Origin of the sequence: Bacillus sp. FSL M8-0025, assembly GCF_037975475.1 — a bacterium.
Lineage (GTDB): Bacteria > Bacillota > Bacilli > Bacillales > Bacillaceae > Bacillus > Bacillus subtilis.
Map to the genome: position 1 here is coordinate 3,374,642 of NZ_CP150258.1, position 696,612 is coordinate 4,071,253.

General features: G+C 43.8%; 680 protein-coding genes, 5 tRNA genes, 19 pseudogenes, 5 riboswitches and 4 other annotated features (1 of these 713 running past the window's edge). Of the genes and pseudogenes, 213 read left to right on the forward strand and 491 right to left on the reverse strand.

Features of this window, described 5'->3' with window-relative positions; all coding sequences use genetic code 11:
* The 3 genes from MKX38_RS17500 to MKX38_RS17510 all read right to left on the reverse strand — a co-directional run.
* Nucleotides 1-1,769, reverse strand: the 5' portion of a protein-coding gene (locus MKX38_RS17500; protein ID WP_170939086.1) for a nucleoside-diphosphate sugar epimerase/dehydratase. Its footprint begins 52 nt before the window's first position; the window shows 1,769 of its 1,821 coding nt (coding positions 1-1,769); the start codon lies at nt 1,767-1,769; its stop codon lies off the left edge, out of view.
* A 234-nt stretch (nt 1,770-2,003) separates the two neighbouring features.
* On the reverse strand, nt 2,004-2,687 hold the full coding sequence (gene epsB, locus MKX38_RS17505) for a protein tyrosine kinase EpsB (protein ID WP_003228249.1): 684 nt from the start codon (nt 2,685-2,687) through the stop codon (nt 2,004-2,006).
* Between the two features lie 5 nt (nt 2,688-2,692).
* Nucleotides 2,693-3,397 (reverse strand): YveK family protein, encoded by a 705-nt coding sequence (locus MKX38_RS17510; protein WP_003228247.1) that lies wholly within the window; start codon nt 3,395-3,397, stop codon nt 2,693-2,695.
* 245 nt (nt 3,398-3,642) lie between these two features.
* Here MKX38_RS17510 and slrR point away from each other — a divergent pair, with 245 nt between their 5' ends.
* The 3 genes from slrR (at nt 3,643) to MKX38_RS17525 (ending at nt 5,839) form a co-directional block, all read left to right on the forward strand.
* On the forward strand, nt 3,643-4,101 hold the full coding sequence (gene slrR / locus MKX38_RS17515; RefSeq protein WP_003228245.1) for a transcriptional regulator SlrR: 459 nt from the start codon (nt 3,643-3,645) through the stop codon (nt 4,099-4,101).
* Nucleotides 4,102-4,175: 74 nt separating this feature from the next.
* On the forward strand, nt 4,176-5,645 hold the full coding sequence (gene pnbA / locus MKX38_RS17520; protein ID WP_339187857.1) for a para-nitrobenzyl esterase: 1,470 nt from the start codon (nt 4,176-4,178) through the stop codon (nt 5,643-5,645).
* Between the two features lie 2 nt (nt 5,646-5,647).
* On the forward strand, nt 5,648-5,839 hold the full coding sequence (locus MKX38_RS17525; protein ID WP_339187860.1) for a hypothetical protein: 192 nt from the start codon (nt 5,648-5,650) through the stop codon (nt 5,837-5,839).
* A gap of 26 nt (nt 5,840-5,865) precedes the next feature.
* Here MKX38_RS17525 and padC read toward each other — a convergent pair whose 3' ends face one another.
* The 4 genes and pseudogenes from padC to MKX38_RS17545 form a co-directional block, all read right to left on the reverse strand.
* Nucleotides 5,866-6,351 carry a phenolic acid decarboxylase gene (padC, locus tag MKX38_RS17530; RefSeq protein WP_003228238.1) on the reverse strand — a complete coding sequence of 162 codons (486 nt, stop codon included), beginning with the start codon at nt 6,349-6,351 and terminating at the stop codon, nt 5,866-5,868.
* A 22-nt stretch (nt 6,352-6,373) separates the two neighbouring features.
* Nucleotides 6,374-6,821 (reverse strand): annotated as a pseudogene (locus MKX38_RS17535) (DUF3237 domain-containing protein).
* 130 nt (nt 6,822-6,951) lie between these two features.
* Entirely contained in the window at nt 6,952-7,635 is a 684-nt protein-coding gene (gene racX, locus MKX38_RS17540; protein WP_339187862.1) for a broad specificity amino-acid racemase RacX, read from the reverse strand.
* A gap of 15 nt (nt 7,636-7,650) precedes the next feature.
* Nucleotides 7,651-9,006, reverse strand: coding sequence for a serine hydrolase (locus tag MKX38_RS17545; protein ID WP_339187865.1), 1,356 nt, complete (start codon nt 9,004-9,006; stop codon nt 7,651-7,653).
* 538 nt (nt 9,007-9,544) lie between these two features.
* On the opposite strand from MKX38_RS17545, the gene sacB reads away from it, so the two are divergent.
* The 6 genes from sacB (at nt 9,545) to MKX38_RS17575 (ending at nt 15,676) form a co-directional block, all read left to right on the forward strand.
* Nucleotides 9,545-10,963 carry a levansucrase gene (gene sacB / locus MKX38_RS17550; protein WP_024571701.1) on the forward strand — a complete coding sequence of 473 codons (1,419 nt, stop codon included), beginning with the start codon at nt 9,545-9,547 and terminating at the stop codon, nt 10,961-10,963.
* A 76-nt stretch (nt 10,964-11,039) separates the two neighbouring features.
* Nucleotides 11,040-12,590: a 2,6-beta-fructan 6-levanbiohydrolase gene (levB, locus tag MKX38_RS17555; protein WP_033883467.1), complete on the forward strand. Its 1,551-nt coding sequence runs from the start codon at nt 11,040-11,042 to the stop codon at nt 12,588-12,590.
* A 107-nt stretch (nt 12,591-12,697) separates the two neighbouring features.
* Nucleotides 12,698-14,260, forward strand: coding sequence for an aspartate/proton symporter AspP (gene aspP / locus MKX38_RS17560; protein WP_015384716.1), 1,563 nt, complete (start codon nt 12,698-12,700; stop codon nt 14,258-14,260).
* A gap of 94 nt (nt 14,261-14,354) precedes the next feature.
* Nucleotides 14,355-14,939: a TetR family transcriptional regulator gene (locus MKX38_RS17565; protein ID WP_003228226.1), complete on the forward strand. Its 585-nt coding sequence runs from the start codon at nt 14,355-14,357 to the stop codon at nt 14,937-14,939.
* An 81-nt stretch (nt 14,940-15,020) separates the two neighbouring features.
* Nucleotides 15,021-15,356 carry an SMR family transporter gene (locus tag MKX38_RS17570; RefSeq protein ID WP_003242480.1) on the forward strand — a complete coding sequence of 112 codons (336 nt, stop codon included), beginning with the start codon at nt 15,021-15,023 and terminating at the stop codon, nt 15,354-15,356.
* The gene (locus tag MKX38_RS17575; RefSeq protein ID WP_003228222.1) at nt 15,356-15,676 is read left to right on the forward strand and encodes a QacE family quaternary ammonium compound efflux SMR transporter; all 321 of its coding nucleotides are present in this window, start codon (nt 15,356-15,358) and stop codon (nt 15,674-15,676) included. The genes MKX38_RS17570 and MKX38_RS17575 overlap by 1 nt, the downstream gene beginning before the upstream one ends.
* A 35-nt stretch (nt 15,677-15,711) precedes the next feature.
* On the opposite strand, the gene MKX38_RS17580 is transcribed toward MKX38_RS17575, so the two are convergent.
* Entirely contained in the window at nt 15,712-16,224 is a 513-nt protein-coding gene (locus tag MKX38_RS17580; protein ID WP_106073377.1) for a DUF3231 family protein, read from the reverse strand.
* Between the two features lie 251 nt (nt 16,225-16,475).
* The gene (locus MKX38_RS17585) at nt 16,476-17,819 is read right to left on the reverse strand and encodes an FAD-binding oxidoreductase (RefSeq protein ID WP_003228217.1); all 1,344 of its coding nucleotides are present in this window, start codon (nt 17,817-17,819) and stop codon (nt 16,476-16,478) included.
* Between the two features lie 356 nt (nt 17,820-18,175).
* Here MKX38_RS17585 and cotR point away from each other — a divergent pair, with 356 nt between their 5' ends.
* On the forward strand, nt 18,176-19,138 hold the full coding sequence (cotR, locus tag MKX38_RS17590) for a sporulation hydrolase CotR (protein ID WP_015251166.1): 963 nt from the start codon (nt 18,176-18,178) through the stop codon (nt 19,136-19,138).
* A gap of 283 nt (nt 19,139-19,421) precedes the next feature.
* On the opposite strand, the gene MKX38_RS17595 is transcribed toward cotR, so the two are convergent.
* A tRNA-Arg gene (locus tag MKX38_RS17595) sits at nt 19,422-19,497 on the reverse strand.
* Between the two features lie 269 nt (nt 19,498-19,766).
* On the opposite strand from MKX38_RS17595, the gene clpP reads away from it, so the two are divergent.
* Nucleotides 19,767-20,360: an ATP-dependent Clp endopeptidase proteolytic subunit ClpP gene (clpP, locus tag MKX38_RS17600; protein ID WP_003228214.1), complete on the forward strand. Its 594-nt coding sequence runs from the start codon at nt 19,767-19,769 to the stop codon at nt 20,358-20,360.
* 62 nt (nt 20,361-20,422) lie between these two features.
* On the opposite strand, the gene pgmB is transcribed toward clpP, so the two are convergent.
* The 10 genes from pgmB to MKX38_RS17650 form a co-directional block, all read right to left on the reverse strand.
* Nucleotides 20,423-21,097, reverse strand: coding sequence for a beta-phosphoglucomutase (gene pgmB / locus MKX38_RS17605; RefSeq protein WP_024573363.1), 675 nt, complete (start codon nt 21,095-21,097; stop codon nt 20,423-20,425).
* The gene (malL, locus tag MKX38_RS17610) at nt 21,094-22,779 is read right to left on the reverse strand and encodes an oligo-1,6-glucosidase (RefSeq protein ID WP_339187871.1); all 1,686 of its coding nucleotides are present in this window, start codon (nt 22,777-22,779) and stop codon (nt 21,094-21,096) included. The genes pgmB and malL overlap by 4 nt, the downstream gene beginning before the upstream one ends.
* A complete protein-coding gene (gene mdxK / locus MKX38_RS17615; RefSeq protein ID WP_339189460.1) occupies nt 22,772-25,045 on the reverse strand; it encodes a maltose phosphorylase in 2,274 nt (757 codons plus the stop codon). Before mdxK ends, malL begins: the two co-directional genes overlap by 8 nt.
* Entirely contained in the window at nt 25,023-25,907 is an 885-nt protein-coding gene (locus tag MKX38_RS17620) for a DUF1189 domain-containing protein (protein WP_339187873.1), read from the reverse strand. Before MKX38_RS17620 ends, mdxK begins: the two co-directional genes overlap by 23 nt.
* 4 nt (nt 25,908-25,911) lie before the next feature.
* Nucleotides 25,912-26,748, reverse strand: a complete 837-nt coding sequence (gene mdxG, locus MKX38_RS17625; protein WP_339187875.1) for a maltodextrin ABC transporter permease MdxG — start codon at nt 26,746-26,748, stop codon at nt 25,912-25,914.
* Nucleotides 26,749-28,056 carry a maltodextrin ABC transporter permease MdxF gene (gene mdxF / locus MKX38_RS17630; RefSeq protein WP_339187877.1) on the reverse strand — a complete coding sequence of 436 codons (1,308 nt, stop codon included), beginning with the start codon at nt 28,054-28,056 and terminating at the stop codon, nt 26,749-26,751.
* Between the two features lie 39 nt (nt 28,057-28,095).
* Nucleotides 28,096-29,349, reverse strand: a complete 1,254-nt coding sequence (gene mdxE, locus MKX38_RS17635) for a maltodextrin ABC transporter substrate-binding protein MdxE (RefSeq protein ID WP_339187881.1) — start codon at nt 29,347-29,349, stop codon at nt 28,096-28,098.
* 95 nt (nt 29,350-29,444) lie between these two features.
* Nucleotides 29,445-31,214: a maltogenic alpha-amylase gene (gene mdxD, locus MKX38_RS17640; protein WP_339187883.1), complete on the reverse strand. Its 1,770-nt coding sequence runs from the start codon at nt 31,212-31,214 to the stop codon at nt 29,445-29,447.
* 112 nt (nt 31,215-31,326) lie between these two features.
* Complete coding sequence (locus MKX38_RS17645; protein WP_029318349.1) at nt 31,327-32,277, reverse strand: LacI family DNA-binding transcriptional regulator; 951 nt, start codon at nt 32,275-32,277, stop codon at nt 31,327-31,329.
* Between the two features lie 205 nt (nt 32,278-32,482).
* Nucleotides 32,483-33,058, reverse strand: a complete 576-nt coding sequence (locus MKX38_RS17650; protein ID WP_014665480.1) for a TIGR00730 family Rossman fold protein — start codon at nt 33,056-33,058, stop codon at nt 32,483-32,485.
* 116 nt (nt 33,059-33,174) lie between these two features.
* On the opposite strand from MKX38_RS17650, the gene MKX38_RS17655 reads away from it, so the two are divergent.
* Nucleotides 33,175-33,495 carry a MazG-like family protein gene (locus MKX38_RS17655; RefSeq protein ID WP_003242570.1) on the forward strand — a complete coding sequence of 107 codons (321 nt, stop codon included), beginning with the start codon at nt 33,175-33,177 and terminating at the stop codon, nt 33,493-33,495.
* A gap of 26 nt (nt 33,496-33,521) precedes the next feature.
* Here the strand turns inward: MKX38_RS17655 and MKX38_RS17660 are convergent, their stop codons facing one another.
* On the reverse strand, nt 33,522-35,114 hold the full coding sequence (locus MKX38_RS17660) for a SulP family inorganic anion transporter (RefSeq protein WP_003244488.1): 1,593 nt from the start codon (nt 35,112-35,114) through the stop codon (nt 33,522-33,524).
* 18 nt (nt 35,115-35,132) lie between these two features.
* Nucleotides 35,133-35,726 (reverse strand): carbonic anhydrase, encoded by a 594-nt coding sequence (locus tag MKX38_RS17665; RefSeq protein ID WP_010886620.1) that lies wholly within the window; start codon nt 35,724-35,726, stop codon nt 35,133-35,135.
* A 383-nt stretch (nt 35,727-36,109) separates the two neighbouring features.
* Here MKX38_RS17665 and MKX38_RS17670 point away from each other — a divergent pair, with 383 nt between their 5' ends.
* Nucleotides 36,110-37,087, forward strand: coding sequence for a D-glycerate dehydrogenase (locus tag MKX38_RS17670; RefSeq protein WP_080348101.1), 978 nt, complete (start codon nt 36,110-36,112; stop codon nt 37,085-37,087).
* 37 nt (nt 37,088-37,124) lie between these two features.
* On the opposite strand, the gene psdB is transcribed toward MKX38_RS17670, so the two are convergent.
* The 4 genes from psdB to psdR all read right to left on the reverse strand — a co-directional run bounded on the left by psdB (nt 37,125) and on the right by psdR (nt 41,679).
* The gene (gene psdB / locus MKX38_RS17675) at nt 37,125-39,065 is read right to left on the reverse strand and encodes a lantibiotic ABC transporter permease PsdB (protein WP_339187887.1); all 1,941 of its coding nucleotides are present in this window, start codon (nt 39,063-39,065) and stop codon (nt 37,125-37,127) included.
* A complete protein-coding gene (gene psdA, locus MKX38_RS17680) occupies nt 39,040-39,819 on the reverse strand; it encodes a lantibiotic ABC transporter ATP-binding protein PsdA (RefSeq protein WP_003228167.1) in 780 nt (259 codons plus the stop codon). The genes psdB and psdA overlap by 26 nt, the downstream gene beginning before the upstream one ends.
* An 82-nt stretch (nt 39,820-39,901) precedes the next feature.
* Complete coding sequence (gene psdS, locus MKX38_RS17685; RefSeq protein ID WP_212129131.1) at nt 39,902-40,972, reverse strand: HAMP domain-containing histidine kinase; 1,071 nt, start codon at nt 40,970-40,972, stop codon at nt 39,902-39,904.
* On the reverse strand, nt 40,966-41,679 hold the full coding sequence (gene psdR / locus MKX38_RS17690; protein ID WP_033883478.1) for a two-component system response regulator PsdR: 714 nt from the start codon (nt 41,677-41,679) through the stop codon (nt 40,966-40,968). The genes psdS and psdR overlap by 7 nt, the downstream gene beginning before the upstream one ends.
* Nucleotides 41,680-41,825: 146 nt before the next feature.
* Between psdR and MKX38_RS17695 the strand changes: the two genes are divergently transcribed.
* Nucleotides 41,826-42,035, forward strand: coding sequence for a hypothetical protein (locus MKX38_RS17695; protein ID WP_021480676.1), 210 nt, complete (start codon nt 41,826-41,828; stop codon nt 42,033-42,035).
* A gap of 35 nt (nt 42,036-42,070) precedes the next feature.
* Here the strand turns inward: MKX38_RS17695 and MKX38_RS17700 are convergent, their stop codons facing one another.
* The 21 genes from MKX38_RS17700 to MKX38_RS17800 form a co-directional block, all read right to left on the reverse strand.
* Entirely contained in the window at nt 42,071-42,835 is a 765-nt protein-coding gene (locus MKX38_RS17700; protein WP_282915624.1) for an arylamine N-acetyltransferase, read from the reverse strand.
* Nucleotides 42,836-43,093 (reverse strand): HPr family phosphocarrier protein, encoded by a 258-nt coding sequence (locus MKX38_RS17705; protein WP_003219835.1) that lies wholly within the window; start codon nt 43,091-43,093, stop codon nt 42,836-42,838.
* Nucleotides 43,094-43,116: 23 nt separating this feature from the next.
* Nucleotides 43,117-44,067, reverse strand: a complete 951-nt coding sequence (gene whiA / locus MKX38_RS17710) for a DNA-binding protein WhiA (protein ID WP_003228147.1) — start codon at nt 44,065-44,067, stop codon at nt 43,117-43,119.
* Between the two features lie 22 nt (nt 44,068-44,089).
* Complete coding sequence (mgfK, locus tag MKX38_RS17715) at nt 44,090-45,043, reverse strand: gluconeogenesis morphogenetic factor (protein WP_003244450.1); 954 nt, start codon at nt 45,041-45,043, stop codon at nt 44,090-44,092.
* Nucleotide 45,044: 1 nt separating this feature from the next.
* Nucleotides 45,045-45,932, reverse strand: a complete 888-nt coding sequence (gene rapZ, locus MKX38_RS17720; protein ID WP_003243903.1) for an RNase adapter RapZ — start codon at nt 45,930-45,932, stop codon at nt 45,045-45,047.
* 24 nt (nt 45,933-45,956) lie between these two features.
* On the reverse strand, nt 45,957-46,433 hold the full coding sequence (locus tag MKX38_RS17725; protein WP_010886622.1) for an 8-oxo-dGTP diphosphatase: 477 nt from the start codon (nt 46,431-46,433) through the stop codon (nt 45,957-45,959).
* Between the two features lie 318 nt (nt 46,434-46,751).
* Nucleotides 46,752-47,702 carry a thioredoxin-disulfide reductase gene (trxB, locus tag MKX38_RS17730; RefSeq protein ID WP_003243021.1) on the reverse strand — a complete coding sequence of 317 codons (951 nt, stop codon included), beginning with the start codon at nt 47,700-47,702 and terminating at the stop codon, nt 46,752-46,754.
* A 204-nt stretch (nt 47,703-47,906) separates the two neighbouring features.
* Entirely contained in the window at nt 47,907-49,316 is a 1,410-nt protein-coding gene (gene cwlO, locus MKX38_RS17735) for a peptidoglycan DL-endopeptidase CwlO (protein ID WP_339187896.1), read from the reverse strand.
* A 380-nt stretch (nt 49,317-49,696) separates the two neighbouring features.
* Nucleotides 49,697-51,151: a tetratricopeptide repeat protein gene (locus MKX38_RS17740; RefSeq protein WP_003242799.1), complete on the reverse strand. Its 1,455-nt coding sequence runs from the start codon at nt 51,149-51,151 to the stop codon at nt 49,697-49,699.
* A 125-nt stretch (nt 51,152-51,276) separates the two neighbouring features.
* Nucleotides 51,277-53,046, reverse strand: coding sequence for a multidrug resistance ABC transporter ATP-binding protein/permease BmrA (gene bmrA / locus MKX38_RS17745; RefSeq protein ID WP_339187899.1), 1,770 nt, complete (start codon nt 53,044-53,046; stop codon nt 51,277-51,279).
* Between the two features lie 164 nt (nt 53,047-53,210).
* A complete protein-coding gene (locus MKX38_RS17750; protein WP_088327045.1) occupies nt 53,211-53,570 on the reverse strand; it encodes a hypothetical protein in 360 nt (119 codons plus the stop codon).
* Nucleotides 53,571-53,584: 14 nt separating this feature from the next.
* On the reverse strand, nt 53,585-55,489 hold the full coding sequence (locus tag MKX38_RS17755) for a DUF6792 domain-containing protein (protein WP_339187901.1): 1,905 nt from the start codon (nt 55,487-55,489) through the stop codon (nt 53,585-53,587).
* Entirely contained in the window at nt 55,479-56,216 is a 738-nt protein-coding gene (locus MKX38_RS17760) for a lipoprotein YvcA (protein ID WP_339187904.1), read from the reverse strand. The genes MKX38_RS17755 and MKX38_RS17760 overlap by 11 nt, the downstream gene beginning before the upstream one ends.
* 245 nt (nt 56,217-56,461) lie before the next feature.
* Complete coding sequence (hisIE, locus tag MKX38_RS17765) at nt 56,462-57,091, reverse strand: bifunctional phosphoribosyl-AMP cyclohydrolase/phosphoribosyl-ATP diphosphatase HisIE (RefSeq protein WP_015251143.1); 630 nt, start codon at nt 57,089-57,091, stop codon at nt 56,462-56,464.
* Nucleotides 57,088-57,846: an imidazole glycerol phosphate synthase subunit HisF gene (gene hisF, locus MKX38_RS17770; RefSeq protein ID WP_003244585.1), complete on the reverse strand. Its 759-nt coding sequence runs from the start codon at nt 57,844-57,846 to the stop codon at nt 57,088-57,090. The genes hisIE and hisF overlap by 4 nt, the downstream gene beginning before the upstream one ends.
* Nucleotides 57,843-58,580, reverse strand: a complete 738-nt coding sequence (gene hisA / locus MKX38_RS17775; protein WP_339187907.1) for a 1-(5-phosphoribosyl)-5-[(5-phosphoribosylamino)methylideneamino]imidazole-4-carboxamide isomerase — start codon at nt 58,578-58,580, stop codon at nt 57,843-57,845. Before hisA ends, hisF begins: the two co-directional genes overlap by 4 nt.
* On the reverse strand, nt 58,577-59,215 hold the full coding sequence (hisH, locus tag MKX38_RS17780) for an imidazole glycerol phosphate synthase subunit HisH (RefSeq protein WP_015251140.1): 639 nt from the start codon (nt 59,213-59,215) through the stop codon (nt 58,577-58,579). Before hisH ends, hisA begins: the two co-directional genes overlap by 4 nt.
* Nucleotides 59,216-59,800, reverse strand: a complete 585-nt coding sequence (gene hisB, locus MKX38_RS17785; protein WP_015714780.1) for an imidazoleglycerol-phosphate dehydratase HisB — start codon at nt 59,798-59,800, stop codon at nt 59,216-59,218.
* The gene (hisD, locus tag MKX38_RS17790) at nt 59,797-61,080 is read right to left on the reverse strand and encodes a histidinol dehydrogenase (protein WP_003228115.1); all 1,284 of its coding nucleotides are present in this window, start codon (nt 61,078-61,080) and stop codon (nt 59,797-59,799) included. Before hisD ends, hisB begins: the two co-directional genes overlap by 4 nt.
* Complete coding sequence (gene hisG, locus MKX38_RS17795; RefSeq protein ID WP_015251138.1) at nt 61,077-61,718, reverse strand: ATP phosphoribosyltransferase; 642 nt, start codon at nt 61,716-61,718, stop codon at nt 61,077-61,079. Before hisG ends, hisD begins: the two co-directional genes overlap by 4 nt.
* Entirely contained in the window at nt 61,711-62,886 is a 1,176-nt protein-coding gene (locus MKX38_RS17800; RefSeq protein ID WP_339189463.1) for an ATP phosphoribosyltransferase regulatory subunit, read from the reverse strand. The genes hisG and MKX38_RS17800 overlap by 8 nt, the downstream gene beginning before the upstream one ends.
* 250 nt (nt 62,887-63,136) lie before the next feature.
* Here MKX38_RS17800 and MKX38_RS17805 point away from each other — a divergent pair, with 250 nt between their 5' ends.
* Nucleotides 63,137-63,889, forward strand: a complete 753-nt coding sequence (locus tag MKX38_RS17805; RefSeq protein WP_256683011.1) for a C39 family peptidase — start codon at nt 63,137-63,139, stop codon at nt 63,887-63,889.
* A gap of 240 nt (nt 63,890-64,129) precedes the next feature.
* Entirely contained in the window at nt 64,130-64,795 is a 666-nt protein-coding gene (gene pelC / locus MKX38_RS17810) for a pectate/pectin lyase PelC (protein WP_015251135.1), read from the forward strand.
* 19 nt (nt 64,796-64,814) lie between these two features.
* On the opposite strand, the gene hprF is transcribed toward pelC, so the two are convergent.
* From hprF to hprK, 5 genes are read right to left on the reverse strand one after another with little or no spacing between them, the layout of a single operon-like run.
* The gene (gene hprF, locus MKX38_RS17815) at nt 64,815-65,333 is read right to left on the reverse strand and encodes a heptaprenylglyceryl phosphate O-acetyltransferase (protein WP_046381361.1); all 519 of its coding nucleotides are present in this window, start codon (nt 65,331-65,333) and stop codon (nt 64,815-64,817) included.
* Between the two features lie 3 nt (nt 65,334-65,336).
* A complete protein-coding gene (ppaX, locus tag MKX38_RS17820) occupies nt 65,337-65,987 on the reverse strand; it encodes a pyrophosphatase PpaX (RefSeq protein WP_015251133.1) in 651 nt (216 codons plus the stop codon).
* Nucleotides 65,984-66,922, reverse strand: a complete 939-nt coding sequence (locus tag MKX38_RS17825; RefSeq protein WP_167408466.1) for a nucleoside recognition domain-containing protein — start codon at nt 66,920-66,922, stop codon at nt 65,984-65,986. The genes ppaX and MKX38_RS17825 overlap by 4 nt, the downstream gene beginning before the upstream one ends.
* 23 nt (nt 66,923-66,945) lie before the next feature.
* Complete coding sequence (lgt, locus tag MKX38_RS17830) at nt 66,946-67,755, reverse strand: prolipoprotein diacylglyceryl transferase (protein ID WP_119899816.1); 810 nt, start codon at nt 67,753-67,755, stop codon at nt 66,946-66,948.
* A gap of 13 nt (nt 67,756-67,768) precedes the next feature.
* Nucleotides 67,769-68,701 (reverse strand): HPr(Ser) kinase/phosphatase, encoded by a 933-nt coding sequence (hprK, locus tag MKX38_RS17835; RefSeq protein WP_003228097.1) that lies wholly within the window; start codon nt 68,699-68,701, stop codon nt 67,769-67,771.
* 181 nt (nt 68,702-68,882) lie between these two features.
* On the opposite strand from hprK, the gene nagA reads away from it, so the two are divergent.
* Genes nagA through nagR form a run of 3 tightly spaced genes read left to right on the forward strand, consistent with a single transcriptional unit; the run spans nt 68,883 to nt 71,547 of the window.
* Nucleotides 68,883-70,073 (forward strand): N-acetylglucosamine-6-phosphate deacetylase, encoded by a 1,191-nt coding sequence (gene nagA, locus MKX38_RS17840; protein ID WP_131228149.1) that lies wholly within the window; start codon nt 68,883-68,885, stop codon nt 70,071-70,073.
* Complete coding sequence (gene nagB, locus MKX38_RS17845; RefSeq protein WP_339187916.1) at nt 70,070-70,798, forward strand: glucosamine-6-phosphate deaminase; 729 nt, start codon at nt 70,070-70,072, stop codon at nt 70,796-70,798. The genes nagA and nagB overlap by 4 nt, the downstream gene beginning before the upstream one ends.
* A 17-nt stretch (nt 70,799-70,815) precedes the next feature.
* On the forward strand, nt 70,816-71,547 hold the full coding sequence (gene nagR / locus MKX38_RS17850) for an N-acetylglucosamine utilization transcriptional regulator NagR (protein WP_029725978.1): 732 nt from the start codon (nt 70,816-70,818) through the stop codon (nt 71,545-71,547).
* A gap of 21 nt (nt 71,548-71,568) precedes the next feature.
* Here nagR and MKX38_RS17855 read toward each other — a convergent pair whose 3' ends face one another.
* Complete coding sequence (locus MKX38_RS17855) at nt 71,569-75,438, reverse strand: metallophosphoesterase (protein WP_339187918.1); 3,870 nt, start codon at nt 75,436-75,438, stop codon at nt 71,569-71,571.
* 164 nt (nt 75,439-75,602) lie between these two features.
* Between MKX38_RS17855 and MKX38_RS17860 the strand changes: the two genes are divergently transcribed.
* A complete protein-coding gene (locus tag MKX38_RS17860) occupies nt 75,603-76,076 on the forward strand; it encodes a MarR family transcriptional regulator (RefSeq protein ID WP_003228083.1) in 474 nt (157 codons plus the stop codon).
* 40 nt (nt 76,077-76,116) lie between these two features.
* Here the strand turns inward: MKX38_RS17860 and cypX are convergent, their stop codons facing one another.
* Together cypX and pchC are read right to left on the reverse strand one after the other, a co-directional pair.
* A complete protein-coding gene (gene cypX / locus MKX38_RS17865; RefSeq protein WP_167408470.1) occupies nt 76,117-77,334 on the reverse strand; it encodes a pulcherriminic acid synthase in 1,218 nt (405 codons plus the stop codon).
* Nucleotides 77,335-77,349: 15 nt separating this feature from the next.
* The gene (pchC, locus tag MKX38_RS17870; RefSeq protein WP_339187922.1) at nt 77,350-78,096 is read right to left on the reverse strand and encodes a cyclo(L-leucyl-L-leucyl) synthase; all 747 of its coding nucleotides are present in this window, start codon (nt 78,094-78,096) and stop codon (nt 77,350-77,352) included.
* A gap of 425 nt (nt 78,097-78,521) precedes the next feature.
* Here pchC and pchR point away from each other — a divergent pair, with 425 nt between their 5' ends.
* Both pchR and MKX38_RS17880 read left to right on the forward strand, forming a co-directional pair.
* Nucleotides 78,522-79,031: a pulcherriminic acid biosynthesis transcriptional regulator PchR gene (gene pchR, locus MKX38_RS17875; RefSeq protein WP_003228073.1), complete on the forward strand. Its 510-nt coding sequence runs from the start codon at nt 78,522-78,524 to the stop codon at nt 79,029-79,031.
* A gap of 20 nt (nt 79,032-79,051) precedes the next feature.
* The gene (locus tag MKX38_RS17880; protein ID WP_003228068.1) at nt 79,052-80,263 is read left to right on the forward strand and encodes an MFS transporter; all 1,212 of its coding nucleotides are present in this window, start codon (nt 79,052-79,054) and stop codon (nt 80,261-80,263) included.
* 28 nt (nt 80,264-80,291) lie between these two features.
* Here the strand turns inward: MKX38_RS17880 and MKX38_RS17885 are convergent, their stop codons facing one another.
* The 4 genes from MKX38_RS17885 to yvlA are packed head-to-tail and all read right to left on the reverse strand — an operon-like array spanning nt 80,292 to nt 82,303.
* Nucleotides 80,292-80,651, reverse strand: a complete 360-nt coding sequence (locus MKX38_RS17885; RefSeq protein WP_003228066.1) for a phage holin family protein — start codon at nt 80,649-80,651, stop codon at nt 80,292-80,294.
* 1 nt (nt 80,652) lies between these two features.
* Nucleotides 80,653-80,850, reverse strand: coding sequence for a PspC domain-containing protein (locus tag MKX38_RS17890; RefSeq protein WP_003228065.1), 198 nt, complete (start codon nt 80,848-80,850; stop codon nt 80,653-80,655).
* Between the two features lie 4 nt (nt 80,851-80,854).
* Nucleotides 80,855-81,952: a DUF4097 domain-containing protein gene (locus MKX38_RS17895; RefSeq protein ID WP_029725982.1), complete on the reverse strand. Its 1,098-nt coding sequence runs from the start codon at nt 81,950-81,952 to the stop codon at nt 80,855-80,857.
* Between the two features lie 24 nt (nt 81,953-81,976).
* Nucleotides 81,977-82,303 (reverse strand): protein YvlA, encoded by a 327-nt coding sequence (gene yvlA / locus MKX38_RS17900; RefSeq protein ID WP_003244375.1) that lies wholly within the window; start codon nt 82,301-82,303, stop codon nt 81,977-81,979.
* Between the two features lie 217 nt (nt 82,304-82,520).
* Here yvlA and MKX38_RS17905 point away from each other — a divergent pair, with 217 nt between their 5' ends.
* The gene (locus MKX38_RS17905) at nt 82,521-82,751 is read left to right on the forward strand and encodes a hypothetical protein (RefSeq protein WP_003235419.1); all 231 of its coding nucleotides are present in this window, start codon (nt 82,521-82,523) and stop codon (nt 82,749-82,751) included.
* A 198-nt stretch (nt 82,752-82,949) separates the two neighbouring features.
* Here the strand turns inward: MKX38_RS17905 and hag (MKX38_RS17910) are convergent, their stop codons facing one another.
* From hag (MKX38_RS17910) to MKX38_RS17925, 4 genes are all read right to left on the reverse strand, one after another.
* On the reverse strand, nt 82,950-83,771 hold the full coding sequence (gene hag / locus MKX38_RS17910; protein WP_029318328.1) for a flagellin Hag: 822 nt from the start codon (nt 83,769-83,771) through the stop codon (nt 82,950-82,952).
* Between the two features lie 338 nt (nt 83,772-84,109).
* Entirely contained in the window at nt 84,110-86,983 is a 2,874-nt protein-coding gene (uvrA, locus tag MKX38_RS17915; RefSeq protein WP_003228057.1) for an excinuclease ABC subunit UvrA, read from the reverse strand.
* Between the two features lie 7 nt (nt 86,984-86,990).
* Complete coding sequence (uvrB, locus tag MKX38_RS17920) at nt 86,991-88,976, reverse strand: excinuclease ABC subunit UvrB (RefSeq protein ID WP_003228054.1); 1,986 nt, start codon at nt 88,974-88,976, stop codon at nt 86,991-86,993.
* A gap of 185 nt (nt 88,977-89,161) precedes the next feature.
* The gene (locus MKX38_RS17925) at nt 89,162-89,392 is read right to left on the reverse strand and encodes a CsbA family protein (RefSeq protein ID WP_003228053.1); all 231 of its coding nucleotides are present in this window, start codon (nt 89,390-89,392) and stop codon (nt 89,162-89,164) included.
* Between the two features lie 446 nt (nt 89,393-89,838).
* On the opposite strand from MKX38_RS17925, the gene MKX38_RS17930 reads away from it, so the two are divergent.
* The 3 genes from MKX38_RS17930 (at nt 89,839) to MKX38_RS17940 (ending at nt 94,344) form a co-directional block, all read left to right on the forward strand.
* Entirely contained in the window at nt 89,839-92,334 is a 2,496-nt protein-coding gene (locus MKX38_RS17930) for a PEP/pyruvate-binding domain-containing protein (RefSeq protein ID WP_167408471.1), read from the forward strand.
* Nucleotides 92,335-92,409: 75 nt separating this feature from the next.
* Nucleotides 92,410-92,979 (forward strand): TetR/AcrR family transcriptional regulator, encoded by a 570-nt coding sequence (locus MKX38_RS17935; protein WP_017695297.1) that lies wholly within the window; start codon nt 92,410-92,412, stop codon nt 92,977-92,979.
* A 30-nt stretch (nt 92,980-93,009) separates the two neighbouring features.
* Entirely contained in the window at nt 93,010-94,344 is a 1,335-nt protein-coding gene (locus tag MKX38_RS17940; RefSeq protein ID WP_167408472.1) for an MFS transporter, read from the forward strand.
* Between the two features lie 47 nt (nt 94,345-94,391).
* Here the strand turns inward: MKX38_RS17940 and minJ are convergent, their stop codons facing one another.
* The 30 genes from minJ to degS all read right to left on the reverse strand — a co-directional run bounded on the left by minJ (nt 94,392) and on the right by degS (nt 120,490).
* A complete protein-coding gene (gene minJ / locus MKX38_RS17945; protein WP_003242631.1) occupies nt 94,392-95,585 on the reverse strand; it encodes a cell division topological determinant MinJ in 1,194 nt (397 codons plus the stop codon).
* Nucleotides 95,586-95,663: 78 nt separating this feature from the next.
* A complete protein-coding gene (gene swrA / locus MKX38_RS17950; RefSeq protein ID WP_015251121.1) occupies nt 95,664-96,017 on the reverse strand; it encodes a swarming motility protein SwrAA in 354 nt (117 codons plus the stop codon).
* Between the two features lie 383 nt (nt 96,018-96,400).
* The gene (gene ctpB / locus MKX38_RS17955) at nt 96,401-97,843 is read right to left on the reverse strand and encodes a carboxy-terminal processing protease CtpB (protein ID WP_003228041.1); all 1,443 of its coding nucleotides are present in this window, start codon (nt 97,841-97,843) and stop codon (nt 96,401-96,403) included.
* A gap of 139 nt (nt 97,844-97,982) precedes the next feature.
* Nucleotides 97,983-98,873, reverse strand: a complete 891-nt coding sequence (gene ftsX / locus MKX38_RS17960) for a permease-like cell division protein FtsX (RefSeq protein ID WP_009968247.1) — start codon at nt 98,871-98,873, stop codon at nt 97,983-97,985.
* Complete coding sequence (gene ftsE / locus MKX38_RS17965) at nt 98,866-99,552, reverse strand: cell division ATP-binding protein FtsE (RefSeq protein ID WP_003228039.1); 687 nt, start codon at nt 99,550-99,552, stop codon at nt 98,866-98,868. The genes ftsX and ftsE overlap by 8 nt, the downstream gene beginning before the upstream one ends.
* 233 nt (nt 99,553-99,785) lie before the next feature.
* On the reverse strand, nt 99,786-100,124 hold the full coding sequence (gene cccB / locus MKX38_RS17970) for a cytochrome c551 (RefSeq protein ID WP_003242725.1): 339 nt from the start codon (nt 100,122-100,124) through the stop codon (nt 99,786-99,788).
* 48 nt (nt 100,125-100,172) lie between these two features.
* On the reverse strand, nt 100,173-101,018 hold the full coding sequence (locus MKX38_RS17975; RefSeq protein ID WP_003242677.1) for a YitT family protein: 846 nt from the start codon (nt 101,016-101,018) through the stop codon (nt 100,173-100,175).
* A gap of 166 nt (nt 101,019-101,184) precedes the next feature.
* Nucleotides 101,185-102,286 (reverse strand): peptide chain release factor 2 gene (gene prfB / locus MKX38_RS17980; protein WP_010886623.1). Its coding sequence is split into 2 segments (ribosomal slippage): nt 101,185-102,213 and nt 102,215-102,286, totalling 1,101 coding nucleotides; the frame shifts between segments, so codons are not numbered across the junction.
* A gap of 69 nt (nt 102,287-102,355) precedes the next feature.
* Entirely contained in the window at nt 102,356-104,881 is a 2,526-nt protein-coding gene (gene secA / locus MKX38_RS17985; protein WP_024571530.1) for a preprotein translocase subunit SecA, read from the reverse strand.
* A gap of 167 nt (nt 104,882-105,048) precedes the next feature.
* Nucleotides 105,049-105,618 carry a ribosome hibernation promotion factor gene (gene hpf / locus MKX38_RS17990; RefSeq protein WP_003228031.1) on the reverse strand — a complete coding sequence of 190 codons (570 nt, stop codon included), beginning with the start codon at nt 105,616-105,618 and terminating at the stop codon, nt 105,049-105,051.
* A 190-nt stretch (nt 105,619-105,808) separates the two neighbouring features.
* Complete coding sequence (locus MKX38_RS17995) at nt 105,809-106,186, reverse strand: hypothetical protein (protein ID WP_101172230.1); 378 nt, start codon at nt 106,184-106,186, stop codon at nt 105,809-105,811.
* Nucleotides 106,187-106,195: 9 nt separating this feature from the next.
* Nucleotides 106,196-106,537, reverse strand: a complete 342-nt coding sequence (gene fliT, locus MKX38_RS18000) for a flagella biosynthesis regulatory protein FliT (RefSeq protein ID WP_339187932.1) — start codon at nt 106,535-106,537, stop codon at nt 106,196-106,198.
* Nucleotides 106,534-106,935: a flagellar export chaperone FliS gene (gene fliS, locus MKX38_RS18005; protein ID WP_003243747.1), complete on the reverse strand. Its 402-nt coding sequence runs from the start codon at nt 106,933-106,935 to the stop codon at nt 106,534-106,536. The genes fliT and fliS overlap by 4 nt, the downstream gene beginning before the upstream one ends.
* Nucleotides 106,936-106,956: 21 nt before the next feature.
* On the reverse strand, nt 106,957-108,453 hold the full coding sequence (locus MKX38_RS18010) for a flagellar hook-associated protein 2 (protein ID WP_029318317.1): 1,497 nt from the start codon (nt 108,451-108,453) through the stop codon (nt 106,957-106,959).
* A gap of 17 nt (nt 108,454-108,470) precedes the next feature.
* Nucleotides 108,471-108,800, reverse strand: coding sequence for a flagellar protein FlaG (gene flaG, locus MKX38_RS18015; RefSeq protein ID WP_029318316.1), 330 nt, complete (start codon nt 108,798-108,800; stop codon nt 108,471-108,473).
* Nucleotides 108,801-109,033: 233 nt separating this feature from the next.
* On the reverse strand, nt 109,034-109,855 hold the full coding sequence (gene hag / locus MKX38_RS18020) for a flagellin Hag (RefSeq protein WP_339187933.1): 822 nt from the start codon (nt 109,853-109,855) through the stop codon (nt 109,034-109,036).
* 144 nt (nt 109,856-109,999) lie between these two features.
* Nucleotides 110,000-110,224, reverse strand: coding sequence for a carbon storage regulator CsrA (gene csrA / locus MKX38_RS18025; protein ID WP_003219727.1), 225 nt, complete (start codon nt 110,222-110,224; stop codon nt 110,000-110,002).
* Nucleotides 110,218-110,649, reverse strand: a complete 432-nt coding sequence (gene fliW, locus MKX38_RS18030) for a flagellar assembly protein FliW (RefSeq protein WP_003228007.1) — start codon at nt 110,647-110,649, stop codon at nt 110,218-110,220. Before fliW ends, csrA begins: the two co-directional genes overlap by 7 nt.
* Nucleotides 110,650-110,669: 20 nt before the next feature.
* A complete protein-coding gene (locus MKX38_RS18035; RefSeq protein ID WP_003243053.1) occupies nt 110,670-111,245 on the reverse strand; it encodes a DUF6470 family protein in 576 nt (191 codons plus the stop codon).
* Nucleotides 111,246-111,291: 46 nt separating this feature from the next.
* On the reverse strand, nt 111,292-112,188 hold the full coding sequence (gene flgL, locus MKX38_RS18040) for a flagellar hook-associated protein FlgL (RefSeq protein ID WP_003228004.1): 897 nt from the start codon (nt 112,186-112,188) through the stop codon (nt 111,292-111,294).
* Nucleotides 112,189-112,198: 10 nt separating this feature from the next.
* The gene (gene flgK, locus MKX38_RS18045) at nt 112,199-113,722 is read right to left on the reverse strand and encodes a flagellar hook-associated protein FlgK (protein WP_003228001.1); all 1,524 of its coding nucleotides are present in this window, start codon (nt 113,720-113,722) and stop codon (nt 112,199-112,201) included.
* A gap of 18 nt (nt 113,723-113,740) precedes the next feature.
* Entirely contained in the window at nt 113,741-114,223 is a 483-nt protein-coding gene (flgN, locus tag MKX38_RS18050) for a flagellar protein FlgN (RefSeq protein ID WP_229762648.1), read from the reverse strand.
* A 15-nt stretch (nt 114,224-114,238) separates the two neighbouring features.
* Nucleotides 114,239-114,505 carry a flagellar biosynthesis anti-sigma factor FlgM gene (flgM, locus tag MKX38_RS18055; protein ID WP_003227997.1) on the reverse strand — a complete coding sequence of 89 codons (267 nt, stop codon included), beginning with the start codon at nt 114,503-114,505 and terminating at the stop codon, nt 114,239-114,241.
* Nucleotides 114,506-114,585: 80 nt separating this feature from the next.
* The gene (locus MKX38_RS18060; protein ID WP_003227995.1) at nt 114,586-115,005 is read right to left on the reverse strand and encodes a TIGR03826 family flagellar region protein; all 420 of its coding nucleotides are present in this window, start codon (nt 115,003-115,005) and stop codon (nt 114,586-114,588) included.
* Nucleotides 115,006-115,078: 73 nt separating this feature from the next.
* Nucleotides 115,079-115,801: a comF operon protein ComFC gene (gene comFC, locus MKX38_RS18065; RefSeq protein WP_003227991.1), complete on the reverse strand. Its 723-nt coding sequence runs from the start codon at nt 115,799-115,801 to the stop codon at nt 115,079-115,081.
* Entirely contained in the window at nt 115,765-116,061 is a 297-nt protein-coding gene (gene comFB / locus MKX38_RS18070; protein ID WP_003227989.1) for a late competence protein ComFB, read from the reverse strand. The genes comFC and comFB overlap by 37 nt, the downstream gene beginning before the upstream one ends.
* A gap of 59 nt (nt 116,062-116,120) precedes the next feature.
* Nucleotides 116,121-117,512 (reverse strand): ATP-dependent helicase ComFA, encoded by a 1,392-nt coding sequence (gene comFA / locus MKX38_RS18075; RefSeq protein ID WP_339187936.1) that lies wholly within the window; start codon nt 117,510-117,512, stop codon nt 116,121-116,123.
* A 105-nt stretch (nt 117,513-117,617) separates the two neighbouring features.
* Complete coding sequence (locus tag MKX38_RS18080; protein ID WP_003244125.1) at nt 117,618-118,463, reverse strand: DegV family protein; 846 nt, start codon at nt 118,461-118,463, stop codon at nt 117,618-117,620.
* A gap of 97 nt (nt 118,464-118,560) precedes the next feature.
* Nucleotides 118,561-119,250: a two-component system response regulator DegU gene (gene degU / locus MKX38_RS18085; protein ID WP_003219701.1), complete on the reverse strand. Its 690-nt coding sequence runs from the start codon at nt 119,248-119,250 to the stop codon at nt 118,561-118,563.
* Nucleotides 119,251-119,332: 82 nt separating this feature from the next.
* A complete protein-coding gene (gene degS, locus MKX38_RS18090; RefSeq protein ID WP_003227983.1) occupies nt 119,333-120,490 on the reverse strand; it encodes a two-component sensor histidine kinase DegS in 1,158 nt (385 codons plus the stop codon).
* Nucleotides 120,491-120,706: 216 nt separating this feature from the next.
* Between degS and MKX38_RS18095 the strand changes: the two genes are divergently transcribed.
* A complete protein-coding gene (locus MKX38_RS18095) occupies nt 120,707-121,360 on the forward strand; it encodes a YigZ family protein (RefSeq protein ID WP_003227979.1) in 654 nt (217 codons plus the stop codon).
* Nucleotides 121,360-122,535, forward strand: a complete 1,176-nt coding sequence (tagV, locus tag MKX38_RS18100; protein ID WP_339187939.1) for a polyisoprenyl-teichoic acid--peptidoglycan teichoic acid transferase TagV — start codon at nt 121,360-121,362, stop codon at nt 122,533-122,535. The genes MKX38_RS18095 and tagV overlap by 1 nt, the downstream gene beginning before the upstream one ends.
* Nucleotides 122,536-122,607: 72 nt before the next feature.
* On the opposite strand, the gene MKX38_RS18105 is transcribed toward tagV, so the two are convergent.
* From MKX38_RS18105 to lytA, 12 genes are all read right to left on the reverse strand, one after another.
* On the reverse strand, nt 122,608-123,684 hold the full coding sequence (locus MKX38_RS18105; RefSeq protein ID WP_339187943.1) for an MraY family glycosyltransferase: 1,077 nt from the start codon (nt 123,682-123,684) through the stop codon (nt 122,608-122,610).
* Nucleotides 123,685-123,828: 144 nt separating this feature from the next.
* Nucleotides 123,829-125,022, reverse strand: coding sequence for a glycosyltransferase family 1 protein (locus MKX38_RS18110; protein ID WP_339189466.1), 1,194 nt, complete (start codon nt 125,020-125,022; stop codon nt 123,829-123,831).
* Between the two features lie 28 nt (nt 125,023-125,050).
* Entirely contained in the window at nt 125,051-125,809 is a 759-nt protein-coding gene (locus tag MKX38_RS18115) for a glycosyltransferase family 2 protein (RefSeq protein WP_003242619.1), read from the reverse strand.
* A gap of 23 nt (nt 125,810-125,832) precedes the next feature.
* A complete protein-coding gene (locus MKX38_RS18120; RefSeq protein WP_017695313.1) occupies nt 125,833-126,513 on the reverse strand; it encodes a Wzz/FepE/Etk N-terminal domain-containing protein in 681 nt (226 codons plus the stop codon).
* 28 nt (nt 126,514-126,541) lie between these two features.
* Nucleotides 126,542-128,008: a teichuronic acid biosynthesis protein TuaE gene (gene tuaE, locus MKX38_RS18125; protein ID WP_032726971.1), complete on the reverse strand. Its 1,467-nt coding sequence runs from the start codon at nt 128,006-128,008 to the stop codon at nt 126,542-126,544.
* 84 nt (nt 128,009-128,092) lie between these two features.
* Complete coding sequence (tuaD, locus tag MKX38_RS18130) at nt 128,093-129,478, reverse strand: UDP-glucose 6-dehydrogenase TuaD (RefSeq protein ID WP_339187945.1); 1,386 nt, start codon at nt 129,476-129,478, stop codon at nt 128,093-128,095.
* Between the two features lie 61 nt (nt 129,479-129,539).
* The gene (locus MKX38_RS18135) at nt 129,540-130,709 is read right to left on the reverse strand and encodes a glycosyltransferase family 4 protein (protein WP_339187947.1); all 1,170 of its coding nucleotides are present in this window, start codon (nt 130,707-130,709) and stop codon (nt 129,540-129,542) included.
* On the reverse strand, nt 130,706-132,157 hold the full coding sequence (locus tag MKX38_RS18140; RefSeq protein ID WP_160245019.1) for an MOP flippase family protein: 1,452 nt from the start codon (nt 132,155-132,157) through the stop codon (nt 130,706-130,708). Before MKX38_RS18140 ends, MKX38_RS18135 begins: the two co-directional genes overlap by 4 nt.
* A 55-nt stretch (nt 132,158-132,212) precedes the next feature.
* Nucleotides 132,213-132,872: a sugar transferase gene (locus MKX38_RS18145; RefSeq protein WP_003242561.1), complete on the reverse strand. Its 660-nt coding sequence runs from the start codon at nt 132,870-132,872 to the stop codon at nt 132,213-132,215.
* Between the two features lie 226 nt (nt 132,873-133,098).
* Nucleotides 133,099-134,589: an N-acetylmuramoyl-L-alanine amidase LytC gene (lytC, locus tag MKX38_RS18150; protein WP_339187949.1), complete on the reverse strand. Its 1,491-nt coding sequence runs from the start codon at nt 134,587-134,589 to the stop codon at nt 133,099-133,101.
* 38 nt (nt 134,590-134,627) lie between these two features.
* On the reverse strand, nt 134,628-136,745 hold the full coding sequence (locus MKX38_RS18155) for a SpoIID/LytB domain-containing protein (RefSeq protein ID WP_339187950.1): 2,118 nt from the start codon (nt 136,743-136,745) through the stop codon (nt 134,628-134,630).
* 23 nt (nt 136,746-136,768) lie between these two features.
* A complete protein-coding gene (gene lytA / locus MKX38_RS18160; protein WP_003242772.1) occupies nt 136,769-137,077 on the reverse strand; it encodes a membrane-bound protein LytA in 309 nt (102 codons plus the stop codon).
* 183 nt (nt 137,078-137,260) lie between these two features.
* On the opposite strand from lytA, the gene lytR reads away from it, so the two are divergent.
* A complete protein-coding gene (gene lytR / locus MKX38_RS18165) occupies nt 137,261-138,181 on the forward strand; it encodes a transcription antiterminator LytR (RefSeq protein ID WP_014478144.1) in 921 nt (306 codons plus the stop codon).
* Nucleotides 138,182-138,220: 39 nt separating this feature from the next.
* On the opposite strand, the gene wecB is transcribed toward lytR, so the two are convergent.
* Complete coding sequence (gene wecB / locus MKX38_RS18170; RefSeq protein WP_017695321.1) at nt 138,221-139,363, reverse strand: UDP-N-acetylglucosamine 2-epimerase (non-hydrolyzing); 1,143 nt, start codon at nt 139,361-139,363, stop codon at nt 138,221-138,223.
* 245 nt (nt 139,364-139,608) lie between these two features.
* On the opposite strand from wecB, the gene galU reads away from it, so the two are divergent.
* On the forward strand, nt 139,609-140,487 hold the full coding sequence (gene galU, locus MKX38_RS18175; protein ID WP_017695322.1) for a UTP--glucose-1-phosphate uridylyltransferase GalU: 879 nt from the start codon (nt 139,609-139,611) through the stop codon (nt 140,485-140,487).
* 116 nt (nt 140,488-140,603) lie between these two features.
* Here galU and MKX38_RS18180 read toward each other — a convergent pair.
* The 8 genes and pseudogenes from MKX38_RS18180 to MKX38_RS18215 form a co-directional block, all read right to left on the reverse strand.
* Nucleotides 140,604-140,843: pseudogene (locus tag MKX38_RS18180) on the reverse strand (Teichoic acid translocation permease TagG); the annotation flags it as partial.
* Nucleotides 140,844-140,977: 134 nt separating this feature from the next.
* Complete coding sequence (locus MKX38_RS18185) at nt 140,978-141,754, reverse strand: DUF6270 domain-containing protein (protein WP_046381366.1); 777 nt, start codon at nt 141,752-141,754, stop codon at nt 140,978-140,980.
* On the reverse strand, nt 141,751-144,435 hold the full coding sequence (locus tag MKX38_RS18190) for a CDP-glycerol glycerophosphotransferase family protein (protein WP_339187954.1): 2,685 nt from the start codon (nt 144,433-144,435) through the stop codon (nt 141,751-141,753). The genes MKX38_RS18185 and MKX38_RS18190 overlap by 4 nt, the downstream gene beginning before the upstream one ends.
* Before the next feature lie 43 nt (nt 144,436-144,478).
* Entirely contained in the window at nt 144,479-145,825 is a 1,347-nt protein-coding gene (locus MKX38_RS18195; protein ID WP_033884186.1) for a glycosyltransferase family 2 protein, read from the reverse strand.
* 161 nt (nt 145,826-145,986) lie between these two features.
* Nucleotides 145,987-146,157 (reverse strand): CDP-glycerol glycerophosphotransferase family protein, encoded by a 171-nt coding sequence (locus MKX38_RS18200; protein WP_339189472.1) that lies wholly within the window; start codon nt 146,155-146,157, stop codon nt 145,987-145,989.
* Nucleotides 146,091-146,363, reverse strand: a complete 273-nt coding sequence (locus MKX38_RS18205; RefSeq protein WP_339187959.1) for a CDP-glycerol glycerophosphotransferase family protein — start codon at nt 146,361-146,363, stop codon at nt 146,091-146,093. Before MKX38_RS18205 ends, MKX38_RS18200 begins: the two co-directional genes overlap by 67 nt.
* 293 nt (nt 146,364-146,656) lie before the next feature.
* Entirely contained in the window at nt 146,657-146,968 is a 312-nt protein-coding gene (locus MKX38_RS18210; RefSeq protein WP_339187962.1) for a CDP-glycerol glycerophosphotransferase family protein, read from the reverse strand.
* 97 nt (nt 146,969-147,065) lie between these two features.
* The gene (locus MKX38_RS18215; protein ID WP_128484071.1) at nt 147,066-147,197 is read right to left on the reverse strand and encodes an adenylyltransferase/cytidyltransferase family protein; all 132 of its coding nucleotides are present in this window, start codon (nt 147,195-147,197) and stop codon (nt 147,066-147,068) included.
* A 482-nt stretch (nt 147,198-147,679) separates the two neighbouring features.
* On the opposite strand from MKX38_RS18215, the pseudogene MKX38_RS18220 reads away from it, so the two are divergent.
* Nucleotides 147,680-148,321 (forward strand): annotated as a pseudogene (locus MKX38_RS18220) (UTP--glucose-1-phosphate uridylyltransferase); the annotation flags it as partial.
* A gap of 38 nt (nt 148,322-148,359) precedes the next feature.
* Here MKX38_RS18220 and tagH read toward each other — a convergent pair.
* The 5 genes from tagH to tagD form a co-directional block, all read right to left on the reverse strand.
* Entirely contained in the window at nt 148,360-149,943 is a 1,584-nt protein-coding gene (gene tagH / locus MKX38_RS18225) for a teichoic acids export ABC transporter ATP-binding subunit TagH (protein ID WP_339187965.1), read from the reverse strand.
* Nucleotides 149,944-149,962: 19 nt separating this feature from the next.
* Complete coding sequence (gene tagG / locus MKX38_RS18230) at nt 149,963-150,790, reverse strand: teichoic acids export ABC transporter permease subunit TagG (protein WP_003227928.1); 828 nt, start codon at nt 150,788-150,790, stop codon at nt 149,963-149,965.
* Nucleotides 150,791-150,954: 164 nt separating this feature from the next.
* Nucleotides 150,955-153,195: a teichoic acid poly(glycerol phosphate) polymerase gene (tagF, locus tag MKX38_RS18235; protein ID WP_032722621.1), complete on the reverse strand. Its 2,241-nt coding sequence runs from the start codon at nt 153,193-153,195 to the stop codon at nt 150,955-150,957.
* Nucleotides 153,196-153,206: 11 nt separating this feature from the next.
* A complete protein-coding gene (gene tagE / locus MKX38_RS18240) occupies nt 153,207-155,228 on the reverse strand; it encodes a poly(glycerol-phosphate) alpha-glucosyltransferase (RefSeq protein ID WP_032722623.1) in 2,022 nt (673 codons plus the stop codon).
* A 160-nt stretch (nt 155,229-155,388) separates the two neighbouring features.
* Nucleotides 155,389-155,778: a glycerol-3-phosphate cytidylyltransferase gene (tagD, locus tag MKX38_RS18245; protein ID WP_003227921.1), complete on the reverse strand. Its 390-nt coding sequence runs from the start codon at nt 155,776-155,778 to the stop codon at nt 155,389-155,391.
* A gap of 399 nt (nt 155,779-156,177) precedes the next feature.
* Between tagD and tagA the strand changes: the two genes are divergently transcribed.
* The 3 genes from tagA to MKX38_RS18260 all read left to right on the forward strand — a co-directional run bounded on the left by tagA (nt 156,178) and on the right by MKX38_RS18260 (nt 159,576).
* Entirely contained in the window at nt 156,178-156,948 is a 771-nt protein-coding gene (tagA, locus tag MKX38_RS18250) for an N-acetylglucosaminyldiphosphoundecaprenol N-acetyl-beta-D- mannosaminyltransferase (RefSeq protein WP_003227919.1), read from the forward strand.
* 33 nt (nt 156,949-156,981) lie between these two features.
* Nucleotides 156,982-158,127, forward strand: a complete 1,146-nt coding sequence (tagB, locus tag MKX38_RS18255) for a teichoic acid glycerol-phosphate primase (RefSeq protein ID WP_009968271.1) — start codon at nt 156,982-156,984, stop codon at nt 158,125-158,127.
* A 120-nt stretch (nt 158,128-158,247) separates the two neighbouring features.
* Nucleotides 158,248-159,576, forward strand: a complete 1,329-nt coding sequence (locus MKX38_RS18260; protein ID WP_033884187.1) for a teichoic acid biosynthesis protein — start codon at nt 158,248-158,250, stop codon at nt 159,574-159,576.
* A 59-nt stretch (nt 159,577-159,635) separates the two neighbouring features.
* On the opposite strand, the gene lytD is transcribed toward MKX38_RS18260, so the two are convergent.
* On the reverse strand, nt 159,636-162,278 hold the full coding sequence (gene lytD / locus MKX38_RS18265) for a beta-N-acetylglucosaminidase LytD (protein WP_033884189.1): 2,643 nt from the start codon (nt 162,276-162,278) through the stop codon (nt 159,636-159,638).
* A gap of 129 nt (nt 162,279-162,407) precedes the next feature.
* Nucleotides 162,408-163,358 carry a mannose-6-phosphate isomerase, class I gene (manA, locus tag MKX38_RS18270; protein WP_167408483.1) on the reverse strand — a complete coding sequence of 317 codons (951 nt, stop codon included), beginning with the start codon at nt 163,356-163,358 and terminating at the stop codon, nt 162,408-162,410.
* Nucleotides 163,359-163,622: 264 nt separating this feature from the next.
* On the opposite strand from manA, the gene gerBA reads away from it, so the two are divergent.
* The 3 genes from gerBA to gerBC are packed head-to-tail and all read left to right on the forward strand — an operon-like array spanning nt 163,623 to nt 167,307.
* Nucleotides 163,623-165,074 (forward strand): spore germination protein GerBA, encoded by a 1,452-nt coding sequence (gerBA, locus tag MKX38_RS18275; RefSeq protein WP_003243291.1) that lies wholly within the window; start codon nt 163,623-163,625, stop codon nt 165,072-165,074.
* 5 nt (nt 165,075-165,079) lie between these two features.
* On the forward strand, nt 165,080-166,186 hold the full coding sequence (gerBB, locus tag MKX38_RS18280; RefSeq protein ID WP_015251082.1) for a spore germination protein GerBB: 1,107 nt from the start codon (nt 165,080-165,082) through the stop codon (nt 166,184-166,186).
* Nucleotides 166,183-167,307 carry a spore germination protein GerBC gene (gene gerBC / locus MKX38_RS18285; protein WP_191603849.1) on the forward strand — a complete coding sequence of 375 codons (1,125 nt, stop codon included), beginning with the start codon at nt 166,183-166,185 and terminating at the stop codon, nt 167,305-167,307. The genes gerBB and gerBC overlap by 4 nt, the downstream gene beginning before the upstream one ends.
* Nucleotides 167,308-167,343: 36 nt before the next feature.
* Here gerBC and MKX38_RS18290 read toward each other — a convergent pair whose 3' ends face one another.
* On the reverse strand, nt 167,344-168,717 hold the full coding sequence (locus MKX38_RS18290) for a sugar porter family MFS transporter (RefSeq protein ID WP_015251080.1): 1,374 nt from the start codon (nt 168,715-168,717) through the stop codon (nt 167,344-167,346).
* 332 nt (nt 168,718-169,049) lie between these two features.
* On the opposite strand from MKX38_RS18290, the gene tagT reads away from it, so the two are divergent.
* Nucleotides 169,050-170,018, forward strand: coding sequence for an LCP family protein (gene tagT / locus MKX38_RS18295; protein ID WP_208556648.1), 969 nt, complete (start codon nt 169,050-169,052; stop codon nt 170,016-170,018).
* A gap of 155 nt (nt 170,019-170,173) precedes the next feature.
* A complete protein-coding gene (gene ywtE, locus MKX38_RS18300) occupies nt 170,174-171,034 on the forward strand; it encodes a 5-amino-6-(5-phospho-D-ribitylamino)uracil phosphatase YwtE (protein ID WP_029318756.1) in 861 nt (286 codons plus the stop codon).
* Between the two features lie 33 nt (nt 171,035-171,067).
* Here ywtE and pgdS read toward each other — a convergent pair whose 3' ends face one another.
* From pgdS to pgsB, 5 genes are all read right to left on the reverse strand, one after another.
* Nucleotides 171,068-172,309: a gamma-DL-glutamyl hydrolase gene (pgdS, locus tag MKX38_RS18305; protein WP_029318755.1), complete on the reverse strand. Its 1,242-nt coding sequence runs from the start codon at nt 172,307-172,309 to the stop codon at nt 171,068-171,070.
* Between the two features lie 140 nt (nt 172,310-172,449).
* Nucleotides 172,450-172,617 (reverse strand): extrachromosomal elements maintenance protein EdmS, encoded by a 168-nt coding sequence (gene edmS / locus MKX38_RS18310; protein WP_003227896.1) that lies wholly within the window; start codon nt 172,615-172,617, stop codon nt 172,450-172,452.
* A 14-nt stretch (nt 172,618-172,631) separates the two neighbouring features.
* Nucleotides 172,632-173,774: a capsular polyglutamate synthetase PgsA gene (gene pgsA, locus MKX38_RS18315; RefSeq protein WP_003243306.1), complete on the reverse strand. Its 1,143-nt coding sequence runs from the start codon at nt 173,772-173,774 to the stop codon at nt 172,632-172,634.
* An 18-nt stretch (nt 173,775-173,792) separates the two neighbouring features.
* The gene (gene pgsC, locus MKX38_RS18320) at nt 173,793-174,242 is read right to left on the reverse strand and encodes a poly-gamma-glutamate biosynthesis protein PgsC (RefSeq protein WP_003227889.1); all 450 of its coding nucleotides are present in this window, start codon (nt 174,240-174,242) and stop codon (nt 173,793-173,795) included.
* Nucleotides 174,243-174,256: 14 nt separating this feature from the next.
* A complete protein-coding gene (gene pgsB / locus MKX38_RS18325) occupies nt 174,257-175,438 on the reverse strand; it encodes a poly-gamma-glutamate synthase PgsB (RefSeq protein WP_003227883.1) in 1,182 nt (393 codons plus the stop codon).
* Nucleotides 175,439-176,221: 783 nt separating this feature from the next.
* Here pgsB and MKX38_RS18330 point away from each other — a divergent pair.
* The 8 genes from MKX38_RS18330 to MKX38_RS18365 all read left to right on the forward strand — a co-directional run bounded on the left by MKX38_RS18330 (nt 176,222) and on the right by MKX38_RS18365 (nt 182,944).
* Nucleotides 176,222-177,202, forward strand: a complete 981-nt coding sequence (locus MKX38_RS18330) for a LacI family DNA-binding transcriptional regulator (protein WP_015251075.1) — start codon at nt 176,222-176,224, stop codon at nt 177,200-177,202.
* A gap of 1 nt (nt 177,203) precedes the next feature.
* The gene (rbsK, locus tag MKX38_RS18335) at nt 177,204-178,085 is read left to right on the forward strand and encodes a ribokinase (RefSeq protein ID WP_015251074.1); all 882 of its coding nucleotides are present in this window, start codon (nt 177,204-177,206) and stop codon (nt 178,083-178,085) included.
* A complete protein-coding gene (gene rbsD / locus MKX38_RS18340; RefSeq protein WP_015251073.1) occupies nt 178,082-178,477 on the forward strand; it encodes a D-ribose pyranase in 396 nt (131 codons plus the stop codon). The genes rbsK and rbsD overlap by 4 nt, the downstream gene beginning before the upstream one ends.
* 15 nt (nt 178,478-178,492) lie before the next feature.
* The gene (rbsA, locus tag MKX38_RS18345) at nt 178,493-179,974 is read left to right on the forward strand and encodes a ribose ABC transporter ATP-binding protein RbsA (protein ID WP_014478164.1); all 1,482 of its coding nucleotides are present in this window, start codon (nt 178,493-178,495) and stop codon (nt 179,972-179,974) included.
* A 1-nt stretch (nt 179,975) separates the two neighbouring features.
* The gene (gene rbsC, locus MKX38_RS18350) at nt 179,976-180,944 is read left to right on the forward strand and encodes a ribose ABC transporter permease RbsC (RefSeq protein WP_017696600.1); all 969 of its coding nucleotides are present in this window, start codon (nt 179,976-179,978) and stop codon (nt 180,942-180,944) included.
* A 12-nt stretch (nt 180,945-180,956) separates the two neighbouring features.
* Nucleotides 180,957-181,874 (forward strand): ribose ABC transporter substrate-binding protein RbsB, encoded by a 918-nt coding sequence (gene rbsB / locus MKX38_RS18355; RefSeq protein WP_015251072.1) that lies wholly within the window; start codon nt 180,957-180,959, stop codon nt 181,872-181,874.
* An 81-nt stretch (nt 181,875-181,955) separates the two neighbouring features.
* A complete protein-coding gene (locus MKX38_RS18360) occupies nt 181,956-182,492 on the forward strand; it encodes an SH3 domain-containing protein (protein WP_017696599.1) in 537 nt (178 codons plus the stop codon).
* 155 nt (nt 182,493-182,647) lie between these two features.
* On the forward strand, nt 182,648-182,944 hold the full coding sequence (locus MKX38_RS18365) for a DUF3892 domain-containing protein (RefSeq protein ID WP_003227867.1): 297 nt from the start codon (nt 182,648-182,650) through the stop codon (nt 182,942-182,944).
* Between the two features lie 39 nt (nt 182,945-182,983).
* Here MKX38_RS18365 and MKX38_RS18370 read toward each other — a convergent pair whose 3' ends face one another.
* The 3 genes from MKX38_RS18370 to alsS all read right to left on the reverse strand — a co-directional run bounded on the left by MKX38_RS18370 (nt 182,984) and on the right by alsS (nt 186,152).
* Nucleotides 182,984-183,511, reverse strand: a complete 528-nt coding sequence (locus tag MKX38_RS18370) for an NAD(P)H-dependent oxidoreductase (protein WP_015251070.1) — start codon at nt 183,509-183,511, stop codon at nt 182,984-182,986.
* 99 nt (nt 183,512-183,610) lie between these two features.
* Nucleotides 183,611-184,378: an acetolactate decarboxylase gene (gene budA, locus MKX38_RS18375; protein ID WP_003244457.1), complete on the reverse strand. Its 768-nt coding sequence runs from the start codon at nt 184,376-184,378 to the stop codon at nt 183,611-183,613.
* A 61-nt stretch (nt 184,379-184,439) separates the two neighbouring features.
* Complete coding sequence (gene alsS / locus MKX38_RS18380; protein ID WP_014478171.1) at nt 184,440-186,152, reverse strand: acetolactate synthase AlsS; 1,713 nt, start codon at nt 186,150-186,152, stop codon at nt 184,440-184,442.
* 157 nt (nt 186,153-186,309) lie between these two features.
* Between alsS and alsR the strand changes: the two genes are divergently transcribed.
* The gene (gene alsR / locus MKX38_RS18385; protein WP_003227859.1) at nt 186,310-187,218 is read left to right on the forward strand and encodes an acetoin biosynthesis transcriptional regulator AlsR; all 909 of its coding nucleotides are present in this window, start codon (nt 186,310-186,312) and stop codon (nt 187,216-187,218) included.
* Nucleotides 187,219-187,428: 210 nt separating this feature from the next.
* Nucleotides 187,429-188,757, forward strand: coding sequence for an arsenic transporter (locus MKX38_RS18390; RefSeq protein WP_010886626.1), 1,329 nt, complete (start codon nt 187,429-187,431; stop codon nt 188,755-188,757).
* 56 nt (nt 188,758-188,813) lie between these two features.
* Here MKX38_RS18390 and MKX38_RS18395 read toward each other — a convergent pair whose 3' ends face one another.
* The 3 genes from MKX38_RS18395 to cotH all read right to left on the reverse strand — a co-directional run bounded on the left by MKX38_RS18395 (nt 188,814) and on the right by cotH (nt 191,885).
* On the reverse strand, nt 188,814-189,491 hold the full coding sequence (locus MKX38_RS18395; RefSeq protein WP_339187976.1) for a DUF2642 domain-containing protein: 678 nt from the start codon (nt 189,489-189,491) through the stop codon (nt 188,814-188,816).
* A gap of 59 nt (nt 189,492-189,550) precedes the next feature.
* Complete coding sequence (gene cotB / locus MKX38_RS18400) at nt 189,551-190,669, reverse strand: spore coat protein CotB (protein WP_339187979.1); 1,119 nt, start codon at nt 190,667-190,669, stop codon at nt 189,551-189,553.
* Nucleotides 190,670-190,796: 127 nt separating this feature from the next.
* A complete protein-coding gene (gene cotH, locus MKX38_RS18405; protein WP_015251067.1) occupies nt 190,797-191,885 on the reverse strand; it encodes a spore coat protein CotH in 1,089 nt (362 codons plus the stop codon).
* 140 nt (nt 191,886-192,025) lie between these two features.
* On the opposite strand from cotH, the gene cotG reads away from it, so the two are divergent.
* The 3 genes from cotG to MKX38_RS18420 all read left to right on the forward strand — a co-directional run bounded on the left by cotG (nt 192,026) and on the right by MKX38_RS18420 (nt 193,916).
* Nucleotides 192,026-192,613, forward strand: coding sequence for a spore coat protein CotG (gene cotG, locus MKX38_RS18410; protein ID WP_072692783.1), 588 nt, complete (start codon nt 192,026-192,028; stop codon nt 192,611-192,613).
* 173 nt (nt 192,614-192,786) lie between these two features.
* Nucleotides 192,787-193,404, forward strand: a complete 618-nt coding sequence (locus MKX38_RS18415) for a flavin reductase family protein (protein WP_003227852.1) — start codon at nt 192,787-192,789, stop codon at nt 193,402-193,404.
* Between the two features lie 176 nt (nt 193,405-193,580).
* A complete protein-coding gene (locus MKX38_RS18420) occupies nt 193,581-193,916 on the forward strand; it encodes a DUF4181 domain-containing protein (protein WP_014481121.1) in 336 nt (111 codons plus the stop codon).
* Nucleotides 193,917-193,920: 4 nt separating this feature from the next.
* Here MKX38_RS18420 and ggt read toward each other — a convergent pair whose 3' ends face one another.
* Nucleotides 193,921-195,498, reverse strand: coding sequence for a gamma-glutamyltransferase (gene ggt / locus MKX38_RS18425; protein ID WP_339187982.1), 1,578 nt, complete (start codon nt 195,496-195,498; stop codon nt 193,921-193,923).
* Between the two features lie 213 nt (nt 195,499-195,711).
* On the opposite strand from ggt, the gene chrS reads away from it, so the two are divergent.
* The 3 genes from chrS to chrA are packed head-to-tail and all read left to right on the forward strand — an operon-like array spanning nt 195,712 to nt 197,328.
* On the forward strand, nt 195,712-196,188 hold the full coding sequence (gene chrS / locus MKX38_RS18430) for a chromate efflux transcriptional regulator ChrS (protein ID WP_014478181.1): 477 nt from the start codon (nt 195,712-195,714) through the stop codon (nt 196,186-196,188).
* Between the two features lie 13 nt (nt 196,189-196,201).
* Nucleotides 196,202-196,795, forward strand: a complete 594-nt coding sequence (chrB, locus tag MKX38_RS18435; protein ID WP_015251064.1) for a chromate efflux transporter subunit ChrB — start codon at nt 196,202-196,204, stop codon at nt 196,793-196,795.
* On the forward strand, nt 196,792-197,328 hold the full coding sequence (gene chrA, locus MKX38_RS18440; RefSeq protein ID WP_014665634.1) for a chromate resistance efflux protein ChrA: 537 nt from the start codon (nt 196,792-196,794) through the stop codon (nt 197,326-197,328). Before chrB ends, chrA begins: the two co-directional genes overlap by 4 nt.
* A gap of 26 nt (nt 197,329-197,354) precedes the next feature.
* Here chrA and MKX38_RS18445 read toward each other — a convergent pair whose 3' ends face one another.
* Entirely contained in the window at nt 197,355-197,576 is a 222-nt protein-coding gene (locus MKX38_RS18445) for a hypothetical protein (protein WP_032722655.1), read from the reverse strand.
* Nucleotides 197,573-198,118: a flavodoxin family protein gene (locus tag MKX38_RS18450; protein WP_064911633.1), complete on the reverse strand. Its 546-nt coding sequence runs from the start codon at nt 198,116-198,118 to the stop codon at nt 197,573-197,575. Before MKX38_RS18450 ends, MKX38_RS18445 begins: the two co-directional genes overlap by 4 nt.
* 122 nt (nt 198,119-198,240) lie before the next feature.
* Here MKX38_RS18450 and MKX38_RS18455 point away from each other — a divergent pair, with 122 nt between their 5' ends.
* Nucleotides 198,241-199,122, forward strand: coding sequence for a LysR family transcriptional regulator (locus MKX38_RS18455; RefSeq protein WP_339187986.1), 882 nt, complete (start codon nt 198,241-198,243; stop codon nt 199,120-199,122).
* Between the two features lie 86 nt (nt 199,123-199,208).
* On the opposite strand, the gene MKX38_RS18460 is transcribed toward MKX38_RS18455, so the two are convergent.
* From MKX38_RS18460 to MKX38_RS18515, 12 genes are all read right to left on the reverse strand, one after another.
* Nucleotides 199,209-199,922, reverse strand: coding sequence for an endonuclease V (locus MKX38_RS18460; RefSeq protein WP_015251060.1), 714 nt, complete (start codon nt 199,920-199,922; stop codon nt 199,209-199,211).
* A gap of 120 nt (nt 199,923-200,042) precedes the next feature.
* Nucleotides 200,043-200,396, reverse strand: a complete 354-nt coding sequence (locus MKX38_RS18465; protein WP_014481129.1) for a hypothetical protein — start codon at nt 200,394-200,396, stop codon at nt 200,043-200,045.
* A gap of 12 nt (nt 200,397-200,408) precedes the next feature.
* Entirely contained in the window at nt 200,409-202,274 is a 1,866-nt protein-coding gene (locus MKX38_RS18470) for a T7SS effector LXG polymorphic toxin (protein ID WP_029318740.1), read from the reverse strand.
* 18 nt (nt 202,275-202,292) lie between these two features.
* Entirely contained in the window at nt 202,293-202,553 is a 261-nt protein-coding gene (locus MKX38_RS18475; RefSeq protein ID WP_003227825.1) for a YwqI/YxiC family protein, read from the reverse strand.
* A 9-nt stretch (nt 202,554-202,562) separates the two neighbouring features.
* Entirely contained in the window at nt 202,563-202,985 is a 423-nt protein-coding gene (locus MKX38_RS18480; RefSeq protein ID WP_010332155.1) for a DUF5082 family protein, read from the reverse strand.
* Between the two features lie 216 nt (nt 202,986-203,201).
* On the reverse strand, nt 203,202-203,327 hold the full coding sequence (locus MKX38_RS18485; RefSeq protein WP_128992287.1) for a hypothetical protein: 126 nt from the start codon (nt 203,325-203,327) through the stop codon (nt 203,202-203,204).
* A 49-nt stretch (nt 203,328-203,376) separates the two neighbouring features.
* Nucleotides 203,377-204,162 carry a YwqG family protein gene (locus MKX38_RS18490; protein ID WP_339187990.1) on the reverse strand — a complete coding sequence of 262 codons (786 nt, stop codon included), beginning with the start codon at nt 204,160-204,162 and terminating at the stop codon, nt 203,377-203,379.
* Nucleotides 204,163-204,361: 199 nt separating this feature from the next.
* Complete coding sequence (uglF, locus tag MKX38_RS18495) at nt 204,362-205,684, reverse strand: UDP-glucose 6-dehydrogenase UglF (RefSeq protein ID WP_120363537.1); 1,323 nt, start codon at nt 205,682-205,684, stop codon at nt 204,362-204,364.
* A 194-nt stretch (nt 205,685-205,878) separates the two neighbouring features.
* On the reverse strand, nt 205,879-206,643 hold the full coding sequence (locus MKX38_RS18500; protein WP_029726032.1) for a tyrosine-protein phosphatase: 765 nt from the start codon (nt 206,641-206,643) through the stop codon (nt 205,879-205,881).
* Between the two features lie 48 nt (nt 206,644-206,691).
* Nucleotides 206,692-207,408, reverse strand: a complete 717-nt coding sequence (gene ptkA, locus MKX38_RS18505; protein WP_032722670.1) for a tyrosine-protein kinase PtkA — start codon at nt 207,406-207,408, stop codon at nt 206,692-206,694.
* Nucleotides 207,398-208,144, reverse strand: coding sequence for a protein-tyrosine kinase activator TkmA (tkmA, locus tag MKX38_RS18510; RefSeq protein WP_080529894.1), 747 nt, complete (start codon nt 208,142-208,144; stop codon nt 207,398-207,400). The genes ptkA and tkmA overlap by 11 nt, the downstream gene beginning before the upstream one ends.
* Nucleotides 208,145-208,377: 233 nt before the next feature.
* Complete coding sequence (locus MKX38_RS18515) at nt 208,378-208,521, reverse strand: hypothetical protein (RefSeq protein WP_003242876.1); 144 nt, start codon at nt 208,519-208,521, stop codon at nt 208,378-208,380.
* Between the two features lie 203 nt (nt 208,522-208,724).
* Here MKX38_RS18515 and MKX38_RS18520 point away from each other — a divergent pair, with 203 nt between their 5' ends.
* The gene (locus MKX38_RS18520) at nt 208,725-210,335 is read left to right on the forward strand and encodes an SWIM zinc finger family protein (RefSeq protein WP_021480778.1); all 1,611 of its coding nucleotides are present in this window, start codon (nt 208,725-208,727) and stop codon (nt 210,333-210,335) included.
* A complete protein-coding gene (locus MKX38_RS18525; protein WP_339187994.1) occupies nt 210,322-213,090 on the forward strand; it encodes a DEAD/DEAH box helicase in 2,769 nt (922 codons plus the stop codon). The genes MKX38_RS18520 and MKX38_RS18525 overlap by 14 nt, the downstream gene beginning before the upstream one ends.
* A 127-nt stretch (nt 213,091-213,217) precedes the next feature.
* On the opposite strand, the gene ywpJ is transcribed toward MKX38_RS18525, so the two are convergent.
* The 4 genes from ywpJ to ywpG form a co-directional block, all read right to left on the reverse strand.
* Nucleotides 213,218-214,075 (reverse strand): phosphatase YwpJ, encoded by an 858-nt coding sequence (gene ywpJ, locus MKX38_RS18530; RefSeq protein WP_339187997.1) that lies wholly within the window; start codon nt 214,073-214,075, stop codon nt 213,218-213,220.
* Between the two features lie 5 nt (nt 214,076-214,080).
* Nucleotides 214,081-214,857, reverse strand: coding sequence for a transcriptional regulator GlcR (gene glcR / locus MKX38_RS18535; protein ID WP_003244075.1), 777 nt, complete (start codon nt 214,855-214,857; stop codon nt 214,081-214,083).
* Nucleotides 214,858-215,080: 223 nt separating this feature from the next.
* Nucleotides 215,081-215,422 (reverse strand): single-stranded DNA-binding protein SsbB, encoded by a 342-nt coding sequence (gene ssbB / locus MKX38_RS18540; protein WP_014478203.1) that lies wholly within the window; start codon nt 215,420-215,422, stop codon nt 215,081-215,083.
* Nucleotides 215,423-215,498: 76 nt separating this feature from the next.
* Nucleotides 215,499-215,882 (reverse strand): DynA interaction protein YwpG, encoded by a 384-nt coding sequence (gene ywpG, locus MKX38_RS18545; protein WP_014478204.1) that lies wholly within the window; start codon nt 215,880-215,882, stop codon nt 215,499-215,501.
* 174 nt (nt 215,883-216,056) lie between these two features.
* Here ywpG and MKX38_RS18550 point away from each other — a divergent pair, with 174 nt between their 5' ends.
* Nucleotides 216,057-216,467: a YwpF-like family protein gene (locus tag MKX38_RS18550; RefSeq protein ID WP_003227794.1), complete on the forward strand. Its 411-nt coding sequence runs from the start codon at nt 216,057-216,059 to the stop codon at nt 216,465-216,467.
* A gap of 139 nt (nt 216,468-216,606) precedes the next feature.
* Here the strand turns inward: MKX38_RS18550 and MKX38_RS18555 are convergent, their stop codons facing one another.
* The 3 genes from MKX38_RS18555 to MKX38_RS18565 all read right to left on the reverse strand — a co-directional run bounded on the left by MKX38_RS18555 (nt 216,607) and on the right by MKX38_RS18565 (nt 224,700).
* Nucleotides 216,607-217,245 carry a class A sortase gene (locus MKX38_RS18555; protein ID WP_015251045.1) on the reverse strand — a complete coding sequence of 213 codons (639 nt, stop codon included), beginning with the start codon at nt 217,243-217,245 and terminating at the stop codon, nt 216,607-216,609.
* Between the two features lie 97 nt (nt 217,246-217,342).
* Nucleotides 217,343-223,306, reverse strand: a complete 5,964-nt coding sequence (locus tag MKX38_RS18560; RefSeq protein ID WP_339188000.1) for a SpaA isopeptide-forming pilin-related protein — start codon at nt 223,304-223,306, stop codon at nt 217,343-217,345.
* Between the two features lie 317 nt (nt 223,307-223,623).
* Complete coding sequence (locus tag MKX38_RS18565) at nt 223,624-224,700, reverse strand: response regulator (protein ID WP_015384861.1); 1,077 nt, start codon at nt 224,698-224,700, stop codon at nt 223,624-223,626.
* 806 nt (nt 224,701-225,506) lie between these two features.
* On the opposite strand from MKX38_RS18565, the pseudogene MKX38_RS18570 reads away from it, so the two are divergent.
* Nucleotides 225,507-226,820 (forward strand): annotated as a pseudogene (locus MKX38_RS18570) (sensor histidine kinase); the annotation flags it as partial.
* A gap of 177 nt (nt 226,821-226,997) precedes the next feature.
* Nucleotides 226,998-227,969 (forward strand): histidine kinase, encoded by a 972-nt coding sequence (locus tag MKX38_RS18575; protein WP_236823998.1) that lies wholly within the window; start codon nt 226,998-227,000, stop codon nt 227,967-227,969.
* A 46-nt stretch (nt 227,970-228,015) separates the two neighbouring features.
* On the opposite strand, the gene mscL is transcribed toward MKX38_RS18575, so the two are convergent.
* On the reverse strand, nt 228,016-228,411 hold the full coding sequence (mscL, locus tag MKX38_RS18580; protein WP_021445844.1) for a large conductance mechanosensitive channel protein MscL: 396 nt from the start codon (nt 228,409-228,411) through the stop codon (nt 228,016-228,018).
* Between the two features lie 72 nt (nt 228,412-228,483).
* On the reverse strand, nt 228,484-228,909 hold the full coding sequence (fabZ, locus tag MKX38_RS18585; protein WP_003221796.1) for a 3-hydroxyacyl-ACP dehydratase FabZ: 426 nt from the start codon (nt 228,907-228,909) through the stop codon (nt 228,484-228,486).
* 191 nt (nt 228,910-229,100) lie between these two features.
* Here fabZ and rapD point away from each other — a divergent pair, with 191 nt between their 5' ends.
* Nucleotides 229,101-230,165, forward strand: coding sequence for an aspartate phosphatase RapD (gene rapD, locus MKX38_RS18590; protein WP_029318731.1), 1,065 nt, complete (start codon nt 229,101-229,103; stop codon nt 230,163-230,165).
* Nucleotides 230,166-230,187: 22 nt separating this feature from the next.
* On the opposite strand, the gene flhP is transcribed toward rapD, so the two are convergent.
* From flhP to MKX38_RS18615, 5 genes are all read right to left on the reverse strand, one after another.
* Entirely contained in the window at nt 230,188-230,997 is an 810-nt protein-coding gene (flhP, locus tag MKX38_RS18595; protein ID WP_015251037.1) for a flagellar hook-basal body complex protein FlhP, read from the reverse strand.
* A gap of 32 nt (nt 230,998-231,029) precedes the next feature.
* Nucleotides 231,030-231,842, reverse strand: a complete 813-nt coding sequence (flhO, locus tag MKX38_RS18600) for a flagellar hook-basal body complex protein FlhO (RefSeq protein ID WP_015251036.1) — start codon at nt 231,840-231,842, stop codon at nt 231,030-231,032.
* Between the two features lie 163 nt (nt 231,843-232,005).
* Nucleotides 232,006-233,007 (reverse strand): cell shape-determining protein Mbl, encoded by a 1,002-nt coding sequence (gene mbl / locus MKX38_RS18605; protein ID WP_003227776.1) that lies wholly within the window; start codon nt 233,005-233,007, stop codon nt 232,006-232,008.
* A 165-nt stretch (nt 233,008-233,172) separates the two neighbouring features.
* A complete protein-coding gene (spoIIID, locus tag MKX38_RS18610) occupies nt 233,173-233,454 on the reverse strand; it encodes a sporulation transcriptional regulator SpoIIID (RefSeq protein ID WP_003221804.1) in 282 nt (93 codons plus the stop codon).
* Nucleotides 233,455-233,468: 14 nt separating this feature from the next.
* On the reverse strand, nt 233,469-233,579 hold the full coding sequence (locus MKX38_RS18615) for a protein usd (RefSeq protein ID WP_010886628.1): 111 nt from the start codon (nt 233,577-233,579) through the stop codon (nt 233,469-233,471).
* A gap of 224 nt (nt 233,580-233,803) precedes the next feature.
* Between MKX38_RS18615 and MKX38_RS18620 the strand changes: the two genes are divergently transcribed.
* Both MKX38_RS18620 and MKX38_RS18625 read left to right on the forward strand, forming a co-directional pair.
* Nucleotides 233,804-234,217: a MarR family transcriptional regulator gene (locus tag MKX38_RS18620; protein WP_003227771.1), complete on the forward strand. Its 414-nt coding sequence runs from the start codon at nt 233,804-233,806 to the stop codon at nt 234,215-234,217.
* Nucleotides 234,218-234,238: 21 nt separating this feature from the next.
* The gene (locus tag MKX38_RS18625; RefSeq protein ID WP_003227769.1) at nt 234,239-235,429 is read left to right on the forward strand and encodes an MFS transporter; all 1,191 of its coding nucleotides are present in this window, start codon (nt 234,239-234,241) and stop codon (nt 235,427-235,429) included.
* 90 nt (nt 235,430-235,519) lie between these two features.
* Here MKX38_RS18625 and MKX38_RS18630 read toward each other — a convergent pair whose 3' ends face one another.
* The 5 genes from MKX38_RS18630 to MKX38_RS18650 form a co-directional block, all read right to left on the reverse strand.
* Complete coding sequence (locus tag MKX38_RS18630) at nt 235,520-236,926, reverse strand: right-handed parallel beta-helix repeat-containing protein (RefSeq protein ID WP_003243080.1); 1,407 nt, start codon at nt 236,924-236,926, stop codon at nt 235,520-235,522.
* A gap of 105 nt (nt 236,927-237,031) precedes the next feature.
* Nucleotides 237,032-238,504: an allantoin permease gene (gene pucI / locus MKX38_RS18635; RefSeq protein ID WP_003243156.1), complete on the reverse strand. Its 1,473-nt coding sequence runs from the start codon at nt 238,502-238,504 to the stop codon at nt 237,032-237,034.
* A gap of 178 nt (nt 238,505-238,682) precedes the next feature.
* Complete coding sequence (locus MKX38_RS18640; RefSeq protein ID WP_069323077.1) at nt 238,683-240,041, reverse strand: MFS transporter; 1,359 nt, start codon at nt 240,039-240,041, stop codon at nt 238,683-238,685.
* Nucleotides 240,041-240,610 carry a hydrolase gene (locus MKX38_RS18645; protein ID WP_029318727.1) on the reverse strand — a complete coding sequence of 190 codons (570 nt, stop codon included), beginning with the start codon at nt 240,608-240,610 and terminating at the stop codon, nt 240,041-240,043. The genes MKX38_RS18640 and MKX38_RS18645 overlap by 1 nt, the downstream gene beginning before the upstream one ends.
* Before the next feature lie 183 nt (nt 240,611-240,793).
* The gene (locus MKX38_RS18650) at nt 240,794-241,258 is read right to left on the reverse strand and encodes a hypothetical protein (protein WP_080479597.1); all 465 of its coding nucleotides are present in this window, start codon (nt 241,256-241,258) and stop codon (nt 240,794-240,796) included.
* Between the two features lie 282 nt (nt 241,259-241,540).
* On the opposite strand from MKX38_RS18650, the gene amtB reads away from it, so the two are divergent.
* The 3 genes from amtB (at nt 241,541) to bcrC (ending at nt 243,880) form a co-directional block, all read left to right on the forward strand.
* Nucleotides 241,541-242,755, forward strand: coding sequence for an ammonium transporter AmtB (gene amtB / locus MKX38_RS18655; protein ID WP_015251031.1), 1,215 nt, complete (start codon nt 241,541-241,543; stop codon nt 242,753-242,755).
* 11 nt (nt 242,756-242,766) lie between these two features.
* Entirely contained in the window at nt 242,767-243,117 is a 351-nt protein-coding gene (locus MKX38_RS18660) for a P-II family nitrogen regulator (RefSeq protein WP_003221829.1), read from the forward strand.
* A gap of 181 nt (nt 243,118-243,298) precedes the next feature.
* Complete coding sequence (gene bcrC, locus MKX38_RS18665) at nt 243,299-243,880, forward strand: undecaprenyl-diphosphate phosphatase BcrC (RefSeq protein ID WP_015714854.1); 582 nt, start codon at nt 243,299-243,301, stop codon at nt 243,878-243,880.
* A 40-nt stretch (nt 243,881-243,920) separates the two neighbouring features.
* Here the strand turns inward: bcrC and MKX38_RS18670 are convergent, their stop codons facing one another.
* Nucleotides 243,921-244,343: a VanZ family protein gene (locus MKX38_RS18670; protein ID WP_003227753.1), complete on the reverse strand. Its 423-nt coding sequence runs from the start codon at nt 244,341-244,343 to the stop codon at nt 243,921-243,923.
* 110 nt (nt 244,344-244,453) lie between these two features.
* Nucleotides 244,454-245,326: a stage II sporulation protein spoIIQ gene (gene spoIIQ, locus MKX38_RS18675; protein ID WP_069322958.1), complete on the reverse strand. Its 873-nt coding sequence runs from the start codon at nt 245,324-245,326 to the stop codon at nt 244,454-244,456.
* A 141-nt stretch (nt 245,327-245,467) separates the two neighbouring features.
* Between spoIIQ and MKX38_RS18680 the strand changes: the two genes are divergently transcribed.
* From MKX38_RS18680 to MKX38_RS18690, 3 genes and pseudogenes are all read left to right on the forward strand, one after another.
* Nucleotides 245,468-245,959 carry a GNAT family N-acetyltransferase gene (locus MKX38_RS18680; RefSeq protein WP_072692832.1) on the forward strand — a complete coding sequence of 164 codons (492 nt, stop codon included), beginning with the start codon at nt 245,468-245,470 and terminating at the stop codon, nt 245,957-245,959.
* Nucleotides 245,956-246,474 carry a DUF5362 family protein gene (locus MKX38_RS18685; RefSeq protein WP_069322959.1) on the forward strand — a complete coding sequence of 173 codons (519 nt, stop codon included), beginning with the start codon at nt 245,956-245,958 and terminating at the stop codon, nt 246,472-246,474. The genes MKX38_RS18680 and MKX38_RS18685 overlap by 4 nt, the downstream gene beginning before the upstream one ends.
* A 158-nt stretch (nt 246,475-246,632) precedes the next feature.
* Nucleotides 246,633-246,765 (forward strand): annotated as a pseudogene (locus tag MKX38_RS18690) (hypothetical protein).
* Here the strand turns inward: MKX38_RS18690 and MKX38_RS18695 are convergent.
* Nucleotides 246,762-247,196 carry a DUF5392 family protein gene (locus MKX38_RS18695; RefSeq protein WP_003244359.1) on the reverse strand — a complete coding sequence of 145 codons (435 nt, stop codon included), beginning with the start codon at nt 247,194-247,196 and terminating at the stop codon, nt 246,762-246,764. The pseudogene MKX38_RS18690 and the gene MKX38_RS18695 overlap by 4 nt on opposite strands.
* A 242-nt stretch (nt 247,197-247,438) precedes the next feature.
* Here MKX38_RS18695 and cls (MKX38_RS18700) point away from each other — a divergent pair, with 242 nt between their 5' ends.
* On the forward strand, nt 247,439-248,887 hold the full coding sequence (cls, locus tag MKX38_RS18700; protein ID WP_003243311.1) for a cardiolipin synthase: 1,449 nt from the start codon (nt 247,439-247,441) through the stop codon (nt 248,885-248,887).
* A 20-nt stretch (nt 248,888-248,907) separates the two neighbouring features.
* Here the strand turns inward: cls (MKX38_RS18700) and mta are convergent, their stop codons facing one another.
* Nucleotides 248,908-249,681: a transcriptional activator Mta gene (mta, locus tag MKX38_RS18705; RefSeq protein WP_128993500.1), complete on the reverse strand. Its 774-nt coding sequence runs from the start codon at nt 249,679-249,681 to the stop codon at nt 248,908-248,910.
* Between the two features lie 142 nt (nt 249,682-249,823).
* On the opposite strand from mta, the gene MKX38_RS18710 reads away from it, so the two are divergent.
* Nucleotides 249,824-250,207 (forward strand): DUF5362 family protein, encoded by a 384-nt coding sequence (locus MKX38_RS18710; RefSeq protein WP_014478231.1) that lies wholly within the window; start codon nt 249,824-249,826, stop codon nt 250,205-250,207.
* 34 nt (nt 250,208-250,241) lie between these two features.
* On the opposite strand, the gene MKX38_RS18715 is transcribed toward MKX38_RS18710, so the two are convergent.
* From MKX38_RS18715 to MKX38_RS18810, 20 genes and pseudogenes are all read right to left on the reverse strand, one after another.
* Entirely contained in the window at nt 250,242-250,883 is a 642-nt protein-coding gene (locus tag MKX38_RS18715; protein WP_326131675.1) for an NAD(P)-dependent oxidoreductase, read from the reverse strand.
* Nucleotides 250,884-250,951: 68 nt separating this feature from the next.
* Complete coding sequence (locus MKX38_RS18720) at nt 250,952-251,353, reverse strand: Rrf2 family transcriptional regulator (protein ID WP_003227734.1); 402 nt, start codon at nt 251,351-251,353, stop codon at nt 250,952-250,954.
* 134 nt (nt 251,354-251,487) lie between these two features.
* On the reverse strand, nt 251,488-253,197 hold the full coding sequence (gene ureC / locus MKX38_RS18725) for an urease subunit alpha (RefSeq protein ID WP_003243090.1): 1,710 nt from the start codon (nt 253,195-253,197) through the stop codon (nt 251,488-251,490).
* Nucleotides 253,194-253,568, reverse strand: coding sequence for an urease subunit beta (gene ureB / locus MKX38_RS18730; RefSeq protein ID WP_015251023.1), 375 nt, complete (start codon nt 253,566-253,568; stop codon nt 253,194-253,196). The genes ureC and ureB overlap by 4 nt, the downstream gene beginning before the upstream one ends.
* Entirely contained in the window at nt 253,565-253,882 is a 318-nt protein-coding gene (ureA, locus tag MKX38_RS18735) for an urease subunit gamma (protein ID WP_003227724.1), read from the reverse strand. Before ureA ends, ureB begins: the two co-directional genes overlap by 4 nt.
* 180 nt (nt 253,883-254,062) lie before the next feature.
* Nucleotides 254,063-254,227 carry a hypothetical protein gene (locus MKX38_RS18740; RefSeq protein ID WP_339188009.1) on the reverse strand — a complete coding sequence of 55 codons (165 nt, stop codon included), beginning with the start codon at nt 254,225-254,227 and terminating at the stop codon, nt 254,063-254,065.
* A 271-nt stretch (nt 254,228-254,498) separates the two neighbouring features.
* Nucleotides 254,499-254,668, reverse strand: a pseudogene (locus MKX38_RS18745) (urea ABC transporter substrate-binding protein); the annotation flags it as partial.
* Between the two features lie 226 nt (nt 254,669-254,894).
* Nucleotides 254,895-255,071, reverse strand: a complete 177-nt coding sequence (csbD, locus tag MKX38_RS18750) for a stress response protein CsbD (RefSeq protein WP_339188011.1) — start codon at nt 255,069-255,071, stop codon at nt 254,895-254,897.
* A 72-nt stretch (nt 255,072-255,143) separates the two neighbouring features.
* The gene (locus MKX38_RS18755; protein ID WP_003244390.1) at nt 255,144-255,623 is read right to left on the reverse strand and encodes a hypothetical protein; all 480 of its coding nucleotides are present in this window, start codon (nt 255,621-255,623) and stop codon (nt 255,144-255,146) included.
* Between the two features lie 155 nt (nt 255,624-255,778).
* Complete coding sequence (gene rapB, locus MKX38_RS18760) at nt 255,779-256,915, reverse strand: response regulator aspartate phosphatase RapB (protein ID WP_339188013.1); 1,137 nt, start codon at nt 256,913-256,915, stop codon at nt 255,779-255,781.
* A gap of 190 nt (nt 256,916-257,105) precedes the next feature.
* Nucleotides 257,106-258,131, reverse strand: a complete 1,026-nt coding sequence (gene moaA, locus MKX38_RS18765; RefSeq protein WP_339188016.1) for a GTP 3',8-cyclase MoaA — start codon at nt 258,129-258,131, stop codon at nt 257,106-257,108.
* A 15-nt stretch (nt 258,132-258,146) separates the two neighbouring features.
* Entirely contained in the window at nt 258,147-258,935 is a 789-nt protein-coding gene (gene fdhD / locus MKX38_RS18770) for a formate dehydrogenase accessory sulfurtransferase FdhD (protein WP_003227709.1), read from the reverse strand.
* Nucleotides 258,936-259,167: 232 nt separating this feature from the next.
* Nucleotides 259,168-259,329, reverse strand: a complete 162-nt coding sequence (locus MKX38_RS18775; protein WP_003227706.1) for a hypothetical protein — start codon at nt 259,327-259,329, stop codon at nt 259,168-259,170.
* 93 nt (nt 259,330-259,422) lie between these two features.
* Nucleotides 259,423-260,097, reverse strand: coding sequence for a VWA domain-containing protein (locus MKX38_RS18780; protein WP_003243553.1), 675 nt, complete (start codon nt 260,095-260,097; stop codon nt 259,423-259,425).
* Between the two features lie 52 nt (nt 260,098-260,149).
* Nucleotides 260,150-260,290, reverse strand: coding sequence for a hypothetical protein (locus MKX38_RS18785; RefSeq protein ID WP_003227702.1), 141 nt, complete (start codon nt 260,288-260,290; stop codon nt 260,150-260,152).
* 130 nt (nt 260,291-260,420) lie between these two features.
* Nucleotides 260,421-261,104 (reverse strand): VWA domain-containing protein, encoded by a 684-nt coding sequence (locus tag MKX38_RS18790; RefSeq protein WP_014478248.1) that lies wholly within the window; start codon nt 261,102-261,104, stop codon nt 260,421-260,423.
* A gap of 385 nt (nt 261,105-261,489) precedes the next feature.
* A complete protein-coding gene (spoIID, locus tag MKX38_RS18795; RefSeq protein WP_019712591.1) occupies nt 261,490-262,521 on the reverse strand; it encodes a stage II sporulation protein D in 1,032 nt (343 codons plus the stop codon).
* A 195-nt stretch (nt 262,522-262,716) separates the two neighbouring features.
* A complete protein-coding gene (murA, locus tag MKX38_RS18800) occupies nt 262,717-264,027 on the reverse strand; it encodes a UDP-N-acetylglucosamine 1-carboxyvinyltransferase (protein ID WP_029726057.1) in 1,311 nt (436 codons plus the stop codon).
* Between the two features lie 33 nt (nt 264,028-264,060).
* Nucleotides 264,061-264,801 carry a YwmB family TATA-box binding protein gene (locus MKX38_RS18805; RefSeq protein WP_015483817.1) on the reverse strand — a complete coding sequence of 247 codons (741 nt, stop codon included), beginning with the start codon at nt 264,799-264,801 and terminating at the stop codon, nt 264,061-264,063.
* 134 nt (nt 264,802-264,935) lie between these two features.
* The gene (locus MKX38_RS18810; protein ID WP_003227691.1) at nt 264,936-265,166 is read right to left on the reverse strand and encodes a DUF1146 family protein; all 231 of its coding nucleotides are present in this window, start codon (nt 265,164-265,166) and stop codon (nt 264,936-264,938) included.
* Nucleotides 265,167-265,335: 169 nt separating this feature from the next.
* Between MKX38_RS18810 and MKX38_RS18815 the strand changes: the two genes are divergently transcribed.
* Entirely contained in the window at nt 265,336-265,809 is a 474-nt protein-coding gene (locus tag MKX38_RS18815; protein ID WP_043940215.1) for a hypothetical protein, read from the forward strand.
* A gap of 33 nt (nt 265,810-265,842) precedes the next feature.
* Here the strand turns inward: MKX38_RS18815 and MKX38_RS18820 are convergent, their stop codons facing one another.
* The 18 genes from MKX38_RS18820 to spoIIR form a co-directional block, all read right to left on the reverse strand.
* Complete coding sequence (locus tag MKX38_RS18820; RefSeq protein WP_021480810.1) at nt 265,843-266,241, reverse strand: F0F1 ATP synthase subunit epsilon; 399 nt, start codon at nt 266,239-266,241, stop codon at nt 265,843-265,845.
* A 23-nt stretch (nt 266,242-266,264) separates the two neighbouring features.
* On the reverse strand, nt 266,265-267,686 hold the full coding sequence (gene atpD / locus MKX38_RS18825) for a F0F1 ATP synthase subunit beta (protein ID WP_003227686.1): 1,422 nt from the start codon (nt 267,684-267,686) through the stop codon (nt 266,265-266,267).
* A 25-nt stretch (nt 267,687-267,711) separates the two neighbouring features.
* Nucleotides 267,712-268,575 carry an ATP synthase F1 subunit gamma gene (atpG, locus tag MKX38_RS18830; protein WP_014481185.1) on the reverse strand — a complete coding sequence of 288 codons (864 nt, stop codon included), beginning with the start codon at nt 268,573-268,575 and terminating at the stop codon, nt 267,712-267,714.
* Between the two features lie 76 nt (nt 268,576-268,651).
* Nucleotides 268,652-270,160: a F0F1 ATP synthase subunit alpha gene (gene atpA, locus MKX38_RS18835; RefSeq protein WP_338382438.1), complete on the reverse strand. Its 1,509-nt coding sequence runs from the start codon at nt 270,158-270,160 to the stop codon at nt 268,652-268,654.
* Between the two features lie 16 nt (nt 270,161-270,176).
* Nucleotides 270,177-270,722, reverse strand: a complete 546-nt coding sequence (locus tag MKX38_RS18840) for a F0F1 ATP synthase subunit delta (RefSeq protein ID WP_003243176.1) — start codon at nt 270,720-270,722, stop codon at nt 270,177-270,179.
* On the reverse strand, nt 270,719-271,231 hold the full coding sequence (gene atpF, locus MKX38_RS18845) for a F0F1 ATP synthase subunit B (protein WP_003244051.1): 513 nt from the start codon (nt 271,229-271,231) through the stop codon (nt 270,719-270,721). The genes MKX38_RS18840 and atpF overlap by 4 nt, the downstream gene beginning before the upstream one ends.
* 162 nt (nt 271,232-271,393) lie before the next feature.
* Entirely contained in the window at nt 271,394-271,606 is a 213-nt protein-coding gene (atpE, locus tag MKX38_RS18850; protein WP_003151167.1) for a F0F1 ATP synthase subunit C, read from the reverse strand.
* Nucleotides 271,607-271,651: 45 nt separating this feature from the next.
* Entirely contained in the window at nt 271,652-272,386 is a 735-nt protein-coding gene (atpB, locus tag MKX38_RS18855) for a F0F1 ATP synthase subunit A (RefSeq protein ID WP_003242621.1), read from the reverse strand.
* Nucleotides 272,387-272,393: 7 nt separating this feature from the next.
* Complete coding sequence (gene atpI, locus MKX38_RS18860; protein ID WP_003243159.1) at nt 272,394-272,777, reverse strand: ATP synthase subunit I; 384 nt, start codon at nt 272,775-272,777, stop codon at nt 272,394-272,396.
* A gap of 423 nt (nt 272,778-273,200) precedes the next feature.
* Entirely contained in the window at nt 273,201-273,830 is a 630-nt protein-coding gene (gene upp, locus MKX38_RS18865) for a uracil phosphoribosyltransferase (protein ID WP_003227670.1), read from the reverse strand.
* 134 nt (nt 273,831-273,964) lie between these two features.
* The gene (gene glyA / locus MKX38_RS18870) at nt 273,965-275,212 is read right to left on the reverse strand and encodes a serine hydroxymethyltransferase (RefSeq protein ID WP_003227669.1); all 1,248 of its coding nucleotides are present in this window, start codon (nt 275,210-275,212) and stop codon (nt 273,965-273,967) included.
* Nucleotides 275,213-275,418: 206 nt separating this feature from the next.
* Entirely contained in the window at nt 275,419-275,961 is a 543-nt protein-coding gene (locus tag MKX38_RS18875) for a TIGR01440 family protein (RefSeq protein WP_339188020.1), read from the reverse strand.
* A gap of 12 nt (nt 275,962-275,973) precedes the next feature.
* Nucleotides 275,974-276,423, reverse strand: a complete 450-nt coding sequence (gene rpiB, locus MKX38_RS18880) for a ribose 5-phosphate isomerase B (protein WP_003221910.1) — start codon at nt 276,421-276,423, stop codon at nt 275,974-275,976.
* Nucleotides 276,424-276,579: 156 nt separating this feature from the next.
* Nucleotides 276,580-277,032 (reverse strand): protein arginine phosphatase PrpB, encoded by a 453-nt coding sequence (gene prpB, locus MKX38_RS18885; protein ID WP_014481190.1) that lies wholly within the window; start codon nt 277,030-277,032, stop codon nt 276,580-276,582.
* A 75-nt stretch (nt 277,033-277,107) separates the two neighbouring features.
* Nucleotides 277,108-277,665, reverse strand: coding sequence for a manganese efflux pump MntP family protein (locus MKX38_RS18890; RefSeq protein ID WP_003227661.1), 558 nt, complete (start codon nt 277,663-277,665; stop codon nt 277,108-277,110).
* A gap of 78 nt (nt 277,666-277,743) precedes the next feature.
* Nucleotides 277,744-278,784 carry an L-threonylcarbamoyladenylate synthase gene (locus MKX38_RS18895; RefSeq protein WP_213419920.1) on the reverse strand — a complete coding sequence of 347 codons (1,041 nt, stop codon included), beginning with the start codon at nt 278,782-278,784 and terminating at the stop codon, nt 277,744-277,746.
* Between the two features lie 156 nt (nt 278,785-278,940).
* Nucleotides 278,941-279,384, reverse strand: a complete 444-nt coding sequence (locus MKX38_RS18900; protein ID WP_003244265.1) for a hypothetical protein — start codon at nt 279,382-279,384, stop codon at nt 278,941-278,943.
* A gap of 66 nt (nt 279,385-279,450) precedes the next feature.
* On the reverse strand, nt 279,451-280,125 hold the full coding sequence (spoIIR, locus tag MKX38_RS18905) for a stage II sporulation protein R (protein WP_003227654.1): 675 nt from the start codon (nt 280,123-280,125) through the stop codon (nt 279,451-279,453).
* Nucleotides 280,126-280,265: 140 nt separating this feature from the next.
* Here spoIIR and MKX38_RS18910 point away from each other — a divergent pair, with 140 nt between their 5' ends.
* On the forward strand, nt 280,266-280,628 hold the full coding sequence (locus tag MKX38_RS18910) for a UPF0715 family protein (RefSeq protein ID WP_014478265.1): 363 nt from the start codon (nt 280,266-280,268) through the stop codon (nt 280,626-280,628).
* A gap of 16 nt (nt 280,629-280,644) precedes the next feature.
* On the opposite strand, the gene MKX38_RS18915 is transcribed toward MKX38_RS18910, so the two are convergent.
* Genes MKX38_RS18915 through prfA form a run of 3 tightly spaced genes read right to left on the reverse strand, consistent with a single transcriptional unit; the run spans nt 280,645 to nt 282,930 of the window.
* Nucleotides 280,645-280,932 carry a DUF5316 family protein gene (locus tag MKX38_RS18915; RefSeq protein ID WP_003244050.1) on the reverse strand — a complete coding sequence of 96 codons (288 nt, stop codon included), beginning with the start codon at nt 280,930-280,932 and terminating at the stop codon, nt 280,645-280,647.
* A 59-nt stretch (nt 280,933-280,991) separates the two neighbouring features.
* Nucleotides 280,992-281,858: a peptide chain release factor N(5)-glutamine methyltransferase gene (gene prmC / locus MKX38_RS18920; protein ID WP_003227647.1), complete on the reverse strand. Its 867-nt coding sequence runs from the start codon at nt 281,856-281,858 to the stop codon at nt 280,992-280,994.
* A gap of 1 nt (nt 281,859) precedes the next feature.
* A complete protein-coding gene (prfA, locus tag MKX38_RS18925; protein ID WP_003227645.1) occupies nt 281,860-282,930 on the reverse strand; it encodes a peptide chain release factor 1 in 1,071 nt (356 codons plus the stop codon).
* A 125-nt stretch (nt 282,931-283,055) separates the two neighbouring features.
* On the opposite strand from prfA, the gene MKX38_RS18930 reads away from it, so the two are divergent.
* Together MKX38_RS18930 and racA are read left to right on the forward strand one after the other, a co-directional pair.
* On the forward strand, nt 283,056-283,442 hold the full coding sequence (locus tag MKX38_RS18930) for a VOC family protein (protein ID WP_015251008.1): 387 nt from the start codon (nt 283,056-283,058) through the stop codon (nt 283,440-283,442).
* Between the two features lie 121 nt (nt 283,443-283,563).
* On the forward strand, nt 283,564-284,118 hold the full coding sequence (gene racA / locus MKX38_RS18935; protein ID WP_015251007.1) for a chromosome-anchoring protein RacA: 555 nt from the start codon (nt 283,564-283,566) through the stop codon (nt 284,116-284,118).
* Between the two features lie 33 nt (nt 284,119-284,151).
* Here racA and MKX38_RS18940 read toward each other — a convergent pair whose 3' ends face one another.
* From MKX38_RS18940 to spo0F, 11 genes are all read right to left on the reverse strand, one after another.
* Entirely contained in the window at nt 284,152-285,111 is a 960-nt protein-coding gene (locus tag MKX38_RS18940) for an AEC family transporter (RefSeq protein ID WP_003242497.1), read from the reverse strand.
* Between the two features lie 81 nt (nt 285,112-285,192).
* A complete protein-coding gene (gene malS / locus MKX38_RS18945; RefSeq protein WP_003244309.1) occupies nt 285,193-286,890 on the reverse strand; it encodes an oxaloacetate-decarboxylating malate dehydrogenase in 1,698 nt (565 codons plus the stop codon).
* A 289-nt stretch (nt 286,891-287,179) separates the two neighbouring features.
* Nucleotides 287,180-287,767, reverse strand: a complete 588-nt coding sequence (locus MKX38_RS18950) for a thymidine kinase (protein ID WP_024572668.1) — start codon at nt 287,765-287,767, stop codon at nt 287,180-287,182.
* Between the two features lie 88 nt (nt 287,768-287,855).
* Nucleotides 287,856-288,056, reverse strand: coding sequence for a 50S ribosomal protein L31 (gene rpmE, locus MKX38_RS18955; protein ID WP_003151132.1), 201 nt, complete (start codon nt 288,054-288,056; stop codon nt 287,856-287,858).
* Between the two features lie 118 nt (nt 288,057-288,174).
* Complete coding sequence (gene rho / locus MKX38_RS18960) at nt 288,175-289,458, reverse strand: transcription termination factor Rho (RefSeq protein WP_003221939.1); 1,284 nt, start codon at nt 289,456-289,458, stop codon at nt 288,175-288,177.
* A gap of 30 nt (nt 289,459-289,488) precedes the next feature.
* On the reverse strand, nt 289,489-289,650 hold the full coding sequence (locus tag MKX38_RS18965) for a hypothetical protein (protein WP_003227632.1): 162 nt from the start codon (nt 289,648-289,650) through the stop codon (nt 289,489-289,491).
* A 214-nt stretch (nt 289,651-289,864) separates the two neighbouring features.
* The gene (gene glpX / locus MKX38_RS18970; RefSeq protein ID WP_003242962.1) at nt 289,865-290,830 is read right to left on the reverse strand and encodes a class II fructose-bisphosphatase; all 966 of its coding nucleotides are present in this window, start codon (nt 290,828-290,830) and stop codon (nt 289,865-289,867) included.
* A gap of 30 nt (nt 290,831-290,860) precedes the next feature.
* Complete coding sequence (locus MKX38_RS18975; RefSeq protein WP_339188025.1) at nt 290,861-292,150, reverse strand: UDP-N-acetylglucosamine 1-carboxyvinyltransferase; 1,290 nt, start codon at nt 292,148-292,150, stop codon at nt 290,861-290,863.
* 378 nt (nt 292,151-292,528) lie between these two features.
* Nucleotides 292,529-293,167 carry a fructose-6-phosphate aldolase gene (gene fsa, locus MKX38_RS18980; RefSeq protein WP_003227626.1) on the reverse strand — a complete coding sequence of 213 codons (639 nt, stop codon included), beginning with the start codon at nt 293,165-293,167 and terminating at the stop codon, nt 292,529-292,531.
* Between the two features lie 119 nt (nt 293,168-293,286).
* Nucleotides 293,287-294,144, reverse strand: a complete 858-nt coding sequence (locus MKX38_RS18985) for a class II fructose-bisphosphate aldolase (protein ID WP_003243339.1) — start codon at nt 294,142-294,144, stop codon at nt 293,287-293,289.
* Nucleotides 294,145-294,324: 180 nt separating this feature from the next.
* Nucleotides 294,325-294,699 carry a sporulation initiation phosphotransferase Spo0F gene (gene spo0F, locus MKX38_RS18990; protein ID WP_003227621.1) on the reverse strand — a complete coding sequence of 125 codons (375 nt, stop codon included), beginning with the start codon at nt 294,697-294,699 and terminating at the stop codon, nt 294,325-294,327.
* A 165-nt stretch (nt 294,700-294,864) separates the two neighbouring features.
* Between spo0F and MKX38_RS18995 the strand changes: the two genes are divergently transcribed.
* Entirely contained in the window at nt 294,865-295,386 is a 522-nt protein-coding gene (locus MKX38_RS18995) for a DUF2529 domain-containing protein (RefSeq protein ID WP_339188028.1), read from the forward strand.
* Between the two features lie 81 nt (nt 295,387-295,467).
* Here MKX38_RS18995 and pyrG read toward each other — a convergent pair whose 3' ends face one another.
* The 4 genes from pyrG to MKX38_RS19015 form a co-directional block, all read right to left on the reverse strand.
* The gene (pyrG, locus tag MKX38_RS19000) at nt 295,468-297,075 is read right to left on the reverse strand and encodes a CTP synthase (glutamine hydrolyzing) (protein WP_217024055.1); all 1,608 of its coding nucleotides are present in this window, start codon (nt 297,073-297,075) and stop codon (nt 295,468-295,470) included.
* Between the two features lie 241 nt (nt 297,076-297,316).
* Nucleotides 297,317-297,838, reverse strand: a complete 522-nt coding sequence (rpoE, locus tag MKX38_RS19005; RefSeq protein ID WP_003243661.1) for a DNA-directed RNA polymerase subunit delta — start codon at nt 297,836-297,838, stop codon at nt 297,317-297,319.
* Between the two features lie 182 nt (nt 297,839-298,020).
* Nucleotides 298,021-299,160 carry an acyl-CoA dehydrogenase AcdA gene (gene acdA / locus MKX38_RS19010; RefSeq protein ID WP_029318707.1) on the reverse strand — a complete coding sequence of 380 codons (1,140 nt, stop codon included), beginning with the start codon at nt 299,158-299,160 and terminating at the stop codon, nt 298,021-298,023.
* Nucleotides 299,157-301,274, reverse strand: coding sequence for a heterodisulfide reductase-related iron-sulfur binding cluster (locus MKX38_RS19015; protein ID WP_029318706.1), 2,118 nt, complete (start codon nt 301,272-301,274; stop codon nt 299,157-299,159). The genes acdA and MKX38_RS19015 overlap by 4 nt, the downstream gene beginning before the upstream one ends.
* Nucleotides 301,275-301,428: 154 nt before the next feature.
* Here MKX38_RS19015 and cls (MKX38_RS19020) point away from each other — a divergent pair, with 154 nt between their 5' ends.
* From cls (MKX38_RS19020) to MKX38_RS19030, 3 genes are all read left to right on the forward strand, one after another.
* Entirely contained in the window at nt 301,429-302,625 is a 1,197-nt protein-coding gene (gene cls / locus MKX38_RS19020) for a cardiolipin synthase (RefSeq protein WP_339188031.1), read from the forward strand.
* Nucleotides 302,626-302,637: 12 nt separating this feature from the next.
* On the forward strand, nt 302,638-303,600 hold the full coding sequence (gene uvsE / locus MKX38_RS19025) for a UV DNA damage repair endonuclease UvsE (RefSeq protein WP_038427977.1): 963 nt from the start codon (nt 302,638-302,640) through the stop codon (nt 303,598-303,600).
* Nucleotides 303,601-303,680: 80 nt separating this feature from the next.
* The gene (locus tag MKX38_RS19030) at nt 303,681-303,953 is read left to right on the forward strand and encodes a hypothetical protein (RefSeq protein ID WP_003227597.1); all 273 of its coding nucleotides are present in this window, start codon (nt 303,681-303,683) and stop codon (nt 303,951-303,953) included.
* Nucleotides 303,954-303,994: 41 nt separating this feature from the next.
* On the opposite strand, the gene MKX38_RS19035 is transcribed toward MKX38_RS19030, so the two are convergent.
* The 9 genes and pseudogenes from MKX38_RS19035 to arfM form a co-directional block, all read right to left on the reverse strand.
* Entirely contained in the window at nt 303,995-304,519 is a 525-nt protein-coding gene (locus MKX38_RS19035; protein ID WP_003227595.1) for a dihydrofolate reductase family protein, read from the reverse strand.
* 9 nt (nt 304,520-304,528) lie between these two features.
* Nucleotides 304,529-306,256 (reverse strand): ABC transporter ATP-binding protein, encoded by a 1,728-nt coding sequence (locus tag MKX38_RS19040; protein ID WP_339188035.1) that lies wholly within the window; start codon nt 306,254-306,256, stop codon nt 304,529-304,531.
* Nucleotides 306,257-306,344: 88 nt separating this feature from the next.
* A complete protein-coding gene (gene cls / locus MKX38_RS19045; RefSeq protein ID WP_041351299.1) occupies nt 306,345-307,847 on the reverse strand; it encodes a cardiolipin synthase in 1,503 nt (500 codons plus the stop codon).
* A gap of 130 nt (nt 307,848-307,977) precedes the next feature.
* Nucleotides 307,978-308,174, reverse strand: a pseudogene (locus tag MKX38_RS19050) (YitT family protein); the annotation flags it as partial.
* A gap of 166 nt (nt 308,175-308,340) precedes the next feature.
* Nucleotides 308,341-309,012 carry a respiratory nitrate reductase subunit gamma gene (gene narI / locus MKX38_RS19055; RefSeq protein ID WP_339188038.1) on the reverse strand — a complete coding sequence of 224 codons (672 nt, stop codon included), beginning with the start codon at nt 309,010-309,012 and terminating at the stop codon, nt 308,341-308,343.
* Nucleotides 309,009-309,563: a nitrate reductase molybdenum cofactor assembly chaperone gene (gene narJ / locus MKX38_RS19060; RefSeq protein ID WP_017696266.1), complete on the reverse strand. Its 555-nt coding sequence runs from the start codon at nt 309,561-309,563 to the stop codon at nt 309,009-309,011. The genes narI and narJ overlap by 4 nt, the downstream gene beginning before the upstream one ends.
* A gap of 25 nt (nt 309,564-309,588) precedes the next feature.
* The gene (narH, locus tag MKX38_RS19065) at nt 309,589-311,052 is read right to left on the reverse strand and encodes a nitrate reductase subunit beta (RefSeq protein ID WP_041850416.1); all 1,464 of its coding nucleotides are present in this window, start codon (nt 311,050-311,052) and stop codon (nt 309,589-309,591) included.
* On the reverse strand, nt 311,042-314,728 hold the full coding sequence (locus tag MKX38_RS19070; protein WP_339188040.1) for a nitrate reductase subunit alpha: 3,687 nt from the start codon (nt 314,726-314,728) through the stop codon (nt 311,042-311,044). The genes narH and MKX38_RS19070 overlap by 11 nt, the downstream gene beginning before the upstream one ends.
* Before the next feature lie 190 nt (nt 314,729-314,918).
* The gene (gene arfM, locus MKX38_RS19075; protein WP_003243032.1) at nt 314,919-315,395 is read right to left on the reverse strand and encodes a Crp/Fnr family transcriptional regulator ArfM; all 477 of its coding nucleotides are present in this window, start codon (nt 315,393-315,395) and stop codon (nt 314,919-314,921) included.
* A 143-nt stretch (nt 315,396-315,538) separates the two neighbouring features.
* Here arfM and MKX38_RS19080 point away from each other — a divergent pair, with 143 nt between their 5' ends.
* A complete protein-coding gene (locus tag MKX38_RS19080) occupies nt 315,539-316,258 on the forward strand; it encodes a YwiC-like family protein (RefSeq protein WP_014481214.1) in 720 nt (239 codons plus the stop codon).
* 31 nt (nt 316,259-316,289) lie between these two features.
* Here MKX38_RS19080 and fnr read toward each other — a convergent pair whose 3' ends face one another.
* From fnr to MKX38_RS19100, 4 genes are all read right to left on the reverse strand, one after another.
* Nucleotides 316,290-317,006 (reverse strand): fumarate/nitrate reduction transcriptional regulator Fnr, encoded by a 717-nt coding sequence (fnr, locus tag MKX38_RS19085; RefSeq protein WP_003227573.1) that lies wholly within the window; start codon nt 317,004-317,006, stop codon nt 316,290-316,292.
* Between the two features lie 98 nt (nt 317,007-317,104).
* Nucleotides 317,105-318,292, reverse strand: a complete 1,188-nt coding sequence (gene narK / locus MKX38_RS19090) for a nitrate transporter NarK (RefSeq protein ID WP_339188043.1) — start codon at nt 318,290-318,292, stop codon at nt 317,105-317,107.
* Nucleotides 318,293-318,427: 135 nt separating this feature from the next.
* Nucleotides 318,428-320,098 carry an arginine--tRNA ligase gene (gene argS, locus MKX38_RS19095; protein WP_003227570.1) on the reverse strand — a complete coding sequence of 557 codons (1,671 nt, stop codon included), beginning with the start codon at nt 320,096-320,098 and terminating at the stop codon, nt 318,428-318,430.
* The gene (locus tag MKX38_RS19100) at nt 320,095-320,523 is read right to left on the reverse strand and encodes a DUF1934 domain-containing protein (protein ID WP_003243604.1); all 429 of its coding nucleotides are present in this window, start codon (nt 320,521-320,523) and stop codon (nt 320,095-320,097) included. Before MKX38_RS19100 ends, argS begins: the two co-directional genes overlap by 4 nt.
* A 312-nt stretch (nt 320,524-320,835) precedes the next feature.
* Between MKX38_RS19100 and sboA the strand changes: the two genes are divergently transcribed.
* The 9 genes from sboA to albG are packed head-to-tail and all read left to right on the forward strand — an operon-like array spanning nt 320,836 to nt 327,773.
* Complete coding sequence (gene sboA, locus MKX38_RS19105) at nt 320,836-320,967, forward strand: subtilosin A (protein WP_003222002.1); 132 nt, start codon at nt 320,836-320,838, stop codon at nt 320,965-320,967.
* Nucleotides 320,924-321,076: a bacteriocin-like protein SboX gene (gene sboX, locus MKX38_RS19110; RefSeq protein ID WP_010886632.1), complete on the forward strand. Its 153-nt coding sequence runs from the start codon at nt 320,924-320,926 to the stop codon at nt 321,074-321,076. The genes sboA and sboX overlap by 44 nt, the downstream gene beginning before the upstream one ends.
* A gap of 24 nt (nt 321,077-321,100) precedes the next feature.
* Nucleotides 321,101-322,447 (forward strand): subtilosin maturase AlbA, encoded by a 1,347-nt coding sequence (gene albA, locus MKX38_RS19115; RefSeq protein WP_076457461.1) that lies wholly within the window; start codon nt 321,101-321,103, stop codon nt 322,445-322,447.
* 12 nt (nt 322,448-322,459) lie between these two features.
* Entirely contained in the window at nt 322,460-322,621 is a 162-nt protein-coding gene (albB, locus tag MKX38_RS19120; RefSeq protein ID WP_003222006.1) for an antilisterial bacteriocin subtilosin biosynthesis protein AlbB, read from the forward strand.
* Nucleotides 322,618-323,337: an ABC transporter ATP-binding protein gene (locus MKX38_RS19125; protein WP_017696261.1), complete on the forward strand. Its 720-nt coding sequence runs from the start codon at nt 322,618-322,620 to the stop codon at nt 323,335-323,337. Before albB ends, MKX38_RS19125 begins: the two co-directional genes overlap by 4 nt.
* Entirely contained in the window at nt 323,330-324,640 is a 1,311-nt protein-coding gene (gene albD / locus MKX38_RS19130; protein ID WP_038829818.1) for an antilisterial bacteriocin subtilosin biosynthesis protein AlbD, read from the forward strand. Before MKX38_RS19125 ends, albD begins: the two co-directional genes overlap by 8 nt.
* Complete coding sequence (albE, locus tag MKX38_RS19135; RefSeq protein WP_080015532.1) at nt 324,630-325,790, forward strand: antilisterial bacteriocin subtilosin biosynthesis protein AlbE; 1,161 nt, start codon at nt 324,630-324,632, stop codon at nt 325,788-325,790. Before albD ends, albE begins: the two co-directional genes overlap by 11 nt.
* 4 nt (nt 325,791-325,794) lie before the next feature.
* Complete coding sequence (locus tag MKX38_RS19140) at nt 325,795-327,075, forward strand: pitrilysin family protein (RefSeq protein WP_032722698.1); 1,281 nt, start codon at nt 325,795-325,797, stop codon at nt 327,073-327,075.
* Entirely contained in the window at nt 327,072-327,773 is a 702-nt protein-coding gene (albG, locus tag MKX38_RS19145) for an antilisterial bacteriocin subtilosin biosynthesis protein AlbG (RefSeq protein WP_015250988.1), read from the forward strand. Before MKX38_RS19140 ends, albG begins: the two co-directional genes overlap by 4 nt.
* A gap of 5 nt (nt 327,774-327,778) precedes the next feature.
* On the opposite strand, the gene MKX38_RS19150 is transcribed toward albG, so the two are convergent.
* Nucleotides 327,779-329,155 carry a YncE family protein gene (locus MKX38_RS19150; protein ID WP_339188048.1) on the reverse strand — a complete coding sequence of 459 codons (1,377 nt, stop codon included), beginning with the start codon at nt 329,153-329,155 and terminating at the stop codon, nt 327,779-327,781.
* 38 nt (nt 329,156-329,193) lie between these two features.
* On the reverse strand, nt 329,194-330,549 hold the full coding sequence (locus MKX38_RS19155; RefSeq protein WP_339188051.1) for a YncE family protein: 1,356 nt from the start codon (nt 330,547-330,549) through the stop codon (nt 329,194-329,196).
* A gap of 229 nt (nt 330,550-330,778) precedes the next feature.
* Here MKX38_RS19155 and MKX38_RS19160 point away from each other — a divergent pair, with 229 nt between their 5' ends.
* The 3 genes and pseudogenes from MKX38_RS19160 to MKX38_RS19170 all read left to right on the forward strand — a co-directional run bounded on the left by MKX38_RS19160 (nt 330,779) and on the right by MKX38_RS19170 (nt 332,599).
* The gene (locus MKX38_RS19160) at nt 330,779-331,924 is read left to right on the forward strand and encodes a tetratricopeptide repeat protein (protein ID WP_017696253.1); all 1,146 of its coding nucleotides are present in this window, start codon (nt 330,779-330,781) and stop codon (nt 331,922-331,924) included.
* A complete protein-coding gene (locus MKX38_RS19165; protein WP_014665774.1) occupies nt 331,908-332,027 on the forward strand; it encodes a PhrC/PhrF family phosphatase-inhibitory pheromone in 120 nt (39 codons plus the stop codon). The genes MKX38_RS19160 and MKX38_RS19165 overlap by 17 nt, the downstream gene beginning before the upstream one ends.
* Nucleotides 332,028-332,126: 99 nt before the next feature.
* Nucleotides 332,127-332,599 (forward strand): annotated as a pseudogene (locus MKX38_RS19170) (YbaK/EbsC family protein).
* A 30-nt stretch (nt 332,600-332,629) separates the two neighbouring features.
* Here the strand turns inward: MKX38_RS19170 and speB are convergent.
* Together speB and speE are read right to left on the reverse strand one after the other, a co-directional pair.
* Nucleotides 332,630-333,502, reverse strand: coding sequence for an agmatinase (speB, locus tag MKX38_RS19175; RefSeq protein WP_003227545.1), 873 nt, complete (start codon nt 333,500-333,502; stop codon nt 332,630-332,632).
* Nucleotides 333,503-333,562: 60 nt separating this feature from the next.
* Nucleotides 333,563-334,393 (reverse strand): spermidine synthase, encoded by an 831-nt coding sequence (speE, locus tag MKX38_RS19180; protein WP_003227543.1) that lies wholly within the window; start codon nt 334,391-334,393, stop codon nt 333,563-333,565.
* 201 nt (nt 334,394-334,594) lie between these two features.
* On the opposite strand from speE, the gene MKX38_RS19185 reads away from it, so the two are divergent.
* Nucleotides 334,595-336,670: a transglycosylase domain-containing protein gene (locus tag MKX38_RS19185; protein ID WP_033883392.1), complete on the forward strand. Its 2,076-nt coding sequence runs from the start codon at nt 334,595-334,597 to the stop codon at nt 336,668-336,670.
* Between the two features lie 292 nt (nt 336,671-336,962).
* Here MKX38_RS19185 and MKX38_RS19190 read toward each other — a convergent pair whose 3' ends face one another.
* Together MKX38_RS19190 and MKX38_RS19195 are read right to left on the reverse strand one after the other, a co-directional pair.
* Nucleotides 336,963-337,481 (reverse strand): YwhD family protein, encoded by a 519-nt coding sequence (locus MKX38_RS19190; RefSeq protein ID WP_339188055.1) that lies wholly within the window; start codon nt 337,479-337,481, stop codon nt 336,963-336,965.
* 13 nt (nt 337,482-337,494) lie between these two features.
* On the reverse strand, nt 337,495-338,154 hold the full coding sequence (locus MKX38_RS19195; protein ID WP_339188059.1) for a site-2 protease family protein: 660 nt from the start codon (nt 338,152-338,154) through the stop codon (nt 337,495-337,497).
* Between the two features lie 108 nt (nt 338,155-338,262).
* Between MKX38_RS19195 and MKX38_RS19200 the strand changes: the two genes are divergently transcribed.
* Nucleotides 338,263-338,451 carry a 2-hydroxymuconate tautomerase gene (locus MKX38_RS19200; RefSeq protein ID WP_003222038.1) on the forward strand — a complete coding sequence of 63 codons (189 nt, stop codon included), beginning with the start codon at nt 338,263-338,265 and terminating at the stop codon, nt 338,449-338,451.
* A 42-nt stretch (nt 338,452-338,493) separates the two neighbouring features.
* Here the strand turns inward: MKX38_RS19200 and MKX38_RS19205 are convergent, their stop codons facing one another.
* The 7 genes from MKX38_RS19205 to MKX38_RS19235 form a co-directional block, all read right to left on the reverse strand.
* Nucleotides 338,494-338,913 carry a MarR family transcriptional regulator gene (locus MKX38_RS19205; RefSeq protein ID WP_003242889.1) on the reverse strand — a complete coding sequence of 140 codons (420 nt, stop codon included), beginning with the start codon at nt 338,911-338,913 and terminating at the stop codon, nt 338,494-338,496.
* A gap of 119 nt (nt 338,914-339,032) precedes the next feature.
* The gene (gene thrS, locus MKX38_RS19210; protein ID WP_033883394.1) at nt 339,033-340,949 is read right to left on the reverse strand and encodes a threonine--tRNA ligase; all 1,917 of its coding nucleotides are present in this window, start codon (nt 340,947-340,949) and stop codon (nt 339,033-339,035) included.
* A gap of 53 nt (nt 340,950-341,002) precedes the next feature.
* Nucleotides 341,003-341,224: a binding site (T-box leader), on the reverse strand.
* A gap of 31 nt (nt 341,225-341,255) precedes the next feature.
* Nucleotides 341,256-341,477, reverse strand: a binding site (T-box leader).
* Nucleotides 341,478-341,510: 33 nt separating this feature from the next.
* Nucleotides 341,511-341,739: a binding site (T-box leader), on the reverse strand.
* Nucleotides 341,740-341,793: 54 nt separating this feature from the next.
* Nucleotides 341,794-343,194 (reverse strand): MFS transporter, encoded by a 1,401-nt coding sequence (locus MKX38_RS19215; protein WP_339188061.1) that lies wholly within the window; start codon nt 343,192-343,194, stop codon nt 341,794-341,796.
* A complete protein-coding gene (locus MKX38_RS19220) occupies nt 343,194-343,664 on the reverse strand; it encodes an Rrf2 family transcriptional regulator (RefSeq protein WP_072175776.1) in 471 nt (156 codons plus the stop codon). Before MKX38_RS19220 ends, MKX38_RS19215 begins: the two co-directional genes overlap by 1 nt.
* 111 nt (nt 343,665-343,775) lie before the next feature.
* On the reverse strand, nt 343,776-344,276 hold the full coding sequence (locus tag MKX38_RS19225; RefSeq protein WP_003227524.1) for a YwgA family protein: 501 nt from the start codon (nt 344,274-344,276) through the stop codon (nt 343,776-343,778).
* Nucleotides 344,277-344,311: 35 nt separating this feature from the next.
* Complete coding sequence (locus tag MKX38_RS19230; RefSeq protein WP_015250978.1) at nt 344,312-345,613, reverse strand: HD domain-containing protein; 1,302 nt, start codon at nt 345,611-345,613, stop codon at nt 344,312-344,314.
* A 161-nt stretch (nt 345,614-345,774) separates the two neighbouring features.
* Complete coding sequence (locus tag MKX38_RS19235) at nt 345,775-345,999, reverse strand: DUF1450 domain-containing protein (protein WP_003222050.1); 225 nt, start codon at nt 345,997-345,999, stop codon at nt 345,775-345,777.
* A 214-nt stretch (nt 346,000-346,213) separates the two neighbouring features.
* On the opposite strand from MKX38_RS19235, the gene rsfA reads away from it, so the two are divergent.
* On the forward strand, nt 346,214-346,990 hold the full coding sequence (rsfA, locus tag MKX38_RS19240) for a prespore-specific transcription regulator RsfA (RefSeq protein WP_003227516.1): 777 nt from the start codon (nt 346,214-346,216) through the stop codon (nt 346,988-346,990).
* A 143-nt stretch (nt 346,991-347,133) separates the two neighbouring features.
* Here the strand turns inward: rsfA and MKX38_RS19245 are convergent, their stop codons facing one another.
* From MKX38_RS19245 to pta, 4 genes are all read right to left on the reverse strand, one after another.
* Entirely contained in the window at nt 347,134-348,024 is an 891-nt protein-coding gene (locus MKX38_RS19245; RefSeq protein ID WP_015250976.1) for a carboxylate/amino acid/amine transporter, read from the reverse strand.
* Nucleotides 348,025-348,191: 167 nt separating this feature from the next.
* Nucleotides 348,192-349,037, reverse strand: a complete 846-nt coding sequence (ywfL, locus tag MKX38_RS19250) for an octanoyl-[GcvH]:protein N-octanoyltransferase (protein WP_003227511.1) — start codon at nt 349,035-349,037, stop codon at nt 348,192-348,194.
* Nucleotides 349,038-349,085: 48 nt separating this feature from the next.
* Nucleotides 349,086-349,985: a cysJI operon transcriptional regulator CysL gene (gene cysL / locus MKX38_RS19255; protein WP_038429805.1), complete on the reverse strand. Its 900-nt coding sequence runs from the start codon at nt 349,983-349,985 to the stop codon at nt 349,086-349,088.
* A 145-nt stretch (nt 349,986-350,130) separates the two neighbouring features.
* Complete coding sequence (pta, locus tag MKX38_RS19260; RefSeq protein ID WP_003235941.1) at nt 350,131-351,102, reverse strand: phosphate acetyltransferase; 972 nt, start codon at nt 351,100-351,102, stop codon at nt 350,131-350,133.
* 269 nt (nt 351,103-351,371) lie between these two features.
* Here pta and hemQ point away from each other — a divergent pair, with 269 nt between their 5' ends.
* Nucleotides 351,372-352,136, forward strand: a complete 765-nt coding sequence (gene hemQ / locus MKX38_RS19265; protein WP_003242896.1) for a hydrogen peroxide-dependent heme synthase — start codon at nt 351,372-351,374, stop codon at nt 352,134-352,136.
* A 131-nt stretch (nt 352,137-352,267) separates the two neighbouring features.
* Nucleotides 352,268-353,047, forward strand: coding sequence for an NADPH-dependent reductase BacG (gene bacG / locus MKX38_RS19270; RefSeq protein WP_029726228.1), 780 nt, complete (start codon nt 352,268-352,270; stop codon nt 353,045-353,047).
* A 14-nt stretch (nt 353,048-353,061) separates the two neighbouring features.
* On the opposite strand, the gene bacF is transcribed toward bacG, so the two are convergent.
* The 23 genes and pseudogenes from bacF to spsA form a co-directional block, all read right to left on the reverse strand.
* A complete protein-coding gene (bacF, locus tag MKX38_RS19275; RefSeq protein ID WP_221777336.1) occupies nt 353,062-354,261 on the reverse strand; it encodes a transaminase BacF in 1,200 nt (399 codons plus the stop codon).
* On the reverse strand, nt 354,262-355,446 hold the full coding sequence (gene bacE, locus MKX38_RS19280) for a bacilysin exporter BacE (protein ID WP_029726226.1): 1,185 nt from the start codon (nt 355,444-355,446) through the stop codon (nt 354,262-354,264).
* On the reverse strand, nt 355,443-356,861 hold the full coding sequence (gene bacD / locus MKX38_RS19285) for an alanine--anticapsin ligase (protein ID WP_024571622.1): 1,419 nt from the start codon (nt 356,859-356,861) through the stop codon (nt 355,443-355,445). The genes bacE and bacD overlap by 4 nt, the downstream gene beginning before the upstream one ends.
* A gap of 18 nt (nt 356,862-356,879) precedes the next feature.
* Entirely contained in the window at nt 356,880-357,641 is a 762-nt protein-coding gene (gene bacC, locus MKX38_RS19290) for a dihydroanticapsin 7-dehydrogenase (protein WP_162868954.1), read from the reverse strand.
* A 2-nt stretch (nt 357,642-357,643) separates the two neighbouring features.
* Complete coding sequence (bacB, locus tag MKX38_RS19295) at nt 357,644-358,351, reverse strand: 3-((4R)-4-hydroxycyclohexa-1,5-dien-1-yl)-2-oxopropanoate isomerase (protein ID WP_003244300.1); 708 nt, start codon at nt 358,349-358,351, stop codon at nt 357,644-357,646.
* Nucleotides 358,341-358,955, reverse strand: a complete 615-nt coding sequence (gene bacA, locus MKX38_RS19300; RefSeq protein WP_009968341.1) for a prephenate decarboxylase — start codon at nt 358,953-358,955, stop codon at nt 358,341-358,343. The genes bacB and bacA overlap by 11 nt, the downstream gene beginning before the upstream one ends.
* A gap of 151 nt (nt 358,956-359,106) precedes the next feature.
* On the reverse strand, nt 359,107-360,345 hold the full coding sequence (locus tag MKX38_RS19305) for an MFS transporter (RefSeq protein WP_038428001.1): 1,239 nt from the start codon (nt 360,343-360,345) through the stop codon (nt 359,107-359,109).
* A 209-nt stretch (nt 360,346-360,554) separates the two neighbouring features.
* Entirely contained in the window at nt 360,555-361,967 is a 1,413-nt protein-coding gene (locus MKX38_RS19310) for an amino acid permease (RefSeq protein WP_015250969.1), read from the reverse strand.
* A pseudogene (locus MKX38_RS19315) lies at nt 361,967-363,665 on the reverse strand (M20/M25/M40 family metallo-hydrolase). Before MKX38_RS19315 ends, MKX38_RS19310 begins: the two are co-directional and overlap by 1 nt.
* Nucleotides 363,666-363,738: 73 nt before the next feature.
* Nucleotides 363,739-365,286 carry an L-glutamate gamma-semialdehyde dehydrogenase gene (pruA, locus tag MKX38_RS19320; RefSeq protein WP_031315430.1) on the reverse strand — a complete coding sequence of 516 codons (1,548 nt, stop codon included), beginning with the start codon at nt 365,284-365,286 and terminating at the stop codon, nt 363,739-363,741.
* A gap of 226 nt (nt 365,287-365,512) precedes the next feature.
* The gene (rocG, locus tag MKX38_RS19325; protein ID WP_003227482.1) at nt 365,513-366,787 is read right to left on the reverse strand and encodes a glutamate dehydrogenase; all 1,275 of its coding nucleotides are present in this window, start codon (nt 366,785-366,787) and stop codon (nt 365,513-365,515) included.
* 176 nt (nt 366,788-366,963) lie between these two features.
* On the reverse strand, nt 366,964-367,428 hold the full coding sequence (gene bslB / locus MKX38_RS19330) for a biofilm surface layer hydrophobin BslB (protein WP_032730318.1): 465 nt from the start codon (nt 367,426-367,428) through the stop codon (nt 366,964-366,966).
* Nucleotides 367,429-367,751: 323 nt separating this feature from the next.
* Complete coding sequence (locus tag MKX38_RS19335) at nt 367,752-368,207, reverse strand: dTDP-4-dehydrorhamnose 3,5-epimerase family protein (protein ID WP_014481242.1); 456 nt, start codon at nt 368,205-368,207, stop codon at nt 367,752-367,754.
* Nucleotides 368,200-369,057 carry a dTDP-4-dehydrorhamnose reductase gene (gene rfbD / locus MKX38_RS19340; RefSeq protein ID WP_273796352.1) on the reverse strand — a complete coding sequence of 286 codons (858 nt, stop codon included), beginning with the start codon at nt 369,055-369,057 and terminating at the stop codon, nt 368,200-368,202. Before rfbD ends, MKX38_RS19335 begins: the two co-directional genes overlap by 8 nt.
* Before the next feature lie 13 nt (nt 369,058-369,070).
* Entirely contained in the window at nt 369,071-370,018 is a 948-nt protein-coding gene (gene rfbB / locus MKX38_RS19345; protein WP_015250964.1) for a dTDP-glucose 4,6-dehydratase, read from the reverse strand.
* Nucleotides 370,018-370,758, reverse strand: coding sequence for a sugar phosphate nucleotidyltransferase (locus MKX38_RS19350; RefSeq protein ID WP_014478328.1), 741 nt, complete (start codon nt 370,756-370,758; stop codon nt 370,018-370,020). Before MKX38_RS19350 ends, rfbB begins: the two co-directional genes overlap by 1 nt.
* A gap of 24 nt (nt 370,759-370,782) precedes the next feature.
* A complete protein-coding gene (locus tag MKX38_RS19355; RefSeq protein ID WP_339188074.1) occupies nt 370,783-371,802 on the reverse strand; it encodes a PseG/SpsG family protein in 1,020 nt (339 codons plus the stop codon).
* A gap of 2 nt (nt 371,803-371,804) precedes the next feature.
* Complete coding sequence (locus tag MKX38_RS19360) at nt 371,805-372,527, reverse strand: spore coat protein (RefSeq protein ID WP_087614781.1); 723 nt, start codon at nt 372,525-372,527, stop codon at nt 371,805-371,807.
* Nucleotides 372,520-373,641, reverse strand: coding sequence for an N-acetylneuraminate synthase family protein (locus tag MKX38_RS19365; RefSeq protein WP_087614782.1), 1,122 nt, complete (start codon nt 373,639-373,641; stop codon nt 372,520-372,522). The genes MKX38_RS19360 and MKX38_RS19365 overlap by 8 nt, the downstream gene beginning before the upstream one ends.
* Entirely contained in the window at nt 373,641-374,510 is an 870-nt protein-coding gene (locus tag MKX38_RS19370) for a GNAT family N-acetyltransferase (RefSeq protein ID WP_014481248.1), read from the reverse strand. Before MKX38_RS19370 ends, MKX38_RS19365 begins: the two co-directional genes overlap by 1 nt.
* Nucleotides 374,511-375,680: a DegT/DnrJ/EryC1/StrS family aminotransferase gene (locus tag MKX38_RS19375; protein ID WP_339188077.1), complete on the reverse strand. Its 1,170-nt coding sequence runs from the start codon at nt 375,678-375,680 to the stop codon at nt 374,511-374,513.
* Nucleotides 375,681-375,700: 20 nt separating this feature from the next.
* Nucleotides 375,701-377,125: a CDP-glycerol glycerophosphotransferase family protein gene (locus tag MKX38_RS19380; protein WP_339188080.1), complete on the reverse strand. Its 1,425-nt coding sequence runs from the start codon at nt 377,123-377,125 to the stop codon at nt 375,701-375,703.
* A 4-nt stretch (nt 377,126-377,129) separates the two neighbouring features.
* Complete coding sequence (spsA, locus tag MKX38_RS19385; protein WP_101169660.1) at nt 377,130-377,900, reverse strand: spore coat dTDP-glycosyltransferase SpsA; 771 nt, start codon at nt 377,898-377,900, stop codon at nt 377,130-377,132.
* A gap of 319 nt (nt 377,901-378,219) precedes the next feature.
* Between spsA and gerQ the strand changes: the two genes are divergently transcribed.
* Nucleotides 378,220-378,765 carry a spore coat protein GerQ gene (gene gerQ, locus MKX38_RS19390; protein WP_014481253.1) on the forward strand — a complete coding sequence of 182 codons (546 nt, stop codon included), beginning with the start codon at nt 378,220-378,222 and terminating at the stop codon, nt 378,763-378,765.
* 43 nt (nt 378,766-378,808) lie between these two features.
* Here the strand turns inward: gerQ and MKX38_RS19395 are convergent, their stop codons facing one another.
* The 3 genes from MKX38_RS19395 to MKX38_RS19405 form a co-directional block, all read right to left on the reverse strand.
* Nucleotides 378,809-379,180, reverse strand: coding sequence for a DUF423 domain-containing protein (locus MKX38_RS19395; RefSeq protein WP_003227446.1), 372 nt, complete (start codon nt 379,178-379,180; stop codon nt 378,809-378,811).
* A 61-nt stretch (nt 379,181-379,241) separates the two neighbouring features.
* Nucleotides 379,242-380,564, reverse strand: a complete 1,323-nt coding sequence (locus MKX38_RS19400; protein WP_015384975.1) for a purine/pyrimidine permease — start codon at nt 380,562-380,564, stop codon at nt 379,242-379,244.
* Between the two features lie 19 nt (nt 380,565-380,583).
* Nucleotides 380,584-380,901: a YwdI family protein gene (locus MKX38_RS19405; protein WP_003243806.1), complete on the reverse strand. Its 318-nt coding sequence runs from the start codon at nt 380,899-380,901 to the stop codon at nt 380,584-380,586.
* A gap of 167 nt (nt 380,902-381,068) precedes the next feature.
* On the opposite strand from MKX38_RS19405, the gene MKX38_RS19410 reads away from it, so the two are divergent.
* Nucleotides 381,069-382,439 (forward strand): aldehyde dehydrogenase, encoded by a 1,371-nt coding sequence (locus MKX38_RS19410; RefSeq protein WP_167408527.1) that lies wholly within the window; start codon nt 381,069-381,071, stop codon nt 382,437-382,439.
* Nucleotides 382,440-382,463: 24 nt separating this feature from the next.
* Here MKX38_RS19410 and MKX38_RS19415 read toward each other — a convergent pair whose 3' ends face one another.
* The 5 genes from MKX38_RS19415 to MKX38_RS19435 all read right to left on the reverse strand — a co-directional run bounded on the left by MKX38_RS19415 (nt 382,464) and on the right by MKX38_RS19435 (nt 385,598).
* On the reverse strand, nt 382,464-383,141 hold the full coding sequence (locus tag MKX38_RS19415) for a uracil-DNA glycosylase (RefSeq protein ID WP_014478341.1): 678 nt from the start codon (nt 383,139-383,141) through the stop codon (nt 382,464-382,466).
* 13 nt (nt 383,142-383,154) lie between these two features.
* Complete coding sequence (locus MKX38_RS19420; protein WP_167408528.1) at nt 383,155-383,961, reverse strand: glycosyltransferase family 2 protein; 807 nt, start codon at nt 383,959-383,961, stop codon at nt 383,155-383,157.
* An 89-nt stretch (nt 383,962-384,050) separates the two neighbouring features.
* Entirely contained in the window at nt 384,051-384,584 is a 534-nt protein-coding gene (locus MKX38_RS19425) for a hypothetical protein (protein WP_009968358.1), read from the reverse strand.
* A 47-nt stretch (nt 384,585-384,631) separates the two neighbouring features.
* Nucleotides 384,632-385,267 (reverse strand): permease prefix domain 1-containing protein, encoded by a 636-nt coding sequence (locus MKX38_RS19430; RefSeq protein WP_167408529.1) that lies wholly within the window; start codon nt 385,265-385,267, stop codon nt 384,632-384,634.
* Entirely contained in the window at nt 385,260-385,598 is a 339-nt protein-coding gene (locus MKX38_RS19435; RefSeq protein WP_167408530.1) for a PadR family transcriptional regulator, read from the reverse strand. Before MKX38_RS19435 ends, MKX38_RS19430 begins: the two co-directional genes overlap by 8 nt.
* Before the next feature lie 143 nt (nt 385,599-385,741).
* Between MKX38_RS19435 and MKX38_RS19440 the strand changes: the two genes are divergently transcribed.
* Nucleotides 385,742-386,557 carry a bifunctional hydroxymethylpyrimidine kinase/phosphomethylpyrimidine kinase gene (locus MKX38_RS19440; protein WP_014665830.1) on the forward strand — a complete coding sequence of 272 codons (816 nt, stop codon included), beginning with the start codon at nt 385,742-385,744 and terminating at the stop codon, nt 386,555-386,557.
* 89 nt (nt 386,558-386,646) lie between these two features.
* Here MKX38_RS19440 and MKX38_RS19445 read toward each other — a convergent pair whose 3' ends face one another.
* The 3 genes from MKX38_RS19445 to scrA form a co-directional block, all read right to left on the reverse strand.
* Nucleotides 386,647-386,895: a hypothetical protein gene (locus MKX38_RS19445; protein ID WP_003243437.1), complete on the reverse strand. Its 249-nt coding sequence runs from the start codon at nt 386,893-386,895 to the stop codon at nt 386,647-386,649.
* A gap of 93 nt (nt 386,896-386,988) precedes the next feature.
* The gene (gene sacA, locus MKX38_RS19450; RefSeq protein ID WP_095252505.1) at nt 386,989-388,428 is read right to left on the reverse strand and encodes a sucrose-6-phosphate hydrolase; all 1,440 of its coding nucleotides are present in this window, start codon (nt 388,426-388,428) and stop codon (nt 386,989-386,991) included.
* Entirely contained in the window at nt 388,425-389,810 is a 1,386-nt protein-coding gene (gene scrA / locus MKX38_RS19455) for a PTS system sucrose transporter subunit IIBC (protein WP_120363551.1), read from the reverse strand. Before scrA ends, sacA begins: the two co-directional genes overlap by 4 nt.
* Nucleotides 389,811-390,111: 301 nt before the next feature.
* On the opposite strand from scrA, the gene MKX38_RS19460 reads away from it, so the two are divergent.
* Nucleotides 390,112-390,882, forward strand: coding sequence for a formate/nitrite transporter family protein (locus MKX38_RS19460; protein WP_015250948.1), 771 nt, complete (start codon nt 390,112-390,114; stop codon nt 390,880-390,882).
* A 38-nt stretch (nt 390,883-390,920) separates the two neighbouring features.
* Here MKX38_RS19460 and sacT read toward each other — a convergent pair whose 3' ends face one another.
* On the reverse strand, nt 390,921-391,751 hold the full coding sequence (sacT, locus tag MKX38_RS19465) for a sac operon transcriptional antiterminator SacT (RefSeq protein WP_003227423.1): 831 nt from the start codon (nt 391,749-391,751) through the stop codon (nt 390,921-390,923).
* A gap of 39 nt (nt 391,752-391,790) precedes the next feature.
* Nucleotides 391,791-392,093 (reverse strand): hypothetical protein, encoded by a 303-nt coding sequence (locus MKX38_RS19470; RefSeq protein WP_015250947.1) that lies wholly within the window; start codon nt 392,091-392,093, stop codon nt 391,791-391,793.
* Nucleotides 392,094-392,622: 529 nt separating this feature from the next.
* Here MKX38_RS19470 and vpr point away from each other — a divergent pair.
* Nucleotides 392,623-395,043 (forward strand): serine protease Vpr, encoded by a 2,421-nt coding sequence (gene vpr, locus MKX38_RS19475; protein ID WP_339188089.1) that lies wholly within the window; start codon nt 392,623-392,625, stop codon nt 395,041-395,043.
* Nucleotides 395,044-395,080: 37 nt separating this feature from the next.
* Here vpr and MKX38_RS19480 read toward each other — a convergent pair whose 3' ends face one another.
* From MKX38_RS19480 to rodA, 3 genes are all read right to left on the reverse strand, one after another.
* A complete protein-coding gene (locus tag MKX38_RS19480; protein WP_032722719.1) occupies nt 395,081-396,082 on the reverse strand; it encodes an LLM class flavin-dependent oxidoreductase in 1,002 nt (333 codons plus the stop codon).
* 173 nt (nt 396,083-396,255) lie between these two features.
* Entirely contained in the window at nt 396,256-397,005 is a 750-nt protein-coding gene (nfsA, locus tag MKX38_RS19485) for an oxygen-insensitive NADPH nitroreductase (RefSeq protein ID WP_017696211.1), read from the reverse strand.
* Between the two features lie 105 nt (nt 397,006-397,110).
* Complete coding sequence (rodA, locus tag MKX38_RS19490) at nt 397,111-398,292, reverse strand: cell shape-determining peptidoglycan glycosyltransferase RodA (protein WP_015250943.1); 1,182 nt, start codon at nt 398,290-398,292, stop codon at nt 397,111-397,113.
* A gap of 494 nt (nt 398,293-398,786) precedes the next feature.
* On the opposite strand from rodA, the gene ywcE reads away from it, so the two are divergent.
* On the forward strand, nt 398,787-399,050 hold the full coding sequence (gene ywcE / locus MKX38_RS19495) for a spore morphogenesis/germination protein YwcE (protein WP_003227411.1): 264 nt from the start codon (nt 398,787-398,789) through the stop codon (nt 399,048-399,050).
* A 41-nt stretch (nt 399,051-399,091) separates the two neighbouring features.
* On the opposite strand, the gene qoxD is transcribed toward ywcE, so the two are convergent.
* The 4 genes from qoxD to qoxA are packed head-to-tail and all read right to left on the reverse strand — an operon-like array spanning nt 399,092 to nt 403,038.
* Nucleotides 399,092-399,466 (reverse strand): cytochrome aa3 quinol oxidase subunit IV, encoded by a 375-nt coding sequence (gene qoxD, locus MKX38_RS19500; protein WP_003227410.1) that lies wholly within the window; start codon nt 399,464-399,466, stop codon nt 399,092-399,094.
* A gap of 1 nt (nt 399,467) precedes the next feature.
* Nucleotides 399,468-400,082: a cytochrome aa3 quinol oxidase subunit III gene (gene qoxC, locus MKX38_RS19505; RefSeq protein ID WP_003227409.1), complete on the reverse strand. Its 615-nt coding sequence runs from the start codon at nt 400,080-400,082 to the stop codon at nt 399,468-399,470.
* 13 nt (nt 400,083-400,095) lie between these two features.
* Entirely contained in the window at nt 400,096-402,045 is a 1,950-nt protein-coding gene (qoxB, locus tag MKX38_RS19510; RefSeq protein ID WP_003227407.1) for a cytochrome aa3 quinol oxidase subunit I, read from the reverse strand.
* Nucleotides 402,046-402,072: 27 nt separating this feature from the next.
* Nucleotides 402,073-403,038, reverse strand: a complete 966-nt coding sequence (gene qoxA / locus MKX38_RS19515) for a cytochrome aa3 quinol oxidase subunit II (RefSeq protein WP_010886637.1) — start codon at nt 403,036-403,038, stop codon at nt 402,073-402,075.
* A 515-nt stretch (nt 403,039-403,553) separates the two neighbouring features.
* On the opposite strand from qoxA, the gene MKX38_RS19520 reads away from it, so the two are divergent.
* Entirely contained in the window at nt 403,554-403,799 is a 246-nt protein-coding gene (locus MKX38_RS19520; RefSeq protein ID WP_009968363.1) for a GlsB/YeaQ/YmgE family stress response membrane protein, read from the forward strand.
* A 70-nt stretch (nt 403,800-403,869) separates the two neighbouring features.
* Here MKX38_RS19520 and galT read toward each other — a convergent pair whose 3' ends face one another.
* The 4 genes from galT to slrC all read right to left on the reverse strand — a co-directional run bounded on the left by galT (nt 403,870) and on the right by slrC (nt 407,740).
* Nucleotides 403,870-405,411 (reverse strand): UDP-glucose--hexose-1-phosphate uridylyltransferase, encoded by a 1,542-nt coding sequence (gene galT, locus MKX38_RS19525; protein WP_167408533.1) that lies wholly within the window; start codon nt 405,409-405,411, stop codon nt 403,870-403,872.
* A gap of 3 nt (nt 405,412-405,414) precedes the next feature.
* Complete coding sequence (locus MKX38_RS19530; RefSeq protein ID WP_029318660.1) at nt 405,415-406,587, reverse strand: galactokinase; 1,173 nt, start codon at nt 406,585-406,587, stop codon at nt 405,415-405,417.
* Between the two features lie 80 nt (nt 406,588-406,667).
* Nucleotides 406,668-407,051: a GtrA family protein gene (locus MKX38_RS19535; protein WP_003227398.1), complete on the reverse strand. Its 384-nt coding sequence runs from the start codon at nt 407,049-407,051 to the stop codon at nt 406,668-406,670.
* 17 nt (nt 407,052-407,068) lie between these two features.
* A complete protein-coding gene (gene slrC / locus MKX38_RS19540; protein ID WP_014478350.1) occupies nt 407,069-407,740 on the reverse strand; it encodes a transcriptional regulator SlrC in 672 nt (223 codons plus the stop codon).
* Between the two features lie 354 nt (nt 407,741-408,094).
* On the opposite strand from slrC, the gene slrA reads away from it, so the two are divergent.
* From slrA to MKX38_RS19555, 3 genes are all read left to right on the forward strand, one after another.
* A complete protein-coding gene (gene slrA, locus MKX38_RS19545; RefSeq protein ID WP_003243648.1) occupies nt 408,095-408,253 on the forward strand; it encodes a transcriptional regulator SlrA in 159 nt (52 codons plus the stop codon).
* Between the two features lie 401 nt (nt 408,254-408,654).
* Entirely contained in the window at nt 408,655-408,963 is a 309-nt protein-coding gene (locus MKX38_RS19550; protein WP_003227392.1) for a DUF485 domain-containing protein, read from the forward strand.
* Nucleotides 408,960-410,501 carry a cation acetate symporter gene (locus tag MKX38_RS19555; protein ID WP_339188094.1) on the forward strand — a complete coding sequence of 514 codons (1,542 nt, stop codon included), beginning with the start codon at nt 408,960-408,962 and terminating at the stop codon, nt 410,499-410,501. Before MKX38_RS19550 ends, MKX38_RS19555 begins: the two co-directional genes overlap by 4 nt.
* A 30-nt stretch (nt 410,502-410,531) precedes the next feature.
* On the opposite strand, the gene MKX38_RS19560 is transcribed toward MKX38_RS19555, so the two are convergent.
* The 7 genes from MKX38_RS19560 to MKX38_RS19590 all read right to left on the reverse strand — a co-directional run bounded on the left by MKX38_RS19560 (nt 410,532) and on the right by MKX38_RS19590 (nt 417,835).
* On the reverse strand, nt 410,532-411,134 hold the full coding sequence (locus MKX38_RS19560; protein ID WP_014481274.1) for a DsbA family protein: 603 nt from the start codon (nt 411,132-411,134) through the stop codon (nt 410,532-410,534).
* 279 nt (nt 411,135-411,413) lie between these two features.
* The gene (gene efeB, locus MKX38_RS19565; RefSeq protein WP_247470950.1) at nt 411,414-412,664 is read right to left on the reverse strand and encodes an iron uptake transporter deferrochelatase/peroxidase subunit; all 1,251 of its coding nucleotides are present in this window, start codon (nt 412,662-412,664) and stop codon (nt 411,414-411,416) included.
* A gap of 18 nt (nt 412,665-412,682) precedes the next feature.
* Nucleotides 412,683-413,840 carry an iron uptake system lipoprotein EfeM gene (gene efeM / locus MKX38_RS19570; RefSeq protein WP_167408534.1) on the reverse strand — a complete coding sequence of 386 codons (1,158 nt, stop codon included), beginning with the start codon at nt 413,838-413,840 and terminating at the stop codon, nt 412,683-412,685.
* Nucleotides 413,837-415,282, reverse strand: coding sequence for a ferrous ion permease EfeU (efeU, locus tag MKX38_RS19575; RefSeq protein ID WP_129138092.1), 1,446 nt, complete (start codon nt 415,280-415,282; stop codon nt 413,837-413,839). The genes efeM and efeU overlap by 4 nt, the downstream gene beginning before the upstream one ends.
* 156 nt (nt 415,283-415,438) lie before the next feature.
* Nucleotides 415,439-416,107, reverse strand: a complete 669-nt coding sequence (thiE, locus tag MKX38_RS19580; RefSeq protein ID WP_131228234.1) for a thiamine phosphate synthase — start codon at nt 416,105-416,107, stop codon at nt 415,439-415,441.
* A complete protein-coding gene (thiM, locus tag MKX38_RS19585) occupies nt 416,104-416,922 on the reverse strand; it encodes a hydroxyethylthiazole kinase (protein ID WP_015250932.1) in 819 nt (272 codons plus the stop codon). Before thiM ends, thiE begins: the two co-directional genes overlap by 4 nt.
* Nucleotides 416,923-416,929: 7 nt before the next feature.
* Nucleotides 416,930-417,835: a LysR family transcriptional regulator gene (locus tag MKX38_RS19590; protein ID WP_015250931.1), complete on the reverse strand. Its 906-nt coding sequence runs from the start codon at nt 417,833-417,835 to the stop codon at nt 416,930-416,932.
* A 105-nt stretch (nt 417,836-417,940) separates the two neighbouring features.
* Here MKX38_RS19590 and MKX38_RS19595 point away from each other — a divergent pair, with 105 nt between their 5' ends.
* From MKX38_RS19595 to MKX38_RS19610, 4 genes are all read left to right on the forward strand, one after another.
* Nucleotides 417,941-418,327 carry a CidA/LrgA family holin-like protein gene (locus tag MKX38_RS19595; protein ID WP_003227375.1) on the forward strand — a complete coding sequence of 129 codons (387 nt, stop codon included), beginning with the start codon at nt 417,941-417,943 and terminating at the stop codon, nt 418,325-418,327.
* Entirely contained in the window at nt 418,309-418,986 is a 678-nt protein-coding gene (locus MKX38_RS19600; RefSeq protein ID WP_003227371.1) for a CidB/LrgB family autolysis modulator, read from the forward strand. Before MKX38_RS19595 ends, MKX38_RS19600 begins: the two co-directional genes overlap by 19 nt.
* A gap of 103 nt (nt 418,987-419,089) precedes the next feature.
* Nucleotides 419,090-420,292, forward strand: a complete 1,203-nt coding sequence (locus tag MKX38_RS19605) for a major facilitator superfamily domain-containing protein 6 (RefSeq protein WP_019712834.1) — start codon at nt 419,090-419,092, stop codon at nt 420,290-420,292.
* Between the two features lie 33 nt (nt 420,293-420,325).
* The gene (locus MKX38_RS19610) at nt 420,326-420,523 is read left to right on the forward strand and encodes a YwbE family protein (RefSeq protein WP_003227367.1); all 198 of its coding nucleotides are present in this window, start codon (nt 420,326-420,328) and stop codon (nt 420,521-420,523) included.
* 33 nt (nt 420,524-420,556) lie between these two features.
* On the opposite strand, the gene MKX38_RS19615 is transcribed toward MKX38_RS19610, so the two are convergent.
* Nucleotides 420,557-421,744, reverse strand: a complete 1,188-nt coding sequence (locus MKX38_RS19615) for a class I SAM-dependent rRNA methyltransferase (protein ID WP_339188100.1) — start codon at nt 421,742-421,744, stop codon at nt 420,557-420,559.
* 120 nt (nt 421,745-421,864) lie between these two features.
* On the opposite strand from MKX38_RS19615, the gene glxA reads away from it, so the two are divergent.
* Nucleotides 421,865-422,245, forward strand: a complete 381-nt coding sequence (gene glxA / locus MKX38_RS19620) for a glyoxalase GlxA (RefSeq protein WP_003243380.1) — start codon at nt 421,865-421,867, stop codon at nt 422,243-422,245.
* A 49-nt stretch (nt 422,246-422,294) separates the two neighbouring features.
* On the opposite strand, the gene celB is transcribed toward glxA, so the two are convergent.
* On the reverse strand, nt 422,295-423,626 hold the full coding sequence (gene celB / locus MKX38_RS19625) for a PTS cellobiose transporter subunit IIC (RefSeq protein WP_119899919.1): 1,332 nt from the start codon (nt 423,624-423,626) through the stop codon (nt 422,295-422,297).
* 226 nt (nt 423,627-423,852) lie between these two features.
* Between celB and epr the strand changes: the two genes are divergently transcribed.
* From epr to sacY, 3 genes are all read left to right on the forward strand, one after another.
* Nucleotides 423,853-425,790, forward strand: coding sequence for a minor protease Epr (gene epr, locus MKX38_RS19630; protein WP_339188103.1), 1,938 nt, complete (start codon nt 423,853-423,855; stop codon nt 425,788-425,790).
* A 432-nt stretch (nt 425,791-426,222) separates the two neighbouring features.
* Nucleotides 426,223-427,602, forward strand: coding sequence for a SacY negative regulator SacX (gene sacX, locus MKX38_RS19635; RefSeq protein ID WP_339188105.1), 1,380 nt, complete (start codon nt 426,223-426,225; stop codon nt 427,600-427,602).
* Between the two features lie 53 nt (nt 427,603-427,655).
* Entirely contained in the window at nt 427,656-428,498 is an 843-nt protein-coding gene (gene sacY / locus MKX38_RS19640) for a transcription antiterminator SacY (RefSeq protein ID WP_003244589.1), read from the forward strand.
* 52 nt (nt 428,499-428,550) lie between these two features.
* Here the strand turns inward: sacY and MKX38_RS19645 are convergent, their stop codons facing one another.
* A complete protein-coding gene (locus MKX38_RS19645; RefSeq protein ID WP_015250924.1) occupies nt 428,551-429,411 on the reverse strand; it encodes a glycosyltransferase in 861 nt (286 codons plus the stop codon).
* A 109-nt stretch (nt 429,412-429,520) separates the two neighbouring features.
* Complete coding sequence (locus MKX38_RS19650) at nt 429,521-430,234, reverse strand: TIGR02206 family membrane protein (protein WP_015250923.1); 714 nt, start codon at nt 430,232-430,234, stop codon at nt 429,521-429,523.
* 150 nt (nt 430,235-430,384) lie between these two features.
* On the opposite strand from MKX38_RS19650, the gene ywaE reads away from it, so the two are divergent.
* From ywaE to ywaD, 3 genes are all read left to right on the forward strand, one after another.
* The gene (ywaE, locus tag MKX38_RS19655; protein WP_019712840.1) at nt 430,385-430,900 is read left to right on the forward strand and encodes a tyrZ transcriptional regulator YwaE; all 516 of its coding nucleotides are present in this window, start codon (nt 430,385-430,387) and stop codon (nt 430,898-430,900) included.
* Nucleotides 430,895-431,109: a binding site (T-box leader), on the forward strand. Its footprint overlaps the gene before it by 6 nt.
* A gap of 41 nt (nt 431,110-431,150) precedes the next feature.
* Nucleotides 431,151-432,392 (forward strand): tyrosine--tRNA ligase, encoded by a 1,242-nt coding sequence (tyrS, locus tag MKX38_RS19660; protein WP_080286163.1) that lies wholly within the window; start codon nt 431,151-431,153, stop codon nt 432,390-432,392.
* 155 nt (nt 432,393-432,547) lie between these two features.
* Entirely contained in the window at nt 432,548-433,915 is a 1,368-nt protein-coding gene (gene ywaD / locus MKX38_RS19665; protein WP_167408537.1) for an aminopeptidase YwaD, read from the forward strand.
* 48 nt (nt 433,916-433,963) lie between these two features.
* Here ywaD and MKX38_RS19670 read toward each other — a convergent pair whose 3' ends face one another.
* The 6 genes from MKX38_RS19670 to MKX38_RS19695 all read right to left on the reverse strand — a co-directional run bounded on the left by MKX38_RS19670 (nt 433,964) and on the right by MKX38_RS19695 (nt 438,590).
* A complete protein-coding gene (locus tag MKX38_RS19670; RefSeq protein WP_019712842.1) occupies nt 433,964-434,803 on the reverse strand; it encodes a helix-turn-helix transcriptional regulator in 840 nt (279 codons plus the stop codon).
* 67 nt (nt 434,804-434,870) lie between these two features.
* Nucleotides 434,871-435,254, reverse strand: a complete 384-nt coding sequence (locus MKX38_RS19675; RefSeq protein WP_339188106.1) for a carboxymuconolactone decarboxylase family protein — start codon at nt 435,252-435,254, stop codon at nt 434,871-434,873.
* Nucleotides 435,255-435,260: 6 nt separating this feature from the next.
* Nucleotides 435,261-436,454 (reverse strand): MFS transporter, encoded by a 1,194-nt coding sequence (locus tag MKX38_RS19680; RefSeq protein ID WP_191603932.1) that lies wholly within the window; start codon nt 436,452-436,454, stop codon nt 435,261-435,263.
* A gap of 129 nt (nt 436,455-436,583) precedes the next feature.
* On the reverse strand, nt 436,584-437,216 hold the full coding sequence (gene ywaC, locus MKX38_RS19685) for a GTP pyrophosphokinase YwaC (RefSeq protein WP_003244564.1): 633 nt from the start codon (nt 437,214-437,216) through the stop codon (nt 436,584-436,586).
* Between the two features lie 141 nt (nt 437,217-437,357).
* Nucleotides 437,358-438,293 (reverse strand): 1,4-dihydroxy-2-naphthoate polyprenyltransferase, encoded by a 936-nt coding sequence (locus MKX38_RS19690; RefSeq protein ID WP_015250916.1) that lies wholly within the window; start codon nt 438,291-438,293, stop codon nt 437,358-437,360.
* Between the two features lie 162 nt (nt 438,294-438,455).
* Nucleotides 438,456-438,590 carry a hypothetical protein gene (locus MKX38_RS19695; protein WP_003227332.1) on the reverse strand — a complete coding sequence of 45 codons (135 nt, stop codon included), beginning with the start codon at nt 438,588-438,590 and terminating at the stop codon, nt 438,456-438,458.
* Between the two features lie 149 nt (nt 438,591-438,739).
* Between MKX38_RS19695 and MKX38_RS19700 the strand changes: the two genes are divergently transcribed.
* The 7 genes from MKX38_RS19700 (at nt 438,740) to MKX38_RS19730 (ending at nt 445,114) form a co-directional block, all read left to right on the forward strand.
* Nucleotides 438,740-438,889: a teichoic acid D-Ala incorporation-associated protein DltX gene (locus tag MKX38_RS19700; protein WP_003227330.1), complete on the forward strand. Its 150-nt coding sequence runs from the start codon at nt 438,740-438,742 to the stop codon at nt 438,887-438,889.
* A gap of 17 nt (nt 438,890-438,906) precedes the next feature.
* On the forward strand, nt 438,907-440,418 hold the full coding sequence (dltA, locus tag MKX38_RS19705; RefSeq protein WP_041054155.1) for a D-alanine--poly(phosphoribitol) ligase subunit DltA: 1,512 nt from the start codon (nt 438,907-438,909) through the stop codon (nt 440,416-440,418).
* Complete coding sequence (gene dltB / locus MKX38_RS19710) at nt 440,415-441,602, forward strand: D-alanyl-lipoteichoic acid biosynthesis protein DltB (RefSeq protein ID WP_003227327.1); 1,188 nt, start codon at nt 440,415-440,417, stop codon at nt 441,600-441,602. The genes dltA and dltB overlap by 4 nt, the downstream gene beginning before the upstream one ends.
* 16 nt (nt 441,603-441,618) lie before the next feature.
* Nucleotides 441,619-441,855, forward strand: coding sequence for a D-alanine--poly(phosphoribitol) ligase subunit DltC (gene dltC, locus MKX38_RS19715; protein ID WP_003227325.1), 237 nt, complete (start codon nt 441,619-441,621; stop codon nt 441,853-441,855).
* Entirely contained in the window at nt 441,855-443,033 is a 1,179-nt protein-coding gene (dltD, locus tag MKX38_RS19720) for a D-alanyl-lipoteichoic acid biosynthesis protein DltD (protein ID WP_003227323.1), read from the forward strand. Before dltC ends, dltD begins: the two co-directional genes overlap by 1 nt.
* Nucleotides 443,034-443,123: 90 nt before the next feature.
* The gene (locus MKX38_RS19725) at nt 443,124-443,882 is read left to right on the forward strand and encodes an SDR family oxidoreductase (protein ID WP_339188108.1); all 759 of its coding nucleotides are present in this window, start codon (nt 443,124-443,126) and stop codon (nt 443,880-443,882) included.
* Between the two features lie 140 nt (nt 443,883-444,022).
* Entirely contained in the window at nt 444,023-445,114 is a 1,092-nt protein-coding gene (locus MKX38_RS19730) for a branched-chain amino acid aminotransferase (RefSeq protein WP_003244231.1), read from the forward strand.
* A gap of 33 nt (nt 445,115-445,147) precedes the next feature.
* On the opposite strand, the gene licH is transcribed toward MKX38_RS19730, so the two are convergent.
* The 7 genes from licH to MKX38_RS19765 form a co-directional block, all read right to left on the reverse strand.
* Nucleotides 445,148-446,476: a 6-phospho-beta-glucosidase LicH gene (licH, locus tag MKX38_RS19735; RefSeq protein WP_003244285.1), complete on the reverse strand. Its 1,329-nt coding sequence runs from the start codon at nt 446,474-446,476 to the stop codon at nt 445,148-445,150.
* A complete protein-coding gene (gene licA, locus MKX38_RS19740) occupies nt 446,473-446,805 on the reverse strand; it encodes a PTS lichenan transporter subunit IIA (RefSeq protein WP_003227313.1) in 333 nt (110 codons plus the stop codon). Before licA ends, licH begins: the two co-directional genes overlap by 4 nt.
* Before the next feature lie 18 nt (nt 446,806-446,823).
* Entirely contained in the window at nt 446,824-448,182 is a 1,359-nt protein-coding gene (licC, locus tag MKX38_RS19745) for a PTS lichenan transporter subunit IIC (RefSeq protein WP_015250911.1), read from the reverse strand.
* Between the two features lie 15 nt (nt 448,183-448,197).
* Nucleotides 448,198-448,506, reverse strand: coding sequence for a PTS lichenan transporter subunit IIB (licB, locus tag MKX38_RS19750; RefSeq protein ID WP_003218755.1), 309 nt, complete (start codon nt 448,504-448,506; stop codon nt 448,198-448,200).
* Between the two features lie 128 nt (nt 448,507-448,634).
* Nucleotides 448,635-450,560: a transcriptional regulator LicR gene (gene licR / locus MKX38_RS19755; RefSeq protein WP_069703607.1), complete on the reverse strand. Its 1,926-nt coding sequence runs from the start codon at nt 450,558-450,560 to the stop codon at nt 448,635-448,637.
* 162 nt (nt 450,561-450,722) lie between these two features.
* Nucleotides 450,723-450,881 (reverse strand): hypothetical protein, encoded by a 159-nt coding sequence (locus MKX38_RS19760; protein WP_009968374.1) that lies wholly within the window; start codon nt 450,879-450,881, stop codon nt 450,723-450,725.
* A 28-nt stretch (nt 450,882-450,909) separates the two neighbouring features.
* Complete coding sequence (locus tag MKX38_RS19765) at nt 450,910-451,500, reverse strand: DNA-3-methyladenine glycosylase (RefSeq protein WP_339188111.1); 591 nt, start codon at nt 451,498-451,500, stop codon at nt 450,910-450,912.
* Nucleotides 451,501-451,628: 128 nt separating this feature from the next.
* Here MKX38_RS19765 and katX point away from each other — a divergent pair, with 128 nt between their 5' ends.
* The gene (katX, locus tag MKX38_RS19770; protein ID WP_339188113.1) at nt 451,629-453,272 is read left to right on the forward strand and encodes a catalase KatX; all 1,644 of its coding nucleotides are present in this window, start codon (nt 451,629-451,631) and stop codon (nt 453,270-453,272) included.
* A gap of 103 nt (nt 453,273-453,375) precedes the next feature.
* Entirely contained in the window at nt 453,376-454,578 is a 1,203-nt protein-coding gene (locus MKX38_RS19775) for an MFS transporter (RefSeq protein ID WP_033882879.1), read from the forward strand.
* On the opposite strand, the gene MKX38_RS19780 is transcribed toward MKX38_RS19775, so the two are convergent.
* Genes MKX38_RS19780 through sigY form a run of 6 tightly spaced genes read right to left on the reverse strand, consistent with a single transcriptional unit; the run spans nt 454,575 to nt 457,479 of the window.
* Nucleotides 454,575-455,351, reverse strand: a complete 777-nt coding sequence (locus MKX38_RS19780) for an ABC transporter permease subunit (RefSeq protein WP_032722726.1) — start codon at nt 455,349-455,351, stop codon at nt 454,575-454,577. The two genes, MKX38_RS19775 and MKX38_RS19780, sit on opposite strands and share 4 nt — an antisense overlap.
* On the reverse strand, nt 455,348-456,235 hold the full coding sequence (locus MKX38_RS19785) for an ABC transporter ATP-binding protein (protein ID WP_212128856.1): 888 nt from the start codon (nt 456,233-456,235) through the stop codon (nt 455,348-455,350). Before MKX38_RS19785 ends, MKX38_RS19780 begins: the two co-directional genes overlap by 4 nt.
* Before the next feature lie 6 nt (nt 456,236-456,241).
* On the reverse strand, nt 456,242-456,430 hold the full coding sequence (yxlE, locus tag MKX38_RS19790) for a sigma Y negative regulator YxlE (RefSeq protein WP_003227293.1): 189 nt from the start codon (nt 456,428-456,430) through the stop codon (nt 456,242-456,244).
* Nucleotides 456,427-456,633: a sigma Y negative regulator YxlD gene (yxlD, locus tag MKX38_RS19795; protein ID WP_003242917.1), complete on the reverse strand. Its 207-nt coding sequence runs from the start codon at nt 456,631-456,633 to the stop codon at nt 456,427-456,429. Before yxlD ends, yxlE begins: the two co-directional genes overlap by 4 nt.
* Nucleotides 456,630-456,950, reverse strand: coding sequence for a YxlC family protein (locus tag MKX38_RS19800; protein ID WP_003227289.1), 321 nt, complete (start codon nt 456,948-456,950; stop codon nt 456,630-456,632). Before MKX38_RS19800 ends, yxlD begins: the two co-directional genes overlap by 4 nt.
* The gene (sigY, locus tag MKX38_RS19805; protein WP_015250905.1) at nt 456,943-457,479 is read right to left on the reverse strand and encodes an RNA polymerase sigma factor SigY; all 537 of its coding nucleotides are present in this window, start codon (nt 457,477-457,479) and stop codon (nt 456,943-456,945) included. Before sigY ends, MKX38_RS19800 begins: the two co-directional genes overlap by 8 nt.
* A gap of 211 nt (nt 457,480-457,690) precedes the next feature.
* On the opposite strand from sigY, the gene MKX38_RS19810 reads away from it, so the two are divergent.
* The gene (locus MKX38_RS19810) at nt 457,691-459,064 is read left to right on the forward strand and encodes a cytosine permease (protein ID WP_003244111.1); all 1,374 of its coding nucleotides are present in this window, start codon (nt 457,691-457,693) and stop codon (nt 459,062-459,064) included.
* Nucleotides 459,065-459,078: 14 nt separating this feature from the next.
* On the opposite strand, the gene MKX38_RS19815 is transcribed toward MKX38_RS19810, so the two are convergent.
* The 5 genes from MKX38_RS19815 to cydA form a co-directional block, all read right to left on the reverse strand.
* On the reverse strand, nt 459,079-459,909 hold the full coding sequence (locus tag MKX38_RS19815; RefSeq protein WP_124059430.1) for an NAD(P)H-hydrate dehydratase: 831 nt from the start codon (nt 459,907-459,909) through the stop codon (nt 459,079-459,081).
* 85 nt (nt 459,910-459,994) lie between these two features.
* Entirely contained in the window at nt 459,995-461,722 is a 1,728-nt protein-coding gene (cydC, locus tag MKX38_RS19820) for a thiol reductant ABC exporter subunit CydC (protein ID WP_339188115.1), read from the reverse strand.
* The gene (gene cydD / locus MKX38_RS19825) at nt 461,719-463,422 is read right to left on the reverse strand and encodes a thiol reductant ABC exporter subunit CydD (RefSeq protein WP_339188117.1); all 1,704 of its coding nucleotides are present in this window, start codon (nt 463,420-463,422) and stop codon (nt 461,719-461,721) included. The genes cydC and cydD overlap by 4 nt, the downstream gene beginning before the upstream one ends.
* Entirely contained in the window at nt 463,422-464,438 is a 1,017-nt protein-coding gene (gene cydB / locus MKX38_RS19830) for a cytochrome d ubiquinol oxidase subunit II (RefSeq protein ID WP_046381444.1), read from the reverse strand. Before cydB ends, cydD begins: the two co-directional genes overlap by 1 nt.
* On the reverse strand, nt 464,422-465,828 hold the full coding sequence (gene cydA / locus MKX38_RS19835) for a cytochrome ubiquinol oxidase subunit I (protein WP_003243795.1): 1,407 nt from the start codon (nt 465,826-465,828) through the stop codon (nt 464,422-464,424). The genes cydB and cydA overlap by 17 nt, the downstream gene beginning before the upstream one ends.
* 554 nt (nt 465,829-466,382) lie before the next feature.
* Here cydA and cimH point away from each other — a divergent pair.
* The 3 genes from cimH to MKX38_RS19850 all read left to right on the forward strand — a co-directional run bounded on the left by cimH (nt 466,383) and on the right by MKX38_RS19850 (nt 469,800).
* Entirely contained in the window at nt 466,383-467,735 is a 1,353-nt protein-coding gene (cimH, locus tag MKX38_RS19840) for a citrate/malate transporter CimH (protein ID WP_003227271.1), read from the forward strand.
* Between the two features lie 121 nt (nt 467,736-467,856).
* Nucleotides 467,857-469,545 (forward strand): M56 family metallopeptidase, encoded by a 1,689-nt coding sequence (locus tag MKX38_RS19845; RefSeq protein ID WP_212060185.1) that lies wholly within the window; start codon nt 467,857-467,859, stop codon nt 469,543-469,545.
* Between the two features lie 57 nt (nt 469,546-469,602).
* Nucleotides 469,603-469,800: a hypothetical protein gene (locus MKX38_RS19850; protein WP_021480969.1), complete on the forward strand. Its 198-nt coding sequence runs from the start codon at nt 469,603-469,605 to the stop codon at nt 469,798-469,800.
* 13 nt (nt 469,801-469,813) lie between these two features.
* On the opposite strand, the gene MKX38_RS19855 is transcribed toward MKX38_RS19850, so the two are convergent.
* The 3 genes from MKX38_RS19855 to MKX38_RS19865 form a co-directional block, all read right to left on the reverse strand.
* Nucleotides 469,814-470,653 carry a polysaccharide deacetylase family protein gene (locus MKX38_RS19855; RefSeq protein ID WP_339188119.1) on the reverse strand — a complete coding sequence of 280 codons (840 nt, stop codon included), beginning with the start codon at nt 470,651-470,653 and terminating at the stop codon, nt 469,814-469,816.
* A gap of 103 nt (nt 470,654-470,756) precedes the next feature.
* The gene (gene msmX / locus MKX38_RS19860; RefSeq protein WP_003242648.1) at nt 470,757-471,854 is read right to left on the reverse strand and encodes a maltodextrin ABC transporter ATP-binding protein MsmX; all 1,098 of its coding nucleotides are present in this window, start codon (nt 471,852-471,854) and stop codon (nt 470,757-470,759) included.
* Nucleotides 471,855-471,974: 120 nt separating this feature from the next.
* Nucleotides 471,975-472,868, reverse strand: coding sequence for a PucR family transcriptional regulator (locus tag MKX38_RS19865; protein ID WP_327842599.1), 894 nt, complete (start codon nt 472,866-472,868; stop codon nt 471,975-471,977).
* Nucleotides 472,869-473,051: 183 nt separating this feature from the next.
* Between MKX38_RS19865 and MKX38_RS19870 the strand changes: the two genes are divergently transcribed.
* On the forward strand, nt 473,052-474,509 hold the full coding sequence (locus MKX38_RS19870) for an aldehyde dehydrogenase family protein (RefSeq protein ID WP_339188122.1): 1,458 nt from the start codon (nt 473,052-473,054) through the stop codon (nt 474,507-474,509).
* A 41-nt stretch (nt 474,510-474,550) separates the two neighbouring features.
* Here MKX38_RS19870 and MKX38_RS19875 read toward each other — a convergent pair whose 3' ends face one another.
* On the reverse strand, nt 474,551-475,387 hold the full coding sequence (locus MKX38_RS19875) for a YitT family protein (protein ID WP_032730313.1): 837 nt from the start codon (nt 475,385-475,387) through the stop codon (nt 474,551-474,553).
* A 76-nt stretch (nt 475,388-475,463) separates the two neighbouring features.
* A riboswitch (guanidine-I (ykkC/yxkD leader) is annotated at nt 475,464-475,566 on the reverse strand.
* A gap of 270 nt (nt 475,567-475,836) precedes the next feature.
* Here MKX38_RS19875 and MKX38_RS19880 point away from each other — a divergent pair.
* Nucleotides 475,837-476,043 (forward strand): annotated as a pseudogene (locus tag MKX38_RS19880) (DUF4352 domain-containing protein); the annotation flags it as partial.
* Nucleotides 476,044-476,800: 757 nt separating this feature from the next.
* On the opposite strand, the gene galE reads toward MKX38_RS19880, so the two are convergent.
* On the reverse strand, nt 476,801-477,823 hold the full coding sequence (gene galE, locus MKX38_RS19885; protein ID WP_213379697.1) for a UDP-glucose 4-epimerase GalE: 1,023 nt from the start codon (nt 477,821-477,823) through the stop codon (nt 476,801-476,803).
* A 226-nt stretch (nt 477,824-478,049) separates the two neighbouring features.
* On the opposite strand from galE, the gene MKX38_RS19890 reads away from it, so the two are divergent.
* The 9 genes from MKX38_RS19890 to MKX38_RS19930 all read left to right on the forward strand — a co-directional run bounded on the left by MKX38_RS19890 (nt 478,050) and on the right by MKX38_RS19930 (nt 485,860).
* Nucleotides 478,050-478,523 carry a DUF1453 family protein gene (locus MKX38_RS19890; RefSeq protein WP_017697230.1) on the forward strand — a complete coding sequence of 158 codons (474 nt, stop codon included), beginning with the start codon at nt 478,050-478,052 and terminating at the stop codon, nt 478,521-478,523.
* A 17-nt stretch (nt 478,524-478,540) separates the two neighbouring features.
* Nucleotides 478,541-479,761 (forward strand): two-component system sensor histidine kinase YxjM, encoded by a 1,221-nt coding sequence (yxjM, locus tag MKX38_RS19895; protein WP_124059436.1) that lies wholly within the window; start codon nt 478,541-478,543, stop codon nt 479,759-479,761.
* A complete protein-coding gene (yxjL, locus tag MKX38_RS19900) occupies nt 479,748-480,404 on the forward strand; it encodes a two-component system response regulator YxJL (protein WP_046161013.1) in 657 nt (218 codons plus the stop codon). The genes yxjM and yxjL overlap by 14 nt, the downstream gene beginning before the upstream one ends.
* Before the next feature lie 49 nt (nt 480,405-480,453).
* Nucleotides 480,454-481,686, forward strand: coding sequence for a peptidase T (gene pepT, locus MKX38_RS19905; protein WP_024571478.1), 1,233 nt, complete (start codon nt 480,454-480,456; stop codon nt 481,684-481,686).
* Nucleotides 481,687-481,790: 104 nt separating this feature from the next.
* Nucleotides 481,791-481,919 (forward strand): hypothetical protein, encoded by a 129-nt coding sequence (locus MKX38_RS19910; protein WP_003227241.1) that lies wholly within the window; start codon nt 481,791-481,793, stop codon nt 481,917-481,919.
* A 283-nt stretch (nt 481,920-482,202) separates the two neighbouring features.
* The gene (locus MKX38_RS19915) at nt 482,203-482,466 is read left to right on the forward strand and encodes a hypothetical protein (protein ID WP_072173222.1); all 264 of its coding nucleotides are present in this window, start codon (nt 482,203-482,205) and stop codon (nt 482,464-482,466) included.
* A 128-nt stretch (nt 482,467-482,594) separates the two neighbouring features.
* Entirely contained in the window at nt 482,595-483,083 is a 489-nt protein-coding gene (locus MKX38_RS19920) for an LURP-one-related/scramblase family protein (RefSeq protein WP_014481330.1), read from the forward strand.
* 65 nt (nt 483,084-483,148) lie between these two features.
* Nucleotides 483,149-483,255: riboswitch (SAM riboswitch) on the forward strand.
* 82 nt (nt 483,256-483,337) lie between these two features.
* Nucleotides 483,338-484,471: a 5-methyltetrahydropteroyltriglutamate--homocysteine S-methyltransferase gene (locus tag MKX38_RS19925; protein ID WP_014481331.1), complete on the forward strand. Its 1,134-nt coding sequence runs from the start codon at nt 483,338-483,340 to the stop codon at nt 484,469-484,471.
* 68 nt (nt 484,472-484,539) lie between these two features.
* Nucleotides 484,540-484,646: riboswitch (SAM riboswitch) on the forward strand.
* 77 nt (nt 484,647-484,723) lie between these two features.
* A complete protein-coding gene (locus MKX38_RS19930) occupies nt 484,724-485,860 on the forward strand; it encodes a 5-methyltetrahydropteroyltriglutamate--homocysteine S-methyltransferase (protein WP_032722734.1) in 1,137 nt (378 codons plus the stop codon).
* A gap of 51 nt (nt 485,861-485,911) precedes the next feature.
* Here MKX38_RS19930 and MKX38_RS19935 read toward each other — a convergent pair whose 3' ends face one another.
* From MKX38_RS19935 to MKX38_RS19955, 5 genes are all read right to left on the reverse strand, one after another.
* A complete protein-coding gene (locus MKX38_RS19935; protein WP_014481333.1) occupies nt 485,912-486,685 on the reverse strand; it encodes a 3-hydroxybutyrate dehydrogenase in 774 nt (257 codons plus the stop codon).
* Nucleotides 486,686-486,701: 16 nt separating this feature from the next.
* Nucleotides 486,702-487,352, reverse strand: coding sequence for a succinyl-CoA--3-ketoacid CoA transferase subunit B (locus MKX38_RS19940; RefSeq protein ID WP_003243049.1), 651 nt, complete (start codon nt 487,350-487,352; stop codon nt 486,702-486,704).
* A complete protein-coding gene (locus MKX38_RS19945) occupies nt 487,349-488,065 on the reverse strand; it encodes a succinyl-CoA--3-ketoacid CoA transferase subunit A (RefSeq protein WP_014481335.1) in 717 nt (238 codons plus the stop codon). Before MKX38_RS19945 ends, MKX38_RS19940 begins: the two co-directional genes overlap by 4 nt.
* A 23-nt stretch (nt 488,066-488,088) precedes the next feature.
* Entirely contained in the window at nt 488,089-489,507 is a 1,419-nt protein-coding gene (locus MKX38_RS19950; protein WP_029318622.1) for a GntP family permease, read from the reverse strand.
* Between the two features lie 155 nt (nt 489,508-489,662).
* Complete coding sequence (locus MKX38_RS19955; protein WP_339188131.1) at nt 489,663-490,511, reverse strand: methyltransferase domain-containing protein; 849 nt, start codon at nt 490,509-490,511, stop codon at nt 489,663-489,665.
* Nucleotides 490,512-490,897: 386 nt separating this feature from the next.
* A riboswitch (purine riboswitch) is annotated at nt 490,898-490,999 on the forward strand.
* A 127-nt stretch (nt 491,000-491,126) separates the two neighbouring features.
* Between MKX38_RS19955 and MKX38_RS19960 the strand changes: the two genes are divergently transcribed.
* Complete coding sequence (locus MKX38_RS19960) at nt 491,127-492,320, forward strand: NupC/NupG family nucleoside CNT transporter (RefSeq protein ID WP_144530963.1); 1,194 nt, start codon at nt 491,127-491,129, stop codon at nt 492,318-492,320.
* 41 nt (nt 492,321-492,361) lie between these two features.
* On the opposite strand, the gene MKX38_RS19965 is transcribed toward MKX38_RS19960, so the two are convergent.
* From MKX38_RS19965 to MKX38_RS19975, 3 genes are all read right to left on the reverse strand, one after another.
* On the reverse strand, nt 492,362-493,033 hold the full coding sequence (locus MKX38_RS19965; protein ID WP_339188135.1) for a DUF3298 and DUF4163 domain-containing protein: 672 nt from the start codon (nt 493,031-493,033) through the stop codon (nt 492,362-492,364).
* 144 nt (nt 493,034-493,177) lie between these two features.
* Complete coding sequence (locus MKX38_RS19970; protein WP_014478421.1) at nt 493,178-493,468, reverse strand: hypothetical protein; 291 nt, start codon at nt 493,466-493,468, stop codon at nt 493,178-493,180.
* A gap of 49 nt (nt 493,469-493,517) precedes the next feature.
* Nucleotides 493,518-495,578 (reverse strand): catalase, encoded by a 2,061-nt coding sequence (locus MKX38_RS19975; RefSeq protein WP_339188137.1) that lies wholly within the window; start codon nt 495,576-495,578, stop codon nt 493,518-493,520.
* Nucleotides 495,579-495,778: 200 nt separating this feature from the next.
* On the opposite strand from MKX38_RS19975, the gene citH reads away from it, so the two are divergent.
* The gene (gene citH, locus MKX38_RS19980; RefSeq protein ID WP_003227205.1) at nt 495,779-497,059 is read left to right on the forward strand and encodes a citrate transporter CitH; all 1,281 of its coding nucleotides are present in this window, start codon (nt 495,779-495,781) and stop codon (nt 497,057-497,059) included.
* 144 nt (nt 497,060-497,203) lie between these two features.
* Here the strand turns inward: citH and bglS are convergent, their stop codons facing one another.
* The 3 genes from bglS to MKX38_RS19995 form a co-directional block, all read right to left on the reverse strand.
* The gene (gene bglS, locus MKX38_RS19985; protein WP_021480986.1) at nt 497,204-497,932 is read right to left on the reverse strand and encodes a beta-glucanase; all 729 of its coding nucleotides are present in this window, start codon (nt 497,930-497,932) and stop codon (nt 497,204-497,206) included.
* Nucleotides 497,933-498,227: 295 nt separating this feature from the next.
* Nucleotides 498,228-499,061 (reverse strand): transcriptional antiterminator LicT, encoded by an 834-nt coding sequence (gene licT / locus MKX38_RS19990; protein WP_003242598.1) that lies wholly within the window; start codon nt 499,059-499,061, stop codon nt 498,228-498,230.
* A gap of 94 nt (nt 499,062-499,155) precedes the next feature.
* Nucleotides 499,156-499,836 carry a hypothetical protein gene (locus MKX38_RS19995; RefSeq protein ID WP_014481344.1) on the reverse strand — a complete coding sequence of 227 codons (681 nt, stop codon included), beginning with the start codon at nt 499,834-499,836 and terminating at the stop codon, nt 499,156-499,158.
* Between the two features lie 206 nt (nt 499,837-500,042).
* Here MKX38_RS19995 and MKX38_RS20000 point away from each other — a divergent pair, with 206 nt between their 5' ends.
* Nucleotides 500,043-501,329, forward strand: coding sequence for an MFS transporter (locus tag MKX38_RS20000; protein ID WP_339188139.1), 1,287 nt, complete (start codon nt 500,043-500,045; stop codon nt 501,327-501,329).
* 18 nt (nt 501,330-501,347) lie between these two features.
* On the opposite strand, the gene dbpA is transcribed toward MKX38_RS20000, so the two are convergent.
* Together dbpA and MKX38_RS20010 are read right to left on the reverse strand one after the other, a co-directional pair.
* On the reverse strand, nt 501,348-502,787 hold the full coding sequence (gene dbpA / locus MKX38_RS20005; RefSeq protein WP_086344497.1) for an ATP-dependent RNA helicase DbpA: 1,440 nt from the start codon (nt 502,785-502,787) through the stop codon (nt 501,348-501,350).
* Between the two features lie 81 nt (nt 502,788-502,868).
* Nucleotides 502,869-504,017 (reverse strand): GDSL-type esterase/lipase family protein, encoded by a 1,149-nt coding sequence (locus MKX38_RS20010; RefSeq protein WP_339188141.1) that lies wholly within the window; start codon nt 504,015-504,017, stop codon nt 502,869-502,871.
* Between the two features lie 164 nt (nt 504,018-504,181).
* Between MKX38_RS20010 and MKX38_RS20015 the strand changes: the two genes are divergently transcribed.
* Together MKX38_RS20015 and MKX38_RS20020 are read left to right on the forward strand one after the other, a co-directional pair.
* Nucleotides 504,182-504,517 (forward strand): PadR family transcriptional regulator, encoded by a 336-nt coding sequence (locus MKX38_RS20015; RefSeq protein ID WP_339188143.1) that lies wholly within the window; start codon nt 504,182-504,184, stop codon nt 504,515-504,517.
* Between the two features lie 2 nt (nt 504,518-504,519).
* Nucleotides 504,520-505,041 carry a DUF2812 domain-containing protein gene (locus MKX38_RS20020; protein WP_339188146.1) on the forward strand — a complete coding sequence of 174 codons (522 nt, stop codon included), beginning with the start codon at nt 504,520-504,522 and terminating at the stop codon, nt 505,039-505,041.
* A 213-nt stretch (nt 505,042-505,254) separates the two neighbouring features.
* On the opposite strand, the pseudogene MKX38_RS20025 reads toward MKX38_RS20020, so the two are convergent.
* From MKX38_RS20025 to MKX38_RS20110, 18 genes and pseudogenes are all read right to left on the reverse strand, one after another.
* A pseudogene (locus MKX38_RS20025) lies at nt 505,255-505,383 on the reverse strand (hypothetical protein); the annotation flags it as partial.
* A 17-nt stretch (nt 505,384-505,400) separates the two neighbouring features.
* The gene (locus MKX38_RS20030; protein ID WP_064671756.1) at nt 505,401-505,853 is read right to left on the reverse strand and encodes a hypothetical protein; all 453 of its coding nucleotides are present in this window, start codon (nt 505,851-505,853) and stop codon (nt 505,401-505,403) included.
* 15 nt (nt 505,854-505,868) lie between these two features.
* A complete protein-coding gene (locus MKX38_RS20035; RefSeq protein WP_064671755.1) occupies nt 505,869-506,165 on the reverse strand; it encodes a YxiJ family protein in 297 nt (98 codons plus the stop codon).
* An 18-nt stretch (nt 506,166-506,183) separates the two neighbouring features.
* Nucleotides 506,184-506,495, reverse strand: a complete 312-nt coding sequence (locus tag MKX38_RS20040; protein ID WP_032725070.1) for a hypothetical protein — start codon at nt 506,493-506,495, stop codon at nt 506,184-506,186.
* Nucleotides 506,496-506,521: 26 nt separating this feature from the next.
* Complete coding sequence (locus MKX38_RS20045) at nt 506,522-507,004, reverse strand: hypothetical protein (RefSeq protein WP_043858317.1); 483 nt, start codon at nt 507,002-507,004, stop codon at nt 506,522-506,524.
* 34 nt (nt 507,005-507,038) lie between these two features.
* Nucleotides 507,039-507,797, reverse strand: coding sequence for an Imm26 family immunity protein (locus MKX38_RS20050; protein WP_064671754.1), 759 nt, complete (start codon nt 507,795-507,797; stop codon nt 507,039-507,041).
* 25 nt (nt 507,798-507,822) lie between these two features.
* Nucleotides 507,823-508,311 (reverse strand): DUF2716 domain-containing protein, encoded by a 489-nt coding sequence (locus tag MKX38_RS20055; protein ID WP_172851084.1) that lies wholly within the window; start codon nt 508,309-508,311, stop codon nt 507,823-507,825.
* A gap of 17 nt (nt 508,312-508,328) precedes the next feature.
* Nucleotides 508,329-508,622: pseudogene (locus MKX38_RS20060) on the reverse strand (DNA-binding protein); the annotation flags it as partial.
* Between the two features lie 324 nt (nt 508,623-508,946).
* Nucleotides 508,947-509,882: a DMT family transporter gene (locus MKX38_RS20065; protein ID WP_339189485.1), complete on the reverse strand. Its 936-nt coding sequence runs from the start codon at nt 509,880-509,882 to the stop codon at nt 508,947-508,949.
* Nucleotides 509,883-510,033: 151 nt separating this feature from the next.
* A complete protein-coding gene (locus MKX38_RS20070; RefSeq protein ID WP_339188155.1) occupies nt 510,034-510,480 on the reverse strand; it encodes a universal stress protein in 447 nt (148 codons plus the stop codon).
* 102 nt (nt 510,481-510,582) lie between these two features.
* The gene (gene bglH / locus MKX38_RS20075) at nt 510,583-511,992 is read right to left on the reverse strand and encodes an aryl-phospho-beta-d-glucosidase (protein WP_339188158.1); all 1,410 of its coding nucleotides are present in this window, start codon (nt 511,990-511,992) and stop codon (nt 510,583-510,585) included.
* Between the two features lie 22 nt (nt 511,993-512,014).
* Nucleotides 512,015-513,844: a PTS beta-glucoside transporter subunit IIABC gene (gene bglP, locus MKX38_RS20080; protein WP_339188159.1), complete on the reverse strand. Its 1,830-nt coding sequence runs from the start codon at nt 513,842-513,844 to the stop codon at nt 512,015-512,017.
* Between the two features lie 425 nt (nt 513,845-514,269).
* Nucleotides 514,270-514,608 carry a hypothetical protein gene (locus MKX38_RS20085; RefSeq protein WP_015250873.1) on the reverse strand — a complete coding sequence of 113 codons (339 nt, stop codon included), beginning with the start codon at nt 514,606-514,608 and terminating at the stop codon, nt 514,270-514,272.
* A 16-nt stretch (nt 514,609-514,624) separates the two neighbouring features.
* A complete protein-coding gene (locus MKX38_RS20090; RefSeq protein ID WP_339188162.1) occupies nt 514,625-516,241 on the reverse strand; it encodes a T7SS effector LXG polymorphic toxin in 1,617 nt (538 codons plus the stop codon).
* Between the two features lie 19 nt (nt 516,242-516,260).
* Nucleotides 516,261-516,530, reverse strand: a complete 270-nt coding sequence (locus MKX38_RS20095; protein WP_003218942.1) for a YwqI/YxiC family protein — start codon at nt 516,528-516,530, stop codon at nt 516,261-516,263.
* A gap of 11 nt (nt 516,531-516,541) precedes the next feature.
* Entirely contained in the window at nt 516,542-516,907 is a 366-nt protein-coding gene (locus MKX38_RS20100; RefSeq protein WP_070548216.1) for a DUF5082 family protein, read from the reverse strand.
* 305 nt (nt 516,908-517,212) lie between these two features.
* Nucleotides 517,213-518,622, reverse strand: a complete 1,410-nt coding sequence (abnB, locus tag MKX38_RS20105) for an arabinan endo-1,5-alpha-L-arabinosidase AbnB (RefSeq protein WP_339188165.1) — start codon at nt 518,620-518,622, stop codon at nt 517,213-517,215.
* A gap of 129 nt (nt 518,623-518,751) precedes the next feature.
* Nucleotides 518,752-518,912, reverse strand: a pseudogene (locus MKX38_RS20110) (hypothetical protein).
* Between the two features lie 317 nt (nt 518,913-519,229).
* On the opposite strand from MKX38_RS20110, the gene hutP reads away from it, so the two are divergent.
* The 6 genes from hutP to MKX38_RS20140 all read left to right on the forward strand — a co-directional run bounded on the left by hutP (nt 519,230) and on the right by MKX38_RS20140 (nt 526,703).
* A complete protein-coding gene (hutP, locus tag MKX38_RS20115; protein WP_003243875.1) occupies nt 519,230-519,676 on the forward strand; it encodes a hut operon transcriptional regulator HutP in 447 nt (148 codons plus the stop codon).
* 112 nt (nt 519,677-519,788) lie between these two features.
* The gene (gene hutH, locus MKX38_RS20120) at nt 519,789-521,315 is read left to right on the forward strand and encodes a histidine ammonia-lyase (RefSeq protein WP_003243255.1); all 1,527 of its coding nucleotides are present in this window, start codon (nt 519,789-519,791) and stop codon (nt 521,313-521,315) included.
* On the forward strand, nt 521,312-522,970 hold the full coding sequence (gene hutU, locus MKX38_RS20125; RefSeq protein WP_003243634.1) for a urocanate hydratase: 1,659 nt from the start codon (nt 521,312-521,314) through the stop codon (nt 522,968-522,970). The genes hutH and hutU overlap by 4 nt, the downstream gene beginning before the upstream one ends.
* A gap of 12 nt (nt 522,971-522,982) precedes the next feature.
* Nucleotides 522,983-524,248, forward strand: a complete 1,266-nt coding sequence (gene hutI, locus MKX38_RS20130; protein ID WP_167408571.1) for an imidazolonepropionase — start codon at nt 522,983-522,985, stop codon at nt 524,246-524,248.
* Nucleotides 524,241-525,200 carry a formimidoylglutamase gene (hutG, locus tag MKX38_RS20135; protein ID WP_003227136.1) on the forward strand — a complete coding sequence of 320 codons (960 nt, stop codon included), beginning with the start codon at nt 524,241-524,243 and terminating at the stop codon, nt 525,198-525,200. The genes hutI and hutG overlap by 8 nt, the downstream gene beginning before the upstream one ends.
* A gap of 75 nt (nt 525,201-525,275) precedes the next feature.
* Complete coding sequence (locus MKX38_RS20140) at nt 525,276-526,703, forward strand: amino acid permease (RefSeq protein WP_032722753.1); 1,428 nt, start codon at nt 525,276-525,278, stop codon at nt 526,701-526,703.
* Between the two features lie 42 nt (nt 526,704-526,745).
* Here the strand turns inward: MKX38_RS20140 and MKX38_RS20145 are convergent, their stop codons facing one another.
* The 18 genes and pseudogenes from MKX38_RS20145 to MKX38_RS20230 all read right to left on the reverse strand — a co-directional run bounded on the left by MKX38_RS20145 (nt 526,746) and on the right by MKX38_RS20230 (nt 543,245).
* Complete coding sequence (locus tag MKX38_RS20145; protein ID WP_032722754.1) at nt 526,746-528,047, reverse strand: pyrimidine-nucleoside phosphorylase; 1,302 nt, start codon at nt 528,045-528,047, stop codon at nt 526,746-526,748.
* Nucleotides 528,048-528,076: 29 nt separating this feature from the next.
* Complete coding sequence (nupC, locus tag MKX38_RS20150; protein WP_003244143.1) at nt 528,077-529,258, reverse strand: nucleoside permease NupC; 1,182 nt, start codon at nt 529,256-529,258, stop codon at nt 528,077-528,079.
* An 80-nt stretch (nt 529,259-529,338) separates the two neighbouring features.
* A complete protein-coding gene (gene deoC, locus MKX38_RS20155; RefSeq protein WP_003227127.1) occupies nt 529,339-530,010 on the reverse strand; it encodes a deoxyribose-phosphate aldolase in 672 nt (223 codons plus the stop codon).
* Nucleotides 530,011-530,115: 105 nt separating this feature from the next.
* On the reverse strand, nt 530,116-531,057 hold the full coding sequence (deoR, locus tag MKX38_RS20160; protein WP_014478458.1) for a DNA-binding transcriptional repressor DeoR: 942 nt from the start codon (nt 531,055-531,057) through the stop codon (nt 530,116-530,118).
* 133 nt (nt 531,058-531,190) lie between these two features.
* Nucleotides 531,191-532,018 (reverse strand): DUF1206 domain-containing protein, encoded by an 828-nt coding sequence (locus MKX38_RS20165; protein WP_015385093.1) that lies wholly within the window; start codon nt 532,016-532,018, stop codon nt 531,191-531,193.
* A 72-nt stretch (nt 532,019-532,090) separates the two neighbouring features.
* Nucleotides 532,091-533,203, reverse strand: a complete 1,113-nt coding sequence (gene eutH / locus MKX38_RS20170) for an ethanolamine utilization protein EutH (RefSeq protein WP_029318596.1) — start codon at nt 533,201-533,203, stop codon at nt 532,091-532,093.
* Between the two features lie 69 nt (nt 533,204-533,272).
* The gene (locus tag MKX38_RS20175; RefSeq protein WP_339188168.1) at nt 533,273-534,610 is read right to left on the reverse strand and encodes an MmgE/PrpD family protein; all 1,338 of its coding nucleotides are present in this window, start codon (nt 534,608-534,610) and stop codon (nt 533,273-533,275) included.
* On the reverse strand, nt 534,607-535,749 hold the full coding sequence (gene sndB, locus MKX38_RS20180; RefSeq protein WP_032722759.1) for an N-acetyl-sulfur-metabolite deacetylase SndB: 1,143 nt from the start codon (nt 535,747-535,749) through the stop codon (nt 534,607-534,609). The genes MKX38_RS20175 and sndB overlap by 4 nt, the downstream gene beginning before the upstream one ends.
* A 16-nt stretch (nt 535,750-535,765) precedes the next feature.
* A complete protein-coding gene (locus tag MKX38_RS20185; RefSeq protein WP_003243284.1) occupies nt 535,766-536,515 on the reverse strand; it encodes an amino acid ABC transporter ATP-binding protein in 750 nt (249 codons plus the stop codon).
* Nucleotides 536,516-536,527: 12 nt separating this feature from the next.
* Nucleotides 536,528-537,202, reverse strand: coding sequence for an amino acid ABC transporter permease (locus tag MKX38_RS20190; protein WP_003227111.1), 675 nt, complete (start codon nt 537,200-537,202; stop codon nt 536,528-536,530).
* Between the two features lie 22 nt (nt 537,203-537,224).
* On the reverse strand, nt 537,225-538,019 hold the full coding sequence (locus MKX38_RS20195) for an amino acid ABC transporter substrate-binding protein (protein ID WP_003227109.1): 795 nt from the start codon (nt 538,017-538,019) through the stop codon (nt 537,225-537,227).
* Between the two features lie 24 nt (nt 538,020-538,043).
* The gene (gene snaB, locus MKX38_RS20200) at nt 538,044-538,541 is read right to left on the reverse strand and encodes a sulfur-containing aminoacid acetyltransferase SnaB (protein ID WP_339188172.1); all 498 of its coding nucleotides are present in this window, start codon (nt 538,539-538,541) and stop codon (nt 538,044-538,046) included.
* A 13-nt stretch (nt 538,542-538,554) separates the two neighbouring features.
* Nucleotides 538,555-539,880 (reverse strand): LLM class flavin-dependent oxidoreductase, encoded by a 1,326-nt coding sequence (locus MKX38_RS20205; protein WP_326248538.1) that lies wholly within the window; start codon nt 539,878-539,880, stop codon nt 538,555-538,557.
* Nucleotides 539,881-540,065: 185 nt separating this feature from the next.
* A pseudogene (locus tag MKX38_RS20210) lies at nt 540,066-540,293 on the reverse strand (hypothetical protein).
* Complete coding sequence (yxeI, locus tag MKX38_RS20215) at nt 540,280-541,266, reverse strand: penicillin V amidase (protein WP_339188176.1); 987 nt, start codon at nt 541,264-541,266, stop codon at nt 540,280-540,282. Before yxeI ends, MKX38_RS20210 begins: the two are co-directional and overlap by 14 nt.
* 154 nt (nt 541,267-541,420) lie before the next feature.
* Nucleotides 541,421-542,233: a sugar-phosphatase gene (gene yidA / locus MKX38_RS20220; protein WP_003243315.1), complete on the reverse strand. Its 813-nt coding sequence runs from the start codon at nt 542,231-542,233 to the stop codon at nt 541,421-541,423.
* Between the two features lie 39 nt (nt 542,234-542,272).
* Nucleotides 542,273-542,830: a hypothetical protein gene (locus MKX38_RS20225; protein ID WP_086344510.1), complete on the reverse strand. Its 558-nt coding sequence runs from the start codon at nt 542,828-542,830 to the stop codon at nt 542,273-542,275.
* Complete coding sequence (locus MKX38_RS20230) at nt 542,811-543,245, reverse strand: YxeF family protein (protein WP_003244165.1); 435 nt, start codon at nt 543,243-543,245, stop codon at nt 542,811-542,813. The genes MKX38_RS20225 and MKX38_RS20230 overlap by 20 nt, the downstream gene beginning before the upstream one ends.
* Before the next feature lie 88 nt (nt 543,246-543,333).
* Here MKX38_RS20230 and cotNE point away from each other — a divergent pair, with 88 nt between their 5' ends.
* The gene (cotNE, locus tag MKX38_RS20235; RefSeq protein WP_003227093.1) at nt 543,334-543,699 is read left to right on the forward strand and encodes an inner spore coat protein CotNE; all 366 of its coding nucleotides are present in this window, start codon (nt 543,334-543,336) and stop codon (nt 543,697-543,699) included.
* Between the two features lie 247 nt (nt 543,700-543,946).
* Entirely contained in the window at nt 543,947-544,300 is a 354-nt protein-coding gene (locus MKX38_RS20240) for a hypothetical protein (protein WP_003236356.1), read from the forward strand.
* 43 nt (nt 544,301-544,343) lie between these two features.
* Here MKX38_RS20240 and MKX38_RS20245 read toward each other — a convergent pair whose 3' ends face one another.
* Complete coding sequence (locus MKX38_RS20245; protein ID WP_003243293.1) at nt 544,344-544,742, reverse strand: hypothetical protein; 399 nt, start codon at nt 544,740-544,742, stop codon at nt 544,344-544,346.
* A 177-nt stretch (nt 544,743-544,919) separates the two neighbouring features.
* Between MKX38_RS20245 and MKX38_RS20250 the strand changes: the two genes are divergently transcribed.
* The gene (locus MKX38_RS20250) at nt 544,920-545,885 is read left to right on the forward strand and encodes an iron-hydroxamate ABC transporter substrate-binding protein (RefSeq protein ID WP_038428080.1); all 966 of its coding nucleotides are present in this window, start codon (nt 544,920-544,922) and stop codon (nt 545,883-545,885) included.
* A gap of 40 nt (nt 545,886-545,925) precedes the next feature.
* Here MKX38_RS20250 and MKX38_RS20255 read toward each other — a convergent pair whose 3' ends face one another.
* The 15 genes from MKX38_RS20255 to iolA all read right to left on the reverse strand — a co-directional run bounded on the left by MKX38_RS20255 (nt 545,926) and on the right by iolA (nt 562,120).
* Nucleotides 545,926-546,273 (reverse strand): YxeA family protein, encoded by a 348-nt coding sequence (locus MKX38_RS20255; protein WP_003227084.1) that lies wholly within the window; start codon nt 546,271-546,273, stop codon nt 545,926-545,928.
* Nucleotides 546,274-546,286: 13 nt separating this feature from the next.
* Nucleotides 546,287-548,155, reverse strand: coding sequence for an ABC transporter permease YxdM (gene yxdM, locus MKX38_RS20260; RefSeq protein WP_032722764.1), 1,869 nt, complete (start codon nt 548,153-548,155; stop codon nt 546,287-546,289).
* The gene (yxdL, locus tag MKX38_RS20265) at nt 548,130-548,903 is read right to left on the reverse strand and encodes an ABC transporter ATP-binding protein YxdL (RefSeq protein ID WP_131228279.1); all 774 of its coding nucleotides are present in this window, start codon (nt 548,901-548,903) and stop codon (nt 548,130-548,132) included. Before yxdL ends, yxdM begins: the two co-directional genes overlap by 26 nt.
* A gap of 143 nt (nt 548,904-549,046) precedes the next feature.
* A complete protein-coding gene (yxdK, locus tag MKX38_RS20270) occupies nt 549,047-550,024 on the reverse strand; it encodes a two-component system sensor histidine kinase YxdK (RefSeq protein ID WP_015385109.1) in 978 nt (325 codons plus the stop codon).
* Entirely contained in the window at nt 550,021-550,710 is a 690-nt protein-coding gene (gene yxdJ, locus MKX38_RS20275; RefSeq protein WP_003243527.1) for a two-component system response regulator YxdJ, read from the reverse strand. The genes yxdK and yxdJ overlap by 4 nt, the downstream gene beginning before the upstream one ends.
* A 107-nt stretch (nt 550,711-550,817) precedes the next feature.
* Nucleotides 550,818-551,690 (reverse strand): 6-phospho-5-dehydro-2-deoxy-D-gluconate aldolase, encoded by an 873-nt coding sequence (gene iolJ, locus MKX38_RS20280; protein ID WP_003242766.1) that lies wholly within the window; start codon nt 551,688-551,690, stop codon nt 550,818-550,820.
* A gap of 20 nt (nt 551,691-551,710) precedes the next feature.
* Entirely contained in the window at nt 551,711-552,547 is an 837-nt protein-coding gene (gene iolI / locus MKX38_RS20285; protein WP_032730291.1) for a 2-keto-myo-inositol isomerase, read from the reverse strand.
* An 85-nt stretch (nt 552,548-552,632) separates the two neighbouring features.
* Nucleotides 552,633-553,502: a sugar phosphate isomerase/epimerase gene (locus MKX38_RS20290; RefSeq protein WP_015250852.1), complete on the reverse strand. Its 870-nt coding sequence runs from the start codon at nt 553,500-553,502 to the stop codon at nt 552,633-552,635.
* A gap of 19 nt (nt 553,503-553,521) precedes the next feature.
* The gene (iolG, locus tag MKX38_RS20295; RefSeq protein ID WP_014481414.1) at nt 553,522-554,556 is read right to left on the reverse strand and encodes a bifunctional inositol 2-dehydrogenase/D-chiro-inositol 1-dehydrogenase; all 1,035 of its coding nucleotides are present in this window, start codon (nt 554,554-554,556) and stop codon (nt 553,522-553,524) included.
* Between the two features lie 22 nt (nt 554,557-554,578).
* Entirely contained in the window at nt 554,579-555,895 is a 1,317-nt protein-coding gene (iolF, locus tag MKX38_RS20300) for a myo-inositol transporter IolF (protein ID WP_032725035.1), read from the reverse strand.
* A 14-nt stretch (nt 555,896-555,909) separates the two neighbouring features.
* Nucleotides 555,910-556,803, reverse strand: a complete 894-nt coding sequence (gene iolE / locus MKX38_RS20305) for a myo-inosose-2 dehydratase (protein WP_003227062.1) — start codon at nt 556,801-556,803, stop codon at nt 555,910-555,912.
* Between the two features lie 16 nt (nt 556,804-556,819).
* Entirely contained in the window at nt 556,820-558,733 is a 1,914-nt protein-coding gene (gene iolD / locus MKX38_RS20310; RefSeq protein ID WP_339188182.1) for a 3D-(3,5/4)-trihydroxycyclohexane-1,2-dione acylhydrolase (decyclizing), read from the reverse strand.
* 32 nt (nt 558,734-558,765) lie between these two features.
* A complete protein-coding gene (gene iolC, locus MKX38_RS20315) occupies nt 558,766-559,743 on the reverse strand; it encodes a 5-dehydro-2-deoxygluconokinase (protein ID WP_339188185.1) in 978 nt (325 codons plus the stop codon).
* 23 nt (nt 559,744-559,766) lie between these two features.
* Complete coding sequence (gene iolB, locus MKX38_RS20320) at nt 559,767-560,582, reverse strand: 5-deoxy-glucuronate isomerase (RefSeq protein WP_339188187.1); 816 nt, start codon at nt 560,580-560,582, stop codon at nt 559,767-559,769.
* Between the two features lie 74 nt (nt 560,583-560,656).
* A complete protein-coding gene (gene iolA / locus MKX38_RS20325; RefSeq protein ID WP_003243682.1) occupies nt 560,657-562,120 on the reverse strand; it encodes a methylmalonate-semialdehyde dehydrogenase in 1,464 nt (487 codons plus the stop codon).
* A gap of 416 nt (nt 562,121-562,536) precedes the next feature.
* Here iolA and iolR point away from each other — a divergent pair, with 416 nt between their 5' ends.
* The 5 genes from iolR (at nt 562,537) to MKX38_RS20350 (ending at nt 567,125) form a co-directional block, all read left to right on the forward strand.
* A complete protein-coding gene (gene iolR / locus MKX38_RS20330) occupies nt 562,537-563,292 on the forward strand; it encodes a myo-inositol utilization transcriptional regulator IolR (protein ID WP_003227050.1) in 756 nt (251 codons plus the stop codon).
* Between the two features lie 53 nt (nt 563,293-563,345).
* On the forward strand, nt 563,346-564,278 hold the full coding sequence (locus MKX38_RS20335) for an aldo/keto reductase (RefSeq protein ID WP_003227049.1): 933 nt from the start codon (nt 563,346-563,348) through the stop codon (nt 564,276-564,278).
* Between the two features lie 260 nt (nt 564,279-564,538).
* Nucleotides 564,539-565,189 (forward strand): hypothetical protein, encoded by a 651-nt coding sequence (locus MKX38_RS20340; RefSeq protein ID WP_024572429.1) that lies wholly within the window; start codon nt 564,539-564,541, stop codon nt 565,187-565,189.
* Nucleotides 565,190-565,192: 3 nt separating this feature from the next.
* Nucleotides 565,193-565,501: a YxcD family protein gene (locus MKX38_RS20345; protein ID WP_003227046.1), complete on the forward strand. Its 309-nt coding sequence runs from the start codon at nt 565,193-565,195 to the stop codon at nt 565,499-565,501.
* A 238-nt stretch (nt 565,502-565,739) separates the two neighbouring features.
* Nucleotides 565,740-567,125, forward strand: coding sequence for a sugar porter family MFS transporter (locus tag MKX38_RS20350; protein ID WP_339188189.1), 1,386 nt, complete (start codon nt 565,740-565,742; stop codon nt 567,123-567,125).
* Between the two features lie 41 nt (nt 567,126-567,166).
* Here MKX38_RS20350 and htpG read toward each other — a convergent pair whose 3' ends face one another.
* Both htpG and MKX38_RS20360 read right to left on the reverse strand, forming a co-directional pair.
* Nucleotides 567,167-569,047: a molecular chaperone HtpG gene (gene htpG, locus MKX38_RS20355; protein WP_339188191.1), complete on the reverse strand. Its 1,881-nt coding sequence runs from the start codon at nt 569,045-569,047 to the stop codon at nt 567,167-567,169.
* A 167-nt stretch (nt 569,048-569,214) separates the two neighbouring features.
* The gene (locus tag MKX38_RS20360) at nt 569,215-569,466 is read right to left on the reverse strand and encodes a hypothetical protein (protein ID WP_014481429.1); all 252 of its coding nucleotides are present in this window, start codon (nt 569,464-569,466) and stop codon (nt 569,215-569,217) included.
* A gap of 116 nt (nt 569,467-569,582) precedes the next feature.
* Here MKX38_RS20360 and MKX38_RS20365 point away from each other — a divergent pair, with 116 nt between their 5' ends.
* Nucleotides 569,583-570,404, forward strand: coding sequence for an SDR family oxidoreductase (locus MKX38_RS20365; protein WP_339188193.1), 822 nt, complete (start codon nt 569,583-569,585; stop codon nt 570,402-570,404).
* A gap of 29 nt (nt 570,405-570,433) precedes the next feature.
* Here the strand turns inward: MKX38_RS20365 and MKX38_RS20370 are convergent, their stop codons facing one another.
* Nucleotides 570,434-571,576 carry a TetR/AcrR family transcriptional regulator gene (locus MKX38_RS20370; RefSeq protein ID WP_167560797.1) on the reverse strand — a complete coding sequence of 381 codons (1,143 nt, stop codon included), beginning with the start codon at nt 571,574-571,576 and terminating at the stop codon, nt 570,434-570,436.
* Between the two features lie 142 nt (nt 571,577-571,718).
* Here MKX38_RS20370 and MKX38_RS20375 point away from each other — a divergent pair, with 142 nt between their 5' ends.
* Both MKX38_RS20375 and MKX38_RS20380 read left to right on the forward strand, forming a co-directional pair.
* Nucleotides 571,719-573,056: an aldehyde dehydrogenase family protein gene (locus MKX38_RS20375; RefSeq protein ID WP_069837885.1), complete on the forward strand. Its 1,338-nt coding sequence runs from the start codon at nt 571,719-571,721 to the stop codon at nt 573,054-573,056.
* 189 nt (nt 573,057-573,245) lie between these two features.
* On the forward strand, nt 573,246-573,713 hold the full coding sequence (locus tag MKX38_RS20380; protein ID WP_339188195.1) for an RDD family protein: 468 nt from the start codon (nt 573,246-573,248) through the stop codon (nt 573,711-573,713).
* A gap of 43 nt (nt 573,714-573,756) precedes the next feature.
* On the opposite strand, the gene MKX38_RS20385 is transcribed toward MKX38_RS20380, so the two are convergent.
* Both MKX38_RS20385 and MKX38_RS20390 read right to left on the reverse strand, forming a co-directional pair.
* A complete protein-coding gene (locus tag MKX38_RS20385; RefSeq protein WP_339189488.1) occupies nt 573,757-574,989 on the reverse strand; it encodes a PQQ-binding-like beta-propeller repeat protein in 1,233 nt (410 codons plus the stop codon).
* Nucleotides 574,990-575,089: 100 nt separating this feature from the next.
* The gene (locus MKX38_RS20390) at nt 575,090-575,515 is read right to left on the reverse strand and encodes a DUF5391 family protein (protein ID WP_024572867.1); all 426 of its coding nucleotides are present in this window, start codon (nt 575,513-575,515) and stop codon (nt 575,090-575,092) included.
* Nucleotides 575,516-575,770: 255 nt separating this feature from the next.
* Here MKX38_RS20390 and MKX38_RS20395 point away from each other — a divergent pair, with 255 nt between their 5' ends.
* Nucleotides 575,771-576,226, forward strand: coding sequence for an RDD family protein (locus tag MKX38_RS20395; protein WP_283857079.1), 456 nt, complete (start codon nt 575,771-575,773; stop codon nt 576,224-576,226).
* A 29-nt stretch (nt 576,227-576,255) separates the two neighbouring features.
* On the opposite strand, the gene MKX38_RS20400 is transcribed toward MKX38_RS20395, so the two are convergent.
* The 3 genes from MKX38_RS20400 to yxaF form a co-directional block, all read right to left on the reverse strand.
* On the reverse strand, nt 576,256-577,464 hold the full coding sequence (locus tag MKX38_RS20400; protein ID WP_339188198.1) for a DUF418 domain-containing protein: 1,209 nt from the start codon (nt 577,462-577,464) through the stop codon (nt 576,256-576,258).
* A 107-nt stretch (nt 577,465-577,571) separates the two neighbouring features.
* Nucleotides 577,572-578,585 (reverse strand): quercetin 2,3-dioxygenase, encoded by a 1,014-nt coding sequence (qdoI, locus tag MKX38_RS20405; RefSeq protein WP_339188200.1) that lies wholly within the window; start codon nt 578,583-578,585, stop codon nt 577,572-577,574.
* 93 nt (nt 578,586-578,678) lie between these two features.
* On the reverse strand, nt 578,679-579,254 hold the full coding sequence (yxaF, locus tag MKX38_RS20410) for a transcriptional regulator YxaF (RefSeq protein ID WP_101172316.1): 576 nt from the start codon (nt 579,252-579,254) through the stop codon (nt 578,679-578,681).
* Between the two features lie 130 nt (nt 579,255-579,384).
* Here yxaF and MKX38_RS20415 point away from each other — a divergent pair, with 130 nt between their 5' ends.
* Complete coding sequence (locus tag MKX38_RS20415) at nt 579,385-580,455, forward strand: SDR family oxidoreductase (RefSeq protein WP_339188202.1); 1,071 nt, start codon at nt 579,385-579,387, stop codon at nt 580,453-580,455.
* A 56-nt stretch (nt 580,456-580,511) separates the two neighbouring features.
* On the opposite strand, the gene MKX38_RS20420 is transcribed toward MKX38_RS20415, so the two are convergent.
* Nucleotides 580,512-580,943, reverse strand: coding sequence for a MarR family transcriptional regulator (locus MKX38_RS20420; protein WP_003243994.1), 432 nt, complete (start codon nt 580,941-580,943; stop codon nt 580,512-580,514).
* A gap of 226 nt (nt 580,944-581,169) precedes the next feature.
* Between MKX38_RS20420 and MKX38_RS20425 the strand changes: the two genes are divergently transcribed.
* Nucleotides 581,170-581,574, forward strand: a complete 405-nt coding sequence (locus tag MKX38_RS20425; protein ID WP_009968420.1) for a CidA/LrgA family holin-like protein — start codon at nt 581,170-581,172, stop codon at nt 581,572-581,574.
* Entirely contained in the window at nt 581,544-582,236 is a 693-nt protein-coding gene (locus MKX38_RS20430; RefSeq protein WP_014478506.1) for an LrgB family protein, read from the forward strand. The genes MKX38_RS20425 and MKX38_RS20430 overlap by 31 nt, the downstream gene beginning before the upstream one ends.
* A 39-nt stretch (nt 582,237-582,275) precedes the next feature.
* On the opposite strand, the gene MKX38_RS20435 is transcribed toward MKX38_RS20430, so the two are convergent.
* Both MKX38_RS20435 and MKX38_RS20440 read right to left on the reverse strand, forming a co-directional pair.
* Nucleotides 582,276-583,307 carry a polysaccharide pyruvyl transferase family protein gene (locus MKX38_RS20435; protein ID WP_339188204.1) on the reverse strand — a complete coding sequence of 344 codons (1,032 nt, stop codon included), beginning with the start codon at nt 583,305-583,307 and terminating at the stop codon, nt 582,276-582,278.
* 92 nt (nt 583,308-583,399) lie between these two features.
* Nucleotides 583,400-584,548, reverse strand: a complete 1,149-nt coding sequence (locus tag MKX38_RS20440; protein WP_076457355.1) for a glycerate kinase — start codon at nt 584,546-584,548, stop codon at nt 583,400-583,402.
* 195 nt (nt 584,549-584,743) lie between these two features.
* Here MKX38_RS20440 and gntR point away from each other — a divergent pair, with 195 nt between their 5' ends.
* The 6 genes from gntR (at nt 584,744) to ahpF (ending at nt 592,383) form a co-directional block, all read left to right on the forward strand.
* On the forward strand, nt 584,744-585,475 hold the full coding sequence (gntR, locus tag MKX38_RS20445; protein ID WP_003243132.1) for a gluconate operon transcriptional repressor GntR: 732 nt from the start codon (nt 584,744-584,746) through the stop codon (nt 585,473-585,475).
* Nucleotides 585,468-587,009: a gluconokinase gene (gntK, locus tag MKX38_RS20450; RefSeq protein ID WP_326131577.1), complete on the forward strand. Its 1,542-nt coding sequence runs from the start codon at nt 585,468-585,470 to the stop codon at nt 587,007-587,009. Before gntR ends, gntK begins: the two co-directional genes overlap by 8 nt.
* 28 nt (nt 587,010-587,037) lie before the next feature.
* A complete protein-coding gene (gntP, locus tag MKX38_RS20455; RefSeq protein WP_003243139.1) occupies nt 587,038-588,384 on the forward strand; it encodes a gluconate permease GntP in 1,347 nt (448 codons plus the stop codon).
* Nucleotides 588,385-588,406: 22 nt separating this feature from the next.
* The gene (gene gnd, locus MKX38_RS20460; RefSeq protein ID WP_003243876.1) at nt 588,407-589,813 is read left to right on the forward strand and encodes a decarboxylating NADP(+)-dependent phosphogluconate dehydrogenase; all 1,407 of its coding nucleotides are present in this window, start codon (nt 588,407-588,409) and stop codon (nt 589,811-589,813) included.
* A gap of 463 nt (nt 589,814-590,276) precedes the next feature.
* Nucleotides 590,277-590,840 carry an alkyl hydroperoxide reductase subunit C gene (gene ahpC / locus MKX38_RS20465; RefSeq protein WP_015483942.1) on the forward strand — a complete coding sequence of 188 codons (564 nt, stop codon included), beginning with the start codon at nt 590,277-590,279 and terminating at the stop codon, nt 590,838-590,840.
* 13 nt (nt 590,841-590,853) lie between these two features.
* Nucleotides 590,854-592,383 (forward strand): alkyl hydroperoxide reductase subunit F, encoded by a 1,530-nt coding sequence (gene ahpF / locus MKX38_RS20470; RefSeq protein WP_024571485.1) that lies wholly within the window; start codon nt 590,854-590,856, stop codon nt 592,381-592,383.
* 799 nt (nt 592,384-593,182) lie between these two features.
* Here ahpF and MKX38_RS20475 read toward each other — a convergent pair.
* Nucleotides 593,183-594,487, reverse strand: a complete 1,305-nt coding sequence (locus MKX38_RS20475) for a hypothetical protein (RefSeq protein ID WP_167560812.1) — start codon at nt 594,485-594,487, stop codon at nt 593,183-593,185.
* 1,040 nt (nt 594,488-595,527) lie between these two features.
* A pseudogene (locus MKX38_RS20480) lies at nt 595,528-596,256 on the reverse strand (amino acid permease); the annotation flags it as partial.
* Nucleotides 596,257-596,443: 187 nt separating this feature from the next.
* Nucleotides 596,444-596,524, reverse strand: a riboswitch (glycine riboswitch).
* A 291-nt stretch (nt 596,525-596,815) separates the two neighbouring features.
* Between MKX38_RS20480 and fbp the strand changes: the two are divergent.
* A complete protein-coding gene (gene fbp / locus MKX38_RS20485; protein WP_134154911.1) occupies nt 596,816-598,741 on the forward strand; it encodes a fructose-1,6-bisphosphatase in 1,926 nt (641 codons plus the stop codon).
* A gap of 720 nt (nt 598,742-599,461) precedes the next feature.
* On the opposite strand, the gene MKX38_RS20490 is transcribed toward fbp, so the two are convergent.
* The 7 genes from MKX38_RS20490 to MKX38_RS20520 form a co-directional block, all read right to left on the reverse strand.
* On the reverse strand, nt 599,462-602,635 hold the full coding sequence (locus tag MKX38_RS20490) for a helicase-related protein (RefSeq protein ID WP_339188208.1): 3,174 nt from the start codon (nt 602,633-602,635) through the stop codon (nt 599,462-599,464).
* Between the two features lie 130 nt (nt 602,636-602,765).
* Nucleotides 602,766-605,276 carry a BREX-1 system phosphatase PglZ type A gene (gene pglZ, locus MKX38_RS20495; RefSeq protein WP_243571746.1) on the reverse strand — a complete coding sequence of 837 codons (2,511 nt, stop codon included), beginning with the start codon at nt 605,274-605,276 and terminating at the stop codon, nt 602,766-602,768.
* A gap of 89 nt (nt 605,277-605,365) precedes the next feature.
* Nucleotides 605,366-608,827 (reverse strand): BREX-1 system adenine-specific DNA-methyltransferase PglX, encoded by a 3,462-nt coding sequence (gene pglX, locus MKX38_RS20500; protein WP_167560820.1) that lies wholly within the window; start codon nt 608,825-608,827, stop codon nt 605,366-605,368.
* Between the two features lie 47 nt (nt 608,828-608,874).
* Nucleotides 608,875-612,453, reverse strand: coding sequence for a BREX system P-loop protein BrxC (gene brxC, locus MKX38_RS20505; protein WP_167560822.1), 3,579 nt, complete (start codon nt 612,451-612,453; stop codon nt 608,875-608,877).
* A gap of 12 nt (nt 612,454-612,465) precedes the next feature.
* Nucleotides 612,466-613,008 carry a DUF1788 domain-containing protein gene (locus MKX38_RS20510; RefSeq protein ID WP_167560824.1) on the reverse strand — a complete coding sequence of 181 codons (543 nt, stop codon included), beginning with the start codon at nt 613,006-613,008 and terminating at the stop codon, nt 612,466-612,468.
* A gap of 2 nt (nt 613,009-613,010) precedes the next feature.
* Nucleotides 613,011-613,607 (reverse strand): DUF1819 family protein, encoded by a 597-nt coding sequence (locus MKX38_RS20515; protein WP_167560826.1) that lies wholly within the window; start codon nt 613,605-613,607, stop codon nt 613,011-613,013.
* Nucleotides 613,608-613,761: 154 nt separating this feature from the next.
* Complete coding sequence (locus MKX38_RS20520; RefSeq protein WP_167560828.1) at nt 613,762-614,343, reverse strand: recombinase family protein; 582 nt, start codon at nt 614,341-614,343, stop codon at nt 613,762-613,764.
* 227 nt (nt 614,344-614,570) lie between these two features.
* Here MKX38_RS20520 and MKX38_RS20525 point away from each other — a divergent pair, with 227 nt between their 5' ends.
* The 5 genes from MKX38_RS20525 to MKX38_RS20545 all read left to right on the forward strand — a co-directional run bounded on the left by MKX38_RS20525 (nt 614,571) and on the right by MKX38_RS20545 (nt 617,158).
* Complete coding sequence (locus MKX38_RS20525; RefSeq protein ID WP_167560830.1) at nt 614,571-614,987, forward strand: DUF6530 family protein; 417 nt, start codon at nt 614,571-614,573, stop codon at nt 614,985-614,987.
* A gap of 71 nt (nt 614,988-615,058) precedes the next feature.
* Nucleotides 615,059-615,229, forward strand: a complete 171-nt coding sequence (locus MKX38_RS20530) for a recombinase family protein (RefSeq protein WP_311764551.1) — start codon at nt 615,059-615,061, stop codon at nt 615,227-615,229.
* A 259-nt stretch (nt 615,230-615,488) separates the two neighbouring features.
* Complete coding sequence (locus MKX38_RS20535) at nt 615,489-615,896, forward strand: recombinase family protein (RefSeq protein ID WP_243571748.1); 408 nt, start codon at nt 615,489-615,491, stop codon at nt 615,894-615,896.
* On the forward strand, nt 615,869-616,513 hold the full coding sequence (locus MKX38_RS20540; protein WP_243571749.1) for a recombinase family protein: 645 nt from the start codon (nt 615,869-615,871) through the stop codon (nt 616,511-616,513). Before MKX38_RS20535 ends, MKX38_RS20540 begins: the two co-directional genes overlap by 28 nt.
* Before the next feature lie 204 nt (nt 616,514-616,717).
* Nucleotides 616,718-617,158 carry a hypothetical protein gene (locus tag MKX38_RS20545; protein WP_243571750.1) on the forward strand — a complete coding sequence of 147 codons (441 nt, stop codon included), beginning with the start codon at nt 616,718-616,720 and terminating at the stop codon, nt 617,156-617,158.
* On the opposite strand, the gene rlmH is transcribed toward MKX38_RS20545, so the two are convergent.
* On the reverse strand, nt 617,099-617,578 hold the full coding sequence (rlmH, locus tag MKX38_RS20550; RefSeq protein ID WP_167560832.1) for a 23S rRNA (pseudouridine(1915)-N(3))-methyltransferase RlmH: 480 nt from the start codon (nt 617,576-617,578) through the stop codon (nt 617,099-617,101). The two genes, MKX38_RS20545 and rlmH, sit on opposite strands and share 60 nt — an antisense overlap.
* Nucleotides 617,579-617,658: 80 nt before the next feature.
* The gene (locus MKX38_RS20555; protein WP_003219122.1) at nt 617,659-617,829 is read right to left on the reverse strand and encodes a CxxH/CxxC protein; all 171 of its coding nucleotides are present in this window, start codon (nt 617,827-617,829) and stop codon (nt 617,659-617,661) included.
* 184 nt (nt 617,830-618,013) lie between these two features.
* Between MKX38_RS20555 and MKX38_RS20560 the strand changes: the two genes are divergently transcribed.
* A complete protein-coding gene (locus tag MKX38_RS20560; protein ID WP_167560834.1) occupies nt 618,014-618,427 on the forward strand; it encodes a hypothetical protein in 414 nt (137 codons plus the stop codon).
* Nucleotides 618,428-618,509: 82 nt separating this feature from the next.
* Here the strand turns inward: MKX38_RS20560 and MKX38_RS20565 are convergent, their stop codons facing one another.
* Complete coding sequence (locus MKX38_RS20565) at nt 618,510-618,680, reverse strand: hypothetical protein (RefSeq protein WP_250623581.1); 171 nt, start codon at nt 618,678-618,680, stop codon at nt 618,510-618,512.
* Between the two features lie 147 nt (nt 618,681-618,827).
* Here MKX38_RS20565 and MKX38_RS20570 point away from each other — a divergent pair, with 147 nt between their 5' ends.
* Nucleotides 618,828-619,124 carry a hypothetical protein gene (locus MKX38_RS20570; protein ID WP_217019900.1) on the forward strand — a complete coding sequence of 99 codons (297 nt, stop codon included), beginning with the start codon at nt 618,828-618,830 and terminating at the stop codon, nt 619,122-619,124.
* Between the two features lie 73 nt (nt 619,125-619,197).
* On the opposite strand, the gene MKX38_RS20575 is transcribed toward MKX38_RS20570, so the two are convergent.
* From MKX38_RS20575 to MKX38_RS20585, 3 genes are all read right to left on the reverse strand, one after another.
* Complete coding sequence (locus MKX38_RS20575; RefSeq protein WP_339188215.1) at nt 619,198-620,361, reverse strand: hypothetical protein; 1,164 nt, start codon at nt 620,359-620,361, stop codon at nt 619,198-619,200.
* 10 nt (nt 620,362-620,371) lie between these two features.
* Nucleotides 620,372-621,109 carry a YiiX/YebB-like N1pC/P60 family cysteine hydrolase gene (locus tag MKX38_RS20580; RefSeq protein WP_015250821.1) on the reverse strand — a complete coding sequence of 246 codons (738 nt, stop codon included), beginning with the start codon at nt 621,107-621,109 and terminating at the stop codon, nt 620,372-620,374.
* A 141-nt stretch (nt 621,110-621,250) separates the two neighbouring features.
* Complete coding sequence (locus MKX38_RS20585) at nt 621,251-621,721, reverse strand: GNAT family N-acetyltransferase (protein WP_106610977.1); 471 nt, start codon at nt 621,719-621,721, stop codon at nt 621,251-621,253.
* A 110-nt stretch (nt 621,722-621,831) separates the two neighbouring features.
* On the opposite strand from MKX38_RS20585, the gene rapG reads away from it, so the two are divergent.
* Entirely contained in the window at nt 621,832-622,929 is a 1,098-nt protein-coding gene (gene rapG, locus MKX38_RS20590; protein WP_339188220.1) for a response regulator aspartate phosphatase RapG, read from the forward strand.
* Entirely contained in the window at nt 622,930-623,046 is a 117-nt protein-coding gene (locus MKX38_RS20595; RefSeq protein ID WP_003226961.1) for a Phr family secreted Rap phosphatase inhibitor, read from the forward strand.
* 236 nt (nt 623,047-623,282) lie between these two features.
* Here the strand turns inward: MKX38_RS20595 and rocF are convergent, their stop codons facing one another.
* From rocF to rocD, 3 genes are all read right to left on the reverse strand, one after another.
* On the reverse strand, nt 623,283-624,173 hold the full coding sequence (gene rocF, locus MKX38_RS20600; RefSeq protein WP_003226959.1) for an arginase: 891 nt from the start codon (nt 624,171-624,173) through the stop codon (nt 623,283-623,285).
* A 73-nt stretch (nt 624,174-624,246) separates the two neighbouring features.
* Nucleotides 624,247-625,650 (reverse strand): amino acid permease, encoded by a 1,404-nt coding sequence (locus MKX38_RS20605; RefSeq protein ID WP_014481465.1) that lies wholly within the window; start codon nt 625,648-625,650, stop codon nt 624,247-624,249.
* Nucleotides 625,651-625,872: 222 nt separating this feature from the next.
* Nucleotides 625,873-627,078: an ornithine aminotransferase gene (rocD, locus tag MKX38_RS20610; protein ID WP_024571526.1), complete on the reverse strand. Its 1,206-nt coding sequence runs from the start codon at nt 627,076-627,078 to the stop codon at nt 625,873-625,875.
* Between the two features lie 237 nt (nt 627,079-627,315).
* Between rocD and rocR the strand changes: the two genes are divergently transcribed.
* The gene (gene rocR / locus MKX38_RS20615) at nt 627,316-628,701 is read left to right on the forward strand and encodes an arginine utilization regulatory protein RocR (protein WP_003244510.1); all 1,386 of its coding nucleotides are present in this window, start codon (nt 627,316-627,318) and stop codon (nt 628,699-628,701) included.
* On the opposite strand, the gene MKX38_RS20620 is transcribed toward rocR, so the two are convergent.
* Both MKX38_RS20620 and MKX38_RS20625 read right to left on the reverse strand, forming a co-directional pair.
* On the reverse strand, nt 628,683-630,149 hold the full coding sequence (locus MKX38_RS20620) for an ATP-binding protein (protein ID WP_339188221.1): 1,467 nt from the start codon (nt 630,147-630,149) through the stop codon (nt 628,683-628,685). The genes rocR and MKX38_RS20620 overlap by 19 nt on opposite strands.
* On the reverse strand, nt 630,146-630,829 hold the full coding sequence (locus tag MKX38_RS20625) for a response regulator transcription factor (RefSeq protein ID WP_038428106.1): 684 nt from the start codon (nt 630,827-630,829) through the stop codon (nt 630,146-630,148). The genes MKX38_RS20620 and MKX38_RS20625 overlap by 4 nt, the downstream gene beginning before the upstream one ends.
* A gap of 211 nt (nt 630,830-631,040) precedes the next feature.
* Here MKX38_RS20625 and MKX38_RS20630 point away from each other — a divergent pair, with 211 nt between their 5' ends.
* Nucleotides 631,041-631,940, forward strand: coding sequence for a PepSY domain-containing protein (locus MKX38_RS20630; RefSeq protein WP_046381473.1), 900 nt, complete (start codon nt 631,041-631,043; stop codon nt 631,938-631,940).
* Nucleotides 631,941-632,100: 160 nt separating this feature from the next.
* Nucleotides 632,101-632,601, forward strand: a complete 501-nt coding sequence (locus MKX38_RS20635; protein WP_033882751.1) for a PepSY domain-containing protein — start codon at nt 632,101-632,103, stop codon at nt 632,599-632,601.
* On the opposite strand, the pseudogene MKX38_RS20640 reads toward MKX38_RS20635, so the two are convergent.
* The 14 genes and pseudogenes from MKX38_RS20640 to dnaB form a co-directional block, all read right to left on the reverse strand.
* Nucleotides 632,598-632,727 (reverse strand): annotated as a pseudogene (locus MKX38_RS20640) (hypothetical protein). The gene MKX38_RS20635 and the pseudogene MKX38_RS20640 sit on opposite strands and share 4 nt — an antisense overlap.
* Nucleotides 632,728-632,747: 20 nt before the next feature.
* Entirely contained in the window at nt 632,748-633,950 is a 1,203-nt protein-coding gene (gene htrC, locus MKX38_RS20645) for a serine protease HtrC (RefSeq protein WP_339188224.1), read from the reverse strand.
* Between the two features lie 81 nt (nt 633,951-634,031).
* Entirely contained in the window at nt 634,032-634,826 is a 795-nt protein-coding gene (locus tag MKX38_RS20650) for an MBL fold metallo-hydrolase (protein ID WP_003226939.1), read from the reverse strand.
* A 21-nt stretch (nt 634,827-634,847) separates the two neighbouring features.
* On the reverse strand, nt 634,848-635,690 hold the full coding sequence (gene walI, locus MKX38_RS20655; RefSeq protein ID WP_015250811.1) for a WalRK two-component regulatory system regulator WalI: 843 nt from the start codon (nt 635,688-635,690) through the stop codon (nt 634,848-634,850).
* Nucleotides 635,677-637,044 carry a WalRK two-component regulatory system regulator WalH gene (gene walH / locus MKX38_RS20660; protein ID WP_217019889.1) on the reverse strand — a complete coding sequence of 456 codons (1,368 nt, stop codon included), beginning with the start codon at nt 637,042-637,044 and terminating at the stop codon, nt 635,677-635,679. The genes walI and walH overlap by 14 nt, the downstream gene beginning before the upstream one ends.
* Nucleotides 637,034-638,869: a cell wall metabolism sensor histidine kinase WalK gene (walK, locus tag MKX38_RS20665; protein ID WP_009968432.1), complete on the reverse strand. Its 1,836-nt coding sequence runs from the start codon at nt 638,867-638,869 to the stop codon at nt 637,034-637,036. The genes walH and walK overlap by 11 nt, the downstream gene beginning before the upstream one ends.
* A 7-nt stretch (nt 638,870-638,876) precedes the next feature.
* Entirely contained in the window at nt 638,877-639,584 is a 708-nt protein-coding gene (gene walR / locus MKX38_RS20670) for a cell wall metabolism DNA-binding response regulator WalR (RefSeq protein WP_003244363.1), read from the reverse strand.
* 383 nt (nt 639,585-639,967) lie between these two features.
* Nucleotides 639,968-640,040 (reverse strand) — tRNA-Phe (locus MKX38_RS20675).
* 35 nt (nt 640,041-640,075) lie between these two features.
* Nucleotides 640,076-640,152: transfer RNA gene (locus tag MKX38_RS20680), tRNA-Asp, on the reverse strand.
* Between the two features lie 81 nt (nt 640,153-640,233).
* Nucleotides 640,234-640,305, reverse strand: a tRNA-Glu gene (locus tag MKX38_RS20685).
* 9 nt (nt 640,306-640,314) lie between these two features.
* Nucleotides 640,315-640,390: transfer RNA gene (locus MKX38_RS20690), tRNA-Lys, on the reverse strand.
* A gap of 223 nt (nt 640,391-640,613) precedes the next feature.
* Nucleotides 640,614-641,906 (reverse strand): adenylosuccinate synthase, encoded by a 1,293-nt coding sequence (purA, locus tag MKX38_RS20695; protein WP_003226929.1) that lies wholly within the window; start codon nt 641,904-641,906, stop codon nt 640,614-640,616.
* A gap of 205 nt (nt 641,907-642,111) precedes the next feature.
* On the reverse strand, nt 642,112-642,531 hold the full coding sequence (locus MKX38_RS20700; protein ID WP_110109550.1) for a VOC family protein: 420 nt from the start codon (nt 642,529-642,531) through the stop codon (nt 642,112-642,114).
* Nucleotides 642,532-642,651: 120 nt separating this feature from the next.
* Nucleotides 642,652-644,016, reverse strand: coding sequence for a replicative DNA helicase (gene dnaB / locus MKX38_RS20705; RefSeq protein ID WP_003226923.1), 1,365 nt, complete (start codon nt 644,014-644,016; stop codon nt 642,652-642,654).
* 169 nt (nt 644,017-644,185) lie between these two features.
* Between dnaB and MKX38_RS20710 the strand changes: the two genes are divergently transcribed.
* On the forward strand, nt 644,186-644,386 hold the full coding sequence (locus MKX38_RS20710) for a DUF2188 domain-containing protein (RefSeq protein WP_003226922.1): 201 nt from the start codon (nt 644,186-644,188) through the stop codon (nt 644,384-644,386).
* Nucleotides 644,387-644,433: 47 nt separating this feature from the next.
* Here MKX38_RS20710 and MKX38_RS20715 read toward each other — a convergent pair whose 3' ends face one another.
* Nucleotides 644,434-644,637: a hypothetical protein gene (locus tag MKX38_RS20715; RefSeq protein ID WP_015250806.1), complete on the reverse strand. Its 204-nt coding sequence runs from the start codon at nt 644,635-644,637 to the stop codon at nt 644,434-644,436.
* Between the two features lie 120 nt (nt 644,638-644,757).
* On the opposite strand from MKX38_RS20715, the gene MKX38_RS20720 reads away from it, so the two are divergent.
* The 3 genes from MKX38_RS20720 to MKX38_RS20730 all read left to right on the forward strand — a co-directional run bounded on the left by MKX38_RS20720 (nt 644,758) and on the right by MKX38_RS20730 (nt 648,341).
* Nucleotides 644,758-644,898 carry a YycC family protein gene (locus tag MKX38_RS20720; protein ID WP_003242786.1) on the forward strand — a complete coding sequence of 47 codons (141 nt, stop codon included), beginning with the start codon at nt 644,758-644,760 and terminating at the stop codon, nt 644,896-644,898.
* Nucleotides 644,899-644,970: 72 nt separating this feature from the next.
* Nucleotides 644,971-646,179 (forward strand): CynX/NimT family MFS transporter, encoded by a 1,209-nt coding sequence (locus MKX38_RS20725; RefSeq protein WP_042976949.1) that lies wholly within the window; start codon nt 644,971-644,973, stop codon nt 646,177-646,179.
* A 104-nt stretch (nt 646,180-646,283) separates the two neighbouring features.
* Nucleotides 646,284-648,341, forward strand: a complete 2,058-nt coding sequence (locus tag MKX38_RS20730; RefSeq protein WP_144484372.1) for a glycosyltransferase family 39 protein — start codon at nt 646,284-646,286, stop codon at nt 648,339-648,341.
* A 36-nt stretch (nt 648,342-648,377) separates the two neighbouring features.
* Here MKX38_RS20730 and rplI read toward each other — a convergent pair whose 3' ends face one another.
* The 4 genes from rplI to MKX38_RS20750 form a co-directional block, all read right to left on the reverse strand.
* On the reverse strand, nt 648,378-648,827 hold the full coding sequence (gene rplI / locus MKX38_RS20735; protein ID WP_003226915.1) for a 50S ribosomal protein L9: 450 nt from the start codon (nt 648,825-648,827) through the stop codon (nt 648,378-648,380).
* Nucleotides 648,824-650,803, reverse strand: a complete 1,980-nt coding sequence (gene gdpP, locus MKX38_RS20740; RefSeq protein WP_003242517.1) for a cyclic-di-AMP phosphodiesterase GdpP — start codon at nt 650,801-650,803, stop codon at nt 648,824-648,826. The genes rplI and gdpP overlap by 4 nt, the downstream gene beginning before the upstream one ends.
* A 36-nt stretch (nt 650,804-650,839) precedes the next feature.
* Complete coding sequence (locus MKX38_RS20745; RefSeq protein WP_339188231.1) at nt 650,840-651,769, reverse strand: YybS family protein; 930 nt, start codon at nt 651,767-651,769, stop codon at nt 650,840-650,842.
* Nucleotides 651,770-651,993: 224 nt separating this feature from the next.
* Nucleotides 651,994-652,143, reverse strand: a complete 150-nt coding sequence (locus tag MKX38_RS20750; RefSeq protein WP_003226909.1) for a hypothetical protein — start codon at nt 652,141-652,143, stop codon at nt 651,994-651,996.
* A 145-nt stretch (nt 652,144-652,288) separates the two neighbouring features.
* Here MKX38_RS20750 and cotF point away from each other — a divergent pair, with 145 nt between their 5' ends.
* A complete protein-coding gene (gene cotF / locus MKX38_RS20755; protein ID WP_003226906.1) occupies nt 652,289-652,771 on the forward strand; it encodes a spore coat protein CotF in 483 nt (160 codons plus the stop codon).
* Nucleotides 652,772-652,802: 31 nt separating this feature from the next.
* On the opposite strand, the gene hypR is transcribed toward cotF, so the two are convergent.
* A complete protein-coding gene (gene hypR / locus MKX38_RS20760; RefSeq protein WP_014478546.1) occupies nt 652,803-653,180 on the reverse strand; it encodes a transcriptional regulator HypR in 378 nt (125 codons plus the stop codon).
* A 205-nt stretch (nt 653,181-653,385) separates the two neighbouring features.
* Here hypR and MKX38_RS20765 point away from each other — a divergent pair, with 205 nt between their 5' ends.
* Nucleotides 653,386-654,315, forward strand: coding sequence for a manganese-dependent inorganic pyrophosphatase (locus MKX38_RS20765; protein ID WP_167560862.1), 930 nt, complete (start codon nt 653,386-653,388; stop codon nt 654,313-654,315).
* Between the two features lie 32 nt (nt 654,316-654,347).
* Here MKX38_RS20765 and MKX38_RS20770 read toward each other — a convergent pair whose 3' ends face one another.
* Nucleotides 654,348-654,794 carry a DUF6376 family protein gene (locus MKX38_RS20770; protein ID WP_015715059.1) on the reverse strand — a complete coding sequence of 149 codons (447 nt, stop codon included), beginning with the start codon at nt 654,792-654,794 and terminating at the stop codon, nt 654,348-654,350.
* A gap of 433 nt (nt 654,795-655,227) precedes the next feature.
* On the opposite strand from MKX38_RS20770, the gene MKX38_RS20775 reads away from it, so the two are divergent.
* Nucleotides 655,228-656,538 (forward strand): MFS transporter, encoded by a 1,311-nt coding sequence (locus MKX38_RS20775; RefSeq protein ID WP_042976958.1) that lies wholly within the window; start codon nt 655,228-655,230, stop codon nt 656,536-656,538.
* 159 nt (nt 656,539-656,697) lie between these two features.
* Nucleotides 656,698-657,435 (forward strand): MerR family transcriptional regulator, encoded by a 738-nt coding sequence (locus MKX38_RS20780; RefSeq protein ID WP_021481086.1) that lies wholly within the window; start codon nt 656,698-656,700, stop codon nt 657,433-657,435.
* A 37-nt stretch (nt 657,436-657,472) separates the two neighbouring features.
* Here the strand turns inward: MKX38_RS20780 and MKX38_RS20785 are convergent, their stop codons facing one another.
* Nucleotides 657,473-658,261 (reverse strand): hypothetical protein, encoded by a 789-nt coding sequence (locus MKX38_RS20785; RefSeq protein WP_319620349.1) that lies wholly within the window; start codon nt 658,259-658,261, stop codon nt 657,473-657,475.
* A gap of 67 nt (nt 658,262-658,328) precedes the next feature.
* Nucleotides 658,329-658,718 carry a nuclear transport factor 2 family protein gene (locus MKX38_RS20790; protein ID WP_003243451.1) on the reverse strand — a complete coding sequence of 130 codons (390 nt, stop codon included), beginning with the start codon at nt 658,716-658,718 and terminating at the stop codon, nt 658,329-658,331.
* A gap of 145 nt (nt 658,719-658,863) precedes the next feature.
* Between MKX38_RS20790 and MKX38_RS20795 the strand changes: the two genes are divergently transcribed.
* A complete protein-coding gene (locus MKX38_RS20795) occupies nt 658,864-659,703 on the forward strand; it encodes a pentapeptide repeat-containing protein (protein ID WP_339188235.1) in 840 nt (279 codons plus the stop codon).
* A 32-nt stretch (nt 659,704-659,735) separates the two neighbouring features.
* On the opposite strand, the gene MKX38_RS20800 is transcribed toward MKX38_RS20795, so the two are convergent.
* A complete protein-coding gene (locus MKX38_RS20800) occupies nt 659,736-660,950 on the reverse strand; it encodes an MFS transporter (RefSeq protein ID WP_339188238.1) in 1,215 nt (404 codons plus the stop codon).
* 186 nt (nt 660,951-661,136) lie between these two features.
* On the opposite strand from MKX38_RS20800, the gene MKX38_RS20805 reads away from it, so the two are divergent.
* The 3 genes from MKX38_RS20805 to MKX38_RS20815 all read left to right on the forward strand — a co-directional run bounded on the left by MKX38_RS20805 (nt 661,137) and on the right by MKX38_RS20815 (nt 663,034).
* Nucleotides 661,137-662,015 carry a LysR family transcriptional regulator gene (locus MKX38_RS20805; RefSeq protein ID WP_044052403.1) on the forward strand — a complete coding sequence of 293 codons (879 nt, stop codon included), beginning with the start codon at nt 661,137-661,139 and terminating at the stop codon, nt 662,013-662,015.
* 13 nt (nt 662,016-662,028) lie between these two features.
* The gene (locus MKX38_RS20810; protein ID WP_029726103.1) at nt 662,029-662,472 is read left to right on the forward strand and encodes a GNAT family N-acetyltransferase; all 444 of its coding nucleotides are present in this window, start codon (nt 662,029-662,031) and stop codon (nt 662,470-662,472) included.
* An 82-nt stretch (nt 662,473-662,554) separates the two neighbouring features.
* Complete coding sequence (locus MKX38_RS20815; protein WP_087614840.1) at nt 662,555-663,034, forward strand: DUF2798 domain-containing protein; 480 nt, start codon at nt 662,555-662,557, stop codon at nt 663,032-663,034.
* Between the two features lie 24 nt (nt 663,035-663,058).
* Here the strand turns inward: MKX38_RS20815 and MKX38_RS20820 are convergent.
* The 3 genes and pseudogenes from MKX38_RS20820 to MKX38_RS20830 form a co-directional block, all read right to left on the reverse strand.
* Nucleotides 663,059-663,199 (reverse strand): annotated as a pseudogene (locus MKX38_RS20820) (LysR family transcriptional regulator); the annotation flags it as partial.
* 16 nt (nt 663,200-663,215) lie between these two features.
* Entirely contained in the window at nt 663,216-663,878 is a 663-nt protein-coding gene (locus MKX38_RS20825; protein ID WP_339188243.1) for an MBL fold metallo-hydrolase, read from the reverse strand.
* Between the two features lie 169 nt (nt 663,879-664,047).
* Nucleotides 664,048-664,500, reverse strand: coding sequence for a MarR family transcriptional regulator (locus tag MKX38_RS20830; protein ID WP_003226875.1), 453 nt, complete (start codon nt 664,498-664,500; stop codon nt 664,048-664,050).
* A gap of 119 nt (nt 664,501-664,619) precedes the next feature.
* On the opposite strand from MKX38_RS20830, the gene MKX38_RS20835 reads away from it, so the two are divergent.
* A complete protein-coding gene (locus tag MKX38_RS20835) occupies nt 664,620-665,066 on the forward strand; it encodes a GNAT family N-acetyltransferase (protein WP_339188244.1) in 447 nt (148 codons plus the stop codon).
* Nucleotides 665,063-665,665 carry a YitT family protein gene (locus MKX38_RS20840; protein ID WP_003226872.1) on the forward strand — a complete coding sequence of 201 codons (603 nt, stop codon included), beginning with the start codon at nt 665,063-665,065 and terminating at the stop codon, nt 665,663-665,665. The genes MKX38_RS20835 and MKX38_RS20840 overlap by 4 nt, the downstream gene beginning before the upstream one ends.
* A gap of 67 nt (nt 665,666-665,732) precedes the next feature.
* Here MKX38_RS20840 and satA read toward each other — a convergent pair whose 3' ends face one another.
* Nucleotides 665,733-666,254, reverse strand: a complete 522-nt coding sequence (satA, locus tag MKX38_RS20845; protein WP_029318530.1) for a streptothricin N-acetyltransferase SatA — start codon at nt 666,252-666,254, stop codon at nt 665,733-665,735.
* 408 nt (nt 666,255-666,662) lie between these two features.
* Between satA and MKX38_RS20850 the strand changes: the two genes are divergently transcribed.
* The 3 genes and pseudogenes from MKX38_RS20850 to MKX38_RS20860 all read left to right on the forward strand — a co-directional run bounded on the left by MKX38_RS20850 (nt 666,663) and on the right by MKX38_RS20860 (nt 668,153).
* Nucleotides 666,663-667,019: an MmcQ/YjbR family DNA-binding protein gene (locus tag MKX38_RS20850; RefSeq protein ID WP_086344547.1), complete on the forward strand. Its 357-nt coding sequence runs from the start codon at nt 666,663-666,665 to the stop codon at nt 667,017-667,019.
* Between the two features lie 158 nt (nt 667,020-667,177).
* Nucleotides 667,178-667,744, forward strand: coding sequence for a dihydrofolate reductase family protein (locus MKX38_RS20855; protein WP_339188247.1), 567 nt, complete (start codon nt 667,178-667,180; stop codon nt 667,742-667,744).
* A 258-nt stretch (nt 667,745-668,002) separates the two neighbouring features.
* Nucleotides 668,003-668,153: pseudogene (locus tag MKX38_RS20860) on the forward strand (DUF255 domain-containing protein).
* 102 nt (nt 668,154-668,255) lie between these two features.
* On the opposite strand, the pseudogene tet(L) reads toward MKX38_RS20860, so the two are convergent.
* Nucleotides 668,256-669,633, reverse strand: a pseudogene (tet(L), locus tag MKX38_RS20865) (tetracycline efflux MFS transporter Tet(L)).
* Between the two features lie 349 nt (nt 669,634-669,982).
* Here tet(L) and MKX38_RS20870 point away from each other — a divergent pair.
* From MKX38_RS20870 to MKX38_RS20890, 5 genes are all read left to right on the forward strand, one after another.
* A complete protein-coding gene (locus MKX38_RS20870; RefSeq protein WP_003243894.1) occupies nt 669,983-670,222 on the forward strand; it encodes a DUF255 domain-containing protein in 240 nt (79 codons plus the stop codon).
* A 150-nt stretch (nt 670,223-670,372) separates the two neighbouring features.
* Nucleotides 670,373-670,789 (forward strand): MerR family transcriptional regulator, encoded by a 417-nt coding sequence (locus tag MKX38_RS20875; RefSeq protein ID WP_050542590.1) that lies wholly within the window; start codon nt 670,373-670,375, stop codon nt 670,787-670,789.
* Nucleotides 670,786-671,703, forward strand: coding sequence for an EamA family transporter (locus MKX38_RS20880; protein ID WP_029726092.1), 918 nt, complete (start codon nt 670,786-670,788; stop codon nt 671,701-671,703). The genes MKX38_RS20875 and MKX38_RS20880 overlap by 4 nt, the downstream gene beginning before the upstream one ends.
* A gap of 71 nt (nt 671,704-671,774) precedes the next feature.
* Complete coding sequence (locus tag MKX38_RS20885) at nt 671,775-671,936, forward strand: DUF255 domain-containing protein (RefSeq protein WP_077199439.1); 162 nt, start codon at nt 671,775-671,777, stop codon at nt 671,934-671,936.
* Nucleotides 671,937-671,974: 38 nt separating this feature from the next.
* Complete coding sequence (locus MKX38_RS20890; RefSeq protein ID WP_339188249.1) at nt 671,975-673,864, forward strand: thioredoxin domain-containing protein; 1,890 nt, start codon at nt 671,975-671,977, stop codon at nt 673,862-673,864.
* Here the strand turns inward: MKX38_RS20890 and MKX38_RS20895 are convergent.
* A complete protein-coding gene (locus MKX38_RS20895) occupies nt 673,861-674,760 on the reverse strand; it encodes a type II CAAX endopeptidase family protein (RefSeq protein WP_339188251.1) in 900 nt (299 codons plus the stop codon). The two genes, MKX38_RS20890 and MKX38_RS20895, sit on opposite strands and share 4 nt — an antisense overlap.
* A gap of 226 nt (nt 674,761-674,986) precedes the next feature.
* Here MKX38_RS20895 and MKX38_RS20900 point away from each other — a divergent pair, with 226 nt between their 5' ends.
* A complete protein-coding gene (locus MKX38_RS20900) occupies nt 674,987-676,342 on the forward strand; it encodes an MFS transporter (RefSeq protein ID WP_125121016.1) in 1,356 nt (451 codons plus the stop codon).
* A 33-nt stretch (nt 676,343-676,375) separates the two neighbouring features.
* On the opposite strand, the gene MKX38_RS20905 is transcribed toward MKX38_RS20900, so the two are convergent.
* From MKX38_RS20905 to MKX38_RS20955, 11 genes are all read right to left on the reverse strand, one after another.
* Entirely contained in the window at nt 676,376-676,930 is a 555-nt protein-coding gene (locus MKX38_RS20905) for a sugar O-acetyltransferase (RefSeq protein ID WP_116315634.1), read from the reverse strand.
* A gap of 15 nt (nt 676,931-676,945) precedes the next feature.
* Nucleotides 676,946-677,326, reverse strand: a complete 381-nt coding sequence (locus MKX38_RS20910; protein ID WP_339188254.1) for a VOC family protein — start codon at nt 677,324-677,326, stop codon at nt 676,946-676,948.
* A gap of 55 nt (nt 677,327-677,381) precedes the next feature.
* Nucleotides 677,382-678,317 (reverse strand): transcriptional regulator CcpB, encoded by a 936-nt coding sequence (gene ccpB, locus MKX38_RS20915; protein WP_015250783.1) that lies wholly within the window; start codon nt 678,315-678,317, stop codon nt 677,382-677,384.
* 58 nt (nt 678,318-678,375) lie between these two features.
* Complete coding sequence (xth, locus tag MKX38_RS20920) at nt 678,376-679,134, reverse strand: exodeoxyribonuclease III (RefSeq protein WP_015250782.1); 759 nt, start codon at nt 679,132-679,134, stop codon at nt 678,376-678,378.
* A gap of 65 nt (nt 679,135-679,199) precedes the next feature.
* Nucleotides 679,200-679,439, reverse strand: a complete 240-nt coding sequence (rpsR, locus tag MKX38_RS20925) for a 30S ribosomal protein S18 (protein ID WP_003219224.1) — start codon at nt 679,437-679,439, stop codon at nt 679,200-679,202.
* Nucleotides 679,440-679,482: 43 nt separating this feature from the next.
* Entirely contained in the window at nt 679,483-680,001 is a 519-nt protein-coding gene (ssbA, locus tag MKX38_RS20930; RefSeq protein ID WP_003219228.1) for a single-stranded DNA-binding protein SsbA, read from the reverse strand.
* 40 nt (nt 680,002-680,041) lie between these two features.
* Nucleotides 680,042-680,329, reverse strand: a complete 288-nt coding sequence (gene rpsF, locus MKX38_RS20935) for a 30S ribosomal protein S6 (RefSeq protein WP_003244064.1) — start codon at nt 680,327-680,329, stop codon at nt 680,042-680,044.
* Between the two features lie 110 nt (nt 680,330-680,439).
* A complete protein-coding gene (gene ychF / locus MKX38_RS20940; RefSeq protein ID WP_003242727.1) occupies nt 680,440-681,540 on the reverse strand; it encodes a redox-regulated ATPase YchF in 1,101 nt (366 codons plus the stop codon).
* A gap of 126 nt (nt 681,541-681,666) precedes the next feature.
* Nucleotides 681,667-683,670: a molybdopterin-dependent oxidoreductase gene (locus MKX38_RS20945; protein ID WP_339188258.1), complete on the reverse strand. Its 2,004-nt coding sequence runs from the start codon at nt 683,668-683,670 to the stop codon at nt 681,667-681,669.
* A gap of 50 nt (nt 683,671-683,720) precedes the next feature.
* Nucleotides 683,721-683,927, reverse strand: a complete 207-nt coding sequence (locus MKX38_RS20950; RefSeq protein ID WP_003226838.1) for a DUF951 family protein — start codon at nt 683,925-683,927, stop codon at nt 683,721-683,723.
* Nucleotides 683,928-684,020: 93 nt separating this feature from the next.
* Nucleotides 684,021-685,037, reverse strand: coding sequence for a membrane protein (locus MKX38_RS20955; RefSeq protein ID WP_010886647.1), 1,017 nt, complete (start codon nt 685,035-685,037; stop codon nt 684,021-684,023).
* A gap of 459 nt (nt 685,038-685,496) precedes the next feature.
* On the opposite strand from MKX38_RS20955, the gene yyaC reads away from it, so the two are divergent.
* The gene (gene yyaC, locus MKX38_RS20960; RefSeq protein WP_003226834.1) at nt 685,497-686,114 is read left to right on the forward strand and encodes a spore protease YyaC; all 618 of its coding nucleotides are present in this window, start codon (nt 685,497-685,499) and stop codon (nt 686,112-686,114) included.
* A gap of 38 nt (nt 686,115-686,152) precedes the next feature.
* On the opposite strand, the gene spo0J is transcribed toward yyaC, so the two are convergent.
* Both spo0J and soj read right to left on the reverse strand, forming a co-directional pair.
* Nucleotides 686,153-687,001 (reverse strand): stage 0 sporulation protein Spo0J, encoded by an 849-nt coding sequence (gene spo0J / locus MKX38_RS20965; RefSeq protein ID WP_003226832.1) that lies wholly within the window; start codon nt 686,999-687,001, stop codon nt 686,153-686,155.
* Nucleotides 686,994-687,755 carry a sporulation initiation inhibitor protein Soj gene (gene soj / locus MKX38_RS20970; RefSeq protein ID WP_003219244.1) on the reverse strand — a complete coding sequence of 254 codons (762 nt, stop codon included), beginning with the start codon at nt 687,753-687,755 and terminating at the stop codon, nt 686,994-686,996. Before soj ends, spo0J begins: the two co-directional genes overlap by 8 nt.
* A 247-nt stretch (nt 687,756-688,002) precedes the next feature.
* Here soj and MKX38_RS20975 point away from each other — a divergent pair, with 247 nt between their 5' ends.
* Nucleotides 688,003-688,443: a PH domain-containing protein gene (locus tag MKX38_RS20975; protein WP_128993629.1), complete on the forward strand. Its 441-nt coding sequence runs from the start codon at nt 688,003-688,005 to the stop codon at nt 688,441-688,443.
* A gap of 50 nt (nt 688,444-688,493) precedes the next feature.
* Here MKX38_RS20975 and noc read toward each other — a convergent pair whose 3' ends face one another.
* The 8 genes from noc to rpmH all read right to left on the reverse strand — a co-directional run bounded on the left by noc (nt 688,494) and on the right by rpmH (nt 695,986).
* Nucleotides 688,494-689,345, reverse strand: coding sequence for a nucleoid occlusion protein (gene noc / locus MKX38_RS20980; RefSeq protein WP_003226829.1), 852 nt, complete (start codon nt 689,343-689,345; stop codon nt 688,494-688,496).
* A 121-nt stretch (nt 689,346-689,466) separates the two neighbouring features.
* A complete protein-coding gene (gene rsmG, locus MKX38_RS20985; protein ID WP_339188262.1) occupies nt 689,467-690,186 on the reverse strand; it encodes a 16S rRNA (guanine(527)-N(7))-methyltransferase RsmG in 720 nt (239 codons plus the stop codon).
* A 13-nt stretch (nt 690,187-690,199) separates the two neighbouring features.
* Nucleotides 690,200-692,086 carry a tRNA uridine-5-carboxymethylaminomethyl(34) synthesis enzyme MnmG gene (gene mnmG, locus MKX38_RS20990; RefSeq protein ID WP_003226825.1) on the reverse strand — a complete coding sequence of 629 codons (1,887 nt, stop codon included), beginning with the start codon at nt 692,084-692,086 and terminating at the stop codon, nt 690,200-690,202.
* A gap of 20 nt (nt 692,087-692,106) precedes the next feature.
* The gene (gene mnmE / locus MKX38_RS20995) at nt 692,107-693,486 is read right to left on the reverse strand and encodes a tRNA uridine-5-carboxymethylaminomethyl(34) synthesis GTPase MnmE (protein ID WP_339188265.1); all 1,380 of its coding nucleotides are present in this window, start codon (nt 693,484-693,486) and stop codon (nt 692,107-692,109) included.
* Between the two features lie 310 nt (nt 693,487-693,796).
* Nucleotides 693,797-694,423 carry an RNA-binding cell elongation regulator Jag/EloR gene (gene jag / locus MKX38_RS21000; protein WP_339188268.1) on the reverse strand — a complete coding sequence of 209 codons (627 nt, stop codon included), beginning with the start codon at nt 694,421-694,423 and terminating at the stop codon, nt 693,797-693,799.
* Nucleotides 694,420-695,205, reverse strand: coding sequence for a YidC family membrane integrase SpoIIIJ (gene spoIIIJ, locus MKX38_RS21005; protein ID WP_010886648.1), 786 nt, complete (start codon nt 695,203-695,205; stop codon nt 694,420-694,422). The genes jag and spoIIIJ overlap by 4 nt, the downstream gene beginning before the upstream one ends.
* 144 nt (nt 695,206-695,349) lie before the next feature.
* Entirely contained in the window at nt 695,350-695,700 is a 351-nt protein-coding gene (rnpA, locus tag MKX38_RS21010) for a ribonuclease P protein component (RefSeq protein WP_003242628.1), read from the reverse strand.
* Between the two features lie 151 nt (nt 695,701-695,851).
* The gene (gene rpmH, locus MKX38_RS21015; RefSeq protein ID WP_003178075.1) at nt 695,852-695,986 is read right to left on the reverse strand and encodes a 50S ribosomal protein L34; all 135 of its coding nucleotides are present in this window, start codon (nt 695,984-695,986) and stop codon (nt 695,852-695,854) included.
* Between the last annotated feature and the right edge of the window lie 626 nt (nt 695,987-696,612).

Genomic DNA, 696,612 nt, shown 5'->3' on the forward strand with positions numbered 1-696,612 from the left:
AGCCTCGCTCTCAGGTCGGCTTCCGGCAGCTCATGAAAATCCTCGATAAAGCGCATCAGCACCGGCCAATCGCCGTCCACCGCTTTACCGATGTGAATTTTTGGAAAGATTTGTTCAGCATGGACTTCATTTTTGTTCAGCAATTCTTCATACATTTTTTCGCCCGGACGAATGCCTGTGAATTCGATTGGAACCTGCTCAGTCGTGTAGCCGGACAAATGAATGAGGTTTTTGGCAAGATCCACAATCTTTACGGGCTCTCCCATATCGAGAACGAAAATTTGACGCCCTTTCGCCAGTGCCCCAGCCTGAATCACAAGCCTTGATGCCTCGGGAATCGTCATGAAATAGCGGGTCATTGCCGGATGTGTTACTGTCACCGGGCCGCCTTTTTCAATCTGTTTTTTGAAAATTGGAATGACGCTGCCGCGGCTCCCGAGTACATTGCCGAAGCGAACAGCAACAAATTTGGTTCTGCTGACTTTCCCAAGATTCATAATAATCATCTCTGCGAATCGTTTTGTCGCCCCCATTACGTTGGCTGGGTTCACCGCTTTGTCCGATGAAATCAGCACGAATGTCTCAGTTCCCGACATATCGGCTGCTTCCGCGACATTTTTTGTTCCGATAATATTGTTTTTGACCGCCTCTTCTGGATTGTGTTCCATTAAAGGCACATGCTTATGGGCAGCTGCATGATAGACAACATGCGGCTCGTATTTTTTCATCAAGGTAAACATTTTATCGCGGTCCTGCACATCAGCGATTTCCGTATGGAACACAATGTGTTTGCCGAATCGTCCATTCAGCTCTGTATAAATCGAATGAATGCTGTTTTCCCCATGGCCGAGCAGAATAATTTCCTTAGGCAAAAACGCGCTGATCTGACGGCAGATTTCCGAGCCGATGGATCCGCCCGCTCCCGTGACGAGAACTGTTTTTCCTTTGATGCGGTTCGAAATTTCGCTAGTGTCGAGGGTTACCGGCTTTCTGCCGAGCAAGTCCTCAGCTTTTACATCTCTGATTTGTCCGGCAGTTCGTGTGCCAAGCAGCATTTCATCAAAATGAGGCATAATTTTAATGCTTACTCCGGTTCGCACACATTCTTTATATAACACCTGAAGCTCATGGGTGCGGAGTGAAGGAATGGCAATAATAATATAATTAATTTTGAGCTTTTGCACCGCAGGCATGATACTTTCTTTACCGCCGATTACGGGCAGTCCCATAATTTCTAATTTATGCTTCGTTTGGTCGTCATCAATAAAAGCGACAGGTATGATATCAGGTTCATCTTTCGAAAGCAGCTGCCTGACCATCAGAGTCCCACCTGAGCCCGCCCCGATAATCAGCGCGCGGGACGAGGCGCAACGTTTTTTCCTGATGCTTTCGTTTAATACTCTGGATAAAATACGGGTCCCTCCAATAGACAAAAGCTGAAGCACCCAGCACGCGGTTAACAGACGGAAGAACATCGTATGATACACAGCATACTGAATGATACCGGTCACAGCGGCGGAAAGCGTAATGCCCTTAAGCAGGACAATCAGCTCGCCGAGTCCGGTGTATGTCCACACCTGTTTATACTGATTGAACAGGAAAGCACACACATGATAGCTGAGGAGCAAGCTGACAGCGGTAAGCAGTAATGCTCCGGAGTCATAAAATTGATAGGAATCTTTTAAAAATTGATATCCTGCAATAACTGAATTTAAAACGAGGTAAGTATCCAGCGCAATAATCATTGACAGTCTTCTCCGGTAACTCAACCTTTTCCCCCCTAATTCTTTTATCGGTTTAGCTGCGGCGGTTTTCGTCTCTCCAAAAAATCGGCAGCAGCTAAACCGACAATACCTCCTATGTATATATGAGATAAGTGGGCATTTAACCCATCCTCACGCCCCGCCAGCGACGACCAGCATCTAAGGCAGCAACTTCAGCTGCCCACAGCAGAGCCGAGTGCCTCCATTGATACAGGTCAGGAGACATCACCTTTACAAAAACTAGTAGGAATAGTGTTCCGATTTTTTCATTTTCTTTTTGTTTAAAAGAGCGCCTAACAGCTTCGCATTGGATTGTTCCAGTGCATCCTTTGCTTTCAGAACGGTATCGGTTTTTGTTTTTCCGCTTAAAACGACGAGCACGCTGCCGTCTGTCTGATTTGCTAGAATCTGAGCATCTGCAACAGCCAAAAGAGGAGGGGAATCAAAGATGACGAGGCTGAATTGTTCATAGATCTCAGATATTAAATCTCCCATTGCTTTTGAAGACAGCAGTTCTGCCGGGTTTGGCGGGGTCGGCCCGCTTGTCAGTACATATAAGTTATCGATCGGCGTCTTTTGCACCGTCTCACTGAGTGAAGCATTGCCGACCAGCACATTTGTCAGCCCGGTTACATTATCAACCTGAAACGTCTGGTTGATGGTCGGCTTTCTTAAATCGGCATCCACCAGCAGTACTTTCTTTTCCTGCTGCTGCGCAAAGACAGCCGCAAGATTCGCTGCACTGAACGATTTACCTTCACCAGGCACAGAGGAGGTGACGAGGATAGATCGCAAGTTGGTCTGGACAGATGAGAACTCAATGTTTGTCCGAATGGTGCGATATTGTTCCGCAACAACTGATTTATTGTGTAAAACAGATATTTGAGCCAAACCTCGCCTTGCTTTCTTTTTTCTAAAGATCACTCGCTTCACTCCCCGAAATGTTTTATCCCGCGATTCCGCCCTTTGTGGACATCAGGAACGGAGCCTAAGCATGGCAATCCGGTTCTCTCGCTGAGCTGCCGTGCGCTTTTGCATGTATCATCGAGAAAATGCAGAAAAAATGCCAGTGTAATGCCGCCCATGACAGCAGCGCCAAAAGCCATGACCATATTTCGCAGCCTGGCCGGCTTGATCATCGGGCTTTCAGAAGCCTTCGCCTCTGATAATATATGTACGCCTTGTACATTCATTCTTTCATCTACTTCTTTTTCAAACTTGTTCACTAACGTGTTCGCAATCTCAGCTGCTTTCGCCGGATCGTGATCCTGAACGGCAACGTTAATGATTTCTGATTCATTTTCACTGCTGGTAACCACTTTTCCTTTCAGCGAGGAAGCCGATTCAGATAGGTGCAATTCCGCCTTAACTTCTTCCATCAAGGCAGTGCTTTTCATAATCGATTGGAACGTGCTGCTATACTGAAGATTTCGCTGGATGTCACTGAGATTCGAGTTTTCTTCACCGTCTGATTCATGAACCAGCACCTGTGTCGACGCCTGGTAGGTCGGTGAAATGACCTTAAATTGCACAAAACCCATAATAAGGGTGACGCCGATTGTGATGAGCAGAATCAGCACGAATCTGTGTCTGACAATCGCATATAATTCTTTGAAACTCATATTCTCATTCATGTATTCATAGCCTTCAGCCTTCCCGCGGCTGGCTTCCCGCGCCCCTTTCTGTTAATGATTGGATTATAAAAGAAAACGTTATTATTTAAAAATTGCAAAATAAGCCAATAAGTTCTCTTTAGAGAACAAAAACGTGATTTTCCTCTAATTTACTGCACTTCCCTTATTATTTTAAATTTTATAAAGAACGAAAAATTCCTTATAATGAACGAAATAACGACAGGAATAGAGGAGAATTTCATATTATGATTGGAAGAATTATCCGTTTGTACCGTAAAAGAAAAGGCTATTCTATTAATCAGCTGGCTGTTGAGTCAGGCGTATCCAAATCCTATTTAAGCAAGATTGAAAGAGGCGTTCACACGAATCCGTCCGTTCAATTTTTAAAAAAAGTTTCTGCCACACTGGAAGTTGAATTAACAGAATTATTTGACGCAGAAACAATGATGTATGAAAAAATCAGCGGCGGTGAAGAAGAATGGCGCGTACATTTAGTGCAAGCCGTACAAGCCGGGATGGAAAAGGAAGAATTGTTCACTTTTACGAACAGGCTAAAGAAAGAACAGCCTGAAACTGCCTCTTACCGCAACCGCAAACTGACGGAATCCAATATAGAAGAATGGAAAGCGCTGATGGCGGAAGCAAGAGAAATCGGTCTGACTGTCCATGAAGTCAAATCCTTTTTAAAAACAATGGGAAGATGATGATCGGTTAAGGGCTAACGTTCGCATCTATAGGGTAAATCTGTTTATAATGGGGGAAAAAGGGAGAGAACACAATGACTCATCAAATAGTAACGACTCAATACGGCAAAGTAAAAGGCACAACGGAAAACGGCGTACATAAGTGGAAAGGCATCCCCTATGCCAAGCCGCCTGTCGGACAATGGCGTTTTAAAGCACCTGAGCCGCCTGAAGTGTGGGAAGATGTCCTTGATGCCACAGCGTACGGCCCTATTTGCCCGCAGCCGTCTGATTTGCTCTCACTGTCGTATACAGAGCTGCCCCGCCAGTCCGAGGATTGCTTGTATGTCAATGTATTTGCGCCTGACACTCCAAGTCAAAATCTTCCTGTCATGGTGTGGATTCACGGAGGCGCTTTTTATCTTGGAGCGGGCAGTGAGCCATTGTATGACGGATCAAAACTTGCGGCACAGGGAGAAGTCATTGTCGTTACATTGAACTATCGGCTGGGGCCGTTTGGCTTTTTGCACTTGTCTTCGTTTGATGAGGCGTATTCCGATAACCTTGGGCTTTTAGACCAAGCCGCCGCACTGAAATGGGTGCGGGAGAATATTTCAGCGTTTGGCGGTGATCCCGATAACGTAACAGTATTTGGAGAATCCGCCGGCGGGATGAGCATTGCCGCGCTTCTCGCTATGCCTGCGGCAAAAGGCCTGTTCCAGAAAGCAATCATGGAAAGCGGCGCTTCTCGAACGATGACGAAAGAACAAGCGGCGAGCACCTCGGCAGCCTTTTTACAGGTCCTTGGGATTGACGAGGGCCAACTGGATAAATTGCATACGGTTTCTGCGGAAGATTTGCTAAAAGCGGCTGATCAGCTTCGGATTGCAGAAAAAGAAAATATCTTTCAGCTGTTCTTCCAGCCCGCCCTTGATCCGAAAACGCTGCCTGAAGAACCAGAAAAAGCGATCGCAGAAGGGGCTGCTTCCGGCATTCCGCTATTGATTGGAACAACCCGTGATGAAGGATATTTATTTTTCACCCCGGATTCAGACGTTCATTCTCAGGAAACGCTTGATGCAGCACTCGAGTATTTACTAGGGAAGCCGCTGGCAGAGAAAGCTGCCGATTTGTATCCGCGTTCTCTGGAAAGCCAAATTCATATGATGACTGATTTATTATTTTGGCGCCCTGCCGTCGCCTATGCATCCGCACAGTCTCATTACGCACCTGTCTGGATGTACCGGTTCGATTGGCACCCGGAGAAGCCGCCGTACAATAAAGCGTTTCACGCATTAGAGCTTCCTTTTGTCTTTGGAAATCTGGACGGATTAGAACGAATGGCAAAAGCGGAGGTTACGGATGAGGTGAAACAGCTTTCTCACTCGATACAATCAGCATGGATCACATTCGCCAAAACAGGAAACCCAAGCACCGAAGCTGTGAATTGGCCGGCGTATCAGGAAGAAACGAGAGAGACGCTGATTTTAGATTCAGAGATTACGATCGAAAACGATCCCGAATCTGAAAAAAGGCAGAAGCTATTCCCTTCAAAAGGAGAATAAATATGGGGAAAACAAGATACATTGGTGCTGCCATTGTTGTGGCAGCTTGTATCATTATTTTGTCGGCCGTGGTATGTTTACGGGACACAGTCTATTACCAGCCTATGCGCTGGACTGGCATCATACTGTTTTTCACGGGAATTGTGATGGTTCCCGCATACTCAGCAAAAAGAAAACCCGGAAAAGAGAAGTAATTCTCTTTTCCGGGTTTTTATGTTTATTATAATCTTCCCGCGCGAATATCGTCTGTCATTCCCTCATAAGGAGCCTTCGAAATCACTTCTTCGTTGTCGACTCCTTCATTTTTCAGAAATGTAATTTCCGCAAATTCAGGTACAACGTATTTTGGATACGTTTCATATTTTTCGCGGGATTCCTCCATCAAATCAATGTGGTCATTTTGGTAGCAAACCGTAATTTCAGGATGTTCATGCACCCATTTCGGGAAGAAAATAATGCCGTGCATGCGTTTTTCATTTGGCATAAAGTTTAATGAAACATCCGTGCCAGTCGGCTCTGTCCAAGACACTTTATATACGCCTTCTGTCAGTTTGACAATATTCACTTCCTGATCCCGAACCCAGCGTCCGGCAACCATTCCGCTATGAATTCTATAATCAATTGTATGGTCATTTTTAATATAAATCTCGTATTCCCAGCCGTTTTCATACGTATAAATCATGTGGCTTCCGATAAAGTTTTCCATCTTTCACACTCTCCTTAGTCTTTTACTGTACTTCATAAATGTCTAGTCGAACGTAATCAGGGGTTCTTTCTGCGGAACCGATAAACAAGCGGTCATGGAGCCATTGATAGACTCTACTGCCTGTTTCAAACGTCGGTACCGTACGAAAATAAACATGCTCCGGATCAATGATTTCCCCGGCTGCCGCTTGTTTTCGAAACGGCTCGCTGACTTGCCGTATTTTCAATGTAACTCAGTTCAGGATCTGCTGTTTCGATCACATACCTGGCAGATAAATCGGTTCTGCCGTCAGCGCGAATCATTTGCGAATCGGCACCGCTCGGCAAAATACGTCCCTTTACTTCCCCGGTTATTGTTCCCGAACGAATCGGAATGAATCGTCTCAGTCCCAGGCCTGTCTCACCAATCGTGATAGGCGGATCAACCTTGATTTCTAAAGAGGCGAATGGTTTTAAAACCGGCTTCTTCACGAGAACCACCTCACCTTCAGAAAAAATCATGTAACTATTTACATGTTTAATTTAACACTATTGCAGTTAACTGTCAAACAATAGGAACATAAAAAAACAAGGACTGTTTGAAGACAGTCCTTGTCTGAAGCTAGCTTTGATATGCAAGATATGTGCTGACAGTGCTTTTGGCAAGACAGGCAGAGGAATCTATAATCGGAATCTCACTTTGAGTATGATCTAACACCGCATTTAAATCCGTGCAGGCTGAAATGATGATGTCTGCATGCTGACTGATTTCTTCATATAGCGTCTGCCACAATGCTTTTGAATGCTCCATATGATTTGGCTGTTTGATTGCGGCGATAAGCTGGTTCACAGCCTGCTGCCAATGGTCCTTGTGAACAACTTCTTGTCCATTTGCCTTCAGAACTTTTTGGTAGATGGCGGATTGGATGGTTGGCTCTGTTCCTAAAACCACCGCTTTTTTTGCAGGATGCGGAATCTCTTTTATCGTTTCCTCAACGATATGCAACATAGGAACCGACAATGCCTGCTGAATCTCTTCATAGTAGACATGCGCCATATTACAAGGCAGCGCAATGAAATCCACTCCTGTTTTCTCGAGCTTTACCGCTCCGTCGATAATCGCTTTTTTCATCTCGTCATGGTCAATTGGACGATCTGCATAGAAGGGCGTCGGGCATGAATAGATCATCATGTGCGGGTAGTCAATATCGTTTGAAGCCCCATACAGCTTCTGACAGTAATCAATCACCTTATCAATAAACGGCGAGGTCGATTTCGGCCCCATTCCGGCTAATATTCCGATCATCAAATTCATTCCTTTCTACTTCGTACGGACCGCTTCTTCCTCTGAGCCATCCTCATAGAGGATAAAGCTTTTCGCAGCATCCTCACCTAATGTAAACTCGACTTCAACAGACAATGCTCGCAGAAAGAAACGGGTTTCCGAGGAAGGAAATAACTCCAGTCTCAGCTGTCCGGCGATCTCCAAATAAAGCCGTTCATTCTCGGCTGTCACCTGTACAGCCGTCCCATCCTGCAACAGGTAGCTGCCAACATAGCGGCTGTATATCGCCGTATCAATTGCTTTTTTCTTTTTATCAGCAGGACGTTCCGGGACCTCATATGGCTGGCCAAATAGAATATGTTCCGCCGCCTTCAGAATCGCTTGTTCATATTCAGTATCCTCTTCCTTATTACTCAAATAGATCAGCGTTTTACGATGATCTATATATCGGATCATCATCGTCGAATAGCCGGGCCATCCTCCGCTGTGGCTGACAATCCGCCCTTTTTCAGGACTGTTTTGCAGCACCCAGCCAAAGCCATAATCAATTGTTTCTCCATTGTTGAGGCGCACTGGAGAAAACGCAGATTCCTTAGAAGCCTTGCTGATTAAATCGTCCTGATATAAAGCCTGATCAAATCGAAACAAATCGCTTGTGACAGAGTTAACCGTCCCATCTCCCTGTATGCCATCGAGATACACAACATAGTTCGTTTCCTCCAGCTCATCAGGGAGGACGTATGTTTCGGAATGTACATCATACACATATCCATATGCATAATGATCAATTCGCTCAGGCGAAAGCCTCCTGTTATACACTCTTGTTTCATTCATGCCGGCCGGTGAAAAAATACTTGTTTTCATAAAATCCGCATAGCTCATGCCAGATGCTTTTTCAATGATAACCGCCAGCAGCACATACCCCGTATTGCTGTACAGCCAGCCTTCATTCGGCTCAAAATAACCAGATAGCCCCTCATTCATCAGCATATCGACAATATCCTGATTCACCGCAATCTTGTGTGAATCCCAATTGGCAAAAAACCATCCCATATAATCAGGAAGCCCTGACGTATGGTTCAATAAATGCCGAATCGTTACGCCCTGATACGGAAAACCGGGCAGCCAGCGATCCACTTTATCTTCATAGCCAAGAATCCCCTTCTCCTCCAGCAAGATGATTCCCAATGCTGTAAAAGGCTTTGACAAAGACGCTAACTCAAACAAAGAGTTGGTTTTCAACGGGCGTTTTTCCGTCATTTCCGCATAACCAAAAGAGTGATGATATAAAATATCGCCACCCTCCGCAGCCAGAACCGTCCCGTTAAACTGATGTTTTTCGCCTAATGTCTCAAATAACATCTGAAGATGCTTTCTTTTATTCTGCTTCATTCCTCCACCTCCCATATCTCTGTACGTTACTAACCTACTAACGTTTCAAATATTTTGAAAAATCCTTCAGTTAGAGATCCTTTTTAACCCATCACATATACCTGCCGTTCACTATTATTTAGTGAAATGAGATATTATGATATTTTCTGAATTGTGATTAAAAAGGCAACTTTATGCCCATGCAACAGAAACTATAAAAAATACAGAGAATGAAAAGAAACAGATAGATTTTTTAGTTCTTTAGGCCCGTAGTCCGCAAATCCTTTTATGATTTTCTATCAAACAAAAGAGGAAAATAGACCAGTTGCAATCCAAACGAGAGTCTAATAGAATGAGGTCGAAAAGTAAATCGCGCGGGTTTGTTACTGATAAAGCAGGCAAGACCTAAAATGTGTAAAGGGCAAAGTGTATACTTTGGCGTCACCCCTTACATATTTTAGGTCTTTTTTTATTGTGCGTAACTAACTTGCCATCTTCAAACAGGAGGGCTGGAAGAAGCAGACCGCTAACACAGTACATAAAAAAGGAGACATGAACGATGAACATCAAAAAGTTTGCAAAACAAGCAACAGTATTAACCTTTACTACCGCACTGCTGGCAGGAGGCGCAACTCAAGCGTTTGCGAAAGAAACCAACCAAAAGCCATATAAGGAAACATACGGCATTTCCCATATTACACGCCATGATATGCTGCAAATCCCTGAACAGCAAAAAAATGAAAAATATCAAGTGCCTGAATTCGATTCGTCCACAATTAAAAATATCTCTTCTGCAAAAGGCCTGGACGTTTGGGACAGCTGGCCATTACAAAACGCTGACGGCACTGTTGCAAACTATCACGGCTACCACATCGTCTTTGCATTAGCCGGAGATCCTAAAAACGCGGATGACACATCGATTTACATGTTCTATCAAAAAGTCGGCGAAACTTCTATTGACAGCTGGAAAAACGCTGGCCGCGTCTTTAAAGACAGCGACAAATTCGATGCAAATGATTCTATCCTAAAAGACCAAACGCAAGAATGGTCAGGTTCAGCTACATTTACATCTGACGGAAAAATCCGTTTATTCTACACTGATTTCTCCGGTAAACATTACGGCAAACAAACACTGACAACTGCACAAGTTAACGTATCAACATCAGACAGCTCTTTGAACATCAACGGTGTAGAGGATCATAAATCAATCTTTGACGGCGACGGCAAAATGTATCAAAATGTACAGCAGTTCATCGATGAAGGCAACTACAGCTCAGGCGATAACCATACGCTGAGAGATCCTCACTACGTAGAAGATAAAGGCCACAAATACTTAGTATTTGAAGCAAACACTGGAACTGAAGATGGCTACCAAGGCGAAGAATCTTTATTTAACAAAGCATACTATGGCAAAAGCACATCATTCTTCCGTCAAGAAAGTCAAAAACTTCTGCAAAGCGATAAAAAACGCACGGCTGAGTTAGCAAACGGCGCTCTCGGTATGATTGAGCTAAACGATGATTACACACTGAAAAAAGTGATGAAACCGCTGATTGCATCTAACACAGTAACAGATGAAATTGAACGCGCGAACGTCTTTAAAATGAACGGCAAATGGTACCTGTTCACTGACTCCCGCGGATCAAAAATGACGATTGACGGCATTACGTCTAACGATATTTACATGCTTGGTTATGTTTCTAATTCTTTAACTGGCCCATACAAGCCGCTGAACAAAACTGGCCTTGTATTAAAAATGGATCTTGATCCTAACGATGTAACCTTTACTTACTCACACTTCGCTGTACCTCAAGCGAAAGGAAACAATGTCGTGATTACAAGCTATATGACAAACAGAGGATTCTACGCAGACAAACAATCAACGTTTGCGCCAAGCTTCCTGCTGAACATCAAAGGCAAGAAAACATCTGTTGTCAAAGACAGCATCCTTGAGCAAGGACAATTAACAGTTAACTAATAAAAACGCAAAAGAAAATGCCGATATCCTATTGGCATTTTCTTTTATTTCTTATCAACATAAAGGTGAATCCCATATGAACTATATAAAAGCAGGCAAATGGCTAACCGTATTCCTAACCTTTTTAGGAATATTGCTGTTTATCGACTTATTTCCAAAAGAAGAACATGACCAAAAAACAAAATCAAAACAGAAGCCGGACTACCGGGCGGCATATCATTTTACGACGCCGGATAAATGGAAAAATGACCCTCAAAAACCGATCTATTTTGATGGCAAGTATCATTATTTCTATCTATATAACCGGGATTACCCAAAAGGCAACGGCACAGAATGGCGCCATGCCGTCTCAGAGGATTTGGTGCACTGGACCGATGAAGGCGTGGCGATTCCGAAATATACAAACCCGGACGGTGATATTTGGACCGGTTCCGTCGTGGTGGATAAAGAGAACACAGCCGGCTTCGGGAAAAATGCGCTTGTCGCGATTGTGACACAGCCCTCAGCCAAAGACAAAAAACAGGAACAATATTTGTGGTACAGCACAGATAAAGGAAAATCATTCAAATTCTACAGTGGCAACCCCGTTATGCCTAATCCGGGTACAGACGATTTCAGAGATCCGAAAGTCATATGGGATGACCAGGATAACAAATGGGTCATGGTCATGGCTGAAGGATCAAAAATCGGCTTTTATGAATCCGATAATCTTAAGGACTGGCATTACACAAGCGGATTCTTCCCAGAACAGGCGGGAATGGTGGAATGTCCCGACCTCTACATGATGCGGGCAAGCGACGGAACGAATAAGTGGGTTCTCGGTGCCAGCGCGAATGGCAAACCGTGGGGCAAACCAAATACGTACGCCTACTGGACCGGAAGCTTCGACGGAAAAGAATTCAAAGCGGATCAGACTGAAGCCCAATGGCTTGACTATGGCTTCGACTGGTATGGCGGTGTGACGTTCGAAGACAGCAAAAGCACAGATCCATTAGAAAAGCGGTATGCGCTTGCCTGGATGAACAATTGGGATTATGCCAACAACACCCCGACAATGAAGAACGGCTTTAACGGCACAGATTCTGTCATACGCGAACTCCGGCTGAAGGAGCAGGATGGAACATACAGCCTCGTCTCACAGCCGATTGAAGCTTTGGAGCAGCTGACTGTTTCAACTGACGAAATAGAGGATCAGGATGTGAACGGATCAAAAACATTGTCGATAACAGGTGATACGTACCAGCTTGATACGGATCTTTCTTGGTCAGAGCTAAAGAATGCAGGCGTCAGGCTCAGAGAATCAGAAGACCAAAAACGCCATATTGATGTCGGTATTTTCGCTGAAGGCGGCTATGCTTATGTCAATAGAGCAGCCACAAATCAGCCTGACAAAAGCAATACCTATGTCGAAAGCAAAGCTCCTTATGATGTAAGCAAACGTAAGGTGCATTTAAAAATACTTGTCGATAAAACAACGATAGAAGTATTTGTTGGCGACGGGAAAACCGTTTTTTCAAATGAAGTCTTCCCAAAGCCTGAAGATAAAGGAATTACCCTTTATTCTGACGGCGGCACAGCCTCCTTCAAAAATATAACAGTGAAACACTTTGATTCGATTCATGAATAAAAACAGGGGCGGCGCAGGCTGCCCCTGTTTTTTTATTAGGAGCGGTATTCTCTGTTACATATTGGGCATTGTAAGGAATATAAGGCTGGTTTCAAAGGAGGAAGCGAATGTCTAAACAAGGAAATTTTCAAAAATCAATGTCGCTGTTTGATCTGATTTTGATTGGGATGGGAGCCATCTTTGGATCAGCGTGGCTGTTCGCTGTCAGTAATGTCGCTTCAAAAGCAGGGCCCTCCGGCGCTTTTTCCTGGATCCTCGGAGGAGCCATTATTTTGTTAATAGGGCTTGTATATGCGGAGCTCGGAGCCGCTCTGCCCCGTACCGGAGGCATCATTCGATACCCCGTTTATTCACATGGCCACCTTGTCGGCTACTTAATTTCGTTTGTCACGATTGTCGCTTATACAAGCTTGATTTCAATTGAAGTGACAGCTGTGCGCCAGTATGTGGCCTATTGGTTTCCCGGCCTGACCATTAAAGGGTCTGATTCGCCGACCATTTCCGGCTGGATCTTGCAGTTTGCCCTATTATGCTTGTTTTTCCTGCTGAATTATTGGAGCGTCAAAACCTTCGCTAAGGCGAATTTCATCATATCGATTTTTAAATATATTGTGCCGATTACCATCATTATTGTGCTGATCTTTCATTTTCAGCCGGAGAATTTATCTGTTGAAGGATTTGCACCGTTTGGATTTACAGGTATTCAGGCTGCCATCTCGACAGGCGGCGTGATGTTTGCGTATCTCGGCCTGCATCCGATTGTATCTGTAGCAGGTGAAGTCCAAAATCCAAAACGCAATATCCCGATCGCTTTAATCATTTGCATCATCGTTTCAACCATCATTTATACTGTTTTGCAGGTCACCTTTATTGGTGCAATCCCGACAGAAACACTGAAACATGGCTGGCCGGCAATTGGCCGGGAGTTCTCATTGCCGTTTAAGGATATTGCGGTCATGCTCGGGTTAGGCTGGCTTGCAACGCTTGTCATTTTAGACGCCATTCTGTCTCCCGGAGGAAACGGGAATATCTTTATGAATACGACATCCCGCCTTGTTTACGCCTGGGCGCGTAACGGCACATTATTTGGCATATTCTCAAAGGTCAATAAAGATACGGGGACACCCCGCGCTTCGCTTTGGCTTTCGTTTGCCCTGTCCATTTTCTGGACACTTCCCTTTCCTTCGTGGAACGCGCTCGTCAATGTCTGTTCAGTCGCGCTCATTCTTTCATATGCGATTGCACCCATTTCTTCAGCTGCGCTGAGGGTCAACGCGAAGGACTTAAACAGGCCGTTTTATTTAAAGGGAATGAGCATTATCGGGCCGCTTTCCTTTATATTTACAGCGTTTATCGTGTACTGGTCAGGATGGAAAACAGTCTCCTGGCTGCTCGGTTCACAACTCGTGATGTTTTTGATCTATCTCTGTTTCAGCAAATATACGCCTAAAGAAGATGTCAGCCTTGCTCAGCAGCTGAAATCAGCCTGGTGGCTTATCGGGTTTTATATTATGATGCTGATCTTTTCCTACATCGGTTCTTTCGGACATGGTTTAGGGATTATCAGCAATCCCGTCGACCTCATTTTAGTCGCGATCGGCTCACTTGCGATTTATTACTGGGCAAAGTATACCGGTCTCCCAAAAGCCGCCATTGATTACGATAAATAAAGAAGCAAGAGGTTTTCTTGCTTCTTTATTCTTTACAAACAAACATACACGCGATAAAATGAATGAGAGTCAGTCATTACTGGAGGTGTTCCTCATGCCAAAACAAACATCGGGCAAATATGAAAAAATTTTGCAGGCTGCCATAGAAGTCATTTCTGAAAAAGGCCTCGACAAGGCTTCTATTTCTGATATTGTCAAAAAGGCCGGCACTGCCCAAGGAACATTCTATTTGTATTTTTCATCTAAAAATGCCCTCATACCGGCCATTGCAGAAAATCTTCTCACCCATACACTTGATCAAATCAAAGGTAGGCTGCATGGGGACGAAGATTTTTGGACCGTTTTAGATATATTAATTGATGAGACATTTCTCATTACAGAACGCCATAAGGATATTATTGTCCTCTGTTATTCCGGGCTTGCGATCGACCACTCCATGGAAAAATGGGAGACGATCTATCAGCCTTATTATTCCTGGCTTGAACAAATCATCAACAAGGCCATTGCAAACCATGAGGTAACGGAAGGAATCAATTCAAAATGGACGGCCAGAACGATTATCAACTTGGTCGAGAATACTGCGGAACGATTCTATATCGGATTTGAACAAGATGAAAATGTTGAAGTGTATAAAAAGGAAATTTTCACTTTCTTAAAACGGAGCTTAGGTACTGCTTAAAAAATGACTGGGTAACACCGCTCATTTTTTAATGCCCTAAAAATGACTGACGTTCATTCATAAAATAGAGAGGTGTTTCATTTGAATTGGGTTCTTGTTTTTATTGCAGGGCTTTTAGAGGTTGTTTGGGCCTCTTCCCTCAAACATGCCGATTCGCTTTTGGATTGGATCATCATTTTTATCTTAATCGCGGTCAGCTTTATCCTGTTGATCCGCTCTTATCAAAAAATCCCAATGGCCGCCGCGTACACTGTGTTTGTGGGAATCGGAACCGTCGGAACATATCTGACTGGAATTGTTCTGGGCGAATCCTTCTCAGCAGCCCAAATGTTCTTTTTAGCTTTATTGCTGGCTGGCATTTTAGGAATGAAATTATTTACGAAAGAAAGCAAATCTCAGCCGGGAGGTGAAAAATAATGGCATGGTTTTTATTAGTGATTGCCGGCATAGAAGAAATTATAGCTGCCATTGCCATGAAATATATAGACGGAACAAGAAAAAAATGGCCGATCATTGTGATGACTGTTGGATTCGGCTTATCCTTTTACTGCCTGTCCCAAGCGATGATCGTCCTGCCTGCCGGAGTCGCATATGCCGTTTGGACTGGCATTGGAAGCATTGGTGTTTCGGCGGTCGGGCTCATTTGGTTTAAGGAGCGGTTTCAGCTTTCACAGGTGATTTCACTTTGCCTTATCCTAGCCGGCGTCATCGGCCTGCGTCTTACGTCATCTTCATAAAATCAAGGCATATACAGCTGTATATGCCTTTGCCATTAAGCTTCGTGATGTTTTTGAAGATGAAGCGGCGGCGGGATGAGCCAGCCTTTGTTTTTTAGCAGCCTTAAGTATTTTGCGCCGGTTGCCGCTTTCGACATATGAAATTGCCCAAACATCATGGCAATATCCTCACGAATCGATTGCCCCATCATTTTACTGCATGTCACAAGACCTGCTGCATTTTCTGCTGCCGCGGAGGCCGCCACATCCGGATCGAGAAACCGTGCGCCAGGCGGAATGTCGTTAAGGTCTGCTGTCGGCGGTTCAGGAGAAGCCGGCGGCAGCGCCACCCCGTTTTCTTTCAGGATCTTGCTGACCTGTTTGATTTCATCTTGGCATTTCTCAATAGACTCACGAAGCAGCTTCTTCAGGTCGTCATCACCGACATGATTCAATAGCATTTGGTAATTGCCGACCATTTTATTGCCCGCCATCACATAACTCCACAAGCCGAATACCTCACCGTAATGCATCGGTTCATCCTGCGGATTTCCGCTTAAAATACCCATGTTCATCCTCCTCCCATATTCAATATTGCACATTTCATAACGTGCCCAAGCGGAGGAACATTTATGTTTCAGCGGAAAAGATTTATGAAATGAAACAAAACAAAAAAGACAAGAGTGGCAAGTTGCCAAACCATTGTCTTTCCTGTTGTTTGATTGGACGCACTGAAGGGATTCGCGCCCCGACAGACAAGATACCGGAAACCATTCAAGTGCTTTTTAGTATGAGTCATTGATTCTGTCTTTAATAAACTTTAACGAGATGGCGGGATGCTTTGCGGAAAACGAAATACATTTTCGGGGTCATATTTCGCCTTTATTTCTCGAAGCCGCGCAAAGTTTGCGCCATAATATTCTTTTCCGAAGTTTTCAATGTTTTGATCTGGAACATTAACATATGAACCTGCTACATATGGTTGCATCAGCTGACGCACTCTTTCAACTGATGCAAGATTTGAATCTTCTTGTGATTTATTTTTCCAACTAGCCGTCCATTCCGTATAAAATAATGGATGGCGCCAAAAAAAGGCAGTTTCGTCTTTAGGGACTCTGCTTATAGCACCACCCCAATTGATAAAAAAGAAATTGGCTTCTGTTCCAGTAGCATCTTCCAAAAATTTTCTCATGATTGAAATGGGTTCGTCAGACCAAAAATCATGACCCCAAGCCGAGGAGAATTTAACACTCTGATCATTTCTGCCAGGGATGGGTTCGTCAGGGTCTAAGAAATCTATAGCATCTGGATAGTATAATGTTTTGATATCTGCTTCTGTTGGAGTTCCCGCATGTAATAAAGGTTTTAATAATCGAATCAATTCAGTTTTCGAACCGAGGAAAATTCCTTCTGCATGACACAAACCATTTATTTTGCTGTAAATTTCAAGGTAGCATCCTAATCGTTCATCTACAAACGGAGCCCATTTCTGCCAAGCTTTAAATACCGTTTCTAATTGTTCCCACGGCCAGATAATATTGAAGACGGTTGCAGTTTTAGGGGCACGATGAACTTTGAATGTATATTGGGTATTATATCCAAAGTTACCTCCTCCTCCGCCTCTAGAAGCCCATAGCAAATCCTCATTGTGAGATTGATCTGCGTGAATAATCCTTCCTTTTGCATCTACCGTTTTCAGCGCGAGAAGGTTATCACTTATAAGGCCAATCGATCGTGAGAGTACACCAAATCCACCGCCCATCGTAATTCCCCCGATTCCAACTGTTGGGCTATCTCCAAACGGAGCCATAAAACCGTCTCGAGCTAATCCCTTTACAAGCGGGCCAACGGGAATACCAGTTTGAACGGTTGCAATCGCGTTTTCTTCATCTAAGAAAACTTTATTCATGTCACTCACATCAATAACAATTCCTCCACTTACTACTGAAAGGTTCTTATCTAAAGCATGGCGACCGCTTCTGACACGTAAGGGCACTTTATTCTCACGAGCCCATTTAATAGCATTACTTACATCGTATGAATTTTGCGCAAAAACAAAGACAAGAGGATAGACATCCACATAAGGGTTCCAATTCTTAATAGCCTCTGTATAGCCGGGGTCTCCTTTGAAGATTACACGCCCTGTCAACTGTGTTGATCCCATATATTATTTCACTCCCAAAGAAATTCGATTCAGATACTAAAATATGCAGGAGCTGGATAATCGCATAGACAAATGATCTACGAACTATAAATATAATACGCTAAGGCCTTTTTCGTCGGTAAGGTCTGCTGAGAAACATTTTTCAAACAATTTTAAGCAAACTTCCTGTCCAATCTTCCAACAAGCGTTTTTTCTTATCGTTTTTAGGAGCAGTGTCCAGTTTTTTTTCGGAGTGAATATTCGTTTAGGCCAAAAGAAAAGAGCGATGAAGAAGTGTTTAGTACCAGAGGTATACATCCATACAACAGACTCTAGATCATCATATACTGAATGTATGTAGAAAGGAGACATCAGCTTTGGCAAAATATCGGATTATGACCTTTGACGGCGGCGGTACCTTAGGTGCTTTAAGTTTACAACTATTAAACAGATTGGCTAGGCAAAACCCGAAGTTAATTAGTCGAACCCATGTATTTTCGGGAAATTCAATCGGTTCATTTACTGCCCTTGCATTAGCAAGCGGAAGATCTCCGAGGGAAACACTTCAGTATTTTGAGGATGAAATCCTACCCGCATTCAGCATTTCCCGGCCAGGCGGACCTGTTTTCAACCAACAATTACCCTATTCCGGTTTTATTAAAGCGGTAAGAAATTTTTTCCCAGCAGATCTTCAACTTATAGATTTAAGAAAACGAATTGTTGTCCCATCATTCAAATTATACTCTCAAAAACTGGACCGTTGGACTCCTGTCTTATTTCACAATTTTCCCGGCTCTCCCTATTTAAATGAAAAAGTGAGTGATGTCATACTGCGGAGCAGCGGTGCTCCCGCGACGCAACGCGCCTATCAAAACTACGTGGACGGATATGTAGTAGCAACGAATCCCAGTACAGCCAGTATCGCGTTTGCAGTTGGTAAAGCCAACGTGCCATTGGATCAAATTGCGGTATTGTCCATCGGAACAGGTGAAGCCCCGACTCGGTTAAGAAGAGATACGAGGGGATGGGGAATGGTAAGTGCAGATAACATACGTCCCGAAAATCTGAAGAACCTTCCTCCAAATTGGGGAGTCCTTTTGGACAGGTCGCCTAATGAACCTTTACTGCCATTTCTTCAGATGATTGCTGGCGGTAATGGGTACTATGAATCCATGGTCAGTGCGAATCTTCTGGGAGATCGTTTTTTCCGGTTAGATCCGCGGATTCCGAACTTCTCCAAAACGGACCCTGCCGTCGTTCCCGCTGTCATTGAAATTGCGAACAAAACCAACTTACAGCCTGCAATTCAATTTATAGAGAAGAACTGGGGAAGCAAATAAATTTTTATTTTAAAACTATTCTCGCTTATCCAATTTTGTCCGAGAGAAGATTCTCAAAATAAATACAGGCAATGGGTAGAACCGGATTTTTTTAAAGGTTTGTTAATCACAAGCTAATAAGATGAATGAAAAACTCAATTCATACTTCTTCTTTTGAAAGTGAGGGTTCAAACTAAAGAATATAATTGAAATGTTACTCTAAGGTATGCAATTCCCTTTTTCACACAAAAAAGACAAGAGCGGCAAATCGCCAAACCCTTGTCTTTCCTGTTGTTCTATTGGACGCGCTCGGAGGGATTCGAACCCCCGACAGACGTGGTACCGGAAACCACCGCTCTATCCAACTGAGCTACGAGCGCAGAATGACTGCGTTATGAGAACGTCAGCACAACTAATTATACGATAATTCCATTCAAATAACAACCCTCTATTTCGAGAGGCCGTTTTTTAAATAGACAAAGCATCTTAATTGGCAATCTGACATACGATGGTTTGAACCCCTGTATTTTTGGGGAAAATGAGAAAAAGAGACGACTTTGCATATCAGGCCAGCTTTTTGTTTGACCTTTATTGACCAAAAATGTATCATGTAACTACATACTTACCTAAAAGGTGAAGGAGGAGCATTATGAATTTAATACCTACAGTCATTGAACAAACGAACCGCGGGGAAAGAGCGTATGACATTTATTCTCGTCTGTTAAAGGATCGTATCATCATGCTTGGATCTGCGATTGATGACAACGTTGCGAACTCCATCGTGTCACAGCTTTTATTCTTAGCAGCAGAAGACCCTGAAAAAGAAATTTCTCTTTACATCAACAGCCCGGGCGGCTCTATTACAGCCGGTATGGCGATCTATGATACCATGCAGTTTATTAAGCCGAAGGTATCTACAATTTGTATCGGTATGGCTGCGTCAATGGGCGCGTTCCTGCTTGCAGCCGGCGAAAAAGGCAAACGCTATGCGCTTCCAAACAGTGAAGTCATGATTCACCAGCCTCTTGGCGGTGCGCAAGGTCAGGCGACAGAAATTGAAATTGCCGCGAAACGCATTCTCTTGCTTCGCGACAAATTAAACAAAGTCCTTGCTGAACGTACTGGCCAGCCGCTTGAAGTGATCGAACGCGACACAGACCGTGATAACTTCAAGTCTGCTGAAGAAGCGCTTGAATACGGCCTGATTGACAAAATATTGACTCACACAGAAGACAAAAAATAATCAACACAACCTGCAAGAGCTGCGTCTCTTGCAGGTTTTTTCATTTCAAGGAATTGACTCCCTTAAACACTTTTTATTCTATACTGCTCCCATTCCTCATGTAACAGCTCAAGTGTCAAATCATTCGTCTGCCTCACAACTAGATCAGCACCAAGCATCGGCTGTCCTTGACCGACTCCAACCGCAAACATCCCGGCAGATTTGATTGCAGAAATACCTGCTTCTGCGTCTTCTATTGCCGCGCAATCAGCAGGGGAAACATCGAGCATCGCTGCAGCTGTTAAAAAGATGTCAGGATCAGGCTTCCCCTTCGCAAGAGTCGTCGGATCAACAATGGCATCAAAATCATCGATAATTGCCAAACGTCTTAAAATCTTAGGAGCATTGCGGCTTGAAGATGCTAACCCGATTTTTATATTTTCGTTTTTCAATTGACATAGGAGCCTGCCAATCCCCGGCAAAAGATCTTCCGGCGTCAATTTGCTGATCAGCGTTTGATAATCGTGATTTTTCCGATGCATAAGTTCTTGTTTCTCCGCATTTGTATACCTAGTTTCCGCACCGCCAGAGATCAAGATGCTTTCAAGTGACTCTTCTCTGCTGATTCCTTTTAGCCTTTCATTCATGTCTCTGTCAAAAGGGATATTGATTTGTTCTGCGATGTGCTTCCAAGCGAGAAAATGATATTCAGCCGTATCTGTTATCACTCCGTCTAAATCAAAAATGACCGCTTTCATATACTAATGCCCATCACAGCTTCATAAGGTTTGAGGCTAATACTCTTTAAGTCAGCCCGCTCCTGCGGATAGTTTGAAATCAGCACTTTCCAACGCTCATGAATCAGTTCTGGAGGCGCTTCGAACAGAGCCTTTTCTTCCGATAAATTCACAACGACAAGAAGCTTTTCCCCTTGATATTCTCGAAGGTAAGAAAAGACCTGCGGATCATTCTCCTGCAGCAGCTGATAATCGCCATATATCATAATCTTATATTGCTTTCGTAATTGAATGAGCTTCTGATAGTAAAAGAAAATCGAATCTTGATCTTCCAAGGACTCTTTCACATTGATAGCTTGATAGCGGGAATTTACCGGCATCCACGGGTCTCCGGCTGTGAATCCCGCATGTTTTCCGGCATCCCACTGCATCGGTGTTCTCGCATGATCCCTTCCTTTTATCATCACGGCTTTGACAAACTCTTTTTCTGACATCGTTTTGTTTTCGACGACTAGTTCACGATATGCATTCTTTATTTCAAGATCATCATACATCTCCAGCCGCATATCGCTGTTGACCATGCCGATTTCTTCTCCCTGGTAAATAAACGGCGTTCCTTTCATGCCGTGCAGAACCGTTGCAAATGCCTTCGCACATTCCTTACGCAGCTTCCCGTCATTGCCCCAGCGGGAAATAACCCTCGGCTGGTCATGGTTCTCAAAATACAGGGTATTCCAGCCAACATTCATTAACCCGGTCTGCCACCTTGTCATCGTCTTTTTTAAAGCAATCAAATCAAACGGCTTGATCTGCCATTTCCCATTTGGCGAGTTTTGTTCTGTATCAATATCCATATGTTCAAATGTAAAGATCATATTCAGCTCTTGCCTGCTTGCATCTGTGTACTTTTTCGCCTCTTCAATATCAGAGCCGTTTGCCTCTCCAACTGTCATGCAGTCATAATGAGAAAGCACTTCCCTGTTCATCTCTTGAATAAACTCATGAAGACGTGGGCCGTTAGAGTGATAGCGGCCGACAATATAGCTGCAGCTGTGATCCGTTTCGTAGTCCGGAAAATCGGTGTATTTAGAAATAGAGCCGATCACATCCATCCGCCAGCCGTCAACGCCTCTATCCATCCAGAATCTCATTACATCATAAACTTCCCGGCGAACGGCTTCGTTTTCCCAATTTAAATCAGGCTGTTTTTTCGAAAAGTAGTGCAAATAATACTGCCCTGTTCCTTCATCGTATGTCCACGCTGAGCCTGAAAAGATCGATCCCCAATTATTCGGCTCTGAGCCGTCCGGTTTAGGATCTTTCCAAAAATAATAATCCCGGTAAGGATTGTCCTTCGACTTGCAGCTTTCAGCAAACCAAGCATGCTCATCTGATGTGTGGTTCACGACCAAATCCATGACGATTTTCATTCCGCGTTTATGGACTTCATCAATCAGCTGAAACATATCTTCATTTGTCCCAAACTTTTCGTACATGTTTTTGTAATCGCTGATATCATATCCGTTGTCATCCTGCGGGGAATCAAATACCGGGGAGAGCCAGATGACATCCGCCCCGAGATTTTTGATGTAATCCAGCTTTTGAATCACACCTTGCAAATCCCCGAATCCATCTCCATTGGCATCATAAAAACTGCGCGGGTAAATTTGATAAACGACAGCTTCTTTCCACCATTCACTCATTAGGCGTTCTCCTTTCACATCGTCCCTGTAGGACAACTGGTTCCTCATAAACGTTCATGTGCAGCGGCTCGCCTTTTACAAGCTCAAAAATAACGCGCTTTTCGTCAACCGTCACATTGATTAATCGATTTCGATAATTGATGTTGAATGAATATTCGTCCCATTCTTTCGGCAAAAACGGAGCAAATGACAGCGTCTCATTCGCGGTGCGCATGCCTGCAAAACCATGAACGATTGCCAGCCAGCTCCCCGTCATTGAAGTAATATGCAAGCCTTCTTCCGTATCATGATTGTAATTATCAAGATCAAGCCTTGCTGTGCGCTTATATAATTCGAGCGCTTTCTTTTCCAGCTTGAGTTCGGCTGCGAGAATCGCATGGACAGAGGGCGATAGGCTTGATTCATGAACAGTCATCGGCTCATAAAATTCAAAATTTCGCCGTTTTTCTTCCATTGTAAAACGGTCATTAAAAAGATAAATGCCTTGGAGAACATCTGCCTGCTTAATAAAATTGGAGCGGAGAATCTTGTCCCATGACCAATTCTGATAAAGAGGCCGCTCCGCTGGATCTAATTCATCTACTGCTTGCAGGTCTTTGTCCAAGAACGTGTCATGCTGAACGAAAATTTGCAGTTCTTCACTATACGGATAGTACATGTGCTGGATGATTTCTCTCCAGACTTTCAATTCTTCTTCCTGCACATCCAGAAGGCGGCGTTTCTCCGCTGAGATACTTTCGAGACTTTGTAGAGTATACTCCAACGTCCAAGCCGCAATGACATTCGTATACCAATTGTTGTTAACGTTGTTTTCGTATTCATTCGGCCCTGTGACGCCATGGATCATATACTTATTTTTTCGTTTCGAGAAGTGAACACGGTCGGCCCAAAATCTGCTGACTGCCACAAGAACGTCTATCCCGTATTCTTCCATATAGTTACGGTCGCCTGTATAATTGATATAATTGTAGATCGCATAACAGATCGCGCCATTGCGGTGAATTTCTTCAAAGGTGATTTCCCATTCGTTGTGGCATTCATCACCTGTGAACGTCACCATCGGATAAAGTGCCCCCTTCATCCCCAATTTTGCGGCGTTTCGTTTGGCAGCCTCCAACTGATGATAGCGATACAAAAGCAGGTTTTTCGTCACCTCCGGCTCGGCTGTCGCCAAATACATCGGAACGGCGTACGCCTCAGTATCCCAATATGCGGCACCTCCATATTTCTCGCCAGTAAATCCTTTCGGCCCGATATTCAAACGGGCATCGCCCCCGTAATATGTCGAGAATAACTGAAAGATATTGTAGCGGATTCCTTGTTGAAGCTCCTCATCTCCTTTAATCTCAATGTCCGCTTTTGCCCATCTTTCCTTCCATCGATCAGTGTGCCTCCGTTTTGCTTTTTCATAGCCGTACTCAACCACATCCGCCAAAAGCTCCTTGGCTTTTGATAAAAGCTCTTCCTCACGAAAATCACGTGAAGTCGTGACAATCACAAACTTTTTCAAAGATGCCTTCGTTTGGTAGCTGTAGCGATTCTCGACATACATTTCATTCGTTTTAAAGCTTTCATTGACAAAACCCTCCGTCTCGTTTGCCATCGCGGCTAAAACCGTGAAGCGCGATGTTTCAAATGGATTTCCGATCGTTTTTGCCGCTAAATGGCCGCTGTGAGAATCAGCACCTTTCGCTTCCTCCTGCCAAAACTGTTCTTGGTAGTTAGAATCTTCATTTGCCACATTTCCATCCAGGTAAGGAACAAGCGTAATGACAGCATGTCCCGTCAGGCACTCCGCTTCATAATGAATCGCACAGAGTTCTTTTACAGCAAGGCTAAGAAACCGCTCTGACCTGATTCTGACGGTTTTATCTTGAATGCGGACAACAGCTTTTCGCCGCAGAATCCCCTCTTTCATATTGAGTTCTACCTCAAATGATTCGATTGGGTTTTGATGGAGATCGATTTTTTCACCGTCAACATATAGGCCTATGCCCATAAAGTTCATCGCATTGATCACTTTTCCGAAATATTCTGGATACCCGTTTTTCCACCAGCCTACTCGCGTTTTGTCGGGGAACCACACGCCTGCAATATATGTGCCTTGGTGACTGTCGCCTGAATAGCCTTCTTCAAAATTCCCTCTGACCCCCATATAGCCATTGGCAAGAGACGTCAGGCTTTCCAGCAGCCGTGTATGCTCCTTATTAAATGTATTTGTTTTGATTTTCCATTCATCAATCTCAAATAACCGCTGATTTATCATCATTTCCTCCCGAATGTAAGTTTCCATTATCACGGCGGGTTTTGGTCAAATATCTAAATGCAAAAGAAATCATCAAAGTAACGCCACACGAATGGATCATCAATACAGTAATCAAATCAAAATGAACCATGCCGATAGCAGCTGCCGCAAATGCCGGCAGTGCCGAGGCGCAAATCGCCGTAGATACTGCTTCCTTGAATGACGCAATAGAGATCATGTTTGATCTTTTTGTGATCCAGAGGCCACCTGCAAGAACAAACGTTAACAAAATTTGGATCATAAAGATTACCGCATATGCCAGCATCATGATCATCGGCTTATACTGTGCCAACCATAATGTATCGATCAAAACCTCTACATCATGGGCGTTTGGCTTCTCGAGCTTAACGTCCATTTTCGCATAGCCAACAGAAAACCCCGTTTCGTTTTGATCGGTGATCATCAGTTGATCAGGCTGAAATATGATGGCGTTTTCAAATCCAGTTACTTTCAATCGCCCATTTTCACCGCTTGTATCATATTCATGCTTCATATCGACCGCCATCACATTCTGCCCATCTTCAATTCTCTCAGAGCTCTTCCCGCCTGTTAGTTTTCCGTTCCTGATTTGAAAACCCTGTAATTGATCAGCAAATTGATCATTAACCCCTTGAATCGCTGACGGCATGAAAGATGCAACGCTGAAGCGATCCATTTTCACAAACGAAACCGTTAACGGCGCCATTAAGCAGGCCGTTAAAAATATAAATAGAAAAGAGAGCTGCAGCCAGCTGAAGGTATTCCCATAGCTGCAAACACCTGATGGAGATGCAACCGCTTTCAGGCAGCGGATGATAAAGCTTTTATTCTCCAGATTCTTCATCGAATTACCCCTTTGTTCCGCCGGCTGTCAATCCGGACACAAAGTTCTTTTGGAGAAAAAAGAATAGAACGCATATCGGCAGTGCGGCAAGGATGGCACCGGCTGCAAATAGAGCTACTTTTTGCTGCTGCGGATTAGAAATAAAGGATTGTAATCCTACAGCGATGGTCAGCCTTTCCGGTGAGCGAAGCAGAAATTTCGCCAGCAAATAGTCGCCAAACGGTGCCATAAACGCCCAAAGCGCTTGCACCGCGAGCATTGGCTTAACAAGCGGCAGAACAATTGAAGCGAAAATCCTCAGATGTCCCGCTCCGTCAATTCGCGCGGCTTCATCAATTTCTCTCGGCACAGTATCAAAATAACCTTTCATCAGCCACGTGTTCATCGGTATTCCGCCGCCGATATAGATGGCTGTCAAAAACCAGTATTGATCGAGTGCGCCTATCAGCATCGCCAAGACATAAAAAGCAGTCAGCGCTGCCATCGTTGGCACCATTTGAATGATTAAAAAGAATACCAGGCTCTTTTTTCTGCCCGCAAACCGATAGCGGCTGTACGAGTACCCGGCAAGCGTCACGATCGCAACCTGCAAAACCATAACTGATAGCGCGATGACAAGTGTATTGCTGTACCAATTGAGATAAAGCGTTTCGTCAAATAGCCGCTTAAAATGATCCAATGTCCAAGCACCCGAAAAATCGAGCTGAAAAGCCGCCGAATTCCCCACCCGGAATGCTGATGATGCCGTAATCAGCAACGGATATATAATGACAATACTTAAAAGCGTCAAAAAGAAATACGTAAAGATTCTATTAAGTAATCTGGCAGTTCTCGCGTTCACCTACATAACCTCCTCATTGCCAAAAGCATTCGATTTTTTGAAAGCAATTAGTGAAATTCCAATGACAATGAAAGAAATTAACAGTGTCACAGCCGCCGCAACGGAATATTGGGGTGATGTGCCTGTTGTCAGTTTATAAATCCACGAAATTAAGATATCGGTCGACCCGGCCCCGGCTCCCGCACTGCCTGGCCCTCCCTCATTAAATAAGTAGATGATCGAGAAATTATTGAAATTAAACGTATACTGAGTAATCATCACGGGTGCTGTCGCAAATAAAATCATCGGAAATGTAATATGCCGAAAACGCTGAATAAAAGTGGCCCCGTCAATCTTTGCCGCTTCATACAATTCACCTGGAATCGCCTGAAGCACTCCCGTTACCATGACATAAATATATGGAAAGCCAAGCCACGTCTGAATTATAATGAGGGCTGTCTTTGTCCAGAAAGGATCGGTCTTCCACGCGATCGCAGGCAGCTCTACAAACGGCAGGTGATTGAATAGTGGAATCACCTGTGCATTCACCGCTCCTATGCTGTCGTTAAACATGTTGGAAAAACTCATGATTGTAATAAACGCCGGAACAGCCCATGGAAATAAGAAAATCATTCGAAATATCCGCTTGCCTTTTATAAAATCCTGATTGACGAAAAGTGCCGTCACAATACCTAAAATGATTTGCAGCGTTGTTGCACAGATTGTCCAGATAACCGTCCAGCCCAGTACATTCACAAATGTTTCACGATAGGAGCCAAGGAAAAAAATATTTAAGAAATTTTTAAACCCGACCCAGTCAATCAGACGATTAGGCGGAATATGATAAAAATCATAGTTTGTACATGCAACAAACAGAGTCACCAAAACCGGAAAGATAATCACAAACACCATCATGATATATGCCGGCAGTGTAAATAGATATGGAAACCCTTTATCGCCCGCATGACAGATCATATCCTTGGCTGTTGTATTGACTTCCAAACCCGCCGCTTTCATAGCGGCGGTCTTACGTGAATCATGAATATTAAAGATATAGAACATGAGGAAAATCATTGTCACGATCAATTGCAGCGTGCCTTCAATCAGCATAAACAGCGAGTGGTCTTCACCGGGAACACTTCCCAATGTCATCAATCCGGTTAGCGCCTGTATACCGAAAACGCATAATTCAAAAGCAAACAAGCCTGTGATGGCAAGAAATAAGAGCCCCTTTGACAACTGCTGATTCGCAATCTGCCCAAGTCCTGGAATGATCGATAAAAGCCCTGCCTTTCGTTTTTGCTTTGTAAGTGTGTGATGTTTATTCATTTTTCCGCCCTCTATTCTTCCGGACGCTATCCCGCCGTTTTATTTCACATACTTTTCTTTAATATTTTCCTTTATGACGTTTACAGCATCATTAGCTGATGTTTGTGTCGATTTTTTTCCTGAAGCTGCATCAAAAATTAAACTTTCCGCTCCTGTCCATACTTCAGCCATTTCCGGAATATTTGGAGTCGGCGTTGCTGTTTCATATTGTTTAATCACAGCTGACGTCAGTTCATTCTTTTGCTCATCGGCTTTCTTCCTTGCAGCCGTGTTGGCCGGAACTTCGTTTGTATCCTCATAAAAAGCGTAAGCATTGGCATCATTTGCAGCATACTCAAGCCATTTTTCAGCCAGCTCGGGCTCTTTTGTATATTTCGAGGCAACCCAGCCCTTCCCGCCAGCAAAAGGGGCGTATTCTTCTCCATTTGGCAATGTCGGAATGGGAGCCGCTCCGTAGTTCAATTTAGCCTCTTTATAGTTGGCAGCTGACCAAGGACCGCCAATGATCGCAGCCGCTTTGCCTTCTAAAAACATCTGCTGAATAAAGTCGTCTGCGCTTGAATTGTCTTGCATTCCTTTCGGCCAATATGTCTCAAACCATTTCTCCGCATATTTCACCGCTTCTACAGCCCCTTTATTGTTCAGGCCGATGTCCCCGGAATCTGTGCCGTTTTTTCCAAACACATATCCGCCGTATCCAGCCAATAAGCCGTACGACATATAAAAGTCAGTCCATTTTGCTAAAAATCCGGTTGATTTTCCTTTTTCCGAAGCAAACGCGAATCGAGGATCTTCCGTTAACTTTTCAAGGTCTTTAAATGTTTTTGGCGCTGTTTTTAAAAGATCTTTGCTGTAATACAAAATAAGTGTCTCAATGACTAGCGGCATTCCGTACACTTTGCCGTCAACTGTCACCTGCTGCATTTCTTTATCACCAAAGCTTTTTGTATGAGATGGCTTAATGTCAAGCAAATGTCCTTGCTGTCCCAAACCGCCGATCCGATCATATGCAGCAAGCATAACATCAGGCGCATTACCCGCCGGGCCATCAAGAGGAAGCGCCTCCAACTGTTCGAACATTTGCTTTTCAACAATTTTTACTGTGACATCATTCTCTTTTTCGAACTTTGTTTTTATGCTTTCAATGTATTCTTTATACGTTTCTTCGACGGACACAGTCAGCACCTTTTTGCCATCAGCGCTTGCTGGATTTTTTGAACTTGAGCAGGCGGCAAGGCCGATTGCCAGGAATGATGCCGCCAATATGGCGAACCCCTTTTTTAAAAGAACCATCTCTTTTCCCCCTTCTATTTACGAAACTATAACAATTGTATTGTCCTATAGAAAGCGGTTACAACAACTTTTGATTTGTTACCGATAACAGAATGTTATACTGGGGCAGCAGCACTCAAAATCAAAAATTCTCCCGGCTGAACGGCAATGACATCGTGATGCTGAAGTGGCTGCTCTGTCCATGCATCACAGATTTTCTTATTCCTATCAATATTCAACTCTCGTAAACTGACGTGTTGAACCACATTCCCTTGATTAAAGAAATAAATCAGTATTTTTTCATCAAGAGTCCGCGAAAAGCTAATGAAATCATTTTTGTCGTCCAGCAGATTCCACTCAAGATGTCCTTCAGTCAATAAAGTGTTTTCCTGCTTGCGTAAAGCAATTAACCGTTTCATAAATTGCAGCATGTCTTGGTTTTGCTTCTCCTTTTCCCAAACCATACATTTCCGGCATAATGGATCATTTTCGCCGTCCAGCCCGATTTCTGTTCCGTAATAAATGCAGGGAGAACCTGCCTGAGCAAACATAAAGGCCAGCAATGCGCGTGCTTTCTTCTCATCATTGCGGCATCTGGTCAAAAGGCGCTTTGTATCATGGCTATCCAGTAAATTAAACATCACCTCATTGGCCTGCTTCATCCCATTCATCAAATGTGCATTGACACGGTGAGCCATACGTGAAGCTGAGATCGTCTGGTCAGCAAAGTATTCAATCATAGGCTCTGTAAAAGGGTAATTCATCGCCGCATGAAATTCATCCCCTCTAAGCCAGGGTTCGGCAGAATGCCAGATCTCACCTAAAATATAAACATCAGGCTTTTCTGCTGATACAGCCTGCCTGAATGTCTTCCAAAACACGTGATCCACTTCATTTGCGACATCCAAACGCCAGCCGTCAATGTCAAATTCCCGAATCCAGTACAAAGCAATATCAAGCAAATATTTCTGCACCTCGGGATTAGCCGTGTTTAGCTTCGGCATATCAGCTGTAAAAGCAAATCTGTCATAATTGTCGTCTGTGACGGGAAAAGAGTGAATATGGAACCAGTCCTTATAGCGGGATTGATCTCCGTTTTTGACGACATCCTGCCATTGCGGAGACGCGCTTCCTATATGGTTAAAAACCGCATCAAGCATAATTCTCATCCCCCGCTGATGCAGCTGGCTGACCAATGTACGAAAAAGCTCAGGATCCCCGAAATGCGGATCAATAGAAAAGTAATCCAGCGTGTCATATTTATGATTAGAAGGCGCGGAAAAGATCGGCGTCAGATAAATGCCGTTCACCCCCAAATCCTCTAAATAATCAAGCTTGTCAACAATTCCTTGTAAATCTCCTCCAAAAAAATCATTGACGTCCGGGTCCTTGCTCCCCCACGGCAATGCATTCTTCGGTGACAAGTCTTCTCTTCCATTTGCAAAACGCTCCGGAAAAATTTGATACCAAACCGTTGACTTGACCCATTCAGGCGCTTGAAATGTATCAGCCTCGTGAACAAACGGAAATTTAAAGTAATAATGAATCGTTTCCAGTGTTTTTTTGTTATAAGGGCATACACCCGAACTTCCGAAAAAGATGTCTTCATGATCGTCTGTTACAACAAACGCATATTGTAAACGCCTAAATGGCGGCACCACTTCAGCAAACCAATAGTCATGCATTTCTGTAGCAGCAATTTTCCTCATCGGCTGCTCGTTTGCCGACCATTTGCCGTCGTTGTACTCATAGGGATCACCCCAAATGAATCGAATGTGATCTGCATTACCTTTTTTCGTCCGAATCTTGATATGCACAGTCCGCCCATCATAAGAATAAGCATCTGTGCTGAATGGCTGGTGATGAATCGCTGCATATTCCATCATGTTTCCCCCTTTGATTTCCGTTTTATTGAGGCCGGCTCATAGTTTGAAAGTATCATGATGAAATTGTGGGAACAATCCTTTTCACCCTGTTACCGATAACAGAATAAGGCGCTTACAGCGTTGATTCTCGTACAATTAACTCTGGTTCAAAAAATAGACTTCCTTGTGCAGCACCGTCTTCATTCATTTTTTTCAGCAACATTTTCGCACAGGCTTCCCCCATTTCAACAACAGGCTGTCTGACCGTAGTCAAGCGCGGCGAGGAGATGCGATCAAGAAACACACCGTCATTCCCGGTAACCGCAACGTCTTCTGGAATTCGCTTTCCAAGGGATTGCGCCGCACGAATGACGCCGAGCGCGATTCGATCAGATGCGCAGACAAATGCGGCCTGATTGTCCATGGATTTCAGCAGTTCTCTTGCAAGGCCTTCACTTTTCTTAGAACTGTTGTCGATCCGAAACATATTCGATTTTTTAAAGCTTTTATTCATCGCCCGTATATACCCCTGTTCTCTTGCACGTTCGAAAGGCTCATCTAAATCAATGCCAAAAAAGACAACTTCCCGCTCCCCCAGCCCCATAACATGGCGGGTTGCCATAAAAGTGCCTTTCTCGTTATTCACATCGATAAAGTCATAGCCCATTTCATTTTGTCCAAATACGACGAGCGGCTTCTCAAACGCTTTTATTACACCTTCAAAATCGTTCTTTCTCAAGCCGGTGGCAATAATGCCGTCACATTGGCCAATATTAAGAGAATTTCTTGTCACAAGCTGGAGAGCATAGTGATTGCGATCCAGCTCCCTGCTGATTCCTGTCAGCAGGTTCATGTAATATGGTTCTGTCGTATCCATTTCCTCAAGTATCAATAGTTTCACAACCTGTGTTCTGTTTTGCACGAGCGCTCTCGCCGCATAATTAGGGATGTAATTCAGCTCTTTCATCGCAGAATGAACAAGCTTTTTCAATTCATCTGTCACCGTCTCAGGGTGATTGATCACTCGTGATACCGTCATTTTCGAAACATTTGCTTTTTTCGCCACATCTGACAATGTTGCCATTTTCATCCCCTCCTTATCTGTGCTTATTATCCACACTAGTGATAAAGTCCTCTATTACTGTTAAATATACGATGCAGGCAAAAGTGAAATAAAAAAGAGATTTCCCTTAAGGAAACCTCACTTTGTTAAAAACACTCGATTTTTCATGGATTCATACGCTAGGTGTCAGACTCATTCTCTCCACTTCCATGAGAAAGTCTCTTTTTTAAATTTCTGTCCACTTTTTTTCTAAAATCGGATAAGAATAATTTTGCATTTGCTCAATTAACTCATCCGGCCGTGACGAGCTGTGAATCAGTTTTAGGTGCGATTCGTTAGAAAACCCTTCTTGAATGCTGTATTTCACCATTTTCATCATTGGTTCAAAATATCCGTTTACATTATACAGTCCGATTGGCTTTTGGTGGATGCCGATCTGTGCCCAGCACAGCACTTCAAATAATTCTTCATATGTACCGAAGCCGCCCGGCATCGAGATAAAGCCGTCCGCCAGCTCGCTCATTTTAGCCTTTCGTTCATGCATCCCGTTTACTTCAATCAGCTCAGTCAGATTCTGATGGACAACCTCCCCGCTGAACAAACCGCTCGGCATGACCCCGATTGCAGTTCCGCCGTTTTCCATAATCGCGTCAGCAATCGTGCCCATCAAGCCGACGCGGGAGCCCCCATAGACAAGGCCGATTCCCTGCTCAGCCATGTACGTGCCAAGCTCTGCCGCTTTTCTTTTATACGCTTCATTTCCCCCAGGGTTTGATCCCGCAAATACACAAATGGTTTTCATCTTGTCATCTCCGCATCTATATATCGTGTTAAACATTCAAAAACACACTATATATTGTCCCATCTTCATGTGATAATATCAATATGAAATACATAAAGAATGCAGGAGTGATGAGGTTGCAGCTGGCTGATGCAGAAAAATGGATGAAAGAGTTTTACGAAAAAAGAGGCTGGACAGAATACGGACCTTTTATTCGCGTCGGCTTTTTAATGGAGGAAGCCGGAGAACTGGCCCGGGCTGTCAGGGCGTATGAAATCGGCAGAGACCGGCCGGATGAGAAAGAATCGTCACGCGCTGAGCAAAAACAAGAATTGATTGAAGAAATGGGAGATGTCATCGGAAATATCGCCATTCTTGCTGATATGTATGGTGTCTCTTTAGAAGACGTCATGAAGGCCCACCAAGAAAAACTGACAAAACGATTTGAGCATGCATAAAAAAGCGGCCGCGATGGCCGCTTTTTTTAACCTGTGATTTCATCATGGTGATCAAAGAAATGCTGCTTTCCTATTTTGTGAAAAAGGCCTGTTTTATGCAGCAGCTCCTTCGGCTGCGATTGCAATCCTACAATCATCAGCTTTCCATTGTGGCGCTTAATTCGATTCATAATGTTCCCAAGCACCGCTTCAGCTGACGTATCCATATAGTGCACCTTATTCATGAGCAGAATGAGGGTTTTCGGTTTTTTCTGTACATGCTCCAGCAATGACGATTCAAGGGAATCAATTGATCCGAAAAACAGCGGCCCTTCTATGGCATACATGCTGACAGATGGATCTTCTCTCTTCGCCAGAACAGGATGCGTTTCCTGATTGTGGATGCGGGTCGCTTCGCTCATTCTTCTGATAAAGAACACGAATGCAAGCAGCAATCCGGTTGCCACACCGATGATTAAGTCAAACAGAACCGTAAGGGCGAAGGTCGCCGCCAAAATAAAGGAATCAGCATTTTTCAGTCTCAGCATGTTTGCGACTTCCTTGCGCTCACTCATATTCCATGCGACCACCATGAGAATCGGTGCCATACTGGCGAGCGGCACATGGGACGCATAAGGCGCAAATACAAGCAGGACAAGGAGAACGACTACGCCGTGAACGACGCCGGAAACTGGGGAAACCGCTCCGTTTTTTATATTGGTCGCCGTTCTCGCAATCGCTCCTGTAGCCGGGATTCCGCCAAACAGGGGCGCTGCCATATTCGCAATCCCCTGGCCGACAAGCTCCTTGTTGCTGTCATGCTTTGAGCCCTTCATGTTATCAGCGACCATTGCGGACAAAATCGACTCAAGTCCTCCAAGAAGCGCGATGACAAGCGCAGCCGGAAACAGCATAACCATTTTATCCAAAGTAAGCTCAGGAAACTGAAATTCAGGCAAATGGCGGGGGATTTCTCCATAAGTTGACCCGATCGTTGCCATGCGGTCAGGGAAAAAGACAACCGCGACCACTGTGGAAATAAGAAGCGCCAACAAAGCGCCCGGCACTTTAGGCATCACCTTGGCGGATACAAGCAAAATGACGAGCCCGATCACAGCTGTCAAAATGGCATACACGTTAAAGGTGCCGAGCTGCTGCACAATTTCAAACATGTTGTGATGAAAGTTCTCATGTTTTTCAACATTTCTCAATCCGAGAAAATTAGCGATTTGTTCCGTAAAGATCAGCACGGCAATTCCTGCTGTAAAACCGACGATAACGGGTTTGGGCACGAATTTCATTATTTTTCCTAGCTTAAACAGCCCAAACAGCACCAGCATCACTCCTGCCATAAACCCCGCAATCAGCAGATTTTCCAAGCCGTACTGCATGATAATGCCGAATAAAATCGGGACAAAGGCGCCCGTCGGACCGCCAATCTGATATTTTGATCCCCCAAACAAAGAAATACAAATCCCTGCTATAACAACAGTGTATAGCCCATATTCAGGCTCGACTCCCGAGGCAATGGCAAACGCCATTCCTAAAGGAATTGCCACGACACCTACTACGATACCTGCAATCAAGTCTTTCTGAAATTTCTGCAAATTGTATCCCTTGAATCTCCCTGAGAATCGCATATTTTGTTATAACCTCCCTTATGAGTGATTGTTTATAAGCTCAGTTTCATAACCGTTAATGACCACATCAAGTTTTCCTGTTTCAGGATGAATGACAAGCCCGTGAACCGGCACTTTTTTCGGAAGCAGCGGATGATTCTTAATCATGTTCACACTGTGGGAAACGCTTTCTTCCACGCTGTGAAAACCGGTCAGCCACGTTTTCAAATCGAGTCCGGCGCTCGTCAGCAAATTCAGGCAGCTATCCTCCACCCCGCGTTCCTTTGCTTTCTCAAGAATCGAGGACGCATTCAACCCTGACATTCCGCATTCATGATGGCCGACAATGCATACCTCTTCAGCCTGCAATTCATAAATCGCGACCAGTATGCTTCGCATCACGCTTCCAAATGGGTGAGAAACGATGGCTCCCGCGTTTTTTACAATTTTAGCATCACCGTTTTTAAGCCCCATTGCTTGCGGAAGAAGTTCTGTAAGCCTTGTATCCATACAGGTGACAATGACGAGCTTTTTCGAAGGAAACTTTGTCGTTTTGTACGGTTCATACTTCTTCTCACTGACAAACCGCTGATTGTGTTCCAAAATTGATGTTAAAGAAACCATTTGATTCATCTCCCATCCATATGATTTTGCAAGCCTTCTTACCCAGCTTACAGTAAGGAATTATAGCATAGGAATAAGCCAAGAAAAGGCTTTCAAAAAAAGACACTATAATTGGACTGTAGAATCAAAACATAAACATTTATATCTTTCAAAGATAATAAAATTTATATTTAATGAATCCTATAATCCGGCTGCTGCTCACATATTGATGATTTGTCTGACAAAAAATATGGGTGAATTCTGATAATTAAAAAACTTTTTTAAGCAGATTTAGCTGTTCGATCTCTATTTTAAGTTCAAAAGAACCAGAAAATAAAAAGAACGCAGCTATATTTTTAACATCTATTTATTTCCGATATAATGAAATAGACAACAGCCATAAAGGGGGAGCCTTGTTGAAACCATTTGTATTTATCACAAAACCGATTCCTGAAGAGATTGAAGCATTCATCGGTGAACATTGCCGTTATGAAGTATGGCAGGAGGATACGCTTCCGAGTGACGTGCTATTTGAAAAATTAAAAGATGCGGAGGGACTTTTAACATCAGGGACGTCCGGGCCGTCAATCAATCGTGAATTGCTGGAACACGCGCCTAAGCTCAAAGTGGTCAGCAACCAATCAGTAGGCTACGATAACTTCGATATAGAAGCAATGAAAGAAAGAGGAGTCGTCGGGACTCATACACCTTATACACTGGATGACACAGTTGCAGATCTGGCTTTTTCACTGATTCTGTCTTCCGCCAGACGTGTTGCCGAACTGGACCGTTTTGTCAGAGCAGGAAAATGGGGAACCGTGGAAGAGGAAGCGCTTTTCGGAATTGATGTTCATCATCAAACGTTAGGCATTATCGGCATGGGCAGAATTGGAGAACAAGCAGCGAGACGCGCCAAATTTGGTTTTGATATGGAAGTGCTTTATCATAACCGACATCGCAAACAAGAAACAGAAGACAGCATCGGCGTTAAGTATGCAGAGCTTGATACATTGCTGGAGCAATCTGATTTTATTCTTCTCATTACGCCGCTGACTGATGAAACCTATCACATGATAGGAGAACGCGAATTTAAGTTGATGAAGGATTCAGCAATTTTCGTCAATATTTCCCGGGGAAAGACAGTTGATGAAAAAGCACTGATTCGCGCTCTTCAGGAAGGCTGGATCAGGGGAGCCGGCTTAGATGTATACGAAAAAGAGCCTGTCACCCAAGATAATCCGCTCCTGCAGCTGGATAATGTCACGCTGCTTCCTCATATCGGTTCAGCAACAGCTAAAGTGCGCTTCAACATGTGCAAACAGGCCGCCGAAAATATGCTCGCAGCGATCCAAGGGCAAACACCGAAAAATCTCACAAGAGAATTTCAATAAATCAAAAATCCGGTCTGATAACAGACCGGATTTCATATTACATACGCTGAAGAACAGCACGCTTATAAATATGACGGGTAACGATATAATAAAGAGCCTGGAATACAAAATAAATGAAGATGACAATTACGGACTCAAGAAATAAATTGGAATTCAGCATATTACTTAACGCTGCATACGCAAAGCCCGCGTGAATCGTACCTGCGATAAATGGGATGAAGAATAAAAATCCTATTTGCTTTCCAAGGATCGAGTGAATCTCTTTGTCCGTAACCCCTATCCTCTTTAACGCTAACACCTGCACTCTCGTATCTTCTATTTCCGTAAACATCCGCAAATACAGCATGCTTCCTTGCACGATAAAAAACAGCACGCTGACAAACAGACCAATAAACAGCATTAATGCAACTCCCTGCTTTACAATTTGATAACTGGGAGCACGTGTTTGAAAATCAGATGTATGTTCTTTCGGCACCATGTTTTCAAGCTTTTCAGAGACATCCACCGTCTCCTGCCAATGCTCAAGCTCATAACCTACCATTCTCATCTGTTCCTTCAGCGGCACATCCTGTGACAGACTGTCAAAGCTCTTTTCGCTGACAACCAATAAACGGCTGACTCCATCGACAGACATCAATATCCCTTTGTTTTGCTGCTTTTTCATGACGTAGGAAAGGGTTTTTCCTGACTTCATATGAAATGCTGCTGTTTCCCCTTCTCCAAATGTGTCTTTCACCATCATTTGAAAAGAAACATTAATAAATGCTTCATTTTCTTGTAAATGAATAACTGGGAACCCTTTTTCCTTTGCGACTTGATTATAGACTTTTTCTGAAATCAGCAGAGCTTCCGCTTCCATCTTCTTATTTCCATACGGCAAGTCTGACTGAAAAGTGACAGGAATCCCTGTGGCATCCACCTTATACTTGATAACAGCATGAGCTTTTTTCAATGTATTCTCAGCTGTCTCAGGCTTCATGACCTGAAAGCGGGAAGCATCCTTTTCCACCCAGGAAACAGACTGAGGAATGCTTTGCTCCTCCTGCCTTTGTAAATCGGAATAAAACATATAGATGACACCTGTAGCTGTTAATATGACCGCTGTAATGACAGAGGTTAAAAACAGCATGCGTGCATGATCCTTCAGCCTGAATATCATGTTGGAACGCACAATGATATTCGTGCCTTTGTAGAAGCTGTGTTTCTTTCGGTACAGCATGCGGAAAAACGCCACACTGCTTTGGGTAAAAAAGAAATACGTGCCAATTAACACTAAAATCAAAATTGGAAAAACCCGAAACATCATGTCAATTGCATTGGCTGTTGCAGATAGATAATAACCGCTGCCAAGACATAGCAAAGACAATACAGTGAGCCATTTCGAATAAACTGGCAAACTTTTCGGCTTTTTGGCCGATTTAATCAGTTCAATGATTTCCAGCTTCCGAATCCGTCCCAGTGATAAAATGAGCAGCGTCTGAAACAGGATGAGAAAGCCGACAATTGTCATCACAAACGCTTTCGGCACAATGGCAAACGAAATCGGCACCTTCACGCTGAGCATCCATGTCATGATCATAAAAAACAGTTTTGAAAATAACAGGCCTGCTCCAATGCCGGCCGCAATCGCCGCAAGAGAAATAAGTGACTGCTCATAATAAATCATCTTGCGAAGCTGCTGCTTTGATGTGCCAAACAGTGTCAGCAGCCCAAACTCTTTCTTTCTTGCCTGCAAAAACGCTGAATTGGAATATGTAATGAAAAATATACAAAACACAATGATGACGACAAGAGCTGCGCTCAAGCATGTTTTGACAAGGCTTCCGCCATATATATTGTCTTCATTGACATCAGGATGAAAAATAAATGATGTGAAGACAAAAAACACCGAAACGGCAAACACACAGCTTAAAAAGTAGGCCACATACCGTTGCAGATTCCCAAGAATGTTTTTACGGGCGATAGTTCTCAAATTCATGAAAATCGCCTCCCAACACACTCAAGGTATCCAATATACTTTGATAAAACACCTGCCTGTTTGTTCCTCTGTGAATCTCTGAAAAGAAACGTCCGTCTTTAATAAAAACAATTCGTTTACAGAAACTTGCTGCTGTGGCATCATGCGTAACCAACAGAATCGTCGCTTCCTTTTCCTCATTCAGCTGAGCCAGTGTGTTCATCACTTGCTTTGCCGATTTTGAGTCGAGGTTTCCTGTCGGTTCATCGGCAAGAATGAGCGCCGGATTGTGAATAATCGCTCTGGCACAGGCTGCCCGCTGCTGCTGTCCGCCCGACACCTCATATGTGCGATGATCGAGAATGTGCTTGATTTGCAGCGTATCCGCCAGTTCATCCAATCGGGCTTCCATTTCTCTCAGCTTTACCTTATCCAATGCGAGCGGCAAGAGAATATTTTCACGAATCGTCAGCGTATCAAGCAGATTAAAATCCTGAAAGACGAAGCCGAGTTCTCTTCTGCGAAACAAAGCCAGCTCTTGGTCCTTTAACGTTTTCGGCTGAATGCCGTTGATCATCATCTCGCCCTGGGTCGGCTTATCAATGGTAGCCAGCAAATTCAAAAGCGTGGTTTTTCCGCTTCCCGACGGCCCCATAATCCCGACAAATTCCCCTTTTGACACACTGAGATCAAAGGCGCTGAGCGCTTGGTATGATATTGTTCCTTTATTTGAATAGTACGTTTTCGATAGGTTCGTTGTTTGCAACACGTTCATGTTCTGCTCCTCCTTTTTCTTTATTATAAAAAGGAAGTCAGCATCCTCCCATCGAACTTTCTTGCAATTCCGCTCCCCAACCTTACAATGCTGTCACATTCACGAGGGTGTCACTTGAAAACACGATGGTCATCACAGTGCCAGCCCCTTCTTTTGATTCCGCATACAGCTTATGGCCGAGACGGCTGCACACCTGTTTTGCTAAATAAAGGCCCATTCCAGTTGCCTCTTTCATGGTTCGTCCGTTTTCTCCGGTAAAAAACGCGTCAAAAATCCGCGGCAGATCCTGCGGCGGTATGCCGATTCCTTCGTCGGCAACCGACAAGCGCGTCTCATGTCCCTGTGTTTCAATCCGGATTGTAATAGGGTCTCCCACACCTTGCTTTGAATATTTTAAGGCGTTGAAAAGGATTTGCTCAACAACAAAGGAAAGCCACTTTTGATCACTGGAAATCTGAACGGCATTTGGCGGTACATGTAATGTTGGAAAAAGGCGCCGTTTAATAAACTGACGTTTTTCCTGATTGATCAGTGAACGAACCATTTCTGCCAAATCAAAGGTTTGCGGCTTTACATCAAATGCAAATTCCTCCAGCCGGGCCGTTTGCAGCATCATATCAAGACCGTGGCGAAATCTCTCATTCTCATCCTCCAGCTCCTCTAAAAACGTCGGAAAAGAGGATGAAGTTCCGTTTTTTCCTTCCTGAATCATTAAGGATATGACGGATACCGGTGTTTTCATATGGTGGACCCATTGGTTGGTGAAGGTATAATGCTGTTTTTGCTGATTGATATATTGTGAGAGCCTGCTTTCGTATTGCTGCCCGAGTGCGTTGATCATCTTCGTCCAAAGCGCTTGCTCTCCTGTTCTTGGCTTTCTGGCTTTCAAAGACTGTCCGATGTCATTCGAAGAAGAGGCTTGTTCTGCAAGCTTTTTAACATATGTGAGAAAGGAAAATTGCCGAACATAATCAACAGCAAAACCTGCGGCTAAAAGAGTACCGGGCAAAATCCATATGTACATCATATTTTCTTTGGAAGGTTCTGCGCCGCTCTCGATAATGCTTAAATACGCAATCAGCATGGCGGATCCTATCCCTAATAATGAAAATAGAATAATGGCTAAGCGGTCGATGAGATAAGTCTTTAACACTCCGCTTCATCCTTCCGATTGACTTGAAATTGATAGCCTTGTCCTCTGATTGTGGAAATACAATCTGTCAGTCCGGCATTCTCCAGTTTTCTCCGCAGCCGGTTGACATTGACCGTTAACGTATTGTCATCGACAAAATCAACGTCATCCCATAACGCCTCCAATAGTTCATCACGAGAGACAATTTTTTTATGCTCCCTCACAAAAATAGAGAGAAGCTGAAATTCTTTTTGGGAAAACAGAATACGGGAGCTGTTCCATTCGGCCTCATTTTGATCAGGATAAATCGTCAGCCCGCCAAGCTCCACTATTCTAGATTCCTGCGGCAAAGAGGGCGAGTATTCACCATATGTGCGGCGCAGGACGCTTTTGATTTTGGCCATCACTACCTCTAAATGGAACGGCTTTGTGATATAATCATCGCCGCCATTTTCAATCGCCATTACCTGATTCAGCTCATCGGTCCGTGCCGATATAAAGATAATCGGCGCATTGGAAATGGTACGGATTTGCCTGCACCAATAAAACCCGTCAAAAAAAGGCAGGTTGATATCAAGCAGCACAAGATCAGGCTTCATTTCTGCAAATTCCAATTTTATATCATTCAGCTGTTCAGCAATTTTCACTTCATATCCGTATTTTTGAAGATGACCGCCCAGCAAAGAAGCAATCCGCTCATCATCTTCCACAAGCAAAATCCGATACACGTTGATCCCCCTTATATGTACATCACGATGATTTTTCTAGAAGATTCCAAAATTATTATAGCATGTGCGGAATAGTAAATCGGACTTTTTCTTTTTGTTATAATAGAATGATAAAGGTAAAATTTTCATAATAGGCAGGTGTCGTGATGAAGAAAATCATGCTGTTTCTGGCAATTACGTCAATTCTTTCAGCATGTCAGCCCAACTATACCGGGAAATACATAGAAATTGGGGATACACTAACTGAATATGAAAAAGAGTGTTTTAAAGAGAATGAAATTCCTTATAAATACGAAAAGGGAAAACTGTATATCCCAGAAGATGCATTTGATACAGCAATCTACACTTGTTCATAAGAAAAAGCTTGCAGATAACCTGCAAGCTTTTCACGTTACAAAAAATGAGTATTTAATTTCTCTTCAAATCCTGAAGGGCCGATGTCGCTTTTTTGAATGTTACCGCCGTTTTCATAAATCGTAAAATGGCGCTCTGACATGACCATCCTTCCGCTCGGCGTCAGCTTTGAGGCAAGCAGGGACTTGTTAAAAGGAGATTTTTCATGAGAGTGAATGATGTCCTTCATGTTATCTAAATCACCGAGATCACTCTCTTCAAGAGTAAAGGCGTACCCAATTTGCCAGCCTTCTCCTTTGTCCATCAGCAGAACATAGCTGCCCTTTTCTGTCTCTTCCTTTTTGATTCGGAATGACCCGACTGGTGACTGTACCGTTTCTCCGGAAAGCGGTATCGGCTGGAGCGCCAGGTTGATGCCGAAGCCGATATCAACGAGGTAATCGCCGTTTTCCGCAGACAGCCAGACAGCAGCATGCGTCCCTTCTAGTGCCCATCCCTCTTGATCGCCTGCATAAACCGTTCCTCGAATGAGCTTCACATGAAACCCGGCCTCACGCAAAACAAAATAAAGGAAACCATTTAGATCGTAGCATAGGCCGCCGTGCTGATCTTTGAGCAGACGTCGCCATAGCTCTTCTTTTGTGATCTTATAATTCTCTTTTGCAAGTACGGCACGGTTTTCGAATGGAAAACGGTATGCCATTGCTTTGAGAAAAAGGGGAAGATCGCCGAAGTTGACATGATCTTTCTCCCAGCCAATTTTCTGAAAGCAGTCTTTTAGAAAGTCACTCATTTTTATCACCTAAACTTCTTCTTGAACGTAAGCAGCCAGCTTCTCCAGCGCCTCTTGTTCATCTTCTCCCTGTGCAATCAAGGTAACCTCAGTGCCTGTGCTTACCGCAAGGCTCATCAGCCCCATGATGCTTTTGGCGTTTACTTTTTTCCCATCCTTCTCTAGAAACACATCTGACGTAAACCGGTTTGCTTCTTGTACAAACAAAGCAGCAGGACGTGCTTGCAGTCCTGTCTTTAATCGAACTTCCACTTTCTGTTGAACCATAAGATCTCCCCTTTTCTTTACGGTTATTTTAAAGTGACGGTTTGCCCTGTCCGCAGCTGTTCTGCGATTTCGTCAAGTTTTCTCAGCCTGTGATTGATCCCTGATTTGCTGATTTTCCCGCTTGCTACCATTTCCCCCAGCTCTTTCAGCGTCACTTCCTGATAATCAATCCGAAGCTGCGCAATTTCCCGAAGTTTTTCAGGCAGCGCCTCCAGGCCGATTCTTTCATCGATGTATTTAATATTTTCCACCTGTCTCAGCGATGCGCCGATCGTTTTGTTTAAGTTGGCTGTTTCACAATTGACGAGGCGGTTGACCGAATTTCTCATGTCCCGGACGATTCTGACATCCTCAAATCGCAGAAGCGAATTGTGAGCACCGATTACGTTCAGAAACTCTGTAATCTTTTCAGCCTCTTTTAAATAGGTAATATAGCCTTTTTTCCGTTCGAGCGTTTTGCTGTTTAACTGAAACTCATTTAACAGGTCACATAATGAATCGTTATGCTCCTTATAAAGAGAGAAGATTTCTAAATGATACGAGGAGGTTTCCGGGTTATTGACCGAACCTCCTGCCAAAAATGCTCCTCTCATATAAGAACGCTTGCAGCACCTCTTTTTAACCAGCTCTTTCGAAATACTTCGTTCAAACACAAAGTTCTCCCCGAGTATTTTTAAATCCTCTAAGATCGTTTTTGCATTTTCTGAAAAACGCACAATATAGACGTTATTCTTTTTCAGCCGCATTTTCTTTCTGACCAGCAGCTCGACCGACACATCATATTGTTTTTTCAGCAATGTATAGATGCGGCGGGCAATCGCCGCGTTTTCGGTTTGAACATCGAGTACGAGATGGCGGTTTGTAAATGATAAAGCTCCATTCATCCGAATGAGTGCAGACAGCTCGGCATTAATGCAGCAGTCCTTCACTTCCAGATTCGTTAATTCTTTTTTTGTTTCTGATGCAAATGACATATAGCCACCTCATTTCAAGGCTTCATTCTTTCAGTAAATCAACAAGAAGAGAGGCCACTTTATGTGTATCGTGACGTATTACGTCATTTTTATACGTTACAATTTGATCTCTGATGACTTCAAGCCCCATCGCTTTCAGTTCTTCGATATCAAAATCAACAGGACGCGCCGATTCCATTTCGTACTTACGCTTTATTTCGTCGGGAATGTCTTCACTGTTTACTAATATCGTATCAATAAAACCGCAGCCCATATGCTGATTGAGCGCTTTCACATGATCAGCAGCGGTGTAATGGAGCGTTTCGCCGGGCTGAGTCATCACGTTGCAAATGTATACTTTTTTCGCCGGCGCCTTTATCACTTCTTCCCCGATTTTTGGGACGAGCAAATTGGGAAGAATGCTTGTATAGAGGCTTCCCGGGCCGATAATAATCAAATCCGCTTCCCTGATCACGTCTATTGTTTCCGGCAGTGGATCAATCTGTTCAGGCGTGAGAAAAACACGCTTAATACGCTGTCCGTATTCCGGGATCGTTGACTCGCCTGAGACCACGCGGCCGTCCTCCATCTCAGCATGCAAAACGACACTGGCATTGGCAGCCGGCAAAACCTTTCCTCTTACATTCAGCACCTTGCTCATTTCTGTGACAGCGTGAAAAAAATCACCGGTTATATTTGTCATCGCTGCCAAAATCAAATTCCCGAGAGAATGGCCTGTTAAGTCATTCCCTTTATTGAAGCGGTGCTGAAAAAGATCTTCAACAAGCGGCTCCACATCGGATAAAGCGGCAAGCACATTTCTGATGTCTCCGGGAGGCGGAATTTTCAGTTCATTCCGCAGACGGCCAGAGCTTCCGCCATCATCGGCAACTGTTACAATGGCCGTGATGTCAACAGGTTTATGCTTTAGGCCCCGTAGCAATACAGAAAGACCTGTACCGCCGCCAAAGATTGCGATTTTCGGCTTTTGTCCCATCTTATTTCCGGCTTCTCTTTTCAATGTCCCGGTGAGTAACATGAGTATAGTAATCCTTTTTGAAATAATCAGCTAAATTCTCGGCTAATGTCACAGAGCGGTGCTGGCCCCCTGTGCAGCCGATCGCAATGACAACCTGGCTTTTTCCTTCTCTTTTGTAAGATGGAAGCATAAAGCTCAGCAGATCAATTAATTTCTCATTGAACTTTTGTGTTTCATTCCACTTCATGACGTAAGAGGAAACCTCTTTATCCTTGCCAGTCAGCGGCCGCATGCTTTCGATATAGTACGGATTCGGCAAAAATCTGACATCAAAGACGAGATCTGCATCAATTGGAATACCGTATTTAAAACCAAATGACATGACATTCACGGTAAATGTCTCTCCTTGGTTTGTCGCAAAGTGCTTCACGATTTTTTCACGCAAATCACGCGGCTTCATGTCAGACGTATCGTAAATGATTTGAGAGCGGCCTTTTAATTCCTCAAGCAGCTCTCGTTCCAGCGCGATGCCTTCAAGCGGCAGGCCAGTCGCTGCCAAAGGATGCGAGCGTCTCGTTTCTTTATATCTTGTGACGAGAATGGAATCCTTCGCGTCCAGGAATAAAATTCGCGGTGTGATCCACGGATTTTCGGCCATTTCATCCAGCGCTTCAATCAGCCGGTCAAAAAATTCGCGGCCGCGCAAATCCATCACAAGCGCAACTTTGCTCATTTTCGAATTTGATTCCTTCATCAGCTCTAAAAACTTCGGAAGCAATGAAGGCGGAAGATTATCGACGCAGAAATAGCCGAGATCTTCAAAGCTTTGGATCGCGACAGTTTTCCCCGCTCCCGACATTCCAGTTATAATGACAAGCTGAATATCATGTGATTCACTAACACTCATCTTTCTCCCCCCTGACTTGTCTTTCTATTTGATGTGCTGCGGGTCTAAACGATAACTGAGCAGCTCAAATTCCGGTGTATACGTAAATGTGCCGTGCAGCAGCCCTTGTCCCTTCATCATAAAATCAAGGATATGGCCGTCTCCAGGGGCCATAGGCAGGTTCTGAATGTCATTGACATCGTGCCACTGCAGTTTGCCTTCCTCTGATTCTGATACATTTTGTCCTGTATATGAATCAGCGACAAACGTAAACATCATCCACTCGGAGACAATGTGGTCACCGTCTTTAATAATAAAGGTAAAAACGCCTTTTAATTGAGGATTTATGATATAGATACCAGTCTCTTCTCTGTACTCTCTGATGACGGAGTCTCTGACTGATTCTCCGCTCTCCATCTTGCCTCCCGGCGCGACCCACCATCCGCGTCTCGGCTTTTGAAGCAGAAGAACTTTGTCATCCGTCTGAAGCACACAATTTGTCACTCTTTGCAAGTACGTCACCTAACCTTCGTCCTGTCATCGTCTCTTTATTATACCGCTTCAAGATGCCTCCCACAATGAAGAGACATTGACAATCTTTTCTTCTATTTTACAGCATATTCATTCCTTAATTCAGATGATTTTGCTGTAACTGGCATTCATCTTTTATTTATGGACAAAAAAAGGACACGGATAACTGGAGAATCCGTGCCAAAAAAGTGTATTCATTATAAAAAGGGGGTCAATTACTTTATTAATCATAACCGAAAAGCATTACACATGTGTTACAGCGGAATTAAAACCCAGTAACGTAATGTGAAACTCGTATGACAGCCCTTTTTATTTTAAGGTTTTCAGCGTTTCTTGAAGCTCTTCGACATAATGCTGTACGCTTTGTGCCGCAATGCTTCCGTCTCCTGTAGCTGTTACGATTTGGCGCAGTGATTTTTCGCGAATGTCTCCGGCAGCGAAAATTCCTTCAACCTTTGTCTCCATGCGGTCGTTTGTTTCGATGTAGCCTTCTTCATTCGTAATGCCCAGATTCTCAAACGGTTTAGACAGAGGAAGCATGCCAATGTAAATGAATACGCCGTCTGTTTTGAATTCACTTTCTTCACCGGTTACCGTATCGACAAGCGTTACGTTACCGACTTTGCCGTTTTCCTCATGAATTTCCTTCACGGTTTTGTTCCATAGGAAGTCAACTTTTTCATTATCAAATGCTCTCGCTTGAAGAATACTTTGAGCACGGAGTTTATCACGTCTGTGAACAATCGTTACTTTTGAAGCGAAACGAGTCAGATATACGCCTTCTTCAACCGCGGAATCTCCGCCGCCAACAACGACAAGTTCTTTGCCTTTAAAGAAAGCGCCGTCACATACTGCACAATAAGATACACCGCGTCCGCCCAATTCTTTTTCGCCAGGCACGCCGATTTTTTTATATTCCGCACCTGCAGCAATGATGACAGCACGTGCTTTATATTCCTTTGAACCAGCTTTGACTACTTTGTACTCTTTGCCGTCAATGACCTCTTTAATATCGCCATAAGCGTATTCAGCGCCGAATTTTTTCGCGTGTTCAAACATTTTGTTAGAAAGCTCAGGCCCAAGGATACTTTCGAATCCAGGATAGTTTTCTACATCTTCCGTATTGGCCATTTGTCCGCCAGGAATTCCTCTTTCAATCATTAATGTCGATAAATTCGCTCTTGATGTGTATACAGCGGCCGTCATCCCAGCAGGGCCCGCGCCGATTATAATCACGTCATAAATTTTTTCTTCTGACACACTATTCACTCCTTAAACCATCTTTTCAAGTTTGGGCTCTTTCTTATAAGATAAGAATCCCCATCAAACGTATTCCTTACCCATATCCTATAAAATCTCATGGTGATACGCTATTTTTTTGCTCAACACGATTAAATGTATTCGAAAAGGGTATATGTTAATAAAGAAAGAGCCTTCTGTTTTAGAAGGCCCTTGTCATATTTATTATTGAACAACACGTCTTACAACGCCTTTAAATGCTTTTTTCCAGTAAGGATTGCTCATAGAGTCAACAGATACGCCATGAGATGTATTGTCGTTTAGGAAAGTACCGTTTCCTAAGTAGATTCCTACGTGTCCATTTGTTTTGTAAGTGTCAAAGAACACAAGGTCTCCGCGTTTCATTTCAGACGCGCTGACAGCTTGTCCTTTGCCAACTAACGTATCAGTAGTTGTCCCGCCTACAGGTCCAAGGTTAACACCTGCAGAAGCGTATGCCCAGCGTACGAATGATGAGCAGTCAAAAATACGGTTGTTGATATCAGATTGGCTGCGTCCGCCGCCAAACTTGTACGGAGATTGTCCTACAATGCTTGAACCAACGCTGATCGCGCCTTCAATTCCGCCAGAGTTGCTGATAACAGTGCCGCCTGAATTGCTGTTTGAGCCGCTGCTCTTCTTAGAAGATGAGCCGTTTGACGAACTGTTTGATGAACCGTTAGAAGAATTATCTGAAGAATCATCAGATGAGCTTGCTTTTGCTGATTCAGTTGTCGCCGTTTGACTGTCATCTGTTTGTGTTTCATCAGATGCTTTTTGTGCTTCTTCCTGCTTTTTGATCAAAGCAGCCGCTGCTTCTTGTTCTTTTTTGATGCGTGCTTGTTCAGCTTCAGTATTTGCTTTTTGATTTGCAAGTTCAGACGCCTCTGATTTTAATTCAGAAATCGCTTTAGCCGTTTTCTTTTGGCTTGCTTTTGCTTCGTCGAAAAGCTTGTCTTTTTCATTAAGCTGTTTATCAAGGTCTTTTTGCATTGTTTCTAATTTAGCCAATGCAGCTTGAACTTCTTTCAGCTTGTCATTCAAATCCGCTTCAGAATCTTCGAGCTTCGCTTTATCCTGCTCTTGCTGTTTGATTAAATCTTTGTCTGCGTCCACAATAGATGAAACCGCAGTCGCACGAGAGATAAAGTCACCAAAGCTTGTTGATCCTAAAAGAACATCTATGTATCCTTGAGATCCGCCGCTTTCCTGTAAAGAACGAACGCGCTTTTTCAGGATTTCATTGCGTTTTTCGATGCGTGCTTCAGTTTCTTTAATCTCTTTTTTCAGTTTTTTGATTTCTTCTTTTGTTTTATCATTTTCTTCTTTTTTATCTTCGATCTTGTTACTTGTATCAAGCGCCTTAGCGTTAATGTCTTTCAGTTCTTTTTCAATCTTTGATTGATTTTCCTGAAGCTCAGTTAATTCTTTTTCCTTCGCTTCAATGCTGGAAGCAACCTCAGATTGCTTGCTTTCGATTTTTTGTTTCTTTTCATCTAATGTTTCCGCCGATGCAGTTTTACTTGTAAATGGGATCAAAAAACTGCTTGTCCCGATGACGGAAGCCAAACCAAGTGTCAATAAACTCTTTCTCACTTTTTATATCCTCCCTTTTACTGTGAACCTGTCCTCATTTGGAATCGTATTTTGAACATCAAGTTTCGTTCCTCATACTCTACGAGGAATGATGGTTGTTTATGGTTAATTATTCTGTGCATCTCTTATTCTGGTTGTATAGCGTTTATTTCACATCATATGTAAAAAACACTAATTCCTTATGTACGAGAATCATTATACCATCAAGTTTCGACAAATTAGCGATAAATTTTATTACATTTATGTTTCAAACAGATGTCAAGTCACACATCATTTGTCATTTTTCTTAAGCGTGTAAAAAAACTGTCGATATTATTTTCTCAATATAATCTATCAAACAAAAAAAGAGTCGATTAAATAAATCGACTCTTTAAAATTTACTATTCTAGAATATCATCAATATATTTCATATATTTCGTCAAAGTTGCCGGAGAGATGCCGAATCGGGCCGCTGTGTCTTTTTTCGTGTCTTGCTTGCCATGGGCTTCTTTCCAAATATAACAGATGGCTGCTGCCCAGCCTTTCTCATTCTTCAACGGAGCAGCTGCACGAATTTGCTGGATGACATGGAAAACCCAGCAGCTCATGACTTCTGTTTTCATCTCTTCTTTTTCAGCTTGCTCTAATAATTTGACCGTTTGATAAGCGAAAAGTGCATCCTCTGAAACGTCAGCAGCAGCAGAATCTCCATTCAGAAGCAGCTTTACAAAATGAGTTTCAAAAGGAGCGGTAATTCTCTTTGAGCGTATCACCGCTTCAAGATGCTCTGTTTCTCCCTTTGTGCTGCTGATATAATAGGCTGCGAGACGCTGCTCCACAGATGAAGGAAGAGCTTCCCTCCGCTCAATCCAAGGCGCCGGGCGGTCTTCGCCGGGATATTGCGACTCGACTTTTCTCCAGATCGTCTCGGCAAAGTCGGTATGTCCCGTAAAATAAGCAGAGCAGGAAAGCCAGTAAAAGAAGGTGTCGTCACCTTCAAAGCCGGTTTTATATAATGATTTGAGCCATTTATATCCGATCTCGTAGCGGCCGACAAGCGCCAAAGTAGCACCCAATTTATAACGCTGCTCCAATAGCATCGGATAGACATTGGAGAGCTGATCACTCAATTCCGCCACTTTTTCGTCTTCTCTTTCATAATAGTAGAAAACGAGAAGATTGCATAAGGCGTGAAGATTTCCTTCATTATGAGAAAGCACTTCATAAGCGGTTTGCTTCGCTTTTACAACGTTTCCTGAATAGAAATAGGCAAGCGCGAGATTGTTGTATGCTGACCAAAGCTCCGGATATTCAGTTGTGATTTCCTCAAGCGCCGCAACCGCTTCAGCAAGCTGGCCGCTTTCCAGCAATGACTTTGCCCGATCCTGTTTCACCAGCAGTTCATCCTGATCATACAACGAATCCTCAATGCCGTCGTCTCCTAAATCGAGCAAATCAAGCAGACTATCGTTTTCTTCGGCGAATTCACCATCCGGGTCCGCATCAGAATAAGCGGCCGCTTCTTTATAAGCTTCCTGGAAGAGCCCCAGATGGGCAAAGTTATTCGCTTTAAAGTAATGGCACTCCGGCATTTCGGCCTCCAGATTTGCCATGATATAGTCAAGAAGATCGTTCGACTCTTGATACTGGCCCATTTCCGAATAAATGACCGCAAGCTGTGAAAGCATCTCTGAATCCTCCGGCTCCAAATGAACCGCGCGCTGAATCAGTTTGCTTGCCCGTTTTAGATTGCGCTCTTTATACGCTTTCAAGCCTTTATGAAAAAAATATTGTCCATCTTGAAGCAGCTGGACAATTTGTGCGTGATTTTTATGTTCAGAAGTGTGTTTTCCCACAACTACCCTCCGTTTTATACAATATTACCGTCAGTAGTATACCATAAATCGTAAGCCCCTCAATAGTTCAAAAGGAAGGATTGGGAAAATCCCTCCTCTTTTTTATTGGCTGATTCGACCAAAATTTACCCGGCTTTGTTTTCTAAGTCTGCATTCATTTTCAGCTGCTGTTCAGCAAAATCCCTATAAAGACCATGGGAAGCCATTAACTCATGGTGTGTTCCACGACCGGTAATTTCCCCTTTTTCAACAAACAAAAGCTGGTCCGCATCTACAACGGTAGATAGGCGGTGAGCGATAACAATCGTTGTGCGGCCCTCCATCAGCACCTCCAGCGCCTGCTGAACTGATTTTTCAGATTGGCTGTCGAGACTTGAGGTAGCTTCATCGAGCATAAGAATGCTTGGGTTACGGAGAAGCGCTCTCGCAATCGCGATTCTTTGCCTTTGTCCGCCTGACAACATAATGCCGCGTTCGCCCACTTCTGTATCAAACTGATTCGGCAGCTCCTTTATAAAATTGAGCGCATATGCCATCTCCGCGGCTTTTTCGATCTCAGCATCCGTCACATCTCGTTCTAACCCGTAGCAAATATTTTCTCTGATTGTCCCGGACATTAACGGGCTTTCCTGTGATACATACCCGATATGCTCCCTCCACGATTCAAGCGAGTAAGTATCGACCGGCTCGTCCCCCAGCCGAATGGTCCCTGCAGTCGGAGAATAAAAGCGTTCAAGCAGCTTAAACAGCGTCGTTTTTCCCCCGCCGCTCGGACCGACAATCGCTGTGACTTTCCCTGCTTCAATGACGGCGCTGATCTCTTTTAAGATCAGCTGATCAGGCTTATATCCAAAAGACACGCAATCCAGCTGGATAGGGAGATGCGCATTTTCAATTTGTTTTCCTGTCACTGTATCTTCCTCTTCCTCTGCCAAAATCTCAATCATTCGTTCTGTTGCACCGATTGATTTTTGCAGCTGTGTAAAGAATGTTGTAATTTGGCCCATCGGCATAATAATTTGGAACAAATATAAAATAAAAGCCACGAGAGCTCCGGCCGTGAGCTCGCCTGAAGATACCTGCATGCCGCCATATCCGATGACTGCGACAAGGGCTGCCATTAACACGAGTGAGATAAGCGGGCCGACAAGTGATTGAACCTTAGCTTCTCGAACGCCAAGCTTAAATAATGAGGAAATCCCTGTTTTCCCGCGGCCGTATTCGACATCCTCCGCATTTGAAGCTTTGACAAGTCTGATTTCCGGGAGAATTTGATTAAGCAGGCCTGTAAAACGGGCTGTTTCATCTTGTGTTTCCCGTGAAATGGAGAACATTTTCCGTCCAATCGGCACCAAAATAAGAGCTGCCAGCGGAACGACCACTAACACAAGCAGTGTCAGCTTCCAGTTCATAATAAACAAGATTGTCAATGATCCAATGACAGAAATGATGCCTGTAATAAATCCGCTGATATGGGTTGTAATCAATTCTTTGACAACCATCGTATCGTTCGTTACACGGCTGACTGTTTCTCCGGAAGCATTTGTATCGAAATAAGAGACAGGCAGCTTAATTAATTTCTTCCATAATAAATCCCGCAGCCCGGAAATGATTTTTTGTCCATTATAGTTAAGCGCATAGGTGGCATAAGCGCTTAAACCCGCCTGAACGAAAAACACCAGCGCGATCAAACCGATTTGCGTGCCTGACAGATTTGACATAGAAAAACCATCGACAAGCTGCTTCGTTAATAATGGAATGAGCAGGCTGACCAGCGTGGTTACTACACTGAGGGCAAGCGCAAAGGCAAGCTTTCCATAAGAAGGATTGGTCCGTCTTACTAAGGCAAAAAAGGGTTTCAATTTACTTTTAGATTTTTGTTTCTTGGTTGGCATATATTTTCCTCCTGTTTCAGCGTTCAGAAAGGTGAAAAGTCATAGCAAAAGGATGATTTTTACTCTTTCTCAATCATATCAATGGAGAAAGACTTTTTCAGTATATTTTTGCCGTGATCAAAATAAAAATCTCCCACTCATTGTTTGAATAGGAGATTTTTATGTTATACATCTTTCACAGGCTTCTTTTTTCTGTAAGTCAATGTTACATCCTGCTGTCGCAGGTCTTCTATTATCATTTTGTACCGATCAACTTTTGCGGTATGTTCTTCTTTTATCATCTCAAGGGCAGCTTTTCGTTTTTCGCTATTAGACTCAAGCTCTTTTTTTATTTTTTTTACAATCAACCCTTTTTGCCCTTTGATTTCCTCTTTTAATGAAGACTCAAATTTCTTTGTCAGGCTGAGAAAGTCGTTGATCGGTTGATTGAGGGTGCCCGCTTTCCCCTTCATTGCATCTTGGGTAAGAAACATATAGGTCGTTGATACAATTTCTGTTTCACTTTCTGAAAATAAGGAAGTCACTCTTCATATTCCTCCTAAGGCTGAAAATCAAATAACTGAGAAATCATTTCTTCTTTTTCAAACAGCTTTTCAATACTCTCGCGGATATTTTTGATAAAATCTCTTTTTTCTGTTGTCTGTTTTTTTAATTCAGCAACAATTCCATCATTTGCAGGAAGCGCACCTGTGTGGAATGATTCATGAACAGAGATTTTCTCCAATTTATCGAATGTGTGGCTGAAACCAGCTGCAAGCCGGAATTGAAGATCGAAGGCATAATGCGAAGGGTTTTCTTCCATATGATGAATAGCCGTGATGATCGCCTGCTTTTTGTCTATGAAATCTTCATCGATTTCCTGACTGTAAACCTTCTGGTACTTAGAAATCGCATCTTCCATATCTTCAACGATTTTCATACCGTTTTGATAGATTCTGACAGCGGATGAGAGATTGACTTGAATCGTTTCTCCCGAGCCGCTCTTCCCTGTAAAATAAATATCGGAGCCTTTATAGCTGAAGCCTTTTTCCTTTGACAAGGCGTTGAGCATTTGAACGATACTGTGGCCGTCGACGATAAGTTTTAGTGCGTCTTTTGTTTCTGTGTCGAGTGTTTCAAATGCATCTTTTAATTCATTAACACTGCCTATTAACTCACAGACATAATAAACAATTGCAACTACATTATTAGTAGAAAGTGCGTATTTTAACTGTTGATATTGAATTTCTATATCGCCTATCTTACTATTAACAATTTTTAACTGTTTTTTGATGCTTTTCTTTTGCGCCTCATCAATATACCCATTCTCTTCGAGCTGATCCACAACTGTTCCGCTATTATTCAAGATAGTATGAAAGAATTTGATAAAGGCCGGCATTTTTTCCCCGATATTTTTAACCATTACCTGTATATCACCAAACCGGTCTTTCACTATTTTCCCTTTCGCCATATTTCCATTAGCACTAATAATCCTGCCGACAAGCTCTGAATCTATCCCGGTCGAAGCCATGACAAATCCGTTTAGCCCACCTTTTTTATATTCATCCGAATACTTTCTTAAAAAAGTTTGGATAGAGCGGACTTCCTCATCAGGAATCTTATCTATAATGCTTCTGATTCCTTTGACATCTGTATTTGTATCTTTCATCTTTACATTGCCAAATGTAATAAAATCAGCCTTTCCGCTGACGCCATAGAGCGGGTCATCTTTAGAAATACGCTGGGTGATCTTTGCTGTGACGCCTTTGTCATTGTAGTATTGGGTGATTGCTTTTTTTAGCTGTTCTCGTGGAAGCTCTTTAAGCTCTTGACGACTAAGATCATATTTATTTAATAAAAAATCTACCAAATTTCTATCAGCTAATAAAAGTTGGTCGATACTTATTTGTGCCCCATTCACTCCATATACTTCATCAAATTCTCCATCAATTAATTGAGCTAATACTTGGTTATTATTAGCAAGAGAATGTCCTAGCGCAAATGTTCTTAATTCCTCGGAATTACCTGCTTTTTTCTTTGAATTCTTTACAAATTCTCTCGTAGCTCTGTATTGGTTATCATCAATACCTAAAAACAAACCAAAGAAATTATAAGACCAATCTGCGTTATCAGCACTCCCCTCAGAAATAATATGAAGCTGCTCTATATCATTTTTCTTTTCCTTTATATAAATCGCTGTACCATCATAACCAGAATCTCTAATCCGTTTATCTATGTTCTTATTTTCTTGAATAAGTTCGTGTGAAGTATATATCTCTACTTCTTTAGGAAGCTCCGAGTTAGTTTCTTCTTTATAGATCCTCCGTATTTCAGTTTCAAACTCTTCCTTGGCTTTTTTTACTTTTTCCGGATTGTTAGATGCAAACTTTTCTTTATAGGCATACTCTAAGTTAATTAAACGGAGCTTTACATTTTCATTTGCGAAAACATTCTTATTTTCCATCTCTAACCTCCTTGTTATTTCTTAAAAAGGTTATAGAATCAATTAGTTTATCAGTTTTTTCTTTTGCTCGAGCTTCATCCAAAATACAAGGTTTATCATCTTTTTTACAGCGGACTATAAAAGAATATACTATCCCCAGATACTCTTCTTCATTGGATTTTATATATCCAAAATAACGATAGGAAAAATTGTATTTACGATCACTGTTTTTAAAATTGCTTTTTTTTGTTGCTGCGTAAACTACTTTTCCGTCAGTTTGTTGCTTCTTAAAATTTCCTTTGTAACCATTCTCATTACTAATTTGGTCCAGCATTGTCTCTGGCTCATTAATAAATGAAGATTTGTTATAGTAGCTTATTTGCGCATCTAAGAGAATATTTGATTTTTCATTATAGCTTTGAAACCCAATCGATTCACTATTTTCTCCATTTGACGCAGAATAATCAGGGAGATACTCCCCATCCTCCGGAAACAACATCCTAAACCCTTTCAGCTTAGATTCCAGCAAATAATATCCTGGTTCCTCTTCTTTTGTTGACACCATGTACTCTCTCGTTTTCTCGTCCTGAAACGCAGGTACTTGAGGCAGATCCTTGGGATCCATGTCTTTTGGTTTTACCGCTTCTGTTTTATTGTCATTTGTGGTGTTTTTATCATTGTCATTCATACTGCATCCTCCTGTCAGGGCAAGTAATAAGCTGAAGCAAATAAAGATGATCTTTTTCATTACGAACCTCCACGGGTTTTGTGAGAATAGTATTCTATTTTTATATCAAAAATAATTCTATTGACCTGGTTAAGAGATGAATATTTCATCCTTTTTCATGTTACATCATGGCGGAATTTGGATAAATAGGAAATCAGACTCGGTTTTGATCTCCTTTTATTAACTATTCATATATAACACCTAATATAAATCTAAATACCTATTACTTTTTTCACAAAACAAAAAGAGCCGTATCATACGGCTCTTTACTCTTCTTTCTCAGAATGGCGTTTTTTCAATACGTCAAGCACATCATCCAGCGGCAGGGATTGTTCTCTGAGCAGGACAAGCAGGTGATACAGCAGGTCTGCCGCTTCCCATTTGAGTTCCTCATGATCCCGGTTTTTCGCGGCGATGATGACTTCGGATGCTTCTTCTCCTACTTTTTTCAAAATCTTATCGACGCCTTCACGGAAGAGGTACGTGGTGTAAGCTCCTTCAGGCATTTCCGCTTGGCGTTCCGCGATCACCCGCTCCAGTTCGTTCATGATGCCGAATCGGTCCGCGGCCTGTTCTTCTGTTTGTTCCTTTGTAAAACAGCTGTAGCTGCCAGTGTGGCATGCCGGGCCTGACGGTTCTACGAGTACGAGCAGCGCGTCTTGATCGCAGTCATACCGGATACCTTTGACGGCTTGCGTGTTCCCTGAGGTTTCTCCTTTATGCCATAGCGCTTGGCGTGAGCGGCTGTAAAACCATGTTTCCTTCGTTTCCAGCGTTTTTTCGTACGATTCCTTGTTCATATACGCAAGTGTCAGCACTTCTTTGCTTGCCGCATCCTGCACGATAGCAGGAATTAATCCGTCCTCGTTAAAACGCAGTTCATCTGCCTGTTTCATCTCACATTCACCCCGTACTCTTTCAAGTATGATTTCACTTCTTTAATCGATGTTTCTTTATAATGAAAAATTGAGGCGGCCAGCGCGGCATCGGCTTCTCCTTTTGTAAAAGCCTCAAGCATATGCTGTGCGTTTCCCGCGCCTCCTGAAGCGATAACAGGGACGGGGACAGCTTCGGAAACAAGCTTTGTCAGCGTGTGGTCGAAACCTTTTTTCTCACCGTCGGAGTCCATGCTTGTCAGCAATATTTCTCCTGCCCCGCGTTTGACGCCTTCTTTTGCCCACGCGGTGACCTCCCAATCTGTTTTCTTTCTGCCGCCGTGCGTGTAGACCTTATATGTGTCAGATTCTTTGTCATACTTGGCATCAATGGCAAGTACGATGCATTGAGAACCGAAAAACTCGGCTCCTTCTGTAATCAGCTCAGGGCGGAGAACAGCTGCCGTGTTCACCGACACTTTGTCCGCTCCGGCACGCAGTATCGTTTTCATATCGCTGAGCTGATTGATGCCGCCGCCGACTGTAAACGGAATGGCAAGCTTCGCGGCAACCTGCTCCACAACGTCAACCATCGTCTTTCGTCCTTCGTGCGAGGCGGAGATATCAAGAAAAACAAGTTCATCCGCACCTTCCCGGTCGTACACTTCGGCGAGTTCAACTGGGTCACCGGCATCCTTCAATTCGAGAAATTGAATTCCTTTGACAACGCGTCCTTCTTTGACATCAAGGCATGGGATAATCCGTTTTGTGATCATTTGCGCTTCACCCTTTCAAGCGCCTCACTCAGCGTAAACTGATTGGTATACAGCGCTTTTCCGATGATCACTCCAGAGACGCCGTCCGCCTCATTGCGGGCGAGAGCTTCGAGATCCGCGACGGAGCTGACTCCGCCGGAAGCGATCACCGATTTCCCCGTTTCCTTAGCAAGCTCGACCGTGCTTTTAACATTGGGGCCTGACAGCATTCCATCTGTCGCGATGTCAGTAAAAATAAAGACTTCCGCACCTTCATTGGCTAGCTCTTTGCCCAGTTCAGTTGCCTTAAGGGTTGATGTTTCAAGCCATCCCTCTGTTGAAACAAAACCGTTTCTCGCATCCAGTCCGATTGCAATTTTCTCGCCATATTGTTTCAGCATTTTTTTGACAAACGGAGGGTTAGAAACTGCTGAGCTTCCCAGGATCACCCGATCGACTCCTGCTGATAAATATTCATAGACGTCTTTTTCGGAACGGATCCCGCCACCGATTTCGACTTTCAGGTTCAGCTTTTGCGCAATCTCAATCACATGGCGGTCATTCACTCTTTTCCCTTCTTTGGCCCCGTCGAGATCAACGAGATGGATCCATTCGGCACCCTCTTTCGCAAATAACTCAGCCATGTCGTACGGTGAATCGCCATATATCGTTTCCTTATTGTAATCCCCTTGAACAAGGCGGACACATTTGCCGTTTCTCATATCAATTGCCGGATATAATGTAAAAGCACTCATTTTTTCACCTTCTGTTCTGCTGCCATTTTCGTAAATTGAGTTAAAATAGACATTCCGACTGTGCTGCTTTTTTCCGGATGAAATTGGGCGCCGAAGACGTTTCTTTTTCCGACTACAGCAGGCACTCGTACACCATAATCGGCGCTTGCCAGAAGCGCGTTCTCCTCCATCCCGTCAATGTAATAGGAATGAACGAAGTAAGCGTAGCCTTGTTCTGTTTTAGTCAGCAGCGGAGATTCATTATGAAAAGAAAGACGATTCCAGCCCATATGCGGAACCTTCAGCTTGTTTCCTTTTTCATCTTCTGCTTTCAGCCTGACTGCTTTTCCTTTTAACAGCCCGAGTCCTGAAGCGGTGCCGTTTTCTTCGCTTTCTTCAAATAAAAGCTGCATGCCGAGGCAGATCCCTAGAAGCAGTCTTCCCTCTGAGACCATATCGTGAATCAATTGATCAAGCTTCGTGTAGCGCAAATTGTCCATCGCGTCTCCAAATGAACCAACTCCCGGCAAAATGAAGGCATCAGCTTCTTTCAGCTCCTCCGGCTTTTCAGAAACAAAATACGGCACGCCGACACGTTCAAGCGCCTTTGAGACACTGTATAAATTCCCCATTCCGTAATCTATCACGCCGATCATTTACAGCATCCCTTTCGTTGACGGTATTCCTTTAACTCGCGGATCGATCGTTGTCGCTTCATCAAGCGCACGTCCCAGTGCTTTAAAAACGGCTTCAATCATGTGGTGGGTGTTTGTGCCATAATGAACGATGACGTGCAGGTTCATTCGAGCTTCGAGCGCCAGCTTCCACAAAAATTCATGTACAAGCTCCGTATCGAAAGTTCCGACTTTAGCAGCCGGGAAATCAGCGCGCATTTCTAAGTGCGGCCGGTTGCTTAAATCAATCACAACTTGAGCAAGTGCCTCATCCATCGGCACAAACGCCGATCCGTAGCGTTTGATTCCTTTTTTATCGCCCAACGCTTTGAGCAGCGCCTGCCCTAAGCAGATGCCGATATCTTCAGTCGTGTGGTGATCATCTATATCAACATCGCCTTTTGCGTTAATGGAAAGATCGAATTGGCCGTGTTTCGTGAATAAATCCAACATATGTGTCATAAACGGCACATCTGTTTTGATATCCGCTTGTCCCCCGCCGTCTATTGTAAATGCCAGTTCAATATCTGTTTCGTTTGTTTTCCTGACGCGTTCCGCTTTTCTCATTTAGAAATCCTCCGTTCTCTCGCTTCAATTGATCTGGCATGGGCTTCTAACCCTTCCAGTCTGGCAAAAGCCGCGATGCTTTCGGCATGTTCTTCAAAGGCTGATTGACTGTAAGAAATAATGCTCGATTTCTTTTGAAAATCAGTTACGTTTAATGGACTTGAAAATCTGGCTGTTCCGTTTGTCGGAAGCACATGGTTCGGTCCGGCAAAATAATCACCGACAGGCTCAGGGCTGTATCTGCCTAAGAAAATTGCACCCGCATGTTTGATACTGCCAAGCAAAGCTTCCGGAGACTGTGTTATGATTTCTAAATGCTCTGGCGCGAGTGTATTGACAGTATTAATCGCTTCCACCATTGTTTCCGCCACATATATACAACCGTAATCTCTCACTGAAGCTTCCGCTATTTCTCTTCGCGGCAAGGTTTTCAGCTGCTTACTCACCTCGGCTGAAACCGCCTCGGCCAGCGCCATGGAATCTGTGACAAACACACATGAGCTGAGCTTATCGTGTTCCGCCTGTGACAGCAGATCGGCTGCAATTTCGCTCGGAATCGCTGTTTCATCAGCCAGCACGACGATTTCACTAGGTCCGGCAATCATATCGATATCGACATCGCCGAACACTTCTCGTTTGGCAAGCGCGACATAAATGTTGCCCGGACCCGTGATTTTATCCACCGGTTCAATGGTTTCTGTTCCGTATGCTAACGCCGCAATCGCCTGAGCGCCGCCCATTTTGTAAATATCTTTTATGCCCAGCTCGGCTGCAGCAACCAAAACTCCAGGAGACAGCAGACCGTCTTTTTCCGGAGGCGTGACGAGAACGATTCTTTCAACGCCCGCTACGAGCGCCGGAATCACATTCATCAAAACAGATGAAGGGTATGCGGCCGTTCCCCCCGGCACATATACACCGGCGGAATCCAGCGCCGTCACTTTCTGCCCCAGCATTGTGCCGTCCTTTCTGTGATAAAACCAGGAGGATTGCAGCTGTCTTTCGTGATATTCCCTAATATTTTCGATTGCCTGCCTAATCACCTGAAGAAGACGTGAATCCAGTGAGGTGTATGCCTCCTCAAATTCTTCTTTTGTGACCAGCGGACTGTCTATTTCGATGCCGTCAAATTTCGCCGTGTAGCTGCGAACCGCCTGATCACCGTTTGCTTTAACATCTTCTATAATGGACCGGACCGTCTTTCTTTGCTCTTCCGTTCCGGCATCGATGGAACGCTTGAGAGAAAGCCGTTCCGCTCCGCTGATGGTTTTGATCTTCATTTTGCCGTCTCTCCTTCCACAACGAGAGATAGGCGGGATGCCATTTCGTCAATCACATCGTCTTTCATGCGATAGCTTACCGGGTTGACAATAAAGCGAGAGGTAATGTCACAAATGTGCTCCGTTTCAACAAGCCCATTTTCTTTCAGCGTCTGTCCTGTGGAAACAATGTCCACTATCCGATCTGCAAGCCCAATGAGCGGAGCCAGTTCAATTGAACCGTTGAGCTTAATAATCTCGACTTGTTCTCCCTGCTCTCTGAAATAACTGGAAGCCACATTCGGATACTTTGTCGCGATTCTTGGCGCTACTCCGCTCCAGTCTGTATTCGGAAGTCCGGCGACAGCTAAGTGGCACTTGCTGATTTTTAAATCCAGTACCTCATACACGTCGCGTTCCTCCTCCAGCATGACATCCTTGCCCGCAATTCCGACGTCTGCCACGCCATGCTCCACATACGTAGTTACGTCCATCGGCTTCGCTAATATGAAACGAAGATTTTCCTCCGGCACATCGATGATCAGTTTTCTCGAATCTTCAAACTCCTCAGGGAGCCTGTAGCCTGCCTGCCTCAGCAGCCCTGCCGCTTCTTCAAATATCCGGCCCTTTGGCATCGCCATTGTGAGTAACTTACCCATTTTGCTCTTCCTTTCTGGCACCGATAAAATAAGTGACGTTTACAAAAGATTTTGTCATCTGGTCGATATTTTCTATTCCCGATAAATCTTGAAGAACCACTTTGTTCCCTTTCATGCGTTCTTCATTCGCATAAGCGATGGCTTGCGCCCGCTGCTCTTTGCTGAAAATAACAGCGTCTATATCACAAGGTTCTTCTTTCATATGAAGGGCTTCAATCAGCCGGTCGATCCGAAGCCCGAAGCCTGTTGCCGGTGCAGGTGAATCAAAATGGCCCAGCAGCTTGTTGTAACGGCCGCCGCTTCCAATGACAAAACCGACATTCTCGGCGAACACTTCAAATAAAATCCCTGTGTAATAGCTCATGTGGCTGACCATATTCAGATCCAGGCGGACATTTTCCGTACATCCGTAATCCTCAAGAATGTCCCACAGCGCCTTCAGCTCATCAACCACGCTTTTTCCTTGCGCAGAATCGACGATTTCCTCGGCACGTCCGCATACTTCTATACCGCCCCGCAGTTCAAGGAGCTCAAGCAGCCTGCTTTTATCAATGGAGGAAAGCGGGAGAGACTTGACATGCTCTCTGTAGCCGACGTAGTTCTTTTCATATAAGAACCTCCGCAGCACATCAGCTCGTTCAACGTTTCCGAGCACCTCAACAAACAAAGCATCCGCAATGCCGGCATGGCCAATGGCAATTTTAAAGGATGCCAGCCCAGCGTTTTTCAATGCCCCGACGACTAAAGCAATGACCTCCGCATCCGCGCTCGTCGTGCCGTCACCGATTAACTCCACTCCGACCTGCTCGAACTCAGCCGGACGTCCGCCTTCACGCTCCTGAGCCCTGAATACATTTGCCGCATAGCCGACTCTGAGCGGATGACCGTGTTTCAGAAGCTTCGATGCCGCCACCCTTGCAATCGGCCCCGTCATATCCGGGCGAAGCACCAATGTCTTGCCGTCCTGATCAAGTAGCTTAAACAGCTGCTGCTCATCAATTGCTGACTGGACGCCAACGGTATCGTAAAACTCCAGTGTCGGCGTTTCCATAAATTGATATCCCCATTTATCAATCAAATCGGTTAACGATCGTCTCACCTTTTTTTTCGTTTCGTATAAACCGGGCAGTGTATCTCTCATCCCGTGCGGTTTTTCAAACATAAACATCAACCCGAGCACCTCCGCTGTTATCTTATGAAGGAAAATTCCGAATCCTTTAGTTCGCTAATATGATAATATGTTAGCAGATGAAAGAATGAAAATCAACGCTTAACTTCAGTAAGGATATTTTTAGTTCAAATATCCTTCTCCTCATTATGAAAAAATCATGAATAATGTATTAAAGGTACGTAATATCTCAAATTCTTTATGTTTGGCATGCTATAATACAAATCAAATAGAGAACAAGGAGATAAAGATGAAAACACTGCGAACTCTATGTGTCCTGATGATTCTTTCAGGCGTTATTTTTTTCGGACTTAAAATAGATGCAAAAGATATAGATATTCCTTTTTTGAACAGCCTTAAAAAAGTGGTTTCTGATAGCGATACAGACTCAGCTGCGAATAGCAAAAAGGAGCTGAAGGGAAGCGCAAAACCGCTGGATGTCATCCTTTACAATCAAATGGACGCACCCCGGCTCTATAACGGCTGTGAAGTAACAAGCCTTGCGATGGTGCTGAATTACGCGGGATACGACGTGACAAAAAACACTCTGGCAAATCAGATTGCCACAGTGCCTTTGACATACAGCAGCGGATTAAAGGGTAATCCGAATGACGGATTTGTCGGGGATATGGCGAATGGCCCTGGTCTCGGCGTCTACCATCGACCGATCTATCAGCTGGCGAAAATCTATGCGGGAGACAAAGTGTCTGATCTGACTGGAAAAAGCATTTCTGCTGTTTATCAGCAGCTTGAAAAAGGCAATCCAGTTTGGGTTATTACGACAGCCAACTTTACGCCAGTTGACAACATGCAGACATGGAAAACACCAAACGGAACGATAGAGATTACGTACAGCGAACACAGCGTCGCCGTTACGGGATATGATGATAAATATGTGTATCTCAATGATCCATATGGCTATAAAAACAGAAAAACCGATAGAACAAGCTTTGAAAAAGCGTGGAAACAAATGGGCAGCCAGGCCGTGGTTATTCAAAAGTAAACACCTGAAAGCCGCACTATGCTCTATCCTGAGCAAATACGACAATATTCATGCTTTTTGTTTCAATCGGTAAGATCGATTCATTTTCCATTTATCATCCAAAATTGTCTTTACTTTCAGGCTGTCTGTTTTTATGATTAAAGCAGATTCAGCCTTGCCCCGATCTATGTGAGAGAAGCCGGTGCAAGTCGCTGACGCTTCTCTTGCAAAAAATGAAAGATATCCGGGGAGGATTTATCATTGAAAAAATTCGTGTCTATCCTATTTATGTTCGGTTTGGTTATGGGGTTCAGCCAGTTTCAATCATCAACCGCTTTTGCAGCAGACAAAGTGGTGCACGAAACAATTATCGTACCAAAAAATACAACATATGACGGGAAAGGACAGCGGTTTGTGGCAGGGAAAGAATTAGGCGACGGAAGCCAGTCAGAAAACCAAGACCCTGTTTTTCGTGTGGAGGATGGTGCAACCCTGAAAAATGTGGTGCTTGGCGCCCCTGCCGCTGATGGCGTACACACTTATGGAAACGTTAACATTCAGAATGTGAAATGGGAAGATGTTGGTGAGGATGCGTTAACGGTGAAGAAGGAAGGAAAAGTGACGATCGACGGCGGTTCTGCTCAAAAAGCGTCAGATAAGATATTCCAAATCAATAAAGCCAGTACATTCACAGTGAAAAACTTCACGGCAGACAATGGCGGAAAGTTCATAAGACAGCTTGGCGGTTCAACCTTCCACGTTGATGTGATCATCGATAAGTGCACCATCACAAACATGAAGGAAGCGATATTCCGGACGGACAGCAAAACAAGCACGGTCAGAATGACAAATACACGCTACTCTAATGTCGGTCAAAAATGGATTGGTGTTCAGCATATTTACGAAAACAACAACACTCAATTTTAACAAAAAAAGTCCGCTGATGTTATTCAGCGGACTTTTTCAATCTTTCTTGCATTTCTTCCTTCGTATAGATGATCCTCATCGGATTTCCGCCGACAAATGCCCCGTCAGGCACATCCTTATGGACAAGCGTTCCGGCGGACACAACTGCGCCATCTCCTATTTTCACCCCGGGCAGAATGGTCGTGTTGGCACCAATCATCACTTCGTCTCCGATCAGAACTGTGCCGATCCGGTATTCGTGAATCAAATACTCATGGGCCAGAATGGTCGTATTGTACCCGATGATTGTATTTGTTCCGACTAAGATCTTTTCCGGAAACATGATATCTGGCATCACCATGAGGGCAAAGGATGTCTGTTTTCCAACCTTCATCCGCAGAAATGTACGGTACAGCCAGTTTTTCATCCCTATAAACGGCGTATATCTCGCAATTTGAATGACAATGAAATTTTTGACGACCTTTAAAAAAGGTACCGTTTGATAGACATGCCACAGTGAGTTGGCCCCCGAGACCGGATGACGATCTGTTTTTCTCACAGATTACTTCACTCCAACGATTTGTAATAGATCACTCATTTTCTCAAGCATAAAATCCGGCTCATGCTTCGCCAGCATTTCCGGCCCTTTAATCGTCCATGCGACTCCTGCCGTTTTTGTACCGGCGTTTTTGCCTGCCAGCACATCGTGGTAATTATCTCCGACCATAATGGCTTCCTCGGACTTGCTTCCTAACTGTTTCAGCGCTAACAGCACAGGCTCGGGATCAGGCTTTGCATTCGTCACATCATCAAGGGTGACAACTGTTTCAAAGAATTCGCCGATTCCCGTGAGCTTGAGGCCCATATTGACAGTATCTCTTAATTTTGTTGTCACAATTCCTAATGTAAAGCCGGCTTTTTTTAATGCATCCAGGGTCTCATATACCGTTTCATATTCAGTCACGAGTGAATCATGCATGTCATGATTGTACGCTCTGTACATAGCGATCATATCCTCGCATTTATCAGGGTCCATCGAAGAGAACGTATCAAAAAGAGACGGCCCGATAAATGCAAGGACATCTTCTCGTTTATACTTGCTCGGATAATAATGCTCCAGTGTATGCAAAAAGGACGCGATAATTAATTCATTCGTATTAATAAGCGTTCCGTCTAAATCAAACAGAATCGTCGTTACTTGTTTGTCACTCATATTGCTTCCTTTCCAACCGCTGAGGGTTTCCACTTTTTCCACGTGTGCGCAATAGCCATTGTCAGCAGAACTGCTGTGGTGACACGAATCAAAAGAAGCGGCCAGACCGGTATGCCAAGCGGAATAAAGACAAGTGTATCTTCCACGACCGCGTGGCAGGCAACGAGAAATATAAATGCCAATGTCATATCCCGCTTGCTCACGCCGTCATCCTCGACAGCTTTGATCATGACACCCGCTCCGTAGGCCAGACCAATCGTCAGTCCCGCCACCATTGTCATAGACGTATTTTTATTCATGCCAAGCAGCTGCGTAAACGGAGACAGCCACCTGGAGAACCGATGCAGCCAGCCTAAATCTCTTAAAAACTGGATGATGATCATCAGAGGTATGACAATTGCCGCCAGCTGCAAAACACCAAGTCCGGCTTTCGTTAAGGCTTCTGTCAGCATTGCCAGCCAGCTGTCTGGCGCCGCGCTCTTCGCAGCGATAAAACCGTACTGCGCCGTTTCCTTTCCGCCATGCCAAATGAGGTTGATGACGATGGCTGACACAGCGGCCAAACCGATGCGCACGGCCAATATGACGCCAATTCTGATACCAACCTTTGCGGCAACTGTCGATTCGATAATCAAGTTATGACAGAAAGAAAGCATAACAGCTAAAATAAAGACTTCTTTCACAGATAAATCCAATGTTAAAATCCCGGCAATTCCCGCATACAGATTCAGCATATTTCCCAGTACAAGCGGAATGGCCGCTTCACCAGAAAGCCCGAAGAGACCCATTACCGGTGTGATCAGCCGTACAAGCCAATCCATGACAGGGGTATGCTGAATCAAAGTGACCAATAGCGTTACCGGGAAAATCACTTTACCCAGCGTCCATGTTGTTTGAAAACCTGCTGCAAGACCGGCAAGAAGGATCTTCTTCATCCCTCATCCCCCTTTGTTGACGTCTACTCCGCGTACCGCTCCTTCGAATATCCCTTGACGCGTCTGAAGATGATGGCTGCCACAGCCAAAACAATCAATACGATTGAAATCACCTGAGCGATGCGAAGTGAATCAGTAAGCATTAAGCTGTCAGTCCGCATTCCTTCAATAAAGTATCTTCCGATTGAATACCAAATGATATAGATCAAGAACATCTCGCCTCTACGCAAATTCGCTCTGCGAAGCAGCAGTAAAACAATGACGCCGACAAAACTCCATAGTGATTCATATAAAAAAGTAGGATGATAATATTGCCCATTGATATACATTTGATTGATAATAAATTCAGGCAGGTGCAGGTTTTCTAAAAAGGCTCTGCTGACAGCCTCGCCGTGCGCTTCCTGATTCATGAAGTTCCCCCAGCGCCCGATCGCCTGGCCGAGCAAAATGCTGGGCGCGGCAATATCCGCAAGCTTCCAGAACGAAAGGTTTTTCACTCTCGAAAACACATAACCCGTTAAAATGGCGCCGATTAATCCGCCATGAATGGCAATGCCGCCCTTCCAAATCTTAATGATTTCTCCCGGATGTACCGCATAATAGTCCCATTCAAAGGCAACGTAATAAATTCGTGCGCAAATAATCGCAATTGGAATGGCAAACAGGACAAGATCAATAAACGTATCTTTCTGCAGCCCCCGTTTTTCACTTTCCCTCATCGCAATCCACAGCCCGAGCAAAGCACCGAGACCGATAATGATTCCGTACCAATGGACAGCTAACGGCCCCAGCTGAAATGCTATCGGATTGAGTGGTTCTATCGCTTCATTCATTTAACGCCAACTCCTATTCTTCTTGTTCACCGTCTTCAATGACGTCCGCCAGCTTGTTGGTAAATTGTTCAGCGGCATTCAGCCCCATCCGCTTCAATCTGAAGTTCATTGCTGCCACTTCGATAATGACTGCAAGATTTCGGCCTGGGCGGACGGGAATCGTCAGTTTTGTAATTTCTGTATCAATGATTTTCATGGTCTCTTCCTCAAGTCCGAGCCGGTCGTATTGCTTGCCCTGCTCCCAGAGTTCAAGATTCATGACAATCGTGATTCGTTTATTGCTTCTGACCGCGCCAGCGCCAAATAGCGTCATCACATTGATAATGCCAAGGCCCCTGATCTCAAGAAGGTGCTCAATTAATTCCGGAGCGTTTCCGACAAGAGTATCCTGATCCTCCTGCCGAATTTCAACGCAATCATCGGCGACAAGGCGATGCCCTCTTTTCACAAGCTCCAGCGCTGTTTCGCTTTTTCCGACGCCGCTCTTTCCTGTGATCAGCACGCCGACACCATATATATCGACAAGAACGCCATGAATTGCTGTGGTAGGCGCCAGCCTGCTCTCAAGGAAGTTGGTTAAACGGCTTGACAGTCTTGTCGTTTTCAGCGGCGATCTGAGGACAGGCACCCCATTTTTCTCGGAGGCGTCAATCAGCTCCTGCGGGATGGGCATATCTCTAGAAAGAATAATAGCTGGTGTTACATCAGTGCACAGAGAATCCATTCGCTGTTTTTTCTCCTCTTCAGGAAGCTGTTCAAAGAAAGAAAGCTCTGTTTTTCCGAGAAGCTGCACGCGCTCTCTCGGGTAATATGTAAAATATCCGGCAATTTCAATGCCTGGTCTTGATAGGTCACTCATTGTAATCGGGCGGTTAATTCCTTCTTCTCCGCTGATTAATTCCAAATTGAACTGTTCCATTACGTCTTTTGTGCGAACCTTTGCCACGATATGTTCCTCCTGTTCCGGGCTGCCCCGAGCTTGCTCACAATACTTTCATTTTATCACTTTCAGGCTTGAACCTAAAACAGATTTTATAAAAGGCGGGAAAACACCTCAGCTGGTCTAGATCACTAGTCTGAAAAAGAGTAAAATAAAGGTATTCAAATTCCAGAAAGGCGGATCATCTATGGCAGAGAGTCTTCTTATCAAAGACATTGCGATCGTGACAGAAAATGAAGTAATCAAAAACGGCTATGTCGGAATCAATGACGGAAAAATCAGCACAGTCTCAACAGAACGGCCCAAGGAGTCATATTCAAAAGAGATTCAAGCACCTGCGAATTCCGTTTTGCTTCCCGGCATGATTGACATTCATATCCACGGCGGCTATGGCGCAGATACGATGGATGCAAGCTTTTCTGCGCTCGACATCATGTCGTCCAGACTTCCCGAAGAAGGCACGACGAGCTTTTTAGCCACAACGATTACCCAAGAGCATGGGAACATTTCTCAATCTTTGGTGAACGCAAGAGAGTGGAAAGCGGCTGAAGAGTCCTCTTTATTAGGTGCAGAACTGCTCGGCATTCATTTAGAGGGCCCCTTTGTTTCGCCTAAAAGAGCCGGAGCGCAGCCAAAGGAGTGGATTAGGCCTTCGGATGTTGCGCTTTTCAAAAAGTGGCAGCAGGAGGCGGGCGGACTGATCAAAATTGTTACACTTGCGCCGGAGGAGGATCAGCATTTTGAACTGATCCGCCATTTGAAAGACGAATCGATTATCGCGTCCATGGGGCACACGGATGCCGATTCCGCATTGCTGTCGGATGCCGCAAAAGCAGGGGCGAGCCATATGACCCATCTGTACAACGCGATGAGCCCGTTTCATCACCGAGAGCCCGGAGTGATCGGAACGGCGCTGGCCCATGATGGGTTTGTGACAGAGCTTATCGCCGATGGCATTCACTCCCACCCTTTAGCTGCAAAGCTTGCTTTTTTGGCGAAAGGCAGCAGCAAGCTCATTTTAATTACCGATTCCATGAGGGCAAAAGGCCTGAAAGACGGCGTTTATGAGTTCGGCGGCCAAAGTGTGACGGTAAGAGGACGAACAGCTCTTCTTTCAGACGGAACCCTTGCCGGTTCGATCCTCAAAATGAACGAAGGCGCACGGCATATGCGTGAGTTTACAAATTGCTCTTGGACGGATATAGCTAATATAACTTCTGCAAACGCGGCCAAACAGCTGGGCATCTTTGACCGAAAAGGCAGTGTAACTGTGGGAAAAGATGCAGATTTGGTGATTGTCAGCAGTGATTGTGAGGTGATTCTCACCATTTGCCGCGGAAACATTGCATTTATATCCAAGGAGGCTGACCAGATATGAAAGTAATGGAATGTCAAACGTATGAAGAGCTAAGCCAAAAAGCAGCCAGAATAACGGCAGATACAATCAAGGAAAAACCTGATGCCGTTCTCGGTTTAGCAACAGGCGGCACACCGGAAGGCACGTATCGCGAGCTGATCCGCCTGCACCAAACTGAGAATCTCTCATTTCAAAACGTCACTACAGTTAATTTGGATGAGTACGCCGGACTTTCAAGCGATGACCCGAACAGCTATCACTTCTATATGAACGACCGTTTTTTTCAGCATATCGACAGCAAGCCTAGCCGGCATTTTATTCCGAATGGAAATGCAGACGATTTGGAGGCCGAATGCAGACGGTATGAACAGCTAGTCGATTCTCTCGGCGGCACTGACATTCAGCTTCTCGGCATCGGCCGAAACGGACACATCGGCTTTAACGAACCGGGAACCTCTTTCAAGTCGCGAACTCATGTTGTGACATTAAATGAGCAAACCCGCCAAGCGAATGCCAGATATTTTCCTTCCATAGACAGCGTGCCGAAAAAAGCACTGACAATGGGAATTCAAACGATACTCTCAAGCAAGCGCATTCTGCTGCTCATTTCTGGAAAAAGCAAAGCGGAAGCTGTTCGTAAGCTGTTAGAAGGAAACATCAGCGAAGATTTTCCCGCATCTGCTTTGCACCTGCATTCCGATGTTACGGTTTTGATTGATCGTGAAGCCGCGTCATTAAGACCTTGAAAGGAACATGCTGACTTATGAATATCAATAAACAATCGCCTATTCCGATTTACTATCAGATTATGGAGCAATTAAAAACCCAAATTAAGAACGGAGAGCTGCAGCCGGATATGCCTCTTCCTTCTGAGCGCGAATATGCCGAACAATTCGGGATCAGCCGGATGACAGTTCGCCAGGCGCTTTCTAATTTAGTTAATGAAGGCTTGCTCTATCGCCTGAAGGGGCGGGGCACCTTTGTCAGCAAGCCAAAAATGGAACAAGCACTTCAAGGGCTGACAAGCTTTACCGAGGATATGAAAAGCCGCGGGATGACACCGGGCAGCAGGCTCATTGATTATCAGCTTATTGATTCAACTGAGGAGCTCGCGGCTATATTAGGCTGCGGGCACCCCTCCTCTATCCATAAAATCACTCGGGTGCGGCTGGCAAATGATATTCCAATGGCGATTGAGTCCTCACATATTCCGTTTGAGCTTGCGGGTGAATTGAACGAATCGCATTTTCAGTCGTCGATCTATGATCATATTGAAAGGTACAACAGCATACCGATTTCCCGTGCAAAACAGGAGCTTGAGCCAAGCGCTGCCACCACGGAAGAAGCGAACATTCTTGGTATTCAAAAGGGAGCGCCGGTCCTATTAATCAAACGAACAACATATCTGCAGAACGGAACTTCTTTTGAGCATGCAAAATCTGTATACAGAGGCGACCGTTATACATTTGTCCACTATATGGATCGTCTTTCATAAAAAAAAAGCCTCCAACCCTTTTTAAGGATTGGAGACATGGCGAAAATCAAACTGGTCTGGTGCTGGACGATATGTCTCTTTTTTCGTCTTGAACTTCCAGATCGGTGATTTCGTTTTGCCGTTAAAACTGTCTTCCACTATAATGTACCAATAATAAACAGACTGCGGTTCAAGATGATCCCAGCGGAATTCAGCTGTGTCCCCGCTCTTCACTTGCTCCCGTTTTCCGAGCTCTTCATTGGTATATACGTTACATTCAAAATAATCGGTTTCCACTTTTTTGATTCTTGGCTTCAAATCAAGCGAAAGGGAAAATTCATCCTTGTTGCCATAGGTATCCGTATCATAGTAATTCTTATCCTTTACATACGGAGAATACGTCGATACGTGCACCATGTCATTGGCCTGGTCAAATTGAAGCAAACGCAAATACCCTTGACCGCCTTCTGGCCCGCCCTGATAATCGGCCAGCATTTGATGCACAAGACGATCCGGCTTCCCATCACCATCATCATCCAGCTCATCTGTTTTTCTCATCGCACTATGATAATGCCCGCTCAATACCATCACGACATTCGGGTTCGGCTTTACGATTTCTTTGAATATTTTCTCTCCGATCGGGCTTCTGTTTCCGCTGACCAGCAAATACTCATGAAAAGCTAAAATGGCCATCCGGTCAGGGTGTTTCTTCAGCACCTGATTCATCCACGCGATGTCTTCATCCGTAATGCCCCATCCCATGTACAGCATGATATAATCATTGCCGCTGCTAGAAATCAGGTCATAATGTCCGCGGTTGTTTTTATAGGAACCGCCATAATGCAATTTTTTATCAAAACGATCGCTGCCAAAATATTTGCCAAACGCCCTGTAGGAGCCGTCCTTATGTCCGACATCGTGGTTGCCGGCCAGCACGCCGTAAGGTATTCCGCTCTTATCCAGAACGGACATTGACCGATCAGCGTTTTTCCACTGTCTGATATCAGCGGAATCATCTACAATATCACCCGTGTGGAACACATATTTGATATTGAGCTGCTTTTGATTATCTTTTATCCATTCGGTCTGTTTATCAAAAATATGCGGATAGCTTTCGGCGTAATACTGTGTATCAGACATCCAGACAAATGTGTACATATCCTTCGCAGGAGGAATTTCATCCTGTACAATCACATTCATTTTCGACTCCCGTACAAAATCGGCGGCAATCACAGACGCTTTCAGCGTAAACGGTTTGTCATCCTTCGCGACGAAGCTGTCAACAGGCTGCCATTCGTTTGTCCGATAATTCCAAGCATACATCGTCACCTTTCTCCCCGGCAAAGAACTGCCCTTCCAGACCGCTTCTGCCAGATCATTCTCATCAATTGATGGATCAACCGTCACTTCAAAGCGATGATAAGGGAAAAGCTCTTTGTTTTCTGTCGATACTGTTTTTCCATCAGCAGCTGATACCCGCTCCAATTCTTTATTCGTAAATGGGGTCTCCCTTTCCGGCACAAAGCTTTTCGGCGGTTCAGTCAGTGACGCGTGCTTAAATATTTTCACATGATTGCGCGCTGTATATTGAAATCCCCTATAAAAACCAACATCCATGGCGTCATTCGTCGGATCTTTCACCCGTACAGAAAGCTCGGCCTTATGCGTGTCGGCTTCGCTGTCTATAACCTCCGGCTGGTCCGGATGCTCTCGTTCGGTTTTAAATATCCTCTCAATCACTGTTTTATTGCCCGCGAGATCCGTTGCTGTCACTTTTAGAGAATGTTTTCCCGGCAAAAGGTCAGAAGATGATGTATGATATGGGAGTGTAATGCTTTCTCCATCTAAAGACGCTTCCGCTTCCTCAATTTTGCTCCATTTATCATACATATCCGCCTGCAGGATAAGGTTTCCTTTATACGTTTGCCCCTCGGTGATATTCGGCTCAATGTGAGGTCCTGAATTATCTACCCGTACAACCAGGCTGACATTTTCCTTCCCGTCGCTTGCTTGAATATGGTGAGCGCCTTCAGAAAGCTTTGATGTATCCCACTCCAGCAGCTGTGATGTAAATAGTCCGTCAGGCAGATTGAACTGAAATTGCCAGCTTTTATTCGAGCGCTGATTATCGCCAATAAAGAGTTCCTTCTCAGGAGACACCCTCTGATCTCTGATCACCGTTCCATCCGATAACACCAATCGGGCGTTTTTGACTAAGAAGTCATCACGGTTTTCAGCCGTATCAAACGGAGACACCTTCGAACCTGAACGTATCGTAATACGCTGCAGCTGCTTCCCTTTCCGAAGCAGTGTCTCTGGCAATGGAACAGAATAGGTGCGGTATTTATTTGTTGTATCATCGAACACCTTCAGCACTTTGCCTTCCATCGTTACCGCGTTTTTAAAATAAAGGTTCGTTTTCCTCGTATCGAATGCAAAATATACTTCTTTTTCCATCGCGGGCTCTGTCACTTGTTTTTTCCCGTCAATCCACAGCTTAATGCTGTCAGCTCGCCCTTCTGTCGTGGCTTTGAGAAATTGAGTTCCCGACAGCGTGTCTCTGTTTTCAATATTCATCCGCAGACCGTGCGCCTTGCTTGTTTGTTTAATATCAATCATTTTGACCGGCGTTCTCGCTTCATTGATCCCGTCCCCGGCCGCCACATAATACTCTAGCTGATCCTTCCCGATCAATTCAGGCGAATACACAATATAATGGAAGAGATTATCGTTGCGGTCTTTTTCAGCAAGAATTCGCTTAAACGGTTTGTTCTCATCCGTCCGGTAGTAAAAGGCCGCTGTTTTCACTAGGCTTCGGTCCCGTATGTCAGCCCGCAGCTCAATGCTTTCAGCAGGGCGGACAGGCTTGCGGTCAGTCAAATCCTCAATGACCGGCTTTTCTTTATCGAGCTTGATTTTCCGTTTCTGCTCGGGCACCTGTGCCTGTAATACGGTTCCGGGAGACGGATTCTTTTCTCCGATTGAAATGTTCAGAAGTTCTGCGGTTCCGTTCAACGGATACTTATAAAGCACTGATGACAGCCGGCGCAGCGCATGTTTCCGATAATGCGCAACCGAAATGTCCTTTCCTGTATTCGTTGATATCACAACGGCCCGCGGCCTCGTATTGGCCATACCCTCTGTCTCGTCTATCACCGCGAGATTTTTTCCTTCCGTTAATTGTGTCTGGTAATATCGATTGAAATCCTCCGCCGTCAATTCTGGATGCCCGGCAGGCTTCAGCCAGACGACAAACGTTTCGCCGGATGGTATCAAGATCCTTTCATCAGGTCTCCAAATCAGATCGGAGTCAGGCCCTTCTTTTGGGTAGCGGTAACGGATATGGTAGTCTTTAAAATCAATCGTTCTGTCAGTCGTATTAAAAATCTCAATAAATTCATAACCGTCTGCGCGTCCTATATTCTTCGTATCAACCGCCAGCTCTGTGATCAGAAGCTCCGGAATATGGGCAAGGTCAGCCTGGTATCCTTCAAGCTTCAGTTTCTTCGTCTCCGACTCAACCCGCTGCTTCCCATTCGACATCACAATGTAATACTCAAGCTCGCTGTTCCAAATCAAACGTTTCGGAATTTGTGCCAAAAACTTGCGGACCGCTCCGGGGGTCGGGTCCATCGGCACCATTTTGTAGCCCAGCTCATTACTTTGTTTATAAAAAAGAAAGGCGGAAAATGCTTGATACGAATTATCGCGAACTTGAGCCTCAATCATTAGATTGCTTCTCATTTCAGCTTTTACATCAATTTGAGGAGGATTTTCAAGCAAGGGTATGTAATGAGGCGTCTGAAATGGTTCCTGCTGAACAACAGGAAAAGCTTTCGATTCATGATGGCCGCCAGACAAAACGGAAAGAAAAGACAATAATATAGAAGCAATAACCGTGTATTTCCTCATCAAAGCACCTCCCTTTTCATGTATTTTGCGTCTGAACAGGGAAGCTTATGAGTTCATTTTTGTGCATAAAGAACAAAAAAACGTCTGTCTCTTGAAAATTCCACTATTACCCAGTAAACTAAGGATAGTTAACCAGTTAACAATTAAATCAGAGAGGCAAATTGATGGACAACAGCATTCATGATGAATTATTTCAAGCTATACAACAATTCGCATTAAAAAGGGATAAACGCGTCTGGCAAAAGGTGCAGATACCATCCATTGGCATATCCTCACAACATCACGATCACCTCAAAAAAGACTGGACTTTGACCCAGCTTCACATTGTTTCCTGCATACATACCAGCCAAAATGTGAACAACAGCTTCTTAGCATCCCGTTTACACATCTCAAAAGCCGCTGTTTCAAAAGCGGTTCATGCTTTGTTGAAACACAATATCATTACAGTGACAAAAAAGCCTGGCAACAAAAAAGAAATTTTTTATACGCTAACTGATAGCGGCAGAAAATTGGCGGCATTACATGAACAGCTTCATGAGAAAGCAAAGGAGCAATATAAACAGCTTTTCAATGAATTTTCAATTGATGATTTAAAAACAGTGACTGCGTTTTTCAACTTGTGGATCAAATATATGTAAAAAGAGTCTCACCCGCATGGGAGAGACCTTTGGAATTCTATTATGCCCCGTCAAACGCAACGAGAAGTGAAACAGGTCCGCGTGTATACAGACCGGACTCAGCATAACAAAAATCTTCCTCTAATCTGATATTCCGCATCTTATCCAGCACAATATTAGCTACAATTTCGATTTCGGTTTTGGCAAAAGCTGCTCCTACACAGTTATGAATGCCGGATCCGAAAGCGAGATGCCGGGCGGCGCCGCTAAAAGCGCTCTTGATACCAAGATCTTCCCGATGAATATTAAACACGTCAGGCTGTTCAAATGCTTCAGGGTCCCGGTTAGCCGCACCGATCATACAAAAAACAATCGTATCTTTTTTGATTTCCATACCGCCGACCACTGTATCTTGGGACAGCTGCCGCGGAATCAGCTGAACCGGCGGTTTATAACGCAATGTCTCCGCAATGGCTCTCGGAACTAACGAACGGTCAGCCAAAACATCATTCATCTGCTCAGGATTGTTGAGCAAATGGTAGATCATCAGTGCCAGCGTCTTATCAGCCGGTTCCGTTGCGGCTAACAGCACATTAAGAATCAGTGCGAGTATATCCTTGTCCGACAGCGCCATGCCTTCATATTCAGAAGTACATAGGATCGAAATTAAATCTGATCCCGGATTGACGCGACGTTCTTTAATGACCGGCATCAAGTATTGGGAAAGCTGTTCGCTGCACCATAACGAATGTGCCCGCGCTTCAGGAGATTGAGAGATACTCGTGATAAAATCGGCAACTCCGCTGTGCCACTCAGAGATTTTTTCATGGTCTCTTTTATCCAGCCCGAGCATGTCCATCGTGACGCACACCGCAAACGTCTTTCCAAAATCATTGACGAGATCAATTTTCCCTCTTTCAAGATAAGGCGCTAACAAGTTTTCTGCATTTTGTTTAATCAATGGAGACAGATGATCCAGTGCGTCACCGATAAAGCTTCTCACTACAATTCTTCTTTTGGCAGAGTGTTCTTTTCCATGCATTTGGGCCAGCACAGGGCCTCGCATGACTGGTTCGGCACGCTCAACAAGTGATTTCGTCGTGAAGATATCCGGATGCTGAAGGATATAGCGGACATCATGATAGCGGCTGATAAAATAACTGTCTATCGACTCTTCATAATGAACCGGATCTTCCTCCCGCAGTTGTGAAAAATAAGCATATGGATTGTTTTGAAATTGATCAGAAAGCACACTAAACAATTTAATCGATTGGCTCATGTTTTACTCCCCCTATCATCCTTCAGATGTGATCCGTTTCTCAGAAAGCATCTGCGCCATTTCCTGTACAATGAGATACCCTTGATTCGGCCGCATACAAATAGAAAATTCATGGTTACTGATCTTCTCACCCAGCTTCCACGGACGATGATAAGCAAGGAGTGTCTCTTCCACCTCTAAAATATCCGGAGCTCCGATAAAAAACGGCAGCTCAGCTATGACATATTCCACAGCCAAATTCAGCATATCCTCACTGACTTCTTCCATCATCAAACTGACGCCCCGCGCACGCCCGATTATCGCTTCACGAGACATGTCCAAACAAGCATGTCGAAAATGAGGCTGCTCAAAAAATGCATGTTCAACTTCTTGTCTCAACAGCTGGTAGGCTTTGTTATCTATAAAATCAGAAAATGTATGAATCGCCTTCGGATCCCCGCCATGAGCCACAAGGGCTCTTTCTGCAAATCTCCTGTTTCGTGATACCTCTTTCCTTACTTTTCGTTCAGCCTTTCCTCTCAGAGTTCCAAGCGCTTCTAGAAGATTAGCCGCCTCATGCCCTGCAAGTAAAACTGAAACGCTTTTAAATTGAGCTTTCGCCCATCCAATTAATCTGTAAATATAATCCTCTGAAAACCTGCTGTTAAATGGGCTGATCCCCACCAAAACATGCCTGCGCCGTTCAAATATTTCTCTGCAATTTTCTGTTAATGCCTCAGCAATAAAATGCACAGACCTTCTTTCCGTTACCATTCCGGTCATCTCATTCACCCCTAAAACTTATCCCGCTTTAAGTCATCACCCTCAAATACAAGATGGAATAGCTAGATCAACTGAACAAGACGAATGGCAGGCATCACTTAAAGTTTCCAAATGTTTTTTAAGATTTTAATAATCATTTTCAATACCCATATCATGATAAATGTTTACTAGTAAACATTAGTCATTTTATCCCTTTTCCTTCCAAACGTCAATATAATCTGTGCCCAAATATTTGAAAATAAATGTAAACATCACATTTTCCACACACTTTTTACACGCATATTCAGCATGACAGATCAACAAATAGTCTAAACACCAACAATTGACAATGAAAACAAGAAAAGATAAAATAAAATTGTTCACCAGTAAACTATTTGTTTTATTGTTTCATCGTAAACTATTATTCCTAAGAAAGAAGGTAGCCTATGTCTGATTTGACAAAACAGATGATATACGACATATACGTGAGACTGCTGCACCTTAATGAACAAAAAGCGAACACTTCACTTCAGCAATTTTTTAAGGAGGCCGCAGAAGAGGATGTAGCTGAAATTCCCAAAAATATGACAAGCATTCACGTCATTGACTGCATCGGCCAGCATGAACCCATTAACAATGCGGGGATTGCCAGAAAAATGAACTTATCGAAAGCGAATGTAACGAAAATCAGCACAAAACTGATCAAGGAAGAATTCATTAACAGCTATCAGCTGACAGATAACAAAAAAGAAGTTTATTTTAAATTAACCCGTAAAGGCAGACGGATTTTCGACTTACATGAGAAACTGCATAAAAAAAAGGAGCTGGCTTTTTACCAATTCCTCGATTCATTTTCACAAGAAGAACAAAAGGCTGTATTGAAGTTTCTAGAGCAGTTGACGTCAACACTTGAAGCAGAACAAACCGATGGGACTCCAGACAAACCTGTAAAGTAAACAAAAAGGCGGTGTACACTTTGGCTCATACAAAATCAAAGGCAGTATTGATCTTATACACTGTTTGCTTCAGTGCATTTTTTGCATCTTTAAGCCAGAACATTTATTCACCTATTCTTCCGATCATTAAAGAATCATTCCATGTTTCCACAGCTATGGTGAACCTGTCAGTCTCAGTTTTTATGATTGTGACAGCAATAATGCAAATTATATTAGGAGCGATCATTGATTTTAAAGGCGCTCGGATCGTCTTGATTACCGGTATTCTGGCAACGGCAGCAGCCAGCATCGGCTGTGCGGTGACTACTGACTTTACCTTGTTTCTGATATTCAGAATGATACAGGCAGCCGGTTCCGCAGCACTGCCTCTTATTGCTGCCACAACGATCGGACAGCTGTTTACAGGAAATGAACGCGGGAGTGCAATGGGAACGTATCAAATGCTCCTGTCTGTCGCACCGGCTATTGCTCCAGTTCTAGGAGGATTCATAGGCGGAGCAGCCGGATACGAAGGGATTTTTTGGATACTTGCGGCCATCTCTATCGTTTTGCTGGTGACAAACAGCATCACCTTTCCTAAAGATTCTCCAACTGAATCTATGCAGCAAGCCAAAGGCAATGTGTTCGCTCATTATAAATCAATATTTACAAATCGAACAGGGAACGTCATTTTGACTTTAAGTTTTGTTCTCTTTTTCATTTATTTTGCAGTAATTGTCTACCTCCCAATATTGCTGACAGAGCATTACCATATAGATGTGGGTATAGCAGGACTGTTATATTTGCCGCTGGCGCTGAGCACGATTGCAGGTACGTTTCTGTTTAAAAGAATACAGGCAAAAATCGGGCTGCACACCTTGTTTATCGGAAGCAATGTGATTGCCGCCTGCAGCATCATTTTATTTGCTGTTACACATTCAGTTTCTCTCGTTCTCATGGCTCTGACGCTGGCACTGTTTGGCATCTCGATGGGGGTTATTCCTCCCTTGTACTCTACAATGATTACTAATGAATTTGAGCACAACAGAGGGAGTGCAATCGGAATGTTTAACTTTATACGATATACAGGCATGGCAGCAGGTCCGATGGTATCTGCCTACTTGCTCACAATGATGCCGTCTGCCATGTCCTTTAGCCTCCTAGGCCTTGGATTTGCCGCATTGAGCTTTTGCCTTCTTCCGCCAATGTTTTCGCCGCAGAAGCGCACGAAACAAAAAAAGCACCACATGTAAAAAAGCTGCCTTTGCGGGCAGCTTTTTTTTATTTTTTTCTAAGCGGCTCTAAAATGCCTTTTTGAATCAGCAAATGGAAGACCGACAGGATAACGGATGCCCATATCGCTGTGCCGAAGCCGTCGATTTGAAAGCTGTCACCCATAATGGACGCGGTCATCATAAGCGTGATGGCGTTAATCACAAACAAGAAGAGTCCAAGCGTCACCATGGTGACCGGCAGTGTAAAGATAATTAAAAGCGGTTTAATCAGCACGTTTAAGATCGATAAAATGAGGCTGGCGATAATCGCTGCCCCAATGCTGCTGATATGGATGGAGTCAATATATCCATCAATGACGATTAATAACAACGCATTGACTAAAATGCTGACTGCCCATTTTACCATGTCATTTCATATCCCTTTCTGACGGGACGATAAAAATCCAAATGATATAAATGAGCAAAACCGGCAAGACACTTGTCATAATGGCTAAGATGACAGTTATGACTCTGAGGAGTGATGCGTCCCAATTGAAATATTCCGCGAGACCTCCGATAACACCGGCGATTTTCTTATTTTTTTCTGAGCGATAAAGCTTATTCATTCGATCACCTCTGTGAGTACTTTAGTTTGATGGCGCCTGTTAGTGATTCTGAGAAGACGGTGATGTTTTGATCATGTGCCTGATTTGAAGTGAACATCATTTCTTTTTGAATCGTATCATTTTTTTCCTTCAGCATCTCTACATCCATTAATTCATGGGACAGCGTACCAAGATTGCTTTTCAGCTCTGCCTTCACTGCGAGATCGTCCGGAATTGCAAGCTCTACATTTCCAGTCGTTGTTTTTGCATAAATGGAGCGGCAGTCTGATTCTGTTACGTTAATCGCAATATTTCCGTTAAAGCTTTGAACGTCAATGGATTCGCTTTTCCCTCGGAGATCGATCAATCCGTTAATGGTTTCCGCTTCTATCGTACCGCAGCTGTGGCTTGCGAGCTTAATTTGCCCGTTGGCCGTTTCAGCTATGGCTTTTTCGGCTGTTAAATACGAGAACGACAGCACGCCGTTTGTCGTTTTCGCTGAGAACTCTTTTACATGTAAATGTTCCCCTCTGACCGGACCGTTAAACAGCTTCACCCGAATCTTATCATACTCCTTCTGAGGAATATACAAAGTGACATTCGTTTTCATCGTCTTTTTCTCAGTACGGATAAAAAACTTATTACCTTTGATTTCACATTCAATATGCTGAAGAAATGCGTGTCTCGCCGCATCCTGGTTGTCAGCGCGATATACCTTCGCCTGGCATTCCGCTCTGATATCGTCATCTTCCCAAGGGACGATATTTACGCTGCCATTGGCAATTTGCAGCTCAACACTGGAAAAGTCAGTATCTTTAAATTGAAAAATGTGCTGAACATCATACGCATGGCCAAAGTTTAAATCAAGGTCAACTTCCTTGACCTTTTTCACAGCAGAATCAATCCAGTCAAACAGCTTGGCTCCTAAAGACGGTTTGCCGCTTTCTTTTTTTGCCGTTGTAAATGGCTCTTCCTCGTCATGAACGTGAACTGAGAGCGCTGTGATTTTCTCTTCTTTTTCCTTGTAGTCGCTGTCAAGCTTTTCAATCAGTGTCAAAGCTTCTTGTGCTGTAAGCTTTCCTTCCTCAACAAGCTTAAGGATTCGTTCCTTTTCTTGCTTCATTACGATCTCCTCCCCATTGTCTACTTATGCTGCACGCAGGACCTTAATGCCCTGAATCACATTCCAAATGATAATGCCAATGACAACTAAGAAATAAATAACCGCTCCCCCGATGATTACAAATACAGGAAGCAAGCTGTCTCCATCAATCGCAACGGCTCCGCCAAGTAAAGCAATAAAAAGGAACAGCCAGCCGACAAACGGAACAATGTGAGAAATAAGAGAGCGTATCGCATGGCGTTTTGTTTCTTTCTCATTTACAACAAAATATGCGACAATCGGCACAATGATTGGCGCAATGAACACACTGAAATAACAAAGTGATGCAATAATAGCTTGATTACGGTTCAATTCATTCCACACTCCTATTGTGAATTGTCCATGACAAAAGATCAGGGACGTTTTACTTATTTATACGTTTAAAATCTCTTCAGGTTTCAAATTCATTCTTTAGACATGCTCCGATTTACGGAAATTGGATTTTAAAAAGTTTTAGAAGTAGAATCTTCCGGCTATACCGATTACAATATGTAAAAAGCTTACGGCAACCAAGGAGGCTGGACAAGCAATGGAGAAAGATCCCAGTGACTATACAGTAACACAAGAATCAGTGTTAAAGCTGATTCATGAACAAAAAAGAATGAATCGTGAAATGATCGCCGAGCTTGAGCAGATTCACGGACCCTTCCCGATCTCTCACGATATCCAATATATAAAAGTGCTGCTCGACAGCAGCAACACGCATATTGTTCAAGATTTAATGAGTGTAAGTAAGCAGCTGTATAAGAAGACTTTGTAATTGCGGAAAACATATCATTCATTATAACTGAAACAAAGCTAAAGGTTAGATGACAATATCTTGCCTTTTTTGTTTTGAAAAAACAAGTGATTCCCTGGCTGTCACAAAATGATTGTAACAAAAAAAGCCTGCCGGCACATCCAGTTAATGGACTCTGTCGGCAAGCTGTAACTATCAGAAAGAGATAGCCGTTCAAAATTAACGTAACAATTGAAGCACGTTTTGCGGCTGTTGGTTTGCTTGAGCAAGCATCGCTTGAGAAGCTTGAGAAAGAATGTTGTTCTTTGTGAAATCGCTCATTTCTTTCGCCATGTCAACGTCACGGATGCGAGACTCAGCAGCTGTTAAGTTTTCAGAAGAAGCACCAAGGTTGTTGATTGTGTGCTCTAGACGGTTTTGTACCGCACCAAGTTTAGCACGTTGGTTTGAAACACTTGTAATTGCACTATCGATTTTAACAATCTCAGTGTCAAAACTAAAATCATCTGCTGAAACATCGATACCTTTTACTCCTAAAGTTGTTGCATCCATGTTACCAATTGTAACATTAATATTTTGGCCAGCATTTGCACCAATTTGGAATGTAAATCCTGCTGTTTCACTACCGTCTAAAAGTTTTTTTCCGTTAAATTCAGTACGTTGAGAAATTCCATCGATCTCTTCAGTTAAAGCATCCATTTCATCTTTAATTGCAGTTAAATCTTCAGTTTGCTGTGTACCTGTGTTTCCTGCTTGAACAGTAAGTTCACGCATACGTTGAAGGATGGCATGAGTTTCAGTCAATGCACCCTCAGCTGTTTGGATAAGAGAGATTCCGTCTTGAGAGTTTTTAGAAGCCATTTCAAGACCTCTGATTTGTCCTCTCATTTTTTCAGAAATCGCAAGACCCGCTGCGTCATCTCCCGCACGGTTGATGCGAAGACCAGAAGAAAGTTTCTCCATGTTTTTTGAGCTCGCACTGTTGTTTGAAGACAAACGGTTTAGTGTGTTAAGCGCTGCAATATTGTGGTTGATTCTCATGTGAAAAATACCTCCATGTGTATATGTTTTTGAAATCAAAGACTTCCTTTTCTTTGATTTCTGGCGTATCAGATTCCAATAAAGCTTCTAACCTATGTAGATTCAGTTATTGCTTAAGGATGCCTTTAAGCCCCTTAATAGGGTTTGTCTGCTTAATTTGGAAATCATCATTCGCCTTTCAATTCATATATCGACAGCAATTTGTAAATGTTTAGGCGTTTTCCCAAAGAAATTTTACCCAAAGACGATTCTAAACCTATTATGCCGTAAAGAAAAAGCTTGCCTGCTAAGCCCAAGGATGGACTTGCTGACAAGCTGTCCCCTCTTAACAGAGGGTTTTAAGATGTAGCTGTTTCTTTCGCTTTTAAGAGCGATTTCATGCGTGTTTTGTCACGTTCGATAACAGGCTTCAAATAACGGCCTGTATACGATTCTTCCACTTCAGTGATTTCCTCTGGCGTTCCTGACGCGACAATGGTTCCGCCCCCGGCTCCGCCTTCCGGGCCCAAATCCACAATGTAATCGGCCGTCTTAATGATATCAAGGTTATGCTCAATAACCAGTACAGTGTCTCCGTTGTCTACCAACCGTTGCAGCACGACAAGAAGCCTGGCGATATCGTCGACATGCAAACCTGTCGTCGGCTCATCTAAAATGTAGAGCGTGCGTCCGGTCGAGCGTTTGTGCAGCTCTGACGCGAGCTTCACGCGCTGCGCTTCTCCGCCTGACAAGGTCGTCGCCGGCTGGCCAAGCGTAATATAACCTAAACCAACATCATAAAGGGTTTGGAGCTTGCGTTTGATTTTCGGGATATTTTCAAAGAAAGAAAGAGCATCTTCAACCGTCATATCAAGCACATCAGAGATGCTTTTTCCTTTGTACGTCACTTCAAGCGTTTCACGGTTATAGCGTTTGCCGTGACACACCTCGCATGGAACGTATACGTCAGGAAGGAAGTGCATTTCAATTTTAATAATCCCGTCTCCGCGGCAGGCTTCACATCGTCCGCCCTTCACGTTGAAGCTGAAACGGCCTTTTTTATAGCCGCGGACCTTCGCTTCATTTGTCTGCGCGAATACATCACGAATGTCATCAAATACACCGGTGTATGTCGCAGGGTTGGATCTCGGCGTTCTTCCGATTGGCGCCTGGTCAATGTCAATGACTTTATCTAAATGATCCAAACCTTTAATCTCTTTATGGCTGCCGGGCTTCGCTTTCGCTTTATGAAGCTTTTGCGCCAGCGCCTTATGCAAAATTTCATTAACGAGTGTACTCTTTCCTGAACCGGAAACACCTGTAACTGCTGTAAACGTCCCAAGCGGGAACTTGGCATTCACTTTTTTCAGGTTGTTTTCTGATGCACCTTTAATTTCAATGTAACGTCCGTCCGGCTTTCTTCTTTCAGGAGGCAATGGGATAAACTTTTTCCCTGATAAATAGCTGCCCGTTAATGAGTTTGGATCTTCCATCACTTCTTCCGGCGTACCCGCAGATATCACCTGTCCGCCGTGAATGCCGGCTCCCGGTCCAATATCTATTAAATAATCTGCTGCCATCATCGTGTCCTCATCATGTTCGACAACAATCAGCGTGTTCCCGAGGTCTCTCATATTTTTCAGAGCGCTGATCAAGCGGTCGTTATCACGCTGATGCAGACCGATAGACGGCTCATCTAAAATATAAAGCACACCGGATAAACGCGAGCCAATTTGAGTCGCCAGCCTGATGCGCTGCGCCTCTCCTCCGGACAATGTACCCGCTGCCCTGCTCAATGTCAGGTAATCGAGGCCGACTTTGTCCAGAAAGCTTAAGCGCTCCACAATTTCGCGCAAAATCAAATTGGCGATCTGCATATCCTTCTCAGAAAGGGTGAGATCTTTAAAGAAGGCAAGTGCGTCGGCGACAGACAGCTCGGTAATTTTTCCAATGTGGCGACCGTCAATCAGTACGGCAAGCGCCTCTTTCTTTAACCGATAGCCTTTGCACGTCGGACAAGATTTCTGAGACATATACTGCTCCATTTGCTCACGGATGAAATCAGAGCCTGTCTCCTTATAGCGTCTTTCAATGTTGCGCAATACGCCTTCAAATTGAATTTCACCTTCGCGTATTTGTCCAAAATCATTTTCATATCGGAAATAAATCAGGTCATCCCCGCTGCCGTACAGCACTTTATCCAGTTGATGCTTCGGCAAATCTTTGACCGGCACATCCATATCAATCCCGTAGTGGGTGCAGACTGCCTCAAGCAGCTGAGGATAATATTGTGAGCTGATCGGTGTCCAAGGGGCGACCGCATTCTCCTTCAATGACAAATCTTGATTGGGGATGACAAGATCGGCATCCACTTCAAGCTTCATTCCGAGACCGTCACACGTCGGACACGCCCCGAACGGACTGTTAAACGAAAACAGACGCGGCTCAAGTTCACCAATTGAAAATCCGCAGTGCGGACAGGCATGATGCTCGCTGAACATCAGCTCTTCCTCACCGATGACATCGATCATAACCCGTCCTTCACCTAAACGAAGCGCCGTTTCCAATGAATCTGACAGCCGGGCTGCCACGCCTTCTTTCACGACAATCCGGTCAATGACTACCTCAATAGAATGCTTCTTGTTCTTTTCTAATTCGATATCGTCGGAAAGCTCAGCCATCTCGCCGTCAATTCTGACTCTGACATAGCCTTGTTTCCTAATCTGTTCAAGCACTTTGACATGAGCGCCTTTTCGGCCCGAGACAATCGGCGCCAGCACCTGAAGCTTCGTCCGTTCCGGGTATTCCAGAATTCTGTCCACCATTTGCTCGATGGTCTGGGATGTAATCTCAATTCCGTGCTCCGGACAATGAGGCTTCCCTACTCTCGCATATAAAAGACGCAGATAATCATAAATCTCAGTTACCGTACCGACAGTAGACCTCGGATTGCGGCTCGTTGTTTTCTGATCAATGCTGATGGCGGGAGAGAGCCCCTCAATTGCATCCACATCAGGCTTATCCATTTGCCCTAAAAACTGGCGGGCATAAGCAGACAGCGACTCGACATACCGTCTCTGTCCTTCAGCATATATCGTGTCAAAGGCAAGGGAGGATTTACCTGATCCGGACAAACCCGTGACAACGACAAGCTGATCTCTCGGAATCGTTACATCTATATTTTTCAGGTTATGCGCCCTGGCTCCCTTCACCTCTATCCGATCCATAGCCATTTGTTCATCATCCTTCCGCTTTTAGCTCTAAAAGTAAATCGCGAAGCTCCGCGGCTCTTTCAAAGTCAAGCGCCTTGGCGGCTTCCTTCATTTCATGCTCCATCTGTTCAACGACTTTCTGGCGTTCTTTCTTCGTCATTTTCGACAGCTTCGGCGCGGCTTTTGTTTTGTATTCCGCTTTATCCTCAGCTGCTACTGTGGCACGAATGACATCGCGAATTTCTTTATTTATCGTTTTCGGCGTAATGCCGTGCTCTTCGTTAAACCGCTCCTGCTGCTCGCGGCGGCGTTTTGTTTCATTAATCGCAATTTCCATAGACTTCGTTATTTTATCGGCGTACATAATGACGCGGCCTTCCGCATTTCTCGCTGCCCGTCCGATGGTCTGGATCAGCGACCGCTCCGAACGAAGGAAACCTTCCTTATCCGCATCCAAAATCGCAACAAGGGATACTTCGGGAATGTCCAAACCTTCCCTCAGCAGGTTGATGCCGACAAGCACATCGTACTTGCCAAGGCGCAGGTCGCGGATAATTTCAATCCGTTCAAGCGTCTTGATCTCAGAATGCAGATAGTTTACTTTAATGCCGATTTCCTTTAAATAATCGGTCAGATCCTCTGACATCTTCTTCGTCAAAGTTGTCACAAGCACCCGTTCATTCCGCTCGATTCTTGCTTGAATTTCGCCGATCAAGTCGTCAATCTGACCTTCGATTGGACGGACGTCAATAAGCGGGTCAAGAAGCCCCGTCGGACGAATAATCTGTTCGACCATTTCATCTGTATGTTCAATCTCGTACGGCCCTGGTGTTGCTGATACATACACGATATTGTGCATATGCTTTTCAAATTCCTCAAAACGAAGCGGACGGTTATCAAGCGCTGATGGAAGCCGGAAGCCGTGATCCACGAGCACCTGTTTCCGCGCCTGGTCTCCGTTAAACATGCCGCGCACCTGAGGAATTGTCACATGCGACTCATCCACCACGATCATAAAATCGTCTGGGAAATAATCAAGAAGCGTATACGGCGTTGAACCTGGAGGCCGCAGAGTCAAATGTCTTGAATAGTTCTCGATGCCGGAGCAGAAACCCATTTCACGCATCATTTCAAGATCATATCTTGTCCGCTGCTCTAAACGCTGCGCTTCAAGGAGCTTTCCGTTTTCGTGCATGACCTTCAGCTGCTCCTCAAGCTCCTTCTCGATATTTTGAATCGCCTTCTCCATTTTCTCGGCCCGCGTTACGAAGTGGGATGCCGGGAAAATCGCAACATGATCTCGGTCGCCGAGAATTTCTCCTGTCAGCGCATCCACTTCCCGAATCCGTTCGATTTCGTCACCGAAAAATTCAACTCTGATACAATGCTCATCACGGGATGCCGGAAAGATTTCCACTACATCCCCGCGCACACGAAATGTACCGCGCTGAAAGTCGATATCGTTGCGGGCATATTGGATGTCTACAAGTTTTCTGAGCAGCTCGTTGCGCTCAATTTCCATTTCAGTCCGCAGTGACACGACCATTTCCCGGTATTCCTCAGGCGAACCGAGGCCGTATATACAAGACACACTCGCAATAATAATGACATCTCTACGCTCAAACAAAGCTGATGTGGCGGAGTGTCTCAGTTTATCAATTTCATCATTAATACTAGCGTCTTTCTCTATAAATGTATCCGTTTGAGGCACATACGCCTCCGGCTGATAATAATCATAGTAGCTGACAAAATACTCGACAGCATTGTTCGGAAAAAATTCCTTGAACTCACTGTAAAGCTGTCCAGCAAGGGTTTTGTTATGGGCAATCACGAGAGTCGGCTTATTGACTTCTTTAATCAAATTAGACACCGTAAATGTTTTCCCAGTTCCTGTCGCACCCAGCAGAGTCTGATGCTTCTTGCCCTCCTGAATTCCTTTTACAAGCTTTTCAATGGCTTTCGGCTGATCTCCCTGGGGCTGATATTTCGAGACTAACTCAAAGCGATCTTTCACAAAAATAAGCCTCCGTTTCTTTAACGAAATCTTCCTATAGATATAGTAACACAATGGAAAGCAAAATCACTAAAAATACGAACTAAAGTTCGGTGGTTTTTTATTTCCAGCTGTTTTTGTGTATAAAAAACCTGCTTTTAAAACGTAAAAGCAGGTATTCAGTCTTTATATTCATTATGTCCGATTTATTCTTCTTTTTTCTCTGCAGCTTTTTTGGCCATATACAGTCCGCCAGCCACAAGAGACACAACATCCAATCCTACAATAAAATACGTTTCTGTATAGCCTTTTAAATAAGAGGCAAACAGCAATGCAGCTGTTAAAGCGATCGCCACATAATGATTAAAGGTGACTCTAGTAAATAGAACAACAAGCATAAAAGGGAAAAACAATGCAAAAACGGCTTTTGTAATCAACAAAAACCCTCCTCAGGGATTCTTCATCTGATCTGATTATAGTAAAAAATGAAGAATCGGACAATCGTGCATTCGCTCCCTCTACTACACCATACCCCTTTTCAGCCAAAATCAATCACTATATTTGCATTTTGGTGCCGGTCAAAACTTATTCCATGGTGCCGCTGTTCTAATCAGCGGCACTTTTTTTATTACATCATCAAGTCCGCCGCCAGATTCCGAGAATAAAAGAAAATAGGCATAGAGTAACAGTACGGCCGAATTTTTCAGGATAATATAACCAACTTAACTATTCATTTTATTTAGGACTTTTTGCGTTTGACAGCATTTTCCTGAAAACCTACAATTGAATGATAGTGTTTACTATCATTTTTTTAAACACAGGCTCCGCAATAAAAAGACTAGAGAGAAAAACAAAATGAATGAAGAAAAGAGGGGTTTCAAATATGTATTCTGTTTTATTTCGCCAGGCAGAAGAGTCCAGCCAGCTGGCTGGAGCAAAAGGAATGAATTTGATTAAATTGACCAAACACGGTCTTCCTGTTCCGGACGGGTTTATTATTCAAACGAATGCGCTCGCACGTTTTATGGAGGACAACCAGCTTCAAGAGACTAGTGAAAACGTCGAAAGCAGGATCATTTCCGGAACATTTTCGGATGAGCTGAAAGATGAGCTGACTAGTTCCTTTTATAAGCTTAGAGAATCATATCGATCCGTAGCCGTGCGTTCTTCGTCTGCCTCGGAAGATCTAGAAGGCGCCTCATTCGCGGGTCAATATGAAACCTACTTAAATATCAAAACAGAGGAAGAATTTCTGGCTAAAGTGAAAGAATGCTGGGCCTCATTTTTTTCTGGGCGGGTCAGCAGCTATAAGAAAAAAATGAACAATCAAATCGCAGAGCCGTTAATGGGTATAGTCGTTCAGGGGCTGATCGATTCAGAAATGTCAGGTGTTATCTTCAGCCGCAATCCTGTTACCCATGATGATAGAGAGCTTTTAATCAGCGCCAGCTACGGGTTGGGTGAAGCTGTTGTTTCAGGAAGTGTTACCCCAGACACGTTCATTGTTAATAAATCTTCGTTTGAGATTCAGAAAGAAATAGGTTCAAAGGAAATCTACATGGAGTCTGCGGCAGAAGGAATTGCTGAAAAAGAAACGAGTGAAGACATGCGCAGCCGTTTTTGCCTTACAGATGAACAAGTGATTGAATTGGCTGAAATCACAAAAAAAACCGAAGACCTGTACGGATATCCTGTTGATATAGAATTTGGAATTGCTGATCATCAAATATACCTTCTGCAAGCTCGCCCGATTACAACCATTGATCAGGACAAAAAAGCGGCAGAAGAAAAACGCAGCTTCATGATTACCGACACTGATATGAATGATTTCTGGCTTAACATGGAGTCTAATATTGAAGGTCCGGTGAGTCCGTTATTTTCATCCTTCATCGTGCCGGCATTGGAATATGGCTTGAAGAAGAGCATGCAAAAGTTTCCGATTGGTGTAGTTGTTGATGAAGTAAAACTTTATCGCGGACATATTTATTCCAAAAACCAAGGCGGACAGCAGCCTCCTTCTGAAGACTGCGGCAAAGAGCTTTTCCCGATTTTATCGGAGCATATGTATGACATCATCAATCACACATACCTCCCTTTTTACCGGACACTGGACCAGCTCGCACAAACTGAGCATACCGCAGAAAGCGCACTGGAAGCTTTTCAAAAACTAAAGGCCTTTTATCTCACGGCTTATGAAGAGCACTTTAATATCGTTTTCCCGCAAATCCTTTTAACAAACAAACTGCAAGCGATGTATCAGGACATTCAAGGAGAGTCCGAAAACGCTCATTTTTACGAGATGCTGACAGGAAAAATGAACAAATCACTGGAAACGGACCGTTGCTTATGGCTATTTTCTGTGGAAGTTCAGGAGAACCCGAACCTTCTGGCCATTTTTGAAAACAACAAGCCTGAACAACTCCAGGAGAAATTGGAACAAACAGATGAGGGAAGACACTTCCTGAAGAACGTCCATGAATTCTTGCAAGAATACGGATGGAGATCTGTTAAAAGTCATGATCTGATTGAACAAATCTGGGTGGAAAATCCGTATTTCGCTCTGGCCAATATTCAAAATTATGTCCGTAATGGCTATCATTTTGACAATGAATTTCAGAAAACGAAAGAAAAACGAGAGAAATTATACAATGAATTCTTGGAAAACATAGAAGATCCCGGTTTACGCACCGAATTTGACCGCTATTATCAATGGACACTGAACTCTGCAAATATAAAAGATGATCACCACTTTTATATTGACGCCATGCTGGATGCCAAGGCGAGAATCTTTCTGCTGAAGATAGGTGAATTGCTGGCGGAAAACGGTGTCATTCAAGATCGTGAGGACCTTTGGTTCTTATATGATGACGAAGTGGAACAAGCGCTTCTTCACCCTGTATCCCTGCAAGAAAAGGCTGAAAAACGCAGACAGATTTTTCATGAGTATGAGCTGGCCCAAGCCCCGGCCTACCTCGGCACCCCGACAAAAGAACAGCTCAAAGCAGCTGAAGAAATTGTCGGCGCTGTGATAGAGGATGAAAAAAACACAGAGAATCATATTTTTGGCATTGCGGCATCAAGCGGCATTGCGACAGGTCCGGTGAAAATCATTCGGGACGCCAATGAATTTTCTCAATTCGCGCCTGGAGACGTACTCGTTTGCAAGATGACCACACCGCTATGGACCAGCCTGTTTCAAGACGCCAAAGCGATTATTACAGACACAGGCGGCATTTTGTCTCACGCTGCGATTATTGCCCGTGAATACGGCATTCCAGCCGTTCTCGGCACACGCACGGCAACCGAAAGACTGCGAGACGGTGACATCATCACTGTTGACGGAAGCAGCGGCAAAATCACAGTTGTCAGCCGGTCCTGATGCGTCCCCCTCTTTCTTATACAAGCGGGGCGGGTGTATACTTGTCCTGCCAGTATATTCGTGAGGTGAAACGTATTGAGACCGACAAACAAGAGAATCCTTGATGCTGCCATGCAGCTGCTCGTCAAAAAAGGATATCGCGCAACGACTACAAAAGAAATTGCAGAAAAAGCAAATGTAAGTGAAGCGACGATTTTTAGGAACTTTAAAAACAAACAAGGACTAGTTGAGGCTTTGCTTTCTCAGCATTCTTCAAACAGAGGCAGCATTTTGGAACAAACAGAAGGGGATTTGTACAAAGACCTGCTTCATATCGGAACCTGTCTCTTGGAGGAGCTCGAACATAGAAAAGATATCATTAAAATCAGCTTTCGTGAACCGGCCATGTTTCAGGATGTCATTAACCACGTCACTGAATATCCCCAATCTATGAAACAGCTATTGGTTGATTATCTCAAAACGATGGGTGAGAAAGGGGTTATTCAGACAGGAAATGAAGCGGAGAATTCCGACGTATTCATGTCGATTATCTTCGGTTATTTCATTCACCGTCTCCACTTAGGAGACAGGGTCATATCAATGCCCCAGGAAAAAATGCTGGAGCACAGCACAGCTCTATTTGTCAAAGGAATTTCTGCTGATTAACTCCTTGGCATAATAAAAAGGAGGATCCCAATGAGCTCAAGAAAAGAATGGGCGCTGATCGTCTCGCTATTATTGGGGGCCATTCTGGTTCCCATTAACTCAACGATGATCGCGGTCGCGCTCTCATCTATTTCCCATACGTATAACGAGTCCATCGCAAGCATCACTTGGGTGGTTACCGTTTATTTAATCGTGATGGCAGTCACACAGCCGATTGCAGGGAAGCTCGGTGACATGTACGGCAATAAAACAATGTACTTATGGGGAGTCGGCCTTTTTCTAATCGCATCTCTAGGCTGCGCCCTTTCACCGAGTCTGCTCCTGTTAATTGTCTTTCGGGCATTGCAGGCTGTCGGCGGGGCATTGCTTACGCCAAACAGCATTGCCATTATCCGGCATGTTGTTTCTGAAAAACGCCTACCGAAAGTGTTTGGATTTTTCGGACTGGGTGCGGGACTTGGTGCAGCACTCGGGCCTTTTATCGGCTCTATACTGATTGACAGCTTCAGCTGGCATTCGATTTTTTGGGTCAACATCCCGTTCCTCGCCATTGCTTTATTTACGGCATTAACGATGTTTCCTCAATATAAAGAAAATAAATCTGACGCGCCGCTGGATATCATCGGCTCTCTCTTGCTTGCAGGCAGCATCGTTTCCATTATCCTGCTGACGAAAAATGAGGCTCCATGGGGATATGCGGTATACAGTGTATTGATACTTCTTTTTGTTCCGCTTTTTTTCAGAAGAGAAAAACGTACCCAGCACCCCATCATTGACTTTGCACTGTTTAAAAGCTCAACCTTTACAAATGCGAATCTATCAGTCTTGTTAAGCAATTTGATGATGTATGCCGTCTTATTGATTATGCCGTTATTTATGACGAACCAATTTGGGCTTAATACATCTAACAGCGGGATGGCGCTTTCTGTATTTTCGATCTTCATGTCAGCCAGCAACTGGGTGGGCGCGCAGCTCCATCACAAATGGGGAGCCAAAAAAATCATTTTTCTTTCATTTGCCATGATGGCTGGTGCGAATCTATTATTTTTGCTGTTAAGCAGCTCGCATTCTGTCTTGTTCCTCATGCTCTCTCTTATCCTTGGCGGGCTCGCTTCCGGAGTCGGTCTGACCAGCATGCAGGTTTCATCCCTTGCCACAGTAGACCCCGGTATGTCAGGAGTGGCATCTGGGATTTTCTCGACCTTCCGTTATTTCGGAAGCATCATTTCATCAGCCTTAATTGGCCTGATTTCGGGATATCACACCCTATTTATGATTCTCTTTGCTGTATCCATCATCGGCGTTTTTGTTTCATTGGGCATCAAATCTGATGAAACGGCACGGATAGAAAAAAACTCAGCGTAACACAAAACAGCCCGGCATCGCATCATCCTGCGGTGCCGGGCTGCCTTTTATGATCCCGAAGCGACTGCTTCGTCTTCACGGTCATCCTTTACGAAGAGGATGCCCAATTCATGATGTTCTCCTTCATAAGAAGCTCGCTGGTCAAAACGAATTTCTCCATTCAAACCGATAATTTCAAGCTTTACATATGCACGGTTATGCTGAAGCGCTTCATAGAAATCAGAAACGTTCTTAACCGGTATGCCATTGACTTTCGTTATGATTTCCCCGATTTTCAATTCCAGATCCTCAGCCGGCGTATTGGGGATAATCCCAAGCACCATTAAGCCCTGATCCCTTTTCGAGAAATAAAACGGAGCCGCGTTATCATTCACTCTTTGCTTTATGGACAGAAAAATACGCCCTAACAAAGCGGTACAGACCGCTGCACCCGCAAGCGGCGTCCACAGTAAGCTCGCTGCACCGAGAACTGCGACGGCAAGACCGAGAATACAAACGCGTTTCGCTGTGATCCTTATACTCGTTTCAGGCAGCGATCCCTGTACCCTTTGTCCAAATCCGACAAAGTAAGGAATCCATAGAAAATGGAATGAGCCGCCGGGAACCGTAAACACGGGCCACCAGCTAAGGTGCGATTCTAAACCATTACCGGGCACGAGAAGGAACAGCGGCAAAAGCCAAACCCGGTTTGCCAGCTGCTGTCCGATCGGCAAACCGCGGCTGCTTACGACAAGTGCCGGTGATGTTCTCACATGCGCAGAACGATAAGCAACCGCTCCTTCAGTGATAATCAGCAAACCTAGAAACACAGCCACAGCCGGCCAAACAACTGCAAATCCTTGCGGAAATCTCTCCAGAAAGGGCTCCGCCTGATATATTTGCAGTCCAAAACCTATCAGCATACTCACACTGACGATATATGCAGCAGACATCCAGTTTGCGCGAAGAGTGAACGCTGCCGCTGCAGTGATAACAGCAATAATCGCAAGTAAACCGAGAGGAATCGATATTCCGAGTCCACCTAAAATAACTGACAAAAGAAGACCTGGAATCAGTCCCTTTGTATATGTAAATTTCAGATCATCATAAATATCTGCTATTCTTGTATGAAAGGTTTTTCGTTCCCGTTTGATTCTTACATAGCCGAAAGCCAAGGTTATGATGATAAAAAACCAGAAAAGCGGGTGTAAGAAGAACAAGCCCGCGCTTTTTAACAGTTCAATTCCCCATTGAACAGACACTATCTCTCACCGCCTCAAGCCAAACATGTTACTCATATTCTATCAAATATTAAATGGCTTGGATATCCTCAGGAGAGTTTATCTCTCTTGCGTCATCCACAGCGTGACATTCGATAGTGAAAAATCCTTTAAATAGTGGTTTACATCCACATCCAATAACCCGCTGATTAGATGCATCGACCTTTTTATATCTGTCAGATTAATTCCTAATCGCTTATGGTTTTTCATTAAGTAGTTAAAATAATGTTTGGCGCATTCCTCATTAATGTCATTTACTGATTCGACATTGGTGTAATTGACCAAATATCTGCTGAACAGCATAAGAAGACTTAGTGCTTTTGTAGCTGAAAATGTTACGTCTTGTGTTCTGTCTTTTAATTGTTCCACTAATTCATAATATTTTTTTTCACGCACAATACTTGCCCTCTTCAATTGTGAACCCCCATTTTCTTTATACAGATAAGCACGGGCCAGTATAAGCAGCAGTACTGGAGTGCTAACAAGCATTCTCGCTAACGTTACTCTTTAAATACCTGTCGTTCAGCTGCCATTAACCTGATTACTGTTCTTTTTAGAACCTTCTTATATTGTATGAAGTAAACAAAGACTAGGCAACTTGCAAAAGTTTCATTTTAAATGCATATTAACTCGTTAGAAAGTCTCTCTCATATATTGATATCGGGTAATAACAGTCCTTTATAAATGTTTATTTGTGAAAATTTTTTTAATTTCTTGTCAAAAACTCATTTTTTATGTGACTTATGATCCATAATCTCTTTAAGCACAAAGAAACAGGAGATGAAATACCATCTCCTTTAATTGACAAATAATGATTTCAATGCTGTTTGAAGCTGCAAATCATTTTTTTCATCTGATTTTTTCTTTTCTATCTGCTGATTTAATGTCTCTGCAGTGCGAGTGTCGATCACACCGGTTTTATTCAGCTTGTTTTGATCCTGAAAAGCCATAACCGCTTTTTTCATGTCTTTGCTGAAATAGCCATCCTCACGTCCCGGATCAAAGCTGAGACCTTTTAACAATACCTGCGCATGCTTGACGTCTTCATTGTTCATGTCCACTTTAAGCGGCTCTTTCAGCTGTAAGGGCCCGGCGGAAAAATAATCGGGCTGCTTAATCGCAATGGTCGGTTCAATTCCTTTCTTATGAATCCAGTTTCCATTTGGCGTCAGCCACTTGTAAAGCGTTAATTTGATGTTGCTGCCGTCCCCCATTGGCACAGCCTGTTGAACCGTTCCCTTTCCAAAAGACGTATCGCCTACAACATCATAATGGCCAGCTTCCTTTAATGCGCCGGCAAGAATTTCTGATGCAGAGGCACTTCCTTTATCCGTAATCACATTGACAGGGTACGCTTTTTTATGGGTCAATGTTGAAAAATAACGTTTTTTATCTCCATTGCGTTCAGCAATCTGAATATACGGCTGATCCTTTGTAACGAAATGCTTAAGAATTTCTTCCACACTTTGAAGATATCCACCCGGGTTGCCGCGTACATCAATGACAAGTCCTTCTATTTCTTTTTTCTCAAGCTCCCTCAGCGCTTTTGCAAAATCCTCTGCGGTGTGCTCAGAAAAAGTAGAGATGGCAATATATCCGACAGAATGCCCCTGTACTTTTTTCTCTGATGCAAAAACCGTTTCGAGCGGAATCTCAGCTCTCTTGATCCGGAATGACAACTGCTTCTTCGTTCCAGGCCGCTGAATCTTCATTGAAACGCTGGACCCTTTTTTTCCTCTTATTTTTAACACAGCGTGGTTTAAATCCTTGCCGGCCATCGATTCTCCATTGATGCTGATAATTTCATCATTAGGCTTCAACCCGGCTTTTTCCGCTGGCGATTTCTTGAATGGAGAAACAATAATAATTTTGCCGTCTTCCATTCCAACCTCAGCCCCGATGCCTTCAAATGAGGAATCAAGAGAATCAGAAAATTGCTTAGCTGTCTGCTTGTCCATGTAAACAGAATAAGGATCATTTAGCGTAGACAGCATTCCCTGGATGGCTCCCTCGAGCAGCTTTTCTCTATCTACTTTTTCTACGTACTCATTCGAAATTAACTCATACGCTTTTTCGATTTTGTCCATAGCTTTATCCCGTTCAGAGTCAGCTTGTGCCGTCGCGGGAACTGCTGCAGTCTGGGGCTTATCCATCTCAAGCAGGTTGATTCCCGCATATACACCGGCGCCTCCGAACAGCATGCTCCCTGCTGCTATCACAGCCATTATTTTTTGATTCATCCTTTACTCCTCCTGTATGCCAGACTGTCTTTACCAAAACCTAGAGATAGTATATGTAAAGGATGGAGATTTCATGTAATCATAGAAGAAAAAGAAGGCAAATGAAAAGCCGTCCCGAAAACGGAACGGCTTTTTCACTTTATACTCGCAGAAACTTGCGGATGGAAGTCAGACTTCCCCATACTCCAATTACTGCGCCGATTGCAATCAGCACTAGCGAAACTTGGAATACAAATGGATTATAAGGAAGAAGAGAGACAAATGATCCTTGAACCTTTGGAACGACCCATCCGATGACGTATTGGTAAGTGCTCAGCACCAGTGCAATCGGAATCACAGAACCGAATACGCCTAGCAGCAATCCTTCAAGGAAAAACGGCCAGCGGATAAACCAGTTTGTCGCGCCGACAAGCTTCATGATTTCAATTTCTTTTCTTCTTGCGAAAATTGTAATTTTAATGGTGTTGGAAATTAAGAACATCGCCGTAAATACCAGGCCGATAATTAACGCGATTCCGATGTTGCGGGAAACGCCGACCACTTTAAACAAACGGCTGACCTCTTCTTTTCCATAAGTGACTTTATAAACATGATCCATTTTTTCGATCTTTTTCGCCACGTTCGGCGTATCATGCGGATCTGTCGTTTTGACGACAAACGCATCATTAAGCGGGTTTTCCTGATCCTTCATTGTCAGGGATTTTCCGCTGTCACCAAAACTGTCAACCAGCTGGTCAAGCTCTTTTTCTTTAGATGAAAAAGTGACACTCTGAATGCCCTTCAGTTCCTTAATATCGTTCTGAAGCTTGTCCTGTGCCTTCTGATCTGCAGTCAGATCAATCAGCACTTTGATTTCGACTTGTTTTTCTGCATTCGTGGCCATGTTATTCAAATTCAGCATAATCACTAAAAACACGCCGACTAAAATCAGCGTAACGGTTACAGCACTAATGGATGCAAATGTCATCCATGTGTTTCTCCCGAGAGATTTAAAACTCTCACGCAAGTGGCGCCCGAGAATTTTAATCATATGAACCATACTCCCCTCTTGACTCATCACGCACAATGATACCATCTTCGATTGCAATGACACGTTTCTTCATGGTGTTTACGATTTCTTTATTATGTGTCGCCATCACGACTGTTGTCCCGCGGTTGTTAATTTCCTCCAGCGTCTTCATGACTTCCCAGGACGTATCCGGATCAAGGTTTCCTGTCGGTTCATCAGCAATGACAACATCAGGGTTGTTCACAATTGATCTGGCAATAGATACACGCTGCTGCTCCCCGCCTGAAAGCTGGTCAGGAAATTGTCGCGCTTTATGCTTCAGCTGCACGAGATCAAGCACTTCAAGCACCCGTTTCTTAATGACAGACGGCTGTTCTCCAATCACTTCAAGGGCAAATGCCACATTTTCAAAAACAGTAAGTTTCGGAAGAAGCTTGAAATCCTGAAAGACAACACCTATTTTGCGGCGCACGAAAGGAATCTCTTTTTCTTTAATTGTCGCGAGATCTTTATGATTGATTAAAATTTGTCCTTTTGTCGGTTTTTCTTCTCTGTAAATCATTTTAATAAAAGTAGATTTACCTGCTCCGCTCGGACCAACAACATACACAAACTCGCCGGGATGAATGGTAACAGAAATCCCATTGAGTGCTTTTACGCCGTTCGGATAGGCTTTATATACTTCCTTCATCTCTATCATGAAATCACCTAATCTTTTATATCATTTTATCTATCACACGGTCATACTCTTCGAATGCATTCGACAATTTATGACCCATTCATTTGTAAAAAGATGAAAAATCTGAAAGTTCCCTTTTTCAATACACTTCATTATACGTCAAATTTAGACATAATACTATTACAGTTTCTTTTCATTCATATTGTCAAGGCATAAAAACATCCTTGCCAGCACTCGGCAAGGATGTTTTTATCTTACTTTTTTTCTGACAGCCATTTGGCAATAACAGCGGCTTCGTTATCATCTACAAGCCCCTTTGGCATATTGCCGCGGCCGTTTTTAATAATGCTTTCAATTTTGTGTTCATCGTATTTGCCTCCGACCTCTTGGAGATTAGGCCCTGACACACCTTCTAAATCCTTGCCGTGGCAGCCTACGCAGCTTTGCTGATATAATTCTTCCCCTTCAGATGCAGTGGCTTCCGTCTTGCTGCCAGTGTCTGTCTTCTCTTCTTTTGCATCGTTTGATCCGCAGGCAGCCAACAGAACAGAAAGCGCAAATCCAATCATTAGTATCGATAACTTTGATTTCATGTTGAGAAGCACAACTCCTTTACGATCTCTTCCATATTATAACCTCGTTTAAGCGCGTTTGAAACCCTCGCCCAGCACCTCGCTCGCGTCTGCTACAATTACAAAAGCTGACTCATCAATCTGTTTGACGATTTGTTTCAATTTGGTGAATTCAGTTTGCCCAACCACGCACATTAAAATCGGACGGTCATCGTCAGTATATCCGCCGACTGCAGAAATTTTTGTCACGCCTCTGTCAATCTTCTGTAAGACAGCCTCCTTGACAGCCTGCTCCTGCTTTGTAATGATGAGCGCCATTTTTGAACGATTAAAGCCGACTTGCACAACATCAATGGTTTTGCTGGACACATAGACGCCAAGCATGGCATATAAGCCTTGCTCAATATTAAATACAATCATAGCCGTAACAACGATCATTCCGTCAATGATGGCGAGACACTTCCCCAATGACAGACCGGAGTACTTATGAATGATCTGTGCAGCCAAGGCTGTACCTCCCGTCGAACCTTTCCCTAAGTACACAATACCAATTCCGATACCTATCCCGACACCGCCAAAAATCGCCGCCAGGAGTTCATGATGAGTGGCGGGCTGAATATCCCTTGTCAGAAACACTACTAGCGGCAAAAACACAGAACCTGCAAGCGTCTTTAGTCCAAATTTCCCGCCGAGCAAAATGACGCCAGCAATAAATAAAGGGATATTAATAATCCACTGTACATACGCTGCTTCAAAACCATATGATTGTAAAATCGTACTGATCCCGCTGACACCGCCGGCGGCAATCTTGTTCGGAAGCAAAAATACATTAAAGGACACGGCCGTAATCGCTGCTCCTATCAATATGTATACATAATCCCGCAAAATCCACAATGTTTTATTCCGTACGTCCATCATATATCCTCCGTTTCTTCCAATGCTCTCCGATAGCATTTTAATCCTTCCCTGATTAGATGTAAATAACACCCAAATACAGTGGTAATATGCTAAAGCAGCAGTGAAATCAAGGATATAAGAAATAAAAAAACACACCCGTATGCATCAGGTGTGTTTTTTCAGCTTATGAAAGCTTAGAACGCAGGTAGGCATCAATAAACGTATCAATGTCACCATCCATTACAGCTTGAACGTTCCCCATTTCTGTATTGGTCCGATGGTCTTTTACCATGGAATACGGATGGAATACATAAGAACGGATTTGGCTGCCCCAGCCGATTTCTTTTTGTTCACCGCGAATTTCATCCAGCTCTGCCTGCTGCTCTTCAATTCTGCGCTGATACAGCTTGGCCTTCAGCATTTTCATGGCTCTTTCACGGTTTTTAATTTGTGAGCGCTCCGTTTGGCATGTCACAACTACGTTCGTCGGCAAGTGAGTAATCCGAACGGCTGAATCCGTCGTATTGACGTGCTGTCCGCCCGCGCCGCTTGCACGGTACGTGTCAACTTTAATATCCTCCGTACGAATATCAATATCAATTTCATCGTTAAATTCAGGCATGACTTCACATGAAACGAAAGATGTGTGGCGGCGGCCTGATGAGTCAAATGGTGAGATCCGCACAAGACGATGGACACCTTTTTCTGCTTTGAGATACCCGTAAGCGTTGTGTCCTTTGATGAGCAATGTCACTGACTTGATTCCCGCCTCGTCACCTGGAAGGTAATCGAGTGTTTCTACTTTAAAGCCGCGGCGCTCTCCCCATCTTGTATACATTCTAAGAAGCATAGAGCCCCAGTCCTGTGACTCTGTACCGCCAGCACCAGGGTGCAGTTCTAAAATCGCGTTATTTTTATCATACGGCTCGCTGAGAAGAAGCTGAAGCTCAAACTCATTGAACTCTTTTGTTAATGATTTTAGTTCTTTTTCAAGCTCAAGCTGGAGATCAGTGTCCGGCTCTTCTTTCAAAAGATCATGAGTCATTTGTAATTCTTCGTGGGATTCATTCAATTTTTTATACGAATTGACATAATCCTTTAAACCGTTTGCTTCATTTATAACCGTTTGAGCTTTTTGCTGATCATTCCAGAATTCCGGATCAGCCATTTGTTCATCTAGCTCAGCAATGCGGGCCTCCTTTGATTCGAGGTCAAAGAGACCCCCTAAAGTCCGCTAAACGAGAAGCCATATTTTCGAGCTCTGCTCTAATTTCTGATAATTCCATTTCATTCACCTCATTAAAAGATCCACAGGCGCCTGCAGGCGCCGCGGTCGGTAAACTTGCCGGGGCGAACTATTCAGTACGGCCGCAGCAATTTTTATATTTTTTCCCGCTTCCGCAGTGGCATGGGGCATTTCGTCCGATATCAACCACTTTGCGAACCGGTGCTTTCTTTGCTTTTTTGTTATCGTCGCCTTCTTGCGGCTGATGAGCTGTTGTTTGACCTTGTACAACCTCTTCACGCTCCAGATTGTTTTCAATCTCAGCTTTCATCACAAATTTTGCGACTTCGTCCTCAATTGATTCAATCATATGCTCAAACATCGCAAAACCTTCCATTTGATACTCACGAAGCGGGTTCGTCTGCGCGTAAGCACGAAGGTGAATCCCTTGGCGGAGCTGATCCATCGCATCAATATGATCCATCCATTTAGAATCAACGGCACGAAGAACGATAACTTTTTCGAATTCGCGCATTTGCTCTTTGCCGAATTGCTCTTCCTTCTCATTATATTTTGTGATGATGCGATCCATAATGAGCTCAAGCATTTCATCCGGTTCTTTGCCGAAGATATCGCTCTTCTCAAGTGCACCTTCATCAAGATAAGTTGTGTTGATAAGATCAACTAGACCGTCAAGCTTCCACTCCTCAGGAAGCTCTTCTCTTGGCGTATAGGCTGCAATTGCGCGTTCGAGAGAAGACTTGATCATATTTTCAACGATTTCACGCAGGTTTTCAGAGTCAATGACTTCAAAGCGCTGCTTATAAATGACCTCACGCTGCTGGCGGAGAACATCATCATATTGCAGAAGCTGTTTACGCGAATCGAAGTTATTGCCTTCGACGCGTTTTTGAGACGATTCAACCGCGCGAGATACCATTTTGCTTTGGATTGGAGTAGAGTCGTCCATGCCGAAGCGGTCCAGCATCGCCATTGTCCGCTCAGCTCCGAATCTGCGCATCAATTCATCTTCCATAGAAAGATAAAATTGAGTGATCCCTGGGTCTCCCTGACGTCCGGAACGACCTCGAAGCTGATTGTCAATCCGGCGTGATTCATGTCGTTCTGTTCCGACTACAGCGAGTCCGCCAAGCTCTTTTACACCTTCGCCAAGCTTAATGTCCGTTCCGCGCCCCGCCATGTTAGTCGCAATCGTAACTGCGCCTTTTTGGCCGGCCTCTTCAATGATCTGCGCTTCACGTTCATGGTTTTTGGCATTTAACACTTGATGCGGAATTCCTTTGTTTTTAAGCAGCTTAGAAATCAATTCAGATGTTTCAACGGCAACCGTACCGACTAGGACAGGCTGTCCCGTCATGTAACGCTGTGCGACATCCTCCGCAACTGCCTTAAACTTTCCTTCCATCGTGCGGTAAATTAAATCCGGACGGTCATCACGGACAACAGGCCTGTTGGTAGGGATCGTGACAACCTGCATGTTGTAGATGTTGCGGAATTCTTCTTCCTCTGTCTTAGCTGTACCCGTCATACCGGCAAGTTTTTCGTACATTCGGAAGTAGTTTTGGAACGTAATCGTCGCCAAGGTCATGCTTTCGTTTTGAATCTCAAGCCCTTCCTTTGCTTCAATCGCTTGGTGAAGCCCCTCACTGTAGCGGCGGCCTTTCATCAGACGTCCCGTGAAGGAGTCAACAATAACAACCTGTCCGTCTTCCACTACATAGTCAACGTCCTTTTGCATCGCAACGTGAGCTTTTAAGGCCTGGTTGATATGGTGGTTGAGCGCGACATGCTTCACATCAAAGAGGTTATCGATGCCGAACGCTTTTTCCGCCTTCGTCATTCCTTCTTCAGTAAGCTGTACAGCTTTTGTTTTGATATCGTACGTGTAATCCTTCTCCGCTTTTAACGTGCGGACAAAAGCATTTGCCTGTACGTACAGCTTAGTGGATTTTGCAGCTTGTCCAGAAATGATAAGCGGTGTTCTCGCTTCATCAATTAAAATAGAGTCAACTTCATCTATTACCGCAAAATGAAGCGGGCGCTGAACCATCTGCTCTTTATAAAGAACCATATTGTCACGCAAATAGTCGAAGCCAAGCTCGTTGTTTGTGGAGTAAGTAATATCAGCGGCATAAGCTTCCCGTTTTTCGTCTTTTGACATTGAGTTTAAATTCAAGCCGACAGTCAAACCGAGAAACTCGAAAATTTTCCCCATCTGCTCAGCGTCACGGCTTGCCAAGTATTCGTTGACAGTCACGATGTGTACGCCTTTACCTGTTAACGCATTTAAATAAACAGGCAGAGTAGACGTTAATGTTTTCCCTTCCCCTGTTTTCATTTCCGCGATATTTCCGTCATGAAGCGCCACGCCCCCCATGAGCTGGACTTTAAACGGAAACATGCCTGTTACGCGGCGTGAAGCTTCTCGAACAACAGCGAAAGCTTCAACAAGAAGATCATCCGTTGTCGCCCCTTTTTCAAGGCGCTCTTTAAATTCAATTGTTTTATGTTTCAACGCGTCGTCAGAGAGATTTTCATAGTCTCCGCGAATCGCATCAATATCGTTAGCAATTTTTTCGTATCTATTCAGCGTACGTTTTGTTGGATCAAACATTTTATTTAAAATTCCAAGCATTTATAACGCTCCTCTATCATCACATGCCTATTTTAAAGGCATGTATAAATAATTTACTAGTCCATGTATACCTCTCATTATCATATCATACCTTTTGTTATTTCCAAAGAATTTGCAAATAAGAAAAACAAAAACCTTCCGCGGACATCACGGAAGGCTTCTTTTCATTATTCAGTCGGTTCAATTAAGCCATATTTCCCGTCATTTCTGCGGTACACGACATTTGTAAGGTTTGTTTCCGCATTTGTGAAAACAAAGAAATTATGGCCAAGCATATTCATTTGCAAGATCGCTTCTTCACTATCCATTGGCTTTAAATTAAAGCGTTTCTGACGGACAATGTCCAAGCTCTCCTCCTCTTCTATGTCATCCTGAACCGCAATATCTGTATCAGAGCCAAGGCCGTTTGCCAATAAATATTTTGGAGAGCCCTGCTCACGGAATTTACGGTTTACTTTCGTTTTATGCTTACGGATTTGACGTTCCAGTTTGTTTGTTGCGAGATCAATTGCGTTGTACATATCCTCGTTATGCACCTCGGACCGAAGCGCCAGATCTGTCATCGGAATCGTAACCTCAACCTTAGACTCCTTGTCATTGTAAAACTTCAAGTTGACGTTCACATCAGCATCCACGCTATGGTCAAAATAGCGCTCCAGCTTGCCGATCTTCCTCTCGACATGATCCTTTAACGCGGGTGTCACTTCAATATTTTCTCCTCTGATGTTATAGTTCATCAAAGAACGCCTCCCTTTTATTAAGGATATGTATCTATTTCTCTTTTACCCTTTACAATTCCTGCTGAAACATAAATCTTTTGTGAAAATTCAGTGAACTTTGTCGAATTTTGTTTGTATTTGCTCTGTTATTGGCGGTTCGGAGGTATATGTATATGCTGATTGAACGAAACAAATACCTCACACACGCCTAATTGATTAAAAAGGGTTCCATACATTGATGAATAGACAGCATCCATTTTCTATAATGAATCAGAAAATGTTCCTTTAAATACTCACAGAACTCATGAGAGGGAAAAGAGTAAGAGACCAATTGATCAAACTCCGCAAAAATTTGGTCAAATGCTTTCACACAAATTTCAGCACACCGCGAATCCATAATGAAGAGAAGTGTTGAATGTGTTGAATCCAAATAAAAAAAGGCTTGGATCAGATCTTGGTAGATCCGATCCCCTTCTGTTTTTGATAAATTCTCTTCAGCCTCTATCAAATAACACAACCCCTCTTCGATGGTAAAAAGAAGATGATAATAAGCTGATAAAAGCGTATAATCTTCAATGCTCTTCAAGGCACTCACCTATTTACGCTTGTCATAATATGTGCCGTCAATCGTAATGTTGTTATAAGGGTTTAAATACGTCGTATGCATCACACGTTTTCTTTTCATCTGCTGAAGTTCTGTTGCGATTGACTGCTTCAGTCTTTCCATTTCCTTCACAATCAGCTGATCCCATGTCAAAATAAGTTTCATCTGCTTTCGCTCTTCTTCTAAAAGCGGCAGAGATATCTCCTGAATCCGTTCAGACCGTGTAGCCACAAAGTCTTCAATTTGCTTTAAAAGTTCATCGCTTTCCGGCGTATTTTGTATGTGTGACAGCATACTCTTCGTCTCAGTGTATAGTTGATCTATATTATTCATGCGATCCCGCCTGATCCGTGCCGGTCCTTCCGCTCACTTTGAATGGCTTGTTTCCAAGCATCGCGAAAATCTGTTACATAACCTTCAACCTCAGCCAGCATGCCCGTATCATTTTTGATATTTGCCTGTACCAATCTGCGATACATATAATCGTACATCGCACCCATAGAAGCGGAAAGCTCTATGTTACGGTTAAGTGTAAAATTTAATTCCTGAATAATATTTTGCGCTTTAATCAGATTTTCATTTTTACGTTCCATATCATCATTCTCAATGGCCTGAGCGGCAAGTCTTATAAATTTCAAACAGCCATTATACAGCATAAGCGTCAGCTCACCGGGTGTAGCCGTATTCACTGAATTTTGCTGATAGGCTGTATAAGGATTTTGGATCGCCATGTGTCATCCTCCAAATTACATTTATTGTGCTAGAAGCTGTGATAAATAGGACGATTGTTCGTTCATTTTTTGAATCGCAGAATCCATTGCACTGAATTTTGTATAATAGCGGTTTTCTATTGTGGTCAACCGGTCCTGCATTTTGGTGATATCAGTGCTGATCGTGTTTAAATTTTTACCGATTGAGTAGTCATTGGTTCCCATTGTCGAGTTACCGGCTTTTGCTTCAATGCTTTTCACCGTACTTTTCAGTGTGTCACCGATACGTTTCATAATCCCTTTATCACTATAAGCACTGCTGTTCGACCCGCTTGTAAATAAGGCGGCAACACTTTGCGGATCTTCTTGTATTTTAGCTTTCAGTTTGTCTTCATTAATTTCTAGATGTCCTCGCATTTGGTAAGCACCAGACGTTGTGATGCCAAATTCAGTTAATTGATAGGTTTTTCCATCCGCACTAACTTGAGAATAAAAATCAGTCCGCATTTGATTCGTACCAGTGCTTATGCTGGTATCATTTTTCAGCAAACCGCTTTTTGCCTTCTCTTCCCAGAGTTCTATCTCTTTATCGGACATGGCTTCTTTTTGTTCACTCGTCAGCGGCGCATAGTCTCTGTATTTTTCTTCTTTCAACTTTTCATTCAGGCTGTCTACCAGTTCATTGTATTTATTCACAAACTCTTTAATTTGGTTGTAAATCCCGTCAACATCAGTAGATACAGATGTGGTAACAGGGCCTGTGGCTGCAGTTGTATTTTTGATCGAATAAGTAACGCCATTCACTGTGAAGTTGTTTGACAGCTTCTCCATTTCAAAGCCGTTGATGGTGACTTTTGCATTCGTTCCTTCTTTGTAAGCAGTAATCTTATTATCAGTGTCCAAAGAAAAACCTAGCTGGCCAGACATAAAATCTGCTGTAGCAGAGTCTGCTGCTTGTATACTGCCTCCTGCACCTGTTGCTTTAGAAGAAAACGCAATGGTTTCCACATACTCTGTACCATTCCAAATTTTATCTTTAAAAGCTGATACTCCTAGATCTGAGCTGTTAAGTTTAGAAATCACATTATCAATCGTATCAGCGCTCGTCACACTAATGTTCACTGTTTTTGCGGCTGTCTCACCAGGCGCAACAACGTTAAATGCCAAATTATAATCGCCCTGTGTGTATCCTGTATAATTGTTTGCCTTATATGTCGCAGCAGTTGCCAAACTTGCTACTTCAATAGTAGATGAAGAGTTTGCTGCACTTGCAGTTCCTGTAGCAGTTAACACAGATTCGTTTGAGCTTGATACGGTTTTACTCTGAAACGTACTCGGATATGTCAGCTTATTATTAGACATATAATCTTGGAATTCTTTTATTTTCGAGTTTACTTCACGATAGCTATCACGCTGCCATTCAAGAGTCTGCTTTTTTTGTGTTAGCTTATTAAGCGGTGCTCTTTCTGTCTGCATCAGCTTTGATACAATATCATCTATATCCATTCCTGACGCCAGACCTGTTATTCTCGTGACCATTTCAAACCACTCCTAATCTACTTTTTTTCATCTACAAATAACCCAAGAAATTCAGTCATAGCTGCATAAAAATCTAGCCACCGCCTTGGCGGAATTTCACGGATCACTTCATTTGTAGAGTCCTCTATTACTTTTACATAGTATTCATTTAACTTCTCATGGAGCTCAAACTTCAGATGAACTTGCGAAGGTTCCAAAAACTTGTTCATTCCCTCTACCATTTCAGCAAGGTCGGTATATGAAACTTGATGAACAGGAACCTCACTCTCATGATCTTTCTGATTATGTATTTGAGTATCATAACGATCCCAAACAGGTTGTAACGTAGTGAGCCTTTCAATGTTCAATTGATCATCCCCTATGCCCCAATCTATCGTTTATATCGACTAAATCGAGATAAGATTACACATATTTTTGGAAAAAATCTCATCCGTTTTAGATTTCTTAGTTTGGAAATACGTTTATAAAAAGTAAGTGGAGAATCCGGTTATTATATCATGATTTAATAACAGCAAGTGGAATGATTCGGAGTTAGAAATATAAATAAAAGACCTTGGCAACGCCAAGGTCCTCTCTAAAATTAACGTAACAATTGAAGCACGTTTTGCGGCTGTTGGTTCGCTTGAGCAAGCATTGCTTGAGAAGCTTGAGAAAGAATGTTGTTCTTTGTGAACTCGCTCATTTCTTTCGCCATGTCAACGTCACGGATACGAGACTCAGCAGCTGTTAAATTTTCAGAAGAAGCACTAAGGTTGTTAATTGTGTGCTCTAAGCGGTTTTGTACCGCACCAAGTTTTGAACGTTGGCTTGAAACGCTAGTAATTGCAGTATCGATTTTCGCGATCTCAGTGTCAAAACTAAAAGTAGCTGATGAAACATCGATCCCTTTTACTCCTAAAGTTGTTGCATCCATGTTGCCAATTGTAACATTAATATTTTGGGTAGCATTTGCACCAATTTGGAATGTAAATCCTGCTGTTACACTACCGTCTAAAAGTTTTTTTCCGTTAAATTCAGTACGTTGAGAGATACCATCGATCTCTTCAGTTAAAGCATCCATTTCATCTTTAATTGCAGTTAAATCTTCAGGTTGCTGTGTACCTGTGTTACCAGCTTGAACAGTAAGTTCACGCATACGTTGAAGGATGGCATGAGTTTCAGTCAATGCACCCTCAGCTGTTTGGATAAGAGAGATTCCGTCTTGAGAGTTTTTAGAAGCCATATCAAGACCTCTGATTTGTCCTCTCATTTTTTCAGAGATCGCAAGACCTGCTGCGTCATCTCCCGCACGGTTGATGCGAAGACCTGAAGAAAGTTTCTCCATGTTCTTTTGGCTCGCACTGTTGTTTGAAGACAAACGGTTCAGTGTGTTAAGCGCTGCAATATTGTGGTTAATTCTCATTGTTTTGTTCCTCCCTGAATATGTTGTTAAGGCACGTCCTTGTGCCCTTATTTTGTAACTGGCTGAGTCTTTTGCGCCTCCTCCCGGCTACATCATTAATATCGGATTGTCTCTGATTTTGTTAATACAAAAATAAAAAAATCCTCACTTTTTTTGTGAGGATAATGCGGAGATCACATCGCTGGATAACGCTGCTGCACGGTTATTTTCTTCCTGAATGGTCAAGTAAATTTCTTTCCTGTGAATATCAATATGCTTTGGGGCGTCAATTCCAAGCTTCACTTGATCCCCTTCAACCGCAATCACTTTTACTTCAATATCAGCACCTATTTGAATCGCTTCGTTTATTTTCCGCGATAAAACTAGCATGATTCTCCTCCAATCGGATGCTTTGTCGTATATGAGGAGTCGTGTAAAACGACTTGCTTAGCCATCATGTTCTTGCGATTCACAATAATGGGAGCCAATAAATTCGCAGTAGACTTTTCAAATGGCTCTGCCATAGTCAATATTGTCATGACTTCTACGTCTTGAATATTATCGATATCCAAAAGTTCAGCAGTTGATTCATCAAGATCAAATTCATAATTCTTAAAAAAGATAAACGGACTTACGACGATAAACGCAAGATTTTCTGAAGTGACGGACTGCAGTGCCACGAATGGAGAGTCTTCTGAAAGCGGAAGTATGACGAACTGTTTTTCTTCTAAAAAGCCTGGAATCCCGCTTTCAAAAAGAATGATTTGTTCTTCTTTTATGTTCATTTGGCCATGGTACTTCGTATGAATGATCATTGTTCACGATCCTTTTCTTTTTACTTTTCGGGTGATTCTTTCGGGTATTCTACATCTATATTTAAATCAGGGTATTGAAGCATGTCAACCTTAACATTTCCTGGCGTATATTCAACAATTGGCTTATGCGGCTCAGCCTGAATAACAGGCTTTCGCGGCGTAATCTGCACATCAAGCTGTGACGGAGTATATTGTATTTTCACCCTCGAAAGAGAAGGAGCATAATTTTCGCCTAATTGAATTTGGTGCATTTCAGAGTTCCTCCTTGCTTGTGAAGCGATTGGGTTCCCCTTATTTTCAATCTTCATAAGCTCGTCGCCTTCTTCTGCAGTGCGTGCTATTCCCTCCATTACATCCTCATGCCCTTGTTGGGCGGCTTCTTCAATTCTCTTGAAAACATGCTTTCTGTCTAATTCTTCCCATGCTTGTGTCTGGTCAATCGTGAGTTTTCCAGGTGTCACCGATATTTCCATTTCCGCACTCGGCTGTTCGATCTCTAGATCAGCTTGAGGCTGCTCCATTTTTAAGCTGGCAGGCGTCGTTGTTAAACCAATTTTTCCTTGAACACTATGCATAATCAATCTGGGAATCTGCATCACTCTACCTCCTGAACTATAAAAAAAGCGAACTCCTAAGAGCCGCTTACTTTAAAAAGTCAATCAATGTAGGCTGAACAATTTGCGCATTAACGGCCAGAGTAGCCCTGTGCACACTTTGCTGCGCAATAAATTCAGTTATTACTTCTTCCAGTTCTACATCTTCATTGTCTGATAACACTTTGGTAGCTGTTTCTTCTTGCGCTGACAGTCTTGTATTAACCAGTTCAAGACGATTATATCTCGCTCCAAGATCAGATCGTTCAGCGCTCATGCCGTCAGAAAAATGATCAATATCATTTAAAACACTGTCCATGCCATCTAGCGAACCAGAATTTAGTGCTTTCTCAAAAGAATCAAGCATTTCAAATACATTCTGCCCGCTTTCAGAAGTGCCTCCAAAAGCTGACTTTGGATCTGAATTCACTTTCAATGACATATTATTTGATATATTGACTACGACATCAGCTGTATCAGAAATTGTATAAGTTCCGTCTCCGTTATCTGTAACCGGAGGCTTATCTGAATTTGTGCCATTAAAGATATATCTGCCGTTCACTTGTGTATTCGCAATATTTAAAAGCTGTTCCTTTAACTGCTTTACCTCTACGCCAATCGCTTGCCGCTCCGGCTCGCCGTTTGTATCATTTTGAGCTTCAACCGCTAATTCTCTGACCTTTGACAAGATGTCAATTCCTTCTGTAATGTTTGTTTCTGTGTTTTCGAGCCAGGTAAAGGCTTGAGAAGCATTGCTTTTGTACTGCTGCACTTGAGACAGTTGCGTATTATACTTTAAGCTTTTCATTGCTACTACAGGATCGTCGGAAGCTTTTGAGATTTTTTTCCCTGAAGAAATCTGCGACTGGAGTTTATCCAGCTTCGAGTAGCTCGAACCGATATATCTCAGTGAGTTTTGCTGTATCATGCCTTGTGTTACTCTCATGTGACTCTACCTACCTTCCTCCAACACCCATGCCGTTGATCACTTTATCAAGCAATTCGTCTTGTAAAGTCACCATTCTTGCAGCTGCATTGTATGCGTGTTGGAATTGAATCATATTCGTCATTTCTTCGTCTAAAGAAACTGCGCTCATTTGCTGACGGTTTATGTCAGCATCATTCAGCTGTGTTTCTGTATTAGACGCCAGTCGATTAGCCTCTTGAGCTTCGATCCCTAGCTCGCCAATCAGACCCGCATAATAATCTAAAACACTAGTTTCTTTACCGTTAATGGTTATTTTACCGGTTAAAACATTTGCTAATTTTGTAGCATTTGCGTTATCGTTGGCTGCGCCAGTCAGTGAGAAAGCAATGTTTGCGCCTTTTGAATCTATTATGCTGTCAGCCACTTTGATCTTGCCCGCCGCGCCCTTGGCAGGTTCAGTTTCACCGCCAGTAAAATCAAAAAAGTCTCCGCCTTGTTCACCGCTCTTGGTCACACCATTTCTGTGCACTTCATTGAAAGCTTTCGCGAATTCAAGCGCCATATTGTCAAGATCAGAAAGCATTTCCGGGTATACGCCCTTTTCTTGGCCATCTGCTGTTATATACCCATAAGACTCTATAAACCCTAAAAGGGATCCCTTGCTGCTAAAGGACTCCGCCTGTACAGCTGTATCCCCGATTGAAATACTTGATACTAACCCAGTTTCATTATCATAGTTGGCTGCAAGTTCTGAAACCTCGTAATTTTTACCGTCCAAAACAGTTCCTAGCGACTGTTTATTTTTATCAAGGATTTCAATTGATACAGTTCCTTCAGCAGATGCAAGTGCATTCCCGCCTGATTTGTTGTAGCTGACTTTGATATCAACCATTGAGGATAATTTATCGATCAGCAAATCTCGCTGGTCATATAAGCCATTCGGAAGAAGCCCGACCGGCTCTACTTGTGCAATTTGCTTATTTAAACTGTTTAACTGAGAAAGCAGAGAATTGACATCCAACACAGTTGTATTTAGCTCTGCTTTTAAATTCGATTGGACATTTGTAAGTGATTCAGAAATATAATTAAACGTTTCAGCTACAGCTTGTCCTTTTCGAGCAACAACAGAACGTGCACTTTCTTCATTTGTATTATTCGATAATTCCTGCAGGGAATTCCAAAACGAATTGAGCACACTGTTCAAGCCGCTGTCATCCGTTTCATTTAAAACGCCTTCCATTTGGGACAGCGCTTTTGCCTTCGTGTCATAGTATCCGGCACTGTTGTTTTGAAGACGGTATTGGTAGTCAAGAAAGATATCTCTTATTCTCTCAACTGATTTTCCTTGAACGCCCGTACCCATTTGTCCCGCTGTTTTTTCTGCATTTTTAGATACAGCAGGGAAATAGTCAGTTGCCTCCAATGAGACCCGCTGTCTTGTATAACCATCAGTATTGGCATTTGCCACGTTATTTGCAGTAGTGCTTAAAGCTGCCTGCTGAGCGCTTAACGCCCGCCTTGCAGTTTCAAGCCCCATAAAGGTAGATGTCATTTTCTGAATTCCTTTCTGCTAAGCTTTTGAATCAAAAAGTTTCATTCGGCTGCTCTTCGGCAGCTCAGCTTTAATTGATTTGCTGTAATTGAAGTTATTTTCCTTAGGAACCAGCATATCGTACGAAATAGAGATGAATTGCAGCGCGTCTCTTGTCAGCTGCCTATTCATCTCATTTACTTTTTTCAGACGTCCGAGAACTTGAGAAAGAGATTCGTATAGTTGTTCCAGCTCTTCCTTTTCACTGCCTGAGGTTTTGGCGATACATGCGGAAATAGTATTATTTTCGCTATATCCGAGAAAGGCCGAAGTTGTTTTGATCCGGTCATCTTCTGTCTGCGTGATCGCTTGAATATATTTTTGCTCTTTTGTCAAAATGTTAGAAAGCTCTTTTGTTTTGCCGGCTTTGAGCGCTTCCGTCTTTTCTTCAGACAGCGTGAGCAGGTGCTCATGCAGAACGCAAAGTCGCTTCAATTGTTCAATAATTGCCTTCGCTGACATGGGCTTTCTCCTTTTTTATTGCTTTTTATAAAAATTAATCATATTTTTCGCAATATGATTTGCGTCTACTTTGTATGACCCGTTTTCAATTTGCGCTTTAAGCTGCGCAATTTTTTCCTGTCGTGAACCAGTGACTGCGTCGGATGCATGTTGCATTTCTTTAGCCTGTGATGAAATTTCAATTTTATCTTGAGGCTGTGCAACAGTTTTTTGCACCGCTTGCTTATCATAATTTTTTTGATATGGATTAACGGATTGTGTTCCAAATTGATTGATTTTCATAGGATTCCTCTCGCTTTCCGTTGCAGTCTTTAAACAATCTTAACCCTTTTATCGACTGCGTTTTCAGTTAGTTTAGGGAATCAGCTGTTTTTGGTATTATAGGCATAGTATGTGTCTTTTTTACTATTTTCTTTCTCGATTTTCAGAGCATCCTCGTGGTTCAAATGATCCATTTGATCCTTAATATCGGACTGGCAAGCCTTGCAGAACTTGCCTTCTCTAATCGATGTCCCGCACCTTTCACAAGGGTATGCCAAATTAGGAAGATGAGTGATCTGAATTCGCTTCTGCCTGATGAATTTCAATATCAGCTCTTCTTCCACACCTGTTTCCTCAGTTATCCGGCTCAAAGTTGATTGCCGGTTTTCCTGTTTTCTTAAAAATTTATAGACAGTCTCAAATGATTTTTCTTCTTCCTTAATACACGCCTGACATACGGTTTGCAGCTTTGTTTTTAAAAATAAAGCATTGCATTTCGGACAATTAGCCAGTTCTCCCATCTTTTTTTCTCCTTATTAGATAATATGCCTGTGTCAATTTCTAGTGATTATATCGGCATAAAAACAGAATCATTTAGCTTCTGATCAAGGTAAAAGATGACACTGAAGCGGCTTTTCCTTTTTCTAATAAGCAGCGGGCTGCGAAGTGCAAGGTGGCGCCTGTTGTATAAAGATCGTCTATTAAAATGATATTCATACCTTCTGCTGAATTATTTTTTGTATCAAAAATGCACTCTGACAGCAGGCGTTCTGTTTTCTTTTTCTTTGACTGTTTCTCATTATTCAGGCGAATGAGGGGATGGTGGGAAGGCCGGTCTAAACATTCTGCCAAGAGATGTGCCTGGTTAAATCCGCGCTCTTCTTCCCGTTCCTTGCTCAGCGGAATAGGTACAAGAACAAAATGCTTATCGGGGTAAACCTTAGAAAAGGTTGAAGAAAAATCACTTTTAAATGCATTTATGATTTCTGCATCTCCTCTAAATTTAAAACGGGAGAGCGTTTCTTTCATCATATCATTATATGTGTAAACTGAACGGTTTTGACGCAATAGCAAACTGTCTCTGATCCTTGTTCTCCACACCTCGCAATCCCTGCATACGGCATGAACAGATTGAGGTCTGCCGCACAGGGGGCAGATATGTCCTGTGATTTTCTTTAATTTGCTTCTGCAAGAATAACAAACCTTTTCATCAGGCTTTAGTAAAAAAAGGGCTCTCCATGTAACATCTTGAGAAAATTGCGAATCACATAATAAACAGATCAGTTTATGAATGCCTCCTCCTGCTTCGTTTGACATAAATCGCTTGGACTCTCTGAAACTACTGCAGCAGATTCAGCCAAAATGACAAGCATTGCTGTGTTTTTTTGTTTATCTACCAGCTCAGCTTTCGTATATGCGATCTTTTTAAAATCAGTAACGTAGGATGGACTCACTTTGTTTAAAGAAAGTGCCAATACATCGTTTTGGCATACTTGGCAAGTACAGGCCATATGAAGCTGGTCCATATATCGGTCGAGCAGTTCTTTCATTACGATTTCTTTTGAATTGACAAGCATTTTTACAGCTCCTCATCATCGGTTATATGAGTATACTGTACCACGTTTTCAAATAATGGCTAGTCTGTACATTCAACTTTTGCTGCCAATTCATTCATTTCTTTTATATGCTTTCTTGCATCGAGCATACTCTTTGTTTTGCCGAAGTGAAAGTAAATGACATCGCCGTCCGCATATTCTTTATGCCGGCCGGTTCTTCCTGCAATTTGAACAAGTGCGCTTTCCGTAAAGATAGACGATTCCGCTCCTAGTACACCCGTTTGCACCTTGGGGACTGTGACGCCTCTTTCCAGTATTGTTGTTGTGATTAATAGATCGAGCTGACCATCTCTGAATTGCTGCACTTTCTCCTTTCTATGCTTGTCTTCCGCGTGCACAGATGCGGTTCGGCAATGAACACCTTTAAAGCACGCAGCAGCCTTTTCCAGAATAGAAACGGAAGGAACGAATAAAAAAACAGGCCTCCCTTCTTTTACATGAAACTCTATCCATCTTTTCACCGCTGGCGGAATTTTATTTCGGTTTAATTTCTTCTTCCAGTTTCCACACCATACAAAGCGCGGTTCGGGTAAAGGTTTCCGGTGGTGTCTTGCGGGGATGCGAACTGAATGTAACTGTCCGTTCAGTGCTTTTCTTTTTAATTCTTTAGGAGGTGTTGCACTTAAATAAACGAGGGTGCTGTTTTTCTTTCTTGCTTTTTGAACAGCGAATTGAAGGGTTTGATCAGCAGAATATGGAAAAGCGTCAACTTCATCAATGATCATAACATCGATTGCATCTTTATATCGCAAAAGCTGATGCGTAGTGGAAATCATAAGCGGCGATAGCCGCCCTTTGTCATCGCTTCCTCCGTAAAGCGCTGAAATGTCAGCACCCTGAAAGGCAGCCTTGAGCCTTGGAACAAGCTCTAATACAACATCGGTGCGAGGTGTTGCAATACATACACGCAGTCCTTGATTTAACGCTGATTCTATACCAGGAAACAGCATTTCTGTTTTGCCAGCGCCGCAAACCGCCCAGATGAGGAGCTCTTCTTTTTTTGATATTGCTTCAATTAAAACATTGGCGGCTTTTTGTTGTCCGCTTGAAAGCTTGCCGTCCCATGTCAGTTTAATTGACTGCCAGTTTGGTTCATTTTCCTCTTCCCATGAATATAAAGGAACCTCCTCACTCACTCTGCCCATCATGACACAGGAACGGCAATACAGCTTATTCTTTCCAGATGAGTGATAAAAAGAAAAATACCGCTGATCAGTTTGTCCGCACCTATTACATCTATATCTCCGTTTATTTATGGATATAGAATTTTCAGCAGTGATATATCCATTCTTGATATGCCATTCAATCATCTCATCGGAAAATGAGAGCTCAGTCCTGAGCAAATGACGGCTTCGAAGCGTCTGCTGCAATTCTTTTGAAAAGGAACTGTTTTTTTCAACTGGCACATTCACATAGCACGCCTCCTTTCGAGACAGTATGCCTGAATGAATATTTTCTGTCCAACAATCAAAATAGGAATATAAAAAAATCTCCGCTCTAAAAACGGAGATTTGGCCTTATTTAAAACACCAGCAAATTCCTAGCGCACCTTCACCCAAATGAGTGCCGATTACCGCGCCAAAATAGCTGTTATAAAATTCAACATGAGGATATTTTGCAGAAAGCTCTTCAATGATTTTCGCTGCTTCTTCCTCTCGATTAGCGTGGATAACAGCAGCTCGCATAGGCAACCCTTTACTCGCATCTTCGTCTAAAAGCTCATAAATTCGCGAAATTGCTTTTTTACGTGTGCGAATCTTCTCAAAAGGCACAATTACCTTATTGTCAAAATGAAGGATAGGCTTTACCTTTAGAAGACTACCAATGAAGGCTTGGGCGCTGCTTAATCGCCCGCCGCGCTGAAGATGGGCTAAGTCATCTACCATAAAATAAGCTCGAACTGTTTTTTTCATTTCTTCCAGTTCTTTTATAATATCTTCCGGCGATGATGCTCCGTTTTTGATTAATTCAGCAGCTTTAAGGGCATAAAAGCCTTGAGCCAAGCAGCTGATCTCTGAGTCAAATGGATACACATCAATATTGTCGACCATCGAATCAGCCGCTGCTGCACTGCTGAATGTTCCGCTGATCCCGCTGGAAAGATGGATACTGATAACCGCATCATAAGACTTGCCAAGCTCTTCATACAACGCAACCAGCTCGCCGATTGGCGGCTGAGAAGTCGTCGGGAGCTCATTATGTTTTTTCACTTCTTCATAAAAGCTTTTCCAGTCCAACTCAATTTCTTCACGGTAAGTCTCCTCCCTAAAAACAACCTGGAGAGGGATCATATGTATCTGATGTTGTTCACGCATTTCTTTCGGAATATATGCCGTGCTGTCTGTTACGACTGCAATATTCATAGCTTCGATACCTGCCTTATTGCTTTATAACTCTATTGTAAGGGAAACGGCAGCCTAAAAAAAGACCTGCCTAGTAAAAGGCAAGTCTCCTATTATACTATCTCATTTCTACCCAGCCATTTTTAATGGCGACCACAACGGCTTGCGTCCGGTCGTTTACATTCATTTTTTGTAAAATATTGCTGACATGGTTTTTAACGGTTTTCTCACTGATAAACAATGATTCACCAATACCGCGGTTGCTTTTTCCGTCTGCAAGCATCTGCAGCACTTCACATTCCCGCCTAGTTAAAATATGTAATGGTCTGCGGATTTCAGGGTAAACCTCATGTTGAGGGTGTGCAGAAACTCCGCTTGTTGCAAGGCGGCGGAATTCGTTAACGAGGTTGTGAGTAACCTTCGGATGGAGGTAAGATCCGCCCTCAGCCACTACTTTAACCGCTTCAATTAATGTATCAGCATCCATCTCTTTCAGCAGATAACCTCTTGCACCTGTTTTCAGGGCATGTGTTACATAATTTTCGTCATCGTGAATTGATAGAATAATTACTTTAGATTCAGGATACAGCTCTACAAGCTGTTTTGTAGCTTCCACACCATTTACGTTTGGCATATTGATATCCATGATCACAACATCAGGATGATAGTGCTCAACAATACGAGCCGCTTCGTCCCCGTCATCACCTTCGGCTACCACTTCAAAGGTAGGTTCAAAATCCAATATCCGTTTAACACCTTCACGAAATAACTGATGGTCGTCGATAATAACAATGTTTACTTTAGTCACAAGCCACGCCTCCTTGTATTATTGTTCTATATACTCTAGCATTCGGTCAATATGCCTTTTGGCTCTATTTTACAAATCATAGTCAAAGAGATAACGGAACCTTAATCATAATAAATGTCCCAAGACCTATTTTCGAATCTATTGTCATCGTTCCTTCCAATAAATCTACTCTTTCTTTCATGCCCAGCAAGCCGAATGATTTGTTTTTCTTCTCTTTCGCTTCCTTCAGGTCGAACCCTTTACCGTTATCTTTTATCATTAAAATCACAAAATCCTTTGTGATCTCAACTTTGACTGTAATTTCTTCAGATTCAGAATGCTTTAGCGCATTAGACACAGCTTCCTGTGCGAGCCTGAAGAGCGCAACCTCAAACTGAGGCGCTAGCCTCTGATCCTCTGTTTCTCCAATGCACTGAAAATGTATTTTGACCTTCCCGTTATATTCCTCGGTTGTATATAGATATTTTCTTAAAGTTGGAATCAGGCCTAGGTCATCAAGGGCCATCGGTCTTAAATCATATATAATCCTTCTCACTTCGTAAAGGGCATTCCGAACATTTTGGCGTAGATTTTTAATTTCTTGGAATCCGTCCTCTGCGCCCCGGTCACGGAAAATCCGCTCGATTAATTCCGATCTCATCATAACATTCGCCAGCATTTGAGCGGGTCCGTCATGGATTTCTCTTGAGACTCTTTTTCGCTCTTCTTCCTGCGCCTCAATGATTCTTAAGCCGAAATCCTGTTTTGCCTGAGCATCAGCAAGAAGCAGTCCAACTTCGCGCAAATCCTGATTCAAGTAGTTGAGCACAACTGTAATTTGGCTTACTAATGATTCTGACCGCTCAATGATTTCCTGAAGCCCTAGCAATCTGCGCTCCAAATCGTCCCGCCGTTCGCGCAATTGCTTCTCACGCTGCTGGATCATCGTCAATTCTACCTGCAGCTTATGGGCTTTTTCATAAGCATTGCGGATTTCCTCTTCACTGAATCTATGAAAATTACGGCTGACCTCGGATAAACGGTTTCTCGCATGGCGAGTTTGCACTTCAAGTTTATCGCCAAGCTCAATCACTTCATACACCTGCTGTTTAATTTGTTTCAGTTCTTCAACCAGCTGTTCATACTGCTGGCGTGACTGCTCCCCGATTTGAAAAACTTCGTCCTTGCTCCCGTCAACGGTTTTCAGCATCTTCATCAAAATAGAATCCAGCACTTTGGAATCCATCTTTGTTTTATTCATAATTTCCCTCCGTCACGGCGTTGTCATATATTTTTATTATAAATGTAATTGATCTGCAAATTATGTCGAATTATAATGAAAGAATGCGTATATTCTAGAAAAAAACATTTTTATATACTCTCTACTCTTTATGATACCAAAATACGCACAAAAATTCTAAAGACTGTACGAATTTGTATAGGCAGTCTTTTATGCTTAGCAGGAGGGTCAGCTAGCATGCTGCACAGCTATTTTACTGTGAAAGAAGCAGGAGAACACGAGATTGTTATAGAAAAATCGCGTTTTATCTGTCATTTAAGCCGTGTTTCTACCGAACAAGAGGCACAGGAATTTATACAGAAAATAAAGAAACAGCACTGGAATGCGACTCATAATTGCTCGGCTTATGTTATTGGCGAGAATGATCATATCCAAAAAGCCAATGATGACGGGGAACCAAGCGGTACAGCGGGAGTGCCGATGCTCGAGGTTTTAAAAAAACGCAGGCTGAAGGATACTTGCGCCGTCGTTACACGCTACTTCGGAGGCATTAAGCTTGGTGCTGGCGGATTAATTCGCGCTTATGGGAAATCAGTGTCTGAAGGATTAAATCATATAGGTGTTGTAGAACGGAAGCTTATGCGAATCATGCATACTTCTGCAGATTACACATGGCTTGGCAAGATTGAAAATGAATTAAGGGAGTCACAATTTCTGTTAAAGGAAATCCATTATTCAGAAAATGTTGAATTCGAAACATACGTCGAAGAAAAAGAAACAAACGCTTTTTCTGAATGGATGACAGAACTGACAAATGGAAAGAGTGATATTAAAGAGGGAGAGTTGACGTATCTTGAAAAAGCCGTCAATCACATAAAGGAGACTGAATAATGGCTGAACGCGTTAGAGTGCGTGTGCGAAAAAAGAAAAAGAGCAAACGCAGGAAAATTTTAAAAAGAATTATGTTATTGTTCGCCCTTGCACTATTGGTAGTTGTAGGGCTTGGCGGGTATAAACTTTATAAAACCATTAACGCTGCGGATGAATCGTACGATGCCCTATCCCGCGGGAATAAATCAAATCTTCGCAACGAAGTTGTAGACATGAAGAAAAAACCGTTTTCTATTTTATTTATGGGAATAGAGGATTACGCGACTAAAGGACAAAAAGGGAGATCAGACTCTCTTATTGTTGTTACCCTGGATCCCAAAAATAAAACCATGAAAATGCTGAGCATTCCGCGTGACACACGTGTGCAATTAGCCGGTGACACAACGGGGAGCAAGACGAAGATCAATGCCGCTTACAGCAAAGGCGGTAAAGATGAGACAGTTGAAACTGTTGAAAACTTCTTGCAAATCCCGATTGATAAATATGTCACAGTTGATTTTGACGGATTTAAAGATGTGATTAATGAAGTCGGCGGTATTGATGTAGACGTGCCTTTCGATTTCGATGAAAAAAGTGATGTAGACGAAAGCAAGCGGCTTTACTTCAAAAAAGGCGAGATGCATTTGAACGGCGAAGAAGCCTTGGCATATGCCCGGATGAGAAAACAGGATAAACGCGGAGACTTTGGCCGTAATGACAGACAAAAACAAATCTTAAACGCGCTGATTGACCGAATGTCAAGTGCAAGCAACATTGCTAAAATTGATAAAATCGCAGAAAAAGCCAGCGAAAACGTTGAAACTAATATTCGCATTACTGAAGGTTTAGCGCTTCAGCAGATTTACAGCGGCTTTACCAGTAAAAAAATCGACACATTGAGCATTACAGGTTCTGATTTGTATTTAGGGCCTAACAACACATATTACTTTGAACCTGATGCTACAAATCTCGAGAAAGTCAGAAAAACGCTTCAAGAGCATTTAGATTATACTCCTGATACAAGCACTGGCACTTCAGGTACCGGAAGTTCAACAGACGGGACTGACAGCTCAAGCAGTTCTGGCAGCACTGGCACAACAACTGACGGGACGACGAGCGGAAGCAGCTATTCGAATGACAGCAGCACAAGCTCAAACAACAGTACAACGAATTCAACAACTGATTCATCCTATTAAAAAATGCCCGGTCCTTTTAGAGGATCGGGCATTTTTGCGCAAAAAAAAACTCCGGCACATAAGCCGGAATTTTTAATTCCTTTTCACCAGCCGTTTATAAAACTTTGTAAACGGCTTAAATTTTTCATTCACGAGTCCTGTCACTTCTGCTATGATTTGCATAAAAATAATTAAAATGAAGATAATAAACAAAGAAAGCCAAATTGTGGCACTTTTAAGTACTATCGCACTGATACTGAAAATAAATCCAATTAAATAAATAACTAAGACCGACATCCGATGTGAAAGGCCAAAGGCCATCAGTCTATGGTGAATATGCGACTTATCAGGCGCTGAAATCGGCTGTTTGTTTAATATTCTCCTGATGATAGCAAATGTTGTATCAAAAATCGGTACGCCTAATATAATAATCGGGATAACGATACTGAACAATGTGACACTTTTATACAGGCCTAATAATGAAAGAATCGAAATACTATACCCTAAAAAAAGTGATCCCGTATCTCCCATAAAGATTTTTGCCGGGTGGAAGTTGTAAAACAAAAACCCCAGCGTGCTGGCAATAACGACTAATGAGAGTGACAGAATGAGCACTTTTCCGCCGGATAGCGCCATGACAGCGATCGTTGACAGGCCGATAACAGAAAGACCGGCAGCAAGGCCATCCAATCCATCAATCAGGTTAATTGCGTTCGTGATGCCGACAATCCATAATACCGTCAGCGGATAAGCCATCCATCCTAACTCAAACCGTTCTGTTAAAAAAGGTACTGAGAAAAAGTCCATTTTTAAGCCAGTGCTTACAATCATTATGGCTACACCTAATTGAATCAAAAACTTAACTTTTGCACTTAATTGATATTTATCGTCAAGAATACCTAACACAATAATGATGAATGCTCCGGCTGTAATTGCCGTCATCCTTGTTTCTGTGTAAATACCGGATGCAAGCACGCCTGCAACCACCCCGATAAATATGGCCAGCCCGCCCATGCGGGGCATGATTTTGTCATGTACTTTTCGATTGCTGGGCTGGTCAACTGCACCTATTTTAATCGCAATCCTTTTTACGATTGGGGTTATGATTAAAACTGTCAGCAGCGAGACAATAAACGCAACAACAATGCGAATCATGCGTTCGTCAAGCATAAAGAAGTCTCCTTTGGAATTAAATGAAGTCTTTATTTATATAGAGAACCGTTCCTTCCATTATACCTTCTCCTTAGTTATTATAACAAGCTTCATCAAAAAGAAACACGTATAATCAAAAAACGCGCATCCCAATTTATAGGACTACGCATGTTTTTGAATCCCTGTATATTTCATAATTTGTCTAAATAAGCAATTCCAATCTTGTGTCCGGGCGATGTTTCGGCGCATTTCTTTATAGGTTTCGTCTCCGTTTTGTCCGAGAACTTTTTCACAAGCTGCTATAAAATCAATTGGATGATCACCTTCTACATATTCGTATACATACGGCTTTTGCATTTTTGAGGTTGACGGGAGATTAGAGCCGACGACAGGTTTTCCTGCCGCTAAAAATTCAAATAGTTTCAGCGGAAACACAGCTTGATTATACGGTGATTGTTTATATGGCATGATGCCAATGTCGATAAGCTCCATAAAATGCGGAACTTCTTTCGGATCTGCCGGGCCGGTCCATATGACATTTGGAAGCCTCAGCAGCTCTTGAAACGAAACATCACCATTGGTGGCATCCGGGCCAACCCATAAAAATGTCCAATCAGGCTTTTGCAGTGCCGCTTCTTTAATCATTTTAAAATCGAGCTTCGGTTTAATCCCGCCAATAAAGCCTAACACCGTTCCTTCTCTCCCCTGCAGTATACTGCGATCGGGAGCTTGTTTATGTGCAGAAAACAGCTCATACTCCACACCGTTTTCCACAGTATGAACCTTTTCTCGTCCTGCAGTCAGTTTTTTGTCTACTTCCTTGTGAAGATAATCTGATGAACAGGTTATTGAATCTGCTCGTTGTATAATTCTCAGCTCTGCCGATTTAATGACTTTTCGCCGGAATTCAGACAGCAGATTTGATCGGCCGCTGATCGGCGCCGCCCATAAGTCACTACAGTCATAAATGACCTGATCCCAAGGATACAGCGAAGACAGCAGCGGGAATCCCGGAAACGTGTACCATAAACAGCAGCGTTCACCGTTTGCAGAAGCAGATGTAAGCTCATCGAGTAATGGGGAGAGCTTATGTCTGTAAAAGACATCTGTATATCGTCCGAAACGAAACATTTTTTTCTGCAGCAGGTCTTTGACAGCGAATTGCCTGATGCCAGAATGGACTTCCTGAAACTCTTTTCCTTGGGCACGCGGAGCCGGACATACCCAAATAACTTCCTTCGTTTCCTCCTGAGCAGCTAAAAATTCTGCCAGCCGGTGCCTTCTGTATCTCAATTGGTCTTTTCCCCATTCAGCAGTGGCAACGATGACATGAATGATTGCTTCTTTTGTTTCCACCTTCATCACCTTTTCTCTCTGTTTGCGGCTATAATCTTTTTTTCACCGCGTTTTTTGCATATTGAACAAAACACCATGTTGCTTTCATAAAATGAAGCCGTTCGATCTCCCTGTAGACAAACCACGTTTTTTTCGCAGCCTTCCATTTGTTGCTGGAAATTGAGTTATTGACAAGCCGATATTCAGCCAGGCATTCATTCATTCCATAGGCAGTAAATCCTTTTTTTAAAAGAGACAGCCATGTGGCTAAGTCCTGTCTCGTTCTGATATTCGGCATTTGGATCTGTCCCGTTTGCTCCCTGTCAATCATCACCGTCAAGCAGCCGATAATTGTATTTTTCAGGGCGTCATCGTACGTCAGGCTTTCCGGCGCATGAATAAATTTATCGAGTGGGGTCCCGTCCTGCGCCATTAAACTGTAGCCCGTGAAAGAAAACGCACAGGAGCGCTCCATCATAAACTCAAGCTGCTTTTCCAGTTTGTCTTTTTTCCATTTGTCATCACTGTCCAAAAATGCTACGTAGCGCCCTTGAGCGCGTTCCAACGCTTTGTTGCGAGCAACCGCAGCTCCGGAGTTCTCTTCCAGATACACCACATGAATTCTTTCGTCTATTTTTTCATACTGCTGTAAAATGTCGCGGGTCCCATCCGTTGAGCAATCATCCACGATAATCATTTCCCAATGAGGATGGCTCTGATCTAATACCGAATGAACCGTGTCTTCAATATAGTCACGCGCATTATAGGAAGGTGTAATGACAGATACGAGAGGTTTCCAATTGGTCATGATCACATCTCCATCGTATGATTTTAAAAGGATTCCCTGAAAAATTCAGGAATGACAACGAACATAAAGGCAATCGTAAGGCCAATCATAACGCCGAGAACTGCTTTCTTTTTCGGAGACATTCCGCCGCCTGCTGTCTCACTTACGGTTTCTGAATCAGTAACACTTGCCGCTTTCAGGTTAAGCTGTGTGTTTTTGAGCTCATATAAAAATCTCTCTTTATCCACTTTGGAATCCTCGCTCACCGACTCGCCTTCAAGGGCGTCTATGCTGCTGCGGATGACGGCTTCTCTTTCTGCATACAGCTTTTGATCATTTTTGAGGAAGGTGGAGGATATGGCGTTTAAGACAGATTCCGTTCTATCCTTATCCTCGTCGCTATAGCTTAAAGTCAGTAACGATTTGGATTCCGTTTTGATGGTAAGCTTCTCTTTGATCTCTGCTACATCTTCATCCTTTTCATCAGGAAGCGCCTCCTTCAAAAAAGAGTCGCTCTTTAGCAGAAGCGGAATCTCTTCTGTGCTGTTATAAACCGGATGATCATAGCTCCCCACAGCCAAAGTATCTTCAGCTGTATAGCTCTTTTGATCAGCGATCTGTGACGGCAGGATATACCCCGCCGCACCTAATATAATTGGCACCGCTATGATCCAAATGATATTTTTTTTTATGCGACGGGCTATTCTTATCAATATATCGTTCATATAAGTCTCCCTGCTTTTTGTAGTCTGTTTATCTGTACATCGGCTCAGGCATTTGTCTGGATCGCCTTAACACATTCACGGCGGCGATGACGAGCGCCATAAACACCCAATGGAAAAATAAATTTGAAACAGAGCTTGGGCTGATACTTGATACCAGGAAACTGACCATAGCGGTAATAAGTCCTTCTGTGATCAGTTTTGACTGATTTTCTAATTTTCTTTCATAAAACTTGTAAAGCACCCATATGAGGTAGGCATAAACGGACAGATATCCCAGCATGATGAACAAGCCAAAATTAGCAAGAATTTCAACAAGCCAGTTATGCACCTCTGCCACATTGTCAGTATCATATACAGCATAATGCTCAAGATAATAGGATACATTTCCTGCCCCGACTCCGAATCCGTATGAATCAAGGAAAAAATGCCAAGCGTTTTTCAGCAGATTTGCCCGAGCCACATTTGATGGAAGCCTGTCATGAAATGAATGCAGCGTCTGCGGGGCCAGAAACAGCTCCCAAAACTTTGAATAGATTTTGCTGGCGAAAAGAACTGCGAAAAGAGCAATTCCCGCCGCCGACAGCCATATAGCCATTTTCTTTAAAACAGGCGGCAATACAATGAAGATGTAGACAGCAATACCTGCAAAAATACCCAGAAGGCTGGCTCTTGAACCAGTGGCAAAAATTAAATACAACGCACAGAGCGAGAGCACAAGGCCAATTGCCTTGATGTATCCATTCTTAATGTTTTTCATCATCGTGATGTAAAAAAAGAAGCTGATGGATAAAAAGGTCGCAAAGTCATTTTGATTAAAAAAGACCGATGTCGGATAATGCTGCTTATACTCCGGTCCGCTGTACAATGTGGAACTCGCAAGATGATGGTGGGTGATATGATTGTAAAAACCAATGATCATCAGAAATACCGTCATCACCAGCCAAATGGCATAAACAATCATCAGCCGCTCCATTTTTTGCACGTACATGACAATAAGATAAATGAAGAAAATTCCCATTGCCAATAAGGCTAAATACTTGAGGCCAACTGTTACCGACTTGGCCCACAGCAGAGAAACAAGGCCATATATAAACCAAAAGGCGAAAAAGAGCAATATCCCTTTTACTTGCAGCCCATGCCATCTTTCAATATGGGTTCGATTCCGAACCATGCCGAAAATATGAAGGCAACCCGCTGCAATGAGCAGAAGCCGGTAAAGGAACAAACTGAAAAATCCAAGATGAATAGCGAAAAATGCATTATTTAAAAAAGTGCAGGCGATCAAAATATAGATTACAGCCATAAAGAGCCGTTCTTTTGTTGTAAATGCGGTTGCAAGCGTCAGTAAAAACAGGCCAATTGCCAACACCGCAAGCACAGCAGCCATCTGCATGAAACCTATATCTTTGTGGATGGCTCCCAGCAATAGGACGACTCCAAATATAGCAGCGGCCAGTAACGCTAGCGTATGGACCGCTGATCGTTTGATACTCACATGTTTAACCCCTTTCCTGATGTTTCAGGAGCCAGCGGCCGAGCCTAGCAGCCGGCAGCTTCAACCAAGTAACACTTTTTCTTTTTATAAATTGACGCTTCCCAAGTCTTTAGCCAATTCTTCAAGCGGCAAGCCCGGAAAATACTTGTCAGAGGGTTCCGTTCCCCGAACAGCGGGACGGCCGATAGAGTGATAAATGTATCCGGCTGCCTGCATCTCTTCAAGTGAAAATAAATTTCTGCCGTCAATGATGACTGGCTGTTTTAAGAGGGTTTTCACTTTTACAAGCTCCATTTCTTTCACTTCCGGCCAATCCGTTAAAATCAGGCATGCATCAGTGTCTTCCATCGCAGCATACACATCTGTGTAATACTCGACCTGTTCGCCAAGGATCGCTGAAGCTTCAGGAATAGCAATCGGATCGTATGCTTTTACATGGGCGCCCAGCTGCTGCAGCATTGGGATAATATCAAACGCTGGAGCGGATCTCACATCGTTCGTATTCGGTTTGAAGGCCAATCCCAGGACTGAAATGGTTCTCCCTTTGACGCTTCCCATAACAGTCAAAAGTTTATCTACGATATGAACACGCTGCTTTTCGTTTGTTTCAATGACAGCTTCGATGAGCTTGAATGGATAGCCTGCCGATTTTGCGATTTGAAGCAACGCGGTTGTATCCTTTGGAAAACATGAACCGCCGAATCCAATACCCGCTTTAAGGAACTTTCTGCCGATACGGCTGTCAAGACCAACACCATCAGCAACTTTTGAAACGTCTGCGCCGACTCGCTCACAAATGTTTGCGATATCGTTGATAAAGGAAATCTTTGTCGCCAGAAATGCATTCGCGGCGTATTTAATCATTTCTGCACTTTCTAGGTTTGTTTTAATGACAGGAGCATGGAATGGCTGATGAAGTTCCTCAATGATGGCAGCGGCTTTATGACTTGTTGAACCAATCACGGCACGCTCCATATTCATCGTGTCATGAATCGCTGACCCTTCCCGAAGGAATTCAGGGTTAGATACAACATCAAATGAGTATCTCCCCTTTGAGGCTTTTTGAACGATAGATTGCACCAGTTTCCCTGTTCCAACCGGGACTGTGCTTTTATTTACGATCACTTTGTAGCCGTTAAGATGCTCACCGATTGTTTTCGCCGCCGCTTTGACGTACGTTAAATCAGCTTCACCTGTTTTGGACATAGGCGTTCCAACTGCAATATAAATAATATCTGAGGCCCGAATGGCGGACGGGATATCGTTCGTAAAGGTCAGGCGCTGATCCAGCACATTTTTTTCAACTAAGTCTGCAAGCCCTGGTTCATAGATTGGGATTACCCCATTTTTCAGACTTCTGATTTTTGATTCATCGATATCACAGCAGACAACTTTATTGCCGATCTCCGCAAAGCAAGTACCTGATACGAGTCCTACATAACCTGTTCCAATGACAGCTATTTTTTTCACAGCGCTCATCCCTCTCCTGTAAAATGATCTTCCTATTTATATTGGTCGCAGTTTCTTACGATTAAACGGACGTTTTCGTGACCGTCTGATACTGATGATGCAAGGCCTTGGCGTTTTTTCCTGCGTCAAATTGAGCCTGCACGGTTTCATACAAGTCATCTGCTACTTCTGGCTTCCATATTTGCTCATGTTCGTACCGAGTGATCGCTTCTGCCAAGGCTTGAGCGGATTTCGGCTTAATCAGCAGATGCTGGTGCTTTCCGAATAAAGATGCCACTCCGCCAACATCTGTACAGATGACAGGAATCCTTAACGCCAGCGCCTCAATTACAACAGTCGGCATTCCCTCACTGTAAGAAGGAAGCACGAATAGGTCTGCCGCAAGCAAATAGTCTCTTACCTGATGATTTGGGACTTGGCCTGTGACGATATGCCCCTTCTGCGTCAGCGTCGATTTTGCGGGACCATCCCCGACAAAGACTGCCTTAGGAGAGTCCTGAAGCGATTCTATCGCTTCAGACAGTTCAAAAATGCCTTTCTCTCTGACCAGCCGGCCGACATAGACAGCCAGACGCTGATCGAGCGGGAGTCCGAGTCTTTTTCTGATTTCCTCTTTCGTCTCCTCATTCTCCTGAAAGCGGCTGAGCTGTATGCCGATTGGCAAAACCGAGCTGTCAAAGCCCGAAAGCTTTTTGGCTTCTTCCTGAAGCTTGTGGCTGACTGCTAAAACAACTGATGCCGAACCTACGGCACGCTTGAAGGCTTTAAACGCTCCTTTGCTGTAATGCGGATAGACATTCACATCACTGCCATGCAAGGTCAGGACATAAGGAATTTGCGCTAACTCTGACACGACTGCCGCAGCCCCGCCCGATGGCATGGCAAAATGCGCATGGATCAGATCCGGATATAGGTCGCATTGTTTCATGGTTTTTAAAACGGCTGATGCGATTCTCCGATGAGGCTGCGCCCACTTCAGCTGGCCGGGAACTGCCCGATAGAAAGGCCGGTAAACCGGTATTCCCTTTCTAATCTCATACTCCGGTCTGGCATCCTTTTTTCGATATGTCTTTTTCAGCATGCGGACAGGTGCTGAATGAAAAGGCCGTGGGCATATCACAGTGATATCAAGCCCGAGTTTTTGCAGCTCTTGCACCTGTGTCTCATGAAACACACCCTCTCCGGGTTTCATACTGCTCGGATATACGCTTGTGATCCACAAAATCTTCATGACAAACGTCCTTTTCTTAGTAGTTTGCTTTTCGTTTGAGGGTACGCTTTTACCAAAAGAAAGAGATAGCACAGCGCCCCGGCCGCAACTGAAATGGCCAACCGCATTTCTGCCTGCATACTGAAGTGTTCGGTACTGAGGCTTACACCAAACGCGATGATGCCCATCGCCGCAGTAATCAGAAATGGCTTCATAATCGACTGGAAATAAGCTGAAAGGTTAAGCTTGATGACATATGCCAAAAGCCAGCGCCCAATAAGGAAATTAACAACGCTGATAATGGCATACACCCATGCGACTGTCAGCAGGCTTCCCGTCTGTACAGCTGCAAACAGTGATAATCCATACAGCAGCAGAACGCCGGAATCCCAATAAAATGCTAAGTCTGCTCTTCCTTTAGCCAGCAACACAGATCCATTTGGATTCATGAGCACTCTTAGTATTCCGACAATCGCCAGAACATTTAGGATCGGAACAGCAGCAAGCCATTTTTCTCCGAAAACCGCTGTGATAAAGGCGTCTGACACCGACACGAGCCCGATTAACAGCGGAAACGAAACAAGCGCCAGCATTTTTGTCATATTCAGAAAGCCTTCTCTGATCACGCTGTTTTCATATTTGTTTTTTGCGAAAACAGGGAATGCCACCCGTGTGACAATCGGATTGATCTTCAAAACCGGAATGGTGACAATCTGATAAGCGAGGTTATAAATTCCCAGTGCTTCAGCACCAATAAACCGGCCGATCAAAATCATGTCGATATTTGCTCCCAGCCTGTTCACAAGACGGGATGAAAGCTGAAAGGCTCCAAAAGAAAAGAAATCCTTCATGCCTCTCAAATCAAAAACAAAAGCAGGATGCCACTTTTTTCGGTATACAGCCCAATATAAAATCCCTTTACTGGACTGCAGCAAGACTTGAGAAATCACGTACGCCAAAATCGCATCCATCATAAAAACCGCTATCGCTAAATATCCGAATGACAATACATTTGAAAAAATCTCTATTTTGCTTAACGTATTAAAATGCAGCTGCTTTTGCAGCATATACTGATACTGCTGTCCAATTGGCGCGATCAAAAACATAATCGCCAGAATCCGAACCAGAAACACCAGCTCTTCTCTTTGATAAAATCCCGCAATGACAGGACTGCTCACATATAAAAGAACAAACAGCAAAACGCCCGTCATAATGTTAAGCCAATACAATGTTGACAGCTGGCGCTCCGTCGCGTCGTCTCTCTGAATTAATGCTGCGCCAAAACCCATATCGAGCACAATCTGGGCGAAAACTGTAACCGTTGTGATCATGCCGACAAGCCCAAATTCTGTTAAGGTCATCATATTTCCAAGCAGGGCAAACTGAACAATTTGTATGATTGTAATACACACGGTTGAAATACTTGTCCACTTTGCACCACTCATGATTTGTTTTGTAATACTTGGCATCATATTCCCTACTTCTTTTTAAGCTCAGATTGATGGTGAGTAATGGAATCCCGTTTTATCTTGCACCATCACCCGTCCAAACTACTTTACAAGTTTTTAACATAATTTTTAATTCTAAAGTGAAAGTCAGATTGCGAATGTAATATAAATCAAATATCAGCTTTTCCTTCGGCGTCATATCGTAACCGCCGTTCACCTGAGCCCAGCCGCTCAATCCCGGTTTAACAGCCAGACGCTGTGTAAAGCCTGGAATCTCATTCTGGAATTTTTCCGTAAATACGGGCCGTTCCGGACGAGGGCCAATCATACTCATATCGCCTTTCAGCACATTAAACAGCTGAGGAAGCTCGTCAATTCTCGTTCTTCTGATAAAAGCTCCGATCCTTGTCACCCGCGGATCTTGCTTCTGTGCCCAAACCGCCCCAGACTTCTCGGCATCTATTTTCATGGAACGAAGCTTATAAAGCTTAAATGGTTTCCCGCCTTTCCCTACGCGTTCCTGCGTATAAATGGCAGGCCCCGGCGTCTCCAAACAAATCAATATTGAAAATACCGCAATCATTGGCAGCGCAATCGCCAACCCAATGAGCGCAAACCAAATATCCATTACGCGCTTTATTGCCAAATAACGAGCCGTCTTTTCAGATAATGTAAAAGAATGTATTTGCTGAACTGAGAATTCACGACTCACATTCATGCTTTTCTCTGCACTCACTGACACACACCTCACGATTTGTTTGGGATGTTATGATGACCTATGCCAGTCAGTTTAGCAGACGGATGTTAATTGGATGTAAATGGTATGTTAAGAAGTGTGAATTACGTGTTTTTTCTGATAAATGTTGTTAATACTCTTTTACTATTTTATATACAAGTCCTATTTGTTTTAATCATTTCATATAAAAAAGAGACAAATCTGTGATTAGATTTGTCTCTTTCGATTATCTGTAATAAGATACTGTGCCGTCATGAATAGCTTGTGCAGCTTTATCTTTATAAACCGCTTGCTTCAATTTACTTGCATCTGATGCATTAGTGATAAAGGCAGTTTCAACTAAAACACTCGGCATTTTAGAATATTTAATAACGTAGAAAGCAGCTGTTTTTACTCCCCGGTCTCTCGTTCCAAGATTAGCCGCTAACTTTGGTTGAATTTGTTCAGCCAGTCTCTTGCTATTTGCGGCTTGATATGTTGTATCGTAGTACGTCTCACTTCCATTTGGGGATGAGCTATCATTAGCATTTGCATGTATACTGATAAATAAATCTGCTTGCGCAGAAGCTGCTTTATTTACTCTCTCCTGTAAAGAATAAAAAGTATCATTAGATCTTGACAGTACTGGAAGAGCACCTGAAGCATTTAGCTTTGTATTGACTCTTTTCGCTATATCAAGGTTGACTTCTTTCTCAAGGAGTCCATTGCCGATTGCTCCTGAATCTTGATCACCGTGACCCGGATCAATAAAGATTGTTTCACCAACTACCGGGTTCTTTAGCTGATTAGCAACCTTGGTGCTTACGGCAGGAGTGTTTCCGATAATCATAAAGTTTGACATGTTTTTACTTCCAATAATTTTACGGGCTCCTGTAGATAAATTTTCACCATTTGTAAGGATAAGAGATTGCTTCTTCTTAGCTGCCAGTGTAGCTCCTGCAATAGAGTCAGGGTAGCTGAATCCATTGCTTACATATACGGTGCTTGTTGATAAATTAAGTTTTTGTACGATATTTGCAGCAAGCTCATATCTGTTTGAACCGCTAATTCTTGTAGGAGAAGGTAACTTGTTGTATACCGTACTGCTGATACTTCCAGTGCCTCCTACAACAACGGTACTCGAAATTCCCTTATCTTTTATCACAGACGTAGTCGCACTATTTATAGATGTTTTATTTGTGAAAAGAATTGGATACCCGTTTTTCGCTGCATAAGGAATGACGGCCGGAGCGTCTGCATATAAGAAGCCATTCAAAACAACAGCTTTTGAAGTCGCACCCATCGCTTTTGCCACCCGTGCAGCCGTATCATAACGGTTGCTTCCTGCAATTCGTTTAATACTTATCCCCAAGCTTTTAATCTGGTTAGCAGTGTTAGATGAAACAGCAGGTGTTCCGCCTACAATAATTACATTTTTAGTCTGCATCTCTTTCAATCTTGTTTTCGTTTCATATGAAAGCTTATCAGAATTAGTGTAAAGCAATGGCGCATTCTTCTGGTAAGCAAGGGGTGCTGCTGAAATAGCATCTGCATAAGAACTCCCACCAACAATTACAGCTGTACTTGCTGTTGAATACATTTGCTTTGATATTTGAACAGCAGTGCCGTATCTATTGCTTCCCCCGACTCTTTTCACTGAGTTATCGGCCAAAGCTGTTGGCACAAAAAGTATGAGCCCCAGAAAACACATTGTCAGGACTTTTATATAAGAACGCAATTGATTTCCTCCTTAAATGGCGTTATATCCTAAAATAATTAATAACTTGTCAGAGTTGTACCTGGATAGTAAAATTTCAAAATTGAACTATATGAATCTCCAGCTTCTGCTCTTGCTTTTGCTCCATATTGACTCATTCCGATCCCGTGACCATATCCTTTACCGCTGATTGTGTACTTTGAAGTATCTTTTTTTACAGTCACATAAGTACTTTTAAATACAGTCGCTCCAATCATTGTTCTTAACTCACTTGTTGGTACACTAATGGTTGTAATTTTGCTCAAGTTATAGGAGCCAGTACTGCTTTTAACAAAATACTTCACTTTCATCGATGCTGTTTTTGCACGCTGCCCTTGTGTCGTTCCACTAAAGCTTAAATCGTCAATACTTGCAATTTTGACAGAATCAGCGCTTGTTTCTTTATTTTTCAAGATCCAGTTCTTAACTCCGGAAAGTCTTGCAGAATCAGTTTCAGTCGCTGAAGACCACCAAGAAGAAGGCTTCGTTAAGTCCAAAGATTTCGTATCTAGCTGTTGTTTTGACAAAGTAAGCGTCCAGCCTATTTGAGGATCCTTTGTATCTTTTTTTGCAATCAAGTAAGGTACACTTGACGACCACACTTCATTACTAGCTTCTGTGTAACCACCATTACTGGAAGAATAAGCTGCAGTTATAAGAGATCCATTATATTTCAGAACTTTCCCCTTCGTTTGCTCTACCGCTTTATTGGTATTCGAATTCCAACTGTAGCCACCATAAACTTGAAAAGCGGTTGTATCAGGTACAGTAGTTCCTGTTTTTGTTATTGAGTAGGTTCTTGCAGCGACAGTCTGTGCTTTAAGAGCCTCAAGTGACCAGCTAGCAGGCATTTCATTCGGAACTACTCCTTTTAAGTAATCCTCAAATGGAATATTCTCATTTACCGGTCGGATATATTTAGTAGACTCAATAGAGAAATTAACCGTGCCAAGATACTGCTTTCCATCAAGACTAATTCTGTTTGAAGTAGAATAGTTTTCTGGTTTAATTCTTAGGGAGTTTCCGTAAGTTTTGATGTTTTCAAGGTTTAATTTTCCGCTGTTGATTTTTAGATTATAGGTGCTACCGTCAGCTAAATAAAATTCATCAGCAAGTGAATTCTCAACTTCAGCAGAAATTGAACTGGTACTTCCAATAAAGTCGTATGCATATGTGGCTTTATCTTTCGTTATACTTTTAGCCGCAGCCGGAACGCTATCTTGTTTAATAAATAAAATTTGGCTGTTTTTCTTCGAGGCAAGCGAAGCGCCTATCAGTACGTCTGCATATTTTGTCCCGTTCGTCATTACGACTTTATCAGCCTTCAACTTTAGTTGCTTAATTATATTTGCCGTAAGTTCATATCTGGTTGATCCAGGAATCCTTTGCACAGTTGAAGTTTTTTTAATTTGGTTTTCTACACTATCACTGACGCTAAATGAACTGCCTATAATGATGACTTGTTTTGGCAAATTATAATCCGGAAGCTTGTCTTTCTCTGTAAGCAAAATAGGGTATCCGTGTGCTGCTGCATATGGAGCAATGGCTAAAGCGTCTTGAAATACTCTTCCGGTTACAACGATCGCTTTATCATAGCTGCCCATTTGCTTTGCAATATTTTCTGATAAGACATATCTATTTTTTCCGCTTATCCTTTTCACAGCGCCATATGATTTCAGCTTGTTTTCTACATCTTTTGAAATGCTTCGCGCTCCCCCAATGATTAAAATATTATCAGGGTTAAACTTAGCAATTTGTCTTTCAGTAGTTTTTGTTAACGTGTCAGGCTGAGTAAATAAAACTGGTGCGTTCAGTTTTTTCGCCAATGGAATAACAGGCAATGCATCAATAAAAATATCTCGGTTCACCAATATCACTGTATTAGGATTTTTCCACTGGCTGTTGGATGCAAGAGTCGCAGTTTCGTATCGTGAAGCGCCTGCAAAACGATCCGTAACAGCAACATTATCTCCAGTTACTTTATAAAATCCTGTTGGCGATAGACTGATGCTAGATTTATTTCCAATATAATTTGACAATTTAACTGAGATGTTTGAGTCTGCTGCAAAAGAAACTGATGGAATCAATAATAAGATTGCAGCAAGTGAACACACTATCAATTGTTTGCAAGATTTCAAAATTTCAGGTTCCTCCCTATATCTTAGTTGGCACGTTCAATATCTTTTAACAGAAGCTGACCCTCATCATTTTTTTCATATGTAATCGTGACCTTATCTCCACTGTTAAACTTATCAAGATCACTTGTCGATTCTTCAGTGATATCAAGACTAACCGGCTCATTATCTACTGTTACTTCTATTGTATGAGTATCAGCTAACCCTACATAAGTACCTTCCTTTGTTTCAATGTTACTGTCTGGCGATACATCTTCACCTTGACTCTTTTGACTATTAACCCCGCAACCCGAAAGAAGCAATATAAAGAACAGTAAAGCAATAAATTTTTTCATTTTTTTCACCTCATTATATTTTATCGTCAACCTATTTTATATTTTAAAGAAAAATTAAGAAACAATGAAACTTTTTTTTATAAAAAACGACTATTTTAGGATTTCATTCTTGTATTAAATAGAGTTGTATTTATTGGAAATTTAACTCATAATGAAAGTAATTTAACAGACGAGGTGCAAAGGATGAGAAACGAACGCAGAAAAAAGAAAAAAACTTTATTACTGACAATTTTAACGATAATCGGACTTCTTGTACTCGGAACTGGCGGCTATGCATACTACTTATGGCATAAAGCAGCTTCAACCGTGGCAAGTATTCATGAAAGCATTGATAAATCTAAAAAGAGGGATAAAGAGGTCAGTATCAATAAAAAAGATCCTTTTTCCGTCTTAATCATGGGTGTGGATGAACGCGACGGCGATAAGGGCCGTGCCGATACGCTCATTTATATGACCGTTAACCCAAAAACGAATACAACCGACATGGTCAGCATTCCGCGTGACACGTATACAAAAATTATCGGAAAAGGCACAATGGATAAAATCAACCATTCATACGCTTTCGGCGGCACGCAGATGACGGTAGACACTGTTGAGAACTTCCTCGATGTTCCGGTTGATTATTTTGTGAAAGTGAACATGGAAAGCTTTAGAGACGTTGTTGATACACTTGGCGGCATTACAGTTAACAGCACATTCGCGTTCAGTTATGACGGTTATTCGTTCGGCAAAGGAGAAATCACGCTGAACGGAAAAGAAGCGCTCGCTTATACTCGGATGAGAAAAGAAGATCCGAGAGGCGACTTCGGACGCCAGGACCGCCAGCGCCAAGTCATCCAAGGTATTATTAATAAAGGCGCTAATATTTCTTCCATCACGAAATTCGGAGATATGTTTAAAGTTGTTGAAGATAATGTGAAAACGAACTTGACCTTCGATAACATGTGGGATATCCAGTCCGATTACAAAGGTGCGCGGAAACATATTAAACAGCACGAACTAAAAGGTACAGGCACAAAAATCAATGGAATTTACTACTACCAAGCTGATGAAAGCGCCCTTTCCGATATTACAAAAGAGCTGAAGGAAAGCCTCGAAAAGTAAAACAAAAAGAAGCTTCGCACAATGTGCAAAGCTTCTTTTTTATTTGCCTGTAAATGAATCCGGTTGTTCTTTTCGATACCCGTAATGAAACAGCAATTCTTCCACAATCCGGCGGGAAGCCTCTCCATCTCCATACGGATTAGAAGCCTGGGACATTTTCTTGTACTCATCAGGATCAGTTAACAGCTGTTTTGCAAGCTGATAAATGTTTTCCTCATCCGTACCTGCAAGTTTCAGCGTTCCCGCTTCCACTCCTTCAGGCCGTTCCGTCGTATCACGCAGAACAAGAACCGGTTTCCCGAGAGATGGGGCTTCCTCCTGCACGCCGCCCGAATCGGTCAATATAAAATGCGATTTCGCTGCAAAGTTATGGAAATCGATCACCTCTAAAGGTTCAATCAGATGCACTCTGTCAGAATCACCAAAATGCTTCTGAGCCGCTTCCCGGACAACAGGATTCAGGTGCACAGGGTAAACGACTTGTACATCTTCAAATTCCTCTACAATTCTGCGGATGGCCTTGAACATGTTTTCCATTGGCTCACCCAAATTTTCCCGGCGGTGAGCGGTCAAGAGAATCATTTTATCCTCACCCACCTGATCGAGAACAGGATGTGAGTAACCATCCCTAACCGTTGTGTTGAGTGCGTCAATCGCTGTATTGCCCGTTACAAAAATAGAGTCGGCCTTTTTGTTTTCTTTTAATAAATTGTCTTTCGCCTGGCCTGTCGGAGCAAAATGCAAATCAGCGATCGCCCCTGTCATCTGTCGATTGAGCTCTTCCGGAAACGGGGAATACTTATTCCCTGTACGGAGCCCCGCCTCCACATGACCGACAGCAATTTGATGGTAAAAAGCGGCTAGGCTTCCGGCAAACGTCGTCGTCGTATCACCATGGACAAGCACAATATCGGGTTTGATATCTTTAAACAACTCATCCAATCTTACAAGTGCGTTAGACGTAATCTCTGCCAGTGTCTGCCGCTCCTTCATAATGTTCAAATCGAAGTCAGGCTTGATGTGAAACGCATCTAACACCTGATCGAGCATCTGTCTGTGCTGTGCAGTTACCGTTACATAGGAATCTATTTCAGGATATTTTTTCAATTCAAGCACAAGCGGTGCCATCTTGATCGCTTCAGGCCTGGTCCCGAAAACGGTCATCACTTTTAGTTTTTTCATATTTGTCACCTGGTTTTCTGCTATAGTAAATAAATTCATACTACATATTCTACATGAAAATGCATCATTTTAAATCATTTCATTCTTGATTCAAATAAAATGATATAAGTTTTAATATTAAGGATAAAGCTTGTTTAAAAATGGTTTATCCGATATCATAAAAATGTGTAAAAACATATTGAAAAGGGTAAATAGAGAATAGTTTAACCATAAATTTTTTCGATCATAAGGAAGGTGCCTTTTAAATGAAAAAAGTACGTAAAGCCATAATTCCAGCAGCAGGCTTAGGAACACGTTTTCTTCCGGCTACGAAAGCAATGCCGAAAGAAATGCTTCCTATCGTTGATAAACCTACCATTCAATACATAATTGAAGAAGCTGTCGAAGCCGGTATTGAGGATATTATTATCGTAACAGGAAAAAGCAAGCGTGCGATTGAGGATCATTTTGATTACTCTCCTGAGCTTGAAAGAAACCTAGAAGAAAAAGGAAAAACTGAGTTGCTTGAAAAAGTGAAAAAGGCTTCTAACCTGGCTGACATTCACTATATCCGCCAAAAAGAACCTAAAGGTCTCGGCCATGCTGTCTGGTGCGCGCGCAACTTTATCGGCGATGAGCCGTTTGCGGTACTGCTTGGAGACGATATTGTTCAGGCTGACACACCAGGGTTGCGCCAATTAATGGATGAATATGAAAAAACACTTTCTTCTATTATCGGTGTTCAGCAGGTGCCTGAAGAAGAAACACACCGCTACGGCATTATTGACCCGCTGACAAGTGAAGGCCGCCGTTATCAGGTGAAAAACTTCGTTGAAAAACCGCCTAAAGGCACAGCACCTTCTAATCTTGCCATCTTAGGCCGTTACGTATTCACGCCTGAGATTTTCATGTATTTAGAGGAGCAGCAGGTTGGCGCCGGCGGAGAAATTCAGCTCACAGACGCCATTCAAAAGCTGAATGAAATTCAAAGAGTGTTTGCTTACGATTTTGAAGGCAAGCGTTATGATGTTGGTGAAAAGCTCGGCTTTATCACAACAACTCTAGAATTTGCGATGCAGGATAAAGAGCTTCGCGATCAGCTCGTTCCATTTATGGAAGGTTTACTAAACAAAGAAGAAATCTAAACATAAAGGCTATTGGACATTCATCCAATAGCCTTTTTTTATTTCAACATCAAAGTCAATGTATGCTCTTCATTATCAACTGCGAAGACCTGATCAACGGCCTGCCGCAAAAATTAATAATCCCAGACAAACACACTGATTGTAGAGTTAAACAAACTAAATGAAAACATAAATACAAACATGCAGATTAAATAGTAAATATCTTGTATTCAATGCAAGCTAAGTAAACACCACTTGCTAAAAGAACAATGACTAAACAACCAGCATTACAAAATAATTAAATAAATTTGAAGCAATTACAACAGAAGGCAGTGAACTGTCGGAAAGTTCATTTTGGCTACCATATTAATCCCTTTTAATTTAAGAGCCAGGCCCTCAAATTCCTCTATTCGGTCGGCATGTCCAAATATATCCATCCATCATTTTTATGATTTGCAGAAATGTTCATTATCTCAATTTTCACGTTTAACCCTTCGTCGAAGAGTTAACTCTATAGACTTATTTTTTTAAACTGGTCAAAAAAATCAGTGTAATAATCCATTGTATAATGCACATAAAATTTGCCCCATGGATGGTTTTCAAAGGAATTATAGCTTTTATTTTTAAATAAATCTATCGCCTCGATATCATTGAAGCTATCTAATACATATGCGTCAAATTTATTCCAAATCTTATTATAATAATCAACATCAATTACTTTGATGTTCCCTCCATTTATAAGCAATTTTTTCTGATCTTCTTTATCAAAAAAGTGATGAACGTTTCTTGCACTATTTAAGATAATTTTGGTTTTAGGGCAATTTAATCTGACGTAGTTATAGAAAAGATTAAATTTCTGTTTCCATAGTGCAAAATAATTTTCAAAATGATCTTCTATATTAAAACTTTGTTTTTTATTTTGAATTGTAAATTTATAATAATTCGTTTTAGGGAGAGTCCATCTGTTATTTGTAACAAACTGGTTATCTGAAATTTCTACGTAGCCAAAATGCACATCTGCGAAAAAGTCCAAAATCAAAATGTCTGGCTGAACAGATTTAATCTCGGTTAGAAAGCTATTCTCAAAATCCGTCTTTAAAGTGTTTTTTTCATGATTAGACATGTTCTCATTATCAATAACAATGTAGTTAGGTTTACTCATTGTTGAAATAATGGACGATTGGTTTTGGGTCAATACACAATCAAAAAAATTTTTATAATCAGCATTAAATTGAGAGTTAAAGTTATCACGTGTAACACAACTACCATAAACAGCTACTTTTTTCATTTCTTTATTCCCTCTTTAATATTAGTTCCTAGACTAATAATTTGTTGATAAACACGTTTACAGTTTTCTTTATCCGTATACTTATAAAATTGATTTACTCTATCAATATATTTGGCATCCATTATACAATCGTTTTCCATACAATTTATCAGCTTATCAACTAAAGCATCTTTATCAGCAATTACTTCTCCAAACCCCATTGAATTGTAATCAAAATACCCTTTTTCCAAGTGATTTTTTTCGTATTGGAAGTAAAAAACAGGTTTTTTAAGATAAGCAAAGTCAAATGCAACGGATGAATAATCTGTAACTAAAATCGCACTATTATTGAAATGATCTCGATAACTTTCATTAATGTCCGCAATCCTCACTGAACTATTTTTGTTGAAATCTTTCAACTGCTGAACAATATTTGGATGCGGGAAGAATACGATCTCGTATCCTTTTTCATTAGCCTCATTAATGAGTTTAGCATCATTTAATAAATTATTAAGTTCATTAAAATAAACTGAGTTTTTAAAGAGTGGTGAGTAATCTCTTTTCCCTGTTTGCGGATTTATTTTTCCTACTAAATGATTTCTCCATGTTGGCATAATTAATATCTTTTTATGATTATGATTAACAAGCTTATCAAATCTAGGAAATCCAGTTAGAATTACTTCTCTTTTTGAATAATTATAATGACCATTAATTATAGACTCATACTCAGGTTGAGCGGCTGTGATAAATAGTCTAATATTTTTCTTATACTTATTAAGCCATCCCGAAATATCATCTTTCGTAATTCCATGTTGAAGAAAAACAAAGTTAAATTTAAATAAGTCCTTATAATATTTCCTCATATTCACAAACGGGTTGACTACATAATCATCTGCATGTGAAGAGATAATTTCATCGGCAAGTAAATGTAAAAATTTGTGCTTAGGTGACCCGTATGCAACAACTGGTCCTATTTTTTTCAGCCTGTTATAATCTGGACTATCTTTACTGATAATAAAATATTTTTTGATGCCGTCATTCTGCTGCATTGCATATTCAAATAATGCTTCAGCATTATCATCTGCCTTGTTGATTCTATCCATAAAAAGCCATACTCTTTTATTTTTCTTTATTTTATAGAGGTGTTCCATAATCTTTCTTACATTTGATGCTTTCTCAGCACCTATTTTATTAAAGGTCTTAAAACGTCTTTGAGCCCGCTTTTCTTTTGCTCTAATAATCTGATTTTTATCTTTTAGAACTACTAAATTATTAAGTTTATGATCGAAATAAATCCCTATACCATTTTTGGTATAGAAATCAACTATATGTTTATCCAGCGGGAATAATCGTCCAAAGTTAATTTTTACTTTTATTAGTTTTCCATTTGATGAAATCATCATTTCAATATTCGAGTTATTTGCAAGCTCACCAACTGGGATATCAACCTTAAAGCCCAGGTACTCTTTAACTGGCTTATTTAAGCAATATAAGTTGTGTACTGTTCTATCAATTTTTTCGGCATGATATATCTTGTCATTGACACATGCTTTCACTTCTAATTCTGCGGCATCAAATAATGAACCAAAATTACCTTCAAGGGTTAAAATCCCCTTTTCAATGCTTAATAGCTCCATTGTTATAGCTTCATATCTCATAGAATTAATTAATTTCTCTTTAAAATATAAATTCACATTACGATTCAAAAAGATCTTTTTAAATACATTTTTTTTATTTCGATATTTCAATTTGATTAAAAAATATTTTCTGTGCAAGTTTAGAGATTTTTGTTCAAAGATTATGTCGTCATCTATAAATGCAAGTATTCTTTCTAGCAAGTCAAAAAACTCTTCAACTTCCTTATCCGTCAAAACATCAGTTCTGTCTTCTATATTTATTCTCCACTGCAAGTCATAGGCAATCATATACTGAATGTATCTTGGAACGTATCCTAAAGTTGTAATACTATGATTAATTAATTCTCGAGAGAAATTCTTCAAATAATCCACATACCATTTTTTATCATTTTTACCTGTTTGAGTTGCAGATGACGCATCTTCTCTTCGTCGATAATTATATTGTCCTTCTGACACAATACCGTATACTTGGCGCTTCATTATAATTTTAGTCAGCCATTCACTATCTTCAGCGTAGGCCATATCTTCATTAAAAAAGTGATTTTTAACAGCTTCTTTTTTCACGAATGAACTTGGTGCTGATAATTGAATTCCTGTATGTTCTTTCAAGATATGAACTAGCCTAGTTTTATCAAATTTATAATTTAATAAGTGTGGACCACTTGTTTTACCAAACATCATCATTGGAATAGAAACTACATCGACTTTAGAATAATTCTTTTCAAAAAAATCATATACTTTTAAAAGGGTTGAAGGGGACAATGTATCATCAGGATCTAAGAAATTAATATATTTACCTTTGGCATATTTTAAACCCTCATTACGCCCACTACTTGCTCCGCCATTCTCCTTATCGATAAAGACTATATTTTCTGGATACGCTTCTTTATACTTTAAGCAAATTTCCCCTGATGCATCAACACTTCCATCGTTGACTAAAATCAACTGTATATGATGCTCAAAATCAAGTGCCTGATCAATTATGCTTGTTATTGCTTCATCTAAAAATTCTTCAACATTGTAAATTGCCATTATAATAGAAAAGAAAAAATTCTTTTGTTCCAAGTTTTTCAATCTCCTTTAATTTATTTCTTTTTACTCAAGGGTATTAGATTCTAATCAACTTTTGAAATATTCTAGTTAAAACATTAACTTTTTGAAGATCAATTAAATTGTTGTCTTTTTCAACAATAAACCTAAAAAAAGTAACTCCTATCGGAAGTTTTAATTGATATGAAGAATATTTTCTATCCCTAACTGTGGTTCCCCAAATAACTATGTTCTTATGTTCTTGCTTGTTTATTAATTTTGCTTTTCTCAATTTTCTTCCATAAGAGATATAAACACTATTTTTATCGTTAATCACAGACTCTTCATTACTCAAACTTACCATTAGCTCAATTGAAAATTTATTGACTTTCCATGAAGTAATAACGATTTTTTCATTTTCTAGTTTCCCTAATTGAATAAGTCTGTTGACAGGATAACCCCATCGTTTAAATGAAATGAGATACTCTTTTAAATATGTTTTCATGTTTTGTTTTACAATTAAATTCTCATCTATATATTTCAAAACGTGAAATAATTCCTTAAAAAACTCACTCTGTTCTATCTTATTTAGCACTTCATAAACCTTGTTATTGTTTTTTTGAAAAATAAATAATTTTAAATGATTAAGAATTAAACATTGAACATAAGGTATAACTTCGCTGTACTCTTCTAATGATCTTTTAACCATTTCACCATATCCATTTGTAAGTAAAAAAGTATACCTGTTTTTTTTAGACCACGAAGTGTCTACTAGAGAATCCTCACTTTTTCTTTTTCTATAGAAATATTTAGCGGCAGGAATAAGGCCATATTTTTGTTCTTTAATTAAAAACGTATTAATAAATAAAACATCTTCCCAAAAATCCATTTTTTCATTAAAAGCAAGACCAAGACGTTCTATTGCTTTTTTTCGAAAAAATGTTCCACCTATGTGATAATGAATAGCAGTGTAATTATCAGTTATGTTTACAATGCTTTCACCACTTTTAAATCTATAATTAAGTGAGTGTTCTCCATTTTTATTATCGAAGAAAAATAGCGGCAGTACCGCTAAATTAATATCGGTATGCTTTTCAAAAAACTTTAATACCTCAGCAATAGCATTTAGTGAGACTTTGTCATCAGAATCTATAAACCCTATATATTTACTATTATCACAAACTTTTAATCCATTATTTCTTGCCATACTGACATTCGGTTCATCTTGATAAATAATTTTAATATTATTCGGATATGCAGTTGCGTATTGTTCACATATGTTTTTTGAATTATCTATGCTATTATTTTCAATCAATATTATTTCTATGTTTTTTTCAAAATTAATTGTCTGATCAATAATACTGTCAATGGCCTCTCTTATATATAATCCCGAATTATAAACAGGCATTACAATTGAAAACAACATCTCAAGTGCTCCTTTAAAATAATAAGTTTTTATCCGAGTAGTCTTCCACAACTTTTTTTGAATGAATCATCTTTTCCAACTAACAAAATTGGTCATAAAATGAAGTAATGTTTTCATCCTGTTTATAGTCTCTTGTTTTATGTATGGATTCAATTTACTTTTTATGTTGTTTTAAAAAGAGGTCCCGGAGCACACTTTTCAAAATCATAATAAAAATCTCTTAGTTTATCTCTATAAAATTTAATATCGGGAACATAACGCCTTTTTAAACCGACATAATAAGAAATACTGAAGAATAGTCTGTTATTAATATATCTGATATTAAGTATAATTCTCTAATATCATTATAATCAGAAAAATCATAAGCAAAACTCATGTATTCAGTTAAGTTAATATTTTCAGATACAAGATAGTGGACCCTTAAAATAACAATATATTCATTACTTAATTGGTCTTTAAGACTTTCTAAATCCAACACCATATTAAATTTATATTTACCTTTAACATAAAATGAGTTATCTCTTTTTATTTTCAGCATTCCTTCATTGCTATTTTTTTTATATAAAAAATCGTTCCTCGGATAGCCCTATTCAATAAACGTCTTTTTAAACTGAAACGCATTTTTAAAAATTTTCGTAGAGTAAGCATTAAGGGAAATGAGATAACCGCATTTACTGACTTCTATAAGAAAGTTTCTTTTATATTATTCAGTCTTCATGCCGGGCATATGTACTTTATCCATGTCATTTGCATTTAGGGGAGTTCCGTGCCCAGTGTGCACATATGTAGTGTTTCTCGGTTTTAGAACCTATAGCGGCAAGTGGCTGTTTGTTATCCAATATTTTGATGTAGCCAAATACAACAGCCATTTGAGAGAGATTTTTTCAAATAATTCTCATCTGAATCATCAAATAAATCTTTGCCTCTTTTATCTACACTCCAAAATAATCCATATTCATATTTATTCTTATTTTCTTCAAGATACTCGAAAATTGCTCTTGGATTACAGCTGAATTGTTTGCCTGAATAGCTTTCGAAGATGAGTAATCTTTCGTTTCTGGGCAAAAGCCCAATTATTCTAAAAATAATTGAGTATACACTGACCAATAGTCTTCTATATTTCATTAAAATCTTTGATTTCATTTTAGACTCTTTAAATATCAAAGAATTAAATACTTATCTCAGCAAACAAGAAAAAAAGAAGCAACTGAATGATTCAAGCCTCTTTTAGTTAGTGCGTCTATAAACTAGCCATGTGTTTTTTGATTTGGTAGTTGAAATGGCTTTTGTTCTTGAAAGGTAAACTTTCCAGCAGCTTCATATGTCCGTAGTGAAATAAATCAAATGTTCCGTACGTTATCACTTTCTTCATGAGATAACATCACCTTCCAACTGAGAGTACCAGAAAAAAACCAAAAACTTTAACAGGTTGTTTATCATTTCGACATATTTTTTACGTACCATTAATAATGAACAATAATAGCATAAGTTCCTATAAAAGTTAAGACTCTTTAAAAATGTTAATCACCAGCATTTTTTTGTATCACCGTTGTATTGTTGTATATTTTTTGCAGGTCCAATATCTTATCTATACCCTTTATAACGAGTTTTCTTTTTCGGAAAAATCGATTCTTTTGTCGCGTTTTTAAGTGAAACGTTTTCTTTCTGCAACACCATTTATTTTGTACGCCCTTCTCATATTAATACATCGTCAAAACATGAAGGAATTGTAATACGAATGTTAAAAGTTCCTAAAGATTTTTGCGGTAAGATAGAGTAAAACACACTTGTTTTTATAGACATATAGATGAAAGAAAGGTTGATACGATACAAACGAAACCTATTAATTAATTAGATAAAGAAAAAACCGAGCTTCTTGAGAAAGTGAAAAAAGCTTCTAATCTGGCCGACATTCACTATATCCTCCAAAAAGAACCTAAAGGTCTCGGACATGCTGTCTGGTTCGCGCCCAACTTTATCGGCGATGAGCCGTTTGCGTTTCTGCTTGGAGACGATATTATTCAGGCTGAAACACCAGGGTTGCGCCAATTAATGGATGAATATGAAAAAACACTTTCTTCTATTATCGGTGTTCAGCAGGTGCCTGAAGAAGAAACACACCGCTACGGCATTATTGACCCGCTGACAAGTGAAGGCCGCCGTTATCAGGTGAAAAACTTCATTGAAAAACCGCCTAAAGACACAGCACCTTCTAATCTTGCCATCTTAGGCCGTTACGTATTCACGCCTGAGATTTTCATGTATTTAGAGGAGCAGCAGGTTGGCGCCGGCGGAGAAATTCAGCTTACAGACGCCATTCAAAAACTGAATGAAATTCAAAGAGTGTTTGCTTACGATTTTGAAGGCAAGCGTTATGATGTTGGTGAAAAGCTCGGCTTCATCACAACAACTCTTGAATTTGCGATGCAGGATAAAGAGCTTCGCGATCAGCTCGTTCCATTTATGGAAGGTTTACTAAACAAAGAAGAAATCTAAACAAAAAGGCTATTGGACATTCATCCAATAGCCTTTTTTTATTTCAACATCAAAGTCAGTGTATGCTCTTCATTATCAACTGCAAAAACCTGATCATCTGTATTCACAAGAAAACGCTTCTTGCTGCTGTCATACAATACATCGCTATCACTTAAGGATAGTGACGCCGGGTTGATAGGAGAAATGTTATGAAAAATAAGCTCTGTTGCTTTATCATTCTCCAGTACATAACTGATTTTTTCATAATCAAAATTCAGCGTTTTTCTGCCGTCAGCCTTATTTCCTTCAGTATAACCATTCAATTTCGATTGAATGCTGGTGCTGCTGTCTCCTAGGAATTTCAGAAAGAATTCATAGGAAGATGCTGCGTTTTGCGAGACATAAGACGTAAATGCAGTGGCATGCAATTCAGCGTGTTTCATGTTAGTTGCAACAGCGCTCTGTTTCACATAATAAGAGTGCCCGTCAAACTTTATTTTCGCTGCTTGTTTGCCTTTTGCAGCTACCGTTACTTTTGTACCGAATGGCAGTGTAACGTCAGCCTTCTGTTTCAAACCCTGATCCTTATAAGCAGCCGCTTTTTCATTTGCTATAAACCCTTGCTTATTGATTGCAGTTAAGCGTTCCTCTGACTTGCCCTTTGCATCGCCATGATGGTTCTTCACTTCATTTTGCGGAATAGCGCCAAACGAAGCAATTGTACGAAGCGGGGCATTAAAGAACATCGTTCCCGCCATGAAGACAGTCAGAATAGACAAAATAGCAATTTGAATGGCATTGGCCAGTGATTTCGGCTTTTTCTTCTTTTTGCGGAAACGGGCAAACGCTTCAGGATCTTCTTTCTTCCTCTCTTCTGTCTGCTCTTTTTTATATGTCTCTTTTTCTTTTTTCGATAGCTTATTAAACCAGCCAATAAACGCTTTGTACTCTTTCACAACCGTTTTTGTTTCATCAAACATACGAAGCTCGCCATAGTGCATCCAAGCAACACGGTCACACATCTTTTCAATCTGACCGATTGAGTGGCTGACAAAGAAAATCGTTTTTCCTTGCTTTTTAAACTCATTTATTCTGTCTACACACTTCTGATAAAACGTTTGGTCCCCCACAGAAAGAGCTTCGTCAATAATTAAAATGTCAGGATCAATATGCACGGAGATCGCGAAACCGAGACGCGACTTCATCCCGCTGGAATAGTTTTTAACCGGCTGATTAATAAAATCGCCAATCTCGGCAAATTCAACGATGCTGTCATACATATCATCAATTTCTTTATTGGTTAACCCCATCATCAAACACTTGAGCCGGACATTGTCCCGGCCCGTTAATTGGTTATTCAAACCGGCAGCAATCGCAATCAGCGACGGCTGGCCGTTCATTTCAATTTCACCGCTGGTCGGCGGAATAATTTTAGCCAGCAGGTTAGACATGGTCGATTTTCCTGACCCGTTTATTCCTACAAAGCCGATTGTCTCCCCTTCATACACGTCAAAGGAGACATTCCGCACAGCAAAAAAACCATTATCCTTAGCCGGAAAAAACAATCCTTTAATCTTGTCCGATTGTTTTTTATACAAATGATACTGCTTTGAAACATTTCGAAACGAAACTTTTAGTTTCATCGTAAAATCTCCTTACGTATTAAAGAAAGTCAACAAACTTGTCTCTGAATTTCATATGCAGGATAGAACCTACTAACAATAAAAGGAATGTGAACAACCAAAAGTACAGCGTGTACTTCATGTCATGGAAAAACCATGCTCCATCTAAGAAGCTGTTCCGGAATCCTTCAATAATATAGAATAGTGGATTCAACTTCAGAACAGGCACTAATTCGGGGTGGCTTTGACCGAGTTTCGCATTAACATCCCAAAAAATTGGCAACAAGAAAAACAAAAGTCTTGTTACGGCCTGCAGCAAAAATTGATAATCTCTAATCAGCACACTGATCGTTGAGTTAAACAAACTAAACGAAAACATAAAAGCAATCATACAGATGAAGTAATAAATATATTGTAACCAATGCACACTCGGGAACACACCATTAACTAGGAGTACAATGATATAAATCACCATCATGATCATATAACTAAATAAGTTAGATGCAATTGCCACGGACGGTAGAGAACTAATCGGGAAGTTCATTTTAGCCACCATATTAATGCGCTTAAATACACTATTTGATCCATCAAGTATAGTTGGACTGATGAAAAACCATGGGATTAATCCTGCCAGCATCCAAATAATAAAAGGCACTTCGCCCGCTCCGGTTGTCACAGGACCGCCCTTTCTAATCCCCATACCAAATACGAACCAGTAGGCCAGCATTTGGATAAGCGGATTTAAGAACTGCCATAAGACACCTAAATAATTCATTTGATATTTAGACTTGGTTTCATAAGCCGCCAATCTTAAAATTAAAGGAAATGACGTTATTTGCTCTCTGAGTATACGCAACAAATCATTCATTTTTTATCTTCCTTAGACTTAATTGTTTTTGGGAATCTTTCTGTTTAAAATTTGAAAGCACCGCTGATTATTGTAACAGATCCTGCATTTTTTTTCACTTCTCAACAAGTATCTAAAAAGCTGCCGAAATATCGACAGCTATACATTTTATAAAATAACCTAAATTATTCAGCTTTAAATACAGTATTAACAACCTTTTCAGATGAACGTCCTGACTCTAAATAGCAAAACTTATCATAGAAAGGACCAAAAGAAACCGGAAGCTTATAATCAGGCGATGAGATCTGCTTGATAGCCTCAATCGTTTCTTCAGTAGTTTTTACCAAAGGACCAGGAGCTTCTTTTTCAAAATCAAAGTAGAAACCACGCAACTTATCCCGGTAGGTCTCGATGTCAGGGACAAAGAATAGCATTGGCCGTTTTAAATTTGCAAAATCAAAGAATACTGAAGAATAATCAGTAATCAGCAAATCAGAAACCATATACAATTCTCGAATATCCTCATAAGCAGAAAAATCATATGCAAATCCTTCAAAAGGACCTAAATCAAAATTCTCAGCTACCAGATAATGCATTCTTAAGATTACGATATATTCATTTCCAAGCTCTTGTCTAAGTTGATGCAAATCTAAATCGAGATCGAACTTATAACGCCCTTTTGCATAGAACTGATCATCTCTCCATGTAGGGGCATATAAAATAACCTTTTTATCACGAGGAATATTTAACCTACTCTTTATCAATGATATTGTTTCCTCATTATTATCATTATGAAGAAAATCATTTCTAGGATATCCAGATTCAATCATTGTCTTGTTAAACTGAAACGCCCGTGTAAAGATCTCAGTTGAATAACCATTTGGGGAAATCAAGTAATCCCAATTAGAAGCTTCCTTGATAAAATTCCTTTTATATTTTTTGGTGTTTGTACCAGGCATATGGACTTCTTCCATATCCATTGCAAGTCTTTTTAAAGGTGTGCCATGCCATGTTTGTAAATATGTTGTATGACTAGGTTTCGGAATCCATAATGGAAGCCGGCTGTTAACAACCCAATACTCAGCTCTTGCCATAGCGAAGAGCCATTTTAATGAGAGGCGATTAATGTAAGGAATTCCCTTTTCATCAAAAGGCGCTGAATATTGTTTATTTACACTCCAATACATTTTATACTCAGGGTGGTTTTCCCGCATATATTCGTAAATCGCTCTCGGATTACAACTGTATTGTTTCCCATTAAAACTTTCAAAAATGACTGTTTTCCTTTTAACTGGCATTCTGCTAGCCATCATGAATAGAGATTTGTATGTTTTAGTGATTAACTTGTTTCTCATTTTTGTGATCTTTTTTATTTTTGATACTAATCTCTTCTTCTTTCCTTTAATAAAGTATTTAATCCTTGTTTTCAGGCTATAGTCGTTTACTCTGATACCTAGAGTCTGCTTTTTCTTTTTCTTAAAGACTTCATAACGAACTGGTGCGTTGTTTGTTTTAATAATACTTACTAATCCTTTTAATTTGTTTTTTCGATCTCCTAAAACAAGAGCAGTGCTGTTGAACTGAATATCCGTTCCTTCATCGTCATTGCATATATACTCCATAAAAAGACGATAAACATAACGTTTTTCATTTGAGAAAGGAATTTCTTTCAAAGGCACTTTCACTTCAAAATCATACAGTTCCGGAACAAAACCATCTGCTCTCATGTTTTCCAGGCCATGTGTTTTTCTTTCTAGCTTGATTGGAAATTTTTCCTCAATAGGTGTTTCTCCACCCTTTTTTAAAATAAGGTTCAAGTTTTTTATCCGATATTGATTTTCGGAACTCAGGTACCCCGCATAACCTGTTATGCTTATTTCTTCAGAGCTAATCTCGATTTGATCAAATCTGATGATTTTGGCCTCTCTTTTCACCTTAATAGAAAAGTTGCCTTTATCAGTTGTATAAGGTAAAATCAAAAGTTCTGTGGTTTGATCGACATGAAAGGCGCGCTCAATTGAATTTACTTCAGCAGAAAGACGCTTCAAGAGTGGTTCCTGCTCCGCATCTTCATATTTTTTTCGAAATTCGACATAAAAATCATATGTTTGTCCCATTTCAACAGGCATAGGCAAAACATGAGCATTTATCTCAGTTTTATACTCTAATGAGCCAGTGTTTTGAAGCGGAAATTCAGATTCCGTTCCTGAACGTCTCTCTTTCAGCTTTAAAAATAACTGGTAATCCTCTAAAAATTGGTGTTCTGAATCAATTGAGATTAACAATTCAAGACTTCCTAAATTGTTTTTCAAGCTTTTCAAAATACATTTAATCACAGTGTTTTCAATCATTACTTTTTTCTGCTCCTCTGTATAAAAGCTCTTTCCTTTTTGCTTCCTTTTATTAGTGTCAACTACTAAGGACATTACCCAAAATATTAACTCTCTTTTATTTCCGTGACCCTCCAAGAGAAATTGCCTTTAACTGTTGTATAGGGCTCTACTCTATAGCCATTATTAGTATCTATACTGTTTCCTGACAATTTTGTTTCTTCACTCGAAAGTCTTCGCATTGTTTTAATATGGCCATTTGCATTGAAAACAATATAAAAATCAATAACTTGGGTTTTATTAGCAGCTATCTTTTCAATATTTACATCTTTTTCGAGATCAATTACAAACAGTTGATCATTTTGTAAGTTTGTTGAAATAATTTCAGCCTTATTCTTTCTGTCCAAGCCCACTAAACGTATTTTTTTAATATCATTATGATCAAAATTCTCAATGTCAATTTCTATTTTAGTTTTATCAAAATCCTCAGTATAGGAACTAATAGAAGGATCTTTTTTTCCAACCTTTTTAGAGAACTTCTCTCTTTCTATTCGCACCTCAATCATCTGATTAAGAGCAAAAGCCCAATTTTCAATATAGTTGGGTCTTGAATATTTTTCAGCCATTTTAAAAGCTTGTTCTGAAAATTTTTGATGAGTACTTTCATCTTTCATCAAAGAGATAATAGCTTGACCCAATTTCTCTATATTATACTGTTCAATGACATATCCATTTGCTCCGTCAGTAACTAAGCTCCTTGCTCCGTAATCATAATCGTATGTTACAACTGGACATCCATTGCTCAGTGCCTCCATATTTGATAGACCGAACCCTTCAAAATGAGAGGTTGAGATGGTTAGCCAAGCTTTTTGAAACTCTGAGTCAGGGTTATCCGTATAGCCTTTCAAAAAGACATTATTCTGCAGTTTGGTATCTTCAATTTCTTTTTTTATTTTTTCGAAATCTTCACCCGATCCGAATATATCAAGTTTTGCTTCAGGAATTTCTTTCACGACTAAACTAAATGCTTTTACTGCATGTATCAGATTTTTCATAGATGCAAGTCTTGAAATAATGACAGCTTTGTATTTTTCACTCGGCACATTCAATACAGCGGGATCAAGAGGCTTATCAATTGTATGCGGAGTAAAGAAAAACGTCTCTTGTTCCCCTGAAATCAATTTAAAATCTTCTAGCTGCTCCTCAGTTATAAAAAAGACAGCATCCAAATTATACATCTGACTAAATACTTCTTTATAGCGACCCTTAATTTGATATTTATTGCTGCCGTAATGCTTGTTATGAATAATTGCTCCATAATAGGAAGAAGGTGATTTTTTCACTTTAAAGACATGTTTGTCTTGCGGTCTGCTGTCCACTAAAAACAACTTAGGTTTATCATTTTGTTTTTGCAGATATTCTATCCAATATTGACGCAGTTCCGATTCATCTTTTACTTTTATCTCACCCTCAAGGGAGTACCAAATAATATGAGATAATTGAACATCTTTTTCTTCATTGTTCCATACATAGAGTTTGTCTAAATATACTTGATTTTGGTCATTAATATATTCCTGCAGATACATCTTGTTTAGCTGCACATCATAATGAGTAACGAGAACTAAGTTTCCGTTCTTCGTATATTCCTCTCTCTTTATGAGCTGGTTTTTATCATTCCAATAGTCGACGTACCGGATAGTTTCTCCATCTCCGTAGTAAACTACAGACATTTCATTGTTCTTCTTACCAAACAATCTCGACACAGTTTTTGCAAATTTTCCCATTCCAACTTGCTTTTTTATCTGGTCAAGGCCTATCCTTTCTTCGTATGATCTTTTCCCATTTGTTCTAACACTTAAAAAATCATCGAATAGATTAATAACACTTGTGAATTTTTTATCAATCTTACCGTTGCTGTACAATTCATCAATTTTTGAAGACAACTCTAAATCAAAACGAAACGTTAAGAAAAAGGTGTTTTGGTTACACTCTTCTCCAAATAATTTTGAACGCAATAATAATGATTTCGTCAGACCGCCATAATTACTTGGCAGTCCACCAGAGATAAAATAATAATCCATGTCAGGAATTTGTTTTATATTAGATTCACTCACCGCATGTAAAGACAATTTTTTACTCCCTTTCGGCATCTAGAATATATGATCATTGAAATTTATATCTACCCGGATACTTTAGTCACAAAAATCAATGTAAGCATCAAAAAGTACTTCTTATTTCAATAAGAAGTACTTTAATTAGATATTGAACCAATGATATCAGGATCCTAAATTATAAACCAGCAATTTCCTCTTTGATCTTTGTTGTAGAGATGCCTTCTGTTCTTGGGAGGTAAACAACCTCACACTGATCTTTGAGAAAGTCAAATTTACCTTCCCAGTCATCCCCCATAACAAAAACATCAATATTATGATCAATAATATCTTGCTTTTTTTGCTCCCAATTCTTTTCAGGAATTACTTCGTCCACATATCGAATGGTTTCTAAAATTAATTTACGGTGCTCATAGCTGTGATAAGCTTTTTTTTGCTTTTGTAAATTGAATTCATCCGTTGAAATAGCAACAACTAAATAATCACCAAGCTGCTTTGCACGCTCAAGCAATTTAATGTGACCCCAATGCAGTAAATCAAAAGTTCCATATGTGATAACTTTTTTCATTTAAAGAAACGCTCCTTCCTAATGTTAAACACTATTAAAAACACTACTGACGTTAGCGATTAAATTCTAAAAACCTGTTTGTATTCCTTATATCGACATATTTCTCGTATGTCTTCACTGATCATTAATTATAGCATACCGCCTAAAAAAGGTTAAGTACTCATGAGGAGAAAAACATTCCAAAATATGTAATTACACTCAGACTCCATTGGCACCAAGGTCTGTTGTTCATTCGTTCATTCAATTGTAAAATTGGAAACATATTTAAATTTAATGTAAAGATAATGTTAATCCTTTGTTGAAGATTTATGTTAAAATATAAGGTAGCTTGATTTTGCTTTTAGAAACTCTCGGTTTTTAACTATATAAATAGAATCTTAAAGGAAGGAGGAGCCAGACATGCAAACAGAGACTATTCACAATATTCCTTATGTTAACAGTAACTTAACATCATTTATCGATTACCTAGAGAAACATTATATTGATCAAAAGATTGGTGCTGTCATTTCCACAGTCAACCCTGAAATTGCATTTGCAGCTATTAAAGATCGGGACTACTTTGATGTACTATCTTCTTCAAACTTCATTTTGCCTGATGGGATCGGTGTAGTCATGATGTCACGTTTGACTAACAACAGGCTTCAGTCCCGAATCGCAGGTTACGATGTTTTTAAAGAACTTCTGGGCGTTGCTAACAAAAAGAAAAAACGCATATTTCTGTACGGTGCGAAGAAAGATGTTATAAAAGGTGTTGTATCCAAAATTTCTTCTGAATACCCAAACATTAAAATCGCAGGTTATTCAGACGGTTATGTTCAAGATCGCACCCTAGTGGCAAAACAAATTGCAAGAGCAAATCCTGACATGGTATTCGTAGCTTTAGGGTATCCTCATCAAGAGAAATTCATTCATAACTACAGACACTTGTTCCCTAAAGCCGTATCTATAGGTCTAGGAGGAAGCTTTGATGTATTTAGCGGTAATGTCAAACGGGCCCCTTCCTGGATGATACGTTTAAATTTAGAATGGTTCTACCGGTTAATCTTGAATCCATGGCGATGGAAAAGAATGCTTAGCATCCCAAAATATGCTTTAACGGTTTTAAAAGAAGAAAAAAACAAAAAAACTTTCTATCCAAAGCCTGAAAAAGATCATACAAAACAGATTTAAAAACGAAAACTTTCAAATAAATGGATGATAAAAATGAAAATAAGATCACTACTGGCGAATTGCTATTTGTATTTTTTATCAGCAATCGCCTTTTTTCTGCAATGGGTGAAACCTGAAAGCAAAGTGACCCTCCTGATCTCATTCGAAGCAAACGCAAAAGCGATTCTTGAGGAATATGAACAAGGACAATACTCTTATAAACTTAACATCCTGTATACCCAGCAGGCCTCTGCTATTGCCGAGAGCTTCCCGAATGTAGATGCATATTTATTACAAGAAAAAAACCCTATCCATCTCATTAAAGCTGTATACCTAATGTTTAACAGTAAAGTGATCATAACAGATAATTACTTTCTATTAACAAGTGTGTTAAATAAGCGGAAGCAAACGAAATGTATCCAAGTATGGCACGCAAATGGCTCACTCAAAAAATTTGGTTTGGAAGACATTACAAACATGCAACGGACGAAAACTGATATTAAAAGGTTCCAAAAAGTATACAGTTCGTATGATTATTTAACTGTTGGCTCAGAAGAGATGGCAAATATCTTCAAGAAATCATTTGGAATAAAGGATAACCAATTATTAAAAATAGGTGTACCTTTAACAGACCCTTATTACCGAGAAAACAAGAAAAAAATTTCAGATACTCTAAACATACAAAGAAAAAAAATAATCCTCTATGCACCGACGTTTAGAGATTATAATATGCAATCAATTCAATTGCCTTTTACAGAAGAACAATTAATTCATCAGTTAAAAGAAGAATATGTTTTATTTGTTAAGCTGCATCCCGCCATTCAGAACAATATTGATATTAAATATTCCAGTGATTATATTAAAGATGTTTCTAACTATGCCTTGTTTGATCTACTCATGGCTGCAGACATATTAATCACTGACTATTCTTCTGTTCCCTTTGAATTTTCGATTTTAAATAAACCCATTCTTTTTTATACTTACGATTTAAAACTTTATCAACAGAAGCGGGGATTGGTTGATAATTATCTTTCCATAATACCTGGAAGAGCCTGCTATGACAGTGAATCATTAATAAATGAAATTCAAACCCCATTTAATTATTCCAAAATAAAAGTTTTTTCCGATAGATGGAATAAGTATTCTGATGGGAATTCAAGCCAAAATTTATTGAATTTCATCGAAAATTTAATAAGCTAAATGATGACACTTGTTCAAAACAGAACAAGTGTTCTTTTTTTCTATTGACTACCGAACGTATGTTTGCTTTAATGTAATTAGTTGCTTATGGCAGCAAATAATAATAGAGGTGGTAAATTTATGAGAAAAAAAGAACTGTTTGATTTCACCAACATCACGCCAAAATTATTTACTGAACTACGTGTAGCAGACAAAACCGTACTTCAATCATTCAATTTCGATGAGAAAAACCACCAAATTTATACAACCCAAGTCGCAAGTGGATTAGGAAAAGACAACACCCAAAGCTATCGCATAACTCGTCTATCTCTTGAAGGTTTACAATTAGACAGCATGCTGTTGAAACATGGAGGTCATGGTACAAATATTGGAATTGAAAACCGTAATGGCACCATTTATATTTGGTCTCTATACGATAAACCAAACGAAACAGATAAAAGTGAATTAGTTTGTTTCCCATATAAAGCAGGCGCGACTTTAGATGAAAATTCTAAAGAACTTCAGCGATTCTCGAATATGCCTTTCGATCATAGGGTTACACCTGCTCTTGATATGAAGAATAGACAGTTGGCAATTAGACAATACGATACAAAAAATAATAATAATAAACAGTGGGTGACAATCTTTAACCTGGACGATGCAATAGCAAATAAAAACAATCCTCTTTATACTATTAACATTCCTGACGAACTTCATTATTTACAAGGTTTCTTTTTAGATGACGGTTATTTATATTGGTATACAGGAGATACAAACAGCAAAAGCTATCCGAATCTCATAACTGTATTTGATTCCGATAATAAAATAGTGCTGCAAAAAGAAATTACTGTTGGCAAAGACTTGTCCACCAGATATGAGAATAACTTCCGTGAACCGGAAGGGATCTGTATGTACACCAATCCTGAAACTGGGGCAAAATCATTAATGGTGGGAATTACAAGTGGAAAAGAAGGAAATCGTATAAGCAGAATTTATGCATACCATTCTTATGAAAACTTCATGAATCATGTACCTATGCTTCGATCCCCTTTATTAAAAACCGTGGGGCACCAAGATACACCTCCAGAAAGATTTCAACCATTTATGCAAACCTTCATTTTAGAGTATAATGCTCAAAACAAAAAATGGATGGTTCCGACTTCAGGTTATTTACCATCTTACACATCAAATTTAGTCCGAAATATTACTATCAATGCAGATGGAAACTTGCAAGTCACATTAAATGAACGCTATATTAGTTTACTGCATCAATCGATAGAAGGAGATTTCCGCTTAAAACAAAAGGATATCCGAATGGGATCCTGGTATTTTGCCGGCGGAGAAAAATCAAATGTGCTTGAAATAGGTTTTATGAAAGGGAGTACAAAAATCAGACCCGATGATGCAGCCATCTCAAATGCTTCAAGAATGAGTATTTTTATGATTGTTGCGGACAAGATTGAGGTGTGATAAACAAATAGGCTGTAGCTATTAAATAGCTACAGCCTATTTGCAACTTTCTAAGTTTTTTATCGATATTCCGGAACATCAAAGTAAAGTGTATAGCCGTCCAGCAATGAATACAGGCTGTACATGCGGTTTACTTGTTTGTACGCCCAGCCGATGTCTGTTGCGTATTGATGTGTCGCTGTAGCTGACCATCTCATTTTGTACAGTGTGTCCTGATTGTAAGCTGTGTTGTGGATATACGATGAGCCTATGAATTTAGCTCCGCCGATAATGGCCGCTTCTGGTGTGAACCAGCCCTGCTCGTACGCATATTTGGCTCCGTAGTAATTCGGATTGCTGTCGTATGCTCCAATTCCATACATGTTGTATACGGTTTTTCCGTTATAGGTTAATCCATTGGCTAAAGCGGATGTCCCGTTTCCTGTTTCCAGAAGAGCGTGTGAGATTAAATACAGTTCGTTGATGCTATATTGATTGGCGGCATCGATAAATGCCTTTGCTCTCCCTGTCAGGATGCCTTTACCCGCAAGCACTTTCTGATTGACCTCAGTAACGCTGAGACCCGCTGTCTGTGACAGCTTGAGAAATTGGAAGTAGTATTTGCTGTCTCTGGAAAAGTTATTCGGATCCACGTATTGAACTACTTCATCACTGCTTGCGTTTCGCCAGCCCAAATTGATCTTAGCCCAGCCGTTTATCTGTCCGATGACTTTCACTTTATCGCCTTTTTTAAACTGGCCGATCACGTTTGTCGGGCTGACTTCCGGCGTTGACCGGATATTTAGTACATCAGCCGTAACGGTTGATGTTGCTGTATTAATGTACGTGAGCGATACGTAAGCCGCTCCGTCTGTTTGCGGACTTACTGTCATTTGTTTTTGGACCATATCACGAAGCGAGAGATTGTAGTTTGTTTTCATGATTTGCGGGCCGTTTTTGATCTTCACGATAGATGATGTCCATCCGTATAATTGTTTTAGCTTCAATGATGCCGCAGCAGCTGTATCATTGCCTGTGAACTGCTCATTTACGCTGATTTTATAAAGCGTATTGCTTTTCGATGTGTAGCTGGGGGTTACACTTTTCGATTTAAGATAGGTTAACCCATTGTTCAATGCTGTTTTGCTGCTGAGCTGTGTTGTCACGATTTTGTATTGTGTATATGCAGTCTGGCCTGTTTTTGATGTTGTGACTGCGATTTTATTTTGTTTGAAAAATGTTAAAACGCGGTCAATCTCTTCTTGGCTGATGATAGCTTCAGTTGTGATTTGATAGCTGCTCGCAGCTGTCTGACCGGTTTTCTGGCTTGCTGCTGATATATGATTCGATTTGAAAAACGTGAGTGCCTGATTGACTTTCGTTTGATCAAGCAGAGATTCGGTTGTGATTTTAAACGTGTCAGCTATTTGTTTTTTGACGGATTTCGCAGAAGCACTCAGCTGATTTTTCTTTAATATGTTCAAGCCCTTTGTGACTTTTGCTTGATCTGATGTTTCTTCTGAGATGAGCTGATATTGATTTTCTGCTGTTGATCCAGCTGCTGTTTTTGCAGCTTTTACTTTTTTCTGAGCAAAGAAGGCTGCTGCTTTGTTTGCTTGCTGCTCGCCTAAAATCTTTGCCGTCGTGATTTGATAAGCTGCAGACGTTGTCGTTTTTTTGACGCTGGATGACGTGTAATGCCATTTTTTCTTTTTAAAGAAAGTGTCTATTTTTTGGAGCTGCTGTTTTGTTATACCCTTCATATTCACGGTATATGATGTGCTTTTTCCAACCTGTTGATAACTGCCGGATACGCCAGTGTTTTTCTTGATTTGGCTGATGGCGTCCTTTACTGTATTCAGCCCTTTGAAATAAGCTGATTGGACATTGTATGACTCAACGGTTGTTTTTTGATTGATGGACTTGTAGCTGCCTGTGATGCCAGTGCTCTGTTTCAGCTGCTGCAATAGAGTTTTGGCATTCGCTTCACCTGAAATAGCGGCAGTTGTGAACGTATAATAGGCTTGTCCTTTCACCGTTTCCTTTAATGATGCATGCAGCCCGGATTCCTTTTGGAAGGCGTTTTTGATCTGCGCTGCTCTGCTGTCTCCCACGATTGTGCCAGACTGAATGGTTGTGACAGACACCGTGTGTGTGATGGGCTGATACGAGCTTTTAATCCCTGTTTGCTTAGCCAGGCTCTGGATAAGCGCCTTGACTTTTGTCTCATCAGCAATGTCTGATGTCATGACGTTCATATAGGGCCGAGCTGCTCCGTAAGCTTTTACAGCGCCTGCCACTCCCGTCTCCTGTTTCAGCTTTGCTAGGGTAGTGTTGGCCTGTTTTTCTCCGGAGATGGCACCTGACGAGATGGTGACATATGGCTGTTTGCTTCCAACAGGACTTGACGTTCCTGTAATCGATGTCTGTTTGGCGAGTCCGCTCAGTATTGCTTTCGCTTCTGATTCGCTATGAATGCCTGAGGCGGAAATTTGGTAGGTCGTTGTTGTGCCTGAAGCCTGATAGGATGCATCCCAGCCAGTATCTTTTTCCAGTTTGGCGACAGCTTGTGAGGCTTGGCTTTCTGTACTGAACGTATTCGACGGCTCTACTTTATATAGTGAGTAGTCGGTATACGCGGCTGCCTGGGCAGAACCAGATATGGCAAAAAAGGCAAGGGACGCGGCGGATAGAAGCATAGGTGCGATTAGTCTCTTTTTCATTCCTTCTCCTCTTTCTTATTCTATGAGTATATAAAACTAGTTTATTTATCGGCACGCGCATGCTTCATTTATAGGTGAATCACTTCCATTTTCTAATAAAAAAAACTTAATCTCGAAGTGAGATTAAGTTTAAATATGAGACACGATAAGGGTACAAGTTCCTTTTATCGTAAAATCGGGCATTTGAGCCGGCAAAATAAAGTGATCACCTTTTTTGAGCGGACATGTTTTGTCCTCATACTTGAGCAAACCGCTTCCTTCTATCACGCTGCAAATCAGAAAGGATTCATCCTGAGCCATTTCAGCTTCGCCATTGATGTCCCATTTATACACCGAAAAATATTCCCCTTGAACAAACGTTTTAATGGTTATGCCTTTTCTTGATTCGGTCGATTCATCTATATACCCGTCCACATGGGGAACCGTGGCGGCATTGACCGCTTTGGCAAAATGAAGCTCTCTCGGACTTCCGTTGCTATCAAGACGGTCATAATCGTACACCCGGTATGTGGCATCTGAATTTTGCTGAGTCTCTAAAACAAGGGCCCCCTTGCACAATGCGTGCAGCGTTCCGCTCGGCACATAATAGAAATCACCCGGTTTAATTTTGATTCTTCGCAGCAGGCCCTCCCAGTCACCGCTGTTGATCATTGTGACAAGTTCGGTTTTTGAGCGGGCCGTATGCCCGTAAATGATTTCTGCGTTTTCCTTACAGTCGATAATGTACCAGCATTCCGTCTTGCCGAGTTCTCCCTCTTCGTTTTCTCCGGCATAGTAATCATCAGGGTGAACTTTAATTGACGTATCTTCCTTCACATCCAGCAGCTTTGTCAGAAGCGGAAACCGATCCCCCTCTACGCCGCCGAATACTTCACGGTGCTCTTCCCAAAGCTCGATCAATGTCTTTCCTTTATACGGGCCATTTGCAACAGTGCTCGGTCCTTTTGGATGAGCGGAAATGACCCAGCATTCCCCCGTTGATTCTGAAGGAATACTGTATCCAAATCTATCTCGTAAAGCGGTTCCGCCCCAGATTTTTTCTTTAAACACAGGCGTTAGAAAAATCGGTGATTGCGTCATGATCCGTACCCCTCCCCTGTAAATAACTGATCATCATTTTCCCGGTGCGCCCCTCTTACAAACGCCCGTATAAGCTGCCTTTTTCCGATGACAACATATGTACAAAGCATCATCTTTTCATTACCCCTTCAAAGAAAACGCTTCCTATCTATTATATCACGTCGAAAAGAAGCTTTGTTTCAGCCTTTTCCTCGATAAGAATAATTCTCCTTTTTTGATACAAATTAATAAAAACCGTCAATCTGTTTACGAAGGAGAGAAACTATGCAAATCGACTCTGATCTCCAGAACAATTTAGACACACTGAAAAAAACATTGGGACAAAACGACGATATGATGTTTTATACATTTGCTTTCGGAGATAGCAGACAAAAGGCGTGTTTACTGTATATTGACGGTCTGACAGAGAATAAAATGCTGGCGCAATACGTCATTTCTCCTTTACAAAAAGAGGCGTTGGCCCATAAGGAATGCTCGATTGAAGACTTATCCGCCTTTTTTTTCGGCTTTCACCACAGCGTTGTTTCTACAATGAAAGAAATAGAGCAGCTCGTTTTTTCAGGGCAAGCCATTTTGCTCGCTGATGGCTATCGCGGAGGATTAGCTTTCGACACAAAGTCAGTCGCAACACGCAGTCTTGATGAACCCTCCTCCGAAGTCGTGGAACGCGGCCCTAAAATAGGATTTATTGAAAAGCTGCGGACAAACACGGCGCTTTTGCGTGAACGGACGAGTGATCCTAATCTCGTCATCAAAGAAATGACACTCGGAAAAAGGACCAAAAAGAAAATCGCTGTCGCTTATATTCAGGATATCGCCCCAGATTATGTCGTCAAAGAAGTGTTTAAAAGGCTGAAATCAGTCAATATAGATAATTTGCCGGAATCGGGGACGCTTGAACAGCTGATTGAAGACGAACCATTTTCAATTTTCCCCACAATATTAAGCACAGAACGACCGGACCGGGTCGAAAGTTCTCTATTAGAAGGGCGAGTGTCCATATTAGTGGATGGTACGCCGTTTGCTTTGATTGTACCGGCTACGGTTGACGAATTTATTCATTCGCCCGATGATTACAGCCAGCGCTGGATCCCAATGTCACTTGTACGCCTTCTTCGTTATTCCAGCATCCTGATCACCATTTATTTGCCCGGTCTGTATATTTCTCTCGTTTCTTTTCACACCGGGCTATTGCCGACTAGAATGGCCATTTCCATTGCAGGCAGCAGGCTTAACGTACCATTCCCGCCTTTTGTAGAGGCCTTTATCATGATCTTTACGATCGAATTGATTCGAGAAGCCGGATTAAGGCTGCCTAAGCCGATTGGACAGACAATTGGCCTTATCGGCGGCGTTGTCATCGGACAGGCAGCTGTTCAGGCGCAAATTGTCAGTGCGCTTATGGTCATTGTCGTTTCTGTCACAGCACTGGCATCCTTTACCGTTCCTTCATACGCCTATAACTTTCCGCTGCGGATCATTCGGATCGGGGTTATGATAAGTGCAACAGCGCTTGGCATGTACGGCGTTATAATGGTTTATCTGTTTGTGATCGGCCATCTCATGCGCCTGAAAAGCTTTGGCCAGGATTACATTATCCCGATCATGGCGCAGCCTGGACAGGATTTGAAAGACACAGTCATCCGTATTCCCACGATGTTTTTAAAAAGAAGACCGACACGAAACGATCCCGAAGATAACATCAGACAAAGGTGATGGCTATGAGGAAATCAGAGCATAAACTGACATTTATGCAGACGCTCATTATGATCAGCAGCACATTGATTGGTGCCGGGGTGCTGACCCTTCCCCGCTCAGCCGCCGAAACCGGCAGTCCGAGCGGATGGCTAATGATACTGCTCCAGGGCGTTATTTTTATTATCATCGTTCTGCTTTTTTTGCCTTTTCTTCAAAAAAACAGCGGAAAAACTCTTTTTAAGCTCAATAACATTGTAGCTGGAAAATTCATCGGCTTTCTATTGAATTTATATATCTGTCTATATTTCATTGGAATTGTTTGCTTTCAAGCTCGGATTTTGGGAGAAGTTGTCGGATTCTTTTTGTTGAAAAACACCCCAATGGCAGTTGTGGTGTTTATATTTCTTGCAGTTGCCATCTATCATGTAGGCGGAGGCGTTTATTCAATTGCAAAAGTATACGCTTATATTTTTCCTATAACCCTTATTATTTTTATGATGCTTCTGATGTTCAGCTTTCGCTTGTTCCAGCTTGATTTTATCCGGCCGGTATTTGAAGGAGGCTATCAAAGCTTTTTCTCTTTATTCCCAAAAACATTATTATATTTCTCCGGATTTGAAATCATTTTTTACCTGGTCCCCTTTATGAGAGATCCAAAGCAAGTGAAAAAGGCTGTTGCTCTGGGCATCGCGACTTCCACATTGTTCTACAGCATTACTTTGCTCATTGTGATTGGCTGTATGACTGTGGCTGAGGCAAAAACGGTGACATGGCCGACCATTTCCCTTATTCACGCATTAGAGGTTCCGGGTATTTTTATTGAACGATTTGATTTGTTCTTACAGCTGACCTGGACAGCCCAGCAATTTGCCTGTATGCTCGGATCCTTTAAAGGCGCCCATATCGGGTTAACGGAAATCTTTCATCTAAAAAATAAAAACAATGCATGGCTGCTGACTGCAATGCTGGCTGCGACGTTTTTCATAACGATGTATCCCAAGGACTTGAATGACGTGTTTTATTACGGGACACTTCTTGGATATGCTTTCTTAATTGTGATTACAATTCCATTCTTCGTCTGGTTTTTAAGCTGGATACAGAAAAAAATAGGGAGGGGGCAGCTGCAATGAAAACAGCATCAAAATTCTCCGTCATGTTTTTTATGCTGCTGGTCCTCTGCGGGTGCTGGGATGTCAAAGATATCGAGCAACTATCCTTCGCAAGAGGGCTGGCGATCGATGAGACAGATGATCACCAGTACAAACTGACGTATCAAAACCTTCTTCCCCAAAGCGAAGACAGCCAAGCATCCGGAAAACCCGAATTTGTCAATGTGACGTCCTACGGGAAAACGATTCTTGAAGCAGTCAGTGATGTATCCATCAAGGACCCTCCTGTTTATAGCGATCATTTAAAAGTGATTCTTCTGGGAGAAAAACTGATGAGGAATCAAAATGTAGACCAAGTCCTCAACCACTTTATCCGGGATGATGAGCTGCGGCGAAGCAGCTATTTGATGGCAGCCAGAGGGAATGCAGCTGATGTTTTCACAAAAGGAAACCCCAATCAGCAGCAACCGATGCCCTCCGAAAAACTGATTGATTTGACAACTCACAGCGGATATAACGGTAAGATTATGATACCGCTGCGCATCGGAAGAGCTTCTGTCTACTCTCAGAACGGGTACAGTTATCTTATTCAAACCGTGAAAAACGAAAAGGGAAAAGCCAAGTATGACGGAGCAGGCATTATCAAAAGGGGCAGCAATAAACTCGTTGGGTTTCTTTCAGCTGATGAAACCCAAACACTGTCATGGGTCATGGGGACGATCCAAGGCGGTGTCATGCCGACGACAGATAAAGGACATCCGATTACGTTTGAAATTAAAAAGTCGAAAACGAAAATTAAGCCCGTCATTGAAAACGGAAAGCCTGTCTTTCAGATTTCTGTTAAAACGAAGGGCATCCTGACAGAAGACCAAAACCCGAATGAAGACTCCTTTAGCAAAAGATATTTACACAGGCTGGAGAACATTTTTGCGAAAAAGCTTGAACGAGATGTTAAGCAGGTAATGGATAAACTGCAGCACGAGTATAAAACCGATCCGGTCTTTTTATCAGACCACATAAGGATTCAACACCCTGACTACTGGAATAAAGTAAAAGGGCATTGGGATGAAATATTTTCTGAGACTGATTTTAAGTACGATATTTCTTTTAAAATCATTAACTTTGGCACGGTGGGAAAGTAAGCAATCAAAAGGGTGCGCATGATCGCGCACCCTTTTTTATGTTCCGACAGTCTGCTGTTTTCCGGCCGATCCTCCCTGTCCGTTTTTGTCCCGTAAATCCTGCTCAATTTCTTCAAGGCTTTTTCCCTTTGTCTCTGTCACTTTAAATCGGACAAATAAGAACGCCATGATACCGATCGCGGCATAAATCAGGAATAAATAACTGATTCCGATCGCTTCCATTAATATTGGATAGGTTAGTGAAACAATCAGTGTCCCAACATGCAACATTAAGGTCGAAACACCGGTACCGATTCCTCTGACGTGAAGGGGGAACAATTCAGGAAGCATCACCCACACAACCGGTCCCCAGCTGACCGCAAAGACAACGATAAACACGCCTAAACAAATGACGGTCGTCCATGAGGCAGCCGGAGTGTTATCGAAAAAGAGATTTACTAAAGCGAGAACGATTAAGCTGATCACCATTCCCGCATTCCCGAATAGCAGTAACGGCTTTCTTCCAATTTTGTCGATGATTTTAATCGCTACTAATGTCATGAGAACATTGACTGTGCCGATTCCGACCGTGCCTAAAATCGAAGCGGAATTTCCGAATCCGACGTTTGTAAAGGTCTTTGGCGCATAGTAGATGATCGTATTCGTTCCGATAAATTGCTGCAAAAATGCCAATCCCAAACCTGCAATAAGCGCTGGGCGCACCCATGGATCGAACAGCTCCTTCAGGCCGCCTTCATCCTGCTTTTCCGCTTCTTTTATATCATGTATTTCCTGATCAATATCTTTTGTGCCACGCAATTTTTCAAGAATTTTCTTCGCTTTGCTTTCTTCGCCATTCGTGAACAGCCAGCGCGGGCTCTCCGGCATAAACAAAATGCCAATGAGCAAGAGCAATGACGGCACAGCAGCCAATCCAAGCATCCAGCGCCACGCTTCGGCATCGGCAAATATGTAATTGACAATGTAAGAAAGAAGGATGCCAACCGTGATCATCAGCTGATTCAGTGATGACAGCGCCCCGCGTTTATGTTTTGGCGCCAGTTCAGATAAATAAAGCGGCACGATAGTCGTCGATGTTCCGACTGCAAGTCCCAAAATGATGCGAAACAGCACCATGACTCCCGTATTTGGGGCCAGTGCCACACCAAGACCGCCTATACAAAACAGCAGCGCGGCCGCCATAATTGCTTTTTTTCTTCCGAAACGGTCAGTCAGCTTGCCGGCCGCTCCTGAGCCCAAAATCGCCCCAACCAGCAAGGAGCTGACAACAAGACCTTCTGTAAACGCGTTTAAGCCTAACTCCTTTTTCATAAATAAAATAGCTCCGGAAATCACTCCGGTATCATAGCCATATAACGCGCCTCCAAGAGCTCCGAAAAAATAAAGCCATATATTTGACTGCTTTTTCATAAAAATGACTCCCTTTCTCCATCAGCTGCAATGACATTGTCTGTGGGATTTTTTTAGAAATCTTTTAGCCTCTTTTTCCGGCCATTAAACCTTTTTATTTTGCTGATCATAAGTTTTCCAATCATTTACTTGTATTTTTTTCAATGTCGCTGAAACATTTTATCTGCTGCGGCGTCCAATATAAGGTGATTCAGCACATCATCGTTATCAATTTTCAAAAACAAGAACTTATAAATATAGGAATATTTATCGAAAAATGTCTTTTGAGGAGTTGCCCCATGGCAAATAGAATGGTACGCTTCAAATATTAAAGAAACGTGAGGTATTGATATATGGAAGAACGAACACAGCGCAGAAAGAAAAAGAGAAAACTGAGAAAATGGGTGAAAGTCGTTGCCGGATTAATGGCTTTTTTAGTCATTGCGGCAGGCTCTGTCGGCGCCTACGCTTTTGTAAAGCTGAACAATGCTTCTAAGGAAGCTCACGTCAGCCTTGCACGCGGAGAACAATCTGTAAAACGGATCAAAGAATTTGATCCTGGAAAAGATTCTTTTTCTGTATTGCTCTTAGGAATTGATGCCAGGGAGAAAAACGGCGAGACCGTCGATCAGGCAAGAAGTGACGCGAATGTGCTGGTTACATTTAATCGGAAAGAAAAAACAGCTAAAATGCTGAGCATTCCGCGTGACGCCTATGTAAACATCCCAGGCCACGGGTATGATAAATTCACACATGCTCACGCTTACGGCGGCGTTGACTTAACTGTGAAAACAGTTGAAGAAATGCTGGATATTCCAGTCGATTATGTCGTAGAAAGCAATTTCACGGCTTTTGAAGACGTCGTAAACGAGTTAAATGGCGTCAAAGTAACTGTAAAAAGCGATAAAGTCATTCAGCAAATCAAAAAAGATACAAAAGGTAAAGTCGTTCTTCAAAAAGGAACACATACGCTTGATGGGGAAGAAGCGCTCGCTTACGTAAGAACACGTAAAGCGGACAGTGACCTTTTACGCGGGCAAAGACAAATGGAAGTGCTGAGCGCCATTATAGATAAATCAAAATCATTGAGCTCAATTCCGGCTTATGATGATATTGTGGATACGATGGGGCAAAATTTAAAAATGAACTTATCTCTTAAAGATGCCATCGGCCTGTTCCCGTTCATCACTTCATTGAAATCAGTTGAGTCTATTCAGCTGACGGGTTATGATTATGAACCTGCCGGAGTCTATTATTTCAAATTGAATCAGCAAAAGCTGCAGGAAGTTAAAAAAGAGCTGCAAAACGATTTAGGTGTATAATGAACGGGATGGCGATTACGCCATCCCGTTTTACATATTTCCTTGTTGAAAATTATCAAAGTAACGATTAGCCTTAATTTATATGGATTATGTTTCACAGGCAAGCTGAACATACTACACGAAGCAGCTTCATTTTTAAGGAGGTTCCCCTACATATGAAATGTATTGCGATTGATCTAGACGGAACATTACTGAATAAAGAAAGCGTCATTTCTGCGGAAAACAGAGAGGCGATCAAGCGGGCCGTTGATGCCGGCATCCTCGTCACCATTTGCACGGGAAGAGCGACATTTGATGTAAAAGCGCTGCTGGATGACTTGGACATCCCTATCATTGCAGCTAATGGCGGCACGATCCATGACACGGGTTACCGTTTGATCAGCCGGACATTAATGGATCAGGAAGCCGGTAAAGCGATTGCTGATTACTTACTTTCAAAAAACATTTATTTTGAGGTATATACAGATGACCATCTGCTTTCTCCTTTTGACGGCGAAGCTAAGCTGCACGCGGAGCTTGACATTCTAAAGAGCGCAAACCCAAACGAGCAGACGGATGAATTGTGGCAAGGAGCCATGACTCAATTCAAACAGTTTGGCATTAAACCAATCCCTCATATCGAATCGGTTTTTGACGGGAGTGAAAACATTTATAAGCTTCTTTGCTTCTCCTTTGATATGGACAAGCTGAAACAAGCGAAGGAAGAACTGAAGCATCATAAAAAACTGGCGCAAACCTCTTCAGGAAAACATATTATCGAAATCCTGCCGGCCTCGTCAGGAAAAGGACGCGCGTTAACAAAGCTCGCTGACCTATACGGAATTGAAACACAGGATATCTATGCGATCGGCGATAGTCCAAACGATTTGTCCATGTTTGAAGTCGCCGGACACCGTATCGCCATGGAAAATGCGATTGATGAATTAAAAGAAAAAAGCACCTTTGTCACAAAAAGTAATGACGAAAATGGTGTGGCCTACTTTATAGACCAGCTTCTTTCAGGGCAATATGCATAAAGAAAAGACTCCAGAGATTGGAGTCTTTTTCTTTTATTGCACCCGTATACTTCCTGCGTATTTATCCTTCCAATAGGTGCTCGTGTTCATATTGGTGATGGTCACGCCGTTTGATAATGTGACATGAACAACTTGTCCGTTTCCGATATAGATGGAGGGATTTAAGCTTGTTGATTGAAAGAACACAATGTCTCCCGGCTTCAGGTCCGCCTTCTCAATCTTAGTTCCGGCATTGTACTGGCTTGTTGCGTATCGAGGCAGGGAAATACCGGCTGCTTTCTGGTATACATATTGGACAAATCCAGCTGTATCAAATCCTGTCTCAGGTGTTACTCCGCCCTGTTTGTAAGGTACTTCTCCGACATAAAGCGTCGCTTCGGAAACAATCGGATTTTCTTTCGGGATTGTCAGGTTGTCAAATCGGCGAATACCCGTCATCTTCGATTTCCAGTAATCCTCTGACAAATAGGAAATGGTTACTTTTTCTGACCGGCTTGCCTGAATGAACCTGCCTGCGCCCGCATAAATGCCTGCATGTGAAATTCCCGTTTTATACGTATTGCTGAAATAGACGACATCACCAGGCTTTATGTTCTGAGGGGCTACCTTCTCGCCCACTGCCCACTGCTGTTCGGCTGATCGCGGCAGATAAATGCCGAGTGCCTGTTGAAACACATATTGCACAAGCCCCGAGCAATCAAAGCCCTCTGACGGCGTGCTTCCGCCAAACACATATGGGACACCGATATATTTTTCGGCCTCCTGAACGACAGGAACATCAGCCGTTGCCGGATCGGCAGAGATTCGTCTCGCCCCGATATAAGTTCCGCTCCAATAGCTGCTTTGTTTGTAATTGGTGATGATAACCCCTTTTGACTGTGTACTGTGAACCATTTGGCCGTCTCCGATATAAAGGGCGTCATGTGTCGGAACAGTGCCGGTGCTTCCCTCTTTCTTGAAAAACAAAATATCACCCGGCTTCAGGTTTTCCGGCTTTACAGCTGTTCCGATTTTATACTGGTCGTTTACAGATCTCGGCAGATGAATATCAGCCTTACTGAACACATATTGTATCAATCCTGATGGATCGAAACCCTCTTTCGGCGTTTCCCCGCCATATTTATACTGATATCCAAGCAGGTTTTTTGCTTCGCTGACAATCAATTCTGGTGATGTATCAGCTTCCGCAATCTCCGCTTTTGTCATAATTGGAACCAAAAAACAAATGATAACCGCCACAAGCAAAAACTTCTTCCAGTTTGCCAGTGTGTTCACTTTTATTATCTCCTCCTCTTTTTGCAGTTTTAACATCGGTATTTTTTTGAATATGTTAAGAGACTTTTTAATATTTTTACAGAATGAATATGCTGGGCAAATAAAAAGAGAGTGTCTCATCAGACACTCTCTTTTTTGAATTATTTATTGGCATTTACCGGTTCTTCCTGCTGTTGGATTTTATTCATTTCCATATCAATCTTCTGTTTTTCCTGATCTGTCAGCTGATCATTGAATTTAAAAGCTGACATAAACATGAACACGATGGCTACGGCAACAAACGGCCAGATGGCTTTGACAAATTTCATCTTTATCACTCCGTTTATTTAGATTTTAGTTTGTCACTATGATCAATATCAAACGTCAGTTTTCCGTCTTCTACTTTCCAAGCGAAATTAGAGTCTTTCGTCAGTTCGCGAATAATGGTTTTCTGTTTAAGGCTGTCTTTTTTCACAGGTGCAGGTGTCGCTTCATGGATATCGATCGGTGTCACTTCAAAGCGTCCTGTTCCATTTTTCTTCAGGTGATACTGAACCAGTGCACTGTCTCTTGTTCTCGTCCAGCCCTGGTCAAAGACAAAGTTGCCGAGACTGTAGAAAATGACGGTTCCGTTATATACTTCAATCGGTTCTAAGACGTGCGGGTGATGGCCGACGATGATGTCAGCTCCCGCATCAGACATGGCTCTTGCAAGCTGGCGCTGGCGGTCGTTTGGATCATTGTCATACTCTTGGCCCCAGTGTGACTGCACAACAACGATGTCCGCATGTTTTTTCGCTTCTGAAATCATAGGGATGAAGATTTCAGGATCTGCGGGCAGCACCCCCGGCGTATTCTTTTTAGCCGCGAAACCTTTCCCGGACACATCGGTAAAGCCAAGCGTCGCAATCGTTACCCCGTTGACTTTCTGGTACGAAATTTTCTTTTTCGCATCACTTAAGCTGTATCCCGCTCCAACGATATCAAGGTTTTGCTTCGCAAATTCTCCAAGCGTATCTTTCATGCCCTGAACGCCGTAATCCATTGCGTGGTTGTTTGCGCTGTTGAGAACCGTGAAATTCATATCCTTCAAGACTTTCACTGATTCCTTATTCGTCTGCAGATGAATCTCTTTATCTGCTTGTTTATAATTCTTTTGATAGGTTACCGGGTTTTCAAAGTTTCCTGCTACATAATCCGAGGCTCTAAAGATCGGTTCAACATATTGAAAAATACTGTCTGCCCCTTTTTGCTCCGTTACTTTTTCAACATAGCGTCCCATCATAATATCGCCTACAAATGAGGCTGAGAGTACGTCGTCAGAATACGTTTTGACCTTCGGCGTTTCCGCTTTTCCCGCCCACATGAAAGCGAACATAAGGACAAAAACGATCGGAATGGCAATAAATACGTGCTTATTGGTTTTCTTTTTTTGCTGTTTTGTCAGCTTTAGCAGCTTTTCATGAAAGCTCAGTTCTTTTTTCATCGTTTGACACACCTTACATTAAATTAAGTAGTAAACAAACATGATAGCAAAGGTCGCTCCGCTCAATAGCAGCGTGCTTCCGAACGTAATGGTTAAACCTTGTTTCTGAATGGTATTGGCAATTAAACCTGGCACGATGATGCCGATTCCTCGAAATTCTGCGATTTCAAATGGTACAATCGGGTATAGAAAATCAAACGCGATTTTTAGGACGATCCCTGTTATCAGCATGGCAGCGAATTTTCTGCGTCCGTACAAAATCATAAATTTGGATAAACCGTATTTCACGATAACATAAGTGAGCAAGCTCACTAGCAAAACAAGTAAAATAAAGACCGGCTGATTAAACACAAGTCCTAAATATCCCGGTACAACAAGTCCTGCCGGCACGATCCCTGTTTTTTCCGCAAAAATTAAACTGAGTAGTACACCTAAAATTAGTGCGATGTATAAATCTGATCCGAACATGTTTGCATTTCCCCCTAGCTTACGAGCTGCTTAACCTTGTATTCGTGGATTTTTTCAATTAAAGGCTCTGCGGCACCATGAATATTGCCGACGCCATATATGACACGGTTGTGCATTCTTTTCTTTAACAACTCCATAATTTCATCTGTTGACTTATACTCTAGATCATGCAGTTTGTCTGCAGGAATTTTGCCTTCTTCGTAGGCTTTTACGATCGGTTCTGTTGTTTCACCGATTAAGATCAGTTCACTTGCTTCAATATAAGGCAATACGTCATTTGCGAATTGCTGTGTCCGATCGACACGGTCTGCGCGGCAGTTCATGATGATGATCGGATCATCGGTCGGGTAACCGATTTCTTTTACACGTTTCCATATATTCAAAGTAGAAGAAGCGTCGTTTGCGGCAAACCCATTAACAAAGTGCCCAGGCTCGCTCGGACTGATCAGCGGAAGAATTCTCATTGCTCCCGGATCTGGCGGCGCATTCAGCATTCCCTTAAATGCTGTTTCTTCGTCAATGCCGAGTGCTTGAGCCACACCCAGCGCCAGAGAAGCGTTATCAGGGAATACCATGTATTCAAATTTACGTAAATACTCATCTGTAATTTTTGAGTTATCAGCAATGATGACTTTTGTGTTTCGTTCTTTTGCTTTTTGTTTAAAGAACTCGGTATATTCACTATCTGTAATGACAAGATGGCCATTATAAGGAATTGTAGCGGTAAACGCTTCTGCAATTTCATCAAGCGTCGGCCCCATGACATCCATATGGTCTTCTAAAACATTCACAATGACGCCGATATTGGCCTGCAGAAGTTCTTCCTGAAAGATGATTTGATAATCTGGGTTAACAGCCATGCATTCACTGACAATCGCGTTAGCCCCTCTTTCTACTGTTTCTCTCATGACTTCTTTTTGCTCTCCGATATTCGGCCCCTGAGGTTTCCGTTTAATCGGCTTTTCCTCCGGTGTGTCCCAGTAAATCATTCTTGCATCTGTTCCTGTTGTTTTTCCAACAGTCTTGTAACCGGCTTCTATTAATATTCCGGTTGTCAGCCTTGTCACAGTCGATTTTCCGCGGATGCCGTTAATATTCACCCGAACAGGGAGGGCATCAATGTTTTTCTGATGTCGTCGTTTTTCTAATATTCCGATGACCAGTATGACAGCACAGGCTATAATGAGTAACCACATTGCTTTTCGACATCTCCTTCTATATTGTTGTAAATTCATTCATCAGTATATAGAATCACTATGAATTCTCAATCGGCATTATGTAACATAATCTTCCCTAATCGACTAAGCCAAACTTCTCTTTTGAAAGAGATTTTATACCTAAAAACTGTTTTCTATTTTTGGAAAACAGCAGGACTTATACCTTATCACTTTTTTAAAAAATCGAAGAGAATGCGCTTTCATTTCTCCCCTGATATCCTTCTGGACGTATAGTCACACCTTGCTGTTTGTGTTTAATATGCATTTCAAATCAATCTTTTTTTCAGCCTGTGTTATCAAGCATCTCCTGCGATCATGCGTGTTTCCGGTTCTTATGAACACAAAATAGTTTTATCCTGTTTCTTAAGGACAAGGTCATAATGTCATCCTTTCTGCATGGAATAAGCAATATGAGGCCCATTCCAAAATGACTAAGGAGGTTCGAGATGAAAACGCTAAACATACGAGTCCGAATTCTCTAACATAATTAAACATTTTCTGGGATGATAGTCTTTTCTGTTTCTCACCATTTACAGGTCTAAACGCATGACTTTGAAACAATTTTAATAAAACTTAATATTTGTTCAAGAAATCTTCATCCATATTTGTGAAGACTTTGTCAAAAAAAGAGTGAAAACCTTAATTTTTTCAATTATATATACAATTTACAATTAGATTTCTTTTGATATTTTTATTGCTAACTTCGGATTGTTCATGATAATCTATCTATGTAAACGGTTACATAAACAAGGAGGAGCTGTTTTGGCTACAATTAAAGATGTCGCCGGAGCGGCGGGCGTTTCAGTTGCGACGGTTTCCCGCGTCCTGAATGATAACGGCTATGTACACGAAGAAACGCGAACGCGTGTCATAGCGGCGATGGCGAAGCTGAACTATTACCCGAATGAAGTTGCCAGATCTCTATATAAAAGAGAATCCCGACTGATCGGACTTTTGCTCCCGGATATCACAAACCCTTTCTTCCCCCAGCTTGCCCGCGGTGCGGAGGATGAATTGAACCGGGAAGGCTATCGCCTTATTTTCGGCAACAGTGACGAGGAATTGAAAAAAGAACTTGAATACCTTCAAACCTTTAAGCAAAATCATGTCGCAGGCATTATTGCCGCAACAAATTACCCGGATCTCGAGGAATACAGCGGCATGAATTATCCAGTTGTTTTTCTGGACAGAACACTTGAAGGGGCTCCTTCTGTGGCCAGTGACGGCTATACAGGAGGAAAGTTAGCCGCTCAGGCTATCATTCACGGAAAAAGCCAGCGCATTACGCTCTTGAGAGGACCCGCTCACCTGCCGACCGCTCAAGACCGATTTAACGGCGCTTTGGAAATCTTAAAGCAGGCTGAAGTTGATTTTCAGGTCATTGAGACAGCTTCATTTTCAATTAAAGATGCACAATCGATGGCGAAGGAGCTGTTTGCCGCTTATCCAGCGACAGATGGTGTGATCGCGAGTAATGATATTCAAGCCGCTGCCGTTTTACATGAAGCATTGCGGCGCGGAAAAAACGTGCCGGAGGACATTCAAATTATCGGCTATGATGACATTCCGCAAAGCGGACTTCTGTTCCCGCCACTTTCTACAATTAAACAGCCCGCATATGATATGGGGAAAGAAGCTGCCAAACTGCTTTTGGGTATCATCAAAAAACAGCCGCTGGCAGAAACGGCAATTCAAATGCCTGTCACCTATATAGGAAGAAAGACGACAAGAAAGGAAGATTAAGATGCGTAATATTTGTGTGATTGGTAGCTGTTCTATGGATTTAGTGGTCACCTCGGACAAACGCCCAAAAGCCGGTGAAACGGTTCTTGGCACGTCATTTCAGACTGTGCCGGGCGGCAAAGGAGCAAATCAGGCCGTTGCCGCAGCCAGACTTGGGGCGCAAGTGTTTATGGTCGGCAAGGTCGGAGACGATCATTATGGAACAGCTATTTTGAATAATCTCAAAGCTAACGGCGTTTGCACTGACTATATGGAACCGGTTACACATACGGAAAGCGGAACCGCTCATATTGTGCTTGCTGAAGGCGACAACAGCATTGTCGTTGTCAAAGGCGCGAACGATGACATCACCCCAGCGTATGCGTTAAACGCGCTCGAACAGATTGAAAAGGTCGATATGGTGCTGATTCAGCAGGAAATCCCAGAAGAAACGGTTGATGAGGTGTGCAAATACTGCCATTCTCACGATATTCCGATCATGCTAAACCCAGCACCGGCCCGCCCGCTCAAGCAGGAAACAATTGATCACGCCACCTATCTGACGCCGAATGAACACGAGGCTTCGATTTTATTCCCTGAGCTTACCATTTCTGAAGCTTTGGCGCTTTATCCGGCAAAGCTCTTTATTACGGAAGGAAAACAAGGCGTCCGCTATTCGGCTGGCAGCAAAGAAGTGCTCATCCCGTCCTTCCCTGTAGAGCCCGTTGATACAACCGGAGCCGGTGATACGTTTAACGCAGCCTTTGCCGTGGCCCTGGCTGAGGGAAAAGACATTGAAGCCGCATTGCGGTTTGCCAATCGTGCCGCTTCCCTTTCTGTCTGTTCCTTCGGGGCCCAAGGCGGAATGCCGACAAGAAATGAAGTAGAGGAGCTGCTTTCATGAAAAAACACGGTATACTGAACAGCCATCTTGCCAAGATTTTAGCAGACCTTGGCCACACTGATAAAATTGTCATCGCGGATGCCGGACTGCCGGTTCCCGACGGCGTTTTGAAAATTGATCTTTCACTGAAGCCGGGCCTTCCGGCTTTCCAAGATACAGCGGCAGTACTGGCTGAGGAAATGGCGGTCGAAAAAGTCATTGCTGCAGCTGAAATAAAAGCATCCAATCAGGAGAATGCGAAATTTCTAGAAAATCTTTTCTCTGAACAAGAAATTGAATACCTTTCTCACAAGGAGTTTAAGCTGCTGACAAAAGAAGCAAAGGCAGTCATAAGAACAGGAGAATTCACACCATATGCCAACTGCATCCTGCAGGCGGGTGTGCTTTTCTAGAAAGGAGGATGAAACATGCAGATTGAAATGAAAGACATTCATAAAGCATTTGGAAAAAACCAGGTGCTGTCAGGTGTTTCCTTTCAGCTCATGCCTGGCGAGGTTCACGCATTAATGGGAGAAAACGGCGCCGGCAAGTCCACGCTTATGAACATTTTGACAGGCCTGCACAAAGCAGATAAAGGTCAAATCAGCATAAACGGAAACGAAACGTATTTTTCCAATCCAAAAGAAGCGGAACAGCATGGAATAGCCTTTATCCATCAGGAATTGAATATCTGGCCGGAAATGACCGTTCTTGAGAATCTATTTATCGGTAAAGAGATATCCTCCAAGCTGGGCGTCTTACAAACAAGAAAAATGAAAGCGCTAGCAAAAGAGCAATTTGACAAACTCTCCGTCTCTCTTTCTCTTGATCAAGAAGCCGGCGAATGTTCCGTCGGACAGCAGCAAATGATCGAAATCGCAAAAGCGCTTATGACAAATGCCGAGGTCATCATTATGGATGAACCGACCGCAGCGTTGACTGAACGTGAAATCAGCAAGCTCTTCGAGGTCATTACAGCGTTAAAAAAGAACGGCGTCTCCATTGTCTATATTTCGCATCGCATGGAAGAAATTTTTGCGATTTGCGACAGAATTACCATCATGCGTGACGGAAAAACGGTAGATACAACAAACATCTCAGAAACTGATTTTGATGAAGTCGTCAAAAAAATGGTCGGACGGGAGCTGACTGAACGATATCCAAAACGCACTCCTTCTCTCGGTGACAAAGTATTCGAGGTGAAAAATGCTTCCGTAAAAGGGAGTTTTGAGGACGTCAGCTTTTATGTTCGTTCCGGTGAAATCGTCGGTGTTTCAGGATTGATGGGAGCCGGCCGGACAGAAATGATGAGAGCGCTGTTCGGCGTTGACAGGCTGGACACGGGTGAGATATGGATCGCTGGGAAAAAAACGGCTATTAAGAACCCGCAGGAAGCCGTGAAAAAAGGTCTCGGCTTTATTACAGAGAATCGCAAGGATGAAGGGCTCCTGCTCGACACCTCGATCCGCGAAAATATTGCCCTGCCCAATCTGTCCAGCTTCTCACCAAAGGGTCTCATTGATCATAAGCGGGAGGCTGAATTTGTCGATCTGTTAATCAAACGCCTCACTATCAAAACAGCATCACCGGAAACGCACGCACGCCATTTATCAGGAGGAAACCAGCAAAAAGTGGTGATAGCCAAGTGGATCGGCATCGGACCGAAAGTGCTTATCTTGGATGAGCCAACCAGAGGTGTGGATGTTGGCGCCAAACGAGAGATTTATACGCTGATGAATGAGCTGACCGAACGCGGCGTCGCTATCATCATGGTGTCATCAGAGCTGCCTGAAATTCTGGGAATGAGCGATCGGATTATCGTTGTCCATGAAGGCAGAATCAGCGGAGAAATCCATGCGCGAGAAGCAACACAAGAACGAATTATGACACTTGCCACGGGAGGGCGGTAATATGAAAACGGAACAACTGCAAACAGAACAAAAACGGATTCACTTCGACGGAGTCATGCAAAAACTCGGCCCGTTTCTTGGTTTATTTATTCTCGTTATCATTGTATCTATTTTAAATCCAAGCTTTCTTGAACCGCTGAATATTTTAAACCTGCTTCGCCAGGTCGCCATTAACGGATTAATCGCGTTCGGGATGACCTTTGTCATTTTGACAGGCGGCATTGATCTTTCTGTTGGCGCTATTCTTGCCCTGTCCAGTGCTTTAGTTGCGGGGATGATTGTGTCCGGTGTCGATCCGGTTCTCGCGATCATCCTTGGCTGTATCATTGGTGCCGTACTAGGCATGATCAACGGATTATTGATTACTAAAGGAAAAATGGCGCCCTTTATCGCCACGCTTGCGACCATGACTGTGTTTCGCGGACTGACGCTAGTGTATACAGATGGAAATCCGATTACCGGACTTGGCACAAACTACGCTTTTCAGATGTTCGGACGCGGTTACTTTTTAGGCATTCCTGTACCGGCAATTACGATGGTTCTTGCCTTTGTCATCCTTTGGGTGCTTCTTCATAAAACACCATTCGGCCGCCGAACGTACGCTATCGGCGGCAACGAAAAAGCCGCGCTCATTTCAGGCATCAAAGTGACGCGCGTGAAAGTGATGATCTATTCTTTAGCCGGGCTTTTATCCGCTCTTGGAGGTGCCATATTGACTTCCCGCCTGCATTCGGCCCAGCCGACTGCGGGAGAATCGTACGAACTTGATGCTATCGCGGCAGTCGTCTTAGGAGGGACAAGTCTTTCCGGCGGCCGCGGACGCATTGTCGGCACTTTGATCGGGGTCCTGATCATCGGCACACTTAATAACGGGCTTAATCTGCTTGGCGTTTCATCATTTTATCAGCTGGTTGTCAAAGGGATTGTTATCTTAATTGCGGTATTATTAGACCGCAAGAAGTCAGCTTAGGAGGGTTTTCACATGAAAAAGGCTGTATCCGTCATTTTAACGTTATCATTATTTTTGTTAACCGCCTGTTCGCTTGAGCCTCCCCAATGGGCAAAGCCGTCAAACTCGGGGAACAAAAAGGAATTCACCATTGGCTTGTCCGTCTCAACACTTAATAATCCTTTTTTTGTCTCATTAAAAAAGGGTATCGAAAAAGAAGCTAAAAAACGGGGAATGAAAGTCATCATTGTTGATGCACAAAATGATTCATCGAAACAGACGAGTGACGTGGAAGATTTAATTCAGCAAGGTGTTGATGCATTATTAATCAACCCGACTGATTCTTCGGCGATCTCAACGGCAGTAGAATCTGCAAACGCAGTCGGTGTGCCCGTCGTAACAATCGATCGATCTGCCGAACAAGGAAAAGTTGAAACCCTCGTTGCTTCCGATAATGTAAAAGGCGGTGAAATGGCCGCGACGTTTATTGCCGACAAACTTGGAAAAGGAGCAAAGGTGGCAGAGCTTGAAGGCGTCCCCGGCGCATCTGCCACACGGGAACGCGGCTCAGGATTCCATAACATCGCAGACCAAAAACTCCAAGTTGTCACAAAACAATCAGCTGACTTTGACCGCACGAAAGGCCTGACTGTCATGGAAAACCTGCTGCAGGGACATCCTGATATCCAAGCTGTTTTTGCTCACAACGATGAAATGGCGCTCGGTGCTCTCGAGGCAATTAACAGCTCGGGGAAAGACATATTGGTGATCGGTTTTGACGGCAATAAAGATGCGCTCGCTTCCATTAAAAACGGAAAGCTGTCAGCCACCGTCGCTCAGCAGCCTGAGTTAATCGGTAAACTGGCTACAGAAGCAGCAGATGATATTTTGCACGGGAAAAAAGTGCAAAAAACAATATCCGCGCCTCTCAAACTAGAAACACAAAAATAATTGTCTGATGTTTAGGAACCTGCGATAACGTGAATAGAGATATAGAATGAATTATTTCTCTTACGTGAGGAGAGGAACGGCATGAACAAACCAACAAAACTATTTTCAACATTAGCACTTGCGGCTGGAATGACTGCGGCGGCTGCTGGCGGCGCTGGCACGATCCATGCTCAACAGCCAGAAACAACGGTAAGCATTGATGATTTATACAGTTATCCGATTGATTCTTATTTGGTATCAGCAGAGGCTCTAAATGTCAGAACGAAGGCTTCCGCATCAAGCCAAAAAGCCGATACGCTGCACTTAGGAGATAGCCTAAAGCTGATTTCCTTCTCAAATGCTGACTGGGCAAAGGTTCAGTATAAAAACGGAAAAATAGGATTTGTCTCCACTCATTACATTGTAAAAGCAGCGACAACGGTAAAAACCAAAACAAAAACAAAAGTATATACATCCGCTGATGGAAAGAGCATTAAGACTCTTCCAGCAGACACAAGCGTTTCTTTTTTAGGCTGGAGTAAAACGAATAAAGGCGGTTTTGATTTTGATTGGGTATTCGTTGATTACGGCGGTGCGACAGGTTATATGAAAACAAAGGATTTACACATGACAAAATAACTGAGAGGGATTCCGCATTTATGCGGAATCCCTTTTATTATGAATTGATTTGTCACATTCCCAAGATATTTCTCAGGAAATATTGTCGTATGCTGTGTCGAAACCTTACATGATCATCAACATTTTTGTTCACGCTAAAAAGCGGAGGTGTAAATATGGATCAATTTGAAGCAGCATATGAATCGTATAAAGCCCGGCAAACAACTGTCGATCAAGAAAATGTTCCATCTGGAAAAGAAGAAATTATTGCGGTTAGAAGAAATGAGGAAGACAATATTATCGCAGTGAAAACCAATACAGGAAGAGAGCTCGACTATCCTACTGCGCTGTCAGAAGCAAAATCAGGAAAACTCGCTCATGTTGATGTCTTCCATAAATACGGGCGTGACATTTTGCGAAGTGAACCGGACGGCATCAAGGAAAATAACCTGTCTGAGCTGCCGGATTTTTAAACAAATACAGCCCTGCCGTATGTTCGACAGGGCTGTATTTTAAACAAAAGGCTGCTGGATGTATTCGGCTAACCGTTTTGCACTGTGAGAAATATCCCCTGCAGCTGCATAATTCACGCCATAGAACACATATGGAGGCAGATACTTCATGCCGATCAGATTACTCGTGGCCTGAAATGGTTTCAATAGCTCACTAATCGAGTAATGATTTGCTCCGCCCGCTTGATATTTTTCCGCTTCGCTCCCTGTTGATACAGCCAGCATCAGCTCCTTGCCATGCAAGGCATTTCCTTCTGAACCAAAAGCCCAGCCATAAGTCAGCACAAGATCCTGCCATTTTTTCAAGAGCGGCGGAGAGCTGTACCAATATAGCGGGAATTGAAAGACAATCCGATCGTATTCCTCGCACAGCTGCTGTTCCTTCGCAACATCTATCGCTTCATCCGGGTATTCCTTATAAAGATCCCGTACTGTGATATTGTCATGTTTACTCAATTCCTCAGCCCACGCCTTATTAACAACTGAGGTCTCCATATGAGGATGCACTGCCAAAACCAATATTTTCATCAGACCACACCTTTACTGTTTTGATGTTATTTTATCTAAAATCAGGAAAAGAGCCAAATAAAAAGAAAGCCCTGCTAAAAGGGGCTTTCTTTTTTTCTTTTATTCAGGGCTTCCTTCAGTTGTTTCGATATCTTTCGCAAAATCAGGGTTATCCAGATTCGCATTAAAGAAATCCGCTGTGTTCGGAAGTCTGAGATTCATGTTCATTTTTTGAGAAATCGTAACCGTGCAATCCTCAAGCACATAGTCAAAAACGTGTCCGCCTGAATTGCGTCCTTCGTCAATGAAGTGCAGGTGATAGCCAGAAACGGCGATTCCGTTTGCATAAGCTGGTGTCAAGAAACCTACAATCGTTCCTCTCACGTTGTCGAAGTTGAAAATCGGCTGTGTTTTGACCGCTTCAACCATTGGCACGTAAGGTTTTTCTTGAAGTTCTACTGTTCTTGTCTGCACCTTTTTAAACAATCCGTCAATGCGAATTGCATAAAATAAGTTTCTGCTTGGCAGCATGCTGTTGATCTCTTTTTCAAAGTCTTCGCGTGTCATTTTCGCATCAATTTTGTGCGTCATGTCCGGTGTAAAGAACGTAAATGAACAGAACGGTGAACGGTCTCCATTTTGGACCGGTGTCGCGGTTCCGTCTGAGCGAAGACGGTAAAATTCGCCGTCAAACCCAATCAGCTCTCCGTCAAGCTTGTTAAAGGTTCCGATACCGAAGTCTCCATATTTCGGAATCTCTGACAGTTCAAAATCTCCGTCATATACTCCGTCTAATAGAGAAGTCATTGTTGATACTTGATAAATCTGGCTCACAGGCTGATCTTTTTGACCGCGGCTGAGCACTTGAATGTTGCTTTCTCGTTTCATATTTCCCTTCACTCCTTTTATTTAGTGCTGTTCATAAAACAGTGTCGTGATGCGCAGAGTGCTAGAGAGCTTTCGTTTTCATGAGTTCCCCGAATTCTTTCGGAAGCTTGTCACTTGCTAAATTAATGTTATCACTGTAGTCAACCGGGACATCGATGATGACAGGACCTTCAGCGTTCATGCCTTGACGCAGAACATCTGCCAGCTGGTCTGGTGATTCTACGCGCAAGCCAGTTGCTCCGAAGCTTTCCGCATATTTCACGATATCGATATTTCCGAAATCGACCGCAGATGTACGGTTATATTTTTTCAATTGCTGGAATGCAACCATGTCATATGTGCTGTCGTTCCATACAATGTGTACAATTGGTGCTTTTAGTCGTACCGCTGTCTCTAATTCCATTGCTGAGAATAAGAAACCGCCGTCACCAGAGACAGAAACCACTTTTTCTCCCGGTTTCACCAATGAAGCGCCGATTGCCCAAGGAAGCGCAACGCCGAGTGTTTGCATACCGTTACTGATCATTAATGTTAACGGCTCGTAGCTGCGGAAATAACGTGACATCCAAATGGCGTGCGAACCGATATCGCAAGTTACTGTAACATGATCATCGACTGCATTACGCAACTCTTTAACGATTTCAAGAGGGTGCGCTCTGTCTGATTTCCAATCTGCAGGCACCTGCTCACCTTCATGCATATATTGTTTTAAATCAGAAAGGATTTTCTGCTCACGCTCTGCAAATTCCACTTTCACAGCATCGTGTTCGATATGATTGATCGTGGACGGAATGTCACCGATCAATTCAAGATCAGGCTGGTAAGCATGATCAATGTCAGCGATAATCTCGTCTAAATGGATAATTGTCCGGTCTCCATTGACATTCCAGAATTTCGGATCATATTCAATCGGGTCATAGCCGATCGTCAGAACAACATCTGCCTGCTCTAGCAGTAAATCGCCAGGCTGGTTGCGGAACAAACCGATACGGCCAAAATACTGATCCTCTAAATCTCTAGAAAGGGTACCGGCAGCTTGATATGTTTCAACAAATGGAAGCTGAACCTTTTTCAAAAGCTTGCGAACCGCTTTAATTGCTTCCGGTCTTCCGCCTTTCATGCCGACCAAAACGACAGGAAGTTTTGCTGTTTGGATTTTTGCTATGGCCGCACTGATTGCATCATCTGCTGCAGGACCGAGTTTTGGCGCTGCAACAGCACGCACGTTTTTCGTATTTGTGACTTCATTCACAACATCTTGCGGAAAGCTCACAAAAGCGGCCCCAGCCTGCCCTGCTGACGCTATCCTAAATGCATTTGTAACAGCTTCCGGTATATTTTTTACATCTTGAACTTCTACACTGTATTTTGTAATCGGCTGGAATAGCGCCGCATTATCCAAAGATTGATGTGTCCGTTTTAAACGATCTGCACGGATCACGTTTCCAGCAAGCGCAACGACAGGGTCTCCTTCAGTGTTCGCTGTCAGCAGGCCTGTTGCCAAGTTAGAGGCACCCGGTCCTGATGTGACTAACACGACTCCCGGTTTTCCAGTTAAACGGCCGACTGCTTGGGCCATGAATGCTGCGTTTTGTTCGTGCCGGGCAACGATAATTTCAGGTCCTTTATCTTGTAAAGCGTCAAATACCGCATCAATTTTTGCACCTGGAATGCCAAATACATGTGTGACACCTTGCTCCACTAAGCAATCAACAACAAGCTCCGCCCCTCTGTTTTTCACAAGGGATTTTTGTTCTTTTGTTGCTTTTGTCAACACCCTCACTCCTTATTATGCATTTTAAACGTAAAATTTTAAATATCTTGTGATAAGTTTCACTATACACTCTTTGGAAATTGACCTCCAATATCGATTCGCCTTATGATTAATATGTAATACGAATTATTAACCTATGGAAAGGAATGCATATTGAATGGAGCTTCGCCATCTTCAATACTTTATCGCAGTAGCCGAAGAGCTTCATTTCGGAAAGGCTGCCCGGCGGCTGAACATGACGCAGCCTCCTCTCAGCCAGCAGATCAAACAGCTGGAGGAAGAAGTCGGAGTTACGCTTCTGAAAAGGACAAAACGATTTGTCGAGCTTACCGCAGCAGGAGAAATCTTTTTAAATCATTGCCGCATGGCATTGATGCAAATCGGACAAGGAATTGAACTGGCACAGCGGACGGCCCGCGGCGAGCAAGGCCTTCTCGTAATCGGTTTTGTCGGATCAGCTACATATGAATTTCTGCCGCCGATTGTCCGGGAATATCGTAAAAAATTCCCATCTGTGAAAATAGAACTGCGTGAAATATCCTCGTCTAGGCAGCAGGAGGAGCTACTAAAGGGCAACATTGATATTGGTATACTTCATCCTCCCTTACAGCATACAGCTTTACATATCGAAACCGCCCAAAGCAGCCCTTGTGTTTTAGCTTTGCCTAAGCAACACCCATTGACTTCTAAGGAATCAATTACGATTGAGGATTTAAGAGATGAACCAATTATTACTGTTGCTAAAGAAGCATGGCCTACTCTATACATGGATTTTATTCAGTTCTGTGAACAAGCGGGCTTCAGACCCAACATTGTCCAGGAAGCCACAGAATATCAAATGGTGATTGGTTTAGTCAGTGCCGGAATTGGTATGACATTTGTTCCTTCCTCAGCCAAAAAATTATTTAATTTGGATGTTACTTATCGAAAAATGGACCAAATACAGCTTAATGCAGAATGGGTTATCGCTTACCGCAAAGACAATCATAATCCGCTTATAAAGCATTTTATTCATATTTCAAATTGTCAGCAGACAAGAACTAAAGAGAGTGATGCAGGTACATGAACAATACTTGCAATCTCTTTTTTCTTTTGGGATTCTTATGGAATTTTTATTAATTTAATATAATCGCTTAGTACAACTTTATATCAGTATACGTATACATACAGTACAAATAGTTGGCAAGGACATCAGTAAGCGCAGGACATTAGTTTGATTTTAAAAATGAAAGATAGAGAGGTGAAGTAAATTATTGAGTTCACCGGCATATTCACATTGCTCGCTTTTTTCGTAACAATGATTTTTATTTTCTGGAGACCAAAAGGACTAAATGAAGCTATCCCCGCCACATTTGGCGCTTTAATGGTTTTATTGTGCGGAAGTGTGTCATTGGCAGACTTAGGGGAAATCGGAACAAAAGTCACGGGTGCATCGGTTACAATCCTTGCCACTATGATTATGGCCATTGCACTAGAAAGCTTTGGTTTCTTTTATTGGGTGGCTGCAAAACTGCTCCAACAATCCAAGGGTTCAGGCATCAAGCTTTTTTGGCTAACCAATTTGCTCTGCTTTCTCATGACCATTTTCCTGAATAATGATGGGAGCATTTTGATCACAACTCCAATCCTTTTGCTTGTACTAAAATATTTAGGTTTAAAAAAACATCAAAAAGCCCCATATTTATTAAGCGGTGTTTTAATAGCCACAGCCTCTAGCGCACCGATTGGCGTAAGTAATATTGTTAATTTAATTTCTCTCAAAATCATTGGAATGGATCTATATCTTCACACCGCCATGATGTTTGTCCCTAGTATGATGGGACTCATTTTTATGACTTGTCTACTGTTTATGTTCTTTTATAAACGTCTTCCCAAAAGCCTGCCAGATATACCGGGCCATTTTCAGTCTCTGCGGCATAGAAGGTACCATCCTCTTCATTCGCCATCAGCTCCTTTACCAGAACGAAATCAAACAAAAATCATGTTGTTTGTGCTTGCATTTGTTTTTCTCGTCAGAATGAGTCTATTTGCAGCATCATATACCGGTATTTCTGTTCCTCTAGTCGCTGTCATCGGATCTTTTATCCTGTTGAGCTGGAGATGGATTTATTTCAAAACCTCCCCAAGAGACTTGTTATATAAATCGCCTTGGCACATTTTTATATTCGCTTTTACTATGTATGTCTTAATTTATGGTCTGCATAATATTGGATTCACAGAGTTACTTGTGAGTTATTTTGAACCTGTGGTTTCTGGAAGCCTCGCCCATGCAACTTTCGCATCAGGTATCTCTACTTCAGTTTTTTCTAATCTCTTTAACAACCATCCAGCGTTAATGATCAGTACTTTTACCTTAACTGAAATGACCCTGAATCCTTCAACAACAAAAATCATCTACTTGGCAAATATTATCGGCAGTGATATCGGTTCATTATTATTACCTATGGGAACCTTAGCAACGCTTATTTGGATGCATATATTAAAACAGCATGATGAAAGTATTTCATGGGGCGAATATATAAAAACGACCATTATCATCATTCCGCTGACTGTTCTTTTTACGTTAACATGTTTATATTTTTGGATCAGTTGGTTATTTCTTTAGCACAGTATGAAACGAAAAACTGCCTTCTGCTTTTCAAGAGGGCAGTTTTGTATACACTAGGGAAGATGCATTGTCTTTAGATGATTTAACTTCCAAATGACTGGCTCTCCACTTGCGTTAATAAGCTCAATGATATTATTAGAGACACCCTTTAATAGTCCGACTTTTTCTGGCACCTCTCCCATATCAAATATGACCAATTCACCAATATTTTTTTTGATCTGCTCCTCAAAATTACGCACAAGAGGAACTTTGGAAGGCACGACCGGCAATTGTGAGTTGTCAAGAGTATACGGTGTTTGTTCAGTTGAATAAGGGGTAAACCATTTTAAATGATGCATAGATATAAAAAGTATTTTAAATACGGGTGAGAAAAATACAATATAATCGTTTAAAACATTTGTAACATATCCATGGATCGATCGACCCCCAGTTACATAAACTTCAATAAACTGGCCTTTGACCTTGTTTAATGTATTTCTATATGAAAAAGCTTGAGTTTCTGCCTCTATCATTGGATCTTCCGGATTGATCAAAAATGGCTTCTCAGTACTGGTCACTATTTTCGCCTTTTTCATTTGATGAAGATGCAACAAGGGAATATAAAGATAATTGCAGCCATCAAAAATAACAAAAATATCCTGTCCAATATCTATAAGGGTGCCGACAAACCTTGTATCTCCTGAAATGACAACCTCAACATCTGTGTTAAGGAATTGATTCAAACCTTTCACGATTCTCCTCCTTTAACTGAAAAAGGGCATCACTTAATCTGATGCTCCTCCATTATCTATTAAAATTTACGTTTCCAGTGATAGTCTATCGTTCTGACAATCGTTTCATAGCTATAATCATCCTTTTGTTTTTCTGAACTTTTGAAGGAACTTGAATAACCTGGTGATCTTGGTGATCGTTTAGATGATTTTGATGATTGATAATCTGAAGATTTTAATGATCGTTTAGATGATTTTGAAGAACTTTTTGAACGTGACGAACGGCCAGATTTGGATGATTGATAATCCGAAGATTTTAGTGATCGTTTAGATGATTTTGAAGAACTTTTTGAACGTGACGAACGACCAGATTTGGATGATTGATCATCTGAAGATTTTAGTGATCGTTTAGATGATTTTGATGAGCTATATGATTTTGAAGAAATGAACGAATTGCTGTCCTTATCATTATTGTCTTCCTGGCTTTGTTCATTTTTTTGATCCTCTTTTTTGTACGACCCTTTTGGGCCTAAGCTGATGCTTTTTATGTGAAAAGGATAGATGCGAAGCACCTCTTGATTTTTCACTATAGTATAATGGCCGTCGGCATTATCTACAAGGATACCCTCAATGGCTTCCGGACCTCCACGATTAATTGAAACCCATTTATGAGTCAGACTCTTAAAAACCTCGCTTAAATCATCAGCTTCCAAAACTCCAACTGGCGTCTGCTCTTCTATTTTCAAATCAGGCTCGTGTTTACTTATACTTTTGATGTGATGGATATTAAAATATACTACCCCATCCTCATTAGTGTTTAACGCAGCGTAATCATCTCCCAGCCAGACCAATCTTCCTTTTTTAGATTCCGGACCCCCTTGGTTAAATTGAACTGATTGGTTCATTAAATGTCCGATTAAGCTATGAAAATCATCAGCATCGAGCATTTCCTCAGTCTCAATTGTCGTGGTGCTATTATTGGTATCCTCAGTAATACTTTTCACATGCTCCAACTGATAATAAATTATTTTTTTTTCAGCTTGTAAAGCTATATAATCTGATTTTACAGCTGTTAATTTTCCTTTTTTAGATTCCGGACCTCCACGATATACAGTAACAATTTTATCTTTCATTGAGTGCAAAAAGTTATAATACGATATTTCATTATTTGAATGATATTTCATTCTCCTCTTGCTCATTCAAATTCCTCCTAGTCACTTATACATAGATGATAAACATACTGCATATATACGTGTCACATTTATTTGTTGAACTAATTCAATAGCCTAATTGTCGCTTTTTCCGCGAATACCCATTTTCACGCATTCATAAAATACTTAAATGATCTTTGAGGTATTGTGAACGGTTTTTAATATACTCGCAGATCACATCCGGCTCACGGTCAAAACGCTCAATATCATTCTTTTTATACGGGTCCATGAGGACAAACGGCCTAATCCGTTCATACATCGCCATGATTTTCGGTTCCATATATTCTATTGTAAAAAGAGATTGGAGCGTTTTTTCTAACAGGCGCTTGTAGGACTTGCGAAACTCGGATTCATCCAATATCCGGGCGGTTAGTGTATTAAATCCTTGAATTCTTACATAATCGGCAGCCATCCGCTCTCCATGGATATCCCTGCCCCAAGTCGCATCATAATCCCAAGGAATCACCTCAAATAATCCGGTTTCCCCGCTTCTGTATAATGCGTAGTTGTGGACAAACCCGTCATAGTTCGAGGTGAATACAATACCGGCAAGCCAGCGCAAATACTTGTCGACATCCACGTGTTTTGTCACTTCTGACTTAAACTGAGCTTTAGGGACCGTATTAATTTTAAAAATCATATCCTGTAAATAAAAATCATCCTCCTCAGTCCCTGTTTTCTTTTCATATCCAAGCTCCAGCGATGTTTTCGTTTCCCTTTCTAAATCGCTCATCAGAGAAAAGTTGGCATCATCATCCACCGCATAAAAAATCGCGCCATCAGCCAGCTTCCTTTTCGCCAAATAATATTCATCTACGGATTCAAGTTCAAGATAAACCCCTTCATTCTTCCCATTCATCTTTACAAACACAAACTCTGCCTTTGGAGACAGTGTCCCTAGCTCCGAGAAAAAATCCAGAGACAATTTGTTTCTCATCAAGGAAGGGTCTTTATACTCCGCATTTAAGTGAATCTCTCGCGCGCCGCGGAATGTTTTCGGCTGATAAAAGGAAATATGGTATGACTTCTTTTTGAAGTCTCTGATATGTGATCCCCGATAAGCGATATCAATATCCAGCCTTTTTTGATTTACCTTCATCACAGCTGGCACCGGATCATCGTCCCATATATCCTTTTTTAATTCACGCAAGTCTTTTGGATGAACAAACAGCTGATAAAGCGGTAAATTGGATTGATTCTTCATCCATAATCCTCCTTACAAATTTTAGGCTTTTATTTTTATAAGATCTCAGCGGAACACTTATACACTTTTTAAAACCGCGCGTACTATGAGGGTAGTAAGGATCTTCATCCTTAACATATTTTTAAAAGGAGGATTTCAAATTGGGCCACTATTCCCATTCTGACATCGAAGAAGCGGTGAAATCCGCAAAAAAAGAAGGTTTAAAGGATTATTTATACCAAGAGCCTCATGGAAAAAAACGCAGTCATAAAAAGTCGCACCGCACTCACAAAAAATCTCGCAGCCATAAAAAATCATACTGCTCTCACAAAAAATCTCGCAGTCACAAAAAATCATTCTGTTCTCACAAAAAATCTCGCAGCCACAAAAAATCATACTGCTCTCACAAGAAATCTCGCAGCCACAAAAAATCGTACCGTTCTCACAAAAAATCTCGCAGCTATAAAAAATCTTACCGTTCTTACAAAAAATCTCGCAGCTATAAAAAATCTTGCCGTTCTTACAAAAAATCTCGCAGCTACAAAAAGTCATACTGTTCTCACAAGAAAAAATCTCGCAGCTATAAAAAGTCATGCCGCACACACAAAAAATCTTATCGTTCCCATAAGAAATACTACAAAAAACCGTACCACCACTGCGACGACTACAAAAGACACGATGATTATGACAGCAAAAAAGAATACTGGAAAGACGGCAATTGCTGGGTAGTCAAAAAGAAATACAAATAATCTAAGTTTTCATTGTTTCAATAGGCTGCCGGCGGAGGTACGGAAGCCTATTTTTTTATTTGCCCTGTATTAGATATATGTCATGACATAACATATGCAACCCGCATCATTTGGTTTCCTTTAAACCATTTCGTTATAATCAAGGTATCCTAACGATAAAGGTGGTTGTTGCTATGTACATATTTCAAGCTGATCAGCTTAGTGCCAAAGACACATACAAGCTATTGTCAGGTACCGTTATTCCCCGCCCCATTGCATTTGTGACAACACTTTCTTCAGGAGGAGCGGTCAATGCCGCGCCTTTCAGTTTTTATAACGTCGTCAGCTCAGATCCTCCGCTTCTCAGTATTTCTGTTAACAGGACGGAAGGACGCCAAAAAGATACAGCGCGAAACGCAGTGGAGAACGGAGAATTTGTCGTTCATGTCAGTGATGAAGCCATCATTGAAGATATCAATGAAACAGCTGCAAGCTTAAGGCCGGATGAAAGCGAGCTTACACGCACCTCGCTTCATCCTGTTGAAAGCAAAGCTGTTTCAGTTCCCGGCATTAAGGAAGCCCGCGTTCGCTTTGAGTGCAAATTAGAGCGGCATATTACCTTTGACAATGATCAAGGCATCACTACAGCAGATCTGCTCATCGGAAGAGTTGTCTGCTTCCACCTAGATGAAAAGGTGTATGATGCAGAAAAGGGATATATTTTAACGGATGAATTAAAGCCTGCCTCACGATTGGCGGGAAATCACTATGCCAAGCTGGGGGAAGAATTCACACTGATTCGTCCCAGCTGAAGAGAAGGACTATTTAAATAGAAGAAACTAGTCAAAAAGACCTTATGATTACAAAATATCGCCTGTAAATAAATGAAAAAATATCAAAAAAAGAACACCCAGAGTAAGCTCGGGGTGTTCTTTTATGAAACGTTTTTCCTTTTTCTTCGTATAAAGATAGATTAGGAGGAATTGGAATGACAAACTTTTGGATTTTAATGCTGATCGCTATTACCATCAGTCTCGCCTCTCAATTTTTTATAAAGAAAAAATACGGTATTGATAAATCCGGCTGGCGATATAAGCATGTCAGCAATACACACAAATGGATCGAAATCACTTTACTTATTTTGTTTGTGTTTTCACTCTCCTTTTTTCCAGTTGAATATTTGCTTCTTTTATTTTTTATTGTGATTGACTCAATACGTATTTTTATGGAGTGGCATTATAGACCTGAAGATAAACAGTATATGTACCACATTGTAGAGGTCTCCCTTATGTTTATGCTTTTGATTTATATTTGTACCCTATAGTTATTTAAATCCCCACAGCCGCTCCGTCTCCCCGAGGATCGGCTCCGCCTTGGAGAAAGCCTTCTTCATCAACTTTGATTGCAGCCGCTTGTCCCATCAGCGGATCATAGTCACCGACAACCTCCACGAGATGCCCGCTGTCTTTCAGTTTTTGGATTGTTTTGTCTGTGAATCTGCCCTCGACTCTGAGACCTTCGTATTCCTCTCCCCACGTTCTGCCCCATACCCAGCGCGGTTCGCTGATTGCCTGTTGTGGATGCATTTCGTAGTCCAGCATTCGGGTAATGATGGCCGTCTGAGTCTGCGGCTGGCCTTCGCCGCCTTGTGTGCCGTACAGAATTTTTGGCTTTCCGCCTTTACAGACCATAGCCGGCATCAACGTATGGAAGGTGCGCTTTCTCGGTTCAAGCGTGTTGACATGATTTTCATCCAGTGAGAAAAATGATCCGCGGTTTTGCAGTAATATGCCTGTATCACCGGCAGTGACTGCCGAGCCAAATTCAAAGTACAGGCTTTGAATGAATGACACTGCGTTGCCATCCGCATCAATTACGGCCGCATATGCCGTATCACTTCCCACCGGCCTGCTTTCTGCCGGTTCTGCCAGATAGCCGATTTCTCCCGCCAATCGTTTCGCATAATTTTTATCCAAAAGCCTTTCAAGCGGAATGTCAGCAAACGCAGGGTCAGTCAAAAAGGCATTCCGATCTACAAAACTCTTTTTCAGCGCTTCCACAAGCACATGATAATATTCAAATGAACCGTGCTCGATTTGGGTGAAATCATAGTTTTCCAAAATGTTCAGTGTTAATAAACCGGTAAATCCCTGAGAATTCGGCGGCGCCTGATACACACTGTACCCTCGATAATTACTTGATACAGGCTCTGCCCACTCACCCCGATGCGCTTTAAAATCATCGATTGTCATGTAACTGCCGTTATTCTGTAAATGTGAGACAATTCGCTGAGCGAGATCTCCTTCATAAAATGCGCTTCTTCCTTTTTCAGCAATCAAGTTCAGACTGTCTGCAAGCTCTTTTTGCACAAACCGCTCTCCCGGGATAGGTGCTTTGCCCCTTCTCGTGAAGATGTCAGCCGTGTAAGGCGTGGAAGCCAGCAGTTCAATATTCTTTTCTGTGTGACGACACTGATCAGCTGATACAGGAAACCCATTTTGGGCATAATCGCGTGCGGGCTCCAATACATCTGCAAGAGACAGACGCCCGTACTCCTTCAGGACCGCATCCCAGCTATCAACCATTCCCGGCACGGTAATGGCACTGTCAATTCCCCGCAGCGGAATCGCGCTTTTTCCCTTATATACATCTCTCGTTACGTTTTTTCCTGAACGGCCGCTGCCATTGTAGACTTTTACTGCCTTTGTTTCCTGGTGAAAGGTTAGCCAAAAGGAATCCCCGCCAAGTCCGGTCATATGCGGGTACACAACCGCAAGACAAGCACTCACCGCAACAGCGGCGTCAAACGCGTTGCCTCCCTTATCCAGTATGCGGTTTCCGGCTTGAGAAGCGAGGTAATGCGGACTGACGATCATTTGCTTTGTACCGATGACAGATTTGTTCATCACAAGTCCCCTTTTTTAAGAAATTTTCTTCAGTATAGGGAGCCTGATTTTTCACATCTACTGATCCGGCAGAAAAACTGACGAACTTTCTACTTTTCGCAAATAACAAGATATTTTTGCATTCATTTCGAAAACAAATAAAAAATCATTATTTCGATACGTAACTTTTATGATAAAATGATTGCTAAAAGGCTACGAAAGCAGGTGGAGCAATTGAGTCATGAATATCAAATCCCCAACCTTGTACTTGATGAGACTGATAAACAAATTCTCACGATTTTGCATGAAGAAGGCAGAATTTCTTATACGGATCTTGGCAAAAGAGTCGATTTGTCACGGGTCGCCGTCCAGGCCCGTATCAACCAATTAATTGAAGCCGGTGTTATTGAAAAATTCACCGCTGTCATCAATCCCGCTAAAATCGGCATTCATGTTTCCGTGTTTTTCAATGTCGAGGTAGAACCGCAATTTTTAGAAGAGGTCGCTCTTAAGCTTGAGGAAGAGCCTGCGGTCACCAGCCTTTATCACATGACAGGCCCGAGCAAGCTGCATATGCATGGGATCTTTGCCAACGATCAAGAAATGGAAGAATTCTTAACAAAACGGCTGTATCCATTGCGAGGCGTCGTCAGTGTTGATTGCCAGATGCTGATCAAACGATACAAAAGCCGTATGGGAATGAAGCTGTAAAGGAGAGAAACGAATGAAAAACCATCCTTATCGGGATATGACGGCCGCAATGGTTCGCACCGGCATATTAGGGTTCGGCGGCGGACCTTCCGTGATTCCGCTGATCCGCCATGAAGCGGTCAATAAATATAAATGGATTGACGATGATGAATTCGGAGAAATATTAGCAATCGCTAATGCGCTTCCCGGACCGATTGCCACCAAAATGGCTGCTTATCTGGGCTTTAAGCTAAAAGGCACATTAGGTGCAGTTGTGGCGACTCTCGCCCACATTCTGCCTACATGTCTTGCGATGGTGGGCTTGTTTGCGGCTGTAAATGTGTTAAGCCATTCAGCAATTGTTGCAGGTATGATTGGTGCCGTCACGCCGGTAATTGCGGTCATGCTCGGAATCATGGCGTACGAGTTTGGCCAAAAAGCGCTTAAAGGTTTCGGCTGGGTCACCGGCATCCTGTTTTTTATCATCGCTTTTATCGGCCTGCAAACTTTACAGATTAATCCCGGCCTTGTCATTATCATTTTCTTAGCGTACGGGGCGTTTCATTTTAAACTGAAAGACAAAATCACAAATAAACATTCAAAAGATAAAGGAATGTCAGCCTCATGATATCGATCTATTTATTTATGGCGTTTTTTATCGCAAACCTACTGGGATATGGCGGCGGACCTGCGTCTATCCCGCTAATGTTTGAAGAAGTCGTAAACAGATACAGCTGGCTCTCAAACGATCAATTCTCAAATATGCTCGCACTTGCGAACGCATTGCCGGGCCCGATCGCCACGAAAATCGCTGCGTATGTCGGCTACAGCGCAGGCGGGTGGCCCGGCTTCCTGATTGCCCTGATCGCAACCGTCGTACCGTCGGCGCTCGCATTGATCGTCCTGCTGCGCATCATCCAGCGCTTCCGCCAATCACCTGTCATCAAAGGCATGACGCTGTCCGTCCAGCCTGTCATCGCGGTCATGATGCTCATTCTTACCTGGCAAATCGGCGCAGACGGCATCAAAGCGATCGGCTGGATCCAATCGATCGTGATTGCGGGAATTTCGCTCCTTGCCATGACAAAATTCAAAATGCATCCGGCATTTTTGATTATCGCGGCGTTTTTATATGGGGGCCTTGTGATCCCTCATTTATAGAAAAAAGCACCTGGACAGGTGCTTTTTTATTTTGGCCCAGAAATGCCGTTTGATATGACAGCTGTTTCTTCTCCTGCGTCACTCTTGATGATGTGCTTGACTTGCAGCGTGGTTCCTGCCATTCTCACAGATTGCTTCAACTCGGACGAATTGGTTTCAACTTGTATCCAAACAGGAGGCTGGACCTTCCAAAATAAATAGAGTGCAAGAATCAGCAAGCCAGCAATGACCGACAGCAAAAACTTCATATCGCATCGCTTCTTTTCAGTAAGCGGCCCGCAGCGGACAGCGCCTGATGATCACGAAGAATATCGCCTGGACGATTGCCTTCTCCCAGCACATAGCCTTTAAAGGACATTCCCATAAAATGAAAAATATGTTCGAATTGCTGAATCAGCGGCAGCCCTTTTATTTTTGGATTGTCTCCGCCCACTGCTATTACATATGCCTGTTTCACTGACATTTGCTGTTTAAAATCAGGAAATCTCGGATCTCTCAACGTCTGTGACCAGCGATCAATAAACAGCTTTAATGTCCCTGACATGCCAAACCAATAAATTGGGGTGGCGAATACAAGAATATGGCACTGCAATATCCGTTCAATGATAGAATCGTAGTCATCTTGAACAGGACGAAAGCCGCCTTGGGCGTGACGCAGATCTTCAATTGGCTGAATTCGATATTTCTGCAAATAAATGTGCTCCGTATCGAATCCTTGAACAGCCTTCTCCGCAAGAACATCCGTATTTCCGCCAGACCGAGTTCCGCCGTTAATAACCGCAATTTTCATGATGCATCTGCTCCTTTGTTTACGAATGATTTTCTTCATCTTATAATGGATTCATCAATCAATACAGATGATTATTTCGATTAATCCAATCGCTAAAACCGATTTAGAAAGGAAGAGAACAAGTGGAATTGAAGCAGCTGATCACCTTTATTACGGCGGCAGAACATGTAAACTTCACCCTAACCGCCAAAATGCTTAATTATGCACAATCAAGCGTTACCTCTCAGATCAAATCACTTGAAGAAGAAATTGGGACGCCTTTATTTGAACGGCTCGGCAAGCGGCTTATCTTGACAGAAGCAGGAAAAACGTTCAAATCTTATGCACAGAAGATCATTGCGTTAACAGAAGAAGCGAAAATGGCCGCAAATCAAGTAAGAGAAACAACCGGAACCTTAAAAATCGGGGCGACGGAAAGCCAGTGCACATACCGCCTGCCGCCTATCATAAAAGAATTTAAACAGGCTTTTCCCCAAGTAAAGCTCATATTCAAACCATATATCTCCAATGAACAAGCGAAAGAACAGCTCTTACAGGGCCAGCTTGATATCACCTTCATCTTGGATGTAAACCGGATGGAAGACGCACTGCACGTTGAATCTTTGATTCAGGATGAGATCAAAATGGTGGCTGCTAATGACCAACCTTTTCCTGCGGATTTACCAGTAACATTGAAGGATCTTCAAAACGAAACTCTTCTGCTGACAGAGGACGGCTGCTCGTACCGCACGCTCTTTGAGAACAATTTGCATGACTCCGGTGTCTATCCTAACAAATTGGAATTCGTCAGCATAGAAGCCATCAAACAATGCGTGATAGCCGGACTTGGGATTGGAATCTTGCCTGAAATGACAGTAAAAGATGATATTGCAGCAGGCCGGATGAAAGAACTCAATTGGCAGAGCGATTGCCCCGTTTTCACTCAATTAGCATGGCATAAGGACAAATGGATGTCTGCGCCATTAAAGGCTTTTATCGATTTGACACGGAAAACATTCAAATAAAACCTCTCCACAAGGACGACAAGGTTTTTGAGACCAGGAAAGCACACACATACAAAAAAACACTTGATGACTTAGAGCCCCAAGTGTTACATGTGATTTTTCTGATAAAACGTTCGCAAAACATGCGTTTCAAGGTCAGCTAGGCGGACAGGGATTGGCAATCTGCTTTCTTGATTGATCAAGCTCATCGTGATCTGATAGCTGCTGTCTAAATCAATATAATTACCGCAAGACAAGAAAATAGGCTTCACGTCCCCCCGCGTTCGCAGCGCCCGGCCATATACCTCGCCGTCAATGAGAATATCGGTGTATGCACCGACTTCATTTTCAGGCATCACGAAATCATAGCCTTTGATTTTGAGATAGGTTTTCGCAATCCCAATCGTCGGCTTGCCCAGAAAAAAAGCCGCATGGGTGGCAACGCCCATATGATTGTAATGCAGATATCCGTTGCCATCAAACAAGAAGACATCCGGCTCCGTCTCCAGCTTTTTCGCCGCCTCGATGATCAAAGGCAGCTCGCGAAACGCAAGAAAACCGGAAACATACGGCACGCTGATTCTCCCCATGCTGTGCACTTTTTCAATGACTTCTTTTGTATCAGCGTCAATCACGATAATACTGCACACTCCGTATGGTTCTCCGTTCTGCTCCCAATAGGCGAGATCGACGCCTGCGCAGGTGTTGATGGAGTCTAGGTTGATGGAGGTGGATAGGTTGATTTTATGGATAAGGGATTGTTGTGTTTTTACAAATTCTTCTCTGTTTAGGTTGAAAGAATGTATTTGTTTAACATGCATCTAAAATCAATCCTACCTCCTGTTAACTAGTGTCTGTTTTTCTTTGTATTCATTTTTACTTTGAAAACTTACAACTCCAGGTTCTGCAAACTTTATTAATAGTTCTAATTAAATGTTTAACTACATTTCATTATTCGTAACTTTGTTTAATATAAATTCTATATTTTTAACTATTTCAATATGGCTATTTGTCTGAAATTCATATATGGGTTGATCCCAATCCTCATTTTGCATCATAACTAGTTGATAAAATCCATTAGCATCCGCATCTGGATACCAACCTAAATCAAGTAAGTAATTTTTACGAGAGTATGTTAATTGCATTAAATCTTGTGAAAAAAACAACCATTTTTCATCGTCTGGTGCTAGGTTTTTCGGATCAATTTCTCTAAAACTGTTTTGATTTATGGTCCATCCTTTTGGAATTCTTAAGGGTTGTAAACTTATTTCTGGCATTTTTTTTATCTTTCTCATAAAAGCCTCCTATTACTTATCAATACCAAGTTGTTTTAAATACTTATCTAATCGACTTCCAGCAATCGGATGACCATGATATTCACCACCAGAAAACTCCGCTCTAATCCAGCTTGTTGGTGTACCTAGATCATAACCGACTGTTTTTCCTGCATCATAAATGAAATAATAGTTGTTATTTCCATTATCAATAATATGACCTTTTAGAAGTGCCTCTTTTTCTAAAGCTTTGTTATTCACATCTGGTAAGTACTGAGCAGCTTTTTTACCTGTCATACTAAAACGTTTTGCTTCTTCAGGTGTTTTAGCTTTAACATGTTTATGGCCATGCGGAGTAAACGAAGCATTATTAAGCATCGTTCTAAATTCTTTACGACCATAATATCCATCGTGCGCTACTTTATCGTGATTTTTAGAAATGTTAGGACTATGAGAGCTTCCCTTACGACCGCCATCACTAACCATCTTCACAATCCCAAGATCCTTAACAGCCGTCTTTTCCACATCTACACGTACTGTCGGGATTCCGAATGTGAAGCCCTCCGGAGTTACTGGGCGTTCTGCGTACACGCGGACGTTTGTTGGGACTTTGAATTGTTTTACTTTCTCTAGTGTTTTGTTTGCTTTTTGGACTTTTGAATGGGTTGCAAGCGGGATGCCTTTATCAATATGTTTCGCCAATGCACCGGCTCCAACCAAGCTCAATGCCGCTTCGAGCGCCCCTTGCTTCCGCTTCTCCTCAGACACTTTGTTTCCAAACATATCCCGTCCCGTGACGGCTTCTGAGAATCCGTTTGACGCAACAAGGCCGTATGCGCCCATTTCTGTCATTTTGAGAATGTCTAAGGATTTGCCTGTTTTGTAGGCATCTAAAGCGTGTTCAGCCGCGATAGCAGCTTTTCCAGTTTTGTAGATGGCTTTTCCGCCTTTGAAGGCGCGGCCTGCCCAGCCGACGACTGGTATAAATCCGGCTGCGGCCATAGCTCCTGCTGTCACACGTTCTGCGGTGGAGAGTTTTTCTCCGGTAACCGGGTCAATGCCTTCAGTTGCTCTTTTATAATCATAATAGCCAGTGACTTCTCCAGTAAAGTTGCAAACTCCATCCCATGTTTTTTCGTACCATGGTTTGTTTGCTTCTTCCTCGGCTTTTTCCTGGAGACGTCTTGCTTCTGCTTGCTGGGCTTTTGCATCAATATAGGTTGTTCCTTGATTTTCTACTTCAATGACGCTTTTGTAGACTTCATTGCTGTGGAAGGCTTTTTTGTCATAGTACATAGGGGATGCGCTCTTCCCATTGCTGGTGGCCTGCATGAGAACAGAATATTTGGTGAGCACTGCGTTGTCCAGAGATTCTAAATTTTGATATTCAGTGGTCAGGGATTCATCAAGCTTATCGACAGCTGTGATCGTGTCACGTCTGACTTTTTGGGCATCGCCCATCTTATCTGCATACTCGTCAAGCGTGTACATGTCGAGGTCAATAATATCGCTGATGCCTGACAAAATAGAATCGATTTCTTCTTTATGAGCGGAGACTATCTCTGAGGCTTTCAGGTCTCCATTGGGCAGCTCATGATCCAAAAATGAAGTTTCCACATATGAATCATTCAGTTCTTGATCTTTAATATCGCCTGAAATGCCGTTTAAAAATGCAATTTGAGCAGAGACAAGCGTCAGCCAGCTGTCGACGATTTCCGCCTGTCCCTGAAAGAAATCTTTAATATTGTCCGCGCCTTTTCCTTTAAAATTATCGCCTAAATCTGCAACTCCCTGAAACGCTTTTTTCAGCGTATTCAGCTGCTCTTCAAGCGTCTCATATTGCTTTTTTCTGCTCTTCGCTTCTTCGATTAAAGATTTTGATTCAAATACTTTACTCATCGCACTGCCCTTTCTGTTCTATTTTACCGCTATCGCCTCGTCCTGCTCTTTAAGTGAATCTACGTTATCCTTTGTATCCTCGATATTTTTCTGTACCGCTTTTTTGTAATCTCCGAGCATGGTTTTGATGTTCTCCTCACGCTCATGATATTTTTTCGTATAATCGAGTTTATTTTTTCCATTGGACCCCGCGGCGCCGATTGATACGTCAGCAAGCGCATCTTTGACAGAATCCAATGTTTTGATGACTGTGTCGTACTTCAGCTTAATTTCTGACATAAAAAAAGATCACCACCATTTTAGTTTACTAATTTGTCTTCCTGCTTCTTCTACGAAATCTTCTCCTTTAGCAAGAAGGTCGCCTGCGGCATTCGCTGCACTTTTTGTCAAATTCAGCTCAAATTTCTCTGTCTCAAGCCAGAATATTTTGCTTTGAATCGAAGCCATATACTCGTTATATTTATCATTCACAATCTTGGATGCTTCCGATTTCGCCTCTTCTCTTCCCTTGTCGAAATCATCGGCTTTTGTTCCCGTCCAATGCTTGCCCAATTCCGGTTTTACAATTTCTTTGATTTCAGTGATTGCCTCTTCTTGCAGCGTGTCTATGTCCTTTTTTGCTTTTTTCAGCTTTTCGATCTTGTCTTCCACGTCGGAAATTTTTCCGTTGAGCGAACTTTTGATATCCGCTAGCATACTTTCATAACCCATCTGAATCACCTCTTAATACTCAAAAAGTCGTATGGAGGGGCTGATGAAGATAGACTTTTCCATACTTTATTTCCATATATTATATTTTAAAATAGCCAGAAGGCGGCTTAAATAGGGTAAATGGCTTAATTTAGGCATATAACGCTCTTGAAATGTAGGTATTTGATCTTGTTTTTGTTCGTTATACAGCTAATAAAAGCGTTTTATAAAATGAAATCACCTAATGTCATAGTTATAAAGGCACTTGAAAGAGGCAGATGTGGTTGATCTGCCTCTTTCGGCGCTGAGCTTATTGTTCATGTTTATGTTCTTCATCTGGTCGGCCACGTCTGATTTTGTCATTTGGCTTCTATTATTCCCCGCTTCTGACCCTTTGGATCAAAAGCTTGTATTAGCTGCAGTCCCAGTTGTACAGAACGTTTGAAAAGTCTTTTTTCCTTAGATCGTCAGGTGTTATGAAAAAATTGGCGATGCCGACGTCTCCCCACATTGAATCGATATCATCGTCTGAATCAATTTGTAAAAGCATGATGGTGTGTTCTTTATATGCGTATTCCCGTGGATCATGCTGGGTAAAAGAAGCGTATCCGCCGATATTATGGCCAAATCCGTTTTCAGCCAGTTCATTATAAATGTCTTCTTCATCCTCGCCGAACTGACCAAAGAACTCCATTGTTTCCATGCCCGTATACTGCTCAAATTGAAAATCTGTAGGCAGCACCCATTCCGAAGATTTCACAGGCTCGACTGCCGCTTCTGATAAAATCGGAAAATCACATTCGCCTGTGCCGATAAATGAAAAATCAGAAACAAGCTCGTCTTCGTTTTCTATGATATTTTCAAAATAGATCACTCTGAAATTCTTTTGTTCACATCGATCGTCAAAATTTAATCCATAGACGTCATCATGAACAGAAATGTAGAACTGCAGGATACCTGAAGAAGGGTAGCCGTCAAGCTGGGGAATGTGCGAGAAATTAATCTGTGACAGAAGCTTCATCGGCTGTCCATTTTCATCAGTCGGGTATGTTTCATGCTTGGGGAAATAGGGATCACCGGCAATTTTGCTGTCATATCGTCCTGTTTTCCCTTTTCGGACATTCAATTTCACGTATTCTTTCGCTGATTTCTCCAGCAATTCGCGGTACGGTCTCATTTTTTCGGGCAGATGATTCATCAGATTCTCTCCTTTTCCGGCATCTCCAAGGTTTTATTTTCTGGTTTTCTTCGTTTCTTCTAATGTTTTTCAAACGATTGTTTAAAGAAGCCCTACTTCTGCATAATTTTCCAAACAATAGTTAAATAGTAGCAAATGTATTCAGCACCCCGCAATAGATGAAAAAAAGACTGGTGCGCAACCAGCCTTTCTTTTTCATCTATTGAATTGCACCTGACGGCACAACCGCCTTCCGTCCGACAGAATAATACTCCACTCCTGCAGCCGCAGCCTCATCCAATGTGTAGCAGTTTCTGCCGTCAAAAATGAGCGGCGTTTCCATCAAATCCTGATAAGCCGCTAACGGGAATTGTTTAATGTCAGCCCAGTCGGTTAAAATCATGACGGCGTCAGACCCTTTGACAGCTTCCTCGATCGTCTCTTTATATTCAACAGCTTGCGGGAGAACATGCTTTGCATGGCTAACTGCAATGGGATCGTAGGCTCTGATACGGGCGTCGAGCGCAGCGAGACGGTCCGCAATAACAATTGACGGCGCTTCCCTCATATCGTCCGTATTCGGTTTAAATGACAGGCCTAAAAGGGCAATCGTTTTTCCCGTCACCCCGCCGAGCCTGTTCAGCGCTTTATCAACCAGCATCGCCTGCTGATTGTTGTTGACTTTGATAACCGATTTCAGCAGTTCAAAATCATGCTCGACATTGCCGGCAATTTGCACGAGGGCGTTTGTGTCCTTTGGAAAACAAGAGCCGCCGTAGCCTATGCCCGCTTTTAAAAACTGGCTCCCGATCCGCTTATCCTGTCCCATCCCGTATGCGACTGCTTCAATATCGGCGCCGACCTTTTCACATATATTCGAAATTTCGTTTATAAAACTGATCTTAGTGGCCAGAAAAGCATTTGAGGCATATTTGATCATCTCGGCGCTTCTGATATCCGTTTGGTATATCGGGATTTGAAACGGACGGAAGAGCTCCTCCAGCGTATTTGCTGTTTTCTCATCGGCCGTCCCGATCACGATCCTGTCACCATGAAAGGTATCATAGATCGCCGACCCCTCACGCAAAAATTCCGGATTGGATGCAACCGAAATACTGACAGGCTCCGCTAGATGTTCAGTGATCAGTCCATTAATCAAATCGTTTGTCCCAACGGGCACTGTGCTTTTCGTTACCACGACTGTATCTCGTTTGACATGCTTTGCGATGCGTTTGGCCGCATCTGTAATTTGCTCCAGATTGGCGTGCCCGTCGCTTTTCTGCGGTGTGCCGACCGCTATAAAAATGATATCTGCCTGTGCCAAGCCTTTCTCATAGCTCGTTTCAAAGTTCAGCCGTCCATCAGCTGTATTTTTTCTCATCAGCTCTTCAAGACCTGGTTCAAATATGGGGGAAATGCCCTTTCTCATTTCATCAATCTTGTGAGCGTCAATATCAATGCAGGTTACATGATGTCCAATCTCAGAAAGAGAAACACCTGTCACAAGACCGACATAGCCTGTTCCGATGACTGTTATATTCATTGTTTCCCTCCAACAGTTAAATTGCTGCTTTGCAGCTTCCATAATATCGTATGAGAACATCCTATCATGAATGCGAATGATCTCCCGCATAGCCTGTCGGGTACAGCCTGTACAGATTTCTGAAATGTGATTCAATCATACAATACACTATTATATCGCTCTCAAAAAGAAAGTGGTGAAATGAGAATCGGCTGTTAAAAAAGACCAAACAATTTTCTTCTTTTGACCGGCTGCGGAGGCTGTCTGAAGATGGTCTGATTCCGCAGGAGAAGCTCTGCATTTTCCGTCAGCATATAAGGAAGTTCCGAGCCGAATTCTTTCTCTAGAACATAAAGAGCCTCTTGAGTGTGAAAATTTCTCGTTTTCACATTATGGGCATCTGAGGCTACGAAATGGATCAAATTGGATTCAACCAGCCGGAGAGAAAATGCTTTCAGCTGCTTGCCGAAGGTCCCCGCAAGACTTCCTGAAGTAATCTGAGATGCTGCTCCTTTTTCCACAAGATGATACAGCAAGGACGGGTTTTCGCGAATTTCCCTGTTGCGTTCAGGATGGGCGATAACCGGAATATATCCTTTCAGCTGCAAATCATAAAAAAGCTGCTCCGCATATCGGGGAACGTGATCAAACGGAAACTCAATCAAGATGTGTTTTGTATCATTCAGCGAAAGCAGCTGCTGTTTGGCAAGGTCTTGTTCCACCTCGCCGTAGATTCTGATTTCCTGTCCCGGAAGCACATGTAAAGGAATGTCTTCTTTGATTAAACGTTTGTTTAACTGATCTGCTGCTTCTCTGACTGCGGCTGGCTCGTTTTTATACACACCGTTGTTATGATGAGGTGTCGCAATGATCGTCCGGATTCCCTGACGAACAGCGGCTCTTGCCATTTCTATGCTGTCGGCCGAATCACCTGCCCCGTCATCCATTGCGGGAAGAATGTGACAGTGAATATCGATCATGTCCTAGCCCCCTTTTTTCGCAAAAATAAATAACGGGCACGATGCACGTTATTTATTTTGCATGAAATTGTCCTTGTTTCCGTAATATCCGTATTCAGAGTGCTTCGAAAGCTTTTTGCCGTTCATAATCGCCCCAAGAAGCTTGCTTTTGCACGTTTCAAGCGCCTCTTTCGCTTTTGCGGCTTGTTCTTTTTCTGTTTTCCCGCTTGAAATAACCAGAACAGAACCGTCTGCCACGTTGCCTAAAATCTGTGCATCTGCTACGGCAAGAATAGGCGGCGTATCAAAAATGACCATATCATATGCCGCACACGCTTCGTATGCAAGCTCCTTCATCCACTTCGAGGAGAGAAGCTCGGCCGGGTTTGGCGGGATCGGGCCGCTCGTCAGCACGTCAAGATGTTTTTCATTCGATGCTTGTACAGCCTGCTCCATAGAGCTTTTTTTTAATAAAACAGATGTTAAGCCAACCGTATTTTCAAGAAAAAAGGCCGTATGTACTGTTGGTTTTCGCAAATCAGCATCAATCAGGAGCACTTTTTTTCCCTGTTGGGCGAATACGACAGCCAGGTTGGCGGCCGTTGTTGATTTTCCTTCCCCTGGACAAGCCGATGTAATCATGACTGATTTCATTTGCCGGTCCACTGAAGCAAATTCTATATTCGTGCGAATCGTCCGATATTGTTCAGAGTTCAAGGATTTCGGCTCTGTCATTGCAATGACATTTCTCCGCATCCGCGAGTCTCTGTTTTTTCTAAGCGCCAAAATGTCCACTCCCCGTTTTTTCAGATTGGAAACCCTGTAAGGTCTTTGCTGTTTTCTGCTCATTCGCAATGGTGGAAACTGTCCCTAAAACAGGTATGTCCAGCAAGGATTCGAGCTGCTCTTCCGATTTGATCGTATTATCCAAATGCTCAAGCAGGAAGGCCAGTCCGATGCTTCCCGCCAATCCGGCCGCAAACGCGATGGCAATGTTTAGAAGCGGTCTTGGCGATACAGGGGACGGATGTTCTGAAACCTCGGCTTTTGACAGAATGCTGACATTGTCAACATTCATAATGGATGTGATTTTGTCTTGAAAAACAGATGCTATAGTATTGGCAATATGAGCCGCTGTTTCCGCGTTTTCATCCCTGACTGATATGTTGACCACTTGGGAGTCCTGTTCGCTGGATACGGTAATTTTGTCATTCAGTTCTTGGGATGTCATCGACAGGCCCATTTCTTTAATGACTTCATCTAAGATGGCAGGGCTTTTAATGATGACATTGTACGTATTGATTAACTGAAGATTGGTTTGGACATCGTTAAATTGAACTTCTTTTCGTTCATTTTTCGATTGGTTGACCAGAATCTGAGTTGAATTTTCATAGATGGGTGTAAGTGCGAAGAAACTAATGAGTCCGCCGGCAGCAGTGGCAGCTGCGGTTACAATCATAATCAAAAGTATGCGTTTTGTTAACGTTGATAATATCTCTTTTAAGCTAGTAGATTCTCCCATGATACCTCCAAATCTCTTATAACATCCTTTTCCATTTACGATTATACAACGTTGAAACCGCATTTCTCCAGCTTTTCACGTGACATAATTCGACATTTTTTTACAAAACGATATGCTAATCTTTTTTATGTAAGCGCTATATTTACTGTGTTGACAGTGCTGTCTCATTTTCTCTTATTCGTGCAGTCACGTCATCTCGCATAAAAAAATCCCGCTAAAGGCGTGCGGGATTTTTATGTTGCATATCCATTTTTAATATGAGAAATCAAATTTTCAAGCATTTCCTTCGTCGTCATCTCAGATGACTGCTCACCAATTTCATGTGCATGCATCAAAATTTTCAGAAATTCTTCTTGATTCAATTTCTTTTCACTCATCTTTTTTTTCCTTTCAGCTTCCATTAAGTTGAAAACACGATTATTATATGATGCTGGTTATCAATTTGCAATCTCTAATACATCATTCGACACATCCCATTTTTTATGTCCTTTTTTAGGAAAAACTTTTTAAGGCCGATGTGTTGCGATATAATAGAGAAATTGGATCTTTTTATTACGTGACTCGGTTAGGAGCGATAATCATGCTTCAGAATATGATTTCCAAAGACGATGTGCTGGCATCTGCTGAACAGTTAAAAGAACTTCTTCCTTACAATGAGGAAAATGTTCAGCTGATCAAAAAAGCCCTTATTTTATATCGGCAGGATTCAGTCTATCGTTTACAAGCAGTGAGTCCGACGGAAGTTACGGCTTACGTGCAGGATGTTGTGCCTGTGCGGGTCACATTGAACTTGTTTGTCATAGTCAAAAGCGGCTGTTCATGTCCGTCCGGAAGAATCTGCCGCCATATGCTGGCTGTGTTTTTATATGTATATGCAATGTTCGAGCGAGTGGGTACTTTTACAGAGTATTGGCTGGAGAGGGAAAAGCTTGAGGAAAGCAAAGAGCTCGTCCGCCGCCAGTTTCAGGAAAAGGTGCTGCCTAATGAAGAATCGCTTTCAAGCTGGCTTGCTTTTTTTGATTCAGAGTTTTCTCTCTGGCAGGCACGTACGCCAGAAGGCAGCCAAAACATGCAGGGCCTCTATTACGGCTACCTGTCCGCATTAAAAAAACATGCGCCGAACAAGCCGGAGCTGAAAAGCCTGTATCAGATTCATTCCGCGATTGCGGTTTGGCTTCGCATGTTCACATTGATTGAAGCGGGCAAGCTAAACCCCGAACAAGATTTTTATTCCCTCAATCCGTACGTTGAACAGCTGATGGATACAATCTACAGCTCTATTGATAAATTAAAAACGTACGCGCTGTCTTTTGCGCTTGATCCGTTTTTGGATAAAACACCGGATGTTATCCGACCTTTGCTGTTGAAAGAAGAAATTTTCCAATATGAACGCATCCGCGTCTTCGGTGAAATTTGGAGTGCGCTGCTGTCGCGGCCAAAATGGGTGGCACGCGAACAGGAAATATTGAAAAAAGAAGCAGGACGGCGTTTTTCTCCCGAATTGCAATTCGGGCGCCTGCATTTGGAATTCCTGCAAAAGAATGATGACGTTATTTTTGCGGAAGCGGATCAATTCCCACCGGAAGCGCTCCCTTATACGTTCCAATGGCTGAGTGAAATGACTGCCAAGAAGGACTGGAAACGGCTTAAAACATGGTACCAGCAAATTGAACCAATTGCGATGGGTTATACGAAGCTGGATAAGCCGTTTAAAGAGATTCGCGATGTGATCGGCGAGCTGTTCCTTCTGTTGAATGCCTATGTGAAGCAAACCAATGATCAAGCGCTGTTTGAACGCTTTGCCGCGGGCTGTCTGCCGTATACGTTCACAGAATACAGCCATCATTTATATGAAAAAAAACGCTATGCCGAGTGGATTGAAATTCATAGCCTTGTCGGCTTTTCCATCAATGAAATGGATAAAATGATGCTCAAGGAAATTGCAGCGAGCGACCCTGAGGCGCTTATACCGGCTTACCATAGAGAAGTGGCTTTTTTCATTGATCAGAAGAACCGCAGCTCGTACAAGGAAGCCGCCCGGTATTTGAAAAAATTGCGCACTCTGTACAAAAAAGCGAAAAAGCAGAAGGTGTGGGAGCGGTATATTCAGCTGCTGAGCTCGCATTACAAGCGCCTGCGCGCGCTTCAAGAAGAACTGCAGAAAGGAAAGTTGATTGATGGCGAGTCTTAAAGAAATTCTCATCCACGTCGAACAAATGGAAGATGGGTCATTTACGCTCTCAGCCTTTGATGAAAATGAGCAGCCTCTTCCCTACAGCCATATGAAAAAGCATTTGTTCCAATGGCATGAATCCTCATTTTACGGAACCTTTCTAGAGGATGTCAGCTTCATCGGGACGACTGCTGTCCTGCTATCTCCATGGATGACTGTAGAGCTTCTCGGCAAAAACTCGTTCAACTCATTCAGCTCCGTGCAGCTTACAGAAGAAACGGAGCCGCTGATCGAGGCGGCATCGACCATCTATGAATTTATCGCGGACGGCGATTTTCTGCCTGACTATGACGCATGGACAAACGGTGTTTTTCGCTGGAAGGACCGCGATAATATACTGGAAGGCTTTACTGCGGAATGGTTTTCCGCTGCCGTACAGGATTACATCCAATACGACGATGACCTGCGGGAGAAATGGGAACATATCAAGGAGAAATCGCCTGCGGTTACGTCATTCCGCGGCCATTTTCTTGATGAAGAGGATTTTCTGGAAGGCATTGGCTGGATTGACGACCAATCTCCATTTACTGTCGGCTTGCGCTTAAATGAACCAGACTTTGACGGAGACGAATGGAAGATCGAAATGTTTTTACGCGATAAAAAGAGCGGTTCTGTAGAATTCTTTGACGGACTGAAAAGCCTTAAAAAATCGTGGCAGGCGTACAGCGATAAAATCGCGCGTGAGCAGGACCGCTTTCACAGAACGGTTCCGTGGCTGTCGTTTGATTCCGGGACAACGCTGATCTCAGAGGAAGAAGCCTGGATCTTCCTGTCAGAAGCAAGTGAGATGCTTGTCGATATGGGGGTAGAAATCCTCCTGCCGTCCTGGTGGCAGATTGTCAGAGACAGCAACATGATGCTGAAAGCAAAGGTGTCGTCCTCCCCGCGCGGCGAGTCATTTGTCGGCATGAATGCACTGCTTGATTTCAACTGGCGGTTTGCGACAAATGGAATTGAACTGACTGAGGATGAATTTAATGAGCTTGTCGCCAGCAACAGGCGCCTTGTTAATATCCGCGGGCAATGGGTTAAAATCGATCCGCAGTTTATCAAACAGATGAAACGCCTGATGGAAAAAGCAGAATCAGAGGGACTCCACATGTCTGATATTCTGGCGCGCGAGCTAATGGATCAGCAGGATGGCGGACTTGAGGATTCGGACCTGATTGATACATCTGCTTTTGCCGGCATTCAGTTTGATCTGTCTAAACAGCTCAGGTCACTGATTCGAAAGCTCACTGCCGCGGAAAACCTGCCGGAGCACGAAGTCAGTCCTTCTTTCAAAGGAACGCTCCGCCCTTATCAGAAATACGGCATGAACTGGCTGCTGTTTCTGCGGGAAAGCGGTTTTGGCGCCTGTCTGGCTGACGATATGGGGCTTGGGAAAACGATTCAAATGATCGCCTATTTCCTTCACGTGAAGGAAAGCGGCCGGCAAAAAACGCCTCATTTGATTATTGCGCCGACATCCGTACTTGGCAACTGGCAGCGGGAGCTTCAAACCTTTGCCCCTGATCTGTCTGTCGCGCTCCATTATGGGCCGCGCCGGCCAAAGGGTGATGATTTCGCCGCGCATTATGAAAACGCAGACGTGGTGCTCACTTCATACGGTCTGTCACATGCCGATACTGAAGAGCTTTCTTCTGTGACATGGAACACGATCTGCCTCGATGAAGCGCAAAATATTAAAAACGCGCATACGAAGCAATCACGCGCAATCAGGAAGCTGAAGGGGCTTCACCATATCGCGCTGAGCGGCACGCCAATGGAAAACCGCCTGACTGAGCTGTGGTCCATTTTTGACTTCATGAATAAAGGCTACCTCGGCAGTTTGACCGGCTTCCATAAACGCTATGTGCTGCCGATCGAAAAAGACCGGGACGAAAAGAGAATCGGACAGCTTCAGCAATTAATCCGGCCATTCCTTCTCCGCCGGACGAAACGGGATGAAGAGGTCGCGCTTAATCTTCCTGAGAAGCTGGAAGAAAAAGAATTTATCCCGCTGTCAGCCGAGCAGGCATCCCTTTATGAGCAGCTCGTCAAAGACACTTTTGACCATATGACATCACTGACCGGCATGCAGCGAAAAGCGCTGATCCTCAGCATGCTTGGACGGCTCAAGCAAATATGCGATCATCCCGCGCTTTATTTAAAGGAAGAGCAAACCGAGCTGCTGGCCGGCAGATCAGTCAAGCTCGAAAAATTGCTGGAACTGATGACAGCGATCCGCGCCCAAAACGAAAGCTGCCTGATTTTCACGCAATACATTCAGATGGGGAACATGATGAAGCGGCTGCTTGAAAAAACGTTCGGGGAACCTGTGCAATTTTTAAACGGGAGTCTCTCCAAGCAAGAGCGGGATACACTCGTTGAGAAATTTCAAAGGAAAGAATATCCGACACTGATTCTTTCACTCAAAGCTGGGGGCACCGGACTTAATTTGACTGCCGCCAATCACGTCATCCATTATGACAGATGGTGGAACCCGGCGGTTGAAAATCAAGCGACTGACCGTGCATACCGCATAGGCCAGGAGCGCTTTGTCCACGTTCATAAAATGATTACGACGGGAACAATCGAGGAAAAAATTGATGTCATGCTTGAATCCAAGCAAACCCTGAACGATCAAATTATCCAAAGTGAAAACTGGATTACCGAGCTTTCCACACAGGAGCTTGAAGAACTGTTTACATTAAGCGCTACAGCGCAATGATCATGACTAAAAAAGCTGGCTCTGATAGAGCCAGCTTTTTTCCGTTCATAGCCGTCACGCCGAATCTCCAAAAAATCCGTTACGCCGGTTATATCAACAGGATGCGCTTTTGGAGCAGCACATATACCTACAGCAAATGTTTCATCATATGTGCGACACCATGTTCGTCATTGGTTAAGGTGACAGCATCGGCTATCGATTTGATGTCTTCCCGGGCATTGCCCATCGCTACACCTTTTCCCGCAGCCTCCAGCATCGATTTGTCATTTAAACTGTCACCTACAGCAGCGGTTAACTCGAGCGGAATATTCAGCTGTTTTGCAAGCCTCTTCAGCGCCTGCCCCTTGGAAGCTTTGCGGGAAGAAAGCTCAAAGTTGTGCTCAGCCGAACTGACAAGCGTCAAATCTTCGGCATGCTCATATCTTTTCCAGCCTGCCTCAAGCTTTTCTTTGAAGAAAGAAAAGCCGAGAATATTGTAAAAATCGATTGGCTGATCGGCTTCAAACAGCTCTTGAAAAGAGTTAATGTAAGCAAAGCCCGATTGGCTGTATTGCACCTCGGCCGCCTGCTTAAGGACAGAAAGATCTGTTTCCGGGTTTGCGCTTCTAAATCTGTCCAGCTCAACATCAAGAAGTTCTCTGCCGTTTTGCGGCGTATAAATCGCTGAACCTGTGAATACCTCATAATAATAGTTTTCCGACTCAAGCCATGAGAGAATGTCATACGCCCGTTTCTTATCAATCGTTTCGTGATGATAAAGCCTGCCGTCGGGATCGTGAATGACGGCGCCGTTTGCACTGATCACCCATGTTTTGATCCCCAGCGGTTCAAAGATTGACATGACGTCAAAATGAGCGCGCCCAGTTGACACCACCACTTCAATGCCATCCCGCTGCGCCTGCCGCAGTGCGTTTTCATTTTCCAAGCTTACCTGATGCTTGCTGTTGAATAAGGTTCCATCTAAATCAATCGCAATTAATTTCACGTTTGTCAGTCCTTTCCTTCATCCTGCTCTGTCACGAGAAGCTCAACGCCGTTTCGATCAAGCAAGTCACAAAATGCCTGATTCGGCAGCCTGTCTGTAATCAAAAGGTCGATTTCATTCAGCTCCGCATACTGATAAAAACTGGTGCTGCCCAGCTTCGAATGATCTGCAAGCGCGATGACTTGCTTTGCCTGCTGTATCATTTTCCGCTTCACCATGCCATCCTCTTCATGCGCAATTGTAATGCCATGTTCGGAAATACCGACCACACCAATCAGCGCTTTATCAACATGGTAGCTTGAGAGCTTTTCAATCACAGAGGACCCGTACAGAAAGCGGTGCTCCTTTTCCAGCTTGCCTCCCAGCAGATAAATTTCAATTCCCTCTTTATCGGACAGCACATCCGCAAGATTAATCGAATTGGTGATTACCGTACAATCAACCGCATTCAAATGCTTTGCACATGCCTGAACAGTTGTAGAGGCGTCTAAAATCACCCGGTCTCCATCATGAATAAGCGATGCTGCAAGCCTGCCGATCTTATTTTTTTCCTCAGACACTGTTTTCAGGCGGCCGGAATAGCTTTGAATTTTCTGATGCACAGTCGGCAAAATGGCGCCGCCTCTTGTGCGGATGATGGCATTCTGTTCCTCAAGTTTCACAAGATCTCGTCGCGCTGTATCCCTTGACACTTGCAGGAGCGTACAGATCTGCTCCGTTGTAATTCGGTTATGCTGTTTTAAAAAATCCAAAATCGCTACTAATCTTTCTTCTTGGTACACGCCCTCATTCCTTTTCTCAGCAATCATTTATAAGTAATTATAAGTTTTTATTTGATTTTATTCAACATTAATAAGTGGTTTTAAGTAAAAATGCGTCGAGAGAACCAATTTTTCCTAAGTAGGCAAAAAGAAAGAACCAGTCTGGTCGACTGGTCAATTTTGAGGGGATGATGCGAAGATCCGGATAATAGTGAATGGATAGATAACGGGAGGAGCAGGGGTGTCAATCAGCAGCTTTTTCCCGGGGTTTAGGGTCCATAAAACGAACAGTGTCAGCTAACACTTCTGTTACATACACGTTAACGCCTTCCGCGTTTTCATAGCTTCTTGTCTGAATCCGTCCGCTTACGCCGACGAGAGAACCTTTTTGGCAATACAACGCCGTGTTTTCAGCTGTTTTTCTCCAAAGTGTGCAATTGACGTAATCAGCTTCGATTTCACCTGAAGCATTCTTGAAGCTGCGGTTCACCGCGAGCGTAACATGTGCAACTGCCGCACCGGCGGAAGTGTAGCGAAGATCAGGATCTTTTGTAAGACGTCCGACAAGCATGACCTGATTGAACATGCGATTCCTCCTCTCCTTGCGGTTGTATGTATTGTAAATGATGCAACAAGAAAAGAAAAACGCTTAAAAATGGCTTTCAGCCTCTGTTTTTATCTTTCGTTTTCATTTTTCCTTCAGCTAAAAACATCTTTTGCTTTTTTCCTTTGAAGAAATATGTACTTTTTAAAAAACGGAAAAAGATTTGCTTTGTCAGCCAGTTTTGCGTATTCATGCGCACATAGGAAGAGCCATCCCACGCAAACCACTGAAAGCTCAATTTTTTTTCCGGCATTGACAGCTTGATTTTATACTGCTCCATGCCATCTTGTGTTTCGTATAAAAAACTTATTCTTCCTTTTTTGTTCAGATGAACCTCAAACACTTCTTTACGGCTTAACATATATGTTACTTCCTTTTGAATCAAATGGCTTTCAGAAGGAGCGCCGTCAATATAAATTTCTTTTAAACGAAATTGATTCATACCACATCTCTCCGTAATCCATAGTCAGTTACAGTATAATGAAAAAATAGAAATTATTAAATGTTTCGCTCATACAAAATTCTTTAGCCCCAGCATTGCAGGATTTTTTCCTCGAAAACGTTTATGTTATAATGGAAGGCAAGAAAACTTTGGAAGTAATCGGGGTGAGAAGAAATGAAAACCTTTAAACTGGTTGACCTGAATGTGGAACGAGTGGACAAGGAAGAACAATCAATCGAACAGTTTCCCCTTATTGACGGACTGATTATAAATAAAGAAGACGGTGAAAATCACTGGCTGATTGAGGCGCTTGTACAGAAAGAACATCTGTCTTTTTTTGAACAGCTTCAAAACAGCCAATCTGAAGCCAAAGTATTTGTAACGATCACGAAAAAAAGCAATCGCCCCGCCCAGCTGACAGCAGCAGTGAAAAATATCGTCAAGCTGGAAGAAAGCATTCAGGTTTTACTCTACGGACAAATGGTCACAAGAAAACAGCAGGGCACTGAAACCATTCTCGAGTCCCTTGTAAAAGAGGGCTATACAGGAACAAAACTCATTGAGGCATTTAAACAAAAGTTATAAATACGAGGGGGCATGTTCCCCAAAACAGACACAGAACCGAAGAGCATCACAATAAACATTTAGAATAGATATGTTCTGCATGAAAAAAGCTGCCGTTTTAAACGGCAGCTTTTCTTTTCGTGCTTTCACTCTTGCATATTTAATTTGTATGGCCAAAAGAATCAACCAATTCCCCTTTCACAACAAGGCGCCCTTCAGTTTTGACCGCCTTGTCACATGTGATTAACGTAATCTCTTTTTTGTTCGTCTCCTCAATTACATCTGCACCCATTTCCGATATGATGTCTTTAGATGTTACAGAATAGATATAATCCTTTTTAAAATCCGTGATGACAATTTGGGCACCTGTTTTTATGTTTTCCAGAGGTCCGAACAGAAGATTCTTTTGCTTCAAATGATGGCCCGCCAACGGATAATTTCCCTCACCCATTTTTTGATCCGGGCGCATTGTTGCCGCCCCTATCAAAAGATTTTCATTGGTTGTGCCTTTTACGATCGGAAGCTCCAGATCGACACTTTTAATTGTTATCCGCCCGATAACCGCTTTTTGATCGTGATCAAAGCCGGCCTTTACAGCATCCATTAACTCAGGCGGCTCGATTGAATCAAATTCAAATTCCGCTTCTCTCTCATTATTTTTTTTCAACTGCTCCACAGTTAAGGCCGATTCACTCTGGCTTTTGCTAAGATAAGCTATAATTCCACCTTTGATATAAGGAGAAGAGATCAGCAGCAGTCCGAAAAGGATGAACACTGTAATGATCATTTTCTTGTACATGCAAAAAACCCTTTCTTATGCATCCTTCTAAAAACGCTTCGTGTCACTTTTCAAAAAAGCACCTGATCGATTCTTCGATGATCAGGTGCCTTCAACTTTATCCTTTTCTTTGTTTCTTTCTTGAGGCAACAGCTAAGCCTCCGCCTGCCATAAGCAGCAGGATACCGATCATTGCTGTCAGCATGCTGTCTGTATCTCCGGTTTTTGGGAGGGTTTTGTCTGTGTTCGACTGACCATCCGAGCTGCCATCTGTACCATTGTTATTCGGATGATCTCCATCATCTTTTCCATTTCCACCCGGTGCAGGTTTATCAGGATGATCATGCTTATCAGGCGTTGGTGTTTTCACTTTTTGATTAGAAACAACGATCTCAACAGCTTTTGACTGTCCTTTTTCAATTGTGAATTCAATCGGTGTTTCGTCAAGTTTGTAACCTTCGGGTGCCTTCGTTTCAATCAACTGGTAGCTTCCCGGCGCAAGGCCTTTTACAGTGAACTGCCCATTTTGATCTGTTTTCCAGAGTTCAGAAAGCTCTTTTCCATACCCGTCAGTTTTTACAGGCTTGCCGCTTTCATCCAATAACTTGAATTCAGCGCCCTCCAAAACGGTATTTTTATCGTCTTGATCCACTTTTTTCACATTTACGTCACCTGGTGCCAATATGTTTTCCGCGGTGATTTCGACTGTTTTCGTGTCTGTGTTTGTGATCTTGAACGATATAGGAGTTTGGTCCAACTCATAATCTTTAGGCGCTTTTGTTTCAACAAACTGATATTCGCCAGCTTTAAGGCCGTGCACCGTGATTTGTCCTTTGTCATCGGTAACCAAACCGGACTTCAGCACTTTGCCGTTGGCATCTGTCAAATTGAACTCCGCACCTTGCAGAACTTTATGCTGATCATGCTGATCCACTTTGGTGAGGACAACAAGGTTCTTCGTATTAACCGCTGTTGCTTTCACTTGCTCAGGTTTGCCGCCATATTCTGCTTTAATGGTGAATGACACTGGCTTTTCGGATAAAAGATATCCATCTGGCGCCTGTTTTTCGATAAATTGATAGCTTCCCGGCGCTAACCCGTCAACTTCAATTTTACCGCCTTCTTTTGAGACTAGATCGTCTCTCACTGTTTTCCCATTGCTGTCCGTAATTTTGAATACCGCGCCTGCCAAGCCTTTTCCATCTTGATCTTCCTTCATCAGCTGAACCGATCCTTGATAGTTCACGGCGATCCCGGCATCCGCGGATTTTGGCTTTCCTGCTGCTGATTCAGAAATGGTAAACTCTATTTTCTCCGTGTTCAGCACATAACCGTCTGGCGCTTTCGTTTCAACAAAGGCGTAGCGTCCCGGCGCAAGATCTGAAGCCTTCACTTTTCCGTCTTTATCGGAAGTCAGCTCTTCTTGAACCGTATTTCCTTTTTCGTCGACAATGTTAAAAACTGCACCTTCAAGCTTCTTGCCTTCAGCATTTTCCTTCGTCAACTCAATGGTGCCTTTATGGTTAGTAGCGATCCCGGCATCTGTAGCTTCAGGCTTTCCTTCAGAGGAATCAGAGATCTCAAACTCAATTTTCTCTGTATTCAGCACATAGCCCGCTGGCGCTTTCGTTTCAACAAAAGCGTATTGTCCCGGTGCAAGGCCTGAAGCTGTGACTTTCTCGTTTTTATCTGAGGTCAGTCCTTCTTGAACCGTATTACCTTCCTTGTCGATAATCTTAAAGACGGCTTCTTCAAGCTTCTGGCCATCTGCATCTTCCTTCGTCAGCTCAACAGAGCCTTTATCGTTAACGGCGATTCCAGCATCTGCGGCTTCAGGCTTTCCTGCTGCAGATGCTGAGATGGTAAATTCTTTTTTCTTTGTATTCAGCACATAGCCGGCTGGCGCTTTTGTTTCCACAAAGGCGTAATGGCCCGGTGCAAGACCCGAAGCCTCAATTTTTCCGTCTTTATCTGAAGTCAGCTTCTCTTGAACGATCTTTCCATCTTGATCGACAATGTTGAATACTGCGCCTTCAAGTTTCTGGCCTTCAGCATTTTCCTTCGTCAGAGATACTTTTCCTTGATAATTGGTCATTGCCCCCAAATTGACGTCAGACACTTGATTCTTTTCATTCTTTGCGATTGAGAAATGAATCGCTTTTGTATTTACGATAAAGCCTTCAGGAGCTTGTGTTTCTGTCAAGCGATAGTAGCCCGCCGGCAAACCGTTCATTTCTACTTTTCCGTTTTTATCAGATTTTATATCTGTTCGTATGAGAGTATAGGTGCCGTCATTTGATTTTTTCTCCAGCTTAAAAACAGCACCCGCCAAAGGATTGTTTTGTTCGTCTTGTTTGATAAGCGTCACCTTGTTCTGTTGATTTACGACTTTGTACAGCGCTCCTGGCTTGGAGGAGTTGCTGTCTATCTTTACAGAGACTCCTTTTGCATAAGCATCACTGATGGTATATCCGTCAGGCGCTTTTACTTCTTTTAATACATAGGAACCGTAGCGAATATTTCCGAATGTAAGCTTCCCGCCGGCATCCGTCGTACCAGTGCGGAGGAGCTGTTTGGAGTCCTCAGACCATAACTGGAATTCTGCTCCTTCAAGAGCTTTATCGTCCTCTCCAGTCTTAAAAATCGTCAGGCTTCCTTTTTCTCCGGATCCGGAACCGTCGCCGCTTGAAATGGCAACAAAGATCGAGCTGCTGTTTTCTTGAGTCTGCTCCTTCACATTTGTTCCTGAAATGGACACCTTATTTTTAACATGGCCGCTCGTGCCGGCTATGTTAATCAGAGACCGGTATTTGATCACATAGGCGCGATCAATTTGCTTATAGCTGCCTATGAATTTCAGGACAAACGATTGTTCACCTGTTGTATTGTCCGTTTTGATGTCTAACGTGTAGTCTTTGTCTTTTTGAAGCTCGACATCTCCCGCGGTCAGATTTCCGCTGCTGTCTTTGACCACTCCGTTTTCATCATATTTTGCTTGATATACTTTAAAAGAATCTGCATCTAGTATTTGATTTTCATCCGGCGTGTCAGTAACTTTTACGTCATCCAGCGTTGATTGGCTGGAGTTGACATTGATGTTCCAATCGATGTAGCTTCCATTTTGTTTGCCGCCTTTGAAAACCAGGCTTCCTCCGTTCGCAACTGAAACAGAGCCTGTTAACGTGCGGTCTGCATAGCCGTCATTATAGTAGGTTGCCTTGTTTGTGTACTGATTCTGATCAATGACCTGTCCTTTGAGTGATGTCTTAAACTCAATCAGATATGGTACAGAATCGCCTGTTTTAAGGTGTACCGTCAGCGTGCGTTCATTTTTTGCAGAAGGCTCTTCGACATCATACTTGGAAGGATCAAGCGCGTCTCCTTCTGTGATGGAGCCGTTTTTATTGATCGTATAGCTCTTAACCACAACGGAACCCGGCACAAATTGCTGAGGATCTGTTATGGCATCTTTGATATAAGGGTTTTTCGTCGGCTCGCCATTATAATTGACGCCGATTTTCCACGTGATTTCCTTTGAAACCGCGTTGTATGAACCGTTCTTGAAACCATTGTTTGTCGTCTGATTATTCGGCGTAAAACCGCTTGATACCTTATTCGTGCGCTCATTGCCGTTTTGATCAGTCCATGTCGACTGAGCTGTATTCTTAACGCTTTCGTTAGAATAATCGGCATTGAACGTTGTCGTATAAGTGATCTTAAATTGACTGTCTGTTTTTGCATAATCCCCGATCAATGCCAAAGTAAAGCCTTTATGATCAGGTTTTTTTGTTAACGTGTAGTCTTTGTCTTTCTGTAATGTTTTGTTGTTCGTTGTGTCTTGAAGCTTGAACGATTCATCAAGCAGAACCATTCCGCCGCTTTCAAATTGATCATCCAAAGTCCAATTGTTCATCAAGTATTTATTTTTATTAACTGTAATCGTCCAATCAACCGTCTTCTTCTCATAATCAACGTTTGAATATCCTTTGATGAGATTTTGCTGAATGGCTATTCCAGAAGCTTCTTTTGAATCCCCTGTTCCGGTCACAACGCTATTGGTGTATGTTGTAGATTTATCAATGATCACTCCGCTGTTGACCTTTGTTTGATATGTGATTTTGTAAGCGCTCGTTACGTTTTTATTAAATTTGACTTCAAATCCGCTTCCATTATCGATGAGCGTGTAGTCCTCGCCTTCCTTTAAAGGCCTGCCCGCTTGCTCGCTGCCATTCTGACCAAAGGTAATAGGAATAACCTTCAAAGAATCTTTCACAAGATGCAAATCACCAGTTCCAAAAGAATCTTTAATGCTGGCCTTGGATTGGTCGATCTGTTTCTCACCGTAGTTGTATGCAAGAGCCCAGCTGAATGTTTGAGATTCTCCATCATAGCCGGTCGATGATTTCGCGATCATTTTTCCATACTTGGCTGCAACAGTGGCTTCTGCAGAAATGGGTTCCAGGTTGTCTCCGCTGAATGCCGCCTTATTTGTCAGCGTTATATTTCCGCCTTCACTCGGCTTCGCACCATTGTCAATGTCGGTTTCGTATACAAGGCGGTAGGCTGAATCAATTGTCCCTTCAAATGTGACATTTCCTTTTGAATCAACACTGTAGCCGGAAGAAACTTCATTTCCTCTGCTGACAGAACCATCAATGTTCACATTGAGTTCATACACTTTAACTGAACGGTAGATTACGCCATCTGGAAGGCTTTCCGCGAGTTTGGCATTTTTGACTTGATCCAACTTTTTATTGACATCGACCGTCCATGTTACTTTACCAGGGTTGATGCCTTTATCCAGCACACCTGATTTATCAATGGTTTTACTCACATTGGGTTTAAAATAAACTGTTGTTTCAGGAGTATCGGCATTCACAGGGACTGGAATCTTTTGTGTTGTCGAACCCGTTATTTTTTTCTCGTTGAACTGCGTATTGATAACCAATGTGCCTTTGACATTAGAACTTTCTTTTACCTCGCCGTTAAATGTCATCACCACATGTCCGTTCGTATCAATAGAAAATGTCCCGTAGGTGGTGTCTCCGGCGCCTAACGGCAGGTTCACAATGTCATTATGCATAATAAATTCTTTAGGCAAATCAAATTCATATTTATCGCCGGCATTGATCGTTTTTCCTAAATCGTCAGGAATAGCCCAATCAATTGAAATTTTCACCGGAGAATTCGTATTGGCGCGATTGCCCTTGTCATATGGCTTTCCGTTTTCGTCCGTCAACGTCACGCCAGTTAAAATATGTTGCGTGATTTGTTTTTCTTCAGTTTGCAAGCTTTTGAAAGCTGATTGACTTGAGGATGACACTTTTTTTGAATCATCACTCTTAGAGGCTTCGCCGCTCTTAGAGTCATCTGACGGCTGCTGTTCTTCCTCTTTTTGATCCTTGCTGACTGAAGGTGCAGGTTTGTCATCTTTCCCTTCCTGATCACCCGCAGTATCAGAAGAGTCGTTTTTTGGCTCTTCCGCCTCGGCATCTGGTGTCTCCTCTTTCTTAACAGGAATGATCACCTGCTGGGTTTTGCCTCCGCCTAGCTGAAAAAGGGCTGCTGCTGTATGTTCATCTTCTTTTACATCTGCAGTAAACTTAGCTGGCAGTGTAATGGTCCCCTTGGCATCAAGAGAATCCGCGGATGCAGTTGTTAATTTTACTGTCATGGTGCTGCTGCCCGCCGGCACTTGATAGCTGCCGATGACCTGATCAGCAGATTTGATCTCACCTTCAGCACCTTTATCAAATGTAAAGCTTTTAGGTATCTCCACATTGATATCCTGTTCGCTATCTGCTTTTTTGTCTTTTTTCAATGACCATTCATATGTCAGTGTCACTTCGTCCCCCGGTGTTAGTGCCGGTTCGTTTCCTTTTGATCCGTCAACTATCTGGCCTTTGGCGTCCTTAACTGTTACCAAATCGAAAAATTGGCTGTCACTGGACGTTACATCCACAGCCTGTGCCGTAAGAGTATAGCTGGCAATCTGGCTGAAGAAGAAAAAGATGGCAAGGCTTATGATCATAACGATCCGCCCGCTTTTTTTCAGCCCTAAGGGAAAACTCCTCGTTCTCAACTTTTCATTCCTCCCTTTCTTATCTATCTTTCACTTGCCGATTGATCCGCGAGACCATAACATCATGTCTCATCCCCCAAAAAGAACTGCTAATACCGAATGAGTTTCAAAACTAAGATTTACCATCCGAACCAAACTACATTGTATGAAATGGAACTATACAATTTCTGTACAACTCAGAAATCATGTATGATTGAAGTGAATTGGAGAGAGTTGAAGTTTCACCCAGGAGACATATGGCGAAGGCCTTCCCTTTAAGTGCACAAAAAAACCAGTGTGCATCGAAAAGCAATCGACACATACTGGTTTGGAGTTCTTTAATTAATTTGATCCTTCATTTGTTTGTAACGCTGATATTCTTTTATCGCCTCTTCTACCTTCCCGTTTTTGTTGAATAGCTGCAGCTTGTATTGCATAATTTTATGATCGCATGGCTCAATTTTCTCGGCTTGCAGGCAAATGTCCATCGCTTGATGATCGTTCATTTCATGAATATGATAATCGATCAGTTCATAGGCCTTTCCAAGCCAAAGCTGGGAAAGACGCGTCTTTTCCGGTTCTGCCCAAAGATAACCGTGCTCCATTAGGTAATGATTTTGATAGGACATGAAAATATCCATGTGCAGATGTAATGTAGCCGTATTGAGCGGCGGCGCCCCTTTTAGTGATTTTTCCCATTCGACAACATCGATTTTTGCGCCTGAAAGCCGAAGAATATATCCAGTATCAGTCTTCTCGATAGTTTGGCTGAAAGGGATCTGGCTGAATAATTTTCGTATTTGATAAATGGTTGAGTAAAGTTGGGTGCTTGCTTTTGAAACATCGTAATGAGGCCAAAAAAGATCGATTAGCATGTCTTTACTGACCACATGGCCTTGATTGTGAAGTAAAAATAAGTATATTTCACGTGCTTTCGACGTTCTCCACTTGACTGGAATGCTTGTTTTGACATCCTTTAAGGTTTGATGAAACTGCAAGCTCCCAAAACATTGGATGGAAAAATGCGCCTCGGTATTTTCTGCATTTTGTCTCAGCATATTATTCGTTTTGATTCGTTCAACAGTTGTCTCAAGCCGCTTGTATATGACAGGCTTCAGCAAATAATCAATGGCATTCAGCTCAAACGCCTTGATAGCAAACTCATTATAAGCCGTGATGAAAACGACTTGGATGTTTTCATTCATCGATTGAATCGCCTCAGCAAGCTCAATGCCGTTTACCCCCGGCATTTCAATATCAAGAAACACCGCATCTACAGCAGGAGTCTCAGGATGCTCTAAGGCCTCAACCGGATCTTGATACGCCATAATAGATTGAAAGGCGTTTGTTCGTTCAAGCATTTTCTTAAAATGAAGCAATGCCAAGTGCTCATCATCAACAATTAACGCTTTCACAAAACATCCCACCCTATATGTAAAATCGAGATATCAGTAAATAACTTCTATTATATCATGACAAATAACCCCTTTATCTGGATTCTTTTTCTTTCTATTGTAGTTTTTGAAATTTTGCACTTACAATATTTATAAAAAGGTAGGAATTTAGAATGAGCCTGCTTGAATAAAGGAGCTATAATATGAAAGAAAAATTCATCTTTACTTCGATTATTTTCGGTTACGCTGCATTTTTTATGGTTTTCATTGCCATTGACCATTTTTCTGGAACAACGCTTCCTGCGGCAAGGCATGGGGTCATGAACCTGGAGAAGTGGAATTTTCAGAAGGATGGGAATGTACAGCTGAACGGAGAATGGACATTGTATCCAAATCAGATTCTGTCACCAAAAGAGATCGCTTCAGCAAAAGGAAAAGATCCTCTCTTCGTTGATGTCCCCAGCAATGTGAAGCTAGCCAAGCAGGGTATCAATGTGGATTACGGAACGTATAAGCTGACCATCAGATCAAAGCAAGACAATCAGGTTTTTGGGATCAGCACGTCGTTTATTTACAGTGCCAATCGCATCTATTTTAATGGACAATTCATTGGCCAAAGCGGCAACCCTTCAAATAAACCTGATTTTGCGGCACAAAACCGCCCATATACGAGCTTTTTTACGCTTCACAAGGGTGACAATGAACTTGTCGTACAATTTTCGAACTTCGGAAAAACGCCGGGATGGGGAATCGCAAAGCCAATTACTTTTGGCACCCAGGAGCAAATAGTGCGGGAAAACAAAATTTCCTTTCTTAATGATACAATCATGATTACAGCTTTTTTCATTACCGGATTATATTTTCTGGGCTTTTTCCTGCAAAGAAAAAAAGATAAACATTTGTTGTTTTTTTCTGTTATGTGTCTTCTGTTTTCGTTCATTATTCTGATGATCGGAAAAGAGCGGATTATATTTCTCCTCTATCCGTCAATTTCATTTTCACTGCTAAATTCATTGAGGGCAATCTCTACTGTGCTCGTCAGCATTGCGGTTTTTCTCTATCTCTTTTTTGCTTACAGAGGGATTGTTTCAAAGCGTTTTATTCGCATTGCCACTGTTTCTTCCGGGCTGGTCTTAGTCACAGATTTTTTAACCGTGGGTTTTATCGGCCATACCTCGTACATCTTACATTCTGTGCTAGCCGTCTCGACTCTGGTTTATATTACATATATTTTTACGATTGCTGCGATCCGCAAAATGGAAGGAAGTCTGTATCTGACCATCGCCTCTATATCAATGAGTGCTTTTGTCATTTTAACCACCATTTCAGCTTATAGCGGCAAAACAGCCTTTTCCTTTAATTCGATTTATTCATTGCCAACAGTTATCGCTTTACTGGCGATCGTTCTGCTGATGGCGCAGCAATTTGCCGGGGCATTCCGTGAAAATGAAGTGCTGTCGTGGAAATTGCTCAGAATTGACCGGCTAAAGGATGAATTTATTGCCAAAACATCACATGAATTCAAAACACCGCTGAACAGCATCATTAATATATGCCAGACCCTGCTGGCCGGCAAAGGAAAAAGAACGATAGAAGAAGAGAAAGAAAACATGCAGCTCGTCATCCGCATGGGCTACAGGCTGTCCAATCTGGTAAATGACATCCTGGATTTAGAAAAAATAAAGCAAGGCATGCTTCAAATCCACCCGGTTCCTGTTGATATTTATACTTTAGTTTGTTCGGAAATGAATTTCTACAATCTTTTATCGAGACATAAAAACTTGAATATGATGAACCATATCCCTGACGATCTTCCTTTAGTGCTCGCAGATGAAAACCGCTTCCGCCAAATATTAACCAATTTAGTAGACAATGCAATCAAATATACAACAGAGGGCCAAATCACACTTTCTGCTTCAAGACTGAACGATAACATGATCAAAGTGACAGTAGCAGATACAGGAAGCGGCATTTCAGAAGCCGATCGCCAAACCATCTTTGAGTCTTTTCAGCAAGCCGAAAAGAATAAAGACGATGGTGCCGGTCTTGGCCTCAGCATTGTCAAACAGCTGGTTCAGCTCCATAACGGAGACATTTGGGTCGAATCGGAAGAAGGAAAAGGTTCGGCATTCCATTTCACCTTGCCGATCGCCCAGTATGAACCTGTATCTGAAACAAAAAAACGCCTTCCTGAATTCCAATCCGAGAGAGATCTATCAGATATCTCATTTAGCACGCCTTATTACTCTGAGCATATTGACGCTCCAACCATCCTGATTGTCGATGATAACATTGACAGTTTAAAAATTTTGAGCGATATGCTTGAAGGTGTGCCCTACAATGTGATTGCTGCGAAGAACGGAAAGGAAGCATTAGAAATCATCTCTTGCACAAACCTTGATTTGGTTATTTTGGACTTGATGATGCCGGATATGACTGGTTTCGAAGTCTGTATGAAAATTCGCGAACGATTCAGCATGGTGGATCTTCCGGTTCTGATCATTACAGCTGCCATTATCGGCCATGACAAATACAAGGCTTTTCATGCCGGAGCGAATGACATTTTGCAAAAACCTTATCATTACTCTGAATTTATGGCGCGTATTCAAAACCTGATCATGATGAAACATACAGCAAATCAAGCCACAAGAATGGAAATGGCGTTTCTCCAGTCGCAAATCAAGCCTCATTTTCTTTATAATGTATTAAACACGATTATTTCTCTCACTCATTTGGATATTGAAAAGGCCCGGGAGGTAACAGAGGAATTTACCAACTATTTAAGAATGAGTTTTGACTTTCAAAATACATCAGCCATCAGCTCCTTCAGACATGAGCTTTCGATTATCAATTCCTATCTTTCTATAGAAAAGACGCGATTCGGTAATCGGCTTGAGGTTCTTTTCGATATAGATGAAGACATTGACTTTATCCTTCCGCCTTTAATGATTCAGCCCTTGGTGGAAAATGCCGTTCTTCATGGTGTCAGCAAGAAAAGAGGCGGAGGATGGATCAAACTGACAGCTAAAAAACAAAGCAAAAATGAGTATCACATCAAAGTAGAGGATAACGGTCCCGGGATAACTCCGGAAAAACAAATAGATCTCTTATCAACGGATTTTGATCGCAGCGTCGGATTGAAAAATATCAATCAGCGGCTGAAACATTTTTGCGGAAGCGAGTTGATGATCAGCAGCACTCCGGATGCAGGCACCTCTGTCTCAATGCTCATTCATCTCGCTGAAACAACAGGAAGCCCTAAAGAACTGAAGGACACAGAACGAACCTAAACGAAAATTGAGATAAAAAAAGACGCCGTTTCTAACGGCATCTTTTTTATTCCGGCGACTTTGCTTGCTGCTTCAGCAGGTCTCTGATTTCTTTCAGCAGCTCCTCCTGCGCATCCACCGCTTCCTCCGCAGCCTCTTCTTCTGCTGCTTCTTTTTTGCGCCTTAACCCATTCAAAGTCCGAATGACGATAAAAATGGAGAACGATATAATTAAGAAGTTCACAATCGTCTGTATAAAGCTGCCATACTTCACTACAGCATCGCCAAACGTAAACGACAGGCCTGAAAAGTCAAGCCCTCCCAGCAGCAAACCGACCAAAGGCATAATGATATCATTTACTAGAGATGTGACGATCTTTCCGAAAGCGCCGCCTATCACAACACCAATCGCAAGGTCTACGATATTCCCCCGCATGGCAAAGGCTTTAAATTCATTCCACATACAATCACCTGCTTTTCTATATTTGTAAAGAAAAAAAGACAAATGTGCCGCTGGCCATCTGCCTTTTTTCAATTATTCTCCGAGGGCAAAAGTCAGTTCTACTTCGCAAACGACTTCGCCATCAACTGTGGCAACGCCTTTTCCGCGCCCGATTGTGCCGCGGGCACGAATGATTTCAACCTCAAGGTGAAGCTGGTCACCAGGCTTGACTTGTTTTTTAAAGCGGCAGTTATCAATGCCTGCAAAAAAAGCCAGTCTGCCGCGGTTTTCTTCTTTAATCAACATCGCAACAGCTCCGACTTGAGCGAGTGCTTCTACGATTAATACGCCGGGCATAACCGGGTACTGAGGAAAATGTCCGTTAAAGAACTCTTCATTAGCGGTTACATTTTTATAGCCTTTTGCCCGTTTGCCCTCTTCAACTTCCGTAATCCGATCCACAAGCAAAAACGGATAACGGTGAGGAATAATTTCTTTAATTTGCTGAGTATCAAGCATTGTCTTGACATCTCCTTCATCTGCATTAGTATGTATAGCAATCATCAAAGATCCAATCTGTACATTTGAAAAGTATATTATGAATTAATCTCTTTTTCAACCGCGCTAAAATGTAACCAACTGTCAATGAGAGCCGTCAAAAGTTATGATATGATAATTATAGATTTTACCAATAGCAAAGAGGTAGGAAAATGATTTCGAAGTTTATTGAAAAAAGAATGCTAAACATGTTAGACGAGTGGTATTCCGCAATGAGCAAACGCAAAATGAATCACGTTTGCACACTGAAAGAGAAAATTGACCAGCACCTTCCGAAGATCAAAAAGAACACAAAACTTTGGATGCGTTATCAATTGTTTCAGGCCCGCCATCAGCTGCTTTTTGAAAACCAGAACGGACTCGATTCATTGTTCGATGACCTATATGGCCTGGAAGACAAAATGGATGATGAATTGAAATATTATCTGTATTTTTTCTCTGGGTTATATGAGATGGTAAAAACAGCTCCGAAACATGCAGTACATCATTTTAAAAAAGCTGAACAGTACCTGGCCGCCATTCACAATACGTTTGAAGCCGCTGATTTATATTATCAAACCGCCGGCGCCTATTACTTGATGAAATCACCGCCGCTTTCCGTCCAATACGTCAAAAAAGCATTACACATCTATTTGCACCAATTCGGCTATATCAAAAAGGTAATCACCTGTAAACTTTTGCTCGCCGTGAATTATATTGATCAAGAACGCTATGAAAAAGCTGAACAGCTTTTCAAAGAAATCATTAAGAAAACCCAGCAACTACATGACGAAAACCTGCTATGCCACGCTTATTATAACCTTGGCTTTTTAAAAGCGACCGAGAAAAAAGACCAGGAAGCGCTTCTTTACTTTAGAAAAGTATTAAAGAATCAAGAATTTGAAATGAATTCACCAGTCTCATATCTTCATTGTGTGTACGAGTCTGTCAGAGCGCTTTTTAAAACAGGGAACATCACAGAAGCTAAAGCCGTCCTTCAAAAAGGAAAAGAATTATCTGAAAAGGTAGACATTCAAACCATTTATTTAAAATTAAAAACGCTTGAAGCCCTCTACACATCAGCCGAAGACCCTTATGAGCAGCTGCTCGAATATGTGCTTGAATTAGAAAAAATCGAGGCGTGGGTGGATTTAGAAGTGCTATTAGAAGATATTACGGAATACTACAAAAAAAAGGACGATTTCGAAAAAGCCGCTTTTTTTATCATGCGCGGCTGATAGAAAAACGCCCATTTTCTTATTATCTGACTGAATTGATTAAACCGAGCATTTGATCTCCCATTGTGATCGTTCTGCTGTTCAGCTGATATGAACGCTGGGACGTGATCAAATCTGTCATTTGTTCTGAAATATCGACATTGGACATCTCAAGTGAGCCCTGCTGCATGCCGATGTTTTGTCTATTAGCGCCGTTCAGCTCTTCAAAAGCTGCCGCATTATCAATAGAGAAAAGGTTATTCCCTTCGGATTTCAGCTCTTGAGGGTTATTCACTTGGACAACGCCAAGATTAAACCGCTGAACCGCGTTTCCATCAGTTGCGGTTAAGGTGCCGTTCTTATTGATGGTGATATTCTTCATTGAGCTGTCGATGTTCACTGTATTGCCGTTCTCATCAAGTACGGGATACCCATTTCCAGTGACGAGCTGCAGCTGGTTGGCATTATTGGCTGAAGGCGTTAAATATAATGCTCCGTCTCTCGTATACTGGCGGTTTCCATTTACATTTACCTGAAGATACTGGTATGGAGACGTAAATGCGATATCCAGATCGCGATCGGTCTTCTGAATGCTTCCTTGATCAGAGACCAGGCGTGAATTCATCATCGCTCCGACGCCAAGGCGCAAGCCGGGCGGCGTTTTTCGGGCTTTTGCCACTTCCTCGTTTTTTTCATCAACCTGATCGAATTGCTGTCTGACAAGCTCAGAAAAATTCGTATCTTTTGCCTTATAGCCGGTTGTGTTGCTGTTTGAAAGGTTGCTGCTGATTGTGTCAATCTGCTGCTGCAGCTGGTTTAAGGTTGTTGATGCCGTTAGCATTGACCTGAGCATAGTTGATGTCCCCCGTTTTTTCTTCCGTTATCTTAAATTTTTCCAATTTCATTTGCTGCTTTATCCATACTTTTATCGTAAGCCTGAATAACCTTCTGATTCGCCTCAAACGATCTGTACGCTTCAGTCATTTCTGTATAGGCGCTTGTCACATCCACGTTTGAAAGCTCTGAGACGCCTTGTTTTAATGAATAGGATACCTGATTATTTCCGGCTGCGCTTGGCAGATCATTACCGTCCGCCGTGCTGTACAAATCATTTCCGTCCCGTTTGAGATTGCGGACATCTTCCGCCATTCTGACATCAATCTGGCCGGCTGTGCGTCCGTTCGTTGTCACAGTACCGTTTTCAGACACAGTGAAATTCTCATTATCAACAGTGATTGGCTGGCGATCCGTCGATAAAATAGGGCGTCCGTTGATCGTCAGCTGATTGTTCTCATTTAGTGAAAATGTGCTGCTTTTTGAATAACGGATTCCATCCGCTGTTTGAACCGGATAAAACAGAGCAGCTTTTTCATTGGTTTCCGCATTCATCGGAACTTGATTTTCGATCAATGCAATGTCTGTAGGCTGGTCTGTGGACTTCAGGCTTCCCTGTGTAAAGAGAGGCTTGAGCTCCTGCATATATACTCCGGTATTCACGGAACCGATTTCCGTCCTTGATGTCCCGGCCGGAGATTTTGATTCTATTCTGCTAAGCAGCATCTCAGGGAACGCGCGCATCGAGCCTTGATCAGCTTTATATCCTGATGTATTTGCGTTAGCAATATTATTTGAAAGCATTTCCGTTCTTCGCTGCTGGGCAATCATTGCGGATGTTGCTGTATATAATCCTTTTAACAAATTTCCCACCTCTAAAAATGGCATTTTTTCCAGTTGTCATATAAGAACGTTCGTTCTATAATAAAAACTCAGTATTTTATCCTATTATCGTCATTTAACATCTTTTCGTGAAGGCTTTTTCATAAAAAAACCTCATTCTTTTTGCAGAATGAGGTTTGTGAAATCAGCTTAGTTTGCGTTTAGGAAGCTTGTCCATATTATCAAGCATGACACCTGTGCCGATGGCTACGCAATCCATAGGATTTTCAGCAACGAGGACCGGTACCTTCAGCTCTTCAGCAAGCAGCTGGTCAAGGCCGTTTAAGAGCGCGCCTCCGCCGGTAATAATAACGCCGCGGTCAATAATATCAGCAGAAAGTTCAGGCGGTGTTCTTTCGAGCACTTGTTTCGCAGCCTGAACAATAACAGCGACAGATTCACGAAGGGCTTCTTCAACTTCTTTACTGTTTACTGTAATTGTTCTTGGAAGACCGGAAACCATGTCCCGTCCGCGAATGGAAATTTCCTCGTGACGTGCGTCTGGGAAAACAGTTGCGACTTTAATCTTAATATCCTCCGCAGTACGTTCGCCGATCAGCAGCTTGTACTCGCGTTTGATATAATTTAAGATTTCCATGTCAAACTTGTCCCCAGCCATTTTAATAGAAGAGGAGGTGACAATATCGCCCATTGAAATAACCGCGATATCCGTCGTCCCGCCTCCGATGTCTACAACCATGTTACCGCTTGGCTGGAATATTTCCATACCCGCGCCGATAGCGGCAACTTTAGGTTCTTCTTCAAGGTACACATGTTTCCCGCCGCTTTTTTCTGCAGCTTCTTTGATTGCTTTTTGCTCAACGGATGTAATATTCGTCGGGCAGCAAATGAGCATGCGCGGCTTTGAGAACAGGCCTTTTACATTCAGCTTGTTAATAAAATGTTTCAGCATTGCTTCTGTTACTTCAAAGTCAGCAATAACTCCGTCTTTCAGCGGGCGAATCGCAACAATATTCCCAGGTGTACGTCCAACCATTCGTCTTGCCTCTTCGCCAACCGCCAGCACTTTGCCGCTGTTTTTATCAAGTGCAACAACGGAAGGTTCATTCAGAACAATTCCTTTACCTTTAACATGGATCAGTACATTTGCAGTACCGAGGTCAATACCAATATCCCTTGCAAACATCTATTTATATCCTCCTTGAAAATCTGTTTCACAGTAAATATCCACATTGTGCCCTAATTATATATATTATCATAAAATATAGAAAAAAAGTTGGAAGCACAATAAGTTCTTTACAAATTTTTGCGGATGTTTTATGAACGATTTCAAGAAGGCAATGCCAGGTGATTACGATTGCTGAACAGGCTCTCCTTCGAGAATTTCATCTTTTTTATATTTGAGCTTTGTCGCTTCTCCTCCTCTTAAATGCCTGATGGATTTATGATAATCGAGTATTTCTTTCACTTCGTTTGCCAAGTCGGGGTTAATTTCAGGCAGACGCTCTGTTAAATCCTTGTGTACTGTACTTTTGGAAACACCAAATTCCTTCGCAATGACACGAACGGTTTTCTTTGTCTCCACGATGTACTTCCCTATCTTGATTGTTCGCTCTTTGATGTAATCGTGCACACCACTCGACCTCCCTAAAATGGATGTGAGAAGTGTGAAATGAGATCCGTATTCTGTAAAGAGTCGTTCATTATGCCGCTTCTTCGTTGTATGGTTTTAAAAGTAAGTTTGTGAAATATGCCCACGATCCCTCACCTCAAACACTCTCTTTGTTAGGTTTGTAACAGTGTATTAGCATTCTTTTGGGAATATGCTAAAAACTCAATAAGGACAAGGGGTGAAACGAACTTTTTCAGATTCAGCAAACTATTTCGCGTCACTAAATTTTCATCTTTACAACTATTGATCGCTCCTGTAAAATGAAATAAGCAATTAGTTACTTAGGTAAGTTTTTTAGAAGGAGACCGACATGTCCTACGTCAACAGACACCTCATTCATCAAATCAACCAAAGCGCCCGCCTGATTGCCAAGAAAGCCAATGAACAGCTAGAGCCATTCGGCCTTTATTCATCTCAATGGTCAGTTTTATATTGTTTGCGTACGATCGGACCAATGACTCAAAAAGAGATTTGGTCCTATTTAAATGTGGAAGCGCCGACTGTGACTCGGACGATCAAACGCCTGGAGGAGAACGGCTGGGTTCAGAGACGGCAAGGTGAAGACAAACGGGAAAAACTTGTTGTCCTCACAAAAGAAGCCGAGAAAAAATACGAAGAAATCAATGTGAAAATGCTGAAATTCGAGGAAGAGCTGCTTGCTGATTTCCGGGATGAAGATAAAGAAGCTTTTTCTCATTTATTCCGCATGTTTTTACAACAATGAAAATAAGGAAGTGACATACATTTGAAAAAAGCGGATGCGATATGGACCAAGGATTTTATTATGGTCCTGCTTGTCAATTTATTTGTGTTTGTGTTCTTTTATACATTTTTAACTGTATTGCCGATCTATACGCTGCAAGAGCTTGGCGGCACAGAATCACAAGGCGGGCTTTTAATCAGCCTGTTCCTTCTGTCTGCGATCATTACACGGCCTTTCTCCGGAGCCATCGTTGAGCGTTTCGGGAAGAAAAGAATGGCGATTGTATCAATGGCGCTCTTCGCCCTATCATCTTTTCTGTATATGCCGATTCATAACTTTTCCCTGCTGCTCGGATTGCGGTTCTTCCAAGGAATTTGGTTCAGCATTTTAACGACTGTTACAGGTGCAATTGCCGCTGATATTATTCCAGCCAAACGGCGCGGTGAAGGGCTTGGATACTTTGCCATGTCTATGAACCTCGCTATGGCGATCGGACCTTTCCTTGGTCTGAATTTGATGAGAGTGGTAAGCTTTCCTGTATTCTTTACAGCCTTTGCGCTGTTTATGGTTGCGGGCTTACTTGTTTCGTTCTTGATAAAAGTGCCGCAAAGTAAGGACAGCGGTACGACTGTATTCCGTTTTGCGTTCTCGGATATGTTTGAAAAGGGCGCACTCAAAATTGCGACGGTCGGTTTGTTTATTTCTTTCTGTTATTCAACAGTCACATCATATCTGTCTGTATTCGCCAAATCAGTTGACCTTTCGGATATCAGCGGATATTTCTTTGTTTGTTTTGCGGTGACAATGATGATTGCACGCCCGTTCACAGGGAAATTGTTCGACAAAGTCGGACCGGGCATTGTCATTTATCCATCAATCCTGATTTTCTCTGTCGGACTCTGCATGCTGTCCTTCACACATAGCGGCTTAATGCTTCTGCTTTCAGGGGCGGTTATCGGTCTTGGCTACGGATCAATCGTTCCTTGCATGCAAACATTGGCGATTCAGAAATCTCCGGCTCACCGCTCCGGTTTTGCGACGGCAACGTTCTTTACCTTCTTTGACAGCGGAATTGCTGTAGGATCGTATGTATTCGGATTGTTTGTAGCATCTGCCGGCTTCTCTGCCATTTATTTAACAGCGGGGCTGTTCGTTTTAATTGCTCTGCTTCTCTACACGTGGAGCCAGAAAAAACCTGCTGAGGCTGAAGGAAAAGTGTCTATTGCAGAATAACTTGTCAGACTGCCGGGAAATCCCGGCAGTCTTTTTTCCATTAAAACACGGCGCCCTCTCGGTTGAACGAGAGAACGCCGCTTATAGCAATTATTCAATGACAGGCCGCGCAGGTGAATCAGGATCTAACGAAAAATCATAGGACGCTTCATCACGAAACATCGGATCGGCATATATGGATTGTTGATCGTTTTTTGTTGCTTTTCGATACGAAGAAAATGAATCATATTCTTTCTTTTTCCACATCCATATGCCGTCTTGATCCGCTTCCTTGTGGTACACGTTATGATTGACCGTATTACCTTCGTTTTCTGTAAAGTCGTTTCCGATAAATAATCTGGAATCACCGGCCGTCAATATATTCTTTTCAATTGTGTTGTTTTTCGTATCGTACTGCAGCAGCAGCTGTCCTCCGTACAGTCCCTTTGTGTCATTCCGGTACATAATATTGCGGGCAATCAGAGAATTGCTGGTGCCGCCCCGCTTTTTGTCATATCCTCCGATTGAAATACCGGTGTACGCATTGTTGTACACTTTGTTGTCTGTGATCTGAATGGCATTTGCATACTTTCCTTTGTGTTCAGACGTTGCTTCAATCCCAATATCGTTATCGTAAACTGTGTTGTTCTTAATTTCGATATCGTGTCCTCCATCGACATAAATCCCGCCCGCTGAGTATTCATCTCCATAAGCAGGATTGCCGTAAGTCGAGTTTTGATAAACTGTATTGTTTTCTACGACTCCGTTTCGCACGTAATCGTTTTTATCCGCGGTTCCCTCATAACCAATTAGATCAATCCCGATGTTATTATTGTTGCGGACCACATTGCCTGCAACTGTGAAGCCGTCGATATTACCGTTCAGCACAACTGCTTCACTCGCTCCAAGCGTCAGTTTCTCAACTGTATTGTCCTCGATTCGGATGTCTTTCATGCTGCCAGTCCCATAAACTGCGATTCCGTGAGCATTTCCTTCATCCGCTGTTGTCTTAATCCCCCGGATGTGATTATCCTTAATGGCGATATGACTGCTGGACCCTGATACATAAATCCCTATAGCAGTTGCTTCCTCAGATGAAACAGAAAGATCTTGAATTGTTAAACCGCTGATGGCAATGTCATGTTTATCGTGAATACGAATAAGCGGTGTTTCATATTCAGCGTTCGCAACGGATTCACCGCTAATCACGACGTTTTCATTTTCATAGTTTCGGAATGTGATAGGCTTTCCGTCCGTACCGCTGTGCTTTACATCAAGGGTCTCATGATACGTGCCCTCCCGAATCATGACAGTTGTGCCGGCAGCAGCCTTCTCAGATGCGTGTGCCAATGTACGAAACGGCTTTTCTTTTGTTCCTTCATTTTGATCACTGCCATTTGGCGAAACATACAGATAATCCCCAGATCCTTCCTCATTCGCTTTTGTCTTATCATAAACGAAAGCGAGGATGACAGACGTTAAAACACCCGCCAAAAGAATAAAATACCATTTTCTCATTTTCGATTCCCATTTCGTTTTAGAATAGATTTCTAAAACCATTATAAATGTTCTATTTATGGAAAACCATTTCAAAAATATGAAAATATACCGTCTAAATAGATCTTATTCAGCCTGGCGGACCTGCGCATGTTCAACTGTTTCAATTGCCAATGATGCAGGCGGGTGAACACGCATCAGAACAATGTAGAAAAGAAAGGAAATCAGCACACCTACAAACCAAGAAATATCGTATAAGCTCTTCAATACAGGAACATACATGCCAATCAGCGAAATCAGCGCTCCTAACATTGTGGCTGCAAACGCACGGTAATTGTAGCCCTTCCAATACACATACCGTCCTGTTTCGGAATACAGGTCATCTACCGAGAGCTCACGTTTGCGAATGATAAAATAGTCGGCCATCATCACGCCTGCCACCGGTCCAAGCATGCCGCCTATTAAGCCAAGAAACGCATACACGCTTGTCGCGCTCTCCATCAGCTTCCATGGAACCGTAAATAAAGCGAGCAACGCTGTGATAAAGCTGCCACGTTTGAAATTGATATATTTCGGCAGGGCATTCGCTATATCATAAGCGGGCGATACGATGTTCGCCGCAACATTTACAGAGATCGTGGCGATGCAGAGCGTGATCACGGACAAGACGATGACATAAGGGTTATCAAACCGCGCCAAAATATCGACAACATCCCAAATCGGCTCTCCGAACGCGACCTGCGAGCCGGAGGTCACCGTAATACTAGCGAATGCGAACAGCGCAAATGTTCCCGGCAAACCGTAAAATTGTCCTTTGATTTGCTCTTTTTGTGTTTCAGCAAACCGTGTAAAATCAGGTATATTTAAGATCAATGTCGCCCAGATGCCGATGATGCCAGTAACTCCGGCAGCAAACGGCCAGAATGTTTCTGAAAACGTATGAAACTTTCCTGGTTGAGAGTATATCGGGCCCAATCCTCCGGCAATATCAACGGCCCACCATACCATGCCGCCAAATACCAGATACACTAAAGGCCCTGCCCACACCTCAAAACGTTTAATCGACTCCATGCCGTGATGCAATACGAGTAAATGAATGGCCCAAAAGAATACAAAGGAAAGCAAACCGGACAAGTGAATGCCGAGAATGTTCCACTCGCCGCCAATTTCTCCCCAGCCTGGCCACATATTCAAAAGCAAAATGTTCAGTGCCGTGCTACCCGCAAAGGTCTGGATGCCAAGCCACATGATAGCTGTAAACGCCCTTAGAAGCGCGGGGATATTCGCGCCGTATATCCCGTAAGAAGCCCGAATGATCACGGGAAACGGCAGCCCGTATTTTGTCCCCGCATGGCCGTTTAAGGCAAGAGCGCCAAATAGGATAAGTGATGCCGTAATAATGATCGCCAGCACCTGCCAAGGCGAAAGGCCGATCGCAATTAATCCCCCCACCGTCGCGTAGGTCGGTATGTTATGTATACATCCCATCCAAATGGAGGCAAAGTTCATTGCTTTCCACGTCCGTTTTTCCTGTCCCAAAGGCACCAGATCTTCATTGCTCAGCCTGTTGGATTGCTGCTGACTCTCTTTTAATTTCATAGCCGGCTCCCCTTTCCATATTGTCTATATGTCATCACGTTATGTTTTTTGACATTAGATGTCACTTAATATAACTGAAGAGTCAGACAATAACACTGGCTATGATATACAATTTTCCCGTTTGTATTTGAACAGCTTAAACAAGAAAAAGAGACAGACCTCAGAGCCCGCCTCTTTCTTAAGATGCAGTTTTCATTAATGCAGCAAACCTCACAGCCATTAACAGGCTTGCTCCGCCCGCTATGATCATAATGATTCCCATCATATCAAAATGGGCTGCCGTGATTTCTTTACCAAAAAGAATGCCAAGGATCACCGAAGACAAAATCGATCCTAGGTAACGGCAGGTTTGAAACAGGCCTGAAGTCGTTCCTACCATGTTGGAAGGACTCGTTTTCAGCATCGCTGCCTGAAGCGCGACATTGCTCAGTCCGTAGCCTATACCCAAGAGCGACAGAATGAGCCCTTTACCGATGGTCTGGACATTGATAAAAAAGATGGTTAAGAGCACGGCTCCAGCCGTCATCAAAAGCGCTCCCGCAAAGATCGGCTTGACGACACCAGATCGGTCGATCCATTTGCCGGTTAGAGGTGACACAACGATGCTCATTCCAGACATAAACAGCATAAACAGGCCGCTCGTTTGAACAGAAAGATGCATTTCATCCTGAAAGTAACTTGGCAAACCAAAAAATAAACAATAGAAGAAAACATTCAATAAAATAAACTGAACATACACGGCTGACAGGTTTCGCTGTGTTTTAAACAGACGGACATCAATAAACGGCTTATCCGTTTTCAGCTCGCGCCAGACAAACGCACAGAGCAGAAGCAAGCCAAGCACACCTTCAACCGCATGCGGCGACGTGCTGAACGACAGCAAAAAGGATAGAAGGAAAATGATTCCCCCGGCAAATAAAACAATTCCAAGAATGTCGAGCTGCTGAATAATGGTTTTGATTCCTGCCCCTTTTTTCTGATCTTTCGGGAACATATACAGGCCCAATAAGAAGCTGAGGATAATAAACGGCAAATTAACGATAAAGATCGCCGGCCAGCCTCCCCATACAATCAAAAACCCGCCGACTGTCGGCCCCAGCGCCGTCATGGCTGACGCAAAAATAGAGAGTACAGCCAAGGCTGAAGCTTGGCGCTCATGAATATGATTCCGAATCAAGCCGACACCTGACGGATAAATCGCACTGCTCCCCACCGATTGAAACAGCCGCATGACCAATAATGTCATAAACGTCGGCGCAAACGGCGCCCCGATGGCAGAAACCGCAACAAGAATAAGCCCGAATAAAAACAAGCGTTTCCGCCCAATCAAATCACCGAGCTTCCCCGTTACGGGCTGCGCTACGGCACTCGCCAAGTAAAACGAGGAAATCAGCCAGGAAACCGTTGTAAACGAGAGGTGAAACTCATGCTGGATGCTATGGAGCGCAAGAGAGATCATAGACGAGTTCAGCGGATTCAGCATTGTTCCCGAAGCCACCGCTGTTAAAAAAACAGCCCGGCTTTTTTTCGATAACATCATTTCACTTGTTCCAGAAACTCTTCCGTTGTCCGCGATTTACCGATTCTCGGGAAAATAAAGCGCAGTGTGGCTTCATGCTCTTCATCGCTAAATGTGGACATGGCATCTGTAATAAAAATCTGCTGATAGCCAAGCTGAAATGCCTCCCGTGCTGTGCTTTCCACCCCGATATTCGTTGCGATGCCGCACAATACAATCGTATCAATGCCGCGCCGTCTCAGCTGCAAGTCTAAATCTGTGCCAAAAAAAGCACCCCATTGCCGTTTTGTCACAGTATAATCGCCATCCTGCACACCCATTTCCGGAACAAATTCAGCCCAGTCCGCCGGCATTTCCCCTGAACCTCCCTGCGCAGGCTCATCCGTTTGCGGCTTCAGGGCGTCCGCTCCATCATGAAAGGCTACATTTACAAAGCTGATGAACCCGTTATGTTTCCGAAATTCATCTACGAGCTTTCTCGCGTTCGGGACAACCTGGCCGCTTTGATCAATCGGCACAATCCCCTTTTGTAAATCAATGATGACCAATGCTGTTTTTTGAAAATCAATGTTGAGTGTATTCATCATACGTCTCCTCCTGATACTGTTAGTGTTTCTCACATTGCATATTTTACTCTTCACACTGCCTAAGTTCTTTTATGATGCTTGTGAAATTCTCAGAAGGAACGTTTTCTCATGATTTTTCTTTTATGTAGTAGTAACAGGTTGTGCATACGAACAAACCGGCAAGCACTGTAATCATAAGGGGCGTCATCGCTTCATCACCTGCCTGCTGTCTATCGGTTCCTGCCTGAAAATGCCCATGAATTTGCGGCGGTCCATCCAAAGCAGGATAAGACACATAACCATTAATATCGTGCTAAGATCCTGCACGCCAATATCAAAACAATAGTTAATCAAGACGATGTTCACAATAATGGGCATAAAAATAACCGCCCCTAATGCAGCCGTTCGCGGAATCAGTAATAAAACAGCTGCCAGGATTTCACCAAAACCTATAAATAGTTCATAGACATGAGAATAACCGAAAAATGTCCACGCGATCGTAAACCCCTCCCCGGCAGCCGCCTCGATTTCAGGCGTCACCTCGCCAAACTGGCCAATCACCACTTTCGCCAGACCGTACACGAAAAAATTAAAGGCTAAAAACAATCGGAACGTCGCGGGAATCGACTTGCATAATGCTCTCCTCAGCCTGCCGCCTTTATTCATCATACATCCCCCTCAGTGTATTATTTGATATAGTACACTTAATACAGTATAGAGTATTCTAATTAATGTCAATTCCCTTTTCAGCTCAAATGAATAGCTTCTTTTATAGATACAAAGTCTTATATCGTAAAAAATGTCGTTCTCCTTTCTTTCCGTCCCTCGATAACATTTCTTAAAAACCATGTCAGGAAATCTTACATGAAAATGTTTTATCATTCTTTTTTCTCTATAATGAAGAAATATAATAATTGCAATTTAATTCTGAAAGATACGGAGGAATGAGACATGCAAATGGGCGATACAGTTTTTATGTTCTTTTGCGCTTTACTCGTGTGGCTGATGACCCCGGGATTAGCGTTATTTTATGGAGGAATGGTAAAGAGCAAAAATGTGCTGAGCACTGCCATGCACAGTTTCTCTTCCATTGCCATCGTTTCCATCGTTTGGGTGCTGTTCGGATATACACTTGCCTTCGCACCAGGCAATTCAATCATCGGCGGACTGGAGTGGGCCGGCCTCAAAGGGGTCGGATTTGATCCGGGAGATTACAGCGATACCATCCCCCACTCGTTATTTATGATGTTCCAAATGACGTTCGCCGTTCTGACTACAGCGATTATTTCTGGGGCCTTCGCAGAGCGGATGCGATTCGGCGCTTTTCTTTTATTCTCGGTTTTATGGGCCTCTTTGGTTTACACACCCGTAGCGCACTGGGTATGGGGCGGCGGCTGGATCGGCCAGCTTGGAGCGCTCGATTTTGCTGGCGGCAATGTTGTTCATATTTCCTCCGGTGTGGCAGGACTTGTTCTTGCCATTGTGCTCGGCAAACGGAAAGACGGTACAGCGTCTTCTCCGCATAACCTCATTTACACCTTCTTAGGAGGAGCTTTGATTTGGTTCGGCTGGTTCGGCTTTAACGTCGGCAGCGCTTTGACTTTAGATGGTGTAGCCATGTACGCGTTCATCAACACAAACACCGCAGCTGCAGCCGGGATCGCCGGCTGGATCTTAGTAGAATGGATCATTAACAAAAAACCGACAATGCTCGGAGCGGTATCTGGCGCAATCGCCGGGCTTGTCGCCATTACGCCGGCTGCCGGATTTGTCACACCGTTCGCTTCCATTATTATCGGCATCATCGGCGGAGCTGTTTGTTTCTGGGGAGTATTCTCGCTTAAAAAGAAATTCGGATACGACGACGCGCTTGACGCCTTTGGCCTGCACGGGATCGGCGGCACATGGGGCGGAATCGCAACAGGATTATTCGCAACAACCTCTGTTAACTCAGCGGGCGCAGATGGGTTATTTTACGGTGATGCAAGCTTAATCTGGAAACAAATCGTCGCCATCGCCGCCACTTATGTTTTTGTATTTATTGTCACTTTCGTTATTATTAAATTTGTAAGCCTCTTCCTTCCCCTTCGCGCAACTGAAGAAGAAGAGTCACTTGGGCTTGACTTAACGATGCACGGGGAAAAAGCATATCAAGATTCTATGTGAGGAGTGACGCTATGAGCGGTCAAATGTTCAAGGTAGAAATTGTAACGCGTCCGGCAAATTTTGAAAAGCTGAAGCAGGAACTCGGAAAAATCGGAGTGACCTCTCTGACTTTCTCCAATGTACACGGCTGCGGCCTTCAAAAAGCACATACGGAGCTCTATCGAGGGGTAAAAATAGAAAGCAATGTATACGAACGTTTAAAAATAGAAATTGTGGTCAGCAAGGTTCCTGTTGATCAAGTGACTGAGACCGCTAAAAGGGTGCTGAAAACGGGATCACCGGGTGACGGTAAAATATTTGTCTATGAAATCAGCAATACGATCAACATCCGCACAGGCGAAGAAGGACCTGAAGCACTTTAATATCGGTACGAGATTCGGACACTCCGGATCTCTTTTTTTGTGCACAGAATCCCCCCCAGAAACCGCGATTCCTCTTCGAATTCTCTTCAAGCGCCGTTATTTCAGACAATCTCTATTTTTATTTGAAACTTTTCATGAGTAAGATTAGTCTACTAAATATAAAAATGTAAAAGGTGATTATTTGAACTACGAAATTTTTAAAGCAATCCATGGACTATCTCATCACAATTCAGTTCTCGATTCCATTATGGTCTTCATCACGGAATATGCCATTGTCGCCTATGCCCTTATCCTATTGGCAATCTGGCTGTTTGGGAACACACAAAGCAGAAAACATGTGCTATACGCAGGCATCACAGGAATTGCAGGCCTTGTGATCAACTATTTGATTACGCTTGTTTATTTCGAACCGCGCCCGTTCGTTGCGCATACAGTGCATACACTGATTCCGCATGCTGCGGATGCTTCATTTCCAAGTGACCACACGACAGGTGCATTAGCGATTTCTATTGCGATGCTTTTCAGAAACCGCAAAATCGGCTGGCCGCTTGTCATTTTTGGGCTTTTGACAGGATTTTCGAGAATTTGGGTGGGACATCACTATCCGGTAGATGTATTGGGCAGCCTCGTTGTCGCCATCATTATCGGGTTCCTTTTCTTTAGATTTTCAGATCTGCTTCGCCCGTTCGTCGATTTGATCGTGAGGATCTATGAAGCCATTATCAATAAACTGACGAAAAAACCAACCGATCAAAATTTCTAAGAAAGACAAAAGCCGGCGTCTGAAATCAAGACAGCCGGCTTTAATATTTCTCATACATCTCTTGTTTTCTTCGCTTCGCCAACACATATAAACCATAAAACAATCCAATACCAACAGCATCGATGAGCACATCCCGGATACAACCATTCCTGCTGAAGAAGAGCTGAAGAACTTCTGTGAAAAAAGCAAATGCGAACGAGCCGGCTGCAGCTGATCTTATGCTGCCCCGCTGTTTCCACAGCAAATATGTCAGCACAAAGAAGGAAAACGCGTGCCCGATTTTTTGAATAAACGCTTCAGGTACAGTAAGCTCAGTAAAATCCATAACTAAAAATTGAGACAGATCAGGGTGCGGCTGAAAATGAAAAGCCACCGTTTGCGATACGACCATGCCGCTGAAGCTTTCCGTACAGACAGAAAGCAGGATAAAAAAGATCCAGCCTGCGAGCAATAGGCGGTTCATGACATAACCTCCTTTATAACGTACGTGCCTACATGTAACTACATAGACGGTAAAACAAAGCAAAAAGTAACAGAAAAAAACGCCCATCACAAGGATAGACGTTTTCTTCATTAAGACTGTTCAGTGTCTTCTGTTGTGCTGCTTTCTTTGGAACCAGATTTGTCAGTGGAATCATCCTTTTTCTCACCGGATTTTTCTTCTGTTCCTTTTTCAGTTGATCCGTCCTTTTTCTCGGAAGATTGCTGAATGGATTCTTCTGTTTCTTGGGTGGCAGCTTTTTCTTCAGCAGCTGCTGCTTTTTCAATAGAAGAAACTGGTTTGTCCATAAAGTTTAACGGATTCATTGCGACCCCATCTTTACGGATTTCAAAGTGCACGTGGTTTCCGCTATCTTCACTGTAAAGGTTCTTGCCAGATTTTCCGATCACTTGATTTTGTTTTACTTTGTCACCTTGCTCAACGCTTACTTCGGAAAGAGATTGATACACAGTCGATAAACCGTCGGCATGTTCTACTTCCACAACATATCCCAGCACTGGATCTTTTTCAGCTTTAACAACCGTACCGCTCAGAGAAGCAGAGACATCGAAATCTTTTCCGTCTTTCTCAGCTAAGTCAATTCCTTTGCTTAGGCTGTACGTGTTATTATAGGTAACGAGTGCTGCTTCTTTCTCTTCTTTTGCGGCATCGGTTTCATAGAACTTTTTCACAACAGAAACGTTTTCAGAATCAACAACCGGCATTGCGACATTTTCCATTGACTTTCCTACTTCAACTGCATCGTCGTTGTTGTCATATGCGGAGTTTCCGCCGTTATCAGACAACTGATCCTTCACCTCATCATTTGATACTGATTGATACCAAAGGACAGCTGTTAAAATGACGGCCGCACTGACTAAGTAAATTGCAGGGAACACCCAGCGTTTACGAAAAAACTGCTGAAGTTTTTTGACTTGAGAAGTTTTCTTTTCTTCCTCTCTCATTGTTTCATCACCTCAGCAACATTCTGAACACTTTTCTGAAAATATATACAACCTATCCAAAAAAACTTTTTTAGATGTAGTTTGCACAGACTGAACGAAAATATGTATTTTTTTTGAGAGGAGTGCCAAAAACGTATGAACATGACATTGCGTCTTGCTGAACATAAAGACTTGGAGGCTGTTGTGGCGATTTATAATTCAACGATTGCTTCTCGAATGGTAACAGCCGATACCGAACCGGTAACTCCTGAAGACCGGATGGAATGGTTTTTGGGACATACAGAGTCACGCCCGCTCTATGTGGCCGAGGACGAAAACGGAAACGTCGCTGCCTGGATCAGCTTTGAAACATTTTATGGAAGGCCAGCCTATAATAAAACAGCGGAGGTCAGCATATACATTGACGAAGCATGCCGCGGCAAAGGTGTTGGATCATATTTGCTTCAAGAAGCGCTCCGCATTGCCCCGAATCTTGGCATCCGCTCACTTATGGCCTTCATTTTCGGGCATAATAAACCAAGCCTGAAGCTGTTTGAAAAGCACGGGTTTGCAGAATGGGGACTATTCCCCGGCATCGCCGAAATGGACGGGAAAAGATACGATTTAAAAATTTTAGGGAGAGAGCTTTCATGATTAGTCTGGATAAAGATGAAAACGAAATTGAAAATCATAATGAAGAAAATAGCCTCGCTGAACAGGAGACTGCACCTGTTGAACAGGAGACCCGCCAGCTGAGCGCCTCCGCTGTCAAGTCGCTATCCGACATTGCCAAGTGGGGCAAAATTTCTGGCATCTTGTTAATCATTATGGGATCGCTTGTCACTCTGTCTGCTTTGATGACAGTGATTGGCGCCATCCCGGGCGTACTGCTCATTATATCAGGCGTATTTTTGATGCGCTCAGCAAAAGCAGCCGCGGAAACCGAAGGAAATCTAGCCGGCAGCGCTGGCGAAAGCATGCTTGAAAATTACGGGACATTTATAAAAATGCAGCTGTTTTATGCAGCATCTAGTATCGTTACTGTCCTGATCGGGATCATTGTAGCCATTTTCGTGCTGGTGGTAATCGGCATTGCTGCTTTTGAGAACACGCCTTCGTATGATGATCCGGATTCTTATTATTATGAGGATGATCCGGTGTTTGAATAATGATGAGACAGGACAGGGCATGAGTTCCATATAAACGGAACCATGCCTATTTTATTTGACTATTCAAAGCAGGCCGGCGTAAACACCAAATCCTGAAGCAAGCATACAATAGACATCTCTAGTAGAGGAAATCAACAAAGCAACGCTGTTACCCAGAAATGAATATCAAAAAAACGGATGAAGTCCGGAATCAATCCGAAACCGCACTTTTTATTTCGGGTGTCTGCATGCAAAAAAACACACCTGGATCGTCTGGAAAAACTCAACAATCCGGGTGCAGCTCTTCTTTAATACATTTTTTTGCGTCTGTCTTCCTCAGTCAAAAATTCAACAAAACTCCGCATCGCAAAAGGCTCTTCCTTTATTTGTCGTGCGTAGGAGCTTTTCCGCTCTTCTGAAAGGATTTCGCTCTTTTTGATCCTGTTCAGCATATAGATGTGAACCGTTTTTTGGATTTGTTTATGCTGATAGCCTGCCTCTTTAAAAAATGCGAGCCCGAGCGCCGCCAAAAGGGCGAATATGCCTGCGCTGATCAGGGACTCCCTGTCAGCTGAAGCATGAAATAGAAAAGCAGCTAAATTAAAGAGAGAGAATGCAGCAAGCGGAATAGCAAGAAAACGGTAAATGACGGTTTTTTTCATGAAAGGCTGTACGGCCTTTTGAATTTTTTGCATTTCTGTTTTGATGAACCCCGGCATTTGTTCGACTCTGTAAAAGTTCATATAATCCTCCCCCTTTATTTGATGTTTCAAGCTTCACGAACGTTATCATATGTGTTTATTTTAACGCAGGTGCAAGCTGGTTTTAAAGAAATCTGCCCGTATTTTTCACGAAGAATCTGGATCGCCGCTCTTTATTCTTTTAAAATGTGAGTGTTATAATTTGTAATGGGAATCAGATCACTGTTATTCATGGAATACTAATGGCAATCTTCTTGATAAATATGAATGAGCGGGGTTACAAAGTGAGTATTTCTTCCATCCTTTTATCACTTTTTTTCATTTTAAATATTCTTTTGGCCATCATTGTCATCTTCAAAGAACGGCGCGATGCCAGTGCATCTTGGGCGTGGCTGCTTGTTCTTTTCTTTATTCCCGTTTTAGGCTTTATTTTATACTTATTATTCGGCCATAATCTCAGACGCAAGCATTTGTTTCAATGGGAAGACCGGAAAAAGATTGGAATTGAAAGGCTGCTGAAGCATCAGCTTGAAGATTTAGAAACCAAGCAATTTCAGTTTAACAACCGGGCAACCTTTGATAACAAAGATTTAATTTATATGCTGATTATGAATAACCATGCTGTGTTTACAGAGGATAATTCAGTTGACGTCATTACAGATGGACGGGATAAATTTCAGCGGCTGCTGAGTGACATTTCAAAGGCTAAGGATCATATCCATTTACAGTATTATATTTATAAAGGCGATGAATTAGGCAAAAAATTGCGGGACGCTCTCATCCAAAAGGCGAAAGAAGGTGTTCAGGTCAGAGTGCTTTATGATGAACTCGGGTCCAGAACGCTGAGAAAAAAGTTTTTTAAAGAGCTTCGCGAGGCTGGCGGGCATGTGGAGGTCTTTTTCCCGTCAAAGCTCAGGCCGATTAACCTGCGGCTGAATTACCGGAACCATCGAAAGCTTGTGATCATAGACGGTATGACCGGTTATGTCGGAGGCTTTAACGTCGGAGATGAGTATCTAGGGCTTAATCCGAAATTCGGTTATTGGCGGGATACGCATATCCGGCTGCAAGGAACGGCCGTGCACGCCATCCAAACACGATTCATCCTTGACTGGAACCAAGCTTCTCATCACCATACGCTGACATATATTCCAAATCACTTTCCTGATTACGGCCCAAAAGGCAACGTCGGGATGCAGATTGTCACAAGCGGCCCTGATTCGGAATGGGAACAAATTAAAAATGGCTACATCAAAATGATTTCGAACGCCAAGCGTTCCATTTTGATACAAACACCTTATTTTATCCCAGATGCAAGCCTGCTGGATGCTTTAAGGATCGCTTGCCTTTCGGGCATTGACGTTAACATTATGATTCCGAACAAGCCCGATCACGCCTTTGTATACTGGGCGACACTTTCGTATATCGGCGATCTGCTGAAAGCCGGAGCCACTGTCTATATTTACGATAACGGCTTTATTCACGCGAAAACCATCGTGGTGGATGACGAAATCGCTTCAGTCGGCACAGCGAACATTGATGTCCGAAGCTTCAGGCTGAATTTTGAGGTTAATGCATTTATATACGATATCACCATTGCTAAAAAACTGGTTTCAACTTTTAAAGAAGATTTGCTAGTATCCAGAAAATTCACCTATGAGGAGTATCTGCAGCGCCCGTTGTGGATTCGAATAAAAGAATCCGTCTCGCGGCTGTTGTCGCCGATCTTATAAGATGCGAAAACCCCCAGCCTTTACGGCCGGGGGTTTTCCTGATGGTCACAGTAAATGATGATCGCCTCCCGCAAAAAAGCGGCAAGACCTTCTCCATATTGATTGATTGAATCGGTAAATCGCTCGTCAGTGATATACACTTCCCCAAGTCCTCTGAAAATGTCGAGTGTGCAATCGTAATGATATTGGCAAATATGATCGCGAAATGCCCCCACTGCGGCCTGAACTTCTGCATCATCGGGCCCATGCTTTATTCGTGCCGCAATTCGTCTGTAAATCGAATCAAATTCAGCCATGATCGTGCGCCAATCATCTGCCGAATATGCAGATGTCCTTTTCTCTGTTTCTTCTGCGATTTCCTTTCCATACAGCTTTCTGACTTCATCAGCGTATGTCTGCTGGTGCTCTTCAATGTCTTTCATGCTTAATCCGGCAAATAAATCTCTCTTATTCATCGTTTCCCCTCCATCAACGGACAAAAGCGTCCTGTCAATTGTTTGAATCATCTCATCCATTCTTTGTTTTTTCTTCATCAATATCTCCTTTTGCGACTGAAGTGCCGCTTTCCGGTCAAAATTCGGATGATCCAGCATCTCTTTAATTTCATCCAAACGAAACCCGATTTCCTTGAAAAATAAAATCTGCTGCAGTCTTTCCAGGTCTGCGTCACTGTACAAACGATACCCAGCATCAGTAAGCGCTGAAGGATTCAGAAGCTCAATATTGTCATAGTGATGAAGCGTCCGAATGCTAACACCTGATATCTCCGCCACTTGTTTAACTTGATATTTCATACATAACACCTCCTCTTTTTTATCGTAAACAATCACGCAACGTTAGGGTCAATCCCCAAAATGTTATTTTCTATACAAAACTTCTCACAAATAGTGTATAAAAGAAAAGTGAGTATTTTTTTGTAAAGGGGAGCCAGTATACATGAATCCTGAAACAATGAACAAAACCCTCATCAGCATTTCGAAATGGGGAAAAGCTACAGGCATTTTATTTATTATTATGGGCGCAATTACCGCGCTTTCAGGCGCGTTCATTTTTCTAATCGGTGCCGTGCCAGGCGTACTGCAAATTATTTCCGGTATCTTTTTGATGAGGTCAGCTAGGGAAGCAGGCCAAATGGCTGAACACAATAGCGGACAGTCTGAAGACTTAATGCTGGAGAATTACGCGAAATTCGTAAAGATGCAAGGGATTTATTTGATCGTAAGCATTGCTGTATCCATTCTTGCGATTATCGCCTTCTTCATCTTTTTAATGCTTGGGATTGCTGACGGCCTTTTCAGCGATACGTACAGCACTTATTAATGAGAAAAACCCGGAGCTGGCTCCGGGTTTTTTATTATTCCGCTTCGCTTACCACTGTGAAGCGTTCATTTTTGTGTTCGGGATGTTCAAGCTCGTCCAACACGGCAATGGCATAATCTGCATAGCTGATATAGCTGTCGCCTTTTGCATTTACGATGACATTGTCTTTTCCTTTTTGGTAAGAGCCAGTCCGTTTTCCTGCCGGATCAAAAAATGCCGCAGGACTGAGGAACGTCCAGGAAATGGAGTCTGTCTGCTGCAAATCTTTCAGGTTCTCGCCTTGATTTGATGCAGTTGGCAAATATTCTTTCGGAAATTCCGGTGTATCCATTAAACGGGTTGTTTTGGCTTCATCAACAAACAGGCTTCCCGCTCCTCCAACAACAAGCAATCTTGTGCGCTTCGCGTCCTTTAAAATGCTGATGAGTGCTCTTCCTGCTTCAACATGAAGATGTTCTTGGCCGGGTGCTGCTCCAAAAGCGTTTACGACTGCGTCGAAAGGCTTGATGTCTTCCGCAGTCAGTTCAAACACATCTTTTTCCAAAACCGCTACGTCCTGCCCCTGCACTTTTGAAGCGTTTCTGACGATGGCTGTCACTTCATGGCCTCTTGTTTTCGCTTCTTTCAAAATCTCGTTTCCCGCTTTCCCGCTTGCGCCTATAATACCAATTTTCATTTTTCATTTTCCTCCTTATTTGTAACAATTTTAGTTACATGTTAGCGGTGAGAAGTCATCCCTTTTGATTAAAAGAGATGATTCATAACATCTTTTAATGACTTGCTCGCCAGTTCATTTTCCATCGCTCTTTGCACACTTTCAAACGTTTCATCCAGAGCGTTCTGAATTTTTTTCCCTACCGGACATTTCGGATTCGGGTTTTCATGAACCGCAAAGAGTTCTTCTTGCTTTTGGACAGCCCGGTACACTTCTAAAAGAGAAATATCAGCAGGATCTTTTTTGAGGCTTGCACCCGGCACCCCTGCGCGTGATGTGAGAATATCAGCTTTTTTCAGCAGGCTGATCATTCTTCGCACAACTACCGGATTTGTGTTGACACTGTCAGCAATGATTTCTGAAGATGTTTTTTCATCCATCGAGATGAGGGATAAAATATGAATGGCAACAGCAAGACGGCTGTTAATCATGTTTTTTCACCACCGTTGTAACTATAATAGTTACATTTGATTCGTTTGTCAACATCTAATATACACTAAATACACGGGTTTTGTGCACCGTTTTTAGTCAATAGAACGGCCGGATGCACTCCGGCCGCGTCTTATCAAAATAAGAAATATCTTTGTCCAAGTGGGACATAATCGACAGGCTGGCAAGACAATTCCTCCCCGTCAGCAAAGACCTGATAGGTTTTTGGATCAATCTCAATCTTTGGCAAAGCCGAATTCAGCTTCATATCCAGCTTGCTCAGCTTTCTGATATTTTTGACTGGAGAAATCCTTTTTTCCAGCCCTAAGCTTTCTGCCACACCACGCTCTATGCTTGCCTGAGACATAAATGTAATCGAGGTTGAGCGGTTGGCTTTTCCGTAAGAAGCATACATTTGGCGCATGAAAACCGGTTCAGGAGTCGGGATGGACGCGTTCGGATCTCCCATTTGCGCACGTGCAATCATGCCGCCCTTTAAGACCAGTTCCGGTTTCACGCCGAAAAATACCGGGTCCCACAGAACGAGATCAGCAAGCTTCCCTTTTTCCACCGAGCCGACCTCATGGCTGAGCCCGTGCGTAATTGCCGGATTAATCGTGTATTTGGCAATGTACCGTTTTGCGCGCACATTGTCATTCCCGTTTTCACCGGCAAGAGCGCCGCGCTGTTTTTTCATTTTATCGGCTACCTGCCATGTTCGGATGATCACTTCACCGACCCGCCCCATCGCTTGGGAATCCGATGATGTCATGCTGATCGCACCTATATCATGGAGAATATCCTCCGCGGCAATCGTCGCCGCCCTGATTCTGGAATGGCTGAATGCCACATCTTCAGGCACTTTCGCATCTAAATGGTGGCAGACCATCATCATGTCAAGATGCTCATCCATCGTATTAACGGTATAAGGAATGGTTGGCGTTGTAGATGACGGCAGAATGTTCGCGTAAGAGGCGAGCTTCATAATATCCGGAGCGTGGCCGCCGCCTGCCCCTTCAATGTGATAAGTATGAATAACCCGGTCCCCGATCGCGTCGAGCGTGTTTTCCAAAAAGCCCGCTTCGTTAATCGTATCGGTATGGATGGCAACTTGAATATCAGCCTCGTCCACGACTTCCATACACGTTTTAATGGCGCTTGGCGTCGTGCCCCAGTCTTCATGGAGCTTAAGGCCGATGGCGCCTGCTTCCACCTGCTCGATCAGCGGCGCTTTATCGGATGCATTCCCTTTTCCTAAGAAGCCGACATTGATCGGAAACTCCTCGGCCGCTTCCAGCATCCTCGCCATATACCACGCCCCGGACGTACATGTTGTCGCTTTGCTTCCTGTAGCGGGTCCTGTTCCGCCTCCCAAAAGGGTCGTCACACCTGAAGAAAGCGCAACTTCCATCTGCTGAGGACAAATAAAATGAATGTGCGTGTCCACTCCCCCGGCTGTTAAAATTTTGCCTTCACCGGAAATCACCTCTGTCCCCGCTCCGATGACCATGTGTGGATCGACTCCATCCATGATATCAGGATTTCCGCTTTTTCCGACACCGACAATCCGGCCGTCTTTCACACCGACATCCGCTTTGACAATGCCTGTGTAATCCAATAGCACGACGTTGGTGATAACTAAATCCAAAGCGCCGTCCTTCCCTGTGATTCTGCCGTTTTGGCCCATGCCGTCGCGGATTGTTTTTCCGCCGCCAAAGATCATTTCTTCACCATATACTGTGAAATCCTTTTCGACTTCGATCCATAAATCCGTGTCGCCCAATCTGATTTTATCGCCCGTTGTCGGGCCAAACAGTTCCGCATATTCCTCCCGTGACATTTTCATCGGATTACACCCTCCATCCAGCCGGCTTGTTTTAAGTTGGCCAACGTTTTTTCTTTGCCGCGTTCATCGATAAACGTGTCGGCCATTCCGTTCAGCCCTTTAATTGTCTTGCGTCCTCTGATTTCCACTAGTGAGACCGTTTTCTGCTCTCCCGGCTCAAAACGGACCGACGTGCCTGATGGAACATCAAGACGCATGCCGATCGCCAGCTCACGGTCAAATAATAAAGCCCCGTTGGCCTCCGCAAAATGAAAATGCGAACCGACTTGAATGGAGCGTGATCCGGTGTTTTTTACCGTTACCTCCCGTATCTCACGCCCTTCATTAATCGTAATGGTTCCCTCAGCAATTTGAAATGCTCCCGGCTTCATGACTTCACCTCCGCAGAAATTGGCTGATGTACCGTAACAAGCTTTACTCCATCCGGAAATGTGGCCTCCACCTGAATGCTGTCCAGCATCTCAGGCACACCCTCCATCACATCTTTTTCCGTTAATACATGGCGGCCGGCTTCCATCAGCTCTGCTACTCCCTTCCCATCACGTGCGCCTTCCATAATAAAGCAGGTGATATAAGCAGCAGCCTCAGGATAGTTCAGCAGAACGCCCCGCGCCTTTCGCTGTTTGGCTAATTCCCCCGCTGCAAAAATGAGCAATTTCTCTTGTTCAACCGGTGTCAGTTTCATCTGTAGTCCTCCTTCTTTTGTCATATAAAGCAGATGCGGCTACTACGAATTTGCGGAACAGTCAGGCGGGACATCACCTCCCTTTCTTCGAGAATGGGGGTCATACGGTAAGATGCCTTTCAAAGCGGCATGCCGTTTCTTCATCAGCCTTGCCATGGTCAACAACCGTTCCCCTGTCGATCACGGAAAGATCAGATTAACGCGTTTTCCAGACTGCGCTCGACTAAGATAACAAATGTCTTTTTTTTTGGAAATTTCTATAATAACTTGTCTGACTAGTTCGACAATTAAAATCTGAATTCCTTCCAATTGTTTATTAAGTAAAATATTTTCCAGATTTACCATCAGCGCTCTGGCGATTGCAAGCTGCTGCTGTTGACCGCCTTTTCGTTTTGAACAAACGTTTGATTAAAACAAATAGCCCCCTCTGTTTAGCCGGAGTCGGCCTAATACAGCGACAATCTGCCCCGGGCGAAGCTAAGGCTGTGCAAAACCATCGATTGATCATAACCAGACGTTACATTCCTGATGGCAGCCCGTTGTTTTGCTCCGCAACCGGAAGCATGGCATGGAGGCCAGTCTGAGGCGCCGACCTCCACGATACCGAGAACCCGACTATTGCCATTAACTCCGCATCATGGACGGTCACTTCGCTGATCGCCACCGTTCCTCTTAATGAGTGAAGAAATTCCGGCCTTCACTGAATCCCCGCTTGTGTCGATATCAACTGTTTTCTCGCACTCCCGTGGCTTCCGACACTTTCTTCGGTGCAGTACATTCCGTCATCAAAACCCCTTTGTTTGATTTCTTCAAATGATGTTATAAAAGTTTACAACTTATGTCATCATTATATAGAAGAGGCCTATTAATTCAAAGAATATTTAAAAAATTTAGTTACCTTGACCAAATCAGCTTCTTTTTTTGTTATATTTATTCACATATCAGAAAAAGCGAAAAAAAAAAGACAAGAAACATTTCGTTTCCTGCCTCTTCCGTACGATTAATCTTTATCTTAAAATTTATCCTTGGCTTTCCCGATATCCTTTTGGATTTCGCCTTTTGCCTTATCTTTTTTGCCTTCAGCCTGCATGTCCGTTCTGTCAGCCATATCTCCGACTTTATCCTTCACTTCTCCTTTGGCTTTATTGAAGCCGCCCTTCATTTTGTCTTTTACACTATCGTTACCCATGTTAATTCTCCCCTCTCAATTATGTGTGTACTTGTTAACTTCCCGATCTGAGAGGCAATAAACATTCTAATGTTATTTATCGATTTCGTAGCGCTCTCCGTAACGGAGCACCTTGTATATCGCCAGCCCGTCTGATGACTTTTTCTCCGAATATCGGACCGGCAGCAGGGCAAAAAACACATAATACGTAGAAAAATAGACAAACTGATAGAAAAACACATTCGGCTTTAATACACTGTGTATAATCAGCAGATTGATTGCAAAAATCGTGATGAGGTTAAACAAGCAGCCCCCTGCATACACGAGTGCATTTGAGAATCGATTGTCAATTTTCAACTCCCCGTACCGGCAAAAAGAATCGATAAAATAAATCGTTCTGAACCGTATGGGTCCAATTTTAAGCAGCGTTTTTCCCATGCCTATATCCAACGATCCCTTTCCGCCAAAAATAAAAGCCATAAAGCTGTGCCCTGAAACATGTATAATCTGTACAAGCGGCAGAACAATGAGGAAAGACCACAGAAACTTCACCATATCATTAAAACCAAACATTGAATTCCCCCTCACATGCATATCTGCATCCCAAAACGGCTTTTGTTCAAAAAACAGTGCTGTAGCGATTTTTCCTGTTCTCCCCGGAAATAAACGTTCCGATGCTCCCCTTTTTTTGCATAAAAAAAAACCATCTGCCAGCAGATGGTTTTGTCTCATACTTCATATAAACAATCGTTCCTTTGAATCATCTCTCTCATGCTGACCGCTTTTTCATAAAAATACACCGCTTCTTTATATTGTTCGCCGCGATGACTGAAATAAGAGGCTGCATCTAAAGCAAATTCTTCAATATATACATACAGGCCCTTTTCTTCCATATAATCAAATACTTCTTGAATCATATCCAAATTGACAGATTCCACATATAATGCCTGCAGAAATTTATATTTTGCCAGACTGAAGAAGTCGTTTCGTTTTTGGGCAATGGCAATCCCTTTTTCATAGTACCGTATCGCGGCTTGGCTATCTTGTTTTTTGAAAAGAACGCGAGTCAGGCTGAAGAGCGCTTTTGGAAGCTGTTCCAGCTGATAATCCTCGAAGACAGGAAGCGCTTTTTCAAAGTATTCGGCGGCCTGATCCAGCTCCCCCTTGTCATCATAGCAATTACCAATATTATAAAGGGCTGATCCGATCAAACGGGGCTGTCCTTCCAATAAAGCAAGGCGATACGCGTCATCTAAATGTTCAAGCGCTTTTTCATAATTTCTGTAGTCAATGTAGTTTCCTGATATGACGAAATGGCATTGAATTCTTCTGACTCTGTAAAAATCGTGAGCCTTATACGTCTCCAGCGCCTGTACGGCATGGTTCATGGAAAAGTGCGTCTGCTTCATAATATAAAAGACTTCCGCCACTTTAAAATGAAATTCCGCTCTTTCAATTTCATCTTCTACAAACGCAAGCATCTTCTCAGCTTTCCGATAAAAGGATATAGCCGAGATGTAATTGTTCTGTTCAAATTCGTACATTCCTCTAAACAAGTGAAAATAATACTCAGATAATCCGGAGATGCTGTCCTGATTGCTTTCCAGCGTTTTGATCAATTCACGATATTGAAGCTGAGATTCCTCGTGCAGGTCAGGCTTTACATAATCCAGCATAATTTGGTGCCGGTAGCTGATCAGCTGATAATACAGGAGAAGCAGCTGATCCTCTTCCATCTGTTCGATATCTAGATCAATTTCTTCTTTCAGCTTTACGGCATCAGCCACTTGAAATGCTAAAATGTGCTTATACCACTTATTGATTTTCACTCCTACTTGAGATGACGGGATCTCGTACGCGGCCATGCCCCTCCAACCCTTTCTATTTTCTAATTGGTTATATTTTATCATAATGTATGGCTTTGGAATTAAATTTTCTTACAATGATTCCTTCTTTATGCCTATCCTTATATATTTCGGTTTTTCTACGTATTTTTTGCACTCGGATTCTAATAAAAAAGCTTACCGGACAGTGCCGATAAGCTTTTGACTTCAATTAACCGCCAATATAAGACATTTCCACTTTCTTTTTGCCAGATGCTTTTGATAGCGTACGATCGACTGAATACTGATCGATCCGATTTTTCCATACTGTCCCGATCATTTCTGATAGTTCGTCATCACTTAATTCCTGGCGAACCGGAGCTCTGAGGTCAAATCCGCTTGAAGCGAATAAGCAGGTAAACAGCTCTCCTCTCGCAGAAAGACGGGCTCTGTTGCAAGATCCGCAGAATGCATCAGATACAGATGATATGACGCCGATTTCTCCGGAGCCGTCCAAGTAGCGGAATCTGGAAGCCACTTCGCCTATATAATTAGGCGCTATCGGCTCAACCGGTATGTGTTTATTGATCAAATCTATGATTTCCGCCTTTGTCATGACGTCTTTCTTTTCCCATTGGTTGGTGTTGCCTACGTCCATAAATTCAATGAATCTCAGGATATGCCCTTTTTCTTTAAAATAACGGGCCATAGGCAGTATATCTTTTTCATTGACGCCCTTTTGAACGACCATATTGATTTTAACACCGAGCCCCGCTTGCTTCGCCGCTTCAATGCCTTCCAGCACCTTGCTGACAGAAACACCGCGCCCGTTTATCTTCTTAAAACGCTCGTCTTCTAAAGAATCAAGGCTGATCGTAACCCTTTTCAGCCCAGCCTCCTTGAGCCTCTTAGCATAAACAGGCAGCAGTGATCCGTTTGTCGTCATCGCGATGTCACGAATACCCGGTATGCGGGCCAGTTTTTTGATTAATTCCGGCATATCCTTTCTCATGAGGGGCTCTCCGCCGGTCAAGCGGATTTTTTCAACGCCAAATCTTGTGACAAACAATGTCGCAAGCCGTTCCAGCTCCTCAAATGAAAGCAGCTCCTCTTTCTTTAAAAAAGGATAATCCGGGCCGAATAATTCGGCGGGCATACAGTACGTGCATCGGAAGTTGCAGCGGTCTGTAACAGAAATGCGAAGGTCTCTCAGCGGTCTGTTTCTTTTATCCAACATCTGACGCGACTCTGTAATCATAGCTACAGCCCCTTCCTACTCCCTGATTCTCTCAGGGTGTGTATATACATTAAATGATCCGTTTCTGACAAATCCAATCGCTGTGATATTCAATTCTTCAGCCATTTGAATCGCAAGCTCCGTCGGGGCCGATTTGGAAATGACAATCGACACGCCGATTTTGGCCGCTTTTAACAGGACCTCTGATGAGATTCTGCCGCTGAACACAATCAGTTTGTCGCGTACGGACATCCCGTTTAGAAGGCAGTGTCCGTATAGTTTATCAAGTGCGTTGTGCCGACCGATATCGGTGCGCATCAACAGAAGCTTCTCTGTGTCGCAAAGCGCCGCATTATGGACGCCTCCCGTATCCTGAAACGTCCCGCTCCCTTGCTGCATGTCTTTCATAAGCGCCAAACATGCCTCAGGCGATATCTTGATTTGGCTGACAGCCGTTTTGGCTGTTTTGACATCCTGCTGAAAATAAAAATGACGGCCCTTTCCGCAGCATGAGCCGATCACCCGTTTCGTATAATCCTTTTGATCCAATGTCTCAGGGTGAACGAGGTCGACATATACAAAACCGAGACTTTCATCTATTGTAAACCTTTTAATTTCTTTTTGAAATCGTATAACACCCTCTGATGCGAGAAATCCGATGACAAGCTCTTCGATATGCTCAGGCGTACAAACGAGCGTCACAAATTCACTGCCATTCAGTATCACTGTCAAAGGGAATTCCGTCACCATCCGGTCTTCTACTTTGCTTATTTCCCCTTGTTCATAGCGCCATACATCCCTGACCGCAGTTACTTTATCGTTCAATGTCTCTTCCCCTCCGCAATGTTCCTGCCTTTATATTTTTTCACACTCCTCGGATTTTGTCGAATTCTGAGACACAAAAAGAGCCCTCTATATAAAGGGCTTTCACAGGATGTGATGACGGCGGTGTTTAGGCAGGGCGCCTAAGCATTTAGCTGCCGTTCCTTTTACCAATGTGCATTGACAACGAACGCGGGGTTTGTCGACACGCTGACACACCTCTGTATAAAGGACTCTATGTTTGATTATGCTGATTCTTTTTCAGAACCGTAAACAGCACAATAGCTGCGATCAAGGTGAGAATGCTGACAAAAAAGAAGGCTGCCAGTTTTAAAAGAACACCAAGCAATATGAATGCAACGGTGGCTATAAGAAAAATCATTCCGAATAATTTCATATGTTCAACCCCTTTTTAGGGTATCATTCCCGCCCAAACTGTTTTTAAACCAATAAAAAAGGCGCCTGGGGGAGCGCCTGATCTTTAGGTTCCTTACTCAGTAAATTTTTGTGCTTCTTTTTCCCAAGCCTGTTCGAACTCATCCGCACTGTTCGCTGAAATATATTCTCCGCCGCCAGCGACAGCTGCTTGTTTCATCTCTTCATTACCCTTGACATCAAAGTTGAAGCCAATGATGTTTACAATCGTATCCACATTTGATGCACGGAGCTTTTCGATTTCTGCCGCAGGGTCTCCGCCGCACGTTTCTTCACCGTCAGTGATTAAATACACCACGTTTTTCCCGTCTGCGTCAAATGCCTCAAATTCTTTTCTTGTGTCTGCAAGTGCTTTGGCAATCGGTGTCCATCCAGTCGGCTTGAGCTCACTCAATGAATTGTCAAACAGGGATCCTTCATATGGATGAAGGCCGTAAATAGTTTCCGTCGTACTGCACGAAAGGGCTTTACCGGACAGTTTATTATTCCCTGCATGCCCGAAAACGCGAAGCATAAGATTTGTATCCTTCGGAAGGAGTTCGGCAAAAGATTTTACTGATTTTTTGGCAATGTCTATTTTGCGCTCTCCTCCTGTTTTTTGAACCATGCTTCCGCTTCCGTCAAACAAAACAGCTACATTTGTATCAGCCTGTTTCTCAGCGGCAAAAGACGGGGAGGCAATGGAAACAGTCAACAATCCAATGATACCGGCAGCCAGCAATTTTTTCATATGATTACTTCCTTTCTTTTTCATATTTTCCAACTATATGTTGGATTCTTCTTTATGCTAGAATACGAAAATGCAAAAAGATATAGGACATGCTGCCTTTTGTGCTGCTTTCACGATCTGTCCAAAATCGCTTGAAATGCCGTTCATTTTTAGCCATTTCCGCCCAGAAAGCATAAACAGCTTGTGTGATCATTCATTCTTTTTTCGCCTTGATTATGACAGAAAAACTGAAATCTGCTACTATGCTACAGGCAGACAGCTAATTAGTTTTGAAGTTTTTGTTACATACAAAAAGAGGCTGACCATCACCAGCCTCTTTTTTCTTATTTAGATAACATTAGTGATTGCTGAGTGAAAATTTTCTCAACATCTTTTTGGGTATAAGCCGGGAAGTATTCACCGCCGCCTACTTTCGCAATTGCGTTCAGCTGGCCTTTGTATCCCTCTTTATAATCAAAGCCGATCACATTAACAGTGATATTGTCTTTTTGCAGTTCCTTTGCTGTTTTAATCGGGTTTCCTCCGCACGTTTCCTCACCGTCTGTCAACAGATACACCACTTTTTCCCCTTTTGCATCAAGCTGGTCAAAAGAAGATTTCGCCTCGTTCAGCGCTTTGGCAATTGGCGTCCAGCCAGTCGGCCCAATTGTATTGAGAGAATTGAGGAAGCTTTGCTCGTTAAAGCTTTGGAAGCCGTATACGTTGCGAATGGCTTCGCATGACTGAACTTTTCCGGAATTTTTATTGTTTCCTTCAGAGCCAAACACGCTCATTTTCACCTGAGTTCCTTCTGGCAATGAGCTCGCAAACTTTGAAATTTCTTTTTTGGCTGAATTAAATTTAGATACACCATCTATTCTTTTCGCCATACTTCCGCTGGCATCAAGCAAGACCGCCACGTTCGCCGGCGCTTTAGCCTCCGTTTCTGACTTTTCAGCTGCAAAAGCAGGTGAAGTTAATCCAAAAAGCAATCCTGTCATCATGATCAGTGAAAATCTTTTCTTCATGTTCGTACCCCTTTACCAATTTGTTTCTGCGTGCAGATGTTCAACGCTGAACATAATCTATCGTAATCAACAAAAACCGAGAAATAAATAGGGCGGGCTTCCCCATTGCTGTTGTTTACTTTTGCATAGAAACCTATGTTTTTATTAGTGATTTCCACCTAACGCCCCTATGAAAAGAGAAGATTGTCCGCCTTTCGGCTTTCGTTATATGAGTCTGTCGAAGTCTGTCGACAAATGTGGATGACTTTACCACAATCTCAAAGCCTGAAATCAGGAAAAAAGGACTGATCCTTAAAGACGGTCAGAAGCTCCTCTAAACCGTTTCAGCTGCTCTTAGATAAAAGATATTCAGGAACAGAAAAAGACGCCCAATGAGCGTCTTTTTCTACTTTTTCGCCATATATTTATTCAAAAACGCATCTGCCTCAGAAATTTGTGTGCCTTGGTAATAGTACTTTACAATGTCATCAACCGTTTTGCCTTCTTTGGCCATAAAATTCGCTCCGTATTGGCTCATCCCCACACCGTGGCCAAATCCTCTCGTCGTGACTGTAATTGTGTCTCCATTTCGCTTCCATTCAAAATCGGCGGAGTTGAGACCCAGCTTTTCACGTATGTCTCTTCCTTTCAGCGTCTTGCCGTTAATGACGGCAGTTGCGACCTGGTGGCCCGGTGTCTCGCCAGTAATCTTCCCTACTGCGCTAGATCCATCCAGCTTGACGCCAAGCTTTTGCTGAAATTCTGCCGCTGTAAAGGTTTTCGTTGCCTTATATTTCGGAGACTTTTTATCCCATGGGCTTTTGACGCTTTTTAAATATGGGATAGCACTTGTCCAATAAGCTTCTGCATTCTCTGTGTAGCCGTTGCTTGTGGAGAAAAAGGAGGCTTCAATCGGCTGGTTGTTGTACGTTAAGATTTTGCCTTGCGTACTGGCTACCGCATCTGTGATTTTCTTCAGTTTTGTCTCATAGCTTGTGCCCCACTGTTTTTTCAGCTCCGCTTTGTTTTTATACACCTGGAACATCTGTGTATCATCCACCAGTGAGCCTTTAGGAGCCTCAACCGCTGAATTTGACACCATCAGTCTGACAATAAATGTTCTGGCGGCGAGAGCCTGGGCTTTCAGTGCTTCAGATTCAAAGGTTGCCGGCATTTCGGAGGCGACGACTCCAATCACATACTCTTCAAGCGGAATGTCTTCTACGGATTGATTTGCGGTTCGATAGACGGGAATAGAAACAGGTGATGCTTTCAATGTTTCTGCTCCTTTCGATGCTGGTTTCGTGCTGACTGCTGTCTTTTCTGATTCTACGCTGGCCCCCGCTTCCTTATTATGCTGGAATGGTATAACCAAGAGTGTGGGAACCAAGAGAATCAATGCACATAGTACGGATAGTGTGATTGCGAATTGTTTCATATTCAGCTGCCTCCTGCTCGGGATTCGACTCTAGTCTAGTCTATGGGCAGGGACAAGCTAATATGACTCTCGTTTTGGACAGAAACTTTATTTGTCATTTACGTATTCTTTTTTGCTATTTTGCGCATAATGATGATAATACACAAAAAATAAAAAACCAGTATGCCAGAGTGACATACTGATTTTCAAGTAAGTTTATGCATTTAAGTCAGAAACGACTTCTTTATTCTCTTGCTCAGAAGCAGACTCATCATTTACACGTTCGATGTCTGCGCCCAGAGCGGCAAGCTTCTGATGGAAATCAACGTAACCGCGGTCTAAGTGCTTCAATTCAGTAACACGTGTGTGACCTTCAGCCACTAACCCCGCAAGAATCAGCGCTGCACCTGCACGCAAATCAGTCGCTGCAACTTCAGCTCCCTGAAGCTGTACAGGACCGTTAATGATGACAGAACGTCCTTCAATCTTGATATCACCATTCATACGGCGGAATTCTTCCGCATGCATAAAACGGTTTTCAAAAACGGTTTCTGTAATCATGCTTGTGCCGCTTGCACGAAGCAGAAGCGCCATCATTTGTGACTGCATATCAGTCGGGAAGCCCGGGTGAGGCATTGTTTTGATGTCAATCGGTTTAAGTTCTTTCGGGCCGATGACACGCAGACCTTCACCTTCATCCTTAATTGTTACACCCATCTCTTCCATTTTTGCAATTAAAGAGGTGAGGTGCTCAGGAACCGCTCCTTTTACTAATACGTTACCTTCAGTGATTGCAGCAGCAACCATAAATGTGCCCGCTTCAATACGGTCAGGAATAATATGGTGTTTTACGCCGTGAAGCTTTTCGACTCCTTCAATTTTGATGGTGCCGGTGCCAGCTCCGCGGATTTTTCCGCCCATGCCGTTGATATAGTTTGCTAAATCAACGATTTCGGGTTCTTTTGCCACGTTTTCCAGCGTTGTTGTTCCTTCAGCTAGAGCGGCTGCCATAATCAGGTTCTCTGTAGCTCCTACACTTGGGAAGTCCAGATAAATTTTTGCGCCTTGCAGTCGGCCTTTTACTTCAGCTTCAATGAAGCCATTACCGACTTTGATTTTTGCGCCCATTGCTTCAAAACCTTTTAAATGCTGATCAATCGGTCTGGAACCAATTGCGCATCCGCCCGGAAGTGCAACTCTTGCATGACCTGTACGCGCAAGAAGCGGCCCCATGACAAGCACAGACGCACGCATTTTACGAACATATTCAAAAGGTGCTTCAGTTTGCAAAGCGTATGAAGCATTTACAGTCACTTCATTATTTTCAAAATGCACATCTGCTCCTAAATGACGCAACACTTCGTTAATTGTATATACATCGGAGAGCGTAGGTACATCACAAATTACGCTTTTTTCTTCACTTGCTAATAAAGATGCAGCGATAACAGGTAAAACGGCATTTTTAGCGCCTTCAACTTTGACTGTGCCGTTTAACTTCTGACCGCCGCGGACGATGATTTTTTCCAAGGTATTCCCCTCCGCGTCCCTAAATTCTCTATATTAATATTCAGTCGTAACGATTGGTGTGCCAACCGTAACGGTATGTTTTCCGCCCATTCCTGCACTTCTAAGTGCAATTTGCAAATTCATTTTATGTTTCGAGGTCATAATGTACTCTTCCCACTCATCTGTAAACGCAGAAATAGAAACGAAATTTGGCTCAACTACATGTTCTACTGATCTTGCTTGAAATTCATTTAATAACTGATTTGCTTTTTTTTGCAAAACAATATTCATATTATCATCTAAGTGACCATTTAGACAAGTAAAAATAACTACTTTTTCTTGGAATATCCCAAGTGTCTCCCGTTCAAACTGTTCATATGTATCATTCCAGCTATCCGGTGTCTCTAGACTCATTTGCTCATATAATAAATACGAAGTTGGATTGTGTTTTTTGAGGGTTGTGACAAGCTGCAGTCTAAAAGAAGTACGATTTTTTTTGTCAGTATATGTGCCAATTGCCTTTATCATTTTATCTTCCCGTGCAATCACCCAATCATATTGACGATACTCTGATTTTAAACGTTGCACTTTTTGATAAAATTCTTTTTCGGTCAGTGACATGTTTTGTTTTGCATGCAATGTCCACTTATCTATTGACACATCTTGGCGTTCCATCCCCTCTGCCATTTGTGCTAACGGCGTTAATTCACTCGCATGGATGGTATGGAAAACAGCAATGACGAAGCTTAACATGACGGAAATGATAATAGCGTGGCTTACTTGTTTTTTCTTCATGTTCATCTCTCCCCCTTATCCCCAGTTTTACCGGAGGCAAGAGGCGCCATACGTAAAAATCTTCGTCAAAACTCGAGCTATTCGCTTCAACCCGCTTCTCCCAACCATTTAATGATAATAATGTTCAAAACCTATTAAAATAGATAGGGAAGCTGCTGTGAATAATTGAGATAATCTAAAAAGAAATTGGCAACGGCCGTTCCAATGGCGATTGTCAGCAAAATCATCAGGAGTCTAGCCTGCACGACTTTGCCTTTTTTGATTAACGGATCTATATTGACGGCTTGCAACGCCCACCAAGTCACTGCTATAAAAATCAGGTGAACGACAATGCCGATTGCAGCCTGCTGTCCCAATACACTCATCTATTACACTCCTTTCTCTGCGTTCATACCCTTTCTTATTATATAAGAAGCACAGATAAAGATGATACATTTTATACAGAACGGAATAATCAGCCAAATCTAGGGCTAATCCCCGCTTAAAGTGCGATTCTTTTACATGGTATACTTTATTGGAAAGGAGCTGGCAAATGTGAATCATTCTTTTTTTCAGCCTGAAAAGCAATATGGTGAGGACCTGCCAATTTTTGATCAGGAATGGGAAGCAATTGCATTCTATTATGATTATAGACAGTCACAGATTGAAGAACTGAATGAATTGTGTCAGTTTTTTAACATTTCTCTTACCTATACGAGAGAAAGCCTTGAAGAGCTTGAAAACCTTTATTTTCAAAGTATACAAGAACTTTTGCTTGCTGATTGGAATCTTCCTATTGAAGAATTCGAGAAAATGATCAGTGTTTATCTTATAGATTGCGTGATTGCCCGCCATGAAGATGCTGAATGGGTTGTAAAACCTTATCCCTATAAAGACGGCGCTTATACACTTGGCTTTAGAAGACATCGCAAATCGTGGCATACAATGAATGCCTGTGATGGTTTATACCTGCGCCAAAAAGAGGATCGCCCGCTGCTGTCGCTGTTTGATTCTCTTGTTCGTTCATAAAAAAATCCTTCTCATAAAGAGAAGGATTTTTTCTTATTTCCCTGCTACATCCAATCTGTTCAAAGCCCGCTGTAATGCAAGCTCAGCCCGACGAATGTCAGTATCATCTGATTGAGTATTCAAACGCTCCTGCGCCCGCTGGCGTGCAGCTTCAGCGCGCTCTTTATCGATGCCTTCCGCTGTCTCGGCAGCCTGGGCAAGGATGGTGACCTGATCAGGACGGACTTCGACAAATCCGCCGCTGACGGCAACCATTTCAGTCTGCCCGTCTTTTTTCAGACGGACAGCGCCGATTTTAAGAGGAGCCACGGTTGGAATATGGCCTGGCAAAATACCGAGATCGCCGCTTTCGGCTCTCACACTCACCATTTCGATATCCGCATCGTATACTGGGCCGTCGGGAGTAACGATATTGACTTTAACGGTCTTCATGCTTTTACCCTCCTAGGACCAGATTAAACTTCTACACCCATTTCTTTTGCTTTCTCAACAACTTCTTCGATACGGCCTACAAGACGGAATGCATCTTCTGGAAGATGGTCATATTTACCGGCTAAGATTTCTTTGAAGCCTTGTACCGTCTCTTTTACAGGCACGTAAGAACCTTTTTGTCCAGTGAACTGTTCAGCCACGTGGAAGTTCTGAGAAAGGAAGAACTGGATACGACGAGCGCGGTGAACGACAAGTTTGTCTTCCTCGCCTAATTCATCCATACCGAGAATCGCAATGATATCTTGAAGCTCTTTGTAACGCTGAAGCGTTGACTGTACTTCACGCGCAACCGCATAATGCTCTTCTCCGACAATTTCAGGAGCAAGGGCGCGTGATGTAGATGCCAACGGATCAACCGCAGGGTAAATACCCATTTCAGTTAATTTACGCTCAAGGTTTGTTGTCGCATCCAAGTGAGCGAACGTTGTCGCCGGCGCCGGGTCAGTGTAGTCATCGGCAGGCACGTAGATCGCCTGGATAGATGTAACTGATCCAACGTTCGTAGACGTGATACGCTCTTGGAGCTGACCCATCTCAGTTGCAAGCGTCGGCTGATAACCAACCGCTGAAGGCATACGGCCAAGAAGGGCTGAAACCTCTGAACCCGCTTGTGTGAAACGGAAAATGTTATCGATGAAGAACAGTACGTCCTGTCCTTGTACATCACGGAAGTGCTCAGCCATTGTAAGGCCTGTCAAAGCAACACGCATACGTGCGCCCGGCGGCTCGTTCATTTGTCCGAATACCATGGCTGTTTTGTTGATTACGCCAGAGTCACTCATTTCGTAGAAAAGGTCGTTCCCTTCACGAGTACGCTCTCCTACGCCGGCGAATACAGAGATACCGCCGTGCTCTTGCGCGATGTTGTTGATTAATTCCTGGATTAATACGGTTTTACCTACACCGGCACCACCGAACAATCCGATTTTACCGCCCTTAATGTAAGGAGCAAGCAAATCAACAACTTTAATACCTGTTTCAAGAATTTCAACTTCTGTTGAAAGCTGATCGAATGAAGGCGCCTGTCTGTGAATCGGATCCTTTTTCGCATCCGCAGGAACCGGCTCATTCAAATCAATATTTTCTCCGAGAACGTTAAATACACGTCCAAGTGTTACATCACCAACCGGTACTGAGATTGGCGCTCCTGTATCTACAGCTTCCATACCGCGCTGAACACCATCTGTAGATGCCATTGCGATTGTACGGACTGTATCATCACCTAAATGAAGAGCGACCTCAAGCGTTAAATCAATACCTACTTCGTTTTCACTTGCAGCTGGCTGTGAAATTTTAATCGCATTATAAATTTCAGGCAAGTGACCGTCTTCAAAACGCACGTCGACGACCGGTCCTAATACCTGGCTAACGCGTCCTTTCTTCATCGCTATCCCTCCTGACAAAATCTTTCTATTCTAAAGCGGCTGCTCCGCCGACAATTTCCGTAATTTCTTGTGTGATGGCTGCTTGGCGAGCGCGGTTGTAAGAAAGCGAAAGTGAATCGATAAGTTCCTTCGCGTTGTCTGTCGCATTTTTCATCGCCGTCATTCTTGCAGCGTGCTCACTTGCTTTACTGTCAAGAAGCGCACCGAAGATTAAGCTTTCTGCATATTGAGGAAGCAAAACCTCCAGAACCTCCTCTTCAGATGGTTCAAATTCATAAGACGCCGTTCTTTTTCCGCCGCCGCTGCCCAAATCAGATAACGGCAGAAGTTTTTTCTCCGTTACTTCTTGAGTAATGGCGCTGACAAAATGGTTATAAACAAGGTGCAATTCATCAAACGCACCGTCTATAAACATTTGGATCGTTTGACGGGCAAGATCTTTAATTTCTGTAAACGTCACTTCATCCCCAAGTCCTGTTAACTCGGAAATGATCGGAATCTCACGTTTCTTAAAGAAATCACGGCCCACTCTTCCGATGGCAATCACCGCATACTCATCCTTAGACTGATGACGTTCTTGCATGGCCTGATAAGCATTCCGTAAAACCGAACTGTTAAAAGCGCCGGCAAGACCGCGGTCAGACGTAATGACAAGGTATGCCGTTTTTTTCACTTCTCTGCTGAGAAGCATCGGGTGCTTCACGTTGCCGGAAACTCTTCCGACGTTTGACACAACCTCTTGGATTTTATCCATATATGGCACAAATGATTTTGCATTGTTTTCAGCACGATTCAGCTTAGCCGCAGATACCATCTGCATGGCTTTTGTAATCTGACTTGTTTTTTTCGTTGACGTGATCCTTGACTTAATATCGCGTAATGAGGCCAAAGATTTCACCACCTTTTCTCTTCATCTGCGTAAAAAGAGAGAAAAAGAGAACCTTTTTCTCTCATCAGCATTCGAGTTAGTTGCTTGGTGCAAATGTGCGTTTGAAGCCTTCGATTGCAGCTTTGAAGTCTTCATCAGCAGGAAGGTTTCCTGTTTTCGCAATTCCGTCAAGCAGGTCTTTATGGTTTTGGTCAAGGTACATGTAGTACTCATCTTCAAAACGTCTGATATCCGCCACAGGAATATCATCGAGATATCCTTTTGTCAGCGCATAAAGAATGGCTACTTGCTTTTCAACCGGAAGCGGCTTGTTCAGATCCTGCTTCAGCACTTCAACTGTACGTGCACCGCGGTTCAGTTTTGCCTGAGTCGCTTGGTCGAGGTCAGAACCGAATTGAGCGAATGCTTCCAGCTCACGGTATGACGCAAGGTCAAGACGCAAAGTACCTGATACTTTTTTCATCGCTTTGATTTGCGCTGAGCCGCCGACACGGGATACAGACAATCCGGCGTTGATCGCTGGACGTACGCCTGAGAAGAACAAATCAGATTGCAGGAAGATCTGTCCGTCGGTGATGGAAATGACGTTCGTCGGAATATAAGCAGAGATATCTCCGGCTTGTGTTTCTACGAACGGCAGAGCTGTAATTGATCCTGCGCCTTTCGCGTCGCTAAGCTTTGCTGCACGCTCAAGCAGACGGGAATGAAGATAGAATACATCCCCAGGGAACGCTTCACGGCCTGGCGGACGGCGAAGAAGCAAGGACAGCTCACGGTAAGCAGCCGCTTGTTTAGAAAGATCATCGTATACAACAAGAACGTGCTTGCCGCTGTACATAAATTCTTCTGCCATTGTAACCCCAGCATACGGTGCCAGGTACAGAAGCGGTGCCGGCTGTGAGGCAGACGCCGTTACAACAATTGTATAATCAAGCGCGCCGTGTTTACGCAATGTTTCTACTACGCCGCGGACTGTTGATTCTTTTTGGCCGATCGCAACATATACGCAGATCATGTCTTGGTCTTTTTGGTTCAGGATCGCATCGATCGCAACAGATGTTTTACCTGTTTGACGGTCACCGATGATCAGCTCACGCTGGCCGCGGCCGATTGGAATCAGTGCATCGATCGCTTTGATACCGGTTTGAAGCGGTTCATGAACGGATTTACGGTCCATAACGCCTGGTGCAGGGCTTTCAATCGGACGAGTTTTGCTTGTAAGGATCGGGCCAAGTCCGTCTACCGGTTGGCCTAGCGGGTTTACAATACGGCCGATTAAGTCTTCACCAACAGGAACCTCCATGATGCGACCTGTTCTTTTTACTTCGTCTCCCTCACGGATCTCACTGAAAGGTCCTAAGATGACGATACCTACGTTTGATTCTTCAAGGTTTTGAGCCATACCCAAAACACCGTTTGAAAATTCGACAAGTTCACCGGCCATACAGTTGTCAAGGCCGTGCACACGTGCAATACCGTCACCGACTTGGATGACTGTACCTACGTCTTGAACTTCAATATCAGATTGATAATTTTGTATTTGCTGTTTTATCAGCGTGCTAATCTCTTCAGCTTTGATGCTCACTTAGGTTTCACCCCTTCTATCGATTTTCCCCGGCTAATTGACGTTCGATGCGCTGAAGCTTCCCGCTTACGCTGCCGTCATAAATCCGGTTTCCAATGCGGACTTTAATGCCGCCTATTAAATCCGTCTGCACTTCATTTCTGATTCTCAGTGAAGCGACTCCGGCTTTTTTTGCAAACACTTGTGATAATGGTAACATTTCTGCATCCGTCAGCGGTTTCACTGAATATACGATTGCGTCTTCTGTTTGACGGGCCACATTTGCGAGTTTGATAAACTCATCTGTGAGCTCAGGGACAATCGCGGCACGATGGCGGTCAATCAAAAGAAAAATCGTATTGAGTACGGACTGTGACAAAGAGCCAAATGCATTTTGAATCAGCTCTTTTTTCTTCGCAGCCGGCACCTTCGGATGGTTCAACACATCATTAAGCGCTTTTTCATTTTGAAATACTTGTTTTACAACAATTAGCTCTTCTTCTACTTGATTCAGCTGAGCGGACTCATTGGCTATATCAAAAAGAGCTGATGCATATCGTTTAGAGACAGCTGATCCACTCATCGGCTTTCTCCTACCTCTTTAAGATAGTCCTGGATCAATTTCTCTTGCGCTTGTTCATCCAGTTCTTTTTCGATCACTTTCGACGCAATCATGACAGAAAGAGACGCTACTTGCTCACGGAGAGCAGAAACCGCCTGTTCTTTTTCCTTCACGATTTCAGTTCTTGCTGCTTCTTTCAGACGTTCAGATTCTGCACGTGCAGCCTGAATAATCTCTTCTTTTTGCTTCTCTCCCAGTTTCTTTGCGTTTTCGATAAGAGTTTGGGATTCCTGTCTTGCTTCTTTTAAAAGAACGCGCTGCTCTTCAATCAGCTGCTGCGCTTCTTTATTTTTTTCTTCAGCAGACGTAATTTCTCCAGCGATGTGGTCTTCACGCTGTTTCATTATGTTTAATAGCGGCCCTAAAGCGTATTTCTTCAGAAGCGCTAATAAGATTAACATAGCTAACAGTTGGAACAGGATATCTCCGCCGTTAAACGACAATCCTAGTTCAAGTGGTAATTGAGACATCTACTACGGCAACTCCCTTCTGCAGGTTTTTCTTTGCTGATCCAGCAGCCGCACTTGTCTCTTTTCAGCCGGCAAGGCGGGATGCTTATCAGACATAAAGCAATGGCGAAGGTTCTCTTGGAATGATCTTCGCCATTTTTAGTTCATATAAGGCTTTTATGCTTAGCCAAAGAACGCTAAGAATGCGATAACGACAGCGATAATAGGAAGGGCTTCAACTAATGCGATACCCATGAACATAAGAGTTCTCAGTTCTTTACCTGCTTCCGGCTGACGGGCAATCCCCTCTACCGTACGTGAAACAATCAAACCGTTACCAATACCTGCACCAAGTGCGCCTAAACCAATTGCAATCGCAGCTGCTATTAAATTCATGAAAAAGTTCCTCCTTTAAAATGTTATCCGTTTGGATATAATGTTTTAATGATCATGACTGATTTTATGAGACATGTACACCATCGTCAGCATTGTAAAGATAAATGCCTGGATAGCACCAATAAATAAACTGAATGCTTGCCATGCCAGCATCGGCAGAATGGCACCGATTGTACCGACAAGACCGAGAGCCACGCTTTGCGAATAATGGCTTGTTGCTAATCCCGCAAGCAGGCCGAGAAGAATCTCACCGGCGAAGATGTTACCATACAGCCGCAAACCTAGAGTCAGCGTATTCGCAAACTCTTCGATGATTTTCATCGGGAGCATGAATGGAACAGGTCTTAAATAGTCTTTGGAATATTCCTTGAGCCCTTTCATCTTCACACCATAGTAGTGGGTTAAAGCAACAACCATCACGGCTAGCGTTAATGTAATGGCAGGATCGGCTGTCGGAGACTTCCACCAGAGCTCATGTCCGATTGTAATAGAGAACGGCAGCCCCAGCATATTCGACACAAATATGTACATCAGCAATGTGACACCAAGTGCCAAGAAGTTAGCCCCTGTTTTTAAATCCATTGTACTGCCAATAATATTGCGGACGAAATCAACAATCCATTCCATAAAGTTCTGGGCTTTTCCGGGACGGATCGAAAGCGTTCTTGTCGTCAATATAGCAATCAATAAAACAATCACACTCGCCACAGTAATCATCAGAATGTTTGTCAGATTAAAAGTAAGACCTAGAAATTCTATAGTTCTGTAACCATGATTCAAAGGGTTTTCACCTCTCTTCCATTGATGAACGTTTAAGCTGGATAAAGGAATCTATCATAATGACAGGGTATATTGTCATTAATCCAATAACTGTACTTGCCATATGAAAGTATTCGGGATTTTTATAGGCAACAGCCACAGCAAGAATCGCATTGCACCACCGCGCTGCGCTCCCGAGAGATCGTATGGACTTTCCTTTCTCAACAGCTCTGTCAAAAGCATTCATTCTTCTGACGAGCAGTAAAAAATTAAACAAACTGAAAACAGTTCCCAGAATAAGGCCTAAAAAAACGGTTTTATACGCTGTTAAACCATAACCCAGTACATACACTGCCAAAATGAACAATAAATATTTGCGTTGTCTGCTAAATGTAAGCTTGGGATCGTCCATCAATTATCTGTCTCCTGATGAAAAAATAATGTATAGCTTGGATACGGCAAAAATCAGCGGTTAACCCTTAGTAGAAGACCTTTTTTGACCGGCAAAACGGGCCTGTTCGAAAAAATCATTCATCCGCAAGCCTTGCAGGGATGCTGTTTCATTCGCTTAAATAAATCCTCATAATACGGGTTTGCTGAGAGGATTTACATTGAGGATGAGGACTATAATGAAAGCTATGAAAACCTTCTCATAATACCCTCGTTTAGCATACAATAGCCCCTAACATGTGTCAATCTGTTTAAAGTTAAAAAACTTTTTATACTTTACGTCTCCACAGAATGTTCACAATTTCACCTATAATTGTATACAGATTCACCGAATAGCAAAAAACTGGATAAAAAAATGAAACCCCCTTTTGGGGATTTCATTTTTTTATTTTGTTCCAAACATGCGGTCACCCGCATCTCCGAGACCTGGAACAATATATCCTTTTTCATTTAATTTTTCATCTAGCGCCGCAATGTAAATATCAACGTCCGAATGATGCTTCTGCAATTCTTCCACACCCTCCGGCGCTGCTACAAGACACATGAAACGGATATTTTTCGCACCGCGTTTTTTAAGGCTGTGAATGGCTTCAACTGCGGAACCGCCCGTAGCGAGCATCGGATCAACTACGATGAATTCACGCTCTTCCACATCAGAAGGAAGCTTGACATAGTATTCCACGGGTTTTAAGGTTTCTGGATCACGGTAAAGGCCGACATGTCCCACTTTTGCCGCAGGAATCAGCTTTAAAATGCCGTCAACCATTCCCAATCCTGCTCTGAGGATAGGAACCACTCCGAGTTTTTTCCCTGAGATGACTTTCGATTTCGCAGCCTGAACCGGTGTATTGATATCCACTTCTTCCAGAGGAAGATCGCGGGTAATTTCAAATGCCATGAGTGTAGCCACTTCATCTACTAACTCTCTAAAATCCTTCGTACCTGTATTTTCATTCCGTATATATGTCAGCTTGTGCTGAATTAAAGGATGATCAAATACATAAACCTTTCCCATACTGTGTTTCAGCTCCTTTTTTATTGTCCCATCAACAATTACACACTTCTATTGATTCTACAAAAAAAGACATTGAGTTTCAAGAACATCGTCAAAAAACCCGCCGGGCATAAGCCCAAGCGGGTTTTAGGATCTTAATAATCTAATTCTTTATATAAAGGAAATTTATCAGTCAGAGCAGCTACACGCTGTCTTGCTTCTTCAAGTTTTCCTTCGTCTTCGTGGTTTTTCAATGCAAGCGCAATGATAGCACCGACTTCTTCTAAAGCGTCTCCGTCAAAACCGCGGCTGGTTACAGCAGCTGTACCAAGACGGATGCCGCTTGTTACGAAAGGTTTTTCAGGATCATATGGAATCGCGTTTTTGTTAGACGTAATACCGATTTCATCAAGTACATGCTCCGCAACCTTACCAGTCAGTCCGAGCGAACGAAGATCAACAAGGATAAGGTGGTTGTCTGTTCCGCCTGAAACGAGCTGGATGCCCTCTTTCGTTAAGGCTTCAGCCAGACGTTTCGCATTTGAAATGACGTTTTGTGCATATGTTTTGAAATCGTCCTGCAATACTTCACCAAATGAAACAGCTTTTGCGGCAATAACGTGCATCAGCGGGCCGCCTTGAATTCCAGGGAAGATCGATTTATCAATTTTCTTGCCAAACTCTTCACGGCAAAGGATCATACCGCCTCGAGGACCGCGAAGTGTTTTATGTGTTGTTGTTGTAACGAAATCAGCGTAAGGAACCGGGTTTGGATGAAGGCCTGCCGCAACAAGTCCTGCGATATGTGCCATATCCACCATGAAGTAAGCGCCGACTTCATCAGCAATTTCACGGAATTTCTTAAAGTCGATTGTACGAGGATACGCACTTGCTCCTGCTACGATAAGCTTCGGTTTATGAGCGAGGGCTTTTTCACGCACGTCATCGTAATCAATATATTGAGTTTCTTTATCTACGCCGTACTCAACAAAGTTATATTGAACACCGCTGAAGTTGACTGGGCTTCCGTGTGTTAAATGGCCGCCGTGGGAGAGGTTCATCCCAAGTACAGTATCGCCTTGCTCCAAAATCGTGAAGTACACGGCCATGTTTGCTTGTGCGCCTGAATGAGGCTGAACGTTTACATGCTCCGCTCCAAAGATTTCCTTCGCGCGGTCACGAGCGATATCTTCAACGACATCGACGTGCTCGCATCCGCCGTAGTAGCGTTTGCCCGGATATCCTTCTGCGTATTTATTTGTCAAAACAGATCCTTGTGCTTCCATAACAGCTTCACTTACAAAGTTCTCAGAAGCAATCAATTCGATCTTAGTCTGTTGGCGTTCACGCTCATTTTTAATGGCGTTAAACACTTGTTCGTCTTGCGCAGGTAAATGTTTCATCAGCGAGATCCTCTCCTATCCGTATCCTGTTCTTTGTTTTTACCATCACTATTGTACATGGTTTTTAAGGCCGATGTAAAAGATTATTTTTAAAAAATCTAAATTTTTATTGGTAAAAACGAATATTAATAACTTAAATTTAATTTAAAGTTCGGAATTTATTTCACTGTCTTAAAATAAAAGAAAAGACTGGCTATGCAGTCCTTTCATTCGCACTCATAAACCGCCCGCACTCCGCCGATTAGTTTCGGCCGTGTACGCGCCAATGTCACATGAGCTGAACCGAGGCTGTTTTGAGAGACACGCACAGGGACAGCCACCGGCTTCAGATGCATGCCGATAAACGTATCGCCTATATCAATTCCGGCATCAGCCTGAATGGTTTCAACAAGAACAGGAGACTTCATCTGCTTAAACGCATAAGACGCCATCGCTCCGCCCGCTTTTGGAACGGGCACGGCAGAAACGGTTGGAAGCCTGAACAGCTTGGCTGTTTCTGCTTCGACGACAAGCGCTCTGTTCAAATGCTCGCAGCATTGGAACGCCAGATGGATTCCCGTTTTTTCCCAGAGCTCAGCAAGTCCGCTGTAGATGCTTTCAGCGATATCTACACTGCCCGATGTGCCGATCCGGCTGCCGGCCACTTCGCTCGTGCTGCATCCAAGGACGAAGAGCTGATCTTGTTTCAATTCTGCTTGGTCCTGAAACTCAGACAGCATCGTCTTCCACGTTTGTTTCAACTCATTCATTAAACAGCACCCCTACAGGTTTTTCTCTTCATAATCTGAGATTTTTCCAATACGCGTTTGGTGTCTTCCCCCGGTAAACTCAGTAGTCAGCCAGATTTTTGCGATTTCCCGAGCCAAACCAGGTCCGATCACCCGTTCACCCATCGCAAGGATGTTTGTGTCATTATGCTCCCTCGTCGCCTTCGCGCTGAAGGTATCGTGCGCCAGCGCGCAGCGAATCCCTTTTACTTTATTAGCGGAAATGCTCATGCCGATACCTGTCCCGCAAATTAAAATGCCTCTGTCAACTTCGCCGCTAACCACTTTTTCGGCCACCGGAAAAGCATAATCCGGATAATCGACAGAGCCGCTGCCGCAGTCACAGCCCATATCAATATATTCAATTTGCAATTCGTCCATTAACTCTTTGATTTCATTTCGAATGTGAACGCCGCCATGATCCGATGCAATGGCTACTTTCATCTGCTTTTCCTCCCAGCGTGTGTGATGCGGCCCGCCCGCTTTATTGACCGCGCAGCCTGTCCGCTCTTTGATTCACACCATATGATGTGCTTTTCACTATATTCTACTCCTTCACGCAGGATTTGCAAATGACCTGTTTACAGATTTTCTGACAACTTATCTGCGGTCTTTTTTCAGCTGTTTTGCCAGCTGCCGAAGAAGCTCTTCAAGCTCATCTCGCGTTTGTTTATAGATGTCAATTGAGCCGCCGAACGGATCGATGACATCACCATGGCTGCCTGTAACATATTCTTTTAACGTAAACACTTTATCACGATAACGTCCAAATTGGCTGGCAATGATCTGTTTGTGCTGATGGGTCATAGCCAGAACCAAATCAGCCGATTCCATAAGTTCTTCAGTTAATGGAGAAGACACATGATTAAGGGCAATGTGTTTTTCAAACAGCGCTTCGACTGCATGAGGCGTCGCTTTCCCATTAGGTGAAGCAAACACACCTGCCGAGCGGACATTGACATTCAGCCCTTCCATTTCTGCAATTGATTTAAAAAGCGCCTCAGCCATTGGGCTGCGGCACGTATTTCCAGTACAGACAAAAATAATATCCATGTCAGTCACCCCTTATTTTTCTCTATTATATATGAAGAAAAAAGAAACGGCGACTTCGTTTCTTTTATTGGTATATTAAATTGGCAAAAGCAGCTTTAATCCAAACACGATTAATATGATGCCCCCGAGCGCTTCGCTGTATGTGCCAAGCCATGACTGCACTTGTTTTCCGACCAGCAGGCCCAGCCATGTCAACATCATGCTGAACAGCCCGAACAGGGTAATTGTGAGGAGCGGATGCGAGCCGTATATCCCCAAGCTCAAGCCGACGGAAAAGCTGTCAAGGCTGACGCCGATGGCAAACAGCAATAAGCCCGGCCCTGCCGGTGACATGAATCGTTCTTCTGACTGTTTAAAAGAGGCCATAAGCATTTGAACCCCAAGAACAAAAAGCAGCGCCCCACCGATATAAACCGCTAACACGCCGAGGAGCCCTGACAGCATGTTACCGGCCGCCATCCCTGCGAGAGGCATGATGACGTGAAAGAGGCCGATGATGAAACCAATATAGAATATCTGCTTCTTTCTAAGTTTGACCATGCCCATTCCAAGGCCGACAGAAAAAGCATCCATCCCTAAAGCAAACGCCATGATGCTTAATGTAATCAGTTCGCCTATAAACAAATCCGACATACATAAATAACCCCCTTGGACACGCCCCGCTTTTTTAGCCTATGCGTGTCCAAAAAGGGTTAGAACATCTGACTGCTTTCAGCGAATCACTCTTCCTCCGGCGGCTTTCATCAGCCTGTTCATAATAGCAAGACCGACACCTGTATCCGGAAAGGATTCCGCTATAATGAAATCCACCTTATTCTCATCAAAGCTGCGCAAAGCATCATACAGCCCTGCCGCAACAGTCTCAAGCTGAGCCCGTCTTCCGCAGCTCTTCACATAATCAGCGGAATAAACGCCCGCTTTTTCTTCTGTCGTCAGGACACCGACCCGTCTTCCACCCTGTTGATATTCTTGAATGAGGTGCTGAATGCGCTCTGGGCTGCCTTCGCAAATGGCAAGAGGCGCTGTCGGCGCATAATGTGTATATTTCATCCCTGGAGAAATCGGCTTCTCGTTTTGGTCGCTGAGCCCTTTATCCACATGGATCGGCCCGATCACCGCTTCAATTTGTTCCTTCGTAATGCCGCCAGGACGCAAGAGAACAGGGATGTCGTCCGCACATGAAAGCACAGTTGATTCGACCCCGATTCCGGTAGGGCCTCCATCCATAATACCGGCTATGCGGCCATCCAAGTCGTGAGCCACATGCTCCGCTTTTGTGGGACTTGGCTTGCCTGATAGATTGGCGCTCGGTGCTGCAATCGGCAGTCCCGATTCGCGAATCAATGCAAGGGCAAGCGGATGATCCGGCATTCTAATGGCAACCGTTTCAAGACCTGCCGTTACACGAGGTGAAAGCGCATCAGGTTTGCAAGGCAGAATGAGCGTAAGTGCTCCCGGCCAAAACCGTTTCATCAATGTTTTCGCCTTTTCCGGCGCCGGGCCCGTTAAATCCTCAAGCTGGCTGATATCCGCAATGTGGACAATCAGGGGATTATCGCTCGGCCGCCCTTTCGCCTCATATATTTTTTTGACGGCATCCGTATTTTTTGCGTTTGCGCCTAGGCCATATACTGTTTCTGTCGGAAAGGCAACGACCTCATTTTCTCGGAGCAAAGCGGCTGCTTGTGCAATTTGTGGATCATTTGTGGATAACTCGTCAGTTACATCCACAAACCATCTTTTCGTTTTCATTTCTGACCAAACTCCTTATTCACAACAATAAAACGATTGTTTTACGCGTGTAATCCTTTTGAAAGTATAAAAGATGTCCTGTAATAAAACAAGCGTTATCCACAAATTGTGGACAACGCTAATAAAGAAGTGGATAAGTATGTGTATAAACTGCACTTATCCAGACGCTTTTTTCATCAAAACGGCTCCTTCTGTTTGCCGCGATTCACAGAAGTGATCAGAAGAAAACAGCTCCTCCGGTACACTCTCAGCTCTTTCAAAACCCATGGCCGTCAGAAAATCCGCAGAGGAATGCTGATTTGCTACTAGGTACACGGTTTTGATCTGATGCTTTTCGCACAGCACCTCCATGCTTTGAAAAAGCGTGACGATATGGCCTTGGTGAAGCTTGTCCGATATGACAAGTGATCGCAGCAGCCCCTGGTCACAGCTTATTTTTTCAATACCGAGGCATCCGGCAATGTTTTTCTCACTGTCCTCCAGCATAAGAAATTGAGTGAAGCCTTCTTTCACACCTTCATAGCTGGTTTTCGCCTGTTTTAAAAATGCCTCGAGCACATCTCCGTCTTTTTCCCTTGCCACCCGCAGTTGATAAAACATCCGTTCACCCCGTTTTTGCGTTCTTTCTTCCAATCTATGAGGCAAATCTATTTTTAGACCAGATGATTAGGAAAAAAGGTCGGAAATCCATTCGACTAAAAAGAATTTCACTTCTGTGCCGTCTTCTTTTTCTTCGTTCTCTTCTTTTTTGGCTTTTTCCGCTTTAGCGGTTACGTCCTCAAGCACTTTTTCAGTCTGCTTTTTTGAGGCTTCTTTATCTTCTTGTTCTTTGACGGCTTCCCCGTTAGAAAAATCAAGAAAGCAGAGGGGCGGGAACAGCACACACCACCAGTTGGCGCCGTCTCCGTTTCCAAGCGTAATCAAAATCGCTTCATACTCACCAGCGGGATATACCATGTTGCCGTAAAGCTTTGTCGGAAACGAGATTTTGTCAAAATCAACGGATATCGACTGATTCGCTCCTTCTTTCTCCATTGTTTCCTTTGCAATTGCTTTGATTTCAGGCAGCTTTGAACGAATCACGCGACGCGCTTCTTCAATAGAAGTAATATCCTTTACCCAAGTTGTGATTTCTTTATTCACCGCGTCTCTTATATGACGTTTTAATTGCTGGTCTTGATCACTATCGCTGTTTGCCAGTATTCTCAAACGAATCGCCTGATCAGGTATGACCACCGGCTGATTTTCCGATTTTTGTGCCGTCTCTTCTTTTGCCAGCCCTACGAGCGCTCCGGATAATAAAAGAAAGATATATATACAAATGATTACTGTTTTTTTCATCGGTCCCCACCGTTCCTCTCCGTGCTTTGTTTCTAGCCCTATTATGGACAAGGAGAGCCTGGGATAAACGTGCAGGGTGAAAAAAATCTAGCAAGCTGTTAATCTTATTTATGGTACGATAGTGTTTTAGGAGGTTTAAGATGAAATACAATTATACAGTGCTGTTATCAGCATTCACGATGTCCGTTCTTTATTCAGTAATTTATATTCATTCATTTATCATTGCCGCTCTCATCACAATGGCATTTTATTTTCTGTTTCCTTATTTGATCTTCGCACTGCCGCTTCAAATCATGATGAATAAAAAGCCGAAACGTTTCAGCCCTTTGTATCTGCTGTATTACCTTGCCGCTGCTTTTATTGCCAACGCGATCATTTTCGGCGTGCTTCAGCCTTCGGGACAATCTCTGTTTCAAAATACAGCCTTTTATCTTTTCGCTGTATTAACAGCTCTTATCTATTGGATATGGGATTCTGTTTTACTGCAAAAAAAGGAAGCCTAAGAGGCTTCCTTTTTTATTAAAACAAAATCGTCAGTAAATAACATAGAATGGAAGGTATCGCCGCAACAAAGAAAGCGGCCGCCATTTTCATGCGAGATGTACGGCCTTCTTTGGTTTCTGAATGGTAGTTTGCCCGCTGATCGCTTCCGCTTACAGCCAAACCCGATGTAATGATCGCGAGCCCCACTAAAACGAGAGACGCAACGCCAAAAATCGCTTCATATGAAAGAGCCTGCGGAAAAATGGTGCCAATCATGCTCTCAATCGCAATGAGCAGGATTCCTGCTGTCAGGGCCTTTTTCATGTTTACATCCCCTTTGCTGGTGTTAAACAGCTTGATCCATTCACTCGCCAGCAAGCTGCTTATTTATTTTTATGAATCAGAGCGCATATGGTTCTGTCTTTTCCATTAATATCTTTCAGCACTTCCACTTCCGCCCCCTTAAACGCCTTGAGGATCAGGTCTTTGACCGCCGCTCCCTGTTTCCAGCCGATTTCAAAAACGACAAATACTTTATCCTTCATAACAAGCGGAATGTCTTCCATAAACCGCTTATAAAATTTCAGCCCGTCTCCGCCATCGGTGAGTGCGTGCAGCGGCTCATGAAAACGGACAATTTCCGATAAATCAGCCATTTCTTCCTCTGAAATATATGGCGGGTTTGAGACAATGATATCCGCTTTTTTTCCCGCCTTAATAAAAGGCTCAAGCAGATCGCCCTGATAAAAGCGCACATTCGCTCCGAGTTTTTCTGCATTGGCAGAGGCGACTTGCAGCGCCTCTTTCGAAATATCGACCGCCGACACAGAAAAGCTTTGGTTTTCAAGCGCAAGCGTGACGGCTATTGCACCGCTCCCTGTACCAACGTCAACAACTTCGAGCTTGCCGTCTTCAGAAAAAACACTCCGATATTTTTCAAGCAAATGAAAGACAACTTCTTCAGTTTCCGGCCGCGGGATCAGCACATCATCATTCACCATAAATTCCCGTCCATAAAAAAACTCTTTTCCTATAATGTATTGAACCGGCACGCCCTCTTTATGCATCTCAACGTGACGCTTAAAGCGATACAGTTCGTCTTCACCAATCGGTTCCTGTAAGCTTGCGAGCAGCTTGCTTCTCTCCATTCCGGTATCATAAAGCAATAGGAGCTCGGCCGCATTTTCTTCTCTTCCCGCTTCGGTTAAATAAGAAGAAGCCCATTTCAGGGCTTCGAATATCGTCTTCATCTTAACCTTCCGACTGCTGAAGCTTGCTTGCCTGATCTTCAACAATCAGCGCTTCAACCACTTCGTCAAGTTTTCCTTCAAGAATCTGATCAAGCTTTTGAATCGTCAAACCGATTCTGTGATCCGTCACACGGTTTTGCGGGAAGTTGTATGTGCGGATACGTTCAGAGCGGTCACCAGATCCGACTGCTGATTTCCGTGTTTGATCATATTCAGCCTGGGCTTCCTGCTGAAATTTATCATAGATTCTGGCACGGAGAACCTTCATTGCTTTTTCTTTGTTCTTAATTTGAGATTTTTCGTCCTGGCATGATACAACAACACCTGTCGGCAAGTGAGTCAGACGAACCGCAGACATTGTTGTGTTAACGCTTTGTCCGCCCGGTCCGCTTGAAGCAAACGTATCGACACGGATATCCTTCTCATGAATGTCAACCTCTACCTCTTCTGCCTCAGGAAGACATGCTACTGTTGCAGTGGATGTATGGATACGGCCGCCTGATTCTGTTTCCGGAACACGCTGCACGCGGTGGGCGCCGTTTTCATATTTGAGTTTAGAATACGCGCCGCTTCCCGTAATCATAAAGATGATCTCTTTGTAGCCGCCCGTTCCGGTTACATTCGCTTCCATGACCTCTGTTTTCCAGCCTTGAAGCTCAGCATAACGGGAATACATTCTGTACAGGTTGCCCGCGAATAAAGCGGCTTCCTCGCCTCCCGCAGCCCCGCGGATCTCCATAATAACGTTTTTGTCGTCATTAGGATCTTTCGGGATCAGGAGCACCTTCAGGCGTTCGGACAGTGTTTCCGTTTCCTTCTGAAGTTCAGAAATCTCTTCCTTCACCATGTCGCGCATCTCAGCATCCAGCTTCTCTTCAAGCATCGCTTTTGCATCAGCCAGCTGTTCTGACGCATCTCTGTATTGTCTATATACGTCAACTGTTTCTTGTATATCAGATTGCTCTTTTGAATATTCTCTTAGCTTTTTCGGATCGTTGACTACTTCTGGATCGCTCAAAAGCTCATTTAATTTCTCGTATCGTTCTTCAATTGATTTTAAACGGTCTAACACGGTCTTCACCTCTGTTTTCCTGTGCGTAACATTCTCATTATAGTATAGTGATTAACCCCAGTCAAAAGCATTTCAATCCCATCTGGAAAAGCTCCCTCTGCTATACTGGAATTCGAGGAGGGATGATGTTGCTGAAATCCATACATCATATTGCAATCATATGTTCAGATTACGAAAAGTCGAAAGCTTTCTACGTACATAAGCTTGGTTTTCAGGTGATTCAAGAAACGTACCGCGAAGAGCGCGGCTCCTATAAGCTTGATTTGTCGCTTAACGGCTCGTATGTCATTGAGCTGTTCTCGTTTCCCGATCCGCCCGAACGACAAACCCGGCCTGAAGCCGCAGGCCTGCGTCACCTCGCCTTTACAGTCGTCAGCTTGGATAAGGCGGTTCAGGAGCTTCATGAAAAAGGAATCGAAACAGAGCCAATCAGAACAGATCCGCTGACCGGCAAGCGTTTCACCTTCTTTTTTGATCCTGACCAGCTTCCATTAGAACTGTATGAACAATAACAGTTTTTGAAGAAAAAAAGGAGATACCCACTTTCTTTGCCGAATCTTTTCTTGTTTTGTCTAACGGGAAGGGAACCGCATTCTATGGTCGAATACCTAGCTTAAAAGGAGGTATGGGATCATGAATACAAATATGGTAGCAAGTGAACTCGGCGTCTCCGCAAAAACGGTGCAGCGGTGGGTGAAGCAGCTGAATCTTCCGGCCGAACGCAATGAGCTCGGACACTATTCGTTCACGGCAGAAGACGTGAAGGTTCTAAAATCCGTTCAAAAACAAATCTCTGAAGGCACGGCGATTCAGGATATTCATCTGCCGAAAAGCGCTAAAAAGCGCACAGGCTTCCTTGTCCAAAAAACAAGTAGCGACACAGAACGAAGAATCGAGCAGCTTGAACAAAAGCTGGACACCCTTTTACAGCAAAGGCAGGACGAAAGCGAATTGATGGCAAGGATGTCGGAACTGGAACGCCAGCTGAAACAAAAAGCCGATGAAGGTGTATCTTACCAGCTGCTTCAGCACCGCAGAGAAATCGATGATATTCTTGCAGATCTGCAATCACTGACCTCACAAATGAAAGAATTCACCGCTCAGCCGATCCCCGAGACTGCTGCTGCTTCTGAAAAAACCAAAACAAGAAAAAAACCGCTGCTGTCACTGTTCAAATTTCAAACCTAAAGCAAAAAGCTCCCGTAAAGGGAGCTTTTTTTGTTACGCAGTAAGCGCGATAATGATTGGAAGTGAAATCAATGACAGAATCGCACTGACCACAAACGCAGTTGCAGTTTCTTCTTCTTGTTTCTCGAAACGAGTCGCAATCATGGCTGCAACGGCAGAACCAGGGAATGCAACAAGAAGAATTGCTTTTGTTGTTTGGTCAGCCGGAAGTCCGATAGCAAGAGCAATCAAGAACATTAACGCAGGCTGAACCGCAACTTTTAGTAACGCAATACCGATAGCCGGCATACTGAGTTTAATTTTACGAATACCAACGGTAACACCGACAGCAAAGAGAGCAACACCAGATGTTGTGCTTCCAAGCTGATCAAGCATTTTAACACCCAGCTCAGGAAGAGTGAAATTGAAAACCAGCACCAAGATCATACTGATTAACGGAGCAGCTGCAAGCGGCTCACAAAGACCATGCAGGATTGATTTTCCTGTCATCTTCCAGAAGCTGTCGCCACTCTCTTCGTTTTTCTTAGAAGACTCACCAACAGTAGCGATAATGATCGCGAGCGGATCAAGAATCGCGTTAACCACGATACCTGTGACCGCGATCGGAATCGCAACTTCATTCGCTCCGAATAAGCTTCCCAATACCGGGATACCCATAAATGCGAATGTCGGCTGTGCAGAGTTCAAAGAAAATACAGATGAGTTCGTTAAATCATACTTGAAAATAAATCTGCAAACCAAAAGAATGATGATATAGAAACCAACAATCCCAATAATTAAAGAAATCATTAAAGGTACTTGTGATAAAAATTCACTTCTGGAAGTTGTCAAAATACCAGCGATAAAGTGAGCTGGAAGTGCGTATTTCGTTACTAACGTACTTACCCCTTTTGCCGACTTGGCATCATAACTTCCAAAATGTCCTGCAAACCAACCCAGCACGATAACAAAGAAGATCGGCGCCAGGAGGATTAAGATATCTAAGATGCTCAAAATATTCTCCTCCAAATCCTATGTCCGTATACTTTAGCTTTACAAAAAGCTTTCCCTCGGACAGAAAAATTTACTCGCTAATTATTTCGCGATGACTTTTTTGTATTCAGGTGTCCACATTGCATCAAGTACCGCTTGTTTCACATCTTCAGGCTGACGATTTGCCACGCCATCTTTAATTGCTGCTTCAGCAACGGCAATCGCAACTTGGATAGAAACCTCTTGAAGCTTATCAATGCTTGGAAGCAATCCTGCTCCAGGTGTTTCAAGATCAACCATTTCAGCAATCGCATCAGCAGTTGCAGCAAACATAGCAGGTGTAATGATACGCGCTTCAGCTACAATTGAACCAAGTCCAAGACCAGGGAACGCGAATGCGTTGTTAGATTGTCCGATTTCATAAGAAACACCGTTGTATTCTACATTGTCAAATGGGCTTCCTGTTGCAATAAGCACTTTTCCGTCAGTCCATTTGAACAGATCTTCAGGAACAGCTTCAGCAAGGTGAGTCGGGTTAGACATCGGCATGATAACCGGACGGTCTACGTGAGATGCCATTTCTTTTACAATTTCCTCTGTGAATGCACCTGAAACCCCAGAAGTACCAATCAAGATCGTTGGTTTCGCTTGACGAACCACTTCATCGAATGGAATTTGACCTTTTTCATCGCGCTTCCAGTCTTTCACTTCATCCGCATTGCGAAGGTAAGGTTTTTGGAAATCAAGGATGCCTTCGATGTCTTCAGTCAGCAAGCCTCTGTAATCAAGTGTGTAGAAACGTTTGTTAGCTTCTTCTTCAGATAATCCGGCAAGCACCATTGTGTCACGGATTTGGTCAGCAATACCGATACCAGCAGAACCAGCACCGAAGATAACAACACGCTGATCTTTAATAGAAGCGCCGGTTTTCTTCATAGCGGCAAGCACACCTGCAAGTGTAATCGCGCCAGTACCTTGAATATCATCATTAAATGTCAGGATTTCATGATTGTATTTTTTCATGATGTTGCGTGCATTTTTGTTGCCAAGGTCTTCCCAGTGAAGAAGCGCTTTAGGGAAGAATTTCAATGCAGCTTTTACATAAGCGTCAATGAAAGCTTCGTAGCGTTCACCTTGAACACGTTCATGCTTGTTACCAATATATAAAGGATCGTTTAGAAGTTTTTCGTTATTCGTACCGACATCAAGCACAACCGGGATAACACGGCTAGGGTCAATACCAGCTGCAGCAGTATAAACAGCCAATTTACCGATTGCGATATTAATACCGCCTACACCCCAGTCACCGATACCGAGAATGCTTTCGGAGTCAGTAGCAACGATAAGATCAATATCGCCTGCTGTCGCATGAAGGTTTTCAAACGCTTTTTCAATACCGTCAATGTTGTCGATTGACAAGTAGATTCCTTGAGGTCTTCTATATTCATGGCTGTATTCCTGAATCGCTTCACCAACTGTTGGCGTGTACACAACAGGAAGCATTTCGCGAAGATGGTTTTTCAGCAATTTATAGAAAAGAACTTCGTTACGGTTTGCAAGATCACTTAAGTAAACATTTTGACGAAGGCGGTCAGGCTGCGCTTGGAATTGCTCGTACGCGCGTTGTGCTTGTTGATCAAGAGAAAGTACAGTTGGCGGCAGAAGCCCTTCTAAGCCGAGTTCTTGTCTTTCTTCTAGTGAAAAAGCAACGCCTTTATTTAAAGTAGGAATAGATAAAACTTCTTTTCCTCTAAGAGTTGTTTCTAAGTGGCCTTCTTTCGTTTTTTTTATGTTATTCAAGCAAATCTCCTTCTTTCTTGAAATAGTTAACCAAGTTAAGTAATAACCCATCTAAAATATGACCGATCATGATCTTTATGCGACTTTGTGACAATTATTCGAACAATGTCTCAAAACTATTTACATTACGTAAGCTATTGTATGCCTGTCAAAATCAAAATTCAAGGGAAGAAAATTACTTAATTTTTTAATATACTTATTTAAATTTTTTAATTGAATATTATCAGAATATAAAAAAAACACCGGTGTTTTTAGCCGGTGCATTCTATCTTTATACCCATGTTTTGGACTATTTTTTAGATTTTCCTGGGACTTCGTGATGATGTCTGCATCTTGCTTCATACGATTCAGATGCACCAACCAAAATGACCGGATCATCGTAAGAAGCAGGTTTGCCGTCAATGAGGCGCTGTGTTCTGCTCGCCGGTGATCCGCAAACAGAACAGACGGCTTGCAGCTTTGTCACACTTTCCGCAATCGCCATGATATTCGGGACGACACCGAACGGCTCTCCCCTAAAATCCATATCAAGGCCTGCTGCTATCACACGGTAGCCTTTATCGGCAAGAGATGATAAAACCTCAACAATTTCCTGATCAAAAAACTGCACTTCATCAACCGCAACCACATCTGTACTTTCACTGATGTGATCCCAAATGTCCGCAGCAGACGAAATGGCATAGCTCGTCATCGATGTTCCATTATGGGAGACAACAGCAGCTTCGCTGTATCGGTTATCAATTACAGGCTTAAATACCCTGACTTCCTGCTTGGCGTAAGTCGCTCTCTTCACTCTTCTGATCAGCTCTTCAGATTTCCCCGAGAACATGCTGCCGCAAATCAGCTCAAGCCACCCGCTTTGTTTCATTATGTACATAGGCTTCGCTCCCCTCTCTCTGCCAGCTGTGTTTTAGACAATATAAAAAACAGGCAAGACTGCTGCTTGCCTGTTGAGAAATCTATTATTACTTAAGACCGTATTTTTTGTTAAAGCGATCAACACGACCATCAGCAGAAGCGAATTTTTGACGGCCAGTGTAGAATGGGTGGCATTCAGAGCAAATCTCAACGCGTACCTCTTCTTTTACTGAGCCTGTTTCAAATTCATTTCCGCAAGCGCATTTAACTGTTGCTTTTTTGAAATTAGGATGAATTCCTGCTTTCATTGTATCCATCTCCTTCCGCCCTGAATCCCGTGTGGAAACAGAGTTATTATTTCGGAGCATTGTCCGAAACGCATATGAGAAAATTATATCAGTGATTTACTTCTTTTGCAAATACAATTTACCTTCTTGCAGATGATAGATTTGCCTGTTTCCATTCTTGATTGAGAATATCGAAAAATTCCTGGTTTGTTTTGGTTTTTTTCATTTTTCTCATGAACTTTTCTGCGAAATCAGGTGAATCAGACATCGTTTTGCGGATAGACCATAAACGATCAAGATGCTCTTTAGGCACAAGCAGCTCTTCTTTGCGCGTTCCTGAACGGCGGATATCGATGGCAGGGAAGATGCGGCGCTCGGCAAGAGAGCGGTCAAGATGGAGCTCCATGTTGCCTGTTCCCTTGAATTCTTCATAAATGACATCATCCATACGTGAACCTGTATCGACCAGAGCCGTAGCAAGGATGGTTAAGCTGCCGCCCTCTTCGATATTTCTCGCAGCCCCGAAGAAGCGTTTCGGACGGTGGAACGCCGCTGGGTCAATCCCCCCGGAAAGCGTTCTTCCGCTTGGCGGAATCACTAAGTTGTAGGCGCGGGCAAGCCGTGTGATGCTGTCCATCAGGATAATGACGTCTTTTTTGTGTTCCACGAGACGCATTGCACGTTCAAGCACAAGCTCGGCCACTTTGATATGGTTTTCCGGCACTTCATCAAACGTTGAGCTGACGACATCCCCAGCTACAGAGCGCTCGATATCGGTTACTTCCTCAGGTCTTTCGTCAATTAAAAGCACGATCAGCTCTGCTTCAGGCTGGTTCGCTGTAATGCTGTTGGCAATTTCCTTCAGCAGCATCGTTTTTCCGGCTTTCGGCGGCGCAACAATCAATCCGCGCTGCCCAAATCCAACCGGCGCCATCATGTCCATAATTCTTGTAGACAAGAAGTTCGGCTTTGTTTCAAGCACCATTTGACGATCCGGGTAAAGTGGCGTAAGAGCCGGGAAATGCACACGCTCTTTTGCAGATTCGGGATCATCCCCATTTACTGCTTCAACGTGCAAAAGTCCATAGTAACGCTCATTTTCTTTTGGCGGGCGAACCTTGCCAGATACTTTGTCTCCGTTCCGCAAATCGAAACGGCGGATTTGTGAAGCTGAGATGTAAATGTCTTCTGAGCTTGGAGAGTAGTTGATCGGTCTCAGGAATCCGAAACCTTCAGACTGGATGATCTCGAGAACGCCTTCCATAAACAGCAGATCTTCCTGTTCTGCATTCGCTTTCAGAATGGCGAAAATGAGTTCTTTTTTTGTCAGTTTGCTGTAATAGGAGATTTTATAATGTCTTGCAAGTTCATAAAGCTCTTTCAATTTCATATTTTCCAAAGAGGAAATAGATACGTCTTTCATAAAAACACCACGCTTTTCATAGTCAATATCTTACTCTGAACATGTCATCTGCTGCTTTTGCACAACATCCGCCAAAGCACATTCTTTTTTTAACATAAAGGAACTTCTATCGGTAACACTTCCACCCATGATCGGCGCTTTTGTTAAAAGGATTGTCTTAATGAGTTTTGAAGGAAGCGAGGACAAAAACATGAGAAGATCAATACTTATATCGTCTGTATGCGGTAGAAATTGAAACTTTCCTAGTGCTTAAAAGAAGGTATTACGCAGTAAAATTCGCAGCACTCTTTATTTTTACCTTATTTCAAAAAATTATTCAACTGAAATAAGGTTTTGACACGGAATTGATAGAGTTGACGCTTTTCTGCAAAAGTTAAAGCGGGCTCACACCCGCTTTTTCTGTTTGTTATGGACGGATTACAAGATTTGGTTTCTTTTTCAAGCTGTGTCTGCCGTCAACGAAACGAACAGTGCCCGATTTTGCACGGATAACTAAGCTTTCAGTTGTACCGACAGAGCCTTTGAATTGAACTCCTTTTAACAGCTCGCCGTCAGTAACCCCTGTAGCTGCAAAAATCGCGTCATCACCCTTCACAAGGTCTTCCATGCGAAGGACTTTGCTTAAATCAAGGCCCATTTTGTGACAGCGAGTGATTTCTTCTTCGCTTTGCGGAAGAAGTTTACCAATGATTTCTCCGCCGAGTGCTTTTAGCGCAACAGCGGAAAGCACACCCTCAGGAGCGCCGCCTGATCCGAACAGGATATCAACGCCCGTGTGGTCGAAAGCCGTGTTGATGGCGCCTGCGACATCGCCGTCATTGATCAATTTGATTCTGGCGCCGGCCTCACGAAGCTCGGAAATGATTTTTGCGTGTCTTTCACGGTTTAAAATTGTGGCAACGACGTCCTCAACGTCCTTGTTTTTCGCTTTTGCCACCGCTTTAAGGTTGTCAATGACAGGTGCTTCGATGTCAATGCAGCCCACCGCTTCCGGACCGACTGCGATTTTTTGCATATACATGTCAGGAGCATTCAGAAGCGTGCCATGGTCTGCGACCGCGATAACCGTCAGCGCGTTCCAGCCGCCGCTTGCTAAGATGTTTGTGCCTTCAAGAGGGTCAACTGCGACATCAACGCGAGGGCCGTACCCGTTTCCGAGTTTTTCCCCGATATACAGCATTGGCGCTTCGTCCATTTCCCCTTCACCGATTACAACGGTCCCTTTCATCGGCACTGTATCAAAAACGTCTCTCATTGCACTTGTTGCCGCTTCATCAGCCTCATCTTTTTTTCCCCGGCCCATCCATCTTGCTGATGCCAATGCCGCAGCTTCTGTCACACGTACCAATTCCATTGATAAACTTCTTTCCATTTCAACACGATCTCCTCTCACAAGAAACCATTATGAATTTTGAAGCTGTTCTATTTCTTCGTCAGTCATTCTTTCACGCCAAATTGTCGCTCCAAGTCCCTCAAGCTTCTTCTCAAGGCTGCTGTATCCGCGGTCAATATGCTCCAGTCCCGTAATTTCCGTGACGCCATCAGCCATCAGTCCGGCTACCACCAAGCAGGCTCCGGCACGCAGATCACTTGCCTTCACTTTTGCGCCTTGAAGCTCGACAGGACCTGTGATGATGGCAGATCTGCCTTCTACTTTCATATTGGCACCCATTCGTCTCAGCTCATCAATGTGCTTGAATCTTGCCGAGTAGATGGTGTCTGTGACGACACTCGTCCCTTTCGCCCTTGTCAGGAGCGCCGTCATCGGCTGCTGTAAATCAGTCGGAAACCCCGGGTATACGAGGGTTTTGACGTCAACCGGCTTTAAGTTCTTCTGCCCGCCGACAATGAGAAGCTGGTCGTCGCTTGTTTCGATATGATAGCCCATTTCTCTCAGCTTTGCCGTTAACGACTCTAGATGAGTGGGAATGACGTTATCGATAATGACTTCCTTGCCCATTGCAGCCCCTGCAATCATAAATGTCCCGGCCTCAATTCTGTCCGGAATGATCGTATGCTTGCAGCCGTGCAGTTCCTTCACGCCGTCGATTCGAATCACATTGGTGCCCGCACCTTTGATTTTGGCGCCCATGCTGGTAAGCAATGTCGCGACGTCAATGATCTCAGGCTCCTTGGCAGCGTTTTCGATGATCGTTTTCCCTTCTGCCAAAACAGCGGCGAGCATAATGTTAATCGTTGCCCCAACGCTTACGACATCTAAATAAATCCGTGCGCCTCTCAGCCTTTCAGCTCGCAAATAAATGGCGCCTTGTTCATTGGTTACTTCAGCTCCGAGTGCTTCAAAGCCTTTGATATGCTGATCAATCGGACGGGGCCCTAAGTGACAGCCGCCAGGCAATCCAATGACCGCCTCCTTGAAGCGGCCGAGCATCGCCCCCATTAAATAATATGACGCGCGAAGCTTTTTTACTTTCCCGTTAGGAAGCGGCATGCTGATCATCGACGTAGGGTCAACAACCATTTCCCCATTCTCAAAATGCACGTTGCCGCCGATTTCCTTTAACAGGTCACGCAGCGTTTCAATATCTGAAATCTCTGGAAGCCCTTCAATTGTCACCTCGGAATTTGCCAAAATGGTTGCAGGTATTAACGCAACAGCGCTGTTTTTAGCGCCGCTGATATGTACTGTACCGTTTAACGAGTCACCGCCGGCAATATTCAACTTTTCCATGATAGTCTCCTTCCATAAGAAGATAGCTGCGGAGCTAAATAAAATGTCATTTTATTCTGTCTCTGCAAATAAAGCTCATGTCCAAAATCTAGCCAATTCGAAGAGAAAGAATACAACACATTGTAAAATATCAGGAAGAAAATAGCGAAGCTTTGGGGGGTACAGGTTTCAAAAGATGCACAGAGACCCGCCGGCTCGAGAGACATCGTCGTCATCCGGCAAAAGCAGTACGCATACCCTTCATTCCGATATCAGCTTCTGCAGCCCAATGATTCCTTCTCTGTAAAGCGGCGTCAGCATCTGAAGATCCGCTGTATCAGGTCGGTGAAATACAAAGGCCGCGGCAAACAGGCATAAAGCTGTTTGCCGCCCCTTTCATTATTTGTTCCAGTCTGCCAGGAATTGTTCGATTCCTTTGTCTGTTAACGGGTGTTTAGTGAGCGCATGAATGACTTTCAGCGGCATTGTGCCGATATGAGCCCCTCTAAGAGCAGCTTCTGTCACGTGCTGCGGATGGCGGATTGACGCTGCAATGATTTGCGTGTCAAGGCCGTGAATATCAAAAATCTGTTTAACTTCTGAAATCAGGTCAAGCCCGTTGTGGCCGATGTCATCTAAACGTCCCAGGAATGGAGATACATATGTTGCCCCCGCTCTGGCAGCAAGAAGCGCCTGGTTGGCATTGAAGATCAATGTAACGTTTGTTTTGATGCCTAAGTCAGTAAGTGCTCTTACCGCTTTTAAACCGTCAGACGTCATTGGGATTTTCACCGTAATGTTCGGAGCGATCTTCGCCAGTTCTTTTCCTTCCTCGATCATTTCCTCAGCTTTCAAAGAAATAACCTCTGCGCTTACAGACCCTTTCACGACGTCTGTGATCTCGCGAAGACGGTCGTGGAATGATACGTTAGCTTCCTTTGCTACTAAACTAGGATTCGTCGTTACACCGGCGAGAATTCCTAATTCATTCGCTTCTCTAATTTCATCGATATTGGCTGTATCAACAAAGAATAACATTTTCAAAAAGCCTCCCTGATTAAGAAATTTTCTGAACTGCGAATATGATTGCGCTTTCTAAAGATAGACGGAAAACCGCCTGTCAAGCTGTCAGGCGGCTATAAAAAGTTCCAATTGAATTAAGCTTGGTTTGAAGAACCAAATTCACGCATTTTACCGATAACTGTTTCTTTGATCGCTTCACGAGCTGGTCCAAGGTATTTACGTGGATCGTACTCGTCAGGCTTAGCTGCCAATGTTTCGCGAACAGCTTTTGCAGAAGAAATTTGGTTTTCAGTATTCACGTTGATTTTAGCTGTACCAAGTGAAATTGATTTTTTGATGTCAGCAGTCGGAATTCCAGTACCGCCGTGAAGAACTAATGGAAGACCAGTTGATTTCCCGATCTCTTCCATTTCTTTGAAACCAAGGTTTGGTTCGCCTTTGTAAGGGCCGTGAACAGAACCTAATGCAGGTGCAAGGCAGTCGATGCCAGTGCGCTCAACAAGCTCTTGGCACTCTTTAGGATCAGCGTAGATTACGCCTTCAGCGATAACGTCATCTTCTTGTCCGCCTACTGTTCCAAGCTCAGCTTCTACAGATACTCCGTGGAAATGAGCAAGCTCAACAACTTTAGCAGTTGTTGCTACGTTTTCTTCAAATGGATGGTGAGAAGCGTCGATCATTACAGATGTGAAACCTGCATGAATCGCTTTCGCACAAGATTCAAAGCTTGAACCGTGGTCTAAGTGAATCGCAACAGGAACTGTCACTTTGTACTCTTCCATAAGTGCTTTTACCATAGCAACGACTGTTTTGAAGCCGCCCATGTAGCGTCCCGCACCTTCGGAAACACCAAGGATCACTGGAGATTTTTCTTCTTCAGCTGCTTGTAAAATCGCTTGAGTAAACTCAAGGTTGTTTAAGTTAAATTGTCCTACAGCGTACCCTTTTTCTTTAGCTGTATTCAACATTTCCGTCATAGAAACTAAAGGCATGTCGAATGTCCTCCTTATGTAGCCTGATTGTCTTCTAGCGAAAAAAGCTTTCCACCCTAGCATGACCCATATATTGCTGTCATATGTAAATACTCAGATCGCTTTTTCTCCATAACTAGGATACCAACTTTTCGACAAATCGGCAACATAATGACATGATTCATTTGTTTCTTCTTTTTGTCAGTTAGACTTCAGGGGCAGATATTTTTTGACGGCGTCTCTGATTTCGTCGATGTCAAACGGCTTGGCAAAGTGCGTCAGAGCGCCCAATTCCTTCGATTCCTGGATCATGTCGAGCTCTCCGTATGCCGTCATGATAATGACCCGGATGTTTTCGTCAATGACCTTCATCCGTTTTAAGATTTCGATTCCGTCCATGCCGGGAATTTTCATGTCCAAAAGCACAAGGTCGGGCCGTTCTTTTGTCACAATGTCAAGCGCCTGCAGGCCGTTCGCAGCCTGAAACGTCTGGTAGCCTTCTTTATTGAACACTTCATTTAGCAAAATACGAATGCCGTATTGATCATCAACGATTAAAATTTTTTCATTCATCATTTTACACCCCAATATTATGATTTTCGTCAAAAGTAAGCAGTATTGTATGTATTCTGTTTGATTTTCCTATTTCCTTTAATTATAATAGTCTACTTTACGACATTTTCTGAGCATTTTCTCTTTTGTTGTATACTGATATTGTACGTTATAAAGGAGGATTCACTTATGTTGAAAATATTCACGACGCAGTTAACAGGTATTTTTTCCCGCATTCAGGATAAGGAATCTGACGCGATTGAAGATGGGGCGCGGCTGCTTGCTCAAGCGGTGATCAGCGGGCATTCCATTTATTTATACGGAGCAAATGAGCTTCAGGGCGTCTTTTTTGAAGCCACCGAAAGCAAAGAACCCTTCCCATCTGTCAAAGTCTTTCCAGAAAGCGCTGAGGAAGTGACAGAAAGCGACAGGGTGCTGATGTTTTGCTCAGGGACGGGCACAGCCGAAGAACAGGCCCTCGCAAAAGAGCTTTATGAAAAAGGTGCGGGAGTCGTATGCGTATCGCCCGCAGCCAAAGACAGTGCTGGAATAGAACAGTATTGTGATGTGCATATTGATTCTAAATTAAAAATGCCGCTTGTTCCTGATGAAGACGGCACCCGTTACGGGTTTCCCTCTTTAATGACTGCACTGTATGTCTATCACGCTTTATCGTTTACACTAAAAGAAATTCTGCAAGAGTATGCATAATATCTTATTGTACATGCTGGAACTTGCCGGAAACAAATAAAAAAGACTTGCCCGCTTTTGACAAACGGCAAGTCTTTTTTATTACTTCTGATTTGCAGCTTCGACAGACGCTCCGATAAAGCCTTTGAATAGAGGCTGAGGTCTTGTCGGTCTTGACTTGAACTCTGGGTGGAACTGAGAAGCCACGAACCAAGGGTGTTCTTTCAGCTCGATGATTTCAACAAGGCGTCCATCAGGGCTTGTGCCTGAGAATACGAAGCCTTGCTCTTCCATTTGCTGTCTGAATTCATTGTTAAACTCATAGCGGTGGCGGTGGCGCTCGTACACCACTTCATCCTGATACACTTCAAAGGCTTTCGTGCCTTCTTCAAGCTTACAAGGGTAAAGGCCGAGACGAAGCGTTCCTCCGAGATCCTCAACATCCTTTTGTTCAGGAAGAAGATCAATGATTGGGTATTGAGTTGACGGATCAATTTCCGCTGAGTGGGCGCCTTTTAAGCCCAATACGTTTCGTGCGTATTCAATAGACGCCACCTGCATGCCCAAGCAAATGCCCAAGAACGGAATGTTATTTTCGCGCGCGTATTTTGTCGCGACGATTTTGCCTTCAACACCGCGGTCTCCGAATCCGCCCGGCACAATGATGCCGTCTGTTCCGCTTGTGAGTTCTGCGATATTGTTTTCTGTCACTTCTTCCGCGTTGATCCACTTCACTTTTACATCTGTGTCAAACGCATAGCCCGCATGGCGGAGAGACTCGACAACAGAAATGTATGCGTCAGGAAGCTCAACGTATTTGCCGACAAGGCCGATTGTAATCGTTTGAGACAGGTTGCTGACTTTGTTAACAAGCTCTTTCCACTCGGACATTTCCGCTTCTTTGCATGCCAATTTCATGTGCTCGCAAACAAGCTTATCAAGCCCTTGTTTTTGAAGCTCCAGCGGAATGGAGTAAAGGTTGTCCGCATCTTCACATTCAATAACCGCTTTTGTATCGATGTCGCAGAAAAGCGCGATTTTATCTTTCATATCTTGAGAAATCGGCATTTCTGTACGAACGACGATGATGTTTGGCTGAATGCCCAAGCTGCGCAATTCTTTTACGCTGTGCTGTGTCGGTTTTGTTTTTAATTCGCCAGCAGCTTTAATGTAAGGTACGAGCGTACAGTGGATGTACATTACGTTTTCACGGCCGATGTCGCTCTTCATTTGGCGGATCGCTTCAAGGAATGGCAGTGATTCGATGTCTCCGACAGTACCGCCGATTTCTGTAATGACAACATCTGCGTTTGTCTCTTTCCCTGCGCGGTAAACACGGTCTTTCAATTCGTTTGTGATGTGCGGAATGACCTGTACGGTTCCGCCAAGGTAATCTCCGCGGCGTTCTTTTTTAAGAACTGTTGAATAGATTTTACCTGTTGTCACGTTGCTGAATTTATTCAGGTTAATGTCGATAAAACGCTCATAGTGACCAAGGTCCAAGTCTGTTTCAGCGCCGTCATCCGTTACGAATACTTCACCGTGCTGGTACGGGCTCATTGTTCCCGGGTCAACGTTGATGTATGGATCGAATTTTTGAATCGTCACGTTCAGTCCGCGGTTTTTCAGCAAACGCCCTAATGAAGCTGCTACAATACCCTTTCCAAGTGAGGATACAACTCCCCCGGTTACAAAAATATATTTCGTCATTTCGTTTGCTCCTCTCTTCGCTCTTAGCTACATTTTTAAAATGTACTATTTTATAAAAAATCATTTAGCCTTTTAAATGATTTATAAGAAAAATGAGGGGTGAAAATAAGAAAGCTCCCTTTCAATTTCTTGAAAGGGAGCATAACGTACTATGTTCTCTCTTCGTTTTTGAAGAGCCCAAAATACATACTACCTAGTTCGACTATGAAAGTCAAGATCGTTTTGAAGATGAAATCTGATACTATTTAATTTCCTCTTCTTCATCATCATAGTCTTCATCATCTTCATCAATAATATCTTCTTCGATCTCAAGATCATCGTCGTCTTCATCAAGATCTTCTTCGTCAAAATCGTCGGCTTCAAGATCGAGTTCTTCCTCAACTTCATCCAAATCAAGGTCGTCTTCGTCGATCTCTTCAAACTCGTCAAGATCAAGATCTTCTTCGACTGCTTTCTTCGCTTTTTTCTTTTTCGCCTTGACTGTCGGCTGAGTTTCTTCATCAAGCTGATCATACGGATACCAGCTGCGAAGCCCCCACGTCTGGTCAGAAAGCGCTAGGAAGCGGCCGTCAATGTTTAAATCTGTATAAAATTGAGCAATGCGGTCTCCAAGCTCTTCTTTTTTCACGCCGAGCAAAGATGCGATTTCATTTAAAAGCTCCTGAAAAGGAACTGGTTTTTTATGTTCTTCAAATAATTCGTGAGCGATTTCAACTAAAGCCATTTCCTTTAGCTCTTCCTGTGAATATTGTTTGATACCCAAGGTCGGACACTCCCTTTCTATTACTTATATGTATCTGTTTTATCAATAATGAAAGCGATTTTGTATCGTTCTTATACAAACCATACCTCTCATTATAAACAAAATAAAACAGAATATGCTACCCTTAACAGCGTTAATTTAAATAATTTTACAAGAGTGATCCGACTGAGAGATGTTTTACGTTAATCCGCGAGCATTCTGGAGATGACCAGTCTTTGAATTTCTTGGGTGCCTTCATAGATTTGCGTGATTTTTGCATCACGCATATAGCGTTCTACCGGATAATCTTTTGTATAACCGTAGCCGCCGAAAATCTGCACGGCTTCGGTCGTTACCTTCATCGCCGTATCCCCAGCCATCAGTTTGGACATGGCGGAAGCTTTTCCATATGGAAGACCCGATGATTCTAACCATGCAGCCTGATAGGTCAATAGCCTTGAAGCTTCTATCATTGTCGCCATATCCGCGAGTTTAAAAGCGACGCCCTGCTGCTCGGCGATCGATTTTCCGAATTGCTTTCGCTCTTTTGCATATTGAAGTGCCGCATCAAGTGCTCCTTGGGCGATGCCCACGGCTTGTGCGGCTATGCCGTTTCTGCCTCCGTCAAGCGTCTTCATCGCGATTTTGAAGCCTTCTCCTTCTTCCCCGAGACGCTTTGATGCGGGCACTACACAATCTTCGAACATGATTTCCGTTGTCGGTGAAGAACGGATGCCCAGCTTCTTTTCTTTCTTGCCTGTAAAAAATCCTTCAAAATCCTTTTCTACTATAAAAGCGGTAACGCCTTTTTTCTTTTTCTCGGGATCGGTGACGGCAAAAACAATGTAAATATCAGCAACGCCGCCGTTTGTGATAAACACTTTGGAACCATTTAACACATAATCATCGCCGATTCGTTCAGCAGTTGTTTTCATGCTGCCGGCGTCAGAGCCAGACCCTGCTTCGGTCAAAGCGAATGCGCCGATTTTCTCTCCGAGGGCCAGCTGTGTTAAATACTCTGTCTTCTGTTCCTCTGTCCCAAAGGCAAACAGCGGCCAGCTGCAAAGAGAGATATGGGCGGAAAGCGTCACACCGGTGGAGGCGCACACTTTTGACAGCTCCTCCACCGCGATGACGTAGGCTAAATAGTCACTTCCGATTCCGCCGTAATCTTCAGGCCACGGAATTCCCGTCAGCCCCAGATTTGCCATTTCCCGAAACAACTCGCGATCGAAGCGTTCTTGTTCGTCCCGTTCTGCCGCTGTCGGGGCCACCTCATGCTTCGCAAAATCGCGCACCAATTTTCGTATCATCTCATGTTCTTCTGATAATGAAAAATTCATTGCTTCTCCCCCATTTTCAGATCAGCGCCTAAAACGGATTGAGCCAGAAGCTCGACGACATCGTACGTTTTGACTTGGTCTTCGGCTTCCTTCGCCTTTGTGCCGTCCCCAAGCATCGTGAGACAATACGGACAGCCAGAACTGATCACCGATGGGTTGACTGCGAGCGCTTGCTCTGTCCTGGCGACGTTAATCCTGTTGCCTGTTTCTTCCTCCATCCACATTAATCCCCCGCCGGCTCCGCAGCACATGCCGGTTTCCCGGTTTCTCTCCATTTCAACAAGCTGCACGCCCGGAATGGCTTTCAAAATCTCTCTCGGCGGATCATAAACTTCATTGTACCGGCCCAAATAGCACGAATCATGGAAGGTAATCGTCTCATGAAGCGGGTGCTGCGGCTTTAATTTTCCGTTTTTCACAAGCTCGGCCAGCACTTCTGTATGATGATAAACCTCGCCTTCAAATCCGAAATCCGGATATTCATTTTTAAATAAATTGTATGCATGGGGATCGATCGTAACGATTTTTTTGACATCATTTTTTTCAAATTCAGAAATATTCTTCTCAGCCAGCTCTTGGAACAAAAATTCATTTCCGAGGCGGCGCGGCGTGTCTCCTGAATTTTTTTCTTTATTGCCGAGGATCGCGAAGGACACGCCCGCGTGATTGAGCAGCTTGGCAAAGGAAATTGCGATTTTCTGGCTTCTGTTGTCGTAAGACCCCATGGAGCCTACCCAGAAAAGGTACTCAAATTCTTTTCCTTCTTTTTTCATTTCTTTTACAGTCGGAATCTCAGCATCCGGCGCCTCGTCACGCCAATTTTCACGTTCCTTGCGGTTGAGTCCCCACGGATTCCCCTGCCGCTCAATACTTGTCATTGCGCGCTGGGCGTCACTGTCCATTTTTCCTTCTGTCAGTACGAGGTAGCGGCGGAGATCGATGATTTTATCCACGTGCTCATTCATGACCGGGCATTGATCCTCACAGTTTCGGCAAGTGGTGCATGCCCAAATTTCTTCCTCTGTGATGACGTCGCCGATCAAGCTTGGATTGTAATCAAGCGCCGCTGCTGCTTCCTGCGATCCGCTGCCCGCTGACGCCGCAGCCAGCTGATTGCCTCTCGTATGCCGAAACGCTGCTGCGGGCACCCATGGGGAGCGCGAGGTGACGGCAGCGCCTTTTTCCGTGAGATGGTCTCTGAGACGCAAAATCAAGTCCATCGGAGACAGCATTTTTCCGGTGCCTGTTGCAGGACACATATTTGTACAGCGGCCGCACTCGACACACGCGTACAGATCAAGCAGCTGAGACTGTCTGAAATCCTCAATTTTTCCCGCTCCGTAGCTTTCTTTCGTTTCGTCGGTAAAATCAATTTTTTCAAGTTTTCCGGCAGATTCCATTCTGTTGAAAAAGACGTTTGCCGGGCCGGCGATTAAATGGGCATGCTTCGACTGAGGCACGTACACTAAAAAGCTAAGCAAGAACAGAAGATGGATCCACCATGCGATATAGAAAATCACCGCCGCACCTGTTTTCCCGACACCGCTAAGCATAAACGCAATACCTGAGGCAATTGGCTCGCTCCAAGAAAGCCCATGCTCATGCCAAATCAGATTCATTCCGTTCCCAAGCAGAACGGTCAGCATTAATCCTCCGATAAAAATGAGAACGAGTCCGGCTTTGAAACCGCGTTTCAGCCTCACGAGCTTTTCGATATAACGTCTGTAGAATGCCCACCCAACAGCAATTAAAATGAGAAACGTAACAATTTCCTGAAAAAAGGTGAAGGCGGGGTAGACTGGGCCCAGCGGCAGATTCCGGCCGGGAGCCAGTCCTTTGATGATAAAGTCAATTGCTCCGAACTGAACCAATATAAATCCGTAGAAAAACATGACGTGAATGATTCCGCTTTTCTTGTCCTTGAGCAGTTTTTTCTGTCCGAATACATTCACCCATATGGCGTGAAGCCGTTCCTTGAACCGTTGATCAAATTGTTCTTTCTGGCCGAGCTTGATGTAGGCCAGTCTCGTTTTGACCAAGTACACAAACAAATAGACAGCGTAAGCGGTTACAATCAGAAATAATAATGCATTTGCGATGAGAAAGCCGCTCATTCCAATTCCCCCTTTTTACTGATAAAGACCGCGATCCCCTACCCCCGAATCTGTATAAGATTATCTTTATGATAAATAATGAATGAGTGTTCAGTCAATAATTAAATTCCTGCTGTTCGGGCACACTACCTTTACTACGGAAAGGAGTGCCGGTATGAAGGTATTTATCGTGATTATGATCATTGTCGTTATTTTCTTTGCCTTGATTCTGCTTGATATCTTCATGGGCCGTGCTGGATACAGAAAAAAGGCGTACGAGCCTGTTTTTTCAAAAAAGAAGAGTGACATCGAATTGATCCACTGCGGCGCTGATCTCGTTGAGCGGATGATGAATGATATTCGCCAGGCCGCCTCTTCTGTTCACATGATGTTTTTTATTATGAAAAATGATGAGGTCAGCCACAATATGTATACCTTGCTGAAAACAAAAGCCCAAGCTGGCGTATCCGTTTATTTGCTTCTGGATTGGGCGGGCTGCCGGGCAATTAAAAAAACGGCGCTGCAGACGATGAAAAATGCCGGCGTCCATGTCCATGTGATGAATCGTCCCCGTTTTCCTTTTTTCTTTTTTCACATGCAAAAACGGAATCACCGGAAGATTACGGTGATAGACGGAAAAATCGGTTATATCGGCGGATTTAATATCGCCGAAGAATATCTTGGAAAGAAGGCGAAGTTCGGCAATTGGGAGGATTATCATCTGCGCATGATCGGAGAAGGCGTACATGATCTTCAAACGCTTTTTGCTTCTGATCTAAAACGAAATACCGGAATCGTTCTAGGTTCGGATGTTTGGCCAAAGCTTCAGCAAGGAACTATTTCTCACAAGATCTATGCGACTGACGGTTATTCCCTTGAAAACATATACTTGGCCAACATTGCCCAAGCGAAGAATCGCCTTACGGTTTGCACGCCTTATTACATTCCATCAAAACCGCTTCAAGAGGCCCTTATTAACGCAAGAAAAAACGGCGTATCCGTGAGAATCATTGTACCGATGAAATCAGACCATCCGCTGGTACGAGAAGCAGCTTTTACGTATTATTCGGAGCTCTTGGATGCCGGCTGTCTTATTTATCGTTATTATCAAGGGTTTTATCATGTAAAAGCCCTCATCATAGACGACCATCTCAGCATTATCGGAACAGCCAACTTCGATAAACGAAGCCTGTTTTTAAATGAAGAGGTGAATGTCGAAATTGATGACGAAGCGTTTACAAGTGAAGTCTATGCCACGATTGAGGAGGATATGAAAAAGTCGGAGCGGCTGACCATGGAGGATTTCAGCAAGCGCACATTCAGGCAGCGCCCGGCGGAATGGCTCGGCAGGGCATTATCTTATTTCTTATAAAGGAGAGTTCCTATGATTTTCAGATTCGGCTTCGTTTCAAATGCGATGAGCCTTTGGGATGCGTCTCCCGCTAAAACATTGACATTCGCGCGTTATTCAAAGCTTTCAAAGACTGAAAGAAAAGAAGCGCTTCTGACTGTGACAAAAGCCAATTTGCGCAATACGATGAGAACCCTTCACTATATCATCGGACACGGCATTCCTTTGTACCGTTTTTCCAGTTCGATTGTGCCGCTGGCTACGCATCCCGACGTGATGTGGGATTTTGTAACACCGTTTCAAAAAGAGTTTCGGGAGATTGGAGAGCTTGTTAAAACACATCAACTGCGAACAAGCTTTCATCCAAATCAATTCACTCTGTTTACGAGCACGAAGGAATCCGTCACAAAAAATGCGGTAACCGATATGGCCTATCACTACCGCATGCTTGAGGCCATGGGCATTGCTGATCGCTCCGTTATCAACATTCATATTGGCGGCGCTTACGGAAATAAAGACACCGCCACTGCACAATTTCATCAAAATATAAAACAGCTGCCGCAGGAGATCAAAGAGCGGATGACACTTGAAAATGATGATAAAACATATACAACGGAAGAAACGCTTCAGGTCTGTGAGCAGGAGGATGTTCCGTTTGTCTTTGACTTTCATCATTTTTACGCCAATCCAGACGATCACGCCGACCTGAATGTAGCACTGCCCCGCATGATCAGAACGTGGGAGCGGATCGGCCTTCAGCCAAAGGTTCACTTGTCTTCCCCAAAATCGGAGCAAGCGATACGCAGCCATGCCGATTATGTTGACGCCAACTTTTTGCTGCCACTGTTGGAACGCTTTAGGCAATGGGGAACTAATATTGATTTCATGATTGAAGCAAAGCAGAAAGACAAGGCGCTTCTCCGCTTGATGGATGAATTAAGCTCCATCCGCGGTGTCAAACGCATCGGGGGCGGTGCGCTGCAATGGAAGTCATAAATGTGCAAAAATAGGTTTACGACTTGTCAGCTTTGGGAACTTAGGCTATATAAGACAACAATCGATGGAGGAGAAAGATCATGAAAAATATCAAGTCTCTGAAAGTAGCCGCACAGGCCTTTACTTTAAGAAATTTGATTCATCTTTATAAAATGTGCCATTCCGGAAGCCACGAGGTTTATATTTATTCAAAGAAAACGATGTGCAAAATCAAAAGCTTAATTGAGCTTGAAACGTTCCGCATGGCTCATAATGAAAAGGAATATCTGATCGTAGTTGAAGGAACAAAAGCATCACAGCTCATTGAAAAATTCCAAAATCTCATCGAGCCTGCTGAGAGAGAAGCGCTCTAACTTACATACAAAAAAGGATAGACATCTGTCTATCCTTTTTCTTATGCTCTTACATAATGGAGCTGAACCGCTTGTCCAAATTGTTTTGTCCCTTTTAACCGCAGTTTTGTTTCATTTGTTAGTTCGTGAAACAGCGGGATGCCGCTTCCTAAAACGACGGGAATAACAGTGATGATGAATTCGTCGATGGCATCTTCTTTCATAAAGTCATTCACAAGCTCTGCCCCGCCAGCTATCCAGATGTTTGAGCCTTTTTCCTGTTTCAAACGGGCAGTGAAGGCTCTGGCTCCCTCATTGATAAACGTCACATGTTCATCTTGATAACTGTCGGGCGATCCTGTAAAAACATAGCAGGTTTTATCCTGATACGGGAAAACCGGTGTTAGCACTTTAACGTGCTCATATGTGCTCCGCCCTAAAATGACTGTATCAACAGTCTGATAAAAATCACTGTAGCCGTTGTCACCTTCACCTTCAAATTCATCCAGCCAATCGATGCTTCCATCTTCTTTTGCGATCATCCCGTCCAATGAAACAGCAATGTACAGCACAGTTTTTCTTTCCATGTTCTCCTCCTATCGATGCACCATTTGCCCGAATTGCGCTTGATGCAGCCTGCTGTATAGGCCTCCGGCTTCGATCAGGTCTTGATGACGGCCTTGTTCTTCAATACCGTTGTTTGTGACGACTACAATTCTGTCCGCGTCTTTGATTGTTGCCAGCCTGTGGGCGATGACAAGCGTCGTGCGCCCCTCAGACAACTCTTGAAGCGCCTTTTGGATCGCCGCTTCCGTCTCTGTATCAAGGGCTGAGGTGGCTTCGTCGAGAATCAAGATCGACGGATTTTTCAAGAACATCCTTGCAATTGACAGACGCTGTTTTTGCCCGCCGGAAAGCTTCACGCCGCGTTCGCCAATCATAGTATCCAACCCATCGGGCATGTTATGGACGAGTTCTTCCAGATGCGCCTGCTTCACAGCTTGCCAAATGTCTTCTTCTGATGCGCCTAATCGGCCGTAGGCGATATTTTCTCTAAGCGTGCCCGAGAATAAGAAAACGTCCTGCTGCACGACGCCAATCTGCCCGCGCAACGAAGAAAGCGTCATGTCTTTTATACTGATGCCGTCAATCGTAATGTCGCCCTCCGATGCTTCATAAAAACGCGGAAGCAGACTGCAAAGCGTTGATTTCCCCGCACCTGACTGACCGACGAACGCCACCGTTTCCCCCGCTTGAATGGATAGGTTGATGTCATTGAGGACATTGTGATGGCCATCATAGCCAAACGAAACATGTTTATAGCGGATATTGCCCTTCAGGCCGGAAACATCTTTCGCATCAGGTGAATCCTGAATGTCCGGCTCTGTCTCTATGAGCTCCATATAGCTTTTGAAACCCGCGATCCCCCTCGGATACATTTCGATAATGGCATTAATTTTGTCAATAGGCCTGAACAGCACATTCGTCAAGAGTACAAACGCCACAAATTCCCCGTACGATAAGGAGCCGCGAATGACAAACCACGTCCCGCACAAAAGGACAAACAGCGTGACAAACCGGGTCAGCATATAGCTGATTGACCCGTTTTTCGCCATGATTTTGTAGGAAGAAAGCTTTGTGACACGAAAACGCTGGTTGTTGACGGCGAAGCGTTCTTTTTCAAATGCTTCATTTCCGAACGCCTGCACAAGCCGGATGCCGCCGATGTTATTTTCTACACGCGCGCTGAAGTCTCCGATATCCTTGTTCAGCGTGGTAAATGCTTTGGTCATTTTTTTGTTGAAATAAAGCGCTAGCCAAATGACGATCGGCATAATGATAAACGTTAATAAAGCAAGCTGCCAGTTAATAAACAGCATCACTCCGAACGCCCCGAGAATGGTCATGACCGCAATGAATAAGTCTTCCGGACCGTGATGGGCGACTTCACCGATATACATTAAATCGTTCGTAAGCTTCGACATCAGCGTTCCCGTCTTGTTGTTGTCGTAAAATTTGAACGAGAGCTTTTGCAAATGGTCAAAAAGCGACTTTCTCATATCAGTCTCAATATTGATACCAAGCATGTGTCCCCAGTAGGTCACGATATACTGAAGAGCCGAGCTGAGCGCGTACACCGCAAATAACCCGATTGAGGTCGCGATGATCAGTCCCCAGTCCCTGCCCGGCAGCAAGGTATCAATAAAATAATTGACGATCAAAGGAAAACTCAGCTCCATTAAACCTCCCGCGATCGCTGAGAAAAAGTCGAGAAAGAACAACGTTTTATATGGTTTATAATATGAAAAAAATTGCCGCAGCACCCTATCTTCCCCCAATGTATAAATAACTGATAATATTTCTCAATTATACTATACACGGGCTGTTTTGAAAGATCAGATTTCTTTTTTCTTACAGAACACCTGAAAACAGGCGGGCAAACGACTCTTTTGTCCGGTCAGCCACGCCTCTCTTATAAAAGCCGACAGGGCTGAGCTTTTCACTTTCCTGCATATCCTCTTCAAAATGGGCCTCAAGAGTTCGGATCGCTTCGGCATCCGTGAAGAACACATTCACTTCAAAGTTGAGCTGAAAGCTGCGCATGTCCATATTCGCGGTACCGACGGAGGCGAGATCGCCATCAATGATCATGACTTTTTGATGCATGAAGCCTTTTTGGTAGGAGTACACTTCAATGCCCTCAAGGAGCAGCTCCGGGAAATAGGACCTCGACGCGTATTGGGTCAAAAAGCTGTCGTTCTTCTCCGGCACCATAACCCTTACCTCTACCCCCTTTGTCGCCGCTGCTTTTAGCGCCGTGCGAATGGATTCATTGGGGACAAAATAGGGCGTGGCGATCCATATTGATTTCTGCGCTGAAGAAATCATTTCATAATAAAGGTCGCTCATGCTTTCCTTCATGTCAGGGCCTGTCGCGACAATTTGATAAATGCCTCCTCCTTCCACGGGAACCGGGGTATTGTACTCCTCTTGATCAATTAACACTTCATTGGAGACGTATTCCCAATCCAGCATAAAGATAGCGTGGAGCGTTTGCACAATTTCCCCCTCAAGCCGCAGGTGTGTATCTCTCCAAAATCCGATGTACGGATCTCTGCTGATATATTCCTTCCCAACATTTAATCCACCCACAAAACCGGTTTTCCCATCGATGATCACGATTTTCCGGTGATTTCTGAAATTCAGCTTCTGGTTGAAAAACCCGTATTTCAGCGGAGAAAACGGGACGATGTCCACCCCCGCTTGTTTCATTCTCATAATATCTCTTCTTGCCAGCTTCATGCTTCCTGCCGCATCGTATAAAAACCTCACCTCGACACCTTGGCGCGCTTTCTCCATCATAATATCCATCATGCCGTGTCCGAGCATGTCTGATTTAAACATGTAGTATTCAATATGTATGTAAGATTCCGCTTTTCTCATTGCTTTGAAAATGTCCGGGAAGGTTTCTTCGCCGTTTTTCAGCACTTTGATGTTGCTTTTCGTATTGATATTCATATGGGCAGCCCTGATGGAATATGTAAAGAACCTCTCTTGATTGTCCTTCAGCCCTGTCACTTCGGGCGTTTCCTCCTTGTCAAACAGCTTCCTGAGCTTTTCCCTGTTGTACATTCGTTTTGTCTTAAACAGCTTTCCCTTTACATAAAGCTGTCCCGAAAACAGATAAAACACGTAGCCGACGATTGGAAAAAAGACAAGAATATGGATCCATAGCAGCGTGTGCTGCGAGGTGCGGTTTTCAAGAATTAATGAATAGATGCTGAACAAAATAATGCTTATATAGCAAAGCAATCCTCCGTAAAACTCAAGCCTGGAAACCGGAAAAAACCAAATGACATATGCCCCGATGAGCATCATATATAAAAAGAAAAATTCCAGTCTCCTTTTCAGCATCCTGATTCTCTCCAATCTGATTCAATTACCTCTGTATTACCTCTTTTTTCTAATCGATAAACCTTGTAAGTAAAAAACCTCTCCGCCAAAGGAGGAGAGGTTTAGAGAAAACTAACTGTCACGGAATTCATCCGCATCGTTTCTGCAGAAATAAAGCAAGACTATTGGCAACGCCGAGTGACAACATGAGCGGCAGGCTGAACCCGCTGAGCACTCCGGCAAGCGCCGAAAAGAAGGCGGCGCTGTGACTGCAAATACGGTGGATAGAGTAAATTTGATGCCCATTCTGATGAGAGAAAATATATAAAACGGGATATTGATCACAAAGGTATAAGGAGTTAGTCAGGCTGAGTCATAATCTGCTGTTCCGCCGGTTTAAAATGAGTAAAATCCGTTTTATTCTTGATGTTATTTCCAAATACAAACACAACAGGATTCCCGGCCGCCCAGCCATTACCTTGGCAGAAAAAACCCCCTCTTGCAAGGGGGATTTTCACGAGCGTTTCCGATATACAACGTAGCTGCGGGTCAGATACTTGAGCGGCAGACTGAACACATGAACCAATCTTGTAAACGGCCACAGGATAAAAACGACGTAGCCTATCACAATATGAAACTTAAACCATAGCGGGACACTCTCCATCAAAGAGGCGTCAGGCCTGAACAAAACGATTTCCCTGAACCACGGCCCGACTGTGGTCCGGTAATCAAATCCTTTCGAATCAATGTTGAGAAACGTGGCCGCAACGCCTGACAGCATCATAAACAGCAGCAGGAGGAGCGTAAGGATATCGGATGGCGAGCTCGTTTTGCGGATCCTTTTGTCAAACAGCCTTCTGTACGTCAGGATGACAAGTCCGGTACATACCGCAATGCCCGCCGGCAAGCCAGCGCCAATCGCCATTTTGTGATACATATGCTCTGAAATGCCAAGGGAAGCATACACGCCTTCCGGGATCAGAATCCCCATGACATGCCCGCCGACAACGCACAGCAGTCCCCAGTGAAAAAGTGTGCTGCCCGCGGCGAGTTTTTTCTTTTCTAACATCTCGCTTGATTTCGCCGTCCAGCCAAATTGGTCATGCTGATAGCGGTAAATATGGCCGCCGATAAAGATTGTCAATACAATGTATGGCATAATACCCCAGAGGATCTGCCCGCTCATGCCTGAACAGCCCCTTCAACGCTTTCACGTACGCCAATGTTTTCAAGCGCGGCCAGCAGCACGTGCAGCAGTTCAGCGTATATACTGTCATTTTTTTCGAGACGGGATGCCAGCTCCCTCACATTGGACAGATATTTCTCAAACACGCTTCTCGCTGCTTCAATTTCTGCAGCCGCAGCAAATTCCAACATCAGCGGCAGATAATCAGGCAGCTCTTTCTCTGTCGGCAGGAAACCGGATTGCTCGTATGTGTTTTTTAAATGCAGCAATTCAACGCCGCGTTCCCTTTGCTCGCCCGAGTTAAAGTAGGTGACATACATATTTGTTTTTTTCCCAAAGTCGAATGTATAGACATAGTGTTCAATCAGCGCTTCCGGTGAAAAGCTGGCTGACGCTTCGAAAAAGTGCAGCAGCTTCTCCCGGATTTGCCGGTTGCTGATTTCATGGATAAGAGCCTTCCAATCGGGAATCTCGGCTCTCCACTCTTCATCCGGATAAGAGAGAAGAGTGGAAAGAGCGGAGAACGTCATTTGCCGGTCTGTGGTGTTCATCTTGTTACACCTCATTTATCAAAAGTTAGAAACAGGAGCCGGGGCCGCCTGAAAATGATAAGCCGCAGCTCCCTTGTTCAGCATATAAATCTGAAACTTCTTCTCGATGACTGCTCGGTATCACAAAGCGGTCATCATATTTGGCAATCGCAAGCAGCCGATACATATCTTCAATTTGCTGTTCTGTTAAGCCGACACTGGAGATCAGTTCCGGGTCGATTGATTTATTCGTCTGGATCGCTCTCATATACTGGCGCATGACAGACATTTTCTTCAACGTTGACCGAATATGATCCGTATCACCGGCTGTTAACAGCTGCGCCAAATAATCTATCGGGATTCTCATTTGGTCGATAGCCGGAAAAATATCTTCCGCGGATTGCCGGCTGCCTTTTCCTTCAAAGAGATTCATAATCGGGCTGAGCGGCGGAATGTACCACACCATTGGCAGGGTGCGGTACTCTGGATGAAGCGGCAGCGCAATCTTCCAGTCAATGATCATTTTATAAATCGGCGATTGCTGCGCAGCCTCTATCCAATCAGACGGAATGCCTTGTTCTTTTGCCAGCTTGGCAACCTCAGGATCATTTGGGTCAAGAAAAACGTCCAATTGTGAATGGTAGAGATCCTTTTCATTTTCAACAGATGCCGCTTCCTCCACTTTGTCCGCGTCATACAGCATGACGCCGAGGTAGCGGATTCTGCCAACACACGTCTCAGAGCAGATGGTTGGCAGTCCCGCCTCCAAACGCGGAAAGCAGAGTGTGCATTTTTCCGCTTTGTTCGTTTGCCAGTTAAAATAGACTTTTTTATAAGGACAGGATGAGACGCAATATCTCCATGAACGGCATGCGTTTTGATCCACAAGCACAATGCCGTCCTCCTCGCGTTTGTACATGGCGCCGGATGGACAGGATGAGACGCATGCCGGGTTGATGCAGTGCTCGCAAATACGGGGCAAATACATCATAAAGACGTCATCGAATTCTGTTTTGATCGATTCCTCCATCTTTTGTACGTTGGGATCTTCAAGTCCCGTAATGTGGCCGCCTGCGAGATCGTCCTCCCAGTTCGGTCCCCATTCGATATTCATGAAATCCCCCGTCAAGGACGATTTCGGGCGTGCTACCGGCTGGTGTTTTTTCTGCGGGCTGTTCGTTAATGTTTCATAATCATAGTTCCAGGGCTCATAGTAATCATCAATTGACGGCTGATTCGGATTATAGAAAAGGCCTGCAAGCCGATTGGTTTTCGAGCCCGATTTCAGCTCGAGCTTTCCTTTTTTCAATGTCCAGCCGCCTTTATATTTGTCCTGGTCCTCCCATTGCTTCGGGTAGCCGATGCCCGGCTTTGTTTCTACATTATTGAAGTACATATATTCCGCACCGGAACGGTTTGTCCACGTGTTTTTGCAAGTGACGCTGCACGTGTGGCAGCCGATGCATTTATCCAAGTTCATGACCATACCGATTTGCGCTTTAATCTTCAAGCCAATCGACCTCCTTCAGCTTGCGGATGACGACATTCAGGTCGCGCTGATTCCCCGTTGGGCCGTAATAGTTAAAGCCGTAGCTGAGCTGGGCGTAGCCCCCGATCATCTGTGTCGGCTTGACGTGAATCCTTGTCGGGCTGTTATGGGTGCCTCCGCGGTTATTTGTCAGTTTCGTGCCGGGCACGTTGATGTGGCGGTCCTGGGCATGGTGCATAAACGCCATTCCTTTAGGAATCCGATGAGACAAAACGGCTCTCGCGACGACTACGCCATTTCGGTTGAAGCATTCAATCCAATCGTTGTCTTTGATATCCGTATCCTCTGCATCATCTTTATTCATCCATACGGTCGGCCCGCCGCGGAACAGCGTCAGCATCGGCAGGGAATCAAAATACATGCTGTGGACGGACCATTTGTTATGCGGCGTCAAATAATTAAGGACGATTTCTTTTCCCTCTTGATCAGGCCGCTTGCTTAGAAACGGGCGGTGCTGGAGGATCGGTTTAAATGTCGCCATCGTTTCACCGAATTCCATCATCAGTTCATGATCGACATAATAGGATTGTCTGCCTGTCAGTGTCCGCCACGGGATTAATTTTTCAACATTCGTCGTAAACGGCGAATACCTGCGGCCTCCTTTTTCAGAGCCGGTAAATGCCGGAGACGTGATAACCGTTTTCGGCTGGGCTGTAATTTGTTCGAACGTAAAGCATTCTTCCTCGCGCTCTTCCGCCAGGTCTTTCAGCTTCAGGTTTGTGATGTTTTCAAGTGATTCCCATGCTTTTACGGCGACCTTTCCATTCGAAGTGGATGATAGGGTTAAAACCGCTTCTGCCGCCTGCTTTGCTTCACTTATATTTGGACATCCCTTTGCCACGCTGTCTGAGGTGATTTCTCCCAGTCTCTTTTTGAGTGATTCATATTCATCGGCTATTGACCAGCTCATCCCTTTTGTTCCGCTCGGCTTTAAAGCAGCGTTAGGACCAAGTGCGGTCATTTTATGAAAAATGTGTTTGTAATCCCGTTCAACGACTTGGATGTTCGGCATCGTTTTTCCCGGAATGGCTTCACATTCGCCCTTGCTCCAGTCATTGATTTTGCCGAATGGCTGGGCCAATTCCTGCATGGTGTCGTGGAGGAGCGGCGTCGCAACCACTTCTTTCACCGGCTCCATATTGACTTCTTCTGCCAGATCGGAAACGGCTTTTGACAGCGCCTTGAAAATATCCCAGTCTGACTTCGATTCCCACGGAGCTGAGATCGCCGGAGCAAATGGATGAATGAACGGATGCATATCTGTGCTGCTGAGATCGTGTTTTTCATACCATGTCGCCGCCGGCAGCACGATATCGGAATACAGCGCCGTACCCGCCATTCGAAAATCAAGATTGATTAATAAGTCGAGCTTTCCTTCCGGCGCCTGCTCCCGCCATTTGATTTCTTCTGGGCGGATGCTGTCGCTGTCGTCATTCATTAAACCGTTCGTTGTCCCCAGCAAATGCTTGAGAAAATATTCATGCCCTTTTCCTGAGCTTGAGATCAGATTTGCCCGCCATACAAAGAGATTCCTTGGGAAATTCACTTCATTGTCAGGATCTTCAATCGCGAATTTCAGTTTTTTCTCTTGGAGCTGTGAGGCCACGTACGCACCTACGTCTTCAGGTGTTGCTGCCCCTGCTTTTTCAGCTTCTTTATACAGATCGATGCCATTTTGATTGAAAGTCGGGTAAGACGGAAGCCACCCTAGCCGCGCCGCCAGCACATTGTAATCAGCGTGGTGCTTGTAGCGGGATGACGCAGCAATCGGTGATGCCAAATCACTGATCGGCTGGTCCTCATAACGCCACTGATCTGTCGCAAAGTAGAAAAATGAAGTGCCGTTTTGCAGCTTGGGCACGCCCTCCCAGTCCTTTGCAGTTGCAATCGTCTGCCATCCTTCAGCAGGTCGGAGCTTTTCCTGCCCGACGTAATGGGCCCAGCCTCCGCCATTTACGCCTTGGGCGCCTACAAGCAAAACAAGATTTAACACTGCTCGGTAGATCGTGTCGGAGTTGAACCAGTGGTTAATGCCGGCTCCTACGATAATCATAGACCGGCCGTCTGTATCGATCGCATTTTGAGCAAACTCTCTGGCAATCTTAACGACAGCTTCTTTTTTGATTCCTGTCATTTGTTCCTGCCAGGCAGGCGTAAACGGCTCAGGATCATCATAGGAGACAGCTTGTTGTTCGCCGATGCCCCGATTTACGCCGTAGTTAGCCAGTATCAAGTCAAACACGGTCGTGACGTACGTCTCTTCACCGTTCAGGTTCATTTTTTTAATAGGAAGATCCCGCTCGAGCACTTTGTTTCCGTCATTTGAAAAATAAGGAATGCGCACCGTGCCGATTTCATCCTCTATTCCGAGCACAGAGAGACGGGGTTCAATCGGTTCCCCGGTTTCTTCATCAATCATGTGCAGGTTCCATTTCTGCTGCCCGTCCCAGCGCGAGCCCATTGTCCCTTGGGGTATGGCAAATGAACTTGTCTGTTCATCCCAAACCGCAGGCTTCCACTGATCATGCTTTGTCTTCCGCCCGATGTCCTTCGCATGCAGAAACCGTCCCGCTGTGTATACGCCATTTTCTTTTGACAGAGTGACGAGAAATGGAAAATCAGTGTATTGCTTCGCGTACTCAATAAAACGTTCAGTTTCTTGGTTCACGTAAAATTCCTGCAGAATAACGTGACCCATCGCCATCGCAAGCGCCCCGTCAGTCCCTTGGCGAATACTCAGCCAGTCATCCGCGAACTTTGAGGATTCCGCAAAATCTGGACTGATCGAAATGACCTTAGCGCCTTTATAGCGGGCCTCCGCCAAAAAATGCGCGTCAGGCGTTCTCGTTAACGGAACGTTGGAGCCCCATGTGATAATATAGCCGGAATTGTACCAATCACTGCTTTCCGGAACGTCCGTCTGGTCACCCCAAATTTGCGGGGATGCTGGAGGAAGATCCGCATACCAGTCATAAAAACTGAGCATAGGGCCTCCGATTAACGACATAAACCGGGAGCCTGATGCGTGGCTGATCATGGACATGGCCGGAATCGGAGAAAAACCGACGTTTCGGTCAGGCCCGTATTTCATCACTGTATACAGCAGAGAAGCTGAAATCAGCTTCAGCACCTCCGGCCATTCAGCGCGCACAAAACCGCCTTTCCCTCTCGCCTGTTTATAGGACTTCGCTTTTTCAGGGTTTTCGACGATCGATTTCCAGGCTTCCAATGGATTTTGATGCGTCTGCAATGCCTCCCGCCACAAATTGATCAGCACACCGCGCACGTATGGATATTTCACACGGAGCGGGCTGTAGATATACCATGAAAAACTGGCCCCCCGCGGGCAGCCTCTCGGTTCAAAATCAGGCATATCCGGGCCTGTTGAAGGATAATTCAAATTTTGCCCTTCCCACGTGACAATTCCGTTTTTCACATAAATATTCCAGCTGCAAGACCCTGTACAGTTAACGCCGTGGGTGGAGCGAACGACTTTGTCGTACTGCCATCTGTTTCTGTATACATTCTCCCAATCGCGATCGTCGCGGGTGGTTTGGCTATGTTTATTTGAATGGTGTTCGATAGGAGAGAAATAATTCAATCTCCTAAACAACGGACTCCTTTTCTTTTTCTTCATGAGAGTTCACTCCTTCCGAGTCAGGTGATGCTAAGTTCACTATAAACAGAGACAGCGTGTTTCCTTGTGAACTATGTCACACACTCCGCTTTTTTCACAAAATGTTCACACAAAGGAGAAGGAAGGCTGCGTTCAGGCAGAACGCTTGGGTCATTAGCCGCCTTTCAAAGATCAAAAAAACCGGCTCTATTTAAGAACCGGGCTCGGCGTTTTCATCCTGTGATGTATGCAGATACCGCAAAAATAATTGATAGGAACAAAAAACATTTTGCTGAAGCATAGCCAAAAAGTTCATTTGCAGCTGCGGATGATAAGACATCATTTTCTTAAATATGTAATATGGGATGTTGAGAATCAGAATGTCTGAAGTGGCATTGACTGAGATAAAGGGCGATAAATAAAGCCCGCCTTTTTCATCAATCGGAAACACATCGCCTTTTTCCCACAGCGCAACGGTTTTCGACCCTTCAGGGAGCCTTGTGTCCATAAAACGGACACTGCCTTTTAATACAATATAAACAGATTGAGAATGAAGAAAAGATGGAGACTGATCACATGAACCGCGGATAAACGTGCCGTTTTTCAGCAAGGTTTCGACAATGGATAGAGGCACTTCATTAAACATAGGAAGTTGTTTCAGAAATAATAAATAGTCACACTGATTCATAGGAAAACCTCCTGTGCTAAGGATAGCTTTAGTGTAGCTCGACTGAGCCTGTACAGCAGTGATGTATTTCACAGCCTGTATGATGAATGTCACTTATCAGGAGGGTGAATGCATTTATAATGAAAGAAAAAAGGAGGATTTCGATGAAGGCGCTGATTCCGAAGCAGCACGGGGCGTGGGCGATGCTGCTGATCCCATTTTTACTCGGCATGGTCAAGGGAGGCCCCGTTATTTGGCATATTCCGCTCTTCCTTGGTTGGCTTTTCCTATACTTAGCGGTTTATCCCGTTACGCTTGCCTTAAAAAAGAAACAAAGCAAACCATATCAAAAGTGGATGTGTTATTACGGTTTTCCCGCCTGCTGCTTTTTGATGATCTCGGTCTTTCATAAGCCGCCTCTCATCTGGGTGGGCGTTTCTTTACTGCCGCTGTTTCTCATACATATGTATTTTGCCCGCAGAAAAAACGAACGAGCCTTATTGAATGATGTTGCAGGTGTCTTGTTCTTTTGTTCGGGCGGGTTTGCGAGCTGCTGGCTGGGGATGGGAACCCTTGACGGCTGGGCTTGGTTTATTTTCTTGCAGTCTGCTTTATTTTTTATCGGGAGTTCCTTTTATGTGAAATCGGTGATCCGCGAGAGAAAAAACAGGGCATTTGCATACTGGTCATGGGGATATCACCTGCTACTCCCCTTTTTATCCGCTCTTTTCGGAGCAGGATGGGCGTTTCTCGCTTTTATCCCGAGCAGCTTGCGGGCATGGTTTTTTCATGGAAGGGATTGGCCCGTAAAAACGATTGGCATTCTGGAAATCGTGAATGCCTGCTTCTTTCTTGCCGTCATGTGCCTGTTTATCACAAGGTAAAAAAACAAGGACACCGCTGTCCTTGTTTTTTTCAGTCAATATTGCAAATCTCCAGCGGGCAATTTTCACACTCAATCTCACATCGTAAATAGTCCCGCTTGTGCAAAATAATTTTTCCGGATTCGTCTATCGAAATAACCCCTTTTTTGCGGAGATCTCCGAGCATACGATTGACGCTTTCCCGTGCAGCCGCGCAAAACTTTGCCAAATCCTGATTTGTCAGGACAATGTTAATCAGAATGCCGTCGCTTCGCTCCACTCCGTAGCTGTTTGATAAACGGATAAGGGTGGAATAGAGCGCCCCCTTTTTGCCATGAAGAAGCAGATCCCTGATTTTGGACTGAATCTTCCGGAGGTGCGTGCTCATCCATTTCATGAACTCAAATGTCAAAGCGCCGTTTTGGATTAATTCTTTTTCCAGCTTATTTTTATTAATGACGAGCACCTCGCCATCCTCTAGCACTTTTGCACTGAGCATATACCTCGGTTCTTCAGTGAAAAGTGTTAATTCTCCGACGATATCATGCTTTTGGCAGATTCTAAGCGTCAGGTCTTTTCCGTCAGATGTCAGCTTGCCGATTTCAATGAGTCCTGATTGAATCAGATAAAGCTCTTCTGCATCCATTCCTTCTCGAAACAAATACGTGTGTTTTTCCATTTTTCTTTTCGTGCTGATCGATTCCAGCAGTTCATGCAGATCGCTGGATATAAGATCACTATCAGATGGTCGAACAGAGAGAAAATTCATGAGCTCACCTCGAAGAAAGTCACGTTGTGTGTTTATTGTAACGTGAATTGATTTGTACCCATCGAGAAAAAACTAACAATCTTGTGAATGCCCCAGTGTTAGTTGATGCTCTGGCTGTTTCTCTCCGTGTGTGTTTTCATTCTTTCCTGCCAATACATCCATATGACAAGGACAAAGCTGGCTAACGCCACCTCTGAAAGCGCCATAAACCCGATCGCGTACTGGCCTGTTGCCTGAAATACACTCGCCAATATGAGCGGAGGAAAAAAGCCGCCTAATCCGCCCATGGCAGACACAATCCCATTGGCAATCCCCGCTTGCTTCGAAAAATAGAAAGGCACCAGTTTAAAAACAGTCCCGTTTCCTATGCCTGAGCAGACGGCCACGGTTAATGATCCAAACGTATAAAGGCCGATTGTCGGCGCGAACGATAGGATAATGCCTGATAATGTAAGCCCGGCAAAAACAAACATCAAGATGCGGAGCGGGCTCATTTTATCAGCCAGGAATCCGCCTGCAGGCCTGAGCAGCGTAGAAACCGCAATAAAGCCAGCCGTCCGCAAGCCGGCATCTGCAGGATTCAGCCCAAAATGCTCCACCAGAAAGTTCGGCAGATAGATAGTGAAGGCGACAAAGGCACCGAACGTAATAAAATAAAACAGGCTCAGAAACCATAGCACATGATTTCGGTAAACGGCTTTGATTTGAGTCTTAACAGAAACTTTGACCTTCTTCTCATGCCTGTCGCCAAACAAAACGTGCAGTAAGGCAAAGACAGCCAGCAAAACCAAATACATCTGCACGGTTGATTTCCACCCGACGGCTTGAGCGATAACCGGCGCTGCAAATGTCGTAACGGCTGTCCCGATATTTCCTGCACCGTAAATCCCATTGACGACACCGTGCTTTTCTTTCGGATAATATTTCGGGAGGGAGGTCACCCCAATGGAAAACACCGCTCCCCCGATCCCTAAGAAAAAGCCGCCTGCGATTAAATCAAACAGAGAATCCGCGATACTGATCCAAAATACAGGAAATAAAAGCAGGATGAAGCTGACCATAAACATGAGCCGCGCGCCAAACCTGTTCGTTAAATACCCTAAAGGAATGCGGAGAAGCGACCCGAGTATCACAGGAATCGCCGTCACCAAAGAAATCTCACCCTTGCTTAAATGAATATCTAATGTGATTTGGGAAATGAGTGATGAAATCAGCACCCAAACCATAAACCCTGCCACCAAGCTTAATGACTGTAACGATAATTGAATGTGTTGACGGTTGATCATTTGGCTTGCCCCTTTCAATGATTCAATAATCAGTCTTATCATACAAAAACTAGCCAAACAGGATTGTGAATTACATCACACGTTTTTCTCATAAAAAAAGGACAAAGCCCGAAGACTTTGTCCTTTTGATCGTGATTACATTTTTTCCGGAGCCGATACGCCGATCAGCTGAAGCGCATTGTTCAGCGTAATTTGCGTTGCCTTCATTAAAGCCAGGCGCGCGCGGCTTTTCTCTTCATTTTCAGGGTCGATGACTTTCTCTGCGTTGTAGAAGCTGTGCAGAGCAGAAGCCAGATCATAAATATAGTTAGTGACACGGTGCGGAATTCGTTTTTCCGCTGCTTCCGCCACTGCCTCTGGGAAGCCGCCGATCGTTTTCAGCAGATCGTATTCTTTTTCTGATTGAATATGGCTGAAATCAAGATCTGCCGCCGGTTTAAGCCCCTGCTCTTCCCCTTGGCGAAGCATGCTGCAAATACGTGCATGCGCGTATTGTGCATAATACACAGGGTTTTCGTTAGATGTTGATACAGCAAGATCTAAGTCAAAATCCATATGGGTGTCTGCACTTCGCATTGCAAAGAAGTAACGCACGGCATCCAAGCCGACTTCTTCAATCAGGTCACGCATCGTTACGGCTTTACCGGTCCGTTTGCTCATTTTCATTTTCTCGCCGTTTTTGTAAAGGTGAACGAGCTGAATGATTTCTACTTCAAGCGTTCCTTTTTCATACCCCAGCGCTTCGATTGCCGCTTTCATACGCGGGATGTAGCCGTGGTGATCGGCGCCCCAAACGTTGATCAGCTTATCAAAGCCGCGGTCAAGCTTGTCCTTATGATACGCGATATCAGGAAGCAGGTACGTGTACGTGCCGTCCTTCTTGATCAATACGCGGTCTTTATCATCGCCGAACGTCGTGGAACGGAACCAAGTCGCGCCGTCTTCTTCATAGACATGGCCTTTTTCGCGGAGCGCTTCAAGCGCCTTGTCGATTTTTCCATTTTGGTACAGTGAAGTTTCTGAATACCACACATCAAACGGCACACGGAAGTTTTCCAAGTCCTTGCGAAGCTTTTCCAGCTCGTATTTCAGGCCGTATTCACGGAAAAACGCGAGGCGTTCACTTTCCTCTTCGTTAACGAAACGATCACCGTATTCCTCAGCGAGACGCTTTCCGATCGCAATGATATCCTCACCGCGGTAGCCATCCTCCGGCATCGGTTTTTCCAATCCGAGTGCTTCAAAGTAACGGACTTCAACAGAAAGCGCCAGATTGTTGATTTGGTTTCCCGCATCGTTAATGTAGTATTCGCGGCTTACATCGTAACCCGCTTTTGAAAGCACGTTGCACAAGGAATCGCCGACAGCCGCCCCGCGCGCATGCCCGAGGTGAAGGTCTCCCGTCGGATTCGCTGATACGAATTCTACCTGAACTCGTTCACCGTTTCCGATGTTCGTTTCCCCGTATGCTTCCCCTGCTTCCAGTACAGACGGAATCAGCTTTGTTAAATATTGATTGTTCATATAGAAATTGATAAAACCCGGGCCGGCGATATCCAGTTTTTCAATCGAAGCCTTCCCTTTATCAAAATGGGCGACAATCTCTTCAGCGATTTGACGCGGCGCTTTTTTTGCCACTCTTGCCAACTGCATCGCCATATTCGTTGAGTAGTCGCCGTGTGTTTTATCTTTCGGTGTTTCTAAAACAACATTGGGAATCTGGCTTTCTTCAGCCAGTCCCGCTTTCAGAACGGCCGCTTTGATTTCTTCTTTCAGCACGTCCTTCATTTGTTCCGCAATGTTCATGCGTGAGTTCCTCCCTCATACGTGATCGTCATATTATGTAAATGCTCCTGCTCGTCTCCGACATGCATGTCATATGCGATGCTGATACGGCCTTTTTCTTCATCGAGATCAGATTGAATCGATTTTGTGCTTGTTTTCAGCTCAAGCTCACCAAATGACATTTTATATTTAGCAATTGTGGAAGCTCCCGTTACGAAACGCTGATTCATTTTGACAGCGCCTGACCTCATGACCAGGACTTCGCCTTCGCTTACTTTCACAATCGTTTTGACTTTGCCTAAGTCGTGTTCTTCATAATAAGATAGATACACTTTATTTTGTTTTACATAGTAAAATCCGGTGGTGCGGAATTCGATGACTTCTTGGTTTCCGTCATCCTCGATCACAGACTTCACATGGAGTGTTATCGGTGTCTCTTGCTTCATTCTGACACGTCCTTTTCATCATTCCACTTTGACTTGAATAGTATAATCATTCGGTTTGTAAACTTCAACTGCTTCTATCTTACCATCATTGCTCATCAGATTTGAAGATAAACCTCATAAAAAGCATTTCCTTATATAGAAGAGAAAATCATATCACTAATTACCTTTAGGAAATGTTACATTTTTCCGAAATCTATCATTTACTTTTCACATTTTTTTCAAAATATATGTATTGAATTAGTAATTTGATAGTTTTAAGATAAAAGTACAACATAGATCTGCTAGAAAAACAAAAAAAGGGAGGATTCAATTATGAAAAAAGCTGTCATTGTAGAAAACAAAGGTTGTGCAACATGCTCGATCGGAGCCGCTTGTCTAGTGGACGGTCCTATCCCTGATTTTGAAATTGCCGGTGCAACAGGTCTATTCGGTCTATGGGGGTAAGGATCTCCCAAAAGGGCATAGTCATTCTACTATGCCCTTTTTAAGTAAATTACAATTTTTAACTAAAATCTACCTCTTGGATATACATACACAACCGTTTTTCATTTGAATCATATGTATAGGGGATGGTATTTTGTTTATAGAGCAGATGTTTCCATTTATTAATGAAAGTGTAAGAGTTCACCAGCTTCCTGAGGGCGGCGTGTTAGAAATCGACTACTTGCGCGATAATGTCTCCATTTCTGACTTTGAGTATTTGGATCTCAACAAAACGGCTTACGAGCTCTGCATGCGCATGGATGGCCAAAAAACAGCTGAGCAGATTTTAGCTGAGCAATGTGCAGTGTATGATGAATCACCGGAAGACCATAAAGATTGGTATTACGACATGCTCAACATGCTCCAGAACAAGCAGGTGATCCAGCTTGGAAACCGGGCCAGCCGCCGTACAATCACCACGAGCGGAAGCAATGAATTTCCGATGCCCCTGCACGCCACCTTTGAACTGACGCACCGCTGTAATTTGAAATGCGCCCACTGTTATTTGGAAAGCTCACCTGAAGCGCTCGGCACCGTGTCGATTGAGCAATTCAAAAAAACGGCTGATATGCTGTTTGATAACGGTGTATTGACATGCGAAATCACAGGCGGAGAAATTTTTGTCCATCCAAACGCCAATGAGATTCTTGACTATGTGTGTAAAAAGTTCAAAAAAGTCGCTGTCTTAACAAACGGAACACTCATGCGAAAAGAGAGCCTGGAGCTTTTGAAGACTTACAAGCAAAAAATCATCGTCGGCATTTCTCTAGATAGTGTCAATTCCGAGGTCCATGACTCCTTTAGAGGGAGAAAAGGCTCTTTTGCCCAAACTTGTAAAACGATAAAATTGTTGAGTGACCACGGTATATTTGTCAGAGTCGCTATGTCTGTCTTCGAAAAAAACATGTGGGAAATCCACGATATGGCCCAAAAGGTTCGGGATCTCGGGGCGAAGGCGTTCTCTTACAATTGGGTTGATGATTTCGGAAGAGGCAGGGATATTGTCCATCCAACGAAAGACGCCGAGCAGCACCGCAAGTTTATGGAATACGAGCAAAATGTGATTGATGAGTTTAAAGATCTGATTCCGATTATTCCCTATGAGAGAAAACGCGCGGCAAATTGCGGCGCTGGCTGGAAGTCCATTGTGATCAGCCCGTTCGGCGAAGTACGTCCTTGCGCCCTCTTTCCAAAGGAATTTTCATTGGGAAATATTTTTCATGATTCCTATGAAAGCATCTTTAACTCCCCTCTCGTTCATAAACTGTGGCAAGCGCAGGCGCCGCGGTTCAGTGAACATTGCATGAAAGACAAATGCCCGTTCAGCGGCTATTGCGGAGGCTGTTACTTAAAAGGGCTGAACTCTAACAAATATCACCGAAAAAACATTTGCTCTTGGGCGAAAAATGAACAATTAGAAGACGTGGTCCAGCTTATTTAGGAGGGAAACGATTTGTCACCAGCACAAAGAAGAATTTTACTGTATATCCTTTCATTTATCTTTGTCATCGGCGCAGTCGTCTATTTTGTCAAAAGCGATTATCTGTTTACGCTGATTTTCATTGCCATTGCCATTCTGTTCGGGATGCGCGCGCGGAAGGCTGACTCGCGATGAGCATTTTGGATATACACGATGTATCCGTTTGGTATGAACGGGACAACGTCATCTTAGAACAAGTAGATTTACATTTAGAAAAAGGCGCCGTTTACGGGTTGCTTGGGGTAAACGGCGCCGGAAAAACGACACTGATTAATACGCTGACAGGCGTGAACCGCAATTTCAGCGGGCGCTTTACACTGTGCGGAATTGAAGCGGAGGCCGGCATGCCGCAGAAAACATCAGATCAGCTGAAGACTCACCGTTACTTCGCCGCCGATTATCCGCTGCTATTTACAGAAATTACGGCGAAGGACTATGTGTCTTTCGTCCATTCGCTTTATCAAAAGGATTTTTCAGAGCAGCAGTTTGCCAGTTTGGCCGAGGCCTTTCATTTTTCGAAATACATCAACAGGAGAATTTCGGAGCTGTCCTTGGGGAACAGGCAAAAGGTTGTATTGATGACAGGCTTATTGCTGCGCGCTCCCCTATTTATTTTGGATGAGCCGCTCGTCGGTTTGGATGTGGAATCGATAGAGGTCTTTTATCAGAAAATGCGCGAGTACTGTGAAGCAGGCGGGACCATTTTGTTTTCTTCTCATCTGCTCGATGTCGTGCAAAGATTTTGTGATTACGCGGCTATTCTTGACAACAAACAGATCCAAAAGGTCATTCCGATTGGAGAGGAGACCGATCTGCGGCGGGAATTTTTCGAGGTGATCGGCCATGAATAACATAATCCCCATCATGTCTTTGCTGTTCAAACAGCTTTACAGCCGGCAAGGGAAAAAGGACGCCATCCGCATTGCCGCAGGCCTTGTCATTCTGGCCGTGTTTGAAATCGGGCTGATTCGCCAGGCCGGCATTGATGAATCGGTGTTGCGCAAAACGTATATCATACTCGCGCTTCTCTTAATGAACGCATATATGGTGTTTCTTTCTGTGACATCTCAATGGAAGGAATCTTATATGAAACTGAGCTGCCTGCTGCCGATTTCTTCACGGAGCTTTTGGCTCGCCCAGAGTGTCGTTTTGTTTGTCGATACCTGTTTGAGAAGAACTTTATTCTTTTTTATTTTACCGCTGTTCTTATTTGGAAACGGAACGCTGTCAGGGGCGCAAACATTGTTTTGGCTCGGCAGGTTTTCGTTTTTTACCGTTTACTCCATTATTTTCGGAGTTGTGCTAAGCAACCACTTCGTCAAAAAGAAGAACTTGATGTTTCTGCTGCATGCGGCGATATTCGCCTGTGTATGTATCAGCGCCGCTTTGATGCCGGCCGCCACGCTTCCGCTTTGCGCGGTGCATATGCTGTGGGCGGTGATCATTGACTTTCCTGTCTTTCTGCAGGCGCCTCCGCAGCAGAGCAAGATGCATTCATTTATGCGGCGATCTGAATTTTCGTTTTACAAAAGAGAATGGAACCGATTTATCTCTTCTAAAGCTATGCTGTTAAATTACGCGGTAATGGCGGCGTTCAGCGGCTTCTTTTCGTTCCAGATGATGAATACCGGCATCTTCAATCAGCAAGTGGTTTATATCGTGATTTCCGCGCTTTTGCTCATCTGCTCGCCGATCGCCCTTTTGTATTCGATTGAAAAAAATGACCGGATGCTGCTTATCACGCTTCCGATCAAGCGGAAAACGATGTTTTGGGCGAAATATCGCTTTTATTCAGGCCTATTGGCAGGCGGATTTCTCCTTGTCGTGATGATTGTGGGTTTCATCAGCGGCCGTCCGATTTCAGTTCTCACTTTTTTGCAGTGCATTGAGTTGCTGCTGGCGGGAGCTTTTATCAGGTTAACTGCGGATGAAAAAAGGCCCTCCTTCAGCTGGCAGACGGAGCAGCAGCTATGGAGCGGTTTCTCAAAATATCGGTCTTATCTGTTTTGTCTTCCCCTATTCTTAGCCACATTAGCCGGCACCGCTGTATCTTTGGCGGTCATTCCGATAGCCGGTCTGGTCATAGTCTATTACCTGCAAAAACAGGATGGTGGTTTCTTTGATACAAGCAAAAGAGAACGGCTTGGAAGTTAACCTGCTGAAGACTCATCAATTTTCAACTATTTCAATCGCCGCGAGCTTTCTGAAACCGATCGAAAGCGCGGCGGAACCTGAGGAAGAAACGATTTATTTTTACGGCGCCGCCGCATACCTGAAGGAGCAAATTATTGACGCTTTCGGTTGTGCTGCCGGCAGCCGTTTCATGTACTCAGCGAATCTCTTTTTTGATCAGCAGCTGAAAACCTGCGGGACCCGTTTGATTCACCCATTATATAACGGGAATCTTCATGTTGACGCCCTGCTGAAAACTTTTGCAGACTTGTCTTTCCCTTCTTCTCTTTCATTCGAAGCAGTTGAAAAGGCCAGGAATGAGCTGCTGCTGAGAATCGAAAAGAAATTCACTGATCCTTTCTCCTACTCGGCGGCGCGCTTGGCTGAGGAGGTCTTCGGAAACCCGATGTACGGCACAGGCATGTTTGGCCGGAAAGACAGGATAAAGGCGATTCATCCTAAACGGTTTCTCGACGCAACGGACTTTATCGTTGATTTAGTGTCCCAGCAAAAACAGCTGAACATATTGGGACAAGTACAAGCATGTGATGTTCGGGGACATGCCCCGCAAACGTCCGCTGTAACGTCCGAAAGAATACCCGTAAACCGGCATGTTTTTGAAACAGAGACACGCAGCGCTGCAGGTCCTTCCGTCTTGACACTCGGATTTGACTGCGGAGAGATGAAAGATGCCAGCGATTATATCAAAATACAGCTAATAGACGGATTACTGGGAAAGTACGGCCATTCCGCTTTATTCAAGCACTTCAGAGAGAAGGATCTGGCAGTCTATCACGTTATCACCCGTTACGATGTCATGAACAATTTGCTGCTTGTTTCAATATGTACAGATCAGCTTCATGAGATAGACATTCCCCCGCGCGTTTTGGAAGCTGTCTCAGCTTTTCATACAGATGAGCGGGAACTAGAACAGGCAAAGCAGTTTTTACGCAATGAATTGCTGCTGCAATTCGATTCTCCCGAAGGTCTATTGGCCTATATGGGGATCCTGCGCCGCTTCTCCTGCACGAAAGAAGCCTTGCTGGATGGCATCTCAGCGGTTACATGCCGTGATGTATTGCAATTCATAGCGACCATCAATTATATCGGAGCTCATGTAGTAAGGGGATGAAGAGATGGAAAAGAAAGCCTTTTTTCAACAACTGGATGAACGAACCGATATCAGATACACAGACAGCGGACTAAAAATATTCAGATTGAAATTCCCCCGCGCCCACCTGCGGCTGTGCAATGTAAAAATCGATTTTGGAAGCCGGGATGTATGTATACGGGCAGAATCCGGTGATACACTGCTTCCGTATGGCACAGCGCATTTTTTAGAGCATCTTCTCTTCTGGCATAACGGCCGCAATCTGTACAGTGATTTTTTTGCGCATGGCGCGCTTTTAAACGCATTCACTACCTACACCGATACCAATTTCATGTTTACCTCATTACCGGATCGGCTCAGACAAACGATCCCCATCCTGCTTGATGCTTTATGGAACCACTCATTTGACAAGAAGATTGTCGCTCAGGAAAAAGCTGTGATTACAAGCGAAATTCAAACAGCACACCTTAACCATCAGCTCTCATATCATTATCAGCTGATCAGCATGCTTTCTCCCTCCTCACCAGCTGCCGTTTTCCCCGCAGGCAGAATCGAAGATATTGAGGCGCTGGACATCAGTGATTTACAAAAAGCCTATAAGGCTGCCTACCAAGCCCATCGGATGACGCTATTTTTGATTGGGGGCTCAGAAAATACAGAAACGCTTTTGCCTCCTCACCTCCAGCTGGAAAAACGTCCGGATTATCATGCTGAAAGAAAAATCATCCCGGCATGCCCTCCAGCCCTCTCACAAAAAATGGTGCTGGGTGATGAGGAGCGGATGGAAGATACATGGACCGGATTACAGATCGGCGCACTTCCCGGGCAAAACGATCTGTTGGCGATAAAGCTTTATTGGGATATCGCGGCTCGTATTCTATTTCAATTAGATTCACCGTTTTTTCAAGAGATTCAGCAAACGTACCGCCTAGAAATCGATCGTTTGTCAGCCGAGACTTATATCTATGAGGATGGCGGTTTCTTGATCCTTCACAGTCAAGGGACCCATTCTTCAGCTTATATCGATGTGGCTTCATACTATGTCACACAGAAGAAAGAACAGGTTGCCGCCTGGCTTCAATACGGCAAGGACTCTTTGACAGACGCGATCATTTATGACAGCGATTATGTGCGTAAATGCTTCGAGTGGGCAGCCGAGTGTGACAGGTGCGATTGCTCGTTTCTTGACATGTACCACATCATTCAAGATATGGATGCGCAGGTTTTCTTGTCTCTCATTGATGCAATGGCATCTTCTAACAAAGCGATCATTCACATTTCTCAGAAAGAGGCGATCAGACAATGAAAAAAAACACTGTCTTTACCCTTTTATTGCTGCTTATAGGTATGGCGGCTTATTCCTTCGGCTGGGTTCAGGCCGTTGCCGAAGCCGCCGCCCAATATGTACAGATGATCAACAATGATGCTGTGCGGCTCGGGCTGCTGGCTTGTACCGCTGCCCTCCTGATGCTGCCTGCTTTTCTCTATCTTCATTATGTCACCCAATCCGTGAAAAACATGACAGCAGCTTTTCAGAAACTCACACAGTCTCATCAAAGCTGCTGTGACTTTCAGCAACACAACTTGTGCAGCCGATATGCAGAAGACGTCAAATCGCTGCGTGACAGCTATAAAAACGTCCGCCAAACATACGTGATGGCTGCCGTGTTGTGCCAAGTCATCATATTCGGCTGCATGTTCGAAATCGTTAAAGCCGTCCCTTTCCGCCTTCACACGCCCCCTGCCCTTTCAATGGGACTTGCGATGCTACTGATTCTGTATTTATTGTTTTGCATGCGAACTTATTTGCGGCAGCTTTTCCGGCACGGCAGCCTGTTCAGAAAAGTGTTTGCGGGAGCGCTGGCAGCAGCCGGGATTTGGTGGATGCTCAGTTTCTCTATAAGTGAACTGCTGTTTCTGATTATCCTGGCTACCATTCAGCAAATCGGATCATTTATTTATAAACGATTCTCTTATCGCAGCACCGCTTCTCTTGATCTATAAAATAGCTACATCGCAATCGCAGACGGACCCGCGCCAACCGGAATCACCGTCACGGCTGTATAATCACTTGTGCGGTACACGGTCACAGCATTGTCGTTGGGCTGTGCCGCATAAATATACTGTTTGTCCGGCGTTACGGCGAGGTCAAAAGCGCCGGGGAGAGACACGTTTGCAATGATCCTCTGTCTGGCCGTATTAACTACATATAAGTTATTAATAAGAAACGGTTCACTATATGGCTCTAGAAAATAAGCTCTAGTGCTATCGAGAGAAAATACAATCGTCCTCAGCGTTTCAAATAAACGGCTGAAGTCCCCTCCCCTGCTTAATGGAGACAAACTAATCTCCGTTACACCTTTCGGCCACAGCTCACCATTCAACACGTATGCAAAATTTCCAGCGTAAGGAGTTGCAATTAAACTGGGAAATTCAAATGAATCTATGATACTTTCTACCAACTGCCCAGTATTTATATCATATTTATCAACCGACCAACTGCTTCCATTAGCGGTATAGACATACTGTCCATTCGGATCAAGAGCAAAGTCTAAAGCGCCGGGTATCGGAATGACATCAATGACCGATTGAGAGGCCGTGTTAATCACATATATAGATCCGGCGGCCATCACGTATGCGAACTCATCTGTTGGATCAAATTCGATCTTTCTCGGCCCTCCTCCAACAGTAATGGTATTTATGATGGTTAATGTTTTATTATCAATCACTGAGACAAGGTTGGTATTTCCATGGAGGACATACGTGAATGCTTTATCGAAAGTAACGCCTAGATTAGTTGGCACGTCAGAAAAAGGGATTGTTTTTACAACAGTGTTTAAATCTGCATCAATAACCGAAACCGTGCTGTCTCCAGTATTGGCAGTAAACACATACGATTGAGGGTCTGGTGATGGCGGTAAAACAAGTGTCCCGGTCACCGTAAGCGGACTGCCGTAGAAAGGCGGTACAATGAGCAGATCTTCCACTGTTATTTGACTGAAATCAGGACAGCGGCCAGACTGTGCTGCATAATAAACAACTTGATCAATCTCTTCGGTATGAATCACAGAAACAGCCCCGTCTCCTTGTCCATATTGATTTCGTACAGGCGACACACTGAGAAGAAGCGTAATGGTCCCTTGTACTCTCACAGCATATCGAACACCGATATCTTCTGGTTCCGGCCCAGTCTGGATTAAGCAAGGCTCACTGATACAGGACACATTGTCTGTACTCCATGTAACAGCCGCTGACGCTTCGGCCGAATCAACCTTGAAGCCCTCAGGGATATCTATCGGCACTTGAAACGGCGCTTCTCGGCTAATTTCCTCATCACAAAAACAGAAACAATTTTCCTGTAAAGCAGAAAGATCATTCTTTTTCATGATTTCACGTCCTTTTAGAAATGCACAACATGCAGCGGTTAAATCGTAATGGCACCCGGTGAAACCCCAAGAGATATCACAGTTTCCTCAGAATAATCATCTGTGTTGTAAACAATGATGCTCTGCTCTATAAAACGAGTTGCATACAGAAAATCGCCATTCGGGGTAAACGCATAGTCTGTTGCTGATTGCGGAAGATTTCCAATTACACCTGCTCCATTCGGACTGACAGAATATAAATTGCCAGTGAAGCTGTCATGTAAATACACCTCTGATCCACTCGTAAACATTACATATAGCCCGTCAGGCTCCAGCTCTTGGGTATCCCTGATCGTAAACGTATTTAAATCAATAACCGTCAAATAATTGAATAAGAATTCTTGTTCTAATACATACGCATACCGCTCCGTAGAATCTGTTTCTATGGATGATACGATAAGCTCTCGTTCAATCGTTCCTAAGACTTCACCGGTAGATAAGTCCACTTTTTGCACTAACCCAAAATTAAGAACATAGGCGAACAACCCATTGGGGTCAATTGCAATATCAAAACCTTCTACAGGAATAGACCTCTCAACAGTCAACGTATCAATTCCAATCACATAAACCGCAGTACCGGTGAAAACATAAGCAAACTCATGATTAGGGATAAATCTAATCAATCGAGGCGGCTGATCCAGCAATATAGTTGCTGTCACTGTTAATGTGTCATAATCGATGACAGAAATCACATTATTGTTGGGATGTAAGACAAACACAGCGCTTTTATCTGGCGTAATTTCAATACCTGCCGGATTGTACGGAAGAGCAATCGTTGTCACAACAGTATGGGTGTTTGTATCAATCACAGAAACTGATTGATCATTTGGATTCGCTGTAAACGCGTAGACGGGTTCCGGCTCCGGTACAAGCACAATCGTCCCCGTCACCGATAAAGGACTGCCGTAAAACGGCGGAACAACAACAAGGTTCTCAATCGTGATGTCACTGATATCCGGGCAATCATCCGGTTCATCGGAATAATAGACGACTTGATCGATTTCTTCATTGTGAATGATGGAAACAGCCCCGTCCCCTTGTCCATATTGATTTCGCACAGGTGAGACACTGACGAGTAGCGTAACGGTTCCCTGCAGGCGCACTGCAAATTGAACACCGACCTCATCAGGCTCTGGCCCCGTTTGAATTAAGCAACGGTCACTGACACAAGAAAGGCTGTCTGCATTCCACGTCACGTTTGCAACAGCTTCAGCCGGATCAACGACAAACCCTTCAGGTAATTCAATCGGTGCTTGAAACATGGCTTCTCGGCTTGCTTCTCCCTCACAAAAACATAAGCACTCTTCTTGTTCTGCTCCTGCTTTTTCTTTAAAGGAAAGCTTATTTTTTCTCATACCTTCACTTCCTTTTCAGAAATACACTGCTCACGCAGATACAACAGAATATGGAAGGTGAATGTGTTTGCTTGTACAAATTGCCGAGGGTAAAAGTGGTTTTTAAAAAGTATTTCCTCCAACATGCGGTGTAACGAAAGAAAAAATTGCGGTTTTTTTGCGCTTCTCACAAGAATGTTGATGATAAAATATGACATATATAGAATTATGAAGGGAGGGATTTGCAAAAGTGACAGGTGTCATATCTTCTTCTTCCATCGGAGAAAAGATTAACGAATGGTATATGTACATACGCCGATTTAGCATACCCGATGCAGAATATTTGCGACGAGAAATCAAGCAAGAGCTGGATCAAATGGAAGAAGATCAAGACCTTCATTTGTACTATTCACTGATGGAGTTTCGGCACAACCTGATGCTTGAGTACCTTGAACCGTTAGAAAAAATGAGGATTGAGGAACAGCCGAGACTGTCTGATCTGCTGCTTGAGATTGATAAAAAACAGGCTCGTTTAACTGGTCTGCTTGAGTACTATTTTAATTTCTTCAGAGGCATGTATGAGCTGGATCGCCGTGAATATGTATTAGCCATTCAATTCTTTAAAAAAGCTGAGAGCAAGCTGGTTTTTGTCAAAGATAAAATCGATAAAGCTGAATTCTTTTTCAAAATGTCAGAAGTCTATTATTATATGAAACAAACTTATGTCTCCATGGACTATGCACGTCAAGCATTCGAAATATACAGTGAACAGACTACATATGATATCAGAATGATTCAATGCCAGTCCTTATTCGGAGCCAACTTTTTGGATTTAAAACAATACGAAAAAGCAATTGCCCATTTTCAAAAAGCCTTTACACTTGCAAAAACAGAGCAGCAGCCCCAATTAATGGGAAGAACACTTTATAACATAGCACTCTGCAAGCAAAACCAAAACAGTTTTGAATCAGCGATAGAGTATGTAAAAAAATCTATTCAAGTATTTGAAGGATCTAAAATGCTTCCTTCATTGCCACAAGCTTTTTTCCTAATTACACAAATTTATTTTAAATTAGGTAAGATTGATAACGCCTGTGAATATCATAAAAAAGGAAAAGAGTATTCTGCAGCTGCGGGAGATACCGTGTATCTAACGGAGTTTGAATTTTTGGAATCTTTATACTTGTCTGGACCGGATGAGGAACGGATAGAAAAATGTTTTGTTTTTCTTGAAAGTAAAATGATGTATGCAGATATTGAGGACTTCGCACTTGATGTTGCTAAATATTATCATCAACAGGAAAATTACAAAAAAGCATCTCATTACTTTTTAAAGGTTGAAGAAGCAAGACAGCACATTCAAGGGGGGGTGAATTTATATGAAATGGAAGTATAAATTATTACTCGCTTGTTTAGCTGTGAGTGCTGTATTTATCACAGTCGAAGTATCAAATTCATCAACAGAACATTTTGATGTTGCGCAACGCGCCATGATCTAAACCGCCGTCCATCGGCGGTTTTTTCGTCCCCTCTTTACCAAAGTCTCCCAATCCATGCTATGATCTTTTCAATAATCTTGAAGAGAGTGGAAATGCAGCATGTCTCTGGAAAGTGTGAAAACCCACTTTACACAGTGGAATGGAGAAAATGATGTGACGGAGTTCGAAACGTCGAGTGCGACCGTTGAACAGGCAGCTGAGACAATCGGCGTAAGCCTGTCTAGAATCGCCAAGTCCCTGTCCTTCAGAGGGGAAGGAGATCAGGTGATTCTGATTGTGGCAGCGGCGATGCCAAGATCGACAACAAAAAGTCCAGGCAAACATTTGGCTTTAAAGCAAGAATGCTCTCTCCTAATGAGGTGCTGGAGCAGACAGGCCATGAAATTGGAGGAGTTTGCCCATTTGGATTGGCTCATGATCCTGAGGTTTATCTTGATGTATCGCTGAAACGGTTTCAGACTGTTTTCCCCGCATGCGGCAGCAGAAACTCCGCTATTGAATTAACACCGAAAGAATTATCCGAATTTTCTTTCTCAAAAGTGTGGATTGATGTTTGTAAAGACTGGGAATAAAAAACATCCAGACATCGTCTGGATGTTTACTTATTTCACAAACCCAAGCAGCATTTCACGGATGATTTTGCTGGCTGTGTTTGCCGTTTGCTCTGAGTGGTCATACACCGGTGCGACTTCCACTAAATCAGCGCCCTTTACGTTTACCTCTGAACGCGCAATTTCATGGACCGATGCAAGCAGTTCTTTAGACGTGATGCCGCCGGCGTCAACCGTTCCTGTACCCGGTGCGTGTGCAGGGTCTAATACGTCAATGTCAATTGTGACATAAACCGGACGGCCCGCCAGCTTCGGAAGCACCTCTTTCAGCGGTTCAAGCACTTCAAATTTTGAGATGTGCATGCCGTTTTCCTTCGCCCATTCAAACTCTTCTTTCATGCCGGAACGGATTCCGAATGAATACACATTGTGCGGTCCGATCAATTCTGCCGCCTTACGGATCGGCGTGGAGTGAGAAAGCGGTTCTCCCTCATAATCAACACGAAGATCTGTATGTGCGTCAAAATGGATGATCGCAAGGTCTGGGTATTTCTTGTACATCGCTTTAATGACAGGCCATGACACGAGGTGCTCCCCGCCCATACCCATTGGGAACTTCCCTTTTTCTAAAATGCTGTCCACGTACTCCTCAATCATATCCAGGCTTCGCTGCGGATTTCCGAACGGCAGCGGAATGTCGCCGGCGTCAAAGAAGTTCAAGTCAGCCAGATCGCGGTCTAAATATGGGCTGTATTCCTCAAGGCCGATTGATACCTCACGGATTCTGCTTGGGCCAAAGCGTGAGCCCGGGCGATAGCTGACTGTCCAGTCCATTGGCATGCCGTAAAGAATGGCGTCCGCCTCTTCCCACTCGGGACGGCTCGCGATAAATACTTTTCCTGAATAAGCTTCATCAAATCTCATCTATAATACCCTCGCTTTCCTGTAAAAAAGCGCAAGATTCGCTCCTGCGCCATACCTTCATTATTTAATCAGGTCACTCACAAATTTCGGCAGAACAAACGCCGCTTTATGAATATCTTTTGTGTAATATTTCGTCTCAATATCGAAGAAACGGCTGTCTTCCACTGCAAGCGGATCATATTTTTTCGAGCCAATTGTAAATGTCCACAAACCGCTTGGGTATGTCGGAATATTCGCCGTATACAGCTTCGTAATCGGGAAGATTTCCTTCACGTCGCGCTGTACATTTGTGATTAATTCCGGTGTAAACCATGGGTTGTCCGTCTGCGCAACGAAAATACCGTCTTCTTTCAGCGCTTTTGCGATTCCTGCGTAGAATCCTTTTGTAAACAGGTTTACAGCCGGTCCGACTGGTTCAGTTGAATCTACCATGATGACGTCGTATTGATTTTCAGATTTTGCAATGTGCATAAATCCGTCATCTACCTGCACGTCAACGCGCGGATCATCCAGTTTGCCTGCGATAGAAGGAAGGAACTTTTTAGAGTATTCGATAACCTTGCCGTCAATATCTACAAGTGTCGCTTTTTTCACGCTTGGGTGCTTCAGGATTTCTCTGATAACGCCGCCGTCACCGCCGCCGACTACGAGAACGTGCTCCGGATTTGGGTGCGTAAATAATGGCACATGCGCCACCATTTCGTGATAAACGAATTCGTCTTTTTCAGATGTCATCACCATGCCGTCCAAAAACAGCATGTTGCCGAACTCTTCTGTTTCCACCATTTCTAAATGCTGAAACTCCGTTTGTTCTGTATGTAACGTCTTGTTAACCTTCATCGTAATGCCAAAGTTTTTCGTCTGCTTCTCTGTGTACCAAAGTTCGCTCAATTGTCATCTCCCTTTCGAGGCTGTATTCATTTATTGTAAGCGTCTAATCAGCTTTTATTCTCGGTTGAAATCTCATTTTCACCTAAGGAAAAAGTATAGAGGATGGCGGGGAAAAAGTAAAGATGCGTCCTGTTCTGCGATGTTTAAAAACGATCTTTTTTTCTCATAATAGTAGAAACATAAAAAAAGGGGGAACCCGTTGTGGATGCAATGACAAATAAACGGCTGAGACTGACGCTGAAAACCGTTCGCGCCTTTATCTTTTTAGGGGCTTTTGCGGCCTTGGCGGCAGCTGCCGTGTTTATGACTGTCATTTTGATAGCCAAATACCAGGGCGCTCCCTCGGTGCAAGTGCCGCAATCCACGATTTTGTATGCGAGTGACGGCTCAAAGCTCGGGGAAACGAACTACGGCGAAAAGCGCTATTGGGTCCCCTTAAAGGACATGAATCCGACGATCGTAAAAGCGACAGTGGCAATTGAAGACCAGAATTTCTACGATCATCACGGCTTTGATTATAAACGCATGGCCGGCGCGGCGCTTGCTGACCTGAAAGCATTTGCCAAGGTTCAGGGTGCAAGCACCATCACCCAGCAATATGCCAGAAATTTATACCTTGAACACGACAAAACGTGGAAACGGAAATGGAATGAGGCGTTCTACACGATCCGTCTGGAACAAAACTATTCTAAGGACGAGATATTAGAAGGCTATTTAAATACGATTTACTACGGCCACGGCGCCTACGGCATTGAAGCAGCTTCCCGCCTGTATTTCGGCAAGCATGCCAAAAACCTGACGGATGCGGAGGCGGCGCTTTTGGCAGGTATCCCGAAAGGCCCTTCCGGCTATTCACCGTATGTCAATGAGACGAAGGCCAAGGAACGCCAGAAAACGATTGTGCGGATGATGGAAAAGCAGCAGATGATCAGCCAAAAGAAAGCGGATGAATTGATCAAGGAACCTCTTTCCTATCAGCCTTTGAATAAGCAAGTTTCCAAGAGAAAGGCTCCTTATTTCTACGACAATGCGATGAGAGAGCTGGAGAAAAAGCTCGGCATGACACGGGAGCAAATTGAAACGAGCGGGTTAAACGTCTATACAACGGTAGATAAACGGATGCAGCGCATCGCCGAGGAGACCATTACCGAAACGGTTAACGCGGGCTCTGACATTCAAGTCGGGTTTTCAGCCATTGATCCCCGCACCGGAAACGTTCTCGCCCTTGTCGGCGGCAGGGATTATCAAAAAAGCCCGTTTGACCGGACGACACAGGCGAAGCGCCAGCCTGCTTCGACGATCAAGCCGTTGCTGTACTATAAAGCGATTCAGAGCGGATTTACGCCAGTCACTTTGATGAAAAGCGAAGAAACCGAGTTTCAAATTGATGCAAAGGGAGAAACCTATTCTCCAAGCAACTATAACGGATACTATGCCAACAAGCCGATTACGCTTCTGCAGGCGCTGGCGCTTTCCGACAATATTTACGCTGTGAAAACGCATCTTTTTCTCGGCACGAACAAACTTGTAAAGACGGCAAAGGAATTCGGCATTACCGCCCATCTTCAAGCACTGCCGTCCCTGGCACTCGGCACCGAACCCGTACGTCCGATTGAGATGGTCAATGCCTATGCCATGCTCGCAAATGGCGGAAAGAAAATCGAACCGACTTTTATTTCAAGAGTAACGGACGCAGCCGGCCACGTGCTGTACGAAAACCCGAATCAGCATAAACAAGTGCTTGATGAAAAAGCCGCTTTTGTCACAGCGAGTATGATGACAGGCATGTTTGATACCGATTTAAATGGATATACGTCGGTAACGGGGCGAACGATAGCCAACCGCCTGACAAGAACGTATGCCGGAAAATCAGGAACCACCAGCGCAGACAGCTGGATGATCGGCTTCAATCCGAAGCTGGCCGCAGGTGTTTGGACCGGCTATGACAAAAACAGCACCATCGACTCGGTCGAAGAAAAAAGCTATGCTAAAACCATTTGGGCGGACTTCATGGAGGACGCGCTCAAAGGCGAACCAGAAACCGCGTTCAAGCCGCCAAAAGGCGTAACCGGTGTGTACATTGATCCGGAAACAGGCTACTCATCAGGTCCCGGCTGTGCCGCTAAGCATTACACATATTTTGTGAAAGGCACAGAACCAGCAAACATGTGCTACGGGGCAGAACCCGCAAAACAAACAAAAGACCGGCTTCCATCCAAAGAAAAGCCCGCTTCCGAGAAAAAGTGGTGGGACAAATGGCTGGGGCGACATCATTGAAAATAACCCGGCTCCTCGGAGGCCGGGTTATTCGTATGGTTCCTTCATAATCGATGGAAGAATGTTAAACAATCGAGCTGAACAATCAGTTTTGGGATAAAGTGGTGAAATTCTCATTTCTTCGACGCCAGCTTTCATCTCCCAGTCGCCGACTCATATCCCCCTAAAAATGAAAAACCCCGAGTCTTGTTTCGGCTCGGGATTTTCCATGTCCTATTTCTGTATCACCAGTTTACTCAATGTTTACAAAAAATATCTCAAATACTTTAAAAGTTCACAGAAAATTCACAAATTAATCATCTTCCGGAAGCAGGCTTGTTTTTAATTCATCTGATGAACGGTCCCATAGGCCCTGATCATGCTTTTTCAGAAATTCGCCTAGTACACGCTTCGAGCTGTCGTCCATTTTATCAACGATGATTTTCCGTTTCATGGATTTATCCATCAAATTCACATGCTCAGGCAGCGACTTGTAGCCTCTTCTGATGCTTTTGTCGACCGTCATTTCACAGGCTGTCACACCAGCGTAATAAGGCCCCTCTTCTTTTCTGTCAATCGTTACCCACACAAGCCAGTATGGTTTTCCGTTCGGCACTTCTTCTTTATTCGGGAGAAATTTAATTCCTTTTTCAACGGTGCTGCGGGCATGCATAGCGCCGATGTCTACGAACGCTTCTTTTTCCTCTACATCAACGAATACGGGAGAAATGTTATCAAGGCTGAGTGCCCCTACGCCAAAACCGCCGTGTCCGTCTGTCGGATCACTTTTGATAATATTAAACCCGATTGATTTTTTCTTTTTTTCTTCCATGAAGTTCTACCTCCTACAAAAGCGGTTGAAATATCGCTGAAAACAGCTTTAAAATCGAATCTCTTCCTGCATTGAGCATCGGCCACAGCACGTAAGATCCTAGCGGTGTCACAAACAGCACCAAAAACACGATAAAGCCGTAGCTCTCCGCCTGCGTCATTTTGGCACGCACGCCCGGCGGAACGAGATCTTCTATAATTCGATAGCCATCGAGCGGAGGAAGCGGCAGCAGATTAAATAAAAACAAGACAAGATTCAGATGTATCCAAATAGAAAAAAACTGATCCAGCCCCGTGCTGAACGCCGCAAGCATTTCCATTCCGTACGCATGCATCAACACTAACAAAAAGAAACCAATAAACGCAAGAATCAGGTTACTGACGGGCCCGGCTATAGATACGAGCACACCAGCAAGCCGGGGTTTCTTAAAGAAACGGCGATTCACGGGAATGGGGCGCGCCCACCCGAATCCGGCCACCAGAATCAAAATGGTTCCGAACGGATCAAGGTGTTTAATGGGATTCAGCGTCAGTCTTCCTTGTTTTTTCGCCGTATCGTCACCGAATTTGTATGCGACATAAGCGTGGGCAAGCTCGTGCATCGTAAACGACACAATTAGCGTGATGACGAGGTATGGCATTAAAGATAACGGATAATATAAAAAACGGTCCAAGTGAGATATCCCTCTTTCTCAAAATGCAAGAATTTACTTTATTCAGTATACTATAAGAAGCCTCTTTTTCTAAAGAGAGGAAACGAGATAAAGGAGGATTCAGCACCCATGCCATACGTAACTGTCAAAATGCTCGAAGGCCGTACAGACGAGCAAAAACGCAATCTTGTCGAGAAAGTAACAGAAGCCGTAAAGGAAACAACCGGTGCTTCTGAAGAAAAAATTGTTGTCTTTATAGAAGAAATGAGAAAAGACCATTATGCCGTCGCAGGCAAACGCCTGAGCGATATGGAATAATCTCTATAAAGCCGGCGCTTCGCGCACCGGCTTTTATTATCCCTATTGAGCCAGCTTCGCAATAATCGCCAAGAACGTCTTTTTCTCTTCGGCTGTTAAACGTTCAAACATGCCATCAATCAGCTGCTGGCGGTTTTCGATCATTTGTTCAGCCGCTCCCCGGCCCGATTCAGAAAGAGTAATCCATACAGTGCGGCGGTCATTGTTATTTCTGGATCTCTCAATAAACCCTTCCTGCTCTAAATGATTCAGAGCTGTGGTCGTGGCAGAGGGAGACAGTGTGACCTCCTTCAAAATATCCTTTATGGTGCAGCTCCCATGTCTGTATATGATCCGCAGAATAAATCCTCTTACATTATTCACGTGTTTCGGAACGGTGGCTTCATCTAATTGCTTCGTGCTTTTCAAATATTTTGTAAGTGCGTGATCCAGCAAATTTGCTTCCAGTTTGTCATGGTCCATGTAAATTTCCCCATTTCGAGATGCATTCATAACATACGAACGATATGATTTACTTATTATTTTACTGATTCCGAATAGGGAAAGTCAAAAAAGCAAAATGTGAATTCACAGCTTTTATCCTACATGCCTCGATTTTCCACCTGTTTGACAAGTTTATCTTTAAAAGTTTGGAAAGGAACGTGTTCACTCTGCTGATGTCCGAATCGGCGGACGTTTACCGCATTCTCCTGCTCCTCATGATCTCCAAGCACCAGCACGTACGGGATTTTCTGCACCTGCGATTCTCTGATTTTATAGCCCAGCTTCTCATTGCGCTCATCAATGCCGGCTCTTATCCCCGCCTGCTTCAGCTCCGCCTGTACCTTTCTGCAATAGTCTAAGTGAACGTGAGAAACCGGTATGATTTGAACCTGGAGCGGTGCGAGCCAGACTGGAAAAGCCCCGCCGTAATGCTCGATCAAAATGCCGAAGAAACGGTCGATTGAGCCGAAAACCGCTCTGTGGATGACAACGGGACGAACCTTTTCATTGTGTTCGTTGATATATGTTAAATCAAATTTTTCCGGCATTTGAAAATCAAGCTGAATAGTCGCGCATTGGTGGCTCCGTTTCAGGGCATCTTTTATGTGGAAATCAATTTTCGGCCCGTAAAACGCCCCATCGCCTTCATTGATCTCATAAGAGAGGCCAAGCTCCTCAAGGACGCGTGCTAAGGCACGTTCCGACGCTTCCCAAAGGCTGTCATTGCCTAATGAATCCTCCGGGCGAGTCGAAAGCTCAACTGAATACTCGAAACCAAATGTCCGATATACCTCATCAATCAGCCGAATCGCTTCTTTGATCTCACTCTCAATCTGATCCTCCCGAACGAAAATATGGGCGTCATCCTGACAGAACGTCCGAACTCGAAGCATTCCGTTTAAAGCGCCGCTGTATTCATGGCGGTGCACCTGTCCGAATTCCGCCATGCGAATCGGCAGATCCCGATAAGAATACAGGCTGTTTTTAAAGATGAGCATGTGGCCGGGGCAATTCATCGGCTTCATTGCGAATCTTGTATCATCCACTTCTGAAAAGTACATATTGTCGCGATAATGGTCCCAATGGCCTGACTGCTCCCATAACCGCTGATTCATCATAAACGGCGTACGCACCTCATCGTAGCCGGCATTTGTTTGCAGCTCACGCGAGAAGCGCTCCAGCTCATTGCGGACAATCTGCCCTTTCGGCAAATAAAACGGCATCCCCGGCGCTTCTTCAGAAAACATAAACAGCCCTAACTGTTTGCCGAGCTTGCGATGGTCTCGTTTTGCCGCTTCTTCCAGCATATGCAGGTGCGCATCCAAATCTTTTTTCTTTTGAAACGCAACCCCGTACACCCGCTGCAGGACTTCATTTTTGCTGTCTCCGCGCCAATAAGCGCCTGATACTCTTGTCAGTTTGAACGCCTTGATCATCCCTGTAGAAGGAAGATGCGGCCCGCGGCACAGGTCAACGAATTCCCCTTGCTGGTACAGTGTGATATCCTCCCCGCGCGGAATATTCTTTAAAATCTCAAGCTTAAGCCGCTCGCCTTTTTGTGCAAACAGCTCTTCAGCCTCTTCGTAAGAAACCTCTATACGTTTGATTTCAAGGTTCTCATTTATTATGTGTTCCATTTCTTTTTCGATGGCCTCTAAGTCTCCTGATGCCAAGCTTTTCCCCAGCTTCATGTCATAGTAGAAGCCGTCTAGAATCACAGGCCCTACCCCCAATGACACTTCGCCGTACAGCCGTTTTACTGCTTGGGCCAGCACGTGCGCTGTTGTGTGGCGAAGCACCTGCAAGCCTTCTTGTGAATCGAGTGTGACAATCGAAAGCTCAGCATCCTCCTCCAGCTTGAAACTGAGATCAACAAGCTTGCCGTTGACCTGACCTGCGGCCGCCTTCTTTTGCAGACTGGAACTGATAGAACCAGCCGCTTCTTTGATTGTGATGCCTTTCGGATATTCCTGGATCTGTCCGTCCGGAAGCTGAATGTCTACATGTTTACTCATTTTAAAACACTCCTTATTCATTGTTGTATATAAAAAAACACACCCGTCCCGCAGATAGGGACGAGTGTGTGATTAACCCGTGGTTCCACCCAAGTTCCCGACAAATACTATGTTGTCGGCTCGGTGCTATAACGCAGCATAGACGGCATTGGTTACTTCAGTTCCCCAATGCTGCTCCAAGGCGGTAAATGATATTCCTAAGCTGGGAAGCTCTCACCTTTCCTTCCCTCTCTGAAAACCGTAACTATCATTCATGTCCTTTTCATCGCATGTATTCAATTCATAAAAAAACACACCCGTCCCACAGATAGGGACGAGTGTGTGATTAACCCGTGGTTCCACCCAAGTTCCCGACAAATACTATGTTGTCGGCTCGGTGCTGTAACGCAGCATAGACGGCATTGGATACTTCAGTTCCCCAATGCTGCTCCAAGGCGGTAAATGATATTCCTAAGCTGGGAAGCTCTCACCTTTCCTTCCCTCTCTGAAAACCGTAACTATCATTCGTGTCCTTTTCAACGCATTTATGTAGTTCATATAAAAAAACACACCCATCCCTCTAAAAGGGACGAATGTGTTGATCATCCGTGGTTCCACCCAAATTCCCGATCAATTACACATGGTGATCGGCTTAAAGATGCTGTAACGCAGCATGACGGTATCAGATACTTGTTTTCCCCGATACGGCTCAAAGGCGGTAAGCTGCTTTCCCTGCGTTAGGAAGATCTCAGCTGTCCTTCCCTCTCTGGAAACCGTAAAAAGCATCTCGTGTCCTTATCAGTGCCTGTTGTTTCAATAATTTTTTATATCTTACTATATATTCCCACAAAGTGCAATCAGTGATTTACATTTTTTCTGACGCGGCAGTCCCGTTATGGGCAGCCAGAAACAGCCATACAAGCAATGCAGCGAGGCTGTATGACGCTCCCATCATCAAAAACGTAAACCCGGCACCAGCATACCAAGTGGCGGACAGATGAATGATCACCCCGGTTATCGCTACGCCGACCAAGGCTCCGATTTGCCGGTTTGCATTTAACGCCGCACCGGCGATATTCGCATGTCTTTGCCCGGCAGCCTGCATGATCACAGTTGTCATGGCAGGAACTGTAATACCGGTACAGAGGTTCATAACAGACATCAACACCGCCAGCTGCCAATAAGGAAAATCCGGAGAAATCAGCACAAACAACAGCAATGCAATGATACAGCTGACCGCCATTGATACAAACATAAGCTGACCGGCTTCAAACCGATTCGCCAGACGGGCAAACAGCAGATTGCCGATCACGAAGACCGCCATCATCGGCAGCAGCTTCACTCCAGCCATAAAGGAACTTGCCCCTCCTGCTTCCTGCAAAAAAAGGCTGAGCATAAACATGCCGCCAAAAAGGGCGAAATTCAGCAAAAACCCGATAAATTGGGCAGCTGAGAAGCGGCCGTTTTTGTATAAGGACGCCGGCAGGATGGGTGCTTTTGCAGAAATTTCCCGCAGCAAAAACAGCACAAATGCCAAAATCGCTGCAGTAAATGCTACAAGAATCACTGGCGAGCGCCAGCCCGCTGAAGGCCCCTGTATCAAAGCATAGGAAAGAAACCCGAGAGCCATCATGCCAAGCAGATGCCCGGTGATGTTCACGCGGCCGGATTTTCCCGGTACGCGGCTGAGGATTCGGTAAGCTGAAATGAGCGCAGCAACCCCTATTGGCACATTGATCAGAAAAATACTCTGCCAGCCCGCCAACTCTACCAGCACGCCCCCGATAAAGGGCCCAAGGCCTGAAGCGGCGGAAACAAGCGCGGCCCACAGCCCAAACATTCTCGCCCGCACCCGCTCATCAGGATAAGAGGCAGCCAAAAGGCTGAGTGAGCTTGGCATAAACAAAGCTGCGCCAATTCCCTGTATAAGGCGTCCGGCAATCAGCATCTGCCCATTTATAGATGCAGCGCATAAACAAGAGGCCAGAACAAAAACGGCTAGACCCAAGATATAGATCGTCTTCGAGCCGAAACGGTCAGCCAAGGCTCCGCCCGCCAGCAGAAGCGACGCAAAAGTAAGAATGTACCCGTCCACAACCCACGTTACACCTGAAAGTGACATTGAAAGAGTGTTTTTCATATCAGCCATCGCCACATTCACAACGGTCACATCAAGAGTTGCCATGAGGAAACCAAGTGCGAGCACGATCAGCACGGATATGCCTGTTGATGATGTTGATTCTTGTATAGACCCGCTATTTTTCATTACAATTGCCCTTTCACTTGCTTGATTACCCAATCATCTATTTTTTCAAGATCATACAATTCCCCGACCCTGTCCATGACATGCTGCAAGGATTCTTCTTTCATGAGATTGGACCATTTATCCTCGATTTCCCCCATGACTGTCTCCAGCACACAGTGACTTTCACCCTCAAATACAGATTGCAGCAGGCCTTTCCCCTGATACATCGAACCTCTGCCTTCGACCGCTTGATAAACATCATAAAGCGTAATGTCCGCCAAAGGCTTCGTCAGGGTAAAACCGCCCTTCGTCCCTGGTAAGGATTCTGCCAAACCGGCTTGAACTAATGTTCTCATCAGCTTCTTCAAGTAAGACGGAGACACGCGCAATCGCTGGCTTATAGCCTCTGACGTCAAAGAAGCCTGTACAGGCAGCCGTGACAGTAACAGCAGCACAGAAACCGCCTGCTCCATTCCTGATTTCATTTTCATCCTATTCACTCCTGATTCATTATGGATAACTATTATCCATAATGAATCTCTTAGCAGCTTTTGTCAATAAAAAAAGCAAAAGAAACGATTCATTTCTTTTGCTTGGTATGGTTAACAAATCTGCTTCAGTTCCTCTATGTATTGAAGCGCTTCGTCATATTCTTCATTTGTATATTTTTGCTTGCTTTTGATGGTAAAGACTTTTTCTTTCTTTTCCTCATCCTCAAGCCCATCAAAGTAAAGGATCGTGGAAACCAGCTCTAAAAACCGTGATGAACGGCTGTTTACACTGTCGATATAGCCTTTCATATCCGGCATGTCCAGATCAGCATGGTCTAAAAATGCGGAGCCTGTCTCAGTCAGCGAATACCGGTATTGAAAGTAGCCGCCCTTTTTTTCCTTCACCTCATGCAGAAATCCAAGGTTGCACAGCTCTTCAATCTGGAGCGTCAGTTCCTCTGAATATGGTCCGTAAAAGTGAAAATCATATTTCTCATAGAAAGGAAACTGCATTTTCTTGGCGATATAAATCATTTTCTGCAGCTTCTTTCGCCCGATGATTTCTCCAGAATCCGAGAACACCTTCATCAGTTTTGCATGTTCTTTCAACAAATTCCCGACATCTCCTTTTTCCTTCTTTCCAATTTCTATGTCAGTCCCAGCAGCTGCCGGATTTTCATTTTCGCTTCCGGATGTTTAGAGCCGTCACAAATCAAGTCCTTTGGATAGTACAGCTTGTGGTCCGTCCGCCGTTTACCTGAGATGGATTCCACAATAGCCGACTGCCTGGACAGCTCTTTAATTTGGCCGTTTTGCGTCAAGAGATGGATCGGCAGACGCTCCTCTTCCTCTCCTGGTCGGTAAAAATCGTATGGCAGATCTGATGAAGAATCAACGACCAAATAATAGCTCGGATCGATCCCCGCCTCTTTGAACAATGAAGTCAGCTCAAAATAAGCCGACATTTCTTCATTCGGATTGAATTCAACGTATTGGAAAAGCTGGCGGTTAATGAATCTGCGGCACAAGTCGGATAAAATCGCGTCTTCTTCATCCTCCCAGGCCTGGAAGTAATACAAAATAATAGATTCATCCAGCTTTACATAATCCTCCAGTGTCAATTTCCCTTCAAAAATAGAATAGAAATGAACCGGAGCGTGAGTGAAGACATAGCCTTCATCGTGCAGCTGCTTCGCCCTGTGAAGAATCTTCGTTAAAATGACCTCTGCACTTCTGGTCACAGGATGGAAGTAGACCTGCCAGTACATTTGGTAACGGCTCATGATATAGTCTTCGACAGCGTGCATTCCGCTTTCTTTAATGACGATCTGATCCTCGCGCGGCCGCATCACCCGAAGAATCCGCTCCATATCAAAATGGCCGTAGCTGACGCCCGTATAATATGCGTCGCGCTGGAGGTAATCCATGCGGTCTGCGTCAATCTGACTCGAAATCAGGCTGACCACTTGCTTGTTTTTATATGTTTTGGCAATGACTTCAGCAACATCCTGAGGGAAACCCGGGCTCACCTTTCTGAGCACCTGATTAACCTCCGTGTCTCCCAAAATGATACCTCTTGTAAAATCCTCGTGGTCAAGGTGAAAGACCTTTTCAAATGAATGCGAGAACGGCCCGTGCCCGAGGTCATGAAGCAGCGCCGCGGCCAAACAGAGTTCGCGCTCACTGTCATCCCATTCAGGGCGGCCTTTAAAGACGTCATCAACCATTCTTCTGACAATTTCATAGACACCGAGAGAATGGTTGAACCGGCTGTGCTCAGCCCCATGGAACGTCAAATAGGTCGTGCCGAGCTGCTTAATTCTGCGGAGACGCTGAAATTCACGGGTTCCGATTAAATCCCATATCAGCTTGTCCCGAACATGAACATAGCGGTGCACCGGATCTTTAAACACTTTTTCTTCTGATAATTTTCCATTTGGATACGCCATCGTCATTCCCTCTTTTTTTTAGCCGTGTTTCTATTATATCGACTCTATTCTTTGAAAACATCCTTGAATTTGCCCGGCGATTTGTTCCATCTTCATGAAAAACACATCTTGTGAAGCAAAAAAGCCTGACCTAAGGGCCGAGGCTAAGAAAAAATATGTTTTTACTTTTTTATTTTCTTTTTTACTTTGTCAATCAGCTCATCCTCTGTCGGAGCTGACAGCGGGCGATTGTTCACAAAAGCAAATGATTTTTTCCGTCCGGGCCCGCAATAAGATTGGCATCCTACCTCAACCTTTGCGTCCGGGTCCACTTCTTTCAAACGCGGCAGCAATGTTTTGATATTAGTGGCTTGGCAATCATCACACACTCGAAATTCATTAGCCATGACGTACGCTTCCCTTCATTTCTATGTTCATCTATGTGAATAACCTAAAATCACGTTTCAAAAAAAATCACATCACTCTTCATTTTACAAGGATTCGACTGTTCCTGCAAGCCGCTCCATCCTTCGTATCTCCTATTCTTTCAGCCAATTTGTATAAATATTTTCCAACCTGGACATTCTAATACCATGAAAAGAAAAATGGGAGTTGAGATAAATGACAAAACAGCGACAAGACGCTTGGTCAGAGGAAAACGATCTGCTTTTAGCCGAAACAGTGCTTCGGCATGTGAGGGAGGGCAGCACTCAGCTGAACGCCTTTGAAGAAGTCGGCGATAAATTAAACCGGACATCCGCAGCCTGCGGATTCAGATGGAACGCAGTGGTCCGCCATCAATATGAAAAAGCGCTTCAGCTTGCGAAGAAACAACGAAAACAGCGGATGAGAGCGCTCGGAAACGGGCAGCCCGCGAAAAAAAGATTATTATATCAGCCTCCTGCCGTTGATCCTGAAATCATTCAAGAAACCGCTGCAGAAGAGCCGGTTAAAACGGAAACACCATCTGTCGAAAATGAGCAACCTTTAATGTCTGGCGAACACATGCCTTTTGTTGATGAAAGCTTTAAGGAAGAGTTAGCTAGTCTATCACACTTATTGTCTCCTCAAACGCCTGCAGCTGCGCCTGAGATGACGATGAATGATGTGATCCGCTTCCTGCAGAATTACGAAGGCAATAACGAGCAATCATCAGCATTAAAAATGGAAAATGAGCGTTTAAAGAAAGAAAATCAGGAATTGCAAAACAAAACAGAGCAGCTAGAGGCAGAAGTTCAAAAGCTTGAAAAAGACCAAAAAACGATCCAAGAAGATTATGAAACCTTGGTGAAAATTATGAACAGAGCCAGAAAGCTAGTTTTATTTGAAGAAGATGAACATGCCTCTCCGTCCTTCAAAATGGACCGGAACGGCAATTTAGAAAAATTAGCGGAATGACATAGAAAAATCCCAAAACGGGCAGCTGTTTTGGGATTTTCGCCATGTGCAAAATCCCCTTTTCTATTGAGAAAAGAGAATTTCCTCATTTTGCAGCCGGATCAGCTATTCTTGTAAAATGAGGCCAAGCTTATGTGAATCTATTAAGACATGTGAGCTGCCTCGGCCGTTTTTTGTTTCCGAGGCGCAGCAGAAATGACCAAAAGCCCCAGCATCATAAGCGCAATGCCCAGCCACGAGGAAGGCGAAAGCATTTCCCCTATGAAAAACACACCAAGCAATGAAGCCGTCAGCGGTTCAGCTAAAGACAGCGTGACCGCCGCCGAGGCCGGAACCCCGGTAAGCCCTTTCGCAAACAAAAAGTATGCGGCACATGTTGCAATTAACCCGATGTAAAGGCTTGTTCCCAGTCCTCTAGGGGTCCATATCCACGAGATATCTGACTGCCATAATAGCGGCGTCAGCAAGATGGCGCTGATCATAAATACAACGGCGGAGGTCGCTCGCGGAGGCTGGGTTTTCATCATCGCTTTACTGATGAGCGTATAGCCTGCAAAAGAAGCACCCGCTCCAAGCGCCATAAGAACACCAGCCACATCAATCCGAACATTGGAACTGTCGGAAAACAGAAGCCAGCAACCCGCTAAAGCCAGCACAGTCGCAATCCACCAGGAGTTTCGCGGGCGTTTCTTCAATACAGCCCATTCGAGGGTCCCGGCAATGATAGGCGCACTGCCGATGGCAATCACAGTTCCCACTGCAATTCCCGTTTCTTTAACCGCTGTGAAAAACAGCGGCTGGTAACACGCCATACAAACAGCGGCTAAAAATACGAGCGGCCATGACCAATTTTTCACGTGAAGCTCCCGGCTGACCCAAACCGCAAGCAGCATGGCGCTTCCTCCTATTAATAACCTGAACGCTCCAAATGCCAGCGGTGTGGCGCTTTCTGGAGCCAATGCCTGAACGGTTCCCGTGGTCCCCCAGAAAAAAGCCGCAATCAATACAAAAAGGCTGTAAATATTCCCTTTCATCTGCCTCTCTCCTTTAATATGGATGCTGATGTCATTTTATCGTTTTTCTTTTTGTCGTGGTTATCTGTATGTAAGAAGGATTTATCTGAAAATAAGATTATTGGGGTAAAATGCCGCTTGTGATAAAAAATGCATGCCGGCATATACAGCCGGCATGCGAAGAACGTTCACCCAAATACCTTTGCATTCCGCTCAGCCATCCGGACGAGGTTTTTCTCAAATTCCATTTCCTCATCAATGGACAGTCCAGCTGAATAAAGATGGGTGCTTAACGCTTTTAATTCCGTCAATAAAGCGAACATTAAGTCTTGTACGGAGATGTCTTTTTGCAGAAGCTCACTTAAGGACGCCATCGTTTCCGGACGTATTTCCGGATAGACGCCTTTTTTATCGTTTTGTTTGTCTTTCAGCGCCGCTTGATAGAATCGTCTGATCAAGTCGGCCCTTTCACTGCCGCTTTTATCCGCACAGAGATAAATTTGAACAGCGACTCCGCCGCGAACGCGTCTCTGAGAGATGCCGGCGAACTTTTTGCCATTTATACTGAGGTCATAGCTGCCGGGACAATAAGATCCTTCAATTTCATAGGCTTCGATCTTTGCGTTGTACGGTCTCAGCATTCGTCTCATCAGCTCGACCATCGCTTCATATCCTTTGTCTATATCGATGCCTTTCTTTTCGTCCTCGAATATGAGAGAGATATTTAAAACACCGTCATCCAATACGACGGCAAGACCGCCGGAATTGCGTACGATCACACGGTATCCTTCGCTCTCCAGCAAGGAGATACCATCCTGCAAAAACGGGAGGCGTGTATCCTGTATTCCAAGGACAATTGTATCGTGGTGCACCCATGAACGCGCTGTCGCCGGCGACACGCCTTTTCCGACGGACATGCACAGCGTATCATCCATTGCGAAGGATTGCTTCGCATCAAATAAAGGGCCGAGACTGGATTGGTCAATGACTCTCCATTTCGGCTGCATCAGTAAATCAATCGGTTGGTTTGCCATCTATGTAAAACCCTTTCATGTTAGGCTTATTGAACGAAAACTATTATATCATTTCAGCAGCTGTGATTGATAATTGCTTTTCAGCATCGCAAGAAAAATTTCTTTATTTTTTGTATTCTCCATGAGAGGAGAATGAATGTAAGACAGCTTGCGCTTTAACGAGAAATCTTTAATATGCAGAATTGAAATTTCGCGGTGGATCAAATCCTTATGCAGCACGCTTCTGGATAGAACCGAAAGTCCCATGCCGTTGATCACCGCTTCCTTTACACCTTGATTGCTGCTGATGGTGAACATTGATTTCGGCCGAAGTCCATTTGAACTGAGTACATGATCGAGATATTCTCTCGTCCCAGAGCCTTTCTCTCTTGTCACCCACGCTTCGTTCTGCAAATCGCTGATCGAAATCTCTTTCCGCCCGGCGAGCGGATGCTGATTTGGAGCGGCAATGCACATTTCATCCTCCATGAACGGTTCAATTTCCAGCTCATTCTCGTTTGTATGTCCTTCAATCAGCCCGATATCAGCCTGAAGCATACGCACACGCTCGCTGACCTCCTCTGTATTGCCAATCATGACATCGAGGTTCAGCTCTGGATACAGCTTTTGCAGCTGGGCCAATAGCGGCGGAAGAATATACTCACCGATTGTAAAGCTTGCAGCTATTTTCAATTCGCCCTTCACATAGTGATGATGCGCATAGATTTCAGCCTTGGCTTGTTCGTAGAGAAACACCATTTGCTTTGCTCTTTGATATAAAATGTCTCCTGTCGGCGTTGTCGTAAAGTGTTTTGGCGACCTGTTCAGAAGAGCCGTTTGAAATTCTTTCTCAAGATTTTTGATATGCAGACTGACGCTGGGCTGGGAGATCATCAGCTTTTCCGCCGCTTTTGTGAAGTTTTTTTCTTCTACCACCGCTATAAACGTTTTCAGCACGTCGTAATACAAAAACCCCACCCCTGTCATTAATGAAATATATGGTTATGATTAGTTTTCTTTATTGTACTCATATCATCCATCTTGGTAAAGAAGGCTATACGGAAGCGCAAAAAAGGCAGCCCTCGGTCGAGAGCTGCCATCGTCTTCATTTTTATTACAGTGCTTGCGCCGCTGTAATTAATGCGAGATTGTAAACATCTTCAGCGTTACATCCTCTTGAAAGGTCGTTTACAGGCATATTTAAACCTTGCAGGATTGGTCCTACCGCTTCAAAGTTGCCCAAACGCTGAGCGATTTTATAGCCGATGTTTCCTGCTTCAAGGCTTGGGAATACGAATACGTTAGCGTCCCCTTTGATCTCGGAATCCGGCGCTTTTTTCTCAGCTACAGATGGAACAAATGCAGCATCAAATTGGAATTCGCCGTCAAGTGTCAGTTCAGGCGCTTTTTCTTTCGCGATTTTCACTGCATCCGCTACTTTTTCTGTTTCATCAGATTTTGCTGAGCCTTTTGTAGAGAAGCTGAGCATTGCCACGCGAGGCTCAATGTCGAACATTTTTGCCGTATTGGCACTTTCGATCGCAATCTCGGCAAGGTCTTGGCTGTCAGGCGCAATGTTGATCGCGCAATCTGCGAATACGTATTGCTCTTCTCCGCGAGCCATGATGAACACGCCTGAAGTCTTTTTCACGCCTTCTTTTGTTTTGATGATTTGAAGAGCCGGGCGGACAGTGTCAGCTGTCGAGTGAGCAGCTCCGCTTACGAGTCCGTCTGCAAGGCCTTTATACACCAGCATTGTACCGAAGTAGTTCTCGTCTAATAACGCTTTGCGAGCCTGTTCTTCTGTCGCTTTGCCTTTGCGGCGTTCTACGAATGCTTGTACAAGGTCTTCCATGCCTTCATATGTATGAGGATCATAAATCTTAACGCCGTCCAGCGTAAGGTTCAATTCTTTTGCTTTTGCTTGGATCTCATTTTCATTGCCGATCACAATCGGATTCAGCACTTTGTTTCCTGCAAGCTTGCTGACCGCTTCTAAAATACGCTCGTCTAAGCCTTCAGGAAATACAATTTTAACGTCTTTTCCAGCTACTTTTTCTTGCACTGTTGAAAATAAATCTGCCACAATAAAACCTCCTCAAAAAGTTACAAAAACGCTTTCTTTTACTAGCATACTCTTCTTCCAATCAAATTCAAACAGCCAACTTCCATTATAGCGCTTTCATAAAAAAATCTTATTTTTCTAACTAATTTAAGTGACTCAATCTTCCCTTATAGGTTCTTCTATTTTGATGGAGTTATACGGAAGGGATGTTCAAGGTTTCTCCACAGTAGAATCGGATAAACTATGGTATAGTGAAGGCAATCATGAAAAGATAATGGGAGTGAAGATAAATGAGTGAACAGCAAATGACGAATGAAGCTGCAAAAACGCTTGACGGCTGGTATGCGCTTCATGATTTCCGCACAATGGATTGGGCTTCCTGGAAGCTTCTGTCCAGTGATGAGCGCCAATCTATCATACATGAATTCACTGGGTTGCTTGAAAAATGGGGCGTAGCCCAAAAAGAAGGAAAAGGATCGCAAACTCTTTACAGCATCGTCGGCCAAAAAGCTGATTTTATGCTGATGATCCTTCGTCCTACAATGGAAGAATTAAATCAAATTGAGCTTGAATTCAACAAATCAAGACTTGCTGAGTTCACCATTCCGGCATACTCCTACGTATCAGTGGTAGAGCTGAGCAACTACTTGGCAAGCGGTGACGGCGATCCTTATGAAAATCCGCATGTGCGCGCTCGCCTTTACCCTGAACTGCCGGAATCAAAATATGTATGCTTCTATCCAATGGATAAAAGAAGATCCGGCAACGACAACTGGTATATGCTTTCAATGGAAGAACGCAGAAACTTGATGAGAAGCCACGGTTTAATCGGCCGCAGCTATGCGGGCAAAGTCAAACAGATCATCACCGGCTCTGTCGGCTTTGACGATTACGAGTGGGGCGTTACATTATTCAGCGATGATGTCCTTCAATTCAAGAAGTTAGTGTATGAAATGCGTTTTGACGAAGTCAGCGCTCGCTATGGCGAATTTGGTTCATTCTTTGTCGGCAATCACCTTTCGCTTGATACACTTCCTCAATTCCTATATGTATAATATCCCCTCCCGCCCATCCGGCGGGAGTTTTTCAATCCTCCTTTATCAGAATTTAAATAAAATTTGCTATTTTCTTCGTTTTTTCTTACGATGTAGATAATAATCCAATTTTTTCAAAGGGGTGCAGTTATTTGTCAAAACGAACCGCATTTGTTATGGGAGCCAGTCAAGGGATCGGGAAAGCAATCGCTCTGAAATTAGCAGACCAGCATTTTTCCCTCGTCATTAATTCGCGAAATTTGGATAATATTGAATCTGTCAAAGAAGACATTTTGGCCAAGCATCCTGAGGCGAGCGTCATTGTCCTTGCGGGGGATATGTCTGACCGGCATACGAGAGCGGGCATTTTTCAGGAAATCGAATCTCAATGCGGACGGCTTGATGTTCTGATTAATAATATCCCGGGCGGCGCGCCTGATACATTTGATAACTGCAATATAGACGATATGACGGCCACGTTCACTCAAAAGACCGTTGCCTATATTGACGCTATCAAGCGTGCTTCCTCACTGATGAAACAAAACGAGTTTGGCAGAATCATCAACATTGTTGGAAATCTATGGAAAGAACCCGGCGCCAACATGTTCACAAACAGTATGATGAATGCCGCTTTAATTAACGCCAGTAAAAATATTTCCATCCAGCTTGCTCCTCACAACATTACTGTCAACTGTCTGAATCCTGGTTTTATCGCTACAGACCGTTATCATCAATTTGTGGAAAATGTGATGAAAAAGAACAGCATATCCAAACAGAAAGCAGAGGAACAGATTGCTTCCGGGATTCCGATGAAACGGGTCGGATCAGCCGAAGAAACCGCAGCGCTCGCCGCGTTTCTTGCCTCTGAGGAAGCCTCCTACATCACGGGACAGCAAATTTCCGCTGATGGCGGCAGCATGAAAAGCATATAAAAACATCCCGCTTTTTAGCGGGATGTTTCTTGTAATGACCCGAACGGCAGGTTCAGCTTTTGAATCCGCGTGACAAATTCCCGCAGATCCTCCTGCTTCGACACCATTGAGATTCTGACATGCCTTTTTCCGTTGCTTCCAAAAATTTCGCCCGGTGTGACTACGACATGGGCATGCTCCAGCAAGTAATCGGAAAATTGGTGAGATGTCTCAAACGTATTCGGAATTTCAGCCCATACGTAAAAAGTTCCTTTTGGCTTTTCCATCTTCCAGCCCAATTCCTTTTCGCAAAGCGCCGTAAAAAAGTCAATTCGTTCCTTATAAATTCGTTTCAACGATTCCGTATGCTCCGGATCTCCAGAAAGCGCCGCACTCGCTGCCTGCTGCAGCCCGCCGAACATGCCGACAAATACATGATCCTGAAATTCATTGACGGCCTGAATGATCTTTTCGTTCCCAACCGCAAACGCCATTCTCCAGCCGGCCATGTTAAATGTTTTTGAAAATGAATAAAGCTCTGCTCCGACAATTTTGGCATCCTCTGCCTCAAGAAAACTGGCCGGTTTTTGATCGAATTCAAACGCTCCGTATGCAAAATCATGAATCAAATGGATGTTATGCTCTTTCGCAAAAGCAGCAGCTCTTGCATAAAAAGCCGCATCAGCCACAGCTCCAGTGGGATTGTTCGGATAGTTTAAAAACATAAGCTTCGCTTTTTCCAGCACGGCTGGATCAATCTTTTCAAAATCCGGCAGATAGCCATTTTCTTCATACAGCGGCATTTCGTAAAGCTCAGCTCGCGCCATCGTAATCCCTGATAAATATTCAGGGTAGCCTGGATTCGGGACTAAAGCGATGTCTCCCGGATTGAGCAGGCATTGTGTCAGCACATACAAACCGGCTTTCCCGCCTCCGAAAAGCGCGACCTCCGTTTCAGGATTGATTGTCACGCCGTATTCTCTTTTATAGAACGCAGCGATCGCTTCCTTTAAAAAAGGATAGCCTCTGAATGGGCCGTATCCATGAAACGAAGGATTCAAGGACGCCTCCCGCAAAGCCTCCACAATATGCGGCGGAGTGGGAAGGTCAGGGTTCCCCTGTCCGAGATTAATGATATGGGCCCCCGTTTTTTCCAATTCCTTTACCTTTTGAAAAACGAGAGAAAACTCCTGCCTTGGAAGTGTCTTGATGACATCGGACGGTGTTATTTCCATCTAAAAGACTCCTTTTTGCTCCGTTTTGTTATCCCGTTCCAAAAACGATTTGTTGACGAGCTTCGTATGCAGAAACAAACCGCATACGATCACGACAATCAGCCCCATAATGACCGGAGCGCTTAGGATGTTAATGAACATTGAACCAATAGAAATGCATAATCCGATAGACGCTTCGGCCACTGAAAAAATGCGCCCTTGAATCTGGTTTGCCGCATTTTCCTGAACCTTCACTTTTGCAAGCACTTCCCCGTATTCCATCGCGATGAAAAAGAGGATCGCCGCGATGACAGAAACAGCGAAAATCGGCGTGAATAAAAACAGCGCCAGTGAGACAATGGATAAAACGGTAAAGTACGTAAGGCCTCTATTGTTGTTAAAGCCCCATTTGCTGACAAGCACCGCTCCGATAAAGCCGCCGAAGCCGATGCAGAACGTGAGAATAAAGTTGCCGATTTCCCCGTCACCCAGAAAGCGGCTGACAATCGGAAAATAGCTGTACACAACTCCCCACAGCAAAGCCATTGTAATCATCGTAAACATGGCGTTTAATACGAATGCATTGGTTTTGATTTCCTTGAGTCCTTCCTTAAAAGACTGAAAGGCCTCTTTAATGTTTTCAGATTGAATCGGCACAAATTGCAGTTTGATACGGCTGATGAAAAATGCCGAAACCAGGTATGTCACACCGTTAAAGGCAACAGCCAGCTCTACAGATCCGCCTAACAGAAAGAGCCCTCCGGCAGCGGCCCCGACGATAATGGAGATGGTTGTCGCTTTTGCAAATAACGTGTTGATGCTTTTAATATCTGATTCCAAGGACGACATGACAGCGAGACGGGCGGGATTAAAAAACACGCCGCTTCCATAAGAAATAAACAGCAGGGCCAGAAAAATCAGCGGATACTCGCCTTTTGGAAGAAATGTGAGCCCCAAAAAGATGATGCCTCTGATGATATCCGTCCACAGCATGATCTTAATTCTGTCTAACCGGTCGACCAGAACCCCCAAAAACGGCTGAAACACCATCGGAATGCTTCTGACCACGATGACCCCGGACGTCACCCAATAATCGTGATAATATGTAGACAAAATGAGCAGGGCAGGGAGAACACAATAGTCTCCCATGAACGATAGCGCCTGCCCGTAAAGCAAGTATTTAGAGTTGGGTTTCAGCTGTTTCATACTGGCAGCACATACTTTGCCGTCAGCTTTGCATGCTGCTGAATTTGTCTGATTGATTCAGCCACATCCTGTGAATTACTGCCTTTCAGTTCAAATGCAGCAATGGAATTGAAAGCTTCAAACAATGTCAAATCAACTGAAGTGCCTGGTGCTGCGGCCGAAAAAGAAACGATTTCAGTATCCCCTTTTAAAAGCCCGTCAGGCAGATCGATCGCTTCAATGACCAAATCCTCAGCAGTTTCTGGAATCTGGCCATTTTGTTTGAAATGCTGCGGGTACAAATGGCAGTCGGCGACATAGTAAGGCTCTTGATCCAATAATCCGTCAGGCAGATCGGCGTCTTTTCCGAAACAGAGGACATCTAATAATAATTGCGCCATATCAAGGCCGAAAACCTTTTTAATGTTAGGAATCATATTCCAGCCGGCAAATCTGGCTGCTGATTCTATTAAACCCGGTTCTCTGTTTTTCATTAGCTTGATCTCTGTATGTGTTGCGCAATTTTGCAGGCCAAGCCCTTCATTTGCCTTTTTGGCAGCTTCGACAATTTTCTTTTTTGCCTCTTCATCCAGAATGGACGGCGTAATGTGGGATGTCTCTGTAAACCCGATTTGCGGCGTTTTATCATGAATGGCGATCGGGAAATACTCACCGTCAGCCATGATGCCTTCTATACTGATATAGTCGGAGTACCCTTCTGTTTGATACCAGTCTCCGTACTCACCCTGTAAAAATTCTTCAGCGATAAACGGCGCTTCAAACGTAACCGCCTTTGGCACGTTAATTGATTTCAGATAGTCATTGACTCTGTTAAATTCATCTTCTGCCGTCTCAGTGTCCGTAATCAGCGTTACACCGATAGAACTCGCTAAGTATGTAGGCTTTAAGATAAGAGGTGTGCCGATCTCTTCAAGAGCAGCACGGAAATCTTCAAGAGTTGTGACTCGTTTGTTTTTGATCGATTTGACTCCGGCCTTATTAAAAGCGTCCCTCATTTTATTTTTATCTCTGGCATTTTCGGCTGCCTGCACGCCGGCACCTCTCAGGCCCAAACGTTCACAGGCTTTCGCCATCGGAGCAATGAATAATTCATTGTTTGTTGTGATGGCATCCGCCCCAAACATTTCGGCAACCTTGACGATTTGCTCGACGACCTCTTCCTCAGGCTTGTCATGATCCTCATGCGCCCAATAAATGGAATCAGGATGCTCAAAATCAGCTAAACTCTTAAAATAGTCTTTATCTTTTATGACCGCGACCGAGTATTTTTCAATCAATGCTGCATGGGAGGCTGTAATTGCAAAAGGTCTTGGAATAAAGCTGACCAGGTTATATTTTTCAGCAGCGCTTTTATAAAACATGTGCGGCGGGCAGCCTCCAAGATCAGCGATGACCAATACTGTTTTTCTCTCCATATGTAAAACACTCCTTCTCTATTGTGCGGTGTATCCTCCGTCTGCGGTGATGGCGCTTCCGGTCATATAGCTTGATAAATCCGAGGCTAAAAACAGCATCACGTTTGCGATTTCTTCAGGTTTCCCAAGCCTCAGCAGCGGATTTACCTTCGCCTTTTCTTTTTTGATCTCTTCAAGTGTGCCTTCATTATTTTCAAGGAATGATTTTTCATTCAGTGGTGTGTCGATGATCCCTGGGCATACGCAGTTCACGCGAATTTGATGCTTCGCATAATCAACGGCCATTGATTTAGTCAGCTGCAAAACCCCGCCTTTGCTGGCGTTATAAGCAGGAATATCAGGCCATGCCACGAGTCCGCCGACAGAGCACGTATTAATGATGTTGCCCTTGCCGGCGGCCAGCATATGCTTGAGTGCATGTTTGCTCATTAAAAACATGCCGGTCAAATTGACTTGCAGCACCTTGTTCCAATCGCTGAGCTCCATCTCGTGAATAGGCGCCACGATTTCGATGCCTGCATTATTAATCAAGACATCGAGCCCGCCAAATGTATGAACCGCCGATTCAACTGCGTGCTGGCAGGCAGCTTCGTCTGTGATGTCCGTTTGCACAAAGTGCAGCCTGTCATTATTTTCTTTTCGTACCATTGCTTCTCCCTGCGCTTCATCAATATCCGCCACAACCACATTGGCCTGCTGGCCCAAAAAAGCCTGAACCGCAGCATAACCAATGCCTGATGCGCCTCCTGTTATGAGGACGGTTTTATCGGTGAGTTTCATGATCATTCATCCGCCTTCATTTTTTTTGCTTTTGCCCTGTTATAGCGCGGCGGGAAGAAGATATTAATCGATTTTGATTCTTTTTCTGAACGGTTGATGGCACCATGATCTTCGCGAGGCTCACAGAAATAGGCTGTGCCGAATTTCATCTCGACTGTGCAGCCTTCGACCGTCATGTCATAGCCGCCGCCGATGCAGATGCCTATTTGTTCATTCCGATGTTTATGGAAAGGCATTTCTCCGCCATTTCCAGGGATTTTGGCAAGCATAATTTCTACCCAATCCTCAACAAAGAACGTGACTTCCATGCCCGGCAGCAGGTCTCTTGTTTTGAAAATATCCAAAAAGTAGTCCTCAGGACTTGTATATGTTTCATCAGCTTTCAGCCGCTTGATATCAATAGCAATCACTTCTTGGTCTGTGTCGTTTCTTGCCCCGTGAGGCACATGCGGCGGCGCGATATAGGCAGATTCCAAGGCTGTCATTTTTCTTGTCACATCTCCGACAGTCATCATCAGCTCGCCAGAAACGACCATGCCGATTTGGACCTCCTTATGCTGATGGGGTTCAACATTGGTATGCGGCGGGACGTAAGACATTAATACTTCAGTATCCCCTCGTACGGTTGAATACTGCCTCACTCCGTTTTCCCATTCAATTAATTTCGGTGTCGGGAAATAAAGCTCCTGCATATCTTCTTTAGTTTTCATCATCAACGTCTCCTTTTCCAAATAATGACCAGCTCATTGGAATGCTTTTGAATGTTTTTACAAAGGTTAGCCCGTACTTTTGCCGTGCAAGCTCATTGGTTAAGGCAATGTCATACAAACCTTCTTTTACTTTTCTTGCGGCTTGACTGGTTGAATTGACTAGTTTGAAACGAACATCTTTGCGGGTAAAATATTTTATTAAATTAATAGGTGAAGGATGTGAAACAATAACAGATGTATCAAGCATATCGTCTCTGAATTCAAAATCAGGACGAACAGCCAGGCCGTACATCGGTGTATCGCACCTGAAGATCTGCAATAGCTGCAAATCCGGCCTCATGTAGAAATGCTTAATGCCATCGTAAGCATGTGGGACGATGGTATATTCCAGCGGGCTTTGGAGCGTCCTTTCGATGCACGATTCAAAAGTATCATGCAAGGACAATTTACTGTTCAGCCCTTGTAGAAGAGTAAAATTGGAAATGAAATGCTTTGCTGCGTACTCACTGCTTGTCCCCTCAGGGCCGAGCGTGTTGACTGTAATGAGTTTGGATAGTGAATCAGTTCTTTTTTTTGTCTGAATGCTATTATCCAATATAATCATGAGCACCAACCAATCTTTTAAAATTTTAAGTAAATTTTATCCAGCGGCAATTGAACTGTCAATGTTTTTTGAAAATATTGATAATTATTCCCATACAAACAAAAAAACCCTTTATAAAGGGTTTTTAATTATAGGAATTTAGAAACTTTGTTTATTGAGATAAGGACTGATCGGCCTTCTGCTCAAGTTTGCCGTACTTTTTATATGCGAATACACTGAGCACAAATCCGAGGACTGTGATGGCGGCACAAATCAATCCGACAGCTGCATAGCCGTATGCTACATATACGGGTCCCATTAAAGCAGAACCTAATGTCACGGCCAGATTCGAGGCGAGGCTGTAAAACACCATGACTTTTCCGCGATGACGCTCTGAACAGTCACTCAAAATGGTGCTGAGCAGCGTCACCGTCAAACTTTGCATTAATCCCCAAATAAATAGGCTGGCGATTAACAGAAACATTGACTCCGGCGCATATGGTAAACACGCCAGCAGAACACTGATGACCCCCAGCGCAATCAAAAGGGAGCGCATTTTTCCGATGCGGTCGGCTATCTTTCCTGTAATCACACTCATGGAAAACCCGATTCCGTAAATCATGATAAATAAGCCCGCAGCCGTGTTTCCTCCGGTAAAAACGTCCTGAAGATAGGTGCCTAGAAAGGAATACATACCGTAAAAACCAATCATATTACAAAAGGTTATCATGATATAAACAGGTACACGAGGGACTTTCAGTGCATCCCGGAATGTTCCTGCCGGCTCTTCTATTTCTTCCTTGCCGCTGTTTTTATGTTGGGCATGGCGGCGCATTTCAAGGAGAATCAGCAGGACAACTAAAACGCCCATCAAGGCGAAAATCCAAAACGTCCATCTCCAATGCAGGACGCCGCCGATAAATGATCCGAGCGGCACTCCGAAAATCAGCGCCAGCGACCAGCTTGAAACGATCAGTCCCATCACCTTGCCCCGGTATGTATAAGGAACACGATCACCGACAACTGCGTAAGCGGTCGGAACAAACGCTCCCGCAGCCAATCCCGAAAGCGCCCGGCCTAAAAAGAAGAAAAAAATATTTTGAGCCAAAGCGCATATCACCGTTCCTATGATAAAAATCATAAGCCCGGCCAATAAGCTCAGTTCTCTGGAGTATTTATCGCCTAATGGAACCAAAAGCGGCGCACCGATAAAAATCATAATGCCGTAAATACTGATAGATAACGCAAGGACGCTGACATCTGAGTTGAAGGCTTTTGCTAAATCCGGCAGCAGCGGTGAGATCACAAGCTCTTCAGATCCGGCTGCAAATACCCCCATCGTTAAAGCCAGTGCCAACAATAACGGAAAATGATGTTTTGTTTTGATGTCATTGTTTTGATTGCTGTTCATTCTTTCTCAAACACCTCTTCCATAATCTTCTTATCATAAAGTTGTATTATAGTTTAGCATTGTTTTTTCTCTATTTACAATTCGAACGAAATATTTATAAGTTTTATTATTTTCATTTAAATCCCATTATATATTTCTATATTTCATTCTAAAAATACATGAGGATGTAACACGTAAAAAAAGCTCTCCGGCCTCCCGGAGAGCTTTTTCTATTGCGCCTCTGTCTGCTTTTTTTCAATCGGTTCATGATTTATACGCTTTTTGATGCTTAGATGATAGTATGCATAACAGAAAATAATGATCGGCACACCGCAGTATAAGCCAATTCTTTGATCCGGAATGAAAATAAGGCTGATCAACACGCAGCCATATAAACAGAATCCGAGAATCGGGACTAGCGGATAAAGCGGCGTTCTGAACTCCAGATCATTCACATTTCCGCCTTCTGCCAGGAAACGTCTGCGAAAGAAAAATTGCGACGCACAAATGGACATCCATGCGACAACTGTGACCATGCCCGAGATTGAGATACACCATAAATACACTGTTTCTGCGGCCATGACACTTGTCAGCAGCGAACAGCCTGAAATGCCTAGCGTAATCAGCAGGGCATTCATCGGCACGCCTTTTTTTGTCAGTCTGGTGAGAAAGGATGGACCCATTTGATTTGATGAAAGTGACCACATCATACGCGACGCCGCATACAACCCCGAATTAGCAACAGATAAAATGGCTGTTAAGATGACAAAGTTCATGATATCTGCCGAAAATGGGATGCCGATTTGATCGAGTACCGCTACAAATGGGCTTTCAATCACCCCCGCCGTTTTGTACGGAAGGATGGCAACCAAGACGAACATAGCGAGCACAAAGAAAAACAGCGTGCGCCAAATGACATTTCGAATGGACTTTGGCAGTGTTTTTTCCGGGCTTTCACTTTCCCCTGCCGCAATGCCGACAAGCTCCGTTCCCTGGAACGAGAAGTTCACCATGACCAGCGTAAACATAACGGCCAGCACCCCATTAGGGAAAAGTCCTCTATCAGTCATAAAGTTAGACAAAAAGGGTGTCTCCTGTCCGCCTTTAAAGTCAATCAAGCCAAACACAGCGGCTCCGCCAATCACAATAAATAATATGATCGCCGCCACTTTGATGCTTGAAAACCAAAATTCCATTTCTGCAAAGCTTCTGACAGAGAGCGCATTAATCAAAAAGATGACGATGCCGAACACGAGGCACCATATCCAGATCGGAACGGAGGGCAGCCACCTTTGCATCAAAATGCCTGCTGACGTCAGCTCTAACCCCACTGTATTCGCCCAGCTGAACCAATACAGCCAGCCAATCATAAAGCCTGTCGACGGTCCCAGAAATTTAGTGGCGTAGGCCTGAAACGATCCGGCCACCGGCATGGCAACAGCCAATTCTCCTAAACAAAGCATGACGAGATACATTAAAAATCCGCCGATGATATAAGCGGCAATGGCGCCGAGCGGTCCCGCCTGGCTAATGGTAAAGCCAGAGCCTAGAAACAGCCCAGTGCCAATCACCCCTCCCAAAGCAATCATAAACAAATGCCTGCTTTTCATGCTGCGCTGCAATTCATTTTTATGATTCTGCATCATCCTTCCCCCTTTGGTTCTTTTGCCGTGATGGTCATCCGGTAGCTTTGCAAAAGATGAACGGTGGTTTGCTGTATGAGGAGAGGCAATACATGAAATGTGTACGGTTTATAGACTCGTTCTGTCCATTTATGGCCGTCTTTTCCGTACACGCCCATATTAATGGATGGAATATTCAGCTTGCGTATGTCTTTGAACGGAATGGTCCCAATCATATTCCACCCAGGGAAGTTCCTGATAAAAGAATCAATTTCGCCATCGGTTTCGTGCAGTGATAAAAAACTGCCGTCTGCCAAGTAGGGGAAAAACTTTTTGAAGACAAATGTTTCGCCTGTCGATTCAGCGGTTTTGTCAGCCGCTTCTTTTATCACATGCTGCAAAAGCTGATCTCTTGCGCTATCTTCTTTCAAATAGTTATGCGGCAGGTAAGGAGGTGCGTAAAATAGAATGACTTTTGCGCCTTGATCGGGGTCAAGCTTTTGAAGCTCTTCGATTGCCTGAAAGCATCTCATGCGAAGTTCAAGGTGCTCGTTGGCTTTGAATGTCTGCTCGATACACTGCTCGGGATCTATCCCCCGGTTTCTCAGCTTTTCTAAGTATTGCTCCAGGCTATACACTTGAATGCCCCATGATAAATGTTTCTTTGGCAGGTTGGCTCTTTTTGCATATTCTTCATAATAATCTGATAATTTTTGTTCTGTCTCCCGGCATGCTTCCTCAGTGACTTCAATAAGCAAATCCATCATTTCTTTTGCTGTTCTTTCATAAATAAAACAATTGAAGTACAAGCTGGTGCTGACAGCCGTTTGCACATTATAGGATTCCTTGTTATCACGCTGATACAAACAGGATGGGGGCAGAACCAACTCCCCTTCAACCTTTTCTGCCAGATGGATGTTATTGTGGAGACGGCTTGTGATTTCAGATGAAATGAAATTTGGGTCAATTCCTGCCAGTGTATCGCCAACATGGACTTCACGCCCGTAAATGTAAAAGCAAAAGCAGTTTTCCCGCGGCTCCGGTATAGATATATCTTGTCTGATCACCATCGTAAAGCGGGGTAATAAAATCCGTATTAATAGCAGCCAAATAGTGAAGCTGTTTTTCTTTTTTTAACCGGTTCAGCTCTGAAATGCTGGCGAGAATGCCCGAATGCTGGCTCTCCTCATCGGGATTGGCCATAAACAATACATTTCCCGGCAACGTCTCAAGGTTCTCCGAAAAATGCAGGAGATTGGCTAAATGCACGGCGATGCCGCTTTGCATATCAACAGATCCTCTTCCGAACATCCAATCGCCTGATTTGGCATCCCGCTGAACATCCTGATCGAACTCATAGCGGCTGAAATACTCGGCCAATTTCTCACAATCAAAAGCGATATCCTTTAAAGGGCCGAAATCTTCAATTCCAACTGTATCCAGATGGGCATGGTAAATGACTGTATTTCGGCTTTCTCCATGTCCTTTAATAAACGCAAAAATATTTTTGCGATTGTATGGGTCATTGGGAATGGCCTGTTCCCACACATGACTGGGGTTTTCCTGAAAATAAGGATAGCTCGTGATCACTTCTTTGATGAAATCTGCTTTTGTCCCTTCTCCAACGGTGCCGTTCACACTGCTGAGGCTGACCAGAGATGCTGTCAGCGCCTCCACTCTTTCAGCCGGATTCATGTGACTGATTTTTGTATACTGCATAAATTGTCCTCCTGATCAAAAAGTTGAAATCGTGCGATCCGCTAAAGAATCGCACGATTTTATTTCTCTCAAATCAAAAAGCTTCGGACGTTGTTTTGGCTTGCATATGAAGAATTAAGTAATCGGGACCGCCTGCTTTTGAGTCTGTTCCTGACATATTAAAACCGCCGAACGGCTGATAGCCGACAATTGCTCCGGTACATCCTCTGTTAAAATATAGGTTTCCGACATGGAAATCCTCGCGCGCCCGTTCAATGTGCGCACGGTTTTTCGTCAGAAGCGCACCTGTTAATCCGTATTCCGTGTTATTGGCAATCTCCAGCATATGATCGAAATCACGCGCTTTGCAAATCGCAACAACCGGGCCGAAAATTTCTTCCTGCATCAAGCGGGCGTTTTCATCAACATCTGCAAAGATCGTCGGCTGAATAAAGTAGCCTTTTGAATCATCGCCTTCTCCGCCGGCCAATAGCTTGCCTTCAGATTTGCCGATTTCAATGTATTTCATCACTTTGTTGTAGGATGCTTCATGAATCACGGGACCCATATACGTATCAGGATCTTCTGGATTGCCGACAGTCAGCGTTTTGGTCAGCGCCACAGCTTTTTCCACCACATCATCATAAACATCCTGATGGATGACCGCGCGGGAGCCCGCAGAACACTTCTGTCCTGAATATCCAAATGCTGAGTACACGATAGAGGATGCAGCAAGGTCAAGATCAGCGTCCTTGTCGACAAGCACTGTGTCTTTTCCGCCCATCTCAGCAATTACCCGTTTGAGCCATTTTTGGCCCGGCTGCACTTTGGCGGCTCGCTCATAAATCCGGCAGCCGACTGCACGGGAACCTGTAAATGAGACAAACCGTGTTTTCGGATGCTCAACTAAGAAGTCACCGATCTCCGCTCCATCTCCCGGAATGTAATTCAGAACGCCGTTTGGCAGACCCGCTTCCTCCATGACCTCGACAAATTTTGCTGCCACTACCGGGGCTGCGTCAGCCGGTTTTAAGAGAATCGTATTTCCTGTCACAATCGCTGCCGCCGCTGTTCCCGCCATAATCGCGAGCGGGAAGTTAAATGGAGAAATGACGATGCCGACGCCAAGCGCTTCGTAATGATATTGATTGAACTCGCCAGCACGGCTCTTCACCGGAGCCCCTTCCTTGAGCTTTAACATTTGGCGCGCGTAGAACTCTAAAAAGTCTATCGCTTCAGCCGTGTCCGCATCTGCTTCCTTCCACGGTTTTCCCGCTTCCTTCACAAGATAGCTTGAAAATTCATGCTTTCTTCTGCGCAAAATAGCCGCTGCCTTAAAGAGAATATTCGCGCGGTGCTCCGGTCTTTGTTTTTTCCAGGAATCAAATGCCTGCAATGCGGCTTGCATCGCTTTTTCAGCAAGCTCTTGATCCGCTGTAGACGCGTACCCAATGATCTCTTCTTTATTTGCCGGGTTAATAGAAATGATTTTGCGGTCCGTTTCAATTTTTTCTCCATTTATGACAAGCGGATAATGCTTGCCGAGCTGAGTGTTTACAAAGGCCAATGACTCCCCAAATGCAGTTTTATTCTTTGCTTCCGTAAAATCGGTAAATGGTTCGTGCGCGTATGTGACTGTCATATGTAGTCCCCCTCGTGTTATGAAATATATCTTCGCATATGAATAAAAATGCAAGAATCATGCCATTTTCTTGTCTTTTGCTGAAAAAACTTGTTGAATCGAACAGAAATTTGTCTAACAGGTGATCACCTTTCTCTTTTTCCGATCTTGAACGCAAATTTATTTTGCGATTTTTGCTCTTTACGCAAAAAACAAATGCAAAATTATTTTGCGGAGGCTTCTCAAATTAGACCCATCCGCGGAATCGCGATGCTTCTGCCGATTTTCTGATGCCCGTCATGTAAGCCGCCAAACGCATATCCACTTTATGTGTTGCCGCTGTTTGATAAATTGTTTCGAACGAGCTGACCATGACGCTTCTCAGTTTTTCTGCAACCTCTTCTTCCGACCAATAATATCCTTGGTTGTTTTGCACCCATTCAAAATAAGAAACCGTGACGCCGCCGGCACTCGCCAGGATATCCGGCACAAGCAGCACGCCTCTTTCATTCAGGATCTTAGTGGCATCAATGGTTGTCGGGCCGTTCGCCGCTTCAACGACGATTGACGCCTGAATGTTATGTGCGTTTTTGGCTGTGATTTGATTGGAGATCGCGGCAGGCACTAAAATATCGCAATCCTTTTCAAGCAGCTCCTCATTTGTGATGACGTCAGTAAATAAATTGGTGACCATACCGAAGCTGTCCCGTTTATCGAGCAAATAAGGGATATCAAGGCCGTCTGGGTTGTAGAGCCCGCCATTGGCATCAGAAATCCCGATCACCTTCGCGCCCGCATCGTGCATGAATTTGGCCAGGAAGCTACCCGCGTTTCCAAAGCCCTGTATGATGATGCGCGCGTTTTGCAGCTTGATCCCTTTTTTCTTCACCGCCTCTTCAATACAAATCGTGACGCCCTGTGCCGTCGCTGTTTCCCGTCCTTGCGATCCTCCCAAAACAAGCGGTTTACCTGTAATAAAGCCCGGAGAATCGAATTCCCGCAGCCGGCTGTACTCATCCATCATCCACGCCATAATCTGCGAATTGGTGTACACATCGGGAGCTGGAATATCCTTTGTCGGACCGACGATCTGGCTGATGGCACGGACATACCCCCTGCTCAGCCTTTCCAGTTCTCCAAATGACATTGTCCGCGGATCACAAATAATACCGCCCTTCCCGCCGCCGTAAGGAAGATTGGCAATCCCGCATTTGAGCGTCATCCAAATGGATAATGCCTTTACTTCCTCTTCATTAACTTCTGGATGGAAGCGAACGCCCCCCTTTGTCGGACCGACAGCATCATTGTGCTGTGACCGGTAGCCTGTGAACACTTTGACGCTCCCATTGTCCATTTTGACCGGAATGCGGACAGTGAGCATTCTCTGCGGCTCTTTCATGAGTTCATACATATCTCCCGGATAACCCAGCTTCCGAAGGGCTTCCTTAATGATTGTTTGGGTAGACAGAAATAAGTTAAGAGCTTCTTTTTCTTCATCTTTCGAGACTTGCTTTGCTGACATCTTTTTCACCTCATTGTTTTTTTGGCCGGCTGTAATGTAAGCGCTTTAAAAAATCAGCCCGCCAAATCCTTTCTTCATTGGATTCACCCTTATCATCATGCAAGATCCGTACCAGCTTTTGAATCCACAAAAAAAGAGACTGAAAACATCTCAGTCTCTGACTACAAATCTATCGATTAACGGGGATCAATCACCAGCTGCGTTTCAGCATAAAAACTGCCGATTCCCAAACCGTTTACTACATCGCCTTTAATCGTGTAAGTGCCTGCGCGAGGAAGAGTTTTACGCACCATGACAAGGTCAAATTCGGATGCGCCTAACAAATCAAGCGTAAGCGGGAGTCTGACTGTTTTTCCATCGTTTAAAATCTGTGTTTCTTTCAGTGTTCTTCCATTCACTGAATCTCTTGTCGTAGCATGAAACCCGTCAGGAAATTGAAATTCTACCGCTCCAAGAGAAAGCACCGCATTTGGTTTATATGTCACTTCAATATCAGAAGTGGTCCACTCTTTCGTGCTGTTAATTGTTTTTGCCTCGATTAATGCAGACTGTGCATGAGCTTGGCCCGAAGGAAGTAAGATTGATAGTAAAACAGCTGAACTGATGAATAATGAAGATACGAATGAAGTTCTTTTTAGCATGACATTTCCCCCTAAATGATTGTTGAAATTTGGCCAGAGCGTCCTCTGCAGAAAAAGCGCTTTTTCATAATTCGCGAATTACCAGTTCTTTTTCTTAAAAATTAATCTATCATCATTTTCCATGGAAGTAAATGTTTTTTAAGGAATATTAACACTTGGAATTCAATGAGAATTTCTTCCTGTTTATACAAGGTTCAAATGGACGATTTCCCTCTCTTTTTCTAGTAACATCCGCCTGACATTTTATATCTTTTATCCTATTTTAAAAAAGGGCAAAAAAAGTCGAAGATGCCTCTGCTCTTCGATTGATCACGTTCCTATTTTTATCTGAATTCAGTGTTCCAGTTAAAACCGATCGTCTCATCATTCCACGGAATTCTTTTCTCATCAGGCTGATCTGGGTTATACGACATGGTGGTAAAATAGATAATTGTCAGCGGCGTCTCTCCCAGCACTCTATATCCGTGAGCCACCCCTTTTGGGATTAATAACAGCATCGGATTGTCTTCGCCCATATAATAGACGTCCGTTTCTCCTTTTGTCTTTGAATCCTCTCGAAGATCGTATAGGACAACCTGAGCGTGGCCGGTTGGGAAGAACCAGAGATCATCCTGCTTCTCATGATAATGAAATGCCTTAATCACACCCGGATAGCTTTTCGACCAAGAGGCCTGCCCAAAATGCTCAAGGAGATTCTCATCGTCCCGGACCAGCTCAGCAAAAAAGCCTCTGTCATCGCTATGCTTCATCAATTTTTTCACCTTGACTCCATCAATCACACGCACTGCTCCTTTCCTGCAAATACTCTCGTAACGCTTCCCGCCAGTGGCGGGGGCGGATGCCGGCTTCTTCAATAGCCCGATGGCTCAGCACAGAGTATGCCGGGCGGGGCGTTTTGTTCCCGTATTCCTCTGTCGTTACAGGCAAAATGGCTGTTTCCAGCCCGCTTTCGCTTTCTTCCATAATTGCCGTCGCAAACTCATACCAGCTGCATATGCCTGAATTGCTGACATGATAGATGCCCGGCGGATGGCTGAACAGCTTGATGACCGCTTCTGCTAAATCCTTCGTATAAGTCGGCGAACCAATTTGATCGCTGACAACCCGAAGCTCTTGTTTCGTTTCAGCAAGCTTCAGCATGGTTTCAACGAAATTACTGCCGCCATGTCCGTACACCCACGATGTTCTGATGATCGTGCTGTCTTTTGTCGTTAATCGTATCAGTTCTTCTCCGAGCCTTTTGCTTTTGCCATAAATGGTTTTCGGATCGAGGGGATCGTCTTCCCTATATGGCTGGGTTCCTTTCCCATTGAATACATAGTCCGTGCTGATATGAACATATTGAGCTCCGATGCGGGTTGACTCAAGCGCTGTATAATAAGCGCCGATTCCGTTAATCAAGTACGCTTTATCAAGCTCTTTCTCGCATTGATCAACCGACGTAAACGCGGCGCTATTGACCACGATATCCGGCTGATAATGGCCAAACGAATGCCGTACTGAGCGCTGGTCAGCAATGTTCATCATCTTCTTTGTTAACGCAATGACCTCATATCCGGCTTGCTTCAGCTGGCGGCATAGTTCCAAGCCAAGCTGTCCTCCCGCCCCAGTTACCAATACCTTTGTCAATCAGATCACCTTCTCATCGGTCATTGTCTGTATACCACTGAATCGTACGCGCAATGCCTTCTTCAAACGTCACTTCCTGCCGCCAGCCCAGTTCATTTTTCAGCTTTGATGCATTGATCGCATAGCGCCGGTCATGCCCTTTTCGGTCTTCCACGTGGGCGAACAATTCCTCACAGCCCAGATGTTTCAAAATGACACTCGCCAGCTCTTTATTCGTGCGTTCATTTCCGCCGCCGATGTTATACACCTCGCCGTCGTTTCCTTTTTCTAAAATCAGTTTGATTGCGCGGCAATGATCCTCCGCAAACAGCCAGTCTCGGATCTGGAGTCCATCGCCATACAGCGGAACAGGCAGGCCCTGCTTCGCATGACGGATAATCGTCGGAATCATTTTTTCGCTGTGCTGATAAGGTCCGTAATTGTTGCTGCATCGTGTAATGATGGCCGGAAGCTTGTGGGTTTTCACATAAGACAACACGAGCAAATCTGAGCTTGCTTTGCTGGCTGAGTATGGGTTATTAGGAGAAAGCGGCGTCGTTTCTGTAAACGCGGGATCATCCGCTTTTAAATCCCCGTACACCTCATCTGTTGAAATATGAATCAGCTTCTTGGCTTTTCCTTTCAAGACCGCTTCCGCCAATCGGTATGTCCCCATGACATTTGTGGTGATAAACGGCTCCGCTTGGGAAATGCTTCTGTCCACATGCGATTCTGCTGCGAAGTGAATGACGCCGTCGTAGGTCTCGTCAAACGCCCGGTCGATATCCTCCTGAACGCTGATGTCCCCTTTTACAAAGCGAAAACGGCTGTTTTGCTGTAATTTTTCCATTTCCTCCGGGTGGCTGGCGTACGTCAGTTTATCTAAAACGGTAATGCGCGCATCCGTTTCCCTCAGCATGAGCTTTGTAAACGTGAGCCCGATGAAGCCGGCCCCGCCTGTAATTAAATATGATTTTGCCATCACTTTTCGTCCTGTCCTTTCCGTAGAGCCTGGTGTACAAGCTGGGAAGCGAGATAAAGCGATTCGTGAGTTCCGGCATCTACCCACCAGCCTGATAACACATCATACGTAAGCTGGCTGTTTTCGATGTATAGATTATTCACATCGGTGATTTCCAGCTCGCCGCGCTTTGATGGTGATATTTGTTCAATATATGAAAACACCTCTGCATCATACATATAAATGCCGGTAACACAAAGGTTGGTCGGTGGCTGTTCGGGCTTTTCGATGATGGAACGAATCCGCTTGTTTTTCTCATCAATCTCAGCAATCCCGAAACGTTCCGGGTCATCAACTTCTTTCAGAAGCACTTTTGCTCCTTTCCCCTGCTGTTCAAAGCGTTCTGTATAAGGCTTTAATGAATCTTCAAATATATTATCACCTAATAATAAAATGAAAGACTCTTTTTTCGTAAAGCGCTTTGCATAAGACAGCCCATCCGAAATGCCCGATGCTGCCGGCTGTACTTGATAAGTGATAGTAACGCCAAGCTCTTCCCCGTTCCCAAGCAGTTTGTAAAATTGCGGCATATGCTCCTTTTGGCTGATGAGTAAAATGTCTTTTATTCCGGCTTCCTCCAGCTTCATAATCGACCAGTATATCATCGGATACGGGCCTACAGGAAGCAAATGCTTGTTGACGGCTTTCGTTAAGGGCATAAGGCGTGAGCCGTTTCCTCCGGCTAAAATAACACCTTTCACATTAACACTTCCTTACATGCATTTTTATATCTCTTGTTCATATAAATCTTGAAGAATAGCTGTTACCCGCATAATGCCTTTGCCATCCACGAGCGGCCTTCCTCCCTTGTGCAAAGAAAGGCGAAGAGGATAGCTGCTCATAATGCGCGACATCTGATAGATGAGTGTTTCATCCGGTACAAGCTCACCTAAGCCAAGATCAAGAGCGGCGCCTTGGTCAGCAATTGTTTTGGCTGTAGCCGTTTGATGCTCAACCTGAGAAAGAACAAGGCACGGCACGCCGATGCAAATGGCTTCATATAGAGAGATGCCGCCGGCGACAATGGCTGCGTCCGCTTGTTTCATCAAACCTGCCATATCATTTGTCTGTTCGATCATCTTGTACTGCGGCTTCTTTTCGATCCGCTTTCGGACTGCCTCTTGATGCGGTGAAGCGCTCCCCATCACAAACATTATGTTTTTGTCTTTTATGTCGGGGACTTGATCAGCGGCAGCCAGCACTTTAAAAATAAGCTGCTTCGGATCACTTCCTCCTAATGCAACAAGGATATTGCGACAGTCTTTCTTAAGTGTGTAATCCTCTCTTGCGGCCTGAAAGGCGGGGTGAAGAATAAGATAGTCCGGACCTTCATAGATGCGTGTGTTTCCCTGAACGTACACCCTGCTTCTGATGTCACCGTAAATTCCGTTAATGACTGCGTCACTATATTGAATTGATTTACCGTTTTTCTCTTCAAAAAGAACAATTTTCGCATCTGTCTCCGTCTTTATTTTCTTTAACAGCTCTGCAGGCGCGCCTAGAATATCAAACAAAAGCAAATCAAGCTTCTTGCTTTTTATTTCCCGGAGAATAAATTCGTGCTGCTGCAGCTCCGGCTTTACGATGACACGCCAATGCTCTTCATGAAGAAACGCTTCAGACTCCTGATTCGTATAAAACGTAATCAAGCATCGCTGTTTGAGCCCCTCCGCAAGTCTCTTCATGCGGACAACATGGCCCATTCCCTTTTCATAGCCGCCGTCTGCGAAGATCCCAACATGCATGGCTAGTCAGCCTCTCGTTCGATTGCCGCATCGGGGTTCCGGTTCAGAAGGGTGATAAGCTCTGAGGCGGATACATCGGGGCGCTCGCCTGCTTTTTGATAGAGAGCCTTTATCGATTCATAGTCTTCCTTTGTATCAATGGTCAGCCGATATTGAGGGGCGCGAAATCGTTCCGGCGCCTCTAAAAACTGAACACGATAAAGAGCTGGATGATTCCTTATATATAACGTGACATGCTCCTGATATTGATCCTCCATATTCTGAATACGGCTGATGTCAATTAACAGGTTGGCGTTGACCACTTCGCCGCAAATCCCTAATGGGGCATTCAGGATATACGTATAATCTGATCCTTGATCAAAATGCGCCTTAATCATTACATCGAGCAGCTCCGGATCGACAAACGGATTATCACCCGTTAACCGGATAATGACTGACGGTTTAACAGCTTCTATGACCTTCACAAACCTATCGAGGACACGTTCTTCGCTCCCGCGGAAAACACGAAAGCCTTGTTTGATACAGTGCGCCTCTAATATATCGTCAGTTTCTTTGTCAGACGTGGCGATGACAAGATTATCCCGATCCTTTTGGTAAAACGCGCTTTGCCGGACACGGTGAACGAGAATATCAAGTAAACGATTCGATCCGAGCGGCCGAAGCACTTTTCCCGGAAGCCTTGTTGAACCCATTCTTGCTTGAATGATAAAGAGAATATCATTCATGAAACGGGCTGTCCTTCAGTAAAATGTCATCCCAGACAATGCCTGTGTCGGCTGGAATGTCTCTTACAGCCCGAACACCGCTGGTCAGCAGTTCAAAAAATCTCGGGTGCAGCCCCTGCGGCTTTTGTCCGGGCCGAAGCACTGCGATATTGTCTTCACTAAAGGCTTCACCTTTTTGAATCGGAGCTGTTGTAAAAATGCCTCTGTATGCAAAATTTCTGATTTCTCCTTCGATGGAGGTTGTTGTTTTGTATGAACTGCCAAGCAGTTTTTCAGAGACCGGCTTTGTGATCCCCTGTTTCAGCTCAGCTTCCGTTTTCCTGATGCCATCGACCATTTCTTTCAATTCATCCGGATTTAATGCAAACGAGTGGTCGGCACCCGGCAGATCTTTATCGATCGTAAAATGCTTTTCTATCAGTTTTGCTCCGAGCCGAACCGCGGCACATGGCGCTTCTGTCGGATGCTCGCTATGATCGGAGAAGCCGATTACTGCCTCAGGAAAAGCGGCGGCAAGCATCGGAATGACGCTGAGGTTGCTGTACTCCGGCGGTGCTGGGTATTTCGCCACACAATGCATTATGGCAATTTGATTGTTTCCCTCTGCCCTGATGGTGCGCCAAGCTTCGTGAACATCAGAGATTTCAGCTCCGGCTGTCGAGAAAATCATCGGCCTGTTCAGCCGGGCGACATATTTGAGCAGCGGGAGATGGTTAATTTCATAGGATGCGATTTTAAAAGCGCTCGGCGAGGTAGACTGAAGCAGATCAGCTGACCCCTCGTCACATACAGTACTTAAAAAGATCACCTGCTTTTCGCGGCAGTAATCCAATAGCGGTGAAATCCACTCAGCGGGCATTTCCATAGATTGAACCAAAGAAAAAATAGAGACGTCCTTGCCCGCTGCCGTCTTGTACAAACCAGGATCTTTCTGGTACATCCTATCAGCTTGGAACATTTGAAATTTCACGGCATCCGCTCCCGCTTCCGCCGCGGCGTCTATCAGCGCAAAAGCCTGATCAAGCTTCCCGTCATGATTAATCCCCGCCTCAGCAATAATAAAAACAGGAGCGTCTTTGCCTACAGTTTTATTCGCGATCTGAAACGCTGCCATTATTTCGCCTCCTTGCCCGGCCAAATATGATAATAGTAATACGATTGTTCAGCGGTAAAGCCCATTCGTTCATAAAGGCGGATCGCCCTTACATTGTGAAGCTGCGTCCCCGCTGTTACCGTTCTATGCTTCTGGGTCTCCGGTTGTTCTATGAGATTCGCCAATAAATGAAACGCAATACGTTTTCCTTCAAATCCCGGCTTTACAGCCATCAAATCGAGAATGCATTCATCATCTCTTGATAAGCCCTGAAGATAGCCGATGACCTCGCCATTGTGTTTAGCGACAATATTGACCGCCGCCCTTCCATTCAGATTGTTTCGTGTCCACTCCTGAAATATTTTGTTTGCTGCATCGCGGCTGAGATGAGGATCCTGAAAATATCTGCTTTTTGTAAACGAGTCTCGGGCCAGCTCACATATCGCTTCTGTGTCCCCGGGCTCAGGCGGGCCCAATTCAAAAAATGGCGGTGTTTTGTCATAAAAAGACGGAGGCATCGCCAGCTTCAGCAAACTCCCGACAAAGTAAGAGGATGGCTGCTGTTGTATCACATGCGCGGCTCCGATATCTTCAGCCGGAACACGGACAAAGATAAAATCCGTTTCATCCATTTGGCGTACAGTATAAAAAGCTTCAAACAGCCTCTTTAGCTGCCCGGTACTATTTGCCGCAAGAAGTTTGACATTCATGACTTTCTTCTGAAGCACCTTGCTTTCCCACAAAGAATCTTCGTAAAGCAATACGCCTTGGAGCCTGCTGTTTTCAAAAAGGCCGAGGGAAAATTGATACGGAACATCCAGTGTAAGCTGTCGGCTTTGGAGAAATTCCTCAATCAACTCTTTGGAGACATTTTCTTTTACCGTATACACTTAATCAGCCCCTTTTACGATATCCCGCACAGCTTCAATGACATCATCTACATCGTCGTCAGACATTGACGGATAGAGCGGGAGAGAAAGGGTTCGTTTATAGTAATTCATGGCATTCGGAAAGTCCGCTTCCTTATATCCAAATTGCTTTTGATAATATGGATGAATGTGTACTGGAATAAAATGAACGCTAGTGCCGATATTGTATTCATCCTTTAAAGCCGTAATCATTTCGCTGCGCGTAACCCCGGCCTTTTTGTCATCAACTTGCAGAACATATAGATGCCAGGCGTGCCTGCCGTCATCATGGACAAACGGCGTGATCAGCCCAGGAAGCTGCTGAAAAGCGGTTTGATAGCGGCCGGCAATCTCTTCTCTCCGTTTCTGCATATCATCCAGCCGTTTCAGCTGATGAAGTCCGAGGGCCGCCTGCAAATCAAACATATTCATCTTATAGCCGGGCGATTCGACTTCATAGTACCAGCTGCCATTTGAAGAATAACGGTTCCATGCGGCTTTACTCATGCCGTGAAGGCTTAGCACCCGGATCTTATCGGCAAGCTCCTCATCATCAGTCGTCAGCATGCCGCCTTCCCCTGTCGCGAGGTTTTTGGTGGCGTAAAAGCTGAATGCCGTTGCATCCCCGATAGAACCGATCATTCTTTGCTTATAAGTCGTATATACCGCATGTGCCGCATCCTCCAGCACGAATAAACCATGATTTTGGGCAATAGCCAATATTGCATCCATATCGCAGGACTGCCCGCCAAAGTGGACGGGCACAACTGCTTTCGTTCGCGGTGTGACGGCCGCCTCAAGCTTTACCGGGTCAATATTGAGCGTGTTTTCGTCAATATCCGCAAACACAGGCGTCGCTCCCGTATGAATAATCGTATTGGCGGTCGAGCTGAACGTAAGCGGAGAGGTAATGACCTCGTCCCCGGGCCCGATCCCTTTTGCTTTCAAAGCCAAAAATAAAGCTGCGGTACATGAATTCACCGCCACGGCGTGCTTCGCCCCGACAAACGCGGCAAACTCTTTTTCAAACTGCTGAACCTTCGGGCCTTTAGAGAGCCATCCCGATTCAAGCGTTTCTGTAACCTCCTGAATTTCTTCCTTACCGATTAACGGCAATGAGTAAGGGAGAAAATGATTTCTCTTTTGCACCATTTCTTTGCGCTCCTATCATTTTATTCAGTATCTTCCCGCCTGTAATCAACCCCTGTTTTGGCTTTCAGTTCCGCAAATAAAGCATTTGTTGATTCTGCCACCGGATAATTAGCAGCTATGAATGCCAGGCGCGCCTCTTCTGCTTTTTGATGAACGTCGGGCCTTCGAAGAACTTCAACCAAGGTGTGCGCCAGTTCATCCGGCTGGTCAAACATAAAATCGCCAAGAGACTCATAATACGGATACGAGCGATTTCCGGACGATTTTCCGATCAGCACAGGCTTTTGAAACAGCATGGCTTCAAGACCGACTGTCGAGGTTTGCGTCACTGCGGCATCAACATACGGCAGCAAATCATAAAGCTCCAGCTCCTTTTTGATGACTCTGCATGCTTGATGTTTTTTCGCCGCCTCGTGATACAGATCAAGCTTGTTTTTTCCGATTTCCCACGGGTGGGGTTTGATAATGATTTGCAGCTGCTTCTGATCAGAAAGCCCCTGCAGCACACCGGAATAAAAGTCTTCTGAAAAGGGCTGAGTGGCAATGAGCACAATTTTTTTAGTCGGCTGAAAAGCAAGTTTTCGATAGAATATGGACATATCCATAGGCGTTCTGTTAAAAATCTGATCGAAGCGGGGATGTCCCGTTACGAGAATCTGCTCGGGTTTACAGCCTTTTCGTATGAACCACTCTGCTTCATACGCACCAAAAACAGCTTGATAGCTTGTAAAAACAGGAATGAAGGCTTCATCTCCCATCAATGCGCCATGCTGAAGACAAATGCTGACGGCCCCTTTTCTTTGACACATGAGAGCGAGCACCCTGCTGTAAATGTCTTCTGCCGTTCCGACAATAACAGCTGAAATCTTTTCCTGCTCAAACAGCGCATCAACTGTATCAATGGCCTCTATAAATAAAGGAATATCTTTGAAAAGCCGGTCGCGAAACGCTTGATCACCAAATGCCGGGTGATCATCATAAGGGGCGAGAAGCGAACAGGCTGTTTCGAGATACTGCTTCGAATCGCCTTTTTGGCATGAATCCGCAATCTCCCGCTTGCTAATTACAGGCAGATCACAATAATGCGGCAAACTCCATCTGGCCAAAACAGCCGTTTTTTCAGGATCAAATTGATAGTAATTTTCGTTTGAAAAACGCAGGTAATCAAAGTGCAAAATGACTTTCCCTTTAACAGGTTCGTCATTTGTTTTAACGATGTTTTGGATTCTTTCTTCAAAAAACGGCTGAATCTGTCCCTCATCGATATGCTGATCCACCGATCCGAATAATTCCGGTTCTTCTTCCATCATCACCCTCAGTTCAGGGCTGATGTATTGATAAAAATTACTGATAAGCCCAAGCGGAATCCCTTTGTAGCGAAGTTTGTCAAAAAGCTCCACGTACTTCCGGTACAGCACCCAATAATTGCTTAAATAGGCCGACAAGCTCTCACCCCATTCCAAGCTTTTTTAATGATTCACGCAGTTCTCGGCAATTTCGCTGCGGAGGAAGGTTCCTGACAAATTCATTTTTTTCTGATTCAAACAGCTGAAAGTGAATCGATTGGTCGGTAATATAATTCAGGTCCAGCTCCTCATCCAGTGGGTAAAACGGATAAAAATGATTGACTCTCCAAAAGAACCGGGCATCTCCTATACGGTAAAACGCCGGGCTTTCATCCCAATAGGAGCCAAACTTCTCCTTTACCTTCTCAAGCACCGAATACCTGTGCATCACCGAGCAATGATCAATTGCGCACGGCGCGTTCCATGTCACTTGAGCGGCAGGCCTGACAGTTTCTTTTACAATGTCGCGATTCTCGTTTAAATGATAGGTTTTGGAGGCTGAGTAAATCACAGCCTTTTCAGAATGGGTATCGAGCTCCCGCACCATTTTCAGGAGGCGGTCCGGCATATAGATGTTGTCATCCGTCGCATAGGTGATATATTCACCCTCCGCCATCTCAATCGCCTGATTGATCAGTGCCGCGTATCTCGTTTTTTCTGTTCTTTCCTTCACTCCAGATACATCGCTTTGATAAAAACGCACTCGGTTATCATTCAAAAAAGGACGGATTACATTCAGCGTCTCTTCATTGGAGTTGTCATCCATAATAAACAATTCAAAATCTGAAAACGTTTGTGAGAGTATGCTAGAAATGGACTTTGCCACATAATCGCTTTTGTTATAGCTCGTCATAATGACTGATACTTTAGGCAAATCCTACACCTCCTTCTTGGAACTTCACACCTGAAACTATCGTTATCTTATGTTGCTTATGCTCAAGTTGCGCTAGGGATACAAACCAATATGCGAAAAGTTTGTGTATGTCTCTGAAAAACAGCGGCTGCCCAGAGCGAAATCTGATCGGTCCGCTGTTCTTTTTCAGCATAATCCAAGCATCAGCCTCATAAGGTGAAAGAGATAAAAATCGCACCAGCGACTAAGATCGTTTTCCATCGGAGGTGAGTCATCGCGGAGCGTTCACCTATACATCCAGAACATGTTTTGAATGGTTTTCATAAAAAGGAGGAACGATATGAAACCGAAAAAAAATCAATATCAGCAAATGCAGGCATTTGATAATATGCAGGGGTATCAGCCTCAGTTTGGCGCCAACCCGTACCCGCAGCAAGGCCAAGGCTCACAAATGCAGCCAATGGGGATGCAGCCAATGATGCCAATGCAGCAGGGACAGCAAGGACAACAAGGACAGCAGGGATTTGGATTCCCGGGCCAGCAGCAGGGCGGCGGTTTTCAAATTCCATCGGGGCCTACACCGTCAGGACCGGGCCAAAGCGTTCCCGGCATGCTGCCTGTTGAGGAATCTTACATCGAGAATATTTTGCGCCTGAATCGGGGAAAAACGGCCACCATTTATATGACATTTGAAAACAGCAAGGAATGGGGCTCGAAGATTTTTCGCGGCGTCATCGAAGCTGCGGGCCGGGATCACATTATTATCAGCGACCCGAAATCAGGAACACGCTACCTGCTCCTGACAATCTACCTCGATTACATTACATTTGATGAAGAAATTGCTTATACGTATCCATATTCCATGGCGTCCTATTCGCCAAGATAAGAAAAAAGCCAATCACTCATATGATGAGGATTGGCTTTTTTGTTTATAGATATTTGACGGCTGCGACCACGATCATAATCCAAGAAATAATAAACGCCACACCGCCGAGCGGGGTGATCGCTCCAAGAATGGAGATTTGCGTCACACTTAGAATATATAAGCTTCCCGAAAACAGCACAATTCCCGCAAACATCAGCCAGCCGGCTGTCGTGACACTGCCTATGCCGGATAATTTATCAGCCAGAAACGCGACAACGAAAAGCCCAAGGGCGTGATACATATGATACTGCACGCCTGTGTGCCAAACCTGAAGATATTTATCAGGTATTTTCCCTTCTAATCCGTGAGCGCCGAATGCTCCGAGTCCCACAGCAAGCAGGGCGTTAATGGCCCCTAATATGATAAAAACTTTCATCTATCTCTCCCGCCTTTTCGTTAAACTCATATCATTTATCTTATCGCACCTGCACCAAAATTCAATGTTTGTTCTCCGTTGACACGAGATTGTCGGATTTTCTCCTGCGCCAAAGCTGGAACTGGTCAGCAGCTATTGCAGCAAGCGTCCCTAATACGAGCCCGTTGCTTAATAGAGAAATAAATACCGGATGCAATCCCTTTAACGCAGTTTCGGGAACAAACATAATACCGACCCCTGTCAGCAGCGAGATGCCGATGATAGATCTCACCCTTTTTGATTCTTCTTTCTCATATGAATCAAATTCGGCAAAGGCCAGACCGCCCATTGCGGAGAACACAACAAAATTCACCGCAAATCCAACGGGTGACGGCAGGCTCGCAAACGTATTCATAAAAAACGGGATTACGCTGATCACGATAACCAGAATACTGCCGAGCATAAACGGTTTTTTAGAAGGCATTTTGGTCGTTTCAATAAAACCCGCGGCTCCCGAAATCGGAACAGGCGCAATAGCTCCCGTCAAACCGCTAAGCAGATGGCTGAATGAAGCGGCAAAACCGGCATGGCGTTCATGATGCTTTCCATCAGGCTGTTTGCTGAATTTTTTCACGGCGATGTCCACGACCTTCATGCTCGCCAGCATATTCACGATCAGCAAGATGGTAATAAAAATAGAAGTGATGATCAGGCCGCTGTTAAATAACGGTGTCCCAAAAGGAAACAGGGAAGGCAGCTGAAACAGCCGGTCCGGCATTTCAATCGGCTTTGCCGCTCCGGCAGCCGCAAACAGCACCCACCCGCCGAACAAGGCTAATAAAATAGAATATTGCTTAAAAAACATGATGTTCGAATTTGTCATTATAAAGGCGGCGGCGATCACAACAAGCGCCAGGCCAAATACAAGACCGTCCACCCCGTCCTGTCGATAACCGATTCCGAGAATTCCTTTTATAATGGGCTGACTCAGCTGCATGACAAGAAGCAATAAATAGACGCCCGTTACAACCGGAGTAAACAATTTTGCAAGTCTGTCAATGACCTTGAAAACACTTAACAAAAAGAAACATACAGCGCTTACAAGAAGAGCTCCCTGCAAACCCCGCAGTGTGTCTCCATATGTCGCAAACACAGTTCCCGTCAGCCCTGCGTAGATCGTATACACTCCCCACCACAAGCCGGCTGGGCTTTCATTAATCGGCAGTCTGTGGCCTTTCAAACACTGAATGACGGCGGCAATTCCCAGTACAAAAAAAGTGCTTTGAATCAATCTTGCAGAATCTGAGTGATCCAGATGAAACGACTGGGCAACCGCCACCGGAACAACTATCGCCGCAGCAATGATAAACGCTGTCCATTGCAGCGCGCCAAGAACCAATTTCACGTAAGCTCAACCTCTCTCTTTAAAAATCAAATAAAGACTCTCCGTTTCCATCCTCTTCCTGCTTCTCTTTTTCTTGCTTTCGATATTTGTTTAATCCCGCGCTCCCCATCATTTTTTCCATCATCAGCTGGTCTGTCGATGGCGGCGCGGCGGGACTTGGCGTAACGCTCGGCTGTATGCGGGGCGCGCTCGCGTTCTCCGGCTGATCAAGCACGACATCACACAGAGAACGGACAACCGCTACATAACGCTTCAGCTCCTCATCCCGTTCAGCTGTTTTTGCTTTTTTCAGCTCCTCTTCCATCTTTTGAATTAATGCAGATATATGAATGTTCATGAAGCACCCTCCAAAAAAATAAATGTTGTCTTCCTGCATTTTATCAAATTCCTGCTGTAAACGCAGATATGAGTTTGTTATTTTTTCTGACAAACCTTGCGCGATTGACAAGCAGAAGAGATTTTTCACATAATAAATCACCATACCTTACAAAAAGGAGAAACGGAATGAACAACATCCCCTCTATCATCAGCAAGCATAAAGCCTATTTTGCGGCGGGACATACGAGACCGCTTGAATCGAGACTGAACATTTTGCGGAAGCTGAAACAAGCCGTCAGAACTCATGAAGCCGATCTCATAGCCGCTCTCTACCAGGATCTCCATAAATCCGAGCAAGAAGCATACTCAACAGAAATCGGAATCGTCTTGGAGGAAATCAGCTTTGTCATGAAACGGCTGAGAAAATGGTCCAAGCCGAAACGAGTCAAAACGCCGCTGACTCATCTAGGCTCCAAAAGCATCATCATTCCTGAGCCGTATGGAACCGTTTTGGTGATTGCGCCTTGGAACTATCCCTTGCAGCTGGCACTTTCTCCGTTGATTGGAGCCATTGCGGCGGGGAACACGGTCGTTCTCAAGCCATCGGAATATACGCCGGCTGTTTCTGCTATTCTTTCCAAACTCATCAGCAGCGTTTTTCCGACCGATTATGTCGCTATGGCAGAAGGCGGGCCCGACGTCAGCACAGCATTATTACAGCAGCCCTTTGACTACATTTTCTTTACCGGCAGTGTAGCCGTGGGAAAAGTCGTCATGGAGGCCGCCGCCAAACAATTAATTCCCGTAACCTTGGAGCTCGGCGGCAAAAGTCCCTGCATCGTCCATAAAGATGCTGACATTCAGCTTGCCGCCAAACGCATCGTCTTCGGGAAATTTACAAATGCGGGACAAACCTGCATCGCACCGGATTATTTATTTGTCCACGAGGACATCAAAACGAAGCTGGCAGAAGAAATGAAGCGTGCGATCAGAGAATTTTACGGCCCTCAGCCGGAACGGAATCCACAGTACGGCAAAATCGTCAGTGAGCGCCACTATCAGCGGCTGCTCAGCTTTCTGAATGATGGCATCCCGCTCACAGGCGGACAATCTGATCCCAATCATCACAAAATTGCGCCGACCATTCTCGAACAAGTGAGGGATGACTCTCCAGTGATGCAGGAGGAGATTTTCGGGCCGATTCTTCCGCTCTTTACATACCGGAATATCGGGGAAGTCATTGAAAAAGTCCAATCGCGCCCTAAGCCGCTCGCCCTGTATCTCTTCACCACAAACAAAGAAATTGAGCGCGCTGTTTTAGGAAACCTGTCGTTTGGCGGGGGCTGTGTCAATGATACGTTAATGCATGTTGCGACGCCGTATTTGCCATTCGGCGGCGTCGGGGAAAGCGGCATCGGCAGCTATCACGGGTTTGACAGTTTTAACACATTCACGCACAAAAAAAGCGTCGTCAAACAAACGAACCGCTTCGACTTCGCATTTCGTTATCCTTCCTCCAAAAACGGGCTGCGAATGATTCGAAAAATACTCAAATAAAAAAGCGCAGATCACCTGCGCTTTTTACAAATCCTTAATACACCAATCAATCGGCGCCTCTCCCATTTTCTCCAAATAGGCATTCGCCCGGGAAAACGGTCTGCTCCCGAAAAATCCGTTTCTCGCAGAAAACGGGCTGGGATGCGTCGATTCAATGATAAAATGCTTGGACGTGTCGATCCGTTCTTTTTTCATTTGGGCATGCCGTCCCCACAAAATAAAAATAACCGGCCGCTCCCTTTCATTCAGCACGTCGATAATCCGGTCTGTCAGTCGCTCCCAGCCTTTCCCCTTATGGGAATTCGCCTGTCCGCGCCTTACTGTCAGCACAGTATTCAGCAAAAGAACGCCTTGCTTTGCCCAGCTCACTAGCGATCCGTGATTTGGGATGCTGCACCCGATGTCCTGCTGCAGCTCAAGAAAGATATTTTTTAACGAAGGCGGCTGCTTTACACCGGGCTTGACAGAGAAGCTTAAACCTTGAGCCTGTCCCGGCCCGTGATACGGATCTTGACCCAAAATGACGACCTTGACATCATCATATGATGTATAATGCAGCGCGTTGAAAATATCCCGGCTGTCCGGATAAATCGTTTGCTCCGCGTATTCCCTCTTCAGCATCTCTCTGAGCTCTTGATAATACGGTTTCTCAAACTCTTCCTTTAGCTGATTCCACCAGCTGTCTTGTAAAAGCTGTTTCAAGATTCAGGCCTCCTTACGAACGATGAAGTCTGGAATAGACAGGCTCGCCATCCCAAACCATTTCACTTTTTGCTTCCCGCCTCTTCATCTCAGGCTCTTCAAGCAGGACGGCAAAGTTTTTCGTCGGCAGCTCCCCGAGTCCGTGCTTTTCACTTAAACGATCCAAATATTGCTTCCGCTTGGCGCCAAGGTCCGCAGACTGATTGTCTCCCACGTCACTGAAGGCATAAATCACACTGGCGCAAGGGACACGCTTCACCCGGTAATCCTTGGCTGCGCGCAGATAAAAATCCCAATCCCAGTAATTGTGCACATCAGCATCGAAATACCCGATTTCATCATGCAGAAAACGTCTGTACATGCTGCCCGACGGCACGTATGTAGAAAACACTCTCATATCCTCATAGTCAGCGGTATAAGCAAACAATTTCCGTGACACTGGATACCTTGTTCCGTTTTTCTCTTCAAACGAAACTATTTCCGCATCAGAATGAACGAAGTCTGCCGTTTCTATTTCCTTTGCCATTTTCTCGATATGCCCTGGCGTAAAGAAATCATCGTCATCACACAGCATAATGCAATCCCCAGACGCCTCTTTTACACCGGCATTTCTCGCAGCCACATGCCCCGAGTTCTTTTCTAAATTGATGACAGCAATCGGCAGCTCCGGATACATTGCTTTGACCGGCACGACCGATTCCCCGGCATCATTCACAATAATAATTTCATACGGCTTCAAGGTCTGGCGGGAAATCGACTCCAAAAGCTCACACAAAGCCGGAATCCGATTATAGGTCACAATTACGATAGAAATCTTCATGATGCTCTCCTTCTCATTTTCATAGTCATGTACTATTAAAACATATATTGGACGGGAGATCAGTGGGAATATCCTACTGAAACGGCATACTACAATGATAGAAACAGCAAAGTGGCTCCGATCAGAAGCACCATGATCAGCATCAGATCTCCAAAGACATGAAAGATATCTTTCATGCGGACGCCATTCGGAAGGATAAGACGCCACAGCTTAGATTGATAGACCGGCAGCAGCACCAGTGCATAAGAAAGACACAAAAATGTAAAAGCCGGCGGCACAAAAGCACAGCCTGCATCGTCCCAATTCATCATGATGTCTTTCATACTAGATCCATCCAATAAAAACAAAGATATCATGAGGGCCAGCAACACAAAGGACCCCAATTGAACCTCAAACAGGCGCATTTTCTGGTTATATGCAAATCGGACCGCCCAAAACCAGACATAAGCATATGAACATAGCAGCGTAAGAATGGCACCTGCTGTAAAGACGACATCAGGCAGCCGATCAAGCAGAAAAACAAAAGGCAAGCTGGCTGCCATAGCCAAGAGCATGCAGCCGCCAGTAAACAAAAATACTGCCCCATGAGCTACAAAACCATATAAACAAGAGCTAATCCTCACGACATACACCTCCCTTACATAGAATTTCTATGTATTCACCTAAAAAATCAGGCAAGCTGACGCCTGCCAATATAACAGCCCATTCGGCCAAATAACGGAAATAACAGCGTTGCAAAAGCACAAGTTCCAACAAACCAAGGTGTCAACAAGGATTGAAACAGCGCAGCGGGAAATACATTGAATAGAAAAACAAGCATAAAAATGACGTTTGGCACCATTGAGATCAGAATCGTATGTAGAACAAGCTTTTCTCCGCGTTTTCCAAACTCCTTCACCCCTTGATACCCAATCAGCACCCAGTAGATCATATATGCAGCTAAGATCAGCCAAACAGAAACAGAAATGCCTTTCCATACTGCTTGAACAAACGGTGATTCAAGCCATACATGCATTATTGTAATCGCAATGCCGACAGCGAATAGGGCACTGTTACAGAAAAGATGGAACATCAAAAACGCACGGAACGTTACTGGCTGTATTTTCTTAAACGAAGAAACAATGTCAGTTGGTGTTCCAAACGCCTGCAATAAAGTCTGCATAGCTTCCTCATCACTCTTTCCTTCCTGAAAAGAGCGAAACAGATGATGTTCAATATGGCTCTCAATCTCTTCTATCATCGCCTCACCCTCAGGAAGCCCTTTAAGCCCGCTTTTGATTTCGGATACATATGTTTCTTTATCCATTTTGTCCGCTCCACTTCAGCATTCGGTCCATCATGGCTGAAAATACGCTCCATTCCTTCGTGCGTTCCGCCAGCACTTCTTTGCCTTCGTCTGTAATCCGGTAATATTTGCGGTCCGGTCCTTTCTCCTGCTTCTCCCAGTAGGAAGAAATATATCCTTGGCGTTCAAGCTTGTGAAGAGAAGGATACAAGGTCCCTTCTTTCATCTGCAGTTCATTTCCGCTGCGGCTTCCCATTTCTTTTACAAGCTCATAGCCGTACATCGGCCGCTCGTTCAGAAGCGTCAATACCAATATAACCGTGCTTCCCTTAACCAGCTCACGATTTAACATCTCAAAACCCCTACCTAGTTTTCTTATGTAGCATTTTACGAAAGCCCGTTGAGATTGTCAAATGATTCCTATAGATCTTCTATATTGTGATACAGAGAAAATCTAACTATAATGAAAGACAAAACATGATGGAGGTTCAAGACATGTCTATGCATAAAGCACTCACCATTGCCGGCTCAGATTCAAGCGGCGGTGCTGGGATTCAAGCTGATTTAAAAACATTTCAAGAAAAAAACGTATACGGGATGACCGCCTTAACGGTGATCGTTGCGATGGACCCAAACAACAGCTGGGACCATCAGGTATTCCCGATCGATACTGATACAATCCGCGCCCAGCTTGCAACAATTACGGACGGCATCGGTGTGGACGCCATGAAAACAGGAATGCTGCCAACCGTTGACATTATCGAGCTTGCGGCAAAAACGATCAAAGAAAAACAATTAAAAAATGTGGTAATTGACCCGGTTATGGTTTGCAAAGGTGCTAATGAAGTCCTTTATCCGGAGCACGCCCAAGCCCTGCGTGAGCAATTGGCTCCGCTAGCCACTGTCATTACGCCAAACTTGTTTGAAGCCAGCCAGCTCAGCGGCATGGATGAACTAAAAACAGTTGACGATATGATCGAAGCCGCGAAAAAAATTCACGCACTCGGCGCTCAATATGTCGTCATTACAGGCGGAGGCAAACTCAAACATGAGAAAGCCGTTGATGTTCTCTATGACGGAGAAACAGCGGAAGTCCTTGAAAGCGAAATGATCGATACGCCTTATACACATGGCGCAGGCTGTACATTCTCAGCAGCCGTGACAGCGGAGCTTGCCAAAGGTGCGGAAGTCAAAGAAGCCATTTACGCAGCGAAAGAATTCATCACAGCGGCCATTAAAGAATCCTTCCCGCTAAACCAGTATGTTGGTCCTACGAAGCATTCTGCACTGCGCCTGAATCAACAATCATAAAAAAAGGGGCTGCCTTACAGAGAGGCAGCCCTTTTTAAATCACCGAAGACTTTTCACAGAAAAAACTGCCGATCCCATCGGCAGCCTGTTTATTTGATTTTTAAATTGTTTGCAGATTTCCTCAAAAATGTTTCTATCGACTGAACAAAAAGTGCATATTCCTTCATTTGTTCATATGCCCGCGTGAGAATTTCCGCCGTTTCACTGTGCGGCGTTGTTCCGCCAAGCATTTTTTTCAGCTGAAGCAGCACATCCTTATATTCTTCCCGCTTATCTTCAACTTGGTTAGCAGCCTTTTCCAAACATTCCGGTGTTATCTTCTGTTCATGTATATTCAAGAAAACAACTCCTTTTACAGAAAAAAATAGTAGGTTATCGTTGAAGAATAGCACAGATGGCTCAGATTTCACATAAGAAAATAGAAGGATTTTCTACATAAGTGTCCAAATTCCGACATTCATTTCAGATTTCCCGGTTGAACTGGCTGTTACTTCATGATTTCCCGGGAAAGGAAAATATCTCGCACTAAAGACCTCTTCTCCGTTATTGATAAAGATTTCCACAGATGACGCGTCGAGAAACATGTGTACGGTATGCAAATCCTTGATGTGGCAATGTCTCGCTTCTGTTCTTTTTCCGTCAAAGCTCTTTCGTTCCAGCGTAACAATCCCCTCGTCTTTTTGGAAGGAAAACGTAGCCGTTCCGCGGATACTGATTGAAAAGCCAGACTCCGTATGAATGTCTTCCAGTAGAATCTCAGTTCTTTCAGGTTTTTCCACCGGAAGCGCACCAGATGATCCATGCATGTTGATGTGTATTTTTTTCTCATTTCTGCGCATGGCTTTTAGCTCAGGCAGCGGCTGCTGAATCAGCTTCTGGCCTGAAAGCGTCAGCTGTCTCGGCAGCGTCATGCAGTGAATCCAGTGGCAGTCAATGGTCGGATGGGACCCTTCATCCTGATCAGGCACCGCCATCCATGCAAACAAAATCCGCCTTCCCTGATCGTCTTCAAGTGTTTGCGGCGCGTAAAAATCAAAACCTTGATCAAGCTCCGTAAATTCACCATGCTTCAGTTCAGGCTTGTTATAATCGAGACGGCCGACAAAATAACCTGATTGATATACGTTCTGATAACGAAAACCGTCAGCCTCAAGCCCTTGAGGCGAAACAATCAGCACATCCGATCCTTGAAGGGAAAACAAATCAGGGCATTCCCACATGTATCCAAATTCGTCCAGCCCGTTGAAGCCCGCGCCGGTTATCGGGCCAAGAAATCTCCACTCACTCAGGTTATCAGAAGCAAACAATACAGCCTGCCCTTTCAAATTCTCTGTTTGCGCACCAATCACCATATACCATGTGCCTTCATGCTCCCATACCTTCGGATCGCGAAAATGCGCCGTGTATCCTTCAGGGAGGCGGGCGACGACACCCTTTTTCTCAAAGGACAGTCCGTCGTCAGATACAGCAAGGCATTGATACGTTTCCCGGTTTCCATCCTGATCCCTGACATTTCCTGTGTAAAACAGATAGAGCCGATCGTCTTTCGTGACAGCGCTGCCCGAGTAGCAGCCGTTTTTATCAAACCAATCACTCGGAGCCAGCGCAATCTCTTCCCGCTTCCAATTCACAACATCCTGTGTCGTATAATGCCCCCAAAATTTTGCGCCGTGCCCCGTCTGAAACGGCTGCCACTGAAAGAATACATGATAGCTGCCCTTCCAATAAATCACGCCATTCGGGTCATTCAGCAGCCCAACCGGCGGCATGATGTGAAAATGCTGGCGGTGCGGATCGCTGTTAGCGATGGGCTCTTTTTTCTCCACTTCTTCATAAGCCCGGCGACGAAGCTCCTGGTCATGTGCTGTCATTTTTTCCTCTCCTCATCCTCATTAATCTTCATGACAAATGCTGCAATGAACGCTGACACTGCCGCAATCGCCATGCCAATCAGATAGTTGATCAAGTTGCCCATGCCAAACGGCGCCGCAATGGCGATCATCGGAATTCCCGTTAACCCGTAAGCGTTTGCAGCTACATGTGTAAAGACGACATATGCTCCACCCAATGCGCCTCCGATCATCGCGGCGATAAACGGTTTTCGGTAGCGAAGATTGACTCCGAATATGACGGGCTCAGTAATGCCGAGAAAAGCGGAAAATGCTGCCGGAAGCGCGATTTCTTTTGTCTTTGCCTTTTTCGCCATAAAGAAGACGGCAAGACCTGCCCCGCCCTGTGCGACATTCGCCATTGACCAGATCGGCAGCAAGTAGTTTTTTCCTATATCTGCAATAAGCCCAGCCTCAATCGCATGGAAGCTATGATGAACGCCTGTCAGCACGATGAGTGAATACGTGCCCCCGAAAATCAAACCTGCCACAAAACCGGCATGGTCATATACATAAGTTAAAGCAACCGTAATGCCGGAGCCAAGCGCTCTGCCCAGAGGGCCAATCGCGATAAAAGCAACAAACCCGGTGACAATTACAGTAACAAAAGGTGTAACAAGCAAGTCTACCGCATGCGGAACCACTTTTCTCGTCCATTTCTCTACCTTGCTCATTACATAAACCGCCAGCAGAACAGGGATGACAGTTCCCTGATAGCCTAGAAGCGCGATATCAAATCCGAAAAGATGCATATAATCAGGTGTCGCTTCAGCCAAACCCCATGGATTCAAAAGGTTTGGATGAATCATGATTCCCCCAATGACCGCTCCCAAATACGGGTTGCTGCCAAATTCTTTTGAAGCGCTTACTCCGATTAGAATCGGCAAGAAAATGAATGCTGCACTTGAAAACATATCAAGCAGCTGAAAAACTGCAGAATCCTTGCTCATCCAATGAAACGCATTGATCATACCCAGCAATCCCATTAACAGGCCGCTGGCCACAATAGCCGGGATAATTGGGACAAAAATATTAGAAAGCGTTTTCGCAAATCTCGCAGCGGGATTCAGCTTTTCTTTTGCCGCATCCTGATGATTGACGTGTTCCTCACGCTCAATATCAGCTTCTTTAGAAAAGGCATCGAATACTTTATTCACAAGGCCTGTTCCGAAAATGATCTGGTACTGGCCAGAGCTGCTGAAAGCCCCTTTAACGCCATCAAGCTCTTCTACTTGTGCTTGATCTATCTTTGATTCATCTTTCATCACTAAACGCAGTCTTGTTGCACAATGAGCCGCGCTGATGATATTTTCTTTCCCTCCGAGAAGCTCAATGAGGCGTTTTGCAGTCTCTTTGTAATCCATCTATTTCTCCCCCTTTTATTTAAACAAAAAAGACCTAAAATTCGCCAACGAATAAAGGACACAGCGATCCTTTTTCATTTACGCAAATTTTAGGTCTTGCCTGCTTTACCAGTCACAATCCCGCTTATTCAGATTAAGAATACGCTTTCATCATAAATCATGACAGCGTTTTCGTCAACTATTTTTTTAGTTAAATAGTTTGATAAAACATGTAGACAAAAATTCGTAAAAATTAATTGTGAAATACTTCACAATATCGTGCTATACTATGCTCAATCATGAAAGAAAGCAGGAAAAGACAATGGAAACTCAAGCATTACAAAAGGTTGAACAGTATGCTTTGAAAAAACAAAACATATTCGCTTCAAGCAAAATCCGTTATGTGCTTCGGTCCATTTTGGCCAGTATGTTTATTGGTTTTGGCATTACAGCCGCAAGCAAAACAGGCAGCTATTTCTTTATGGCTGATTCTCCGTTTGCCTTTCCGGCAGCCGCTGTCACTTTCGGGGCCGCTATTCTGATGATTGCTTACGGAGGCGGAGATTTATTTACCGGCAACACCTTTTATTTCACCTATACCGCGCTCCGGAAAAAACTCAGCTGGCGCAACACCCTGTACTTGTGGATGTCAAGCTATGCCGGCAATTTAATCGGCGCCATTCTGTTTGCCATCCTGATCAGCGCGACGGGACTTTTTGAGGAGCCTTCTGTTCATTCCTTTTTGATTCATTTGGCAGAGCACAAAATGGAGCCGCCGGCTTCCGAATTGTTTTTCAGAGGAATGCTGTGCAATTGGCTTGTGTGCCTCGCCTTTTTCATTCCAATGTCTCTCAAAGGGGAAGGAGCAAAGCTTTTTACCATGATGCTATTCGTTTTCTGCTTCTTTATTTCCGGCTTTGAACACAGCATTGCCAATATGTGCACATTCGCCATCTCGCTTTTGATCGAGCACCCTGATACAGTGACACTGATGGGAGCAGTCAGAAACTTAATTCCCGTTACGCTCGGCAATCTGACCGCGGGAATAGTCATGATGGGCTGGATGTACTACACACTGAATCCTGATCAATAAAAAAACTTCCAGAGATCACTCCCTGCAAGTCAAATCGGTTATTCCGAGAGATCTTGAAGACGCTGGACATGCAGCGTGATATAGCCGGCCTCGGATTCCGGCAAATGTAATTGATATTCATTTTTCAAAAACTCCGCCAGCTCCAGCGCACATTGATAGGCGAATGAATACTTTTTTTGGATGAAATAAAGCATCTCCTCGTCCATACGATGGAGCGCTTCATTTGATTCCAACCGGCTGACCGCGTATCGCAAATGCGTGACAAGGCGTTGATAGGAAATGCTGTTTTCATCCACCTTTCGATTAAAGTATTGTTCTATTTTCTCTATCATTTCTTTGATCATGGTCGTATGCTTCAGCGCTGAATACATGCTCTCCGCATCCATCTTCGCCGTATGGATGTGAAGGGCAATATAACCCGCTTCATCTTCAGGCAGAGACACGCCCAATGTCTCTTTTACATGTCCGATCGCCCACAAGCCGATCTCGTATTCTTTTTTATAGAGCGCCTTTATCTCATGCAGCAATTTATTCTGCACAAGCAGCCCATTTTGAATCCTTTCGATCGCAAAGGACAAATGGTCGGAAAGCGCGATATGAATGTGATCGCTCAGCGGCGCCGCGAGCTCTCCTTCCGCATAGCTGATGATATCCTCAGCTATTTCTATATGCTCCTCCGGCAGTGTTTGCAGGATTTGTTTGAACTTTTCATTCTCGTCGCGCACGACAAAGATCTTTTCCACTTTATTCATAGGGATGAGATCATTTTTCTTTTTTTGAAAAGCGATTCCCGGCCCCATCACGATTTTTTCCTGATCATCCTCTTTTATTAAAGCCGCATTATTGTTTAATACTTTATAGATTTTCAAGAGGTTATCTCTCCCGCCAATTTGCTTTTGACTGGGATTTTACCTCCTTTTGACCGCCATGTAAAGATACGGGCCCGCTCTCTCCTGCTTTGGCGATTCCTTGAAGGCTTGCAAACATCTTCTTTTATAAAGCGCGGCGGCTTTCGCTTTCTGCTTTTCTTCCTCATTCACAGCCATCCGCCACTCATAAAACGAAACGAGTCCTGCGGCCTGCACAGCCGCCTTTCTTTGGTATGTACGCTGAGCCGAATAGACCGCGGCAGCCGCAGTTTTTCTGTCCGGCGTCACCCAGTTCATCAAAAAGACCATCCACACCCGTAAAGATACAAGCAAACGTTTCATAGAAAAACATCCCTCCGCTTCTTTTTGGCAGGCAGCCTTTTTAGCAGCCCGTTTTCTCAGCCGCAGCCCGCAAGAAAAGACGGCCGATTTCTTTTCTCGCAAACTAGCGGCTCTAGCAAAACTCATGACTCTATGATAGACCGTGGAAAGAGAATTCTTTGTCACAATATGAGTGAAAAAACCAACTAGTTTTTAGAAGTTTTGTTGAAAGCTGAAAGAATTGAAATGAAAATTGGAGAACCGCTTTGAAAACTTTATACACAAGTTATCCCAAAGATAAGAACAACTTAATCACAAGAGATATCCACATGTCCACAAACTCTATCTATATTTTGTATACGAACGTATATTCCTAACTATATATATACACAGGTTTATTCACTTATACACAGGGTTCTGTGTATAACTCCTTCGTTATACACAAACAAAATCCAATAAATGGTCCAAATGACACAAGGATTTTTTTGAATTTTCAAGAAATATATACTAGATCTTTCACATTTTTTCTAAATACAAAGGGGGAAACACATTGAAAAAGGGGATCATTCGCTTTCTGCTTGTAAGTTTCGTCTTATTTTTTGCGTTATCCACAGGTATTACGGGCGTCCAGGCAGCTCCGGCTTCTTCAAAAACGTCGGCTGATCTGGAAAAAGCCGAGGTATTCGGTGATATCGATATAACGACAAGCAAAAAAACAACCGTTATAGTGGAATTAAAAGAAAAATCCTTGGCAGAAGCGAAGGAAGCGGGAGAAAGCCAATCGAAAAGCAAGCTGAAAACCGCTCGCACCAAAGCAAAAAATAAAGCAATCAAAGCGGTGAAAAACGGAAAAGTAAACCGGGAATATGAGCAGGTATTTTCAGGCTTCTCTATGAAGCTTCCAGCTAATGAGATTCCAAAACTTCTCGCGGTAAAAGACGTTAAGGCAGTGTACCCGAACGTCACATATAAAACAGACAATATGAAGGATAAAGACGTCACAATCTCCGAAGACGCCGTATCTCCGCAAATGGATGACAGTGCGCCTTATATCGGAGCAAACGATGCATGGGATTTAGGCTACACAGGAAAAGGCATCAAGGTGGCGATTATTGACACTGGGGTTGAATACAATCACCCAGATCTGAAGAAAAACTTTGGACAATATAAAGGATACGATTTTGTGGACAATGATTACGATCCAAAAGAAACACCAACAGGCGATCCGAGGGGCGGAGCGACTGACCACGGCACACACGTAGCCGGAACTGTGGCTGCAAACGGAACAATTAAAGGCGTAGCGCCTGATGCCACACTTCTTGCTTATCGTGTGTTAGGGCCTGGCGGAAGCGGCACAACGGAAAACGTCATCGCCGGTGTGGAACGTGCAGTGCAGGACGGGGCAGATGTGATGAACCTGTCTCTCGGAAACTCTTTAAACAACCCGGACTGGGCGACAAGCACAGCGCTTGACTGGGCCATGTCAGAAGGCGTTGTCGCTGTTACCTCAAACGGCAACAGCGGACCGAACGGCTGGACAGTCGGATCGCCGGGCACATCCAGAGAAGCGATTTCTGTCGGTGCGACTCAGCTGCCGCTCAATGAATACGCCGTCACTTTCGGCTCCTATTCTTCAGCAAAAGTGATGGGCTATAACAAAGAGGACGACGTCAAAGCGCTCAATAACAAAGAAGTTGAGCTTGTCGAAGCGGGAATCGGCGAAGAAAAGGATTTTGAAGGGAAAGACCTGACAGGCAAAGTCGCCGTTGTCAAACGAGGCAGCATTGCATTTGTGGATAAAGCGGATAACGCTAAAAAAGCCGGTGCAATCGGCATGGTTGTGTATAACAACCTCTCTGGAGAAATTGAAGCCAATGTGCCAGGCATGTCTGTCCCAACGATTAAGCTTTCATTAGAAGACGGCGAAAAACTCGTCAGCGCCCTGAAAGCTGGTGAGACAAAAACAACATTCAAGTTGACGATCTCAAAAGCGCTCGGTGAACAAGTGGCTGATTTCTCATCACGCGGCCCTGTTATGGATACGTGGATGATTAAGCCTGATATTTCGGCGCCAGGGGTCAATATCGTGAGCACGATCCCAACACACGATCCTGACCATCCATACGGCTACGGATCAAAACAAGGAACAAGCATGGCATCGCCTCATATTGCCGGAGCGGTTGCCGTTATTAAACAAGCCAAACCAAAGTGGAGCGTTGAACAGATTAAAGCCGCCATCATGAATACCGCTGTCACTTTAAAGGATAGCGATGGGGAAGTATATCCACATAACGCTCAAGGCGCAGGCAGCGCAAGAATCATGAACGCAATCAAAGCCGATTCGCTCGTCTCACCTGGAAGCTATTCATACGGCACGTTCTTGAAGGAAAACGGAAACGAAACGAAAAAAGAAACGTTTACGATTGAAAATCAATCTTCCATTAGAAAATCATACACACTGGAATACTCATTTAATGGCAGCGGCATCTCCACATCCGGCACAAGCCGTGTTGTGATTCCGGCACATCAAACCGGGAAAGCCACTGCAAAAGTAAAGGTCAATACGAAGAAAACAAAAGCTGGCACCTATGAAGGAACGGTTATCGTCAGAGAAGGCGGAAAAACGGTCGCTAAGGTACCTACATTGCTGATTGTGAAAGAGCCCGATTATCCGAGAGTCACATCTGTCTCTGTCAGCGAAGGGTCTGTACAAGGTACCTATCAAATTGAAACCTACCTTCCTGCGGGAGCGGAAGAGTTGGCGTTCCTCGTCTATGACAGCAACCTTGATTTCGCAGGCCAAGCCGGCATTTATAAAAACCAAGATAAAGGTTACCAGTACTTTGACTGGGACGGCACGATTAATGGCGGAACCAAACTTCCGGCCGGAGAGTATTACTTGCTCGCATATGCCGCGAACAAAGGCAAGTCAAGCCAGGTTTTGACCGAAGAACCTTTCACTGTTGAATAAGAAAAAGCCCTGCCGAATCGGCAGGGCTTTTTAAAGATCAGTCAGCAAACGCCTCCTGCAATAATCGATACGATCGGAGCTTATCTTCAAAATGATGTGTGATGGTCACCACCATGATTTCCTCTGTTTCATACGCTTTACTCAAAGCTAGCAGCCGCTCCTTAACCTGTTCTTTCGTACCGACAATCATTCGATTTCGATTATCAGCAATTCGTCTCTGTTCATAAGGAGAATACGTATTTTTCCGAACAGCTTCATACGAAGGAACTCCCTCTAAAGGAATACCCTGCTCTCCCGCCAAAAGTGTAAAATCAAGCACAGCCCCAAGCTCCTCTGCCTTCTCCTCCGTGTCAGCACAAAGAACAAAAACAGCAACTGCCGCTCGAGGCGTATCTCCTAACACAGATGGTTTGAATCGCCTCTTATACTGTCTGACAGTACCCTCTCCGCCCTCTCCATTGATAAAATGGGCAAACATATAGCCAGCGCCAGATTCAGCTGCGAGCAGCGCGCTTTCTCCAGATGAGCCGAGCAGCCACACATCCGGAGCCGTTGAAATATGCGGCGCAGCCGTCAGATTCGGAAAACGGTGTTTATCATCCGCCAAATCATGCAAATACATGGTCAGCTCCTTGATTTGCTGCGGATACTGATCAGCATTGCGCTTACCGCCGTCATTCAGCGCCCATGATGCAATCGGCATTCCCCCCGGTGCTCTGCCAAGCCCCAGGTCAATTCTTCCTGGTGTCAGCCCCTCCAGAACACGAAAGTTTTCAGCTACTTTATAAGCACTATAATGCGGCAGCATGACTCCTCCTGATCCAACACGGATTCGCTTTGTTTTCGCCGCTATATGACTGATTAGCACCTCAGGACTGGACCCTGCCAGCCGTTTTGAAAAGTGATGCTCAGAAACCCAAAATCTCTTATATCCAAGGTCCTCAGCAGCTTGAGCAAGCGCAACGGTTTGCTGTAAGGCCGTTTCAGCATTGCTGCCCTCTGATACTGGAGATTGATCTAATATACTTAATGAAACCATCCCTACCACCTCATCCTCATCGTATCACTGATCTTCTATTTTTTCTCCAAAGCCGCTCACACTGCTTATCAGTGTCCCCTATCATTCGCCATTTATTTGTGAAAGCCTGTCCCTATTTGTCGGAATATGTTACACGTGAAACATAAAAACCCCTCCAGACGGAGAGGTTTGCTTTAGTTTTTATTAAAGCCCTTTTCTTTCACGTAGTCATTTAAATACGTACGCGGCTTTTGCTTCATAAAGTTCAGTATTTGATCGGACCACGTTTCTTCCCGCTGCCCGTTTGTTCTTTCTCTATAGTAATCAGAAATGGTTTTGTCATACGTATTCATAGTATGACGGAAATCGTCTGTGTTCACATTATACGTATTCTCATGATAAACGGCCTGCTTTGGCAATCTCGGTTTTTTGCCGGAAAGGTTCGCAGGATGGCCTACTGCCAGTCCGAAAAGCGGGAGCACATGGTCAGGCGTTTGCAGCACCTCTGTCACCTTGTCCAGTTCATTCCGAATGCCGCCGATATAGCAAATGCCAAGCCCCATGGATTCAGCGGCAATGCTCATATTTTGCGCTGCCAGCGCCGCATCAATCAAGCTAACCATAAACATTTCTGTATTCTCGAGCAGCTCAGAAATATGTTCACCTTTTTCCTCAGCCAGTTTTTGATGGCGGTACAAATCCGCACAAAATACAAAAAAGTGTCCGTTCTTCTCAACGTAAGGCTGATTCCCAGCAAGCACGGACAGCTCACGTTTTTTCTCAGGATCAGAAACCCCGATAATCGAATATGCCTGCACATAGCTGGATGTAGACGCAGCCTGCGCACTTTTCACTAATGTATCAATTTCTTCAGCTGTCAAAAGCTGATCAGTAAAAGACCGGATTGACCGATGATTCAAAATGGTTTCGATTGTGTTATTCATCACAAAAACCTCCTTATCACTTTTTATCATATCCGAAAAAAAGTGATCTCAAAAGCGAAATGCTCTGCACAAAAAAAGACAGCCTCTGTAAAGGCTGTCTGCATATTAAGAATTAAAAAGATAACTTCTGTATTTCGTCAGCTGCACACTTGCATTATATACAATCCCAAATCCGATTAACGTGGAAAGTGTCGAGCTTCCCCCATAGCTGACAAACAGCAGCGGAATCCCGGTAACAGGCATAATTCCAATGTTCATTCCGATATTCTGGAATGTGTGGATCACAATTAACGCCGTATAGCCAACGCAAAAGAAAGAAGCGAAACGGTTAAACGGATGTATTTTGTCTATTAGAACAACAAGCCTGTAGATTAAAAAGAAGAACATGATGACAACAATTGCACAGCCTATAAAGCCAAATGACTCACCTATTATAGAAAAGATAAAGTCAGTCGTACTCTCTGGAACATAAACCTTCAAATTAGAAATACCATTACCTAAAATACCACCAGATCCTATTGCCATGATGGCCTGGTCAACTTGCCAGCTGTCATTTGAATCTTCCTGTGTCTCATTTGAAGCAGACACCCAAGAAGTGACCCGCTTAATTTGATAATCCTGTATTCCAACTGATTTAGCAACGTCAGGAAAGTTTATCATTACTAATAAAATTAATGAAATGAGTAAGATACCTGAACCAGCTATGATCGCAATCAATTTCCAATTTATACCTGACATAAAAACCATTACAAGAACGATAAACATACATATTCCCGCAGTCCCAGCATCCTGCATCAGGATAAGACCTACAGGAATAACTGCGACACCCGCAATCTTTAATAACAAGTGGATATCATCCCTAAGCGTCCGAACTCCTTTAGGATTAGCTTTTCCAATAACTGAAGCAAGCATCATAATCAAACCAACCTTCATAAACTCTGACGGCTGTATTGTTATTCTACCGATCCTAAACCAACTTTTTGCCCCTTTAATAACAGGTGCAATAGACTCGGGACTGATTTTAAGAATAATCAAAGATAAAATACCAATGATAAAAATATATAAACTTAACTTTTCAAGCTGTTCTAAATCAAAGTACAAAAGAACTGTAATGGCAACAGCCCCCAAAAAATAAAACACAATTTGCTGAATCCAATCCGTGTTCCCATACTGCCCAAACTGACCGGCAGCATAAATTGATACTACGCTTATAATAAAAAACACACCAAATATAAAAATCAAATCCCCCTGGTAAAAGGGGCTTTGCTGTTTCTTATATCGACTCATTCTATCCCGCCTTACATTTTCATCGGAAAATCACTAATGTTTATTATACATGAACCACGTTCAAGATGACACGTGAAGCTCGCTTCCTTTTATGTTTTTTCAGCATTTGCGGCACTTTTTCAGCTACACGAAATATGACGTATCATAAACCGAAATGTTTCGATTGACACAAAACTTTTCAAATGAAAAAAACGCCATACCAAAAGAATTTGTTAAAAAACGAAAGCGATAATGTGTTATGTTCCCAAATAATGTGATACCTCATAAGAAACAGCTAAAAATTCAGAGCCCCATGCCCATACATTCTCCTAGCACATTAAACGAAAAAATAAGACGATAGATCCAGTCCATTTCTGCAAAAACACGTATCAATTTCTGGAAAACATGGTATAATAATTGTAACAGAATGTTCAAAAAACAATCACAAAACAGACACAACTCAGTTCCTCTATTTCATTTTTGTAAACGTTATCACAAAATGAAAGGAGACGGGTATGATGGACATGTTTTTTGCTTACTTACTGGTTGCCAGCGCAACGCCTCTCTTTATTTGGCTTGATAACAAAAAAGTCGCACTCTCAGCTATTCCGCCAATCATTTTAATGTGGGTATTCTTCTTCTTTTACGCAACAGAAAGCCTTTCTCCACTTGGACACACTCTCATGATTATCTTGTTTGCCGTTAACGTCATTGTCGCTCATATCGCCGCATTTATCATTTACGGCCTTCCGTATCTTCGCAGAAAGCGAAGCAGCTGAAGACAGCAAAAAACCCTCTTCCAATGAAGAGGGTTTTTGTATTATTCGTTATGGCCTGAATGCTCTGAGTGTTCAGCGCCTCCAGGAGGATTTCCGTCCATATGGTCACCATGGTGATAGTGAGCCGCGAAAATCCAGATGGATCCAAGTACGATAACGATCGCGCCAAAGAATCCGAACAGCGTGTTTCCGACTTGGATCGTGCCGTTTTCGCTCTCTGTCATATGCATGAACATGAGAAGCTGCAGCGCCGCCTGAATGAAGGCGAAGCCGAAGATAATCCAAAGTTTTGCTGATGAGCTCAGGTCAGTATACACTGCAACCCATAGAGCCAGCAGGGTCAAAACGATAGACAGGATAAAACCTACAATGTGTTTCCATGGAAAGTGACTGTGTTCAGCAGATTTGTTTGCCATTTTACAGACCCCCCAATCCCATGAGATAGACACCTGTAAAGATGAAAATCCATACAACATCTAAGAAGTGCCAGTACAAGCTTGAGATAAAGATTTTAGATGAAGTTTGCGGAGTTAAGCCGCGTTTCTTCAACTGAATCAGAATTCCTGTGATCCAGAAAATCCCGATTGTTACGTGAGTTCCGTGAGTTCCAAGTAAAACAAAGAATCCAGACCAGAACGCACTTGTACTGAGAGCCGCTCCTTCATGTACATAGTGAACAAACTCGTTGATCTCGCATCCGACGAAGCCGGCACCGAGAAGAAGAGTGATAATTGTCCAAATGACTACGCCTTTTAAACTTCCGCGGCGCATTTCATGAACAGCGATCCCGCAGGTAAAGCTGCTGATCAGCAGCAAGAACGTCATAATCATTACCAGATTGACTTCAAATAGTTCGTCTGGCAAGACACCTCCAGCTGTTCTGTTTTTAAGAACGAAGAAGGTTGCAAATAGTGTTGAGAACAACACAATTTCTGCCCCTAAAAAGATCCAAAACCCGAGAATATTAAGTCTGCCGGTTTCAGATTGATATTCCATAGGCGCGTTAGAATTGCCGTGTTCTGCATGTTCCATAACTCACGCCTCCTTATTCGGAAATCTTTCTTTCCGTCTCTTTTATTTCATCAACACTAATGTAGTAGCCGTTGTCGTATTCGAATGAACGCAGAACCATGCAGAGCAGGACTCCGATCAATCCGACTACGCCCATCCAGTACCATTCAAAGACAAGTCCAAAGCCTGCGAGACCGAAGGCAACAGACATAAAGAACGGTCTGCCTGAGTTGCTTGGCATATGGATTTTCTTAAATTTGCTTTCAGGGTATAATTCAGTTTTTTCTTCTTTCATATGCAGGAATGCATCTTGAGATTTGACTTCAGGAAGCACCGCAAAGTTGTAATGCGGCGGAATCGCAGAAGAAGTCGCCCAATCAAGCGTACGTCCCACACCCCATGAATCTCCGCTGATTTCACGAGTAGAGTAACGGAAGCTGTAGTAGATGTTATAGCAAAGGATTAAGAATCCTACACCCATCATGAAAGCTCCGACTGTTGAGATAAAGTTCAATGTTGTCCAGCCGTCATTCGGTCCGTATGTGTAAATACGGCGAGGCATGCCTTGAAGCCCCAAGAAATATTGCGGGAAGAAACAAATATTGAACCCGATCATAAAGATCCAGAAGAACCATTTTCCGATTCTTTCGTTCAGCTTGTGGCCGAACATTTTTGGATACCAGAAAATAAATCCGGCGAAACAAGCAAATACAGTACCCGCGATCAGCACATAGTGGAAGTGAGATACAAGGAAGTACGTATTATGGTATTGATAATCCGCTGCTGCCATCGCAAGCATAACCCCTGTAACCCCGCCGATAACGAAGTTAGGAATGAACGCAAGCGCCCACAGCATAGGTGTTGTAAAGCTGATTCGGCCTTTATACATTGTAAAGAGCCAGTTAAAGATTTTAACCCCGGTTGGGATTGAGATTGCCATTGTCGTAATTGAGAAGAATGAGTTAACGGACGCACTGTTCCCCATTGTGAAGAAGTGGTGAGTCCAAACTAAGAAACTCAATACAGAGATGGCGATAATAGAACCAACCATCGCTTTGTAACCAAACAATTGTTTTCTTGCAAAGCTTGAAATGATTTCTGAGAAAATACCAAACGCCGGAAGAATAACGATATATACTTCAGGATGTCCCCAAATCCAGAACAAGTTAGCCCAAAGCATCGGCATACCGCCTGCTTCCAATGTGAAAAAGTGAGCGCCGAACAAACGATCAAATGATAAAAGTGCTAATGCTACTGTAAGTACAGGGAACGCAAACACGATAATAACCATTGTGATCAGTGTTGTCCATGTGAACATTGGCATACGCATTAATGTCATGCCTTTTGTTCTCATTTTTAAGATTGTTACCATAAAGTTGATCCCTGTCATCAGGGTACCGATACCGGCAATCTGAAGTCCGAGGAGGTAGTAGTTCTCACCCGGCCCAGGGCTCATGTCGTTACTTGCAAGCGGCATATAACTCGTCCAGCCTGCGTTCGGAGAACCTCCGATAACGAAAGAAATATTGAAAAGCATCGCCCCTACAAAGAACGTCCAGAAGCTCAGGTTGTTCAAGTAAGGGAACGCAACGTCGCGGGCACCGATTTGAAGAGGCACAACAACGTTAATAAGACCGATTAAGAACGGCATCGCCATGAAGATGATCATGATTGTACCGTGAGTTGTAAAAATTTCATTATAGTGGTTTGAGTCTAAAAAACTGTTATTCGGAAGCGCTAGCTGGGCACGCATCATCAGACCGTCGACACCGCCGCGGAATAACATAATTACAGCAGATATAATGTACATGATTCCGAGTTTTTTATGGTCAACAGTAGTTATCCATTCAGACCACAGCCATTTCCACTTTTTGAAGTAAGTCAGTACAAAAATAATGGCAATGGTTGAAAGCGCAATGGAAACTTGTGCGCCCAGAATTAATGGGTCACCAGTTACGAAAAATTCGTCCCATTTGAATTTCATGCAGGCTTCCTCCTTTCCTGATCAATATCATTCTTCTGTATCATCAGACTTCTTAAATTCGTTTTTCTTTACGTTTTCAAACGGATCTGTTTTAGAGTGCGGTGAAACGGCTTGATAGCCAAGGCGTTTGCGCGCCTCCATCGCGTACTCAGCGTCTTGTCCGTGATCAACGTATTTCAAGTGAGTAGAAGAGAACGTTAATTCGTCCACATTTTCAGGAAGCATCAATTCATCATACTTCTCTTTTGTCAGCTTAGGAGCCTCGTTCTGAGTCTTTTTCACCCAGCTGTTAAAGTCTTTTTCTGTGACTGCATTCACATCAAACTCTTGGTCTGCAAAATGTTCACCTGTGAAGTTCGCGTTGCGGCCTTCGTAAGTACCCACTTTGTCAGCCTGTAAGTATTGATCCATCAGCATTCCTGCCATCGCATATTTTTGCCCTCCAAGCTGAGGAATCCATAGCGAAGCCATTGAATCTGCAGATGAGATTTTGAACAAGATCGGGCGGTCGACAGGAATGTTTAAGTAGTTGACCGTTTCAATATCCTGTTCAGGGTAGCTGAATACCCATTTCCAGTCTACCGAAGTAGCATAAACAACAAGAGGCTCTTTATCTTTTGTTGCTTCAGGAGCTTTTTCTAACGAATATATCGTCTGTACTGTTGGCACAGAAAGTGCAATGACGATTAAAATTGGGATCACTGTCCAGACTACTTCTAAAAACGTGTTACCGTGAATTTCTGGGTTATAAGATCCATTATCTTTGCCTTTACGGTCGCGGTATTTTACTAAAATAATGGTAAATAGAACAAAGACGACCCCGACGATAAACAGCATAAATCCGATAGATAACAGGATTAAATCACTTTGCTGTTCAGCTACAGGTCCTTTCGGATCTAGTACTGAAGCATTGCTGCATCCCCCAAGGACGAAAACCACAGTTAACAGCGCTAATACAAGCAACGGTTTTAATGCTCTGAACAAGAAGATCACCATCCTTCCTATTGATGTAATAAATCTGAAGTGCATACTTCCTCAAAATCTTTTCTCTACTTTGTTATGCTATCAAAAACTTCACTTATTAGCTTTATTTTTTTATAAACTTCATCCCATTTTCGCTTAAATGTCATAAAATCGACAAAAATTGCTCCAACTTTATTCACATCTATCGCTTAAGATGAAAAGTTTCTAGTTATTTCCGCATATAAGTAAAGAAAAGATGATGAAGAACTAATTCTGACAAATAAAGGTTTACCACAATAAAAAACTTAGGTCAATCAAAAATTTCATTTTGTTAAACTTTCTAGATAGGAATTATTTTTTCCTCGTCTAGCATCTTTTCACACGGTTACCATTTTAACGCATCAAATATTGAAAGAAAAGGCGCAATGAAGAGCCAATATGCTCTGAATTGTCCGTATTTTTTAATGAGAGCATCCAGTTGTTTATCTTATACAAAAAAGAGGAATGATATAAGCAAATAAATAAAAAATAGGATGTGTTGCATGATGAGTTTTCTTATTTCACTTATCGTCGCTATTATTATTGGATGGCTTGGAAGCCTGTTTGTAAAAGGAGATATGCCCGGAGGAATTATCGGGTCTATGATCGCAGGTCTTATTGGCGCCTGGATCGGACACGGGCTGCTTGGAACATGGGGGCCGCACCTAGCCGGATTTGCCATTATTCCAGCGGTAATCGGCGCAGCCATTGTTGTCTTTCTAGTAAGCCTGTTAACCAGAAAAAGAGGATAAAAGCAGCAGCACCCGAAGCGTCAGCGCTTTGGGTGTTTGTTTTGCCATAAAAATCGAAAAAGCCTCAACCCTAGCGGTTGAGGCTTTTGACTGGTTTGGCGCCCAACTGGTCGATAAACCTTCTGAAGGCCTGTTTTCCTTCCGTTGTCTGTTTAAACACACCGGCATGTTCAAGAATGCGAGCGAATACATGTCCCAGCTCTTCTTTTATGACTAGATCTGCATTCTCTTTTGTTATGGTTCTTTTTTCCATCATCCGAATAGCCCACTCACTATGTTTTGCCGTGAGCGGATTTTGTTCTAAGGCTGTTTTTGGATCAGCAGAGCATAGTGCCGCTGCCGTTTCTTTCATTTCCTTCTGTAAGCGGCCAGGCAATATCGCCAATCCCATGACCTCAATCAGGCCGATATTTTCTTTTTTAATATGGTGGACTTCTTGATGAGGATGAAATATTCCTAATGGATGCTCCTCATCCGTCCGGTTGTTCCTCAGTACGATATCGAGTTCGTACAATTCTCCCCTGCGCCGCGCAATCGGTGTGACCGTATTATGGGGCGTATCGCCTGTATAGGCGGCAATGCCGGCTTTTTCATCGGAATACGTCTGCCACGTGCGGAAGATATGGTCAGCAGCTTCGGCGACATGACCCGGTTCGTCTCCTTGGAGCCTGAGCACAGACATCGGCCACTTCACTAAGCCCAGCGACACGCCGGGATAATCATTTAATTCATAAACGTCTTCCGCTTCTGCACGTGCCATTGGAAAATCATGCGCGCCGCCTTGGAAATGATCATGGCTTAGGATGCTGCCGCCGACAATCGGCAGATCCGCGTTTGAACCGATAAAATAATGCGGATATTGGCCAAGAAATGACAGCAGCCTTTCAAATGTTTTTTTGCTGATCTCCATCGGTTCATGTTCACCTTTTAAGACAATGCAGTGCTCCGGATAATAGACATATGGCGAGAATTGCAGGAACCATTGTTCGTCCTCAAGGATGACCGGAATGATTCTGTGATTTTGCCGGGCTGGATGATTCACGCTTCCCCCGAAGCCGACATTTTCTTTACACAGCAAACACATCGGATAATTTGTCTGTTCCTGCTCTCTTGCAGCCGCAATCGCTTTCGGGTCCTTTTCAGGCTTTGATAGGTTAATGGTCATTTCCAGCTCGCCATATTCGGTCGGCACCGTCCAATGAACATTTTTGGCGATTCTGTCAGTCCGTATATAATAGACATCCTCTGAATATTGATAGAATTCCTTTGTCGCCTGTTTTGGGCCGTATAATGCTTTTGTCTCTTCAAATTTGCGAATGACCTCGGACGGGGCAGGCACAAAACAGCCCATCAGCTTTGCGCTGAGCAGGTCACGGTACGTATCTGTATCCGCTTCCATTCGGCCGGTTTCGGCAGCCCATTTATAGATGGGAGCTAGCAAGTCCGGCAGGCTTTGTGACTGCTTGATGCTGGTGCTGGAGTTCGGCTCGGGATGTGTGATGCCCAGCGCTTCATAAAGACGGTTTCTCGTATATTCCCGATCCCAGATCGAAATCAATTTTCGTTCCAGGCCATACTCAAGCAGCTGTTCCAGATGTTCAATAATACTCATATGTCACTCCCCCTTTAGTTCTCTCGCTCCCTCTCCGATATCCGCGACATAAAAATCCGCTCGGAGCCCTGTTTTTGCTTGATATCTGTCTCCAACCTTCTGAATAAAATCATCAACGAACTCATCTTTTACAATGCTGATGGTGCATCCGCCAAAGCCTGCTCCCGTCATTCTTGATCCAATTACACCTTCGTGATCCCATGCCGCAAACACAAGCTCATCAAGTTCAGGGCATGTTACTTCATAGTCATCCTTCAATGAAAGGTGGGATTCCTTCATTAACTGCCCGATTTCATCTATATTGTTCTCTTTGAACATATGGGCCGTCTTAATAGCACGATGATTTTCGTATACAGCGTGCTTTGCCCGGCGTCTGTTCGTTTCATTTTGGATCAGGCTGGAATGCGCATCGAAATCAGAAGGCTTGATGTCGCCCAGTGCGGCAATATCGAGGCCTTTTTTCAAATCAAGCAATGCATCATTGCATTCTTGGCGTCTCGTATTATAGCTTGAGTCAGCCAATGTCCTTTTTTTGTTCGTGTTCGCGATGACCAGCGCGAGGCCTGAGACATTGAGTTTGCTATATTCATAGTCAAGCGTGTCGCAGTTCAGCAGCATCGCATGATGTTTTTTCCCCATTCCAATTGCAAATTGGTCCATAATTCCGCAATTGACGCCGATAAAATGGTTTTCCGCATGCTGCGCCATTTTCACAAGCTCAAGCGCATCTACTTCAGGATGAAAATAGCTTCGGAGCACGACCCCCATCAGCAGTTCAATAGAAGCGGAAGACGACAGCCCCGCCCCGTTTGGAATATTCCCTGAAAATACAATGTCAAAGCCATGGGGAACTGCATATCCCCTCTGTTGAAATTCATAAATCACGCCTTTTGGGTAGTTCGCCCAGTCGTCTTCTTTTTGATAGCGAATGTCGTCAAGGCTGCATTCCTTGATGCCTGCGTTTCTAAAGTTATCTGAATACATCCGGACAAGCCCGTCGTTTCTTTCTGCAACAGCAGCATATGTACCCATTGTCAGCGCGCACGGAAATACATGCCCGCCGTTATAGTCTGTATGTTCTCCAATCAGATTCACTCTTCCAGGTGCGAAAAAAAACCGTAACCCCTCTTTTTCTCCGAATACACTTGCAAATATCCCCTTTAGCTCTTCCCGCATGTGCAATCACCTTTCTGGTTTTTATTTTTTATTCCCCTTATTTCTTCATAGAAAACGGCAGATCATATGCTGCAGTCCTCTCATACCCCTTCTTCTTTTGTTTTTTTAAAGACGAGCCATTTGCTCGCAACATAGTTGACGACAACAATGACCGCGTTGTCGAGTATTTTAGCCAAGGTTTCATTTGTATTGAACTGGCCGACAAGAATGATCATCATGCCTAAATCTATGCCGAGAGACAGGACCCGAACGCTGAAAAAAGCAGTGAGCTCTTTCAGCAGGCTCTGCAGATCATGTGTTTTTTGCTGAAACACATATAATTTATTTGTTATGTAAGCAAACAGCACTGACAAAATCCAAGCGGCAACAGTGGCGGCTTTGTAATCCACATTCATGATCTCTACCAATATATAAAAGCTGGCGATATTCACAATGGTTGTGAAAACCCCCATAATGATATACATAATTATTTCTCTATACTTCACTGATGTTCCTCGCTTTCCGAAAAACTTTTCAAAATTCTTGGCGTCTCGTGCTCTCTGTCTAAAGTAAAAAATACCGAGAGTGCGTCTAAAAAGCTGCGGAAGGTGGCTGGCTGGCCCAATACATATGATTGTTTGATGATTCCGTCGAGGACTGCACATATTATTTTAGCCGTATATTCAGGATCAATACAGGCGTCAATCAGCTTTCTCTCCTTCAGCCACTTAATATATAACACATTTTCTTCCACCCACAATTCGTACAGCCGGACATAGGCCTTGCATTTCTTTAAGACTTTATATGTCGGCATGTTCATGGCAAACGAGGTGATGTCCCACGACGGCTTATTTATGTAATAGGAATAAAGCAGTTCTGCAGCGTGTTTTGCAGCCTCGTCCAATGTCAGCGATTTCACTGACTCCCGCTCCATTTGATCAAGATACCCTATAATGATCTTTTTTTTCATCTGACGTTTTTCGAGAAGGTACAGCAGAAAATCGTCCTTGCTGACAAAATGAACATAAAATGCTCCTTTGCTGTACCCGGCGGCTCTGCTGATATCTTCTACAGAAACCGGATCATACGCTCGGTCAATCAACAAATTCACGCCAGCGTCTATAAAACTTTCAAATGTTGCTTCTCTTTTAATTTGAAATTTGTTTTTTTTCATATTTTTCTCCTGGCGGTAATGATTACCCTTATCTTACACCGGATCAATCTTTAGCGGTATTTATTTCTTTGAACGGTTATGCTATTCGGTTTCCCAGGGGTCATTTTTAATAGGCTAAATGATTTATTTTCATTTACATACTATCCAGTCAGTATTTAATTGTTTATTATTATAAATAAGGTCCATTGGTTATATTAGTCATTTTTTTAGGGAATAGGTAGGTGGTTTTTCCTTCAGTTTGTGAACACCGAGCAACTATGTGTGAAATTTGTTGTACTCGCCTCATCATCGCGCTGGCTTGTCTTTTATTGCCCGCATGTTGCAGGAAAACATTTTATACAATTGGAGGTTACTATGAAAACTCATGTTAAAAAAGATTTGGACAAAGGTTGGCATATGTTAATTCAAGAAGCTAGATCCATTGGATTAGGCATTCATGATGTGAGGCAGTTTTTAGAATCTGAGACAGCATCGAGAAAGAAAAACCACAAAAAAACCGTCCGGCAAGACTAGTCCGAACAGGCGGATCTATTTACCTCTGGCTTTTCTATCACCTGATCTGAGTTTTCACCATATCCTCTATTCAAAAGCAAATCGCTGCGCTGAGCTTGAGGACAAACGGTGTGTCAGCTAACTACGACAGACAGCCGGTGATGCGAACATGATAACCGTGCTCTGGTAAACAGCAGCTTTGCTGAGAACAAGCTGCATTCGGTGAGGTTTTGAAAGCAAACTCGTTTATACACGGCCGAGCTTGAAAACCTTCGCCTGTCTTTAGACCACTGTGTTCACCTCTTCACGACTTCCTTCTTTTTTCATCCTCCAGATATTGTTCAACGCATAAATCGGACTTTCAGTACATACCTATTGGTGTACCTTTTTGCTTACGTTTAGCGAATAAAAGGAGGAAATCCATGTACAAAGCTGATTATAAACAGATTGCTGCAACGCCGTCTTTTCAAGCTTTTTTAAAGCAGAAACGCGCTTTTATTGTTCCTTCTGCGATTTTCTTTTTTGTTTTTTATTTTTCACTCCCTGTTTTGACATCTTATTTCACCTTTTTGAATGCACCGGCCATTGGAGCTGTTTCATGGGCTTGGCTGTTCGCCATCGCCCAATTCGCTATGACCTGGATACTGAGTACTGTGTATTCCCGGAGAGCCGCCCATTTCGATAAGTATGTAAGCGCTTTAAAAGAGGATCTGAAGGGTGAACAGACATGAATATGACTGCTTTTTTATTATTTTTGGCGATTGTTGGCCTGACGCTTATTATCACGTATTTTGCCGCGAAGCGGACGAAAACAACGAGTGAGTTTTATACGGCGGGCGGCGGGCTCACCGGCGTTCAGAATGGACTGGCAATTGCCGGTGACTACATGTCTGCCGCCTCGTTTCTCGGGATTGCCGGAATGATTGCGTTATATGGATTTGATGGCTTCTTTTACAGCATCGGTTTTCTGGTGGCTTATCTCGTTGTCTTGTACATCGTGGCGGAGCCGCTTCGGAATCTTGGAAAGTACACGATGGCAGACATGATTGCCGCTCGCTTTAAAGAAAAGAAAATCCGCGGTGTCGCGGCTCTCAATACCATTGCCATCTCTACTTTTTATATGATCGCCCAGCTCGTGGGGGCGGGCGCGCTGATCAAACTGCTTCTAGGGCTGGATTATACCGCGGCTGTCCTCATCGTCGGAGTGCTGATGACCATTTATGTCGTGTTTGGCGGCATGATCGCGACAAGCTGGGTTCAAATTATTAAAGCCGTTTTGCTGATGGCCGGCACACTCGTGATTTCGATTATCGTGTTTTCGAAATTCGGCTTTAGCCTTAATACCATGTTTGAACAGATGAAAACGGCTACTCCGCTTGGCGCTGATTTTATGAATCCCGGAAATAAATACAAGGTGCCGCTTGAGACCTTGTCGTTAAACTTGGCACTCGTGCTGGGAACCGCCGGGCTTCCGCATATATTGATCCGGTTTTATACCGTTAAGGATGCCAAGACGGCCCGTACATCCGTTGTGTCAGCGACATGGATTATCGGTGTGTTTTACATTATGACGGTATTTCTCGGCTTTGGTGCCGCGGCATTTGTCGGTTTTGACGCGATTACGGCGGCTGATCAAGCGGGAAATATGGCGGCTCCGCTTTTAGCAAAAGCGCTCGGAGGAGACTTTCTGTTCGCGTTTGTATCAGCCATCGCCTTTGCCACCATTTTGGCTGTCGTGACAGGGTTGGTGCTGTCTGCCGCCTCAGCATTTGCCCATGATATTTACAGCCAGATCATCAGAAAGGGAGAAGCAACTGAAAAAGAACAAATGAAAGCGGCCAGATGGGCTTCTGTCGCCGTGTCAGTACTCTCGATACTCCTTGCGATTTTTGCACAATCCTTAAATGTGGCGTTCCTTGTTGCACTCGCGTTTGCGGTAGCCGCCAGCGCAAACCTTCCGCTGATTGTGTTTACAGTCTTCTGGAAACGATTCAATGCCTCAGGCGCTTTATGGGGCAGCCTGACAGGCCTGATCAGCGCGCTTGTGCTGGTATCGATGAGCCCTAGTGTGTGGGACCCGGCCGGAAGTGCTATTTTTACCGGTGATCCGCTCATTCCGCTGTCTAATCCAGGAATTATTTCCATCCCGCTCGGCTTTCTCGGCGCGTGGCTCGGAACGGTGCTGTCGTCTGATAAAACAATTGATGAAGATACGTTTGCAGAAATACAGGTGAAGGCGCATACTGGCGTCCATATGGAACAGGAATAAAAAAAGCTCTCTTTATAGAGAGCTTTTTCCTTACTTTTTCTTCTGCTCGTCAGAAATCGCTTTTTCAAATACATCCTTGCCGGCAGCACCCGGAATTACAGTGTCACCGATAATAAAGGTTGGAACGGCTGTGATGTCAGCCTCTTCATAGGCGTGCTTCAAGGCTTGGCGCTGCACGTCCTGATATGTTCTTGTTTCCAGTGCTGATTTGAATGATGCACCGTCTAATCCCACTTCCTCGGCGAGCTTCGTCAAGATGTCAATGTCGCCGATATTTTGGCCCTCTTGGAAAAATGCCTGAAAGACACGGGTGTTGTATTCATGTCCTTTATTGTATTCCTTCGCAAAATGGAAGCCTTCAAACGCGAGGTCTGTATACGGATGGGGCGAGACGTTTGGAAAATTGATCTCGACTCCTAATTTCTCCGCCATTGGCTGAATTGATGTCTGCCACATGTACTGTTTGGAAGGATCATTGACCGGATCAAGCTGAGGAGATGGGCTTGGGCGCAGTTCAAACGGCATCCACTCGACTTCAACATCCTTTCCTTTTATCGCTTCTTCAAAAGCGGCTTTTCCAACAAAACAAAATGGGCAGACGTAATCTGAATAAACTTTAATGTGTACTGTCATGATAATCTCCTTTCGTATAAATTGATTTTAAACTGTAACAATTAAAGTTACAACTTTTTTTAAAAAAGAAGCCGATAAGGCTTCTTTCAGATTGTTGACAAAATCCTAAAAAGTTTTAGGATTTTGTCATCCTTTCAGCGTGATTGAAAACCCTTGAAGTCTAGGAAAGCCGAGCATTGGAGCGGAGCTAATGCTCTAATTCGTGAGCACCAACGCACAGGCTTGACAACGAATGCGAGGGTTTGTCGACACGCTGAAAGAAGCCTGTAAAGGCTTCTTTTATGATTCCAGCAAACGCTGGGCAATATATTCTCCTTTTTTGCAGCCGCCTGGGCATGCGTATAAAGCAGAACCGATTGTTTGTGTATATTCGTTTAACGCATCCTTTGCTGAAAGAGCCTTCAGCATCGGGATAAACTGATTGTCGGGATTTTTTTGAAAACTGATAAACAGGAGACCTGCATCCATATAGCCGGTTTTCGGATCAAGTCCTTCTGTGTAAGAGAAAGCTCTTCGCAAAATTTGTTTTCCCGTAGATTTCGCTAGACTGACGTGTGAATTAGACGGAATTTGATTCAGCTTCACGGGATCTGTTTCCTTTTTCTGTCCGAAAGGCGCCCCCGAGCTTTTTCTGCGGCCGAAGGTATCCTCTTGGTCCTTGAGGGAAGAGCGGTCCCATATCTCAAGGAACATTTTGATTTTCCGAAAAGCCATATAGGTGCCGCCCGTCATCCAGTCAGGCTCACCAGACTGAATCCACACGATCGAGTTCATCAAGCTGTCATCCTCCGTGCTCTGGTTGCCTGTTCCATCTTTGAACCCGAAGAGGTTGCGCGGTGTTTCACCATTTTTTCCTCCGCTTAAAAAGCCTTTGTTCACAAAGCGGACCTCACAAGTGCCGACCGCTTGATTTAGCAGGTTACGCAGCGCGTGAAACGCCACTTGCTCGTCGTCTGCACACACTTGAATGCAGATGTCCCCGCCTCCCTGCTTTTCATCCAGGTTGTCATTGGGCATCGCTGGAAGAGCGGCTAGGTGCTTCGGTTTTTTGCTTTTCAGCCCGAAACGGTCCTTTCCGTCTTTTTCAAAAAAGCCAGGCCCAAATCCGAATGTGACCGTTAAGTTGGAAGGGGATAAATCAGCAGACTCACCTGTATCCTGCGGCGGCAGATATTGATTTCTCTGCTCCGCTGACATTTTCTTGCCAGACGTCAGCATCTGTGTGAGACTTGTCCAGTTTCTAAATAATGTAATGATGTCGCTTTTGTCTTTTGCTGTTACATCCAGTGCAGCAAAATAGACATACGTCTGATGGGCAGTTGTGATTCCGGCCTGATGCTTTCCGTAAAACGGAACAATCTGCTCCTCCTCTTTTTCATCCTTTTTCGATGGCTTAGCCGCAGTCTGAACAAGTGGAGCGAGACCGCCGAGTCCGCTGGCACCGATCGCAACGGCTGCCCCCGCCATTGCCCCCCATTTTAAAATGTCCCGTCTGTGAATTTGTTCTGACTTTTTTTGTTCATCGCTCATGCTGTTACAAAACTCCTTTTATAGCACATTCGCAATCTTCGACATGGTTTCAGAAAGAGTCGTCAGCTTTGTGCTCAGCTCTCTGATTTGCTTTTCACTTAATTTATCATAAGACGTATAGGACTGATCATTTGTTTTGTATTTTGCCATTAAAACTTCAAATTCGCTGAACTCCGTATCCAGTTTTTCCGTCAAGTCGGAGTGATCTTTTACAAGCGCGCTTTTCACTGTTTGATAAACGGCTTCGGAGCCTTCCACATTTGCCATAAGGTCCACTAAATCAATTCGTGAGTAGCGCTCTTCTTCTCCCGTGATTTTCGAAATTCCGGCTTCGTTCAGAAGCTCCATCGCGCCTGCAACAATTTGTTCAGGTGTTAATTTCAGTGATTGAACTGAACCGTCAAGCTCTTTTACATCCTTGAGAAGCTGGTCAGCTGTTGCCTTTTCCCCGGAAATATCTTGATCCTTCCAAATGGCCTTCTCAAGCTTATGGAAGCCTGTCCATTTGTCTCCTTCTTCAACATCGTTTTCTCGAGCATCAATTTTCGGATCAAGATCTCCGAGGCTTTCAGCGATCGGTTCGATTCGCTCGTAATAAACACGCGCTTTCGCATATAACGTTTTGGACTTTTCGATATCGCCGGATTTCACAACACCCGTAAATGCTTCAGTCGCTTTGACAAGCTGGTCACTCTGCTCTTTGACATAGCCTTTATACTCATCCGCTGCTTTTGCCAGCTGATCGCTAGCCTTTTTGCCGCTCTTCTTCGCTTCTGTCAGGTCTTCTAAGGACGCTTTCAGTGACTCGGATTCTGTCTTGATTTTTGCTGTATCCGGTTTGTCTTTTTGCGCTTCTGTGTAGATTGGCTGAAGATGCTTTTCGATTTCTGTATATTCGAATGGATAATCGCTGCGAATATCGTTTTCAAAGGAAAGCCAGTAGCTGTTTAATTCTTTCCCCTTCTTTTCAATCTCTTTTTGGTCTCCTTTTTCCGCTGAGTCATTCAGCTTAGAAATGATGGTTTCCATTTTATTTACGGATGCGGTGATTTCTTTAGTGATCCCGCTTTTTTCAGATGAAGCTTTTTCTTTAGTTGAAGATGTGTCGTTGGCTCCGCAGCCTGCGCACAGCGCAAGGATGCATCCGGCTGATACAGCGATTTTTGTGAAATTCATTTTGTCAGTTCCTTTCCGTTTGTAAAATGTTTTGCCGCTTCTGAAACAAGCGCAATCAGTAAAAAGAGGAAAATCAACATTTGCGGAATCGTGCTGTACACAGACGGATAAATTCCTAGCACCGATACAGACGGCAGCCAGCTTTCTGCATCAGACGGAAGAATGCCCGCCAGTTGAAGGCTGTGAACGCCGGTTCCGAGAAATTTCACGCACATATACAGGACAACCGCCATTGATAGAAGAAAAAACGGCTTCAATGGAATGCGCATTCCGAGCTTGATCATCAGAACACCGACGATGACGAGAACGATAAGCCCTGCGGCAGTTCCGCCGATCAGTTCAGTGAGCGGGAGCTTCCCGACAAGCCCGATGAAAAAGATGACCGTTTCGAGACCTTCTCTTACAACTGCCAGAAATGCAATGAGCGCAAAGGAAAGCAGGCTTCGTTTTTTTAGTGCCTGTGACTTCTGGATATTGATTTTTTCTCTCCATTTATCCATTGAGGCGTTTCTGTGCAGCCACACCCCGACATACAAAAGCATGACAGCAGACAGTACGCCGGTAACGCCGCCAAGCAAGAAATTGTTTTCTCCGAATACACTGGAGGAGAACAGAACCGTGACACCGATGCCGGCTGCTAAGGAAACAGCCATGCCGGCGGACGCCCCGCCCCAGATCCATGTCGAGGAACGCGTAACCCGCGCTTTTTTTGTCATGGTTAATAGCGCTCCGATGACAAGGAGGGCCTCCATTCCTTCACGAATCGGGATCAGCGCCGCATCCCACCAGCTGTAGCTGCTTGAAGCGATCGGCTCGAGCAATTGAATCATTTCGTCAATTTGCTTTGATACCTTTTCAGGATGGCTGCCGATCTCCGCCTTCATCAGCGCCAGATTTTCCTCCGATGTCGTATAGGCTTCTTTCGATTGGGACACGACATCTCCCTCAACAGCGAGCCAGGATGTAACTAAATTGTCGATTGCGGATGACGCTTCATCCAATTGTTTTTTTTCTATGAACTGTTTTGTGTCTTTCAAGCTTTGTATATAGGCTGTTAAGGACGCCCTTGATTGACCTGAGGATGTCTTTTTCAGCACGACAGCCTGCTGGTATGTTTCTAAATGAGATGAAAGCTCTTCAAGCTGTGATTTGAGCTTGCCTGCGTCTTGATTGATAAAAGAAAGAGAAATCATCGCGATATTCGCGTCCATTTCACTGTGAGAAGAAAGGTTTTCTTTCTTAATAGAAGGTTCTTCTTTTTTCCACTTCGCTTTGAAGGTTTCAAACGTTTGTTGTGCCGAATCCATATCCCCGTCTTTTACGGATTTGATCATTTGCTTGTTTAATTGAATTAATGCGGCGATCGGATCATCTTCCGCATGTGCCGCAGAACCGAAAACCATCAACAAGCTGAATAGAATAAGTGCCAGCCCCCGAGCCATCATGTTCCTCCTATAATTGAAAATGATTATCATTGTATAACATAATCATAGCCAGTTCCTGTCCTTTGTCAATTAAAATTTGAAGGTCTGAAAACCTTGATGGAAAGCAAAAAAGCTGTCCTTTTACAGAACAGCCTTTTGAAGGAAGATGAACGATTATCTTTTTGTTTTATATGTTTGAATTTCCTCACGAAACTTGCGTGCAGCACTCTCAGGATCTTCCGCCTGACTGATGGCGCTGATCATACTGACGCCATCGGCCCCCGCTTGGATAACAGGTTCGGCATTTTCTATTGTGATGCCGCCGATGCCGACAATTGGAATGCTGATGCCTTGGCGGCGCACTGCTTCGATAAGTGATACACCCTGTACCGCTCTCGTATCCTTTTTCGTTTCAGTCGGATAGATCGGCCCAAGCCCGACATAATCGGCTCCGTCTTCTTCAGCTTGCTTCACCTCAGACATCGTATGGGCAGAAACGCCGAGAATCATATCACCTATGGCAGCTCTTACCTCTTTCGCATTTGCGTCTTCCTGGCCGATGTGGATACCATCAGCTTTCAGCTTCAAAGCCATTTCCACATCATCATTGACAATGAACGGAATACCAGCTTCACGGCAAGCTGCCTGAGCTTTTTCAGCAAATTTAATCCGAGCCTCTCCTGTCAGCGCATCCCCGCCTTTTTCACGGAACTGGTACAGGGTGGCACCGCCTTTTAACGCTTTTTGTACAACTGTAACAGGATCGGCTTTCGTATTGTTTGACCCCATAATGAAGTATACAGATAATAACTCTTTCATCATTTCCCGAGAAATACGAGTCATGAGACAGTCACCCTTTCTATAGCCGCCCATTCTTGGACGTCTTGTTCAGTAACAGTTGAAAGCTTGTTCAGCAATTCAATCTGAAAGCTTCCAGGGCCTTTGTCAGCCGTCTGCTGTGCGGCAAGCTGAGCGGCGACCCCATACGAGGAAATGGCCGCAATAGCAGCAAACAATGGATTTTCTTCCACAGCGCAAAACGCACCGACGACTGAAGTCAGCAGGCAACCGGCGCCTGTCACTTTTGTCAGCAGCTTGTGGCCGTTATGAAGGGTGTATACATGTGACGTGTCGGCTATGACATCAACTTCACCAGTTATCGCAATGACCGTGTTTAGCTTTTGTGCCGCCTGCTGAGCCAGCCGGATGATGTCGCCTCCGCCTTCACCCGCATCAACACCTTTGATCAGCCAATCGGTCACGCCGACGGTATGGGCAATTTCCGCCGCATTTCCTCTGATTGCAGCAAGGCGCACCTCACGAATGATGTCACGTGCCGATTCAGTGCGGAACGGTGTTGCTCCGGCACCGACAGGATCAAGAATGACGGGAACGCCATGTTCATTAGCTGATTTTCCCGCGATGATCATCGCTTCGACTGACTCCTTGCTCAGTGTTCCGATATTTAAAACGAGTGCACCCGCAATTTTCGCCATATCGGCGACCTCTTCTTTTGCGTACGCCATAACGGGCGATGCGCCGAGCGCGAGCAGGCCGTTTGCTGTGAAATTCGTTACGACATTGTTGGTTATGCTATGCACCAGTGGGCTATGCCGGCGGACAGCAGTAAGACATTTTGCTGCTGATTGTGCATCCATGTTTGCATCATCCTTTACTTTCTTTTTTCGGGTCCCATAAATACGATTTCGTATGTTCGAGCCAAGCTCTGGCGGCAAACGACAAGTACCTGTCCTTTCTCCAAATAATGGCGAGGTGCCAAGGGATGACCGGATCGACAAGCGGAATGACTTTCACTTTTTCCGGGTCAAGGCCGCGGCAGATCCGTTCCGGCAAAAGCCCGATCCCAAGGTTGGCTGATACCATCTCACTAATAAAATCCCATTGTGATGTTTCATAAATGATATGGGGCCGGAACCCAGCCTTGATACATTCCGTCATAATTCGGTTGTGCAGGACAAAATCCTCCCTGAAGAAAATAAAAGGCTCGTCCTTCAACTCACGCAGCTGACATTCTTTCTCATCAGCCAGCCGGTGGGACGGGTGAACGACAAGCATTAAGGTTTCTTTTACGATTGTAAACGAATGAAAGATATCTTCGTTTGCGGGAAGGACCACAACGCCTATATCAAGAGAGCCGTCCCCGACACCTTCTTGGACTTTTATAGAACCGTCTTCGACTAGCTGAAAGGTGACATTCGGATAGTTTTCACGGAAATCGCCGAGCACTCTCGGGAAAAACCCCGATCCGATCATCGGCGGCAGTCCAATCCGTACGTGCCCTTTCTTGACTTCCATAATATCATTTAATTCTGACGTCAGGTTTTGAAATGATTTAATGATTTCCTGCGCCTGCACATACATGCTATGGCCGGCATCAGTCAGTTCTACCTGCCTGCCGTTTCGGTAAAACAGTTCAATTCCGAGCTCTTCTTCTAAATTTTTGATCATTTTTGATATCGTCGGCTGAGAAACATAAAGGGATTGGGAAGCCTTCGTAAAACTTTTTAAACGGGCGACTTCCAAGAAATATGTTAAATGGCGGATATCCATGTGCTTCACCCTTTCTATAGACAAAAGGAATACTTCTTATTCTTAATATATATTTTACCTATAGCGAGATCTTATGTACAATAAGTATATAAGGGAGGCATCAATATGAAAAAACTGTTGCTAACCGTTATTCAAATCGCTCTGTTATTTATATTTGCTCGGCTGATTAATTGGGTGACAGCCCTTCTTCATATAAATATTCCCGGCAGTATAATAGGGATTGTGATTCTTTTCACATTATTGCACTTTAACATTATCAAGCTTGAATGGATAGAGCTTGGTGCAGCGTGGCTTCTCGGGGAGCTGCTTTTATTTTTTATCCCGTCTGCCGTCGGAGTGATTGAATACGGAGACATTATGTCGAAATTTGGTGTCAGCATTCTGCTTGTTGTCATCATCAGCACGTTTGTCGTGATGGTGTCTACAGGAACGCTTACACAACTCATTGCAAAGAGAAAGGAGAAAAAGCATACGTGTTCATCGGAATTGTAAGTTTGTTTTTAACGGTTTTGGTGTATTTAGGAGCAAAAAAGGTATATCAACGCTTTCCGCGTGTTTATACGTCGCCGCTATTGGTGACGCCCGCTGTGTTAGTCGGTCTGCTGCTGCTGGTGAATGTCCCGTACGAGTCCTATAATCTCGGCGGCGGATTGCTGACCGATATGCTACAGCCGGCCACCGTGGCATTCGCGATCCCGCTATATAAATATTTCCCTGTTTTAAAGAAATACGCAGTGGAAATTATTTTGAATGTGGCCGTCGGTTCATGCATCGCGATTATTTCTACCGCTCTTATTGCGAAATGGCTTCACCTCGGCACCGGCTTAATTGACAGCCTCGTCCCGAGATCAGTGACAACGCCGATCGCGATGAACGTATCTGAAATGATCGGCGGAATGCCTGCCGTCACAGCCGTGTTTGTGATTTTAACCGCTTTGCTCGGCACAGTGATCGGCCCGATGGTCATCCGCTATTTCCGTATTGATAACGAAATCGCGCGGGGCGTGCTGCTCGGCACAAGCGCACACGGAGCGGGAACGTCAAAGGCATTTGAGCTCAGCTCTGTGTCCGGCACGATTTCAAGCGTATCGATGATCTTAGCTGCGATTATGACGCTTTGCGCGGCGCCGTTTTTACTTTCATTTATGTAAAAAACTGTCCTCTCGAGGGCAGTTTTTTTATGTGCTTCCCCTTATTGAAAAGCTCGCAAATTACAATATAATGTAATTTGTGGATACCAAAGGAGGCACCTTGATGCACAACTTGCAGGTGAGACGGCATTATGCCGCGTTAAAAGGATTTTATTTGTTTGCTTTTCTCGGTACGGGCAGCATGATTCCCTTACTCAGTATGTATTTAACGAAGGAACAGCATTTAAGCGGATCACAGGTCGGCTTGATCATGTCACTGGGCCCGATTGTGATGATTTTCTTTCAGCCGTTTTGGGGCATGCTGAGCGACTATACGCAAAAAACGAAAGGCCTGCTGGCGGTTTGCACATCAATCACAGGCATCATTGGACTAGGCTATATTGCATTTGACAGCTTTCCTCTGTTTATTTTGATTGCGGCCTGTTTTGCAGCCTTTCAAAGCACGATTATTCCACTTTCGGACAGCATTTCACTAAGGTACACACAAGAAACAAACGGCAACTACGGCGGAATCCGCCTGTTTGGCTCTCTCGGCTTCGGCGTCGCGGTGTTTGCCATGGGACAGGTGACGAACCAGCTGTACCCCATTCACGTGATCTTTATCTTTGGCTGTGCCTTTCTGTGCATTGCCGCCATATTGGCTTCTCAAATGCCGGGCCAGCAGAAAACGAAAACAAAGGTCAATATCCGCAAAGGATTCCGGGAGCTTATCAGCAACAAAACCTTCCTCATCTTTATGATCATCACCTTTACGACATTTGCTCCAAACTTAGCGAACAATACGTATTTCAGTCTTTTTCTGGACAAAAGCGGCGCGTCACTTTCCGCTATCGGCATTTTATTTTTCATCGGCGTTATTTCAGAAATTCCATTTATGAGATTCGCCCAAACATTTATAGATAAAATGGGGCTGCTCAACGTCATTATGCTGTCAGGCGGAGTCTCATTATTCAGGTGGGCGCTCTATTTCACGGCGCCTTCACTATGGATCATTTATGCGACGGTCTTTCTTCAGGGAGTGGCCATCGGTTTATTTATCCCGGCGGCGCTTCAATATGTGAAAAAGATTACCCCAAGACACGTTGAAGCGACGGCGCTGACCATGTACGCCGCCATTGGCAACGGGTTCGGCAACTGGTTCTGCACATTTGCAGGCGGGTACATTTTTGACTACGTGTCGATTTTCGCAGTCTACTTGCTTTTTGGCATTCTGAGCATAGCAGGCTTTGGCCTGACATTATATTTAATGAAGGCTGAAAAAAACAAACATACACTTCATCAGCCGGCTGTTACTTTTAAACCATAATGACTATAATGAACAAAAGAAAGGATGTGCGTTATGAACGGGCAAGAGCGAAACAGCATTTCGAAAGGGTTGCAGGTTGATATTGTATTGAAAGCAGATCAAAAAACAGGAAAACTGACGAGAGGGACAGTGAAGGATATTTTGACGAAATCAAACTTTCATCCGCATGGCATTAAAGTCCGTCTTGAAGATGGCCGCATTGGCCGCGTCCAGCAGATCATTTCTACATAAAAAAAGCTGCCCCTGAACAGGGCAGCTTTTTCATTATTTTTTCTGCAGAAGGACCACTTTCAGGTAGTTGCCTTCCGGAAATGCCGAAATCGTTTTGAAATCCTCCGGCAGCGTAAATTCCTCAATGATGGTGTAGCGTTCGTTTGTTTCTTTAAATGCGGCATCGATAAAGCCTTTGAATTTCTTCATGCCAAAGGCGCTGCTGTTTGTAGAGGCAACAATGACACCCTTGTCAGCAGTGATGGCGATCGTTTCCTTCAGCAGGTTTTTATAATCCTTGACCGCGCTGAAGGTGCGTTTTTTTGTGCGCGCAAAGGAAGGCGGATCGAGAATAATCAGATCAAAGCGCAAATCCTTTTTTGCAGCATATGAAAAATAGTTAAACACGTCCATCACTTTAATGTCGTGCGCTTCGTAATCCAGCTTGTTCACGCTGAATTGCTCGATCGTTTTGGCCAGACTTCGGTTTGCCACGTCGACGCTTGTTGTTTTCTCCGCTCCGCCAAGCGCCGCTGCCACGGAGAATGCACCCGTATAAGAAAATGTATTTAAAACGGTTTTCCCTTTTGCATAGCGGTCTCTGATCGCCTTGCGCACGTGTCTTTGATCCAAAAAGATGCCCGTCATGGCGCCTTCATTCAGATCCACCGCGTATTGAATGCCATTCTCCTGGATGATGATCGGGAACTCGCCCCTTCTCCCTTTCACGAAGTCATCATCTTCAACGTATTGTCCAGCCGTGTCGAAGCGTTTCTTCTCGTAAATCGCTTTATAATCAAGATCCATCTCATCCAATGCGGAAATCAGCATGTCTTTAAAGGTGTAAATCCCCTTGCTGTACCATTGAATCAGCAGGTAGCCGTCATAATAGTCGATGGTGACGCCGCCGACACCGTCGCCCTCACCGTTGAACAGGCGGAAAGCTGTTGTATCTTGAGCCTCAAATAGTTTGGCGCGCGCTTGGGCCGCTTTTGTTAATTTGGTGAGAAAAAATGCCTGGTCAACCTGTTCATGTTTATTGCGGGTAAGCGTCCAGCCGACCCCTTTGTTTTGCAGGCCATAATAGCCCCGCGCGAGAAACTCGCCGCTCTCAGACACGATATCAACGAGGTCTCCTTCTTTCATGTGCCCCGCAGTCCCTGCGAGAGCTTCTTTTTCAATAAGGGGATAGCCTTTTTTGATTTTGGCAGCGTGTGCTTTTTTTAGGGTGAGTAGCTTCATATATGTCGTCCTCTTTCCGTTTGCTTTCTCTTATCGTACCACAAAACGCCAAGATGTCTGCATTGACAGAAAGGAAAGGTTTTTCTACGATAGACAAAAAGAGTTACGAGGAGGAGCAGCATGGCAAAACGAATTGACCATACAGGCATCATGGTAAGAGATATTAACGCGTCCATCACATTTTATGAAGAGGTACTCGGCATGAAATTGAAGGATCGCATCACACACACGAACGGTGTAATCGAGCTTGCATTTCTTGGCTTTGAAGACGGCCCGGAAACAGAAATTGAACTGATTCAAGGCTACAGCAGCGAGCTTCCCGCTGAAGGAAAAGTGCACCACATTGCCCTGCTGACTGATGACATCGCGGCTGAATATACAAAAGCGGAAAAAATGAACGCAAAATTTATCGACGAGGAGATCACAACACTTCCAAACGGATACCGTTATTTCTATATCGAAGGCCCTGACGGTGAGTGGATTGAGTTCTTTCAGCGGTAATAAAAGAGCAGCATAACGCTGCTTTTTTATTATTTAAACACTTACATCACTACACATTTTTATCCCCAGATTCAACCGCACTCTCTTCCCGCCATTTTTGATGATCCCATATTCTGAAAAACGGATAGTAGATAGCACAGGTGATCAGCAGGTTTACCAGCTGCATAACGGCGCCCGACACCTTTCCGCCTGTCGCCAGGTAGCCTGATATGAGCGGCGGCATCGTCCACGGCACCGCGATTCCGGCCGGTCTTGCCACCAGCCCGGTGCTCATGCCGATATAAGTCGCGGTAATCGTGAGGAGCGGTGCGATGATAAATGGGACAATAAGGAGCGGATTCATGACAATCGGCATGCCGAAAATGATCGGCTCGTTGATATTAAATAGCGCAGGGCCGATTCCTAATCGTCCAAGCTGCTTCATTTGTTTGCTCCGGGAGCGCACAAGCATCGTCAACACAAGCGCCAGCGTCGCCCCGCTTCCGCCGACATTGATCCAAATTTGAAAAAACTGAGTCGTAAAAATACTCGGCAGCGCCTCGCCCGCTTGGAAGGCAAGACGGTTGGCATCCATCGCGCCGTACCAAATCGGCGCCATGATTCCGCCAATGATGGAAGCCCCGTGAATCCCGCACGACCAAAGCAGCATCTGCACAAATTCAGCGATCAGGCTTCCGCCGAGACTGCCGCCAAGGATGGAAAGCGGTGTGCCAAGCAGGTCTCCTACGACATTGTGCAGACTCTGAAAAGGTGTCATTTCAATCAGAAGGCGCGCCAGCCACACGAGAAACACAATGATAAAGCCGGGAATCAGTGCGACAAACGATTTGCTTACCGCAGGCGGCACACCGTCTGGCATTTTGAAGACGATATTTTTTTGAATAATGTACCGATAGATTTCGGTTGAAAACAAGGCGATCAGCATGGCGACAAATAAGCCCTTGCTGCCGAGCAGCGTGATCGGGATTCCGCCCCCTACCATGATGGACTCCGTTGAGCCATCCGGTGTAAACGGCACCTCAAACGGCGTTGCCAATAGAAATGCGGCAATTGAAATCGCTCCGGCCGAAAGGGCATCAACACCATAGCTTTCCGCCAGCCGATAGGCGATCCCGAAAGCGGCGATCATCGCCATAATATCAAACGAAGCATTGACGGGATATCCGAGCTTATCAGCCCACTCCTTCCCAAACACACTCGCCATGAAATCAGCATACCCCGGAATCGGCAGGCTCGTTAAAATCAAGAAGACAGACCCGATAATAATCAGCGGCATGGTCAGGATAATTCCGTCACGCAAAGCGCTGAGGTGCCGCTGTCCGGCAATTTTCCCGGCGACAGGCATTATTTTTTCTTCCATTACCCGAGTGAATGCGCTCATCTTAAAAGCCCCCTTTTCACATTGCTTTGTGAACAACCTCCGCAATGTTTTCTTTATCTTATTTTGAAAACGTTTACAAATTCATTTGGAAAATTTCCTCTTCCTGCGGAAAAAATCTGCATTTTGCCAAACAATCCTGTCTTTGAAAAATTTTTTCCTTCTAACTATTAATCTCTCTTTTTTCTCCGATATATATATCAAACATCATAGAAAAAGGAGATGAATCATGAAAAACATGTCTTGCAAACTTGTTGTATCAGTCACTCTGTTTTTCAGTTTTCTCGCCATAGGCCCTCTCGCTCATGCGCAAAACAGCAGCGAGAAAGAGGTTATTGTGGTTTATAAAAACAAGGCCGGAAAGGAAACCATCCTGGATAGTGATGCTGATGTTGAACAGCAGTATAAGCATCTTCCCGCGGTAGCGGTCACAGCAGACCAGGAGACAGTAAAAGAATTAAAGCAGGATCCTGATATTTTGTATGTAGAAAACAACGTATCATTTACCGCAGCAAACAGCACGGATTTCAAAGTGCTGTCAGACGGCACTGACACCTCTGACAACTTTGAGCAATGGAACCTTGAGCCCATTCAGGTGAAACAGGCTTGGAAGGCAGGACTGACAGGAAAAAATATCAAAATTGCCGTCATTGACAGCGGGATCTCCCCCCACGATGACCTGTCGATTGCCGGCGGGTATTCAGCTGTCAGTTATACCTCTTCTTACAAAGATGATAACGGCCACGGAACACATGTCGCAGGGATTATCGGAGCCAAGCATAACGGCTACGGAATTGACGGCATCGCACCGGAAGCACAAATATACGCGGTTAAAGCGCTTGATCAGAACGGCTCGGGGGATCTTCAAAGTCTTCTCCAAGGAATTGACTGGTCGATCGCAAACGGGATGGACATCGTCAATATGAGCCTTGGCACGACGTCAGACAGCAAAATCCTTCATGACGCCGTGAACAAAGCATATGAACAAGGTGTTCTGCTTGTTGCCGCAAGCGGTAACGACGGAAACGGCAAGCCAGTGAATTATCCGGCGGCATACAGCAGTGTCGTTGCGGTTTCAGCAACAAACGAAAAGAATCAGCTTGCCTCCTTCTCAACAACTGGAGATGAAGTTGAATTTTCAGCACCGGGGACAAACATCACAAGCACTTACTTAAACCAGTATTATGCAACAGGAAGCGGAACATCCCAAGCGACACCGCACGCCGCAGCCATGTTTGCCTTGTTAAAACAGCGTGATCCTGCCGAGACAAACGTCCAGCTTCGCGAGGAAATGCGGAAAAACATCGTTGATCTTGGTACCGCAGGCCGCGATCAGCAATTTGGCTACGGCTTAATCCAGTATAAAGCACAGGCAACAAATTTAGCGTACGCGGCAGCAGAGCAAGCTGTGAAAAAAGCGGAACAAACAAAAGCACAAACCGATATCAACAAAGCGCGAGAACTCGTCAGCCAGCTGCCGGGCTCCGACGCCAAAACTGTCCTGCAAAAAAGACTGGATAAAGTACAGTCATACAGAAATGTAAAAGATGCGAAAGACAAAGTCGCAAAGGCAGAAAAATATAAAACACAGCAAACCGTTGATACAGCACAAACTGCCATCAACAAGCTGCCAAACGGAACAGACAAAAAGAACCTTCAAAAACGCTTAGACCAAGTAAAACGCTACATCGCGTCAAAGCAAGCGAAAGACAAAGTTGCGAAAGCGGAAAAAAGCAAAAAGAAAACAGATGTGGACAGCGCACAATCAGCAATTGGCAAGCTGCCTGCAAGTTCAGAAAAAACGTCCCTGCAAAAACGCCTTAACAAAGTGAAGAGCACCAATTTGAAGACGGCACAGCAATCCGTATCTGCGGCTGAAAAGAAATCAACTGATGCAAATGCGGCAAAAGCACAATCAGCCGTCAATCAGCTTCAAGCAGGCAAGGACAAAACGGCATTGCAAAAACGGTTAGACAAAGTGAAGAAAAAGGTGGCGGCGACTGAAGCAAAAAAAGTGGAAACTGCCAAGGCAAAAGTGAAGAAAGCGGAAAAAGACAAAACAAAGAAATCAAAGGCATCCGCTCAGTCTGCAGTGAATCAATTAAAAGCATCCAATGAAAAAACAAAGCTGCAAAAACGGCTGAACGCCGTCAAACCGAAAAAGTAACCAAAAACCTTTAAGACTTGCATTCCAGGTCTTAAAGGTTTTTTACATTCTAAGAACATCGTACACAACCTTTTTCCCATCCGCCTCACAGGCTTTTCATACTATTGCTATACAGCCATGAACAGCATAAAATGAACGTTATTACAGTTATCACCACATATGGCGGGATTGTGACTGGGCAGGCAGGCAAGACCCAATGATGCAAAGGGAGTATTAATGCCTAAAAAGCAGGGCATTTTAACTCTTCTTTTCGTGTTGGGCTCATAACGGCGCCTTGGACAACCCCCTATTCTCATGCTCCGTCGTCGCGTCGACGCGGGCATTTTTGTCATTTTCAGCCGATATTTCTCACTTTTTTCATTTTGATTGTCAACTTTTCATTTGATACGATGAACAAGCCGACTTTTCTTCAGCAAAGGAGGTTTTGATTGCTTGCATAAAGAGATTGCAAAAGAATTACTGCTGCTCGCAGGAGGAAAAAACAATATTATCAGCATCAGCCATTGTACGACCCGTCTTCGTTTTGATGTAAAGGACGAGACGAAAATTGATATACATGCCATTGAGAACCTGCAAGGTGTGCAGGGCACCTTTTTCCGTTATGGGCTTTTCCAGATTATCTTCGGAGCAGGCGTCGTCAACAAAATATATAAAGAAGTCGTTCATGTATGGGAGAACGCGCCTTCTGAAGAACCTGTCCACCAGAAAAAAGCCAGCCGGAAGCTGAACCCTGCCGCAGCTTTTGCGAAAACACTGTCCGATATTTTTGTGCCGATTATTCCGGCAATAACAGCAAGCGGCCTGCTCATGGGGCTGATCGGCATGATTAAGGTGTTTCACTGGTTCGCTGCCGGCAGCCCATGGATTAAAATGCTCGACCTCGTGTCCAGCACAGCCTTTATTTTACTGCCGATTTTAGTCGGCTTCAGTGCCGCACGGCAATTTGGCAGCAACCCATACCTAGGGGCAGTGATCGCGGGGCTTTTGACGCATCCTGATCTGCTGGACCCGTCTATGCTCGGCAGCAAAACCCCGTCTTCTTTAGACATATGGGGGCTTCATATCCCAATGATGGGCTATCAGGGTTCCATGATACCGATTCTTCTTTCCGTTTTTGTCATGAGCAAAATTGAGAAGCTATTAAAATCGATTGTGCCGAAGTCGCTTGATGTCGTGATCATTCCCTTTATTACGGTCATGGTGACAGGATGCCTCGCGCTGATTGTGATGAATCCCGCCGCGTCCATCATCGGCCAGGTCATGACACAATCGATCGTCTATATTTATGATCACGCCGGCATTGCCGCCGGAGCCCTTTTCGGCGGCATCTACTCCACCATCGTCCTATCTGGATTGCATCATAGCTTTTATGCAATTGAGGCAACGCTGCTTGCTAATCCGCATGTCGGTGTCAACTTTTTAGTGCCGATATGGTCGATGGCGAATGTGGCCCAAGGCGGAGCGGGGCTTGCGGTATTCCTCAAAACGAAACAATCAAGCCTGAAAAAAATTGCGCTCCCCGCTTCTCTGACCGCGTTTTTAGGCATTGTTGAGCCGATTGTATTCGGGGTAAATCTCAAATTGATCCGTCCCTTTATCGGAGCAGCCATCGGCGGTGCTATTGGCGGAGCATACGTGGTTGCGGTACAAGTTGTGGCAAATTCCTACGGGCTGACAGGCATTCCGATGATTTCAATCGTGCTGCCGTTTGGCGCCGCTAATTTTGTTCATTATATGATCGGTTTCTTGATCGCAGCCGTCTCTGCTTTTATAGCTACATTGTTTCTCGGGTTTAAAGAAGAGACAGAATAACTGGATTTATTCGATTTCATTCATAAAACGGGGGATGAAAGGACAAAAAAGCTATGAAAATTAAAAGAATCTTAAATCATAATGCTATCGTCGTAAAGGATCAAAATGAAGAGAAGATTCTCTTGGGTGCAGGAATTGCGTTTAACAAAAAGAAGAATGATATTGTCGATCCGTCAAAAATAGAAAAAACCTTTATCAGAAAAGATACACCTGACTATAAGCAGTTCGAAGAGATTTTAGAAACATTGCCTGAAGACCACATTCAGATTTCTGAGCAAATTATCTCTCATGCCGAAAAAGAGCTGAACATCAAAATCAACGAGCGCATTCATGTCGCTTTTTCAGACCATCTTTCTTTTGCAATTGAACGCCTGAGCAATGGGATGGTTATCAAAAATCCGCTGCTGAATGAAATCAAAGTCCTTTATCCAAAGGAGTTCCAGATCGGCTTATGGGCCAGAGCACTGATTAAAGATAAACTGGGGATTCACATTCCTGATGATGAAATCGGCAATATCGCCATGCATATCCACACAGCAAGAAACAATGCCGGCGATATGACACAAACGCTTGATATTACAACAATGATCCGTGATATTATCGAGATTATCGAAATTCAACTGTCTATTAATATCGTTGAAGATACCATCTCTTATGAACGGCTCGTGACCCATCTCCGCTTTGCCATTCAGCATATCAAAGCAGGCGAATCCATTTACGAGTTGGACGCAGAAATGATCGACATCATTAAAGAGAAGTTTAAGGATGCCTTCCTGTGTGCCCTAAGCATCGGCACCTTTGTGAAGAAGGAATACGGCTTTGAGTTTCCTGAAAAAGAATTGTGCTACATCGCCATGCATATTCAGCGGTTCTACCAACGGTCAGTCGCACGCTGAGACAAACAAAAAACGCTTTTGATCATCTCAAAAGCGTTTTTTTATATCTGTATTATTGGTTGATCGCCGGGTTGCTGATCGTATTCCACTTCGTATAGGACATGTAATGGAAATACTCATCGCGATACGGATGTTTTGTATTGGAGTTCCAAGGCTTTTCTCCGCCGCAGAAGTGCACGATTGCCGGGTTTTCTCTCGTTTCATTATATTGCTTCCGCCCTAACAGAGTCGATGGGGTTTTCAGCTTTAACATGATATAGGTTTGAGCGTTCCAGCGCGGATGAAGTTCATACCACTGATCATACAAGATCGCATTCAGTGCATCTTGGTCATGCAGCACAAGAAAGTCTTCGTCTGGGTGTTCATTGATAAAGTTGATGACTTTTTCTGTGATGTTTTGCTTTCTCCAAGACTCAAAATCAATAATCATGATACCTGAGTTAAAATACTTCCCTGTATCAGTGACGTTCATTTCTTTCAGGCGTTCATGCTGCCCCGCATCCTCAACAGCGGCTACGGTGTATGGCGCAATGTCTAAGTCCCATAGCTTAGAAATATCCTCTAGGACAAGCGCATCACAATCGATGTAAATCATTCGTTTGATGCTTTCATCCTTAATTAAGTCGGGAATCGAAATGCGGTAATACGCGGCTTTTGTAATATGGCTGCTCTCTACCGCATGTTCATACATTTTGGTATCCACTTCTAAAAACTCAATCGGCACTCCGAATTTCAAAGTGGTTTCTTCCAGTCTTTTTTTGTTATCAGGCTTAATTCCGCCATCAATGACGTATAATTTTACCTCTCTCTCCTGATCCATGTTAGTCAATAAAGAAACGAACATCCCACCTAAATGACGAGCATAATTATCATCTGCGCATGATACGATATGCATGATTTCATCTTTCCTCAATGGTATTCATCTCCCTTTTTGTTGTACAAGTTACATACCCTTTTTCAAAAAAATAAACACGTTCTCCGACATTTTTTTAAACAGAATGTGTGATACAACAAAAAAGGTGTCATTTTTTGAAGATGCGATAAAGCAAATAAAGAATGAAAAAGCTGGCGATCGTGATGGCTTCAGCCGAGACGATATACCATGGCCATGGCCCGAGAACATCTAAGAGAGAGGATCCGCCCGGTTTTTTCGTCAAATACATATAATTCGCGCCAAGCCAGCGATCAATCAGGAAAATACAGACGCCGTACACATTAACAAGCAGGACTGTCACCCATAACGAGCGCTGGCCCATTCTGTAGGTGCCAATCACAGCCATCAGCAGACAGGATAAAAACACAGACCCGTGAGAAATAAAAAAGAGGATATATCGGATATGCGGAAATGAAAACATTCCGAGGTCAGGAGTGGCAAGAGCCTGAATCGAACTGCCGATGCCGACAAAAAACAAAAACACAAACAGCTTTCTGCTTTTTGTCACTAACATAATAGCTGACAAATACACCGACAGGTCACTAAGCTGGAGGGGCAATGAAGTGCGCACCGACCACCTGCCCGTGGCGACCATCCATATTTGATAGCCGATTTGCGAACCAAGCAAAAGAAACACAAACAGAGAACGTAAAAACCGGCTGGCCCTCGGCTGCTTGACCCCCTCTTGGAACAAAAACAACAGAATGGCCAAAAGGGCGATAATCGCTAACGTCACTACATGCTCTGTCGAAAACAGATGAAACGGATCATGCTTATAGACGGATTGAACATATTTTTGCAAAACTGCACCCCCGTTTGCGGTTTTTTGTTTATTTTGGCGTTGTTTGGGCTTTTTTTATTCAACCGATATATGGGCTTGAAGTTCACATCATACTCTGTTACAATTCGTTTCATAGCTAATGATTCTGATAATTTAAGGCAGGCCTAAAAAATGGAACGTTCACATCAACATCAGCAGCTTCGGAAGGAAGAACACGATACACTTTCTAAGCTCAAACAAATGCCCGTCGAGTCACTCAACCTGGAAGCCATTTCGATCGCTACGAATCTGTATCGGTCTGCACAAAGGCTCCGTGTCAAAATGGAGACTGAGGTTCTTTCTTCCTATAACCTTTCTTGGACCGCTTTCTCCATTCTTTATGATCTATGGGTATGGGGAGCGCTCGAAACGAGAAAAATCGCTGAGCTGTCAGGGATATCTACAGCTACAGCAAGCAACGTGATCAAAACGCTCGAAAAAAAGAATTTTTGCCGTAAAAGCATCGACACAAGAGATCGGCGACTCGTGTTTGTCTCTATCACCGATTCCGGCAAACAAGCGATCGAAGAACTCTACCCGGAGTTTCACAAAGGGGAAACAGAGCTCATTGCGGGAATGACGAAGGACGAACAGAAAATATTGACAGGGCTGCTTAGAAAGGTAGCTGACAATCTTCATACAACATAAGCTTTGACGGGAATCCAGTAGCGGTTTGTCTCCCTGTTTCAGAGAGCCGGCGGAAGGTGCGAGCCGGCACACAGCAAACGTGAATTACCTCCCCGAGCTTTCTTTGTGAACCTTAAAAGTAGCAAAGAACGGGAAACCGTTATTCGAATGAGCGGAAGACAATGTCTTCAACCAGGGTGGTACCGCGTGCATTGAGCCACGTCCCTTATCGGGATGGGCTCTTTTTTGTGTTTGTAAAAAAGGAGGAAAAATGATGAGAACATTTGAGCAGCTCACAGCGTCACAGCAAAAAGAGGTAGAAAGACAGCTACAGCTATACATGACAGGCGCCCACGAAGTCATACCGCCGGAGGAATTAAAGGCAAAGCTCGTGAAATCAATTTCCACGGGCACGCCGCTTAAAATTAAGCTCGGATTAGATCCGTCTGCACCGGATGTACATTTGGGCCATACGGTGGTGTTAAATAAGCTTCGCCAATTTCAAGAAAACGGCCACATTGTCCAGCTGTTAATTGGGGATTTCACAGGAAAAATTGGTGATCCGACCGGAAAATCGGCAGCCAGAAAGCAACTGACTGATGAAGAAGTTCAGCACAATGCCAAAACCTACTTTGAGCAATTCGGAAAAGTGCTTGATCCAGAAAAAGTCGAGCTTCACTATAACTCAAAATGGCTGAAAACATTGAATCTGGAAGATGTCATTGAATTAGCAGGGAAAATAACAGTAGCCCGCCTGATGGAGCGCGACGACTTTGAAGAACGCATCGCCATGCAAAAACCAATCTCACTGCATGAATTCTTTTACCCATTGATGCAGGGATATGATTCTGTCGTTCTCGAAAGTGATATTGAATTAGGCGGAACGGATCAGCATTTCAATGTCCTCATGGGACGGCATTTCCAAGAACGATACAACAAAGAAAAACAAGTCGTTATCCTGATGCCGCTCTTGGAAGGCTTGGATGGCGTCGAAAAAATGTCAAAGTCGAAACACAACTACATTGGCATTAACGAACATCCAAACGACATGTACGGAAAAACGATGTCACTGCCCGACAGCCTGATGAAAAAATACATCCACTTGGCGACAGACTTAGAGCTTGAAGAGAAAAAACAGCTCGTAAAAGACTTAGAAACCGGCGCCGTTCATCCGCGTGATGCCAAAATGCTTTTAGCCAAAACAATCGTCCGAATGTATCACGGAGAGAAAGCAGCAGAAGCTGCCGAACACTCGTTTAAAACAGTCTTTCAGGAAAACAGCCTGCCGGAAGATATACCGGCCGTAAACTGGAAAGGCGAAAAAACGATAGCGATGATTGATCTGCTCGTCAAGCTAAAACTCCTCTCTTCGAAGAGCGAGGCGCGCCGCATGATTCAAAACGGCGGTGTACGCATCGACGGAGAGAAAATAACAGATATTCACGCCAAAGCAGAGATAAGAGAGAATATGATCATCCAAGTCGGCAAACGCAAGTTTTTAAAGCTCCAATAGTTTGATATTCCGAAACGCTTATGACCCTTCATTCATAAGCGTTTTTTTGCAGGTATAAAGCACTGTCTTTTCAAAAACGCTCTTCATCTTGCAGGAAACTCCTTTAGCATCCCGAAATATTCCCCAACCATACATTTAGGGGAGGTTTATTTTTGATGAAAAAGCTTTTGACTGTCATGACGATGGCTGTTTTAACTGCCGGCACACTGCTCTTGCCGGCACAGAGTGTCACCCCGGCCGCGCACGCTGTACAAATATCAAATAGCGAGCACGAGCTTCCATTCAAAGCAAAGCATGCGTACTCTACCATTTCTCAGCTAAGTGAAGCAATCGGCCCCAGAATAGCCGGAACTGCAGCTGAAAAAAAGAGCGCCCTATTGATCGCCTCATCCTTGAGAAAATTAAAGCTTGATGTGAAGGTTCAACGATTCAACATTCCTGACCGGCTTGAGGGAACACTGTCTTCAGCAGGACGCGATATTCTTCTCCAAGCGGCGTCCGGCTCAGCTCCGACTGAGGAACAAGGACTGACGGCCCCGCTTTACAATGCGGGATTGGGCTATCAAAAGGACTTTACCGCTGACGCCAAGGGCAAAATCGCCTTAATTTCCAGAGGAGACCTGACTTATTACGAGAAAGCCAAAAATGCCGAAGCCGCCGGAGCAAAAGCTGTCATCATTTATAACAACAAAGAAAGCCTCGTGCCTATGACGCCAAACCTGTCGGGAAATAAAGTCGGCATTCCGGTCGTCGGCATTAAGAAAGAAGACGGTGAAGCACTTACCCAGCAAAAAGAAGCCACCTTAAAACTAAAAGCATTCACAAACCAAACCTCCCAGAATATCATCGGAATCAAAAAACCAAAGAACATCAAACATCCAGACATTGTGTACGTGACGGCCCATTACGACAGTGTTCCTTTTTCACCCGGAGCAAATGACAACGGCTCAGGAACCTCTGTTATGCTGGAGATGGCGCGTGTCTTAAAAAGCGTTCCATCTGATAAAGAAATCCGCTTTATCGCTTTCGGCGCCGAAGAGCTCGGCCTGCTCGGCTCCTCTCACTATGTAGATCATCTATCGGAAAAAGAGCTGAAACGAAGCGAAGTGAACTTCAACTTAGATATGGTAGGCACAAGCTGGGAAAAAGCGTCTGAGCTGTATGTCAACACATTGGATGGCCAATCTAACTATGTTTGGGAATCCAGCCATACGGCTGCTGAAAAAATTGGGTTTGACAGCCTGTCTCTGACACAGGGAGGATCATCTGATCATGTGCCATTCCACGAAGCCGGCATTGATTCCGCCAACTTTATTTGGGGAGACCCGGAAACAGAAGAAGTTGAGCCGTGGTATCATACCCCTGAAGACTCGATCGAACATATCAGCAAAGAACGCCTCCAGCAAGCAGGCGATCTTGTGACAGCCGCTGTCTATGAGGCTGTGAAAAAAGAGAAGAAACCGAAAACCATTAAGAAACAAATGAAGGCGAAAGCATCTGACATTTTTGAAGATATCAAATAAAAAAAGACGGCACTTGGGTGCCGTCTTTTTTTTATAATGATCAGCTGTTTAGCCGTCTATAAGTAAAGCTTTCAGTTTATCAACTGTATTTTCTTTTTCTAACGGGCGATAAATGGTCAGTTTCAAATCAGGAGAGTCATATATTTGTAATGTCATATGCTCCATCACCATTGTTCCGGCTGCCGGGTGATGAAGTACTTTTTCTCCTGCGTGTGTGCCTAATACTTCGTGGTGGTTCCACCATTTTTTAAATTCCGGGCTTCTTTCAGTTAACTCATCGATCAGCTCTTTTATCCATGCTTCCCCAAGAAACCGGCTGGCTGTCGATCGAAACTGTGCGATAAGTTTTTTGGCGTGGCTTTCCCAGTCGTCAAGCAGATCCCGATACTCCTTCGAGGTGAAACATCGCCATATGGCGTTCCTTTCCTTACTGCCCATTTGGCCAAAATTGCCGAACACAGCACAAGCTGCTGTGTTCCAAGCAATAACGTCCCACTTTTCGTCAGTCACATAAACAGGGCAATTGGTTAAATGATCAATAAAGTGCCGCACAGCCAGAGGAAGGCTCTTATTATCTTCATCCTGATCATCTAAAGGAACATGATGGCCAGCCAACAGAAAGACATGACGTTTTTCCTCATAATTCAATTTGAGCACTCTCGATATGCTTTCCAGTACCTGTGTCGATACCCGAATATCCCTTCCCTGCTCCAGCCATGTGTACCATGTGACACCTATACCGGACAGCTGGGCCAATTCCTCTCTTCTCAAGCCTGTTGTTTTCCTTCTGGTGCCCATAGGCAATCCAAATTCTTGCGGAGAAAGCTGTGCCCTTTTCAGTTTTAAAAACTCCCCTAGCTCTTTCCGTTTTTCTGCCATACTGTCCACATACACACTCTCCTTCTGCATAGAATTTCCTATTAGTATTCTACATAAAAAGGAGAAGGTTTTTATATTATTTGTTTCGTTCTCCAAATACTTCAGCGGCCACAGGAAGAATGGTATTCAGTGCATTCGGGAAACCTGAGTAAATTATCATCTGCATCATGACTTCTATGAGTTCTTCTTGTGTCCATCCGACATTCAGGGCTCCGTTAATATAGAATTTTAGCTGCTGGGTATTGCCCAATGCAGTCAATCCAGCAACGGTTGCTAATAATCTGGATTTCAGATCAAGACCTGGTCTTGAAAAAATCTGACCGTAGTTAAACTCCACGGCAAGCACACCAAGGTCCGGAGCGATGGAATGTTTAAAATTGCCCACGATCGCTTCATAGTTCTCCTCATCAATTTGTTTCAGAATATCTAACCCTTTTTTATAACGTTCACTTGTTCGCACCAGCTTCTATCTCCCTTCCAATATCGTTTTTTTAGTAGTACGATTTATGGTAATCCTTGAACTGAAGGCAATACCGACCATGATCATCCCCAGAATACAAACACCGTTCCAATGAAACAGCATCCAGACTGCACCTCCTGCATACGATCCCAAGGCGCCGCCTAAAAACGTGCTGACCATAAAGAGGCCATTCAATCTGCTTCTCATTTCAGCCGACAATTGGAAAATCTCCGCCTGACACGCCACCTGATTCGCCTGAATGCCCATGGTGATGAATAAAGCGCCCAATACAATCACAATCAATGAAGTCTGGCCTGCCATTAATAAAACAAATGACAATAAGGTAAAAGACATACAAAGCTTGTTGGAAAAAGCAGCTCCTTTTTGATCAATAATCCGGCCGATCAGCGGAGTTGCAAAGGCCCCGCCAATTCCCACCAAACCGATTGTTCCGGCAGTCTGGCTGCCAAACGAGAATGGAGGTTCACTCACCATAAACACTAACGTCGTCCAAAATAAACTGAAGGCGCCGAACATGAAGCCTTGGTTTACACATGCTTTTCTTAACACTTTCTCCTTGATCAAAAGCGGAAATAATGAAGAAATGAGTTTTCCGTAATGAAATGCATGTGTCCCTTTGCTTTTCGGAAAGCAGAAGTGAATAATCAACATAATGATGACGGCTGCTGCACAGGCAATCCAATACATCACGCGCCAGCCATAATGGGCATCTATCGCCCCGCTGACCACTCTCGCCCCTAAAATTCCGCAAACCAAGCCGATGGCTACGTTTCCGAGTACTTTTCCTCTGTTCCTGTCATTTGCTAAACCTGCCGCAAACGGCACAAGGATTTGAGGAATAATCGTGAAGAATCCCAATAATAAATTTGTGATGACTAGCCATGGAAAGCTTACAGCTAACGCTGAAGCGGCCGAACAAACCCCCACTAAGAATAGCAGGCTCACAATTAAGCGGCGGCGTTCAAAAAGATCTCCCAATGGAACAAGCAGAAGGTTCCCCGCCGCATAGCCAATCTGCGCCAATGTAGCAATCATCCCAGCTTGTGCCGGCGTCATATGAAACGTGCCTGCCATGCTGACAAGCAATGTTTGATTGATATAGACATTGGCTACCGTAAACCCGCTAGTCACCGCGATAAGAAAAATCAAACCTCTCGATAATGAAATGGAATGGTTCATGTTTACCTCCTTTCTTCATGCATGATAAAGCAGGTTCAATCATGGAAACAGAAGTGAGTTTATACTGGTATAAAAAGTACTAGCAAGCAAAGCAAAAAAGCGAAACCCTGTCAGGCTTCGCTTTTGTTATCAATCCACTTCTTTCTTAATCCCCAGCATTTTCTCATCTAGGTAATGGGCAATCTCCGCGGCTTCTTTCAGCTCATCTGTTAATTGCTTAGGAACGTCATTGTTCAATTTATAATAAATTTTATGTTCAAGGCTCGCCCAGAAATCCATCGCGATTGTCCGGATTTGAATTTCTGCTTTGACGTATTCCACACGGTTCGTTAAATTCACAGGCATCTCAATGATTAAATGCAGGCTTCGATAGCCATTCGGTTTGGGTGTCTGGATATAATCCTTTACCTTTACGATTCTCAAATCTTCATGCTGCTTCAACACATTCACGACATTATAAATGTCAGAAATAAAGGAACAGATGATGCGCACGCCGGCAATGTCGTGAATATGCTCCTTCATTTCCTTCGTCGTAATCTCACAACCCTTTCTCATTAACTTATTCACGATGCTTTCAAAGCTTTTGACACGGGATTTTGTATGTTCAATCGGGTTGTGTCCGTGAATGAGGTTATATTCCTGGCTGATAATTGAGAACTTTGTATCAAGCGCATCTAGCGCAAATTTATAAACTAATAATTCATTTTTCCAATCTTCCATTACTGTTTTTAAATCGTCCATATGTGTTACAGATAGATCCATTTTCGTCATCTCCTTTAACGGAACTTTATCCGCTGTCCATGTACTAGACGTCCCTGTCTGCTGCAAGGTTCTATGAATTTTTTTACAAAATGCGGTCGATTGTAACAAAAAAAGACCGCACGAAACGAGCGATCTTTTTTATTATCGGAAATAGCTGATCAATAATCCGATCGAGAGCAGGAATCCGAAAAATGTATTTGTTTGGGCTGTTGATTTCATTGCGACAATCATATTCATCGGCATTTCTTTTTGGACGAAGCCCTTCACTGCTTGAACCGGCTTAGGCACGCTTAAAAAGACGACAAACAGCCATGGGCTTGCGGCACCGGTAATAACCAAGCCGACAACCCAGATATAAGCGACGGCAAACGACGCAGCTAACAGAGTAACAGCTCCCTTATGCCCCATCAAAATCGCCAATGTTTTGCGTCCGCCTTTTTTGTCCTCTTCAATATCACGAATGTTGTTCGACAGGTTAATCGCGCCGACAAGAATCGCAATCGGGATGGAAATCAAAATGCTTTGCGTGTTGATCATATCTGTCTGAATGAAAAACGAAATCAGCACAAACACCGAACCCATGCAAATGCCTGAGAATAATTCACCGAACGGCGTGTACGCAATCGGCAGCGGCCCACCTGTATACAGATAGCCGATCGCCATGCCGACAAGGCCGATCAGCGCAAGCCACCAGCTGCTGCTCGCACAAATATAGACACCGAGCAAAATGGCAATCCCGTATGAGGCCAGAGCTAATTGCAAAATCGTTTTAGGCTTCATTCCGTGGCGTACAATTGCCCCTCCGATTCCGACTGATTCTGCTGTATCTAATCCGCGTTTAAAATCATAGTATTCATTAAATAAGTTCGTCGCGATCTGGATCCATAGGCAAGAAAACAGCATAGCCAAAAACAGCAGCAGATCAACCTTCACATAAAACATCGCCAAAACGGTTCCGAGCAGCACAGGCACAAACGATGCGGTTAACGTATGAGGACGGGTTAACTGCCAAAGGATCTGCCCCATGCTTTCTTTTTGCGGCGCTGTCTGACCCTCACCCTTATTTGTTTGGTTCATCTTCCTCTTCCTTTCTATTAAAAGGCTTACTTTTTTTCAGCCGGCAGCTTAATAAAAAACTCCTTTTGCTTCCTTATCTATCATAATGACTTCTCCCTTATTTCACAAGATACCGCAAGAAGGCGTTTTCTTTCTTATTATACGCTTCTCGCCCTGATTTCATTAGGTTTCTGCTTTCACTTGAACAAACAGGTACAGAAAAATTTTTTTAAGTACATTACACTTTTTAAAAGTTAAAAAGATCTTTTGACTCCAGGTATCTTTTCCTTTATTATGAATCAGCTCGAAACATTCCATTCTTGCCCTTGCAGGTATAAAGATTCATTTTCAAAAACATACGCCGATATATTAATTTGAGGGAGATTAGGGAAAAAATGAAACTTTTTGAGCATCTGATCGTCAAATAATCATGTGATTGTCGAAAAAACGGGAAGGGAATTTTTGATATGCTGCAATTAATGAAACAGCTGTATGAAAAACCCGCTGTCAAGTGGACATGTCATACAGGCTTTTATTTGATGATACTGCTTGTTTTGTTTTTTATGTATGGTTTTCACACCGCGAATACCGGTTCATATATTTATAACGATTTCTAATTGGAGAGAGAATAACTATGAAACTTTTACATGCTATTCAAACACATGCGGAAACTTATCCGCAAACCGATGCCTTCCGCTCTCAAGGCCAGTCGCTCACGTATCAGGAATTATGGGAGCAGTCTGACCGCGCGGCTGCCGCGATCCAAAAACGCATTTCTGGGGAAAAGAAATCTCCTATCCTTGTGTACGGCCACATGGAGCCGCACATGCTTGTTTCCTTCTTGGGAAGTGTCAAAGCGGGACATCCTTATATTCCGGTTGACCTGTCTATTCCGTCCGAACGGATTGCGAAAATTATCGAAAGCTCTGGAGCAGAATTGCTGATCCATGCAGCAGGACTCTCAATTGATGCAGTCGGCCAGCAGATTCAGACAGTTTCTGCGGAAGAACTGCTGGAAAACGAAGGCGGCTCTGTCAGCCAAGATCAATGGGTCAAAGAACACGAAACGTTTTATATCATTTACACTTCCGGAAGCACAGGAAATCCGAAAGGCGTGCAGATTTCCGCTGCGAACCTTCAAAGCTTCACAGACTGGATTTGTGCAGACTTTCCAGTCAGCGGAGGAAAAATATTTTTAAACCAAGCGCCGTTCTCATTTGATTTGTCTGTCATGGACCTATATCCGTGCCTTCAATCAGGCGGGACTTTACATTGCGTGACAAAGGATGCTGTGAACAAGCCGAAAGTCTTATTTGAAGAGCTGAAGAAGTCCGGACTGAATGTGTGGACATCAACACCTTCCTTTGTGCAAATGTGCCTGATGGATCCGGGTTTTTCACAGGATCTGCTGCCTCATGCGGACACATTTATGTTTTGCGGAGAGGTTCTTCCGGTTTCTGTGGCAAAAGCGCTGCTTGAGCGTTTTCCGAAAGCGAAGATTTTTAATACGTACGGCCCGACTGAAGCGACAGTGGCTGTCACATCGGTTGAAATTACGGCTGACGTCATCAGCCGCAGCGAATCGCTTCCAGTGGGCTTCGCCAAACCAGATATGAACATTTTCATTATGGATGAACAGGGACAGCCGCTTCCTGATGGAGAAAAAGGAGAAATCGTCATTGCAGGGCCGAGTGTAAGCCGAGGCTACCTTGGTGAGCCAGAGCTGACGGAAAAAGCGTTTTTCTCTCATGAAGGCCAGTGGGCATACCGAACTGGCGATGCCGGCTTTATTCAAGACGGTCAGATTTTCTGCCAAGGACGTTTGGATTTTCAGATTAAACTTCACGGCTATCGAATGGAGCTGGAGGAAATCGAGTTCCATGTCAGACAGTCACAGTACGTTCGCTCTGCTGTCGTGATTCCTTATCAGCCAAACGGAACAGTTGAGTACCTGATCGCTGCTATTGTGCCTGAGGAGCATGAGTTCGAGAAGGAATTCCAGCTGACAAGCGCTATTAAAAAAGAGCTTGCCGCTTCTCTTCCGGCATATATGATCCCGAGAAAATTTATCTATCAGGATCACATTCAAATGACGGCTAACGGCAAAATTGACCGAAAACGCATTGGCGAAGAGGTTCTTGTATGACGCCTTACAGCTCGTTTTTATTCTTTATACTGCTTGGCATTCTTCTTCTGCCGACGATCATTCTCGGCTTAAACGGAAAAAGATTTCAAGCATACAACATGTTCATATCTATCATTATATTGGCTTTAATTTTTTCGCACGACTTACACGGGGTCATCGCGCTGTGCCTGTTTACAATATGGCAGGTGCTCCTGATCAGCGGCTATCTGGCATACCGGCAGAAAGCGAACAGCGGCTTTGTCTTTTGCGGGGCTGTTATCGCGTCTATTCTGCCTTTATTTCTGTCAAAAATATGGCCGTTTCTTTCACACCCGCAGCCGCATCATCCGCCGCATAACCTGATCAGCTTTTTAGGGATTTCATATTTAACCTTTAAAGGCGTTCAGCTGATTATGGAAGCAAGAGACGGACTGCTGAAAGAACAGCTGCCATTGCACCGCCTGCTGTATTTCATCCTGTTTTTCCCGACGATTTCCTCCGGCCCGATCGACAGATACCGCCGGTTCGTCAAGGATGAACAGAAGGCTTGGACGAAAGAAGAATACGCCGACCTGTTGTATACGGGAATCCATAAAATCTTCATCGGTTTCCTGTATAAATTTATTATCGGCTACGCGATCAATACGTACTTCATCATGAATCTTCCCGCAATCACGCACAATAAGATTCTTGGGAACCTGCTGTACATGTACGGCTACAGCATGTATTTATTCTTTGATTTCGCCGGCTACACGATGTTTGCCGTCGGGGTCAGCTACATTATGGGCATTAAATCACCAGAAAACTTTAATAAACCATTTATCAGTAAAAATATTAAAGATTTCTGGAATCGCTGGCATATGTCTCTGTCATTTTGGTTCAGAGATTATGTGTTTATGAGATTCGTATTTTGGATGACTAAGAAAAAGTGGATCAAAAACCGTATGGCCGTCTCAAACATCGGGTATTTCCTGCTGTTTATGCTGATGGGGGTTTGGCACGGGCTCGCGCCGCAATATATCATTTACGGCCTCTATCACGCCGTGCTGATGACGTGTTACAACTTTTTCGAGAAGTGGAATAAGAAATATAAATGGCTGCCGTCCAACCGCTGGACAACCATTCTCGCTATTGTGATCACATTCCATTTCGTTTGCTTCGGGTTTTACATTTTCTCAGGAAAACCATTTCATCACCACCATTAAAGGAGATTAGAAAGCTATGGATTTTAAACAAGAGGTATTAGACGTTTTAGCAGAGGTTTGCCAGGATGACATCGTAAAGGAAAATCCTGATATTGAAATTTTTGAAGAAGGTTTGCTTGATTCTTTTGGAACAGTAGAATTGCTGCTTGCGATTGAAAACCGTTTTGATATTTTAGTGCCGATCACTGAATTTGACCGGGACGTTTGGAATACACCTAACAACATTGTAAATCAGCTGTCTGAGTTGAAATAATGAAAAAGCGTTTTTTCGGTCCAATTATTTTGGCGTTTATTCTATTCGCAGGCGCCATCGCAATTCCATCTTCATGGCTGACAGGCTTCATCACCGATAAGCGTGTGAAAGAGTCAGCAACAGCCTTGAATCCGAGTATGTTTCAAGGGCTATATTTACAAGATCAGATGCTCAAAGATCCGACATATCTTCCGATTTACGGGTCTTCTGAGCTTTCTCGGCTGGACGAGTTCCACCCATCTAATTATTTTCAGGTAAACAATGAGGGATTCACGCCATACCTTGTCGGCAAAGGCGGATCCCAGTCATTGATTCATTCTTTAAACTTCGCTGCCCATATGGATCAGCTGAAGGGCAAAAAAATCGTATTCATCGTGTCTCCGCAATGGTTTATTAAGCGCGGGTCTGATGAACAGCATTTCGCGCCGAACTATTCTGCGCTGCAAGGGCTTGATTTGGCATTTAACGATCAGATCGATCCTGAAATTAAAAAGAAAATGATGAAACGCATGCTTCGCTTTAAGGCTGTGCAAAACGATGCCATTCTTTCTGAGCTGTACAAAGCAATGGTAAACGGTCAGACGTGGAAAGTGAACGCGCTGAAGCCGGCGGCGAAAGTGTATTACAGCATGCTGGAAAAGAAAGATCTGTATTATTCAACGACAGAATCATCCGGGCCAAAGCGCTATATCTCGCAGTCAGTAAAGGATAAGTCATGGTCTGAATTGAATAAACTAGCGGATCAATCAGGCAAACGCCACTCCGGTTCTAACGATTTTCACATCGACAACCCTGTCTATAAAAAGCTGAAGCCGAAAGTGCCTAAGCTGAAAGGGAAAAACAAAGGAAGATCGTATGCGGTGTCACCGGAATATGGCGACTTTGAAATGATGCTCGATATCCTGAAGGATGCGGGCGCAGAGCCTATGTTTGTCACCATTCCTGTTAACGGGAAATGGTACGATTACACGGGCTTCCCGAAAAAAGGACGCACTGACTATTACAAAAAGGTAAATAAACAAATCAGAGCGAAGGGCTTCCAGGTTGCTGATTTCTCAGGGCATGAATATGACCCGTATTTCATGAAAGACACCATTCACATCGGCTGGAAAGGCTGGGTGTATGTCGATAAAGCAATTGACGAATTTTATAAAACCGGAAAAGTCACTTCATCCTGAGCATCTCATAGGACGCGGCTGCATATTTCCTGCTAAGATTTGAAATAGTAAAGGAATCACAGCCAACTTAATTAAGAGGTGTTACATCCAATGAAGATGACAGGCAATACGGTTTTAATCACAGGGGGTTCTGCTGGCATCGGGCTTGAACTGGCCAAGCGCCTGCTGGAAATTGGCAATGAAGTTATCATTTGCGGACGCAGCGAAGCATGTCTTGCAGAAGCGAAGCAGCAGCTCCCAAACATCCATACAAAGCAATGTGATGTTGCAGACCGTTCGCAGCGGGAAGCATTGTATGAATGGGCTTTAAAGGAATATCCGAACTTGAATGTTCTCGTCAACAACGCCGGCATTCAAAAGGAAATTGACTTTAAAAAAGGGACAGAGGAGCTTTTTGTGGACGGTGATGAAATTGAACTTAATTTCCAAGCGCCTGTCCATTTATCCGCCCTTTTCACACCTCATTTGATGAAGCAGCCCGAGGCGGCAATCGTTCAGGTCACATCCGGGCTTGCGTTTAACCCGTTAGCTGTTTATCCGGTGTACTGCGCAACAAAAGCGGCACTTCACTCGTTCTCGCTTACGCTCAGACACCAGCTCCGCGACACGAGCGTGGAAGTGATTGAAATGGCACCTCCTATGGTGGACACGGGCTTAAACCAAAAATCACGCGATAAACAAGGCCTGACGTACCGGGGCATTTCATCTGAAGAATATGTTCAATATTTCTTGGACGGCTTGAAGGAAGGCAAACAGGAGATTACAAATGAACGTGTTGAAGGTCTTCGTGATGCCACTCGCGCCGATTATGACAGGTTATTCGAGCAAATGAACACGCAGGAGAATTAATTTCTCCTGCTTTTTTCATATGAATTTCTTACAAATTTGAGCAAACCTATTGCGATTATTTGTTGAAGGTATACAATAGAATATAATTATTTTCAAATAAGTTTGATAATATAAACAATTTAACAGCAGGGAGATTGACCATGACTAAACAAACGATTCGCGTTGAATTGACATCAACAAAAAAACCGAAACCAGACCCAAATCAGCTTTCGTTCGGAAGAGTGTTTACAGACCACATGTTTGTAATGGACTATGCGGCAGATAAAGGTTGGTACGATCCAAGAATCATTCCTTATCAGCCCTTATCAATGGATCCGGCCGCAATGGTCTATCACTACGGCCAAACCGTGTTTGAAGGGTTAAAGGCTTACGTGTCAGAGGATGACCATGTTCTGCTTTTCAGACCGGAAAAAAATATGGAACGCCTGAATCAATCAAACGACCGCCTCTGCATCCCGCAAATTGATGAAGAACAGGTTCTTGAAGGCTTAAAGCAGCTTGTCGCAATTGATAAAGACTGGATTCCAAATGCGGAGGGCACGTCCCTTTACATCCGTCCGTTCATCATCGCAACCGAGCCTTTCCTTGGTGTTGCGGCATCTCATACGTATAAGCTCTTGATCATTCTTTCTCCGGTCGGCTCTTATTACAAAGAAGGCATTAAGCCAGTCAAAATCGCTGTTGAAAGTGAATTTGTCCGTGCGGTAAAAGGCGGAACAGGAAATGCCAAAACCGCAGGAAACTATGCTTCAAGCTTAAAAGCGCAGCAGGTAGCCGAAGAGAAAGGATTTTCTCAAGTACTCTGGCTGGACGGCATTGAGAAGAAATACATCGAAGAAGTTGGAAGCATGAACATCTTCTTCAAAATCAACGGTGAAATCGTAACACCGATGCTGAACGGGAGCATCCTGGAAGGCATTACGCGCAATTCAGTCATCGCCTTGCTTAAGCATTGGGGCCTTCAAGTTTCAGAACGAAAAATTGCGATCGATGAGGTCATCCAAGCCCATAAAGACGGCATCCTGGAAGAAGCCTTCGGAACAGGTACAGCAGCTGTTATTTCCCCAGTCGGCGAGCTGATCTGGCAGGATGAAACACTTTCGATCAACAACGGTGAAACAGGAGAAATCGCAAAAAAACTATATGACACGATTACAGGCATTCAAAAAGGCGCTGTCGCAGACGAATTCGGATGGACGACCGAAGTCGCAGCGCTGACTGAAAGCAAGTAAGAAAAAAGCCGGCCCATTACAGGCCGGCTTTTTTTACGCTTCAATTTTGTTGAAAAACTGCGGCAGATACGCTTTGTGCGCCTCCAGCATTTCGTCTAAAATCTGTTTGGCCACAGTATCGGACGGGACAAGCGGGTTAATCGTCATGGCAAGGAGTGCAGTTTGGTAGTCACCTGTAACTGCCGCTTCTGCCGCGACACGTTCAAAGGATTTGATTTGCTGGACGAGGCCACGGACAGACACCGGCAAGTCGCCGACAGCAATTGGCTTAGGGCCAGTTTTCGTCATCACACAGTTCACTTCAACTGCGGAATCGTCTGGAATGCTCGCTATTGCACCATTATTGATTGTGTTCACCGGCTGAATGTCATGTTTATCATTATAAATGGAGCTGATTAAGTTACATGCTGCATCACTGTAGTAAGCTCCGCCCCGTTTTTCCAGCTGCGGCGGTTTGATCGCAAGGTTCGGATCTTTATAAAGCTCGAACAGCTCTTTTTCGACCTTCTGTACGACTTCTGCGCGGGTGCCCTCCGTTTGTGATGCTTCCAGTTCGTGCTCCAGCATCTCTTTTGTTTTGAAATAGTAACGGTGATAGCCGCAAGGGATGACATTGAGCGCTTTTAAGAAATCCGGTTCCCATTCGGCGCCTGAGATATTTTTCATCGTCATCGCGTTTTTCGGGTCGCCCATCGCCTCGATGACTTGCTCCTTCACACTTACGCCGTCCAAGAAAACATCCAGCCCGAATACCATATGGTTCAGTCCGGCGAATTGGACTTCTACGCGGTCCACATCTACATCAAGCGCTTTGGCTACGCCCATTTTGATGCCGATTGGAACATTACAGAGACCGACGACTTTCTTCAGGTTGGAGTAGCGAAGCAAGGCTTCTGTTACCATGCCGGCAGGGTTTGTGAAGTTAACAAGCCAAGCGTTCGGGCAAAGCTCTTCTATGTCCTTTGCGATCTCAAGGATGACCGGAATTGTGCGCAATCCTTTAAACAGGCCTCCCGGGCCGTTTGTTTCCTGGCCAATCACTCCGTATTTTAGCGGAATGCGCTCATCCTTTGCTCTTGCCTGCAAAAGTCCGACGCGGAATTGAGTCGTGACAAAGTCTGCGTCTTTCAGCGCTTTTCTCCGGTCGAGCGTAAGATGAATGTCAATCGGGACGCCAGCTTTTTCAACCATCCGTTTGGCGAGTGTGCCGACAATATTCAGCTTTTCTTCGCCCTCAGGGATATCGACAAGCCATAATTCGCGCACAGGCAGCTCATCATACCGTTTAATGAACCCTTCCACTAGCTCGGGCGTATAGCTTGAACCTCCGCCAATCGTTACAATCTTCAATCCTTTTGTCATATGCTTGCTCCCCTTTGCTCGGTGATTTTTTCATATAACTCAATGATCTCTGCAGCCATATCCTTCACTGTCATTGCATTCATTAAATGATCCTGTGCATGAACCATCAGAAGCGTCATTTCCGTCTTTTCTCCGCCCGCTTCATTTTGGATCAGCTCTGTCTGATAATGATGGGCTTTTGACAATTCTTCAGCAGCGTCTTGAAGCTTTTTCCGCGCTTCTTCTGCGTCACCGCTTTTCGCAGCGGCAATGGCCTCCATTGCGGAGCTCCTACCGTTTCCTCCGTGAAGGATGATTTGAAAAATGATTTGTTCCATTTCCTCATTCACGCGATTCACTTCCTTTCTCTACAGAGCCGCTTCTTTGTCATCTGATGCTGCAGGCGTTTGGACCAGCTCCAGATCGTTTTCTTCTTTCAGCTTCTGCTTATCCCACATTCTGAAGAATGGATAGTAGACAACAAAGGACACGGCAATATTAATGGCTTGCATGACCGCGCCTGAGACTTTTCCTCCAGTCGCCAAATAGCCTGAAAAGATCGGCGGCATGGTCCACGGCACTGCGATACCCGCCGGTTTGGCGACAAGGCCGGTGCTCATTCCGATGTACGTAAGTGTCACTGTGACAAGCGGCGTGATGATAAACGGAAGTAAGAGCATTGGGTTCATGACGATCGGCATTCCGAATATAATCGGTTCGTTAATATTGAAGATGGCCGGGCCGACCGCAAGCTTGCCGAGCTGCTTCATTTGTTTGCTTCGGGCGCGCAGGAACATCGTGACAACCAGTGCCAATGTGGCGCCGCTTCCGCCGATATTGACCCAGATATCGAAAAATTGCTGGGTGAAAATCTTAGGAAGCTCCTCACCGGCTTGGAATGCGATCCGGTTGGCATCCATTGCGCCGTACCAAATCGGTGCCATGACGCCGCCGACAATGTTTGCACCGTGAAGGCCGCAGGCCCATAAAAGCATTTTGACGGCTTCGGCGACAAGGCTTCCTCCAAGGCTTCCTCCCAGAATGGAAAGCGGAGTCCCCAATAAAACGCTTACAATATTATGAAGGCTTTCAAACGGTGTCGCTTCAACAATCAGCCGGGCTGCCCAAATCAGGAAGATGACGGCAAAGCCGGGGATTAACGCGACAAATGACTTGCTTACCGCCGGCGGAACACCATCCGGCATTTTGAAGACTAAATTGCGCTGGATAATGAGGCGGTAAATCTCTGTGGACACCATTGCGATAATCATGGCGACAAACAGGCCTTTGCTTCCCATGAGCGAAAGCGGAATCCCGCCGCCAACCATGATTTCTTTCGTCGCGCCATCCGGCATAAACGGCACTTGATAAGGTGTTGCTAATAAAAATGCCGCAAGGGAAATGGCTCCGGCCGACAAGGCATCAACGCCGTATTTCTCGGCGAGCCGGTAGGCGATGCCGAACGCGGCGACAAGACCCATAATTTCAAAGGTCGCGTCGACTGGGTAGGCCAGTTTTTCAGACCAGGAGCTGCCAAACGTTTTTGCCATAAACTCAGCGTATCCCGGGATCGGGAGGTTGCCAATGATGAGGAAAAAGGAACCGATGATAATCAGGGGCATCGTGAGGATGATACCATCACGCAGCGCCTGCAAATGACGCTGTCCCGCAATTCTTCCCGCTATAGGCATGACCTTTTCTTCTAAGATCTGATTGACTTTATTCACATAGCCCGCCCCTCTCTATGACACATGTCCAAGCTGTTCAGCTGATTTCAGCACTTCCGCCCCATTGCACGTGCCATAATGGACGGTATTAATGACGTCTACCGGAACCCCCTTTGACTCTCCTAATTTTTTGAGCTGTGGAAGCATGTAACGGACTTGCGGACCGAGAAGCAATACATCCGCTTTATCGATATGATTTTGTACAGAATCGCCTGAAACTGCCCAAATGGTATAGTCTTTTCCCTGTTCCTGCGCACTTTTTTCCATCTTGCTCACCAGTAAACTAGTAGACATGCCTGCTGCACAAACGAGTAATATATTCATGTAAAAGACCCCCTAGAGTTTGATCAATTTTGTAATGTCCTGCTGTTGCTATCATCATATTATGAAATCGCTTTCATAAACACTCAGGGTTTTTCCGCAGGCAACGGAAAAAAGGTATATACAGGCTGTCAGCTCAGCATTTTTTGGTCAAACACATCCGAAAGCTCTTGATATGAACGGCATTTGATCAGCTGGTTCACCGCCGCCGGGTCATCCAAAATGCTGCCAAGCAGTTTATACATGCTTTGCAAATCCGCTTTGTTCTCCTTTTCGACACAAAGCAGACAGACAAACTGAACTCGCTGACTCTCCCAATCGATTGGTTTTTTGAGCGTACAAACGGCCCAAAACGTTGTTTTCGTCTGCGGAACAAGCGGGTGCGGGATGGCAACAAGATTGCCAAAACACGTTGGCGACATGTCTTCTCTTTCAAAAATGGAATCTATGATTTCTTCATCGGCAAAGCCGCATTCGACCACTTTCTGCCCTAAAAATTGAATCACTTCTTCTTTTGAGCGCAGATCCTCCTGAAAAAAAACGAGTTCTTTTTTTAGGTAGCGATTGGCTTTTTCCTTTTCATCACTCAGAATAGATTCTATTTTTGTAAAGTCAGTTCCGCCTAAGATGGTGTTAACCTTCAGTACTGGTACAGGGAGCTCTTTTTTAATCGGAATGGTGCTGATGACAAAATCAATTGATTCGTAGGACATTTGATCAAGACTATAATACTCAGCCGTTCCAAGAATATCGAGCCGCTTGCCGAAATGGGAACGCAGTTTTTCGCGCAGAAGCTGGGCGCTTCCGGCTCCCGATGCGCATACAATGATACAGCGTTTCGGCGGGCTTTCTGTTTTTTTTCGTTCAATCGCGGCGCCAAAGTGGAGAGCCAAATATCCAATTTCGTTTTCATGAATCTCAATACCCGTTTGTTCCTTTATCACGATTCCGGCAATGATCCCGGCTTCAAAAGCGAGTGGATAATGTTCCTTGATCGCTGCCAGCATCGGATTTCGAAGATTCATGCCGTATCGGTTGCGGCTGATCGCCGGCTTCATATGCAGTGCCAAGCCGATTTTCAGCTCTTTGTCATGCAGGATGCCAAGCTTCAGTTCACGATCAACAGCTTTGATCATGGCAAGTGTCAGCTGATCGGTTTCCTCTTCTATTGAAAATGTGTCCTCTCCGCATTGTGATTGTGTCATTCGTTTTGTGCCAAGGAGATGCATGGTGATGTAGGCCGTCTCGTCTTTCGGAAACGTAACGGCAAGCTTTGATTCCAGCTCTTTTACGATGGCTTCTGCAGCCTGGTACTCCTTTTGATGCAGGATATGATCCATATCTTTCGGGAAAAGAGAAACATAGTTTTCCGTTCTGATCCGTTTACAGGCGATAGCGATATGGATAATGAGGTTATTCAGTCCCATGTTGGACAGAGGGATGCGGTCGTTTTTCATTTTTTTCAAGATGGCGGAACGGATGATCTCAATTTCTTCTTTTGGCAAAATATCAGCCTTTTCATTTAAAACATCTATCTCCGTTTCTCTTTCATCAACAATGTACTCCGCCATGCAGTACCTCATCTGCACCTCGTCCCCGCGCAGCTTGAAGCCGTAATTCGGACGTGTTTCCATGACGATGCGGTAAGGCAGCAGACGTTTCTTTACTTCCTTTAAATCCGTTTGGAGTGTAGATTTTGAGATAAATAGTTCTTCAGCAAGTTCATCGAGCTTGAGATAATGGTCCGCCAGCAGCAGACGTTTCATAAGATAGGCCATTCTCTCCTCCGGCAATACCGGCAGGCCCTTTTTTTGCTGAAATTCATCTTGCAGCAGTGTTCTGAATACTTGCTCGTCATCAATGCGGAGCTTGTAGCCGGAGCCTCTTACAGATTGTACAAAGGCACCGTGGCCGCTTAGCACACCTTGAAGTTCCTTTATATCATTGCGGACTGTCCGCGTCGTTACGTTTAATTGCGCGGCAAAAAACGAACTTGTCACCGGGGCTTCAGCCGCCATCAGCAAGCGCAGAATATCACGTAGTCGCCCATGAAGCATGAGAAAAACCTCCTAACTAGTAGATGCAGGGATTCAGTGAATAGGCAGAAAGGATGATGAAGGGATGCGAAATGTATATAAATTCTATAATGGAGAGAATGGCAAGTCAATGAACATCCGGAGGACTAGAGGGAAAACTGACCTATAAAAAAACAGCCGGGATCAGCCGGCTGTTCTAGATGCGGACATATTCTTTTGTTTAGACGCCTTGCGGTCCTTCATGATTTTTCGAACAATCGGGTAAATGACCGGCGCCCATTTGATAACGGTTTTGATCATCTTTTTCAAAGCTCCGATTCTCCCTTCTTTTTTCTCAACCATTCCCCTGATTGCCTCTTCCTTAAACATGCTAACGCGACACGTACCTGTTTCCCGTCACCCAGAAACCCCATGGATAATCGCGTGCCTCCCCGCTGTTGTCAATGCCGATGCGCGGGCCGGTTGAAATTGCTTCCGGTGTGTACCCGCTTTCGATGTAAAGCGGCTGTTCCGTGATCCAGCGTCCGTAGTCATTCATCGTGACGCCAAGCGCTTTCGTCAGCTTTCCTGGTCCGTTTGTCCATTCCCTCGGACTCCTGCCCGGCCTTCTCTCCTCCATTAACAGCTGGCCTTCATGTGGCTCAATCGCCCTGATTAATACTGCTTGCGGGACATCCTCTTCCGCGGCAACGACATTCAGCAATGTATGGGTGTGCATCACGTATGTATATACCCGCCCAGCTTCTGCAAACATGATCTCAGTCCGCTTCGTCCGGCGGTTGTTAAAGCTGTGGGCCGCTCTGTCTCCAGCCCCCATATAGGCCTCTGTTTCCACAATATAGCCTGAGGCTATACCTTCGTCTGTTTCTTTTACAAGAAGGCAGCCCAGAAGCGATGGGGCAAGCTCAAGAGCGGTTTTTTGATAAAACGTGATGGGCAGCGGATTTTTTTCTCTCGTCACGAATCGACCTCTCCTTTTACCGATTTTTGTACATTGTACCATTCCCGAAGCAGATCAAAAAAAACGGCTGTTTTAAAATCTTTCCATTCAGGGAATATTGTTACCGTTCAAAAAAGGAGGGCCAACCATTGAAAGATGATCATCAAAACAAGCAGCACCAATCAAATGCCCAAGGGAGCGAGGAAGCGCTTTCTCATAAGACATCCGGGAAAAACGAGTCAGAGGATACCTTAACGAATAGGCAGGGGCATCCTGTTACTGATAACCAGAATGTGAGAACCGTCGGGAATAGAGGGCCTACAACACTTGAGAACTATGATTTTCTCGAAAAGATCAGCCACTTCGACCGGGAACGCATCCCAGAGCGGGTTGTTCATGCCAGGGGAGCAGGTGCACATGGATATTTTGAAGCGTACGGAAGCTTCGGAGACAAACCGATTTCAACATACACAAGGGCCAAGCTCTTTCAGGAAAAAGGCAAGAAAACACCGGCATTTGTCCGTTTTTCAACTGTGAATCATGGAAAACACTCGCCTGAAACATTGAGAGACCCGCGCGGTTTTGCTGTAAAGCTATATACAGAAGACGGAAACTGGGATTTGGTCGGAAACAACCTGAAAATCTTTTTTATCCGCGACCCGCTGAAATTTCCGGATCTTGTACACGCATTTCAGCCTGATCCAGTGACCAACATCCAGGATGGTGAACGTATCTTCGATTTCATTTCTCAATCTCCTGAAGCGACACACATGATCACCTTCTTGTTTTCGCCTTGGGGCATTCCGGCCAACTACCGGCAAATGCAGGGTTCAGGCGTACATGCCTATAAATGGGTGAATGAGGAGGGCAAGGCCGTTCTCGTGAAATACCATTTTGAACCGAAGCAGGGCATCCGCAACCTGACACAGAAGGAAGCAGAAGAGATTCAAGGGAAAAACTTTAACCATGCCACACAGGATTTATATGACGCGATTGAAAATGGCGATTATCCAGAGTGGGAAGTGTATGCTCAAATCATGAGTGATGATGAGCATCCTGAACTGGACTTTGATCCTCTTGATCCGACAAAACTGTGGTATAAAGACGATTTCCCATGGAAACCGATCGGCAAATTGGTTCTGAACAAAAATCCGGAAAACTACCATGCGGAAGTGGAGCAAGCTTCATTTGGAACGGGAGTGCTTGTCGACGGGCTTGATTTTTCAGACGACAAATTGCTCCAGGGGCGTACGTTTGCTTATTCTGATACGCAGCGCTACCGTGTAGGCGCAAATTACCTGCAGCTTCCGATCAACTCGCCGAAAAAGCATGTCGCTACCAACCAGGAAGGCGGGCAAATGCAATATCGGGTCGATAGAGCAGAAGGACAAAACCCGCACGTCAACTATGAGCCATCCATTATGGGCGGGCTGAAGGAAGCGAAGCAGGACGGAAAAGACCATACGCCGCATGTCGAAGGTGATGTAAAGCGTGAAGCGATTGACAGAACAAACAACTTCGGACAGGCTGGAGAAACGTACCGGAGATTTACTGAATTTGAGCGGAACGAATTGATTACGAATTTGGTGAATACGCTTTCTACGTGCCGAAAAGAAATTCAGGATCAAATGATTGAGAATTTCACAAAAGCTGATCCTGACTACGGAAAACGCGTAGCAGAAGGGCTAAAAAAGGTTTCCGAAAACAACAGCAACGGGCCGATCGGCACAACTGAAACGGAACAGGCTGCAAAGCAGGCTGAACAGGAGAGCCATCCATCTGATCCGTATTAACAAAAGCGAACAGGGCTTTTTTTGAAGCCCTGTTTTTTTATTTTTCTATTGAAACGCTTTCAACAATTGTGTTGTACTGGAAGGAAAGGGGTGGAGAGATACGATGGAATTACAGCAGGACTTGATTCCTCAGAAAAAAACAATCGGCGCTTTAGATCACGCCGTTTTTTTATGCATGGTATTTTGTTTCTGGTTTTCAGGCTATATTTACGTTCCTGTATTCAGCCTGTATTTGGAGGATCTGCACTTTTCATATGGCGCAATCGGCATCATTCTCGGCAGCTACGGGGTCACGCAAATCCTTCTGCGATTCCCGCTCGGCCTTTTGTCAGACATCCTGTTTTCCTTGCGCAAGCAATTGTTAATTGCCGGGTTCGGCTTTTCCGTCTTCAGCAGCCTGCTTTTTCTGATGTTTGATTCTTTCTTCTTCGTGCTGGCCGCCCGGCTGTTCGCGGGAATCACTGCTTCTATGTGGGTGATGGCGACCATTTTATACGCACATTATTTCAACAATGGCAATGCATCAAAAGCAATGGGCATCATGCAGTTTTTTACCGTCATGCCTCAGTTTGCCAGCATTGTGTTCTGCGGGCTCGCCGCAGCCCATTTAGGGAGGCAGGTTCCTTTTTGGATGGCGCTGGCAGCTTCTGCCGCAGGTCTGGTGATCTGCTGCTTTATTAAGGATCCGTCTGCTCCTCCCGCAAACCGTGGCACCATTCGTGTCAATCAGTACATCAAAGATACATTGCGGCTGCCAAAGCTGAAGCTTTTCACCATCCTGTCTATGACGGCCCATGCCGTATTATTTATGACAGTGTTTGGTTTTACGCCGCTTTACATGGATCAGCTCGGAATGGGCGACGCGGAGCTGCTTTGGGTGATGAGCGCCTTTTTCCTCCCACACGCAGCCGCCACATTAAGCTTTGTGTTTCTGCGCTTTACAAGCCTTATCGCTTACTCCGTGATGCTCATTAGTTTCGCTGTCACCGGGGTCTGTTTGCTATATGTTCCTTTTTCAGCTGCATTGTTCACGGTTTGCATCACACACGCCTGTATCGGGCTGGCGCTCGGCTTCGTTTTTCCTCTGCTGCTAAGCCATGTCGTCGAAATCAGTTCTGCCCGTTTAAAAATGTCAGTGATGGGGTTTTATCAATCATTTTATGCGCTAGGCATCTTCCTCGGGCCCCTTCTTGCCGGAAAAATCGCACAGCTTGTCGGGCTTGCGGGAGTTTTTTATGGAGCCGGGTCTCTGGCATTTGCCGCCTTTTTTGTGATGCTCGCGCAAAAACGTAACATGATCAATTAATAGCTTTCATACCGCCGGAAGCGCCACACAGAAAACACGGCCAGAAGCATGATGCACAGAATGGAGAAAGTGAGTGACCATCCGAAAAAATCTGCCCGCTCTCCATGAAGAAGGATATGCTCCGCCTGCTTGCAAATCTCGGCCGGAAGCCACTTCGCACCATCTGGAAATAGTGAAACAGCAAAGGAAACAGCTGCTGTGAGCCCGATCCCGCAAGCCGCAGCTGCTCCGACAGACCGGAATATCGTACTTCCGGCAAGGCCGGCGGTCACAATAAATATCACCCAAAGAGCGTAAAGGCCAAGGCTTGCGGCAAAGCGGCTGAATAATGCGTCCTCAAACAGCAGCCGAACGTAATAATAAGCAAGCCCGTATCCAACTGCAAACGACATAATGCCGATCACGCTTTGGATGAGCCATTTACTCACGATATAATGGGCTGCCGTCACAGGCCGCGACATAATCAGCGCTGTTACCCCTTGATTTCTTTCATTGGCTACACTGCCCATCACGCTAAAGATGACCAGAGCCATGCCAAGCGTGTTGAATTGAGAAAGCGTGCTGACCATCACTTCAGACCCGGAGGGCATCGTAAAACTGATTTTCATGCCGTCAGGAAGGTTCCCTCCATGTGCGATGATTTCCGGCATATAATAAATGGTCAGCGGCTGTGTCAGCCCGACGATCATCATCGCAATCGGCAGCCAAATCAGCTTGCCGCTTTTCCATCCTTCCAGCCACTCCTTCTGCAAAAGCGCCATCATCACCTTCATGCGTGCACCACCTTTAGATAGACGTCTTCTAGAGACTCCGTTTTCTGTTCAAATCGGGTGACGGTCAATCCCTTTCGGATACAGTCACTTAATAATGACCGGCCAGCGTGTATATCAGGCAGCTCGAAAACAGCTTGGGACGGATTCTTATAGACAATAGCTGAGACGTAAGGCTTCTCTTCAAGCCAGCCTTCCAGCTTCTCTTTCACTGAAAGGGTAAAAACGTTCGTTTGCTGCTGTTGTTTCAGCTCCTGTAACTCGCCTTTCCATGAAATTTCACCGTTTTTCATAATCACCACTTGATCACACACCTGCTCTGCATCGTGCAAAACATGTGTAGAAAACAGAACGGCCATATGCTTTTTCAGCTCACGCATCATGTCCAGCACCTCGAACCGTCCTGTCGGATCAAGTGCAGACACCGGTTCATCCAATATCAAAAACTTCGGTTTATGGAGCAGTGCCTGTGCCAGACCGAGTCTTTGTTTCATTCCTCCTGAATAGCCCCCGATCCTTTTGTGCTCCGCTTCATGCAAACCCACAAATTCCAGCATCTCGCCGATTTCCTCTTGGCATTTTCTCTTCGAAAGGCCGGACAGTCTCCCCGCAAATGTCAAAAATTCATTTGCGGTCATCCAGGAATAAAAAGCTGGATACTGCGGGAGGTACCCAATCAAACGCCGATCCGGCTTTTTTTCTCCTAACAGCTTAATGTTTCCGGAGGTTGGCGAAAGCAGACCGGCCAGCATTTGCAGAGTCGTGGTTTTGCCGGCTCCATTGGGACCTAATAGCGCGACACACTCGTTTTCATTCACGTGAAAACTGATATTCTTTACAGCTTCATGATGCCTGTACGATTTGCATAATGATTCAATAGACAGCATATCGGCTTACCTTTGCTTTCTGCCGACGGTGAAAAATAAAATCGGCCCGATAATATTGATACATACGATGATTGCAGCCCACATCCACTTTGGCCCGTTCGTCCGCTCTTCTTTTATACAGCTGATAAGGGCAAACACCGCCAAAGCCAGCTGTAATACAATCAGCGGCAAAATCATTTCCCAAGAAATATTCATTGCTTGATCCCCCTTTTCTTCCGATCCGGCCTAATGACAAAAAAGTAATAACAAATCAGAGGCATCGGTGCTTGAATCAATCCGACAATCCCCCAAACCCATGCCATGTGATTACGTTTTTTCGCATCAATAAATAAAAAGATTCCCTGCGCCAATACGATGAGACAAGCCGCAACCGTTATGATAATTTCTGTTTGTGTCATCCGCGTTTCACCTCGCATTCGCCGAGATGCCTTTTTTTCTCAGCCGCAATCAAAATCGGCAGCACCGCAAGCACACAAACCTGAAGCACAATAAACACAGCAGGAGCTTGAGTGAAAGCTAAGATTGCAGCACTCACAACCATCAGCGCGCAGAATACAAATAAAATGATCTCTTGAAGAAGTTTTTTTCTGTATTCAGCTTTCATTTGTGACAGCTGGTGAAGCAGTTCTTTTTGATTCGGTATAGAGGGATTGGCTGTTTGATCAATTTTTTTCCATTCTGACTTTAAATGATCAGAAAGCTTTTCTTTATTCATCATCCCACTCCTTTCTGATTTGCTGGAGCCCTTTATGAACTCTGGACTTTACAGTGCCTTCTTTGATTTGAAGCATCACCCCGATTTCAGCGTAGGTATAGCCGTAGTAATGCCTTAATAAAACCGGTGTGCGCAGTTTAGGGTCCAGCTTTGAAAACAGATCGAGCGTTTCGCTCCACTCTGCCCCTTTCGCCGACACGTCCCACTTGATCTTGCGGATTGTTTCCTCCGTAACTGTCTGATTCCGTTTCCATTCTCTCTTTCTCTTTTTCTGGTGATCGAGATAGAGCCGCGATGCAATGGAGATCAGCCATGTGGAGAATTTTGAACGGCCCTGAAAGCTTCTTAAATGGATGTACCCTTTCAGAAAGGTTTCCTGAACAAGTTCCTCGCTGAGATCGGGGTGAAGGGAAAGCTTTAACAAGTATTTATATAAGAAAGAATAGTGATAGTGGAAAAGGGCTGTAAACGCCTCGTCGTTTCCCTCTTTCGCCTGCTGGATCAGCCGCTGTTCTTCATGTGTATCCAATGACCGTGATCCCCCCTTTTTTGTTTTTCTGCCTTATGAGACGACACCGGATTCAAAAGCGTTCATCTTTTTTACAATTCTTTTCAGCCATTGACAGATCAGGCTTCCCAGCCGTTTGGCTGCATATCCTTATTTGTAAACCCTCTTATAGTCTGTTAAGCTATGACTTTATGTCGATTTCAAAAAAACATCCAATATGGAGGACGATGCATTGAAAGTAGAAAGGCGAACGATTGAATATATTCCGAATGAAGAAAGACATGGTAAAGCGAAAGATTTATTTCCCGTATGGTTCGGGGCTAATATGCATATCACCACGTTAGTGACCGGCACGATTCCCGTTGCAATGGGACTTAATCTGTTTTGGAGTGTTGCCGCTATTATTTGCGGAACCTTAATCGGTGCCATATTTATGGCGTCTCATTCCGCGCAAGGCCCTCAGCTAGGCATCCCGCAAATGATTCAAAGCCGTGCCCAATTCGGCGTAATCGGAGCGATTCTTCCCCTCTTCTTAGTCATGTTTATCTACCTTGGTTTCTTCGCAAGCAGCACGATTCTGGCGGCCGGAACCTTAAGCAGCTTTGTTCCCATCCCGGGATCATGGAGCATTATAGGCTTAAGCGCCGTATGTTTTTTACTCACCATTTTCGGCCATGATTTGATTCACAAAATGCAAAAAATCCTTTCTTGGACCTCTTTTGCTGTATTTTTTGCTGCAACGATTCTCATTTTTCAATTGCCGATTCCAGCAGGCAGCTGGATTCCCGGAGCGATTGATCTGCCAATTTTCTTGGTGGCAGTCAGCGCAGTTGCGACGTGGCAGCTTGCCTACGCGCCGTATGTTGCCGATTATTCAAGATATCTGCCAGTTAAAACACCGGCTTCAAAAACATTTTGGTACAGCTATGCAGGTACATCTGTCAGCTCCATCTGGATGATGCTGCTCGGCGCATTGCTGACAACCTCACTTCCTGACTTTACGGCAAACTCAGGCAGCCAGATTGTCCAATTGTTCGGTCCCTTCTCGTTTATTATGCTGATCATTGTGTTATTTGGGCAAATGGCAATCAATGTTTTTAATCTGTATGGGGCCTTCATGTCCACGACAACAACGCTGGAGCCGTTTCTGAAATTAAAAGTCACGCCCAAAGTCAGAATCATCATGATCCTGGGTGTCACGCTTGTCGGCACAGTCTTAAGCCTACTGGGACAGAGCAATTTTATGGAGCTGTTTTTGAATTTTATCTTTTTCATCAGTTATTTCTTAATTCCGTGGACGGCAATCAATTTAGTCGATTACTACTTCGTCCGCCACGGAAAGTATCAAGTCAAAGCCATGTTCGACGTAAACGGGCCTTATGGAAAGGTCAATTGGATCACCACAATTGCGTTCGTTCTGTCTATCTTGCTGGAAATTCCGTTTATCAACACAAGCTTTTACATCGGACCGCTTGCCAAAATGTTTGGCGGCGGAGACATCGCATGGATTATCGGCTTGGCCGTGCCTTCTGTGCTTTACTATGTATTAATGAAACCGCGTCTGAAAAAACGGGCGGGGTATCAAGAAAAGCTGTCTTCTCTCTGAAGACAGCTTTTTTATCATTCAAATCGTTTCCACACGCGGGGCAGGATGTCAGATAGCTCATGAGCGAGCAACGTATGAGCGGAGTGCTCGTCCGTCCAGAGCTCGGCGCACGCACCATGCAAATAGACCGCGTTTAATATGGCGTGCTTTGGATCTTCATGGCAGCAGAGCATCCCCAATATCATGCCCGTCAGCGTGTCACCGGTTCCGCCCTTGGCGAGCGCCCCGTTTCCGGTTGGATTGAGCCAGCAGTCTCCATCAGGAAACGCGATGACGGTTTGGTTTCCTTTTAACACAATGACAGTCTGTAGCTGAGCCGCCCATTCCTTTGCATATTCCGCTCTTTTTTTCTGCAATTCGTTCACGGGCACCCCTGTCATTCGGGAAAACTCGCCCGGGTGCGGCGTGAGGATGACGGGGGCCTCCCGTTTCGGATATGTGCGCTTCGCCAGCGCTCCGGCATCCAAAATAACAGGACAATCAGCCGCAAGCACATGATCGACTGCCTGCTGTACGCTTTCCGTTTGCGGAAGGCCCGGTCCGATGGCAATGGCCCGGTACGTCTCTTCAAGCTGAGCATCCGCCGCCTTTTTCCAGCCGTCACGCCAATAGGTCGCCTCGGGCAAAACAGGAACAATTAGCGGGATTACGCTTTCTGATGTACCGATGACAAGCTTGCCGAGACCGCTCCGCATGGCCCCAAGCCCTGCAAGCAGCGCTGCCCCCGGCATGTCGTCACTTCCAGCCAGCAGCAAAGCCGTACCGTACGTGCCTTTATGGCTCTCCGCATCTCTTTCAGGAAGCGTGGCCCTTACATGCTCTTCCGTCCAATATGGAACATTCATCTCTATCCCTCCTCTGCTTTCTTTTCCTATTTTTCCTGTCCCTTTTCTTTTTCAAACAAAAAAGACAGCCTTTTAGGGCTGTCTTCTATTTTACAGGAACATCAAGGTGATACAGGCGGCTGTACCGTTCGTTTGCCGCCAGAAGCTCCTCATGGGTTCCTTCCATTTCTGTTTTGCCGTTTTCGAGAAATACGATTTTATCAGCCGCTTCCACTCCCGCGAGATGGTGGGTAATCCATAAAATCGTTTTTCCTTTCAGCACCTCAAACACCGTTTCCATCAATTCACGTTCGGTAATAGGATCGAGGCCGACTGTTGGCTCATCGAGGATGATGATCGGTGTATCCTGCAGCAAAATCCTCGCAAGTGCGATCCGCTGGCGCTCTCCACCGGAAAAACGGATGCCGGTTTCTTGTACAGAGGTATGATATCCGTCAGGCAATGACTCAATGTAGTCATGCAGCTTGACCTGCTTTGCGGCGCGGCGCACATCCTCGTCGCTTGCTTCTCCGTTTCCGAGCCTGATGTTGTTCAAAATACTTGTATCAAACAGGTGCGGTTTTTGATTTAACACGGCCACCGCATCCGCAATCTGATCCTTTAACAGCGCTGTCTCCACTCCGTTTAACGTCACAGAACCGGAGTCCGGTTTCAAGGCGCCTTCGATTAATGCAAGCGATGTTGATTTCCCAGAGCCGCTTCGGCCGAGCAGCGCCATTTTTTCTCCTTGGCGCAGCGTAAAGGAAAAGTTGTGCAGCACTTGGCTGCTGTTGTCATAAGAAAACGTCACATCACGAAAGACCAAGGTGACATCTTGAAGATCGAGCATTTGATCCCCTGATTCAGTTTGTGACGCCTCCAGCTGAGGAGCCACCTTGTTCATGCGTCTGATAGAATCCTGATAGCCCGGCACTTCGCCTAAGGCATCCGAAAGCGGCAAAAAGGCTTCCGTCAACGGAAACACCACTAGCACAAAAGCGGCAATCATCGTTTTAGCGAGCTCTCCGTCCGCTTGCTGTCCCGCTGTCCAAAACAGCATCAGCAAAATAAGGCCGGCGACAAGGCATTGCGCAGCAAAGTCCCGCCATCTCGTAAAACGTTGTTTTTTCCGTTCAAGCTCAAACCAATCATGTTCCTCTTTTTCATAAGCATCAATAAAAGCATGCCGGCGTCCGCTGAACATCCAGTCGCTGACACCCATCACGGCATCTGTCAGACGGCTGTACAGCACATTCCGTCCGCTTTTCAGCCTCGCATTCTTCGCTCTCGTCACGAGCAAAGACACAACCGGAAACAATACAACAAGAACAAACAAATAAAGCGCAAGCAATATGGCAAACGGCCAAGAGAAGAAGCCGAGCGCTATCACTGAGACAGCATACAGGAGCAAGGCTGAGATCGCAGGAAAAATCGTTTTTAAGAATGCATCCTGCAAATGCTCAATATCCTCAGACAAAATGCCGAGCATATCCCCCGTGCGAAAACGGGAACGCAGCATCAAAGCACCCGGCTCAAGCATATTGTAAAGGCGGACGCGCATGTCGGATACGATTTTCAAAATGATGTGATGCCCGACGAGCCGTTCCACATATCGCGACACAGAGCGCGCAATCCCAAAGGTGCGCACTGCGACAATCGGCACATAAATAAGCAGAATGTTTTCCGGCCTTGTCGCCGCTTTAGAAATCAAGAACCCTGAGGTGAACATGAGGAAAGCAGCAGAAAAAATCGTCACCGCACCCAAAAAGATAACCAGAACGAACAGGCGGGCATTTTGCTTGATATACGGCAAAATCCATTCTTCTTTCTTCATGCTCTTTCCCCCAGTTGTGCCTTCACGAGTTTGGTATACACACCGTTTTTCTCCAGCAGTTCATTGTGAGTCCCGACTTCCGCAACCCTGCCCCCGTCCAGCACGATAATTTCGTCCATATCGAGCATCCAGTGAAGGCGGTGAGTCGCGAGAAAAACGAGCTTATCCTCAAATAAATCCAGCATCGTTTCTTTTATTTCATATTCTGTTTCGATATCAAGATGGGCGGTCGGCTCATCCAGCAGCAGGATCGGACGGTTTCCCAAAAAGGCGCGGGCCAGCGCGACACGCTGTGCCTGGCCGCCGCTGAGCGCCCGGCCGCCTTCCCCGATCCGCCCCTCTAATCCGTCAGGAAGGCTATCCACCAGCTCCGTCAGTCCCGCTGAGGCAGCAGCACGGGCTGTATCCTCTGCCGAAGCGCTTGGATGGTAGAAGCGAATGTTGTTCCCAAGCTTATCATCAAAAATGTACGGATGCTGGGGGATGTACAGAAGGTTCTTCTGCCAGCTGCCGTCCTGCAAATGGGACCGGCTTGTACCATTAACCTCAATCATTCCGCCATCCGGCTCTAAAAATCCGCCGAGAATATCAATTAATGTTGATTTTCCGGCTCCGCTTGCACCGATAATGCCAATTTTTTTCTTGCCCTTGAATGAGAGATCAATATCAGACACCGAACGGCCGACTGATACGCCTGACAGCTTCAGTTCATCCTGATCGGACCAAGCCTCAAGCTGAAGCGGTGTCTCTTCTTTAAAACCAGGCTGTGACAAAATCTTTTGAATGGTTTTTCCTGCTTCCTGGCCGTTCAGCGTTGCATGATAATCATTCCCCACTTCCCGCACCGGCAAAAAATACTCAGGCGCCAGAATAAGCGCCGTTAAAGCAGGGCCAAGCAAAATATCGCCGTCAATGAGGCGCAGGCCCAGAAATACTGCGACTGTCGCCACCGACAGCATCGTGAAAAAATCGAGGGCGAATGATGACAAAAACGCCACCCGGAGTGTGCTCATCGTTGCCTTGCGATACCGCTCACTCACATAGAAAATATTTTTGCTGTGTGACTTGCTCAAACCTAAGAAACGCAATGTCTCCAGCCCGCGAAGAGAATCAACAAAATGATTGGAAAGTCTCTGATAGGATTTCCACTGACGATCCGCTTTTCTCTGCGCGACAAGGCCGAGGAGAATCATAAAGATGATCAGAATCGGCATAGCCGCCACTAAAATGATGGCTGATGTGCGATCCTGAAAAAACACATAAATGACAACCGCCGCAGGCACAATCGCCATGCTGACCATTTTCGGCAGAAACAGCTCCAGGTAGCGGCGGAACTGGCTGATGCCTTCCATCGCCAGCGTCACCATTTGCCCCGTCCCCTCTTTCTTTGCAAAGCGGGGGCCTAATCGGAACAGCTGATCAAGAAAACTTTTCCTCAAATCTGCTCCTGTCCGGGCGGCGTATTGATAGACGATTTTCTGTCGCGCCACCGTCACCCCGTGCCGGGCGATAAAAGCGATGAGGAAAAAGCCGATCATCGGAAAAAGGGAGGTAATGCCCTTCCCGTTGAACAGTCCGGTTACGGCCTCACTCAGCCACTCTGCCTGCATAATAATGGCGGCTGTCTGAATCATCGTTAAACAAGTAATCAAGGTGAGAATCCGCTTCATTCCTTTATATCGAAACAGGTCTTTTCCCATTAATAAGTCATAGGCTCCTTATGGCTGACGCGCTTCCGGAAGACATAATAGCTCCAGATCTGGCTGCCGATGACGAACGGCAATAGCGTTAATGCTGCAATTGACATGACTTTAAGCGAATAATCTCCGGAAGAAGCGTTAGCTACTGTTAAATCGTATGCGCTATGAAGCGAGCTGACCATTACACGAGGGAATAGGGAAATAAAGATCATTCCCACGGTCAGCGCCAGACCAGCGCCTGTCATCCCAAATGTCCAGCCGTCTTTTTTCTTACGAATAAATACAGCCGCGAGCATAAAGCAGATGACAATCAAAACAGTGAGCGGAATGGTAATCTCGCCGCGGCGTGTAAACATGTCTGTCTGATACGCAGAAAGGGCCGCGAAGGCAAGAACCGCTACAAAAACAACACCCATTATCTTTTGCGCCATTTTCCGGGCGCGGTTTTGCAAATCACCAATCGTACGCAGCGTGATAAACATTAATCCATGCTGGAAGCAAAGAAGTGTTACCGTCACACCGCCAAGTATAGAATATACATTGATATAATCAGATACATGTGCGTGAATGTTCATGTCGGCATCAATCGGCATCCCGCGGAATAATGTCGTGAACAGCACACCAAGCACAAACGGAGGAATCAGACTGCCGAAGAAAACGACCCAGTCCCAAACCTTTACCCATTTTAAATGATCCACCTTGCCGCGGAACTCAAACGCGACCCCGCGGCCCATTAACGCAAGCAGCACTATGACAAACGGAATGTAATAACCGCTCAGCATCGTTGCATACCAGTTTGGGAATGCCGCGAAAATGGCGCCTGCGCCAGTCAAAAGCCACACTTCATTCGCGTCCCAGAACGGCCCGATCGTGTTGATCAGCACTCTGCGTTCTAATTCATTATGGCCAAGAAAACGGGTCGCCATGCCGACCCCGAAATCAAAGCCCTCCAAAAAGAAGAATCCTACAAACAATACAGCAACGAGTATAAACCAAAGATCATGAAGAGATGCCATGGTATACCTCCTGACTAAATGGATCTGTTGATACAGGCACATCATGATGATTATCATGCTCCGCACCTTTTTTAATCTCACGGATAAACAAGAAGACAAGCAGTGCACCAAGAATCATGTACATCACACCGAATGCGATGATTGAGAATAACAGGGAGCCCGCAGTTACGTTAGGCGACACAGATTGAGCGGTTGTCATTAAGCCCATGACCGTCCAAGGCTGACGCCCGATTTCTGTCATAATCCAGCCCGCGGAGTTCGCAAGAAACGGGAAGGAAATCAAAGCAATCATGATGCGCAAATACCATTTGCTGTTTTCAAGCTTTTTGCGGCGGTTTAACCAAAGGCCGCCTAACGCAGCAAGAATCATGACAACACCTGCTCCTACCATGATGCGGAAGCTCCAGAATGTCGTTTTCACTGGCGGAATGTAGTCGCCTTTTCCGTATATTTTTTCGTACTCAGCCTGAAGGGTTTTCATCCCTTTGACACTTCCGCTGAATTTCTGATAAGCCAAGTAGCTCAAGGCATAAGGAACTTTGATTTCGTTTGAGCTTTTTTCATTTTTTGTATCGATCGTCGCAAAAGCGGTCCAAGCAGCAGGGTCACCGCTGTCTTCCCATAGGCCTTCACTGGCAGCCATTTTCATCGGCTGTGATTCCATCAAGTGCTCAGCCTGCATGTGTCCGCTAAGGCCGACGCCAAGACCGGCACAAAGGCCGACGATCATTGCGAGTTTAAAAGATTGCTTAAAGAACGGCACTTCTTTTTTCTTCAGCAGTTTAAAAGCACTCACTCCGGCAATAAAGAAAGCTCCAGTGGCAAGCGCACCGAAAATGACGTGCGGGAATTCAACCCAAAGCTGAGGGTTTGTAATCAACGCGCCAAAATCATTCATTTCCGCGCGGCCGTTTTTGATCGTAAAGCCGACCGGCTCCTGCATAAAGGAGTTTGCTGTTAAAATCCAGAAAGATGACATGATCGTTCCGAATGATACGAGCCATATGCAGAGAGCGTGAATTTTCTTCGGCAGGCGGTCCCAGCCAAAAATCCATAATCCGATAAAAATAGACTCCATGAAAAACGCCAATAATGCTTCAATCGCAAGCGGCGCACCAAATACATCTCCGACAAAACGGGAGTAATCAGACCAGTTCAGTCCAAACTGGAATTCTTGCAAAATCCCTGTTACAACACCGACTGCGAAATTTATTAAGAATAAGTGTCCCCAAAACTTTGCCATTTTGAGATACAGCTCATTTTTCTTTACAAGATAAAGAGTCTCCATCAACGCAACCATAAACACAAGCCCGATAGACATCGGCACAAACAAGAAGTGAAACAACGTTGTTGATGCAAATTGTATGCGGGCTAATACCAATTCACTCATGCTTTCTCCTCCATTTCCGGTTAAAACTGTTAATTTGCTCACTACTTCACAAATAGAACCGAGACTTTGATCAGTAATTCACAAAATAGACGAAAAAAATATTGCTCAATATTTCACAAATGTGTCAAAAAGTCATCCAATATGATGCAAGATTGCCAGACTGACCAAATGACACAATCTCTGACTGGTTCATATTAAGTACTTTACAACGATTCATTTCAAAAATAAAGCCTAAAATACCTAAAAAGTCCCGCACTATGTGACGGATTTTTGTCTATTTTGTTGCTTATTTATGTCGGCTGCTAGGATAAATGACCCTTTATTATCGTACATCAACACATCGTTCCTTGCGAACAAAATGCTTGCCCTGCACCAGCACTCGTTTCTCAGCACTCCGTCATAAACAGATTTTAGGCAGGATGCCTCTTTTCATTTGAACCGGCAAGAGGAGGAAAGTTGAATAGTAAATTTTTAATATATTAATAATTTCAATTTTTTAGTATACTTAACATAGTGAACAATTTCACTGCATCAAGAATAGGGGAGGTTTTTCAATGGGAGAGCTTCAAACACACATGCAATTGCAAACGGATACAATTCACGAAGGGGTTCGAAAAGAGAATTGGTTTGCAAAAGCCATGAATATAAAAGTAGGCATCATACCGCTTCCTGTGTATGCCTTGCTGTTTATATTAATCACTGTTTTTGTTATGCATCACGATGTAAAAAGTGACATTTTGACATCGATTGCCGTCATGGCGTTTTTCGGGTTTACCTTTGCCCAAATCGGCAAATCGATACCGATTGTTCGTTCTATCGGCGGCCCGGCCATCCTAGCTACTTTTATTCCGTCCGCTGTCGTGTACTATCACCTGCTGCCTAATGATATCGTCAAATCCACCACAGAATTTACAGAAAACTCAAACTTTCTATATTTGTTTATCGCCGGCATTGTCGTTGGAAGCATCCTCGGCATGAAAAGAGAAACACTCGTAAAAGCATTCATGAAAATCTTTATTCCGCTTATTGTCGGTTCTGTCACAGCCGCTATTGTCGGACTGGCTGTCGGGACATTGCTCGGACTCGGATTTCAGCATACCCTGCTGTACATTGTCATTCCGATCATGGCTGGAGGAGTCGGAGAAGGCGCTATCCCGCTGTCCATCGGATATTCTGACATCATGCCCATTTCTCAAGGGGAAGCGTTTGCACTTGTTCTGCCATCGATTATGCTGGGCAGCTTGTGCGCGATTATTCTAGCGGGATTGCTGAACCGAATCGGAAAGAAAAAACCGGAATGGACAGGCAACGGCAAAGTGGACCGCTCCGAAGAAGAGTCCCCTGCGCTGGAGGAATCACAAAGCGGACAACAAATGTTCAACCTTTCTTTATTTGCGTCAGGCGGTATCCTTGCTGTTTCTTTATACTTAGTCGGCATGCTCGCTCACGATTTTTTCGGTTTTCCGGCACCCGTTGCCATGCTGTTACTGGCTGTTCTAATCAAGCTGTTCAGATTGGTGCCTGCCTCAATTGAAAATGGCGCGTTTGGAGTGTCCCGCTTCTTTTCAACAGCTGTGACCTACCCGCTTCTCTTTGCGATTGGGGTATCCATGACGCCGTGGGACAAGCTTGTCGCCGCTTTTAACCTCAGTAATATTATTACGATTCTGTCTGTCGTTGTGACCATGATGGCCGTTGGCTTCTTCACTGGAAAATGGCTGAACATGTATCCGATTGAAACCGCCATTATCAATGCGTGCCATTCTGGACAAGGCGGTACGGGTGACGTTGCCATTTTAAGCGCCGCTGAAAGGCTTGAGTTGATGCCGTTCGCCCAGGTATCTACCCGCATCGGGGGAGCGATCACAGTATCCTTAACCTTATTGCTGCTGCACCAGTTTTATTGATCCCCGCAAGCAAGTTCTTCGTCAAACGAAAGAGCTTGCTTTTTTGCATGTCCATATTTTTGCAAGTTCCCATCCCATGCTATAGTAATAGTTGGAAATACTAGATAGAAAGGAATCTGGCATGCCTATGGGAACTCATCTATTTCTCTTTATGCTTCTCGGGCTGGGATTTTATTTGATATCAGCCCTAGCTGCAAAACTCATTCCGGCCATAGACTTCTGGATTGATATTGTTCTATGGGTCGGCGCTGCAGTTTACATCTTCTCTCATCTCTCATTCATGGACGGCATTGTCTCACTCGCGACAATGTTCTACTGCTATTGGACCGCAATGGATCTCATTGTTTCAGAGCGTGTGGAAAAACCTTCGGGAGACTGGCAGGAAATCGAGCTGGCCAGAAACAAAACACGTCTCCTGTCAGACATTACGCTGACCGCCATTGTGTTTGCAGGGGCTGTTATTTTTTTCATCTATGGACCTGACCCAAGCCCTCTCAAATATGTGATCCTTCTCGGCATGATCTCCGGCGGAGGGGCACTGGTGAAGCGTATACTGAATGTTTTCAGCGTAAAGGTTTTTTATTCAGCAGCCTTAGAAAAATTGCATATCAGCTCACACTATGAAACCCGTACATACCCGCTTTCCGATTTGAAGGACATTCAGCTTGAATCAACAGCTGATCTCTTAAAGCTCCATCCGCTTCTGACGATGTATTCATCACGTTTAGATTTGACAACAAGCTTTCAGCAAGTCATTAAACTGTCTCTTCCCGGCGAAACACTGTTTCTGACGGTGAAGGAACCGCAAAAATGGAAAACAATTCTTCAGGAATACACAGATGCAAAAAACAATGTGGACAATGTGATTTCTGTTTTGCCGTTTTATCATCGAAAAAATGTGAAGCGGCTGCTCGGTAAGCTTTATTTTGCCGCCAGCGTAAAAGGGGTATCCGCTTACGCCTTATTGGTGCTCGCGTTATACGCATTACACGCCTCTCCATGGGTCATGGCTGTTGCCGTAATCCTGTATTGGGTATTCAACATGTATATGTCAGACCGTGTGTTGCGGGCGGCGATGGACGCCAAGCCTTGTCATCATCCGCATGTACAGGCAGCGGCCGATAAGATTTTCCGATCGGCCGGCATTTCCCATGTCCGCATATACGAAACGGAGAGTGATGATTACAACGGAATGGCAGTAGGCATGAATGTCGGGAGGTCAATGGTCATCCTGACAAGCGCCACACTAACACTTCCACAGCGTGTCATTGAAGGCATTCTGGCCCATGAGGCAATTCATATCAAAAAACGTGACGTTCTGTCATCACAGCTTTTGCGTTTTCTATTTCTTGGAGCTGTCGTTGGGATTTTCCTCTTGTTTGAGCAGCATATCACCCATCCCGAGGCCCACAAAATTGTGCTTTGGGCTTTCATTATGGCAATCATTATCCTATTCCAGCTCTATCAATCCTTTTGTTCACAATGGATGGAGGTGCGTGCTGACAATCTTGGCGCATCATTGCTGGAGGGCGGTTACAAACAAATGGCTGAAGCCTTGAAAATCTTGGCGGTTCGGCAGGATGAGGACATACAGAAACAAAGTGCCTACAGCTCTAAAATAGGTGAAGACGAGCTTCAAATTGACTCTCTCACCCGTGATAAAAGCTGGTTTTTCAGATTGATTGATTTTCAGTTCGCTCCTCATCCCCCTATGTATTGGCGTGTCGGCACTTTATTGTCAAACAAAGGACGTGGGGTGCTAAAGCGCTGGCTCAGAGACCGCCTGAAAGAATCAATCACTTTGAAATGAAACCGGTCAGCGTTTCATCCGTATAACAGATATGGTGAAAAAAGGGAGTGACCAGAAGTGATAGTGATCTTATTGATAATAGCTATTATTGTTTTTCTTTCAGTCATTCAGCCGCAGTCATCGGATAATAAAAGCCGCCAGCAGGCGGACAGCGGGTATTTCGGTTATTCAGACAACGGCTCATACCATGATGGATGCAGCAGTGACGGAGGTTTCAGCGATTCCGGCTGTGGCGGCGGAGGGGGCGGCGATTAAACGCCGCCTTTTTTTATTTCATTGATTCGATGTACGCACCAAAAGCCGAGCCCGACATGCCTGGGGACACGCGCACACGATGGAGGGCATACATTCCCTGGTCTCTCGAAGCCGCGCCCGGTTCTGTCGTCACGCCCATTTGATAGCCTGTTTTTTCAGCTGCCTTCAGCGTCTCCTCATTGTAGCGCCCTACCGGATAGCTGATGATGGTGGTTTGCTGATGAAACATGTTGTCAAACAGCTTTTTCGAATCAGCCATCTCACTTTGCTGCTGTTGAGGCGTTAATCCGTTCAGTTCAAGGTGGTCAATCGTATGGCTTTCAATCGATATGCCGTGCTGTGCCATTTCCTTCATTTGTTCCTCTGTCAGATGGTGCTTATGTCCGATCGATTTGCCGATCATAAAAATCGTTGCCTTCATCCCGTACTTTTTCAGCACCGGATACGCATCTTGATAATTGTCGGTGTACCCGTCATCAAATGTGATCAGCACGCACTTCTCACTCGGTTTTTTATCCTGCGTCAGCATGAGATATGCCTCTTTCGGCGTTAATGTCTGATAGCCGTTAACATGAAGCCACTTCATATGCGCCTCGAATTCTTTCTTTGGCACACGGAGGCTGTTTCCTGAAGAAATGCTGTGGTACATCAAAATCGGCAGCTTTGCCGGTTTCTCTGTTTTGATCCATGCGGATGTATCGTCTTCTTTTTTCTGAACTTGTACTGCCTTTTTTTCCGGTTTCTTTTGTTCCGCTTTTGGCATCGGCTGCTCTGCATTCGCCTCTTGATCAGCGCAAGCCGCAAGAACCAAACAGCTGCCCAAAAGAAAGATGCTTAAAAACAATCGTTTCATCGTTCTCCTGCTTTCTGTCTATTTCTTCCTCCTTTTTCATCGGTTTGATTCTGAGATTTTCAATAGCAAAAAACCGGACATCCCATGTCCGGTTTTTTTGATCTTATCGGATTCTCACTTCTGTCTCACTGTCAAAGAAATGGCCTTTATTCATATCAAATGCAACCGTCAGTTCATCGCCCGATTGAATATCGAGGCGGGCGTCAATCCGCGCAATAAAGTCTTGGTTGTCGATCTGCGAATAAATCATGATTTCAGAACCGAGCAGCTCTGCAACATTGATTTTGGCCTTAATCGAAGAGTTCTTATATGATTCCACGACAATCAATTCATCATGTATATCCTCAGGACGGATGCCGAAGATGACCTCTTTGCCGATGTAGCCTTTTTCACGCAGCACTTTCATTTTTCCTTCCGGGACGGTTAATGCCGCAGAACCGATTTTGATTAAGCCATCCGTGAGCTTCCCTTTGAAAAAGTTCATCGCTGGTGATCCGATAAACCCGCCGACAAAGACGTTTTCAGGGAACTCGTATACATCCTTCGGCGTCCCGATCTGCTGAATTTTCCCATCTTTCATGACTACGATCCGTGTCGCCATCGTTAGCGCTTCTGTCTGGTCATGTGTCACATAAATCGTAGTAGTCTGCAGTCTCTGGTGGAGCTTAATGATTTCCGCCCGCATTTGCACCCTCAGCTTCGCGTCCAGGTTTGACAAAGGCTCATCCATCAGGAACACCTTTGCATCCCGCACGATTGCCCGGCCCAGCGCAACCCGCTGTCTCTGTCCGCCTGACAGCGCTTTCGGTTTACGGTGCAAATATTCCTCCAGCCCGAGAATTTTAGCGGCTTCTTCGACTCTTTTTTTGATTTCAGGCTTCGGCATTTTCCGAAGCTTGAGCCCGAACGCGATATTATCGTAGACCGTCATATGCGGATAGAGCGCGTAGTTCTGAAATACCATCGCGATATCCCTGTCCTTTGGCGCTACATCATTGACCCGTTTTCCTTCAATATAAAAATCGCCTTTCGAAATTTCTTCAAGTCCTGCGACCATTCGCAGCGTCGTTGATTTCCCGCAGCCGGACGGGCCGACGAATACGATAAATTCCTTATCGGCAATATGAAGGTTAAAGTCATCAACCGCCGGTTCCTTTTGATCATAAAATTTATAAATATGCTCCATCCGCAATTCAGCCATCTAACATCCCCCTTTGTTATTGTAAACGCTTTCTTATATTGAGTGTAACAGCAATTCCCTCTCGCTAAAATGGGCAGCGTTCATAAAATCACCCAGCCATTTTTCGTGCATATTTCCAATTTATTCTGAACTTTCATTTTGCAGGCAGATAAAATAGGCAAGAAGCGCGCCTTTGTACGATTTGATATCTATCCCTGACCGCTCAATAAATTTATCAATCCGATATTGCAGGCTGTTGCGATGCAGATGCAGCTTTTTCGCTGTTAATGTGACGTTTGAGTTGTTTTCAATAAACAGCTTAATGGTCTTCCTTAGCTCAGCTTCACTTCCAAATAAAAGCTCAGCTTCTTCAGAGAGCAGCGTTTCCAGTTTTTCTTTTTCTGTTTCTAATAATAGAAAAGGAAAGATCATCTCAAAGGTCACACTCTGCACCTGAGGCAGCCGTTTTTCAGCAAACAGGAAATACGCCTGTTCACGAGCGTAATGTTTTCGCAGACACTCATCCGGCTCGTAAAATCTTCCGGCGTAAAAACGGACACTGAAGTAGAAATCACTTTCAAGAACCTTAGCGAGCGATTCCAGTTCGTCCTTCTCCGCCGCCGCTTCACTTTCCTGCTCGACAATCACACCTCTGTCCTCATGGATCCACACAATCACAAAAGACACCGGCCAAAAATGGCGAACCGCTTCCGTAAAGGACGTCCTTTCTATTTTGCCGAATAAATGAAAGTGAACAAATCTCGTCCGTTTCTTTATATACGCCGGCAATTCCCCTCTGGAAAAAAGGAACGAAAACCACTTGTTTTCCTCAGGTGATTTCATAGACAGTTGATTGCCCTCATCCGCAGGCGTCAAAAATGACTGCAGCACCAATACTTCTTTTTCACTGATCTCTGTTTTCGGAATGGAGATATATCTCTGATTGCTCTCATCAAAAAAACATAGACAGCCTTCCCTTATGCAAAGCTCCTCAGACACAATCGAACCGGGATAAATAGCCAGCAGCGATTTCATAGAGTCTCCTCTCTTATGTAAGGATCTGTATATTCAGTATAAGGCGAAACACACATGTTCTCCACTAAAAAAGAGTATATCCGGTATAGATAGACGAGAAACTGAAAGGGAAACCTCATTCGTTTACATATTGGCTTCAGCGGAAATAGAAGAGGATATGCAGGACCAAAGGAGGGTCATCTTATGAGTTTCGAAACGTTAAACAAAAGTTTTATCAACGGAAAATGGACTAAGGGAGAAAGCGGACGTACGGAGGACATTTTGAATCCGTATGACCAGTCTGTGATCACAACAGCATCTTTGGCAACGGGCAAACAGCTGGAGGATGCGTTTGACATTGCACAGAAAGCCCAAAAAGAGTGGGCCAAGAGCACAACGGAAGACCGAAAAGCCGTCCTGCAAAAAGCGCGCGGCTATTTACAGGAAAACCGTGATGACATCATCATGATGATCGCCCGCGAAACTGGCGGAACGATTATTAAATCAACGATCGAGCTGGAACAAACGATTGCGATTTTAGATGAAGCCATGACATATACTGGTGAATTAGGCGGCGTCAAAGAGGTGCCATCCGACATTGAAGGGAAAACCAATAAGATTTACCGCCTTCCGCTAGGTGTCATTTCATCGATTTCTCCATTTAATTTTCCAATGAATTTATCTATGAGATCCATTGCGCCCGCAATTGCGCTGGGTAACAGTGTTGTTCACAAGCCTGATATCCAAACTGCTATTTCCGGCGGGACCATCATTGCGAAAGCGTTTGAACACGCCGGTCTTCCTGCCGGTGTCCTTAACGTCATGCTGACGGATGTAAAGGAAATCGGGGACGGCATGCTCACCAATCCAATCCCGAGATTAATCAGCTTTACGGGATCAACAGCAGTCGGGCGCCACATCGGTGAAATCGCCGGGCGTGCCTTCAAACGAATGGCACTTGAGCTCGGCGGCAACAATCCATTTGCCGTTCTTTCAGATGCGGATGTCGATCGTGCTGTGGATGCCGCGATTTTCGGAAAATTTATTCACCAAGGACAAATCTGTATGATTATCAACAGGATCATCGTTCATCAAGATGTATACGATGAGTTTGTAGAAAAGTTCACCGCCCGTGTCAAACAGCTTCCGTACGGCGATCAAACCGATCCGAAAACCGTTGTCGGCCCGCTGATCAACGAGCGCCAAATCGAGAAAGCGCTGGAGATCATTGAGCAGGCAAAGGCAGACGGCATTGAGCTTGCGGTTGAAGGAAAACGTGTCGGAAACGTACTCACGCCGTACGTCTTTGTCGGTGCAGACAACAACAGCAAAATTGCCCAAACGGAGCTGTTTGCCCCAATTGCAACCATTATTAAAGCTGGCAGCGATCAGGAAGCGATTGACATGGCTAATGATACCGAATACGGCCTCAGCTCTGCAGTTTTCACTTCTGATTTAGAAAAAGGCGAAACGTTCGCCCTGCAAATTGACAGCGGCATGACCCATGTCAACGACCAGTCCGTCAATGATTCGCCGAATATTGCCTTTGGCGGAAACAAAGCAAGCGGTGTCGGCCGCTTCGGCAATCCGTGGGTCGTCGAGGAATTTACCATGACCAAATGGATTTCGATACAGAAGCAATACCGCAAATATCCGTTCTAAATGAAAAAATCCCTCTGCTTCAAGTACAGAGGGATTTTTCTTTATTTAGATATATCCACAAACCCTTCGCCAAACACATCGCGAACGTCATGAACGATTACAAATGCTTTTTTGTCGCAGCTTCTAATGATTTTTTTCAGCATAGACAGCTCCTGTTTGTTAATGACGATATACAAAATCTCTTTTGATTGGCCCGTATAATTTCCCTTCCCTGATAAAATCGTCACGCCCCGATCCATCAAGGTATTTACCTGCTCTGCAATCTCACTCTTATTTTCTGAAATGACCGTAATGGCTTTTTTCGTATTCAAACCTTCAATAATGAAGTCCATCACTTTGGTACCGATATACAGCATCACGATCGTAAACATCATTTTTTCTGCACCAATAATAAAATAAGAGCTAAATACTACGATTAAATCAAAAAACAAGAGCGCATAGCTGATATTCCAATCTAAATATTTATTAGCAATTCTGGCCAGAATCGCGGAACCGGCTGTCGTCCCGCCGACCCGGATAATCATGCCGATCCCGACTCCGGCAAATACACCTGCGAAAATCGTATTAATGATCAATTCATCAGACGGAATGCTCCACCCATGTGTCAGATGAAGAAAAAGCGAATTTGCCGCAACCGCAATGATCGTATAAAACGTTGTTTTTCCATCAAGAAACTTGTAGCCGATTAAAAGCAAAAACGCATTTAAGATAAAGTTCGTGACACCAGGAGACCATTGAAACAGATAATACAATATCAGCGTAATCCCAGTGACTCCGCCTTCCCCAAGGTCATTGGGAATCGCAAATAAATTAACCGCAAGCGCGAAGAAAAAAGCGCCAATCACAAGCATAAGTACATCCAACATTCTCTTTTTCATCACGAAAACACTCCTTCTCATTGTTCTGTTCTAGCAAATAAAAAAACCCAGGAGAACGCTCTCGAAAAAGAGCAGAAACTCCTGGGCTTTTATCCCACCGTGTCATAACAGCCAAGCTGCTATGTGTTTTCTCTCGGTCACAGTCCAATTTGCATTGCGGAACCCTAGAAAACCACTGTTTTTATCATATCCTTTTCACTTTCCAATATTAGCATTATAAGGGACGGTTCGAATTGGTTCAAGGGGTATTTGCGGAGATTTCATCGGTAAATTAATAGGAATAAAAAAGATGACCGCTGTTAATAAATGAAAAATTTGACCGATATGATACAAAGTACCTTTTTTAAGAAAAAGCCAAAATAATATTTCTGATTTATCATTGACTACACATAAATATATAGGCAAAATAGAATATATATTAAACATTTAATTACATAGGAGGAAATATTATGTCAGGTAAACTAACACACTGTAAAGCTTGCGGTCAAGAGATTGCAAAGGGTGTTAAAAAATGTCCGAACTGCGGTAAAGACCAACGTAATTTTTTTATGAGACATAAAATCATTACGATCATTCTAGCGATAGTACTCATTATCATTATTGCAAACATTGGAAACAGCGGAGATTCCCAAGCTTCTACTACAACAACCAGCTCCGATTCTAAAAAGTCGACAAAAACAGTACAAAAGACCGATATAGAAAAACTATATACCAATGCCGATCAATTTAAAAATTATAAAGTTGATCTGTATGTAAAGGTTTTTGACGTTGAACAAGACGATGATGGTACATATCTTCAAGGCTACAACAATCCAGAAAAGTTAAGCAAAAATACGCTTATAATGAGCGACGACTCTGATTTAGACATTAAAGATGACGACATTATTCATGTAGTCGGTACGGTGAAAGACAAATATGATGGTGAAAACGCTTTGGGCGGTTCCGTTTCAGCACCGAGAATCATTGCCGATTCCATCGAAAAAAGCGACTATGCAACAGCTTTTGCTCCAGCTCAAAAAACAATTAACGTGAATAAAACACAGAATCAACACGGATTTGCACTCACGCTTCAAAAAGTGGAACTTGCTGAAAAAGAAACTCGCCTTTATGTAAAGATAGAAAACAAATCACAAGATGAAATCAGCTTTTATGACTTCAATGCCAAAATTACAGCTGATAATAAACAGATTGAGCCTAAATCCGACCTTTCTGAGTATCCTGAAATCCAAAGTGAAATCTTACCGGGAGTTAAAACTGAAGGGATTATTGTTTTCCCTAAAATCGACAGCAAAACGGCAAACATTATTTTAGAAGGATCTTCCGAAAACTACGATATTACAATCAATCCATTTACATTTGAAATAAACTTAGATAAATAAAAAGAAGGGCTAGGGAAAAACCCTGCCCTTCTTTTTATGATTTTACACTCTTATACCCATTCACATTAGAAGACTGCCATCTCCAGGAATCAGCACACATTTCCTCAAGGCCGCGTTTCGCTTCCCAGCCCAGTTCCCGCTTGGCTTTCGCAGGATCTGCAAAGCATGTGGCGATGTCTCCCGGTCGGCGGTCCGCAAAACGGTACGGAACCTCTTTCCCTGACACTTTTTCAAAGGCTTTGACCATTTCAAGCACGCTGTAGCCTGTGCCTGTTCCAAGGTTGTATGCATCGGCTCCTGTAGAGTTCAATACTTTTTCCAGCGCCTTGACGTGGCCTTCTGCGAGATCAACGACGTGAATATAATCGCGTACGCCTGTCCCGTCTTTTGTCGGATAGTCATTTCCGAATACGCTTAATTGCTCGAGCTTCCCGACTGCTACCTGTGCCACATACGGCATAAGGTTATTTGGGATTCCGTTCGGGTCTTCACCGATCCGTCCGCTTGGATGCGCGCCGAACGGGTTAAAGTAACGAAGCAGCGCAACGCTCCACTCATTGTCGGCTGTATGCAAATCACGCAATATTTGTTCAAGCATGAGCTTCGTCTGCCCATAAGGATTTGTCGCGCCTAATGGAAAGTCTTCCGTAATCGGCGATGTTTCCGGAACGCCGTACACTGTCGCAGATGAACTGAATACGATTTTCTTGACGCCGAATTTCTCCATGGCCTCGCATAAAATAAACGTTCCTGTCAGATTGTTATGATAATATCTGAGCGGAATCGCCACAGATTCACCCACTGCTTTTAACCCAGCAAAATGAATCACAGCTTCGATTTCATTTTCAGCAAAAACCGCATCTACCGCTTCCCGGTCCAATAAATCCGCTTCGTAGAACGTTAAATCTTTTCCCGTAATCTCCTTGACACGGTTCAGCGCTTCAGCCGAACTGTTAGACAGATTATCAAGAACAACAATCTCGTAGCCGCTGTTCAATAGTTCAACACATGTGTGGCTGCCAATGTACCCGGCACCGCCAGTAACAAGTATTGCCATGATGTAAACCCTCCTAAAAAATGACCTGTTATCATTATATAGTGTTTAGAACCGGTCCACATCCATTTTTAAGAAGTTTAATCGTTTATTAATAGTTTCTTCATATATTATTAGCATTTTCATACCTTTATGCAGCGAGCAAGTATAGCAGCTGAAAAATCAATCTGCCGGTTGACGTTTTTCTTTCCTATTTTCGCTATGCTTAATGCAGAAAGGATTTGATGACATGGCGATGAGCCCTTATATTTTTATTGTATTGATTCTTATTATTTTATCGATGTATCGAGAGAGAGCTGTCAGACCCGGGAAGTTGCTGATCATTCCGCTGCTGCTCTTATGGGGCGTATCAGCATCGTTTCAGCCGGCGTATTTTCATTCCGTATTACATGTGGCGATCAGCGGCATTTTATTACTGATCGGGCTGGCCTGCGGGTTTGGCATTGGGAAGATGGTAAATGTGCGGATTCACCCGGAAACCGGAAAGGTCACTTCACGCGGCTCACTTGGGAGTGTTATCCTCATTCTAGTGATACTTTCTTTGCGCATGGCCGCGAGAACATGGCTGCCTGAGAGCAACGAGATGTTTATTGCCATTATTCATTCTATGTTCTTCGTTCCCCTCGGCACCATCACAGCCCGCAACATCATGCTTTACAAAGCATACAGACGGCTGACCGCCGGCAAAGTATCCATTCAATAACCGAAAGAAGGATCAGCATGAACGGACAAACTCCGGCTCGGCACTACTACAAGAAGCTTGTGCCGAGCCTTATTCTCATTTTGAATTGCATACAATTTTTATCTCATCCAACTAAGGCTGATCCCATTTTGTTAGCATTTGTATTTGCGGTATACTTGGCATTCATTTGGATCATTCCCAATGTGGCATCCACTGCTGTTAGTTTGAGCATATTCATCGGACTCTGGCTCCTGACCGATTTCTTTTGGGCTGTTTCCGGCCAAGAGCAGGGTGCCGCCTATTTTTTGATTGTATTTTTAATGATATATGCCGCCTTTAGACTCCCTTCACGGCTATCCTTGATCTTCACAGCATGTTTAATTGGAGGCAACATATTACTCCTATCCTCACAAGGGGGAAGCTTGAATACCATCATCAGCAACATCTCGATCATGATCGGACTCTACGTCTTCTTCTCCTCCATGCGTTTCAGACGAGAAGCGAGAAAGGAGGCTGAACGGAATCATGCTGAATTGGCAAAAATGCATGTGCAGCTGGAGCATGCTCATAAAGAACTCCAGAAAGCGCATGCAGAGCTGCAGGAGGCTTCTGTTCTTTCATTAAGGTATGCGGTCCTTGAGGAGCGTACAAGAATTGCCCGCGACATTCATGACAGCATCGGTCACGAGCTGACTTCTGTGATTGTTCAGCTTCAATCCCTTCCCTATATCCTTAAAAGCAGCAAGGAGGATTCAGAAAAAGTCATTCAAAATGTACTGAGTGTCGCCAGGGAATGTCTTCAAGAAGTACGGTCTGTCGTTCACCAAATGGGCCGTAGTGAATCGATGGTGGGGCTTACCGCTTTGCGGGGGCTCATTCATCAAGTGGAGGAACGGAGCGGCTTGCACGTTTCTTTAGATACTGCCGGACTATCAGAAGAGTCTTGGCCTCCAAACGTGAGCGAAACGATCTACCGCATCTTGCAGGAAGCGCTGACCAATATCATTCGTCACGCTGACGCTTCCCATGCGGCGGCCGTCATTTCTAACGACAAGTCCCATCTCTATGTCACAATCACCGACGACGGATTATTCACCGGCATCCTTACTTATGGATTTGGCATGACAGGAATGAAAGAGCGCGCAGAAAAAGCAGGCGGTTCCCTTACTTTCAGTGCCGTACAGCCGAGCGGCCTGAAAATTGAGCTGTCATTGCCGCTCATGACAACGAATAAGGAGCAAAAAGATGAACAAAGATAACATACGCGTCGCGCTTGCCGATGATCAGCCGCTTGTGCGTGAAGGCTTCCGCTACGTCATCAACGCACAGACGGATATGACGGTTTCTGGCGAGGCCGGCGACGGTCACGATATTATAGCACTCGCAAAACAAACAAAACCCGATGTCATCCTCATGGATGTCCAGATGCCGCGTTGCTCAGGCATCGAAGCGGCGAAAGACATTATGTCCGCACTTCCAAATACAAAGATAGTCATTTTAACCACCTTTGACACGGAAGAATACGTATTTGAAGGCATCCGTGCGGGCGCAGTCGGCTATCTGCTGAAGGATACACTTCCTGAGGAGTTGATAGATGCGATTCGCGCTGCGGCGAGAGGCGAGGCGATTTTCCGTACAGTCACAGCTGCTAAAATTATCAGTGAGACATTTCGAGCGAAGCAACAGCCTCATGCAGAAGAACTGGCAGAGCCGTTCACCAAAAGAGAGCTTGAGGTTCTTCAGCAAATGGCCTACGGACTGAGAAATGAGGATATTGCTGAAAAGCTTTTCGTCAGTGAAAGCACTGTGAAAACCCACGTGCACCGCATCCTGCAAAAATGCAATGCCCAAGACCGGACACAGGCAGTCGTATTTGCCATTCGAAACGGTATTGTGCAATAGAAATCTCTCATCCCGCCATGCTAAAATAAGACAAAGGAGATGATTGGAAATGAAAGAAGAAATCATTGAACGGTTTACTACATATGTAAAAGTCGACACACAGTCCGATGAATCCGTTGACACTTGTCCTTCCACACCCGGCCAATTGACATTAGGAAACATGCTCGTTGATGAATTGAAGTCCATCGGCATGCAGGATGCAGCCATTGATGAAAACGGCTATGTCATGGCAACTCTTCCCTCCAATACTGAAAAAGACGTGCCGACAATCGGCTTTCTCGCTCACGTCGACACCGCTACAGACTTTACCGGCAAAAACGTGAATCCGCAAATCATCGAAAGCTATGATGGAAAAGACATCGTTCTCAACAAACAGCTGCAGGTCACCCTGTCACCTGATCAATTCCCTGAGCTGTCCGGCTATAAGGGCCATACACTCATCACCACAGACGGCACCACCCTTCTCGGCGCAGACAATAAGGCCGGTATCGCTGAAATCATGACAGCCATGGATTACCTCATCAAACACCCTGAAATCAAGCACGGCACAATCAGAGTCGCCTTTACGCCTGATGAAGAAATCGGAAGAGGGCCGCACAAATTTGATGTGAAACGGTTCAATGCATCCTTTGCCTACACGGTTGACGGCGGGCCGCTCGGCGAGCTTGAATATGAAAGCTTCAATGCCGCTGCCGCAAAAATTACGATTAAAGGCAACAACGTACATCCCGGAACAGCTAAAGGAAAAATGATCAACTCTGCGAAAATCGCGATGAAGCTGAACAGCCTGCTGCCGGCAGACGAAGCGCCTGAATATACGGAAGGCTATGAAGGCTTCTACCACCTGCTGTCGATTCAAGGAGACGTAGAGGAAACAAAGCTCCACTACATTATCAGAGACTTTGACAAAGAGAATTTCCAAAACAGAAAAGAAACAATGAAGCGTGCCGTTGAAGAACTTCAAAACGAATACGGGCAAGACCGGATTCTGCTGGATATGAACGACCAATACTACAACATGAGAGAGAAAATTGAACCTGTCATCGAAATCGTCAACATTGCCAAGCAAGCGATGGAAAACCTCGGCATCGAACCGAAGATTTCCCCCATCCGCGGCGGCACCGACGGATCACAGCTGTCCTACATGGGGCTTCCGACGCCAAACATCTTTACAGGCGGGGAAAACTTCCACGGCAAATTTGAATACATCTCAGTTGATAACATGGTCAAAGCCGTAAATGTCATCGTTGAGATTGCAAAGCAGTTTGAAGCGCAAGCATAATGCCAAAAGCCAGTCCAAAAAAGGACTGGCTTTTTTGTGTGAAAATGAAACATTTTAAACACGTCCTCCGTAAAACAAGTATCAACAAATGAGGAGGAAAAACAATGACAAAACATGCAATCGCTGCAAAGAGTCTCTTGAAAAAATGGATCATTTCCAGGCCGCTTAACATGCAAAAGAAATCCAGCCCATTTCAAAAAATCAGAAAAATGTTCAAACGCTTCTTCAAATAAAACATTCAAATCCCCAAAATTCAATTCACCCGTACCGCCCAAATGCTCCGTAATTTGGGTTTTTTGTGTTCAATTCCGCAAAATAGGGTATAAACCAAACAAGCAAGAAAACAGCACCCAAAAACAGGTAATTCGAATTATGGAAACTTAGGTTAAAAGTTGTATAAAGGAATTTATTTTATCGTCGATAGTAACTATAGAACCAATCATCAACAAGAGCAAACAGCGTAATTCAAGACTATTTTCAGGTCATCAGGTAATACTGTTTTAGAGGGACAGTTTCTTGTTATTTATTGATTTAGAATTTTTTGAATACTTTTTGACTTTTTATCCGTACAATAGAGAGTACCAAAACTTTTTTTGGGAGGTATGTAATATGATCCTATTTATTATCATCGCATTATGCGGCTATCTTCTTTTTTCTTTCAGCAAGGACAATCGCCGCAAACCGCAAAAGACAAGCCCTCTGCCAGCAGCCGCACCTCATCACAACAACCTAATCGACCTTGACGCCATCCGCCAAAAACGCCGGATGCATCTTTCCTAATTCTATATTTCAAACGAAAAGGCTGCTGAATCACGCAGCCTTTTAAAATTGGTTTGATTTAGAGCCTGAAACCTTTTCGCCACCTATCCGTAATTTCATACAAGGCAAACCCAAAGGAGACTTCAGCAATGATCGAGTTATTTATGAAACAAAAAATGTTCTCATTTAAAGATGCATTTCACATTTATGACCGGGATGAACAAGAAACATTCAAGGTGGAGGGGCGTTTTTTCTCGTTAGGAGACTCATTACAAATGACAGACTCATCTGGGAAAACGCTCGTTTCCATAGAACAAAAACTAATGTCTTTATTGCCGCGCTATGAGATTTCAATTGGCGGGAAAACAGTTTGTGAGGTAACGAAGAAAGTAACGTTTTTCAAACCGAAATTTGTGATTTCCGGGCTTAACTGGGAAATCGATGGTGATTTATGGAGGGATGAATTCCAGCTGACGGACGGGGAAAATGTCCGGATGTCAGTGAGCAAAAAGTGGCTCAGTTGGGGTGATTCCTATCACTTGCAGATTGCAAACGAGGGAGATGTTCTGATTTGCACTGCCATCGCTATCGTGCTTGATATGGTTTTATATAACGATGAAGATGAAAGTATTTTCTAAAAAGCATTGACAATTGATCCAAAAGTAATAATATTAAGATAATTGAAATCTGAATATGAAGTTGTACCTTATCAAGAGAGGTGGAGGGACTGGCCCTATGATACCCGGCAACCGCTGTTTCAAACAGAATGGTGCTAAATCCTTAAGAACATTGCGTTCTTGCAGATGAGGCGGAGATTTGATCGTTCAAGCTCTTCCTTACACAAAGGAAGAGCTTTTTACATGCTCAATATTTCAGAAAAGAGGCGAATAACATGGCTCAACAAACGAATGTTGCAGGACAAAAAACAGAAAAACAACGCAAAGCACCTTTCCGCGCCGATCATGTCGGCAGTTTGCTTCGTTCCGTTCCGGTGAAGGAATCCCGGCAAAAAAAAGCGGCTGGTGAGATGACAGCGGAACAGCTTCGTGATATCGAAAATCAAGAGATCACCCGCATCGTGGAAAAACAAAAAGAAATCGGTCTCGATGTGGTAACAGACGGGGAATTCCGACGTTCCTGGTGGCATTATGACTTCCTGGAAGGGCTTGACGGTGTGGAACCGTTCATCCCGGCTGAGGGAATTCAGTTCCATAACACAAAAACGAAAGCGCGCAGCATCAAAGTGACGGGAAAACTCGATTTTACGAGCCACCCAGCGCTTGCTGATTATCAATTTTTACATGAGATTGCTGGTAACGCGACGCCAAAATTGACCATTCCCAGCCCAAATATGCTGTTTTTTGGCGAAAAGGCGGATAAAGGGATTTATGACGATCAAGAGGAATACTTTCATGATCTGGCCCAAGCGTACAAAAAAGCAATCAAAGCCTTCTATGATGCTGGCTGCCGTTATCTCCAGCTCGATGATACGTCATGGTCTCTCTTCTTTGAGGAAAAAGGCAGAGAGGTTGTCCGGGCGCTCGGCGGCGATCCAGAAACATTGCCAGCCATATTTGCCAAAACAATTAACGATGCCGTCGCAGACCGGCCTGACGATTTAACGATCACAATGCACATTTGCCGCGGCAACTTCCGCTCAACCTGGGCGGCATCAGGAGGGTACGACGCTGTAGCGGAAACGATTTTGGACGGCTTAAACCTTGACGGCCTTTTCTTGGAATACGATGATGACCGCTCCGGAAACTTTGATCCGCTCCGTTTTGTGAAGCGCAAGGATCTGCAAATTGTGCTCGGCTTGATCACATCGAAATACGGCGAGCTTGAAAATCCTGAGGATGTGAAACGCCGTATCAATGAAGCCGCGCGTTTTGTCAGCTTGGACCAGCTATGCCTGAGCCCGCAGTGCGGTTTCGCCTCTACAGAAGAAGGCAACCTTCTGACAGAGGAGCAGCAATGGGCAAAGCTTCGCCATGTCATCGACATTGCCAACGATGTGTGGAGATAATCTATCATTGACAGAAATAGAAAATGTGTGAATAATAGATACTATCAGAAAATTTCATAAAAAGGTTTTCCTTATCAAGAGAGGTGGAGGGACTGGCCCTGCGATACCCGGCAACCGCTGTTTAACAGAATGGTGCTAAATCCTTTAGAGCAATGATTGCTCTTGAAGATAAGGTTGAGATTGTCACGCAAGCTCTTCCTTATCCAAAGGAAGAGCTTTTTTACATTTGAATGGAAAGAAGGAATGGACAACATGTCACAACAAACAACACCCGCAGAACAAAAATCACTTCAAAGAAAAAAACCGCCGTTTCGCGCGGATCAAGTCGGAAGCCTGCTAAGATCTGAGCCCGTCAAAAAAGCGCGGCTGCAAAAAGCGGCCGGCGATATGACCGCTGAGCAGCTTCGCCAAATTGAAAACGATGAAATCATCCGCATTGTGGAAAAACAGAAGGAAACCGGCCTGAACGTCGTGACAGACGGTGAATTTCGCAGAGCATGGTGGCACTTTGATTTCCTGGAGAACCTGGATGGCGTTGAGCCGTTTACTCCTGAGCAAGGCATTCAATTCCATAACGTACAAACAAAAGCACGCGGCATTAAAGTCACAGGCGATATCGACTTTTCAACTCACCCAATGCTTGAAGATTATTCATTTCTCCATAGCATTGCCGGTGACGCGACGCCAAAGATGACGATTCCAAGCCCGAATATGCTGTTTTTCCGCGGAAAACTGGAAAAGGATACGTATAAAAAAGATTATCACCTTTTCCAGCATGATGTATCCAAAGCATATAAAAAAGCGATTCAAGCGTTTTATGACAGAGGCTGCCGCTACCTCCAGCTTGATGATACAGCGTGGGCCGTTTTCTTATCTGAAAAAGGCTTAAAACAAATCGAAGCGTTCGGAACAACGCCTGACGAGCTTCGCCAGCTGTTTGCGAAATCGATTAACGACGCGATTGCAGACCGCCCGGATGACTTGACGGTAACCATGCATATTTGCCGCGGCAACTTCCAGTCCACTTGGACAGCGGAAGGCGGATATGACGCAGCAGCCGAAACCATTTTTGACGGCTTGAATCTTGACGGACTTTTCTTAGAGTATGATGATTCACGCTCAGGCGGATTTGAGCCGCTCCGTTACGTAAAACGGTCTGATCTTCAGCTTGTTCTTGGCTTAGTGACATCTAAATTCGGTGAGCTTGAAAATCCGGACGACGTGAAACGCCGTATCGAAGAAGCGTCCCGTTATGTAAGCTTAGACCAGCTTTGCCTCAGCCCTCAATGCGGATTTGCTTCAACAGAGGAAGGCAACAAGCTGACTGAAGAACAGCAATGGGCGAAGCTCCGCCATGTGGTTGAGATCGCTAATGATGTTTGGAAATAAGAAAAGAAAAAACACACTTGATTCCCTAGCGGAGCAAGTGTGTTTTTTATGTCATTGTGCGGTGTAGCCCCCATCAAGGACGACAGCCTGCCCAGTGACGCCCTTCGCCTTCTCGCTTGCCAAAAACACGGCATAATCCGCAATTTCCTTGACAGAAAGCAGTCGCTTTTGCGGCACAAGCGGAAAAATGACTTGTTCAAGTACAGAGTCGTAAGGGACATTTCTAGTTTTTGATAGATCGCTAAGCTGATTGCGTACAAGCTGGGTATCGACATAACCCGGACAGAGCGCATTGACTGTTATGCCGTGGGGCGCGCCTTCCAGCGCCCCTACTTTTGTGAGTCCAATGACGCCGTGCTTGGCGCTATTATAAGCGGATTTCCCTGCAAAGCCGACTAATCCATTAACAGACGCGATATTAATGATTCTGCCAAACTGCTGTTTTTTCATGATCGGAAAAACATGCTTCATTGCAATAAAGGGGGCCGTCAGCATGACCTTGATCAGCTGTTCAAAGGTGTCTGTCGGAAACTCTTCAATCGGAGCGACGTGCTGAATACCGGCATTGTTCACCAGAATATCCAAGCGGCCGTATTGTTTTTGGATGACGTTCACCGTATCAGCAACTTGCGCTTCCTTTGTCACATCATACGGAATGGCCGCCGCGTCAAAGCCTTCTTCTGCAAGTTTGGAGGCTGCTTTTTCACATGCTTCCGGACGGAGGTCTGAAACGATGACGCTGGCACCTTCCCGGGCGAATTCTCTTGCCATTTCGAATCCGATTCCGCCGGCAGCCCCTGTCACCAAGGCGACTTGTTTTCTCATGTCAAACACCTTCCCATTAAGAATTGAGTACAGACTGGCTTACAGCGAAATCAGCTTCTGTTTTTTCATAAACCTCTTCAATTGTGACACCATCCTGAAGCTCCGTCAGTGTCATGCGGCCGTTCACAAAATCAAATACAGCCAAATCCGTAATCAGCCTGTGCACGACTTTCTGGCCTGTCAGCGGAAGGGAGCATGTTTTTTTCACCTTTGATTCACCATGCTTATTGACGTGCTCCATGATGACAACGATTCGTTTCGCCCCGTTGACGAGATCCATGGCGCCGCCCATCCCTTTTACCATTTTGCCCGGGATCATCCAATTGGCCAAATCCCCCTGCTCCGAAACCTCCATTCCGCCGAGAATAGCCAAATCGATATGCCCGCCTCTTATCATCGCGAATGACTCAGCGCTGTCAAAATAAGAGGCGCCGGTCACTTCAGTGATCGTTTCCTTTCCCGCATTGATCAAATCCGCGTCTTCCGTTCCTTCCAGAGGATAGGGGCCAATTCCGAGCAAGCCGTTTTCCGACTGAAGCATGACGTGAACGCCATCGGGTATCTCATTTGCGACAAGCGTCGGCATGCCAATCCCGAGATTCACATTCATGCCGTCCTTGATTTCTTGTACAGCCCGTTTGACCATTCGTTTTCTCGCTTCCTTCACTTGGCCTCACCCTTTCCCGATGCTTGCTGAACTGTTCGTTTTTCAATCCGTTTTTCTTGGCTCGCGCCAAGCACGACATGCTGTACGTAAATTCCCGGCGTATGGATGTGATCTGGATCGAGCTCTCCTGCTTCCACGATTTCTTCCGCCTCGGCAATCGTGATCTTGCCTGCCATGGCGGCAATGGGATTGAAATTTCTCGCCGTTTTCCTAAAAACCAAATTGCCCATGGTGTCCGCTTTCCACGCTTTGACGATCGCCACATCGCCGGTAATGCCTCGCTCCAGCACATAAGTCCGGCCGCCGAATGTTTTATGTTCTTTTCCCTCGGCTATGGAGGTGCCGACGCCTGTCGCCGTATAAAATCCCGGTATGCCTGCACCGCCTGCACGAATTCTCTCAGCGAGCGTTCCTTGGGGAACAAGCTCGACCTCAAGCTCTCCGCTTAAAAACTGCCGCTCAAAAATTTTATTTTCACCGACATAGGAAGCGATCATTTTCTTGATTTGCTTGTTAGCCAGAAGCAAACCAAGCCCCCAGTCATCGACTCCGCAGTTATTGCTGACAACGGTTAAATCCTTTACTCCCTGATCTCTTATAGACAAAATAAGCTGTTCAGGGATGCCGCACAGCCCAAATCCTCCCGCGATCAGCGTATCCCCATCATGAATCAGTTTCGCAGCTTCCTTGCTTGATGACAGCACTTTTCCCATATTGATGCCCCTTTCGTTTTCTTCTACACTAGACCAGTCAGGCTGTAAATCGCGATCACAGCAAATACGGCAGCCGTTTTAATGAGCGTGATCGCAAAAATATCGCGATAGGATTGCCGGTGTGTCAAACCCGTCACGGCCAGAAGCGTGATAACAGCGCCATTATGCGGCAGTGTGTCCATCCCGCCTGATGCCATTGAAATGACCCGATGCATCACCTCTGGCGGAATATTGTAAGCCTGAATCGCCTGTAAGTATTGTTCTGACATCGCGCTTAACGCAATGCCCATTCCTCCTGAAGCCGAGCCGGTGATTCCCGCCAGCGCAGTTGTCGTAACGGCGCCATTTACAAGAGGATCGGTAAAAGTATGTGAAATTCCGCTGCTCAGCTTATGAAACCCCGGCAGCGCGGCGATAATGCCGCCGAACCCGTACTCGGCACCCGTATTCATAGATGCCAGCAAGGCGCCGCCGATCCCTTCATTCAGCCCTTCCTTCATTTGGGCAAACACACTTCTCCAATCAAATAAAATCGTTGTGATGATGCCAATCACTAAAGCAATCTCCACCGACCAAATAGCAGCCGCTGAAGAAATATCAAGCCTGCCGAACTCCTTTAATCCTATGGAAGAAAAATCAAATCCATTCGGATACCACTTTGGCAGGTAAATGGTGAAATATTTATTCACTGCACCGACGAGAATAAGCGGGACAAAGGCAAGCGCGTGCCGAATCGGGCTTTTGTCCGGTTCAGCCGCGGACTCAATCGATTCAGGAGCAGGAGCATTCTGCGAATCAAAACCGCCATAGCCTTCGCCAGATGCCTGCGCTTTTTTCCGCCTTGATTCCAAATAGAGCATCCCAGCTGCCAGCACAATCACTGCGCCCATCAAGCCCAGCCAAGGGGCGGCATAAATGTCTGTTTTGAAAAACGACGTCGGAATGACATTTTGGATTTGCGGCGTTCCCGGAAGTGCGTCCATCGTAAACGTAAAAGCCCCTAAAGCAATCGTTCCCGGGATGAGGCGTTTCGGTATATTTGCTTCTTGGAACATGTTTTTCGCAAAAGGATATACGGCAAATACGACAACAAACAGGCTGACACCGCTGTACGTCAAGACAGCACCCATCAGCACAATGGCAAGTATCGCTCTTTTTGCCCCGACAAGCCGGACAATTGTTTTCGCGATTGATGCCGCAAGCCCGGCCATTTCAACGACCTTTCCAAAAATGGCACCGAGCAAAAACACTGGGAAATACAGCTTAATAAAACCCGCCATCTTCTCCATAAAAATTGATGAGAAAAAAGGAAGCACATGGCTTGGATCTGTCAGCAGCACCGCGAATAACGCGCAAATCGGCGCAAACAATATGACAGAAAATCCCCGATACGCCGTAAACATCAGCAAACCTAACGCCAATAGAATGATGATCAGTTCCACACACACATCCCCCGTTTCCGCGAACTAGAAAGCGTTTACAAAAACCTGTCCGCATCGGCTGTTTCCGTCCCCTTTCCATATATGTACGAGAAGCATGGGCCAACTATTCCGATTAAAAAAGGAAAGCTCCTTTTTTCGGAGCTTTCCTCTGCCATTCATTTCATTCCTATTAGGATATCAACATCAACCGTAATATCGGCTGTTTTCATCTCTTTCAGGAGGCTGACTCGATCTTTCGGCGCCGACCAGGCAAGCGGCGTCATCTTGAGAAGCCAGTGGATCGCCTGCTGGTCAAGCGTTTTAACATAGCGCAGCCTGACAGGACGGCTGTGTGCAGCATTTGCTGTAAAACGCTCAACAGCTGCCGCATTGGAATACGTGCGCCTTGGTGAATCAGTATATAAAAATTGCCTTAATTCTATTAAATAGTCGCTTCGCGGCACTACTTTTACGAGCATGCCATCATTCTTCAGCAGTCTATGAAACTCTGCATAATTGGACGGCGAAAAAATAGACAGCACAACATCAAATTGGCGATCATGAAAAGGAGCACGCGCCACATCGGCAACCGCCCACATCTGATCTTTGAATGCCTTAGAAGCTTTTAAGATCCCATCCTTCGAAAGATCTATGCCGGTTCCTATCGCTGCTTTCCCTGCATAATCAAACCCGCAAAGCGCATTCAAATGAGAACCCTCACCGCAACCGCTGTCCAGGATGGTAAATGCCTCATGACCAGATGTGGGATGACTGATGAGTTCTGCAATCGCCTCATGGAGCGGGTCAAAAAAACCACATTCTCCAATCAGCCTGCTCCTCGCTTCAAAAAGCTTAGCACCGTAACTGGTTTTGACCGGCTTCGTCAGAAAGTTCACGTAGCCGTGCCGAGATAGATCAAATGTATGTCCTCGTTCTGTACAAATCAAGCTTCTCCCTGATGCCGCATCCATAGAAGAATCGCAGAGCGGGCATCGAAACATGCTGAAATCAACTGTTCGCTTCATGATAAAAAACACCCCATTCATTCATTTTTAGATAAATGAAAAAGGCATAGACAAATAAACCTAGGCCTATCTCAAAAATTGGCCAGGTCTGGCAGTTTGTCTACACCTGTCATTATCTATAACGAATGAATTGGATAATCATGAAAAAAACTCCCTTTCTGCTGTATGGGTTTCCCCATTTCCATCATACAACAAATCTCCAGGAGCTGGAACCTTATAGTGAAGAAAAATCAGTACTGACATGCTGGTATCCCGCCAACATCATATCAGCATAGCAATCCAGCATGTTTTTCCTTTATTTTCTCATTTTAGAATATAAATTTTATTATTGTGAAAATAGTTAAAAAGGTTGATTTTCAAAAAGTGAAAGGATAAAATACTGCTATCATCTTAGAAAAAGACATTCTTGTATATGATCAGTAATATGGTCTGATTGTTTCTACCTAGTAACCGTAAAAAACTAGACTACAAGAAAGTTTGAATAAATTTGAACGAGTTGAAAAGGACAAGTTCTTTTCTGTTTGCTCTTATTTTTCACACTTTCTGCACTTCCAGAATTTGTGAAGGATAAGAGCTTTTTTTGTTTCCATAATAACCCTCATAGGAGTTGCTATCATGTACTTTTTACTAAACCTTGTCGGTCTCATTGTGATTATGGCAGTTGTATTCCTATGTTCTCCGCAGAAAAAGAAAATCAAGTGGCGCCCGATCATGACGTTAATTGTTCTGGAATTGCTGATTACTTGGTTTATGCTGGGAACAAAAGTCGGAAGCTGGGCCATCGGTAAAATCGGTGATTTCTTCACTTGGCTGATTGCTTGCGCCAGTGACGGTATCGCGTTTGCCTTTCCGTCAGTGATGGCGAATGAAACAGTAGACTTTTTCTTTAGTGCGCTTCTTCCAATTATCTTTATCGTCACATTCTTTGATATTTTAACGTATTTCGGCATTTTGCCTTGGCTGATTGATAAAATCGGATGGGTGATTTCTAAGGCTTCCCGCTTGCCGAAATTAGAAAGCTTTTTCTCTATTCAAATGATGTTCCTGGGAAATACCGAAGCACTTGCGGTTATCCGCCAGCAGCTAACGGTTTTAAGCAACAACCGCCTGCTCACATTCGGCTTAATGAGCATGAGCAGCATCAGCGGCTCCATTATCGGATCTTATCTGTCAATGGTGCCTGCGACATACGTGTTTACAGCCATTCCTTTGAACTGCTTAAACGCTCTGATTATCGCAAACCTGCTGAATCCTGTTCACGTGCCGGAGGATGAAGATATCATCTATACACCGCCTAAAGAAGAGAAGAAAGACTTTTTCTCTACGATTTCTAACAGTATGCTTGTCGGCATGAACATGGTTATCGTTATTTTGGCAATGGTGATCGGATATGTCGCATTAACGTCAGCAGTTAATGGCATTCTTGGCATTTTCGTACACGGCCTGACCATCCAGACGATTTTTGCTTATCTGTTCAGTCCGTTCGCATTCCTGCTTGGATTGCCAGTGCACGATGCGATGTATGTTGCTCAGCTGATGGGCATGAAATTGGCAACGAACGAGTTTGTTGCGATGCTTGACTTGAAAAACAATCTCAAATCCCTTCCGCCTCACACCGTTGCGGTGGCGACGACATTCCTGACGTCCTTTGCAAACTTCAGTACTGTCGGCATGATTTACGGCACGTACAATTCGATCCTTGACGGAGAAAAGTCAACGGTCATCGGGAGAAACGTGTGGAAACTGCTCGTCAGCGGAATTGCGGTATCTTTATTAAGTGCTGCGATTGTCGGCCTGTTTGTTTGGTAGAAACATTGAGCCATATCCCTTTTCGGATATGGCTCTTTTGATTATTGATAAATAGAGGCTGGCACCTGCACATCCCGGATTCCCGCTGCATAAGGCCCCAAGTCATACTGGCCGAAGACGATGGCAATCCCGTTTGCCGTAAAGTAAAACATTGTGTCTCTGTTTAGGGTTATATCCTCTTTCTTTACATCAGGGAAAAACAGCTCATCGTGTTTTTTGATATAGCTATATAGGTAATCTCTCGTTTTGCTGACTTTTGTTTTGGTGTTCAGAATCTGATCCAGCGTAACCCGCTTTTGTGCTTTCAAGTCATAGTTGAAGGACTGGACAGACGTTAGACCGTGGGCGCCCCCTGAATAGATATAATTGAGTGTTTGAATGCTGAGCTTGCCTGCCGCATTGTATTTGACGCTGAAGGATGTTTGATATTCCGTTTTAAAGCCCTGCTGTTCGCCTGCTTTTTTGTTTTTCAGGTATTCCTGATACGATTGTTCAATGTAGGCTTTCAGCTCTTGATTGATTTTCTTTTCAAACGCGGCATTCCCGACGTGATGCACTTGTGGATACGTTAACTCCTTGATCTTTTTGTACGTATGGGTGCTGACAGTCGGTGTTTTCGCTTGAACTGCTTTTAAAGATGGGGCCGCATATGCAAATACGGAAAAAAGCAAGACTGCAATGCCCGCGGCTTTCAGCATTTTATTCCATTTCATACAATCTCCTCCTTTGATGTCGTTGTTTATCATTCCCTTATTTAAGCAATACACACTTTTATAGACTGATTAAATCGAAAGAAGTTTCTAGGTCTAACAGCATGATTTTTCCAATAAAAAAAGAGACACAGGATGTCTCTTTTTTTACTGTTTGCGCCCAGAAATCGCTTCATGAACGGCCTGTGCCAAATCTGTATTTCCGAACATCTCTAATACCGCAATGACAGTCTGGTCCGGAATGTGCTCTGCTTCGTGTTTTGGCACGACCAGATCGTCCATGGTTTTTTTCAAGCTTTCATTCAGCTTTTGCTGCGGATACGCTTTGGCGTACAGCTCCATCGGATCAAGATCATGGTTCACGCACCACTGGGCAAACACCAAAATCATCATATTTTCATCGCGTTCGTAAGCTTCAGCGAGCTGTTTTTCGTTCATTGGTCATGCTCCTTATGAAAAGTATCTTCCTTAAAGATACAGGAGCCGATCAAATTCGTCTATCCCAATGGCGATGAGCAGCAACCGCATCGATAAATGCCTTGCTGAAAGCGGTGTAGTCAGGTTCATCTTTAGCCGTTACGATGCCTGGCCCCTCTGTTGTCCCGACAGAGGATTGAAGAAGGTCAATTCCTTCATTTGCCGCACCGATCGCCTTGTAGTGATTGTAAGCTTCTCTGATAAACGCCATCGCTTGTTTGTTGTCTTTTAACTCCAGTCCTCCTGCGGCATAGACGGCATCATACAGAACAGAATCAACCGTCAGGAACGTGCCGTTGGCCTCAAGCTGCTGTCCGCTGCCGCTTGTCATATACCCCAGATTTTGACTGATGATATCCACTGTGATTCCTTCTTGCTTTAAGGCTTCCAGCACTGTTTGCAGCTCTTTTTCATGAAATCCGTTTCCGGCGAGTACAGCGACTTTTCTTGTTGACGCGGTTTTCACTGTACGGGCTTGGCTTAACGCAGGCGAAGTAAGAATTTCTTTAGATGCTTTACGCTTCGCGGGCGCCGCCACGCCTACTCCTTTGGCGATTTCTTCTGCTAAATCTGCATCGACATTGCTGAAGACATCAACGACCTGCCGCTGTACGTCTTTGCTTTTGACCTTCCCGACCTCGAAGCAGAAAGCAGAAATGATATGCTTTTTCTCCACAGGAGACATGCTGTTCCAGAAAAGCTTCGCCTGTGAGTAATAATCGTTGAAGCTGTCGCTTCGCTGGCGGATTTTTTTGCCCTCGACTTTTTCCTGATAGTGGACGTAGCCGCCTTCTTCAGCTGTCGCTGGCGACGGATCATTGTTTTGCAGTGAGTTTTTATGATAAGCGACAGGTCCCTTATTGATCGTCATCCGGTGATAGCCGTCGTATTGATTGTTATGGAATGGACATACCGGCCGGTTAATCGGAAGTTCATGGAAGTTCGGACCGCCAAGACGGATGAGCTGTGTGTCTGTATAAGAGAAAAGCCGTCCCTGCAGGAGCGGGTCATTTGTAAAGTCGATGCCCGGCACGACATTTCCCGGGTGGAATGCGACTTGTTCTGTTTCCGCAAACACATTATCCTGGTTGCGGTTCAGCGTCATTTTCCCAATGATCTTCACCGGCACAAGCTCTTCCGGCCACAGCTTAGTCGGATCAAGAATATCAAAATCAAACTTGAATTCATCTTCCTCATCAATCATCTGCACGCCGAGCTCGTATTCAACCTTGCCGCCGTTTTCAATTGTTTCCCACAGGTCACGGCGATGGAAATCCGGATCTTTCCCTGCAATTTTCTGCGCTTCATCCCATACGAGAGAATGCACGCCGAGCACCGGCTTCCAGTGAAATTTCACGAAACGTGCCTTTCCTTGTTCATTGACAAAACGGAACGTGTGCACGCCGAAGCCCTCCATCATTCTGTAGCTGCGGGGGATGCCTCTGTCAGACATCGTCCACATCACCATGTGGGCAGACTCAGGGTTATTGGCGACAAAATCCCAAAACGTATCATGGGCAGTCGCGGCCTGAGGCATTTCATTGTGTGGCTCAGGCTTAAACGCATGAACCAAATCCGGAAATTTGATTGCGTCTTGAATGAAAAACACCGGAATGTTATTTCCCACAAGGTCATAGTTTCCTTCTTCAGTATAAAATTTTGTCGCAAAGCCTCTGGCATCCCGCACCGTGTCTGCGGAGCCTTTAGAACCCGCAACCGTAGAGAAACGGACAAATACCGGTGTCTTCACCGAAGGGTCCTGAAGAAATTTGGCCCGTGTATATTCCGTCATTGGTTCGTAAACCTGAAAAAAGCCATGCACGCCATACCCGCGTGCATGCACAACGCGCTCCGGAATCCTCTCATGGTCAAAGTGCGTCATTTTCTCCCGGAAATGAAAATCCTCCATCAGCGTCGGGCCGCGAACCCCGGCTTTTAACGAATGCTCATCCTCTGACACTCGCAAGCCTTGGTTTGTCGTCATTTTCTTCCCGCTGTTATCGGCCCTGTACTGCTCAAGCTGCTCGTCCTTTGAGTGTTCATTTACACGTTTGTTTTGGTCATCACTCATGTCTGCTCCCCCTTTTTAAAACGAAACATTCTACAGCACATTTACCCGTGGCGTTCTTCATATAAACTGCTAATCCGCTCATTAGGATTTTTGGTCTACATATAAATATGCGGTCATACACATTTGAAATAAGCCTTCTTCACAGAAAGAAAGGATGGAAGCGCTTACTAAAAAAGCTGTTGAATAGGGGAGGTCATATCATGCTTGCCATACTCGGTTTTGTGATGATGATTGTCTTTATGTACCTTATTATGTCTAACCGGCTTTCCGCTCTTATTGCTTTGATTGTCGTTCCTATTGTGTTCGCCCTGATCAGCGGATTTGGCAAAGATCTCGGCGAGATGATGATTCAGGGCGTTACAGACCTCGCCCCTACCGGTATCATGCTGTTATTCGCCATCCTGTATTTCGGCATTATGATTGACTCAGGCCTGTTTGATCCTCTCATTGCCAAAATCTTATCGTTTGTCAAAGGAGATCCGTTAAAAATCGCCGTAGGCACAGCGGTTCTGACCATGACCATTTCGCTGGACGGAGATGGGACAACAACCTATATGATTACCATTGCAGCGATGCTGCCTCTCTACAAACGGCTCGGCATGAACCGTTTGGTGTTAGCGGGAATAGCGATGCTCGGTTCGGGGGTTATGAATATTATCCCGTGGGGCGGGCCGACTGCGAGGGTTTTGGCTTCCTTAAAATTGGACACGTCAGAGGTTTTCACGCCGCTGATTCCCGCTATGATCGCCGGCATTCTCTGGGTGATCGCCGTTGCTTATATCCTCGGAAAGAAAGAGCGGAAGCGGCTCGGCGTCATTTCGATTGATCACGCACCGTCTTCCGATCCGGAGGCCGCACCGCTCAAGCGTCCCGCTCTTCAATGGTTTAACCTGCTGCTGACTGTCGCTCTGATGGCCGCACTGATCACCAGCCTGCTGCCGCTCCCTGTTCTTTTTATGACTGCGTTCGCCGTTGCCTTGATGGTTAACTATCCAAATGTCAAAGAGCAGCAGAAACGAATCTCGGCGCATGCGGGTAATGCGTTAAACGTTGTCTCAATGGTGTTTGCTGCGGGCATATTCACAGGCATTCTCTCCGGCACAAAAATGGTCGATGCCATGGCGCATTCTCTCGTTTCACTCATCCCTGATGCCATGGGCCCGCACCTGCCGTTGATCACTGCGATCGTCAGCATGCCATTCACCTTTTTCATGTCGAATGACGCCTTTTACTTCGGTGTCCTTCCCATCATCGCCGAAGCCGCTTCCGCTTACGGAATAGACGCCGCTGAAATCGGAAGGGCCTCCTTGCTGGGGCAGCCTGTGCATCTGCTCAGCCCGCTTGTGCCTTCCACCTATCTATTGGTTGGAATGGCAGGCGTCAGCTTTGGCGACCATCAAAAATTCACTATTAAATGGGCCGTGGGAACAACGATTGTGATGACGATTGCCGCACTTTTGATTGGGATTATTTCTTTCTAAATGTATGAGCTTGATCGTAGCATTGAGTACAGAGGGGAGAAGATCAAATAGGATATTATGAGTGAATAGAAGATTCATGCCAACAACTCCTCATTACAATCATAAGAGCCTGCTATATTGCAGCAGGCTCTTTCACATTTGGCATTATTTTTTTGTATAGCGCACCCAGTCATAATGAGCGTATAGCGGATTTACACCATTGTAGGAGCCAAGCCATTCATCGACACCCGTACCATTCCACAAGTTCATCATGATCTTTCCAGGTGTTGTCGGAATTTGGTTTGTTGCAGTATGTTTTAATTGCCCGTCGACATACCATTTAATAGAGTTTGGCTGCCAATCGAATGCATAAGTATGATAGGCATTGGCTGCATCAAACCCGAGATCAACAATCTTCTCATGGTTTCCTGCACCATTTGTATAATAGTTAAATTGAACCTTTGTTGTGTCTTTTCCTAAAAATTCGATATCAATCTCATCCCAAGGAGTTCCATCTGTTGGACCTGTGTAAGTAAAGAACGATGAAACGATCCCTGTGTTTTTAGCTGGTTTCATTCTGACTTCATAAAGTCCATAGCCATATGTTTGAACAGAACGGTTTTCCCCGCAGTCAAACTTGTTATAAGATGGGCTTGTTAGCGCTAAACGCATTTCACCCAATGACGTCACTGATACGTTATTAGCCCGCCACGTGCAGTTGAACATATTTCCATTCGAATAACCATCTGCTTTTTGCCAAAAACCGGAGTTATAGCCGTTAAAAGGGTCAAAAAACGATCCACCTGTTTGAGCTGAGGCAGTAGAAGTGACTGCAAACAAACTCATAAACAATCCAGTGACAAGAAGCAGCAACACTCGTTTCAGATAAGGCATATTGGCATTCCCCTTTCATTGAAAGCGTTTTCTATGTTGATCTTACATGATTCTTTTAAAAGGGAACATCGGTCAAAATAATGATAATATCGAATCTTACTGACTTGAATCCTGTAACTATCATCATCTTCCCTCTGAAAAAAATAAAAACCTAAATTACCATCAGCACAGACAGAGATGATCCGCACTCATTGTAATTTAGGTTTTGCCTGCTTTATCAGTAACAATCCTGCCATTTTCATATGTGAATGTAAGAAAAAGTGAACACAAGGAAACAAAAATGTCAGCGCTCTCATTATGCTTGTTTAACTACCCTTTCTATGTGAATGGTTAAATACAGCAGCTCGTCACTTGTGAGCTTGTGCTCATACTCCCGCTCAATGTAGGTTTGGATTTTCTTCGTGCATTCATACGCGCGATGATACTTCTCTTTCACTGTATCCAGCAAAAAATCGTCCTGGCTTTCCATGTGAGTGCCGTTAAATAGACGCTGCGCGAAAAACTTTAAGTGGGTGACGAACCGATAATAGTGAAGCGATTCTTCGTTGAATTCAATCTTAAAATGGTATTTTACAATACTCAAAATCTCTTGCATGACTTTTGTAATGTTGATGATATTGGGCATCTCTTCGTTCAGCTCGGCATTTACAATATGCAGAGCAATAAAGCCTGCTTCATCCTCTGGCAGAGACACACCAGTCTTATTTTTTACCATAACCAACGCTTCTTTGCCGATCGCAAATTCGTCTTTGTACAGCCGTTTTGTTTCCCACAGCAAGGCGTTTTTGATATCAAGCCCTTTCTGGTTGCGCTGGATGGCAAAGTTAATATGGTCGGTCAGCGACACATAGATGCTGTCGTTGAGCTTTTTGCCGAGCTGTAATTTTGCGTAGCTGATAATCTCTTCGGATACTTCCATACACTCGATCGGTATATCATACAAAAGGGTTTTGAACTTTTCTGATACATCCTTGTTATCGAGCGTGAACACTTTCTCAATGCGGGCTTCATCGACATCATCGCCGGACTTTTTCTGAAACGCGAGCCCCCTGCCCATGACGACCAATTCTTTCCCCTGTTCATTGACCACGCTGATCACATTATTGTTGATCACCTTCGCAATTTTCATGGCATGTCCCTCCAATCAACTAAGAACAGACTATATCTTGATTGTACATTCTTTTTGTACTAGGTCAATATCATCAGGGAAAGACGGAAGCTGGTCAGTACAATTCACTCCGTACCTGCTGCCCCGGCTGTTTTTGAAGCAGCGCCTCCAGATGGCGTTCAAATGATGCCTTGTCAGCTTTCTGCTTTTTGACAATGCTGTTCATGATTTTAATGCTTTCAGCGCTGTATTGTGTATATTGTTTTTTCAGCTGATCCAGCTGCTGTCTTGTCTTCTTCGCGTTTTTCGGTGTGACTTGGCCGATGAGTTTGATCATACTGTCTGCGGCCTCAAAAAAAGCGGCTCTATTTTCTGTCAGCTGCTGAATTTCGATGCGGCTCATGTCTTGATTACGCGTTTTTTGTAGCAAGGCAACCGCCTCGCTGTTTTGTTTTTTGAGCGATTTGTTCTCAAGCTTAATCGATTCGAGATTCTCCTTCGCAATGTCTGCTTCTTCTTCAGTCATGCTGATTCGCACGAAGTATTCTGGATTGCCGATTCCATAATCAAATGCTTCGCTCACTTGTATCATGGAACTGAACACAATGGCCAGCTGCCTGTCGCTTGCGAGGGCTTGGAAATCCTGCTTTTTCTTACTGCTCATCGGTTTGGCTGCGGTTTGTTTTACCGTCTTTTGATCACAGTCTGCGAACATCTGAGCCTCACCTTCACTTTCGCATGCGCTCATCACAAGAACTGTGACCAGCAGGCTTATACACAAGCCTATTCGCCTCATGCTCTGTCTCCTCTCTGCTGAATCCCTTCTGGAAAATACCATAAAATATAGTTAAATGGTACCAGATGCGCCTAACCCCAGCAATAAATCAAAAGTATGATTTGAAGCGAAAAAACATAAATATTTTGTAAAAATTGACGTGCATTCCATTCTTTTCAGGCCCATTTCTCGTACAATAGAAGTATCGTTACCGGAGAGGAGCTCTGATGATGAAACGTTTTACGAAACAAGAAAACAGCTGGGTATTATATGACTGGGCAAATTCTGCTTACTCAATTGTCGTGACCACCGCGGTATTTCCGTTATTTTATAAATCGGCAGCTGCGGAAAGCGGTGTCAGCGCCGCTCAATCGACTGCCTATTTAGGCTATACCATTGCGATTTCAACGTTTATTCTTGCGATGCTCGGCCCTATTTTAGGCACAATCGCCGACTATGAAGGGTGCAAGAAAAAGTTCTTCGGTTTCTTTGTGTCAGCCGGTGTCGCCAGCACCGCGATACTCGCCTTTATCCCTAGTGAACATTGGCTGCTATTGTTGCTGTTTTATACGATATCGGCTATCGGTTTTTCCGGCGCCAATGTGTTTTATGATGCCTTTCTCGTTGACGTCACGACTGAGAAGCGGATGAATCTCGTCTCGGCACGGGGTTTTGGCTTAGGATACATCGGAAGCACGATTCCATTTATCATCAGTATTGCTGTCATCCTGCTCGCGCAAGCAGAGACGATTCCAGTGTCTGTATCGGCCGCAAGCCAGCTGTCCTTTTTCATAACGGCTGCCTGGTGGGGGCTGTTCACCATCCCAATGATTAAACATGTCCATCAACGCTATTACATCAAAAAAGAACCTCATATTGTCATCAACAGCTTTAAGCGGCTCGGCCAAACGATGAAACGGATCAGGCAATACCGGGCACTTTTCCTCTTCTTGCTCGCTTATTTCTTTTATATCGACGGAGTCGGCACGATTATTACGATGTCGACATCCTATGGATCAGATTTAGGGATCGGTTCCTCAAGCCTCCTGATCATCCTATTTGTCACCCAGGTAGTCGCCGCGCCGTTTTCGATTGTATACGGAAAACTGGCAGAACGCTTCACGGGGAAGACAATGCTGTACGTCGGGATCGTCATTTATATGATCGTCTGCGTGTATGCCTATTTTATGGAGACAACGCTTGATTTCTGGATACTGGCTATGCTTGTCGCCACCTCGCAAGGCGGTATTCAAGCCCTAAGCCGTTCCTATTTCGCCAAGCTTGTGCCAAAGCGCCACGCCAATGAATTCTTCGGTTTTTACAACATTTTCGGAAAATTCGCCTCAATTATGGGGCCGCTGCTCATTGCCGTGACCGCCCAGCTGACCGGGAAATCCTCGACTGCGGTGTTCAGTCTGATCATTCTGTTTGTAATTGGTATTGTGATTCTTGCCTTTGTTCCGGAGGAGACCAGCGCCAATGTCAGCCAGCAGCAAAATGACCTGCCCCTTTAACTGGGAGCAGGTCATTCATCATTTATTCGCTTTATTCACCTTCAGCATTTTCCCTTTGACGGTTGTGTTCTTCATCACTTTGAGAACATGAGGGCCTTTACCATTTAAAATCTCAACGTATGAGGCATTATCCATGATCGTAATGATGCCGATGTCGTCAGCTGACACACCGTCAATTTTTGCAATCGTTCCTACAAAATCAACGGCTCTGATTTTCTTTTTCTTTCCGCCGTTAAAATACAGCTTCATAATGTCTTTATTCAGCTCTTCGCTTTTGTCTTTTTTGCTTTCCGGACGGTCATTCATTTTAGCTAGAAATTCTGGTTTCTTCCTTGCCACTTCCTCTTGAGAAGGGGCTTCTATTTTTTGAATCTCAAATCCGATATATTCTTCAATGTCGGCTAAAAACCGTTTTTCGAAGGCCGTGACAAACGAAATGGCCTTTCCTTTGTTCCCTGCGCGTCCCGTTCGGCCCGTGCGGTGGACATAGCTTTCCTTTTCAAGCGGCAGATCATAGTTGATGACAAGGGAGATATTTTCAATATCAATCCCGCGCGCGGCGACATCCGTCGCGACTAAGTAACGGTACTCGCCACGTTTAAATTCATTCATGACGTCGAATCGGTCTTCCTGAATCATTCCGCCGTGAATTTTATCGCATGGATATCCTAAGTCATCCAATTCATCGGTCAGCTGATTGACGTGCTCCTTCGTTCGGCAGAAAATGATGCAGCTGTCGGGATTCTCCGTCATCAGCACATCTTTCAGCAATGAAAATTTATGCTCTTCTCTTACTTGAATCACCGCATGTTCAATATTTCTTGTGGTAAGCCCGGCCGCTTTGATTTCGATATGCTCGGGGTTTTGCATATATTGACGGCTCAGCTTCTCGATATCCTGCGGAAGCGTCGCCGAAAACAGCATCGTCGTACGCTCAGTCGGAAGATGCTTGATAATCGCCTCCACCTGCTCAATGAAGCCCATATTCAGCATCTCATCCGCTTCATCAATGACCAAATAAGAGAGACGATCCAACGGCAGCGTGCCTTTTTCGATATGATCCAGAACACGTCCCGGCGTACCGACAACAATGTGGCTTTTTTGCTTAAGCTCAGCTTTTTGTTTATCAAAGGAGGATTTTCCAAATACTGCTGTCGCTTTGATCCGTTTAAATCGTCCGATGTTCGTGATATCTTCCTTTACTTGCACCGCAAGCTCACGGGTTGGAGTTAAAATAAGCGCCTGCGGCTTGTTTTCATCCCAATCCGCCAGCTCACAGAGAGGAATTCCGAACGAAGCCGTTTTCCCGCTTCCCGTCTGTGATTTGACGACAAGATCCTTTCGTTCAAGGGCAGCGGGGATCACGCTCTGCTGCACCTTGGTCGGTTCTGTATATCCCAGTCCTTCCAATGCTCGTAAAATGTCATGACTGATTTGATAGTTTTTAAAATGACTCATGTATAAACTCCTGTCTCTTGCAGATGTTCTCATTATACTCTAATTGACCAAGGCATATGTGTTTTGTCGAAAAATGATGTATTAAAAGCCAGCGATTCCCTGGCGTTTTAGCTCCTGAACAGCCAATCGCGCCAGTGCGTCGGCCCCCGCGCGATTCGGGTGCAGCGTATCTCCATCCATATAAAGCCCGAGTGTTCTTTCCGGACCGATCGATGTAAAGTATGCCGAGCTGAGGACATTTAAGTCAATGAGATATGTTTTTTCCTCTTCGGCCAAAGCTAAAATAGAGGCCCTGTACCATCTGTTTACAGACGAATGGATGCCTTCAGAAGTAAAATCGGTTGCCCGGCCCTGAGGCGTTGATAGGATGACGTCCGCTCCTTTCGCTTTTACCTGACGAATCATATCACGCATCATCTCTTTAAACTCCGCTTCAGATTCATTATGCTTCGGATTTGTGTCATTAATGCCAAGCTGCAATATAAAATAATCTCCCGGTTTAATATACTTCAGGATCGCCTCAAGCTGTCCATCATTTCTGAACCCTCTCGCGATCTGCCCGCCGGACGCCATGTTTCTCACTTGAAAGGTGTGTTTATCGATATAGTGAGGCAGCATCTGCCCCCAGCCCGCCTGCTTGCTGCTGTTGAGCGGATAATAATTGCACACCGTCGAGTCGCCGCCGACATAAATGGTTCGGTTCGTCACCGGCTGATCAGACAATTTCTTTATTTTCAAGGCGCTAAGCGTAAAAGCGGTGCCAACTTTCCCCTCTGTCACCAGCAGATTCAGCTGCCCGTCGGTGACGGGAATTTGGAACGTATCCTCCGCGCCATCCCCTGTCAAATTAATGACCTGAAACACGCCCTCCGCCGCCACACTGGCCCTTGCCGTATTGCCAAGCGTCACCTTCACCTCATAAAGGCCATTCGGGAGATCCACATTAAACGTGTTATTGCTTTTCGTCCCATACGCTAAAAACTGAACCGCATCACTCTTCACACCAGTCCCGGATGCCGCCACATCCCTCATATTCTCCGGTGTTTGAAAACCGTAGCCCTTTGACCGGTCATACCGATCAGACGCCCTGACACCAATATAACCAGGCTCCATCGAACCGCTTCCAAAGTCAAACTGATACACCTTCGGCTCCGCCGCCTTCACATTCTCAATCCCGCCAAAACACAGCATCAGCATCATCACAAAAACCGCTGCCATCCATTTTTTCATCAAGACTCCCCCTCTATGAAAACGCATACATTAATGCATACTCGGTGATTGTTTCTTTATGATGACTGGATGCAGAAAAAAATTGCGTTGACAAACAAAAAGGAAGATTTCATTATATCAATAAGTGATATATCATTAGTTGATATAAGAAATGAGGTGACCGCTTGCCAAAGCAGCGTCCGCAGGAAATGGGTCAGCTTACCGATCCAGCCTATTATATTGTCCTAACCTTGCTGGAGCCAAAACACGGATATTCGATCATGCAGGAGATTGAGGACATGACCGATGACTCCTTTACGATCGGCCCGGCTACCTTATATACATTGTTAAAGAAATTACTGCAAGAAGGGATCATTGAGCTTGTCAACAATGACAACCCGCGCCGCAAAGTGTACCAAACCACCTTGCACGGCCAAGAACTACTCAAAAAAGAAATTCAGCGCAGAAAAGTGATGGCTGAACACGGTCAACGTGCTTTTCAACAATTGAAAGGGGATTAGTCATGAAACAGAAAAAATTTATGATGTCTGAAGGATTGGCCTTTTCAGAAGAAAAGGATATGAAGAGACTAAATGATATGGCCAGCAAAGGCTGGGTACTCGATTCTTTTGCGTTTATGGGGTATAAGCTTAGAAAAGCTGAGCCGCGGAAATTGATCTACAGTATTGATTATCATGATGTTGAGGAAGAAAGCTTGGCGGAATACACCGTGATGTTTGAAGCGGCCGGATGGGAATATGTTTGCTCTTCACAAGGTATGCATATCTTTTCGGCTGAGCCCGGAACTTCGCCGATATACAGTGATCAATCCACCATGAGAGAGAAATATAAAAGAAGCGAAAAAGACGTTCGAAACGTAACCTGCACCTTGAGCTTCCTGACTCTCTTGTCAATTGCACTCCATTATGTAACCGGATTATCAAATTGGGTGCCTTTGGCTTTCCTGATTGTGACTTTTCCATTTCTCATGACATATGCGGCAACAAAAGCAAGAACGCTTGGAAAGTGGGGAAAATCAGTGTGACTTCTTGTCACACTTGATCACATCCCATCCTCCGCAATAGAAACTCATCTGATCTTCTTGATCATACACATAATAACGGAGTCTTTCCCATTGATCGTCAGTCGGTTCAATCTCCAACTCAACCGCATCGATGGATTCAAGGTCATCCAGCTTTGATGCACTAATGTCTTCAAACCGCAAATGAATGTCACAGGTTTGAGCTGATAGTTTTAATTCAAACACAGGAATTTGAATATAACGATCATCTTCTTTCATATAGAAAGAAAACTCGTTTAATGTAAATGGACCTGTATCCTCATCAGAAAGATGCTTTTTCAATTTCTCGTATTGTGTGATATTCAAATGGATTCCCCCTATTTTTAGTTACCGCCAACCATATAGATGTCTACAGCATCGTATTCAAACCACATGATCCGTTCACCTGAGTCCGTCAGGCATTGGAGTTTGCCTTCGGAAAAATAGCTTTTATCCGGTTGAGGATCAGTGATCAGAAAAACATCATCATTGATGGAAGCTAACAGAAAGAGAAGTCTTGCAATGTCCCAATCTGCTCTCTGTAATATGGATTGGAAATGGAGTTCTCTTTTCGCTAGTTTTATCACCTTGTAAGCATAACCTTCAAAGTACTCGGACAGGTCTTCTATAAATGAACCAGTCGTTATTACCTGTATCATGATTCGATCGTAGGCAAGCCCTGCCCAAAAACGATAAAACGACTCTGCATCTTCAAGTTCGCATGACATAACGGTTTGGTCAGACTTAAGCTTGATCATGTCCAAATTGCCAATACTGCTTATAGAGGTTATTTCCATAAAATCTTCCCCTTATCAGTTGGATAGCGCAACGCAAATCTCTTGTCTGACTTGTTCATACAAGAGAATGTGATGATACAGATCTTTATCGTTTTTGATCATATCCGGAAGTATGTCAGGATACAGCTCAAAAAAGCTTTTCTCCAACGAACGCCGCTGATGCCCGGACATCCTTTTATTCGCCAGCACATAATCCAAACTGCCATCAACTAGCATAAAAAACTCATAGATTTCCGCTTCAAAGCCGTACAATTCATCAGGATACGGCGTTTCTTCAAGCTCTCGCTGTCTTTTTCTCAGCTTTTGAAGCACGTTGATCCTCTCCTCACCCTATTCAACTTCCATCACCTCATATTGCCGGCAATAAAAGCGGAATGTCTGCTCTTCCCATTCTTCCACAAGGTACGTGCCTTGTGGTTGCATTTCAATATGGAGAAGTCCATCTGATAGATTCGATAGGGTTTCGATTTCTCGTATCGTAACGACTGAAACGTCTTTGAATATGACAACAATCGTACGTGAATGATAAACAGCTGCTAACTCAATCGTATAAATGGCACCAAGCACGTGATCTGTTTCTCGATAAAAACGCCATTTCTTGATATGCTGAAACAAAATAGGAGTAGCTCCTGAAATACTCAATTTTGATTCCTCCGTTAATAGCGTCTCTATACTCCATACTCACAGTAAGGCTTCAAGTCAGGAAAAGAATCCTTCAACATTCTTTCTATGTTTTCATCGGTCACTGTAAATATAATATCTGTTGAATCAAAGAAACCGACTTCGAAAATACATTCTTTCACAGGGGAGATATAATCATCTTCATAAAAGTCAGCATTCCCATCAACAAACGGAACTTGTGTTATATCATACAGTATCGTCTCTTTAGGCACAGCAGTTAAAATAGAAAATATCACATAAATCTCATATTCATTTAATATACGATGAAATTCCTCACCTGTGATAAAAAGATAGTCTTCACGCTCGCCAATGATATCGTTCCAATGATCCTTATCCGAGGATACATCCATCATATTTAAAATATCGCCAATGACCCAATGATACTCAGTGATACGTAGGGGGAATTGTTTGAAAAAATCATTTAAGAGAAAAAGTTCAGAATTTGCACATTCCAGACAATACCTGCTCATATGTGCCTCAACCTCCCCCTAATAAAAGCCCTTCTTACAACTCATACTTAATCAATTCCTCCATCGAGGTTCCCTTGAAATATTGATAAAGAATATCCTCAATACTAAGGTGACCAAATAGCCCAATCGGGTTGCTAAAGGTCTTCCCCCGTTTTTTATCAACCTCTATTAAATCACTCTCTGCCGCTAATGAATCGTCTTGGCTAATGAGGTATTTTCCATCTTCATACATGACAAATGTTATAGTAGAATGATCAAATTTTTTCATCAAATCTATCGGCACCTTGGAAACAACCTTCCAATTCCCCTGAAGAAAGCCTGTATATCCTGTATTCGCAATAAAAAGGGTTCTTTGCTTTTCTGCCATCATGAGAGAAATGTCTTTTTTACTCAAGCGTTGATCTGTAAAAATATCAAAATACTGAATGAGAAGATCATCATTTTTATCTGTTGCTAAATCTCCTTTTACCACTAATGCATATGTGAACTGATTGATTTTCCGTAAAGGGATTTCAATGACAACACCAGGCCTAACTTCACTTAAAGTAGTTCTTTTTTTCATCTTTAGGTTGATGTCAGTGACTTGTTTTCCTTCTAATTCTTTAAAAAGCGAATCGCCGTCTGAGTTTAATACCTGAAAGAGGGTATAAACAAATTCATTTAGAGTAGGCTTACGATCCAATTGTTCAAGGAACACAGCGTGAAAATCTTCGATGGCGTCGTGACAAATATCCAAACCATCATCACTTACGAATATCTTTTTATTTTTATATTTCTCTTCCCAAAAGCCCATGTTTCACCTCCGTTTTTCAGAACACTCATCTATTTTGAAACAGGATAGGCGGATCATGATCTATCGCCTCCAACAGCTCTTCACCAAACACAGTGATTGTCAATTTCCACGGGTCTCCCAAAAGTCCCCAGGAGAAGTCCTGATGAAAAAAGAAATAATAGTCTCCATTTGGAAATACGGGAACAGGCCATTCGCCAAATTCATCCTGAGGCATTGTCTGATGAGGGCTAAAAATATATCCGTCATGCTGCCAGTCTAATGCGTACATCACATCGTGTTTTCCAGTACATGATTGAAATGCTTTTAAAATCGAAGTCTCTAAATCATTCAGCACTCTGACCACATCATCATTACTGGCTTTACCGCTCATCCCGCTTGAAATATCAAACACTTGATATGGATCAGGCGGAATGATGTGATGGCATCTGCTTCCGGGTTTCCATTTTATGATCTTGTTCACTTCTGACCAGATGCGGTCTTGTTTTGTCTGACTTAAAGCGCGCCAATTCATCATAATCTCATCCCTACACCTTATTGGATATCCTGCTTATAAACACCAGAAGAGACCACTGCGTAAACAGCGTTACTCGACAGTTTCAGCTGTTGAACATCTAGGGCTGCACCATTCGAATCACAACACTTCACTTCTTGCATCGGCAGACTCACATCGGCAGAAATCAAATAAAGAGACGGCTCTAGCTCTTCACTGTAACAATTGAACGTCCCAACCAAAAAACCTTCTTCGGATATCGCGAGCTGATCAAATGCTTCTGAGTCCGGCTCTTTATCCGACAGAATCCACACTCGTCTCACGACCGTTTCGTCTTAATTTTTAAATTTGCAGAGTATATATAATCATTACTATCGCTTTTTAATACCAACTAAGTTTTCAATATATTATATGCTCTATTGTTTTATATTTTTTTCAAGCCAATCATAGTCATTAAGAATTGATATTTCATCAAAATAGTACATTCACTTTTCCTTTTACTAATTGAGAAAGCTTTTTTTTGCACCAAGAATTTGAAATAACTGTATTATTGATTTAACATGTTAGCGTCATTGGAATAGGATTACAATATTTTTCTGGAATGTTTATGTTATTTTAAGAATCAAAAAAAGGCCGCATAGGCCTTTTTACATTTTCCATTATTGCATTTGTTCAATCTCCGTACCCTCAGCTGTCACATTCGCCTTCCCCTGCCTCCTGACAAGCGTCAAGGCCATGCCCGCAAAGATCATTACGATGCCAAGCGTTTGATAGAGGTCAGGGCGGAAGCCTGTGAAGACAGTATCGAGCACGATCGCGACAGCGGGGTCGAGAAATACAATGATTGAAATAAATTTCGTTGATAAAAATCGCAAACTGTCAAAAAACAGCAAATATACAATACCCGTATGGATGATGCCGGTAGATACCACCATAATCCAGTTTCCCTGAGATAGGTCAGCAAAAGCGCCAAAGTGAATAAACGGAATCAGGATGATAACCCCTAAACCCGTCTGCAAGAAGGTGGTCGTGTAAGGACTGAGATTGTGAATGCCTTTTCCCAATAAAGTGGTGAACGCATAAAACAGTGCGGCGAGAACTGCCCATATGATCCCTGATCCCATCAGCTGTGTCAATGAAGTGCTGCCGTTAATCCCGGAAATCAGCGCAGTTCCCAGAAAGCAGATGATAATGGAGCTGACGGAGATCACATTTAATTTCTCTCTGTAGAAGAAGCTCCCCAGAAGAAGAACAAGCACCGGCGCTAGATGATAAACGGAGATGGCAATTGTAACGGACGTTTCTTCAAAAGACTTAAATAAGAACACCCAGTTGAATACAAGAAAGAAACCGCACGCCAATGTTTGCAGCACGTCTCTCTTGCTCCATTTTTCAGTTTTATACTGGCCGGACGCCAGCCAGCAAAGGCCTAAAAACAGCGTCGCGCAAAGGCAGCGGACAAAGACCAATTCAAATGACGGCAGATTGGTATGCTCTGAGAAAAAGCCGATGGAGCCGAAAATCACCATAGAGATGACCATTTTGATTACGGCTGTTGATTTTTGTTTTGACGATATGGAAAGATCCTGTTGCATCAAACGTATTCTACCTCCAATACTGCATAGCATAAACTGTTTTTTGTGAATTCAGAAATCTACACATATAATTCCTCTTTTTTACATGTAGATATTATAACACTTCTATTCTAAATAAAAAAAAGCGCCCAAGGGCGCTTTTTTTACAAATCTATCGAACAATCAAAACCGGGCATGTTGATAATTGAGACACTTTATGGCTGACGCTTCCAAGCATCATTTCTTTCAGGCCGCTGATCCCCCGGCTGCCAACTACAATCAGGCTGACGCCTTTCTCTTTTGCGTGATTTAGTATCTCATGCGCCGGCTCGCCATTCGCGTAAATGGTTTCAGCTTGAACGCCTTTTTCGGCTGCTTTTTCTTTTGCATTCTCAAGGACTTTCAGGCCCTCTTTTTTAACCTCGTTCCTGATTTCATCAATAAAGTGTTCAGGCACATAGACAATTCCCGTCAGAGAAGAAGTCGTGACGACGGCTTCTCTCCCCACATGAAGAATGCTTAGGTCCGCTTGCTGCTCTTTTGCCAAATGCACTGCGGCATCAAGGGCTTTTGCACTCATGTCTGATCCGTCAATCGCTACTAACATTTTGTTAAACATGCTCTTCCCGCCTTTCGGACTGTGGGTGGTTCATCTTTCTCTTTTATTGTCTGCCTGCATTTCGTTATTGTCAATTGAAGTGCATGAGTTTTCAAAAAATTGTCAGAGACTCTCTCCGTTTGTGGCGATGACCTGCTGATACCAGTTGAAGCTTTTTTTCTTGATGCGATTAAATGTTCCATTTCCTTCATTGTCCCGGTCCACATAAATGAAACCGTAGCGTTTTTTCATTTCCGCAGTAGATGCGCTGACAAGGTCAATTGGCCCCCATGATGTGTATCCGATTAATTCAACGCCGTCCGCAATGGCTTCGCGCACTTCAATTAAATGATCACGCAGATAGTTGATTCTGTAATTGTCCTGAATCGTGCCGTCCTCTTCAACTTTGTCTACAGCGCCAAGGCCGTTTTCAACGATGAACAGCGGCTTCTGATAACGGTCGTATAAGGTGTTGAGCGTGATGCGCAAGCCTTTCGGATCAATTTGCCAGCCCCATTCTGATGATTTGAGGTAAGGGTTTTTGACTCCGCCCAGCAGGTTGCCCCCTGATTTTGCAAGCTCTTCTGGATCTGTGCTCGCCGCCATCGACATGTAGTAGCTGAATCCAATATAATCCACAGTATGTTCTTTCAAGAGCTCTTCATCGCCTTCAGCCATTTCAATTTCAATATTGTTTTCTGCCAGATAGCGTTTCATATATCCCGGGTATGCGCCTCTTGCCTGAACATCTGAGAAGAAAAGTGTTTTGCGCTCATTCTCCATTGCCGCGAAGACATCCTCCGGCTTAGAAGTCATCGGATAGGTTGTCGTTGCCGCTATCATACAGCCGATTTTCGAATCAGGAATGATGTCGTGGCCCGCTTTGACAGCAAGAGCACTGGCCACAAATTGGTGGTGTGCCGCCTGGTACATCGCGTTTCGTTTGTTTTCTCCTTCTTCAAAGACAAGACCGCCTCCGGTAAACGGCGCATGGAGCACCACGTTAATTTCATTGAACGTCATCCAATACTTCACTTTGTGTTGATAGCGTTTGAAAACCGTTTTGGCATAGCGTTCATAAAACTCTATGACTTTGCGATTCTTCCAGCCGCCATAATTTTTCACTAAACCGAGCGGCATTTCATAATGAGAGATGGTTACGACAGGCTCAATATGATGCTTTAACAGCTCATCAAACAGATCATCATAAAAGCTGAGGCCTTCTTCATTGGGCTCCTCTTCATCGCCATTCGGAAAAATTCTCGTCCACGCAATCGATGTGCGGAACGCCTTAAATCCCATTTCTGCAAATAAGGCGATATCCTCTTTATAACGATGATAAAAGTCAATCCCGTTGTGATACAGATTCAAGGAAGTCATTGATTCATCAAATGGAGACATGATCCCGTTCGGCGATACGTCAGCTGTCGAAAGCCCCTTACCACCCTCGTTATAAGCACCCTCCACTTGGTTGGCAGCAACTGCGCCGCCCCATAAAAATCCTTCTGGAAATCGTTTTGCATTTGAACTCATATTGATCACCCCATTAGTTTTTTCAAGATAAAGCAAGCAGCGCTTCTTTTGTCTGCACTTTACCGATCTCTTTTACCGGCGAAAATGAATATTGGTCTGTGTTGGTCACGATCACCGGGGTAATGACGTCATATCCCGCGGCTTTGATTTGCTCCAGATCAAAGGACACGAGCGGATCTCCCGGTGCGACCTTGTCGCCTTCTTTGACGTGAGCCGTGAACCATTGTCCCTCCAGCTTCACCGTGTCCAATCCAATGTGTATGAGTATTTCGGCTCCCTGATCACTCGTAATGCCAACTGCGTGTTTTGTTTTAAAAATGGTGGTAACGCTTCCATGAACAGGCGAAACAACTTCTCCTTCTTCAGGCTCTATGGCAAATCCTTTTCCCATGATCCCGGCAGAAAACACTCCGTCTTTGACTTCACTTAAGGCTTTCACTTCTCCCTTAATCGGGCTGTGAATAATCTCTCTGCTGCCCTCATGCACAGCCGGCTGCTGGCTGCCGTCAGAAGGCACATCCTCGAATCCAAGCAAATACGCAGCTGCTGTTCCCGCCGCAAACGCAATCACAAGGCCGATCATCGCGTAAATAAACGTTGGGCCGATAAAGACAGGGATGCTCGGGAGACCTGCATTACCTCCGACGATATAGGAAGCAACACCCGTCATGCCGTAAAACGCGCCACCGGCTGCACCGCCAATCAAAGCGGCTGCAAACGGCTTTTTCAATCGCATATTCACGCCATACATCGCAGGTTCTGTGATCCCCATCAGCGCCGTGATGCTTGTGGTAAGCGCGAGTGATTTAAATTTTTTGTTTCTGGAGCGAAGGAAGACGGCAAATGATGCTCCCGCCTGCCCCATATTCGCCAAAAACATAGCCGGCAGTAAATAATCGTGGCCGTTTTGAGCGATGTTGTTGATCATGATCGGCACAAAGGCATAGTGCATGCCCGTCATAATGATTAAAGAGAATGTACCCGCCAGCAAAATCATCGCCACAAGCCCTGCATGATCAAACAAATAATTGACCCCAGAAGACAAGTATTCTCCTAAAATAGCGCCAAGCGGACCGACTGTAATCAATGTCAGCGGCACGACAATCAATAGCGTGAATGTCGGAACCACAATCAATTTGAGAGATGCGTGTGTAAAACGGTCAATCCATTTTTCTACGTACGAAGCAATCCAAATCGCCAGCAAAATCGGGATGACCGTTGACGAATAAGTGGCAGCGGTTACAGGAAGCCCGATAAAGGAAACCGGTTTCCCCGCACCGAGCAGGGCTGTCAAATCCGGATGCAGAATCGCCGCCGCAATGGCTGCCGCTACGTACGGATTGCTTCCGAATTTTCTCGCCGCACTCATCGCTAGCAGGAGCGGCAGGAAGTAGAACGCACCGTCACCGACAGCCGTCAAAATGACATGAACCTGGCTCTTCTCCGCCATCCAGCCAAACGTAACTGCCAGCGCAACAAGCCCTTTGATCATCCCCGCTCCCGCAATCGCAGGCAGAATCGGGGTAAACACACCAGAAATCACATCAAAGACCGCACTCAGCACATTCTTTTTCTTAGAGGATGAACCAGCGCTCCTCTCATCACTGAGATTGCTGTGCCGCACAATCGCCTGATACACCTTCGGCACATCGTTTCCGATAATGATTTGAAACTGCTCGCCGCTGATATTGGTGCCCATCACTCCAGGCAGCTGCTCCAGCTGACTGCGATCCGCCTTCGAATTGTCATGAAGATTAAAACGCAGCCTCGTCATGCAGTGAATCACGCGCTGAACGTTGTCTTCACCGCCTACGAGTTGTAATATGTCCTTCGATAATTTATCATAATCCATGTGTATACCTCCTTTTTATGGGGGGACTGCTGGGAGAAAGGTGGCCGCCTTTCTTCCAGCTTTTTTTGTATCAAATGCTGCATCACCTCCTAAAAGAGAATAAAAAAAACCTAAATGACACAGATTGCGAGAGTCTCCTCCTGCACCTGCACCATTTAGGTTTTGCCTGCTTTCGCAGTAACAATCCTGACGGGTCGTTTTATTTGTTTGTAGGATATACTTTAGCACTAGATTCGCGGGATGTCAACGCTTTCATTTTTGGGTTTTGACTAAAGGGAATACTTATTGAGGACTGTTTTGTTATAGAGGGAAGCCATTTTGTATATTTTGTTTTATTTTTCCGAAAATACTATCAAATATATCAGCTGACTTAATATAAAAATAAAAAACCTTGAAAGGCAATTTAGCCCATCAAGGTATATGTTTTATTTTTGACTATCCCTTTTCCATATACTTTCTCCGTCAGTTAAAAAAACTGCACTTGGCGGATCATCATAAAGTGAAATTTCAACTAATGAACCTTTCTTTTGTATTAACCAATTATATAAACTACTTTCTTCACTAGTGGGATGAGCTAAAATATCATTTACTTGAAATGTAACTGCATAATATTCGATAAAATTCACATCATCGTCATCCAACCCATTGTCTGTTTCAAAGAGTGTGTCTGGTTCACCAATAATCTTTAATCCACTATCCCACTCTATTATCAAGTCACTATCTTTATACTCTTTTAACGCTTTTATTAAAGGATCATATTCCATGTATATCCTCCTCTTATTACTTCTTTAATGGTTCTGAAGGCACTATATGCGCTCCGTCTTTTCCGTAATGAATCATTCCTCTAGTAGTTTCAATGTATTCACCAGTATCACGATCATAGTATTTTCCAATTGGTTTACCAAAGTCTACTCTTTCTTTTTTACCGTTTGGTAGTAGTTGACCTTTTCCTGCAAACTTATCAAGCAATTCCTGTGCTGTTTTATTATCACCATAGAAAATACTCTTGTTTTTACCATTTGCTATTTCTTGTTTGTAATTTGGCGTATTAGGAATATGTTTCTCTTGAGCACCTGGCTTTACTTTAACTGGGAATCCATGTACTTCTCTGTAAGGTCCTTTAGGTACTGACTTCTTTCCATAAGAAGGTACACCATTACCCGTATCCTTAGCAACGTTTTTAACTTCCGAAGCCTTCTTAGCCTTTTTCCCATCATTAATAAGTTTATTAATATCTATTAACTTTTCTAACTTAGCTATTTTGGCAAATGGTACTGAGTTTATGGAGGCAACAACACGGTCTTTTCCTGTGACTTTTTCGCCTGATACCGGATCTCTGCCCGTGGCTGCTTTAAATAGATCATACACGCCGGTAAGTTCTACAGCCGTCTCTAAAATTTTCACATATCCATTCTCATCCACTTTAATGTCCGAAAGCGAGACGACAGGTTCAAGCTTCATGTCATTACCAGATATGTATACATTGTAAAGTGTATCATTATAAACGACTTGCTTAACCTCTGCATTTGAGAAATCAGTTTTTATATGTTCTCTATGTTCACTCGTATTATACACTTTACCATTGATAACGATGATATTTTTACTTACCTTTTTAGAATCACCCGTTTTGACAACTGAATCCACTTTAGACTTTTCATTCTCGGCTAATTTCTTCAACATCATCTCCATCGGAGAATCATCCGCCTGCTTCATTTGCGGGTTAATTGCGCCGAAGGTTTGGTTGATGTTTTCTTCTTCCTGTGATTTCAGGATAGAGCCGCTTTTGTAGCCTGTGATTTCAATTTTCGGACCGGTATACATGGTTCCGAGCTGGTCTATATATTTTTTCATCGTTTGAAAATCTGATTTTGCGGTTTCTAGTGCTTGGGTTTGCTGGCCGTCAAATTGAAAGAGCTTATTCAGGGTGTCCGAAATCAGCCGCTCAGCCTGTTCTGTTTCCATCCGAAAAAAGGAATCATTGACTGTCGGCAGGCTGACGATGTGATCTATGGCCGACGTCTGGCGATTGACTGCATCAGTGAGCTGCTCTGTCACTTCTCGTGCATGCTTGACCCCATGTCTCGCATCGTGTGAGAGAAAAGCCTCTGCAATCATGCCGTGAGAGTCAGATTCTACAGAGGAAATCGCATGCTGTGTTTGTTTCAGCACTTTTTTGTATTCGTCGATAAACATGCCAAAGAAAAGGAGAAAAGGCTTGTGGCACTCCTCGTAAAAGGTCCGGATGGCATCTCCGCCTTTTCCCTTTAGCGCATCCTTCATGCCTGCCAGATGCTCAACGCTTTTTTCCAGCTTCTCCAGCTGTTGCTTTTGCTTGTCCAGTTTCTCAATTGTATGCTGAATGCCCTCGTGAAGAGCGTGGACATCTAATGTTTTCAATCCCTTGTCCTCCCGCGCTTTATTTCATGGAAGATGATATGTTTTCGTCCGTTTCCTTCATGGCGTTTACCGCGCTTTCCGTTTGTGCGATATGCTTGGCCAGAACAGACGCATATGCTTCAGTGAGCTCTTTGATGTCCTTATTTAATTGCTCGATGGACTTCACAACATTCAAATGGTTTCTGCCTGAGAGATGGCCGGGTAAGGAGGACTTGAGTTCAGCTGAATTCTTGAGCTGAGAAAGCCCTTGCTTCACTGTGCCATACACCATTTTAATTTCCTGTGCCATTTGTGCTCACCTCACTTTTTATGTTTTTCCTTCTCTATTTCATGCTCTATCCTCGTAATTTGGCGTCTTATGGAATAGACATCGCCCTCTAATGAGTGGATTTTTCCTTCTATGCTTTCGATGATTCCGCTGACTTGATCGCTTTTGATTTGCTGATATGCTTTGTTCATTCCTTCACGAATATCTTCAAACCGCTCCGCATGTGTTCCTCTCCATGCATCCGGGGTGAGATGAGGCCGGTGAATGAGATGCTGGGCCTCGGAGAATTCGTGTTTGATTTGCCTGATTTCGTGCAGCACTCGTTTTAATTGATGGATCTGTTCCTGCTTTTCATGTAAGTCGGCTTTTACCGAATGTAACAACATTTCACTATGCATGCCGCAACACCTCGTGTTTCTATCAAACTGTGTAAATTCTTTACAATACAGACTATTTTCATATTACATGATGGATCATATTGGATAAATAGGTAAAAAGGTTTGTCTTGAGAGATGTTTAACTGGTTCTAAAATGCTAAAAATAGATCTAATCACCTTATGAGAGGGAGAAAATAATCATAGGAGGGACTTTTTATTTAAGTCTTTAATCTCTCTTTCATTTTTATTTTTTCTCCCACTTAACTGTTTCTTATAGTCAATAAAGCTCATAAAAAAGCGCCTTCTTACGAAGGCGCTTCTCCATCTTATTTAGATCCCCAAACAGCCTCACCGTTGCCATTCAACACACTAAACGTCATGACGTTCTTCTCTCTCACCGAATCCCACTGGCGTAAAAATACCCCGTTATACTTCTTGCCAGCTAACGTGATGTCGGCTGTGTTTTTTCCGGTTTTCTGCCATGTTCCGGTCATTTCCCCGGAAATGGTGTGGTTTTTGTTGAGCTGGATGTTGATGGTTTGTTTGATGTCGGCTGAGATGTCTTTTCCGTGCTGGATGACTTTGTATGTTCCTGTAATGTCTTTTTGTTTTACTTCTTTCAATGTTTCGCCCGCATAACGATATGGCGCTGCTACCGGCCAGCTGTCTTTGTTCATGAACAATTGTTGAACTCTGACTTCGTGTTCTTCACCCCTGCCCGGGAAGCGAGTGTGGAAGATTAAATAGGAACGCCCGGTTTTCTCGTCATAATATGCGGAGTTGTGGCCTGGTGAGACGTACCCGGTGCCTTTTTCATTTTCTGTTTCAAAAGTGTAGCTGCCCATGAGTTTGACCCCGTATGGTTCGATGGAACGGTCGTCGAAGAATGTGCCTTCTTTACCGCGGACGTCGAGCATTGGATTGCCTTCTGCATCATAGTAAGGGCCGTCTGGTTTCTTGGAGCGGGCCACACGGATGTTATAGCCGCCTGTTGCATCGAGACCGCCATATGATAGGTATAAGTAGTAGTATTGGGTGTCTGGATTATAGAGAACATACGGGCCTTCGATTCTACTGTGGTTGCCGCCGAGCAGTTTTTTTCCGTATCCCTGCCCAGGAAGCGGGAAGCCCGTTTTTGGATTCATTTCAAGAATGAAAATGCCGCCTGAGTATGATCCGTACACCATCCACAGTTTGCCGTCTTTATCAAAGAAGGTATGCGGGTCGACAACATTCGGGTGTTTGGTTGCGTCATACGGTGTTCCATCGCTGCTTGTGCCTTCCATTCCTGATTTCAAAAAGATGCCTTTGTTTTTGTATGGGCCTTCGATGTTGTCAGCAACGGCAACACCCATGGCGGATCTTGGCGAGTCGCCGCGGCAGGCGTTGTAGTACATGTAGTATTTGCCGTCCGCCAGCTGCGTGACGTCAGCCGCCCAAAGAGTATCGGATTGCGCCCATTCGAAGGTTTCTTTTAATTCTTCATAGACATTCGGAATCAGTGGGTTGTCATTGCTTACGCTGGTGGTCAGCTGCTGCCATTGCATGAGGTCATTTGTTTTTGCTGAAGCGAGATGAGATCCAAAAACATAAAAGGTGCCATTTGTTTCAATGATGGAAGGGTCATGGACGCTGACTTCTTTAAATACAGGTTTTTGTGCATTGGCGGAGCTTGGGAGGGTGAAGGCCATGATAAGAGCTGCAAGAAAACATACACGAAACAATCGGTTGAACATTTAACCAATTCGCCTCACTTTTTTTATTAAATTTTTAAGCGCTTACATTCCCCTATGAAGAAACCCCGGCCTATTAAAACAGCCGAATGTTTTCATATTCAAACAGATAGGTGATTTCTCACTGTTCTCTTACATTGTCTGGCTGTTTTGCGCGGAACTGCTGCTTGCATATCCTCTCCTTCATAGTTCAACTCTTTTGCTGTTTCTCCTTCTTGCATCACTTCTGTTTTTCATTCGCGTACATGTAATAACTGCTTTGTCAGGTTTTGCATCGACTGTGATACAGCCATTTCGTTGTCGGCGTTTTTTAAGATGATGCCTGATTGCCCGTCAACACCGGAGTCATTCGGCTGGCTCTTTATAAAATGCCTTGCGAAAAATGCGACTTAGTAAACGCATATTGAGAGTTAGACAGCGGCCGCTTGCCTCCTGTCTGGATATCGTGTGCAATCGCTGAAAAAACCCATCCTGCTTTCTGCGTCGCGCTATTACAATACCAATCTAACTTGTTAAAGACTGTAAAAAACCTTTTGACTTCTGCTGCTGAACCAATTAATATAATACTCAGTTAATAGTTATCAGAATTTTTAGGAATTGAGTGATTCATATGACACTGCATAAAGAGCGTCGGATCGGACGGCTGTCTGTTCTCCTGCTGCTGAATGAGGCTGAAGAGAGTACGCAGGTTGAGGAGCTGGAGCGAGACGGATGGAAGGTCTGTCTTGGCAAGGTAGGATCAATGGACGCGCATAAAGTAGTAGCCGCAATTGAAACCGCTTCCAAAAAGAGTGGTGTCATTCAATCTGAGGGTTATCGGGAGTCACATGCGCTTTATCATGCGACGATGGAGGCTTTGCATGGCGTGACCAGAGGTGAAATGCTGCTGGGATCGCTGCTTCGGACGGTGGGATTGAGGTTTGCCGTTTTGAGGGGAAATCCTTATGAAAGTGAAGCGGAAGGCGATTGGATCGCTGTCTCGCTTTACGGAACAATCGGGGCGCCGATTAAAGGTCTTGAGCATGAAACATTCGGCGTTGGAATTAATCACATATGAAACAGCCCATAGATCTTAGACGATAGGGGGCTATGCGTGAAAACAGAAGTTCACAGCATAGCTCCTTTTTGTATGGGCGCTTTACCAAAGTAAAGAAAAAGGAGTTGGGCTTATGGTGACTTTAGACGGTTCTTCATTGACAACAGCCGACGTCGCTCGTGTGCTGTTTGATTTTGAGGAGGCAGCGGCTTCTGAGGAAAGTATGGAGCGCGTGAAAAAAAGCAGAGCAGCAGTGGAACGGATTGTACGCGACGAAAAGACAATCTACGGCATCAACACCGGATTTGGCAAATTCAGCGATGTCCTGATTCAGAAAGAAGACTCGGCGGCGCTGCAGCTGAATTTAATCCTTTCTCATGCCTGCGGAGTCGGCGACCCTTTTCCTGAGTGTGTTTCCAGGGCAATGCTGCTTTTGCGCGCCAATGCGCTGTTAAAAGGCTTTTCCGGTGTACGCGCTGAGCTGATCGAGCAGTTGCTTGCTTTTTTAAATAAACGCGTCCATCCTGTCATCCCTCAGCAAGGATCACTTGGCGCAAGCGGAGATCTGGCGCCGCTTTCCCACTTGGCGCTTGCGCTGATCGGACAAGGAGAAGTCTTTTTTGAGGGGGAAAGAATGCCGGCAATGACAGGCTTGAAAAAAGCAGGTATTCAACCGGTAACGCTGACATCCAAGGAAGGGCTTGCCTTGATTAACGGGACTCAGGCCATGACTGCAATGGGGGTGGTCGCCTACATCGAAGCTGAGAAACTAGCCTATCAAACAGAACGAATTGCCAGCTTAACGATTGAGGGGTTGCAGGGAATTATCGATGCATTTGACGAGGATATTCACTTAGCCCGCGGCTATCAGGAGCAGATCGATGTCGCAGAACGAATTCGCTTTTATCTATCTGACAGCGGCCTGACAACCTCCCAGGGAGAACTGCGGGTACAGGATGCCTATTCATTGCGCTGTATTCCGCAAGTACACGGTGCGACTTGGCAGACACTAGGATATGTCAAAGAAAAATTAGAGATTGAAATGAACGCAGCTACAGACAATCCACTCATTTTCAATGACGGTGACAAAGTGATTTCCGGCGGAAACTTTCACGGACAGCCAATCGCCTTTGCCATGGATTTTCTGAAAATCGCAATATCAGAGCTTGCGAATATCGCAGAGCGTAGGATCGAACGACTTGTGAATCCGCAGCTGAATGACCTGCCGCCGTTCCTGAGCCCTCATCCCGGTCTGCAATCCGGTGCAATGATCATGCAGTACGCCGCGGCCTCACTCGTTTCTGAAAATAAAACACTGGCCCATCCTGCAAGTGTGGATTCCATTCCGTCATCCGCCAACCAAGAGGACCATGTCAGCATGGGAACCATCGCCGCTCGGCATGCTTATCAGGTGATCGCAAATACAAGGAGAGTCATTGCGATCGAAGCCATTTGCGCATTGCAGGCTGTTGAATACAGAGGCATAGAACATGCAGCGTCCTATACGAAACAGCTTTTTCAAGAAATGAGAAAAGTCGTGCCGTCCATTCAGCAGGATCGTGTTTTTTCCTATGACATTGAACGCTTGACTGACTGGCTGAAGAAAGAATCTTTAATACCTGATCATCAGAATAAAGAACTAAGGGGGATGAACATATGACTGATGTAAAAAAATCAATCCGTGCCAACAGAGGAACAGAGCTTGAATGCTTAGGATGGGAGCAAGAGGCAGTGCTTCGGATGCTTCGAAACAACCTTGATCCAGAAGTCGCCGAGAAGCCGGAGGACCTCATCGTATATGGCGGGATTGGCAAAGCCGCACGGGATTGGGACGCTTTTCACGCCATTGAGCATTCCTTGAAAACATTAAAAAATGATGAAACATTGCTCGTGCAATCCGGAAAGCCCGTTGGCATGTTCCGTACACACCCGCAGGCCCCTCGCGTGCTCCTAGCAAATTCTGTTCTTGTTCCGAAGTGGGCAGACTGGGAGCATTTCCACGAACTTGAGAAAAAAGGGTTAATGATGTACGGACAGATGACGGCTGGCAGCTGGATTTACATTGGCTCACAAGGCATATTGCAAGGAACCTATGAAACCTTCGCTGAGCTGGCGCGACAGCACTTCGGGGGCAGCTTAAAAGGAACGTTGACGCTGACAGCGGGTCTCGGCGGAATGGGAGGCGCCCAGCCGCTGTCAGTCACGATGAATGAAGGCGTCGTGATTGCCGTCGAGGTTGACGAGAAACGCATCGACAAGCGGATCGAAACAAAATACTGCGATCGAAAAACAGCATCGATTGAGGAAGCCTTAGCTTGGGCTGAAGAGGCAAAGCTGGCAGGAAAACCTTTGTCCATTGCACTTCTCGGAAACGCAGCTGAGGTGCATCACACACTTTTGAACCGAGGCGTCAAAATTGATATTGTGACAGATCAGACATCTGCCCATGACCCTTTAATCGGTTATGTTCCCGAGGGCTATTCCCTTGATGAAGCTGACCGTTTGCGTCAAGACACTCCAGAGCTTTACGTGCGCCTTGCGAAGCAAAGCATGAAAAAACATGTCGAAGCCATGCTGGCCTTTCAGCAAAAGGGCTCTATTGTATTTGACTACGGCAACAATATCCGGCAAGTCGCAAAGGATGAAGGGCTGGAGAATGCCTTCGATTTTCCGGGGTTTGTCCCTGCCTACATCCGCCCCTTATTCTGTGAAGGAAAAGGGCCGTTCCGCTGGGCGGCGCTTTCCGGAGATCCGGCAGATATTTACCGTACGGATGCGTTATTAAAAGAGCTGTTCCCGACAAATAAAGCCCTTCACCGCTGGATTGATATGGCACAGGAAAAAGTCACCTTCCAAGGCTTGCCGTCCCGTATCTGCTGGCTTGGATATGGAGAACGAAAAAAGATGGGCCTCGCCATTAACGAGCTGGTTAGAACCGGGGAGCTAAAAGCGCCTGTCGTTATTGGGAGAGATCATTTGGACTGCGGGTCTGTCGCCTCTCCAAACCGGGAAACAGAAGCGATGAAGGATGGAAGTGACGCTGTCGGTGATTGGGCTGTGCTAAATGCGCTTGTCAACACGGCGGCGGGTGCAAGCTGGGTTTCCTTCCACCATGGCGGCGGCGTCGGAATGGGCTATTCCCTTCATGCCGGCATGGTTGCAGTGGCCGATGGAAGTGAGCTGGCTGACGAGCGGCTCGCGCGGGTCTTAACGAGCGACCCAGGAATGGGCATTATCCGTCATGCGGATGCGGGTTATGAACGTGCCGTTGAAGTAGCGAAGGAACAGGACATTATCGTGCCGATGCAAAAATAAAGGAGTGATGACATGCCAAAGCAAATTGATACGATTCTCATCAACATCGGTCAGCTTTTGACGATGGAAAGCAGCGGTCCGCGGGCAGGCAAAAGCATGCAGGATCTTCATGTGATCGAAGACGCTGTTGTCGGCATCCATGAACAGAAAATTGTGTTCGCCGGACAAAAAGGGGCTGAAGCCGGTTACGAGGCAGACGAAATCATTGACTGTTCGGGACGCCTTGTAACGCCTGGCCTCGTTGATCCGCACACCCATCTTGTATTTGGCGGATCTCGTGAAAAGGAGATGAACCTTAAGCTTCAGGGCATTTCATATTTGGATATTCTGGCGCAGGGCGGCGGGATTCTGTCTACAGTCAAGGATACCAGGGCGGCTTCAGAAGAAGAGCTGCTGCAAAAAGCCCATTTTCATCTGCAAAGAATGCTGTCCTACGGCACAACCACAGCAGAAGTGAAAAGCGGCTACGGCTTGGAAAAAGAGACAGAGCTCAAACAGTTGCGTGTCGCAAAGAAACTGCATGAAAGCCAGCCTGTTGACCTTGTTTCCACATTTATGGGAGCCCATGCGATTCCTCCCGAATATCAAAACGATCCAGATGATTTTCTGGATCAAATGCTTTCCCTTTTGCCGGAAATCAAAGAGCAGGAGCTCGCCAGCTTTGCTGATATTTTTACAGAAACAGGCGTTTTTACAGTCAGCCAATCCCGCCGTTATTTACAAAAAGCAGCTGAGGCAGGCTTCGGATTAAAAATACACGCAGATGAAATCGATCCGCTTGGAGGTGCTGAATTAGCAGGTAAGCTAAAGGCCGTCTCAGCCGACCATTTGGTAGGTACATCGGACGAAGGCATAAAGAAATTGGCTGAGGCAGGAACGATCGCCGTCCTCTTGCCGGGCACGACATTTTATCTTGGCAAAAGCACATACGCCAGGGCAAGAGCTATGATTGATGAAGGGGTATGTGTCAGCTTGGCAACGGATTTTAATCCTGGCAGCTCGCCGACTGAAAATATCCAGCTGATTATGTCCATTGCCGCGCTTCATCTGAAAATGACTGCAGAAGAAATATGGCATGCGGTCACAGTCAATGCCGCATACGCCATAGGGAAAGGAGAAGAAGCCGGTCAGCTTAAAGTCGGCCGCTCAGCTGATCTAGTCATTTGGCAAGCCTCGAACTATATGTATATTCCGTATCACTACGGGGTCAATCATGTACATCAAGTCATGAAAAACGGAACAATTGTTGTCAACAGGGAGGGAGCCATTCTTGGATAAGTACCCTTTTCTCAGAGAGGCCGGATCTTCGTTTAAAGACCGGGATGTCACAAAAATGAGCGACCTGATCGCAACATGGGACGGCCAAGACATTAAGGGACCGGCGTTGATAGGTGTCCCCCTATCAAAATCCTCCATCAGTCATTCAGGCGCTTCCTTTGCACCCGGAACAATACGCCAGGCTCTGAAACATTCATCAGCCTATTCTGCTGAGCTTGGAGAGCACGTCGTATCAGAGCTTCTATATGATCTGGGGGATATCGATATTCATGTCACTGATATCGTAAAGTCACATCATCACATTTTCCAAACCATGCACGCTCTGCTTTCGGACCATCCGGATTGGGTGCCGCTCATACTTGGGGGAGATAACTCTATCAGCTACTCCACAATAAAAGCGATAGCACAAACAAAAGGAACGACAGCAGTGATTCAATTTGATGCCCATCACGATGTTCGCAATACGGAGGACGGGGGGCCGACAAACGGCACCCCCTTCCGCCGCCTTTTGGATGAAGAGATCATTGAAGGTCAACATTTGATCCAGCTGGGTATCAGAGAATTCAGCAACAGCCAGGCCTATGAAGCATATGCAAAAAAACATAGCGTGAACATTCACACGATGGACATGATCCGCGAAAAAGGACTAATCCCAACGATAAAAGAGATTTTGCCTGTTGTTCAAGATAGAACAGATTTCATTTTTATATCTGTTGACATGGATGTCTTAGACCAGTCCCATGCACCCGGCTGTCCAGCGATTGGCCCGGGCGGCCTCTATACAGACGAATTGCTTGAAGCAGTCAAGTACATCGCACAACAGCCCAATATTGCCGGGATTGAAATTGTTGAAGTCGATCCTACCCTCGATTTTCGAGATATGACAAGCAGAGCTGCAGCTCATGTTCTGTTACACGCATTAAAAGGAATGAAACTCTCCCCATTCAAGTGATCTTCTGGCAGGTTGTATTTTGGGTATAAGAAACTCATCTGCCTAAGGAATGGCAGCTAAAAGGAGGGCGAGACAGTGAATCTTCAGGAGAACAGCAGCCAACAGCTAAAACGCACAATGAAAAGCAGGCACCTATTTATGATCTCATTGGGAGGCGTCATAGGCACAGGACTTTTCCTCAGTACGGGCTATACGCTACATCAAGCCGGACCCGGCGGTACGATACTCGCTTATGTAATCGGCGGGTTGATGATGTACCTCGTCATGCAATGTCTCGGCGAATTGTCGGTTGCCATGCCGGTGACCGGCTCTTTTCAAAAATATGCTACAACATTTATCGGTCCATCTACCGGTTTTATGGTCGGCATCATGTACTGGATCAATTGGGTGGTGACGGTAGGCTCTGAGTTTACCGCATCCGGTATTCTCATGCAGCGCTGGTTCCCTGACAGCAGTGTATGGATGTGGAGTGCGATTTTTGCAGCCCTTCTTTTTATATGCAACGCATTTTCAGTTAAGTTATTTGCGGAAACTGAATTTTGGTTTTCCAGCGTAAAGATTGTCACCATTATTTTATTTATCATTTTAGGAGGAGCCGCCATGTTTGGCCTGATCTCTTTAAACGGAACGGCGGATGCTCCTATGTTGTCAAACTTCACAGATCATGGCGGGCTGTTTCCAAATGGCTTTCTCGCCGTTTTTATCGCGATGATATCTGTGAGCTTCGCCTTTTCTGGTACAGAGTTAATCGGCGTTACAGCAGGAGAATCAGCAAATCCTCAAAAGGATATACCGCGATCCATCCGTAATGTCGCATGGAGAACCGTGATTTTTTTCATTGGCGCTGTCTTCATATTATCCGGGTTGATTTCATGGAAGGACGCAGGCGTGATTGAAAGCCCGTTTGTAGCCGTATTTGCGGAGATCGGAATCCCTTACGCTGCTGATATTATGAATTTCGTGATATTAACAGCCTTGCTGTCTGTCGCCAACTCAGGCTTATATGCTTCGACCCGTATGATGTGGTCTTTAGCAAATGAAAACATGATCAGCTCCCGTTTTAAGAAAGTGACATCTAAAGGCATTCCTTTAAATGCCTTAATGATCAGTATGGCTGTATCTTGTTTATCTCTCGTTTCCAGTATCGTGGCCCCTGGAACTGTCTATGTGGTGATGGTAGCAATTGCTGGATTTGCAGGAGTCGTGGTCTGGATGAGCATTGCCTTGTCCCAGCTCTTGTTTCGAAAGAGATTTCTGAAAAAAGGGGGGAATGTAAAAGATCTGACATTTCGCACGCCGCTTTATCCTCTTATGCCTATAGCCGCTCTCTTATTATGTTCTGCTTCTTGTATCGGTCTTGCTTTTGATCCCAATCAAAGAATCGCACTTTTCTGCGGAGTTCCTTGTATCATCCTTTGCTATCTGATCTATCATATCAAAAGAAATGTTACAAAAGCGAAAAAAATCAGCCAAGAGGAATATCAGGCTGATCACATCCTGTAATCAAAAAAGCACACCCCACTCAGGATGGGATGTGCTTTATTTTTATTCAGTAATCAACGTATGAATCAGCTTCGGCGCCTTCGCTTCCGCGGCAATGCGGATGTTGTCATAGACTTTTGCAATGACTTCATCAACATTTTCGCGGTTGGCGTAAAGCGTCACGAGCGGTTCGTCTTTTTCTACTTTGTCGCCGACCTTCTTGCGGAGCATGATGCCGACGGCTAAATCGATCTCATCTTCTTTTGTGGCGCGACCGGCACCTAACAGCATCGCCGCGACGCCGATTTCGTCCGCAACGATTTCAGAGACGACACCCGCTTCTTTGGCAGGCACATCAATTTGATATGCGGCTTGCGGAAGCTTAGACGGATCGTCAACAATTGAGCTGTCGCCGCCTTGGTTTTTCAAGAAATCCTTGAATTTCTCAAGTGCTTTGCCGTTTTTCATGACTTCTTCCAGCTTCGCTCTCGCTTCGTCCAATGTATCGGCTTTTTTCGCAAGCACAACCATCTGGCTGCCGAGCGTTAAGACAAGCTCATGAAGATCCTCAGGCCCCTCGCCTTTGAGTGTGTCGATCGCTTCTTTGACCTCAAGCGCATTTCCGATCGCAAAGCCGAGCGGCTGGGACATGTCTGAAATGACAGCCATTGTTTGACGGCCGACGTTGTTTCCGATGCGTACCATCGCTTTGGCAAGTTCAGCTGCGTCTTCTTCTGTTTTCATGAAGGCGCCCGCTCCCGTTTTTACGTCAAGCACGATGGCGTCCGCCCCGGCAGCGATTTTTTTGCTCATAATCGAGCTTGCAATGAGCGGAATAGAATTGACCGTTCCCGTTACATCACGAAGCGCGTACAGTTTTTTATCAGCCGGCGTTAAATTGCCGCTTTGGCCGATGACCGCAACCTTGTCACGGTTCACAAGTTTAATAAATTCATCCTTCGTCAGTTCCACGTGGAAGCCGTCGATTGCCTCTAACTTATCAATCGTGCCGCCCGTATGGCCGAGGCCGCGGCCGGACATTTTGGCAACCGGCACGTCAAGAGCCGCAACAAGCGGAGCGAGAACGAGTGTTGTCGTGTCGCCGACGCCGCCGGTGGAGTGTTTATCCACTTTAATTCCTTCAATGGCAGAAAGATCAATCGTTTCACCGGAGTTCACCATAGCCATCGTCAAGTCCGCGCGTTCACGGTCACTCATATCCTGGAAGAAAATCGCCATAGCAAGCGCGCTTGCCTGATAATCAGGAATGCTTCCGTCTGTATAGCCGTTCACGAAAAATTGAATTTCTTCAGTGGTGAGTTCTTTTCCGTTTTGTTTTTTGATGATGATATCTACCATTCTCATGTTTGGTCACCGATCCTTTTCGATTAAGTTCAGTAAATCAAGCCCACAATTGCTGCTGATAAAAAGCTGACAAGCGTAGCACCGTATAATAATTTCAAACCGAAACGAGCGACGACATTTCCTTGCTTTTCATTCAGTCCTTTTACGGCACCGGCAATGATTCCGATTGAGGAGAAGTTCGCAAATGACACAAGGAATACCGATACGATCGCTGTTGTACGGCCGCTGAAATGGAAACCGTTTTGCGTAAGCGACGTCATGGCGACAAATTCATTCGATACCATTTTTGTTGCCATAATGCTTCCCGCATTAACAGCTTCATTCCATGGGATACCGACAAGAAAAGCGAATGGAGCAAACACATATCCAAGAATGCCTTGGAACGAAATACCGAATACTGCATTAAAAATGCCATTGATCAAGGCAATAATCGCGACAAATCCAATCAGCATCGCAGCGACGACAACCGCTACTTTGAAACCGTCAAGGATGTATTCTCCGAGCACTTCGAAGAAGGATTGTTTTTCTTCTTCCTCAACACGAAGCATATCCTCTTCTTTTGCAACCTCGTACGGATTAATAATAGAAGCAATTATGAAACCGCCAAATAAGTTCAAGACCAACGCTGTTACAACATATTCCGGTTTCAGCATTGTCATATACGCGCCGACAATCGACATTGACACAGTTGACATCGCAGATGCGCAAAGCGTGTACAAGCGCTGCTGATTTAAAAGACCGAGTTCTTTCTTCAAGGAGATAAATACTTCTGACTGCCCTAAAATCGCAGAAGCCACTGCGTTATACGATTCCAATCTTCCCATACCGTTTACCTTGCTGAGGGCAAGGCCGATATATCTAATAATAAACGGGAGGACTTTCCACTTTTGCAGAATCCCGATCAGAGCGGAAATAAACACGATCGGCAAGAGAACATTCATAAAGAATGTCGTTTGGTCCGCATTCACCAAGCCGCCAAACACAAAGTTAATTCCCTCTGCCGCGTATTCAAGCAGGTAACCGAAACCTTTTGCAAATCCTCCTACGAGGAAATTCCCTATCCCGGTATTGAGGAGAATGTAGCCAAGAATAAATTGCAAAATGAGCATAACAACAATTGGGCGGATCTTAATTCTTTTTTTGCCGCTGCTCGCGATCCACGCGAGGCCTAAAAACACGATTAAACCGATAATCCCAATCAAATACTTCATATGTGTTTCTCCTTTATTTGTATTCGCTTACAATCACTGTTTCCTCAGAAAACGGAAAGCAGTCTGCCTTCCGTCAGCTCTTAATAGTTGTCTCCGCCTGATGCATTTTCTCCTTTTACGATAGAAACGCCTGCGCTGGCGCCAATTCGGCTTGCTCCGGCCTCTACCATTGTGTCTACATCTTCTTTCGTTCTGACGCCGCCAGATGCTTTCACGCCGATATCAGGTCCTACTGTTTTGCGCATTAAGGCGATATCTTCCTTCGTTGCGCCGCCTGTAGAAAAGCCTGTTGATGTTTTTACAAAATCCGCTCCCGCAGACACCGCTAAACGGCATGCACGTTCTTTTTCTTCATCAGTCAGAAGGCACGTTTCGATAATGACTTTGACAAGCGCTTTTCCGGCTGCAGCTTCCACTACACCGCGGATATCAGCTTCCACCACATCGTCTTCCTTGTCTTTTAAAGCGGCAATATTAATGACCATATCCACTTCAGTGGCGCCTTTTGAAATGGCGTCTTTTGTTTCGAACGCTTTTGTTTCAGTTGTATTGGCACCAAGCGGGAAGCCGATGACCGTACAAACGTCGACTCCAGTTCCCTTAAGCTCTTTTGCAGCAAGCTCCACCCATGTCGGATTGACACATACTGAAGCAAATTTGTATGTTTTCGCTTCTTCAATTAGTTTTAGAATGTCCGCTTTTTGTGTATGCGGTTTCAAAGCTGTATGATCAATTATGTTGGCTAATGACATCCTTCGCACACTTCCTTTTTTGTTAAGATATTTTTTAGCATAACCGACTTTTGAACATATGTAAATTGGTAATTGAAATTTTGTTCAATGAAAGGTTTGAACGTGTCACAAATCATTAACAAGCGCCCTTGCAGTATGCTGGTCAATGATTAAAACGTTGGCATATTTTCCGGTTAATGCTCCGTGAATGGAAGATACTTTTCTGCTTCCGCCGGCAACTAAAATGGAGCGTTCCTTCAGCCTGAGGTCTTCAAGCTCAACACCGATGGTCCGGTCATTGATGGCGCTGCTGCAAATATTCCCTTTCGCATCAAAAAAGCGTGAACAAATATCCCCCACGGCTTGTTTTTTCAGCAGGGCTTTCTCTTCTTCGTTAAAATATCCGAGCCGGAACAACAGCGCTTCGTCACGGACAGTCCCCACCGTGAAGAGAGCGATATTGGCCTGCTTGCCCATCTCGATGATCCGTTCAATATGACGGTCTTTCTCCACCATTCGCTTCACATCCGCATTATCAAACACGACGGGAAGCGGGAGATAGCGCGGCATCGTTTGAAAAGCCTCTGCAAACAGCTGAATCGTTTCAGCCGAATACGTGTTTACCCGGGAATGGCTGATGCCGCCTTTCAGTTGGACGACCTCGACGCCTTTTACTTGCTTCGGCTGCATGTTTTGTGCGATTTGATACATGGTGGTTCCCCAGCTGACGCCGACAATGTCGCCGTCTTTTACCGTTTCATGCATATATTCTGCACCATAGCGGCTTAGGTCATGTGTAATTCCTGCATAATCGGGTGTCGGGGAAAACACAACATGCGCCTCAAGGAGCCCGTATTTCTCTTCAAGTATGGAACCGAGCGCATCCAAATCCTCAAAAGGGTCCATGACGCGAATCTGGACATACCCTTTTTCCTTTGCATATTGCAGCAGCCGGGAAACGGTTGGCCTTGAAATGTTGAGCTGCTCAGCAATTTGCTGCTGACTGTAGTCAGACTGATAGTAAAGCCTTGCCGCTTCTATGCTTAATTGTTGTTTTTCCCGATCCATTCTGCACCTCCCTGTGGATCAGTCCTGATAAAACTGCTTTTGATTTGCTTTTATTATACAGGCTGGCGCCAACTTTCATCCACCTGATTTCTAAGAAACTGAAAAACGCTCTGGGCGCGGACCTGCCCAGAGCTTACTTCTCCCAGGTCATATGCTGATAAATGCCTTTCATAATGGCGTACATTCCATATAGGATCAGGCCTAATGCCAATATAGACAGAATCAATTTGCCATGCGGCTGCTGCGCGAGTTCGGCGAGCGCGCCGTCAAAGCCTCTTGTGTCGTCGGGATCAGCGGTCATGGCTGTCTTGATGAGAAAATAGCCGATAGCAGAGAAAATAATGGCCCGGGCGATATTGCCTGCGCGTCCGGTGTTTTTCGTGATGCATATCATTTGTTTGTTCATTTTTGACGTATCAAATTCTTTCATAAAAGCAGCCCGAACGCCTTTCATAAATTGAACAATCGCAAATACGATAAAACCCGCACCCGTAAGCCCTGTGAGCCATTGGCCGAACGGCTGCGCCAATACATAAGCGGACCACGTCTGTTCTGAAGTGCCGCCGTCCCCTTGGCCAAACACAAATCGCAAGGCATTCCAAGCGATGGATGTGTAAACGGCGGCACTGAAAAAGTTTCCTATTCTACGTGACAGGCCTCGCCTGCTGTTTCCGTGTCCCTCCGTGTCCTTGATCGCGCTTAACACCATCCAGATCACATAGCCGATAAGGCCGATGCCTATTAAAAAAAGCAATAGTGACCCATACGGCATGCGTGATAGCGTTTGGAGCGCTCCGCTCGAATCTTTCGCGCGGCCTGCCCCGGCAGCCGTCATAAAGGCCAAAACCCCAAGCAGAATAAAAACGCCGCCGAATGCAAAATAACCAAGCCTCCCGAATCGTTTGATCCAAGGCTTGGTTTCCTGTTTTATTTTTGACATGTACCGGTCTTTCACCGCCATGTGTCCAACCCTCTTTCACAGAAATCTTTACTGTAACATTCCCGATTGGACAAAGTTGAAACAGCTTCTGCCTCAGCTATGGCTGGCTGAGATACGTTTTTGCTGTTTAGCTGATTGTGCAGGTGTCATCCAAGCAGCCGCTGCGGCAGCTGTGACTCCGCCTGCTAATTTCCCAATGATCATGGCCGCCGCCATTTCTTTTTTCATTCCAGCTACAAAACCGAGATGGCTGCCGAGTACAAAGGCGCCGCTGACCGCAAACGCGACATTGATGACCTTTCCTCTCGGCGTCATATTCTTTAATGAAGCCAGCATCGGGATATGATGCGCCAAAGAGGTCACTAATCCTGCTGTTGCTGTCTCATCTAAATGAAGGTGTTTCCCCAGGGCCTGAAGCGGTTTTTTAAAGGTTTTTGTAATAAAAGCCGTCATTGGAAACGCCCCTGCCAGGGCAATGGCGATGGTCCCTGTCGTTTGTATCCCTGTCTCGACATTCTCCATTCCCGGAATCAGTACAATGCCGGTCATCGTTTCAACTGAAACAGCTGCAAGCCCGATAATCGCAACCACACTGACCGCTTTCCCGAAGAGATGAAACAACTGAATCATTCTGTCGGTGTATCGCCATAACCCAAAAGCGATCACAGCAGATAACAGACTCGGGATCAGAAGATTTTTACCTATCATGCCGATGTCAAAGCCTGCGCATAATCCGCCGATTAAGCAACCGATCGGCACTGTGCACAGCCCGATTAATATGCCTTTCGCAAAATACGGATGATCCTCTTTTTCGATGATGCCAAGAGCGACGGGAATCGTGAAGACGATTGCCGGTCCCATCATTGTTCCTAAAAACACCCATGAAAACAGCCCGGCCTGCGGATCTTTCGCCATTTCTCCAGCCAGCGCATATCCTCCCATATCAATCGCCAAAATGGTGTTCGCAAAGGAAGAAGGGTCCGCGCCAATCGCTGTGTAAAACGGAGCAACAATGGGAATCAGGATTGCTGCCAGCACGGGCGCCAGCGACACAATTCCGATCATGGACAGCGCCAGCGGCCCCATAGCCTTAAAGCCGTCCGCAAACCGCTCGCCTAGCCCCCATCTGTTTCCCAAACAATAATCCGCCGCTCCCCATAGTAAAAAGGCAGCCAAAATGAATACAACCGCGTCATTCACCGTCATGGTTTTCTCCTTTTTCAAACGTATGATTGGTTTTATCATATCATCTGAAATCACCGAATAGAGTTGATCTTATTCAATATGAGCTAAAAATTCTGTTATATCGGCTTTTTCAACGGCTGTTATGATTCTCCGCGCTTTTTCTTGCGGGACCGTTAATGTCAATTTTTCTTTTATGTCTTCTTCAGATAGCTCATTTCCTGGCGCCCCTTTTGGGCAGTCCACACGCGCTTCGCAAATCCGGCCGTCTGATAAATAGGCCCGGACAATCGTGAAACGGCCTTTTGGAACGGCATGAGGAGCCGGCTGAATAGCATTGTCATATACGCGCTGAATTCGCCCCATTGTCGTTTGAACCCCGCTTGGGATCGGCTGGCTGCTGAAATGTTCAACGGTCAGGCCGTGTCCATGCAAAGCAAGAGCAATCACATATTCAACGCTGAAACGGCCTTCCTCTCCAGTTTTTGGAGATCTTTCCGTCAATGCAGCATCTCCGCCTGGCGGAAATATCACTTCAATACGTTCGGTATTGGCAGCAGAAATGGTTTCTTCGGAGATAAGCTGTCGTACCGCATCTGCAGCATGGTGTGCCGCGGAACAAAATGGATAGATTTTAAACCATAGACCCGGCTGCACAATTCTCCACGGTGCCCCCCAATCGTTTAGCAAAGTGTGTTGTGCTTTTTCAACGTCACCGTACAGACTGAAGAAACCAGTTTCTCCATCAAATGCCGTGCGGGACCCGCCAAATTCTGATTGGGCCAGCTTAACGGCCAGCAAGCCAGCCTGAGCCGCCAAACCGGCGTGCAGCGGTTTCATTTCTGTTCCAAATTGCACCCTCATCCCAGCAGATTGCGTAGCCGCAAAACCAATTGCTTTTTCCAGCTCTTCCTGAGTCAGCTCCTCAGCATAACCTACGGCGCAGGCAGCAGCGATGGCACCAAGCGTTCCTGTATTATGCCAGCCCTTTTCATAGTGGCGGCTGCCAATTGATTCTCCCAGCCGTGCCATCACTTCAACACCAACAATATAAGCGCCAAGAAGCCGCTCGTCATGTCCGCGAGCGGCAGATGCAATAAGGACCGGTACGATGACTGCACTGGGGTGTCCTCTTACATCGGAGTGGACATCATCAAAATCCAATGCATGGGCGATAAATCCATTCAGCATCGCGGATTGTAATGGCGCAGCCTTTTTGCCCTGTCCGATAATAGGAACAAGGGGCCGGCCTCCTTCATCCTCTATCAGACGGAGAAGCTTTTGAATTCCTTTATCTTCTCTTCCTGCGAATGAAGCGGCAGTAAAATCAAGTAATCCTTTTTTTGCTTCGCGAATCGCGTCAACTGAATACTCAGGTTGTGACGTTCTCACAGCCTTTGCAAGACCTGCTGTCAGCCCTTGTTTGCTCATTTGATGGTCTCCAATACAATAACCGCCAGCTCCGCAAAGTACTGAGAGGCAACCGTAAGGGCTTCTTCATCCAGTGTAAAGGCCGGATGATGCCACTCCTCCGTCCCGTTCGTTCCCATCCAGACAAAAAATCCCGGAATCTTCTCTTGATACAGAGCGAAGTCTTCTCCGCCCGGAGACTGCTCAGCGTGAACGGTTTGATAGCCAAGCCGTGCCGCAGCTTCGGATGCCGCATTCAAAAATGTGCCGTCATTCTGAACGGAAGGCAAATAAGGAAACCACTTGAATTCTGCTTGTGCCCCATAGCCCGCTGCAATTCCTTCAGCCACTCGTCTCATATGCTCCGGAACAGCCTGCCGCGCTTCTTTTTGAAAGGTTCGAACCGTCCCCTCCATTTCAGCTTGGTCTGGAATTACGTTCCACGAGGTGCCCGCCTGTACTCTTGTGATACTGACGACTGCGTTTTGCAGTGAGCTGATATTGCGGCTGACCACAGATTGCAGCCCGCTGATGATTTGTCCGGCTGCAGCGATTGGATCAATACTGTTATTCGGGATGCCGGCGTGTCCGCCTTTCCCTTTGATGACGATCTCAAACCGGTCAACACTTGCCATAAGCGGACCTTCCTTTACACCAATGGTTCCGACAGGCAGATCCGGCTTATTGTGCATGCCGAAAATCGCAGTAACGTCATTAAGTACGCCAGCTTCTAGAACCTTTCTTGCTCCTGCGGCAATTTCTTCGGCCGGCTGAAAGATAAAGCGGACTGTACCTTTCAGCTCGGCCCTTCTTTGATTCAGCAACATCGCTGTGCCAATAATAGAAGCAGTATGAAAATCGTGTCCACATGCATGCATTGTGCCATCAACCTTAGATGCAAATGGGAGATTCGTCTGTTCTTGGATCGGGAGCGCGTCAATATCCGCTCGTATTGCTATCACGGGGCCGTCTTCCCGTCCTTTGATTTCTGCAATCACGCCAGTCTCCAATTGAGGAACATCAAGTATTTCGATTTGCTCCTCCTCAAGCCAGCGGCGGATTTTTTTCGTCGTTTCAATCTCTTGAAATGACAGTTCAGGATGTTCATGAAGATCACGCCGCATATTGATTAAACGGGTATGAAACGTTTTGTCGGCCATTGTTCTTCTCTCCTTCTTATATAAGCTCTGCAGGCTCTCCCACCTGCTTGATAAATCGTTTCGTCCGTTCGTTTTTCGGATGGTCAAACAATTCCTCTGGCGTTCCCTGCTCGATAATATGGCCGTCTGCCATAAAAATCACTTGATCAGCGACCTCTTTTGCAAACGCCATTTCGTGTGTAACAATGATCATCGTTGTTTGCTTTTCCGCAATGGATTTGATGACCTGAAGCACCCCTGTGACGAGCTCAGGGTCAAGCGCTGACGTTGGTTCATCCAGCAAAATCGCATGCGGATTGACCGCAAGCGCCCGCGCGATGCCGATTCGCTGCTGCTGGCCGCCGGACATTGTGATCGGATAGCTATCAGCCTTATGCTCCAGACCGACTTGTTTCAGAATCTCCATTCCAATACGTTTCGCTTCGTCGCGTGGTTTATGTTGAGCCACGATTAAAGCTTCTGTAATGTTTTGCAGAGCCGTTTTATTTTTAAACAGATTGTAGTTTTGAAAGACCATGGCCGTTTGCTGGCGAAGCCGATGTGCTTCCTTGCGTGTAAACTTTTCCGCGTTCAGTTTGGCTTCTCCGATTTCAATAAGTCCTTGATCCGGACGCTCTAATAGATTTAAGCACCGGAGAAGCGTTGATTTTCCGGAACCGGACGGACCGATGATTGCCACCACTTCTCCGCGTTTCACTTCTAGATCGATTCCGTCGAGCACGACGAGATCTTTAAACGCTTTGCGAATATTTTTTACTGTTATCAACTGATTTCACCTCTAAGTCCGGTATGGCTTGCTCATGGCGCGTTCAAACAAGTCCTGCAACATGCTGTAGATCATGGTAAGAACCCAATAGACGATCGCAACCGCCAAGTACGTCTCAAAATATTTGAGGTTTCCTGAAGCGTACATCTTCCCTTGGGCGAACATCTCCATGACCCCTAATGTAAAGGCCAGTGACGTTTCTTTCAGGAGCCCGATAAATGTATTGCCCGTTGCCGGAATCGCATTTCGGATCGCTTGCGGCAAAATAATCCGTCTGTATGCCTGAAATTTTGTCATACCGACAGACAGGCACGCCTCCAGTTGCCCGTCATCAACAGAATTGAGGGCAGCCCGGAAGATTTCTGCCAAATATGCTGCATTTTTTAAGCTTAACCCGATGATGGCAGCTGTGAGAGCTGTCATTTTGCTCATCTCTGGAAACAGCTGCGGCAGCCCGTAATAGATTAAGAACAGCTGCACCAGTGTCGGCACGCCTCGGAAAAAGGATATATACAGCTTTGACAGCTGATGAAGCACTGGAATTTTGTTCTTTGTGATGAGTGCGAGAATAAGTCCTCCGATAATGGCAAAAATCATAGCCGCTATAGCCATAAACAACGTGATCGGAAGGGCCTGAATTAAAGTCGGGAACGCTGATATCATGAATTCCCAATCAATCGTGTTCATTCTGGTGAGTCACCGCCGTTTCTTAATGCTTCTGTTCTACTGTGATATCTTCATTAAAGTATTTTTCAGAGAGTTTTTTCAGTGTTCCGTCTTTACGCAATTCATCTAGCGCCTTATTGACTTTTTTGCGGAGCTTGTCGTGCGCATCGTCCTTGGCAAATGGGAATGCAACCTGTTCGTAAACAATCGGATCTCCTGCAAGCTTTAATGGCAAACCGGTCTTCTTGATTTGCGCGATCAATACAGTTCGGCTGTTGACATAAGCGTCTACACGGCCGTACGCAACATCCTTCAGCGTACCCTCTTGTGTTTCGTACGTTTTGATATTGATTTTTTTATCAGGATCTTTGCTTTCAAGGTTTTTCGCGTGGTTTGAACCGAGAACGGCTGCGACTGTCTTGCCTTTTAAATCGTCTACTGATTTGATGTCTGTATTGTCTTTTTTGACGACAATCTGTGTTCCCGCATAAGCATATGGTTTCGTAAAGTTATACGTTTCCTTACGTTCGTCTGTCACAGCTACCTGGTTAGAAATGGTGTCAAGCTTGCCTGTTTGAAGCTCTCCCATCAGCCCGCTGAATTCAAGCAGCTTCCAGTCCAGTTTCATGTCAATTTTCTTAGCGACTGCTTCCATCACTTCCACGTCAAAACCTGTCAGCTTTCCGTTTTCTTTATAAGCAAATGGGTAACTTTGTCCTGTCGCACCGACATGAAGCACATTGTCATCCTCTTTACTGCTGCTGTTTCCATTGCCGCAAGCTGAGAGCACCGCTAATAATGCAGCAACGACCAGCACTGTCCATTTTTTCATCTTCATTTGATTTTCCCGCCTTTTCTATTTTTATAGATCATGTCGCAATTGTTTTTTCATATAGACTGTGATATGCCCTTTTCCAAGGTCTTGTTCACCTGAGCGGACATATCCTTTTCGTTCGTACATCTCAATCAGCCACGGATGCTTATCCGCTGTTCCGAGTGAGACAAACGGAACCTTTAACGTATCGCGAAGGATTGTTTCCTCCAGCCATTGAAGCAGCTTTGTTCCGATCCCTTTTTTACCGATGCCGGGGTCCACAGCGAACCACCAGATATGCGGAACGCCATACGGTCCCGGCTGTTTTCCCCAAGGCATTCTCAAGGTGATGGTCGCGATGATCCGCCCGTCTTCTTCCATGACGTAGCAAGCGTTTTTCCGAATATTTTTCAGCACCAAATCCAAATCCGCATGAGCGGCAGCAAAACGAATGCCGAGCTTTCGAATCGGTTCATAAGCCCGCAATGTCAGCGCGAGAAGCTGTTCGGCATCACGTTCAACTGCAAGGCGGTATTGTGGCTTCATCTAGCGTTCCTCCTTACTTTGCATAGCGGTTTACCGGCTTTTCCAAACCGAAGTGCTCTCGTAATGTTGTGCCTTCATATTCTTTTCTGAACACGCCGCGCTCCTGTAAAATCGGAACCACTTGATCAACAAACACTTCAATTCCTTCTGGGAGAAGCGGAGGCATGATGTTAAACCCGTCACACGCTTTCTTATCCACCCATTCCTGCATTTTGTCGGCGAGCTGCTCCGGCGTGCCGACGAAGATATGGTGGCCTCTGGAGCCTGCAACGTATTTGTAAAGCTCTCGTATCGTCATATTGTCACGTTCAGCCATCTCCTGAACAAGCTTGAAGCGGCTCTTCACCGCATTGGAAGCTTCTGCGTCAAGCTTCGGCAGCGGCCCATCAAGCGGATATGCCGACAAATCAATTCCGCCTAAGTAATTTTGGAGAATTTGCAGACCGACAGATGGGATAATCAGATCTTGAAGCTCCTTGTATTTGGCTTGCGCTGCTTCTTCTGTATCGGCAATGATTGGGAAAATACCCGGCATGATGGCAATTTTTTCTGGATCACGTCCGAATTCCGCTGCCTGTTCTTTAATGGATTGATAAAATTCCTGAGCTGATTCCAGGTGGTTTTGTGCTGTGAAGATTACTTCTGCTGTTCTGGCAGCCAACGCTTTTCCGTCTCCTGATGATCCTGCCTGGATAATGACCGGCTGGCCCTGCGGCGTTCTTGAAACGTTCAGAGGTCCGCGAACCGAGAAATATTCTCCTTTGTGGTTCAGCTCGTGCATTTTTTCTTTGTCAAAGAATTCACCCGTTTCTTTATTACGGATAAAGGCGTCCTCTTCCCATGAATCCCAAAGCCCCTTTACAACCTCGACAAATTCCTCTGCCCGCTGATAGCGCAAATGGTGTTCGAGGTGCTTTTCACCGCTGAAATTCAGTGCTGTTGATTCAATAGATGAAGTGACGACGTTCCATCCGGCACGGCCATTGGAGAGATGATCCAATGACGCAAACTGTCTGGCAATATGGAATGGCTCGCTGTATGTAGTGGAGGCTGTTGCTGTCAGTCCGATTTTTGATGTGACCTGCGCCAAAGCAGAGAGCAGGGTGAATGGCTCAAACCTTGTTAATACATTTGGATGTGATTTGCTGTCAATTGAAAGGCTGTCCGCTAAAAACAGCATATCCAGCTTGCCCCGCTCCGCTGTTTTCGCAAGCTCTTTAAAATAATCCAAATTCATGCTCGCATCTGAAGGCGCGTCCGGGTGCCGCCAAGACGCAACATGATGGCCTGTACCTGCTAAAAATACCCCTAATTTGATTTGTTTCTTTTCGCTTGTCATGACGATACTCCTTTTATCATGTTTTTAGGCTGAATAATCCGAAAAATAAACTCCTATATTCCTAGTCGTTTAATATGAATAAATCAAAATGTACCTTTGTCTTGGACGTTTGTCAATGAGTTAAGATTAATTTTTTCTATTCAAGCGAAAAGACCCTTGCGTGACCATGAGGGAACGGCATTGATTCATTCAACTAGTGCAACCTCTATATCGGCAAGAAAACTGAGTCTAATGAAGCAAAGACTCAGTTTTCACCCAAGAATTTTATATAAGATTTCGCCATTTCCTTTGCCTTTTCTTCGCTTTTGCAAACCGCCTATCCATTCAGACGCCGTAACGATTGTATAAAAAAACAGCTGACTCCAGATATTCAAACGGGAATCAGCTGATTGATGTGAATTAATTAAGCTCATGAATACTCTCTTCTGCTTTAGCAGAAAACACTTTAGGCTCAAGGCGGTCTAGGTCTTCATGAAATAAACTCACTTTTTGGATTTGCCGATTGTCATAGTGGTGGAAATAGTAGTTTCCAGTTTCGTTGCACATCACGGAAGTATATTGCGTATAATGAATTTCGTCTTCTTCCGTTATCACTGCGCCCTTTGGTATCGTCATATTTGCCAAAATTTGAAAAGCGGCTGTTACACCTTTCGTTTCATCGGCCGCCGGCTCTAGATGTTCTTTCAAATAAACAGCTCTGACAAACCGGGAAGGCGGTGTGTAATCCCCCGGCAGACCAACAGTTCCTAAGCCTTGGCCAAAAGCAGAAAGGGCTAATCCGCCCATCTCTTTGCTCTCTAATTGCTTCGGTCTGATTCCTGTATATTGCTGCAGATTGGTTACATGCCATATAAAGTCGGGGCTGTTCGTCATGACACCAGGTTGATTATCATAGACTTTGAGGCCGTCTGCTCTTGGTTCTATCGTCAGGCTTCGGCCCGTCCGGTCTGACAATATCCAGTGAAGCGGTAAAACTGTATCCAATAGATCTAATTTTTTCTCTACAATCGTTAAAGATCGAATCTTTTCTTTTACGTCTTCCAAAGACTGACAGACTGACAGCACCCATGTCACAAACTCATGCGGGACAATGTGAACGGTATCTTCCCGTATCGTTTTTTCGTACTCCGCATAGCCCGGAAAATAAAGCGCCGCACAAGATAAACCGCTTTCATTAACGCCGTCGGCAAATAATATATTTCCAAGTTTTCTCCCCATACCGATAAACGCGTACTGTGTCTGATGGGCCTTTCCGTCAGCTTCACTGTTCCAGCTGTAACGGCGCGGATAGAGAATCACCTCTGTCCCCAGCTGAAATGCAAAATCCATTGTTCTTGCTAATACATGTTTACGGTCAGCAGTTTCCAATGTAAGACTTGTGCACATTTGATCAGTCCCCTTTTCAATTCAGATTAATATCATACATATTGTGAACGAATTGGTTTTATCAGCATAACGAAAGTCAAATCGATTCGTCAAAGAATTGACATTACATCAAATAAAACGAAAAAATCCAGCCTTTAGAAGGCTGGATTTTTTATTATTTAGCCAAAACAAGCTCGTGAATCGCATGTGCAACGCCATGTTCATTATTGGAGCGTGTTTGAAAGTTTGCTGCTTCCAATACTTCTGGGATGGCGTTTGCCATGGCAACCCCGCAGCCCGCCCATTCGATCATTGTCAGGTCGTTCCCGTTGTCGCCTATGCACATGACTTCCGCCTGTTCAATTCCAAGCAGCTGAGCCAGCTGGCGTACAGCATTTCCTTTGCTGGCTTCCGAGTGCAGAATTTCATAAAAGAAAGGCGCGCTTCTGACCATTGTATATTTTTCTCTCACGTCTTTTGGAATCGATGTAATGACGCGGCTTAAGTTCTCCGGTTTATCAATAAACATCACTTTCGGGATGAGGATATCTTTTGGCACCTCGTCAATCTTGCGGAAATGAAGCGGCACCTGTGTCACATAGGATTCGTATACGGTAAATTCGCTAATATCCCGGTTAGGCGTATACAAATTAGATGAGTCAAAGAAATGCATCGGCGTCTTCAGCTCTAAGCTCAGGTCATATAATGAAGTCAAATCATCATAACCGAGAGACAGCTCTGAGACCACTTCATTTGTATGCGTATTTTGAACAAGTGCTCCATTATACGCAATAACATAGTCGCCTTCTTCAATTAAATTCAGTTCATCTAAATATCTCTGCACACCCCCGATAGGCCGGCCGGTGCAAAGCACAATTTTGACACCTTCCGCTTTTGCCGCGTGAAGGGCGTCGCGGACCTCCTCTGTTACTTCATGATGATCATTTAAAAGTGTTCCATCCATATCAATTGCAATTAGTTTGTACATCCTGCATCTCCTTCATGTCGTTTTCAGGCTATAGTCCCATCATATCGTTTTTTCTTTTTGATATTCAACCGGAAGGGATGGTTTTCTCCGAATTCTATTTAGACGACGCCCTTGTCTTCGGATACGCAAGCGCGGTTTCCGCTTTCTTTCTGCCTTGACGCCGTTTTCTGCTTTTTTCTGTTTCATCAGCAGAAAGCCGGCAGCTAAAAATGGAATGCCGGTTATATTCAAGATGGCAAGCTTCACACCCGCAGCGATTAAAAAGAACCCCCATGAAGATGATGGATTCCGCCTGATCATGACGTAAGCCGCCATTTCCAGAACGATCAGGATGGCATGAAGCACTATGCCATAAATCAGCAATACAAGGGCAAAAAACAAAACATAATTCACGATTGCCCCTGAGTACATCATAGCGCGCATCATTTGTATAAACGATAAGGACTGCATGGAGCCGCTGATGACATTGGGGTTATAGATCGTATAGTCACTAAATAACTGTTTGACTTTGAGAAAAGCCCCTAATATAAATATCCACTGAATGATATGTAAAACAAGCCCCGCTGCCACCAGTCTTTCAGCTTTTTGATTTCTCATCTTTCTCCTCCCTGCCGGTCTTTGATTCGATTCTTGTCATCGTTTTTCTCTGTCCATTTTGCTCCCATATCAATGTCCCGTTTTCTCCTCTTTTCAGCGTGCTTTTGAGCGGATAATAAGGGCCGAGGTACTGAATCTCGATAGACCCGTCAGTGCTTTGGGAAATCACCTTGTATGCCATAAAAGGCAGCTGTACCTCTCCTCTTCCTTCCATCACTTCCGTTTCCACAACCTCGTCTTCGGTAAATGTGACTGTTGCTGATTTCACACCGTCCGTTGGCCCGGGGGCACGCCCCTCATCCCACGTTCCGTAATAAAACGGCGTCTCTTCTTTTTGCTGCTGGCAGCCCGATACCATGATGCATACAGCAATTAAAAACAAAATGCCATATTTGTTTCTCAAGGGGATCACCATTCTTTCCTCCTTTTTTGGGCGAATGCCGTGCCACTGTGCCAATGACTACATAAGTTATAAGGAATTCACCCACAAGGAGACTGATCACATGAACCCTTATCAATATTACAGCCCTCAGCTGCCTCAGCAGGAACCTTACTATAGCCACTATGAGTACAATCCTTATCCGCAGCAGGATGTATACGATCCATACCAAATGGATAGACAGCCGGCATTGGAAAGAAGAATCGCAGCACTTGAACGGCAAAATGAACAGCAGTCAAGAGAATTAACCCGTCTGACAAACGAAGACCGCCGTCAAAATCGGGAAATTGCACGGATTGCCGAACAGGTCAATCAGTTAAGCCAGGCTGTTGAACGCCATACACGCCGCCTAAATCGGCTCAATCAGCGCCTCCGTACAGTAGAAAACCGGCTGAATATCCCATTTACTGCAGGGGAAGGCGGTTTCTGAGCGAAACAAAGAAAAAAAGCGGAATACGATTCTCCCATCTCAGGGTTTCGTTTTCCGCATTTCTTATATGTTAAAACGGAACATTTACATAAAAAGGGTTTGTACCCAGTATACAATCTTTACCGTTTTCATTCAAAGATAGAGGGGCTGAGGAAAATAATTGTAGTTCCTCTTTGACGGAATTTCTTTTCATTCAAGTTGCATGATAATACCGACTCACGTCAATCGATACATGGAGGGATCATTCATGCATAATACACAACACGGCTTGCAGCAGCTGAACCAATGCCGCCAAACTGCTCAGCAGCTCATTCAGCAGACACAGCAAAGCAGCCAGCAATATCGCCAAATGCTTCATCAGGAACAGCAAAACATCCAAATGCTGCAGCAGATTTTAAACCACGAACAACAAGCTGCACATACCATTCAGCAAGCACTGCACGGGCATGATATGGCGATTCAAAAGTGCCAGCAGGTTGTCAACATGTGCAACCAAATGCAACAGGAACTTACTGGACAATCCAGCGTCATGAATACGAATGTGTCTACACTTCCATTCGGCCAAAACACGCCATTTCAGCAGCAATCCTACCAGCAGTAACATATAAAAAGCTCAACACAATGCGAGTGTTGAGCTTTTTTTCTTACTGTTCTTTGCGAATATGTATATCCTGAATAGACTGTTTCGGTGCATGAAATCTGCTCTCGGCTTCACTTCTTGCCTCGGCAAAAGCCCGCGCCTCCACATGATCTTTGTAGACATCCAGCTGAATCAAATACAGCGGGCGCACTTTAAATCCATGAATAATGGTCACCGCCCATAACGGGACCACAATAAAAACACCGGGCAGATCGGGCAAAACAAAACCAAACGCAAAAATGAAAAAATAAATGATGCCGTACATGATCCACTTTCTATTTCTAACCTTGATGCCAATAAATAAAAAGGCAAAAAAACTGGTAATGGCAAAAGGCATGAAAATAAACAGCATCCACCAGCTATGCAGCCATTCCCAAGCGGCACCTCTTTTTGTAATTCCCATATTTTTCTCCTCCTATTTACCTATAATAATCGATTAGGCATACCGCGTCACCCATAAACGGGAAAAACTTTCTCCCTTAAAAATAGTGATAGACGGAGAACAGGTTTCTTGCTATATTATTAATTGATAATGATAATCATTACTAATCTATTGAGATACATAGTGGGAGGGTTCTTGATGAAAAAGAACATATTGCTCGTGGGCATGCTTGTGCTGCTTCTCATGTTTGTCAGCGCTTGCAGCGGCACGGCTTCTAAAGGGAGCTCAAGCGATTCTGCTTCCGAAAAAACAGAAATGAGAACATACAAATCACCAAAAGGGAACGTCAACATTCCTGCACGTCCGAAACGCATCGTCACTGATTTTTATGCCGGTGAATTGCTGTCTGTCGGGGCCAATGTGGTCGGCTCAGGCTCATGGTCATTTGATAATCCGTTTTTAAAATCAAAGCTGAAAAATGTGAAGGATGTTGGTGATCCAATCAGCGTTGAAAAAGTGATGGAGCTTCAGCCTGACTTAATTGTTGTCATGAATGAAGAGAATGTTGATAAATTAAAGAAAATCGCTCCGACTGTTGTCATACCTTATAACACAGCGAAAAACGTAGAAGACACAGTCAGCATGTTCGGAGATATCGCCGGAGCGAAAGACAAAGCAAAATCCTTTATGGCTGACTTTAACAAAAAAGCGGAAGCAGCTAAAAAGAAAATTGCCGGCGTCATCGACAAAGATGCGACCTTCGGCATTTATGAAAACACAGACAAGGGCGAATTCTGGGTGTTCAATGACAATGGCGGACGCGGCGGCCAAGCTGTATACAATGCACTTGGGTTAAAAGCGCCTGAAAAAATTGAGCAAGATGTCATCAAAAAAGGAGAGATGAAACAGCTCTCTCAAGAGGTTATTCCTGAGTATGCCGCAGATTATATGTTCATTACGGATTACAACCCGAAAGGCGAAAGCAAAACACTCGACAAGCTGGAGAATTCCTCCATTTGGAAAAATCTTGACGCTGTTAAACATAATCGCGTGTTTATCAATGACTTTGACTCGTTCTACCCGTACGACCCGATTTCTGTCAGCAAACAGGTGGATATCATCACCGACATGCTGATCAAACGGGCCGAAGAAAATAAAAAATAAAAAAACGGCACAGTCATGACGCTGTGCCGTTTTTTATGATTCACTTTAATTTTGACTGTACGGAGTCCGGCATATCTTCAAACTTGACTTCTTCCCAAGTCTCGACATACTTTCCTTTCGCCTTCACCTTCAAATACGCGTTCTTCCGAAGCTCTTTGCCGGCGAAAAAGGTCACTTCTTCTTTTTTCCCGGATGCATTATATCCGTCTAATGTATATTCAGTACCGCCCGGACTAAGATGTCTGCCATCTCGATCAATCTGAACATAGACATCTTGCTGGTGAATAAACGGATTAAATCTGTCTGTAACATCGTTATGAAAAAAGAGAAGCCCGCATATTACGGCAGCAGCCGCCAAGACGGCCAGGATTGCCATTGCTTTTTTCATCTTTGCACTCCCCTTACTTGTTCATTTTTTTCAAATAGCTTGACCGCACCGCGAGGAAGAATAGAAGCTGAAAAATGAAAAACCCTCCGATGGTGAGACTGAGCGGCCCCGCGACATCAGAATAGCCTTCCACAGCCAATGTTCTCAAGGCAAACAGTGTATGCATGACGGCAATGACAAATGGAAAGAAGAAAAGAATTGCCAATTGTATTGTCACGCTTTGCGCCATTTCTCGCTCACTCAGGCCGATTTTGGCCAGTGAACGGTAGCGCTCCCGGTCTTCATCTAAATCAGTGAACAGCCTGAAATATAAGAAACTTGCTGCCGCGACAAAGAATACAATTGCGATAAACAGGCCGATAAATAAACTCAGGCTCGGCAGCTGCACCGTATCATAGTAAGTCCCCGCTTTTGAAGCAAAATCAGAATGCACGTCGATATAATTGCCGTAAATCTCATTTTGCAAGGATTGGCTGATCTCAAGACTGTCTTTCCAATGATCATAGCTGTAGCCGTATAATGACGCTTTATCACCGAGTGATTTCAGCTGATCAAAGGTTTGATCATTCACCGCGATGATAGCATTCAATGAGATCAGCGGTTTTTTGACTTCTTTTACCGACAGTTTTTGATCAGACAGCTCCCCTTTTTGGTTCAGCAGCTTCAGCTGATCCGGCGCTTCGTTTTTGAAATTGCGGTCATACGTTCCCGGGAAATAGACAGCCTCGTCTTCTTTCAGGCCGTTCACTTTGACATGGAAGTATTTTGCCGCATCCGATTCACTGATCATGTAAACAGGGGGAACAGTTTCTCCTTCCTGATAGCGAACATAGGAAACATCTATTTTGTCTTTCTTATACGTAAAGCCGTGTGTTTTCAATTCATGGTCAATATCTTTCAAATGAGTCTGTTCTTTTGGATTGTTGCTGTAAGATAAATACTCCATTTCATAAGCGGACTCTTCCGCTCCGACGGTCGATTTGTACATTGCGAGCACGCCTGTCGCAGTAAACGCAACCGCGGAAATAATGCTGACAATAAAGAACAGGCGGGCGTTGTCTTTTAAACGATAGACAAGGTCAGAAACCCAAATGACGTTTTTCCCGCGCAGATAAAAGGTTTTCCACTTCTTCAGCGCGCGCAGAATCCATATGCTGCTTTGGCTGAAAAAGAAATATGTTCCGATGACGGTGAGCAGTAAAATGATAAACGGTTCGGCCCCGTGGACATTGCCTTTAAGGACCATGCCGTACCCGCCGCACAGACAGGCGATGCCGAATAAGGACAGAAGCACGGACGGCTTAGGCTCCGGTTTAACCTTGCCAGTGCCCTTTATTAATTTGATAACCGTATTTGATCTGACAAAAAGGATCGTAAACTGCGATAAAAAGAAAAATAAGAGCAGAAATCCGCTGGCCGTAATACCGAGCGCTTTCCAAGGCATATACAAAGGCAGCGCGTCCATTTCTAAAATATAAGCGCCGACCGTAAAGAACGTCTTTGAAAAAATGAACCCTCCGATAATGCCGGCTGCAATTGACATGACGCCGATGATCATATTTTCCGCCGTAATGAGCTTTCTCAGCTGCCCCGGCGTGATGCCCTGCATGAGCAGAATGCCGAATTCTTTATTTCTCGATTTCAAAAATGCATTAACCGAATACAGAACAAATAAGAAAGAAAAAACAAAGATCATCCATTCCGCGGCGGTTAAGCCTTTTTTGGCGATGTTATTCAGGTAGCCTTCCTTTAATGCCGGATGAAACAGGAACATCGCAAAGGTAAAGAAAATCAAAACGGAAAAGGCGCTGCTTAAAAAGAATGCAAGATAGGCCCTTTTGTTTCTCGTGACGTTTTTATAAGCGAACTGAAGAAAGGTCATTTGCGTTTCCCCCCAGCATAGACAGCACATCAAGAATTTGTTCATAAAAGACTTGGCGGTTTTCCCCGCGGTAAATCTCATTAAACAATTCGCCGTCTTTTATAAAGATGACGCGGCGGCAGTAGCTTGCCGAAACCGGATCGTGGGTCACCATCAAAGCCGTGACATGATCATCCTGATTCAGGCTCTGCATCGTTTCCATGACGTCTTTTGACGCTTTGGAATCAAGGTTGCCCGTCGGTTCATCGGCCAGGATGAGTGACGGCTTATGAATGACCGCTCTTGCAATGGCGGCACGCTGGCGCTGTCCTCCGGATACTTCAAACGTCCGTTTGTTGAGCAGGTTTTCGATTCCGAGCTTTGCCGCGATGCCTTGCAGTTTTTCTTCCATTACAGACGGTGCTTCTTTTTCAAGCGTTAACGGCAGCATGATATTTTCACCGATTGTCAGCGTGTCCAGAAGGTTGAAATCCTGAAACACAAATCCGAGCTGCTTGCGGCGGAAATGAGCGAGCTTTGTCCGCTTCAGGCGATGCGGGTTTTCTCCGTGAATCAGGATATCTCCTGAATCCGGACGGTCGATCGTTGAAATGATATTCAAAAGCGTTGTTTTTCCGGACCCGGACGGCCCCATCACCGCTGTGAACTCGCCTTCTTCTATTGAAAATGAAATTTGCTTTAAGGCTTGATAAGACACTTGTCCTTTATAGGTTTTATTTATATGTTTGACTTCAAGCATATTCGCCATGAAAATCCTCCTTATGGTTTTATTCTTGTTGATCTGGGCTGCTTTCATGTAGTGCCGGGACGTTCAACATAAAAATCCCCTTGACATAAATCCATGTTATCAAGGGGAAACAAAGCGGGCTATGTTGTTTTCTTAACGCAGCCTTACATTTTTGTAAGAAATGAAAATCGAACTGATGTCCCTTCACCGGGAGACGAGCTGATGTCCACCGTATGATTGAGCTTATCTGTAATTTCTTTGACGAGATGGAGGCCGATTCCCGTAGATTCTTGGAAACGCCGCCCGTTTTCACCGGTGTAATAAGGGTCAAACACCCGCTTGATGTCTTGCGAGGGAATCCCGACACCGTAATCTTTGACTTCAAGCACCGTCCTGTCTTCATCGCGGAAGACATTCAGCTCAAGTCTGTCACTCTTGCCCGCTGAGTACTTGACCGCATTTGTGACCACTTGGCCGATCGCAAATTTGAGCCATTTGGCATCGGTGTAAATCTGATGATCATCGCAAACGTTCATTTTCGGATAAACGCGATATTGAATAAAAAATCGTTTATAGCTTTGAATGACTGATTGGAGAAGCTCGGACAGGGAAACCGCTTCGATTTTAAAATCCCGTTCAAACAGGTCGAGCCTTGAAGAATAAAGAAGCGTCTCCAGCCCGAATTCAATCTGCCGGACTTCTTTTTTGATTTGTTCAAAAACGGGCTCATCCTCTTCTTGAATGATTAAATTAATGACCGACAGCGGCGTCTTTACTTGGTGCACCCATTGATTCATATACGTCACCCGCGCGTCAAGCTTGGCTTCGGTCTCATGGAGCTTCTGGTGCTGCAGCCGGATCAGCTCCATCTGCTTTTCATACAGCTCTGAACAGAACACTGAAGAACCGAGATACGGGATATCCGTCCCTTCCTGCCCCGAGCTGAGCCAATGATACACGCCGCGGTCTTTGTACCAGCGATAGGCAAGATAGCCCGCCAAAATAAGAAGCTGCACGCCCAATATGTAAAACAAGTGAGAAAAAGAATGAAGACCCGCAAACCAGTAATAAAAGAAGACAAACAGCCCTTGAAGGAGAAAAAGCAGAATCAGCACTGCATGAGACCGGAGAAACAGCTTCATGACTGCGCCCTCAGCTGGTAGCCTTCGCCCCGCACCGCTTCAATAGAAACAGGCGCATTCAGCTCCCGCAGTTTTTTTCTGAGCCGCGTGATATACACGTTAAGTGTATTATCATCGATGAATATGTCGGTGTCCCACGTCTTTTCCATGAGACGGTCCCGACTCGTCACCTTTTCTCCCCGCTCAAGCAGCACTTCCAAAAGCTTGCTTTCTTTTTTAGAAAGCTCACTTTTTTCATCCTGAAAACGCAGTTCAAACCGTTCCACAAAGAGCTGAACGCCGGCATATTCAACCACTTTCTCTCCCTGCTTTGCGGCGTACTCCCCGTACGCCCTCCGGATCTGGCTTTTGATTTTCGCAAGCACAATATCATAAGAAAACGGTTTTTCGATATAATCGTCTCCCCCATTTTCAATCGCCATCACCTGATCCATTTCCCCGCTTCTGGCAGAAATAAAGATGATCGGGCTTGTGGAGTGCTGGCGGATCTGCCGGCACCAATAATATCCGTCATATGCCGGCAAATTGATATCAAGCAGCACCACATCGGGCTTTTCCCGCAAAAAGACATCAAGAACAGCTGTAAAATCCGCGGCGACCACTGTTTGATATCCGTATTTTTCAAGGTAATTCTGCAATAGTCCGCGAATGTCTTCACTGTCTTCCACAATCATGATTTTATTCAAACTGAACCACTCCCGTTTCTTACACTGCTGCCATCATCATAATCGTTTTGGGCGTATGGACGCAACACCGCACAAAAAAACCGCCATCTCGGCGGTTTCTGGTCTCTTTAGCCGACCTGCTGCTTAGCTGCTTTACCGGCTGATCCGAACTCTCTCATTTTGCTTCGCACTGTCTCTTCCACGGCTTCAATGCCGGGTGTCAAATAGCCGCGCGGTTCGTACAGATCGCTGTTTTCCTGAAACATGCGGCGTGTTTCGTCTGTCCACGCTACCATACATTCCGTATTGATATTGATCTTCGCGTGGCCGAGCGTGATGGCTTTTTTGATCTGATCCTGCGGAATCCCGGATGCCCCGTGAAGAACGAGGGGAATATCAGTCATGCGGGAGATAGCCTCCATTTCCTTAAATCCGAGATTCGGCTCACCCTGATATTTGCCGTGTACAGAGCCGAGGGCGGCGGCCAGCGCGTCGATATTGGTTTCTTTAACGATCCGCTCACATTCCGTGATATCCGCATAGCGGACCCCGCCGACCAGTCCGTCTTCCATTCCGCCGACCGTGCCGACTTCGGCTTCTACTGACACGCCGTGTTTTGCGGCATAATCGGTGACTTCTTTTGTCATCGCGATATTCTCGTCAATCGGCTGATGGGAGCCGTCAATCATCACTGAGCTGAATCCGGCATCAATGGCCTGTCTGCAGCGTTCCGCACTGCTGCCGTGATCGAGATGAAGCACGACCGGAACGGTAATCGCCATGTCCTCTATTAACGCGCCGACCATGGCGGCAATCGTTTTAAATCCGCCTAAATAGTCGACCAGGCGATCGGAAGCCGCGGCGATGACCGGTGATTGCTCCTTTTGCGCCGCCTGCAAAATCGCCTTCGTCCATTGCAGGCCGTTGATATTAAACTGGCCAATTGCATATTGCTCCCGCTTTGCATCTTCAAGAAGCTCTTTCATCGATACAAAAGCCATATTCACCCCTCCTTTATCCATTACATGCTGAAGTATTTTGATACGACATCCACTGTTGTTTTTTTCGCTGTTTGAATGGCTTCCTCAGCAGTCAGCTTATAGTATTCAGGCCGGAAGAGCTCAACCGAAACAACATCAGAGAAGCCGATTTCCTTCAGTGCTGATAAGTGGGCATCTAAGTCAATTGCCCCTTGTCCCGGCCATACACGATCCTCATCTGTTAAAAAGCCGATTGGGAAATCTTCTGTATCATCAATATGATAGATGAAGATTTTCTTTCCGTCCGCCTGCTTTAAGCTCTCAATATTTGAACCCATTGCATGGAAGTGAAAACTGTCAAGGACAAGCCCGACATTGTCACGGTTAACTGTGTTTACAATCTCATACGCCTGTTCAAACGTATTGACCGTACATTGCGGATGGCCGACAAACTCAAGCGCGATTTTTACGCCGTACGGCTCCGCGATATCTGACAGCTCAGTCAGCACGTCTACACTGCTCTTTTTGATCTCTTCTTTTACAATCTTCTGCTCTGTCACAAGCGGAACGGCCACCACATATTTCACACCGAGGGTTTTGCATGTTTCCATCATGCCTTTAAATTCAGTGATGATCTCGTTGTGGCCCTTTTCATCACGGTTGTTGAAGAAAACGAGTGCGTTTAAGGCAAGCGGTTTGATGTGGTGGGTTTGAAAATATTCCGCAAGGTCATCCAATGAATGATCTTTTAAGTACTCCGGCAGCTTATCCATTGTGCGGATTTCAATATAATCATAGCCGTGCTTTTCGCATAGTTCTAAATCCTGTTTAAGGTTTGAGTTTTCCAATGTTGTCGCTTCATTAAAACAAAGTTTCATGCCAGACTCCCCCATCTGCGTTTTAGATATGAAGGGAGTTCGGCAGGAAGGCTGTCGCCATATCCCGCCGAACTCCATGCTCAGCTTATGCCAGACCTAATTCTTCTTTCATTTTCTTAAGCATAAATCGGCTTGATTCATCCGCTCTTTCATCGACCCAAGCAAATACGGCATTCGTCGCAATTCCGTCGAACTTCATCTCTCTCAGTTTTCTGAAAATCGTATCAAAATCAACCTCGCCTTGACCAATGTCCAAATGCTGGTGAACCGTTACTTTCGCGTCAGGCGGATTGACGATATAGCGAAGGCCATGAGCCGCTTTATGATTATAGGTATCTGCAAATAAAACATGTGTGAGGCGGTCGCCGGCTTCGTCAAACATGGTCTCGATGTCGCCTTTGCCGTCATCATAGAAGAACGTATGCGCAGTCGAGTAGACAAGATTGATCCAATCCTTGTCAAGCGCGCGGATCATATCCATCGCACCTTTGTGCGTTTCGATAAAATCGTATGGGTGGGCTTGAAGATTAAGTTTAATACCTTCTTTTTCAAAGACTGGCAGAAGCTCATCCATGGATTTGATAAATTTTTCTTCACTTGTTAAAGGATCATATTTTGAACCGCTGAATTCGCTGTTCATCAAATCCACTTCAAGTTCAACCGCAATTTCGATTGCCCGTTTCCAATTGCGCACTGCTGCCTGGCGGCGGTCTTCATCAGGACCCGCCCAGTGGTAAAGAGGAAGAAGCGATGAAAGCTTAACACCTGTATCTCTTAAAAGGCGCTTTAATTGTTTGATCTTTGCTGAATCGACTTTCGGATATTTATAAAACGGGCAAAAATCCTCGCGCGGAGACAATTCGATATATTCATAGCCGAGCTCTGCCGTTTTATAGACCGTTTCCTCTAAAGTTAAATCATCACGATACATGGATGGATCCAATGCTAACTTCATATTTTCACTCCTCTGTTTTTTAGTTTTGAACTGTTGTAAAAGATTGATAGAATTCCGGTTTTTCCTTCAATTCAACCTTTTCTTTTTGTCCAGATTCCTGGGCTTTTACACACGCGTCAGTCGTGACAGCAGCAATATAGCCGTCCCATGCCGTCGGTCCGCTGACCTCGCCTTTCTTTTGAATCGAATCAATAAAGTCTTGGATTTCCACATCGTACGCAGCGACAAAGCGTCTCTGCCAATCCATCAAAATATCTGTGCTGAATTTGCCTTCTTTTCTCAAGCTGATGCTTGATGGTTCAGGAAGCTTGATGATGCCGTCTTCTCCGACGATTTCACATTGAATGTCATAGCCGTATTTACAGTTCACATAGATTTCAGCATTGATGACGATACCGCCTTTTGTTTCAATCACGACGATTTGCGGATCTTTTAAATGCGGCAGCGCGTTTTTCGATTTTTTCGGGTAGATGACTTGAACGGACTCGTAGTCATCGTTGACGAGCCAGTGCAGTACATCAATTTCATGAACGAGCGTGTCGACTACGGCCATATCGGTTGTGTAGTTATCTCCTACAGTCGGGTTGCGGTGCGCGCAGTGAATCATAAGCGGTTCGCCAATCACATGGTTATCGAGTGCTTCCTTCAGCTGTACGTAACCGCTATCATAACGGCGCATGAAGCCGACTTGAACAAGGCGTTTGCCCACTTTGATTTCTTCTTCGACGATTCGCATGCATCCTTCAGCCGTTGTCGCGAGCGGTTTTTCACAGAACACATATTTCTGGGCTTTAATGGCTTTCAGCACGCTTGACTCATGCGCAGGCCCCCAGCTTGTCACTAAAACAGCGTCTACATTTTCGTCTGCAAGCAAGCTGTCATCATTCGGATAAACCGTCGCGTTTAATTGGTATTGCTCAACGACCTTTTGTGCAGCTTCTTGATTAACATCCGTTACGGCTACGATTTCCGCGCCTGACAGCTTGTTCGTGATGCGGTTAATATGTTCTTTTCCGATTGCTCCAGTTCCAATTACGCCAATACGTAAACTCATTGACAGCCACTCCTTCTGTTGGTTACATGATTTTGCTTTCTGTTCCTTGCTTTACTTGGCTCTGAGGAGACCCGTAGAGTTCCTCTTGAATTTGTTCAAGCGACTTGCCAGACGTATTCGGCGCAAAGAGCAGCCCGATGATCATACTGGCCGTCACACATCCGAGAAGAATTGCAGCCATCGTTCCAATGCCGAAATTGGTGATAATCATTGGGACAAACAGACTCCAAATCCCTATTGAAATACGGACAAGGAAAAACATCAGTCCTTGTGCGGAAGCACGATATTGCGTAGGAAAGATTTCACTAGCCCATAACTGATAGTTCGCTTGCTGCCCTGCTCCGTTATTGATGCCGATCACGACAATAAACAGGAGCAGAATCGGCAGGCCTTCAACTGGCAGCAGAAACAGTGTCCACCCGATCACCGCCATGAAAGCGGCGATTCCAAATACGGTTTTTCTATATTTGTCGGCAAAGGGCATGAAGATCAAGGCGACCCCCAATCCTGTGAAGATAAACAGCCCCATTTGCAAAAGGTTGGCCATGTTGGCAGATACACCGCCGACCTGCTGATAAATGTATGGCATAAAGAAGCCCATGACCCCGGCGGCTAAGTTCCAAACCAAGTACACACCCATCAAAAACAATATGCTTTTGAGATACATAGGCTTGAGCAAATCAAAATACGATGTCTTATTCAGTACAGCCGGCTTCTCTGCCTGAGCATCCTCCGGCTGATTTTTTGTCTGCCAGGCGTCTGATTCCGGAAGCCTGATTCTCAGGATGTACGTAATCAGCGCAATCACAAGCAGATGGGCAAATACGATTTTATTCCCCAAGAGTCCCAAGTCACCGGCCAGTACGGAGAGGAGCAGTACAACGACAGCGCCCGCGGCCCAAGCGACTTGTGCTACGCCGCAATGCCTGGCCCGATTCTTCTTTGGCGCATTTTCCGCAATAATGGTCCATGACGCGGTTATGTCAGCTCCTACTGATAAACCGATAATGATGTAACCGCTTAACAACATGGGGAAATTAACCCCGAACAAAACCAAACAAATCCCTAGTGCATAAACCAGCATACTATTGGTATAAACAGCCTTCCGTCCGACTTTATCAGCCAGAAACCCGCCAAGCAGCGCGCCGACAGCGGCAGAAATCGCATTTGCGCTCAGCGCGCCGAGCAGCCCGATTTGTGTATCGGATAGCTTAAGGTAACTGACCCATAATGATAAACCGGCGGAGCCTGCCACAATTGAACCGGCATCAATATAGTTGGCCAATGCTGCCGCGATTGTCCGTTTATTGAAGGCTGAATCTCCATTGGTATTGCCCATATGTTCATTCCCCATTAAGCCAGATCCAACAACTGCTGATCAATATAGTTTCTCGCAATCAATGCATACTCCAGCGGGTTTGCAACATCGGGGTCCTGTTCAGCTTCAATGACAATCCATCCGGAATAACTGTGCTTCAACAGCAGCTGATATACTTCTCTAAAGTCAATGCAGCCGTCACCGGGAACCGTAAACATGCCTTTTAAAAATGATTGCCGGAACGATTGTCCTTCGAGCCTGCATTGTTCCATGACATTCAGGCGGGCATCCTTAAAGTGCACATGCTTAATGCGGCCGATATGCTTCTCAAGCATCCCCATGTAATCGCCGTCAGAAATATACGCATGGCCTGTATCATAGAGGAGGTGTACATGCGCAGGGTCAGTTCCTGCCATCAGGCGGTCCACTTCTTCCGCTGTTTGGACACCAGTGCCGAGATGATGATGATAGACAAGCTTCAAGCCATGCTGAGCGGCAATTTCGCCAAGGTGATTCAGCCCTTCGCAAAGCCGCTCCCATTCATCATCCGTAAAGTGCGGCTTCTCTGTGAACACGTTTTTCTCCAAGCTTTGCACGCTGTACGTTTGTTCAGAGACAACTGCGACATCCGCGTTTACTTGCTGCAAATACTCACAATGCAGGGTAAATGTCTTTGCCGCTTCACCAAGTCCGTCACGCAAAATAAAACTGCTGAACCATTTTCCTGCAATGCGTAAGTTCCGAAGCTTCAGCTCTTTGTTCAGGATGGCAGGTTCGGGGAAAAAGCCCCCGACCTCTGTGCCTTGAAAACGTGCGACAACGATATCACTTAACAAATGCTGGAGTGTATTTCCCGCTCCAATTTCAGGCATGTCATCATTCCGCCACCCAATGGGAGCGATTCCCCACAGGATTTCATTTTTGCCCATCTATGATGCCTCCCCTCTAATACTGCTTCGCAGATTCCAGCTTTTTCTCTTTTGCTTCGTATGCTTTCTGAACGCTTTCTTGTTCAGATACCTCTGCCACTCCGACATGCCACCAGCTGTCATAGCCGTCCGTCATTGTTTTTGGCAGCACCTTCATTTCAATTAATGTTGATACATCCTGTTTCTTCGCATCCTCTAACGCCGCTTTTAATTCTTCTACTGTGTTTGCACGGTAGGTTTTCGCGCCGTATCCCTCAGCGACTTTCGCGTAATCGACATTCAGGATTTGGTTGTCATCTGTGCGGAACTCGCAATAGTAGCTGCCGCTGCCGTGATCCATTTGCAGGTTGTTGATGCATCCGAATCCTGAGTTGTCAAAGAGCAGCACATTGATTTTCTTGTTGTACTGAATCGCCGTGATCAGTTCAGAATGAAGCATCAGGAAGCTGCCATCTCCGACGATTGAATACACTTCTCTGTCAGGGTGGGCCAGTTTAAGACCGAGTGTCCCGGACACTTCATAGCCCATGCAAGAATACCCATACTCCAGGTGATACGTATTCGGAACATTAGAATGCCACAAACGCTGCAAATCTCCTGGGAGTGAGCCGGCTGAACAGATGATGACGCTGTCTTCAGGAATCGTCTCGTTGATTGTCAGCAATGCCGTTGTTTGCGGAAGCTCCGTATTCAACGCGTCAGCATATTCATTCAGGACCTCTTGAGAGAAATGATGTTTGATTTCCGGATCAAATGCTTCCCGCTTAAACGTCACTTTGCTGAGACGCTCGCGTTCAGCTAGCCATTCGTCCTTCAGCTCCCGGATCGTTGTGCCGAACTCGCTCTCATAGCCTTCAAGCAAGCCATGCAGTTTGCCAAGCGTCACTTTCGCATCCGCCACCACTTGGAATGCATCAAGTTTATACGCCTGCATTCGGCTGACGTTAATGTTCAAAAACTTCGCTTTATCAAAATCAAAAGCGGTCTTAGAGGATGTCGCAAAATCTGTATACCTTGTGCCGATGCCGATAATCAAATCAGCTTGGCGGGCCGCTTTGTTTGCCGCAAGTGTACCTGTGATGCCCATTCCGCCAAGGTTGTTCGCAAAATCAGCCTCAACAGTAGACTTTCCTGCCTGCGTTTCAACTAACGGAATGTTATAGGCTTCAGAAATAGCAACCAATTCATCGCGCGCACCGGAATATTTTGCGCCTCCGCCGACGAGAATCACAGGTTTTTTGCTGGATTTAATCAGCCCCGCCGCTCCTTGAAGCTCGCGCTCGCTCGGCTGCATGCGATCAATATAGTGAACCCGTTTGACGAAGAAACTTTCATCAAAATCGTATGCTTCCCCTTCAACATCCTGAGAAATACAAATCGTTGCCGGACCTGCTTTTGCCGGATCAGTCATGACTTCAAACGCGCGCAGCAAACTGCTCATCAGCTGCTCAGGGCGCGTAATGCGGTCCCAGTATCTCGATACAGGCTTCAATGCATCGTTTGTCGTAATCGCCGCACTGTATTCTTGCTCCATTTGCTGCAGTACAGGGTCTGGCTGTCTTGTCGCAAATGTGTCTGCCGGAATCAAGAGAACTGGGATATTATTTGCCAATGCAGTGCCGGCTGCCGCCACCAAGTTAGCCGCTCCAGGTCCGACGGATGTAGACACCGCATATATTTTTCTTCTCAGCATTTGCTTGCTGTACGCCATGGCCGCATGCGCCATTCCTTGTTCATTTTTCCCTTGATAGACTTTCAAATGGCCTGCATCCTGCTCAAGCGCCTGCCCGATCCCTAATACGTTTCCATGACCGAAAATCGTGAAGATCCCTTCGACAAAAGGCTCTTCCTTTCCATCTACATGGATGTACTGCTGGTTTAAGAATTTAATCAGCGCCTGTGCTGTTGTTAAGCGAATTTTCTTGCCCACAAACGATCCCACCTTTACTCGATCTTTTTCAATTATGACTGTGCTTCAATAAGCTGTACGATTTCATCAGCAGTCGGCATCGCTTCTGACGAACTGTGCTTGCTCACCACAATGGAAGCTGAAGCACTGCCGTATTTCAATGCCGTTTCGATGTCTTTTCCGGTGACAAGGCCATAGATAAAGGCTGACGCATAGGAGTCACCGGCTCCAAAAGTTTTCAGCACTTTTGTCTTGTACGCTTGAGCGCGGAATACCTCGCCGGATTTGCTGTATGCGTAAGAGCCTTCGACGCCGTGTTTGATGACAACGAGGTCGGCTGAATGGCCAAATAAATGATTGACGGATTCTTCATTGCTTCCGCCTGTGCGGTTTTCCATCACATCAAATTCATCGCGTGTGCCGATGACGATGTCAGACTGCTCGGCAACCAAAGAATAATAAACGGCTGTTTCATCTGATGACTGCCACGAATACGGGCGGTAATCCAGTTCGAATACCACTTTGACCTGATGCTTCTTCGCGTATTGAACAGCTTTTAATACCGCTTCCCGTGACGGGCTTTTGGCGAGCGCTGTCCCGGAAACAAGCAGCATTTTCGCATTTGCGATGTAGTCCTCGCTTACATCTGAAGGCGCAAGATAAAGATCCGCCACATCATCGCGATACATTAAAATGCTGCATTCTTCAGGGCTGAGGATTTCTGTAAATGCAAGGCCTGCTTTGTGTCCATCTTGATCAACAACCATCTGTGTTGTATCAACGCCGGTCTTTCTCATATAGGACTCTATGAATCTTCCATGCTGGTCATCCGGAATTTTGCCGATGAAGCCCGCTTTTAAGCCAAGCTTCGCGCTGCCGATCGCGATATTCGCAGGTGAACCGCCGACGTATTTGGAAAATGTCATCGTCTCTTCCATTGGGCGGTTGTATTCGACTGCGTTCAGGTCAATACATGCCCGGCCGATGGCAACAATATCAAAAGCCTTCTCTTCATTGAATGTATACTTCATCGTAAACAGCCACTCCTCACTTGTTAGCGTTCTAAAATCCACTCATGCGCCGGGTCGTTATGAAACTTCCATTTTCGCGTCGGCCCTGCCATGACATTTAAATAGTAGGATGTGTATCCGTCCGGAACGCCTACCGGGTGGTATCCCGCAGGAACGATGACAACGTTTTCATTTTCCACAGTCATTGTCTCGTCAATAGAACGGTCATCTGTGTATACGCGCTGAAACACAAAGCCCTGTCCCGGGTCTAACTCATGGTAGTACGTTTCTTCTAAGAAAGATTCTTCCGGCAAGTTGTCTTGGTCATGTTTGTGAGGCGGGTAGCTGGACCAGTTGCCGCTGTCTGTATAGACTTCAACTACTAATAGACTGTTAGCTGAAGGGTCTGAATCCGGAAGAATGTTATGAACAGTACGTTTGTTTGAAAATTGCCCGCGATGCTCAATTCCGTTGTCTTCCGCTTTGATCAGCTTTGTCGGAAGCTGTTTTTCCGATGGAGAATAGCAAAGCGCCACTCTTGCGTCGCTGACCGCTGTAATCTCAAATGCACGGTCATTTGACATATAGACGCTGTCTGTCGGTTTTCGTTCAAATACGCTTTCACGCGTACCGATATTCTCAAAAGTCGACTCATGGTCCGTCACTGTAATTTTTCCCGTTACCGCCACAATACAGATTTCTTGTTTATTCAATTCTTCGGCATAGCTGGAACCGGAAGCTAGATCTAACACCTTAAACTCTACATAATTGAGATCAGAGTTGGATTTCGTTACTTCGTGCACCAGTTTGACCCCATTAGACACTTCATGCGACTGCGGCTTACGCAACAAATAACTCATAGAGAAGCCCTCCTCTTTCTATTGGCAGAATGAGTCCGAACAGCGCACATGGACGCCGTTCGGCTGTTCGTCGTTTAGTTGAAATCAGGTGCCGGATATCTTGCCGTCACCACTTTTTTACGTGTATAGAAGTCGACGCTGTCTTTTCCGTTCGCATGCAGCGTTCCAAAGAATGAAGATTTCCAGCCTGAGAATGGGAAGAACGCCATTGGAGCCGGCACACCAAGGTTGATGCCTAGCATTCCCGCATCAATGTTTTCACGGAAGTAGCGGATTGCGTTTGAGTTGGATGTGAACAAGCAGGCGCCGTTCGCAAACTCAGACTTATTGGCGATTTCAATCGCTTCTTTCAGGTTTTTCACACGGATGACAGATAAGACCGGAGCGAAAATTTCATCTTTCCAGATCGTCATTTCTGTTGTGACATTGTCAAAGATCGTCGGGCCGACAAAGTAGCCGTCGTCAGACACATTTTCACGTCCGTCACATACGAGTCTGGCACCTTCTTCAAGACCTTTTTCGATATAGCTGAGCGTGCGCTTCTTGTTGTCTTCGCGAATCACCGGTCCTAAGAACACGCCGTCATCAAGGCCGTTACCGATTTTAATGTCCGCCACTTTTTCCTGCAGCTTCGCCATAAATTCATCGGCGATTCCTTCTTCAACTGTCACAACCGCACAAGCCATGCAGCGTTCACCGGCAGAACCGAAGGCAGCTCCGACGATGTTTGTGACCGTGTCTTCAAGATTCGCATCGTTCAAGACAATCGTATGGTTTTTCGCACCAGTCAGAGATTGAACGCGTTTTAAGTTTTCGCTTCCTTTTTTGTAGACGTATTCGCCTACTGGCTTGGAGCCTACAAATGAAATTGCTTTAATTTCGGGATGCTCAAGGATGCCGTTCACAACGTCATGCGCACCGTATACGACGTTGAATACCCCTTTCGGAAGGCCCGCTTTTTCAAAAAGCTCAACCAATTTCTCTGTTAACAGCGGAGTCCGCTCAGATGGTTTTAAAATAAATGTGTTGCCGAGCGCGATCGCCATCGGGAACATCCAGCAAGGAACCATCATCGGGAAGTTGAATGGTGCGATTCCGCCGACAACTCCGATTGGGTAACGGTAGTTCGCCGCTTCAACGTCCGTTGCGATGGAGGCAAGCGAGTCTCCCATCATCAGGGAAGGTGCTCCAGCGGCGAACTCTACGTTTTCAATCCCGCGTCCCACTTCACCTAAAGCTTCTTTTGTGTTTTTTCCGTTTTCAATGGTAATCAGATGAGCCAGTTCTTCTTTATGCTGGGACAGCAGCTGCTGGAAGTTAAATAGAATTCTGGCGCGGCGAGGAACCGCCACCTTTGACCATGTTTTAAATGCTTCAGCCGCTGTTTGCGCTGCGTAATCAATGTCCTCTTTTGTAGAAATCGGCACTTGGCATAGCACTTCTTTCGTCGCCGGATTGACGACATCTTCATATTGATCTGTTTTGCTTTCAACCCATTCACCGTTGATGTAGTTTTTTAATTTTCTGATTTCTGCCATTCTTATTGCCTCCTTCATTAGTAAACACATACACTTGTATGGATGGTTCCGGATAGATTCATATCAATATCCACTTTTCAGCAAGCCAAGAATTAAACGCTTTCAAAAAAACCAAAAAAATAAATGACGGATGCATATTTACATACAAGCAACCATTTCATGCACAACAGGTTACTTTTTGGTCATTTCTTGGTTATATTTTAATCGCATAATACCCATAAGTCAATCATAAACACTACATTTTTTCATTATTTTTATTATATTAATCTTTTAATCAAGTAAGAGAGGTAAGAGAAGGCCGTAGAATCTTGCAAAAGATATACACCGATGTTATCATTTTTTAAGCAACTATTGATTAACTTTTGGTTTTTATTATATATTTATGTTACGTAAAGATTCAAGAAGGAGTTTTTAATATGAAACTGATGCGGATTCAGGAAATGGAGGAGTACATTTTATCGCATGGCACTGTTTCCTTAGATGAGCTGTGCCAGGTGTTCAATGTCTCCAAAAACACAGTCAGACGTGATATCAACAAGCTTACAGAAAAGGGTGCGATTGAAAAAGTATACGGCGGCGTAACATCTATTGAAAAAACCGCATTAGTTCCTTTTGAAAATCGCACCATTCAGCACCAGGATGAAAAAACTAAAATCGCCCATTATGCTTCCCGATTTATTGAAGATCACGATTTAGTCTTCATTGATTCAGGAACGACGACAAAGTCTATTCTTGATACGCTTGATCCAGCCAAAAATGTCACCATCTTAACCAACAGTTTAGACATTATCAATGCGGCGTCAGCTTTGAAGAATATCAACTTAATCATTATCGGAAACAACTATAAGAGAAAAACCCGCTCCTTTGTCGGCATGGACGACCCGGCTATGCTTGATAAGTACAATATCAACAAAGCCTTTATGTCCGCTACCGGAACGACGCTGACTCACGGATTGACCAATTCGGATCTGCTGGAGTATGAAATTAAAAAGAGGATTTCAGAAAAAGCAAAAGAAGTGTATCTATTGGCTGACCATTCTAAATTCGGAAAATCAACGCTTCTGACGTATGCACCGTTTGACAGGCTGCATTGCATTGTGACCTCTCAGCCATTAGACGACGAGTACACGCAGTACTGCAATGAGCATCAAATCGGCATTCATCTGGCCTAACGTTTACAATAGTGTTGAGAGTCTATCATCCATTTTATTCTAGGAGGCAGATCATGAAAAAAGCGAAGCTCGGAAAATCAGACTTGCAGGTATTCCCTATCGGATTAGGAACAAATGCTGTCGGAGGACATAACCTCTATCCGAACCTAAATGAAGAAACCGGAAAAGAATTGGTGCGCGAGGCGATCCGTAATGGCGTTACAATGTTAGACACCGCTTATATTTACGGGATCGGCCGTTCCGAAGAATTAATTGGTGAAGTGCTGCGTGAATTCAACCGTGAAGATGTTGTCATCGCGACAAAAGCCGCTCACAGAAAACAAGGCAATGACTTTGTCTTTGATAATTCACCAGAATTTCTTAAAAAATCAGTTGATGAAAGCCTGAAGCGCTTGAATACCGATTATATCGATTTGTTCTACATTCACTTCCCTGACGAACATACGCCTAAGGATGAAGCCGTTAACGCGCTGAATGAGATGAAGAAAGCCGGAAAAATCCGCTCCATCGGTGTATCCAACTTCTCTTTAGAGCAATTGAAAGAAGCAAACAAAGACGGTTTGGTAGATGTATTGCAAGGCGAATACAACCTGTTAAACCGTGAAGCGGAAAAAACATTCTTCCCGTATACGAAGGAGCATAATATTTCATTTATCCCTTACTTCCCGCTCGTATCAGGTTTATTGGCAGGAAAGTATACAGAAGATACAACGTTCCCAGAAGGCGACCTGCGAAACGAACAGGAACACTTCAAGGGCGAGCGTTTCAAAGAAAATATCAGAAAGGTCAACAAGCTTGCGCCGATTGCCGAAAAACACAACGTGGATATCCCTCACATCGTATTGGCCTGGTATTTAGCAAGACCGGAAATTGATATTTTAATCCCGGGAGCAAAACGTGCCGATCAGCTGATTGATAACATCAAAACAGCCGACGTGACGCTTTCTCAAGAGGATATTTCATTTATTGATAAGCTGTTCGCATAAGAAGAAAGCAGCCTTCTCCATTGGAGAAGGCTGTTTTTTTGTGCGATAAATTCCTAGAAGCAAAATCTTACAAAAAGAGCCATACATCCGATAAAATAAAGGTAGTTGAATCTCAGAAAGAAAGTGATGAAAAAGCAAAAGCATGCAATGTTAATCTCACCTAGAAATATAGACTCATATCAATCAAAAAAGCTGATCCAACTTCTTTGATTCGCAACTCAGAATAGCGGGCCGTTTCGGCGGTCTATGGAGGAAACAGAATGAAACTTAAATATGTAAAAGCCTTAGTCGCAGTAATTGTTGCTTTAGGTGTACTGCTGCCATCAACGATTTCTCATGCAAAGAGCTTTAGCGGCCGCTCATCATCTAGTTACAGCAGCCGAAGTTCAAGCTCGTCATACAGCGGAAGCTATAAATCAAGCCCGAAATCAAGCTACAGCTCAGGATCAAGCTCTTCTAGCAAGAAATCCAAGACGTCTGACGATTCATCATCATCGATTTCGCTTAAAAAGAAGCCTTCGGAAAAGGCAAGCTCATCAAGCTCTAAAAAATCGTCAGGGACCTTTTCCGGCGCTACATCAAAAGTAACCGGAAAGACATACAGCGGAAAAACGTCTAAAGCTTATGTTGGCGGACGTTATGTTTCAGTCAATCATTACTATCACGCAGGTTTCGCGCCATCAGGATGGTTTGGATATTATAGCGGATTTACAATGGGTATGTTCATGATCAGCATGATGCACCCATGGGGTTACACCTATCATCCAGTCGGAGGCCCAGGCTATGTTTCGTATGGCGCTTCACCCATTGCCTGGATCGTTGATATCATTGCTTTGATCATTATTTTAATCATTGTCATCGCGTTGATTCGCGCATTTAAAGCACCGAAGACGTACAGAAGGAGATTTTAGGCAATGAGATTAATATTAAATGAGCAAGAAATTGTAGACGGAATTTGCGTGTATATTTCCAATGAAGAAGATATCTACCCTGAAGACGTTGAAGTAAAAGAACTATCGTACAACAAGCGTACAGGGTTCTTCGCTGAAGCCACATTTGGCCTGCACCACAAGCAGCTTATGTCAGATGACATTTCAGAAGGCATTATTCAGTTCTTAGAGGAATACCACAACTTCAATCCGGACGTTACCGTCGTTGAATTGCAATTTGATAAGAAAAAAGGCTTCTCCGCCTTGGTTTTCGTCAACGAAGCAGAAGAATAAAAATGTCTTAATCAAAACCTTACTCCGCGCGGGTAAGGTTTTTTTAATGGTTTCTCTGAGCATAAAGTTATTTCGTTTTTCCTAAACTCAGCGGATCTGTGATCATCTCTTTTGGCTTTAATGTTTCCGTTTTTTCAAAACAAATGTTTCAAATGAGATAGGAAATGGGTACTAATCTATTAACTTTGTTACATATTTTTAGTTACTCATTGGCTCAACAACTGAGGAGGAGACATTTGTGAAGAAAGACACAAGGAAATATATGATCTACTTTTTCGGCGCTTTAGGGGGACTGCTTTACGGTTACGATACAGGCGTTATCTCCGGGGCACTCCTGTTTATCAATAACGATATTCCTTTAACGACATTGACAGAAGGATTGGTTGTCAGCATGCTGCTCCTTGGCGCGATTTTCGGTTCGGCCTTGAGCGGCACATGCTCAGACCGCTGGGGCAGGAGAAAGGTTGTATTTGTCCTTTCCATCATTTTCATTATCGGAGCGCTCGCTTGCGCATTTTCTCAAACAATCGGCATGCTGATTGCATCTAGGGTGATTCTCGGATTGGCCGTCGGCGGTTCAACGGCGCTTGTGCCCGTATATCTTTCAGAAATGGCACCGACAAAAATTCGCGGGACACTCGGCACAATGAACAACTTAATGATTGTCACCGGGATTTTGCTCGCCTATATCGTTAACTACCTGTTCACACCGTTTGAAGCGTGGCGCTGGATGGTCGGTCTGGCCGCAGTGCCTGCCGTGCTTCTATTAATCGGCATCGCGTTCATGCCGGAATCGCCAAGATGGCTCGTGAAGCGCGGCCGTGAAGAAGAAGCGAGACGCATCATGAACATCACTCATGACCCCAAAGACATCGAAATGGAATTGGCAGAGATGAAGCAAGGAGAAGCGGAGAAAAAAGAAACGACACTTGGCGTGCTGAAAGCCAAATGGATTCGCCCCATGCTTCTGATTGGCGTCGGCCTTGCCATTTTCCAGCAGGCGGTCGGCATTAACACGGTCATCTACTACGCGCCAACCATTTTTACGAAGGCCGGTCTTGGCACATCAGCTTCGGCGCTCGGCACAATGGGAATCGGCATCCTCAACGTCATCATGTGTATCACTGCCATGATCTTAATTGACCGTGTCGGCCGCAAAAAACTTCTGATCTGGGGAAGTATCGGCATCACACTGAGCCTTGCTGCTTTATCAGGCGTGCTCCTAACGCTCGGACTTTCCGCATCAACAGGGTGGATGACAGTAGTCTTTCTAGGTGTCTATATCGTCTTTTACCAGGCGACATGGGGTCCGGTAGTGTGGGTGCTCATGCCTGAGCTCTTCCCATCCAAAGCACGCGGAGCCGCGACAGGGTTCACGACTTTGGTGTTATCGGCGGCTAACCTGATCGTTTCGCTTGTCTTCCCGCTGATGCTAAGCGCAATGGGCATCGCATGGGTCTTTATGGTTTTCTCAGTCATTTGTCTTCTCTCATTTTTCTTCGCTTTCTACATGGTGCCGGAAACCAAAGGGCGAAGCTTGGAGGAAATTGAAGCAAGCCTGAAAAACCGGTTTAAAAAGAAGAAAAGCACCCAAAACCAAATGCTGAATGAGCGTACATTATAAAAAAAGGAATCGTCTCCTTATGGGACGATTCCTTTTTCTGTTTACACCATGACCTTGCAAATATTGTTCGTAAATTCCACAGGGTCCTGAATCGGCAGGCCTTCGATGAGAAGCGCCTGATTGTACAGAAGGTTTGTGTACAGGCTCAGCTTCTCTTTATCTTGTTCAAACGCGTCCTGCAGCGTTTGGAATACCTCGTGATTCGGGTTGATTTCCAGCACTTTTTCCGCCTTCACATTTTGGCTGTCAGGCATCGCGTTTAAGATTTTTTCCATCTCAATTGTCACTTCGCCGTCAGCAGCAAGGCAGACTGGATGTGATTTAAGCCGTTTTGAGATTCTGACGTTTTTCACTTTGTCTGACAGAATGTTTTTCATTTCCTCAAACAGATCCTTATACTTGTTTTCCTCTTCCTCGGACTGCTTTTGATCCTCATCCGTGTCTATGCCAAGGTCTCCGCTTGATACGGACTTGAATTCTTTTTCCTGATAAGAAGCCAGCATTTTAATTGCAAACTCATCGATGTCCTCAGTAAAGTAGAGGATTTCATAGCCTTTGTCCGCCACCATTTCCGTTTGCGGCAGTTTCTCAATGCGGTCGTAAGAATCACCGGTCGCATAATAAATGTATTTCTGCTCCTCTGGCATTCTGGAAACATACTCGTCTAAGCTGACCAGTTTTTTCTCTTTTGAAGAGTAGAATAATAGGAGATCCTTCAATTGATCCTTATTCGCGCCAAAATCATTGTACACGCCGAATTTCAGCTGTCTGCCGAACGACTTATAGAACGTCTCGTATTTCTCTCGGTCTTTTTTCAACAGGCTTTGCAGCTCGCTTTTGATTTTCTTGCTGATGTTTTTCGCGATCAGCTTCAGCTGGCGGTCATGCTGCAGCATTTCTCTGGAAATATTCAGCGACAGATCTTCAGAATCGACCATACCCTTCACAAAGCTGAAGTGGTCCGGTAGCAGGTCTGCGCACTTATTCATGATCAGCACGCCATTGGAATACAGCTCCAAGCCTTTCTCATATTCCTTGGAATAGTAGTCGAACGGCATGTTTTCAGGGACGAATAGAATCGCGTTGTAGCGAACGGCTCCATCCACACTGATATGAACGTGTGTGAGCGGTTTATCAAACCCGTAATGCTTTTCAGCATAGAATTTTTCATAATCCTCATCTGTCAGCTCGCTTTTGTTTTTTCTCCAGATCGGCACCATGCTGTTGACCGTCTGCTCTTCCTGCACCTCTTCAAATTCATTTTCGCTTCCTTCCTTCGGCTTATTAATGGTTGTATCCATTTTGATCGGGTAGCGAATGAAGTCGGAGTACTTCTTGATGATCGCTTTTAAACGATATTCCTCTAAAAACTCGTCATAGCTGTCATCTTCTGTGTTCTCTTTGATTTTCAGGATAATGTCTGTACCGACAGAATCCTTTTCACACGGTTCAATTGTATAGCCGTCTGCACCCGCAGACTCCCATTTATAAGCTTCTTCGCTGCCAAGCGCTTTACTGATGACTGTCACGACATCGGCAACCATAAATGCCGCGTAAAAACCGACACCGAACTGCCCGATAATGTCATGTCCGTCTTTCAGCTCGTTTTCCTTTTTAAACGCGAGGGAACCGCTTTTTGCAATTGTTCCAAGATGCTGTTCAAGCTCATCCTTTGTCATTCCGCTCCCCGTATCAGAGATGGTTAATGTTCTCGCATCTTTGTCAGCTGCGACCTTTATGTAGTAACTGTCTTTATCAAACGTAAGCGCATCGTCCGTAAGCGCTTTGTAATAGATTTTGTCAATCGCATCACTCGAATTGGAGATTAACTCGCGCAGGAAAATTTCTTTTTGGGTATAAATGGAGTTAATCATCATATCCAGCAAGCGTTTAGACTCTGCTTTAAACTCTTTTTTCGCCACTCTTGATCGCTCCTTTACCATTATGTAAACCCTTTTCAGCATCTATTTATCACATAAGATGACAATTGTCAATTAGATTGATAGATGCATATATATGTAAATTTAACATTAGTTGGATTTATTTTCACTCTTTTTCTCACTCATTCTCATAAAAAAGAGAGGCTTCATCATCCTCTCTTTTTTTCTGTGTCATTCCAGCGGCCAAACTCCCGCTTCATCCATATATGCACCGGGTAGAAAAACAAACCGAACGGTATCAAAAACAATAGATTATGCCATGAAGCATTCAGAAATGCGCTTGCAGTCACCGGAAACGTAATCTCTTGCAATAAAAAAGAGATGACAGTCAGCACAACAAATGCAGATGGAATGGTAATGAAGCAATAAAACTTGAGCTCCTTCTTATGCTGTACCTTCAAACATACAAACCTCCCAACAATTTCTAATTCATCTTAACATATGCTGGCCTTTCTTTTCTCGCATGTTTATCACTGCACATAGCGGGAAGACAAATAGAAAAAGGAGGTCTCGTATCATGGGAAGACTTGAAAACAAAACAGCAGTGATCACAGGCGCCGCGACAGGCATTGGGCAAGCGACGGCAGAGGTTTTTGCCAATGAAGGCGCGCGTGTGATCATCGGAGATATCAATAAAGATCAAATGGAGGAAACAGTTGACGCAATCAGAAAAAACGGAGGACAGGCAGAATCCTTTCACCTCGTTGTGTCAGATGAAAACAGTGTGAAAGCATTTGCTGATCAAATCAAGGATGCATGCGGAACGATTGATATTCTGTTTAATAATGCCGGCGTTGATCAGGAAGGCGGAAAGGTGCACGAATATCCGGTTGACCTGTTTGACCGCATTATCGCCGTAGACCTGCGCGGCACGTTCCTTTGCAGCAAATATCTGATTCCGCTCATGCTCGAAAAAGGAGGCTCCATCATCAATACCTCCTCCATGTCAGGCCGGGCCGCGGACCTTGACCGCTCCGGCTACAACGCAGCAAAAGGCGGCATCACCAACCTGACAAAGGCAATGGCAATCGACTACGCACGAAACGGCATCCGCGTCAATTCCATTTCACCGGGTACGATCGAAACCCCGCTGATTGACAAATTAGCAGGCACCAAAGAACAAGAAATGGGTGAAAAATTCCGCGAAGCCAACAAATGGGTCACGCCGCTCGGCCGTCTCGGCCAGCCGAAGGAAATGGCGACAGTGGCCCTGTTCCTCGCGTCAGACGACAGCTCATACGTCACAGGAGAGGACATCACCGCAGACGGCGGCATCATGGCATACACATGGCCAGGGAAGATGCTGATTGATGAGAAATGGAAGGAAGAAACGAAATAAGAGAGGGGATGTCCCTCTCTTTTTGTCTTTCAAAGCAATACAACCTTATACTTTTTTACATCCAAAAACTGCAAAAATTCCCTCGCCAGCACTTCAGGCGGATGCGCCTTTCCTTCATCCAGCCGATACAAAAGCAACCCAATAATCATTGCGGATACATAATGGGCATAAAGCTTTTTCTCTGCGTGAATATCAGTTTGCTGATGCAGATAAAACGATTCCAGCGCTTTGAACATATCAGGTATCACATGAGGAACACCCCATTCCCGATTGAGAAAATGGACAATGGGCATCTTTGACAAAGCAGAAAGCAGACTGGCGAGCGCCTTCTCCGCTTCCTTTAAGGAAAATTCATTCGGGCTGGAGGCAATCGTCAGGTGATCAATGATCTCCGCACATGATCGCTGTATCATGGTTCGGAGCAATTCCTCCTTATTGGCATAGTGATCATAAAAGGTTGCACGGCGGATATTGCTTTTCCGGGTAATATCCGAAATTGTGATGGCTGCGTAGTCTTTTTTCTCCGCCAGCACGTCCAGAAATGCCTTCTGGAGCGCCTCTCTCGTTCGAACCACACGCCTGTCGATTTGCTTGTCCTTCTCTCGCTCTCCTGGCACAGCTTGTCCAAACAGCCAATAAAATCTCTTTTGAGAAACAAGCTCCCATACCTTTTGGCTGATAGCTTCCGGAGTCGCGGCCGCATCCTCATTCAGCCAATACAGGATAATCGCGTACGTGTACAAGGCCCGGTAATGTCCGTAAATTTCCCGTTCGATCGGCGTCAAATTCACATGGACCGGAGTCAGCAGCACATCCTGCTGAAACACATCCCTAAAAAAACGATGGAAATGCCCTCTGTTCATCATCACAGAAAAAAAGGATCGATGCTCATGAACAAAGGACAGCGTCGGATGCACCGTTTGCCGTTTTTTGTTCAAATGAAGGGTATCCATATGACTGAAGGCGTCAAAAAGCGCTTTGCCCAGTCCTTCCTTCATGTCTTCGATCACATCCTCAATGATTGAAAACTTATCCTCATAATAAAGGTAGAGCGATCCGCGGCTCACTTTGGCCTTCTCAGCGATTTCTTTCATTGTGATGTGTTGAATATCTCTTTCTTTCAATAAAGCCAGCAGCGCCTCTTTCACTTGAGCTTCGGCAGATTCCGGCACAAAAGACACCTCCAATCATTAGACAGATCTTAGATATATGTACGGTAACGTATAGATGGTTCACCGTTGTCTTTCTTACAGAAAAGGTACCACCTTATAATAGGTCCGAGAAAAGAAGAAAGCAAATGAGGGGGATTTTACAATGGAACAGCAAGTAAAGGACGACATCCAGCGTGTCTTTCAGCTTCAGAAAAAACAGCAAAAAGCCTTGCGCGCTTCAACAGCGGAACAGCGGAGAGAAAAGCTTCAACGCTTTTTAGATTCCGTCATCGCCCATGAAGAAGAAATCATCGAAGCGATCCGCAAAGACGTCCGCAAACCATATCACGAAGTCAAAAAAGCGGAAATCGAAGGAACAAAAAAAGCGATCAGAGATAATATGAATAACCTGGAACAATGGATGGCGCCTAAAGAAGTCGGTTCATCGTTAAGCCCTGACGCAAACGGAATTCTTATGTACGAGCCTAAAGGCGTCACACTCATCCTCGGCCCGTGGAACTATCCGTTTATGCTGACGATGGCGCCGCTTGCCGCTTCTCTCGCAGCCGGAAACAGCGCGATTGTGAAGCTGTCCGATTTCACGATGAACACGAGCAACATTGCCGCTAAAGTGATAAGAGACGCTTTTGATGAAAAAGAAGTCGCGATTTTTGAAGGAGAGGTTGAGGTGGCAACCGAACTACTTGATCAGCCGTTCGACCATATTTTCTTCACTGGAAGCACAAATGTCGGGAAAATTGTCATGACAGCGGCTGCCAAACACTTGGCATCTGTCACACTTGAGCTTGGCGGCAAGAGCCCGACGATCATTGACAGTGAATACGATCTGATGGACGCAGCGAAAAAGATCGCCGTCGGGAAATTCGTAAACGCCGGCCAAACCTGCATCGCACCTGATTACCTGTTCATTAAAAAAGACGTTCAGGACAGGTTCGCGGGGATTTTACAAACAGTCGTCAACGCTGGATTTATGGAGGATGATCATACCCCAGACCGCAGCAAATTTACGCAGATCGTCAATGACCGCAACTTCAACCGCGTCAAAGATCTGTTCGACGATGCCATCGAAAAAGGGGCGGAAGTGGTGTTCGGCGGCGTATTTGATGCCAGCGACCGCACGATCTCGCCAACCGTTTTGAAAAACGTCACGCCTGACATGAAAATCATGCAGGAGGAAATCTTCGCACCGATTCTGCCAATGATGAACTATGAAGACATCGACGAGGTCATCGATTACGTAAATGACCGCGATAAACCGCTTGCACTTTATGTGTTCAGCAAAAACCAAGATCTGATTGACAACGTCCTTCAGCACACGACATCAGGAAATGCGGCCATCAATGATGTCGTCGTCCATTTCAGTGACGTCAACCTGCCATTCGGCGGCGTCAACACAAGCGGAATCGGCTCCTATCATGGGGTATACGGATTCAAAGAGTTTTCTCATGAGAAGGGTGTCTTTATTCAGGCCTCTAAATAATCGTAATGAAGAGAATCTGCATCATCTTGCAGGTTCTTTTTTTATCTTTATATCACCTAAATAAAGAGATTAAAAGTGATAAAATACCATTTTTACTACGAGACCAAATTCCTCTAGTCTATCTCATTGAAACCCTGCAGCCCCTAACGTATAATATCCCAGAAAACTTCAAAGGAAAGAATATTATACATGGAAAAACCAGCAGGATTTTGGATTCGGGCAGCCGCCTCGATTATTGATGTATTTATTATAGCTATATTCTCTTTCATTATGATTTTCATTAACACCTTCATTGTGTTGCCACTCATTGATGCAGCAGGTACACACATGTCAGAAGCCCAATATGAGTTTTTCATGTTGATCATTGGCACAATCCCTGTTTTGGCCATCATATTTATTTTCGCTATTCTTTACTATAGCTTGCTGACTTCCTCAAACATGCAAGCAGCATTGGGAAAAAAACTCATGGGCATCATCGTTGTCAATCAGTATAGCGAGCGTATTTCTTTTTGGCACAGCTTCGGCCGTTTCTTCGCTTACACATTATCTAAGATCTTATATCTCGGTTTTATCATGGCGGCCTTTCCCTCTAAACTGGCATTACATGATTATATTTGCGGGACAAAGGTTGTCTATAAAAATAAATATCTTGATTGATCAAAAAAACAGGCTGCCGAGTTAACCTCGCCAGCCTGTTTTACTATTTCCCAAAAGCCATCAGCTTCGTATAACTTCCAATATAAAGCGTTCCGTCCTCAGCGAGCTGAGGAGAAGACACGACGTTGCTGTCGGTTTGATAGTTCCATAATTCATTGCCGTTTGCGTCTGCCGCATAAACCTTCATATCATCTGACCCGAAATAAACCGTTCCCTTCGCGTCAATCAGCGGCGCCGTTCTGACAGGGCCGTCTGTGTAGAATGACCAGTTCATATCCCCGTTTTTGCTGATGGAAAACAGCTCGCCGCTTCCTGAGCCGATGTAGATATTGCCATTATGATCAATCGCAGGAGATGAGCTGGAGAACCCGTTTAGCGGGAATGTCCATTTCAAACTGCCTGTTGATGTATAAGCATACAGCTGTCCATCTTGGTTGCCGGCATAAATGTTTCCGTCCTTATCAATCACCGGATATCCTTTAAACGCATTTGACGTCGTTCTGGACCATTTCACCTGTCCGGTTCCGGAGTTGATCGCATAAAACACGTAATTATATGTGCCGACATACACGGTGCCGTTTTTGGCAAGCACCGGCACAGAGCTGACGACACCATTTGTTTTCAACTTCCAGCGCTCTGTCCAGGTTGATTTTGACGTCGGTTTGATCGCGTGAACATAATTATCAAGTGTTGAGAAATACAACGTCCCGTCTGAACCGATCACCGTTTCAGAGCTTGGCCCGCCGCTTAACGGAACCGTTGTTAAAATTTCTCCCGTTTCTTTGTCAATAAAATAAATCTTTTTGTCATAGGATGCCAAATAGATAACGCCGTTGGTCCCAAGTACAGGAGATTGCGTATATGTTTTTCCAAGATTGCCCGTCACCCATTTGACTGAGCCGTCTGGATTAAAGGCTTTCATTTCCCCGTCTCTGGAATGAAGATATACTGTGCCGTCTCCGTCAATCACAGCCCCCGCTCCATTTTGCGGAGTCGTTCTGATGTCGTTTTGCCATTTCAGCGTCCCGTCTGTATTTCCGGCGAACCGGCTTTCGCGTGACCAGTTAAACATGGCAGGCGCCATCGCTTGTACATCATATCTTCCTGTCAAAAAGCCAGATGCTCCATTATTTTGAGAAAACACCGTTTCCGCCGCATAAGCAGCTGTCGGCTGAAGCACTTTGACAGCGGGCACATCAGAAACAGCGCCGGCCGAAACAGCCGCCGCCACCGCAGCTCCCGCAATCAAAGCTTTCATACGAAATGACTTGACCATCATTGAGACCCCCATTATATGTAACTTCTAATTTGTGACCATCATAACATATTCATCCATTTTATAAATCTATTTCACAAAAACATCACAAACTAGAAAACTATGTAAGAGTATTCACGGACGTTTTTTCAGCACCCGGCCGAAATGCAGCCACAAACCAAATGACGTTGACAGCTGCCGCAGCGAGACTAATTCCGAAAACAAAGATCACCTCAGAAAGCAGATGGTCACTAAAGAAACTAAACATTAAGATAAAACCGGCCGAAGACAAATGAATCAAAAGCCCGAAGCCGCAAAGCACCGCCATGACATACCTCATTGCATCGACTCCGAGCATATAAACGAGAAATGGAATGAAATACAATACAAGGATCATACCGACAGCTGACCACATGCCAACCGAATTAAACTGATTGGCCGCCGCTCCCGTTCCGGCCAGCGGCGAAAGTGAAGCCGCCACAATCACAGCGCAAAAAAGAAACGCAGAAATGGTTGTCATGATCGCCACGCTATTTTTTTTAGACATCAAACTCCTCCTTTAATAGAAATATTAACCTTTTTTATTATAAGTAAGTTGAATGTTATATTCATTATATTTTTTAAAAAAATCCAGAACATACAGAAATGATGTGATTCTTTCTAGTATATTTATATAGTAAAAAACAAAGGATAAAAGACTCATTTTTCTGTAATATCAGGATTTTATCACCATATCATATTGCATGCACTTGTTTTTCAAAGTATACTATTCCAGATTAATTCAGAGGAGAGAGAAAAATACATGGAAAAACCAGCAGGATTTTGGATTCGTTTTTTAGCTTATTTTATCGATGGCATTATTGTATCTATTCCTAGTTATATTATTCTATTTTTGATCAATTCTGTTTTTGTAGCTGGGGCTGTGGCAACAAACCCTTACATGACGGAAGAAGAGTATTTAGTGAAATACATGACGCTTGCATTTTTGCCTACTATGCTGATCATGATCGTCATCAGTGTGTTATATTACGGGCTGCTCACAGCTTCTAAAATGCAGGGCACACTCGGCAAAAAAATTCTTGGCTTGAAGGTGGTCAATGAACAAGGTGAACGGGTTTCTGTCGGGCAGGCAATTGGCCGTTACTTTGCCTATATCTTATCTGGAATCATCTTTTATATTGGGTTTATCATGATCGCCTTTGGAGAGAAAAAAGGCCTGCATGACATCATTTGCAAAACACGTGTCGTGTATAAATAATAGAAAAAAGTCTAGACGCCAATAGGCGTCTAGACTTTTGTTTTCTTTACAATAGGCTGCCACGACAGATACGTAGCGCTTCTCCACAGCCACTCAAACGGCCCCATCCGAAAGACACGAAGCCAAAGGTGGCTGAAGACCATTTGAACGGCACAAACAGCAATTGTAATGAGCACACCCGCAGCAGGGTACACTTTTCCATACAGGCCCAAGCCGTAATGATAAAAAATCCAAGTACACACAATAGACTGCATCAAATAATTGGTAAATGCCATCCTCCCAACAGCGGAGAATGATTGCAGCACTGTTCTCACTCTTGTTTTATGATAAAGATAGACAACCGTTGTAACATAGAAAAACATGAGGAAAGGCGCGCCAATCAGCAAACATATTTCTTTATCCGTTACATTGTACAGCACCTGGGCGCCGATGCCGATGACAAGCCCAGCCATCCATAATCGTTTTAATCCTTTGCGATGCTTTTCCGGTTCATGCAAATACCGTGATTTTGCTGCCGCAGCTCCCAGCAAAAACATGCTGAAATATGGAATGGATGCAAAGAAAAAGTTGAGCGGATTATACGTAAGCATGCCATTCGAAGACATGTAAACAAGACGGTCATGGATCCGCTGTTCTGCAATGTCCTTCAGGCTGCCGCTTCCATAAACATGCATCGCTTGCTTTGCCTGCTGTGTTACGGCTTGTACCCATTCCTGTCCATTTGATTGATCAAAACTTGTCAACATGAACGGAATGGAAAACAGAAGATACAAAGAGACCGCCCATATCAGCAGTGTTTTCGGCTTTGCTTTTCGAAACAAGAGCAGGACAAAACCGAGCAAGGCATATTCTGTTAAAATATCCCCGTCCCATATCAAAAAGGCATGAATCGTTCCAAACAAGAGAAGCGCCATTAACCTTCTCACATATAACGGAACAAACCGTTTCCCTTTGTTTTCTGCTCTCTCCATCATGACAACCATGCCAAATCCAAATAAAAAGGAAAACAATAAAATACATTTTGTTTGAATGAAGAATTTCAGTATGTCTGCGGCGGCAAAATCAGCTTCAGACCACTTATCCATGAAAAAATTCTCTTTTCCAAGCATAGACAAATACATATCCGGATAACTGAAATGTGCCAGATTGACAAATAAGATGCCGAAAATCGCCATTCCTCTCAGCACATCAAGCACACCGATCCGCTCATTTGTTAAAGTCGGCTGTAATGAAGACATAGCCATCACGCTCCTTTTTTCTGTACCTTAAGGGTATGAAAAAATGAAGCGCGGAAACATCGATTTAGGTGTCAGGCCGGCATGAAAACCTTACAATCTTGTCATCTTTATGGTTTCATCATCTTTAAATCTAATGCTTCGATATTCTGCAAAACGCGATCAAAACGCAAAGCCTGAGGCTCACATGGGAAGATGTGGCCTTCATACGGGTCGCCTAACGTCCGGAAAAACGGTTCAAATAAACCAGGAACCAATACGCCCACCATCTTTGTATAGTGAGAATCAAGGCGATAGGAGTGAACGGTATTTGCAGGGACATGCAGGAAATCTCCCGGATTCAGCTGAATTTCCTGGCCATCTGCCCACATCGTCATCTGACCTTCAAGGCAATAAAATGTTTCTGTATGATGTTCATGGTAGTGATCAACGATTCGGTCACCTTTAGGGCCTTCAGAGGATACGACGATAAACTGGCCATCTGTATTTTTTTGTGCAGCCACAATGCGGTGAAGCTGATCTCCAGTCAACAGGCGATCTCCTTCTCCAGATTCAAGAACGTATGGAACCGCTCCATCTGGCAGCTCTGTAAGTTCCGCTAATTTGGTCGAACATGCAGGCTTTCCTTCATCTAGAAATACAATGTCCGCTACAGCGGCTGCTTCTGCAAATCGCTCGTTTGAGACTTCTTCGCTTGCGTACGGCGGATGTTCAGCGTGATCATACGGATTCCCAATAACGGAATACAAGTGCGCTACGTTTCCTTTCATCGTGTAAGATACCAGTCTTGTTCTGTGGCTCTGCATCCGGTAGCTGTGCGGTGTTCCCGCCGGAATGTTCGCATAATCACCTGATATTAATAAATAGCGTTCACCATCAAGTGTCAGTTCCAGTTTCCCGTCCAAAACGAGAATTCCTTCATGTGTGTCCTTGTGGACGTGAAGCGGAAAGGCATCTCCTTTCCCCCCGGAAAGAAGCACGATCTCAAACAAATCATCTGTGCTCCTCCCATTCGCCATCACCGTGGCAACCTGTCTGCCGAACAGATAGCGCTCGCCTTCTCCGCTCCGGAGCAAATAAGGCATTTTTTCTTTAGGCAATGAATGTGTACATAATGTTTTCATATTATCGCTTCCTCCAATTTAGACCAGTCTATATATTATCATTTATTTGTCTAGACCGTTCTATATAATTGTAGAAGAAAGGATAACAAAATGCTACCCTTTTTTTCTCACCAGCACTGGTATTTGTTCGGCAATGAGAAGAAGAGGCGTTTTGTCTTTATTCGTTAACGAAAGCATGATGCCGCCCTCAATCATCGAATTAATCAGCGTTCCAAGCTGATTTGCTTCTTCTTCTGCAAATCCGTTTTCCATTAATTTTCTGGCAAAAACCGCTTCCCAGCTTTTAAACACCTTCATGCAAACCGTCCGCAGCGGTTCACTGATTAACGCTGTCTCACTCGCCAGCAAACCGACTGGAATACCTTTAATGCTTTCTGTGTTATCAAATTGGCTGGCTGTTTTTTTGATAAAAAGCTGAATCGCTTCTGTTGGATCAGAGGATTCATCCATGCTTTTCTGTATCAGATGTTCAACGATCTTACCTGTATATGTAACCGCTTCAATTGCTAGTTCTTCTTTGCCCTTCGGAAAAAAGTGATAAAGCGATCCCTTAGGAGCACCGCTTTCTTTTACAATCTGGTTCAAACCTGTCGCGTGATATCCTTGCAGCTGGAACAGACGTGACGCCGTGTGAAGGATTTTTTCACGTGAATCTCCTCTGCTAGTCATTAAAACATTCCCTCCTAGGTATGGTAGAGCGACTTATATAATATAAAAAAGAACCCTGTGATTGTCAAAAGGGGTAAGACCCTCCCGGATGGGGTAATGTACAAAAACAGCGTCTAGGAGGGATCTCTCAATGACAATCGATCATTCAGTCACGAATACAGAACAGCTTGAACGACAAAACCCAGCCGTAAAAACAAAGCTCAAACTGAAAAAGCTTAAGGATCAGGTGATCGTCATTACCGGCGCTTCAAGCGGAATCGGACTTGTCACGGCGCGAATGGCAGCTGAAAAAGGCGCAAAGGTCGTGGCAGCAGCGCGAAATGAAGACGCGCTGAAGGAGCTCACTGATGAACTAAAGGAAAAAGGGCACGACGCCATATGGGTAAAGGCGGATGTCGGAAAAGAAGAGGACGTCAACCGCATCGCAGAAACCGCGATCAGCACATTCGGCCGCTTTGACACATGGGTCAACAATGCGGCCGTCTCGACTTTCGGACATGCCATGGACGTCACCGTCGAAGACATGAAGCGCATGTTCGACACAAATTTCTGGGGACCTGTTTACGGAACAAGAGCGGCTGTCAAACACTACACCGGCAGAGGTGTGCCGGGCGCACTCATTAATGTAGGAAGCCTGTTCGGAGACAGGGGAACGGTCATTCAATCCACATATGCGTCTGCCAAATTTGCGCTTCACGGCTGGACGGAAAGCATCCGAATGGAGCTCGAAAAGGAACAGGCGCCCGTCTCGGTAACGCTCATCCACCCGGGCAGAATCGACACACCTTATAACGAGCATGCGCACAGCTATCTCGACAAACAGCCGGCTCATTACCGCTCCATGATCTATCCGCCGGAAGCAGTCGCCGAAGCGATCCTGTTTGCCGCCGAACACCCTAAGCGCGACATGTACATCGGCTCACAGGCCAAAGCCATCGCCATGCTGGGCGCGCTTTTTCCTCGTCTGACCGACAGACTGATGGAAAAAATCATGTATCACAGCCAGCATGCCGAAAGACCGTCCAAACCGCGAGAAGAAAGCGCTCTTTATGATGAGGGCTGCGGTATGCATGACAGAGGCACAAATAAAGGATGGATGAGGTCAAGAAGCTACTACACAAAAGCGACGAAGCGCCCAATTGTATCGGCGGCTGTTGTTGCCGGACTAGTGGCTTGGGCTGCCGCCAAACGATGCAGATAATCTCTGACCATAAGAAAAACCCATGCTGTTCCAGCGAACCATGGGTTTTTCAGCTGTTAATCGATAAAAGCCTTGTTCATACGCTGCAGCAGCTCGCCAAACATCTCTTTTTCCTGTGTTGACCATTCTTTCAGCATCTGTTCATAACGTTCAAGGCGCTTTTGCTGATCGGCTTTTAATAGTTGTTTGCCGAGTTTTGTAATAGTAAACAGGCTGACTCTCCCATCAGATGGGTCTGAGAAACGATAGATGAGCTCCTTTGCCTCTAATGCAGCTGCTTGTCTTGAAAGAGTAGAAATATCAAGCTTAAACGATTCTGCCAATTCCTTAACACGAGCAGGCCCAAACTCATCCAATTGTCTCAGTAATAAGTACGAAGATCTCTCCAAATTCCCTGTTCTTTTCTCTGATTGATCCAGATAAACAGCTCTCCTGATAAAAGTCGTGAGCTCATATTCAATTAATTCAACTGGATTTTGATTTTGCAATCGCTCTCGCTCCCTATTCCAATCTCCGGCATTGACAACATCATATATACTTGTATAATACAAATGTACATTAACTGAATAAATACAAGTCGTTATATGACTAAATCAATCATTATACTTGTATAGTACAATCATATAAAAAGAAAGTAAAGCGATTCCTCAGAACCATCCTAGAAGCAAGCACCAGAAAGGAGGAAGCTGTTCTGATTGGAGAGCAGCACTTGATGTGAAAGTCATACGAATTATCTTGCAAGTGTTGATATTATATGTATTTTTTATGATCGGGGAAGCCATTCAGCATCTGTTTCATTTACCCGTGTCAGGAAGCATCGTTGGATTGGTATTGCTTCTGATCTGCTTGGGCCTCCGTATTGTTCCCGTCTCCATCATTGAAGACGGAGCAGGGTTTTTATTATCCTTCCTTCCATTGTTGTTCATCCCGGCAATGACAGGAGTGATAAACTATCCGTCTCTCATTTCATTCAATGGCCTGATGCTGCTGATTACAGTCGTTCTGAGCACCATCGTCACGATCATTGCGGCTGGATTCGCCAGCCAGCTATTAGAGAAAAAAGCAAAAAAACGGGAGGAGAAAGAGAAATGCAGCAAGCATGTATCGCGATCATTATAATTCTTTTAACAGTTGCCGCTTATTTAGCGATGGTCAAACTCTATAAGCGATTCCCGCTTCCATTTCTGATCCCCGTTCTGACAACGACCATTTTGATTGTAGCGGTTTTGATGATGTTCCATGTTTCCTATGAAGGCTATATGATCGGGGGGAAATGGATCAATTCTTTGCTTGGGCCGGCTGTCGTGGCACTGGCCTATCCGCTTTATAAACAATGGCATATCATTGTCAAACATTGTGTTCCCATTTTAGGCGGCGTCCTGGTCGGATTATGCATGGGAATGATCAGCGGGCTGATCTTCGCAGAAGCATTCGGGATTGATCATGATCTCTTATTATCCATTCTGCCAAAGTCGATCACAACCCCTGTCGCTATTCAGATCGCCGCCGGTCTTGGCGGCGTCCCTTCCATGACAGTCGTATTTGTCATGATTGCGGGCTTTTCAGGCGTCATCCTCGGGCCGCTTTTCCTAAAATGGCTTCGCATACGCAGTTCCCTTGGACAAGGCATTGCATTAGGCAGCGCCTCCCATGCACTGGGCACCTCCAAAGCATTGGAATATGGGGAATTGGCCGTATCCATGAGTTCCGTATCCATGACGCTTTGTGCGGTGCTCGGCTCATTCTTCGGCCCGCTCGTCGTCTGGCTGTTTCATATTTAACAAAGAAAGACTGCCCCGGGGGAGGGCAGTCTTTTTCGTTTAAGAAGCAAAAAAATCAATCAGCGGCTGAAAGTCCTTAGATAAATCAACGTCATTCGGTTCTGCTTGAAGCAGGCGGTCAATCATACGCTCCAGTTCCTCAATATGATGTTGATCTGTGTATTCAATGAAGTTTAAGCTTTCAAGCCAATCCCGGTATGAATGTTTGGCTTTGCCATAGCTGTTTCCAAAGACAAGGCAAGGTGTTTTGGTGATAATCGAGAAAATCATCGCGTGAAGGCGGTCGGTAATCACCAATTTACTGGAGCCGATGCGGTCCAGCATCTCCATAAAATGCTTTTCACGATCAGCGTAATCGATGGTGTCTAACGTATCCAGCACCGTATCGGTACGCTCTGTGTAAGTTGTTTTTTCTGCCCATTGCTTCATCTGTGAAATAAAATCTTCGTCAGTCACTTTCTCCTTATCCGCTCTTAAAATAAAGAGAACGCCGTCCCGCTCGAGCTCTCGCGGCACAATATCCAAGGAAAGCACCATGTCCGGTGTAAAGATCACATTGGAGTTGAAGGTCTCTTTCACAACATCCAGTGTTTGCGTCTCACGCGCAGCAATCGTTAAGTTTGTATTTTGATGGTACGCATCCTGTGTTTTTTTCTTTTCCTTCTGTCCTTCCTCTGTATCCTCAAAATAAACGGATTGTGGCAGAGAAATTGATTTGTAGTCTTTAAACGCCGAAAAGACCTTTCTTCTGTCTTCCTCAATATCGAGATAAAGGTTTCCTAAGTTCCCTCCGCCTGTAAAGCAGACAATATCGTCTTCACGAATGATCTCCTTCACCAGTTCAATGCCCTCATCCGTCGCATAATCCATAATCTCAATGTATTCATAATACGGAAAATGATTTTTGATAAATTTCTCTTCCGCATACGCAATCGCTTGGTCTCCAATGTTTGTGTAACTAGGGGAACCAAACAAAAATACTTTTCGTTTATCATTTAACAGAACTTCCGGCTCCACATTTGGCGCAATGCCTTTTACTAGTTTTTTGCCTTTGATTTCTTGTACAGTCATATCTGCGTCCTCCTTCTGGGATGAATTCCTCATTGTGTGTTAACTGTCTCTACCCAAAAAGAAGGATGGCTATGCATTGGCATGTGCATCGGCTATATCAGAAACATCGTTTTCGCCAATTTGATAGACGCTGCAATGTCCCGCGCCGTTCTTTCCATATATTCCGCGGCATGTTCAAACGCATCTTCTAGCGGCACGGCTCCGGGGACGATGCTGAAAAGCGCATCGATTCCGTGTTGATAGACGGCATCACTGTCACGTGATACTGATCCCGCAATACCGATGACAGGCACATCGTATGATTTAGCCGCCTTGGCTACGCCGATCGGCGTTTTTCCATGAACCGTTTGGCTGTCGATCCGTCCCTCGCCGGTAATCACAAGATCTGCATCCTGAACGATACTTTCAAAATCAACCGCTTCAAGGACAATATCAATGCCTCTTTTCAGGTCAGCCTGAAAATAAGTCAGCAGGCTCCATCCAAGACCGCCCGCTGCACCGGCGCCCTCTGTATCTCGGAAGGTTGATCCGAGCTCTTTTTCTGCCATATCAGCGAAATGGCTTACGTTCTGTTCTAGTACATCCAGCATGTCGGCCGTCGCGCCTTTTTGCGGTCCGAAAACAGCCGTAGCACCCTTTGGTCCTGTTAACGGATTGTCCACGTCACAGGCAACTTCCAGTTTGACATTCCGCAATCTGGAATCAAGCCCGCTCACATCTATTGATGCAAGCTGAGATAACGCGCCGCCCCCCGGGCCAATCTCGCTGCCTGAGTTATCAAGAAGCCTTCCGCCCAATGCCTGAATCATCCCGGCTCCCCCGTCGTTCGTGGCGCTTCCGCCGATTCCGATGATCAAACGCTCCGCTCCTGCATCAAGAGCTGCCCCGATTAATTCTCCCGTTCCCCTTGTTGTAGTGATGAGCGGATTTCGCTTATCTACAGGCACCAGATGCAGCCCTGAAGCAGCAGCCATTTCAATCACAGCTGTTCTCCCATCTCCCATCATGCCAAAGAAAGCTCTCACCGGTTCCCCCAGCGGCCCTGTGACAACTTGCTCTATGATCCTTCCGTTGGTCGCATCGACCAGAGATTGAACGGTTCCCTCGCCGCCATCCGCCACCGGCAATTTTCTGTAATCAGCACCCGGAAAGACCGATTTGAAACCTCTTTCTATCGCTTCGGCTGCCTCCAGAGCTGATAAGCTTTCCTTAAAAGAATCAGGTGCAATGATGATTTTCATCCAAATCGCCTCTTTCAAAACATGATTCACTTATGCTAGTTATCTCCAATGTACCATATTCCATTTAGAAATAAATACCATAATGATTGGGAAAAATTTTATTAAAAATTAGAAATGAAAGTGTTTGCATAAAAGAAATATTCACGTTATCATACTTGTATACAAGTATACTTCTTGAGTGAGGAAGGTGAGTGTATGCTAGACTCCAAAGACCTGTTGTATCCCGCAAAATGGCTCTCAAAAGCGTCAACCGGGGTTCGTGTCGCATACGAGCTGAGAATGCGGATCGTTTCAGGCCTGATTGAAAGCGGTACCATTTTATCAGAAAATACAATCGCCGCAGAGTTTTCAGTAAGCCGTTCGCCGGTTCGCGAAGCGCTAAAAATACTCGCATCCGAAAAAATCATCCGCTTAGAACGAATGGGAGCGGTCGTAATTGGTTTAACTGAGAAGAAAATCGCGGAAATTTATGATGTGCGGTTACTATTAGAAACATTTGTCTTTGAACGGCTTGTCAAAATAGACATTGAGCCTTTAGTTAAGGATCTCAGCAAAATTCTTGAAATGATGAAAGTCTCAATCAAATATGAGGACGCTGACGAATTTTCATTTCAAGATGTGCTGTTCCATGAAACCATTATCCGAGCGATTGATCATTCATACATTCAGATGATCTGGAACAATCTAAAACCCGTCATGGAAAGCTTTATTCTTTTATCGATGCGGGTACGGTTAAAGGAAAAGTATGAAGACTTCACAAGGATTTTAGATAACCACGAGCTTTATATTCAAGCCATCAAAACAAAGGATAGGGCGCTGATGATTCAGTCTCTTCACCAAAACTTTGATGATGTGCAGGATAAGGTAGAAGACCTATGGCTCTCACAACAAATGCTGGCAAAAGGAGCTGAATACAACAATGACTAGTTATATGTTAGGAATCGATATCGGCACGACAAGCACAAAAGCTGTGCTGTTCAGTGAAAACGGAGATGTGGTACAGAAAGAAAGCATCGGCTACCCGCTCTATACACCGGACATCTCAACAGCTGAACAAAATCCGGAAGAGATATTTCAGGCAGTCATCCATACAACAGCGAGAATTACAAAACAGCATCCCGAAAAACGGATCTCTTTCATTTCGTTCAGCAGCGCCATGCACAGCGTCATTGCAATCGACGAAAATGACAAGCCGCTGACGCCATGCATCACATGGGCCGACAACAGAAGTGAAGGCTGGGCGCATAAGATCAAAGAGGAATTGAACGGACATGAGGTGTACAAACGGACGGGAACACCGATTCATCCGATGGCACCGTTAAGTAAAATTGCCTGGATCACGAATGAACGGAAAGAAATCGCTTCCAAGGCAAAAAAATATATCGGCATCAAAGAGTACATTTTTAAACAGCTGTTCAATGAGTATGTCATCGATTACTCCTTGGCATCAGCGACAGGCATGATGAACCTGAAGAGCTTGGATTGGGACGAAGAGGCACTGCGCATCGCAGGCATCACGCCGGATCACTTATCCAAACTCGTGCCGACAACCGAGATCTTTCAGCACTGCAGCCCGGAAATAGCGATCCAAATGGGAATCGATCCGGAAACGCCTTTTGTCATCGGCGCCAGCGACGGCGTGCTGTCCAACCTCGGCGTCAACGCCATTAAAAAGGGAGAAATCGCCGTCACCATCGGTACAAGCGGTGCCATCCGGACGATTATTGACAAGCCGCAAACCGATGAAAAAGGGAGAATTTTTTGCTATGCCTTGACGGACAAGCATTGGGTTATTGGGGGACCTGTGAACAATGGGGGCATCGTCCTTCGCTGGATCAGAGACGAGTTTGCCTCCTCCGAAATTGAAACAGCGACACGGCTGGGCATTGATCCATATGACGTGCTGACGAAAATTGCCCAACGCGTCAGACCCGGTTCTGACGGTCTGCTGTTCCACCCATATCTCGCCGGAGAACGCGCTCCGTTATGGAATCCGGATGTACGCGGCTCATTTTTCGGCCTGACCATGTCGCATAAGAAAGAGCATATGATACGCGCGGCATTGGAAGGCGTCATTTACAACCTGTACACGGTGTTCTTGGCGTTAACTGAATGCATGGATGGCCCGGTAACCCGCATCCAAGCGACAGGGGGTTTTGCAAGGTCAGAGGTTTGGCGCCAAATGATGTCTGATATCTTCGAATCAGAGGTTGTCGTTCCAGAAAGCTACGAAAGCTCATGTCTCGGCGCCTGCATTTTAGGCCTGTATGCAACAGGAAAAATTGACTCTTTCGACGCCGTGTCCGACATGATCGGCAGCACATACAGACATACGCCGATTGAAGACTCAGCCAAGGAATACAGAACATTAATGCCGATTTTCATCAATCTATCAAGATTATTAGAAAATCAATATACACAAATTGCAGATTATCAGAGGGGCTTAATCACACACAAATAGTACATGACATGAAGGGGAGGGCATTACCATGCCGTTAATCATCGTTGCACTTGGGATCTTAGCATTACTATTTCTGATTATGGGCTTAAAATTAAACACATTTATTTCCCTGCTGGTCGTATCGTTCGGCGTGGCACTGGCACTCGGGATGCCGTTCGATAAAGTTGTCAGCTCCATCGAAGCAGGAATAGGGGGAACTCTTGGCCACATCGCGCTCATCTTTGGACTCGGTGCGATGCTGGGCAAGCTGATCGCGGATTCAGGAGGCGCACAGCGCATTGCGATGACGCTCGTCAACAAATTCGGTGAGAAAAATATTCAATGGGCCGTTGTCATTGCCTCATTCATTATTGGGATTGCGTTATTTTTTGAAGTAGGACTGGTTCTATTAATTCCGATTGTCTTTGCGATTTCAAGAGAATTGAAGATTTCTATTTTATTTCTCGGAATCCCGATGGTCGCGGCACTATCCGTCACACACGGTTTCCTGCCGCCACACCCGGGACCTACGGCGATCGCCGGTGAGTATGGTGCAAACATTGGAGAAGTGCTGCTGTACGGCTTTATCGTTGCTGTTCCGACAGTGCTCATCGCAGGGCCGTTATTTACAAAGTTCGCGAAAAAAATCGTTCCTGCATCATTTGCGAAAAACGGCAATATTGCATCACTCGGCACACAAAAAACGTTTAACCTTGAAGAAACACCCGGCTTTGGAATCAGTGTCTTTACTGCAATGCTCCCGATTATCATCATGTCGGTCGCAACCATTATCGACCTGCTTCAAGAAACAATCGGGTTTGCAGATAACGGAGTTTTAGCTTTTATCAGATTGATTGGAAACGCATCGACTGCTATGATTATTTCGTTATTGGTCGCAGTCTATACAATGGGCATCAAGCGCAACATTCCAGTTAAAACCGTGATGGATTCTTGTTCAACTGCCATTTCACAAATTGGCATGATGCTTTTGATCATCGGAGGAGGCGGCGCCTTCAAACAAGTGCTGATCAACGGCGGTGTCGGCGATTACGTAGCAGACTTATTCAAAGGAACGGCATTATCGCCAATCATTCTGGCATGGCTCATCGCGGCGATCCTGCGCATTTCTCTAGGATCAGCGACTGTTGCCGCACTAAGCACAACAGGTCTGGTCATCCCGTTATTGGGCCATTCTGATGTTAACCTGGCGTTAGTCGTGCTCGCAACAGGTGCCGGAAGTGTCATCGCTTCACACGTCAATGATGCCGGCTTCTGGATGTTCAAGGAATACTTCGGATTAAGCATGAAAGAAACATTCGCCACATGGACATTGCTGGAAACCATTATTTCCGTTGCTGGACTGGGATTCATTTTATTGTTAAGTTTAGTTGTATGAAATTAAGAAGGAGCTGTAACACATGTTCAATTCGATTGGTGTCATAGGCTTAGGCGTAATGGGAAGCAACATCGCCTTAAACATGGCAAATAAAGGCGAAAACGTCGCTGTCTATAATTACACCAGAGATTTAACGGACCAGCTTATCCAAAAGCTGGATGGACAATCTCTCAGCCCGTATTACGAGCTTGAGGACTTTGTTCAATCGTTAGAAAAACCAAGAAAAATCTTTTTGATGGTCACAGCGGGAAAACCCGTAGATTCCGTCATCCAATCATTAAAGCCTTTGCTTGAAGAAGGCGACGTCATCATGGACGGAGGAAACTCCCACTATGAAGACACAGAAAGAAGATATGACGAGCTGAAGGAAAAAGGGATCGGCTACCTGGGAGTCGGCATTTCCGGCGGTGAAGTCGGTGCGTTAACAGGGCCTTCCATCATGCCGGGCGGAGATCGCGACGTCTATGAGAAAGCCGCTCCTATCCTGACGAAAATCGCAGCCCAAGTCGGAGATGACCCTTGCTGTGTCTATATCGGACCAAAAGGGGCAGGGCACTTTACAAAAATGGTGCACAACGGCATTGAATATGCCGACATGCAGCTGATTGCAGAAGCTTATACGTTTCTAAGAGAAACGCTTCGTCTGCCGCTAGATGAAATTGCATCTATTTTTGAAACATGGAATCAAGGTGAGCTGAAAAGCTATTTAATAGAGATTACAGCTGAGATTTTACGCAAAAAAGACGAAAAAACAGGACAGCCTCTGATCGATGTCATCCTTGATAAAACCGGCCAAAAAGGCACTGGAAAATGGACGAGCATGCAGGCGATTGATAACGGCATCCCGTCCACGATCATCACAGAGTCCTTGTTCGCCCGCTACTTGTCATCTTTAAAAGAAGAACGGATGGCAGCTCAAGATGTATTAGCAGGCCCGGAAGCCGAAGAAAAACACTTGGATAAAGACACTTGGATTGAATACGTCAGACAGGCTCTTTACATGGGGAAAGTATGCGCCTATGCACAAGGCTTTGCCCAATATAAGATGTCATCTGAGCTTTACGGCTGGAATCTGCCGCTCAAAGACATCGCCTTGATTTTCCGAGGCGGCTGCATCATCCGCGCTGATTTCCTAAACGTGATCAGCGAAGCATTCAGTGAGCAGCCAAATCTGGCTAACCTGCTGATCGCGCCTTATTTCACAGATAAGCTCCATGCCTATCAAACAGGCCTGCGAAAAGTCGTTTGCGAGGGTATCAGCACCGGAATCTCTTTCCCATGCTTAACTACCGCGCTCTCTTATTACGACGGCTACCGCACAGGGCGTTCCAATGCGAACCTCTTGCAGGCGCAGCGCGATTACTTTGGCGCTCACACGTACGAACGGACTGATATGGACGGCGTTTTCCATACGAATTGGTCTGAATAACCTGTCATCAAAAACACGGTCAGTTTTCAACTGAACCGTGTTTTTTTCTTCTATCCCAAACAACAGAAGACATAAGTTATGTTTTAAATATCATAAACAGTGATACAATAATAGCTAGAAACAATCCCCATCATCATGTGACAGCAGCTTGCTGTTCCGTTCTATTCTGCTTTTTGTCATTGTCCTTTGCCCCTTGCCCATGGTGTCATAAAATGTTCAAATGCCAAAACGGCCTGTCATTCTGATTTACAAAAGTCCCTGAAAACCTTGTCTAATTGAGAATCAGCCTCTCATTTGTTATAAAAGAAATACCTAAATCCTACCTGTCATACCTTAAATAAGTTGAAAAAAAGTAGGTTATCGCTTGACAAAAAATATATATTAATTAATAATTCATATATAATTAGAATTATTATTGAAAGCGAATATGCTTTCTAATACATTTTTAGGAGGAATATACATTATGTCTTTAATCGGTAAAGAAGTACTTCCATTCGAAGCAAAAGCATTCAAAAACGGTGAATTCATCGATGTAACAAACGAAGATTTGAAAGGCCAATGGAGCGTATTCTGCTTCTACCCAGCAGATTTCTCTTTCGTATGCCCAACTGAGCTTGAAGATCTTCAAGAACAATATGCTGCTCTTAAAGAATTAGGTGTTGAAGTATACTCTGTTTCTACAGATACTCACTTCGTACACAAAGGCTGGCATGACAGCTCTGAAAAAATCGGCAAAATCACTTACGCAATGATCGGTGACCCATCTCAAACAATTTCTCGCAACTTCGATGTTCTTGACGAAGAAACTGGTCTTGCTGACCGCGGAACATTCATCATCGATCCAGACGGCGTTATCCAAACTGTTGAAATCAATGCAGGCGGTATCGGCCGTGACGCAAGCAACCTTGTAAACAAAGTAAAAGCAGCTCAATACGTTCGTCAAAACCCAGGTGAAGTTTGCCCGGCTAAATGGGAAGAAGGCGGCGAAACTCTTACACCTAGCCTTGATCTAGTAGGTAAAATCTAAGGAGTGCATTCAATTGGTACTTGATGCAAATATCAAAGCACAATTAAATCAATATATGCAGCTAATTGAGAATGACATTGTTCTCAAAGTTAGCGCAGGCGAAGATGACATTTCAAAGGACATGCTGGCTCTCGTTGATGAGCTGGCTTCCATGTCATCGAAAATTTCAGTTGAAAAAGCTGAATTAAACAGAACGCCAAGCTTCAGTGTCAATCGTGTCGGAGAAGACACTGGCGTAACTTTCGCTGGTATCCCTCTGGGCCACGAATTTACATCATTAGTGTTGGCGTTGCTCCAAGTGAGCGGCAGACCGCCTAAGGTGGACCAAAAAGTCATTGATCAGGTGAAGAAGATCAGTGGTGAATACCACTTCGAATCTTATATCAGCTTGACATGCCACAACTGTCCTGATGTTGTACAAGCTTTAAACATGATGAGCGTGCTGAACCCGAACATTACGCACACGATGATTGACGGCGCAGCATACAAAGCAGAAGTTGAAAGCAAAAACATCATGGCAGTGCCGACCGTTTACCTGAATGGCGAGTCCTTCGGAAGCGGCCGTATGACGCTTGAAGAAATTCTTGCGAAAATGGGCAGCGGCACAGATGCATCTGAATTTGCTGACAAAGAGCCGTTTGACGTTCTTGTTGTCGGAGGCGGACCTGCTGGTGCAAGTGCAGCGATCTACACTGCACGTAAAGGCATCCGCACTGGTGTTGTCGCTGAACGCTTCGGCGGACAGGTACTCGACACCATGAGCATCGAAAACTTCATCAGCGTCAAAGCGACGGAAGGGCCGAAGCTTGCGGCAAGTCTTGAAGAGCATGTGAAGGAATATGATATTGATGTCATGAACCTTCAGCGTGCGAAACGCCTTGAGAAGAAAGATCTGTTCGAACTTGAACTCGAAAACGGCGCTGTCCTGAAAAGTAAAACAGTGATCCTTTCAACAGGTGCACGCTGGCGCAATGTCAACGTACCCGGTGAACAAGAGTTCAAAAACAAAGGTGTCGCATACTGCCCGCACTGTGATGGGCCATTGTTTGAAGGCAAAGACGTTGCGGTAATCGGCGGCGGAAACTCTGGTATCGAAGCAGCGATTGATCTTGCAGGTATTGTCAATCACGTTACTGTACTAGAATTCGCGCCGGAACTGAAAGCAGACGAAGTCCTGCAAAAACGTCTCTACAGCCTGCCTAACGTTACTGTCGTGAAAAACGCACAAACAAAAGAAATCACAGGTGATCAGAGTGTTAACGGCATCACATATGTAGACCGCGAAACAGGCGAAGAAAAACACGTTGAACTTCAAGGTGTATTCGTCCAAATCGGTCTCGTGCCAAACACAGAATGGTTAGAAGGAACGGTTGAACGCAACCGCATGGGCGAAATCATCGTCGACAAACATGGCGCAACAAGCGTACCAGGCTTATTTGCTGCCGGCGACTGCACAGACAGTGCGTACAACCAAATTATTATTTCTATGGGATCAGGTGCAACTGCCGCCCTCGGCGCGTTTGATTATTTGATCCGGAATTAATGTGAAAAGCGCTACCCTGCTAACAACGGCAGGATTAGCGCTTTTTTTATAATAGCCTATATAAATAAGGCTTCACATCATGGACGACAAACATATAATCAAAATGTACGGATATGGCCAGTCAAACATTTGAGGAAAAATGTTATTATTAAAACTCCGTCAATTCATAACAGCCAAATCCTTTCCCCTCCAGATTGGTGTAAAGACATCCCTCTTTATTATCAGCATGCATTCCATCAGTCGTTGCTGTTTGTTTTCCACAATACAAAGTACTCTATGGTTGGTCTAGTACGCTGGAAGGTTCTTATTCTTATGTGAAAAAATAATTCTACCATCAAGTAGATGTAAAGATTAAACCGGTGTACTAAATGACAGTACACCGGTTTTTAATGATTAGACTTTTATGGACTCAATGAGTTTTGAATCATGCTTGCACATACTCTCATTTGATAACTGTTCATCTATCTTCTCAGTCAGATCGTCGATCGCCTTCTCTGACATACCGTCTTTTATCGTATCGTCCGAGGACTTCACTTTTGTGATCTAGCATTCCTATCTCATCTAATATGGCCCACATCTTATGAGCGACTTTACACATATTGAAGCTGGCAGCGAACGGTTTGAACAAGTATTATTTTTTGCCGGGCTTTGATACGCATCTTTAAAGCCACAAGCTTTTCGAGCGACAAGTCTGCAATCAAGGAAAGCATGTAATACAATATCTTCAGTTTTTACAAAAGCTATCTGCGTCTAATAATTTTTTCTTAAAATATCCATTAGAAAATCTCTTTATTAATATTTAATTAATCTTCCTACCTCTAGCACCTAATAACCATTCAACTAAATAGCAAACTGCGTAAAGAATTGATGCTACACCAAATAGTACAACACTAGCATTAGTAAAATGAGAGTTATCACCTAATATATAATCAGTTATAATATATAAAAATACACTTAGAAAAAACAACAATATACTAAAACACTTCAACACAAAAATTTTTTCTTTCGGGGCTCCTCTCACCTTAAAAATGGTTAAGCATATCATCTTAAAAAGTATATACAAGAAAACTCCTATAATGGGCAATAGGAACAAAAAAATCATTATATACTCCGGGATTTTAAAATCAGAAAGAAATATATCAACTTTCATTAATATAAAGTATGATACTATAAAAAAGGCTATTATTGCCGTGGTTTTTATATACAACCTTTTGTTTTTATAATTCTTTTTTATTAAAGTACATAATTTAAATATATTAACCTTCAATATCTCCAGCTGTTTTTTAAACTGTTTTCTTCGACTAACATATTTACTCCATGCCGAACTTGTATATAAATCAATCGTTTCTTTATTTTCTGGAGACTCATGCATCTTTTCAAATAATTTTTTTAGATAATTTACTATTTGGTTAATAGCTGTTAACATAAACACTGTCAATATATAAGCTGATATTTCTCTATTGCCTTCAACAAAATTTGTTATCATATTTCTCTCACTTACAACATAACTCATACCGATTGATATTATTATAAAAAAAGGAGATAACAATAGTTCATTAATATCTCTGACTTGTTTATTTGTCGGGAACGTATAGTAACCAGATATAGTTATCCCTATAGCTAAAATAATACTCATTATACCTGCAATTTCTTCTTGAACCCCATATCTGTTTAACGCTGAAAAGAGAATATTAAACAACTGCTTTCCTAGTCCGCACAATATTAGAGTTGTCACTAAAGCTATTACATAAGTTTTAGTAGCAGATTTATATTTTAATTTAATATAAAATGTAATTCGCAAAAGTATCATGGGTATATTAATTTGTTCAGCAAAAAGATTTACTAATATCATCAAAATAAAAATCATCATAGAGAGGAAATAATACGTTTTAAATTCTATAAGAAACTGATTATTAAACATGCTAATTATAAATGAGATTAGTGATGAAGGAAATAAAGATATAAAGGCACTAAATAAAAGATTACAAATGATGACAACTAATCTGGAATAATTCTTTTTTTTCATTAATCTGTCAATAAATTCAGACATAGCTGCAGTTGCTAATAATCCTTCAGAAATTAATATAGAACTGGGGGATTTCAATTCCGTAGCCTCCTTTTAACCTTATCTAACTTATAGAGATTTTAATAAATTCCCATTTTGTTCGCTAAATGTCTTATCTGTATCATGATAACCCTTGTCCATATGATCTATGTCATTACCGATGGCGGAGAGACATCACCATATATTCAGCGCTCTATTCACGCCTTATCATACTCTTCTTCAGAATTCAAAAGACCCTTTTCGATGGTAGGCAAGTTGTTGTATCACTTCAATAACAACCAATTGATTATACTCACCAAACCCAACTACCCGATAATGCGTGGATCTGACACATTTAACAGATTCGTCCACCTTTGTATCAATCTCTTAAATGTGCTGAACAATGCGGACTACCGCATCATTGTTAGCCATTTACTTAAGTATAGTGTCGTTATTCATTAACAGATCCGATCGGATTAAAATGGCCAAACCGCTGGCAATTGTAACGGTGAAAGTCGCGGATCCCTTTGAGCACTTCAAAAAATAAAAACCATGGTCACTCGGATTCCACTCCTTCCCGTTGGGATACAAACGCAATAAACAATGATGGGCTTTGGTTTTAGCTATGTTTTTCCCATGATTTGATCTCTTATAATCTTCTTCTGTTACAACAGTTATTGCATCTAATACTTTTGTTGTCTTCTTGAAAAATTAACCAGAAATTAATGCCCTATTTTATATTTATTTTAACCGCTTTTCCTGGGTAAAAACGTTTTTTGTCATATGACGACAGTTAAGACATTGAATTTATCGCATGATCATCTCCAATGTTTCCCTTTCTAGTTATAATAAAAGAAAAAAGTACATTGTGCTATATTTTTCTAGTAAAGCTCTTTTCATTATCTTAATCTGACTATATACACTAACCGTAGTGATTTTTTGATTCAGAAAATTGATCATAGGTCAGGTGTGACCCATTGATTATTATCTAATATTATCCTTAAACATAATAGTCCTGATAAAATGGTGAATATTATCTTTATAAAGTTCCTTTTCTGTTTTCGGCATCATTTTTTGGCATATTGTACTGCTTTCTTTCAAGGGTTAATACATAAAAGAATGATCAATTCCCCGACGTAGAAAAAAATAAAAACCACAAAGGAATTTTATTGATAGCGGACGCAATGGTTTTTTTTGGATTTGATTTCTCCGCTGCCGACACACCCACTAATTCCACACCGACATAGGCGAAGGTCACCATCTGGAATGAAAGCGAATAGCCTGAAAATCCATTTGGAAACAAACCGCCGTGCCCCCACAGATTCGCCGTTGAAACCGTTTCAGTATGCGTTTTGAACCCAATCACCAGCAAAACTACACCGATGACAATTAACGCGAGAATCGTGATCACCTTAATTAAGACGAACCAAAACTCCAATTCTTCAAAAATCTTGACCGTTAACAGATTAAGCCCTAATAAAATGAGCAAACAGATAAGTGCAGGAACCCACTGCGGAATGTCACCAATATTTCACATATACACCGACGGCGATCACATCCGCCATAGCCCATAATCCAGCAAAACCAATAGGTCCAGCCGATGACAAACGCTGCACGCGGTCCTAAATACGCCTCGGCAATATCCGTTAATGATCTTGGTAGCCCGCTTTAAATAACAGCAGTTCTCCCAACGCCCGCATGACGAAAAAAAGCGCAATACCTACAATAAAATACGCAAAGATGATAGAAGGACCCGCCAGCTGAATCGCCTTACCGGACCCTAAAAACAATCCGGTGCCGATCGTGCCGCCAATGGCGATTAGCTGCACGTGCCGATTCGATAAGTTCCTCTTTAGCTATCCCTGCTCCACATCTGACTCCTCCTTACCTATCTAGTGAACGACGAGCAAAAAAAGCCAATAAAAAAAGAGATTGGATGCCCTCCAATCTCTTCGTCATAATAACATCAAATTATATTTGCGCCGCTGACTATCAATAGCATGACAAATACATATTCGGTACCATTCTGTCCTTTTGCCTGAGATTGTGAACCCTTCGGTGCCGCGGAAAATCCACGGTCTCTCCAGAAGCCGCTCCTGCTGTAGTGAACCCACAGCAATCATAGCCTGCTACGCATTAAGTTTCCGATAGAAATAACTATAATCTAACCTTTTATAGTAGTTTAATCATTTGTCAACAGGGTGAGGAGCTGTCTGCGGAGGATATATTTTGATGCCGCATTTTTCTATTTTGTTTGTCTCAAAAAGGACTTATGCGGTACTATCATATAAAGGTCCAATAATGAAAACCAATGTCATACTTTTAAATTCACCTTATCATGCACATGATCATATATAGGGGTTTATTCTAAAAAGGGGATGGACGATTTTGGAAAGCAAGTACCTAGATCTACTCGCGCAAAAATACGATTGTGAAGAAAAAGTGGTAACAGAAATCATTAATTTGAAAGCGATATTGAACCTGCCAAAGGGCACTGAGCATTTTGTCAGTGATTTACACGGGGAGTATCAGGCATTCCAGCACGTGCTGCGCAATGGTTCAGGACGAGTCAAAGAGAAGATACGCGACATCTTCAGCGGTGTCATTTACGATAGAGAAATCGATGAATTAGCAGCATTGGTCTACTATCCGGAAGACAAACTGAAGTTAATCAAACATGACTTTGATGCGAAAGAAGCGTTAAACGAGTGGTATAAAGAAACGATTCATCGAATGATTAAGCTCGTTTCATATTGCTCCTCCAAGTATACCCGCTCCAAATTACGCAAAGCACTGCCTGCCCAATTTGCTTATATTACGGAGGAGCTGCTATACAAAACAGAACAAGCTGGCAACAAGGAGCAATATTACTCCGAAATCATTGATCAGATCATTGAGCTTGGCCAAGCCGATAAGCTGATCACCGGCCTTGCTTACAGCGTTCAGCGATTGGTGGTCGACCATCTGCATGTGGTCGGCGATATTTACGACCGCGGACCGCAGCCGGATAGAATTATGGAAGAACTGATCAACTATCATTCTGTCGATATTCAGTGGGGAAATCACGATGTCCTTTGGATCGGTGCCTATGCCGGTTCCAAAGTGTGCCTGGCCAATATTATCCGTATCTGTGCCCGCTATGACAACCTGGATATTATTGAGGACGTGTACGGCATCAACCTGAGACCGCTGCTGAACCTGGCCGAAAAATATTATGATGATAATCCAGCGTTCCGCCCAAAAGCAGACGAAAACAGGCCAGAGGATGAGATTAAGCAAATCACAAAAATCCATCAAGCGATTGCGATGATCCAATTCAAGCTCGAGAGCCCGATTATCAAGAGACGGCCGAACTTTAATATGGAAGAGCGGCTGTTATTAGAGAAAATAGATTATGACAAAAACGAAATCACGCTAAACGGAAAAACATATCAACTGGAAAACACCTGCTTTGCGACGATAAATCCGGAGCAGCCAGACCAGCTATTAGAAGAAGAAGCAGAAGTCATAGACAAGCTGCTATTCTCTGTCCAGCATTCCGAAAAGCTAGGCCGCCATATGAATTTCATGATGAAAAAAGGCAGCCTTTATTTAAAATATAACGGCAACCTGTTGATTCACGGCTGTATTCCTGTCGATGAAAACGGCAATATGGAAACGATGATGATTGAGGATAAACCGTATGCGGGCCGTGAGCTGCTCGATGTATTTGAACGATTCTTGCGGGAAGCCTTTGCCCACCCGGAAGAAACCGATGACCTGGCGACAGATATGGCCTGGTATTTATGGACAGGCGAATACTCCTCCCTCTTCGGAAAACGCGCCATGACGACATTTGAGCGATATTTCATTAAAGAAAAGGAAACACATAAAGAAAAGAAAAACCCGTATTACTATTTACGCGAAGACGAGGCAACCTGCCGAAACATCCTGGCAGAATTCGGCCTCAATCCAGATTATGGCCATATCATCAACGGCCATACACCTGTAAAAGAAATCGAAGGAGAAGACCCTATCAAAGCAAACGGAAAAATGATCGTCATCGACGGCGGCTTCTCCAAAGCCTACCAATCCACAACAGGCATCGCAGGCTACACGTTGCTCTACAACTCCTACGGCATGCAGCTCGTCGCCCATAAACACTTCAACTCCAAGGCAGAAGTCCTAAGCACCGGAACTGATGTCTTAACGGTGAAACGATTAGTGGACAAAGAGCTTGAGCGGAAGAAAGTGAAGGAAACGAATGTTGGTGAGGAATTGTTGCAGGAAGTGGCGATTTTGGAGAGTTTGCGGGAGTATCGGTATATGAAGTGAGGTGTATGGGGGGTTCAGAGCTGACTTTCTCTGGGCTCTTTTTTATGGTTTTCCAGCATCTATTTAGCACAGCAAATTGCTAGGGTTCTTTGTTCATTCGTAGTTATAATTCCCCCCCCCTATAATATGGGGACGTTTCATTAAAAAAATACTAGAAACTGAAATTATAACCTATTAATCCATTTGAACGTACCGTTTTTAAGACGGTATCTTTATCCATACGATTAACTTGGTAATAAATAAATATTATTTATTTTCAATATCCTGATAGCATCTAAATAAAAAAGAAGTAATATCCAACAGGATAATACAAGAATTAGATAATAACCGCTACAGATGAAAGATCTAAGGTACACTCTGTCAATATTAATAAGAGAGCCAGTTGTTCTAGTGCTAAGAATAATTTGACTTTAAATTAAAGTTTACCCCAGAAAGTGTTCCACTTTAGTGTACTCTCTGTGTCTTGTCATCCTATTTAGGCAATTATTTTACTAGTTTTATTGTATAAATTTTATGTAACCAATTAAAATAAGAGTGCGATAATATCTATTTTCGCACTCTTAATCTAATTTTTAATTTACCAGCATTAATTCGATAATATTATTTACTTTCTCTACAATTGATCAAATGAATATTTACTAAGTATTGCTTCGAATTTTCAGATTATTTAATACCTCTTCTCGAGAAAAATGAAGTTTTTATATTGAACTATCTCTCTACCTAAATTCCAATGATTTGTTCCATTTTCACTTCTTCCACGATATTATGTTGATTTATCACATAAACATATACCGATCCATTTAATTCTTGGTAATCATTTAATTCCAATTGTTGAGAAAGTAACTCTATAGAGGGTGTTAATAAAATAAATCGTGTATTACCCTCTGCTTCTTCACTCGTGAAATCGACTAAGCCAAACGCATTCTTAACACGGATGTTTAATCGACCGTTTTGATATTCATACTCTTTTATAGCTTCTATGAAATCTTTTGAAATAACACGTGCTGTATTTTCAATTGGTTGTACATGCAGTTGTGTAATCGACTTAATGGATTGTAACTGGATACTTCTTTCTCTTTCAATATTTTCAAGTCGATCTTTACTACGTTCCTCCAAATCTTCAATTTGAGTATAGGTTTGGTTAATTAATGCGCTGTTTTTATTATTTAAGTTATCACTTAGATAATTAGTTACTCTTTCCTGTAGAGCTTGCATTTGTTCATCAAAGGAACGACGCAAATAAGTACTCTTTCGGTTTAAATAATCATCACGTTTCATTTGAACAGAGTGAAGGATTTTTTTCGCTTGAAGAATAGATTCTTTTTTAAATGATTTATCTTCTGCACCTACTGTATTGATTAATTCAAATTGCTTTTGGAATAGGAAATACGGATCTACTTGAATGAACTCCCCAGTTTTCCTTTTAGCTAATAACATTAATTCTTGTTCTAACTCTCGTCCTGTACCATCAACTACACTGATACGGCTAATTTCTAATGTTAAAGGTTCACTAACATTTGTTTTTACTGTACAAATTGGTAAAGCCACTTGTTGCAACTCTTGACTCGCTAATTCCATCGCTAATTTTTTTAATGGATGGTCATTCTGTAATATAGATAACTGTTCTGTTTGTTTATCTGGTCTTAATGTAAACCGTAATGATTCATCAGTTCTTAAAGAATATTTTCGCTTCTTAATTAGTTCACGAATATTTTTAGGAAAACGATCAATTCGAACTGTATAGCCATCGTTTGAGATATTTACTTTTATACGTGTTTCCTCAAACTGTTTTACTACAAACTCACCATAGACTCGCGGCGGCATACTGCTAATTGAAATTTCTTGATATGCACGTCTTGCACCCGGTAAATCAAAACTAGAATCATCTAAGCGTTCTTGCTTAGCTAATTCTAATAATCGTTCATGTTCTTCAGATAATGTTTTTTCCATTTGTGCAATAAGCTCATCTAAATTTTCACGGCCACTAATCGCTTCCTCCATTAAGTGAGATAAATCAATATTGTTTTCCTCTAGTACTTCACCAATAAAATCATAAACCTGATCTTGCCCCAAATCGGTGCGCATTTGTTCCATCTTATCAAGCAGACGTATCAGTACATCTCCTTCACGTGTATTCTTCGCAACAAGATTAAAGACAAATACTTCATTCTTTTGTCCAATACGATGAATACGTCCCATACGCTGTCCTAATCGATTGGGATTCCAAGGAATATCATAGTTAATCATTTGATTACAGAATTGAAGGTTGATAGATTCTCCCCCGGCATCTGTAGCAAGCATAATCTGTACATCATTTCGAAATCGCTCCACTTGTTCACGACGTTGATCCATCGAAAAACTCCCAACGATTTTTGCGACTTCACGGACATGCTGTAGGAGCTTTCGTTCAAGGTAATATAAAGTATCTTTTGATTCCGTAAAGATAAGGATCTTTTCTCCTTTGGAAAGCAATCCATCCGGACCGAATAAAGTGTTTTCAAGCTCTAAATATTTACGTTCAATATCTTGATTTACGAGCATCTCTGCTTTATGAACTAAGCCATCTAAAATTTCTATTTCTAGCTTTAGCTCCTCTATATCAATAACATCCGTTTCCCCTTCAACTAATGTTTCTATTTCTTCTTGCTCTTCTGTTGAAAGTTCTTCATATTCAAAAGGCTCAATTGGTTTAATAGCTCTTAACTCTGACTCTAATAATTTTTCTAGCTTTTCTTTACGTCGTTTTAAGGATAAATAAATAGCATCTAATGAAGAACTTAGGCGACGTTGTAAAATCATCATCGCAAACGCTACATTTGGTTTATTATTTTGTTTTGCCCGATTAAAATGCTCTCTTGCATAGGCAGTTACTTCTTCATAAAGCTCACGTTCGCCGTAACTTAAATCAAATGTAATTGTCGTTGTCGTTCTTTTTGGGAATAACGGAGTACCATCAAAGTTTTTCATCGTCTCCTTTAATCGACGAATAACGAAAGGATTACTCTTTTCATATATAGAATCACCTGTATTTAAACGTGAGAAAATATCATGGTCTACCAAACTCATTAAATGTCGGAAATTCTCTTTATCTCCTTTATGGGGTGTAGCCGTTAATAATAAGCAATGCTCCGTATGACGTAGTAAACTCTCACCTAGCTGGTAAATTTTCGTACGATTTACTTTTCGTTTCTTGACGCCATGTGTATAGGCAGCCATTTTATGAGCTTCATCAACGATTACTAAATCAAATTGTGCTTTTAAAATAAATGCTTTAATTTCTTCACGTGAAGCCCAGTAAATTGATGCAATTATTTTGTCATGTGATTCGAATGGATTTACTTCACTTGAGCTATTTAATAAACTGCGATTTGCAATGGTAAACTCTTCACCAAACTTATCTTTTAGCTCTTCTTGCCATTGTTTCAATACTAGAGGGGGAACTAAAATTAAAATACGCCCTGCAGCCTGTCTTGCAATTAACTCACGTATTAACATACCTGACATTATCGTTTTCCCTGCGCCCGGATCATCCGCTAATAAATATCGTACTTGAGGTGACTGCAACATGCGACTATACACTGCTTCAATTTGGTGTGGAAGGGGGATAATCTTTTTGTTTCCTCGCGCACGAGCCTTCGAAAATTTATCCTCTGTCTTTAAAATATAGTATTGTAAATAGTGTTGCAGTCTTTCAGAATTAAATGAACTTTCCTCATCTTGAATGTTTTCTAATTGTGCTAGTTGCGCCCTATCTAAATACTGCTCATAATATTTATTTGTTTTACGCCCAATTGATTCAACTAAAAATAAATCATCATCAATTTCTTCAAAATGCTTTATTTCAACAATTTCCGGCCAGAAAGAGCCTTTAATAATCTCTCCTACTTTTAACATTTCAGCATCTCCTTCAATAATTACGTTCAATCAACTTAATTTAAATTATATAGCAATTACCCAAATACTGTTAGAAGTAATATAAGACAAAAAAGCTAGAGAACGGAATAAACAGTTCTCTAGCCTCTCTTTAGTAAAGCGCATTATACATATGAATCGTAAACTCTGTCTCGCGATAAGGAGTGACTTTTTCATCTTCTACTGTTACCATTCGCAGTTCGCAAGTTTGACCTGTTGGATAATAGTTTTCTACAAGGTTAAATATAAGTTGCTCCGTACGTTCATGGTTTTCTCCCACCATATCAAATGTCCATTCAATTTCATTTGAAATACGCTCATCATTCAAGTAAAATGCAGCCCGAATTGTACGTGCCTTGAATTCCAGTGAAATACTTTGTTCTTGATATATCGGCACTTGGATACGGTAACCTGTGATTACACGTTTAGGCATGGCTACACTGATTTCAACAGGAAGAGATTGTGAAGTACGACGATAATCAATTAGTGGTACTATTACTTCTTGAGGTGTTGCACCGCCGTGTACAAACTGTAATCCTCCACCACCAATAAATCGGTTTACGCCTTTAGCAATCACTTTTTCAACACCTTCTAATGTTGAAAAATCATCTGGCACATTAATAGCTCCATCATCTATTAGTAGATTATGACCAACAGCAAAGCGACGATTCGAATCAATAATTTCACCTTTAACACTCACTACTTTAATATCATTTTCAATTCTTGGATACTGATAAAGGAATCCGTGATCTGCTGTTATAAAAATTCGTTTTGCTTGCCATTTAGATAACCGATCAACAGCAATTGATAATTCTTTTATTGCTCGTTCCGCAGCTATATAAGTATCTCGTTCAGATTTTGCAGAATCACCTGCTGCATCGATTACATCATGATATAAGTAAACGAGTCGTTTTCCTTTTAAATTTTCATCTGCTGTCGCTCTTGACCAGTCTAATAAATCGGTTAAACGATAGGCAATTGCTTCTGGATGAGCTGCTTGTAGAATTTTAGTACGATTTACTAATCCATTTGTAGGTTGGTCATCTGCTAATACTGTTCCATTTTCAGTAATCGCTAATACTTTATGTGGTAATAATGAAGCCATACCCAATTGTGTATATGTTGGCATATTCGCAACTAACGGACTGATAGAAGCAACTCCATTCGAACGTAAATTTAACCGAGATACTAATTCTGCCCCTACTTCATATCGTACTGCATCCGAAATTATCACAAATACTCGTGTTGATTCTTTATCAAGAATGGGCTGCACAACTTCTTTATAAAATTTAACCTGTCTCGGCAACTTCCCTACTTCTACATTTTCTAAAAGATAATTGGTCTCTTGGGCTATCTTAAACAAGTACTTATTTTCATACCAATATGTTAACTGTTCAGCTAAGTTTTCTATCATTTCCTTATTCTCTAACTGCATATAACCGGCCATAAAACGTCTATATGCTTGATCAATTAAGTAAAGTTCACTTGTATATTGAACGTATAAAGGCTCACGAGTATCATATTGCTTCAAGAACATTTTATACTTCGTCAAATCAACTGCATCAAGCAAAACATCTAACAAGCATCCGATTCGTTCATTTCGTTTCGCCCAATGCATTTTAACCCGTTTATGCAGAATATCTTTCCAAGAATCAAAATTAGAAGTTTGATGAAGAAGCTCAGTCGTTAATTTATTTATCAATAAATGATCAATCACAGGGAAAGTTGAAATGTCAGCAAATTGTTCGATAGGACGATCAACTAACATCTCTACAATTGAAAGATTTTGTTCAATATCCTTCATATAAGTTTCCAAAACTTCTACTTCGGCTTCTTTTGTATGTAGCCAGTCATCAATAAATAAAGCACAAACATTTCCACGTGTTGTTTCATATTTCATTTGTAAAGACTGTTCTTCAAATTGTGCATGACGTTGGAAATGAGCATATAATACATTCTCCATTAAATACTGTAATGTCAAATCATTTGAATGCAAACCAAAGTATTCCGAAATAAGGTCCCACATACGATTCGAACTAAACCGTTTTGATATGGCTTTATATACTTCATTTGTTTCTTCTTGTAAACCACGCAACAATAAATGGCGAGTAATCTCTTCCATATTTGCAATAGGTGCGCCTGTTAGCACCGCTAACATTGCATACTCTATATCACGTTCACTAGCATTAGGTGGTACGACTTTCTTTAATTTTTTTTTACGCTCTGCGCTTTTAAAAAAGCCTTTATATTCCTTAATCAAAGGTCTTAAAATGGCATCACTTACTTGCAACTGCTCTGCAAGTAAAGCATTCGTATCAGCTTTAAATTCTGTACCGTAAATCTCCATATCCAGTAAAAAGTTGTCTTCTATCGCTGGTTTTGCAAAATTAGCATATAATAAAAAAGAATCCTTTTTCTTTTCCAACTCGATTTCTAATTTAAGCGTAAAGAAATTATTACGCGTTAATTGACGGATATGAATAGGTTGCTCTGCTAATACTTCTTCTATATCCGAAACAGTATATTCTCCTTGCTCGTCATACCAAAAAATAACCGTGCGTGGCTTATTTTTTTTATATAACTCGTCTTCAATTCGCTCTTTTAACAGTTCAATGACATTCATTGTGTCACCTCATTATGAATATTTACTAATATTATTTATTATACCTTAATATGAAACAAGCCTCCTTACCAAAGTAAGAAGGCCATGATTTATTTAATCTTCGCTAATACACCTTTGCCACCACGATAGAACTTCTCATAGTTCACTTTCACACCATCGTCCAGATCAATTTCAATCTCTTCGTTAGCTATCTCAGCTAAACGTTTATCAAATTCTCGAAGTTCATCCATTTTCTTTTCAAAAGAAGTTTTTTCTGTTGTTAACTTTTTCTTCTCACTTGCTGATAAATTTGGATTCACCAGACGATTTTCTATATCAATAATTTCATTTTGATACTTCGATTGCATTTCTTGTAATTGTTCAAAACGAATAGTCGCCATTGTATCTGTTTGATAACGATGCATATAAATAAGTGTGCGTAACCCTTTTTGTTTACCAGAGTCCAACAGCCAGTAAATAGGGCATTTTTGATACACTTTACAATGTTCTCCAAAGAACTCATCCAAGAAGTACCGTCGTAAACGAGCTTCTGAATCTTCACCACTCTTCATTTCAAGTACCTCTGCTAACCATTGAATATTTTCGTCCACAGTATCTGATGAGAATACACTAGCAAGAAATTTACGAAGATATATTATAATATCATTTTCCAAATACGCCTTTTCAGTTAGAAGTAAAACTCCATTTTTGGTAGGCTCAAAGGAAATATAATTATCTTCTTCAAATTCCCCACCTGTAAATTGAACTCCTTCAGTATCTAAAGAGTATCTACCCAGAGTACATCCAATAAAATATGAAAGAAACTCATTTATTTCTTGTTTCAAATCTTTTTGTACAATTGTAATCTCTGAATTTAGAACTTGTGCGGAAACTACACTCTCTAAGTTATAAATGCGATTAAAATATTGATTTAGTTTTAATTCATTGTCCTTCACTTTGTTGAATCGTTCCTGCCTGTCTTTTTGAACTTCTGGAGCTATGATTTCCAGTTTCAAGTAACTTCTATAGTCTAAGAATACATGCTTTTTAAAGTCAATTGAGTATTCATTTTGATCCCAATCTATCTTACTTAGATATAGATTTTCCCTAGCTAAAGTTTCTATTTTTTGCTTTACACCTTTATCTGGATAAATGACAGGTAATTTATTAATATCTCCCACTGTAAAATTTAAAGTAGGAGCAACAAATGATAATAAATGTGAAATTACATTTGAATTTCCTAGAGCTAGCATATAAAATAAGTCATCTTCTGTAGGGAAACAATTAGGCCCTCCCTGATCAAATATTGAGTATTCGTGACTATATCTAAAACTAAATTTACTTGAGCTTATTACTCCGTAAGTTAGGCTCTCTTTAAAGTATAAGGATTCGTTTCTTATATTCGCTTTCTTAGGTTTATTTTTTAGTGCATATCCATTATTTTCATAATTAATAACATCTAAGTTATTGCCATACCATTTTTTAAATCCACCACCCTTATTTAATTCAAACCATTTTGCATTACTTTTAGGTACCTGTCTGGAATAGATTTTATTTTTATCAACTTCAAACCAATAAAAAATAAACTTTCCACTCTCACCATTCGTGTCCAAACCTTTTTTAGCTACTGCAGCATCTTTAAATTTATTTTTACTCTTAAATGTATTGCTAGATTTTTCATCTATCCAATAAGAAATTGGCTTTCCTTCAATGGAACTATAGTAAATTGGTGAAGTGTGAAAAATGTAATTTAATTTTGGATTTTTCACTACTTCTCTTACACGAATAGGTTGCTGCTCTGCACCCTTGAATTCAGACAATTTAACGTAATTACCATAGCGTTTTTCAGTTTGTTTATTCAATACAAAGGTACAAATAGGGACTGTAGCATCTTTAAAAGCGGAGTATTCTAACTCTATTAAAGATTTAATTGTAGTATTATCTAATACATAAGATCTTAAAATTTCATGTGATGAAATATATAACCAAGTATATGGTGTCATAAATCCTAAGAAACCATTTTCTTCTACCCAATCAATTGCACGTTTAATAAAAATTGAATACAAATCCGAATTATATTTATCATAATAAGTACCACAGTATTTTTTTAATTCATTGTTATATTTATTATGATAAGGTGGGTTTGTTACCAATACTCGATACTTTTGCGTTAATAACTTACATTGTTTCAGAATTGGCAACACATACTCTTTTAACTCATCAAAGCTTACTTGATTAATGAGATCTAAATCTTCTTTTTGTATGGATTCAATTTTTTTGATCCAACCATCAAAAATAAAGTCTTCTTCAATATTTATAATAGAGCCAAATTGTTTAGCATTTAAAAAGGTTTCTTTATATTCGTAAAACTTTTCAATTTCCTTATCCGTAGCATCAATCAACCCAAATACATCTCTTGGTACATCCACATAGTCTATAAACTCAACAATATTAATGTTATTAAAATCATAAGTACGTAACAGTCTTTTATGTTTTTCAACGGCCTTCATAGCAATTGTAAATTTAGCTATTTGACAAGCCCTTTTATCGATTTCAAGCCCATATATATTATTTTCTAAGATTAACTTTGGAATATCCTTTAGAACGTAACCTTGTTCCTCATACATTTCATATAACATATCAAATGCATGAATTAATATATGGCCTGAACCACAAGCTGGATCTATCATCTTAATATCTTCTAGTTTAAAACCTTCTATTTTTGTACCTTCTTCATCAGGATGTAAATAATATTCCCAACTTCCCTTGATGCTATATGTCTTAAAATTATCTAGATATATTGTACCTAATGTATTTTCAAGCATATATTGGACAATCCACTTAGGAGTAAATAATTGCGTAACAACCGGTAAATCTTCTTTTTTAACAGCTGTATTTTTTAATCCCCCAATGTATTCTTTTTTCTCAGCCATATAATATTGATACAACCAACCAATCACTTCAATTTCTTCAAAACTATTCGTTAATTCATCATTTCGAACAAGTACCTTAATGACTGATTCTGCATCTAGTAAAAAGTCAGGAAGTAAAAGTTCTGAGTAATCTTGAATTTTTTCAAATAAGAATGGCAAAATACTGTTTAATGTATTACATTGTGCAATAAATAGCTTTCGATATGCACCTTCTGTATCCCCTGCATCTAATAATTCACGTATTTCTTCTTGTTTTACTGGTAAATCCATTGTTTCATATTCAAATAAAATATCAGGATCTACTCGTCCTACACTACTTGACAACACATTTACTTTTTCAGGTAAGTAATCATGCACTTCCATATAACGAATGGCAATAATACGATTAAACCATGTATAGGCGACCTCTTCTACTAACTGCTTATAACCTTTTTGTTTAAGCTGATTTTTTAATGAGTTGAATGCTGGTTTCATATAAAGGGGGTATGGCTTATTATTAATCATTAATTGCCCAAATTGTTCTTTAATTTCCAAACCATTCTTTTCATCAATACCGTACATTTGTGCCTTTGTTTTTACTTGATCAATTAATTGACGACGTGATTGAATGGCAAAGTTTTTCAATTCCGTTTTGTTCACTTTTTCCACCTCATTACAACAAAGGAAGAGACAGCCCCTTCCAATGCCTATAATTCAATTTTCAATGTATTTTCTTTTAGTTCTTTTAATAACTGTGTTCGTAACTCTGCTAATACAGCATCTAGGTCAGATTGTGTTTCGATGCTTGTATGTGAAATCATGCTTTTTAATTCTCTTGAAGAAATAACTTTTGTGCCTTTTTCACGTACAACCGTAACAGGTGTGTCTGGACTTGTCGGTTTTAATTGTAGTAATTCTTTTTCTTTACGTTTTGCTTCTTCTTGAATTGTTTCTGTTAATGTACGTAGTTTTGTCAAATTCATTTGTATCGTGATTAAGCTACTACTATTTAAAATTTCTTGTTGCAACATTTTGAAATTCTGCATTTTATCAATTATTAATTCCGTAATGATTTCATTATTTGAATAATAATCTTTTAAATCATCTATCTTTTTCTCTAATTGTGTAATTTGACTTGCAAGACCGTGTTTTTGTTCTGTTACTTCTTCTTGAATTGCTTGATCAAGTTTTTCAATTAAACTAGGCAATTGCGGAATCTCACTATATGGTAATGCTTTGGTTAAAATGTCGGTAATATTTTTCTTTAACAAGTTTACCTTTTGTGATTGTGTATAACGTAAATCATTTTGAACTTGATTTAAAAACGATACTGCTTCATCAAAACGTTCAATTGGTGCTTTTAAATAGAAACCAACTAACTGTTCAACCGCTTCTTGCCAATCGTATAAATCATCCTCGGCATCAATAAATGCCTTAACAAGTTGTTCTGGTTCCCGAATTTGTGTTAATCGGAGAATATCAATTTTTAAAGTACTAATCTTTGTTCCTTCAGGATAAGTAAACTCAGCAGATAGTGTTTTCTTTCGACGTTCATCCATCTCATCTAATGGTTCGATAAAATACTTCTGTAATGCCGATTTAATAGCATTCGCGAACTCTTGATAAGAATCTCCAATATCCATTCGTCCGAATAAATCCTTATACAATCCAGTGAATTCGCGACGCACTTTTGGATCTACTTCAATCTCAGGAATCACACGTATTTTATCTCGCTCTGTTGTTCGAGCAAGTTTATCATAAAATTGAGGTGAACTTGTTGGCGTAAAGTGTTCATCTGCAATTATTAACTTTACTTTACCGGAGTGCATTAAAGCTAGAACAATGCCGATTGTATCGTAGTCACTCCAGCCATAAGGGACCTGATTATATTTATCAATAAAATCCTTTAACGATGGTTTCTGATGCATTCGAATGAGTTCATCTAAATAGCGTAATACCTCGTTATAAGCTTTTATATTACCTGTTTCACCTAGTAAATCATTTGAAATACCTTTCTCAGCTAGGATTCTCCATTGTTCTTTGAATGTTTTCATTTGAATTGGTTCATCAATGTATTCTAAATACTTGTATGTGCTTTGGATTAACATATCGAAGGCGTCTGATACTTGCTTTTCAAAATTTCCTCGGAATGTACGCTCCTGCATTTGAATGAAAATTGTTGCTTCTTCACAAGCTTTTTGTAATAATTCTTCTGCCTTTACCTCGTAGTCACCAATACTCTCCATTTTCGCGTCATAAATACGATGTTGCGCCTGTGTTGTACTTGGATTACGTTTTAAATTCACATAACGGCGGATCTGTTCAGAAATACGAATGGCTTCTTCTGCCTCGACAATTAATTCCTCGTTTAGATAAATAACCATTTGTCCTTCTATTGCCTGTAAAGCAGCCTCTGTATGGGTTAACCCACCCGTAATGACTTGCATTGTTAACGGATATTTCATATTTGTTTTTGCATAATTATCAAAACGTTTATTGTAATCAAAAAGCATTCCCTTTTGATAGTTATATTTAGCGTTTGGATACATTTTCTCAAAAAATGTATCGCCTAATCTTTCTTTTATTTTGATAGCATTAACATCAACATTACGAATTTCTTTATTTATTTCTTGCTCTTCATCTGATAAGAATGAATACGTACCGTCTGCGTGCTTTTCAATAAACATTGTTTGCTCTAGACGGTTTAACGATTCTTTAATCACAAGTTCATTTTTTTCAGACTGAATACTTTCTAATAAAAGTGTTGAAATATTATTGGGTGTTGCTTTAATGTGGTCTATTCCTTTAATCAAATACAATACTTTTAATACATCAACATCATATTCAACAAGACCTTCCGAGTTTTTTGCACGGTTTTCAGCTCTCGAAATCGTCTGTACGATAGCTGATTCTAAATGTTGACGAATAGTTGGATAAAACTCCGCCATCGTTACTAGATTGCCTATCTCATCTTGGCCATTATAAACCGCTGCTTCTTGGAAAGCTTTTAATAATGAACGTTCCCCTCTTGAAGCGTAGGAACTTCCTTCACCATGTATACCAATTTTCTCTAAAACAGCTTGCAATAAATCCACTTGATAAGGTACAAATGGATATGTTTCAACAAACTCATTAGTAGAACGATAGCCAGAGCGATATTGTGTTCGATCTTTATCAAAAGAAAGGCGATTACGAATTAATTGCTCATTCGGTTCAAAAATGGACTCTAATGTTTTCGAAGCTGTTTCTGTCTTTTCTAATAAACGACGTTTTAAAACTTCGTCTGTATCCGAACTCGATAAATTAATCCGTGTTTCAAATCTTCCTTGAATTTTCGAAAAATCTTTTGTATTGGCTGCATTCATATTAGAGACGTCTTTAATCTTTTCCTGAGAAGTAACAGCAATCCATGCTTGTCCCATTGCAGCAGCACCAATTTCTTCTACTGCATTTTGTAAATCAAGCATTAGGTTATTATCTGTTCCAATATATTGTCCGACTTCATCAATTAAAAAAATTAACCGATAATCAGGTCCTTTTGACTTACAATATTGTGCAACAAGCTCTCCTAACTGAACAGCTGAAATTGAAAATTCCTTTTGTGCTGATTTGACTAGGAAATCCGCAGTTTCTTTTTCATATCCTATTTCACGAAGTACCGAAATAATTTTTGCATAACGCAGGCGGAATTTTGTTCGGAAATCCTGCCATTTTTCGTTATACAACTCTTCAATTTTCAAACAGAAAGCATCATATTTTTGGTCACTAGCTAGTTGTCGTTCGAAATCCGCTACCCAAAGCGTATTGGAATAACCTAAATGTTCATTAAAAATACGTAAGATGATTTCGATAATACTTTCTTTCGTTCCACGCGCTGCACTGGCTCCTGCTTCAGAACCAACATTAAATAACAATGCATCTGAGGGTTTTGATTCTATCCGAGACATTGCATCTAAAAGTACGGTATCAGAAACTTTATCTTTAAAGTATTCAAATGGCGTTTTTTCTCCGACTTTCTTACCATCCAATAAGTAAGATAAAATTTTAAGGAAATGTGATTTACCGGAACCAAAGAAACCAGAAATCCACACACCAACATTTTTGGTTGGATTTGAATATGCTTTCTCATAATTTTTATAAAACCCTTTTAAGCTATCTAAAATTTCTGCTGTCACAACGTATTCTTCTAATTCGGTTTGTATTGTTTTTTCATCAATTTGACCTGCTTGTACAACACCATTAATTGGTCGGTCAATTTTCTTCTCAAAAATCTCTTGAATAATCATTATTCATACTCCTTATGAAATCCTTGTAATTTGGTATTCATCTTCATGTCGGAATTTGTTAAATAGACGTAAATCTACTCCAGAAAAATAACCCGGATAAAATAATATAAGCGGTGTTCTAAATGCATGGTTAGATAGTTTTTTAAGTAGATGACTGGAGCGAATAAATGGATGTACTGTTCCTACACCTGTTATAAAAATCACTTCCGCGTTATCCGCTTTTTCAATGAATGCGTTCACCAACAAATCTTGATCTTCTAAAACAGTTTGAATAGCTTGATAAAGCTCCACATAGCCTTCTTCTTCAGCAATAGTGATTAGTTCTTCTAGATCTTCTTCGAATAAACTAATAAGAAATTCAAAAAGATTGATTTCTTTAATATTTAATGGAGTTCTTCTTAATAATCCCTCAACATATGTACGTACTGTTAATTCATCTTCAGCCGGATAATCAAAAACAAAATGTGGAATTTCACTGCCAATCCCTTTTGGTATCGTAAACCCTTCTTCATTTATACGTTCTTCCAATTGTTCTAGTCGTTTATATATGGTCACTCTTAACCACCTGCCTTCAATGTTATTAATGCTTTTAACAAAACGTCCTGTTCTTCAGCATACTGTTTAAGAGCTTGACTCACATGTAAAGGAGAGACTTTGTACTCATCTTCTGCTAATTCAATCATACCGCATTCTCTGTAAAATAATAGAAGAGTACTGTTGATTTTCTTTTTTGTAGCTATATGCCAATTTGCGATTTTCTCTGATTGTTGTTCCTTTTCCTCCATGTAAAAATTCATATCTGAAACCTGTAAAGTTCCATTCTTATGTTGATATCGATAAACAATCAATTCATAGAAATTTTCGTAGACATATCGATAACATTTAAGGAAGCTATATAATAGCAGTACTTTTTGATCAGAATTAGTTCCATTGAAATAGTATTCAGATAATGTTGGATATAATGTTTTTGCTCTGCGATAAACCATTTGAAACCTTTTACTAATAGCCGACTCACTTCTTAACAAGAAAATATTATCCTCAATTACTTTACTTCTTATTTCTCTGCGGCTAAAACCTTTGTGAAGTTGGTCTAAAACATATTCAATTTCCTGTTGGAACCATCCTTCGCTCGTAAAACCAGCTGAATATTCCATTAAACATCCCTCGTTTCAAAATCACTAGGTAAATCGTATCTATAATTTCCATTTTACATGAATCGACTTATTATTTAATAATCAAATCAAGCGGAAGTTCTCACTTCTTAACTTGTTTATATTAAATTTGTTTACACCTGTACAATAGTACTTTTTAAATAAGTTCCTTTTCTATAATTTTCTCTGCCCTTTTTTTCTTGTTAGCTCGTACAAGCGTAGATACTGAAATACCTGTCATATCTTCAACTTGCTTATACGAATGATTTTCTAGTAATGATAAGGCATGATTAATTTGCTGCCTTGAAAATTTTTTTGGCCTTCCCTCTCGGAAATCAGGATTCTGCTTGGCCAACATTTTTCCTTCTTGGGTTCGTTCTACAATCATATCTCTTTCAAACTCAGCAAAGGCTGAAAAAATCGTAAAAATCAGACGACCGGTTGGTGTATTTTCAATAATGCCCATATTTAGTACATGGACTTTAATATTCCTATTAAAGAAATCTTTAATGATTTCTAAAGCATCTTGCGTACTCCGAGCAAAGCGGTCTAATTTTGTAACTACCAATGTGTCTCCTTCTTGCAAGAGATTTATTAATTTTTGAAATTCTTCCCGCCTTTTATTTGTACCAGTATATTTTTCAGAAAAAATTTGATCACAGTTTTCCTTTTCTAATTGTTGCAGCTGTACTTCTAAATCCTGATGGGTTGTACTTACCCTAGCGTAGCCATATTTCAATAAAATCACCTCTTTACACCAGTTTAAAGCACATATTTTTGAACATAAGTATTGATTATGCTTACCACCCTTATTCTACAGTATTAGGAATTCATGTTCAATACTCTGAAGTTTTGAACATGAATATACTACTAAAAACTTTGGTAATTCATTTAGTAAGTAAATTACTTGACTGTTTACTAAATGATTTAGTAATATTGAGGTAACCAAATTAGGGAGTGATTAAAGTGGAAGCACCTCGTCATTTAGCTCATAAACCTGTTTATACTATTGATAACTATAATTTAAGGGACGGGAAGAATAATCCTGAAACTACAGATGCACAGGCTTTAACAATTGGTAATTCTCAATGGAATGACAATGAAATTTCAGCAAAAGTATGGAGGCATACAACTGGTGATGAAAGCACAGGTAAATGGAGCAGACAAAGTGAGGAATTGCCTTTGCACCGACTCATAGACCTAAATATCTTGCTAGCAAATGTTCTTGCAGATTTACAAGGAGAAAAAAATGTAGCAGAAGATGTTAAATTACTGAATCTTAATAAGAGGAAAGTGATAAAAAGCTTTATTGAAGATAATAAGGACATACTTTATCCGCGTTTAAATGAATTAAGACTCTTATTAAACGAAATAAATTTATAGAAGAAAAAAATAATAATTATACGCCTCACATCATTAAGGCTAGCTAACATTAATTAATCATATTAGTATTTATTTTTAAAAAATACGCAATTGAAAAGTGGGGTTATAGAAAAATTGCTTCATATCTAAATCTTCAAGGCATTAAAACAAAAAAAAAGAAGTATTGGACCATTAATGCTGTCAAAACGATTCTAGAAAACCAAATATATATAGGAAATACCAAGTGGAGGGGAAAACACTAAAAAGGTCTACATGAAAAAATTATCGAAATACCTCTTTGGAATTTAGCCCAAGAGACAATGAAGACAAGAAGTTATAAACAAGAAGAAGAGAATACTAAACAGCGTAAAATAAAGAGCATAATTTATAATTTTAGTCCAGATAACTTGTCATTAGTATAGGAGAAAAGGAGAACTGTCCTTTCTCCTTTTTTTATTTTCGCTGTATCATTAATACAAGGAGGTAATGAAATGGAAATTCAAAAGGTAGCTATTTACGCACGTGTTAGTACCGAGGAACAAGCATCTGAGGGATATAAGCATTAGCGCTCAATTACAAACGCTTCGACAATACGCAAATCTTTATAAAAGGGAAATCGTCGACGAGTATGTGGATGAAGGGATTTCTGGAAAGAATATCACCGGCCGGCCTGCTATGCAAAGACTTGTAGCAGACGTTGAACAAGAAAAATTTCAGGCGGTACTTGTATGGAAATTCTCACGTTTATCGCGGAATATGTTAGATACTCTTACTTTGTTAGACAAATTTGAAGATTACGGAGTAAAGTTTATCTCTTATTCCAAGAACTTTGATACCAGTAGTCCAATAGGCCGTCTAGTCGTTCAGCTGATGGCTTTATTGCCGAAATGGAACGAAATACATTGTCTGAGAACGTTAAGCTTGGTATGAAACAACGAGCCTTAGAAGGTTCATGGAATGGCGGTGTTATATTTGGTTATGATTCTATTGGAAAGGAACTCGTAATAAACAAAGAGGAAGCTGAAGTAGTTAAACAGATATTCACTCTTTATTCCCAAGGAAAGGGCTTAAAAGCCATTGCAAATCAGCTTAATAAAAATGGGTATCGAACCAAACGTGATCGTCATTTTTCTATAAATGGAATGGCAACTATTTTAGACAACCCAGTCTATAACGGAAAAATTAGTTGGTTAAAGGTTGAAAACTGGGATAAGAAAAGAAGAAGAGGCAGAAATGATAATCCCATTTTAGTAGAAGGTCAGCATGAAGCGATTATCAATGATGAACTTTGGAGTCTTGTTCAATCTCGTAGGAAAAGTAAATCGTTCAGGCAAAGACAATCCAACGAACCGTTTCTATTGAGCAGTATCTTACGCTGCCCTGATTGTGGACAAGGGATGGTACCTTCAATTACTACTTACACTTTAAGTGACGGTACCAAAAGAAAGCACAGATATTATGTTTGCAGTGATTTTCACAACAAGGGATCAGCTGAATGTAAAGCCAATTCAGTTATGATGCTGAAAACGCTCTGTTTCAACGTATAGAGAGCTTTTTATCCAATAAACAAAGGTTTGATGAAACTATTAACTCATTAACTAAAACCTCAGTTGATACCATAAAAATACTAAAAAAAGAACTGGAAAAAATTGATTCGAAGTTAGAGGAAACACTAGCACTTCAGAATAGATATTTAGAAGCTTTTGAACAAAATCTTTTTCCTGTTACGGTTGCAAGAACGATTACAGCAAGTGGCTATTGAAAAGAGTGAAATTGAACAAAAGAGGAATAACTTAACGGAAATAAGTAAATCTGATACAAAAGTTATTCCTCCAGAATTGGTACATCTTCTATTAGGAAAATTTGTAGAAGTCTATAAGTCCTCTACTAGAGATAAACAAAAGCAATTGCTACAGCTGTTGGTTAAACAGATCACTGTTGGACGAACAAATGATCAGCTACGTCAAATTGATAAGGTTGAGCTTGAATTTGATTTTACGGAAGTTAACCTTTCTAACACATTTACACTTATCTACATGCTATATTTAGAAACAGAAAAAGAAGGCTTATCAACACCTTCTATTTCTGAATCAAATGGAAAATATCCACCTTATCTTCAACTTTTCTTGCCTCTATTTATGGTACGGTTCCCCACGATTAATCCGAAAAGCCCGATAAATCTGCTCCACTAAAATCAACCGCATCAACTGATGAGGAAATGTCATCTTCGAGAACGATAGCTTCTCACCTGCTCGCTTCATCACTGCGTCACTCAATCCGAGTGATCCGCCGATGACGAAGGTGACTTTGCTTTTTCCATATGTAGCCAGCTTATCTATTGTATCGGCTAGTTCTTCGGATGTTTTCATTTTTCCTTCGATGGCGAGGGCGATGACGTGTGCGTCGGGGCTGATTTTTGATAGGATGCGGTCGCCTTCTTTGTCTTTTATGATTTTCATGTCCTGGTCGCTTAGGTTTTCCGGCGCTTTTTCGTCCGGGAGTTCGATGATGTCGATTTTTGCGTAGGCCGAAAGTCGTTTCGTGTATTCTTCAATGCCTTGCTTGAGGTATTTTTCTTTTAGTTTTCCGATTGTCACAATATTGATATTCACAGGTCATCCCCACTTTAAAAACAAGTTATTCATATATGTTGTCCACAATTGTGGATATCTTTTCTGTATTTTGTGTAAGATCATTCGTTCCCCACTATATATACTGCGGGGTCTCCACATAATTCACAGGCTGTGGATAAACTGTTAGTATGTTCGATTTTTCTGATTTCGGGCGGCAGCTCGTGGTCGTCTATGTACATATCCAGCACCGTTTCGATGTGTTCTTCACAGGAATAATACGCTTGTTTCATGTTCATATCCTCCGATGTTTTCTTCCATTTTTACAAATGTTCTCTTCTCAATATAACCTATTTATTCACATGTTAGTAGTGCTTCGGGCTGAGTTTTATCCACAATTCGACAAACAAGCTGTTGATGACTCTATTTCGCTCGTGTGTTAGTTTGGATGTAGCCGATGTGTGGGGAGGTCTGCATTTGTGCTTTAGATGGGTTTGGCTCTTTGTGATTATGTTGCTGCTTGCTGGGTGTCAGCCGTCTTATTGGGTGTTAGAGAAGGATCGAATCGGTGAAGGCAGTCCAGACTTAGAAATATACGCTAATTACCTTCAAATGCATGATGACGTGAAAGGATATCAAGTCTTCACCATTTTAGAAGGGAGAAAAATGGTTATTGTGTCTCTCGGAAGCAGCGAGAAAGATAAGAAGCTTGAAGTGTCAGACGTCAAATTCTCATCTAAAGAAACGATTGTAACTGTGAAACGAAAACCTGCTCCTAAGGCAAATGAGAAAAACCCTTATATTTTGATTGGACTGGACAAAATCGAAGGAGAATTCATCGTACAGGATGAAAAGGGAAATCGCTTTGAAGAAACGGATTATCAGCAATAAAGCCGGCGTTCCGAGAACGTCCGGCTTTTCTTTTTAGCCTTCCATTCGGGTCGATGATGAATGTTTTAGCATCCTTCTTTTTTTACGAGTGTTTTTTCTGTATTCTTAGAACAACAAATATGCCAAGAAAGCAGCCGATAATGGTTCCGATGAGGTCAAACCAATGCGCTTTTCCTCCATTCAGCATGAACACAACAGCCGCCGAGATTATGCCGATGACCACTGCCAGAAGAATGACCCGTTTGGTGCGTATGTAATTCCTCCTTTACCCATTCTCCAGTTGATACATTAATTTTACAATAATTTACAAATTTAACACAAAATTAATTTTAAATAGATAGGAATCACATGAAAATCGTTGAATTTTTTATTTGATTTCAAAAAAATGGGAGGGAAAAAGATGTTTAAAAAAATTGTGATTGGAACTTTGGCTTTGGGAATTTCACTTGGTGTTGGGGGCACTTTTGCTAGTCCGGCTTCTGCCGCTGAATTCTCTGTACAGGACGTCAAAGCACAGGCCACCAAATATATCTCCAATTATAAAGTAACTTACTGGGGCTACTCTGATGTTGATGATATTCCCAAGTATTACAATTACTCACTAGACGGCTATACAGGAACATTAAAACTCTCTCATCTTGAACCGCGCTATGATGGGGGCTGGACAGCGTTCTACTATGGATATGTATCAAATTAAGCAACAAAAAAAGAGACTTCCTGCAAGTCTCTTTTTCGTATTTCCTGAGAAATAATGTGACAATAATAATCACTTAAAACCTCTTCATCACCTCAACATCATACAGCTTCAAATGACTCTTCGGCGTCACGACATCCTTTACCTTCCCAATCTCTTTTTCTTTCATTTTCTTTCCGGTTTTCAGACTGTACTGTTCAATGTAGGCAGGCTTGTTATACGTGTATGTGAAGAAATAGAGGCTGCTGCCTTTTTGGGTGATTTCTTTGAAATCGGCTTTCATTTTGTCCTGGGAAAGGGTGAAGGCGATGTTTGTTTTTCCTGTCTTGGCATCGATTTTGTGTACCTTTCCGAAGCCGTCAATGAAATACAGGTTCCCGTCAAAAGGGAAAAAGCTGTTTTTAAAGCTGAAGGGCATGGAGCTGTATATCGTTTGTTCGTCGTTTTTGTATTCGGCGATGTCGTGCAGCTCTACTTTGCCGCTTTTTTTGTTGATCTTGACCATTTGATAGAGATTGCGGGCTTTTTGGCCGCGAACCATGACATACACAGCTTGATCGTCCACGGCAAGCTGGGATTCGACTGAGGCTCCTTCCCGGTACTGCCATTCCGTTATCTTGTGGTAAGTGAGCTTCTTTTGATCTGCTTGAATCTGAAGGAGCTCATAGCCTTTTTCGTCAGCTGTCGGGACAAGTGCGTAAATGGCGCCGTCATGGAAACCGGAGGCTCGGATGTAGTAGGAGATGACGTCTTTTTTCCACTCACCGTCCATCTGCCGGTACAGCTCTGAGCGGTATCCGTCTTTCTTTTTGTCGTAGCCGGAGTTGTATAAGGTGTAAAAGCCGTCCGTGTTTTGCAGAAAGCCCGCGCTGTCGCCTGTGTGCTGATAGGTTCTTTTATGGGAGCGCAGACCGTTTTTGATCGTATAAATCTTGTTTTTGTCCTCCAGCATCACACTGTCGCCGTGAACCTCGGCTGAGCCCAGCTCAAGGCCCTTCATCTTAAAGGAAGACAGCGTCCCGTCCTGGCTGATAAACAGGGCGTAGCTTTTCCCGCCGCCAAATGCATCTTGATCCGCAGAGGATGAGAAATACAGCAGGACTTCTTTGTCATCCAGGAAATCGGGGTTTCTGAGATCCTGCTGACCAACGGTTTTATGGTTTTTGAGAGGAGAAAGGAAGACAAATAGTGCAATTCCTGCGAAAATCAGGATGGCGATGGTGATCATCCACTTTTTCATATCCTTCTCCTTAGTAAATGGTCATGATGGTTGTCGTATACGAAGAACTTGTGATGTCGCGCGGATACACGCCTAAGCCTCCGTTGCTGTCTATATCAATCCCTGCTTTTAGCAAAAAGGCAGACCATAGGAGCTTTGAACAGTTTTTGGCGCCGTCATGGCCCGTATTTCTGTTATTGACGAAGTTAAATGAGTATGGGTCGCCGACTTTTGATACCGCCCAGTCGGCAGCAGCTGTTTTTTGAGATGAGGATACGCTGACGGTTTGCACAATGGAGTTGTCTTCCACGTCTCTGGCATTATAAGCGATCTGCCTGACGCCGTCGCTCGGGACAGATTCAACAATTTTGTCAGCGGCGGAGTACATGCCGACGTGGCCGTGATTGTAGTAGGCTGTGTAGGAGTTCGTGTAATAGATATTGCCTTTCGCGCTTGTCGGGAGTTTTTTCGTGCCGGACGAGCCGCCCATGATAGACATGCCGCTTTCCTTGGCAAGCCGGTCTCCCTCTGCTTTATCAGCCGTGATTTCCTTATAGAACTGTTTTAGGATAACATCCTGCTTTACGTGCTGTTGTTTGGCAATCTGACTGGCAGATTTCATGATTTCTTCCGGTGTCGTGCCTGGCTGCAGTGCGGCGATTTCTTCAGCATAATTTGTGGTCTTTACGGCTTTGGCGGGAGAAACAAACAGGCCGCCACACATTGTAAGCGCTACCAAAAACATCGACACTCGTTTCTTCAACTTCATTACATCTCCTCTTTTCTTGTGAGTGTAGGAAAGGTAATTTCCTCACCCACATTATATTAGGAAAATAAGGAAAGTAACTAGGTTATTTACAGAATTTTTAGAAATCGTTTACAGAAAAAGGCCTTTATCAGGCCCTTTTCGTTAAATCTTCTTGCTCATCACTACGTCTGTTTCTTGAAATCCGGTTTGCTCATATAGCTTTCGCGCCGTCTGATTATGGGCAAAGACATGAAGGGACAGCTTGCGGATTCCCATGCTGCGTGCCGTTTGATCTAATGCCGCCAATGCTTGCTTTGCGTAGCCCTTTCCCCGATACGGTTCATATAACCCGAAATCATAAATAAACGCTTCCTGCTGCGGATGCTCCGGTTCAGCATGTATCCAGAGCCAGCCAACGATATCCTTTTCATTCAGCTTGAGGCTCCACAAATGGTGATGGGGTGTTTCCAGCCCTCTCGGAAGCAGATCAGTAAACGCCTGCTTAGACAAAAGCTGTGCATCTTCAGGCAGCCATGTTCCCGCTTTTACCTTTTCTTCCGCGTAATGCTTTGTTGTGTATGTGAGATAAGACCGAAATTCTTCTGACTGCATTGGGGTCAGCATGATTGTCATATCATCTCTCCTTCATATATTGACTAGAGGATTTTACATAAAATAGAAAGAGGTGTTACTATCAGAATAAGCAACTGAGATTGATAAGTCACTAGAGAAAGGAGTTTCACATGAATAAGATCGCACCCGCAGAAATCGCTAGCATGCTCAACGATTGGTACCTTGCCATCAAGAAACATGAAGTTGAAGAATCCTCCCGTTTATTTGAAGAAGTGAAGCCTTTATTGGATGACATGGAAGAGGATCAGGAGGTGCTTGCCTACTTCTCCTTATTGGAACTGCGCCACAAGGTTTTGCTTCACGAGGCGAGAGGACAGGGCTTTCAGCATGAGGAGCCTTCTCATATGAATGCTACGTCTGACATGCTGAAATATTACTTTTTTCTGTTTGAAGGCATGTATGAGGCCTATAAAAATAATTATGACATTGCCATTGGGCTGTATAAAGATGCAGAGCAGTATCTCGACAACATTCCCGATCCGATTGAGAAAGCCGAATTTCACCTGAAGGTCGGAAAGCTCTATTATAAGCTGGGACAAAATATTGTGTCCCTCAATCATACACGGCGAGCAGTCAAAACATTCAGAGAAGAGACTGATTATAAAAAGAAGCTGGCTTCAGCCCTGATTACCATGTCAGGCAATTTTACAGAGATGAGCCAGTTTGAAGAAGCTGAGGCTTATTTGGACGAAGCAATTCGGATCACGAGTGAATTAGAGGATCATTTTTTTGAAGCCCAGCTTTTGCATAACTTCGGCCTTCTTCATGCACAAAGCGGCAAATCAGAAGAAGCGGTTTCGAAATTAGAGGAGGCTCTACGGAACGATGAGTATGCCCGCTCCGCCTATTATTATCATTCTGTCTACTTGCTGATACGAGAGCTGTTTAAGATCAAAAAGAAAGAACAGGCCTTATCTTATTACCAAGAAGTGAAGGAAAAATTGACTGCTGAGCCGAATAGAATATGTGAGGCAAAAATAGACATTTTATATGCCATTTATGCAGAAGGGGGTCATGCGGAAACGTTTCACTTATGCAAACAACATATGGATGACTTGTTGTCCGAGAAAGAGTATGACAGTGTAAGAGAACTTTCCATTTTGGCTGGCGAACGGTATAGGGAACTTGAGCTTTACAAAGAAGCTGCCCACTTTTTTTATGAAGCATTACAGATTGAAGAACTGATTAAACGAACGGAGGTTATATAAATGAAAAGATTTCTGATTGGCGCAGGCGTCGCAGCGGTGATTTTATCAGGTTGGTTTATTGCGGACCATCAAACCCATTCACAGGAAATGAAAGTCGCTGAGAAAATGATTGGATAAATGAAAAACCCCCGCGGGTGCGGGGGTTCAATTTAACGAAAGAATCCTAAAACGGTTTGTAGTTTTAGGATTCTTTCATCTTTTCAGCGTGATTGAAAACCCTTGAAGTCTAGGAAGAACGAGCATTGGAGCGCAGCGAATGTTTGGAATTCGTGAGCACCGAAGCGCAGGCCTGACAACGAATGCGAGGGTTTGTCGACACGCTGAAACCCCCGCGGGATGCGGGGGTTTTCTTATTACAGCAGCTTCTTCCCTAACAGGGATTCTACGAGCTCTACTGCTGTTTTGCCTGTTTTGTTTTTGTGATCAAGGATCGGGTTAACCTCAACGAATTCGGCTGAGGTAATGATGCCTGCGTCATACAGCATTTCCATAGCCAGATGGCTCTCCCGGTAGCTGATGCCGCCGACGACAGGGGTTCCGACACCCGGTGCGTCGTTCGGATCAAGTCCGTCCAAATCAAGGCTCAGATGGACACCATCACATGCTGATAAATAATCAAGGGTTTCTTCAATGACCTTTGTCATACCAAGACGGTCGATTTCGTGCATTGTGTACACCTTCATGCCGCTTTCCTTAATGTACTTGCGCTCCCCTTCATCAAGTGACCGGGCGCCAATGATGACGACGTTTTCCGGTTTGATTTTAGGCGCGTAGCCTTCAAGGTTAACCAGTGACTCGTGGCCAATGCCGAGGCTGACCGCGAGCGGCATGCCGTGAATATTGCCCGATGGTGAAGTTTCAAGTGTATTCAAATCGCCGTGCGCGTCATACCAGATGACGCCGAGATTATCGTAATGCTTCGCTGTGCCTGCCAGCGTGCCGATCGCAATACTGTGGTCACCGCCCAGGACAAGCGGGAATTTTTTCTCTTCAATGACTTTGTTGACCTTTTGCGCGAGTTTTTCATTTCCCGCCAAAACGGAATTCAGGTTTTTCAGTTCCTCGTCATTTTTGATTTTTTCGCGGTTGATCGGAATGTCTCCAAGATCTTCAACCGTATATCCCATGTCTGACAGCCTCTCGATCAGATGAGCGTACCGGATGGCACTCGGGCCCATATCCACTCCGCGTCGTGCTTGTCCTAAATCCATTGGCATTCCAATAACCGAAATCGTTTTATCCATCTGTGATTCCACCTCAACATTTAAGATAATGTCCTATGCGGGTTATAACAAAGATGACTTGCGGACAACGTTTTTAAAGCTCTAGCTGACGATTTGCCTGCTGGCGTTTTTTAATGACGACATGATAAATGATGTAGCAAATGACCATAAACGGTACGCCGCAATACAGCGCGATACGCTGCTCCGGATCAAATGCAAGACTGATGAGCACGACCGTATTTAATGTTAGGCCGATCAGCGGAAGCACCGGGTAAAGCGGTGTTTTAAATTTCAAATCTTCTATCTTCCCGCCTTCGCGGATATATTTGCGTCTGAACATGATTTGGGAAAGCGAGATCGTAATCCAGCCGACCTGCGCGCTCATGCCCGCCAAAGATAACAGTACCATATATACAGTTTCAGCCTGCGCAAACTTTGTCAGAAGTGATAGGCAGGCCACAGCCATCGTTACGATTAACGAGTACATCGGCACACCGCGCTGATTTGTTTTGCCGAGCGCTTTGAAGGCCTGTCCTTCATTCGCCATCGCGTACAGAATACGTGTCGATGCGTATAAACCTGAATTCGCAACAGATAACAGCGCGATTAAAATAACAAAGTTCATGATATCAGCTGCATATGGGATTCCGATTTGCTCAAATACGGCAACAAATGGACTTTCCACGACACCCGCCTGTTTCCACGGAATCATGCCGGCAATGACAATGATTGAAAGCACAAAGAAGACAAGCGTTCTCCATACTGTCTGTTTGATTGACCGTGGAATCGTTTTTTCAGGGTCTTCACTTTCTCCGGCTGCAACCCCAATCAGCTCAGTCCCCTGAAACGCAAAGTTCACGGTAATCATCGTAATCAGCATTGCCTTTATGCCGTTCGGAAATAACCCGTCTTCATAAAAATGTGTCAAAAACGGCGCCTGCTCTCCGCCCTTCAGATCAATCAGGCCAAACATGGCAGCTCCGCCGAGAATAATAAATAAAAGGATAATCAAAATTTTAATGCCTGAGAACCAGAATTCAGATTCCGCAAAGGCTTTTGTGGTGATCGCATTTAAAATAAACATCAGTGCCGCAAAGACCAGACACCAGATCCACACGTCTATATGCGGAAACCAGCGTTGCATCAGCTGCCCCGCTGATAAGAATTCAATGGCGCATGTAACCGCCCAGCCGAGCCAGTACAGCCAGCCGAACGCAAACCCGAAGGCCGGGCTGATAAATTTCGTGGCATAGGTCTGGAAGGACCCTGACACAGGAAAGGCGACTGCCAGCTCTCCTAAGCAGAGCATGGTCAAAAACATGATAAAGCCGCCCACTAAATAGGACAGAACCGCGCCGAGCGGTCCCGCTTGGTTAATGGTAAACCCGGTTCCAAGGAAGAAACCGGTTCCGATCACTCCGCCCAATGAAATCATGAACAAATGGCGTGATTTCATTGTCCGCTGGAGCTGATTTCCGTTATCTTGGTTTGTATTCACTTTCTGCACCCCTTCAGCAACTTGTATTGGATCTAAGCTGGAACATCTGCATGGTGCTATCCCAGTTTGCTGTCCAAAGAGTCTCTATCTATTTAATATAAAATTCACTTCTTCTCATAAAGATACATTATACTAAAATACTGTAGCTGAGCAAATAGGGAGTGCTGATTTTTCTGTTGTAAATTTATACAAACGAAGTGAATATCCCGCCATGGTGCGGATTTATGCGTTTTGCAGCACGTGCTTAATTTTCTCTATTGCCCAATCCAAATCCTCTTTGGAAATGATTAATGGCGGTGCAAAACGAATGACTGTATCATGCGTTTCCTTGCATAAAAGCCCTTCTTCCTTTAAACGCTCACAATACGGACGTGCCGCTTCTGTCAATTCCACACCGATAAACAGCCCTCTGCCGCGGACTTCTTTAATAACCGGGTTGTCAATGCTCTCAAGCTCGCTTTTAAAGTATTCGCCAAGCTCAAGAGAACGATCCGCCAGTTTTTCATCCTCCAGCACTTCTAATGAAGCGATAGACACTGCACATGCAAGCGGGTTTCCGCCAAATGTTGAGCCGTGTGAGCCCGGGTTAAACACGCCTAGGATCTCGCGGTCCGCCGCAATGCATGAGATCGGGAACACACCGCCGCCAAGCGCTTTGCCCAAAATATACATATCAGGGACAATGCCGTCCCAGTCACAGGCAAACGTCTTGCCTGTACGTCCGAGACCCGTTTGAATTTCATCCGCAATAAACAAGACATTCTCTTCCTTACAAATCGCCGCCGCTTCCTGTAAAAATCCTTCAGGCGGAATCACAATGCCCGCTTCGCCTTGAATCGGTTCAAACAAGAATGCCGCTGTATTCGGCGTAATGGCCTGTCGAAGCGCTTCCACATCGCCGTAAGGAATGAGTTTGATTCCCGGAAGCATCGGGCCGAATCCTCGTTTATATTCCTCTTCAGAAGAAAGAGATACCGCCAGCATCGTGCGGCCGTGGAAGTTCCCGACACATGCGATAATTTCCGCTTGATTGTCAGCTACTCCCTTCACTTCATACGCCCAGCGTCTCGCCGCTTTCACCGCGGATTCAACCGCTTCGGCTCCTGTATTCATCGGCAGAATCATCTCTTTGCCTGTCAGTTTAGCTGTTTTTTCGTAAAACGGCCCAAGCTGATCGTTATGAAACGCGCGTGACGTGAGGGTGATTTTATCAGCCTGATCCTTTAATGCCTGAATGATTTTCGGGTGTCTGTGCCCCTGGTTTACCGCAGAATAAGCACTCAGCATATCCATATATTCATTGCCTTCCGGGTCCTTTACCCAAGAACCCAGCGCTTCAGAAATAACAATCGGGAGCGGATGATAATTGTTGGCTCCGTAATGAGACGTCTGATCAATAATTTCTTTGGATTTAGATAAAGCTGGCATATTTGAATTCCCCCTTGTTTTCTGTTTCAACATGTTATCCTGCTTTCCCTTTATATAAATGCAAGTTCTGTGCCAAATCAAGAATTCGTGTGTTTTCTACAATTTTCGAGGACAAGGTGCAAAAACATTCTGATATTTCGAGCAAAAATTTCAGCAAGTGCAAAATTCTTTTGCATATCCTCTCCATTTTTTTATAAAATAGAAGCAATATTAAGAAAACTGAGGGAGGTTCATACAGTGGTCAAAGACAGCGAATTCCTCACATTGGTTTTTCAGAGCATTTTAGATGAAATCGATGTTGGCCTGCACGTGGTAGACGAGCATGGAAACACAATCGTTTATAACAATAAAATGATGCAGATTGAAGATATGGAGAAGCATGACGTCTTGAATAAAAACCTGATGGATGTGTTTATGTTTTCAAAGCAGCAGGACAGCACACTGGTACAGGCTCTTCAGGAAGGCAAGACGATTAAAAACGTCAAACAGAGCTACTTCAATAATAAAGGTCAGGAAATTACGACGATCAATCATACATATCCCATCGTCCAAGACGGCAAAATCAGGGGCGCTGTTGAAATTGCCAAGGATGTGACAAAGCTTGAACGGCTGATCAGGGAGAATATGAACAAAAAAGGCAGCACAACCTATACGTTTGACAGTATTCTCGGCACCAGTCCGGCCATTCAAGACGTCATCGAAAACGCCAAGCGGGCAACCCGTACGTCATCATCTGTCCTTCTCGCAGGCGAAACCGGCACGGGAAAAGAACTGTTCGCGCAAAGTATCCATAATGGAAGCGATCGTTCTGGCGGCCCGTTTATTTCGCAAAACTGTGCGGCACTGCCAGACAGCCTTGTGGAAAGCATTTTGTTTGGGACGAAAAAAGGCGCGTTTACCGGCGCTGTCGACCAGCCCGGCCTGTTTGAACAAGCCCACGGCGGGACGCTGCTGTTAGATGAAATCAACTCGCTGAATCTCAGCCTTCAGGCGAAGCTGCTGCGCGCCCTTCAAGAACGGAAAATCAGGCGCATCGGTTCAACAAAGGATACACCGATTGACGTACGTATTATTGCCACGATGAATGAAGACCCAATTGATGCAATTGCAGGCGAACGAATGCGGAAGGACTTGTATTACAGGCTGAGTGTCGTCACGCTGATCATCCCGCCGCTTCGGGAACGAAAAGAAGACATTTTGCTTCTCGCGTCGGAGTTCATCCAGAAAAACAACCATCTGTTCCAAATGAATGTTGAACACATCAGCGATGACGTGAAGCAATTTTTCCTTTCTTATGACTGGCCGGGAAATATTCGCGAGCTTGAGCATATGATCGAAGGCGCAATGAATTTCATGACGGACGAGCAAACGATTACGGCTTCCCATTTGCCCTATCAATACCGCATGAAAATCAAGCCGGCTGACATCCCAGAGCCGGAAACACCAAGACACCAGCCGGCCGCGGACTTAAAAGAAAAAATGGAGAGCTTCGAAAAATATGTGATAGAGAACGTGTTAAGAAAACACGGCCATAACATCTCGAAAGCTGCTCAGGAGCTTGGCATCAGCAGACAAAGCCTCCAATATCGGCTGAAGAAATTTTCTCACTCGTCTAACGAATAATCCGGAGCAGGAAGCCTGATCAGAAAAACAGTGCCTCTGCCGATTTCACTTTTCACTTCAATCGACCCATTGTGGCTGTCGATAATCGATTTCGTTATAGCAAGGCCTAATCCCGAACCTCCATATTTCCGGGAGCGGGATGGGTCTGCCCTGTAAAACCGGTCAAATATATGCGGCAAATGCTCCGGCGCGATGCCTGTGCCGTTGTCCGCTATCATCAGCATCACGCCGGCACTGCCTTTTTGCAGAGAAATGGTGATGGCACCGGTTCTCTCATTTGTATACTGCACCGCGTTATAAACCAAATTCAGAATGACCTGTTTCATCTTATCCCGGTCAAACACCGCTTTAGCGTCATCCTCAAGCAGCAGCTGCAGCCTTCTTTCTTTCGCAAGCAGACTGAGCTGCGGCTCCATCTCCCTTATGAGCGCATCGAGATTTCCTCTCTTCATTTCAAAGCTCGGCACCCGATCAATTTTTGCCAAAAACAACAGATCCTCAATCAGCCGAGTGGCTCTCTTCGACTCTTCATACATACTATTCAGCGCCCTATCTCTCTGCTCCGGCTGAAGCGCGGCGCCTCTCAGCAGCACTTCGATAAAGCCGTGTATCGACGTTAAAGGTGTTCTCAGTTCATGTGAAGCGTCTGATACAAATTGCCGGATGCGCTCCTTCGCCTCTTTTTCTGCTTTAAATGACGTTTCAATCCGCTCCAGCATGCGATTAAACGAAATGGCAAGCGTATCGATTTCCATTTGTTTTCGATATACAGGAAGCCTTTTATTCAAATTTCCTGCATTAATATCTCCCATCATATGTACCATTTGTGATAACGGTTTAAGCGTATGTCTGACCACAGGCAAGAACGTGAAAAGCCCGAGCAGGAGCGCAACCAGCGAGAGCGTGGAATAAATGCTGATTTGCCGGAGCAGTACGTCCTTCAGTGGTTCTGTTAAAGTACTCATTTGGATCACGCCTGCTTCTTTTCCATCAATAGTAATAGCCTGAAACACAATCAGCACTTCCTCGCCGGATTCATTTTTCGTGATTTTGTAATGCAAGGCCATCGTATCTTTTAATGCCTCATCATATATACTTTTTTTCACTGTTGGCGGTGCTCCCGCATATGGATCGGTCGACAATACCGTACTGTCTTTTGTTTTCTTATCGATAAAAACAATGGTCACGCCCGGATAGATAAAGGCGGGACGGACAGCACCATCTGACTTTTCCGAGCTGTCGGGATGGCTTTTGTATGTTTTAATATTATTCCAGATGGTTGGCTCCGTTGAGTTGATATAACTTTGAATGCTGACAGCTCGGTTTTCATATAAGAGGCGTTTTCCAAACACATATTGCATAGCGCCGACAAACACCAATAGAAGAACGAGAATGCATAATGAACGGAATAAAAGCTGAAAGCGCAGTGTTTTGAATCGTTTTTTCATTCAATATCCACCCGATAGCCCGCACCCCGAACCGTTCGGATCACTTCATGCTTTTTGTCATTCAATTTTTCCCGCAAGGAACGAATGTACACTTCAACAATATTCTCTTCTCCGTAAAAATCATACCCCCATACTTTATCCAGAATCCTTGCTTTACTGAGCACAAGGCCGTGATTCAGCACCAAAAACTTTAAAAGCTCGTATTCTGTTGCTGAAAGCTTGAGCACCTCTTCCTGATAGCGGATTTCTCTGCGCCGATCATCAATTCGAAACGGACCGAGCGCGAATTCTTCAAACAGGTTGGGAAAGTGATCCCGAATTCTCGCATAGATTCGCGCCAGCAGCTCTTCAAAGCTGAAGGGTTTGATCATATAATCATCAGCGCCCTCTGTCAGCGCTTTTACCCGAACCCCCACCTCATCCTTGGCCGTAAGCATAATAACCGCGGTATGGCCGGTTTTTTTTATCATTTTTGATACTTCCAGTCCATCCATTCCGGGCATCATCACATCCAAGATGGCCACATGCGGCTGAAATGTCTTTACGGTGTTCATCGCTGTCATTCCGTCAGCTGCTGTCTTCACTTCAAAGCCTTCATTTTCAAGACCCATTGTCAAAAAATCTAATATCGCCGGTTCATCGTCCACGAGCAAAATCTTGATGCCTTTCATCCTATTCATGCTGTGCTCTCTCCTTAGTTGGCATAAACCTCTGATTAGTTTTTTCCCTTCCCCTCCTATTATTCGTTTTTACCTGAAAACAAACTGAATCTTCCCTAAAAATCAGCTGAATTCAGCAAGTTTTCAGCCAGCCCTCATTTGATTTTCAGCTTCGGCCTATACAATTGCCTTAGTTGGTACAGCCAACAATGAAATAAAGGAGGAATCTCACATGAATATCACTAAAGTTTTATCAGGAGCTGCACTGGGAACGATTATTTCAATCAGTTCTTTCACTTCTGCTCACGCCGCTGTCATTCAAAAGGATGATACATCAACGAAGGTTGAGACGAAGCAACAGGCTTCCATCACAATAGCAAAGGCAAAACAGGTTGCGTTGAACAAATGCAAAGGTACTGTTCAAACGGCCCAAATGAAGAAAGTGAATGGCACATACGTATATGTTGTGAAAGTTCTCGGTGAGGACGGCAAACAGCATACGATGAACGTCAACTGCAACAGCGGCAAAGTTGTGAAACATGATGTTCAAAAGAAACAAAGCTATATCAGCAAAACAAAAGCCCAATCGATCGCTTTGAAAAACTGCAAAGGTGCGGTTCAATCTTCTGAGCTGAAGCAAGAAAACGGTGTTTACGCTTACGTCGTGAAAGTAATGGGTGAAGACGGAAGCCTTCACACGCTCCATATCAATGGAGAAAACGGCAAAGTCGCAAAACACGAGCAAAAGAAACAAGCACATCTTTCTAAAACAAAAGCGCATCAAATCGCACTCAACAAATGCAAAGGCGCAGTTCAATCTTCTGAACTGAAGAAAGAAAACGGCGCATACATCTACGTTGTCAAAGTGCTTGGCGAAGATGGAAAAACTCATAAAATTCATGTCAACTGTGACAGCGGTAAAATCGTAAAACAAGAAGTGCAAAAGAAAAACGCAGCCGTTACAAAAACAAAAGCACATCAAATTGCACTAAATAAATGTAAAGGCACAGTGAAATCTACTGATTTGAAGAAAGAAAACGGCACATTCGTTTACGTGTTTAAAATCACTGCCCAAAACCACACTGAACATACAGTGAAAGTGAACGCTGAAAACGGAAGCATTTGCAAATAAAATAACTGCTTGCCAGCAGTAAAATAACTGAAATTCAACGTATAACACCAGTCTTGTTTTAACACAAAGTTCTAAGTTCATGTCTACCTTTTTCTAAATACTCTTTTAAACTGAACGTGTGTGACCCGCGTTCAGTTCTTTTTCTAAGGAGGACCTACAAATGAATATGAAAATATGTTCTGCAGCTGCTTTAGGCGCGGTCATTTCAATCAGTTCTTTATCATCCGCACACGCGGCTGTTCTGCATAAAGAAGACACTGCTAAAGTTCAAACCCAACAGCAGGCTTCTATTACGCTCTCTAAAGCAAAAACTGTCGCTATAAAGAACTGCAAAGGCGCAGTTCAATCAGCACAAATGAAGAAAGCAGATGGCGTTTATGTCTATGTCATTAAAGTGCTTGGTGAGGATGGCAAAATTCACACCTTTAACATTAACCGCAACAGCGGAAAAATCGTCAAGCATCACGTTGAAAATAAACAAGCCGCGATCACAAAAGCAAAAGCACAAAGCATTGCGTTGAACAAATGCAAAGGTACCGTCACATCTTCAGCATTGAAGAAAGAAAATGGCACCTATGTGTATATCATCACCATCACAGCCAGCAACCACACGGTACAAACCATTAAAGTGAATGCTGAGAATGGAGGTATTTGCAGTTAACAGCCATTTGCTGCTGTTTCACGTGTAACATCCATCTTGTATTTTTCTTCATATTCGATATATCCTTTTCAACTGAACGGGCGTGACCCCCGTTCAGTTTTTTTGCATATCAAAACAGCCTGGCAAACGATGCCAGACTGTTTTGATTAACTTCCTAATTGGTCTGCGGACGACAGCTTGATGTCAACAGATTTTTCTTTTCCGCCGCGGTAAAACTTCACCTTCACCCGGTCACCGACTTTTTTCTGATAAAGCCGTTTTCGCAGGTCAACAATATCATTTACTTTGTAACCGTCAAATTCCGTGATGACATCGAGTTCCTTCAGTCCCGCTTTTCCGGCAGGTGAAAAGGCGTCTACACCCATCACAACCGCTCCATTGGTGACGTTCTTAGGAAGCTTTAATGTTTCATCCCAATGATAGCTTGCGATGTCGCTTAGGGATTTCATCTCAATGCCAAGGAACGGGCGTTTGACCTTTCCGTATCTCTCTAAATCCTCTATCACAGGGATCACGAGCTTAGACGGAATGGACAGGCCAATCCCTTCAACCGCTGACTCGGCAATTTTCATTGAATTGATGCCAATGACCTTCCCATCCATATTTAACAAAGCGCCGCCGCTGTTCCCAGGGTTAATGGCCGCATCTGTTTGCAGGACTTCTGCGTTCCAGTCAGGCTGTCCATCACCGTTTGAATCTACTGGGATCGCCCTCTCCGTACCCGAGATGACGCCTTGTGTGACAGAGCCAGCAAACTCAAGGCCTAACGGGTTCCCGATCGCAATAACCGGCTCCCCAGACTTCACTTTATCTGAATTTCCGAAATCGGCGACTGCTTTAATTTTATCGCTTTTCACCCGTAAAACGGCAAGATCCATCAGCTGGTCGCTGCCGACAAGATCAGCTGATACACGCGATTCGTCTTTCAAGCTGATTTCAATTTGGGAAGCGCCTTCGATGACATGATGGTTGGTCACGACATAAGCGGAATGGTCATTTTTCTTATAGATGACGCCAGAGCCGCTCCCAGCCTCGCCGCTCTCTCCCCAAATATCTGATTTTTGGATGTTCACAACACCGACAACGGCGGGCGACACATTGCTGACAATCTTAGTGACGGCATTGTTGACACTGACATTCACCGTCCTGATTGATTCCCGGCCATTGTTGTTTTGCTGCTGATCTAAGGCGCCTGTATCCAGCCCTTCATTTGAAAGGTACGGCATGATAAACGCCATTAATACGGCACCGACAATCACGCCAATCAGACTCGAAAGAAAATATCCTTTTTTGCTTCTCTTTGGCTGTTCAGGAGTAGTATGTTCTTCCTCACGTTCGTAATCCACCATATTCCATCCTTTCCAAGAACGTTAATATGGTTATATTGTGGGTTAGAAACTCCTAGAATAGTCATGATTTACATAGAAAAATTATACAGCGCAAAGCGGAGTGGCCTTCTTCGGATCAGTGTCGTATAAGTCAAATGTCTCACCCGTCACAAATCCTTTAGAAGCCAATGTCTGCTGCACAGACATTCTTGCCAGCTCCTTCATGTTGTTGTCCTGGCTCAAATGCGCCAGGTAAATACGAGACGTCTCATCGCCAATGACATCCGTCATCGCCAAGGCAGCATCTTCATTTGACACGTGCCCGACGTCACTTAAAATCCGCCGCTTAATGCTCCATGGGTATCTTCCCATTTGCAGCATACCGACATCGTGATTGCTTTCAAACACAAACACATTCGCTGAACGGATAATGCCTTTCATTCGGTCGCTGACATATCCCGTATCTGTCATTAACGCGAGCTTTCGGCCGTTATAATGGAACACATAAAACATCGGTTCGGCCGCATCGTGGGAGACGCCAAACGATTCAACATCAAGTCCGCCGAACGACTTTACCGTCTCCATCGGAAATACAAACTTTTGATCGGTGTCAATTTTGCCGATTTGATTCTCCATCGCTTTCCAAGTCTTCTCGTTCGCATAGATCGGAAGCTTGTACTTTCTGGCGACGACACCAAGGCCCTTAATATGGTCACTATGCTCATGCGTCACAAAAATGCCGTCTACATCATCCAGCTTACGCCCGATCTGCGCCATCAGCCCATCCATGGCTTTCCCGCTCAAACCGGCGTCCACTAAAAATGCGTGATCCTCTGTTTCGAGGTAAAACGCATTTCCCGTACTCCCGCTCGCAAGTACGCTAAATTGCAAGCTCATGTTTGTCTCACTCCATTATTTTCATTGATCTGTATCTAAAATCGTACTCTCCAAAGCATTCACAGTAAAATACTCTTGTACTGTCTTTTTCTCACCGTTCACTTTTTTCTCGTACTCGACCGTAATTCTCCATACCGGCGCCAGCACCTGCGTACTTGTCAGCGGATATTGTGCTACATAGCCGAATTTACAGCTCTTCACAGTGCTGTATTCTTTTAATTGATTTTGATAGTACAATAGCTCAACCGCATCCATTTCAGTAATTAAGCTTTCTTTCTGGATTTGCTTGAAGGTCTCAAGCGTAGTCTGGTCGTATGACACAACCTCGTTTTTACCGTTTAAGTGCAGCACCACTTGCCCGATCATATTAGAGGGATTATCGGTCTTTTGGTAAATATAATGGCCTTCGTACGTTTGGAAGAAAATAATTTCTTTCTTCGATTTATTAACCTTCCAAAGCTTATATTTTTCGCCATCTTGAATCTTTGAAGAAACAAGTGCCTGGGCATCGTCCTCGATATCCTTCTTAGATAGGGCGATGGGATTTGCAAACTTCATTTTCAGGCTCGTTACTTTATGATCATCACTAGGCATGTCCATCAAAGGCTTTTGATCCTTCAGCGCCTCAATTTCCTCCTTGGTGAAGGATTTTTGATTTGCTGTGATCCGATAGCCTTCTGTTGCTTCCTTATTCAAGCCTTCATACGTGATATGATCGGCCTTCATGTCATGCTCGACATCATTTTTAATGACTTCATATTCTTTGCCGGTAGCCTGCCATTTTTGAAAAAACTGATAGCCTAAGAAAATATCTAAAATGAGGAAGGCAACGATGAAGATTGATTTTGTCTTATTCCACTCCACTGTTAGCCCCCTCCTTCCTCAATAAATCCTTTGTAATCGGCACAATTTTTCCATTTACTTTCATCGCCCAAACCGGTTCCAGTTCAACGAGAGGATCATCGTTGGTTGATGTTGATACCAATTGATAAGCAAGGAAGATCTGATCAATTTTGTCCGTATCATAAGCGGTTTGTTTCGAAAGCAGCATCCTCACTTCGCTGCCGCTCATGAGCTCTGTTTCACTTGTTTTAATCGGATTCGTTCCGAGACTGTAATTCGGCCGCTTATAGCTGAGAATATCATCATTCGCCCATTGCACCGTAATCGCCGATGTCGCTCCGAAAGGTTTGGCGATGCTGTTAATGACCGGGATCTGATCCATAAAGATATAGAAGCTCAGCTGCTGGCTGTCATTGATACTGAAAAATTGATAGTGATCCGTCCAGCTTCCGGTATCCTCAAGGTATTTTTGGCTCTTTTTAATTAATTCTCCCGTTTGATAGGATGTGCTCTGCACCAAATTGCGCTGCTGGAATTGCACCTGGCGCTGGCTAAGATTCACATCTAAACGGCTGATCCCATCTGTCAGCACATTTCTGTTGTTGTAATTCGAATCTTCTCTTACGATGCTCGGATCACTAAACAAAGCCTGCTTAAAGGTATTTGTTTTAATCGATTCTGTGACAAATTCTTTTTTGTCCATCGTAAGCGGTTTGTTCGGCAGCAAGAACTCTTTCTTTGAGCCAATGGAGAACAAACTGAACGCCGGCATATTTGATTGCCTGTTTTTCAAGTCGTTCATAATGTTCCGGTAGTTTGCTGATTCAACCGTCACTTCAAGAATGAGCTGCTTGCTGTAAGACACCAAATAGATTTTCTTGTTCGCTTTTGTTTCATTGAACGGGATCAGAATATGATCAAACGAACTGTATTCAAACGACTGATTAGACCATTTAAACAGCGTTTGGAAAATATCAATCGGAATCGTATCGCTGAATTGCAAGTCAAGCTTGGCTTCAGAACCGCCTATTCCATAAAACCAGCTCTTGAATCCAGACTTGTCATACTGATCCGAAATATCTTTAATTCCTTTTACATCCCAATGCGGCAAGTCAGACCAGATTTCTTCATAGAGGGCATTGTCATCCACTTTGTAATGAGCGCCGTCATCATGGATAAACATGTCCCTCGGCCTTACCGTTTCAGACAGCTTTTGGGTCGTTTTTTCGATTTTGTGTTTCTCACGCACAGTAGACTCTGTTGAGGATGAGCCTTCAGAAAAGTTTGGCTGGAACGTCCATATCCCCCATGTAAAAACAAGACTGATGACGACGAGTACCGTAAGTAATATCGTTTTTATATTTTCACGCTTCATCCCAATCATCCTCTTGTTCCTCTTTATATGGAAGAGTAAATGTAATCGTCGTGCCTTTTCCTTCTATGCTGTCCGCCCAAATATCTCCGCCGTGCGCCTGTACCATTTCCTTGGCAATCGCCAATCCCAGACCGGTGCCGCCAAGCTTTCTCGTTCTCGCTTTATCCACCCTATAGAAGCGGTCAAATACTTTTTCGACATCTTTTTTCGGAATGCCGATCCCTTCATCCTTCACGCTGATATAGAGAAGTTCTTCCTCTTCATTGACATCAATCGAGAACGTGACATGTCCGCCTTCCGGTGAATATTTTAAAGCGTTAGAAATAATATTATCGAGCACCTGCGTTATTTTATCCTGGTCAATCTCGACGTACAGATCTCTGTCCGGCAGATTGCGGATAAACTCCACATGCTGCTCTTTTGTCATTTCAAAACGGTCAATAATAAGCGACATAAACCGGACAATCTGAATCCATTCCCGGTTAAATTGATAATCCTTACTGTCAAATTTCGACAGCTGAAGCAGATCATTGACAAGCCGGATCATACGCTCTGTTTCATTTTGCGTCACCATTAAGAAGCGCGGAGCAATGTCTTTATTTTCCCACGCGCCTTCGGCTAACGCTTCTAAATAGCTGCGCATTGTCGTAAGCGGCGTCCGCAGCTCATGTGATACATTCGCAACGAATTCTCTGCGTTCCTGATCCATTTTCTCTTGTTCGGTTACATCGTAAATGACAGCGATTAAACCATCAATTTTGCCGTGTTCCCTTTGAATCACAGAGAAATTCACGCGAAGCACCGTTAATTCATCATCGCGCTCAATTTCAAGCAGCATAGAATCCTGCTGCTCCACTAAATCTTCAAAAGTATAATTCTCTTGAAGCCCCAGCAAACTCGTAATCGGCATTTCTAAGGCTGTTTCACGTGAAACGTTCAACAGTTCCAGCGCCGGGCTGTTTAAGAGAATAATCGCTCCGTTTCGGTTTGTGGCGATAACGCCGTCTGTCATATAAGCAATGACAGAGGCTAGCTTTCTGCGTTCTCCTTCAGTCATCGCCTGGGCATCTTCAAGCTCTCTCGTTAAGTGGTTAAACGTTGTGGCTAGCTGCCCAATTTCATCATGCCCGTACTTTTTAACCTTCCTCGAGAAATTCCCTTTCGCAAGCTCCATCGCCTGCTTTCGCATATCTGAAAGCGGGTGGGTAATGGTTCTTGCCAGAAAAATACCGAGAAGAGCCGTCAAAACAAGTGCCAAACCTGTGCCGGACGCCAGTATCGTGTTGATCGTCTTCATTTGATTAAAGACATCTTCCATACTCGCGACAACATAGATCGCGCCCACAACCTCTTGGTTTTCAGTCATGACGGGCTTCGCGGAAATAAGAACTCTGATTTTGCTTTTCGGGTCATAATATTTTCTTAAATACGACTGTTTGGTAGAAAAAATTCTTTTGAAAATCAGATCGGTCGTTTGTTTCCCTGCCACTTCCTCACCATACGGCTTTGAAGAACCGACCACTTCATAGCTTTTATCTACAAAGCTAATTTCCCGAACCTCATCACTTTTCGTGAAGTCATTCAAAATACGGCTGACGTCATCCTTTATGACGGTACTGTCGTTATCGCTCTTATATTCTTGTTCGATATAATAAGAAAGGTTGTCGATTCGCTGATTCAGCGATTGTTCATAAGAGCTGATCAGCGACTTCTCTACCTGATTGACAAAATACACACCAATGATTTGCATGGCAATGATAATCAAAAGCACATAAATCAAGGTAATCTTAAATTGGATCGACCGAAAAAAACCAACCTTATTCATATGGGCATTAGTCCTGTTCTGGGTTTCTCAAGTAATAACCTACACCGCGGCGTGTGACGATCCAATTTGGATGGCTCGGGTTGTCCTCGATTTTTTCACGAAGCCGGCGGACTGTTACGTCAACCGTTCTGACATCGCCGAAGTAATCATAGCCCCAAACGGTTTGAAGCAAATGTTCACGGGTCATCACTTGTCCGATATGTTTTGCTAAATAATGAAGCAATTCGAACTCACGATGAGTCAATTCGATTGTTTCGTCTCGTTTTGAAACAACGTACGCGTCAGGGAAGATGACGAGAGAGCCGATATGAATCTCGTTAGAGGAAGGCTCTTCCTCCGCAGGCGCTGTCGTCAGCTGGCGACGCAGGTTCGCTTTTACACGCGCCAAGAGCTCGCGTGTGCTGAATGGTTTTGTGACATAGTCATCGGCACCGATTTCAAGCCCGATAACCTTGTCAATTTCTGAATCCTTAGCCGTCAGCATAATGATTGGCATATCGTATTTCTTTCTGACTTCGCGGCATACTTCAACGCCGTCTTTATTCGGGAGCATAATATCTAAAAGAATTAAATCAGGCTGAAGCTCTTCTACCATTTCAACGGCTTCGTTTCCGTCGTGGGCACAGTGCACTTCATAGCCTTCTTTTCTTAAGTTAAATTCCAATATATCTGCAATCGGTTTTTCATCATCTACTACAAGGATCTTTTTATCCATCATTTTGATTTTCCTCCTGCCGAATGACTTCATTTCATCTATATAACATTCGTTTCATCACTTATGGCCCATGTAAAGAATGGGTCCTTGTCTATTATAACGGTTTAAGGTCAAAAGATAAAAAAAATAAAGGTTTAGAAAAAAAACACATGTTTCACCTTTATCGCCAGTTGTTTATCTATTGTCATGCTGGTCAACTTTTTTTAAAAAAGATAACTTTATTGAAACCTCCCCTCACCGGAGTGCGTCTTTATCAATGACGTCTTCTTCTTTGAACCGGCCGCAGGGCCGGTTCTCCCTTTTTCTTCTATTATAACACTCCTCATGTTTGCCTTTTTCCTAAAAGAAAAAACGCACCTACGATTGCAGATGCGTTTGGTAAGTGGCTCGGGACGGAATCGAACCGCCGACACACGGATTTTCAGTCCGTTGCTCTACCAACTGAGCTACCGAGCCAAATGTTTTATTTTTCTCTACTAAGTAAAGTAAAATGGCGGTCCGGACGGGACTCGAACCCGCGACCTCCTGCGTGACAGGCAGGCATTCTAACCAACTGAACTACCGGACCTTACAGTAATTGCCCGGAGAGCTGTCGTGTCAGCTCTCACAGACAAATAAGGAATTTAGCAATAACGCTAAAGTAAATCAATGACCCGTACGGGATTCGAACCCGTGTTACCGCCGTGAAAGGGCGGTGTCTTAACCGCTTGACCAACGGGCCTTCACGAAATGGTGAGCCATGAAGGACTCGAACCTTCGACCCTCTGATTAAAAGTCAGATGCTCTACCAACTGAGCTAATGGCTCTTAAAGATGTCGGAATTTCTATAGAGCAAACGACTTAGATCTAGTTCTTATCTCGTACTCTATTGAAGCAGTTTCCGTAACAACGAGATTTATAATATCACGAACAAATAGAAGTGGCAATAACTTTTTTGGTTTTTTTTCATATTTTTTTCTCAGACCAACTTATATGCGGCTTTCAAACAAAAACAAGCCCCTTAAATAGGGGCTTGCAGACATATTCTATTTAGTTCGCACGGTACACACTGCGAAGGACATTTGTTTGTGAGCGGTCTGGACCGACAGAGAAAATAGAAAGCGGAATGCCTGTCAGCTGAGACACACGCTCAAGATAATGGCGCGCATTTTCCGGAAGCTCGCTCAAGCTCTTCGCACCTGTAATATCCTCAGTCCAGCCTGGCATTTCTTCATATACCGGCTCACATTCAGCAAGTGCCTTAAGACTTGCTGGGAATTCTTCAATGATTTCGCCTTTGTAGCGGTACGCCACACAGATTTTCAACGTTTCAATTCCTGTTAGGACGTCAATTGAGTTCAGAGAAAGATCTGTAATTCCGCTCACACGGCGGGCGTGGCGGACAACAACGCTGTCAAACCAGCCGACACGGCGCGGGCGGCCTGTTGTTGTTCCATATTCGCGTCCGACTTCACGGATTTGATCGCCGATTTCATCTTTCAGCTCAGTCGGGAAAGGACCGTCGCCGACACGAGTCGTATATGCTTTTGATACACCGACAACGTGCTTGATTTTGGTCGGGCCGACACCAGAACCGATCGTGACACCGCCGGCAACCGGGTTAGATGACGTAACAAACGGGTATGTTCCTTGGTCGATATCGAGCATAACCCCTTGTGCGCCTTCAAATAATACACGGCGCCCTTCATCAAGAGCATCGTTTAAGACAACAGATGTATCGCAAACATATTTTTTAATCTGCTGGCCGTACTCATAATATTCGTCTAAGATATCCTCAAGTTTAAACCCTTCTGTCTCGTACATTTTCTCGAGAAGACGGTTTTTTTCTTCAAGATTGCGCTCAAGCTTTTCTGCAAACGCGTCACGGTCTAACAGATCCGCGATGCGAATTCCGATGCGGGCTGCTTTATCCATGTAAGCAGGGCCGATTCCTTTTTTCGTTGTGCCGATCTTGTTAGCCCCTTTACGCTCTTCTTCCACTTCATCCAATTTCAAATGATACGGCAGAATGACGTGAGCTCTGTTGCTGATTCTCAGGTTATCTGTACTCACGTTGCGCTCATGAAGATACGCAAGCTCTGTGACTAATGCTTTCGGATCTACAACCATTCCGTTTCCGATTACACACGTTTTATCCTTATAGAAAATTCCAGACGGGATTAAGTGAAGCTTATATGTGATTCCGTCAAACTTGATTGTATGCCCTGCGTTATTTCCGCCTTGATAACGGGCGATCACTTCTGCATTTTCTGATAGGAAATCTGTAATTTTACCTTTTCCTTCATCGCCCCATTGCGTACCTACTACAACTACTGAAGACATGTCCGTGCACCTCCGTTAACCTTTCAAAACGATTCTATTCAAACAAATCAAGTTTATCAGTGAAGAAACAGAAAGTCAATTGTAAATCCGAACATTAAATTATTGTAAATCTATATTCGTTCGCTTCCATTCGTTTTATAAGCGTTTTCTCACGGTTTTGTCATAAAAAGCTTGCGAAACTTTCATCCTTTAGCATAAGAAAGAATCACTTGCCTGATATCCCTTTTGAATTCATAAAAACGACCCGCCAGCCGTCCGGGTCCTCTATCGTCACGCCCCCATTGCTCCAGTACGGGTTCTCTGATTCGACCTCTTGATAGCCCATGTGCTTTAGCTTTGAAGTGATCGCTGCCAGTTCATCTGCATTCGGCACATAAAAAACAAGAAGGCTGTCGGGATGGGGAACGGGGGCAGTGCTTCCCCCTTCATACTGGGTGAATTCCAAATGATAATCGGCATGAGGAAGGCCGAACATGACACCGTCATACCCGTTATGCTTTGAAAACTCTCCTATTCGTTTCAAACACAGTCCCTCTTCGTAAAAACGAATAATCTCATCAAGCTGGCCCGTAGGACGCGCAATTCGGATTTGTGCTGCTTGAAAAGACGAAAAACGTTTTCCCATATTGTTACCATCTCCTTTTTGCACCATTTTATTAAAACGCTTTCAAATTTTCATCCGCTGAGCGAACGGTATTTCTTCCATCTTTCGAATGAAAAAAACCCCAAGAGCAGCTCTTGGGGCTTATGCGCCGGGCGGAACGCCTGCGTCATCAAAACGCCGTTCCAGGTTGACGAATTTGTTGTATTCTTTTACGAACGCAAGAGACACGGTTCCTACCGGGCCGTTACGCTGTTTGGCGATAATAATTTCGATAATATTTTTATTCTCGGTTTCTTTGTCATAGTAGTCATCACGATAAAGGAACGCGACAATATCCGCGTCCTGCTCGATACTTCCTGATTCCCGGATATCAGACATCATCGGACGTTTATCCTGACGCTGCTCAACACCCCTGGAAAGCTGAGAAAGCGCGATAACAGGGACTTGCAGCTCCCTCGCAATCGACTTCAGTTCACGGGAAATTTCAGATACTTCCTGCTGACGGTTGTCCTTTGAACGACCGCTTCCCTGAATCAATTGCAGGTAATCGATCAAAATCATGCCCAGCCCGCTTTCCTGCTTCAAGCGGCGGCACTTGGCACGGATTTCACTCACTCGAATACCTGGTGTATCGTCGATGTAAATCCCGCTGTTCGATAGGCTTCCCATTGCCATCGTCAGCTTGCCCCAATCCTCTTCGGTCAGGTTACCTGTACGGAGATTCTGGGCATTGATATTTCCCTCGGCACAGAGCATACGCATAACGAGCTGCTCGGCACCCATCTCAAGACTGAAAATTGCTACGCTCTCATCGGTCTTTGTCGCCACGTTTTGTGCGATGTTCAGGGCAAAGGCTGTTTTCCCTACTGATGGACGGGCAGCCACAATGATCAAGTCGTTGCGCTGGAAACCCGCAGTCATCCGGTCAAGCTCCGTAAACCCTGTTGGAATTCCCGTGATATCACCTTTTCGATTATGAAGCTGTTCGATATTATCATAGGTCTGGACAAGGACGTCCTTAATATTTTGGAAGGCACTCGTGTTTTTGCGCTGTGCCACTTCCATAATCGTTTTTTCCGCTTCACTGAGCAAATCCTCGACCTCATCCTCACGGGTATACCCGTCTTGAGCAATCGTTGTCGCAGTTCTGATTAATCGGCGAAGAATCGATTTTTCCTCAACGATTTTCGCGTAATATTCTATGTTAGCCGCTGTCGGCACCGAGTTTGCGATATCTGTCAAATATGAAATGCCGCCTACTTCTTCCAGCAGGTCTGTGTTCGCAAGCTCTGATGTTACTGTCACCAGATCAACCGGTTCACCTCGGTCACCGAGCACCAGCATCGCATTATAGATTTTTTGGTGGGACATTCTATAGAAATCATCTGGAATCAATACTTCTGAAGCCAGTGTTAAAGCAGACGGCTGTAAAAAAATAGCGCCTAACACGGCTTGTTCGGCTTCTATATTTTGCGGAGGAAGCCGGTCATTCAGAAGGTCTGTCATGCTAAGCACCGTCCTCTCATTAAAAAATCTCCAACCTCCATTCTACCATTTCTACAGAAAAAAAATAGAAAAATTGTCTGTTTCCTGTTTTTTTCAGTTAGCAGATTGGATCGTTTCGGACAGTAACAAGGCGGGAAAAATGCAATAAAACATGAGGGAGGAATGAAAGATGATAAAGAAATATGCGATTACGCCTAATGTTGATGCGGACGGCTGGTTTATTGAGGTGGAGAATGTAGCGCCGACAGCTTTGTATACGTCTAAAGACGCCGCTATTGAAAAGGCCAAACAGGTGGCTAAGGAAAACAGTCCGTCTAAGCTTGTAATTTATGACCAGTTTAAAAATGTGGAAGAAGAACACTCATTTTAATGAATGAAAGCCTTCGCTGCAGCGAGGGTTTTTTAGCGGTTATCGGTTTATTTCATCCATTGGATGCCTATGTGCATCATCAAATCTGCCGCTTTTTGATACAGATCCCACTCCCCGATCGAAGCAAATTTCCCCATCAGCTCCTGAAGCTTTAGCCTCACTGCTATATATTCTTCGAAAGTGACAGCTTTTTCAGTGTCTATTTGGTGTTCCTTCAGCATTTGTTTTAATAAGGATAACGGTGCGTGCATAAGAACCCTCCTTACCTCTTTTATAACGGTCATTTTCCGATTGCTCTATTCCTTTGTGACATCTTCTTACATTTCACATCTGATTCTTGTACAATGGACAGAAGAGAGGAGGGATCTTTTGTGAGACCTTTGCAAATTTCTGCCGAAACTGCACAAAAGCTTGCAGAGTCCTTGAATCTGCCGCTTGAACAGATCATGCATATGCCTCAGCATATTCTGCTTGCCAAAATGGCTGAACTGCAAAAAGAGGACAAATCATAGCCTTCATTCACATACTTGCTTACCTGTTTCGGGATAATATCATGTATATGTTAGAAAAGAGGAGTAACTGCTTTGCCACATCCACATAATAAAAAAATCCAATCATTTTGGCTGATCACCGGCATTATCTTTATCGCCTTTAACTTACGGCCCGCGATCACTTCAGTCGGTCCGGTCATCAGCTCTATCCGGGCAGAGCTGCACATGTCCAATGGGGCAGCCGGTTTTTTGACCGCACTGCCGCTGCTTTCGTTTGCAGTTCTTTCTCCGCTTGCACCTAAGCTTGGACAGCGCCTCGGAAATGAGCGAACTTTATGGCTAGGTCTCGTGATACTGCTTATCGGTGTTTTGACTCGTTCTACCGGTTATACTGCCGCTTTGTTTTTCGGAACGGCACTTATCGGCGTCGGGATTGCGATTGGTAACGTACTTTTGCCAAGCTTAATCAAACATAAATACCCTGAAAAGCCAGGGATCATGATCAGCCTGTATACGACATCAATGAATATATTCGCAGCTTTAGCATCGGGTGTCAGCGTTCCTTTAGCGACCCAGATGAATGGCGGATGGAAACAAGCCTTTCTCTTATGGGGCGGGCTGGCTTTGCTTGCATTGCTGATCTGGATACCTCAGCTGCGCCATCGAGATACGGCAAACCAGACAATGAAGCTGCAATCCAGTTCCATTTGGGCTTCCAAAATGGCATGGTATGTCACCATCTTTATGGGCCTGCAATCGTTTTTATTTTACAGCAGCATCGCTTGGTTTCCTGAAATCCTCCGTTCACACGGGATTGACACGGCAACAGCCGGATGGATGGTATCACTCATGCAATTTGCGAGTCTGCCTTCCACTTTTCTGACACCAGTTTTAGCTGACCGTGTGAAACAGCAGCGCGGTATCGTTGCGGCGCTGGCCTCAGTTTATCTGATCGGCCTTTGCGGATTATTAGCGGGCGGAAGCCATACATTGCTTGCCATCTGGATGATCATTATCGGTATCGGACAAGGCTCCAGCATTAGTCTGGCGCTCACTTTGATTGGTCTCCGCAGTGAAAATGCCCAACAGGCCGCTGCGCTGTCAGGCATGTCTCAGTCATTCGGCTACCTGCTGGCAGCAGTCGGGCCAATCTTTGTCGGCTATCTCTTTGACCAGACGCATTCTTGGACGATGCCGATTGTGCTTCTCATTGCTGCCCTGATCGTAATGGGAGCAGCCGGACAGGAAGCCGGACGAGATCGATACATTTTCCAGTCAGAAAAACAAAGAAATTCAGCATAAAGCGGGGAAGATATCTCCGCTTTTTTCTTTGAATATTTATGGTTTATTCATAAGTTTTTCATATTTGTTTTTTACAATGAGACACCATAAAGAGGTGAAAAACGATGAAAACCAAACGATTCGACGCAGCCCTTATTCTTATTTTGCTGGCAGCAGCTTTTTTGAATACGTATCACATTTGGCAGGATGATACAGCAAACCAGTACTATTTGGCGGCTGTAAAAAGCATGACGCAAAGCTTCCATAACTTCTTTTATGCGTCATTTGACCCTTCTGGATTTGTGACAGTAGATAAGCCTCCTGTCGTGTTATGGATTCAAACGATTTTCGCACTGATTTTCGGTGTTCACACGTGGAGTGTCATCATTCCCCAGGCTCTTGCCGGAGTTGGATCTGTCTTCCTACTCTACAGAATGATCAAGCCGACTTTTGGAGTTGGAGCGGCCCGCATTGCCGCACTTGTCATGGCACTGACCCCTATCGCAGTAGCTGTCAGCCGGACAAACAATATTGATAGCATGCTCGTTTTTACCATATTGCTCGGTTCAGCTTGCCTGTTTCGGGCAGTAAAACAAGGCAAGCTGGTTTGGCTGCTGATGGCATTTGCCCTGATTGGGCTCGCCTTTAATATGAAGATGATGCAAGCGTTTATGGTATTGCCTGCATTTGTGTTATTCTACCTGGTTGCATCTCGGGTTTCTCTGAAGAAAAAAATCGGGCCCCTGCTTCTGTCTCTTGTCCTTCTGACAGGCCTTTCACTCTCATGGGCGATTGCAGTGGATTCAGCCTCTTCCTCAAGCCGGCCTTATGTAGGAAGCAGCCAGACCAACTCAGTGCTAGAACTGGCCTTTGGCTACAACGGCACAGAGCGTCTGCTTGGGCAAACTACGGGCCTGGCAAAGGGTGATATGAATGCTGCTGGCGGAGGGAACATGCAGAATCAAGACAACATGCAAGCGCCAAATGGCAACGGTTCATCTTTTTCTCAGAACGGAAATCAATCATTCGGAAACCATTCACAGGCGCCTCAGCCGCCTAACGGACAAACCGGCGCTCTCAATGGAGGCGGAGGCACACCTCCCACAGGTGGCAACGGGCCTGGAAATGGAGGGCCTGGCGGTGGAGGCGGAAAAAGCGTGAATATGTTCGGCACCGGTGATCCTGGACCGCTTCGTCTTTTCCAATCAGCACTTTCCGGCCAAATCAGCTGGATGCTTCCATTCTCATTGATCGGATTACTGGGCGCAATCGTCAGCTGGTACCGTGATCGCCGCGGACATGCTGCTGAAATGAAAGAAACACTATTCTGGGCGGCTTGGCTTGTTCCCGTGGCTGGTTTCTTCAGCATCGCAGGATTCTTCCACCAGTATTATTTGATTATGCTGGCACCGCCGATTGCCGCCCTTTCTGGTATCGGATGGTATACGATGCACCGCTTATACAAAAATAATAAAGACTGGTCCAGCTATCTTCTGCCGGCAGCCGTTCTGATCACAACCGTGTTCCAGGTGTATATTCTGAGCGCTTATACAAGCCAAATCAGCAGTGTATGGATGTATGCCCTGGGGCTCTTAGGACTGGGCATCTCCCTTGCACTTCTGATGCTTAAACGCAGCCATCCGTTCAGTAAGCAGCTGACCATCATCAGCTTGTGCGTTCTGCTTCTCACACCTGTTTACTGGTCAGCAACGCCGCTTCTATACGGTGGCAACAGCGTCCTTCCTGAATCCGGCCCGCAGCTCAAAGGCTCAGCAAACGGCGGGAACATGTTCTCTTCAGAGGTCGACAGCGGGCTCCTGTCCTATCTGAGAAAACACAATACCGGCGAAGAATATTTATTTGCTACTTTGACAACCGTAACAGCTGCGCCATACATCATTTACGAAAATGAATCTGTTATGGCAATGGGCGGATTTAACGGCACGGATCCCATTCTGACTGTGTCGGAACTGAAAAAACTGATCAAAGAAGGCAAAGTGAAATACTTCCTTCTGTCAGAAAACAACTCAGGCAACAGCGAACTTGTTTCCTGGATTAAGAAAAACGGAAAAGAAATAACATCTGACGAGTACAGCGGTTCCTCCAGCAGCACAAACAGCGTGCAGGGAATGCGAAGAGGACCTGGCGGAGAAAGCCAGCAAACTCTTTATCTCGTGGAATAAAAAAAGAGGCTTGGATGAATCCAAGCCTCTTTTCTATTAAGCTTCTTCTTTTACATGTACCTTTAACACAGCCTGCACTTCAGGATGCAGCTTCACAGGCACGTTTGTATATCCTAATGCACGAATGCCGTCCGGCAGTTCAAGCTTCCGCTTATCTACTTTAATGTTATGGTCTTTTTGGAGCTGTTCAGTGATTTGCTTGCTTGTCACTGAACCAAATAAACGGCCGCCCTCACCTGATTTTGCGCTAAGCTCAACAGTCAGTTTTTCTAATGTCTCTTTCAAGCTCTTAGCCTGCTCAAGCTCAGCAATGGCTTCTTTTTTCTCTTTCTGCTTTTGTCCGTTTAGCGCGCTGATGTTTGACGCGTTCGCTTCAACCGCGAGGCCTTTTTTAATTAGAAAGTTATGCGCATAACCGTCTGCTACGTTTTTGACTTCGCCTTTTTTTCCTTTTCCTTTTACATCTTGTAAGAAAATAACCTTCATCTCTGTACGCCTCCCTCAAAATACTCATCTATGGCGTGCTTCAGCCGTTCCAGCGCTTCAGAAACTGAAATGCCGGACAACTGAGTCGCCGCATTTGTTAAATGCCCTCCGCCTTCCAGGGCCTCCATGATGATCTGAACATTTACCTCGCCAAGCGACCGCGCACTGATACAAACCGTTTGTTCATCCCGTCTCGCCACCGCAAATGAAGCCTCAACCTCACTCATCGACAGCAGCGAATCGGCAGCCTGCGCAATCAGCACTTGATCGAAGTATTCCTCTTCATTTTCAGGAAGAGAAGCAATCGCAATGTTATCTTTATAGAGGACCGTATGCTGGATCAGCTTCGCCCGTTTAATATAGGAATCAACGGTTTCTTTCAGGAACTTCTGCACCAGCACCGTGTCGGCTCCTTTTGCCCTTAAATAAGAAGCCGCATCAAAAGTCCGCGAGCCCGTGCGGAGAGAAAAGCTCTTTGTATCCACTATTATACCAGCTAATAGGGCTGTTGCTTCAATCATATTGATTTTTAAGCGCTTCGGCTGATATTCAAGCAGCTCTGTCACCAATTCCGCTGTGGAAGAAGCGTATGGTTCCATATAAACGAGCAGCGGATCTCTGATAAACTCCTCACCTCTTCGGTGATGGTCGATGACCACGATATGTTCAATTTTATTGACCAGCCGTTCCTCCATGACGAGTGACGGCTTATGTGTATCAACGATCACAAGCAGTGTGTCATCATTGGAAATTTCCATTGCTTCTTCAGGCGTAATAAATCTTGACCACAGTTCTTCATATTTTTTGATTTCCCCAATCAAACGCTGCACACTTGATCCGATTTGATTTGGGTCAATCACGATAAAACCATCTTTGTTATTTGCCTGAGCCACCTTTAAAATCCCGATCGCTGCGCCGATAGAATCCATGTCGGGGAATTTATGCCCCATGATAATCACATTGCTGCTTTCGGTGACGATTTCCTTTAAGGCGTGAGAAATCACGCGGGCCCGCACCCTTGTTCGTTTCTCCATTGGGTTTGTTTTACCGCCGTAAAACTTCACCTTGCCGTTTGGCAGCTTAATGGCTACCTGGTCTCCGCCGCGTCCCAGTGCTAAGTCCAAGCTGGATTGCGCCAAATCGCCAAGTTCTTTCAGGGAAGAGACTGAAGCCCCGACACCGACGCTTAACGTCAGCGCTACACCGTCAAACGAGGTTTTTTCCCGCACTTCATCAAGAATCGAAAACTTCGAATTTTCGAGTTCAGTTAAGATGTGTTCATTAAGTACAGCGATAAAGCGTTCTGAAGACGTCCTTTTCAAGAAGATCCCGTACTCCTGCGCCCAAGCGTTCAGCAAAGATGTCACCTGGCTGTTCATCGTGCTTCTCGTCTGGTCATCCAATCCTTGTGTCACATCATCATAGTTATCAAGGAAAATATATGCCAGGACGGTTCTTTCGTTTTCATATAGCTTTTCAATCTGAATTTGTTCTGTTACATCAAAGAAATATAACAGACGCTCATCCCGTTTGATGACAACCCTAAACTTGCGGTCATTCAATGTAACCGTTTCCGATTCCACCTCTTGTTTGATAAGCGGCACTACCGATTCACAAGTATCGTAAAGTGATCTCCCCACTAAAGTGCTTTCATTAAAGCAAGAGGAAAGAAACGGATTTGCCCATTCTATATAATATTGGTCATTAAAAAGCATAATTCCAATCGGCATTTCCATCAATGCCTCTTCACCGACTTTTTTCAACCTGTAGGACAACGTAGAAATATAAGCATCAATCTCTTGTCGAATAAGAGAATCAGCACGCTTAATAAAAAACAAAATAACTGCCAGCAGCAGCACTTCGACGGTTCCTAATATCCAGTTAAAATAAAAGCTGATGAGGATTGTAATAATTGACAGAGCAATCAATGCATAGATGGGATACCGAAACAGCGGTTTTTCATAAAAGCTTGGCATTTCTATCACTCCCCACCATGTGAGTAAAACTCATGTTCACTTCACCTTATTCCTTATATGAAAGCCCATATCTAAAACGCCTAAAATGCGAATGGCTGCCATGAAGACCGGATGCACAAATCCAAGTATGACAGCAATCACAGCCGCAGCCTTTGGATATTGTTTCTTATGGCAATAGAAAAAGATAAATGATAAACCTTGGATGAAAATCAGAAACCCGAGTATAAACTCCCCATTTAAAGCGATAGAGTACAGCATTTGGCCTTTTTCTAAAGGCAAAAATGAAAGCATGACAATAATCAAATACAGTACTACAACACTTTGCGGAAACTTCAACTCTCTAAAAGGCTTTAGATTAGGAATATCGGGGGAGAATCGCCTTAAGAGCGGCTTAGCGATAAGGTAACTGAGGAAAGAAAAAATAACTCCTACCATCACAATAGCTGTTGGAAAAAGATATTGAACGATACCCAATTGTTCTTCCATCAGTTTTAATTGCTTCTCAAACTGTCCATCATTGCCCGACTGCTTCGCTACAGTTTCTACCATATCAAGAGATTGCCGGTATTGTGTCATCGCCTCATCAATGATATTGATACCCAAAAACTGAATGCTTATCACAAAATAGAAGACAATACTAAGCATATAAATAAGAGCGCCCGAAATAATGGCGTGCCCGGGCTCTTTCCTTTTGAAAAAATGTCCCATGGCAATGCCGGCGCAAGCTGACATAAAAGCTACAATAAGCCCGTTAAAGGACCCGACAATAAAAACAACCGGAAGACTGACAGCGCCCATCCATATCCCTAGCTTCAATCCATGTCTGATCGTATACAAGATCATTGGCAGCGGCAGTGCAAATAACAGAATTGTTCCAATCACAGGAACATAAACGACCAGAAGCGTGATGATCGCAAACAGACTGATTAAAATAGCACCTTCCATTAAAGCTCTCGTTTGTTTCACTTAGTCACCTCGTATCATCCTGAACATACGAATAGAAAAGAGCAGCATAAACGACTGCTCTTTTTCATCGCTGCAACATACGTTACACCGAATGTTTTTATATCATCTCTAAATTTTACTTTTATATTTTAACATAAGTCCAAATCGCAAGTAAAATAACGCTAATGTTTCATGTGAAACATGAAAAATGAAAAGACATTCTTTGAAAAGAATGCCCATCACAATTAATGTTTATCATCCATAAAGCCAGAAGATTCCTTGTTTTTCTTTTTCGTTTTTCTGACATACATAAAAATTAAGATCACCAGTAAAAGGGTTGTTGCTTGCAGAACGCCGCTGCTAAACAAGAAAAAGTTCTTTATCATGTCCCACATTGTGTTTCACCTCTTTGTGCATGTTCTCAACCCGTATCCTATATAAGGTGAATTTCCCTTTTTAAAAACTTCAAAACATCATGAACAACATTGAGCATTGGGCATATGCTGATATGGAATCTGATCGATAAAGGAGAATTTTCACATGGATGAACGCAGAACATTGGCTTGGCATGAAACATTAGAAATGCACGAGCTGGTTGCTTTTCAATCAAACGGACTCATTAAACTGAAGAAAATGATAAGAGAAGTAAAAGACCCTCAGCTCAGACAGCTTTATAACGTGTCTATTCAGAGCGTTGAGCAAAATTTGAGAGAGCTTCTTCCGTTCTTTCCACAGGCTCCGCACAGAGAAGATGAGGAAGAAGAACGCGCAGATAACCCATTTTACAGCGGTGACCTGCTCGGTTTTGCTAAAACATCTGTCCGCAGCTATGCCATCGCAATTACAGAAACAGCAACACCTCAATTAAGAAACGTACTGGTCAAACAGCTGAATGCTGCCATCCAGCTGCACGCCCAAGTTTATCGATACATGTATCAGCATGGATATTATCCGTCTTACAACCTTTCTGAACTGTTGAAAAACGATGTCAGAAACGCCAACAGAGCCATTTCAATGAAATAAAACAAGCAGCAAAGGAGTTTTCCCTTTGCTGCTATTTCTGCTGATCCTTCAGTAAGCCGTTCGAACGATAAGATTCCAGCACGTCTCTGTTGGATTCTCCCCATTCTTTCATTTGCAAAACAATCGGTTCAAGCGTTCGCCCGAATTCCGTCAGAGAGTACTCAACCTTGGGCGGCACCTGTTGATAAACCTCCCGATGCACGATGCCGTCCGCTTCCAGCTCCCTCAGCTGAAGAGTAAGCATTCTTTGAGTAATACTCGGGCAGATTCGCCGAAACTCATTAAATCGTTTCTTGCCATCTATCATGTGATAAAAAAGAATTCCTTTCCACTTTCCGCCAATGACATCTAGAGTAAATTCAACTGGACAGCCTTCTTTGTTCGGGTATATATTCTTTTTTCCACTCATTCTTGACCCTCCAATAGTACCTTTTTTGATACTACATTACATTTTGCAACTAAGCTACCCAGTATTTTACACACCTTTTCTCCTTAGCTCAAAGAAAATGCTTCTTATTCACATCAATTTTTAAGGGTTTGCATGATTACACCTGCAGCAAGACGTGTTAAACTATATAAAGATTACACTACTTAAAAAAAGGATAGGAGCTATCATGGAAAAGATACTTATTTTCGGACACCAAAACCCAGACACAGATACGATTTGTTCTGCGATTGCTTATGCTGATTTGAAAAACAAACTCGGCTTCAATGCTGAGCCTGTCCGTCTCGGACAAGTCAACGGCGAAACACAATACGCGCTTGACTATTTCAAACAAGAAAGCCCGCGCTTTGTTGAAACAGCTGCAAACGAAGTAAACGCCGTTATCCTGGTTGACCATAACGAACGCCAGCAAAGCATCAAAGACATTGAAGAGGTTCAGGTTTTAGAGGTTATCGACCATCACCGCATCGCTAACTTTGAAACAGCTGAGCCGCTTTACTATCGTGCTGAGCCTGTAGGCTGTACGGCTACCATCTTAAACAAAATGTACAAAGAGAATAACGTGAAAATCGAGAAAGAAATTGCCGGCCTTATGCTGTCTGCGATCATTTCTGATTCCCTGTTATTTAAATCTCCAACTTGCACAGACCAAGACGTAGCGGCAGCAAAAGAGCTTGCGGAGATCGCTGGCGTAGATGCTGAAGAATACGGCTTGAACATGCTGAAAGCAGGCGCTGATCTAAGCAAAAAAACAGTGGAAGAGCTCATTTCTCTTGATGCGAAAGAATTTACACTCGGCAGCAAAAAAGTCGAAATCGCACAAGTAAACACAGTGGATATTGAAGATGTAAAAAAACGCCAAGCTGAATTAGAAGCTGTGATCTCAAAAGTTGTGGCTGAGAAGAATCTTGATCTGTTCCTTCTCGTTATCACAGATATCTTAGAAAATGATTCACTTGCTCTTGCAATCGGTAACGAAGCAGCGAAAGTGGAAAAAGCGTTCAACGTTACATTAGAAAACAACACAGCCCTCTTAAAAGGCGTTGTGTCCCGTAAAAAACAAGTCGTTCCTGTCTTAACAGACGCAATGGCTGAATAAGCAAAAAGCATCCCGCGTCGGGATGCTTTTTCTTATTCACCCAGCTTCTCAATTTGTCCCATCACATCAGTAATTTGCTTTGCGTTTTGGACCAGGTCTGACTGCTCCAATTCTTTAAGCGATACCTTGCCTTCCTCGGCTTGTTTCAACACCTCTTCAGCGCTTTTCTGCAAGGTTTCGTTATGCTCCTGAATGGTTTGATGAATCTCCGCTGCGGCATCAGGCGGCGTTAATTCATTAAAATCAGCGGCATCCTTCTGAATCGACTCAAGCTGCGCTTCAAGTTTTTCTTTCGCCTCGGTGTCATTTACAGCTTTCTCAGCCAATTCAGGCGCTTCCTCTGCAAATGTCTTCACCTTCTCCACATACCCCGCTGCTTCACTCGTATAGTTCAATCCGTCGTTCACCTGATCAAGCATGCCGCATCCGCCTGCACTCAAAAGTCCCACTCCGGCAAGTATTGTCAAAATGATCTTCATCTTCAGCCCCCTCATCGTTTCTTTTTCATTTTTTCTTTTAAGATCGGAATCAATTTCTCTTTCGCTAACGGCAACCCTTTCCTCACCAATTCACGCTTCAGCCACTTTTTCAGCTTAGACATTCTGATGCTCCTCTCCCTTTTTGGTAAAAATGAAAAAACTCCACCAATTTGGTGAAGTTCCTGAAACAAAAAGACCTTCACCAAATCAGATTTGGCAAAGGTCTCGCTAACAAATGAGATTGCCAGCAAAGCCGAGGACAACTTGTCCCGTAATGACGACTTTACTGTGAAAGCTACTCCCCTTTGGAGTGTTCATTTTTATTACTTTCATTCTAAAGCACCGATCTGTTCCAGTCAAATTCCTGCCGTTTATATAAAAGCGCGCTGTGGTATTTAAAATTTGAATGGTTTTTCCATCAGGAGATCATGCTATGACAGAGGAGGTTTTCATCATGAGTCAAGAGCGCGTGAAACGGCCTGGGCATACCAGATGGTACATATCTTCGTTACTTAGCGGCATTATTATTCTTAATTATTTTGACCGAGTGGCCATCTCGGTAGCGGCCCCTGCGATACAAGATTCGTTTCACCTTACTGCAACTGAACTCGGCATCGTGTTTTCCATTTACACCTATTCCTATACACTGATGCAGCTGCCTGTCGGAAGTTTGCTGGACCGTTTTGGGGTCGCATGGGTCACGAGGGTTGGAATGACAATATGGAGCTTTTTAACGATTCTTCTTGCTTTTTTGCAAGGAAAATTGCTGTTGTATCTGTTCCGGTTTCTCATTGGGCTGACGAGCGCCTCTGCGTTCCCTGCTGCCTCTAAGGCAACCGCTCTCTGGTTTCCTCCAAGTGAGCGGGGATTGGCAAACTCACTGTTCGATTCGGCCGCCAAGTTTTCAAATGTAATCGGCGCGCCATTGGTCGCGTTTCTTGTCACAACATTTGACTGGCGCGTCGCTTTTTTGACGATTGGATGCATCAATGTACTGTTTACGATCTTTTTCTGGCAGTATTATGAACAGCCTGAACGGCACAAACGCATTTCTAAAAGTGAACTAAACTATATTCAAAAACACAATGCCATTACAACAGAGCAAATCCCTTACAAAACGGGCCCGCTTTTAAAAAAGCTTTTCACCAATCGGAAAGTATGGGGCTTAATGATCGGATTTACAGGGTACGGGTATACATTCAACCTGCTGCTCACCTGGCTTCCGACTTTCTTTAAACATACATACGGTATGGATCTCATGTCGTCCGGTTTATTTACAGCAGTGCCGTGGCTGATCTCAACCATTTCCGGAATTGCCGTCGGCGGCTGGCTCGTCGATTATTTTATTAAGAAAGGCTACTCTAACACCAAGGTGTACCGAACCGTAATCATAGTCGGAATGAGCTTTGGCTTTTTCTTTTTAGGCTCCATTCTGACGAACAATATTACCGTAGCGATTATTTGCATTTCCATCGGACTCGCCGGAATTTCCGCAACCGCTCCGGTCGGCTGGTCCATCTCCGCAGAACTCGCGCCGATCGGTTCCGTATCCATGCTGAGCTCCATGGTGAATCTCGCAAACAACCTGTTCGGAGGCATTATTGCTGCGTCACTGACAGGGTATTTGTTTGATGTGACAGGCTCCTTTACCCTCAGCTTTCTGGTAGCTGGTTTCGTGCTGTTGCTGGGATTGGTTTTTTATGTGTTTGTATTAGGGGATGTAAAACGAATTAAACTGGAATGAAGAGTGCTTGCTGAAAAGCACTCTTTTCTTTGAATCCGCCAGGTGTTATTTTCTTTCTCCCACATTCACTAGGCTGTCTTCGGACGAAAACACCACCATTTTATCCTTGACTCCAACCAAAGGTAAGGCCTCATAGTGAAAGAAGAAAGGAGGAGTCGGATGGTGAAATTAACAGTAAAAGAACTATCCAATATTGCGAATGTCACAATCAAAACGCTTTATCATTACCACAAAATCGGCTTGCTAGCCCCAAAGGAAATAAGCGAAGCCGGATATCGGTACTATGGTGCTGACGAACTAAAAAGACTGCAGGAAATCCTTTTTTACAAAGAATTAGATATTCCTTTGTCAGAAATCAAAAGATTATTAAATGAGGATGCTGAAAGAACAAGTACATTAGAAAAACAAAAAAAGCTGTTTGAAAAGAAAATTGAAAAGTATCAGCGTCTCATTCAAACAGTCAACACATCTTTAGAATACACGAGAAAAGGCGAAAACATGGATCATAAGGTAATGTTTAAAGGATTTGAAAGCGCTGAAGAATGGAAACAATCTTTAGCAGAACAAAATGGGTATTTAAAAGAGCGTTACGATTTTGAATTGGATACACATACAATCAATGTCGATGAAATGAACAAAATGGCAATAGAGGCTAAACATTTTCTTGATAGGATGGCTGATTTTTTAAGAAATGGTGTAACGTATCATGACCCTTCCGTGCAAGAGCATGTCATGAATCATCTTAAGTTCCTAAATCAGAACGGGCATCCGACAAGTAAAGAAGATTACGTAAAACAAACACGTTTTTTTATGCAAGATGATTTCCATAGAGGAATGTTAGAAGAGCAGCAAACCGGTTTATCTTATTATTTGGTTGTCGTTGCAGAACACCTGTAGTGTTTTGTCACCCTTTATAGGGTGACAGCCATCAGGATTACGAGACAGCACCGCCAACAATCGAAACATTCTGCCGGTCAACGGCAAAACGCCGTCCGTTCCATTTCAATACGGTTTGAACATATCCCAATGAGTCGGCGTTATACCTTCCCGCTATCCGCTGGTACGCCAATAATTCGTATACGCCGTCTCTGTCAAAATCAACCGGATACAAGCCCGATAAAGGATTCACCCATCCTTCTATCGGCATTTTTAACACACCTTGGCTGTTATAAATCTCATTCAAATATTCCCTGCCCTTGTAAGTAAGCTCGAGGATATATGTTTCGTTTTGCTGATGACTGATGACGCTCGCTTTATATTGATTTTGATACCTCACACTGTACTTTAATTCATCATTCAATACATCTGAATTGAAAATTCGCCGGAACTGCCTGTTTAGATAGGCAAACACATATGCATAAATAGCACCGCCGCTTCCCCCTGTGTCCATTACAACTGCCACATCCTCAATCTTGTCGCCTGTCATATCCCCCAGAAAAAGTGACGGATTGTATCCCATATTGTTTTGAAGCTGAATCCGCTGCTCCTGATGGGTTCTGCCATCACGGATCACCAATGTGATATTTCTCCATAACGGGCTGCCGGGCATTTGATTTCCAGTTAGAAAGACCTCGTCAATAACGCCGTCTCCCGTTACATCGCCGTGAGTAGATGCAATGATTGCACGTGAGGAGACAGGCTGCCGAAATACGTATGGATGTTGAACAAGTCCTCTGCTTTCATAAAACCAATAAGGAGCCATTCTGATGTCATACACATTCAATTGTGTCACCTTCCCTAATCAGCTGAATGAATCATTATATGCAGGAATGGCACATCAAAGACATATCTTACACACCAATTAAATCCGTACCATATGAGTTATCGATTACACAAAGCCACTCGCCTTGCGCATTCTTCTTAAATACATAGGTCGCCCTTCTTTCCATCGCATACTCGGAGTCCTTTTTATCCGAATCAAGCAGTGTCTGAGAAAGAACGAGTACCGTGTCACCTGCTTCCAACAGGATCATTTTCCCTTGTGTCGGGACAATATGATGATTGAAATAGTTCGCAATCGTGATAAATGCTTTTTTGATTTCTTCCTTGCCTCGTGCGATCATGCCCGGCTTCACAACTAAAACGGCATCTTCCGAATAATAATTCATCAGTGTATCAAAATCTTCATTTTGGATTGCCAAATCACACGCAGAGATGATGTCTTTCAATTGCTGTTCCAAATGAATTCCCCCAATCATCATGATTGGATATATTATACATCGCTAGACCACTGAAACCTTGAAAACAAAATGAAAAGTATCCTTTTTTCCTATATAATCAAATAGATATATTTAACAAAGTACCCAAGTGAAGGGGTGAACATTATTGTCTGCGGAAGTAACGTTACATGACAATATACATCATGATTTAAGTGCGGATTGCCAGCACTGTTTTGGCCTGTGCTGTGTCGCCTTGCCTTATGCGAAGTCGGCAGATTTTGCTTTTGATAAAGACGGGGGCACGCCTTGCCGCAACTTACAATCAAACTATCAATGTTCTATACATAAAGATCTCAGAGAAAAAGGATTTCGAGGCTGCTCTGCATATGAATGCTTTGGCGCCGGCCAAAAAGTATCCCAAATCACTTATGAGGGAAAGGATTGGCGAAACAGCCCCGAAACGGCCAACCAGATGTTTGACGTTTTTCCTATCATGCAGCAGCTGCACGAAATGCTCTGGTATTTACATGAAGCTCTTTCTATAGATATAGCCAAGCCGATTCATCCTGAACTGAGAACCAGTTTCGAAAAAATAGAAAGGCTCACCAGACTCAGCAAAGAACGCTTGCTGACACTGCAGGTGGACGAGCATCGAGCTGAGGTCAATGAATGGCTGTTAAAAACAAGTGAGCTGGTGCGTGCCCAAGCCCGCCATCCAAAACTCCCGAAAAAGGTCAACCGGGGAAGTGTCCTGATCGGCGCGAAACTGAAAGGGCTTGATCTGCGAGGAGCAAATCTAAGAGGGGCGCTGCTCATAGCCGCCGATCTGAGATTTGCCGATTTGAGAATGACAGACTTTATCGGTGCAGATATGAGAGACGCTGATCTCAGCGGCGCCGACCTGACCGGGAGCATCTTTTTGACACAGGCACAGGTGAACGCCGCCAACGGCGATTCGAACACAAAGCTGCCGCTGTCTTTACGAATCCCTGCCCATTGGAAATAAAAAAGGACCCGCTAACGGTCCTTTTTTACTGATCAATTCAATCCTTTTTCGTTCCTTTTATCCGGCACTTTCGCACTTCTTGCCAAGTATCCCGACAGCCATAACGCAAACAGCAGCATGAAGGTGATCATACCGACAACGCCCAGCCAGTGAAAACCAGACCAGAATAGCCCTCCGATTGTTCCGAAAACACTTGAACCAGCGTAATAAAAGAACAAATACAGCGATGAAGCCTGTGCTTTGTTATGAAGGGCTCTCCTGCCCACCCAGCTGCTGGCAACTGAATGCCCTCCGAAAAAACCGAATGTAAAGAGGGCAATTCCCAGAATTTTCACTGCCAGCATATTGTTTATCGTAAATAACGCACCTGCAATGACGATGAAAATATTCATCACCAATATTTTCGGATAGCCATACCGATCAACCATTCTTCCAATGAAAGACGAGCTGAAAATGCCTACAATCATCACAATAAAGATCCAGCTGGAAAATGCTTTATTAAGCGAATACGGCGGGCCCAACAGTACATACACAATGTAATTAAACAAGGCAACATTGCTTCCAAGCAGCAAAAAACCAATGAGAAACAAGCTGAATAGTTTACGGTCCCTCAAGTGGCCGATCAGAGACATTCCCAATTTCCCGAGCTTCAATTTTCTTGGCGTAAAATGCCTGGATGGCGGCAAATTCATACAAAATATAATACTAGCAATCAAACTAATGACACCAATTGCCCCCATCGCCATATGCCAATTCAAGTACTCGCTCAGGAGCCCGGAAACGATCCTTCCGAAAACGGCGCCGATTGCATTTCCGCTGATATACAGCCCCATCGCCGACCCAAGACTTCCGGGTTCAATTTCTTCCCCGAGATAAGCCATCGCAATCGACGGAAGGCCTGCGAGCGCAACGCCTTGAATGGTTCTCAATACGAGCAGCGTATGAAAGTTCGGACTAAAGGCCGATGCCAGACAGAGAACCGATGCGGCCAGCATGGAAATACCCATAATCGGCTTGCGCCCCCACACCTCGGATAATGAACCAAAGACAAGCATGCTCACAGCTAACAGCATTGTGGTAACAGATAAAGAAAGACTCGCCGCAGTAGGCGTTACATGAAATTCCCGCGTGAATTCCTCCATGAGCGGCTGTACGCAATATAGAATCGCAAATGTATTGAAACCCGCAGCGAAGAAAGCAAACGTAATTTTTCGAAAAACCGATGTGCCTTTTCGAATGTATGTCATCGGGACTTTATCGGTCCCTCATCATGTTGTGGAGCACTGCCATTCATAAACAATCATCCTTTATTTCTTACGAATTCAAACATCCTCGAGTCTGTTTATATTATTATCTTAGCACCGTTGATATATGTTGTATAATGCATATAAAATATCCTTTTCATGCTTATATGTAATAAGGAGAGATGATAATTGGAATGGGAACAACTTGAATATTTTCAAACACTGGCCCGGATGCAGCACGTCACGAAAGCCGCAAAAAGCCTCTCCATCACACAGCCTGCACTTTCACGCTCTATCGCCAGGCTGGAAAATCATTTGGGCGTCCCGCTATTTGACAGGCAAGGACGATCCATCAGCTTAAATCAATACGGACACATTTTTTTACGACGGGTTCAGGCGATGATGAAGGAGTATACCGAAGGAAAAGAAGAAATCCAAGCCTTATTAAAGCCAGACCAAGGCGTAGTCTCTCTCGGTTTTTTACATACATTAGGCACCACGCTAGTGCCCGATCTCATCGGCTCCTTTCAGCAGGAATACCCCAACATTTCCTTCCAGCTGAAGCAAAACCACTCTTATTGGCTGCTTGAACGATTAAAATCCGGAGATCTGGACCTCTGTCTCCTCGCTTCGATTAAGCCTGAAAATCCGATCCAATGGATCAAGCTGTGGAGTGAAGAACTCTTTGTATTTGTGCCAAATGATCATCCATTAGCCAGTCGCGAAAGCATTACCCTGAATGAGATTGCCGGGGAGCGTTTTATTTTATTGAAAAAGGGCTATGCGCTTCGGATGACGGTCGATGAGCTGTTTGAGAAGGCCGATATACAGCCGAACATTATGTTTGAAGGAGAAGAAGCAGCTACTGCCGCAGGTTTTGTGGCAGCCGGACTGGGCATATCTATTCTCCCAGACCTGAAAGGCTTAGACCAAAGCAAAATCACCAAAATCCGCGTCAGCTGGCCGGAATGTCAGCGTGTCATAGGAATTGCCTGGATAAAAGGCAGGTTTTTATCACCGGTTGCTGAGACCTTTAAACAATATGTGATCAGCCATTTTTCTGAGTAGGGAGGATTCAAGCATGAATGTCAAAAAAATCACGTCAGAACAGGATTTACATACAGCGTTTGAAATCAGAAAGGCAGTATTTGTAGAGGAACAAGGCTGTCCCATTTCGGATGAATTCGATGAGTTCGATACACTCCACGGTGATTGCCAGCACATCCTGGCTTATCATCAGAATGTACCTGTTGGCACTGCACGTGTCCGTATCGTTGGCCACACGGGGAAACTGGAACGAATCTGCATTCTGAAGTCTTACCGCAAATTCGGTTTGGGAAAAGTGATCGTCGATGCATTAGAACGTATTGTGAAAGAACAAGGCATTTCTGCCTTCAAACTGCACGGCCAGACACAGGCGGCAGGCTTTTATGAAAAGCTCGGCTATCAGACTGCATCAGAAGAATTTATGCTGGACGGCATTCCGCATGTGCTGATGACAAAACAAGACGATTCTGCGCTATAGATTGTTCACAAATTTGTCACTTATGAGCATGAACAGTTCATTGGTATACTAATCACCGATTATGGAGAGAAGGAATGATTGTATGCCAGCAAATAAAAAAGAAGGCCTTATATTTGGCGTGATGATGTGCTTTGGAATGGTTTGCGTCATGTCGATTTACAATGCCATCATCAACGGAGCCATCTACGATTTTTCACTGATGACCGTTTTTGAAATGGTCATCGGTTTTATGGTCGCCCTCCTGTTAGATTTACTGTTAGTGGGCCCCCTCGCCAAGAAGATTGCATTCCGCATGCCGTTCGACAAGACTAAAAAAATTTATGTCATCCTTGCCATGTCAACTTGTATGGTGATTGGCATGGTACTTTGTATGTCTGTGTTCGGTTTAGTGACAGCGGTTCTAGCAAATGGGCTGAACGGGGACAGCCTCTTCAGTGCTTATCTTATGATTGTGTTGAAAAATTTCATCCTGGCCTATCCGTTGCAATTACTGATTATGGGCCCATTAGTCAGAGGAGTTTTCATGAAATTTGTAAAACCAAAGCTCACAGCCGCAATTTAAATAGAAAAGGAGTGAGCCTGACACTCACTCCTTTTGCTCATGAATCGAATGTAAAACAAGCTCCGCAAAAGCCTCCGCGGCAGGCAGCTGCCATTTTTTCTTTTTGAGTAACAGATGTGAGTAAATCGGATCGAGGGCTTCACCATGCTGAAGAATTTTCAGCTTATGTTTTTGACTTCCATTAATCCCTATACCTTACCACATAGTTTTTATACAATTCTTCGTTATAAAGAATTTCTTCGCCATGTGAAGAGCAAATGAGCGTTGGTTTGATTTGATCTATGATTGAGCCGCTATCGATGTTCTCATTTATATCAACACTGAATCTTCTTATAGGTGGGTGTAAATCCTCCTTACTTGTGATAAAAAGGTCGCCCGTTAATAGCGTACGATCGATTTTATGATCATACACGACATGCCCCGGAGAATGGCCAGGTGTTAAATAGTATTTCAGAGGCAGGTGAGCAAGCGTTTGCTCCGTCAGCGGCTGGACAATATGGGCTACCCCTGTGTTCTCCACTTCATTTTTGTTCGGATAAGGCGCTTCTCCATTGATATATATAAGTTCTTTCTGGTGGGCATAAATCGGAATATCAAATCTCTCTAACCATTTTGATGCACCTCCGATATGATCACTGTGGCCATGGGTAAGCAAAATGGCTTTTGGATTGCCGATCGCTAACGCTGCCCTAATTTGAGCATCAGCAAAACGTTCTATTCCCGTATCAACAATATAAACATCATCACCATCTTTGATAAACCAAGTATGAACCGGAATACGAAGAGGCACATCAAGCTCAAATTCACATTGATAGACATGTTCTGATAATTGTCTCAAGTTCACGCAAACCACTCCCTTTGGAGATTTTTGATAGTTCAAAAGAAAACAGAAGTGAACGGCCTATTTTCAAGGCAGATTATCTTGAAAATGGTCCCACACTCCAGCGGACTGGAATTCTTGAGGAGGAGACGCCGATTTTCGCCAGATCAGCTCGACTTGTTAACATTGTCCATTAATAATCCCTTTTGTTCCCCTTCTTCACATATTCCCAATCACGTTCTATATTCTTCCTCACTCTATGAAGGAGTGCAGAAATGGTTTCCTTTTCCTCTGAAGTAAAACCGGACAAGGCCACTTCCGTGGAATGTTCTCCTTCTCTTCTTAACAATGGATATACCTTTTTCCCTTTCTCAGTCGGGAACAGTTTTTTTATTTTTTTATTTTGCTCATCTGGCAGTTTTTGAATAAATCCCTGCATTTCCAGCTTCTTAATGGCCCGCGCGGCCGTTGTCCGGTCCACCTTTATCATTTCCGCCAATTTTTCTTGAATAATTCCCGGATTTTCGTATATACGTACGAGATAGAGATACTGCCCTCTTGTTAAGTCCAAATCTTTAAATTCGATGTTGCTTATGGAATCCAACGCTCTTGCTATCATGCCGATCTCACGCAAAATATCATTCATTCCTAAAACCCCTCACGTATTTTTGTTGCAATTACAACAAAAATGTTTTAACCTTACTATTATAAGACCACATGCATGCTGTACAGTCCAGACTAATATCAGAAAAGGATTGATTCATAATGAATATAAAAAGAATAACAACTGAAGCTGATTTACATGAAGCTTTGAATATTAGAAAGACGGTTTTCATTGAGGAGCAACATGTATCGGAATCCGAAGAGTTCGATGAATTTGATACGCTCCAGAAACAATGCCAGCATGTCTTGGTATATCATGAGAATCAGCCTGTCGGCACGGGCCGTGTGCGCATCGTTGACCATACAGCAAAGCTGGAAAGAATCTGCATCCTAAAACCTTACCGTAAGTATGGATTGGGGAAAGTCATCGTAAGCTGGTTAGAAGAAATCATAAAAGAAAAAGGACTGACTGCATGTAAGCTGCATGGTCAAACACAAGCAGCAGGCTTTTATCAAAAACTGGGCTACCAGATTTCTTCACAGGAATTTATGGAAGACGGCATCCCTCATGTCTTGATGACAAAAGACATATCGCGGAATATAACATGAAATATATTTTTTACGGATTAGGCATACTCATATTAAGTTTGGGCATTTCCTTAACCATACAATCAGGACTGGGCACATCACCCTTCGATGCCCTTTTGGTTGGTCTGTCAAAAGAAATCGGTCTTACCGTAGGGAGCTGGGAGGTCCTTATTTCTGTGATCCTCTTAATCTGCAACGCTATATTAACGAGAAAAAAACCTATTTTGCTAGGCTTAATTACAGCATTCATTACTGGAATAGGCATTGACCTATGGTTGTTTGTTGTAAAAAACACCATCTATCTAAATGCGTTGTTAAGCAAACTGATTTGTTTCGGAATTGGTTTGATGCTCATCGGTCTTGGAACAGCCATCTATCTTCAGACGAAATTCGCATCAACACCCATCGATCATTTAACACTTATTATCCGAGATCTCTCCAAAAGAACAATCTTGTTTTCAAGAACATTGGTATACGCTCTTTTCTTAGTATTAGCCATCATCTTTAAAGGCCCTATCGGCATCGGAACCCTATTAACCGTCTGTTTGGGAGGAATGATCCTTCACGTTTTTATGCCTATTGTGGAAAAACAATTCTTATCAAAAAAAAGAAGGGGTTAAAAAACCTCTTCTTTGAAAAAACGAAACGCAAAACAAGCTACGTTTCGTTCAATAATTTTATGATAAATTAAAATTTATAGTACCAAAAAATCGCAATTTCATTTGCTGTTGGAAGGTTGGAATAAAGCATCGTATCAACTGCACCTATTATAAAGTGATGTTTGGCATAAAAACGACAAGCTGAAACATTAATATCTTGTGTTTCAAGCATAAGACCACAAAAGCGATTCTCCTTTGCCCACTCAATCGCTTTATGTAATAATGCTGTTCCAACGCCTTTTTGTCTATAGTCTTTTGCAACGGCAATGTCCTCTATTAGTGCATACCCATTCCAGTTAGAACGAATCTTAATCCGGCCGATGCAGTTGTTTTCAACATAATATAAAAAAACAACCTTTCCTTCACCTTCAATATAACTAACATCCATTTCATCATCTTCATATTGTTTAAAATAAGATTCAGAAAATCGTTCCTCAGTATATGTCCAAACACCGTTTTCAAAAGCAGGTATCATTCTCCCAAAAACAACGAAAGGTTCATTTGGTTTATTGAAATCTTTCAAATTCATTTGAGCCATTTTCTTGATCATATCAATCCCCTCCTAAACGAGATTATATTAGCATACTCGTTTCGATCAATAACAGCTTCCAAAAGGGCACTCTTTAAAAGAACAGCATCCATTACCTTTTATATATAGCGATTTTTCTATTTCACTGTCTTAATGGGGTATTTCAACAGAGGCTTGTGGTACAGTAAAAAGGAATAGAAACAAGAGAAAAGAAGATGAACCTATGCCCACTAACAATAAACTCAATGAGAAATATCATACTTCCTTCAACTCGCCCACAACCCTGTTGGCTAGTATCCGTGGAGAGAGGAAGCTTTGACACAGCTTCTGCCATTGGTGACATCTCTATTGAAGTATCCAAAGGACAACCAAGGATCGCTCTTTGATTTTTTCAAGAAGAAAGTAGAGTGAATAAAGGAGTGATTGAGTATGTTAACAAGAGAAGATATCTTTAAACACGTCAAAGAAAAATACGGTACATCGCCTGATTACCCGTGGGAGAAATACCCAAACTATGCTTCTTTGAGACATACATCAAACAAAAAATGGTACGGTCTTATCATGAATGTTCTCCCAGAAAAATTAGGCTTGGATGGTCATGGCGAAATAGATATTCTAAATCTAAAATGTCCCCCTGACATAAGTGATAGCTTAAGAAACGGGGAAAATATCTTACCCGGATATCATATGGATAAGGAACATTGGATTTCAATTGTTTTAGAACGGACAGATCCAGAAGGCGAAATCTATAACTTAATCGAGCAGAGCTTTCATTTAACCAAGTGAAGATAAAGAGTGTTCCTGCTAATCGAGCTGCGGAGAGTAGTGGGCACTTTCATTTTAGATATTGTTCTTCACTTTGTCCATAAACGCAACTTAGTCGATCTGGTGTGTGAGTGGGAGAAGAATTTCTACCAACTTCTTATGGAAAAGGATGAATAGTTATGACAAATAACTTAAAACAGAGAAAAATCATTTTAGATTTAGCAGTTACTTTAGATGGTTTTATTGAAGGGAAAAATGGAGAAGTTGATTGGTGCATTATGGACCCTGATATGGGGTTTACTGATTTCTTAAATCAAATTGATACTATTTTATATGGCAGAAAAAGCTACGATTTATGGGGACAATATATTCCAAAAAATGAAGACCCTGATACAGAAAAGGAAATTTGGAAATTGGTTCATAGTAAAAAGAAATATGTTTTTTCCAGAACACAAAATGAGATTGATAATCAAGCCATATTTATAAATGATAATATTCTTGAAGAAGTAAATAAATTGAAGAAAAAGTCTGGCAAAGACATCTGGCTATATGGTGGAGCGAGTCTCATTACAACTTTTATAAATTTGGGGCTTGTTGATGAATTTAGATTATCTATTCACCCTGTTGTTTTGGGAGAAGGAAAACCGTTGTTTATTGATGTAAAACAGAGGATAAATTTAAAAATGGTGAATACAAGAACATTTTCCTCTGGCGTTGTGCAAATCGTTTATCATTGGAATGGCTAAAAAAATCTTTCCCTCCAAAATATACATTGTAAGGTAACACTCGACAGTTATTTTTCTTATTGAACTAAAGGGGACTCCAATGGGTTCCCCTTAATACTATTGAATTATCAACTTTAACAGAGCTAAAAATATCCATTCTCTTGTATTAAAAGAAAAGAAGACTGGAAAGGACACATTAACATAATTAAACATTATAGTATATTTCATTCTCCCTCTTTTAAGTAAATCGGCTAAGAGGTGATCCTATGCCCACTAACAATAAATCCAATAGAATTAATCGCTGAGAAGTCTACTTATTTTACTTCAACATGCTCATAACCCTGTGGACTGGTTCCCTTGGGGAGAAGAATCATATGAAAAAGCGAAACGCGAAAACAAGCCTGTTCTCGTATCTATGGGGTATAGCTAACGATGGCTAATCTAAAGAACATGCTATTGATGCCATGTTTATTCATTTTACAAAAAAGGATCAACCTTGGATTACTTTCACAAGATTGACCCTTTCACTCATTTAGCGATGCCTCCGCGAACGTTTATATACATTCAAGATTACTAGCCAACAAATAACAATGGTTCCTGCAAAAAGTATGAGCATATTGCTATACAAATAGGTAGAGTGATCAACGTCAATAGGCAGCAGCCTATGGTCTAGGAAGCCGATAGATAATAAACCGCCTACAATCGCAATACCCGTTCCCTCTGATAAAAAGCTCGTGAAATTAAGCAAACTCATTCCAGCGCCCGCTTCCTTTTCTTTCAAACCGCTAGACACAACTGTAGATATAACTGTTTTTGTGAAAGATAGCCCTCCAAAAACAAAAATTACTATAATTGTCATGATCCATGGTGCTGCATCTATAAAAAAGGCAGCGATTAAAAAGCCCGAAGAAAGCAATGCACTTCCAATAGTTAGTACATACAAGGAACCTTTCCGATCAACAAGCAATCCCCCAATGTAACCAAAGATGATGACACTCATTGTTCCGGGGAAAATAATGCCGCTTCCAATTGCTGTAGTACTTAAATGGTGAACATCTTTCATCATGTAAGGAACCATAGAGACAAATCCTGCTGCTGTACCAAATATTAGTCCTCCGCAAAGGGTTCCAATCACAAAAAAGACGTTTTTCCCTTAATTCAGGGTCAACAAAAGGGTCCTGAGCTTTCCTAATGTGTTTTACAAATATGAAGAAAGCAAGAATACTGATGATCAGAAAAGAAAATCTATAAGATGTTGTAAACAGCATAAAAAATACGATACCTGCAGACATCAATATAATCCCTGCCATATCAATGTGTCCTCTTATTCTCTCTTCCTTTTTCAACAATTTTATAAGGAATGGAACGGTGATAATTGTTGCAGTTGGAATAAGCAGCAAATACGACCAATGGATATAATGAGCAACCATTCCGCCAATAGCTGGCCCAACACCTTCTCCCATTGCTACCAGGGACCCGATCAGGCCAAATGCTTTCCCCCTGTTCTCTTTTGGAATATAGCGCGCAACGACAACCATCACAAGAGCTGGGAATGCGGCTGCACCAATCCCTTGAATAAACCGGGCTAGAATGAGTATAGAAAAGAAAGAGTGTCCAACAAATCCAATGATCGACCCAAAGCCATTTACCATAATCCCAAATAGAAGCAGCTTTTTAATGCCCAGCTGATCCGATAACTTTCCATATAGAGCTGTTCCAATGGAGAAGGTTAACATAAAGGCAGTATTCACCCAGTTTGCACTTGCTGGCAGTTTATTAAACTCGTTGGCAATATCAGGTAATGAGACGTTCAGAACCATTTCATTTAATACGCTGAAAAATGATAGAACACAAAGCCAAATCAAAACTTGATTGTGCCGTAAAGTTGACTGTGAATAAGACGTATTCACAATTTCCCCTCCATTAATGAGGGCAGACGCAGTTTATAGGGCCATTGATACGCTTCCCTCTTTTAATTGTACCCTGTTCATTTTATTGCACTTCATAATAACTCCCCCTACATTTGATTGATATGATCTTATTATATATAGACTAAGGTTTAAACTTTTACTTTTTTTTATAAAAATTTGAAGAGATTGCGAAACAAGGAAAAACGTTATTCGCATTTATCTCAAGTGGCAAAATGAAACATTAGTTTATATTTTCACATCACAATTATCGATAAGCAGTCAGTTATTGTATTTGTTTAGGATAACTGTGGTAACCTGAATATAACCAACTTAGGAAGAAGGTGATCCCATGCCAAATAAAAGTAAACCCAATAGATTAATCGCTGAAAAGTCTCCTTATTTACTCCAACACGCCCACAACCCTGTGGACTGGTTCCCGTGGGGAGAAGAAGCATTTGCAAAAGCAAAACGCGAAAACAAGCCGGTTCTGGTCAGCATCGGTTATTCGACGACTTGTCATTGGTGGCCTGGGATAATCAAATCGTGTGGAACTCCATTAAAAGATAACAGAAGCCATTTTAAACGATAATACTATTTGTTCAAACAATACAGTCTACCTTTTATTTCATTCATTTTCTAAAACCTGTAATCCGTAACCACGCGGTAGCAGGTTTTTTTATTTGCTTGACTTAGAGTTAACTCTAAATTGTAAACTAACTTTAATTAAATGAGAGGGATGATGTTGTTGTATTCCATTAGTAAAGCTGCTGAGAAGACTAGTATTAGTTCGTATACATTAAGATATTACGAAAAGATTGGGTTACTTCCACCACCAAAACGAAAAAACAGTGGAAGGCGTTTTTATACGGAGACTGATATTCAGTTCATGTTATTCCTGAAAAGTTTAAAGGAAACAGGTATGTCTTTGGAGGATATTAATGAGTTTGTCAAAGACGGATGCATTTTGGAAAAAATCAATTCGGATGTTAAATCGGCACAACTCTCCCCATCTATAAATAAACGTATTGAGATTTTAACCAAGCACTTAGAGAAAATGGAAATTAAAAAAAGGGAGCTGGAAGAAGTGATTTCTACTACAAAAGGAAAACTGGATACATATTTTTCAATTTTGAAAGAGGAAGTGGAAAACAAATGAAACATTTAAATATATACATAATGTTACTTGGCTTCTCTATTTTCACGGGAGCTACTTTTAATCTTGCAAAATATACAGTTGGATATTTTTCTCCATCGTCTTCTGCGGCATGGCGTTTCGGTTTAGCGGCTGCAGTGATGCTCATCATTTTGATTTTTACTGAAGGTATAAAGAAGAGTCAATTACGGAAAAACGCCGTTTCATACATTGTTCTTGGAATTATAGGAATCTTTGGATTTAATGCCTTGTTTTTTGTTGGTTTAAAATATACATCTCCCGTTAACGGAGCATTAATAATGGGGCTGAATCCTTTATTAACAGCAATTCTCGCTCGAATTATCTTAAAGGACAACATGACAAAAAAACAAGTACTCGGCATATTCTTTGCATTCATCGGTGTATTGTTAGTCATTACACAAGGTTCTATCGAAACCATTAAAACCTTATCAATTTCAGGAGGAGACTTAATAATCTTTACAGGTAACGTTTGTTGGGCACTTTATGGCGTACTTGGACGTCGGTTTGTAAAGGATGGTACACCGCTATCTACAACCACTTATACGATGGTTATTGGTGCTGTTAGTTTAATAGTAGTTTCCTTATTTACATCCAAACCTGTTTCTTTATCGAACATCCCGATTGGAGTTTGGGGGGCAATTGCTTTTATGGCTTTCTTTACAAGTGTTTTGGGTTACCTATGGTGGAATCAGGGGATTAAAGAGATTGGGGCTAGTAAAACATCTTTATTTTTCAACCTTGTTCCCGTTGTAACGATGATTATTTCATTTGCAATTGGAACACCGATAAAGGTATTTCAAGTTATTGGGGCTGTGTTAGTTATATTAGGCGTTTTAACCGCTTCGGGGGTAATACGTATTCCTAAGTACAATACTAAAGAACAGTCAGCTATATAAAGAAATAGGGATTATTTTTGAGAAAATGTGTTAAGTTAAATATACACTAATTATAGAAAGAAGGTGATCCAATGCCCACTAACAATAAGCCCAATAGATTAATCGCTGAGAAGTCTCCTTATTTACTTCAACATGCTCATAACCCTGTGAACTGGTTCCCTTGGGGAGAAGAAGCATTTGAAAAAGCGAAACGCGAAAACAAGCCTGTTCTCGTATCTATTGGGTATAGCTAGCTCGGGTAGCTACACGCACATGTCATTGGTGCCACGTGATGGCTCACGAAAGCTTTGAAGACGAAGAAATCGCGCGTCTTCTCAATGAACGGTTTGTGGCGATTAAAGTCGACCGGGAAGAGCGACCTGATGTGGATTCTGTTTATATGAGAATCTGCCAGCTGATGACCGGGCAGGGCGGCTGGCCGCTGAATGTATTTATTACGCCTGATCAAAAGCCGTTTTACGCGGGTACATATTTTCCAAAGACGAGCAAATTCAATCGTCCCGGTTTTGTTGATGTGCTTGAGCATCTGTCTGAGACGTTTGCGAACGACCGTGAGCATGTCGAGGATATTGCGGAGAACGCCGCTAAACATTTGCAGACCAAAACAGCCGCCAAATCAGGCGAAGGCCTTAGCGAGTCAGCGATTTCCCGGACATTCCAGCAGCTTGCCAGCGGGTTTGATACGATCTACGGCGGTTTCGGGCAGGCACCGAAATTTCCGATGCCCCATATGCTGATGTATTTGCTTCGTTATCATCACAATACGGGGCAGGATAACGCTTTATACAACGTGACGAAAACGCTGGACAGCATGGCGAATGGCGGCATTTACGATCATATCGGCTATGGGTTCGCCCGCTATTCGACCGATGACGAGTGGCTCGTTCCCCACTTTGAAAAAATGCTGTACGACAATGCGCTGCTGCTGACTGCTTATACAGAAGCCTATCAGGTCACGCAAAACAGCCGCTATAAAGAGATTTGTGAGCAGATCATTACGTTCATTCAGAGGGAAATGACTCATGAAGACGGAAGCTTTTTCTCTGCTTTAGACGCGGATACAGAAGGAGAAGAAGGAAAGTACTACGTGTGGTCAAAGGAAGAGATTCTGAAAACGCTCGGGGACGATCTCGGAACGCTGTATTGCCAAGTGTATGACATCACTGAAGAAGGAAACTTTGAAGGCAAAAATATTCCTAACCTCATTCACACAAAGTGGGAACAAATCCAAGCGGATGCCGGGTTAACCGAAAAAGAGCTCAGTCTCAAACTCGAAGACGCAAGACAGCAGCTCTTGAAGACACGCGAGGAAAGAACCTATCCGCATGTCGATGATAAAGTGCTCACCTCATGGAACGCGCTGATGATCGCGGGTCTTGCGAAAGCGGCAAAGGTATACCAGGAGCCGAAATATCTCAGCCTAGCGAAAGACGCCATCACATTTATTGAAAACAAATTAATCATCGACGGCCGTGTGATGGTCCGATATCGTGATGGCGAAGTGAAAAACAAAGGCTTTATCGACGATTACGCTTTTCTCCTATGGGCTTATCTGGATCTCTATGAAGCTTCGTTTGATCTTTCTTATTTACAAAAAGCGAAGAAACTGACAGACGATATGATCAGCTTATTTTGGGATGAGGAGCATGGCGGATTCTATTTTTCCGGGCATGATGCAGAAGCCTTAATCGTACGGGAAAAAGAAGTGTACGACGGCGCCGTGCCTTCCGGAAACAGTGTGGCAGCCGTTCAGCTGCTTCGTCTTGGACAAGTCACAGGCGACTTATCACTAATTGAAAAAGCAGAAACGATGTTTTCCGTGTTCAAGCCAGACATCGACGCGTATCCGAGCGGCCATGCTTTCTTTATGCAAAGTGTGTTAAGGCATCTGATGCCTAAGAAAGAAATCGTGATTTTTGGAAGTGCAGACGATCCAGCCAGAAAACAAATCATAACGGAGCTTCAAAAAGCCTTTAAGCCTAACCACTCCATTCTGGTGGCAGAGCAGCCCGAGCAATGCAAAGACATTGCGCCATTTGCAGCAGACTACCGCATCATAGACGGCAAAACAACCGTGTATATTTGTGAAAACTTCGCCTGCCAGCAGCCGACAACGAATATCGAAGAAGCCATCCAAATGTTAATAAGCAGCAGGGATTAAGACCCTTGCTGCTTACTTTTTGATTTCTTATGGTACCATAAAGCGATCCCCGCAAACACAAGGTTGACCGCTATCGTAAAGAAAGCCTCCCACATCGGGTTCCCCCGCGTAACCGTAAACAGAGAAGGAATTCCTCCATACACACTGTTTTTTTCTGTAATAAACATACATAAAAACATATTATTCGCGGCATGGGCGCCAAGTGATATTTCGATGCTTCCAGTTTTAATCGTGTAATAGGTCCACACAAAACCAAATGTTAAATACTCAATTCCTGCCCAGACAGCGCCATTGTTCATTTCTGGATTCGCAAAATGCAATACGCCAAACAATCCTCCGACAATCAGTGTCAAAAATAAAGGATTTTTCATCAATCTCCCGAAAGCTTGAAGCAAAAATCCCCTGAAAAACAGTTCCTCAGCTGATGTCTGAATCGGAACCAAAATGAGGGCACCCGCTAGCAGCCAGATAAATCGTGATGCATTAAACTCTTGCATTGAATAGCTATCAGGATGAATCGCAAAATCAATCAATTGTACGGCGATCATCAGCAAGAAATAAGCAATAAAACCAAAGGAAATTCTCCGCCAATTCATCTTTGAATTTGGTGTAATCACAGTTCGGAAAGGCCGCTTCAAAATAAAGCGCACAGCCAGCCAAACTCCCGGAATGGCGAATAAATAAATCACATGGGACAAATAAAGATCTACGAGAGGATCACTCAGCACAGCTTCATCCAAATCAAACGTGATATTGGGATTCACAATAACCGTGAACAGTATAGCGAAAAGGTAAGCTATATTCCCGAATACATATAACCCTACCATCACCAAAAAAGCGAAAAAATATCTCCACAACGTATTGTTTCCTTCTATAGGACGGATAAATGAATTCATTCCTTCTATGTCTCTTCCTTTCAATGAGAATATTACTATATATTTGCATAAATTGGTCTATGAATCTACTGTTTTGGAAATCTTTTAAGCAAAATTAAAATATAAAGTGTGAATTTAGTTCTTCCATCTAGTGATTTGAACTCTGTTGCCAATGAACCAAGATACTTATAATAGTCCCAAGAGGGGAATTTTCAGTCTTTTCTTACTACTCAAAAGGGGGTTTTTTATGAATACGATCTTCAAACAAAAGAATACACATCCTTTCTCAAACGTAGCGAATCGTTTAGACCGCCTTCCGATTTCACGCGTTCATTTCCAAGTGTTAACCGCTCTCGGCATTGTTTATTTCTTTGATCTCGCAGATTTATTTACCCTCAGCAATGTAGCGCCGGCACTGATCGAGCATTGGGGCATCCCGCTTTCAACTATTGCTAACGTAACGGCTGCTTCGTTTTTAGGCATGTTTTTAGGCGCTTCACTGGGCGGACGGCTGTCCGATCGAATCGGCCGCAAAAAAGCCTTAAATCTATTTGTCTTTGTTTTCTCAATCGCATCGCTATGCAATGCTGCGGCATGGGACATTCCATCTTTAATGACATTCCGTTTTCTCACCGGATTTGGCGTTGCAGCCGCCATGGTCATTACGAATAGCTATTTGGCGGAATTTTTCCCTTCAAGTGTACGTGGAAAATATATTTCTTTTTGTGCCATGATTGGATTGATCGGGGTTCCGATCACCAACATTGTGTCTGCCTTTGTCATTCCTCTTGGTTCATGGGGATGGAGGCTAGTATTTGTATGGGGTGCCGTCGGCCTTATTTATTTTTTCTTTATTCGACGGCTGGAAGAGTCGCCTCGCTGGCACGAAAATCGCGGGGAATATGCGAAAGCCGATGCGATCCTCAATCGAATTGAGGCACAGGTTGAAAAGGAGAAAGGCCCGCTTCCGGCAGCATCCCAGCCTAAAGTAAGCGAAACTGTTAAGCAGCATGCAGGTTACGCAGGCTTATTGAAAGGCAGAAACCTTAAAATCACCATCGTATTATCTGCTGTATGGATTTTTGAAACGTTTGGGTTTTACGGATTTGCCTCCTGGGTTCCAAGCCTGCTAAAAAGCAATGGCGTCACCATGGAAAATACATTGTGGTATAACGTATTGCATTCCGTCGGCGCTCCGCTTGGTGCACTGCTCGGCTCCATGATTTCCGAAAGATTTCAAAGAAAATGGATTTTAGCTGCGAGTGCGTTTCTGACGGCCATCGCCGGGCTCTTATATGGTATGACTTTTATTCCCATCATGATCATTGTATTTGGTTTTATCGTGAATATCACAGAACGGGTCTTTACCTCGAACTTATACGCCTATACATCTGAACCTTATCCGACTGAATACCGCTCGTCTGGCAGCGGTTTAGCCTATGGTCTTGGCCGTTTTTCAAACATTTTTGGCTCATTGCTTGTCGGATTTATTGCCGTTCAGCTCGGCTATATCAGCGTCTTCTTATTTATTGGGGGCTGCTGGCTCGCATGCTCCTTGCTGTTAATCTTCTTTGGTCCTAATACGAATGCGAAACAGATTTAAAAAAGTCAGTGCGGATCTGCCGCACTGATCTCATTACAATTGCTTCAAAATCCTCGCGGGGTTTCCGCCTACAACAGTATTAGCGGGTACATCCTTAGTGACAACAGATCCAGAAGCAATCACTGCGTTATCACCGATTGTCACTCCCGGGTTAATCACCGCCCGGCCTCCAATCCAAACTTGATCTCCAATTGTCACAGGCTTACCGAACTCCTTCCCGGATTTCCTTTCGATCGGATCAAGAGGATGACCGGCCGTGTAGATATGTACACCTGGCGCAATCAAACAATGACGGCCGATACGCACCTCACACACATCTAAAATGACACAGTCAAAATTAACAAATGTATGATCTCCGATATGAATGTGATAGCCATAATCACAGCGGAATGTCGGCAAAATGGTGACTTGATCCCCAACCGAACCGAGCAGCTCCTTCAAAAGCTTCGTCCGCACTGCATCATCTTCCAGTGTTTCGTTATATTGTCTAATCAGCTGTCTCGCATGCTTGCGTTCTAGTAATAGTTGTTGATCTTCCGAATTGTATAATTCTCCGGCTGCCATTTTTTCTTTTTCTGTCCTCAGCATTTAAGTCACTCCATGTCAGATTGTAATCTCGATCAAATTTCCTCCATCATCCTCAATCACACTTTCATAGTAGCCGTCTCCTGTTGTCCTCGGGCCGTTTACTACTGCGAAACCATCCGCCTTCAATCGATCAGTCAGTTCGTCAACTTTCTCCCGACTCCCAACGGAAAAGGCAATATGTGCCCAGCCTGTCATTGTTTGTGAGGGCGGATCGGTCACATTCCCTTTTTTCATAATCTCCAGCCTTGCTCCGGAATCAAACGTAATAAAATAAGACTTAAAATCTTTTTTCTCATTATGATACAAATCATTCGCTTCGCCATTAAAATACGTTTCATAAAAAGACTTCATTCGCTCTAAATCATTGACCCAGACCGCTGTATGTTCAATCTGCATTTCTTCCTCCTCCTTCGCCTTCAATGAAGTTATAAGGTATGAAATGCATTTCAGTTCAAGCTTTTTTCTTAAATTTATGCTGAATTTTGATATCAGCGGGTTCATCTTGCAAAAATAAAGAAAATGCTGCGATGCCGAGCTGCTCAAGGTTCAAATCAAGCGACGGAAAACCAAGAACACGGCTGATAGAAGTATTCCCCTCGCCTATGATTTCAACATCCCAATTATTCTTTTTGGCAAATAGATGAATTCCAGCTGCCACTTCATCACTATTTGCATAAATAGCAGTCGGAACCCGCCCGCTCATATAAAAATGTTCAGCTGCCAGCTCACCATCATTCATATCGTTGCATCCGGACAGCATATGGCGGTCTTCCAACCTTCCGCAGACAGCTTTATAGGCCGCAGCTTTATCAGCCGTGCTCGGGCTCCTATCAGCTTCTCTGACACACGTAAAAGCAATATTCTCATGCCCGCGGCTCTTTAAATAGCGAAAGCTCTCTGCATAAGCAGCTTTTCTGTCATTAAAAGCACAAGGGACATCAATGTCTCCGGTATCCTCACAAGCGATGACCGGCCCATATTCCTGATAAGCTAAAATGCTGTCCCAATGATTGGCGCGGGAAGTAATGATGAGACCGTCTATTTTCTTCGTTCTTAACAGCTCTAAATATTTGATTTCAATATCGGGGTTATAATTGGTGGGGAGAAGGGTCGTTGCATACTCATGCTGAAAAGCCGCCTTGGTGATTCCGTTAACGATTTTATCAAAGCAGGGATGATCGCTATAAGGCAGAATCACACCGACTGTATGGGTTTTCCCGCGAATGAGATCGATTGCGGTTCGATTTGGTGTATAATCCAATTCCTTCATGACTTGATGAACAAGCTTTCTCTTTTCTTCAGATACATAAGGATGATGATTCAATACACGCGAGACAGTCGAAACAGATACATTTGCCAGCCTTGCGATCTCTTTTATATTTGCCATCTCTTTCTCCTTTTCATATAAAAAAAGCAGTAAGTGTAAAATCCTTACTGCTATCTCATCATATATTGATGATAAGTTCAACAGGACAATGGTCGGAACCCATGACGTCCGCTGATATGCTGGCATCTTCAATCTGTTCCTTAAGGCTTTCAGAAACAACAAAATAATCAATCCGCCATCCAATATTTCTGTCCCGGGCGCCGGCACGATACGACCACCAGGAATAAGCGCCTTCAAGATCAGGATAAACATGACGGAAAGAATCAACAAAGCCAGCTTCTAAGAAACGAGTGAATGCCTCTCTTTCTTGATCTGAAAATCCAGCGTTATTCCGGTTCGCCTTTGGATTTTTCAAATCAATCTCCTGATGGGCTACATTCAAATCACCGCATAAAATCACTGGTTTTTTCTGATCCAATTCAAGAATATAAGACAGTAAAGCCTCTTCCCATTGCATGCGGTAATCAATCCGCTCTAATCCCCTTCTGGAATTGGGCGTGTAAACAGTCATCACAAACACGTTTTCAAATTCCAGCGTAATCACTCTGCCTTCTTGGTCATGCTCTTCTACTCCGATACCGTAGATGACCTGCAGCGGTTCTTGCTTAGAAAAAACAGCTGTGCCGGAATATCCTTTTTTCACTGCATAATTCCAGTACACATGATAGCCTTCAGGCTGGAGATCAACCTGGCCGTCCTGTATCTTCGTTTCCTGAAGACATATAATATCTGCATCCTCTTCTTTCAAATAAGAGAGGAAATCCATTTTTCTCATCACAGCCCGCAGGCCGTTTACATTCCATGAAATCAACTTCATGTTTCATCCTCCCCCCCTATAAAAAAGAGCAAGAACCCGAAGGTCCTTGCTCTTTACGCATCAGCTTACTCACCGCTTACGTATGGAAGTAAAGCCATTTGACGTGCGCGTTTGATCGCTGCAGTCAATTTACGTTGGTATTTAGCGTTTGTTCCAGTTACACGACGTGGTAAAATTTTACCGCGCTCAGAAACAAACTTTTTAAGAAGATCTACATCTTTGTAGTCGATGTGCGTGATACCGTTAGAAGTGAAATAACACACTTTACGGCGTTTCGCACGACCGCCTCTGCGTCCTCCTGCCATTGTCATTTCCCTCCTTTCTTTTTCATTTTAGGTGATAATCACATTAGAATGGAAGATCATCATCCGAGATGTCAATCGGTTTGCCGTCGTTGGCAAATGGGTCATCATTAAAGCTGTTCCCCTGATTGCGTCTCTGGTTGTTTTGATTTCCCCCAAATGGATTATCATTTTGGCCTCCGCCAAAGTACTGGCCTCCGCCGCTGTTTCCTTCGTTGTATCCACCTGAACCAGAACCGCCGCCGTTTTTCGGCTCAAGAAATTGAACACTTTCAGCTTGGACCTCTGTCACGAAGACACGCTGTCCTTGCTGGTTTTCATAGTTTCTTGTTTGTAAACGGCCATCTACGCCTGCAAGGCTTCCTTTTTTCAAGAAGTTTGCAACGTTTTCGGCTTGTCTTCTCCAAGTGACACAATTAATGAAATCGGCCTCACGTTCTCCGGACTGGTTCGTAAATGTACGATTCACAGCAAGAGTAAACGTAGCAACAGCCGCACCGTTTGGCGTATAACGAAGCTCTGGGTCTTTTGTCAGTCTTCCGACTAATACAACTCGGTTAAGCATAAGAAAGACCACCTTTTACCATTATATATTTCAAAATTGCTTATTCTTCTTCTTTAACAACAATGTGGCGAATGATATCGTCACTGATCTTAGCTAGACGGTCAAATTCTTGAACTGCCGCAGCGTCAGATTGAACGTTTACGATTTGGTAGAAACCGTCGCGGAAATCGTTGATTTCGTAAGCAAGACGACGTTTACCCCAATCCTTTGTTCCAGTGATCTCCGCACCGTTAGAAGTCAGAACGTTGTTGAAACGCTCGATAACTGCTTTTTTAGACTCTTCGTCAATGTTTGGGCGGATAATGTACATAACTTCGTACTTTCTCATCTGTTTGCACCTCCTTTTGGACTAAGCGGCCCATAATGGGCAAGGAGCAATAATTCTATTACTCACAATTTTATATTATACCAAAGCTCTTGTCCCTTTACAACTGCATCCTATACATTAAATCGGAAATGAATAACATCTCCGTCTTGGACCACATATTCTTTCCCTTCAAGGCGGACTTTTCCTGCCTCTTTAGCTCCTGCCATACCGCCGCCCGCAAGAAGATCCTCATAAGCAACTGTCTCAGCACGAATGAAGCCCCGCTCAAAGTCACTATGAATAATTCCTGCACACTCAGGGGCTTTCATGCCTTTTTTGAATGTCCAAGCTCTGACTTCCTGTTCTCCGGCTGTGAAATATGTTGCGAGGCCGAGAAGAGAGTAAGACGCTTTGATCAGCTGATCAAGACCTGATTCTTGAATGCCCAGCTCTTCCAAGAACATTTGCTTTTCTTCGCCTTCAAGCTCAGCGATTTCAGATTCGATTTTTGCACACACAACGATAACTTCTGCATTTTCGCCGGCAGCGTACTCGCGAATCTTCGCTACATTTTCATTGCCAGATGGATCAGCAACTTCATCTTCACTTACGTTGGCCACGTACAAAATAGGCTTCGAAGTCAGTAAATGGAGCTGCTTCACAAGCTTTTGCTGCTCTTCAGTGAATTCTACAGATCGAGCAGGCTTTTCACTCTCAAACGCTTCTTTCAGTTTAGATAAAATCTCAAACTCAAATACAGCGTCTTTATCTTTTTGCTTCGCAAGCTTGCTGACGCGTGTAATCCGCTTTTCAACCGTTTCCATATCAGCGAGGATCAGCTCAAGGTTGATCGTTTCAATGTCATCAATCGGATCAACCTTTCCGGAAACGTGTGTAATGTTGTCATCGGAAAAAGCACGGACAACGTGGCAAATCGCGTCAACTTGACGAATATGAGATAGGAACTTGTTGCCGAGTCCTTCTCCTTTAGATGCGCCCTTTACAATCCCTGCAATATCAGTGAATTCAAAAGCAGTCGGCACAGTCTTCTTCGGGTTGACCAGCTCAGTCAGCTTTTGCAGACGATCATCCGGCACCTCTACAATTCCCACGTTCGGATCAATTGTACAGAACGGGTAGTTGGCTGATTCGGCACCGGCCTGTGTAATTGCGTTAAATAGTGTTGATTTTCCGACGTTCGGCAAACCAACAATTCCAGCTGTTAAAGCCATTCTTTCATCTCCTCTATATAAAACCGTCATTGTATGAGCGTATTTTGAACCTAGAGCAATTATAAGGAGGTTCACTGGAAAAGACAAGCTGACAAAAAAGCATTTTCAGCCTGCCAATCCCTTTGATTATGCTTTTTTCAAGCCTACTAAACAGTCAAAAAGCGTACTTCCCATTCCATTATCAGAATTTGTATCATTTGTCAGTGCATTGACTGACCCTCCAAAAGCCGCCCACATGCCTTCATCTATATTAATCGTCTTCGCATGAGCCTGTTTCATCACTTTCACCTTGCCCTTCAAGCGTCCGCGGTCATTAAAGATGACAACCTCGTCTCCATCCTGAAGATCCTGCTCAGCCGCTATATCTGGAGAAATATCGACCTGAACGTGCTGAAGCTTTTCAATAAACGGCACATGCTGTGAATGGTTGGAACGCTGCGGATGAATGGATAACAGCGTATAAGGGTACTTTTCAGCTAACTCCTCATTATGGAAAACAGATTCTTCGGGCACATTTAATTGAAGCGAGCCGCTAAATCCCTTTTGCTCAGCTAGCGACGAAGTAAATTCAAAATTTCCACTCGGCGTCAAAAACTGATAATCATCCCACGGCACCTGTTTTACTGGAAGAGGGAGGTGGCCTTTTTCTTTTAAACGCTCGAGTGTCACACCCTCTGCTTCCAATGAAGAAAGCCCCATCTCTAAAAATTCTTGAGTGCTGTATTCAAACAGCTCGCCAAATCCAAGGCGTTTTGCAAGCTCTGACCAGATCCAGCTGTCCGACTTCGCTTCACCCTGCGGCTCCACAAGCTTCTTCCCGTACTGAACATAATGATGATACATACTGGAATAGTAGATATCTTCTTCTTCAAAAACAGTGGCAGTCGGCAAAACATAATCACACAGCTTTGCGGTATCTGTCATAATGGAATCAATCGCAACCGTCATGGGAACCTTTTCAAAAGCTTGTCTCACCTTATTTGTATTCGGCACCTGAGTCAGCGGATTTCCGCACGTCACAATAATCATCTCAATCGCAGGATCAGCAGCGGTCAACACTTCTTCAGCCTGCGTCATCATTGAAAAAGAACGTGATGTTGTTTTTAATTCCGGCAACGTCAGCTTTGTTTTTGCAAAGCTCTCGCCAATCTGGACATTTCCGAAATTCGCGCCGCCGCCCTTAATTCCGACATTTCCGCTTGCCGCAACGAGTGCATCAATCCAACGAATCGTTCCGCCGCCGTTTTTATATCGCTGCATGCCAAGCCCCATAAAAGTAGACACCGGACCATCAGCATACAAACCGGCCAAATACTCCAGCTCCTCCATAGAAGTTTCTGTTTTCACAATAAACTCTTCCAGAGAAACGGTCTTCAAAAGCTCTTTCACATCATCAAAACCGACAGAATGCTCAGAAATAAACGTTTCATCCGTTCTTCCCGTCTCAATCAGAACCTTCAAAACGGCTGCCGCAAGCCAGCCGTCCATTCCAGGCTTTACAGAGATATAGCGGTCAGCAAGCTTAGCAGTCGGGTTGAAGATCGGATCAATCACCGTAATCGTGGCGCCCTTCTTTTTCACCTGCTGCAAGTGATGGTATAAGTGCATATTTGTTCTGGATACATTTCTTCCCCACACAACAACATGCTTGCTGTTGTAAATATCAAGCGGGCCGTGACCGTACGAACGGCCAAAATCCCAGCTTTGCGCCTCGATGCCGGAGCCCCAGCATATGCTTCCGACGATTTCAGTCACGCCTCCATATCCATTAAAAAAACGCTGATCAAGCGCTTTTAACAGACCGTTATTCGCATAATCATGGCTGTGCAAAACAGCAGTCGTCTCCGACGTTTCCTTGATTTCCCGAAGTTTATCGGCAATTTCATCAAGTGCCTGCTCCCAAGAAATCCGCACAAACTCGCCATTTTGTTTTTTCATTGGATAGCGAAGCCGATCAGGCGAATTTGTTTTTGTCTCAAGCATTCTGCCGCGGCCGCAGATTTTACCTTCCGTAATCGGATGGTTTGGATCTCCGTCCACTTTTGTTACCTTTCCATCATCAACAGTCACCAAAAAGCCGCAGCTGTCCCAACAATTCAGCGGACATGCCGACTGATGCACTTTGCTCATCGCCGTCTTCTCCTTACCTTCTATATGAAAAAGCATGAGTGTCGGCCTATTTATGAAGTAGGCTCCTCATGCTTGACTAGTACTTTTTTTAGTTTTCTTTCAAATTCTCTTCTCGGAATCATAACACTGTGAGAGCATCCCTCACACTTAATTCGAATATCCATTCCCATGCGTATAATTTTCCAGCTGTTCGCTCCGCATGGATGCGGTTTTTTCATTTCTACGATATCATTCAGGCCAAAGTCTTTATCCGCCAAGACCCTTCACCTCTTTTCCTAAACTGCTGTATCTATTGTACAAAAAAACTGATCATAAGAGCAATCAAGATACCCGAAAAGAAATACATCCTCTTATTTCCATTTACTCAAAATAGGATATAAGAGCAGACAAACTAACAAATACAAATTGAGCATCCCATATATCGGATACAAGAACGCGATCAAATCAGAAAATCCGAAAGAAGTAAAAGGTACCATTAACACTAACAAAATCAACACAATCATCCATCTCGGCATATGAATAAACGCCATCAGCCGGCTGGACAGCCCCAGCAAACCAGCTACCGTCGTCGTGTAAATCGCCAGGCACAGCACCGCCGTCATACATAAAAAAAGGAAATAAGGCGCACCCTCCAGAACGGCAAACAGCGGTATTTCAAACTGAGAAAGGGAGCCCGCCAGCTCCACCAACGTTTCATTATAAACAAATGAGATCACGCCAAAAATAAGACCGCTTGCCACACTTGCGATTTTTGCTTCTCCGAGCCCTTTCATCTCTTTCCCAACAGAGGATAAAATCGCAACAACTGAAAGGATGTTTAAAGAGGTAAACGTAATGCTCGCAGGCCAGTTATACTGCTGGGACAAATCAATCGTCCACGTATGGTGATGTGTGCTCTGAAAGGAGATCAGCGCATATAAAAGCCCCGCTACTAACACAGGAATCAAAATACTATTTATAGATAATATTCCTTTCACATCCCACAAAAACAAACACACTGTCACGATGCAAATCAGCGTGATTCCCCACCAGAAAGGAAGCTTGTACATTTGCAGGGTCACACCGCCTCCGGCAATCATCACCATAGTCGTCGAAAACAAATAAAAAATGATGAGGACATCATAAATTTTCGCCAGCCATGGCCCCATTAAATGCTCCAGAACCGGCAGAAAATGAGTGGATTGAACCTTAAAACTGATTTTCATCACAATATAAGACGAGAAAATGAACATAATTGTAAACAGCACAATAGCAAGTCCGCTTTCCGCCCCAAAAAACTGCCATATCTCCTGACCGCTCGCATATCCGGCCCCGATCAAGCTCCCTAATATGAGCAGCATCCACTTCATTCCGGCTCTCCACAACACTATCACCTCATAGACAAAGTTCAGCTTGTTCCCGTTATTGTTACTATATAAATAAAAGAAAGCAAACATGCCATATTTTCATAGACATTTAAATACAAGGTGAAATTATCATACGAAATACACATAAAAAAAGACTGCTAATATGGCAGTCTAAAAAGAGATATTTATTTGTTTGTCCGCGGAATGAAGAAGTGAACTTCACTCTTCACTTTTTTCTAACCATTCCTACCTATTCAAGTGTTTCATAAACAGACCATTGCTTGATCATGATCGAGGCAATGGGGGACAATACTTGTAATCGCCCACTAACCATTCATATCATGCCCTCTACTTTTTTTAAAATCTCCGGTGCCATACACAAAGCATAAAAAATCATACTGCTGGATATACTGTAAACAAGCTTACATAACTACACACCATAGCAATTCTGTTACCTACTATAACAAGGAAGTGAAACCCATGAATCGAAAAGGCGGGCTTTTTTCCTCTCAGGAACGAGTAAAGCAATATGTTTCACATACAGATGCTGCAGCAGCAAAACAAATCCAAACCATCCTTTCTTCATCCTTACGTAAAGCTGCCGGCAAACCAATTGTTGTGGTTTGTATCGGAACAGACCGTTCAACCGGTGACTCATTAGGCCCGCTCGTAGGAATGAAACTCAAACAGATGCAGCTCACCAGATTCCATGTCTACGGAACCTTATCTGACCCCGTCCATGCTGTGAACATGAAGGATAAAATCAATGACATTCATAAATTACATAAAAACCCATTTGTTATAGCAGTCGATGCATGCTTAGGCCGCGTTAAGAGTGTGGGTTCATTTCAAATCGGGGACGGGCCATTAAAGCCCGGAGCCGGTGTACAAAAAGACCTTCCTGAAGTGGGAGATCTTCATATTAACGGAATCGTGAATGTGAGCGGTTTCATGGAATATTTTGTATTGCAAAACACTAGACTCAACTTGGTCATGAATATGGCAAATGTTCTAGCGGAAGGTTTGAGTTTAACAGATCGGACAGAGTGGAGGCAAGAACGCATTAACCCGCTGCAAAGGCTCACTGGGCGCATATAAAACAAAAACCATCTTCGCTTGAAAGATGGTTTTTTCATTTATGATTCTCGTTCAGACAAAAGCTCTAAAATCCGGTCAAGGTCTTCATTAGAGAAAAATTCAATTTCGATTTTGCCTTTTTTCTTCTGTCTTTTAATATTAACTGTTGTTCCAAAATAATTTTGGAGATAGGATTCTCGTTCTTTTAGAACCGCATCTTTCACAGGTTCTTTTTTCTTTGTTTCACGTGGAACATTCTGATTCAACTGCTGAATCAGCTGCTCAAGCTGGCGAACATTGAGCTGCTCCGCAATCACTTTTTGTACCAGCGGTTCAAGCTTATTTTTGTTTTTTAAGCCAAGAAGCGTGCGTCCATGTCCCATAGAAAGCGTGCCTTCGGCAATAAGCTGTTGAATATTTTCTGGCAGTGTCAGCAGTCTTAAATGATTCGCAATATGCGGTCTGCTTTTCCCAAGACGTTTGGCAAGCTGCTCTTGTGTGAGATCTAAGTGTTTCAAAAGGGAGTCATATGCCTGAGCCTCTTCAAGCGGAGATAAATCTTCACGCTGAAGGTTTTCTAATAAAGCAATTTCCCTCATTAACGCCTCTGATAATTCACGGACAATGGCCGGAACTGTATCTAAACCTGCCAGCTTTGCCGCTCGAAAACGCCGTTCACCCGCAACAATATCATAGCCTTTTAAAGATTTTCTGACGATAAGCGGCTGAAGAATGCCATGCTGCAGCACAGATTCTTTTAGTTCAGCTAATGCCTCGTCATCAAAGTGTTTTCTTGGCTGATAAGGATTAGGGCGTAAATCGGCAATTTTAATTTCTTCAACTGTCTCTTCAGACAAATCTACCTGATTAAATAACGCATTAATCCCTTTTCCAAGGCCTTTAGCCATTCGCAGCCACTTCCTTTGCTAAATCTAAATATACTTCCGCACCTCTTGACCGCGGATCGTATAAAATGATGGGTTTTCCGTGACTCGGTGCCTCACTCAGACGGACATTACGCGGAATAACTGTCTTATATACTTTATCCCTAAAATACTTTTTAACCTCTTCAATCACTTGAATGCCAAGGTTTGTCCGGGCATCAAGCATTGTCAGCAATACACCTTCAATCATTAAATCAGTATTCAAATGCTTTTGCACAAGACGTACTGTATTTAATAACTGGCTGAGCCCCTCCAAGGCATAATATTCGCACTGTACAGGAATCACAACGGAATCCGAGGCAGTAAGGGCATTAATCGTCAGCAAGCCCAATGACGGCGGACAATCAATGATAATATAATCATAATTTTGCTTTACTGCTTCAAGCGCTCTCTTCAATCTCACTTCTCTTGATATTGTAGGAACCAGCTCGATCTCAGCCCCTGCAAGCTGAATCGTCGCAGGAATCACATCCAAGTTCTCTACTGTCGTTGCTTTAATAATATCTATTACATCTGCATCATCTACTAAAATATCGTACACACACTGCTCTACATCGGCTTTTTCAATCCCTAATCCGCTTGTCGCATTTCCCTGCGGATCAATATCTACCAGCAGAACCCTTTTCCCTATGTAAGCCAAACATGCCCCAAGGTTGACAGACGTCGTTGTTTTACCGACCCCGCCTTTTTGGTTCGTAATTGCTATGATTTTTCCCACGATGTCACCTACTTTCACATGAACATGTACTATCTTGCTTCTATTCTATCAAAAAAAGATTAAAGCGTTTCATTTTTTTCATCATTTTGTTCCGAATCAGAAGGGAAATAATTGAAAATTCAAGCACGCTTTATGCTTTCTCTTATAAATTCTGCAATTTCTATGTTTTTTTGACTTAAAAAAGGAATTTCTTAAAGAAAAAAAGAAGAAGTCACAGTACAGAACGTGGAAACAGGATGGTGAGAAAATGGTTTATCAAACGAAGAGAGATGTACCCGTTACGCTGATGATTGTGTTTCTCATATTACTGATACAAGCAGATGCCATTGTTCCTTTTGTGCTGGGAAATATGAGAGTTTCCGGCTGGATCATTTTTATTCTGCTGACTCTTTTAAATGGACTCATCATTTGGAGCTTTATTGACCTAAAATATGTATTGAAGGAACACCATCTGATCATTAAAGCCGGATTGATCAAACATCAAATTCCTTATGAAAACATCGATAAAGTCGTTCAAAAAAAGAAACTGTGGTCCGGTTTTCGTCTGATCGGCTCTCGCCATGCCATCACGATATATTATCAGGGGGGATGGGGACATGCAGTGATTTCACCGCAAAAATCTGAAGAATTTATCCACAAGCTCAAAGACAAGAATTCTAATATAATAATTTTCACTAAAAGTAAGTGATTACCTTTTATTAAAAATATAAAAAGCTCTCCTGCTTTTCAGGAGAGCTTCTATTTTGGTATGCGAATCGTTAATTGAATATATTCTTCAAATTCTTCTTCTTCCGTATTCAATTTTACACCGCTGTCTTCTACCATTGATAGTGACTGGCGAATCGTGTTCATCGCAATTCTTGTATCTCTGCTGAATGCTTTGCGTCTCGGCTTTGGCTTTCTCTGGCCTTGCTCCAGCATTTTCACCACGCGGTCTTCCGTCTGCTTTACATTTAAACTTTTCTCAATAATCTCTGTGAGCAGTGTGACTTGGAGCTCAGGCTGTTTCAGCGGAATCAGCGCTCTGGCGTGGCGCTCGGTGATTTTCTTCTCCATAATCGCCTCTTGGACCGGCTGAGGCAGCTTTAATAACCGAAGCTTATTCGCGATTGTAGACTGCCCTTTTCCTAAGCGCTGTGCGAGTGCCTCCTGTGTTAAATCATGCAGCTCAAGCAGCCTAGCATAAGCATGCGCTTCCTCAATAGAAGACAGTTCTTCCCGCTGCAAGTTTTCGATTAACGCCACAGAAGCGGTTTCCGTGTCGGAAAAATCCTTAATAATTGCCGGAATCTTTTCCCACTCAAGCGATTGCACCGCTCTCCAGCGTCTTTCACCTGCAATGAGTTCGTATTGGCCTTCTTCTTCTGTATGCCTAACAACAATCGGCTGAATAATGCCGTGTGTATGAATGGTCATTGCTAACTCTTTGATTTTTTCATCTGAGAAAATGGTGCGTGGCTGAAAACGGTTGGGAACGATAGCATTTACCGGTATTTCCAGAATCTCTTCTTTGTTTGTATCATGTTCAGCAATCTCCGGCTCCTGTTCCTTCTCACCAAGCCCGAAGAAACGAGAGAATGAATGCTTCATGTACCTACACCACCTTTAAAAACTGCCATTTTTATAATTCTATTTTCTCATGGTTTTTCCTGCTGTACATCCATCAATTTTGATGAAAATATGATGGTATTGTCATATCAGGCTGTCTAAATTACCCTTCAATTGGCGATTTATTAGGAGTTCCCGGTTTTCTTGGATACTTCTTAGGTGTATTTTTTATTTTGCGTATCACCATAATATTACGATCGCTTTCTTCAATAGGCAGCTTAAAAGAATGGATATTCTCAAGTTCTCCTCCAAGCGTCGTGATTGCTTTTTTGCCTGCATTCAGTTCTTCTTCCGCTGATGCGGCTTTTAAAGCAACAAATAAACCGTTTTTCTTCACCAGAGGCAAGCAAAGCTCACTCAAAACAGATAATCTCGCAACTGCTCGCGCTGTCACAATATCATAGCTTTCACGCACGTCTTTCCGTTGCCCGAACGTTTCAGCTCTGTCATGGCAGAATGTTGTATTCTCCAATTGCAAAGCCTCAGATAACTTTTCTAAAAACGTGATCCGTTTGTTCAGTGAATCCACGATTGTGACATTGAGGTGCGGAAAGCATATTTTTATCGGCAGACTTGGAAAACCCGCTCCCGCTCCAACATCACAAATCGTGTTCACCTGATTGAAGTCGACATAAAAAGCAGCTGTAATGGAATCATAAAAATGCTTTAAATACACTTCTTTTTTCTCTGTTATTGAAGTGAGATTGATTTTTTCGTTCCATTCAACCAGCATGTCGTAATACAGCTCAAATTGCTCCAGCTGACTGGGAGAAAGGGAGATCCCTTTTTCCGCCAAACCAGAAGTGAATTCTTCAATATTCATGCCGTCATCCTTTCTATTCGGCTATCTTCGCAATGCGTCCCTGCTCTAAATACACCAATAGAATTGAAATGTCCGCCGGGTTTACACCGGAAATGCGGGAAGCCTGGGCAACAGACAAAGGCCGTACATTTTTCAGTTTTTGACGCGCCTCGGTCGCAATCCCCTTAATTGCGTCATAATCAATTCGGTCTGGAATTTTTTTATTTTCCATCTTCTTCAGTTTTTCCACTTGCTGAAGAGATTTTTCAATATATCCTTCATATTTCACTTGGATTTCTACTTGTTCTGCCACGTCTTGAGGAACCGGCACTTCTGGCGGCGCCAGTTTTGTGACTGTTTCATAGTTCATTTCAGGACGTTTCATCAAGTCTGTGCCGCGAACTCCATCTTTCAATTCGCTTCCGCCAAGAGAACGGATATATTCTTGATTTTCCGGAGACGGCTTGATAATTACAGAATGAAGACGTTTTTTCTCCGCCTCGATCGCCGCTTTTTTCTTCTCAAAAGCAGCATAGCGCTCATCAGAAATCAATCCAATGCGATGTCCGATTTCTGTCAGACGCAAATCAGCATTGTCATGGCGAAGCAGCAATCTGTATTCCGCACGTGATGTCAAAAGACGATATGGCTCATTGGTACCTTTTGTCACAAGGTCATCAATCAGAACACCAATATAGGCGTCAGAACGGCTTAGAATTACTTCTTCTTTTCCAAGCGCTTTTCGTCCTGCATTGATTCCCGCCATAATCCCTTGTCCCGCAGCTTCTTCATAACCGGATGTTCCGTTAATTTGGCCTGCAGTATAAAGGTTTGTGATTTTTTTGGTTTCAAGTGTCGGCCATAGCTGTGTCGGTACGATTGCATCATACTCGATCGCATAGCCGGCTCTCATCATTTGCACGTTTTCAAGTCCAGGAATCGTTGCAAGCATTCTTTGCTGTACGTCTTCTGGAAGACTTGTAGATAAACCTTGGACATAGACTTCCTGTGTATTTCTGCCTTCCGGCTCAAGGAAGATTTGGTGACGCGGTTTATCATTAAAACGGACAACTTTGTCTTCAATGGATGGGCAGTATCTTGGGCCCGTACCTTTGATCATACCGGAATACATCGGTGAACGGTGCAGGTTGCTGTCAATAATCTCATGTGTCTCAGGGCTTGTATATGTCAGCCAGCAAGGGAGCTGATCTGTGATATATTCCACTGTTTCATATGAGAAAGCGCGAGGCACATCGTCACCAGGCTGAATTTCCGTTTTGCTGTAATCAATCGTGTCGCTTTTAACGCGAGGCGGCGTACCTGTTTTAAAACGAACAAGGTCAAAACCGAGTTCCTCCAAATGCTCAGAAAGCTTAATAGAAGGCTGCTGGTTATTCGGGCCGCTTGAGTAAGACAGATCGCCAAGAATGATACGTCCTCTTAAATATGTCCCTGTCGTCATGACAACTGCTTTCGCACGATAATGTGCGCCTGTTTGTGTAATAACGCCTCGGCATTCGCCGTCTTCAACGATCAGCCGCTCCACAATTCCTTGCAGCAATGTTAAGTTTGGTTCTTTTTCAAGCGTATTTTTCATTTCGTGCTGATATTGGAATTTGTCTGCTTGCGCACGCAATGCACGAACCGCAGGACCTTTTCCTGTATTCAGCATTCTCATTTGAATATGTGTTTTATCGATGTTTCTTCCCATTTCTCCGCCGAGCGCGTCAATTTCGCGGACGACAATCCCTTTTGCGGGGCCGCCGACAGACGGATTACATGGCATAAATGCAACCATATCTAGGTTGATGGTCAAGACAAGCGTTTTGGCGCCTTGGCGTGCAGATGCGAGGGCAGCCTCAACACCGGCATGCCCGGCGCCAATCACAATCACATCGTATTGGCCTGCTTCATACCCCATGATTCTAGTTCCTCCTTTAATTATTTTCCTAAACAGAATTGAGAAAAGAGCTGATCAATTAAGCTTTCGTGGACAGAATCTCCAATGATTTCCCCTAAAAGCTCCCAGCATCTTGTAAGGTCAATTTGCACCATGTCGATCGGGACATCCTGTTCGATGCCGCTAAGCGCATCTTCAATGGCGCGTTTTGCTTGCTGTAAAATAGAGATGTGACGTGTGTTGCTGACATAAGTCAGATCATCGCTTTCAATGGCACCCGTGTAGAACAGTGATTGAATCGCTTCTTCCAGATCATTGATGCCTTCCTCTTTTAAAAGAGATGTCGTAACAACTGGACGTCCATTGGCAAGCTCACGGACACGTTCAGTGTCAATCTTCGCCTCAAGGTCAGTCTTATTCAAAATCACGATAACATCCATGCCCTCAACGGCTTCAAAAAGCTTCACGTCTTCTTCAGAAAGCTCTTCACTATAATTAAGCACAAGTAAAATCAGGTCCGCTTCCTTTAGGACCTGGCGAGAACGTTCAACACCGATTCGCTCAACAATATCCTCTGTTTCACGAATACCTGCTGTATCAACCAGACGAAGCGGAACGCCCCTTACATTCACGTATTCCTCAATCACATCCCGTGTCGTTCCGGGAATATCGGTTACAATGGCTTTTGCCTCATGAACGAGGCTGTTCAGAAGAGATGATTTTCCTACGTTTGGCCGGCCGATAATGACGGTAGAAAGACCTTCACGTAAGATTTTTCCTTGCTCAGAAGTCCTCAGCAGCGTCTCAATTTCCTTTTTCACGGCGGTTGCCTTTTCGACTAAAATCTGATGCGTCATTTCCTCTACATCATCATACTCCGGATAATCAATATTCACCTCAACATGGGCCAGTGTTTCTAAAATCTCACTGCGCAAACGGCGCACCAAAGCAGAAAGACGCCCTTCCATTTGATTCATAGCAACGTTCATTGCCCGGTCCGTTTTCGCTCTGATTAAGTCCATAACCGCTTCCGCCTGTGAAAGATCGATTCGGCCGTTTAAAAACGCACGTTTCGTAAATTCACCAGGCTCTGCCAGTCTCGCTCCCTCTCTCAATGCAAGCTGAAGCACTTGGTTCACAGTCACAATTCCCCCGTGACAGTTAATCTCGATGACATCTTCTCGTGTAAAAGTTCTCGGTGCTTTTAACACTGATACCATTACTTCCTCAACGACACGATCCGAAGGTCTGTCTACGATATGACCATAATGAATCGTATGTGATTCGACCGAGCTGAGTGTTTTCCCCTTCGGTCCCTTATAAATTCTATCTGCGATTTGAATGGCTTCTGGTCCGCTCAACCGTACAATCGCAATCGCGCCTTCTCCCATCGGTGTGGAAATTGCCGCAATTGTATCCATGTTGTTCACCTCTCTTTACTTATACTTCATCTATATAAAAAAATTTTTATTATGCCAAAACTAAAAGATAACATAGTTTGGTTCGAAGTGGAAGATTTGTTATCCACAGAAATAGAAATTCGTCCCTTATTACTTTAACTTATCCACATGTGAATAACAATTAATTTTATTTCCTGAACTTCCTTTTTATCAACAGGATACACCTAAAAAGAAAAAACTTAAACGGTAAAACCTTGATATTACTAGGAAAAGTAGATTTTTCGGATACAAAAAAACCGAAATCCAATTTTTATCGGACTTCGGTTTTATGCTATCTTTTATGGGAAATAACGAGATGACGATTTTCGCCTTCACCCATTGAATATGTTTTGATCTGGTGGTTTGCATATCCAGAAAGAGTATCGTGAATAATTTTTCTTTCGCTGGACGGCATGGGCTCAAGCTGGATGGATTTTTTCGTTTTCAAAACCTGGTCAGCAAGCTTGATGGCCAGCTGGCTCAGTGTTTCTTTTCTTTTCAAACGATAGTTTTCTGCATCCACCGTCACATTTTTATATTGGCCTGGATAACGGTTAAGGGCAAGCTGTGTCAAAGTTTCAAGGGCGTTTAAGGTTTGTCCTCTTTTCCCAATCAACAATGCTGCCTTTTCACCTGTTATATGATATCTCACTGTCTTTTTGCTTTCTTGAACAGTCACATCAGACTTCCCGGCAATGGATTCGGCAATCGTTTGAAGATATAACTTCGCTTGCTGAATCGGATCAATCTTTTCAACCAGCTTTACGATCGCAGGCTTTTTACCGAAAATACCGAGAAACCCTTTGTTTCCCTCTTCAATAACAGTAATTTCTACCTTATCCTTCGTTAATCCCAACTCTTGCAATCCGGACTGTACTGCTTCATCGACATTTCGCCCTGCAGCAGTCACATTCCTCACTTTTTCTTTCCTCCGGCTTTTTGCGGCTCAGGATTTTTTTTAATATCAGGTCCTTTAATGAGGAAAGTTTGCGCAATCATAAACAAGTTACCAACTACCCAATAAAGAGAAAGAGCCGCCGGGAAGTTGATCGCAAATACGATAATCATAATTGGCATAATCCAAAGCATCATCGCCATTTGCGGATTTTGCTGCGCATTGCCAGCCATCATCAGTTTTTGCTGAACAAATGTAGCGACACCGGCAACGATAGGAAGAATATAGTAAGGATCTTTTTCTCCTAAGTCAAACCATAAGAAGCTATGCTCTGAAATCGCCTGGGTTCTCATGATCGCATGATAGAATCCAATTAAAATCGGCATCTGGATCAAAATCGGGAAACATCCCGCCAATGGATTGACACCATGTTTTTGGAATAAAGCCATTGTTTCCTGCTGAAGCTTTTGCTGCGTTTTTTGATCTTTTGAGCTGTATTTTTCTTTAAGCTTTTGCATTTCCGGCTGTAAAGCCTGCATCGCTTTCGAACTTCTCAGCTGCTTAATCATCAGCGGTAAAATTAATAAACGAATTAAAATGGTAACTAGAATAATTGAAAGCCCGTAGTTATCTCCCGTCAATTTCGCTACATACGTAATGAGCTCAGACAATGGATATACTACGTACTTGTCCCAGAAATGCGGACTATCTGCAGTGATCGGCTCTTTCACACTCGAGCATCCAGCCAAAAGCATGAATACGCCAACCATACTTAATAGCAACCCTATTCTCCTTTTCAACAACATTTCCTCCTATAATTAATCTTTACACTCTTTTATTGCAAAGCATACTTGTATGTATTTTAGCATCTTTCAGTTTTAAATGGTGTCTTTTTCTGATCAACCAGAAAGGAAGCGCTTTTAAAAGTTGTAAGAAAGCAGTGGTGATGCCTACTTTGACGAAGATTTCTTATATAATGAAGACTTTCTGAATAGATGCTGCAGACTTTTTTTCGTTTCCTCATATGTCAGCTGGCTCGCCGGTTTTCTGGCAATAATGATGTAATCCTTTTCCTTCAGTCTCTCTTTCTCTTCAAGAAAGGCCTGCCGAATCAAACGTTTAATCCGATTTCGCATTACAGCATTGCCAATTTTTTTGCTGACGGAAAGCCCGACACGCAGTTCATCATTTTCAGGCTGATCAAGCGTATATAAGACAAACTGGCGGTTTGCAACTGATGTCCCATGTTTAAACACTTTTTGAAAATCTTCATTTTTCTTTAAACGATTTCGCTTCTTCAAATGACTCACTCCGATACTGGCTGGCAGAAACTTTTAAAATTTATTATGAACATGAGATGCATCTGAACCAGGAAGCATGCCCCGGTTCATTACGCATCACATCTATCTTTTCCCATAACGTGAAAAAAGACCACTGACATTATTCAGTGGCCTAAGCTGATAATACTTTTCTGCCTTTGCGGCGACGGCGTGCTAAAACTAGACGACCGTTTTTTGAACTCATACGGCTTCTGAAGCCATGAACTTTGCTGCGTTTACGGTTATTCGGTTGGAATGTTCTTTTCATTTATGACACCTCCCTCGAGGAATAGCTGTTAAAGACAGTCTTACTTATTATATTTGCGTTACCTATTCATTGTCAACTTCACTAGTGCTTTTATTTCTTGCAACCATAATAGGATACCATACCTTTTCAACTTTCGAAACCTTATTTTTTAGATTCCTTAATTTTACGGAAAAAAGACAAATCCAAACAATTTGCCCCTAAAATCACGCATGTGGATATCTTTTTCGGCTTTTTTTAGTATCCACAGAGGTTATCGACAACATTTTCACATTACCAACCCCTGTGGACAAGGTTTTTTCAACAGGTTGTCCGCTTTGTGGATAAGATTGTGACAACCATTGCAAGCTCTCGTTTATTTTGGTATTATATTTGTGTTTTAACTCTTGATTACTAATCCTACCTTTCCTCTTTATCCACAAAGTGTGGATAAGTTGTGGATTGATTTCACACAGCTTGTGTAGAAGGTTGTCCACAAGTTGTGAAATTTGTCGAAAAGCTATTTATCTACTATATTATATGTTTTCAACATTTAATGTGTACGAATGGTAAGCGCCATTTGCTCTTTTTTTGTGTTCTATAACAGAGAAAGACGCCATTTTCTAAGAAAAGGAGGGACGTGCCGGAAG

What these genes read in the sequence shown, in the direction of transcription:
- MKX38_RS18720 (WP_003227734.1), bottom strand. Translation starts at nt 251,353, where the DNA reads ATGATTAACAGCCGTCTTGCTGTTGCCATTCATATTTTATCCCTCATC.
- whiA (WP_003228147.1), bottom strand. Translation starts at nt 44,067, where the DNA reads ATGTCATTTGCATCAGAAACAAAAAAAGAATTAACGAATCTGGAAGTG.
- MKX38_RS18080 (WP_003244125.1), bottom strand. Translation starts at nt 118,463, where the DNA reads ATGAATATTGCAGTCGTAACAGACAGCACGGCATATATTCCGAAAGAA.
- MKX38_RS18900 (WP_003244265.1), bottom strand. Translation starts at nt 279,384, where the DNA reads ATGTTTTATCAACTGCGGGTGGCAAGGGAAAAAGACGGAGATGTGCTC.
- tagV (WP_339187939.1), top strand. Translation starts at nt 121,360, where the DNA reads ATGGCTGAACGCGTTAGAGTGCGTGTGCGAAAAAAGAAAAAGAGCAAA.
- MKX38_RS20880 (WP_029726092.1), top strand. Translation starts at nt 670,786, where the DNA reads ATGAAACATTTAAATATATACATAATGTTACTTGGCTTCTCTATTTTC.
- MKX38_RS20945 (WP_339188258.1), bottom strand. Translation starts at nt 683,670, where the DNA reads ATGAGCAAAGTGCATCAGTCGGCATGTCCGCTGAATTGTTGGGACAGC.
- nagA (WP_131228149.1), top strand. Translation starts at nt 68,883, where the DNA reads ATGGCAGAGAGTCTTCTTATCAAAGACATTGCGATCGTGACAGAAAAT.
- MKX38_RS19930 (WP_032722734.1), top strand. Translation starts at nt 484,724, where the DNA reads ATGTCACAACAAACAACACCCGCAGAACAAAAATCACTTCAAAGAAAA.
- MKX38_RS20800 (WP_339188238.1), bottom strand. Translation starts at nt 660,950, where the DNA reads ATGACATACATTCGAAAAGGCACATCGGTTTTTCGAAAAATTACGTTT.
- dltC (WP_003227325.1), top strand. Translation starts at nt 441,619, where the DNA reads ATGGATTTTAAACAAGAGGTATTAGACGTTTTAGCAGAGGTTTGCCAG.
- MKX38_RS20585 (WP_106610977.1), bottom strand. Translation starts at nt 621,721, where the DNA reads ATGACAATCATGCTGACCCCAATGCAGTCAGAAGAATTTCGGTCTTAT.
- hutH (WP_003243255.1), top strand. Translation starts at nt 519,789, where the DNA reads ATGGTGACTTTAGACGGTTCTTCATTGACAACAGCCGACGTCGCTCGT.
- MKX38_RS18475 (WP_003227825.1), bottom strand. Translation starts at nt 202,553, where the DNA reads ATGTCAGAAATTAAGCTGAAGTACGACACAGTCATCAAAACATTGGAT.
- MKX38_RS19680 (WP_191603932.1), bottom strand. Translation starts at nt 436,454, where the DNA reads ATGAACCATTCCATTTCATTATCGAGAGGTTTGATTTTTCTTATCGCG.
- MKX38_RS20835 (WP_339188244.1), top strand. Translation starts at nt 664,620, where the DNA reads ATGAATATAAAAAGAATAACAACTGAAGCTGATTTACATGAAGCTTTG.
- MKX38_RS19155 (WP_339188051.1), bottom strand. Translation starts at nt 330,549, where the DNA reads ATGAGAAAAAATAAGCTTTCCTTTAAAGAAAAAGCAGGAGCAGAACAA.
- MKX38_RS19535 (WP_003227398.1), bottom strand. Translation starts at nt 407,051, where the DNA reads ATGTATATCATTATGGGGGTTTTCACAACCATTGTGAATATCGCCAGC.
- mdxD (WP_339187883.1), bottom strand. Translation starts at nt 31,214, where the DNA reads ATGATGGAATATGCAGCGATTCATCACCAGCCATTCAGCACAGATGCT.
- manA (WP_167408483.1), bottom strand. Translation starts at nt 163,358, where the DNA reads ATGACGCAATCACCGATTTTTCTAACGCCTGTGTTTAAAGAAAAAATC.
- MKX38_RS19695 (WP_003227332.1), bottom strand. Translation starts at nt 438,590, where the DNA reads ATGGAATGTTTCGAGCTGATTCATAATAAAGGAAAAGATACCTGGAGT.
- noc (WP_003226829.1), bottom strand. Translation starts at nt 689,345, where the DNA reads ATGAAGCATTCATTCTCTCGTTTCTTCGGGCTTGGTGAGAAGGAACAG.
- MKX38_RS19165 (WP_014665774.1), top strand. Translation starts at nt 331,908, where the DNA reads ATGAAATGGAAGTATAAATTATTACTCGCTTGTTTAGCTGTGAGTGCT.
- MKX38_RS19430 (WP_167408529.1), bottom strand. Translation starts at nt 385,267, where the DNA reads ATGGATAAAGAAACATATGTATCCGAAATCAAAAGCGGGCTTAAAGGG.
- bacD (WP_024571622.1), bottom strand. Translation starts at nt 356,861, where the DNA reads ATGGAGAGAAAAACAGTATTGGTCATCGCTGATCTTGGAGGCTGCCCG.
- MKX38_RS18485 (WP_128992287.1), bottom strand. Translation starts at nt 203,327, where the DNA reads ATGACAAAATCAGACGTGGCCGACCAGATGAAGAACATAAACATGAAC.
- MKX38_RS17825 (WP_167408466.1), bottom strand. Translation starts at nt 66,922, where the DNA reads ATGAAGAAGATCCTTCTTGCCGGTCTTGCAGCAGGTTTTCAAACAACA.
- cls (WP_041351299.1), bottom strand. Translation starts at nt 307,847, where the DNA reads ATGCTGAAAAGGAGACTGGAATTTTTCTTTTTATATATGATGCTCATC.
- MKX38_RS19190 (WP_339188055.1), bottom strand. Translation starts at nt 337,481, where the DNA reads ATGGAAGAAAAAAAGAAAAAATCAATCGGGTTTAATATTATCAAAAGT.
- MKX38_RS18790 (WP_014478248.1), bottom strand. Translation starts at nt 261,104, where the DNA reads ATGAAGAAAAGATTTTCACTGATCATGATGACAGGATTGCTTTTTGGA.
- psdB (WP_339187887.1), bottom strand. Translation starts at nt 39,065, where the DNA reads ATGAATTTGAGAACTATCGCCCGTAAAAACATTCTTGGGAATCTGCAA.
- scrA (WP_120363551.1), bottom strand. Translation starts at nt 389,810, where the DNA reads ATGGATTACAAAGAGACTGCAAAACGCCTCATTGAGCTTCTCGGAGGG.
- hisD (WP_003228115.1), bottom strand. Translation starts at nt 61,080, where the DNA reads ATGAAGATCAAAACCATCAGCGGAGCGGAACGGCTTTCTCTCAAGCGT.
- MKX38_RS20840 (WP_003226872.1), top strand. Translation starts at nt 665,063, where the DNA reads ATGAAATATATTTTTTACGGATTAGGCATACTCATATTAAGTTTGGGC.
- tagG (WP_003227928.1), bottom strand. Translation starts at nt 150,790, where the DNA reads ATGAATGATTTGTTGCGTATACTCAGAGAGCAAATAACGTCATTTCCT.
- rbsD (WP_015251073.1), top strand. Translation starts at nt 178,082, where the DNA reads ATGAAAAAACACGGTATACTGAACAGCCATCTTGCCAAGATTTTAGCA.
- uglF (WP_120363537.1), bottom strand. Translation starts at nt 205,684, where the DNA reads ATGAATATAACAGTCATCGGAACAGGCTATGTCGGTCTTGTGACAGGT.
- rodA (WP_015250943.1), bottom strand. Translation starts at nt 398,292, where the DNA reads ATGAGTCGATATAAGAAACAGCAAAGCCCCTTTTACCAGGGGGATTTG.
- MKX38_RS20910 (WP_339188254.1), bottom strand. Translation starts at nt 677,326, where the DNA reads ATGCAGATTGAACATACAGCGGTCTGGGTCAATGATTTAGAGCGAATG.
- MKX38_RS19435 (WP_167408530.1), bottom strand. Translation starts at nt 385,598, where the DNA reads ATGTTAAATCGTGAGCTGGTTAAGGGAAGCACGGTTATATTGGTATTG.
- ppaX (WP_015251133.1), bottom strand. Translation starts at nt 65,987, where the DNA reads ATGAGTGACAAACAAGTAACGACGATTCTGTTTGATTTAGACGGAACG.
- MKX38_RS20775 (WP_042976958.1), top strand. Translation starts at nt 655,228, where the DNA reads ATGACAGAGGAGGTTTTCATCATGAGTCAAGAGCGCGTGAAACGGCCT.
- MKX38_RS19760 (WP_009968374.1), bottom strand. Translation starts at nt 450,881, where the DNA reads ATGGTTGAGAAAAAAGAAGGGAGAATCGGAGCTTTGAAAAAGATGATC.
- cotNE (WP_003227093.1), top strand. Translation starts at nt 543,334, where the DNA reads ATGAACCCTTATCAATATTACAGCCCTCAGCTGCCTCAGCAGGAACCT.
- slrC (WP_014478350.1), bottom strand. Translation starts at nt 407,740, where the DNA reads ATGAAAAAAAACAAATTTCAAATTAAAAGAGAAGCAACATTTGAAAGT.
- MKX38_RS20000 (WP_339188139.1), top strand. Translation starts at nt 500,043, where the DNA reads ATGATGAAACGTTTTACGAAACAAGAAAACAGCTGGGTATTATATGAC.
- csbD (WP_339188011.1), bottom strand. Translation starts at nt 255,071, where the DNA reads ATGGGTAACGATAGTGTAAAAGACAAAATGAAGGGCGGCTTCAATAAA.
- MKX38_RS20290 (WP_015250852.1), bottom strand. Translation starts at nt 553,502, where the DNA reads ATGAAGTTAGCATTGGATCCATCCATGTATCGTGATGATTTAACTTTA.
- MKX38_RS18445 (WP_032722655.1), bottom strand. Translation starts at nt 197,576, where the DNA reads ATGAAGTTTTTGCTGTCGGTCATTGCTGGCTTGCTGATTCTTGCACTC.
- MKX38_RS19215 (WP_339188061.1), bottom strand. Translation starts at nt 343,194, where the DNA reads ATGAAAAATAGCGGGTCTATACAAGAATCAACATCATCAACAGGCATA.
- MKX38_RS19615 (WP_339188100.1), bottom strand. Translation starts at nt 421,744, where the DNA reads ATGAAGCTACTCACCCTAAAAAAAGCACACGCTGCCAAAATCAAAAAA.
- bslB (WP_032730318.1), bottom strand. Translation starts at nt 367,428, where the DNA reads ATGCTAAAAAGAACTTCATTCGTATCTTCATTATTCATCAGTTCAGCT.
- MKX38_RS19875 (WP_032730313.1), bottom strand. Translation starts at nt 475,387, where the DNA reads ATGAAAAAGAGAATGTTGGATGTACTTATGCTTGTGATTGGCGCTTTT.
- rbsA (WP_014478164.1), top strand. Translation starts at nt 178,493, where the DNA reads ATGCAGATTGAAATGAAAGACATTCATAAAGCATTTGGAAAAAACCAG.
- MKX38_RS18895 (WP_213419920.1), bottom strand. Translation starts at nt 278,784, where the DNA reads ATGAAAACGAAAAGATGGTTTGTGGATGTAACTGACGAGTTATCCACA.
- yxjM (WP_124059436.1), top strand. Translation starts at nt 478,541, where the DNA reads ATGAACGGACAAACTCCGGCTCGGCACTACTACAAGAAGCTTGTGCCG.
- MKX38_RS18620 (WP_003227771.1), top strand. Translation starts at nt 233,804, where the DNA reads ATGTCCTACGTCAACAGACACCTCATTCATCAAATCAACCAAAGCGCC.
- amtB (WP_015251031.1), top strand. Translation starts at nt 241,541, where the DNA reads ATGCAAATGGGCGATACAGTTTTTATGTTCTTTTGCGCTTTACTCGTG.
- wecB (WP_017695321.1), bottom strand. Translation starts at nt 139,363, where the DNA reads ATGAAAAAACTAAAAGTGATGACCGTTTTCGGGACCAGGCCTGAAGCG.
- galU (WP_017695322.1), top strand. Translation starts at nt 139,609, where the DNA reads ATGAAAAAAGTACGTAAAGCCATAATTCCAGCAGCAGGCTTAGGAACA.
- MKX38_RS20050 (WP_064671754.1), bottom strand. Translation starts at nt 507,797, where the DNA reads ATGGGCTTTTGGGAAGAGAAATATAAAAATAAAAAGATATTCGTAAGT.
- MKX38_RS20895 (WP_339188251.1), bottom strand. Translation starts at nt 674,760, where the DNA reads ATGAATTCATTTATCCGTCCTATAGAAGGAAACAATACGTTGTGGAGA.
- MKX38_RS19870 (WP_339188122.1), top strand. Translation starts at nt 473,052, where the DNA reads ATGAGTTTCGAAACGTTAAACAAAAGTTTTATCAACGGAAAATGGACT.
- MKX38_RS20890 (WP_339188249.1), top strand. Translation starts at nt 671,975, where the DNA reads ATGGCTCACGAAAGCTTTGAAGACGAAGAAATCGCGCGTCTTCTCAAT.
- MKX38_RS20375 (WP_069837885.1), top strand. Translation starts at nt 571,719, where the DNA reads ATGGAACAGCAAGTAAAGGACGACATCCAGCGTGTCTTTCAGCTTCAG.
- MKX38_RS18035 (WP_003243053.1), bottom strand. Translation starts at nt 111,245, where the DNA reads ATGCAGATTCCCAGATTGATTATGCATAGTGTTCAAGGAAAAATTGGT.
- MKX38_RS18120 (WP_017695313.1), bottom strand. Translation starts at nt 126,513, where the DNA reads ATGAACGATATATTGATAAGAATAGCCCGTCGCATAAAAAAAAATATC.
- MKX38_RS19375 (WP_339188077.1), bottom strand. Translation starts at nt 375,680, where the DNA reads ATGGTGCAAAAGAGAAATCATTTTCTCCCTTACTCATTGCCGTTAATC.
- atpI (WP_003243159.1), bottom strand. Translation starts at nt 272,777, where the DNA reads ATGGACGATCCCAAGCTTACATTTAGCAGACAACGCAAATATTTATTG.
- yxlE (WP_003227293.1), bottom strand. Translation starts at nt 456,430, where the DNA reads ATGAATATTTCTTGGGAAATGATTTTGCCGCTGATTGTATTACAGCTG.
- tagH (WP_339187965.1), bottom strand. Translation starts at nt 149,943, where the DNA reads ATGAAACTAAAAGTTTCGTTTCGAAATGTTTCAAAGCAGTATCATTTG.
- eutH (WP_029318596.1), bottom strand. Translation starts at nt 533,203, where the DNA reads ATGACGGTGAATGACGCGGTTGTATTCATTTTGGCTGCCTTTTTACTA.
- MKX38_RS17895 (WP_029725982.1), bottom strand. Translation starts at nt 81,952, where the DNA reads ATGAAGCAAGAAAAGGAACGAATCCTTAAGCTTGTTGAGGAAGGAAAG.
- MKX38_RS20900 (WP_125121016.1), top strand. Translation starts at nt 674,987, where the DNA reads ATGAATACGATCTTCAAACAAAAGAATACACATCCTTTCTCAAACGTA.
- MKX38_RS20390 (WP_024572867.1), bottom strand. Translation starts at nt 575,515, where the DNA reads ATGTCTAAAAAAAATAGCGTGGCGATCATGACAACCATTTCTGCGTTT.
- gnd (WP_003243876.1), top strand. Translation starts at nt 588,407, where the DNA reads ATGTTCAATTCGATTGGTGTCATAGGCTTAGGCGTAATGGGAAGCAAC.
- hisB (WP_015714780.1), bottom strand. Translation starts at nt 59,800, where the DNA reads ATGAGAAAAGCGGAACGCGTCAGGAAAACAAACGAAACAGATATTGAA.
- MKX38_RS20905 (WP_116315634.1), bottom strand. Translation starts at nt 676,930, where the DNA reads ATGCTGAGGACAGAAAAAGAAAAAATGGCAGCCGGAGAATTATACAAT.
- padC (WP_003228238.1), bottom strand. Translation starts at nt 6,351, where the DNA reads ATGGAAAACTTTATCGGAAGCCACATGATTTATACGTATGAAAACGGC.
- MKX38_RS17855 (WP_339187918.1), bottom strand. Translation starts at nt 75,438, where the DNA reads ATGAGGAAATACACGGTTATTGCTTCTATATTATTGTCTTTTCTTTCC.
- MKX38_RS17650 (WP_014665480.1), bottom strand. Translation starts at nt 33,058, where the DNA reads ATGAAAACCATTTGTGTATTTGCGGGATCAAACCCTGGGGGAAATGAA.
- clpP (WP_003228214.1), top strand. Translation starts at nt 19,767, where the DNA reads ATGAATTTAATACCTACAGTCATTGAACAAACGAACCGCGGGGAAAGA.
- MKX38_RS20730 (WP_144484372.1), top strand. Translation starts at nt 646,284, where the DNA reads ATGAAAACCAAACGATTCGACGCAGCCCTTATTCTTATTTTGCTGGCA.
- licB (WP_003218755.1), bottom strand. Translation starts at nt 448,506, where the DNA reads ATGAATATATTACTCGTTTGTGCAGCAGGCATGTCTACTAGTTTACTG.
- licT (WP_003242598.1), bottom strand. Translation starts at nt 499,061, where the DNA reads ATGAAAATTGCGAAGGTGATCAACAATAATGTGATCAGCGTGGTCAAT.
- argS (WP_003227570.1), bottom strand. Translation starts at nt 320,098, where the DNA reads ATGAACATTGCGGAACAAATGAAGGACGTGCTGAAAGAAGAAATCAAA.
- MKX38_RS19305 (WP_038428001.1), bottom strand. Translation starts at nt 360,345, where the DNA reads ATGAACAGCAATCAAAACAATGACATCAAAACAAAACATCATTTTCCG.
- deoR (WP_014478458.1), bottom strand. Translation starts at nt 531,057, where the DNA reads ATGGATCGGGAAAAACAACAATTAAGCATAGAAGCGGCAAGGCTTTAC.
- psdA (WP_003228167.1), bottom strand. Translation starts at nt 39,819, where the DNA reads ATGAACGTGTTGCAAACAACGAACCTATCGAAAACGTACTATTCAAAT.
- cydC (WP_339188115.1), bottom strand. Translation starts at nt 461,722, where the DNA reads ATGAAGAAAGAAGAATGGATTTTGCCGTATATCAAGCAAAATGCCCGC.
- hemQ (WP_003242896.1), top strand. Translation starts at nt 351,372, where the DNA reads ATGAGTGAACAGCAAATGACGAATGAAGCTGCAAAAACGCTTGACGGC.
- tyrS (WP_080286163.1), top strand. Translation starts at nt 431,151, where the DNA reads ATGATGAGAACATTTGAGCAGCTCACAGCGTCACAGCAAAAAGAGGTA.
- MKX38_RS17645 (WP_029318349.1), bottom strand. Translation starts at nt 32,277, where the DNA reads ATGGCAACATTGTCAGATGTGGCGAAAAAAGCAAATGTTTCGAAAATG.
- dltB (WP_003227327.1), top strand. Translation starts at nt 440,415, where the DNA reads ATGACGCCTTACAGCTCGTTTTTATTCTTTATACTGCTTGGCATTCTT.
- MKX38_RS18930 (WP_015251008.1), top strand. Translation starts at nt 283,056, where the DNA reads ATGTTGCTGAAATCCATACATCATATTGCAATCATATGTTCAGATTAC.
- MKX38_RS18480 (WP_010332155.1), bottom strand. Translation starts at nt 202,985, where the DNA reads ATGGGTTATGAAAGTATGCTAGCGGATATCAAAAGTTCGCTCAACGGA.
- dbpA (WP_086344497.1), bottom strand. Translation starts at nt 502,787, where the DNA reads ATGAGTCATTTTAAAAACTATCAAATCAGTCATGACATTTTACGAGCA.
- MKX38_RS19035 (WP_003227595.1), bottom strand. Translation starts at nt 304,519, where the DNA reads ATGGAAAGAAAAACTGTGCTGTACATTGCTGTTTCATTGGACGGGATG.
- MKX38_RS19080 (WP_014481214.1), top strand. Translation starts at nt 315,539, where the DNA reads ATGAAGGCGCTGATTCCGAAGCAGCACGGGGCGTGGGCGATGCTGCTG.
- fnr (WP_003227573.1), bottom strand. Translation starts at nt 317,006, where the DNA reads ATGAATTTTCTCTCTGTTCGACCATCTGATAGTGATCTTATATCCAGC.
- fliS (WP_003243747.1), bottom strand. Translation starts at nt 106,935, where the DNA reads ATGGCGATCCAAAATCCTTATACAGCCTATCAGCAAAATTCAGTGAAT.
- iolE (WP_003227062.1), bottom strand. Translation starts at nt 556,803, where the DNA reads ATGGGCAAAAATGAAATCCTGTGGGGAATCGCTCCCATTGGGTGGCGG.
- ychF (WP_003242727.1), bottom strand. Translation starts at nt 681,540, where the DNA reads ATGGCTTTAACAGCTGGAATTGTTGGTTTGCCGAACGTCGGAAAATCA.
- iolG (WP_014481414.1), bottom strand. Translation starts at nt 554,556, where the DNA reads ATGAGTTTACGTATTGGCGTAATTGGAACTGGAGCAATCGGAAAAGAA.
- brxC (WP_167560822.1), bottom strand. Translation starts at nt 612,453, where the DNA reads ATGATTATTCAAGAGATTTTTGAGAAGAAAATTGACCGACCAATTAAT.
- MKX38_RS19605 (WP_019712834.1), top strand. Translation starts at nt 419,090, where the DNA reads ATGCACAACTTGCAGGTGAGACGGCATTATGCCGCGTTAAAAGGATTT.
- fliW (WP_003228007.1), bottom strand. Translation starts at nt 110,649, where the DNA reads ATGATCATTCATACGAAGTACCATGGCCAAATGAACATAAAAGAAGAA.
- cydB (WP_046381444.1), bottom strand. Translation starts at nt 464,438, where the DNA reads ATGGCATCTCTTCATGATCTTTGGTTTATACTCGTTGCTGTATTGTTT.
- rsmG (WP_339188262.1), bottom strand. Translation starts at nt 690,186, where the DNA reads ATGAATATTGAAGAATTCACTTCTGGTTTGGCGGAAAAAGGGATCTCC.
- MKX38_RS19405 (WP_003243806.1), bottom strand. Translation starts at nt 380,901, where the DNA reads ATGAACATTCATATATCTGCATTAATTCAAAAGATGGAAGAGGAGCTG.
- cccB (WP_003242725.1), bottom strand. Translation starts at nt 100,124, where the DNA reads ATGAAATCAAAGTTATCGATACTAATGATTGGATTTGCGCTTTCTGTT.
- iolA (WP_003243682.1), bottom strand. Translation starts at nt 562,120, where the DNA reads ATGGCAGAAATCAGAAAATTAAAAAACTACATCAACGGTGAATGGGTT.
- MKX38_RS19690 (WP_015250916.1), bottom strand. Translation starts at nt 438,293, where the DNA reads ATGAACCAAACAAATAAGGGTGAGGGTCAGACAGCGCCGCAAAAAGAA.
- MKX38_RS18875 (WP_339188020.1), bottom strand. Translation starts at nt 275,961, where the DNA reads ATGAATGAGTTGAAACAAACGTGGAAGACGATGCTGTCTGAGTTTCAG.
- iolC (WP_339188185.1), bottom strand. Translation starts at nt 559,743, where the DNA reads ATGAAGTATACATTCAATGAAGAGAAGGCTTTTGATATTGTTGCCATC.
- tagA (WP_003227919.1), top strand. Translation starts at nt 156,178, where the DNA reads ATGCAAACAGAGACTATTCACAATATTCCTTATGTTAACAGTAACTTA.
- MKX38_RS19780 (WP_032722726.1), bottom strand. Translation starts at nt 455,351, where the DNA reads ATGAAGGTGATGATGGCGCTTTTGCAGAAGGAGTGGCTGGAAGGATGG.
- MKX38_RS19595 (WP_003227375.1), top strand. Translation starts at nt 417,941, where the DNA reads ATGAAAAAACTGTTGCTAACCGTTATTCAAATCGCTCTGTTATTTATA.
- hisA (WP_339187907.1), bottom strand. Translation starts at nt 58,580, where the DNA reads ATGAGTGCTTTTACATTATATCCGGCAATTGATATGAGAAACGGCAAA.
- MKX38_RS17525 (WP_339187860.1), top strand. Translation starts at nt 5,648, where the DNA reads ATGGGGAAAACAAGATACATTGGTGCTGCCATTGTTGTGGCAGCTTGT.
- MKX38_RS19610 (WP_003227367.1), top strand. Translation starts at nt 420,326, where the DNA reads ATGAACGGGCAAGAGCGAAACAGCATTTCGAAAGGGTTGCAGGTTGAT.
- MKX38_RS19470 (WP_015250947.1), bottom strand. Translation starts at nt 392,093, where the DNA reads ATGAAACGTTTGCTTGTATCTTTACGGGTGTGGATGGTCTTTTTGATG.
- MKX38_RS20780 (WP_021481086.1), top strand. Translation starts at nt 656,698, where the DNA reads ATGGTGAAATTAACAGTAAAAGAACTATCCAATATTGCGAATGTCACA.
- mta (WP_128993500.1), bottom strand. Translation starts at nt 249,681, where the DNA reads ATGAAATATCAAGTTAAACAAGTGGCGGAGATATCAGGTGTTAGCATT.
- galE (WP_213379697.1), bottom strand. Translation starts at nt 477,823, where the DNA reads ATGGCAATACTTGTTACTGGCGGTGCCGGGTACATTGGCAGCCACACA.
- MKX38_RS17755 (WP_339187901.1), bottom strand. Translation starts at nt 55,489, where the DNA reads ATGGAAAATAAGAATGTTTTCGCAAATGAAAATGTAAAGCTCCGTTTA.
- bglH (WP_339188158.1), bottom strand. Translation starts at nt 511,992, where the DNA reads ATGAGTTCAAATGCAAAACGATTTCCAGAAGGATTTTTATGGGGCGGC.
- iolF (WP_032725035.1), bottom strand. Translation starts at nt 555,895, where the DNA reads ATGGGCAATACCAATGGAGATTCAGCCTTCAATAAACGGACAATCGCG.
- walH (WP_217019889.1), bottom strand. Translation starts at nt 637,044, where the DNA reads ATGAAGCGTGAAAATATAAAAACGATATTACTTACGGTACTCGTCGTC.
- glyA (WP_003227669.1), bottom strand. Translation starts at nt 275,212, where the DNA reads ATGAAACATTTACCTGCGCAAGACGAACAAGTGTTTAACGCCATTAAA.
- MKX38_RS18695 (WP_003244359.1), bottom strand. Translation starts at nt 247,196, where the DNA reads ATGAACTTTTACAGAGTCGAACAAATGCCGGGGTTCATCAAAACAGAA.
- MKX38_RS20875 (WP_050542590.1), top strand. Translation starts at nt 670,373, where the DNA reads ATGTTGTTGTATTCCATTAGTAAAGCTGCTGAGAAGACTAGTATTAGT.
- MKX38_RS17860 (WP_003228083.1), top strand. Translation starts at nt 75,603, where the DNA reads ATGGACAACAGCATTCATGATGAATTATTTCAAGCTATACAACAATTC.
- MKX38_RS19360 (WP_087614781.1), bottom strand. Translation starts at nt 372,527, where the DNA reads ATGAATGATATTCTCTTTATCATTCAAGCAAGAATGGGTTCAACAAGG.
- MKX38_RS19200 (WP_003222038.1), top strand. Translation starts at nt 338,263, where the DNA reads ATGCCATACGTAACTGTCAAAATGCTCGAAGGCCGTACAGACGAGCAA.
- licR (WP_069703607.1), bottom strand. Translation starts at nt 450,560, where the DNA reads ATGCTTCATGGGCGACTACGTGATATTCTGCGCTTGCTGATGGCGGCT.
- MKX38_RS18755 (WP_003244390.1), bottom strand. Translation starts at nt 255,623, where the DNA reads ATGTTTGGTTTTAATGATATGGTGAAGTTTCTGTGGTCTTTCCTCATT.
- MKX38_RS20855 (WP_339188247.1), top strand. Translation starts at nt 667,178, where the DNA reads ATGACAAATAACTTAAAACAGAGAAAAATCATTTTAGATTTAGCAGTT.
- MKX38_RS20650 (WP_003226939.1), bottom strand. Translation starts at nt 634,826, where the DNA reads ATGAGCTTGCAATTTAGCGTACTTGCGAGCGGGAGTACGGGAAATGCG.
- MKX38_RS19030 (WP_003227597.1), top strand. Translation starts at nt 303,681, where the DNA reads ATGAAAAATATCAAGTCTCTGAAAGTAGCCGCACAGGCCTTTACTTTA.
- rapZ (WP_003243903.1), bottom strand. Translation starts at nt 45,932, where the DNA reads ATGAGTGTTAGTGAATCACATGATATTCAGCTTGTCATTATAACTGGA.
- pgsC (WP_003227889.1), bottom strand. Translation starts at nt 174,242, where the DNA reads ATGTTCGGATCAGATTTATACATCGCACTAATTTTAGGTGTACTACTC.
- ywtE (WP_029318756.1), top strand. Translation starts at nt 170,174, where the DNA reads ATGAAATGTATTGCGATTGATCTAGACGGAACATTACTGAATAAAGAA.
- snaB (WP_339188172.1), bottom strand. Translation starts at nt 538,541, where the DNA reads ATGAAGCCACAATACCGCCTTGCAGTTGAACGTGATGCCGAACAGCTT.
- MKX38_RS18785 (WP_003227702.1), bottom strand. Translation starts at nt 260,290, where the DNA reads ATGATCACACAAGCTGTTTATGCTTTCTGGGCGGAAATGGCTAAAAAT.
- pruA (WP_031315430.1), bottom strand. Translation starts at nt 365,286, where the DNA reads ATGACAGTCACATACGCGCACGAACCATTTACCGATTTTACGGAAGCA.
- MKX38_RS18975 (WP_339188025.1), bottom strand. Translation starts at nt 292,150, where the DNA reads ATGGAAAAGTTGAATATTGCCGGCGGTGACTCGTTAAACGGTACAGTA.
- MKX38_RS20850 (WP_086344547.1), top strand. Translation starts at nt 666,663, where the DNA reads ATGTTAACAAGAGAAGATATCTTTAAACACGTCAAAGAAAAATACGGT.
- MKX38_RS18965 (WP_003227632.1), bottom strand. Translation starts at nt 289,650, where the DNA reads ATGTTTTTGTCCTCGCTTCCTTCAAAACTCATTAAGACAATCCTTTTA.
- MKX38_RS20385 (WP_339189488.1), bottom strand. Translation starts at nt 574,989, where the DNA reads ATGGTCAAGTCATTTCGTATGAAAGCTTTGATTGCGGGAGCTGCGGTG.
- MKX38_RS18985 (WP_003243339.1), bottom strand. Translation starts at nt 294,144, where the DNA reads ATGCCTTTAGTTTCTATGACGGAAATGTTGAATACAGCTAAAGAAAAA.
- MKX38_RS20045 (WP_043858317.1), bottom strand. Translation starts at nt 507,004, where the DNA reads ATGAGCAGGTATTGTCTGGAATGTGCAAATTCTGAACTTTTTCTCTTA.
- MKX38_RS20815 (WP_087614840.1), top strand. Translation starts at nt 662,555, where the DNA reads ATGCCAGCAAATAAAAAAGAAGGCCTTATATTTGGCGTGATGATGTGC.
- MKX38_RS17565 (WP_003228226.1), top strand. Translation starts at nt 14,355, where the DNA reads ATGCCAAAACAAACATCGGGCAAATATGAAAAAATTTTGCAGGCTGCC.
- MKX38_RS18555 (WP_015251045.1), bottom strand. Translation starts at nt 217,245, where the DNA reads ATGTACAAGAAAATGATCATTACAGTGTTCATCCTTTTCGGACTGCTG.
- tagF (WP_032722621.1), bottom strand. Translation starts at nt 153,195, where the DNA reads ATGTCCTTAGTAGTTGACACTAATAAAAGGAAGCAAAAAGGAAAGAGC.
- galT (WP_167408533.1), bottom strand. Translation starts at nt 405,411, where the DNA reads ATGAGTATTATTGAACATCTGGAACAGCTGCTTGAGTATGGCCTGGAA.
- prmC (WP_003227647.1), bottom strand. Translation starts at nt 281,858, where the DNA reads ATGAAGACGATATTCGAAGCCCTGAAATGGGCTTCTTCTTATTTAACC.
- MKX38_RS20065 (WP_339189485.1), bottom strand. Translation starts at nt 509,882, where the DNA reads ATGCAACAGGATCTTTCCATATCGTCAAAACAAAAATCAACAGCCGTA.
- hisIE (WP_015251143.1), bottom strand. Translation starts at nt 57,091, where the DNA reads ATGAAACAGGCAGATGAACTGCGTTTTAACGAGGACGGATTAATTCCT.
- MKX38_RS19220 (WP_072175776.1), bottom strand. Translation starts at nt 343,664, where the DNA reads ATGAAAATGAAATCAGGAATGGAGCAGGCGGTTTCTGTGCTGCTGTTA.
- MKX38_RS20345 (WP_003227046.1), top strand. Translation starts at nt 565,193, where the DNA reads ATGAGATTAATATTAAATGAGCAAGAAATTGTAGACGGAATTTGCGTG.
- MKX38_RS20255 (WP_003227084.1), bottom strand. Translation starts at nt 546,273, where the DNA reads ATGAAAAAAGCAATGGCAATCCTGGCCGTCTTGGCGGCTGCTGCCGTA.
- hutP (WP_003243875.1), top strand. Translation starts at nt 519,230, where the DNA reads ATGACACTGCATAAAGAGCGTCGGATCGGACGGCTGTCTGTTCTCCTG.
- acdA (WP_029318707.1), bottom strand. Translation starts at nt 299,160, where the DNA reads ATGAATTTTTCATTATCAGAAGAACATGAGATGATACGAAAATTGGTG.
- MKX38_RS20830 (WP_003226875.1), bottom strand. Translation starts at nt 664,500, where the DNA reads ATGAATGATATTTTGCGTGAGATCGGCATGATAGCAAGAGCGTTGGAT.
- MKX38_RS19125 (WP_017696261.1), top strand. Translation starts at nt 322,618, where the DNA reads ATGAGCATTTTGGATATACACGATGTATCCGTTTGGTATGAACGGGAC.
- MKX38_RS18670 (WP_003227753.1), bottom strand. Translation starts at nt 244,343, where the DNA reads ATGAACCGCCTATTGCTCGCAGGCTGGATCTTTTTTATCCTGCTTTCT.
- chrB (WP_015251064.1), top strand. Translation starts at nt 196,202, where the DNA reads ATGAAAAACCATCCTTATCGGGATATGACGGCCGCAATGGTTCGCACC.
- htrC (WP_339188224.1), bottom strand. Translation starts at nt 633,950, where the DNA reads ATGGTGGATTACGAACGTGAGGAAGAACATACTACTCCTGAACAGCCA.
- gntR (WP_003243132.1), top strand. Translation starts at nt 584,744, where the DNA reads ATGCTAGACTCCAAAGACCTGTTGTATCCCGCAAAATGGCTCTCAAAA.
- MKX38_RS19480 (WP_032722719.1), bottom strand. Translation starts at nt 396,082, where the DNA reads ATGGTTTCATTAAGTATATTAGATCAATCTCCAGTATCAGAGGGCAGC.
- rapD (WP_029318731.1), top strand. Translation starts at nt 229,101, where the DNA reads ATGATTTCGAAGTTTATTGAAAAAAGAATGCTAAACATGTTAGACGAG.
- gntK (WP_326131577.1), top strand. Translation starts at nt 585,468, where the DNA reads ATGACTAGTTATATGTTAGGAATCGATATCGGCACGACAAGCACAAAA.
- MKX38_RS19365 (WP_087614782.1), bottom strand. Translation starts at nt 373,641, where the DNA reads ATGGCAGCGTTTCAGATCGCGAATAAAACTGTAGGCAAAGACGCTCCT.
- satA (WP_029318530.1), bottom strand. Translation starts at nt 666,254, where the DNA reads ATGATCAAGAAAATGGCTCAAATGAATTTGAAAGATTTCAATAAACCA.
- MKX38_RS18840 (WP_003243176.1), bottom strand. Translation starts at nt 270,722, where the DNA reads ATGAGTGGATCAGCTGTCTCTAAACGATATGCATCAGCTCTTTTTGAT.
- prpB (WP_014481190.1), bottom strand. Translation starts at nt 277,032, where the DNA reads ATGGATATTATTTTTGTCTGTACTGGAAATACGTGCCGCAGCCCAATG.
- upp (WP_003227670.1), bottom strand. Translation starts at nt 273,830, where the DNA reads ATGGGAAAGGTTTATGTATTTGATCATCCTTTAATTCAGCACAAGCTG.
- degS (WP_003227983.1), bottom strand. Translation starts at nt 120,490, where the DNA reads ATGAATAAAACAAAGATGGATTCCAAAGTGCTGGATTCTATTTTGATG.
- budA (WP_003244457.1), bottom strand. Translation starts at nt 184,378, where the DNA reads ATGAAACGAGAAAGCAACATTCAAGTGCTCAGCCGCGGTCAAAAAGAT.
- MKX38_RS17930 (WP_167408471.1), top strand. Translation starts at nt 89,839, where the DNA reads ATGTATTCTGTTTTATTTCGCCAGGCAGAAGAGTCCAGCCAGCTGGCT.
- MKX38_RS18415 (WP_003227852.1), top strand. Translation starts at nt 192,787, where the DNA reads ATGTACATATTTCAAGCTGATCAGCTTAGTGCCAAAGACACATACAAG.
- MKX38_RS17705 (WP_003219835.1), bottom strand. Translation starts at nt 43,093, where the DNA reads ATGGTTCAACAGAAAGTGGAAGTTCGATTAAAGACAGGACTGCAAGCA.
- MKX38_RS20635 (WP_033882751.1), top strand. Translation starts at nt 632,101, where the DNA reads ATGAATATGAAAATATGTTCTGCAGCTGCTTTAGGCGCGGTCATTTCA.
- qoxD (WP_003227410.1), bottom strand. Translation starts at nt 399,466, where the DNA reads ATGGCAAACAAATCTGCTGAACACAGTCACTTTCCATGGAAACACATT.
- ctpB (WP_003228041.1), bottom strand. Translation starts at nt 97,843, where the DNA reads ATGAATCAAAAAATAATGGCTGTGATAGCAGCAGGGAGCATGCTGTTC.
- citH (WP_003227205.1), top strand. Translation starts at nt 495,779, where the DNA reads ATGCTTGCCATACTCGGTTTTGTGATGATGATTGTCTTTATGTACCTT.
- MKX38_RS17905 (WP_003235419.1), top strand. Translation starts at nt 82,521, where the DNA reads ATGGAGAAAGATCCCAGTGACTATACAGTAACACAAGAATCAGTGTTA.
- gerQ (WP_014481253.1), top strand. Translation starts at nt 378,220, where the DNA reads ATGAAACCGAAAAAAAATCAATATCAGCAAATGCAGGCATTTGATAAT.
- MKX38_RS20225 (WP_086344510.1), bottom strand. Translation starts at nt 542,830, where the DNA reads ATGAGAAATCAAAAAGCTGAAAGACTGGTGGCAGCGGGGCTTGTTTTA.
- MKX38_RS20365 (WP_339188193.1), top strand. Translation starts at nt 569,583, where the DNA reads ATGGGAAGACTTGAAAACAAAACAGCAGTGATCACAGGCGCCGCGACA.
- MKX38_RS18060 (WP_003227995.1), bottom strand. Translation starts at nt 115,005, where the DNA reads ATGGGAGAACTGGCTAATTGTCCGAAATGCAATGCTTTATTTTTAAAA.
- nagR (WP_029725978.1), top strand. Translation starts at nt 70,816, where the DNA reads ATGAATATCAATAAACAATCGCCTATTCCGATTTACTATCAGATTATG.
- MKX38_RS18775 (WP_003227706.1), bottom strand. Translation starts at nt 259,329, where the DNA reads ATGAAATTATTCGGAATGATTTTTCTTATAGCCACCGTTGCATTCATA.
- MKX38_RS19970 (WP_014478421.1), bottom strand. Translation starts at nt 493,468, where the DNA reads ATGAACGAAAAACAGCTCGCTGAAGCTTACGAACGCGATGAAAATATG.
- ureA (WP_003227724.1), bottom strand. Translation starts at nt 253,882, where the DNA reads ATGAAACTGACACCGGTTGAACAAGAGAAATTGCTCATTTTTGCAGCG.
- spo0F (WP_003227621.1), bottom strand. Translation starts at nt 294,699, where the DNA reads ATGATGAATGAAAAAATTTTAATCGTTGATGATCAATACGGCATTCGT.
- tagD (WP_003227921.1), bottom strand. Translation starts at nt 155,778, where the DNA reads ATGAAAAAAGTTATCACATATGGAACTTTTGATTTACTGCATTGGGGT.
- MKX38_RS20625 (WP_038428106.1), bottom strand. Translation starts at nt 630,829, where the DNA reads ATGAATAGGATGAAAGGCATCAAGATTTTGCTCGTGGACGATGAACCG.
- iolI (WP_032730291.1), bottom strand. Translation starts at nt 552,547, where the DNA reads ATGAAACTTTGTTTTAATGAAGCGACAACATTGGAAAACTCAAACCTT.
- celB (WP_119899919.1), bottom strand. Translation starts at nt 423,626, where the DNA reads ATGAGCGCATTCACTCGGGTAATGGAAGAAAAAATAATGCCTGTCGCC.
- MKX38_RS19420 (WP_167408528.1), bottom strand. Translation starts at nt 383,961, where the DNA reads ATGAAGATTTCTATCGTAATTGTGACCTATAATCGGATTCCGGCTTTG.
- rapG (WP_339188220.1), top strand. Translation starts at nt 621,832, where the DNA reads ATGAATAAGATCGCACCCGCAGAAATCGCTAGCATGCTCAACGATTGG.
- MKX38_RS18950 (WP_024572668.1), bottom strand. Translation starts at nt 287,767, where the DNA reads ATGTACATAATGAAACAAAGCGGGTGGCTTGAGCTGATTTGCGGCAGC.
- MKX38_RS20435 (WP_339188204.1), bottom strand. Translation starts at nt 583,307, where the DNA reads ATGACTGTACAAGAAATCAAAGGCAAAAAACTAGTAAAAGGCATTGCG.
- nupC (WP_003244143.1), bottom strand. Translation starts at nt 529,258, where the DNA reads ATGAAGTATTTGATTGGGATTATCGGTTTAATCGTGTTTTTAGGCCTC.
- MKX38_RS19460 (WP_015250948.1), top strand. Translation starts at nt 390,112, where the DNA reads ATGGAAACTCAAGCATTACAAAAGGTTGAACAGTATGCTTTGAAAAAA.
- narI (WP_339188038.1), bottom strand. Translation starts at nt 309,012, where the DNA reads ATGAGCGGGCAGATCCTCTGGGGTATTATGCCATACATTGTATTGACA.
- flhP (WP_015251037.1), bottom strand. Translation starts at nt 230,997, where the DNA reads ATGCTCAGGTCAATGCTAACGGCATCAACAACCTTAAACCAGCTGCAG.
- hutU (WP_003243634.1), top strand. Translation starts at nt 521,312, where the DNA reads ATGACTGATGTAAAAAAATCAATCCGTGCCAACAGAGGAACAGAGCTT.
- MKX38_RS19245 (WP_015250976.1), bottom strand. Translation starts at nt 348,024, where the DNA reads ATGAAAGGGAATATTTACAGCCTTTTTGTATTGATTGCGGCTTTTTTC.
- cotF (WP_003226906.1), top strand. Translation starts at nt 652,289, where the DNA reads ATGGATGAACGCAGAACATTGGCTTGGCATGAAACATTAGAAATGCAC.
- MKX38_RS18095 (WP_003227979.1), top strand. Translation starts at nt 120,707, where the DNA reads ATGCTGCACAGCTATTTTACTGTGAAAGAAGCAGGAGAACACGAGATT.
- comFC (WP_003227991.1), bottom strand. Translation starts at nt 115,801, where the DNA reads ATGTCAAACGAAGCAGGAGGAGGCATTCATAAACTGATCTGTTTATTA.
- iolR (WP_003227050.1), top strand. Translation starts at nt 562,537, where the DNA reads ATGAAACTGATGCGGATTCAGGAAATGGAGGAGTACATTTTATCGCAT.
- MKX38_RS17885 (WP_003228066.1), bottom strand. Translation starts at nt 80,651, where the DNA reads ATGGTAAAATGGGCAGTCAGCATTTTAGTCAATGCGTTGTTATTAATC.
- MKX38_RS18780 (WP_003243553.1), bottom strand. Translation starts at nt 260,097, where the DNA reads ATGAAAAAATTGCTGGCTGCCGGTATCATTGGATTGTTGACTGTTTCC.
- MKX38_RS20195 (WP_003227109.1), bottom strand. Translation starts at nt 538,019, where the DNA reads ATGAAGATGAAAAAATGGACAGTGCTGGTCGTTGCTGCATTATTAGCG.
- MKX38_RS20250 (WP_038428080.1), top strand. Translation starts at nt 544,920, where the DNA reads ATGAAAAAGAACATATTGCTCGTGGGCATGCTTGTGCTGCTTCTCATG.
- MKX38_RS19800 (WP_003227289.1), bottom strand. Translation starts at nt 456,950, where the DNA reads ATGAATAAAGAAAAGCTTTCTGATCATTTAAAGTCAGAATGGAAAAAA.
- MKX38_RS20055 (WP_172851084.1), bottom strand. Translation starts at nt 508,311, where the DNA reads ATGATGAATTGGCGCGCTTTAAGTCAGACAAAACAAGACCGCATCTGG.
- MKX38_RS20030 (WP_064671756.1), bottom strand. Translation starts at nt 505,853, where the DNA reads ATGGAAATAACCTCTATAAGCAGTATTGGCAATTTGGACATGATCAAG.
- MKX38_RS18460 (WP_015251060.1), bottom strand. Translation starts at nt 199,922, where the DNA reads ATGCATGTTAAACAAATACATTCTTTCAACCTAAACAGAGAAGAATTT.
- MKX38_RS17660 (WP_003244488.1), bottom strand. Translation starts at nt 35,114, where the DNA reads ATGCGATTCTCAGGGAGATTCAAGGGATACAATTTGCAGAAATTTCAG.
- rpmH (WP_003178075.1), bottom strand. Translation starts at nt 695,986, where the DNA reads ATGAAAAGAACATTCCAACCGAATAACCGTAAACGCAGCAAAGTTCAT.
- MKX38_RS19925 (WP_014481331.1), top strand. Translation starts at nt 483,338, where the DNA reads ATGGCTCAACAAACGAATGTTGCAGGACAAAAAACAGAAAAACAACGC.
- narK (WP_339188043.1), bottom strand. Translation starts at nt 318,292, where the DNA reads ATGATCAACCGTCAACACATTCAATTATCGTTACAGTCATTAAGCTTG.
- MKX38_RS19590 (WP_015250931.1), bottom strand. Translation starts at nt 417,835, where the DNA reads ATGGATATCCGCCATTTAACATATTTCTTGGAAGTCGCCCGTTTAAAA.
- thrS (WP_033883394.1), bottom strand. Translation starts at nt 340,949, where the DNA reads ATGAGTAAACATGTAGACATTCAGCTTCCGGACGGACAGATCCAGGAA.
- MKX38_RS20595 (WP_003226961.1), top strand. Translation starts at nt 622,930, where the DNA reads ATGAAAAGATTTCTGATTGGCGCAGGCGTCGCAGCGGTGATTTTATCA.
- bacF (WP_221777336.1), bottom strand. Translation starts at nt 354,261, where the DNA reads ATGGAAATAACACCGTCCGATGTCATCAAGACACTTCCAAGGCAGGAG.
- MKX38_RS20570 (WP_217019900.1), top strand. Translation starts at nt 618,828, where the DNA reads ATGTTTAAAAAAATTGTGATTGGAACTTTGGCTTTGGGAATTTCACTT.
- atpE (WP_003151167.1), bottom strand. Translation starts at nt 271,606, where the DNA reads ATGAATTTAATAGCAGCTGCGATTGCAATTGGTTTAGGCGCACTTGGT.
- flgK (WP_003228001.1), bottom strand. Translation starts at nt 113,722, where the DNA reads ATGACATCTACCTTTATGGGGCTTGAAACTGCAAGGCGGGCGTTAAGC.
- MKX38_RS18525 (WP_339187994.1), top strand. Translation starts at nt 210,322, where the DNA reads ATGGCGAGTCTTAAAGAAATTCTCATCCACGTCGAACAAATGGAAGAT.
- hypR (WP_014478546.1), bottom strand. Translation starts at nt 653,180, where the DNA reads ATGAGTGGAAAAAAGAATATATACCCGAACAAAGAAGGCTGTCCAGTT.
- pgsB (WP_003227883.1), bottom strand. Translation starts at nt 175,438, where the DNA reads ATGTGGTTACTCATTATAGCCTGTGCTGTCATACTGGTCATCGGAATA.
- MKX38_RS20765 (WP_167560862.1), top strand. Translation starts at nt 653,386, where the DNA reads ATGGAAAAGATACTTATTTTCGGACACCAAAACCCAGACACAGATACG.
- aspP (WP_015384716.1), top strand. Translation starts at nt 12,698, where the DNA reads ATGTCTAAACAAGGAAATTTTCAAAAATCAATGTCGCTGTTTGATCTG.
- MKX38_RS18740 (WP_339188009.1), bottom strand. Translation starts at nt 254,227, where the DNA reads ATGGTAAATCTGGAAAATATTTTACTTAATAAACAATTGGAAGGAATT.
- sacB (WP_024571701.1), top strand. Translation starts at nt 9,545, where the DNA reads ATGAACATCAAAAAGTTTGCAAAACAAGCAACAGTATTAACCTTTACT.
- flgM (WP_003227997.1), bottom strand. Translation starts at nt 114,505, where the DNA reads ATGAAAATCAATCAATTTGGAACACAATCCGTTAATCCATATCAAAAA.
- MKX38_RS18550 (WP_003227794.1), top strand. Translation starts at nt 216,057, where the DNA reads ATGAAAACCTTTAAACTGGTTGACCTGAATGTGGAACGAGTGGACAAG.
- MKX38_RS19725 (WP_339188108.1), top strand. Translation starts at nt 443,124, where the DNA reads ATGAAGATGACAGGCAATACGGTTTTAATCACAGGGGGTTCTGCTGGC.
- hisG (WP_015251138.1), bottom strand. Translation starts at nt 61,718, where the DNA reads ATGGGTAAGTTACTCACAATGGCGATGCCAAAGGGCCGGATATTTGAA.
- secA (WP_024571530.1), bottom strand. Translation starts at nt 104,881, where the DNA reads ATGCTTGGAATTTTAAATAAAATGTTTGATCCAACAAAACGTACGCTG.
- MKX38_RS20515 (WP_167560826.1), bottom strand. Translation starts at nt 613,607, where the DNA reads ATGGAATATTCAGCTGGTTTTACGAGCGAAGGATGGTTCCAACAGGAA.
- mscL (WP_021445844.1), bottom strand. Translation starts at nt 228,411, where the DNA reads ATGTGGAATGAATTTAAAGCCTTTGCCATGCGGGGGAATATCGTAGAC.
- MKX38_RS19530 (WP_029318660.1), bottom strand. Translation starts at nt 406,587, where the DNA reads ATGCGGGAAGAGCTAAAGGGGATATTTGCAAGTGTATTCGGAGAAAAA.
- bacB (WP_003244300.1), bottom strand. Translation starts at nt 358,351, where the DNA reads ATGAAAACTAAAGAAGATATGCAGGAGCTTTATTTCCCGACACCGAAA.
- MKX38_RS20165 (WP_015385093.1), bottom strand. Translation starts at nt 532,018, where the DNA reads ATGGCGGTGAAAGACCGGTACATGTCAAAAATAAAACAGGAAACCAAG.
- ssbA (WP_003219228.1), bottom strand. Translation starts at nt 680,001, where the DNA reads ATGCTTAACCGAGTTGTATTAGTCGGAAGACTGACAAAAGACCCAGAG.
- ftsX (WP_009968247.1), bottom strand. Translation starts at nt 98,873, where the DNA reads ATGATTAAAATTCTCGGGCGCCACTTGCGTGAGAGTTTTAAATCTCTC.
- MKX38_RS18260 (WP_033884187.1), top strand. Translation starts at nt 158,248, where the DNA reads ATGAGAAAAAAAGAACTGTTTGATTTCACCAACATCACGCCAAAATTA.
- MKX38_RS20490 (WP_339188208.1), bottom strand. Translation starts at nt 602,635, where the DNA reads ATGTTAAAAGTAGGAGAGATTATTAAAGGCTCTTTCTGGCCGGAAATT.
- pgsA (WP_003243306.1), bottom strand. Translation starts at nt 173,774, where the DNA reads ATGAAAAAAGAACTGAGCTTTCATGAAAAGCTGCTAAAGCTGACAAAA.
- MKX38_RS19395 (WP_003227446.1), bottom strand. Translation starts at nt 379,180, where the DNA reads ATGAAAGTTTTTATCATATTAGGGGCCATTAACGCCCTGCTTGCTGTG.
- cydD (WP_339188117.1), bottom strand. Translation starts at nt 463,422, where the DNA reads ATGGGAAAAGACCTGTTTCGATATAAAGGAATGAAGCGGATTCTCACC.
- MKX38_RS20230 (WP_003244165.1), bottom strand. Translation starts at nt 543,245, where the DNA reads ATGGTGATCCCCTTGAGAAACAAATATGGCATTTTGTTTTTAATTGCT.
- MKX38_RS18710 (WP_014478231.1), top strand. Translation starts at nt 249,824, where the DNA reads ATGAATCCTGAAACAATGAACAAAACCCTCATCAGCATTTCGAAATGG.
- MKX38_RS18515 (WP_003242876.1), bottom strand. Translation starts at nt 208,521, where the DNA reads ATGAGTGAAAAGAAATTGAATCAAGAAGAATTTCTGAAAATTTTGATG.
- lgt (WP_119899816.1), bottom strand. Translation starts at nt 67,755, where the DNA reads ATGAATGAAGCGATAGAACCACTCAATCCGATAGCATTTCAGCTGGGG.
- ccpB (WP_015250783.1), bottom strand. Translation starts at nt 678,317, where the DNA reads ATGGCAAATATAAAAGAGATCGCAAGGCTGGCAAATGTATCTGTTTCG.
- walR (WP_003244363.1), bottom strand. Translation starts at nt 639,584, where the DNA reads ATGGATAAAAAGATCCTTGTAGTAGATGATGAAAAACCGATTGCAGAT.
- yxaF (WP_101172316.1), bottom strand. Translation starts at nt 579,254, where the DNA reads ATGACTAGCAGAGGAGATTCACGTGAAAAAATCCTTCACACGGCGTCA.
- bacE (WP_029726226.1), bottom strand. Translation starts at nt 355,446, where the DNA reads ATGAAACAGCTGAAACCCAACTCTAAATACTTGCTTTACGGGCAGGCG.
- ywaC (WP_003244564.1), bottom strand. Translation starts at nt 437,216, where the DNA reads ATGGATCTATCTGTAACACATATGGACGATTTAAAAACAGTAATGGAA.
- ywaD (WP_167408537.1), top strand. Translation starts at nt 432,548, where the DNA reads ATGAAAAAGCTTTTGACTGTCATGACGATGGCTGTTTTAACTGCCGGC.
- MKX38_RS17545 (WP_339187865.1), bottom strand. Translation starts at nt 9,006, where the DNA reads ATGAAGCAGAATAAAAGAAAGCATCTTCAGATGTTATTTGAGACATTA.
- slrR (WP_003228245.1), top strand. Translation starts at nt 3,643, where the DNA reads ATGATTGGAAGAATTATCCGTTTGTACCGTAAAAGAAAAGGCTATTCT.
- MKX38_RS18450 (WP_064911633.1), bottom strand. Translation starts at nt 198,118, where the DNA reads ATGAAAATTGCGGTTATTAACGGCGGAACTCGGTCTGGCGGAAATACG.
- MKX38_RS17585 (WP_003228217.1), bottom strand. Translation starts at nt 17,819, where the DNA reads ATGGGATCAACACAGTTGACAGGGCGTGTAATCTTCAAAGGAGACCCC.
- MKX38_RS19855 (WP_339188119.1), bottom strand. Translation starts at nt 470,653, where the DNA reads ATGAAACGATTGTTTTTAAGCATCTTTCTTTTGGGCAGCTGTTTGGTT.
- xth (WP_015250782.1), bottom strand. Translation starts at nt 679,134, where the DNA reads ATGAAGTTGATTTCATGGAATGTAAACGGCCTGCGGGCTGTGATGAGA.
- MKX38_RS18105 (WP_339187943.1), bottom strand. Translation starts at nt 123,684, where the DNA reads ATGCTTGACGAACGCATGATTCGCATTGTTGTTGCGTTTATTGTCTCG.
- MKX38_RS20975 (WP_128993629.1), top strand. Translation starts at nt 688,003, where the DNA reads ATGGTTTATCAAACGAAGAGAGATGTACCCGTTACGCTGATGATTGTG.
- rpiB (WP_003221910.1), bottom strand. Translation starts at nt 276,423, where the DNA reads ATGAAAGTAGCCATTGCATCGGATCATGGCGGCGTTCACATTCGAAAT.
- hisH (WP_015251140.1), bottom strand. Translation starts at nt 59,215, where the DNA reads ATGATCGGCGTGATAGATTACGGAATGGGGAATTTATACAGTGTCTCA.
- MKX38_RS20205 (WP_326248538.1), bottom strand. Translation starts at nt 539,880, where the DNA reads ATGACAAGCGAAAAGAAACAAATCAAATTAGGGGTATTTTTAGCAGGT.
- nagB (WP_339187916.1), top strand. Translation starts at nt 70,070, where the DNA reads ATGAAAGTAATGGAATGTCAAACGTATGAAGAGCTAAGCCAAAAAGCA.
- MKX38_RS19995 (WP_014481344.1), bottom strand. Translation starts at nt 499,836, where the DNA reads ATGAGGCGAATAGGCTTGTGTATAAGCCTGCTGGTCACAGTTCTTGTG.
- MKX38_RS18490 (WP_339187990.1), bottom strand. Translation starts at nt 204,162, where the DNA reads ATGAATCATCTGCCCGAAAAAATGAGACCGTACCGCGAATTGCTGGAG.
- ureC (WP_003243090.1), bottom strand. Translation starts at nt 253,197, where the DNA reads ATGAAAATGTCACGGGAGGAATATGCGGAACTGTTTGGCCCGACAACG.
- ywcE (WP_003227411.1), top strand. Translation starts at nt 398,787, where the DNA reads ATGATGGACATGTTTTTTGCTTACTTACTGGTTGCCAGCGCAACGCCT.
- cls (WP_339188031.1), top strand. Translation starts at nt 301,429, where the DNA reads ATGAAGGTATTTATCGTGATTATGATCATTGTCGTTATTTTCTTTGCC.
- hag (WP_339187933.1), bottom strand. Translation starts at nt 109,855, where the DNA reads ATGAGAATTAACCACAATATTGCAGCGCTTAACACACTGAACCGTTTG.
- racA (WP_015251007.1), top strand. Translation starts at nt 283,564, where the DNA reads ATGAATACAAATATGGTAGCAAGTGAACTCGGCGTCTCCGCAAAAACG.
- mdxE (WP_339187881.1), bottom strand. Translation starts at nt 29,349, where the DNA reads ATGGTTCTTTTAAAAAAGGGGTTCGCCATATTGGCGGCATCATTCCTG.
- rpsF (WP_003244064.1), bottom strand. Translation starts at nt 680,329, where the DNA reads ATGAGAAAGTACGAAGTTATGTACATTATCCGCCCAAACATTGACGAA.
- MKX38_RS18685 (WP_069322959.1), top strand. Translation starts at nt 245,956, where the DNA reads ATGATTAGTCTGGATAAAGATGAAAACGAAATTGAAAATCATAATGAA.
- qoxC (WP_003227409.1), bottom strand. Translation starts at nt 400,082, where the DNA reads ATGGAACATGCAGAACACGGCAATTCTAACGCGCCTATGGAATATCAA.
- sacA (WP_095252505.1), bottom strand. Translation starts at nt 388,428, where the DNA reads ATGACAGCACATGACCAGGAGCTTCGTCGCCGGGCTTATGAAGAAGTG.
- MKX38_RS18420 (WP_014481121.1), top strand. Translation starts at nt 193,581, where the DNA reads ATGACAAACTTTTGGATTTTAATGCTGATCGCTATTACCATCAGTCTC.
- sacY (WP_003244589.1), top strand. Translation starts at nt 427,656, where the DNA reads ATGAAAATTAAAAGAATCTTAAATCATAATGCTATCGTCGTAAAGGAT.
- MKX38_RS17760 (WP_339187904.1), bottom strand. Translation starts at nt 56,216, where the DNA reads ATGAAAAAGATCATCTTTATTTGCTTCAGCTTATTACTTGCCCTGACA.
- slrA (WP_003243648.1), top strand. Translation starts at nt 408,095, where the DNA reads ATGAAAACTCATGTTAAAAAAGATTTGGACAAAGGTTGGCATATGTTA.
- MKX38_RS18365 (WP_003227867.1), top strand. Translation starts at nt 182,648, where the DNA reads ATGGATCAATTTGAAGCAGCATATGAATCGTATAAAGCCCGGCAAACA.
- MKX38_RS19560 (WP_014481274.1), bottom strand. Translation starts at nt 411,134, where the DNA reads ATGACAGTACACATTAAAGTTTATTCAGATTACGTCTGCCCATTTTGT.
- MKX38_RS18715 (WP_326131675.1), bottom strand. Translation starts at nt 250,883, where the DNA reads ATGAAAATTGGTATTATAGGCGCAAGCGGGAAAGCGGGAAACGAGATT.
- rpmE (WP_003151132.1), bottom strand. Translation starts at nt 288,056, where the DNA reads ATGAAAGCAGGAATTCATCCTAATTTCAAAAAAGCAACAGTTAAATGC.
- efeU (WP_129138092.1), bottom strand. Translation starts at nt 415,282, where the DNA reads ATGGCTCGGGGGCTGGCACTTATTCTATTCAGCTTGTTGATGGTTTTC.
- glpX (WP_003242962.1), bottom strand. Translation starts at nt 290,830, where the DNA reads ATGGAAAGAAGTTTATCAATGGAATTGGTACGTGTGACAGAAGCTGCG.
- MKX38_RS20395 (WP_283857079.1), top strand. Translation starts at nt 575,771, where the DNA reads ATGGAAAAACCAGCAGGATTTTGGATTCGTTTTTTAGCTTATTTTATC.
- MKX38_RS20240 (WP_003236356.1), top strand. Translation starts at nt 543,947, where the DNA reads ATGCATAATACACAACACGGCTTGCAGCAGCTGAACCAATGCCGCCAA.
- glxA (WP_003243380.1), top strand. Translation starts at nt 421,865, where the DNA reads ATGGCAAAACGAATTGACCATACAGGCATCATGGTAAGAGATATTAAC.
- albG (WP_015250988.1), top strand. Translation starts at nt 327,072, where the DNA reads ATGAAAAAAAACACTGTCTTTACCCTTTTATTGCTGCTTATAGGTATG.
- rapB (WP_339188013.1), bottom strand. Translation starts at nt 256,915, where the DNA reads ATGGCCGCGTACGAGATCCCGTCATCTCAAGTAGGAGTGAAAATCAAT.
- MKX38_RS20380 (WP_339188195.1), top strand. Translation starts at nt 573,246, where the DNA reads ATGGAAAAACCAGCAGGATTTTGGATTCGGGCAGCCGCCTCGATTATT.
- alsR (WP_003227859.1), top strand. Translation starts at nt 186,310, where the DNA reads ATGGAGCTTCGCCATCTTCAATACTTTATCGCAGTAGCCGAAGAGCTT.
- gerBC (WP_191603849.1), top strand. Translation starts at nt 166,183, where the DNA reads ATGAAAACAGCATCAAAATTCTCCGTCATGTTTTTTATGCTGCTGGTC.
- comFB (WP_003227989.1), bottom strand. Translation starts at nt 116,061, where the DNA reads ATGCTTGTCAATTCAAAAGAAATCGTAATGAAAGAACTGCTCGACCGA.
- MKX38_RS17940 (WP_167408472.1), top strand. Translation starts at nt 93,010, where the DNA reads ATGAGCTCAAGAAAAGAATGGGCGCTGATCGTCTCGCTATTATTGGGG.
- MKX38_RS19230 (WP_015250978.1), bottom strand. Translation starts at nt 345,613, where the DNA reads ATGGCGTATCCAAATGGAAAATTATCAGAAGAAAAAGTGTTTAAAGAT.
- MKX38_RS18210 (WP_339187962.1), bottom strand. Translation starts at nt 146,968, where the DNA reads ATGAAATCAAAGATTTTAATGAAATATAGAAGACTATTGGTCAGTGTA.
- MKX38_RS19935 (WP_014481333.1), bottom strand. Translation starts at nt 486,685, where the DNA reads ATGAGAAAACAAGTCGCCTTGGTGACAGGGGCTGCCGGCGGAATCGGA.
- MKX38_RS18115 (WP_003242619.1), bottom strand. Translation starts at nt 125,809, where the DNA reads ATGACCAATTGGAAACCTCTCGTATCTGTCATTACACCTTCCTATAAT.
- rpsR (WP_003219224.1), bottom strand. Translation starts at nt 679,439, where the DNA reads ATGGCAGGAGGACGCAGAGGCGGTCGTGCGAAACGCCGTAAAGTGTGT.
- atpF (WP_003244051.1), bottom strand. Translation starts at nt 271,231, where the DNA reads ATGTCTCAATTACCACTTGAACTAGGATTGTCGTTTAACGGCGGAGAT.
- MKX38_RS20580 (WP_015250821.1), bottom strand. Translation starts at nt 621,109, where the DNA reads ATGAAGTTGAAGAAACGAGTGTCGATGTTTTTGGTAGCGCTTACAATG.
- nfsA (WP_017696211.1), bottom strand. Translation starts at nt 397,005, where the DNA reads ATGAATAACACAATCGAAACCATTTTGAATCATCGGTCAATCCGGTCT.
- arfM (WP_003243032.1), bottom strand. Translation starts at nt 315,395, where the DNA reads ATGAATCAGTGTGACTATTTATTATTTCTGAAACAACTTCCTATGTTT.
- MKX38_RS18915 (WP_003244050.1), bottom strand. Translation starts at nt 280,932, where the DNA reads ATGAAAAAGGCCCTGACAGCAGGAATCCTGCTCATTGCGATTGAGAGC.
- hisF (WP_003244585.1), bottom strand. Translation starts at nt 57,846, where the DNA reads ATGATCACAAAACGGATTATCCCATGCCTTGATGTCAAAGAAGGACGC.
- MKX38_RS20885 (WP_077199439.1), top strand. Translation starts at nt 671,775, where the DNA reads ATGCCCACTAACAATAAGCCCAATAGATTAATCGCTGAGAAGTCTCCT.
- MKX38_RS18140 (WP_160245019.1), bottom strand. Translation starts at nt 132,157, where the DNA reads ATGCCAAGTATTACAAAACAAATCATGAGTGGTGCAAAGTGGACAAGT.
- mgfK (WP_003244450.1), bottom strand. Translation starts at nt 45,043, where the DNA reads ATGGGACAAAAGCCGAAAATCGCAATCTTTGGCGGCGGTACAGGTCTT.
- MKX38_RS20085 (WP_015250873.1), bottom strand. Translation starts at nt 514,608, where the DNA reads ATGGAATATGATCCTTTAATAAAAGCGTTAAAAGAGTATAAAGATAGT.
- ggt (WP_339187982.1), bottom strand. Translation starts at nt 195,498, where the DNA reads ATGAACAAATCTGTCATCGGTACAAAGCAAATGATCGTCAGTCCGCAT.
- pepT (WP_024571478.1), top strand. Translation starts at nt 480,454, where the DNA reads ATGAAAGAAGAAATCATTGAACGGTTTACTACATATGTAAAAGTCGAC.
- MKX38_RS18465 (WP_014481129.1), bottom strand. Translation starts at nt 200,396, where the DNA reads ATGAGAAAGATAAAAAAAATGCCAGAAATAAGTTTACAACCCTTAAGA.
- MKX38_RS17665 (WP_010886620.1), bottom strand. Translation starts at nt 35,726, where the DNA reads ATGAATCAAATGGTTTCTTTAACATCAATTTTGGAACACAATCAGCGG.
- MKX38_RS20400 (WP_339188198.1), bottom strand. Translation starts at nt 577,464, where the DNA reads ATGTCTTCATTACAGCCGACTTTAACAAATGAGCGGATCGGTGTGCTT.
- sndB (WP_032722759.1), bottom strand. Translation starts at nt 535,749, where the DNA reads ATGGCCGACAAAACGTTTCATACCCGTTTAATCAATATGCGGCGTGAT.
- rsfA (WP_003227516.1), top strand. Translation starts at nt 346,214, where the DNA reads ATGACAAAACAGCGACAAGACGCTTGGTCAGAGGAAAACGATCTGCTT.
- MKX38_RS20710 (WP_003226922.1), top strand. Translation starts at nt 644,186, where the DNA reads ATGATAAAGAAATATGCGATTACGCCTAATGTTGATGCGGACGGCTGG.
- ywfL (WP_003227511.1), bottom strand. Translation starts at nt 349,037, where the DNA reads ATGGCAAACCAACCGATTGATTTACTGATGCAGCCGAAATGGAGAGTC.
- MKX38_RS18010 (WP_029318317.1), bottom strand. Translation starts at nt 108,453, where the DNA reads ATGGTCACGAGAATAACAGGTCTGGCGTCAGGAATGGATATAGATGAT.
- rbsK (WP_015251074.1), top strand. Translation starts at nt 177,204, where the DNA reads ATGCGTAATATTTGTGTGATTGGTAGCTGTTCTATGGATTTAGTGGTC.
- fabZ (WP_003221796.1), bottom strand. Translation starts at nt 228,909, where the DNA reads ATGCTTGATACTCAGCAAATTAAAGAAATTATTCCTCACCGTTATCCG.
- rfbB (WP_015250964.1), bottom strand. Translation starts at nt 370,018, where the DNA reads ATGGCAAAATCATATTTAATTACAGGCGGGGCCGGCTTCATCGGGCTC.
- MKX38_RS17890 (WP_003228065.1), bottom strand. Translation starts at nt 80,850, where the DNA reads ATGAATAAGCTTTATCGCTCAGAAAAAAATAAGAAAATCGCCGGTGTT.
- dnaB (WP_003226923.1), bottom strand. Translation starts at nt 644,016, where the DNA reads ATGACAGACCTTCTGAATGACCGGCTTCCTCCGCAAAATATAGAAGCC.
- bglS (WP_021480986.1), bottom strand. Translation starts at nt 497,932, where the DNA reads ATGCCTTATCTGAAACGAGTGTTGCTGCTTCTTGTCACTGGATTGTTT.
- pchC (WP_339187922.1), bottom strand. Translation starts at nt 78,096, where the DNA reads ATGACCGGAATGGTAACGGAAAGAAGGTCTGTGCATTTTATTGCTGAG.
- mbl (WP_003227776.1), bottom strand. Translation starts at nt 233,007, where the DNA reads ATGTTTGCAAGGGATATTGGTATTGACCTCGGTACTGCAAATGTACTG.
- MKX38_RS19975 (WP_339188137.1), bottom strand. Translation starts at nt 495,578, where the DNA reads ATGAGTGATGACCAAAACAAACGTGTAAATGAACACTCAAAGGACGAG.
- spoIID (WP_019712591.1), bottom strand. Translation starts at nt 262,521, where the DNA reads ATGAAACAATTCGCAATCACACTATCCGTACTATGTGCATTGATTCTC.
- MKX38_RS19140 (WP_032722698.1), top strand. Translation starts at nt 325,795, where the DNA reads ATGGAAAAGAAAGCCTTTTTTCAACAACTGGATGAACGAACCGATATC.
- gerBB (WP_015251082.1), top strand. Translation starts at nt 165,080, where the DNA reads ATGAGGAAATCAGAGCATAAACTGACATTTATGCAGACGCTCATTATG.
- ureB (WP_015251023.1), bottom strand. Translation starts at nt 253,568, where the DNA reads ATGAAGCCGGGAGCATTTCAAATTGCTGAGGGAACCATTACGATTAAT.
- MKX38_RS20630 (WP_046381473.1), top strand. Translation starts at nt 631,041, where the DNA reads ATGAATATCACTAAAGTTTTATCAGGAGCTGCACTGGGAACGATTATT.
- MKX38_RS20335 (WP_003227049.1), top strand. Translation starts at nt 563,346, where the DNA reads ATGAAAAAAGCGAAGCTCGGAAAATCAGACTTGCAGGTATTCCCTATC.
- MKX38_RS19205 (WP_003242889.1), bottom strand. Translation starts at nt 338,913, where the DNA reads ATGGACCATGACAAACTGGAAGCAAATTTGCTGGATCACGCACTTACA.
- epr (WP_339188103.1), top strand. Translation starts at nt 423,853, where the DNA reads ATGAAAAACATGTCTTGCAAACTTGTTGTATCAGTCACTCTGTTTTTC.
- MKX38_RS18215 (WP_128484071.1), bottom strand. Translation starts at nt 147,197, where the DNA reads ATGAAGAAAGTGATAACGTACGGAACATTTGATTTATTTCACTACGGA.
- MKX38_RS20870 (WP_003243894.1), top strand. Translation starts at nt 669,983, where the DNA reads ATGCCAAATAAAAGTAAACCCAATAGATTAATCGCTGAAAAGTCTCCT.
- yxdM (WP_032722764.1), bottom strand. Translation starts at nt 548,155, where the DNA reads ATGACCTTTCTTCAGTTCGCTTATAAAAACGTCACGAGAAACAAAAGG.
- MKX38_RS17620 (WP_339187873.1), bottom strand. Translation starts at nt 25,907, where the DNA reads ATGAAGAATCTGGAGAATAAAAGCTTTATCATCCGCTGCCTGAAAGCG.
- MKX38_RS19890 (WP_017697230.1), top strand. Translation starts at nt 478,050, where the DNA reads ATGGCGATGAGCCCTTATATTTTTATTGTATTGATTCTTATTATTTTA.
- efeB (WP_247470950.1), bottom strand. Translation starts at nt 412,664, where the DNA reads ATGAGCGATGAACAAAAAAAGTCAGAACAAATTCACAGACGGGACATT.
- MKX38_RS20620 (WP_339188221.1), bottom strand. Translation starts at nt 630,149, where the DNA reads ATGAAAAAACGATTCAAAACACTGCGCTTTCAGCTTTTATTCCGTTCA.
- pnbA (WP_339187857.1), top strand. Translation starts at nt 4,176, where the DNA reads ATGACTCATCAAATAGTAACGACTCAATACGGCAAAGTAAAAGGCACA.
- MKX38_RS18680 (WP_072692832.1), top strand. Translation starts at nt 245,468, where the DNA reads ATGACATTGCGTCTTGCTGAACATAAAGACTTGGAGGCTGTTGTGGCG.
- MKX38_RS18470 (WP_029318740.1), bottom strand. Translation starts at nt 202,274, where the DNA reads ATGAGTAAAGTATTTGAATCAAAATCTTTAATCGAAGAAGCGAAGAGC.
- MKX38_RS19555 (WP_339188094.1), top strand. Translation starts at nt 408,960, where the DNA reads ATGAATATGACTGCTTTTTTATTATTTTTGGCGATTGTTGGCCTGACG.
- MKX38_RS17510 (WP_003228247.1), bottom strand. Translation starts at nt 3,397, where the DNA reads ATGAATGAGAATATGAGTTTCAAAGAATTATATGCGATTGTCAGACAC.
- MKX38_RS20020 (WP_339188146.1), top strand. Translation starts at nt 504,520, where the DNA reads ATGAAACAGAAAAAATTTATGATGTCTGAAGGATTGGCCTTTTCAGAA.
- tkmA (WP_080529894.1), bottom strand. Translation starts at nt 208,144, where the DNA reads ATGGGAGAATCTACTAGCTTAAAAGAGATATTATCAACGTTAACAAAA.
- spoIIIJ (WP_010886648.1), bottom strand. Translation starts at nt 695,205, where the DNA reads ATGTTGTTGAAAAGGAGAATAGGGTTGCTATTAAGTATGGTTGGCGTA.
- mdxF (WP_339187877.1), bottom strand. Translation starts at nt 28,056, where the DNA reads ATGAATAAACATCACACACTTACAAAGCAAAAACGAAAGGCAGGGCTT.
- ywaE (WP_019712840.1), top strand. Translation starts at nt 430,385, where the DNA reads ATGGAACGTTCACATCAACATCAGCAGCTTCGGAAGGAAGAACACGAT.
- dltD (WP_003227323.1), top strand. Translation starts at nt 441,855, where the DNA reads ATGAAAAAGCGTTTTTTCGGTCCAATTATTTTGGCGTTTATTCTATTC.
- thiM (WP_015250932.1), bottom strand. Translation starts at nt 416,922, where the DNA reads ATGGATGCACAATCAGCAGCAAAATGTCTTACTGCTGTCCGCCGGCAT.
- MKX38_RS18910 (WP_014478265.1), top strand. Translation starts at nt 280,266, where the DNA reads ATGAAATACAATTATACAGTGCTGTTATCAGCATTCACGATGTCCGTT.
- MKX38_RS17695 (WP_021480676.1), top strand. Translation starts at nt 41,826, where the DNA reads ATGAAGAAAATCATGCTGTTTCTGGCAATTACGTCAATTCTTTCAGCA.
- MKX38_RS20750 (WP_003226909.1), bottom strand. Translation starts at nt 652,143, where the DNA reads ATGTGGGACATGATAAAGAACTTTTTCTTGTTTAGCAGCGGCGTTCTG.
- MKX38_RS18360 (WP_017696599.1), top strand. Translation starts at nt 181,956, where the DNA reads ATGAACAAACCAACAAAACTATTTTCAACATTAGCACTTGCGGCTGGA.
- MKX38_RS17575 (WP_003228222.1), top strand. Translation starts at nt 15,356, where the DNA reads ATGGCATGGTTTTTATTAGTGATTGCCGGCATAGAAGAAATTATAGCT.
- MKX38_RS20070 (WP_339188155.1), bottom strand. Translation starts at nt 510,480, where the DNA reads ATGTTTAACAAAATGTTAGTAGCGATTGACGGATCAGACATGAGTGCA.
- MKX38_RS19070 (WP_339188040.1), bottom strand. Translation starts at nt 314,728, where the DNA reads ATGAAGAAAAAGAAAAGGAGTCCGTTGTTTAGGAGATTGAATTATTTC.
- MKX38_RS20175 (WP_339188168.1), bottom strand. Translation starts at nt 534,610, where the DNA reads ATGAGCAAACAAGGGCTGACAGCAGGTCTTGCAAAGGCTGTGAGAACG.
- rbsB (WP_015251072.1), top strand. Translation starts at nt 180,957, where the DNA reads ATGAAAAAGGCTGTATCCGTCATTTTAACGTTATCATTATTTTTGTTA.
- flgN (WP_229762648.1), bottom strand. Translation starts at nt 114,223, where the DNA reads ATGTCAGCGAAGGCAATTATTGAACAATTGAAGCGACTTTGCGTTCTG.
- iolJ (WP_003242766.1), bottom strand. Translation starts at nt 551,690, where the DNA reads ATGGCTTTTGTATCGATGAAAGAGCTTCTTGAAGATGCAAAGCGGGAG.
- MKX38_RS19015 (WP_029318706.1), bottom strand. Translation starts at nt 301,274, where the DNA reads ATGAGCGGCTTTCTCATCGCAAATGCATTATTATTTCTGATTGTAACC.
- pchR (WP_003228073.1), top strand. Translation starts at nt 78,522, where the DNA reads ATGTCTGATTTGACAAAACAGATGATATACGACATATACGTGAGACTG.
- MKX38_RS19845 (WP_212060185.1), top strand. Translation starts at nt 467,857, where the DNA reads ATGCCTATGGGAACTCATCTATTTCTCTTTATGCTTCTCGGGCTGGGA.
- MKX38_RS18805 (WP_015483817.1), bottom strand. Translation starts at nt 264,801, where the DNA reads ATGAAGAAAAAACAAGTAAGCCACGCTATTATCATTTCCGTCATGTTA.
- MKX38_RS19100 (WP_003243604.1), bottom strand. Translation starts at nt 320,523, where the DNA reads ATGAAGCAAGAGACACCGATAACACTCCATGTGAAGTCTGTGATCGAG.
- cimH (WP_003227271.1), top strand. Translation starts at nt 466,383, where the DNA reads ATGGGAGAGCTTCAAACACACATGCAATTGCAAACGGATACAATTCAC.
- mdxK (WP_339189460.1), bottom strand. Translation starts at nt 25,045, where the DNA reads ATGATAAATCAGCGGTTATTTGAGATTGATGAATGGAAAATCAAAACA.
- cotH (WP_015251067.1), bottom strand. Translation starts at nt 191,885, where the DNA reads ATGAAGAATCAATCCAATTTACCGCTTTATCAGCTGTTTGTTCATCCA.
- MKX38_RS20190 (WP_003227111.1), bottom strand. Translation starts at nt 537,202, where the DNA reads ATGAACACGATTGATTGGGAATTCATGATATCAGCGTTCCCGACTTTA.
- cydA (WP_003243795.1), bottom strand. Translation starts at nt 465,828, where the DNA reads ATGAGTGAATTGGTATTAGCCCGCATACAATTTGCATCAACAACGTTG.
- MKX38_RS19965 (WP_339188135.1), bottom strand. Translation starts at nt 493,033, where the DNA reads ATGAAATGGAATAAAATGCTGAAAGCCGCGGGCATTGCAGTCTTGCTT.
- rocD (WP_024571526.1), bottom strand. Translation starts at nt 627,078, where the DNA reads ATGCCAGCTTTATCTAAATCCAAAGAAATTATTGATCAGACGTCTCAT.
- uvsE (WP_038427977.1), top strand. Translation starts at nt 302,638, where the DNA reads ATGATTTTCAGATTCGGCTTCGTTTCAAATGCGATGAGCCTTTGGGAT.
- bacC (WP_162868954.1), bottom strand. Translation starts at nt 357,641, where the DNA reads ATGAAACTCACCGATAAAACCGTCCTCATAACAGGAGGCGCATCAGGC.
- MKX38_RS19785 (WP_212128856.1), bottom strand. Translation starts at nt 456,235, where the DNA reads ATGCTGTCTATTGAATCATTATGCAAATCGTACAGGCATCATGAAGCT.
- MKX38_RS19815 (WP_124059430.1), bottom strand. Translation starts at nt 459,909, where the DNA reads ATGAATGTTCCATATTGGACGGAAGAGCATGTAAGGGCCACGCTTCCT.
- MKX38_RS18640 (WP_069323077.1), bottom strand. Translation starts at nt 240,041, where the DNA reads ATGTTATCGAAAAAAAGCCGGGCTGTTTTTTTAACAGCGGTGGCTTCG.
- MKX38_RS19945 (WP_014481335.1), bottom strand. Translation starts at nt 488,065, where the DNA reads ATGGGAAAAGTGCTGTCATCAAGCAAGGAAGCTGCGAAACTGATTCAT.
- fliT (WP_339187932.1), bottom strand. Translation starts at nt 106,537, where the DNA reads ATGAATAATATAGATCAACTATACACTGAGACGAAGAGTATGCTGTCA.
- chrA (WP_014665634.1), top strand. Translation starts at nt 196,792, where the DNA reads ATGATATCGATCTATTTATTTATGGCGTTTTTTATCGCAAACCTACTG.
- MKX38_RS18630 (WP_003243080.1), bottom strand. Translation starts at nt 236,926, where the DNA reads ATGAGAAAATGGTATTTTATTCTTTTGGCGGGTGTTTTAACGTCTGTC.
- flgL (WP_003228004.1), bottom strand. Translation starts at nt 112,188, where the DNA reads ATGAGAGTAACACAAGGCATGATACAGCAAAACTCACTGAGATATATC.
- MKX38_RS20770 (WP_015715059.1), bottom strand. Translation starts at nt 654,794, where the DNA reads ATGAAGATCATTTTGACAATACTTGCCGGAGTGGGACTTTTGAGTGCA.
- tagT (WP_208556648.1), top strand. Translation starts at nt 169,050, where the DNA reads ATGGAAGAACGAACACAGCGCAGAAAGAAAAAGAGAAAACTGAGAAAA.
- bacA (WP_009968341.1), bottom strand. Translation starts at nt 358,955, where the DNA reads ATGATTATATTGGATAATAGCATTCAGACAAAAAAAAGAACTGATTCA.
- MKX38_RS18645 (WP_029318727.1), bottom strand. Translation starts at nt 240,610, where the DNA reads ATGATGAATACACTCAACATTGATTTTCAAAAAACAGCATTGGTCATC.
- rbsC (WP_017696600.1), top strand. Translation starts at nt 179,976, where the DNA reads ATGAAAACGGAACAACTGCAAACAGAACAAAAACGGATTCACTTCGAC.
- MKX38_RS19440 (WP_014665830.1), top strand. Translation starts at nt 385,742, where the DNA reads ATGTCTATGCATAAAGCACTCACCATTGCCGGCTCAGATTCAAGCGGC.
- MKX38_RS20095 (WP_003218942.1), bottom strand. Translation starts at nt 516,530, where the DNA reads ATGGCACAGGAAATTAAAATGGTGTATGGCACAGTGAAGCAAGGGCTT.
- iolB (WP_339188187.1), bottom strand. Translation starts at nt 560,582, where the DNA reads ATGAGTTATTTGTTGCGTAAGCCGCAGTCGCATGAAGTGTCTAATGGG.
- lytD (WP_033884189.1), bottom strand. Translation starts at nt 162,278, where the DNA reads ATGAAAAAGAGACTAATCGCACCTATGCTTCTATCCGCCGCGTCCCTT.
- MKX38_RS18290 (WP_015251080.1), bottom strand. Translation starts at nt 168,717, where the DNA reads ATGAAAAAGCAGTCAAATATATGGCTTTATTTTTTCGGAGCTCTTGGA.
- MKX38_RS18575 (WP_236823998.1), top strand. Translation starts at nt 226,998, where the DNA reads ATGCTTGAAGGTGTGCCCTACAATGTGATTGCTGCGAAGAACGGAAAG.
- abnB (WP_339188165.1), bottom strand. Translation starts at nt 518,622, where the DNA reads ATGTTCAACCGATTGTTTCGTGTATGTTTTCTTGCAGCTCTTATCATG.
- rho (WP_003221939.1), bottom strand. Translation starts at nt 289,458, where the DNA reads ATGAAAGACGTATCTATTTCCTCTTTGGAAAATATGAAATTGAAAGAG.
- ssbB (WP_014478203.1), bottom strand. Translation starts at nt 215,422, where the DNA reads ATGTTCAATCAGGTCATGCTTGTCGGACGTCTTACAAAAGATCCTGAT.
- pglZ (WP_243571746.1), bottom strand. Translation starts at nt 605,276, where the DNA reads ATGAATGTCATTGAACTGTTAAAAGAGCGAATTGAAGACGAGTTATAT.
- MKX38_RS19920 (WP_014481330.1), top strand. Translation starts at nt 482,595, where the DNA reads ATGATCGAGTTATTTATGAAACAAAAAATGTTCTCATTTAAAGATGCA.
- MKX38_RS20415 (WP_339188202.1), top strand. Translation starts at nt 579,385, where the DNA reads ATGACAATCGATCATTCAGTCACGAATACAGAACAGCTTGAACGACAA.
- MKX38_RS17805 (WP_256683011.1), top strand. Translation starts at nt 63,137, where the DNA reads ATGAAAACACTGCGAACTCTATGTGTCCTGATGATTCTTTCAGGCGTT.
- MKX38_RS19960 (WP_144530963.1), top strand. Translation starts at nt 491,127, where the DNA reads ATGTACTTTTTACTAAACCTTGTCGGTCTCATTGTGATTATGGCAGTT.
- MKX38_RS19550 (WP_003227392.1), top strand. Translation starts at nt 408,655, where the DNA reads ATGTACAAAGCTGATTATAAACAGATTGCTGCAACGCCGTCTTTTCAA.
- yxlD (WP_003242917.1), bottom strand. Translation starts at nt 456,633, where the DNA reads ATGACACAAACAGAAATTATCATAACGGTTGCGGCTTGTCTCATCGTA.
- gntP (WP_003243139.1), top strand. Translation starts at nt 587,038, where the DNA reads ATGCCGTTAATCATCGTTGCACTTGGGATCTTAGCATTACTATTTCTG.
- MKX38_RS18810 (WP_003227691.1), bottom strand. Translation starts at nt 265,166, where the DNA reads ATGAGTGTATTGGGACAGCAGGCTGCAATCGGCATTGTCGTTCACCTG.
- MKX38_RS17800 (WP_339189463.1), bottom strand. Translation starts at nt 62,886, where the DNA reads ATGTTTATGTTTGAAAAACCGCACGGGATGAGAGATACACTGCCCGGT.
- MKX38_RS18520 (WP_021480778.1), top strand. Translation starts at nt 208,725, where the DNA reads ATGCTTCAGAATATGATTTCCAAAGACGATGTGCTGGCATCTGCTGAA.
- edmS (WP_003227896.1), bottom strand. Translation starts at nt 172,617, where the DNA reads ATGAAATTTGTCAAAGCCATCTGGCCGTTTGTTGCCGTAGCCATCGTG.
- rocG (WP_003227482.1), bottom strand. Translation starts at nt 366,787, where the DNA reads ATGTCAGCAAAGCAAGTCTCGAAAGATGAAGAAAAAGAAGCTCTTAAC.
- atpD (WP_003227686.1), bottom strand. Translation starts at nt 267,686, where the DNA reads ATGAAGAAAGGACGCGTTAGCCAGGTATTAGGACCGGTCGTCGACGTG.
- gerBA (WP_003243291.1), top strand. Translation starts at nt 163,623, where the DNA reads ATGCAAATCGACTCTGATCTCCAGAACAATTTAGACACACTGAAAAAA.
- MKX38_RS19355 (WP_339188074.1), bottom strand. Translation starts at nt 371,802, where the DNA reads ATGCATGTTGGGATCTTCGCAGACGGCGGCTATGAAAAGGGAATGGGC.
- efeM (WP_167408534.1), bottom strand. Translation starts at nt 413,840, where the DNA reads ATGAATTTCACAAAAATCGCTGTATCAGCCGGATGCATCCTTGCGCTG.
- lytR (WP_014478144.1), top strand. Translation starts at nt 137,261, where the DNA reads ATGAGAAACGAACGCAGAAAAAAGAAAAAAACTTTATTACTGACAATT.
- MKX38_RS20245 (WP_003243293.1), bottom strand. Translation starts at nt 544,742, where the DNA reads ATGGGAATTACAAAAAGAGGTGCCGCTTGGGAATGGCTGCATAGCTGG.
- spoIIR (WP_003227654.1), bottom strand. Translation starts at nt 280,125, where the DNA reads ATGAAAAAAACAGTAATCATTTGTATATATATCTTTCTTTTATTATCC.
- ftsE (WP_003228039.1), bottom strand. Translation starts at nt 99,552, where the DNA reads ATGATAGAGATGAAGGAAGTATATAAAGCCTATCCGAACGGCGTAAAA.
- spo0J (WP_003226832.1), bottom strand. Translation starts at nt 687,001, where the DNA reads ATGGCTAAAGGCCTTGGAAAAGGGATTAATGCGTTATTTAATCAGGTA.
- gdpP (WP_003242517.1), bottom strand. Translation starts at nt 650,803, where the DNA reads ATGCCAAGCTTTTATGAAAAACCGCTGTTTCGGTATCCCATCTATGCA.
- racX (WP_339187862.1), bottom strand. Translation starts at nt 7,635, where the DNA reads ATGATCGGAATATTAGCCGGAATGGGGCCGAAATCGACCTCGCCGTTT.
- MKX38_RS18205 (WP_339187959.1), bottom strand. Translation starts at nt 146,363, where the DNA reads ATGCTGAAAATAAAAAGAGATAACTCATTTTATGTTAAAGGTAAATAT.
- uvrA (WP_003228057.1), bottom strand. Translation starts at nt 86,983, where the DNA reads ATGGCTATGGATCGGATAGAGGTGAAGGGAGCCAGGGCGCATAACCTG.
- MKX38_RS19310 (WP_015250969.1), bottom strand. Translation starts at nt 361,967, where the DNA reads ATGCAGAATCATAAAAATGAATTGCAGCGCAGCATGAAAAGCAGGCAT.
- MKX38_RS19955 (WP_339188131.1), bottom strand. Translation starts at nt 490,511, where the DNA reads ATGAAGCGAACAGTTGATTTCAGCATGTTTCGATGCCCGCTCTGCGAT.
- MKX38_RS17975 (WP_003242677.1), bottom strand. Translation starts at nt 101,018, where the DNA reads ATGGACGTACGGAATAAAACATTGTGGATTTTGCGGGATTATGTATAC.
- MKX38_RS18500 (WP_029726032.1), bottom strand. Translation starts at nt 206,643, where the DNA reads ATGATCGATATTCACTGTCACATTCTTCCCGCAATGGATGACGGGGCA.
- MKX38_RS20340 (WP_024572429.1), top strand. Translation starts at nt 564,539, where the DNA reads ATGAAACTTAAATATGTAAAAGCCTTAGTCGCAGTAATTGTTGCTTTA.
- pyrG (WP_217024055.1), bottom strand. Translation starts at nt 297,075, where the DNA reads ATGACGAAATATATTTTTGTAACCGGGGGAGTTGTATCCTCACTTGGA.
- MKX38_RS18890 (WP_003227661.1), bottom strand. Translation starts at nt 277,665, where the DNA reads ATGTCGGATTTGTTTATAGGCGAACTGATTACATTAAGCATCATGGCG.
- MKX38_RS20700 (WP_110109550.1), bottom strand. Translation starts at nt 642,531, where the DNA reads ATGGGAAAACGTTTTTCGTCTTTTCAAGCAGCACAAATCCGAATTGCG.
- fsa (WP_003227626.1), bottom strand. Translation starts at nt 293,167, where the DNA reads ATGTTATTCTTTGTTGATACAGCCAATATCGATGAAATTAGAGAAGCG.
- walK (WP_009968432.1), bottom strand. Translation starts at nt 638,869, where the DNA reads ATGAATAAGGTTGGTTTTTTTCGGTCGATCCAATTTAAGATTACCTTG.
- yxdL (WP_131228279.1), bottom strand. Translation starts at nt 548,903, where the DNA reads ATGGCGAATATGCTTGAAGTCAAACATATAAATAAAACCTATAAAGGA.
- MKX38_RS18370 (WP_015251070.1), bottom strand. Translation starts at nt 183,511, where the DNA reads ATGAAAATATTGGTTTTGGCAGTGCATCCTCATATGGAGACCTCAGTT.
- cotB (WP_339187979.1), bottom strand. Translation starts at nt 190,669, where the DNA reads ATGAGCAAGAGGAGAATGAAATATCATTCAAATAATGAAATATCGTAT.
- rplI (WP_003226915.1), bottom strand. Translation starts at nt 648,827, where the DNA reads ATGAAGGTTATTTTCTTACAAGATGTAAAAGGAAAAGGAAAAAAAGGC.
- ywpG (WP_014478204.1), bottom strand. Translation starts at nt 215,882, where the DNA reads ATGAATCAATTTCGTTTAAAAGAAATTTATATTGACGGCGCTCCTTCT.
- licH (WP_003244285.1), bottom strand. Translation starts at nt 446,476, where the DNA reads ATGACAAAAGGATTGAAGATTGTAACGATTGGCGGAGGTTCAAGCTAT.
- MKX38_RS19520 (WP_009968363.1), top strand. Translation starts at nt 403,554, where the DNA reads ATGAGTTTTCTTATTTCACTTATCGTCGCTATTATTATTGGATGGCTT.
- MKX38_RS18660 (WP_003221829.1), top strand. Translation starts at nt 242,767, where the DNA reads ATGAGCGGTCAAATGTTCAAGGTAGAAATTGTAACGCGTCCGGCAAAT.
- hutI (WP_167408571.1), top strand. Translation starts at nt 522,983, where the DNA reads ATGCCAAAGCAAATTGATACGATTCTCATCAACATCGGTCAGCTTTTG.
- MKX38_RS19150 (WP_339188048.1), bottom strand. Translation starts at nt 329,155, where the DNA reads ATGAAAAAGAATGATCTTTCTGCTTTACAGGAAAATTGTTTCTGTTTT.
- moaA (WP_339188016.1), bottom strand. Translation starts at nt 258,131, where the DNA reads ATGATTACAGAGTCGCGTCAGATGTTGGATAAAAGAAACAGACCGCTG.
- MKX38_RS19865 (WP_327842599.1), bottom strand. Translation starts at nt 472,868, where the DNA reads ATGAAATCGCTGCTGGCTATTTATCCCGGTTCGATTGTGTCTGAGGAG.
- lytA (WP_003242772.1), bottom strand. Translation starts at nt 137,077, where the DNA reads ATGAAAAAATTTATTGCTTTACTGTTCTTTATATTGCTTCTTTCGGGT.
- pucI (WP_003243156.1), bottom strand. Translation starts at nt 238,504, where the DNA reads ATGAAATTAAAAGAGAGTCAGCAGCAATCCAACAGGCTGAGCAATGAA.
- yxjL (WP_046161013.1), top strand. Translation starts at nt 479,748, where the DNA reads ATGAACAAAGATAACATACGCGTCGCGCTTGCCGATGATCAGCCGCTT.
- yxeI (WP_339188176.1), bottom strand. Translation starts at nt 541,266, where the DNA reads ATGTGCACAAGTCTTACATTGGAAACTGCTGACCGTAAACATGTATTA.
- bmrA (WP_339187899.1), bottom strand. Translation starts at nt 53,046, where the DNA reads ATGCCAACCAAGAAACAAAAATCTAAAAGTAAATTGAAACCCTTTTTT.
- MKX38_RS18650 (WP_080479597.1), bottom strand. Translation starts at nt 241,258, where the DNA reads ATGATGAATAAAGGCGGCAGGCTGAGGAGAGCATTATGCAAGTCGATT.
- qdoI (WP_339188200.1), bottom strand. Translation starts at nt 578,585, where the DNA reads ATGAAAACATTATGTACACATTCATTGCCTAAAGAAAAAATGCCTTAT.
- speB (WP_003227545.1), bottom strand. Translation starts at nt 333,502, where the DNA reads ATGAGATTTGATGAAGCTTATTCAGGAAAAGTATTTATCGCGAGCCGT.
- levB (WP_033883467.1), top strand. Translation starts at nt 11,040, where the DNA reads ATGAACTATATAAAAGCAGGCAAATGGCTAACCGTATTCCTAACCTTT.
- bglP (WP_339188159.1), bottom strand. Translation starts at nt 513,844, where the DNA reads ATGGATTATGATAAATTATCGAAGGACATATTACAACTCGTAGGCGGT.
- spoIIQ (WP_069322958.1), bottom strand. Translation starts at nt 245,326, where the DNA reads ATGAGAGAGGAAGAAAAGAAAACTTCTCAAGTCAAAAAACTTCAGCAG.
- hpf (WP_003228031.1), bottom strand. Translation starts at nt 105,618, where the DNA reads ATGAACTATAACATCAGAGGAGAAAATATTGAAGTGACACCCGCGTTA.
- MKX38_RS19910 (WP_003227241.1), top strand. Translation starts at nt 481,791, where the DNA reads ATGACAAAACATGCAATCGCTGCAAAGAGTCTCTTGAAAAAATGGATC.
- qoxB (WP_003227407.1), bottom strand. Translation starts at nt 402,045, where the DNA reads ATGAAATTCAAATGGGACGAATTTTTCGTAACTGGTGACCCATTAATT.
- MKX38_RS20100 (WP_070548216.1), bottom strand. Translation starts at nt 516,907, where the DNA reads ATGCATAGTGAAATGTTGTTACATTCGGTAAAAGCCGACTTACATGAA.
- MKX38_RS20440 (WP_076457355.1), bottom strand. Translation starts at nt 584,548, where the DNA reads ATGAAAATCATCATTGCACCTGATTCTTTTAAGGAAAGCTTATCAGCT.
- hag (WP_029318328.1), bottom strand. Translation starts at nt 83,771, where the DNA reads ATGAGAATCAACCACAATATTGCAGCGCTTAACACACTAAACCGTTTG.
- MKX38_RS20575 (WP_339188215.1), bottom strand. Translation starts at nt 620,361, where the DNA reads ATGAAAAAGTGGATGATCACCATCGCCATCCTGATTTTCGCAGGAATT.
- narJ (WP_017696266.1), bottom strand. Translation starts at nt 309,563, where the DNA reads ATGAACACCACAGACCGGCAAATGACGTTCTCCGCTCTTTCCACTCTT.
- yidA (WP_003243315.1), bottom strand. Translation starts at nt 542,233, where the DNA reads ATGTACAAACTAATTGCAATTGATATGGATGGAACACTTTTAAATGAT.
- mnmE (WP_339188265.1), bottom strand. Translation starts at nt 693,486, where the DNA reads ATGGATACAATTGCGGCAATTTCCACACCGATGGGAGAAGGCGCGATT.
- albD (WP_038829818.1), top strand. Translation starts at nt 323,330, where the DNA reads ATGAATAACATAATCCCCATCATGTCTTTGCTGTTCAAACAGCTTTAC.
- MKX38_RS18185 (WP_046381366.1), bottom strand. Translation starts at nt 141,754, where the DNA reads ATGAAAAAAGTAGCTGTTTATGGTAGTTGTGTTACACGTGATAACTTT.
- MKX38_RS18135 (WP_339187947.1), bottom strand. Translation starts at nt 130,709, where the DNA reads ATGAAGATTTTGTGGATCACAAGCGTATATCCGAGCAGTATGAAACCC.
- rocF (WP_003226959.1), bottom strand. Translation starts at nt 624,173, where the DNA reads ATGGATAAAACGATTTCGGTTATTGGAATGCCAATGGATTTAGGACAA.
- MKX38_RS19775 (WP_033882879.1), top strand. Translation starts at nt 453,376, where the DNA reads ATGGAATTACAGCAGGACTTGATTCCTCAGAAAAAAACAATCGGCGCT.
- MKX38_RS19730 (WP_003244231.1), top strand. Translation starts at nt 444,023, where the DNA reads ATGACTAAACAAACGATTCGCGTTGAATTGACATCAACAAAAAAACCG.
- MKX38_RS19700 (WP_003227330.1), top strand. Translation starts at nt 438,740, where the DNA reads ATGCTGCAATTAATGAAACAGCTGTATGAAAAACCCGCTGTCAAGTGG.
- MKX38_RS20430 (WP_014478506.1), top strand. Translation starts at nt 581,544, where the DNA reads ATGCAGCAAGCATGTATCGCGATCATTATAATTCTTTTAACAGTTGCC.
- yyaC (WP_003226834.1), top strand. Translation starts at nt 685,497, where the DNA reads ATGAATCGAAAAGGCGGGCTTTTTTCCTCTCAGGAACGAGTAAAGCAA.
- csrA (WP_003219727.1), bottom strand. Translation starts at nt 110,224, where the DNA reads ATGCTAGTTTTATCGCGGAAAATAAACGAAGCGATTCAAATAGGTGCT.
- MKX38_RS20010 (WP_339188141.1), bottom strand. Translation starts at nt 504,017, where the DNA reads ATGAAAAAATGGATGGCAGCGGTTTTTGTGATGATGCTGATGCTGTGT.
- dltA (WP_041054155.1), top strand. Translation starts at nt 438,907, where the DNA reads ATGAAACTTTTACATGCTATTCAAACACATGCGGAAACTTATCCGCAA.
- msmX (WP_003242648.1), bottom strand. Translation starts at nt 471,854, where the DNA reads ATGGCTGAATTGCGGATGGAGCATATTTATAAATTTTATGATCAAAAG.
- tagB (WP_009968271.1), top strand. Translation starts at nt 156,982, where the DNA reads ATGAAAATAAGATCACTACTGGCGAATTGCTATTTGTATTTTTTATCA.
- MKX38_RS20810 (WP_029726103.1), top strand. Translation starts at nt 662,029, where the DNA reads ATGAATGTCAAAAAAATCACGTCAGAACAGGATTTACATACAGCGTTT.
- yxdK (WP_015385109.1), bottom strand. Translation starts at nt 550,024, where the DNA reads ATGAAGCTGTTTCTCCGGTCTCATGCAGTGCTGATTCTGCTTTTTCTC.
- MKX38_RS19235 (WP_003222050.1), bottom strand. Translation starts at nt 345,999, where the DNA reads ATGGCTAATGAATTTCGAGTGTGTGATGATTGCCAAGCCACTAATATC.
- thiE (WP_131228234.1), bottom strand. Translation starts at nt 416,107, where the DNA reads ATGACTCGTATTTCTCGGGAAATGATGAAAGAGTTATTATCTGTATAC.
- MKX38_RS20715 (WP_015250806.1), bottom strand. Translation starts at nt 644,637, where the DNA reads ATGCACGCACCGTTATCCTTATTAAAACAAATGCTGAAGGAACACCAA.
- MKX38_RS18820 (WP_021480810.1), bottom strand. Translation starts at nt 266,241, where the DNA reads ATGAAGACCGTTAAAGTCAATATCGTTACTCCCGACGGCCCAGTATAC.
- MKX38_RS19410 (WP_167408527.1), top strand. Translation starts at nt 381,069, where the DNA reads ATGAACAACATCCCCTCTATCATCAGCAAGCATAAAGCCTATTTTGCG.
- cypX (WP_167408470.1), bottom strand. Translation starts at nt 77,334, where the DNA reads ATGAGCCAATCGATTAAATTGTTTAGTGTGCTTTCTGATCAATTTCAA.
- pgmB (WP_024573363.1), bottom strand. Translation starts at nt 21,097, where the DNA reads ATGAAAGCGGTCATTTTTGATTTAGACGGAGTGATAACAGATACGGCT.
- mnmG (WP_003226825.1), bottom strand. Translation starts at nt 692,086, where the DNA reads ATGGGGTATGAAGCAGGCCAATACGATGTGATTGTGATTGGCGCCGGG.
- purA (WP_003226929.1), bottom strand. Translation starts at nt 641,906, where the DNA reads ATGTCTTCAGTAGTTGTAGTAGGTACGCAATGGGGCGATGAAGGAAAA.
- malL (WP_339187871.1), bottom strand. Translation starts at nt 22,779, where the DNA reads ATGAGTGAATGGTGGAAAGAAGCTGTCGTTTATCAAATTTACCCGCGC.
- MKX38_RS17580 (WP_106073377.1), bottom strand. Translation starts at nt 16,224, where the DNA reads ATGGGTATTTTAAGCGGAAATCCGCAGGATGAACCGATGCATTACGGT.
- MKX38_RS20555 (WP_003219122.1), bottom strand. Translation starts at nt 617,829, where the DNA reads ATGAAACAAGCGTATTATTCCTGTGAAGAACACATCGAAACGGTGCTG.
- MKX38_RS18195 (WP_033884186.1), bottom strand. Translation starts at nt 145,825, where the DNA reads ATGTTGTTTTCAATTGTAATGCCTGTTTATAATTCGGGATTATATATA.
- deoC (WP_003227127.1), bottom strand. Translation starts at nt 530,010, where the DNA reads ATGTCATTAGCCAACATAATTGATCATACAGCTTTGAAACCGCATACA.
- sboA (WP_003222002.1), top strand. Translation starts at nt 320,836, where the DNA reads ATGAAAAAAGCTGTCATTGTAGAAAACAAAGGTTGTGCAACATGCTCG.
- MKX38_RS18995 (WP_339188028.1), top strand. Translation starts at nt 294,865, where the DNA reads ATGTTGAAAATATTCACGACGCAGTTAACAGGTATTTTTTCCCGCATT.
- MKX38_RS20145 (WP_032722754.1), bottom strand. Translation starts at nt 528,047, where the DNA reads ATGAGAATGGTAGATATCATCATCAAAAAACAAAACGGAAAAGAACTC.
- ahpC (WP_015483942.1), top strand. Translation starts at nt 590,277, where the DNA reads ATGTCTTTAATCGGTAAAGAAGTACTTCCATTCGAAGCAAAAGCATTC.